Here is an 866253-nt window from a genome sequence, read left to right on the forward strand (position 1 = left end):
GCGTGATGGCAGCCGGGGACGGTTCCAATGCGGGCGGCGAAGCGGCGGCGCGGCACTTCGCGCGGCATGGTCTGAACGACGAGGAATCGCTCGAGAAGCTACGCAATCGCAAGAGCTACTACTCGAGCCTCGTTCCGGCGATTCCGGGTCAGTACCGCCGTCTGCGCGAAGCCGACGACGTGATGATCGGCGGCAAGACCTGGCGCGTGGTGACGGGCTTCGGCCATTCGCCCGAGCACTGCGCGTTGTATTGCGAAGAGACCGGCGTACTGATTTCCGGCGACATGGTGCTGCCGCGCATTTCGACCAACGTGTCGGTGTTCGACATCGAGCCGGAAGGCACGCCGCTCGCGCTGTATCTGGAATCGCTAGGACGCTACGAGACGATGCCGGAAGACACGCTCGTGCTGCCGTCGCATGGCAGGCCGTTTCGCGGCGTGCGCACGCGTATTCGTCAGTTGCGCGAGCATCACGATGCGCGGCTGGCCGAAGTGCGCGAAGCCTGCGCGCAGAAACCGCAAAGCGCCGCCGACATCGTGCCGCTGATGTTCAAGCGTCAACTCGATATCCATCAGATGACGTTTGCGCTTGGCGAAGCGCTCGCGCATTTGCATCTGCTGTGGCTCGCGGGTGAGTTGAAGCGCACGCAGGACGCGGACGGAGTGATTCGTTTCGCGCCGGCCTGATTCACGTCAGTGCATTGATGCGGCAATAAAAAAAGCCCGGTTGTGCAAACCGGGCTTTCTTCTGTGTACCTTCGCGCCTTCGGGCGAGCGCTGCTTTACTGCACCGACACCGCCCCAAAGTTCACGCGACCAAACGGACTGACGTGATACCCGCTCACGTTCGTGCGCGTAATCGCCGACGCGGTCGGGTAACCGAGCGGAATCCACAGCGCCTGATCGTGAATGATCTGCTGCGCCTGCTCATACGCCTTCGTACGTTTGGCGATATCCGGCGTCGCCTTGCCGTCGGCAATCAGCTTGTCCAGATCCTGATCGCAGAAACGCGCGAAGTTGATGCCCGACTTCACCGCGTTGCAGCTGAATAGCGGCGACAGGTAATTGTCCGGGTCGCCGTTGTCGCCGGCCCAGCCCATGAACAGCGAGTCGTGCTGCCCCTGCTTGGCCTGCTTGATCAGCTCGCCCCATTCGATCACCTTCACGTCCGCCTTCACGCCGATCTTCGCGAAGTCCGCTTGCAGCAATTCGGCGCCCGCTTTCGGATTCGGATTCAGCACGCTGCCGTTCGGACGCACCCAGATTGTCGTCTCGAAGCCGTTCGGATAACCCGCATCGGCGAGCAGCTTTTTCGCCTTCGCCGGATCGTACGGCCACGGCTTCACCGACTTGTTGTAGCTCCACGTATTCGGCGGATACGGGTTCGTGGCCGGGGTCGCGGTGTTGTCGAACACGGTCTTCAGATAGGTGGTGCGGTCGAACGCCATGTTCAGCGCGGCACGCACTTTCTGATTGTCGAGCGGCTTCTTCTGCGTGTTCAACGCGACGAACGCGGTCATGAACGCAGGCGTTTGCACGATCGCGAGCGACTTGTCGTTCTTCGCGTCGGCGAGATCCTGCGGTTTCGGCGACAACGCGATCTGGCATTCGCCCGCTTTCACCTTTTGCGCGCGCACCGTGGCGTCCGGCGTGATCGCGTAGATCAGGCGGTCGATCTTCGGCTTCGGCCCCCAGTAGCCCGGATTCACGTCATAGCGGATCACGGCGTCTTTCGTGTAGCTCTTCAGCGTGAACGGTCCGGTGCCGATCGGCTTCGCGTTCAGATCGACCTGCTTGCCCGCCTTCAGCAACTGGTCGGCATACTCGGCCGAATAGATCGATGCAAAACCCATGGTCAGGATCGACACGAAAGTTGCATCCGGCGAGTTCAGTTCGAACTTCACCGTGTTGTCGTCGACCTTGGTGATCGACTTGATGAGCTTTGGCAAGCCCATCGACTGCGCATGCGGGAAGCCGCTTGCGCCCGCGACCTTGTGCCACGGATTGTTCTCGTCGAGCATGCGTTCGAACGTGAACACGACGTCGTCGGCATTCAGCGCGCGGGTGGGCTTGAAGTAGTCGGTGGTCTGGAACTGCACGTTCGGCCGCAGATGGAACGTGTATGAGAGGCCATCCGCGCTTGCTTCCCATTTGTCGGCCAGCGCCGGGACGACTTTCTTCGCGGCTTCGTCGTACGAGACCAGCGAATTGAAGATCACGTCCGCCGACGCGTTGGTCGTGACGAGCGAATTGAACTGCACCACATCGAAGCCGTCGGGGCTCGACTCGGTACAGACGGTCAGCGGTTTGGCGAGCACGAGCGCGGGGGCCGTGAACAGTACGGCGGCTGCGAGCAGTTTGAAGCGCATAGGTTCTCCCATAACGAGCGCAGTCAGGCAGTGCGTCTGGTTGTGTGTGTAGCGGTGACGAGGGACGAGGTTGGGCGTCGTCCTGATTGTGATACGTTTCCGGCGCTGGCGCATGGCTCGGGTGACGCAGGCCATGCGTGTGGCGGCCTTCGCGAAAGCTTATCGAAGGGTGATTATGGCGACAACAATTTAATCCACATATCCATATGGGCTCGCGGACGCGGTGGCGCTGTTGCGCGTGTAGACGCGACGGCGGCTGATTGCGGCGGTGCGTAGCTGGAGCGGATGTGTGGGTGTTCGCTATGTGGCTCGCAGCGAAACAGCGCGTGATCGGCGTTGGTTAGCCGGTTGCGTGAACGCAGACAGTCGGGAGAGTAGGGCGAAGAGCGCGACGGACCGAACGGCGTCGCGCGGACCAGCAAGCGCTATTCCGCAGCCACGCGCGGCTTGCGCGGCGCGCGTTCGAACGCGCGATCGTAGAGCCAGCGCGGCAGCACATGCAGCAGCATTGCGACGATACGCATCTGCCATGGAAACACCGCGAACGCCGCTTGACGCTCGATCGCGCGCGTCGCTCTGGCGGCGAAACGGTCGGCGTCCATCAGGAACGGCATGGTGTACGGATTGTGCTCGGTCATCGGCGTGCGGATATAGCCGGGGGCAATCGTGACCACGCCCACGCCGAGCGGCCGCATTTCGACGCGCAATGCCTCGAGATACTTGAGCGCCGCCGATTTCGACGCGCTATAGGCGCCCGACCCCGGCAAGCCCCGCACGCTCGCGACGCTGGCAATGCCGACCAGCGTGCCGCGTTTAGCCGCGACCATCGCGGCCGCGAACGGCTCGAACGTGGCGACCATGCCGAAGTAATTGATGTCCATCACTTCGCGAAACGCACGCAGATCGCCGTGCCCGGTGACCGCGCCGCGACTGATGCCCGCATTGGCGATCACCACGTCGGGCAAGCCGTGCTGCGCGATGAACTGCGCAGCCGCATCGGCGAGCGCTTCGGCGTCGCGGACGTCGACGGAATAGATCGAAACAGTGTTCTGGGGATGGGACTGCTGGAACGCGGCGAGCGCTTCGCCGCGGCGGGCAACGAGGCCGAGAATCGCGCCGCGCGCCGCGTAGTCGGCGGCGAGCGCGAGGCCAATGCCACTCGACGCGCCGGTAATGAAAACCTTCAGCGGTGAACTCATTCCGGCGCCCCGTCTTTACATCTTCTTCGCGCGGATTTGCGAGACCAGGTAGTCGAGCACCTGGATCGTGCCCGGCAGGCTGTCGGTCGCGGCCGGACCCGTTTCATACTTGCCTTGCACCGCGAGCGTCGGCACGCCGTCGATCTTGTAGTCGTCGAGCAGCTTCTTGTCCTTCTGCAACGCGCTTTGCGTCGAGAACGAGTTGTACGCTTCCATGTACTTCTTCGGATCGACGCCGTTCTTCGCGAGGAATTTGGCCTGATCTTCCGGCGTCAGCAGATAGTTCTTGTTGACGTGGATTTCGTTGAACACCTTCGGCGTCAGTTCCTGAGCGACGCCCAGCGCGTCGAGCGCATGGTACATCTTCGAATGCGGAATGAAGTCGTCGCGGAACGCCACCGGCACGCGCTTGAACACGACGTCGGGAGCCTGCTTCTTCACCCATGCTTCGAGGTACGGGTTGAATTCGTTGCAGTGCGGGCAGCCGTACCAGAAGAATTCGGTGACTTCGATCTTCCCCGCCGGCACGTCGGTCGGCTGCGGCGACGCCAGCACGGTGTAGTCCTTGCCCGACACCGGCGCGGACGGCGATGCATGCGCCGTAGCGGCGATCAGGCCCAGCGAGAGAAACAGAATGCTCAGCAGCTTTTTCATGTTGTGTGATCCAGGTTGGCAATAAAGCGGTGGCGCCACGCAAATGTCCGTCACCGCTTCTCAGAGTCAGACGATGTTCTATCGCCCATCGGGCTGTGACCCGCGCGGCTCGCCGATAGTTCGGCTGGCTGCGCGCGCCAAGGTTTACCGTTTATTTATTGTTTGGTGAAGCGGATGACCGCCGTATCGACACCAGCATCCGACAGACGCTGACGATTCGAATTCATGTCCTCGAATTTCGAGAACGGTCCGATACGCACGCGATAGTACGTCACGCCGCCTGCATCGCGCTGGGTGACCTTCGACTCGAAGCCCTGGAACGCAAGACGCGCGCGTTGCTGTTCGGCGTCGGCGGCAGTCTTGTAGGCGCCTACTTGCAGGAAGTAGCCGGTGTTCGCATCGCCCGGAGCCGGTGCGGCCGCCGCAGCCGAACCCGGCTTGGCGTTGCTATTGGCGTTAGCCGTGGTGGTGGTCTTCGGTGCGGAACCTGCCGCGGTGGCAGCCGGTGCGCTCGATGCCTGCGGCTTCTTCACAGGAGCCGGAGCGTTGGCCGTTTCGTTGCCGTTATCCAGCGAAGGCTTCGGCGCGACAGCCGTGCCGTTTGCATTGCCGGCCGACGGCGGCACTTCGATGATCTGCGGCTCTTCCGCGATACCCGACTGGGTTTGCGAATTGGTTTGACCCGGCGCGGTGTTCGGCGGCGCCGGTTGCGCGGCTTGCGGCACCGGCTGGCCCGGCGTCTTGCCTTGCAGCGGACGGTTCGGATCGTATTGCGTGTTGCCCGCGTTGGAGTCTGACGCCGCGGGCGGCGCGACCTTCGACACGAACGGCGTAGGTGCCCGGGTGATATACAGCGCCACCACTACCGCGATCGCCAGGCCGACGATCAGGCCCAGCACGATGCCGAGAAAAGTGCCCCCGGTTTGCTTCGATTGCTTTGTTGTGCGGCGTGGTTTTGCCATCGTACGAATCACCTGCAAAAAGAATCCTGGAACGGCCGCCGATTATAGCGACGGCCGCATGCATGTTGCGCCGGAGGACTTACATCTTGGCGGGAGCGGAGACGCCGATCGTCGCGAGACCGTTGGCCAGCACCTGACGCGTGGCCGCGAGCAGCGCCACGCGTGCATTGCGCTCGGCTGCATCGTCGACCAGCACGCGCTCGGCCCGGTCATTGTAGAACGAGTGGAATTCCCCGGCGAGGTCGCGCAGATAGAACGCGACCGCGTGCGGCGCGAGTTCGTCGGCAGCATGTTGCAGCATGTCCGGGAATTCGGCGAGCTTGTTCAGCAGAGCCATCGCGCGTTCGCTGGTGAGCGGCGACACGTCCACGCTCGCGAGCGTGCTTTCGTCCGTGCTGTAGCGTGCCTTGCATTCGGCGATCACCGAGCAGATGCGCGCGTGTGCGTATTGCACGTAATGGACCGGATTTTCGTCGTTCTGCTTCAGCGCGAGGTCGATGTCGAACACGAATTCCGTATCCGCCTTGCGCGAGATCAGGAAGAAGCGCACCGCGTCACGGCCGCGGCGAATGGTTTCTTCGTCGATCAGATCGACCGCTGCTTCCTGCCCCGGCGTTGCGCCGCCCGACCATTCGATCAGATCGCGCACCGTCACGTAGCTGCCCGCGCGCTTGGAGATTTTCACCTCTTCGCCGTTACGCATGACCGTGACCATCTTGTGCAGGATGTAGTCAGGATAGCCCTTCGGAATGCCGATGCCGAGACCTTGCAGGCCGGCGCGCACGCGCGCGATCGTGCCGTGGTGGTCCGAGCCCTGAATGTTGATGACCTTGGTGAAGCCGCGTTCCCACTTGGCGACGTGATACGCGACGTCCGGCACGAAGTACGTGTAGGTGCCGTCTTTCTTGCGCATCACGCGGTCTTTGTCGTCGCCGTCGTCGGTGGTGCGCAGCCAGAGGGCGTCGTCCTGTTCGTAGGTCTTGCCCGCGGCGACCAGCGCGTTGACGGTTTTCTCGACGCGGCCTTCGGTGTACAGCGACGACTCCAGATAGTACTGGTCGAACTTCACGCCGAACGCCTGCAAGTCCATATCCTGTTCGCGGCGCAGATACGCCACGGCGAAGCGGCGGATCGCTTCGAGATTCTCGACATCGCGCGCACCGGTGACGGGCTCGCCGTCGCTTGCGGCCACGGTCGCGCCGTCCAGATAGTCCTTCGCGATGTCGGCGATGTACTCACCGTTGTATGCCGACGCCGGCCAGCCTTCGTCACCGGGGGCGAGGCCACGGGCGCGCGCCTGAGTGGACTGCGCGAGCGTGTGAATCTGCACGCCGGCGTCGTTGTAGTAGAACTCGCGATGCACGTCCCAGCCTTGCGAGGTCAGCACGTTGGCGAGCGCGTCGCCGAGTGCGGCCTGGCGGCCATGGCCGACGTGCAGCGGACCGGTCGGGTTCGCCGACACGAATTCGATCAGCACATGTTTGCCGGCGTCGCGCTGCGAGCGGCCGAACTTGTCCTGCTCGGCGAACACGGCGGCGATCACTGCCTGCTTGGCGGCGGCGGCGAGGCGCAGGTTGATGAAGCCGGGGCCAGCCACTTCAGCCGCGTCGATCAGGCCTTTGGCCTGCGGCTGCGCGAGCAGCGCGTCGACGATCTGCTGGGCCAGCTGACGCGGATTCGCGCGCAGCGGTTTGGCGAGCTGCATCGCCACATTGCACGCGACGTCGCCGTGCGCGGCGACCTTGGGTCGTTCGAGCGTGATGGTGGGCGACACAAAAGCGGCTTCGGTCGCGCCTTGCGTGGCTTCTGCGACCTGCTTCACCGTGTCGGCGAGCAGTGTTTCGAGGGTATGTTTATGTGCGGGCAGCATGCTTGTTGCGAGTCCAGTGAGGCAATCCGGTGATGCGGGAGAGGCGGCGGCCGTGCGTCGGGCGTTTAGCGTCGGGCACGGCCGGTTCGTCAGAAGCGTGGAAAGCGGCGTTGCATTTGTCGCGGCTCAATCTGGCCGCCCTCGGCGCTCAGAGCAACCGGGCCGGTCCGTCAGGCACGTCGCCTGCAACGCGGTCAGGCGATGCATCGAGCGAGGCAGGGCAAAGTGCGATGGCGTTGGCTGCTGCAGTTAGCCCTCAGGCAGCATCCGGGCAGACTCGGCCACGATGCCTGTAGTCGAGTCGTCCAGCCACGCACTTCTGCGCTTCGCCCCGCGCGGTGCGTTGCAGCGCGCTTTTCCGTTCAGACGGATTTTAGCAGGTGCTAATATGTTCAATGAGATGCCCAGCAAGGGCCGTGGCCGCCAAACCTGTCTGGCGAGTCAACGTAGTGCGCGCCGGCAGCCGCTTTTTAGCCGCCCGCGCGTCAGATCCGACATAACGAAAAGGGAACAGTCATGCTGATTACTTTCAAATGCCGCGCTTGCCCAGACGTGATGATGCTTGAGAATCTGGCACAGTATCTGGTCGGCATTGTCGGCAAACGCCTTGGAGAACGCGGCGTCATTACTCACGACGAAGCGGGCGAAGCCATCACCAAACTCGAAGCTGCCATCACCTTCGACAAGCAGGAACGCGCCGAGCACGACGGCCATTTCCACGAAGGCGAAGAGGGCCACGAGCATCACGAGATTCCGCCGGGGCTTGCGCAGCGCGCGTATCCGTTTCTCGACATGCTGCGGGCCGCGCAGAAGGAAAACGCGGATATCGTCTGGGGTTTGTGATCGGGCGTAATGCCTGATCGCGGGGCTTGCCGAAGCGCCTCCCCGCTGCACCAATAAAAAGAGCCCGCTGAACGCGGGCTCTTTGTCATTCGAAGGTCCGCATCCGGCGGACCTTGCTGCGCGGCTTACTGGCTGGCGGCGTCTGCCGGAGCGGCGGCGGGAGCCGACGCGCCTTTCTTCACTTTCTTCTTTTTCGGCTTCTTGACGTGTTTCACGGTCGGCGGCGAATACGAACTGACCGCGCTCGCGGCGCCCGGAGCGGCCGGCTGGGCTAGCGCGACCGAGGTGCCCAAGGCCAGTGAAACAGCAGTCAATAACAGCGTCAGCTTCTTCATACGATTTTCTCCGTTGACGATTGCAAATTAATAAGCCGACGCGTTGTGCTCGCGCCTGGCGGGATAAAACCGGTTCAGTCTACAAAGACGAAAATTACGCTGCCGCAAATATTCAGTCTTTCAGACCCGATATAGTGGGTTTCCCGCCACAAGGCTTACAGCAAAGGCGCCAACGCCCGTTCGGCGTCCGCTTTCGACAGCGACATGCGCTGTGCAAAGTCTTCGACCTGATCCTGGCCGATCTTGCCGACCGAGAAATACGTGCTGTCCGGATGCGCCAGATAGAAGCCCGACACGCTGGCCGCCGGCAGCATCGCCAGCGATTCGGTCACGCTCATGCCGATTTCGGTGGCTTGCAGCACGTCGAACATGTCGCGCTTGACCAGATGGTCCGGGCACGCCGGATACCCCGGTGCCGGGCGGATGCCGTGATATTTCTCGGCGATGAGGTCGTCGTTGGACAGGTTTTCAGCGTTCGCATAGCCCCACAGGTCGCGCCGCACGCGAGCGTGCATCGCTTCGGCGAAGGCTTCCGCGAAACGGTCGGCGAGCGCTTTCAGCATGATCGCGCTGTAGTCGTCGTGGTCCTTTTCGAACTGCTTTTCCTTCACGTCGACACCCAGACCTGCCGTGACCGCGAACATGCCGATGTAGTCGGCTACGCCCGATTCCTTCGGCGCGATGAAGTCGGCGAGCGACCGGTTCGGCCGCATCACGCCGTCCACCACCGGCCGCACGCTTTGCTGACGCAGATTGCGCCACGTGAGCGCGACTTCGGTGCGCGATTCGTCTGTGTAGATTTCGATGTCGTCGTCGTTCACCGTGTTGGCGGGCAGCAGCGCGATCACGCCGTTGGCCTGCAGCCAGCGGCCCTGGATCAGCCGCGCGAGCATCGACTTGCCGTCCGAAAACACGCGACGCGCCGATTCGCCGACGATCTCGTCGTTCAGGATGGCCGGATACGGGCCCGCCAGGTCCCACGTCTGGAAGAACGGACCCCAGTCGATATAGTTTGCGAGGTCGCTCAGGTCATAGTTCTTGAACACGCGCCGGCCGATGAACTTCGGCTTGACCGGCTGGTAGCCCGACCAGTCGACCTTGGTCTTGTTCGCGCGCGCCTCGGCGAGCGTGACCATCGGCTGCGCTTTCTTGTTCGCGTGCTGATCGCGGATGCGGTCGTAGTCGGCCTTGAGGTCGTCGACATATTTCGCCGCGCCTTCGTCGGACAGCAGGCTCGACGCCACCGACACCGAACGCGACGCGTCCGGCACGTACACCACCGGTCCTTCGTAATGCGGCGCGATCTTCACGGCGGTGTGCACGCGCGAGGTCGTTGCGCCGCCGATCAGCAGCGGGATTTTCTTGACGCGGAAATAGTCGTCGCGCTGCATTTCCGACGCGACGTAGGCCATCTCTTCGAGACTCGGCGTGATCAGGCCCGACAGCCCGATGATGTCCGCGCCTTCGACCTTCGCCTTCGCGAGAATGTCGTTGCACGAGACCATCACGCCCATGTTGACGACTTCGAAGTTATTGCACTGAAGCACCACCGAAACGATGTTCTTGCCGATATCGTGCACGTCGCCCTTGACGGTCGCGATGACGATCTTGCCCTTCGCGCGCACGTCCGCGCCGGCTTCGGCCATCAGCTTCTTTTCTTCTTCGATGAACGGAATCAGATGCGCGACGGCCTGCTTCATCACGCGCGCCGATTTCACCACCTGCGGCAGGAACATCTTGCCCTGACCGAACAGATCGCCGACCACGTTCATGCCGTCCATCAGCGGACCTTCGATCACGTTGATCGGACGGCCACCTTCGGCCGCGATCCTCGCGCGCACTTCTTCGGTGTCTTCGACGATGAAGGTCGTGATGCCCGACACGAGCGCGTGCGCGAGACGCTTTTCGACCGGCTGGTTGCGCCACTCGAGATTCTCTTCCTTCTTCGCCGCGCCGGTTTTGAACTTGTCGGCGATCTCGAGCAGGCGGTCGGTCGCGTCGTCGCGACGGTTCAGCACCACGTCTTCGACGCGGTCGCGCAACTCCGGGTCGAGCTCGGCATACACACCGAGCTGGCCCGCGTTGACGATGCCCATGTCCATGCCCGCCTGGATCGCGTAGTACAGGAACACGGTGTGGATCGCCTCGCGCACCGGGTCGTTACCGCGGAACGAGAACGACACGTTCGACACGCCGCCGCTCACCTTCGCGTACGGCAGGTTCTGCTTGATCCAGCGGGTGGCTTCGATGAAGTCGACCGCGTAGTTGTTGTGCTCCTCGATACCCGTGGCGACCGCGAAGATGTTCGGGTCGAACACGATGTCTTCCGGCGGGAAGCCCACTTCGTTCACGAGGAAGTCATACGAGCGTTTGCAGATCTGCGTCTTGCGCTCGAAAGTGTCGGCCTGGCCTTGTTCGTCGAACGCCATGACCACGGCAGCCGCGCCGTAACGGCGAATCAGGTTCGCGTGATGACGGAACGCTTCTTCGCCTTCCTTCAGCGAGATCGAGTTGACGATCGCCTTGCCTTGCACGCACTTCAGACCCGCTTCGATCACTTCCCACTTCGACGAGTCGATCATGATCGGCACGCGCGCGATGTCCGGCTCCGACGCGATCAGATTCATGAAGCGCACCATCGCCGCTTTCGAATCGAGCATCGCCTCGTCCATGTTGACGTCGATCACCTGCGCGCCGTTTTCGACCTGCTGGCGTGCGACCGCGATCGCGTCGTCGAACTGGTCGTTCAGGATCATTCGCGCGAACGCTTTCGAGCCGGTCACGTTGGTGCGTTCACCGACGTTGATGAAGAGCGTCCCGGACGTGACGTTGAACGGCTCGAGGCCGGAAAGGCGCATGGTGTGATCGGTCATGGCGTATATGCGAATCGATGGCTTGCGTTTTAGGTGCAGCGGGGATGCATCTTTGTTTGCTGCTGGTGCGGCTGCTTCTGCTGCGGTTGTTGCTGTTGCTGTTGCTGTTGCCTCGACACGGCTGGAGGCACGCGTGAGCGCGACCTCGTGCCGTGTCGTTGATCAGGCCGCGTCGCGATACTGGGTCGGCCACTGGCGCGGCTTGATGTCGGCCAGCGCCTTGGCGATTGCCTCGATATGCTCCGGCGTCGTACCGCAGCAACCGCCGGCGATATTGACCAGACCGGCTTGCGCGAACTCCTTCAGCAAGCCCGACGTATCGGCCGGCAATTCGTCGAAGCCCGTATCGCTCATCGGATTCGGCAAACCGGCGTTCGGATAGCACGACACGTAGGTGTCGCACAGCTTTGCCAGTTCGGCGACGTACGGGCGCATCAGCGCCGCGCCCAGCGCGCAGTTCAGGCCGAACGTGAGCGGTTTCGCGTGACGCAGCGAGTTCCAGAACGCCTCGACGGTCTGACCCGACAGAATGCGGCCCGACGCGTCGGTGACGGTGCCCGAGATCATGATAGGCAGACGCTCGCCGGTGTCTTCGAACAATTCGTCCAGTGCGAACAGCGCGGCTTTTGCATTGAGCGTGTCGAAAATCGTTTCGACGAGGAACAGGTCGCAGCCGCCGTCGAGCAGCGCTTTGGCCTGCTCGTAGTAGGCGGCGCGCAGTTCGTCGAACGTGACGTTACGCGCGCCCGGATCGTTGACGTCCGGCGAGATGCTTGCGGTTTTCGGCGTCGGTCCGATCGCGCCCGCGACGAAGCGCGGCTTGGTCGGCGTCGAATACTTGTCGCAGGCGGCGCGCGCGAGCTTTGCCGATTCGAGATTCATCTCGACTGCAAGCGCTTCCATTCCGTAGTCGGCCTGGGCGACCGTAGTCGCGCCAAACGTATTCGTTTCGATGATGTCCGCGCCCGCTGCGAGATATTGCTCGTGAATCTCGGCGATGATCTGCGGCTGGGTGATCGACAGCAACTCGTTGTTGCCTTTGATGTCGCGCCCGTAGTCCTTGAACCGCTCGCCGCGATAACGCGCTTCGTCGAGCTTGTAGCGCTGGATCATCGTGCCCATCGCGCCGTCCAGGATCAGGATGCGCGACTTGAGCAGCGCGGGAAGCGCCGCGCCGCGAGTGTAGGCGGCTTCGGAGCGGACTGGCTTGGCGGTTTGAGCGGGCTGGGTCATGGCGGACAAGGGCTTGCGCCGGCTTTTTCAGGAAACCTGTCATTGTAGCCGTTGCCGGGACGATTCGCCCGGCGCGGGCGGGCCGTGCTTCAGGGACTCTCGACGCCGGCTTCGCCTGATCCGGCTTGAACGACGCGAAACGGCCGCCGAAAAGAAAACGGCCCGGCAGGCGGGAAGCCTGCTGAGCCGTTCGATTCCTGCTGACCGCCTTATAAAGGCCGCCGGTTATGCCGGACGGCGCGGTCGATAGGTGTCGCCAAAAACGTTAAGCCGAACCCTGAGATCAGTGAAGGATCACTGGTTGATGCATCAGGCTGTCGAACTGGCCGAGAAACTCGTCTACTTCATCCAGCGACGGTTCCTCTTCGATCAGCTTTTGCACATGCTCGCGAAAACGTGCCGCCATCGCACCGTCGATGTAGATTTCGCGCTGCATATTCTTGTCCACGATCTCATACCCACCCGACTTCATCGCCAGCAGACCTTCCTGCGGCGGAAACTCTACGACACAATAATTGGGGCTGTTGTAGATCATTTGCATGGCGACACTCCTTATTTCCGTTGGCTCCTGGCCGTTCCTGCACCATAAATGGAGCGTGTGGTGTGGAATTCAAGGGGTGGGTCCGGGGATGACGCTTGTGAAGCTTCCGAACCTACCGGTTAGACCGGCCTTTCAAGAAACGTTTCAAGCAGTGCAGCAAAACGGTGAGATTGCTCGATGGGGGCAAGATGGGCAGCATCGAGAAGTTCGAACTGTGCGCCTTCGATGGCGTCTGCTATTGCCTGCGTGGTAGCAGGTGGTGTGCCCGAGTCGTGGCGCCCTGCCACGGTCAGGGTTGGGCAACGAATGTTTCCCAGCTTACTGCGTACATCGAATTCGCGCAGGGCTTCGCACGCCATTGCGTATCCTTCTGGCAACGTCTGCACCAATACTTCACGAATTGGCTCGACAGCTTCGGGATGCGCAGCCTGGAAACCGGGCGTCAGCCAGCGGCTCAACGTGCTCGGTGTAAGCGCTGCCATTCCGTCCGAACGTGCGGCATGCGCGCGTTGATCCCACGTGCTGCGGCCTTCGGGGGCGGTGCCTGGCGTGCTGTCGGCGATCGTCAACGTGTCGACTCGCTGCGGGTGGTCCAGGGCGAATTGCTGCGCGATCATGCCGCCCATCGACATGCCGACAAGATGCGTCGTGGGTGCGCCGAGTGCGTCGAGCAGCGCGGCGAGATCGTTTGACAGATCGCCGACACTGAACGGTTTGGCCGAAGCCGCCGTCTGGCCATGACCGCGCACGTCGTAACGCAGCACGGTGTAATCGTCGCGGAAATAGCCGGCGAGTTGATCCCATACGGATAAATCGCCGCCGAGTTGATGGATGAACGTCAGCCAGGGGCCGCCGCCCTCGTTGCTCAACACGTAGCGCGTTTCGATGCCGTCGATGTTCACTTGCATGCGGGCTCCTTGAAGGGATCGCAGTGGAAGATCCGTTTGCGCGCGCTGCATCTCGTGATCCGCCTTCATATCATCACAAGGCTGATTGATATACGCAGCATTTGCGCGAACGGTTGCAACAGACGTGCGAGTCGTGAGCGTCGCGGAAGTTTCGGCGATCTTCAGAGGCCTTATTCGGATTCTGCAGACGCTAAGGCTTGGGGTTGCCGGAGTCGGTTGGAGCGGGGGCGGCCGCAGGGGCCGCATCGACCGTAGCAGCCTGGGGAGTGGCAGGTGACATGCCGGCAGAATCCGCCGGCATGGCGGATGCGGCGTCCTTGCCGGTTTCATTTGCCCCTTCATTGCCGTTGTCATTGGCACCGGCACCGGCACCGGCAGCAGCACCAGCACCAGCACCAGCACCAGCACCAGCACGGCCATCGGGCGAACCCGTCTCGTCGATGTTCAATTTGCCGCGCCATACCAGTTCGAACTGCGTGCCATTCGGTTCCGTTTGAACGATGCGCGCGGGCAGCCAGCCGAGCGATGGTGCAAGCCACACGTCGATGCGTCGCAGGTCGCCGTCATGCCGGGGCAGGCGTTTGAAATGACGCGTTTCCAGATAGCCCTGGTCGGTGCGGATGGTTTCGTCGCCAATCGTCTCGACCGGCCAGTTTTCGCCGCTATTGTTGTCGACCACGAAGAACTGTCGCGTCACGCCCGGTTTGTACGCGGACGGATCGCCGCGCACCAGGCTCGCGAGCTGCATCACCATGCTGAAGCGGTCTTGCGCGCCGTCGGGCAGCGGCAGCGTGTCCGGGGTCCGCGTAAAGCCGATTTTCTTGTCCGTGCGATTGAAGATCGCGATGTCTTCCGCGCGACGACCGCGTTTCTCGCTGTACTGGTCCGGCGCGAGGCCGAAGGCATCAATACGGCCGCGGCTCGAGTAGACGAATGGACCGACGAAAGGCAGCGGCACGGACACGATCATTTCGTAGCCTTTCGCGTTGCTGGTCCAGTGGATCGTACCGGGCGCATTGCGCACGCCGTTGTAAAACGTGTCGTACTGCATTTCAGCCGATGGCGGAACGGAAAACTTCACGCCGGACGACGCCTGAGGCGCGCTAGCCGCAACAGGCGCGCTTGCGGCTCCCGCACTGGCGTTGGCGCCCGGGTTAGCGGTGTTGGCCGTTCCCGCAGCACTGGCTGCGACGTCGGATGCCGCCGTTGGCGGCTGCGCCTGCTTTTCCTCGTGTGCAGGCTGAAGCGCGGTCAGTACATGCTCGCGCGGCGGACTTGTAGCCGCTTTGCGCGCAGGCGCAGGAGCCGGCGCCGGTTGCACAGCGGCGGCGGGTTTGCTTTCGACACGCTCGGGTGTCAGCAGTTTGACCTGCACCGGCACGCGCTCGTTATCCGGCGGATTAAGCGACGCCCGATTGTGCTCGAACCATTGTGCGGCGATCCAGTGCACGACGACCACGGTCGCCAGCACAGCGGCCCAACGCCACGCGCGCGAACCGCGCCCTGACTCGCCGGGCGGCGGGCTATCGGAGCGGGAGCGGCGGGGGGCGGAGGCTGCGGCCATCGGCGAGTGAATGTGTATTGGAGAACGTGGTCTGGACGGGAGCGAATACGAGAAGCACGACAAGCGATCAAACGAACCGGTTCGACCGTCACGCCGCAAACGATGTTCCTCGAACTCCGGCGATCCCCGGCCTCAAAAGCCTTACATCACCTGTCTTCGCAGCGGGGCGTCGCACTATACCCCAGCTCGTACGACAGCTTTTGCGCGCATTCCCGCAAAGCCAGATCGATCTCACCGCCCCAGCGAATATCGAATGCGCCTTCGTGTCCCAGCGCGACGAGACCCATCGCAAGCTCGCCCGTCGAATCGAACACGGGCATGCAGAACGCGTGAATGGTCGGCAGCAACATACCTTCGACGCGCGCCGCTTCGTGCTCGCGCACCTGGGCCAGCACTTTGCCGACCTCATCATGCGTGCGTGGTCCGTTCATATGCGCCGACCGGCGTGAATCCGTCAGTTCACGTTCGAGCATCGCGGCCGTCTTGCTTGCGGGCAAATACGCGGCGAACAGCAGGCCGGTCGCGGAGCTGAGCAGCGGCATCACATCGCCGAGTTTCAGCGACGCCTTCGCGGGATGACTCGACTCCATCCAGTGGACCATGGTCGGCCCCTGATTGCCCCATACCGCGATTCCCACGGTGAGATCGAGCCGGTCGCGCAATTCGGCAAGCGCGATGCGCGCGAGTTTCACGCCGTCGACGCGTGCGAGCCGCGCGAGTCCCAATTGCAGCGCAAAGCCGCCGAGTTCATAGCGGCCCGACAGCGGATCTTGCGACACGACGCCAAGCCGCAGAAAGCTCACCAGATAACGGTGCGCCTTCGCCGGACTCATCCCCGCGCGCTGCGCGAGATCGCGCAGCATCATCGCGCGAGGTTCGTGGGTCAGCACGTCGAGCAACCTGAACCCGACCTCGATCGACTGAATGCCCGAACGCAACTTCTCTTCGCCGGAGTCGGCGCTGTCGTCGTCGGCTTCGGGGGCGTCGAGCGGTTCAGCGGAGTCGGTATCGGTACGGATCGCGCCGGAGCGGGCAGTTGGAGGCATGAGCGAGGCGCAGCAAGCGCGTTCAGAAGCAGTGAAAGAAGTGAATGACGACGCGCCCGCCGAAAACCCTCACCCACTTGGGCCGCGCCGATTCACCATCGTAGAATAGATTCCCTCCATCGTCACTAACACGGTTCACTCCCCTATGAAACTTGCCACGCTGAAGGACGGCACGCGCGACGGCCAACTGATCGTCGTGTCCCGCGACCTGCATACCGCGGCCATCGCCGACGCGATCGCGCCCACCATGCAGCGCGTGCTCGACGACTGGGCCTTCTACGCGCCGCAACTGCACGACCTGTACGACGCGCTCAACCAGGGCCGCGCGCGCAACACCTTCGCGTTCGACGCGCGGGAGTGCATGGCGCCGTTGCCGCGCGCATTCCAGTGGGCCGACGGCTCGTCGTACGTGAATCATGTGGAACTCGTGCGACGTGCGCGCGGCGCGGAAATGCCGCCCGAGTTCTGGACCGATCCGCTGATGTACCAGGGCGGCAGCGACGACTTCATCGGACCGAAAGACGACGTGCTGTGCGCATCCGAAGCGTTCGGTATCGACTTCGAAGCGGAAGTCGCCGTGATCACCGGCGACGTGGCGATGGGCGCGACGCCCGACCAGGCGCTGAGAAGCGTGCGCCTGATCACGCTGTGCAACGACGTGTCGCTGCGCAATCTGATTCCCGCCGAACTCGCGAAGGGCTTCGGCTTTTTCCAGAGCAAGCCGGCCACGTCGTTTGCGCCGGTCGCGGTGACGCCCGATGAACTCGGCGAACACTGGCGCGAAGGCCGCGTGCATCGTCCGATGATCGTGCATTGGAACAACAAGAAAGTCGGCCAGCCGGATGCCGGCACCGACATGGTGTTTCACTTCGGCCAACTGATCTCGCACGCCGCGAAAACGCGCAACCTGCGCACGGGCGCGATCGTCGGCTCGGGCACGGTGTCGAACAAGGACGCGAAACGCGGCTACTGCTGTATCGCCGAGAAGCGCTGCCTCGAAACCATCGAGCACGGTGCGCCGCAAACCGAGTTCATGAAGTTCGGCGATACGGTGAAGATCGAAATGTTCGACGAAGCGGGCAAATCGATTTTCGGTTCGATCGATCAGAGCATCGCGCCGCTGGATTGAAGCATCAGGGACGTGCGGAGCGCGGCATGAGACTGCGCCCGTATGTGCCGAAGCCGGCAGAAGCGAAGGGTTTCGCCCGATGCCGTTGGCATTGCGCGCCGCTACACTGACTGGCGCAGCGCGATAGAGGGGTGATTGGAGGCCTGCGCTGAGCTTGCGCGTAAGACCCGGCCTCACGCAGTGAAGCCTGTAAATCACGCAGGGGCCGGGCAAGAGAAACATGGCCTGAACCACGGCCACACAACAAGCAATGCTCAAGCAGCGTATCGGCAGCAGATCAAAACGAAAAACCGACGTGAGGAGACAGGCATGCCGCGATTTGAACGATCCACCGAACCGGGAAAGCGGCGCGCTCGCGCGTCGCATGTGAAGCAAAGCGCATCGGACGCCCGGTTCGCAAAACGTGCCGCCGCGTTGGGCATTTCGCTCGCGGGCGCTCTGGCTGGCGCATTACCCGCTGTCGCACTTGCCCAGGTCAAGATCGGCCTCGTGCTCTCGTTGACCGGACCCGCTGCGTCGCTCGGCATTCCCGCTCGCGACACAGTCGCGCTGCTGCCCAAACAGATCGGCGGCCAGACGGTCGAATACATCGTGCTCGACGACGCGTCCGACACCACGCAAGCCGTGCAGGACACCAAGAAGCTGATCTCCGAAAATCACGTCGACGCGATCATCGGTTCGTCGATCACGCCGAATTCGCTGGCGATGATCGACGTGGTAGCCGAAGGTGAGACGCCGATGATCTCGCTGGCGTCGTCCGCGAAAATCATCGAGCCGGTGGATGCAAAACGTCACTGGGTTTTCAAGACCCCGCAGACCGACGCGATGATGGCGTCCGCGATCGCCGAACACGCGAGCACGCACAACGTCAAAACCATCGCGTTCATCGGCCAGGCCGACGCGCTCGGCGAGACCTTCTACGCCGAGGTCGCCAAGTTTGCGAAACTGCATCACATCGACATGGTGGCGAGCGAGCGCTTCAATCGCACGGACCCGAGCGTCACCGGCCAGGTTCTGAAGATTCTCGCGACGCATCCCGACGCGGTGGTGGTCGGCGCGGCCGGCACACCCGCCGCGCTGCCGCCGAAGACGCTTCGCGAGCGTGGCTATAAGGGCTTGATCTATCACAATCATGGCGTCGGCAATAACGACTTCCTGCGCGTATGCGGCGCTGATTGCAACGGCACGTTCCTGCCCGCGAGTCCGGTGCTGGTCGCCGCGCAATTGCCCGCGGATCATCCGGCGAAACGGCTCGCGCTCGACTACATCGCGCGCTTCGAAGCGCAGCATGGAGCGGGCAGCGTGTCGGCGTTCGGTTCCTACACGTGGGACGCGGGCGTGCTGCTCAATCATGCGGTGCCGATTGCGTCGAAAGCGGGCGCGCCCGGCACGCCAGAGTTTCGCCGCGCATTGCGCGACGCGCTCGAAACAACCCAAGGTCTCGCGGATACCAACGGCGTCGTCAACATGAGCGCCACCGATCACCTCGGCCTCGATCAACGGGCGCGCGTGATGGTCGAAATCAGCAACGGGAAGTGGGTTTATCAGCCGCGTTAATCAGCTTTAACGAGCGCGAACGCGCGGCTCTCGACCCCGGTTCAACAGTTTCAGCGACACACGGATTGCTCATCATGTCTCACGCACCCTCTTCTTCTGCGCAGCATGGCAACGACGCGTATTACGCGCGCTATCAATCGCTTCAGTTGCACCGGCATCCGCACGGCGTGCTCGAAGTCGTGATGAACGGCGAGGGCGCGAACAAAAGCGGCCTCGCCACCGCCAACGCGCGCATGCATTTCGAACTCGCCGAAATCTGGCGCGACATCGACCGCGATCCCGACACGCGCGTCGCGATCATTCGTGGCGAAGGTAAAGGTTTTTCGGCGGGTGGCGATCTGCAACTGGTCGAAGACATGGCGACCGATTTCGACGTGCGCGCCCGCGTGTGGCGTGAGGCGCGCGACCTGGTCTACAACGTGATCAACTGCAGCAAACCGATCGTCTCGGCGATGCACGGCCCGGCGGTCGGCGCGGGGCTTGTCGCCGGATTGCTTGCAGACATCTCGATTGCAACGAAGACAGCGCGAATCATCGACGGTCATACGCGGCTCGGCGTGGCCGCCGGCGATCATGCGGCGATCGTCTGGCCGCTTTTGTGCGGCATGGCAAAAGCGAAGTACTACCTGCTGCTGTGCGAACCGGTGAGCGGCGAAGAGGCGGAGCGTATCGGCCTCGTGTCGCTCGCCGTCGACGAAAACGATTTGCTGCCCAAAGCATTCGAGGTCGCGCAGAAGCTGGCCAACGGCTCGCAAACGGCGATTCGCTGGACCAAATACGCACTGAACAACTGGCTGCGCTCGGCGGGCCCCGCGTTCGATACCTCGCTCGCGCTGGAATTCATGGGCTTTGCGGGCCCGGACGTTCGCGAAGGCGTGAACTCGCTGCGCGAACGTCGCGCACCAGATTTCGGCGTAGCCGACCCTTGGCGCGACGCGCCGCAAACGCCGTCCGCAGGCGACTCGGCGAGTGGCGAGCGGTCCTGATCGCGCGTGTCGCACGGTATGATTGAAGTGGACCCAGATCGAAGCCAGGCCGGGTCTGGCTCGACATCGAGCAGAACCCGAACCTGAATCAGACGCGCGCGGGACGGCGCTCACCTTCCCCTTATGCAGCGAGGCGACAAGCATGACCGACACGACTAATTCCACGCCGCCGTTTCCCGGCTTTCCTGGTTTTCCGCCCGCTGAAATGCTCGAACGCATGTGGGGCATGATGCGGATGTCGCCGTTCGGCTCGGCCTTTCCCGGTGCGCAATCTGGCGGCAATCTCGGCCCCTCGCTGTCGATGATGTCGGACATGATGGCGCCGCTCACCAATGTCGAGGAACTCGACAAGCGCATCACCGACATGCGCGCGGTCGAGCAATGGCTCAAGCTGAATCTGAGCATGTTGCAGTCGGCGATCCAGGCGCTCGAAGTGCAACGCGCGACGCTCGCCACATTGCGTGCGTTTGGCGCTTTCGCGCAGTCGTCGATGTCGCAACCGGCTGCGGCCAATGCGCCGAGTCCTGCGCCGGCCACGGGCTGGCCGCATCCGGCGGCGCCTGCTGCTGAAACTGCTGCGCAGAGCGCGTCCGCATCTGAATCGACCGAAAACGACGAGGACGAAACGCCCGCCACGCCGCCATTCGACGCGTCTGCGTGGTGGAATCTGCTGCAATCGCAGTTCAATCAGATCGCGCAGTTCGCGGTGGCGCAGCCCGCAGCGGCGGCTGCGGCGGCTGCCGCGGCAACGGACTCGGCGGCGAACGCATCGGCAGCGGGCGGAGCGGCAGAGGAGCCGCCAGGCGAACCGGCGGCAAACGCGGAACCCGCAGCCAAACGGCCGACGGCAAAACGCGCGGCTTCATCGACCAAACGTAGCGCTAGCGCGTCAACCGCGAAAAAGTCTATTTAAGGGCAGGAATTAAAGGCGGTTCGGCAAGCCATGCAACGCGCGAAAAGTCCGTTGGGCCGACGTGACACAGAACGACAAAATCGCCGTCTGTCATGGTTTTGCCGTGAATTGTCCGCGACACTTGGCCCACTGCTCGCTTCATTGAGAAATGTCAATCGGGCGGCTCCTATAGGGCGGGTTCAGTAAAGGCCGCGTGCTATCATTGTGTAAGCTTTATTTGGCTTTTGGGCGTGCGCTGACAAGAACCAATCCAGCCGCCCTGTATCATTCGCCGCCGGTAACACCGGCGCAGGGCTGGACGGTGCGGTTTTCATCGCAGACTGGCTCGACCTCAGGCATAGGGTATCCCTCACCCACGGTTGGCCGCATCGCGCGTAACTTACGGTTAGGCGCGCTTGCGCAAACGCCCGGACTTCTTTGCTGCCTGGTGCATCTAGGCAGTGGATTACCGCGTAAAATCGAATGTTTGGCCGACGCAAGGTATGTTTCGTGCGTCGTCAGTTAAGTGCTAAACGTAGCAGACACACACAGTATGCGCAGAACAGGGGTGGGACTATGAACACCATGCTTTATCCGGAACTTTATAAATCGCTCGAATCCGTTCGATGGGACATGGAGAAAGACATTCCCTGGGACAAGTTCGATGCATCGCTATTGACCGACGAGCAGGCTGCGACGATCAAGATGAACGCGATCACCGAATGGTCGGCGTTGCCCGCCACGGAAATGTTTCTGCGTGACAACCATCATGACAGCGATTTCTCCGCGTTCATGAGCGTGTGGTTCTTCGAAGAACAGAAACATTCGCTGGTGCTGATGGAATATCTGCGCCGCTTCAAGCCGGAAATGTGCCCGACCGAAGAAGAGCTGCACGCAGTGCGCTTCGAGTTCGATCCGGCGCCGCCGCTCGAAACGCTGATGCTGCATTTCTGCGGCGAAATCCGTCTGAATCACTGGTATCGCCGTGCGGCAGAATGGCACACCGAGCCGGTCATCAAACAGATCTACGAAACCATTTCGCGCGACGAAGCGCGTCATGGCGGCGCGTATCTGCGCTACATGAAGAAGGCGATGTCGCAAACCGGCGACATCGCGCGCGCTGCATTCGCGAAGATCGGCGTGCTGATGGCATCGGCGCGTCGCACGGAGAAGCCGCTGCATCCCACGAATCTGCACGTGAATCAGGCACTGTTCCCGCGCGACACGATCCAGTCGCGTCTGCCCGATCCGGAATGGCTCGAGCGCTGGCTCGACGAACAGATCCGTTTCGACGACGGCTGGGAAAAGAAGGTGGTCGAACGCATTTTGCACAACCTGTCCATTCTGTTCGAGCGCACGTTCAACACCGCGCAGGAACTGAACCGTTATCGCAAGGAAGTGGTCGCGCGTTTGCAGGCCGAACAGAAGTCGAGCGAACAGCCGGCTTGATGTGTTCGGGTTCGTAATCCGGGGCGCGGGTTGCTTAGCTTCCACGCTCCCGGTGCGAACAGAATCAAGGTTTTGAGAACGGTCCGACAGGCGCGAGCTTGCCGGACCGTTTTGCTTGATACCGTCCACGCTGTATCGTGACGGCCACTTCTACTTATTTCTCACTCCGTCATGGCCGCAATTTTCGAACGCAAGATTCTTTCGCGCGATGCATTGGCGACGCTGCGCCCCACGCTCGACGCCCCTGTCGTGTTCACCAACGGCGTGTTCGACATCCTGCATCGCGGGCACGTGACGTATCTCGCCGATGCGAAGGCGCTCGGCGCATGTCTGATTGTCGGCGTGAATAGCGATGCTTCGGTGCGCATGCTCGGCAAGGGCGACGACCGGCCGATCAACAACGAAGCCGACCGGATGGCGCTGCTGGCCGCGCTGGAAAGCGTCGACTACGTGGTGTGCTTCGGCGAGAAAACGCCGGTCGATCTGATCTCGGCGCTGCGCCCGGATGTGCTCGTCAAAGGCGGCGATTACGATATGGATGCGTTGCCCGAATCCGCGATTGTGCGTGGGTGGGGCGGCAAGGCGCTGGCGATTCCGTTCGAGCATGATCGCTCGACCACGGCGCTGTTGAAGAAAGTGCGGACGCAGGGCTGAAGGCCGCCGCTTACGTTGTGCAACGAGCCTGAACGCGGTCAGGCTCCGCGAGTGTGACGGGCTTTTACTGCGCCAACTCCGACGCCGCGATCGGCACTGCAGGCGCCGGTCCGCCGACAACCGGTTGATCGGCCGCTTCGGCAGCCGTGACCGGCTGCACTTTCAACCACTCCGAATTCACCTGCCGGTTCAGATGATTCGGCTCGCGTCCGCCCGCCGTGGGCGACGGGCCGAAAACGCCGCGCACCGCGACGAATGCCAGCACGTTGGCAAGAAACAGGATGGCGATCGGCCAGCGAAGCATTGTGGGTTTTCCCAGTCCAAAAAAGTTGAGCCGTCGCTATCTATCCCGATAGCGGGGCGCCATTCAGGCGTCGTGGTCCTGCGCGTGCGCGGCGGCAATCAGCGCCAGGCCGGACAGCACCAGCGAATCGTGGCGAGTATGCGGCACTTTGAGCGCGCTCGCCACTTCATCCACGGCACCGCCGCTGACTACCAGACGCACCGAAACCTGCCATTCATCCTGGAGGTCGCGCCACATCCGTTCGATCAAACCGGCCTGCGCGAGCGTGCAACCCGCCGACAGCGAACGCGGCGTGTCGGTTGCGAAAAACGGCCCGCGGCGCGGCGATTCAGATGCGCCCGACGTGCCCGCAGTGCCGAGCAGACCGCGCGCCGCGCTGGCGTCGAGCGTCGGCAGTTGCGCAGTGTGCTCGCCGAGCGAGCGCATCATCAAGGTCCAGCCGGGCGCGATCAGGCCGCCGACGAAACAGCCGTCCGCGCGCAATGCTTCGAGCGTGGTCGCGGTGCCGAACGTCGCAATCAGCAGATGCTCGCCCGGAAACGCGGCGCGCGCGCCGATCATGCCCGCCCAGCGATCGCTGCCGAGCGCGTGCGGCGTGGTGTAACTGTTGGTCACGCCGCATTGCTGGGCGCGGGCGCGGATCGTCGTGAGCGGCAGTTGCGGCCAGCGCGCGTCGAGCAACGCAGCGATGCGCGCCGCGACCTGTTCGCCCGCGACATTCGAGAGCCACGCGCCGCACGGCATCGGCAGATTCGACCAGGCGGGACGATCGTCGCCGCCATGCGTCAGCGCGCCGGACGCGAGTTGCGCGCCGTCCGCGTGGACCATCGCCCATTTGATCCGGCTATTGCCCGCATCGATCAGCAGATAAGGCGCGCCGCTCGTCATGCAGCACCGTCGGCCAGACGCAGCGAAACATCGCCGGTAGCGATCGTCTGACGGCCGGTGGCCGTGTCGAGCAGCAATTGACCGCGTTCGTCGACACCCGCCGCCACGCCGCGCGCGAGTTCTTCACCTTGTTCCAGCAACACGACTTCGCGGCCCGCGTATGCATGCACCGCGTTCCAGCGAGCCTGGAACGGCGCGAAGCCTTCCGCGCCGAAGCGCTGCAGCGCGGGTTCGAGCGCGTTGAGTTCGGCGGCGAGCGTGTCGGTGAGGTTGGCGTTCGGCAGCGCGCGTTGCAGCGCGGTCGGCACCGTGCCGCGCGCCTGCGGCGGAGCGGCGGCGTTCAGCGCGCCGACTTTGGCCGCGAGTTCGTCCGCGCCCTTCACATTGGTGCCGATGCCGATCACGACGGCGCTCGCGTCGTCGGTGCTCCACGCAGTTTCGATCAGGACGCCGGCCAGCTTGTCGCCTTCGAGCAGCACGTCGTTCGGCCATTTCAGCGCGATCTGACCGGGACCGGCGACCGGCAGCGAGCGCAAGCCGTCGACCAGCGCGACGCCCACGGCAAGGCTCAGCCCCGCCAGTCCTTCGAGCGGACGCGGCAGCACGCACGCCACCGAAAACAGCAGCGCATTGCCCGGCTCCGCATACCACGGACGACCGCGCCGTCCACGCCCGGCGGTTTGCAGATACGCGACCCGCACGATCGGCCGCGGCAGCGCGTTCGCTTTACGCGGCAGCGCCTTGACGCGCGCCATCAGGTCGGCGTTGGTCGAGCCGGTTTCCTCGACGATTTCGATCGGCCAGTCGTGCGCGTGCGCGCCGAACAGCGCGACGGCGCGTTCACGGTCGATACGCCAGTCGGCGCCGTTGTCAGCGGAAGCAGCGGCTGCCGCGCCTGGGGAGGGAGTCTTGGAAGCATTCATGGCTCATATTGTAGCGACAGCCAACCCTATGGGGTTTTGAGCACGGCCCATCCGCCGCGCCTTCGTTACAATGGCCCCTAATCCGATAACCAGATTCTCGCGATCCTTGAACTACGACACTCCGCCCGGCCTTGAAGTCGCGGCAGGCAGCCAAGGCAAGATCGTCCGGCTCTCGGGCCAGTGGACGGCGCTCGCGCTCGCTCGCGACAAGGCCACCGGGCACGTGATTCCGCAGTTGCGCTCGCTGGCCGGCGCCCAGGGCATCGGTGCGTGGGACCTGTCGCGCATCACGCGGATGGACCACGTCGGCGGACAGGCACTGTGGCGCGTGTGGGGCCACAAGATGCCCCCGGACACCGAACTCACCGATACGCAGCGCGACATTTTCGAGCGCATCGCGTTGCTCGACACGGTGCGCGAAAAAGCCGAACCGGTCGTCAAGTTCGATCCGTTCACGCGTCTCGGTCTCGCGATCTTCTCGTTCTTCGAACACCTGTACGGCGGCGTGAGCATGCTCGGGCGCGTGGTGCTCGATCTGTTCGCGATCCTGCGCAATCCGAAAATCACGCCGTGGACCGAAATCTCGGCGAACGTGTACAACGCCGGCGCCCGCGCGTTGCCGATCACCGCGCTGGTCGCGTTTCTGATCGGCATCGTGCTCAGCTATCTGTCGGCGCAGCAATTGCGGCTCTTCGGTGCGAACCAGTTCATCGTCAACATTCTCGGGCTGGCGGTGATTCGCGAACTCGGGCCCGTGCTCTCGGCGATTCTGGTGGCGGGGCGGTCGGGCTCGGCGATCACCGCGCAAATCGGCGTGATGCGCGTGACCGAAGAACTCGACGCAATGCGCGTGATGGGCATCCCGCACGGGCTGCGGCTGATCCTGCCGCGCGTGCTTGCGCTTGGTGTGGCGATGCCGCTACTGGTGATGTGGACCAACGTCATCGCGTTGACCGGGGGTGCGCTCGCAGCCAAGGTGGTGCTCGGCATCGACATGAGCTTTTTCGCGCGCGCGCTGCCGGGCGTGGTGCCGGTCGCGAATCTTTGGATCGGCCTGGGCAAGGGCGTCGCGTTCGGCATGCTGATCGCGATCGTCGGCTGTCACTTCGGTTTCCGTATCAAGGCCAATTCGCAGAGTCTCGGCGAAGGCACGACGACCTCGGTGGTGACCTCGATCACCATCGTGATTCTCGCGGACGCGGTGTTCGCAATCCTCTTCCAGAATGTGGGGCTAGGATGATCGCGCCACTCACTCAGGCCGTACGCGGCCAGCCGATGCCGTGCATCGCCGAGCCGGTGATCGAAGTCAACGACATCACCAAGCGCTACGGGCGCAACATCGTGCATCAGCATCTGAGTCTGGACGTGCGGCGCGGCGAGATCATGTCGATCGTCGGCGGCTCGGGTTCGGGCAAGACCACGCTGGTGCGGCAGATTCTCGGTCTCGAGAGTCCGTCGTCCGGCACCATCAAACTGTTCGGCGAAGACCTCTCGACCATCTCGCCGGAAACCGCGCTGCTGATGCGCAGCCGCTCCGGCATGCTGTTCCAGCGTGGCGCGCTGTTCTCGTCGCTGTCGGTATTCGACAACATCGCGCAGCCGGTGCGCGAACTCGGCAAGGTGCCCGAAGACCTGCTGCGCGACATCGTGATGCTCAAGCTCGAAATGGTCGGACTGCCTTGCAAACACGCATCGAAGATGCCGTCGGCGCTGTCGGGCGGGATGGTCAAGCGGGTCGGCATTGCGCGCGCCATCGCGCTCGAACCCGAGTTGCTGTTCCTCGACGAACCGACGGCCGGCCTCGATCCGCAGGCGTCCGATGAATTCGTCGAACTGATCTCGGCGCTGCATCGCGCGCTGGGATTGACGGTGGTGATGGTCACGCACGACCTCGACACGATGATCGCGCTGTCCACCCGCGTCGCCGTGCTGGCCGACCGCAAGGTGCTGGTCGCCGCGCCGGTCGAAGAGGCGGCGGGTGTCGACCATCCGTTTATCCGGGAATATTTTCTCGGCCTGCGCGGGCGGCGCGCGTTGCAGGCGCTGCCGCCGGAGCGGCGCGCGAAGTTGCCGCGTGCCGCGCTAGAGACGGCATCGTCCGAATTGCCGCTGTGAACCTGGGAACCTGACAATGGAAAACAAAGCACACGCCTTCTGGGCCGGGCTCTTTACGGTCGTCCTGCTGGTGGCCATTGCGCTGGCGGCATTTTTGTTCAACGTCGACCGCTCCGTGCGGGTGCCGTACGATCTGATTGCGCGCACCAACGTTACGGGGCTGTTCGCCGACGCGGCGGTGCGCTATCGCGGCCTCGACGTGGGCAAGGTGCAGTCGATCAAATTCGATCCGGATCATCCGGGGCAGATTCTGGTCCGCATTCTCGTCGATACGCACGCGCCGATCACTCATTCCACGTTCGGCAGCCTTGGCTTCCAGGGCGTGACGGGCATCGCCTTTATTCAACTGGACGACAACGGGCGGGATCAGCGACCGCTGCCGTCGTCGATCCACGATGTCGCGCAGTTGCCGATGCGTCCCGGTCTGCTCGACCAGTTGCAGCAACGCGGCGACATCCTGCTGCGCAAGCTCGAAAAAGTCACCGACGACGTGAACAATATGCTGTCGCCGGAAATGGTCGCGCAGTTGCACGGCACGGCGGCCAGTATCCAGAAGGCGGCCGACGGCATCACCACGCTGACCCAGCAGATTTCGCCGGCCACCGGCAAGCTGCCCGCGACGATCGATCAACTCGATCGCACGCTCGCGTCGACCAACCAGCTGATCACCAGCCTGAACCGGCCGGATGGTCCGTTCGAGATGAATCTGAATAAGGTCGGCACGGCCGCGCAACAGGCCGGCGACGCGTTGGCGCAGATGAACGTGTCGGTGCAGGACCTGTCGGCGCGAGTCGGTTACGACACGCTGCCGCGCGTCAATTCGCTCGCCGACGACGTGCGCACGGCGGTTCGCTCGGTCGACCGCGCGGCGGACACGTTGAGCACCAACCCGCGTAGCCTGCTGTTTGGCGCGCCGCGCCCGGCGCCGGGTCCGGGCGAAGCGGGCTTCACGTGGCCGGCCGCGCACACGGCTCACTGAATCAACTGAATCACCGAATCACTGAATTTGAAGTTCGAACAAAGGAAGATCCCATGTCACGCTCGATTAACCGATTGTTGTCCACGAGCGCCGCGCTGGCGGTGATGCTCGCGTTCGGCGTGCTGGCCGCCGGTTGCGCGGGCACGCCGGCCGCGCTCGCGGACATTCGCTATGACTTCGGACCGCCGAATCCGGCGGCGTCGGCGGGCACGTTGCCGGCAGTGAAGGTGCTCGACGTGACCGCGCCCGAGACGCTCGAATCCGACCGGCTGGTGTATCGCCTCAGCTACGCCGACGCGCAGCAGACTGCGTCGTACGCGAACAGCCACTGGACCATGATGCCGTCGCAATTGCTGACCCAGCGTCTGCGTAATGCGCTCAGTTCGCGCGGCACGGTGCTGACGGGTTCCGACGGCGTGGCCGCGCCGGTGTTGCGGGTCGATCTGAGCCAGTTCGAGCAGGTGTTCGACAGTCAGGCGGAAAGTCACGCCGCGATCACCGCGCGTGTCACGCTGACGCAAAGCGGCAAGGTGCTGGGCCAGCGCACGTTCATCGCGCGCGCCCCGGCGAGTTCCGCCGATGCCGCCGGCGGCGCGCAATCGCTAGCCGCCGCCAGCGATGACCTCGTGTCGCAAATCGGCGCGTGGCTTGGCGTGCAGGCGCTGGTCGCCGCCCAATGACGGGCTGGCAGCGCACGCAACGGAGCGCTGCATGAGCGAACGACCCTGGCTGCGCCGGCCCTCGGCGCTGGCCCGGCAGGCGCTGCTGCTGTACGCCGCGCTGATCGTGTACGGTTCGTGGTATCCGTTTTCCGGCTGGCGCTCGCTCGGTCTCGCGCCGTTTGCCTATCTGTCCGATCCCATGCCGCAGTATCTGACGGCGTTCGACGTCGTCACCAACGTGCTCGGCTATATGCCGTTCGGCGCGTTGGTGGTGCTCGCGGTTTATCCGCGCTGGCGGGGCACGCTGGCGGTTGCGCTGGCGTTCGTGCTCGGCGGCATGCTGTCGGGCGTGATGGAAGCCGTGCAGACCTATCTGCCCACTCGCGTTGCCTCCAATCTCGATCTGGCCGCGAACGCGCTCGGCGCGTTGCTCGGTGCGGCGATGATGTCGCCTGCAACCGGCGCGCTGCTCGATCGCGGTCTGTTGCGACGCCTGCGGCTGCTGTGGTTCGAGCGCGACCGGCCCGCGCTGGCGTGCCTCGTGGCCGCATGGCCGTTTGCGACGATGTATCCCGCGCCGCGTCTGTTCGGGCTCGGCAACTGGCCGCGCGCGTTGTGGCTGCGTTTCGATTCGACCACGCAAGATGCGCTGCTCGCGTGGACGCCGCCGGGCTGGCACGTCGGCGCGTGGCCGGCGCTGGTCGCCGCATGGTTGCCCGACGACACGTGGGAAGCCGTCATCACCACGCTCAATCTGTTCGCCGCGCTGATGCTGGCTTCGTTGCCGGTCAGGCGTCATGCGCCGCGCGTGCGTCTGCTGATCCTTTTTATTCTGACCACCTTGTGCGTGAAAGCGGGCGCGACGTTCCTGCAATCGCAATCAGGCCTCGCATTCGATTGGGCGACCCCTGGCGCGCTGATGGGGCTGCTGGGCGGAACCGTTCTTGCGCTTCTGGCCTTGCCCTTGCGGCGCAGAGCACGCGGGCTGCTGGCTGGCGTAGCGCTGACGGTCGCGCTGGTGTTCGTCAACCTGCTGCCGGTGAATCCGTATTTCGATGTCGTGCTCGCTGACTGGCGACAAGGGCGTTATCTGCACTTCAACGGACTCGCGCACTGGCTCGCGTGGATCTGGCCTTATGCGGCGCTGGTGTGGATGGCGTACGTGGCCGAGCAGGCGTGGCTGAAGCGGCGCACAAAGCGGCCGTGAGTGCCGGAGAGTGCCGATCAGCGCTCACCGAAGCGCTCGCGAGCGGACTTTTCACCCACCTTCGCGCGGCCGACGCCGCTTGACCCCGCTCGCTATAATCGTTCGCACAACCGGCACGGCACCGTGCTTACAACGGCATTCCCCCACTCTTACACTCTCGCCCAAGACACCATGGACTCCTTCTACAAGTACCACGTCTTTTTCTGTCTCAATCAGCGGGACCCCGGCGCCGAGCGCCCGAGTTGCGCGAACTGCAACGCGCAGGAACTGCAGGAGTACGCGAAAAAGCGCGTGAAGAAACTCGGTCTCGCCGGCCCCGGCCAGGTGCGCATCAATAAGGCGGGGTGTCTGGATCGCTGCGAATTGGGACCGGCACTGGTCGTGTATCCGGAAGGCGTCTGGTACACCTACGTCGACGAAACCGATATCGATGAAATCGTCGACTCGCACCTTGCAAACGGCAAGATCGTCGAGCGTCTGAAAATCGATCAATAAGCCTCGAATATGAACGTTCACACGAAGAAGTATCTGATTGACGGCCCGGTCGGCAAGATCGAGGTCGCGCTGGATCTGCCCGACGAAATGCGCGAAAACGGCGCCGCGCCGCGCGGCATCGCGCTGGTCGCGCATCCGCATCCGCTGTTCGGCGGCACGATGGACAACAAGGTCGCGCAGACGCTCGCGCGCACGCTGACCGGCCTGAACTACGTGGTGTACCGGTCGAATTTTCGCGGCGTCGGTCAGACCGAAGGCGAGCACGACGCGGGCATCGGCGAGCGCGACGATCTGCGCGCCGTGCTCGATCACATGCGCGCCGAAGCCGGGCAGGGCGATCTGCCGCTCGTGCTTGCGGGCTTCTCGTTCGGCACCTTCGTGTTGTCGCACGTCGCCGCGAAGTTGCGCGAAGAAGGCGCGGCAATCGAGCGGATGGTGTTTGTCGGCACGGCGGCGAGCCGCTGGGAAGTCGCGCCGGTTCCTGACAACACGCTCGTCATTCACGGCGAAACCGACGACACCGTGCCCATTCAATCCGTCTACGACTGGGCACGGCCGCAGGAATTACCGGTTGTCGTGATTCCGGGGGCAGAACACTTTCTGCATCGCAAGCTGCATCTGCTGAAACGGATCATCGTCGACGCATGGCGTTAAGCCGTGCTCCGCGCGCGTTTTTCACGCTACAGGCCTGTAAAAACCAGACTTTATCGGTATGGCCCCAGCAAAGTTGGCGGAAATGCGCGCGTATAATGAGCGCTCTTTTTTGGGCGCAGCCCCGCCTGTCCGGCAGTTCGCGCGACGCGTAGTCTCATCTCGCGCGCAGCGGTGACGGATGCAGGGCGAACTGCGCGAACCGATCGCGTCGCCGGAAGTCCAAAGGGCGCCGCGCCGTTTTACGGCCAGACGCTCGCCGACCGGCTCTTCCAAACAATGCGCCCTGCGCGCGATGTATTTTTCCGCACGAATCGACCCTATGCGTTTCTCCACCACCGGCCGCACGTCAATCCCGTCAGTTGTTTCCTCCGCTCCCCACAAGCTTAGCCGCGCCGTCACCCTCGGCGCCGTGTTGACGGCAACCCTTGCCGCCAGCACCGCTTTTGCGCAAGTGCCGCCGCCGGCGGTCAACGCGCGTTCGTGGGTTCTGGTCGATGCCACCAGCAACCAGGTGCTCGCGTCCGGCAATGCCGACGAGCGCGTCGAACCGGCCTCGCTGACCAAGCTGATGACCGCGTATCTCGTCTTCGAAGCACTGCAGACGAAAAAGATCACGATGGACCAGACGGTGATGCCGAGCGAAGCGGTGCGTCGCGTGAAGACCGACGAATCGCGCATGTTCATCGAGGCGAACAAGCCGGTGACCGTGCACGACCTCGTGTACGGCATGATCATCCAGTCGGGTAACGACGCGGCGATCGCGCTGGCCGAACTGGTCGGCGGCAGCGAGTCGCAGTTCGTCGTGATGATGAACAACGAAGCGCAGAAGCTCGGCATGAAGCACACCCACTTCGCCGACGTGAACGGCATGCCCGACCCGCAGCACTACACGTCGGCGGGCGATCTGGCGATCCTGTCGGCGCGTCTGATTCGCGACTTCCCTGACTACTACAACATCTTCTCGGTCAAGGAATTCAAGTACAACAACATCAAGCAGCCGAACCGCAACCGTCTGCTGTGGATCGACCCGACCGTCGACGGCCTGAAGACCGGCCACACGCAAGCCGCCGGCTACTGCCTGATCGCGAGCGCAAAGCGTCCGCTGCCGGGCGCAACCGACGCGTCGCGCCGTCTCGTCTCGGTGATGATGGGCGAGACCAAGGAACACGACCGTGTGCAGGACAGCCTGAAGATGCTGAACTACGGCTACACCGCGTACGACACGGTGCGTCTGTACAAGGCGGGTCAGGTGGTCGGCACGCCGCGCGTGTACAAGGGCTCGCAGGACAGCGTGCAGATCGGCGTGAAGAGCGACCAGTACATCACCGTGCCGAAGGGCATGGCCGACAAGGTGAAGCCGCAGATCGACCAGGTCGACACGCTGATCGCGCCGATCGCGAACGGTCAGCAGGTCGGCACGGCGAAGCTGATCGCCGACGGCAAGGTGCTCGCGCAGTTCCCGGTGGTGGCGTTGCAGGCTGTGCCGCAAGCGGGCGTGGTCGGCCGCGTGTGGGATTCGCTGATGCTGATGTTCAACAAGAAGAAATAAGAGCCGGTTCGCAATGTCCGCAGCAGTTTCTGATGTGTCGCCAGATCCGATCGTTTATCTGAATGGCGAGTTGGTGCCGTTGTCCGAAGCGCGCGTGCCCGTTCTCGACCGCGGCTTTATTTTCGGCGACGGCATTTACGAAGTCGCGCCGCTGTATGCGCTCGAAGGCGGCCGCACGGCGTTCCGATTGCCGCAGCATCTGGCGCGGCTGGCCCGTTCGGTCGACAAGATCGGCATCGTCAATCCGTTTAGCGACGCCGGCTGGCGCGAGCTGATCGGCCGCGTGGTCGACGCGAACGAGGCCGACGGCAGTTTGTCCGCCGGTCAGGACGCAATTGCCTATATTCAGGTGACGCGCGGTGTCGCGAAGCGCGGCCACGCGTTCCCGGCCGGGATTCAGCCGACCGTGTTCGTGATGGTCACGCCGCTCAATCTGCCGGACGCCGCGCAGCGCGCGAAAGGCGTGCGTTGCGTGAGCGCCGAAGATCGCCGCTGGCTCAATTGCGATATCAAGTCGGTGTCGCTGCTGGGCAACGTGCTGATGGCGCAATTCGCCGCCGAAAACGACGCGTTCGAGACGATCCAGTTCCGCGACGGCATGCTGACCGAAGGGTCGTCGTCGAATGTGTGGATGGTGAAGGACGGCGTGCTGTCGGCGCCGCCGCGCAGCAACAAGATTCTCGAAGGGATTCGCTACGGGCTGATCGAAGAACTCACGGCCGACTGCGGCATCCGCTTCGAAGCACGTGAGATTGTCGAAGCCGAATTGCGTGCCGCCGACGAGATCATCGTCAGTTCGGCGACCAAGGAAGTGCTGCCGGTCACGCAACTCGACGGCCAGCCGGTCGGCGAGGGCAAGCCGGGCGCGGTCTTTGCGGCGTTGTACGCGGCGTATCAGCGAGCCAAGGTTAAGGAAGCGCAGCAAGCGCAGCAAGGAGCAACGAATGAATCAGCCGAACAACCCGAACGACTCACTGTTTGATTTTCCCTGCGATTTCCCGATCAAGATCATGGGCAAATCGCATCCGGAATTCGCCGAAACGATCGTGACGGTGGTCCGCCAGTTCGATAACGAAGTCGATGCATCGCGTGTGGAAACGCGTCCGTCCAGCGGCGGCAATTACACCGGGCTGACGGTCACCGTGCGCGCCACGAGCCGCGCGCATCTCGACGACATTTATCGCGCGCTGACCGGCCATCCGATGGTCAAAGTGGTGATGTAAAGCCTATGTATTACGGCGTGACGCGCAATGCTTCCGCCGACAGACCGGCGCCTGCCGAGGGACCTACCTCGCAGGCCCGGTCGAACAGTTTCTTGAAGCGCCCCACCTCGTCGAACACCCAGTCGTGAAACGCCTTGACCCGCGCGGTTTCGATCATTTGCGGCGGGCAGATGAAGTAGTACTGCCACGGGCTCGGGCCATCCACGTCGAATAGGCGTACCAGACGGCCTGCCGCGATTTCGTGCATGGCCAGCGAGCGGCGCGTGAGCGCGACCCCCTGGCCGTCGATGGCCGCCTGCAACAGATTCGACGAATCCTGATAAAGCACGCCGCGCTTCGGCTCCGGCCAGTCGGTGAGACCGGCGGCGTCGAACCACGGACGCCACAATTCGTCGTCGGAACGCAGTAGCGGGACTTTGGCGAGATCGGCTGGAACTTGCGGCAGTTTTCCGCCGTTGAAATTCGGCGAGCACGCCGGGAAGAAAATCTCCTCCAGCAGCAATTCCGCGTGCAGCCCCGAATATTTGCCGAAACCGAAGCGGATGGCCACGTCGACGTCGTCGCGCGCAAAGTCTGTCAGCGCATTGGTGGACAACAGTTCCAGATCCCATTGCGGATGCGCCTCGATGAAGCTGCCGATGCGCGGCGTCACCCAGCGCGCCGCGAACGACGACAGCATCGACACCACCAGCCGCCGCTCGCGGTCGCCGGCGCGGATTTCGCGAGTGGCATCGGCGAGCGCCATCAGCGCGGTGCGCACGTGCGTGGCATAGCGACGGCCGGTTTCGGTGAGCCGCACGCGCTTGCCGTCGCGCGCGAATAGCGACACGCCAAGCTCGGCTTCGAGCGCGCGAATCTGGTGGCTGACCGCGCCGTGCGTGACGAATAGCTCGTCGGCGGCGCGCGAAAAGCTTTCGTGCCGGGCGGCGGCTTCGAACGCCTTGATCGCGTTCAATGCGGGGAGTTGCCGGAGGTCCATCGCAATATTTCTCACATAGAGGTGAAAATAGATCGTTTTGCGTAAGTCCTTGCTACGCCTACGATTGTAGCCATCAAACGATTTTTGGCGAGGGCATCATGCGAGAAATTTCCTCTAGTATCGCCTTTGAAATTCGCACAGGCGAAACGCTTCCGTTGAAGGTGGCGCGCAGTACCAAACTGGTGGTGCATGGCGGCGCGGTCTGGGTGACGCGCAGCGACGACATTCACGATTACTGGCTGCAACCGGGGCATACGTTGCGGCTGCGGCGCGGCGAACGGCTGTGGTTGAGCGGCGAGGGCGTCGTCCCGGCGAAGATCGCGTTTTCGGTGCCGACGCGCTGCGACGAGCGCGCGTTGAACTGGCTCGCGCGGGTCGGCGAACGAATGGTGGCGCGGATGCGCGGAGGGTGGCGCACGGTTTGAGCATTCGCAGCGGGGCGGTTGGTAGGGGATGAGCGCGGCAGGGGCGAACACGGCGACGGCGACTTCAAGCGCCTCGCCTTGCCCGTGTCTGCTGTGTCTGCACCTGCATCTACACCGAGGCCAACGCCAACGGCCCTGACCTCGATCCGCACTTCTTGCGCAGCAGACGACGCCTCCGTATCAAGCCGGATTGCCGGCGCATCACGCGCCAAGCCATGTCCAGCTTGGCTTTGCAGCGATTCGGCCAACAACGTGCTCACCTTCACCCCCGGCGCGAATTCCCACTTTTCGGTAAACTAGCGGGATTATGTCCGCCACTCCGGTTTCACCGTCTCCCTCGTCCGCAACGGCGCCGCTAACGCTGCGCTGGTTGCGCAACGAACCCTACGAAGCCAGTTTCGAAGCGATGCGCGCGTTCACCGACTCGCGTACCGCCGACACCCCCGACGAAATCTGGCTTGTCGAGCATCCCCCCGTCTTCACGCTAGGCCAGGCCGGCGATCCGGCGCACCTGCTGGCCGCCGACAGCGGCATTCCGCTGGTCAAAGTCGACCGTGGCGGGCAGATCACGTATCACGGTCCCGGACAGGTGGTCGCCTACCTGCTGCTCGATCTACGCCGACGCAAGCTGATGGTGCGCGAGATGGTCACGCGAATCGAGCAGGCCGTGATCGACACCCTGGCGGCGTATAATCTCGCCGGAGAACGCAAGGCGGGCGCCCCCGGTATCTACGTGGCGCCCGGGCCGGACGCCGGGTTGCACGCTGGCGCCAAGATTGCGGCGCTGGGTCTGAAAATCCGCAACGGCTGTAGTTATCACGGCGCGAGCCTGAACGTGAAGATGGATCTGCAGCCGTTCCTGGCCATCAATCCATGCGGCTACGCAGGGCTCGAAACGGTCGATATGGCAACGCTGGGTGTTGTCGCCGGCTGGGACGACGTGGCCCGTACCTTTGCAGCATGCCTCACCGCAAACCTCGACGGCAGTCCCGCGGCCGTCGCCCAACCACAGGCCGGTGCGCTCACCGCCTGACTGGACCGAACGAATGACTGACGTTACCGCGAACCTCGCAACTTCTTCCTCGCCCGACAGCGCGCCGGCTTCCGCCGCTGCCTACGACGCCACCGCGAAGCAGAAGGCGCAAGCCAAAACTGCCCGTATCCCGATCAAGATCATCCCGATTGAAAAGCTGAAGAAGCCCGACTGGATTCGCGTGAAAGCGGCCACGGGAAATTCGCGTTTCTACGAGATCAAGCAGATTCTGCGCGAACACAATCTGCACACGGTGTGTGAAGAAGCGAGCTGCCCGAATATCGGCGAATGCTTCGGCAAGGGCACCGCCACGTTCATGATCATGGGCGACAAGTGCACGCGCCGCTGCCCGTTCTGCGACGTCGGCCACGGCCGTCCCGATCCGCTCGACGTGGACGAACCCGGCAACCTCGCCCGCACCATTGCTGCGTTGAAGCTGAAGTACGTGGTGATCACCAGCGTCGACCGCGACGATTTGCGTGACGGTGGCGCGGCTCACTTCGTCGAATGTATTCGTCAGACGCGCGAGTTGTCGCCGGAAACGCGTATTGAGATTCTGACGCCGGATTTCCGTGGCCGTCTCGACCGCGCGCTCGGCATTCTGAACGCCGCCCCGCCCGACGTGATGAACCACAATCTGGAAACGGTGCCGCGTCTGTACAAGGAAGCGCGCCCGGGTTCGGACTACGCGCACTCGCTGAAGCTGCTGAAGGACTTCAAGGCGCTGCATCCTGACGTCGCGACCAAGTCGGGCATCATGGTCGGCCTCGGCGAAACCGAAGAAGAAATTTTGCAGGTGATGCGCGATCTGCGTGAACACAATGTGGACATGCTGACCATCGGCCAGTATCTGCAGCCGTCGGAACACCATCTGCCGGTGCGCTCGTACGTGCACCCGGACACGTTCAAGATGTACGAGGAAGAAGCGTACAAGATGGGCTTCACGCACGCGGCTGTCGGCGCAATGGTTCGTTCGAGCTATCACGCTGATTTGCAGGCGCATGGGGCTGGCGTGGTCTGAGCGACTTCCGATTCGCGCTGATCGATGCTGTTGAAAAAGCCCGCGAAAGCGGGCTTTTTTATGCGTGCGACGATTCGGTTGAATGCGCTTCACGGAAAAATCGCATTAACTCCACGAACTCTCTCCGCTTCAAATACTCCTGCGGATTCGCCCCAGCGTCTTCCTGAACATCGAGGTGAACGTGCCTGTGCTTTGTTAGCCCCGCCCGGTATGTAAGGCACAAGCTCTCCCGCCTCAGTTCAAGCTCACCCTCAAGCCAGCACAACCTCGTCGAGCTTCTTTTTCAGCGCGGCAAAATCGGCGGCTTCGGCCGCCTTTTTATTCGTGACTAGCACATCGATCCTCTCGATCGGGCAATACGAAATGCGGCTGCGCTGGCCGATCTTGCTGTAGTCGGCGAGGATCGCTACGCGATCCGCGTTGGCGACCATCGCGCGCGCGACCTCGGTTTCCGCGTGGTCGTAACTGGTCGCGCCATGCCGATGATCGATGCCGACCGGCGACAGCAGCGCGAGATCCGCGCGATAGCGGTGGATATCGAGCACGGTCGTCGCGCCTGTGGTCGCCATCGTTCGATCGCTGATCGAACCGCCCAGCAGAATGACTTCGTTAGCCGCATCGGCCTGGTCGATCACGCCGCGCATTTTCAACGCGACATCGATTGAATTCGTGACGACGGTCAGGTTTGCCAGTTTCGCCAGCTCTTCGGCGAGCGCCGCCGTGGTGGTGCCCGCATCGACGAAAAGCGTCTGGCCGCTCGCGATCAAACCGACGGCGGCCTTGGCAATTGCCGTCTTGGCCTTGACGCGCATGTGCGCGCGTTCGGCGATCGGCGCTTCGTCGGCGGGCTTGATCGCACCGCCATGCACGCGGCGCAACTCACCGAGCGCTTCGAGGTCGAGCAGATCGCGCCGCACCGTCTCGCGCGACACGCCGAGATCCGTCATGATCCGCTCGGTCGACACACGTTGCAGCGTGGACAGCAACGCGCGAATTCTCTGATGACGGTCTTCCTGCCACATGCATTGTCCCTCGCTGAGTGTGCGCGTCTAGCTGTTCGTATTCATAGCCGCATCGTGGACACGGATGTGTGTCCGAACGATGTCAGGCAAGCTTTTCAGGCTGGATTGTGTTGTATTTTTTTGGCACCTTGCAACTTTGTGCGTTTCATTTTAGCCTTCGCAAATTGAAACGTCGCGCCTGTTCTGTTGCGCGGCAAGGTGTGCCGTCAGTGCGGCCGGCGTCGTCAGCTTCGTCATCCTGACAATGGTCTTGCAACGTCCGCGCATCAAAACGCGCGATACTACGCGCGGGTCTCGCACGTGAAATCCGAAGCCTGAATCGCTATGCATCACGGTCGCGCCGACGTGCTATTCGTCGGCGGCCGCAAACGTGTCGAGAGCAAAACCAACCGCTTTATCTGGAAGGTGACGGGACGTGGCAAACGGGATTGATCAATGGCCTTCTCCGCGACTGGTCGCGCATCGTTGCGGCGGCACGCTCGCGCCGGAGAACACGCTGGCCGGCTTTGACGCATGCGTGCGTTACGGCTACCGGATGGTCGAATTCGACGCCAAGCTTTCCGCCGACAACGAACTCTTTCTGCTTCACGACGACACACTCGATCGCACCACCAACGGCCACGGCGCAGCCGCCGATCACACATGGCAACAGCTTGCCGCGCTCGACGCAGGCGCGTGGCGTGGTCAGCAATTCGACGGCACGCGTCTGCCGACACTTGCCGACGCGGCGCAGCGTTGCAAGCGCGACGGCATTGCCGCCAACATCGAAATCAAACCGTGTCCGGGTCGCGATGTAATCACCGGGACGCTGGTCGCGCAACACGCGTCGACGTTGTGGCAGGAACAAACGCCGCCGTTGCTCTCTTCGTTTTCATTCGACGCACTGGCCGCCGCGCGCGATGCCGCGCCGTCACTGCAACGCGGCATGCTGTTCGAAGAAGTGCCGGCCGACTGGCTGCGCATCGTGCGTGAACTGGACTGCGTGTCCTTGCATGCGAGCCACCGCTATCTGAGCGAGCCGCTGATCGCGCAGATTCACGCAGCGGGATTGCGCGTGCTCGCGTACACGGTGAACGACCCGGCGCGCGCGCAACTGCTAGCGCAATGGGGCGTCGACATGATCTGCACGGATCGCGTCGATATCTTGCCGCACGATATGTTCTCCGCGCCGGTCGATTCTGTCTGAGCGAAGCAAGCGCGGTTGTTCGAATTAGAAATTTTCCAAACGTAGCAATTTCGGCAAAGGATGGGGAAGACTATGAACCGCACCGCGTTAGCTCGCATACTTTCGATGTCGGCCGTTGCGGGCGTCGCCGCCGCTGGTGTCAGCAGCGCATCGGCGGCGCCGCTCGACGCGCTGATCGCCGCGGCGAAGCAGGAGGGCCAGCTCAGCGTGATCGCGTTGCCGCACGACTGGTGCAACTACGGGCAACTGATCCCGGGCTTCGAGAAGAAGTACGGCATCAAGGTGAACGAACTGAATCCGGATGCGGGTTCCGGCGACGAGATCGAAGCCATCAAGGCGAACAAGGGCAACAAGGGGCCGCAAGCGCCTGACGTGATCGACGTGGGCTTGTCGTTCGGTCCGACCGCGAAGGCCGATGGTCTGCTGCAACCGTACAAGGTCGCGACGTGGAATTCGATTCCGAAGGAGTCGAAAGATGCGGACGGTTACTGGTACGGCGACTATTACGGCGTGCTCGCATTCGAAGTGAACGTCGACATGATCGACAAGGCGCCCGCCGACTGGAGCGATCTGCTCAAATCCGACTACAAGAACGCGGTGTCGCTGGCGGGCGATCCGCGCACGGCGAATCAGGCGATCCAGGCGGTGTACGCGGCCGGTATCTCGCAAGCCAAAGGCAATGCGACCCAGGCCGATAAAGCCGGCCTCAAATACTTCGCCGATCTGAACAAAAGCGGCAACTTCGTTCCGGTGATCGGCAAGGCGGCCTCGCTTGCGCAGGGCACCACGCCGATCATCGTGCGTTGGGATTACAACGCGCTCGCCGACCGCGACACGCTGAAGGGCAATCCGAAAGTGCAGGTCGTGATTCCAAAGACGGGCGTGGTCGCGGGCGTGTACGTGCAGGCGATCAGCGCATACGCACCGCATCCGAATGCGGCGAAGCTGTGGATGGAATACCTGTACTCGGACGAAGGCCAGATCGGCTGGCTGACCGGGTATTGCCATCCGATGCGCTACAACGAACTCGTCGCGGGCAAGAAAGTGCCGCAGGCGTTGCTCGACAAGTTGCCGCCGCCGTCGTCGTACAAGAACGTGGTGTTCCCGACGCTGTCGCAGCAGGACGCGTACAAGGACACGATCACGAAGCAGTGGGACGCAACCGTCGGCGCGAACGTCAAGTAGGCGACATCGCAGGGTTCAACCGTAGCGTGCGCGCCGCTGATTCCGAGCGGCGCGCATTGCATTTGCCAGATTGCTGCAAGGGTGAGCTATGAGCGCTTCATCGGATGGCGGGTCGGTGCAGCCGGAACTGCTGGTGCCGACCGTGCCGGGTCCGGCGCCTCGCGTCGATGGTCCGGGGCGCGCGTCGCCGTTACTTGCGTGGATCGGCGTCGTGCCGTTCTTCGTCTTCGCGCTGATGTTCCTGATTCTGCCGACCGGCTTCCTCATGATCGGCGCGTTCCAGGATGCGCAAGGCCACTTCACGCTCGCGAATCTGCGCGATCTGCTGGAACCGACCATCCTCGACGCGTACTGGATCAGCTTCAAGGTCAGTGCCGCATCCGCATTCGGCGGCGCGGTGCTCGGTTCGCTGCTCGCGTGGGCGGTGGTGCAGGGCAAGCTGCCCGGCTGGATTCGCCCTACGCTGATGACGTTTTCCGGCGTCGCGTCGAACTTCGCCGGCGTGCCGCTCGCGTTTGCTTTCATCTGCACGTTGGGACGCGTCGGGCTCGTGACGGTTCTGCTGAAAAAGTACCTCGGTTTCAATCTGTACTCGACCGGCTTCAGCATCCTCAGTTTCACCGGCCTCACGATCACCTACCTGTACTTCCAGATTCCGTTGATGGTACTGATGGTCACGCCCGCGCTCGACGGCCTGAAGCGCGAATGGCGCGAAGCGTGCGATTGCCTCGGCGGCACGGCATTTCAATACTGGCGCCATGTCGCGCTGCCGGTGCTGATGCCGAGCATTCTCGGCGCGGCGCTGCTGCTGTTCGCCAATTCGTTCGGCGCGGTCGCCACCGCTTATGCGTTGACGGGCAGCTCGTTGAACATCGTGCCGATCCTGCTGTTCGCGCAGATTCGCGGCGACGTGATGCACAACCCGAACCTCGGCTACGCGCTTGCATTGGGGATGGTGGTTGTCACCGGTCTGTCGAATGGCGGCTATATCTGGCTGCGTTCGCGCGCGGAAAGGGGGCGTCGATGAAAAGCCAGTCGCGCGTGGGCGCGTGGACCGCGGTGATCGTCGGGTCGCTGTATTTTCTGATTCCGCTGATCGCCACTTTCGAATTCAGCCTGCGGATGAAGCGCGGCGTGTATAGCTTCGAGGCTTACCGCGTCGTGCTGGCCGATCCGCGTTTTCAGGCCTCGTTCGGCTATTCGATTCTGATCGCCATCCTGACGATCGTGATCGGCATCCTGCTGGTGGTGCCGACGGCGTACTGGGTGCAGTTGCGTCTGCCGAAGCTGCGGCCGGTCGTCGAATTCATCACGCTGTTGCCGCTGGTGGTGCCGGCCATCGTGATCGTGTTCGGCTATCTGCGCATTTACAACAGCAGTTCGATTCTGCCGCTCACCGGCAACGAACGCGCGACCGATCTGCTGCTCGTGTTCGGCTACGTGACGCTCTCGCTGCCGTATATGTACCGCGCCGTCGATGCGGGTCTGCGTGCGGTGGATGTGCGTTCGCTGACCGAGGCCGCCGAATGTCTCGGCGCGAACTGGCCGACCATTCTGTTCAAGGTGATTTTCCCGAATATCCGCTCGGGCATTCTGTCGGGCGCGTTTCTCACCTTTGCGGTGGTGATCGGCGAATTCACGATTGCCAGCTTGCTCGACCGGCCCGCGTTCGGCCCGTATCTGCAATTGATCGGCGCGAATCGCGCGTATGAGCCGTCGGCGCTCGCGATCATTGCGTTCGCGATTACGTGGGCGTCGATGGGATTGATTCAGGTATTCGGCTCGGCTCGCGCGTTGAGCGGACAAAAAGTTTGACGGACTGAGACAGCAAACCATGGCATTCCTCGAGATCGAGAATCTGCACAAGACGTTCGGCGCGAACACGGCGCTGCATCACTTCGACATGCAGATCGAGCGCGGCGAGTTCATCACGTTTCTTGGGCCCTCCGGCTGCGGCAAGACGACGGTGTTGCGCATGATCGCGGGCTTCGAAACGCCGACGCGCGGCGTCATCCGTCTCGCCGACAAGGACGTCACGCACCTGCGCACGCGGCAACGCAAGGTCGGCATGGTGTTCCAGTCGTATGCGCTGTTTCCGAACATGACGGTGGCCGAGAACATCGGCTTCGGGCTGAAGATCGCGCGTCACTCTCAGGCGGAAATCAGCAAGCGCGTTCAGGAGATGCTCGACCTCATTAAACTGCCGCAACTCGGCGAGCGTTATCCGTGGCAACTGTCGGGCGGCCAGCAGCAGCGCGTGGCGCTGGCGCGCGCGCTGGCGGGCAAGCCGCAGGTGTTGCTGCTCGACGAGCCGCTCTCCGCGCTCGACGCCAAAATCCGCATCTCGTTGCGCCAGGATATTCGTGCGTTGCAGCGCGAACTCGGCATCACGTCGATTTTCGTCACGCACGATCAGGAAGAGGCGCTGTCCATTTCCGACCGGATCGTCGTGATGAACGAAGGGCGGGTCGAACAGATCGGCTCGCCATCGGAGATTTACAACTATCCGCGCACCCGGTTTGTCGCGTCGTTCGTCGGCACGTTGAATATTCTGGCGGGACACGTGGTCGATCCGGCGAGCGGCAAGATGGTCGTCGACGGTCAGGAGTTGACCACGACGCAGCAACTGCCGGCCGACGATGCGGGCAAGAAGCGCCTGCTCGCGCTGCGCCCCGAGGCGATCGTTCTGGAGCCTGCCGCGCCGGGTCGCAACACGCTGAACGCGACCGTCGAAGAGGTGAATTTTCTCGGCGCGGTGGTGCGCATCAGAACGCGCATCAAAGACGCAGTGATTTCGCTCGACGTGTTCAACGATCCGAATCGCGGTTTGCCGGAACGGGGGCAGCCTGTGTCGCTCGGTTTCTCGCACGAGAATCTGCTGGTGCTGGAAGAGGGCGCGGTTTAAACCCGCTCAAAAGTGCTTGGGGTTTTCCCGTAGACCGCGCCGCAGGCAATTCCGGATTCCCCGACAGCCCTTGTCCGGATTTCCGGAATCCCGGACGCCTTGCGCGTTTATAAGATAAAAAATCAATAAAAATCAACGTGTTAAGGCAATATTAAAGCTGGCATCGACCTTGCGAATTAGATAACGCGGCCGCAACGGTCCGACAACTAAAGCAAGGAGACAACGATGTCTGATTTCCCTTCTCGGTATTTCTGAATTCGTCGTCTTGTCGCGGCCTGATGCCGTGCACGAGCGTGACGACTATTCGTTCGCGAGATGCGCAAGCTGGCAGGCCTTGAGCTCATCCCCCTAGCAGGAACCATCGTGAAGAAACCTATCCACAAAGTGCTGTACGTCCAGGTGATCGTGGCGATCATCATCGGTATCGCGCTCGGGCATTTCTACCCGACTCTCGCCGTCGATATGAAGCCGCTCGGCGACGGCTTCATCAAGCTGATCAAGATGGTGATCGGACCGATCATCTTCTGCACGGTGGTGACGGGCATTGCCGGCATGGAAGACATGAAGAAGGTCGGGCGCGTCGGCGGCAAGGCGCTGCTGTACTTCGAAATCGTGTCGAGCTTCGCACTGGTGCTCGGGCTCGCCGCGACGCACCTGCTGCGTCCGGGCGCGGGCTTCAACATCGACCCGGCCACGCTCGACAGCAAGGCAGTCGCGTCGTACGCCGCCAAGGCGCACGGCCAGACCACGGTCGATTTCCTGATGCACATCATCCCGGACACGCTTTCTTCGGCGTTCGCGCAAGGTGAAATCCTGCAGATCCTGCTGATCGCGCTGCTGTTCGGCGCGGTGCTCGCCACGGCCGGCGAGAAGGGCAAGGTCGTGACGAACTTCATCGAAGGGCTGTCGCACATCCTGTTCGGCATCGTGCGCATCATCACGAAGCTGGCGCCGATCGGCGCGTTCGGCGCGATGGCGTTCACCATCGGCAAGTACGGCATCGGCTCGCTGCTGCCGATGCTCAAGCTGATCGGCACGTTCTATCTGACGTCGATCGTGTTCGTGGTGGTCGTGCTCGGCCTCATCGCGCGCGCGGTGGGCTTCAACATCCTGCGCTTCGTGGCGTACATCAAGGAAGAGATGCTGATCGTGCTCGGCACGAGCTCGTCCGAAGCCGCGCTGCCGCAACTGATGCTGAAGCTCGAAAAGCTCGGCTGCTCGCGCTCGGTGGTGGGTCTCGTGGTGCCGACCGGTTACTCGTTCAACCTCGACGGCACCAACATCTACATGACGATGGCCGTGCTGTTCATCGCGCAGGCGACCAACACCGACCTCACGTGGACGCAACAGCTCACGCTGCTGGCGGTGACGATGTTGACCTCGAAGGGCGCAAGCGGCGTGACCGGCGCGGGCTTCATCACGCTGGCCGCGACGCTGGCCGTGGTGCCGACCATTCCGCTGTCGGGCATGGTGCTGATTCTCGGCATCGACCGCTTCATGAGCGAATGCCGCGCGCTGACCAACATCGTCGGCAACGGCGTGGCGACGGTCGTGGTGTCGGCATGGGAGAAGGAACTGGACCGCAACAAGCTGAACGCCGCGTTGCGCGGTGAGGTCGCGGTCAAAGAGCCGGCTGGCGTTTAAGCCGCTCGCGTCTTCTCATACAGCGGACACCTGCGTATGAAACCGGTGTCCGCAAGCCAGTCCCAGCCGCCGTCGGCAATGGAAGCTCAAGCCGACGGCGCGTCGCCTTATGCCACAATGTCCGATCCTCATCGATCGGATATTGCCAACGTGACCCGCCGCCTGTTGATCCTCTTCGCGCTCGTTGCCGGGCTCGCGGCGGCGTGTGGACTCACCTACAGCATCGCGTGGAAAAGTGGTGTCGACACCTTGCGGCGCAACGCCGCCGTGCGGGCCGACCGTACTGCCAGCGCGCTGAAAAGCACGCTTGAGCGCTATGAGTCGCTGCCGTATCTGCTGGGCGAACATCCGATCGTGCAGGACGTGCTGATCGATCCCAGTCCGGCCAACGTCAAGCGCGCCAATCTCTATCTCGAAGACCTAAACCTGCACGCGCGGGCCACGGTCACCTACATTATTTCGTTCGAAGGCTACTGTGTCGCTGCCAGCAACTGGCGCGGTCCGGGCAGCTTTGTCGGCGCGAGCTATCAATTCCGGCCGTATTTTCTCGATGCGGTGAACGGCGGCGTGGGCCGCTTTTTCGGCATCGGCACGATTTCGCAGGCGCCGGGCTACTACATCTCGCAGCCAGTGCGGCGCGACGGCAAGATTGTCGGCGTGGCGGTCGTCAAGCTCGATCTGGAATGGTTTCAGGGTGTCGACGCAAGCGAACCGCTTCTCGTCACCGACGACCACGGCGTGATCTTTCTATCGTCGGTGCCGGCGTGGAAATATCACACGATCCGGCCGCTGTCGGGACCGGTCGCCGATTCGATCTATCAGGCGCGCCAATATGCGCAGCAGCCGATTGCGCCGCTGCCGGTGTCGATCGAGCGCACGCTCGAAGGCAACGCGCAGATCGTGCGGATTGGCGGCGGCCGTTATGCGCCGCGCTACCTCGCGTCGCGCCGCAGCATGGGCGAGCCGGACTGGCATCTGATCACGATGTCGCCGGTCGATCCGGTTGACGCCGATGCGCGCAAGGCGACCATCGTCACGGGCTTCGGTTACGTGTCGCTCGTGTTGCTCGCGTTCTACTGGCGCATGCGCCGCGCCCGCGTGCGCGAGGTGATGCGCAGCCGCGCGCTGCTGCAAAAGGCGTATGCGGAACTGAACCGGCGCGTCGCCGAGCGCACCGCCGATCTGTCCGAAGCGAACGAACAACTGCAGAGGGAAGTCGCCGAACGCACGCGCGCCGAGCAGGAACTGCGCGCCGCGCACGACGAACTGATCCAGGCGAGCAAGCTCGCCGCGCTCGGTCAGATGGCGGCGGGCATCACGCATGAGTTGAATCAGCCGCTGGCCGCGCTACGCAGTTTTTCGGACAACACGCGTGTGTTGCTCGAACGCGGCGATCAGGCGTCGGCGCGCGAGAATCTCGAAGCGATCGCGTCTCTCACCGAGCGCATGGGCAAGATCACCAATCAACTGAAGCTGTTCGTCGGGCGGGCTCGGCCACGCAGTGCGCGCGCGCCGATCATGCGGGCGTTGCGCAACGTCGTGGGCTTGCTGCAAAAGCGCTTGCAGGGTGTCGAACTCGACTACGTGCTGCTCGACGCGGACAGCGGCACGCGCACGCCGCTCAGCCTCGCCGACGACCATCCCGAACTGATCGCCCATTGCGACGATCTGCGGCTCGAACAGGTGCTGATCAATCTGCTTGGCAATGCACTCGACGCGACCTCGGGGATGAACCCGCCGCGCATCGTCATCGGGATCGAAGTCGGTGAAACAAGCCTCTCGTTCGTGGTGAGCGACAACGGCCCCGGCATTCCCGACGACGTGCTGCCGCGTCTGTTCGAGCCGTTCTTTACGACAAAGGAAATGGGCCAGGGACTGGGCCTCGGGCTCGCGATTTCATCGTCGATTGCGCGCGATTGTGGCGGCACGCTGGTGGCGCGCAACGAGCCGGACGGCGGTGCATCATTCGTGTTGACGCTGCGCCGCGCGCGCGTGCAGACGAGCCACACTACGGACCCGCTCACAACGGGCTCCTGAATCGGAATCAGATGGAAAACGACATGAACCACGGCCTGCAGGTGCTGTATATCGAAGACGACGAATTGGTGCGCCGCGCCAGCGTCCAGAGTTTGCAACTGGCGGGCTTCGACGTGATCGGTCACGCGTCGGTGGAATCGGCGGCGAAGATGATCAGCGCGGATTTCTGCGGCGTGATTGTCAGCGACATCCGCCTGCCCGGCGCGAGCGGTCTCGATCTGCTGGCGCAATGCCACGAACGCGCGCCCGACGTGCCGGTGATTCTGGTGACGGGTCACGGCGATATTTCGATGGCGGTTCAGGCGATGCGCGACGGCGCGTATGACTTCATCGAGAAGCCGTTCGCGTCCGAGCGGCTGATCGAGACGGTGAGGCGCGCGCTGGAGCGGCGCAAGCTGGTGCTCGAAAACACGGCGCTGCGGCGTGAACTGGCCGAACAGAATACGGTGGCGCCGCGGATCATCGGCCGCAGTCCGGCGATCGAGCAGGTGCGCCGGCTGATCGCCAACGTCGCGCCGACCGATGCGTCCGTGCTGATCAACGGCGACACGGGCGCGGGCAAGGAGTTGATCGCGCGCAGTCTGCACGAATTGTCGCCGCGTCGCGACAAGCCGTTTATCGCGGTGAACTGCGGCGCGTTGCCGGAGCCGATGTTCGAATCGGAGATGTTCGGCTACGAACCGGGCGCGTTCACCGGCGCCGCGAAACGCCGGATCGGCAAGCTCGAACATGCGTCGGGCGGTACGCTGTTTCTCGATGAAATCGAGAGCATGCCGCTCGCGTTGCAGGTCAAGCTGCTGCGCGTGCTGCAGGACGGCGTGCTGGAGCGCCTTGGCTCCAATCAGCCGATTCGCGTGAATTGCCGCGTGGTGGCTGCGGCCAAGGGTGACATGGCCGAGCATGTCGCGGACGGATCTTTCCGCCGCGACCTGCTGTATCGGCTGAACGTGGTGACGATTGCGCTGCCGCCATTGGGCGAGCGTCGCGAGGACATCGTGCCGCTGTTCGAACATTTTCTGCTGGATGCGGCGGTGCGCTATCAGCGTCCCGCGCCGATTCTCACCGACCGGCAGCGGGCGAGCCTGATGCAGCGCGACTGGCCGGGCAACGTGCGCGAGTTGCGCAATGCCGCCGATCGCTTCGTGCTAGGCATCGCCGAGGACCCCGTCATGTCTTTCGCCGCCGACGAAGCGGCCGCGCAACCGCTGAAGGAGCGTATCGAGCAATTCGAACGCGCGATGATCGCGGAGGCATTGGAGCAGGCGGGCGGAGCGGTCGCGGTTGCAGCGGACCGGCTACAACTCGGCAAGGCCACGCTCTACGAGAAGATCAAGCGATATGGCCTGGCGGCCAAAGGGGAAGGGGAGCGGTGAGGAGCGAATCGCGCCGGCGCGTTATGCGATGCCGGCGCGTTTGATTCAGGTATCAGATGTAGCGACGATGCCGCGCGTTCAGGCTGCTTTCAGCGCTTTTTCCAGCAGCTGGTCGAGTTCCGCGAATTCCGGCTCGCCCACATAGCGCTTCAGAATCTTGCCGTCCTTGTCGACGAGGAACGTGGTCGGCGTGAGCTGGACATTGCCGAACTGCTTGGCGGCCGAGCCGTCGTCCATCGCAACCTTGAACGGCAACTGGCGCGTTTGCGTGTAATTGGCCACGTACATGGGAGCGTCGTAGTTCATCGCGACCGCGACGAATTCCAGACCCTGGCCCTTGAAGCGGTTATAGGTCTGGACCATCTGCGGCATTTCCTTCATGCAGGTGTCGCAGTTGGTCGCCCAGAAGTTGACGAGGTAGACCTTGCCCTTGAGGTCGGCGGTCGAAACCTTCTGGCCCGACAGCAGCGTGAAAGTCGCGTCCGGCACACGTTGCTGGCCGGCAAACGCGAAATAGCCGGCAACGGCGAGTGCAATCGCCACGGCAGCCACGATGACGTAGCGAAGCGGGCTGGTTCGCTTGACGGCGGTAGACGGGTTGGAGCTCATGAACGGGAACCTCGAGAGTCGCGCGGAGCGCGCGGGACAGTGGTCGGTTGTGGGCTTTCGGCCCGGTGCTGGACAACTGCGCCATTGTAGCTCCATTCACCACGACGACGCAGGAGCGCGGGCGGGAGCGGATAATGGGGCTTCATGTTCCCGTCAGTCCGATCTTCTGTCCCTATGTCCCGATTCGATTTTGGCGTTTATCGTTTGATCGTCCATGTGGCGCGTCGTCGCTTTCCGGCTAAAGGTGGTTCGCGGCTTGCGCAGGCCCACGCCCGGTTTTCCGGTTCAGCATCGGCTTTCGCTAGCAACCCGTCTGCAAAACCGCAACTTCGGGCCATGCTTCGCACGACGGCCTGCGCGCTGGTGCTCGGCGCCGCGCTGACCGCCTGTTCGCCGACCTTCGACTGGCGAACCATCATGAACAACGATAACGGCTACACCGTCGATCTCCCCGCGAAGCCGAGCAGCGACCAGCGGGCTGTGCAGATCGACGGAAAGCCCATGCAGATGGCAATGCAGACTGCCGAAGCCGGCAACGCCGTGTTCGCAGTCGGCACCGTGATGCTGCCCGACGACGCCGATGCCACCCAACGCGCCGCACTCGATTTCCTGCGCGACGGCCTGGCCCGCAATCTGAGCGCCGCGCCAGCCGCGCATGACGTGCAAATCCCGTTGGCCGCGGGCGGTAAGGTGCCCGGTCTGGAAATGCAGCTAAGCGGCGAGGCTGGAGCGCAGCACGAAACGCGCACCATCTACGCCCGGCTGGTGGCGCACGGTCACCACGTCTATCAGGCCGCGATCATCGCCGCCAAACCGCTCCCTCAAGAGCAGGTCGATCAATTTTTTTCGTCGTTTCAACTGTATTGAAGCGGTACTTTTGCCCGGTTCAGCGCACTTTTAAATGAGTTAACTCAGTGAAAGTTTCTTCGTAACATCGTGCGCTAATCCCCGGTTTACGTTGAAGTTTTTCCTATCCACAGGTTGCCTGTGGATAACTCTGTTGAGAACTCTGCCAGATTTGCCGCAAAAGCCCATCCCGTGGGCATTCTGTCAGACGCGAGTTACGCAAGGTCTTTGAAAAAAACCAATGAAATCAACGGTTTTCTGGAGGGCCTTTCAATGCGCCTTTCAGTTGTTTCTAAATCTAACGAAGGCTTGAACTTGTGCATAAGTCAAGTCTTGACAGCGACTTTTTCTCTTTATACCGAGCCAAAAGCTCGCCGATACTGAATCGCCTCCGCAATCTGCGCGGCGCTCGGCATGGTGGCGCCCGCGAGGTCGGCGATAGTCCGCGCGACTTTCAGCACGCGATAGTAGGCCCGCGCAGACCAGCCAAAACGCTCGCCCGCTTCGCGTAGCAGCGCCTCGCCTGCGGCGTCCGGGCGACAGACGTCGTCCACCTGACGTCCGCCCAATTCGCGGTTGGTCATGCCTTGCCGGTTGATCTGACGTTCGCGTGCAGCGGCGACGCGTTGTGCAATCGGCGCGCTTGCTTCACCGGCCACGGCGGCGCGGGCCGACAGTTCCGCGGGCGTGAGCGCGGGAATTTCCAGCTGGATATCGATCCGGTCAAGCAGTGGGCCGGATAGCTTGCGCAGGTATCGCGCAGCGACGTCCGGCGTGCAGCGACAGCGGCCGCCAGGATCGCCCCGCCATCCGCATGGGCACGGATTCATCGCGGCGATCAGCTGGCACGCTGCCGGGAAGTCTGCCTGCAACGCCGCTCGCGAAATGGTGATTCGGCCGGCTTCAAGAGGTTCACGAAGGGTCTCCAGCGCGTTCCGGTCAAATTCCGGAATTTCGTCCAAAAACAAAACGCCCAGATGAGCCAAAGTGATCTCGCCGGGCTGCGGTGGATTGCGTCCCCCGACCAGCGCCGCCGCACTCGACGAATGATGCGGCGAGCGAAACGGTCGTTGCCGCCATTGAGCTGGTGAGAAGCCCGCCCGGCTGGCCGACAGCAACGCGGCGGAACTGAGCGCTTCGTCGTCGGTCATGGGCGGAAGCAGACCTGGCAGCCGCGCGGCGAGCATCGACTTGCCCGCGCCGGGCGGCCCGATCAACAGCACGTGATGTCCACCGGCTGCCGCGACCTCCAGCGCCCGGCGAGCCGCGCGTTGGCCGATCACGTCAGCCATGTCGGGGATGAGGGCTGGCGTGATTCCGGCCAGATCGGGTGCGGCTACGGGGTAAAGCCGCGCGTCCGGCGCGTCTGCCAGATGGGCGCATAGTGACGGCAGATCCGCCGCGCCATAAACATCGACGCCGGGCGCCAGCGCCGCTTCCGCTGCGCTGGCTGCGGGCAGATAGAGCTGCGGAGTGCGCTCCGTCAGCATCTGTCCCGCAAGGGGCTCGCCACACGACGAAATCGCACGGGGAGATGCCGTGCAGCCAGAAGAACCGGCGCCGCTGCGCGCGGTCCCGCAAGCCATCGCGAACGCGCCGCGCATTGGCCGAAGCGCACCAGTCAACGACAGCTCACCCGCAAATTCGCGATACAGCAGCGATTCAGCGGGGATTTGCCCGCTCGCCGCGAGAATGCCGAGCGCGATCGGCAGATCGAAACGACCGGACTCTTTAGGTAAATCGGCGGGAGCCAGATTGACGGTTATTCGTCTGACGGGGAAATCGAAGCTGCAATTCTGCAGCGCCGCGCGCACGCGCTCGCGGCTTTCGCGTACTTCCAGATCGGGAAGGCCGACGATCGAAAAAGAGGGTAATCCGTTGGCGAGGTGGACCTCGACGGTTACTTCGGGCGCGCGGCCAGAGGCCGGCGCGCGACTGCGCACCACGGCAAGCGACATGTTTTCTCCCGTCGGACCGCGTGCCAGGGCGCGCGCGAGTCCCCTAAAACGCTGATGACGTCACGGCTCGCTTGCCTGTGATGTGCAGCACTACGCAGCCACGCGGCTGCGGCTGAAGCGTTAAGGCGTTTGGGTTGCCGTGACGGGCAGCTTCTGTTCGAGCTCGGCGACACGGCGCTCCAGCTCTTCCAGACGGGCGCGCGTACGTACCAGCACCTGAGTCTGCGTATCGAATTCTTCGCGCGTGACCAGATCGAGTTTCGAGAAGCCCTGCGACAGCATGGCTTTGACGTTGCGTTCGACATCTTTGGCCGGCGAGTTCTTGAACAGCTCGCTCATGCGAGCCTGAAAATCGTTAAAAACGTCGTTCGGTTGTTTCATGGTGTTCCCCTTGGTGCACAAAAAATGTGCATGTTTCGTTACGTCTGTGCTTTGTTACGGCGAATGGGCTGTCTTGGTGCGTGCCCTGTTGAGTGCCGCCGCCGCATGAGCGCCTTTGGTGCGCGGCCATGCGTTGAAAACCTTCGAACACTCTAGCAACGATCCATACGCCGCGCCACCGTCCCCCGCCCGCGTTGGCCATCCGGCCAGGGCGGTTTGCGCCCCTTCTCAAAGACGCGCGGTGCGCAGTCTGACACAACATGGCATGCGAGTTGCTGTTACTGCCCCGCGCGCCCTGTCGGGAGCTTTTTACCGGCAGGCGAACGAGGCCACGCGAACGGGTTACGGGTACGCAAACGGGTTAGCAACGGGTTTAGCAAACTAAGCGAGGGATTTCATGAAACTCATTACCGCAATCATCAAGCCGTTCAAGCTCGATGAGGCGCGCGAAGCCTTGTCGGCCATCGGCGTCTCGGGCATCACGGTGACGGAAGTCAAGGGTTTTGGCCGTCAGAAAGGCCACACGGAGTTGTATCGGGGTGCTGAGTATGTGGTCGATTTTCTGCCGAAGGTGAAGATCGAGGCGGCTGTCTCGGACGACATCGTCGACCAGGCGATCGAGGCGCTCGAACGCGCGGCACGCACGGGCAAGATCGGCGACGGCAAGATTTTCGTCACGCCGATCGAGCAGGTGATTCGGATTCGCACCGGGGAGACCGGCGCGGACGCTCTGTAATACGAAAAGATAGCGACACAGATAGCGATAAGAGGAAACGAAAGATGCGCAAATTATTGATGTCCTTGCTGATGGCCGGTTCGCTGCTCGCGGGCGGTATCGGCGCTGCCCTCGCAGACGACGCGTCGGCTCCCGCAGCCGCTTCGGCGCCTGCCGACACGACGGCCAGCGCGCCGGCACCGGACGCTTCGGCGCCGGCCGCCGCACCCGCAGCGTCGGCACCGGATGCGACCGCTTCCGCTCCGGCTGATGCATCGGCCGCGGCTGCTGCCGCACCGGCTGCTCCGACCGCGCCGTTCTCGGTCGATTCGTCGAAGATCAATTCGGGCGACACCGCCTGGATGCTGACCTCCACCGCGCTCGTGCTGTTCATGACGATCCCGGGTCTGGCGCTGTTCTACGGCGGCATGGTCCGCAAGAAGAGCGTGCTGGCGATCCTGATGCAAAGCTTCGCGATCACCTGCCTGGTGTCGATCATCTGGGTGGTGATCGGCTACACGTTGGCCTTCACGCCGGGTAACTCGTTCATCGGCGGCTTCTCGCGCTTCTTCATGGCGGGCATGAACTACATCAAGGGCGATAAGGCCACGACGCTGACCGTCAGCCACCTGGCCCCGACGATCCCGGAAACGGTCTATGTGGTCTATCAGATGACGTTTGCGATCATCACGCCGGCACTGATCACGGGCGCGTTTGCCGACCGTATGAAGTTCTCGGCGATGCTCGTGTTCATGACGCTGTGGTCGATCATCGTCTACTCGCCGATCGCGCACATGGTCTGGGAACCGACCGGCTGGCTGGCTACGGCAGGCATCCTCGACTTCGCGGGCGGCACGGTGGTGCACATCAACGCCGGTATCGCGGCGCTGGTCTGCGCGCTGGTGCTCGGCAAGCGTGTCGGTTACGGCAAGGAAGCCATGGCGCCGCACAACCTGACGCTCACGCTGATCGGTGGCGCGATGCTGTGGGTAGGCTGGTTCGGCTTCAACGCGGGTTCGGCAGTGGCGGCTGACGGCCGTGCCGGTTTCGCGATGTTCGCAACGCAAGTGGCAACCGCAGCAGCAGCACTCGCATGGATGTTTGCTGAATGGGCGTCCAAGGGTAAGCCGTCGGTGCTCGGTATCGTGTCGGGCGCAGTGGCAGGTCTGGTGGCAATCACGCCGGCTTCGGGCTTCGTCGGTATGACGGGTTCGCTGGTGATCGGTATCGTTGCAGGCGTGGTCTGCTACTGGTCGGCAACGTGGCTCAAGCACAAGCTCGGTTACGACGACTCGCTCGACGCGTTCGGCGTGCACTGCATCGGCGGTATCGTGGGTGCGCTGCTGACGGGTGTGTTCGCAGTGAAGGACATCGGCGGCGCGGACGGCAGCATCGTTCTGCAAGCGAAGGGCGTGCTGACGACGCTGATCTACAGCGGCGTGGTGAGCTACATCCTGCTGAAGGTCATCGACATGGTGATGGGCATCCGCGTGACGGAAGAACAGGAACGCGAAGGTCTGGACGTGAGCCTGCACGGCGAACACGTCGAATAACGCATCGACCTGAAGTCTCCGCGGGCCCGTGCTCCCGGGCTCGCCGGATTACGAACAAGCGCAGCGATTTTGGCCCGCCTTCATGGCGGGCTTTTTTCTTGCTCGCACTCCTGGAAACAGTAGATTTCCCTGCCTATCATCCCAATAGCGAGAATGCATTCGCGTCCGCTTGCGATTGGAGAAACCGTCCCCAAATGGACAAAGCATTGGCTTTACAATCTTTTTTCTCCAGTCTGCGAGTGATCAATGGTTCCGCACCTAGTTACGGCGTTAAACGGCCCGCTGCTCGATCTTGAGCGGAAGATCCTCGACGCTACGCCCGCCATCGAACGCTGGTTCCGGCTCGAATGGCAGGAGCACACGCCGCCGTTCTACTGTTCCGTCGACCTGCGCAACGCGGGCTTCAAGCTCGCGCCGGTCGACACCAATCTGTTCCCCGGCGCATTCAACAATCTGCCGCAGGAAGTGTTGCCGCTTGCCGTGCAGGCCGCGATGGCGTCGATCGAGAAGATCTGCCCGGACGCGAAAAACCTGCTGGTGATTCCCGAGCGCCACACGCGCAACGCCTTTTACCTCGAAAACGTCGCCCGGCTGGCCGCGATCATGCGCCAGGCGGGGTTGAACGTGCGTTTCGGCACGCTCGACGAAAGCATCAACGGACCGGTGACCATCGCATTGTCCGATGGTCAGAAGCTGGTGCTCGAGCCGCTCGAGCGCTCGCAGCGGCGCCTCGGCCTGAAGAATTTCGACCCGTGTTCGATTCTGCTGAACAACGATCTATCTGGCGGCATCCCGCCGATTCTCGAAAATCTGCACGAGCAGTATCTGCTGCCGCCGCTACATGCAGGCTGGGCGGTTCGCCGTAAATCGACGCATTTCTCGTGTTATGACGACGTTGCGAAGAAGTTCGCAAAAATGGTCGAAATCGATCCGTGGATGATCAATCCGTACTTCGCGCACGTCGAAGGGGTCGATTTCCAGGAGCGCACCGGCGAAGAAGCGCTGGCCGATGCGATCGACGGCGTGCTGAAGAAGATCGCGAAGAAGTATCGCGAGTACGGCATCTCGGAGAAACCGTATGTCGTCATCAAGTCCGATGCGGGTACCTACGGCATGGGCGTGATGACGGTGCACGACGCGTCCGAAGTGGCCGCGCTCACCAAGCGCGAACGCGCGAAGATGGCGGCGACCAAAGACGGCCTCGAAGTGCACGACGTGATCGTGCAGGAAGGCGTGTACACGTTCGAGCGCATCGGTGAAGAAGTGGCCGAGCCGGTCGTCTACATGATCGACCGTTACGTGGTCGGCGGTTTCTACCGCGTGCACGGCAGCCGCGAGCGCGATCAGAATCTGAACGCGCCCGGCATGCACTTCGTGCCGCTCGGCTTCGAACACACGGCTCTGCCCGACGCGCACGCCAAGCCGGGCGCGGCGCCGCCGAACCGCTTCTACATGTACGGCGTGGTGGCGCGTCTGGGGCTGCTGGCCGCATCGGTCGAACTGGAAAAGACCGATCCGGAAGCGATCCAGGTCTAAGCCATCCTGAATGAGCGATGGCGGCATGCGTGCCGCCATCGTCATTTTCAACGACTATATTTACGAACAATGCCAAGCCCGTCAGGGCGCACCGGGAGCTTCATGGATATTCTTTTCATCGCCGATCCGCTCACGCAATTCAAGATTTACAAAGATTCGACTTACGCGATGATGGCCGAAGCGGCACGCCGCGGGCATGTGGTGTACACGTGCGAGCCGAAGCATCTGGCGTGGACGGGCGGCGACGTCGAAGCGAACGTGCAGCGTTTTGCGATTGTCGGCGACGTGACCGATCTGCATCGCGACGTCTGGTATGCCGCCGATCCCGCCGCGCCGCGCTCGCTAAAAAGCTTCAGCGCCGTGGTGATGCGTAAAGACCCGCCGTTCGACATGGAATACGTAACGTCGACGTGGCTGCTGGAAATGGCCGAACGCGGCGGCGCACGCATTTTCAACAAGCCGCAGGCGATTCGCGATCATTCGGAAAAGCTCGCAATCGGCGAATTTGCGCAGTTCGTCACGCCCACGCTGGTCACGCGCGACGCAACGCGTCTGCGTGCCTTCCACGAAGAACACGGCGACGTGATCCTCAAGCCGCTCGATGGCATGGGCGGCATGGGCGTGTTTCGCGTGAAGGCCGATGGCATGAACCTCGGTTCGATCATCGAAATGCTGAGCCACGACGGCGCGCGTTCGGTGATGGCGCAAAAATTCATCCCCGAGATCAAGGATGGAGATAAGCGCATTCTGTTGATTGGCGGTGAAGCGGTACCGTATTCGCTCGCGCGGATTCCTCAGGGGAATGAGGTGCGCGGGAATCTGGCTGCTGGCGGGTTGGGTGTTGCGCGACCGCTGACCGAGCACGATCGCAAGATCGCCGACACGCTTGCGCCGGTGCTTGCCGCGCGCGGTCTGCTGCTGGTCGGACTCGATGCAATCGGCGACTGGCTGACTGAAGTCAACGTGACGAGCCCGACGTGTTTCCGCGAAATCATGGATCAGACCGGCTTCGACGTAGCAGCCATGTTCATCGACGCGCTGGAGCGCGCGGCAGCCTGATAAAGCGGCATGATGCCGCCATCGCCGCGCCCTTGAATGCACGTGGCGACCCCCAAACTGGGTAGTAAATCCGCATCACGCGCGACACCGGATTTGGCGCGAAAATGAGCCTGCTACAATGCCCGCTCTTTCGCGCCAAGCCGGTTCAACAGCTTCCATGAGAGGCTTTCGACGCGAATTGGTGGACTATGTACGGGCAGTTCAGCAGGCAACTTCCGCAGGAAGGCATGCAGTTGCGAGCCGCTCGTCAAATGGTGCGTTCCAGCTCTCGTGACTGACGGCCGGTCGAGGGCGCTTGGGGAACGGGTTTCGTCCCGCTCCACGGTTCGGGGCCGTTATTTTGCAGTAAGGCTGACATGGCAGGCATTCTGATCATTGCGCACGCTCCGTTCGCCACCGCGTTGCGCGATTGTATTTCGCATATCTATGGTGGCTTGCCGGCTCGGATCGGCGTGATCGACGTTTCGCCGGATTGCGACCCTGTCCAGATGGTCGCGTTCGCGAATTCGGAAATCGAGCGCCTCAAGGAAGAGAACGGCGCGCTGGTGCTGACCGATATGTTTGGTGCGACACCGGCGAATATCGCAGGGCGCCTCGCCACCACGCCGAATGTGCGCGTGCTGTGCGGCGTCAATCTGCCGATGCTGGTGCGTGCGGTCTGTTATCGCGCGACGCCGCTCGACACCTTGGTCGACAAGGCGCTCGCAGGTGCGACCAAGGGTGTGCATGCCATCGGACCCGCTACGCCAGCGCCTGTCGCGCCCGCCGTGGCTTCCGGCGACTGCCTGCCCGCGCTACCGCCAGAGGCTGCCGCCGACACCTGTGTGCCGGCACTCCCCGAGGGCGCCGACCTGACACAAAAGGCAGACTCGGCAGGTTTATAGACAACTCGCGAGTCAGTCCTGGCGAAGCAGTCCGCAGATCGACCGACGCTTCGGGCCACGCTTCAAACGCATTGCAACTGGTTTGCAGTTTCATCTTCCACAACCTACTTACCCGCGCTTCGGACCATCATGCTGCAACAGGAAACGACTATTGTGAACAAGCTGGGGCTGCACGCGCGCGCGTCGGCCAAGTTGACGCAACTCGCGGGCAACTTCCAGGCTGAAATCTGGATGAGCCGCAATGGCCGCCGTATCAATGCGAAGAGCATCATGGGAGTGATGATGCTGGCAGCGGGTATCGGCAGCACCGTGTTGATCGAAACAGAAGGCGCCGACGAAAAAGACGCGATGGACGCATTGCTGAAACTGATTGCCGATAAATTCGGCGAGGGCCAGTGATCAGCGCGCACTCGTCGCGATGAGCGCTAACGCCGCGGTTGTCCGCGGCGTTTTTTTTAGCGCGTGACAATGCGCAGACGAAAGTCGCTGAGGTCGCAGTGAAGTGAAAAATTGTTCGCGCGTAACTGCATGATTCGTGTTGGCGGAACGCAAGCATACGGACGTACGAGCCATGACGATGACGATAATTCGTGCTGCACTGCACACAGCCCCGGCCTACTTGCAAAGGACGCGGAATTTATAATGAACAACACAGTCTGAGAGCATTGCAGCGGTTTGCCGCGGCATCACACAACTAGAGGAGGTGCGCGTGTCCTTCACGCTGCATGGAATTCCCGTGTCACGCGGTATCGCCATCGGGCGGGCCTATCTGATCGCCCCGGCAGCACTTGACGTAGACCACTATCTGATCGAACCGGCCCAGATCGAAGGGGAGGTCGAACGCTTTCGCGCGGCCCAGCAACACGTACATCGGGAGCTGGACACGCTGCGCGCCGATCTCGCAGCAGATGCGCCGAGCGAGATGGGCGCGTTCATCAACGTTCATTCAATGATCCTGAACGATGCAATGCTCGTTCAGGAAACCATCGACCTGATCCGCACGCGCCGCTACAACGTGGAGTGGGCGCTCACGGAGCAGCTCGAACGCCTGTCGCGCCATTTCGACGATATCGAAGACGAATATCTGCGTGAGCGGAAAGCCGACATCGAGCAGGTGGTGGAGCGCGTGCTGAAGGCGCTCGCTGGGGCATCGACGGCGCTCGATGGTGTACACGGCACGTGCGACGAAATGATCGTGGTCGCGCACGACATCGCGCCGGCCGACATGATGCAGTTCAAGACGCAGACGTTCCAGGGCTTCGTTACGGATCTCGGCGGACGCACGTCGCACACGGCAATCGTCGCGCGCAGTCTCGGCATTCCGGCGGCGGTCGGCGTGCAGCACGCGAGCGCGTTGATCCGCCAGGACGATCTGATCATCGTCGATGGCGATCATGGAATCGTGATCGTCGATCCCGCGCCGATCGTGCTCGAAGAGTATTCGTATCGGCAGAGCGAAAAGGCGCTGGAGCAGCGCAAGCTTCAACGCCTCAAATTTTCGCCGACGCAAACGCTGTGCGGCACGCGCATCGAACTGTGCGCGAACATCGAGTTGCCGGAAGACGCACGCGCGGCGGTCGATTCGGGCGCGACCGGCGTAGGCCTGTTCCGCACCGAGTTCCTGTTCATGAATCACAAGGACCGTCTGCCGGAAGAGGAGGAGCAATTCGCCGCGTATCGCCGGGCGGCCGAGTTGATGAACGGTCTGCCGGTCACGATTCGCACGATCGACGTCGGCGCCGACAAGCCGCTCGATTCGATGAGCAGCGGCGATGGTTACGAAACTGCCGCGAACCCTGCGCTGGGGCTGCGGGCGATTCGCTGGAGCCTCTCCGAGCCGCAGATGTTCCTGACGCAGTTGCGCGCGATTCTGCGCGCATCGGTGTTCGGTACGGTGAAGATTCTGATTCCGATGCTTGCGCATGCGCAGGAAATCGACCAGACGCTCGATCTGATCCGCGAAGCCAAGCGTCAACTGGACGACGCGGGCATCGCGTACGATCCGAACGTTCAGGTCGGCGCGATGATCGAGATTCCGGCGGCTGCCATCGCGTTGCCGTTGTTCCTGAAGCGGCTCGATTTTCTGTCGATCGGCACGAACGATCTGATCCAGTACACGCTGGCCATCGATCGCGCGGATAACTCTGTCGCGCATCTGTACGATCCGCTGCATCCGGCCGTGCTGCATCTGATCGCGTTCACGCTGCGTGAAGCGAAGCGCGCGGGCGTGCCGGTGTCGGTCTGCGGCGAGATGGCGGGTGATCCGGCGTTGACGCGTCTGTTGCTCGGCATGGGCCTCACCGAGTTTTCGATGCATCCGAGCCAGATCCTGGTGGTCAAGCAGGAGGTGCTGCGCTCGCATCTGAAGACGCTGGAGAAGCCGGTGGCCGATGTGCTGGCCTCGTTCGAACCGGAAGAGGTGCAGGCAGCGTTGAAGCTGGTGTCGCTGGCTTGATGGGTCGCTGGTTTCGCTGCCTGAAATGACAAACGCCGCACATGTGCGGCGTTTGTCATTTAGCGTCCAGAAGAAACAGCCTCATCAATCGTGATGCTTCGATCCGCATACCGGGCAATCCGGCTGACGCGCAATGCGCATCGTGTTCCATTCCATGCGTAACGAATCGAGCATGGTCAACCGGCCGACCAGCGGCGTACCGATTGCGCCGATCACCTTGAGCGCTTCAGCCGCCTGCATCGATCCGATGATGCCGACCGTCGGTGCGAACACGCCCATGGTCGAGCACGCGACTTCCTCGAACGGTTGGTCTTCGGGAAACACGCACGCGTAGCACGGCGACGCCTGATCGCGGAAATCGAACGTGCTGATCTGGCCGTCGAAGCGCAACGCCGCGCCCGACACGAGCGGCACGCCGTGCTTCACGCACGCACGGTTGATCGCATGGCGGGTTGCGAAGTTATCGGTGCAATCGAGCACGACCGTCGCGTTCGGCACTTCGCGATCGAGCCAGGCATCGTCGACACGCTCGGCCACCGCGTTCACCACGACTTCAGGATTGATCTGCGCGATCGCGTCGCGGCCGGACTCCACCTTCTTGCGCCCAACCGACGCGCTCACATGAAGGATCTGCCGTTGCAGATTGGTCAGATCGACGGTATCGGCATCGACCAGCGTCAGCTTGCCGACGCCTGCCGCCGCGAGATACATGGCGGCTGGCGAACCCAGGCCGCCTGCGCCGACGATGATCGCGTGAGCATCGATAAAACGCTGCTGCGCTTCTATGCCGATTTCATCGACGAGGATGTGGCGGGAGTAGCGGAGGAGTTGATCGTCATTCATGGCGGAGCGCGTGAGTGTGTCGCGCGATGGACGGCAAACCGGAGGTCTGCAGCGCGCGTTTCGTGTTGTTATTTTAATCGCGCAGAGGGTGGGATCGCTGAGGGTGATACTGCGTGTCTGCGCCGCAAGAGTTGCGGCGCAGACACGCTGACAGGCTTGCTGCTTACTTACCTTGCGTTGCCGGAGCCGAGGCCGGCGCCGTGCCCGATGCACCCGGAACCGGCTGCGTCGGCTTCACTGCGACCGGCGCGGACGCCGAAGTTTCCGGCTTGTTCTGCGCGAGACGGCGCTCGGACAGCGACTTCGATTCCTGCACCGGCTTGCCTTCGAGCTTGTTCAGACCTTGCTGCATCATGAAGTCGTCGGCCGAACCGAATTCAACCGGCTTGCGATCACGATCTTTCTGCCGCTGTTCCGGCGTCTTCTTGTCGTTCGCTTCTTCGAGCAGGCGCAGTTGGTCCATACGGTCCTGTTCGCGCTGTTCCGCTTCCTTCTTCTCGTTCGGATCTTGCGTGTTCGCAAGGTGATTCGAGTAGTCGACTTCACGGGTCACGAGTGCGTCGTCCGGATCGCCGTCTGCGTATTGATCGACCGCGACGTCAGGACGGATGCCCTTGTTCTGGATCGAACGGCCGCTCGGCGTGTAGTAGTACGCCGTGGTCAGACGCAGCGCGGTGTCGGCGGTCATCGGGCGGACGGTTTGCACCGAGCCCTTGCCGAACGTGGTCTTGCCGACGATCAGCGCACGGCGTTGATCCTGCAGCGCGCCAGCGACGATTTCGGACGCCGATGCCGAGTAGGCGTTGGTCAGCACGACCATCGGCACGGTCTTGAAGATTGCCGGGACGTCTTTCAGCGGATCGCTGTCGAAAGATTGCAGACGGTAGTTGTCGTACGTGTCGCGGTAGACCTGCTTCGAGTCCGGAATCTGACCGTTGGTCGACACCACCACCGAGTTCGGCGGCAGGAACGCGCCTGCTACGCCGACCGCGCTTTGCAGCAGACCGCCGCCGTTGTTACGCAGATCGAGGATCAGTCCCTTCAGGTTCGGCGACTGGCGCGCGATGTCTTGCAGCTTCGCTGCGAGATCCGGCACGGTGCGTTCCTGGAAGCTGGTGATACGGACATACGCGTAGCCCGGTGCGAGCACCTTGCCCTTGACCGACTGCACCTTGATGATGGCGCGCGTGACGGTGAGCGGGAACGTGCGGTCGTCGGTCTTGCGGAAGATCGTAAGCGTGACCTTGGTGCCCGGATCGCCGCGCATCTGCTTGACCGCCTGGTCGAGCGTCATGCCGCGAACCGGCTTGTCGTTGATACGCGTGATCAGGTCGCCCGGACGGATGCCTGCGCGGAACGCGGGCGTGTCTTCGATCGGCGAAATCACCTTGATCAGGCCGTCTTCCGACGAAATTTCGATGCCGAGACCTGCGAAGCGACCCTTGGTCTGCTCCTGCAGTTCTTCGTAATCGGTCTTGTCGAGGTACGACGAGTGCGGGTCGAGGCTCGACACCATGCCCTTGATTGCGGCGGTGAGGAGCTTTTTATCGTCGACCGGTTCGACGTATTCATGTTTGATCTGCCCGAACACTTCGGCGAAGAGCCTGAGCTGGTCTAGCGGCAGCGGCGCGGTGGCACTGGCGGGCTGCTGTGCCGAAGCGGAAAGTTGCAGGGTGGCAAATGCCCCGGTAGCAAGGCCCACGGCAATCAGGCCGATATTTTTCAGGTTCTTTCGCATAGAGTCTGTTGCGGTCGGAAGCGCGTGGCAGCGTCGTTAGAGATTTGGACGGACAAGTATAACTGCACACTCGCCCAGTCAGGGCGCGGCGCAGGCAATCGTGATTCGACAGCATGCTACGGGCCTGGTTCGTGGGATCAGGCTCGCGATTGCAAAGAATGGTGCGGTAGCGCGCGCAGGATGGCGGAGCCCGCCTGCGTGCCCGATGTCAGCCAGCTCTTGCTGGTCTTCGCAAAACTGTATTTCCGAACGGCCGGTGCTGGTGGCCGTGGCTCTTTGGTGGTTTCAGCGAAGGGCCACAGCCGGGTACGTTGGACTTAGCCCGCTTTGCCCTGCTTCGCGACGGCGGCTTGCGCCTTCGCGATCGCGTCCTGGTCGCCGAGGTAGTAATGCGTGATCGGCTTCAGGTTTTCGTCGAGTTCATAGACGAGCGGCACGCCATTCGGAATATTCAGGCCGACGATGTCGTCGTCGGAAATATTGTCGAGGTACTTGACCAGCGCGCGGATCGAATTGCCGTGCGCGGCGATCACGACTTTGCGGCCCGACTTGATGGCCGGTGCGATCGACTCGTTCCACAGCGGCAGCACGCGCGCCACGGTGTCTTTCAGGCACTCGGTGAGCGGCAGCTGCTCGCGCGGCACCTTGGCGTAACGCGGATCGCTGTACGGCGCGCGCTCGTCGGTCGGCTCGAGGGCCGGCGGCGGCGTGTCGTAGCTACGGCGCCAGACCAGCACCTGTTCGTCGCCGAACTTCGCGGCCGTTTCCGCCTTGTTCAGACCCGACAGCGCGCCGTAGTGACGTTCGTTCAGACGCCACGAATGCACCACCGGCAGATACATCAGATCCATTTTGTCCTGCACGTGCCACAGCGTGCGGATCGCGCGCTTGAGCACCGACGTGTACGCGATGTCGAACGAATAGCCGGATTCCTTCAGCAGCACGCCTGCCTGCTGCGCTTCGCTGTTGCCCTGTTCCGTGAGGTCGACGTCGACCCAGCCCGTGAAGCGGTTTTCCTTGTTCCACGTCGATTCGCCGTGGCGGATGAGAACGAGTTTGTACATGAGATTGCCGGTCGGTAGTGAGGAAGCGGTCAAGCGCTGCGGAGGTCCTCTAGAGGAGCGCCGCCATCGCGTCAGACGGTTATTTTATAATGGGTCGATTGCCCTTTTCGATTTCTCTCTTTTTCGGCGGATTTTCCGTGAAGTTTTTCACTGATTACACAAACCTTGTACTGATCGCGATCGTCCTCATCTCCGGTGGGTTGCTGCTGTGGCCGACGATCAGCCGGCGCGGCCGTGGCGGCCTGTCGGCCGCTGAAGCCACGCAACTGATCAACCGGCGCAATGCGGCGGTTATCGACCTGCGTCCCGCCGCCGACTACGCCAAAGGGCATCTGCCCGCGGCACGGCACCTTGAATTCGCTGAATTGCAGGCGAAAGTCGCGCAACTCGTGAAGAACAAGAGCAACCCGGTGCTGCTGGTGTGCCAGACCGGCCAGCAGTCGAACAAGGCAGCGCGTATCGTGCAGGATGCAGGGTATGCGGAAGTCCATGTTCTCGAAGGCGGTGTCGACGCCTGGACGAAAGCCGGTATGCCGGTTGTGAAACAAGGAGCAGCCAAGTGAACAAAGTGATCATGTACAGCACCCAGGTGTGCCCGTATTGCCAGATGGCCGAACGTCTTTTAAAGTCGCGCGGCGTCGAGCACGTTGAAAAGGTACTGATCGACAAGGACCCGGCCCGTCGCGAAGAAATGATGACCCGGACCGGTCGTCGCACGGTGCCGCAGGTGTTCATCGGCGAGACGCATGTCGGCGGTTACGATGACCTTTCCGCGCTCGATCGCGCGGGCGGTCTGATGCCGCTGCTCGAAGCCGCCTGAACCCGCTGTCCGAAGTCGTGCGCCCGCGGGCGTGCGATCGGGCGGCTTAAGCAGGCGGGTGACACACAAGCCGCCGCAATGTCGTCCCAACGGGGCGCACTATGCGGTGCAACGATCTGGCGGCCCATGCAGTCATGGGTCGCTGCCATGCATATCAATCAGGAATCACTCAATCATGTCCGACGAGAATAACCAGCCGTTCTTCAACATTCAGCGCATCTATTTGAAGGACATGTCGCTCGAGCAGCCGAATTCGCCGGGCATCTTCCTCGAGCAGGAAATGCCGTCGGTCGAAGTCGAAGTCGACGTGAAGGCCGAGCGTCTCGCCGACACCGTGTTCGAAATCCTCGTCACGGGCACGGTCACGGCCAAGGTGTCGGACAAGGTTGCATTCCTGATCGAAGCCAAGCAAGCCGGCATTTTCGACATCCGCAACATCCCGGCTGAGCAGATCGACCCGCTGGTCGGCATTGCCTGCCCGACGATCCTGTTCCCGTACCTGCGCTCGAACATCGCCGACGCGATCACCCGCGCTGGTTTCCCGCCGATCCACCTGGCCGAAATCAACTTCCAGGCACTGTACGAGCAACGCCTCGCGCAGATGGGCAGCCAGGAAGGCGCGGCGCAGAACGGCGTCACGCACTAACGTGTCGCAGGCAGTGCCGGCTATGAAGGTTGCTGTCCTCGGCGCCGGCGCATGGGGCACGGCCCTCGCCGGCCACCTGGCCCTACGGCACGACACGCTGTTGTGGGCGCGCGAGTCCGCGCTCATCGACGATCTCCGCGCTTCGAACGAAAACGCCCGCTATCTGGCGGGCGTTGCTTTGCCGCCTGCGCTTCGCTACGAAGCCGACCTGCTCGCAGCGCTCGACCACGCGCTCGCCGACGACGCGTTGTGCGTCGTGGCAACGCCCGTGGCCGGTCTGCGCGGTCTGTTCCGGTCGATGCGCGACGCAGGCAAGGTGCCGGCGCATATCGTGTGGCTGTGCAAGGGGTTCGAAGCCGAGTCGCAGTTGTTGCCGCATCAGGTGGTCGCGGCGGAATTGCCGGCGCATAGCAGTAACGGCGTGCTGTCCGGCCCGAGCTTCGCGCGCGAAGTCGGGCGGCGTCTGCCGGTTGCGTTGACGATCGCGAGCGCGTCCGCTGCGTGCCGCGAGCATACGGTGGCCGCGTTTCATCACGACGCCATGCGCATCTATACCGGCGACGACGTCGTCGGCGTGGAAGTGGGCGGTGCAGTGAAGAACGTGTTGGCCATTGCAACGGGCATCGCCGATGGACTCGGCCTCGGTCTGAATGCGCGCGCGGCGTTGATCACGCGCGGATTGGCCGAAATGTCGCGCCTCGGCGTGACGCTCGGCGGACGGGCTGAGACGTTCACCGGTTTGACCGGTCTGGGCGATCTGATCCTGACCGCAACCGGCGATCTGTCGCGCAATCGTACGGTGGGCATGCAACTCGCCACTGGCCGTACGCTCGACGATATTCTCGGCGCGCTCGGTCACGTTGCCGAAGGCGTGCGTTGTGCGCAGGCGGTTCTCGCGATTGCGCGTGCTCATGCAATCGAGATGCCGATTACGCAGGCGGTGTGCGCCGTGCTGTTCGACGGCGTAGCGCCTCGCGACGCCGTCAGCGCCCTGCTGCGGCGCGATTCCAAAGCTGAATAAGCGTTGTCTTTCAGCCGTTTAGCGTGGTTCGACGCTGAACGGCTGCTCAATTTCGCGGTCCACGTTTTTATCGACGCTTCGGATCGGCGAGGTTTCCCATCATGTTCAGGTTCAACGGATGCACGCTGGAAGCATGCGTGGTCGACATCACGACGCTTGCTGTGGACGCGATCGTCAACGCGGCGAACACGTCTTTATTAGGTGGAGGAGGCGTGGACGGCGCGATTCATCGCGCGGCGGGAAAAGAGTTGCTGCGCGAATGCGAAACGCTGGGCGGCTGTGCGACCGGCGACGCGAAACTCACCGGCGGCTATTGCTTGCCCGCCAGGCACGTGATCCACGCAGTTGGCCCGGTGTGGCGGGGCGGCGCGCACGGCGAGGCTGAATTACTGGCCTCCTGCTATCGCCGGTCGCTGGAAATCGCGGAGCAGGCGCAGTGCACCAGCATCGCGTTTCCCGCGATCAGTTGCGGGATCTACCATTTCCCCGCCGGCCAGGCTGTGCAAATCGCGCTCAATACCGTGCTCGGGACGCTCCCGCGCACGCCGCAAATTGAACGAGTGGTGTTCGCCTGTTTCGACGACGCCATGTTCGCGCGCTACGGAGCGGCATTGATCAGCGCTGAAAGCGGCACCTGACGCCGCCTTTACGCGATCTCAAGCGCCGCCGTCGAAGCCCGTCTGGCGCCACGCTTCGAACACCACGATTGCCACCGTATTCGACAGATTCAGGCTGCGGTTGCCGGGTCGCATCGGCAGACGGACGCGTTGTTCGCCCGCGAACTGGTCGAGCACCGAGTCAGGCAGGCCGCGCGTTTCGGCGCCGAACACAAACCAGTCGCCCGACTGGAAAGCATGCTCGTGAAAACGGCCCGAGCCGCGCGTCGTGAACGCGAACATGCGCGACGGATCAGGCGTCTCCTTGGCGACGAACGCTGCCCAATCGGCATGCACATTCATTTGCGCATATTCGTGATAGTCGAGGCCGGCGCGGCGCAGCTTGGCATCGTCGAGCGGAAAGCCGAGCGGCTCGATCAGATGCAAACGCGCGCCCGTATTGGCGCACAGGCGAATCACGTTGCCGGTGTTCGGCGGAATTTCCGGTTCTACGAGAACGACATTGAACATAGCGAGATCAGTAGGAGACTAGTTTTTTGGAGTGCGCAGCGCGACGAAGTTCGTGACCCGTCTCGCGCCGGCTGCTTTGAGCGTGTGGGCGAGCGCTTCGAGTGTGGCGCCGGTCGTCATCACGTCGTCCACAATACCAACGTGCAGACCGCGCACCGGTTTGGCGACCCGGAACGCGCGCCCCACGTTCTGCCGACGCGCGTCGTGATCGAGCCGTGACTGCGGTGCCGTGTCGAGCACCCGTTGCAGCAAGGTTGCATCGCTTCGTACTCGCAGCGCGCGAGCCAGCGGTTTCGCGATCTGCCAGGCCTGGTTGTAACCGCGCTCGGTGAGGCGTCGGCGAGCCAGGGGCACGGGTGCGATCACGTCGGGCCAGTCGGTTGAGTCATGCGCCGCGTCTTGTGCGAGCCGCGCGAGGCGTCGTGCGAATTCGTCGGCGAGCATCAGCCGGGAGCGGAATTTCAGACCGACGGCCAGCGTGTCCAATGGCGGACGGTAATCGGCGAGGGCAAAACTCGCGTCGAACGGCGGCGGCGCATCGCTGCAATCCCCGCAGCGAAACGAAGCGCGGCTCGAACGACCCGCGCGACGCGAGGACGCCAGCGGCACCGCGCACACCGTGCAGCGCGAGCGCGCTTCATTCCAGTAGGCTTCGTCACAGCCACCACACAACACGTTATGCGACAAATTGCCACATAACGCGCAGAGATTCGGTAAAGCGATTTGCACAACCTGGGGCCATACCGAATGCCAACTGCTCGCGAAACGCGAGAAGCTGCTAGCGAAAGACGAAGAAGAGGGGCGGAATGGCACGTGTGGGCGACCGCGAGGGCCGTTCGGCTGAATGCAAATAAGCGAACGAGTATACTTCGTGCTCTACGCCAGCACGACACCCATGTCCCCAACTCCCGCTCAATCTGGCCGTCCGGCCTATGATTCCCGGCGCCTCCGGCGTATTTTCGACCGTCGCGCCGAGACTTTCGGCGACGTCGCATTCCTGCCGCGCGAAATTGCGCAACGCATGCGCGAGCGTCTCGACTTCATCAAGGTCGCGCCGACGAGCGTGCTCGACGCCGGTTGCGGCGCGGGCGAAGACATCCCCGCACTGCGCGAACGCTTTCCCGAGGCACCGGTGTTCGGCACCGATCTGTCGCGCGGGATGCTCGCGCGAGCGTTACACCATGACTCCGGCGACACCAGCTGGCGGCGCTTTTTGCCGGCATCGCTCGGCAAGGCGCTCGGCGCGCGTGGTCCGCGATTCGCGCAAGCCGACTTTTCCGCGTTGCCGTTTGCGGGCGGCGCGTTCGAGTTCATCTGGTCGAATCTCGCGTTGCATTGGCACTCGCGGCCCGATCTCGTGTTCCCCGAGTGGCAACGCGTACTCAAGGTGAATGGCCTGCTGATGTTCAGCACGCTCGGCCCGGACACGCTCAAGGAGCTGCGCGGCGCCTATGCTGAAGTAGAGGCGGCTCACGGTGCGGCATCGCGCAAGCATGTGATCGATTTCGTCGATATGCACGACCTCGGCGATATGCTGGTCGAAAGCGGCTTCGAAATTCCGGTGATGGACCAGGAGACGATCACGATCACGTACAAGTCGCCCGAGTCGCTGCTTGCCGACGTGCGGCGCTGGGGCGCGTATCCGTTCGAACGTGACACGGCGTCGGCTGCCCCGGCGGCGCGCCGGTTGCACAAGGCTTTGCTGGCTGCACTGGAAGCGCGTCGTCGCGCCGACGGCACCATCGCGCTGACTTTCGAAGTGATTTACGGACACGCGTGGAAGGCCGTTCCGAGGACTACCGCGGAAGGGCACGGCATCGTTCGAATCGAGGACATTGGCAGGGGTTCACAGAGGAATCGTTGACGCGGAAAGAGGGCATCTGTTATGTCTGAAATTTCCGCTTCAAAAAGACCCGCAAAAGACCCGTGAAAATGGCGGAAAGGCTTGTCCTGTCGGGCTTTCGGGCCAATCGGGGCTTGCTTGTGGATGCTCTGGATCGCGCCTATAATGCGTCAGTTTGTCGCCAGGAGTTCCCACATCAGGCGCGGCAGACCGAGGCGCAGGGCTGCAACATGAAGTGAAGCTGAAGTGACGCGGTATGGTTCATGCGGCCAGATTTCTGGCGGCAAGGAATGGCCGAAGGCGGTGATTCGCAGGAGGCAGCGTTGGGCGCATCAGATCATCTGTTGGCAGATTCTGAGCCGGTCCTCAAAGACTGGACGATGAAACGCAACTGCTCGATCTCGCCCCGGCAGTTCATCTGTCTCTACGTGTCACTTGCGTTGTTCTCGCTGGCAATTGCATTCATGCTGGTTCTGGTCGGCGCCTGGCTGGTGCTGCCGTTCACCGGAATCGAATTGCTGGCGGTCGGTATCGCCTTTGCCATCTATGCGCGTCATGCTGTGGATTACGAGCGGATCCGGCTGTATCCGAATCGGCTCGTGATAGAGCAGGTCAGTGCCGAGCAGCTTACGCAGTTCGAATTCAATCCGCGCTGGGTGCGGATCGAGCCGGGCGCAACGCCGCGTGACCACATCAAACTGGTTTCGCGCGGCCAGACGATCATGATCGGGCAACATCTCGCGCAGTATCGGCGCGCGCAGTTCGCAGACGAATTGCGTATATGGCTCGCACGTTGTTAGACGTGCCAGGCACGAAGCGTTCAACCGGAATGCGAGAAAGCTGCCAGCGGGGTCGAGAGTTTGAATGGAAAATTTGGGTAAGGAAGCTATGAAAACAATCAAGCGAGCGCTCATGGGCGTGCTGGCGACAAGCGGACTGCTTTTCGCCGGAGCTGCCCTGGCAGTAGGTGATGCTCCTGGCGGCCCTGCCGTCAACGCCATCAACCTTCAGCCGCCTGCGTCAAAAATCGCTGAGGAGCTATTCAGCCTGCATATGTTCATGCTGGCGCTTTGCACGGTGATTTTTGTCGGCGTGTTCGCCGTGATGTTTTATTCGGTCTTTGCGCACCGCAAATCGAAAGGCCATAAAGCTTCGAATTTCCACGAAAGCACCACGGTCGAAATTATCTGGACGATCGTGCCGTTCGTGATCGTCGTCCTGATGGCGCTGCCCGCCACCAAGACCGTCGTCGCGATGAAGGACACCTCGAACGCCGACCTCACCATCAAGGTCACCGGCTATCAGTGGAAATGGGGTTACGACTACGTGAAGGGCCCGGGCGAGGGCATCGGCTTCCTGTCCACGCTGGCTACGCCGCGTGCGCAAACCGACGGTCATGAACCGATCGGCACGCTGTATCTGCAGGAAGTCGACAATCCGCTGGTCGTCCCGGTCGACAAGAAAATCCGCATCATCACCACTGCGAACGACGTGGTCCACTCCTGGTACGTGCCGGCATTCGGCGTGAAGCAGGACGCGATTCCGGGCTTCGTGCGCGATACGTGGTTCAAGGCTAACCGGGTCGGCACATTCCGCGGCTTCTGTACGGAACTCTGCGGCAAGGAACACGCGTTCATGCCGGTCGTAGTCGAAGTGCTGTCGGCAGACGACTACGCGAAGTGGGTGGACGTGCAGAAGAAGAAAATGGCCGCAGGCCAGGACGATCCGAACAAGACCTACACGTTGGCCGAGTTGATGGAGCGCGGCGGCAAGGTGTATGCAGCGAACTGCGCGGTGTGCCACCAGCCGACCGGCAAGGGCGCGGGCGAATTCCCGGCGCTCGACGGCAGCAAGATTGCCAACGGCCCGATCGCCCAGCACGTGAGCCTCGTGCTGAAGGGCAAGAACGCAATGCCTTCGTGGGCGCCGACGCTGAACGACGTCGAAATCGCTTCGGTGATCACATACGAACGTAATTCGTGGGGCAACCACACCGGCGACATTCTCCAGCCGAAGCAGGTCGCGGATGCCCGTAACGGCAAGCTGCCCGAAGGCGGCGACCATCTCGCCGACGCGGGCGCGGCGGCGGCTGCGAGCGGTGCGGCTGCAGGCGCAAGCGGCGCAGAAGCGGCATCGGCCGCGCCGGCAGCCGCGGCACCTGCATCCGCATCCGATAACGCAGCGGCGCCGCAGGCCGACCTGCCGGCGAGCATCTACTTCGACACGGGCAAGAGCACGTTGCCGGCCGACGCGAAAGCGGCAGTCGACGCAGCCGCGGCCTACGCGAAGGCGCATCCGGACGCGAAATTCACGTTGTCGGGCTACACCGACGCCACCGGTTCCGCCGAGCTCAACGCGAAGCTCGCGAAGACCCGTGCCGAAGCCGTGCGCGACGCGCTCAAGGCAGCCGGCATCGCAGAAGACAAAATTATTTTAAAGAAACCGGAAACGGTCACTGGCGGCAGCGACGCAAAAGCAGCACGACGCGTTCAGATCGACGCGGCTGCCTGACGTATTCACGGAAAGCACGCAGTATTCGCTTTAGGAGATTGTCATGTCTAGCATCGGACACGATGTAACCGCGGGCCACGAGCACGTGCACGGCGACCATGCACACGAACTGCCGCATGGCTGGCGTCGTTGGCTGTTTGCAACCAATCACAAGGACATCGGTACGCTGTACCTGATCTTCTCGTTCACCATGTTCCTGTCCGGGGGCGTGATGGCGCTGGGGATCCGTGCCGAACTGTTCGAGCCCGGCCTGCAGATCATGCGTCCCGAGTTCTTCAACCAGTTGACCACCATGCACGGCCTGATCATGGTGTTCGGCGCGATCATGCCGGCGTTCGTCGGCTTCGCGAACTGGATGGTGCCGTTGCAGATCGGCGCGTCGGACATGGCTTTTGCGCGGATGAACAACTTCAGCTTCTGGCTGCTGCCGGTGGCGGCGGTGCTGCTGGTCGGTTCGTTCTTCGCACCGGGCGGCGCGACCGCTGCGGGCTGGACGCTCTATGCGCCGTTGTCCACGCAAATGGGCCCGGGCATGGACTTCGCGATTTTCGCGGTCCACTTGATGGGTGCTTCGTCGATCATGGGCGGCATCAACATCGTCGTGACGATTCTGAACATGCGCGCCCCCGGCCTCACGCTGATGAAGATGCCGATGTTCGTGTGGACGTGGCTGATCACCGCATATCTGCTGATCGCGGTGATGCCGGTTCTGGCGGGCGCGATCACGATGGTGCTGTTCGATCGCCACTTCGGCACGTCGTTCTTCAACGCGGCAGGCGGCGGCGACCCGGTGATGTACCAGCACATCTTCTGGTTCTTCGGGCACCCCGAGGTCTACATCATGATCTTGCCGGCGTTCGGGATCGTGTCGCAAGTGATCCCGGCGTTCTCGCGCAAGCCGCTGTTCGGCTATAGCTCGATGGTGTACGCAACGTCGTCGATCGCGATCCTGTCGTTCATGGTCTGGGCGCACCACATGTTCGCGACCGGCATGCCGGTGACGGGCCAGCTGTTCTTCATGTACGCGACGATGCTGATCGCCGTGCCGACCGGCGTGAAGGTGTTCAACTGGGTCGCGACGATGTGGCGCGGTTCGCTCAGCTTTGAAACCCCGATGCTGTTCGCCGTCGGCTTCCTGATCGTGTTCACGTTCGGCGGTCTGTCGGGCCTGATGCTGGCGATGGCGCCGCTCGACATCCAGTATCACGGAACCTATTTCGTGGTCGCGCACTTCCACTACGTGCTGGTGGCGGGGTCGCTGTTCGCGCTCTTCTCCGGCTGGTACTACTGGGCGCCGAAGTGGACCGGCTGGATGTACAACGAAACGCGCGGCAAGATCCACTTCTGGGCGTCGATGTTCTTCTTCAACCTCGCGTTCCTGCCGATGCACTTCGTCGGTCTCGCCGGCATGCCGCGTCGTTACGCCGACTACCCGGCGCAGTTCACCGACTGGAATCAGGTTATTTCGATCGGCGCGTTCGGCTTCGGTCTGGCGCAGGTCTACTTCCTGTTCGCGGTTGCACTGCCGGCCTACCGTGGCGGCGGCGAACTCGAAGAAGCGGGCGACAAGCCGTGGGACGGCGCAACGGGCCTCGAGTGGACCGTGCCGAGCCCGGCTCCGTTCCACACGTTCGAACATCCGCCGACCGTCGAATAAGCGGTTGGATTCTGGCGGGAGGCCTGGCTCTGGCGGCATCGTCTGGATGCAGCGAGTCGAACCAGGCCTCCACCGGCAGGCGGCGGCGCTCCAGTTACGACCGGCGCATCCGCCAGTCACAAAAGCATTCAGAAAGTCGAGCATGACGCGTAATCCACAGGAAAGACGTACGCCGGAACAGATTCGCGCGGGCAACAGGCGGATTGGGTTGGTGATGTTCGTGATCGCGGCAATCTTTTTCGCGAGCGTCATCATCAAGCAGCGCTGGTTCACCTGAGGTTCGCCCGGCGGTTGGTTTAGCAGCAGCCTCACCGCTGAAATCTGGTTAGCAGGTTTGTTGAGGATTCAGATGTCGACGCAACCGCCGGCTCAGGCCGACCGCTCTTTCAACCGTGTGATGCTGATCAAGCTGTTCATCGTCGCGGCGATGATGTTCGGCTTCGGGTTCGCGCTGGTGCCGATGTATCGGGCGATCTGCCAGATTACCGGGATCAACAACCTCGTTCAGCGCGATGCCACGGTGCGTGAGGCAAAGAATACGCAGGTCGACATGAGCCGCACGATTTCAATCGAATTCGATGCGAACGCACGCGGCCCGCTCGGTTTCAAGCCGGAACAGCGCAGCATGGACGTGCATCCGGGCGAAGTGACGACAGTGATGTACGAGGTCAGCAACGAACAGGCGCGCACGATCCAGGCGCAAGCCATTCCGAGCTATGCGCCGAAGCAGGCCACCGAGTACTTCAGAAAGATCGAGTGTTTCTGCTTTACGCAGCAGACGTTGACGGCGAACCAGACCAAACGCTTGCCGGTCGTGTTCGTGGTCGATCCGAAGTTGCCGAAGGACGTGAAGACGATCACGTTGTCGTACACGTTTTTCGAACTGAACACGCCGGCAGCGGCGACGGCCGGCAGCGCGGCGCCCACTGCCAGCACGACGAATCCGGCGGCGGCTTCCGCCAATCCCGCGTGACGGCAGCGGCCGTCGGCGAATGAAGACGAGACGAGATGAGCGATAACGGCGGCAGTCCGCGCAAAAGCAGTTTTGGTCAGTCGATGCGTGCCGTGTTCTGGTCGTTTTTTGGCGTGCGCAAGCGCCGCGATCTGGAAGCGGACGCCACGCAACTGAATCCGCTGCATGTGGTTGCTGCTGCGTTGATCACTGCGGCAATTTCCATTGGCGTGCTGATTCTGGTCGTGCGCGCGGTGGTCGGTTAAAGCGGCGCGCGTGCGGGCGACGTAGTGATGAGAGGCAAGGGCGGAGACAGCGGGCCCACGAATTAGAGAGAAGCGATGCGGTATCGACGCGTCGCCGAAGACACAGCCGGACATTCCGGAACAACTGGACTGAAGTGGAGAATCAAGAATGAGCGGTCAAAACGAGAGCCCGTACTATTTCGTACCGCATCCGTCGCGGCATCCGATCAGCGCCGCTATCGGGTTGCTGGTCATGCTCGGATCGCTTGCGGCCTGGATCAACGAACACGACTGGGCGCCGATTGGCGTCGTGGCCGGCTTGTTGTGGCTGCTCTTCACGCTGTGGCACTGGTTCGGCGACGCGATTGCCGAATCGGAAGGCGGCATGTACGGCAAGAATGTCGACAAGTCGTACCGCTGGAGCATGAGCTGGTTCATCTTCTCCGAAGTGATGTTCTTCGGCGCGTTCTTCGGCGCGTTGTTCTATGCGCGTGAAATTGCGCTGCATCAACTGGGCAGTCTCGATTACAAGCTGATCTGGCCGGATTTCTCGGCGGTCTGGCCGAACAACGGGCCGGCTGCGCTGGTGTCGCAATACAAGTCGATGCAGCCGTGGCCGGTGCCGACCATCAACACGGCGTTGCTTCTTTCGTCGGGCGCGACGTTGACGGTGTCGCACCATGCGCTGCGCGAGAATCATCGCAAGAAAGCGATCATCTGGCTGGCGGCTACGCTCGTGCTGGGCGTGTGCTTTCTGTTCCTGCAGGGCTTCGAATATTTTCACGCGTACAACGAACTGAATCTGACGCTGGCTTCGGGCGTGTACGGTTCGACGTTCTTCCTGCTGACGGGTTTCCACGGTTTCCATGTGTTCCTCGGCGGCACGATGCTGGCGGTGGTGCTGGCACGGCTGATTCGCGGTCACTTCACGGCCGAGCATCACTTTGCGTTCGAAGGCGCCGCCTGGTACTGGCACTTTGTGGACGTCGTGTGGCTTGGGCTGTACGTCGTCGTGTACTGGCTGTAACGCAATCTGGTTTGCGCTGACCGGTTATCCGGAGTGTGCAGGCCGTTCGCGCAACGCCGCTCGCGGCGAGCGCAAGCAGTAGGTAACGATCAAAGCAGCGCCGCCCTCGACCCTGTCAGGGCGGCGTTTTGTTTGGCGGATTGGAGGGCGGGTGTCGACGGTGAGCAGTGTTGCCACGCGCTCGAGACAGCAGACGCAGCGGTAAATCAGTTGCAGTCTTGATCGCTCGCGAGCAGCCGGCAATGGCCGGCCGACGCGAGAGTTGATCGCCGGACTCAGCGTCCGTACGGAATACCGGTGGACTGAATCCAGCCCATCCAGTGCGCGAAGAGGATGAACAGGAACAGCGAGATCGACAGACCCACCCGCGTGGCGAGCGACCAGACCATCCGTTTGGTTTTGCCCTTGTCATGCATCATGAAATACAGCGCCGACACCATGCTGGCGATGATCAGGACGAAGGCAATGGGAACGAGAATGTGCATGGAGCTAGCTGAAACCAGAAAGCGCAGAGGCAAGACGTTTATTATCGCACCGCATGCGGGCGTTTGCCGCAGGTTCCAGGCGTCGACGCCAGCACCGCTGGAGCGCGTTCAATGAAGATTCGCCTGATCCCCGCGTTGCTGATTCTGCTGGTGATTGTCGTGACCGTGCGGCTCGGTTTCTGGCAGCGCGACCGTGCCCATCAGAAGGAAGCGCTTGAGGCGCATATCACGCAGTTCGAGAATGCACCCGCGCAGCCGTTGGGCAGCGCGCCGGTCGAATTGAAAGACATCGAGTTTCATCGGGTGAAGGCGCGCGGCACGTTCGTCGCGGATAAGGTCGTCTACCTGGATAATCGTCCGTATAACGATCAGCCCGGCTTTTACGTCGTGATGCCTTTTAAACTGGCCGACGGCGGTTACGTGCTGGTCAATCGTGGCTGGCTGCCGCGCAATATGAGCAATCGCGAAACCATCGCGCCCTATACGACGCCACCGGGCGAAGTCGAGATCGAGGGTATCGTGCGCGCCGACGCGTCACGCGCTTTCGAGTTGGGGCAGGGCGGCTCGGCCGCGCATCAGTTGATCCGCCAGAATCTGGATACCGCCGCGTACGCAGCGGAAACCGGGCTGCCGCTGCACCCGTTCGTGATCCAGCAATTGAGCGACGACGGCGACCAACTGGTGCGCGACTGGCCCGCACCGGATAACGGCGTCGAGCGAAATTACGGCTACATGTTCCAGTGGTGGGGCATGGCGGCGGCGGCTCTGGTTTTTGGCCTGTACGCCGCGCGCCGCGCCGCCAGAAAAGAGCAGACGCAAGAGCACGCGCCGGGCGCGTAATGCAGCATGTATGCGGTGTGCCGGCCGGTCTGCCCTGCGCAGAAGGCGATCCCACCGCGCAATCACTGAAAGAGGTCCTGTAGTGTCGACGCAATCCCCCCGTTCGCCGCAAGCCCGCAAACCCGCCGCGCCGAAAGCGATGCCCGGCCAGCCCAACGGCCCCGGCTCCTGGAAAAGTGGCCGCTGGATTCTGCTGCTGCTGGTGATCATCGGCGCCGCGCCGATTGTCGTGTCGTATTTCACGTACTACGTCATCAAACCAACCGGCGGCAGCACGAGTTACGGCACGCTGGTCGAGCCGCAACGGCCGATTCCCGACTCGCTCGTGGTCACCGGTGAAGACGGCAAACCGCTGAAGCTCGACACCTTGCGCGGCCGCTGGCTGATGATCTCCGTCGACAGCAGTTCGTGCGACAAAGCCTGTGTCACGAAGCTCTATTTCATGCGGCAAATCCGCGCAGCTCAGGGGCCGGAACGCGAGCGCGTCGTAGAAGTGTGGTTGCGCACCGATGCAGACAAGGTCGCAGACGTGATACAAACCGCCTATCCCGAAACCAGCATGCTGGTCGCCGACCCGGCGCAGGTGTCGGCGTGGCTGCCCACCGATAAGGGCACCAAAGTGACCGACCACCTCTATCTGGTCGATCCGAACGGCAATCTGATGATGCGTTTTCCGAAAGATCCGAACCCGAGCAAGATCAAGGGTGACGTGACGAAGCTGCTCAAATGGTCGAGCATCGGCTGATGTCGCAAACAGGGTAAGAAAGATGTTCGTACTGCAACTGGCTTTGATCGGCCTGTGTATCGCGTTGTTGCCGCTGTCCTACGTATGGGTCAAGGCCGACGACAACAAATTCCGCAAGCTGGTCTGGCTGACCACCTTCCTCACGCTCGATCTGGTGATGTTCGGCGGCTTCACGCGCCTCACCGATTCCGGGCTCGGCTGTCCGGACTGGCCGGGCTGTTACGGCACGTCGTCGCCATTTATCGCGCATGCGGCAATCACGGCTGCGCATCAGCTGATGCCCACCGGGCCGGTCAGCATGTCGAAGGCGTGGATCGAGATGATCCACCGTTACTTCGCGATGGCGATCGGCGTGCTGATCATCGCGCAGACCATCATTGCGTGGACTGCGCGGATCAGGCGCCGTCCGTTGCACGTATCGCCCTGGTGGCCGACCTCGCTGCTGCTGCTGATTCTGGTGCAGGGCGCGTTCGGCGCATGGACCGTGACGATGAAACTGCAGCCGATCATCGTAACCACGCACCTGCTGCTCGGTCTTGCGCTGCTCGGCACGCTCGGCTGGCTCGCAGCGCGGCTCACGCCGTTGCCCGCATTCGAGCCGGAAATCGCGCGATGGCGCGTCGCGGCGCTCGCGGGTCTGATTCTGCTGATCGCGCAAATCGCGCTGGGCGGCTGGGTCAGCACGAACTACGCGGTGCTCGCGTGCACCGACTTCCCGACCTGCAACGGCCAATGGATTCCGCCGATGGACTTCGCGCATGGCTTCCATCTGTGGCGCGCGCTCGGCATGACCGGTGACGGCGACATGATCACCCAGGACGCGCTGGTCGCGATCCACTGGACACACCGCACCTTCGCGATCGTCGTGGTGGCTTATCTGGCGTGGCTCGCGCTGAAGCTACGCCGCTTCGAATCGCTGCGGCGGCCGGCGAGCGGCGTGCTGCTGGTGGTGATCATCCAGTTCGTCACCGGGCTGTCGAATATCGTCCTGCAATGGCCGTTGCCGATTGCGGTCGCCCACAACGGTGGCGCCGCGATCCTGCTGCTTTTGCTCGTTATGTTAAACTTTCGGATCGCTTATAGCCGTCCCGGCCGCGCCTCGCTCCCTGCGCGCGACGCCGCGCCAGCGTGACCTCCATGGACAGCACAACACTCTCCCAAACACCCGGTAGCCGGGTCTCCCAGTACATCGCCCTGACGAAGCCGCGCGTCACGCAACTCGCCGTGTTCTGCGCCGTCATCGGCATGTTTCTTTCGACGCCCGGCATGGTGCCGTGGACCGTTCTGATCGGCGGTACGGTCGGTATCTGGCTGCTCGCGGGTGCCGCGTTCGCCATCAATTGCCTGGTTGAACAGAAAATCGACGCGAAAATGCGTCGCACGTCGTGGCGTCCGTCGGCGCGCGGCGAGATCACTACCGCGCAAATTCTGCTGTTTTCGGCGGTGCTCGGCGGCATTGGCATGTACACGCTGTATCACTTCGCCAATCCGCTGACCATGTGGCTCACCATTGCCACTTTCGTCGGTTATGCGGTGATCTACACGCTGTTGCTGAAACCGGCTACGCCGCAGAACATCGTAATCGGCGGTGCATCGGGCGCGATGCCGCCCGCGCTCGGCTGGGCCGCAGTCACCGGTCACGTGCCAGGCGACGCATGGATTCTCGTGCTGATCATCTTCGTGTGGACGCCGCCGCATTTCTGGGCGCTCGCGCTGTATCGCCGCAAAGACTACGAAAACGCCGGTCTGCCGATGCTGCCGAATACGCACGGCGAGAAGTACACGCGTCTGCATATCCTGCTGTATTCGTTGATCCTGTACGCAGTCACGCTGATGCCGTTTATCTCCGGCATGAGCGGGGTTGTGTATCTGGTATCCGCCGTGCTGCTGGGCGCCGTGTTCCTCGCCTATGCGTGGAAGATCTATCGGGAATATTCGGACGATCTGGCGCGCAGAATGTTTCGTTATTCGATCGTCTATCTGTCGCTGCTGTTTGCCGCGCTGCTGATCGACCACTATGCGCGTGCCCTGATCGGCGCGTAAAACCATGCTCAAAAATCGCTTCGCGCGCGTGGCGCGTGCTGCTGTAGTGGCTTGCGCGCTCGGCGGCGCGTTGCTGGTGGCGGGCTGCGGCAAGCAGCCGCCGGCCTTCACCAATCTCGACATCACCGGCAATACGCAATTCGGTAGCGATTTCTCGCTGCCCGACACGTCTGGAAAAATCCATACGCTGGCGGATTACAAGGGCAAAGTCGTCGTGCTGTTCTTCGGCTACACGCATTGCCCCGATGTTTGCCCGACCACAATGGCGGAGTTGTCGCAGGCGTTGCAGCAACTCGGTCCTGAAGACGCCAAGCGCGTTCAGGTGCTGTTCGTCACCGTCGATCCCGAGCGCGATACGCCTGAATTGCTCGCGCAATACGTGCCGGCGTTCAACCCGACTTTTGTCGGCTTGCGACCCGCCGATCAGGCGCAACTCACGAAGATCACCAAGGACTTCCGCGTCTACTACGCGAAGGTGCGGGGCAAGACGCCCGACAGCTACACGATGGACCACACGGCCGCGAGCTACGTGTTCGATACGGACGGCAAGCTGCGTCTGTTCGCGCGCGACGGCCAGGGCGCGACGCCGTGGGTGCACGATTTCAAGCTGCTGCTCGACTGATATTGCAGGGGCAAATGAAATGGGCGCGTGATTTGATCACGCGCCCATTTTCAATTCAGGTCGCGGTAATTCTCAGTCCGGTATCGGCAGATTCAGACCCGGCGCGAGACGCGTGGTCTTGAACTCCGTCACGTCGTAATGCGCGAGCTTTTGCACGACAAACGGATCGGTGGCGAGAATTGCGTCCAGTCTGTCCCGCTCGATGCGCACCGCCAGGATAATGCCGCCGTCGCGCGGAAGTTTCGGGCCTGCGGCCACGAAAATACCTGCTTCGAAGTATTTGGTCAGGAACGCGCGATGCGCGTCCAGCGCATCGTCGATACGGTCGAGCGGGGCGGTATAGGTGACGTTGATGACGTACATAGGCGTTCTCAAAAGCAATGGACTGAGCCGCTCACAGGCGCGGCCACGGTTTTCAATTATCGGTCAGACGCCGCCTGATTGCGTGCGCGGCGAGAGTGCGACGACGCGCGCCGCCCAACCCGCATACCCATATGCGATCGGGGTATTTCCCATCCCGCCGGGCATATGAGACCATTTAGGGCTCAGTTGGCGGAGCGTTTGCCTTGCAGCGAATCGCCGCCGGCTTCCACCAGAATCTGACATCGATCAGAGCATCAACCAGAAACAGCGAGAAACACCATGCAGCGCAGAAACATTCTTAAAGCCCTCTCGGCAGTGATCGCCGGTGCGGCGATCTTCACCAGCTTCGGCGCGCACGCCGACGACAAAGTCATCAAGGTCGGCACCATCGGCGGCCCGGATGCGCAGATCTGGGAAGTCGTCACCAAAGTGGCGAAGCGCGAAGGCCTGAACGTGAAGGTCATCGAATTCAACGATTACGTGCAGCCGAACGCCGCGCTCGACGCAGGCGATCTGGACGCGAACAGCTTTCAGCACCAGCCGTACCTCGACAGCCAGATCAAGCAGCGCGGCTACAAGCTCGTCAACGCAGGTCTCACATACATTTCGCCGCTCGGCGTCTACTCGAAGAAGCTGAAGTCGGTGAAGGACCTGCCGCAAGGCGCAAAGGTCGCGGTGCCGAACGATCCGTCGAATGAAAACCGTGCGCTGCTGTTGTTGCAGTCGCTGGGTCTGATCAAGCTGAACGCGGGCGCGGGTACGGGTGGCAATAACGCGACCCCGCTCGATATCGCGGAAAATCCGAAGAAGATCAAGTTCGTCGAACTCGACGCAGCGCAATTGCCGCGCACGCTGGCTGATGTCGACGCTGCCGTGATCAACACGAACTTTGCGTTTGCAGCCGGCCTGCAGCCGACCAAAGACGCGATCGCGCTCGAAGACATCCACAGCCCATACGCGAACCTGATCGCTGTGCGCGCTCAGGATAAGGACAAGCCGTGGGTCAAGAAGCTGGTCGCCGCTTACCAGTCGGAAGACGTGCGCCAGTTCATCAAGACGCAGTTCAAGGGTTCGATGGTCCCGTCGTTCTAAGCGACGCGTGACCGGGTGCAGGCTCGCGTGGCTTGATGTCCGCGCCGGGCCTGCGCTTCAACGCTACAAATCCAGCTCCCACCTTTCGACCGTCAGGTCCTTGCCGAAACGGCGCTCAGCCGCTGTGCCGGCAAGCCGGAAACCGGCGCGCTCGCAGAGCCGGCGCGGTTCGCCCAGCATGCTCGCCGTGGTCAACGTGAGTTTTGTGTAACCCACGCGCCTCGCGAATCGCACGCATTCGCTGACCAGTTGCGTGCCGATGCCGAGCCGCTGCACGTCCGGTTCGACCCACAGCAGGCGCATGCCTGCCACCGTCGTCGATACCCCTACGACGCACACCGAACCCACCACCATGCCGTCCTGTTCGGCAATCCAGCACGTCTCGCGTAGCGGATCGTTGCGCTGCGTGTAATCGGCGACCACTTTCGCGAGCAACCCCTCGAACGAGCGGTCCCAGCCGTATTCCGCCGCGAACCACTGCGCCTGTCGATGCACCAGCCATCCGCATTCGCCCGCGCGCGGCTGACGCAGCGTAATCAGTTCGTGTTTGGGTTTGCCGCCGAGGATCCGCTCGATCAGTCTCATCGCCGTGATCAACCGTTCCTGCGTGAGCGCCGTCAGGCCGTCGAGCAGCGCGCACACCTCTTCGATTGCAGCCGTGTCGAGCGGCGCATAGGCCGCGTGACCGATGTCGGTCAGGGCGATCAGCGACTGCCGCGCGTCCAGGTCGGACGGACGGCGCGTAATCAGATTGCGTCGCTCGAAACTGGTCAGCAGACGGCTGAGATAACCGCTATCGAGACCGAGCGCCCGCCCCAGCACGGAAGCTGTCTGCGCACGTCCGCGATACAGCTCGTGCAGCACGCGCACTTCCGTTAGTGAGAATTCGCTTTTTGCGAGGTGCTCATGCAGAGCCCCGATGTGCTGCGTATAGAAACGGTTGAAATGGCGGACGGCCTGAGCACGTCGCAGCGCCTCGGAATCGGTCAAAGGCTGCTCCCCGGGGAATTGTTATGGCTTGGTACACACAACTATATTTGAACGTAACTCTTTGACAAAGCCAGCCACGCAAAGCGCGCGGCGTTACTGGGCTGTGCTGGTATTGAAGAGGTATTAATCGTGCTGCCGGATTCGATAGCCGCAGTCCCCGTGAAGCGCTCACAGGTATCTTTCAATAGCCCGAATACGGGTAAATCCTTATCTCGAAAAAGGCTACCCAGAAGCGCTTTCAAACCTCCAGAAGCCTTATCTGGTAAGGCTTTGCACGCTCCGATACCACCATGGAACCACTCGATTGACTGGTATTATGTTGGTTATATAATGGGCTCTCATTTTTCGTAGGCCGGTCTCTTTACAGCAGCCCCGGAGCCCCATGGAAACTCGCTGGTCCGCATTGATGCCCGACGCCCGCAACGTCACGCCGCTGTATTTGCAACTGGCGCGCAATCTGGCGACGGCGATCCACTGTGGCGTGTGGTCGGCGGGCGAGGCACTGCCGTCGGAGCGCACGCTGTCGGACGCCATCGGCGTGTCGCGCATTACCGCGCGCAAGGCTATCGAGCTGCTGGTCGAACAGGGTCTGATCCGGCGGGCGCGGGGCGCGGGCAGCTTCATCACGCCGCGTGTCGAAGATCCGCTGTCGCGGCTCACCGGCTTCACGAAGAAAATGCAGCAACGCGGTTTCCAGCCGGATTCGGTCTGGCTCGAGCGCGATATCCGCGCCGCCAACCGTGACGAACTGGTGCATCTCGGGCTGTCGCCCGGCGCGGCGGTGGCGAGTCTGCGGCGGCTGCGCCGCGCGGACGGCATCGTCATGGCGGTCGAGCATTCGGCGCTGCCGGCGGCGATCGTGCCCGATCCGCAGGCCATCGGCGTATCGCTTTACAGCTATCTGGAGCAGCGCGGGGCCGCCGTGGTACGCGCGTTGCAACACTTCCGGGCGGTCAACGCGTCGAGCGAAATCGCCTCGCTGATGGATATCGAACCGCGCACCGCGCTGCTTGTCATTACCCGTATCGGCTATAGCGCCGATCAGCGCGCAATCGAGCTAACCGACACGTATTGCCGCGACGACTACTACGACTTCGTCGCTGAATTGCGCACCTGAAAGCCGGCCACGCGGCCGGCCGCCCAATGCGGCGCCAGCGGGCGCGATTCAGTCACACCCCGTATCACGCCTCACCAGAGAGACTCATGCTGACCGGAAACATACTCACCACCGATGGGTGGATTCACGGCACGCTCGAATACGAAAACGGCCGCATCACGGCGCTGACAGGCAATCCCGTCGATCCGTCGACGAACGACGCGCCGTACATCCTGCCCGGCTTCATCGATCTGCACGTGCATGGCGGCGGCGGTTCCGACGTGATGGAAGCGGGCGACGCGATCGAAGTGATCGCCCGCACGCATGCGCGTTTCGGCACGACGAGCCTGCTTGCAACCACCATGACCGCGCCGCGCGACGAACTGATGAACGTGGTCGCCGGACTCGGCAACAACGCGAAGGTGCGCACGCCGGGCGGCGCGCGCGTGCTCGGCGTCCATCTGGAAGGGCCGTACATCAACCCCGGCAAGCTCGGCGCGCAGCCGGACGCGGCGGTCTCGGCCGTGATGGACGAGGTGCTGAAGTATCTGTCGATTGCGCCGATCCGCGTGGTTACGCTGGCGCCGGAAATCGCCGGCCACATGGAGATCATCTCCGCGATGGCCGCGCGCGGCGTGCGCGTGCAACTGGGCCACTCGCTCGGCACCTACGACGACGCCGTCGCCGCGCTCAAGCACGGCGCGTGCGGTTTCACGCACCTGTTCAACGCGATGTCGCCGCTGCATCACCGCAATCCAGGACTCGTCGGCGCGGCGCTCGCGCACGCCGAATTCGCCGAAATCATTCCCGATCTGCTGCACGTCCATCCGGGCGCGATCCGCGCCGCGTTGCGCGCGATTCCGCGTCTCTATGTGGTGACGGACAGCACGTCGGCCACCGGCATGCCCGACGGTGAATACCGTCTCGGCAGCCAGCACGTGACGAAGTGCCTGGGCGGAGTGCGACTCGCCGACGGCACGCTCGCCGGCAGCACGCTGACGATGGATCAGGCGCTGCGCAATCTCGTCTCGATCGGCTTGCCGATCGCCGATGTATCAAACCGTTTGTCGCGCTACGCCGCCGACTATCTCGGCATCGAAGACCGCGGCCGTATCGCGCGCGGTGCGTGGGCCGATCTGGTCGTGTTCGATCGTGAACTGGCGTTGACCGCGACTTACGTCGAAGGAGAAGCAATTGTCGAATATGCTTAAAGAGGCGCTGGCGTCCGCAGAAACGGTCGCCGCGCAACTCTCGGACACCTCGCATGTCGAGGCCCTCGCCGCGAAGCTGGCCGAACAGCCGCGCCATGTCGCGCTGACGGTCGCGCGCGGCAGCTCGGACCATGCCGCGAGCTACTTCGCGAGCCTGACGATGAGCCGCATCGGCGTGCCGGTCGCGTCGCTGCCGATGTCGGTCGCGACGTTGCAGCAAGCGCCGTTGCAGGTGCGCGATCAGCTCGCGCTGGCGTTCTCGCAATCGGGTAAGAGCCCGGATCTGATCGGCTCGATGCAGGCGTTGCGCAACGCGGGTGCGTTGACCGTGGCTGCCGTGAACGCGCCGGGTTCGCCTCTGGCCGATGCCTGCGAATGGCAATTGCCTCTGGTCGCCGGCCCGGAATTGAGCGTCGCGGCCACCAAGAGCTACATCGCGATGCTGTCGATTTCCGCCCAACTGGTCGCGCATTGGCAGAAAGACGCCGACCTGCTCGGCGCATTGAAGACGCTGCCCGATGCGCTGCAAAGCGCGGGCAAGCTCGACTGGTCGAAGGCCGTGGAAGAACTGCGCGGCGTTGAACGCATGATCGTGATCGGCCGCGGTCTCGGTCTCGCGATTGCGCAGGAAGCCGCGCTGAAATTGAAGGAGACCTCCGGCATTCAGGCCGAAGCGTTTTCAAGCGCGGAAGTGCGCCATGGTCCGATGGAACTGATCGACCGTGATTACCCGTTGCTGGTTTTCGCACCGCGCGGCCCCGAACAGGCAGGCCTGCTGCAACTCGCGCGCGACATGCAGGCGCGCGGCGCACGCGTGCTGCTCGCCGCACCGGACGACGTGCCCGAAGCGACGTTGCCGCTTGCCACCACCGCTCATGCGGCGCTCGATCCGATCGCCGCGATCCTGTCCTTTTACGTGATGGCCGCCGGCCTTGCCGCCGCTCGCGGACGCAACCCTGATGCGCCGCGCCATCTCAACAAAGTCACCGAAACTCACTGACGAGAAATCAGATGCGACGTGTCGAGGAGTCCCGCTTGAAGAGCCATTCTGAAGGCCACATTGTTTTGCTGGCGCCGCTGACCGGCCCGGTCGTGCCGCTCGCGCAGGTGCCCGACCCGGTGTTTTCGGGCGGCATGTTCGGCGACGGCATCGGTGTCGATCCGCTCGAAGGGCGGCTGGTCGCGCCGTGCGACGGCACCGTTACCCATCTCGCGCGCACTGGTCACGCGGTCACGCTCGCGACTGCGGAAGGCGCCGAGATCCTGCTGCATATCGGTATCGACACGGTCGAACTGAACGGCAAGGGTTTTGCGCCGATGATCGAGCAGGGCGCGCAAGTGCGTGCCGGCGACGTGCTGATCGAGTTCGATCAGGATCAGGTCGCGCTGAACGCGCCGAGCCTGGTGTCGGTGATCGCGATTGCGAATTCGGATGCGTTCGAGATCGTCGAGCGCGTGGAAGGCGGCATCGTGAAGGCGGGTGAAACGCCGTTGCTGGTGCTGCGTGCACGCGCCGGCGAAGCCGCCGACGCGTCGCGTCAACTGAGCGCCACGAAGGTGATGGACGAAGCTCGTCGCCAGGTCACGCTGATTCACGCGGGCGGTCTGCACGCGCGTCCTGCGGCGCGGGCGCGTGAAGCGGCGCGCGGTTTCGAGGCGCGCGTCGAAGTGCGCTACGAAGGGCGCAAGGCGGCGATCGAAAGCGTGGTCGGCCTGCTCGGTCTCGGCGCGGGCGAGGGCGCGACGGTCGAGTTGCTCGGCGTCGGTCCGCAAGCTCAGGCCGCGATCGATGCGATCGCGCACGAATTGACGCGTGAAGCGCACGGCGAAGTCGAACAGGCAAAGCCCGCGCGCCAGGCATCGTCGCCGGTGACCCAGGCCGCGGCCAGTTCCGCTGGCGAGCCGCCCGCACCGAACACGCTTGCTGGCGTTTGCGCGTCGCCGGGCGTCGCGGTCGGCAAGCTGGTTCGCTGGGACGACGCGGACATCGATCCGCCGGAGCAGGCGGCGGGTACGTCGGCGGCGGAAAGCCGTTTGCTCGACAAGGCCATCGCCACCGTCGACGCGGACCTCGACACGGTCGTGCGCGATGCGTCGCAACGCGGCGCGGTGGGCGAGGCGGGCATTTTCGCGGTGCATCGCGTGTTGCTCGAAGACCCGACGCTGCTCGACGCCGCGCGCGATCTGATCAGCCTCGGCAAGAGCGCGGGCTTTGCGTGGCGCGAAGCGATCTGCGCACAGATCGGCATCCTGAATAAAGTGGAAGACGCGTTGCTCGCGGAACGCGCCGCCGATCTGCGCGACATCGACAAACGCGTGCTGCGCGCGCTTGGTTATACGAATGCGTCGGCTCGCACGCTGCCGGACGAAGCCGTGCTCGCGGCGGAAGAATTCACGCCGTCCGATCTGTCGTCGCTGGATCGCTCGCGGGTGACCGCGTTGGTGATGGCGCGCGGCGGTGCCACGTCGCACGCCGCGATTCTCGCGCGCCAGGCGGGCATTCCGGCGCTGGTCGCCGTGGGCGATGCATTGCATGCGATTCCCGCCGGTACACAGGTCGTGGTGAACGCCACCACCGGCCGTCTGGAATTCGCACCGACCGAAGTCGATGTCGAACGGGCGCGCGTGGAGCGCAGCCGTCTCGCCGACGTGCGCGAAGCAAATCGCCGCACGTCGCAGCAGGCTGCCGTCACTTCGGATGGCCGCGCGATCGAAGTCGCCGCGAACATCGCCACGCTCGACGACGCGAAAACCGCCGTCGACAACGGTGCCGATGCAGTGGGCCTGTTGCGCACCGAACTGCTGTTCATCCACCGCGCGTCTGCGCCGACCGTCGACGAACATCGGCAGAGTTATCAGGGCATTGTCGAAGCGCTGAACGGCCGCACCGCGATCATCCGCACGCTCGATGTCGGCGCCGACAAGGAAGTCGATTACCTGACGCTGCCGCCTGAACCGAACCCTGCGCTCGGCCTGCGCGGCATCCGTCTCGCTCAGGTGCGCCCGGATCTGCTCGACGATCAGCTGCGCGGCCTGCTCGCCGTGCAGCCGCTCGGCGCGGTGCGCATTCTTCTGCCGATGGTCACCGATGTCGGCGAACTGATCCGCACCCGCAAACGGATCGACGAACTGGCGCGCGAGTCGGGCCGCACTGAGCGAATCGAAGTCGGCGTGATGATCGAAGTGCCGTCGGCGGCCTTGCTTGCCGATCAACTCGCGCAACACGCGGATTTCCTGTCGATCGGCACCAACGATCTGACGCAATACACGCTCGCGATGGACCGCTGCCAGGCCGATCTCGCTGCGCAAGCCGATGGTTTGCACCCGGCCGTTCTGCGGCTGATCGCGGCCACCGTGCAGGGCGCGGAAAAGCACGGCAAATGGGTCGGCGTTTGCGGCGCGCTCGCGGGCGATCCGCTTGCGATGCCGTTGCTCGTCGGCCTCGGCGTGACCGAACTGTCGGTCGATCCGGTGTCGGTGCCGGGCGCGAAAGCGCGCGTGCGCAACCTCGATTATCAACTGTGCCGTCAACGCGCCCAGGATGCGCTGGCGCTCGAATCGGCGCAGGCGGTAAGAGCAGCAAGCCGCGAAACCTGGCCGCTGGACTGAACCCCAAACGGTCCGCAGCGGGCTTCGCTGGATGAGTACCCATAGCTACAACATTTAACGACCACGAGACAAGGATTGGAGATATCAATGGATGGGAATCCGTTTCTGAAGATTCAGCGCCTGGGACGCGCGCTGATGCTGCCGATTGCGGTGCTGCCGGTCGCCGGCCTGCTGCTGCGCCTCGGTCAGCCCGATGTGTTCAACATCAAGATGATCGCCGACGCGGGCGGCGCGATTTTCGACAATCTGCCGCTGCTGTTTGCAATCGGCGTGGCAGTGGGTTTCGCGAAGGACAACAACGGCGTCGCGGGTCTCGCGGGCGCGATCGGCTATCTGGTCCAGATCGCGGTGATGAAGGACATCAACGACAAGCTGAACATGGGCGTGTTGTCCGGGATCGTGGCGGGTATTGTCGCGGGCTTGCTGTACAACAAGTACAAGGACATCAAGCTGCCCGATTACCTCGCGTTCTTCGGAGGGAAACGCTTCGTGCCGATTGTCACGGGGGTGGTCTGTCTGATACTCGGCATTGTGTTCGGCTACGTGTGGCAGCCGGTGCAGACCGTGATCGACACGGCTGGCCACTGGCTGACGACGGCGGGCGCGCTCGGCGCATTTGTGTTCGGCGTGTTGAACCGTCTGCTGCTGGTCACGGGTCTGCATCACATTCTCAATTCGCTGACGTGGTTCGTGTTCGGCACCTTCACGCCGCCGGGCGGCGCTGCGGTGACGGGCGACCTGCACCGCTTCTTCGCGGGCGATCCGACTGCCGGAACCTTCATGACCGGCTTCTTCCCGGTGATGATGTTCGGCCTGCCGGCCGCGTGTCTCGCGATGTACCACGAAGCACCGAAAGAACGTCGCGCGATGGTGTTCGGCCTGCTGGCCTCGATGGCGCTGACGTCGTTCCTGACCGGCGTGACCGAGCCGATCGAATTCAGCTTCATGTTCCTCGCACCGGTGCTGTACGTGATCCATGCGCTGCTGACGGGCCTGTCGCTCGCCATCTGCTCGGCGCTCGGCATTCACCTCGGCTTCACGTTCTCGGCCGGCGCAATCGACTACGTGCTGAACTACGGTCTGTCGACCAAGGGCTGGTGGGCGATTCCGATTGGTATCGTGTATTCGGTGGTGTACTACGGTCTGTTCCGCTTCTTCATCCGCAAGTTCAATATGGCGACGCCGGGCCGCGAACCCGCTGCTGCCGACGAACAGGTCGATTCGTTCTCGGCTGGCGGTTTTGTGTCGCCGGTGGCAAGCGCTGCGGTGCCGCGTGCGCAGCGTTATATCGCGGCGCTGGGTGGTGCGGCGAATCTGTCAGTGGTGGATGCGTGCACGACGCGTCTGCGTCTGTCGGTGGTTGATCCGAACAAGGTGTCCGAAAGCGAACTGAAGACGATCGGCGCGCGGGGCGTGCTCAAGCGCGGCGCGACGGCAGTGCAGGTGATCATCGGACCGGAAGCGGACATCATCGCCGATGAAATTCGCACGGTGATGGCGCAGGGTGGTGGTGAGGCAGCGAAGCCTGCGGTTGCTGCGGCTCCGGCCGCTGCTGCATCGGCGCCGGTAGCCCATGCGGCGGAAGGCAATCACGGCGGTCCGCTCGACCCGGACCCGCTGCGCTGGCTCGCGGTGTTCGGCGGCGCGGGTAACGTGGTATCGCTGGATGCGGTGGCGTCGACGCGTCTGCGTGTCGTCGTGCGCGATCCGTCGGCGGTGGATCGTCAGCGCCTGGCTTCGCTCGATACCGCGTGGGTGTCGGCGGATACGTTCCACATCGTCGTCGGCGACTCGGCGCGACGCTACGCCGACACGCTCGCGACTCACATGTCGCAAACCGGCGGCGCAACGCCTCTGCCTGCATGAGGTAACGCGTAGTTGCATGAAATAAAAAAGCGGCGCCTTGATTCGATTCAAGGTGCCGCTTTTGCATTAAGCGGCGAACGCCTTCCGGCGAACTAAGCTTTAACGTTTATCGGATTGCCTGGCGTCGATCCACGCTCCGCGCGATTCGAGCCACAGCACGTTGATAATGCCGAACGAAAGCGCCACGCCAATCCCGAGAATCCAGCTGAAATACCACATCGCAAACTCCTGTTAGGCGCAATGCCGTTCAATACATCGAATGGTGATTTTCTTTGAGCGCGGCGGCGGTCACTTTGCCGCGCATCACGCGATATACCCAGCTCGTGTAAATCAGAATGAGCGGCAGGAAAATAATCACGGCGACCAGCATGATTTGCAGCGTCATGCGGCTCGACGTGGAATCCCACATGGTCAGGCTGCTGCGTCCATCGAGCGACGACGGCATGATGAACGGAAACATCGAGAAGCCGGCCGTCAGAATCACGCCGATCACCATCAGCGAGGTCGACAGGAACGCGCTCTTTTCAAAGCGCGAACGCGCGAGCAACATTGCCAGCACGCCGCCGACGATACCGGCCAAAGGCGCGACCACCATCCACGGATAATTCGCGTAATTGGTGAGCCACAAGCCGGGTGCGCCGATCACGGTTTTCATCAACGGATTGGCGACCGCGTCGAGCGGCGGCGCGTCGACGATCTGATAGCCGCCGATCATCGTCGCGACCAGTGCGCCGGCAATCAGGAACAGCACCACGGCGCACAGCGCGGCAATGCGCAGCGCCAGCGACGCGCGCTCGGCGACGATACCGTCCGACTTGATTCTCACGAAAGCCGCGCCGTGCGCAGTCAGCATCGACACACTGACCAGTCCGCACAACACCGCGAACGGATTCAACAAGCCGAAGAAACCGCCGTGATACGTGACGCGCAGATCGGTATCGAACGAGAACGGCACGCCTTGCAGCAGGTTGCCGAACGCGACGCCGAACACCAGCGCAGGCACGAAGCCGCCGACGAACAAACCCCAGTCCCACGCAGTGCGCCAGCGCGGATTCTCGCGTTTGCCGCGATAGTCGAAGCCGACGGGACGGAAAAACAGCGCGAATAGAATCAGCAGCATCGCGAAATAAAAGCCAGAGAACGACGCCGCGTACGCCAGCGGCCATGCAGCGAACATCGCGCCACCCGCGGTGACAAGCCAGACCTGATTGCCCTCCCACGTTGCCCCGACCGTGTTCACGACGATGCGCCGTTCGGCATCGGTCTTCGCGATGAACGGCAGCAGGATCGCGGCGCCCATGTCGAAGCCGTCGGTGAGCGCGAAGCCGATCAGCAGCACGCCGATCAACACCCACCAGATCAATTTGAGGGTTGCGTAATCCATGATTATTTTTCCCTTGAAGCGCAGTAGCGAGCGGCGAATCAGACGGCCGAGTTGGTCGGCAGCGGCTGATTCAGCGGCTGATCGGTTTCATGGTGATAACGGCCCGTGTGCAGCGACGAAGGCCCGAGCCGCGCGTACTTGAACATCAGCATGATTTCGATGATGAACAGCACCGTGTAGAACAGCACGAAGCCCGCGATGCTCAGATACAGATCGCGCGGCGTCAGACTCGACGCGGCGAGATTGGTCGGCAGAATGCCCGCGATACTCCACGGCTGACGCCCCATTTCCGCGACGATCCAGCCGAACTCGGCCGCGAGCCACGGCAACGGAATCGCCCACACGGCCCAGCGCAGGAACCAGCGGCGCTTCTCCAGCAACAACGTGCGTTGCGCGCAGAACCAGAACGCCAGCACGAACGTGGCGAGGAACAGCAGGCCAAGGCCGACCATCAGGCGGAACGAGAAGAACAGCGGCAACACCGGCGGAATGGTTCGTTCGGCAGCCTGAGCAATCTGATCCGGCGTGGCGTCGGTGACGTTCGCGGTGAACGGTTTGAGCAGCAGCCCGTAACCGAGGTAGTCCTTGTGATTTTCAAAGTCGGCTTTGGCTTCGTCGGTCGCATCGCCCTGCTTCAGCTTTTGCAGCGCGGCGTACGCCACCATGCCTTCCTTGATACGCGCCTCGTTACGCGTGATCAGATCTTTCAGACCGATCACGGGTTCATCGAGCGAACGGGTGGCGATGATACCGAGCGCGTACGGCACGCGAATCGCGTAATCGGTGCGCTGTTCCTTCTGATTCGGAATGCCGAATACCGTGAACGACGCGGGCGCGGGCCGGGTCTCCCATTCGGACTCGATGGCGGCGAGTTTCACTTTCTGGACTTCGCCGGTGGTGTAACCCGATTCGTCGCCGAGAATGATCACGCACAACGTGGAGGCCAGTCCGAAACCCGCGGCAATCGCAAACGAACGCAGCGCGAACTCGGTGTCGCGGCGCTTCAGCAGATACCACGACGACACGCCGAGCACGAACATCGCAGCCGTCACATAACCCGCCGACACCGTGTGCACGAACTTGACCTGCGCGACCGGGTTGAACAGCACGGAGAAGATGCTGTCGAGTTCCATCCGCATGGTCTGGTAGTTGAAGGTTGCGCCGACCGGGTTGTTCATCCAGCCGTTGGCGACCAGAATCCACAGCGCCGACAGATTCGAGCCGAGCGCGACGAAGAACGTGACGATCAGGTGCTGCACTCTCGACAGCCGTTTCCAGCCGAAGAAGAACAGGCCGACGAAGGTCGATTCGAGGAAGAACGCCATCAAACCTTCGACGGCGAGCGGCACGCCGAAAATGTCGCCGACGTAATGCGAGTAATACGCCCAGTTGGTGCCGAACTGAAACTCGAGCGTGAGGCCGGTGGCGACGCCCATTGCAAAGTTAATGCCGAAGAGCTTGCCCCAGAACTGGGTCATGTCTTTATAAATCTGTTTGCCGGTCATCACATAAACCGATTCCATGATGACGAGCAGCCACGACAACCCAAGCGTGAGCGGTACGAACAGAAAGTGATAGAGCGCCGTGATGGCGAACTGGAGGCGCGACAGTTCTACGACTTCGCTAACGGGCATGTTGATCACCTTGAGACGGATGCGAGGCAGGCACGGACAACAATGCCTGTGCGACTTGTTCTGGCGGCATGCTCATATGCACCGCCTGCGGATGATTGAAAAATGTGTATTTGAGCGCCATCAGCAGAACGAACTTGATGGCGAGAACAATGGCTACGTCCCGAGCCATTGTTGGCCCGCGTACCCACCGGGTGAACCGCTGACGCCAGCGTGAACGGCGGGTAGTGCTGCGATTGAGGGCTATGGTCATGATCGGTCGAATCGACTTCACACCGGTTGTACCGGCTGGACCCAGACCGTTTTGGAGATCTGGATAGTGCACCCCGATTTTAGGAGCGGAACATGGCGCTCCATTCGCCAGCGGCGCGGCATTGTGTCGCGAAATTTGCCGCGTTTAATCAGTATTGCAACGTGGTTTGTGATACGTCAAGAAAGCCTTTGAACGTCGGGGCTGGTCTTGCGTCGATGAGGGGGGAGTGAGCGACCCTTTGAGTGAGTCGTTGTAGCGGGCGAAAAAAAGCCCCGCCATCTTGCGAGAGCGGGGCTTTTACGGCCATTCAGCAGTTGATTGCTAACCGGGGCGAACCGGCATGCGTCAGACTTTAGACGTTACGCGTATTCGGTCAGCGCACCGCGCATTTTCTTCATTGCGCTAGCTTCGATCTGCCGGATACGTTCGGCCGACACGCCGAACTCGTCGGCCAGTTCGTGCAGCGTCGAGCCGCCCGAACCGTCGTCTTCCACCTTCAGCCAGCGTGCCTCGATGATGCGGCGGCTGCGGGCGTCCAGTGCATCCAGCGCACTTGCGATACCGTCGCTTTGCAGCTTGTCGCGCTGACGCGAAGCCAGCACGGCGGTCGGTTCGCTATGCGAATCGGCGAGATAGGCGATCGGCGCGTACGACTCTTCGCCGTCTTCGACCTGGCCTTCCAGCGCGATGTCGCCGCCGGACAAGCGCGTTTCCATTTCGGAAACCTCTTCGCGCTTCACGTTCAGCTCTTTAGCCAGATCGTCGATCTGGTCCGGCGTGAACGCGCCCAGGCCTTGCTTGTGGCTGCGCAGGTTGAAGAACAGCTTGCGTTGCGCCTTGGTGGTGGCGACCTTCACCATCCGCCAGTTGCGCAGAATGTATTCGTGGATCTCAGCCTTGATCCAGTGCATGGCGTACGACACGAGCCGCACGTTCTGCTCCGGGTCGAAGCGCTTCACGGCCTTCATCAGACCGATGTTGCCTTCCTGGATCAGGTCGGCATGCGGCAGCCCGTAACCCAGATAGTTGCGCGCAATCGACACGACCAGCCGCAGGTGCGACAGGACGAGTTTGCGCGCGGACTGCAGGTTCTCCTGCTCGCGAAATTCGGTGGCGTACTGGCGTTCTTCCGCCGGCGTCAGCATCGGAATCCGATTAACGGCCTGGATGTAGGCGTCGATATTGCCCAGTTGACCGGGCAGCATAGAGGAATGCGAGAGCGCCAGTGCACCTGCCGAAGCGGCCTTAGCCGACGACGGGCTCAGAGTACTCGGAAGGGTCATTGCATGGCTCACGTAAAAAACTCCTTTGGAATCAGACAAAAGCGTATTCAGTAAACGACTCCAGCGATGGATGTTAGCACTCTGATTTACCGAGTGCTAATACTTAGAGCGCGTAGGGTCATCCAAGTTCCGTGAATTCCTATTGAAATTCAGATTTCAATAGCCATCATACGCGCTTGTTACTTGCCCTGTGCGGTGCGTAGGATTTACCGGATTTTGCGCTGTGGTTCTCATTAATGGCTTGAGTTTTCTCTATTTGAAGTCAGTAATTGCGAGAGTTTTGATTTATTCATACGATTCACCTAAAACTGATAGTCGTTAGAATACGCAAAAGAGAAGTGCATTAATAAACGTCTGCGAGTGCGGGTGTTAGATGGACAACAAAAATAATGCTTTTCGCGATCTGGCTCTAAAAGGCGCGATGGTTGCCGCGGTGCTAGGAGCTTCCGGGCTGGCTTCAGCAGACCAGTTCGGCGTACAGATGGGCGCAGGCGTCGGCGACCGGCATATCAAGAAGTTGGACCTCGGCCTTGCGTGGGACCCGAATCTGACGTGGTGGTACATCGGCGACTGGCACTTCTCGCTGATCGGCGAAGCGCACGCGTCCTGGTGGCACACTAACGAAGGCGACGTGCACGGCAACGTCGGCGAGATAGGGGTCACGCCGGTGATCCGCTTCATCAGGAGTTCGGGGATGGTGCGGCCTTATATCGAAGTGGGCGCCGGTGTCCGCCTGCTGTCGACCACACGCATTTCTTCGACCTTCTCGGTCGCCACCGCGTTCCAGTTCGCCGACATGGCCGGCGTCGGCCTGCAGTTCGGCGGCCACCAGCAGTATCTGGCCGGCTACCGCTTCCAGCATATTTCCAACGGCGGTATCAAAGAGCCCAATCCTGGTATAAATTTCAGCCAGCTATATTTGCAATATAACTTTTGACGACCGTGGCCCCGTTCGGCCTACCGGTGCAAGGGGCTGAGCAATGGCGGCAAAGTTAATCGAAGCGATTCGCGGGCTCGAACGAGAGCGATTTCGCGCGATGGTCGACGGCGACGGGCAATCGCTCGACACGCTCCTCGCGGACAACGTGAGTTACGTTCACACGAACGGCAAGCGTGAGACGAAGCGGCAGTTCATCGACGGGATTACGGGCGGGCGCCGCCGTTATCGGCAGATCGAAGTGCAGTCGCAGGACGTGTTGCCCGTGGGACCCGAGACGTGCGTCGTCACGGGTCGGGCGCTGATCGAGATGGAGGCGAATAGCGGCGCGCTGCTGTTTCCGATTGCGTACACCGCCATTCATACGCAGGAAGACGGGCAATGGCGGTTGATTGCGTGGCAGGCCACGCGATGCGCGCTGGAGTGAGTTACGTGCGGGTCCGTGTGCGGACAGTTTCCCGGAACAGTGTGTCGTGTTGACTCAAGCTGCTGGAGCTTCGGAAGCGCGGCGCGAAATCAATTCGCGGATTCGCTGAGTGAGTTTGCTCCAACGAACCAAACTCACTCCCGCCTCAAGCCGCAGTCTTCGCTACATCCACAATCAACTCGACCTGTCGCTCGATCGCGCTCGGCACAGGCGCTTCGCCGCGCAGCACCGCGCTGATCCACGCGGCGGTGGTCTGCGCATCGCGTGCCTCTGGCAGCTCGACCTCGGGCGCATCCGGCGACGAGCGCTCGTGCGGCACGCGCGTTTCGCACACGCCATCGTGCAACCAGTCGACCTGCACTTGTCGCCGCGTATCCGCGACCGCCTCGCCTTCGGTGCCGCGCGCGAGCAACGCACCGCCGGCCGCCGCATCCGGATGCGTGTTGAACAGCTGCGTGAGACTGTCGCGATACGGCGGATGCGTGTAGTTCACCAGACGCAGCCCGGCCGGCGCGAACGGCTGAAGAATCTTCACGAGCGTATGCGTCGAATTGCGCACCCCCATCCGTCGACGCAAGCCGAGAAGCCGCGCGAGCTTCGGCGCGAGCACGTCGATCGAGGTGAACGCGAGACGGCGCTCGGCGAGGCCATCTTCGATATCGGCGTGCGACTGCGCGTGCGGAATCTGCAGATGCGTGAAAATTTCCGCGCTCGTCACGCGGCCCGGATCTTCGGTTACGCCATGCACCAGCACCGGCACGCCTTCGCGCGCCAGCAATAGCGCGAGCAGCGGCACCAGATTCGGCTGTTTGCGCGCGCCGTTATACGACGGAATTGACACGGGCCGGAATTCACCGTGCGGCAGATGAACCGCCTCGAACGACGCATGCGCGCCCGCCAGCATCGCGGCGAGTTCGTCGGCGGTCTCACCCTTCACGCGATACGCGAGCAGCACCGCGCCGAGTTCGAGTTCGCCCACCCGGCCGTCGAGCATCGCCGTGTACAACTCGCGGGTGTCGTCGGCGGTCAGCGCGCGGGCGCCGTTCGGGCCACGGCCGATTTCCTTGATGAAGCGGGCGCAGGGGAAGGGGGTGTCGTGGGCGGTGTCGGCGGAATCGGTCATCGGGCGCAAATGGGACGTGGTGACGGCCCGCTTTCGAACGGTTCGCCACGGTATTCAAGGGACGTTACAGGGGACGTTATTGGGTGTGAGTATCGCATCTATGGCGATCCCGCGAGACGGCCGCCTGGCAGCGCAGGCGTTGAAGGCGTACTTGACGGGCGTTTCGTACGGGCACCGTAAGCCCTTCGTACTGGCTTCGTAGGGCGCCTGCGCAAGCCTGCCGGCCTGCCGCGCATCGTGCTTTGCAGCGCGTTAAACTCGATGTTTTATCGCCGCGTCGGCGGCATCAATCGAAGAATGGAGAACGGGATGAGTTATGTATTCGCACCCGCACCGCAGGTGGCGGTGCCGGTCGTGGGATCCAGCGAGCAATTCGCGGTGCGCCGCATCTACTGCGTTGGCCGCAATTACGAAGCCCACGCGCGCGAGATGGGACACGATCCCGATCGCGAGCCGCCGTTCTTCTTCAGCAAGCCCGCCGACGCCGTGGTGTACGTCGCGCCCGGCGAGACCGGCGAGTTTCCGTATCCGTCGCTGACGAAAAACGTCCACTTCGAAATGGAAATGGTTGCGGCAATCGGCAAGGGCGGCAAGGATATCCCGGCTGAAAGCGCGCTCGATCACGTCTACGGTTACGCGCTCGGTCTCGATATGACGCGCCGCGATCTGCAGGGCGAGGCGAAGAAAATGGGCCGCCCCTGGGACACCGCGAAGGGCTTCGATCACTCGGCGCCGATCGGTCCGATTCATCCGGCGGCGACGGTCGGCCATATCGGCAAGGGTTCGATCTGGCTGTCGGTGAACGGCGAGGACAAGCAGCGCTCAGACGTGTCGCAGCTGATCTGGTCGGTGGCCGAGACGGTCGCGTATCTGTCGACGCTGTTCGAACTGCAACCCGGCGACCTGATTTTCACCGGCACGCCCGAGGGCGTCGGCGCGGTTGTGAAGGGCGATCTGATGAAGGGCGGTGTGGACGGGCTCGGCGAGTTCAGCGTGCGCGTCGTCTGATGAGTTCAGGCGTGGAGGAGACAGACAACATGAAGCTCTACAGTTACTTCCGGAGCTCGGCGTCCTATCGGGTGCGCATTGCGCTGAACCTGAAAAATCTGCCGTACGACTACGTGCCCGTGCATCTCGTGCGCGACGGCGGCGAGCAGCTCAAGCCCGAATATCGCAAGGTGAACGGCGACGGCATCGTGCCGACTTTGGTCGACGGCCACGAGGTGATGCCGCAATCGCTCGCGATCATCGAGTATCTGGACGAAACGCATCCCGAGCCGCCGCTGTTGCCGGGTACGCCGGCCGACCGCGCATATGTGCGCTCAGTGGCTTTGCAGGTAGCGTGCGAGATTCATCCGGTCAACAATCTGCGCGTGCTGAAGTATCTGAAGCACACGTTGCGGGTCGACGACGACGCGAAAGACGCGTGGTATCGCCATTGGATCGAAGCGGGTTTCACGACGCTGGATGCTCACCTGGCAGGCAGCGCACGTACCGGCAAACTGTGCTTCGGCGATACGCCGACGCTCGCCGACGCGTGCCTGATCCCGCAGGTGTTCAACGCGCAGCGCTTCAAGGTGGACACGGCGAAGTTTCCGACCATCCAGCGCATTTACGACCACGCGATGCAGATCGATGCGTTTGCCCGTGCGGCGCCCGGCGTGCAGCCGGATACTGAGTGATGTGATGGCCGGTAGTGTGGCCTGAACGCAAAAGGGGCACTCCGTGGAGTGCCCCTTTTTTCATGTGCTTCTATCGGAGAACGCGGCGCTGCCCGCTGGTTCAACCGCCCAGCAGCGCGTCCGAAAACTCTTCCGCACTGAACGGCTGCAAATCTTCGACCTTCTCGCCAACGCCGATGAAATACACCGGAATCGGACGCTGTCGCGCGATCGCGGCGAGAATCCCGCCCTTTGCCGTGCCGTCGAGCTTGGTGACGATCAGGCCGGTGAGGCCGAGCGCGTCGTCGAACGCTTTGACCTGCGCGAGCGCGTTCTGGCCGGTATTCGCGTCGATCACCAGCAGCACCTCGTGCGGCGCGCCGTCGTGCGCTTTGCCGATCACGCGCTTCACCTTGCGCAGCTCTTCCATCAGATGCAACTGCGTGGGCAGGCGTCCGGCCGTGTCGGCCATCATCACGTCGATCTTGCGCGCACGCGCCGCACCGACCGCGTCGAAAATCACCGCAGCCGGATCTCCGCTTTCCTGCGACACCACCGTCACATTGTTGCGCTGACCCCAGATCGCCAGCTGCTCGCGCGCGGCGGCGCGGAACGTGTCGCCCGCGGCCAGCAGCACCGACTGGTTAAAGCTTTGCAGATGCTTGGCAAGCTTGCCGATGCTGGTCGTTTTGCCCGCGCCGTTCACGCCCGCGATCATCATGACGAGCGGCTGCGCGCGGCCGAGCATCAGCGATTTTTCGAGCGGTTTGAGCAGGTCGATGAGCAGCGTGCGGAGCGCGGCCTTGACCTGTTGCGGATCGGTGAGCCGTTCGGTACGCACCTTCTCGCGTAACGATTCGAGCAGGAACTCCGTGGCTTCGACGCCCGCGTCCGACATCAGCAGCGCGGTTTCGAGTTCTTCGTAAAGCTCCTCGTCGATCTTCGTGCCGACGAAAATACCGGTCAGACTCGAACTGGTTTTCGACAGACCGGTTTTCAGACGAGTCAGCCACGAGCGCTTGGCGCTGGCGTCCTGCGCGGGCGCCGGGACGATTTCGACGGTTTCTACGGTTTCGAGCGCGGGCTCGTCGAACTCGGGTTCCGGCTCGATGACAGCCGGAGCAGCTGGAGCAGGCGTGTCGACGCGCACCGGCGCTTCGACGGCTAGCTCGGGCGTCGAGCCTTCAGGCGCCGTCTGCGACTCGTCTGCCGCGGTATCGGACTCTTTCGAACCCTTGAATCGTTTGAAAAAGCTGAACATGATCTGGCGTGGTGAGAGCGCGCGCCGATGCGCGCAGCCGGTACGAACCGGCGGAAGCGGCAGGCAGCGTTGCGTTTGCGGGATGCAAGGCGCTGGAAGCCGCACATTTTATCAGGCGCGCCGCCGACCGTCGTATCGGCCGAACGGCCAGGCTGGACGCCGGCTGCCCCTGTGGTAACGTTGGCGCTCCGGCTCGCACATATCTGCGGTGCGAGCGCCTTCATAAAGTAATCGAAACTGCATGCCCCGTTCAGCACCCTCACGCGCCCATGGCGCTTCGTCCAAAGGCGGTAAGCCGCACGCGATCCGCATTATCGGCGGCGACTGGAAGCGCACTCCGCTGCCTGTTCTCGACCTCGACGGCTTGCGCCCTACGCCCGACCGCGTCCGCGAAACCTTGTTCAACTGGCTTGGCCAGAATCTGGACGGCCAGCGCTGCCTCGATCTGTTCGCCGGCAGCGGCGCATTGGGCTTCGAAGCCGCGTCGCGCGGCGCGGCGCGGGTTCTGATGGTGGAGCGCAATGCGCGCGCCGCCAGCCAGCTGCGCGCCAACCAGGAACGCCTCGCTGCGCGCACGATCGAAATTGCCGAAGCCGACGGTTTGCGCCTCGCCGCGAGTCTCGCGCCCGGTTCGTTCGACGTCGTGTTCCTCGACCCACCGTTCGACGGCGATCTGCTCGGCAAAGCGCTCGCTCTGGTCGTGCCGCTCGTCGCCGCAGAAGGCTTCCTTTACGTGGAAGCAGCCGAGGCGCTCGAACTCGACGGGAACGAGTCGCTGGCCGGATGGGAGATCGTGCGGCAAGGCAAAGCCGGCGCTGTCCACTTCCATTTGCTGCAGCGCGAAAATAAGGAATAATGCGCGTTCCAAAATAAGCGCCGGGCGGTTTATAGTCACGCGCGCAGTCGGTGCCAAATGCGTCGCGTGGACGCTTTGACGTGGCCCTTTGTCTGAAGAGAGGAGAAGTCTCATGGTAGTCGCCGTGTACCCGGGCACGTTCGACCCGCTGACGCGCGGTCACGAAGACCTCGTTCGGCGCGCGTCGAGCATTTTCGACACGCTGGTAGTGGGTGTGGCCGACAGCCGCAACAAGAAGCCGTTCTTCACACTGAAAGAGCGCCTCGATATCGCTCATGAAGTGCTCGGGCATTATCCGAACGTTCAGGTGATGAGTTTCAAAGGCCTGCTGAAGGATTTTGTGCGTAGCAACAATGCGCGGGTGATTGTGCGCGGTCTACGTGCAGTATCGGACTTCGAATATGAGTTCCAGATGGCGGGGATGAACCGCTATTTGTTGCCCGACGTCGAAACCATGTTCATGACGCCGTCCGACCAGTACCAGTTCATTTCGGGCACGATCGTGCGAGAAATCGCGCAGTTGGGCGGCGATGTCAGCAAGTTCGTGTTTCCGTCGGTCGAAAAATGGCTGAAGGAGAAGGTTGCTGCGCTCGATCCGAATGGCGACGCTTCGGCGGCGCAGGTGTAACCGGCATAAACTGTCGGTTTGACGGATTAAAGTCGGCTTCGGCCGGCGTGAAGTGAGAGAAGCATGGCCTTGATGATTACCGACGAGTGCATCAATTGCGACGTATGCGAGCCCGAGTGCCCGAACGACGCAATTTCGATGGGCCCGGAAATCTATGTGATCGACCCGAAGAAATGTACCGAGTGCGTCGGCCATTTCGACGAGCCGCAGTGTATTCAGGTGTGTCCGGTCGAATGTATTCCACGCGACCCGGATCATCTCGAAACACCCGACGGCCTGATGGCGAAATATCACGCGCTGCAGGCAGAGAAGGGCGAATAACTTTTTGCGGCTTTAAACGGTCGTGATGGATAAAAAAATGGCGAGGCCGTGGTGGCCTCGCCATTTTTTTGTAGCGGCGTCTGCTTAGGCGCTGAAAATCTCACGCAGCGCATTGAGCAGAATCTCGCATTCGGCATCGGTGCCGACCGAAATCCGCAGATGCTGGTCGATCCGCGGCGCCTTGAAATGGCGCACGATAATCTCCCGCTCCCGGAGACGCTGCAAGAGCGTCGCCGCGTCATGCGTCGGATGGCGCACGAACAGCAGATTCGCCGCCGACGGCACCACATCGAATCCCAGCGCAGTCAGCCCGGACGCCAACCGCTCGCGGCTGGCAATTACCTTGGCGCAACTGTCGCGGAACCATGCATCGTCCTCGTAAGCGGCGGTGGCGGCTGCTTGCGCCAGCCGGTCGAGCGGGTAGGAATTAAAGCTGTCCTTCACGCGGTTCAGCGCGTCGATCAGCTCGACATTACCGAACGCGAAGCCAACGCGCATGCCGGCCAGCGAGCGCGACTTCGATACCGTCTGAACCACCAGCAGATTCGGATAGCGATCGATCAGCGTAATCGCCGATTCAGCGCCGAAATCCACATAGGCTTCGTCGATTACCACGACTGAATCGGTATTTTTCTGCAGTAGACGCTCGATATCGGCGAGCGGCAAAGGCCGGCCGGTCGGCGCGTTCGGGTTCGGGAACAGCACGCCGCCGTTCGGCGCGGCGTAGTCGTCGACATTGATCGCAAAACTGTCGTTAAGCGGAATTGTCCGGTATTCGACTTCGAAGAGCCGCGCGTAGGTCGGATAAAAGCTGTACGTGATGTCCGGAAACAGCAGCGGTTTGTCGTGCTTGAGCAGGGCCTCGAACGTGAGCGCCAGCACTTCGTCCGAGCCGTTGCCCGCGAATACCTGATCTGCGCGAATGCCGTGATAAGCGGCCACCGTTTCGCGCAACTTGCGCGCGGTCGGATCGGGATAGCGACGCAGCGACTCGCCGGCCTCGCCCAATTCGCGCCGGATCGCGTCGAGCACGCGCGGCGACGGCGGATACGGATTCTCGTTGGTATTCAGCTTCACCGGGTGCGCGAGCACGGGCTGCTCGCCCGGCACATACGGCGTCAGACGGTGAACGATGTCACTCCAATAGCGGCTCAAGCGATTCTCCTGTCGATACGGTAACGGCGGCGGTCCATCAACGAGCGGTGCAGTTCAGGGATTGCGATGCAACTGCATCATCGCGCGCTCGAGTTCGCCCTTGATAACCTGCGGCATCACAGCGAGCGCACGCTCGACCGATGCGTCGATCACTTCCTGCTCTTCACGTCGCGGCGGCTTCAGCACGTAATTGGCGACGTCCGGCTTCGCGCCGGCCCGCGCGCTTTCAGGAATCAGGTCACGCGGATGACCGATGCCGATCCGCAGCCGCCAATACTGCTGCGACGACAGATGGGCGGTAATGTCCTTCAAGCCATTATGGCCGCCGCTTCCACCGCCGAGCTTCAGCTTGACGCTGCCCGGTGGCATGTCGAGTTCGTCGTGTGCGACGAGAATCTCATCGGGAAGAATCTTAAAAAACTGCGCCACCGCGACGACCGATTGACCTGAGCGGTTCATATAAGTCTGCGGTTCCAGCAGATGCACTTCTTCGCCGTGCAGCCGCGCTTTCGCATAAAAACCGTGGAAACGCCGCTCGTCGCGCAGCGTCGTTCCGGCTTCGCGGGCCAGTTGATCGACCAGCCAGAAGCCGGCGTTATGGCGCGTCGCGGTGTATTCGGCGCCCGGATTGCCGAGCCCGACGATCAGCTTGATCATGATTGCGTAGGTCCGTCTGGCTCGACGCGCAAGCGCGGCCGGGCCGAAAAAAACCGAAAAAAAACCCGCCGGGGAGAACCTCGGCGGGTCACATCGACCGTTTCATTGAAACGGATCGAGAGGATTGCTTGCTCTGAACCTGACAGGTTCTTAAGCAGCCGGTGCGTCGCCTTCGGCAGCAGCAGCGGCGTCGCCTTCAGCGATTGCGCCAGCCGGGATCGTTGCAGCAGCGACGACCGGGTTTTCTGCTTCGACGTGAGCAACCAGCGAAACGCCAGCCGGCAGTGCGATGTCTTTAGCGTGAACCGATTGACCCGCTTCGATCTTCGCCAGGTCGACTTCGATGAATTCCGGCAGTGCCGACGGCAGGCACTCGACTTCCAGTTCATTGACGACGTGCGAGATCACCGCGCTCGACAGCTTGACTGCCGGGTTCGATTCCTGGTTCATGAAGTGCAGCGGCACCTTGGTGTGCAGCTTCTTCGATGCGTCGACACGTTGGAAGTCCACGTGCAGCACGAGCTGACGGAACGGGTGGTATTGCACGTCGCGCAGCAGAACCTGTTGCGACTTGCCAGCCACTTCCAACTCGAGGATCGACGAGTGGAAAACTTCTTTCTTCAGCGCGTGCCAAAGGGCGTTGTGGTCCAGTTCGACCAATTGCGTGTCAGCACCAGCGCCATATACGATGCCCGGGGTCTTGCCCGAGTTACGCAGGCGGCGGCTCGCACCCGTACCTTGCAAAGAACGCTCGAAAGCGACTACTTTCATGTTGAATCTCCAATACACTGCCCGCGACCAGGCAGTAAAAACGGGGCCTCCAAGCCATTACGGCTGAGGCCCCAGAGCTGCGGCACGAACCTTCGTTCGCTCGCGCCGATTGTGCAAAAACGCAGCGGTCGCCTGTGGCAACACGCTGCGTCTTCGCAAATACTTAACTTTCAGCGAACAGCGACATCACCGAATCGCCGCGACGAATGCGCGAGAACGTTTCGGCAAGCAGGCCGGCGCTGGTCAGCGAACGGATCTTTGCGCACGAGCGGGCTTCTTCGCCGAGCGGGATCGTGTCCGTGACAACGAGTTCGTCGAGTGCGGAAGCTGCGATACGCTCGCCTGCGCCGCCCGACAGAACCGGGTGAGTAGCGTAAGCGAAAACCTGCTTCGCGCCGCGTTCCTTCAACACCTGAGCTGCCTTGCAGAGCGTGCCGGCGGTGTCGACCATGTCGTCCATGATCACGCAGGTGCGGCCTTCGACTTCACCGATGATGTTCATGACTTCTGCAACGTTCGCTTTCGGGCGACGCTTGTCGATGATCGCGAGATCGCAGTTCAGCTGCTTCGCCAATGCCCGGGCACGCACCACGCCGCCGACGTCCGGCGAAACGACCAGCAGGTTCTCGTAGTTCTGCTTGCGCAGATCGCCGAGCAGCACGGGCGTAGCGTAGATATTGTCGACCGGGATGTCGAAGAAGCCTTGAATCTGGTCGGCGTGCAGATCCATCGTGATAATCCGTTCGACGCCGGCGATTTCCAGCATGTTCGCCACGATCTTCGCCGAAATGGCGACGCGCGCTGAACGCGGGCGACGATCTTGACGGGCATAACCGAAGTAGGGGATGGCAGCAGTGATCCGGCCGGCGGATGCGCGCTTGAGCGCATCGACCATGATCATCAGTTCCATCAGATTGTCATTCGCCGGCGCGCACGTGGATTGCAGGACGAAGACGTCCTTACCACGCACGTTTTCCTGAATCTCGACCTGGATTTCACCGTCCGAGAAACGGCTAACCATTGCTTTGCCGAGGGGAATACCGAGGATTTTGACGACTTCCTGTGCAAGCGCGGGATTCGCGTTGCCAGTAAAAACCATCAGGCCGTCATGGCTGCTCATCATGCACCTGCTTCAGGCTGGGGGGCGAGGGGAAATGCGAGAAATTTTGGCAGGGGAGAAAGGATTCGAACCTTTGCATGCCGGAATCAAAATCCGGTGCCTTAACCAGCTTGGCGACTCCCCTACACTAACTTTGAGCTCCGCCGAACGTGGAGTTTCGTTCGACGATGCAAAACTTATGACGCGAAAGTAAAGAGTGGATGTTGATCGAGACCTTGTGCCACTGCGCTGTTCCATTCGCCGGGCAGTTTGGCTTGCGCCGCTTCTGCTTCAGGTTTACTACGAAACGCTGCAAAAACACTTGCACCTGATCCAGACATCCGCGCTGGCGCGATACTTTCAAACCATCGCAACACTTGCGCTACTTCCGCGTATTTTCCTACGACAACCTGCTGCATGTCATTGCGGCCAAAACTTTCTGGCCAATCAGTGTTGCAGCTAAGTCCTGCAGGAAAGTCCGTAATTGTGAGGGGTTTCGAATCTCTTGTCAACGATTTTTCGGAGAAAATCGCTGCAGTCGGAACCTGCACCCTCGGCGTCACTACCAGAAAGTGACGCGGCGGCAATTGTACAACGTCTAAAGTCTCTCCGACACCCTGCGCAAACGCGTTTTTCCCAAAAACAAAGAAGGGTACGTCTGCGCCGAGCGTTAGCGCCAACTCCTGCAATTCCTGGCGCGGCACATTGAGTTTCCACAGGCGATTCAGCGCGAGCAAGGTAGTTGCCGCGTCGGAGCTGCCGCCGCCGAGACCGCCGCCCATCGGCAGACGCTTCTCAATTTCAATGTCGACGCCTTCGTTCGAACCCGTGTGATTTTTCAAAAGCGTTGCTGCGCGCACGGTGAGGTCATGCTCTGCCGGCACGCCCGCGATTTCGGTGCTACGCGTGATAAGGCCGTCGTCGCGTCGCGTGAAATGCAGCGTGTCGCCCCAGTCGAGCAACTGGAAAACCGTTTGCAGCGTGTGATAACCATCCGGCCGGCGGCCTGTGATGTGCAGGAAGAGGTTGATTTTCGCTGGCGCGAGGCAATCGCGCAGCGAGTCGGTGGTTTCAATCATGAGTCGAGGCTACATGCGCCAACTGGCGCAGAAAAGGCGGCAAGGTTGTACCAGCAGACGCCGGCTGCTGAATGTTACTGATCCAGCACGAGTTTGATGTCGAGCGGCGGCTCGGCGCGGCTCAGGTTCAGACGTTTCACGCCAGTGGCCGGTGCGTCGGCATAGGCGAGATAGTCGATCGTCCAGCCGTCCTGCGTGATCTGCTTCAGACGCGACGGCTGCTCCGGATCCTTCTCGGTCTTCGCGCGCGACGTAGGCGCCGGCGAAGGTTGCAGCCAGTAGCGTAGTCCTTCCACCGGCAGCGCGAAACCCAGCGCATTCTGCATCAGCGTGGAGACGTTATCTGCGGTGAGCGGCTGGCGGTTGGGCAATTCGAGCGTGGCCGATGCCGGCGACGAAGTCACGATCGCCAACGTCTGCCCAAGCGGGTTACGCAACTGAATAGTCACGGTGTCGCCCGTTTCCTGCCACGCAAAATTACCGTAAGCATTGCGCTGCGTGCCGTTCTGATCGTTGTACTGGACCGCGAACCGGCCCTGATAGGAGCGGGTGGTTTGCGCGGTGACCGAGGTCGCCGCATTCGACGTGGACGGCCCCTGCGGCTTCACCGACGCACAACCGGCCAGCGCGACAACCGCCGCCGCCGCGAATCCGAGTGCCGCGCCGCGCGGCGCCCGGGGAAAGGAAATCAAACGGGAAAGATGCATCAAAGATCGTTCACCTGAAGACGTTGCAACGTTTTAACCAGCGTGTCGTTATCCGGCTCAAGCTTGCGCGCCTCGCGGAAAGCCGCGCGCGCCTGGTCCTGATCGCCGCTTTTCCAGAGCACTTCGCCGAGGTGTGCGCCAATTTCGGCGTTCGGCTGCATGTCGTACGCTTTGCGCAGCAGCTTGATCGCATCGGTCGTGTCGCCCATCCGGTACTTGACCCAGCCGACGCTGTCCATGATGAACGCGTCGTTCGGAGCCAGCGACGATGCCTTCTCGACCAGTTTGTCCGCTTCCGGCAGGCGCTGATTGCGGTCGGCAAGCGAATAGCCAAGCGCGTTGTACGCCTGCGGATTGTCCGGCTGCGTCTGGATCAGCTTGCGCAACTGGGCTTCCATCACGTCGTAATGACCGTTCTTTTCGGCGGCCATTGCGTAGTCGTAAGCGAGATCGGGGTCGTCGGGGAAAGCGGCCGTGGCTTGTTGCAGCCGCGACTCCGCTTCCGGGTAACGCTTCGCGTCGAACAGGATCGCCGCATCGGTACGGGCGATCAGCGCGAGGTCGCGTGCGTCCGGCGTCTGCAATTCGGCGAGCAACTTACGCGCGTCGTCGGTCTTGCCCTGCTTCGCGAGCAGTTGCGCGCGCGTGATCTGCGCCGGCACATATTGCTGGCTCGACGGCGAAATCTTGTTCAGCCAGTCGCTCGCCGCCGCTTCGTTTTTCTGCTCCAGCGACAGTTGCGCGAGGTAGATATACGCCTGACCCGCATCTGCACCCGGCGTTTTCTCAGCCTGCGTTGCGTATTGCGTCAGATAAGTCTGCGCGGCGTTGAAATCCTTCTGCTGAATCTTGATCAGCGCGAGCGCCATCAGCGGCGTGAGGTCGTTCGCGTTGGCCTTGTGCATGATCTCGAACTGCTTCTGCGCGTCGTCCAGACGGTCGCTGGCGAGATACATCTGCGCCAGCGCGAGACGCGCGTCATGCGATTTCGGGTTTGCCTGCACGTACTTTTCGAGCGACGCAATGCCTTCCTTGCGCTCTTCCGGGCCCATTTGCGACAGCGTGAGCGCCGCCGGCAAATAGTCGGGCTTGAGCGTGAGCGCCTGTTCGAGCGACTTGCGCGCACCCGGCGCGTCGTCGGACAGAATCTGCTGACGCGCGATGGCTAGTTGCGCTTCCGGCCGGTTCATGTCGTTCTTCAGCAAGTCTTGCAGCACGTGCAGACCGCCAATCCGGTTCGGACCGCGCGAAAGCAGAAGCTGTAGCGCGAGGATCGCGCTGCCGCGATTCTCCGCGGGTACGCGTGCGAGTTCGCGTGCGAGGATCGGGCTGGCGTCGTCGGGCTTGCCGGACAGCACGAGCAGCGACGCGTCGAGTTGCGCGGCGCGCTCCGAACTCGGCGCATACTGCTGCCACAATTGCGCGGCAGCTAGCGCGTCGGACGGACTTTGCGCGGCCAGCGCGATTTCGGTGGCGCGTTGCGCCATGCGCGGATCGTGCGTGTCGCGTGCAAGGGCTAGATAGGTTTGATAGGCCGGTGCCGGCTGGTCGCGTTGCAACGCGACTTCGGCGGCGAGCACCTGGAATACGATCTGGCTCGACAGCGACACGTCAGGCAGGGATTTCTGATCTTCCGCCGATGCCGGCCCCAGCGGGTCAGGCAACGTGACCGAGGTGTCGTCCGAGTCGGGAGACGGGTCCTGCGCGTGCGCGGGTACGGCAGCCAGCGCCCAAACGGCAAGCGCTGCTGCGCCGAGCATGCGGCGAGCGGACACGGCGTGCGGAACTCGGGATGCGCTAGCCGGGCGCTTCGAAAACAGCTTCACGAAGGACAGGTTCATGGAAATCCGTTCAATGTTTCGGACGATTGTAACGCGCTCGCTACAATAAGCGCACAACCACTCACGCAAGTTGCAGACCAGTCAGAGATGCCAGAGTTGCCAGAAGTTGAGGTTACCCGAAGGGGAATCGAACCGTATGTGTCCGGGCGCAAGGTTGAACGCGTCGATGTGCGTACGCCCGCATTGCGCTGGCCGATTCCGGCCGACCTTGCGAAAACCTTGCGCGGCCACGTCGTGCGGAAAGTGGAGCGGCGCGGCAAGTATCTGCTGTTCGAGATCGATGCTGGCTGGTTCATTGTGCATCTTGGCATGACCGGCACGCTGCGGGTGCTGCGTCACGTGCCGCATCCGCCGGAGGCAGCGAAACACGATCACGTCGACTGGATTTTCGACGACTTCATTTTGCGCTATCGCGACCCGCGCCGCTTTGGCGCGGTGTTGTGGCATCCGCGGGAAGCGGGCGACATCCTCGAACATCCGCTGCTCGCGAGTCTCGGCGTCGAGCCGTTTTCGCCCGCGTTTTCCGGCGCGCTGATGCATCGGCTCACGCGCGGCCGCAAGGTGTCGGTGAAACAGGCGTTGCTGGCGGGGGAAATCGTCGTGGGCGTCGGCAATATTTATGCGTCGGAGAGCCTGTTTCGCGCGGGCATCCGGCCGACCACCGCCGCGGGCCGCGTTTCGCTGGTGCGCTACGATCTGCTGGCCGACGCCGTGCGCGTGACGCTCGCCGCCGCGATCGAGAAGGGCGGCAGCACGCTGCGCGATTTCGTCGGCAGCGATGGCGAAAGCGGTTACTTCCAGCTCGACTATTTCGTCTATGATCGCGCGGGGCTGCCGTGCCGCGTGTGTGGAACGCCGATCAAACAGATCGTGCAGGGGCAGCGCTCCACGTATTTCTGTCCCACCTGTCAGCGCTAAATCTTCAATGCCTTCTCGCATAACTCCGCGTTCAACGTCGCGTTCGGTGTCGCCTAACGCGTCTGAGGCGCCTGCATTTCCCGCCATGCCCGATTTTTCCGCGCGGCTGATCGCGTGGCAGCGCGTGCACGGCCGTCACGATTTGCCGTGGCAGAACACGCGCGATCCGTATCGCATCTGGCTGTCGGAGATCATGCTTCAGCAGACGCAGGTGTCGACGGTGATTCCGTACTACGCGAAATTTCTCTCGCGTTTTCCGGATGTCGCCGCACTCGCCGCCGCGGCTTCCGATGACGTGATGGCTTTGTGGGCCGGCCTCGGCTACTACACCCGCGCGCGCAATCTGCATCGTTGCGCGCAGGTCGTGGTCGAGCAGCACGGCGGCGCGTTTCCGGCATCGGTCGAGGAACTCGCGGAGTTGCCCGGCATTGGCCGTTCCACGGCAGCGGCGATCGCGTCGTTCGCGTTCGGTGCGCGCGCGACAATTCTCGACGGCAACGTGAAGCGGGTGCTCGCGCGCGTCTTCGGAGTGGAAGGTTTTCCGGGCGAAAAGAAGGTCGAAAATGCGATGTGGACGTTGGCGGAATCGCTGCTGCCTTCGAATGCATCGGACGCCGAAGTCAGTTCGTACACGCAAGGTCTGATGGATCTCGGCGCGACGTTGTGCGTGCGCGGCAAGCCGGATTGCCTGCGTTGTCCGTTCGCGCCGGATTGCGTCGCCAACGTCACGGGACGTCAGCGTGTATTGCCGACATCGCGTCCGAAGAAACTCGTGCCGACCCGTCGAACGTGGATGCTGGTGCTGCGCGACGGCAATGCGGTGATGCTGGAAAAGCGTCCGCCGTCAGGAATCTGGGGCGGTTTGTGGAGTCTGCCCGAGGCTCCTGATGAAGCCTCGCTCGCCGAGCGTGCACGCAGTTTGGGTGGAGACGGCGCGGTCTCGGCACTCGCGCCGTTCACGCACGTATTCACGCACTTCAAGCTGGATATTGAGCCGCGGCTCGCAGAACTGGACGGCAGCGTTGGCGTGCTGTCCGCACTAGGCGACGCGGACACCGCGTGGGTCGCGCTCAGCGATCTCGATTCTTTCGGCGTGCCCGCACCCGTGCGCAAGCTGCTGGACAGCTTGCATGGCTCGCTGATCTGATTAATTCACAGCAACTGATGCTGCTGCATGTAATGATGAACTACGTCGATCCGCGCGCCGGCGTCCTGTAGTTCCATCAGTTTTTGTCGGGCGCGTAACGCAATCGGCAGCACTTCGGCAAGCCGGTTCGACACCCACGACGGATCGTCGAGCCTGAAAGGCTCCGCGAACGGCAAGCTGTCCGGGTCCCGTTCGCGGATCGTCGAGATGATCCGCTCGAGCACTTCCGCGCACGCGCCGAATTTGGCGAGCAACTCGTTGCCTTCGAGCGGCGCGTCTTCGCCAAGCGGCTCTGCCATCCCCACCAGCAGGCCGCTGCTTTCCACGCGATGCGAGAGCAGCCGGAAACGCTTCGTGCCTCGCGCACGAATCAGCAGCATGCCGAACGCTTCGACGTCGCACTCTTCGATTTCAGCGAGACAGCCGATCGCTTCGGGCACCGACGGCTCTTCTTCGCGCGCCACTTCCGCGCCGCTTTTCAGCATGCAGACGCCAAACGGCGTCTTTTCGCGCAGACATTCGCGCGCCATGTCGAGATAGCGCGCCTCGAAGATTTTGAGTGGCAGGAGGCCGTCGGGAAACAGCACCGTATGCAGCGGAAACAGCGGCACATCGGCAAGCACAGTAGAAGTAGAAGACATGGCGCAACGCTTCGAGTTGAGGCCGCGCGATGCGGCCGGTTAAGCCACTAACTTCGATGATTCGTCGGCATCAACCGGCGCATCGCGGTGCCGCACAATCACATTCGCCGATGCTGCGAGACGCGCGGCAAGCGTCTCCGCGATGAACACAGAACGGTGCTGGCCACCGGTACAGCCGATCGCGACGGTCAGGTAACTGCGGTTGTCGTCGCGGAAATGCGGCAGCCATTTGGCAAGAAACTTTTCGATGTCGTCGATCATTTCATGCACGACCGGCAACGCATCGAGAAAATCCATTACCGGTTTGTCGAGGCCGGTGAGCGGCCGCAATTCATGATCGTAGTACGGGTTCGGCAGCGTGCGTACGTCGAAAACAAAATCGGCGTCGAGCGGCACGCCGCGCTTGAATCCGAACGATTCGAACATCAGCACGAGCCCCGCATCTTCCTGCTCGATGAAGCGCTTGACCCACGCGCGCAACACGTTCGCGCGCAGATTGCTGGTATCGATCTGATGGCCGAACTCGGCGAGACCCGCGACCAGTTCGCGTTCGCGCTCGATGGCTTCCGCGAGCGACGTGAGCAGGCCGACATCGGCGTCATGCGCAGTGGAGCCGGACAACGGATGACGGCGGCGGGTTTCGGAAAAGCGTTGAATCAGCGACTGCGTACTCGCGCTCAGGAAGAGCACGCGTACGTCGTGGGAGCGTGAAAGGTCGCGGATCATGGCGGGCATTTCGTCGAGCGATGCGCTCGATCGCGCGTCGATCGCGACCGCGAGGCGTTCCTGCTTGTCTTCGGCGAGATATGTGGCGAGTTGCGGCAGAAAACGCGGCGGCAGGTTGTCGACGCAGTAATAGCCTGCGTCTTCAAGCGCGTTCAGGGCAACTGACTTGCCGGAGCCGGATATACCGGTGATCAGGATTATGCGCATGGCGTCGTCGAAACAGTACGTTTCATCATAGCATCTGGTCCCTATGCGCGTCCCTGCGGCCAGATGTCCGCCGCAGGCGTTTCACGGGTCGCGAAAATCAGATCAGTTTGCCGGGAAACTGGCTGTCGGGGTCTTGCATGGCGAGACGCTGGCGATCCATGAAATCGCGCAACGTATCGATACCGCGCAGTTGCAGGATCGTGTTGCGCACGGCCGCTTCGACCAGCACCGCAAGGTTGCGGCCCGCGGCCACCTGGATCGTGACCTTGCTGATCGGCAGGCCGAGCACGTCGACGGTCTGGCTCTCCAGCGGCAGGCGCTGGAATTCGCCATCGGGACGGCGCACCAACTGCACGATCAGCTTCAATTTCATTTTCCGCCGAACGGCCGTTTCACCAAAAATCGTCTTGATGTCGAGCAGGCCGAGACCGCGCACTTCGAGCAGATTTTGCAGCAGAGGCGGGCAGCGCCCTTCGACGAAGTCGGGGCCGAGGCGCACGAAATCCACCGCGTCGTCGGCAACGAGGCCGTGACCACGGCTGATCAGCTCCAGGCCCAACTCGCTCTTGCCGAGCCCTGAGTCGCCGGTGAGCAGCACACCCATCCCGAGGATGTCGAGAAACACGCCGTGCAGCGTGGCGCGCGGCGCAAGAATGCGCGACATGTACAGACGCAGGCTGTCGATTACCGCGGCCGCGGACATTGGCGTGGTGAACAGCGGCGTGGATGAACGCGTGCAGCGCAGCACCAGTTCCGGCGGCGCCGCGACGCCGCCGGCCACCACCAGAAACGGCGGTTCCAGCGCGATCAGCTCGGCCATGTGGCGCGAGCGGTCGTCGTCGGCCTGACGTGTGTAGTAGTCGATTTCGGCGTCGCCGAGCACCTGGATCCGGTTCGGGTGGATCAGGTTCAAATGGCCGACAAGGTCGGCGCTCGACGTGGCATTGGCGACCGATTCCGAAGAAAAGCCGCGCTCCCAGCCTTCATGCCCCGTCAGCCAGCTGAGTTTTAGCATGGCGGCGTTGTCGTCGAAAATGCTTTGGGCGTTGATGCTGGACGTGTCCATGAGTCAGTGACTCCAGTGTGGGCCGCGTACCGGGCAGAGAAGCGGCCGCGCTAACGCGCGCCGCGAGTCTCGCCAGGCGACACCCGCATGCGGATGGAAATCGCGCATGCGAATAATCGGCGTGCGGATAACCGCCGATGCATCAAGGTTGCCACTGAGTAAGCAGGCGATGCAATGCTTCGCGGTCTTCTTCCGTGTGCAGGCGCTCGCGGGCGTCGCGATCCGACAGCAACTGGGCGATTTCCGAAAGGATTTCGAGGTGTTGCTGAGTGGCCTGTTCGGGCACGAGCAGGAAGATCAGCAATGAGACGGGCTGGCCGTCGGGCGACTCGAAGGGGATAGGTTCGGCAAGACGGACGAACGCGGCGAGCGGCTGCTTCAAGCCTTTGATCCGGCCGTGCGGAATCGCGACGCCTTCGCCCAGCCCCGTCGATCCGAGGCGCTCGCGCGCGAACAGATTGTCAGTGACCGTGCTACGGGCGATGCCGTTCTGGTTCTCGAAGATCAGGCCCGCTTGCTCGAACACGCGTTTCTTGCTGGTGACCGACAGTCCGACGACGACGTTCTCGAGGGGAAGAAATTTGGCTAAACGATTCATGTTGACAGGCGAAAACGTGGCCTGGGTTCTCCTCGCTGGGGCGTTTGAGTGGCGTTCCATTCGTTCGATGCTCGCGAAGACGTACGTTGGAGTCCAGAAGCACAGGACTCCGGCAGACCGACTTCCGTATGAGCTAGCGTGACCCCGATGGTAACCGGAACATTATAGAACAGGGTAGCTACGGATGGTGCGGCGCGCCATCCATGCGTGGTGGGTTTTTAACGGTTTAGTCCAAAAGCCGCATTGCCACGCAAAAAAGGCGTTCCTGAAACGAAAAACCGCCCGATTCCGGGCGGTTTGGCAAGTACGGAAAATGAGGAAAAACCTCTAATTTTCCTTATTGCGGCGGGACGTCGAGTTGCGGCGCCGGTTGATACTTGATCGCATCGTGCTGATGACCTTGCAGGCGATCTTTATGGCGTATCACCTGCCGGTCGAGCTTGTCGATCATCAGATCGATCGCAGCGTAGAGATCGCTGTCACAGCTCTCGACGAAGATGTCCTTGCCTTTCAGATGGAGGTTGATTTCAACCTTTTGACGCTTGTCCTTTTCCTTGTGGTTGTCGACCGAGAGGACCACACTGCCGTCGATTACCTGATCGAAATGTCTTAGCACCCTATCCAGTTTGGTGATCACGTATTCGCGCAACGCAGGCGTTACTTCGAGGTGGTGTCCACTGATCTGCAGATTCATAGTGCTTCTCCAAGCTAGTGGCCGCTTGATCCGCACGATGACAGGTGTCCGGTCGATCTGTCGGCTTGCCTGAGTCGCCCCCCGGTGACTGACTTCTGGCAGGTCGCATCGGCCGGCCTGTCCGCCAACTGCGGAGCGGCCGGTAAATGCCCGCCACGGAAGGCGACGGGCTATAGAGACTTGCGCAGGTTGACTGCCGGAATCTTGAGAGCTTCGCGATACTTCGCTACGGTACGCCGTGCGACCACGAAGCCCTGTTCCGCCAGCAGTTCGGCTATGCGGCTGTCTGAGAGAGGCGATTTCGGGTTTTCCGCTCCTATCAGTTGCTTGATGAGCGCGCGAATGGCCGTTGAAGAGGCCGCGCCGCCCGTGTCGGTCGAAACGTGTGAGCCGAAGAAGTACTTAAACTCCAGCGTCCCAAAAGGGGTCAGCATATATTTGCCGGTTGTCACACGCGAGACAGTTGACTCGTGTAGGCCCAGCGTATCAGCAATCTCCCGCAAAACCAAGGGGCGCATGGCAATTTCGCCGTGCACAAAAAAGCTCTTCTGACGCTCGACAATGGCTTGCGCGACCCTCAGGATCGTCTCGAAACGCTGCTGGATATTCTTGATCAGCCAGCGGGCTTCCTGCAGTTGCTGGCGCAACGATCCGCTGCCCGGATCGCCCCGGTTATTGCGCAGAATGTTCGCGTACAGATGGTTGATGCGCAGCTTCGGCACCACTTCGGGATTCAGTTCTGCCTGCCAGCCTTGAGCCGTTTTGCGCACCATGATGTCAGGTACGACATAGTCAGCTTCGGCCTTGCCGTAGGCGGCGCCGGGGAATGGTTCGAGCGAGCGGATCAGCACGTGCGCGTCGCGCAGGTCGTCGTCGCTGGCCTTCAGGTGTTTGCGCAGACGCGTGAAATCACGTGCCGCGAGCAGTTCCAGATAGTGCGCAACGATGTCGAGCGCGAGCGTTCGCGTGGGCGACGTATCGAGCCGCAACAGTTGCAGCCTCAGGCACTCCGACGCTGAACGCGCGCCCACGCCCGCCGGATCGAAGCTGTGCAGAAGCGCCAGCGCGGCGTTCAGTTCGTCGACATCGACTTCGAGTTCTTCGGGCAGATCGGACAGCACTTCTTCGAGCGTGGCGGCAAGATAGCCGTCGTCGTCGAGCGATTCGATCAGGAAAGTGATCAGCGCCCGGTCGCGTTGACCCGCCTGGGTCACGCGCAGTTGCGCCATCAGGTGATCGCGCAGCGAGGTGCTCGATTCGTGGATTTGCAGCGGTGGCATGTCGTCGTCGTCGGACGCGTTGCCGGAACGGCCGTAGTCGTCGAGATTCCACTGCGACGCGTCGCCGTTGCTGTCGCCGGAGAGGCCGTTGTATTCGTCGACACCCTGCGGCTCGCCGTTCTCAGCGCGCTCGTTGCTGCTGGTGGACGAAGACGATCCGTTGCCGCCCATCTGGTCGGACGGCACGGAAGAGTTGGGCGCCTGCGCGATCAGCGAGCCGTCGGCCGCCACGCGCAATGGGCTCGCAATCCAGTCGTCCTCGTTTTCGAGGAGCGGATTCTGCGAGATCGCCATCGCGACTTCCTGCTGCAATTCGAGCGTAGACAGCTGTAGCAGCCGGATGGACTGCTGCAGTTGCGGGGTCAGCGCAAGATGCTGCGATAGGCGGAGTTGGAGGCTGGCTTTCATGGCAAATTGAGATTCATTGTAAAGAGTTTGCCACGACCGCGATACATTGCGGAATTCGCAATTACGCGCGCGCCCGTTTTCGGCGGCACCAGGCGCAGAACGGCCCAGGTCAAAAGTGCTGATGTGCGGTTGCCGCAAAAATAGTGCGGCAAGGGTTCGCGGAGACGCCCTCACGTCGTCCGCAATCCCTTGTGTGCTTACATGCGGAAGTGCTCGCCCAGGTAGACGCGCCGCACGCTTTCGTTTTCGATGATTTCGTTCGGCGCACCGGCGGCCAGCACGCTGCCGTCGCTGATGATGTACGCGTGATCGCAGATGCCGAGCGTCTCGCGCACGTTGTGGTCGGTGATCAGCACGCCGATATTGCGCTGCTTCAGAAACTTGACGATCTTCTGGATTTCAAGCACCGCGATCGGGTCGACGCCCGCGAACGGTTCGTCGAGCAGAATGAAGCTCGGATTGGTGGCCAGCGCGCGCGCAATTTCAACCCGCCGACGTTCGCCGCCCGACAACGACAGCGCCGGATTCTCACGCAAATGCCCGATCTGCAACTCGTCGAGCAGGGCTTCGGTGCGGCTCGTGATGGTGTCCTTGCTAAGCCGCTTGCCGTTCTCTTCGTGCTGCAATTCAAGCACGGCGCGAATGTTTTCTTCGACGGTGAGCTTGCGGAACACCGACGCTTCCTGCGGCAGATACGACAGGCCGAGCGAAGCACGCTTGTGGATAGGCAGCAGGCTGATCGATTTGCCGTCGAGGTCGATTTCGCCGGCATCGAGCGGCACGAGGCCGACGATCATGTAGAACGACGTCGTCTTGCCGGCGCCGTTCGGGCCGAGCAGGCCGACCACTTCGCCGCTTTTCACGTCGAGCGACACGTCTTTGACGACCGTGCGCGAACCGTAACGCTTCTTCAGATTACGCACGACCAGCGAACTGCTGGTGCCGGCCGGCTTGCGATTGGGGAGGGACGCGGAGGAGCTCACTGAGTCGGCGCTCCCTGGATCGTGGTGGATGGCACGAGCGTGGCTGACGCGCCGGTCAGCGGCGCGGCGCCGCCATTGCGCGGCGACAGCATCGCGCGCACGCGGCCGGTCGGGTTGCCCGGGCCGGCGACGTCCTTGCCAGCCTTCGCGGTATAGAAGTCGTTCTGGCCGTCGTACGTGACGACGCTGCCGTGCACCTGATCCATCACCGTCGACAAACCTTGCAGGCGTCGGACCGTGGCGTTCGTGGTGAGCGTAGTCAGATCCTGCTTGCCGTCGTAGTCGATACGAACGGCCGTGCCTTCGATGTATTCGTCGAGACCTTCGCGTTTCTGCCGGAAATACGACAGATTGCCGCCGGTGGACGTGCCGGTTGCGTACTGATAACCCTGCGGGTCTTGCGTCACTTCGACGCGATCGGCCCTGATCACGATCGTGCCTTTGGTGGCGACCACGTGGCCGGTGAAGATGTTGACCTGCTTGAGGTCGTCGTAAGTCATGTTGTCCGCTTCGATGTTGAGCGGCTTGTCCTTATCGGCGCGATCCGCGTGCGCGAGCGGCGCGAAGCCGGCCAGCGGCAACGCGACGATCAGCGCAGCGAGTCCGGCGCGGCACGCGGACAGGGTGCGCGTGCGGCCGGTATCAAAACGGGGGAACGATTCGTTCATGCAGTCACGCCTGGAATGGATTACCCGGGTTACTTGGGCGAGCTGCCGCCGGCGTCGGACGCGGCGATCGCGCCTCTTACGTTGCCGAACAGCTGCATCACCCGGGTGACGTTGTTGTAGTTCATGCCGCTGGCAGTCATCACCGACATGCCGCGCTGAAGTTTAACCGGCTTTTCAGTCTCGATCACATCGTCGTTGACCAGCACCCTAAAATGCTGTGAATCCGCTTGCATCTGCGGATCGCCGCCGCCGGGCGCACGCAGGATGCGCGCGTTGTCGTACAGATCGACGATCGATGCGTCGGCGTTCACCTTGCCGGTGTCGCCGGTCGCGGTGACGATCGGCTTGCCGGGCTGGAATGCACGCATGGCCGGTTTGACCAGATCGCTCAGTTCGTCGTCTTCGTAATGAATCAGCGACTGGGCGGTCAGCCGGTATTGCGTCGAGCCCGACTGATCGAGTTCGGAAACCGAGAAATTGTCGGCGAAATAGTCCGGCGTGTGTTCTTTCGGACGCACCACGCCTTCGTTCTGCCGCGGCAGCGTGGCTTGCAGCAGCCACCACGTGATACCGGCGAGCGCAGCCATCGCGACCAGCGGGATCAGGGAAGTCAGGCGAAACTGGTTCATCCGACGAGGCCTCGCTGTTCGCCGCTGCACGCAGCCGCCAGCAGCGCTTCATATTTGTGCTGCGCGCGCAACAGCGTATCGACGACTTCGCGCGCCGCGCCGTGGCCGCCGCGCGCCTCGCTGACCCAATGGGCCCGCGCGATCACTTCAGGATGCGAGTTGGCCGGAGCCGCCGCGAAGCCGACCTTCAGCATCACGGCAAGATCGACCCAGTCGTCACCCATGTAGCCGCATTCTTCGGCCGTCAAGCCAGTTTTCTGCAACAGGTCCGCAAACGCCTGAGGTTTGTCCTGAATGCCCTGATAAACGTGCGTGACGTTCATCTCTTTCGCCCGCGCCGCGACGATGCCCGACTTGCGCCCGGTGATGATCGCGGTGTCGATGCCGGCTTCGCGCAGCAGCTTCATGCCGTGGCCGTCCATCGAATGGAAGCCCTTCATCGTGTCGCCTTCCGCCGTGAACAGCAGGCCGCCGTCGGTCAGTACACCGTCGACGTCGAAAATCATCAGCTTCACGCGGCTGGCGCGTTCGGTTGCCGTAGCAGGGGCGATGGCCATCAGATCACCTTCTTCGAGAACAGGTCGTGCATGTTGAGTGCGCCGATCAGCTTGCCCGCTTCATCGACGACCAGCATCTGATTGATACGGTGGCGCTCCATCAGTTCAACGGCTTCGACCGCAAGCTGGTCCGGACCGATGGTGCGCGGGCCGGCCGTCATGACCGAAGCAATCGACAACTGGCGGAAATCGCCGTCGCGTTCGAGCACGCGGCGCAAGTCGCCGTCGGTGAAGATGCCGGTGACGCGCTCGTCGCTATCGACGATCGCGGTCATGCCCATGCGCTTGGCGGTCAACTGGAACAGCGCGTCGCGCACGGTTGCTTCAGGCGTGACCTTCGGCACCTGGTCGCCGGTGCGCATCACGTCGCGAACGTAGGTAAGCAGGCGCCGGCCGAGCGCGCCGCCAGGATGCGAGCGCGCGAAGTCGTCGCGTCCGAAACCGCGTGCGTCGAGCACCGCGACCGCGAGCGCGTCGCCGAGCGCGAGCGCGGCGGTGGTGCTGGCGGTGGGCGCGAGATTCATCGGGCAGGCTTCTTTCGACACTGCGGAATTCAGATGAACGTCGGCCAGTTGTGCGAGACTCGACGACGGGCGTCCGGTCATCGCGATCAGCTTCGCGCCGATCCGCTTGATGAGCGGCAGGATCGCCACGAGTTCTTCGGTTTCACCGGAATTGGACAGCGCGAGGAACACGTCGTCGGACGTGACCATGCCGAGGTCGCCATGACTGGCTTCCGCAGGATGCACGAAGAACGCCGGTGTGCCGGTGCTGGCCAGCGTGGCCGCGAGCTTGCGCGCCACATGGCCGGATTTGCCGATGCCGGAGACGACCACGCGCCCACGGCAACCCAGGATGAAGTCGATCGCCCCGACGAAACCATCGTCGAGTTGATCGCGAAGCGCGCGCACGGCGTCCGCTTCGATGTCGAGCACGTCACGAGCGAGCGCGAGTGCCCGGTCGCCATTGATTTTCGCTATCATTCGCGAAGTATAGCAAAGGCGCCTGTTCGCCGCGCCGGGCCTGCTGTGCCAAGCCGCTGCCTTTATCAGCCTTTTTACTGGCCCCTCAACCTTGTCGCACGGCGTTTTCGTGCGCGGTTCCGCTGACGAACGAGGACGCTTTACCCATGCGTTTTTGCCGATGATCTCCCCGCTCGAAATGACGCTGTTCCTGCTACTGGCATCGGTGGCGGGCGTGGTGATATTTCGCTTTCTGAATCTTCCCCCGATGCTCGGCTATCTGACGGTCGGCATCGTCGTCGGGCCGCATGCGTTTGGTCTGATCCCGGATTCGGTTGGCGCGCAGAATCTGGCCGAGTTCGGCGTCGTGTTCCTGATGTTCTCGATCGGGCTGGAGTTTTCGCTTGCGAAACTGCGCTCCATGCGCCGGCTCGTGTTCGGCCTCGGCCTGCTGCAGGTGATTGGCACGATCGCGGTCGCGGTGACGCTCGGCTTCGTGCTGGAGCGCTGGGTGCACATCACGTGGCAGGCGAGCGTGGCGCTGGGCGGCGCGCTCGCCATGTCGTCGACGGCGATTGTCAGCAAGATGCTCGCGGAGCGGCTCGAAATCGAAACGGAGCATGGGCGCAACATCTTCGGCGTGCTGCTGTTCCAGGATCTGGCGGTGGTGCCTCTGTTGATCATCATCGCGGCGCTCGGCGGCCGCTCGGACGATCTGGTCAGCGCGCTCGGCATCGCGGCGATCAAGATCGTCGTCGCACTGGCGCTGCTGCTGATCGTCGGTCAGCGCTTCATGACGCGCTGGTTCAACGTGGTCGCGCGGCGCCGCTCGCAGGAACTGTTCATTCTCAATCTGCTGCTGGTGACGCTGGGCGCCGCGTTCATCACCGATAAATTCGGCTTGTCGCTGGCGCTCGGCGCGTTTATCGCGGGCATGCTGATCGCCGAAACGCCGTACCGGCATCAGGTGGAAGAAGACATCAAGCCGTTTCGCGACGTGCTGCTCGGGCTGTTCTTCGTCACCACCGGCATGCTGCTGAATCCGCGCGTGATCTGGGAGCATCCGCTGATCGTGCTCGGCTTCCTGATCGGCCCGATCGTGTTGAAGGCGGTGATGATTACCGGCCTGTCGCGTCTGTTCGGCGCGTCGCCGGGCGTCGCGATGCGCACCGGCATCGGTCTCGCGCAAGCGGGCGAGTTCGGCTTCGTGCTGCTGAATCTGATTCTCGACCGCCACCTGGTCGACGCCACGTTGTTGCAGGCGATTCTCGCGGCAATGCTGCTGTCCATGCTCGCCGCGCCGTTCATGATCCAGAACGCGGACCGGATCGTGCTACGTCTGTCTTCAACTGAATGGATGATGCAGTCGTTGCAGATGACGCGTATCGCCACGCAAAGCCTGAAGCAGAGTGGTCACGTGATCATTTGCGGTTACGGTCGTGCCGGGCAGAATCTGGCGCGCATGCTTGAACACGAAGGTCTGTCGTACGTGGCGCTGGATCTCGACCCCGACCGCGTCGCGGCGGCGGCGGCGGCGGGCGAGTCGGTCGTGTTCGGCGATGCCGGGCGGCGCGAGTCGCTGCTCGCCGCCGGTATCCACCGCGCGGCGACGATAGCGATTACCTACGCGAATACGCCGTCGGCATTGCGCGTGCTGCACAACATCCACGAGCTGGAGCCGACGTTGCCGGTGATCGTGCGTACCGTCGACGACGCCGATCTGGAAAAGCTGCTGGCCGCCGGCGCGACCGAGGTGATTCCGGAAATCGTCGAAGGCAGTCTGATGCTGGCGTCGCACACGCTGGTGGTGATGGGCGTGCCGATGCGTCGTGTGGTGCGCCGGGTCGAGGAAATGCGCGACGAGCGCTATGCGCTGCTGCGCGGCTATTTCCATGGCGCCGACGACGTGGACGACGACGACGGTCACGAACAGGTGCGGCTACAATCGGTGCCGGTCGACGCAAACGCGGACGCGGTGGGCCGCACGCTGGCGGACCTCGGGCTGTTCGAGGTGGGCGTGGAGGTGACAGCGATCCGCCGGCACGGCATTCGCGGCGTCGAGCCGGACCCGTCCACCAAACTGCGCGCGAGCGACATCGTGGTGCTGCGCGGTCTGCCCGAACAACTTGCGGAAGCCGAGGAACGGCTGTCGAAACACCGTCGCGCGGGCGCTGCCGCCGCGTGATTCACGCAAGCAGATTGATGCAGCCGGGGCTGGTGCCCCAAGGCGGCGCTGCGCACGCAGACCGCTGCTGATCCAGTTTTTCATCGTTTCATCGGACCACTTCAGGTCCATCCGGAGACATCATGTCCAACGCGCTCGTGAGCGCGCCGCTCGATGCGGCCGACTACATCAAAAGCCATATTCGTACGGTGCCTGACTGGCCGCAGCCGGGTGTGCAATTCCGCGATATCACGCCGCTGTTGCAGGAGGCGAAGTCGCTGCGCATTCTGACCGACCTGTTCGTGCAGCGCTATATCGAGGCGAAGCTCGACTACGTGGCGGGGCTGGATGCGCGCGGTTTCATCATCGGGCCGATTCTCGCGCATGAACTGAACATCGGCTTCATTCCGATCCGCAAGGCGGGCAAGCTGCCGTACAAGCGACTCTCGCAATCGTACGAACTCGAATACGGCACCGCGACCGTCGAGATTCACGAAGATGCGTGCAAGCCGGGCGACCGCGTGCTCATCATCGACGATCTGATCGCGACCGGCGGCACGATGATGGCCGGCAAGATTCTGCTCGAGCGGCTCGGCGCGGTGGTGGTCGAGGGCGCGGCGATTGTCGATCTGCCCGAACTCGGCGGCTCGAAGCTGCTGCGCGAAGGCGGTCTTGAACTCTACACGGCGACGTCTTTCGAAGGACATTGAGCGCGGCGCTTCCGGCTTCACATCACGAAGGTAACGACGATGCCCAACTTCCTGCTGTTTCTGGCGACCTCGATTGCGATCACGGTCGCGCCCGGCCCGGACAACCTGCAAGTGCTCGCGCGAGGCATTTCGCAAGGACGCGCGGCGGGACTTGTCGCCGCGCTCGGTTTCGCCGCCGGCATCACATTTCACACGACGCTCGCGGCGCTCGGCGTGGCGGCGTTGCTGCGTTCGTCGCCGCTCGCGTTCGAGGCGATCAAGCTGGCCGGCGCCGCGTATCTGATCTGGATCGGCATCAAGGCGCTGCGCAGCCAGGGGCTCGCGACCGCGCATGAACGCGCCGCGCAGCCGCTCGCCACGGTGTTCCGCCAGAGCGTGCTCGGCAATCTGCTGAATCCGAAGGTGACGTTGTTCTTCGTCGTGTTCCTGCCGCAGTTCGTGCAGCCGCATGGCGCACAGGGCGTCACACTGCAGATGCTCGAACTCGGCGCGCTGTTCATGTTGCAGACCCTGGTGGTGTTTTCGCTGTTCGGCGTGTGCGCGGGGATGATCGGCGGCTGGCTCAAGCGTCGGCCGCGCGTGGGCGTGTGGCTCGACCGCCTCGCCGGGGCGACGTTTATCGCCATTGGGATTCGCGTCGCGCTGCGCGACTGACGTGATCGCATCACCGCAGACAGTTCGGAGTTTTCAGATGACTTTGCCTTGCATCACCGCCGCGCGCCGCTTCGACGCCGCGCTTCATCGGCCGTTCCGGATCGGCGCCGAACAGGTCGGCTGGATTCGCTCGGGCGATGTGCCGTTGCTCGCGCGCTGGCCCGACGTGTTCGACATCGGCGGCGCGGGCGTGACGCTGGCAGCCGCGTTCAATACAGTCGATTTGCGCAGCGCGGCGCTGGGTTCGGTGATCGGCGCGCTCGCCGCGGAAGGCCTCATTCCGGGCTGGCGCAACGAGACTTACGCGATCCGCAATGCGTTCGACGCAGCGCCGCTCGCGTACATCGAACGCGCGGCGTCGCGCTTCTTCGGCACGATGACCTACGCGGTGCATCTGAACGGCGTCGTAGAATATGCGGATGGCGGGGCACCGCAATTGTGGATCGCGCGCCGCAGCGACACCAAGGCCACCGACCCCGGCATGCTCGACAACGTGGTCGCGGGCGGGATCGGCTGGGGCTTCGGCGTCGAAGCGACGATCATCAAGGAATGCTGGGAAGAAGCCGGTATTCCCGAGGAAATCGCTGCGCGGGCTGTCGCGGGCCGTACCGCATATGTGTTGCAATCGCTGCCGGAAGGCACGCAGGCCGAGCAGATTTTCATCTACGACCTCGCGTTGCCCGCCGATTTCGCGCCGCGCAATCAGGACGGCGAAGTGGGTGAGCACCGGCTTGCGCGTATCGACGAAGTGGCGCGCTGGATCGAGGAAGGCGCCATGACCGTGGACGCAAGTCTCGCCACGCTGGATTGCCTGCTGCGCCGCCGCTGGATCGATGAAGAGGCGTGTGCGGGAATCGACGCATTGTTTGCGCCGCCTGCGCCTGATTGAGCATCGGCTGGCTCTGGCGCAAAATCAGCCGCTCATCGGTAGGCACCGCCGCACATCGCATAACGAAACACGCTGCAACGAGCAGTACAGACTGAACAAACCACGCAATGAAGAAGGGAGTCACCCAGGTCATGTCGACCGATCACAGCTTTATTCTCAAACTGTCGTGCGCCGACCGGCCCGGCATCGTGCACGCCGTGTCGGGCTTTCTGTTCGAGCGTGGCAGCAACATTCTCGACTCCGCGCAGTTCGGCGACAGCGGCACCGGCGAATTCTTCATGCGCGTGCATTTTCAGCAGGTCGGCGGCGATCCGGGACTGGATGCGCTGCGCGCGTCGTTCGGGACGCTGGCCGAGCAGTTCGGCATGCGTTGGGAGATGCACGACGCGTCGGTCAAACCGCGCGTGGTGATCATGGTGTCGAAGATCGGGCATTGCCTGAACGATCTGCTGTTCCGTTTTCGCACGGGTCAGCTTGGGATCGAGATCGCAGCGATCATCTCGAACCACAAGGAGTTCTACCAGCTTGCCGCGAGCTACGACATTCCGTTCCATCACTTCCCGCTGCTGGGCGGTACGCCCGACGCGAAGGCCGCGCAGGAAGCGCGTGTGCTTGAAGTGATCGACGAACATCAGGCGGACCTGGTGGTGCTCGCGCGCTACATGCAGATTCTTTCGCCGAAGCTGTGCGAAGCGCTCGCGGGCCGCGCGATCAACATTCACCACTCGTTCCTGCCGAGCTTCAAGGGCGCGAAGCCGTATTACCAGGCGTTCGACCGTGGCGTGAAGCTGATCGGCGCGACCGCTCACTACGTGACGACCGATCTCGACGAAGGTCCGATCATCGAGCAGGAAGTGGAGCGGGTCGATCACAGCATGACGCCGGAGCAACTGACGGCAATTGGCCGCGATGTCGAGTGCGTGACTCTGGCGCGTGCGGTGAAGTGGCACGTCGAGCATCGCGTCGTGTTGAACGGTAGCAAGACGGTGGTGTTCCGCTAAGCGTCAAACGCGGAGCTGTTGAAGTTGCGTTGACGCGTTTGCAGCGGAGCGGGTATGCGGCGACGTTCAATCGCCGCGCTTGGAAAGCCCGCTGGCATGGTCCATCCAGCACCATGCCAGCCGCTGCAAGCGTGTGCCGGTTCATGCCGGCGCAAAACCTCTGATCGACCTTCCAGAATTTCCAGACCGTCTAGGACCGTGCCGCCGATCGGCCCGCATCGCGTCCAGCATTCGCGTTTTGCGCCGAGCGGCGGCGCGCATTCATCTTCTTCAGCCAGATCAGCAGACCCGTCGCACTCAGCACGGCGACCGCGATACCCACGGCGCTGATCAGAATCCGTCCGCCAAGACCGAGGATGCGCCCCGAATGCAGCGGGAATTGCACCTGCAGGAACACATCCCCGGCCGAACCCTTTCCTGGAATCTGCTTGCTGAGCAGCTTGCCGGTGGCCGAATCCCAATACATCCACGGATTGCCTAGGCCCATATCGCCGTGGTCGTTGCCCGGCGCGTAGTACCCCACGCCGTACGCGTGCAGGAATTGCACGTAGTAAAGACCGCCCGGTGGCACTTGCAGGTTCTGCGCGCGGCCAGCCTGTTCGGCCAGTTCGACGATGCGCTCGCGGCTCAGCACCTGATCGCCCGGTTGCGGCGCGCGCAGGATTTCAGGGTTGTTGAGCGGGTCGGGCGTGAGCGTCGACAGCTTCGACACGATCGGCCGAACCACGGGCGCGGCGAGATTCATTGAGATCGACGTCAGCGCGACGATCATCAGCAGACCCCAGATCCACACGCCGCCCGAGCGATGCAGGTCGAATGTGAGCGCGTAGCCGCCGCGCTTCAAACGAAACGCAAACGACTTGCGCCACGCCTTGAAGCTCGGAAACGACAGCCACAGCGCAATCACGCTATCGAACAGCCAGACGATGCCAACGATCCCCATCAACCAGGTGCCGATATCGATGCCGCCGGTGAACGGCAATTGCAGCGTGTAATGCAGCTTGTAGATGAACGGCAGCAGGTTCAGCCGCGACAGCGACACGGCGCCCCACAGGCGGCGTCCCTGAATGTCGCCGGTGACCGGATCGACGGCAATCTGGTCGAAATCGAGCGCGTACGGCTGCTGGGTCGCGGGATCGGTGCGCGGCAGCACCATCATCTGCAATGCCCGGCCGGGCTCGACCGCAAGCGGCAAAAACGTCACTTGCAGACGCGGATCGGCGGCTTCCACGTGGCGCGCGAGTTCCAGCGCCGACTGCGTGGGTCCGGCCGTGCGCGCGTTGAAGAACGACGGGTTTAGCGCTGCATCGAGTTCATGATCCCACGCGATGATCGCGCCGGTCAGGCCGGCTACGAACAGAAACAACGCGGTCAAGACGCCGAACCATCGGTGCAGACGGACGAGCTGGCGTCTCATGCGCGAACCGGCAGGGCAGGGCGGAAATACGGACGGGAGGTCACGATCGCAGGCTTAATGTAAACGGGAATTATTCGCATCTTATGGGTTGATGCGAACTACTGCAAGTTTCCCGCCAATTGGCCGAAGCTAAAGGAGCAAGCGAAGGGGCAAGCGGGGCACTGACGCCTTGTCCGCTTGAATTGCGGTGCTAAATCGAGACAGCGTCCAGCTTGCCGTCCCGATTTGCCAGGATGTGTTTGGGGGTCACACCAGCCGCAAGTAGATCAGTTCGCGCTTGATATACGCGTAGAAAATCGGCGCAGCAACCACGCCGGGAATGCCGAACGCGGCTTCCATCACGAGCATCGCGATCAGCAGCTCCCACGCGCGCGCTTCGATCTGGCCGCCGACAATGCGCGCGTTGAGGAAGTATTCGAGCTTGTGAATCAGGATCAGGAACGCGAGCGACATGACCGCCGCCGGAAAACTGACCGACAGCGCGACCGCGACGATGATCGTGTTCGACATCAGATTGCCGATCACCGGCAGCAGCCCGAGGATGAACGTGACCAGCACCAGCGTTTTCGACAGCGGCAGCCGGTCGTGAAAGATCGGCAGGATCACCAGCAGGAAGATGGCGGTGAACACCGCGTTGATCGCGGAAATCTTGACCTGGGCGAACACGATGCGGCGGAACGCATCGGCGAAACGCGTCACGCGCGTGACGAAGGCCGTGGACAGCGGCAGCCGGTGCATCTGCTTCTGCGCGCCGACCGCGATAATCGCACCGATGATCATGCCGATCAGAATATGCGTGAAGCCGCGCGCCGCCGTCGTGCCGCTTTGCTGCAGCATGTTGGCATGCGTGTGCATCAACTCTTCGGCTTTGGCCTTCATCTGCTCGGTATCGACCGGCAAAGAATTGGCGATGAACTGCGGAATCCGGCCGCGTGCCTCGTGGATCAACTGCATGGCCTGGTCGAGCAGGTTCTGCACGCTCGGCACGTCGTTCTCGAAATGCTCGATGATGCCGAGCGTGAGACCGGTAAGTGCGCCCACGATCACGGTCGACAGAATCACCACGGCCAGCCAGCGCGCGCGCTTGCTCGACATGTGGCGCTCGATGCGCGGCGCGATGGTGTGGACGAGCTGAAACACCAGCAGCCCGGCGAGCAATGCGCCGAGCAGCTTCAGTTCGATCACCCCCCACATGCCCACCAACATCAGAACGTAACTGCCGATTTCGACTGCCGACAACTTCGGCAGGCTCATGTCGCTAGTCAGCCTGACCGGGCGTGGGCGTAGGTCCTGCACCTGCCCGTCGTCGCGCGCCTGATTCCGCTTGGCCATGGCTTCTTCCGTCTCCAACCCGTGATGTGCAGCGTTACTTTTTACTGGCCGACCGCTTCAGCAGCGGCGCCAGATACTTGCCGGTAAAGCTTGCTTTCGACTTCGCCACCTGCTCCGGCGTTCCTTGAGCGATGATTTGCCCGCCGCCCGCACCGCCTTCCGGACCGAGGTCGATAACCCAGTCGGCCGTTTTGATTACATCGAGATTATGCTCGATGATCACCACAGTATTACCTTGATCACGCAACCGATGGATCACTTCCAGCAGCAGCGCGATGTCGTGAAAGTGCAGACCGGTGGTCGGTTCGTCGAGGATGTATAGCGTGCGACCCGTGTCGCGCTTGCTCAGTTCCAGCGAGAGTTTGACGCGCTGCGCCTCGCCGCCCGACAGCGTGGTCGCCGACTGGCCCAGGCGGATATAGCCCAGACCCACGTCCAGCAAGGTTTTCAGCTTGCGCGCGACGACCGGAACCGGCTTGAAGAACTCATGCGCCGCCTCGACCGTCAGGTCGAGCACTTCGCTGATGTTCTTGCCTTTGTACTGGACGTCGAGCGTTTCGCGGTTGTAGCGCTTGCCGTGGCAGACGTCGCAAGGCACATACACGTCCGGCAAAAAGTGCATCTCGACCTTCAGCACGCCGTCGCCCTGGCAGGACTCGCAGCGCCCGCCCTTCACGTTGAACGAGAAACGGCCCGCTTCGTAACCGCGCTCCTTGGCGGCGGGAACGCCCGCGAACAGTTCGCGGATCGGCGTGAAGAGGCCGGTGTAGGTCGCCGGGTTGGAACGCGGCGTACGGCCGATCGGCGACTGGTCGACGTTGATCACCTTGTCGAAGTGCTCGAGCCCTTCGATCGATTCAAACGGCGCCGGCTCGGTGGACGAGCCGTACAGATGCTGCGCGACCGCGTGATACAGCGTGTCGTTGATCAGCGTCGACTTGCCCGAACCGGACACGCCGGTCACGCACGTAAGCAGCCCGACCGGCAGATCCAGCGACGCATGCTGCAGATTGTTGCCATAGGCCTCGATGATCCGCAGACGCCGTTCGTCCGGCGCTTTGCGCTCGTCCGGGAATTCGATGTTGCGCGCGCCGGACATGTACTGCCCGGTCATCGACGCCGCGTTCGCCTGGACCTGCTTCGGCGTGCCCTCGGCGATCACCATGCCGCCGTGTTCGCCCGCGCCGGGGCCCATGTCAACCACGTAGTCGGCCATGCGGATCATGTCTTCGTCGTGCTCGACGACGATCACCGAGTTGCCGAGATCGCGCAGATGCTTGAGCGTGGCGATCAGCCGGTCGTTGTCGCGCTGATGCAGACCGATCGACGGTTCGTCCAGCACGTACATCACGCCGGTGAGCCCGGAGCCGATCTGCGACGCGAGCCGGATGCGCTGCGCCTCGCCGCCCGACAGTGTTTCTGCACTGCGTTCGAGCGACAGGTAATCGAGCCCGACGTTATTCAGGAACATCAGACGCGCGACGATTTCCTTCACGACCTTGTCGGCGATCTCGCGCTTCGAGCCTTCGAGCCGCAGCGTCTGGAAATAGCCGAGCGCGTCGCGCAACGGCCAGCCGCTGATTTCGAAGATGCCGCGCGCGTCTTCGTCGTGGCCGATTCGCACGAAGCGCGCTTCGCGGCGCAACCGCGTGCCCGCGCAAGCCGGGCACGCCTGGTTGTTCTGATACTTGGCGAGTTCTTCGCGCACCGCGACCGAATCGGTCTCGCGATAACGCCGCTCCAGATTCGGGATGATCCCTTCGAACACATGCTCGCGCACCGATGTGCGGCCGCGTTCGTTGATGTACGAGAACGGGATTTCCTGCTTGCCCGAGCCGAACAGCAGAATCTTGCGGACCTTCTCCGGCAGGTCTTCGACGGCGGTGTCGATGTCGAACTCATAGAACGCCGCGAGACTTTGCAGCATCTGGAAGTAGAACTGGTTGCGCCGGTCCCAGCCCTTCACCGCGCCCGCCGCGAGCGACAGCGACGGATGCGCGACCACCCGCTTCGGATCGAAGAACGTGATCTGGCCGAGGCCGTCGCATTCCGGGCACGCGCCCATCGGATTGTTGAACGAGAAAAGGCGCGGCTCCAGTTCCTGCAACGAATACGAGCAGATCGGGCACGCGAACTTCGAGCTGAACAGCTTCTCCTTGTCCGTATCCATCTCGAGCGCGATCGCGCGGCCGTCGGCGAGACGCAATGCCGTTTCGAACGACTCGGCGAGCCGCTGCTTCATGTCCGGCCGCACTTTCAGACGGTCGATCACCACGTCAATCGTGTGCTTGTCGTTCTTCTTCAGCTTCGGCAGCGAGTCGACTTCATAGATCTTCGCGACGCCTTCGTTGGCCGTACCGCCGCCCGAGCGCACCCGAAAACGGATGAAGCCCTGCGCCTGCATTTCCTCGAACAGCTCGACGTGCTCGCCTTTGCGATCGGCCACGACAGGCGCGAGGATCATCAGCCGGGTTTCTTCGGGCAATGCGAGCGCGGCGTCGACCATCTGCGAGACGCTTTGCGCTTCGAGCGGAATCTCGTGGTCGGGGCAGTAAGGTGTACCGACACGTGCGAATAATAGTCGCAGGTAGTCGTGAATTTCGGTGACGGTGCCGACCGTGGAACGCGGATTATGCGACGTCGCTTTCTGTTCGATCGAGATGGCCGGCGACAGACCTTCGATCAGGTCGACGTCCGGTTTTTCCATCAGTTGCAGGAACTGGCGCGCATAGGCGGAAAGGCTTTCGACGTAGCGCCGCTGCCCTTCCGCGTAGAGCGTGTCGAACGCGAGCGACGATTTTCCCGAGCCGGAAAGGCCCGTGATGACGACGAGCTTGTGACGGGGTAAATCGAGGTTGACGTTCTTCAGGTTGTGGGTGCGAGCCCCACGAATACGGATTTGTTCCACGGATTTATTCCATGAACTGGCGGAAAGAGGAAGGGGCTAAACCTGCTACTATAACGACTTTTCGAGACCGCCGTTACGGCTTCCTGACAGCTGGAATCAGGCATAAGGCAAGCTGTAAGGCAGCGGTTCAGCGCCGCGGGAAAGAGGTCTAACTGGGGCCGTTTTCCGCGAGTACAAGGCACCCCCAGGCACCGCGACGCACCGCAAGGCGCAAGTGGGAATGCAACAGGGCCGCAGGTTTCCACGCCGCGCCGTTCGCATCCCGCCGTCACGCCGTCGTTGTGGTCAGCCGCCGGTTGCGGCCGTCCAGCGGGCCGACTGTCTGCGGTGCGCAACCCAGCTCATTCAAAGAAACGTTCCCGATGTCCAATCCGTCCGCCACATCCACACGCATGAGCGCGCCTGAAATGCGCGCGACCGTGTCGCTTGCCGCTATTTTCGCGCTGCGCATGCTCGGCCTGTTCATGATCATGCCGGTGTTCTCGATCTACGCGAAATCCATTCCGGGCGGCGACAACGTGCTGCTGGTCGGTATCGCGCTAGGCGCGTACGGCGTGACGCAGTCCATGCTCTACATCTTCTACGGCTGGGTGTCCGACAAGATCGGCCGCAAGCCGGTCATTGCCACGGGCCTGCTGATCTTCGCGATTGGCAGCTTCGTCGCGGCGGGCGCGCACGACATGACGTGGATCATCGTCGGCCGGGTGATTCAGGGGATGGGCGCGGTGTCCTCCGCCGTGATCGCGTTTATCGCCGACCTGACCGCCGAAGAACATCGCACCAAGGCGATGGCAATGGTGGGCGGCAGTATTGGCGTGTCGTTCGCGGTGGCGATTGTCGGTGCGCCGATCGTGTTCCAGTGGGTCGGCATGAGCGGCCTGTTCACGCTGGTCGGCATCTTCTCGATTCTGGCGATCGGCCTCGTGCTGTGGGTCGTACCCGATGCGCCGAAGCCGGTGCACGTCCGCGCGCCGTTCCGGGAAGTGCTGCATAACGTCGAACTGCTGCGTCTGAATTTCGGCGTGCTGGTGCTGCATGCCACGCAAACCGCGCTGTTCCTCGTCGTGCCGCGCATTCTCGAAGGCGGCGGTCTGCCGGTCGCGTCGCACTGGAAGGTGTATTTGCCGGTCATGGGCCTGTCGTTCGTGATGATGGTCCCGGCGATCATCGTCGCCGAAAAGCGCGGCAAGATGAAGGCCGTGCTGCTGTCCGCGATCGGTCTTATCCTGATCGGCCAGTTGTTATTGGGCGTCGCTCCGCATACGATTCTGAGTGTGGCGGCGATCCTTTTTGTGTACTTTCTCGGCTTCAATATTCTCGAAGCTTCGCAGCCTTCGCTGGTGTCGAAGCTGGCTCCCGGAACCCGCAAGGGCGCGGCCGCCGGCGTGTACAACACCACGCAGTCGATCGGTCTTGCGCTGGGCGGAATGATCGGCGGATGGCTGCTTAAAGTGGATGGTCAAAGCGCTGTGTTCTTTACGTGTTCGGGGCTCGTCTTTTGCTGGCTTATAATCGCCGCAAAGATGAAACAGCCGCCGCGCAAGGTCAGTACGTAACACGCGAAGCTTCGCGACAAATCGCGAAGGTCGCGGCGCACTCGGGGGCACATCCCGACATCACCCAGAACTCACCCGGCGGCGGGCAGAGGCGTTATTCCCGGCTCGGCCCGTCAGCCATGAGACGCGAAAACGCGCATTGCCGCGCCGCCCGCAACGGAATCAACAGGAGAAACTCATGGCATCCGTGAACAAGGTCATTCTCGTCGGCAATCTCGGAGCCGATCCGGAAGTCCGTTATCTTCCGAGCGGCGACGCAGTGGCGAACATCCGCCTTGCGACGACGGACCGGTACAAGGACAAGGCGTCCGGCGAAATGAAGGAAGCGACTGAATGGCACCGTGTGTCGTTCTTCGGCCGTCTGGCGGAAATCGTTTCCGAATATCTGAAGAAAGGCTCGTCGGTCTATCTGGAAGGGCGTATCCGCACCCGCAAATGGCAGGCGCAGGACGGCACCGACCGTTACTCGACCGAAATCGTCGCCGAGCAGATGCAAATGCTGGGTGGCCGTGGCGGCTCGATGGGCGGTGGCGGCGACGAAGGCGGCTACAGCCGTGGCGAGCCGTCGGAGCGTAGCGGCGGCGGTGGTGGCGGTGGCCGTGCGATGTCGGGTGGCGGTGCTCCGCGTGGCGGCAATGCTGGCGGCGGCGGTGCAAGCCGTCCGAGCGCGCCGGCTGGCGGTGGATTCGATGAAATGGACGACGATATTCCGTTCTAATCGAAGCGCTCACGCTGCATCGACGCACAAAAAACCCACGCAATCGCGTGGGTTTTTTTATGGCCGATCATGATCGGCATAGCATTCCGGCATTTCACCGCCGCAAATGGGTCAACGCGTCCCGCATGGACGCACTAGAAACCACAATCGGCCCCGTGAACGGCGTATCCAGATCGACGATCACATAGATCGCCGAAGCAATCGACACCGCTCCCAGCGAGATCGTCACCAGCGCCAGCGCATTGCGCGGCGTAATCAGCCCGAAGCTCAGAAAGATCACGCACAGCCAGAACGTCAGCGTCCGGAAAAACGGCTGCGAGATCGAACTGTGCGCCTCTTCCAGAATCTTCCAGCGCGCGTCGACGACTCGCCGGTATTGCGTCAACGCGTCGTCGAGCGCGCGTTGTTGCAGCGGATCGCTCGTGTGCAATCGCCGCAACTCCGTTCCGACCGCGGTCAGCATGTCGCCCAGCCGGAAGTTCTCCAGAGTCTGCGTGCCGCTCGACGGACCGAGGTCTTTCGGATAATCACCGGTCGGCAGCGGTTCGGTCGGCCATGTCGACGCGATGGCCGCCGCCGTGTACTGGCGCAGCAGGCGACGCGCTTCGCCGGTTGCGTCGCCGAATGCCCGCAACGTGGTGTCGAATTCGATCAGATCGGCGGAATAGGTGCGCAAATCGTTCGACGCGGTATCGAAACCGGCCTTCGCGGACGCCGTCATCAACCCGAGCACCAGCGCGGCAAACGTCACCAGCATGCCGATCACCAGCTGGATCAACTGCACGGTTTCATGCGCCTTGTGCTCTTCGGGTAAAAGCGGGCGTACCCACACGCCCACGCCGGTGGCGATCAGCAAAAGCGCGAAAACGAGTAGAGCGGAACCGACTTCCGACATAGACATGCTCCGAAAAACGTCTGCTTCGCCACTGTCCATCAACTGCGTTCGAACGAAAACCGGGATAGTCCCGTAAGGCGACGGCCGGCGTGAACGCCAGTCTGGACGGGGAAATGTTGATCTGCGGCAACGATCTGCCTTACCAACCATAAAGTTTCCGGTAATCCCGCCGTAGTCCCTCAATGTGGTGGTCGCTTAAATTTTAGACACAAGTTGCGGACCGGGCCGAAGGGTTTGGGCGCAGCACGCATGGCCGAGGCTATTGCAAATGTGCGGTCAGGCAGCCCAATGGAGACATGCCCGATGTTGAGAAATCTGTCGATTCGTACCTGCCTCACCCTGATGATCCTGCTGTTCGGCGTCGCGTTACTGCTGGGCGCCGCAGCGGGATTGCTGTCACTGCGTTCGAGCAACGCGTCGTTGCAGCAGATGTACACGGTGGACACCCCCGCCGTCGCCGATCTCGAAGGAAGTTCCGGGCAACTGCTGCGCCTGCGCCTTGCGCTGGCGACGTATGCGTCGCTGGTCGAACTGAACGATCAGGATGGCGCTAGCGCCGTGCTCAAGCGTTTCGATGTCTACCAGAAAGCGTCCGACGACCGCCTTGCCCACTATGTGAGCCGCGCGAGCGCCGATGCCGATGAACAGCGTCTGATCAAGGACATGCAGGACAAGCGCGACACCTTCCTGCGCGAAGGCGTGGCGCCGGCCCTGACCGCGCTCAAATCCGGCGACAAGAACGCATTCCAGCAATTGCAGGCGCACAAGCTGCCGTCGCTGTACAGCGCGTACGAGAAGGCGATGCTCTCGCTCGAACAACTCCAACTCGATCACGGCGCGCAGCGCTATCAGGACGCGCAGGATCTGTTCTACGCGATCTGTGTTGCAGTCGCGATCGGCATGGTGGTGTCGCTGCTCGCTTCGTGGATCGGCCGCGCGGTGTTGATGCGCGCGATCGTCAGTCCGGTCGATGCGACCATCGCGCAATTCCAGCGCATTGCCAACGGCGACCTGACGAGCCAGATTACCGTGACCAGCAACAACGAAATGGGCCGTCTCGCGGCCGCGTTGCGCACCATGCAGGAGTCGCTGATCGCGACCGTGAGCGCGGTCCGTCAAGGCACCGAATCGATCGATACCGGCGTGAGCGAGATCGCAGCCGGTAATACGGATCTGTCGCAACGCACCGAAGAGCAGGCGGCATCGCTCGAAGAAACGGCGGCGAGCATCGAGCAGCTGACCTCCACGGTCAAGCAGACGGCGGAAAACGCGAAGCAGGCGAGTTCGCTCGCGCAGGGCGCGTCGAGCCTCGCCGCGCAGGGCGGTGAGTTGACCGAGCAGGTCGTGGGCACGATGCATGGCATCGTCGACGACTCGCGGCGCATGGCGGACATCATCGGCGTGATCGAAGGGATTGCGTTTCAGACCAATATCCTCGCGCTCAACGCGGCGGTCGAGGCGGCGCGCGCAGGCGAGCAGGGACGCGGTTTCGCGGTGGTCGCGAGCGAAGTGCGCTCGCTCGCGCAGCGCAGCGCAGCCGCGGCCAAAGAGATCAAAGGCTTGATCGACGCGTCGACGGCGCGCGTGCAGGCCGGCTCGCAACTGGTTGAACGCTCGGGCTCGACCATGACCGAGATCGTCAACTCCATCGCTCGCGTAAGTTCGATCATGGGCGAGATTGCTGCGGCCGCGACCGAGCAGAGTACCGGTATCGATCAGGTCAACCTCGCCGTCGCACAAATGGATGAGGTGACGCAGCAGAATGCTGCGCTGGTCGAACAGGCTGCTGCGGCTGCGAGTTCGCTGGAAGACCAGGCGCGCCGGTTGTCCGCGGCCGTGGCGGTGTTCCAGACGGGCAATGGCAGTGCCGGATTGGCTGCACAGTCGGGTGGCCGGCGTGGCGGAGCGGGCCTCAAACCGGCGCTGAGCGACGCAGCCGGGTACGCAACAGCCTGAAGCAAAAGACGCCGCGGTCGGCTCACGCATGAGCCTCGCGGCGCTTCTTTCATCGATGGATCGGGATCAGAGACGGCACGCGCCGCAAAAAACCACACACCCGCTACCGCATCTGCGCGTAGTAATTCGCCAGCCCGTCGATCTCGGCGGGCGTCAATTGCCGCGCCACGTTCCGCATCTGCTCGTTGATGTCGTTGTGCCGCGCGCCGGAAGCGAACGCGCGCATCTGCGCAGCGAGATAAACCTCAGACTGTCCGCCTAACCACGGCGCCGCGCCTTTCCGGTCGAGTTGCCCGTGACACGCCGCGCACGGCGCGATATTGCGCTCGGGATCGCCCTGCATCGCGAGCTTCACGGCGTTCGCATCGGGTTCGTCGCCGCGCGGCAGAACTTCGGCTGCGGGCGGTCTCGGCAGCGACGCGTAATAAGCGGCGAGATCCTCCAGATTCTGATTGCTGCGCCCCGCGATGATCGCCTGCATGACCGCGCTTTGCCGCAGACCGTTCTGGTAATCGCGCAATTCCTTGTAGATCACGTCGGGGTACTGTCCCGCCAACGCCGGAGCAGTGACCGGCGGCGTGCCGGTCACGCCGTGACACATCGAGCAGTTTTGCGTCGCGATGGTCGCGCCGCGTCCGATCGAATCCGCGGTGGGATGGATCCATGGCGAAGGCGGCAACACGACCACTTCGCTCGGCACCGGTGCGTTTCCACTCGAACCGTTGTACCAGCTCGACGGCACGCCCGCCGCGCCGCAAATCGTCGCCCACAGACTGCGATCGCCGAATGCGCTGCTCGCCGACGGCAGCCAGATAAAGCCGATCAGAATCCCCACGACGGCAATCGCAATCGTGCCGCCCACGCTCCACGTGAACCACGGGTTACGCAAGCTGAAGACGCGTTCTTCGCTCATCGCTGCGCTCCGATGATGACGGCCGGCACGGAAGTTTGCGGCAGCCTGAGCAACTGCACGATCGGCACGCTGTAGTTGACGACCGTGAGGCCGATCATCAGCGCGACCCACAAGCCGAAGCTGTTGAGCGCGGCGGGCACGCGGTCCACCGGATGCGCGGCGGTCGCAAAGCGGAACTCTTGCGCCTCGATTGCCGGACCGAATTGCGATTTCGCGAGGATGTAGATGAACAGCACGCCGGACGCGACCAGCACCAATCCGCCGACCGCCGACATCCCAACCCAGAAGCCCTGATCCTGCATGCCCGACATGTTGTAGTCGTAATAGGCCATGCGACGCGGCGCGCCGAGCAGGCCCACGTAATGCCACGGCAACGTCACGACCATCATGCCGATGAACCACAGCCACAATTGCGTACGGACCAGCTTCGCCGAGAAGATCGCGCGTCCGGTGAGTTGCGGCCACAGTTCGTATGCGATCGCGAAATACATGATCACGATCGCGCCGCCGAAGATCAGGTGGAAGTGCCCGGTCACCCACTGCGTGTTGTGCACCGTCGAGTTCAGCTGATAGCTCATGTTGATGAGCCCGCCCGCGCCGCCGAAGCCCAGCATCACGAACGAAAATGCGATCACCAGCATCATCGGGTTTTGCCACGGTAGCGCGGTGAGCCAGCCGAACGCACCTTTGCCGCCACGCAACCGCCCCGCGATTTCGACGGACGCGCAGATCGTGAACACCGTCAGCAGCGTCGGCACCGACACCATGCCCGTGAATACCGCGTGCAGGAACTTGAAGCCGGAGCCGACCTGCGGATCGGCGAACAGATGGTGAATGCCGATCGGCATCGCGAACACGAGGAACAGGATGAACGACACGCGCGCCATCGAGTCGCTATACAGCCTTCCGCCGATCGCGCGCGGCACCAGCGTGTAGTACGCGATATACGCGGGAATCAGCCAGAAGTAGACGATCGCATGCAGTGTCCACGAGAACAGGATGCGCGAGAGACCGGCGTCGATGGTGTGCGTGAGGCCGAACGCGACCGGCAGGATCTGGAACAGAATCTCCAGCGCCGCGCCCACGGCGGTCCACGCCCACAGATACGCGCCCGCCACGTTCGCGAACATCGCGAGCGGCACGGGCTTGCCGGGGTTCGAGCGCTTCCACACGCGCAGATTCACGTGCATCAGCGCGACCCAGATCCACGAGCCGACCACCACCAATACCACGCCGAGGTAGTAGAACGGACTACCGATCATCGGCGGATAGAAGGTGTAGAGCACCGAAGCCTTGCCGAGCGCGACCGGCACCATCGCCATTACCGCGCCGACCAGCAGCAGATAAAACGCGGCCCATGCCCATTTGAGACCGACCAGACGCTGCGCGAGCGCCAGTTCGACGATCGCGTAACCGAAGCCCATCGACACCAGCGTCGGCATCACGTACGCCATCACCGAACCGTGCGCGGTGACCGAGCGGTAATACAACTCGGGGTCGCCGATCCACGGCACCAGCGGGCTGCGCACCAGCATCTGCCAGGCGCCGAGGAACAGCGCGATCAGAAACGCGATGAAGGCGAGCCAGAAATGGGCGAGAACGAGTCGCTTAGCGTGGAACACAGCTCAGCCTCCGTGATTGTCGGGCCATCGCGAAGAAGGTGGCTTTGTCGATCACCTTCACGTGCGCCCACATCGTCTGATGGCCGAAGCCGCAGAACTCGTGGCACGGCATGTTGTGATCGGCGGGATGGTCGAACTGCGTGTTCAGCGTCGCGACGTAGCCGGGCACGACCATCGTGTTGATGTTCGTATCGGTGACGAGCAGGCCGTGCACGACGTCGGCACTGGTGGTGCGGATCGTGATCGGCGTATCGGCGGGCACCAGCAGACATTGCGGCGTGAACGAGTACTGCTGCGCGATGAAACGCACCATCACCGAGCCGTCGGGCTGCACCGCGCTGCCCAGGTTGTCTTCGACGAATTCGCCGGACAATTGCAGCCGCGACGGGTCGATCGTCTCGACACGCGACGGCGGCATCATCGCCCAATGCAGGCCGGAAAAGACGATCACGGCCAGCATCAGCACGATCAGCCCGACCGCGAAAATCGCCCAGCGCCGTTCGGCGCGTAGTGCGACCGAGTGGCCGCTATCCGGTTGATGATTCGATTCGGTCGACATGGTCAGTGGATTACGCCGCGCGGCAGAAACGCGAAGAAGTAGAAGGCGAACCAGATCGCCATGACGATCACCGTCGCGACCCCGGCGACGGCAATCGCGCCATGCGGGCCGGACGCGACGACGCGTTCCACTTCGTCATCGGTGGGCGGCGCGCCGGGGGTGTCGTTCGGTCTCATGTCGGTTGGTTCTCCAGAGCAGCGGTTCAGCGGTTCGGTACGCGTGACTCAATGCAGCGGCGCGTTGCGCAATTCGTTGACCTGGCGCGCGTCCACCGGCTGGCCATGATTGCCCCACGCGGTGCGGATGTACGTGACCACCGCAGCCGCTTCGGTGTCGTTCAGTTCCTGCGCGAACGGCGGCATGCCGTACGGTTCGGGATTGCGCATGGTGCCGGGCGGGAATCCGCCGTTCAGCACGATACGGATCGGATTGACCGCCGAGTCCATTTCAATCGACTGATTACCCGCGAGCGGCGGGTAATGCTGCAGATGTCCTTCGCCGTTTGCGCCGTGGCAGAGCGCGCATTTGTCGGCGTAAATTTTTGCGCCGAGCGCGAACACGTTGTTATTGGTCGGCGCGCTCGGCCCCGACTTGCGACCGCTGTTGTCCGGCAGGCTTTTCAGATAGACCGCCATCGCGCGGATGTCTTCGTCGGTCAGGTATTGCAGGCTGTGATAGGTGACTTCGGCCATCGGGCCGTACACCGCGCCGCGATCGGAAATGCCCGCCTGCAACAGATCGACGATGTCCTTGATGCTCCAGTCGCCGAGACCGCCGTCCTTATTCGACGTGAGCGACGGCGCGTACCAGTTCTGCACCGGAATCAGACCGCCCGCGAACTGATCGCGCTTGGACGAGCCGCCGAGCATGTTGATTTTCGTGTGACACATCGTGCAGTGTCCGAGCCCTTCGACCAGATACGCCCCGCGATTCCATTCGACCGATTTGTTCGGGTCCGGCTTGAATTCGCCCTCGCGGAAATACAGCGTGCGCCAGCCGTATAGCAGGTCGCGCTGGTTGTACGGGAAGCGCAGCGTGTGCTTGCGGTTGGCCTCACGCACTGGCTCGACGGTCTTCAGGAAAGCGAAGATCGCGTCCGAGTCTTCGCGCGTGACCTTCGTGTATTGCGCGATCGGCATGGCCGGGTAGATCAGCTCGCCGTTCGGTTTGCGGCCGGTGCGCATCATCTTGAAGAACGCTTCCTGGCTCCACGAGCCGATGCCGTATTGCACGTCCGGCGTGATGTTCGGCGAATACAGCGTGCCGAACGGCGTTTCCATCGCGAGACCGCCCGCGAACAGCCTGCCGCGCGGCGCGGTGTGGCAGGCGATGCAGTCACCCGCGCGCGCCAGATATTCGCCGCGTTTGACGATTTCGGGACGGGTGTCGGCCTGCACGCCCGACGCGGCAGCGGGTGTTGCCGAGGCGGCTTCGGCAGCGTGACTTTGGGCTAAAAACGGCGCAGGCAGCGAATGCAGAAGCATGGCGCCGCCGCCGAGGATCAAACCGGCCATCAGCAGGCGAAATGTCGGCTTCATTGCGGTTGACTCCCGCATGCAAGAGGCAGCGGCCCGGCGGCCGACGCTGCGGGACGCGGGTCGTCCGGACGCGGCTGGCGCGCGAGCCAGCTCGACACGGCAGTGATGTCCTTGTCGCTCAGCTTGACCGCGATCGAATGCATGCAGTCGGGTGCGAGCGCGTGACGCGTGCCCGAGCGCCAGGTGCCCATCTGTCCGGCGATATAGCTCGCATGCAAGCCGAGCAGGCCGGGAATGCCGGGCTGCGTGCCTGTCATCCGCGCGCCGTGACACGCGATACACGCCGGGATCTTGCGCGCCGGGTCGCCGTGCATGACGAGCCGCTCGCCAGCGGCGAGCGTGGCTGCCGGAACGTCGCTGTTATCGGGAGCGGGATACGGCGGTTGCAGATCGGCGAAATACTGGCTGATCTTGCGTAGATAGTCGTCGGGCAGGAAGGCGAGCAGGTAGCCCATCGGCGGATAAGTCCGGCCGCCGTCACGAAACGCGCTGAGCTGATTGAACAGATAGTCGGCTGGTTTGCCGGCAATGCGCGGGAAGTAGTCGTTGTTCAGCCCCTGGCCTTGCACCCCGTGACACGACGTGCACGCACGAATGCGCTCGTCCATTGCCGAGGGCATCGCGCCGGAGGCGTCCGTGGCCGCCAATGCCGCGCCGCTCCACATGACGTAAAGCACGAGCAAAACCGAAGATCCGATAGTTCTACGCTGCACGCCAGGCCTCGTTGGGGAACGTTCTTTTTTATCGATTTGATTCTCACGCATTCGCGCGCGGATTCACTCAGAAATCTCGCGGGCGAATGTATGTCGGGCTGTCGGTCTTTTATAGCAACTGCATAACAGCGAATCAGAACGGACTTATTCCGGAACGCGAAGTGTTAATGCATGAACTGTGACGGCACTATGTCGAGACAGCTATTTCTGGTGCGCTTTAGCTTCGACTTTGGGTGCGACTTTAGTACGGCGATGCAATTGCATTTTCAAACACAATGATCTGCCTGAATGCGCCGAGGGGCGGCGGCTTTCGGGCTGCGGCGAATAACGCTTGAAACGAATCTGAAACGTCCGGCAGCGAGTGTCAGGTTGCAGCAATTTATGCGGTGCGTCAACAGCAAAACAAAGGCCGATTGATTGTGTGCCGCAACAATCATAGGAGGTGATTTGCGCGCTTTCAACTCGCCATTGCGCACCAATTGATATTGATCATTGGATGCTCAGGCAAACAATTGCATTAACGCGGTTCGCGCATTGCTGACAAGTTCGCTTTCGCCGATTCGCCCTGGCAGCAAATGAAACTCGACCGCCGGCAATGCGGGCAGCCCGATGCTCGAAGGACACGCGACCACGCCGCCGCCAATCGACGATTCGTTCAGGCAGGAAATGCCGAGTCCGGCCTTCAACGCCAGTTGCAAACCTGCGACGCCGGACGCGGAATGTGACACCACGTAGGGCACTTTGTGTTCGTCGAGCAGTTTGACGACGAAGCGCTGCAACTGACACGTCGACGGCAGTAAGACGAGAGGATAGGGCGTGGCGGGACCCGACGGGGTGTCGGCGGCGCTGACCCATAGCAGTTTCTCGCGCCGCACCACGGTGCTTTGCGCACCGCTGCGCCGGCCAGCGGCGCGCGGCTTGCCGGTGCCGAGCCGCAATGAAAGGCCGATGTCGAACCACGCATCGTCGGCCGCACTGCTGTCGATGGCCGCGCTCGGCATCACCGTGACATGCAGCTTCAATCGCGGATGCTGTTCGGAAAACGTTTTCAGAATCCGTGCGATGTCGTGCGGACGGTAATAGTCCGTGATCGCGATGCGCAACTCGCCGTCGAGCGAACGGCCTTGCAGGTCTTCGAACGCCGCTTCGCTCATCGCGAGAATGCGCCGCGCGTGGTCGAGCAGGCGGTTGCCAGCGGGCGTCGCGCACACGCCCTGTTTGCTGCGCACGAACAACGGCTGGCCCGCGCGTTCTTCAAGTTTTTTCAGCTGCTCGCTCACCGACGATTGCGACAGAAAAACACGCTCCGCGCCCGCTGAAACGCTGCCCGATTCGGCGACGGCGACGAAGGTCCGCAACTGTGTGAAGTCGAATCCGCGTTGATTCATGATTCGGTATATCCGATGGATGCTATCTATATTTCCGGCTTTTCCGATGGAATGCCCAACCGTAGGATACCTCCAGAATCTTTGCAATTGGAGCGAGTCATGGGAAATGAGGCAATGGCGGTTGCGGTCGCTGCACAAAAGCGTTCGGCGGCGCATCGATGGAAGGTGCTCGGGGTCGGCTTTGCCGCGAACGCGAGTTTTTCGGCGGCATTTTCGGGAATTCCAACGACGGCGGTTTTTCTGCGCGCGGGCTATCACCTGGACAATGGCGGTTTAGGACTCGTGCTCGGCATGCTCGGTCTCGGTATTTCGGTCAGCGAGTTGCCTTGGGGGTTGCTGACCGACCGCTGGGGCGACCGACGGGTGCTGCTGCTAGGGCTGTTGTCGACCGCTGCCGCGCTCGCCGGCCTCGCACTGTTCGTGGTGCCGGGCGACGCGCATGTGCCGAGTGTGACGGTGCTTGCGCTGGGACTTCTGCTGGTCGGCCTGCTCGGCGGCAGTGTCAACGGATCCAGCGGCCGGGCTGTGATGGCGTGGTTTCGCGAGGGGGAGCGCGGGCTCGCGATGAGCATCCGGCAGACCGCAGTGCCTGCGGGCGGCGGACTGGGCGCACTGGTGCTGCCGGCGCTTGCGTCGAGATTCGGCTTTGCGAGCGCTTATGGCGCGCTGGCGCTTGCGTGCGCGATCACAGCGGCGTTTGCGTGGCACTGGTTGCATGAACCGTCGCACGTCGATTCGGACGACGCGATCCGCTCACTTGCGGCGCAAGGCGCGACTGTATCGGCGGCTATGCCGAAGCAGGTCTCGCCGTTGCGCGACATCGGCATCTGGCGCGTCGCGCTCGGCGCGGGCGCGTTGTGCGTGCCGCAACTTGCCGTGCTCACTTTCGGGACGGTGTTCCTGCACGACTTCAGCCGGGCCGGCGTGCTGGCGATCAGCGTGACGATGGCGGCCGTGCAGACGGGCGCGGCGATCGCGCGAGTCTGGAGCGGCGGCTGGACTGACCGGCGCCGCAATCGACGGGCGTATATGCGCGCGTGCAGCCTGCTGACGGCCGTCCTGTTCGCCGTGTTAGCTCTCGTGACCGGCGTCGTGGGCATGCATCACATCACGATGACCGCGCTGCTCGCGGTGCTGATCGTGCTGGGGGGCGTGAGCGCGTCGGCGTGGCACGGCGTCGCCTTCACCGAACTCGCGACGCTGGCCGGCACGAGTCGCGCGGGCACGGCGCTGGCAATCGGCAATACGTGTGTTTTTCTCACGTTGTTTCTGACTCCGCTGGCAATCCCGCCGCTGTTGTCGATTGGATCGTGGCCGATGGTTTGGGCGGTGGCCAGCGCCTGTGCGTTGCTCGCGTTGCCCATTTTTCCGCGCGCGATCCGGGTGCGTGAGGCACGAGCGGCGCGAGCCTGTGATGCAATCTGACGCTTAATCGAATTTCCACTTTCCGGCATAAAAAATAAATGGGCGTTCGAATAATCCACGTAATAAGCTGGCGAAAGAGATTTTCTATATTTGAATCGCATATCTAAGTAATTTGTCATTCAGAATTATTCGCTCCCGTTTCGGATCGATCCGATATTTATCGCCGGAAAAATATCTGACCATGGAGGTGGAACTGGTCGTGCCGGATAGCCTGGAAAAGTCAGGCAGGGAGAAGAAGAAATGATGAGCGACACCACAGAGACAGGCAAACCCGTTCGGGCGATCATCGCTGACGACCATCCATTGGTTCTGCTGGCGATCAACAATCTGATGAACGGCTACCCGGACATCGAGGTTGTCGGCCGCGCAGCAGACACCACCGACCTCTTCACGGAGATCGAACGCAACCCCTGCGATCTGGTGCTCATGGACCTCTACATGCCGGGTTCGTCGGAAAGTCACGGGCTGGAGGCCATCAGGCAATTCAAGACGCGTTATCCGAAGGTCGCGCTCGTCATCCTCACCATGGAGACCGAGGCGACTGCGCTGCAAAAAGTGATTTCTCTCGGCGTCGACGGTTTGGTGAGCAAGCGCGACCGGATCGATCTGATCCACGTGGCAATCGTCATGGCAATGGCCCGCGAATGCTATATCGGCCCCGCAATTCGTGCGCAGATTGCCGACGCCAACGTGACCCAGCGACTCGATTTCGTCCATACCATGTTGTCGCGCCGCGAGCTCGAGGTGTTCACACAATACGCATCGGGGTTTGGCGTCAGCGAGATCGCCGGGCGTCTGGGGCGCAGCGTCAAAACGATTAGCGCACAGAAATGCGCGGCAATGCGCAAGTTGTCGTTACAGAGCGACGCGGAGTTGTTCCGTTTCGCCGTCGAGCACGGCGTGGTGTCAGACGCGCAAGCGCCAGGTCGTTGACGAACCGGCGACGCGTCGCATGCGTGGCGCGTCGAATATAAAAAGTATTGGCATTGCCCGGGGAAGCACGTCGCGTGCTGGGCATGACAATCGAAAAGACAGCTAAAAATGACACACAAGATACGCGTCGCCGTGGCCGACGATCATCACTGCGTTCGTGCCGGCATCCGGTACCTGCTGCAGAACAACCCGAATATAGAGGTCGTCGGTGAGGCATCCGACACGCATGGTCTGGCGGTACTGCTGGATGCTCACCCGTGCGACGTTGTCGTCTCGGATATCGGCATGCCGGGAATCGACGGCGCGAGCAACTCGGTGTCGTTCCTGCGCCGCGTGTTGCGAGGCGGGCCGCGTCCTAACGTCATTGTGCTGACCATGAATTGTCATCCGCCTATGCTCGGCGGCCTGCTGAACATAGGTGTGACTGGAATCGTCAGTAAGCGTGACGCCGTGTCGGCTTTGATCGACGCGATCGAGGCCGTCGTTGCCGGTGAGATTTATCTGTCGGAGCAAGCGAGTATCGCGATCGGGAGTGCTGATCCGGAGCCACAGCTCCGCGCCGGCGTGCTGAGCGCACGTGAGTGGGAGGTGTTCCAGCTCTACGTGCAGGGCATGGCGGTGAGCAGGATTGCGGCGCGTTTGCAGCGTAGCGGCAAGACTATTAGTACGCAAAAGCGCAGTGCAATGCGCAAGCTCGGATTGGAAACAGACTCTGAACTGATCGAATACGCCCGGCAAATCGGCCTGGCCTGACAGAGGGCAGGTGGTGCGCTGTCCGAAAATCGTTCTGATGACGAAGGAATTTAAGAGTTTTCCCATTGGTACGTCGAGGTTCCCCTTCGATAATTCTGAATTCATTGAGACTGCATTGCTCGATCGCCGGATGACAAAGGTGTTCTGCGATCCGGAGTGATAGAGCGCGAGAAAATTCAGGGTGGATGCCTTAGTGCAATTGTGCGGCGCCGTCTGCCTCGTACACAGGAAATGGGAGGGGCGATGGTTGCGTTAGGTAAGCGTTTGTGTGGCGAAGGAATCGGGACTGCGTGGATCGTGTTCGTCGGCTGTGGCAGTTCCGTGCTGGACACCCGTGCAGTTTTGCAGGGCTATGGCGGACTGGAGATGTCGCTAGCATTTGGTCTCGCATTTATCACGGCCAGTTATGCGTTCGGAAAGACCTCGGGCGCGCATTTCAATCCTGCTGTCACCGTCGGTTTTACTGTTGCACAACGTTTTCCCGTTAAGGATCTGCTGCCCTATATCGTCGCGCAAACTCTCGGCGCGATTGCGGCTGCTGCGTTACTCCTCTACATCGCGAACGGGCGCCCAGGTTTCGATTTAGGTGCGAGCGAATTCGCGGCTAACGGTTTTGGCGAACATTCTCCTGCCGACTATCCAATGCATTCGGCGTTGGTCGTCGAATTTGTGCTGTCTTTCGCGTTTGTCATTGCGAGCCTGTCGATTGTTGGCCGTGAAAAGCTGGCGTCGATTGCTCCGCTGGTCGTCGGCGCGTGCTTGACGCTTGCTTATCTGGTATCGATTCCGGTTACCAACGGTTCGATTAATCCCGCCCGCTCCACGGCTCAGGCGCTGTTTGTCGGCAATTGGGCGCTGGACCAACTGTGGCTGTTCTGGGCTGCACCATTGGCGGCTGGCATCGTCGCCGGCGTCCTGTTTTCCTTCCTGAAAGAAAGCTCCGATTCGTCACGCGTTGCGCTTGCGGATGGTCAGGGGGATATCGCGTGAGTTGATCCCGGTGACAAATGTTCTGTTCATTCGCCGTTTTCTCCAGCGTATCGCTTTGATGCCAGCGCTCAAACGCACGGCGTTGTGTCTGCTCGCGGCGCCCTTATTGCTGGCCGTGCAAATGACGTCTGCCGCGCATAGACCTGGGGTTCAACCAAGTTCTCCAGCCGTCCACGCTTTTCCTGAAAAATTGACTGTCGGTGTACTCGCCGGCGGGTGGATGCCGTTCGACGTGTTGCAGGACAATCGGCTCAGTGGCGTCAGCGGTGACTATTTGCGCGCGCTGGTCGGACAAAACGTCGTTATCGAAAGCAGGACGTTTGCGGATATGCCGCAACTATTTGCGGCTGCCTGCGCCGGTCGTGTCGACATCGTGATGAGCCTTGCCCGCACTCCTGAGCGCGAACGTTGCATCAACTTCACTGCGCCTTATTTCCACTCGACGGTCTCGGCGGTCGTGCGCAGGAATGGCGAGCAGTACGCCGGCGTAGCTCAGCTCGCCGAAGCGCGCATTGCCGTCGAGCGAGGTTTTGCTCTTGAACGTTCGATCCGCGACGGCTTTCCGCGCGCGGAGATCGACACGTTTGCCTCCACGCGCGCGGCGCTCACCGCAGTAGTCCGTGGCGACGCCGACGCTTATCTCGGTTTTACGCCGGTCGTCCAGTACGAATTGGGTACTGAGGAATTCCGAGATCTGCGGGTTGCGTTCGAAGAAGCGGGCCGAACGTCCGACTTACGCTTTGGCGTGCCGCGCGGCAACACGTTGCTGCGAGATCAACTGAACCAGGCGCTCGCGTCGATGAACCCTGCCGACAGCGCTGCGATCCGCTTGCGCTGGTTGTCCGGCAATTTCGACTCGGAGCCGGACACCGGCACTCCTCGCCTCGATCTGAGCGTGCAGGAAAAAGCGTGGCTTCGCTCGTTGCCGCCATTGAAAGTCGGCTTCGACAGTAATGGACCGCCGTTCAGCTATGTCGACGAGATGGGCCGTCCCGCTGGCATCGCCGCCGACTATCTGGCGTATCTGAGCCGGAGTCTCGGCGTGGCGTTCAACCGCGCGCGCACGTCCGATTGGGCCTCCACGGTCGACGCCTTTCAGCGCGGCGACCTCGCCATTCTCGCCACTGCGTCCAACAACGGCCCGCATCTCAAGAATGCGGAGCATACGCAGGTGTACGAAAGCTATCCGATGGTGATCGTTGGGCGCGCGGGGGAACCGGCCGCGCGGTCGCTGGAGGATTTCGCATCGCGCCGGGTCGTTATTCCATCGCATGTCGCCGGTTCGGGTTCGCTGGCGCTCGAAGCTATTCCGGCCGACCACATCGTCGTCGCGCCGAGTCTCGACGACGCGCTGAGAATGCTCAAGTCCGGCGAAGCGGATGTGGTGGTAGGAAATGTGGCCGCGGTCGATCCTCTCCTCAGAACGCGTTATGCCAATGTGCTCAAGATACTTGGCACGATCGACGAGTTCGATTCGCTCGATTTCGCCGTGCGCTCCGATCTGGCTCCGCTTGCGGGACTGATCGATCGCGCGTTGCAAGCCATGCCGGCTTCGGAAAAGCAGCGTATCCGCCAGAAATGGGTGACGGCCCCTGCGCCGGACAATGGAATCTGGAGCGTGACCGCAGTTCGGCTGCTGCCGGTGCTGATCGGTATCGGCGTGGCGTTGCTGGTTACGTTGCGCGCATATTTGTTGTTGCAACGTGAAGTCAGGCTTCGCAAGGAAACCGAACGCGAGCTCGCACTGCAGCTCAACTTCCAGGAAACCATGATGGAGACCGTGCCGTATCCGCTCGTTGCAAAGGGGCTGGATGGACGCTACATGGCGATCAACCGGGCCTACGAGGAAGCGTGCGGCATGAGCCGCGAGGAAGTGATCGGACGCACCTCGCAGGAGGTGCTGACTTGGGGCGAAGCTAACAGCCGCGTTCTGGACGACGTAACGCGCGACATACTGAAAGGCGGCTACATCGCGCAGGTGGAATTGCAATTCGAGACACGGGAGGGGGAGTCACGGCACGGTCTGTTCTGGACCAGCGTGTGCAACGGTAGTGACGGCAAACCGGCGTACATCCTCGGAACCATGATCGACATCACCAATATCCGGCGCACCGAAATGCTCGCGCGTGAAACCGAACGGCGTCTTTTCGACGTGACTCGCTCATTGCCTGCCGTGGTGTTCCAGATGCAGCGCACGTTGGACGGTGTGTATTCGTTTCCGTTTATCAGTGGCGACACGCGACTTCTGTCGGGCAGCAGTGGCGAAGTCCAAACTACGCCGTTCGGCGAAGACGCGCCGTCAACCAGCCGCGATCTTGTCGATTTCCATCGGGTATCTGAGCAGGACCGGCCATTCGTGCTGGCTGAGCTGGAGCGTTCGGCTAGCGGCGAAACGCCCGTGCATATGGAGTTTCGTCTCAATGGCGAGCTTCCGCCCAAGTGGGTGCGCGCCGAACTGGTTCCGCGTCGCGAGGCGGATGGTCGCGTCGTATGGAGCGGCTACTGGGTGGATGCGAGCGTCGAGCGGGCGCGTTCCGAGGAGCTTGCACGAGCGCGTGACGTGGCGGAAGCGGCATCACGCGCCAAAGACGATTTTTTCGCCATGATGAGTCACGAAATCCGTACGCCGATGAACGGCGTTCTGGGTCTTGTCGAAGTGCTGGAACGCACGCCGCTGAATACGGATCAGGGCGAAATGCTGGGCATGATCCACGAGTCGGCGGGCGCTTTGTTGCAGATACTCGACGACTTGCTCGATTACTCGAAAATCGACGCGGGCCGGCTGACGCTCGAAGCCGAGCCGATCGACATACGTGAACTGGTCGACAATGCCGTCGGTCTCCTCGCGGGCCGCGCGCATGAGAAGGGGCTGAAGGTGCGAGTGGGCATCGCGTCGGAAGTCGCGGCGGTGTTGCGCGGCGACAGCGTTCGTCTTCGGCAGATTCTGTTTAACCTGCTCGGCAACGCAATCAAGTTCACGCCACAGGGCGAAGTTGAAGTGGCGGTGTCGGTTGTTGCTCAGAACGGCGATGCCCAGACGCTCGAAATGATCGTTGAGGACACCGGCATCGGCATCGCGTCGGAAGTCCAGGCGAGTCTGTTCGAGCCGTTCGTCCAGGCGGAATCGTCCACTACACGCCGCTTTGGTGGTACGGGTCTTGGTTTGACAATCTGCCGCAAGCTGATCGATCTGATGAGCGGCACGCTCACGCTACGCAGCGAAGTCGGCAAGGGCACTCGCATGATCGTGCGGCTGACCATGCCCGTAGAAGCGCAGCGCTACCACGTGAGCGGTTTGCGCGGAAAGCGTGGAGTCGTGCTGACCAACGACTCGCATGTCGGCCTGGCGCTGATGAACTTCGGGCATGCGCTCGGACTTCAGTTGCACAGTTTGACGCCCGACGCTGGTGAATTGCGCGATCGCGCTGCCTTGTCAGAAATCGATTTGCTGTTCGTCAGTGAAGACGTGACGTTGCCCGCGAACGTCGGCTTGGGTACACGTGTTATTTGCCTGACCGAGAAACCGAAGCCGTCCGGTTATCGCATTCTCGACAATAGGGTGCGTGTCAGCATTAATCCGATTTCGTGGCGCGGCCTCGGTGCCGCGTGCGCCGCCGCTATGACCGGGCTGCCGTCTATTGCGCCGCGTTTGGCCAGCGTTTCGCGCACGCCGGAAGGTGTCACGACGCCGCCGGACCGTGAACAGGCCATCGCGAGCGGTCGGCTGATTCTCGTCGCAGAAGATCATCCGGTTAATCAGGAGTTGATCCGTCACCAACTGGCGTTGCTCGGTTTTGCTTGCGACCTGACAAACGACGGCGTAGAAGCATTGGCCGCATTGGAGCACGCGAGCTACGGATGTCTGATCACGGATTGCCATATGCCGAACATGTCTGGCTATGAGCTGACGAGGCGGATCCGCGAAGGGGAGCGGGCAGGCGCGCATCGTTTGCCGATTCTGGGCATCACGGCGAACACCGCGCCCGAAGACCTGAATCTCTGTCGGGAGGCAGGAATGGACGACTGCCTTATCAAACCGACCCGGCTCGCCACGTTACGCGATTATCTGAGTCGCTGGTTCGGCACCGATAGCGCCAGACAAATCACACCGGAGGAGGCCGTTGCGGCGTCGGTGCCTGTCAGGCCGGTTGCTTATGGCGAAGCCGAGCCGTTTGTCCCCGTGGACCTTAGCCATATGACGCAATTGTGGGGCAGCGAATCGACCGTCAAGGCGTTGCTTGACGCGTTTGTTTCGTCCGTCAGGGAGGATATACAGTCGCTGTCGCCGTTGCTCGATATCGTCGAGATTCACCTTTTGCGCGAGTGGCTTCATCGTGTGGCGGGGGCTGCAAGCGTGTTGCAATATCCGCCATTGCTCAATGCAATTGATGGATATCGTCGCGACATTGCCGTCAACCCTACAGAGCAGGTGCGCCGCGACGGGCTGGCGTTGATCCGCAAATGCAATGCGATGCTGGATGGCATCGAGCAGCAGGCGGCATTGCTCGCGTAGGTTTTTGTTGCACGAGGAGGGGGTGACTACTGGCGTGTTTCGAGCGCGATTGCTAGATTGACGCGCACGTCGCCCGAAAAAAGTAAAACTGTAAGGCGAAAAAAAACGCGGCCGAAGCCGCGTTAAAGATTTGGAGACTTCCCTCGATGAAGGAGTCACTTCTCGCAGGCCGAAGCATAACCGGGATAGCCCGGTTGATTCACTACAAAATCCGCAATTAACTGTTTGAGGAAATCGATTAAAACGGCAATGCCGCGTCGATCGTCGTCATTGGATTCTGCAGTCAAACAATGTGTTTGGGCTGATTTGACGTCACTCAACCAGATCTATTTCTGTTGGCAGACGCGTTTAAATACGTAGCTCGGAGGCCTTGGTTCTATCAAAGTCTTTGGCCAGATTGATAGCCACAAGCGCCAACGTCATTGCAAGTCAACGTATCGCGGACCGATATGGACAACCACAAGTCCAGCGCTTCGCCAGGCCCAACCCGCGCAAAAAGAACACTCGCGCCCGCTATATCCCGCGCCCCAATGGTCAACCTTCCATGGGCCCTTTCTGAACATCTGCAAAGCTTTTGCACTAGTATGTGGTGGCTTCGCGCGCGGCCGAAATGTCGGTGCGGCGATGCATCAAAAGTCTGGAGAAGACCATGCTTACGCTGCGAAAACTGAATCTGGCTGTGGTGTTGTGGGCGTTGGCGTCCGGCGTCGCCTTCGCGGATACCGTGGCCCTGAAGGCCGATCTCGAACCGTCAAGCGAAGTGCCGCCGCGCGTCAGCCACGGGCACGGCATGCTGAACGCCACGTTCGATACATCGACGAAATCGCTGCAATGGACCATCACTTATGAAGGATTGAGCGGTCCGGCCACCGCCGCCCACTTTCACGGTCCGGCGCCAGTCGGCCAGAACGCGAAGGTCCAGGTGCCGATCGACAAAGGCGCGCTTGCCAGTCCGATCAAGGGATCAACGGCGCTCACCGAGCAGCAGGTTACCGATCTGATGGCCGGCCAGTGGTACTTCAACGTGCACACCGCGCAGAACCCGATGGGCGAAATCCGCGGACAGGTTTTGCCCGCAAACTGAACGTCGGCGTAGCCGAATCCAAGGCGGGCGAACATTTTTGAGATTAGAACCCGCCGTCGATCGACGCGGCCTGGAACACACGTACCATGACGGGACCCTACAGAAGGAGCCTGTCCCGATGAGTTGGCAAAGTGCACTCGCATGCTGGTATTTGCGTCGGCAGTTCCGACCGGAAACGCTCAAGCCGCGCATCAACGTCGAGCGGGCGCGTGCGTTGACGGCGAAGCGCGTCTGGTCGCCGCGCGTGCCTCGAGACTGGCGGTTGCGCGAGCTATATGGCGCGAACGACATGCCTTTGCGCGGCGAGTGGCTCGAACCCGCAACTAACGCGACGTCACCCGAGGCCGGCCCGACCGTGCTGTACTGTCACGGCGGCGGCTATTACTTCTGTTCACCGCGTACGCATCGCTCGATAGTGTTCGGACTGGCGACGCGTGCGCATGCGTCGATCTTTTCCCTCGAATACCGGCTTGCGCCCGAGCATCGTTTCCCAGCGGCGCTCAATGATGCGACCGCCGCCTACCGTCAACTGCTCGCCGACGGCATCGCGCCCGAGTCGATCGTGATTGCCGGTGATTCGGCCGGCGGTGGTCTCGCGCTCGCCACGCTGGTCGCGCTAAGAGACGCAGGTGATCCGCTGCCGGCCGGCGGCTTGCTGTTCTCGCCGTGGACCGATCTCGCCGCGACCGGCGCCAGCCTCAGCACCAATGACAGCGTCGATCCCATGTTCTGCGGTGCCGCGATCAAACGTGCCACGGAGGTTTATCTCGGTGATGCTTCGCCCACGGACCCCTACGCTTCGCCCGTCTACGCTGACCTGCACGGCTTGCCGCCGCTTTTCCTGATGGCGGGCAGCACGGAAGTGCTGCTCGACGACTCGCAGCGTGTCGCCGATAACGCACGCGCGGCGGGTGTCGATTGCGAGCTTGAGGTGTGGAAGAAAATGCCGCATGTGTGGCCGATGTTCGCGCCGTTCATCCCGGAGGCGAACCGCGCGCTCGATCACGCGGCTGCTTTCGTGCGACGCGCGACGAGCCGCGCCATGAAGGCCACCAACCCCACCAACGCCGCTACTCAACCGTCGAGCGTGACGTCCAGCGTCTGATAGACGGCCTCGATGGTTGGCTGGCCATATTGCCGTTCCAGCCGTCGCACGGTGAAGTGTCCGTGCGCAACCTGCTGGAAGTGGTCGATGAAAACCGTGTTGACCATCGCGCCGAGCACCGCGCCGATCGCCGGAATCGACTTGGCGGCGATCTGCTCGCTCACCTGCACCGAAAAGCGCGCAGCAATCGCGTTCAGCAGCCGCAACAAGGCCGCCGAGCCGTGCGCGCTGAAGCCCTTGGTCGCGATCTCCGAAGACGCCTTCGATACCGCCTGCGCCAGCGCGCCCCGCATGATGAAGTAGCCGAGATCGGCGTCGTCGTCTTCGCTCGACGTGCCGCCCATGCCGAGCACCGTCAGACATTGCAGCTGCGTTTCGATCGACGTCAGATCCTCGCCCTCGCTGCGCGCAATATCGCAGATCGAGCGGAACATCAGCGTGGTGGTGACCGGCAATTCGACGGGCAGCGCGAATAGCCCGAATGCGCCGCCGGCCGCCCCGGTGGTCGCCACCGCGAATTTGTGCAGCAAATTGCTCGGCCGGTCGGGCACGATGAGTGGCGTAGCATCGCGGCGACCCAGCGTACGCAGCGCGATCGACAAACATTTGCGCAGCGCCAGTTCGGTCGCATCGGTGACCTTGGCGTTGGCGAAGGCCGGAATACGCGACATCAGCTTTTCGATCGGCGCGCCGACGATGCTCGCCAGCTTCATCGCAAGCGCGGGGCTTTCGAGTTGATGTTTCGCGCGTTTTAGCGCTTTGAGATCCTCGTCGGATAACGATGATGTGGTCAGCGAACTCGGTTGCATGGGCCTCCCTGGCGTCATGTCATGTGCTTTCTTCAGTCGATTGCCACCGCCGCTAAGGCAGGTGGCACGTCCCGCTTAGAGCGTCGCAGCATGGTATGATTCCCGATCATTTGACGAGTCAACTGTTGCTCTATCAAAAATGGCTGTCCATACCGCGGCTCACCACTCGAGTGGGCAAGTCTTACCGTTCCGTGAATCCTTGCTGGCGATGCTCGGCATCTCCTTCGTCACGATGCTGGTCGCGCTCGACCAGACCGTGGTCGGCACCGCGCTGCCCACCATCGTGTCGGAACTCAGGGGCTTCGAACTCTACGCGTGGGTTGCCACGTCGTATCTGCTGACCTCCGTCATTACCGTGCCGATTTTCGGCCGACTCGGCGATTACTACGGGCGCAAACCGTTCGTGATCGCGTCGATCGTCGTGTTCACGGCAGCGTCGGTGCTGTGCGGCGTCGCCAACAACATGCTGTTTCTCGTGCTTGCGCGCGGCTTGCAAGGCATCGGCGGCGGGATGCTGGTTGGCACCGCGTTCGCGTGCATTCCCGATCTGTTTCCCGATTCGGTCGTGCGTCTGCGCTGGCAGGTGCTGATGAGTTCGGCGTTCGGGATCGCCAATGCCGTGGGGCCGTCGCTCGGCGGTTTTCTCACGCAGTATTACGGATGGCGCTCGGTTTTCTACGTGAATCTGCCGGTTGGTTTGCTGTCGCTGTTTTTCGTGTGGCGTTTTCTACCGCATCTGCGACACGTCGAGCATAAGGGCAAGATGCGGCTTGATTGGCCCGGCGCGTTGCTGATCGCCGTCGCGCTTGGTTCGCTGCAACTGTTCGTCGAGATGCTGCCGAAACACGGCTCGACGCTTGTCGCGTTCGGGCTGCTCGGCTTGAGCATCGTATCGGCCTATGCGCTGTGGCAGTGGGAAAAACGCTGCCCAACCGCGATTCTTCCCGTCGACATGTTCCGCAATCGCAGCCTTTCGGCGCTGTTTCTGCTCGCCGTGCTCGGCGGCTTCACGATGTTCTCGATGCTGTTCTACGCGCCGCTGCTGTTCCAGGGCGGCTTCGGCATGTCGCCAAAAGAAGCGGGGCTCGTGATCACGCCGCTGGTCGTGTTCATCACGTTCGGCAGCATTGCCAACGGGCGCATCGTGTCGCGCGTGCGCAATCCGAATCTGATGCTGTATGTCGGCTTTGCGCTGATCGCGTTGTCGTGTCTCGGGATCGTGGTCGCGACGCGTTCCATGTCGCAATGGGTGCTGATGTCGTTCATGGTGCTCGGCGGCCTCGGGCTCGGCTTCGTGATGCCGAACCTGACCATCTTCGCGCAGCAGACGGCGGGCCGCGAGCACCTCGGCATCGCCACGGCGCTGCTGCAGTCGCTGCGGATGATTGGCGGCATGATCGGCACGGCGCTCACCGGCACGCTGATCAGCCATATGTACGCGAGCGGCGTGCGCAGCGCGCTGGAAAGCGCGAACGCATCGCACTGGTTCAGCGATCTCGGCGATCCGCAAATCCTGATCAATCAGGGCGCGCAAACCGCGCTGGTCGATCAGTTGACGCACGCGGGCCATAATGGCGCGATGCTGCTCGAAAGCGCGCGCGAATCGCTGGTGGCCGCGATTCATCTGGGGCTCGCGATGGCGGCGATCATCGCGGTGGTGTCGGTGTGGCAAAGCCGCCGCGTGCCGCCGATCAAGCTCCAGCGCAAGCTCGAACCCGTGATTCACGCGGACTGAATTTTTAGACTGACGGTTTTACAGATACATCATGGAAGAACAGGATCGCGTCGCTGTCATGCAGCAATTCGGCAGGACTTATCGGGCGTTCATGTCGGCATTCGAGGCGCACGTCGGCCATCCGTTGCCGCGCTGGCGCATTCTGCTGGCGCTGCACGATCAGGCGGGCGAGGAGATGTCGCAGAAGCGTCTGGTCGAGCGCCTGCGTGTCGATCCCGGCGCGCTGACGCGTCAGTTGAAGACGCTGGAAGGATTGGGCTGGATCGTGCGCAGCATGGATGAGCGCGATAACCGCGTAACCAACGTGCGTCTGACGGAAGCGGGGCAATCGGCGACTGAAGCCAGCTTGCCGCGTCGCAATGCGTTTTTGCACGACACGATGACCGCATTGCCGGACGATGCGATGGGCGCGTTGTCGGGCGCGCTGAAGCTGCTCGAGGTGAGGATCGGGGAAGTGGCGGCGACGGCGGGCGCGCGCGGCGCGGAGGAGTGAAGCGGTAGAGCACTGCGAATTGATCGCGGTGTTCAACTGGGTTTGAAGCCCAGCTATCTTGTGCCGCGCAATCTCACGAACCATGAACCACGAACAGCGCGCCTTGTTGCCGCAACAAGACGCGCCGTCCGCGAAAGATCAGAAGAACGTTTCGATCACTTCAGTCACCCGATATTCCGGGTCGACCACCAGCAGCTGACGCCACTTGTCGAACGTCAGACACGGATGCGAGATGTCGAACGCAATCATGTCGCCCACCTTCAGATCGGCGCCCGCGGGAATCCGCAGATACGCGTGCTGATCCATCATGCCGAAAATCTCCCAGCCTTCGCTCGACGCGATATCACGCGGCGCTTCGGTACCCGGACGGTAATGACGCGACGGTTCCGGCATGCCTGCGTCGAAAGCGGCGTCGCGCTTGCCGAGACCGATGATCGCGCGATCCGGCTCGGGAATGGATTGCACGTACGCCCACAACTGCAGCGCGGGCAACAGGCCTTCGCCCATTTTCTTAGCCACCGGATTGCGCGCGAAAATATCGGTTTGCGCCTTGCGATACACGCCGACGTCGTGCGTCAGATAGCAGCCGGGCCGCAGCACGATCTCGACCTTGCCGGTCTCCGATGCCTTCACGAATTCTTCCGCGACCACGTCGTACCACGCTGATCCCGCGCCCGACAGCACGGCGGGCGTGCGCGCGAAACGGCCTTGCTGGACCAGATCGCGCGTAATCGCGACCGCGCTCTGCAGGAACTCGCGCACTTCGTGCTCTTCCTTCAACACACCTTCATACAACTCGACGCCAGCGAGCTTCAGGATCTCGGGATAGCGGGCAATCGCTTCGAGCACCGCATTGCGCTGCGCTTCGTCGCGCACGCCAGTGCGGCCGCCCGGCACGCCGAGTTCGAGCAGCACCTGCAGCGGTTTCTTCACCGACGTGAAGAACTCGCCCAACTGTTCGACGCCTTCGACCGAATCGACGAGACAGAAGAATTCGAAGTCGTGGTCGCTCAGCAACTCGGCGATCATCATCATGTTGTGACGGCCGACCAGCTGGTTAGCCATCAGGATTCGCGACACGCCGCCGTGATACGCCGCCCGCACCTGATGCGCGGTGGCCAGCGTGATACCCCACGCGCCGGTTTCAAGCTGCTTGCGAAACAGTTGCGGCGCCATCGTGGTTTTGCCGTGCGGCGCGAGCTTGACGCCGTATTCCGCGACGAACGCCTGCATCCATTTCAGGTTGTGTTCCACCCGATCCGCATACAGCACGGCAGCCGGCAGGCTGACGTCCTCGTTCAGCAGATTCCACTCAAGACGCGCGGCATCCGTCAGCTGGATGCTGGTGCCCGGAACGATGCCCAAGCCCTTGCTATAAGGATCAATCGTTGCGCCCTGATAGTTTGTAACTTTCATGTCTCCAAGCTCCATCGTCCGGTTAAATTGAATCGAAGTTGACTTTACCATGTTACCGAAAGTACGATGTTCGGTGAAATGTTATTTAGTACCACGTTTGGTGCAACCGTCGTCGCGAGGTTCTTTGCCAGCCTCGCATGACACCCCACAGTCTGCAATGAACTCAACCGCCGAACCGCTGGCTTTCGACATCGTCGCGCGCATCGCCGAATGCGCGCCGGAACTGCGCTCGGCCGAACGCAAAGTTGCCGCGCTGATCCTCGACGACCTCACCGGCGCGTCGCGCGCGAGCATCGGTGCGCTTGCGCAGCAGGCGGAAGTCAGCGTGGCGACCGTCACACGCTTTGCGAAGGCCGTGGGTTGCCGCGACGTGCGCGAGTTGAAGCTGCGGCTCGCGCAGGCGGCGGCGGTCGGTCAGCGCTTCCTGCAACCGGGCGGTCCCAGCGACGCACCGGAGCCGATCGCCACTCGCGTATTCGACGAACTGCAAACCGCGCTCGCGCATAACCATCAATTGCTGCGGCAGGCGCCGCTCGGCGATGCGGCCGCCGCATTGCGCGAAGCCAGAATGATCTACGTGTTCGGCATGGGCGGCGGTTCGACCGCGCTCGCCGACGAAATGCGCTTCCGCCTCGTGCGCCTGGGTCGACCAGTCGCAACTTATCAGGACGGTTTGCTGCAACGCATGGTCGCGAGCACCGTGTCGCGTGAATGTGTGGTGATCGCGCTGTCCACCACCGGGCGCGTGCCCGAGATGGTCGAGAACTGCAAGATCGCGCGCAGCTACGGCGCGACCGTGATTGCACTGACCGCACCGGCGTCGCCGCTCGCGCGCCTGGCCGATTGGGTGATCCCGATCGTCGCCTTCGAAACCGATTTCATTTACAAGCCGTCGTCATCGCGCTACGCAATGATGATGGCGCTCGATGTGCTCGTCACCGAACTTGCCGTCAGCCAGGGCGACGAGAGCCGCGAATTGCTGCGCCGCATGAAGCACGCGCTCGACACGCACCGCGGCGGCGGCGATCGACAACCGTTAGGAGACTGAATCCATGCATTCGCATCCCGAAGCCGCCGACACGCTGATTGTCGGCGCGCAACTGTACGACGGTACGGGCGCGCCGCCTGTCGAGCGCGACGTGGCGATCCGCGACGGCCGCATCGCCGCGATCGGCAATCTGTCGAACTGGCTCGCCGAAGAAGTGATCGAGGCCAATGGCCGTGCGCTGGCGCCGGGCTTTATCGACGTCCATACGCACGACGACACGCACGTGATCCGCTCGCCGCAAATGCTGCCGAAAATCACCCAGGGCGTGACGACGGTGATCGTCGGCAATTGCGGGATCAGCGCGTCGCCGGTTTCGCTGAAGGGCGATCCGCCCGATCCGATGAACCTGCTCGGCGAGCGCGACGCGTTCCAGTACCCGACCTTCGCCGCTTATGTCGATGCGGTGAATAAAGCGCGTCCGGCGGTGAATGTCGGCGCGCTGATCGGTCATACGGCGTTGCGCAATAACCAGATGGACCGGCTCGACCGCGCGGCAACGCCGCAGGAAATCGACGGCATGCGCGCGCAGCTCGAAGAGGCGTTGGCCAACGGTGCGCTGGGCCTGAGTTCGGGGCTCGCCTACGGCTCGGCCTTCGCTGCGCCGACCGAAGAAGTGATGGCGCTCGCCGAACCGCTCGCCGCAGCCGGCGCGTTGTACACGACGCACATGCGCACCGAGTTCGACGCGATTCTCGACGCCATGGACGAAGCGTTCCGCGTCGGTCGTCACGCGCATGTGCCGGTGGTGATCTCGCATCTGAAGTGCGCGGGTCCGTCGAACTGGGGGCGCAGCGAGGAAGTGCTGAAGTCGATCGAAGGCGCGCGGCGTTTGCAGCCGATCGGTTGCGACTGCTATCCGTACAACCGGAGTTCGTCGACGCTGGACCTGAAACAGGTCACGGGCGATATCGACATTACGATTACCTGGTCCGAGCCGCATCCCGAGATGGCGGGCAAGCTCGTGAAGGAGATCGCGGCGGAGTGGGGCGTCACGCAGCAGGAAGCGGGCAAACGCCTGCAGCCTGCGGGCGCGGTGTACCACAACATGTCCGAAGACGACGTGCGGCGCATCCTCTCGCATCCGGCGACGATGGTCGGCTCGGATGGCCTGCCGAACGATCCGTTGCCGCATCCGCGATTGTGGGGCGCGTTTCCGCGCGTGCTCGGTCATTACGCGCGCGACGCGGGTTTGCTGCCGCTCGAAGAAGCGGTGCGCAAGATGACGGGTCTGTCGGCGCGTCGTTTTGGACTCGCGCAGCGCGGTGAAATCCACATCGGCTATCACGCCGACCTGGTGTTGTTCGACCAGGCCAAAGTGCGCGACGCGGCGACGTTCGAGAAGCCGCAGCAAGCCGCAGACGGCATCGACGCAGTGTGGGTGAACGGCGTGCTGTCGTATCGCGACGGCGAAGTGACGGGCGAGCGCGCCGGGCATTTCGTGGCGCGCGGCGCGGCGTCGAAGGGTGACGCGCGCGGCGCGTTCTGATTTTATTCAACCGATTGATGGCGGTGCGCGCAGCGACGGTGTCGAACGCGCGCCCAACTTTTTAAGGAGCATGAAGATGAAGCGATATGGCGTGGAAGGCGGAAAGGGCACGGGCGGTCAGGTGATGCCGTTTGCGCGTGCGGTCGAAGCGGACGGCTGGCTGTTCGTGTCGGGCCAGACGCCGATGGAAAACGGCGAAGTGATCAACGGCGGCATCGTCGAGCAATCGCACAAGGCGATCCAGAACGTGTTCGCGATCCTGAAGGAAGCCGGTTACGGCGCGGAGCATGTGGTCCGCTGCGGCGTGTGGCTGGACGATCCGCGCGATTTCGCGTCGTTCAACAAGGTGTTCCGCGAGTACTTCGGCGAGAATCCGCCGGCGCGCGCTTGCGTGGTGTCGTCGATGGTGATCGACTGCCGCGTCGAAGTGGATTGCGTGGCTTACAAGAAGCCGGCGGCTTAAGGCTTTAAGGCTTCTGATTCGCCGCAGGGTTGATCGCAACCTCTGCGGCGAGTCGGGCTGCTTTACTGTCGGGCCAGGCGCATGTTGTCCGGCATCGGCAGGTTGTAGTTCGTGCGGAACGGGTTGATGTCGAGTCCGCCGCGCCGCGTATAGCGCGCATACACCGCGAGCTTCACCGGCTTGCAGACCTTCATCAGGTCGATAAAAATCCGCTCGACGCATTGCTCGTGAAAGCCGGTGTGATTCCGGTACGAGATGATGTAGCGCAGCAAGCCCGCGTGATCGATTTGTGGACCCACGTAGTGAATCTGCACGGTGCCCCAATCGGGCTGACCCGTCACCGGGCAATTCGACTTCAGCAGATTCGAAAACAGCGTTTCCTCGACCGGCGATTCATCGTGCGCGGCGCTCAGCAGCGACGCGTCCGGGTGATAAACGTCGGTATCCAGATCCAGACGATCCAGCGACAGGCCTTCGAATTCTTCCATCTGCAGCTTGCCGAATTCATACGGCGCGGTCAGATGAACCGACACGGTGGCGCCGCACGACGCGGACACGTCGCGCTTGATCGTGTCGCGCACCGCATCCATCGATTCGAACGACGTCTGCGCAAACGAGCCCAGATAAAGCTTGAACGACTTCGACTCGACGATATTCGGCGAGTCGGCCGGCACGAAGAACGTGGCCACCGCGATTTGCGGTTTGCCGCGCGCGTTCAGCCAGGACAACTCGTAAGCGTTCCAGATGTCCGTGCCGAAAAACGGCAACTGCGCGCCGATGCCGATCGCCTCGCGCGCGTTCTTGCGCGCGATCGGGAACAGCAACGACGCGTCGTATTGTTCGGTGTAAGTGGAGGCCTTACCCAGCGGTGATTGTTCGGGTGTCATGATGCGTTCACGATGCCACTCAGCACGTGCCCGGTCGCCGTCACGACGCGGGCCGATTCGCAATGGCCAATTTGGTCGTCGAAGAAAAAGTCGGGCTCGAACTCGCGCAGAAATGCGCTCTTGTCGAGGCCGCCGAGGAACATCGCTTCGTCGATTTCGATGTTCCACGCCATTAAAGTGCGGATCGCGCGCTCGTGGGCGGGCGCCGAACGGGCCGTGACCAATGCCGTACGAATATGCATCGGCGCGGCTTCGTCCGCGAGTTTTTGCAGCCGATGCAGCGCTTCGAGCAAGGGCTTCAACGGGCCGTCCGCGAGCGGCAAATTGCGGTTGTGAATCTCGTGGCCGACGAATGCTCGCAGGCCGTCTTTCTGGAAAACGCGTTCGGCTTCGTCGGAAAACAGCACCGCATCGCCGTCGAACGCAATCCGGATTTCGTCCGGATATTTACTCGCCATTTTCGCCGATTCGGGCAACACGCGCGCGGCCGGGAAACCGGCGGCCAATGCATCGCGCACATCGTCCTGATTCGCGGACAGAAACAGCGACGCGTTCAGCGGCTTCAGATAGCCGAACGGTGCGCGTCCGCGCGTGAACACGCCGCGCTCGATCGCGAGACCGTGCTCGCGGCACGAGTGAAACGCGCGCAGTCCGCTGATCGGATCGCTGCGCGACAGGATCACCACTTCGACGCGGTGGCCGCCCGCATTCAACGCCAACAGCTTGCGGATCAGCGGAAACGCGACGCCCGGTTTGGCGGGCACGGTCAGCCGGTCGCGCTGCAGCGCTTCGTACGCATGCAGGTCGCCTTCCTCGTACACGCGGTTCTCTTCCTCGAAGTCGAACAGCGCGCGCGACGAGATTGCCACTACCAGTTTGTCGACGAGCGAGAGAGCCATCTGCGGGTTTTAGTCCTGTCGGTTCGGATTGTTCAGGCGAGGAACAGGCGATAAACCGGGTTCTTCGTCTCTTCCCAGTACGGATAGCCGAGCGTCGTAAGGAATTTGTCGAACCCGTCGTTCTCGGTTGTCGGCACCTGGATGCCGACGAGGATCGAGCTGTAGTCCGCGCCCTGGTTTCGATAATGAAACAGGCTGATGTTCCAGTTCGGCGCCATCGACGACAGGAATTTCATCAGCGCGCCCGGCCGTTCGGGAAACTCGAAACGGAACAGGCGTTCGTCGTGCGCCAACGGCGAGCGACCACCGACCATGTAGCGGATGTGCTGCTTCGACAGTTCGTCGAACGTGAGGTCGACGGTGGCGAAGCCGTGCGTTTCGAATGCGCCTGCGATCTGCACGGACTCGCTGCGGTTTTTCGTTTGCACGCCGACGAAGATATGCGCCGAATTCGCGTCTGCTATACGGTAGTTGAATTCGGTGACGCTGCGCGTGCCGACCAGTTCGCAGAAGCGCCGGAAGCTGCCGCGTTCTTCGGGGATCGTCACCGCGAACACGGCTTCGCGTGCTTCACCGACTTCGGCGCGTTCCGCCACGAAACGCATGCGGTCGAAGTTCATGTTCGCGCCGGACGTGATCGCGATCAGCGTCTGGTTTTCGATGCCTTCTCTTTCCGCGTACTGCTTGGCACCCGCTACCGCCAGAGAGCCGGCTGGCTCCAGAACACTACGCGTGTCCTGAAACACGTCCTTGATCGCCGCACACAATGCATCGGTGTTCACGAGCAGCACGTCATCGAGATATTCGCTGCACAGGCGGAAGGTTTCTTCGCCGACCAGCTTGACCGCCGTGCCGTCCGAGAAAAGGCCCACTTCGTTCAGCGTGACGCGTTCACCGGCTTTCAGCGACGCGGCCATCGCGCACGAGTCGTCGGTTTGCACGCCAATCACCTTGATCTCCGGGCGCACCGATTTCACGTACGCCGCCACGCCCGCCGCCAATCCGCCGCCGCCGATCGGCACGAAGATCGCGTGAATCGGACCTTGATGCTGGCTGAGAATTTCCATCGCCACCGTACCCTGGCCTGCAATCACGTACGGGTCATCGAACGGATGCACGAAGGTCAGGCCGCGTTCTTCCTGGAGCTTCACCGCATGGCCGTAGGCGTCGCTATACGACTCGCCGAACTGCACGACTTCGACTGTTGCGCCGCCATGCGCGCGCACCGCATCGACTTTCACCTGCGGCGTGGTAGTGGGCACCACGATGATCGCCTTCACGCCCATGCGAGCCGCCGACAACGCCACGCCCTGCGCATGATTGCCCGCCGACGCGGTAATCACGCCACGCTGCAACGCATCCGCCGGAATATGCGCCATCTTGTTGTACGCGCCGCGCAGCTTGAACGAGAACACCGGCTGGTTATCCTCGCGCTTCAGATACACCGGATTACGCAGCCGCGCCGACAGATTCGGCGCATGTTCGAGTTCGGTCTCGCGGGCCACGTCGTAGACGCGCGCGGTCAGGGTCTTTTTCAGGTAGTCGTGGGAAGCCATGCGGGTGGCGCGGTGCGCTTTGTGAGACGGGAAAGCGTCAATGATAGCGCCAACGGTGCGGGCTCTGGCCTTTGGCGTCTGCGGGAAAGCCGGGGCGACGTCGCATCTGGACTGCTTTTACGTACCGCTGAGGCTGCGTTCGGGCTTCAGCGAGGTTGTGTCGAAAGCGGCTCGAACCTGCGTGGAAAACAGGCGGAACCGCAGCCGAACACGGCCCCAAAATCCCCACCCGACCATCCGGTCGATAAATTCTCCGCATGCCCGAACACAGCCAATTCTTTCCCGATTCTTTCCAAAAACGCGCAAACTCCCGTCCCACCTCCGATTTCACCCGTCAACGCGTGGCGGAATCATGCGGTAGAATTCCGTTTTGGAATAAGGATCGGAAGATGCACTGGCAGCCTCAGATCGCCCACTTGATGCCCGTCCCGCGTGAGTCCTGCCCCGCGGCGGAGCGTCTCGTCCGCCACGCACGATCGTGTAGCTGTATCTGAGCGCCGCGAAGAGACCGATGTGATCAGGCCGTCGGTTGTGCTTCGCTCCCCAAGAAGATTTCCAGCATTGCGCCCCACGCGCATTGTCATCCGACGCCTCCCAGTGAGCGCGCCCGGTTGACCTACAGAGTCGTCCAAACATGAACGCACCTCAAGTTTTCGATCCGCACGGTGCCGCCGCTGCGGTGGCCGCTGATCCCGAAGCGCGTCTGCGCGAAATTCCCTATAACTACACGTCGTTTTCCGACCGCGAAATCGTCATCCGTCTGCTAGGCAACGATGCCTGGGACGCGCTGGCCGAATTGCGTGCGGAACGCCGCACCGGTCGCTCGGCGCGGATGCTGTACGAAGTGCTGGGCGATATCTGGGTCGTGCGCCGCAATCCGTATCTGCAGGACGACCTGCTCGACAATCCGAAACGCCGCGCGATGCTGATCGAAGCGCTGCATCACCGGTTGTCGGAGATTGAAAAGCGCCGCCGCGCCGACCTGGTCCAGCATGGCGACGAAGCCGGTATCGACCGTGCTGCCCGCGTCGAAACGCTGGTGCAGGCGGCGCGCCGCGCCGTCGACGAGTTCGCGAGCGAGTTCCAGAAGACCTACGATCTGCGCCGCCGCGCGACCAAGGTTCTGGGCAAGGTCACGGAAAAAGACAACATCAAGTTCGACGGTTTGTCCCGCGTGTCGCACGTGACCGATGCGACCGATTGGCGCGTTGAGTACCCGTTCGTCGTGCTCACGCCGGACACCGAAGTTGAAATCGCCGGCATGATCAAGGCGTGTTTCGAACTCGGTCTGACCGTGATCCCGCGTGGAGGCGGCACGGGCTACACCGGCGGCGCGGTTCCGCTGACGCCGTTCTCGGCCGTCATCAATACTGAAAAGCTTGAACAGCTCGGCGCGGTCGAAATGACCGAATTGCCGGGCGTCGACCGCAAAGTCGCGACAATTTTCTCGGGCGCGGGCGTCGTCACGCGTCGCGTGACCGAAGCGGCCGAGCAGGCCGGTTTCGTGTTCGCGGTCGATCCGACTTCGCTCGATGCGTCCTGCGTCGGCGGCAATGTGGCGATGAACGCGGGCGGCAAGAAGGCCGTGCTGTGGGGCACGGCGCTCGACAATCTCGCCTGGTGGCGGATGGTCGACCCGGAAGGGAACTGGCTCGAAGTCACGCGCCTCGACCACAACATGGGCAAGATTCACGACATCGAAGTCGCGCGTTTCGAGCTGAACTGGTTCGACGGTAACTATGCGCCGGGCGAAAAGCTGATGCGCACCGAAGCCCTCGACATCAAGGGCCGCGTGTTCCGCAAGGAAGGCCTCGGCAAGGACGTCACCGACAAATTCCTCGCCGGCCTGCCCGGTGTGCAGAAGGAAGGTTGCGACGGGCTGATCACGTCTGCGCGCTGGGTGCTGCACAAAATGCCTGCGCATACCCGCACCGTCTGCCTCGAATTCTTCGGCCAGGCGCGCGAAGCGATTCCGAGCATCGTCGAAATCAAGGATTACCTGTTCGAGACGTCGCGCCAGGGCGGCGCGATTCTCGCTGGTCTGGAGCATCTGGACGAGCGCTATCTGCGCGCAGTCGGCTACGCGACCAAGAGCAAGCGCAACGCGTTTCCGAAGATGGTGCTGATCGGCGACATCGTCGGCGACGACGCGGATGCGGTTGCACAAGCCACGTCGGAAGTCGTGCGCATGGCCAACGGCAAGAGCGGCGAAGGCTTCGTCGCGGTCAATGCCGAGGCGCGCAAGCGCTTCTGGCTCGACCGCAGCCGCACGGCCGCGATCGCCAAGCACACCAACGCGTTCAAGATCAACGAAGACGTGGTGATCCCGCTCGACCGCATGGGCGAGTACACGGACGGCATCGAGCGGATCAACATCGAACTGTCGATCAAAAACAAGCTGCAACTGGTCGACGCACTCGAAGCGTTCTTCCAGGGCGGCAAGCTGCCGCTCGGCAAGAGCGACGACGCGAACGAAATTCCGAGCGCCGAACTGCTCGAAGATCGCGTCCAGCAAGCGCTCGATCTGCTAAAACGCGTGCGTACGCGCTGGGAATTCCTGCGCGACAAGCTCGATCTGTCGTTGCGCGAGGCGCAGCACTATCTGGTCGGTCTCGGCTACGAAGCGCTGGCGGAAAAGTTCGCCGATCGCGTGGATACCCAGGCCGACGCTCGCGTGTTCGACCTGACGCAGGACCGCACGATCCGCGTGTCGTGGAAGCAGGAAATCCGCGCCGAATTGCGCCAGATTTTCAATGGCGGCGAATTCAAGCCGATCCTCGAAGAAGCGCAGGCGATCCACAAGCAGGTGCTGCGCGGCCGCGTGTTCGTCGCGCTGCACATGCACGCGGGCGACGGCAACGTTCACACGAACCTGCCGGTCAACTCCGACAACTACGAGATGCTGCAGGACGCCCACACGGCGGTCGCGCGCATCATGAAGCTGGCGCGTTCGCTCGACGGCGTGATTTCCGGCGAGCACGGCATCGGCATCACCAAGCTCGAATTCCTGACCGACGACGAGATCGCGGAATTCCGCCAGTACAAGCAGCGCGTCGATCCGCATGGCCGTTTCAACGCAGGCAAGCTGCTCGAAGGCGCGGATCTGCGTAACGCGTACACGCCGAGCTTCGGCCTGATGGGCTATGAATCGCTGATCATGCAGCAGTCCGACATCGGCGCGATTTCCGAGTCGATCAAGGACTGCCTGCGTTGCGGCAAGTGCAAGCCAGTCTGCGCGACGCACGTGCCGCGCGCCAACCTGCTGTACAGCCCGCGCAACAAGATTCTCGCGACCTCGCTGCTGGTCGAAGCGTTCCTGTACGAAGAGCAGACGCGCCGCGGCGTGTCGATCAAGCACTGGGACGAGTTCAACGACGTCGCCGATCACTGCACCGTCTGTCACAAATGCGTGACGCCGTGCCCGGTGAAGATCGACTTCGGCGACGTGACGATGAACATGCGCAACCTGCTGCGCAAGATGGGCAAAAAGAAATTCAACCCGGGCAACGCAGCGGGCATGTTCTTCCTGAACGCGACGAATCCGCAGACCATCAACCTCGCCCGTACGGCGATGATGGGCGTCGGATACAAGGCGCAGCGCCTCGGCAACGAAGTGCTGAAGAAGTTCACGAAGAAGCAGACGGCGCACCCGCCGGCATCGGTCGGCAAGCCGCCGGTCACGCAGCAGGTGATCCACTTCATGAACAAGAAGATGCCGGGCAATCTGCCGAAGAAAACCGCGCGCGCATTGCTCGATATCGAAGACAACAAGATTGTCCCGATCATCCGCAATCCGAAGACGACCACGGCCGACACGGAAGCGGTGTTCTACTTCCCGGGCTGCGGCTCCGAGCGTCTGTTCTCGCAAGTCGGTCTCGCCACCCAGGCGATGCTGTGGGAAGCGGGCGTGCAAACCGTGCTGCCGCCGGGTTACCTGTGCTGCGGCTATCCGCAGCGCGGCTCGGGTCAGTTCGACAAGGCCGAGCAGATCGTCACGGATAACCGCGTGCTGTTCCACCGCGTCGCCAATACGCTGAACTACCTCGACATCAAGACGGTGGTGGTGTCGTGCGGCACGTGTTACGACCAGCTCGCCGGTTATGAATTCGAGAAGATTTTCCCGGGCTGCCGGATTATCGACATCCACGAATTCCTGCTGGAGAAGGGCATCAAACTCGAAGGCGTGAACGGCGTGCGCTACATGTACCACGACCCGTGCCATTCCCCGATCAAGACGATCGACCCGGTCAAACTGGTCAATCAGCTGATGGGTTCGGAAAACGACGGCTACAAGATCGAGAAGAACGATCGTTGCTGCGGCGAATCCGGCACCCTGGCGGTGACGCGTCCGGACATCTCGACGCAGGTCCGCTTCCGCAAGGAAGAGGAAATGCGCAAGGGTGCGGCCAAGCTGCGCGGTATCCCGCTGGTCGCCGAGGCCGGCGCGAACGCGATCAATACGGCCAATGCGTCGGCAGGTTCGGCGGGCGCGCCGGAGGGCTCCGTGCTGAAGGCCGGCGACGGTCCGCAGCCGAAGGGCGCGACCGACGTGAAGATCCTCACGAGCTGCCCGTCCTGCCTGCAAGGCCTGTCGCGCTACAACGAAGACGCGGGCACCGAGGCGGACTACATCGTCGTCGAGATGGCGCGTCACGTGCTGGGCGAAGACTGGATGGCGGACTACGTCCAGCGGGCGAACAATGGCGGAATCGAGCGCGTGCTGGTTTAATGGCACGACTGACGATTTTTGCCTGAGGACGACGATGGACTGCGTTTTTTGCCGTGAAGACGGCGGCGATGTGCTGTGGCAGGACGACACCCTGCGTGTCGTTCTCGCCGACGAACACGATTACCCGGGCTTCTGCCGGGTGATCTGGAATCAGCACGTTGCCGAATTTTCCGATCTCGCCGCGAGCGATCGCGATCGCGTGATGCAGGCCGTGTACGCGGTCGAACGCGCGATCCGGCGCATTCTTCAGCCGGTCAAGGTGAACCTGGCTAGCCTCGGCAACCAGGTGCCGCACGTGCATTGGCACGTCATTCCGCGTTTTTCGAACGACGCACATTTTCCGCTGCCCATCTGGGCGCCGCGCCAGCGCACGGTGTCCGAAGCGATGCTGTCGTCGCGCCGCGCGCAAGCCACATTGCTGCGCGAAGCGGTGCGGCAGGAAATCGAACAGGCTCTTGGCTGAGCACGGCCAGACTCGCCGCTTCACACTTCGCGTGGCGGAAGTGGCGAAAAAACTGCCGCGGCCCGGCAATTTCTTACGAGGCTCATCATGAGCGGATTGACCCCTCAGACTCCAGTACCGACCGGAATGGTCGTGCATTCGAAATCGCGCGTACTCGAATTGCAGTATGCGAACGGCGAATCGTATCGGCTGCCGTTCGAACTGCTGCGTGTTTATTCGCCGTCGGCGGAAGTGCAGGGCCACGGCCCCGGCCAGGAAACTCTGCAAACCGGTAAGCGCGAAGTGACGATCACGATGATCGAAGGCGTCGGCAACTACGCCGTTCAGCCGACTTTCTCGGACGGGCACGCTTCTGGCATCTATTCGTGGGACCTTCTGCACGACATGGCCCTGCGGCAGGACGAACTCTGGCGCGATTATCTCGCCAGGCTTGAGGCGGCCGGTGTCGACCGCGATACGCCGATGGTGCCAACTGGCGCTGCGCACGGGCACTGTCACTGATACGATTCGCCCCGAACGCCGCACTGACGCGGCGCAACATTTCAGAATACGCGAAAGGACGAGCGCGATGAGCAAAACCCACTTCGGCTTTCAATCGGTCGACGAACAGGACAAGGCGCAAAAGGTGGCGGGCGTATTCCACTCGGTCGCCTCCAACTACGACTTGATGAACGACCTGATGTCGGGCGGATTGCACCGGGCGTGGAAGATGTTCACGATCGCCCAGGCTAACGTGCGGCCGGGCTTCAAGGTGCTCGACATCGCCGGGGGCACGGGCGATCTGTCGAAAGCCTTCGCGAAACGCGCGGGCGAAACCGGCGAGGTCTGGCATACCGACATCAACGAATCGATGCTGCGCGTGGGCCGCGACCGTCTGCTGGACAAGGGCGTGATCACGCCGGCGCTGCTGTGCGACGCCGAGAAAATTCCCTTCCCGGACAACTACTTCGATGTGGTGACCGTGGCATTCGGCCTGCGCAACATGACGCACAAGGATGTCGCGCTTGCGGAAATGCGTCGCGTGCTGAAGCCAGCCGGGCGTCTGCTGGTGCTGGAATTTTCGAAGGTGTGGGATCCGCTCAAAAAGGTCTACGACGTCTATTCTTTTAAGGTGTTGCCGTGGCTCGGCGAACGCTTTGCGAAAGACGCCGAGAGCTACCAGTACCTCGCGGAATCGATCCGTATGCATCCGGATCAGGAAACTTTAAAAACAATGATGGAACAAGCAGGTCTCGACGGCGTCAAATATTACAATTTGTCAGCTGGCGTGGTAGCTTTACATGTGGGGACCAAATACTAGGGTTCCTAACCCATCGATTTTTAAAGGAAAGTATGAAAATGTCCGATTCAAATGTGTTATCTCCCCGTAAGGTTGGGCGCTCGCTGGTGAGAAGAATCGGACTGATCGCGGTGGTCGGTCTGATCATGGCCGGCTCGCTCGCTTCGCTCGATGCGGAAGCGCGCCGTATGGGCGGTGGCCGTAGTCTCGGCCGTCAGTCGAATACCGTTCAGCAGCAACAGTCGGCGCCGTCGCAGCCTTCCCAAAGCAATCAGGCCATGCAGCAGCGTGCGCAGCCATCTACTACACCGACTCCGCCCGCCGCGCCTAACCGTTCGCGCTGGCTCGGGCCGATCGCGGGTCTTGCCGCCGGTCTCGGTATCGCCGCGCTGCTGTCGCACTTTGGTATGGGCGAAGCGTTCGCTGGCATGATGGCGAACGTCATCATTCTTGCGGTGATCGCGATGGTCGTGATCTGGCTGATCCGCCGCTTTACGGGCCGCAAGCGCGATTCGGCGCAACCGGCTTACGCGGGCGCGTCGCCGTCGCTGAATGCGGGCAACACCGGCTATAACCAGCAGCCGATGGAACCGCGCTACAGCGCGCCGCCGTCGGGCTCGTACCTCGAACCGCAAGGCAATCCGCTGACCACGCCATCCATCAATCCGATGCCCGTCGTGCCGGCCGGCTTCGATTCCGAAGCGTTCCTGCGCAACGCGAAGGTGTATTTCGTGCGCTTGCAGGCCGCATGGGACGTCGGCAACGTGGAAGACATCCGCGAATTCACTACGCCGGAAATGTTCGCCGAAGTGCGTGTCGATCTGGCTTCGCGTGGTTCGGAATCCAATCAGACGGACGTGGTTCAGCTGAACGCCGAGTTGCTGGGCGTCGAAGAACGCGCGACCGAATACTTCGCGAGCGTGCGCTTCTCCGGCCTGATTCGAGAAGCGCCGGGTGCGGCGGCCGAGCCGTTCGTCGAGGTCTGGAATCTGTCGAAGGCGAACCGCGCTGGCGAAGGCTGGCTGCTTGCGGGCATCCAGCAGGTGGCGCAGCACTGAGCCGTCGGCGAGGCAACGCACAGGTGGCGCGCGTTGCCCTGACCGGATACCCAACGTTGGCCGTTCGGCTGAGCAAGCCGCGAAGCGAACGGACGTTACAATAGGAACCCGTGCGAGCACCTCGTTCGCGCGGGTTTTTTCTTGCCACTTTCGATGACCCTCGCCGCCAAGCCCTTCGCTGCTGCTGTCAATCATCTGCTCGCCCGCGAATCGTGGGCTCGTGAGCGCCTCGTCCCTTATGCGGGCAAGACTGCCCGGCTGTCGTGTCCACCGGTCGTGCTGACGCTGCTCGTACAGCCGGACGGCTATCTGGGCGCGGTTTCCGAATCCGATACGCACCAGTACGACGTGACCATCTCGGTGGCGTCGGACGCGTTGCCGGCCTTTGTGCAAGGCGGCCAGGCCGCCGTGATGAAGCACGTGAAGATAGAGGGCGACGCCGAGTTCGCCACGGTGATCGCGAAGCTCGCCGAGCATTTGCGCTGGGAGCCGGAAGAAGACCTGTCGAAGCTGATCGGCGACGGTCCGGCATGGCGGGTTGCGTCGGTCGTGCGAACAGTCGGCGAGCATGTGCAACGCACCGGCCGCAATCTGCTCGACACGGCCGCCGAATATCTGCTCGACGAGAATCCGCAACTGGTGCGGCGTACCGCGCTTGAAGATTTCAACGTCGAACTGGCCCGCGCGCGCGATGCATTGGCGCGCGTGGAAAAACGCATCGAGCGTCTTGAACAGAAGGTCGAAGCCCGCGGCGCAGATGCGCCGGGCGGCGCCGCCACGTCGCGCGGCACGCGCTAGTCACCGGGCACTACTATGCGTTTTCTGCGTTTCCTCAAGATTTTTTTCACGGTCATCCGGTTCGGTCTCGACGAGATGATGCTGAGCCGCGTCAACGACCGGCGCGTGCGTTTGCTGCTGCGTATCACCACCATCGGCCGTAAGTTCGACGCGCCCCCGGGCGTGCGTTTGCGGCTCGCGCTCGAAAGCCTCGGCCCGATCTTCGTCAAGTTTGGCCAGGTGTTGTCTACGCGGCGCGATCTGTTGCCAGTGGATATCGCCAACGAACTGGCGAAGCTTCAGGACCAGGTTCCGCCGTTCGATTCGGCGGTGGCAATCGGGCTGGTCGAGAAGTCGCTCGGCGCTCCCGTCGACGTGTTATTCGACGACTTCGAGCGTGTGCCGGTGGCGAGCGCGTCGATCGCGCAGGTCCACTTCGCGAAGGTGAAGGCCGGCCAGCACGCGGGTAAGGCGGTCGCGGTTAAGGTGCTGCGCCCGAACATGCTGCCCGTGATCGACTCCGACCTTGCGTTGCTGCGCGACATCGCCGTGTGGGCCGAGCGGTTGTGGGCCGACGGCAAGCGACTGAAACCGCGCGAAGTGGTCGCCGAATTCGATAAATACCTGCACGACGAACTCGACCTGATGCGCGAGGCCGCCAACGGCAGCCAGTTGCGGCGCAACTTTGCCGGGCTCGATCTGCTGCTGGTGCCGGAAATGTATTGGGAGTTCTGCACGCCCACGGTGCTGGTGATGGAGCGCATGGTTGGCGTGCCGATCAGCCAGGTCGAGACGCTGCGCGCGGCGGGCGTCGACATTCCGAAACTGGCGCGCGAAGGCGTCGAGATTTTCTTTACCCAGGTGTTCCGCGACGGCTTTTTTCACGCCGATATGCACCCGGGCAACATTCAGGTGAGTCTCGATCCGGCGCATTTCGGCCGCTATATTGCGCTGGATTTCGGCATCATCGGCGCGTTGTCGGACTTCGATAAAAATTATCTCGCGCAGAACTTCCTCGCGTTCTTCAAGCGCGACTATCACCGCGTCGCCACGTTGCATCTGGAGTCGGGCTGGGTGCCGCCCACCACCCGCGTCGAAGAACTCGAGAGCGCGATTCGCGCGGTGTGCGAGCCGTATTTCGATCGCGCGCTGAAAGATATTTCGCTGGGGCAGGTGCTGATGCGGCTGTTCTCGACGTCGCGCCGCTTCAACGTCGAAATTCAGCCGCAACTCGTGCTGCTGCAAAAAACCATGTTGAACGTGGAAGGCCTAGGGCGCTCGCTCGATCCTGAACTGGATCTGTGGAAAACGGCCAAGCCTTATCTCGAACGCTGGATGAACGAGCAGATCGGCTTGCGCGGCTGGTACGAGCGTCTGAAGATCGAAGCGCCGCAGTGGAGCAAGACGCTGCCGCAGTTGCCGCGCCTGATTCATCACGTGCTGGCGGAGCGTCACGACAACACGCGCGGCACGAACGACGAGATGATTCGCCAGATTCTGCTCGAGCAGAAACGCACCAACCGGTTGCTGCAAGGCTTGCTGATGTTCGGTGTGGCGGTCGGTGTTGGGGCGGTGCTGGCGCGGGTGGTGCTGGCGCTGGCTTATGGCGGTTGATCGACGGCTTTTGATTTCAGCGTCCGAATCCTGCGATCGATTTTCGCATCTGACGCAGGCGCCTGATTTCACGTCCGACGCGGGATCGCATTTCCGGCAAGTGAGCCGGTGGCGGATTACCGCGTCCATTCCGGCACCCGACTCCGGCGATTGACGGCAAAACTGCGAGGCTTTCCATGAGCGACCCGACCCGCGCTTCCGCGCCTGACTTTGCGACCCGCGATCCCAACTCCCCAGCTTTCTGGGACGAGCGTTTCGAGCGCGGATTCATGCCGTGGGATCAGGCTGGAGTGCAATCGGCATTCCGCTCGTTCGCCGAGCGCCACAGCGGCGCACCCGTGTTGATTCCGGGATGCGGCAGCGCCTACGAAGCGGTCCTGCTCGCCGGACAAGGCAACCCCGTCCGGGCAATCGACTTCTCGCCGGCCGCCGTCGCAGCGGCGCAACAGCAGTTGGGCGAGCAGCATGCGAACCTGGTAGAGCAGGCGGATTTCTTCACCTACGAGCCGCCGTTCACGCCCGCCTGGATTTACGAGCGCGCGTTTCTCTGCGCATTGCCGCTGGCTCGCCGCACCGACTACGCGCAACGGATGGCCGATTTGTTGCCTGCCGGCGCGTTGCTCGCGGGCTTCTATTTCATCGGCGCGACGCCCAAGGGGCCGCCGTTCGGGATCGAGCGCGCGGAGCTGGACGCGTTGCTCACACCGTACTTCGAGTTGATCGAAGACGAAGCGGTGAACGACTCGATCGCCGTTTTTGCAGGACGTGAGCGCTGGCTCACCTGGCGTCGTCGCGGATAGGAGCACAGGTGAGCACCGCCGGGCACGAGCGCAAGCGCCAAAGTGCCGTCGCCCGAGAATCTGCACTTGATTCACACACAGCCGCCCCAATTTGCGTGAACGGCGGCTGCGTCGACCATTGGTTCCTGAAATCCGGGGAACCCATAGTGTTTGCGGCTATAATTCAAGGCTTTGCAAGCGTTTACAAGATTTCAGTAGGGAAAAGATCATGCCGATCTACGCTTATCGTTGCGAGTCATGCGGTTTCGGGAAGGACGTGCTTCAGAAGATGAGCGACCCCCAGTTGACGCAGTGTCCCGAGTGCGGGAAAGACACCTTTCGCAAGCAGGTCACTGCTGCCGGTTTCCAGTTGAAGGGCTCCGGCTGGTATGTAACCGATTTCCGCGGCGGCAATGGCGGCACCAGCGCGCCAGCCAAGCCCGACGCAAATGGCGGTTCGAACGGCGCAAATGCCGGTTCGGGCGAGAATGCAGCGGCTGCCAATAACGGCGCCGCGAAATCCGACACGGGCTCGGCGAGCAGCACGGCCGCAGCCGGTTCCTCGAGCGCAGCCGCAACGCCGGCCGCATCTGCTGCCGCACCGGCCGCTTCGGCGAGTTCGAGCGGTTCCGGCAGCGCCTAGTGGGACTGCCGCCTTCAGGCGGCGCACACACAGCGCGTAGAGCTTCGGCTCGCGCGGCTTTCTGGCGGTACACATGACGACGAAAAAAACGACGCTCAAATCGGTGTTCCTGACTGGCCTGCTGGTGCTGGTGCCTCTGGCTATCACACTGTGGGTGCTCGGTCTGATCATCGGCACGATGGACCAGACGCTGTTGCTGCTGCCCACTTCGTGGCAGCCGGAACGGGCTATCGGCTATCGGCTGCCCGGGCTTGGCGCCGTGCTCACGCTGGCGTTTATCTTTGTCGTCGGGCTGTTGACGCAGAACTTCATTGGGCAGAAGCTCGTGAAGTGGTGGGAATTGCTGGTCGCTCACATTCCGGTGGTCGGCCCGATCTACACCAGTGTCAAACAGGTGTCCGACACCTTGCTGTCGAGCAGCGGCAACGCGTTCCGCAAAGCGCTGCTGATCGAATACCCGCGCCGCGGCTCCTATACGATTGCGTTTCTGACCGGCATTCCGGGCGGCGACGTGGTCAACCACCTGAAAGAAGATTACGTCAGCGTGTATGTGCCGACTACGCCGAACCCAACGTCCGGCTTCTTCCTGATGGTGCCGAAGAGCGAAGTGATCGAACTCGACATGACAGTCGACGCCGCGCTCAAGTACATCGTCTCGATGGGCGTCGTGGCGCCGTCCGCGCCTCCGGCGCCGGTGCGCCGCACGACAGTCGAGCCTCCGCTGTAATGCCGGCGCGCAAGTTTCACGCAGTGTTTCACCGGGTGTTTCACTGCAGCGCGCCGATCAACCAATGCATAACGAAAGACAAACATCATGTCGATGAGAACTGAATACTGCGGTCTGGTGACCGAAGAACGTCTGGGCCAAACCGTCTCGCTGTGCGGCTGGGTGAGCCGCCGCCGCGACCATGGCGGCGTCATCTTCATCGACCTGCGCGATCGTGAAGGCCTCGTTCAGGTCGTCTGCGACCCCGACCGCGCAGAAATGTTCAAGGCCGCCGAAGGCGTGCGCAACGAGTTCTGCCTGCAGATCAAGGGTGTCGTGCGCAGCCGTCCGGAAGGCACGACCAACGCCGCATTGAAGAGCGGCAAGATCGAAGTGCTGTGCCACGAACTGATCGTGCTGAACGCATCGGTCACGCCGCCGTTCCAGCTCGACGACGACAACCTGTCGGAAACCACGCGCCTCACGCATCGTGTGCTCGACCTGCGCCGTCCGCAGATGCAGCACAACCTGCGTCTGCGTTACCGCGTGTCGATCGAAGCGCGTAAGTACCTCGACTCGCTCGGCTTCATCGACATCGAAACGCCGATGCTGACCAAGAGCACGCCGGAAGGCGCGCGCGACTACCTCGTGCCGTCGCGTACGAACCCGGGTCAGTTCTTCGCGCTGCCGCAGTCGCCGCAACTGTTCAAGCAGTTGCTGATGGTCGCGAACTTCGATCGCTACTACCAGATCGTCAAGTGCTTCCGTGACGAAGACCTGCGCGCCGACCGCCAGCCGGAATTCACGCAGATCGACTGCGAAACCTCGTTCCTGTCGGAACAGGAAATTCGCGATCTGTTCGAAGACATGATCCGTCACGTGTTCAAGGAAACGATCGGCGTTTCGCTGGACGAAAAATTCCCGGTCATGCTGTATTCGGAAGCGATGCGCCGCTTCGGTTCGGACAAGCCCGACCTGCGCGTGAAGCTCGAATTCACTGACCTGACTGACGCGGTCAAGGACGTCGACTTCAAGGTGTTCAGCACGCCGGCCAACACGAAAGACGGCCGCGTCGCGGCCATCCGCGTGCCGAAGGGCGGCGAGCTGTCGCGTGGCGATATCGACAGCTACACGGAATTCGTGCGCATCTACGGCGCGAAGGGTCTCGCGTGGATCAAGGTCAACGAAGTGGCGAAGGGCCGTGACGGTCTGCAAAGCCCGATCGTCAAGAACCTGCACGACGAAGCGGTCAAGGCGATCATCGAGCGCACCGGCGCGCAAGACGGCGATATCATTTTCTTCGCGGCAGATCGCGCGAAGGTGGTGAACGACAGCCTCGGCGCACTGCGTCTGAAGATCGGTCATTCGGAGTTCGGCAAGGCCAACGGTCTGGTCGAAACCGGCTGGAAGCCGCTGTGGGTGATCGACTTCCCGATGTTCGAATACGACGAGGAAGACAACCGTTACGTGGCCGCGCATCACCCGTTCACGAGCCCGAAGGACGAGCACCTCGAATATCTGGAAACGGACCCGGCGCGCTGCCTCGCGAAGGCCTACGACATGGTGCTGAACGGCTGGGAAATCGGCGGTGGTTCGGTGCGTATTCACCGTGAAGAAGTGCAGAGCAAGGTGTTCCGTGCGCTCAAGATCAACGCGGAAGAAGCGCAGGCCAAGTTCGGCTTCCTGCTCGACGCGCTGCAATACGGCGCGCCGCCGCACGGTGGTATCGCGTTCGGTCTGGACCGCATCGTCACGATGATGGCCGGCGCCGACTCGATCCGCGACGTGATCGCGTTCCCGAAGACGCAACGCGCACAGTGTCTGCTGACGCAGGCGCCGAGCGAAGTCGACGAGCGTCAGTTGCGCGAGTTGCACATCCGCGTGCGTACGCCGGAACCGAAGGCGTAATGGCTTGAATTCACTGGCTTCATGCCATTGACTGCTGTCTGAAAACGACAGCAAAGCACCCGAAAAAGGCGCAGGAGGAAACTCCCGGCGCCTTTTTCTTTTTTTGCGTTACAGTCGAAGCAACTGCTTTCGAGCGTTTATTCGACCCTCCGCCGACATGTACCGCGCATAGGTTGCGCCCAGCTTTTACACCATGCCGAAACCGCCGAAAATTCCACAATCTGTCCTCGTCGTTATTCATACGCCCGCGCTCGACGTGCTGCTGATTGAGCGCGCCGACCATCCGGGGTTCTGGCAGTCGGTGACCGGCTCAAAAGATGCGCTCGATGAACCGCTCGCCGAAACGGCGGCGCGCGAAGTCGCCGAAGAAACGGGCATTGTGGTGGGCAGCGGTCTCGTACCGCCGGGCGCGTTGTTCGACTGGCAATATTCGATCGAATACGAGATCTATCCGGAGTTCCGGCATCGCTATGCCGAAGGCGTGATCCATAACACCGAGCACTGGTTCAGCGTGCAGGTGCCCGAGCAACTCGAGGTGACGCTCGCACCGCGCGAGCACACCGCGTTTATGTGGCTGCCTTATGAAGAGGCGGCGTCGCGCTGCTTTTCATCGTCGAATGCGGATGCGATTCTGCAGTTGCCCAAGCGGCTCGGCGCGCGTCTGTCCGGCGGGTTTTCCGCGGAGCGCAGCCGGTGAGCTCGGGCGGCGCAGGCCGTTTTGCCCGTTTGCGTCATGCGCTGCTCGGCCGCCGTTACTGGCAACGTTATCGCTTCACCAGCGACAACGACGTCAAGCTGCTGCGTTCCGGCGACGAGTTTTTCAGCGCGCTGATCGAACGGATCGACGAAGCGCAGCACGACGTCGTACTCGAAACCTACATCTTCTGCTACGACAAGGCCGGGCAAGCGGTGAGCGCGGCGTTGCTGCGCGCGGCCTCGCGCGGCGTGAAAGTGCGCGTGATTACCGACGGCATCGGCACTGCGCGTTTGACGATGTTCAACGAATGGCCGCTGGCCGGCATCGACCATCGCATTTACAACCCGCATCTGTTTGGACGTTTCGGATTTTCGCGCACGCATCGCAAGCTCGCGGTGGTCGACGACCAGTTTGCGTATTGCGGCGGCATCAATATCGTCGACGACTACGAGAACAACGGCGAGACGCTGCCGTTCCGGCGCTGGGATTTCGCGGTCGAGTTGCATGGGCCGGTGGTCGCCGACGTGCGGCAGGCGTTCGAGGTGCAGTGGCGACGGATCCGGCTCGGGCATCGGCCGATCGAGTCGCTGGAACCGGATCTCGGCACGCAGACGTCGGCATCGCTCGGCAGTTTGCGTCGTCGTCGCCGGCGCCGTAACGAGGAACTGTGGGCGGGCGGTCAGCCGTGCGTCGCATTCGTCGCGCGGGACAACCTGATCAACCGTCGCGCGATCGAAAAGGCGTATCTCGCCGCGATTGGCCAGGCGCGTCATGAGGTGCTGCTCGCCAATCCGTATTTCATGCCGGGGCGCAAACTGCGGCGCGCGCTGGTGTTCGCGGCGCGGCGCGGGGTGGTGGTGAAGCTGATCATCGGGCGCAAGGAATTCAAGGCGCTGGATTACGCGGTGCCGTTCCTGTATCACGCGTTGCTGCGGGCCGGCGTGCAGATCGCCGAGTATGAGAAGACGCTGCTGCACGGCAAGGTCGCGGTCGTGGATTCGAACTGGGGGACGGTTGGCTCGTCGAACCTGGATGCGCTGAGCCTGATGCTCAACAACGAGGCGAACGTGGTGCTCGTGAACGACCCGGCGATCGACGGTTTGCGCGACGCGATCCTCGGCGCATTCAAGGACTCGCGACGGATCGACGAAGCGCGATACGAAGCGCGGCCGGCGGCCGAGCGGGCGCTGAACTGGGTTGCTTATACGACCTACCGCGTGGCGATGAAGCTGTTGACGGTGGGCGGGTACGACTAGCAGAGGGCGGAGCTTTACGAGCCGATTCCCGCACGACGGCGAATCACGCAAAGGCCAATACCTACACGTCGGGAACACGGTCAAACCTTTCCCGACGTCATTGCAGACCGTTCCCGAAGCCCCTTTCCCAACCCCCAAACCATAATCACCGCTCGCCAGGGGTCGAGCGTCCGACGCAACGACCTCTCCACATCAAGCAGCGTTTGCCGGTGGCACTGCACCGCGCACCGTGAGCGCCGCAGCGAACCGGCCTGTCATGGAGGCTCGTCCGTTCATATGCCCGCTCATCCCCGCGATCCATCCGACAACAGCAGCACATCGACTCTCCACGAGCAGGCCATCGCTGCGTATCAGGCCGGCCAGCACGACACCGTCCAGGCGCTCGCCGGGCAAATCCTGACGCTGGATAGCCAGCATACCGGCGCGATGCATCTGAATGGCCTGCTGGCGCTTGCCGCCGACCAGCCGCAACTCGCGCAAGACTGGCTCGATCGGGCCATCCAGATCGGCCCGGAACCGATCCTGTACAACACGCTCTACGCCATCCACCTCAAATTGGGCGATCACGTCGGCGCCATCGGAAGCTTGCGCAAAGGACTCGCGCTACAACCGGATTTCGTCGCCCTCCACTACAACCTGGCGTTGACGCTGCAACATCTCGACTGTCCTGAAGACGCCGCGATCAGTTACCGTCGGACGCTCGAACTCGATCCCGATCACTCCGCCGCGCACAACAACCTCGGCCGCGTCTTCGCGGACCTGGGCGATACGCAAAAAGCCGAGCATCACTACCGCCGCGCGCTCGAACTCGCGCCGGCGAATCTCGTCGCGCGAAACAACCTCGCGATGGTGCTGCTCGCCACCGGCCGTTATCAGGAAGCGTGGCCTTATTTCGAGGACCGCTGGGTCAGCTTCCGTCACGCCGACGGAAGCCCCGCGCGTGTGCCTTTTCAGGCGCCGTTGCCGAGGTGGTCGGGTGACACGCGGTCCACGATCAGTGAAGCCGGGACCACGCGTAGGCCCAACGAACGCCTGCTGGTACTCGACGAGCAAGGCTACGGCGACAGTCTGCAATTCGTGCGTTACCTGCCGATCGCGCTCGAACGCTTTGCGCTGGTCGGCTATGTGTGCCCACCGCCGCTGCGTCGTCTGTACGAAGAGTCGTTGTGTTCGCGCTGGCCCGGTCTCGTGCTGCTCGACGAAACGCCGTCCGGTCCGGGCAACTGGGACCGCTACTGCCCGCTGATGTCCTTGCCGATGGCATTCGACACGCAACTCGCGACCATCCCCGCGAATACGCCTTACCTCTACGCAGATTCCGCGCGTGCCGCCGCTTGGCGCACACGGCTGGACGCGTTGCCGGATTCGAATTTGCCGCGCGTCGGCGTGGTGTGGGCGGGCGGCCATTCGGGCATCGCGGTGGATCGGCGGCGCAGTCTCGCCGCCGCTCAAATCGCGCCGCTGCTCGCGCTGAATCAGATTCACTGGATCAGCCTGCAAAAGACCGACGATCCCGCCAAGCTCGCTGATCCGGCCAGCCACGCGCGTCTCACGGACTGGACCGCCGACCTCGCCGATTTCGCAGATACCGCCGCGCTGATCGCGAACCTCGACCTGGTAGTTTCCGTCGATACGTCGGTCGCGCACCTCGCCGCGGCCATGGGCAAACCGGTCTGGCTGCTCAACCGTTTCGCGGGTTGCTGGCGCTGGCTGCGCGGCCGCGACGACAGTCCGTGGTATCCCAGCCTGCGTCTTTTCACGCAAACCCAGCGCGGCAACTGGGACGAGGTGCTAACACGGGTAGGCGCGTCACTCCAGCAGCGTTTTCCCCAGCAAAACCCACGCCCCTTCTAGATTCCAACTCGCTGCTGCATCATGTCAGCCGGCAGCGACAATCCGTCAAAACAGATTGGCCGATCTGCAACAATTGTCTAACGACAAAGGCCTCTAAAAAATCTGATTCCTCTGATTGACGGATGTCGCAAAATTGGGACTCGGTTAGAAACCGGTTTCTAATAAAGTCCTTGTTTCGCGGACGGCAGCACTCAATAATAGTACGGCCGTTCGATTTTCTTTCGGTCTCATTAGAACGGTAAAACAGCTATGCGAAAAGGCGAACAAACACGAGTCGCGATTCTTGAAGCGGCACTCGATCTGGCAAGCCGCGACGGACTGGAAGGTCTGACGATCGGCCTGCTGGCCGAGCGCATGCAGATGAGCAAGAGTGGTGTGTTCGCGCATTTCGGGTCGCGCGAAGATTTGCAGGTCGAAGTCGTGCGCGAATATCACCGTCGTTTTGAAGAAGAGGTGTTTTTCCCGAGTTTGCGCGAGCCTCGTGGCTTGCCGCGTTTGCGCGCCATGATTTCACGCTGGATCGAGAAACGCATTCAGGAAGTGACCACTGGGTGCATCTATATCAGCGGCGCGGTCGAATACGACGACCGTGCAGACAGCCAGGTGCGTGAGCAACTGGTGTCGAGCGTGACGATCTGGCGAGCGGCGCTCAATCGCGCGATTTCGCAGGCAATGGAAGAAGGGCATCTGCGCGCCGACACCGATCCGCAGTTGATGCTGTTCGAACTGTATAGCTTCACGCTCGGTCTGCATCATGACGCACGTTTCCTGCACTTGCCGGACGCCGTGCGCCTCACGTGGGCCGCGCTGGAAAAATTGATTGTTTCGTATCAAAGCGAAAGCCGTTAGCAGCGTCGTCGGGAACCTACACGGATTCGGCGGCATAGAAAGTTCCGATCCACGGACTCAGCTAACAGCCTGGCTTCTTGTCAAACTTGGGAGAGAGAGTCATGGGACAGTACGCCGCGCCGCTGCGCGACATGCAATTCGTGTTGCACGAACTGCTTAACGTCGAAGCCGAAATCAAGCAGATGCCAAAGCACGCTGATCTCGACGCCGACACGATCAACGCCGTGCTCGAAGAAGCCGGCAAGTTCTGCTCCGAAGTGCTGTTCCCGCTCAACCATAGCGGTGACCAGGAAGGCTGCACGTACGTCGGCGACGGCGTCGTGACCACGCCGAAGGGCTTCAAGGAAGCGTATCAGCAGTATGTGGAAGCCGGCTGGCCCGCCTTGGGCTGCGACCCGGAATACGGTGGCCAGGGCCTGCCCGCATTCGTCAACAACGCGCTGTACGAGATGCTGAACTCGGCCAACCAGGCGTGGACGATGTACCCCGGTTTGTCGCACGGCGCGTACGAATGTCTGCACGCGCACGGCACGCCCGAGTTGCAGAAAGCGTATCTGCCGAAGCTGGTGGCGGGTGTCTGGACCGGCACGATGTGTCTGACCGAGCCGCATTGCGGCACCGACCTCGGCATCCTGCGCACCAAGGCCGAACCGAATAGCGACGGCTCGTACGCGATCAGCGGCACGAAGATTTTCATCTCCAGCGGCGAACACGATCTCGCTGAAAATATCGTTCACCTGGTGCTCGCGCGTCTGCCGGGCGCACCGAACGGCACGAAGGGCATTTCGCTGTTCATCGTGCCGAAGTTCGTCCCGAACGAAGCGGGCGAGCCGGGCGAGCGCAACGGCGTGAAGTGCGGTTCCATCGAACACAAGATGGGCATTCACGGCAACGCAACCTGCGTGATCAATCTCGACAACGCGAAGGGCTGGCTCGTCGGCGAGCCGAACAAGGGCCTCAACGCGATGTTCGTGATGATGAATGCCGCGCGTCTGGGCGTGGGCATGCAAAGCCTGGGTCTGACGGAAGTCGCGTATCAGAACTCGCTCACGTACGCGAAAGAGCGTCTGCAAATGCGTTCGCTGACCGGCCCGAAGGCACCGGAAAAAGCCGCCGATCCGATCATCGTGCACCCCGACGTGCGCCGCATGCTGCTCACGCAAAAGGCCTACGCCGAAGGCGCGCGCGCGTTCTCGTACTGGTCCGCGCTGCATATCGACAAAGAGTTGTCGCACGCCGACGAATCGGCGCGTAAGGAAGCCGCCGACCTCGTCGCGCTGCTCACGCCGATCCTGAAAGCGTTCCTGTCGGACAACGCGTTCGAAGGCACCAATCACGCGATGCAGATTTACGGCGGCCACGGCTTTATCGCCGAGTGGGGCATGGAGCAGTACGTGCGTGACGCGCGTATCAACATGATCTACGAAGGCACCAACGCGATTCAGGCGCTCGACCTGCTGGGCCGCAAGATCCTCGGCGACATGGGCGCGAAGATGAAGAAGTTCGGCAAGCTGGTGACGGATTTCGTCGAAGCCGAAGGCATCAAGCCGGAAATGCAGGAGTTCGTGAACCCGCTCGCGGACATCGGCGACAAGGTGCAGAAGCTGACGATGGAAATCGGCATGAAGGCCATGCAGAACCCGGACGAAGTCGGCGCCGCTGCCGTGCCGTATCTGCGTACCGTTGGCCATCTCGTGTTCTCGTACTTCTGGGCCCGCATGGCACGCATCGCGCTGGACAAGGAAGCATCGGGCGATCCGTTCTACAAGGCGAAGCTCGCCACCGCACGTTTCTACTTCGCGAAGCTGCTGCCGGAAACGGCAATGACGATCCGTCAGGCACGCGCGGGTTCGAAGTCGATGATGGACGTCGAAGAGTCGCTGTTCTAAGCGAACGCACAACATCGAGGCAGACGCCGCGCGCGACAAAGCGGCGGCGTCTGGTTTCAGTCAGCCTCAAAGCCAGCCTCAAGACACACATCGCGAAGCGTTCAAGAAGCTTCGCGACATCCGCATAACTCCCCGGAGGAACGACGTGAGCAATCTGATCATTCGCAAGGTAGCCGTGCTCGGCGCCGGCGTGATGGGCGCGCAGATCGCCGCGCACCTGATCAACGCCAAGGTGCCCGTGCTGCTGTTCGATCTGCCCGCTAAAGAAGGCCCGAAGAACGCGATCTCGCTGAAGGCGATCGAGAATCTGAAGAAGCTGTCGCCCGCGCCGTTCGGCGTGAAGGACGACGCGCAATACATCCAGCCCGCCAATTACGACGACGACATCGCGAAGCTCGCCGAATGCGACGTCGTGATCGAAGCGATCGCCGAACGGATGGACTGGAAGCACGACCTGTACAAGAAGGTCGCGCCGCACCTCGCACCGAACGCGATTTTCGCGACCAACACGTCGGGTCTGTCGATCACGGCGCTGTCCGAAGGTTTCCCGGATGAACTGAAGGCGCGCTTTTGCGGCGTGCACTTCTTCAATCCGCCGCGCTACATGCATCTGGTCGAACTGATCCCGACCGCGACGACGCGCCCCGAGATTCTCGATCAGCTCGAATCGTTCCTGACGAGCGTGGTCGGCAAGGGCGTCGTGCGTGCAAAAGACACGCCGAACTTCATCGCTAACCGTGTCGGTATTTTCTCGATCCTCGCCGTCATTACCGAAGCCGCGAAGTTTGGTCTGCGTTTCGACGAAGTGGACGACCTGACCGGCTCGCGTCTGGGTCGCGCGAAATCTGCGACGTTCCGTACCGCCGACGTGGTCGGTCTCGACACGATGGCGCACGTCATCAAGACGATGCAGGACACGCTGAAGGACGACCCGTTCTTCCCGGTCTACGAAACGCCGGCTGTGCTGGCCGAACTGGTGAAGAAGGGCGCGCTCGGTCAGAAGACCGGCGGTGGCTTCTACAAGAAGGAAGGCAAGGCGATCAAGGTGCTCGACCCGAAGACGGGCGAGTACGTCGATGGCGGCGCGAAGGCGGACGAGCTGGTTGGCCGCATCCTGAAGCGTCCGGCGGCAGAGCGTCTGAAGCTGCTGCGCGAATCGGAGCATCCGCAGGCGCAGTTCCTGTGGGCGATTTTCCGCGACGTGTATCACTACATTGGCGTGCATCTGGAATCGATCGCCGACAACGCGCGTGACGTCGATCTGGCTATCCGCTGGGGCTTCGGCTGGAACGAAGGTCCGTTCGAAGGCTGGCAGACGGCGGGCTGGAAGCAGGTCGCGGAATGGGTGCAGGAAGACATCGCGGCGGGCAAGGCGCTGTCGAACGTGCCGTTGCCGTCGTGGGTGCTTGAAGGCGTGGTCGCCGAGAAGGGCGGTGTGCATACGAACGAAGGTTCGTGGTCGCCCGCTTCGAAGTCGTTCGTGCCGCGCTCGTCGCTGTCCGTCTACGACAAACAGGTGTTCCGCGCGCCGCTGGTCGGCGAGACGTCGGCCGATCCGAAAACCTACGGCAAGACGCTGTTCGAAACCGACGCCGTGCGTGCATGGGTCGATGATCGCGCGGGCGAGAACGACGTGCTGATCGTGTCGTTCAAAAGCAAGATGAACACGATCGGGCCGTCGGTGATCGACGGTCTGACGCAAGCCATCGAACTGGCCGAGAAGGATTACAAGGGCCTCGTCGTGTGGCAGCCGACTTCGCTGAAGCTCGGCACGCCGGGCGGTCCGTTCTCGGCAGGCGCCAACCTCGAAGAGGCGATGCCCGCGTTCATGATGGGCGGCGCTAAGGGCATCGAGCCGTTCGTGAAGAAGTTCCAGCAAGGCATGCTGCGCGTGAAGTACGCAAGCGTGCCGGTGATCTCGGCAGTGTCGGGCATTGCGCTCGGCGGCGGCTGCGAACTGGCGCTGCATAGCGCGAAGCGGGTCGCGCACATCGAGAGCTATATGGGTCTCGTCGAAGTCGGCGTGGGTCTCGTGCCGGCGGGCGGCGGTCTGAAGGAAGCGGCGCTGCGCGCAGCGGAAGCCGCGACGCAAGTCGGCGCGACGACCGATCTGCTGAAGTTCGTGCAGAAGTCGTTTGAGAATGCAGCGATGGCAAAGGTGTCGGCTTCCGCACTCGACGCCCGCACGATGGGTTATCTGAAGCCGTCGGACACGATCGTGTTCAACGTGTTCGAACTGCTCGACGTCGCGAAGAAGGAAGCGCGTGCGCTGACCGCGGCGGGTTACCGTCCGCCGCTGCGCGTGACGCAGGTGCCGGTGGCAGGCCGCTCGGCGATCTCGACGATCAAGGCGTCGCTCGTGAACATGCGCGATGGCCGCTTCATCAGCGAGCACGATTACCTGATCGCCGGCCGGATCGCGGAAGCAGTGTGCGGCGGCGATGTGGAAGCGGGCAGCCTCGTCGACGAAGAATGGCTGCTGCAACTGGAGCGTCGTGCGTTTGTCGATCTGCTGGGTACGCAGAAGACGCAGGAACGGATCATGGGCATGCTGCAGACCGGCAAGCCGGTACGTAACTAAAGCGCGGAACGAACGCGATAAAACTGCATGGGGTGGGAGTAAGCGCTAAAGCGCTAACTCCCACCGACCGCGAAAAGACTGCATGGGGCGGGAGTAAGCGCTAAAGCGCTAACTCCCACCGACCGCGAAAAGACTGCATGGGGTGGGAGTAAGCGCTAAAGCGCTAACTCCCACCGACCGCGAAAAGACTGCATGGGGTGGGAGTAAGCGCTAAAGCGCTAACTCCCACCGACAAAGGAGCCAAACATGGCAAAGCAATTGCAAGACGCATACATCGTCGCCGCGAGCCGTACGCCGATCGGCAAGGCGCCGCGCGGGATGTTCAAGAACACGCGCCCCGACGAACTGCTGGTGCACGCAATCAAATCGGCCGTCGCACAAGTGCCGGGCCTCGACACCAAAGTGATCGAAGACGCGATCATCGGCTGCGCGATTCCGGAAGCGGAACAAGGCCTGAACGTCGCGCGCATGGGCGCGCTGCTCGCCGGCCTGCCGAACACGGTCGGCGGTGTCACGGTCAACCGTTTCTGCGCATCGGGCCTCACGGCGCTCGCCATGGCCGCTGACCGCATCCGCGTCGGCGAGTCGGACGCGATGATCGCCGGCGGCTGCGAATCGATGAGCATGGTGCCGATGATGGGCAACAAGCCGTCGCTGTCGCCACATATCTTCGATCGCAATGAAGACGTGGGCATCGCGTACGGCATGGGCCTGACGGCCGAGAAAGTCGCCGAGCGCTGGAAGATCAGCCGCGAAGCACAAGACGCGTTCTCGGTCGAATCGCACCGTCGCGCCATCGCCGCGCAGCAAGCGGGCGAGTTCAACGATGAAATCGCCGCGTACACGATCACCGAACGCTTCCCCGACCTCGCCACCGGCGAAGTCCGCGTGAAGACGCGCGAAGTGTCGCTCGACGAAGGCCCGCGCGCGGAAACGACGCTCGAAGGCCTCGCCAAACTGCGCACGGTGTTCGCGAACAAGGGCTCGGTCACGGCCGGCAACAGCTCGCAGACGTCGGACGGCGCGGGCGCGCTGATCGTCGTGTCGGAGAAGATGCTGAAGGAATTCAACCTGACGCCGCTCGCACGTTTCGTCAGCTTCGCCGTGCGCGGCGTGCCGCCGGAAATCATGGGCATCGGTCCCAAGGAAGCGATTCCGGCTGCGTTGAAGGCCGCCGGTCTGAAGCTGGACGACCTCGACTGGATCGAACTGAACGAAGCATTCGCTGCGCAATCGCTGGCGGTGATTCAGGACCTCGGTCTCGATCCGTCGAAGATCAACCCGCTGGGCGGCGCGATCGCTCTCGGTCACCCGCTCGGCGCGACGGGCGCGATTCGTGCGTCGACGGTGGTGCACGGTCTGCGTCGCCGTAACTACAAGTACGGCATGGTGACGATGTGCGTTGGCACGGGCATGGGCGCGGCGGGCATTATCGAGCGCCTGTAATTGTTCGCCCCAGGTTCTCGCCATCACGAGTGACGAACCCGATGAACGGTTCGCAGGCTGCCAGGCTTGCGAACCGTTTTTACATTTGCATCCGCAGGAATTCCCAGCAGGACTACGAGGAGATGAAGGAGATGACGATGGATATCCTGGTCGAGCGCGCCGACGGCGTGTTGACGATTGCCTTCAACCGGCCCGGCAAGAAAAACGCGATCACGGCCGCGATGTACCAGACGATGGCCGACGCGATGGTCGAAGCGCACGGCGACGCGTCGGTGCGCGCGATCCTGATTCGAGGCAGCGCAGGCATTTTCAGCGCGGGCAACGATCTCGAAGATTTCATGAAGACGCCGCCGATGGGCGAGAACGCACCCGTGTTCCAGTTCCTGCGCGCGCTCGTGTCGGCGGAAAAACCGGTGGTGGCGGCGGTCGCGGGTCCGGCTGTGGGCATCGGCACGACCTTGCTGCTGCATTGCGATCTCGTCTACGCGGGCGACAACGCGAGTTTTTCGCTGCCGTTCACGCAACTCGGACTGTGCCCCGAAGCGGCGTCGAGCCTGCTGTTGCAGCGGGTCGGCGGTTATCAGGCGGCGGCGGAAAAATTGCTGCTCGGCGAAGCATTTGATGCCGCCGAAGCGCAGCGCATGGGCTTCGTGAATCGCGTGTTGCCGGCCGGCGAGGTCGATGCGTTTGCCGCTTCGCAGGCTGCGAAGCTCGCAGCGCTGCCCGCGTCGTCGTTGCGCGTGACGAAGAGTCTGATGAAGCGCGCCAGCCAGCAGGAATTGCAGACGCAGATGTCGGAAGAAGCCGTGCATTTCGGCAAGATGCTGCTCGCGCCGGAAGCGCGCGAGGCGTTCAAGGCGTTCTTCGAGAAGCGTAAGCCGGATTTCCGGCAATTCGACTGATCGATTGGATGGCCAGGAGCGTCCGGTTCTGCGCCGGACGCTTCGCTTCAACGCTTCATTTCACTGCTGCGGCTGCAAGGTGTCGTAGTCGACGTAGCCGTTTTCGCGGCAGAAGCTCACCAGCCGCACGCCCGCGTTGCGGGCAATCGTAATCGCCAGCGACGACGGCGCCGAAATCGTCGCGACCATCGGCACGTCGACGCGCGCAGCCTTGCGCACCAGCTCATAACTCGCGCGGCTCGACAGAAACACGAAGCCGTCGCGCGTATCCTCACGATCGAGCACGAGCTGGCCGATCAGCTTGTCGAGCGCGTTATGACGGCCGACATCCTCGAACGCGTAACGGATCGCGCCTGACGCGTCGCACCATGCCGCCGCGTGCAGGCCACCGGTGAGTTTGGTCAGCGCCTGATGCGCGGGCAGTTCACGCGCGGCGCGTGCAATCGCATCCGGTGCGAGCCGCTGCAAAAAGCCGGTGTCGGGCACCCGCTCCGGTTTCAGATCCAGCAGATCGATACTTTCGATGCCGCACACGCCACAGCCCGTGCGCCCCGCGAGCGCCCGGCGCTTCTCCTTCAGCGCGACGAAAGCGTGCTGCACCACCTGCAAGTGCACTTCGGCGTGCGGCAATTCTCCGTCGTCGTGTAATTCGACTTCAATATCCTGAATGTCGCTGCCGCGTTCGACGATCCCTTCCGAGATCGCGAAACCTACCGCGAACGCTTCCAGATCGCGCGGCGTGCACATCATCACCGCATGCGAAATGCCGTTGAAGACGAGCGCGACCGGCCATTCCTGGCCGACGTGATCGGTGACGGATTCGACCGCCGCGCCGCGATGCCGGTGCACCTGGCGCTCTACTGCGCCGGGTTGTCCGGCGGTGTCCAGTTCGTTCAAGCTGCTTTACTCCTTTGGATGCCGCCCGCGCGCAGGCGGTTGCCGGAGCGGGCCGCCGTCGCGCGAATAAGGTTCTAAAATACCTCAAGCTGGGCTTGCACGCTGCCCGCCATCCACGAGGAATACTGTCATGGGACTCAACGAAGCGCCGCTTCTGTTCAACTTCGAGGTCGAGTCTTCGGAGAATTTCACTTATATCCCGATGTCGGTGCGTTTCAATCTCGACCGCTTCGGGCTGCGTATTTCGCTGGATCAGTGGCAGTCGCTGCCGCTCGAAGACCGCAAGCTGCTGGCGCGTTTTCCCGTCGACGAAGACGCGCAGATCGAGCCGAATTTCGATCACGCGCTGTTCGAAATGCTGCGCACCCACGCGAATGTCGAGCCGGACTGGTTCACGCCGGAGGAGTCGCCCGCGTGGCGCCGCACCGACAGCGTGCCGGACGGTGTGACGCGGCAGGCGGAACTGGCGGGGCTGGCGAGTCCGAGCGTCGACCGCTGGGCGGAGCTGGAGCCGTTCAAGCGCTACGTGCTGGCGAAGCTGTCGCGCAAGCCGGAGGCCAACCACGACTTCATCCCGGCGATGAAGGAGTTTGGCGCGGCGGGGTAAGCGGGGCCGTTCAGTCAGCATCGCCAGATATTGGCGCTTAAGCCGCCAGTCCGCAGATATCGCAACGGTCGTCTAAACCTGACCGACTGTTTCGCGCTGTCGTCTGCCGGTCACTGAGCGTGCTTCGACATCTCGTGCAGCCTGCCGACGCATTCGTCCCGCTTCTTCCGACTGTCATACGTTTGCCGCGAGACGTCGATATAAACGCGTCGCACAACGAACCTCAAGCGCAAACGTTGTCGCCGAAACCTGGCGTGAAGCCGCACCGCACAACGCCTCTCCAGCGGTCATTTTTTTCATCCTCACACCCTCAACCCTGCCAGAGCCCTGCCGTTATTCATGGGTTGGCGCGTAAAAAGACTCCAATCGATGCGGCCCGACGCACCGAAAGCGACACGCGCTCCCGCACTCGGAACGATTGACGTTCGGAACCCATGACTCTTTTCTTATCGAAGCGGCTGCTGATCAACATCGCGGTCGTCGTCGCCGCGGTCGGTGCGAACGCGTTCGTTGCCTACACGCAGATTTGCGGTCAACGCGACGCCGACACGCGCATGCTGCGGTCGATGAGCGTGCGCCAGAATCTCGACGCCTATCACGCGGCGCTCGACGACGGCCTCGCCGCGCTCAGCCGCTTCGAAGCGTCGGACAAGTCCGAGCCGGTCAGCGCGGCCGCCGCGATGACCAGCCGGCTTACCGATCTGGAGCGCCATCTGGGCGACTCGTTGAGCGACGAACCCGCCGCGCTGGCCGCGCTGTCGGCGCTAGCCAAAGACAGCCACGCGCTCGAACACGATATCGAAGACGCGCTGCTGAGAGACCCCAGCGTCGGCGCGCAGGCGTCGCACGCGTGGGCCGCGTCGACCTACACACATCTGAGCATCGGACTCGATCGCGTCGAAGCCGGGCTGGCCGCGCTGCGCAAAGAGGAAAACCGCGCGTTGCAGGCGTCGCTGGCGGCGTCGGCGAACGAGACGCAGCGCGCGATGTTCGTGCTGATCGTGACGATGCTGGCGGGCAGCGTGCTGCTGTTCGTGACCTTCGGCGCGCGCGACAAGAGCGCGCGCGAAAAGCTGCGGACGCTGCGCGCGGTCGGCCGCAACGACGAACGTTTTCGCGGACTGTTCGCCGATCATCCGGTGCCGATGTATATCTTCGACCGCGAGACGCTGCGCTTTCTGGCCGTCAACGCGGCAGCGGTCCAGCAATACGGTTATTCGGAGAGCGAATTCCTCAATATGTCGATTCGCGCGATCCGCTCGCACGGCGAGATTTCGCGTCTCGAATCGCATCTGCAGCGCAGCGACGCGCTCGGCTATGGCCGCACGATGGCGGGCATCTGGCATCACAAGCGCAAGGACGGTTCGTCGATCAGCGTCGACGTGTCGTACCACGCGCTCGATTTCATCGGACGCGCGGCGCTGTTCGTGCTGGCCGTCGACGTGACTGATCAGATCAACGCGGAAGCCGAAGCACAGCGTTCGAACCAGATGCTCGAAGCGGTGATCGACAACATCCCGCAGCGTATTTTCTGGAAGGACGAGGAGTCGCGTTATCTCGGCTGCAACATGGCGTTTGCCCGCGATGCGGGGCTCGCGTATCCCGAGCAGGTGGTCGGCAAGAGCGACGCCGATCTGCCGTGGCGCGCATTCTCCGAGATGCTGCACAAGCACGACAAGGAGGTGATGAGCACCTCGATGCCGAAGATGAATTTCGAAGTCGACTTCGTGATCGACGGCGTGCATCGCACCACGATTACCAGCAAGCTGCCGTTCACCGACGGCGACGGCCGCGTGATCGGCGTGCTCGGCTCGTACACGGACATCACCGAGCGCAAGCGCGCCGATCTCGCGCTGCGTCTGCAAAGCCGCGCGCTCGACGCCAGCGTCAACGCGATTCTGATTACCGCGCCGTCGCCGACCGGCAATCTGATCGAGTATGTGAACCCGGCTTTCATGCGCATCACCGGCTACGATCCCGCCGAGGTGATCGGCCACGATTGCCGCGTCTTGCAGCGCGACGACCGCGAGCAGGAAGGCGTCGCGCTGATCCGCCAGGCGCTGGCGGCGAACCGCGAGGTGAGCGCGGTGGTGCGCAACTATCGCAAGGACGGCGCGCTGTTCTGGAATCAGCTGTTCATCGCTCCGGTGCCGAACGCGGAAGGCATGATTACGCATCACATCGGCGTCATCAACGACGTGACCGACCTGATGCGCTATCAGGAGCAACTCGAATATCAGGCCAATTACGATAGCCTCACGCGTCTGCCGAACCGGAACCTGCTGCGCGACCGGCTGGAGCATTCGCTGATCGTGGCGCAACGGCATCACTCTGGCGTCGCGGTCGTATTCCTCGATCTGGACGGCTTCAAGAACGTCAACGACAGCCTCGGACACAGCGTCGGCGACCGGCTGCTGGCGGTGGTCGCCGAGCGGCTCGCGCGCTGTTCGCGGACCAGCGACACGGTCGCGCGTCACGGCGGCGACGAGTTCGTGATCGTGATGACCGATACCGTCGACGAACAATCGCTGATCGCGTGGATGGAGCGCGTGCGCGCGTCGATTGCCGAACCGGTGTGGCTCGACGGCACCGAGCTTTATGTCGGCTGCAGCATGGGCGCGAGCCTGTTCCCGCAAGACGGCGACGATGCCGAAACGCTGATGAAAAAGGCCGATCTCGCGATGTATCGCGCGAAGGACATGGGCCGCAACACGTTCCAGTTTTATCAGCCGGAGATGAACGCGAGCGCCGGAGCGCGGCTGAATCTCGAACGGCGTTTGCGGCGCGCGCTGCGCGACAACGAATTCCTGCTGCATTACCAGCCGCAGGTGGACATCGAGACCGGGCAGATTGTCGGCACCGAGGCGCTGGTGCGCTGGCTCGACCCGGAAGTCGGGCTGGTGCCGCCGTCGTCGTTTATTCCGATGGCCGAGGAAAGCGGGTTGATCGGGCCGCTGACCGAATGGGTGCTGCGCGAGGCGTGCCGGCAGAACAAGGCTTGGCAGGACGAAGGGCTGCCGTCGGCGCGCGTGTCGGTGAATCTGTCGGCGCGGGTGTTCCAGCAGCGCGATATCGCGAGGCTGGTGATGCAGGTGCTCGATGAGACCGGACTCGAACCGCAATATCTCGAACTCGAACTGACTGAAAGCGCAATCATGCGCAACGCCGAGGAAGCGGTGTCGATGCTCAACGAGTTGCACGCACTGGGCATCGGTCTTGCCATCGACGATTTCGGCACCGGCTATTCGAGCCTCAGCTATCTGAAACGCTTCCCGGTGGACCGGCTGAAGATCGACCGGTCGTTCGTGTCGGATATCGGTGTATCGGGCGACGACGAGACGATCACGTCCGCGATCATCGCGCTCGCGCATTCGCTGAAGTTGCAGGTGATTGCCGAGGGCGTGGAAACGTCCGCGCAACTCGACTTCCTGAGAGAGCGCGCGTGCGATGAAATGCAGGGCTTCTATTTCGCGAAGCCGTTGTCGACGGATGCGATTGCGCAGTTGATGCAGGGTGGCGTGGGGATGGAGTTGGAGACGGCGTAGGGGGCGTGGGGCTGTTGCCCCTGGATTGGCCTTCGCCCCTCCACCGCCTGCCCCTTGCAACTGTTGGGCTCATCGCCCCCTCGCCGTTACTTCGCCGGTGTCTCCACAAACACCGGCAATTTCTCCGCCCACGCCGAAAACGCCTGCAAATGCGGATGCTCCGCCTTGTCGACGATCTCCGGCAACATCATCTGGGTGAAATCCCACGCTACCGCCACGGTGACGTCCGCTGCATCGAACTGTTCCTGCCGGGTTGGCAACGCCGCCGCCGCGACTTCGCGTTCGAGTTCCGCGTAAGCGGCGAGCAGCTGCGTGCGCACCCGCTCGACCCATGGCTCGTGCTGCTTCTCCGCCGGCCGCAGATTGCGCTCGTAGACGATCTGCACCGTCTTCTCGCAGGCGGCCAGCGCGAGGCCGGTCACGCGGGCGGCACGCAGCGCGTCGTCGGGACGGGTGGGGAACAGGCGCTGCTCCGGCCCGGCGAGCGTCGCCAGATATTGAAGAATCACCGTCGAATCCATCACGCAGCGGCCGTCTCCGGCGACCAGCGTCGGCGCCTTGACGACCGGGTTGATCTTCGCGAACTGGTCGTAGGTGCTGAACACCGAGACCGACTCGTGCTCGAAGTCGAGTTTCATCAGTTTGAGACAGATAGCGACTCGCCGGACGTACGGCGAGTCGAGCATTCCGATCAGTTTCATGTCCATTCCGTTAGAAGTTCTATCATCGTGCGTCCGGGCCTGATGCAACGAGGCATTGGTCCGACTGGCATAGGCCGTTACGCATTCAATCGATAGATTAAGCATCTCCGGGCATCAAAAAAAGCGACAATTACCGACGATCTCCGCCAGAATTTCTTACATGAAGCCGATTCCGCCACTTACCGCGCTCCGCTGTTTCGAGGCCGTCGCCCGTTTGGGCGGCGTGACTCCGGCGGCGCGCGAGTTGCATGTCACGCACTCGGCGGTCAGTCAGCAGATCAAGGTGCTCGAAGACGTGATGGGCGTCGTGCTGTTCATCCGCGAGGCGCGCGGGCTCAAACTGACCGAAGAAGGACGGCTTTACGCGCTCGACATTCGCGCGGCGCTGCGCGACATCACGCAGGCCACCCGCCGCGCGCAGGCGCGTCCGCATGAAAGCGAACTGGTGATCTCGACTTTGCCGTCGTTCGCGCAGCACTGGCTGGTGCCGCGTCTGGCGAGCTTTAGGGACGCGCATCCGTACTATCGGGTCCGGTTGCTCACCAGTCTGCAGATCGAGGATTTCCGCCAGGGCGTCAGCGATATCGGCATTCGGATGGGGCAGGGACATTGGCCCGACGTCGCGCAACAAAAGCTGTTCGACGACGACATGGTCGTCGTCGCCGCGCCGCATTTTGCGCTTGGGCCGAATGGCCGCCTGCCCGTCACCGCCGGGGACGTGCTCGCCTGTCCGCTGATCTCCAGCCCCGACGCGCCTTGGGCCGACTGGTGCCGGGCGGCGCAGGTGGCCGAACCGGCGGCGCAGAGCGTGGTGTTGTCCGCGAACGACTCGAATATTGTGATCGGCGCGGTACGGGCGGGGCAGGGTGTTGCGCTCGAACGACGCAGCCTGGTCGCGCACGCATTAGCGCAACGCGAATTGGTGCAGATCACCGATATCTGCGTGACTTATCCCTACCCGTACTGGCTCGTGTGGCGGCAGCGCGAAATTCTCGACGCCCGTCAGGCGCATTTTGCACAGTGGATCGAAGGACAAGTTGATGCTTATTTGCGCGGCGGCGGCGTTTTACCGGCCCATCCGGCGACGCTCCGAACGGCGTAGCTGGTGCTTCGCGCAGGCAAAAGCAATTTGCTCATGAATTTCAGTCGTATATATTCGTGGTTCCCATTTCAAAGCTGGCTGGGAAACACGAAGAAACACGAAGCACCGATTCAGGCAGCGTTTCGCCCGTCCGTTCGAGCGTCATTTTCGCTGCTCATACCCGGTTCCGGGCGCTGCGTTGTCGACTGACTATCCGCCAAACCGACTGGAGAGAACAATGTCGTCTTCACCTGCAAAGAAACTGGCTGTGCTGTTGACATCGGTTGTACTAAGCGTGGCAGCCGCCGCGCCTGCGTTTGCACAAAGCGGCGGCGGAGGAGGAGGCCCGGCTGGCGATAATTCCGACGCGGCGAAAGCGGACACCGGAGCGCGGCCGCACACCACGAAGGCGGAGCGCAAAGCTGCGCACAAACAGGCGCGAGCGAAGAAAAATGCCGAGTTGAAGAAGCTGGAGGCGAACGGCTATAACCCGGCGGCCAAAGATCCGAATTATCCGAACAATATCCAGAAGGCCGAGAAGAAAGCAGGAGAAGGTGCGAGCCAGTAAGCGGGGGGCTATCCGCTTGTGAGGCTTGTGTGGGCTGCAGAACCGCGAACGCTACCTTCGAAGCAACGAAGCAACGAAGCTCAACGCATGAAGCAAAACGAGGCGCGAAAGCGCCTCGTTTTTTATTTGTGCATCGGCCGCGGCAGTAAGCGCGGCTTTAGCGGCAGAAACTCAATCCAGCACCGGCAACGCGCGCGGACGACGGTCGCTGTCGGTTGCGACATAAGTCAGCATCGCTTCGGTGACCTTCACGACGTCTTCGGTCAGGCTCATGCGCTGCGCGTAGACCTCGACTGCCACTGTCACCGACGTATTGCCCGTCTTGACGATATCCGCGTAAAAGCTCAGCAGATCGCCGACGAACACCGGCTGCTTGAACACGAACGAATTGACCGCGATGGTCGCCACCCGCCCGTTCGCGCGACGGCTTGCCGGAATCGAGCCGGCAATATCCACTTGCGCCATGATCCAGCCGCCGAACACGTCGCCGTGGACATTTGCGTCCGACGGTTGCGGCACGACGCGCAGCGCGCAAGACTTTTGCGGGAGTTGAGGATCGGACATCGGGGGCACCCTTGAAAAACGTGTTTGGCCTGGTCGGCTCGACTGGCAGGCGGGGATTTCACGACAACGGCAGCCATCAACGGTGCAACGCGACGTGTACGGCACGAACCGCGCGGCCACGCTGCGGCCAGCGGCCGGACAGCCCATGAAAAGCGGCGCCAGCCAGCTTCTGCGACAATAGAAAGATCAGGAATTGTACGGGAAAGCGCCCAGCCAGGTCGCGCGGGAACGCAGTGTGCCAGTCGGCACGCGGCGCTCGGCGCACCGCTGCGAACTCCGGCATTTCCACTTTCCCCAGCCGATCCCCATGCGCCGCACGCCTTCGTCCGAACCCTCGCCGATTTCCACCCAGCCTCGCAACGACTGGCAGACCATTCTGTCGCTGCTGCCCTATCTCGCCACCTATAAATGGCGTGTCGGCTTCGCGCTGAGCTGCCTGATCGGCGCGAAGGTCGCCAATCTCGGTGTGCCGATCGTGATGAAGAAGATTGTCGACGGCCTCGCGTCGGTGCAGCATCTGACCGCGCTCGGCCGCGCGCACGACGCGCCCGGCATCGTGCTGCTGGGCGGCGTCGGCCTGCTGGTGGTCGCGTATGCGGTGGTGCGGCTGTCCACGTCGCTGTTCACCGAATTGCGCGAGATACTGTTTTCGAAAGTGACCGAAAGCGCGGTGCGTCAACTGGCGCTGAAGGTGTTTCGTCATTTGCATGCGCTGTCGTTGCGGTTTCATCTCGAACGGCAAACGGGCGGCATGTCGCGCGATATAGAGCGCGGCACGCGCGGCATCACGCAACTCATTTCATATTCGCTGTACAGCATTCTGCCGACGCTCGTCGAAGTCGGTCTCGTGCTCGGCTTTTTCGTCGTCAAGTACGAAGCGTATTACGCGGTCGTCACGTTTATCGCGCTGACCGTGTACATCGTTTTCACGGTGAAGGTCACCGAGTGGCGCACGCATTTTCGTCGCACGATGAACGACCTCGATTCGAAAGCGAATTCGCGCGCGATCGATTCGCTGCTCAACTACGAGACCGTGAAGTACTTCGGCAATGAGGAGTGGGAGGCGAGCCGCTATGACGAAAATCTCAAGCGTTATCGCACGGCGGCGATCAAGTCGCAGCGTTCGTTGTCGGCGCTGAATTTCGGGCAGCAGGCGATTATCGGCACGGGCCTCGTGTTCATTCTGTGGCGCGCCACGCAGGGTGTGATGGCCGGGCGTCTCACGCTCGGCGACCTGGTGCTGATCAACACGTTCATGTTGCAGCTTTATATTCCGCTGAATTTTCTCGGCGTCGTGTATCGCGAACTGAAGCAGAGTCTGACCGACATGGATCGCATGTTCACGCTGCTCGGCGCCAGCCAGGAAGTGCCCGATCTCGAGAATGCGCCCGCGTTGCAGGTGAGCGGTGCGCAGGTGCGTTTCGAGCACGTGAATTTCGCGTATGAACCCGCGCGTCAGATTCTGCACGACGTGAGCTTCACGATTGCCGCGGGCACGACGACGGCGGTCGTCGGTCATAGCGGCTCGGGTAAATCGACGCTCGCGCGGCTGATGTTCCGCTTCTACGATCTGGACCGCGCAACCGGCGGCGCGATTACGATCGACGGTCAGGATATTCGTGACGTCACGCAGGATTCGCTGCGCGCGTCGATCGGCATCGTGCCGCAGGACACGGTGCTGTTCAACGATTCGATCTACTACAACATCGCTTACGGCCGGCCGTCGGCGACACGCGACGAAGTGATCGCGGCGGCGCGGGCCGCGCATATCCACGAGTTCATCGAAGGATTGCCGAAGGGGTACGAAACGCCGGTCGGCGAGCGCGGTTTGAAGTTGTCCGGCGGCGAAAAGCAGCGCGTGGCGATTGCGCGAACCATCCTGAAGAATCCGCCGATCCTGTTATTCGACGAAGCCACGTCCGCGCTCGATTCGCGTTCCGAGCGCGCGATCCAGCACGAACTCGATCAGATCGCGCGCGAGCGGACGACGCTAATCATCGCGCACCGGTTGTCGACGGTGGTGCACGCGCAGCAGATCATCGTGATGGACAAGGGGCGGATCGTCGAACGCGGCACGCATGCCGAGTTGCTGCGCGCGAACGGACTGTTCGCGCAGATGTGGGCGTTGCAGCAGCAACGCACGGAGCAGTCGCCGGAGCCGATGGAAGCAGTCGGCGCGGGGGCGGGTGGGCAGTGAGCGGGCGCGGCTCGGCGTGCTTGCCGACAGGCGGGCGAAGCAGCGGCTGAAACGCGTCCCCGAGTTGTCGCGCTCGCGGGCTTTCGCGTTCAGCGCGCCTTCAGCCGCCGATCCAGCTCCTGCAATTGCCCCGGCGTCCCGACGTTCTCCCATAAGCCTTCATACAACTCGCCGCTCGCGAGTCCGCGCCCGATCGTGTCGCGGTAATACGGCGACAGTGCGCGACGCGTGCCGCGCGGCAGATCACGGAACATGCGCGTGTCGTAAAGCCCGATGCTGCCGAAAGTCAAACGCGGCTGCGCATCCAGAGACAGAACGCCGTCGACCAGACCAAAATCGCCATTCGGATGAAACACCGGATTCGGCACCATCACCAGATGCATGCCCGGCTCGTCGAGCGCCTTCAGCCGGTCGGCATGGCCATGCAGCGTGGCGTAATCGAAATCGGCGTACACGTCGCCCGCGACTGCGAGAAACACCTCGCTCGCGCCGTCGTCTTCCAGCAGCGGCAGCGCCTGCACGATGCCGCCCGCCGTTTCCAACGCCTCACCTTCGGCCGAGTAACGCAATTCGACCTGCCAGCGCGAGCCGTCACCGAGCGTCGACTCGATCTTTTCGCCGAGCCACGCGTGGTTGATCACAATGGTTTGAAAACCGGCCTGCGCGAGCCGTTCGATCTGCCACACGATCAGCGGCTTACCGCCCGCTTCGAGCAAGGGCTTCGGGCACGCGTCGGTCAGCGGACGCATCCGTTCGCCGCGACCCGCGGCAAAAATCATCGCTTTCTTCAAGGACATGGTGACCGGTCAGAACGTGTAGCCGACTTCATTCGCGCGGCCTTCGAGTTCGTCGAGCAGCTTCGCGAACGGACGCAGCGGCGCGTAGCGTTCCGCCACCTTGCGCGCATAGCCGATGAAACGCGGCAGATCGTTCATGTAGTGGGGCTTGCTGTCGCGGTAGTTGATCCGGCAGAACAGGCCGAGCACCTTGATGTGCCGTTGCAGCCCCATCCACTCGAGCTGACGGTAAAACTCGCCGAAATCGGGATCGACCGGCAGCCCCGCTTTCTTTGCCCGTTCCCAGTAATACACGAAGCAGTCGAGTTCGAACTCCTCGTCCCAGCCGATGAACGCATCGCGCAGCAGCGACGCGACGTCGTAGGTAATCGGGCCGTACACCGCGTCCTGGAAGTCGAGCACGCCGGGATTCAGCGGATTCGGCTGTGACGCGATCATCAGATTGCGCGGCATGAAATCGCGCAGCATGAACACTTGCGGTTGCGCGCGGGCGCTCGCGATCAGCAGCGCGAAGGTGCGGTCGAGCAGCCCACGGGTTTTGTCGTCGACCTCGCGCCCCAGATGGCGGCCGATGAACCACTCCGGCAGCAATTCCATCTCGCGGCGCAGGAACGCTTCGTCGAACGCCGGCAGCACGCCTTCGCGCGACGTGAGTTGCCAACGGATCAGCGCGTCGAGCGCGTCGCGCATCAGCGTGCGGGCGCGGCGCGGATCGTCGCCGGTTTGCGCTTCGGTCAGCGCGCCGAGGTACGAATCCGTGCCGAGATCGGTCACGAGCATGAGCCCGGCGTCGAAATCGACCTCCAGCACGCGCGGCACATGTACGCCCGCCGCGTCGAGCAATTGGGCGACCTGCACAAATTCGTGGCATTTTTCGGGCGGCGGGGCGTCGACGGCGATCAGCGAACCGCTGTTTTCGCCTTCCGCTGCCTTACCAGCGACACGGAAATAGCGCCGGAAACTGGCGTCGGATGATGCCGGAGCAAGCGTGTCGAGTTCAAGCGCATAGCGCGCCGCATGGCCTTTCAGCCAGGTCTTGAGCAGTTGCAGGCGGGAGTCGGAAGTGTCTTGGGAGGGAGGCAGCGTCATGTAAACCGGCGGCAAATTCTTAGGGGCAACGTCTTGCCATATAATACCCCACGACTTTTTTGACGCGACTCACGCTGGCTTTTTGCGCGTTCCGCTTCACCGCCCGCCTCATCGTTCGACAGATTGTAAATATTGATGTGCAGCCGACTGTCACGGTCGGGATGTGCAGGCGGTGGATCGTGACTGCAAAAGCTGACGGACGGGCCGATTCGCCAAACGATACATGCCGCCTAGACAGCTTTCCCAAACGACTCCCTCTTGTGCTGCCGCGCCGCGCAAAAGGCGGCTCGTCGCGGCGTTGATCGCCGTTCCGGGCCTGATGCCCGCGCTTGCGCACGCCCAGCTGGTGGGAGAAGCCGCGCAGCCGCAATCCATTTACGAGCCTTGGGGCATGCGGCTAGCGCCGCAGCTCGAGGATCATCCATTGCAGGCCGGCCAGACGCCGGCCACATTCGTTCTCGGCGACACCGCCAGCGGCACGATCGACCAGGACCTGGCGGCGAAGGGTTCGGCCGAAGTGCGCCGCGGTACCACCGTGATCAAGGCCGACGCGCTGCATTACGATCAGGACACGGACATGGCCGATGCTTACGGCAATGTTCACGTCCTCAACAGTGGCAACTCGTTCATCGGCCCCGACGCGCATTTGCGGGTGGATTCGACCGAAGGCTTCATGACTTCGCCGAAATACCACTTCACGCTGACAGGCGGCTCGGGCAGCGCCGAACGCGTCGATCTGCTCGACTCCGAGCGCTCGGTGTTCACGAAGGGCACCTACACGGCCTGCTCGTGCGAGACAAACCCGGCCTGGTACATCAAGGGCAGCGAGTTCGATTTCGACACCGGCGCGGACGAAGGCGTCGCGTACAACAGCGTGCTGTTCTTCCAGGGCGTGCCGGTGTTCGCGTCGCCGTGGCTGTCGTTCCCGCTGTCGGGCGAGCGGCGCAGCGGGCTGTTGCCGCCGACGTTCTCGCTGAGTTCGACCAACGGCTTCGAGCTGTCGGTGCCGTATTACTTCAACATCGCGCCGAATCGCGATCTGACGCTCACGCCGCGTCTGATCTCCAAGCGTGGTGTGCAGTTGCAGAGCACGTTCCGCTATCTGTCGCCCACCTATTCGGGTTCGATCACCGGCGAGTTCCTGCCTGACGACCACCTGACCCATACCAACCGGTACGCGCTGTACATCCAGCACAACCAGAATTTCGGTAACGGGTTCGGCGGCTACATCTACTACAACAAGGTCTCGGACAACACGTATCCGGAAGACCTGTCGTCGTCGGTGAATCAGTTCATGAACGGCACCCAGCTCCTGTATCAGCAGGAAGCCGGGTTGACCTACAACAACGGCCCGTGGTCGGTGCTCGCGCGTGAACAGCACTGGCAGACGCTGACGCCGTCGATCGCGCCGTATGGCCGCGAGCCGCAGTTGAACGTGAAGTACGCGAAGTACAACATCGGCGGCTTCGACTTCGGCGCCGAGGCCGACTACACGAATTTCCGGATTACCACGGCGGATCTGAGCGAAGGTCAGCGGGTGATGTTCAACCCGTACCTGTCGTATTCGGTGGTCGGGCCGGGCTATTTCGTCACGCCGAAGGTGCAATGGCACTTCGCGTCGTACAACCTGAACAACATCGGCACCGACCTGAGCGGCGTGCCGAACGCGCAGAAGAACTTCACCGAGTCGATTCCGACGCTGAGTTTCGACACCGGCCTGACGTTCGAGCGTTCGGTGAGGATTTTCGGCGCGGACTATATCCAGACGCTGGAACCGCGCCTGTACTACGTGTACACGCCGTACCGCAATCAGGAAAACGCGCCGCTGTTCGACACCGCCGACTCCGACTTCGGGCTGGCGGAGATTTTCACGCCGAACACGTTCGTCGGTAATGACCGCATCGCCGACGCGAACCGTCTGACAGCCGGCATCACCACGCGCTTCATCAACCCGGCTACCGGCGATGAGCGGGCGCGTTTCGTGATCGCGCAGCAGTACTATTTCCAGGACCAGCGCGTCACACTGGAGCCGAGCCAGACCAGCACGCAGGCCACCCATTCGGACCTGATCGCGGGCGCGTCGGTCAAGCTCGGGGCCGGTTTCGCTTCGGAAACGGCGTTCCAATATAATGCCGACAACAACGAGTTGATCAAGACGAGCGTCGGCTTCGGCTTCAGTCCGGCCACCGGCAAGGTGATCAACGTCGGTTATCGCTACACGCGCGCGAACACCACGCTGGACAACGAGCCGATCAACCAGATTCTGGTGTCGGGCCAATGGCCGCTCAGCCACCGGGTGTACGGCGTAGCGCGTTTCAATTACGACCTGGGCGGGCACCGGATCGTCGACGGCCTGATCGGTATGCAGTACGACGCCGATTGCTGGACGCTCGGCGCGGGGATCCAGCGCTACGCGAACGGGCTGAACACGTCGGGGCAGAATCAGTCGAGCACGCGGTTCCTCGCGCAGCTGACGTTCAAGGGCTTGTCGAGTGTCGACAACGGGCTGATGACCGCGTTCCGCAACGGCGTGGCCGGCTATACGCCGTTGCCGCCGCCGCCTCCGCCGGAATCACGTTTCACCAATTACGAATGACGAATGACGCTGCGCGATCATTCATGGCATGCGAAAAGACGGGCCAGGCGCGCCCGACATCATTGGAGTATCTGTGGCAATCATGAAAAAGCTTCGCTTGGCAACGCTTGCGGCCGGTCTGGTCGCCGCAGCGTCTTTCCTGTCGGTTGCGCCGGTTCAAGCTCAGGCGCTGCCCGGCACTAACGGTAGCAGCGGCAACCTCGGCAATGACGGCCAGACGGTCGACACCATTGCCGCAGTCGTCAACAACGGTGTCATTACGCGGCGTGAACTCGACGAGCGCATGGGCCTGATCACGCGCCGGCTGAATCAGCAGAACGCGCCGGTCCCGCCGGTCGATCAGTTGCGTCAGCAGGTGCTCAACCAGATGGTGCTGGAGCGCATCCAGTTGCAGAAGGCGAAAGACGACGGCATCACCGTCGACGACGCCGCCGTGCAGAAAACGCTCGAGCGTCTGGCGCAGGCGAACAACATGTCGCTTGAAATCTACCGTGCGCGGATCGAGGCGCAAGGGGTGCCCTGGACCACGTTCACCAGCGACGCGCGTACCGAACTGACGCTGTCGCGTCTGCGTGAAAAGGAAGTGGACAGCAAGATCACGGTGTCGGACGGCGAAGTGGCGAACTACATCGCCAGTCAGCGTGGCCCGAATGCGGGTGCGACGAGCGACCTGCATATCCAGCACATCTTCATCAATGCGCCGTTGAACGCGTCTGAAACCGATATCGAAGCTGCGCAGAAAAAGGCCCAGGCTTTGCTGGCCGAGGCCAAGGGCGGCGCTAATTTCGGAAAGCTCGCGAAGTCGAATTCGCAGGCGCCGGATGCGTCGAAAAACAGCGGCGATCTGGGTTTCCTGGCACCGTCCAAGCTGCCGCCTGAATTCGTGAAGGCTGCGTCGGCGCTGCGTCCGGGCGAGATCAATCCCGATCTGATCCGCACCAGCGACGGTTTCGAAATCGTGCGCCTTGTCGAGCGTCGCGTGGGTCAGGGCAATAGCTCCGACGCGCCGAAGCTCACGCAAACGCACGTGCGCCACATCCTGTTGCGTGTCGGCGACGGCATGTCGGAACCGCAAGCGCGTCAGAAGTTGCTCGACATCAAGAGCCAGCTGGCAGCAGGCGGCGACTTCGAGAAGTTCGCCCGCACGTACTCGCAGGACGGTTCGGCGTCGCAAGGCGGCGATCTCGGCTGGATCAGCCCGGGCGAAACGGTGCCGGAATTCGAGCGCGCAATGAACAATTTGCAGGACGGTCAGGTCAGCGACCCGGTTCGCAGCGAATACGGTTATCACCTGATCCAGGTGCTGGGCCGCCGCGAAGCAGAAGGCTCGGTCTCGCAGCAGATGGATCTGGCGCGTCAGGCAATCGGTCAGCGCAAGGCGGAGCAGGCTTACGCCGACTGGCTGCGTGAACTGCGCGACACGGCCTACGTGGAAGTGAAGCCCACGCTGTCGAGCGCCCGTTAAGCGTATCGCCATCATGACAAGCGCCGCCAAGCCCTCCAGCCTGCCCTTGCAGATCGCGATCACGACCGGCGAACCTGCCGGCGTCGGCCCCGAACTGACGGCGCAGGCACTGGCCGGCGCAGCGGCGCACTGGCCTAACGCGCAATTCACCGTGCTGGGCGACGCCAACCTGCTCGCCGAACGCGCGCAAGCCGTGGGCGTCGATTGGACTGCGCTGGTGGCGGACGGCAAGCGCGTGCGCGTGCAGCATACGGCGCTCGGCGCGCCGTCGGTGGCAGGCAAGCTGAACGCCGCCAATGGCCGCTACGTGCTCGATCTGCTCGATAGCGCGATCGACGGCGCGGTGGCTGGCACCTTCGACGCGATCGTTACCGCGCCGCTGCAAAAAAGCACGATCAACGACGCGGGTGTGCCGTTCACCGGCCACACCGAATATCTGGCCGAGCGCACCCACACGCCGCGTGTGGTGATGATGCTGGCCGGCACCGGCAAGCGGCCGCTGCGCGTGGCGCTCGCGACCACGCATCTGCCGCTGAAAGACGTCTCCGCTGCGTTGACGATCGAGAGCATTCTCGAGACGCTTGCGATCGTCGATCGCGATTTGCGCAATCACTTCGGCTTGCCCGCGCCGCGTATCCTCGTGACGGGGTTGAACCCGCACGCGGGCGAAAACGGTTACCTGGGGCGCGAGGAAATCGACGTCATTTCGCCGGCGCTCAAGCGCGCGAACGATCAGGGTATCGACGCGCGTGGTCCGTATCCGGCTGATACGCTGTTTCAACCGCGTTATCTGGAACAGGCCGACTGCGTGCTGGCCATGTTCCACGACCAGGGCCTGCCGGTGTTGAAATACGCGACGTTTGGCGAAGGCATCAACATCACGCTCGGCTTGCCGATCATCCGCACGTCGGTCGATCACGGCACCGCGCTCGATCTCGCCGGCACTGGCCGCGCCGATTCGGGCAGCCTGATCGCCGCGATCGACACGGCGGTGTCGATGGCGCAACATCGTCGCACCAGCTGATTAAACGCGGCGAACCGGTTTTCGCGCGGTTCGTGTTGAAGTTGTTGGACATGTGAAGTGGTGCGTGAACGATGCCGCGCCGTTGCCTGATCCACGACGCGATAACATACCGCGACACGATGCGCAGCCTGCGCGGTCCGCGCAGCCGAATTCGGCGCGCCACGCGCATTCTTTTCTTTAAGCAGTTCTCTTTCTTAGCGTTTTCTTCGATGTCCACCAGCAGACAGCAACAGGGCCGGCACCAGGGTCATATCGCGCGCAAGCGTTTCGGTCAGAATTTTCTGGTCGACATGGGCGTGATCGATTCGATCGTCGACGTGATCCGGCCGCAGCGCGGCGAGCGCATGGTCGAAATCGGACCGGGGCTCGGCGCGCTCACCGAGCCGCTGATCGAGCGCCTCGCTACGCCCGAAACGCCGTTGCACGCGGTCGAACTGGATCGCGATCTGATCGGGCGTCTCAAGACGAAGTTCGGCGATCTGCTCGAACTGCATGCGGGCGACGCGCTCGCGTTCGACTTCGGTTCGCTGGCCGCTCCCGGCGAGAAGGCGTCGCTGCGCATTGTCGGCAATCTGCCGTACAACATTTCGAGCCCGTTGCTGTTTCACCTGACGTCGTTCGCGGATCGCGTGATCGATCAGCATTTCATGTTGCAAAACGAAGTGGTCGACCGGATGGTTGCCGAGCCGGGCACCAAGGCGTTCAGCCGTCTTTCGGTGATGCTGCAATACCGCTATGTGATCGACAAGCAGCTCGATGTGCCGCCGGAGTCGTTCAATCCGCCGCCGAAGGTCGATTCCGCGATCGTGCGGATGATCCCGTACGAATTGCACGAGTTGGCGCCCGTGAACGAGCGGGTGCTCGGCACGGTGGTGACGGCAGCGTTCTCACAGCGTCGCAAGATGTTGCGCAACACGCTCGCGGAGTTTCGTGATTCGGTGGATTTCGACGCGATCGGCTTCGATCTGCAACGCCGTGCGGAAGACGTGCCGGTTTCCGAGTACGTACGTGTCGCGCAGATCGTGGCGGAGAAGAAGTAGCGGGGTTTTGAGTTCGGTTGTGCTGCGGCGTCAACGTCGCAGCCTGACGCCAGTGTTGGTTTGGCAGGGCCCCGAGCCCCTGCCTAAGCCCTCAGCGTCTGGTAGGCGCATTGACCAGCGCGATCCCAATCAACACCAGCACGGCAGCCATCAGAAAGCGCAAGCTGAACGACTCACCGAGCAGCAGCACGCCGAACGTCACGCCGAACAGCGGCGTCAGAAACGAAAACACAGACAGACGCGACGCGATATAACGCGTCAGCAGCCAGAACCACACCAGATAGCTGACGAACGCGACCACCACCGCCTGATACGCGAGACTGGCCAGCGCCAGCGGCGTCACGGTTTCCACGCGAACCTGGCCGAGCCCGAGCGCCAGCGCTAACAACACCACCGCCGACACCGTCAATTGATACAGCAGCGTTTTGCTCGCGCTCGATTGAGCGAGGCGCGTTGCACGCACCACCACGGTCGTCGCTGCCCATGCGATGCCGGCCAGTACGCCGAGCGCGTCCCCGGCCACGCCCGAGAGCGTCGAGCCGCGCGCGGGGTGCCCATGCAGGAAGCCGTCGGCGAATGCCAGCGACATCCCCGCGAACGCGACGAAGATGCCGATCCACTGAACTCGCCGCATCCGTTCGCCGTCGACGAACCAGTGCAGGCCCAGCGCCGTAAAGCACGGTGCCGTGTATAGAAAGACCGCCATGCGCGACGCGCTGGTGAGCGTCAGTCCGAGAAAGATGCAGACGAACTCGGCGGCGAACAGCATGCCCGCGAGCAGGCCCGCACCCAGCGTGCCGTCGTCGCGAAACAGCGGCGTGCCGCGCGAGCGCGCCCAACCCCACACGAGCACGGCCGCAATCGCCGAGCGCAAGCCCGCCTGGAACACCGGCGGCAGCGCCGCGTTCGTGCTCTTGATCGCCACTTGCTGCAGTCCCCAGATCGCGCACAGGCCGACCATCAACAGGATCGCGAAGCTATCCGGGGCGCGGCGTGCGGGTAGGGCGGTGGTGCTCATGGGCCGATGGGTGGTGTAGTGGCGAGATCGGAGAGGGGACGGAGCGGTTGACAGTATCCGATGCGGCACCGAATCGCACTAGTCGGCCGAACGGCTAATTGACTGATGCAGCGGTTTCGAGGCGGTAAATGGGCCGCTGGTCTGCATCGAACGCGTCAAATGGGGCAATCGCGGCGGCGGGTAATCGGCTTTTACGAACCCTCCAGCGCGAAACCGCCAGCGCAACTCACACGATAACAAACCGGCTCCATCCGCAAAACGAAGCCCGTATCTCCTACGCGTGCTTCCCATCGCCCGCAAGCTTTTTTGCCTTCTTAGTTGCGAACCTGGCAACACCCGCGCAACACGTCCCCTGACTAATTTCTTGGCACCGCCGTTTCGCGCTAAGGTGCGAACTCAAGCGCTTCATCAGGAAATTCGTACGGACTGCGTGATAGCCGGATCAAAGCAGCGCCACGCGTCCAATGCAGGAACGCACGGGCAGCACAGCACGCTGCCGCCGCCGACGAACCCGGTCCGCGCCCAGCGAGCCGGTACGAGGAGACGAGATGAAAAACCTGAGCAGGTGGCTGGCAACCGTCGTGCCGGTGACGTTGGCGTCGTTGAACGGTCAGGCCGCGCACGCGCAGTCCAGTGTGACGCTCTACGGTGTCGTCGACGAAAGTGTTCGCTATCTGACCAACGTGAACAAAGCGGGCGATTCGTCGATCGGACTCGGCGTGGGCGGCCTCACGCAAAGCCGCTGGGGCCTGAAGGGCGTCGAGGACCTGGGCGGCGGATGGTCGACCTTCTTCAAACTCGAAAACCGCTTTTACATCAACAGTGGACAAAGCGATCCCACGCTGCCGTTCTTCAACGAAGCGCAAGTTGGTGTGCGCTCGAATTCGTTCGGCCAGGTGATCCTCGGGCGGCAGTACAACGTGATGATCGAAGGCATCACGATCGGCGGCTACGGCAGCAATCTTTGGATTCCGTACGATTTCAGCTTCCAGCCGGAAGTGACGATGACCGGCGGCATCTGGACCAGCAACCAGGTGCAGTATCAGGCGAAATACAACGGCTTTAACTTCGCGGCGGGTTACGCGTTCGGCGGCAATGCGGGCAATTCGTACGGCAGCCAGGTCGGCGCGGCCGCCGCTTATGCGCCTGCGGGCGGTCCGTTCAGCATCGGCGGCGCGTACGAGGAATCGAAGGATTCACTCAACGGCGCGGCATTGAAAGCGTGGACGTTCGGCGGTTCGTACACGTGGAATCACACGCGCTTGTCGGCGGGCTATATCGTCAATCAGCGCGATGCGGGCTTTTCCAATTTCGCGGACGGACCGTTTTCCGCGCCCGTGCTGGCCGCGCTCAAATACACCGATTTCGCGCGACGCCGGATGATTATGGGCGGCATCACGCAGCAGGTCGGCAACGCGTGGCACTTCGCCGCCAACGTGTGGCGCACGCTGCAGGACGGCACGACCGCCGAGAAGGACGGCTCGGCGTGGCAGTATCAACTGGTTGCCGACTACAACCTGTCGAAGCGCACCGACGTCTATCTGGAAGGCGATTACTCGCTGTACCGGGGCGATCTGATCGGCGCGCAACTGCAAGGCATCAACGGGATCGGGCTCGCACAGAAAAGTACGCAACTCGGCCTGATGGCGGGGCTGCGGCATCAGTTCTGAGCGCCCGGAAAACTGCGCCGCGCCCTGCAGCGCCGCGTGATTCCGGGTACATTGACGGTCTCGTTTTCACGTAACAGGGAGTGCACAATGCGCCTGCTTCATACCATGCTCCGGGTCGGCGACCTGGACCGCTCAATTGCCTTCTACACCGAATTGCTCGGCATGAAACTGCTGCGCCGCGAAGACTATCCGGACGGCAAATTCACGCTGGCGTTCGTCGGCTACACCGATGAACGCGACGGCACCGTGCTTGAACTGACGCACAACTGGGACACGCCTTCGTACGACCTCGGCAGCGGGTTCGGCCACCTCGCGGTGGAAGTCGAAGACGCCTATGCTGCGTGCGACAAGATCAAGGCGCAAGGCGGCACGGTCGTGCGCGAAGCCGGCCCGATGAAACACGGCACCACCGTGATTGCTTTCGTCACCGACCCGGACGGCTACAAGATCGAGTTTATCCAGAAGAAAAAGTAACCGGACGGCGGAGCAGGCTCAAACAATGAACAACGATAATCCCTACTTCAAAGAACTCGACGACATTCACGTTGAAATTCAGGCATTGTTCGACGGCTCCGCGGACGATGGCGCACTGCAGCGAATCGTGGCGCGTTTCGCGCCGCAATTCACGCTGGTGATGCCGTCCGGCGCCGCTCTCGATCACGCCGGCTTGCGTGAGACTTTCGCGAAGTTGCGCGGCGCGCGCCCCGGCTCGCAGATCACGATTCGCGACATGGAGATCGTCGCGGAGTATCCGTCGGGCGCGGTGGTGAAGTACCGCGAGTATCAGCGCGACAACACGGGCAATGCGAACGTGCGGCGCTCGACGGCGGTGCTGGATCTCGACGCGCAGGGCAAGGTGACGTGGCGTCATCTGCAGGAAACGTTCTGCGCGGAATGAGCGTTGAACGCCGCTGCCGGTCGTCAGGACCGGTCAGGATTGGCGGATAGCGGCTAGCCGCTGCGTTAACGCAAACCCGCAAACCCGCAAACCCGCAAACCCGCAAACCGGCGCTTCTTGCTGAAGCGCCGGCTTTACAAACAGGAAGCGCAGATCAGAGCGTCGGCAGCAATTCCGGCGGATGCGACTTCAACGTCTGCCGCGCCTCGCGGAATTCCGGAAAAATCGATTCGACCGTTTGCCAGAAGCGCGGACTGTGATTCATCTCACGCAGATGCGCGAGTTCGTGCGCGACGACGTAATCGATAATGGACAGCGGAAAATGAATCAGTCGCCAGTTCAGGCGAATCTTGCCGTCACTCGAACAACTGCCCCAGCGCGTAGCCGCTGACGAAAGAGCATACGCGCGATAATTCACGCCCAGCTTTTCCGAGTAAATGGCGAGACGTTCGCCGAACAGCCGCTTGGCTTCGCCTTGCAGCCAGCCTTGCACGCGGTCCTTGATCTGCTGCGGATCGGCCTGCAACGGTAACGGCACCTGTAGTGCCGCGTCTTTTGCGTTGAACGCCAGCATGCCCTGCGGCGCGCCGAGTGTCACCCGCACCGGCTGACCGAGATACGGCACCTCGGCGCCATCTTTCCAGTCGACTTTCGGCAATGCGCGTTGTTCGACACGCGTTTGCCATTCGATCAGTTTCGTGAAAATCCAGCGCTGCTTTTCGGTGATCGCAGTTTCGATATCGGCGAGCGTGACCCAGCGTGGTGCAGTGATGGTCAAACCGGTGCTGTCGATTGCAAAACCAATCGAGCGACGCGCCGAGCGTTTCAACGCGTAGTGCAGCGTGCGTGAGCCGATGGTCACGCTGCGCAGCTTGCTGCCGTCGGGTGCGAGCAGTACGGCTGGCCGTTGCTCGACCGGTGAACCCGTTGAAGACAAAGGCGCAGACGGTGACGGAGACGACGACGTCGACCCCGGCTCGGCGAAGAGCGGGAGATCGAGCTGCCGGTTATCGAGCGCCGCAGCGGGCTGCGACGTGGGAGACTTCTGCATCGGATTCGCTTCGCGCAATACGCCTTCGAGGGCGTGGGCGCGTCAGATTGGTGCGGCGGCGGAATCGCTTTCCGCCGCGCGATACGCAGTGGGATCGATACGGCGCATTTCAGCTTCGATCCACTGTTCGACGCGCGTGTTCACTTCGTCGGGCGTGAGCCCCGTCGTCTCAATCGGCTTGCCGATGGACACTGTGACTATACCCGCATATTTGAGAAACGAGTTGCGCGGCCATACGCGTCCGGCGTTGTGCGCGATCGGCACGACCGGTGCGCCGGTTGCGATCGCGAAGCGCGCGCCACCGGTTTTGTATTTGCCTTTCTTGCCGGTGGGCGTACGCGTGCCTTCCGGAAACATGATGACCCACGCGCCTTCCGCCATCCGCGCCTTGCCTTGCTTGATGACGGAATCGAACGCGTACTTGCCTTCCTTGCGATCGATATGAACCATCTTCAGCATGCCGAGCGCCCAGCCGAAGAACGGCACGTACAACAATTCGCGCTTGAACACGTAGCACAACGGCTTCGGCATCAACGCGGGGAACGCGAGCGTTTCCCACGCGGATTGATGCTTCGACAACAGCACCGCCGGACCATCGGGCAGGTTCTCGAAGCCCTCGATCCGGTAGCGGATACCGTTGAGCCAGCGCACCGTATTCAGCGTCGCGCGACACCAGCCGGCAGCCATCCAGTAACGATTGTCGGCGCGCATGAACGGGAACGCGATGAAGCATGCGGTCGCGTAAGGCACCGTGAACAGCACGAAGTAAATCAGCAGCAGGAACGAACGAATGAAGCGCATCGGCGTGGTCTTTGAGGGGTGGGGACGCGCGTGACGGGGGTGACGCGCGTCACTCCTGGGCGTTGGCGAGGAAGTCGAGCGCGAACGCTCGCAGGTCGTCGTGAACGATCGTGCCTTCAGGCAGGTTGCCGTTTGCAAGTGTCTTGCGGCCCTTGCCCGTTAGCACCAGATGAGTCGGATGGCCGAGCGCCGCGCCCGCTTGCAGATCGCGGATCGCGTCGCCGACGACCGGCGTATTGGCCGGTTCGACTTCGAAACGTTCGTTGATCATCTTCAGCATGCCGGGCTTCGGCTTGCGGCATTCGCAGTGATCTTCTGCCGTATGCGGGCAGAAAAACACCGCGTCGATGCGCCCGCCGACCGCCGCCGCCATGCGATGCATTTTCAGATGCATCGCGTTGAGCGCGTTCATGTCGAACAGGCCGCGGCCGATGCCCGACTGGTTGGTCGCGATCGCCACGCGATAACCGGCCTGGTTCAGCCGGGCGATCGCTTCGAGTGAACCGGGCAGGGCGACCCATTCGTCCGGCGACTTGATGAACGCGTCGGAGTCGACGTTCACCACGCCGTCGCGGTCGAGGATCACCACTTTTTTGGTCGGCATGGCGCGGGGCTCAGGCAGCGAGTCGGGAAATGTCGGCGACGCAGTTCATCTGCTGATGCAGTGCGACGAGCAACGCCAGACGGTTAGCGCGCAACGCCGGATCTTCGGCGTTGACCATCACGTCGTTGAAGAACGTGTCGACCGGTTCACGCAACGCGGCGAGCGCGGTGAGCGCGCCCGTGTAGTCGCGTGCGGCGAGTTGCGTCTGCACGCGCGGCGCGACCTGTTCGAGCTGCGCATGCAATGCCTTTTCCGCCGATTCGATCAGCAGCGTGACCTGCACGCCACCGGTCGCGCCGCCTTCCGACTTCTTCAGGATGTTCGAGATGCGCTTGTTGGCCGCCGCGAGCGATGCCGCTTCGGCCAGCGTCGCGAACTCGCGCACAGCGTCGAGACGCGCGACGATGTCGTCGAGACGGGTCGGGTTCAGTGCCAGCACCGCGTCGATTTCACCGGCCGCGTAGCCACGCTCGCGCAGCAGACCGCGCAGGCGGTCCATGCTGAATTCGTAGATGGCTTGCGTCGAATCGGCGACATTCGGCACTGCGGCGAATTGCGCGTAAGCGGCGCGCAGCAGTTCGACGAAGTCGACCGGCAGTTGCTTCTCGACAAGGATACGCAACACGCCGAGCGCATGACGGCGCAGCGCGAACGGGTCTTTCTCGCCGGTGGGTTGCAGGCCGATGCCCCAGATGCCGACCAGCGTTTCGAGCTTGTCGGCCAGCGCGACGACCGTGCCGGTCGCGGTGGCGGGCAATGCGTCGCCCGAGAAACGCGGCTGATAGTGTTCCGAACACGCGAGCGCGACTTCTTCCGGCTCGCCATCGTGGCGCGCGTAGTACGTGCCCATCGTGCCTTGCAGCTCGGGGAATTCGCCGACCATGTCGGTGATCAGGTCGGCCTTGGCGAGACGCGCGGCACGCGTGGCGAGCGCCACGTCTGCACCGGTCATCTGCGCGATGGCGCCCGCCAGCGCTTCGACGCGCTCGACGCGTTGCAGCGCCGACCCCAGCTTGTTGTGATACACGACGTTCGCGAGCAGCGGCACGCGCTCGGCGAGCGGCTTCTTCTTGTCCTGCTCGAAGAAGAACTTCGCGTCGGCCAGACGCGGGCGCACCACACGTTCATTGCCTTCGACGATATCGCCCGGCGTCGACGTTTCGATGTTCGACACGATCAGGAAGCGCGAGCGCAGCTTGCCGCTTGCATCGGTCAGCGCGAAATATTTCTGGTTCGTCTGCATCGTGAGGATCAGGCATTCCTGCGGCACTTGCAGGAACTCGTCCTCGAAATTGCACGAGTAGACCACCGGCCATTCGACCAGCGACGTCACTTCGTCGAGCAGCGATTCGGGCATCACCACCTGGTCGCCATTGGCTTGCGCGAGCAGATGCGTGCGGATGGTTTCCTTGCGGTCGACGAAATTCGCGACCACGCGGCCTTTGTGCATCAGCGTTTCAGCGTACGCGTCCGCGTGCTGGATCGCCACGAGGCCGTCAGACAGGAAGCGATGGCCGAGCGTGGTGTCGTCCGCGTCGATGCCCAGTGCGCTGACCGGCACGACCTCGTCGCCGTGCAATGCGGTCAGACGCTGCACCGGACGCACGAACTGCACATTCGTGCCGTCCGGACGCTGATAGGTCATGACCTTCGGAATCGGCAGCTTGGTGAGCGTTTCGTTGAGCGCTTCCTGCAGGCCGTCGGCGAGCGTCGCGCCCGGTGCGGCATAGCGCAGGAAGAACGCTTCGGCTTTACCGTCCTGCGCGCGCTCCAGATCGTTCACCGAGAAATCGGGGAAGCCGAGCGCCGCGAGTTTCTTCGCGAGCGGTGCGGTGGGTTGACCGTCCTTGTCGAGTGCGACGGAAACCGGCAGCACTTTTTCGCGCACGTGTTTTTCCGGCGCAACTGCGCGGACGTTTTTAATCGTGACCGCGAGACGGCGCGGCGTTGCATAACGTTCGAACGACACGTCGCCGTCGATCAGGTCGCGCGCCGCGAGGCGCTGCGCAATGCCTTCGGCGAATGCATCGCCGAGACGCGCGAGCGCTTTCGGCGGCAGTTCTTCGGTGAGCAGCTCGACGAGCAGGGTAGCTTGATGGGGTTGAGTCATGAGGTGATGTTCTCGTCAGTCCTGGTCGATCTTGCGTTCGACTTTCAGCGGCGGCGCCCAGGCGGGCATCGCGGCATCTTGCGCGTCGGTGGTGAGGCCGGGCACACCGTGCACCGGATTGCCGAGCATCGGGAAACCGAGCTTTTCACGCGACTCGTAGTAAGCCTGCGCGACCAGGCGAGACAGCGCGCGAATCCGGCCGATATAGGCCGCGCGTTCCGTGACCGAAATCGCGCCGCGTGCGTCGAGCAGGTTGAACGTATGACCGGCCTTCAGCACCAGTTCGTAGGCGGGCAGCGCGATCTGTGCTTCGATCATGCGCTTCGCTTCGGCTTCGTAGCTGTTGAAGAACGTGAACAGCAGGTCGACGTTCGCGTGCTCGAAGTTGTACGTGGACTGTTCGACTTCGTTCTGGTGATACACGTCGCCGTAAGTCAGACGACGGATTTCCGGGCCGTTCGGGCCTTGCTCTTCCCACTCGGTCCACACCAGGTCGTAGACGTTTTCGACCTTCTGCAGATACATGGCGAGGCGTTCGAGACCGTAGGTGATTTCGCCGAGCACCGGCTTGCAGTCGAGACCGCCGACTTGCTGGAAGTACGTGAATTGCGTCACTTCCATGCCGTTCAGCCACACTTCCCAGCCGAGGCCCCACGCGCCGAGCGTCGGGTTTTCCCAGTCGTCTTCGACGAAACGCACGTCGTTCTGCTTCAGGTCGAAGCCGAGTGCTTCGAGCGAGCCGAGGTACAGGTCGAGGATATTTTCCGGCGCCGGCTTGAGCACCACCTGGTACTGGTAGTAATGCTGCAGACGGTTCGGGTTCTCGCCGTAACGGCCGTCTTTAGGACGACGCGACGGCTGCACATAAGCGGCGCGCCACGGCTCGGGGCCGATGGCGCGCAGGAACGTATGAACGTGGGACGTGCCAGCGCCGACTTCCATGTCGATCGGCTGGAGCAACGCGCAACCCTGCTTGTCCCAATAGGACTGCAGTGTCAGGATGATTTGCTGAAACGTGAGCATGAAGTGCCTTTCGGGCAGTGGGCCGACCCGTAAGCGCCGAAGCGCTCGGGATGGCCGTGGAGCGAAGTGCTAAACCGTAGATTTTAACGGAAAGGGAAGGGGGTGTCCGTTTTGCGGGGTCGGACGCGAACGTGTGCGGTTTTTGAACGACAAGGGGCCGCATGGTGCGGCCCCCGGCTCATCGGTCGCGGCGTGCGGTCAGGTCGCCGCCAACTCCACCTTCGGCGAAAACGAATCGCTTTGCGCGACCGGCCAGTACTTCTCGAACAGCGAGTAACGATATTTATTGTTCAGCAGATCGTTCGGTTCCAGATACTTCAGCAGTTCCGACATCAACCGCACTTCATGCGACGACACGCGCCGCACGATGTGATGCGCGCGCAATTCCGCCGGATGCTTCAATCCGGCAGCCTGAATGATTTCCTTCAGGGCGTGCAGCGTGTTGTGGTGGAAGTTGAACACGCGGTCGGCCTTGTCCGGCACGACCAGCGCGCGCTGACGCACCGGGTCCTGAGTCGCGACGCCGGTTGGGCAGCGTCCGGTGTGGCAGGTTTGCGCCTGGATGCAGCCCACCGCGAACATGAAGCCGCGCGCCGCGTTGACCCAGTCGGCGCCGATCGCGAGCGTCTTTGTGATATCGAACGCGGTGATCATCTTGCCGCTCGCGCCGATCCGGATGCGCTGACGCAGGCCGATCCCGACTAGCGTGTTGTGAACCAGCAGCAGCCCTTCCTGCAACGGTACGCCGACGTGATCGGTGAATTCCAGCGGCGCGGCGCCGGTGCCGCCTTCCGCGCCATCCACGACGATGAAGTCCGGCAGGATGCCGGTTTCCAGCATCGCCTTCGCAATGCCGAAGAACTCCCACGGATGTCCGATACACAGCTTGAAGCCGGTCGGCTTGCCGCCCGACAGCGTGCGCAGGCGATCGACGAATTCGAGCAGCCCGCGCGGCGTCGAAAACTCGGAGTGCGTGGCGGGCGAGATGCAGTCGCGGCCCATCGGCACGCCGCGCGTTTCGGCGATTTCCGGCGTGATCTTCGCGGCGGGCAGCACGCCGCCGTGACCGGGCTTCGCACCCTGCGACAGCTTCACTTCGATCATCTTCACTTGCGGCTCGGCGGCCTGCTTCGCGAATTTTTCCGCGCTGAAGGTGCCGTCATCGTTGCGGCAGCCGAAGTAGCCCGACGCGATTTCCCAGATGATGTCGCCGCCATGTTCGCGGTGATATTTCGACATCGAGCCTTCGCCGGTGTCGTGCGCGAAGTTGCCTTTCTTCGCGCCGAGATTCAGCGCCATGATCGCGTTCGCCGACAGCGAGCCGAAGCTCATCGCCGACACGTTGAAGATCGACATCGAATACGGTTGCGCGCGATCCGGTCCGACGACGACACGGAAGTCGTGGTTATCGAGCGTGGTCGGTGCGAGCGAGTGGCTGATCCATTCGTGCGCGACGGCTTTGACATCGAGTTCGGTGCCGTACGGGCGGCTGTCCACGTCATTCTTTGCACGCTGATAAACGATGCTGCGCTGAACGCGCGAGAAAGGTTTTTCGTCGGTATCGTTTTCAACGAAATACTGGCGGATTTCCGGTCGAATGAATTCGAACATGAAACGGAAATGGCCCCACAGCGGATAGTTGCGCAGAATCGCGTGACGTTGCTGGGTGAGATCGAACACGCCGAGCGCGACGAGCGCGAGCGGCACGATCACGCACAGCCACGAAAGATGATGATTGACGGCGAGCACCGCGCAGACGGCCAGCAGCGCAACTGCGCACCACAGGGCCAGATAACGTCGAGAAAACATGGGGACTCCAGTGCAGTGAAGATCGTCACGGCGGGATCGTCGACGCTGTCGGCACAGACGGAATCCACCGCGCGGGAAAACTGGCGACTGCTTGTTATGGTGAAGCTGCCCTCGACCAGGAGCGCCGGGGCGTGGGTGCGGCGCGAAGAAAATACGCCAGGTTGAAAACGAAACGCTTGAACGCAAAAAAGGAAACTGCGGCGGCGAACGTGACCAGACCTCACGATTCGCTGCCGCTGCCGCTGCCGCTGCCGCTGCCGCTGCCGCTGCCGCTGCGGCGCTTAACGGCCGCCCAGCAGCGCCGCTTTTTGCGGCTGACGCGCGACCGGCTGCCCCGTCACCGCATGTTCGATGATGCCGCCGCCCAGGCACACGTCGCCATCGTAGAGCACGGCCGATTGCCCTGGTGTGACAGCCCACTGCGCGGTGTCGAAAGTCAGTTCGAAGAGGCCTTCGCTGGCCGCCGTGTTGAACGTGCACGGCGCATCCGCCTGCCGATAACGCGTTTTCGCGCCGCACGCGAAGCCGTCCGCCGGCGGTTCGCCCGCGACCCAGCTCGTGTTGCCCGCGCTCAGCGTATGGCTCAGCAGCCACGAGTGATCGTGCCCTTGCGCGACGTACAGCGTGTTCGACGGAATGTCTTTGCCGGCCACGAACCACGGTTCGCCGCTGCCTTCCTTGCTGCCGCCGAGGCCGATGCCCTTGCGCTGACCGAACGTGTAGAACGCGAGACCGATGTGTTCGCCGACGACCTTGCCGTCGGTGGTTTTCATCGGGCCGGGTTGGGTCGGCAGATAGCGGTTCAGGAAGTCGCGGAACGGCCGTTCGCCGATAAAGCAGATGCCGGTCGAGTCTTTCTTTTTCGCATTCGGCAAAGCGATCTGTTCGGCGATTTCGCGCACCTTGGTCTTCGGAATCTCGCCGAGCGGGAACAGCGTCTTCGACAACTGGGCCTGATTCAGCCGATGCAGGAAGTACGACTGATCCTTCGTATGATCGAACGCTTTCAGCAGTTCGAAACGGCCGTTGTTCTCACGCACGCGCGCATAGTGGCCGGTCGCGATGGTTTCCGCGCCGAGCGACATTGCGTGATCGAGGAAGGCCTTGAACTTGATTTCGGCGTTGCACAGCACGTCCGGATTCGGCGTGCGGCCGGCCGAGTATTCGCGCAGGAATTCGGCGAACACGCGGTCCTTGTATTCGGATGCGAAATTGACCGCTTCGACGTCGATACCGATCAGATCCGCCACCGACACCACGTCGATCCAGTCCTGCCGCGTCGAGCAGTATTCGCTGTCGTCGTCGTCTTCCCAGTTTTTCATGAACAGGCCGACCACGTCGTAGCCCTGTTCTTTCAGCAGCCACGCGGTAACCGACGAATCGACGCCGCCCGACATGCCTACTACGACTTTCTGCTTGCTCATAAGGTGCTCACTGGGTGCTGCATCACTGCATGGATCGTGGGGATGGCCGCTCGTGACGGCTACCTTTTTTGCCCGACCGAATGCGTATGCACGAAGTCGAGCGGGAAACGCCGGCCTGCGAGGTAATCGTCGATGCACTGCATGACGAGCGGTGTGCGATGCCGTTCGGGACACGCGCGCAGTTCGTCGGCGCTCATCCACAACGTACGGACGATATCGGGGTCGAGTGCGCGCGCCGCGTCGGGTTCGCCGCTCGCGCCGCAATAGGTGAAGCGCAAATACGTGACGCCCTCACTGCCGGGACGCTCGAAATGGGTCATGTACATGCCGACCAGCGCCTCGGGCGCGAACGGATGGGCCGTTTCTTCGAGCGTTTCGCGGATCACCGCGTCCAGCAGCGATTCGCCCGCCTCCAGATGGCCGGCGGGCTGGTTCAGGCGCAAGCCGTCGACGGTATGTTCCTCGACGACGAGGAAGCGCCCGTCACGCTCGACAATCGCCGCCACGGTGACGTGCGGCAGCCAGGTTTCCGGTTTCATGGGTGCGCATTTTACCGTTTATAGGCCGGGGCTGCCGGGAAGCGGGTTGGGCGCCGCGATGCCCCTCGCATCCGCCGAAGCCCCCGTATTGTCCCCGGTTTTGGCGAACAGACGGTTTCGGTTAAAGTGGGGCGTTAGCCGTTGCACTTGCAAGCCGGCGTGCCTCGTCGGCGGAACTGTCGTCAAACAGGAAGTCGAGGAGGAACAACGATGCACATCGGAGTGCCAGCCGAGACGCGCGCGCACGAAACCCGTGTCGCCGCGACGCCTGAAACGGTCAAGAAATACGTGGGCCAGGGTCATCGGGTCACGATCCAGAGCGGCGCCGGTACCGGTGCAAGCTTTCCTGACGATGCCTTTACAGCCGCCGGCGCGGAAATCGTCGACGCGGCAAGTGCTTTCGGCGCCGATCTCGTCCTCAAAGTCCAGTCCCCGACCGATTCCGAACTGCCGCTGCTAAAACGCGGCGCTGTCCTGGTCGGCATGCTTGACCCGTTCAATACCGAAAATTCCGCAAAACTCGCCGCAGCGGGCGTCACTGCGTTCGCGCTGGAAGCCGCGCCGCGCACCACGCGCGCACAAAGCCTCGACGTGCTGTCGTCGCAGGCAAATATCGCCGGGTACAAGGCGGTGTTGCTGGCGGCGACGCTGTATCCCCGCTTCATGCCGATGCTGATGACCGCCGCCGGCACCGTCAAAGCCGCGCGCGTGCTGATTCTCGGCGCGGGCGTCGCCGGCTTGCAGGCGATCGCGACGGCCAAGCGCCTGGGCGCGGTGATCGAGGCGTCGGACGTGCGTCCGGCCGTGAAAGAGCAGATCGAATCGCTCGGCGCGAAGTTTCTCGACGTGCCTTACGAAACCGATGAAGAGCGCGAAGCCGCGCAGGGCGTCGGCGGCTACGCTCGGCCGATGCCGCCGTCGTGGCTCACGCGGCAGTCGGCGCTGGTCCACGAGCGGGCCAAACAGGCCGACGTGGTGATCTCCACTGCATTGATCCCCGGGCGCGCCGCACCCACGCTGATTTCCGTCGACACCGTGCAGGCGATGAAACCCGGCTCTGTGCTGGTCGATCTCGCCGCCGGACGCGGTGCGGAATACGAAGGCCGGCGCGGCGGCAATTGTCCGCTCACCGAAGCGGACCAGGTGGTGATCAGACATGGCGTGCAGATCGTCGGCTATACGAATCTGGCGTCGATGGTGCCTGCCGACGCGTCGTCTTTATATGCGCGCAACCTGCTCGACTTCCTCAAGCTGATCATCACGAAGGAAGGCACGTTGAACATCGATCTCGCGGACGACATCGTCGCGGCCACGCTGCTGGCCCGCGACGGCGAAGTCACGCGCAAGGGCTGAGCAACAGTGATGCATGGGACCGGCGCAGGTGCGTTGCAAAGTCGAACGCGAACCCGCTAACTCCGGTCGACCGCTATAAATTGCATGGGAGGAGAGTGGCAATGGAAGTCATCAACCACACCGTCATCAACCTGATCATCTTCGTGCTGGCCATTTACGTCGGCTACCACGTTGTCTGGAACGTCACGCCCGCGCTGCACACGCCGCTGATGGCCGTGACCAATGCGATTTCGGCGATCGTGATCGTCGGCGCGATGCTCGCTGCGGGTCTCACGCTCGGCACGCCCGGCAAGTTCTTCGGCACGCTCGCGGTCGCGCTCGCGGCGGTCAACGTGTTCGGCGGTTTTCTCGTCACGCGGCGAATGCTGGAGATGTTCCGCAAAAAAGAACCGAAAAAGCTCATCGCCGATAAGACCGCCAAGGAGAACGCGTAATGAGCCTGAACGTCGTCACGCTGCTTTATCTGGTCGCGTCGGTCTGCTTCATTCAGGCGCTTAAGGGGCTCTCTAATCCGAAGACGGCGCGCGTCGGCAATACCTTCGGCATGGTCGGGATGGCGATTGCGATTCTCACGACCATCGCGCTGATCATCAAGGAAGCCAACGCGCTCGGTTCGAACTTGGGGCTTGGGCTCGGCCTGCTGCTGGTCGCATTGCTGGTCGGCGGCGCGGTCGGCTCGTTCGTCGCCGCGCGCGTCGAGATGACCAAGATGCCGGAACTGGTCGCGGCCATGCACTCGCTGATCGGTCTCGCAGCCGTGTGCATTGCCTATGCGGTGGTCTCGGAACCGGCCGCATTCGGCCTCGTCGATCCCGAGTATCCGGTGCCGGGCTTCCTGCCGTTCGGTAACCGCATCGAACTGTTCATCGGCACCTTCGTCGGCGCGATTACGTTTTCGGGCTCGGTGATCGCATTCGGCAAGCTGTCGGGTAAATACAAGTTCCGGCTGTTTCAAGGCGCGCCGGTCGTGTACAGCGGGCAGCATCTGATCAACCTGATGCTCGCCATCGCGATGCTCGGCTTCGGCGTGATCTTCTTTCTCACGCAATCGTGGCTGCCGTTCATCATCATGACGATCATCGCGTTCGTGCTCGGCGTGCTGATCATCATCCCGATCGGCGGCGCGGATATGCCGGTCGTCGTGTCGATGCTGAATTCGTATTCGGGCTGGGCGGCGGCGGGCATCGGCTTCTCGCTGAACAATCCGATGCTGATCATTGCGGGCTCGCTGGTCGGCTCGTCGGGCGCGATCCTGTCGTACATCATGTGCCGCGCGATGAACCGCTCGTTCTTCAACGTGATTCTCGGCGGCTTCGGCAACGAAGCGGGCGCGGCGGCGGCAGGTGGATCGACGGAACAGCGTCCGGTCAAATCCGGTTCCGCCGACGACGCGTCGTTCATGCTCGGCAACGCCGAAACCGTGGTGATCGTGCCGGGCTACGGGCTCGCCGTGGCACGTGCACAACATGCGCTGAAGGAGTTGACCGACAAGCTGGTCGAGAAGGGCATCGAGGTGAAGTACGCGATTCACCCGGTCGCCGGACGCATGCCCGGCCACATGAACGTGCTGCTCGCCGAAGCCGAGGTGCCGTACGACATGGTGTTCGAGATGGACGACATCAACGGCGAGTTCGGCCAGGTGGACGTGGTGCTGGTGCTCGGCGCGAACGACGTGGTGAATCCGGCGGCGAAGAACGATCCGAAGTCGCCGATCGCGGGCATGCCGATTATCGAGGCCTATAAGGCGCGCACGGTCATCGTGAACAAGCGCTCGATGGCGGCGGGTTATGCCGGGCTCGACAACGATCTGTTCTATATGGACAAGACGATGATGGTGTTCGGCGACGCGAAGAAGGTGATCGAAGATATGGTGAAGGCGGTGGAGTGAGCGGGAGGAAATCGCGGGCTGCGTGACTGCGGCTCGCGATTTTTTGCGATGCGGAGCGGGGCGCGAGGGCGAGCCCTGAGATCGCGGCGCGCAGGGCTCCTGCGATGTATCTCCGCTAGCTTAGACCTGACTCCTGAACCGAAAAACCGCCGCTCACCGCGGCTTCGCATTCACATGCCGCAACAGATCAGCGAGCCGTCTGCCTTCCTGATCCGGGTACTGCTCCACCACCCGCAAATCGCGCATCTTCTCCAGCGAAAAGTTGCGGAAATCGCCGCGCAATTCGCACCATGAGCCGAGCGTCCAGCGCGCGCCCCAGTAGGCGAGCGCGAGCGGCCAGACCCGCCGCTCGGTCGCCGCGTGATTCGCGTCGACGTACGCGAAACTCACCACGTGGCGTGCGTCGATCGCGCGATGCAGCGTATCCAGTTGCGCGGAAAACGCTTCCTTGATGTGAAACGACGGCGCGAAGATCGCCAGCTTGTCGATGGTCGCGCGCTTGTCGGCGGGCATTGCCGATGCGATCTTCGCAAGCGCCCCGCGCGCGCCGCTCGCGAAATCCGCGCCGCCCCACGATTCGAGCATGCGTGCGCCTGCGGCCAGCGCGGCGAGTTCATCGACGGTGAAGGTGAGCGGCGGCAGGCTCGCCGCGCGGCTCAGCCGGTAGCCGATGCCGGCCTCGCCCTCGATCGGCACGCCCGACAGTTGCAGATCGCGGACATCGCGATAAACCGTGCGCAGCGAGATGTTCAGCCAGTCCGCGAGTTGCTGCGCGGTGGTCAGGCGGCGTCCGCGCAGCAGTTCGGCAATCTGGAACAGGCGGTCGGCGCGGCGCGTCATCGTGGGCGTCTTGTAGAAAAGGACGGGAACGGTTCCGCGATGATAGCGCCGCATGGTGCGCTCCGGTCAAGGGTCGCTGGGGCGGGGGCTTTGTCATGCCGGCCTCATCGGGCGCTGTGTCACGTCGCTCCACGGCTCGGTGCGTTACAGGTACTGCACTGTACTGCACTGTACTGCACTGCACTGCACGCCCGCAGCCACGCACAGGCGAAGGCTCATGCAAGCACCGCCCGCCGCCGCAAACCGCCACGCATTTCACCCGTTAGTCAGCGAATGCAGCCCGACGCGATTGCCTTCCGTATCGGTAAAAAACGCGATGTAGCCGATATCCTGCGGCAGTTGGATCACCGGCCCGTCGGTCTTGCCTCCAGCTTTTTCGATGCGGGCGAGGACGGCGTCGACATTCGGCTGCGCAGTCAGATAAACGCAGACGCCGCCGCTGGCGGGCTTCATCGACGGATTGTGGACGATTGCGCCGCCGGTGGCCGGGTCGTCGTAGCTGAACACGGCAATCGGCTGATCGCCGAATTGCTGGCGATTGAGTTTGACGTCGAGCGCGGTTTCGTAGAAGCGGACGGCGCGATCGAAGTCGACGGAAGGAATTTCGAACCAGGCAATGACTTTCGATGATGCGGACATGACACTCTCCCTGCAAGGTGGACGGCGGGTAAGCCGCGAAAATCGCCGGATGGCGTGAAGAGAAGTGTGCAGGGGGGCTACTGACAGCGTGGTGTCAGCAGGGTGAGTGGGCATCAGACGAAAAAAAACCGCAGAGCCCCAAGGCCCTACGGTTTTCATTGCATCGACAAAACCAGCACGTGCGCAAGAAGCACTTGGCTTTACTCCGCCGGCGTATCGTTCTGCGGCCGCTGACGCACGCTGCCCGCGATCAGATCGAAGCGGAACAACCGGCATTCCAGCGCGCCGTTGAACAGCGGTGTTTTCGTCGATTCGCGCAAACGCAACTGCCCCGGCAACTTACGATCCGACGTCAGAATGAACGCGTGCCAACCGGTGAAGCGCTGCTTCAACGCGTCGCCGAGCAACTTGAAAAACTCGCTGTCCGGCGCTTCTTCCTGAATGCGGTGGAAGCTGTCGTCGTCGCGATTCTCACGATTGCCGCGACCTTCGCGAATCTCGCCGCGCGCATTGCGCCCGCGCACTTCGATCCGCTCGCCATACGGCGGATTCGCCACGAGAATGCCCGCGTCCGAACCCGGCGGCGTTATGCCGCGCGCGTCGACCTGCTTCAGCGGAATGTTCGGCAAGCCGGCGCGCTGGAAGTTGGCGCGCGCCTTGTCGAGCATGTCGCCGGAAATATCGCTGCCGAAAATCTGCAGATCGGCACGCGAAGTGCGCGCTGCGTGTCTGGCGTCCAGCGCGGCGCCCTTCAGCGCCTGCCAGGTTTTCGTTTCGAATTGCTTGAAGCGCTCGAAGCCGAACATCCGGTCCGCGCCGGGCGCAATGTTCAGCGCGACCTGCGCGGCTTCCGCGAGGAACGTGCCGCTGCCGCACATCGGGTCATACAGCGGCGTGCCGGCGGTCCAGCCGGTCAGACGCAGGATGCCTGCCGCGAGGTTCTCGCGCAGCGGCGCCGCGCCCTTGTCGAGACGCCAGCCGCGCTTGAACAGCGGATCGCCCGAGGTGTCGAGATAGAGCGTGCAATCGGTCGCGGTCAGGAAGGCGAACACGCGGACATCGGGGTTGCCGGTGTCGATGCTCGGTCGCGCGCCGCTGACTTCGCGCAGACGGTCGCAGATCGCATCTTTCACACGCAGCGTCGTGAATTCGAGGCTGCGCAGTGGCGACTTGATCGCGGTGACGTCCACCCGCAGCGTTTCGTTCGCCGAGAACCACTGTTCCCAGCGCTGTTCGACGGCGAGCGCGTAAATATCCTGTTCGCTGCGATACGGCCGATGCGCGATTTTCAGCAGCACGCGGCTCGCGAGACGCGAATGCAGGTTGGCGGCCATGCCGGCGGCCCAGCCTCCGCGGAAATGCACGCCGCCCGGCACCTGCGCGCCGGCGATGAATTGTGCGCCGTTCAGATGTTTGGCGGCAATTTCGGCGAGTTCGGTCGCGAGCGAGGCTTCAAGGCCGCGAGGGCAAGGGAGGAAGAAATCGAAGGACATTGAGGTTGCCGGAAGGCGTTAGATAAGGCGCTATTGTACGCGGTCGAGGTGGCGCGCCATGGGGGATTGCGTGGAGGGCCGCGCAAGCAGTGCGGCGCGGCGCATGCCGATCGGGGCCGGCGACGCCGTGGGCGCGTTCCACGCTTGAGCTTCATGGCTGCGCACGAGCACAATGCAGCGGCCCCGTTCATTCGTTAGAGCCGCCGCGCCCGGGTTTGCTTTACCGCGCTTCGCGCTCCGCTTTCGCCGGCCACACCAGTTCCAGCGGATGCCGGAACACCCGCTGCCAGATCGCACCGCGCAGCGAGCGCACCGCATTGCGCCGCAGATCACGCGATTTCACCGCCATGTAGAACGCAAGCGCGAAACTCACGGCGACGTTGAGAATCGCCATGCTGCCGACACCCGCCACCGCCCACCACAACTCCGGCAGCTTCAGCGCCCCCTTGCCGAGCACGCCGAGCGCGACGCCGATCGAACCGGCGCTGAGCGTCACGTGACGCACTTCGAACGAGAAGGCGAAGGCGGTCAGGATCGCGGGCACGAGTCCGAGCATCAGGCCGAGCGTGATATTGCCGACGACCCCTGCCACGTTCGCCCGGCAAAAGTGTGCGATCCGGTCGGCTCCCGCTGCGCCGAGCGTGATCCGCAGACGGCGGTTGTAGGCGAGCGCATCGGCGACGCGATGCAGCACGAACCAGTTGTCCGCCCAGCCCGCGAGCAGACTCGACGACCACAGCAGTACGCCGGTCAACGCGGCGTAGAACGGCGTCGGTCCCCATAGCGAGAACGAGTGCAGTGTGGCGTGCGCTTTTTCCGGCGAAATGATGTCGGCATGAAACAGCGCATGCCACAGCAACTGCACGCCGAGACACACGGGAAACACCAGCAGAACGTTACCGAGCACGGCGGCGGCTTGCGTGCGCATCAGCGCGGTCACCGAACTCACGAAACTGTCGACACCCGCAGGTGTGCCCACGCCGTCGAGTTCGCGAGCGAGGGTGGGTGCGGTCATCGCCGGCTGCTTGGTGGCGAGCGAGAAGTGCAGGAAGTGCATCAGCAGGAAGCTGGCCGCGTAGTTGATGCCGGCCAGCAGTCCTTCGAACATCGCGTGGAAATGCGCGCCGGTAATCGCGAACTTCACGCAGACCGTGACGACGGTGACGAGTCCGCCGCCGGCCGCCATCCGCAGCATCTTCAGATACTCGGCGCGGTCGCGGGCGATGTAGTGCTCGCCGGTATCCGCGCTGTATTCGACGACCTTGCGCGCGAGCAGCGAAAAGTTGCTGCGCATCAGGTGCGCGACGCTCTGGCTCGCATGATTCGCGTTGACGAGTTCGGCGGTCAGACGTGCGCTCGCGTGCGGATCGTCGTGCGCCATCCAAGCATTCAGTAGATGCTCGGCGCGCACGATCCGCATGCGCATCCGTTCGACCTGGAACACGATGTCGACGCTCACGCCGTTGCGGTACAGGTGCGCGAAGACTTTGTCGGTGGCGCCACGGCATTCGTCGAGCAGCAGGCGCAGGTAGTTCACTTCGCGCAGCAGTTGATCCTGCGGACCGCCGGCCGCGAACGCGTGATGCGCGGCTTCGACGGCGAGCATCGCGCGCGTGAGGCGGTAGAACGGCTGCTTTTCCATCGCCACGCGGACGTCGCTGGCGTCGCTCACGTCGTGCGAGTCGTGCACGTTGTCGCCGTTGTCGTGACCGGCGCGCGTGCCGCCCAGGCGGCTGCGCACCGTTTGCGACAACCCCGTCGAACTGATCTGGCAGGTCAGGTTGTGCAGCGCGGCCAGCAGGTCGAGCGAAAACGGCGTGGCGTCGCGCTGCTCGTCGCCGTCGGCGGCGTAGTCGAACAGCGCGTGAATGCGTATCAGCAGATCGGTGGGCAGCGCGGCGATCCATTCGGCGTCGCGCTCCGAGCTGAACATCAGCGTGACGATCGCGGTGAGGTCGCGGCGGTTCGGCGCGGGCGGGATCAGCGAGGCTTCGAGGCGCTCGAACAACGCGCCGAAGAAGCCCGAATGCACCGGCATGCCGGCGTCGCAGAGCAGCGAGAGGCCATCGCTTTCACGCAGCAGCCTGCGCAGAATGCCGGCGACGTTCGCTTTCCACGCGGGATTGCGGTCCAGCACATGGAGCAGGTAACGGATGCGCGTATGCGGCGGGGTCGATTGAGATGGCGTGTTTTCAGCGGCGGCGGGTTGCACCGCGCGGCCCCGGCGAATCCAGTGCGCCAGTTCGATCAGCCATTCGCTGCGTTCGGGGTAGGGCGCGGTGCGGTCGGCGATCGCCAGCAAGGCATCGAGCTGGTGACCGCCGTCGCGTGAAGCACGCCATTTCTTGATGAATCGTTTGATCGAATCGAACACTTCAAGCGCCAGTGCCCGTGCTGCCGGTTGCCGACGGACACGCCGGCACGATCACGTTGGCTTTGGCCGAAGACGACGAAGAAGAACCGCTCTGCGAATTTACCGCCGCCATCGCCTTCACCGCCGACGCAACCTGCACGGAAATCTGCTGCAACGCCTGCCGATGACCATCGACCAGCGCGTCATACCCGCCGCTGACCGGCTGATTGACCACACTGCGGCACGTCATCACTGCGTTGCTGCTGACCGAACGCACGCTCCACACCGCGTCGATCAACGCGTGCGAGCCGGGCCACGACTCGAAGCGCTGCACGTTCATGCTGACGCGATACACCGGCGTCGCATTCGGATGAGCCGTGCCGTACACGTCGATGGTGCCGAGCTGCTGCGTCAGATCGGTCGACAACGCACGCCGGATTTCGTCGCCGGGCAGCGACGCCCAGCGCTCCTCTTCGAGCACCCGGACTTGGGTCGGGCCGGTTTGCACGACCAGCTGATTCTTCGCGACTTGCGGCGGCACGTCGATCGGCGCGACTTCGATCATCCATGCCGGAGCGGCCGAGGTTCTGGCCGTGGCGAGCGGAGCCGGGGCTGCGGCGGACGCCGACGCGCCGTCCGCGCCCAGCGTGTAAAAGCGGCTCGCCGGCGACGAACACGCGGCCATGGCGACCAGCGCGGCCAACGCGCCGGCATACACAGCGCCGCGGACGAGCCCGCGCGGCGGGCGGGGGGGCCGGGCAAACATCATGGTTTATCTCCTGATTTACCGCGCAACAGCGATTCGGGATGACGCTCGAGGTAATCCGACAGCGCGTTCAGCGACTGCAACGTGCGCGTCAATTCCTGCAACGCCTGATGAACATCCGACTGCAACGGCGAGTCCTGCTGCAACGTCGCCTGTGCCGAGCCGAAGGTCTGCTTGGCCGCCGCGAGCGTGTCGCGGGCTTCCGGCACGACTTCCTTGTCGAGGCGCTTGAACAGGCCGTCGGCGTTCTTCAGCGCGCTGTTCAGGTTGTCGCCGATCTGGTCGAACGGAACCTTGTCGAGCTTCTTCGCGATGTCGGCGACCTGAACCTGCAACTCGTCGAGCGTGTTCGGAATAGTCGGCAACTCGAGCGGATCGCTGGCGACATCAACCGTAGCCGGCGGCGCCTTCGGGAAGATATCCAGCGCGACGTACAACTGGCTCGTCAACAGATTGCCGGTGCGCAACTGCCCGCGCAGACCATGCTTGACGAGCGCCTGCAACAGGCTCTGGCCCGCCAGGCTGCCCGGCTGCGGCGCGGTCTCGCGGAAGCGCTTGCCGAGGCGGTCGGGGTAGATGTTCATCGTCACCGGCATCGTGAAGCTGCGCGTCTTCGGGTCGTAGTCGATGCCGATGTTGGTCACCTGGCCGAGCACGATGCCGCGGAAATCGACCGTTGCGCCGATCGACAGCCCGCGCAGCGACTGGTTGAAGTTCATCACCACGCGCAGCGGCACGCCGTCCGGCTCGCGCATCGCGTCCGATTCGTCCGAGCCGAGGCGGAACGTCATGTTGTTCGGCGCCTGCGCGCCGACGCCCTGACCCGGCGGCGACTGGAACGACAGACCGCCGACGATCACCGTCGCGAGCGATTGCGTGTTCAGCTTGAAGCCGCTCGAATCGAGCCGCAGATCGACGCCGCTCGCGTGCCACCAACGTGAGTTGGTGCCGACGTACTGGTCGAACGGCGCGGACACGAACACTTGCATGGTCACGCCGGTGCCGTCCTTATCCAGTGAGAAGCCGACCACCTGGCCGACCTGCACGCGCCGATAGAAGATCGGCGAGCCGATGTCGATCGAGCCGAGCGAGTCGCCGTGCAGGATGAACTGATGGCCCTTCTGGTCGCCGGTAATGGGCGGCGGCGTTTCGAGGCCGACGAAGTTTTTCTCGGAATCGGTCGAACGGCCCGCGTCGGTGCCGATGTAAGCGCCGGAAAGCAACGTGGTCAAACCCGACACGCCGCTCGCGCCGACCCGTGGCCGCACCACCCAGAAGCGCGAATCCTTGACCGCAAAGTGTTCGCCTTCCTTGGTCAGTTGCACTTCGACGAGAACGTGCGACAGGTCTTTCGACAGCGTGATGGTCTTCACCGAGCCGACCGTCACGTCCTTGTACTTGACCTGGGTCTTGCCGGGTTCGAGACCTTCGGCGCTGATGAAACTGATCGTGATGGTCGGGCCTTTTTCCGTGACCGATTTGATCACGAGCGCGATGCCGATCAGCGCGGCGATCAGCGGAATCACCCAGACGAGCGACGGCAGCCAGCGGCTGCGCGGCTCGATCTCGGGGTCCGGCAATTGCGGCGGCAGCTTCGGTCCGTTCGAATCGCTGCGCGGCGCATCGCTGGAAGCGGGCGTCGGTCCTTGCGGGCTAGTCATGGTGAAGATCCTGAGGTTTTTGAGTACTGCCTTCCACGTGGTCCCAGATAAGGCGTGGATCGAATTGCATGGATGCCAGCATGGTCAGAATCACCACCGAACCGAAGGCGATCGCCCCCGGCCCGGCGGTAATCACGGCAAGCGATTTGAAGCGCACCAGCGCGACGGTCAGCGTGACGACGAACACGTCGAGCATCGACCAGCGGCCGATCCGCTCGACCATCCGGTACAGCGTGGTGCGCTGGTCGGGCCGCCAGCGCGAGCGGCGCTGCGCGGTGACGGTGAGCAGCACGAGCACGGAGAGCTTGAGCATCGGCACCATGATGCTGGCGACAAACACGATGATCGCGAGCGGCCAGTCGCCCGAGGTCCAGAAATACACGACGCCGCTCATGATGGTGTCGTCTTCGGAACCGAGCAGCGACGCCGTGTGCATGACCGGCAACAGATTTGCCGGAATATACAGCAGCGCGGCGGCGATCAGCAGCGCCCATGTGCGCATCAGGCTGTCGGGGTTGCGCGAGTGAAGCTGCGCGCCGCAGCGGGTGCAGTGCTGCGGCGTGATGGAGCGGATGCGCGGTTCGACGCGTCCGCACGCGTGGCAGGAAACGAGGCCCGCGCGCCGGGCAGTGACGTATTTCATCGCGATGTCATCCCTGATGGGGTGCGGGCGGCACGCCGCCCGGAGCAGCGGGTTTCGCGTTCGGCTGAGCGGCGGTTTGCGTCGTCGGCGGCAGATCGTGCGGCAGATGATCGTGCGGCAGATCATTCGGTGCAGGCGGCCCGGCGACCGAGCTGACGGCGACCGCCGCGCTATCCGCCGAAGTGCGCGGCAATGGCCGCTGACTGCGATCGCCGAGTTCGTCGGCGAGATCCCACAGCACGCGCGGATCGAACGTGACGACCACCGCGAACATCAGCGTCAGCACCCCGAACGCGAACAGCGCCGCTTCCGGGATCACGCGCGCGAGGCTGATCATCTTCACGATGGTGATCAGCACGCCGAGCATGAACACTTCGATCATTCCCCACGGCCGCACGAACTGGATCGCGCGCAGCACCCGGTTGAACGCGGGCGGCACATAACCCGCGCGCAGCGGGATCAGCACGTAAAGCAGTGCAAGCAGTTCGGTGAGCGGGAAGAGGATGGTCGAGCAGAACACCATCACGGCGACGATCTGCATGTCCTCGTCCCACAGCGCGATCAGCGCGCCGAACAAGGTGGTTTGCGAGGTGATGCCGTTGGTTTCGAGTTCGACGATCGGGAAGCCCTGGGCGATCAGAAAGGTGATCAGCGCGGCCAGCGTCATCGCGCAGATGGCGTCGAGCTTGCGCGCCACGCCGCGATAGAGCGTCGCTCCGCAGCGCGGACAGCGCGCGGACACGCGCCCCACAAGCCGTGGCTTGCGGAACAGCGTATCGCACTCATGGCACGCGATCAGGTTGTCATGTTCCATACGGCAGAAGGGCAAACGACGTGAGGAGAAGCGTGCAAGGCCGGTTTTTATACGGGTCGGACGAAAGTGTGGAGCAATAGTACCAAACGCGGCTTCCAGGCCGCACCGGGCCTCGCTCCGCGCGCGGACGAACGGATCTTATACCGTGCGCAAGCACCGGACGACATGGCTCTGACAACCTCCGTCCCTAATTGTTCAGCCGCCGCCTGCTCCCTTTGCAAAATTCGGACCAGCCCGTCTCCATCAGAGTGCAGCCAGCTTTTTGCGCTTGCGGTAGCATGGCGCCCTTGACGTGTACCGCAGCGCGCCGCAGCAGACCTATGCCCCCTTCCGAGCCGCCGATGCCTCGTGCATCGACGTTGGAAACCAGGGAATAGCAGGGCAAGTTGCGTCGTTAACCTCTCTTAGCTTGCGTTGATCAGTCATGGCACTCAATCCTTCATTTGGCGGCAGGGAGTCGTACACGCGCACGGCCATTGCATTTCACTGGCTGATCGCGCTGCTGATCGTCTGCGGCTTCGCGCTCGGCTGGGTGATGACCGACATCCCCGGCTTCACGCCCACCAAGCTGCGCTACTTTTCCTGGCATAAATGGATCGGCGTGACCGTCTTCGCGCTCGCGATCCTGCGCATTCTGTGGCGCGCGACTCACACCGCCCCGCCGATGCCGCGCCGCATGCCCATGTGGCAGCGCGGCGCCGCGCATCTCGTGCATCTGCTGTTGTATGTGCTGATGGTCGCGATTCCCGCGTCGGGTTACCTGTATAGCTCGGCGGCCAATGTGCCGGTGGTCTACCTCGGGCTGATTCCGCTGCCGCGCCTGATCGCGCCGGACCCGCATCTCAAGGAATTGCTGAAAACCGTTCATATCACGCTGAATTACACGTTGCTCGTGCTGGTCGCGCTGCATGTGCTGGCGGCGCTCAAGCATCAATGGCTGGATCGCGACGGCCTGCTGTCGCGCATGCTCCCTTTCCTCAAGTAAAAGGATCCCCATGAAGGTCTCGTTTTATCGCTATATGCTCGCCGCGTTCGCCGCGGCCTCGCTGACCGCAGCCGGCAGCGCGCTGGCTCAGGTCGATGTCGCGAAGAGTTCCGTGACGGCGACCTCGAAGCAGATGAACGTGCCAGTGGAAGGCAAGTTCAAGAAATTCACCGCGCAGATCAAGTTCGATCCGGCGAAGCCCGCCGACGGCAGCGCGCAGTTGACCATCGACGTGGGCAGCTACGATCTCGGCGACGAAAGCTACAACGACCAGGTGCGCGGCAAGGACTGGTTCGACGCGAAGACTTTCCCGAGCGCGACGTTCGTGTCGAGCGCGATTGCGGCGGCGGGCGGCAACCAGTTCAAGGTGACGGGCAAGCTGACCATCAAGGGCAAATCGCAGACGGTGACCGTGCCGGTCACGGTGACGCAGCAGGGCGGCACGCAAACCTTCGACGGTTCATTGCCGATCAGGCGTTTGCAATTCGATATCGGTACGGGCGAGTGGAAAGACACGTCGGTGGTCGCCGACGATGTGGTGATCAAGTTTCATATCGTTTCAAGCAAGTGACGTTCGTGAAGTCGTGACACTCGCCGCGCGGTTCGGCGAGGCTTTTTTACAGATACCCAGGAGCATGAATTGAAGACATCCCTGTTGATCGCGGTTGGCGCGCTGGCTTCTTCGTTGTCGCTCGGCGCGTTTGCCGCCGACACTTACCAGCTCGACCCGACCCACACGTATCCGAGTTTCGAGGCGGATCACTTCGGCGGCCTGTCGGTGTGGCGCGGCAAGTTCACGAAAAGCTCCGGCACGGTGACGCTCGACCGCGCAGCCAAAACCGGCACCGTGGATGTGACCGTCGATCCCGCTTCGGTCGACACAGGCAATGCCAAACTCGATGAGCATCTGAAGACGGATGCGTTCTTCGACGTCGCCAAATATCCGTCGGTGACTTACAAGGGCACCGATATCAAGTTCGATGGCGACAAGCCGGTCGAAGTGATCGGTAATCTGACGATTCGCGGCGTGACGAAGCCGGTGAATCTGAAGATCGAATCGTTCAAGTGCATGCAGCATCCGATGCTCAAGCGTGAAGTGTGCGGCGTGGAAGCAAGCGCGCAATTCAATCGCGCCGATTTCGGCATGGATTTCGGCGTGAAATACGGTTTCAGCATGGAAACGAAGCTGCATATCCAGACTGAAGGAATCAAGCAGTAAGCGCTTCTTTTCTGCTTCTGCATGACGGCTTTTAATACCGTTATCGAATAGCGCAGCGCATTGCGCCGCAACACAAAACCGCTTCATCCGCATTCGCGATGAAGCGGTTTTTTATTGCCTGTGCGGCCTGATACGCAAATTAAAGCCGTATGCGGCAGTGCTTTCAATTTGCCACTCGCATTGGATTAATTTTCAAGTTAAATAGAGCGCTGAAGCCGAGCCGGTTATGCGCGTATCCGGTTCGGACAAAGTCGGGTTATCAGAGGAAAGGCCCGCATCAAAAATATGGCGCGCAAACTGGAGATCTCGATGAACGCAACGACAGCAACAAGCATCGCGGGGAGCCGACAGAATTCATGGCGGGCAGTAGTCGCCGCGTCGATCGGCAATGCGCTGGAATGGTTCGACCTGGTGGTGTACGGCTTCTTCGCAGTGATCATCTCGAAGCTGTTTTTTCCGGCCGGCAACGACACGGTCTCGCTGCTGCTGACGCTCGGCACCTTCGGCGTGTCGTTCTTCATGCGGCCGCTCGGGGCGATCGTGATTGGCGCGTACGCCGATCGCGCCGGACGCAAAGCTGCGCTCACACTGTCGATCCTGCTGATGATGAGCGGCACGCTGATCATCGCCATCTTGCCGACCTATAAGAGCATTGGCCTTGCGGCGCCGGTGATCCTCGTGATTGCGCGTTTGATGCAGGGCTTCTCGGCGGGCGGCGAATTCGGCAGCGCGACCGCCTTTCTCGCGGAACACGTGCCGGGGCGGCGCGGCTTCTTCGCGAGCTGGCAGGTGGCGAGCCAGGGGCTGACCACGTTGCTGGCGGCGGGCTTCGGCGTGTTGCTCACCGGCCAGTTGTCGCCGGAACAGATGACCACCTGGGGCTGGCGCGTGCCGTTCTTTTTTGGTCTGCTGATCGGGCCGGTCGCCTGGTACATTCGCACGAAGCTCGACGAAACGCCCGAGTTTCTCGCGGCGGAAACGACTGACACGCCGCTGCGCGATACCTTTGCGAGCCAGAAGCTGCGGCTCCTGATTGCGATCGGCGTGGTGGTGCTGGGGACCGTATCGACCTATCTCGTGCTGTTCATGCCGACTTATGGCGTGAAGCAACTGGGGCTGGCGCCGTCGGTAGCGTTCTCGGCGATTGCGCTGACGGGCGTGATCCAGATGGTGTTCTCGCCGGTGGTCGGGCATCTATCGGACCGGCGCGGGCGGACGACGATCATGCTCGGCTCGGCAGTGCTTCTGCTCGTGCTGATCAATCCGGCCTTCGTGTATCTGGTCGCGCATCCGACCTTTGGCACGCTGATCGCGTTGCAGATCGTATTCGGTTTTCTGATGACCGGTTACTTCGCCGCGTTGCCGGGCCTGCTGTCGGAGATGTTCCCGGTGCAGACGCGCACGACCGGCATGTCGCTCGCCTATAACATCGCGGTGACGATTTTCGGCGGCTTCGGGCCGTTTATCATCGCGTGGCTGATCAGTGTGACGGGATCGAAGGCCGCGCCGAGTTACTACATGATTTTTGCGGCGCTGGTGAGTCTGGTGGCGTTGATCGCCGCCCGTCGCAAGCTGGGTTTCCGTTGACTGTTATCTTGAGAGTCTTGAAAGCGCGGCTGTAAAACGCGGCTGTAAACGCAGAAGGCCGGTTCTTTCGAACCGGCCTTCTGCTTTGCACCGTCTATCTAAAAATCAGACTTGCGCGCCCGCATTCGGGTCGTTCGGATCAGCCCGGTCTTTCTTGTCCTTCAGCAGATCTTCGCGCTTCACGCCGAGCCACATGGCCAGCGCCGCAGCGACGAACACCGACGAATAGATACCGAACAGAATACCGACCGTCAGCGCGAGAGCGAAGTAGTGCAGCGTCGGACCGCCGAACAGGAACATCGACAGCACCATCATTTGCGTACAACCGTGCGTGATGATGGTTCGCGACATCGTGCTGGTGATCGCGTGGTTGATGACTTCGGCCACGGTCATCTTGCGTTCGCGACGGAAGGTCTCACGAATCCGGTCGAAAATAACGACCGATTCGTTCACCGAGTAGCCGAGCACGGCAAGCACCGCAGCCAGCACCGACAACGAGAATTCCCACTGGAAGAATGCGAAGAAACCGAGAATGATCACCACGTCGTGCAGGTTGGCGATCACGCCGGCTACTGCGTACTTCCATTCGAAGCGGAACGACAGGTAAATCACGATACCGATCACCACGCAGGCGAGCGCCATCAGGCCGTCGGTGGCCAGTTCCTTGCCGACCTGCGGGCCGACGAACTCGACGCGCTGCAACTGCACCTCAGGCGTGTCGGCCTTCAGCGCGCCCATCACCTGGTCGCTCTGTTGCGCGGACGTGAAGCCCTGCTTGAGCGGCAGACGGATCAGCACGTCGCGCGAGGTGCCGAAGTTCTGCACCTGAGCATCGGCGTAACCGAGTTTGGCCAGCGTGTTGCGCACCGGATCGAGCGGCGCTGTGCCCGGATATTGCACCTCGACAACCGTACCGCCGGTGAATTCCACCGACAGATGCAGCCCGCGATGCGCGAGGAAAAACACAGCAGCAAGGAACGTCAGCAGCGAAATCACGTTGAAAATCAACGCACGCTGCATGAACGGAATGTCTTTGCGAAAACGGAAAAATTCCATGGTCTTGTTCTCCGGGACTCAGCGGGATGAACCCGGTTTCTGCGGCGTGCTCGACGAACCTTGCGTCGAACCCGACGTCTGGTCCGACGTGCCCGGCGCATTGCGGCGACGCACGGTCGGCTTGCCGCCGCGCGCCTGCTCGATGGCTTGCTGCGCCTTCGACTTGCCCTTGGTCACCGCGGCGACTGCCTGTGCGGTGTCGGTGGCGGCATCGTCGTTACCGAGGTAAGCGTTCGAGCCTGCGGGTGCAGTTTCCGGACGCCATACCTGACCGATCGCCAGCGACTTCAGCTTTTTCTTGCCGCCGTACCAGAGGTTGACGAGGCCACGCGAGAAGAACACCGCCGAGAACATCGACGTCAGAATGCCGATACAGTGAACCATCGCGAAGCCGCGCACCGGGCCGGAGCCGAACGCGAGCAGCGCGAGGCCGGCGATCAGCGTCGTCACGTTCGAGTCGAGAATCGTTGCCCATGCATGCGCGTAGCCGTTCTGGATAGCCAGTTGCGGCGGCGCGCCGTGGCGCAGTTCTTCACGCACCCGTTCGTTGATCAGCACGTTCGCGTCGATCGCCATACCGAGCGCGAGCGCGATAGCGGCGATACCCGGCAGTGTGAGCGTGGCCTGCAGCATCGACAGCACCGCGACCAGCAGCAAGAGGTTCACCGACAGACCGATCACCGAGATCACGCCGAACAGCATGTAGTACGCGATCATGAAGACGGCGATCGCTACGAAGCCCCACACGACCGAATGGAAGCCCTTGTTGATGTTGTCCGCGCCGAGGCTCGGGCCGATCGTGCGTTCTTCGATGATTTCCATCGGTGCCGCGAGCGAACCGGCGCGCAGCAGCAGCGCGAGGTCGGCGGCGGCTTGCGGGTTAGGCTGGCCGGTAATCTGGAAGCGGTCGCCCAGTTCCGACTGGATGGTCGCCACCGTCAGCACTTCGCCCTTGCCCTTTTCGAACAGCACCATAGCCATCGGCTTGCCGATGTTGTCGCGCGACACGCTCGCCACCGCACGGCCACCGGCCGAGTCGAGGCGAATGTTGACCGACGGACGCTGATGTTCGTCGAAGCCCGCCGACGCGTCGATAATCCGGTCGCCGGTGAAGATCACCTGCTTGCGCAGCATGACGGGCGCCTGATTGCCTTGCGTGAACAGTTCGTCGCCCGGCGGAACCGGGTCGTTCGGGTTCGGATGCAGATTGTTCGGATCGGCGAGGCGCGCTTCGAGCGTGGCCGTACGGCCGATGATGTCCTTCGCCTTCGCCGTGTCCTGCACGCCCGGCAGTTCGACCACGATGCGGTCGGCGCCTTGCTGCTGGATCACCGGCTCGGCGACGCCGAGTTCGTTCACGCGGTTATGCAGCGTGGTGATGTTCTGCTTGAGCGCGGCGTCCTGCACGGCGCGCTGCACGGCCGGCGTGAACGTGCCGACCAGTTGCAGACCACCGTCCTGACCCGGCTGCGTCGCCCACTGGAGTTCGCTGATGCCGCGGCCGAGCAGCTTGAGCGCCGCGTCCGCCGTGGCCTGATCCGCCACGTTGACCACCACCGACTGGTTCACGCGATTCACGCCGCCGTCGCGGACATTGTTGTCACGCAGCAGCGTGCGCACGTCCGATGCGTCCGAATCGAGCTTCTTGTTCAGCGCGCCTGCCATGTCGACCTGCAACAGGAAGTGGACGCCGCCGCGCAGGTCGAGACCGAGGTACATCGGCAGAGCGTGCAGCGCGGTCAGCCAGTTCGGCGACGCGCTTTGCAGGTTCAGTGCGACGACATATTGCGGATCGGTCGGGTCGGCGTTCAGCGATTTTTGCAGCAGGTCCTTCACGCGCAATTGCGTGTCGGTGTCCGGCAGACGCACGCGGATGTTCGCGTTGGTCGACGAGTTGTCGAACGTGACGCCGTCCGGCTTGATCTGATTGGCGGCGAGCGCGGCTTCGACCGAAGCCAGCGTGGTCGAGTCGAGCCTGACCGTTGCCTTGCCGCTCGACACCTGCACCGCCGGCGCTTCGCCGAACAGGTTGGGCAGCGTGTACACGAGACCGATGACCAGAGCCACCAGCATCACGGCGTATTTCCAGAGGGGGTAACGATTCATGAGTGGTCCAACGGGAAGGTTGGCTTGGAAGCGATGCGTCCGGCGATGAGCGCGGGCGATTCAGCAGATTTGCGTGAATCGCCGCGAGGCCGCGCCGGACGCGAGAGAGCCGGCCTTACAGCGACTTGATCGTGCCCTTCGGGAGAATCGTCGTGACCGACGCTTTTTGCACGGTGATTTCCGTGCCTTCCGAGATTTCGACGCCGACGTAAGCCTCACCCACCTTGGTGACCTTGCCCACGATGCCGCCGTTCGTCACCACTTCGTCGCCCTTGGCCATGGCTGCGAGCATGTTGCGGTGCTCTTTCTGGCGCTTCATTTGCGGGCGAATCATGATGAAGTACAGCACGCCGAACATCAGGATCAGCGGCAGAAAGCTCATCAGGTTCGATTCAATGCCACCTGTTGCTGTGCCTTGGGCAAAGGCATTGGAAATGAACGACACGTTGGTCTCTCCGTTATCAGTCAAACGATCAAAAAAATCAGCCGATTATTCTACCACCGGCCAGTTAGGCGTCGGGACGGCGAATCGGCTTTGCGATCAACCGTTTAAAGCCTTTTACGCCCGACGACGAAAGTGAATTGTAAGGTTTTCTTCGGCAGCGACAGCGGATTCTTCTGTGGAATCCGCTGCCGGGCCGCGTCAGGGCGCCTGTTCGACGCCTCGCGCGCGGTTTTCGTGGAAGCGTTTGCGGAACGGCTCGAACATTTTTGCGTCGATCGAATCGCGCATTTCCTGCATCAGTTCGAGGTAGTAGTGCAGGTTGTGGATCGTGTTCAGCTGGGCCCCCAGGATTTCCCCTACCCGATGCAGGTGATGCAGATAACCGCGCGTGAAATTGCGGCAGGTGTAGCAGCCGCATTGTTCGTCGAGCGGGCGCAGCGAATTCTTGTGCACGGCGTTACGGATCTTGATGTCGCCGAAACGGGTGAACAGCCAGCCGTTGCGCGCGTTGCGGGTCGGCATCACGCAGTCGAACATGTCGACGCCGGCGGCTACGCCCGCCACCAGGTCTTCCGGCGTGCCCACGCCCATCAGGTAGTGCGGCTTGTCGGCGGGCAGCTTCGGGCCGATGTGGTTCAGCACGCGCATCATGTCTTCCTTCGGCTCGCCGACCGACAGACCGCCGATCGCGAGACCGTGGAAATCCTTCTCCGCGAGACCCGCCAGCGACTCGTCGCGCAGGTCTTCGAACATGCCGCCCTGGACGATGCCGAACAGCGCGTTCGGGTTGCCGAGGCGCTTGAACTCGTCGATCGAACGCTGCGCCCAGCGCATCGACATGCGCATCGAATCGGCCGCTTCCTGATGCGAGGTCGGCACGTTATTGGTCGCGTACGGCGTGCATTCGTCGAACTGCATGACGATGTCCGAGTTCAGCACTTTCTGGATCTGCATCGACACTTCGGGCGACAGGAACAGCTTGTCGCCGTTGATCGGCGATGCAAACGTGACGCCATCCTCGGTGATCTTGCGCAGATCGCCAAGCGAAAACACCTGAAAACCGCCGGAGTCGGTCAGGATCGGCTTATTCCAGCCCATGAAGCGGTGCAGACCGCCGTGCGCCTCGATGGTTTCGAGACCGGGGCGCAGCCACAGGTGGAATGTGTTGCCGAGAATGATCTGCGCGTGCATCTCGTGAAGCTCGCGCGGCTGGACGGCTTTCACCGTGCCGTAGGTGCCGACCGGCATGAAGATCGGCGTTTCGACCACGCCGTGATTCAGCGTGACGCGGCCGCGGCGCGCCTGGCCGTCGGTGCCGAGCAGTTCGAATTTGAGGCCGTTTTCGGGGCGCACGTGGTCGCCGAGATACGCGCCGTGGTCGGCGCGCGTGCTGCTGATGTGACCGTCGGTCATCTAAAAAACTCCTGTGCTACCGGAGAACAGTCCGGCGCAAATGTTGAAACGCCGCCGGAAGGATCGCGGCGGCTGGGGAACTGCAAAAACTTGAAAAACAGCGCGGTTAGCGCGCGGGCGGCGTTGGCGTTCAGTCGTCGCGGCGCGTCAGCAGCATCGCGTCGCCGTAACTGAAAAAGCGGTAACGCTGCTCGATCGCGTGACGATACGCGGCGCGGATCGTTTCCACGCCCGCGAACGCTGAAACCAGCATCAGCAACGTCGATTTCGGCAGATGGAAATTCGTCACCAGCCGGTCGACCACGCGGAATTTATACCCCGGCGTGATGAAAATATCGGTTTCGGTGCTGGCCGCGCCCAGCGGACGGCCGGCGGCGTCGGCATCGCGCGCGGCGGCTTCGAGCGCGCGCATCGAGGTCGTGCCCACCGCGATCACGCGATTGCCGCGCGCTTTGGTCGCGGCGATCTTGTCGGCCAGGGACTGCGGCAGGTGATACCACTCGCTGTGCATCTTGTGTTCGTCGAGATTCTCGACCCGCACCGGCTGGAACGTGCCCGCGCCGACGTGCAGCGTGAGCGTCGCGCGTTCCACGCCGTGGGCGTCGAGTTTCGCGAGCAGCGCTTCGTCGAAATGCAGGCCGGCCGTGGGCGCCGCGACTGCGCCCGGATTCTGCGCGAACACGGTCTGGTAGCGGGTTTCGTCGGTCGAATCGGGATCGTGCTCGATGTACGGCGGCAGCGGCAGACGGCCGAACTGCTCGATCAGCGTCAGGCAGTCGTCGGGGAAATGCAGCGTGTAGAACGGCTCGACACGCTCGCCGAGCGTGACGTCGAAGGCGTCGGCCAGACGGATCGTCGTGCCCGGCTGCGGGCTCTTGCTCGCGCGGATCTGCGCGAGCGCGGTGCGCTCGCCGGTCAGGCGCTCTACCAGCACTTCGACCTTGCCGCCACTGGCCTTCTGGCCGAGGAAGCGCGCCTTCAGGACTTTGGTATCGTTGAAGACCAGCAGATCGCCGGGCGCGATGCACTCGGGCAGCTCGGCAAAGCGGCGGTCGATCAGACGCGCGGTGTCGGCGGAAACGGAGTTGTCCACCTCGAGCAGACGGCTGGCGCTGCGCTCGGGCAGCGCAACTTGCGCGATCAGCTCGGGTGGCAGATCGAAATCGAAATCGGAAAGCGTAAGCATGCGAACGACTGGATGCGAATTGAGACTGAATTGAGCCGAAGCCTAAGCCGGGCGGCTATGATTGCGGGACGCTGAACAGCCCGCGAGCCCGCGCGCTGTATGGCGTGCGAACCCTTTGACAGCCGATATTGTACTTGCGAAGCAGCCCATGCCTTTGTCCGACCGCCGATTGCCCTCCGCTAACGATGAACCGGGCGCCGAACCGAAGCGCCGCGTCGCACGGAAGGGTGAGGCGGTTGAGGTGGCGGTGGCCGCCGGTTTGACGGCGCACAGGCGCGGGGGCACGTCCGCGGACGGCCAGCCTGATATCGAGCCGGATGCGAACCCAGGCGAGACGTCAGATGACGCATTGAGTCATGCATCGAGCCATTCGTCGGGTGAAGCATCGAGCAAGGTCCCGCCAAACGAATTCGGCGACAAGCCCGCAGGGAGTTCCGCTGGCCGCTCGACCTCGAAGTCCTCCAGCAAATCCGCCGCCAAGGCTCCCGTCAAAACCGTCGACAAGCTCGCCAAGCTCGGCCTCACCCGCGACATCGATCTCGTGCTGCATCTGCCGATGCGCTACGAGGACGAAACCTCGCTGACGCCGATCGGACACCTGCTGCCAGGCGGCATTTCACAAACCGAAGGCGTGGTGTTCGACAACGAGATCGCGTATCGCCCGCGTCGTCAGTTGCTGGTGAAACTGCACGACGACGCCGGCGACGAACTCGTGCTGCGCTTCCTGAATTTCTACGGCTCGCAGGTCAAGCAGATGGCAATCGGCGCGCGGCTGCGGGTGCGCGGCGACGTGCGCGGCGGTTTCTTCGGCATGGAGATGGTCCACCCGGCCGTGCGCGTCGTCGATGAAGACACGCCGCTGCCGCAGGCGCTGACGCCGGTCTATCCGAGCACCGCGGGCGTGACGCAGGCGTATCTGCGTAAATCGATCGATAACGCGCTGTCGCGCACGTCGTTGCCGGAACTGCTGCCCGAGCCGATCGCGCGAACTTACCTGCAGCCGCTCGGCGTGCCGTCGCTGATGGACGCCGTGCGCACGCTGCATCATCCGGGCGTGCAGTCCGACGAGACTGCGTTGATCGACGGCACGCATCCGGCGTGGGTGCGCATCAAGTTCGAAGAGTTGCTCGCGCAGCAGATGTCGTTGAAGCGCGCGCATGACGAGCGCCGCACGCGCGCCGCGCCGGCCATGCCGCGCCGCAAGCTGGGCGACGAAGCGGCGCTGGTCGCGCGTCTGTTGAAGGCGTTGCCGTTTGCGTTGACGAAGGCGCAGGAGCGCGTCGGCGGAGAAATTGCGCTCGATCTGACGCAGCCGCATCCGATGCAGCGTCTGCTGCAAGGTGACGTCGGCAGCGGCAAGACGATCGTGGCCGCGCTGGCCGCCGCGCAGGCGATCGACGCCGGTTACCAGGCCGCGCTGATGGCCCCGACCGAAATCCTCGCCGAACAGCACGCGCGCAAATTGCGCGGCTGGCTGGAACCGCTGGGCGTAAGCGTCGCGTGGCTGGCGGGCAGCCTGAAGACCAAAGAAAAGCGCGCCGCAATCGAAGCCGCCGCGCTTGGCACTGCGCAACTCGTGATCGGCACGCACGCGATCATTCAGGACGCGGTGGAGTTCGCGCGCCTCGGGCTCGTGATCGTCGACGAACAGCACCGTTTCGGCGTCGCGCAGCGGCTCGCGTTGCGCGCGAAGGCGCAGAACGCCGCCGATGGCGCGCGCGACTTCCAGCCGCATCAACTGATGATGTCCGCGACGCCGATTCCGCGCACGCTCGCGATGACCTATTACGCCGACCTCGACGTATCGACCATCGACGAGTTGCCGCCCGGCCGCACGCCGATCCTGACCAAGCTCGTGTCCGACGCGCGCCGCGAAGAGGTGATCAGCCGCGTGCGCGAGGCCGCGCTGACGGGGCGTCAGGTGTACTGGGTGTGTCCGCTGATCGAAGAGAGCGAGACCTTGCAGTTGCAGACCGCGGTCGAGACTTACGAGACGCTGGTCGCGGCGCTCCCGGAACTGAAGGTCGGCCTCGTGCATGGACGCCTTGCGCCCGCCGAGAAAGCCGCCGTGATGGACGCGTTCACGCGCAATGAAGTGCAGTTGCTGGTCGCGACGACGGTGATCGAAGTGGGCGTCGACGTGCCGAACGCATCGCTGATGGTGATCGAACATGCCGAGCGCTTCGGCCTCGCGCAGTTGCACCAGTTGCGCGGACGGGTGGGGCGAGGCAGCGCGGCATCGGTATGCGTGCTGCTCTACACCGGCCCGCTGTCGATGACCGCCCGGGCACGCCTGCAAACCATGCGCGAAACCACCGACGGCTTCGAGATCGCCCGCCGCGATCTGGAAATTCGCGGCCCCGGTGAGTTCCTGGGCGCGCGGCAATCGGGCGCGGCCATGTTGCGTTTCGCCGATCTCGAAAACGATCAATGGCTGATCGAACCGGCGCGCGAGGCGGCTGCGGCTCTCCTCGAAAGATATCCCGAGGTGGTGATCCAGCATCTGGCGCGCTGGCTCGGTGCGCGCGAGCAGTATCTGAAGGCATGAAAGCGGCCCGCGCGCCTTGCTACGACAAGGCGTGCGGGCCGATGCGCCCGAAACCAGAGGTTGGCGAACCGACCCTATCGGTGTATAACTAGAACCTATCGAATTCACAACACTGATTGGTCCCCGAATGACGCTCACCGAATTGAAATACATCGTTGCGGTTGCCCGCGAGCGGCACTTTGGCCGGGCTGCCGAAGCGTGTTTCGTCAGCCAGCCGACCCTGTCGGTGGCGATCAAGAAGCTCGAAGACGAACTCAACGTGCAGATTTTCGAGCGCGGCACCAGTGAAGTCAGCGTCACGCCCATCGGTGAACAGATCGTCACGCAAGCTCAGCGCGTGCTGGAGCAGACGCTGGCCATCAAGGAAATCGCGAAGCAGGGCAAAGATCCGCTGGTCGGACCGTTGCGGCTTGGCGTGATCTACACGATCGGACCGTACCTGCTGCCCACGCTCGTCAAGCAGATGATCAAGCGCGTCCCGCAGATGCCGCTGATGCTGCAGGAAAATTACACGCTCAAGCTGATCGAACTGCTGAAGCAGGGCGAAATCGACGTCGCCATCATGGCGCTGCCGTTTCCCGAAACCGGGTTGATGCTGCGTCCGCTGTACGACGAGCCGTTTGTCGTCGCGTTGCCGTCGGGTCATGCGTGGGAAAACCGCCCGAAAATCGACGCCGACGATCTGAAGCAGGAAACCATGCTGCTGCTCGGAAGCGGTCACTGCTTCCGCGATCACGTGCTGGGTGTGTGCCCTGAACTGATGCGTTTTTCGCAGAACGCGGACGGTATCCAGAAGACGTTCGAGGGTTCGTCGCTCGAGACGATTCGCCATATGGTCGCGAGCGGCGTTGGAATTACCGTGCTGCCGCGCATGTCGGTGCATGAGGTGAAGCCGCACGCAGGCGGTATCGACGCCGGTCTGCTCAGCTATGTCGCGTTCGACGAGCCCGTGCCGGATCGCCGCGTGGTGCTCGCGTGGCGCAAGAGCTTCACGCGGATGCCCGCTATCGATGCGATTTGCGACGCGATCAGTGCGTGCGATCTGCCGGGCGTCAAGAAGCTGGACCTGCCCGTCGCCGTCAACTGATTCGGTGACTGTTCTGGCAATGCCTTCAGCGCTTGCCATCGGCAATAGTTCGGGCTGACCGCACGTTCCTTGCGCAGTCAGCCCGAAAAAAGTTGCCCACCAAACAGGCAACAGCCCCTCCCTATCGAATAGATAAAATTAATCAAACACGATTATTCGATAGCATTGTTATAGTTTCCTCCATGGATCGCCCGATCCCAAGTCTCACAAGACACCGGAGGAACTCATGACGCAACCGAACCCGCAGCAAATCCAGGCTCTCGCCGCTCAGTCGGTCCGCGCAACCGCCCGCGGATTCAGCGCGTCGATCAGGAGCGTGCGTACCGTCGCGATGTCCTTGCTGGTTGACCGGGCTCTGTCCGCGTAAAGCCGCTGAACGGCAACCCCGGGCAACGCCGGCATCAGGTGCCGCGCCTCTCTCCCCAATCTCATTCGATAAAAATCAAGCAGGAGTACCGCATGTCCGAACAGAAGCTCACCAACGCCGCCGGCGCACCCGTCGCCGATAACCAGAATTCGATGACCGCAGGCGTGCGCGGTCCGGTCGTTCTGCAAGATGTCTGGCTGCTCGAAAAGCTCGCCCATTTCGACCGCGAAGTGATTCCCGAGCGCCGCGTTCACGCGAAGGGTTCGGGCGCGTTCGGCACGCTGAAGGTCACGCACGACATCTCGCGCTACACGAAAGCCAAAGTGTTCGCCGAAGTCGGCAAGGAAACGCCGCTTTTCATGCGCTTTTCGACGGTGGCGGGTGAGCGAGGCGCAGCCGACGCCGAGCGCGACGTGCGCGGCTTCTCGATCAAGTTCTACACGGAAGAGGGCAACTGGGACGTGGTCGGCAACAACACGCCGGTGTTCTTCATTCGCGATCCGCTGAAGTTTCCGGACTTCATCCACACGCAAAAGCGCGACCCGTACACCAACATGCGCAGCAACGTCGCTGCGTGGGATTTCTGGTCGCGTCACCCTGAATCGCTGCATCAGGTGACGATTCTGATGAGCGATCGCGGCATTCCGCAGAATTTCCGCCAGATGCACGGTTTCGGCTCGCACACGTACTCGTTCATCAACGCGAGCAACGAGCGCTTCTGGGTGAAATTCCACTTCAAGTCGATGCAGGGCATCGAGAATTTCACCGATGCCGAAGCCGCCCAGGTCGTCGCGCAAGACCGTGAAAGCGCGCAGCGCGATCTGCTCGGCAACATCGACGCGGGCAATTTTCCGAAGTGGCGTTTTGCGATTCAGATCATGCCGGAAGCGGATGCCGCGACGTATCGCTTCAATCCGTTCGACATCACTAAGGTGTGGTCGCAGAAAGACTATCCGCTGATCGACGTCGGCACGATCGAGTTGAATCGCAACGCGCAAAACTATTTCGCGGATGTCGAGCAGGCTGCGTTCACGCCCGCCAATGTCGTACCGGGAATCGGCTTTTCGCCGGACCGCCTGTTGCAAGGCCGCCTGTTCTCGTACGGCGATACGCAGCGTTATCGCCTCGGCATCAACCACCATCAGATCCCGGTGAATGCGTCGCGGGTGGCCAATCCGCATTCGTTCCATCGCGACGGCGGCATGCGTGTGGACGGCAATCTCGGCGGCAACGTGAATTACGAGCCGAACCGTTTCGGCGACTTCGCTCAGGACGCGAACGCGTCGGAGCCGCCGCTTGCGGCAGGCACGGTGGATCGCTACGACCATCGCGCGGACGACGATTACTACACGCAGCCGGGCATGCTGTTCGCGCTGTTCGACGACGCGCAACGTGAGCGTCTGTTCGGCAATATCGCGCGCCATATCGATGGCGTGCCGCAGGACATCGTCGCGCGGCAGATCGAGCATTTCCGCCGCGCCGACCCGGCTTATGCGGAAGGTGTCATCGCCGCACTGGCCCGGTTGCAGGAAGGCCGCACGAAGTAAAGCACTGAAGCACTGAAGCACTGAAGCAATGCAGCAAGGCGGGGCGCAGCGGCGTCCCGCCGGTATCGATACGAACCTGAGTACGCGGAGCACGTTCATGATCCAGATGATGATGGCCACAATCGGCGCGCCGGCCGCACGCGGCGCACAACAGCGTCACGCGTTGACATGGCGCAAGGCGATGGGATTCGCGATCGTCGCGAGCGGGCTGGCGGTGGTCGTCATGCAGGCGCTGCAACACGCGCTGGGCGGGTGATTGCAGCCGCACCGCGAATGCGGCAAGCGACCACGGTGCGCGCGAACGCCACGGATTTCAGGCTAAACTGTCGATCGTTCGATGTGTCAGGTTCGCTTTACGCAAACCGTCATTTTGCCGACCGGTTCGTATCACTCTTCAAAGGAGTCATCATGGCCAAGAAAGAAGCCACAGTCGCAGCCGTACAGCACGTCAATATCGGAATCAGCGACAAGGATCGCAAGAAGATCGCAGAAGGTCTGTCGCGTCTGCTCGCCGACACCTACACGTTGTATCTGAAGACCCACAACTTCCACTGGAACGTGACGGGTCCGATGTTCAACACGTTGCACCTGATGTTCGAAACGCAATACAACGAACTGGCGCTCGCGGTCGACTCGATCGCTGAACGTATCCGCGCGCTGGGCGTGCATGCGCCGGGCAGCTACAAGGAATTCGCGAAGCTGTCGTCGATCCCGGAAGCGGACGGCGTGCCGGCTGCCGAAGAAATGATCCGCCAGCTGGTGGAAGGTCAGGAAGCCGTGGTGCGTACCGCACGCGCAATTTTCCCGTCGACGGAAGCAGCGAACGACGAACCGACCGCCGACTTGCTGACGCAACGCATGCAAACACACGAAAAGACCGCGTGGATGCTGCGCTCGATGCTGGCTTGAGATCGATCGCCGATCGACCGTTTTGCCCGGCCAGCATTTGAGTGCCGGGGCGAAAAGTCAAAAAAACCTCCCTTCGCGGGAGGTTTTTTTTCGCGTGCGCGATTTTGCTCGCCACACTGCGGCGCTCCTGACAATGTGCCGTCGGGCGGCGTAGCCTGCATTGAAACTGGCGCCAATCTGGTCCCGAACGCATCGTCGTGACGCATTTCGCAACTAACTCACTCCCGCCGCCCTGAGCAACACACCCCTACTGCCTGTGGGATAATCGCGGTTTGCCCAGAGCGCGGCTCACAAGGTTGTTCGCACGGGCGCACGAGGGCCTTTATTCCCACGGCCCGCTTCCTTACTGCGATATTTCTCCCACAACCACAATGCCCGTATACCGTTCCAGAACCACTACCGCCGGCCGCAACATGGCAGGGGCACGCTCGCTGTGGCGCGCCACCGGCATGAAAGACGAAGATTTTTCGAAGCCGATCATCGCGGTCGTCAATTCGTTCACCCAGTTCGTGCCCGGTCACGTTCACCTGAAAGACCTCGGCCAGCTCGTCGCGCGCGAAATCGAAGCTGCGGGTGGCGTCGCCAAGGAATTCAACACCATTGCTGTCGACGACGGCATCGCCATGGGCCACGACGGCATGCTGTATTCGCTGCCGAGCCGCGACATCATCGCGGATTCGGTCGAATACATGGTCAACGCGCACTGCGCGGACGCGATGGTGTGCATCTCCAATTGCGACAAGATCACCCCGGGCATGCTGATCGCGGCGATGCGCCTGAACATTCCGGTGATCTTCGTGTCCGGCGGCCCGATGGAAGCCGGCAAGACGAAGCTCGCGAATCCGGTCACCAAGACGCTCGAATTCAAGAAGCTCGACCTGGTCGACGCGATGGTGATCGCAGCGGATTCGTCGTATTCCGACGCCGACGTGGCCGAAGTGGAACGCTCGGCATGCCCGACCTGCGGTTCGTGCTCGGGCATGTTCACGGCCAACTCGATGAACTGCCTGACCGAAGCGCTGGGTCTGTCGCTGCCGGGTAACGGCACGGTGGTCGCCACGCACGCCGACCGCGAGCAACTGTTCAAGCGCGCTGGCCGCCGTATCGTCGAACTGGCTCGCCAGTACTACGAAGAGGAAGTGGAAAGCATCCTGCCGCGCGCCGTGGGCTTCAAGGCGTTCGAAAACGCAATGACGCTCGACATCGCGATGGGCGGTTCCACCAACACCATCCTGCACTTGCTGGCGATTGCACGCGAAGCCGAAATCGACTTCACGATGGACGACATCGACCGTCTGTCGCGTATCGTGCCGCAGTTGTGCAAGGTCGCGCCGAACACGAACAAGTACCACATCGAAGACGTGCATCGCGCGGGCGGCATCATGGCGATCCTCGGCGAGCTGGATCGTGCGGGCAAGCTGCACACCGACGTGCCGACCGTGCACGCGCCGACGCTGAAAGACGCGCTCGATCAGTGGGACATCGTCCGTACGCAGGACGAAGCCGTGCGCACGTTCTATATGGCGGGACCGGCAGGAATTCCGACGCAGGTCGCGTTCAGCCAGAACACGCGCTGGCCGAGCCTCGATACGGATCGCGCCGAAGGCTGCATCCGTTCGTACGAGCACGCGTTCTCGAAGGAAGGCGGCCTGGCCGTGCTGACCGGCAACATCGCGCTGGATGGCTGCGTGGTGAAAACCGCGGGCGTCGACGAAAGCATTCTGGTGTTCGAAGGCACGGCTCACGTGACCGAGTCGCAGGATGAAGCGGTCGAGAACATCCTGAACGACAAGGTCAAGGCCGGCGATGTCGTGATCGTCCGCTACGAAGGCCCGAAGGGCGGCCCCGGCATGCAGGAAATGCTTTACCCGACGAGCTACATCAAATCGAAGGGTCTGGGCAAAGCCTGTGCGCTGCTGACGGACGGCCGTTTCTCCGGCGGTACGTCGGGTCTGTCGATCGGTCACTGCTCGCCGGAAGCGGCAGCGGGCGGCGCGATTGGTCTGGTGCGCGACGGCGACAAGATCCGCATCGACATTCCGAACCGTACGATCGACGTGCTGCTGTCCGACGAGGAACTCGCGCGTCGTCGCGAAGAGCAGAACGCGAAGGGCTGGAAGCCGGCGAAGGTGCGTCCGCGTAAGGTGTCGGCGGCGCTGAAGGCGTACGCGAAGCTGGTGATGTCCGCGGATAAGGGCGCGGTGCGCGACCTGTCGCTGCTGGACGATTGATACGGCGGCGGGCTTTTTTAGCCTGTGTCTGCTGATGAAGCCGCCCTTCGGGGCGGCTTTTTTTATTGGCGCTGGGGGTAGGGCGTTTGAGCGCGGCTGGTTTTTGGGTGGTGCGCTGAGCCAGCACGCCATGCCGAATTGCGCGGCCGAGTGGGCCCACGGCTGGCTACGCTAGGCGTGACCGAGCTAAGCCGAATCGAGCCACCCCCTCCCGCGCACGCCAAAGCTCCCCGCACTCCGCATCCCGTAAAATAGCCGGACCCTCTTTGCACTCCACCGACTCCGCCCATGTTCGCCCGACTTCCCCTGTATTTGCGGCTCGTCCGCATGGACAAGCCGATCGGCAGCCTGCTGCTGCTGTGGCCGACGCTCAACGCGCTGTGGATCGCGTCCGACGGGCATCCGTCGTGGCCGCTGCTGGTGATTTTCACGGTGGGCACGGTGCTGATGCGCTCGGCGGGCTGCGCGATCAACGATTACGCGGATCGCGATTTCGACCGCTACGTCAAGCGCACCGAGAATCGGCCGATCACGTCGGGCAAGATCAAGGCATGGGAAGCCGTGGCGCTGGCGGCAGGCTTGTCGTTGCTGGCATTTCTGCTGATTCTGCCGCTGAATACGCTGACCAAGGAGTTGTCGGTCGCGGCACTGTTTGTCGCCGGCTCGTATCCGTTCACCAAGCGCTTCCTCGCCATTCCGCAGGCCTATCTGGGCATTGCTTTCGGCTTCGGCATTCCGATGGCGTTCGCGGCGATCCAGGATCACGTGCCGATGCTCGCTTGGGTGATGTTGCTCGCCAACGTGTTCTGGTCGGTCGCGTACGACACCGAATACGCGATGGTCGATCGCGACGACGACATCAAGATCGGCATTCGCACGTCCGCGCTGACGTTCGGCCGCTTCGACGTCGCGGCGATCATGCTGTGCTACGCGGTGACGCTGGGCATTTACGTCGGCATCGGCGTGATGCTGGGGTTCGGCGTGCTGTACTGGCTGGGATGGGCGGCCGCTGTGGGCTGCGCGATCTATCACTACACGCTGATTCGCAATCGCGACCGGATGGCGTGTTTCGCGGCGTTCCGGCATAACAACTGGCTCGGCGGCGCGCTGTTTGTCGGGATCGCCGCGCATTATGCGGTGGCTGCGATTTGAGACAGGTGAGCGCCGATTGCTGCATTTTTTCGGGAGTCGCCGCGGCCTAGATTTGAAGCAGGGCGGCGCTTGCCAACGCGGGCTACGCGAGAGGTGAAGCGCAAAACACGCCTTCGACAGATTTTGCCGCTGGCCTGGTTTCCCGCATGCGCCAGGGTGGCGAGCACGCCAGCCAGTCATCCAAGGCGGCTCGATGGGCGGGTAGTCCCCACTCGAGCCAAAGCTCCGCGTCCGGTTGCGTAGCTGTATTTGCCGCCGCCCCTTCATCGCAAGACGATGAAGGGGCGCGGATGAACGTCCTCAGTCCCGGCGCTTACTGCTTACCAAACTCCTCGCCCATTTCCTTCGCGCGCGCATCGGCAGCGAGCACGCCACGCACGATCGCATCCTTGATCGCGCTGGCGTCGAACGATGCCAGTGCCGCCGCCGTCGTGCCGCCCTTCGACGTCACGCGTTCACGCAGCAGGCTCGGCGGTTCGTCGGAATTCGCGGCCAGTTGCGCGGCGCCGGTGAAGGTCGCGACAGCCAGCGCGCGGCCCTGTGCTTCGTCCATGCCGAGCTGGCGCGCGGCTTCCTGCAGCGCCTCGATGAAATAGAACACGTAGGCCGGTCCGCTGCCCGAGATCGCGGTGACGGCGTCGATCTTCGCTTCGTCGTCGAACCAGACCGTTTCACCGACCGCACCCAGCACTTGCGACGCGAGCGCGCGGCCTGCTTCGTCGACGCTCGCGGTCGCGACCAGTCCGGTCACGCCCATGCCGATCAGCGCAGGCGTGTTCGGCATCACGCGGACAATGCGGGCGTGGCCGTTCAGCCAGCGCGACATGTCGTCCATGCGAATGCCCGCGACGATGCTCACCACCAGTTGCGACGCATTCAGATGCGGAGCAATCGATTCGGCGACGGCTTTCAGGATTTGCGGCTTGACTGCCAGCACGACCGCGTCATACGCGGCGAGCGCCTCGTCCGCCGCTGCGCCGGTGCGCACACCGAACTGATCTTCATTGCGCTTGCGCGCGTCTTCGTTGGGATCGATCGCGTAGAGGTCGGCGGGCGCGACGCCACGCTTGATGAGGCCGCCGATCAACGCTGCGGCCATGTTGCCACCGCCGATAAAAGCAATTTTCATGATGTTCCGGATGAGGTTTCGTGAAGCGCCCCGGAGGCCGCGAAGGCCTGCCAAGGGTCAGTTAGAGTAATCTCGCGCGCCGAAAATCGCGGTGCCGACCCGCACGATCGTCGCGCCTTCCAGCACGGCCGCTTCGAGGTCGCTCGACATGCCCATCGACAGCGTGTCGAGTTCGAGCCCGTCGTCGCGCAGACGCTCGAACAACTCGCGCAGCGCACGATGCGGCGCGCGTTGTTCTTCGATGCCGCCGCCAGGCTCGGGAATCGACATCAGTCCGCGCAGAGTCAGCTTCGGCAACGCGGCGATCGTCTGTGCGACTTCGACCGCCTCGGCAATGCTCACGCCGCTTTTCGACGCCTCGCCGCTCACGTTCACCTGCAGGCACACGTTCAGCGGCGGCAGATTATCGGGACGCTGCTCCGACAGCCGCTGCGCGATTTTCAGCCGATCGACCGAATGCACCCAATCGAAATTCTCGGCGACCGGCCGCGTCTTGTTCGATTGCAGCGGCCCGATGAAATGCCATTCGAGCGACGCGCGCAGATCGGCGAGCGTCTCGATCTTGGTCAGCGATTCCTGCACGTAGTTTTCGCCGAATGCACGCTGACCACAGGCATGCGCGGCGCGAACGTCTTCGGCGGGGAAGGTCTTGGAGACCGCGAGCAACGTGACCGAACGCGCATCGCGTCCGGCCGCCTGCGCGGCCACGGCGATGCGCTGCTGCACCGCTGCGAGATTGTGAATCAGATCGGGCATGGAACGGAACCGGTAGTCCAGCGAAAGGCAATGACTGGATTATACGGACAGCATGTGCTCGACCAATTCGATCCAATGCGCGACCGGCGTTCCAGTGCCGCTTTGCAGATGTGCAATGCAGCCGACGTTCGCCGACACGATCACTTGCGGTTCCTGCGCCTGCAGGCGCTCCAGCTTCTGATCGCGAAGTGCGTACGACAATCTGGGCTGCGTCAGCGAATACGTGCCCGCCGAGCCGCAGCACAGATGACTGTCGGCGGGAAGGCGCACTTCGAGGCCGAGCGCGGCCAGCAGATGTTCGACCTTGCCGCGAACCTGCTGACCATGCTGCAACGTGCAGGGCGGATGAAACGCGACCGTGTGAACCGAGCGGCGGCGCGTTTGCGCGACCAGCGCTTCTTCGAACTCGGGCAGGATCTCCGAGATATCACGGGTCAATTCGACGATACGGCGCGCCTTTTCCGCGTAAGCCGGGTCGTGGCGCAGCAGGTGCGCGTATTCCTTGACCGTCGCGCCGCAGCCCGACGCGTTCATCACGATCGCTTCGGCACCCTGCTCGACAAACGGCCACCATGCGTCGATGTTCGCGCGCAGGTCGTCGAGCGCGTCGTCGTTGTAGCCGAGATGCAGGCGGATCGCGCCGCAGCAGCCGGCATCGGGCGCGATCACGGTTTCGACGCCGAGTGCGTCGAGCACCCGCGCGGTCGCGATGTTGACGTTCGGCATCATCGACGGTTGCACGCAACCCGCCAGCATCAGCATTTTTCGCGGATGTTTCGCGGTCGGCCATTCGAGCGGACGCTGACGCGCGGGCACCTTGTCGCGCAATTTCTTGGGCAGAAGCGGGCGGAAACGCTGACCGAGTTTCATGGTCGGCGTGAAGATCGCGCTGTTCGGCACGACGCTCGCGAGCAGGCGGCGCGTGAGCCGCTGCCCGAGCGGGCGCGTCACTTTTTCTTCGGTGATCTTGCGGCCGATTTCCACCAGCCGCCCATATTGCACGCCGGACGGGCAGGTCGTTTCGCAATTGCGGCAAGTCAGGCAACGGTCGAGGTGAACCTGCGTGCTACGCGTGACCGGCGCGCCTTCCACCATCTGCTTGATCAGATAGATGCGCCCACGCGGGCCGTCGAGTTCGTCGCCGAGCAACTGGTAGGTCGGGCAGGTGGCCGTACAGAAACCGCAGTGCACGCAATTGCGCAGGATGGCGTCGGCTTCGTCGCCATCGGGCGTGTTGCGAATGAAGTCCGCGAGGTTGGTTTGCATCGCGTCGCTCAGAAGTCGGAGTAGAGACGGCCGCGATTGAAGATGCGGGCCGGGTCGAAAGCGTTTTTCAGGCCGCGATGGATTTTCATCAGCGGGGCGGGCAGTGGGGTGAACACGCCGGCGCTGCGGTCGTAGCCGTGGCCGGTGCGGAAAATCGTGGCATGGCCGCCAGCCTGTTTCGCGCTGATGCGCACGGTTTGCGCGTCGGTGTCGGTGATCCACCAGCGCTGACCGCCGCCCCATTCCATCAGCTGCGCGCCGGGCAGTTGCAGCGGTTCCGTAATCGACGGCAATGCAAGACGCCAGAGCGCGGCCTTCGGCGGGATGCCCGAGAAAAACGAGTCGGTCTGCTCGCGCAAGCCGGTCCAGAAACGTTCCGCTTCGACAGCATCGACCACTTCGCCGCCGAGCGACGTACGCGCCGACTTCACCGCCGCTTCGGCGCCGGCCAGCCGCACGACGAGCGTGCCGTGACGCCACGCACTAGCGGTAATTGGCAACGGTCGGCCACCCCATTCGTTGAGCTTGCGGACGGCATCGGTGCCGTTCATGTCGAACTTGATGGTGGCTTCGGCCTGCGGCAACGGCAGCACCTTCACCGACAATTCGAGGATCAGGCCGAGCGTGCCGAGCGAGCCGGCCAGCAGACGCGAGACGTCATAGCCGGCGACGTTCTTCACGACCTGTCCGCCGAAATGCAGTTTCTGGCCTTGCCCGTTCATAACGACCGCGCCGAGCACGAAGTCGCGCGCCGCGCCCGCAGCGGGGCGGCGCGGACCGGAAATGCCGGCCGCGATGCAGCCGCCCAACGTGGCTTGCGGGCCGAAATGCGGCGGCTCGAACGCGAACATCTGGTGGTGCTCGGCGAGTGCGGCTTCGATCTCCAGCAGCGGCGTGCCCGCCCGCGCGGTGATGACGAGTTCCGCCGGGTCGTACGCGATGATGCCGCGATAAGCGCGCGTGTCGAGGATGTCACCTTCCAGCGCCTGGCCGTACCAGTCTTTGGTGCCGCCGCCGCGGATGCGCAACGCGCGTCCTTCGGCGCTGGCCGAACGCACGCGTTCCGACCATACGGCGACGATGTCGTCCTCTTCCATGGTGTCCTGCTTCGTTGTGTTTCGATCGATTGTACCTGGCAGGGGCCCGCTGACAACCAGGAGCGGACCCGCATCGGGTAATCAGGGTGGCAGGGCTTAAGACCCGCCACCGAAGCAGTTTTACGTTTCTTTCGCCGTCTTAAAAGCGCGGCAATTCCGGGTGCGGCAGCAAGCCGCCACGCACGTGCATCTTGCCGTACTCCGCGCACCGCGCCCGCGTGGGAATGCCTTTGTCGGGGTTGAGTAGGCCCGGTGAGTCGAAGGCTCGCTTGACGGCGTGAAATGTGTCGCGCTCTTCGGGCGAAAACTGCACGCACATCGAATTGATCTTTTCGATGCCGACGCCATGCTCGCCCGTTACCGTGCCACCCAGTTCCACGCATGCTTCGAGGATGTCGGAACCGAACGCCTCGGCCCGGTGCCACTCGTCCTGGTCGTTGCCATTGAAGAGGATGAGCGGATGCATGTTGCCGTCGCCCGCATGGAACACGTTGATGCAGCGCAGGCTGTAGCGCTTCTCCATTTCTTCGATACGCGCGAGAAGCGGCCCGATACTGCGGCGCGGCACGGTGCCGTCCATGCAGTAGTAGTCCGGCGAGATTCGACCGGCGGCCGGAAAGGCGTTCTTGCGGCCGGACCAGAAGCGCAACCGTTCGGCCTCCGAGCGCGAAATCTGGATGCGGGTTGCGCCCTGTTCGCGTAGCACTGCCGTCATGCGCACGATTTCGTCGGCGACTTCTTCGGGCGTGCCATCCGATTCGCACAGCAGGATCGCCGCCGCGTCGAGGTCGTAGCCCGCGTTGACGAATTCTTCGACCGCGCGCGTGGCCGGTTTATCCATCATTTCGAGGCCCGCCGGAATGATGCCCGCCGCGATAATGCCTGCCACCGCATCGCCGCCTTTCACGACGTCGTCGAAACTGGCCATGATGACCTGCGCCATTTGCGGTTTCGGGATCAGCTTGACGGTGACCTCGGTGACAATCGCGAACATGCCTTCGCTGCCGATCAGCACCGCCAGCAGATCGAGGCCGGGCGAGTCGGGCGCGAGCGAGCCGAACTCGACGATCTCGCCTTCCATCGTCACCGCGCGAACGCGCAGCACGTTGTGCACGGTAAGGCCGTACTTCAGGCAATGCACGCCGCCCGAGTTCTCCGATACGTTGCCGCCGATCGTGCAGGCGATCTGCGACGAAGGGTCGGGCGCGTAGTAAAGGCCATATGGCGCGGCCGCTTCAGAAATGGACAGATTGCGCACGCCCGGCTGAACGGTGGCGGTTCGCGCATACGAGTCGACTTCGACGATTTTTCTGAAGCGTGCAAGCGACACCACCACGCCATGACGGATCGGCATGGCGCCGCCCGACAAGCCGGTGCCCGCACCACGTGGCACGATCGGCACTTCGAGACGATGGCAGATCTGCACAATGCGTTGCACTTGCGATTCCGTTTCCGGCAACGCAACCGCGAGCGGCAGACGCCGGTACGCAGCGAGCCCGTCGCATTCATAAGCGACGGTATCTTCTTCGCGGTACAGCAGACAATGGGTCGGCAATACGGCCATCAGCGCCTGTACGACTTCGCGCTGGCGCTGGGCGAGAACTTCAGCCGTCAGTTCAGCGGGTGCGTTCATGTGACTTGTCTCCTCCAGCTTTGACTGATCGTGCTTGTCGGGTTGGCGCGGACGTTTTTGATCAACGCCCCGCGCGCCATGCGATATCTCGCAGTACCTCGATACCTCAGGCCGCCCAGGCGAAAATCTTTCCCGGATTCATCAGGTTATGTGGATCGAGCGCGTGCTTGATCGAGCGCATCGTATCCACCGCGACGTCGCCGTGTTCTTCGAGCAGGAAGCCCATCTTGTGAAGGCCGACACCGTGCTCGCCGGTACACGTGCCGTCCATGCGCAGCGCGCGTTGCACGATGCGGTGGTTGAGCCGCTCGGCTTCGACGAGTTCTTCCGGCTTGTTGGGATCGATCAGGATTGCGACGTGGAAATTGCCGTCGCCGACGTGGCCGACGATCGGGCAGGGCAGCGGTGACGCGTTCAGATCCTGCTCGGTTTCCATCACGCACTCGGCGAGGCGCGAGATCGGCACGCAGACGTCCGTGGTGACTGCGCGGCAACCGGGCTTCAACTGGATCATCGCGAAATAGGCATTGTGACGCGCATTCCACAGCCGGCTGCGGTCTTCCGGCCGGGTCGCCCACTCGAAATCTTCGCCGGAATTTTGGGCGGCGATTTCCTGTACCAGTTCGGCCTGTTCCTTGACGCCGGCCTCGGTGCCGTGAAATTCGAAGAACAGCGTGGGCGCTTCACGAAGCGTCAGATTCGAATGGCGATTGATCGAGCGGATCGCGAGCGAGTCGACGAATTCGACGCGCGCAATCGGCACACCCATCTGGATTGTCTCGATGACGGAGCGCACTGCATCGCCCATCGACGGAAATGCGCAGATGGCGGCCGACACCGCTTCCGGTTGCGGATAAAGGCGCACGGTGATTTCCGTGATGACGCCGAGCGTGCCTTCCGAACCGACAAAGAGACGCGTGAGGTCGTAACCCGCCGACGATTTGCGCGCCCGCGTGCCGGTTTTGATCACGCGGCCGTCTGCCAGAACCACGGTGAGGCCGAGCACGTTCTCCCGCATCGTGCCGTAGCGCACGGCATTCGTGCCCGACGCGCGCGTGGCCGCCATGCCGCCGATGCTCGCATCCGCGCCCGGGTCGATCGGAAAGAAGAGGCCGGTGTCGCGCAGCGCTTCATTCAACTGCTTACGGGAAATGCCCGGCTCGACGGTGACGGTCAGGTCTTCGGCGTTAATCGACAGGACCCGGTTCATTTCGGACAGATCGATCGACACGCCGCCTTGCACGGCCAGCAAATGCCCTTCGAGAGATGAACCGTTGCCGTATGGAATGATCGGCACGTTGTGCTGGCCGCACAGCTTGACGACGGTTTGCACGTCTTCGGTGTTGCGTGCGAACACGACGGCGTCGGGCAGTTGGGGATCGAACGGCGATTCGTCGCGGCCATGGTGCGCGCGAACGGCTTCGGCGGTTGACACGCGCTCAGCGAAAGCGGCTTGGAGCGCGCCCAGCAACTCGACGGGAAACGGCCGGCGCAGCGGGGCCGGCGGCACGGGATGGTTCACGCTTGTCTCCTGATCTTTGGGGCAATGCTGTTTGCAGCAGGTGTTTCATTTTACGCCGATCGCCCGTGAACCGGCGTCGGGGCCGGCTCGCGCTCCTATAATGGCGGCGACCTCACGATGCGCGCAATATGGATAAACGCGGTGACCGACCTGGCCGTTTCAGACTACGTACGGCGGTGATTTGCGGTGTTTTCTTTTAAAGCCTACTTGAACTGTATTGCATGGCCGCATCGTTACTGAATGCAGGGAGAAATGATGGGTAACCGTTTGAGCAAGATCGCCACCCGTACCGGTGATGACGGCACCACCGGTCTCGGCGACGGCCGCCGCGTACGCAAAGACAGTGCGCGCATTGCCGCGATTGGCGATGTGGATGAACTCAATTCGAACCTCGGCGTGCTGCTGTGTGAAAACCTGCCGGACAACGTGCGCGCGGCGCTGGTCGCGATCCAGCATGACCTGTTCGATCTTGGCGGCGAGCTTTGCATTCCCGGCCACACGATGATTACCGGCGAGCACCTTGCCCGACTGGACAGTTGGCTTGCCGATTACAACGCTGCACTGCCGCCACTGAAGGAGTTCATTTTGCCGGGCGGTTCGCGCGCTGCCGCGCTTGCTCACGTTTGCCGCACGGTTTGCCGTCGCGCCGAACGGGCGATTGTCGCGCTCGGTGAAAACGAGACTGGGGACGAGACGATTAACGCAGCGCCGCGCCAATATGTAAATCGGCTGTCGGACCTGCTGTTCGTGCTCGCGCGCGTGCTCAATCGCGTGGACGGCGGCACCGATGTACTGTGGCAGCACGACCGCACAGCGTAGGTCCGGCCGTTACCCAATCGCCAAAGTGACCGGCTTGCCGATCCGACTCATCATTTCCACCAGTGTGTCGATGGTGAACTTCGTGGTTTTCTTGTTGACCACGTCAGATACGCGCGGGCGCGACACCATCAGAATCTCGGCCGCCTCGGCCTGCTTCAGATGATGCTGTTCGATCCAGCTCGACAGCTCGGTCATGAGTTGCTCCTTGAGCAGCCGCGTGTCGTTGATCTGCTTCTGCGACGCGGCATACAGACGCTTCGCCTCGTCGGGTGAAAAGCCCAGTTCGGTGAACAGATTCGCACCGGGCTTTGTCACGTGACGAATTTTGGTGTCGGTCGTCATTGTTCAGTTTTCCTATCAGTGATGATCGCGCGGTAACGCGTCTCGGCAATCTTTTTATCGAGCGGACCCAGCTTTTGCGTTTTCTTCTGGAAGCAGTGCAGGACGTAGAGCGCTTCGACGAACTTCGTCACATACATCACGCGAAAAATGCCTTCGGATTCCCGAATGCGAATTTCGCGCGTTCCTGCGCCAATAGAATCGAATGGCTTCCAGTCGTCAGGGTCGAGACCTGCCTGAATCTTGCGAAGCTGAAACCCTGCTCGACGCCGTGGTTCTTCGGGAAATGCAAGTAAATCGCGAAAGCTGGAGCCTAGCCAGCGTATTTCTTTTTCATGCTCCATAGCCGCCTTTCGTGTACAAAATATTATACGTAACGTACCGCCCGGTCAAGTAGCATCCGACTTGGAAGTGACCCGGCGGATGAGTTGTTACGGTACAGAGGCCGCTCGCGAAGCACCATTCGTCCGTTCGGCTAATGCAAGCACAGAAAACAAAAAGCCCGGCTCGAATGAGCCGGGCTTTCTACGGTCTACGAAGCAGCTGCCGATGCAGCCGCTCAAGCGTTTTTAGTTGCCGCTGCCGCGCGCAACACGGCGTTGCTTGACCGATTCCGCGAGACCTTCCAGCACTGCAACGCTTTCGTCCCAGCCGATGCACGCGTCCGTGACGCTCTGGCCGTACGTCAGCGCGCAGCCTTCCTGCAAGTCCTGACGCCCCGCCACCAGGTGCGATTCCACCATCACGCCGACAATCCGTTCGTCACCCGAAGCAATTTGACGGCCGATATCCGCGCACACCGGAATCTGGTTCTCATGCTTCTTCGAGCTATTAGCGTGGCTCGCGTCGATCATCAGGCGCGCCGCGAGACCGGCCTTGCCGATGTCCGCGCAGGCCGCGTTCACGCTGTCCGCGTCGTAGTTCGGCGTCTTGCCGCCGCGCAGAATGATGTGGCAGTCCTCGTTGCCCGCCGTCGACACGATCGCCGAGTGGCCACCCTTCGTCACCGACAGGAAATGGTGCGGCTGCGATGCGGCCTTGATGGCGTCGACGGCGATCTTCACGTTGCCGTCCGTACCGTTCTTGAAGCCGACCGGGCACGACAGGCCCGACGCGAGTTCGCGGTGCACCTGCGACTCGGTGGTTCGTGCGCCGATTGCCCCCCACGAGATCAGATCGGCGATGTATTGCGGGCTGATCATGTCGAGGTATTCGGTGCCCGCCGGCAGGCCGAGTTCGTTGATGCGCAACAGCAGTTCGCGCGCGGCGCGCAGGCCGTCGTTGATCTTGAAGCTGCCGTCCATGTGCGGATCGTTGATGAGACCCTTCCAGCCCACCGTCGTACGCGGCTTTTCGAAGTACACGCGCATCACGATTTCGAGTTCGCCGGCGAAGCGCTTGCGTTGCTCGATCAGACGGCCCGCGTATTCCATCGCCGCTTTCGGATCGTGAATCGAGCACGGCCCGATGATGACGATCAGACGGTCTTCCATGCCGTGCAGGATCCGGTGCATCGCATTGCGCGAGTTGTAGATCACGTTGGACACCGTTTCATCGCAGGCGAATTCGCGGATCAGATGAGCGGGGGGCGTGAGTTCTTTCAATTCGCGAATACGGACATCGTCGGTGTTGTGCGGGGGCATGTTGTTCTCCTGAATCAGTTCTTAGCGTGTTCGCCTGCGTAGCGGCAGACGGCAATCAAAAAGTGTTCAACGACTAAATTTCAGATACGGTTCAAATGAATGGGGCGAAAAAAAACCGCCAGACTTAGCTGGCGGTTTTTCGGGAATTCTTGGTGTTTCGTGCACTAACACCCCTCTCGATCCGCCAGCGGTCTGAGATAGCCAAAAAAGTAAAAATAAAACTTGGCGGACATGGCGAAATAGGTCGCTGGTCAAAAAGGGTGAGTGACTTTATACCCCGCTGAGGCTCGGGTGACAAGCTGCAGCGGGTAAAAATGCGGAGAATCCGCATACTTCGCGCTTTCTATGCGCGAAGTATGCATTTGCTGCAAAATCAGGCAGTGCCGCCAACCGTCATACGGTCGATACGCAGCGTCGGTTGGCCGACGCCCACCGGCACGCTTTGGCCTTCCTTGCCGCACACGCCGACGCCCGAATCGAGCTTCATGTCGTTGCCGATCATGCTGACGTATTTCAGCGATTCCGGGCCGCTGCCGATCAGCGTCGCGCCCTTCACCGGATACGTGATCTTGCCGTTTTCGATCATGTACGCCTCGGACGCCGAGAACACGAACTTGCCGTTCGTGATGTCGACCTGGCCGCCGCCGAAATTCACCGCGTACAAGCCGTTCTTCACCGACTCGATGATTTCCTGCGGATCCTTGTCGCCGTTGAGCATGTACGTATTGGTCATGCGCGGCATCGGTAATGCAGCGTACGACTCGCGGCGCGCGTTGCCCGTGACCGGCATCTTCATCAGACGCGCGTTCAGCGTGTCCTGGATGTAGCCCTTCAGGATGCCGTCTTCGATCAGCGTCGTGCACTGGGTCGGGTTGCCTTCGTCGTCGATATTGAGCGAGCCGCGGCGATTCGGCAGCGTGCCGTCGTCGACCACCGTCACGCCCTTGGCTGCAACCTGTTCGCCGATCCGTCCCGCGAACGCCGACGAGCCCTTGCGATTGAAGTCGCCTTCCAGACCGTGGCCGATCGCTTCGTGCAGCAGCACGCCGGGCCAGCCCGGTCCGAGTACGACGGTCATCGCGCCGGCCGGAGCCGGACGCGCGTCGAGGTTCACCAGCGCCGCATGCACCGCGTCGTCGACGTAACGCGACAGCACTTCGTCGGTGAAATAGCCGTAGTCGAAGCGGCCGCCGCCGCCGCCGCTGCCGATCTCGCGGCGGCCGTTCTGCTCGGCGATCACGGTGACCGACACGCGCACCAGCGGACGGATGTCGGCCGCGAAGCCGCCATCGCTGCGCGCGACCAGCACCACGTCGTATTCACCGGCGAGGCCCGCCATCACTTGCTGGATGCGCGGATCGCGGCCGCGCGCCATCTTTTCGATGCGTTCGAGCAGCTTGACCTTGGCGGTCGCGTCGAGCGAGTGGAGCGGATCGGACGGCAGGTACAGATCGCGCCCGGCAATGCCGGTCAGCGACGAGGCCGCCTTGATCTTCTGCTTGCCGCCGCCCGCCTTGGCGATCGAGCGCGTGGCGAGGGCCGCCTGACGGATCGCTTCGGGCGACAGGTCGTCCGAATACGCGAAGGCCGTGCGGTCGCCCGACACGGCGCGCACGCCGACGCCCTGGTCGATGCTGAAGCTGCCCGATTTCACGATGCCTTCTTCGAGACTCCACGCTTCGCTGCGCGTGTACTGGAAGTACAGGTCGGCGTAGTCGATCTTGTGCGTGAAGATTTCGGCGAGCGTGCGGGTGAGCAGGGATTCGTCGAGACCGTAGGGCGTCAGGAGGATGTCCTTGGCGGTGGCGAGATTACGGATACCGGGTTCGATGATGTTCATGCGAAGTATGTTCTGCTCGATACGGAGGATTCGGTTAGCGCCCGGTCGCTATATGCGTGACGGGCGCCGCAGTTTCAATGTCGTTTCAGCTCAGCACGCGATGACGCCACGCGGGCAGGCTCTGTCGCACTTCGTCGATGCGCGCACGGTCGAGATTGCCGGCGACCACGCCGGCCCCTTCGTCGCGCACTGCAACGATCTCGCCCCACGGGTCGATCAGCATGCTGTGGCCCCACGTGCGGCGGCCGTTTTCATGTTGCCCGCCTTGCGCGGCGGCCAGCACATAACACTGGTTTTCAACCGCCCGCGCGCGCAGCAGCAATTCCCAATGCGCGCGGCCGGTGGTGTAAGTGAACGCGGACGGCACCACGATCAGCGCGCAGTCGCCCATGCGCCGGTACAACTCGGGGAAGCGCAAATCGTAGCAGACCGACAGCCCGACCCGTCCGAACGGCGCCTCGAAGCTGCAGACCTCGTCGCCGGGACGGATGGTGCGCGCCTCGTCGAACGATTCCTGGCCTTTTTCGAAGTTGAACAGGTGGATCTTGTCGTAGCGCGCGACTTCGTTGCCCTGCGGGTCGAACACCAGCGTGGTGTTCAGCACGCGCGACGGTTCCGGTGCCGTGACCGGCAAGGTGCCGCCGATCACCCAGACCTTGTGCCGGCGCGCGGCATCGGCGAGAAAACGCTGGATCGGGCCGTCCTGCCAGGGCTCGCGCACGGCCAGCTTGTCCGTGTCCTTGAAACCCATGAAGCAGAAGTATTCGGGCAGCAGCACGAGTTGCGCGCCGTCGGCGGCGGCTTCGGCGATCAGGCGTTCCGCGTCGGCCAGATTGCGTTCGCGATCCGGCGTGCTCACCATCTGCAACGCGGCGACACGGAAGCTGCTGGCAGGAGAGCCGCTGGACCCCGCGGCGGATGAAAGTGGAGAGACGTGTGTTTCGCTCATGAGCGTTTCGAAAAACTCCCGGCAAGGCGGTGGCGGGGACTGCGGGCGCCACTTACGTCGTTGATGTCGTTCAGGACTGGCTGGGACCGCTGGGGCCGTACCGACTTTTTGTGACCGGCCCGACGCGCAGGCAAAGGGCCAGATAAAGTTCAGTTCGCTTCCACGGTCGAAGCGGGAGCGTCCATCTTACCGCGATCGCTCTTCACCCGCTCGACGTGCGGCTTCGCCCACGAACCGGTGATCGCATAGTCGCGCGCGAACATGTGCGACACCGAGTGCGACAGCGCCAGATCGGCCACCAGCGCACCCAGCCCGAATAGCGGATTGATCACCGTCGCGGCGATCACGCCCGCCCCAGCGCTGACAGTAGGGACGAGATGCACATGCAGATCCTGGGTTTCCTGCGCGAGATCGATCGATCCCTTCATCTCGGCGCGCGCCGGGGCGGTCACCAGCTTGAAGTTGTCCGTGCGGCCAATGCCGTCGTGAATCTGCGCGGTGCCGCTCACCTGCTTGAACGGCAGACCTTCGCCGATCACGTCGCGGAAATCGAGCGTGACGACGCGCGCCAGGCTTTGCAGACTCAGCACGCCCAGCAACGTGGCCACACCTTGATCGATCTTCAGGATCTGGCCGTGACGCAGATCGACGGCGAGATTGCCGTCGAGCGTCGGATAGTCGATCGCGGTCGGGCCGCCGCGCCATACCATGCGGCCGGACAGCGAACCTTCGCCGGCCTTGATCGTGCGCGGCTTGCCGAACTGTTCGAGCAACGCGCCCGCGTCCTTGATATCGAGCTTGAAATCGAACACCGTGCGGCGCTGGGCGGCTTCGTCGGCGGAATTGTCCGCGCCGGTCGAGGTGCGCCAGTTCGCGGTCGCGGTCAGCTTCGCGGCGGGGTTGGTGACGTCGAGCTTGTCGAGTTGCCAGACCGGTACGCCGTCTTCGGTGAAATTGTGCGCGTTGACTTCGAGCTTGCCGATGTTGCGGTCGCGCACGATCAGCTCGTTCACGATCAGATCGATCGACGGCATGTTCTGCGCGGGCGCCGACATCGCCGGGCCGAGCAGATCCTTGTCGGCCACCGATGGAATCACCACGCGGGCAAAGCGCGCCTGCAACTCGCCGGGCGACTCGCGGGTCGCGCCCGGTAGCCACGACACATGGCCGGACACCTGGTTCGACGCGATGTTCGCCTGCCACTGGCGATCCGCATGCGACGCGCCGACGATCACGTTGTCCCAGTGGCGTTTGAGCAGCGTCAGCGTGTCGATGTGCAGCGCGAAGCGGCTGGGCAGAAATTGCGCGACGGCCGGGTTCGGCGTAGCGGCGGTAGCGGGCGCGGTGGCTGTAGCGGACGTGACGGGCGCGGCGGCGGGGGTGTCGCGGTTGCGCATCTGCGTGACGAGCGCGCGCCATGCGTCGGCGTCGAACTCGGGTATGTCGATATTGGCGACCACGCCTTGCGACGGCAGATCCGCTGGCTTATTAACGCCGATCGCGCCGCGCACGACTGTCGGCGCGGCTTTCGGCTGATAGCGCAGCACATAAGTCGCGGCGATCGGCCCGAAGGTCAGGTCGGCGCGTTCCAGACCCGCTTCGCCGGGAGCCGGCGACGGGTTGACCGCGAAGTGCAGCGGCATGGCCGTGCCGAGCGGTTTGTCGAACGGCGCGGGGAAGTCGAGGCCGAGGCCGGTGAGGTCGGAATTCGCCGTCACTTCCGGCAACTGCCCTTTCGCGCCGCGCACGTTCAACGCGTACGGCGCGCTGCCGCTCATGCGCGTCAGTACCTGCGCAGCGGGGCCATGCAGATTGAGGCCGCGTGCGGCATCGACGGCGATATGGCCGTTCAGGTTCAGCGCGTACGTGCCGTTCTGCCGGAAGCCGCCGTTCGCGTGCACGTCGCCGCCGAGGAACTGCCCGGAGAGCCGGTCGACCTGCGCCGTATGCTCGGTGAACTTCACGCGGCCGTTCAGTTGCGATAGCGGCGGCACGTTGTCTACGCTCAGCCGGTTGTTCAGGAAGCCCACTGCACCTTCCACGCCGATGTGCGGTTTCGGCGTACGCGGAATGGTCAGCTTCAGCGCGAGCGACGCCGGTCCCTCGGCGCGAATCTTCTCGGTCTGGTGTTTGGCCATGATGCCGAGCGAGCTGTCGTTCACGTAGTCGAGCATGTCGGCGAGCGGCCCGCGCCCGTTGCCCTGGATGATGAGGTTCGACGCCTTGGTGCCGAGGTCGTCGATCTTGCCGTTGACGCCGGTGAGCGCGACCCGCTTGTAACGTCCACGGTCGATATCGAAGCGCATCACGTTCTGCTTGAGTTCGAACACGCCGTCGATGTCGTCGAGCGGGGGCCACACGTTCGGCGTGCCGTTGCGCATGTTGCGCGGCGGGTAGGGCGACGGGTCGAACTTGCCGCCTTTGAACGGCGCATAGACGCGGAAAATCCCGGCGCTGGGGTCGCGCGCGTACGGGAACTTGGTCAGGTCGCCGTGTATTTCGATCGTCGCACCATGCGACATGCCGGCCTGCAGACCGTGGCTTAGATAGATACGCAGCTTTTCGCTGATGCTGGTCGGCAGATAGCGGTAAATGCGCGTGACCTGCGCGCGCTGGAAGTCGGCTTTGAGGTCGAGCGAGCCGCGTCCGTGGCCGGGGTTGCTGTAGTCGGCGGAGGCAGTGGCCGCGACGTCCGCGTTCGACACGCCGAAGTCGGCCAGCTTCACCGTGAACGCCGGACGGTTTTCGCCCGGCGCTTTGGTGCCCATGGTCCAGTCGGCGCGGCCATGCAGACGGTCGAGCTTCAGGCGCGGGTCGTCGAATACGCCCGGCAGCGTGATGGCCACGTTGGAGGTGTCGAGAATCGCGGTGCCGTGGTTTTCGTCGGCATCGACGCTGCCCCACAGATTTTCGATCCCGGGGATGCCCGCGCGCGGGTGATTCAGCGGCGTCAGCCCGGGCGGCGGTTCCTGGGCGGCCACGCTGATGCCTTGCAGATCGCCCTTGAAACGATAGCGCTCGATCGGTTCCGCGCCGGTCGGCCGATGATCGCTGCCCGCCTCGCCGGACTCCGGCTTGCCGCGTTCCACTTCGATCACATAGTTGGCAACGAGTCCGCGTGGATTGAAGCGCACGAGGCTGTTCAGCAGGGGTTTAGGCAACGGCAGCGCGCGGCTGAATTCCGCGAGAATGCCCAGATCGACGCGATCGCCGCTGACGCTGAGCAGTTGTCCGTGCTGCTGCGAGGCCATCCGGTAACGCCCGTTCAGCGTCGCGAAGGCGAGCGTGCGGGTGAGCGGAGTGCCGTCATCGAGCGGCGGCTGGCCGAGTTCGGCGCGCAGATTTTTTAGTTGCAACTGATAGTCGTCGCCATCGGCTTCGACGCGCCACGAGAAGTGAGCGACGGGCAGCAGCAGCTTCGGTTGCGTCGGACGAACGCGCAGCGCCACGTCCATGCCGGTGAGTTGCCCGCTCGCCGCCTTCATGCGGCCATCGGAGAAATCAATCCAGATAGCGTTGCCGATGCGCCCCGCGTAAGTCTCGATCGGGAAATTGACGTAGCGCGCGAGGGTGGGCAGATCGACGGGACCGGTCGAGACATACGCCTGCCCGGTCCAGTTGATCGGCTTGCCGATCGCGGAGAGCGGCGCGTGCCGGAAGTTCGTGCGGAAATCGATCGGACCGTGCAGCACCTGGCCGTCCGGCGGCGCCTGCAGCGCGAGCCGGTGGTCGTAGCCGTCGTTGAGAATCGCAATGCGGATGTCGCGCAGCGCGAGTTCGGGCGCGTCGTGCTGCGCATCGCGCCAGCGCAGTACGCCGCCGCGCAGCACGATGGCCTGCTGACGCAACAGCCAGGTGGACAAGGTGTCGTTGCCGCTATGCCGGGTCGGCACCGGCACGCCCGCCACCGACATCACGCCGTCGCTGCTGCGCGACACCAGCACGTCCGGCTGATCGACGATCAGGCTCGACAACGCCGGATGAAACTGCCACAGCGACTTCCACGACAGCGTGGCGGTGGCGTGCGGGATGGTCAGCGCGGGCCGCCCTTCGTGATCGCGAATCACCAGGTTGGTAACGTCGAGCCCCGGCTGAAATCCGCTCCAGTAAGGCGCGAGCTTGCCGATAGTGAATTGCGTGCGCAGCTTTTCGGAAACTGCTGCCTCGATGCGCGGCCGGAACGAATCGACGCGCGGCAGCACGACATAGCGCAAGCCGAGGAACAGCCCCGTTGCAATAAAGTAGAGGACCAGCGCGAGCGCCAGTGCCACGCGAAAAATCCGACGCAGCACGATGTGGTCGCTTCCGCTCACAGGCCGGACCTGCCCGGTTACGTGCGGGTCGGCGGATTCGTTTCGCTCGGACATGCTGCGGCGGGTGGGCGTATGGTAGTTTTGCGAATTAACGACGAAATGTAACACACGAGAAAGCGTCGGCGGACTTCCGGCAAACCCTGTCTGCATGCCGCGTCGCCGCTTGCAGAGCCGTCAACTTTCCGTCGTGTTACAGCGAACTGAACAACGCTAACAAGCAACGAGCGAGCCCGACCCCTGATGACCGACGCCACTCTCCTGAGTTCCAGCTATTCCCACTACGCCGCGCGTGCTGCGGCAGCCCGTCCGCAACTCGTTGCGCATGTCACGGCGCTGGCGTCGGCGCCATTGAGCCGCGAGCGTATCGACGCGCGTTTCGATGCGTTGTGTACGGAAGCGGCGGGCGCGGCTGGTACGCCATTGAGCGAGGACGCGCTCAAACGGGCGTTGCGCCAGTTGCGCACCGAAGTGTTCTGCGCGGTGATGGAGCGCGACCTGGCGGGCGAAGCCGACATCGCCGAAGTCACCGGCGCGATGACCGATCTCGCGGAGACGACGATCCAGCGCTCGCTCGCGGTGTTGTCGGCGGAACTCGAAGCGCTTTACGGCGAGCCGCGCGGACCGCAAGGCGAGCGGCTCGCGCTCGGCGTGGTGGGCATGGGCAAGCTGGGCGGGCGCGAGTTGAACGTGTCGTCGGATATCGATCTGATCTTCGTCTATGAAGAAGACGGCGAGACGGCCGGCGGCCAGCGCTCGCCGATCGCCACGCAGGACTTTTTTACGCGACTCGGTAAGCGGCTCATCGGCGCGCTCGCCGAAGTCACCGCCGATGGTTACGTGTTCCGCGTCGATATGCGTCTGCGGCCGAACGGCGATTCGGGGCCGCTGGTGTGCAGTCTCGGCATGCTCGAAGAATATTTCTACGTGCAGGGCCGCGAATGGGAGCGTTATGCGTGGATCAAGGGGCGGCTCGTGTCCGAAGGCGCGAGTCCTGCCGCGCAACGCTTGCAGAAACAACTCGACGCGATCGTCACGCCGTTCGTCTACCGCCGTTATCTCGACTTCGGCGTGATCAGCGCGATTCGCGCGCTGCATCTGCAGATCCGCCAGGAAGCGCAGCGCCGCGCGTCGATGCGTCCCGACAAGGCCGACGACATCAAGCTCGGGCGCGGTGGTATCCGCGAAATCGAATTCAGCGCGCAGGTGTTTCAGCTGATTCGCGGCGGCCAGGATGCGGGCTTCCGCGTGCGGCCGACGCTCGCCGTGTTGCGGCACGCAGCCACGCATGGGCTGCTGGACCCGTCGGTGTGCGTGAAGCTGTCGCAGGCTTACCGGTTCCTGCGCGAACTCGAACATCGTCTGCAATACCGTAACGACGCTCAGACGCACGCGATGCCGGTCGATCCCGACGAGCGCATTGCGCTCGCGCAAGCGATGGGTTGCGACTACGTGACCTTGATGACCCGGCTCGACGCGCATCGCGAATTCGTCGAGCAGCAGTTCGACCAGATTTTCGCCGACAAGGTGAGCGGCCGCGACGGCTGCGGCGCGCCGGAAGACGGCGCGGCTGCGTGGGTCTGGAGCAGCGCGCTCGCCGACGATAGCGCCGACGAAGCATTGCGCGCGCGCCTCGTCGAACTGGGCGTAGCCGAGCCAGGCGATTTGCTGTCGCGGCTGCGTGCGGTCTGGCAGTCGTCGCGTTACACGGGGCTTGCCGAGCGAAGCCGGCAACGCTTCGACATCGTCGCGCAACGGGCGCTGGAAGCCGCGCGCACGCTGGAGCCGGAGGCGCGGCGCGGCAATACGATCATGCGGTTTTTCGATCTGCTCGAAGCGGTCAGCCGGCGCGGTGCTTATCTGGCGCTGCTGACCGAGTATCCGCAGGCGCTGCATCAGGTGCTGTCGGTGCTGGGCGGCTCGCGCTGGGCGGCGGGTTATCTGATCCGCCATCCGCAATTGCTCGATGAACTGCTCGATGAAGAGGCGATCAACAGTCCGTTCGACTGGCCCGAATTCAAGCGCACGCTGCGCTTGCGCCTCGCGGCCGCCGACGGCGTCGAACAGCAGATGGACCTGCTGCGCCACGCTCACCAGGCCGAGGTGTTCCGCATTCTGCTAATCGACCTTGCGGGCAAGCTGAGCGTCGAGCATGTGAGCGACCGGCTGTCCGAGCTCGCCGACGCCGTCCTCGACGTGACGCTCGAAGCGGTCTGGAAGCAGTTGCCGAAGCGCCATCGCGAGGTGCCGCGCTTCGCGGTGATTGCTTACGGCAAGCTGGGAGGCAAGGAACTGGGCTATGCGTCCGATCTCGACGTGATCTTCCTGTACGACGATCCCGACGATGCCGCCGCCGACGTGTACGCCACTTACGCCCGTCGCCTGATCACATGGCTGACCATGGCGACCGGCGCAGGCACCCTGTTCGATGTTGACTTGCGGTTGCGGCCGAACGGCGAGTCGGGGCTTCTCGTCACCGATCTGGACGCGTTCCGCCGCTACCAGTTGCGTGAGGGCGATGCCGCCAACACCGCGTGGGTGTGGGAGCACCAGGCGCTGAGCCGCGCGCGCTTCTGTGCCGGCGATGTCGACATCGGCGCGAAATTCGAGGCGATCCGAGAACGGGTGCTGACCACGCCGCGCGAGGCCGAGCCGCTCGCCAAGGAGATCGTGGAGATGCGCGCGCGGGTCGAGGCGGGGCATCCGAACCATACGCCTGGCCTGTTCGATCTGAAGCACGATCGCGGCGGCATGGTGGATATCGAATTCACCGTGCAGTACTGGGTGTTGCTGCATGCGGCGAGCGATCCCGAGCTGATCCGCAATACCGGGAATATCGCGTTGCTGCGCGAGGTGTCGCGCTTCGGGCTGATGAGCGAGACGGAGGCGGAGACGGTGGGCGCCGCGTATCGGACGTATCGCAAGTTGCAGCACAAGCTGCGGCTGGACGGGATGGAGAAGGCGCGGGTCGATCCCGGGTTGGTGACGACCGAGCGTGAGGTGGTGCTGGGGTTGTGGAGGCGGGTGTTTGGGTGAGGAGGTGCTGCCTGCTGATTGGGCGGTGGCCGGGCCTTTGCGACGGATTTTTCGTGAGACGTGATGCGCGGAGGGCGGCTACGAATCTCGGCTGGCGTGTTGCCTTTCCACTCTAGAGACAGACCGGGACTTCATATGCTGTCCCGGTCTCGTGCTGGTTCTAACTCGTGCAATCGCTCACGCAGGCTGCGGGGCACTCAGGCCGTTCACTAGCTAAGCCGCCAGCATTTCCCTCGCGTGCTTGCGCGTGGTCGCGGTGATTTCCAGACCGCCGAGCATCCGTGCGACTTCTTCGACGCGGCTCGCCTTGTCGAGCGAAATCACGCTGCTCACCGTACCGCCCTTGCCATTACCCGCTTTCGCGACCTGAAAATGATGGTCGCCGCGCGCGGCTACTTGCGGCAGGTGGGTCACGCACAACACCTGGCGCGCTTGCCCAAGCTGATGCAACAACCGTCCCACCACTTCGGCGACGCCGCCGCCGATGCCGGTATCCACTTCGTCGAAAATCAGCGTGGGTGTCGGGCTCGCCGCGCTGGCAATGACCGCAAGCGCGAGGCTGATCCGCGCCAGTTCGCCGCCCGACGCAACCTTTGCCAACGGCCGCAGCGGCACCCCCGCATGACCGGCGACGCGGAACTCGACCTGCTCCAACCCGTGCGCGCCGCCTTCGGGCAGCGGCACCAGCGCGACTTCGAAGCTGCCGCCTTTCATCGACAGTTCCTGCATGCCGGTGGTGACCGCCGCGCCTAGCGCGTTGCCCGCTTTGGCTCGTGCCTTCGACAGTTTCCTGGCTTCGGTCAGGAAGGCTTCTTTAGCCTTGGCTTCTGCTGCGTGCAGGCTGTCGAGATCGGCCGCGGCGTCGAGCGCGGCCAGTTGCGCGCGGCGAGCCTGATGTTCTTCGGGCAGCGTTTCCGGCTGAAGGCGGAACTTGCGTGCCGCCGAGTGCAATGCATCAAGGCGTTTGTCGACCTGCGCGAGCCGGTCCGGATCGAGTTCGAGCCGCTGCGCGTAATGACTCAGCGAATACGCGGCTTCCTGCAACTGGATTTCCGCGGGTTCGAGCGCGGCCAGCACGTCGTTCAATGCCGGATCGATTTCCGCGAGGTCGCGCACTTTCGACACGATCGACGCCAGATGCGTGATCATTGCCTCGTCCGATTCCGACAGCGCGCCGAGCGCCCCTTGCACGCCATCGATCAGATTCGCCGAATGCGACAGCCGCCGATGCTCCGTGTTGACCTCTTCCCACTCGCCTGGCTGCGGCGAGAGTTTGTCCAGTTCGGTGAGCTGCCAGGCGAGCCGTTCGCGTTCCAGTTGCAACTCGCGGTCGCGGGTCTTTGCGTGCTCAACCGCCTGCACCTTCTCGCGCCACATGCGCCACGCCCGCGTAACGGTCGCGGCGGTGTCGGAAAGCCCGGCGTGCGTGTCGAACAGTTCGCGTTGCGCGTCCGGGCGCATTAGCAACTGGTGCGCATGCTGGCCGTGAATGTCCACCAGCATTTCGCCGACTTCGCGCAACTGCGCGAGCGTCGCCGCCGTTCCGTTGATGAACGCCCGCGAGCGCCCGTTCGCATCGACCACGCGCCGCAACATGACGGTGCCACCGTGGTGGCCGTCGTCTGCGGCCGGCCCGAGTGCCTGCTCGTCGAGCCATTGCTCGACCTGCGCATGGGTTTCGAACTCGGCCGTGATGTCGGCGCGGGTCTCACCGGTGCGCACGACATTCGCGTCGGCGCGTGCACCGAGCGCGAGTGCCAGCGCGTCGATCAGGATCGACTTGCCGGCGCCGGTTTCGCCGGAGAAAACAGTAAAGCCGCCGTCGAATTCGAGATCGAGCGCGGCGACGATGACGAAGTCGCGTATCGAGAGGTGGCGAAGCATGGAGGTCGTCTGATGAGCTTGAAATTCAGGTTCCGGCAGCGGCGACTACGATGGCGTTGGTGTCCAGCGTTGCTTCGCCGCTCAGGGCTTGGTGTCTTCTTCGTGCGACGGGTATTCGTTCCAGTGCAGCTTTTTGCGCAGCGTGGCGTAGTGGCTATAGCCGACCGGATGCAGCATGGGCACCGTATGGCGTGAGCGGCGCACCTCGATCGTGTCGCCCAATTCGAGCGATGTGAACGACTGCATGTCGAAATTGACGTTCACTTCACGCCCGGACACGATCTGGATGCTGACCTTCGAGTCGTCCGGCAGCACGATGGGGCGGTTCGACAGCGCATGCGGCGCGATCGGCACCAGCACGATGCCCTGCAATTGCGGATGCAGAATCGGCCCTTGCGACGACAGCGCGTAAGCGGTCGAGCCGGTCGGCGTGGCGACGATCAGGCCGTCCGAGCGCTGGTTGTACATGAAGCGGCCGTCCACCGACACATGCAGCTCCGCCATGCCGGAGAAGCCGCTGCGGTTGACCACGACGTCGTTGAAGGCTAGCGCGTGATAGATCGGCGTGCCGTCGCGCATGATTCGCGCTTCGAGCAGCACACGTTCTTCGCGCTCGAATTTGCCGGCCAGCATTTGCGGCACGATCTCGCGCATGTCGGAGATCGGGATGTCTGTAATGAAGCCCAGCCGCCCGTGGTTGATGCCGATGAGCGGCGTGCGGTACGGCGCGAGCTGGCGGCCGATGCCGAGCATCGTGCCGTCGCCGCCCAGCACCACGGCCACGTCGGCGCGCGCGCCGATTTCGGCTGGGCGGAGCGCCGGATAGTCGGTGATGCCGATTTCGGCCGCGGTGTCGGCTTCGAATACGACTTCGAAGCCGCGCTTTGCGATGCACGAGGCGAGCGCGGTCAGCGGCTCACCGATGCCCGGCGTATTGTTGCGCCCGACGAGCGCGACGGTCTTGAACTGGCTGGTCACTTGCATGCCGGCATTACACCATAGGTAGGGCCTGAAAAGAACCGCTGACAGACGCGGTAGCGAGCCGGCTCGCACGGGCTGTCAGCGCATCTCGCGATTATCGTTAGAATGGTGAAGCCTTGATGACATGCACGCCGGCAACAGCCTGCATATTTGTCAGGAGTGGGCGCGGTTGGCGCTCGCCGTCGTCGCGTCATTGAGCTAAAATTTTCCCTCATGCTAGATCCTCGCGCACAAACCCTCCTAAAAACGCTGATTGAGCGCTACATCGCCGAAGGTCAGCCGGTCGGCTCGCGCACGTTGTCACGTTATTCGGGCCTCGAACTGAGCCCGGCCACGATCCGCAACGTGATGTCCGATCTCGAGGACCTGGGGCTCGTGATCAGCCCGCACACTTCCGCAGGCCGCATTCCCACGCCGCGTGGCTATCGTCTCTTTGTCGACACCATGCTGACGGTCGAATCCGCGGCCGACGAAGAAGCCGTGATGCGCACCGTCAAAACCACGCTGCAGGCTGGCGAGCCGCAAAAGATTGTCGCGGCGGCGGCCAGCGTGCTGTCCAACCTGTCGCAGTTCGCCGGCGTGGTGCTGACGCCTCGCCGCAGCCACGTGTTCAAGCAGATCGAATTCATGCGTTTGTCCGACAAACGCATTCTGTTGATCATCGTGACGCCCGAGGGCGACGTGCAGAACCGCATTATGGCCACCCAGCGCGACTTTTCGCCGTCGCAACTGGTCGAGGCCTCCAATTACATCAACGCACATTTCGCGGGCCTGTCGTTCGACGATGTGCGCCGCCGTCTGCGTGAAGAAATCGACGAGCTGCGCGGCGACATGACCACGCTGATGCACGCCGCCGTCACCGCGAGCACCGACGAGGCCGACACCGGCGAGACCGTGCTGATTTCCGGCGAGCGCAATCTGCTCGAAGTCGCCGATCTTTCGTCTGACATGGCGCGACTGCGCAAGCTGTTCGATGTGTTCGATCAAAAAACCAGTCTCCTTCAGTTACTCGACGTGTCGAGTCACGCGGCGGGCGTGCAGATTTTCATCGGCGGCGAGTCGAATCTCGTGCCGATCGAAGAAATGAGCGTGGTCACCGCGCCGTACGAAGTGAACGGCAAGATCGTCGGCACGCTCGGCGTGATCGGGCCGACCCGCATGGCCTACAACCGCGTGATTCCGATTGTCGACATCACCGCGCGGTTGCTCTCGCTGACGCTCAGCCAGCAGTAACCATCGCGGTTGCAACCCGAGGCAAGTAAGCCGAAGCCGTGCCGCAAATGATGCGCGAGCCGGCGCCGCTTGCCAATCGGCCGAACGGCCAGGGGTGCTTGGGGCGGCGGGCACGAACCGCGCCGCTATAATGAATCTCTCCTGAATCCGACTCGCCGCCTCAAGCGGTGACCTCTGCTGCCTATGCGCTTCGACCTCGAGCGGCCCTCACAGAACGCCACGTCACATCGTGTCGCCGTGCTGCTGATCAATCTCGGCACGCCCGACGCGCCGACGCCGCGCGCGGTCCGACGCTATCTAGCGCAGTTCCTGTCCGATCCCAGGGTGGTCGAGATCCCCGCGCTGCTCTGGCAGATCATCCTCCGGTTGCTGATTTTGCCGTTCCGCAGCCGCAGCTCGGCGAAGAAATACGCGGCAGTCTGGATGCCGGAAGGCTCGCCGCTGCGTGTCTACACGGAAAAGCAGGTGGAGGGTTTGCGCCACCTGCTGCACTTGAACGACTACACCGTGCTGGTCGACTACGCGATGCGCTACGGCACACCGGGCATCCCGGCAATGCTGAACCAGTTGAAGCTGGCGGGCGTCGAGCGCGTGCTGCTGATGCCGATGTATCCGCAATATTCATCGTCGACCACGGCCACGGCTTTCGACGACGCCTTCTCGGCGATGAAGCGCATGCGAAATCAGCCGGAAGTCCGCACGGTGCGCCAGTACGCCGATCATCCCGCGTACATTGCTGCGTTGGCTGCGCAGGTGCATCAATATTGGCATCAGCATGGCCGGCCCGACTTTGCGGCGGGCGACAAGCTGGTGCTGAGTTTTCACGGCGTGCCCAAGCGCACGCTCGATCTGGGCGACCCCTACCATGAACAATGTCAGCAGACTGGCGCGTTGCTGATGCAGGCGCTCGAACTGACGCCGGTGGAATGCCGTATCACCTTCCAGTCGCGTTTCGGCAAAGCCGAATGGCTGCAGCCGTACACGGCGCCTACGCTTAAGGAGTTGGGCGCGGCAGGTGTGCGACGCGCCGACGTTTTTTGCCCGGGTTTCACTGCTGACTGTCTTGAAACGATTGAAGAAATCGGCATGGAAGTGCGCGACGAGTTTCTGCACGCGGGCGGCAAGGAGTTTCACCGGATTGCCTGCGTGAACGCATCACAGCCGTGGATCGCCGCGCTTGGTGAAATCGTCGCGCAGAATCTGCAGGGCTGGCCGGTGCAGACGGTGCCTGTGCCGCACACCAGCGGCAGTGGAGCAAGCTGATGAACTACCAGATATCTATGGAAGCGGGCGCTAAGTTACGCATTGACAAATGGCTTTGGGCTGCGCGCTTTTTCAAGACTCGTTCGCTCGCGGCGGACGCGGTTGACAAAGGTCATGTGCGGATCGGCGGCGCCAGCGTCAAACCGGCGAAGGACGTGCGGGTCGGCGACCTGGTCGAGATCGAAATCGAGCGGATTGTGTGGCAGGTGGAAGTGCTGGGAGTGTGCGATGTGCGTGGTCCTGCTAGCGTCGCGCAAACGCTTTACGCTGAGACCGAAGAGAGCAAGGTAAAACGGCAGGTGGAGCAGGAGCGGCGCAAGACGTATCGCGAACCGGCCGCCGCTTTGCACGGCCGGCCGACCAAGCGCGACCGGCGCACTATCGACAGATTTTCTGGTGGGGATTGAACAACTGCTCGATGGTCGCGTGCACACCGCCGTATTCCGTGGTGTGATCGTTGACCGCCCCGGACATGCAGATTGTGGTGGTGCCCGCAATCAGAACCAATGCGACCACCCCGATTGCAAAGGTCAGTTTCACGGTGCCCCCTTGGGAAGATTCTTTATTGAAACGGGCGAATCAGGTGGAAATTCAATAAATGCAATGAGCCGGTAAGGTAGACGTCAGATTAGGGTTAACGTGTCTTTTCCGATGCTTTAATGGAGCATAGGTCACTTGCCGGCTTCCCTCAATCTCTATCTGATTGCGCCGCAATAATGGTTGTAACGGCGGATTTCGACTGAATCCCGCTAGTGTGAAAAGAGCGGGCAGACCCGCTTGAAATGGGTCTTTCCGGCCCCATCTGCCGTTTCGTTATGCGAATGTACGTCGGACGATGTGTCGCGATTTTGCAACGCACAAATCGCACTATGTTCACGTATCGCCGCCACTGTTGGCTTTTACTTTTTAACGACTTTCAGCGACATGGAAAACACGCAAGAGAACCCGACGAGCCAGAATCCCACGCCCGCCGACGAAACCGCGCGCCAGGCCGCGGAGGCTGCGGCATCCCAGCAGGACGCGGCTGCTAACGCCGGTGAGCCGGCGCCGGAAAGCGCTGAGCAGATCGCGCTGGCCGAAGCTCAGGCGAAGATCGCCGAATTGCAGGAAAGCTTCCTGCGCGCGAAGGCGGAGACCGAAAACGTGCGCCGCCGTGCTCAGGAAGACGTCGCCAAGGCCCATAAATTCGCGATCGAGAGTTTCGCCGAGCATCTGCTGCCGGTGGTCGACAGCCTCGAAGCCGCGGTCGCTCACTCGTCCGACGATCTGCAGAAAGTGCGCGAAGGCGTCGAACTTACGCTGCGCCAATTGAGCGGCGCGCTGGAAAAGGGCCGCGTCGTCGCCCTGAATCCGGTCGGCGAGAAGTTCGACCCGCATCGCCACCAGGCTATTTCGATGGTGCCGGCCGATCAGGAGCCGAACACTGTCGTGGCCGTGCTGCAAAAAGGCTTTGTGATTGCCGACCGCGTGCTGCGTCCGGCACTCGTCACCGTCGCGGCGCCGAAGTAAGCACGTAGCGTCCTGTAGACGCTTCTGCAGCAAATCTCGCCCGGCAGGTGCAGCCATGGCCAATATTCCCGTCGACGCCACCGCGTTCGCCGCCTTCGACATGCAGGAACTCAGCGCCGACTCGTTCGACGCTGCCCTTGCAGGAGCCGGGGATGATCTGGCGGTGGTGTTTTTCTGGGGTCTCGACTGCTTCAATTGCGAGATCGCCAAGAAAGCCATGCTGGCGCAACCGGACGCGATCCGTGCGCTCGGCCTCAGGTGGTTTCACAGCAATGTCTACGAGCACCGCGAACTGGGCCGGCGCTTCATGCTTCACGGCGTCCCCACGTGGTTCTTCTTTTATCGCGGCAAGCGGCTTGGCCGGGCAACCGGCTGGCACGGTCTTGGGCAGTTTCAGGCAGCGGTAGCGGCCGCGCGGGAAAAGATTCAGGGCATCGACGCCGCAGACAGCATCCATGCCGATAGCGCGGATTCGGGCAAAAGTTCGACCGATTGAAAAAAATTAAAGACCGCATCGTAAAAGAGGTCTTGAAAACGATGCGGACGCACTTATGTTGAGTGCAGGTAGGAATTCAGAGCGGATCGCCTTGCCGCCAGATGGGCAAACAGGGCGATTCCCGCAGCGATCAAAGTCAGGAGAACAGTAAAAATGGGCAAAATCATCGGTATCGACCTCGGCACGACCAACTCGTGCGTGGCGATCATGGAAGGCAACTCGGTCAAGGTCATCGAGAACTCGGAAGGTGCACGCACCACGCCGTCGATCATCGCTTACATGGAAGACGGCGAAATTCTCGTCGGCGCACCGGCGAAGCGTCAGTCGGTCACGAACCCGAAGAACACGCTGTACGCGGTCAAACGCCTGATCGGCCGCCGCTTCGAAGAAAAAGAAGTGCAGAAAGACATCGCTCTGATGCCGTACAAGATCATGAAGGCCGACAACGGCGACGCATGGATCGAAGTGCGCGATCAGAAGCTGGCACCGCCGCAAATCTCGGCGGAAACGCTGCGCAAGATGAAGAAGACCGCTGAAGATTACCTAGGCGAGCCGGTCACCGAAGCAGTGATCACGGTTCCCGCGTACTTCAACGACAGCCAGCGTCAGGCAACCAAGGACGCAGGCCGCATCGCCGGTCTGGAAGTCAAGCGCATCATCAATGAACCGACCGCAGCTGCGCTGGCCTTCGGCCTGGACAAAGCTGAAAAGGGCGACCGCAAGATCGCGGTGTATGACTTGGGCGGCGGTACGTTCGACGTATCGATCATCGAAATCGCCGACGTCGACGGTGAAATGCAGTTCGAAGTGCTCTCCACGAACGGCGATACGTTCTTGGGCGGTGAAGACTTCGACCAGCGCATCATCGATTACATCATTGGCGAATTCAAGAAAGAGCAGGGCGTCGATCTGTCGAAAGACGTGCTTGCATTGCAACGCCTGAAGGAATCGGCTGAAAAGGCAAAGATCGAGCTGTCGTCGAGCCAGCAGACCGAAATCAATCTGCCGTACATCACCGCAGACGCGTCGGGTCCGAAGCACTTGAACCTGAAAATCACGCGCGCCAAGCTGGAAGCGCTGGTTGAAGAACTCATCGAACGCACCATCGAGCCGTGCCGCGTTGCTATCAAGGACGCAGGCGTGAAGGTCGGCGAAATCGACGATGTGATTCTGGTCGGCGGTATGACCCGCATGCCGAAGGTGCAGGAAAAGGTTAAGGAATTCTTCGGCAAGGATCCGCGCCGTGACGTGAACCCGGACGAAGCCGTGGCCGTTGGCGCCGCGATCCAGGGTCAGGTTCTGTCGGGCGACCGCAAGGACGTTCTGCTGCTCGACGTGACCCCGCTATCGCTCGGCATTGAAACGCTCGGCGGTGTGATGACAAAGATGATCAACAAGAACACCACGATCCCGACCAAGCACGCACAGGTCTACTCGACGGCTGACGACAACCAGGGCGCCGTGACGATCAAGGTGTTCCAGGGCGAACGCGAAATGGCAGCAGGCAACAAGCTGCTCGGCGAGTTCAACCTCGAAGGCATTCCGCCGGCACCGCGCGGCACGCCGCAGATCGAAGTGAGCTTCGACATCGACGCGAACGGCATCTTGCACGTCGGCGCGAAAGACAAGGCGACCGGCAAGGAAAACCGCATCACGATCAAGGCAAACTCGGGTCTGTCCGAAGCAGAAATCGAGAAGATGGTGAAGGACGCCGAAGCGAACGCTGAAGAAGATCACAAGCTGCGTGAACTGGCCGATGCCCGCAACCAGGGCGACGCGCTGGTCCACAGCACGAAGAAGGCGCTCACGGAATACGGCGACAAGCTGGAAGCCGCCGAGAAGGAAGCGATCGAAACCGCGCTGAAGGACCTCGAAGAAACGCTGAAGAGCGGTTCGGCTGACAAGGCGGCGATCGAAGCGAAGATCGAAGTCGTGGCAACCGCGTCGCAGAAGATGGGCGAAAAGATGTACGCCGACATGCAGGCAGCGCAAGGCGCCGAAGCAGCGGCAGCGGGCGCGGCAGGTCCGGGCGCGTCGGCTGGTGGCGCAAGCCAGCAGCAGGACGACGTGGTCGACGCCGACTTCAAGGAAGTGAAGAAGGACTAAAGCCAGGTCGCATTCAGACCGTAAAGCCGCACACGGCAACGTGTGCGGCCCGGCTGCACAAGCAGCGCCCCACCAGGGCAACACGCAACGTGCAAAAGCGGTTATCTCGCCTGGCGAGCCTTTTGGGGCTCTCCGGGCACATTTGTTTTATGGAGGGCGTTGTTTCGAGCCGGGTCAAAGCGGCGAAAAACGGCGGCCGGACGAGTCGCAAGACTCCAGCATTCAAGAGGAGCCACCGCGTCGCATTGCGCGAGTGGCGTTGAACCGATATGGCGAAACGGGATTACTACGAGGTTCTGGGCGTCGCAAAGAACGCGAGCGACGACGAAATCAAGAAGGCTTATCGCAAGATGGCGATGAAGCACCACCCCGACCGCAATCCGGGCAACAAGGATGCGGAAGAGCATTTCAAAGAGGCGAAGGAAGCCTATGAAATGCTGTCGGACTCGCAAAAGCGTGCCGCGTATGACCAGTATGGTCACGCGGGCGTCGATCCGAACATGGGTGCGGGGGGCGCGCAGGGCTTCGGCGGTTTTGCCGATGCGTTCGGTGATATTTTCGGCGACATCTTCGGCCAGGCGGCCGGCGGTGCAGCACGCGGCGGTGGTGGACGCGCGGGCCCGCAGGTGTATCGCGGCGCCGATCTGCGCTACAGCATGGAAATCACGCTGGAACAGGCCGCTCACGGCTACGACACGCAAATTCGCGTGCCGAGCTGGGTGTCGTGCGAAATCTGCCACGGTTCGGGCGCGAAGCCCGGCACCAAGCCGGAAACCTGCCCGACCTGTAGCGGCGCGGGCCAGGTGCGCATGTCGCAAGGCTTTTTCAGCATCCAGCAGACTTGCCCGAAGTGCCACGGCACCGGCACCTACATCCCCGACCCGTGCGGCCACTGCCATGGCGCGGGCAAGGTGAAGGAAACCAAGACGCTGGAAGTGAAGATCCCCGCAGGTATCGATGACGGCATGCGTATCCGTTCGGCCGGTAACGGCGAGCCGGGTATCAACGGCGGTCCGTCGGGCGACCTGTACGTCGAGATTCATATCAAGCAGCACTCGGTCTTCGAGCGCGACGGCGACGACCTGCATTGCCAGATGCCGATTCCGTTCACCACTGCGGCGCTCGGCGGCGAAATCGAAGTGCCGACTCTCGCGGGCCGCGCGAGCTTCACGGTGCCGGAAGGTACGCAGTCGGGCAAGACGTTCCGCCTGCGTGGCAAGGGTATCAAGGGGCTGCGTTCGAGCATTGCCGGCGATCTGTACGTTCACGTTCAGGTCGAAACGCCGGTCAAGCTCACCGAGTCGCAGCGCGAATTGCTGCAACAGTTCGAGAAAGCGCTGGTGGAAGGCGGCTCGCGGCATAGCCCGCAGAGCAAGAGCTGGTTCGATCGGGTGAAGAGCTTCTTCGATTAATGGCGGTTTGAAGTTTGGCGGTAAGCATGACGGCAGATGAGTGCGGCGCAGTTTTCGCGCTGCTCGACGATTGCGACGCGACGGCGGCGCGCCGGTCGAGTCGTCTGTACACGGGTTTTGTGCACGAACGGGTTTGCGCGGACGCCGCGCAACTCGACAGCGTGTGTGAGACCGTGGCGGCCGATACCCGGCATGGTTTGCACGCCGTCGTGCTGGCCGACTATGAGTTTGGCCGGACCCTGCTCGATCTGGAGCGGCTTGGGTCTTCGAAAACGCAGCGTGGCGATGCCACGCTGCGTTTTTTATTGTTCGAACGATGTGAAAAGCAGTCGCGTGAAGAGGTCGATGCGTGGCTTGCGGCGCGCGATGGCGCAGCGGCCGAGCCGTCGGTAGCGGGCACGGCGAACGTGCGCGCGAGCGTCGATCGCGCGCAGTTCGGCACGGCAATCGACGCGATTCACGCGGCTTTGCGGGCGGGCGATTCGTATCAGGTCAACTACACGTATCGGCTCAATTTCGACGTGTTTGGCTCGCCAGTCGCGCTTTATCGGCGATTGAGGGCGCGGCAGCCTGTGCCGTTCGGCGCGCTTATCGCGTTACCGGGCGATAACTGGGTGGTGTCGTGTTCGCCGGAGCTTTTCATTGAAAAGCAGGGCGCAAAGCTGCGCGCGCGGCCAATGAAAGGCACCGCGTCGCGCTCGGCCGATCCTGTCGAAGATCGGCGCGCGGCGGAGTTTCTCGCGAACGATCCAAAGAACCGCGCTGAAAACGTGATGATCGTCGACCTGTTGCGCAACGATCTGTCGCGGGTTGCGCAGACGGGCTCGGTCAAGGTGCCGGCGCTGTTTTCGGTGGAGCCGTATGCGTCGGTCTGGCAGATGACGTCGACCGTCGATGCCGTACTGCTACCTGACACCTCCTTCGCCGGAATTATTAGAGCGTTGTTTCCGTGCGGCTCGATCACTGGTGCACCGAAGTATCGAACGATGCAACTGATCGACGAACTGGAGAGCACGCCGCGCGGTCTTTACACCGGCGCGATCGGATGGCTCGACGCGGTGGCGTCATCGTCGGGACAGGATGCGGCGTGCGGCGATTTCTGCCTGTCGGTCGCGATCCGGACTTTGACGTTAAGCCGTAGTCCACAAACCGGCGCGCTGCGAGGCACGATGGGTGTCGGCGCGGGCATCGTTCTCGACAGCGTGGCCGCCGACGAATATGCGGAGTGTCAATTGAAAGCGAGCTTCCTGATGGGAGCGGAGCCTGGCTTCGATCTGTTCGAAACGATGTACGCGACGCGGGAAGAGGGCGTACGCCATCTGTCGCGACATCTGAAGCGGCTGTCGTCGAGCGCCTCGGCGCTAGGCTTCAAACTCGCCGACGAAGCTAGCCTTCGTGCGCAGATCGCGGCGAAATGCGCGGAGTTGCCGTCGCAAGTCGCTCATCGGATGCGGCTTGCGTTGAGCAAGAACGGCACGCTTCAGATCACGGCCGCCGAATTGTCGCCACTAACAGCATCGGCGGACGCACCGATCGGAGTCCTGCTCGCAAACGAACAGGATTTCCCGGCGACGCAAGCCAGCGATCCACTGCTGCTTCACAAAACCACCCGCCGCGCCGAATACGACCGGGGCTGGCGCGAGGCCGAAGCTAAAGGCGCATTCGATACGCTCTTCTTCAACGAACGAGGCGAGTTGACCGAAGGCGGTCGGTCGAACGTGTTTGTGAAGCTGGACGGGCGCTGGTGGACGCCGCCGCTCGCGTCGGGCGTGTTGCCCGGCGTGATGCGCAGCGTGCTGCTGGATGAGGATGCCGACGGCTTGCAGGCGGCTGAACGCGTGCTGACACGCGCCGATTTACTAAATGCCGAAGCGATGATGGTCTGCAATGCGCTGCGAGGGGCGATGCCGGCGCGGGTTGTAGACTGAAGGAAGCGCGAAGGAGAGGCCGCCGGAGTGCTGGCGGCGATGCCCACCGTCGCACGCACACACGCGGCAGCGAATCAGATGCATGGATCGATACTCGTGGCACATCTGGTCGAAGCTGGCGCCAGTACAATCGCCTCAACCACGCCCCCCATGCAGCACCCGGCTCATCCAGTTCCCCAAGCGCTTATGCCACGCAGAATGATGCACGTCATGCGGTACTTCGGCATGCTCGCGGATTCCTGCGACGTCGATCAGGCAGAACGGGCTCATCGCGATCTCTCCTCGTCTTAGGTTCATGGCAACACGGCTCGCGGAAGAGCCGCATTGCCACATAAACGAAGGTAGACCACCGGTTTTGCAGCCAATGTAGGATGGACCTCACAACGGCCGAAAAAAAGCCCGTCTGGTCCTATCCGCTACGGCTCAGTAAGAGAAAAAACTCAGAACGTATGTTCGGTTCCTGGGAACGAACCATCCTTTACTGCACGCACGTACGCTTCCACGCCCGCCAGAATGCTCGGCTGTCCCTGCATGAAATCCTTCACGAAACGCGGGCGCTTGCCGGGGAAAATACCCAGCATGTCGTGCAGCACCAGCACCTGACCCGAGCAATCCAGACCCGCACCGATTCCGATCGTCGGAATGCGCAATTGCTTCGTGACTTCGCTCGCGAGTTGCGACGGAATCGCTTCCATCACGATCAATTGCGCGCCAGCCGCTTCCACCGCGAGCGCGTCTCGCAACACCTGACTCGCGCCTGCTTCGGTCTTGCCCTGCACCTTGAAGCCGCCGAATGCGTGCACGGACTGCGGCGTGAGGCCGATGTGCGCGCACACCGGAACCGCGCGCTCAACCAGAAAACGCACGGTGTCAGCGAGCCATTCGCCGCCTTCGAGCTTCACCATTTGCGCGCCCGCGCGCATCAACTCCACCGAGCTACGGAACGCGTCTTCCGGCGTGCCGTATGTGCCGAACGGCAGATCGGCGACGATCAGCGCCGATGGCCGCGCGCGCGCCACGCTCGCCGTGTGATATGCGATGTCGGCGAGCGTCACCGGCAGCGTCGTCGTCTGACCTTGCAGCACGTTGCCGAGCGAATCGCCGATCAACAGCGTATCGACGCCCGCTCGATCCAGCAGCGACGCAAAGCTCGCGTCGTAACAGGTGAGCATCGCGATTTTTTCGCCTGCGTCGCGCATTGCCTGCAGCTTCGGCACGGTGATCGCGCTCCGGCTGGCTTCCTGCAAATAAGTCATGGGTCAATCCATTGGAAAAAAAGCTGGCCGCGCCGCTTACAGCGACGTGCCCTTGACAAAGAATTCCTTGCGGCCGCGCATCGTTTCGATGCGCTCGGCGAGTAGCGCAAGGTCCGCGTCCGAGTCGAGCGGATTCAGATGTTCAGCGTTGACCGTCAGCACGGGCGTGCGGTCGTAGTGGTAGAAGAATTCGTTGTACGCGTCGCAGAGTGCGCGCAGGTAGGCGTCGGAAATCTGCAATTCCATCGGCACGGCGCGCTTCTGGATGCGCGCGAACAGCACTTCAGGGCTGGCCTGCAGATAGACCACGAAATCCGGCGCGGGCGCGCTGACTTCGATCTGGGCCGCGAGCGCGCGATACAACTGCCACTCGTCTTCCGGCAACGTGAGACGCGCGAAGATGTCGTTCTTCTGCGTCATGAAATCGGCGATGAGGGGTGTGCCTAAGCCTTGCGCGGTGTTCACTTCCTGCGTCTGCTGAACGCGCTGCAATGCGAAGTGCAATTGCGTGGGCAGCGCATAACGCGCGGTGTCGCGATAAAAACGCTCGAGAAAAGGATTGTCTTGCGGACGCTCGAACAATTCCTGCATCGACCAGCGTTGAGCGAGACGACGCGCGAGCGAAGTCTTGCCGACGCCAATCGGGCCTTCAATCGCGAGATAGCCGAACGGTGGCCGCAGTTGCGGCGCCGTGACCGTGAGCGGCGGCGAATTCATTCGCAGCGCCCTTTTTCGGTTGCACCGTTAGCGCTCAATGCATTGAGCATAGGACACTGACACGGCCCCTTCACTTTCTCGATACGTTGATCGCTGACGCCGCCGAGCAGCGCCTCGGCACGGCCGTGTTGCGGAATGACCAGCGCCGAGTCGATCTCGACCAGCGGCACCAGCACAAAAGCGCGCTCGGCCATACGGGGATGCGGCACGATCAGATCGGGTTCGTCGATCGATTGCTCGCCGTACAGCAGGATGTCCAGATCGAGCGTGCGCGGTGCATTGCGAAACGGCCGCTCGCGCCCGAACTGATGCTCGATCTTCTGGCATAGCGCCAGCAGATGCCGCACGGGGAGTGTCGTATCGACCTTCACGACGCAGTTGAAATAATCGTCACCGCCCGCGTCGATCGGGGCAGTGCGATACAGGCTCGACTTGGCGAGCACGGAGATGGTGTGCTGTTGTGCGAGGCACACCACTGCGTCTTTCAGGGTCTGGCGCGCGTCCCCGAGATTCGCGCCGAGGCCGAGATAAGCAACCGTCATGGCATAACTTCCTGCAACTATCGTTCGACGGCTTCAGCGAAACGCTGTGTCAGTCTTCGTGCGAGCCGTCGTGGCCCGCGTCGTCGTCTGAGCGTTCGGCTGGCGTGCCGCCCTCCATTCCCTCGCCCGGCTTGCGGCCTTTGGCGCCACTGCTGCGCCGCCGTCGTTTTCTTGGGCTCCGGTCCTTCCCGCCTTGCGTGAGCAACGTCTCGCGCGCGGCAATGTCTCCTTCGATGAACTCCGTCCACCACGTACCGACCGCCTCGTCGAGTTCGCCCGATTCGCAGCGCAACAGGAGGAAATCATACCCCGCTCTAAATCTTTGGTGTTCCAGCAGCTTCAGCGCGCTTCTTCCCGAGCGTTTCTCGAGGCGCAACTGCAAGCCCCAGATCTCGCGCATATCCGACGAGAAGCGCTTGTGGATCGCGAGTTTCTCGGTTTGCATGTCGAGAACTTCGTCCATCGCGCGATGCAAAGCGGGTACTGGATACTCGCCGTTCGCTTCGAACTTCTGCCAGCGCTGCTGCACGTCGTGCCACAGCAGGGTCGCGAACAGGAAGCCCGGCGACACGGGCTTGCCGGCGCGCACGCGAGCATCGGTATTGCTCAACGCAAGCGTAATGAATTTTTCGCCGATGGGTTGTTCGAGCACCACGTCGAGCAGCGGCAACAGGCCATGATGCAGACCTTCCTGACGCAGACGCTTCAGGCACGCAAGCGCGTGGCCGGACAGCATCAGCTTGAGCATCTCGTCGAACAGACGCGCGGCGGGCACGTTGTTGATCAGATCGGCCATTTCGACGATCGGCGCACGCGTGTTGTCTTCGATCTCGAAGTCGAGCTTCGCGGCGAAACGGACGACGCGCAGCATGCGCACCGGATCTTCGCGATAACGCGTGGCCGGGTCGCCGATCATGCGCAGCAGACGCTCGCGCATGTCGGCCATGCCGTTGTGATAGTCCAGCACGGTTTGGGTGGCCGGATCGTAGTACATCGCGTTGATCGTGAAGTCGCGGCGTGTGGCGTCTTCGTGCTGCTCGCCCCACACGTTGTCGCGCAGCACGCGGCCGCTCGCGTCCACCGCGTGCGTGCGGCGGTCGAGTTCGTCGCGCTTCAGGCGGCGTGCCGGCGGCGCATCGGCTGCGGGCGGATCGACCAGCGCCCGGAACGTCGAGGTCTCGATGATCTCCTGCCCGAACTGAACGTGCACGATCTGAAACCGGCGACCGATGATGCGTGCGCGGCGGAACAGCTTCTGCACCTGTTCGGGCGTGGCGTCGGTGGCGACGTCGAAGTCTTTTGGCTTGATGCCGAGCAGCAGATCGCGCACTGCACCGCCGACGATAAACGCCCGGTGCCCCGCCTGTTGCAGCCCTTCGGTAACGCGAATCGCGTTGCGCGAGATCAGCGCCTGGTCGATACGATGCACGTCGTGCGGAATGATGACCGGCACATCCGGGTCGCGCACAGCTTTGGCGGTGGAAGCGCCGCCAGCGGTGGTGCGGGCGGGTTTGCGGCGCGCCTTGCTAGCGCCGCCCGTGGTCGATGCCGAACGCACGCGTGCGCTACCGGTTTCGTCTGCTTCGGCTTGGGCGGGTTGGGCGTCTTCAGCGGGCGCCGTGTCCTGGCCGAATAGCTTGCGGATAAGTTTTTTGATCACGAGGGTTGAAAGAGTTCGAGGATGCGCCAGCCTTTGGCTTGCGCATGGGCACGCAATGTGTCGTCCGGATTGGTCGCGATGGGGTCGGTGACTTTTTCGAGCAACGGGATGTCGTTGTGCGAGTCGCTATAGAAATAGCTGTGCTCGAAATCGCTCCAGCTTTTGCCGAGCGAAGCAAGCCACGCTTCGGTGCGGACGATCTTGCCTTCCTTATAGCTCGGCGTGCCCGTGGGGCGGCCGGTGTACGGCGAATGCGGTTCGCCGTCGACGGTTTCCACCTCGCACGCGATCAGCGCATTGACGCCGAACGCCTGCGCGATAGGACGCGTGATGAATTCGTTGGTGGCCGTGACCACGCAGCACAGGTCGCCAGCTTCGCGGTGCTGCTTCACGAGTTCCAGCGCGACCGGGAAGATGGCCGGCGTGATCACTTCGTGCATGTACTTTGCGTGAAGCTCGGCCAGTTCCGCGCGCGTGTACTTCGCGAGCGGCGTGAGCATGGCGATCAGATAGGCGTGAATGTCGAGCTTGCCGGCCTTGTAGTCGGCGAAAAAGCGATCGTTTTCACGGGCGAAATTTTCGGCGTCGACCATGCCTTGTTTCACCATGAAGCGGCCCCATTCGTGGTCGCTGTCGGTGGGAATGAGCGTGTGGTCGAGATCGAAGAGTGCGAGGTTAGCCATGGGGGCCTATTTTACTTGAAGCGGATGAAGCGGCGTGTGAACCCGCAACCGTGCCAGTGGACGAGCCGCCGGCGGAGCCCGGTACGCCGCGCTGTTCCTCCAGCATGATGCGCAAAAGCGGTAGCGTGACCGCGCGTTTCTGTTCGAGCGAGAAGCGGTCGAGCGCATCGAGCAGCGCCATCAGACTCGGCATGTCGCGGCGAAAATGCGTGAGCAGGTAGGCGGGGACGTCGTCGGCGAGCATCAGGCCGCGCTCGCGTGCCGCCAGTTTCAGCACCGCCGCCTTGCCTTCGTCGGGCAGCGGCGCGAGATGGAACACGAGTCCCCAGCCGAGACGCGTGCGCAGATCTTCGCGCACGCTCATGCCGATCGGCGGCGCGTTGCCCGCAGCGACCAGCGCGCTGGTGGGATGCGCGCGCACTTCGTTGAACAGGTTGAACATGGCGATCTGCTGCGCGGCGGAGAGCGCGTCGCAATCGTCGATTGCATACAGCGCGACGCGCGGGTCGAAGCTGAACGCGGCGAGGCTGCTCTGCGGACCGGCAAAGCGCGCATGTCCCGGCGACGCTTCGTGCACCAGCGCCTGCAACAGATGCGTGCGGCCGCTGCCGGACTCGCCCCAGATGTAGAACGAGCGATCGGCGACCGGTCCGGCGGCGAGCGCGTTGTCGAGCTCGCGCAGGCGCGTGACCAGCTCGGCGTTCGCGCCTGCGAAGAAATTGTCGAATGTCGATGGCGGCGGGGTGCCGAGATCGAGCGTCAGTTGACGAAGCACAGTAAGTTAATGCCGAAAATGAGGCTAAGGCCGCGTCGGCCCTCAAGCGGGCCTAGAACAGTCAAAGAGCAGTCAGTTGTTGTAAAGCGTGCTCGCCAGGTAGCTTTGGCGCAACTCGCGGATCGCGACCGACAGGATTGCGCTGAACGGCAGCGCAAGCAGCACGCCGAAAAAGCCGAACAGTTGCCCGAACGCCAGCAACGCGAAAATCACTGCGAGCGGGTGCAGCCCGATCCGCTCGCCGACGAGTCGCGGCGTCAGATAAAAGCTCTCCACGAGCTGCGCGAAGCCGTAAATCAGCGCGACCGCGCCGAAACCGTACCAGTTGCCGAACTGTAACAGCGCCGCGATCAGCGCCAGCACCAGGCCCGTTGCAAACCCGAGGTACGGGATAAACACCGCCAGCCCCGTAAATATGCCGACCGGCAACGCAATCTCGAACCCGGCGACGCTCAGCGCAATCGCGTAGTATGCCGCCAGGATGACCATCACGAGAACTTCGCCGCGCAGGTATTGCGACAACATCTCGTCCATGTCGCGCGCCAGTTGCTGCGTTTTGTCGAGCCAGCGGCGCGGAATCAGCCTCTGAATGCGCGCCAGCATGCGGTTCCAGTCGTACAGCAGATAGAACAGCACGAGCGGCACCGTGACCAGATTCGCGATCAGCGCGAGCATCAGGTTGCTGCTGGTGCGGATCGACGTCCACGCGTACAGCGCGACGGTTTGCGCGCTGCCTTCAAGCTGCGTCATCACGAATTCGCGGATCTTGACGAAATCGAGCGAATCGCCGAGGCCCAGCATGGCCAGCTTGGGCTGGAGCCACGCACTTGCATGCGCGAGCAGCACGGGCACCTGCTGGCGCAACAGCGGCCCCTTTTTCTGGATGACGGCGAGCACCAGCAAGACGAGCACGCTCATCATCAGCGTGAAAAACAGGATCATCGCGAGCGCTGCGAGGCCGCGCGGTATGCGCCGGCGTTCCATCCACGACACGCCCGGCTGCAGAATGTACGCGAGAATCGCGCCGAGCAGAAATGGCGTGAGCACCGGGCTCAGCAGCCAGAGCAGCACACAGATGCATAGTGCAATGACCAGCCAGATCAGCGCACGGCGCTGCATCGGCATCAGAATCGAGGAATTTTGTTGCAAGTTTGTTTCCCTGGTGTCGTCGGAACCGGATGAATCAAATTCCAGCCAGCCGGCCAGCATCGGGTAAAATCGCATTTTACCGACCTTCTCGCTCTTCCCCATGAATCAACCGAAATCCGCCGCCCCTGACGCCCAAGGTTTGTCGTATCGCGACGCCGGCGTGGACATCGACGCGGGCGACGCCCTTGTCGACGCGATCAAGCCCTTTGCCAAAAAGACGATGCGCGACGGCGTGCTGGGTGGCATCGGCGGTTTCGGCGCGCTGTTCGAAGTGCCGAAGAAATACCGCGAGCCGGTACTCGTATCGGGCACCGACGGCGTGGGCACCAAGCTGCGCCTCGCGTTTGAACTGAACAAACACGACACCGTCGGCCAGGATCTGGTGGCGATGAGCGTGAACGACATTCTGGTGCAAGGCGCCGAGCCGCTGTTCTTCCTCGACTACTTCGCGTGCGGCAAGCTGGACGTCGCCACGGCGGCCACGGTCGTGAAGGGTATCGCTTACGGCTGCGAACTGTCGGGTTGCGCGCTGATCGGCGGCGAAACGGCGGAAATGCCGGGCATGTACCCGGACGGCGAGTACGATCTGGCCGGTTTCGCGGTCGGTGCGGTCGAAAAGAGCGAGATTATCGACGGCAGCACGATTGCCCCGGGCGACGTGGTGCTGGGTCTGGCATCGAGCGGTATCCATTCGAACGGTTTTTCGCTGGTGCGCAAGATTATCGAGCGTGCCAAGCCTGATCTGAACGCCGATTTCGACGGCCGTTCGCTGGCCGACGCGCTGATGGCGCCGACGCATATTTACGTGAAGCCGTTGCTGGCGCTGCGTCAGCAGATCGCGATCAAGGGCATGGCACACATCACGGGCGGCGGTCTGGTCGAAAACATTCCGCGCGTGCTGCGCGAAGGTCTGACGGCTGAGCTGGATCATCGCGCATGGCCGCTGCCGCCGCTGTTCTCGTGGCTGCAAAAGCACGGCGGCGTCGCCGATGCGGAAATGCATCGCGTGTTCAACTGCGGTATCGGCATGGCAGTGGTGGTGTCGGCGGAAGACGCTGAAACGGCTATCGGTCTGCTGTCGGCGGCGGGCGAACTGGTCTGGAAAATCGGCTCGATTCGCGAAAGCGCGGCCGGTGAAGCTCAGACGGTTGTGATCTAAAGGCGGGGCTCCCGCGCGGCGGCTGGCTTGTAAAGGCAGGCGCCGTGCGGGTTGGTAGTTCAGGAATTCGTCGTATCGAAGCTCCCGGTCAGGGAAAGCTTCAAACCAGCGTTTCAACCACTTCAAGTACCCGCGCAGTCGCGTGCGGATCGCAGCAATCGACCACCACTCGCTCCGGCATGCTTCGCAGCCATGTGAGCTGGCGCTTGCACAGTTGCCTCGTAGCAAACACGCCCTTGTCCCGCATCGTCGCGTAGTCGGTCGCGCCATCCAGGTATTCCCACGCCTGCCGATAGCCGACGCAGCGCATCGACGCCATCTCGGGCGATAAATCGCCGCGTTCGCGCAACTTCACCACTTCGTCGATGAAACCGCTGTTCAGCATCGCGTCGAAGCGCTTCTCGATGCGCGCATGCAGCACGCTCCGGTCGGACGGTTCCAGCGCAATTGGGACAAATCGCCAGGCGTTCGCGGCGTCGTCCTGACGCGTGGGCGCGGCGAGCAGAGTCGACATAGCCTGGCCTGTCAGCATGAACACTTCGAGCGCGCGCTGAATGCGCTGCGAATCGTTGGGCGCCAAACGTGCAGCCGTGATCGGATCGACGGACTCGAGCCGCGCGTGCATTGCCGGCCAGCCGTCGCGGGCGGCGTCGGCGTCGAGTGTGGCGCGCGTGTCGGGATCGGCGGAGGGCAGGTCGTTCAGGCCTTGCGTGAGCGCCTTGTAATACAACATGGTTCCGCCGACCAGCAGCGGCAGCCGTCCGCGTGCGTGGATTTCGGCGGTCAGCCGCAACGTGTCCGCGCGAAATTGCGCCGCCGAATAGGCATCGGTCGGATCGACGATATCGATCAGATGATGCGGCGCCACCGCGCGTTCGTCGGCGGTGGGCTTCGCGGTGCCGATATCCATCTCGCGATAAACCAGCGCCGAATCGACACTGATGATTTCCACCGGACGACGCGCGGCCAGCGCCAGCGCGGCTGCGGTCTTGCCGGATGCGGTCGGGCCGAGCAGGCAGGGGATCGGCGTGGGCGCGTCGGAAGAAGGACGTAATGTCATGGGCAAACCGGATGCAGCACGTTATTGCCCGCGCATGAACAGCCGATCGAGATCGGACAGCGTCAACTGATACCACGTCGGACGCCCGTGATTGCATTGGTCGGCGCGCTCGGTCGCTTCCATCTGACGCAGCAGCGCGTTCATTTCATCGAGCGTGAGGCGGCGATTCGCGCGCACCGCGTGGTGGCACGCGAGCGTGCCGAGCAGTTCGTGCTGACGCTCGGTCAACACGCGCGAGCCGCCGAACGCGTGCAGATCGGACAGCACCGCGCGCGCGAGCGCCTGCAGATCGGCGTCTTTCAGCAACGCGGGCACCGCGCGGATCGCCAGCGTGGTCGGCGACAGAACGGCGAGGTCAAAGCCGAGCGCGTCGAGCGTGTCGCGTTCTTCTTCCACGGTGCCGATTTCGATCGGATCGGCGGGCATCGTCTGCGGAATCAGCAGAGGCTGCACGGCGATTGCGCGATCGGCGAGCGCGTTCTTGAACTGCTCGTACAGAATGCGCTCGTGCGCGGCGTGCATGTCCACGATGACGAGCCCGTGTGCGTTCTGCGCGAGCACGTAAATGCCGTGGATCTGGCCGAGCGCGAAGCCGAGCGGCTGCTCGTCGTGAGCGTTGAACGAGGGCGACGTGTAAGGCGCCGATGCGTTATACGGGGATGAATTTTCAGCGGCGGAGTCGCGTGCTTCGAAAAGCGTGGCGCCCTCGGCGGTGCCCGACTGTGTGTCTTTGCGGCCAAAGAGTGCGTCGTAAAACGCCAGCGGTTGTGCGACCGGCAACGTGCCTTGGGTCATACGCGCCTGGCGCATCCACGTGTTGCCGGGTTGCGATGAGCTTCCGAAGCCGCTGCCGGAGTTGCCACCCGAGCCGCCGAAGCCGCCGCCCGAGCCACCAAAGCCACCACCCACTGGCGAACCAAAGCCGCTACCGCCCACGCCCGCGCCACCCAACGGCGTCGCACCAAACGAAGCCGGGCTGCCGGCCGGCGCTTCCAGGTGCGCCGCGTGTCCACCCGACGTCGTTTCCGGTGATGCGCCCGCATGCCGCGCCAACGCGCGCTGCACCGCATGGAATACGAACTGGTGGATCGAGCGCGAATCGCGAAACCGCACTTCGATCTTCGACGGATGCACGTTCACATCGACGCCCTCAGGCGGCAGATCGAGAAACAGCACATACGACGGATACCGATCGCCATGCAGCACGTCTTCATAAGCGGCGCGCACCGCGTGGGTGAGCAGCTTGTCACGCACGAAGCGGCCATTGACGAAGAAATACTGCTGGTCGGCGCGGCCCCGGCTCGCGGTCGGCAGACCCGCGCAGCCATAAACAGCCAGCGGACCCGCGGATTCATCGAGCGGCAAATGGGCAGTCGCGAACGTCTCGCCGAGAATCTTCGCGACGCGCACCGGCGGTTCGCTCGCATTCCAGTGTTCGACTGCCTTGCCGTTATGCAGCACCGAAATCGCGACGTCCGGCCGCGCGAGCGCCGCGCGTCGAATCTGTTCGAGACAGTGGCCGAGTTCGGTCTGTTCGCTCTTCAGGAATTTGCGGCGCGCGGGCGTGTTGAAGTACAACTCGCGCACTTCGATCGTCGTGCCCTGGGTGCCGGCCGCTGGGCTCAGCACGCCGGTTTGCGCGTCCACGCGCACGGCATGCGGCGCGTCGGCGGTGCGGCTGGTGATCGTCATTTCCGCGACCGACGCAATCGAGGCCAGCGCTTCTCCGCGAAAGCCGAGCGTGGCGACCGCCTCAAGTTCGGCGAGCGAGCGGATCTTGCTGGTCGCGTGACGCATCAACGCTAACGCGAGTTCGTTTTCCGGAATGCCGCAGCCGTCGTCGGTGATTGAGATCCGTTTGACGCCGCCTTCGTCGAGCAGAATGCGCAGCGTCTGCGCGCCCGCGTCGAGCGCGTTTTCCAGCAATTCCTTGACCACGGAAGCCGGCCGCTCGACCACTTCGCCGGCGGCGATCTGGCTGATCAGTTGATCGGGGAGCGGCTGGATCGCGCGTAACGGGCGCGGCGTTCTGGCAGAAGCCGCGGCAGACGAGGCATCAGAAGCTGCAGCGGACACTGGGGCCGCAGCGGCGGAGCCGACGGGCGTTTCGGAAAATTCGGACATGGCGAAATTATAACGATTCGTCACGACGTGCCGGGGAGCGCACTAAATGGCCGCAGATTTTTAATCGCGGCCGGGCACTTTCGGTATCATGACGCGGTCAATTTCGGGCGGCGAGCATGCGCTCGTTGCTATCTGCCGCTATCGTTCGCAAGTCTGCCGCGCATGGCTGTATTTCGCGGGCTGTATTCCACGATTACCCCCGTTTTCACAACGCTCAACAGAGGACGCCCCCTTGGACACGTTGCTACATTTCGTCAACCTTGTCTTGCATATCGACAAGTTCCTCGGGGACTTCATTCACGTGTACGGCGCCTGGGTCTACGCCGTGCTGTTCCTGATCGTGTTCGCCGAGACCGGCCTGGTCGTTCTGCCGTTTTTGCCAGGCGATTCGCTGCTGTTCATCGGCGGCGCGTTCTGCGCGACCGGTGAGATGAACCTCGGCGCGTTGATCCTGTTGCTGCTGATCGCAGCGGTCGCGGGCAATACCGTCAACTACATGATCGGCCGGGCTATCGGACCTCGGGTGTTCAATTCGCACATCCCTTTTCTCGAACGTTTTCTCGACCGCAAAGCGCTGCAGAAGACGCACAACTTCTACGAGAAGCACGGCGGCAAGACGATCGTGCTCGCGCGCTTCATTCCGGTAGTGCGGACTTTCGCGCCGTTCGTGGCGGGCGCGTCGGAGATGACGGTCAGCCGGTTCCAGTTGTTCAACATCATCGGCGCGCTGTTGTGGGTGCTGCTGCTCGTGTTGCTCGGCTACTTCTTCGGCAACATTCCGTTCATTCGCCAGTATCTGAATGTGATCGTGCTGGTGGGTATCGGCGCGGCCATCGTGCCGGTTCTGCTCGGCGCGTTGTGGAAGATGTTGCGCAAGGGCGACGCGAAGGCAGGCAGCCGCTAAAGCGCTATTGCGGAGATGCGTCAGGGCTGCATGAATGGCGCTGACGAACAAAAGGCGTCGCGAGATTCGCGACGCCTTTTTTCATTTTGCGTTGGTCGATAGTTGCGGTCTGGAATCAGCGGCGCATGCGGGTGTTGCCAAAGATCTCTTAACTAGCCACTAACAGCCCGCCGCCGCGAATAAGCTCATCGCGCTCAGGTAATCGCGCGCGGTGCGAGCGGCGTCTCCGGCGTCGGATAACCGGCTTCCTTGAAGGTCTGGACAATCGTCCGGTTCGTGTCGAAATAGACCTGCCAGTAATGTTCGTTGGCCGTATAGGGACGCACGCATAGCAGCGGCCCTTCCGGCGTGAAGCTCAACACTTCGATGTCTGGAGCGGGATCGGTGGCGACGTTCGGAATCTGCGAAACCGCCGCCTTCAACCGGTTCATCGCATCGGTGGGATCGACGCCGTTGGCGATCTTCGCGGTCAGTTCCACGCGACGTACCGGCAGCACGCTGAAGTTCGAGATCGTGTCGGAAAAGATCTTGTTATTGCCGACGATGGTCGTCACGTTGTCCGGCGTCACGATCGTGGTGCCGAACAGACCCAACTCTGAAACCGTACCGGTGACGCCGCCAGCGGTGACGAAATCGCCGACCTTGAACGGCCGCAGCACCTGCATGAAGATGCCCGCCGCGAAGTGGGCGAGCAGACCGCCCCAGGCGGTGCCGATCGCGAGACCGAGACCGGCGAGCAGCGCAGCGAACGAGGTGGTCTGTACGCCGAACACCTGCAGGATCGCGAGGATCAGCAGGAGGTTCAGCAAGGCGCCGAGAATCGAGCCGAGGTAATGAGCCAGCGTGGGATCGACTCGGCCGTTGCGCGCGAGCACCTTGCGCAGCAAACCGGTGATCAGGCCGATAACCCAGCGGCCGACAATCCACAGGACAATCGCCCCGAGAACCTTGGTGCCGAGGTCGACGCCCCGGGTCATGATGAACACGCGTACGGTATCGAGATCCAAGATGTCCCTCGTTGGGTAAGTTGCCTTCGACTGATTGAACGACGGTGGCGCAATACAGCGGCAAATGCCCGGCGAGGGGCGCAAGCGGTAACTCTCGGTCTTCGGGAGTTATAGGCGACGGCGCGCGCATGTGCAAGGACCGTTCCAGACCGCGAGGAGGGCGGCCTGGCGGGAATGGCAAGTGTTCTGGCGGTTGTCTGTTCGGGCGAGCGGCGCGCGCGTCTTTCGAATGTGAGGCGTCTTTCCGGCGCTGAATCTTGTGGCGTGTGGCGCAAGCTGCACGGCGCTCGTCCTACCTATGCAGATGCGACTCCGAATACTGCGATGTGCTGATCACAACCGGCTCGTCGGCGCTAACCTGTCGCGGCCGCGCACGGCGGGCGACGTAACTCCACACGACGGCGGCAGCAATCGCGAGTCCATACGCGCAGGCTCGTTCGACGAACGCATCGGGCGAGCTGAACTGGCCGTAGCGGCTCTGCGAATCCGCGAACACGACGAAGGTCAGCGCTGCATCGAGAAGAAGCGCGAACAGCGCGAGCGTGACGAACACGTGAGAGCCATTGACCGGCCGCCCCGGCGCGAACCGGTTATACAGATGACACGCAATCCGAACGATCACAAGCAGCGCGAGGTTCGAGACGAGATCGAGCAGGAAATGGGTCATATCGATTGATTGAATATGCAGGGCCGCGGCATGGCCGAAGCGTTTGCTCGCGCGATGTCTCAGCATGCCTGGCTGGATCGGCGGCGATCATTGCATATCTTTCTATCTCGATAAATGGCGAGCTTGGGCGTCCGTTGTATGTCGTCCGTGATGCTGAGTCTGATGCGGGAAATGGCTGACTGGTATCGGCGAAACGGCGGTAGGCAGCGTGAGAAAATGCGGTCTTGTTCGTGAGGAATGCGATAGGGCTTGAAGTGTTCGGCGAGGTGTTGACGGCTTATCGATCCTCACTCGATGTGATTGTCGAACTCGCCGGATGTCAGCGCGACCAACCGGTCGATGACAGTCGCCATTCAGGAACGCAATTTCGTGTGGGCACGCGTAGCGTAATATTTCGCAGCGTGGGTGCCGATACAGCACGCCCATATCAATCGAGGAGACAGACGTGACTCAGCAGCAAACCGCAGCGGCAATCCTGGCAGTCGGCACATACACACTGAAAATGCCCCATGTAGATGGCAAGGGGAGAGGCATTTATCTGCTGGGCTTCGATCCGTCGACGGGCCGTCTCAGTGAACTCGCTGTGGAAGAAGCGGTGAATCCATCGTATCTGACGTTGTCGGCGGATCGGCGCAGGCTGTACGCGGTGCGCGAGGTCAATGCCGAAGATAACCCCGGCGTCAGCACCTACGAACTCGACGCGGCAAATCACACGCTGACACTGTTGCACGACACGCCCACGCAAGGCGTCTGGCCGTGTCACGTCTCGGTCGATAACGACCGCTCGCTGCTGCTGGTATCGAACTATCTGACTGGCGAAGTGCTGTCGTATTTGCTCGATGCGAATGGCGTGCCGTCAGGCGAGCCGATCGTGCTGACCCGTGACGGCACAGGGCCGGACAGCGATCGTCAGGACGGCCCGCATGCTCATTGCGCGCGGGTCGGCCCGGATCGTCGCCATGTCTATCTGGCCGACCTTGGTGTGGATGCGGTCGTGCGTCATCCGTTGAATGGCGCGAACGTGAATCCGGTTGCCGATCTGACGGTCATGGCGGCGCCGGGCGCGGGGCCGCGTCACCTGCTGTTCACTGACAGCGGCGCTTACATGCTGGTCAATTACGAAATGTCGTCGACTGTGCGGATGTATCTGCTCGACGGCGACGACGTGTCGCTCGTCAGCGAAGTGTCGAGTCTGCCGCAAGATTTCGCCGGGAATAGCGGCGCGGGCGGCATGCGCCTGCATCCGTCGGGACGCTTCGTCTATGTCGGCAATCGCGGACACGATTCGATCTTCGGCGCGCGTGTCGACGAAACGACCGGTTCGTTGACGCCGATCGGCACGTGGAGTCTCGGTGGCCGCACGCCGCGCGATCTGGCCGTCTCGCCCGATGGCGAGTACCTGCTGGCGGCATCGCAGGACGAGGCGTTCATCCGCGTATTCTCGATCGACGCGCAGACCGGCGAACTCGCCTTTACGGGTTACGACTATCCGGTTTCGAGCGCGGTGTGCCTCGAATTTCTCTGATGAGATTTGCGCGATGAGAAGCCCATCGGCTCGCGCGGATCGAGTCTGGATTCTCGGCGCGAGTGTTCGCCGAGCTCGGTCCTCGCCGGAAATGGAAAAGACGGGCGGTTTCACCCGTCTTTTTATTGATGTGCTCAGCGTCTTCGGCAAGACGACCTGTTTCGCGGTATCGGAGTACGTTGCCCACTATCGTACCGCAGCAGGTGTTGCCTCGTTCCGTATTCAGCGGTAATTCGATATCGGAAACGCCTGTGCGGAGAGCGATCTGCTTCAGGCCGTCATGCTCTCAATGTAGTTCGCCTGCACTGACAAGGCATTCGTGGCTCGGGCTGAGCGACAGCGCCGCATCGAGTGCTGCGGCAACCGTATCCGCCTTCGGACTGGCGATCATGTCGCTATGGCCTGCCGCCACGTCGATGACCTTCAGCCCTCCGCGTGCTACCCGCCTCCACAACGGTAACGGATCGCCGGGACCCTCCGTTCGGATCAACGCGCGTACATACAGAATCGGCCCGGCGCTGTATCGCTTCGGCCGGTACGTGGCCATGGCGACCTGCATTGCCTTGCGGACGCGCAGCAGCATCGGCGGCAATCCGAGCGCATTGGGTTCGGCCCGGTGCGCCTGGTATCCCAGGCGTAGGCGTAGCCGGTCCATTGCCCCAACGACCTTGGCGGACATGTAGCGAATGCGCTGTGCCGGCGACATATCGCGGAACGTCCGCCATTGCTGGGCGACGTAGCGCGTTTCGTAACGCATCCACGCATTCCACGGCAGAAAATGCTCGCTGACATGCGTGTCGAGCAGACACAGTAATTCGATGGGTTCGCCTGCGCGATGGAGTTGCTGTGCAATCTCAAGGGCGATCAACCCTCCGAACGAGTAACCCGCCAGCGCGTACGGTCCGTGCGGCTGCAACCGGCGTATTTGAGCGAGGTAAGCGCGCGCCATCTCGACTACGTGCAGTTGCAGCGGCCCCTCGCCGTCGAGACCTTGTGCGTTGAGTCCGTACACCGGTCTTTCCGTTCGCAATGCGCCGATCAGCGCCCGGCACTCCATCACCGAGCCGGTGACACTGTGCGCGAGAATCAGCGGCGTTCCGCTGCCCGTGCGCATCAGCACCAGGGTGCCCGAGGTCGCGGTTGCAGGCCCGGCTTCCAGGATATCGGCAATCTGCGCGATGGTCGGCGCGGCCATCAGGTTCGCAAAAGAAAGCGTGCACCCGCTTGTCTCGTGAATATGGGTCGCCATCTCCGACGCGAGAAGTGAGTCGCCGCCCAGATCGAAGAAGTTATCGTCGCGGTCTATCGGCCCGAAACCGAACATGCGTTCCCATAGCGCCCGCAGGTACGACTCCATCTGTTCACGGGTGTTGCCGGGCGACGGCAACGCGCTGGCCGCTTCAGTCGACGAAGTTTGCCGGCGGATAGCGTCCAGACACTCGGGATTGCGCAGCGCCGCTGCGTTTCTGGCCGGCAGTCCGTTGAGCGCGTCGCGTGCTGCGGCTTCCGACGGCTTGCCGCTATGTGTGGTCGGCAGCGCGTCGACCGCAAGGATCAGATCCGGCACGTGCGAAGCCGAGCCGCGGCGAACCAGGTCACGGCGCACGCGCGACTGCAATGCGGCGGAAAGCTCAACGCCGCTTTGCAATACCAGCAGCAAAACGATGCCGCGACCGTGCGAGCCATCAGTCGTCATTGCGTTCGCGCGATGGCGGCCTGCATTGGGCGAGGCGTCCCCAGTATTAGAATCGACGACCATCGCCTCCTGTATGCCGGGAATGTCGTTCAGAATGCGATAGATTTCCGCGGGTCCGACGTTCACGCCTCCGACGTTCAGCACGCCGTCGACGCGTCCGTGCAGTCGCGCCGATCCCCGCGGCGTCAATTCGATCAGATCGCCGTGAGTCCAGACACCAGGATTAGCCGCGAAGTACGACGCGTGAAAGCGCGCCCCGTCGGCATCGCCGAAAAAACCGAGCGGCCGCGATGGAAACGGATTGGTGCACACGAGATGTCCGACTTCCACTGCCGGCTTGCCGTCTTTCCACGCCTGGACGTCGAGGCCGAGACTTCGGCATTGCGCTTCGCCCGCGTAGACCGGTAAGTTCGGATTGCCAAGTACAAAGCAGCCGACGATATCGGTGCCTCCTGAAATCGACTGCAGTGGCAGTGGTCCGACGTGTTCGCGCACCCAGTCGTACTGCGAGTCGAACAGGACCGCGCCGGTCGACAGCACCGCGCGCAATGCGGACAGATCGAATTGCTGCGCGGGCTCGAGTCCCACCTGCTCGCACATCTTCAGATACGCGGGACTTGTGCCGAACACGTTCGCCCGTTGCTGGGCCGCCAGCCGCCACAAAGTGTCGACCGTCGACAGCGGCCCGTCGTATGTGATGACTTCGACCCCGGATGCCAACGCCGAGAGCTGCCAATTCCACATCATCCACGCGCAACTGGTCTGGAAATAAAGCTTGTCCCCGGGGTGCAAGTCGGTGTGCAGTCGGTGCTCCTTCAAGTGTTCGAGGAGCGTGCCGCCGGCACCATGCACGATGCACTTTGGCTTGCCGGTCGTACCCGACGAAAACATGATGAATAGCGGGTGATTGAACGGGAAGCGGCGCCAGACGAAGTCGGCCGGATCGGACTGTGCAATCAGGGCGCCGAGGGAGTGGACCGGCAGCGTGACATTGTCCGGCAGCGGTCCGTCATCGAGACTAATAATGCCTTCGAGCGAAGGCATTGCCGATGTGAGGCTGGCGATGTTATCGGCGGGCGGCGTTCCCCTGTCGAACGTACGTGTTGCTGTGTGTGCGAACAGCAGTCTCGGAGCGAGCGGCGAGAAGCGATCGAGCAGTGCATCGGCGCCCATTTCCGGTGCCGCGCTTGCGACCGTAGCGCCAAGCGCGGCGACGGCCAGCGTGCTGACGACGGCCTGCGCATCGTTGCGCATGATCATTGCAACACGATCGCCGCTGCGCAAACCAAGACGTTCGAGCGTGCCGGCCAGACTGGCGACTCGCGCGCGTAATTCGCCGCGCGTCAGACATAGGGGCGGCGCGTCGACATGGCACTCGGAGAGGGCTGGAGCCTCGGCGCCGGCGGCATTGAAGCCGAGCAGGCAGTCCGCATAGTTCAGGTTCAGGCGAGGGAAAAAGCTCGCATGTTCGATCTCGTCGCCTACGCAGACGGGCTCAATCTCGCCCGTGATTTGTATATCCGCGCACCACTCGATCAGGCTGCGCCAGAAAGTTCGATATTCCCGTACCGAAAACTCATGCAGGCGCGCGTAATCGGACAGGGATAAACCAGTGCGCGCTTCCAGAACTGCGGCGAAGGCGCTCATTTGCGATGCGGCGATCTGCTCTGGTTTTGGTGAAAAGGCTGGCACACGCGAATTGATCCCGATGGGTGGGGTAGGGGAGGGGTGAGGGAGGAACGTCATATTTGGAGCTCCTATCAAGATAGATACCCCACGAGAAACGGGTGCATTCGCGCCCTGTTTAAAACGATTCCGTCGACGTCTGATCGAGTAGGCATCGAAGGTTCATCGAAGTGTTCATACGAATATACGAGCGGGTAAGGAGTTGAAATGTGCGGTAGCGAACTCTAAAGGAGGTCGTCCGGCGACTTCTCCCAGAGTCGTTCCGACATCTGATGACGCTTAGCAGGAACGGCGGGGGGGCGAGCGAGGCTCTGATCCATGACGAAGCGGTTCGGCATATCGAAAATCACGTTACCCCGCCGCTCTCGCGCGGTAGTTTTCGGCTTCGCGCTCCGAAACCCAGCTCCTGACGCTTTTCCGATTGATAACTGCTAATAAGTGTTGCATGCGACTATCTAATCGCCACTTGAGCCATTTCGGCATTGGCCCGCGTGCTTCGTCGCGTTACACCTGCTCCACCTGTCCTGCTTGCGCCCCCCGCCGGGCGGCTCTGCAGACTTCTTTCCCGCGCTTTCGTGGATACGTAGCCGCCCTGGATGAGGCCCGCAAGAAATGCTGGTTCATAAAGCGCAGTCAGTGTTTATAGGCACCCCCGCAGTATTAAGACCTTCGGCAGACTGTGGCTCGCTGGCGGAAGTTGCTACCAATTCCTTACGTCAGATTAATTAAGGATACAGAATGGCCTAGTAAAAACCCTGGATTTATTCTCGATTTCAAAGTTTTTGGAAAATCTGCTTACAAATAGAGATGGCTAGCGAAAAGCAACTGGCTTTTTCCGCCAATCGCTGACATTTTTTAACTGTTTGGTTAATGGTTGCGTTTAAAACATTTAGCTACATAAAGAGTCTGGATGAATGAGATTCATTTTAAGTCGTCGTATGTCTGGCTAATGCTGGTTTTTGGCGTAAGACGAAGAAGGTCGCGTTTTGCTATACAAAGCAAAGGGTAAGGGCCGCTAATGCATCCATTGTGTAACCCGATATTTTTTATTGATTATTTGTTCATACAAATGAATTTCGTTCTTATTAAATGTCACGCCGATAAACATAGCCGAGTGCGAACAAATAATAGTCGTTCTATTAGATTTAATTTTCATTTTTCCTTGGCGTATAAAATTTTTAGCGAAAATGGCAGGTTTTAAAACAATAAAAAGTTACAAACGTACATCATGTAACAACAACACGGTAGAATTTCCGCGGTTACATCAGGTAATATTATTGCCAGTCGATAACTATTACCGACTACGTTCAATGTCTCATCGGCCCGCTCACGGTCTCATCGAGACGTGACGCGCGAGTTGTTCCAGAAACTCTGGTTCCTCCAATCCGTAAGTTCGTCTTAATCCGCTGAGATGCCTTTTCGGAGCCGCCGCTCAACGCGCGCGGCTGTCGAGCGCTGGGTAGCGCAAACGTTTGCCACCCTCCTTTTTTGCGCTGGTATCCGCCTTAAAACCTCGCGTGCGGCTGATGTCGCAGGACCGGATTTGCACGGCCTATGCGCGCGACCCATTGGAAAGATTGATGTTTTCGAAGAACAACCAGGTTGAAAGCACTGTAGTCAATACAAAAACCGCAGTTCGTCGTAAGTTGCTTGGCTCCTTCGTCGCAGGCGGCGGCGCTCTCCTTCTCGCTGCGTGCGGTGGTGGCGGCAATAGTGATTCGTCTAATGCCGATGCTGTCGCCAATCGCGCCAAGGGCCGAAGCAATAGTAGATCCACGTCGTCGTCTTCCACGTCGACTGCTGCAGCGAGCAGCACCACCACGGCCGCGACGACCGATACTGGCACCATGACCGTGGCTCAGGCTGTCGCACAAATGCAGTTGCCGCATGAAGCGAATCCGAAGGGCGTGCCAATCAGTTATGACTGGGCCGCTGCGCCCTGCATCTGGCAAAGCACTCCGCCGTCCGGATTCACCGCGATTACCGGCTGGGGCCAGGTTCAGTTCGCGAACGGATCGGGCACCACAGCGGCCGCCGATGTCCTTCAGTTGCGCAATTTCAAGACCTACGTGCTGGATTCGTCCGGTGGTCTGACGCTGGTGCAGGATCAAGGCACGATCGCCGGCGCGCTGATGCTGCCGACCTTCGCGGATAACACCTCGTTTGCCACCGAGCTGACGAATTCCGGTGGGGTGACCACGGTGACGCTGAATCCTGCCGACTCGTTCCAGTTCTGGCCGTCGGACAGAACAACGCTTCCTGCGGGTGCGCAGGGTGTCATCACGACGTGTGAAGCAAAGATTGCCGCGCCGACCGGCACGACTGATCCCAATATCAATACCAGCTATATCATTTCGCTGGGCGCCGACTGGTGGCAGTCCCTGACTGCGGGCTGGAACAGCAGCTACAGCACTAACGCTGGTGCGGGTAACGGCCGTTTCATTTACCTGACCACGGATTGGCAGACCGTCAGCTTCACGACGATCCAGAATGCGTCGTCGACCCTGTCGGCAACGTCTTTCTCGGTGTAAGACTGTTTGGGTGGCGAACGCGCCACGTTGAATTGAGCCGCACCCCGGAACTCAGGCACTTGTCTGAGTTCCGGGGTGTTTTTTTATGGGTATGGAGCCGTAGTTCAGATGCTCGGCGGTCAACGGTGGCTGACGGGTGGTCGTGGCAGTAGTCGGGGGTCGGGGTTGGTGCGTGCGCGTGCCGTAGGCATGGAGCGGGTGGCAGGCGGAAAGCGGATGCGCGGCGAAGCAGCGTTTTGGGGTGACGGCGCGCCTGATCGCGCTCGCGGTTTTAACGGCTGCGGGTCAAATTGGAGAGATATGTCCACTGCGGGATGACATGTTGTCAGCACAATGATTGAGCCGGTTGGCCGGTTGAATATGGAGGGCGCGACTGATTCAGCTTCGAACTGGGCGGCTGCTATTGCGGTTGTTCCGTTGCCTTCTTCGAAAGCCGCTCAGGCGTCGTCAGAGTCAATATCAAGAGGTGCTGGAGCCTGAGTATCGCTATATCGCGATGGGCAGCCGAGACAAGGGTTCTACGAAGTAGAAAGAAACGGCGCAGAAACGAAAAAGGGCCCAGCGTGCGCTGGGCCCTTCGTATCTTTGGTAGGCCGTACGGGATTCGAACCTGTGACCAACGGATTAAAAGTCCGCTGCTCTACCAGCTGAGCTAACGACCCAAAAGAGAAGCGAGATTATATCGATAGCCTTTGGAGGCTGTCAACCCTTTGGCTTAACATTAGCTATCGATACTTCAAACAATGAAAAACCCGAGGTATGTCTACCCCGGGCTCTCCAGCGAGAGGCGCGCGTGACTATAGCTTCGGACACTGCGCGTTACTGCAACTACCTAACCGCAACTACTTGATCTGCGACAGCTTGCTCTGCGCTGTCTGTGCGACATCCGAGCCGCTGTACTGTGCGACGATCTGCTCCAGCGTCTTCTTGGCCGCAGCCTTCTGACCTTGCTCGAGCTGATTGTTCGCAATCGCCAGCAATGCTTCCGGCGCACGCGGATGCTGCGGATACTTCGCCACCACACCCTGCCAGGTCGCCGTCGAGCCCTTGTAATCGCGCAGTGCATACAGCGCGTTGCCGAGCCAGTACTGCGCGGTCGGCTGATAAGGACTGTCCGGATACTTGGAGATGAAGCTGCGGAACGACGCCGCCGCATTCTTGAAGTCGCCGCTGCGGAACTGCTGCGAAGCCGCATTGAACGAATCGGTTTCGCCCGGCTGCACCTGGCCCTGAACGCCATCCACCGTCTGTTGCTGCGGCTCGAATTTCTTCAGGCGCGTGTCCAGATCGGTGTAGTAGTCCTTCTGCTGCTTTTGCAGCGTGGTGAGCTGGTTGCCCATGTCCTCGTTCTGCCCACGCAACGTCGCGACCTGCTGATTCAGCTGATCGAGACGGTTGGACTGATCGAGGATCGTGCGCTGTGCGGCCGACAGCTGGCTCGACAAACTATCGGTCTTCGAACGCAGATCGAGAATGGCCTGACGGGCCTGATCGTCGTCGAAGATGCCTGCATGTGCGGGCACAGCCGCGAAGGCCGTGCCTGCGACACAGGCCGCTGCCGCAAACCGCGGCCAGGAGAAACGATGCGTCATTCGGCTCATCACCCGTTGACTTACTGTTGATACACGAGGTCGGCGCGGCGGTTTTGTGCCCACGACGATTCGTCATGACCGTCAGCTTGCGGCTTTTCCTTGCCGAGGCTCACAGCTTCCATTTGCGAGTCAGCAACGCCCATCAGCGACAGCGAACGGCGAACAGCTTCAGCACGCTTCTGGCCGAGTGCCAGGTTGTACTCGCTCGTGCCGCGTTCGTCGGTGTTGCCCTGGATCAGGACGTGACGTTGCGGGTGGCTCTTCAGGTATTGCGCGTGTTGTTGCAGCAGCGACTGGTAGTCGTCCTTCACCGAGTAGCTGTCGAAATCAAAATAGATGCTGCGCTTGGCGAGCGGGCTATTCGGGTCGTTCAGCGGGTCGACGTTGACCTGTGCGACATCGGTCGGGTTCGGTTGCGTCGAAACTGCACCGCCCTTGTTAGCGTTTTCGTCGAGCTTGACGCCCGAGTGACATGCAGCCAGCGCGCCGACCATCAATACAGCAAATACGAAACGAAGTTTGGACATCATTTTGGTTACTCTCCTTGTGTTATTGCATCAACGTTATTGCATAAACGGGCCCCAGGACGGCTCGCGCACGCTGCCGCCCTGAACGGACAGGACCTGCCGAGTGCGACCGTCGGTCGATACTGCGGCCAACACGCCACGGCCGTTCACCTGTGTGGCGTAAAGAATGTACTGACCGTTCGCCGCGAAGCTCGGCGATTCGTCATGTGTCGTGTCCGTCAGGCCTGTGGCTGTGTTGCCTTGCAGGTCCTGGATATAAAGTTTGAACCCGCCGCCGACGCGCGAGATATAAGCGAGCTGCTTGCCGTCCGGGCTCACGCGCGGGCTGGTGTTGTAGCTGCCCGTGAACGTGACGCGTTGCGCAGGACCTGCGCTTTCGCCCTGGATCGACATCTTGTAGATCTGCGGTGCACCGCCACGGTCGCTCGTGAAATAGATCGACTGACCGTCGGGAGAGTAGGTCGGCTCGGTGTCGATCGAGCTGCCTTGCGTGAGTCGGCGCAAGCCGCTGCCGTCTGCATTGACCGCGAAAATCTGCGTGTTGCCGGTGCGCGAAAGCGCGACGGCCAGCGTGCGTCCATCCGGCGACCACGCCGGCGCGCTGTTATTGCCCTTCTGGTCCGACACGACCACACGACGGCCCGTAGGCAGATCGTGGATGTAGACGATCGGCTTCTTCTTTTCAAACGAAACGTAAGCGACCTTGGTGCCGTCCGGCGACCACGCCGGCGAGATGATCGGCTCGGGGCTCGACAGCGCGATGTGCGCGTCCTGGCCGTCCGAATCCGAGATTTGCAGCTGATAACGGCCGCCCGTCTTGATCACATACGACAGACGCGTGGCGAACACACCGCGACCGCCCATCAGCTTCGCGTAGATGTAATCGGCGACCTTGTGCGCGCTCATGCGCAAACCGCTTGCCGGGCTCACCAGTACGAGGCCGCCGAGGCTTTCGCCCTTGACGGTGTCGTACAGCTTGAAGCGCACTTCGTATTGACCGTTCGGCAGGCGGTTCACGCTGCCCGACACGAACGCATTCGCGCCCTTGGCTTTCCAGCTGCCGAGGTCGACGGAATCGGTTTCCGACACCGGCGTGGAACCCGCGTCGATGTTCGTGAATTTTCCGCTGCGCTCCAGATCCTGACGCACGATCGTGCTGACCTGCTGCGGCGAATTCGCCTCATTGGCGAAATTCGCCGTGGCGATTGGAAACTGGGTGGACCCGACGCCCGTCACGAGTACGTTGAGTTGTGCGTTAGCTGCACCGCCAACGGCGATCAGGCACGACGCTACAAGTGTCCGCAGGCCTAGCTTGGTCATCAAACTCATGCTGTATGGTTTCCCCAAAAAACGGTTTTACTAACACTTCACGACAGCAGACAGACCCGAAAAGAACTAATTCGTTCCCGAGCGCGCCCCGCGAGCGGGGCGCCATATCTGCCGTCAACTGACAGTCAAACTTGCTGCAATCAACCTGCCGGGCGCAACGTGATCAGGAAACTGGTCGGCGTCTTGCCGTTGATGTCCTGCGGCATCGGGTCAGTCAGGTGCACGGCTCGCAACGCGGCGTCGTCCCATGCTGCGTTGCCGCTGCTGCGCGAGATGCTTGCATCCAGCAACGTGCCGGTCGGCGAACAGCGCACCGAGATCACGGTCTCCAGACCCGCCGTCTCGCCGCCCCACGAGATTTTCGGGCGAACCGCGCGACGCACCTTGTCCGCGTAACCCGGCGAAGTCGCCGTGCCACCCGAACCGCTGCCCGTGCCGCTTTTCGCCAGGCCGTTGCCGCTCGAGCTGTCACCCGCGCCACCCATCATCTGGGCGAGACGCGCGCGCCGCTCTGCATCCATCTTCTTCGCTTGCGCCGCAGCATCGGCCTGTGCCTTGGCCTTCGCTGCCTTCTGCGCGTCGGCCTTCTTCTGCGCTTCAGCTTCGGCCTGCTTCTGCTGCTGTTCCTGCTGCTGTTCTTTAAGCTGCTGCTTTTGCTGTTCGGCCAGTTGCTGCTGTTTCAGCTTCTCGGCCTGTTGCTGCTGTTGTTGCTGTTGCTGCTTCAGTTTCGCTGCCGCGGCCTTTTGCGCTGCGAGTTGCGCAGCCTGATCGGCGGCCAGTTGCTGCTGACGCTTCGCATCGGCTTCCTGCTGAGCCTGCAGTTTCTGCTGACGCTGCTGTTCAGCCAGTTGCGCCTGACGAGCCGCTTCCTGTTGCTGGCGTTTCTTTTCCTGCAACGCGATATCGGCCTGTTCGTCGGGCACCGGCGGGGCAGGGGCGACCGGCGCGGGCGGCGGCGGAACGGGACGCGGGATCGCCGTGTCGGGCACCTCGGTCCACAATTCCGCTTCCGCGCCTGCGGGCGTGCTGTTTTGCCACTGAATGCCGTGGTACAGGAAGAACCCGAGCAGCGCGTGCATCACCAGAGCGAACGCAAAGGCTCGCCCGGTGCCGCGTTCACGCGGTGGCTGGAGCGGGTATTCGGAATTCTTGCGGATCATTGCGATTTGACGAGCAATCCAACGCGCTTGACGCCCTGGCCTTTCAGCTCGGACATCACGTTCATCACGACTTCGTACTTGACGGTCTTGTCGGCGGCAATCACGACCGGCTGGTCAGGATGCGATGCCGCGCGGTTGGCGATAAAGCCGTTCAGATCCGCCTTCGTCATGTTTTCCTGCTGCTGCGCGCCGGAGTCGTCCTTGTATTTGACGCTCATGTTGCCGTCGGCGCGAATGTTCACGATGACGGGCGGCGTTTGCTGTTGCGGCGCGGCACCACCGACGGTCGGCAGATTGACGATCGACGGGGCGACCAGCGGCGCGGTCACCATGAAGATCACGAGCAGCACGAGCATCACGTCGATGTACGGCACGACGTTGATGTCGGCCATCGCGCGGCGCTGACGCGAGCCGCGCATGCTGGAGGAACGAGAGCCTGCCATCGTGGACTCCTTACTGTGCCTGGCGCTGCAGAATGTTCGAGAATTCTTCGATGAAGGTCTCGAAACGGATCGCCAGACGGTCGATGTCGTGCGCGTAGCGGTTGTAAGCCACGACAGCCGGAATGGCCGCGAACAGGCCGATCGCGGTGGCCGTCAAAGCTTCGGCGATGCCTGGCGCAACGTTCGCGAGCGTGGCCTGCTGAACGTTGGCGAGGCCGCGGAACGCGTTCATGATCCCCCAGACCGTACCGAACAGACCGATGTACGGGCTGACCGAGCCGACCGACGCGAGGAACGCCAGATTGGCTTCGAGCACGTCCATCTCACGCTGGAACGCGGCACGCATCGCGCGCCGTGCACCGTCGAGAATTGCGCCTGAATCGTTCAGGCGCTTCTCTTTGCCTTTCAGGAATTCGCGCATGCCGGATTCGAAAATTCGTTCCAGCGCGCCGATGGTATGGCGGTTGTTCGCAGCACTTTGATAAAGCGCCTGCAGGTCGCCGCCCGACCAGAAATCGCGTTCGAAGCGTTCAGTTTGCGCCCGCGCCCGGCGGATCGCAAACCACTTGCGGAAGATGAAAGTCCACGACAGCAGCGACAGCAACAGCAGCAGGGCCATGACAGCCTGCGCCAGCAGGCTCGCGTTGAGTACTAATGAAACGATCGACAGATCTTGTGTAGTGTTCATAAAGGTTCGTTTTAACGTCCCGGGAAGGGGGCGTCCGGCTGCAAGGTCACTCGAAGCTTGCCGTGAGCAAAACGGAAGCATCGGCGATATCGCAAGCCGAACCATGCTTGGTGTTGCTTGATCGATGCGAGTTCACTGGCCCCGTATCAACGGAGTTCAGGTGTGATTCGTTGACACGCCGCCGCCGACTTCCGGTCCGCGCCGCAAAGCAGCAAGAACCGGCGGAGGAATCGCGGTCGGGCGAAGCGCGATACGGTCGACACAGCCAATCCGGATTGTCCCTGTAGCAAGCAGCGTGCCGTCACGCCACGCTTCCTGCGTGAAATCCACCGAAGCTCGGCCAAGACGCTCGATCCGGCTGACAATTTTGACGATATCGTCAAGCCTGGCCGGCGCCCGATAGTCGACCGCAGTATTGCTGACAATGAAAATTGCGCCAGTTTCATCCGCCAGCCGGGCCTGGTCGACACCGCACGCGCGTAGCCATTCGGTACGCGCCCGTTCAAAAAATTTCAGGTAATTGGCGTAAAACACGATGCCGCCGGCGTCGGTATCTTCGTAGTACACGCGGATAGGCCACGTGTAGCCGATTTCCGTGCCAGGCTGGCTGGTCGAAATATTCATGCGGCGCATTTTACCGGAACGCACACCCCCGGGTCTGTTTCAAAGTGTGCGCCCCGTCTGGCGGGCTTTAGCCGCGATGAATAGACAATCCGGCGAACGATTGAGCCACCGGCATCAGCTCGATCGTGTTGATATTCACGTGTGCCGGACGAGTGGCGATCCAGTAAACGGAGTCGGCGATATCTTCCGCCGTCAGCGGCTGAACGTTTTCGTAGACCTTGCCGGCTTTTTCGTCGTCGCCGCGATAACGCACGTTCGAGAATTCGGTGCCGCCGCACAAGCCCGGTTCGATATCGGTGACGCGCAGTGCCGTGCCGGCCAGATCGGCGCGCAGGTTCAGACTGAACTGGCGCACGAAGGCTTTGGTGGCGCCGTAAACGTTGCCGCCCGCGTACGGCCAGCGGCCTGCTACGGAACCCAGGTTGAAAACATGCCCGCGGTTGCGTTCGACCATGCCCGGCAGCAGCGCATGCGTGACTTGCACGAGGCCTGTGCAGTTGGTCTCGATCATGGTGTTCCACTCGTCGAGGCTCGCCTTTTGAGCAGGTTCGGTGCCGAGAGCGAGGCCCGCGTTGTTGACGAGGACGTCGATTGCAGCGAAATCGGCCGGCAGCGATGCCGGGACCGCTTCGACAGCGGCGCGGTCGCGCACGTCGAGTTCATAGGGCAGAAGTGCGTCGCCGAGTTCGTCGGCGAGGGCTTGCAGACGGTCTTTGCGGCGAGCGGTGGCGACGACGCGATGGCCGCCCTTGACGAAGGCGCGAGCGATAGCAGCGCCGAATCCCGCGGACGCTCCGGTGACAAACACGATCATTGCAGTTTCCTGGTCGGTGAGAAGCAAAGGCCCCAAGCCTACTTGCAATGCGGCGCTGCGGCAAGGTTGAACCAGCCGTATAAGAGGCTCTGGCACGGGCACGCAGCGGAATCGCGGGCCATTTTCGTCCGATGTTTGCGCGCTGCACGGAAGGATGCGGCGGGGTGTCTTTCCAGGGGGCGCCGCCGCACCCGTGAGCCGGTTGCCTATTCGATCCTCTTCCAATAAACTAACGCGCTCGACCCTGCGTGACTGGCGATAGAACCGATTCAACCAATCGGATTCAAGGTGGAACAACCCACCGTGAAGCGCGGGGTGCCGTTTTGCCGTTCGCCTGGGCAGCCGTGATCCGCGCGCATTCATCTGCGCTGACGGTGGCTGTCCTGCCTCGCGTGTGCGGCGACTCTCCAATCGCCACGTCAGGGCTGGCCCAGCCGCCAGCAGCGCTGCGTACCCTCTACGCAAAGTTCGGCGCACGATCCGGTCAACCTGAACACACTCAACGGAATCCGTATGTTTGACAGAGCCCAAAGCACCATCGCCAACGTCGATCCTGAACTCTGGAAGGTCATCGAGCAGGAAAACCGCCGTCAGGAAGAGCACATCGAACTGATCGCGTCGGAAAATTACACGAGCCCGGCCGTGATGGCTGCGCAAGGCTCGCAACTTACCAACAAGTACGCCGAAGGCTACCCGGGCAAGCGCTACTACGGTGGCTGCGAATACGTCGACATCGCCGAGCAGCTGGCGATCGACCGCGTCAAGCAACTGTTCGGCGCCGAAGCTGCCAACGTGCAGCCGAATTCGGGTTCGCAGGCTAACCAGGGCGTGTTCTTCGCGATGCTCAAGCCGGGCGACACGATCATGGGCATGAGCCTCGCCCACGGCGGTCACCTGACGCACGGTTCGCCGGTCAACATGTCGGGCAAGTGGTTCAACGTGGTCAGCTACGGCCTGAACGAAGCGGAAGACATCGACTACGAAGCGGCTGAGAAGCTGGCTCAGGAACACAAGCCGAAGCTGATCGTGGCGGGCGCGTCCGCGTTTGCGTTGCGCATCGATTTCGAACGCCTGTCGAAGATCGCCAAGTCGGTTGGCGCGTACTTCATGGTCGACATGGCGCACTATGCCGGCCTGATCGCAGCGGGCGTCTACCCGAATCCGGTGCCGTTCGCCGACTTCGTCACCACCACCACGCACAAGAGCCTGCGCGGCCCGCGCGGCGGCGTGATCCTGATGAAGGCGGAGTTCGAGAAGCAGATCAACTCGGCAATCTTCCCGGGCATTCAGGGTGGCCCGCTGATGCACGTGATTGCCGGTAAGGCCGTCGCGTTCAAGGAAGCGCTGTCGCCGGAATTCAAGGAATATCAGCAACAAGTGGTCGAAAACGCACGCGTGCTGGCGGAAACGCTGGTTAAACGCGGTCTGCGTATCGTGTCGGGTCGCACCGAAAGCCACGTCATGCTGGTCGATCTGCGCGCGAAGAAAATTACCGGCAAGGCAGCGGAAGCGGCCCTCGGTGCAGCGCACATCACCGTCAACAAGAACGCAATCCCGAACGACCCGGAAAAGCCGTTCGTGACGAGCGGCGTGCGTCTCGGCTCGCCGGCCATGACCACGCGCGGTTTTGGCGTGAAGGAAGCCGAGCAGGTCGGTAACCTGATTGCCGACGTTCTGGACAACCCGGAAGACACCGCTACGATCGACCGCGTGCGTGCTCAGGTTGCCGAGCTGACCCAGCGTTTCCCGGTCTACCGTTAAGCCGTTATGCATTGTCCCTTCTGCCGTCACGCCGATACGCAGGTTGTCGATTCGCGCGTATCCGAAGACGGCGCGACGATTCGCCGGCGCCGCCGCTGCCCGGCCTGCGACAAACGTTTCACGACGTATGAGCGGGTTGAGCTGGCGCTGCCGTCGGTCGTCAAGAAGGACGGCAGCCGTACGGAATTCGACCGCCGCAAGATTGTCGCGAGCATGCAACTGGCGCTGCGCAAGCGCCCGGTTGCAGCAGACGCGATCGACGCGGCGGTTGCCCGCATCGAGTATCAATTGCTCGGTAGCGGTGAGCGCGAGGTGCGCAGCGAGCGCCTCGGCGAGCTCGTGATGAACGAGTTGCGCGCTCTCGACACGATTGCCTACGTTCGTTTTGCTTCCGTTTACCGGCGCTTTGAAGACGTCTCCGAATTTGAAGACGTGATCGAAGAATTTCGCCGCGCCTCTTCTCCTCCCAAGCCTGCTCGCAAGCGCTGATTGCTGTTGCGCATCGCTTCGCAAGCGAGCGTCCGTCGTTCTTCGCCTTGTTTCGCGCATCTACATCTCCTGCTGCCGTTATGGTCCGTCGCGTGAATTTTTGCGCGGAATAGCGTCCTGGTGCCACCTGGCCATTCGGCCGATGGTTGAGCCTTCTCCGAATTGCTAGATTGGCCGCACTCTTCGAAACGATCAGGGGTGCAGATGAAATACGACGCCGTTTACCGGCCGTCTGACGGCGGCTTCACGCTTGTCGAAACGCTGGCCGTGCTCGCGTTGCTGGCGGTGATCGCGGTCCTGGCGACGCCATCGTTCGTCGCGTGGCATGTCCGCGATCAGGTCGATGCGCGCACAAGGGCGCTTGCCTCGACTCTCGCTTTTGCGCGCAGCGAGGCGCTGCGTCGGGGCTCACGTGTCATTGTTTGCAGGATCGATTCGGCGCGACGTTGCCTGAGCACGGGCCAGCCCTGCGCGAGCGGTGTTGCCGACTGGTCGTGCGGATGGGCCGTTTTTGCCGACCGCGCGGGCACGCTTTCACTACTGCGGGCGCAACCGCTGCTTGCGGCGGTAAGCATCGTCGGGGTACAGACAAATCTGACATTTACGCCGCCTGCCGGCCAATTGATTGGCACCTTCCGTAGTTTTGATATCGCACCGGCTGCGTCGTCGAAAGCGACACAAGGGGCCAAGTGGCGACGCTGTGTCCACATCGCGGCGGGTGGCCGCGCGAGGATTTCCGAAGGCGCCTGCGGAGCAACGTCATGACTCGATATCCGTTCAACCCGCGACCACGTTGTCGCGCATCAAAGTCCACTGGCAGCTCGCTGATCGAAGTCATGCTGGCCGTTGCGTTGATGGCAGTCACAGCGCTCGGAGTTATTGCCGGGCAATTGTGGACCGCCCGCGAAGCCCGCGCGATGGCAATGCGCGAGCAGGCGGCATGGATCGCCGATTCCGTGGCCGAGGCAATGCGTACGCCAGCATTGGCCGATTCCGCCACGCGGCAATGGAGCTCACAGGCCACTACGCTCTTACCGCATGGGGAAGCTTCGTCAGGCGACAGCGCGGGCGTGGCCATCGCGCGAGTCACGTGGACATCCGTCAAGGACATGCCGGCAAACGGTGACGTAATCGACAAACCGGAGTCCTGTGGCGGCGCGGATGTCCCTGCCGGCACCTCATGCGTCGCGCTGGCGTTGATCCGATGACTTCGCGCAAATCCGGCTCTCACGGTCAAACGCTGATCGAGTTGCTGATTGCAATGGCCTTGGGACTCGTTGTGACGGCAGGCGCCGTGTCGCTCTACTCAAGTCAGCGCGCTGCGTTCGAGCGTGCGAGCAACGCCACGACAATTCGCGAAGCCGGGTTGACCGCCTTGTCGCTGATCGGCCAGCAAGTGCAAATGGCCGGCTTCGTTCCCGCGGATGCCGCAAGTTATAGCGGCCCGCCGCCGTTGTCCGGATGCTCGGGCGGTCGTCCAACGGGGGCTGACGACAGTCTTGCCTGCACGACCTTGACCAGCCGGTCGGACGGCGTCGCGGTTCGATATGTGGGGGATACGGTGTCCACGTGGCCATCCTCAGCCGGCAACGTCACCGATTGCCTTGGACAAGCGGTGACAGGCGACGTTGCGGCGTTTGGGGAGCAGGGTGCGCTGGTGGTCAACCGCTACTTTGCCAGCGTCAGCACGTCGACCGGCGAGCCTGAACTCTATTGCGAAGGCAGCGGCAAGGTGGGCTCTGCGCAACCTCTGGTGGAGGGCGTCGAGCGCATACGGGTCAGATACTGGCTAGCCAGCGCGTTGAGCGCAGTAGACGCATCAGCGGTAGCCGTCGATCAATGGACAAACGTCGTGGCCGTCGATCTTTGCGTGCTCGTTCGTGGTTCACCGCAGGGTCAGCGGTCACGTTATGTCGATTGCGACGGCGTGAGTGTCCTCGGCACCGATTTGCGTCCACGGCAGGCGTTCTCGCGGCGAGTGGCGTTGCGTAATCACCCGGAGGGTTTTCTGTGACCGACCGATCAAAAAATTCCGGGCTATGCCGCGAGCGCGAGAAAACTTCACCAGGTTGCGATGTGCCGTCACGTATTCGAGGTCTCGGTGGCACCGGTCGCGCTCGGCGTGTTCTCCAGCGCGGTGTCGTGCTGCCAATCGTTCTGCTGATCTCAACCATGATGCTGACCACGTCGGCGGTATGGTTCGAAACGTCGTTGGCGGCAGCGCGCTCGGCCAGCAATGTGCGTGACTATTTGCAGGCCTTCCACGCCGCAGATTCAGCGCTGATTGCCTGCACCCGCACTGTCGTTGCTGCGGTTGCAGAAGCGGTCCAGGCACCGCCGGTTGCGTCCGTCGAGCCGACTCAATGGAAACTCAAAAGTGCATTCGAGGCTGGAGCAGTCACGCCCGTCGCGCAATGGCCAGGCTCGCAGCGCGCGCCGCAATGTTTGATAGAGACGTGGCGTCTCGCCAATCGCGTTGATGCTCAAGCGTATTTGCTGACTTCACGCGGGTTCGGGCGTAGCGACGACTCGCAGGTGTGGTTGCAGATGGAGTTGGTGATTGATGGCGGAGCGATCGAGCGTCATTGGCGGCGCGTCGCGGCCAGGCCGTTTTGAGGGAGAGTCATGAAAGCGCCAAACACGTCCGCGTTCACGTTGCTCGAATTGATGATCACGCTGGCGATAGCCGCCACCCTGGCTGTGTTCGCGGTGCCCGCGTATCGCAGCCATATAGCGCGAACGCATCGCATCGACGCAGCTTCGGCGTTATATCGGGCAGCGCAATTTATCGAGGGGGCGGCAAGTGACGGTGTCCCGACATTGCCACCGGGACTGGACCAGGCGCCGCAATTCGGAGTGTCGATTTATCGCTTGCGCGTGCTGGCCGCCGATGACACAAACGGTGGCTATTCGATCGAGGCAACGCCGGCGGAATCGGGCCCGATGCGTGACGACGCCTGCGGGACTTTCACACTCGACGCGACCGGCCTGCGAGGCAATAGAGGTTCGGAAAACGAAGGCGGTTCTATGCCGGCGAGCGGCGAGTGCTGGAATACAACCTGACGACAGAGCGTGCGACAGATAACCGCTCAGTTGCCCAAACAAACTATCGATTCACTAACCTGGAACCCTTCAATATCCGCCATCCACCGATTCTTCTTTAGCCCGAGGAGAAGCAGCCGCCCCGGCAGGTGCCGCCGACTCGCGTTTCATCTGCTGCCAGATCCGATACGCTTCCCACGCGGCGAGCCCGAGGCTGCCCCATTTGAGTGCCGGCTTTGCACCGGCCGCGACCGTGGCACGCAATGGCTTGGCAAGCAACATCGAAGCAATCGAGCTAACAAACGGATATTGCTTAAGCAAAGCGCCAATGGTTCCAGCGTTGATAAAGCTCGCCTTTTCGCCGCTGCGGGTCCGTACTCCACCAAAGCCCGGCACGATAAATTTGAGCCAGCTGAAATGCGTAACTGCCTGTCGCAATTCGATGGTCGCCTGAGCGAGCTCCATTCGCTCGACATCCGCGCGCACCAGCAGCAACTCCTTGCGCAACGCACGCAGATGCGGCGCGCTCAGATCCTTCGCCTGATGGCGCTTGTTACGGAAAGCGGTGTCGGAATGGCTTTGGCTCATGGCGTATCGACGGCAGTGGAGGTGAGGTGGGACGGCCGTTCGACGTCAGTCAGGTCGAACAGAACAGCAAAGGCGAAGCAGATTCACAACCGCAACTCAGCGCGCACCTGCACACTGGCTGAACCTTACGCTTCAAGGTTTGCGAAATACGTCGCGATCTTTCTCGAACTCGGCAACCGTGGCTTCGAACACCATAGGCGCATTGCGCAAGCCGCTGCGCGCTTTCAGCGCACAAGCGAGTCCCGCGATGGCATAAACAAGGGTGATGCCGGCAAGCGACTGCCACCGGTAGGTGTCCCAGAATGAAATCGCGATGAGTGCAGTCAGCGCGATGAGCGCCATCGTGGCGAGCATCATGGCTGCCAGGCCAAGGAACAGCACGCCGAGCAGACGGTCTTTTTCTTCGGCGAGTTCAATGCCGACCAGTTCGAGCCGTGTCTGCAGAATGGCAAATACGGAACCGATAATGCGGCGCAACGGACTAGGTTCTCCGCGCTGCGAGTGTGTTTCGATGGTCATGGCGTCATGGCTGTGGGCGTTGCGCGTGAAGGCCTGCCTGGCGCGAGCGCGCGCCAGGAAAAGCAGACCGGCCAGGCATGCGCCGGTCTACCCGATTCGCTGGTGCGCCGGACGAAAATCCGACCGACGACCTCATCAATATTGCTTGCGATGTCTTACTTGCGATTGATCAGCAGACCCAGCAGCACGCCCGCGCCCGCAGCGATGCCGATGGACGCCCACGGATGCTCATGCACGTAGTCGTCGGTAGCGCGAGCGGCTTTCTTGCCTTTCTCGACCACCACGACCTGCACGTCAGCGGCCTTTTCCTTAGCCTGCTTCAGGCGCGTCAGCGCCGTTTCACGCAGTTCCGAAGCGCGCTCGCCAGTGGCGCTCGCGGCCTGTTTCAGCAGATCCTCAGCGTCCGCGAGGACGGTTTTGATATCCGACATCAATCTCTCCTTGTTGACTTCCGACATTGACAACTCCCCTTCGTCTCACGGCCACGCGTGAATCGTAACCAAAGAAACGTTTGCTGGCGAGCGCCGTGCCCGGTTGATTCGAGGAACGCACGAACTGTTCCCGACGCAGCAAAACCATAGAAATGCAGTTTGGAAGGTCAATCTTCCCAAAAGTATGCGTAGCATGGAGTTGATCTGTCCCGCAAAGTTTCCACTAAATCGGTGAAAATTACAAAAACGCATAAAGTAGTGACGCGATGTTCGTTCGCCATGTACTGTCGTTGCCATATGCTTTATGTTTGCGGGGCGTTGCGGGCAACAGCCCGCGCGGGAAATCCGACTACCTTTAAGGAGATGCACAATGAGTCTACGTCTTGGCGATATCGCGCCGGATTTCGAGCAGGAATCGAGTGTTGGTCATATCAGGTTTCATGAGTGGCTGGGCGATAGTTGGGGCGTGCTGTTCTCGCACCCCGCCGACTTCACGCCGGTCTGCACGACCGAACTCGGCCTCACAGCGAAGCTGGCCGGCGAGTTCGAAAAGCGCAATGTGAAGACGATCGCGTTGTCGGTCGACAGCGCCGAGTCGCATAAGGAATGGATCAAGGACATCAACGAGACGCAGGCCGCGAACGTCGGCTTCCCGATTCTCGCTGACGGCGACCGCAAGGTGGCCGAGCTGTACGACATGATTCACCCGAACGCCAACGAGACGCTGACGGTCCGCTCGTTGTTCGTGATCGACCCGAAGAAGAAGGTGCGTCTGATCATCACGTATCCGGCCAGCACCGGCCGCAACTTCGACGAAGTGCTGCGCGTGATCGACTCGCTGCAACTCACCGACAACCATTCCGTCGCGACGCCGGGCAACTGGAAGCAGGGCGACGACGTGGTGATCGTCCCGTCGCTGAAGGACGAAGAAGTGATCAAGCAGAAATTTCCGAAGGGCTACAAGGCATTGCGTCCGTACCTGCGCATGACGCCGCAGCCGAACAAGTAAGTGGCTAATGAATCGCGCGGGTCATGCGGCTCGCGAGGTTCATCAAGCGCATCGCTAGTTGCAATATGGCGCTGCAAACAAAGAAGGCCGGTTCAACATTGAACCGGCCTTCTTTTTTCAATCGAACTTCAGAACAGCATCAGCGAAAAATCAGAAGAACGCCTGGATGCCCGTCTGCGCGCGCCCGAGAATCAGCGCGTGAATGTCGTGCGTGCCTTCGTACGTATTCACGACTTCCAGATTCACCAGATGCCGCGCAATCCCGAACTCGTCCGAAATACCGTTGCCGCCGAGCATGTCGCGCGCGAGTCGCGCAATGTCCAGCGCCTTGCCGCATGAATTGCGCTTCATGATCGACGTGATCTCGACCGCCGCCGTGCCTTCGTCCTTCATGCGGCCGAGGCGCAGCACGCCTTGCAGGCCGAGCGTGATTTCAGTTTGCATGTCGGCGAGTTTCTTCTGGATCAACTGGTTTGCGGCGAGCGGCCGGCCGAACTGCTTGCGATCGAGCACGTACTGACGCGCGGTGTGCCAGCACGACTCGGCCGCGCCGAGCGCACCCCACGCGATCCCGTAGCGCGCCGAGTTCAGACACGTGAACGGGCCGCGCAAACCGCTGACGTCCGGGAAACGGTTTTCTTCCGGCACGAACACGTCGTCGAGCACGATCTCGCCGGTGATCGACGCGCGCAAACCGACCTTGCTATGAATGGTCGGCGCCGACAGCCCCTTCCAGCCCTTCTCGAGAATGAAGCCGCGGATCGAATCCTTGCCGTCTTCCTCGAGCTTCGCCCACACGACGAACACGTCGGCGATCGGCGAATTGGTGATCCACATTTTCGAGCCCGACAGCGAGTAGCCGCCGTCCACTTTCTTCGCGCGCGTGATCATGCTGCCCGGATCGGAGCCGTGGTTCGGTTCCGTCAGACCGAAGCAGCCGATCCATTCGCCGCTGGCGAGCTTCGGCAGGTACTTCTGCTTTTGCGCGTCGGAGCCGAATTCGTTGATCGGCACCATCACGAGCGACGACTGCACGGACATCATCGACCGGTAGCCGGAATCGACGCGCTCCACCTCGCGCGCGATCAAACCGTATGCGACGTAGTTCAGACCGGGGCCGCCGTATTGCTCGGGGATGGTCGGGCCGAGCAGGCCGAGTTCGCCCATTTCACGGAAGATTTCGATGTCAGTCTTCTCGTGGCGGAACGCTTCGAGCACGCGCGGTTGCAGCTTGTCCTGCGCGTAAGCGGCGGCGGCGTCGCGCACCATGCGTTCGTCTTCGGTGAGCTGCTGATCCAGCAGCAACGGGTCTTCCCAGTGAAACTGCGCGGCCTCGGCCATGACGTATCTCCTGATTCTTGCTTGATCCAAGCTTGACTTGTGTTCCGCTATGCGAAACAATGTTTTGCAAACGACACCCGAGTGTATCACCCGATGACGCCAGCATCCACTCCCCCTGAACCGCTCGACGAGCGCAAATTCGTCGTCGCCCTCGCGCGCGGGCTGGACTTGTTGCGTGCGTTCAAGCCGGGCGAAACAATGCTCGGCAACCGCGATTTTGTCGAACGAACCGGGTTGCCGAAGGCGACCGTCAATCGGCTCGCCTATACGCTCACCGTCCTCGGATATCTGCGGCTCGATGAAACGCTCGGCAAATATGCGCTGGACGCGGGCGTGCTATCGCTGGGTTTTGCGCTGCTATCAGGTACGGACACGTTGGAACTCGCGCGCCCGCACATGCGCACGTTCGCGCGCGAGGTGGGCGCGGCGGTGTCGCTCGGTTGCCGCGACGGGCTCGACATGATTTATCTGGAGACGATCCGCAGCGAGACCGCGTTGACGCTCGGGCTCGCATCCGGCTCGAAACTGTCGATGCTGACCAGCTCGATGGGACGCGCATATCTGGCCGTGCAGCCGCCCGACGTGCGCGCGGCGTTGCTGATCGACTTGAAGAAGGCGGCGGGCAAGGTAGGCGCGGCGCTGGTCGCCGATGCCGAAGCGGAAATCGCCGCGTTCGCTAGTGAGCGTTGCTGCTATTCGTTCCGCGCGTGGCACGACGATGTGAATGCGGTGGCCGTGCCGTTTCGCGAGCCGCGCGAAGGGCGCTGGCTGGTGCTGAGTTGCAGCGGACCGGCATCGTCGATGGGAGAGGAGGTGTTTCGCGAAAGCGTTGCGCCGAGATTGAAGGCGCTCGCGCGGCGACTGGGCGATACGGGTTGAGGCGCGAGCATGCCTGACTGAAACCCGTGGCGTAACGTGGGGAAAAAAGACGATTGGCACATGAGACGCCCACTGCATGCCGACAGCAGATGCTACTAACGGTGAATCGGGAGGGCGCTACCTGCGATAAAAGCCGGGATACTCCCGCACGCAGATAGTCTTGGCTCAACCGTGGCGACAGATAACGCATCTATTCGCCCCACTCATGAGCCCAAGCCGCACATCGCCTCGCAATCTCACCCCGATCAAACCGCCCGATCGTGATAATGCGCGGTGAACAACGGCCCCTGCACAAACCGCACGTCGTACTGCTGCAACGCGAGGAACTGCGCTTCGTCCATCACGCGATTGAAAATCAGCGGAATCTTCAAACGGCTCGCATAGCCGACTAGCGGCTTCACCGTTGCATCGCGCAACGCGATGGCGGCGTCCATCTTGATGAAGTCGAGCCGCGCCGCTTCCGATACCGACAGAATCTGCCCCGCGTTCGACAGATTGCCCGCCACCTTGAAACCGTAGTGCTGATAGCTCCTGGTCAGATAGCCGAGAAAGGTCTTGTGCGCGACCGCCGCAGCCGGCAACTCGATCACCACTCGCGACGGGTTCAATCCGAACGACACCAGCACGGTCGAAAAATGCCGCCCGTGGTCGTACTTCACACTCTTCAGCAAACGCTCGTGCACGCGCAGAAACAGCAGCCCATGCCGCTGCGCGCCGAAGAAATTGATCGCATGCAACGCCCGTGACATGCGGTCGAGCGCGACCAGTTCCTGATCGTCGCCGATCCGGTCGAAAGGATCGAACACGTCGAACGGCGCAGAGTCCAGCCGATGCGTGACGGCCTGGAAGCCGAGTTCATCGCCGAAACGATCCACGCCCTCCGCGCCCGACGACAGCGACTGCGCCAACGCATGCACGCTGATGTCGAAGATCGGCTCATAGGAGCTGGCCAGTTCGAGGTCCCTGAAGCGCGCCAGAGCGATGTCGCCGTGCTCCCCTTGTCCCATCGTCAGATGTTCGCCGAGAAACGGGTGGCCGGCGGAGCGCTTGATGAGATCGGGGATGGTCGGCGGAATCATGGAATAAAAGAATGAGCAGGATAAATGCGCAGTCGCGCGGCGACGCGACTCGATTGCCGCATCCATTGATGGTAGCAGTCCGCAAAGCGCGGTCATGAACAAAATGCTCATAACGTTATCCGCCGAACGCTTGTGGGCGCGGCTCGCGGCGCTTTGGTCCGGGGTGGTTCAGGGTATACGTTAGTTTCACTATTCGTAATTAGTTTTACTATGTGTAACTCGCGACGCCGTTGCGAATGAGATTCAACGGATGCGGAGAGTGGAACGGCGGGTGGTTTGCCCGAACGCATCTCGCACGTGCGGCGGACCGCGCCCCACCCGCGAGATGCGCCTCAAGCCGCACCGGCCCATCGAGCCACACGGCCGCCCAACCAGTCCGCCCAGGATCAGGAGACAGCTTCATGAACGCCAACCCGGCCGCGGCCGCCAACGGCCCGCATGCCACCAACGTGCTCGACGTCGAGCACGTGCTTCGCGACACCCATCAGCCGGCATTCCAGATGATGCTGTTCGCGCTCTGCGGGCTGTGCCTGCTGATCGACGGCTTCGACGCGCAGGCGATGGGCTACGTCGCGCCGAGCGTGATTGGCGAATGGCACGTGTCGAAGGCGGCGTTGGGGCCGGTGTTCAGCGCCAGCCTGTTCGGCATGTTGCTGGGTGCGTTGGGCCTGTCGGTGCTGGCCGACCGGATCGGGCGTCGGCCGGTGTTGATCGGTGCGACGTTTTTCTTTGCGCTGTCCATGCTCGCGACGCCGTTCGTGTCGACGATTCCCGCGTTGATCACGCTGCGCTTCATCACTGGTCTCGGACTCGGCTGCATCATGCCGAACGCGATGGCGCTGGTCGGCGAGTTCTCGACCCCCGCGCATCGCGTCAAGCGGATGATGCTCGTGTCGTGCGGCTTCACGCTGGGCGCGGCGCTCGGCGGCTTCGTTAGCGCCGCGCTGATCCCGGCGTACGGCTGGCGCGCGGTGTTCTGGGTCGGCGGCACGGTGCCGTTGCTGCTCGCGTTCGCGATGCTTGCCGCGTTGCCCGAGTCGCTGCAATTTCTCGTGCTCAAAGGGCGCAGCACACAGGCATTGCGCTGGCTTGCGAAGTTCAACCCCGCGTTGCCGATCGACGCGAACACGCGTCTCGTCGTGCGGGAAAAGGGCAACGGCGGCGCGCCCGTCGCCGAACTGTTCCGCGCGGGACGCGGCCCGGTGACGGCGATTCTGTGGGCGATCAGCTTCATGAACCTGATCGATCTGTACTTCCTGTCGAACTGGCTGCCGACCGTCATGCGCGACGCCGGTTATTCGGCGGGCACGGCGGTGATCGTCGGCACTGTTTTGCAGACGGGCGGCGTGGTCGGCACGCTGCTGCTAGGCTGGTTTATCGAGCGCTTCGGTTTCGTGCGCGTGCTGTTTGTGTGTTTCATCGGCGCGGCGCTGGCGGTCGGCGCGATCGGATCGGTTGCGCATGCGTTGCCGTGGCTGCTGATCGTCGTGTTCGCGGGCGGCTTCTGCGTGGTCGGCGGACAACCCGCGGTCAACGCGCTGGCCGGACACTTTTATCCGACCACGCTGCGCTCGACCGGCATCGGCTGGAGCCTCGGTATCGGGCGGATCGGCTCGGTGATCGGACCGCTCGTCGGCGGTCAACTGATTGCGATGAACTGGTCGAACGCCGCGCTGTTTCAGGCCGCCGCCGCGCCGGTGCTGTGCTCCGCGCTGCTGGTGATCGCGCTGGCCGGTTTGACGCGGCTGCGTGGCCGTCCGTCCGGAACGCAGTCCGCGTGACGCGAAAAAGAGTCGAGTATCAACGGAGAACCTTGCATGGATACCCCAACACGTAAAGCGGCCACAACCGCGCCCGCAACGAGTTCGCGACTCGAGATCGAGCCGGGCTATCAGTCGGGATTCGCCAACGAATTCGCGACCGAAGCGTTGCCCGGCGCATTGCCCGAAGGCCGCAATTCGCCGCAACGCGCAGCCTACGGGCTGTACGCTGAGCAGATTTCTGGCACCGCATTCACCGCGCCGCGCGGACACAACCGCCGCTCGTGGCTGTACCGGATTCGTCCGGCGGCCGTGCATATGCCGTTCACCCCATTGCCTTCGGACCGGCTAGTCGCGAACTTCGCCGAGGTGCCTCCGACGCCGCCGAATCAGCTTCGCTGGGACGCGTTGCCGATGCTGGCCGACGCCACCGATTTCATCGACGGCTGGGTGACGATGGCGGGCAACGGCTCGGCGGAATCGATGAACGGCTGCGCGATTCATCTGTACGCGGCGAACCGTTCGATGCAGGACCGTTTCTTCTACAGCGCCGATGGTGAACTGCTGATCGTGCCTCAGGAAGGGCGCCTCGATATCGCGACCGAAATGGGCCGTCTCGAAGTCGGGCCGTTCGAAATCGCGGTGATCCCGCGCGGCGTGCGCTTCTCGGTGAGCCTGCCGGACGACACCGCGCGCGGCTATATCTGCGAGAACTTTGGGGCGTTGCTGCGCTTGCCGGATCTCGGTCCGATCGGCTCGAACGGCCTGGCGAATCCGCGCGATTTCCTCACGCCGCACGCCGCGTACGAAGACCGCGAGGGCGACTTCGAACTCGTCGCGAAGCTGAACGGCAATCTGTGGCGTGCGGACATCGGCCATTCGCCGCTCGATGTAGTTGCGTGGCACGGCAACTACGCGCCGTACAAGTACGACCTGCGGCGCTTCAACACGATCGGCTCGATCAGCTTCGACCATCCCGACCCGTCGATATTTCTGGTGCTGCAATCGCAAAGCGACACGCCGGGCGTCGATACGATCGACTTCGTGATTTTCCCGCCGCGCTGGCTCGCTGCCGAAGATACGTTCCGGCCGCCGTGGTTCCATCGCAATGTCGCGAGCGAATTCATGGGGCTGGTGCACGGCGTGTACGACGCGAAGGCCGAGGGCTTCGTGCCGGGCGGCGCGAGTCTGCATAACTGCATGACGGGTCACGGCCCGGACGCCGACACGTTCGAAAAAGCGTCGCACGGCGATACGTCGGTGCCGAAGAAAGTGGGCGACACGATGGCGTTCATGTTCGAAACGCGCACGCTGATCAAGCCGACCCGTTTCGCACTCGAAACCGCGCAGTTGCAGGCGCATTACTACGAGTGCTGGCAAGGTCTCAAGAAACATTTCAACCCGGAGCAACGATGAACGCATTGAGCGATCTTCAGGCGACGCTCGATCCGTCGCGCAGGAGCTGGGTCGAGTCGGCCAACGATTCGACCAACGATTTTTCGATTCAGAATCTGCCGTTCGGTGTTTTTAGCGACAGGCAGAACGACGCGCGTCGCGTGGGCGTGGCGATTGGCGACCAGATCGTCGATCTCGCCGCGTTACAGGCGGCAGGGTTGCTGAAACTGTCGCTGTCGTCGTCGACATCGAAGGCGGATGTTTTTGCGCGCGATACGCTGAACGATTTCATAGCGCTGGGCCGCGATACGTGGCGCAGCGTGCGGGTTCAATTGAGCACGCTTCTGGCTCGCGACACCGCAACACTGCGCGACGACGCTGCGTTGCGCGCGAAAATTCTCGTGCGTCAGGCCGACGCGAAGCTGCATCTGCCCGTGCAGATTCCCGGCTACACCGATTTCTATTCGTCGAAGGAACACGCGACGAACGTCGGCTCCATGTTCCGCGATCCGAAGAATGCGCTGCTGCCGAACTGGTCGGAGATGCCGATCGGCTACAACGGGCGGGCGTCGTCGGTGGTGGTGAGCGGAACGCCGGTGCGTCGGCCGAACGGTCAGTTGAAGCTGCCGGATCAGGAACGCCCGGTGTTCGGCGCGTGCCGCAAGCTCGATATCGAACTGGAAACCGGCTTCGTGATCGGCGCGGGCAACGCACTGGGCGAGCCGGTGGCGTGCGCGGATGCCGAGGCGCATATCTTCGGCATGGTGCTGCTGAACGACTGGAGCGCGCGCGATATCCAGCAATGGGAATACGTGCCGCTCGGCCCGTTCAACGCGAAGACGTTCGCGACCACGATCTCGCCGTGGATCGTCACGCTAGACGCGCTCGAACCGTTCCGCGTCGCGCAGCCGGTACAGGAGCCGCAGCCGCTCGCGTATCTGCGTCACGAGGGCCAGCACGCGTTCGATATCACGCTGGAAGTGACGCTGCGTCCGCGCGAGGCGAAGCAGGCGAGCACGATTGCGCGGACCAACTTCAGGCACATGTACTGGACGATGGCGCAGCAACTCGCGCATCACACGGTGTCGGGCTGCAATACGCGCGTGGGCGATCTGATGGGTTCGGGCACGATCAGCGGGCCGACGGAGGATTCGTTCGGCAGCCTGCTGGAACTGACATGGAACGGCAAGAAGCCGCTGGAGTTGCGCGAAGGCGGCACGCGCAGTTTCATCGAAGACGGCGACGAACTGACGCTGGCGGGCTGGTGTCAGGGCGACGGATATCGCGTGGGATTCGGCTTGTGTGCAGGCGAGATTTTGCCCGCGCTGAAGTGACGATCAAGCCGCGCTGAACCGGCGCGGCGCTAAAAAAGGGGAGATCGGCTTACACGCCGATCTCCCCTTTTTTATGCAGTGGCAACTCGCGTCTGCGCATCCGCGCGCGTGCCCAATCCGTCGAGCCGAACGATCAGCCCGCGATCTCCGTGAAGCCGCGCCGCTTTTCCCACCACACTGCAACCAGAAACGCGAGCGCCGCCGCCAGCAGCACGCCGACCATCGCGTCGTTGCCCACCCGCTTCATCAACGCACCGGCCACCAGCGGACCACCGAAGCTTGCCGCGCTCCACGATGCACCCACCAGCGAACTCGCCGACACTAGCGCGACGCCGCGAAAGCGCTCGCCGCACGCGACCAGCGACAACGTATAGATCGCGCCCGCCGCCGCGCCGAGCACATACAGCAGCGGCCAGCACAACCACGGCGAGTGGACCGCCCACGGCAGCAGCGGCAACAGCGCGACGACCACGATCCCGCATCCGGTATGCACCCGCTCTCGCCCCAGCCGGTCCGCGAGCCAGCCGATCGGAAACTGCATCGTCGTATCGCCGAGCAGCAACGCCGACGCGAACAGCACGGCCACCTCGCTCGCGATGCCGTGTGACATCGCGAACAGCGGCAGCAGCGACAGCGCGATCGTGTCGAACAACGCGAAGAAGCCTGTGCCAATGACGAGCGCGGGCATCTGCGGCAACACGCGACGCCAGCCGCCGTGCGCCGCGTGTTCATCGTCGTGAGCGTGCGGGGTCGTGCGGATCGTCGCGAGCATCGGCAATGCCAGCAGAAAAATTGCGCCGCACAGCAGAAAACGCCCATGCGTGAATCCGGCGATCTGGCTCACCAGCACCGGCCCCGACATCTGGAATAGCGTGAAGTTGGTCGCGTAGATCGCGATGACGCGGCCGCGCGAAGCGTCGTCGGCCAACTGGTTGACCCAGGCCTCGCCGATCGTGAACAGCAGCATCAACGCCGCGCCGCACAACAGGCGCAACACGGCCCATAGCCACAGGTTCGCCGAGAGTTGCATCAGCGCGGTGGCGAACGCGACCACCAATACCGCGCCAACAATCACCTGGCGGCCGCCGAAGCGTGCCGCGATCCATCCGGCCAGCGGCACGATGATGAGACCGCCGCCCGCTTGCGCCGCCGTCAGCAGGCCGACGACGTCGGTGCCGTAACCGGCTTGCGTCAACGCGAGGGACGTGAGAGGAAGCGTCGCGCCGCTGCCGAGTCCGACGACGGCGACACTAAGGATCAGAGCGAGGAAATCGCGGGTGAAGATGACTTTCATCGGGCGGGATGCTACTACGGGCGCCACGCATTGGCACCTGTCGTGTCGGACGGGGCGCCCGCAGGACGTTGCGGCGACGCGTGTGCATGACGCGTGCCGGCAACGATTGAAGAGAAGAAACTGAACGGGCGAGAAAACGGCGCCCGCATCGTGCAACCAGTTCGAGATTAACCCGCCACCGCCATCCGCTGCGCGCGCCGGTCGATCGACACCGACCACAGCGTCAGCAGCAACGCGCCAATCGATGTCGCCACGCCGACCCACGGCAGCGTGGTCAGCGGTGCGCCCGCACCGATCGCCATGCCGCCGAGCCACGCGCCAGTCGCGTTACCGAGGTTGAACGCGCCCTGGTTCAGCGTCGAAGCCAGATTCGGCGCGTGACTTGCACGGTCGACGATCAGCATCTGCAGTGGCGGCACGATCGCGAAGGCAAGAATGCCCCACACGAAAATCGTGATCATCGCGGGAATTTCGGCGTGCATCGTGCCCGCGAAAATCGTCAGGATCACGACGATCGCCAGCAGGAACGCAACCAGCGATGGCATCAGCCGCCAGTCGGCCAGCTTGCCGCCGAGCGTGCTGCCCACCGTCAGGCCGAGACCGAACAGCAACAGCACCATCGTGACCGCGTGCGGCGTGAAGCCGGTCACGTCTTCGAGAATCGGGGTGATGTAGGTGAAGGTCGAAAAGAGGCTGGCCGACGCGAGCACGCTAATGCCGAGCACCATCAGCACCTGCGGGTTTTTCAGCACGCTGAATTCGCGGACGAGACTCGCTTTCTCCATCTCGATCTTCGCGGGCAGACACACGGCCAGCGCCGCCGCGGCGACGATGCCGATACCGGTCACGGCCCAGAACGTCGCGCGCCAGCCGACCGCCTGGCCGAGCGCGGTGCCGAGCGGCACGCCCAGCACGTTGGCGAGCGTCAGGCCGGTGAACATCAGCGCAATGGCTTGCGCGCGGCGGTTCGGCGCGACCAGCCCCGCAGCCACGACCGAGCCGATCCCGAAGAACGCGCCATGGCAGAACGCCGTGACGATGCGCGCGGCCATCAGCACCGCGTAACCGGGCGCCACCGCGCACAGCAGGTTGCCGACGATGAACACGCCGATCAGGCTCATCAGCGCTTTCTTGCGCGGCATGTTGGCGACCGCGATCGCCACGATAGGCGCGCCGATCGTCACGCCGAGCGCATAAGCCGACACCAGCATCCCCGCAGCGGGAATCGAAACGGACAGATCGCGCGCGACATCGGGCAGCAGCCCCATGATCACGAATTCGGTGGTACCGATTCCAAACGCGGCGACGGCAAGGGCTAGCAGGGGTAAAGGCATGGTGGCGGAGCGTGAATCAGCACGACGGGAGCGCCGTGCGGCCGACGCGCGTTTTCGGGGCGAAAACGCCTGCGCCGGGCAGGGATAAAGCAGTAGGGGATTCTACCTAAGACAAAACGACGCGGCTGATCCGTAAGGCAATTGTTGTTTTTTGCTGAAAACGGGACGGGGCGCGCGTGTCTTGAGGCGGCGCTTCGAACCCTAAAGCGAAAGAGGAATGCTCAGCGTTTCGTGAGCGGGCCCGCCTGCAACGGATCGCCGTGACGGCCCGCACCTCCGGCAAAATTCGCCGCCCCGGCGACGCCTTCGTCGAACACCGCCCGATAGCCGCCCGCGCCTTCGCGACGCAGTGCTTCGGCGAGGTCGTCGAGCGTGCTGTTCTCCAACGCGGAGCGGCGATCGGCGAGCAGTGCTGCCTGCGGAAACGCGGCCAACTCCGCCGCCAGTTGCTCGGCGGCCACTCGGGCGGAGCCTTTCGGCACGACGCGGTTTGCGAGCCCGAAGTCGAGCGCTTCCTGCGCACTCACCGCGCGTCCGGTGAGAATCAGATCGAGCGCTCGCGACAGTCCGATCAGACGAGGCAGCCGGATCGTGCCGCCGTCGATCAGCGGAATCCCGACGCGTCGGCAGAACACGCCCAGCACCGCATCGTCTTCGACCACCCGAAGGTCGCACATCGCGGCCAACTCCAGTCCGCCCGCCACCGCATAGCCGGCGATCGCCGCGATCACCGGTTTGCTGAAGCTCATCCGCGTGGGACCCATCGGGCCGGGGCCGTTGCCATCGGCGTGCAGTTCATTGCGGCGGGTGTCGTCGGCGAGCGCGCTCAGATCCGCGCCCGCGCAAAACGTGCCGCCCGCGCCGAACAGCACCGCCGCGCGCCACGCGGGCTCCGCCTCGAAGCGGCTGAACGCGTCGCTCAACGCCTGCGCAACCGGACGGTCCACCGCATTACGTCGCGCCGGACGCTCAAGGACGATCGTCGCCACGCCGTTATCCTCGTTAGATTCAATGCGTACGTATTCACTGAAATTTTGGGTGGTTATCATCGTTGAACCCGTGGAGGTCGGTACCCGCGAACGCGCTTATCCCGCGTGCTCGCGCGAGGTGCCGATGCAGAGTAATTAATAGAGTGGCTCGTCATGCTTCTTTCACACTCGGCTCGTAGCGTTAGCGCTCTATTCACACGCTGGCGTTTTTTCGCCGGCTTATCGAGCCTGCCTTTGCCCTTGTCCAATTCATCGCCAACCGGTGCGCCGGGATGTGCTGAAACCGTCTGGCTCGTGCCGCTGCACGAACATCCATGGTACGACCACGTGCGCCTGAAACGCGTCTTCGTCACCGACGGCACGCGGCACCAGGTCGTGCTGGTCGACGTGCGCAAACTGCTCGCCTGCGCGGATCGCGATAACACCGACTACGTGCTGCGGCCCGTCGCCGAATGGCATTCGGGCAAGGTGCGCGGCATCCGCGAGTTTCTCGATCCGGACAGCCCTCGCGTGCCGCAGATGCCCTACGTGACGATCTCGACGCGTCGCGCTTCGGGTCTGCTCGGCTGGCTCGGTCTGGAGCGCGAAGGGGTGGTGGCGTTTCGCAACGGCCAGCATCGCGCGCGTTATCTCGCCGATGCCGGCGCGCGCTGGTGTCCGGTGGAAGTGCACGAGCGCGAGGCGGGCTTGCTGCGCGAAATGTGCGGCGCCGCAGACGACGCCCGCACGGCGATTCGCGCTGTCTCATTGAGCAAGGAAGGCGGCGTTTAAGCAGCCGTTTCTGCTGTTACTCCGCCGGAAAAAGAGTCGCTCGCAGCGCTTACGCGTGGCTCGCCGCAAGGACCGTATTGCGCGGCGTGCCGCCCTGCCAGGCCGCGACGTTGTCGAGCGTGGTCTGCGCAATCTCGTTCATCGCCTCGCGCGTGAAGAACGCCTGGTGCGCGGTGACGATCACATTCGGGAACATCAGCAGGCGCGCGAGCACGTCGTCCTGGAGCGGCAGATTCGAATGATCTTCGAAGAAGATGCCGCCTTCTTCCTCATACACGTCCAGACCGAGATTGCCGAGCTGACCGTCTTTTAGCGCGCCGATCAGCGCGTTGGCTTCGACGAGCCCGCCGCGCCCCGTGTTGACCAGCATCGCGCCGCGCTTCATCTTGGCGAGCGCGGGTCCGTTGATCAGATGGTACGTGGACGGCAACAGCGGGCAGTGCAGGCTCACCACATCCGATTCGGCGAGCAGCGTGTCGAGCGGCACGTAGCGTGCGCCGAGCGCGAGCAGATCGTCGGCGGGCGTGCCGGGATCGTGCGCGAGCACCTGCATGCCGAAGCCCGCCATGATCCGTCCGAACACGCGCCCGATCATGCCGGTGCCGACCACGCCCACGGTCTTGCCATGCAGATCGAAGCCCAGCAGCCCATGCAGCGAGAAATCGCCCTCACGCGTGCGCGCGACCGCACGCGGCAAGCGCCGGTTCAACGCGAGAATCAGCCCGACCGCGTGCTCGGCTACCGCATGCGGCGAATAGGTCGGCACACGCACGACGGGAATCCCAAGACGCTCGGCGGCGGCCAGATCGACGTGATTGAAACCCGCCGAGCGCAGCGCGATCAGGCGCGTGCCGCCTGCATGGAGTTGCTCCAGCACGGTGGCGTCGACATGATCGTTGACGAATGGGCAGACCACTTCATAACCGTGCGCGAGGATCGCCGTTTCGCTATCGAGATGCGACTCCTGGAAATGCAGTTCGTAACCGTGGGAGGCGTTGGTTTCGGTGAACGTGTCGATGTCGTACTGACGGCTGCTGAAGAGGATCATGCGCATGACGGGCTCCGGAGAAGACCCGCCGCTTTCGAAGCCGCGCATTAGTCACACGGCAAAAGGGCAGGTCAGTGCAGTTCGTTGAACCTGGTGCAGTACTCGGTGCGGTTTGGCGATTCAGTATAAGGCACTCATTGCGCGGACTACTGCATGGCGCAGAGCAGCATAAATCGCGTTGGCCTTAAGTGTGGACCTTTACCGAAGCTCGTGTTTCGTGAAGTCGCCGGCTTGTAATGAAAATCATATTGACAGTCGTCCCGATCTACAATATTTATTAAAAGCAGTCTAAAACGCACGTTTAGTGGTACTGCAAGAAACCGGCCAACTGAAGATTATGTCTTTTTCACGGCGTCAGACAACTTCGCGAGGAAATAGTGATTGTCGAGCTAGCGGAAACTTATCCCGGTTCCGGTTCCGGTTTCGTCACTGCGGCGCGGCGTAATTTTCCGTACGTCTTTCGCCTATTCCCCTCTGCCATTGGCTTTCGGCTCGCCGACTCCCGATATACGGTTTAACGAACGTTTGAAAGAATTGTCCGGCTATATAGGTCGGAATGGATTCACTCGTTTTATAGCGCGATTTTTTTTCAGCTATCTACTAACAAGACGTCAATCGGCGAGCCAACATGATCGGTGAATTGCTGAGATCGCAACCGGAGATCGCACTCTTTGCGAGCCTTGCAATTGGCTATTTCATTGGATCGTTTCGCGTCGGGCCGATTCAGCTAGGCGGCGTGTGCGGCACGCTGATCGTGTCGCTGCTATTGGGGCAAACCGGCGCGCGCCTCGCGCCCGATCTTAAGAACATTGCGTTCGCGCTTTTCATCTTCGCGCTCGGCTTCACCGGCGGCCCGCAGTTCTTCGCCAACATTGGGCGCGGCTGGCGGTATGGCCTGTTGTCGGTGGTCGAGATCGTGTCGGTGCTGGTGCTGATCATGATCGCCGTGTTCGTGATGCGGCTCGACGCCGGGACCGCAGCCGGTCTGCTGGCGGGCGCGGCGACGGAATCGGCGGTGATCGGCACGGCTTCGGAGGCGATTGGCAAGCTCGGCCTCGGCAGCACGGAGACGTTGCGTTTGCAGGCCAACATCGTGACTGCGTACAGCGTGAGCTACCTGTTCGGCCTGATCACCATCGTGCTCTTTACCAGCCAGTTCGCGCCGCTGTTGTTGCGTATCGACCTGCGCGAAGAGGCCGAGCGCGTGTGGCGCGAGCTCGGCGGCGACGGCGCGTTCGGCGAGGGCCAGCAAGCCGCGGCGCCCGCGCTGGTGGGACGCGCGTTTCGCGTCGGTGCGGCGGCCGGCACCACGATTCAGGCCTTGGAGCAGCAGTACGGTTTCAATCTCACCGTCGAGCGCGTGCAGCGTGCAGGCGCAATGATTCAGGCCGATCCGCAATTGCAACTCACCGCCGACGACCTGATTCTCGTGGCCGGACGGCGCGAGGCGGTGGTCGCCGCGTCGGCGGGATTCGGCGAAGAAGTGGACGGCTCGACCTTCGGCGAGGTGATCGCCGAAAAGCTCGATGTCGTGATGACGCGCGGCGACCTGCATGGCCGGACCATCGCCCAGGTACGCGAGCAGGCGAAGCCGGAAAACGGACGCGGGGTCTACATCGCGGCCGTCACGCGGCTGGAAACCACGGTGCCCGCGCTGCCCGGCACCGAACTCAATCGCGGCGACGTGCTGACGCTGGTCGGCGCGAAAGCCGATGTCGAACGCGGCGCGAAGCGCCTCGGCTATATCCTGCCGCCCACTCTTAAAACCGACTTCATCTATCTCGCGCTCGGCGTGCTGGTAGGCATGGCAATCGGCCGGCTCGGCGGACGCATCGGCGGCGTGTCGATCGCGCTCGGCACGGGCGGCGGCTGTCTGCTGTCGGGGCTGCTGTTCGGCTGGATCCGCTCGCGTTATCCGCTGATCGGGTCGCTGCCTTCGGCGGCCGCGCAGATTCTGAAGGACTTCGGTCTCGCCACGTTTATCGCGGCGGTCGGGTTGTCGGCGGGACCGGACGCAATCAAGCTCGTGCGCGAATACGGTTTGGCGCTGCCGGTGGCGGGCATTCTGATGGTGCTCGTGCCGGGGCTGCTGTCGCTGTGGATCGGCCACAAATTTCTCAAGCTCGAAGCGCCGATGCTGCTCGGCGCGATTGCCGGCCAGCAATGCAGCACGCCGGCGATCAGCGCGCTGGTTGGCGTGACCGGCAATTCGACCCCGGTGATCGGCTACACGATCACCTACGCACTCTCGAACATCCTGTTGCCGTTGATGGGACCCGTGGTCGTCGGACTCGCCGGCAAGTTCGGCTAGTCCGGTTCGTCGGCCTGTCTGCGCATGTGCGGTGCGCAGACGGAAACGGCATGTCGTACACAACGCAAACGCGGGACGCGAAACCTCGCCGCACCGCCGTCTCAAGCACTACCCAGTACTCAGTATCGCCAACTATTCAGCGAGGGCACGATGGACTGGTTACATGACATCTTTCACAAATCACCCGAGATCGCGTTGTTTCTGTCGCTGGCGATCGGCTACTTCATCGGGCAGATCAACTTCGGCAAATTCCAGCTAGGCGGCGTGGGCGGTTCGTTGCTGGCGGCGGTGGTGGTCAGCCAGGTGGGCGTGACGATCGACAACGGCGTGAAGTCGGTGATGTTCGCCGTGTTCATCTACGCGGTCGGTTACGACTCCGGTCCTGGCTTTTTCAACTCGCTCAATCGCAAGACGCTGCGGGAAATCGCGATGGCGGTGTTTCTTGCCGTCTCGGCGCTGGTCACCGTGGTGATCTGCGCGAAGCTGTTCCATCTGAACAAGGGGCTGGCAGCCGGACTCGCGGGCGGCGCGCTGACGCAGTCGGCGATTATCGGCACGGCGGGCGACGCCATCGCGCGGCTCGGCTTGCCGGCGGATCAGGTGAAGTCGCTGCAATCGGACGTGGCGATTGCGTACGCGGTGACCTACGTGTTCGGCTCGCTCGGGGCGATCATCGTCTGCGTGAATATCCTGCCGAAGTTCATGGGGCAGGGCTTGCGGGAGGCGGCGATCGATGCCGAGCGCGATCTCGCGTCGGGCGCGTCGTCTAACGCGCCGGGGCAGATATCCGCGTTGCCCGAACTGGTGGGGCGCGTGTACAAGATCGACGTCAGCGCGGGCAAAACCGTGAAGGCCGTCGAGACCCAGCATCAGGACGGCCTGACGATCGAGCGCGTCAAACGTGACGGCCAGGTGCTCGACCCGACGCCCGATCTGGTCCTGCAACTGAACGACATCGTGCTGGTAGTGGGACGCCGCGAGGCGGTCGTCGCGTTCGGTGCGAACGGCAGCGAGGTGGCCGATTCCGAGGGCATCGGCATCGTCATGCAGACACGCGACGGCGTGTTCACGCGCAAAGGCATGAATCACACGACGATCGCCGCCGCGCGCCAGGTCGTGGATCGCGATATGCGCCACGGCGTCTACTTGCAGAACATCACGCGCGCCGGTCAGCCTCTGCCGATCCTGCCGGAAACCAAGCTCGAACATGGCGACGTGATCACCTTCTACGGCTCGCCGAAAGACACCAAGCGCGCCGTCGACGCAGCAGGCTACGAGTTGCCCCGCACGATCAAAACCGACTTCATCTACATGGGCGTCGGCCTCGTGCTGGGTCTGCTGATCGGCCTGATCGTGATCAACGTGGGCGGCATTCCGTTGACGCTCGGTTCGGGCGGCGGCTGTCTGCTGGCCGGTCTGCTGTTCGGCTGGATGCGCGGCAAGCATCCGATGTACGGCGTGATGCCGTCGGCCGCGTCGCGACTGTTGCAGGACTTCGGTCTTGCGGCGTTCGTGGTGGTGGTCGGCCTCAACTCGGGGTTGCAGGCAGTCGTGACGGTCAAGCAACTTGGCATCACGATCTTCCTGCTCGGCGTGTTCGTCACGTTGTTCCCGCTGCTGCTGACCATGCTGTTCGGCCGCTACGTCCTCAAGTACAACAATGCGGCGATTCTGGCCGGCGCACTGTCGGGCTCGCGCAGTGCGAACCCGGCGTTCGGCGGCGTGCTTGACAAAGCCGAAAGCGCGGTGCCGACCGTGCCGTTCGCGATCACCTATGCAATCGCAAACGTCGCGCTGACGCTGTTGGGGCCGCTTGTGGTCGGGCTCGTGTAGCGCCTGGTCAACCCTCTCTCTCACGCCGGCCGCAAGCGGTGCGACCGTCGCGGCACCGGCGTCTTTCATCTGCTTATTGGAGAACGCATCATGGCAAAGGATAAGGGCGACAAGAAGCACGCGGACATGGCGCAACCGGGTCTCTCCGCGCTCAGCCCGTTCGAACTGAAAGACGAACTGATCAAGGCCGCTGGCGGCGGCGCGGTGGAGCGGCCCGCCAATGCGTCGATGCTGAACGCCGGGCGCGGCAATCCGAATTTTCTCGCGACGATCCCGCGTCACGGCTTCTGGCAACTCGGGCTTTTTGCGATGCGCGAGTCCGAGCGCTCGTTCGCGTATATGCCGGAAGGCGTCGGCGGTTTCCCTAAGCGCGAAGGACTGACGGAGCGCTTCGATCTGTTCCTGCGCGAGAACAAGGGCGTGCCCGGGATCGACTTTCTGCGCGGCGCGATCTCGTACGTGCGCGATCAACTCGGTTACTCCGGGACCGACTTCCTGTACGAAATGTGCGAGGGCATTCTCGCGTCGAACTATCCGGTGCCGGACCGGATGCTCAAGATATCCGAGTTGATCGTCGGACAGTATTTGCGCAAGGAGATGATCGGCGATCATCCGTTTGTCGGCGAATTCGACGTGTTCGCGGTGGAAGGCGGCACGGCGGCGATGACGTACATCTTCAACACGATGCGTGAGAATCACCTGATCAAACCGGGCGACACGATCGCGCTCGGCATGCCGATTTTCACGCCGTATATCGAGATTCCGCGTCTGAACGACTATCAGTTGAACGTGGTGAATCTCGAAGCCGATGTCGCCAGTGGCTGGCAGTATTCGAAGAAGGAACTCGACAAGCTGCGAGATCCGAAGGTGAAGGCGTTCTTCCTCGTGAACCCGAGCAACCCGCCGTCGGTGAAGATGAACGACGAGAGCCTCGCCTACATCGCCGAGATCGTCAAGGAACGCCCCGATCTGATTCTGCTGACCGACGACGTGTACGGCACCTTCGCCGACGACTTCGTTTCGCTGTTCGCGCTCGCGCCGAAGAACACGATTCTCGTGTACTCGTATTCGAAATATTTCGGCGCGACCGGCTGGCGTCTGGGCACGATCGCGACGCATCGCGACAATGTGCTCGACAAGCTGATCGCCGAATTGCCGAAGGACGCGAAGAAGCAGTTGCACGAGCGTTACGAGTCGATCACGACCGAGCCGGACAAGCTGAAGTTCATCGACCGCCTGGTGGCCGACAGCCGCACCGTCGCCCTGAATCACACGGCGGGGCTATCGACGCCGCAGCAGGTGCAGATGGTGCTGTTCTCCCTGTTCTCGCTGATGGACACGCCGGACGCCTACAAGAACGCGCTGAAGCGCCTGATCCGCAAACGCAAGCAGGCGCTCTACGAAGAGGTGGGCATTTCGTTCGAGGACGACGATCCGAATCAGGTCGACTACTACACGATTCTCGACATCGAGTTTCTCGGCGAGAGGATGTTCGGGCGCGAGTTCGTCGAGTGGCTTTATAAAAACACCGAGCCGTCCGAACTGCTGTTCCGGCTGGCGCGTGAAGCGCGCGTCGTGCTGCTGCCGGGGCGTGGCTTCGGTACCCAGCATCCGTCGGGCCGGGTGTCGCTTGCCAATCTGAACGAGTCCGACTATCGGCAGATCGGACGCGCGCTGCGCAAGCTGATCGAGGACTATGTCGAGCAATTCAACGCGGCAACCGGCAAGAAGCTCGATAAAACCGCTGTGAAATAACGGCGCATTCCGCTGCGCGAACCGACAAGCATAGTCAAAAAACTTGCGCAATCGCGCGGATCGGTGAATGATCGGACGAGTGGCCTCACCGGCATCACGCTGGTGAGGCCATTCGTTCCTTAGCGTTCTGACATTCACGTACCGATCATGCCGACTCCCTCATCCCATACTGTTGCATCCGCAGTGCCCTGTCCGGTTGTCGAATCGCTCGACGCCATCCTCCCCGAAGAGCCGCTACTGATGATGGGCGCCGGCCCCGTGCCGATTCCCGCGGCCGTCGCCAAAGCCAACACGATCGTCATCAATCACCTGGGCGCGACGATGGTCAAGGTAATCGGCCAGGTGAAGACGATGGCGCGCTACGTATTCCAGACGCAATCGAAATGGGTGCTGGGCGTGGCGGGACCGGGATCGGGCGCGATGGAAATGGCGATCTCCAATCTGGCGTGGGAAGGCACGCGCGTGCTGTGCATCAAGAACGGCTTCTTCAGCGACCGGATGGGCGAGATGGGCCGCCGCGTCGGCGCGAAGGTCAGCACGCTCGAAGTGGACGACCGCACGGTGGCGAGCCTTGACCAGATCGCCGAGGCGATCCGCCGCGAGCGTCCCGAGATCGTGACCGTGGTGCAGGGCGAGACGTCGAATACGGTGTGGAACTACCACCTGAAAGATATCGCCGCTCTGGCGAAAGCAGCCGGCGCACTGGTGATCGTCGATGCCGTGTGCACGTTGAGCACGATGCCGCTCGAAATGGACGCGTGGGGTATCGACGCGGTGATCACAGGCGGGCAGAAGGGCTTGTCGTCGATTCCCGGCGTCTCGCTGATCGCGTTCTCCGACGCCGCCTGGGCGCGCGTCAAGGGACGCACCGCGCCGAATGCGCATTGGTGTCTCGATGCGTCACTCGCGGAAAACTTCTGGCATAACGCCGGCTATCACTACACGGCGCCGGTGTCGGGCGTGCTGGCCTTGCACGAAGCGCTGCGGCTGGTGTGCTCCGAGACGCTCGAAAAGCGCTTTGCGCGTCATTTGAAGTGCTCGCTGGCGCTGCAGCAGGGCGTGACCGCGCTGGGCTTGCAGTTGTACGCACCGGAGCCTTGCCGCCTGAATTCGGTGGTCGGAATCGAAGTGCCGGCGGGGTTGACTCCGGCGGATGTCTGTTCGCATATCTCGCGGCAGCATCAGGTGGAAATCTCGGGCTCGTTCGGGTTGCCAATTGTCCGCATCGGGCAGATGGGCGAGCAATGCCGCGAACACAATCTCTTCCGCACCGTACACGCGCTCGGCCGGACGATGGTGGATCTCGGCGTGAAAGTGGATCTGCCCGCCGGCGTCGCGGCACTCGAATTGGGTTTGTCCGAGGGCAAGTAGGCGCTACGACGTGGTGAACGACCGGGGCAGCGCGACTGGATGACATGCCGTCCGTGCTGCCCGGTCGACATCAGGCGCCGCGTAGCGAGTCGTACACATCGCGGATGCGCTGATAGTGCGTGTCGGCGGAAAATTCCTGTTCTGCCTTGCGCCGCGCCGCCTGCCTCATATCGGGTTTGCCGCGCTGCTCCCAGACGGTTCGCACCGTTGCGCAAAGCGCATCCGCATCGCCTGGCTCGACGAGATAGCCGTCCTCTCCCTGCGAGATCAATTCCGGAATGCCGCCCATGCGCGTGCCGATCACCGGCCGTCCCAACGCGAAGCTTTCCAGTACGGACAACGGACAGTTTTCGTACCATTCCGCCGGCAGGATTGATGCGACGGACTGCGCCACCATCGAATACAGTTCCGCGCCGTTCTTGAATCCGGCAAAGCGAATGTTGTGGCTCTCGGCGGCGAGTGCCTGGACTTCGGGAAGAAGCGCTCCTTCTCCAATCACAACCAGCGGGATATCTGGCATTTTCATGAACGCCTTGATCAGCGTCAGAATGCCTTTCACGCGCTCGATCCGTCCAAAGTAGACAAAGTAGCGACCGGATTCCGTGTGCGGCGTGAACTGCTTGATATCGATGAAATTCGGTACGACCGAAATCCTGCGCGGATCAATTCCGTTCTCCGACATCCGCGTGGCGCTGAATTGACTTACGGCGATGAATCTGTCGATCGCGTCGACACTGCCCAGCCAGCGCGAGACGTAAGACTCCGACATGGATATGGCACTTCGCAGATACGACCCGCGGTTGCACTTATTCACCACCGCGCGCCAATAATCTTTCCCGTGACATGCTTCGCATGGTACGCCGCCACGGTCGCAGGTATAGACGGGGCAGATCAGCTTGTAGTCGTGAGCGGTTTGAACAACGGGAATGCCCGCGTTCTTCAGGACCGGCAGGATCGACGACGTCAGCTTGCCGTAGTAAATGTGGAGATGCGCAATATCGAATCGCTTGCCGGAAACAAGCTTCTGAAGATTGTTTTTTGCAGCAGCCGAATAGTGAAACTTCACCACGTCCATCACCGATGGCGATTCGAAATCCGCAGCGGGTGGAAAGTGTGTCGCCCACTCCGAAGGCTGGTCCCTGTCGCTCTTCGCGCAAAACGGCACAACCAGATTCCCCTGTTGCGAAAGCAGCTCGCCCAGCGAGAGGAAATAGCGGTCCGAGCCACCTCTGACGAAGTGATTCTGCGATACGTTCAATACGTTCAATTGCGTGTTCATGATTTCCTCAACGCTTCATTTGCACTGGCAACTTCAGTGCCACGCATGTCTTCGGATTGATTGGCCCTGGAACGCCGCAGGCTGGTGGACAGCGCGCCTGCCGTGAAATAGAAGAACGACATCACCAGAAAGTTGTTGACGAGGTTGTCGGAGAAAAAGTAAATGAAAATAAAGACTGCGGGAATCGAAATGAAAAATCCACCGATCCTTTTTAGTACCAGGATGTTCAGCACGATAAAGCAGATGAACAGACCCGGGCCGAGTTCGAAGAAGAACCGGAGATAGTCGTTGTGCGGCACGAGATTCAGGTCGGTGAGTTTCACGCTGCTGCCGACGCCGAAACCGAATAGCTGGTTGATCAACGGGCCGTCCGTGTACAGGCTGATCAGATTGACCCAGTGCTTCAGGCGGAAGATCAGCGAAATGTCGCTCGTTTCTGCTGCGACATAGATCTGCCCATAGTCCATTTTGGCGAGTCCCCAGATTCCTCCGGACTCGGCCAGGACGCTGTTGAGCGAGCGCCATGCCGTCGTTGCCCGCGACAGGATCCCGAGGTTACCATCGAACTCGAAGTAAAAGGCAGCGCCCGCAGCTGCGGCGGCTGCACCGACCACCAGGTTACGCACGATGTTGAAGCCGGAATAGACGAGATAAAACGCGAACAAAATGGCCACCAATGCGCCCAGCGTCTTAAACGCTACGACGCTCACTGCGAGGTAAGCCACGATGATCCAGCGCCTGACGCCCCCCAGCATCAACGTCCATGCACTGACGACGGTAAATGCGACAGCGTTGTTGCGATTCGCGAAGAACGAGAGCGTCTGTTCGTTGAAGTCGCTGTTCGCGCCGCCGCCACGGTACAGATCGAACAGCGCGCTGAGTACAGGCAGTCCCACGAACAGCGCAACCAGTAGCCGGCTGGGCGCATTTTCGAAGTATTCCTCGTCGGTCGTTAATCCGGTGACATAGAACATGAAGATGGACAGTATCTTGATTGTCTCGCCGATCTCCGCAGTATCGATGTTGACCATCAGATTAGCCGCGGCGAAAAAAAGTACGAAGCCAATCAGGACGCGAGCACCATGTTCGAGCCGGTTGAATTGCCCAAGCAGAACCATGCCGACCCGCAATACCAACGCGAACGCGAAGCCATTGGCAACCAGTTTCAGGGCTTCGCTCTGACCTGCGAAAGCCCAAAGCACGAGAATAACGACATAGCCGAATTCCCATAACAGCAGCGATTTGTAGGAGAAGCCGCTGCGCGAGTACTCTCCACTGGCAATTCTGGCATTCATGCCATCTCCGATAAATGTGACGCTGGCCGGACGGCACAAGACATGCTGCGAGCCGCCATCAACTTGCATTGACCAGGCGGAACACGGATAGCAGGGGGACTGGCGGCACTATTGGTTCGTGCACATGCTGGGATGCTTCCGGTCCTTTATCTGCACCTGAACCGCATCGGAACGTGACGCCCGGCGCAGCCCAGCCGCTCTGGTCACCCCCGCGACTACCTGACCACCCGTTCTGCGCGGCGGCGCCGTTTTTCCGGGCCTGTCGGCAATTTGTCTGTCTTGTTGCCTGCCACTGTAGCCGCGTGTCGGACGGGGAACTGCGCGAAAGTGCACATTTTTCGAACAAACCTATGAGCCGCGTCGGTCATCGTGGAAAGCGCGGTCGTGACGCTGCCGTTTATCGATCGCCATGGTTCTGCGGTCCGGCCGCCAACCGGCCCCATCGCCTTGTTCGATCAGGCAGACGCGCCAGTCAGGATCAGCCGCCCGGCGTTCCGGGAAAAGGCGCAGAAAGCGAACCAGAGATAATCGAGACGACGATGTCCACGCAACTGGACGGCGCAACCGGCAATCCTGAAAAACAGCAACGTGTAGCGATAGAGATCGGGTAGACGTTCGAGACGCGGCCACAGAAAAGCCTTCAGCCGATCCGGATCGATCCGCACTCCCGCGTCAGACCAGTTGAGCAGTGCAATGGCCAGATGGACGCGCCGCTGCGGTTCGCGCGACGCACGACCGATCTGGGCATCGTGAATGCGGTAGCGGACGAGCGGTTGTCCGAGGTTGGATAGCTTGCCGTAGCGCCCCAGCACGGTCCAGAACTGATAATCCTCGGCGAACTGGTAGCCCGCGTCGTAGCGCAAGCCGTGATCGCGCAGTGTGCTGGCGCGGAGCATGACCGACGGGTGACCGAAGCACGTGCCGAACAGCAGCGCCGCCCGGCACTTGAGGTCGTCGCGGGGAAATCGCAGCAAGCCTTTCACCGCGCCGAACTTGATCATGTTGCCGCCGCAGACGACCACCTCCGGCTCCCGCTTGAGCGTCGCCAACTGGAGTTCGAAGCGATGTGGGACGGCAATGTCGTCCGCGTCCATGCGGGCGATGAATTCACCTCCGGCGCGATCGAGTCCGTAGTTCAACGCGGCGACGATGCCCTGGTTCGGCGTGTTGAACAGCACTATCCGCTTGTCGCGCTTCGCATAGTCTTCAACGATCTCGCGCGTGCCGTCGGTCGAGCCGTCGTTGATGATCAACAGCTCGAAGTCGGTCATGGTCTGGGCAAGCATCGAGTCGATTGCCTCGGCGATGTGTGCTTCGCCGTTGAATACCGGCAGGACGACGGAGACCGCCGGCTTTTTCTCCGGCGCGGCGGCCTGGCCGCGTGGCGTGTCGAACATCACCTGGCTCATCGCTTTCTCCTTATCGACGCCGCTCGCGCCGTCATCCTTACCGGCCCGCCGGGCCTTGCCGAAGCCGCCATTGAAGATGGCTGTCATGGTTGCGCTGCCTCGTTGCCTGGCTTCGCATCGAGGGCCGAGGCCTTTGCTGCGCCGGTCGGGGGCGCCGTGCGCCACGACTTCAATGCCTGAGTCAGGCGTTTGATGCCGAACGCGAGTACGCCGACCCGGGTCGTTGCAATCTGGAAACTCTTATTGGGCACGATATTTTTACCGCTCCAATAAGCTTTGAAGCGTTCGGTGCCGACGCCAAAATCGACATCTAATCCGAGATCGAAGGCGCGCTTCATACTGATCTCTTTCAGAAGCAGACCGGGTTCAAACTTCTCATACTTTCTGTCGAAAGCGCCGATCAGGTCGGTCAGGCACGTTTTGCCCATGCCGACGATGCTTGCCGCGATCGGCACACCGTCAAGCGTGGCGATGTACAGATATCCTTTCGACTGCTCATCGGTCGAGTGCAGCAGCGCCGCCAGATAATTGCGATACGTGGGCGCGTCGAGCCACGACGAAGTTTTCCCTTTGCTCGCGGCCCATTCGCGTTTGCGCTCGACCATCCAGTTGACCCATGTGTCGAACGAACCTGCATCTTCCGGTCCGAGCAGCCGGGCGACCAGCTCACCGTGTTGCGACAGCTTGCGAAACCGGGAGCCCGGTCGCTTTCTGTCGCGCGTTGCGAGGCTCGCGCAAAAAGTGTCCCAATTCTGGAAACGCGGGAGGATCGCTTTCATCGATACATCGCTCGACGACGCCATGACCCGCGCTTGCCTCTCCGCGAGTTCGTGCAACGGGTTGCCGACATCGACATAGGGCACCATGAAAATATCGGCCCCGCAGCGTTTGCAAGCGGCGTCCCACGCACTCGCGATGGCACGCGACGAGTGTGGACCCTGAGCTAACAGCATGCTGGTGTGCTCGATCGTGCCGGGCGTTAAAGGATCGAGCACGCTCCAGAACAGGCGTTGGTGGCTCACGAGCGGCCACACCAGCAGAAGTTTTCCGTTCTCCCGATAAACGATGCAACGCAGCTTCTTGCGTTGCGGCTGCGCGACCATGGTCCAGCAAAGCCAGCAGACAGCAAAGGCCTGAAAATGCAGACCATTGGCCTCGTTCCACAACTCATCCCATTCGACCTGCAATGCCTGCAGGTCGGCGGGATCGGCCACGATCGTGATCCCGGTGGTTCCAGCACCCATAAGTTTTCCTGCCTTTATAGCGTGCAGGCTATCTGAGGTCCGTTTCGAGTATTGCGTGGGAGGCCTCACTGCCGCACATCATGAATCGACATCGAATGCCGCGTGTTCACGTCGGCATCGGCTCACTTGCGGTCCGAACCGTCAATCTGACAACCTGCTACCCAACATGCGCTCTCTGGCGCCACGCCAGCGCTCGCTAGCTATATGAACTCTGTTGCTCCTGACCAAACTGCGGAGGACTCTCACGCCCGACCGGACGGGCTGCGTGATCGGCGTAGGCATCGCTCTCTTTCTGCGGCAAAGCGTGCGCGGATTTCGTACCGGCGGGGCTAGCCGGCTCGACACCGGACGGGAGCGCCTTGCGCCGCGTTTTCGCTGCATGGATCAGACGTTTGACGTGGAATGCGAGGACACCGACCGGGCTGGCCGCAATCTCGAAGCTTTCGTTCGACACGATATTCTGACGGCTCCAATACGCTTTGAAGCGCTCCGTGCCGACACCCAGATCGATATCGAGTCCAAGGTCGAAGGCATCCTTGATGGCCATTTCCCTGACGATCTGGCCCGGTTCGAATTTCGCATAACTCTGGTCGAAAGCGCCCATCAGACCTGTCATGCATGTTTTCCCCATCCCGACGATGGTAGCCGCCACCGGCACGCCGTCGAGGGTGAGGACGTACAGATGGCCTTTCGATTGCGCATCGGTCGAATTGAGCAGCGCTATCAGATAGTTGCGATATGTGGATCCTGCGAGCCATGTCGAGGCCATTCCTTTGCGGGACGCCCACTCGCGTTTGCGCTCCATCATCCAGTCCACCCATCGGTCGAACGAGTCTGAATCTTCCTGTCCGAGTCGTCGGGCGACCAGTTCTCCCTCCTTCGACAGCTTGCGAAGCCGCGCGCCGGGCCGCTTTTTCTCGAACGGTCCAAGGCTTACGCAAAACGTGTCCCAGTCTACGTCGCGCGGGAAGGTCGCGATCATCGCCACGTCGCTCGACGCTGTCATCACCCGCGCATGCCGCGACGCGTGCTGATGCAATGCGGTGCCGACACCGACGTAGGGCACCATTAAAGCGTCTCCGCCGCAGCGCTTCAGAGCGGCCTCCCAGGCGCTGGCGATCGCGCGCCTCGTGTGCGAGCCCTGGGCAACGAGCATGCTGGTGTGCTCGATCGTTCCGGGTGTCAGCGGATTGAGCACGCGCCACAAAAGACGGCGATGACTGACCAGCGGCCAGACCAGCAGAAGTTTTCCGTTCTCCCGATAGACGATGCAACGCAGGTTCTTTCCCTGTGGCTTTGCCACCTCCGTCCAGCAAGACCAGCACACGGAAAAGGCCTGATAGTGCAAACCGTTGGCCTCGTTCCACAACTCATCCCATTCGGCTTGCAGCGACTGAAAGTCTGCGGGATTCGATACGACGACAATTTCGGTGGTCCCAGCGGCCATGCATACCCCTGTATGGTGCGAAGCGATCCGAGGTCCCTTCGCACATTGCATGAATGTGCATCGTCACCGTGGGCCCCGAATCTGCGTCGAAAGTTGCCTGGTTAGATTAGTTGCAGCCTATTTACGATCTGACACGTAATCCTGTACATACGCCTGAGTGCCGTAGCGGCGGGCCATCGCGTAGTTCGTGATATGGACCTTGACGCCGTTGAGCAGAATGCCGTTGACCTTCGCGCCAGATTGCGCAAGCCGTTTGACCGATGCGTCGATCTCACCGGTGAGCGTGTCGCCGAAGCGCGCGACCAGGAAGATCGATCCGGCGATCGGCGCCATGACGCCGATGTCCGATACCGCAAGGATCGCCGGCGCGTCGATCAGCACCAGGTCGTAGTGCTCCGAAGCCTGCTCGACCGTTTCCCGGAAACGTTCGCTCATCAGCAGGTCGGCGGGATTCGGAGGGTATGCGCCGGTCTGAAGAAAATCGAGATTGCGCTGGACGTCCTTCGCGAGGACGTCTTTCATCGAGCGTTGACCCGACAGCACGTCGGCGAGACCTTCCCCGCGCTTCACGCCCAGATGTTGCTCGAGGCGGCCTTTGCGCAAATCGCCGTCGATCAACAGCACGCGCTTTCCGCCGGCGCTGAGCACCGTCGCCAGATTGGCCGAGAGAAACGATTTGCCGATGCCGGGCAGCGGCCCCGCCAGCATCACGACGTTGTTGCGTGCCCCGACGACAGCGAACTGCAGCGCAGTGCGGAACATGCGCAGACTTTCGATCACCGGGTCGCCTGGATAGCAGACGGCGAGGGGAAGCTGCTGTGGCTGGCCGGATTCGGCGCGCCGCATGATCGTGGTCTGTTTGTCGCTGAACGGAATCGTCGCGAACACGCTCAAGCCGGTATCCGATTCGATCTCGTCCGTGTCCGTCACGCCGCGGAACAGGCGGTCACGCGCCACGGCCAACGCTGCGCCGAGCAACAGTCCTCCCACGAGAGCCGCGGCCAGCACCAGCAGCTTGGTGGGTTTGACCGGCCGGATCGGTACCTCGGCCGGATCGACCAGTTGCACCGAGCCTGCGGTTCCCGCGCTCAGCACCTGCATTTCCTGAACCTTGGTGCGCATCGACGAATAAAGCTCTTCGCTGATACGGAGGTCGCGCAGACGCCGGAGCGCTTCCTGCTCGGTCATCGGCATCGCCTTGATCTTTTCGTTCAGGCGGTCGATGGCCTGCTGGGTCGTGCCAATCTGCTGGTCGATTGCGACAACGTCTGGGGACGTCGGAGCGAACGTGGCCATCTTCTGTTCACGTGCACGCCGCAAGGTCACCATCTGCGTGGTTTCATCGGTCAATTGCCTGGCCAGCAAATGACTCTCTTCGCTAATGTCGATGATCCCGTGCTCGTTGCGATAGCTGTTGTAAGCCGCTTCGGCGTCGTTGACCTGCGCCTTCATCGCCGGCAACTGCTCGTTCAGCCGCGCGAGCGTCGCCTTGGCGTTATCGGACTTGAGCTTGACGTTCCACTGCAGATACTGCTTGCCGATCTTGCCGATAGTCTGGGCGACCCGGTGCCGGTCGTTGCCTCGAAGCACCGCCATCAGCACGCCGGATTTGTTGCCTTCCTCGGTCACCTTGACCGTTTTCTGCAACTCGTCTACCACCAGTTGTTCAGCCTGACGCTGCAGGATGAATTCGGCATTGGGTTCACCGTCGAGCGACGTCACGCGCAGCGTGATCGGCCCTGCATGCGACTGGAAATGTTCGAGCGCGCCAACTTTGCCTTTAACCGGATCGGGCAGACCGGGGCCGAGGAGTTCGTACGCGCCGCCGGCCAGTGCTCGCAGCATATAGCGTTTGCCCTGGAATTTCTCGGGAACGTCAAAGTCGCCCACCACGACGCTTTCGCTTCCCCACACGAAACCTCCGAGACCGAGGAAGCCCGGAGTCGAGATGTCGTCGTTGAGTCGCGCGATCGCCGCGCCGAAGATCGGGAAATAACGGGGACGCGCATCGATGTAGAGCTTGTCCTCATCCACCGCTTCCCACAGGATGCTTCGTGACGTGAGCAACTGTGCTTCGCGGTCGGCCGACGACTTGTCATTGAAGGGACGTGACACGTAATTCAGCAGATCTTTCTGTGCCTCCGTCGGAGTATCCGACGACTGATCGATCTTGACCAGAATATGAGATTCGTAAACTGGTGGGCTGAAAAATACATAACCGCAAGCGAGCACAAACACGACGATCGTGGTAACCGCGATCATGGTTTTGTGATTGAGCAATGTTTCAATTAACGTTGTCAGCGTGATTTCATCAGAACGTGTCCGCCATTTGCCCGGTATCTGATTTTCGTTTCTCATGGCCACCTCGTTGAAGAATTGCCGCGTCTCTTCAGATTAATACGCAGCGCCTGACGGATTAAGCAGTCAATCAGGCCGTAATGGCCTAATGGGTCTTATGAAAAAGAAAATGAAAACTTACGATGCTGAAGGCTAGCATTCAAGTCCAGTAGGCTCTGCGTGCTAGGTCACATTGCCCTGAAGATTCGCTGAATTCAGCCTAAATCAGGCCCTATCGGCCCAATGCGATCGAGAGCAAAACCTTGGGCCGTCTCAATGTCACAAGCATGACAGAACCGCGCATAGCAGGTCTGCCTGCCTGCAATATTAATGTAAATAAATGTCGCCCGTATTTTTTAAATAGAAATCGACGTGAGAGTTCGCTAGCGCACATAGGTAAAAAATCGCTCAGTTCTATGATCGCTCCTGTCTGTTCTGAATAAATTGCCTAATTCCCTGTTGAATCGCTGCGCGTATATCGGCGAACGATGGCGGAATTGGCATGGTCGGCGAATTGAATAGATGAGTGGCGGCCGGATTATGTATGCCGGTTGGTCTGTACGCTTATTAAAATTCGCCGAAAAAATAAATGAAGAAGGTTTAACGCCGCACGTGGAATGAGCCAATCCGTATGCGTCATTAACGAGTCGACGTAAGCGCAAGTCAGAAACTTAGGCGAGTCGGTCTGCTGGCCGGGTCAGCGCTCGCCTGTCGAGGTGGTCCGCAATAAGTATGTGCTGCTGGTTCGGTCTATCGAGGGCCGTTCCCAAGACCTTGCTCTAAAGCGAGGCAGACATCCGTTTGCTTCGAAAACTGACATTGCGCCGTTGCGTTGGCATTGAGCCCGGAGCGAAATGTATGACAGCCAAAAAAACAATTGCCATTCTCGGCACGCGCGGCATACCCGCCTGTCACGGCGGATTCGAAACTTTCGCGGAGCGTCTCGCGCTCCATCTCAACGAACAGGGATGGATTGTGACGGTTTACTGTCAGGGCACCAAGGAGATGTCGAAGCCTGTGCATGACACGTGGAGAGGCATCCGTCGAATCACGTTTCCGGTGAGCCGCGAGGGAGCGGCCGCGACACTGGAGTTCGACTGGACCTGCGTGCGGGATGTTGTCAAGAACCCCCCGGGGGTCGCCTTGACGCTCGGCTACAACACGGCGATCTTCTGTATCTGGATGCGCCTGTGCGGTGTGAAAAACATCATCAACATGGACGGCCTGGAGTGGCGGCGCGACAAATGGCGCACGCACGAGCGGGCGTGGCTATGGCTCAATGAACGCATTGGCTGCTGGGTGGGGAACCACCTGATCGCGGATCATCCTGCGATCGCGGATCATCTGTCGACTCGCGTGTCGCGTAACAAGATCACCACAATCACGTATGGCGCGGATCACGTCGAGAAAGCCAACCGCGACAAGCTGGCGGATTTCTCGCTGGCCGCGGACAAATACGCGATCTTTATCGGCCGGCCCGAGCCGGAGAATTCGGTGATGGAAGTGGTTCAGGCCTTTTCGCGCAAACGGCGAGACGCCAAACTGGTTGTGCTTGGCAACTACGAGCCCAATCGACGGCCATATCATCGTGAGGTCATGGATGCGGCGAGCGACGAAGTCGTCTTCCCCGGGGCGATCTACGATACGGACATGATCCGGGCTCTGCGCTACCACGCGCGCTTCTATCTGCACGGACACAGGGTGGGCGGAACCAACCCGTCGCTGGTCGAAGCGATGGGCGCCGGGAGCGCCATCATCGCGCACGATAATCCTTTCAATCGATGGGTGGCGGGTTCGGGAAGCCGCTATTTCTCGTCGACGAATCAATGCGAAGATCACATCGAGGAACTGCTGAAAGACGATTCGGCCGTGGCGAAGATGCGTTCGGACAGCCGCGAACGCTTCGCCAGTACGTTCCAATGGTCCGGTGTGCTAGACGAGTACGAGACGTTGCTGGCGCGCTACTGCGTCAAGGCGGAAGAGCCGATGGCGCTCACGCCGGAAGAGCGGCTGTGAACTGAGAACCAGGATGTGGCGATGAGCTGAAGGGGCGCGTGCGCCCCTTTTTGCGTTGCCCCTGATGGATGAAAGGTATGGGACAAGGACGAAGCGTGGCGACGCTGGATCAGCGATGGAAGGGCAGGGCGAAGCGTGAGGAAGCCAGATAGATGCGAGAGAGCGAAAGTCGGAGCGAAGCGTGGTGGCGCCGGCTGGAAAACGGAAATTGCGACCCGTCGATGAGATTGCTCCGCTGTCTTCTTCGCCTCAGTCGGCGGAGGGAGCGCCGCCTTTTACGCGTTGCAGCAGATTGCCTGCCGATTCGACGGTCGCCTTGATATTCCGATGGATCTTGCGGAATGCCGAGTAATCGCTTCTCATGCGACGAATCTCGAAGCGGCGAACCAGCTTTCCGCCGAATCCGGAGAGGAACATCAGGATGCCCTGATTTGAAATCCCGTCAAAATCGAACACCAGTTGCCGCTCATGTGCCAGGCGGATGGCGGTCCAGATGAGAAGACTGACAGCGCCGCCGTGAGCGTCCTGTTTGCGCGACGAGAGGAAGTAATAGAGCGCCGTGTTATCGGCGACGACCGCGACCGCCGCCTGTAACTGGCCATCCTTGCCGTAGCACCCGAGGAGCTTGCCTGCGTCTCGCTTGATGACCTCGGCCAGCAGGCCTTCCATCATCGACGAGCCGTACATGTTGCGCTGTTGACGCACGCCAAGATTGGCATCATAGAAGCGCACGAAATCCTTCGCGCAACGGATTTCCTGAACGCTTAGTTGCTCGGACGCGCGACGAATCACATTGCGCGTATTTGGCCGCATGTGGGTCCACGTGTCCTGCTCGGCCTGCTCGGGGAAAATTTTCAGCGTGAAGTTGACGGATACCTTGAACTGATTGAAAGCAAACGCAATCGCTTCGGCCTCCGAGACGCGGGGGTCCATCTGCTGCTCAAAAAATGCGGAAGGCGGCAGTTGCTTGACGAGCTTGTCGCAGACGTTGAATCTATGGCGCCATTCATCGTCCGCGTTTCCGCCAGATGACCTGATCACGGGCCCGAGGCAACGCGTCAGCATTGGCATTTCCGAGACTTTCCAGACGCCTTTCGTCACCAGCAGATACGGCATTTCGCCGATCACTTCGTTTTTCTCTGACACCTGGGCGAGATGCCACGCGCCTCCGGTGGTCGCGTTGAGCCACCACGGCTCGTGGAAGATCGAGCGCTCGATGAGACCTGACCGCGCTTCCGGGACGGGACGCATGATAGCTGCCTCGCTGCCCGTACTCCTGAAATCCATGAAATGTCCGGTCGGGTTGGACGGATGGAATAAATTGATGGTCATCGCGTGCTGTTATCACTCGTCAGGGTTACAAAGGCCGAACCCCTTGCATGAGAGAGTTCGCCCGCGCTGTTGTGCGCTTCGCACACCTTGCAGAATTCAATCGACGCAGCCACCAGTCTTTACTCTACTCGCCGCTGGCTAGGATGATGTTTTCTTGGATTATAGGGAGGCTTTGGTTTAAAACCGTACGGAATCCCACAGTGGGGTTTAGCGAGTGATTCTGGATGAATAGTTTCTTCGTCCAGAAGTAATTACCTGCGCCGCAGAGGACTGCACAAACGCGGATTGCATATGACTAAAAGATGTCATCTGCGCCGGCGTCTGGCGATTAATGGCCAAAAGCACGCAAGTCGCGCGCTGTGAATCGATGCTCATGCGTAGGGCAAATATTCGGCTGGAGGCGGGCTGGAGACTGGACTCGCGATCCGTCCTGACTGCTGGGCATAAATCCTCGCGAACCGCCGCGACGGTTAAATCAAATCACATCCGGTTCATTTGAATTAAAGAAATCAAACAGTATCCGCATGGTGTCTGGGGATTGCTCGTTTCTCGCGTGCCGATTTTTCGGTCGAAACACGCGGGGACAGCTATTTTTCATTCTTATGATGTTTGCTATGCGAATGATATTAATTCTCGTAGTTACCTTCAGTCTTTATTAACTCATCGCAGCGGCTGCTACATTTTTTCCCGGCACAGTAGAATGCGGTTTCGAGCTCGCGATTCGGAAAACGACCGCAGTGCATCGAGAAGTCGACGGATCATCGGATGTATGGCTCAGAAGCAAATGGTCACAATGTGTTCCTGCGCTAACGGCTTAATTCGTCCGTGGGGGGCTCCAGATGTTTTCGCTTTTCTGTTGCGGGCAAGGCCGATCATGAAGGGTGGCGTGAAGCTTATCGTCTGTGCGAGTGTCGGGTGTGTTGGCACGGCGTCGTTGCTGCTTGCCACGGGCTCATCGGGTCAGTCATCACCTGCATTGCAAATGTCCGTCGCCACAGCGATACAACAAATGGAAATGGCACACGAGGCCACCCCGGGCGGTGTGCCGCGATCCTACGACTGGCAGGCGCGACCGGTAGTGCAGGCGGGCAATCGCCCGCCGAGCGGCTTTCATGCGCTCACCGGATGGGGCCAGATATTTGTCTCATCCAGTGCAGAGCCGGCGACGCTCAACGTGTCGCTCCGAAATTTTCGTACCTATCGTCTTTCCAGATCCGGTGATCTCGAGCTGATCCAGTCGACCAATACACTGGACGGCGCCCAGTTCAATCCTGACTATCGGAATAACGTGAACATCGAGGCGCAAATCGGTACGGACGCAAATGGCTACACCACCGTGGTGACAAATCCACGCGCAGCCTTTCATTTTTGGCCGTCCGCCGGCAAGGTGCGTTTTGACTCCCGAAACATGGCCGGAATCCTGGTGGCGGTAGAAGCGAGAATTAATCTGAAGGATGGGCAAGCCGCAGCAGACGTCGACAACAAATACGTTCTGTCCGTGGGTGCCGACTACTGGGCTGCTATCGACTCCACATGGAACCACTATCGCAGCAATGTCGGGGTTGCGATTGGACGGTTCCAGTTTCTGACTACCGAGTGGAAGTGCTTCACGATGACGACCATTCCCAAAGAAAACAGCGCAGCGTTGGCGATGCTACCGGCCTGCTAATGTGGAGCCGGGGGGCTCGCCGCATATCGCCAGGGAAACAACGCGCCCAGCAGGCGTCGTGCAGACCGGTGAGTGCGCGTTGTCTGAGCGGTTGATGCTCAAGTGTGCCGCGTCCACGTGGGAGGTATAGCTGAAGAAGCTGGAGGCGGGGCGGAGCGCCGTTCGGCTTGCAGACTTTTTTGGTCTGGCGGCACACAGCGCGCACGTTTCAAAGATTGGGATCGGCCAGCGAACTCGACGGTGACGGTTTTTCGAGCTTGCTGGACTGGTGCGCGTTCCGGCCATAAATGACAGCCCAGAAAACGATGAGCGAGACGGCCGTTGCAGTAGACGGCCCATACATGATCCACGCCTTCGGCATGATGAGCGGCGAGACCGCAATGGCAAGCAGCGTGACGCCCTGCTTGATCAGTATCAGCCGGTATTGGCGCGCGGCAATCAGCCAGGTTGTCAGACCGTAGTCCACGAACAGCACAATCGAGCAACCTGTCGCGTAGATCATCACCGCTGCGCCGGCTTCGAAGGCCGGCCCATAGATCGCCAGAAATACCCAGTGGCCGATCACCAGACTACCCATAAAAGCGACGGCACCGAGCGCGCCCAGATAAATGCCGAGCTTGAGCGCCTTCTCGCGAAGTTGTACGTCATTTCGCGCAATGAAAACCATGCCGGGTCCGAGCGCGAGCGAGAGCGCCGAGCCGACCGCATTCCATTGTTCGACTAGTGACGCCGCCGCAGAATAGACGCCGAGATCCGCTTTCGAGAGCAGCATGCCCAGCAGGACGCGATCGAGTTTCACGACCAGCATGCCTGCTGCGACCGCGGGCCAGAATTTGAGTCCGCGAACCAGCAGCGTCTTCGTCACCATTTCGTCGCCGTTCAGCGATTTCGGCTTGCTGGTTGCCAGCTTGCTGTAGCGGAGGAAAGGGCCGCCGGCAGAGACAATGGCTTCGATGGGCCATGCGATCGACGCGAAGAGCGGGCCGGCCGAAGCATGAGCGGCCATGAACAGCCACGCCACTCTCACGACGCTGGCCAAGGTTCTCGCACGGGTGACGATCCACGGACTTTTCTCGGCATATGCCATGAGCGAGCCGAGCGAGATCGGCTCGATAATGAGCAGCACACTGGCCACGATGGCCAGTTCGGCACTGGAGCGGGACATCAGAAACCAGACCCCCACGCAAAAGGCCAGCATGATGCAAAGCGTCGACAGCAGCCGCAGACGAAACGCACGGTAAAAGACGATGTGGCGCATCCGCGGATATTTGCCGAGGATCGGCGCCACGGATTGAGCACTGAACAACAGGGCGGCGCTGCCGGCGACGGCCGAGAGCGATAACGCGAATTGCAATTCGCCGAACGGGCCCGCGCCGTAGATCTTCGCGAAAAGATGGTTGCTGGCGACAGCGGCGACGGCAGCCACGATTTTTTCCAGCAACACGCCCGTCAGCGACGAAAAAAGAAGCACGTTGAGTGGTTTCACGATGCCCCTTCAGCTTTCATTGCATGAAGGCGCGCCGAGCAAACGGAGTCGGATGCGATCGGATGAAGACACACGGAAATGAAGCGAACTCATACGGTCCCTTGTCATTTTCTAACGTTGAGTGCTGCTGCGAACCACGTCCATCGGAAGCGAGCACGGGCGAGAGAGGGAAAATATCCCTTTAGTCTGATCGGTGGGTCTCGCAGTGAATGCGGTCATGCAAATTCATTCTGATCGACATCTGCGCTAAACGCCGACGAAATGGCGAAGTTTTTTGAGGAAACTGTACGCATGCGGGGCAGCGTGTTGAGCGATGCGGATTGTTTGCTGTGCTCTCGGAGCTGTTGATGAATTTCATCTAACCAGCCGCTACCTGAAGTGGATCTTAGCGGATCGTTCTGATCGGCTGATTGATTAGGTTCACTTATTATCATTTCAATTCATTACATTTTTTCGACCGACGAATGCGACATCTCCTTCGGCATGGCTGACCCATGTCGACCTGTGCGTGTCGCAGTGACTGCGCAAGTTCATGGTATGGACGCTCGCTACCCCGGAAAGCGGCAAATTACTTTTCGGTTTAATCTCGCCTGAAAAGCGCGAGTACCCGATTTATTCGTCGGACAACCTTGGTGAACGTTCTACTCGATCCAACTCCGACTGCATATAGGAGCTTTGAAACCTTATAACTTGTGGTATTTCGAGAGAATGTTCCCTGCCGCACACTATGGCGCGACAGTCGGAATCATGGATTTTGAGGGAACGTTTGCGCGGTCGAACGTATAGGGACGTTGAGCGCGATCAGATCTATAGTTTCCTGCGCGAGAACGGACAGGACGGGCATTACATTGCGATGCGCGGTTTTCTCGCGCAAGGATTAACGATTTCCTTGCGCGAAAACTTACCAAAACTTACGGCGTAATGGGCAAATTATTTTGTCTGGTATTACGCAGATACAGCACGGTGGACAAACCCACCGCCGCCGCAGCGGCAATCGCCGCAAACAGAAACACCGAGCCATAGCCGAATTCACCGGCGATATACCCGGCGAGCGGCCCGGTAATCCCCAGCGACAAATCGAGAAACACCGAATACGCGGACAATGCCGCGCCGCGGCTGGCGGGCGGCACCAGCCCGACCGCTTCGACGCCGAGCGCCGGGAATACCAGCGCGAAGCCGAAGCCGGTCAACGCCGCGCCGGCCAGCGCGATATGCGGCTCGGGCGCGAGCCACAGCATCAGCAGACCCGCGCATTCGAACGTGAACGAAGCAATCGCGACGCGAAAGCCGCCGTAGGTCTTGATCGTGTTGGCGAACAGCAGGCGCGCGCCGATGAACAGCGTGCCGAACACCGTCAGCGACAACGCCGCGTTCGGCCAGTTTTTCGCCGCGTAGAACAGCGTGATGAAAGTGGCGATCGAACCGAAGCCGGCCGAGCCGAGCGCGAGGCCGATACCGTGCGGCAACACGCGCGTGAACACGCTGCGATACGACATCCGCTCGCCATGGACGATCGGCACCGGCGCAATCGGACGAGCCAGGTAGAAGCCGAGCGCCGCGAGCAGGATCACCAGAATGCCCAGCGCCGCAAAACCGACCGAGTGCGAAATCGCGACGCCGAGCGGCGCGCCGATGGCCAGCGCGCCGTAAGTGGCGATGCCGTTCCACGAGATCACGCGGGCGTTATGGTGAACGCCGACCCGGCCGATGCCCCATAGAATCGCGCCCGTGCCGCACAGACTTTCGCCGAAACCCAGCACCAGCCGGCTCAGCACCAGCAGCGTGAGGCTCACCACCGGCCAGCGTCCGCACAGCACGGCGAGCAGCAGCAGAACGCCGCTTGCGCCGCAACCCATCAGGCCGATCGACACCGTGCGCTTCGGCCCGAGCGTATCCGCCGAACGACCGGCCAGCGGGCGCGATGCGAGCGTCGCCAGGTACTGGACGCTGATCGCCGCGCCTGCGAGCACGACGCTAAAACCGAGGTCGCCGTGGACGTAGCCCGGCAGCACCGCGAGCGGAATGCCGATGGTCAGGTAGCAAAGAAACGTGAAAAAAACGACCGGAATGATCTGCAGGGTCGTCGCAAATTCGCTGCGAGGTGGCGCGGAGTCGGTGGACATGGGGAAAACGAGACTTGAAAACGGCGGGAAGCCGTGATTTTCCCATGGAACCGATTCTCTTGCAGGGTTTGCTTAATTTTTAATCCCACCAATCAGGATTTTTGGACTCTTATAGTGGGGAGTTTTGCGCGGCAAAACCTCTCCTATTGACCCGCGATCTCCCGCGAACTTGCAAAAAACGCTTATCCAGGCTGGCCGTTAATCTGTAAAAAATATAAAAATACGGCGAAAATTCCATTTCGACATAAGCTCATCGGCTTTCAAATCTATCTCGATATCGTTTTGCGGATATGTCCCGCATGCGATCCGAGCTATGGGTTGGTTTTATTGACGGTGATAATTTTCGAATCGTCACCGCAGCACGTCCGCCCATCCGCATTCCGCACGGACACAGAACAAACGAGAGTAAGAGACATGACTGAGCCGATTCGCTTCTACCACCGCAACGCGATCCGCGAGATCAAGGACGCGCCCGTCACCCGCACGGTGCTCCAGTATCTGCGCGAAGACGCGCATTGCACCGGCACCAAGGAAGGCTGCGCCGAAGGCGACTGCGGCGCGTGCACGGTCGTGCTCGGCGAGCGCAACGCGGCGGGCGGGGTCGACTTCAAGGCGGTCAACGCGTGCATCCAGTTCGTGCCGACGCTCGACGGCAAGGCTTTGTTCACCGTCGAGGACTTGCGTCAGCCGGACGGCTCGCTGCATCCGGTGCAGGAAGCGATGGTCGAATGCCATGGGTCGCAGTGCGGTTTCTGCACGCCCGGTTTCATCATGTCGATGTGGTCGCTGTACGAAAAGCACGGTCACGAACAGAGCTGCGCGAACAAAACCGTGCCGTCGCGTGAAGCGATCGGCAACGCGTTGACCGGCAACCTGTGCCGCTGCACCGGTTATCGACCGATCGTCGATGCGGCCGTGCGCATGTTCGAAGCGCCGGCTCCGAAAGCGCCGGTCAATGTTGCAGCCCTGGCCGATAAGCTCGCCACGCTCGAACGCAAGGACACCTTTCACTACCAGCACGCGGGCCAGCAGTTCGCCGCGCCGCGTACCGTCGACGCCCTCGCGAAGCTCAAGCAGGCCGAGCCCGGCGCGCGCATTCTCGCGGGCAGCACGGACATCGGCTTGTGGGTCACGAAGCTGATGCGCGAGTTGGGCAACATCGTCTATGTCGGGCAGATCGCGGAATTGCAGAAGCTCGAAACCGGCGATGACTGGATCGAGATCGGCGCGGGCGTGAGCGTCGAAAAAGCGTACGCGGAAATCGCGAAGCAGTACCCGGAACTGAACGAAATGTGGCAACGCTTCGCGTCGCTGCCGATCCGCAATGCGGGCACGCTCGGCGGCAATATTGCCAACGGTTCGCCGATCGGCGATTCGATGCCTGGCCTGATCGCGCTGGGCGCGCGCGTGATCGTGCGCGGCGGCGAGATCGAGCGCGAGATGCCGCTCGAAGACCTGTACCTCGCGTATCAGAAGAAGGACATGGCAGAGCACGAGTTCGTCGTCGGACTCAAGGTGCCGACGCGCACCGGCGCGCGTCAGAACCTGCAATTCCGTACTTACAAGCTGTCGAAGCGCTTCGACTCCGATATCTCGGCGGTGTGCGCGGCGTTCTCGTTTATCGCCGACGGCAACGTGATCCGCGAGCCGCGCATTGCGTTCGGCGGCATGGCCGCGACGTCCAAACGCGCGACGCACGCCGAAGCCGTGCTGCGTGACGCCGACTGGCACGAAGCCACCGCGCAGGCCGCGATGATCGCGCTCGGCAACGACTACGCGCCGCTGTCCGACATGCGCGCGACCAGCAACTATCGTCTTGAGGCCGCGAAGAACACGCTGTACCGCTTCTGGCTCGAAACGCGTCCGAACAATCCGCTGCCGAAAAGCGCGCTCGACGTGCGCGCGGTTGCCGCGGCGTGCGCGCCTGCTGGCGCGAGCGTCTGAGTCGCGCCGCGCATTCGAAGCCTACGGAGAACAACACAATGAATCAGCAAGCCGAACCGTTCTTCAAAGACCTGAAGGAGCTTGACGACTTCACGCAGGTCCACGTCTCGCGTCCGCACGAATCCGCGCATCTGCACGTGAGCGGCCGCGCCACTTATACCGACGACATCCCGACGCTCGCCGGCACGCTGCACGCCGCGCTCGGTCTGTCGACGAAACCTCACGCGAAGATCGTGTCGATGGCGCTCGACAAGGTGCGCGCGACGCCCGGCGTCGTCGCGATCTTCACTGCGGACGATATTCCCGGCGTCAACGACGTGGGCCCGATCATCCACGGCGACGATCCGATTCTCGCGGACGGCGTCGTGCAATACGTCGGTCAGCCGATTTTTATCGTGGTCGCGACGTCGCACGAAACGGCACGCCTTGCTGCGCGCCGCGCTGAGATCGTCTACGAAGAACTGCCCGCGATCCTGACCGCGCAGCAGGCGCGTGCGGCGAACCAGCACGTCTTGCCGCCGATGAAACTCGCGCGCGGTGAAGCCGGTACGAAGATCGCGCGCGCCGCTCGTCGCGAGGCCGGTGAAATGCTGCTCGGCGGGCAGGAGCAGTTCTATCTGGAAGGGCAGATTTCGTACGCGGTGCCGAAGGACGACGACGGCATGCACGTCTACTGTTCGACGCAGCATCCGACCGAAATGCAGCACATGGTCGCGCATGCGTTGGGCGTGGCGTCGCATAACGTGCTGATCGAATGCCGGCGGATGGGCGGCGGCTTCGGCGGCAAGGAATCGCAATCGGGGCTGTTCGCGTGCTGCGCCGCGCTGGCTGCATGGAAGCTGCTGTGCCCGGTGAAACTGCGTCCGGACCGCGACGACGACATGATGGTCACCGGCAAGCGTCACGATTTTCACTACACGTATGAAGTCGGTTACGACGACCAGGGTGTAATCGACGGCGTGACGGTGGACATGACGTCGCGCTGCGGTTTTTCCGCCGACCTGTCCGGTCCCGTGATGACCCGCGCGCTATGCCACTTCGACAACGCGTACTGGCTGTCCGACGTGACGATCGATGGCTTCTGCGGCAAGACCAACACGCAGTCGAACACCGCTTTCCGCGGTTTCGGCGGACCGCAAGGCGCGTTCGCGATCGAATACATCATGGACAACGTCGCGCGCTCGGTCGGCGAAGATGCGCTCGACGTGCGCCGCCGCAATCTGTATGGCAAGACCGAGCGCAACCAGACGCCGTATGGCCAGATCGTCGAAGACAACGTGATTCACGAACTGATCGACGAACTCGAGGCGACCAGCGAATATCGCGCGCGCCGCGCGGCGATCAACGAATTCAATGCGAACAACGAAGTGCTGAAGAAAGGGCTGGCGCTGACGCCGGTCAAGTTCGGCATTGCGTTCAACGTGACGCACTTCAACCAGGCCGGCGCGCTCGTCCACATCTATACCGACGGCTCGGTGCTCGTGAATCACGGCGGCACCGAGATGGGCCAGGGCTTGAACACGAAGGTCGCGCAGGTCGTCGCGCACGAATTGGGCGTCGGCTTCAACCGCATTCGCGTGACCGCGACGGACACCAGCAAGATCGCCAATACGTCGGCGACGGCGGCATCGACGGGTTCCGATTTGAACGGCAAGGCCGCTCAGGATGCCGCGCGCCAGTTGCGCGAGCGTCTGTCCGCGTTTGCCGCCGAGCGTTTCGGCGCGGGCAATGTGAGCGCGTCGGAAGTGCGTTTTCTGCATGACCGCGTGGTGGTCGGCGAAGTGATCGTGCCGTTCGAAGAAGTGATCGCGAAGGCGTATGTCGCGCGAGTCCAGTTGTGGTCGGACGGCTTTTACGCAACGCCGAAGCTCTACTGGGATCAGTCGAAGCTGCAAGGCCGGCCGTTCTATTACTACTCGTACGGCGCGGCCGTGTCGGAAGTGGTGATCGACACGCTGACCGGCGAAATGCGCGTGCTGCGCGCGGACGCGTTGCATGACGTGGGCGCATCGCTGAATCCCGCGCTCGATGTCGGGCAGGTGGAAGGTGCGTTCATCCAGGGTATGGGCTGGCTCACGACCGAGGAGTTGTGGTGGAACGCGGGCGGCAAGCTGATGACGCATGCGCCGTCCACCTACAAGATTCCGACCGTCAACGATACGCCGCCGGACTTCCGCGTCAGGCTGTTCAAGAACCGCAATGCCGAGGACAGCATCCATCGTTCGAAGGCGACCGGCGAGCCGCCGTTGCTGCTGCCGTTCTCGGTGTTCTTTGCGGTGCGCGATGCGGTGTCGGCGGTGGGCGACCACAAGGTCAATCCGCCGCTGAACGCACCGGCCACCAGCGAGGAAATTCTCAAGGCGGTTGGCGCGGTGCGGGCTGCAACCGTCGAGTCGCGTAACGTGGCGCGCGTTTAACAGCCGGTTCGGCATTGATGGGAATGATCGACATGAACGTTTCTTCGTCCATCCAGATCGGCCGGCGCAGCGCCGTCCAGTTGTCGCGTCCGGCGCCGATGCACATCGTGCTGTTCGGCGCGGGTCACGTCGGGCACGCACTCGTAACGCTGCTCGGCAGCTTGCCGTGCGTGGTCCAGTGGGTCGACGAGCGCGACGAACTGTTTCCCGACGAGACGCCGCCCAACGTGCAGATCGAGGCCACCGACACGCCCGATGTCATCGTCGATACCGCGCCTCCGGGAGCGTATTTTCTGGTGATGACGCATAACCACGCGCTCGATTTTTCGCTCGCCGCACGCATCATGCGACGCCGCGATTTCACGTACTTCGGGATGATCGGCTCGAAGACGAAGCGGGTGAAATTCGAGCGGCGATTGCTGGAGCGTGGCGTCGAACTGGACCGGCTCGTCGAGATGACGTGTCCGATCGGCGTGGGCGGTATCGTCGATAAAGCGCCGTCGGCGATTGCGGTTGCGGTGTGCGCGGAGTTATTGCAGATCCGCAGCCGGCAGATGGCGGCGCAGGTCGCGATACAGAAGCTTTGCGCGACGGTTTGAGGGGGAACTTTCGCGCTTGAAAAAGTGAGCGGAGTGGGGCGGCGCGCGGAGGTTGAGCGAGTGGTTGGCGTGGTATGCGATGTAACGCGCCGGATACGCCGCGCGAGACGTGAAGCTTGACGCTGGCCGCGCATGAATGTGACGCGCTTGCTCCTGAAGCCCGCATGGCATGAACGTGCGCGCGTCGCGCTTTTACCGCCGGCTTCACTTCAGGAGCCGCGTCGCCCGCAGCAGACTCGTCAACTCTCCTCAGAGACCACCACCTTCCTGCGCTCAGGCCGCTTTGCGCGCCGTACTTTCCGCGCGACCAGTTCATCCGACACCTGGGACATCAGCGCCCGCAGCCAGCCCACATCGCTCGGCCGGTCAGGATGCGGATGCCACATCTGATAACACTTGATCCGCGGAAACGCGATCGGCACTTCGACGATCGCGAGCGGCAGCATGTTCGCGTAGTGAGCCGCGAACCGGCGCGTGGTCGTGAAGATCAGATCCGATTGCAGCAACGTCTGCGGTACGAGTCCGAAGTACGGCAGCGTGGCGACGATGCGCCGCTCGGCGCGTGCCCGCGCAAAACCCGTGTCGATAGCCCCGCCGCGCGCGCCGCTATACGGCGTCGGCGCGAGATGCGGCGCGGCGAGATACGCCTCGCGCGTCATCGGCACGCGGGTGAGCGGGTGATCGGCGCGCATCAGACAGACGACCGTATCCGCGAACAGATCGCTGCGCTCGAAACGCGGATCGGGCTTCGGCCAGTTGCCGATCACGAGATCGAGTTCACCGGCGTCGAGCGCGGCGGAGTGATCGAGCAACGGTCCGAGCGATTCCATCTCGAGCCGCGCATGCGGCGCCGCTTCGCGAAAGTGCGCGATGACGGTCGGCATGAAGAAGTCGTTCAGATAATCCGGCGCGGCCACGCGGAACGTGCGGCGCGAGCGGCCCGGATCGAAGTCGCCGTGCGGCGTCGCGACGAAATCGACTTCGCGCAGCACGCGTTGCGCGGACGCCAGCAGTGACTCGCCATATTCGGTCGGCACCATGCCCGACTTGCCGCGCACGAGGATGGGGTCGTTCAGCGTCTCGCGCAGTTTGCGCAGCGCGGTGCTGATCGCGGGCTGAGTCTGGTTCAGACGCAGCGCGGTCTGCGTGACGCTGCGCTCGACCAGCAGCGTGCGCAGTACGCGCACGAGCCAGATGTCGAGAGAGGCGGCGGTGTCATCCATGGTCAGGGCGAGGCGGTGCAGGCGGATCAGGCCGGTGAAGCGTCGAACGAAGCCGCCTGCGGGACGGCCCGCGTACGGGGCGCAAAAGTTTATAACCTTAGGCCCGTTTGCGGTGTAGCGGCATAGCGGCGACGGTATGCCCAGCATCAGCGGGACTGTTTCGCTGCGATTGCGCGGGCGCAGGGTGGGGTGTGCGGAACCGCGTGCGTCATGTTTTGCGCTCGGGCGACCTGACGCAATGTTGCATGCCGCCGACCGTCTACCTGATTACCTCGAACCCGCCGCGTGACTCCTTGAAAACAGCAGCCCGGCTGAAACCGCGCGCAACGATCCAATTCAAGCCGTCGGCTCGAGTGACCCCGGCGGCAACGAACTCACCCGCTTCACTTCCCGCGATTCGAGCCAGTTCGGCGTACGCGCGCAGTACAGCACCATCGGCAGCGCGTCTTCCCCCCAGAACAACTGTTCGTTCAGACGAAAGGTCGGCACGCCATACACGCCCAGGCCGATTGCATCGGTCGTATTACGCTGTAATTGCGCCTTCACGGCTTCGCTTTTGATCAGCTCAGGACCGTCCGCCACGCCGACGCGTTCGCAGAGTTCGGCGAACGCGGCATCGCTGGACGGATCGCGGCCTTCGCGCCAGATAAAGCGGAAAATCTCCCGCACAAACTGGATGTCGTTATGCGCGGCGGCGGTGGCGAGCAGCAGCGGCTTCATCGAATCGAACGGATGCGACGGCGGCATCTTGTACGGAATGCCGAGTTGCTCCGCGCGGAACAGCGCGTGGCGGTACATGAAGATGCGTTTGGCGGGCACGCTGTAGGCCGGCTGTTGCCCCCAATGCTTATACAGATCGTTCAGCACCACCGGCGTGAACGCGTAGTCGAAGCCGGGCCATTTGTCGTGCTGCTCGAGCAACAGATAAGTAAACGGCGAGACAAAGTCGTAAAACCACAGCGGTTGCGTGGCGTCGATGCCAACGGTCATAAATGTCTCCCGGATTGCCTGCTTCGGACGGTGTGTCTGTCATACCGTCGAAATTGTAATGATCTTACGCGGTGCGGTCGTGGCTTGCACCGGTCAATATGCTTTCGGGTTGGGGGTGCCGGAGGTATCGGCGATTGCGCCGCCGTCGCCCGCTTCGTTCGCTTTGCGCGCCTCGTTCGTGGCTGGCGCCGCTGGCTCGGCGACTTCCTGTGCGGGTTGGCGGGGCGTGCCGGGTGTCCCGGTTCCGTGCCCGGGATTGGGATGAGGATTCGCGCCGGTGTCCCGCGGATTGTGCGGCCGATTGGGCGTGCCAATGTCGTCGCCGTTTTCCGAACCCTCGTCCGCATCGTCCGTCTGCATCTCGCGCGCTTGCGTGAGCCGCCGACGCACGAAGCCGATATGCTCGCGCAGCACATAAAACTGATCCGCGTACGCAAGCGGCATCTTCAGCCCGTTGACGGAGTCCTCGATCGCGTCGAGCCGTTCGATCAGCGACGCGCGCTCGGCCGCCGAGTGTTCGCTGAGCGCGCTGCGCTCGATCGCGATCAGCGAGCCATACCAGCGGTAAATCCTCGACTTCACCCGCCACGCGTACAGCCCCGGCACGATCCGCAATGCCGGGATCAGCAACACGATCAGCGGGACGACGACCACCAGCAGCCGGTCGGCGAGGCTCGCGATCCAGAACGGCAGCGTCCGGTAGAGGAAGCTCTTGCCCGACTTGTAATAGCGCGCGGCGTCGTCGCTGATCGGGAAATCGTGTGACAGCGGCGCGGGGAATTCGCCCGCGCGCTGCATGATGCTGGCCCCGCCGTGCACCTCGCGCGCGGCCTCGATCAGCAGATCCGACAGCGCGGGATGCAGCGAGTCGCGCGCGACCAGTTCAGCAGTCGGCGCGACCATGTTGATCGACGCAGACGGCAGATTCTTGCCGAGGTCGAACGCGCCCATCGGCATCCTGAGCTGGGTCAGGTAAGGGAAGCGGCGCGTGTACGCGTCGGCCTGCGAGAAGTCGTAAAAACGCACGTTCGGCGTGCGGTACAGCTTGCCCATCACGGCCGGTTGCGCGGAATCGCCCGCAAGGAAGGCCGCGTCGACCTTGCCGGAGACCAGCGCTTCGGCGGCGTCGTCGCCCGACAGCGGCAGCAGTCTGGTCGGGCCGCCCGGCACGATACCGTTGGCTTTGAGCAACGCCAGAGCCAGTTCGCGCGTGCCGCTGCCCTCGGCGCCGACGGCCAGCCGCTGACCCTTGAATTCGGAGAGCCACATGACCGGCGGCCCGTGATAGAAAATCGCCAGCGGCACATAGGCGACGCTGCCGAGCGACATCAGCCCTTTGACCGGCGCGCCCGGCGAGATGCCGTCCTGCACGAAGCCGACATCGACCTTCGCGGCGGGGTCCGAAAGCCGCTTGAGATTTTCCACCGAGCCTTCCGACGACAGCACGGTCAGCGTGATGCGGTTGCGCGCCAGGATGGTCTTGTACTTCTGCGCGGCGTTCCAGAAGGTACTGCCTTCGGGGCCGGCGCTGATGGTGAGCGTGTTCGGCGGCGCGGGCTGGATGAGCCGCACGGCGACCCAGATCGCGACGATGACGAGCAGCAGGATCGGCCCGAACGACACCGCCAGATCGCGCCAGGAGATCGCGACGAAGCGGGCGACGAGTCGGGGAGGGCTTTTGCGGCCGGTGGCTGGCTTCATCGGATGACGTGACGGCGACGGTCGAAAGTGAACGGGGACAGCGTTGTACGGCGCGGAAAGCGGGTTAAATCCGGCGATGCGGGCATGGCAGGCCTGGGTGGCAGCCGGAGCGCCAGCGCGCGTCGCGCCGATGGTACCTGAGATTCACGCGCTGGCGGAACGCAGCGCGGCGGCTGGCGCCGACAAACCCGTAACAAAACGTGAACGCTGGATGAATGCCGGGTGAACGGCGGGTGAACATCGTATGACGCTGTTGCGGATGCCGTAGCCGCCACTTCAAAGCCGCCCGCACCACACCCGGACACCGTATGCAACAGCCGTCCACGCCAGCCACCCGCCATCCCGCAGGCGACTAAACCCTTTGCGCTTCAGGCTCGCCTGGATTAAATTGGCAGCGCTGCCGCGAACCAACGTTTGCGCGGCGCGACCCGGCACGACACACAAGAACCGGGCGCGTCGCAGACTTCGCGGCTTGCGGGTTTCCTCGCCGCGCTGCATGCCCGCCATCGCTTGCGGAAAACGGCAGACGGCAGCCCGCCTCTCCAGCCTCTCGCACCTCGTGTTGCAGCCATGTCGGCCGCCGCCGCGCCGCGTTGCGTTTTGTCGCAGCGCGCCGCGCCGGAAGCGGTCGCCGGGAGTCGTAGCCAAGCCGCTAATACATGCGGTCCAATGTGAAACTAAGGAGCAGAGAAACTATGAAATCGGTCGGTTTTCTGAAAACGCTGGGTTCGGTTGTAGCGATGGTGGTGGCGTGCAACGTGTACGCGCAGGCAAGCGATGCACCGGCCACGGTTTCCCCGGCGGCGTCCAACGTCAAGGCCGGCAAGCGGGCGAATAACCAGCTGGGCCGCAAGGTGCGCGCCGCCCTCACGAAAACGCAGGGCCTCGACGTGTCGAATATCGCCGTGCGCGCTCGCGGCGGTGCAGTGACGCTGACGGGCACGGTGCCCGACCAAGGCCAGATCGACTCCGCCGGTACGGCCGCCAAGGGTGTTGCAGGCGTGTCGTCGGTATCGAACAAGCTGACGGTCATGCAACAGTAATCGGTCTGTCATGAGCATGCGGCACGAATCGGTGCTGCATCCGGCAGACGCTGACCGCGAACCGCGCATCGGGATGGTGCGAGGTGGTGGAGCCGGCTAGAAACCGGAAGGCGCCATCTTGATGCAGGTTTGCAAGCCAGGCTTCGGCAACTCGCCGAAGCTTTTTTTTCGTCCTTTATTTTTCGACGCGAGGCTTTTTTGAAACTGGGATGATGGGCTGACGCCGTTGCGCCCCGGCCTTTAGCGCAGCGACGGCCCGTCCGTGCGCTGTGACACATTGTTGACGTGTGCCGAGGCGTACTGTGGATGCATGGGAACCGGAGCGAACGTCATGGGAACCACGCTTTTGCGCTATACCGATCTGCCGATCGGCGATCGGGCGGCTTTTGAACTGGTCTGCGCGCGGCACGGTTTCACGCCGGTGCATTTCGACATCAGTGCGTGCGCGACGTCCGGCGAGCCTGCGCACGAGCGGCTCGTCACGGTGCGACGCGGCGGTTGGGCGCAGTCTTATCGAGACCGGCACGGGCAATGGATACGGCAGTTCGAGGCGGATCTGACCTGCCGGTTTTTCAAGTAGGCGGCGGGTGGTGAGAGGCGAACGCGCATCGTCGTCGATGTGCGCGCTCGTGCTCATGCTTGCATCAGTGCATCCGGCCGCTGTATGGCCATAACCCACGCCGGAGAAGCGGTTCGCGACCCGAGTCTCAGGCCAGCACCAGCCGCGCGCCGACCAGCGTCAGCGTGGCGGCCAGCAGATTGCGCAGCAGCGCATCCGGCGCGCGCGACGACAGATAGCTGCCGACCGCGATACCCGGCAACGATCCCACCAGCAGCGACAGCAGCATCGACCAGTCGATCGAACCCAGCAGCCAGTGCCCCGCGCCCGCCAGCAGCGTGAGCGGCACCGCATGCGCAATGTCTGAGCCGACGATGCGCGTGGTCGGCAGCAGCGGATACAGCAGCAGCAACACCGTCACGCCGATCGCGCCCGCGCCCACCGAAGTCAGCGAAACCAGCACGCCGAGCACCGCGCCCGTCAGCATGGTCAGCGCCAGCGTGCGGCCCTGTTTCGGCACGCGCTGCCGACGTGCGCCGAGCGCCGCGAGCTTCGGACGAAATACCAGCGCCACCGCCGTGACCAGCAATGCCGCGCCGAGCACGATCTGGATCAGGCGGCTCGCGCCGGGCGTGTCCATTCCATAGCGATGCAGCAGGATCAGCGTGATCGTGGCCGCCGGGACGCTGCCGGCGGCGAGGCGCAGTGTGATCTGCCAGTCGACCGAACCTTTCAGGCCGTGCACGAGCGTGCCGGTCGCCTTGGTCGCGGCCGCATACAGCAGGTCGGTGCCCACGGCGGTGGCCGGATGCACGTTGAACAGCAGGACCAGGATCGGTGTCATCAACGAGCCGCCGCCGACGCCCGTCAGTCCGACCAGGAAGCCGACGAACAGGCCGGAGACGGAGTACAGCAGATCGATGTGGGGAAGTGCCATTGAGCGGACCGTCGACGGTCGGGTGGAGTTGAACGGAGTGCGCGCATTGCACGCAGCGGACTGATCGGCGGGCGGGCTGCCAGAGCTTTTGGGGCCGAGGTGCTTGCGTCTGCCTGCGCGGTCGGCCGGAGTGCGGCGGGGAGGTCGCGGCCAGCGCGCCACAGGCCCGCTGCGATGCGGCGAAAGCCGCTATTGTCGCAAAACTGCCGCGCTTGCGTACAACACACGCTCAACCGGGGCCGCGCGCGCTGCGCTGCCCACTGCCGGTTTCCGCCGATGTCGGCCGTGCGCGGTCCGTTTCGCTCAAAGCGCGCGGCGGATTTCGACGACGCCGAATGCGGCCAGCGTGAAGCCGACGATCCGGTCGATAGCAACCCGCAGCCTGCTGCCGATCGCGTGCCGCGCGAGCGACACCACGGTCACGAGGAAGCACCACCACGCAATCGATCCGCAGAACACGCCGCCGACCGTGGTCAGCGCGATCGTCGACGAGAACGCGCCGCGCGGCGCGAGCGTCGTGAACAGCGCGGCGAACATGATGACGGTCTGCGGATTGGTCAGCGTGAGCAGCAGCGAACTCGCATAGGCGCGCAGCGCGCCGGCCCGGCCGACCTGCGCGAGCTTGCCGTCGCCGTTGCCATTGGTGGTGTCGGTGGCGGGCTTTTGCAGCAGCGTGCGCACCCCGAGATACAGCAGGAACAGACCGGCGATCAGATGCAATGGACGGTCGTACGCGAGCATGAACTGCGAGATACCGACCAGACCGAGCGCGGCGATCAAACCGTAGGCGGCATCGCCGGTTGCAATCCCGAAGCCGATTGCCAGGCCCGCGCGCGGGCCGCCGGTCAGCGTTCGGCGGATGCACAGCATGCCCATCGGACCGACCGGCGCGGCGATCGCCAGGCCGACGCCCGCAGCGGTGAAGAACAGACTGGTGGTGGACATGGAAGGCCCTTGACTGGTTGTTATCGGGTGAGGTGGTGCTTGGCTGTCAGTGCCGTTTGCTACGAAGACGAGCTCGGGCCGCCGGCAAGCCTCCCAGCATAGCCACACCGAAAAACCCGGACAAGACCGGGCAAAGCCGGAGAAGCTTCGTTTGACTGTAGGGCGAGAGATGACAGAAGGCGCGGAATATGAGTAATAGAAGCCCCGGCACGAAGAAGCTCCCGCACGAACCGGCCCGCCCAGCCAGCGAGCCGTGGATACCCTAAGCCGGGCTCCGTCACCGCGTCACTCGGGCATAATTTTCCCACTTCAATTTTCGGGGACGCGCCCGCTCATGTGGCAGATCGATCAGATGTCACTGCGCTTGTTCATCGCCGTGTGCGAGGAAGGCACGATTGCGCGCGCGGCCGAGCGGGAGTTCATCGCGCCGTCGGCGGTTAGCAAGCGGCTCGCCGATCTCGAAGCGCTGGTCGACGTCGCGTTGCTGTCGCGCAGCCAGCGCGGCGTGCGCGCGACCGCCGCCGGCGAAGCGCTGCTGCGGCACGCGCGGCTCATCATGCGCGGTCACGAACGCCTGCAGGCCGAACTCAGCGAATACGCGGCCGGCGCGCGCGGTCATGTGCGGGTGCTGGCGAACGTGTCGTCGATGGTGGAGTTTCTGCCCGAGGCATTGTCGGTGTTTCTGAAGGCGCATCCGCAGATTCGCGTGGATGTCGAGGAGCGCGTAAGCGGGGAAATCGTCCGTGGCCTGGAAGAAGGCGTCGCCGATCTCGGCATCTGCCGCGACGTCGTGCCGATGGGTAGCCTCGACGTCATTCCGTATCGCGCCGATCATCTCGCGCTGATCGTGCCGCGCGCGCATCCGCTGGCAGACGAGGCCTCGGTCGGTTTCGCCGAGACGCTGGCTTTCGATCATCTCGGGCTGGCCTCGAATGCGTCGGTGAATGCGTTGATGCAGCGCATCGCCGTCGAGAAGGGCAGCGAACTCAACTACCGCACTTACGTGTCGACCTTCGACGCCGCTTACCGTTTCATCCAGGCCGGACTCGCGGTGGCGATCCTGCCGCGCGAAGCGCTGCCCCGTCATGCCGCCGACGAATACGGCATCGTCGCGGTGCCGTTGCGCGAAGCGTGGGCCGAGCGGCGCTTCGTGATCTGCATGCGCGACCGCAGCGCGCTGACGCTCGCGGCGTCGCATCTGCTCGATCATTTGCTCAAGGTAGCTTGAGTGTGGACGGCTCGCCGAAAGACGCATCTCCGGCTGCGCCAGCGCGCCTTGCTGCGTGACGTATCGACGCTTTGACACGCGGCTTGCCCGCGCCCCGGCGCTGCAATCACCCCCTGACAAGCCCTTAAGGGTTTCCCCTTCGCTCCCGGAAACGCCCGCCGCGTCGGCGTGAGCGGCCATCGCGAGCGGCGATGGAGTGCGTCGTCAACGCAGACTTTTCGACACGCCTGCGCACGGGCACGCTGTCACCCAATGCTTCATTTCCCGCCTCCCCGGCGGGATTCCAGATTGGGACTACAACCATGAGTGACACCCACGAACGCGTCGTCGTGACCGAGGTCGGCATGCGCGACGGCCTGCAAAGCATCGCTCGCACGATGCCCACCGAGTTCAAGCGACGCTGGATCGACGCCGCCTATGCAGCGGGCGTGCGGCATATGGAAGTCGCGTCGTTCGTGCCGGCGAAATTGCTGCCGCAAATGGCCGATGCCGACGAAATCATCGCCCACGCGCTGACCTACGACGACCTGATCGTGACCGCTTTGGTGCCGAACCTGAAGGGCGCGCAGCGTGCGCTCGACGCAGGCGTGCACCGGATCGTCGCGCCGGTGTCGGTGAGCGCCGCGCATAGTCTCGCCAATGTGCGCAAGACGCCCGCTGAAATGATCGACGCGTTTGCCGCGATGCGCGATCTGATAGACAGCGCAGCGGCGCAAGGCGCGCGACGCGTCGAGTTGATCGCAGGGTTATCGGCGGTGTTCGGCTGCACGCTGCAAGGCGCGGTGCCTTACGCGGACATCGCGGCCATCGCACGGGACGCCGTTGAGGCGGGCGCCGATGTCATCGCGCTCGGCGACACCACCGGCGAGGCGACGCCGCGCCAGGTCGGCGAGATCATCGATCTGGTGCGCGACGTGGCCGGCGACACGCTGCGCTCGCTGCATTTTCACGACACGCGCGGCCTCGGCCTAGCCAACACGCTGATCGCGCTGCAACACGGGATTCGCGAATTCGACGCGTCGCTGGCAGGGCTCGGCGGCTGTCCGCATGCGCCGGGCGCGACCGGCAACGTCAATACCGAAGACCTCGTGTTCATGCTCGACAGCATGGGCTACGACACGGGCATCGATCTCACCCGCCTCATCGCATCGCGCGACGTGCTCGCCGAAGCATTGCCCGGCGAACCGTTGTACGGCTATCTCGCACGCGCCGGTTTGCCGAAGCAGTTCACCGTTGCCGGCGGTCGTCGTCTCGAACCTTCTCTTTCGCAGGTGCTGCAATGAACACTTTTTCGTCCACGCCGGAGCAACCGGCGTTGCCGCTCGCGGGCATCCGCGTGATCGAGTTGTCGCATATGGTGATGGGCCCGACCTGCGGGATGATTCTCGGCGACCTCGGCGCGGAAGTGATCAAGGTCGAGCCGCCGCGCGGCGATGGAACGCGTCGGCTGCTCGGTACGGGCGCGGGCTTTTTCCGCACCTTCAATCGAAACAAGAAGAGCGTCGCGCTCGATCTCGATAGCGAAGCGGGCCTGGCCGCGTTGCACAAACTCGTCGATACCGCCGACGTGTTCGTCGAAAACTTCAAGCCGGGCCGCATGGCGAGCCTCGGTCTGGATTACGCGACGCTGCGCGCGCGCAATCCAGAACTGATCTACGTGTCGCACAAGGGCTTTCTCAACGGTCCTTACGAACACCGTCTCGCGCTCGACGAAGTCGTGCAGATGATGGCGGGCCTCGCCTACATGACGGGGCCGGTGGGGCGTCCGCTGCGCGCGGGCAGTTCGGTCAACGACATCATGGGCGGCATGTTCGGCGCGATCGGCGTGCTCGCCGCGTTGCACGAGCGGCACGCGAGCGGACGCGGCAAGGAAGTGCAGAGCGCGCTGTTCGAGAACTGCGTGCTGCTGTCCGCGCAACATATGCAGCAGTTTGCCGCGACGGGTGTGCCCGCGGCACCGATGCCCGAGCGGATCAGCGCGTGGGCGGTGTATGACGTGTTCACGCTCGCGCACGGCGAGCAGATGTTTATCGCCGCCACCGGCGACGGTCAATGGCGCGCGCTGTGCGCGATTCTCGAGCGTGGCGATCTGCTTGCCGATCCGTGTCTCGCGACCAACAACGATCGCGTGCTGGCGCGAGAGTGGTTGCTGAAAACATTGGGCGAGACGCTGAACCGGTTCGAAGGCGCGGCACTCGTGCCGTTGTTCGAGCGCGATCATATTCCGTTCGCGTCGATCACCAAACCCGAGGAACTGTTCGACGATCCGCATCTGAACGAAAGCGGTGGCCTCGCTCGTCTGACACTCGACGACGGCAGCGAAACCGCCATGCCGCTGCTGCCGATTTCGATGGATGGTGCGCGTTTGCAGCCGCGCCGGCCGATCGCGAAGGTCGGCGAGCACACGGCGGAGGTGCTGCGCGGATTGGGCTATGACGAGGAGCAGGTTGCGGCGTTGGGCGGTGACGTGAGAGGGACGCGGGTGCCGCGCGAGGCGGCTTGACAGGAGACGTGGCGCGCGCGATTTCATGACGCTTATCCGGCAGCAGACCGGAATGCTCACGCGGCTTTGAATGGGATTGGAGTGGGCGCTAAAGCGCTCAAGACATGGAGACGGACGATGAAATCGTCGAATCAAACGGTGTATGCAGCAGTCGCCGACACCGGCACCCTGGGCGGCTTGCCAGCAGGCACCAGCGCCGGAACATCGCCAGGCGCGCGCGCCGATGAAATCGCGCTGGGCGGCGCGCGCATTTCCGCGCGGCTCGACCGCCTGCCCGCCACACGGTCGATCTGGAAGCTCGTCATGTTGCTGAGCCTTGGCCTCTTCTTCGAACTGTACGACCTGATGTTCTCCGGCTATATCGCGCCAGGACTCGTGCGCAGCGGCATCCTCACCGCGACCACGCATGGTCTGTTCGGCACCAGCGGCGTAGCGAGCTTCATCGCGGCGCTATTCGCGGGCCTGTTTATCGGCACGGCGGCGTGCGGCTTTCTCGCCGACCGCTTCGGCCGCCGCGCGATCTTCACCTGGTCGCTGCTGTGGTACACAGCGGCCAACATCATCATGGCGTTCCAGGACACCGCGCTCGGGCTGAATCTGTGGCGCTTCATTGCGGGCATCGGCATTGGTGTCGAGATCGTGACGATCGGCACCTACATCTCCGAACTCGTGCCGAAGCACATACGTGGCCGTGCGTCAGCGTGCTCGCAGGCAGTGGGATTCTGCGCGGTGCCGATCGTCGCGTTCATGTCTTACCTGCTGGTGCCGCATCGCTTCTTCGGTCTCGATGGATGGCGTCTGGTCGTGCTGACCGGCGTGGCCGGCGCCGTCGTCGTGTGGTGGATTCGTCTGCGCTTGCCGGAAAGCCCGCGCTGGCTCGCGCAAAAAGGCCGTATCGACGAAGCCGATGCGGTGATGAAGCGTCTCGAAGCGCGTGTCGAAAGCGAATACGGACGACCGTTGCCGGAGCCGTCATTACCGGAACCGGTGCGGGCTCGTGCAGCGTTCCGCGATTTGCTGGTGCCGCCGTATCGCAAGCGCACGCTGATGCTGATCATCTTTCACGTATTCCAGACGATGGGTTATTACGGCTTCGCGAACTGGATTCCGACGCTGCTGATCAAGCAGGGCATCACGGTCACGACGAGCCTGATGTACGCGAGCATCATCGCGATTGCTGCGCCGCTGGGGCCGCTGCTGGGCATGCTGATCGCCGACCGTTTCGAACGCAAGACGGTGATCATCTGCATGGCGGGGGTGAACGTGGTGTGCGGGCTGGCATTCAGCCAGGCGCGCGAGACGGTGCTGCTCGTGAGTCTGGGTGTGTGCCTCGTGCTGGCGGGCAACATCATTTCGTACAGCTATCACGCGTATCAGGCCGAGTTGTTTCCGACCAGTATTCGTGCCCGGGCAGTAGGCTTCGTTTATTCGTGGAGCCGCATTTCGGCGATGTTTTCCGCGTTCGTCATTGCAGGGTGTTTGAGCCGCTTTGGCGTGAACGGCGTATTCGTTTTTATTTCCGGCGCAATGGTCGTGGTGATGGTCGCCATTGGAATGCTGGGACCGCGAACGCGCGATGTCGCTCTGGAAGATATTTCGAAATAACGCGCAGCAATAGGCACTCCCGGAAAGACGCCGGATATAAAAAAGGCCCGCTGAAAACAGCGGGCCGATTCGTTTTAATGCTTCGTCTGATGCGTCGTTCAATGCTTCTTTTGTGTTGCCGATACAGTCTGTGCTACGCGAATGGGCGGCGCGCCCGATGGCGAAGTAGCCGGTTGCGGCTTCTTGTCCTGCTTCGGCTTCTTGACTTCGCGGTTGCTGCGCATTTGACCTTTTGCCATGATGGGCTCCCAATAGGCATTTCCGGCGGTTTTCGCTCCACAAGGGAGCGGTGCCGTCAGTGTGCGCTGAATCCGCTTTTGTTGTTGGTGTTTTTGCCTCCATTGGCGCTCATCCTGTGCAACGGGCATAAAAAAACGTCAACCGGCCCGGGAGCCAGCTGACGTTTCTGTTTTCGTCATGAAGATGACACCGCCAATTGCCGCGTCCCTTCAATCATGCAATTGACTTACATGCCGACGTATCCAACCGGCACCGTCGAATTCGCCTGCGCCACCGACGCGTTGTTCGACACCACATACACCGGCGATTCCGTCAGGTTCAGCGTCAACGTTCCGTTGGTGTAATTCGCGCTGCTCGCATTGCCCATCATGTCGACCACCTTCACGGTGCCGCTCGTGCCGGGTGCATCGACTGCGAGGCTGTACGACACGTTGTACGTCGAACTGAAACCGGTTGCTGCGCTCCACACGTTGTTGCTGTGCGCCCACAGTGCGGTAATCACCGCGCCGTTGCCGACCTGCTGGAACGCGTATGCATAGACACCGTCAGGCGTGCCGTTCACCGGACCGAGCGTGGTGGTGCCGTCGAGCGTATGCGTCATTGCGCTGATCGCCATCGCCACCGGCTTCGGACTGATGTTCGTCGCACCGAATGCGCCTTGCGCGTCGTTCAGATCGAAGAACGTGCCGTAGCCCACTTCGCCCGGGTAATCCGCGCCGTAGAACACGTAGGTCTGATTCGCGCCTTCGCCGAGCGTGATGATGTGCATGCGCGCGGCCACCGCGGCCTGCGCGTACAACACGTTCGCGGTCGGATAGTTCGGACCGTACGCGCTGCCGAGGTCGTAACTGATGCCTGCTTCCGTCGAGAACAGTTTCATGCCGGTGCGATAGTCGGTCGCCATTTCAGCGCGCAGATTGCGCATCTGGCCGCGCAGCGAACCATCGGCGGTGGACGGATCGCTGTCGTAACGCTCGGGCGGATGCGACGGCGACGTGCCAGCGTCGTAGTAACCATGCGTGGCCACCGCGTCGATATATTGGCCGAAGCCGAGCGACGCCAGGCGCTTCAGATGCGACGTGGTCAGGCTCGGGAATGCATCGGCCGGACCCATCACGACCGCGTGCGGATCGGTCGAATGAATGCCCTGATAAACCGCCTTGTACAGCGCGACGAAGTTGGCGTCGGTGTCGGCCCACATCTGGTTCGGCTCCCACGTCACCTGATAGTAGTTCGACGACTGGCTCGGGAAATACGTCGCGCGAATCGTGTTCGATTCGGTGCCGACGCGTGCCATGTAGTTCTGGTAGTACGACAGATCCGACGGCGGATTGGTGTCGTCCTGGAACGCACCGCTCGCGCTCGCCCACGCGGGAATGCCGTCGAGGCGGATCAGGCGCATCACGCTGCCCGACTTGTAGAACGGATCGAGGTTATCGGCGGAAGGGTTGAACGTGTTCGGACCGTTCGGCTCCATGCTCGACAGTTGACGGTCGTCGATCGTCGACGAAATGCCGAGTGCCGCGAGCAGCGGGCCGTTGTCGTTCGCCCCCTGCATGCCGAAGCGATGCTGCTCCTGGCGCGCGTACGTGACAGCGGGAATCACGCTCGACAGATCCGGCGTGACGCCGAACGTCGCGATGCCGACCGGACGCGTGCCCGCTTGCGGCAACTGGCCGCCGTTTTGCGCAAGCGTGCCGGTGGCCGCGAAATAACCGGCGAGCGTCGACGTGCAATTGAACGTGATCGCTTTCGCGCCGCTTGCCACCGGCGTGCTGCCGCTGGCCGCGACTTTGCCGAGCGTGTCGGTGACGGCCCAGTTCAGCGTGTCGGCGCTCGACACGTTGGTGTTGAAGACGAGATTGAAGTTGCTGCCGTTCGCGAAGATGCGCGTGCCGTCGGTGCTCGGGGTATCGGCGGAAATCGTCGCGCTGCCTGAGCCTGCCGCCGTTGAGGGCGACGTGCAGGTCAGTGCTGCCGCCGTGGTGCCGGCTGCATTCTGCGTGGTGGAGTTGGTGCTGGTGCCGCTGCTGTTAGCGCCCGCGGCCGCCGAACTGGTCGCGCTACCGTTGGCCTGGGTCGCCGCGGTGCTGCCGGCACTGTCACCGCCGCCACCGCCGCCGCATCCGGCGAGCGCGAGGGACAGGGTCGAAAGTACGAGAAGTTGCGATTTCATCAATCTGTAAGCGATGCTTTAGCTGGACGTTCGTCTGTCGGGTCGTCTGTCTGAACGGGCGAAGAGCGCGTACAGAGCGCGCAAAAAACGCGGCAGAAGACGGGACAGGCGAATGTCGGGTTCATCTGCAAGCCAGCCGACGACGAAGCGCTGACACTGGCGTCCTGGACACACAACCGTCGGGTTGCGTGAAGGGCGATGTCTTCCGTGAATGCCGGCCTCTCGTCCACATTGATTTCGTCTGCAAAATTCAGGACGTGCAAATCCCTGCCGCGAGATGCGACGGGTTTGGCGGAATCGGACGACCGGGGAAGGTACGACGAAAACAACCGAGGGGCTTAACGAATAGCGAAGTCTTTACGAATACGGTGCGTTTAATCGCGCCGTTCGCCGGATTTTTACTGGTTCGTCAGCAGGCAGGTAATTAACAGGAAGAATCGACCGCAACGATACGCATTAGTCGGCTTAAAAGAAGTAACGAGTCGTTACGTATGAACAAATCAACAGTACTTATTGCATTAATCCGACAAAAGAATGAATAAGCGCGAAGCTGTCTTTATCCGCCAGCAGCGTTTATTCGGGAATGAGATTCGCACCGATTCCCGACTACCGGAAAACGGCCGTAGAAACGCTGAAATGGGTGCTAGCGCTCATTGGGGAGCCGAAGGAACCTTGGGGTTGGCGTAAAAGTGCTGGACCTTCGGTGTAACGTTTCCTCGCGACTCTGAATTCGCAGCGGAACAGTCGCGGTTTCAGGGGGCACGTGACACGCTTCGCCGCGCGAGGCGCGTCACATAAACGAAGATGGGATGCCGACGTTACATGGGGAATTCCGATAACGGGGGCGGCTTGTCCATTCGCTGCGCAAAAAAGGCGGTTATCCAGAGAGATAAATCGTGAGGATTCTTCAACTGGTTCACGCACCGCGGTTGTCCGGGGCAGAGGTACTCGTCAAAGGTGTGGCGATTCAGCACCAACGCGCTGGCCATGAGGTGTGCATTGCATCGCTGTTGCCGCAACAGGATGACTTCGTCGACATTCGCGCTGAATTGCAGGCGGCGGGTGTGACGTGCCTGTTCCCTAAAGTGCACTACGGCCGCATCGGCAAACTCCTGCATCTGTACCGGGTGGTGCGTCAATTCCGGCCCGACTTCATCGTGGCGCATGCGACGCTGGCCGCGCTGTATGTGCGGCTGTTGCCGGTTCATACGCCGATTGCGTGGGTCATGCATTCGGGCGTCAACGATTTCGAGAACAGCGCGCTGAAGCAGGCCGAGCGTCTGCTGTCGCGCCGGGCACGGGCGATCATCGGCGTATCGCAACAGAATATCGACGACTACCTGCGCGAGATCGGCAAGCATCCGTCGATGATCGTGATTCCCAATGGCGTCGATGCGTCGCTATTCGCTGAAGACCACAGCAAAGCGACGCCCGCGCTCGAAGTGCCGCCGAAGCAGATCGTGCAGATCGGCCGCTATATCGAAGGCAAAAGCCAGCTAGACACGATTCGCGCATTCCAACGCGTTCTCGAGATTCAGCCCGACGCGCGTCTGATGTTTTGCGGTGTTGTCGAAGACCTCGACTATCACGCGGCGGTAGTAGCGCTGGTGCGTCAGTTCGGACTGGAGAGCAGGGTGACGGTGGGCGGTCCACGTTCCGATGTGGCCGCGATCCTGCGTTCGTCGCGCGTGTTCGCGATGCCTTCGCGTTTTGAAGCGCAGAGCATCGGTTTTCTCGAAGCGCTGGCGTCGGGCATTCCTGTGGTGGCCAACCGGATTCCGTCGTTCGGTTTCGCGACTGCATTTGCGGGCGTGAGTCTCGTCGATACGACCGACCCCGACGCGTACGGACGCGCTTTGCTGAATGCGCTCGACACGCCGCGCGCCAATCGTCAACTGGCCGGCTATACGCTGCACGACACGGCCGACCGCTATATGTCGATCGCACGGAAATTCGCACAGAATCTGCAGGTGTCGGCCTGATCTTTTCTCCTGCCTGCTCCTGTTTGGCCCTGCATCGACCGGCTCGCGTTATTGCGCGAGCCGGTCGATTCGCATGGTCTCCGAGAACAGGCCGGGTAGCCGGCCCAAGTCCTGAGGCGCGCTCAACGTGAGGCCGTTTTCCGCCGGATAGCGGAACAGCGACGGTGCACCGCCGGTGAAATAGAAGTCCCCCAGCGTTGCATCGATCCGCCGGTACAGCACGAGCGCCGTACCGCTTTTATCGCGCACGTAAGCAGGAAACACATCGGACCACGACATGCCTTTCAACGACGTTGCCTCGACCGGCGCACTGGCCGCGCCGGTCATGTCGACGGTGGCGACGTCGATCATCGCGTCGTCGTTGGTGGCGTCGAAATGCGGGGTCAGCAGGATCAATGAGTCGCTGTTCTTATCGTGTACCGTGCCCGCCGCGACCTTCACGAAATCAGGGATGAAGTTCGCCGGCAAAATCTGACGCTCGCCTACGGTCATGCGCGTGCCTTCGCTGGCGATTCGCGTGAGCGCGAGACGCCCGTCCACGTTCTCCACGGCAACCAGCGACGCGCGCGACCCCGCGGTCTGAAGCGCTAGCAGACGCGCATTCTGCTGCACACCTTTGGCCTGCGCGACAAGCGCGGGCGCGGAGCCGGCGAGCCCCTGCGCTTGCGGCGATGCCAGCCACAAATCGAGCCCGCTATCGGCCCGCTTCTGCGCGATCAGCACGCTGGCCCGCCGCGTCCCGGTGAAGTCCGCCGCCACGTATTGCTGCGTCAGATCGGGCCGGAACGCGTTGCCGGTCTGCAACCATAGGCGAGGCCGCTCGAAGCCCGTACCGGTGCTGTGGAGCAGCCAGAAGGCGGTTCCCCCCTGCCTGGCCGTGACGACCATCAGATCGGCCTTGCCGTCGCCGTCGAAATCGCCGAGCAGGAAGCGTGCGCTGTCGAAGCACAGCGAGTCGGCGTTGCAACTGGGCGTGGCCGTGGCGACCGGATCGAAGCGCACGTTGCTCGCATACCAGAGCACCGGCTGCGCCGCTTTCGCCAGCGAGGCCGCGTACACGTTGAAGCCCGGGCCGTCATGCTGACGCTGCACATACACCGCGGATTGCTCGCCCGTACCCGCGACATCGCCGACCATCAGCGTAGCGAGCCGCAGGTCGTTCGCCTGATTGTGCTGCGTGGCGCTCCACCGGTAGCGGGTGGTGAGGGCCGTGCAACCGCGCATCGACAGCTTGCCGTCGTTTTCGCCGAGGCAATGCCGCTGCGGCGTGTAGACGAGGCCGAAGTCCCAGGGCGTCCAGCGTTGCGCGATGTCCCACTGGTCGCAGGTTTCGGAGACGAGGAAGCCGTCGCGTTCAGCGATGCATTGCGACGTCGCGACGCTGACGAGCGCGGCATTGCGCGTGTTGCCGGGATAAACGGTGAGCGGGTCCCATCGCCATTGCTGCGCAGACGAACCGTTGCACGCGCCCAGCGCCGGCGCCTGGCCCGCGCCGGTCGAAGTCACGCAGCGATTCGACGCTGCGTTGAACAGTTGCACCGGGCGCGAGACGAAATCGGCCACGCGGCGATCGGTGCGATCCGCGAACGCGTAACGGCGCGCCACCCAGTTGCCGTCCCATTGAAACTCGCCGAACACATGCGACGATTCGCTGCCGTCGATCGAGAAATAGCTCGCGACGATATCGCGCTTGCGCTGCACTTCAGCGGGGGCGAGATTGGCGGGCCAGCCGCCGGTCGGGTAAGTGACGTGATAGACGATCGGCACGCTTTTGCCGAGCGTCTGCGCAACATGACGCGTAATGCGGGCGGCGTAAATGTGATCGGGATGCTCGATGAACGGCACGGTGTCGGGATTGAGCGTGTAGATCTGCGTGGCTTGCGCGAGTATCACCTTCAGCGTCGCAGAGAGCGCGTCGCGATCGTATTTCATGCGCACGGTGCCGTCCGCATTCATCGGATATGTGGAGAGCGTCGCGTGCTGTTCCCATAGCAGACCGAGCGGCACGCGACCGCCGCGTACGGCGCCGCCCGGCAGACGCAATTCCAGTAGACGTACCTGAGGTTTGGCCTTCAGCACCATCTGATGAACGAGCCGCCCGCCGAGCGTGATATTCGATTCGATCCACTCGTCAGCCACGCCCGCCATGCGTGCATAGGCGAGCCGCGAGGCGCGTTCGCGGGTGAGCACATACGCAAAGTCGGCACCGTTGGCACCGCCGATCAGATGGACCGTGGTGATGCACCAGCCCGCGTCGAGCCGCTCGCTGATTGCCGGGTCGACGAACAGCAGGTCGTCGTCGAGGTGAGCGACCACGGTGACCAGGGTGCCGGCGTTGCAGGTGGCTGCCCGCGCGGGAGCCGCAAACCCGGCGCAGAACAGCAGCGCGAGAAGCGCCATGGATGAATCGCGAACGAACCTGGCTACCAGTAATCGCATGGTGATTCGATGCCCTGTTGGAGGGCTCGATCATACTTCAGTTGATTAGGCTGGCGCGTTGGCGAACTCACAGTCGGCGTTATATTCCGCGCTGCGATACCTGATCGGCCGCACACGACAAGCAACCAGCGGGCGTTAGCGGAAATAAGCCTTGGTGTTCTCGTGGACGTCGCTGCGAGCGAGCAATTCCGTCGGCGAAAGCCACAGATAGTCGCTGTGCTGATCGGGCCGTCCTAGGGGCGTGGTGCCGGGCAGCGGCAACGCATACGCGAGCACGACGTAGTGAGTCGATACGTCCGGCTCGTTCGCGAAGTTATCGCTGTAGTGATGTTCGAAGACACCATCGAATCTCGCGGCCGAGCGCGTCAGGTTCGCGAGGCCCAACTCGGCGTCGGCGATGCGCGCGAATGCCGAGTCGAGCGTTTCGTCCTTGAGAATGCGTCCGCCCGGCACGAACCAGGTGCCGCGCGCGGGACGATTGCGGCGGCGTCCAACGAGAATGCGCCCGTGCGCATCGCTGACGATCAGATCGATCGAAACAAGCGGCGTGAGGCGCACAACGTCGAGGAAATCGATCTGGCTCAGCATGCAGGCTCCGGTGAGGGTGGATCGGCGTGGAGCGGTGGGTTTGCGCACGCTAGCCGCGATGATCGTCGTCATTGCGCGTGAGCTGGTCGGACGCGCTCGCCAGCAGGAGGGCAAGCAGAACCGCACCGATCGCCACGAAAAGTAACGCCCCGACCATCCCGGCAAAAATCAGCATTGCCCATGCAAAGCCGTTCATAGTGCGGCTCCAGCGTTGTTATGCATGCTAGCCCCGTCCCCGTCTTCAGTTATGTTCGCCAGCCAGCGCTGGCACTGTTTTCGCACTCGAGTTCAGTTGCGGCGCGCGCTGCTAGCGCGCCACATATCCTTCGGGTGTCGTCACCGCGTTTTTGAATACATCGGCATTGCCTGACACCACGTAGACAGGCGCGGGCGACAGCTTCAGATTCGCCACCCCGTCGCGATACGCAAGCGTGCTCGCGTTGCCCATCATGTCGAAGACGGTGACCTCGCCCGACGAGCCCGGTGCATCGACCCTAAGCGGGTAATTCACGTTCGCGCTCGCGTCGAAGCCGGCTTTCGCGTTCCATTTATCGTTGTCGTGGGTCCATAGCGCGGTCACGATCTTGCCGTTGCCGAATCTGCGAAACGCGTAAGCGTAGACACCGTCAGGCAGGTTCTTCAGCGGCCCCAGCGTATTCGTTCCGTCGACGATTCGCGTCATTGCCGCCACCGCGAGCGCGGCCGGTTTTGGGCTGATGTGTGTCGGTCCGTATGCGCCGTCCGGATGATCGAGTTCGAAGAAGATGCCGTAGCCCGGCGCGGCGTCCGGCATGTCGGCGAGATAGAAAACATAGGTCATGTCGGCGCCTTCGCCGAGCAGGATCAGATGCGTGCGCGCAACGACCGCCGCCTGCGCATACAGCACGTTGGCGCCCGGATAGTTCTTGCCGTACTTTTCGCCGATGTCGTAGCTGATGCCGGTCTCCGTCACGAATAACGGAGCGCCCGGTTTCAGATATTGGCGTAGTTCGTGACGCAGCGCGCGCATCGAAGCGGGTAGAGCGCCGGACACGGTGCCTTTATTGCCGGTATCGGCGACACGCTCGGGAGGATGCGACGGCGACGTGCCGATGTCGTAATAGCCGTGGACGCTCATCCCGTCCATATATTTGCCGATGCCTAGCGGACCGAGTCGGCGCATCCACGTCACGTTGCCCTGCACCGACGAATACGTCAGACCCATCACCACCGCATGCGGATCGGTCTGATGGATGCCTTCCCACACCGCCTTGTACATCGCGACGAAATTCGCGTCGCCGTCGCGCCAGGGCAATCCGCCGTCCGCGTCCGGCTCCCACGTCACCTGGTAATAGTTGTCGCGCTGTTTGGGGAAATACGTCGTACGAACCCGGTTCGATTCGGTGCCGACTTTCGCCATGTAGTCCTTCATTTGCGCGAGCGAAGTGGGCGCGTAGCTGTGCGTTTCCTTGCCGGTCGGGCTCGCCCATGCCGGAATGCCGTCGAGCTGGATCAGCCGCAAGATGTCGCCGGAGCGGAAGAAGGGCGTGAGCTGTTTCGTGGCCGGGTCGAAGGTGCCGGGCTTTTTCGGCTCTTCCATATACCAGTTGCGATTGTCGTTGACCCACGACAGACCGAGCGCTGTATATACCGGACGATAACCGTCGCCATCGCAACAGTGCTGGCCGGGTGCGAGATATGCGCTGCCCTGTCCGCCGAATCGATGCAAGTCGTCATAGGGAAAGCGCACGGTTGGCAAAGCGGATGACGTGTCCGGCAGCACGCCGAACGTGGCGATGCCGGTGGGACGCGTGCCGCGCGATTCGAGTTGCCCGCGCGCGCGTTCGAGCGATGCGGAGACCGCGAAATAACCGGCCACCGTCGACGCGCAACTGAGCGTGGATTGCAGCGCGCCCGCCGCCACCGGAAAGCTGCCGCTCGCGCGCACCACATTCCACGCATCGCGGATCTGCCAGTTGAGCGTGTCGTTTTGCGTGGGACGTGTGGTGAAAATCAGCGCGAACGGTTTGGTCGTCGTGAAGAGTCGCGTACCGTCGCTGGGCGTGTCGGCTTCGAGCAGATCGCCGTTCGCCGTTGCGCGTACTTGCGATGCAGGCGCGGAGCAGCGCAGACCCTGGCCTGCCGGCATCGGCAGATTGGCGGGCATGGTGTCGATCTTCTTTGCAGCGGTCGCGGCGGGGTTTTCATTCGCAGCGGTTTGCGCCACGGCGCAACGTTTTTCGGCACCGGGTGCAGGATCGCCGAACACACCGTTGTTGCACGCAGCAGTGTTCGAAAATGTTTTAACGACATGCTGTTCCACCGTCCCATACAACACGTCGCGCGTGCCGTTGAACTGACACGTGCCGTATTCCGCTGCACATGGGGTCCACTTTCTGCCGTCGACGGTGATGTCGGCATTGGTCGTACCTTTCGTTGCCGTTGGTGTCGTCGTTGACGAGGCCGCAGCACCGGCTGCTTCGCATTGACCGGTCATCATCAGACCGGTCACGATGAACGCAGCCGCAAGAGCCGACATCTTCAGCCTCCGGCTGCGTATCGCCAACCTGCCGGTCAACGTTCGCAGAGCGCATTGTGCGCGTGCATTCAACATGGTCCACCCCGTCGTTTTTTTTACCCGCTTCCCCGTGACGACACCTTCTGTATTGCGTCGTCATGTTGCCGGATCATTAGGTCAGAACAGCCGCCATTCGTGTTTGCGGCGATCTGTTGCGGAAACCGCATAGTGCATTTCCGCAACCCGCTGGCGGAAACTACCCAGTGCTTACCCGGCACATTCGGCCATCGGCCCGCCTATTGGGAGCGGTCCAAAGTTGTCTTATAACCGTGTTTCACGACTGAAACATTAATCGTCGTGTTTATATTCCGGATATCCAATAACAACTAATTAAATAATTCCGCGCTGCGCCAATGTGCTTATATTAGATGATGGTTTTGCTCATTGCATCTCCATTATTTGTATCATCGGAAGAAATTCCAATGTCGCGCCAATCGGCAATTGATGCCTCGTGCGGGCCGGTATTTCGGGTTCGGCCGCTCTGTAGAGAAAAAAGTCACTGAAAATAAGCACTCAAACAGGCGGATCAAATAGTAAGCCCACGGTTTTCGAGTGGTGATGTAGTGTGCGGCAGCGTACGCAAACAGTTTTCCGTCTGCATTAACATTTCGCGGAATGCTGATTCTTTCCTATGTGGAATCGGCGATTAATTTAATGAAAAGGCCAGGAATCCGGAACGTTTCCGAAATTCACTGGCCGGCCGGCAAGCCATCGCGCCAACATGTCTGCGAATTCGGTCATGGCGGTGAAATGCTTGAATGGCCGTCTCTATGATGCACCGCACAGAGTTGGCCGCCTGTGTCCGTTAAGCTGAAAGTGGAACTGCTTTCTGATGCGAGGATAACCATGACCTGTGCGAGTCTCGAGTCTGCAATGCTGCGCTGGGTGCACGCGCCGAACAAGGGTATGCGTCGCATCGCGATACTGATGTTCAACGATTGCTCGTTGCAAGGCGCGGGTGTTGTCGCCGAGGTTTTCCAGGCCGCCAATGAAATGGCGGCGGCCGGATCGGGAAGCTGGTTGTACGACGTATCGTTTTTATCCGCCGACGGCGGCATGGTGATGTCGTCGTCCGGTTTGCGTGTGTGGACAGACGGACTCGACGCCCGGCATTACGGTGGCTTCGACGCGCTGTATGTGGCGGGCGGCAAAGGCGCGGCAGCGGCGGCGGGCGACGAACGGCTGATCGCGTGGCTGCGCCGCGTGCGCCGTAACACCGGCATGATCCGGCCGATCGCCGAAGGTCGCGCGTTGCTCGAAACGGCCTATGTGCCCGAGCGCAACGAAAGCAGCGAGTTTCATCCGCAGACAAATGGAAATGGCGCGCGGCTGCCCGAACATGCGGCCGATGCAAGCGACCGCCTCGAATCGATGCGAAGCGCGCTGGCGATGATCAAGCGCGACCTGGGCGGCGCCACGGCGCGAACCGTGGCCGAGCGTCTGCTGGCCGATTCGTGCTCGAATCTCGCGCCGTTGCTGGGCGAAGACGGCGCGCTGAGTCCCGGCGACAAGGTGCGCGCGGCGGCTCGCTGGCTTCAGGAAAATTGCCAGCAGGCCATTTCGATTGCAGACGCCGCGCAGTTCGCGGCGATGAGCGAGCGCAACTTTCTGCGTCGCTTCAAGATGGAAATGGGCATTACGCCGTCGAGTTTTCTGCTGCACGAACGTCTCGCGGTGACGTGCAGCCTGTTGACCGAATCGGAATTGCCGGTCGACAAGATTGCCCGCCGCACCGGCATGGGCAACGGGGACAGGCTTGCGAAAGTATTCCGCAAGCGGATGAGAATCTCCCCCACCGAATTCAGGATTCAAAGCCGCCGCATGGTCGGCGAATAAAGCACACGGGGTAGCCCGGCGGTCAGGCGCGAAGCACGGCGTCGGGGAAATGTTTCCTTAGACTTTTGAGAATTATAAGGATTCCGATATGTCGATTCAGGGAGCTGTAAGCACCACAGCCGTGGACCAGGGCGATGTGGGTGCGGGGGCAGCTAGTGCGCGTTGCACACACATTGTCCCGGTGATCCTCGCAGGAGGATCAGGCACGCGGCTGTGGCCCGTGTCGCGCGAAAACTACCCGAAGCAACTGATCGACGTGGTCGGCTCCGACTCGCTGCTGCAAGCGACGGCGCGCCGTATGGACGGCTTTCCCGCCGGCTGGAGCGTGGACGCTTCGCCGATCGTCGTATGCGGTGAGGAACATCGCTTCGTCATTGCTGAACAACTTCACGAAAACGGCCTCGACGCTCGTCTTGTAGTGGAACCCGCGCGGCGTGACACGGCACCGGCACTGACGCTGGCGGCCTCGGTTGCGTGTGCGGGCGGCGCCGATGCGATTCTCGTCGTGATGCCCGCCGACCACTCGATCGCCGATGTATCCGCGTTGCAGGCCGCACTGGAACGTGCCGCGCGTTACGCGGAACAGGGCGCGATTGCGACGCTCGGCGTGCCGCCCACGCGTCCCGATACGGGCTTTGGCTATATCCGCATTGGGAATGAGTTGGCCGACGGCGGTCACGCAATCGACGGCTTCGTCGAAAAGCCCGCTGAAGAACTTGCGATGCAGTACGTCGCGGCCGGAACGTACTGGTGGAACGCGGGCATTTTTATCGTGCGCGCCAGCGTGTGGCTCGATACGTTGAAGCGTCTGCAACCCGACATGCACGCAGCGTGCGAACGCGCATTCGTCGGTGGAAAAACGGAAGGCATGGTGTTTCGTCCGCTGGCCGAAGCGTTTCTCGGTGTACAGGGCGACTCGATCGATTACGCGGTGATGGAGCATCTGACCAACAAGTCCGATGCCGATCCGGCGAGCGAGGTGGATGCCCCGGACACGATCAGCGACCCATTGGCGAATGCCGTGACGGCAGCCGGTGTCGTCGTCAGGCTCGATGCGGGCTGGTCCGATCTCGGTTCGTGGGACGCCGTGTGGGCCGCGATGGACAAGGACGCCAACGGCAACGCCGGACGCGGACGGGTGGCCTTCGAAGGCGCGGTATCGAGTTACGCACATTCGGAAGGACGGCTGGTGGCCTGCGTCGGCACGACCAACGTCGTGGTGGTCGAAACCGCCGACGCCGTGCTGGTCGTCGACCGTTCGCGCGTTCAGGAAGTGAAAGGGCTGGTGTCGCGCATCAAGGCGCAACACGCGCCCGAAGCCGACGCGCATCGCAAGGTGCGCCGCCCGTGGGGTTTTTACGATTCGATCGACCGGGGCGAGCGTTTTCAGGTCAAGCGGATCGTCGTGACGCCGGGCGCGCAACTGTCGCTGCAACTGCATCACCACCGCGCGGAACATTGGGTCGTGGTGTGCGGCACGGCGCTCGTCACACGCGGCGAAGAGCAGTTCCTGCTGAGTGAAAACGAATCGACCTACATTCCGCTCGGCATCAAGCACCGGCTGGAAAATCCCGGCAAGGTGCCGCTCGAAATCATCGAAATCCAGTCGGGCTCCTATCTGGGCGAAGACGACATTGTGAGGTTCAACGACAACTACGGCCGCTGCTCCTAAACAGCACGCCGGATTCATCGCGGACAAGAACGTCAGGAACGGCAAGAACGAGGTAAGCAAAATGCGCAGGTTTCAGGATTTGCTCGCGCGAGTTTTCGATGTCGCGTTGGTGTTGGCGGGGGCGACGGTGGCGTCGCAGATCCGCTTTGATTACCTCGCTCAATCCGGGTTCTATTGGGCGCTCGTGATGTTTTCGGCCGCGTTTGCGCTGGCTATTTTCCCGGCCTTCGGTGTCTACGAATCGTGGCGTGGCCGTTCCAAGCTGGCGCTCGCGGGTCAGGTGTCGCTCGCGTGGTTGATGGTGCAGGGCAGTGCGCTCGTGCTGATGTATTCGCTGCATCGGGCCGATCTCGTTTCGCGGTTGTGGTTCTCGTACTGGACGGCAAGTACAGGCGGCTTTCTGATCGCTTACCGGTTGATCACGCATGCGGTGCTCGGCCGCGCTCGCGGCGCCGGCATGAATCTGCATCAGGTGGCGATCGTGGGGAGTGGCTCGCAGTGCAACGCAATCATTCGTCGTATCGAATCGACACCGACGGCAGGCTTTCACGCAACCGCCGTCTACAACACGCGGCCCGACGAATCGACGGTGACTAATTCACGCGTGCCGGTATTCGAAAGTGTGGATGCGCTCGCCAATTACATCCGCACGAATGACGTGCACGAATTGTGGCTGATGCTCTCGCTCACCGAGGAGCCGCTGATCTGCTCGCTGATCGGCGAATTCCGCGACGATCTGGTGAACATCCGCTTCATGCCTGACGTGCGCAGTCATGCGCTGTTCGAAGGCAGCGGCGTGATCGATCTGCTCGGCGTGCCGGCAATCAACCTGGTGGCGTCGCCGCTGTCGGCCAGTTCGATGCTGAAGAAAGAAATCTTCGACCGGCTGTTCGCCGCGACTGCACTGATTGCACTCGCACCGCTGATGCTCGGCATCGCCGTCGCGGTGAAGCTGTCGTCGCGCGGCCCGGTTCTCTTCAGACAGAAACGCAAGGGCGCGGACGGCCGGGTCTTCACGATCTATAAATTCCGCTCGATGCGTCTGCATACCGAAGCGAAAGGCACGCTCAGCCAGGCCACGCGTCACGATAAACGCGTCACGAAAGTGGGCGCATTCCTGCGCCGCACGAGCCTCGACGAGCTGCCGCAATTTTTCAACGTATTGCTGGGCGACATGTCGGTCGTCGGACCGCGTCCCCATGCACTCGAGCACGACGACCTCTATCAGAAAGTGGTCGCGGGCTACATCAATCGCTATCGCATCAAGCCGGGCATTACGGGATGGGCACAGATCAACGGCTTTCGTGGCGAGACTGACCGCATAGATAAGATGGAACGTCGTGTCGAACATGACCTGTACTACCTGGGCCATTGGTCGTTCGGACTCGACATGCGGATTATCGGCGCGACGATCGTCGCAGGACTGGTGCATCGAAACGCTTACTAAGTAGTTAAAAACACGTCCAGCACGCTTCTCCCCCGAGAACGTTCGCTGTGGCGCTAGGAGGAAGGAACATCATGAGCTCACTTGGGTTACGCACGGGAAGTCTCCTGGTCTTCACCACGGCCGCACTGCTTTCCGGATGCGGGATCGCTCCGGGCCAGCGGATGATCACGCCGGCGGCGGTACAGGACACTGGGGGTGATTTCAGCACCGAAGCGTCGCAGCAACAGCAGATTCCGATCACGGACATCAACCTGTCGCTGCTGCGCAAGATGAACGCGGACAACGCGTCGGCGGCAGTTCCGTCGAAGACGCTTGGCCTGTTCGGCAAACCGGTGGCCTACAAGGCCGGTCCCGGCGACGTGTTGCAGATCGTCGTCTGGGATCACCCGGAACTGGCCGCCGCGCTCGGCCAGCCGCCGCAAAACTCGAAGACGTCGGACGCGATGCCCGGCTTCCTCGTCGACGAAAACGGCGACGTCCAGTTTCCGTATGCCGGCACGCTGCACGTGGCAGGCAAGGACTCCGCCCAGATCCAGAAAGAGCTGCATAGCCGTTTGAGCAAGGTTTATCAGAAGCCGGAAGTGACGGTGCGGATCGCGTCGTTCCGCGCGTCGCAGGTTTATCTCGACGGCGAAGTACGCACGCCGGGCGCGCAGTCGGTCAACGACATCCCGATGTCGCTGACGATGGCGATCAACCAGGGCGGCGGCTTTACCGCGAATGCCGATCGCAGCCGCGTGGAACTGGTCCGCAACGGCGTCAACTATCCGATCAACGTTGACGACCTGATCAAGCGCGGCCGCAACCCGTCGGACATTTATCTGCAACCGGGCGACCTCGTGCGCGTGGCGGCTCGTGAAGACAGCGGCGTGTATGTGATGGGCGAAGTCAACAAGCCCGCCACGATCCTGCCGATGCGCAACGGCTCGATGACGCTTTCTCAAGCCATCTCGGACAGCGGCAGCTTCGACTCGAACACGGCGGCGGCACGTCAGTTGTTCGTGATCCGCAATTCGACCAGCGAATCGCCGCAGATCTATCACCTCGACGCGACCTCGCCGGTCTCGATGATTCTCGCGAATCAGTTCGAGCTTCAGCCGAAAGACGTCGTGTATGTCGGACAAGGTGGTCTGGTCCGCTTCAACCGTGTGCTGAACCTGCTGCTGCCGGCGATCAACGCGGCTGTGACGGGCGCGGTGCTCGCGAAGTAACAGCCGTGCAACGCAACACGTGAAACTTGAACCGCCGGGCTTTGTTGGGTGAAGAAAAATGGCCATCAACTTCGAAAACCGTTACACCGACGTGTCCGGACCGGACGAGCTTCATTTGTCGGACTATCTCCGCACGATAGTGCGCGGTTGGCGCACCGTTCTGATGGTGACGCTGATCGCGATTGCACTGGGGTGCGCTTATGCGTTCCTCGCGCCGCCGACGTACCGGGCGGACGTGCTGTTTCACGTCGAAGACAAGACGGCCAATGCCAATGGGAACGGCAAGGATTCCTTGCCGCCGCTCACCGGCATGTTCGACACCAAGCCGTCCACGGCGGCCGAGATCGAGTTGCTGAAGTCGCGGCTCGTCACGGAAGAAACCGTGCGCAATCTGCACCTCGACATCTCGGCATCGCCGCGCTATTTCCCCGTGATCGGCGGGATGATCGCGGGGCTGGTGAACGGGCAGTGGGGTTTCAGATTGCCGCAGTTCATCAACCTGTCCGGCTTCGCCTGGGGTGACGAGGCGATTTCGGTGTCGCGCTTCGATACGTCGAAGGAAATGTACGACACCACTTTCACGCTGGTGGCGGGCGCCGACGGCACCTATGTGCTGCGCGATCGCAACGGTATTGCGATTCTCTCCGGCAAGGTGGGCGAGACCGTCGAAACCGATACCGCCGATGGTCCGATCACGCTGCATGTCGACAAGCTGGTCGGTGCACCCGGTTCGCGTTTCGAATTGCAACGCGCGTCGACGCTGAGCACGGTGGATCGTCTGCAGAAGGCGCTGGTCGTGCAGGAAACCACGCTGCAATCGGGCGTGATCCGCACGAGCCTCGAAGGCGGCGACCCGGCGTTGACGGCAGCGATCGTCAACAGCATGGCGCGTGAATTCGTGCGCCAGGACGTGGCGAGCCGTTCGACCGAAGCCGAGCACATGCTGGCGTTCCTCGATCAGCAACTGCCGGGTTTGCGCAAGGAACTCGACGACGCCGAGCAACGCTACAACAAGTTCCGCAACACGCATGGCACGGTCGATCTCGGCGAAGAAAGCCGCCTGCTGCTGCAACAGATCGTCGACAGCAAGACCAAGCTGCTCGATCTGCAACAGCAACGCGCGGAGATGATTCAGCGCTTTACGCCGAGCCATCCGGCCGTCGCCGCACTGGATGCGCAGATCGCCGCATTGCAGGGCGCGCAGGCCAACATGAACCGCAGCGTAGCCGTGATGCCGGACACCGAGCAGACCGCTCTGCGTCTGCTGCGCGACGTGCATGTGAATACCGAGCTTTACACGAACCTGCTCAACAGCGCGCAGCAACTGCGAGTGGCGAAAGCCGGTCAGGTGGGCAGCGTGCGCGTGGTCGATTTCGCCGAAACGCCTGACGAACCGGTGCGCCCGAAACGCGTGCTGGCGATCCTGATCGCGCTCGGCGGCGGTCTCGTGATCGGCATCATGCTGACCTTCTTCAAGCGCGCAATGTACGGCGGCGTCGAACGCCCGGACGAACTCGAAGCAATGCTCGGCGTGCCGGTGTTCGCGGTGGTGCCGCGCAGCCAGACGCAATTGCGTCTGCAGGAAAACGTGATGCTGCGCCGTCGTGGCCTGCATGTGCTGGCCCAGCAGGCACCGGAAGACATCGCCGTGGAAGGCGTGCGCAATCTGCGCACCTCGCTGCAACTCTCACTCGATCACGCCGAGAACAACGTCGTGATGATTACCGGTTCGCGGCCCGATAGCGGCAAGTCGTTCCTGTCGGTGAATCTGTCGGCCCTGGTGGCGTCGGCGAACAAGCGCGTGCTGATTATCGACGGCGATATGCGGCGCGGCGACGTTCACTCGCACTTTGGTATCGCGCATCAACCCGGTTTGTCGGATGTGCTGAGCGGCGGCGATCTGGCGTCGATGATCCAGCGCGACGTGCTGCCTGGCCTCGACGTGCTCGCCAAAGGCACGCTGCCTTCGCATCCCGCCGAGTTGCTGATGAGCAAACGTTTCGAAACGATGCTCGAAGAACTGAAGCCGCAATACGACCTCGTGATCGTCGATACACCGCCGGTGCTCGCGGTCACGGATTCGACGCTGATCGGCAAATATGCGGGCACGACGTTGCTGGTGGTGCGCCACGGCCGTCATCCGCTGAACGAAGTGGCCGAGACGGCGAAGCGTCTGCGTACCGGCGGCGTCGGTATCAGGGGCGTGCTGCTCACCGACGTGCCGCAGGAAGGCGCGTTCCTCGGCTCGGGTTATCAAGGGGGGTACTACGGTTACGACAGCATCGCGGGTTGAGTGGACATCGAAAGGCCGCCCAATCGCGATGTGGCGTTCGCACGGCAGGAATGGGTATCGCAAAGCTTAACGAGGAGAAGGCTTCATGAAACGCAAGGTCGCGCTGATCACCGGCATTACTGGACAGGACGGGTCGTACCTCGCTGAGCTGCTGCTCGCCAAAGGTTACGACGTACACGGCATCAAACGCAGGTCATCCCTGTTCAATACAGACCGGATCGATCACCTCTATCGCGATCCACACGACCCGGACCAGCGGCTCTTTCTGCACCACGCGGACCTGACCGATTCGACCAGCATCCTGCGCGTGATTCAACGCGTGGAGCCCGATGAAATCTATAACCTCGCGGCGCAGAGCCACGTGGCGGTGTCGTTCGAGGAACCGGAATACACGGCGAATGCGGATGGCCTCGGCGCGCTGCGGATTCTCGAAGCGATCCGCATTCTCGGCCTGCAGCACAAGACGCGCTTCTATCAGGCGTCGACGTCCGAGCTATACGGGCTCGTGCAGCAGGTGCCGCAATCGGAGACTACGCCGTTTTATCCGCGTAGCCCGTATGCAGTCGCGAAGCTGTTCGCGTACTGGACCACGGTCAACTATCGCGAAGCGTATGGGCTCTACGCATGCAACGGGATTCTGTTCAATCACGAATCGCCGGTGCGGGGCGAAACGTTCGTCACGCGCAAGATCACGCGCGCGGTGGCGCGTATCGCGGTCGGCATGCAGAAGACGCTGTATCTCGGCAATCTGTCCGCATTGCGCGATTGGGGCCATGCACGCGACTACGTGGAAATGCAATGGCGCATGCTGCAACAGGATCTGCCTGAAGATTATGTGATCGCCACCGGCGTGCAGTACAGCGTGCGTCAGTTCGTCCAGCACGCGGCCGCCGAACTCGGCGTGACGGTGCGTTTCGAAGGCACCGGCGTGGATGAAATCGGCATCGTCGAAAAGGTCGAAGGACGCGAGATCAAGATGTCGCCGGGCGATGTGATCGTACGTGTCGATCCGCGCTATTTCCGGCCCGCCGAAGTCGAAACGCTGCTCGGCGATCCTTCGAAAGCGCACGCGAAACTCGGCTGGCAACCGACGACATCGTTTGCGTCGCTCGTTAAAGAAATGGTGCGCGCCGATTATCAGATTGCACGACGTGACGCGCTCGTCACGCTTGCCGGATTCACGGCGCTCGAACATCACGAGTAACGCGATGAACAAACACTCACGCATTTTTGTCGCGGGGCACCGCGGCATGGTGGGCTCGGCGCTGGTCCGCCGTCTGGTTGCCGAGGGCTACACCAATGTGGTCACGCGCACGCGAGCCGAACTCGATCTCACCGATCAGAAGGCCGTGAACGGCTTTTTCGACAGCGAGCAGATCGACGTGGTGTTGCTCGCGGCCGCACGCGTCGGCGGCATTTTTGCGAACGCGTCGCAGCCGGGCGAGTTTATCTACGAAAACCTGGTGATCGAAACCAACGTGATTCACGCTGCGTATCGGGCGAAAGTAGAGCGATTGGTGTTTTTCGGTTCGTCCTGCATTTACCCGAAGCAATGTCCGCAGCCGATTCGCGAAGAGTATCTGCTGACGTCGCCGCTGGAGCCGACCAACGACGCGTATGCGATCGCGAAAATCGCCGGTGTGATGCTCTGCAATGCGTACAACCGCGAATACGGCACGCAGTATGTGTCGCTGATGCCGACCAATCTGTACGGTCCGAACGACAACTACGATCTGAACAGCAGCCACGTGTTGCCTGCGCTGCTGCGCAAGGCGCACGAGGCGAGAGAAAGCGGCGCCGCCACGTTGACCGTGTGGGGGTCGGGTACGCCGCGCCGCGAGTTCCTGCATGTCGACGATCTCGCGGCGGCCACGTTGTTCGTGCTCGAACATAACGTGACGGAAGGGCTGTTCAATGTCGGCGTAGGCGAGGATCTGTCGATTCGCGAACTGGCCGAGTGCATCTGCAAGGTGGTGGGTTTCGAGGGTGAACTCGTGTTCGACGCGTCGAAGCCCGACGGCACGCCGCGCAAATTGCTCGACGTCTCGCGTCTGAAGGAAATGGGCTGGCACGCGACGACCGGTCTGGAGGCGGGCATTGCCGCCACCTATCGCGACTTCATCGAAACGCATTCGAGTTCGACGGCTACGGCTTGACAGGTTTGAAGCTGGGTCTGAAGCGAGACCCGATACGCTTCGTGCACAACCCGGAACCGCGAGGCGCGGCACCGGACGAGAGAACGAATACCAGTAGTGGCGTGCGGGTGTGACACGCGCCAGGCACGCAGGGACGATTTTTCGAGGAGCGGCATACAAAATGACAGCGTCAGTCACGATCTTCCATAACGTCGTATGGTCGCGCCACAAAGGTGTCGTCTTTTCTGCGCTGCATAACATTTCGGCATCCGGAGCAATCCGGTATTCGATGGTGCAGATCGCGGATACCGAGCACGACCGCGTCGGCTTTTCCGAGGTGGATTATTCGTTCCACCGCTATCCGATGCAGAAGCTGTTCGACGGCTGCTATGAAGATGTGCCGACGATGAAGATGATCGTCCGGCTCACATGGGAGGTGCTGAAGGCCAAATCCGATCTGATCGTATTGCCCGGCTATCACCGTCCCGAGTATTGGGCGATGCTCCTGGCGTGCATCGTGACCGGCAAGCGGCGTGCGGTATTTTGCGACTCCACCGCGCGCGACCGGCCGAAGAAGCTGATCACGTCGATTCCGAAAAGAGTGTTCTTTTCGCTGTGCGACGGCTATTTCGGTTTCGGCGAACGCAGCCGCGAATATCTGCTGTCGCTTGGCGCGAAACGCGAAAAGATTTTCGTGCCCTGCCAGGCCGCTGCATTGCCGGGGTCGTTCTCGCCGGAGCGCGCGCTGGTCGAGCGGGTCGCTGCGCGAGCCGGCGATCCGCCGGTGTTCCTGTTCGTGGGACGTCTGTCGGAAGAGAAGGGCATCGGCACGCTGATCGACGCGTTCGCGGGCCTGCGCAAGCGTATTCCGGCTGCGCGTTTGCGCATCGTCGGCACGGGTCCGATGGCCGATGCGTTGCACGCGAAGGTCGCCGAACTGGAGCTGGGCGACTCGGTGACGTTCGTGGGCAGTCTGCAGGACGAGCCGCTGACGCAGGAGTATTACCACGCGACCTGCCTCGTCCTGCCGAGTTATAGCGAACCGTGGGGGCTCGTAGTGAACGAGGCGCTCGCGCACGGTTGCCCGGCGGTGGTCAGCGAGAGTTGCGGCTGCGTGCCCGAGTTGGTGATCGACGGCGTGAGCGGTTATGCGTTCACTGCCGGCGACGTACCCGCTCTGCAGCGCACGATGCTCAAGGCGATGGAGGCATTCGCCGACGCCAGCGGTACCGCGCATCGCTGCATGGATGTGATTCGCCGCTTCGATCCCCCGTCTGCGGCCGCGAATATCGCTCGCGGCTGCGCATTGATGTTGAGCGACTGACACACAAGTTACGGCAGTGCCGACCCCGCGAAGACCACAAACGTTCTGGCAGCCACAATGAAGATTCTGATCTACGGCATCAACTACGCGCCGGAACTGACGGGGACGGGTAAGTACACGGCGGAAATGGCTGTGCTGCTCGCGAGCCGGGGTCACGAAGTCCGGGTGGTATGCGCACCGCCTTACTATCCCGAATGGCGCGTCGCGGCGGGTTTTGCCGCGTGGCGTTACCGGCGCGAGACACGCGACGGCGTGACGCTGTGGCGCGCGCCGCTGTGGGTGCCGTCGAATCCGACCGGCATCAAGCGGATACTGCATCTCGCGAGTTTCGCGGTGAGTTCGTTGCCTTTGCTCGCGCGCCACGCGCTGTGGCGTCCCGACGCGGTCATGATGATCGCTCCTACGTTGATGTGCGCGCCCGCGACGTTGGCGCTCGCGCGCGTCACGCGGGCCAGCGCGTGGCTGCATATTCAGGACTATGAAATCGATGCGGCATTCGAACTCGGCCTGCTGAAGAGTTCGCGTGGTGCTCGCGTGGCGCGCTGGATCGAAAGCGCGTTATTGCGGCGTTTCGATGCGGTTTCGTCGATCACGCGGCAGATGAGCGCCCGCGCTACCGCGAAGGGTGTGTTGCCCGCGCGCGTCGTGTGTCTGCCGAACTGGGTGGATTCTTCGAGCATCTTTCCGTTGTCGCGCGCGAGCGAATATCGCCAGCAGCTCGGCATCCCGGAAGGCCAGAAGGTCGTGCTGTATTCCGGCAACATGGGCGCGAAACAGGGCATCGAAACACTCGCGGATGCCGCCGCGCTGCTCGCCGCGCGCACCGACGTGACTTTCGTTTTCTGCGGTAGCGGTGCTGCAAAAGAGAGTTTGCTCGCGCGTTGTGCGGGCTTGCAGAACTGCATCTTCATTCCGCTGCAACCGGCGGAGCGCCTGAACGAACTGCTCAATCTCGCCGATATCCACGTGCTGCCGCAACGCGGCGATGCTGCCGATCTCGTCATGCCGTCCAAACTCACGGGCATGTTCGCCAGCGGTCGCGCGACCGTGGCGATGGCGCGTCGCGGCACGGCCTTGCATGAGGCAGTGAGCCCGCGCGGTGTGGTGGTGCCACCCGACAACGTCAAGGCGCTGGTGGCCGCGATCAACGTGCTGGCGAGCGATGCGGAGCGGCGTGCGGCGCTTGGCCGTGCCGCGCGTCATTACGCGGAGAGCACGTTGTCGCCGGAGTCGACGATTCAGACCTTTGAGGAAAAGCTGGCGACGGTGTTTCGTCAGGCAGGCGTGAGGCGGGTGAAAACAGGTGCCGCGTATTTCAGTCAGCGGCCTTCCACTGTCGTAGCCAGGCCGAGCAAGCCGGCTACCGCGGAGGAAGCCGCGCCGGATTGATCCGGTACGCGGCCATCATGACGGCAACCTCACCAGGGCGAACGATAGACCGTGCGCTTACTCGCGTACGGATCGGCGTAAGCGTTTCTTGCGGCGCCTTCGGGTGTGAGGCCATCGGCTGCATTCGGACGGCCTGGCTGACCCGCTACGCGCATCGCGCCATTCGCTGCGCCGGGTGCTTTGCGTTGACCTTTGCCGACGACCGGGCGAGCGGCTTGCGCTGCCTGGCCGTCTCCATTCATCGTCATGCGCTGTTGGTCGGGAATTGCCGTGCGTTGTGCGTCGCCGAGACTAAGTTGCGGGGTGTCGCCGTCGCCGTAGTCGCGCGGTGCGCCGAGCAGCGATTGCTCCTTGACGCGATTTTTCGCGAGCCGGTCGGCCGGGGCCTGCATCGCGACGCCGTTATCGTTAGCGGCGGGTGCAACGGCGGGCGCTGCGTTTTGCGCGAGCGCCGGCGTGGCGCAGGCGGCGCATGTGGCGATGACCACGCATATCGAGCTAGCAGTGTGGCGGATCGAATGATTCATGTTGCCTCCAGGGAGATGCAGTCGTGTTGAAGCTATCGTGCGCCAGGCTTCACGCGCGTAGCCGCCAAAACGCTTGCCTGCACAGCCAGTGTGAAAAGTGCCGGAAGTACCCGAAAGATAATGGAAGGGAGCCGACGATGATGCAAGCGCATGCATACCATCGGTCGCGCATCGGAGAAAGATGATGGGCAAGATCGCCGACGATCCGCGAATCGCATATAGGCCGCCAGTCGAAGAAGCGCATGAAGTTGAAAATGCGCATGAGAACGCGCAAGACGATGACCGTGTCATCGATCTGAGTCTCGCGGGGAAGGGAAATTACGAGGCGAAGCGCGGTGCGTTTATCGAGCTTCTCTGGTTCGTGATCGAAGCGTGTGTGATCAATAACAAACTGCTGCCGTTGTCCTTCGTGCGCGTGGCGTTGTTACGTCTGTTTGGCGCAAAGATCGGTACAGGTTGCCGTTTTGTGCATCCGTTGCGGGTGAAGGCGCCGTGGAATCTCGAGGTCGGCGACAAGTGCTGGTTCGGCGTCGACGTGTGGATCTATAACCAGACGTTGATTCGCATCGGCTCCAACGTGTGTATTTCGCAGGGCACGTTCCTCACCGCCGGATCTCACGACATGAGCACGACGATGGATCTGCGGGTCGCGCCGATCGTCATCGAGGACGGTGTGTGGATTACTTCGAAGTGCGTCGTTCAAATGGGCGTGACCATCGGTCGTTCTGCTGTAGTGACACCTTTGTCCGTCGTGCATCGCTCGCTCGAAGCTGAGAGTGTGTATGGCGGAAATCCTTGCAGGTTCATACGGAAACGTTTCGACTCCGTGGTGTGAACCGCAGACATAGAACCGCAGCGTTGATACGCTGGGGAGGCCAAGGTCGTGATCGTCGGGATTCGGTTGGCCGCCGCTGGAACCGTATGCGCCTGATGCGCTACGTCACCAGCGAAGCCCGCGAGATATTCGGTCGCGACGGGTTCGTTGTCTGCTTCTGCTTGCTGCTGTTGGGCGAAGTTAGCGACGTATCCGAAAATGCATCACGAAGATGGGGAGCAGCGGATGTTCATCGATACTCGTACTGTCGAACAAAACACCGTCGTTGAAACGACGGTCTGCATCATCGGGGGAGGTGTGGCCGGCATTACGCTGGCGCTGGAAATGTCGCGGGCGGGCGTGGACTCGTGCATTCTCGAGAGCGGCGGTTTCGGTCCCGACGACGAAACCCGCGACCTCTATCGCGGCGAAAACGTGGGCCTGCCCTATACCTTCGCCGACGGTTCGCGCAGCCGTTATTTTGGCGGCAGCAGCAATTGCTGGGGCGGGTGGTGCCGCCCACTCGATCCATGGGATTTTGATAAGCGCGACTGGATTCCCCATAGCGGCTGGCCGTTCGGACTCGACGAACTCGCGCCGTACTATGCGCGCACGCATGAACTGCTGAAGCTGGGTCCGCAGAATTTCGACCCGGCATACTGGGAGCGTGAGATTGGCCGCCGCGACGTGCGTCGCATGCCGCTTGCAACCGGCGATATGCGCGACACGGTGGCGCAGTTCAGCCCGCCTGTGCGTTTTGGCAAAGCGTATCGCGACGAGTTGTCGCGTTCGAAGCGGGTGCGGGTGTTCCTTCATGCCAACGCGCTCAATATCGACGCCGACGCGCAGGGCACGACAATCACCAAAGTGCGGGTTGGAACCATCAGCGGACGCAGGCTTTCGGTGCAAGCCAGGATTTTCGTGCTGGCAACGGGCGGCATCGAAAACGCCCGCATGCTGCTCGCGTCGAACGACGTGCAGAAGCAGGGGCTCGGCAATGCCAACGATCTGGTCGGCCGCTACTTCATGGATCATCCGCGGATGATGTCGGGCAAGGTGCGTTTCCGCCCGGGCAATGCGCGCAACAAGCTGTACGACATCAAGTATCACTATCAGAACGCGGCGGTGTCGGCGCACGGTACGAAGATCTCGTCGCAGTTCGCGCCGAAACAGGAAATGATGGAGCGCGAGCAACTGCTGAATTCGCGCGCGTGGCTGTATTCGAAGTGGTACGGCGAAGGCAGTGCGGGCTCCGAGGCGTTGATCCATTGCAAGGAAGCGCTGATGCAGAAAGATCAGCCCGGCCGCAGCCTGAAGCGGGATATCTCGACGATGATCGCGCACCCGCTGCATACGGTGGGCTATGGTCTGACGCGACTCCTGCAATGGCCCGCGCTGATCACCGACGTGACCTTGCAGGCGATCGTCGAAGCGGTTCCCGACCCGGATAGCCGGGTGACCTTATCGACCGATCAGCGCGATCGTCTTGGCATACCGCGCGTCAAGGTGGAGTGGCGTCTGGGCGATCAGGTGAAACGCACCTTCGACAAAACGTTCGCGCTGCTCGCCACCGAACTGCAGATGGCGAATATCGCCGACGTCGAACTCGATGCGCCGCTCGAAGGCCGTCCGTGGCCCGCGAAGCTGGAAGGCACCTGGCATCATATGGGCACGACACGTATGCACGATTCGCCGCGCGAAGGGGTGGTCGATCGGGATTGCAAGGTGCACGGCATCAGCAATCTGTACGTGGGCGGCAGCTCGGTGTTTCCGACTGTCGGCGCGAACTTCCCGACTATCACGATCGCCGCGCTGTCGTTGCGTCTTGCCGGTCACCTGGTGCGGCAACTCGACGTGCCGGATATCGTCGACCGCAAGCGCACCGACGCCGCGAATAGTTCGACCATCGCGGCGGGACAGCCGCAGGTCGATACGCGGCCCATCGCTGCATCGACGTTGACGCCGTTAATGAAGGAGCGGTGAGTTGAAAGCGTGATGGGAGAAAACGATAACGGCGCGCATCGAGCGCGCCGTTATCGTTTGGAGGGGCGGTTGAGTGAAGCGCCGAAAGCGCGCGCGTAATGGTGTTTCAGCGGGTGCTTTAGCGGCTCTGCTGGGTCGCCTCGCGCAGCGTGGCCAGCGTGCCTGCCTCGGTACTACGGGCTTCGCCTTTCGTTTCCAGCAGCGCGGTCAGCTCGCTCACCATCGTCTCGACCCGGAACCGCGCATTGAACGTGCGAGTCGCCTGCGCACGCATTGCTTCGCGCGCGGAATCGTCGAGTTCGAGCCAGCGCACCAGATTCTTTTCCGTTCCATCGACCGTGTCGGCAGCCACCAGCCCCGCGCCGTCTTCATCGATTTCGCGCCATACGTTGACCTTATCGGAGATCAACGACGGCAGTCCGCAGCCGAGCGCCTCGGCCACCGCGACGCCGAAATTTTCCTGATGCGAGGGCAGCGCGAACACATCGCTCGCATGAAACGCGCCCCACTTGAATTCGCCCTGCAGCATGCCCGGCAAACTCAAACGATGCGCGATGCCAGCTGCTTGCGCCTGCGCGCGCAGCGTCGCGACCCAGCCGGTTTCGTCGGGACCGGCAATCACGAGATGCAGCGCGGGGTCGCGTCCGGCTACGCGCGCGAATGCGTCGATCAGCAGATCGCAGCCTTTCTTTGCGTGAACGCGGCCGAGAAACAGCACGATGCGTTTGCCGCGCAAACTGGGGATCGCATTCAGAAAAGCTTCGCGTGCGGATACGGCGTCGAGCGCCGGCACGGTGGTGCCGAACGGCACGATCCGCTCATTCGCGCGATACAGCCAGAACGACTGCCGCGCGCGCGTGCGCTCCTCCTCCGTCGTGAAGATCACCGCGCGCGCGTCGCGCAGCACGCGATATTCGGCCCACGGCCAGTACAGCCACTTCTTCAGATGCTTGAGCGGATACGCTTCCTTGAACCACGGGTCGAGCATGCCATGCACGTACACGTAATACGGCACGTTGCTGTTGTGCAGCGCTTTCCATGCAGCAAAGCCGTGGTATTGCCACAGACCGTGAACGATCACCGCATCGAAACGCTGCGCGTTTTCGGCGATCCACGGCGCGAGACGCTCGCAATAGCTATAGCGGTTTTTCGCCGGACCGAACGCATGAACCGGAAACGGAAACGCTGACACATGGGCGTCGGCAGGGGCGTCGCAACTCGCCACTCCGATTTCGTGTCCGGCTTCCTGCATGGCCAGGCCGCTGCGGCGCACGCCTTCAACCGGGCCGCCGCCGCGTGGATCGACACTGGGGAGCAGGTGCAGTATTTTCATCGGACGATAGTCGGTCGGTTGGAGCGTGGCGGCGGCGCTGCACGCGTGAGCAGCGCACCGAACTGCTTGGTGTCGGACGAAGACGACGACGTCGCCGCTGGCTTGCCTTGAGACACGCCGAGCGCCGAAGGGAGATCCGCGCGTCCTGTTCCAGGCTGAATGCGGTGCGGCAGATCCGGCATCATCGCGACCGGACGTCCGCGCGGCGCCCTCGGCGTGCGTGAGGAGCGAGCCGGCAGTGCGCGCTGCAAACGGCCGTGGGTGGCGATCATCAGACCCAGCGCGACGCCGAAGATCAGCCCTGAAAAACGCGGCCCCAGCGGATTGCCGCCGATCGTCGTGGCCGGCAACGCAGCGAACAGCATGATCGCGCGTCCGAGCACCGGCAACATGGGCGCGTCGGGTACGACCGTGCGCCAGTATCGATAGGAGAATACGCAGATGCCGAGCGCGGCCAAGGTGGCGAGCGGCATGCCGATGCCGAACAGCAAGCCGCCCGCGAAGAACTGATAGACCCAGAAGTTGTGGCCAGCGGCCCATTCGTTGATCGCATAAAAGTCTTTCTCGCTGAACTGACCGGCGAGGTCCGGCAGATACAGCGGCGAGTAGCGATAGTAGTGACCATAACCTTCGCCGAACAGCAGCGTTTCAGGCGACTGGGTTACCTGGTCATACTGATTACGCATTTCCGCGAGACGGGTGATCGTGGTCGGGTCCTTGCCCGACGCGGTTTCTTCAGACGCGAAGATGCGTTGGGTCCAGTGTTCGGCGACGGTCGGAAACGCGAGCGCCGCGACCCCCGCCATGCCGGCCAGCACGGCGCCGATAAGCAGGCTGCGGGTCATCGCGCGCCCGAGGTGCCGGATCGACGGTGCACTAAGCAATACCGCGAGCAGGAACAGCAGGACAGTGCCCACCAGCAGGCTGCGGGTCACGCTCAACAGTTCCACGAGGATGGTGCTTGCGAACACCGCGACCGTGAACACGGAGAAGCGTCGCGCCACGACGAATTCATGCAGCAGCACGGCCTGCAATCCGAGCAGCGTGACGGAGATAATGCGAAAGCGCACGTCTTCGAGATCGCCGCCGGTCGCCATCCCGTAGACGAAAGTGAAACCCGCGCTGATCAGATTCGCGACGAACAGCGCGCGCTCGAACTGCGAGATTCTGTATTCGCTCCACGGGCGGCAGGCGACCAGATAACCGAGCATGAACAGCACGAACGGCAGCAGCGTACGCAGATAATTGCCGACGTCGTTATCCTGAACCAGCTGGGCGACGATGCTGCCGAACACGCACAACATCATGCTGACGGTGACGACCGTACGCAGCCGCGCGCGTTCGTGAAAGCGCGGTGCGATGAGCAGCAGCGCGAGCCCTGCCGCCATCGACGGAATTACCAGCCCGAATTGTGCAAAGTGGCCCGTGGTTGCGTCGGTCGCTTTATAGTCGAACGCGAGCGGGATTAAAAAAATCCATATCCAGGGCGTTGCAAACTGGTGGCGCATTGCTGATTCCTCCCCGTTGCCATGTTGGTGCCGTCGGTCTGGCGCGGACGGTCTCGCAGTGAATCATTGTGCGGAGAATATTTTGGTCCGTTAGTTACCCTGACCGCATTCGTCGCCGATTACCTGGGTTCTGGCGACGCAGGAAAGGGCATCCTCTGCAAGACGCGCGCACACTTGAGCAGGTTGTCGGTCAATGCCTTGAAGTTGGCGCGCACGACGGCGTGCTGCCACCGACTATGCGAAAAGGGCCATGCGCCTGCGATAAGCGACAGGGGAGAACAACATGAAGTTATTCGGCGGAACGGGGGCGACTAAAACGCCAAAAATTGCGGGGCGCGCGATCGAACTCGACTTCGTACGCGGTATCGCGATCATCATGGTGATGGGCTATCACTTTCACGCGGTTCACACCGGCAACTTCCTTATTCAGATCATTGAATATCCGCTGAAGAGTTTTGGGCGAGAAGGGGTCAACCTGTTCTTCACGCTCAGCGGTTTTCTGGTGGGTGGCCTGCTGCTTCGACAATACGCCGAAACCGGTCAGGTCGATGCGCGGCGTTTCATCATCCGGCGGATTTTCCGAATCTGGCCCGCGTATTACGTGCTGATCATCTTCCATATGCTGGCTGGACGGCATCCTTGGAATACGTTTCTTGTGCAGAATCTCACGCACTTGCAGAACTACCTGGGTACGTCGATTACGCAGACATGGAGTCTCGCGGTCGAAGAACATTTCTATCTGGTATTGCCCGCGTTGCTGCTGCTGTTCGCGCGCTGGAAATTGGGCGCATGGACGATCGTCAGCGTGCTCACTGCGATTTGCGCGGTGGTGCTCACGGCGCGCTGCTTCGCGGTGGCCGGCGGTGACCTTGAAGGGACTTTCGCCTACACGCAATACCGGATCGACAGCCTGCTGGTCGGCGTCATTCTCTCGGCAATCTACTGGATGAAGCCGGGTATCTATCATCGCTTCGCGAGCCGCAAATGGACGCTGGTCGGCTGCGTCGCGCTGCTGTGTGCGTGGCTCGCGTTCGCGACGCCGCATGTCGCGCTCGATCAGAGCATCGGCTATACGATCCAGGCGCTTGGCTTCGGCGCGTTGATCGTGTTCGTACTCGAATACTCGGGGTCGTTGCGGACTTCCTGGGTGTATCGCGGAGTCGCATGGATCGGCCTTTATTCGTACGGTATTTACTTGTGGCATTCGCTCGCGCTCGCACCAGGCGACATGATCATTCGCAAGACGACCGCACTTGGCTTGCCGCCGAGCATGATCTGGATCGTGGCGCTCTCCGCGCAATTCGTCATCGCAATCGGGCTTGGGTATGTGACGACGCGCGCGGTTGAATATCCGTTCCTGAAGATGCGCAACGCGCTGTTCCCGGAAAAACGCAGCAGTTCCGTGCGCAGCGAGGAAGTGCCGGTGGCGAGCGGGCAGCTCTCCTGAAATAGAAGGCTCAATAAAAACGGCGTCTATCGTGTAACGATGGACGCCGTTTTCAATTGGAGCGCAGCAGCATGGTGGGTCACGGAAAACCGCGTTAAGTACCTACGCCATCTGCTGCAGCAAAGTCTGCTTGAACTGCCCCAGCGTATGCCGTGAAAGAAGGTCTTCTCGCGCAGACGGCACGGTTTGCGGCGCATGCGGCCACGATGTCATGGTCTCGGTAATCGCCTTGCCGATCGACGCCGAACTGAGGTCGCTCAGGATCGGCCCCAATTCGCAACGCCGGCTGAACCAGCCGATCAAGCCATCTTCGGTTGCGATCACCGGCTTGCCGAAGCGATACGCCTGCACCAGCACGCCGCTCATTCCGTAATGACCTTTGTAACCCAACCATACCGCGTCGCATGCGGAGAACAGGTCGCGTTCGACATCGTTGGAGATGAAGTCGTCGAGTACCAGCGGCGCAGGCGTGAGACTACGCACGTGGTTGCGCATGTAGTGACGCGTACTGGCATCCTGCTCACCCGCGACGATTAACGTAGGCGCATGCTCCATACGCGTGAGTGCATGAACGAGTTCGTAAATACCCTTGCGTTCGGTAATCGAACCGTACACCAGCAGGTAGCGCTGATCGGGTGAAAGACCGAGACGCTGGCGGGCGAGTGCCGGGTTTTCCGCTTTCTCATCGGGAAACGGATCGGCCACATAAGCGACGTTCGCGCTGTGTTTCGACGCGTGATGCGCGGCCCATTCGGGCAGCGTAGGGTCGATGGTCAGCAGCGTGCGCAACCCGGTGGTACGAATCGCGCGTTTGAACAGCAGTGCCTTGATCGCATTGAGCACAGGGCGGTCCGGCGCCTTGATGCCGACCTTGTGATGATGAAAGGTCGAGCGCATCGTGATCCCGATCCACGGCGTCGCGCCGAACGGCGAGCCGAGAAACGGCAGGCCGTAGAAGAAGTAGTCGGCGTACGGCACGACTACCAGACGGATCGACTGCGTGCGGCTGATGATCGAATACACGCGTTTGAAATACCGGTGAAAACGCGCGTACTGGTTATTGCGCAAGCGACTACCGCCCGGTTCTTCGGGATCGACAAAAGCGATCTGCTGACCCGGCAGATTCGCCGCGCTGATCTGCCGTGCGAGCTTGTGGTCTTCGTTGTCGGGCTCGGTCACGAGCATGCAGGGATAGCCGGCTTCCGCGCAGGCCTGCATGGTCCATTCGACATAGCGCCAGCGATGCCCGGTCAGGTTGGGTTCAACAATCAGGACGTAGTCTTGTTCCATCGCGTAGGCAGCCGTTTACGTTATGACGTTATGCAGAAAAGCACCCCGGCGCCGGTCGATTTCCGGCGCTGACGGGGCAACGTTAGCATTGCCAAAGGGCATGGAATCGATAACTTGGCCCGCTCTGTGGTTCACCGTACCAGCCCGCCGTGGCTTCGGCTGAACTGGGCTAGCTGATGGCGGTTGTCGCCGATTCTCTCGCGGTAAGGTCGTGCATGGTGTTCGATGAAAAACCTTGCCAGCTTGCTGGTTCAAACTAATTAATTGTGCGCCGGCGGCGTTTGCAGCGATCTGTTAATTCGCTGTGCGTGGCCGACCAGATGGCGCAACGATTCGACGGAGAGACAGCTTGCGGGCGATCAGGCTTCCGGCGTTCTCGATAGCGGGCAGTTTCGGCGCGAGTGCGGCGACATGGGTACTCCTGCAACAGTTCGCCGTGCGTGGACTTGTGGCGATCAAGTTTCTTGCTATCGGCCGGATGCTCGGGCCGGCGGCAATCGGCAGTGTCAGCGTGGCGTTGCTCGCAGTGGCGATTGCCGAGGCGCTCTCCGATACGGGACTCGCGCAGGCGGTGATTCAGGGCGAGCATCCGCCGACACGGCCGCAACTCGGCGCGGTGTGGACGACGTTGACCGCGCGCGGCGTGCTCATTTCGTTGCTGCTGGTGGCGCTCGCGCCGCTATTGAGCAGCCAGTTCCATCTCGACGGTTCGCTGGTGTTGATCCAGCTTGCCGCATTGCTGCCGCTGTTGCGCGGGATTGCGTCGCCGGCGTATTACGTCGTGCAGCGCGAGCGGCGGTTTCAGCATATTGCGGGCGTCGAAATCGCGGCGTCGTTTCTCGACTGTTCGGCGGGGTTGCTGCTCGCCTATTTCGGCGCGGGCGCTGCCTCGGTACTGATCGGCCTCGTCGCCGGTGAAACCCTGAAAAGCACGCTGACCTGGGTGACGATGAAACCCCGTCCGCCGATTCGCGCGGTGTGGTCGGGCATTGGTCACTACGTCGGTTTCAGCCGCTGGATCTGGGCCAGCAGTGTGATCAATCTGCTGCTCAATCAGTTCGACAAGGTGGTGGTCGGCAAACTGCTCGGACCGGCGCAACTCGGTAGCTATCAGATGTCGTCGCGACTCGCGCAGATGCTGCTCGCCGACGCTGCGATCGCGATGTCGCAATACCTTTTCCCGACATTTGCGGCGCATCATCGGAGGAGTCCGCAGGCCGCCGCGCGGGTCATCAGGATTTACCTGCTGCTGGTTGCGATCGGACTCGCGGCATTCGTCGTCGTACTCAGGCTGATCGCCGAGCCGCTGTTCTCGCTGATTCTCGGCGCGGCGTGGTTGCCCGCCGTGCCGCTGTTCCGCATTCTCGTGATCAATATGGCGATTGGCGCGTTGATCGCGGTACTCGTCGCTTATCTGCGCGCGGTCGGCGATGCGAAGGCGACGGTGCATGCGTCCGCGATTCAGGTGGTCGTGTTGCTGGCAAGCGCGCCTCCCGCCGTGCACTACTGGGGCGTGACCGGCATCGCCTGGTCGATGACGCTGGGTCTCGGCTGCGCCGCAGCGTGGATGCTGTTCAGGACGCTCACTGCAAGGACGCAATGATGCGGGTTTTTCATCTGGTTCTCGCACCCCGTCTGTCGGGCGCCGAGGTTCTCGCAAAGGATCTCGCGCTCGATCAATGCGCCGAAGGTATGGCCGTGGGCGTTGCGTCGTTGCTGCCCGCTCATGCCGACTTCGGGGCGTTGCAGGACGAGTTGCAGCGTCACGGCGTGGAGTGCTGGTTTCCACGCCGGCGGCATCGCGCGTTGGTCAAGCTGTGGAATCTCTTCGTCGCGGTGCGGCGGTTTCGCCCGGACGTGATCTTCGCGCATGCGACCATCCCGTCGTTTTACGCGCGTGCGTTGCCGCTGCGCGTGCCGGTGGTGTACGTGATGCATTCGGCGACCAACGACTTCGAGCGGCCGTTATTCCGGCGCGTCGAACATATTCTGTCGGGACGCGCGCGGGTCGTGATCGGCGTGTCGGAGCAGGGCGTGACGGATTACGTGCAGGCCATCGGCCCGCATCCATCGATGACGGTCGTGCCCAACGGCGTCGACCTCGCGCGTTTTTCATTTACCGATGGCAGCGGGCGCGATGGCGCGGCGCCGCAGGTCGTGCAGATCGGCCGGTATGCAGCGGTGAAGAATCAGTTGCTGACCGTGCGGGCGTTTCGCGAGGTGCTCCGGGAAGTGAGCGACGCGCATCTCGTGTTGTACGGTGTGGTCGAAGATCCCGACTATCAGAGCGAGGTGATCGCGCTCGCGAAAGAGTTGGGCATTGCGGAGCGCGTCGAAGTGGCCGGTCCGCGTACCGATGTCGCGACGGTGCTGTCGGAGTCGAACGTATTCGTCATGCCTTCGCGTTCCGAGGCGCACAGTGTCGCGTTTCTGGAGGCGCTGGCGTCGGGCGTGCCGATCGTCGCGAGCAAGATTCCTGCGTTTGCGTTCGCGAACGGCTTCCCCGGCGTGCAACTGGTCGATACCGACAACGTGCAGAGTTATGCCGACGCCGTTGTCGTCGCACTCGGGCAGGCGCGGGCGCAACGCTCGCTGGCCGGTCTTACGCTCAGGGATACCGCCGACCGCTATCGGGCGATTGCGCGGCAGGTCAGCCTGGCGATTTCAGCGCGTTAGCAACGGACTTCTGGTCCGGTCCCGACTGTCCCTGTCATGAACCCGGGCAGCGACGCGCTATCGCGTGGTTTGCGATAGCGTGCGCCGTTTTCCTGATTGATTCATCAATGATGAGCGAGGATATCGCGCGTATCCGGCTGTGGTTCGGGCTGAGGCTCGACCGTCGGCTGGTCGATGGGGAAAGCGGTCTCGTGCATCGCGCGGGTGACCAGATGCCGTGCTTCCTTGCTGCCCGAGTCGATCTGCAACGCCTCGCCGGCATTGCGCGACACACACGTCCACCGTCCGATATATCCACAGCCTCGCGCGAGGCTCAGCAACGCGTCGCGCTCCTCTTCGCGGGTACGGACGGTCGCGCGCAGATTCAGCGCGTCGCGATTGCGCGGCTCGGCGGCAATTGCCGCGGCGAGTTGCGACTTCGCTCCCGACAGGTTGTTCGCCTGCAGTTTGGCGCGGGCGGTCTTGAGATAGCGCGAGATGTCCGGGCGTGGTTTATCCGGGGCTGTGTCGGCGGGGTTCGTGGAGGCGCGTTTCGTGTCGGTTGGCGGTGTCAGCGACACTCTGCGCGAGGTTGGCGCGGGGGACGTTTTTGAAGCGGGCGTGGGCGCGGAGGTTGGTGCGGACGCCAACGTCGACGCTGGGGTTGACGTTGTTGTCGATTTTGGCGAAGGCGCTGGCATGGAGATCGGCTTGGATGCCAGCGTCGAAGCTGCTGTTGATACCTGCGGCGATGTCGACTTTGCGGACGGCGTGGGTGCTGAAATCGCCGTGGACGCCAACGTCGAGGTTGGGGTTGACCTTCCCGATGGCGCTGGCATGGAAATCGGCCTGGACGCCAGCGTCGGAGCTGCTGTTGAAATCCGCGGTGACGTCGATGTTGCGGACGGCGCCAACGCGGCGATTGGCGTGGATGCCAACGTCGAAGCCCTGGTTGAAACCTGCGGCGATGTCGACTTTGCGGACAGCGCCAACTCGGAGATTGACGTGAACGCTGGCGTCGACATCAAGGTTGAATTTTGCGCAGTCGTTGAATTTGCACGCCGAGGCGGTGCGGATATCGGCTTGGACGCCAGCGTCGAAGTCGGGGTTGAAATCGGCGTTGCTGGAGAGGGCGGCGTCGGCGCGAGGATTGGTGTAGACGCCAACGTCGAGGCCGTCGGCGCTGACTTTATTGGCGCCGCAGCGGCAGTCGTCACAGCCGCCATCGACGCCGACTTCGAACCATCCGCAGGCAGTGAAGCAGCCAGCGTCGTCACCAAAGGCGCACGCGCTGCCGCGGCCGGTTGCGCCGCGACATCCGCGGCCCTCTGCGCCACATTTGCCGCCGGTTTCCCGGCCACCGCCATCGACGCTTTCCCGTCTTGCGCCTTCGTCACCGCTCCGGACACCGCGACGGGCTCGCCCACGTTCGACTCGTTGCTATGGATAAACCCAAGATATACCGCCGACGTCACCGCCAGAATCGACGCGCTCAACGCCACGGGCATTCGCATTCGCTGATACAGGGTTCTGGTGAGTTGGGCTTCTTCGATGTCTTCATAACGAAGCGCCAGCGAACGCGACAACGGCCGCCATGTGTTGCGCGCCGGCCTGGTGGCGGGCAGCACCGTCTGGTACGGATTCCCAGGGGCACGCAGGGCAGACGACGCGGCAGTGCGCATATTCAGCGCCCCGACAGGACGCGCATGGCACGCGGGACAAGGCAGGAAGCGGCCTATCAACTGCGCGCCGCAGTGTCCACATAGCCAGGAATCGAAGGATTCGGAAGTGATTTCACTAGACATGGCGATGTCGCTGACGGACGTCGAATGCCGGCATCCGGGTCAGCCCAGAGTCAAAGGGAACAAGGCACCGCAACGAGGCTCACCGCCTTCGTTACTGTGTGACGACGTAACCCCGCGCCTGCATGCACGCACCGTAGGCGGCCCAATATTGGGTCATCGGCGGCTCGGGTGCGGGCAGCGGCGGCAGCTTGACGCTGGACGCCGCGTTCGCCTGCAACGCGCCGCTCGCCGCTGCGTCCGATGCGCTGATGTCCGCGCCGCTTGCCGATGTCGCAGCGGTCGCGGTGGTGCCTGCGCCGTTGCCCGCAGTCGCCGCGTCCGTTGCTTTTGTCGACGAAGCGCCTGTACCTGCCGCAGCCGTAGCCGTCGTGCCCGTCGCCTGGACCCCCGACGCGCTCGCGTCAGGCGTGGCGGCCGGCATGCTCGCGCTCATCGGCGCGGCCGAGAAAGTGCTCGGCGGTAACGGCGGCCGAGCTGGAACGCCGGTCGACGAAGTTTGAGTCGCGGGCGGCTTGCGCGGTGGAATCTGCGATTCGCGCCTGATATCGACCTTGGTCTTTTTGTTCGCCTCCGCGTAGCACATCGCGTTGTCGATGCCGCGCTGATAGGCGCTTTGACTTCGGATGGGATAGGTGAGCGGTTGCCATGCATAGGCAGCATTGCTCAACACAATCAACGTTAATGCGGTGTATGTTTTAAATTCCATCGCAGTCGCTCCCGCAGCGATGTTTCGCCCATTAGGGCAACGGCCTTTCGCGGTGTTTTCTGTTGATTGCTGAGCGCGCCGTCAATTGGCGCGCGATGCCGCGAAGGCTCCTTACTTGAGCGTAACACCGGGTATTGGCGGCACAGTCGCCCGGATAGCGGGCGAAAACGCCATCCTGCTGTCAAATCAGGACAAACGCGCGCGAAATGGCGGAAAACGACGTGAGAGACAGGGCAATCCCTGGAGGGCGTCGGGAGCAGTCAGGCAGTCTGGAGGCGATCATGAGAAAGAGGCCGTACTGCTATTGCCGTAGAACGCTCTTGGCGGTGACGTCCGCGTTGTTTCTGTCGGCGATGCTGCCTGTTTCGGGCGCGTTGGGTGCGGAAGCCGCCGACGCCAAAGCAGAAGCCGCCGGGGAGCGCGCTCATTTTGCCCAGGCGTTCTGCCAGGCGTCGCCCGAACGCGTGGCTGCCTACAAGGCGCGACTGAAAGACCGGCTGTCCGATGCCGACGACTTCGACCGGCACTGGCAACTGGGATGGAGCCGCGCCGACCGGCAAGTCCGGGACATGAGTTCGTTGCGCGACAGCAATCCCGAGGAATTCGCGTCGCGAATCAAGGTCAACTGCGAACGGCTCAAGTGGATGGCGGAAAATTCGCTGCGAGCGCCTCCGCAGAAATGAGGGCAGGGGTGGATTGGGCGGCGGGCATTCTTCATTCGTTTCGACCGGTAATCTGGCGAAACCTGGTGCTTGCCCGGATAAACCGCCTGTTTCCAGGGAGGTCAGGCTATTTGCCGCTAATCGGTGCCGGACCGCTGGCTGACGATTGTGAATCGGTAGATATTTGTTTTCAAACGAATATTTTTTGAATTCGACGAATTTTCCAGCGCCGCGAGATGTCTTTTCGAGTAAATCGCACCGTCTATCCCTCCCCCGATCCGCCATCCCCTTCTTGAATTTGTCACCACCCGTCCATATAATTGGCACTCACTGCACGAGAGTGCTAACAACATCGCCGGTTGGCTCAGCCAGCCGGGTTTTCTCAGCGTTCTTCAGTCTCAATCAAGAGAGGAGTATGTATGAACCTTCGTCCTTTGCATGATCGCGTGATCGTCAAACGTCTGGATCAAGAAACCAAGACCGCGTCGGGCATCGTGATCCCCGAAGCCGCAGCAGAAAAGCCGGATCAAGGCGAAATTCTGGCAGTCGGCCCGGGCAAGCGCGACGACAAGGGTGCACAAATCGCACTCGACGTGAAGGTTGGTGACCGCGTCCTGTTCGGCAAGTACGCAGGCCAGACCGTCAAGGTCGACGGCAACGAACTGCTCGTGATGCGCGAAGAAGACATCATGGCCGTGGTGCAGAAGTAAGCGCAAAGCCGCTACTTTTCCCGGTCATATCCCAAGAATTCAAGGAGTTAGAAGATGGCAGCTAAAGACGTCGTATTCGGTGATTCCGCCCGTGCCAAGATGGTCGAAGGCGTGAACATTCTCGCGAACGCTGTGAAGGTCACGCTGGGTCCGAAGGGCCGCAACGTTGTCCTGGAACGCAGCTTCGGCGGCCCGACGGTCACCAAGGACGGTGTGTCGGTCGCAAAAGAGATCGAACTGAAAGACAAGCTCCAGAACATGGGCGCGCAAATGGTCAAGGAAGTTGCTTCCAAGACCAGCGACAACGCAGGTGACGGCACCACGACCGCTACGGTCCTGGCTCAGTCGATCGTCCGCGAAGGCATGAAGTACGTTGCGTCGGGCATGAACCCGATGGATCTGAAGCGCGGTATCGACAAGGCTGTTGCAGCTGCAATCGAAGAACTGCGCAAGATCAGCAAGCCGTGCACGACCAACAAGGAAATCGCTCAAGTCGGTTCGATCTCGGCAAACAGCGACTCGTCGATCGGCGACCGCATTGCTGAAGCCATGGACAAGGTTGGTAAGGAAGGCGTCATCACCGTCGAAGACGGCAAGTCGCTGCAAGACGAGCTGGACGTTGTCGAAGGTATGCAATTCGACCGCGGCTACCTGTCGCCTTACTTCATCAACAACCCGGACAAGCAGGTTGCTGTGCTCGACAACCCGTTCGTGCTGCTGCACGACAAGAAGGTGTCGAACATTCGTGACCTCCTCCCGGTTCTGGAACAGGTCGCTAAGGCTGGCCGTCCGCTGCTGATCATCGCAGAAGACGTCGAAGGCGAAGCACTGGCAACGCTGGTTGTGAACAACATCCGCGGCATTCTGAAGACGGTTGCTGTCAAGGCTCCGGGCTTCGGCGATCGCCGTAAGGCAATGCTGGAAGACATCGCGATCCTGACCGGCGGTCAAGTTATCGCTGAAGAAACCGGCCTGACGCTCGAAAAGGCAACGCTGGCTGAACTGGGCCAGGCGAAGCGTATCGAAGTGGGCAAGGAAAACACGACGATCATCGACGGCGCTGGCGAAGCAGCAAACATCGAAGCACGTGTGAAGCAGGTTCGCACGCAAATCGAAGAAGCTACGTCGGACTACGACCGTGAAAAGCTGCAGGAACGCGTTGCCAAGCTGGCAGGCGGCGTTGCAGTGATCAAGGTCGGTGCTGCGACCGAAGTCGAAATGAAGGAAAAGAAGGCACGTGTCGAAGACGCACTGCACGCAACGCGCGCAGCTGTGGAAGAAGGCATCGTTGCTGGCGGCGGCGTTGCGCTGATCCGCGCACGCACGGCTATCACGAACCTGAAGGGCGCTAACGCCGATCAGGACGCAGGTATCAAGATCGTGCTGCGCGCGATGGAAGAGCCGCTGCGTCAGATCGTCACGAACGGTGGCGAAGAAGCCAGCGTCGTGGTGGCAGCTGTTGCAGCTGGTACGGGCAACTACGGCTACAACGCAGCGACCGGCGAGTACGTCGACCTGGTCGACGCAGGTGTCGTGGACCCGACGAAGGTCACGCGCACGGCTCTGCAAAACGCAGCATCGGTGGCAGGTCTCCTGCTGACGACCGACGCAGCTGTTTGCGAACTGCCGAAGGAAGATGCTCCGATGGGCGGCGGTATGCCCGGCGGCATGGGCGGCATGGGCATGGACATGTAATTCCGCTTGGGCCTCGTTCGCGGGGTCCAGTTGGAACACATGGGAGAGCGTGTCGCGAGACGTGCTCTCCAAAAGAAAAACCCGCAGAAATGCGGGTTTTTCTTTTGGAGCGGGCTGCGGAGAAAGACGCCGAATTATCCCGCGCTTGCTTGTCGCCGGATATTCGAGGTAGCCGCGGCGGTTGCAGTTGCCGTGGTCTCGAGCGAGCTCGCGCGCAAATAGTCGAAGATTTGCGCGACGCTTTCAACCGGCGTTTGCGTGGCGGTGTCGATATGAAGTTCGGGGTTGGCCGGCGCTTCGTAAGGTGCCGAGACTCCGGTGAACGAAGCAATTTCACCAGCCATTGCCTTCGCATAGAGGCCTTTCGGATCGCGCCGTGCGCAGGTGGCGACGGGCGCGGAAAGATAGGTCTCAACAAATTTTCCCGACCCGATGATTTCCCGCGCCATGGCGCGATCGTCGTTCATCGGCGAGATGAGGGCGGTGATGACGATGAGGCCCGCGTCGTTCATCAATTGAGCGACATGCGCCACACGGCGTATGTTTTCGCGCCGATCGTTTCTTTCGAAGCCGGGATCGCTCGCGAGGCCGTGGCGGACGTTGTCGCCATCGAGCACATAGCACGCGTGGCCGAGTGAAACGAGGTGCTCTTCGAGTTTGAAGGCGATCGTCGATTTGCCCGCGCCGGATAACCCGGTGAGCCAGATCGTGACGGGCTTGTGCCCGAAGATCCGCATCCTGTCCTGAGCGGCGATCGTGCCGTGGCAACGTTGCAGGAAGGTGGAGGGCTGTTCCATGGTGTCTCTCTCTTTGCGCTTAGACGCAGTGCCAGCCTTGCCGCCAGATTCCCGCATTGTGCAGGCTTTCAGGCGAGTTCGCGATCGTGACGGAAAAACCTTCCGTGATATCGGCAGGCAGGCGAATGGAAAAGCCGCCATGCGAACTCGGGTATCCGGCGGCCGCCACGTCGGGCCGATATTCGCCGCTGCAACCGCGCGCGACCACCTGCGTGCCGGCACGTACTTCGAGCGCGACTTTCTGCTCCGGCTGGCTCAGGTTGATGGCCCAGCCTGACACCACGCCGTTGGAAACGGTGTCGACAAATCCGTCGAACATGTCGGCGAAAACGGGTTACCGGTTTCGCGCAAACTCCAGATATTCGTTGATCGGGGCAAGGTCGAATCGACTGATGACACGCGTGACTTCCGAGAGAAATGCCTCGTCGAAGCCGAAAACCATTGAACTGTAAATGTGCGGGTTTTCAAGCTGGTTTATTTCCGCCGAATGACCTTGACCAGATCGAGCGCATTTGAAAAGATGCGCCCTGATTCGTCCGCATGCCTGGCGATCATATGCCGGGCGTTCTGGAAAATTTCGTAATCGAGCCGATTGTCGTCGAGAAACTTTTGCCTGGCTTCTTCGCTTAAATGGCTTCGGTCTTTTGACGATCCGCGCGTCCTGTTTGATTCGAAATAGAACGGTAATTGCAGTTCGCTCATGCCGCAAAGGCGCAGTAGAAACTCGCTCATGTCCTCGCAGACACCCACAGCGCCAATGTGATGCTGAAGGTGAGCCAGCGCAACGTCGAAGCTGGTGTCATTGAGCACGGAATGCCCGCTGAGCATCTGGACGAACAGGTTTTTTCCACCGAGCGATTCGCTCACCCAGTCGTCGAGTGACCGCTCGCCGCGCTGAGCCAGCGCCTCGGTAACCGACACGCCGGCGCCGCGCTCGACCTCGCCATTCTTGCCATTGGCCGCGTACCAGTAGTGCGATATCTGGCGTGCAAGGGGGTCGCGCAGAATCGTGCAGTAATTGACTGGGCTCTTGAGAAGCCGGTGTATGCCATAAGGGTGATGCCCGCCGCCAACGCTGGTTTCAAACAGTTTGTCGCGGCAGTTCTGCCAGCCGTCCCGATCCCATTCGAAATTAACGAATTGATCTTTACCCTTATTTAAATCGAAAAACGAAATAACAGTAGTGCCGCCGCTTTGCGGAGGGTGAATAAAAAAGAGGGGAAAAGACATAGGGAGGCATGTGACAGATTGATGACCTCCAAGCCTAGTCCGAGCATAGCGTGCGCGTTGTAACCTTTAATTGCACGATGAAACGTCTAGTCATGATGCATGGACAGATTGATGTCTGGCAAAGCGGATCTGAAAAAAAGTATAAAGCCAAGGCCGCTCGATAATACGATCTGCATGATTCGTAACGCATTTATCTTGCTTTTCGAAATATGGAGCTAATTCGTAAAGATTAGTGAATGCGGCATTGCACACAAGAAAAGCCCGCATGAATGCGGGCTTTCAGGTGAGACGTGCTGCGCTGCAAATGGAAAGGAAAGTCAGTGCCGAGCTTCGCCAGGTGCTACGTCCTTGCCTGTGGTCGGTGGCGTTTCGTCGTCGCTGCTGCGAGCCCAGAAGAACCGGTCTGGCATATACGTTCCCATGCCCGGCCGGAATGCGGCGCGCATGGCCTGATACAGATATTCCTGCGCCTCGCGCACGGCTTCCGCCGGTTCTTGCCCGTTGGCCAGCAACGCGGCAATCGCGGAGCCAAGCGTGTCGGTCAGGCCCATGATCCGGTGGCTGCCGCGGTCCCACATGTCCTGCCTCAACTGGCCGTCTTCGCTGAACAGCGTGTTGACGAGGCGGTGCGTGCCCGTTTCCGTCGACAGAATATATTCGCAGCCCTGTGACAGCAGATGCGAGATCGCTGCGTCGAGGCTCGGCGCTTCGGCGTCGCCATCCGGCTGCGCGAGCGCGAGCAGTGTGGCCGAATCGGCGACCAGCAGCGTGGTTTGCGGCGCGAGCAGGTCGGCGATCGCTTCGCGCAATTCGTCGGCGGCAAGAACGTGTTCGTCGTCGAGCGTGAAGTCGGGCGCGAGGATCAGCGGAATGTCGTCGTAGTCGGCGACCACTTCGGCGATCGCGCTCACCACTTCGGCGCGCGTGCAGGCGCCGACCTTGAACGCGGCAATCGGCATGTCTTCTAGCAGCATCCGCGCCTGGGTGGCGACGACTTCGGGGTCGAGCCCGGTGACTTCGTCGCAGCTGGCCGAGTCGCGCACGGTGTAGCCGGTGAGCACGGAAACCCCGTGACAGCCCATGCTGGCAAGGGTCATCAGGTCGGCTTGAAGGCCGGAGCCGCCGGTGGGATCGGAGAGGCCGAAGGTGAGGACGATCGGAGGCGTGTCGCTGGGCATGAAGGTTGACAAAAAGGAGCAGGATTTTGGCGCAGACAGTGCGCAATCGACTCAATTATGCGGCCTAAACCGTCGCCAGGGCGTTTTTTCATACACTTTGCCGCTTGGCAGCAAACAGCCGGCCGCCCGCGCGGTGCGCGGTGCGGTCAACCGATGCCAGCCAACGCAGATCGCATCGCCGAACGCCATGCCCTCGGCGGTTGCACCATTCTGATTGCTAGGCATTGGGGCGGCAACACGGTACCATCATGGCTCCCGTTTCCACGGACTCTACGACGCGACACAAGAATGGAATATCAAAGCTGGATGTGCCTGATTTGCGGCTGGATTTACGACGAAGAAGCCGGTTTGCCGGACGAAGGCATTGCGCCGGGCACGCGTTGGGAAGACGTTCCCATTAACTGGACTTGCCCGGAGTGTGGAGCGCGCAAGGAAGACTTCGAGATGGTCCAGATCTGAAGTCGGTCGCTTGCCGGGCATTTGCCGGCCGGTGTCGTCGTTCGCGTCTATAGCGCGCGGCTGCGGCAGCGACAGCGACCGGTCCGGTAATGTGTGCTGCGAGCGGGCCCGGAAGTCGATCGGCAACGCTCGTGAGTGCGGCGGCCACGCCCGGAAATTTTCCCCGATGCGCTCGTCCAGCGCGCCATCCGCCGTGCAGTTTCAGAATGCGGTGCGGAACATCGTCGGTTGCGCCGTGTCGCAACGGTAGTCTGTCATTGTCCTGTCGCCGGTTCGCGCGTTAGCCGATCAGTCTGCGCGCGGCGCGAGGCGACGGCCCGTCAGCTTCGTGTCGCCTGCCCATGACCTCTCGATCCGCTGCACCCGTTTCCTTCGATGCCCTTCCAAATCCGCGCGGCGGCTCCGTCCGTCCGGCGGAGCTTGCGCTGGCGGAGGCATTGCTGGCGTTCGAACAGCAACACGAGAGCACGTCGGCGCTGCTGCGCGCGTCTCATGCATTACGTGGTGCCGGCTGGCTGAGCGCACAGCGTTTCGCCGACGCACTGGTGCGGCTTTCGCCGCTAGCAGCGGGCGATCCCGCCGATGCGCAGCCCGTGCGCCCGGTGTTCGGCGCGGCGCTGCGCGATTTCCGTGCGGCGCTCGAACGTCACAATTTGCGCGAGCTGTCCTGCTCGCCCACGCTGTTCGACCACTACCGGTCGCTGGGCGTGCATCTTTCCGAGCACACGCCCGGTTCCGCCGTCGCTTTCGAAGACCTCGCGCTGACCGCTCGCCCGGTGCCGCCGGTGTCGTTCCACGCCCAATCCGCCGATCAGCTGGCTCATTTGCGGGCCCGCTACGAACGCGCGCTGCTGCCCGTGCTGCGTTCGCAAGCCGGCACGGGGAGTGCGGTTGCGCTGGCCGTCACGAATGCCGCGCTCGACGAACTGGACGTTGTCTTCACCGACCTCGCCGGACCTGACCCCTACGATTTCTGGCGTCTCGCGAAAGCCTGCGCAACCGCGCTCCGGGTGAGCGGCCGTGCAACCGGCGACACCGACGCGCGACGTTTCTACGCCCGCTGCAATCTGGCGCTGGCCGATCATGCGCGGGGCATGGAGCGCGCGCCGCGTTCGCTGGTTCGGGCGACGCTCGCGCTAATGTGGCGCGACTATGCGCTGTTCGGCGCGGCCGCTGAAGACGCCGACCAGGTCGAGGTGCTGCACGACTATGGTTTGACGGTCGACTGGCACGTCGCGGGTACGCAATCGTCGGAAATGCTGTGGGAGGCGGGCGCGCTCGAAGCGCAGTCGATCAGCGCCGCGCGCACTTCATTGACGCGCGATCTCGGCGTGCTGACGGTGAACGCGAACGCCTACGAGGACTTCCTGCAAACCGCCGACGCTGCGATCGCCGCGCTTGCCGAGCACGCCCGTGCGGCCGATCAGCCGGAAAAGGCCGACCCGAGCGAGGCGCTGCAAGCGGGCGACGCCGCTTACCGGCTCGGCTCGGCCGCGTGCGCGTTGGGCTTGGGTCACGTGGCGCTGCTGGCCGACGCGCTGGGGTTGGCATGGCGCCGCCGGGCGCATGCGGGCGTTTCGACCCCGGCCGTGCGCGCGCATGTGATCGTAGAAGCGCCGGCCGCGAGTGCGCTCGAGCAGGCCGCCGAGGCGTTGCGCGCAATGCTGCACAAGGTCGCCGCAGGCGTGGCTCCGCCTGCCGGCGGCGTCACCCAGGCCGCGATGACCACGCTGACACGGGCGATCGAACAGGGCGGCGCGTGAGCCGTCGCCGTGCGGCACGGTACGCTGTTTCTGCGCTCGACAGGAATGCGCCCGTAGCCCATATCGGCGGAGGCGCCGCAACTCCTCGCCCGTGCCTTAGCCACGGCCCTCGTGCGTGATAAAGTGCAACCTGATTGGCCGTCGATGGCTCGCGGTACGCTTCATGGCACACATCGCGGTTCCACGCTCAAAGCCCCGCCATCCTGCATCGTCTTTGCTAAAATCCGAACTATGTCCAAGAGTACCGATCGCATCAATCTGACCAACCAGTTCCTGATCGCCATGCCGAACATGGCCGATCCGACGTTTTCAGGAACGGTGGTCTACCTTTGCGATCACAGTGAGCGCGGCGCGCTCGGCCTCGTGATCAACCGGCCGACCGACATCGACCTGCAAGCGCTCTTCAGTCGCATCGACCTCAAGCTCGAAATCGAACCCCTTCTCCATGTGCCCGTGTATTTCGGCGGCCCGGTGCAAACCGAGCGCGGCTTCGTGCTGCACGATCCGAAAAGCGGCGATCCGTACACGTCGTCCATGTCGGTGCCTGGCGGTCTGGAAATGACCACCTCGAAAGACGTGCTCGAAGCCGTCGCGAGCGGCACCGGTCCCGAACGCTTCCTGCTCACGCTCGGCCACGCCGGCTGGGGTGCGGGTCAGCTCGAAGAAGAGATTTCGAAGAACGGCTGGCTCACGGTTGAAGCCGACCCGAAAATCATCTTCGACGTACCCGCTGAAGAGCGTCTCGAAGCCGCGCTCGCGCTGCTCGGCATCAACCTGTCGATGCTGTCGGGCGAAGCGGGTCACGCATGAGCCTGTCGGCCGGACGTGAGGCGACGCTGCTTGCGTTCGACTACGGTGAAAAACGCATCGGCGTGGCGGTCGGCAATTCGCTCACGCGCAGCGCGCGGCCGCTCGTCATCGTGCAGAACCGCAGCCGCGAATACCGCTTCGAAGAGGTCGGCAAACTGATCGCCGAATGGAAGCCGGACGCACTGGTGGTCGGCTTGCCGATGCACCCGGACGGTACGCCGCACGAAATGAACCAACTGGCGAAACGCTTCGGCAATCAGCTGAACGGACGCTTCAATCTGCCTGTCACGTGGATCGACGAACGTTATTCGTCGGTCGAGGCGAAGGCGGAGATTCGCGCCGGCAACGGCCGCGCCGACATGCTCGACGCCGAAGCCGCCAGCATCATCCTCCAGCAATATCTTGACGGACTTTCCGACGATCATGAGTTCTCTTGACGCCGAAGCGCTTTATCGCGCGTTGCTCGATCAGATTCGCACGGTGTACGGCGATCAGCCCGCCACGCAAGGCATTGTGCTCGCCGGCATTCACAGCGGCGGCGCGTGGCTCGCCGCGCGGCTCGCGCACGACCTGCAGCTGCCGGATTTCGGCGTGGTGAACGTTGCGCTGCATCGCGACGACTACGCGAAAAAAGGTCTGCATTCGCAGGCCAGCCCGACCTCGCTGCCGTTTTCCGTAGACGGCGCACGCATCGTGCTGGTCGACGACGTGCTGTACACCGGCCGCACGATTCGCGCGGCGCTCAACGAGCTGTATGACTATGGCCGTCCGGCATCGGTCGAACTGGCCGTGCTCGCCGATCGTGGCGGCCGCGAGTTGCCGGTGGCGGCGCGCTTTGTCGGCGGCTCGGTGAATGTGCCGGCTGACGCCACGCTCGTGCTGGCCCGCGAAGAGGGCAGTGCGCAAGGTGACGCGCGTTTCACGTTTCATACCGAAGCACGCGTCGACTGAGCGGCGTGCGTCCTGCGCACTGCGCTAGTCACGCCAACGCCGCGTGCCGGAATCGCACAAACATTCGCAGAAAAATTGCATAAAAGCCGCGAGAGAAGGCCGCAAGGCACTCGCGCGACACAGCAACAGCATCAAAGCCGACCCCCGCGTTCCACGCAAAGGCCGGCGCAAAATCGCCACACCTCGTCACACGCAGTCAGCATCCGCATCGACATCGATCACGTTGAAGCCCGTATTTGAAGCAGGTACACCATGAACACCGCCACCCAGGCTCCCAGCGATTCCGCCGATAGCGCCACCGAGCGCTTCCGTTACGGCTTCCTGAAGGGCAACCCGCAGCTCACGAAAAACGGCGAGCTGAAACATCTTTTGTCGATCGAGGGCTTGCCCAAGGCGATCGTCAATCACATTCTCGATACCGCCGACCAGTTCGTCAGCGTGACCGACCGGGAAGTGAAGAAGGTGCCGCTGTTGCGCGGCAAGTCGGTGTTCAACCTGTTCTTCGAGAACTCGACGCGCACCCGCACCACCTTCGAAATCGCCGCAACGCGTCTTTCCGCCGACGTGCTGAATCTGAACATCAACGCGTCGTCGACCAGCAAGGGCGAATCGCTGCTCGACACGATCAACAACCTGTCGGCGATGCATGCCGATATGTTCGTCGTGCGTCACGCGTCGAGCGGCGCGCCGTACCTGATCGCGCAGCATTGCGCGCCGCACGTGCACGTGATCAACGCGGGCGACGGCCGTCATGCGCACCCCACCCAGGGGCTGCTCGACATGTACACGATCCGTCACTACAAGAAGGATTTCACGAAGCTGCGCGTGGCGATCGTCGGCGACATTCTGCATTCGCGGGTCGCGCGCTCGGACATTCACGCGCTGACCACGCTTGGCGTGCCGGAAGTGCGCGCGATCGGTCCGCGCACGCTGCTGCCGGGCGGTCTCGAACAGATGGGCGTGCGGGTGTTCCACAATCTCGACGAAGGTCTGAAGGACGTCGACGTGATCATCATGCTGCGTCTGCAGAACGAGCGGATGAGCGGCGCGTTGCTGCCGTCGGCGCAGGAGTACTTCAAGAGCTGGGGTTTGACGCCGGAGCGCCTTGCGCTCGCCGCGCCCGACGCCATCGTGATGCACCCGGGCCCGATGAATCGCGGTGTCGAAATCGACTCGCAGGTCGCGGACGGTCCGCAATCGGTGATCCTGAATCAGGTCACGTTCGGTATCGCAGTGCGGATGGCGGTGATGGGCATTGTCGCGGGCAATCACGACTGATTGCGGTGAAAAAGCGTGAACCGTTGCGATGCAGCGCGATGCAACAAGCAGGGCAGCGGCACGCTTCGTCACGCATACCGTCACGGCAAAAGCAGCAACAACGCCGACGGACACGCGGCACATAACACGTAACACGTAACGCAAAAACTTGGTTGAACGCCGGGTGAAAACCCAGGCTGAACAGCAGCTAATCAACAAGGCAGCGCATGAAGATTCATATTCAAGGCGGCACGCTGATCGATCCGGCAGCGGGCACCGAACAGCAGCAGGACATTTTTATCGCGGCAGGCAAGATCGTCGCGCTCGGCCAGGCGCCGGCCGACTTCCACGCAGCGAAGACGATCGACGCCACGGGCTTGCACATCGCGCCAGGTCTGGTCGACCTGTCCGCGCGCTTGCGCGAGCCGGGCTACGAACACAAGGCGACGCTCGAATCCGAAATGGCGGCCGCGCTCGCGGGCGGCGTGACGAGCCTCGTGTGTCCGCCGGACACCGATCCGACGCTCGATGAACCGGGCCTCGTCGAGATGCTCAAGTTCCGCGCGCGCAATCTGAACCAGGCGCACGTGTATCCGCTCGGCGCATTGACTGTCGGTCTCAAAGGCCAAGTCATCACCGAGATGGTCGAGTTGACCGAAGCCGGCTGCATCGGCTTCTCGCAGGCCGACGTGCCCGTAGTTGACACGCAGGTGCTGATGCGCGCGCTGCAATACGCGAAGACTTACGGCTACACCGTGTGGCTGCGTCCCGTGGACGCGTATCTCGGCAAGGGCGGCGTCGCCGCAAGCGGCCCGCTGGCTTCGCGGATGGGCCTGTCGGGCGTGCCGGTGTCGGCGGAAACGATCGCGCTGCACACCATCTTCGAACTCGTGCGCGTGACTGGCGCGCGCGTGCATCTGTCGCATGTGTCGTCGGCGGCGGGCATCGAGTTGATGCGCGCGGCCAAGGCCGAGGGCTTGCCGGTTTCGTGCGATGTCACCGTGAACCACGTGCATCTGATCGACCTCGACATCGGTTATTTCGATGCGCAGTTCCGGCTCGATCCGCCGCTGCGTCAGCAGCGCGATCGCGAAGCGATCCGCGCAGGTCTCGTCGACGGCACGATCGACGCAATCTGTTCCGACCACACGCCGGTCGACGACGACGAAAAGCTGCTGCCGTTCGCCGAAGCCACGCCGGGCGCGACTGGTCTGGAGCTGTTCCTGTCGCTGACGGTGAAGTGGGCCGACGAAGCGGGCGTGCCGCTCGCGAAGGCGCTGAACCGCATCACCGCGTCACCGGCAGATGTGTTGAATCTGAACGCAGCCGGCCGCATCGCGGTGGGCAGCGTGGCCGACCTCTGTGTGTTCGACCGCAACGCGCATTGGCGCGTCAAGCCGCGCGCATTGAAGAGCCAGGGGCACAACACGCCGTTCCTCGGTTACGAATTGCCGGCGCGGGTGCGCGCGACCATCGTGTCGGGTCACGTCGCGTTCGAGCAGCGCTGATATCCGCGGCCTTGCACTCACTCTCACTCCGCTCATCGGCTAGTTACGGAAAGCTCCAACAATGAAGCTCGCGTTACGCAAGGTCCGTCTCGTCACGCATCTGCTGCACGGCATGTGGGTCGTGGCGACGCGCTTTCCGAAGGCCTCCGCTGAACAGCGTCACGCGCTCAACCGCGCGTGGTCGCTGAAAATGCTGCGGCTGTGCGGCATGCAACTCGTCGTGCACAACGACAGCGCGCGGCTCGACCGTGGCGCGCTGGTCGTTGCCAATCACATCTCGTGGATCGACATCTACGTGATCAACGCGTGGCGGCCGACGCCGTTCGTCTCGAAGGCCGAGATCCGGCAATGGCCGGTGGTCGGCTGGCTCGCACAGCAGCTGGACACCGTGTTCATTCAGCGCGAAAAACGCAGTGATGCGAAACGGATCATGCACGAGTTGTCCGACCGGCTGGCAGCGGGCGAGTTGATGTGCGTGTTTCCCGAAGGCACGACGTCCAGCGGACTCGCGCTGCTGCCGTTTCACGCGAATATGTTCCAGGCGGCCGTGTCGGCGGCGGCGCCGGTGCAGCCCGTCTGCATCATGTATGAAGACGCGCAGGGCCGGCAGTCCACCGCGCCCGCGTATATCGACGACCTGTCGCTCGCCGATTCGTTGAATCTTCTGCTGCAGGGCGGCCCGCTGACCGCGCACGTGTACGTGTGCGAGCCGCTTGCGCCTGGCGCCGACCGGCGCGCGCTGGCGGCGCAATCGGAAGAAATGATCGGGGCGGCCCTTGCAACGTTGAAAAATCGACACGCTGCCGCACCGGAAGGCCGCCTGTGGCCCGTCATGTCTGATGAAAGCGAGTCTTCACATCAGCCCGAAGGCGCGAAATGGACGCAGTGAAGATGAAGCGGACAGACATTGGCCAGTTCGTCGCAGCGCGCTTGCGTGAGAATCTGGATTCGGCCTGCCGTCAATGGCGGGAAAACGCGCCGGTCCATCATTTCTTCATCGACGACGTTCTGCCGCAGGAACTGGCCATGGAAATCCGCCGCGGATTTCCCGAAGCGTCGACCATGATGCTGCGCAAAAGCCTGCGTGAACTGAAATACGTATCGGCCCAGATGAACGAGCACGCGCCGATTCTCGAAGAAGCGATCTTTGCGTTTCAGGAGCCGGAGGTGGTGGATCTCGTTGCGCAGATCACCCAGCTCAACGCGTTATGTCCGGACGAACATCTCTACGCCGGCGGTATTTCGATGATGGGCCGCGGGCACTTCCTGAACCCGCATCTGGACAATTCGCACGACAAGGATCGCCAGCGTTATCGCGTGCTGAATCTGCTGTATTACGTGTCGCCCGACTGGCGCGCGGAGAACGGCGGCAATCTCGAAGTGTGGCCGAATGGGCCGAAGGCCGGGCCCGTCACGATTGTCAGCAAGTTCAACCGGCTCGCGGTGATGATAACGAACCAGCACTCGTGGCATTCGGTTTCGCCGAACCTGAGCGACGAAGCGCGTTGCTGCGTGTCGAACTACTACTTCTCCGATCATCCGGCAGGTAACGCCGGGTACTTTCACCCGACCTCGTTTCGCGGACGCCCGCAGCAGCCGGTTCGCGATGTCGTGCTGCGGGCCGACGCGACCGCGCGCGGCCTCGTGCGCAAGGTGTTCCCGAAGGGCGTGGTCGTCAACAAGCAGGTCTATCACAAAGAGGACGAAGAATAAGCCGGCTGACGGGTCTCCGCTCGCGAGGCGCCGGTCGAAGCCGGTTTATTCCTCCGTTGCTCCGGGTATCCGGCAACTGACGCAGTCGACCTGCGTCAGCGTGCGTTCAGCGGGATTCTTCGTCAGCGTGACAGCCGACAATTTCTCACCCCACACGCAGCCTGAATCTAGTCCGATCAGGTTGTCGCGCAACGTCAAACCCAGCGCGGCCCAGTGGCCGAACACGACCGTGATGTCGGCGGTCTTGCGCGACGGCACGTCAAACCACGGCATGCAACCCGCCGGCGCCGAATTGAGGCTGCCGCTGCTGCTGAAATCCATGGCGCCGTCTGCGTTGCAGAAACGCACGCGCGTCAACGCGCTGCACGTTACGCGCAGCCGGTCGATACCTTTCAGGCTCGACTTCCACCGGTTCGGCTCGTTGCCGTACAACCCCGCCAGCGTTTCCTTCCAGTTCGGCGCGCGCAGCGCGCGTTGCAGATCTTCGGCGAGTTCCATCGTCAGATTCGCGTCCCATTGCGGCAACACGCCCGCATGCACCATCAGCATGCCGTTCTCGAAGTGCGCAAGCGGCCGGTGACGAACCCAGTCGAGCAGATCGGCGGCATCGGGCGCGGCGAGAATTTCGTCGATCGTGTCGCCTTTCTTCGACTTGCGAATGCCCGCCGACACCGACAGCAGATGCAGATCGTGATTACCCAGCACCGGCACTGCGCGCTCGCCCAACGCGATCACGTCGCGTAACGTGGCGAGCGATTCGGAACCACGGTTGATCAGATCGCCCGCGAACCACAGTGGCGTGCCTTCGGGCGGCGCGGCCTTGGCCAGCAATTGCTGGAACGGCTGGCGGCAGCCTTGCAGATCGCCGAACGCAAGCGGGACCAGTGGGGAGGGGGCGCTGGAAGTGGAGGAGGGTGTCATCAGGTGAGTCGGAGCAGTTCGATACTCGCGGTGACGCACGAGGCGTGCCGCATTGGGCGGTGCAACATGCTAGCGTGACATAATAGCTGGTTTGAAGGACCGATATCGCGCCACGCGGCCCCCGGGGCTGCAAGCGGGCAGAAGAACGCGGACCACGCGCGATATTGCACTACAACAGGATGACATCCGTGAAAAAGGAAAACATGTCTGCGCCGGCATCGACGCAACCTGTTCGCACGCTCGTCACCGGTGCGAACGGTTTCACTGGCCGCTATCTGGTCGACAAGCTGCTGGGCCGCGGCCACACCGTCATCGAGACAGTGGGGGGCCGCAACGAGCCCGAAACGCCCACCCGGATGCGGCTCGACATCACGTCGCCGGATGATTGCCGGCGCGTGATCGAAACCGTGCGGCCCGACTACATCGTGCATCTGGCCGCGATCAGTTTCGTGGGCCACAACGACCCGCTCGACTTCTATCGCGTGAACGTGATCGGCACGCTGAATCTGCTGGAAGCGTGTGCATCGGTCGGCCATACGCCGCGCAAGCTGCTGATTGCGAGCAGTGCGAACGTGTACGGCAACGTGACGAGCGACGCGATCGACGAAAGCTTCCCGGTCACGCCGGTCAATCACTACGCGGCCAGCAAGGCGGCCATGGAAACGATGGTGCGCACCTGGTTCGACCGGTTGCCCATCCTGATCGTACGACCGTTCAATTACACCGGCCGCGGCCAGGCGTCGAACTTCCTTGTGCCGAAGATCGTCGAGCATTTCGCGCGACGTGAGCCGTCCATCGAACTGGGCAACATCGACGTCGCACGCGATTTTTCAGACGTGCGCTACGTGGCCGATGCGTACGAAGCGCTGCTCGATTCCGAAGCGGCTGCCGAGACCGTGAATGTATGCACCGGCACGCCTTATACCTTGCGCGACATTCTCGCCAAGGCGAGCGATCTGACGGGCCATGAACTGGAAGTTCGCGTGAACCCGGCATTCGTCCGACAAACCGATGTGAAAATGCTCGCTGGATCGCCGGCCAAGCTGCGCTCGCTGGTGCCCGCCGTCGAGGCCATCCCGTTCGAGGACACGCTGCGCTGGATGCTCGTGGCCTGACGGGGCGTGGGCAGTCAATCAGACCCTCGTTTCCTCTCTGTTCCGCCCTCTGCAATGCGCCTGTTAATCCGGCGCATGCGCGCGGGCGGCTTTCTTTTTCTTTCGCGCCGTTTGTTCCCGGGCACCCGTCAAGCTTCCAAAAGGCTTCCATTAATGGATCGGCGGGCCCGTTTCTGTGCGCCCTCTCACCCGTGAAGGCAATTGTCAGAAAAAGCTGACTGGTTGGTTCGGTACCAAACTTGTCAAGCTGTTTCAAGTTGTTAGGGTGGTGGTTTTTAATCCGGGCCGCTTTATAATCGGGGCATCATAAGATAGGCGTCTGGGCGTCCGCGTGCAATGCGTGCGGCGCCTCGACTACGCACAGGAATCGGACTCCGGACCGGCGCAGCGCGGGGTAGGCAGATCGGTGAATCGATTCCACACCCGCCACTCACATCACAAGGGAATTTCATGATCCTGGTAACGGGCGGTGCCGGCTTTATCGGCGCTAATTTCGTGCTCGACTGGCTCAATGCCTCGGACGAAGCGGTGCTGAATGTAGACAAGCTGACCTATGCCGGCAATCTGGGTACGCTCAAGTCGCAACAGGCCAATCCCAAACACGTTTTTGTCCGCGCAGACATCTGCGACCGCGCCGCGCTCGACGCACTGTTCGCCGAGCACAAGCCGCGCGCGGTGCTGCACTTCGCGGCCGAGAGTCACGTCGACCGCTCCATTCACGGCCCGGCCGATTTCGTGCAGACCAACGTGGTCGGCACTTTCACGCTGCTCGAAGCGACCCGCAATTACTGGAACGCGCTGGGCGACGCCGACAAGGCCGCATTCCGCTTCCTGCACGTGTCGACCGACGAAGTGTTCGGCTCGCTGTCCGCTACCGATCCGCAGTTCTCCGAAACCACGCCGTATGCGCCGAACAGTCCTTACTCGGCGACCAAGGCGGGTTCCGATCATCTGGTGCGCGCGTACCATCACACGTACGGCCTGCCGGTACTCACCACGAACTGCTCGAACAACTACGGTCCGTACCAGTTCCCTGAAAAGCTGATCCCGCTGATGATCGCCAACGCGCTCGCGGGCAAGCCGCTGCCGGTATACGGCGACGGTCAGAACGTGCGCGACTGGCTGTACGTCGGCGACCATTGCAGTGCGATCCGCGAAGTGCTCGCGCGTGGCACGCCGGGCGAGACGTACAACGTGGGCGGCTGGAACGAGAAGAAGAATCTCGACGTCGTCCATACGCTGTGCGACCTGCTCGACCAGTTGCGCCCGAAGGCGAATGCGTCGTACCGCGACCAGATCACGTACGTGAAGGATCGTCCGGGCCACGACCGCCGCTACGCCATCGACGCACGCAAGCTCGAACGCGAACTCGGCTGGCTGCCGGCAGAAACGTTCGAGACCGGTCTCGCGAAGACGGTCCAGTGGTATCTGGACAATCAGGCATGGTCCGACGAAGTGGCTTCGGGTGACTATCGGAAGTGGGTTGAGACCAACTACGCGCAGCGCGCGTAAAGGCACGGTAATGGCGCGCAAAGGCATCATTCTCGCGGGCGGGTCGGGCACCCGTCTGTATCCGATCACGCATGTCGTCTCCAAGCAGTTGCTGCCGGTGTACGACAAGCCGATGATTTACTACCCGCTGTCCACATTGATGGTGGCAGGTATTCGCGACGTGCTGATCATCTCCACGCCGCAGGACACGCCGCGTTTCGAGGCGATGCTCGGCGACGGCAGCCAGTGGGGCATGAACATCCAGTACGCCGTTCAGCCTTCGCCGGACGGGCTCGCGCAGGCGTTCATCATCGGTCGCGAATTTGTCGGCAATGATCCGTCGGCGCTGATTCTCGGCGACAATATCTTCTACGGCCACGATCTTGTCAGCCAACTCGGTCGTGCGAGTTCGAGCGAGCAGGGCGCTACGGTATTCGCGTACCACGTGCACGATCCCGAGCGCTACGGCGTGGTGGAGTTCGACGACAATTTCCGGGCGTTGTCCATTGAGGAAAAGCCGCTCAAGCCTCGTTCGAACTACGCAGTAACGGGCCTGTATTTCTACGACAACGAAGTGTGCGGAATTGCCGCCGACGTGAAGCCGTCTGCGCGTGGTGAGCTTGAGATCACCGAGGTGAACTCGCGGTATCTGCGCGAAGGCAAGCTCAATGTCGAGATCATGGGGCGCGGTTACGCGTGGCTCGATACGGGCACGCACGATTCGTTGATCGAAGCCGCGACATTCATCGCTACATTGCAGAAGCGTCAGGGCTTGGTCGTGGCTTGCCCTGAAGAGATTTCATATCATCAGAACTGGATCGATTCTGAACAACTCCAGAAGCTCGCAGCGCCCTTGGCAAAGAATGCGTATGGGCAGTACCTGCAGGCTTTGCTTACCGATCGCGTGGCGCGGACCGCGCGTTGACGGTGACGGCAACGTCGAACCTTGACGGTATTTCGGGAAAATTCGATGCTACCGCCGCTTTCGCGGCGGATAGCGTAATCTCCCGAGCGGGTGCGGTAATCGTGTTCTTCAATCCAGACCGCGAATGTATTGAAAACGCGAACCGGCTGGCTTCGATACTCAAGTGCGTGGTTGTCGACAATTCGGACTCGGACTCGCGCCCGAGTAATCTTGCGGCTAGTGTCGCGTACCTGCCCCAAGGGATGAACACGGGTGTTGCCGCGGCGCTGAATCGCGGAATCGAGTGGTTGCGCTCCGAAAATTTCGCTGCCGCCATGCTCTTCGATCAGGATAGTTGCCCGACGGAGGAGCTGGTCAACGGGCTGGCTTCCACACTTTTCGAGTTGGTCAGCGCTGGCGAGGCCATCGCGGCCGTCGGCCCTGCTTATTGGGACGAACGCTTTAACGGCGTCACGCCGTTCGTGCGGTTTTCCGGTTGGCGCATGGGGCGCGTTGAACCTTCCGGACAGCAAGTGCTGGATGTCGACTTCCTTATCACTTCGGGCACGTGCATCAATATCAGTTGCTGGACGGTTGTGGGTCCTATGGAGGAAGCACTATTTATCGATTATGTCGACCTTGAGTGGTGTGTTCGCGCAAAGCGGCGCGGGCTCCGTCTGGTGGGTGTGCCGTGGTTGCGTCTCTCGCATTCTCTCGGTGGCGAACCGATTCGGATATTCGGTCGGTGCTATCCGTCTCACAGCCCCTTCCGGCATTATTTCATGTTCCGAAACGCGATTCTGCTGATTCGCCGCAGTGAGATGCCATGGCCCTGGCGGCTGACCGAGTTGCTCAGGTTGCCTGTTCGATTCATCATATATTCGACCTTGATGACGCCTCGACTAGCCCACGCGAGAGCTTCGGTGCGCGGCATCGTTCATGGAATCATGGGCCGTGCGGGCCCGTTCTAGCTTGCCTGCAAGCGAACAGCAATAGCGCCACGTCGGCGATAGTAGTCAACCCAACGTCTTTGGACATCCGAGAATGGAAACATCCGCATCGAAACACCGCGACAGTTCGACGCCTTTGATCCTCGTTACCGGGAAAGATGGACAGCTCGGCTTTGAGCTGACCCGCAGCCTTCAGTCCGTTGGCTCTGTCGTCGCAGTGGGTCGTAGGGAACTTGATCTCAGTTCGCCTGACGCAATCAGCGCTCTGGTGGACCGCACCCGTCCGAACTTCATCGTCAACGCGGCGGCTTACACGGCGGTCGACAAAGCCGAGTCCGACGTGGAACTGTGCTTTGCGGTGAATGAGGCGGCGCCTCGCGCGATGGCGCAGGCAGCTAAGCGTTGTGGGGCGACGCTACTGCACTTCTCGACGGATTACGTCTTCGACGGCAAGGAAGCGCGACCTTATCGCGAAACCGACGAATGCAATCCCCAGTCCGTTTACGGATCGAGCAAGCTAGCTGGCGAACGTGCGATTGCGGATGCGTTGAGCGAACATGTTATCTTCCGGACGAGTTGGGTGGTGGGTGCGTTCGGCGGCAATTTCGCCAAGACGATGATTCGACTCGCTCGCGAAAGAGACGAACTGCGGGTTGTTGCGGATCAATGGGGCGTGCCGACGCCCGCTTATCTGCTGGCCGACGTGGCAGCAACGATAATCCGCGCCGTCGGCGCGGATCCCGTGTTTCTGTCTAGTCACGCCGGCACCTACCACCTCGCGCCGCAGGGCGAAACTACGTGGCACGGCTATGCGCAGCACGTGCTGCGGCGCGTGGCCGACCTGGGCGTTCAGCTGAAAACGCACGCCGATGCCGTCAAGCCCATTACGACCGAACAGTTCCCGACGCCGGCCAAACGACCGGCAAATTCGCGGCTCGACACCTCGAAATTGCGCGGTGTTTCAGGAATTGCGTTGCCGCAATGGCAGGAATCGCTGGAGCCGATCGTTCGATTGCTTGCGCTGCAATCTTCAGGTCAATGAACTGAGCCCGGATTCTCTTCTCGACGATTTATTCAAGGACCAAGAATGCCTATCACTGTGACACCAACGGCACTCCCAGAAGTGCTGATCATCGAGCCTCGCGTATTCGGCGATGCGCGTGGATTTTTCTTCGAGAGCTACAATTCGCGCGAATTTGCCGAAGCGACGGGCGTAACGACTGAGTTTGTGCAGGACAACCACTCGCGTTCGGCCAAGGGTGTGCTGCGCGGTTTGCACTATCAGATCCAGCATCCGCAAGGCAAACTCGTTCGTGTGACGCAAGGAGAGGTGTTCGACGTCGTCGTCGATATCCGCCGCAGTTCGCCGAATTTCGGGAAGTGGGTCGGCGTGACGCTGTCCGCAGATAATAAGCGGCAATTGTGGGTGCCGCCTGGCTTTGCGCATGGATTCCTCGTGGTGTCGGAGTTGGCGGAGTTCCTCTACAAGACCACCGACTATTGGTATCAGGCCCACGAACGCAGCATTGCCTGGAACGACCCGGCGTTGAAGATCGAGTGGCCTCTGTCGGAAGCGCCGAATCTGGCGGCCAAAGATGCGAGCGCGAAAGTTCTTGGCGACGCGGAAGTCTTTGAATGATAGGGATTGCCAATGAGTGCGTGCACGGCTTCTACAGATGCGCGCAAACGCGATGAAGTTATGATAAAAAACAATGTCTCACCCGTTGCGCTAGTCAAATCGATCGTGCGTCACCGACAGTTGCTGGTGGAACTGGCGTGGCGTGAAACAATCGGACGATATAAAGGCTCGATGTTTGGTCTTTTGTGGTCTCTGCTCATCCCCTTGATGATGCTAGGAATCTACACGTTCGTTTTCAGTGAGATATTCAAGTCGCGTTGGGGCGCCGGTTCTTACACGTCGAAGTCGGCGTTCGCGGTTATTCTGTTCGCAGGGCTGATCATTTTTAACATGTTTAGCGAGTGCGTTAGCCGAGCGCCAGGCATCGTGCTATCGAACCAGAATTTCGTGAAAAAGGTGGTTTTTCCGTTGGAGATTCTGCCGTGCGTCACCGTGTTGTCAGCGTTGTTCCATGCGCTGGTTAGCATGGTCGTCTTGCTGGTTTTCGAGTTCATCGGTTTCGGTTTTATTCCGGCAACAGCTCTGCTTGCCCCATTAATCATCATTCCATTCGTGCTGTTCGTGCTCGGAGTGACGTGGTGGTTGTCGGCCACGGGCGTGTACCTAAGAGATATCGGGCAAACAATCGGTATCTTTATCACCGGCCTGATGTTCGTGTCGCCCATCTTTTTTCCATTGTCGTCGTTTCCGGAAAGGTGGCGTTTTCTTGCCAATTTCAATCCGCTGACCTACCCGATCGAAACGATGCGGTCGCTAGTTGTTCTTGGACAACCGTTGGAATGGGACAGCTGGGCCAAATACGTGACGTTCGCGGTGGTGTTCGCATGGTTTGGATTTGCGTGGTTCCAGAAGGCCCGCAGGGGGTTCGCTGATGTCCTCTGATCTCGTTATTCGTGTCAACGGCGTGAGCAAGGTGTTCCAGACGTACGAACGCCCTCACGACCGACTAGTCCAGGCCTTGCTCGGCGCCGCCTCGCGCTTCATGCCGTCCGGCCGCTACAAGGAGCGACTGGCCGTCAAGGCACAGCAGCGCGCGCGGCAGTTCTGGGCGCTACGCGATATTTCGTTCGAAGTGCGACGCGGCGAGACGGTCGCGATTATCGGACGTAATGGCTCGGGCAAGAGCACGTTGCTGCAGATCATCTGCGGCACGCTGCCGCCCACTACTGGTACGGCCGAAATCAATGGCCGTGTGGCCGCCCTGCTCGAACTGGGTTCCGGCTTCAACCCCGAATTCACCGGGCGCGAAAACGTCTATTTAAATGCGCAACTCTATGGGTTGTCGCGCGCACAGATCGACGAGCGGTTCGAGAGCATCACGGGTTTTGCGGACATTGGTGACTTCATCGATCAGCCGGTCAAGGTGTATTCGAGCGGTATGCTGGTTCGGCTGGCATTCGCTGTCATTGCCCACGTGGACGCGGACGTTCTGGTAGTCGACGAAGCACTTGCGGTTGGCGACGCGTTTTTTACGCAGAAGTGCATGCGTTTTCTTCGTGAGTTCATGAAGTCGGGCACGATTCTGTTCGTCAGCCACGACACTGGCTCGGTCAAGAATCTCTGCACGCATGCGTTGTGGCTTGAGCAGGGGGCCGTGGTGCAGGCAGGTTCGCCGCGCGAAGTGTGCGATCAGTATCTCGAAGCATTTTACGAAGCTCAGCAAGGCAAGAGCACCACAACCCGACTGCGGCCCGTCAAAGCGCGCAAGCTCGCGAAAGACGAGAAAGATCAGCGTCTGCAGTTTATCAATCAGTCGTCGCTGCGAAATGACGTGCGGGTATTCGAGTTCGACGCGCAAGCGACCTCGTTCGGCACGGGCGACGCGCAGATAGTGGACGTTCACTTTGGTGACGACGAAGGCAAGCTGCTCTCGTGGATTGTCGGTGGTGAAGACGTCACCATTCACGTTCGGGCGCTCGCGCACAAGGAACTGAATTCGCCGATCGTCGGTTTCTTCATCAAGGACCGACTTGGCCAGACACTATTTGGCGACAACACTTTCCTGTCTTATCACGACGCGCCGGTACAGTGCTCGGCGGGGCGCGAAATTGAGGCAGTGTTCGCGTTCCAGATGCCGGTCCTTCCGAAGGGCGATTATTCCGTCTGCGTGGCTGTTGCGGACGGTACTCAGGACGAGCACACGCAACTTCACTGGATCCACGACGCCCTGATCTTCAAGTCGGAATCTTCGAGCGTGAGTACCGGCTTGATCGGTATTCCGATGCAGGACATCCGCCTGAATGTGTCAGTCGAAGTCTGACAACCTGAAGCGCTCTATTTAGAAATTTTTTTTGCAGAAGGCACGTTATGTCGTTTAATCCCACGCTGCACCCAACGATTTTCAGCCGGCCCAACTATCTGTCGGGGCGCAGCGCGTGGGTCGAGCATATTCCGTTTGCCTTTGCGATCGTGAGCGCGCTGCGCCCGCGTACTGTCGTCGAACTCGGGACGCACTATGGCGACTCCTACTGCGCGTTCTGCCAAACTGCCAACGAACTGAAGCTTGATATTCGTGCCTATGCAGTGGATACGTGGCAGGGCGACGAACACGCCGGCTTCTATGGCGAAGATGTGCTGAGCACGCTGCGCCAGGCGCACGACGCTACCTATTCGCAATTCTCGACACTGGTGCGCTCCACGTTCGACGAGGCGGTGGTTCATTTCGGACCCGGCACGATCGATCTGCTGCACATCGATGGTCTGCATAGCTACGAAGCCGTCAAGCATGATTTTGAAACGTGGTTGCCTTTGCTCAGCGACCGCGCGGTCGTGCTGTTTCACGACACCAATGTGCGCGAGCGCGATTTCGGCGTCTGGCAGTTATGGGATGAATTGAGCGGCCGCTATCCGTCGTTCTCGTTTCTGCATGGGCATGGCCTTGGCGTGCTCGGCGTAGGTAGCCAGATTCCAGAGGCAATGCAGGCGCTGTTCCGGACTGAGGGCGAAGCGGCCGTGGCAACGCGCAACTTCTTTGCTCAACTCGGCGCCGGCCTGAACCGCGAAGCGCAGCTCTCCGGCGCTCTCAACGCACAGAACGCCAACGTCGCTGGACTTCAGGCGCAGTTGGCGGCCAGCCAGGCCGAACTCCAAAAGACTCGCGGCGAAATCCAGTCGACGTCGGCAAAACTGAATGCCGTGCAGGGCGTGACGCAGGAATTGAAGGCGCAACTCGACGATTTGGAATCAACACCAAACGTTGCTGAAGATAAAAATACGGAATTGCAGGCGCAGCTCGACCGCGTCAATCTTACGTTGAACGCGATCGTCAATTCGCGTACGTGGAAGCTTGCTCATCCTTTGCGTCAGATTGGCGGTCGCGCGGCCCATCAACGGCGCCGTCTGTCACGTGTCATGGCGGCGCAGCGTACGGCCGGGGGCTGGCGTCCGCTCGCGAAGGCTGTTTATCGCGTCTGGCAACGAGGCGGTGTGCCCGCAGTCCTCGATGCGGCGCGCAACGTTGCGCCGGGTGGGCGGCTGCCCGCGCACATGTCGCTGGATTCGCGCGAAGCCACGCTTCTTGAAAACATTCACGCGCGTCTCATCGGCGACAGCACGTCAACCTTGACGTCGCCCGCGGCAGTCGCTGGCAGCCCGCTGATTTCGCTGGTAATGCCGGTCTACAAGATTTCGCCCGCGCTGTTACGCGAGGCAATCGACTCCGTACGCGCTCAGACTTACCGGAAATGGGAGCTGTGTATCGCGGACGACTGCTCCGCCATGCCTGAACTGGATGAACTTCTTGCCGAGTACGTGCGCAAGGATCCGCGCATCAAGGTAACGACGCTGCCGGAGAACGGCGGCATCAGCAAGGCGTCGAACGCGGCACTCAAGCTTGCGACCGGTGAATACGTCGCACTGATGGACAACGACGATCTGCTCACATTCGACGCGCTCGAACACGTGGCTGCGGCGATCGTTGGTCAGCCGGACGTGGACCTGATCTACTCGGACGAGTGCAAGATCGACGAGTCCGGCAAACCGGTCGAGATCTTCGCCAAACCCGACTGGAGTCCGATGCTGATGCTGAATTGCATGTATATCGGCCATCTTGGCATTTATCGGCGCTCGCTCGTCGAGGAAGTCGGCGGCTTTCGCTCGGAATTCGATTTTTCTCAAGACTATGATCTCGCGTTGCGCGTGTCGGAGCGCGCCAAATGCGTGATGCACATTCCGCATGTGCTGTACGGTTGGCGAATGATTGCGTCGTCGGGGTCCGCTGGCGGCAAGCCGTTCGCCCGACAAACGAATATCTCTGCGCTGCAGGCGGCGGCCGACCGTCGGGGCTGGGCCGGTACAGCACTGCCGTTGCCCGCCGCAAACCGGATTCGATTCGATCTGAGCAAGGAGCAAGCATTCGTCTCTATCGTCGTGCCGTCTGATAATCGGCGCAACATAGAAGACACGATCAAGTCGATCAACGAAAACACCACGTACACCGCGTACGAGATCATCGTGGTAACGAACTCGACCATCGTCGACGCCATGAGCGCAAGTCCGGTCGATTCGAGAGTCCGGCTGGTTCGCTATGACAAGCCATACAGTTTTTCCGACAAGTGCAATGTTGGCGCGCAAAATTCGCGCGGCAAGTATCTGGTGTTCTTCAACGACGACGTGCGGGTCATCACACCCGAGTGGCTCGAAGGCGTACTCGAATACCTGGAGCGGGACGGCGTAGGCATCGTCGGTCCGAAGCTGCTGTACGAAAACGGCACCATCCAGCACGCAGGCATGGTAACGGGCGTGCGCCGACTGGTTGGCACGGCTTTCCATAGTCTCCCGGCCGATACGCCGACGTATTTCAACTTTGCGCAATCGGTGCGTGAAGTGTCGCTGATCTGCGGAGCTTGCCTCGGTATCGGCAAGGAGGTGTTCGATCGCGTCGGCGGATTCGATGCGGTCAATGCGCCTATCAACCATTCCGACGTGGATCTGTGCTTCAAGGTTCGCGATCTGGGCTTGAGCTGTGTGTACACGCCGCACGCCACCCTGCTGCACATCGGGCATATGTCGCTCGCCGAGGTGGACAAGAAAAAAGTTGCGGCACCGCGGAAGAAAGACAAGGCGGATATCTTTTTACTGCGCCGCTGGATCTCATACATTTGCGAGGACAAGTATTTCCCGAAGCCCATGCGTGATTTGGCGTACCACGATTCGCCCGAACCATTCGACGTCTATCAGCCGCTATCGCCCACCGCCGCAACGAGTGAGAGCAAGGACATTCTGCTGATTTCGCACGATCTCACGGAAAGCGGGGCGCCCCGGGTCGTGCTGGAGATGGCGCGTACCCTCATGGACGCCGGTCATTTCGTGGTGGTCGCATCACCGGATGACGGGCCGCTGCGGCATGAGCTACAGCGTCTCGGTGTGGCCGTCATCGTCGACAGTCTGCTGCTGACCCGGCATGTGTCGGTTCGCGACCTAGCCCGCAATTTCGATCTGGTAATTGCGAATACGGCGGTGGCGTGGCCAATCGTGCTGCAGTTGACTCCGTTCGTGGACATGTATTGGTACATCCACGAAACGGGTTTGGTGACAGACCTGATCGAGCGCAATCCGGGATTCCTGCAAGCGCTCGCCAAGGTGAAGTGTGTGTTCGCCGGTAGCCGGCGTGCGGCCGGACCGTTGCGGAGATATCGGGACGACGTGCGGGTCATGGAATATGGACTCGATCCGCTCACTATCGACGCTGTCGCGCTGCCCGATACCGAAACTTCGGAGCCGCGTCGCCTGGTCGTTTCGGTATTCGGTTCCTATGAGCCGAGAAAGGGGCAGGACCTGTTCGTGGCGGGCGTTGCGGCGCTGCCGCGCGGCATTCTCGAGCGGTGTGAATTTCACGTCTATGGACGCGTGCTGGATGTCGGTTTTTTCGAAGGCGTTCAGCGTATGGCCAAGAACGTGCCGCAGCTTACGCTGCACACGCAACTCGGCTACGAGCAATACGTGAAGCAACTGGTGACGTCGGACCTGGTGGTTGTGCCATCGCGAGACGATACGTTGCCGCTTGTTTCCCTTCACGCGATGGGGGCGAGCAAGCCACTGATGTGCACGTTGTCCACTGGCACTTCCGAGTATCTGGAAAATGAGGTGTCAGGATTTGTGATTGCGAGCAACCATCCGCCTGCTATCACACAGGCGTTGATGGACGCGATCGGCAATGCTGCAAATTGGCGTGACATCGGGCGAGCCGGGAAGGTGCTGTTCGACCAGCATTTCTCGCGCGAGCGTTTCTCGAAATCGTTGCTTGAGGAGATCGGGACGGCGAGGGAGCTGGCATCTGCAGCCTCAACGATGGATTTTTAAAGGGGATTTGGCGATGCGATGTTGTGTTTTGGGCGGGACTGGCTTTATCGGGCAACACCTGGTTCAGGATCTGGTGTGCCGAGGCGACGACGTGACGGTCCTCAGCCGTTCCGACGCCGATGCCGTGCGCCAAACCAATCCGGCTTTCTCCGTTGATGCCGTACAGTGGGTGAAGGGCGACTGGAGTGATCCTGTTGCGCTCGCAGCGGCCGTTCAGAGTGTGGACGTCTGCTTCCACCTTGTTTCGACCAGCCTGCCGCGTTCCTCCAACGAGGATCCGGTGGCCGACATCACGACCAATGTCGGCGGCACGTTGAGGTTGCTCGAGCATGCAGTGGCGCTCGGCGTGAAGAAGGTCGTATTCGTGTCGTCGGGCGGCACCATTTACGGTACGCCCCAGTTCTTGCCGATCAGCGAAAGCCATCCCCTCGAGCCGAACTGTTCGTATGGTATCGGCAAGCTGGCCATCGAGAAGTACCTGCAACTCTTTTCCACGTTGCACGGCCTGGATTTCGGCATTGTTCGCCTGTCGAATCCGTACGGCGAGGGGCAGCAAATCAATCGTGCTCAGGGGGCGGTGTCAGTATTTCTGGACCGCGTGCTGAGAGGGCAGTCGATTGACATCTGGGGCGATGGCTCGATCGTTCGGGACTATATCTACGTGGCCGACGCCGTCGACGGTATTTTGCGGGCAGCGGCTTATCGGGGCCCGGAAAAGATTTTCAATATCGGTTCCGGCACCGGCCGCTCGCTTACAGATATTCTTGCGGAGATCGAGTCGCTGCTGGGCTGTAAGGCTGACGTGCGCTTCCTTGCGCCCCGCGCGTTCGATGTTCCTGTCAACGTGCTGTGTATCGAGCGCGCGCGTACGTTGCTTGAGTTCGCCCCAAAGGTTACGTTCGCCGACGGTATCGACCGTACGGCCAGTTGGCAAAAAACCCAGTTGAGCCTCGCGCTGTAGACGAAGACCGTAGCAGTGGCGCGTTTCTTCGTGCGGGCGGCATGGCGGAGCCTGCGGATTGGCTCGCCGAACTCGCGAGCCGATACCGCCGCAAGTGCCATCTTTTCTGCTTCGTCCGAGGCGAGTGACGCGTAACGCCATGAACGAATGCGTGCGCGAATCGCTGGGTGCATCCACTTGGCCGCCAATAGTCAAACAGATGGTGGCTGGGTACAATCGGCGCTGAATTCAACTCAGTCAGTCTAGGCAACTATCGAGGTGGCGTGCAGCCAATCAACAGGAAGAGGGTGACTTGGTCTTCAGTTCTGCGGTTTTTCTTTACTTCTTCTTGCCAATCGTGCTCGGACTTTACTATGTCCTCGCGCATCGATTCAGAAACCTTCTGCTGCTTGTCGCCAGTCTGATTTTCTACGCGTGGGGTGAGCCGGAATATCTCACGCTGATGATTCTGTCGATCCTGTTCAACTGGACGATCGGCCTTGCCATGGCTCGAGCGCCCGGACGGCGCAGTGAATTTGCAATTCTGTCCGTTGGCGTCACCGTCGACGTGCTGGTCCTGATCTACTACAAGTACGCGTTCTTCCTTGTTTCGAATCTGAACGAAATCATCGCGCCGTTTCTTCATCGAACGATTCCCGCGCATCAGATCCCGTTGCCGATTGGTATTTCCTTTTTCACGTTTCACGCGATTTCGTACATCGTCGATATCTATCGACGCGAAGCCCAGGCGTTGCGGAATCCGCTCAACATGGGCCTGTACATTTCGCTGTTCCCGCAATTGATCGCCGGCCCGATCATTCGGTATCACGACGTCGCCGATCAGATTCTGCATCGAAGCAATACGCTTGAGCGGTTCAGTTCGGGTGTCGAACGATTTGTCTACGGTCTCGGCAAAAAAGTTCTGATTGCCAATGTGCTAGGGCAGGTCGCCGACCAGGCGTTTTCTACGCCTGCCGGCAGCCTGTCGGCCGGTACTGCATGGCTCGGAATCGTGTGTTACACACTGCAGATTTATTTCGACTTCTCGGGTTACTCCGACATGGCAATCGGCTTGGCGCGCATGTTCGGGTTCGAATTGACCGAGAACTTCAACTATCCGTACATCTCCCGGTCCGTGCGTGAATTCTGGCGACGGTGGCATATCTCGCTGTCCACCTGGTTTCGCGATTATGTATATATCCCGCTAGGCGGTAATCGTGCTTCGTCGATGCGAGTGCGCATCAATCTGTTCGTGGTATTCCTGCTCTGCGGTCTCTGGCACGGCGCGAGCTGGAATTTCGCCTTCTGGGGCGCGTTCCACGGTGGTTTGCTGGTGCTCGAACGGGGCCCATTCGGCAAAACGATCGATCGCGTTCCGCGACTCATCGGTTCGGCCTATACGCTACTCATGGTCGCTATCGGCTGGGTCTTCTTCAGGGCCGCAGACTTCCACGAGGCACTCGTTTATTTGCGGGCGATGTTCGGTGGCGCGGCCGTGCGTGGTTTCACCCCGCAAATGGCGTTGTTCCTGAACTCGCAGACCTATGTAGCGCTGGCGTTCGGGATCCTGCTCTCAACCCCAGTCGTTACTTTTCTGGCGCGAGACTGGAAGTCGCGACGATTCCCCTACCACTCAAACGAGCCTTTGCCGGCCGTCATCACGTCACTTGCGGTCGATCAAATGCAGGCTACCGTTCTGTCGACTCGAACCGTTGCCGTGATTGTCATCCTGCTGATGTGCTCCGCCCAGCTGGCTGCCAGTACCTATAACCCGTTCATCTATTTCCGGTTCTGACATCATGGACAGTAAAGCTCTGACGAACTGGGTCATGTCCGTGGCGTTCGTGGCAGGAATCTCTTTGCCGCTTGTCACCATGTGGTCGGGAAATGGGAGCAACTCCGAACAACGGAATCTGGCAAGTTTCCCGTCGGCCGATCTCAAATCCGGCGCAATTTATCGTTTCCCGGCTGGTTTCGAAACGTACGTCAACGATCGCTTCGGCTTTCGCAACTGGTTACTCGATGTCCAGGGCAAGCTTTCGTACAAGCTGTTTCACCGTTCGGGTTCATCGCGGGTCATCGCCGGAAAACAGGATTGGCTCTTTTATACCGATGACGGCTCGCTGCAGGATATGCAGCGCACGGATCCGTTTTCGGTTGCCGACCTGCAAAACTGGAAGGCAAGTGTCGAACAGCGCGGTGCGTGGCTAGGCCAGAAGGGCATTCAGTACCGGCTGGTGGTGGCGCCCGACAAGCAGACCATCTACCCGGAAATGCTCCCCGCACGGATGTTTGGCGCCGGCCCCACGCGTCTTGAACAGTTGCTGGCGTACATGGGGCCGTCGCCATATGTCGTCGACACCCATCCGGCGCTGATTGAACGCAAGCCGGTCGCAGCGGGTCGCCTGTTTTTCCATACGGACACGCATTGGACGAGTTACGGTGCCTATCTCGGCTATCGGCGGTTAGTGGATTCGTTTGGCGGACAGGTCAAGGCGAATTCCATGACGCTCACAGACTCGGCTTTCATCACGCAGCAGGGCAGCAGCCCAACCGACCTTTCAACGATGATCCGCCTGCCGCGCGCCGAAGCGAACGAAGGTGCGGATATCTCCGCGAGGATCGATTGCTTGCGACAATCGCAGGCGTTGCCGCCGCTTGGCATCGACGTCAGCAGGTTGCAGGGTTATTCGGCAACGGTGTGCAAGGGGCAGAAAGGGACGGCGCTCGTCTTCCACGATTCGTTCATGACCGCCATGTCGCCGTATATCTCGTCGCAATTTGGCCGGGTCGTCTATGTCTGGGCCCGCCCAGACTCCGATATGCTGGTTCGGATGGTCGCGCAAGAAAAACCTGATGTAGTCATCGAAGAGCGAGTGGAACGCTATATGCGAAGCCCGCCGCTACCTGATCTCGATCAGGCTCTCGCCCGAACCGACTCTGCAGCCACCCGGCAGTACACTACCGCGAGCTGGATCCAGCAGGAGCAGAGCAATGCATTGCTGAATGTTGGCGCGCGGCTCGTGAAGAGCGCCGATGGTGAGGGTTTCATGCTCAATGGAAAGCTCCTCGCCAAGGTTTCTGGTAAGCAGGATGGCGGCGGCTATCTGGACGAAGTGCGAGGCGAGGGACGCAATTATATTTTTACCGGCTGGGCGGGATTGCCCGATCAGGCCAAGGCCGCACAGTTCGTCGCGCTGACGGCGGGGGACCAGATCGTGTATATCGCTCCGGTGGGCGGTGCGCGTCCCGATGTCGCGGTTCACTACGACGAAAATGCGTTGGGCACCTCAGGTTTTATCTTCGAGGTTCCACATGACTACATCTGGGCTACATCGGGTGATATTCGAATGTTTGCCTTCAACGGCAATCAGGTCGCGGAGCTTCACGTCAACCCGGATTTGTTAGGCGGTCTCCAGCAACGCGAGAAATATCTGGCGCAGCAAAAAAAGCAACTTCAGGCGCAGGCTGCGAGCGCGTCGGCGGTGCAATCGAGTCATTGAGCCGGCACGACGATGAGTCTCGGAAGATGCACGGATTTTCATGTGCGGCGGCGCGGCGGATAGTGGTTGTCGGCCGGCCGTTTTCATGAGCGAGCAGGGTGTCAGGCTATACGGTTCTCGCCGGACGTAACACAATGAAAAGCTGATTGCCCATCGTCGGTAAATTCAGCACACTAAAACAGATTTGCGAGGCGCTATCCGCTAGCCCGCCTCGACGTTTACAGCACCCCAATGAATGATACACGCGCGCAATCTTCGGAGACCTATGGGCTTTCCGTCTCCCTGGTTGCATTCCAGCCGAATATGGCACAACTGCTGAATACGTTCGCTAGCCTCGATGTCGCTTGCGCGACGTTGCGCGCGCGTTCACCTATGCCTGTCCAATTCTTCGTGGTGGACAACGGCGGTTTACCCGATATGTCGTCCAGGTTCAGCGAGCTTCGCGAGCAGGGAATCGAATGTACGCTGATTTCGGGACACGGCAATGTCGGATACGGTCGCGGCCACAATCTCGCCATTAAACGCGCGGAAAGCCGTTACCACCTCGTGCTGAATCCAGATATCAATATCGATCCTGATGCGTTGAGCACCGCGCTCACGTTTCTCGACGTCTATCGCGACGCAGGGCTACTGAGTCCACGCATTGGCGACGAAGCCGGTCGCATCCAGTATCTATGCCGCCGCTATCCCACGATGCTCGACCTGCTTGTGCGTGGCTTTTTGCCGATCAACCTGCGTCATTTCTTTACGCGTCGGCTGGCCCGTTATGAAATGCGCGATCAGATCAATGAGAGCGACGTCGTGTGGGACCCGCCTATCGTCAGCGGGTGCTTCATGCTGTTTCGAACGGAAGTGCTGAAGAAACTTGCAGGCTTCGACCCGCGGTATTTCCTTTATTTTGAAGACTACGATTTGAGCCTGCGAACCCACGAAGTGGCACGCGTTGTCTACGTACCTTCGGTTCGCGTTATGCATGAGGGCGGTGGCGCCGCGCGAAAAGGATTGGCACACATCAAAATGTTCGTCGCGTCGGCCTGCAAGTTCTTCAACCGCTTCGGCTGGAAGTGGGTATGAACGGGATCGTCGTTACTGGTGCCAATGGTTTCGTTGGAAAGGCGCTGTGCCGTTTGCTCGTGCAGGCTGGCCACAGCGTGACGGGTCTCGTGCGGCACGCTGCTGGGTGCCAGAGCGGTGTGCGGGAATGGGTTGATAGCACGCCGGACTTTGTCGGCATCGACTCGAGCTGGCCTGAGGGTCTAACGCCAGATTGCGTCGTGCATCTGGCTGCACGTGTTCACATGTTGAACGACGATGCATCAGATCCAGACGCTGCATTTCATGCGACCAATGTGGAAGGCGCGTTACGCGTTGCGCGTGCCGCGGTTCGGCATGGTACCCGGCGCTTTGTGTTCGTCAGCAGTATCAAGGCAATCGCCGAAGATGACGCTGGAAGGCCGCTCCGTGAAGATGACACGCCGCGGCCGCAAGATCCCTATGGGCGTTCAAAACTGGCCGCGGAAAAGGCGCTCATCGAATACGGAAATGAGATGGGGCTCGAGGTGGTCATCGTCAGGCCACCGCTGGTTTATGGTCCCGAAGTTCGCGCCAATTTCCTGCGGCTCATGGATGCCATTTCCAAGGGATTGCCGCTACCTCTCGCCCTTGTCGCGGCACGACGCAGCCTTGTGTACGTCGACAATCTCGCCGATGCTCTGATGTGCTGTGCAATCGATCCCCGTGCGGCGCGTGGGTGTTTCCACGTTGCGGACGATGACGCCCCGACCGTTGTCGAGTTGATCGAAACGCTGGGTAAGCATCTGCAAAAGCCGGCGCGGTTATTTCCGGTTCCTGTAGCGTGGTTGCGGCTGGCCGGCCGGGCAACCGGCCGATCCGCCCAGATTGACCGCCTGATCGGCAGCCTTCAGGTCGATGCCAGCCGGATTCGCTCTGTGCTCGGCTGGCAATCGCCATATTCCGTCGAAGAAGGGCTGGCAACGACGTCCCGTTGGTACCGATCCACGCATTGAGGACGCGAACTTGAAGGATATTTTCACTTTGCCCACCTGGGCCGCCGTCACGCTGATCGCGCTCGGGACCGCCTGCGCATGTGCCGTCATTCTGTGGACGCTCCTTAAGAGCGGCATGGCATGGCGCCTGGCAACGGACGTTCCGAACGACCGTTCGCTGCATGTGACTCCGACACCTCGCGTCGGCGGCTTGGGCATCGTGCCGGTGGCTGTTGCCGCGACGTTGTTGCTGGCACCTGGTCTGTGGTGTGCGGCACTCGGCACGGCTTTTCTGGCTGCCGTCTCCCAGATCGACGACCGCCGCGGACTGCCGGCGCGCGTGCGATTTTCTGCACACCTCATCGCCGTCGGCGCGCTGGTTACGCTTTTCCCAGCGGCCGCGCCGTGGTGGGCTTTGGCAATTCTTGCGTTCTTGATGATTTGGCTGGTGAATCTTTACAACTTCATGGACGGTGCCGACGGATTGGCAGGCGGCATGGCGCTGTTTGGCTTTGCCGGCTATGCCGCGGGCGCGCTGCTGAGCGACCATCCCTTGCCGGCGTTGGCGTGGTCTGCGACGGCTGTGTCCGGCTCCGCACTTGGCTTCCTGTGGTTTAATTTCCATCCGGCGCGAATTTTTTTAGGCGACGCGGGCTCGATCTCGTTAGGTTTTCTGGCCGGCGCGCTTGGCTACTGGGGCTGGCGCGGCGGAGTTTGGCCTGTCTGGTTTCCAATCCTTGTGTTCGCACCGTTCATCGCGGATGCGTCGATCACGTTGGCCCGACGGCTGCTGCGCGGCGAAAAATTTTGGCTAGCTCACCGCGAGCACTACTATCAACGAATGGTGCGTTCCGGCATGGGACACGCAAGGACGGCATTGGCATGGTACGCAACAATGGTGATAGGCATAATATTTGCTGTATCTGCGCTTGGGCGCCCGGCGATTTTTCAGGCATGTGTGCTGGCTTGTTGGATCGTCGTTCTAGCAGCAGCCGGCGCGTTAATCGATCTGCGCTGGCGCCGTTTCCATTCAACACTGTCCGACAATTGAGGTATGGCGTTGATGCTACGAAATAAGGCCACTTGGCTATCTATCGGCGCTTTTCTATTTGATTTGTGCGCGGTGACCGCTTCGTGGCTCGCTGCGTACATTATTCGCTTCAACGGCTCGGTCCCGGCAGAGTTCCGACCTGGGGCGCTGCACTCGCTCCTTTGGGTGCTGCCGGCTTACGGCATCATGTTCAGAATCTTCGGTCTCTATCGCGGAATGTGGGTCTTCGCGAGTTTGCCCGATCTTGTGCGCATTTCAAAAGCCGTGGCTGGCGGCGCATTGGTCACCATGGTTGTGTCAGTGCTGGTCCAGCCAATACCGATCGTGCCGCGCTCGGTGCTGTTGGTATCGCCGCTATTGCTGTTTCTCGCCATGGGTGGCTCCCGCGCGCTGTATCGCGCGACCAAAGAGTTCTATTTGTACGGCGGTCTCATCGCACAGGGTAAGCCGGTGGTGGTGCTGGGAGCGGGGAACGCAGGCGCGAGCCTCGCACGTGAGTTATCCCGTTCAAGCGAGTGGCGCCTGGTCGGCCTCCTCGACGACGATGTGTCCAAGCACGGGCGGGAAATTTATGGCTACAAGGTACTCGGTTCAATTAGTGACTTGTCGCACTGGGCCGAACAGCTCAAAACTGAATATGCAATCATCGCTATTCCGTCGGCTTCGGTAGATGTGCAGCGTCGCGTGGCAACGCTGTGTGTCCGTGCCGGGGTGCGTGCACTTGTGTTGCCAGCTCTGACCGACGTGACGCAAGGTCAGGGGTTTCTGTCGCGTGTACGGCAGATCGACCTCGAGGATCTACTCGGACGCGACACGATTAATATCGATACGCCCCACGTCGAAGCGCTACTGCGGGACCGGGTAGTCATGGTCACTGGGGCGGGTGGGTCGATTGGCTCAGAGTTGTGTCGCCAGATTTTGCGCTTCCAGCCGGCGCAACTGATCACCTATGATCTGTCCGAATTCGCGATTTATAAACTGACTGAACAATTGCAGGAGCGTTTTCCTGACGTGCCGGTAATTCCGGTAATCGGTGATGCGAAAGATTCCCTGTTGCTCGATCATGTGATGTTGCGCCACACGCCGCACATTGTCTTTCACGCGGCGGCGTATAAGCACGTCCCTCTGATGGAAGAACAGAACGCGTGGCAAGCCGTCCGGAATAACGTGCTCGGCACTTACCGCGTGGGCCGTGCCGCGATTCGTCATGACGTAAAGCATTTCGTGCTGATCTCGACCGACAAGGCGGTTAATCCGACCAATGTCATGGGGGCAAGCAAACGTCTGGCTGAAATGGCATGCCAGGCTTTGCAGCAAACAAGTTCGCGTACGCAGTTCGAAACAGTGCGGTTTGGAAATGTCCTTGGCAGTGCGGGCAGTGTGATCCCGAAGTTCCAGCAGCAGATTGCGAAGGGTGGTCCTGTTACCGTGACACACCCCGAGATAACGCGCTTCTTCATGACCATTCCGGAAGCGTCACAACTCGTCTTGCAAGCGTCGAGCATGGGGCATGGGGGCGAAATTTTTATTCTCGATATGGGGGAGCCAGTGAAGATCGTTGATCTCGCTCGCGACCTGATTCGCCTGTACGGCTTTAGCGAAGAGCAGATCAGAATTGTCTTTACCGGTTTGCGCCCCGGCGAAAAGCTCTACGAAGAACTGCTGGCTTGCGACGAGACGACGACACGCACGCCGCATCCCAAACTGCGGACGGCTCGTGCACGCGAGGTCGCCGACGATTTGCTGGACAAACTGTTGCCGTGGCTAATGCAGCACCGCGTACTAAACGACGAGGAAGTGCGCCGCGACCTGCGCCGCTGGGTACCTGAATACCAGCCGGCGGCCGCCACGTCGTTGCGCAGCGTTCCAGCATCGACGCGAGCTTCATAGGGACCGGGTGAGGAAGAATCCTGCCCGTCAGGAAATCAGAATCCGAATGAGGGTTCAGCCTCGCCTGAGCCCCTGTCATTCTCATCAGTAAACGCGCAGCGATCCTTGCTCAAGTTTCGACGGCTCTTAGCGTCGTGGTTGGTGAATCCAAAGCCGCGTAATTTGCATTAGTCACCTGCCAGCGCGTGTAGGCCGTCGTACTTCCCGGTCGGCGCACTTGTCATTGCTGTCGCCGCTGGCTTCACGCTTCAGTTTTCAATGATGTGGTTCTATGCCGCGAGGAATGCGACTAGCCCTGGATCAGTGTTAGCGCATTGACGCGGACAAAGCTCCGGTCCTGCGCTTTACCGCTTCGTCTTCCGCACCACCATCCACCTCGGCGACTTGAACCGCACGATGCTCATATAGAGCCACACATAAGTCGCCGCGAACACCACCACGAAGCAGAACAGATGCAGCGTATGCCGCCAGAACAACGTCGCCGGCACGACTGCGATCAGGCACAGCAGCCACAAATACGGCGACGTCAGCGAGTTGCGGCGCGTCAGTTCGCGCGCGGTGCGCGTGCCGACCGCCCAGCGCATCAGCCGCTTGTAGACCAGCATGTGCAGATGCACGCCGTCGGGAATGCCCGGCGACATCCCGCGAATGAATTTTTTGCGGTAGATCGAGAAGCACGTCTCGAAGATCGGGTACATGAACAGCAGCACCGGATACCACGCCGACACGTCGCGGTTGCGCATCACCAGCATGATCGACAGCTCGGCGAGCATGAAGCCGATGAAGTACGCGCCGCCGTCGCCGAGAAAGATCAGCCCCGCCGGGAAATTCCAGATGAAGAATCCGAGCACCGCGCCCATCATCATGAACGACGCCGACAGCACGATCGGATCGGACACCTGGAACGCCACGTAAGCAAGCGACGCGAACATCATGAACGCGACCATCGACGCAAGACCGTTGAAGCCGTCGATGATGTTGATCGCATTCGCGAGCGCCGCGACCGCCAGCACCGTGACCACGAACGAGATTGCCGCGTACGAGAGCAGGAAGTCGAGCGGCGGCACGCTGATGCGCGTGACCGCGATATCGAGGATCCAGAACGCGAGCGCGGCAGCCGCCATCGTGCAGACGAGACGGGCGAGCGGCGACACGCGCTTGGTCAGGTCTTCGACGAGGCCGGAGCCGAACGCCGGCATGCCGCACGCGATCAGCCCGAGAATGCCGCCCGACACGGCCGGATACGCGTGATGCAACTGCACGGCCGACACGATCAGCCCGAGCAGAATCCCCGTTCCGCCGATACGCGGCACCGGATGCACGTGAAATTTCTGGACGCCGGCCAGATCGGTGTCGGTGGAGAATTTTTCATGCAGATGCGCATAGCGCACGATCAACAGCGTGATCAGCAGTGAAACGAGAAAGCCGAGCGCAAAACTAAGCATGAAAGTGGGCCTGAGCGAAGACGCCGAATTATACAAACGAAACCGCTGACGCCCAGAAAGCGGCGAGTTGCAGCGCGCGCCATCGAATGCGCGAGATATCCCAGATAGTGAAGCCGGAACTGCCTGAAAAGCCGCGCCAGTTATGGATTTCACCTATGCAGGCCGAGTCCGGCGAGGTCGTTAATCTGGATGCGGCGAAGTGTAAGTTATGCACAACAAGACCAGGTACGCACACGGCCGCTGCTTTGCCGCAGTTCTATAAGACGTTCCGGAGAGAGAGACCCCATGCTTAACAACATCACCATTCGTGGCGGATTGACGCTGGTCATCAGCGTTTTCGTCGCGTTCCTTCTAACCGTGATCGGCGTCGGTTACGGTGCGCTCAAGCTTGCCAATGGCAGCCTCGATGCCACGCAGCGCAATGCCGCCGCGCTCTCGCATCTGAAGGCGAGTTCCGAGAAGCTGTTGCAGGTGCAGCTTGCGCTGGGCACGTATCAGACGCTGTTCAGCGTCGGCAAGCAGACCGACGACCTGTTGCCGGCTGCGCACAAGGTGCTGGTCGAATCGAACAACGATTTCCGCAACTACATGGCCGGCCCGTTTGCCAGCGACGAAGAACGCAAGCTCGCGCAAAGCGTCGAGCAAGCCCGCTCGGCACTCGTCGATAAGGCGATCGAGCCGGAGTTCAAGGCGCTCACCGATTTCGACTTCAATACATTCCGCAATATTCAGGGTGATACGGCGAACAGCTTCTACGCGACCTATGCGAAAGCCATCGGCGCACTCGAACGCGCGCAGATCGACACACAGCATCAGCAGTCCATCACCGCTGCGGGTCACTTCCAGTTCGCGACGCTGCTGTTCGCGGTGGTCGGCGTGATCGCGCTCGTGATTGGCGTGGTGGCGCGGATCGCGTTGTCGGCGGCGCTGATCAAGCCGGTCAACGCGACCGTCAAGCATTTCGAGCGGATTGCTTCCGGCGATCTGAGGAGCACGATCAAGGTCAAATCGCGTAACGAAATGGGCCAGTTGCTCGGCGCGCTGACGACGATGCGCGACGGCCTCGTGCAGACGGTCGCGAAGGTGCGCGGCAGCACGAGCGCGATTACCCAGGGCGCGAACGAAATCGCGGCGGGCAATGCGGACCTGTCCGCGCGTACCGAGCAGCAGGCGGCGGCGCTTCAGCAGACGGCGGCGAGCATGGAGCAACTGTCGGCGACGGTGAAGCAGAACGCGGACAACGCGAAGCAGGCCAACCGTCTCGCGCACGGTGCGCTGGACACGGTGACGCGCGGCGGCACGGTGGTGTCGCGCGTGACCGAAACGATGGACCGGATCAGCGAATCGTCGCGCAAGGTGACGGAGATCATCGGCATGATCGAGGGGATCGCGTTTCAGACCAACATTCTCGCGCTGAACGCGGCGGTCGAAGCGGCGCGCGCTGGCGAGCAGGGGCGTGGTTTCGCGGTGGTGGCGTCGGAAGTGCGCAGCCTCGCGCAGCGTTCGGGCGCGGCGGCCAAGGAGATCAAGGAGCTGATCGGCGAATCGGCGTCGAAGGTCGAAGAGGGCGCGTCGCTCGTATCCGCCGCGCAGAAGACGATTCACGAAGCGATGAGCGCGGTCGAACGCGTGACCGGCGTGATGAGCGAAATCGAGGCATCGGCACTGGAGCAGAGCGACGGCATCGAACAGGTCAACAAGGCCGTCTCGCAGATCGACGAGGTGACGCAGCACAACGCCGCGCTGGTGGAGCAGGCTGCTGCGGCCGCGAAGACGCTGGAGGAGCATGCGGTTGCACTGCGCGATGCGGTGTCGGTGTTCCAGCTCGATGCAAGCGATGCGATGGTGGCCTGAACGGGCCATTGAGAAGCTGCGCCGCTGCGGCGGCGCATCCATGACATGGGCCGCGTTTGGCCACGTTTGCCCGCGGTTGCCCATGTTCGCCCGCGCAGCCGGCTAGAGGCTGGCGGGCCGAACGCGACCTGCACGCGACTCAAACGCAACGTCGTCACCGCGCGTTCAGCACAATCCCCACCCGGTTCGCACTCACCGCTACTTTAGAATCCTGTTTTCCATAGCCGCCTTCGCTCGCCGCCGATACACCGGCGCCGCATCACAGCGAGGTGCGATAAGAAACGAAAACAGGTGGTCCATGCTGAAAAAGTGGCTGGCTTTTTGCGCCCCGGTGCTTTGCATCGCGCTGTTCATCATCGTGTTCGGGCGGACTTATGCGTCGGTCCCGCTTCACGAGATTGGGGATTTCGCAGCCAACTCGTTGCTGGTGCAGGATGCGCGGCATCTGCATCTTCTCGTCGGCCATTATTCGCGGGTCGGCTTCAATCATCCCGGTCCCGCGCTTCTGTATGTGCTGGCAGCGGGGGAGTCGATATTTTTCGATCTGACCCATTTGACCGTCTCGCCATTTGCCGGTCAGATTTATGCGGTGGCGCTGCTTTCCGGCTTCTGGATCGTCGCCATCGGCACGCTGTTACGGCGGATGCAAGGCTCGCTCGCGAGCGCTGTGATCACGACCGCGCTGTTTGCCGGCGTCACCGGCTACCTCAATTTCCAGGCATTCGCGGGACCTTGGTTTCCGCATATGTACTACTTCGCGTTTGCCGCTTTCACCGTGGCCGTCGCCGCGTTGATCATGGGGCGCGCGGACGGCCTCGTGCTGCTCGCCGTGAGTCTCGGCTTCCTGTTGAACGGACATGTATCGTTTGTCGGCGTGACGGCGGTGATGCTTGTCTGTGCGCTCATCGCGAATGCGTGGGTGGGGACGAAGGCGAATGCGCAAGGCACCTGGCTGCTGAGCCGCGCCTATCTCACGCGGAACTGGCCGATCGTCGCCGTCTCGGTGGCGATCGTGGCGCTGTTTCTTCTGCCGCTCGCCATCCAGACGGTTCTGCACTTTCCTGGCCCGATCGCTGACTACGCCACGTTCGCGCATGCGCATCATGCAAACCGCCCCGCAGATGCCGCGCGCTTTGCGGGCCTCTTCTGGAATAACGGCCTGTTTGGCATCCTGTTCGGCGCGGTGGTTTGCGCGGTGCTGGTCACGAACAATCCCGCGCGAGACAGCGAAGGCCGCGTCGCCCCCGAGCGGGCCTTGGCGCTGGCACTGGCGAGCGCGACAGCCGGCTTCCTCTTCTATGCCGTATTCGGCGTCGACGATCTATCTCTGACTTACGTCGGCATTTTTTATTACGCGATTCCCGCGCTCGCGCTGACGTTGTTGCTCAAGCGCCTAGTGGACAACGTGACGGTCGCGAACACGCGCGTCGCGGCGGTCGTCTGCGTTCTCGCGTGTGCGTTCACCGCGCTGCGCATTCATCAGATTCCCGAAAACGTCGCGCAATACGACGAGCCGCAAATTCCCGCCGCGTACGCAGCCATCAACAAGCTGGCAGGCGGAGCAAACAGGCTCGTCTTCGATCTCGACGGCTCGCAGTTGGAGCGGTTATGGCCGACGCTGGTCGGTGTGGAAGCGTATGCGCGACGCCAAGGCAGCACGCCGTTCTGTATCGCGGATAACTGGCAGCTTCTGTTCACGAAGGCCGCGCGTTGCACGCCGGATCAGATCCGCAATGCCAGCGGTCGCTTTCTGGTGTCGGCGGTGCCGAAAGAGGGATTGGTCAGCGCCGCGAACGTCGCGGGCCTGTATTTTTATCCGCGTGAGGCGGTGAAGTAAAACCGTCGTGACAGCACCGGGCACTGGAGCGCACTCAGCGTGCGCTCCAGTGCCCGTGCCTTTTCAGCCAATCACGCAAAGCCGCGCGGATTGCTCGACTGCCAGCGCCAGTGATCCGCGCACATCCGCTCGATGCCGTACTGCGCACGCCAGCCAATGATCTTCTCGGCGGCCGCCGGATCGGCGAAACACGACGCGACGTCGCCCGGACGGCGCGCGACGATCTCGTAAGGCACCGGCTTACCCGACGCCTTCTCGAATGCGCGCACGACATCCAGCACGCTATAGCCCTGACCCGTGCCGAGATTCACCACGAAGCTCGCATCACGTTTGACCAGCGCGTCGAGCGCGGCAAGGTGCCCGCGCGCCAGATCGACCACGTGGATGTAGTCGCGCACGCCGGTGCCGTCGGGCGTTTCATAATCGCCGCCGAACACGCGCAGCTTTTCAAGCTTGCCGACCGCCACCTGTGCGACATACGGCATCAGGTTGTTCGGAATGCCCGCCGGATCTTCGCCGATCAAACCGCTCTCGTGCGCGCCGACTGGATTGAAGTAGCGCAACGTGGCAATCCGCCACGACGGATCGGCGAGTTCCAGATCGCGCAACACCTGCTCGGCGATCAGCTTCGACTGCCCGTACGGATTGGTGGCCGACAGCGGGAACGATTCGTCGATCGGCGAGCTTTTCGGCACGCCATAGACCGTTGCCGACGAACTGAACACGAACTGCTTCACGTTGCGATCGCGCATTACGCCGAGCAGCGCCAGCAGGCTGCCGACGTTGTTGCTGTAGTAATCGATCGGCTTTGCGACCGACTCGCCGACCGCCTTCAACGCGGCGAAGTGAATCGCGCCGGTGATCGGGTGCGCGTCGAAAATGCGGTTGAGCGCGGCTTCGTCGCGTGCATCTTCTTGGTAGAAGGTCACGGCGCGGCCGGTGATCTGTTCCACGCGCCGCAGCGATTCGCGGTTACTGTTCACGAGATTGTCGATTACCACGACGTCATAGCCGCCGTTGAGCAATTCGACACAGGTGTGCGAGCCGATGAAACCCGCGCCACCCGTTACCAGAATCGTGCCCTTCGTGGTCATGCTGTTTGCTCCGTTAAAGTAAAACGCCCGTCATTTTCTGCACCAGGTCTTTATACGTTTCGACGACGACCCGTTCGTCGAATTCTTCCGCGACTTTCTGTCGGCCGCGTTCTGCCATTGCACGGCGCTCGGCGCCGCTCATGTCGAGCATTTGCGCAAGACGCGAAGCAAGACTCTCCGCGTTGCGCACTTCACACAGCAATCCGTTGACGCCTTCGGCCACCACCTCGCGGCAGCCGGGCACGTCGGTCGTGACGATCGGCCGGCCCATCGCCGACGCTTCCATCAGCGTACGCGGCACGCCTTCACGATACGACGGCAGCACGATGCAGTCGGCATCGGCGATAAAAGGCCGCACGTCGTGCGCCTCGCCAAGATAGTCGATGACACCTTCGCGTTCCCACGCGGCCACTTCGTCGCGCGTGATGGCGCTGGGGTTGTCGACGCCGACCGGCCCGAGCAACTGGAAGCGCGCGTGCGGGTAACGTTCGCGCAGCCGCCGCGCCGCATCCACGTATTCGCCGACGCCCTTGTCCCACAAGAGCCGCCCGATCAGCACGAAGCGGAAATCGGCGCGCTCGGGCAGAGGCGTGAACGCGAACTGTTCGAGATCGACACCCTCGCCGTGCAACAGACGCGCACGCTCAGGATGCACCAACAAATTTCCGTCGACAAACGCCGCCTGATCGTCGCGATTCAGAAACCAGACCTCGCGCGGGAAACGGAACGCAAAACGATACAGTTTTTTCGCGACCTCTGCGGCGCGGCTCTGCTGGATGAACACGTAGCCGAGCCCCGTCGTGACCGCCACCGACTGCACGCCCGCCAGCTTCGCCGCGATCGAGCCGTAAATATTCGGCTTGATCGTGTAGTGAAACACGACATGCGGACGGATTGCCCGATATTGACGGTACAGCGAGTACAGCGTGTGAAGGTCGTCGCGCGGACTCGTGCCTTTCGAGGCAACCGGCAATTCGATGCAGCGGCAACCCATCGCGGTGAGCAGCTCGAACGTGCGGTCGCGCGGCGCGAGCACCGTCACGTCGACACCGCGGCCGACCAGCATGCGGATCAGCCCTTGCCGATACGTATAGATTGCCCACGCGGTGTTACAGACGAGTGTAATGCGCAGTGCGGGCGTCGACTTCAGGGCAGGCTTCATGCGGAACGGGACCGGCGGTTAGGCGAAAAATGAGTGGAGTGTGAAGCGGGTGATGCTTGAGATACATGCGCTAGCGGCTCGCTCGCGGCGCGAGCATCACGCGTTTGACCCGCTGCAACGCGCGATACGGCGTCACCAGATGCAGCAGGTTCTTCGCGAGCCCGAGCCAGTCGTACAGGTTCGCGACGTTGAAGTAGCGCAGTTGCAAACGCAGCGTCGACATGATCTGACGACGCCGTTTGGTCGCGCTGATGCCGCCTTCGTTCAGTTCGTAGTAGAGCCCGAGTTCCGGGAGATTCGCGCAATCGTAGCGTTCCATCAGACGCACAAACAGATCGAGGTCTTCGGCGGAACGATACTCCGCGCGATAGTTGCCGACTGTGCGCACGGCCTCGATACGCAGCATCATCGAAGGATGCGCGAGGCATGAACGCATAAAGCGCATGCGGCGAATCGCGGCCGGTTCGGCCGGCGGCGTCAGCATGAAAAGCGGCTCGCCCGCGCGCGTGACGACCTGCGTCCACATGCCGAGCCCGGCCACGTGCGGATGCAGTTCCATGAACACGCGCTGCTTCGCGAGCCGCTGCGGCACGCTGCGATCGCCCGCGTCGATTCGCGCGGCATAGCGGAAACCGCGCTGCGCGAGCGCGTCGATACCGGTTTGCAACGCACGTTCGATGCCGCCGTTCTGCGGCATGCGCAGCACATCGATCCGCATATTGCCGATGGACGGCGCGACGATCGGCGGCGTGCTGCCGTCGTCGACGATCAGTACGTGCACCAGCGCACTTTCATCGAAAGAGGCGAGCGTAAGATCGACATCGGCTTGCCCGTTGTACGCGGGCATGAGTACGGCAACATCGTCGAGCGATATTTGCGCGGTGGCGGATGCAGTCGTCATGAGCGCAATTTGAAACGGATGTAATAAAGATTAACCGACGCCGCCGCCAGATAGCCCACCGCGAGCCCGACCAGCGCGCCGTAAGCCCCGAGCCGTGGGATTGTCAGCAGATTGACCGCGAACGCGACGGCCAGCGCGAACAGCCACTTGGCCAGCAGGACGAATTTCGCCTGGTACTTCAACACGATAAGATTGCCGATCGCTTCGATGCCGGCAGGCACGGACAGCCACACGGCCCAGCGGAAGATCTCGATCGCGCCTTCGAAGTCGGCTCCGAACACGCGTCGAATGATCAGGCCGGCCAGCAGGTCCAGCACGATCGCGCCGCTCACCATCAACACGGCGGTCATCGCGGTGAGGCGCCACATGTTGCGGCGCAGTTGCGCGGCGTCCTGCACGCGGTAGACGAAAGCGGGTGCGATGGTTTGCGCGAGCATCAACGCGAGCGTGATCCAGTTTTCGTTCAACTGCTGCGCGGCGGAATAGCGGCCGAGGTCCGCGAAACTGATCGCGCGTTCGAGCATCAGGCGGTCGAGTTTCAGGAACAGATACATACAGATCAGGCCGAGCCAGAACACGGTGCCGGCGCTGGCGAAATGTTTGAACAGAGAGCGGTCGAGATGCCAGCCGAGTTGACCGCCGTGTCGCCGGATGAAATAGATCAGCAGCACGGCGCCGATGGCGGCGGATTCGAGCGCCCACAGCCAGCCGAAGCGTGCGGGCGTAGCCGCCGCGCGCACCAGCAGATAGACGCAGGCCGCCTTGAGCACGGCGGTGCTCATGCTGGTCAGCAACTGCGGCTTGCTGTACGTCATGCTTTGCAGCCACGCGTTGATCACGCCGACGAACGGTTCGCGAAACAGCATGGTCACCGCGAGGCCGGCGAGCATCGCGCCGACCAGCGGATCGAAGAAGTGCAGGGCGATGCCGAGCCACGTGAGCAGCAGCGCCGCAACAGACACCGAAAAGCGCAACGCGAAAGCGCTGCCGAGCACGGTGCCGAGTTGTGCGGGCGGACGGTTGACGATGGTCGGTACGAGGATTTCGGCGCCGCACACCCAGGTGATCGGCGAGAGCACCAGCAGCAGCGTATTGGCGTATTGCCATTTGCCGAATACGTCGGCTCCGAAGTAACGCGCCAGCATCCCGCTGATCACGATCGCCACGCCGATCTGCGTGAGCCTTTCGAGGCCCAGCCAGACGATGTTCGTAAAGGCGCGTGTGACGTCGGGATTGGCGAAGCGTTTGAGCGTCAGCATCCGTTCGCCGCCCGGTCCGCCGGCAGGGTCTGTGCGGTGCGTTGTGCGGTGCGCTGTGCGGTGCAATACACAGCGGCAGTTTGCGCGTTTGCCCACCTGGCCGACTGTCGCGGCAACTTAACAAAAGGAGGGCGTCTAAGCATTAGAATGGCGCTATCAGGCAGTCCGAAAAGCGCAATTATAAGTTGGAACCGGATCGCTTCCGGCAAGGGCGTATCGCAGGGTTTTATCGGCAGTTTTCAGCTCTGGTTTCATCGTGAGTCTTGTCATAAGTCTCAGCGCGATTTTTACCGATTCAATCCCGGTACGCCGGTCAAAATTTTCCATTGCACGCAAGTGAGCCAACATGATCTCCAAATCCATTTTCAAGGCGTATGACATTCGCGGCGTAATCGGCAAGACGCTCGACGCCGACGCCGCGCGGTCCATCGGTCGCGCGTTTGGCAGCGAAGTGCGGGCGCAAGGCGGCGACGCGGTGGTGGTCGCGCGCGACGGCCGTCTGTCGGGTCCCGAGCTGATTCAGGCGTTGTCCGACGGTCTGCGTGCGGCCGGTGTCGACGTGGTCAACGTCGGCATGGTGCCGACGCCGGTCGGCTACTTCGCGGCCAGCGTGCCGTTGCAGCTGGATGGCGGCGAACGCCGTGTCGATTCGTGCATCGTCGTGACGGGCAGCCACAATCCGCCCGACTACAACGGCTTCAAGATGGTGCTGCGCGGCGCAGCCATTTACGGCGAACAGATCCTCGCGCTGCATCAGCGCATCGTCGATGAAAACTTCAGCGACGGTAGCGGCACGTACACCGAATACGACATCGAAGACGCCTATCTCGACCGCATCACGAGCGACATCAAGCTCGCGCGCCCGATCAAGATCGTCGTCGATACCGGCAACGGCGTCGCCGGCGGCCTCGCGCCGAAGCTGTTCAAAAAGCTCGGCTGCGAACTGGTCGAACTGTTCACCGAGATCGACGGCAACTTCCCGAACCATCACCCGGACCCGGCTCACCCGGAAAACCTCCAGGACGTGATCCGCGCGTTGAAGGAAACCGACGCTGAAATCGGCTTCGCGTTCGACGGCGACGGCGACCGCCTGGGCGTCGTCACCAAAGACGGCCAGATCATCTACCCGGACCGTCAGCTGATGCTGTTCGCCGAAGAAGTGCTGTCGCGCAACAAGGGCGCGCAGATCATTTACGACGTGAAGTGCACGCGCAACCTGGCCAAATGGGTGAAGGACAAGGGCGGCGAACCGCTGATGTGGAAGACCGGCCACTCGCTCGTGAAGGCGAAGCTGCGTGAAACCGGCGCGCCGCTGGCGGGCGAAATGAGCGGCCACGTGTTCTTCAAGGACCGCTGGTACGGTTTCGACGACGGCCTGTACACGGGCGCGCGTCTGCTCGAAATCCTCACGCGAGTCGAAGACCCGAGCAAGCTGCTGAACTCGCTGCCGAACTCGAATTCCACGCCGGAACTGCAACTGAAGCTCGAAGAAGGCGAAAACTTCGAACTGATCGCGCGTCTGCAGCAGAACGCCCAATTCACCGGCGCGGACAGCGTGCTGAAGATCGACGGTCTGCGCGTCGAGTACCCGGACGGCTTCGGTCTCGCGCGTTCGTCGAACACCACGCCGGTCGTGGTGATGCGTTTCGAAGCCGACAGCGACGAAGCGCTCAAGCGCATCCAGGAAGACTTCCGCCGCGTGATTCTCGCGGAGAAAGCGGACGCGAAGCTGCCGTTCTAAACGTTATCAACGTTCAGGCGTTTCAGCACCGACTGCGCGGTTCGGGTCGAACCGCCGTCATAGCCAAACGCGGCGCGGGTTTCACTTACCGCGCCGCGTTTTTTCATGTGAATCACATACGACGCGTTAAAATTGCGGTCCTCGTGAAAAAACGCCGGGATATCCCGGGTTTTTCATCCTTAAGGAGCCTGGCGCGAAGCGCGCGGGCTGGGAACTCTTTCAACGCATCTTCGGGCCGGATAGCCGGTTTTCCCTCTCTTGAGCGTGCAAAAGATACTGATCGTGAGGGTGTCGTCACTGGGCGACGTCGTTCACAACATGCCGGTGATCGCCGATATCCGACGCCGCCATCCCGATGCCCAGATCGACTGGCTCGTCGAAGAAAGCTTCGTCGGCCTCGTGCAACTCGTCACGGGCGTGCATCGCGCGATTCCCGTTTCGCTGCGGCGTTGGCGCAAGCGCATTCTGTCGGCGGCGAACTGGCGCGAGATCGGCGCATTCCGCCGTGCGCTCGCTGCCGAGAACTACGATCTCGTGATCGACTGCCAGGGCTTGATCAAGACCGCGTGGGTCGCGAGCATGGCGCGCGGGCCGGTGGTCGGCCTCGCGAATCGCACCGACGGCGCGGGCTTCGAATGGCCGGTGCGTTTCTTCTACGACCGGCGCGTGCCGATCGAGCCGCGCACGCACGTGGTCGAACGCACGCGGCAACTGGTGGCCGCGGCGCTGAACGACCCGCAGCCGCAACCCACCGACGAGATCGACTTCGGTCTCGATACCGGGCGCGCGGCGCTGGCGTTGTCGGAGGCGAATCTGAACCTGCCGGTGCCTTATGTGGTGTTCGTGCATGCCACGTCGCGCGCCGACAAGCAGTGGCCCGATACCGCGTGGATCGAACTCGGCCAGTCGCTGGTGCGGCGCGGGGCGTCGATCGTGTTGCCGTGGGGCAGCGAAGAAGAGCGCGCGACCAGCGAGCGGCTCGCGAAGGAATTTGGCGCGGCGGCCATCGTGCCGCCAAAGCTGTCGCTGCCCGCGGTGGTCGGCCTGATCGAAGGCGCGGCCGCGACCGTCGGAGTTGACACAGGTCTGGTTCACATCGCCGCAGCGCTGAAGCGGCCCACGGTCGAGTTGTACAATTTCTCGACCGCGTGGCGCACCGGCGGTTACTGGTCGCCGAACGTCGTCAATCTCGGCTCGGCCGGGCAGTCGCCTACGCTGCAACAGGTCAAGTCGGCGCTGGCCGGTTTCGGCCTGCTGTAAAACGACAACATCCGCCGGCGCGCTTCACCTTACGCTCCATCCGTTCTCAAGGGCGACCATGAACGAAACCCAGATCATCGAAGTAGCGAACGCCGACTGGCACGGACAGCACCTGTCCGTGCCGCGCGAGACGCTGCTCGCCGGCGTCGAACGCGGCAAAGTGCTGTACTTCCCAAATCTGCGTTTTGCGATCGAAGGCGGCGAAACCGCGCTGCTCGATCCGAAACTGGCCGATCCGAATCGCAAGAACATCAGTCTCGAACCGAATGGCGGCGCGTTGCATGGCGTGGCAGGCGATGCGGTGACGCAGTCGGCGGTGCGTGCGTTGATCGCGCGTTATCAGTCCAATGCGCGCACGCTGGTCGACGGACTTTTCCCCGAATACAACGGCAAGTTGCGAGTCGCGCCGACGAGCCTGCGGCTGCATCAGGTCGAGACACGCGAAACCTCGTGGCGCAAAGACGATAGCCGTCTGCACGTGGATGCTTTCCCGTCGCGGCCCAACTACGGCGAGCGCATTCTGCGCGTGTTCACCAACGTCAATCCGCATGGCGCGCCGCGTGTGTGGCGCGTGGGCGAGCCGTTCGAAGACATGGCCAAACGCTTCCTGCCGCGCATCAAGCCGCAAATGCCCGGCTCCGCGTGGCTGCTGAATCTGCTGCACGTGACCAAATCGCCGCGCAGCGAATACGACCATCTGATGCTGAATCTGCACGACGGCATGAAGGCCGATCTCGACTATCAGAAGTCGAGTCCGCAAGAAACCATGCCGTTTCCGCCGGGCTGCGTGTGGGTGTGTTTCTCCGATCAGACGTCGCATGCGGTGATGTCCGGCCAGTTCATGCTGGAGCAGACCTTCTTCCTGCCGGTCAAGGCGATGGCGCAGCCCGAGTGCGCGCCGCTTGGCATTCTCGAGCGCCTGAAGGGCAGGGCGCTGGTTTGAGCGCCGCGGTCTTTGGAGCGGGTGGGCGGAGCGGGTCGGCGGCTACGGCGTTGGCGTTGGCATTGGCATGGGCTGCATCGGCGGCGCGTGCGGTTAAGCGCTTCAACCACGTGGAGCGCTCATGCTGAGGATGATTTACAACGCGCTCTGGTGGCTGATCGCGCCGATTGCGGTGCTGCGTCTGTTGATCCGTTCGCGCAAGGAGCGCGGCTATCGCGAGCATATCGGCGAGCGCTTCGGTTATTCGCGCGGCCGCTTGCCGGAAGACAACGCACCGCTGATCTGGGTGCATGCGGTATCGGTCGGCGAGACTCGGGCCGCGCAGCCGTTGATCGACGCGTTGCTGAAGGCTCGTCCCGACGCGCGCATTCTGCTGACTCACATGACCCCGAGCGGCCGTGCAACCGGCACGGAGATCTTCGGCGATCGCGTATTGCGCTGCTACGTGCCGTACGACATGCCGCATGCGGTGCGGCGCTTTTTGCGCGCATGGCGGCCGTCGCTCGGTCTGGTGATGGAAACCGAAGTGTGGCCGACGCTGATCGACGAATGCCGTCGCGCGGATGTGCCGCTCGTGCTGACCAATGCGCGGATGTCGGCGCGTTCTTTCAGGCGAGCGGCGAAGTTTGGCGGCGCGACCAAAGACGTGTTCGGCGGCTTTGCGCGTGTGCTCGCGCAGAGTCCATCGGATGCGGAGCGCTTGACCTCGCTCGGCGCGCGCAATGTCGCGGTGCTCGGCAATCTCAAGTTCGATATGAGTACGCCGCCGGAGCTGGTCGCACGCGGCCATGCATGGCGCGCGGCGATTGGCGCGCGGCCGGTGTGGGTCGCGGCGAGCACGCGCGAAGGCGAAGAGGAGCTGGTGCTGCAGGCGTTCGCCGCGCTCAACGTCGACGATGCGCTGCTGATTCTGGTGCCGCGCCATCCGCAGCGGTTTAACGAAGTCGCGGCGCTGGCCGGCAAGGCGGGGCTGCGCGTGGAGCGTCGCTCGAACTGGGCGCCGGATGCGAAGGTGGCGTCGGCGGCGGTGACGTCGACTGGCGGCGTGCCCGCTTTGCCCGCCGACGTGAACGTGCTGTTAGGCGACTCGATGGGCGAGTTGGGCGCTTACTACGCGGCGTCGGATCTGGCGTTTATCGGCGGGAGTCTGTTGCCGCTGGGCGGGCAGAATCTGATCGAGGCGTGCGCGGTGGGCGTGCCGGTGCTGATCGGGCCGCACGTGTTCAATTTCACCCAGGCGACGGCGGATGCGGTCGCGGCGGGCGCGGCGCTACAGGTTCAGGACCCCGCCGATCTGGCGCGTGCGTTGCGCGAACTGTTTGGCGACAAGGCGCGGCGGCTGGCAATGGGCGGCGCGGCTTCGGCGTTCGCCGCGCGTCATCGCGGCGCGACGGCGCGGACGGTGGACGTGTTGATGGCGGTGTTGCCGGAGTGACGGCAGAGGGGCGAAGGGGCGCGATACAAGCGCCCCTTTAGTCACCTGCGGTCGCCAGGCTCGCTACCGCTGCTTTCGGCAACACGGGCGCAATCAGACGCCCATGCTGTCACCTCACACCTTCAACAATCCCTTCTTCTCGATAAACTTCACCACGACATCCAGGCCGTCCAGCGCCTTCAGATTGCACATCACAAAAGGCCGCTCGCCGCGCATTTTCTTCGCGTCTGAGGCCATCACGTCGAGATTCGCGCCGACCATCGGCGCGAGGTCCGTCTTGTTGATCACCAGCAGATCCGACTTCGTAATGCCGGGGCCGCCCTTGCGCGGAATCTTCTCGCCGCCCGCGACGTCGATCACGTAAATCGTCAGATCCGACAGTTCCGGGCTGAACGTCGCCGCGAGGTTATCGCCGCCCGATTCGATGAACACGATATCGGCATCCGGAAACCGCGTCAGCATGCGGTCGACCGCTTCGAGGTTGATCGACGCGTCTTCACGAATCGCCGTATGCGGGCAGCCGCCCGTTTCGACGCCCATGATCCGCTCAGCGGGCAACGCACCCGCCACGGTCAACAGACGCTGGTCTTCTTTCGTATAGATGTCGTTGGTGATCGCGACGAGGTCGTACTGATCGCGCATCGCCTTGCAGAGCATTTCGAGCAGCGTGGTCTTGCCCGAGCCGACCGGTCCGCCGACGCCCACGCGCAGCGGCGGCAGCTTTTTCGTACGTGAGGCGGGATGATGAGGTGCGTTCATGATGGATCGATTTATGAGCGAAAAAGCCGCGAATATTGCGACTCGTGGCGCGCCGACAGAATGCCGAGTTGCGGCGCGAACGTGTTGATGTTGGCCGGCGGCGTAGCCAACGCGCGCGTGACGGCGGCGTCGATCGGTCCGCGCAAGGCGACGATGATCCGCTGCCCCGCGAGTTGTCCCAGAGGCACGGCCTTCAACGCGGCTGCCGCCTGGTTTTCCACCCAGCTGAACGCGTAGGCGGCGAGGGTGGCGTCGGTGGCGGCGTCGTGTGCGTAGGCGGCGAAAGCGAACGCGGTGGGCTGTGCGAGCGGCGTCATCGACGCGAGTGTCGCGCGTCGGTCCGCGTCGCCCCATTCGAGCGATGCACACAGTTGCCGCAGCGACCAGCCCATCTGTTCGGTCTCACGCCGCAATTCCGCCGACTCGCGGCTCGCGAGGAATTCGCGGTTGGCTTCGGCGAGACCTGCTGCGTCGTGCGAGCGCCAGCGTTCCATTTGGTGCGCGAGAAACGGCAACTCGCCGCGTGCGAGCACGTCGGTGAGGCCGCTCGCGATCCAGTCGCGAGCGGAATCGGCATCGGTGATCAGTTGCGCTTCGATGGCCGCTTCGAGACCTTGCGAGTAGCTGAACGCGCCGATCGGCAACGCCGGCGACGCGAGATGCAGCAGTGCAGTGAGTTCAGCGATGCGCATGGTGGTGATGCGCGTGGCCGCAGGATTCGTCGTGGACGTGGCCGTCGTGTTTGTGATCGCCGTGGTCGTGCGAGTGACTGTGCGATGCGTGGCCATGCTCATGCGAGTGCCCATGCCCGTGATGCTCACCAAACACCTGCTGCGCGAGCGCATAGTCTTCAGCGAAGGTCTCGTCGTGACCGTGCTTATGACCGCCGCCGTAAGCGCCGGATTCCGGCTGGAATGGCATCGACACCTGATCGACTGTCGCGCCGATTCGCTTGAGCATATCGGCCAGCACCGGATCGTATTCGAGCTTCAGATAATCTGCGCCGACTTCGACCGGCGTGTGCCGGTTGCCGAGGTGATACGCGGCACGTGTCAACGTCAGCGCATCTTTCGCGCGCACGACCAGCACAGCTTCCGCCGCGGCGACCACACGCACGAGGCCGCCGTCGTCCGCCACCAGAACATCGCCGTCGCGCAGCACCGTACCGCGCGGCAACAGCAGCGCGACTTCTTCGCCGCTGTCGAGCGTGGCGGCGAGCCGGCTTTTACGGCGCTCGTCGAAAGCGAGCGTCAAGCTCGGCGCCCGCTTCACCAGCACCGGCGCGAGCTTCAGATGCGGCGCCAGCAATTTGTCGAGAGTACGCATGGTCAGAACAGGAAGTAGCGTTGCGCCATCGGCAGAACGGTGGCGGGTTCGCAGGTCAGCAGTTGCCCATCGGCGATCACCTGGTACGTCTCGGGATCGACGCTGATAGCAGGACGCCACGCATTGTGAATCATGTCCGCCTTCGAGATATTGCGGCAATTTTTCACCGCGACGATACGCTTGCTCAAGCCATAACGCTCGGCCACGCCCGCATCGGCGGCCATTTGCGACACGAAGGTCAGCGACGTGCGCCCCAATGCGCCGCCGCGCGTCGCGAACATCTCGCGATAATGCACCGGCTGCGGCGTCGGAATCGACGCGTTCGGGTCGCCCATCTGCGCCATCGCGATCATGCCGCCCTTCAGGATCAGCGACGGCTTGATGCCGAAAAATGCCGGTTCCCAGAACACCAGATCGGCCCACTTGCCCGGCTCGATCGAGCCGACTTCATGCGCGATGCCGTGCGTGATGGCGGGGTTGATCGTGTACTTCGCGACATAGCGCTTCGCGCGGAAATTGTCGTGACGCGCGCTGTCTTCGGGCAGCGCGCCGCGTTGCACCTTCATCTTGTGCGCGGTCTGCCACGTGCGAATAATCACTTCGCCGACCCGGCCCATCGCCTGCGAATCCGACGACAGCATCGACAGCGCGCCGAGGTCGTGCAGGATATCTTCGGCGGCAATTGTTTCGCGGCGAATCCGCGATTCGGCGAACGCGATGTCTTCCGCAATCGACGGGTCCAGGTGATGGCACACCATCAGCATGTCGAGATGTTCTTCGAGCGTGTTGATCGTGTACGGCCGCGTCGGATTGGTCGACGACGGCAGCACGTTCGACTCGCCGCACACCTTGATGATGTCCGGCGCGTGACCGCCGCCCGCGCCTTCGGTGTGATACGTGTGGATCGTGCGGCCCTTGAACGCGGCCACGGTCGCTTCGACAAAACCTGCTTCGTTCAGCGTGTCCGTGTGAATCGCGACCTGGGTGTCGGTGTCGTCGGCGACGCTGAGGCAGTTGTCGATCGCGGCGGGCGTCGTGCCCCAGTCTTCGTGCAGCTTCAGGCCGATGGCCCCTGCCGCGATCTGCTCCAGCGCCGGTTGCGGCTGGCTCACGTTGCCCTTGCCGAGAAAGCCGAGATTCATCGGATAACCGTCGGCCGCCTGCAGCATGCGTTCCATATGCCACGGACCCGGCGTGCAGGTCGTCGCATTGGTGCCGGTCGCCGGACCGGTGCCGCCGCCGAGCATCGTCGTCACGCCGCTCGCGAGCGCTTCTTCGATCTGCTGCGGACTGATGAAGTGGATGTGCGTATCGATGCCGCCCGCCGTCACGATCAGCCCTTCGCCCGCGATCACTTCGGTCGATGCGCCGATCGCAATCGTCACGTTCGGCTGGATGTCGGGATTGCCCGCCTTGCCGATCGCGGCGATGCGGCCGTTCTTGATGCCGATGTCGGCCTTGACGATGCCCCAGTGATCGAGAATCACCGCGTTCGTCACGACGGTATCGACCACGTCGGCGTGCACGCGTTGCGACTGGCCCATGCCGTCGCGAATCACCTTGCCGCCGCCGAATTTCACTTCTTCACCGTAGGTCGTGAAGTCGTGCTCGACTTCGATCAGCAACTCGGTGTCGGCGAGGCGCACACGGTCGCCGGTGGTGGGGCCGAACATCTCCGCGTATGCGCGGCGGCCAATGCGTAATGTCATGGTATGGGTCCGAAGTAAGCAGGGCAGGCAGCGGAGCGCGTGGCGCGCATCACAGCTTGCCCATCACCTTGCCGTTGAAGCCGTAGACGATGCGGTCGCCCGCCAGTTCGACCAGCTCGACCGTGCGTTCCTGGCCGGGCTCGAAGCGCACGGCGGTGCCCGCCGCGATGTTCAGCCGGAAGCCGCGCGCCGCTTCGCGATCGAACGACAACGCGTCGTTCACTTCATAGAAGTGGTAGTGCGAGCCGATCTGCACCGGCCGGTCGCCGGTATTCGATACGACCACCGTGACGGTCGCGCGGCCCACGTTGAGTTCGTGTTCGCCGTCGTCGGTGAGGAGTTCGCCGGGGATCATGGAGCGTGCCTTGGTTCTTGGATGATTGCGTGATCAGGGAATCGGGTGATGGACGGTGACGAGCTTGGTGCCGTCCGGGAACGTGGCTTCCACCTGAATGTCGGGGATCATCTCCGGCACGCCTTCCATCACGTCGTCGCGCGTGAGCAGTGTGGTGCCGTAGTGCATGACCTCGGCGACGGTCTTGCCATCGCGCGCGGCTTCCATCAGCGCCGCGGTGATGAAGGCGATAGCTTCCGGGTAGTTCAGTTTGAGGCCGCGGGCGCGGCGCCTTTCGGCGAGTAGCGCGGCGGTGAAGATCAGCAGCTTGTCCTTCTCGCGAGGTGTCAGCTTCATCGAATGGTTGCGTTCAGTGGTGACGTCTTGAAGACGGTCGTTGCGCCAGCTCCGCACGGAACGGGCAATGACAATGTTAGGCACGGCGCGTGGCGGCTGTCATCACGTGCTGGCACAGGATGACGGGATGAGTCCGCGACACGCGCGATGCCGGATGGGCTAGCCACGGTATCAAGTCCGCCTAACAGCGTGCTTACAAAATGGCATGACGGGCGTTACAGATCGGCGGGCAGCGGTGCGCCGAACCATTTCTTCGACATCGTGTTGAGCGTGCCGTCCTGGCGGGCCTGCGCAATCGCGGCATTCACTTTCTGCTGCAGACGCGGCTCGCTCTTGTTCATACCGACGAAACACGGCGAATTCTTGATGACGAACTTCGGCTCCGGGCGGCGCGGCGGATTCTTCGCGATGATCGCGGCCGCGACGATGTTGCCGGCGGCGATCAACTGCACCTGGCCAGACAGGAACGCGGCGATGGTCGCGTTGTTGTCCTCGAAACGTTTGATGGTCGCGTTCGGCGCCATTTGCGTGAGACCGATTTCCTCGAGCGCGCCGCGCGTCGCGCCGACGGTTTTGCCCGTCAGGTCGGCGGGACCGGCGACCTTGATGTCGGCGGGGCCGAACACGCCTTGGTAGTACGGCGCATACGCGGTCGAAAAGTCGATCACCTTCTCGCGCTCGGGCGTCTTGCCGAGCGACGAGATCACCAGATCGACCTTGCCGGTCTGCAGATACGGAATGCGGTTCGCGCTGTTGACCGGCACGAGTTCGAGCTTCACGTTCATCGACTTCGCGAGGAACGCGGCGGTGTCGATGTCGTAGCCCTGCGGCTTCATATCGGGGCCGACCGAGCCGAACGGCGGATAGTCTTCCGGCACCGCCACTTTCAGCACGCCGGCCTTGGCGATGTTGTCGAGCGTATCGGCGTGAGCGGCGATGGCGTGAAAGGCGAGGTGCGCGATCACAGGCACGGACAGTAGCGCGACGAGAAACGCGCGACGCAACGAGCGAGGAGTGGTTCGTTTCATGTTGTGTGAGCGGTGGAAGTGACGAGCCGGTGGCTGCCGTCAGGACGCGGCAGCATCTTCGTAAAATTATGCAAAGGATGTGCCATGGCGGTGCGAGGGCGGTCTGGCGGGGTTCTACGAGAGTAGTGCACCAGATCGAGGCGTGTGGATGGGCCGATTTGGTGCGGTGGCCATGCGGCTCGGGCGACAGGGCCGTTCAGTCGATTTGTTTCAGTCGACTCGCGCGCCCGGATTCGGGTAACGCGCGTACGCAAACCCATTGAGCGTTTTTGATGCGACCAGTTTTGAACGGGCCGTTTTCATTTTTGCCGCGCCGTAGCGCGAGATCGGTTCAAGTCGACCAGATCCGCAACGGCACAGCCTCGACACCGTGCACGACCGGGCGGAGTTGAAGCCAGCACCGCGTCAACCCGTTTTGCAGCGCCTCCATCGAACGCGAAACTGCGCGCACCAGCAGCACGCCGTTCGTCACGCAGCTTGCGGCGGCGCGTAGCGAGTCGTCGAACGGTAGTTGCGCGGTTAGCGATTCGGCGAGCGCGTCGTCGCACGCCGGGCCGACGGCCCACAGCGTCCCGTAGGCAGGGAATCCGGCCAGGCCTTGGGCCGCGTCGCGCAACGCATCGTTCGCGTCGAGGCTCGCGCGCTCGAACCACAGCAATTCGCCGCGCGTACCGACGATCCGCGACACGGCATTCAGGCGCCCCTCCGACCACCGTTCGCCAGCCGCCTGCCGCCCAAGCTGCGTCGCGTCCCATCCCAACGCGGTAGCGCCTTCAGCCAGCGTCAGCGAAAAATCCAGATGCGCATTCGCGTGATCGAAAACGATGTTGTTCTGCGGCAGCCAGTCGAGCTTCGCGTGCTCGCCGACCCGCACCGCAATCTGCTGATGCGCGGCGCGTCCGTTGGACTTGTACCACTTGGTCGCGCCCGGCGTCGTCACGACAGCATGCGCGCTCGCGCCGACATCCACCTGAATATCGAGTTGATCACCACCCGCCACCCCGCCCGGCGGATGCACGATCACCGCATGGCAGATTGCGTGGCCTTCGGGATAAAGCGGCCGCTGCACGCGCAACGGCCCGTCGTGCAGCCGATGCACGAGCGTCGTCCGCTCATTCTGTTTGACGAAGCCGAGTTCGAGGCGCGCGCGCCAGGGCGAATGTGCGGCGGGCTGCGCGGTGGCGAGCGTGACGTGATTTTCGTGAAGCGACATGCGTGCGTGGGAATGGCGTGCGATCGACGCGTTAAGACCTGGACAAACGCTGCGTTAGCGAAGCGGGCCGACGTGGCGCAACCCAGGGTCGGGTTGCGCCGAGAATAGCACGCAGCGTAGGCGTGATTGCGAGTAACCCTTATACGGCGATCAACGTGCGTACGCCGTCCGCGTCCATGTTGGCGCCTTCGCCGCCCGCGACGATTTCGCCGCGGCTCATCACCCAGTAGCGGTCGGCGATATCTTTGGCGAAGTCGTAATACTGCTCGACCAGCAGCACCGTCATGCCCATTTCCTCGACCAGTTGACGCAGCGTGCGGCCGATGTCCTGAATGATCGACGGCTGAATCCCTTCGGTCGGCTCGTCGAGAATCAGCAGTTGCGGATCGCTCATCAGCGCGCGGCCAATCGCGAGCTGTTGCTGCTGACCACCGGACAGATCGCCGCCGCGACGGCTGCGCATGTCCTTCAGCACCGGAAACAGTTCGTAGATGCGATCGGGGATTTTCTTCGGCGCTTTCTTGCTCGCCGCGCCGACCAGCAGATTTTCCTCGACGGTCAGGCGCGGAAAAATATCGCGGCCTTGCGGCACGTACGCGAGACCTTTTTCGACGCGCGAGTAGGTCGGCAGCTTCGTGATCGGCGCACCGCGCCAGGCGATCGAACCGCTCTTCGTCTGCACGACGCCCATCAGGCAGCGCAGCAGCGTGGTCTTGCCGACGCCGTTGCGGCCGAGCAGAACGGTGAGCTTGCCGTCGGGCACGGTGAGCTTCACATCGCGGAGGATGTGGCTGCCGCCGTAGTACTGGTTCAGGTTTTCAACTTCTAGCATGTGCGTTCGACCCTTTGTTTCAGCGGCTTTTCGATGATCTATGCGGGCGGCAATGTTGCGATCAGCGACCCAGATACGACTCGATCACCGTCTCGTCCTTCTTCACTTCGTCCAGTGTGCCGTGCGCGAGAACGCGTCCTTCGGCCATCACCGTGACCTTGCCCTTATCGCCGGACAAAGCCGCCACGAACTCCATGTCGTGCTCGACCACCATCATCGAGCACGTGCCGCGCAAGTGATTGAGCAACTCGGCAAGCTGCATGGTTTCGTCGTCGGTCATGCCGGCGGCGGGTTCGTCGAGCAGCAGCAGCGAGGGTTGCTGCATCAGCAGCATGCCGATTTCGAGGCGCTGCTTCTGGCCGTGCGACAGCTCGCCTGCAAGCCGCCGCGCTTCGCTTTCCAGCCCGATCAGCAGCAGCGTTTCTTCGATACGCGCCTGTGCGTCGCGATCCAGCCGTGCGCGCAGCGACGCCCACCAGCCCTTGTCGGTTTTCATCGCCAGTTCGAGGTTTTCCCACACGGGATGCTGCTCGAACACGGTCGGCTTCTGGAACTTGCGCCCAATCCCGGCACGCGCGATCGACGGCTCGTTCATCCGCGTCAGATCGATCGACTGCCCGAGATAAACCTTGCCGGAATCCGGCGAGGTCTTGCCGGTGATGACATCCATCATCGTCGTCTTGCCCGCGCCGTTCGGACCGATGATGCAGCGCAGTTCGCCGGCGTCGATGTTCAGCGTCAGCGCGTTCAACGCGCGGAAACCGTCGAAACTCACGGTCACGTCTTCGAGATACAGGATCGTGCCGTGCGAAACGTCGATCTCGCCCGGTATCACCGCGCGACTCATGCTGGCGACGCCGCTCAACGAATAGTCGGAAGGTGCTTCGGGTAAGTCGAGATCGGGGACCATCGGGTTCTGGTTCATGAGCGGTCCTTCTTGCGCGAGACGAGTTCGATCAGTCCCATGATGCCGTTGGGTAGCAGCAGCGGAACCAGCACGAAAATCAGACCGAGGAAGAACAGCCAGTATTCAGGGAAATTCGCTGTGAAAAAGCTCTTCGCACCGTTCACCGCGAATGCGCCGATGATCGGCCCGATCAGCGTGCCGCGTCCGCCGACGGCGACCCAGATCGCCATTTCGATCGAGTTGCCCGGCGACATCTCGCCCGGGTTGATGATGCCGACCTGCGGCACGTACAACGCACCCGCGATGCCGCACAACACGGCCGACACGGTCCACACGAACAGCTTGTACGCGAGCGGGCTGTAGCCGAGGAACATCAGCCGCGTTTCGCCGTCGCGCACGGCGGTCGTCACGCGGCCGAGCTTCGATGTGACGATAGCGCGCGCGCCGAGAAACGCGAGGATCAGCACCGCGAACGTGATCAGCAGCAGGGCAGTGCGCGTGCCCGGATGCGTGATCGGAAAGCCGCCGATCCGCTTGAAGTCGGTGAAGCCGTTATTGCCGCCGAAGCCCGTTTCGTTGCGATAGAACAGCAGCATCGCGGCGAAGGTCATGGCTTGCGTGATGATCGACAGATACACGCCCTTCACGCGCGAGCGGAACGTGAAGAAGCCGAACACCCACGCGACCACAGCCGGCACCAGCACGACCAGCAGCAGCGCATAGCCGAGGTGCTGCGTGCCCTGCCAGTACCATGGCAACTGATGCCAGTCGAGGAACACCATGAAGTCCGGCAGATCGCTGCCGTACTTGCCGTCGTGACCGATCGAGCGCATCAGGTACATGCCGATCGCGTAGCCGCCGAGCGCGAAGAACAGCGCGTGGCCGAGGCTCAGAATGCCGCAGTAGCCCCACACCAGATCGAGCGCGAGCGCGGCGATCGCGTAGCACATGAACTTGCCGGTGATCGTCGTCGCGTATGCGGACAGATGGAACGCGCTGGTTTCCGGCAGGACCAGGGTGGCGAACGGCACGCCGAGGCCGAACACGATGATCAGCGCGATCAGCGCGAGCCACGCGCGCCGCGACAGCAAGGCGGGACGCGGCGGCAGGCCGAGCGCGAAGCCCGCGCCCGCATCGCGTGCGTTGGTGCCCGCGTTGCCCGTCGCGCCGACGTGAGCCGAAGAAGTTGCAGATGTCATCTCATGCCTCCGCGCTACGGCCCTTGAGGGCGAACATGCCCTGCGGACGCTTCTGGATGAACAGCACGATCAGCACCAGCACCGCGATTTTCGCGAGCACGGCGCCCCAGAACGGTTCGATAGCCTTGCTGACAAGTCCAAGCCCGAAGCCGCCGATCACCGTCCCGGCCAGTTGACCGACACCGCCGAGCACCACGGCCATGAACGAATCGATGATGTAGCTCTGGCCGAGGTCCGGTCCGACGTTACCGATCTGCGACAGTGCGCAGCCGCCCAACCCGGCGATGCCCGCACCGAACGCGAACGCATACGAATCGACCCGCGCGGTTTTCACGCCGACGCAGGCCGCCATCCGGCGGTTCTGCGTGACGGCGCGCACGAACAGGCCGAGCCGCGTCTTCGTCAGCACGGCCCATGCGATGCCGACCACGATCAGCGAAAACGCGAGAATCGCGAGGCGGTTGTACGGCAGGATCAGGTTGGGCAAGACGGTGACGCCGCCGCTCATCCACGACGGGTTGATCACCTGCACGTTCTGCGCGCCGAACAGCATCCGCGTCGCTTGAATCAGGATCAGGCTGACGCCGAAGGTGGTCAGCAGCGTTTCGAGCGGACGCCCGTACAGATGCTTCAACACCAGCCGTTCGAGCACGATGCCGACCAGCCCCGCCGCCGCGAACGAAGCCGGCACCGCGAGCAGCGGATACCAGTCGAACGCGCCGGGCGCGAAGCGCTGAAACAGGTTCTGCACGACATAGGTGGCGTACGCGCCGATCATCAGGAATTCGCCGTGCGCCATGTTGATCACGCCGATCAGCCCGTACGTGATCGCGAGGCCGAGCGCCGCGAGCAGCAGCACGCTGCCGAGCGACAGGCCCGCGAACAGCGTGCCGGCAATCTGGCTGCGTCGCTGGATCGCGTCGAGTTCGTCGATACCGCTTTGCGCGGCGGCGCGCACCCGGTCGTCCGCTTCGTTGAAGGTGCCGTCCGGTTTCTTCGCGACCAGCGGCCGCAACAGTTCGTTCATGTCCAGATCGTGCCGCGCGGACACCAGTTGCACGGCTTCGAGACGCTTCGCCGGATCGGCGTCGTGCAACGCGGTCATCGCCCACAGCGTGTCCAGACGCTTCTTCAGCGCCGGATCGGTTTCCTTTGCACGGGCCGCGTCGACCAGTGGCTTGATCGACGGATCGGGGTTTTGCAGCAGCGACGCGATCGCGGCGGCGCGTGTCGCGGCGTCCGGCGAGTCGAGTTGCAAACCCGACAAGGCGCCCGAGACTTTCGAGCGCAGCAGGTTGTTCAGCGTGACCGGCTGCGCGTCGCCCGCGGCGACGGTCTTGCCGGTGACGGCGTCTTTCGCGGTGTCGCCGTCCTGCAGCAGCACGGCGCCGGAATCCGTTGCGAGCGCGCTGTCTTCGGACAACGCCTTCAGCACCGCCAGCGATTCCTTGTCGTGATTGGCGATCAGCTTGTCGATTGCCGCGGATTTCGCGTCGAAGTCGTCGCTGGCGAGCGGCGCGACATCGGCGGGCGTCAGCGCAAAGGCGGCGAGCGGCGAGCCGGCGAGCAGCACGATCGCCGCGCTGCCGACACTGCGGCGCGCGAACCGGCGAACGGTTCGTCGTGCGGAGGTGAGGATTGAAAACGCCATGGTGGCCTTTGAAGATGAACCGGCTTTGGCGGCGCGGCTCGAGACTTGCAGCGAGCCTCACATCGAACTCGCAACATGCTCAAGCCGCCGCCGCGCCGTGGGTTGCTGATTGCGCCTGACTGCGCCAAACCCCATTCACGGTATTGCCGACGGCGCGCGCTTTGCGTTCGTCGTTCGCATCGTCGTTATTTCGTAGCGGCTCGCTGCACGGCGAGGCAAGCGGCAAAGAGCCCTGCCTATGCAGCGAGCCGCCGCCGCGCGTCGTGCGGTCAGACGATGCGCGAACGCGTGCGCTTCAGGAACGACGGGATCGAGCTGACCACGTCCGGCTTGCTCGAATTGCCGGCGATGAACGGGCTCCACGGCTGCGCGCGCACGGCAGTCTTGGTCCGCCACACGACGTTGAACTGACCGTCGGCACGCACTTCGCCGATCATCACCGGCTTGTGCAGATGGTGATTGCCGTCCATCGTCAGCGTGAAGCCCGACGGTGCCGCGAAGGTCTGGCCGATCATCGCGACGCGCACCTTGTCCACATCCGCGCTCTTCGCTTTTTCAACGGCCTGCTTCCACATGTGGATGCCGACGAAGGTCGCTTCCATCGGGTCGTTGGTCACGCGCTTGTCGCCGCCCGGCAGGTTGTTGTCCTTCACCCACTTCGCGAACATCGCCTTGAACTTGGTGTTCTCGGGATTGCGCACCGACATGAAGTAGTTCCATGCGGCGAGGTTGCCGACCAGCGGCTTCGTATCGATACCGCGCAGTTCTTCTTCGCCGACCGAGAACGCGACGACCGGCACGTCGGACGCCTTCAGCCCCTGGTTGCCCAGTTCCTTGTAGAACGGCACGTTCGAGTCGCCGTTCACCGTCGAGATCACCGCGGTCTTGCCGCCTTGCGAGAAGGTCTTGATGTTGGCGACGATGGTCTGATAGTCGCTATGGCCGAACGGCGTGTAGACCTCCTGGATGTCGGCCTCCTGCACGCCTTTCGACTTGAGGAACGCGCGCAGGATCTTGTTGGTCGTGCGCGGGTACACATAGTCGGTGCCCAGCAGGAAGTAGCGCTTGGCGCCGCCGCCTTCCGCGCTCATCAGATATTCGGTTGCGGGAATCGCCTGTTGATTCGGCGCTGCGCCCGTGTAGAACACGTTGCGCGACATTTCTTCGCCTTCGTACTGCACCGGATAGAACAGCAGGCCGTTCAGTTCCTCGAACACCGGCAGCACCGACTTGCGCGACACCGAGGTCCAGCAGCCGAACACCACGGCGCACTTTTCCTGCGTGATCAGTTGACGCGCCTTTTCGGCGAACAGCGGCCAGTTCGACGCCGGGTCCACTACCACCGGCTGAATCTGACGGCCCATCACGCCACCGCTCTTGTTGATCTCCGCGATGGTCATCAACGCGGTGTCTTTCAGCGACGTTTCGGAAATAGCCATCGTGCCCGACAGCGAATGCAGAATCCCGACCTTGATCGGACCGCTGTCCTGCGCGTTCGCAAACGGCACTTGACCCGCCAGCGCCAGCGCGCCCGACATCGAACCGAACTTCAACAGACTGCGACGTTTCATGTGCTTCCCCTTGCCATTTGATGGTGACTGTTTATGGGCGTCGATTTCAGCCAGCAGGGCTTATCCTGCATGACTTGCCGCTTGTGTACTGCAAATGACATGCCATGCAGTAATTTCGACCCGATCTGCGCGTTCTGCGTGCTGCGGCGCGGGTGCCGCGTCGGCAAGTTATGCGTAATGTGGCGCAAGGCTGGTGCATGACCGACAGCCGCGCCTCGTTGAGGTGCGTTTCGCGCCGCGACGAAGCGCGGCTATCCGCCAGCGGGCTGCGCCGGTGCATGGCCGCGTTCACTTTGTGCATGGGTGGTGCTTTGCTTCCGCTGAAAGACCGCTCACGCGAGGAGAGATGAGATGAGCGAGCGCGTTCGCGTCAGTCCATCGCGGATGGCGGCGGTGTTCGAAAACGTGACTCACACCGCTCGTTGCAGACGACAGTTATTTGACGATGCGGATTTGAGCGACCGGTTTGATCGCGCGGAAAAAAAGGCCGGCTGCTTTGCAGCGCCGGCCTTTTGTTTTGACATGGTGTCGGTGCGTCTTTTCAGACTATTTGAATGCCACGAACGGCCCGGTCTGCGTACCCGCCCTGGCGCCGCTCAACACCGTGTACACGTCGCGGCCGAAGAAGAACGGCAGGCCCCAGAGGAAGCCGCCGTAATACGGCGCGGCGAGGCTGTCGTAGGCGGCGTAACCGTTCGCCTGCAAGTTGAAGCCATGGCTGACCCTGAACGGCACCGTCGCCGACGAGCCGGTCCCGCTCGATGCACTCAGAATCGCCGACAGGTTGAGTGTCGTGGCCGGAATATACAGGCCGTTGCTTTGAGGAATCGTCGAGTCGGGGAAGTAGTAGACGTTGGTCCCGCTGTCGAGCCAGCCTTGCAGCGAGCTGCCGTTGTAGTTCGTGGTGAAGTTGCCGTTTGCATTCAGTTGCAGCACGGTGGCGCTCGACGGCAGCGCGTTGTTCTGCCGCGTGCCGACGCCGAAGATCAGTTCGCCCGTGGCGCTTGCCTGGCCTCCAGCCGGTAACGCGGGCAGACGGATGATCGTGCCGTTGTTGTCCGACGTGAAGTTGGCGACCGGATTCATCACCTGCGTGTCGAGCGGAACGCGCGTTCCCGTGCACGACGTCGAGGACGTGCAGTAGTAGTACGCGGCCGGCAGCGGTGTCAGTGCCGCTGCGGGGGTGTCGCGCGCCAACGGGCCGATGCCCAGCACGCCGTTCGCACCGAGAGCGGCCACGGTGTTGAGATCCGAACCGCCGCGTTGCAGGCAATCCGACGGTGTCGGGTACTTGCCGTCGGCGATGACCTGGATCGGCATGTTGCCCGAGGTCTTGCCGCCGATCGTCACGTCCGCACGTCGGATGGATCCCCATGTATAGCCGGAGCCGAACGTCGCGCATTGGGCGATCGGCGCGCTGTCCGTGGGGTCGTCGGTGGCGCCGGTTTGCGCCGGCAGGCTGCTGGCCAAAGCCGCGCCCAGTGCGCTGCTGTTCACGCGCACGCCGACGGAGCCCGTGTCGAGCTGCATGTGATCGACCGTCGCGCATTGCGTGCCGCCTTGTCCTCCGGGGATGCATATCGTGACGGTGACGTACGGTATGTTCGGAAAGTTGCCGGTCCAGCGTTCGACGGTGATGGGGGTGGTGTTGGTTGTGGGGGGGGGAGTTGGTGTGGGTGTCGGCGTTGGAGTTGGCGTCGGTGTCGGTGTCGGAGTTGGCGTCGGAGTCGGAGTCGGAGTCGGAGTCGGAGTCGGAGTCGGCGTTGGAGTCGGCGTTGGCGTTGGCGTTGGTGTCGGTGTCGGTGTCGGTGTCGGTGTCGGCGCAGGCGTATTCACTTCCCCCACTTGCCCATCATCGTTATTCACCGCATTCCCGTTGCCGTCATCGCCGCCACCGCCGCCACACGCCGACAGTGCCACGCCTGCCGTCAGGAGCGCGCAGTAAAGGCTCCTGTTCAGAGTCTTCATGGTGTTTGTGCTGAGTGAGTCCACGCGCCGCTTCATTGCAGATCCTTGACTTGAACGTTGGCGGGAACGAGGCGCGGCAAATACGCCTTGCCGAAGAAGTACCCGGCATGACCTGCCGACTCGATATGGAAATCGCCGTCATGCCGGACTAGCGGACCGGTGCCGCGCGGGCGTCCGTCGTTTGAATTCGCGAAGTTGGGAAAGTAGCTGCCGAGCAGCGCGGTCATGTCCGGGCGCACCGGGCCTTGCCAGCTGACCGCAAACACGACGTTGCTGGGAAGCACGTATTCGCGGATCGTCACGCCGTCGCTGCCGGTTGCCTCGCGCACCGTGTAGGACGCAGCCGCCGTTGCCGCGGCAGGCTGGAGTAGCGACCGCGCCACGGCGGCCGCATGTGTATTCGCGCCTGGCGCGCTGCCCAGCATCGCGTGTGAGGCGAGCGGGCACAGCGCCGTTAATGCCAGCGCGATCTTCACCAATCTCATTTTTATTGCTCCAGAAAACAGGTCGGAGCATGGTGCCCGCAGACCCTTATTGGGATTGCGGGAAGTTTCTGAACGGCGTGTGGGAAAGGCCGTAAAAGGCCGTGAAGAGGGATAAAACGATGCGCGCAACCAGGCACGCGCAACACGATGGACACCGGACAGGCGTCGCTAGCAAACAGCGCCCGCCCGTGCCATCTGCGTAAAACATCAGAACGCCACAAATGGTCCCGTCCGTTGGCCAATCTTCGCGTAGCTGATCACGGTGTAGACATCGCGGCCATAGAAGAACGGCAGGCCCCACAGGAACATGTTGTTGTTCGAGCTGGCGAAATACGCGCCGATCGTATCGAAAGCGGCGTAGCCGGTGGCGGCCAGAACCCTCGCGTTTTCGATGGAAAACGGCACCGCCAGCGGCGTGCCTGTGCCGTCCGTGGCCTCCATCGTTGCATACAGATTCAGCTTGCTCGACGGTATGTACCAGCTATATGGAAAAGCGCCGGCGGTCGGAATCGTCTCGTCCTGGAAACCATAGCCATTGGTGCCGCTGTCGATTGCACTGCGGTTCATCACACGCCCCTGATATTGCGTCGTGAAGGTGCCGTACTTATCGACGGCCAGTACCGTGGCGTTGGCCGGCAGCATGTTGTTCTGCTGGGTGGAGACGCCGAACACCAGTTGACCGTCCACGCTCGCCCGTCCGCCGGCCGGCAACGCGGGCAGGCGAATGACCGTGCCGTTGTTGTCGCTGGTGAACATGAAGACGGGGTTCGTCACCTCCTTGCTCTCTTCCATGCGAGTGCTGATGCAGTTGTTGCGAGACAGGCAATAGTAGTAAAGGCCCGGCACCGCCGTGGTCAGCGCATCCAGCGAGTCGCCCGTGAAATTATCGATGCCGACAATGCCGTTGGCGCCCATCGCGGCGACGCTGCCCAGATCGGCGCCGCCGTACGACACGCAGTCGGCCGGCGTCGCATACGCGCCATCCGCAATCACCTGAATCGGCAGATTATCCGCGGTCTTCTTGCCGATCAGGATGTCGGCCCGCTTGATCGCGCCCCACGTGTAGCCCGACGCGAACGGCATGCATTGGGCGATTGGCGACGTGCCGAGTTTGTCGTCGGTCGCGCCGGCTTGCGTGAGCAGCAGCGGCGCGAGCGACGGTATCGCCCACGCGCCGATGCGCACACCTGTCGAGCCGGTGTCGACCAGCATGTTGTCGACGGTCACGCATTGGGTCGGATTGCGCTTGCCGGGTATGCAGACCTTGATCGACACGAACAGCGTATTGATGTTGCCCATTGAACTGTTGACCTGCACCGGCACCACGTTGTCGCCCGTGGCCGGGACGGTGACCGTGGGCGTGCTCGGGTTGTTCGGGCTGATGCTCCAGTCGGGGCTGGCGTCCCAGCCGATATCGGTGCTGCTCGCGCTGCCGCCGCCGCATGCAGCGAGCGTGATTGTCGCGAGCACCGCAACGAGCCAGCCGGTTTTCTTCGATGTATTCATTGTTGTTTTCCTTGACCGGGCGTGTGCAGGCATTGGCTCGCGCACGTGTGCCGGTGCTATTTCAGATCGCCTGGCCGGACGCCCGCGGGGAATTCATGGAGCAGCCATGCCATGCCGGAAAAGCGGCCGAGCCGCCCGGTCGATTCGATGCGAAAGGCGTCGTCGCCGTCGACGAGCGGGCCGGTGCCGCGCGCACGGCTTTGCGCGACGTTCACATAGTTGGGGAAGTAGTTGCCGAGCAGGGCCGTCATGTTCGGACGGATCGGTCCGTCCCACGTGACCGCGAACACCACGTTGCTGGGCAGCACGTATTCGCGGATCGTGACGCCGTTGGCATCGACCGATTGGTGCATCGAATAGGGCGCTGCCGATTGCGTCGCCTGCGTCGTTGTCGAGGCGGACTGCGGCGTGGCGAGCCGCACGACCGGGGTGGGCGCGCCGGTGTTTGGGGCGCCGCCCAGACTCGCGTATGAAATCAGCGGGGACACGGCTAGCGCTGTGGCCAATATCGCGATCTTCGAAAATCTCATCACATGGCTCCAAAAAATATCGGAGCATGTTGCCTGTCCGACGCTTAGGAAACCGTGAGAAATTTCTGACGTTCACGCACGAAGCGGCGTAATGAAAAGCAGGCTGCGGCTTAGGGCAGAGGGTGCGACGAGGTGGAACGTGGGCGGGGTTAGCCTGGCAACGAGCGTATGAGCGAGCGCAGGAGAAAAATATGAAAGCACTCACGCTGTGGTGAGTGCTTTGGCGGCCCGCATTGCACGGACGCGCTAGATAAAAGACTTCGTATTGCCGACTTCAGCGACGAGCCGGCTAGCGTCATGCTGCTCACCAAGGCGGCAGTCAAACATCAGCGGAGCGGGTGGCCGTCAGAGCCGATACCCGCTGCCGCGAGTTCACGCTAAATCAATAAGTCGGAACCGCCGGATCGACCTGACGCGACCACGCATCGATCCCGCCTTGCAGATTGAACACGTTGGTGTGGCCGCGCGACTCCAGAAACATCGCGACCTGTGCGCTGCGCGCACCGTGGTGGCATACGCAAACGATCTGCGCGTCGTCGTCGAGTTCTTCGCTGCGGGCGGGAATTTCACGCATCGGAATCGACACGGCGCCGGCGATCGACGCCGTCTGGATTTCCCAGGGTTCGCGCACATCGAGGAGGACGGGGGCGGGACGCGAGGTGTCGGCGAGCCATTCGGCGAGTGCCGGAGCGGTCAGATTTTGCATCAGTGGGACATCCAGTCAGATGACGGCCGCAGCGCGGCCGCCAGGATCTAAAACTCAGAACTTGAAACGCGGCGGCTGCACGGCGTTGGTCAACGGCTCGACATAGGTTTCAAACACGTCGGCGATGCGGAACTGCTTGTCGTCGATGCGCGTGATGATTTGCGCCTTCATGACCGGCGCGGTGCCGACGAATGCCGCGAGGCGGCCGCCAATCTTCAGATGCTCGAGGATTTCCTGCGGCAGCACCGGCAGCCCGCCTGACACGCAGATCACGTCGTACGGTGCCGCGCCGGCCCAGCCGCGCGATGCGTCGCCGGTGGCGACTTCGGCGTTCAGCACGCCGTTGGCGATCAGGTTGTTGCGCGCCAGTTCTGCCAGTTCCGGTTCGATGTCGACCGTCAGCACGTGTTGCGAGCGGTGTGCGAGCAACGCCGCCATGTAGCCCGAGCCTGCGCCGATTTCGAGCACGCTTTCGTGTTTCTTCACCGCCAGTTCCTGGAGCACGCGGGCTTCGACGCGCGGCGCCAGCATATGCTGACCGGCCGGCAGCGGCACTTCGAAGTCGACGAAGGCCAGATCGCGGTAGACGGCGGGGACGAAATTCTCACGCTTGACGATCGAGAGCAGATTCAGCACGTCCTGGTCGAGCACTTCCCAGGGGCGGATCTGCTGTTCGATCATGTTGAAACGCGCTTGCTCGATGTTCATGATGGATTCGGCGGTTTGGTTTGCGGGTGGGCGGTTTGGCCAATGATTTTTTGCCGCTGGCGAGCGGCCGTTCCGGGCAGTCTGCCTGGCAGACCAGGCTACGAGACGATGCTGGATACAAGCCTCGCCAGGGTAACTGCGGGATTGTACCAAATGGCGGTGTCGATCCGCTCGCTGGCGGGCAACCGGACGCGAGTGTCTGCTCTGTGCGCCGTGCCCAATTTCGACGCTTCTTCGTTCTTCTTCCGCTTTCTCGCTGCGTTTGGCCGCGCCTGGCCTGTGCGCAAAGCGGGCGCTTGCGTCGCGTTTTTGCCACCGGTTTGTGCCATCCGCCCAACGCCGCCGCGGTTGTCCTGCCGTGCGTCGTCCCCCGTATTAATCCCTAGCGAACAGTCCTTGCGATTCCCGCTTTCATCGCCCAAGAATGTAATCGATTACATTTGCGAGGCGAGTCCACTTGTCCAGAACGTCGTCCAAAGCGGTTCCCGCGGAGGCTTCCGGGGTGCCCGTCCAGCCTGAAATCCGCTCTTTGAGCGGGCCCGGGAGCCTGTCGATTGCGGGTGTCGCGGAGCAGGCGGGGGTCTCGGTGGCGACGGTTTCTCGCGTGCTCAACGGCCACGAAAACGTGCGGCCCGCCACGCGCGACAAGGTACTCGCCGCCGTCGATGCCAGCGGCTATCGCGTCAACGAACTCGCGCGCAACCTGCGCACCGCGGAAAGCCGCCTGCTCCTGACCATGGTCCCGGACGTCGGCAATCCGTTTTACGCGGAGATTGTGCGCGGCATCGACAGCGTCGCGCGTCAGCACGGCTACTTCATGCTGCTATGCGACACCGGCGCGGACCCGGGCCGCGAACGCAGCTACTTCGACCTGCTGCGCCGCCGCCGTGCCGACGGCGCGATCTGTCTCGATCCGGCGACGATCCAGCAGGCCCTCGGCGAGGCCTCGCATGCGTTGCCGTGGGTCGCGTGCTGCGAGTTCGATCCGTCGGTACGGGTGCCGTATGTCGGCATCGACAATTACCGCGCCGCAGGCGACGCCGTGCGGCATCTGCTCGCACGCGGCCACCGGCGCGTCGGCCTGATCAATTCCGACGTCGATTACCTGTACGCGCGCCAGCGTCAGCAGGGCTATCTGGACGCATTGACCGATGCGGGCATTGCCCCCGACCCTGCGTGGCGTATGAACCTGAACAGTCTCGACTACGAAGCGGGCGCGTCGGCGGCGGTGACGTTGACGCAGCAGACGCACGCGCCGAGCGCGATCTTCGCGGTGTCCGACACGCTGGCAATCGGCGTGATCCACGGTTTGCGCAGCGTCGGCAAGCGGGTGCCGGACGACGTCGCCGTGGTCGGCTTCGACGACATCTCGCTCGCCGCGCAAATCGATCCGCCGCTCACAACCATCGCGCAACCGATGCGCGAACTCGGCGAGACGGCCGCGCGTCTGCTGTTGCAGCGGCTCGCGAATCCATTGGCGAACGTGCCGGGCGTGCTGCTGCCGCACCGGCTCGTGATTCGCGGGAGCGCATGAACATGAGCCTCGCGATCCGTTTCGACGACATCCGCAAAGACTTCGGCCCGGTGCGCGTGCTGCACGGCGTGAGTTTCGAACTGGCGCCGGGGCGCATCTACGGTTTGCTCGGCGAAAACGGCGCGGGCAAATCGACGTTGATGAAGATTCTCGCCGGTTACGAGACCGCGACGTCGGGCACGCTGCTGGTCGACGGCCACCCGCAGCAGTTCATCGGTTCGCGCGATGCCGAGGCGCAAGGCATCGTGCTGATCCACCAGGAATTCAATCTCGCCGAGCATCTGACGATTGCGCAGAACATGTATCTCGGCCACGAAAAGCGGCGCGGCTGGTTCGTCGACGACACCGCGATGCGCGCCGAGGCCGCGCGTTATCTCGCGCAGGTGGGCCTCGAGAAAGCGCCCGACACGAAGGTGCGCGAACTGATCGTCGCGGAAAAGCAGATGGTGGAAATCGCGAAAGCGCTGTCGCGCCGCGCGCGTCTCCTGATCATGGACGAACCGACTGCCACGCTCACGCCGTCCGAAACCGAGCGGCTGTTCACGTTGATGGCGAAGCTGAAAGCCGATGGTGTGACCATCGTCTACATCTCGCACAAGCTCGACGAAGTGGAGCGCATCACCGACGAAGTGATCGTGATGCGCGACGGCCGTTTCGTCGCGCGCAACGAAACGGCGGGGTTGGCGCGCCAGCAGATGGCGAACCTGATGGTCGGCCGCGAGCTGTCCGACATGTTCCCCGACAAGCTCACTGTCCCCGCCGATGCGCCGCTCGCGCTAAAAGTGACCGGACTCGCGGTGCCGGATTGGGTCGACGATCTCAGCTTCGACGTGCGTGCGGGCGAAGTGCTCGGCTTCGCGGGCCTGGTCGGCGCGGGCCGCACGGAAGCGTTCGAAGCGATCATCGGCTTGCGCAAACGCACGCATGGGCACATCGAAATAGCAGGCCGTCCCGCCGATCTGAACAACCCGCGCGATGCGATGCGCCACGGTCTCACGTATCTCAGCGAGGACCGCAAAGGCAAGGGCCTGCACGTGAACCTGAGCCTGCAGGACAACGTCACGCTGATGACGCTCGAACGCTACGCGCATCCCTTGCTCGATATGAAAGCGGGACGCGAAGCGCTGACCAAAGCCGTCAGCGAATTCGGCATTCGCACCGGCGACCTGTCGAGCCGCGCGCGCATGCTCTCGGGCGGCAATCAGCAGAAGCTCGCGCTCGCCAAGTTCCTGCAGCCCGATCCGAACGTGATCGTGCTCGACGAGCCGACGCGCGGCGTCGATGTCGGCGCGAAACGCGACATCTATTTTCTGATCCATCGTCTCGCCGCGCAGGGCCGCGCGGTGATCGTCATTTCATCCGAACTGATCGAGCTGATCGGCTTGTGCCACCGCGTCGCCGTGATGCGCGCGGGGCGTCTGCAAGCCACGTTGACGCTCGATCATCTGACCGAAGAGGAGTTGATCGCTCATGCGACCGGCACCCACTGAAGCCGTGCAATCCGGCCGCGCGCTGCGCGTCGCGCATCGACTGTATGCGTTGGGGCCGCTCGTCGGGCTGATCTTGTTGTGCGTGATCGGCACGCTGCTGAACCGCGATTTCGCCACCGTCGACAACATGATGAACGTGCTCACGCGCACGTCGTTCATCGGCATCATCGCAGTGGGGATGACCTTCGTGATCATCTCGGGCGGCATCGATCTGTCGGTCGGATCGATGGCCGCGCTGATCGCGGGCAGCATGATCTGGCTGATGAACGGGCTGGCTGCGGGCGCCGCCGGACATGCGCTCGCGCCGCTTGCGATTCTGGCGATCGGGATCGCCGCCGCGCTTCTGCTCGGCGGATTGTTCGGCTGCGCGCACGGCCTGCTGATTACGAAAGGACGCATCGAGCCGTTCATCGTCACGCTGGGGACGCTGGGCATCTTTCGCGCGGTGTTGACGTGGCTCGCCGACGGCGGCGCGCTGACGCTCGATAATTCGTTATCCGATCTTTATGGACCGGTGTATTACGCGAGCCTGTTCGGTGTACCGGTACCGATCTGGGTGTTTCTCGTGGTCGCGGCAGGCGGCGCGTTGATCCTCAATCGCACGGCATTCGGACGGCACGTGCAGGCGATCGGTTCGAACGAACAGGTCGCGCGCTATGCGGCGATTCGCGTCGATACCGTGAAGATCGTCACGTACGTGCTGCTCGGAATCTGCGTGGGCGTCGCCACGGTGTTGTACGTGCCGCGCCTCGGTTCGGCCACGCCGACCACTGGCCTTCTGTGGGAACTCGAAGCGATCGCGTCGGTGGTGGTCGGCGGCACCGCGCTCAAAGGCGGCGAAGGGCGCGTGATCGGCACTGTGATCGGCGCGATCCTGCTGTCGGTGATCGCCAATATTCTGAATCTGACCAGCATCATCAGCGTGTATCTGAACGCGGCGGTGCAGGGCGTGGTGATTATTTTCGTCGCGTTCGTGCAGCGCGGACGGCGATAGCTTCAAGTTGCAACAACGGCGGCAGTAATAGCAACAGCAGCAACAGCCGCAACAGCAGCAAAGGCAGGTCCGAAAAATCGGGGCGCACGAAAGCCTCACTATTGGAGACACAACCATGAAGCACGTCATTCGAGCGGTCGGCGCCGGCATGCTGGCGTTGGGGATACTGGGTACGGCAGGCGTCGCGCGTGCCGATGACAAGGTCACGCTGGGCGTCGCGATTCCGACTGCCGATCACGGCTTCACGGGCGGCATCGTGTGGTGGGCGAACAAGGCGAAAGCCGATCTCGAGAAAGAGCATCCCGATCTGAAGGTGATCGTGAAAACGGCCGCCGGCGCGCCCGAACAGGCGAACCAGTTGCAGGATCTGGTGACGGTCAACAAGATCAACGCGCTGGTGATTTTCCCGTTCGAATCGGCGTCGCTCACGCAGCCGGTCGCGCAGGTGAAGAAGAAGGGCGTGTACGTGACGGTGGTCGATCGCGGCCTGACCGACACCAGCGCGCAGGATGCCTACGTCGCGGGCGACAACACCGCGTTCGGCAAGATTCCCGCCGAGTTTCTCGCGAAGGAGTTGGGCGGAAAGGGCAACATCGTCGCGCTGCGCGGCATTCCGACGACGCTCGATAACGAGCGCTGGACCGCGTTCACCAACGTGATCAAGAACTATCCGGAGATGAAGATTCTCGACGCGAAGTACGCGAACTGGAATCGCGACGACGCGTTCAAGACGATGCAGGATTACCTGACGCGCTTCAAGCACATCGACGCCGTCTGGGCGGCCGACGACGACATGGCGGTCGGCGTGATCAAGGCGATCGATCAGGCCAAACGCAGCGACATCAAGATCGTGTTCGGTGGCGCGGGCTCGAAGGGCATGGTGAAGAACGTGATGGACGGCGCGCCGATGATCAAGGCCGACGTGTCGTACTCGCCGAAATTCATCTACGACGCAATCAAGCTGACCGCCGAAGCGCGTCTGAAGGGCGAGAAGCTGCCCGCCACGACGATCATTCCGTCGGTGCTGATCACGAAGGAAAACGCGCAGCAGTTCTATTTCCCGGACTCGCCGTTCTGATGTTCCGGCCATGAGTATCCGGGTGCGCTCGCGGCGTTTCGGTCGCAAAGGCGCTGCGGGCGCGCCATCGTTCGAGGAACCGCACGATGAAAACCATCAAGGGACCGGCGATTTTTCTCGCTCAGTTCATGGGCGACGAAGTGCCGTTCGACAACCTCGCGCATCTCGCGGGCTGGGCAGCGGGTCTCGGCTTCAAGGGCATTCAGGTGCCGTGCGACCCGCGCCTGATCGATCTCGGCGAGGCCGCCGCGAGTCAGACGTATTGCGACGAATTGCGCGAGACCGCCGACCGCGCGGGTGTCGAGATCACCGAGTTGTCGACGCATCTGCAAGGTCAACTGGTCGCGGTGCATCCCGCGTATGACACGTTGTTCGACGGCTTTGCCGCGCCGCATGTGCGCGGCGATTCCGCTGCGCGCACGCAATGGGCCATCGATCAGCTGAAGCTCGCGGCGAAAGCGTCGCAGCGTTTGGGCCTGAATGCGCACGTGACGTTTTCGGGTGCGTTGGCGTGGCCTTATCTTTATCCGTGGCCGCAACGTCCGGCCGGTCTCGTGGAAGCCGCATTCGACGAACTCGCGCGCCGCTGGACCCCGATTCTCGATGCGTTCGACGAAGCCGGCGTAGACGTGTGCTACGAATTGCACCCGGGCGAAGACCTGCACGACGGCGTGACATTCGAGCGTTTTCTCGACGCGGTGAAGCAGCATCCGCGCGCCAATATCCTGTACGACCCGAGCCATTTCGTCCTGCAGCAACTCGACTATCTCGCGTTCATCGACATTTATCACGAGCGCATCAAGGCGTTTCATGTGAAAGATGCCGAGTTCCGGCCGAGCGGCAAGCAGGGTGTGTATGGCGGCTACAGCGGATGGGTCGAACGCGCGGGCCGCTTCCGCTCGCTCGGCGATGGACAGATCGATTTCGGCGCGATCTTCTCGAAGATGGCGCAATTCGATTTTCCGGGCTGGGCCGTGCTCGAATGGGAATGCGCGCTGAAGCATCCGCACGACGGCGCGCGCGAAGGCGCCGAATTTATCCGGCGGCACATCATCCGCGTGGCCGAGCATGCATTTGACGATTTCGCGGGCAGCGGCGTCGATGGCGCTCAGTTGAAACGCGTGCTCGGCATTTGATCTCCGCTTGCAGCGGTTAAACAGGCGCCATTAGCACAAGCATTAGCAGGAGCATGAAAGCAATGCCAGACAGAAAGCTCAGGCTGGGGATGGTCGGCGGCGGGCAGGGCGCGTTTATCGGCGCGGTGCATCGGATCGCGGCGCGGCTCGACGATCGTTTCGAACTGGTGGCGGGCGCGTTGTCGTCCGATCCGCAGCGCGCGCAGGCGAGTGCCGACGAAGCCGGAATCGCGCGAAGCTACACGGACTGGCGCGAGATGGCGCGCGCCGAAGCCGCGCGCGACGACGGTATCGACGCGGTTGCGATCGTCACGCCGAATCATTTGCACGCGCCCGTGGCGACCGCGTTTCTCGAAGCGGGTATTCATGTTGTGTGCGACAAGCCGCTCGCCATTTCGCTGGCCGAAGGCGAGGCGCTTGCGAGGCTCGCTCGCGAGAAGAACAGACTTTTTGCGCTGACGCATACGTATTCCGGCTATCCGATGGTGCGTCACGCGCGCGAGTTGATCGAGCGCGGCGAACTGGGCGAGATACGCGTGGTGCAGGTCGAATACGCGCAGGACTGGCTCGCCGAACCGGTCGAAGCGAGCGGCACGAACAAACAGGCGGGCTGGCGAACCGACCCGGCATTAGCGGGCCCGGCGGGCTGTCTAGGCGATATCGGCACGCACGCGTATCACCTGGCCGCTTTCGTCACCGGGATGAAGCCGCAGACGCTCGCCGCGGAGTTGCACACGTTCGTGCCCGGACGGCGCATCGACGATCACGTGCAGGCGATGCTGCGCTATGCGAACGGCGCGCGCGGCATGTTGTGGGCGAGCCAGGTGGCGAGCGGCGCGGAGAATGCGCTGCGTCTGCGGGTATATGGAACGAAGGCGGGTATCGCTTTCGATCAGGAGAATCCGAACGAATTGTGGTTCACGCCGCTTGGCGGTTCGGCGCAACGGCTGATGCGAGGTCGCGTGAACAGTGCGCTTGCCGCGCACGCGACACGCGTGCCGCCGGGGCATCCCGAGGGCTATCTGGAAGCGTTCGCGCAGTTGTACAAGGACGCGGCGTTGCAGATCGAAGCGCTGGACGAGGGCCGCGCCCTACCGCCGGAAAGCCGGTTGCTGACGACAGTAGACGACGGTGTGGACGGTTTGCGCTTTATCGACGCCGTGCTGGCAAGCAGCGCGGCCGATGGGCAATGGCAGGAGATTGCGAACGCGTGAGTGCGGTGCAGATTCGGGCTTAAGCGTGAGCGTGTCTGAGGGCGGCTCAACCGCCTTTGCTCTTCCTGATCTGCTCTTCGAACGCGATATCGAGCTTGCTCGCCTTACGCGGTTTCTGCGGACCGAATGCATCGACGAACTTGACGAAGTCGTCGAGTGTCAGCGGATCGGAGACTTTCCTGTCGACGCCGCTCGATTTGTCGACGAGGTAAAAAAGACCGCCTGACAGGCTGATCGCTGCGAACTGCGGATTGGCGCTACGCGTCTTCAGGCGTTCGACGGCGTGGATGGCTCGGGTAGTGCGCATGATATGGAGTGCGGCTCAGGTAAAGATTGCTACTTTAACAATTTCGCCGACGCCGCGCGTTACAACGGCAACATCACGATCATGGCGGCGGCGCCTCGCGTAGCGACGAGGCGCCGCGTTCGCGACTACTGGCTCAGATAAACGAACTTGCCGTTTTTGATGATCCCCATCACGCTGGCTCGCTGATCAAGGCCCACGTGATCCTTTGCGCTGGTGCTGACCACGCCGTTCGGCACGACGAGTTCATGCGCGTGCTCGAGTTCATCGCGCAACGCGACGCGGAACGCAGGCGTGCCAGGCTGCGCAGTTTTCAATGCGCGCGCCACCGCATCCTGCAAGCGCGGATAAACGCCCGCTGCATCGCCTGCGAATTGCGTCACGCTGCCCGCGCCGTACTTCGCCTCGTACTCGTTGGCGAACGCAAGCGCCGCCTTTTTCGCCGGATGATCCGCCGGCAAAGTGCGCGCGACGACCACCGGCTGCGTCGGGAACAGCGTGCCTTCCACGTCCTTGCCGCCGAGCTTGATGAACTCCGGCGTCGCAATACCGTGCGTCTGATAAATCGGGCCTTTATAGCCGCGCTCGATCAGCGTGCGCTGCGGCAACACAGTCGGCGTGCCTGCACCGGCGATCAGGATCGCGTCGGGCTTTGCTGACATCACCTTCAGCACCTGGCCGGTGACGCTCGCGTCGGTGCGGTTATAGCGCTCGGTCGCCACCAGTTGAATATGGCGCAGCGCCGCGAACTTGCTGAACTCGTTGAGCCAGCTTTCGCCGTAACCGTCCGCGAAACCGATGAAGCCCACCGTCTTCACGTTGTGGTTCGACATGTAGCGCGTCATCACGTCGGCCATCGCGCTGTCGGTCTGCGCCATCTTGTACGCCCACACCTTCTTGCCTTCCTGCGGCTCGACGACGCTGGCCGAACCGATCAGCGTAATCATCGGCGTCTGGCTTTCGGCCACCGGATCGAGCGCGGCCATCGCGGCCGGCGTGATGTTCGGGCCGACGATCACATCGACGTGATCCTCGTTGATCAGCTTGCGGATGTTGCGCACGGCCGCGCCCGGGTCCGACGCGTCGTCGAGGAAGATGTAATCGGCTTTCTGACCGGCGATCGTCTGCGGCCACATCAGCATTGCGTTCTTGCTGGTGATGCCGATCACGGCCGCCGGGCCGGTGCTCGACAGATCGATGCCGACCTTGATGTCGGCGTGTGCTGCGGTGGCGAGCAACAGCGCGCCGAGAGCGGCCAGGCCGCGAAGTCTGTTGTTATGCGACGTCATCGAGAGGGTCTCCGTTGCGGGAAGCGTGCTGCTTTTAAAGCCGTTGTCAAAGCTCGTAAGTTTCGTGTTCGCCCTTCAGCGCCTGTTCGATCAGCTTGCGGTTCATGCTCGGCGACAGCAACTCGACGAGCGTGTACACGTAACTCCGCAGGTACGCGCCCTGTTTCAGCGCCACCCGCGTCACATTGCTGCCGAACAGATGCCCGACCGGCATCGCACGCAGATGGCGGTCGCGCTCGGCGTTGAACGCGATATCCGCCATGATGCCGACGCCCAGACCCAATTCCACGTAGGTCTTGATCACGTCCGCGTCGATCGCCTCCAGCACGATGTCGGGATGCAGCCCGCGCAGCCGGAACGCCTCGTTGATCTTGGTGCGGCCGGCGAACGCGTTGTCGTACGTAATCAGCGGATATTGGGTCAGATCATCCAGCGACAAAAGTTTGCGGTCCAGCAAAGGATGATCGGGCTGCATCACCGCGATGTGGTGCCACTGGAAGCAGGGCAGCGACACCAGTTCCTTATAGTTGGCGATGGCCTCGGTGGCGATCGCGAGATCGGCCTGATCGTGCAGCACCATTTCCGCGACCTGGGTCGGGCTGCCTTGCAGAATTGAAAGGTGAACCTTCGGAAAGCGCTTCTTGAATTCGGCGATCGCGGCCGGAAGTGAGTAGCGGGCCTGCGTGTGGGTCGCGGCGATCACGAGATTGCCCTGATCCTGTGCCGCGTAGTCCTTGCCGACCCGCTTGAGGCTCTCGACCTCCTGCAGGATTTTCTCGACCGATTGCAATATGATGCGTCCCGGCTCGGTGAGCGAGCGTACGCGTTTGCCGTGCCGGGTGAAGATTTCGACGCCCAGCTCGTCTTCCAGCTCGATGATCGCCTTCGAGACGCCCGGCTGGCTTGTAAACAGCGCCTTGGCTGCCTCGGTCAGATTGAAATTCTGGCGAACGGCCTCGCGCACGAAGCGGAATTGGTGCAGGTTCATATATAACCTCTCCGCATATAAAAAGAATTTTTTAGTCGTTTGAAATATAAGGCGAGTTTATTACGATCTGTCCATCTTTTTCAATATGGATATCTGTATTTGTCATAAGCAAATGAGAGATGGGTCTAAACGCTCGTTTGCGGTTGCTGACTAAGACAGAATTCAAGGCGCGGCGGAACGCGACCGCCGTGTGTCACGCAAAAAATTGGGGTCCCCGAATGTACCAATACGATCAGTACGACCAGACCATCGTCGATGAACGGGTCGCGCAATACGCCGATCAGGTTCGCCGCCGCTTGTCGGGCGAATTGAGCGAAGAGGAGTTTCGTCCGCTGCGTCTGCAGAACGGCCTGTACTATCAGCGCCACGCTTACATGCACCGCATCGCGATTCCTTACGGCAATCTGCGCAGCGACCAGATGCGCGTGCTCGCGCAAATCGCGCGCGAACACGATCGCGGCTACGGCCACTTCTCGACGCGCTCGAACATCCAGTACAACTGGATCAAGCTCGAAGAAACGCCGGAAATCCTGCGCAAGCTCGCCGCCGTGCAGATGCACGGCATTCAGACCTCGGGCAATTGCATCCGCAACATCACCGCCGACCAGTTCGCGGGCGTCGCACCGGATGAAGTCGTTGATCCGCGTCCGTGGGCGGAAATCCTGCGTCAATGGTCGACGTTCCACCCGGAATTCGCGTGGCTGCCGCGTAAGTTCAAGATCGCCGTGTCGGGTTCGAAAGAAGACCGCGCGGCCGTGCAGATTCACGACATGGGCGTGTATCTGAAGAAGAACGAACAGGGCGAGCTGGTTGCCGACATTCTGGCCGGCGGCGGCATGGGCCGCACGCCGATCATCGGCGCGATCATCCGCCGCGATCTGCCTTGGCAGCATCTGTTGACGTATTGCGAAGCCGTGCTGCGTGTGTACAACCGCTTCGGCCGCCGCGACAACATGTACAAGGCGCGCATCAAGATTCTAGTGAAGGCGCTGAGCCCGGAGAAATTCTCGGCGCAGGTCGAAGAAGAATGGCAGCACCTGAAGGACGGCCCGGCGACGCTGACGCAAACCGAAGTGGATCGCGTGGTGCAGTACTTCCAGCCGCCGGTCTACGACAAGCTGCCGGACACCGACGCGTCGTTCGAAAAGCATCTGCTGGAAAACCGTGCGTTCGCGCGCTGGGTCGAGCGTAACGTGCGTCCGCACAAGGTCGAGGGCTATTCGTCGGTCACGCTGTCGTTGAAGCCGACCACGATCGCCCCGGGCGACGCAACCGACACGCAAATGGAAGCGGTCGCCGATTGGGCCGACGAGTATTCGCTCGGTGAAATCCGCGTGTCGCACGAACAGAACCTGATTCTCGCGAACGTCAAGAAGCGCGACCTGTTTGCGCTGTGGGAAAAGGCGAAGTCGCAAGGTTTCGCGACGCCGAATATCGGCTTGCTGACCGACATCATCGCGTGCCCGGGCGGCGATTTCTGCTCGCTGGCCAACGCGAAGTCGATCCCGATCGCGCTTGCAATTCAGGAGCGTTTCAACGATCTCGACTACGTGTACGACCTCGGCGACGTGTCGCTGAACATCTCGGGTTGCATCAACGCGTGCGGTCACCACCACATCGGCAACATCGGCATTCTGGGCGTCGATAAGGACGGCTCGGAGTGGTATCAGGTGACGCTCGGCGGCGAACAGGGTTCGGGCGCGACTGGCGCACACCTTGGCCGCGTGATCGGCCCGTCGTTCTCGGCGGAAGAAATGCCGGACGTGATGAGCAAAGTGATCGATACGTTCGTTGAAAACCGCCACGAAGGCGAGCGCTTCATCGAAACGTACAACCGCATCGGCATGGCCCCGTTCAAGGAACGTGTGTACGCCTCGCGTCAACCGGCTCACGCGTAACCGCGAAAAGGATACTGAACAGATGGCTTCTATCATCAAGAATCGCGCGATCGTCAACGATGACTGGGCGGTCGTGCGCCCGGCAGAAGACGGCTCGCTGCCGGCAGTGAACGACTTGCCCGCAGGCAAGGTGCTGGTGCCGCTCGCATTGTGGCAAGCGGAACGCGACGCGCTGGCCGCATCGCGCGGCGCGGCGGAAATCGGCGTGTGGCTCGCGCCGGACAGCGAACCGGCGGATATCGTCGCCGACTTCGACAAGATCGCGCTGATCGGCGTGGACTTCCCGGTGTTCCGCGACGGCCGCGGCTATAGCATCGGCCGCCTGCTGCGCGAACGCTACGGCTACAAGGGCGAACTGCGCGCGATCGGCGACGTGCTGCGCGACCAGATCACGTTCATGTTCCGTTGTGGTTTCGACGCCTATGCGTTGCGTGAAGACAAAGACTTCGACGACGCGCTGAAAGCGTTCGACGAATTCAGCTTCAACTATCAAGGCGCGGTGGATAACCCGTCGCCGCTGTTCCGCCGCCGTGAAGCGGGCGAACTCGGCAAGGTTTCAGCATGAGCGAATTTCAATCGCTCACGCCGGAACTCGCTGCGAAGGTCGAGCGCCTCGATGCGCTGCTCGACTCGATCGCCGCGCGTCACGCGAACGTGAAGCTCGCCAGCAGCCTCGCAGCGGAAGACATGCTGCTCACGCACGCGATCCTGTCGCGCGGCGTGAAGATCGGCATCTTCTCGCTGAACACGGGGCGTCTGCATGCGGAAACCGTGGGCATGCTCGATCGCGTGAAAGAGCGTTATGGCTACGAGATCGAACAGTTCCATCCGCAAGCTGCCGCCGTCGACGAATACGTGGCGTCGCATGGTCTGAACGCGTTTTATGAAAGCGTCGATCTGCGCAAGCGTTGCTGCGAAATCCGCAAGGTCGAGCCGCTGAACCGCGCGCTGTCTGATGTGAGCGCATGGGTGACCGGGCAGCGTCGCGAGCAGTCGGTCACGCGTGCCGAACTGCATGCGGAAGAACTTGATGCATCGCGCAATATCGCCAAGTTCAATCCGCTGACGGACTGGACCGAAGCCGAAGTTTGGGATTACCTTAAGGCTTTCGACGTGCCGGTCAATCCGCTGCACGCACGCGGCTACCCGAGCATTGGCTGCGAACCGTGTACGCGCGCTATCCGTCCCGGTGAAGATAGCCGGGCAGGGCGCTGGTGGTGGGAGTCGCGCGATACGAAGGAATGCGGGCTGCACATCACGACCATCACGCCGATTGCCACTGAACGCAGCGAAAACGTCTCGGCCTTGAAGTTTCAGTAATTGAGCCCTTGGCTTTTACCTGGAACGCCGCAAGTAAAGAAGCAAATGCGGCCGCAAGCGTCGACGTCAGTACAGATACCGATTTGAATACTTCCGCTCCGGCAAGCAACCGCTTGCCGGGCGAATCAACGAAGGACCCAGATATGAGCACCACGCTCGATTCCGCTGTCAACGCTCCGCTTGCCAATACGGCAAACCGGATGGATCACCTCGATTGGCTCGAAGCCGAGTCGATTCACATCCTGCGCGAACTGGTCGCCGAATGCAGCAAGCCCGCGCTGCTGTTTTCGGGCGGCAAGGATTCGGTCGTGGTATTGCACCTCGCGCTGAAGGCGTTCGGTATCGGCGCAAATCGCAAGACCGTGCTGCCGTTCCCGCTCGTGCATATCGACACCGGCCACAACTACGACGAAGTAATCGACTTCCGCGACCGTCGAGCGCAAGAGATCGGCGCTGAACTGGTGGTGGGTCACGTTGAAGATTCGATCAAGCGCGGCACGGTGCGTCTGCGTCGCGAAACGGATTCGCGCAATGCTGCGCAAGCTGTGACGTTGCTCGAAACGATCGAACAGCATGGCTATACCGCGCTGATCGGCGGCGCGCGCCGCGACGAAGAAAAGGCCCGTGCGAAAGAACGGATCTTCTCGTTCCGCGACGAGTTCGGCCAGTGGGATCCGAAGGCACAACGCCCGGAATTGTGGAGCCTGTACAACGCGCGTCTGCATAACGGCGAACACCTGCGCGTGTTCCCGATTTCGAACTGGACCGAACTGGACGTGTGGCAATACATCGCTCGCGAAAAGCTCGAACTGCCGTCGATCTACTACGCGCATCAACGCGAAATCGTGCGCCGTAACGGCCTGCTCGTGCCGGTCACGCCGCTCACGCCGATGCGTGAAGGCGAGACCAGCGAGAACGCGCTGGTGCGTTTCCGTACCGTCGGCGACATCAGCTGCACGTGCCCGGTGGAAAGCGACGCGGACAATCTCGAGAAGATCATCGCCGAAACGGCCGTGACCGAGATCACGGAGCGCGGCGCGACGCGGATGGACGACCAGGTCTCCGAAGCCGCGATGGAACAGCGTAAGAAGCAAGGTTATTTCTAAGCACACGTACGAGGGTATGACAATCATGAGCAGTATTCATCAACCAGAAGACCTCGGCGTGCTGCGTTTTATCACTGCGGGTAGCGTCGACGATGGCAAGAGCACGTTGATCGGCCGCCTGCTGTACGACAGCAAGGCCGTGTTGAGCGACCAGCTCTCGGCGCTGTCGCGCGCGAAGAACAAGCGTACCGTCGGCGACGAAATCGACCTGTCGCTGCTGACCGACGGCCTCGAAGCCGAACGCGAGCAAGGCATCACGATCGACGTCGCGTACCGTTATTTCGCGACGGCCAAGCGCAAGTTCATCATCGCCGATACGCCGGGTCACGAGCAGTACACCCGCAACATGGTGACGGGCGCATCGACCGCGCACGCCGCGATCATTCTCGTCGATGCCACGCGTGTGACGTTTGTCGACGGCGTTGCGCAATTGCTGCCGCAAACCAAGCGTCACAGCGCGATCGTCAAGCTGCTCGGTCTGCAGCATGCAATCGTCGCGATCAACAAGATGGATCTGGTCGACTACAGCGAGCAACGCTTCAACGAGATTCGCGACGCGTATGTCGAACTCGCGCGCCAGCTTGGTCTGAAAGATGTGCGCTTCGTGCCGGTGTCGGCGCTGAAGGGCGACAACATCGTGACCGCCAGCGAAAGCATGCCGTGGTATGCGGGCGAGCCGCTGCTGGACCTGCTCGAAGCGCTGCCGGTGGAAATCCCGACGGGCCAGGCGCTGCGTTTCCCGGTGCAATGGGTTGCGCGTCAGGACGGCAGCCAGGCCGACGATTTCCGCGGCTACATGGGCCGTATCGAAGCGGGTGAAGTGAAGCTCGGCGATACGATCGTCGTGCTGCCGGCTAACCGTGAAGCGACCGTTGCGGAAATCATCGCGCCGGTGGTGGGCGGTACTGCGGCAGTGGACCGCGCGTTCGCCGGTCAAACCGTGACGATCCGTCTCGCGGAAGACGTCGACGTGTCGCGCGGCGATACCTTCGTGCTGCGCGAAGCCGCACCGGAACCGGCGAAGAAGCTCGAAGCCGATCTGTGCTGGTTCGACGACACGCCGCTGTCGACGCAACGCAAGTATCTGTTGAAGCAGACCACCAACACGGTGTTCGCGCGCATCGGCGCGATCAAGGAAGTGCTCGACGTGCATACGCTGTCGCAAGCAACCGATCGCAAGGAACTGGCGATGAACGACATCGGCCGCGTGGCGCTGACGTTGCAGAAGCCGCTGGTGTGCGACGTGTACGACTCGCATCAGGGCACGGGCGCATTCGTGCTGATCGACGAAGCGACGCATCACACCGTCGCGGCCGGGATGATCCGGGCGTTTTCGGCGTAAGCGTCGGCGGGCGAGGGGCGCATGGCGATGCTTTGATGCGTCGCGTTGCGCCCCAACCAACAGGTTGATTCAAATGGGTAAGGTTTATCTGATCGGCGCGGGGCCAGGCGCTGCGGACCTGATCACGGTGCGCGGCGCGCGGCTTCTTGCTGCCGCCGATGTCGTTTTGCACGACGCGCTGGTCGAACCGGCCATGCTCGATTACGCGCCTACACATGCGCGCCGGATTGCGGTGGGCAAGCGCTGCGGGCAGTTGTCGACAGCACAGCAGTTCATCAACAAGCAGATCGTCGATGCCGCTCTGGAGCACGAAGTCGTGGTGCGTCTGAAGGGCGGCGACCCGATGCTGTTCGGTCGCGCCGACGAAGAAATGCGCGCGCTCGAAGCGGCCGGTATCGAATACGAAGTGGTTCCCGGAATCACCGCTGCACTGGCGAGCGCGGCGTCGTTGAAACGTTCGCTGACGTTGCGCGGCGTATCGCGCAGTGTCGCGCTGGCTACCTTCAGCCGCGCGCCTGGGTCCGATGAAATTCGCGAACAGGTGAACGCGGATTCGCTCGTGTTTTACATGGGCCGCGATAGTGGTGTCGAGATTGCGCAGCAATTGATCGATGCAGGCAAGCCGGTTTCGACGCCGGTCGCAATCGTCGAGGCTTGCAGCACGGCGCGCGAACGCATGCTCACGCTGACACTCGAAGAACTCGCTGCGGGCGACGCGCAGCGCTGGGTCGATGCATCGCAGCCGAGCCTGCTGATGATCGGCGACGCGTTTGCCGAGCGTCAGCTCAATTTGGTTCGTGCAGCAGACGGGATGCTGGTCGCCGCCTGAGTCATCCTTCGCGCGATGGGCGGCGCAATCAACTCCGCAATTCTCCCGGTCCTTTCCCCGTCCACCGCTTCAGCGCCCGCCGGAAATTCGCCGGATCGCTGAAGCCGAGCAGCATCGCGATATCGTCGGTGCTCATCTTCGTGGTCTTCAGATATTCAACCGCCAGCGAGCAGCGCACGTCGTCGACAATTGCGACGAACGACGTGCCTTCGCTCTCCAGTCGCCGCCGCAACGTGCGGCTCGTCATCTTCAATGCTTGCGCGGCTTCTTCCATGCCCGGGAATTCGCCCGGCTTGCGCATCAGCATCTGATACACCTCTCCTGATACACCGACCGAAGTCTTCGCCTGCCCGATCAGCCGGTCGCAGGTTTCCTGCAATAGCGTGGCCGTGAGCCGGTGCGCGAGTTGCGGCTTCTGTTCGAGGATGCTGCTGTCGTAATGAAGCTCGCATTGCGGCTGATCGAAATAGCACGGACAGCCGAGATACTCGCTATAAATCTCCGCATGTGCGGGCGCAGGATACGAAAAGCAGGCTTTGGTCGGCGGACAGCTTCGACCCGCCACGTCCTGAAGATGCGTGACGTGCTGCATGAACTGCTGCTCCAGCAGGAACTGGCGCAATTCGACCGATGGACTGGAGATGAACGCGTCGGGAAAGGTCCAGATGCCTTCGTCCGGATATTCAGTCCATTCGATCGTGAGCGTGGGCGTCGCGAGCTGATGGTACTTCACGCCCAGCCGGAAGTAGTCGCGCAGCGACAGGCACGACATCAGCGCATAGCCGTACATTCCGTACGCGGACAGATGCAGCCGCGAGCCGGTGATGAACGGCGTGGCCGGACTGCACGACAGCAGAATCGCGTTACGGCAGATGGCCAGGTATTGCCGCACCGAGGTTAGCGCCGCCGCATCGTTGAGCCGCGCGGCATCCACGCCGCTGCCTTTCAGGCAGTCTTCGGGCGCAATACCCTGTTCGCCGAGCACTTCGACCAGCGCGGCGATCTTGTACGGCGCGTAAATGCGCTCGTTCTGCAACGGCAACTTCGACGGCATCGCTTCACCTCAGATTGTCCCGGAACAACATCTGCGTGTCCGAAAATGACCTTACGAGGCGGATCGTATCCCACTAACATCGGTATCACAACAGACAGTCCATTCATGGATCGCCGCCGATAAGGAGACACCCTTGCTGAACCGAAAAGTCATCATTTCCTGCGCAGTGACCGGCGCGACGCATACGCCGTCGATGTCCGAATACCTTCCTCTCACGCCGGCGCAGATCGCCGCCCAGTCGATCGAAGCGGCCGAAGCCGGCGCCGCGATCCTGCATCTGCACGCCCGCAATCCCGCCGACGGCAAACCGACGCCGTCGCCCGACGTGTTCCGGCAATTCGTGCCCGCGATCGTCGAGGCCACCGACGCGGTCATCAACATCACGACCGGCGGCAGCACGCGCATGACGCTCGCCGACCGGCTCGCCTATCCGCGCCTCGCGAAGCCCGAGATGTGCTCGCTGAACATGGGCTCGATGAACTTCTCGATCCATCCGATCGCCGCGCGCATGCCGTCGTGGCGCTACGACTGGGAGAAGGATTACATCGAAGGGATGGAGGACACGATCTTCCGCAATACCTTCAAGGACATCAAAAGCATCCTGCTCGAACTGGGCGAAACCGGCACGCGGTTCGAGTTCGAATGCTATGACGTCGGGCATCTGTACAACCTCGCGCATTTCGTCGACCAGGGCTTGATCAAGCCGCCGTTCTTCATTCAATCGGTGTTCGGCATTCTCGGCGGACTCGGCGCGGACCCCGAGAACATGACGGTGATGCGTTCCACTGCCGATCGCTTATTCGGCCGCGAAAATTACCAGTTCTCGATTCTCGGCGCGGGCCGTCATCAGATGGCGTTCGTGACGATGGGCGCGATCATGGGCGGCAACGTGCGCGTCGGCCTCGAAGACAGCGTGTACCTGTCCAAAGGCGTGAAGGCGGAAAGCAACGCGCAGCAGGTGCGCAAGATTCGCCGCATCCTCGAAGAGCTGTCGTTCGAGATTGCGACCCCGGCCGAAGCGCGACAGATGCTCGGCCTCAAAGGCGCAGACAAGGTCAGCTTCTGAGCCAGGCCCGCTGATCCGGCCACGCCGGTAAAACCGACCAAAAAAACAACAACACACCCCTTTCAGGTGGAGACATCATGACAACCCAGACAGCCGGCCCCGCCGGCAACGCGCTGCACCGCATCGCGACGCATAAGGCCATGCTGAGACTGATCCCGCTGATGTGCGCGATCTATTTCATGTCGTATCTCGACCGCACCAACGTGTCGCTCGCGAAGGCGCGGCTCGCCGCCGATCTCGGTATCAGCGCCGCCGCGTACGGTCTCGGCGCGGGCATCTTCTTCATCGGCTATGCGCTGCTCGAAGTGCCGAGCAACCTGGTCGCGCACCGGGTCGGGCCGCGTCGCTGGATCGCGCGAATCGCGGTCACGTGGGGCGCGCTCTCCGTCTCGATGATGTTCGTGCAGGGCGAGTGGTCGTTCTATACGATCCGCGTGCTGCTCGGCATCGCCGAGGCGGGTCTTTTCCCCGCGCTGATGTACATGGTGACGATGTGGTTCGCGCCGCAGGATCGCTCGGTGGCGGTGGGCTGGATCTACACGGCGCCCGCGCTGGCGCTGGTGATCGGCAACCCGCTGGGCGGCGCGTTCATGCAGATGGACGGGCTGGGCGGTCTGCACGGCTGGCAGTGGCTGTTCCTGCTCGAAGGCCTGCCGACCATCTTCGTGGGCGTATTCCTGTGGTTCAAACTGCCGGAAAAGCCGTCCGACGCACGCTGGCTATCCGCTGCCGAAGCGCAGGCGCTCGAAGCGCGCGCGGTGCCGGATGCCGCGCATCCCGGCATGTTCTCGCAAGACTGGCTCGCCGCGCTGAAGCGTCCGGCCACCGTGCTGATCGGCCTTATCTACTTTCTGAACCAGGTCGCTTTCGTCGGGCTCGTGTTCTTCACGCCCGCGATGATCCAGCAGATGCACGTCAAGTCGCCGCTGATGATCGGCGTGCTGTCGAGCAGCGTCGGGATTGGCTTTCTGCTCGGCGTGCTGGTGCTGCCGCGGATTCATCGCCGGGTGACGAACGATTGCCTCTATCTCGGCGTGCTGACCACCGGGCTGGTGATCAGCGCGATCCTGTTCGTCTCGTCGAGCGTGCTGTCGATGCAACTCCTGCTGTTCGTCGTGACCGCGTTCTTCGCGGGCGGCGTGCTGCCGCTCTACTGGGCAATCGCGATGAAGCGTCTGCACGGCATCCAGGCCGCGGCGGGGCTCGCGTTCATCAATACGATCGGGCTGATCGGCGGCTTCGTCGGGCCGTATCTGTTCGGTCTTGCGGAGAGCGCGTCGGGCCACAGCGCGTCGGGGCTGTCGGTGGTCGTGGGCGCGTCGATTCTCGGTCTGATTCTGGTGCCTCTGCTCGCGAAGGCGATTCAGTCAGAAGGGCGCGAGGCGAGTGCTGCGGAGCCGCTGTTGAACACCCGGCCATAACTTCCAATTACGGGAACAAACAATGAGATTGAATGGAAAGGTCGCGATCGTGACGGGCGCGGGGCAGGGCATTGGCGCTGCGACCGCACTCAAATTCGCGAAAGAAGGTGCGCGCGTCGCGGTGTGCGACATGAATCATGACGCGGTGTCTCATGTCGTGGCCGCGTGTCACGCAGCCGGTGCGGAAGCGCTCGGCTTCACGCTCGACGTGACGAACCGCGCGGCGGTCGACGACATGGTCGGCGCTACCCGCGAGCGCTTCCGTCAGATCGACGTGCTGGTGAACAACGCGGGCATCACACGAGACGCGCGTCTGCAAAAGATGACGCTTCAGCAATTCGACGACGTGATCGACGTGAACCTGCGCGGCGTGTTTCATGCGGCCCAGGCGGTCGTCGACACGATGATCGCGCAAGGCTCGGGCGTGATCCTGAATGCGAGTTCCGTGGTCGGCATCTACGGCAACTACGGGCAGACCAACTATGCGGCGGCGAAGTTCGGCGTGATCGGCTTTACGAAGACGTGGAGCCGCGAATTGGGACCCAAGGGCATTCGCGTCAACGCGATTGCGCCAGGCTTTATCGACACGCCGATTCTCGCGACCGTGCCGCAGGACGTGCTCGCGAAAATGCGCGAGCAGGTGCCGCTGCGCCGTCTCGGCACGCCGGAAGAGATCGCCAATATCTACGCCTTTCTCGCGAGCGACGAAGCAAGTTATATCAACGGCGCCGTGATCGAAGCATCCGGCGGTATGACGCTCTAAACATTCGAGGACCTGCATGAAAACCATCGACCTTCTCAGACCCACTCCCGGACTGCGCGTGCTGATCTCGGGCGCCGCAGCGGGCATCGGCGCGGCGATCGCGCAGGCGTTCCTGGACGTCGGCGCGAACGTCTATATCTGCGATGTCGACCCTGCCGCGATCGACCGCGCGAAAACCGCGCATCCGCAACTGCATGTCGGCGTCGCGGACGTATCGGACTGCGCGCAGGTGGACCGCATCATCGACGACGCGCGTGCGAAGCTCGGCGGTCTCGACCTGCTGATCAACAATGCGGGGATTGCCGGGCCGACCGGCGCTGTCGAGGACCTCGACCCGGCTCAGTGGGAACGCACCATCGCGACGAATCTGAACAGCCAGTTCTATTTTCTGCGCAAGGCCGTGCCGGTGCTGAAGGAGACGTCGGCCAACCCGGGCATCATCGCGATGGCGTCGGTCGCGGGACGCCTCGGCTACGCGTTTCGCACGCCGTACGCAGCGAGCAAGTGGGCGATTGTCGGCATGGTCAAATCGCTGGCAATCGAGCTGGGGCCGAACAACGTCCGCGTGAATGCGATCTTGCCGGGTGTTGTCGAAGGTGAACGAATGGATCGCGTGATTGCCGCGCGCGCCGAGTCGCTCGGAATCGGCTTCGAGCAGATGAAGGGCGAGTATCTGGAGAAAATCTCGCTGCGGCGGATGGTGACCGTACACGACGTCGCGGCGATGGCGCTATTCCTGGCGTCGCCGGCGGGGCAGAACATCTCGGGTCAGGCGATTAGCGTCGACGGGAATGTCGAGTATCTTTGAGCGGTGAAGGTTGGCCGCTGCGGGAGAGCGCCTGGAGGGGGGGGCGCTTTCGCTTTCGCCGGCAGCGGTCTGCGAGCGTTATCCCGCCTGGCGCAGGCAATACTGCGCGACTGCATCGAGAACCGCTTCGTCCTCGCCGACCGCCACCGCGCAGTCGATCCGCACGTCCGGCTGCGCGTCGCGACAGCGCTCGATCAGTTCGGGCAGATCTTTCCTGATATGGCCGCCTTGCCCGAAGAACACGGGCACGACGGTGATCGCATCACAACCTTGGGCGGCGAGTTGGCCGACCGCCGTGGGCAGGTTCGGCTCCATCAACTCGAGGAAGGCCAGCGAGACGGGACCGGCTGTATCGTCCGCCGCACGCAACGCCTGGAGCTTCGCGGCGAGCCGCTCGAACGGCTCGCGCCAGCGCGGATCCCTCGCGCCATGGCCAAACAGAATCAGCCCGTGCGTAGCCATTGCATCCGCTCCTAATGGCGATCAACCCACTTCAACCCGACCAACCCGAGCACCAGATAAACCAGCCCCGGCGTCGCCGCGGTCAAAGGCGCAGGCCACGTGTTCAGCGTGCCGATATGCGAGAACAGCGTATTGAACAGCTGGAAGCTCATGCCGAGCATGATGCCGCCGAACACCTTCACGCCCACCACGCCAGCGCGCGTATGCAGATACGCAAACGGAAGCGACAGAACCAGCATCACGAACACCGCAAACGGATACAGCACCTTGCGCCACAGCGCGATTTCATAGCGCTGCGTGTCCTGATGATTCTCGGTCAAATGCTGGATGTAGCGGAACAGGTTGAACATCGACATCCGGTCCGGCGACACCAGCAGCACCGACAGAATCTGCGGCGTCAGTTCCGAGCGCAGCGAATATTCGGGTAACGTCACCTGTTGCGCGCGATACACCGGATTCAGCGCATCGGCAGGCGTGCCCGGAGGAGGGGGCACGTCGATCAGTTGCGTGTCGGTCACGTCGGTCAATTGCCAGTGACCCGGCGGCTGGTACTTGCCGCTCTTCGCAATCCGCACATTCGACAGACGGAACTTCGAATCGAATTCGTAAATCCGCACGTTACTGATCGTCGCGTCCGGCTTCAGTTCGCCGACGTTCACGAAGCGCGTGACCTGCTCGCCATCCGCGCGCGCGGTGAGCGTGTCTTTCACCCACACGCCCGACTGGAAGTTGCTTGACACCGACGAGCCCAACGCTTCGAGCCGCACGCGTTCCGACAGTTGATCCGTGTACGGACCGACCACTTCGCCGATCAGATACGTCAGAAATACCAGCGGAATGCCGATTTTCATTAGCGAGCGCAGCGCCTGATTCGTCGCGAGACCGGAGACGCGGAAAATCGTGTACTCGGAATTCGCCGCCATCTGCGCGAACACGTAGATCGCGCTGATCAGCGCGGCGACCGGAATGATTTCGTAGAAGCGCGACGGCGTTTGCAACGCGACCCGCAGCACCGCGTACTGGAACTTGTAGTTGCCGTGGCCGACCGAATTCAGTTCGTTGATCAGGTCGAAGAAGAAGAACAGACCCGAAAACGCAAACAGGATGAAGATGAAGGTGAGGTAGATCTGACGCGCGAAATACCTTTCATAGATGCGCATCGGTCAGGCTCCCGAACGGCTAAACATGGCGCGCGTGAAGAGCGGCCGGTTGCGCACGCGCAGCCAGAAAATGAACGCGACGATCGCCGCGACGATGACGTGCAGGATCACGAGCCCCACGCCGAACGACATCTTGCCCTGCTCGATCCACGACTGCACCACGTTCAGCAAATTCGAATACGTCAGATAGATCAGCACGGCCATCACCAGATTGATGGTGCGGCTGCGCCGAGGGTTCTGGTGCGCTAGCGGAATGGCCAGCAGCATCAGGTTGATCGCGATCAGCGGCAGACCCGCGCGCCACGCGAATTCGGCGAGGTTGTCATTGGTCGGATTGCGCAGCAGCGCGAGCGTGGGTGTACCGGTTGTGGTCGGCGTATTGACCACCGGCTGGCTCTGGATCTTCACGCCATAGCGCTCGAATTCCATGATCCGGAAGTCGGGATGCCCAGGTTCGCCGTCGTAACGCCGGCCGTTTTCAAGCACGACGAATCGGTCGCCGTTCTTATGCGTTTCGGTATGGCCGTTCTTCGACACCACCACGTTGACCTTGCCGTTCTCGGTGCTGGTCACGAACACGTTCTCGACGTGCCCCTGGTCGGGCGACATCTTCTCGATGAAGAACACCCGGTGGCTGGTAGCCGACTCGCGGAACTGGCCCGGCGCGAGCAGCGAGACCTCGTCGCGCTGCTGGAAGCGCGCGCGGATCAGCTTGCTCTGCTGGTTCGACCACGGCCAGCCGACGAACACGAAGAAGCAGATGAGGATGATGATCGGCGTGGCAAAAATACCGATCGGCTTGATGAACTGCGTAAGGCTGACGCCCGACGACAGCCAGACAACCATCTCGGAGTCTTTGTACCAGCGGGTGAGGACGAACAGGATCGACACGAACAGGGTCGCGACAAGCATGATCGCCAGGTAGCCGATCACGGTCAGGCCGATGAGGACCAGCACGTCGCGCGGGTCGATCTCACCCGAGGCCGCGAAGCCGACGATGCGAATCATCATCGTCGTCAGCACGAGCGTGAGGAGAACCATGAACACGGCACCAGCCGTATACGCGAGTTCGCGCTGGAGGGAGCGTTCGAAGATCATTATTGATGGCGAGAGGGGGCGCTCTCGGTGACGCGGGGGTTGCTTCCCGTCACGTCTCCGGTGCAGCCGCCGCGGGAAAAATAGCGGATAATTGCGGCTTTCATCCTAAGCCCAGATTTTATCCGAGGACAAGCGCGATGGACTTTAGCATAAAAGCCTGTGATTGGACCAAAGGCTCGTCAAACGGTTTCCTGACCGGGAAATCGGATTGCATCGTCATTGGTGTGTTCGAGTCGCAAACGCTCTCGGGCGCAGCGCTTGAGATCGACGAGGCCACCCGTGGCCTGTTGACGCGCATCATCAAGGCCGGCGATATGGATGGCAAAGCCGGCACCACGCTGTTCCTGCACGAGGTCTCGGGCATCGGCGCATCGCGCGTGCTGCTGGTCGGCCTCGGCAAACAGGACGCTTTCAGTCAGAAAGCCTACGGCGACGCCGTGCGGTCCGCCTGGCGAGCGCTGCTGCCCACCAAGGTCGTGCAGGTCACGTTCACGCTGGCGCAATTGCCGGTGCTGGAACGCACGGCCGACTGGGGCGTGCGGGCCGCCATCCTCGCGCTGCGCGAGCTGACCTACAAGTTCACGCAGATGAAGTCCAAGCCGGACACCACGGCGCGCGCGTTGAAGCGCATCGTCTTCAGCGTCAACACGGGCGACGAGAAAGCCGCCAAGCTGGCCGCGAAGCAGGGTGCCGCGCTCGCCAACGGCATGGACCTGACGCGCGACCTCGGCAATCTGCCGAGCAATGTCTGCACGCCGACCTACCTCGCGAACACCGCGAAGAAACTCGCCAAAGACTGGAAGCTGAAAGTCGAAGTGCTCGGCGAGAAGCAATGCGAAGCGCTGAAAATGGGCTCGTTCCTGTCGGTCACGGCGGGTTCGGTCGAGCCGGCGCAGTTCATCGTGCTGCAATACCAGGGCGGCGCCGCGAAGGCCGCGCCGGTCGTGCTGGTCGGCAAGGGCGTCACGTTCGACACCGGCGGCATCTCGCTGAAGCCGGGCGAGGGCATGGACGAGATGAAGTACGACATGTGCGGCGCCGGTTCGGTGCTGGGCACGTTGCGCGCGGTCGCCGAAATGGGGCTGAAGATCAACGTCGTCGGCATCATTCCGGCGGTGGAAAACATGCCGTCGGCCACCGCCACCAAGCCGGGCGACATCGTCACCAGCATGAAGGGCTTGACGATCGAAGTGCTGAACACCGACGCCGAAGGCCGTCTGATCCTGTGCGACGCACTGACGTACGCCGAGCGCTTCAAGCCGGCTGCGGTGATCGACATCGCCACGCTCACGGGCGCGTGCATCATCGCGCTGGGTCACCACAACAGCGGCCTGTTCTCGAAAGACGACGCGCTGGCGGGCGAGTTGCTCGACGCATCGCGTGAAGCTTTGGACCCGGCCTGGCGCCTGCCGCTCGACGACGAGTACCAGGACCAGCTCAAGTCGAATTTCGCCGATATCGCGAACATCGGCGGCCGTCCGGCGGGCAGCGTGACGGCGGCGTGCTTCCTGTCGCGCTTCACCGAAGCGTATCCGTGGGCGCATCTGGACATCGCCGGCACCGCGTGGAAGAGCGGCGCGGCGAAGGGCGCTACCGGTCGTCCGGTGCCGCTGCTCGCGCAGTTCCTGATCGACCGGGCCGCTGACGGTCGCGCTGCATAATGACGCAATGCAGTAAGCCTGCGGGCGGCGTGGTAACAGCAGTCGCGCAGCGCACGCAGAACGTAGGGAGCCGCCGATGACGAGAATCGATTTTCACTCGAACGTCGGCGACTCGCTGCTGTATGCGTGCCGTCTGATCCGCAAGGCGTATCTGGCCGGCCAGCCGACCATCGTGCTGGCCGAACCCGAGCGCCTGCGGGTATTCGACGAACAGTTGTGGACCTTCTCTCCGCTCGACTTCGTCCCGCATTGCATGGCGGGCACGCCGCTCGCCGCGCAAACCCCCATCGTACTGACCACGAATCTCGACGACGTGCCGCATCATCAGGTGCTGCTCAATCTCGGCGCAACGGTGCCGGCGCAGTTCGCGCGCTTCGAAAGATTGCTGGAAGTGGTCGGTAACGCACACGACGAACTCGTTGCAGGCCGCGAGCGGTATCGCTTCTATCGCGATCGCGGCTATGCTTTGAACAACTACAAGCAGGGCAGCTAGGATTCGTTCCGCCGCATTGCGCACGGTTCGTGGCATCAGGTGTCGCGAGTCCGATGTGCATGCGCAGTTGCTCTGCTTCGGCTTCGACTAGAACACGGAGGAGAACCCCATGTCCGATCCCAACGACAATTCGATCCCGGTTTTGCACGAGATTCTCGTGCCGGGCCAGGTGCGTTCGCCGTCGGGCGGGGCGGTGCCGCCGGCGCTTGAGCCGGACGTGCCGAGAGAGCCGAGCTTCAAGGCCGAACCCGTGCTCGCACCTCGGCCGTCGCATGCAGACGAGCCGGTTCTGGCGACGCAGCCCGTGCTTGCCGAAGAAGAAACGCTCGCGCCTGAGCCGGTGATCGCGCCGCAAGCCGCGCATCCTGCTGTGGTGCATAACAATGGCGCGCCTGCGTCGTCGGCCGGTGTTTTCGATCGCGCCGAGCCTGTTGCTCCGGTCGAGGCCGGCTCGATCGTGCCGCCCGATATCGCCCACGAAACGGCAGCGCTTTCGCAGCCGGATCTGGACGCTGAAGTCATCGCCGAGCGTCTGCGTGGACGCTTTGCGGGTTTTCTGACGGGCGAGGGACGCGGCATCATCGAAGCGCGTTGCCGTGATGCGTTGCAGGAGCACACCACGTTGCTCGTCAGCCAGATCACGCGTGAAGTTGCGCTGACTCTGGAAACCGAACTGAGCGGCTGGGTGAGGGAAGCGGTCGAAGAAGAAATCGCGCGGCGCTCGGGCCGAGGCTGATGAAGAAAGCCTGGAGAAGCGAGTCTGAATGAAGCAGGAACGGCGTCTTTAACAGGACGCCGTTTTCATTTGAGCGTCAACACCCAGCTTGCCAGCGCGGCCGCCTGATCGGGCGTGAGTTGCGTATTCGCGGGCATCGGCACCGGTCCCCACACGCCCGCGCTGCCATCCAGAATCTTGTGCTTCAGATAAACCGGCGCGTCGTCGCGTCCGGCATATTTCGTCGCGACATCGTGCAGCGCCGGTCCCATGAAAGAGCGTGTGACGGAGTGGCAGCTCATGCAGTTCTGTTGCTGGGCCAGCGCGAGGCCCGCGGCTTCGGCGTGCACAGGTGAACTGTTGACGCTCAACGCCGCGCACAATAAAGCCGATGCTGCGAACGCTGCATACGACGTGCTTTTCATTATGGTCTCCGTCGGGGCGGGGGCCCGACTTGTGGTGCAAGCATTATAAAAGGAAAGGGGCGCACGGTTTTCCGTGCGCCCCTTTGCGCTTCGATGCGGCCGGCTTCGGCCGCGTGGCTGGCACTAACCCGTTACCGCTCCCTTGTTGGCAGGCAATGCCAGCGCCGAATATTTCGCCAGCACGCCGCGTGTGTAGCGCGGTTTCGGTTGCTGCCATGCAGCACGGCGGCGCTGCAATTCGGCGTCGTCGATATTGAGTTGCAGCAGGAGCTTGTGCGCGTCGATCGTGATCGAGTCGCCTTCCTGCACGAACGCAATCGTCCCGCCGACGAATGCTTCCGGCGCGACGTGGCCGACCACCATACCCCACGTGCCGCCCGAAAAACGGCCATCGGTGATGAGGCCGACGCTTTCACCCAAACCCTTGCCGATGATCGCCGAGGTCGGCGCGAGCATCTCCGGCATGCCGGGGCCGCCTTTCGGACCGAGGTAGCGCAGCACGACCACGTCGCCCGCAACGATCTTGTCGGACAGAATCGCGTCCATCGCGCTTTGCTCGTCGTCGAACACGCGAGCCGGGCCGGTGATCACCGGGTTCTTCAGGCCGGTGATCTTGGCGACCGCGCCATCTTCCGCGAGATTGCCCTTGAGGATCGCGAGATGGCCTTCCTTGTACAGCGCTTTGTCTATCGGAAAAATCACCTTCTGATCGGCGCGCGGTCTGGACGGCACGTCCTTCAGTTCTTCGGCGAGCGTCTTGCCGGTGATCGTGATGCAGTCGCCGTGCAGCATGCCCGCGTCGAGCAGGAGCTTCATGACCTGCGGGATGCCGCCCGCCTTGTGCAGATCGGTGGCGACGTACTGGCCGGACGGCTTCAGATCGCAGATCACCGGCACCTTCTTGCGCATGCGCTCGAAGTCCTCGATGCTCCATTCCACCTCGGCCGCATGCGCAATCGCCAGATAGTGGAGCACGGCGTTGGTCGATCCGCCGGTCGCCATGATCAGCGCAACGGCGTTTTCGATCGACTTCTTCGTGATGATGTCGCGCGGCTTGAGGTCCTGTTTGACCGCCTCGACCAGCACGCGCGCGGATTCGGCAGACGAGTCGACCTTTTCCTGGTCGGGATTGGCCATCGTCGACGAATACAGCAGCGACATGCCGAGCGCCTCGAACGACGAACTCATCGTGTTGGCGGTGTACATGCCGCCGCACGATCCCGTCGACGGGCACGCGTTCTTCTCGACGCCCTCGAAGTCTTCCTGCGACATCCGGCCCGCCGTGAATTCGCCGACCGCCTCGAACGACGACACGATGGTCAGATCGACGCCCTTCCAGTTGCCGGGCCGGATCGTGCCGCCGTACACGTAGATGCCGGGCACGTTCATCCGCGCGAGGCCGATCATGCCGCCGGGCATGTTTTTGTCGCAGCCGCCGATCACGACCACGCCGTCCATCCACTGGCCTTGCACGCAGGTTTCGATGCAGTCGGCGATCACTTCGCGCGACACCAGTGAGTACTTCATGCCCTCGGTGCCCATCGACATGCCGTCCGAAATCGTCGGCGTGCCGAAAATCTGCGGATTCGCGTCGGCGCCCTTGACCGCGACGACGGCGGCATCGGCGAGACGCTGCAAGCCCGCGTTGCACGGCGTGATGGTCGAGTGGCCGTTGGCGATGCCGATCATCGGCTTGTCGAAATCTTCCTTCTGATAGCCGAGCGCGTAGTACATCGAGCGATTCGGCGAGCGCGCGACGCCCTGCGTGATGTTTTTCGAACGACGGTTGTATGCCATGGGGCCTCCAATCGATTTTGTTTTGAGCCGGGCTGCGTGGATGGAACGCGGCGGCGGATATTTGCGGGGTGATGCGGCCGGGTCTTTTCCGGCCGGGGCTGCGATGACGGTGTTGCGGCAGCGTCGGCCGCTTGCGTCGCCGGCGCGTCAATTCAGTGTAGTAGCTCCGACGCGCCATCCAAGGATGCAGTTTCGGGAAACGCGCGTCCAATATATTATTCAGGTGCTATTAGGTCGTAAAATATATTAATCATGCTGCCTGCCATCCCGGATCTGCGCCAGTTGCGCTATTTCGTCACTGTTGCCGAAGAGCGGCACTTCGGGCGTGCCGCCGTGCGTCTTTCGATGACGCAGCCGCCTTTGTCGCAAGCCATCCGGGCGTTGGAGGAGACGTTGGGCGTGGAACTGTTCGAGCGCACCAAGCGGTCGGTCAAGCTCACGCGGGTGGGCGCCGATCTGTTGCCCGAGGTGCTGCGGCTGCTCGCAGACGCCGAAGGGCTGCGGCCGCTCGCGCAGAGCCTTGCACGCGGCGAGGCGGGCGGGTTGTCGCTGGCCTTCGTTTCCACCGCCGATTACGGCTTGCTGCCGCCTTTGCTGCGCGATTTCGGCGTGCGTCATCCGCGAGTGCGGCTCGAACTGACCGAGGCGACCAGCGACGTGCAGGTGGATGAACTGGTGGCGGGGCGCATCGACGCCGGTCTGGTGATCGCGCCGCTGCCGCCGCGTCATGCCGCTCAGCTTTCGTGGCTGCCGATCGTGCGTGAGCCGCTGGTGATCGCGATGTCGACGGAAGCTTCCGGGCGGCTGGGCGGTGCGCACGGCGCCTTCGGAGACCCGCACGCCGGGTGGCTCGACGCGCCGGTCAGCCTGCTCGACGTGGCCGATACGCCGCTCGTGATCTTCCCCAGACGTCTGGCGCCTGGCTTTTATGACATCATTATGGATTGCTACGGCGTGGCGGGCGTCGCACCCAGGATCGGCCAGGAGGCCATCCAGATGCAGACGATCGTCAGCCTGGTGTCCGCCGGAATGGGCGTCGCACTCGTGCCGCAATCGTTGCGTAACCTGCGCCGCACGGGGGTGGTGTACCGGCCGCTCGCGGAGTCGGTGCCGGTGATCGAGACGGGGCTGGTGTGGCGCACGGACGAGGTGAGTCCGGTGCTGGCGGGCTTCATCGAGATCGTGCGGGCTTACGCTGCTACCGTCGCACCGGAGGCCGCCGCGTTGCGTGTCTAGCGGCGTTGCCGCGAACGCATCGCGCGCCGGACCGTCAAATGCATGCGCCGGATGCCATGCGGGCCGCTGGCCCGTTACCGTTATCCGCTGCCGAATTGCTTTAGTAACCCGCTTCTGAACCTGAACTGCCCATAACAACACGATGCTCATTCATCCGAATTTCGACCCCATTGCCATTCATCTGGGGCCGCTTGCAGTGCGCTGGTATGGACTGATGTACCTCGTCGCGTTCATCGCGGCGATCGTCGTCGGACGGCTGCGTCTGCGTTTGCCGTATGTCGCCGCGCAAGGCTGGACCGCGAAAGATATCGACGACATGCTGTTTTACGGCGTGCTCGGCACCATCCTCGGCGGCCGTCTCGGCTATGTGCTGTTCTATAAGGCGAGCTTTTATTTCGCGCATCCGCTCGACATCTTCAAGGTATGGCAGGGCGGCATGTCGTTTCACGGCGGCTTCCTCGGCGTGACCATCGCGATGGTGCTGTTCGCGTATCAACGCAAGCGCTCGTGGCTGCAGGTCACCGACTTCGTTGCGCCGATGGTGCCCACCGGGCTCGCCGCAGGACGTCTCGGCAACTTCATCAACGGTGAGTTGTGGGGACGCGTGACCGATCCGTCCGCGCCTTGGGCGATGCTGTTTCCAGGCGCCGCACCGGACGACGCGGCGTGGCTTTCCGCGCATCCGCAACTGGCCGCGCAATGGCATCTGAACGAAGTGTTCGCGCAATATCACATGCTGCCGCGGCATCCGTCGGAACTGTATGAGATCGCGCTCGAAGGCATTGCGCTGTTCTTCGTGCTGATTTTCTTTTCGCGCAAACCGAAGCCGATGGGCTCGATTTCCGCGGTGTTCCTGATTGGCTACGGCCTCGCTCGCTTCACGGTTGAGTTCGCGCGTGAACCGGACGACTTCCTCGGGCTGCTCGCCATGGGTCTTTCCATGGGTCAATGGCTGTCGCTGCCGATGATTCTCGTGGGCATCGGCCTGCTCGTGTGGTCGTATAAGCGTGCGCGGCGGCAACCGGCACAGGCCGTGAGCGCAAGCTGATCTGATTTGATCTGATCGCTACGGGTTGCCGTAGCGCATGGTTAATGACAAACGCCACGGCATGCCGTGGCGTTTGTCATTTCAACCGGACTATCGAGCGCGATACAGCGCGTTACTTCATCTGCACCGAGCCCGACACGTTGACCGTTACTGTCGACGTACCGCCTTCGAGCGGCATCGGCGCCGCGGCCTTCGCGTCTGCGCCCATAGCGCGCGCGCTCATCATCATCATGGGACGCGGCATCACGCCGCCATGATTGACGCTGACCTCGCGGATCGAATATCCACTGAACCCAAACGCCTGTGCCGACGATGCGGCCTGCTCGCGGAACGACCTGATCGCCTCGCCCGTGAGCTTCTGCTCGGCGGCGCGTTGCGCTTCCGGCGACAGCGAGAACTGCACGTTGCCGACCTGCATGATCGATGCCATTTGCCCCGCGAGTTTTGACGCCGCCGCGAAGTCGTGCGATTCGAGCACGACCTCCGTGCGGCCGCGCCATGCAGAAATGCGTCCATCACGATCGGTGGACGGGAAGATCGAGAACGAACCGGTGTGAGCCGTCACACCGCTCACGCCGCGCGCTTTCTGCAGTGCCGAATCGGCACGCTGATTCAGCGTGGACGTGAGCGCCGACGGATCGCTCGCTTCCTGCTCGTAAAACAGCGTGATATCGACTACGTCCTGCTGAATTTCCGCGCTAGCTTGTGCATTCAGCGACAGCACGCCCGAAGGCTGAGCTTGCATGACGCCTTGCGCGCGCGCGAGGGTCGGGGTCAGCGTAAGCGCGACGGGTGCGGAGCAGATAAGCGCGAGTGCGACTGCCCGTGCGGTGTTTTTTGTCATTGCTCGACTCCTTGCTTGAACAGGTTGATGCACGATTGGCACGAACGGCGTGCGACAAATGGCACGCTGTTTGCCAGTCCCTCTGTGCGTCCGTTAGGCGCTTGTAACCTGAGCTTGGTTCCCTGATCTCACTTTGCTTTAATCGTCGCGACCCGGTTTTACATCGACGTCGAACAGGCTTCACGCGAGTCTTAAACAAGCCGCTTCGTGATGAAGCGCCACTCGGCTTCGGTCACCGGCGTGATCGACAAACGGTTGCCCTTGGCGAGCACGCGCATGTCCTGCAATTCTTCGTGCTCGCGCAAAGTTGCGAGCGGAATCAGCGGAATTTTCTTTTTGAATACGACGTCGACGAGCAGCCAGCGCGGCGTTTCCTGCGACGACTTTTCGTCGTAGTACGGGCTCTTCCTGTCGAATTGTGTCGGGTCCGGGTAGGCAGTGGACGAGACCTCCGCGAGCCCCGCGATACCGGGTTGAGGACAGCTCGAGTGATAGAACAGCACGCCGTCGCCGACCTGCATCATGTCGCGCATGAAATTGCGCGCCTGATAGTTGCGCACGCCGGTCCACGGTAACGTGTGGCGCGGTGCGTTGGCGAGATGGTCGATGCTTGCTTCGTCCGGTTCGGACTTCATTAGCCAGTAGCGCATGAATCGAATTGAACGTGGTTGACGTTAAGGGCTTGACGGCACGAACGAAAAACGCGAACGGAGAAAACGTACGTGAAACCGGAGCCCAAAGAAAAACGGCATCGAACCGAAGTCCGATGCCGTTCTAGATAAGGTCCCCGCCTTAGCCGCTAGGCCGGCATCCTGAACCGGGGGTTCAGAATTGGTCGCAGTTAGCAACACTTCGGGTACATCAGACAGAGTGACGCGCACACCCGTGCTACAAATTTCCGCAACCGTGCACATGGCATTGGTTCAAGGAATATATGACCTTGGCGAACCAGGCAGGGAAGCTAAACGGATGAAGCTTAAACGATTGAACTCAAACGTTTGCCGAGATTGACTCACCTTCGTTTGAATCCGCAGTGGATCTCAGGACCGACTGCTACTTACTGCATGTTGTACTGCTGAATCACAGTACCCAGTTGTTCGTTCATTTGATGCATTGTACGCCGGATTTCCTCTGCAGGAAATGCTTCTCCGTGTCTAACGCTCGATTGGAGCCTAAGCAGTTCCGATGCCAGCGACAGCGCAGCCATGACGGCAATGCGATCCGTGCCGCGCACGTTGCTGTTATTGCGGATCTTCGACATTTCGGCGTCGACGCGAGCAACCGCTTCAAGCAGTGCGCCTTCCGTTTCCGGCGAGCACGCGAGGCGATAGGGCACGTCGAGAATCGATACTTCGATCTGCTTGGTGGTCATGCATTTTCTCCGTGGCGGGTCACTTCGCTCTCCGCTTCGACAGCGTGCTGAGCAGGCTCGAGCAGATCGAGCTGGTTATCCGGCTCGCTGTTCGCGCGGGCCCGCGGCAGTTTCTCGAGAATTGCATTCAGGCGCACCTGAGCGTCGTCGATTTTCGCGGACAGCGCATCGCGTTCGGCCTGCAATGCGTCGCGCTCTTCGCGCAACAGTGCAAGTTCCGTGCGCGTAGCTTCTGCTTCGGCGCGTGATTGGGCGAGCTGATCTTCGAGCGCGATTCGCGCTTCATTGTGGCGTTGGCTGATCGCGATCAGCTTGCCGATATTCTGTGAAAGTGATTCGAGTTCGGTGAGCATGTGCTGCGTCCTCTAAAGACATTGCATTTTAGCGCGGAATATCGCAGGTTCCGACAATTGTCTCGTTTCGAGACGTAACAACATTGCTTTATGCAGGCTTTTATCGACCTTATGATGAAAAACACCTCGCCGGTCGGACAATATTCTGCATTTAACAGAACGGCTTGCGATGGTGCAACCGTTCTTGACGCACTTCGAGGCCGCTCCTAAACTTGCCGCACTCTGGTGCCCGCGCGCTTTTCAACAGTGCGTAGTTAAACGGGAAGCAGGGCGCATGTTCCGTGAACCGGAACGCGCTAACCTGCGCTGCCCCCGCAACGGTAAGCGGCCGCATTCGTCATGCAGGTCGATCCTGATCGCGTGTTTGAAGCTCAACATGTGAGTGTGCCACTGCGCGTTACGCGTGGGAAGGTGGGATCGATGTGTCGCCAGCCCGGATACCGGCCAGAGGGAGAGGCACGTCCCCCGCGAAAATGTTAAATACGGGGGTGCCTCGTTACGCATCGGCCTGCGGGGAAGCGGGCCGCGCACGCTATCCACAGGAATGCCATCCCATGTTGTCCCCCATCGCTCGCGCGGTGCTGCTCGCATTTGCGAGCCTGCCGCTCGTCGTGCATGCGCAGAGTGCTGCATCGCCATCTTCGTCCGCGTCCGCTTCAGATGCTGCAGATTCTGCTGCCGCTACCACGTCTGAATCGGCGTCGTCATCATCGTCATCGGGCGATGTGTCCGCTGCAGATGATTCGTCCACGCTACTGTCGCCCGTCGTCGTGACCGCGGGGCGCACGCCGCAACCGCTCGCGGACACGATTCCGCAGACCACGTTATTCGATCAGCAGGATCTCACCGACACCACCGCCACCGACTTGCCCGGTCTGCTGCAACTCGCGCCCGGCGCGCAAATCTCGCGGACAGGTGGCCCTGGTTCGACGGCGAGCCTGTTCTTGCGCGGCGCGTCGTCGACGCAATCGCTGTTGCTGATCGACGGCGTGCGGGTCGATTCCGTGAGCCTCGGTTCGGCGCAAATCTCGCAGATCCCGCTCGATCAGATCGACCGCGTCGAAGTCGTGAACGGCAACGTGTCCGCGTTATACGGCTCGGGTGCGATCGGCGGGGTGGTGCAGGTGTTCACGAAAGACGGCGGCGATCATCCGCCTCGCTTCAATTTTTCGGTGGGCTACGGCAGCTATCACACGCAGACCCAGCAGATGGGTGTGAACGGCGCACTCGACAAAGACGGCAACACGACCTTCAGCATCTCGCTCGCGCGCTCGAAAGACGACGGCTTTTCGTCGCTCAATCCCGCCCAGGCGTCGGGCGCGAATCCGAATGCGAACGGCTATCTGAACGAGAGCATCTCGGCTTCGTTGCGTCACAAGTTCAACGACCAATGGGACGCGGGCGTCACGTTCTTCCAGTCGAACGGCAACAACAGTTACGACAACGCGTACGGCGAGCCGACCGATCTGAACAATCTGTACAGCAAGGTGCGCCAGGCGTCGGTGTTCGCGAACGGCAAGCTGACCGACTGGTGGACCACGCATTTCATCGTGTCCGAAGGCGACGACCGCAGTGTGTCGAACACCAACGGCATCTATAACGGCCGCTTCGACACCGACAATCGTCAGTACACGTGGCAGAACGATTTTGCATTGGCCGCTCAACAGAAACTGCAGGTCGGCTACGAACATCTCGATCAGACGCTCGAATCGGACACCTTTGCCGCGCCCGAGCGTCACGTCGATTCGGGTTTCGTCGGCTATACGGGACGCTTCGGGCGCAACCAGATTCAGGCGAACGTACGGCACGACCAGTATTCCGATTTCGGCGGAGCGAACAGTTACTATCTCGGCTACGGTTTCGACATCACCGGGAACTGGAAGGCAACCGCAAGCTATTCGGATTCGTTCCGCGCCCCGAGTTTCGACGATCTGTACTATCCGTACAGCGGCAATCCGTCGATCAAACCGGAGCGCAGTCATTCGATCGAAGCCGCGTTGCAGTACGCGTCGAATGCGCTTGGCGTGATGCGCCTGAGCGCATTCCAGACCCGCTATTCGAATCTGATCGACTATCCCGAAGTGTCGCCCGGCATCTATCTGGCCGAGAATGTCGGCCGTGCGAAGGTGCAGGGGCTCGAAGGCTCGTGGAGCGGACATGTCGGCAAGACGGACGTGCGTGCCTCGTTGACGCTGCAAAATCCCGTCGACCTCGACAACGATGTCGACCTCGTGCGGCGCGCGCGGCGCTTCGGCTCGCTGGCGGTGAATCGCAGCATTGCAGGGTGGCGCGTGGGTGGCGAATGGATCGTGAGCGGCGCGCGTAGCGACAGCAGCGGCAATCTGGGCGGCTATGGCATCGTCAATCTGTCGGCGCGCTACAACATCACGAAAGCGTGGTACGTCACCGCGCAAATCGACAATCTGTTGAACAAGGACTATGAAACGGCCTACTCGTATAACTCGCCGCGACGCGGTGCGTATGTCACGATCGGTTGGCAGCAGCAGTGACGCGCGCGCTGCGTTGAGATCACGCGGATGAATCGTCCTCCGGTTTCGATGCCCGCTGCCGCGCGCGTGATGAGCGCGAAGCGCGCGGCAGCGATATGGCTCGTGCTCGCCTGCGTCGCGCTGGCGGTGCTGCTCGCGTCGCTCGCGTTGGGCAGCGTGTCGCTCGCACCGGGACGCGTGTTGACGGCGTTGCTGCCGTCGCATGCGTTCACGGCGTCGCCGGTCGAATCGGGCGACCTTGCTGGCGAGATCGTCCGCACGCTGCGTTTACCGCGCGCGCTGGCCGGTTTTGCGTGCGGCGCATTGCTCGCATTGGCGGGCGCGTTGTTGCAGGTGCTGTTGCGCAACCCGTTGGCCGAGCCGTACATATTGGGCGTATCGGGCGGCGCGGCGACCTTTGCGCTGCTCGCGATGATCGCCGGTTGCGCATGGTGGATCGTCGACGCCGGTGCATTCGCCGGCGCGTTCGTGTCGATTTTGCTGGTGCTCGGTCTCGCTCGCCGCGAGTTGTGGCGCGGCGAACCGCAAGACACGTCGCCGCGTTTGCTGCTGACTGGCGCGGTGATCGCGGCTGGGTGGGGCGCGCTGATCACGCTGCTGCTCAACCTCGCACCCGACAGCCGTCTGCGCGGCATGCTGTTCTGGCTGACCGGCGACCTCAACGGCGGCGCGATGCCGTGGACCGCGCTCGTGGCGCTGGTCATCGCGCTGCTGGCCATCGTGCCGGTCGCGCCGCGTCTGAATGTTCTGTTGCGCGGCGATGCCGCCGCGCAAGCGCTCGGCGTCGCGGTGATGCCGCTGCGTTTGCGCGTGTATCTGGTGGCGTCGCTCGCGGCGGCCGCGGCAGTGACGACCGCGGGCACCATCGGCTTCGTCGGACTCGTGGTGCCGCATATGCTGCGACTCGCGTTCGGCAACGATCAGCGCATGTTGTTGCCGGCCGCAGCGCTCGGCGGCGGCGTCGCGGTGATGGGCGCGGACCTGATCGCGCGCACGGTGATCGCGCCCGCGCAATTGCCGGTCGGCGTGATTACGTCGATCGTCGGTGTACCCATTTTTCTGTGGATGCTGTTGCGCAGGCGCCGATGATGCAAGCTCGCTATAACCCTCAGCAACACGCGCTCAGTGCGCAAGGCGTAACCTTGCGCGCCGGTTCGCGCACCTTGCTCGACGCGTTCACGCACACGTTTTATCCCGGCGAAATCTGGTGTGTCGCGGGACCGAACGGCGCGGGCAAGACGACGTTGTTGTCGACGCTCGCGGGTTTGCGGCAGGCGTCGGCGGGACAGGTCGAACTGGACGGCATACGTTTGCGCGACTGGCAGCCGCTGCCGCTTGCGCAGCGGCGCGCATTGATGCCTCAAAGCGCACCCGACGCATTCAGCGCGAGTGTGCTCGACATCGTCACACTGAACCGCTTCCCGCATCTGAACGGCTGGGGTTGGGAGCGTGACGCCGATCGCGATGCGGCGCATGCTGCGCTCGATCTGCTGGGGTTGGCCGCGTTCGCCGCGCGCGACGTGCTTTCTTTGTCAGGCGGCGAGCGTCAACGGGTGGCGCTCGCGGCGGTGTTATGTCAGGACGCGCCGTTGTTACTGCTCGACGAACCGCTGTCGCATCTCGATCTGCATCATCAGATCGACTGCCTGGAAGCGCTGACGGCGTGGGCGCGCGAACCGCGTCGTACCGTGATGTTTTCTTGTCACGATCTGAATCTCGCGCGCCGTTTCGCGACGCATGCGCTGCTGCTCGATGGAGAAGGGCGCGCATTTGCCGGACCGGTGCATGACGTGCTCACGCCCGAATTGACCAGCCGTGCATTCGGCTATCCGCTGATCCTGATTCGCGACGGTGAGCACGAGGCGCTGATTCCCGCGCCGCGTGTTCGTCACGAATCGAATGCCGCTAATGACACAGCAGCAAATTAACCGTTTCATCCAAAACATACTTCAGAAGACGCTTATGACTTCCTTGCCACGCCCGACCGGTTTGCCCGAAGTCCCGCCGCTCGATCAAACGTTGCGCGCCGAGTTGCAGCACATCATCGATACCAAGACGAAGCCGCCGGGCAGTCTCGGCCGGCTTGAGGCGCTTGCCCGTCAGATGGGCCTGATCCAGCGCACCACGCATCCCACGGTGCAGCGTCCCGCGATGATCGTCTTCGCGGGCGATCACGGCATTGCTGCCGAAGGCGTGAGCCCGTATCCGCAAGCAGTCACCGCGCAGATGGCGGCGAACTTTCTCGCGGGCGGGGCGGCGATCAATGCGTTGAGCCGCGTCGCAGGAATCGAACTCGAAGTGGTCAACGCGGGCATTGCCACGCCGTTGCCGTCGACGAACGGACTTGTCGACATTCCGATTGCGGGCGGCACGCGCAACTTCGCGCGCGAACCCGCGATGACCGACGCGCAGGCGCTCGCGGCGATGCAGGCGGGCGCTGAGCGGGTACGGCACCACGCGGCGCTCGGCACCAACGTGATCGGTTTCGGCGAGATGGGCATCGCGAACACGTCGGCGGCTGCGTGTCTGATGAGCCGTTTGTGCAACGTGCCGGTCGACGAGTGCGTCGGTCGCGGCACGGGTCTCGACAACGCGGGCCTCGCGAAGAAGCGCAACGTGCTGGCGGCGGCGCTCGCGCGCCACATCAGCGTGACGAATCCGCTGGAGGTGCTGGCCACGTTCGGCGGCTTCGAAATCGCGATGATGGCGGGCGCGTACCTCGCTGCCGCCGAAGCGCGTATGACGATTCTGGTCGACGGTTTCATCGCGACTTCCGCGTTGCTGGTCGCCGATGCGCTTGCGCCGAACCTGCGTGAATACTGCGTGTTCGCGCATGCGTCGAACGAGGCGGGACACCGCCGCATGCTCGATCATTTAGGCGCGCAGCCGCTGTTGTCGCTCGATCTGCGTCTCGGTGAAGGTACCGGCGCGGCGCTCGCGGTGCCGCTGTTGCGCGCGGCGACGGCGTTCATCAACGAGATGGCGAGCTTCGATTCGGCCGGTGTCGAAAATCGCGACGCGTGAGTTGATCCAACGAATCGAACAGATATTGCCCTGCTCATGAATCTGCTATGAACCCGCTCGCGGAATTGCGCTACTTCTTCACGGCGCTCGGCTATTTCACGCGAGTGCCCGTGCCGCGCTGGGTCGGTTTCGAGCCGCATTATCTGAATGCGGCCGCGCGCTATTTTCCATTTGTCGGTGTATTGATCGGCGGGTTGAGCGCGCTGGTTTATCTGGCTGCGCTGCATGTGTTTCCGGCGGCCGTCGCGGTGCTGCTGTCGATGGCCGCGTCGCTGCTGGTGACGGGCGCGTTTCACGAAGACGGTCTCGCCGATTGTGTCGATGCGTTCGGTGGCGCCTATACGCGCGAAGACGTGTTGCGAATCATGCATGATTCGCGCATCGGTGCTTTCGGCGCCATCGCGCTAATCGTCGCGCTCGCGTTGAAGTGGCAGACGCTCGCGGTGTTGCCGCCGTGGCGCGCGGCAAGTCTGATGATTGCCGCGCATGCTGCGAGCCGCACTGTTGCAATCAGCTATCTGGCCACACTCGACTACGTGCGCGCCGAAGGCAAGGCGAAACCGGTGGCGCAGCGTTTGAGCGGCCCCGCTTTGCTGTGCGCGGCGGTGTTCGGTTTGCCGTGGCTGCTGTGGCCAAATGGCGTAGGCTCGCCGGACTGGCGCTTCGCGGCAGCGGCGTTCGCGGTATTGCTGGTGCTTCGTTTTCTGATGGGTCGTTATTTTGTCAGACGCATCGGCGGTTATACCGGCGACTGTCTCGGCTTCGCGCAGCAGATTTTCGAATTGAGCATTTATCTGGTGGGGCTTGCATGGATATCGTCCTGATTCGCCATCCCGCCGTCGCGCTCGATGCGGGCGTGTGTTACGGCCATAGCGACGTGGCGCTCGCCGAAGACGCGAAAGTGGCGTCGAGCGCGCTTGCGTTGCGGCTCGCCACGTTGCAGGTGCCTGCGCCACGCGTGCTGATCTCGAGTCCGCTCACCCGTTGCTACGCGCTGGCCGTTGAAATCGCGAACGACTTCGGCTGCGTGCTGAGTCAGGACGATCGTCTGAAGGAAATGGATTTCGGCGATTGGGAAACGCAGCGCTGGGACGAGATCGATCGTGCGTTGCTCGACGACTGGGCGTCCAATTTCGAGCACGCGCGCGAGCATGGCGGCGAGAGCGTCGCGCAGTTTGTCGCGCGGGTGCGGGCATGGCTCGACGCGTTTGCGCAGACGCGCGAGTTGTCACCCGCTTATGTGGTCACGCACGCAGGGGTGATGCGGGCGATTGCGTCGATCGTGCTGGACGTGCCGCTCGAACGTTGTCTGCGCTGGTCGCTAGATATGGCCAGCATGGTCTGGTTGCGCAGGGACGACGAGACGCAGCAATGGACGCTGGTGCGATGGAATGCGTGACTTGGGTGCGTCAAGGTCAGGCTCACCGAATTACTGAGCCGGCTTTCTATGTGAGCGCGCAATCTCCAGGTCTTCGCAAAGCTGTTGCGCGCCTTGCGCGATGCGCGGTGCCGGCCGGTTGATCAGATCGCCGTCGATAGCGAAGAGGTTGTTGTTCGCCACGGCGGTCAATCCGGGCCATGCGCGCCATGTACCGAGTTGCGGCAACATCGTGTCCGGCTGGGTCGCGCCCTGGGCAGCCGTGACGATCGCTTCCGGATTCGCGGCGAGCACCGCCTCGGTCGATACCGTCGGTGCCAGCGGTTGAAGTGCAGCGAACACATTGCGGCCGCCGCATAACGCGATCACGTCGCTGATCATGTGCTCGCCATTGAGCGTCATCAACGGTTTATCCCACACCTGGTAGAACACACTGACCGGCGGCCGGTTCGCGTACTGCGCGCGCAGGCGGGCAATGTTCTGCCGATAAGCCGTTGCCGCTGCATCTGCTGTCGATGACGTGCCGAGCAGTTGCCCGAGTTTCGTCAGCGAAACGGCGACGTCGTCGAGTCGATGCGGCTCGCTGAAGAACAGCGGAATGTGCAACTCGCGCAGCCGATCCAGTTGACGCTGCGCATTGCCGTGCCGCCACACCACGATCAGATCGGGCTTCAACGCGACGATGCGTTCGAGGTCCAGCGCCTTGTTATCGCCGACACGCGGCAACAGTTTTGCTTCGGGCGGATAGTCGCTGTACGACACGGCCCCGACCATTTTTGCGCCGCTGCCCGCGGCATACAGCAATTCGGTGACGTGCGGCGCGAGGCTGATCACGCGTTGCGCGGCGGCGGGCAGTGTGACGGTTGCGCCGGTATCGTCGGTGACGGTGATGGCCGCGTGAGCTTGCAGCGCAAGGAGGCTCGCCGAGGCGGCGAAGGCAATGTGTTTGAGTGGGGCGCTAAGGCGGCTAGGCTGGTTCATCAGGCGAGAAGAGGGGCGGCGCGTTGTCGGGCTTTTCAAATCGGGAATTCGCGTAGTCGCAATCACACATCAACGCGCTTGCATGCTATCAATCGTGCGTACCGCGTCGCTCAGACATTCTTCGAGGCGCATCCATTCCTGTTCGCTCGCGGGCAAGCCAAATCGCACACTGCCCGTCGATGCAAAAAGCCGCGTCCACACCCCGCGTTTTGCGAGCGCTTCATGCAAAGCGGCAGCGCGCATATCGTCGGTCCATGCAAAAAGTGGCGTGCTGTGTGTGCTGAAACCGTGCTCGCGCAATGAGCGTACGAGTCGCGCGCTTTCGCTGACCAGGTGCGTGCGCATTTGCGCTTGCCAGGCTTCATCGGCGAATGCGGCTTTGACTGCGTGACGTGCGGGACCGCTGACCGTCCAGGCGCCCAGCGTCTTGCGCAACGTGTCGAGCAACGCGGGCGCAGCGAGGACAAAACCCGCCCGCACGCCCGCCAGGCCGAAGAATTTCCCCGGCGAGCGCAACACGATCAGTCCGTCGAGATGCGTACGCCCCGCGAGCGACTCCGCAGGCATCGTATCGGCGAAAGCTTCGTCGACCAGCAGCGTGCCGCCGCGCGCGCTCAATTGCGCATGCCAGTGCAGCAGTTTGTCCGCGTTCAGATACGCGGCGCTCGGATTGTTCGGATTGACAATGACGACATGCGTGAGCGCGTCCGGCAAGTCGTGCCAAGCTACATCCAGTGGCGCAACTTCGTGGCCGGCCCGCGAAAACGCGGGTGCATATTCGCTATACGTGAGCGATGCAATGCCGACCCGGGCACGCGGCAACAAGGTCGGCAGCGTGCGAATCGCCGCCTGACTTCCGGCGACAGGCAACACATGTGCAGCATCGGGCGCGCCATAGTAACGCGCGGCGCAGGCGGCGAAATCGTCACCGTCGTCGGGCAGACGACGCCATGCATCGGCAGGAACGGGCGGTACCGGGTAGCCGTGCGGATTGATCCCCGTCGACAGATCGAGCCACTGTGCGTACGGAATGCCATAACGCGCAGCGGCCTCATGCAGATTGCCGCCATGAACGATCGCTTCGGTATTCGCGCTGCTCACGCGCGCTGCCGGATCAGATGTTCCATCAACCATACGATCAACCCTGAAAAGGCACGCTCAGCAGCGCCAGCACGATCAGCACCGCGAGCCACAGAATCACCGTGCGCTCAACCAGCGCCAGGGCGGAGGTCACGTGGCTCGCCTTTGCGGGATGTCCGAAGCCGAGCGTCGGCCGATGTTCGAGTTCGCCGTGATAAACCGCCGGTCCGCCGATCAACACATTCAGACTGCCCGCGCCCGACGACATCACCGGACCTGCATTCGGACTATCCCAGCGCGGCGCCTGCTCGCGCCAGCAACGCAACGCGGTGAGCGTGTCGCCGAGCAGCGCGTAACTCGCGGCGGTCAGACGCGCGGGAATCCAGTTGAGCACGTCGTCCAGACGCGCGGCGGCCCAGCCAAAGCGCAGATAACGCGGCGTGCGATAACCCCACATTGCGTCGAGCGTGTTGGCGAGCCGGAAGCCGAGCGCGCCCGGACCACCCGCGATGGCGAACCAGAACAGCGCACCGAAAATCGCGTCGTTACCGTTTTCAAGCGCCGATTCGACGGCGGCGCGCGACAACGCGGCTTCATCGGAAGTCGTCGTATCGCGCGAGACGATTCGCGCGGTCAACTGACGCGCCTGGTCGAGATCGCGCTGCTTCAATGCCTGCGCGATCGGCGCAATGTGATCGTGCAGGCTGCGTGCGCCGAGCGCGAACCAGAGCAGCGCGATGTGCAGCGCGCAGGCCGCGAAAAACGGCAGCACGCTCACCAGCCACCACGCGATCAGCACTGGCGGCATCACCGCGAGCGACCACGCGAGCAGCCCTTTGAGCCGCAAACGCCGCCCGGTGTTGTAGCGTTTCTCCAGACGCATCGCCCAGTTGCCGAAGCCCACCAGCGGATGCGCGGAACGCGGCTCGCCGAGCCAACGGTCGACGGCCACGCCCAGAGTCGCGAGTGTCGCGACGAGAGGAAGCGTCAGCATCACGTGCGGCCTGTTGATTTGAGCGTGAGCGGCAGGCCCGCGACCATCATCGTGGCCGTGGTGCTCAACGCGGCGATGCGCTGGTTGAGCCGCCCGAGTTCGTCGACGTAAAGACGCGTGGCCGCGCCCATCGGCACCACGCCCAGACCGATTTCGTTGCTCACCACGATGACCTTGCCTTGCGCACCGACGAGCGCTGTTTCGAGCGCGGCGACCCGCGCGTGATATTGATCGAGCGGCGCGGTTTCGCCTTCGGGCGGACAGAGCACATTGGCGAGCCACAACGTCAGACAGTCGATCAGGATGCACTGGCCGGGCGCGTCGTTTTGCGTGACGGCGTCCGCGAGATCGACGCCCGCTTCGACCAGGCGCCAGTGCGCCGGACGACGCTCGCGATGATGCGCGATGCGCGCGCTGAATTCGGCGTCGCCGACGACGGCCGCCGTGGCGATATACGTAACGGGGAGAGCGCTGGCGGCGGCAAGCTGCTCGGCATGCACGCTCTTGCCCGAGCGCGCGCCGCCTAGAACGAAGGTGAGGTCGCGGGGAGTCATCGCGAGATTGTACCGGCGTACGTGGTGTGCGAACTGCGGAGCGGCCTCGCGCGATGGGATAATGCCGGGTGTTTTTTCCTCGCCGGACCTGACTTCACGTGACCACCCATTCCCCTTCGACCACGTCTGACGATATCCCCGTGTCGGCTCCTGTGCCGCGCGGCACGCTGATGATTCAGGGCACCACGTCCGATGCGGGCAAGAGCACGCTGGTCGCCGGTTTGTGCCGGCTCGCGCGGCGTGCCGGCGTGCGGGTCGCGCCGTTCAAGCCGCAGAACATGGCGCTGAACAGCGCAGTGACAGTGGACGGCGGCGAGATCGGCCGCGCCCAGGCGTTGCAGGCGGTGGCCGCGGGCATCGCCGCGCATACCGATCTGAATCCGGTGCTGCTGAAGCCGACCAGCGATCGCGGCGCGCAGGTGATCATCCACGGCAAGGCGCGAATGAATCTCGACGCCCGCGCGTATCACGACTACAAACCCGTCGCGTTCGAAGCGGTGCTGGAGTCGTATGCGCGTCTGCAGGCGGCGTACGACACGATCTTTGTCGAAGGCGCGGGCAGTCCGGCCGAAATCAATCTGCGTGACCGCGACATCGCCAACATGGGTTTCGCGGAAGCGGTCGACTGCCCGGTCGTGCTGGTCGCCGACATCGATCGCGGCGGCGTGTTCGCGCATCTGACCGGCACGCTCGCGTGTCTGTCGGCGAGCGAGCAGGCGCGGGTGCGCGGCTTCATCATCAACCGGTTTCGCGGCGATGTCAGTCTGCTGAAGCCTGGCCTCGACTGGCTTGAAGCGAAAACCGGCAAACCGGTGATCGGCGTCGTGCCGTATCTGCATGGCCTCACGCTCGATGCCGAAGACATGCTGCCGCCCGAGTTGCGCGCGGCGCACAGCGGCGACGCAGGACGGATGTTGCGGGTGGTCGTGCCGGTGCTGCCGCACATCAGCAATCACACGGATTTCGATGCGTTGCGCGCGCATCCGCAAGTCGATTTTCATTACGTGAGAAGTGGCACGCCGCCGCCTCCGGCTGATCTGATCATCCTGCCGGGGTCGAAAAACGTGCGCGGCGATCTGGCGTTTCTGCGCGAGCAGGGCTGGGATGCGGTGCTACAACGGCATTTGCGCTACGGCGGTCGCGTGATCGGCATCTGCGGCGGGATGCAGATGCTGGGGCGCGAAGTGGCCGATCCGCATGGGGTCGAGGGTGCGCCGGGGGCGTCGGCGGGACTCGGCTGGCTCGATTATTCGACGGTGCTCACGAAAGAAAAGACGCTGAAGAACGTGACCGGGCGGCTGGCGTTGCCGGGATCGCCGGAGGTCGCAGGCTACGAGATTCACATGGGCGAGACTCGGGGCGCGGCGCTTGATGCGCCCGCGTTGCAACTCGACGGTGCGCATCCCGACGGCGCGATTTCCGCCGATGGTCAAATTCTCTCCACTTACGTGCACGGCCTGTTCGACACGCCGGCCGCGTGCGCCGCGTTGCTGGCGTGGGCCGGACTCAGCGACGCTGAGAAAATCGACTATCCGGCGTTGCGCGAGGCGTCGCTGGATCGGCTCGCGGATACGCTCGCCGAGCATCTCGATCTGACGAAGCTGTTTGCGGCGGTGGGTTGATCGACATCAAGCTGAGTGATTGCTGAGATTGATTCTTGAGAGGAAATAATCAAAGCGTCGGCGATGGTTTTTCACTCCATATGGTTCGAATAGAGTTCTGACATCGACGGTCGATTGCCGGCCGTCCTCTCTCTTGAGAAGGAAATGTCATGAACTCGAACCGTTCCGCCGATCTGGCCGCCACACTGCTTCGCGTCGCCTTGGGCGTGCTTTATCTCGCTCACAGTCTGCAAAAGATCTTCGTTTTCACGCTGCCGGGTACGGCGCAGTTTTTCGTTTCCCTTGGTTTGCCGGGATGGCTTGGCTATGTGACGGCATTCGTCGAATTGATCGGCGGTATCGCGCTTTTGCTGGGCGTGCAGGTCCGCTGGGTGGCGCTGGTGCTGCTGCCGTTCATGCTCGGAGCAGTGTCGGCGCATTTGCATAACGGCTGGGGTTTTGCGTCGACGAACGGCGGCTGGGAATATCCGGCGTTCTGGGCCGTGACGCTGGTGGTGCAGGCGCTGCTGGGCGGCGGAGTGCTGGCGGTGGGTAGTGTAAAGGCGCCGCGCGCGGTGGCGGCTTGATGGTGAGGTGATGATTGGGGGATGTCGCCGGGGCCGCGAGTTTGGGCTGATGCTGCGCAGCCAGGGCCGAAGTTCAGGCTTAAGCCCAGGCCCAAGCCAGAGTCGGAGCCGAAGCCCCCCGCATTCCCGCGCAACAAAAACAAAAAGCACGCGCCGTCTGGCCGCGTGCTTTTTCCAATCACTCCCGCTCGCCGCATCAACCGCCTGCCGCGCCGCACTCCCTCACATCAATACAACACGATCTGCGTGCAGCGAAACAGCGCCATCGTCTTGCCGTTCGGATCGGTAACCGTCGCGTCCCACACCTGCGTGCTGCGTCCCAGATGCACGCCCTTGGCGACCGCGCGGATCGTGCCCGCCGTCGCCGTCCCGAGGAAATTGCTCTTCAACTCGACGGTCGTGAAATTGCGAGCCGTTTCAGGCAGATGCGCGAGGCATGCATAGCCGCAGGCGGTATCCGCGAGACCGATTACCGTCGCCGCGTGCAGAAAACCGTTCGGCGCAAGCAATTCGCCGCGCACCGTCAATTCCGCGGTCAGAACGCCTTGTTCCAGCGACAGCACATGCACGCCCAGCAGACCAGGCAGCTTGCCCCGCTGGCGTTCGTGCAGACGTTCGATCGTGTATTCCGGGCGCAGTTGGCTCATGAGATTCGGGTCCTTGTTGGGAAAACCGGCAGGATGGCGCGGCCGATTAGCCATCTGGGGGCTTCGACCGCGGTGCATTTTCGATATTATCAACGGCTGGACCGGCGGGCGAATCCGAAAAGCGGCATCTGGGGATACGAAACAGGCGGAAACCTGAACCCGTCGACACAAGTCTGAGCGATAAGCGCGGCAAACCGGCTGGCGGCGACCAGCCTTCTTTCCGGGAGAATTCATGACGGTGATTGTGGTGGCGAATCCGAAGGGCGGCGTGGGTAAAAGCACGCTATCGACCAATCTGGCCGGCTATTTCGCCGCGTCCGGCGAATGGGTCGCGCTGGCGGACCTGGACAAGCAGCAGTCCGCTCACGCATGGCTGGCGTTGCGCCCCGACACGCTGCCGGCCATCGAGCACTGGGAGGTCAACCAGGACACGCCGGTCAAGCCGCCGAAGGGCCTGGAGCACGCGGTCATCGACACCCCGGCCGGCTTGCACGGCAATCGCCTCGGCATCGCGCTGGATCTGGCCGACAAGGTGATCGTGCCGCTGCAGCCGTCCATGTTCGATATTCTCGCTACGCAGGAATTTCTCGAGCGGCTGGCGAAGGAAAAGGCGGTCAGGAAGGGGGCGATCGAAGTCGGCGTGGTCGGCATGCGCGTCGACGCGCGCACGCGCTCGGCGGAGCAACTGCATCGTTTTGTCGAAGGTCTGAAGTTGCCGGTGCTGGGTTTCCTGCGCGATACGCAGAACTATGTGCAACTGGCCGCCCACGGGCTGACCTTATGGGACGTCGCGAAAAGCCGCGTGGAGAAAGATCTGGAGCAGTGGCAGCCGATCATCGAATGGACGAACGGCAGCGGGGCGAAGAAGGCTTGATGTGGAAGCAGGCGTCAAGCCCGCGACGGTGGCTGTTCACCGCTGGGTTTTGCGCGTGTGAAGCGGGACGGGCATCCTGTCCGCTCGGCTTGCACCGGAGTGCGGCGTAACACGCTGCCCGGCATTGGAAGCGCGGCCAGCGCAATCGCCGCATTGAATGACGAGGCGTTCTCGAGGAGAGTGCGGCGCTGAACGCGTAAGGCGATCTCTTTGCCGGGCCGCGAGCAGAATTTGCAGAATGTGCGCAACGAAACCGGCTCGCCAAGCAGGCATCGACTCGACACCAACGGCGTGGGCCTTACAGCGTGACAATCAGCCAGCCAGTTAGCCAGTTAGCCAGTTGGCCAGCAGGCCGCGCCGGGCAAAAGCCGCGCGGCCTCAACCCACGTCTGCCGCTCAGGTCCAGTTCTGCGTCGGCACGTGATCGCGGCTGCCCTTGATCTTGTTGTTGTCGTCGACGAAAACCAGGTCCGGCTTCCAGCCCGCCTTCAGTTCGGCTTCGTCGACCACCGCGAACGCCGCGATGATCACCAGGTCGCCCAACTGCGCGCGCCGCGCCGCCGACCCGTTCAGCGAAATCATGCCGCTGCCGCGCTCGCCCTTGATCGCGTAGGTCGAGAAACGCTCGCCATTGTTGATATTCCAGATGTCGATCCGCTCGTTTTCGACGATGTTCGCCGCTTCGAGCAAGTCTTCGTCGATCGCGCACGAGCCTTCGTAGTGCAGCTCGCAGTGCGTGACCGCGACGCGGTGGATCTTCGACTTCAGCATGTTGCGTTGCATGACCAAATCCTGTGTAGCTTCTATTTTTTGCGATGTCCGCGTGATGGGACGACTTCAGATTTCGAGGTTGTCGATCAGACGCGTCGCGCCGAGCTTCGCGGCGGCCAGCACGACCAGTTCCGCGTTCGTGTCCTGCGCGCCCGGCGCCAGCAGATTCGAGCGCTTGCGCACCGCGATGTAGTCGGGCTGCCAGCCGCGCGCGGCCAGCGCGGCCATGGCCGCCTGTTCGATTTTCGCGAAATCGCGTTCACCGCCGAGCACCGCTTCGCGCACGCGATTCAGTTCGGCAGCCAGCACCGGCGCTTCGGCGCGCTCTGCGGCCTGCAGATAGCGGTTGCGCGAGCTGAGCGCGAGGCCGTCTGCGTCACGCACGGTTTCGGCGGCGATGATGTCGGTCGGCAGCGCGAACTGGTTGCACATGCGGCGCACGATCATCAGTTGCTGGTAATCCTTCTTGCCGAACACCGCGACGCGCGGCTGCACGCACGACATCAGCTTCATCACGACCGTGCATACGCCCTGGAAGAATCCGGGCCGGAATTCGCCTTCGAGGATGTCGCCCAGATCGTGCGGCGGATGCACGCGGTACTCCTGCGGCTCCGGGTACAGATCCTTCTCGGTCGGCGCGAACAGCACGTAGACGCCTTCCTTCTGGAGCTTGTCGATATCGGCTTCCATCGTGCGCGGATATTTGTCGAAATCCTCGTTCGGTCCGAATTGCAGACGGTTGACGAAGATGCTCGCGACCACCGGATCGCCGTGCTGACGCGCGAGGCGCATCAGCGACAGATGGCCCTCGTGCAGGTTGCCCATGGTCGGCACGAAGGCCGTGCGATTCTGACCGCGCAACTGGTCGCGCAATTCATGGATTGAGCTGATGACTTTCATGATTGGACAGGGATTCCCTCGCGCGGCGCGCGACTCGGTTGGCGCAGGGGCCGGCGCATGATGCGGGCCGCCGCCTCACTGGTAATGACGGGTTCGAAGCGCGGGATTGTAGTGGATTTGTGTGCAGGATGCACCGGAACGAGGCACAAACGGACGCGTAAATAGGACAAAGGCGACGCGAAGGCGACGCCGCCCTGCCTTTTCATACAACGAACCGCTTCAGGCCGGCAAATACGCAAGGCGCACATAGATGGGCGCGAACGGCTCTGCCTGGGTGATTTCGACGAGCGACTCGCGGCACAACTCGAGCACGGCGATGAAATTCACCACGACGACCGGCACGCCACGGGTCGTGTCGAACAGGTCGGAGAATTCGATGAAGCGCGCGTTCTGCAACTGCCGCAGGATCGAACTCATATGCTCGCGCACCGACAGTTCTTCACGCGAAATCTTGTGATGCTGGACCAGCTTCGCGCGCTTGATCACGTCGGCCCACGCCGCGCGCAGGTCTTCGCTGTCCACGTCGGGAAAGCGCGGCGTGATGCTCTGCTCGATATAGACCTCGGCGCGCAGAAAATCGCGGCCGAGTTGCGGCAACTGGTCGATACGCTGCGCGGCGAGCTTCATCTGCTCGTATTCGAGCAGGCGGCGCACCAGTTCCGCACGCGGATCTTCGGCTTCTTCGCCGCTGTCCGCCTTCCTGACCGGCAGCAGCATGCGCGACTTGATTTCGATCAGCATCGCGGCCATCAGCAGATATTCGGACGCGAGTTCGAGATTGGTCTGGCGCAACTGGTCGACGTAACCGAGGTACTGCACCGTGACGTCCGCCATCGGAATGTCGAGCACGTTGAAGTTCTGCTTGCGGATCAGGTACAGCAGCAGATCCAGCGGTCCTTCAAACGTTTCGAGAAAGACTTCGAGTGCGTCGGGCGGGATGTACAGGTCGGTCGGCAGCTTGAACAGCGGTTCGCCATACAGGCGTGCGAACGCAATGCCGTCGACGATGTCGGGCGTCGAATCGGTGGTGGGCGCGGCCAGCGCAGCGTCGGCGGGGGCCGGCGCCGGGCCGTGTGCCTCGTCGGCGTGACTCACGCGAGTCAGAAGTTCTGGTAGTACGAGTAAGGCGTCTGTTCCACGCGCGAGGCTTTCTGCTCGGCGCGTTCGTCCAGATCGATCGGCTGTTTGTCCCACAGCAGCGCGCGGCCGCGGCGTTGCTCGGCTTCAAGATTCGGTTTCTGTTGCTTGAGCTGGTTCAGGAACTGGGTGATGTCCGATTGATACATGGCTCGACGTCCGTGGTGGGTGAGATGGCGGCTGCCCGGCGGAAAGCCGAAGCGCGGCACCGTTAATCCTGAATTTTACCGCATGCGCCGCGCGCGGTCGAAAAACGCCGGCAGCGGTCAGTTTTGAGATCTCGCGGCCCCCGCCGATGTGGTCAAATAGCATGCCTCGCCCGCCGCCGAGCGGCGCGGGACAGGCGTTCGTAAGCATTCTTCAACTATCACTGGAGGTCCTGTTTGGCGGTAGGTGCGATCGACAGGCCGCGTAGGCGGCCCAGCCAGGCCGGGCCGGAGCGCGGGCGTGCAACGCCTGTCCGGCGCTGGCTGCGCGCGTGGTTCGCCTTCGCCATGCTCATGCTGATGTTGTCCGGCCACAGCGCCCACGCCGCTCGCGCGGCCCGCACGACTCCCAGCTACAAGGTCGACGTGGTCGCCACGCCACGCTCGCTGCGCAAGCTGCTCGAAGCGCATCTGGACATCGCGCGGTTCGCCAAACGGCCCAACATCAGCGACGACCAGTTTTCCTTCCTGATTACCGCCACCCCGCAGCAGGTGCGCGACCTCGCCGCCACGCAGGGTTATTTTTCGCCGATCGTGCGCACCGACGTGCAAACCGTCGACGACACGAGGCGCGTGACGGTAAGTGTCGAGCCCGGACCGCAAACCGTGGTCACGTCGGTGTCGGTGTCGTTTCGCGGCGCGGTCATCACCGAAGATCCCGAGCAGGAAAACGCTACGCGCGCGGCGTTTTCGCTGCACGAAGGCGATCCGTTCTCACAAGGCGACTGGGACGACGCGAAAAACGCGGCGCTCAGAACCCTGCAGTCGCGCCGCTATCTGGCCGCGAAGATCTATCACTCCGAGGCGCTGGTCGATCCGCGCACGCACGAGGCGAAGCTCTCGGTCACCTACGAAAGCGGCCCGACCTTCACGATGGGCAAGCTCGACGTATCCGGTACGCGGCGTTACCCCGAGTTCATCGTGCACAACGTCAATCCGATTTCGCCCGGCGATGTCTACGACACGCGGCGGGTGGCCGAATTGCAGCGCCAGCTGCAGAACACGCCGTACTTCGCGAGCGTCGCGATCGATCTCGACAACGACCCGGCCAAACCGCTCGACACACCGGTTCACGTGAAAGTCTCCGAGTTTCCGTACAACAGTATTCGCGGCGGGGTCGGTTATTCGACCGACAACGGTCCACTGGTGCAGGGCGCCTATTCGTATCTGAATACGTTCGGCAAGGCGTGGCCGTTCACGGTCGAAGGCCGCGCCGATCAGACCCAGCAATACGGGCAAATTCAGCTTTCCATGCCGCCGGGGCCGCGCGCGTGGACCAATAGCGTGCTGGCGTCGTACACGACGACGGACGTCTCCGATACGCGCATTTACAGCATTCGCGGCGGCGTGCAGCGCTCACGCACGTCGCAATTTCTCGATTACAGCTACTCGCTGCTGTACTACCAGGACCGGCTCGATCAGAACGCGATTGCGCCGACCACGAGCCGCGCGCTGGTGCCGTCGTGGTCGTGGACCCGGCGTGACACCGACGATCCGCTGTTCCCGCGCCGAGGCAACCTGATCCACGCCGAGGCGGGTTTCGCGATCAAGGGCGTGCTGACCGACCAGACCTTCATTCGCGGCTACGCGCGCGGCCAGCAGTATCTGCCGATCGGCAAGGACGACATCGTGGTGATCCGCGCCGAATTCGGCGGCGTGTTCACGAGCGGCCCGTCGAGCGGCGTGCCGGCGTCGTTGCTGTTCCGCGCGGGCGGCTCGAACTCGGTGCGCGGCTATGGCTTCCAGAGCATCGGTAACAACGTCGACGGCTCGATTCTGCCCACCAAGTACCTCGTCACGGGCGCAGCCGAATACCAGCACTGGTTCTCGCACGACTGGGGCGCGGCCGCGTTCTTCGATATCGGCACCGCCACCGACACCTGGGGCGAAAAAGTCTTCTACCCGGGCGTCGGCCTGGGGGCGCGCTGGCGCAGCCCGGTCGGCCCGGTCAATGTCGATATCGCTTACGGGATCCGCAACAGGAGCGTACGGCCGTACCTGACGCTGGGCATTGCCTTCTGATGAAAACCTGCTTCCACCTCAGCTTCCACCTCACCCACGCATGACTACGGACGTTTCCGATCAACCTTCCGCGCAGCCGGCCGGCGATCCGCCTTCGGGGCAGCCGCCGTCCGATACGCCGCCGCCCGGCCGCAAGCCTGGCCGCTGGCTGCTGAAGACGTTCGCGTGGACGGTCGTCGTGCTGGTGCTGCTGGTCGCGCTGGCCGTGGGGCTGCTGTACGGTGCGCTGACCACCGAGCGCGGCACCGCTTATGCATGGCAGGCCGCAGTCAGACTGCTCGGCGGCAAGCTGGGCGGCACGCTCGAAGGCGGCACGCTCGCGACCGGCGTGCGCCTGCGCGACGTGCGCTGGCGCAGTCTCGACGGCAGCGGCACCGATATCCAGATCGACCGGGTGGCGGGGCGCTGGGCGCTCGCGCGCGATCCATGGCGTTTCACGGTCGACTATCTGCACGTCGGCACGGTCGACGCGCGAGTCGGCGCATCGTCGTCGAGCAGCAGCGAGCCGATGACCTTGCCGAAAGAGTTGCGCCTGCCGCTGCAACTCGACATCCGCGATGTTCGGCTCGACAGTCTGCTGCTGCATCAGGGCGCGTCGACCACCGAGCTGTCGCATTTCGCGTTTCATGGACGCAGCGACGGGCGCCATCACGAAGCGGCGATCGAGCGGCTGGATACGCCGTTCGGCGCGGTGACGGCGTCGGCGAAACTCGACGGCGTGCAGCCGTTTCCGCTGACCGGTGAGATCGCGTACTCAGGCAAGGTCAACAACGAGGCGGTGCAGGTCGGCGGCCATCTGAGCGGGTCGCTCGAGCAGCTGGTCGCCGAACTCGATGCGACCGGCATGAAGCTCGCGGGCCACGCGCGGGTCGAGGCGACGCCGTTCGGCGCGGTGCCGCTGCAACGCGCCACGCTGACTTTCGATCACATCAATCCGCAGGCTTTCGCGCCGGGTGCGCCGCTGGCCGATCTGGCCGTGCGCGCGGAACTCGCGCCGGTTTCGCAAGACGGCGCGGACACGGTTGTGCTGGGGGCGAGTGCGGCGAGTGCGGCTAGTGCAGCGGGCGCGGCAAGCGGCGTGGCTACGGCGACGCGCACGAGCACACCGGCGAGCACGGCAGTCGCAAGCACGGCAAGCGCTGACGCGGCAAGCACCACCCAACCCGTCGCAAAACACGGCGGAAAATCCGCGCATCCGAGCGCAGCGCCCTTCGCCGTCACAGGCCACATCTCGATCGTCAATTCCCGGCCGGGCGCCATCGACCAGAACCTGTTGCCGCTCATCAACGCCAACGCCGACGTGCGGCTCGACGCTCAGGCGCAGCGCATTTCGAACCTGAACGTGCGCCTCGTCAGAACCGCCACGGTCACCGGCAGCGGCGCACTGACCGGCCGGCGCGGGCAACTCGACCTGCGGGTCGCCGGACTCGACCTGAACGCGCTCCAGGCAACCGTGCGGCCCACGCAGCTTTCCGGTCCGATCGGCGTCCGTCTGAACGACGACATTCAAAGTCTCACGCTTGATCTCGCCGATCCGCGTGCCGCCTTGCGCCTGCAGGGCAAGGTGACCTTCGATCCCGCGCGAATCAGCTTCAACGACGTGCGCGTCACGTCCGGCAGCGGCCGTATCGACCTGTCCGGCGCACTGAAGCACGACGCGAATTCCACCTACAACCTGAAAGCGCAACTCACCAACTTCGATCCGCTGACACTCGCGTCGCAAATGCCGTCGCGGGCACCGGCGACGGGGCCGGTGCCCGCCGTCAAGAGCGTCCAGCAACGGCGTAACGAGCGTGCCGCCGCGCAGGTGGGCAGCACGGCCGGCGCGAAAAGCGCGGCGCCGGGCGATCAGGCCGCCGCCGCCGTGAAAAACACCGCCAGGGCGGCCGTGCAGACCGAGGTGGTTCAACGCAAAACGCCGCCGCCCACGAACACCGCGAAACGTGGCGCGGCCATCGCGCGCAAGATCGAAGCGCGGGTGAACGGCACGCTGTCCGCGGCGGGCATGCTCGGGCCGGTGTTCACCACCAAGGCCGAATTCAAGCTCGGCCCAAGTTCCTACGACAACCTGCCGTTGACCGGTGGCGGCACGATCCAGCTGGCCGGCACGCGCATTCTGCCGAGCCGCGCGAACCTGTCGGTGGCGGGCAATCAGGTCGATCTGCAAGGCAGCTTTGGCGCGGCGGGCGACCGGCTGCGGTTCCGCGTCGACGCTCCGCAGCTCGAACGGCTCGGCTTCGGCCTCGCGGGCCTGGTCGACGCCGACGGCGACGTTACCGGCTCGTTCGCGCATCCGAACGTCACGCTGAATTACAAGGCCGCTAGCGTGGTGTTCGGCAGCAATCGCGTCGGCCATGCGGAAGGCCGCGCCGAATTGCGCGACGGCGCAAACGGCGCGCTCGCCTTCACCACCGACGCGAAGAACGTCAGCGCGGGCGGCGTCGATCTGACCACGCTCACGGCCAAGCTGGCGGGCACGCGCGCGAACCACACGTTCGAGGCCGCAGCGACTGGCAAGCTACAGGACCGGCCGCTTGATCTGTCGGTGGCGGCGAACGGCAAGCTGACCGAAGCGCGCGACGGCACGCGTTGGGACGGCACCGTCACGCATCTGCAGAACAAGGGTTTGCCGACGGTGAATCTCGACACGCCGCTGACCGTCAGCGCGGCGCCGAACAGGCTCACGCTCGGCCCCACGCGCCTGACGCTCGAAGGCGCGGTGCTGGCGCTGAAATCGTTCGCGTTCGACCATGGCAAGATCCAGTCGGCGGGCAATCTGACCGGCGTGTCGGTTGCGCGTCTGCAGGAGTTGCGGCACGAGATCACCGGCGAGGCGCCGGTGGTCAAAACCGACCTCGTGTTCGACGGCGACTGGGACTTTTCGCTGGGCGCGACCGCCAGCGGCCACATCCAGTTGAAGCGGCGCGAGGGCGACGTGACGGTCGAAATTGGCCGGGGCCTCGCGTCGATGGGCATTTCCGACATGACCGCGCGCGCCGAATTCAGCGGCGGCAACCGGCTCAACGCCACGCTGCATGCGCAGGCCAGCCGGATCGGCGTGATCGATGCCGACGCCCATACTACGCTGATCTCGCGCGACGGCCTGCTGACCTTCAACGAAGAGGGCGCGTTGTCGGGCAATGTGAACGCCAATGTGCCGTCGCTGAAAACGACCGGCGGCCTGTTTGGTCCGAGCTATCTGCTGGACGGACACCTCGCACTTAAGCTCGCGCTCGGCGGCACGGTCGCCAAGCCGAGCCTGACCGGCGCGCTGACCGGCGACGGTCTGTCGGCAACAATGGTCGATCAGGGCGTGCAACTGAAAGATGGCGTCGTGCGGATCGCGCTGTCGCAGAATCTGGTGGATTTCCAGCAGGTCGAGTTTCATGGCGCGAGCGGCACGCTGCGCGCCACCGGCCGCGTGCGTCTGGACGGCGCGGAGCCGGACCTGACCGCGAGCATCGTCGCAGACAAGCTCGAACTGTTCGCCGCGCCCGACCGCAATCTGTCGCTGACGGGCAGCGCGAGCGTGTCAAACGGCGGGGCGGAGCGCGGCATGGCGATCAACGGCAAATTCGTCGTCGATCACGCGTTGTTCGATCTGCCGGAGCAGGCCGCGCCCAGTCTCGGCGACGACGTCGTGATCATTCGCCCGGATGGCACCCGTTCGGGCGGCCGGCCACGGCCGGTGGCGGGCAGCAATCAGCCGGTCGGGGCATTCGCGCCGCGCGCCAACATCGACATCAGCCTCGGCGACAATTTCCGTTTCCGCGGACAAGGCGCCGACCTCGGGCTGACCGGCACGATCACCGCGATGAGCGCGCCGAACCTGCCGCTGCGCGCGGTCGGCAACGTGCGCGTTACGCAGGGTTCGACCTACACGGCGTTCGGCCGCAAGCTGGCTATCGAGAACGGCTTCTTCACGTTCAACGGGCCGGTGGCGAATCCGGGCATCAACATTCTGGCGATGCGCCGCAACCAGCAGGTCGAAGCCGGAGTTCAGGTGACGGGCACGGTGCAGTTGCCGGTGGCGCGGCTGGTGTCGGAGCCGAACGTGCCGGACAACGAAAAGCTCTCGTGGCTGCTGTTCGGGCACGGCACGGATCAGGGTAATAACCTCGGTCAGCAGAGCACGATGACGACGGCGCTCGCGCTGCTCGGCAGTGCGACCGGCAAGCGGATCGCACAGACGGTCGGGCTCGACGAGTTTTCGGTCGGCCGAAGCGAGGTCGGGTTGACCGATCCGCAGGTGGTGATGGTGTCGAAGGCGATCAACGAGTGGCTCGTGATCGGTTACGAGCAGGGCCTGCAGTCGGCGAGCAACGCGATCAAGGCAACCATCAATCTGACGCGGTACTGGTCGGTCGTGGCGTACGGCGGCACGTTCTATGGAGCGGACGTTCTGTACACGCGGCGTTTCGACCGGATCAGATGGTGATGGGCGCGGCTAGTCTGCTAACCGTATAGGAATAAAAAAACGGCACGCTTTGAAAGCGTGCCGTTTTTCTTGTGTGGTTTGAACCAGAAGTGTCCGAAGCAGAATCTGCCTTGGACACCGCCAGCGCAAGCGCGAGCGTTACTTCACGCGCATGCCCGGCTTCGCGCCGCTATCCGGTTCGAGCACGTACAGACCCGGTTCGGCTTTCTCGTCGGTAGCCGATGCCGCCAGCACCATGCCTTCGGACATGCCGAATTTCATCTTGCGCGGTGCGAGGTTCGCAACCATCACCGTGAGCTTGCCGATCAACTGCTCCGGCTGATAAGCCGACTTGATGCCCGAGAACACGTTGCGGGTTTTCTCTTCGCCCACGTCGAGCGTGAGTTGCAGCAGCTTGTCCGAGCCTTCCACGGCCTTGCAGTCGACGATCTTCGCGATGCGCAGATCGACCTTCGCGAAGTCGTCGATCGAGATCACGCCAGGGGTTTCGTCCTTATCTGCGGCGGCGGCTTTTGCAGCGGCCTTCGACTTGCCCTTCGCGTCGGCCGGCGCAGCCGCTTCCGGCGTGGCTTGCAGCGAGTCGCGATTGGCCGCCAGCAGAGCTTCGATCTGCTTCGGATCGACGCGCGTCATCAGATGCTTGTACGCATTGATCGGACGAGCCGAACTCAACGGCACATTGACGTCGGCCCACACCAGCGGCTCGATGCCGAGGAACGCTTCGACGGCTTCGGCGACCTTCGGCAGCACCGGCTTCAGCGCCAGCGACAGCAAGCGGAACGCCTCGACGCTCACGCTGCAGGTTTCATGCAGCGCGACGGCATTCGCCGGGTCTTTTGCCTGATCCCACGGTTTTGCCGTGTCGACGTAGGCGTTGACCGCGTCGGCGAGATCCATGGTCTGACGCAACGCGCGGTTGTACTCGCGCGCTTCGTAATTCGCGGCGATTTGCGGAATCGCGGCGCGCAACGTAGCGAGCAGCGGATGCTGCATCGCGCTGTCCTGCACGCGGCCTTCGAAACGCTTGATCAGGAAACCGGCGGCGCGGCTCGCGATGTTCACGTATTTGCCGACCAGATCGCTGTTCACGCGCGCCTGGAAGTCGTCGAGGTTCAGGTCGAGGTCTTCCATTGTGCTGTTCAGCTTGGCCGCGAAGTAGTAGCGCAGCCATTCCGGGTTCAGGCCTGTCTCGATCACGCTTTGCGCGGTGATGAAGGTGCCGCGCGACTTCGACATCTTCGCGCCGTCGACGGTCAGGAAGCCGTGCGCGAACACATTGGTCGGCGTGCGATGACCCGAGAATTCGAGCATGGCCGGCCAGAACAGCGTGTGGAAATACAGAATGTCCTTGCCGATGAAGTGATATTGCTCGGCCGTCGACCCCTTGCGGACCCACGCGTCGAAATCGAGACCGCGCTTTTCGGCAAGGTTCTTGAAGCTCGCGTAGTAGCCGACCGGTGCGTCGAGCCACACGTAGAAATACTTGCCGGGCGCGCCAGGAATTTCGAAGCCGAAGTACGGCGCGTCGCGCGAGATGTCCCAGTCGGCGAGCTTGGCTTCGCCGGCGTCGCCGAGCCATTCGCGCATCTTGTTGGTGGCTTCGGGTTGCGCAAGGCCGCCAACCCACGCGCGCAGGAAATTCTCGCAGCGCGGATCGGACAGGCGGAAGAAGTAGTGCGTCGAGGTCTTGCGAACCGGCGTGGCGCCCGAGACGACCGAGTACGGATTGACCAGATCGGTCGGCAGATAAGTCGAGCCGCATACTTCGCAGCTGTCGCCGTATTGATCTTTCGCGCCGCATTTCGGGCATTGACCCTTGATGAAGCGGTCCGGCAGGAACATTTCCTTGACCGGGTCATACGCCTGTTCGATATCGCGCGCCTCGATCAGACCCGCTTCCTTCAGCGCCAGATAGACGTTTTCGCTGAGAACGCGGTTCTCGTCGGAATCGGTCGAATAATAATTGTCGAACGAAATGCCGAAGCTATCGAAGTCGCGCTTGTGTTCCTGCCACACGCGGTCGATCAGCTGCTTCGGCGTCAGACCTTCCTTTTCCGCGCGCAGCATGATCGGCGTGCCGTGCGTGTCGTCGGCGCCCACGTAGTAGACCTCGTGTCCGTGCATTCGCAACGTCCGGACCCAGATGTCCGTCTGGATATATTCGACCAGATGGCCAATATGGATTTGCCCGTTCGCATACGGAAGGGCCGACGTGACGAGAACCTGGCGACGGCCTGACGGCGCGCCTGCGGAGAGATCGGTTGCGGGTGCTGACATAAGGATGGTGGGAGCCTGCGGTGGGACGAAACGTTGATTCTAGCAGGGCGGGCACGTCGCGCGGCGTGGGGCGCAGCCGGGCTATGGCGAATGGGGAGGGCGTACAGCGGGACGTACAGCAGGGCGTGTGGCAAAGGCACACAAACCGAGCGCCCAAAAAAAACCGGGGTTATTAACCCCGGAGCAACAACGACAAGAGGAGAATGGTGCCGCGGCGGCTTCGCCAGCCACGTACCGTAAAGACAGACCGCAGATTTTCGGCAGAGTTCGAAATTTTTTCGTCGTCGTGCGAGATTTTCTTTCTGCAGCTTTTTACGCAGCCTCTACGTTTAGCCGCGCACCGGACGGAACAACCCGGCGCGCGGCTGCATCATTCCCGAAAGTCCTGTGTTTATTGCGTGCTGTGCTGAGCCGTTGCGCGCAGATAGATTTCCACGCGACGGTTGGCCGCACGGCCGGCTTCGGTGTTGTTGTCGGCGATCGGCTGGTTCTGGCCCATGCCTTGTGCCGACAGGCGTTGCGGCGCGACGCCGCGTTGCCCCAGGTAACCCGTCACGCTTTCCGCGCGATTGACGGACAGCGTCTGGTTATACGCCGGCGAGCCTGTGCTGTCGGTATGGCCGACCACTTGCGCGATCACTTCCGGGTTCTGCTGCAGCGTCTGCACCAGTTGATCCAGCACCGGCGCGAACGACGGCTTGATTGCGTAGCTGCTGGTGTCGAACGTGACCGAGCTCGGGATGTTCAGCTTGAGCGAGCCGTCCGGCTGCTCCGTGATCTGCGTGCCGGTGCCCTTGGTGGCGCCCGACAGGCGGTTGTGAATGTTCTGCCAGTTGTAGCCGGTAATGCCGCCCACCGCCGCGCCGACGCCCGCGCCGATCGCCGCGCCCTTGCCGCCGCCGAAGATTGCGCCCAGCGCCGCGCCCGTACCGGCACCCACGCCCGTGCCGACCGCCGTGTTCGTACCCTGTTGGGTCGCGCAGCCCGCCAGCAGCGAGCCGGCAACTGCGAAAATAGCCAGGCGAGTCATGATTTTTGCATTCATTTTCGGTTCCTCTTGAGTGACGCGAATAAAGCAGCGGTAGCGATCAATTTATCTGGTGAACATGACGGTAGTAAAGCCGCGTTGCCCACATGGCGGGAAAACTGCACCGTCTTCAGGTCCGGTCCGACAGTCGAGAAGGGTCTTCCGGCACCGCCCGACGCCTGATATTACAATAACGGGTGAAGTGCCTCGCGATGCGACCCCATGGCTTTCCGCCTGCCCGAAGGGTGCTACGCGAGCCGTGTTTCCGCAATGCTGTCTAACAATTTCTTTCAAATTCCGGCGCGTGGCCGGGACTTCGATTCCGCCGCGCCGCACGTGTTCCCCACGGAGTGTCAATGAGTATCGATCGGGCTTTGGTCGACGCTGCCCTCGCGGCCGTCGCCGACCCCAACACCGGCTCGCCGTACGCGGCCGCCAAAAACATCCGGAACGTAGCCGTGGAGGGCGACACCGTCAGCCTCCAGATCGTGCTCGGCTATCCGGCCAAACGCCAGTTCGAAGCGATCCGCACGCAGTTCGCCGACGCGTTGCGCACCGTGCCGGGCGTCGCGAAAGCGCGCATCGACGTGTCCACGCAGATCGCCGCCCATACCGTTCAGCGCGGTGTGAAACTCTTGCCGAACGTGAAAAACATCGTCGCCGTGGCATCCGGCAAGGGCGGTGTCGGCAAGAGCACGACCGCGGTGAATCTGGCGCTCGCGCTGGCGAGCGAAGGCGCGTCGGTCGGCATTCTCGACGCGGACATTTACGGCCCGTCGCTGCCAATGATGCTCGGCATCGAAGGCCGTCCCGAATCGCCCGACGACAAGTCGATGAACCCGATGACCGGCCACGGCGTGCAGGCCAATTCGATTGGCTTCCTGATCGAGCAGGACAACCCGATGGTGTGGCGCGGCCCGATGGCGACCTCGGCATTGGAGCAACTGCTTCGGCAGACCAACTGGCACGACCTCGACTATCTGATCGTCGACATGCCGCCGGGCACCGGCGACATTCAGCTGACCTTGTCGCAGCGCGTGCCGGTCACCGGCGCGGTGATCGTCACGACGCCGCAGGACATCGCGCTGCTCGACGCGAAGAAGGGCCTCAAGATGTTCGAGAAAGTCGGCATTCCGATCCTCGGCATCGTCGAGAACATGGGCATGCATATCTGCTCGAACTGCGGCCACGAAGAGCACATTTTCGGCGCGGGCGGCGGCGAGCGGATGGGTAAGGAGTACGGCGTCGACGTGCTCGGCAGCCTGCCGCTCGACATCGCTATCCGCGAGCAGGCCGACTCGGGTACGCCCACTGTCGTGGCCGATCCGGATGGCCGTATCGCGGAGATCTACCGGTCGATCGCGCGCAAGGTGGCGATCCATATTGCAGAACGCTCGCGCGACATGACATCGAAGTTTCCGAACATCGTTGTGCAGAACACCTGATCCGTCGTTCGGACAAGGGGCCAAGGCGTCTTTTTGCGCCTGGTCTCGCGGTATCATGTCGACTTCAAAGGTTCGGTCCGGCGGCCGCAGGGGCGGCCGCCAGGCCGGCAAGAGGATCGCATGGGAAAACGAATCGACGGGCAGGCAGTGCATGCGTTCATTGTTCTGGCTGTCAGCTGTGTGCTGCTCTCAGGCTGCAGCACATTCCTGAGACCACAGGAAAAGCGCGCCGACGCGCAATTGCTGCCCACCGTGGGCAATCAGGCGCGCGGCCTCGTGACGTTTATCGAGCGCTCGGACGGCGTGCAGGTTACCTACAATCTCGGGGGCTTGCCGCCCAACAGCGATCACGCGTTGCAGGTTCACGAGCGCGGCGACTGCAATGCCGCCGACGGCTCCAGCACGGGCCAGGTGTTCTCGCCGGCGGCCGAGCGTCTGAAGGCGGGCGCGCGGGTCGAGGGAGATCTCGGCAACATTCACGCAGACGACAACGGCGTGGCAACCGGCTTCATCGTCGCGCCGGACGTTTCGCTCGACGGCATTCGCTCGGTGTTGCAGCGCGCCGTCGTGCTGCATCGCGACGCAACCGACCCGTATGCGTATCCGCAACTCGGCGCAGGTCCCGCGATTGCGTGCGGCGTGATTCGTCAATAAGCGCTGGCCAGCGGCAAGTCCAGTATGAACGGCGAGTTCTGAAGGGTGCACAGCGCCCATCTGACATTGCCCGCAGCACCATTCCCATGATCGCGTAAAATAAGCGCCTTTCATCCGGATGCCTGCCGGTCAATCCGGCCGCAGACGCCGGCGCACCGGCCTGACGCCGCGGCGCAACCGCCAGGGCGCGCTTCGAAAGTCGCCCGGGCTTCCGGGTTGTTATCCGCGGTTATCCGTCACACATCTGTCATTCAAGTCGAGCAGCGTTCACCTATGACCATCAAATCCGACAAGTGGATCCGGCGCATGGCCGAGTCGCACAAGATGATCGAGCCGTTTGCGCCCGATCAGGTCCGCGTTTCCGAAGACGGCCGGAAGATTGTCAGCTATGGCACGTCGAGCTACGGCTACGACATTCGCTGCGCCGACGAATTCAAGATCTTCACCAATATCAACTCGACCATCGTCGATCCGAAGAACTTTGACGAGAAGTCGTTTGTCGACTTCAAGGGCGATGTCTGCATCATCCCGCCGAATTCGTTTGCGCTGGCCCGCACCGTCGAATACTTCCGCATTCCGCGCACGGTGCTGACCGTGTGTCTGGGCAAGTCCACGTACGCGCGTTGCGGGATCATCGTCAACGTGACGCCGTTCGAGCCGGAATGGGAAGGTCACGTCACGCTCGAATTCTCGAATACGACACCTTTGCCTGCGAAAATCTACGCGAACGAAGGCGTCGCGCAGGTGCTGTTTTTCGAAAGCGACGAAATTTGTGAGACGTCGTACGCGGATCGCGGCGGCAAATATCAAGGTCAGCACGGCGTCACGTTGCCCAGGACGTGACGTCCGCAGCGTACTGACCCACCAGCTACACCGGGTGACCGCTGCAATTTACAGAATGCAGCGGTCGTTCTTTTTGGAGAATCGCCCATGAAGTTTCGTTTTCCCGTCGTCATCATCGACGAAGATTTCCGCTCCGAGAATATCTCGGGTTCCGGCATCCGGGCTTTGGCCGAAGCTATCGAGAAAGAAGGCGCGGAAGTGCTCGGGTTGACGAGCTACGGCGACCTGGCCTCGTTCGCGCAGCAGTCGAGCCGGGCATCGTGCTTTATCCTGTCGATCGACGACGACGAACTGCTGCCGTACGTCGATAACGTGGTGGTGGAAGGCGAGACGCCCGAACTGGCCGCCGCGATCATCGCGTTGCGCGCGTTCGTGGCCGAAGTGCGCCGCCGCAACGCCGACATTCCGATCTTCCTGTACGGCGAAACGCGCACGTCGCGCCATCTGCCGAACGACATCCTGCGCGAACTGCATGGTTTCATCCACATGTTCGAGGACACGCCGGAGTTCGTCGCGCGCCACATCATCCGCGAGACCAAGGTGTATCTGGATTCGCTCGCGCCGCCGTTCTTCAAGGAACTGGTGCAGTACGCGGACGAAGGTTCGTACTCGTGGCACTGCCCGGGTCACTCGGGCGGCGTCGCGTTCCTGAAGAGCCCGCTCGGCCAGATGTTCCACCAGTTCTTCGGCGAGAACATGCTGCGCGCCGACGTCTGCAATGCCGTCGACGAACTCGGCCAACTGCTTGACCACACGGGTCCGGTCGCCGCTTCCGAGCGCAACGCCGCGCGCATTTTCAGCGCCGACCACGTGTTCTTCGTCACCAACGGCACGTCCACGTCGAACAAGATCGTCTGGCACGGCACGGTTGCGCCGGGCGACATCGTGCTGGTGGACCGCAACTGCCACAAGTCGATCCTGCACGCGATCACGATGACCGGCGCGATTCCGGTGTTCCTCACGCCGACGCGCAACAACTTCGGCATCATCGGCCCGATTCCGCGCAGCGAATTCGAGCCGGAAAACATCAAGAAGAAGATTCTCGCGAACCCGTTCGCACGCGAAGCGCTCGCGAAGAATCCGGACCTGAAGCCGCGCATTCTGACGATCACGCAAAGCACGTACGACGGCGTGATCTACAACGTCGAAATGATCAAGGAGATGTTGGGCGACTGGCTCGACACGCTGCACTTCGACGAAGCGTGGCTGCCGCACGCCGAATTCCACGAGTTCTATCAGGACATGCACGCGATTGGCGCGGGCCGTCCGCGGATCGGCGCGCTGGTGTTCGCGACGCACTCCACACACAAGCTGCTGGCCGGCATCTCGCAGGCTTCGCAGATCGTCGTGCAGGATTCGAAGAACAGCCGCTTCGACAAGCACCGCTTCAATGAAGCGTACCTGATGCACACGTCCACCAGCCCGCAGTACGCGATCATCGCGTCGTGCGACGTGGCCGCGGCGATGATGGAGTCGCCGGGAGGCCCGGCGCTGGTCGAGGAATCGATTGCCGAGGCGCTCGATTTCCGCCGGGCGATGAGCAAGGTCGACGCCGAATACGGCGACGAGTGGTTCTTCAAGGTGTGGGGTCCCGACACGTTCGCCGAGGAAGGTATCGGCTCGCGCGAAGACTGGATGCTGCGCCCGGACGACGCGTGGCACGGCTTCGGCTCTCTGGCCGAAGGCTTCAACATGCTCGACCCGATCAAGGCGACCATCGTCACGCCGGGTCTGGACATGGACGGCGGCTTCGGCGAGACCGGCATTCCGGCCGCGATCGTCACGAAGTATCTGGCCGAGCACGGCATCATCGTCGAGAAGACGGGGCTGTATTCGTTCTTCATCATGTTCACGATCGGCATCACGAAGGGTCGCTGGAACTCGATGGTGACCGAGTTGCAACAGTTCAAGGACGACTACGACAACAACCAGCCGCTGTGGCGCGTGTTGCCCGAATTCGTCCAGCATCACCCGATGTACGAGCGCGTCGGCCTGCGCGATCTGTGTCAGCAGATCCACAGCGTCTATCGTGCCAACGACATCGCGCGTCTGACGACCGAGATGTACCTGTCGAGCATGGAACCGGCGATGAAGCCGTCCGATGCGTTCGCGAAGCTCGCGCACCGCGAGATCGACCGGGTGCCGATCGACGAACTCGAAGGCCGTGTCACGTCGATCCTGTTGACGCCGTATCCGCCGGGCATCCCGCTGCTGATTCCGGGCGAGCGCTTCAACAAGACTATCGTCAACTATCTGCGTTTCGCTCGCGAGTTCAACGAGCGCTTCCCGGGCTTCCATACGGATATCCACGGGCTGGTTGGCGAAACGATTAACGGGCGCATCGAATATTTCGTCGATTGCGTTCGCGGCTGACGATGCGGGCTGTGAAGTCCCTGTTGTGTGCGCTGACGGTCGTGTCGGCGGCGTGGATTGGCGGGGTGTCGGCGGCACATGCCGAAGTCGCCGCCGCCGATCCGATCGACGCGTCGATGCGCTCGTGTCTCGCGCGCAGCGACATGTCGACGACGACGGGGCAGGTGCAGTGCATGGACAACGCGCGGATCGGCTGGAAGGCTGCGCTGGACAGCGCGTGGCAGCAGCTTCAGACGAAGTTGCCGCCCGCGCGCCGCAAGTTGTGGGAAAAGAGCCAGGCAAGCTGGCTGGCTTCGCGCGACGCCGAGCAGCAGTTGCTGGCCGCCGTGTTCGTCACGACGCGCGGCTCGATGTATGTGCTGGCGGAAGCCGACATGCAGTTGCAGCCGGTGCGCGACCGCGCGCTCGCGCTGCGCACGGCGGTGGCTCAGGCGGGTAGTCCGCCGCCGCGCCGTCCGCGTGCGTGTAGTGCGGATGCGCACTGCGAGCACGCGATGTTCGATCTGAACCGTTATTACCGCCGCCTGCAGTCGAAGATGCCAGCGCATTCGCGTCCTGCACTGGTGCGTGCGCAGCGCGCATGGACTGCGTATCTGAACGCGGCGACAGCGGTAATCGACGAACGCGGCCGGATCGACATCATCGGCGCGCGGGTGGCGACGCTCAAGCGTCTGTCGGAAACGGTCGGGAACGACTGAGCGCCGTTCCCGTTCCTGCCTGAATCTTCAAGCTCGAATTCGCAATCAATCGAGCTGATAATCCTCGGACCGTCGTCCCGGTACGGCTAGTGACGGCTCGCCGCGCAGATCGCGGGTGGCGTCTTCGATCATCGCGGACATCGTGTTCAGCGCGAGGTCGTTGTCGTCGGTGCCGAACGGCTCTTCGATCTGCGACGCGATCGCTTCGTGCGCCATGAACGTGTACGCGACAAATACCGCGAACACTGGCGTGAAAATGCCGATGCTGTCCACCAGCCCGAACGGCAGCGACGCGCAGAAGAAATACACGGTGCGGTGAATCATCACCGAATACGCGAACGGCAGCGGCGTCGACGCGATGCGCTCGCATCCGCCGATCACATCGGAAAGCCCGTTCAGATTGCGATCGATCGCATTCACCGCCATCGGCTCGAACGCACCGGCGCGCGCTTGCCGTTGCACCCATTCGCCGAGAAACAGCAGCAGCGTCGCGGGCTTGTAACGCGACGCCATCACGCGCTCGGTGAGCGCGGCGGGCACACGTGCGGCGAGGTCGTCGCGCGGATCGCCGCGCCGGAGTTGATGCCGCAGTGCATGAGGCAACCCGCTCAGCGCGGCGAAAAACTCGTCGAGATCTTCTTTGGGAATTTGCCGCGACGGCAACGTCATCACCTGACGCGTCAGCGAGCGCGATTCGTTCAGCAGTTGACCCCACAGTTTGCGCGCTTCCCACCAGCGGTCGTAGCTGGCGTTATTGCGGAAGCCGAGAAAGACCGCGAGCGCGATGCCGATCAGCGAGAAGGGCGCGGTGGTGTTCAGGTTGAGCGAGATGGGCAGCAGATGATCGTGCGCGGCTACGGCGACGATCGAGATGCAGAAAATCAGGAAGAGCCGCGGGAGCAACTGCGGCAGGACCGAGCCCCGCCACGCGAGCAGCATGCGGAACCAATGGAGATGCGGACGGATGATCATTGGGTTGAGCGGCGAGTCGTAAGCGAGAGAGTGCTTATTATCGCTTTTTGTCCGCGCCGCGCGGATCGGCGCGTGCAGCCGCCAACCTTACGCGGACTGTCGGAGCCGGCTCGCAAAACGACGAACGGCCCGCGCCGCACGCATCTCGTCGATGCAGCGGGCGCGGGCCGTTCAGTCGAACAGCCGCTTAGTCGCGCGCCGACGAAGCTGCGCCGTGGCTCAGCCAGTCGAGCACGGCTGTGGCGTCGTCATCGGCGCCTTCACGCGCTTTCGCAACGGTCTCGGCGACATCCGCGCTAGGTACCGCGCGACGAATCGCCACACCGACCGCGAGAATGTCGATCATCACCAGATGCAGGATGCGCGAGATCATCGACAACTGCGATTCGCGAATCTCGATGTGATCGGTTTCGAGCGCGACGGTGGCACGTTTGGCCAACGGCGTATTGCTCGACGTGATCGCGATCACCTTCGCGCCGGCCTGCATCGCGACATCGAGCACGCGCAGCAACTCGGGTGCGCGGCCTGACTTCGAGACCGCCACGATCACGTCGCCCTTGCCGAGCAAGGCCGCCGACGCCGCCTGCATGTACAGGTCGCCATAAGCAATGGTCGGAATGCCGAAGCGGAAGAACTTGTAGTGCGCGTCCTGCGCGACGATGTTCGAATTGCCGAGGCCGTAGAACTCGATGCGCCGCGCGCCGTTCAACAGATCGATCGCGCGTTCGACATGCTCGAAGTTCAGATGCTCGCGCAACTGCAGGATCGCCGACACGGTGTTGTCGAGCACCTTCGCGCCGAAGTCGGTCGCGGTGTCGCCGAGATGCACCTGGCTGTGGCTGACCGGAATCGTGCCCGTCAGACCCGTAGCGAGCTTCAGCTTGAAATCCGACAGACCCTGGCAGCCGAGCGAACGGCAGAAGCGGATCACCGTCGGCTGACTCACGTCGGCCTTGCGCGCGATGTCGACGATCGGATCGTTGATGATCGAACGCGGGTGATTCAGCGCGAGATCGGCGACACGGCGCTCGGCCGGTGTCAGCGCATCGCGCATCTGGCGAATCCGCTCGAATACCGCCGACGAACTGCCGCCCGCGCGATTCGACAACTGCTCGGCGAGAATCGCCGAGACGCCGAGGAATGCCGGATATTCAGCGGTAATCACGTAGGTCGGTACGTTCTGCAGATACGCCTCGAAGCGGCCTTTCGCCTCGAAGCGCTTGCGGAACGACGAACGCGCGAAGAACTCGCCGAGTCGCGGCACGACGCCGCCGCCGATGTAGATGCCGCCCAGCGCGCCGAGCGTCACCGCGATATTGCCTGCGAACGTGCCGAGAATGCCGCAGAACACATCGACCGATTCGGCCGCCAGCGGCTCGCCTTCCAGCGCGCGCTTGACGATCTCGATTGTGTCGACGTTCGACGCCACGCGCTTCTTGTCGCGGCCCGCGAGCGCGCGATAGATCACTTCAATGCCGGGGCCCGCCGCCACACGTTCAAACGACACATGCGACCACTTCTTGCGCGCGTATTGCAGCACGATGTCTTCGCGTTCGTCGGCCGGCGCGAAGGTGGCGTGACCGCCTTCGCTGCCGAGCGCGATCCAGCGGTCGTCGGCGGGAATCAGGCCGGACACGCCCATGCCGGTGCCGGGGCCGAGCAGGCCGATCACGCTATTCGGACGACGTGCGCCGCCGCCCACCTGCACGCGCTGCGCGTCGGTGAGACCGGGCAGCGCCATTGCCAGCGCGGTGAAGTCGTTCACCACCAGCAGCGTGTCGAAACCGAGCGCGCGGCGCGTGGCTTCGATCGAAAAGCTCCAGTCGTGATTCGTCATGCTCACCTGATCGCCGTCGACCGGGTTCGCAATCGCAATCGCCGCGTGATTCACGCGGCCGATCTTGTTGTCCTTCAGATACTTCTTGATAACGTCGGCAACACCCGGATAGCTCGCGCACGGATAGACCTGCACCGAGCCGATTTCGCCCGGGCCGGTTTCCAGCGCGAAACGCGCGTTGGTGCCGCCGATGTCGGCCAGCAGCCTGGGTCCATCGGCGTGCTGGCCCGCGCCAGGCACTGCCTTAGTTTGCACACCAGTAGACATCGAGTCTCACTCCCTTGTCGTTTGCCAACTGCGAGATGGCATTTTTTTGTAGCGAAGCGGTGGCTGCGTTCAGCACGTCCATCTTTCGCGGTCCAGCGATCAGCAAAAACAGATGCTTCACTTCTTTCAATGCGGAGAGCGACCAGCTCACGCGCGCATGCGGCGCGGCGCCGGGATGCACGGCGACGAAGCGTTCGGTCGTCGTGATCGCGTGATCCCATTCGGGCGAGTCGGCGAAGATCGACGCCGTGTGGCCGTCTTCGCCCATGCCGAGAATCGCGACGTCCGGCACTGCGCTGAAACGCGGGTCGGCGTTCAGCGCGGCGACATGCGCGTTCAGATCCTGGGTGGTGTCGACCAGCGGCCAGTACACGGTATTCGCGGCCGCATTCTGCAACAGCGTGCCGTGCACGAGTTGCGAGTTGCTCGCGCTGTCCGTCTCCGGCACCCAGCGATCATCGACCAGCGTCACGGCAATGTGCGGCCAGTCGAAAGCTTGCGTGGATAACGTTTGCAGGAACGGACGCGGACTGCTGCCGCCGGACACTGCAAGCAGGGCCGGACGGACGGCAGCGGTGGTCGTGCCGGTAGTGGACGTGCCGGTAGCGGCCGCCTGAGCGGCGAGCGACGCATGTAACGCGTCGCCAACCGCCTTCGCCAGCGCGTCGGATTGGGCGCGTTGGTCGTCGAAAGCGTGAAGCTGGATCACTTCTCCTCCGTGCTGCTTTCTTGTTGGATCTGCGGAATCTGCCGGGTTTCTTTCGCGCGATGCCCGCAGGGCGGGGTGCCTCGTGAGCGCTTGCGCGATACCGGCGCGATTCCGTTCAGTTCGTCGGTGGGTCTTGCTGACGTCGCGGCGGGTTCAACCGGTAGGTCGGGCCCGTTGCGGCGCCTTCAATCAATTCTCTTCTTCGAGCCAGCAGGTGCCGTGCTGCGCGAGCATCGCGCTGGCGGCCGCCGGCCCCCAGGTGCCCGAAGCGTAAGGCTTGGGCGCCTTGTTCGACGCCTTCCAGTCGTTCAGGATCGGCTCGACCCAGCGCCATGCCGCTTCCTGCTCGTCGCGGCGCACGAACAGCGCGAGGCGTCCGTTGATCACGTCGAGCAGCAGACGTTGATACGCCTCCATTTGCCCTTCGCGGAAGAACTGGTCGAACGCGAGATCGAGGTGGACGCTCGCGAGATTCATGCCTTCGCCGGGCTGCTTCGCGAGGCAGTAGAGGCGAATGGTTTCATTCGGCTGCAAGCGGATCACGAGACGGTTCGCACCGGCGCGCAACGCGGAAGCGCCCAGCGCCGAATGCGGCACCGCACGAAAATTCACGACGATTTCAGCGACGCGATCGGCCAGGCGCTTGCCGGTGCGCAGGAAAAACGGCACACCTGCCCAACGCCAGTTTTCGATCTCGACCTTCAACGCGACGAAGGTTTCAGTGGTGCTGTCCGGCTTCACGCCGGGTTCGGTCGCATAGGCCGGAACCGGCGTGCCGCGAATGCCGCCCGCATGATACTGACCGCGCACCGCGACCTTGCCGATCTCGTTCGGATCGATCGGTTTCAGCGCGCGCAGCACGCGCAGCTTTTCGTCGCGGACCGAGTCCGAATCCATCGAGTGCGGCGGTTCCATCGCGACGATCGAAAGCAGCTGCAGCAAATGGTTCTGCACCATGTCGCGCAATGCGCCGGTGTTGTCGTAGAAGTCGCCGCGCGCTTCGACGCCGAGTTCTTCGGCAATCGTGATCTGGATGCTCTCGACCCATTCGCGACGCCACAACGGTTCGAACAGCGCATTGCCGAAGCGCAGCGCGAGCAGGTTCTGCACCGGCTCTTTACCGAGGTAGTGGTCGATCCGGTAGATCTGTTCTTCGGCGAAGATCTTGCCGACCGCATCGTTGATCGCATTCGACGATTTGAGGTCGTAACCGAGCGGCTTTTCCAGCACGATGCGTGCGTTTTCGTTCAGTCCGACCGACGCCAGCGCATGGCAGATCGGCACGAACAGCGACGGACCCGTGGCCAGATAGAACACGCGGATGCCAGGCAGATCCTGAATGGCGTCGCGCAGATGCGTGAAGTCTTCGGGATTGCCGAGATCGATCTTCACGAACTCGATACGCGTGAGGAAACTCGCCCACGCCGCTTCATCCAGACCCTTCTTCGACACATGCGGTTTGACGTGTTCGTTCACCCACTGCAGGTATTCGTCGCGATTCGCCGCATGCCGCGCCACGGCGACGATCTTGCCGCTGTCGGCGAGCATGCCGCCTGCACGATGTGCTTCAAACAGTGCCGGCAGGATCTTGCGCATCGACAGATCGCCGGTTCCGCCGAAGAGAACGAAGGTGAAGCTTGAATCGGTTTGCATGAGTCTCCGTCGATGTCCTGGGGTCGCCGCGCTGAGCGCTTGATGTTCGCGCATGGCTCGCGCAATGTCCAAAAAGGCGACCGTAGTCCGATAAAATATTTTTTGACACTGAATTGTAGTTTAACTACAATCCAAATCAAGAGGTAGCGCTAATTCGATGAAAAAAGCGTGCGATGTTATGCAAGATGCGCGTTTTCCCGAATCGGCGAGCGTCCCTGCATGTTAACGGACATTATGTGTCGGCACGTGCCAGCATGCCCCCGGCGGCCCTTACGGAAAGCCAGGGCGTCGACCGGCCGGCAAGGGTGGTTGCCCGAATTGACGTGCAAGGCACCTCGAGTCTGCCGCGCCCAACGCGGGCAGGCAAAAATCAAAAGAGGAGACAAACAGTTGCATCCCGAACCACTCATCTCTTGAGCTTCTAGCGGCCGGACATCGGTCCGCCGGCACATGCCTCGCGCATGCGCCCGACCATGCTCGATCGCCCAGTGTTTTGCCTGTTTGAACCAACCACAGCACCCTGGCGACATCAGGGGCCATTTGTTTTTTGTTCAGGTGTCTGGAGGAGATAAGCAATGAAATTTCGCGCGATCATGGGCGCTTTGTGCGCCGCAGGTCTGATGTGTGGCGTCTCGGCTGTGCAAGCCGCCGAGTCGATCGAAGTGTTGCACTGGTGGACTTCGGGCGGCGAATCGAAAGCCGTCGGCGTCCTCAAGGACGACATGACGAAGCAGGGTTACACGTGGAAGGACTTCGCGGTTGCAGGTGGCGCGGGCGCGGCTGCCATGACGGCACTCAAGACGCAGGTCATCTCGGGCAATGCACCGAGCGCAGCGCAGATCAAGGGTCCGCTGATCCAGGACTGGGCTTCGCAAGGCGTGCTGGTGCCGATCGACGCAGCAGCAGGCGACTGGAAGAAGAACCTGCCGCCGGAAATCGACAAGATCATGCACGCAGACGGTCACTACGTTGCAGCACCGTTCTCGGTGCACCGCGTGAACTGGCTGTACATCAACAAGGCAGCGCTGGACAAGGCAGGCGGCAAGGCGCCGACCACGTGGCCTGAGTTCTTCGCCGTGGCCGACAAGATGAAGGCCGCCGGCATCCAGCCGATCGCGATGGGCGGTCAACCGTGGCAAGACCTGACGCTGTGGGAAGACGTCGTGCTGTCGCAAGGCGCGGGCTTCTACAAGAAGGCGCTGGTCGACCTCGACGAAAAGACGCTGACGTCGGATCAGATGGTTCAGGTGTTCGACACGGTCCGCAAGATCCAGGGTTACTTCGACACGGGCCGCACGGGCCGTGACTGGAACCTGGCTACCGCCATGGTCATCAACGGCAAGGCCGGTATGCAGTTCATGGGCGACTGGGCGAAGGGCGAATTCGCCAACGCCGGCAAGAAGTCGGGCTCGGACTACATCTGCGCTGCGGTTCCGGGCACGGAAAAGTCGTACACGTTCAACGTCGATTCGTTCGTGTTCTTCCAGCAGAAGGGTGCGAAGGCGGCCACGCCGGGCCAACTGGCGCTCGCGAAGACCATCATGACGCCGGAATTCCAGGAGCAGTTCAGCCTGAACAAGGGTTCGATCCCGGTTCGTCTGGGCGTGCCGATGGACAAATTCGACGACTGCGCGAAGAAATCGTACGCGGATGAACAGGTCGCGATCAAGTCGGGCGGCTATGTGCCTTCGCTGGCACACGGCATGGCTCAACCGGATGCAGCAGCCGGCGCAATCTCCGACGTGGTCACGAAGTTCATGAACTCGCAGGAAGATTCGAAGACGGCAGTTGCCGCTCTCGCGAAGGCAGCGAAGACCAAGTAAGTGAAGTAAGCGAAGCAGCGCGTCCGGCGGTTTCCAGAAAGGGAAGTGTCGGGCGCGTTCTTCAAGCCGCTGGTGCATCGGCTGTATCTGCGTGCTGGCTGTGCAGCAGCGGCTTCACCCCTGGTTTCATAGAGTCACATCCTTGCCGTCAAGGCATCGCGCCATTCGCGCGCGAGAGCCCCGGCGGTATAGTTTCAGCAGGAGTCGAGTAGTGACTGCTTCTATCAGCGGAAACGGGAAAACGGCCACCGTCACCCGCCGCACGTCGCCCATGGCGGCCCTTGCCGATCGCTGGATTCCGAAGCTGGTGCTCGCACCCAGCGTCGTGATCAGCCTGATCTTCGTGTATGGCTTTATCGCAATCACCGGTTATCTGTCGCTGTCCAATTCGCGACTGATGCCTCGCTACGAATTCGCCGGTCTCGACCGCTATCGGGAACTGTTCGACAACGACGTGTTCTGGACGTCCGCGGCGAATCTCGGCTGGTTCGGCATTCCGTTCATCGGTATCTGTATCGGCCTGGGCCTGTTCCTCGCCATCCTGCTCGATCAGCAGATCCGCAACGAAGGCGCTTTGCGCGCCGTGTTCCTTTACCCGATGGCGCTGTCGTTCATCGTCACGGGTACGGCGTGGCAGTGGATCATGACGCCGAGCGTCGGCCTCGAAAAGGTGTTCCACGACTGGGGCTGGACGAGCTTCTCGTTCGGCTGGCTCGGCGACCCGGACAAGGCGATTTTCTGCGTCGTGATTGCGGCCGTGTGGCAGTCAACCGGCTTCGTGATGGCGCTGTTCCTCGCGGGCCTGCGCGGTGTCGACGGCGAGATCTTCAAGGCGGCCCAGATGGACGGCGCGAATCTGCCCACCATCTACCGCAAGATTGTGATTCCGAGCATGCGCCCGGTGTTCTTCTCCGTGCTGCTGATTCTTTGCCACATCACCATCAAGACGTTCGACCTGGTTGTCGCGTTGACCGCGGGCGGTCCGGGTACGTCGTCGTCGCTGCCGGCTATTTTCATGTACACGTTTTCGTTCAATCGCGGGCAGCTCGGCGTCGGCGCGGCTTCGTCGATGATGATGCTCGCTACCGTTGTGGCCGTGCTCGTGCCGCTGATGTATCTGGAATCGAGGAGCACCCGCAATGCAGCCTAAGATGACGATCAGCCGTGCCGTCATTTACGCGGCCCTGTTCCTGTTCGCCCTGTATTTCCTGTTCCCGCTGTACGTGATGCTGTCGACGTCGTTCAAGGACATCGACCAGCTGCGCACCGGCAACCTGCTCACGCCACCGACCCACTGGACCTTCGACCCGTGGATCAAGGCATGGAGCGGCGCCTGTACGGGCGTGCGTTGCGACGGCATGCAGCCGTTCTTCATGAACTCGGTGCGGATGGTGATTCCCGCCGTGCTGATCTCGTCGATCGTCGGCGCGTTCAACGGTTATGTGCTCACGCACTGGCGTTTCCGTGGCGCGGACCCGATCTTCACGATGCTGCTGGTCGGCTGTTTCATTCCGTTCCAGGCCATCCTGCTGCCGATGGCGCGCTTCGAAGGTTTCCTCGGTCTGTCGAACACGACGTCCGGTCTCGTGCTGGTGCACGTGATCTACGGTATCGCGTTCACGACGATGTTCTTCCGCAACTTCTACGTCAGCATTCCGGCTGAACTCGTGAAGGCTGCACGGATCGACGGTGCGGGTTTCTTCACGATCTTCACGAAGATCCTGCTGCCGGTTTCGCTGCCGATTTTCATGGTGTGCCTGATCTGGCAATTCACGCAGATCTGGAATGACTTCCTGTTCGGGATTGTGTTCTCCGGCGTCGATTCGATGCCGATCACGGTGGCGCTGAACAACCTCGTGAACACCTCGACCGGCGTGAAGGAATACAACGTGGACATGGCCGGCGCGATCATCGCCGCACTGCCGACCCTGCTGGTGTACATCATCGCCGGACGCTATTTCGTGCGCGGCCTGACAGCGGGCGCAGTCAAGGGCTAAAGCGCATTCGAGCCAAACCATCCGGGCGCGGCGGCGCGTCACTGAACAGCGCCGCCGCCACCTAACAAGACGTTTTCAGGCAGTACCAGAGACAAGAGGATTCACAGCATGGCAAGCCTTTCCATCCGTGACGTGTACAAAACTTACCCGAACGGGGTGCCGGTTCTGAAGGGTGTCAATATCGACATCGAAGACGGCCAGTTCCTGATTCTGGTCGGCGGCTCGGGCTGCGGTAAGTCGACGCTGCTCAACATGATCGCCGGCCTCGAAACCGTGACCAAGGGCGAGATCCAGATCGACGGCAAGACGGTGAACAACCTGTCGCCGAAAGACCGCGATATCGCGATGGTGTTCCAGTCGTACGCGCTGTATCCGTCGATGACGGTGCGCGAGAACATCTCGTTTGGCCTGAACATCCGCAAGGTGCCGAAGCAGGAACAGGCGCAGATCGTCGACCGCGTGTCGAATACGTTGCAGATCACGCATTTGCTGGATCGCAAGCCGGGCCAGCTGTCCGGCGGTCAGCGTCAGCGCGTGGCAATGGGCCGTGCGCTCGCACGTGACCCGGTGATGTTCCTGTTCGACGAACCGCTGTCGAACCTCGACGCGAAGCTGCGTATCGAGATGCGTTCGGAAATCAAGCTGCTGCATCAGCGCCTCGGCACGACCATCGTCTACGTGACGCACGATCAGATCGAAGCGATGACGCTCGGCGACCGGATCGCCGTGATGAAAGACGGCGTCGTTCAGCAGTTCGGCCCGCCGCAGGAAATCTACGACTCGCCGTCGAATCTGTTCGTGGCGGGCTTCATCGGCGCGCCGCCGATGAACTTCATCCAGGGCAAGCTCGTCGAGCAGGGCTCGGGTGTCGGCATCGAACTGGACACGGGCGTGGCGCGCAAGGTGCTGAACCTGCCGTTCGAATCGTCGAAGGTGAAGTCGCATGTTGGCCGCGAAGTAATTCTCGGCCTGCGTCCGGAGCGCATTACCGACGCGCGCGGTGCACACGGCGACGACTCGAAGCTGCAACCGGTCGAAGTGAAGGTCGACGTGATCGAGCCGACCGGCCCGGACACGCTGGTGTTCGCGCAGGTCAACGGCAAGCGCGTGGTGAGCCGCGTGCACCCGGCTTCGAACCCGCAACCGCTGACGAACACGACGCTGCTGTTCGATACGTCGAAGGCGGTGCTGTTCGATCCGACGAACGAAGAGCGGATTGCGTAAGCACTGAAGCATCGCATCGACGTTGGGTTCGATGCTTCATGAAAAAGCCCCATGCGTTTTGCGACGCGATGGGGCTTTTTTTATGGCGTGGCGCCGTGTGGCGTTGTGTGCCGCAGCTTCACGCGTCCGCGATTCGCAGATCTGGATTGTTGCGCGCCAGCTCGCTCACCCAGTCGATAAACGCGCGCAGCCGCGAACTCAGATTGCGGCGGTGCGCGTAGAGAATCGAAAGCGGCGTGCCGGGGCTCGTGTAGTTCGTGAGAATTTCGGTGAGCGCGCCTTGTTCGATCAGCTCGGCGACCATGAAGCGTGACGGCTGGATGATGCCGTGTCCGAGCGCGGCCGCGCCGATGTAGACCGAGCCGTCGTTCACCGCCAGCACGCTTTTCAGCGTGACTTTGGCGATCTCGCCGTCCACTTCGTATTCGAACGGAAAGGTCTTGCCGCTGCGCGCGGACACGTAGTTCACCGCGCGATGTTCGGCGAGTTCGTCGAGCGTGGTCGGCGTGCCGTATTTCTGCAGATACGCGGGCGACGCGCACGTGACGATCCGCGCCTGACCGATGCGCCGCGCGACGAGGCTCGATTCCTCCGGCGTGCCCATACGGATCACGCAATCCACACCGTCCTGAATCAGGTCGATGTTGCGATCCGCGAGACCGAGGCGCACGTCGATCTCCGGGTATTGGCGGTAGAAGTCGTCGAGCGCGGGCAGCAGCAGCGCGCGGGCGAGCGTGCCGGACGTATCCACGCGGATCGTGCCGGCCGGATTTTCGCGCTTGTTCGACAGCGACGATTCGGCGTCGGCGACTTCGGCGAGGATGCTCACGCAGCGCTCGTAGAACGCGGCGCCGTCTTCGGTGACGCTCACCTGGCGTGTCGAGCGATTCAGCAGACGTACGCCGACATGCTCTTCCAGCGCCTGAATCGTCCGGCTGACTTTGGCGCGCGGCAGGTCGAGCGATTCGGATACCTTGGTGAAGCTGTTCGCTTCGACCACACGCGTGAATATCTCCATCGCTTCGAAACGGTCCATGTTTTGCCTTAAGGGTGACGGGCGGAAGTGCCTTTCGACGTGAAGTTTATAGGGTGGAAAAATTGTTGTCGCGATGGGGGGCGCGTTCGGCGTTGCTTCGCGCGAATGTTCAGTCCCGGTCGGGTGCGCCAAGCGGAAACAGCGGGCGATACGGCCGCGCTTCATCGACTGCCCGCGCGAACGACGGCCTCGCCAGCAAGCGCTTGCGGTAAGCGCGCACGTGCGCGAATTGCTCGCCGATCGCATGCGTCCAGTCGGCGTAGAACAGGAACGGTCCGGCCCCGCAGTCGGCGAGGCTGAACGAATCGCCTGCGGCCCATTTGCGTGTTGCCATCACGTTGTCGAGCCAGCCGTACGCGGTATCGAGCATGGCGCGTGCATCGGCCACCGCGCGTGGATCGCGCTCGGCTTCGGCGCGCATGCCGTCGTAGACGATTTTTTGTTGCGGTGTCGAAATGTAGTTGTCGAAGAAGCGGTCCATGCTGCGCACTTCGAGCGCGGAGCGGGCGTCGGCGGGGAGAAGCGGTACGGGGCCGGCGTGATACAGCCCGAGATATTCGATGATGATGCTCGCCTCGACCACCGTTCTGCTGCCGTCCAGCAGAACCGGGAAGCGCCTGATTGGCCAGAGTTCGGCGAATTCGGCCATGACTTGCGGGTCGTCGTGCGCGAGCAGGCGCAACTCGAACGGCGTGCCGTTTTCGTAGAGCGCGGTCAGGACCTTCTGGCAGTACGAGGAAAACGGGTGGGCATAGAGCTTCAGGGTCATCGCGATCACCTTTGACGGTTGCGGGCGCGTTGCGGCGCGGTGACGGCCCGGGAGGCCGTTCATGTCACGACGAATGAGCCTGCCCGGAATCGACAGTCAGCGGGTTCAGTCAGGGCCGCGTATGAGCCGGCGACGCCCCCGGCTGCAACAGCACGACCACCGCGCCCGCGCCGCCGTCGTGCGGGCGCGCCTGACAGAACGCGATGACTTCGGATTTCTGTACCAGCCACGCGCGGACCTTGCCCTTCAGCACCGGCTCCTTGCCGATCGACCCGAGGCCCTTGCCATGGATCACGCGCAAACAGCGCAAGCCGCGCTTCACCGATTCGCGGATAAATTCCGCCAGCGCTTCACGCGCTTCGTCGCGCCGCATGCCGTGCAGATCGATTTGCGCCTGCACGATCCAGTCGCCGCGCCGCAGTTTCCGCACGACTTCCTGGCTCACGCCGGGACGGCAGTAGGACAAGGTTTCGTCGGTGTCGAGCAGGACCTCGGGATCGTATTCGTCCGAGATCGCTTCGTGCAGGACCGCTTCTTCGTCGAGCCGCGTTTGCACGGGCAGCGGCGGCGGGGGATTGCGCGGCAGGCTCGCGCGCGGCGGGACGGCCAGCGGCGCGACGGAGCCGATTTCACGGCGAAACAGGTCCGCATCCGCCGATGCCTCGCGCTGCGCCGCCGCGGCTGCCGCGCGGTCGCGTTCGCGCCGTTGCGTGTCGACCTTCAAGGCATCGCGCAACGCGCCGAGGCCCGCGAGACCGGCGGCCGGTTCGATCTTAGGTTTGACGACGGGAGTGGAAGCCTCGGGCGCGGGCCTGGCGACGGTGCGCGCGCGTTTCGGTTCGCTGGGATGGGGTTGATTCTTCGGCATATCGGTAATACACGCAGAAAGGTAGATCGAACGCGGGGTGCTGGTGGAGGGCCGGGGCCTGGCGCGTCGTGTGGTCGCTGCAGGAGACCGCGTCACACTGCGCCGCGCGAGCCAGGCTACTTGTAGACCGCAGACCGCAGACCGCAGACCGCAGACCGCAGACCGCAGACCGCAGACCGCAGACCGCAATCACAAGCCGCAATCACAAGCTGCGACCACGACCGCGGCCGTAGGCGATGACCCGCGACTACACACGCAAAAAAGGCCGCAAGCTTTTCAGCCGCGGCCTTCTGTCAAACCGGCGGCCGGGCTAAACCCAACCGCCATTTTACCGTCGCGCCTGCCGTTGCAGGCCGGGGCGCACCGTCAATCCCGCCGATTAACGCTCGGCTTCCTGGCTCATCGCATGCTCGCCGGCCATCTCGTTGATGGTTTCCAGATAGCGTTGCGCGTCGAGCGCGGCCATACAGCCCGTGCCCGCGCTGGTGATCGCCTGGCGATACACGTGGTCCTGCACGTCACCCGCTGCGAACACGCCCGGAACGCTGGTCGCGGTCGCGAAACCGTTCAAACCGCCCTTGGTGATGATGTAGCCGTTCTTCATCTCCACCTGGCCTTCGAAAATGTCCGTATTCGGCTTGTGGCCGATCGCGACGAACAGGCCTTGCAACGCGATGTCGGTCGTTTCGCCGGTTTGCGTGTGCTTGATACGCAGACCCGTCACGCCGGATTGATCGCCGGTCACTTCGTCGAGCGTGTGGTTCCACTTGATCTCGACGACGCCTTCCTTTTCCTTCGCCAGCAGACGGTCGATCAGGATCGGCTCGGCGCGGAACTTGTCGCGGCGATGAATGACCGTGACCTTCTTCGCGATGCCCGACAGGTAGAGCGCTTCTTCGACCGCGGTATTGCCGCCGCCGATCACGGCCACATGTTGCTGCTTGTAGAAGAAGCCGTCGCAGGTGGCGCAAGCCGACACGCCCTTGCCCATGAACGCTTCTTCGGACGGCAGGCCGAGGTACTGCGCCGATGCGCCGGTCGAGATGATCAGTGAGTCGCAGGTGTATTCGCCCGAATCGCCGATCAGGCGGATCGGCTTTTCATCCAGCTTGGCCGTATGAATATGGTCGAAGATGATTTCGGTGTTGAAGCGCTCGGCGTGCTCCAGAAAGCGCGTCATCAGCTCCGGGCCTTGCACGCCGTTGGCGTCGGCCGGCCAGTTTTCGACGTCGGTCGTGGTCATCAGCTGGCCGCCCTGGGCCATACCGGTAATGAGTACCGGCGACAGATTGGCGCGCGCCGCGTAGACCGCTGCCGTGTAGCCGGCGGGGCCCGAACCGAGAATCAGAACCTTGGCGTGTTTCGTGGAAGTTGCTGGCATGATCGAATCCTTATACGGCGCCCGGCTCGCCCATGCGATGCCGTGCGACTTGAGCTGAAACTGTAGATGGGTATCAGACCGGCATTATAAAGGGCGGGGCGCCGGGCTGCTCCATGAAGCTTTCCGATCGCGGCGATAGCGTGGCGGTGGCCTGCCGACGCTGTTTCGTGGCCGGTGTGTGTGGCCAATCGGCCAAGTTACCGTCATTTACAGCCTTGCGCGAGACACTGCGTTTACAATAGGCCGGATCGAAGTTCCCAGCAGCCTGAAGCGGGCTCAAAGCCACGCCGGGCGAGGCTCCGACCGTGTTTGCGGTCGGCGCCCGGCTGGCAGGCGGTTAGCAGAAACGCCGGGAATCGGCACCACACGCAACAGGATCAATGGCAAAAGCTCCCTATTCCGCGAGCGCGCAGGCGTTGCCGCACCGCATGTCGCGCCTTCTGACCGAAATCCGCTGGCTACTGCAGGTGGCGCTCGGCGTTTTCCTGCTGATGGCGCTCGTCAGTTACAGCCGCAACGACCCGAGCTGGACCAATTCCGCGCAGACCGACCATATCGCCAACTGGGCGGGCCGCGTCGGCGCGCGCACCTCGGACATCATGCTGCTGCTGTTCGGTCTGTCCACCTACTGGTGGGTCGTGCTGCTCGGCCGTCATATTTCCGCCAACTACCGCCGCATCACCCGTCACGAAGACGGTGAGGACGACGCGCCGCGCGGTGTCGGCTGGCTCGCCGACGCATTCGCGTTCGCGCTCGTGCTGCTGTCGTGCAGCGGCATCGAGGCGCTGCGCATGTGGTCGCTGAAGGTGCAGTTGCCGGGCGTCAAGGGCGGCGTGGTCGGCGACGCGGTCGCGCGCGGGGTGTCGCATGCGCTGGGGTTCACCGGCGGCACGCTCGCACTGTTGATCGCGCTCGCCATCGGCCTGTCGCTGTATTTCCGTTTCTCGTGGCTGTCGGTGTCGGAGAAGGTCGGCGAGTCGATCATTTCCGCGGTGACGTTCGCCAAGCTGCGCCGTGAAGCCGGCCGCGACCGCAAGCTCGGCGAAGCGGCGGCGGTCAAGCGCGAAGGCAAGGTCGAGAAGGGCCGCGTGCGGATCGAAGAACACGAGCCGGTCGTGATCGTTCCGCCGGTCGTCACGCCGGTCAAATCGGAGCGCGTCGAGAAAGAACGGCAGGTGCCGTTGTTCACCGATCTGCCGGGCGACTCCACGTTGCCGCCCATCTCGCTGCTCGACGCCGCGCCCGCCGCGCAGGAAACCATTTCCGCCGACACGCTGGAATTCACGTCGCGTCTGATCGAGAAAAAGCTCAAGGACTTCGGCGTCGACGTGAGCGTGGTCGCCGCGTATCCGGGGCCGGTCGTCACGCGTTACGAAATCGAACCGGCTACCGGCGTGAAGGGCAGCCAGATCGTCGGTCTGGCGAAAGACCTCGCGCGCTCACTGTCGCTGGTGTCGATCCGCGTGGTCGAGACCATTCCGGGCAAGAATTTCATGGCGCTGGAATTGCCCAATCAGCGTCGCCAAACGGTGAGCCTGTCGGAGATTCTCGGCTCAGCCGTGTACGCGGATGCCGCGTCGCCGCTCACCATGGGGCTGGGCAAGGACATCGGCGGCAAACCGGTGTGCGCCGACCTCGCGAAAATGCCTCACCTGCTGGTGGCGGGTACGACCGGTTCGGGCAAGTCGGTGGGTATCAACGCAATGATCCTGTCGCTGCTCTACAAGGCGAGCGCCGACCAGGTCCGCATGATCCTGATCGATCCGAAGATGCTCGAAATGAGCGTCTATGAAGGCATTCCGCATCTGCTGTGTCCGGTGGTGACCGATATGCGCCAGGCCGGTCACGCGCTGAACTGGGCGGTCGCCGAAATGGAGCGCCGCTACAAGCTGATGAGCAAGCTCGGCGTGCGTAACCTCGCCGGCTACAACAACAAGATCGACGAAGCGGCCAAGCGCGAAGAGAAACTGCCGAATCCGTTCAGCCTCACGCCGGACGACCCGGAGCCGCTCGCGCGTCTGCCGAACATCGTCATCGTGATCGACGAACTGGCCGACCTGATGATGGTGGTCGGCAAGAAGGTCGAGGAACTGATCGCGCGTATCGCGCAGAAGGCCCGCGCGGCGGGTCTGCATTTGATTCTCGCCACGCAGCGTCCGTCGGTCGATGTGATTACCGGGCTGATCAAGGCCAATGTGCCGACGCGAATGGCCTTCCAGGTGTCGTCGAAGATCGACTCGCGCACGATTCTCGACCAGCAGGGCGCGGAATCGCTGCTGGGCATGGGCGACATGCTGTATCTGCCGCCGGGCAGCGGCATGCCGGTGCGGGTGCACGGCGCGTTCGTATCGGACGAGGAAGTGCACCGCGTCGTCGACAAACTGAAGGAACAGGGCGAGCCGAACTATATCGAGGGCATTCTCGAAGGCGGCGTGACGGGCGAGGGCGACGAAGGCGCGGCCGGGGGAACCGGAGGCGCCGACGCCGAGTCGGACCCGTTGTACGACCAGGCGGTCGACGTGGTGCTGAAGAACCGCCGCGCGTCGATCTCGCTGGTGCAGCGGCATTTGCGCATCGGCTATAACCGGGCCGCGCGTTTGCTCGAGCAGATGGAAAACTCGGGCGTGGTGTCGGCCATGTCGTCGAACGGGAATCGCGAGATTCTTGCGCCGGCACGGGAAGCGGAATAGGTCTTTGGCCTTCGTTTCGCTGCGAGGCTGGCAGCGCAGCGAAGCGGCGGGTGGCGGCTTTGCGTGTCTCGCCGTTGGGGCACAGATCGCGCAGCGAGAGAGCACGGTAAAACCGCCTATAAGGCCCGCTTAAGGGCAACCGCCTAAGCTGTCGCGCAAGGCCAGTGTCTGATCCGCCGGTCGCACAGGCTAGCCGCGAACCAGCCGCAAGCCAGGTCACGAGCCGCCAGACAGCCACTCGAGGGCAGCCTTAAGGCAGTCGCTCCTCTGAGCGTCCACCGCGACCGTTTAACGAATTCAATTCAAGGGAGAAAACTACATGCAGCTTTTCGCGCAGAAGCACGCTCGACCGCGTGTTCAATCCATCAGCCTTGGCCAGCTTCTTCGGACGCTGGTGCGCAGCGCCGGCAGCGTGGCGATCGGTGCGTCGGTGCTGTTCGCGTCGCAGGCGTTCGCAAGCGGCACCGAACAGTTGAAGGCGTTCGTCGCGCAGGTCCATTCGGCGCGCGGCACCTTCGTGCAGCAGGAAGTCCGCGCGCCGAGCAAAGCGCAGGGCGCGAGCGGCGCGCTGTCCACGTCGGGTATCAACAAGACGGGCACGTCGAGCGGCACGTTCACGTTCGCGCGTCCCGGCAAGTTCATCTGGCAATACGAGAAGCCCTATGCGCAACTGTTGCAGGCGGACGGCGACAAGCTTTACGTGTACGACAAGGACCTGAATCAGGTGACGGTGCGCAGTCTCGGCGGCGCGCTCGGCGCGAGCCCGGCGGCGCTCCTGTTCGGCAGCAACGACCTGGACAAGAACTTTACGCTGCGTGACGCGGGCGTGAAGGCCGGTATCGACTGGCTCGAATTGACGCCGAAAGCGAAGGACACGCAGTTCCAGACCGTCGGCATTGGCTTCAAGGACGGCAATCTCGAAGCAATGGAATTGCACGACGTGTTCGGCAATGTCACGTTGCTGACGTTCTCGAATATCCAGAAGAACCCGCCGCTGCCGGCCGATGCGTTCAAGTTCACGGTGCCGAAGGGCGCGGATGTGATCAATGGATAAGCGGGCTGGTAGCTTTGCTTGAAAAGAAAACCGCGCTTCGTGCGCGGTTTTTTCACGCCTGCTGATTGTCCGTTGCACGCATTGGCATGCCGGTAGCGCATGTTGGAAGGCAGCCCGGGCGGCAAGTTTCCCGTTGCGGCGACAAATAAGAAAAAGCCTGCAAATGCAGGCTTTTTCGCTTCAATGGTCTTCAGACTACAACGCCAAAACTCACGCGTACGCCGCCTTGCGCGTCGACACGAACGCGAGATAACACAGCGCGCCGATCACGAGCGACGGCAGCGTCGCGCCGAGATTCGGCAGCCACTGGTTGATCACCTGGTACGAGGCAATCCCGATCGCCCAAGCGATGAACGCGCTCAGATGCCAGCCGCCCGAGAAGCCATAACGTCCGCGCACATCGGCGAGCGCCGCAGTTTCGATACGGCGTTTGCGCACGATGAAGTGATCCATCAGCACCACGCCGAACAGCGGAGCGAACACCGAGCCGATCAGCAGCAAAAAGTTTTGATACTTCGCCATCGGGATCAACAGCGCGATCAACGTGCACAGCGCGCCGAATGCCGCCGACAGCATCGGCACACTACCGCGCGTCCAGAACGTGCCGGTCGACACGGCAGCAGAGTGAATATCGGCGAACGCGTTGTCGATTTCGTCGATCAGGATCAGCAGCAGCGCAAGGCCGCCGCCCGCTTGCGCGAGCGCGCCGGTCAGCAGCGCGTCGCCGCCGCCTGCGGCGAGGCCGTAGATCGCGCCGAGCGCGTAGAACCAGATGTTCGCGATGCCATAGCCGAGCAGCGTGCCGCGGAAGGTTTCGCCGGGGCGTTTGCCGAAGCGCGTGTAATCGGCGATCAGCGGCAGCCACGACAGCGGCATGGCCACGACCAGATCGATCGCACCGCCGAACGACATGTCGCCCGTACCCGGACGGCGCATCAATTCAGCCAGATCGTGCTTCGCGAGCAGATTCCACGTGAGCCACGCGGCGCCCGCGAGCAGCAGCCAGATGCCCCACGTGCGCAGAAAACGCCGCACGAACGACAGCGGGCCGCTGATGGCGAGCAAGGTTGCGAGCAGACCGAAGACGACGGTCCAGATCAGCGGCATCGAGAGGCCGAACGACTGCTTGGCGAGTGCGTCGGCGGAATCGCGCATCACGATCACTTCGAACGAACCCCAGCCGACCAGTTGCACCGCGTTCAGCACGGATGGAATCGACGCGCCGCGCACGCCGAGCGTGGGACGCAGCGACGACATCGCCGCGAGCCCGGTGTCCGTGCCGATCACGCCGACCAGCGCCAGCAGCACGACGCCGATCACGCTGCCGATTACGATCGCCAGCAGCGCATGCGGCAACGACAGCCCCGGCACCAGCAGCGCGCCCGCCTGCGCGACCAGCAGGCCGATGCCGAGCGAAAACCAGAGCGCGAATGCGTCGCCGGTACGGAACGCGCGACGCGCGTCGGGCACCGGCGTGAGCGGCGCGTAGGTGGAACCGGCGTCGCCGGCGAGAGGATCTTGTGCCATCTGGTCTTGTCCCTGTTGCTGTTTGTGTTGCTGTTGCTTGCTAGGTTGAATGCTACGTGTTCTGTGTCTCGATACTGCCGGTCCCGGCGACCCGCGCCGATACCGCCGCGCGGCGTCGCAGCCGGGGCTGTTGCCTTTCAACAGGCTTGTCCTGTCGTCGAAATCCGCGTGAAATTCCAACGGAATTTCGCCCGGAATGGCTGATCAGAACCTTGCCGAATCGTCCGGCCGCGCCTTGCAGCCTTCGCCCGGCGGCCGTCGCTGTCATAATGCAGGACGTTGCCCGCGCCTCGTGGCGCCGCTTTGAGCTCATCCGGCAGCACGCCGCCATCGTACGGACCGCGTCCGGAAAGCCGAGATTATCCCCAAAACGTCATGTTTGAAGAAACCCGTGCCAATGTTCCGCTCGCCGAACGCCTGCGGCCCCGCAATATCGACGAAGTGATCGGCCAGAAGCACCTGCTCGGCCCGAACAAGCCGCTGCGGGTCGCGTTCGAATCCGGCGAAGCGCATTCGATGATCCTCTGGGGCCCGCCGGGCGTCGGCAAAACCACGCTCGCGCGGCTCATGGCCGACGCGTTTCACGCCGAGTTCATCGCGTTGTCGGCGGTGCTGTCGGGCGTGAAGGATATTCGCGAAGCCGTCGAAACCGCGCAGATTCATCGCGCGAACGGGCACCAGACGCTGGTCTTCGTCGACGAAGTGCATCGTTTCAACAAGAGCCAGCAGGACGCGTTCTTGCCGCACGTCGAGTCGGGGCTGTTCGTGTTCGTCGGCGCGACGACCGAGAATCCGTCGTTCGAAGTGAACAGCGCGTTGCTGTCGCGGGCGGCCGTCTACGTGCTGAAAAGCCTGACCGACGACGAGCAGCGCGAATTGCTCGACCGTGCGCAGCAGGAACTCGGCGGCCTCACGTTCACCGACGAAGCGCGCGACGCGCTGATCGGCTCCGCCGACGGCGACGGCCGCAAGCTGCTGAACAACCTCGAAATCGTCGCGCGCGCCGCTGCGCAGCAGAAGACCACCGAGATCGACGGCCCATTGCTCGGCAGTGCGCTCGCGGAAAACCTGCGCCGCTTCGACAAAGGCGGCGACGCATTTTACGATCAGATCAGCGCGCTGCATAAATCGGTCCGCGGCAGCAGCCCGGACGGCGCGCTGTACTGGTTCTGCCGGATGCTCGACGGCGGCGCGGACCCGCGCTATCTGGCGCGCCGCATCGTGCGGATGGCGTGGGAAGACATCGGTCTCGCCGACCCGCGCGCCGCGCGCATCGCGCTCGACGCCGCCGAAACCTACGAGCGCCTCGGCACGCCGGAAGGCGAGCTGGCGCTGGCGCAGGCGATCATCTATCTGGCGGTCGCGCCGAAGTCGAACGCCGGTTACAACGCGTATAACGAAGCGCGACGTTTTGTCGGCAAGGATCAGTCGCGCGGCGTGCCGGTGCATCTGCGAAACGCGCCGACCAAGCTGATGAAGGAACTCGGCTACGGTCACGAATACCGCTATGCGCATGACGAGCCCGATGCGTATGCCGCCGGCGAGACCTATCTGCCGGAGAACATGCGCGATCCGCACTGGTACGAGCCGACGCCGCGCGGGCTCGAAGGCAAGATCGGCGACAAGATGGCGCGTCTCGCCGAGCTGGACGCGCAATGGCGCAGCGCGAACAAGCCGAAAAAAGGCTGAGCCACTCAAGCCCGTCACGCGGCGTGCCTTCGGGCAGCGCTGTGCATAACGTGTCGGCAATCCGCACACGTCCACGATCTAACGCACCGGCCGCCCGTGCCGGTGCGCTAAAATCCCTCCTTCATACAACGAATACCCGTCCCATCCCATGCTCGACATCCAGTTGCTGCGCAAAGACCTCGACGGCGTCGCCAAACGCCTCGCCGACCGCGGCTATACCCTCGACGTCGCGGCTTTCACCGCGCTCGAAGCGGAACGCCGCGATACCCAGACCCGTACCGAAGAAATGCAGGCACGCCGCAACAGCCTGTCGAAGCAGATCGGCGCGATGAAAGGGCGGGGCGAAGACACGTCGGCGGTGATGGCCGAAGTGGGCGGTATCGGCGACGAAATGAAGGCGTCGGCGGCAAAGCTCGACGATATCCAGAAGCGTCTGTCGGACCTGCTGCTCGGCGTGCCGAACCTCGCGCACGAAGGCGTGCCGGTCGGCACCGATGAGTCGGGCAATGTGGAAGTGCGCCGCTGGGGCACGCCGCGTCAGTTCGATTTCGAGGTGAAGGATCACGTCGATGTCGGCGCGCCGCTCGGTCTCGATTTCGAAACGGGCGCGAAGCTGTCGGGCGCGCGCTTCACGATGTTGCGCGGCCAGATTGCGCGGCTGCATCGCGCGCTCGCGCAATTCATGATCGACACGCATACGCTGCACCACGGCTATACCGAGGTGTACACGCCGTACATCGTGAATCCGGAAATTCTGTACGGCACCGGCCAGTTGCCGAAATTCGCCGACGACATGTTCCGCGTCGAGAAGGGCGGTGACGAGAACACGGTCACGCAGTACCTGATCTCCACGTCGGAAATTTCGCTGACGAACACGGTGCGCGACAGCATCGTCGAAGCGGACGCGCTGCCGATCAAGCTGACCGCACATTCGCCGTGCTTCCGCTCGGAAGCGGGTTCGTATGGCCGCGACACGCGTGGCCTGATCCGTCAGCATCAGTTCGACAAGGTCGAGATGGTGCAGATCGTCGCGCCGGACGCGTCGTATGCCGCGCTGGAAGAAATGGTCGGCCATGCGGAGACGATTCTGCAGAAGCTGGAACTGCCGTATCGCGTGATCACGCTATGTACCGGCGACATGGGCTTCTCGGCAGCGAAGACTTACGACATCGAAGTGTGGGTGCCGGCGCAGAACACGTTCCGCGAGATTTCGAGCTGTTCGAACACCGAGTCGTTCCAGGCTCGCCGGATGCAGGCGCGTTTCCGTAATGCGCAGGGCAAGCCGGAACTGCTGCATACGCTGAACGGGTCGGGTCTGGCTGTCGGCCGTACGCTGGTCGCGGTGCTGGAGAACTTCCAGAACGCCGACGGCTCGGTGACGGTGCCGGCGGCATTGCGGCCTTACCTCGGCGGCATCGAGAAGCTGGAAGTGCCGGCTGCGTGATCGATGCAAGGGCCGCGACTTGCGCGAGCGTGGCGGTCCCGCCGTGACCCATTTCCAGGTTTTTTCAAAAATTTTCGACGAAGGGCTTGGAAAAGAGAAATGAGTGTTCTATAATCTTTCTCTCTCAAGCAACGACCCGCTTGAATCTGACGAAGTAGCTTACCGGCTACGAGTTGGAAAAACCGGAAAGGTGGCAGAGTGGTCGAATGTACCTGACTCGAAATCAGGCGTACGGTTTTCCCGTACCGTGGGTTCGAATCCCACCCTTTCCGCCAAATTAAAAAACCCCGCAGAGCGAAAGTTCTGCGGGGTTTTTGCTTTGTGGTCCGGCTCTTTGGCGACTGTTTGTTGCCGCAGATCGCTAGAGCGTTCCGTCACCGTCCTGCTGCATCCATTTTCGTCGCCGCTGCGTAATTCCCCTCAAGGACGCGCACGCCTCGCCAAACCCACAAACTAACCGCGCGACCCCAAACGGGAGACGCGCTCATGCCTCATCAATCCGTATCGCCGCCTCAACTTCCGCGCGGCTCGCGGGTCGCGGTCATCGGCGCGGGCATCTCGGGTTTGGCCAGCGCCTATCTGCTGGCGCGCGAGCATCAGGTCACGCTGTTCGAATCGGCGGATTACGCGGGCGGCCATACCAATACCGTCGACGTCACGCTCGACGGTCACACGCATCCCGTCGACACCGGTTTCCTCGTCTTCAACGACCGCACCTATCCGAACCTGATCGCGCTGTTCGGCGAGCTCGGCGTGCAGTCGCATCCGAGCGACATGACCTTCTCGGTCTCGCTCGACGAAGGCCGTCTCGAATGGGCCGGCACCAGTCTGAACACAGTTTTCGCGCAGCGTAGCAACCTGTTTTCGCCGACCTTTATCGGCATGTTGCGCGACATCATGCGTTTTAACGGCAGCGCCAAGCAGAACCTCGAACTGGCGACGCAATCGCGCGCGTCGATGGGCGAACTGCTGACGGCGGGCGGCTACGGCGGCGCGTTCCAGCGCCACTATCTGCTGCCGATGGCCGCCGCGATCTGGTCGAGCGCGACCGCCGACATCCTCGCGTTCCCGGCCACCACCTTCCTGCGCTTCTGCCTGAATCACGCGCTGTTGCAGGTGAACCGGCGGCCGCAATGGCGGACCGTGCTCGGCGGCGGACGTGAGTATGTGAAACGCATTGTCGGCACGCTCGACGATGTTCGGATCGGCACGCCGGTGCGTGGCGTGCGACGCGACGACGAGGGCGTCAGCGTCTATACCGACGACGGCACCGAGCGCTTCGACGCGCTGGTGCTCGCCACGCACGCGCCGACCACGCTGCGTCTGCTGGAAGACGCCGGTGAGGATGAGCGCAGCGTGCTCGGCGCCGTGCGTTATCAGCCGAACGTTGCTGTGCTGCATACGGACACGTCGCTGCTGCCGCGTCGTCAGCGGGTGTGGTCGGCGTGGAATTATCTGGGGCGGCAGGGTGTCGACGGCACGCGGCCGGTGTGCGTCAGCTATCTGGTCAATCAGTTGCAGCCGTTGCCGTTCAGCACGCCGCTAGTCATCACGCTCAATCCGGTGACGCCGCCCGCGCCGGGCACCGAGTTGCGCCGCTTTCACTACGACCACCCGCTGTTCGATCTCGCCGCGATCGACGCGCAGCATCGTCTGCCGTCGCTGCAAGGCCAGCGGCGGACATGGTTCGCGGGCGCGTGGACGGGTTACGGTTTTCACGAGGACGGTCTGAAATCGGCGCTGCGCGTGGCCGCCGATTTCAACGCGGCACCGACATGGGCGCAACTATGACGCCGGCCGACGCTAACGCAGCCGTCAGCGCAACGCCCGACGCCTGGCTCCTGACCGGCCAGGTCATGCACGAACGCGTGCGCCCGGCGCATCACCGGTTCACGTACCCCGTGTTCTACGTGCGCTGCGACCTGGACCGTCTCGATTCGCTCGACAGCGGCTGGTTCGGTGTCGACCGCTGGCGTCCGCTCAGTCTGTATCGGCGCGATCACGGCCCACGCGACGGCAGCGAACTCGCTACGTGGATGCGCGAACAACTTTCTGCAGCAGGCATCGGCGAAGCGGACGGCAAGATCTGGCTGCAGGCCTTCCCGCGCGTGTTCGGCTACGCGTTCAACCCGATCAGCTTCTGGTTTTGCCACGACCGCAACGGACAACTCCGCGCGCTGCTCGCCGAGGTGCGCAACACCTTCGGCGCGCGTCACAGCTATCTGCTCAGCGCAGAAAACAACGCGCCGATCACCGTCGACACCCCGCTCGCATGCCGGAAAGTGCTGCACGTCTCGCCGTTTTGTCGCGTGGAAGGAAGCTATACGTTTCGCGTGAAGGAGGGTGCCGGCCGCTCGTCTGTCGCGATCGATTACCACGACGCGGACGGTCTGCTGATCCGCACCGTGTTGTCCGGCCGCCTGACGCCGCTCACCCGCGCGAGCGCATTCGCCGCGCTGATCCGCCAGCCGCTGCTGAGTGTTGGCGTCGTCGTGAGAATTCATTGGCAGGCGGTGCGGCTTGCTCTCAAAAAAACACCGTTCTACGGCAAACATCCCGCGCCGGGCCGCAGCGCCGACGCATCCACCGACCCCGCCGCAGCCGCCCGGACTTCCGCCGCTGCGCAGCCCGTTTCGTCCGATTGAGGAGCTTCAGCCATGGCGCTTTCAAGAACCCTTAGCGGCCTTCAGACCGTCCCCGCGTCAGGCCGCCTGTTTCTGTCGCTGCTCGAACGGATCAAGGTCGGGCACCTGGTGCTCGTCACGCCGGACGGTCAGCCGCGCGTGTTCGGCGATCCGCACGCGGCGCCCGGCGCGCGTCTTGAACTGCGCGACTGGCGTGCGTGCGGTGCGATTCTGCGCAAGGGCGACATCGGTTTCGCCGATGCGTGGCGCTCGTTCTGGGTCGATACGCCCGACCTCGCCGCGTTGCTGCGCGTCGCGATCCGCAATGAGCGTGCGCTGCAACGTACCGTGTACGGCGGCTGGCTCGCGCAACTCTGGTACGGGCTGCGGCATCGGCTGAGGCCAAATACGCGCTCGGGCAGCCGGCGCAATATTCACGCGCATTACGACATCGGCAACGCGTTTTACGCGCAGTGGCTCGACCCGACGTTCACGTATTCGAGCGCGGTGTTCGACGGCAATTTTCATCAGTCGCTCGAGGATGCGCAGCACGCGAAATATCAACGCATCATCGATACGCTCGGTTTGCGCGCGGGCATGCAGGTGCTTGAAATCGGCTGCGGGTGGGGCGGTTTTGCGATGCATGCGGCACGCCAGGGCATCCATGTGCATGGCGTGACGATCTCGCCAGCGCAACTCGAATTCGCGCAGCGACGCGTGAACGAAGCGGGCCTGGCTGAGCGCGTGCAACTCGAATTGCGCGACTACCGGACCTTGACGGGGCAGTACGACGGTATCGTGTCGATCGAAATGTTCGAGGCGGTCGGCGAGAAATTCTGGCCGACGTACTTCGAAATCGTACGCGAACGTCTGCGGCCCGGTGCCCGCGCGCTGGTGCAAACCATCACGATCGACGACTCGCATTTCGCCGCGTATCGGGCGACGAGCGACTTTATCCGCGAGTTTATTTTTCCGGGCGGCATGCTGCCGAGTCCGCAACGTTTCGTCGATGCCGCGCGGCGCGGCAAGCTGGTCGCGTGTACTTCGCTGCAGTTCGGCCGCGACTACGCGGAGACGTTGCGCCGTTGGCGCAGCGCGTTCGAAACGCAACTCGACACGATCCGCACGCAAGGCTTCGACGAAATTTTCGTGCGCACGTGGCGGCTTTATCTGGCCTACTGCGAAGCGGGTTTCGATGAAGGACGCACAGACGTGATGCAGTTTCTTCTCGCGAAGGCCGACTGACATGCGCGCGCTCGCGGCTCTCGCGCTGATGCTCGCGACGTTGTCGGCGAGCCCGGCGTGGGCGGATTGGCATGACGACGTGCAGTCCGCGAAACTGGTCGGCGAAGGCGATTTCAGCGTGTTCGGTTTCAGGCTGTATCGCGCGCAGATGTGGAGCGAGCGCGTGCCGGTCGATTACGGCGAGCGCTTCGCGCTGCACATCGTCTACGTGAAAAGCATCCGGCGCGAGCGGCTGGCGGACACGGGCATCAACGAAATCAAACGGATCGCCGACGCGCCGATTCCCGCGCAAACGCTGGAGCGCTGGCGCGCGAACATGCTTCAGGCGTTTGTCGATGTCGCGCCTGGCGATCAGATCAGCGCGGTTTATCTGCCGGATAAAGGCGTGCGGTTTTACGCGGGCGAGCGCATGACCGGCGAGTTCGACGATCCCGCTTTCGCGCGGGCGTTCTTCGGTATCTGGCTCGATCCCGCGACGCGCGCGCCAGCCTTGCGCAAGCAATTGCTGGGGACGGCGCAGTGAGGTTGCGGGTGCTTGTGGTTTATTCGTGACGGCCGGGCGCGCTTTGCCTGGGGCAATCCCCGTCCTGCGTCGATGCCGATGTTTGTGCGGTGTCCGCAGCGGCAGTAGCAGCTTTTGCGCGCCGCCGTATCTGATACACGTTGCTTGCCGTGCCTGACGAGGACGACGGAGGCATCTTCAGTTCAAGCGCATCCCGGCACACCGTCGCGTCGATAAACGCGCTGACATCGTCGAGCACCGGCGCGAATCCGCGTAACGGGCCCGCAATCGCGCCCACCAGCAGCGCATGCCCGACTCGCGGATAGTGCTTCACTTCCACGTCCTGATCTCCCGCTGCGTGCAGCCTGGCGGCGAGGCGGTCGGTGTTGCCCGGATCGACTGTGGTGTCGCGCTGACCCGCAGCGATGAAAACCGGCGGCTCGTCGCCTTCGACAAAATTGATCGGCTGACTCGCGGCGCGCAACGCGGGCGGGAAAATCTGTTCGAGCGTGGCGTCGTGCAGCGGCAGGAAGTCGTACGGACCGGCCAGCCCGATTACGCCGCTCAGGTCGCTTTTGCTCATCTGCTGCGCCGCGAGGTAGCGGCCGTCGGTGGCGAGCAGCATCGCGATGTGCGCGCCAGCGGAATGGCCCATCAGAAAGATTCGCGACGGATCGCCGCCGGTTTCGGCCGCGTGATCGCGCGCCCAGCGCACGGCGGCGGCCGCGTCATCGACGAAACCGGGGAACGCGGTATCAGGCCATGTCCGGTAGTCGGGCACCACGGCGACATATCCGCGCGACGCCAGCGCTGCGCCGACGAACAGGTAACTGCTGCGCGAGCCGTTTTGCCAGCTTCCGCCATAGAAGAACACGACGATGGGACGTCCATGTGCCCCGGCCGGCGGCGCACCGGCTGCCGGGGTGTAGACGTCTAGTTGCTGGCGAGGGGCGGTGCCGTAGGGCAGGCCGCTTTCCACGTGGAAACTCTTGTGCGACACGGTGGCATTGAGCACGCCCGCCGCGCTGCAACCGCCAAGCGCGGCGAGGGCGAGAGCGGCGGTCACGGTGAGCAGGCGTCGAGGCATGAGGGGCGATCGTCCGAAAAAGTTCGTTCGATCAATGTACGCGGTGGCTTGGGGAATGGATGCAGGGGCATTCATCCGCCCATTCATCCGCCGATGTTCATCACCTGCCAAAGCAGAACCCCGTTCAGGCCGACCACCACCAGCGCGCCGGTCGCGGCTGCAATGGTCGTCGAGCGCCGGTTCCGGTAACGGCCCATCAGCTTCCCGCTCGAGGTGAACCACACCAGCGCGATCATCGGCAACGGCAGCGCGATACTCAGCACGACCTGGCTCAGCACCAGCGCGCGCGTTGCATCGACACCGAGCGCGACCACGATAAACGCGGGCACCATCGTAACCAGCCGCCGCGCCCACACGGGCACATGAAAGCCGACGAAACCCTGCATGATCATCTGCCCGGCCATCGTGCCCACCACCGAACTCGACACCCCCGACGCAATCAACGCCGCCAGAAAGAGGCCCGCCGCCGCGCCGCCGAGCAGCGGCGTGAGCGTACGCCACGCGGTTTCGATGCTCGCGATCTCCGCGTGTCCGGCGTGAAACGCGCCCGACGCCATGATCACCATCGCCATGTTGATGAGCCCCGCGACCCCCAGCGCAACCACCACTTCGATATTCGAAAACCGCAGCAGCTTCGCGCATTCGCCGTCGTTGCGGGGTTTCACGCGATGCTGGGTCAGCCCCGAATGCAGGAACAGCACATGCGGCATCACGGTCGCGCCGATGATGCCGACGGAAATGGTCAGCGCGTTGCGATCGGGCATCGACGGCGTGAACGTGTGCTTCGCCACGGCGCCCCAGTGCACCGGCGCAATCAGCAACTCCGCGAGATACGACAGCCCGATTACGCCGACGAGCGCCGCAATCGCCAGTTCGAGCGGCCGGAAGCCGCGCTTTTCGAATTGCAGCAGACCGTAGGTGACGGCGGCGGTGATCAGCATGCTCGGCATCATCGGCAAACGCGTGAGCAGCGATACGCCGATCGCACCACCGACGAATTCGGCGAGATCGGTCGCCATCGCCGCGATTTCGCTGACGCCCCACATCGCGAACACGCAACGGCGCGGTAGCGACGCGCGGCATAGCTCGGCAAGATTGCGGCCGGTCACGAGCCCGAGTTTCGCGGACAACGACTGGAACAGCATCGCGACCACGTTCGCCACCGCGACCACCCACAGCAGCGAGTAGCCGTAGCTCGCGCCCGCCTGGATGTTGGTCGCGAAGTTGCCGGGGTCCATGTACGCGATCGACGCCACCACTGCGGGCCCCGCGAACGGCAGGATCGCCCGCAGGCCGCGCCGCCTTCCCGCCAGCGTCTCGCGGATATCGAAGCAGGCTTGCTCGCTGAGGGTCTGCGGCCCTACGGCCTGGCTGACTGCTTCGTTCATCGCGGCTCCTGTTCGTCGTCCGGCGTGCGGGGCAATAACGGTGAAGCCCGGCGAACGGGGACGCGCGATTGCGATAGCGGTCGCGGCGTCCCGTTGCCGGTGAGGCTGGTGCTCACAGCATGCGCGTCACGCGCTCATGTTGAGTGTCCCGTTCACGCCGTTCGGGAAGAAGCCGCCTTTGGTCGCGATCGAACTCGTCAGATAGACGATGTTGAGCACGTTGCCGTAGCCGCGACTGAACGCGAGTCCGTTGCTGTCGAGCGGCACGATGTTCGACGTGCCGGCCGTCGCGCCGGTGATGCCCTGATCGTCGTGGCCGTTCTGATCGAGGCTGTTGCGTGCGGCCGAGATCGCATTGGCCGCCGTGACGAGACTCGTCATGTCGATCCCTTTCGAGTACAGCACGGTGCGTACCAGCCCCGCGTGATACGCCTCGGCCGCGAGAATGCCGGCCGCCGCTTCGAGAAACGTCTTGTTGGTGATGAGCGGCGAAGCGCCTTTGTAAGCGGTGACGCCGACGTCTTCGAAGATGAACGCGCCGAGCAGGAAGTTGTTGTCGCTCTCGTACGGATTGAACGCGACGCCTGCGCCGACGAGTCCCGCCGCGCGCGCCGCATTCGAGAACGCGCCGTTAGGATTGGTGCCGCCGATATCGATCGACGGCATCGCGACCGCTGCCGACCCGAGCGCGCTGCGCAGGAATGCTACGTGCTCGCGTTCGTCGTTGGCGATCTCGTTGGCGTAGGCCTTGACCACTGCGTCCTGAAACGGAACCTGCTGGCCGGGAATCACCGTGCCCGCCGTGCCGACACCCGCCGTCATGCTGGCGGCCAATCCCGAGCCGGTCGTTGCATACGTGTAGAACTGCGATTCGAGGTACTCCAGATTCAGCGCGAAGTTGAGAATTTCAGCGTCGGTCGGTGCGCTGGCCGCCGACACGCTCGAACCGGACCCGCCGCCGCAGGCGCTGATCAACGTGCCGCCGACCAGACCCAGACCCAGGCCGCCGGCGTTGCGGAAAAATTGCCGGCGCTGCAGGCGGCGCTCGACGCGACGATCGAATGCATCGATCAGGGATGCTGATTTATTGCTGGATTCCGACATGGTTCTGCTCCTCCGATGGTTTACTGCGGACGCTGCCCGCTCGCGTGCTCGAACGCAAAAACGCGGACGCAATGAGGCCCCGGTTCTTCTGAGAAGAACTAAGTATTAGACGGAGAAGAAGAGAGTCCTCATCCGCCTTTACGGAGCGAATCTGCGACTAGATGCAAACCTCACAAAAGATTTCCTGGTGCATTCGCAACATATGCCGCGGGCGCTAATCCGGCGGCCAGAAACGTGACGTTCCGTTGAGCGTTTTTAAGATGCCGGATAGTGCTGCGTTAAAACGGCCGATCGCCTATCCAGGTCGTTCCGCCCGTTTTGCGGAGGACTCGCCGCGATCCTCTGTACAATTGCCCGATCGACCGCCCGCTGAAGTACGAAATTGCCGCATCACCCATGCGACAAGTGCAAAGCGGGCGCTGCATGACAGGGCGCCCCCACCTACCTGTATGAGCTTGCGCTTATGACATGTATCAGGACCCGCATTTGCACCGGCGCTCGTCGCGCTCATCGCATCTGCCGTCCCGCGCCCTTTGAAACATCGAACCCATCCGACTTAAATCGACTGAATTCATGGCCATTACCTACAAGACTCCCGACGACATCGCCAAACTGCGCATTTCGGGCCGCCTCGCGGCCGACGTGCTGGCAATGATTGGCGAGCACGTCAAGGCCGGTGTCTCCACCGACGAGCTCGACGCGCTGTGCAACGACTACATCGTCAACACGCAAAAGTCGATTCCGGCCAATGTCGGTTATCTGGGCTTTCCGAAGACGGTTTGCACGTCGGTGAACTCGGTGGTGTGCCACGGCATTCCGAACCGCGCCGAGATCCTGAAAGACGGCGACATCGTCAATATCGACGTCGCGATCATCAAGGACGGCTATTTCGGCGACACCAGCCGCATGTATTGCGTCGGTCAGCCGAGCACGGTGGCGCGTCAGCTGATCGACACGACCTACGAGGCGATGCTTGCCGGTATCCGCGAGGTGAAGCCGGGCGCGACGCTCGGCGATGTCGGCTACGCGATCCAGAAAGTGGCGCAGCGCGATGGCTTTTCGATCGTGCGCGATTATTGCGGGCACGGCATCGGCAAGGTCTATCACGAAGATCCGCAGGTGCTGCACTACGGCCAGCCGGGGCAGGGCGTGCGTCTGAAGCCGGGCATGGTCTTCACGATCGAGCCGATGGTCAACGCAGGCCGCGCCGGCACGTCGGTGCAACGCGATGGCTGGACGGTGGTGACCAAGGACCGCTCGCTGTCCGCGCAATGGGAGCACATGATCGCCGTCACCGACGACGGTTATGAACTGCTGACGCCGTGGCCGGATGGCACCGGCAGCTACGAAGCACCTTGAGTAAAGATTGAGCACAGTGAGCGCGCCGCGCATCGGGTCGATGCGCAACGCGTTCACGCAGCAAGTCCAGCAGCATGGTCACGCGGCATTGCGCCGCCCGCGTCTGATGCCCGACGCGTGAAAAGTGCCCAGTTTTTGCGCGTTTCGTGCCGATACTTCGCGCGGCGGCTGAATCCAGTCAAGAATGAATTGACTCGCGCGCCGGTTCGGTTAAAGCTACGCCTTAGGGTTTCAAGGGGTTTTCGTCTGCATGATTCCGTCATTGACCGTTCGCCGTATTGCCGCTGAACAGGGCACCGTTTTTCGCGAACTTCGCACCGCGTCGCTGAGGGAGGCACCCTACGCCTTCGGCGCGACGCTCGAAGACGCGTTGTCGGCGGAGGCCGCCAGTTTCGACGTGACCGCCGCCGAGCACGCGGTTTCGTTTTCCGTCAGCACTTTCATTCTTTACACCGAGGGTCATCCGGCCGGATTGATCGAAGCGCATTTCGACGACTCGGCAGCGCGCCGCGCGTTTGTCTGCGAGTTGTGGGTGGCGCCCGCGGTGCGTCATCTGCGGGGCGGCGAGTTGCTGGTCGATACGGCCGGCGCGTGGCTGGCCGGCGAAGGCGCGGACGAAATCTACGCGTGGGTCGCCGACGCCAACCGTAACGCCATGCGCTTCTACGAGGCGCTCGGTTTCGGTCCGACCGGCGAGCACCGGCGCGTCGAGCGTGCGCCCGAGCAGGTCGAAAGCCTGCTTGTACGGCATGTGCCGGTTACGTCCCAGGTGCATCAGCAGTGATCTCCGCGAGCGGCGCGTCAGTCTGCCGCTCGATTCCCTTCCATGTCTGCACAGCGTTCGTAGCCGGGCGCGTGGGTCGCTTGCCGGTCCACACATTCGCTCGATCGACGGCGCCCGGCCAGGCCTCGCGGTCAGGCTGTTGGCCGCTACGCGGCGCGAGCAGGTGGTGCGCGAGCACGCGGCCGTCGAGCGCATTTTTTCTCCCGGCAAAAAAGCTCGCTGTGCGCGTGGACGCCTGTAAAATACGCAAAATTTTTTGCCGAACGCTATGTCGCCCAAGAAATCGCCCTTTTTCGAACTCCGCAGTGGCGCTGTCGATACGCTCCTGTTCGTGGTCAAGACAACCGACCTCGATGCAATGCGTGCCGAGCTGACCCGGCGCTTCGAGGCGACCCCCGAATTCTTCGCTAACGACGTCGTCGCGATCGACGTGCGGCGCCTCGCCGTGAACGAACGCGTGTCGCTCGCCGACATCGCGCAACTGCTGGACAGCGTGCGCATGCGGCCGGTCGGCGTGGTCGCGAACGCGCAGCAGGGGTGGGCGGCCGAGTCGGCGCTACCGCTGCTCGAGGCGCGCGACCGTCGTGGCGCCAGCGGAAAATCCGCTGATGAAGAGGGTGCTGCGGCCAACGCGAGCGCCGCCGCCAGTGCCAGTGCCAGTGCCAGCGCTACGCCCGCTGCAGCTCAGGCAAGTCTGCTTCCTCCCGACACGCCTGCATCCGCGAGCGCTTCCGCCGCCGTCGAACCCACGCCTGCTGCCGAGCCCGTGCGGCTCGCCACGTCGTCGCAAACGATGGTGGTCGACAAGCCGCTGCGCTCCGGTCAGCGCATCTACGCGAAGGGCGACCTGGTCGTGCTCGGTCTTGTGAGCTACGGCGCGGAAGTGATCGCCGAGGGCAACATCCATATTTACGCGCCGCTGCGCGGCCGGGCATTGGCCGGCGTACAGGGCAATCACGACGCGCGCATTTTCTGCACGTGTCTCGAGCCGGAACTCATTTCGATTGCGGGCATCTATCGAACGACGGAGAACCCGCTGCCGTCCGACGTGCTCGGCAAGCCTGTGCAGATCTGGCTCGAAGAAGAAAAGCTGATGATCGAACCGCTGCGGCTCACGTAACGCCTGCGAAGTGCGCGCGGCGCTGAATGAATCCGGCGCGCGGCGTTTCACGGCAAATATGGCCGCACATAATTGACGATATTGACGAACACAAGGTAAGGGTAATGGCAAAAATCATTGTGGTGACTTCGGGCAAGGGTGGCGTGGGCAAGACGACCACGAGCGCGAGTTTTGCATCAGCCCTCGCATTGCGGGGCAGCAAAACCGCCGTGATCGACTTCGACGTCGGCCTGCGCAATCTCGACCTCATCATGGGCTGCGAGCGCCGTGTGGTGTACGACCTGATCAACGTGATCCAGGGCGAAGCCAATCTGAATCAGGCGCTGATCAAGGACAAGAAGTGCGAGAACCTGTTCATCCTGCCGGCCTCGCAGACGCGCGATAAAGACGCGCTCACGATGGAAGGCGTCGAGAAGGTCATCAACGACCTGATCGCGATGGACTTCGAATACATCGTTTGCGATTCGCCAGCAGGTATCGAATCGGGCGCATTGCTCGCGATGCATTTCGCCGACGAAGCGCTGATCGTGACCAATCCGGAAGTGTCGTCGGTGCGCGACTCGGATCGTATCCTGGGCATTCTGTCGTCGAAGACCAAGCGCGCGATCGAAGGCAAGGAGCCGATCAAGGAGCATCTGCTGATCACCCGCTACAACCCGAAGCGTGTGAGCGAAGGCGAAATGCTGTCGCTTACCGACATCCAGGAAATTTTGCGCATCGATCTGATCGGCGTGATTCCTGAGTCGGAAGCGGTGCTGCATGCGTCGAACCAGGGCCTGCCGGCCGTGCACCTCGACGGCACCGATGTGGCCGAAGCCTATAAGGACGTCGTGTCGCGTTTCCTCGGCGAGCAGAAGTCGCTTCGCTTTACCGATTACCAGAAGCCCGGGCTGCTGCAGCGCCTCTTCGGCACCAAGTAAGGAGAGCGCACGTCATGTCGATTCTTTCGTTTTTGCTGGGCGAGAAAAAGAAGTCCGCGTCGATAGCGAAGGAACGCCTGCAGTTGATCATTGCGCATGAGCGCGCCGGCGGTCATCCGCCAGCCGATTATCTGCCTGCGTTGCAACGCGAACTGGTAGCCGTGATTTCCAAGTACGTGAAGATTTCCGATGACGATATTCGGGTGAGTCTCGAACGTCAGGACGATCTGGAAGTGCTCGAGGTCAAGATCGAGATACCTCAGGCTTGAGTGATCGAGCCGGCTGGGTTGTTGCAGCCGGTTTGTCTGATGGACCGCGCCGCGCGGTGTTGCGTTGGAATGACGTGATGCTGCGCGGCGTGTGAGTTTTTGGGGTTGGGTTTTTGCGTGCGAGCATGCACGCAGCTCCGGTTGCTTTTGCTTTTGCCGTTGAACGGCCTGTTTCGCCTCAGCTATTTCCCGCAGTTCATTTCCCTCGTTGCCCCTTTCTTCGTGATGTTCCCACGATGCATTCCTCTGCGCTCTCCACGCGTCGAAATAATCCGTTGCACTTGCGCATGGGCGGTTACACGGCCACGGTCAGCCAGTTCGTCACCTCGCGCATTAAACGGATAACGCCGCTTATGGTGTTCATCCAAAGAGGGAAACCATGAACAAGACCTTTCGCTTGCTGCTTGCCAATACCGTTCTGATTGCTGCCGGCGTCGCTGCCGTTGCGTCCGCGTCGGCTGAAGAAGTGGTGGTGATCGCGCCGTCGGCCCCGCCGCCCGTACGTTACGAAGCCGTGCCCGCAGCGCGTGTCGGCTACGTCTGGGATCACGGTCATTGGCGTTGGGATCATGGCCGCTACGTGTGGGCCGCGGGACACTGGCAGGCCGAGCGCGTCGGTTATCACTGGGTGCCGGGGCATTGGGTCTCGCATGGCCCGAACTATCACTGGGTCCAGGGCCACTGGGCGTAACGCGTTCAGGACGGGAGTGCGCAGGGTGGGCGGCATCGCTTGATGTGTTCACCCTGCGCTTCAATGTGGATGGTTGACGACACCGGCGCGATGCAGCGTGCGCCCGTGTCTTCCAGGAAATATGTGATGAAAAAGAATCTGCTTCTAATCGCCGTGCTGGCTGTCATGCTGGCCGGCTGCGTTGTGTACCCGGCGCGGCCTTTGTATGTGCATGTGCCAAGGGTCGTCGTTTATTGACGCGGGGCGTCGGGATCTTTCGAAGTAGATGGCTCGCCGTCGACATGGTCCGGTGCCTGTGCGAGAGCCTCCGTATCGGCGTCACGGGCGGACGCTTCGACCTTGGTCGCGACATCATCGTGCGGTTGATTCTCAGCCGCGTCAGCCTCTGATTTCTCCGCCGCAGGAACCTCGACCTCCGGCACTTCCGGCACCGGTGCAGGCGCGGGTTGCGGCAACGGCGCCATATACCGCTCGGCCAGCGACTCATACAACGGCGGCGAAAAAAAGCGCGACACCCGGCTCGCGATCAACGCCGTGGCCATCAGCGAAATCACTAGCGCGTGACCGTCGATCATCTCCATCACGATCACGAACGACGTAATCGGCGACTGCGTGACGGCGGCCAGATAGCCGACCATCGCGAGCGCGATCAGCATCGGCAATTGCATCGAGCCGAACACCATGTGCAGCAGATTGCCGAAGCCCGCACCGATCGCCAGCGACGGCGCGAAAATACCGCCGGGAATGCCGGGCAGGTACGAGCCGATCATCGAGATCATCTTCAGGAACGGGTAGAACAGCGACAACTGTTCGTGTCCGTCGAGCAGGCCGCGCGCTTCCGCGTAACCGCTGCCGAACGTCGTGCCGCCCGAAATCAGCCCGACCAGTGCAATCGTGAAGCCGCACAGCGCGGCGAACGCGACCGGCCGCTTGCCGTGCAACTGACGCAGCGGCGCGGGAATCCAGCGTGCGGTATTGAGCAGCAGCCAGCCGAACACGCCGCCCGCGATACCGGTGACGATGGCCGTGAGAAGCACCGCGACCGCCAGCAGATCCGGGAAATGCACGCCGATCTGAATCGTGCCGAAATACGTGTAGTTGCCGTTCAGCCCGAGCGCAATCACGCCCGCGATGATGATCGCCGTAATCAGCACGCCGCTCGCGCGCGCTTCGAAGCTGCGCGTCAATTCCTCGATGGCGAACACGATCCCGGCGAGCGGCGTGTTGAACGCGGCGGACAAACCCGCCGCCGCGCCGGCCAGCACCAGTTGCCGTTCGATCAGCGCGTTCGAACGCGGGTACAGCCGCCGCAGATTGAACATCAGCGCCGCGCCCACCTGCACGGTCGGACCCTCGCGACCAATCGTGAAGCCGCCCAGAATCGCCAGGAACGACACGGCGATCTTGCCGAACAGAATCCTGAACGACAGCAGCCGCGAGCCGTATTCGCCCGTTTTCGAATGGAGGGTCGCGATGACCTGCGGAATGCCGCTGCCCTCCGCGCCGCGAAAGAAGGTTCGCGTCAGCCAGACGGCGAGTGCGGCGACCGCGGGCGTGATGATCAACGGCGCCCAGACGTGCCGCTGCTGCACCATGCGGAACTCGCCGTAGCCCCAATCGATCAGCCGGGCATACAGCACGGCCACCAGACCCACCGCGATCGCGCCGAGCCAGAAGATGCCGTACTGCCGCCAGAGTCGCTTCGCGCGGCGTAAAAGAACGGAAGGGCGTAAGGAGAACGGACTGGACATGACGAGGAGTCTGGCGGCAAAGGGCCAGTATAAGTCGACCGGCGTCGCTCAAAGGGCACTTAAGCCTAATGAAAATGATTGTTATAAATATGAAAGAAAAGCGGATCGGGAGGAGGATGAAAAACCGATTCAGGCTATTCGTGCCGGGCGTGTAACGTCCCGTTATTAAAGATGGCGTGGCCCGCCTTGGCATCCGAAGGGCTCAAATTCAAACGTCAGCTAAAATAGTTCGATGTTCGAATAACCAACAGGTCCTCAATGAAGCGAGTCCTTATCGTCAAGGTCACTTCGCTCGGCGATATCGTGCAGGCGTTACCCGTCGTTGCCGATATCAAGCGCGCTCACCCCGGCGTGCAGGTGGACTGGGCCGCTGACGAAGCGTTCGCCGAAATGGTGCATTGGTGCGAGAGCGTCGACCGCGTGCTGTGCGCGCCGTTGCGGCGCTTCAAGAAGGCGCGTCGGTGGAGCGATTTCAAGGCGATTGCGGCGTCTATTGCCGAATTGCGCGCGTATCGCTACGACTACATCGTCGACATTCACGGTGTGTACAAGAGCGCGATCATCGCGTTTCTGGCGCGCTCGTCACGGCGCATCGGGTATCAGTCGCAGGATCTCGGTGAGCGCGGCGCCGCGTTCGCGTACACGGGGCGGTTCGGCCCACGTCCCAAATGCGATGCATGGCATGGCATGCGTATCAGCACCGGCGAAGCGTTGGGGTACGAAGTCGAAGGCCCGCCTGTCTACAATCTGCGCTTGCCCGACGCCACCACTCAGCCATTCAGGTTCGGAAGCGAACCGGTCGCGGCGTTTTTTCATGCGACGTCGAAAGACGACAAAAAGTGGCCGCTGGAGCGTTGGATCGACATCGGCCTCGAACTCTGCCGGCGCGGCTTCAAGGTCGTGTTGCCGTGGGGTTCGGATGGCGAGCGCGCAGCAGCCGAACAGATCGCGGCCAAAGTGCCAGGTTCGACCGTTCTGCCGAAGATGAGCGTGACCGAAATCGCGCAGATGATCGACGCGTGCTCGCTGGTGGTCGGCACCGACACCGGTTTCGTCCACCTTGCCCATGCGTTGCAAAAGCGCACGGTGATGATCTTCGTGGCGACTTCGCCGGATCATTGCGGAATCGAGTCCCCGTACCGCTCCATTTCGATCGGCGACGGTCGTTCGGTGCCCACGGTCAGTGCGGCCATCGACGCGATCAACCACGTTTTCACCGAACCGCATGCGCTCGTGGAGTCGCACGGCGGCGCCGCCGCCTGACGCGAACGGCGTGGGTGGCCACCATCGTTTGAGCAAAAGAAAAGAGGCGTGACGCGCAGGCTGCCCAATGCTCCGGGCTCTGCTCGTAACGCCTCCGAAAAACGCCCGCGTCGGGGAACAGCGGGCGGAGAGGAAATCGTGGTCAGCAAAGCGTCATGCCTGCGCAAGGGGCTGCGAGATCCTGCCCGTTGTGCCGGGCGCGCATTCCGCAGTTGGTTTGCGCGGTCGCGGCGATGTGTCTGGTCAAAGCGCCGCGCATTACACGCCTGTTAAATCTGTCGCTTTTCGTTGAGTCTCTGCTTCGCGAGGCCGCGCCGCCATCGTCGGGCCGACCAAACCGTTGAAGCCTGCGTAGGCCCGAATCCGGCGACTGCCGTCATCATCCCGATACGCGCACGTGCTGCCAGCAGGCTGTTTGCCCGAAAGACACGCTCAAGCCAGTATAGGCGGCGTTTTTCGCGGATGTTAGTTCGTCGTTTGCGTAGCCGGGATGCGCAACTTTGCAGCGCGGGTCCTGTAACACCCCGGTGATCTTCCCTTACAAATAGCAACGTTCGCAGCGGGCGATGTCGTGTTCAATCGGATCATTCGGGGTTTGGCTCGAATGAATCTGACTCGATGGAGAACAACATGAAACGCTTGATCCTGACTCTCGCAGCAGGCACGCTCCTCGCAACCGCGCTCGGCGGCTGCATCGTCGCCCCGGCGCCCGGTTACTATGGCGGTGGCGGCTACTACCACCACGGCGGCTATTACTATCGATAAGCTTTCCGCCTGATCGTTAATCGCCCGTCAGGCCAGCAGCATTTCGAACGCGACTACCGCGGCAATGGCAGCCGCGTTCGCAGCCAACGCCTCGACGACGATTCCCTTCCACGTCGCCGGACGAAAGCGCAACGCCAGTAGTAGCGAGCAGAGTAATGCCAGCGCAATGATCATCACGACGTCTGCGTTGTTGAGATGGATGTTCATTCGAGCCTCCCTGCTTGCCTTAGGGTTATTAAAGTCGAGTATAGGCAAGTCAAAAAGACGCGCAAGTCCAGGGGATTTACTCAGAAAGGCGAGGGGTCGCGCGGGGGATTCAGACGGGTGCCCGGGGGCTTAAAGCCCCCGGCCCGACACCGCCGCAGCGCAAAACCTTCGCGCCGGGCAGTGTCGAAATACAGACAATCTCATGCTGCTATCAGCGTACTTATGCAGTGCGCATGATCACATCAACCGTGCGTTGCGGGTTTCGCGCATGCAGAGTACGCCGATCAGGCTGACGGCGGCAGCCACCGACACATACGCGCCCACCCACGGCAGCCCGCCATGCGCGGCCAGCACCTGCGCGATGTACGGCGCGACCGATGCACCTAGAATCCCGCCGAGGTTGTACGACACGCCCGCGCCGGTGTAGCGCACGTTGGTCGGGAACAGTTCCGGCAGCAGCGCGCCCATCGGCGCGAAGGTCACGCCCATCAGGAACAGCTGGATCACGAGGAACAGCAGCACGGCGGGCGTTTCGCCGCTGCCGAGCAACGGCGCCATCGTGAAGCCCGACAAAATCGCCGCGATGATGCCGACGATCAGCACCGGCTTGCGCCCAAAGCGATCGCTGGCCCAGGCCGACATCGGCGTGGCGAGCGCCATGAACACCACGGCGATACACAGCAGGCCGAGGAACGTCGGCCGCGGAATATGCAGCACGGACACGCCGTACGACAGCGAGAACGTGGTCGCGTTATAGAACAGCGTGTAGCAGACCACCATGGCGAGTGCGCCGAGGATGGTCGGCAGCCAGTGTTGCGACAGCAGCGTCGCGATCGGCACCTTGACGCGTTCCTTGCGCTCGATCGCGGCCTGGAATGCCGGCGTTTCGGCGATTTTCAGGCGCACGTACAGGCCGAGAGCGACCAGCACCGAGCTGACGAGGAACGGCACGCGCCATCCCCAGGTGCGGAATTGCTCGTCGGAGAGCGACACGGCGAGTGCGAAGAACAGTCCGTTCGATGCCAGAAAGCCAATCGATGGCCCAAGTTGCGGGAACATGCCGAACCAGCCGCGCTTGCCGGCCGGCGCGTTTTCGGTGGCGAGCAGCGCCGCGCCGCCCCATTCGCCGCCGAGGCCGATCCCCTGGCCGAAGCGCAGCACGCACAGCAGGATCGGCGCGAGGCTGCCGATCGAGTCGTAGCCCGGCACGAAGCCGATCAGCGTGGTGGAAGCGCCCATTACCAGCAGTGACGCCACCAGCGTCGACTTGCGGCCGATCCGGTCGCCGAAGTGACCGAACAGGAACGAGCCGATCGGACGCGCGACGAACGCGATGCCGAACGTGACGAACGCCGACAGCGCTTGTGCCGTCGCCGAGCCGTGCGGGAAAAACACCGGTCCGATCACGAGCGCGGCGGCGGTCGCGTAGACGTAGAAATCGTAGAACTCGATCGCGGTGCCGATAAAGCTCGCGAAGATGATCCGCGCGCTACTGTTCTGCCCGCTCGAATTGGGCTGAGCCGCGGAAATCGGCGAAGTGGACATGCAAGGTCTCCATCTATCGTGATGCCGCCGTGCGCCGTGCGCCGTGCGCCATGCGTCGAAACGGACGGCGCGGCAGGGCGGCATCTTTGTTTAAATTCGTGCGTCCGGCGGCGCTTGCGGGCTTGCTGTGAAGCCCTGCGAGGCGTCGGTGACGGCGCAATGGTGCAATGGTGCAATAGCTTACAACGGCCGGCGTCGTCGTTCGCGCGCGAAACGGTCATGCCAGGGGAATAACCAGGTGGTTTGCGTCACGCGGGCGGGCAACAACGGTGTCGGCACGGCGCGATATACGAGGCATGGGCTGTATCGGCCCGGGTATGCATCGCGAATAGGCAGACGACGCTCGCGGATGACGAGGCGGCGCTGCAAATCGGCTGCGCACCGCGCCAGCGGGTGTGCGGGCGGCGCGAGCCAGGCCGGATGACTCCGGCGCGGGGAATCCGAAAATTATAGCGAGCGCGGACGGCGCGCAGCAATGGCGGCGTAAGGTTTGTCGAGAGCGGGTGTCATCAGTGGCATGCTGCGCGCAGACCGCAGACCGCAGACCGCAGACCGCAGACCGCAGACCGCCAACCGCCAACCGCCAACCGCAGACCGCAGACCGCAGACCGCAGACCGCAGACCGCCAACCGCCGTCATCAACCTCAGTTGAAGTTCTGCGCCTGCGGCGAAGCCAACTCGCGCAACTGGAATTTGCCGTCGTCGTTGAACAGCCAGTCTTCGAAGAGTTCGAGCTGACCGCGTCCGTTGAGCAGTTTGCCGGGCGGCTGCGGCAGCGGCGACGCGCGGCGCAGCGTGGCGAGCGCGGTGCTTTCGGCTTCATCGTCGCCATTCGTGCGATAGACCGACGAGGTCACCACATGCCCATTCCGATCGACGACGAACGACACCACCACCAGCGAGCGCAGCATCGCCTGCGGGGTGCCGTGCAACACATAAGACGGATTGCGCTCGACGATGCGCCGTGCGACCGCATCACGATATTGATCGAGCGTTGCGCTGTTGACGGCGGCCACCGGCGTGTTCACGGTCTCGTGTTGCGGCAGCGTGACGGTGCAGCCCGCAATCATGGTTGCTGTGGCCGCCGTCAGCACCGCGAACATCGTCCCGCGTCCCAGTGATAACGGCACGCGGAAGCAACTGGAAAGGCGGCGAAGGTGACGCGTGCGGATAGGCATCGTCGACGAGAAAACCCGGTGAGTGACTGATTCGATGGTAGTCAAAATCCGCCTGGATGCAATTAGCGTTCGCCCGCTTTTTGCTCCGCTCGCCGTGTTGTAATGCCTTGAAATATGAGCACAATTGGTCTGCGGCGAAAACAGGCCTACACTCGGATGGCCTCTTTCGGGAGGCATCGGTGGAAGTCCTATTTGGCCCGCTTCGTGCGGGCTTTCTTTTTTTGCGCGACGCGTTGCGCATGCCGCTCCGGCTGCGCAATAAAAAAGGCGAACCCGAAAATGAGTTCGCCTTTCACCTGCCTTTCACCTGCCTTTAACCGGCAACGAGCGAGCCGTTAAAGGCAAGCCCGCCGCAAGATAAAAGCGTGCGTTATTTCAACGCCGCGCGCGCAGCTTGCACTGCTGCCAGCACCTGCTCCGGCGCCGTACCGCCCGGATGATTGCGGCTTGCCACCGAACCTTCCAGCGTCAGATACGAGAACACGTCGTCGCCGATCAGATGCGCGACGTTCGGCAGTTCCGAGCGCATTTCTTCGAGCGTCAGATCCGCCAGATCGCAGCCGCGATCCGCGCAGACGCGCACGGCCAGCGCCACGGCTTCGTGTGCATCGCGGAACGGCAAACCGCGCTTGACCAGGTAGTCGGCGAGGTCGGTTGCCGTCGAGAAACCCTGCAACGCAGCGTCGCGCATCGCTTGTGGCTTCACCGAGATACCGGCGACCATTTCAGCGAAGATGCGCAGCGTGTCGGCGACCGTATCGACGGTATCGAACAGCGGTTCCTTGTCTTCCTGATTGTCCTTGTTGTACGCGAGCGGCTGGCCTTTCATCAGCGTGAGCAGCGCAATCAGATGGCCGTTCACGCGGCCGGTCTTGCCGCGCGCGAGTTCGGGCACGTCCGGGTTCTTCTTCTGCGGCATGATCGACGAGCCGGTGCAGAAGCGGTCAGCCAGATCGATGAAGCCGACGCGCGGGCTCATCCACAGCACGAGTTCTTCGGAGAAGCGCGACACGTGCGTCATGACGAGCGCCGACGCCGCCGTGAATTCGATCGCGAAGTCGCGGTCGGAGACAGCATCCAGCGAGTTCGCGCAGATGCCGTCGAAACCGAGCGTCTTCGCCACCGCGTGACGGTCGATCGGATAGCTGGTGCCCGCGAGTGCAGCCGCGCCCAGCGGCAGACGATTCACGCGCTTGCGGCAGTCGATCATGCGCTCGGCGTCGCGCGAGAACATTTCGACGTAGGCCATCAGGTGATGACCGAACGTGACCGGTTGCGCGACCTGCAAGTGCGTGAAGCCCGGCATGATGGTCGACGCGTTCTTTTCCGCCATGTCGAGCAGCGCGGTGCGCAACTCGGTCAGCAGGCCGCCGATCCGGTCGATCTCTCCGCGCAGCCACAGGCGGATGTCGGTGGCGACCTGGTCGTTACGCGAGCGGCCCGTGTGCAGACGCTTGCCCGCGTCGCCGATCAGCGCGGTCAGACGCGCTTCGATGTTCAGGTGGACGTCTTCCAGATCGAGTTGCCACTCGAACTCGCCTCGCTCAATCTCGCCCTTGATCTGCGCCATGCCGCGCTGGATGGCGGCGAGGTCGTCGGCGGCGATGATCTTCTGCGCGGCCAGCATCGAGGCGTGCGCGAGCGACCCTTCGATATCGACGAGCGCCAGACGCTTGTCGAAGAAGACCGACGACGTGTAGCGTTTGACGAGCTCCGACATCGGCTCCGAGAAGCGAGCCGACCAGGCTTCGCCTTTTTTGTGCAGTTGGGACGTCATGGTGTTGGGCAGTTGAGCAGTGAGGAGGCTGGCGGCGCGAATGCACGTCATATGCCGTGCAAGGATGCCGCCGAAGCGAGGAAAGACAGGGATTTTAACACTGGCCGGAGGGCTTAAAGCCGCCGCCGGCCACGTGGCCGCCTGCGTTGCTATTCGCGCACCAGCACCACCAGCTTCAGGTCTTCGCGATGCGCGGGCTTGAACGTGATCTGATCGTAGACAAGGCGGCCATCGCGCGGATGGTTGAACTCGCGCCGTCCGCCTTCGCGGCCGCCGACATCCTGCGACGCCCAGAAGCGCGTGAACGCGTCGCTGGCGGCGGTCAGCGAGTCGATCAGCGCGCGCGTGGGCGCGTCGGTCAGATGACGGATCGAATCGGCGCGGAATTCAGCGGCGAGCCGCCGCGCGCGGATTTCCCAGTCGACGATCAACTCGCGCGCGGCCGGTTCGGTGAACGTGTAGCGCAGCAGGTTGCGGTCGTGCGTGCCGTCGAGCCAGCCGACGAACAGGTCGGCCGCGCGCTCGTTCCACGCCAGCGCATTCCACTGCCGATCGAGCACGTAAGCGGGCGCGTTCACCAGTTGCACGGTTTCGAGCAGCGTGGCGGGGGCGTCGGCGGCGGTCGGGTCCGGCTCGGCGGGGTCGCGCTGAGCGGCCAGTTCAAACAGATACGCCCGCTCGGCGCGCGACAGTTGCAGCGCGACGGCGATTCTTGCGAGCGCGTCGGCGGATGCGGAGACCGGGCGGCCTTGCTCGATCCACGTGTACCAGGTCGGGCTCACACCGCAAAGCTGCGCGACTTCCTCACGCCGCAAGCCCGGCGTGCGGCGGCGCGGACCGGGCGGCAAACCGACCGCTTGCGGCGACAGCCGTTCGCGATGCGCGCGGATAAAGTCGCCGAGCGCGCGGGCGGGCGTGGCATCGAGCGGCGGCGGATGGTCGCTGGAAGAATCGGCGGGAGACTGCGTGGTCATTCGGTTTTGATGGAACGCACTTAGGGGGTAATAGAGATACCAGAATAATTGCTTAACTTGTACTGGTACCCGGCGGCCTCTATTGTAGCGGCTGGAACGGCAAAAAAGCCTTCCAGCGTGACTTGCGCAGCTAACTGCGCCCAAAATCGCCCATCTAACCGGAGCCTCCCCATGAAGCATCACGATCAGGTTGCCGACGCCTTCGGCTCGACCGCCGCTGCCTATTTGACGAGTCAGACCCATGCCACCGGCGCCGATCTGCGGACGCTGGCCGAATCGATCGCCGCGACGCCGGGGGCGACGGTGCTCGACATGGGTTGCGGCGCGGGGCACGCGAGTTTCGCGGTTGCGCCGCACGCCAAAGAGGTCGTCGCGTACGACATCGCGCCGCAAATGCTGGCGACCGTCGAAGGCGCGGCGAAGGATCGCGGCCTTGCCAATATCCGCACGCAGCAGGGCGCGGCCGAAACGCTGCCGTTCGACGATGATTCGTTCGACTGGGTCATCAGCCGGATGAGCGCGCATCACTGGCACGACGTGCCGCTCGCGCTCGCCGAAGTGCGGCGCGTGCTGAAGCCGGGCGGCAAGGTGCTGTTCGTCGATATCGCGGGCATCGACCATCCTTTGCTCGACACGCATATCCAGGCGATCGAAGTGTTGCGCGACGGCTCGCATATCCGCGATTACCGCGCCGACGAATGGGTCGCCTTGTTCGAAGCGGCGGGATTCAACGCGTCGATCCGCGAGCGTTGGCGGATCGACATCGAGTTCAGTTCATGGGTCGCGCGGATGCGCACGCCGGAGCCGCGCGTGGTGGCGATCCGCTCGCTGTGGAGCAGCGCGCCGGACGAAGTGCGCGAGTATTTCGACGTGCAGGAAGACGGCTCGTTCGAGCTCGACGCGTTGATGGTCGAAGCGCATTGAGCGCGTTGCGCGAAAGCGCGGCGGCATGAAAAAACGGCGGGGTACCGAATCCGGTAGCCCGCCGTTTTAGCGTCGAACGCGTGAACTTCATTCAGCCTGCGCGAAACAAGGCGCGCTGACTGAAGCGACTATCAAAACTCAACCCGTATTGCGCAACCCCGCCGCAATCCCGTTGATGCTCAGATGAATCCCGCGTCGCACGCGCACATTGTCATCACCTGCGCGGTGACGCTTGAGCAATTCCACCTGCAGGTGATTCAGCGGATCGAGATATGGGAAGCGATTCTTGATCGACCGCGCGAGCAGTGGGTTCTCCGCAAGTCGTTCAGCCTTGCCGGTGATCTCCGACAACACCTTCGACGTGCGCTCCCATTCCGCGACGATCCGCTCGAACACGTGCTTGCGCAGCTTCTTGTCCGACACCAGCGCCGCGTAACGCGAAGCGACGGCCAGGTCGGTCTTGGCGAGCACCATGTCCATGTTCGACAGCAGGTTCGAGAAGAACGGCCACGACTTGTGCATCTTCTTCAGCAGCGTGAGACGGCGCGCACGTTCGGCGTCGCTCGGCGCGCTATCGAGATGCGCGGCCACCGCGCTACCGAAACCGTACCAGCCGGTCAGCAGCAAACGGCATTGCCCCCACGAGAAACCCCACGGAATCGCGCGCAGATCTTCGATCTTGCGTTGCTTCGGGTCCTGCAGTTTGCGCGAAGCGGGGCGGCTGCCGATGTTGAGTTCGGCGATTTCCGCGATCGGCGTCGACTCGAAGAAGTACTCCTTGAAGCCCGGCGTTTCGTACACCAGCGCGCGGTAGGAGGCCATCGCCGCGTCGGACAACTGCTGCATCGTTTCTTCGAACGCGGGCAGGTCGGACGGCGCGTTGCCGTGCGGCAGCAGCGACGCTTCGAGCGTGGCGGCCACGACTGTTTCCAGATTGCGCCGGCCGATGTCCGGGTTGCCGAACTTGCTCGCGATCACTTCGCCTTGCTCGGTCAAGCGGATCTGACCGTCGACGGTGCCCGGCGGCTGCGACAGGATCGCCTGATACGTCGGACCACCGCCACGGCCGACGGTGCCTCCGCGTCCATGGAACAGTCGCAGCGTTACGCCGCGTTCGTTGAACAGCGAGACCAGCGCGAGTTCGGCACGATAAAGCTCCCAGTTCGACGTGAGGAAACCGCCGTCCTTGTTGCTGTCCGAGTAGCCGAGCATGACTTCCTGCTCGTTGCCCTGATGTTCGATCAATGCATCGACGCCCGGCAGCGCGATCAGGTCGCGCATGATGTGCGGCGCGTTGCGCAAATCGGGGATCGTCTCGAACAGCGGAATCACCATCAGGCCCGCACGCGCCGGGTCGTTCGCATCTCCCAGACGGCCGTGCAGCAGACCGGTTTCCTTTTGCAGCAACATCACTTCGACCAGATCGCTGACAGTTTCCGTGTGCGAAATGATGTAGTTGCGCACTGCGCGCGCACCGAACTTCTCGCGCGTGACACGCGCTTCTTCGAGCACGCCGAGTTCGCTCTTCACGAGATCGGAATACTCCGCGTACGGCAAACGCAACGAGCGCGGCTGCGCCAGTTCGGCGAGCAGCACGTTGAGCTTGTCCTGCTCGGAAAGCGCCGCGTAGTTTTCTTCCACGCCCGCGCGCTTGAGCAGCTCCGCAATCACCGCCTCGTGGATATCCGAGCTTTGGCGCAAGTCGATGCTCGCCAGATGGAAGCCGAACACTTCGGCGGCACGCGCGAGCGGGGACAGGCGCGGAGCCGCGAGCGGCGCGCCGTGATGTTCGGCAAGCGAATCGATCAGCACGTGCAGATCGCGGACGAATTCCGCCGAGTCGTCATACGGTTTGGCGCGTACCGGCGCCGCGCCGCGACCGGCGCTGCGCACGGGCACGCTGCCTTCGCCCAGACGCACGCGCGCGCTTGCCGCGAGCCGCGTGTACATGCCGATCAGCGCGCGTCGATACGGCTCGTCCGTGCGATGCGGCGACTGGTCGGGGGAGATGTCAGCGAGTTCTTTCAGTGCGTCGCTCGCGCCCGCCAGCAGGTTCGACACGGACAACTCCGCGCCGAGCTTATGCACCTGCTCCATGTAGTGCTCGAAAATCACCGCGGCCTGACGGGTGATCGCGTTCTCCAGCGTTTCGGCGGTGACGTTCGGATTGCCGTCGCGGTCGCCGCCAATCCAGCTACCCATCTGGAAGAACGGCGGAAGACGCGCGTCGATGCCGTGCTCCTTCAGCGCTTCTTCGATATCGGCGTACAGCGCGGGAATTTCTTCGAGGAAGGTCGCGCGGTAGTACGACAGCGCGTTCTCGATTTCATCGGCGACCGACAGACGCGAATCGCGCAGCATGCGGGTCTGCCACAGCGACGTGACGCGTGCGCGCAGCATCGCTTCGTTGTGCGCGCGTTCGCGCTCGGTCAACTGCTGATCGCGTTCGGCGAGCAGACGCGCGACGTCGTGCTCCGCGTCGAGAATGCTCTTGCGCTGCACTTCGGTCGGGTGCGCAGTGAGCACCGGCACGATCAGCGCGTCGTTGAAGAACTGCTGCAACACGGGCGTGGCCGCCGCGTTCGCTTCGACGAGCCGTTCGAGCGCATGGGCGATCGTGCCCGGTTGCGAGGTCGATCCGGCCAGCGCATGAATCCGGTGACGGCGATTGCGGTGACGGTCTTCAGCGATATTCGCCAGATGCGAGAAGTAGCTGAACGCGCGCACCACGCTGACCGTTTGCTCGGGGCTCAGCGAGCGCAGCTTCTTGTCGAGCGTCTGCGCGGCGGCATTGTCGTCTTCACGACGGAAGCGCACGGCGGTTTGACGAATCGTTTCGACGACGTCGAACACCTCGTCGCCTTCCTGTTCGCGCAGCACGTCGCCGAGCAGGCGTCCCAGATAACGGATGTCCTGGAACAGCGGGTGATCCTTGTCCTCGCGCGTGCGGCCATTGCCCTTCGGCGCGGCGGCGGACAAAGGCGCGGCGCTTTCCGCCGACACGGCCTGCAGCTTCGGCGCTTTCGCGGCCTTGGGTGCGGCAGCGGCGTTCGCGACGGCTTGGGTCTTCGTCGATGCGTCGGCTTTAGCCGGTTTCTGTGCTTTCACAGCCTTCTCGGCTTGCGAGGCTTTCATAGCCTTCACCGCTTTAGCGGGCTTGACGGCTTTGGCAGGCTTGGTCGTCCTGACCGGCGTGGAGGTTTTCGCGGCCTTGGGCGCTTTCGCAGCCTGGGCATTTTTACCCGTCCGTTTGACGGGTGTCGAAGCGACGTCGGCCGCCTGGGCAGCGGCGGAAGCGGAGGGCGCTGCGGCGGCGTCGGCCGCGCGAGCGTTGGGCGATGCAGTGTTGCGGCGGGCAGGGCGCGCCGATCCGGAAGACGTCACGATGGGTTTCCTCGGGGAAGCCAGGGTCTGTTAAGTGATGAACTGCTACTGCGGAACTGCACTATGAACTGCAATAGGGACTACACCAGGAACAGCATGACGCGGAAGGTGACGATGGCGTGAAGCCGGAGAGGGGTTGTCGTGCCTGCATGCAGCGCGTGCACGCAGGGCGGGACGTCAAGCAGGACCAAACCGCGTGACCTGCTGCACATGCTCGCGTGCGGCGCTTTGCGTATTCACGCAACGCGCGCCGCATTGCATCATCCCGCCTGCTGGAGCCCGGTGCGCGAACGACCGTGCGTGAACAGACCGGGATGGGGCACGCGCATGCTGCGCGAGGCCCGTCTCCTCCATCGATACCGCGCCGGCACGGCGCTCCGCTGTGTCTTCGGACACAAGAGCGCGTGCTAACATTGATTGTTATTACATCCCGTCATTCGATCAGCAAGCTAATGAACACCGAGACGTTTTCTACGCCACCCCACACGCTTGTGATTGCGTCGCGAGAGAGCCGCCTGGCCATGTGGCAAGCGGAGCATGTGCGATGTGCGCTGCACAAATTATATCCATCTTGTGACGTAAAAATCCTCGGAATGACGACACGCGGCGATCAAATTCTCGATCGCACGTTGTCGAAGGTCGGCGGCAAGGGCCTGTTCGTCAAGGAACTGGAAGCCGCACTGGCCGATGGCCGCGCCGATCTCGCCGTCCATTCGCTGAAAGATGTGCCGATGGAACTGCCGCCCGGCTTTGCGTTGTCCACCATCATGGAGCGCGAGGACCCGCGCGATGCGTTCGTCTCCAATGAGTACGACTCGCTGGCCGCGTTGCCGGAAGGCGCCGTGGTCGGCACGTCGAGCCTGCGCCGTGAAGCGATGCTGCGCATGCGTTATCCGCACCTCGAAGTGAAGCCGTTGCGTGGCAATCTGGACACGCGTCTGTCGAAGCTCGATCGCGGCGATTATGCGGCGATCATTCTGGCGGCGGCTGGTTTGAAGCGTCTGGGTCTGGGCGAGCGCATCCGCGCGTTGATCGATCCCGAAGACAGCTTGCCCGCTGCCGGTCAGGGCGCGCTCGGCATCGAGATTCGCGCCGATCGCGCGGACCTTGCCGCATGGCTCGCGCCGTTGCATCACGAGCACACGGCGGCTGCGGTCGAAGCGGAGCGGATGGTGTCGCGCTCGCTCGGCGGCAGTTGCGAGGTGCCGCTCGCCGCGTACGCGAGTTGGCATGACGGTGCGCTGCATCTGCGTGGCATCGTTGCGACGACCGATGGTCAACGCGTGTTGAGCGCGCAGGCATCGGCGCCTGCACCGACCGTCGAACGTGCGCTCGCGCTCGGCAAGGAAGTGGCGGACGCGCTCGAACAGCAAGGCGCGATGGACATCGTCCGCGCGCTTAGCACGGCCAGCGGTCCCGCTGCGGCGTCCGGCGAGTGATGGCGGCCAATCCTCCAGGCAACACCGCATCCTCCGCGAACCGCGCGGCGTTCACGGTCGTGATTACGCGACCGGCCGGTCAGTCGAGCGAACTGATCCGGCAACTGAACGCGGCCGGCGTTGCCACGCTCGACTTCCCGCTGATCGACATTGCACCCGTCGCCGACGACGCGCCCTTGCGCGCCGCGCTCGCCTCGCTCGAACGCTATGCGCTAGTCGTGTTCGTGTCGCCGAATGCCGTCGATCAGGCGTTTGCCCGCAGCAACGAAATCTGGCCGCACGCGCTGCCGATCGGCGTAGTCGGTCCGGGCAGCGTGCAGGCGCTCGCGCGTCATGGCGTGGCCGCGCCCGCGCATCAGATCATCAGCCCGGCTTCCGGTTCAGAAGACGAATCGGCGAGCTTCGACTCCGAAGGCCTGTTCGCTGCCATCGACGCGTCGCTCGGCGTGGCGAGTCTCGAAGGCAAGCGCGTGCTGATCGTGCGCGGCGACGGCGGCCGCGAATGGCTGGCGGACCGTCTGCGCGAAGCGGGCGCCGAAGTCGAAGCCGTCGCGGCCTACCGGCGCCTCGTGCCGGAACCGTCGATCGGCGGCTGGGCGCGTGTCCACGAATTGCTGGCCGGCGCGCCGCACGCGTGGCTGCTGACCAGTTCCGAAGGCGTGCGCAATCTGCACGAACTCGCGCAGGACCATCTCACCGCCGACGAAATCGCCCAGTTGAAGCACGCGCCGCTGGTTGCGCCGCATCCGCGAATCGCACAGACCGCGCGGGCATTGGGTTTTGATAGGATGACGGTGTCCGGCGCAGGCGACGAGCGCATTGCCCGCGCACTGCTTGCCGCTGTTCCGCCTGCTGCTGATCCATCCGTTGCTCCGCCCGTCATTCAACCGGTATCGTCCGACCCGGCTCATTCACCGGCTTATTCACCGGCTCATTCACGCATGACTGAAACGAACGCATCCACGAACGCTTCACCCCAGCCGGCCGCAACCACTCCGTTGCCGCCGAATCAACCCTTCACTCCCTACGAAGCGCAAACGCGCCGCAGCGCGAGCGGACCGCTGCTGTGGGCTGTCGTCGTGATCCTCGCCTGCGCGGCGGGTGGTGGCGGGTTCGTGCTGAACCGCAAGCTGGAGCGTGCCGAGCAGCAACTCGCGCTACGCCAGCAAGCCAACGACACGCAAACCAACGAACTGCGCATCAAGACCGATCAGGCGCTGGCCACCGTGCATCAATCGGATTCGCAGGTCGCGCAACTCGAAGGCAAGCTCGCCGATGCGCAGACCGCGCAGCAGGCGCTGCAACAGCAATACGCCGACCTCGCACGTAATCGCGACGACTGGACGCTCGCCGAAGTCGGGCAGATGTTGTCCGCTGCGAGCCAGCAGTTGCAACTCACCGGCAACACGCAACTCGCGCTGTTCGCGCTGCAAAGCGCGGACACGCGTCTCGCCGCGTCGGACAGCCCGCAGGCGGTCGCGGTGCGCAAGGCGATCGCGCAGGACATCGACAAGCTGAAGGCTGCGCCTTCCACCGATCTCACCGGCATGGCGATCAAGCTCGACAACGCGATTGCGCAGGTCGACAGCTTGCCGCTGTCGGGCGAAGCGCAGATCGCGCATGCGACGCCGCACGCGGCGACGTGGGCCGATACCGCGAAGGTGGCGGCCGCCACCGGCAAGCCGCGCTGGGAAGTGTGGTGGCATGAAGTGACGTCGGGCATCGGCGAGCAGATCACGAGCCTCGTGCAAGTGCGCCGCATCGATAACGCCGACGCGATGCTGGTCACGCCCGATCAGGGCTATTTCCTGCGCGAGAATCTGAAGCTGCGTCTGCTGTCGGCGCGTCTGGCGCTGCTGTCGCGCAACCAGGACACGCTGAAGTCCGACCTGCAGAGCGCGCAGAACTCGTTGACGCGTTACTTCGACAACTCGTCGGCGCAAACCAAAACCGTGCTCGATCTGGTCAAGCAGGTGGATGCCGGTTCGGCTGCGGTCCAGTTGCCCGATCTGAGCACGAGCCTGCAGGCGGTCAGTCAATACCGGAGCCGAGGTTAATCATGGCGATCCGGGGACTCTTATGGCTGGCGTTGCTGTTCGCGATTGCCGTCGCGCTGGCGGTGGTCGGACGCTTCGACACAGGGCAGGTGCTGCTCATCTATCCGCCGTACCGCGTCGACGTTTCGTTGAATCTGTTCGTGGTCGGGCTGGTGGTGCTGTTCATCCTGCTGTATGCGCTGCTGCGCATCGTGCGCAATATCTGGCGCATGCCGCAGCGCGTGGCCGCTTACCGTGCGCGCTCGCGGGTCGCGAAGGCGCACGCGGCGCTGCGTGATGCGATCGGCAATCTGTATGCGGGGCGTTTTTCGCGCGCTGAAAAAGCCGCCAAGGATGCGCTCGCGAATGGCGACAACAACGGCGCAGCCGGTTTGATCGCGGCGACGGCCGCGCATCGCATGCATGAATATGCGCGGCGTGATGAATGGCTGTCGCAGATCAATGAAGCCGACTGGCAGGATGCGCGTCTGATGGCCACCGCCGACATGCGCGCCGATGGCCGCGACGCGGACGGCGCACTGATTGCGCTGACCGAAATGCAATCGCAGGGCTCGCGGCGCATTCACGCGCAGCAGATCATGTTGCGCGCGCAGCAGCAATTGAAGAACTGGGGCGAAGTGCTCAAGCTCGTCAAGACGCTGGAAAAGCGCGAGGCGATTCATCCGGCGGTGGCGGTGCGGTTGCGTCAACTGGCGGCGGAAAATCTGCTGCGTGACCGTCGACATAATGCGGATGCGCTGCTGGAATTGTGGAACTCGCTGTCGGCGACCGAGCGTCATTCGCCGCGTCTGGCCGATCTCGCTGCGGAATTGCTGGTGGCGCTGAATCGACCGCAGGAAGCGCGCAAGATTGTCGAGGAAGCGCTGGCGCAGAACTGGGACGCGCGCTTGTTGCGCCGTTATCCGGATACGACTGGCGGTGATGCGTTGCCGCTGATCCAGAAGGCCGAAGGTTGGCAGAAGGATCGTCCGGAAGATGCTGATTTGCTGTTTGCGTTGGGGCGGTTGTGTCTGCATCAGCAGTTGTGGGGCAAGGCGCAATCGTTCCTTGAGCGCGCTCTGAAGCTCGCGGATAACGAGACGCTGAAGATTCGCTCGCATCGTGCGTTGGCCAGGTTGCATGAGCAGCTTGGCGATAGCGATAAGGCTAGCCAGCATTATCGTGAGAGTGCGTTGGCGATGAATGTGGTTTGAGTTTTTAGGTTGGCGAATTGCGGGTTGATTTGTTGATTCTTTGATTTGTTATTCAGTTGATGGGATGGCCGCAGCGGGTGCTGCGGCCATTTTTTTGTGCATTTGGTTTTGCGGTTATTGGCTGTTCGTTTGCTTGCTGTTTGCTGCTTGTTCTGTCGCGTTTGATGGATCGCTTAGTGCTGCGCGGTGGACGGTTGTTGCACGGGCGAGGAGGGCAGCTTGATCGCGCGTTTCGCGGACGGCTTTTTGTTGAGCGAAGCGTTCGCGTCTTCGATGGACGCTTTGGCAATCTTCGATGCGTCGGCCAGCAAGTTCGTCGCTTGATGCGCCGTGAGACGGCTGCGCGGGACGCCCTTCGCGTCGAGCGCAATCACCTGGAACAACTCGCGCTCGCATTCGAGATCCAGCTGATACTGCTCGGCCGTGTCCACCAGTAATTCGAGCAACGTTTGACGACGTTTTCTTTCGTCGTGTGTGAATGCAGGATTTCTAACTATCGATGACGCAAGTGTGATCAACGTGTCCAGTTGACCCAACTGCCGGTCGCATAAATCGAATGCGGACAGGGCGAGTTTCTCGTATTGGATGGCGTCGACTGGCGGGCGTGAAGCGGGTTGATTCTTGACGGACCTGGACATGGTGCGATCTCCCTATTGCTTCGATGGGGAGCCCGGACACTGGCCTTGCTTTTGTGGGAAGAAGGGGTGAGCGGGCACATGGCGGGGTTAGCAGACCGGCGTTGAAACCAAAACCGGCGAGCCTTGCGGCTCCCCCACCAAGGCCCGCCCATTGAAATATAGACGTGCAGAGGTAGACGCACGACCTGCCTGGGCAGGTGTGCGGGTTTCAACTTCAGGCTGCTAAACCTGGTCGCTGGGTGTTTCCCGACGACTTGGTAATTATAAGGGACGGGGGCTATCTCGGATTTGGGATTGGGGGGTGAATGTTGGGATTGGCTGATTGGATAAGGGAGTGACTAATTGGTCGCCCCGTTGTGTAACGTTTGCGCCGGCCTTCGTCGACATTTTTTAACGTGTACAAGATTGAGTCGCGTTCTTCACATCCAAGCATCCTTCATCTGGATTGCGAAATTCGTTCGCACGCACTACAACGCGTGGCGGCAAGCTTTTCAGAAAGTTGGCCGTTGCTGTTGCATAGAAATACCCGATCTGCTCAATAGACGTGCGTCGTAATTGTAAAAATTTAAAAAGAGAAAGATTCTTTTATTCGTTTTGGATAGTTTTATTACCCAGTGATTTCAATATGATGCAAATTGGTTGATATGTTGATTATGTAGGAGGATCGTCGTACATTCACGGCACACAAAAAAATCGGCCAAACGTTCTTCCGGTTGGCCTTCATGTTGGGATGACCATGCGATACGAAGCTGTTCCGTTGGAGAAACTCGAATTCGATTTGAACAATCCGAGGTTTGAGCCTTGCAACAATCAGTTGGAAGCGCTAGCGTTGCTTTGTTTGGATAGTGGGAAGATTTCGACGTTGATGCGACACATCGTCGAAAATGGTTTGAATCCAACAGAAAGAATCATTGTTGTGGCTGCAGAAAAACGGGGCAAATTTGTAGTGCTGGAGGGAAATCGTCGCCTAGCAGCCTTGAAGCTGCTTTCAAAACCTGAGATGGTGGACGCGATTGATATCTCAGATGCCGCTGCCAGAACGCTTCGTAAGGGGGCATTGGCTGCATTTGATCAATCCGAGATTGAGAAAATTGAATCTGTCGTGTTCGATGACAGGGATGAAGCAGGCATATGGGTTGAACTCAAACACACCGGTGAGAACGGCGGTGCTGGGGTGGTTGGATGGGACGGTTTGCAAACGGCACGATATCGACAATCAGATCCAACATTGTCGGTTATCGAATTCGCAATAGGCGCGGGGCTATTGCCCAAGGACGAAGCACTTACGAAGTCATTCCCCATCACAAATCTCCAGCGGCTACTTGCTGACCCTTACGTAAGGGCTGCATTAGGCATCAATGTGTCAAGGGGCGAAGTTACCTCTGATTTGAGTCGAGCGGAAACCGAGAAAGGGCTTCGCCGTGTTCTAAGCGATTTGTCGAGCGGTAAAGTCACCGTGACGGACATCAAGCGCAAATCTGATCGGGCTGCGTACGTGGATCAGTTTCCTAAACGTGAATTACCAAATTTGTCAGCAAAGGTAGCGCAATGGTCTCTGGCAAAGCCGCAAACGGCGGCCGTAGGCGCTAATGGAGCATCAAAGGTGACCGCTAGCACTCAGCGGTCCAGCAAGGATCGCTCGTATCTAATTCCACGAGAATTGAAGCTTGATATTGGCGATCACCGATTGAACAAGATTTACTGGGAACTCAAGCGGGACTTAAAGCTAGATGTTGTAGCCAACGCTGCTGCTGTGCTTTTCAGAACTTTTGTCGAACTCACCCTAGACTTGTACCTTGAGACGAACGGCCTACCCACGACAAAAAAAGGCTATGACCTCAAGCTTGATGAGAAGATCAGCGCTGCGATCACACATCTCGAATCACAGCGCCTGTTGACAGCAAAAGGCTCACGGCTCGCGCGCATGGCTACGCACCAAGACTCAGTCAGCAACCCATTGACGTTCCATGCGTTCGTTCATGACCGGGCTGCACAACCTACGCCCGTTGCCTTAATCGCCATGTGGACGCACGTTGAACCGTTGCTTGTTGCAATCTATAAAGCGATCAGGTAATGCTGTGCAGCGCAGTACCGGCCTGTTAACATTCGCCAATCTAAATTTCTGGCTACTTCGTGTCCGCATACTTCACACCTCTCAGATACCCTGGTGGCAAGGGAAAGGTCAGCGCATTCGTCAAGGCGATATTTCGCGAAAATGGAATTGTGGGTGGAACGTACGTTGAACCCTACGCCGGCGGCGCGGGCGTAGCAATGGAACTCGTGATACATGAATTTGCAGAGCATATTCACATAAACGACATCGATAGATCGGTTTGGGCATTTTGGCATTGCGTGCTAGAACAGACGACGAAGCTGTGCGATCTCATCGAGAACACGCCTGTGACAATTGAGGCATGGCACGCTCAGAAGGAAGTCCAGAGGAATGCGGCGCGGGCAGACGCCTTAGATCTTGGCTTCTCTACGTTTTTTCTGAACCGTTGCAACCGCTCGGGAATCTTAAACGCTGGCGTCATCGGTGGCTTGAATCAGAATGGTGAGTGGAAGTTGGACGCTCGATTCAATAAAGAAAATCTCATTCGCCGAATCAATTTGATTGCGCGTCACCGCGACCGTATTTCGTTGACAAGGATGGACGCGGTTGCATTTGTTGAGCGTCTCGCTCCAGAGTTGGGGGACGACTCTTTTATTTACTTAGACCCACCGTACTATGAGAAGGGCGGGGACCTCTACGAACATCACTATCAGCACGACGATCATCAGCGAGTTGCAGATTCGGTAGCTGGATTGCCAGAGAATGTACGTTGGATGGTCTCATACGATGATCACACAGCAATTCACAAACTATATGCCGCGTTTCAATCGCTTCGATACACACTAAGCTATACGGCGCAGGCCAGATGTCGCGGTAGAGAAGCCATTTTCTTTTCGCCGCAACTCCGTGTCCCAGGGTTGCAAGGATCAATGAAGGCGGCTTGACGTGGCCAATCGCTCGGTTTGTATATAGCAAATACGGTTAGCGCGAAGAATTTTAATTGAAGCGAAAACTTGAAGCCGTCAAGCGAACTTGCTTTTTCTGCACAGAAGCAGTTGAATCGCGCTAAGGACTTTGTTGCCGATATCCGATGTTTTGCACTAGGCCGCGAAAGACGGCGGTTTGCGCCCGATTTTCCGATCGAGATCTCTCGCGATGACGATAAGCACCCCCCGTATTGGGCCTCTACGTTGAACCACAGAAATCTCTGCAAATGGAATGCTCTGCTATTCCGAATTCGGCGAGTACCTTGTCTATAACGATGCATTATAAATAAACTAAATTTCGAGAGAAAATAATGAGCGAGAACACCACGCACGATGTGGAGTGGCTTATTCCAGATCCCGCAGTCCCGATCAGACAAGGCGATATATTGATACGGAGACAGCTCGGGTCGGACCATGTTCAGGAGATATGCATCGTAATTACAGCGGATTGCGATATTAGCAAAGGAAAGTTTGGTCGCCAGCTGGCGTGCCTCCGGATCATCCGTCTGCAAGAGTACATCAGCACGATCTGGGCCAGCAAGAAATTAGAAAAAGCGCGCAAGGACGAGACAGAGAAAGCCCGATCACAAGTCGCCAAATGGCACACGAAGTTACTCGGGTCAGAAAGTAAACTAACTCTCGACGGTTCTACGTCATGGATTCGTCGCGAAGATCCAGCAACATTGAGCGAAGTCCTCAACGTCCCAGATGAGGACCGCAAAAAATTTACTACCGCGATCAAATCTTTTCGCGACGCTTTAATTGCGTTTGAGGGGGCCGTTAATAAAGGGAGCCTAACGCAATTGGTTCATTTTCGCGCGGCGATTCGTAGTCTCGAAATCGAACAGGTCTACCGTGAAACGCTTCTACAGGCTCAAAAAGAGTCGCTCCCCGAAGATACGTTCCTGCTTCCCGGGCTTCCGCAGGTCGAAGATGCTCCATCTATAGTGCTGCTTCGGGAGGTCGTTGGAATACCTTACGAGACGGTTCACGTCAGAGCGACCGATGCGCGATCGGACGATTCCTTTCTAAGAGTCGGCCGCCTGCAGCCAATGTTCAAGTACGCGATTTCACAAGCGTTCGGCGCATTGTATGCACGAATTGGACTGTCTCGGGATTATGAAGCGCGTTACAAAAATGCTATTGATACGATCAGCACGCTATCGTGGGAATAACTATGAAAACCATCACGTTTGATGAGAAGTCAATTTCGGCTGCATCTGCAGGACAGATCGATCTTGAACCTTTATTTCTCGAGCTACAGTTGCCTTTATCTGACGTTGCCACGAAATGCGTTCGCGTAGGAGATCATGGCTACGTACTTTCTCGATACTTTCAGCCAACAGACACACTTTTAACCGTCTCGCTTGAAGTGGACGGGCCACTCACGACGCTTCCGGATGAAGGGCGGCACGAAGCCTTCGGGAGGCTTATGCGATGCACCACCATGCTCGTAACAGGTCGAACGCGTTCAATTCCGGTGTCATGGCGAGCATTTCACAATAGAAATCGTCTGTCGTTCCAAGCCGACAGACTTCTTCGCAGCGCCGACGGAGGAAGAACAAACTCGGGTCGAATAGTACTAGAACTCTCTCAAGATGAAGGTCAACGAGTATTCGCCTTTTTGCTTGATCGAACGGGTACTAAAGATCTCGCGGTTTATAACCCTCGAATTGAACTCCACACCGAGGCTTTGAGCGGAATTGCCGGCGCCATTGCCACTCCCAGCCGACCGTTAGAAGCAGCCAGCCTCGAGAGTTCCGTTACTCTCGACTCAGACCTTCCCGTGAAAGTTCGAGCGCAACTTACTGCTGACGAATGGTATAGCACGCGCCTTACTGAAGCTCAGCGGCAATTTGTTGATCATCCATTGACGAGCGGTGTACGCCTCGTCGGTCCCGCTGGTACTGGGAAGACCGTTGCACTGGTTATTAAATGTATTCGGGAACTGATGAAGGACAAAACGCAAGGGGGCGCGAAGCGTTTCTTGTTCTTGACTCACGCATACAAAACAGCTATTGACGTCGAAACCTTGGTCCTCGGCATGGAGCCGGACGTCGGTATCGAACTGATGGCAGCCGAAAAGCCACAACTCGTGATCACTACGCTCTATGCGTTAGCGAATCGCCAGATGCGTTATGACTTGGACGATTTAACTCCAGTTTCACTGGACGGCCACGCCGGCAGAGAATTTCAGGCTGATGTACTAAACGATGTTATTGATCAGTACCGGACCGGCGATTGGATAGCGTATCGATCGGGATGTACAACGCCGTTTGTATCGTACATGGAGTCGAAAAGCGATTCCATGGAGCGTCGTTTTTTTCTTTGGGAACTTCTCAATGAGTTTGCCTGCGTGCTAGACGCCGAAGGCGTACGCAGCGGGGTTGAGCGGCGGTCCCAGTATCTGGCCGAAAAACGACGTGCATGGATGATGACGCTTCCTACGAAAGAAGAGCGAGAAGTCGTTCTAGGACTATATGACGGTTTCAGGTCGTCATTGCGTCAAATGAAGGCGATCGGCGGCGACCAAATGGTGACCGATTTCCTCAACCACCTTGATAGTTTTCGGTGGGAGGCAACCCGCGAATCAGAAGGATTTGACGGCGTATTTATTGACGAGCTTCATCTTTTTAATCGGCAAGAACGAATGGTATTCCGACATCTTTTGCGGACCCAAGAGGGAAATCCACCAGTTTTCATGGCTTATGACGCCAAACAGTCTCCTCGCGACACATTCTTGAAACTACCAAGCGAAGCCGCAAAGCAGCTTGATTTTTGGCGAGACGCCAAACTTGGGAAAGTCGAAAAAATTGAGTTGGTTGACGTGTTTCGTTACACCCCTCAGATTGCGAAGGCCCTCTCTTGTATCGTTCAGTCTTTCCCAGGCCAAGATCTTGATGATGATTGGCCTCAATATAAGGGCGTGTCGCGCATCAAGGACGGTCCGCAGCCGACGATCTGTACTGTCAAGTCAACCGTAGCAACTTATACGACCGTATTCGGCCGCGCAAGAACGCTGCAAAAAGAGCTCGGGCGAAATGGTCGCGTTGCGGTCTTATGTGCAAGTAACAATCTATTTGGACGATATTTGGAATTCACTGACTTGCGTGATCACTTTGTTGCTGCTACATCACGCGATGAGGCTTCGGCGAAATCACCTAATTCCCGAAAGTTTCTCTTTAGCATGCCGGAGTTCGTTGCTGGACTTCAATTCGACACGGTTCTGTTGATCGACGTGAATCAAGACGAAGTTCCTGAAGGACCCTATGCAACGGCCGCATTGCGGAAATTTGCAGGACAAGTTTATCTGGGGGCGAGTCGTGCTGAGCAGCGCTTGGAAATGTATGCGTCGCACGAGCACGGTGGTCCGGCCGCACTTCTTTCACTTGCCGTTTTTGAAAAGGCGGTTGTGACTGTCGATGAAAACGGTGTCGAGCAAGTTTAAGAAATATTCTTTCGAAAATGGCAATTTTTTGGCCTCTTCAGCTTCTTTGAATGGGCCATTTTTCTCTGTAAGTTCTCTCTGGGTGGACCGCTTCAAGACGCTGAACATCAGCACCCGCCCATTCGTGAGCACCTGCCGAACCGGCATGTCATGCTTGTCCGACTCCTCCGCCGACACATGCCGCTCGAGCATCTGCTGCTCTTCGCGGGTGAGCCACTTCGCGTTCGCAATCCGGTCATCGAGCATCGCAAACACCAGCACGCCGACGATGATCGACGGAATGCCTTCGAGCAGAAACAGCCACTGCCAGCCATGCCATCCGTTCAGCCCGTTAAAGCTCTTGAGGATATAACCGGACACCGGTCCGCCGATCACCCCCGACAACGCAATCGCCGTCATGAACCAGGTGGTCATGCGCCCGCGCCGGTGTGACGGGTAGGGGGAACGGACAAACGGTGACGCCAACGGCCAGCGATCCGTCATCTATCAATTGCATCGGTAATTCGATGCGATTTTCTTGGTCATACGGTCGGTCTCGGCCGCCTGACATGCGGCGATCACCATCGGCACGATCGAGCCACCTCCGTTTTTCGCCTTTGCCGATTTCTTGCAGTTCGCATCGCGTCGCTTCTTCCAGAAGGCGATCTTGTTTTCCAGATGTGCTTTGCAACCGGGGGACTTTGCTTCTCTGGCATCCACGGCATCTTGCATTTTCTGTTCGGCAACAACCCGGTCCCGCCATGCACAGAAATTCAGGCTCGTCTGGTTCGCGTCGCAGTTCGCCAGAAAGCCTTGAACCGCACTCGCGGGCAGACCGCTTTGCCTGGAGATGACATCGGCGGGATCAATTGTCTCAGCGAAGGCTGACGAGCACGCGAGCGCAAATACGACGACGGCGATTTTCATCGAAAGTCCTGGCTAAATGGTGACGCTTCTTCGCGACGGCGGTTGGCAAGCCCATTTACTTGACGGGGTGGGAGGCGGTGTCCATTTGAGTCGCGGGGATGTACGTACACGCAAAGTGCCATATTGCTTGCGACAAGCCGATAGTTGCCGTTATTCGCAGCAGCGAGCGTGTCGCGAGATCCACCTTCCCCGGAGTTGTAGGCGAAGCTCACGAGAGCATCGAATTGGGCCTAGGTGAGTTCATGAGCGGTCACATTGCGGCGAACGATCTGCTCGGTAAGCCTGACCTTGGTGGCGAGTTGCGCATTGACCTGCGCGATGGATACCGGCCGCTGGAATTCGTCTAGAGCGCAGAATCCGAGATGAGCAAGAGTGTCGACGCCGTAGGTGCAATTATTTGCTAAGTCGTTGTAGTAATTCATCACGGCAGCTTCTCGACGCCGTAAATCTGCCCAGCCTGTTGGGCTTAAACGCTTTGGCTCATTTGGCATAATTGAGTGGGTGCGATGGTATAGCTGGATGTTTGAAGTTACGACGAACGTGTCAGGATGTACGCTAAAAAACTCGCAACAAGTACGACTCCGGCACAGTAAAAGATTGGCTTGTTGCGAAGGAAATCCAGACCGGAACGAGACTGCCTGTTCTCGCCGTCAAGGTCCCAATAGTCGATTCCTGGATCGCCTGTGATGTTGATCAGGATCAAAATCGCTGATCCGATAAACAGTACAGCGGCAATTATTAGCAAGGGGGCATCTCCCATCTCGGGCTGTTAGAAGAATTGCCATAGTTTGAAGTAGTGGGAGACTTGTGTTTTCAAACGCGAACGCGGAACCTCAGTGGTCAATCGCCACCGAGGCAATCAGCTTATCGCTCACTTATTAACCATCCTCCCCGGCACACTAACCGCAAGCAATCCACCAAGCACCATAAACCCCGCCAACATAAACATCCCCGAATCATTAGCCTGCGTAGCTTGCTTAAGCCAACCAACCGCATAAGGACTCAAAAACCCCGCCAGATTCCCAATCGAATTAATCATCGCAATCCCAGCCGCCGCGCCCGTCCCTGCCAGAATCGCCGTCGGCAGACTCCAGAACAGCGGCAGGGTAGTCAGAATCCCCATCGTCGCAAGCGTGAGGGAGGCCATCGCCAGCACGGTGTTATGCGCCCAAACAACCGACAACACCAATCCCAAGGCACCAAAAAAGGCAGGCAACGCAATATGCCACCGCCGCTCGCGCCGCCGATCCGCACTCCGCGCCACCAGCACCATCGCGACAACAGCCGCCGCAAACGGAATCGCGGACAACAGCCCGATCATGAACGCATCGGTCACACCCGTCGCCTTGATAATCGTCGGCAGCCAGAAACTCACGCCATACAAACCCATCACGAACGAAAAGTACGTGAGACTAAACATCAGCACACGCCCATTCGTGAGCACCTGACGAACCGGCATGTCATGCTTGGCCGATTCCTCCGCCGCGACATGTCGCTCGAGCATCTGCTGCTCCTCGCGGGTGAGCCACTTCGCGTTCGCAATCCGGTCATCGAGCATCGCGAACACCAGCACACCGACGATGATCGACGGAATGCCTTCGAGCAGAAACAGCCACTGCCAGCCATGCCATCCGTTCAGCCCGTTAAAGCTCTTGAGGATATAACCGGACACCGGTCCGCCGATCACCCCCGACAACGCAATCGCCGTCATGAACCAGGTGGTCATGCGCCCGCGCCGGTGTGACGGATACCAGTAGGTGAGGTACAGGATGATGCCGGGGAAGAAGCCCGCTTCGGCGAGACCGAGCAGGAAGCGCATCACGTAGAACATGGTCGGCGTGGTGACGAACATGGTCAGCATCGAGATGAGGCCCCACGACACCATGATCCGCGCGATCCACACGCGTGCGCCGACTTTATGCAGAATCACGTTGCTCGGAATTTCGAAGATGAAATAGCCGACGAAGAATATGCCCGCGCCAAAGCCGTACACCGCGTCGCTCAGACCCAGGTCGCTGGTCATCTGCAGCTTCGCGAACCCGACGTTCACGCGATCCAGATACGCGACGATGTAGCAGAGCATCAGCAACGGCGCGAGCCGCCACGTGACCTTGCGATAGGTCGCCTCTTCGAAAGAAGAAGAGGGCGCGCCCGCGTCGGGACGGTGCAGCGGATTGGCAGGACTAGCCATGGTGTCTCCTCATGCAGGATGAGTGATTTTTTATGGAATGGACCGACCGCAGTCGATCGATTCTAGCCGCGCTGGGTGATTTGGATCACGAATCGAGAGTGGGGGAAAACACTGAGGTAGGCGAGCGCGGCGCAAAGGGGAACTCGCTCGGGATTCTGTGTGGATGGATAGGAAGTGGTGGGTTTCGTCGTTAGCCGGTGCGGGTCCGGTACTTCTCGCCTATCCGATCGGCAGAAAAACTGCTGCTCGGCAGCCCGGCCCCCCGACTTGTGGCGACCAGAAAGTCGATCGTCGGAGCAACGTCCAACGACCGAAAGTAGAGTGCATGTGCGCGAGCGGGCGATCCATGCTTCGCCTGTCAATGCGCCTGGGTCGCTCCCGGTTGCGCCGCGGTCGCCTGATGAGCGATTTGCGGCAGGTCCAGCGACGACGCGCCAAACTCGCTGACACACGACTCGGCATAGCTGCTCAACTTCGCCTTTGTCCATGCGGCGCCGTTGCCAGTGAGCGTGTCGTAGTCGGGCATATCCGGTGAGTAATCCGGCACCTGCTTGCACAGCCCTTCCGCGAGCACAGTTTTGGTATGCGCGTCGATGAGGCGGATCCTGGCCGCATAGATCAGCCGATAGGTGCCCCAGTGGTCGGGGAAGTACGCGTATGCCCAGTTGACCGTGTGGCTATCCATGATCAGGTCGCTGTCGGGATACTGCGCGACGATGGCGTCGATCGCATCTGTCGTGAGCGGTTTGACGTCGCTGGTCGCCTTGACGACGACAGCGTATTTCGTCGCCATCTCTTGCGCGAGGCCATTGCCGATTGCGACTGCCGGGTCGGCGATCTGGTTGCCGTGAATGAAACTGCGGCCTTCACTGATCATGAGACCCGCGCCGATTAGGCCCAACGCGGCCTTGCCCGGCGTCATCGCGGTGAAGCCGGGGCTTTCGTAGGCATCGACGACGACCGTCTTGCCGTGCAGTGCCGCCGCGCTGTCCTGCGAAATGCTTTTTGGCTGCACCGAAACGCAGCCAGTCAATGCGGCCAAAGCGGAAATGGAAACCATACAAGCTGCGAAGCGCCCTTTCATCGAGTTTTCCTTGTTGTCAGTGTGTTGTTGTCCCCAGCGCGGGCATGGTCGAGTTACCACCACGCTCGATAAGTCGAACCTTCATACCGATAGTGATTACGGCATGCCATCGCTAGTCTTGAGAAATAAGCGGAATGCATTGCGATGAGAGTCGAGTAAATGCAAGCGTCCGCACCAGAGAATTCAGCGCGTCTGCGTCGTCCAGCATTCCAGTAGCAGACTCAACGATCAGCAGAAAAAAACGGCGGCGAGATGCAAATCGTTGCGACGAATGGAAGCGACACCTCACGCTTTATGCCATTCCGATACGAAGCTTCCCAGGCAGAGTTAAGCGGGGATCCGGCAAAGCGGGTTGGCGACTGGATGGGGATGTATAGATTTATGTTCTTCGGCTCAGATGTGTTCGGTGTGAAAATAGGCGATTGCCCAATTGGGTTGGAGCCGTGGCAGTTGCTGACGTGCCCGTTGTTCTGGACGAGTAAGGTCGATTGATTGGCCCGATCGCTCTAGCGCGGCGCATTCCTATTGCTCGTGGCTCTCGGCCCTGCAATGGGCCGACTGAAGTCGATCCATTCAAGCTACGTTGGCTGGTTTGGATCACGAATCAACAGCGAAAAAAGCGACCGAAAAAAGCAAGGGCGGCACAAAACATCACCACCCTCACACGACCTCGGTAGCACGCTAAACGCACCGCCCGCCATCCACTTCAAGACACACACCCGTAATAAACTCCGCCTCATCCGAAGCCAGATAAAGCGCCGCATTCGCAATATCCTGCGGCGTCGAAAATCTTCCGAGCGGAATCCCGGCCAGAAACTTTTGACGATTTTGCGGCGTGTCTTCGACGCCCATGAATTCGGATAACAGCGCGGTTTCACCAATCACCGGATTCACGCAGTTCACGCGAATGCGGTCCGGCCCAAGTTCTACAGCAAGCGACTTGCTCGCGATAATCACCGCGCCCTTGCTGCCGTTGTACCAGACGAGCCCCGGTCTCGGCCGCACGCCCGCCGTCGACGCAATATTGATGAAGCTGCCGCCGCCTTGCTGGCGGAAATACGGCACGAACTCCTGCACGCTCCAGTAAATGCTTTTGACGTTCACCGCGTACACGCGGTCGAACTCGGCTTCGCTCACTTCGAGTACCGGCTTGTTGCGATGCGTGGTCCCCGCATTGTTGACGACGATCTGCACGCTGCCGAAGTCGTCGAGCGCGGCCTCGCGCAGCGTGCGCCAGTCCGCCTGCTGCGCGACGTTGCCCGCCACCGCAATCGCCTTGCCGCCGGCCAGCGCAATCTCGCTCGCCACGCGTTCGGCGGCCGCGCCGTTCAGATCGTTGACCACGACGTTCGCGCCCTCGCGCGCATAGGTCTTCGCGATACCTTCACCGAAACCCGAGCCGCCACCCGTGACGATGGCCGTTTTACCTGTCAACCGCATGATGTCTCCGTTGTTTGTTGTGGATGGTGCTGCGTTGCTTCACGTTACGTCGAACCGCGCGCGTTTAGCCGTGCCGGATCGCGATAGTCTTCAACACGCTAAATCCGTACAGCGCTTCGAAGCCTTTCTCACGTCCGTGGCCCGAATGCTTGACGCCGCCGAACGGCAATTCGACGCCGCCGCCCGCGCCATAGTTGTTGATGAACACCTGCCCCGAGCGCAAGCGCCGCGCGAGCCGCATTTGCCGCGCACCATCGCGCGTCCAGATGCCGGCGACCAGGCCGTACTGCGTGCCGTTGGCTAACGCGAGCGCTTCGTCTTCGTCGCGGAAGGACATCGCGGCGAGCACCGGGCCGAACACTTCGTCGCGTGCGAGACGGTGGCTCGCAGGCACGTCGCGCAATAACGTGGGCGCTTGATAGAAACCGCTTTCGGGCGCGTCGGCAATCACTTCTCCGTGAGCCACCATCGCGATGCCGTCGTGTTGCGCGTCGGACAGGAAGTCCCACACGCGTTGTTGTTGCTTGGCGTTGATGAGCGGCCCGCAGTCGAGGTCGGCCTGCGAAGGGCCCACCCGTAACGCATGAAACGCGTTGCCCAGGCGGTCGAGCAGCGGTTCGTAAATGGCCTGGTCGATCAGCACGCGACTGCCCGCCGAACAGGTCTGCCCAGCGTTCTGCACGATGGCCGAGATCAGCACGGGCAGGGCGGCGTCGAGATCGGCGTCGGCGAAGACGATTTGCGGGGATTTGCCGCCCAGTTCGAGCGTGACCGGCACATGGTTCTCGGCAGCCATTTGCGTGACGAGCTTGCCGGTTTCCGGTGATCCGGTGAAGGAAATGTGGTCGATGCCGGGATGCTTCGCGAGCGCCGCGCCCGCTTCGTGTCCATAGCCGGTGACGATGTTCAGCGCGCCCGCAGGCAAGCCCGCTTCGGCGGCCAGTTCGGCGACGCGCAACACGGACAGGCATGCATCCTCTGCCGGTTTGACGACGCACGCATTGCCGGTCGCGAGCGCCGCGCCGACGCTGCGGCCGAAAATCTGCATCGGATAATTCCACGGCACGATATGCCCGGTAACACCGTGCGGCTCGCGGATGGTCAGCACCGTATAGCCGGTCTGGTAGGGCAGCGTTTCGCCGTGCAACTTGTCGGCGGCGCCCGCATAGAACTCGAAATAGCGGACGAGGGCGGCGGCGTCGGCGCGTGCCTGCTTGAGCGGTTTGCCGGTGTCGCGGGCTTCGAGTTGGGCCAGTTGTTCCTGGCGGGCGGCGACCAGCATCGAGAGCCGGTAGAGGATCCGCCCGCGTTCGGCGGCGCTCGCCGCGCCCCACGGACCTTCGAACGCGCGGCGCGCGACGTGGACCGCGGTGTCGATATCGGCGGCGGTGCCGCGCGCGAGTTGCGTGAAGACCTGTCCGTCGGACGGATCGAGCACGCCGATCGTCTCGCCGCCCGAGGCGGCACACCACTCGCCGCCGATGAAGTGTCGTGCTTCTTCCATGCTTGCTCCTTGAGTGTTGCGGGTAGCGCGCAGCGGGGTTCAGCCGCGCGATGTTCACAAACCAGAGGCACAATCGAGAAAAGCCGTGCAAAAAAGCTGTCGGAAACGCTTAATGATTATCGGCCGATCCCGCGACGGATGCCATCGGCCGATTGGCTATAATGGCGTATTCCGCAATGTCCGGCCGCCACGCTGCTGTTCGCCGCAACATCGAGTCTGGGCCCCGCCCGCTTCAGGTTTGCCCGAACGCACGCGCAGCAAGCCGTGTTCCGATTTTCATCTTCTGATCAGAGAGCGCTCATGAGCTTCAATAACGTACCCGCAGGCAAAGACCTTCCGCAAGATTTCAACGTCATCATCGAAATCCCGGCGCAAAGCGATCCGGTCAAGTACGAAGCTGACAAGGAAACGGGCCTGCTTCACGTCGACCGTTTCATCGGCACCGGCATGCGCTATCCGGCGAACTACGGTTACATTCCGCAAACGCTGTCGGGCGACGGCGACCCGGTCGACGTGCTGGTGCTCACGCCGTTCCCGCTGCTGGCAGGCTCGGTGGTTCGCGCACGCGCGCTCGGCATGCTGCAAATGACCGACGAATCGGGCGTGGACGCGAAGCTCGTCGCCGTGGCGCACGACAAGGTCTGCCCGATGACCGCCGACCTGAAGTCGATCGACGACGTCCCGGCGTACCTGAAAGACCAGATCAAGCACTTCTTCGAGCAATACAAGGCGCTGGAGAAGGGCAAGTGGGTGAAGGTCGAAGGCTGGGCAGGCATCGAAGCCGCGCACAAGGAAATCACCGAAGGCGTCGCGAACTTCAAGAAGTAAGCACGCGTGAGGTTGGCCGAATGGCCGACTAGCAAAGCGATCTAAAAAGCCGCACGATTCCGCAAGGGACGTGCGGTTTTTTCATGGCGTTTTCAACGTGCTCATCTAACCTCGTTCGTGTCCAAAGCAGGCTGCCGGCATGAGGAGTGCGCGTGCATAGACGCCATGCATAAAGAAGATGAACCGAAGGCATTTTTATATTTAGGGGTTAACCCTTAATATATGCCGCACAGCCTTGCGGAGTCGCGCGCGGCTGATCAAAACATAGCAACAACGCCAAACGCGGCGCCCATGCAGCGCGCGATACGGCTATCAGGAGAACACCGTCCGGATGATGAACCGAAAGCTTCACCCGTCGTCGCCACGCTGGTCGAACCGGCTGTACAGGATTGCGACGACGATCTATCGCAAGCGTCCGGTATGGATGGTGTCGTTCTCCGCGAGCGAGGCGAGTCTGTCTGAAGGGCTGAGAGCCGCGTGTGCGTCGACGGCCATGCTCGCGGTGGGCAATGTGCTGCACGATCCGATCTTCGCGTGGGCCGCGATCGGCGCGTTCTGGACCTGTCTCGCCGATGCCGCCGGTTCCAACCGGGCCCGTTTCGCATCGATGATGGGCTTTGCGCTGCTGTCCACGTTGTGCGGCGGCATCACCTCTTTTGCGTCGGGCTCGAGCGCTGTATTCGCGGCACTGGCGGTGCTCGCGTTCACGACACTCGGCGCATTCGGCCGCATCTGGGGTGCAGCCACCTCGCAGGTGACGATCCTCGCGGCGACCGCCTGCGTGGTCATGGTCGACCGGCCGATGCACAGCGTTCGCGCGGGCCTCGCGTTTCTCGGCGTGTATCTGGTCGGCTGCCTGTTTGCGATCGCGCTGAGCCTGACCGTGTGGCGCATTCATCCGTTCGGCGCGAGCCGGTCGTCGTTGCGCACGGTGTATCTGCGGCTCGCCGACATTGCACTCGACAGCGCGCGTCTGCTCGAACAACGCGCTATTCCACGCGATTGGGCCACCCACGCCGCCAAGTTCCGCGCCGACGCCCGCGCTGCATTGGAGCGGTCGCGCAAGCTGCTGGCAAACGTGCCTCCATCGAGAACAGGCAGTCGCGAAACCTACGACACCTTGCTCGGTCTTCTCACCGACAGCGAAGCGCTGTTCGCGTATCTGATCGCCGTCTCGGGCGCATGCGAACGCGCTCCCGCCGACGCATGGCGCGCGAAACGCGCAGCCCGATTGCTGGGCGCGATTGGCGAGGTGCTGCGCGGTATCGGCGCGGCGGCGGGTGAAGGCCGCTTCGAGCGTCTAGCCGATTTCCAGCGACGTCTGCGCCGACTCGCGCAACGGCTCGAAAACGCGTTGATGGAACCGGTAAAGCTGAAGTCCGACTTCGAACTGGTCGACTTCGCGCCCGCTTACGAGGAGCCTGCGAAGTGGACGGAGAGCGCCGCCCGCCTGATGACGTGGATCGTCTCCACGCTCAAGGCCAATCTGTCGTGGCAATCCGTCGGCTTGCGCCATGCGGCGCGCGTCGGCGTGACGACCACCACCGGCTTTCTCGTGATCCGCGCGCTGGGGTTGCCGTTCGGCTACTGGGCGACCATGGCGACGCTGCTGATCCTGCAGCCGTCGATTGCGGCGACCTGGCCGCGCAGTATCGAGCGCGCGGCGGGCAGCATTGTCGGCGGCGTGCTGGCGGCGGCAATCGGTTACGCGATTCATTCGCCGCTCGGCATTTCGCTCGCCGTCTTCCCGCTGGTGATGGCGACGATGGCGCTGCGTCCCGTCAGCTACAGCCTGTTCGTGCTGTTTCTCACGCCGACCTTCGTGCTGGTCGCCGACTTCGCGACGCCAGGCGCGAGCGAATTCTCGTTTGCAATCACGCGGCTCGGCAATAACGTGCTTGGCTGCGTGCTCGCTTTGCTGGCCACGTTCTACCTTTGGCCGACGCGCGAGAAAGTCGATTACCGCGCGTATCTGGGCAAAGCGGTACGCGCGAATCTCGCGTATCTGCGGGCTGCGCTGGAGTCGCCGCGCCGCAGTGAGAAGGAGATGGAGCAGTTGCGTCGCGCGGCGGGTCTCGCCAGCAACAACGCGGAAGAAGTCATCGGACGGATTCGTTTGGAGAAGCTCGAAGATTCGATGGTCGATACGGTGACGCTGACGGTGTTGAGCCTGTCGCGCCGGATGGCGGGGACGGCCACGCAATTGCGTCTGACTACGACGCGGCGCGAGCGTCACGATGAACTCACCGAATGGATCGCCGCGATGAGCGCCGAGATCGACTCGGCGTTGAACCGCACACTACGGCCGGTGCGGCATGAGTTGCCCGAGCGCGAGAAACTGACGTCGCTGGAGGCGGACGCAGTGGGGGAAATGGCGCGGATGCATCGGCTGTTGACCGAGCGGATGCGGGAGGCGAGGGGGTAAGGTTGAGCGGCGGCAGGGGGTGTTGCCGCTGCGTCATGATGCGCGGGGGCGCTTCCGCGGCTTTTCAGTTGACGGTGCTTCAACACACTCCCAGTGCTTTGACCCGCTTCCGCGTTTTGACGGGCGCGGGTGCTTCGACAAGCACTGTCGCTTCGACCGGCGCCAATGCATCAACAGGCTCTGCCGCTTCGTCAACCTCCGCGACTTCAATAACCTCAGGCGCAGGCAACACCGACTCCAACGTCCTTAACCCCGCCGCCAGTGCGCGCTTATCGACCGCCGTCAGCCGCTTCACCCAATACTCCGCGGTCGACGCCTTCGACCGGTCCGCGAGTTCAAACGACGCCAGCACCCGCACCGGCTTGCGCGAGCGCGTATAACGCGCGCCTTCGCCGCTCGCGTGTTTATCGAAACGCGCCTGCACGTCGGTGGCGATGCCCGTATAGATGCTGCCGTCCGAGCATTCGAGCAGATAAAGAAACCACGCCATAAATGCGCTTCAGCCTTTGAACGGATTGTGTTCGCGCAGCTCGTCCACGTACGCGTGGATGCTGTTCTTTTCGTTATCGAGAAAATGGCCCACCGCATCGGCGAAAGCGGGATGCGCGAGCCAATGCGCGGAACGCGTCACCGTGGGCAGGAAACCTCGCGCCATCTTGTGCTCGCCTTGAGCGCCGCCTTCGAACACCCCAAGCTTTTCCTCGATGCAGAATTCGAGCGGCTGATAGTAAGCCGTTTCGAAGTGTAGACACGGTACATGTTCCAGCGCGCCCCAGTAACGGCCATATAACGTGCCGCCGTTTTTCCCATCGCGCTGATACACCACGAGCGAACTCGCAATCGGCTTGCCCTCGTATTCCGCGATCACGAGCAACAGATTTTCCGGCATCGACGCACCGATCATCCGAAAGAAGTCGAGGTTCAGATACGGACTCGAAAAGTGCTCGCGATAAGTCTGCCGATAACATTTGCTGAAGAAGCGCCAGTCCGCGTCCTGAATGTCCTCGCCGCGAATCCGGCGCATCGTCACGCCCGCTTCCTGCACCTTGCGACGCTCCGCGCGAATGTTCTTGCGCTTCTTCTGTTCGAGCGTCGAGAGGAAATCGTCGAAGTCGCGATAGCCGTCGTTGAGCCAGTGAAACTGCACGCCTTCACGCTGCATCATGCCGAGACCGGTCAGCGCGTTCGCTTCGGTCTCGGTCGGAAACAGCACATGCAGCGACGACACGTCGGCCTGTTCGGCAAACGCCATCAGCGTGGCCGCGAGATGGCGCAACGCATGCGTATCCGCGGACAGCAACCGGTTGCCCTGCACCGGCGTGAACGGCACTGCGCACAGCAGCTTCGGGTAGTAGGGCAGACCGTTGCGTTTATATGCATCGGCCCAGGCCCAATCGAACACATACTCCCCATACGAGTGCCCCTTCAGATACACGGGCGCGGCCGCTACGAGCTTGTCCGTGCGCGGATCGGTGAGCGTGACGAATTGCGGCGCCCAGCCGGTATCGGCGACCGCGCATCGGGTCGCGTGCAGCGCGCTCAGGAACTCGTGCCGCAAAAACGGCGTGGGTTGCGACTGCTGCGCGAGGAGGGCGTTCCATTCGGCGGCGTCCACCTCGGAGGGCGACGCGAGAATGCCCGTGCGATAATCAAAGCGTTCCTGGTTCAATCTGTGTGACTGTTCCGAATGAGCGACGCGGTGCGTTTCAGGCCTTTCAGGGGCCATCAAATGCTGCGTCGTTTGTTTATCCGATTTGTCCGTTCCTTCGAACTAACCAGCTGCGGTACTCGCAAGCCTTTGTCGCTTGCCCGTCGATCCTGCCATGAAGACCCGAATCGCTCTTGCTCAAATCAATGTCACCGTCGGCGATTTCGCCGGCAATGTCGCGAAGATTGTCGCTGCCGCGCGCTTAGCGCACAACGATGGTGCGAAGCTGCTAGTTGCACCTGAACTCGCGCTGTCCGGCTATCCGCCCGAAGATCTGCTGCTGCGCCCCGCGTTCTACACCGCGAGCGCCGCCGCGTTGGCCGACCTCGCCGTGCAACTCAAACCGTTCACCGGCTTGCATGTGATCGTTGGCCATCCGCTCAGAGACGTAGCGCACGGCCATGGTAATGCAAACGCGCCGATCGAGCGCGGCGTGCCGCCGGTCGACACGTTCAATGCGGCGTCGCTGATCGTCGACGGGGAAGTGAAGGGCACCTATCGTAAGCAGGATTTGCCGAATACCGAAGTGTTCGACGAGAAGCGCTATTTCGCGTCCGACCCGCAGCCGTTCGTGTTCGAACTCGACGGCGTGAAGTACGGCGTGGTGATCTGCGAAGACGCGTGGCATGCATCGGCCGCGCAAATGGCAAAGGCGGCCGGCGCGCAAGTCGTGCTGATTCCAAACGGCTCGCCTTATCACCTGAACAAGGAAGCGGTGCGCTTCGACATTCTGCGCGCGCGGATTCGCGAAACCGGCCTGCCGATGGTCTATGTGAACATGGTCGGCGCGCAGGACGAACTGGTGTTCGACGGCGGCTCGTTCGTGCTCGACGCACAAGGCGAGCTGGTCGCGAAGATGGCGCAGTTCGAAGAAGCGACCGCGATTGTCGAATTCGACAACGGCACACCGCTGCGTGCGGGAATTGCGCCGGAGCAGTCGCTCGAAGCGCAGGTGTACGCCGCGCTCGTGATGGGCGTGCGCGACTACATCAACAAGAACGGTTTTCCGGGTGCGTTGATCGGCCTGTCGGGCGGCGTGGATTCGGCGCTTGTGCTCGCGGTCGCGTGCGACGCGCTCGGCGCGGATCGCGTGCGCGCAGTGATGATGCCGTCGCGCTATACCGCCGACATCTCGACCACCGACGCCGCCGAGATGGCTCGCCGGGTCGGCGTGCGCTACGACGAAATCGCGATTGCGCCGATGTTCGACGCGTTCCGTGGCTCGCTCGCAGAAGAGTTCGCGGGCCGTGCCGAAGACGCTACCGAAGAGAACATCCAGGCCCGCATCCGCGGCACGTTGCTGATGGCGCTGTCGAACAAATTCGGTTCGATCGTTCTGACCACCGGCAACAAGAGCGAGATGGCAGTCGGCTATTGCACGCTTTACGGCGACATGGCGGGCGGCTTCGCGGTGATCAAGGACATCGCGAAGACACTGGTCTACAAGCTGTGCCATTACCGCAATCAGGCCACCACGTTCAGCAAGCAGGACGTGATCCCCGAGCGGATTCTGACGCGCGCTCCGTCGGCGGAGTTGCGTGAGAACCAGACCGATCAGGACAGCTTGCCCGAATACGACGTGCTCGACGCGATCATGCGCATGTACATGGAAGAAGATCGCTCGCTCGCGGAAATCATCGCGGCGGGCTATGCGGTCGACGACGTGAAGCGTGTCACGCGGCTCATCAAGATCAACGAATACAAGCGCCGTCAGGCGCCTATCGGCATTCGCGTCACGCATCGCGCGTTCGGACGCGACTGGCGTTATCCGATTACTTCGCGCTATACCGAACCGGTTGAATGAGCGTCGGCATTACGCGTACCGCGCGTGAAGCCAAACTCGAAGCAAACCCGAACCACGCGCCGGATTGCCGCAATGCATCCGGCGCGGCGTAGAATAAAAATCATCCATTTTCCTTTCACTCTTCCTATCACGAGACGAGGTTCGCCATGAAGCGCATCACTGCAGTCATCAAACCGTTCAAACTCGACGAAGTGCGCGAGGCGCTCGCTGAAGTCGGCCTGACCGGGCTGACCGTTACCGAAGTCAAAGGCTTTGGCCGCCAGAAAGGGCATACCGAGCTCTATCGTGGTGCAGAGTACGTAGTCGATTTTCTGCCGAAGGTGAAGATTGAAGTCGTAGTCGCAGACAACCAGTGCGATCAGGTGATCGACGCGATCATCGGCGCAGCGCGTACGGGCAAGATCGGCGACGGCAAGATTTTCGTCGCGGAAGTCGAGCGCGTGATCCGTATTCGTACGGGCGAAGAAAACGAAGCAGCAGTTTGAAGCGCCTGACTTCGCAATAGCGTTAAAGCAAAACAGACGCACGGTTTATTCTCGCCGATACGAACTCCCGCGCACCGATCCGGTGCGGCGAATTCAAAGTCGGCGGAATAGTGGAATAAAACCGTGCGCTGAAATAAAAAACGGTGCAATACCCTTGCGGACATTGCACCGATACGCGCCTCTCGCAGCAGCGTGAAAAAGATTCTTCTTGAAGAAGTCTTGATTGTGGTGCCCCGAAGAAACTTTCTTCGGGGCCCATCGTTCGATTAGAACGAGTGTTGGATACCTGCGTACACGCCGGTTTGAGCGTGACCCGGCAGCGGGTTGTCCGTTGCAGCGTTCGTGCCCGGATTGTTCGCGTTCAGGCCGAAGTTTGCATTGCGGCTGTTTTGTGCCGTAGCAACCTGGATGTCAAGCAGCGTGCGCTTGGACAGGTTGTACGAACCGCCGACCGTGTAGATCGTCGCATTGCCGCCGCCATTGTTCGCGTTCACGTGGTACACCGCTGCGATAAGAGCTGCAGCCGGCGTTGCTTGCCACGTCACACCGCCCCATTCGTGGTCGAGGGTAGTCGGTTGGCCCGGCAGAACACCGGTAGCACCCGCCGAACGGACAGCCTGGTAAGCAGCCTGAACCTTGAACTGGCCGAGGAACACGTTGACCAAAGCCGAGTATTCACGCGATGCCGAGAACACGCCGCCGCCTACGTTAGCCGCGTTGATGTCGCCGACTTGTGGGCCATACAGACCGCCGTTTGCCGGATTGCGGATTTCGTCATACAGACCGCGAACCTGGAACAGCGAGTTCGTGTAGGTGATCTGTGCGCCAGCTTCGCGACCTTGAGCGGTCGAGCCATTGCCGTTCCAGCTCGTTGCGTTCGACAGAGCGTATTGACCGTAGAAGTCAAAGCCTGCGATCTTCGGCGACTGGTACGCGAAGTTGTTGCTCGATTGCGGCCAGTTGCGGCCACGAACCAGCGATGCCGACGACCAGTTGGATTGACCGAACGGGTCAAAGTCCCACACGCCGTTCGAGATGAAGAGCATGCGGCCCATCGTGAACGTACCGTATGCGTCGTTCGACAGACCAACAGTTGCCCAACGATTGAAGAGACCGCCGCCGCCAGGACCTGCGCCCGTCATCGTGTTGAACGAGCCTTCCAACTGGAACAGAACCTTGTTGCCGCCACCGATGTCTTCAACGCCCTTCATACCCCACAGGCTCGTACCCCAGTCGCCGCTTTCTGCTTTCCAACGGTTGGTGCTTTGAGTTGCCGCACCAGTACCGCCGCCGCTCGGAACACCCGACATGTACTCGATGCCTGCATCAAGGCGGCCATACAGCGTCACGCTGCTTTGGGCGTGAGCAACAACGCCAGCTGACATCAGCGCCGCGGCGAGCAAAGCTTTCTTCATCTTCTCCTCCATACCCTGTCAAAAAGTAAACCCAGTACTGCGAATGGTGCTCGGACGCAAACAACGCCGAACAGAAATCGGTACGTACCAGGGAGATTAGCGGGTGGATTGGGTCTCCTGCCGTGACGTGTAGCCTTGGGGCTATCTAGTCGTCATGCCGATCCCTCGCCGACCGGTTCTCCTCTGTGCTTTGAAGTAAAACTACTTTTAATCAACTTTGTTTTGCTACTTTGGTTACTAATTTATCAAAAATACACTTCTATGGGAGAAGAAATTAGTACCTGTCGGAGAGGGTGTCTCCAAATTGCAATAGGAATGTGCGCAATGACCCGTTGCCACATCCCCGGAAAGCGCTTAAATCCTTATCCAATAAGGGATTGATGCTTCTGGGATGGCAATCTTAAGGATTGTCACTATTGACGCTTCCGAAACGGCGGAGTAAGGCGGGGAGAGGGTAAAAAAGGTTCGCGAGGAGCGATTTTTGGGCATCGAAATACCCAAAATGCATAGAGAAACAAAACAAAAAAGGCGCTCGAAAGCGCCTTGTAATACTACTTCGACTACAGCCCAAATAGCGGGCTTGTAGTTATATTCGAGCCGATTTTATTTGAGGCTGCCGGAAAGGAATTGCTTAAGGCGTTCGCTTTTCGTGTTGCCGAATACTTCGTCAGGATGGCCCTGTTCTTCAACGCGGCCTTGATGCAGAAACATCACGTGATTCGATACGTTGCGCGCGAAAGCCATCTCGTGCGTGACGACGATCATCGTGCGGCCTTCTTCGGCGAGCGTCTGCATGACCTTCAATACTTCGCCGACCAGTTCGGGGTCGAGTGCGGAAGTCGGTTCGTCGAACAGCATCACGTCGGGTTGCATCGCGAGCGCGCGCGCAATCGCCACACGCTGCTGCTGGCCGCCCGACAGATGCGACGGGTACTGTTTTTCCAGACGCGGCGCGAGTCCCACTTTCTCGAGATATTCGCGCGCGCGTTCTTCGGCTTCCTTGCGCTTCAGACCCAGCACATTGATCGGCGCCTCGACGATGTTCTCGAGCACGTTCATGTGCGACCACAGGTTGAAATGCTGGAACACCATCGACAGCCTGGTGCGCACGCGTTGCAACTGCTTCGGGTCCGACACGCGCAGCGCGCCGTTCTTGCCGATCTGCGTGCGGACTTCCTCACCGTCGACGAAGATGCGGCCCGAGTTCGGCTGTTCGAGAAAGTTGATGCAGCGAAGCATCGTGCTCTTGCCCGAACCGGACGAGCCGATCACGCTGATCACATCGCCGGCATTCGCTTTGAGCGACACGCCTTTGAGCACTTCGTTATCGCCGTATTTTTTGTGAAGCTCGTCGACGAAGAGCTTCTGCTTCTTGGTGTTCATCAGGGTCCTTGACGAGCTTACTTGCAGAGGGCTTATGGCCCAGGGTTACTTGCCTTGCGGCCGCAGGTAAGCGAGCCAGCGACGCTCGGCGCGGCGGAATAGCCACACGAGCGCAAAAGAAATACAGAGATAAAGGAGCGCGGCGAGACCGAACGCGTTGAACGACTGATACGTAGCCGAGTTCACGTCGCGTGCAATCTTGAGGATGTCCGGCACGGTCGCGGTGAACGCAACGGTGGTGGCGTGCAGCATCAGGATCACTTCGTTGCTGTAGTAGGGCAGTGCGCGGCGCAGCGCCGACGGCAGAATCACACGGCGGTACAGCGTGAACGACGACATGCCGTACGCACGGGCCGCTTCGATCTCGCCATATGGCGTGGCCTTGATCGCGCCGGCGAAAATCTCGGTGGTGTATGCGCAGGTGTTCAGCGTGAACGCGAGCAGCGTGCAATGCATGCCGTCGCGGAAAAACGCATTGGTCAGTTCGTTATTGCGGATGATTTCGAGGCTGTACAAACCGGTATAGCAAAGCAGCAGCTGCACGTAGAGCGGCGTGCCGCGAAAGATGTACGTATAGAGCCACACGAGGCGGGAGAGCCACTTCTTCTTCGACACGCGCGCCACCGCGAGCGGCACCGACAGGCAGAAGCCCAATCCGATCGACACCACCAGCAGCCACATTGTGATCGCGAGGCCGGTGAAGCGGTAGCCGTCGGTGAAGAGATAATTGCGCCAGTATTCCTGAATGATCCCGATCATAGATCCGCCTTTCGCACGCCGGTCGAATAACGCTTTTCGAGGTACATCAGCACGAAGTTCGACACTGTGGTGATGACGAGATAGATCGCCCCGGCAAACAGGGTGAAGAAGAAGAACCGCAGCGTGCCCTTGCCGGCGTCCTGCGACGCCTTGACCACGTCGGCGAGACCGATGATCGACACCAGCGCCGTGGCCTTGACCATCACCTGCCAGTTATTGCCGATGCCGGGCAGCGCGAAACGCATCATCTGCGGGAACATCACGCGGGAGAACACCTGCCAGTTGGTCATGCCGTACGCCGCGCCCGCTTCGAGCTGACCGCGCGGCACCGCGAGAAACGCGCCGCGGAACGTCTCGGTGAAGTACGCGCCGTAAATGAAGCCGAGCACCGCGACGCCGGCCACGAACGGGTCGATGTCGATCTGGTCCCAGCCGAGCAGGTCGGTCAGGTTGTTCAGCCAGATCTGGATGCTGTAGAACAGCAACAGCATCAGCACCAGATCGGGCACGCCGCGCACGAGCGTGGTGTACACCGTACCGATGCCGGACGAAATTCGATTCTTCGACAGTTTCGCCGCCGCGCCGAGCAGGCCCAGCACGAAAGCGAACACCAGCGACAACACCGCCAGTTTGACGGTTTGCCAGGTGCCGTTGAGAAGCAGCGGGCCGTAGCCTTGAAGGAACATAGGGGGTCCTTGACGATGCGTTTGCGACACACCGCGAAAGACGCGGCCAGCTCTGCGCCGCGTGGGCGGCGAGCCGGGGCTCGCGTGCTTCGCGGCGCACAGCGCACCGCTGTGCAAATCATGACTGCATGGACGTTGCCGGCCTTGCAGCGCGCTTGGTGGACTCTCGTCCCGAACCTGGTTTGAATCTACTGCTGACGACTGTATTACGAAGCCCCGGGAAAGCCCATGCGGGCGAGCCCCGAGTGTCGCGGATGCTGCGTGTTACCTGTCACGTGCTGCTGTCGCCGGAGTTGCGCCTGGCCGGTTTGCGAGCGGACGCTGCCGGTGGCGAAGGCGCAATCTCCAGGTTCACCGTCCAGGATAAATATCGAAGTCGAAATACTGCTTCTCGATCTTCTTGAACGTGCCGTCCTGATGAACCTGAGCCAACGCCTGATTGAACATCGCCTTCAGGTCGGTATCGCCCTTGCGCAAGCCGATGGCCGTGCCTTCGCCGATCGTCTTCGGGTCCTTCACTTCCGGGCCGGCCCACGCGAAGCCTTTGCCGCGCGGCGTTTTCAGGAAGCCGGCGTCGGCCTGCACTTCGTCCTGCAACGCAGCGTCGAGACGGCCGGACGCAAGGTCGGCGTACACCTGATCCTGATTCTGGTAGGGCACCACGGTCACGCCTTTGGGTTCCCACCAGGCTTTTGCGTAGGCTTCCTGGGTCGAACCCTGCTCGACGCCGACGGTTTTGCCCTTCAGCGATGCAGCGGTAGGCAGCAACGGCGAGCCTGCCCTGGCGATCATGCGGGCCGGAGCGTCGAACAGCTTGTCGGAGAAGTCGATCTGCTCACGGCGCTTGTCCGTGATGGTCAGCGACGACACGATCGCGTCGAACTTCTTGCCCTTGAGCGCCGGGATGATGCCGTCCAGATCCGATTCGACCCAGACGCACTTCACGTTCATCCGTGCACACAGCGCGCGGGTCAGATCGGCGTCGAAGCCGACCACGTCGCCGCTCGGCGCCTTCGATTCAAACGGCGGGTAGCTGGCGTCCACGCCGATGCGCACGGTTTTCCACTCTTTCGCCATCGCGCTGGTGGCCACGAACGCAAGCGCCACGCACAGTGCGAACTTCTTCATGTTTCTCCTGGATCAAACTGATCGTCGTGATGGCTCGAACTCGACGACCGCCGGCGTTTCGCCGACCGTCGCTATTCTAGGCGGTCAAAATTGTCGTGCCGCGCGGGATGCGCCCGGGTGCCGCCGACGGCTTTCCGATGCATCAAGGAAGCCTGGGGTGGGTCGCAAAGCCCGGTGCGATAAGGCTGCGCCGCCGCTGCGATGTTGCTGCGATCTCGTCGCGACCGACCTGGCTAGACTCCGTCGGCGCGCGGTGAGCGCCCACGCGTATCGAAAAGCGCGGTATTTTACCCGAAGAGCGGCGGGGCGCCAGTCTGGTGCGCGGGCGATGGCAAACTCGTGGCCGCGCTCGTTGTGTATGCGCGACGCCGGGCGCTTTGCGGCGGCTTTCGGGGCGTCACTCGGGGCGGCGTTTTATCCGGTCGATGGCGGTGGCGTGTTGTCCGCAGTCGTGACGCCGGGGGCCGCGAGGTGTCGGCAACCTTGTCTGCGTCTGAGACCGTTTTCGACCGGGCAAGCGAAGCGGCCCACCCACCGCCGCCCGATTGCACGGATTTATAGGACGGTCCGGTGCGTTCTCGCCCGATTGTTTAGCGCGGCCGCTGCCCCTACATTCTCGACATCGCTATTTAACTATCAGATTGGGAGCCCCACCATGATCGAGATTCGCCGTTCCGAAGACCGCGGCCACGCCAACCACGGCTGGCTCGACTCGTATCACAGCTTCTCGTTTGCCGATTACCGTGATCCGCAGCACGTTCATTTCGGGCCGTTGCGGGTGATCAATGAAGACCGTATCGCCGGTGGCGAAGGTTTCGGCACGCACGGCCATCGTGACATGGAGATCGTCACGTACGTGCTCGAAGGCGCGCTGGCGCACCGCGACAGCATGGGCAACGGTTCGACCATCCGTCCCGGCGACGTGCAGCGCATGAGCGCGGGCACGGGCGTGCAGCACAGCGAGTTCAATGCGCTGCCGGACGACACCACGCACCTGCTGCAGATCTGGGTGATTCCGAAGCGCGCGGGCGACCAGCCCGGCTACGAAGAAAAGCGTTTCGATGCCGCAGACAAGCGAGGCCGCCTGCGGGTCGTCGCTTCGCCCGACGGTCGCGAAGGCTCGGTGACGATTCACGCGGACGCGTCGATTTATGCCGGGCTGATCGACGGTACGGAAAGCGCCACGTTCACGTTGCCGAAGGGACGTCTCGCGTATGTGCACGTGGCTCGCGGCGCGCTAACGGTGAACGGCCAGGCGCTCAAGGCCGGCGACGCCGCCAAGCTCAGCGAAACCGATCTCGTCACGCTGGAGAAGGGCGAGGACGCGGAAGTGCTGTTGTTCGATCTCGGCGAGCTTAACGGCTGAGCATGCCGTTCATCGCGCGAGCGATGAACCACGACGCTAAAGCGGCGTGAACCCCGGCCTGCCAGATCGATGCACAAACAGAAACGCCACGGAAAATTCCGTGGCGTTTTTGCATTCGCCGGACGGCTGCGGAAGCCCGCCCGGCGTTGCAGGAAATCCGCTTATTAGTTCGCGGCCGGCGCCGACGCTGCGCCCTTATGATCACGATGTTCCCAGCGTTCGCGCATATGCTCGTGACGCGATTCCATCTTCGCAAAGCGCTGCTTCAACGCCGTGCTGACGGTAGTCTTCTGCTGGTCGTTCAGGCCGTTGTAGAACTTGAGCCACGCGTCGGTGGTCTGCTGACGCAGTTGCGCATCTTTCTGCTCGACCTGCTGATGCGCGGCGGCCATGGCGTTCAGATCCAGGATCGGCTGTTGCTGCGCAGCCTTAAACTGGTCCTTGATCTGCTCGTGATTTGCGCGCATGGCTTCGTGACCCTGCTTCATCGTGTCGAGCGCAGCTTGCCACTGCTTTTCCTGATCGGCGTTCAGCTTCAGCTGGTCGTGCAACTGGGTCAGTTGCTTCATGAAGTGGCCGTGCCAGCCGCCGGGGCCGCCGTGACCCGCCTGACCGGCAGGCTGGGCGGCATAGGCGGCGCCTGCGCCAATGGCGAGGGCGGTGGCGGCAACGACGAGAACGCGCGACATCTTTTTGGTGGACATGTAAGGCTCCTTGTAATGGAATAGCCGACGATGCAACCGGTAATGTGTTTCGGCCTGCATTCGGTAAGACACAGCGTAGAGAAGCCCGGTCATCGCTGTGTTACGCGGCGTGCCACCGCTATTACGGAGAATTACGTGCGCCTTTCACCGTAACACCCGGTAACCCTTGAAGGGTGCTGGTTAACAAAAACCATTCCTGCTGCGCGTTAAACTTCAATCCATGGCTACTCAAATACTTGTTGTCGACGACGACGTCGAATTGCGCGATCTGCTGCGCGACTATCTGGCCCGTCAGGGCATCGAAGTGTCGGTGCTGCACGACGCGGGCTCGCTCGAGCGCAGGCTCGAACGCGAGCGCCCGGATCTGATCGTGCTGGATCTGATGATGCCGGGTGTCGACGGCCTTACGGCGCTGCGCAAACTGCGCGCGTCGGGCGACGATATCCCCGTCATCATGCTTACCGCGCGTGCGGACGACGTCGACCGGATCGTCGGGCTGGAACTCGGCGCCGACGACTACCTCGGCAAGCCGTTCAATCCGCGCGAGCTGCTGGCGCGCGTGCAGGCAGTCTTGCGGCGGCGTCGCACGTTGCCGTCGGCGGCGGCGCCGGAACAGCGCGAGCCGTTCAACTTCGGCCGCTTCACGCTCGACTTCCAGTCGCGCACGCTGCATCTGGAAGACAAGCCGCTCACGCTGTCGGGCAGCGAATTCGCGTTGCTGAAGATCTTCGTCAATCACCCCATGCGCACGCTCACGCGCGAACGCCTGCTCGAACTGCTGCACGGTCCCGAATACGACGGCACCGACCGCGGCATCGACGTGCAGGTGTGGCGACTGCGCCGCATTCTCGAAACCGATCCGTCCACGCCGCGCTTTATTCAAACTGTGCGCGGCCGCGGTTACGTGTTCGTCCCTGACGGCGAGCAGCATGCGTCGGCCCATTGATTCGCTGTTCGGGCGGCTGGCGCTATTAGTCGTCGCTGTATTGCTGCTGTCGCATTTCGCGTGGTTCTCGCTGATGCGCCTCGAGCGTTCCCAGCAGCAGACACGCTACGCGGTCGAAGAAGCGACATTTCTCGTCGAGGCGGTGCGTCAACACGTGGTCCGTTCGCCGGATCTGCCGTTGCCGTCGCGGGTGAAACTGGTCGATCCGGCGAGTGCCGAGGTGCCGCCGGAGGGCGCGGAAATGCCGCCGCCGCTCGAACGTTTCGTCGAGGACGTGCGCGACCGCATGCCGGCCGGCACGCAGGTGCGGGTCGGTCTGCCGGGCAAGCCGCCCGAGTTGTGGGTGCGCGCCGCGACCGATCACAGCTGGATCGTCGTGCCCATGCAGCCGTTGCGCATGCCGCGTTCGCTCGACCGCACGGTGTTGTGGCTCGTCATCATTTTCTCGTTCGCGGTCATGGCGGCGCTGTTCGCCGCGTGGGCGTTACAGCAGCCGTTGCGTAATCTGGCTCAGGCGGTGGCGCGTTTCGGCCGTGGTTTGCCGGTGCCACCGGTGCCGGAACGTGGTCCGCGCGAACTGCGTCAACTGACGCATGGCTTCAATCAGATGGTCCAGGAAGTGGCGCGCACGGAAAACGACCGCGCCGTGATGCTGGCGGGCGTCGCGCACGATCTGAAAACGCCGCTCGCACGTTTGCGGCTGCGTGCCGAAATGATGGACGAAGTGAAGATGCGCGACGGCGTGGTGCGTGACGTCGATTCGATGACACATATCGTCGAACAGTTTCTGGTGTTCGCACACGACGGCGCGGATCGCAGCGAGGCTGTCGAAGTGGATGCGCAGTGTGAACGCGTGGTGCGTAGTTATCGCGCGGTCGCGGCCGGTGCGCCGACCGTGCTGACCAGGCTCGATGCGGGACCCGGGTTTCTGTTGCCCGCCGCCACGCTCGACCGGATTCTGTCGAACCTGCTCGACAACGCACATGCGTATGGCGCTCCGCCTGTGACGGTCGCCACGGCGCGCACGTCGCAAGGTTTTACGCTGTCGGTGAGCGACAACGGCAAGGGCATTGCTCCGCAGGATCTGATCAACGCCAGCCGGCCTTTCGTGCGGCTTGACCCGGCGCGCGGCGGCAATGGACATAGCGGTCTGGGTCTTGCCATCGTCGAGCGGCTGGTGCGGCGTGCGGGTGGGGAGTGGGAGATCGGCAACCACGACGGACGTGGTCTGCGAGTCCTGATGAGCTTTCCGTTCGAGGTGGTGCCGCGAGTAACGGCTGCGTCGGAAAGTGCCTGGTAGGTCAGGTTGCCTATTGGCGGCAGCCAGGGTATCAAACAAAACCGTACCTGAAACCTGTTAGATGCCGACTGGTGCAGGCGCTACGCGTCTGCACCTTTTCACTCGATATCCGGACGCAACGTCCGGATGTTTTTCACCGGGCCGGGCCCAGTGCGTCAGTCTGAAAACAGCGTATTCAACGCGTTTGCCGCGTCGCTATCTACCGTGTTCCACGTCACTGTTTCGGCCTCGAAAATATAGTGCGTGGTGTATTTGCCGAGGCGCGCCAGTATCTCCTCCTGAATCAATTCCGGCGCGACGGCCAGTTTCAGATACCACGCCGTCGACGACAGGCGCGTCTGGAACGCACCATATTCAGCCAGCAGATGGTCGAATGCGTCAGCGTCCTGATCGCGACAGACGATCACCAAATTTCCCTTCATGCGAATCTCCCGTTAGAGCGGTAGCGGCAACCTCGATATCAAGGTCGATGATACCTGCTTCATTACGGGAAGCCCGGCGCGGATGCCTGCTTTGTGTCAGCTTCTGCACCAAGCGGAACTCCGCCCGCGCGCGTGGATATCTTGCGATGCACGTAGCCTCACCACACGCTCGCCGCCGTGCGGGCGGGCGGGGCGGTGTCGTCGGGCGGCAGCGCTTCGGTGCGGTCGCGGCCGCCCGTCTTGGCCGCGTAGAGGGCGGTGTCGGCGCGGCTCATGATCCGCTCGGGCAGATCGTCGGGCGACAGTTCGGTGATCCCGATGCTTACGCTCAAGCCGACCGAAGGCGGCAGCTTTGGTGAAGGATTCGCCTTCAGACGCAACCGCAAGCGTTCGACCACGTCGCGTCCGGCGGCGAGATCCGTGGCCGGCAGCAGCAGGCCAAACTCTTCGCCGCCCAGCCGCCCGATCGAGTCGGCGCTGCGCAGCTCCGCCCGGCAGGTGTCGACGAAATGTTCGAGCGCGCGGTCGCCGGCGGCATGGCCGAAGCGGTCGTTGATCTGCTTGAAGTGGTCGAGGTCGGCAATCGCCATGCACAACGGCTCGTGGTTTGCCCGCGCGCGCTCGATCTCCCTGCGCAACAGGTCGAGAAAATAGCGCCGTGACAATGCGCCGGTCAGCGCGTCGTGACGCGCTTCCGCTGCAAGCAGCGTGTTGGCCGATTGCAATTGTTCCGCAAGATCGCGGGTCGCGCGATGGTGGCGGCGCTCGCGCACGTACGACACCGTGATCACCCACGCCAGCGCGACAGTCCCGGCCAGCGTCAGGAAAACCAGCAAATGATCGCGCTTATGATTGCGCAGCAGTTCAGGCCAGGCCGCGAGCGGATCGACCAGGTGCGCCGAGAGCCCCGAGTTCAGGCCGCTGCGGGTTTGATACAGCGACGGCGCGGGCTGCTCGGTCATGCCGAACAGTTGCCCGGCGACGGCCGCGGGCACCCACGGCGCCTCTTCCCGAACCTGCGTGTCGACGCGAATCTCCATGTCGGGGAACACGTCGCGGCGATAGATCAGCTTGCGTTCGGCGGCGCTCATCTGCGTGACATGTGAGTGAGGCAGCATGTGGCCTTCGAGTTCGCTGTCGTGCGCCATGATGATCACGCCGTTGTCGTCGGAGACGAAGGTGCCCTCGTGCGCGACCCAGTGGCGCAAGCGGGCGATGCCCACCTTCGCGACCACCACGCCGACCAGCAGACCCTCCGCATAGACCGGCGCGGCGATGAAGATACCCGGCTCGCCGCTCGCGCGGCCCACGCCGTACGCCTCGGAAAACGCGCCGAGCAATGCATTCGTCAGGTAGGCGCGCGTGCGCATGTCGATGCCGACGAACGAGCGCTCGGCTGCCTGCGGATTGTTGATCGAGTCGCTCGACGCCACGCAGACGCCGTTGGCATTGACGAGCCAGATCTGGTCGAGCCCGGAGAAGCCCTGCGCGTCATGCAGAAAGTTGCTGACGGTGGTCATCTGCCGGTCTTTTAACAACGCGGCGCGCAGAGCGGGTTCCGCCGCCTCGTTGTTCACGGCATAATTCTGGGATTGCACCAGGGCCCGCTGGACCACGTCCATTTCGGCCATGGTTGCGGGGATGGCGCGAGACATGGCGAGGTCGCTGGCAATCACCTCTCCCATGTTGTCGACAACCGACGTGGACATTTGCCGCTGCGTGCGCAAGGCGGCGTCCAGCTCTTGCTGTACCATCCGGTCCGCGACCATGCCCGCCACGAACCAGCAACCCAGCACGATCAGCACGAAGCTGATCGGACCGGTTACCTGGCGCAAGGTTGTCCTGTTCATCGACCCTCTGATCCGTCTGGCTGTGACATGCAACAAGCTCAATCGTGGCAGCGCGCTGGCGCTGTGCCGACTCTGTGGAAGCGGCTGACCATACGCCGCCGCCGTGGCCCCGGATAACTGCTGGAAGAGGCGCATCGTTTCGTGATTTTAACCGCCATGGGGCCAGACGCCACCGTTATTGCGGGAATGCGAACTATCGTTGGCGCGTCTATATAGACATCAACGGCAGTCTGGCCGTCCGGCTGAAGGCCGGTGAGTGTCCCGGTCAGCCGGTCGTGGCTTTCGCGCTAGCCGCGAGATCCGGCAATGTGGCTGACGCGCCACGCTCCATGCATCGCAGAGTGATTCAGCGACGCGGCTCCAGACCGGTTTGCCGGACGTAGCCCGCGATTTATCGCGATTTGCCGCGAAAGGTTGTGCCTGAAACATAGGATGGTGTAGTGTCGTGCCGTCCAAAACGAGGAAAGCTCGCCGGCCTACGGGCGGCGCCTGCGGCGACAGTAGCCCGGGGTGATGGAGTGGTGGCGTGACCGGCTTGAACAGCCTGTTGCGCGTCCGTCCGTGACCGGTCCACGTGTCTCCAACGTTAACGATTTACCGCGCACACGCGTTTTGCCATGCATGATTTCAGCTTTCCGGACCGATCTTCAGACCGCCGCGCCAAAGCCGCGGGCTCCTTCGACCAGAACAACACCAGCACCGAAGGGGAGGGCCTCTGATGGATTTCAGTTTTAACCTGAAGCGCACCGCGAATGCGTCGGCATGGCGGGTGTTGCCCAATCGCTGGGACTTCGTCGCCTTTCCGCTGATCATCTGCATTATTGCCATGGCGGCGATCGGCTTTCACGAGACGCTCGCGCCGATGTCGGTGCTGAAGACCCAGGCCATCTCGCTCGATCCGTCGAACCTGCCTGAATATGCAATGCGCACCACGCTGCGCATGCTGGCGGCGATGGTCGCGTCGCTGATCTTCACGCTGATCTACGGCACGCTCGCTGCCAAGAGCCGCCGCGCCGGGCTCGTGCTCGTGCCGATTCTGGACATCCTCCAGTCGGTGCCGGTGCTGGGCTACATTTCGTTTACGGTCACGTTCTTCCTCGCGCTGTTTCCGGGCCGCGTGCTCGGCGCCGAACTCGCGGCGATCTTCGCGATTTTCACGAGCCAGGCGTGGAACATGACGTTCAGCTTCTATCAGTCGCTGCGCACGGTGCCGCGCGATCTGGACGAAGTGTCGCGCGGCTTTCATCTGACTTCGTGGCAGCGCTTCTGGAAGCTCGAAGTGCCGTTCTCGATGCCGGGCCTCATCTGGAACATGATGATGTCGATGTCGGGCGGGTGGTTCTTCGTGGTCGCGTCCGAAGCCATCACGGTTGGTAACAACACGATCACGCTACCGGGCATCGGCGCGTATCTGGCGCAGGCGATCGAGGTCAAGAATCTGCACGCGATCGGCTGGGTGATCCTCGCGATGACGGTCGTGATTCTCGCGTACGACCAATTGCTGTTCCGTCCGCTGGTCGCGTGGGCCGACAAGTTCCGCATGGAAAACACCAGTTCGGGCGACGCGCCGGAGTCGTGGCTGCTCGACCTGATCCGCCGCACGCGTCTGATTCACCGTCTGCTGGTGCCGGTCGGCTGGATGTTCGCGAAAGCGGCGCGAGTGCGCTTCCAGTTGCCCGCGTTCAGCGCGCCGCGCTTCCAGATTCCGCAGCGCGAGAAAAGCTCGAAGCTCGGCGATATCGTCTGGGCCGCGCTGGTGCTGCTCGCCACGGTCTATGTGGTGTATCGCGTGGTGCTGTATGTGCGTACCGGCGTGTCGCTCGAAGAAGTCGGCCATGTGCTGGTGCTCGGCCTGATCACGCTGCTGCGCGTCGTGGTGCTGATCGCGATTGCGTCGGTGATCTGGGTGCCGATCGGTGTGCTGATCGGTCTGCGTCCGGCGCTGGCTGAAAAGATCCAGCCGCTCGCGCAGTTCCTCGCCGCGTTCCCGGCGAACCTGCTGTTCCCGGTGTTCGTGATCGTGATCGTGCGATTCCATCTGAACCCGGACATCTGGCTGTCGCCGCTGATCGTGCTCGGCACGCAGTGGTATATCCTGTTCAACGTCATTGCCGGTGCCAGTTCCTATCCGAACGACTACCGCGAGGCGGCCAAGAATTTCCACATTCGCGGCTGGCAATGGTGGCGTCAGGCGATGCTGCCGGGCATTTTCCCGTACTACGTGACCGGCGCGATCACCGCGTCGGGCGGCGCGTGGAACGCGAGTATCGTGGCGGAATTCGTCCAGTGGGGCGATACCAAGGTGGCGGCGCACGGCCTGGGCGCGTACATCGCGCAGACCACCGCGGCCGGCGACTATCCGAAGATCATTGTGGGCATCGCCGTGATGTCCCTGTTCGTGACGCTGTTCAACCGTCTGCTGTGGCGCCCGCTGTTCGCGTACGCCGAAGCCAAGCTCCGGCTTGATTGAGCGTCTCTGAACCTGTCGCTTGGCGCCAGGCTACCCGAGCGAGTTGAGACGCGAAGGCAGCCTGGCGTGTTCATGAGAAATATGAAGGCATAACGCGATGCAAAATCCTAAAGCTGCTATCACCGCCGCGCCGATCCAGACGCCGCCGAAGCCGCCGCGCCTCGGCGAAGAGATCCTGCGCGTCAAGGACGTGTGCCGTGGTTTCAACAAGACGCAGGGCGAACTGCTCGTCCTCGACGACGCGAATCTGTCGTTGCGCGAGGGCGAGATCGTCGGTTTGCTGGGCCGCTCCGGCTCGGGCAAGTCGACGCTGCTGCGCATCATCGCCGGTCTGATCGAACCGACCGACGGCGAAGTCACGTATATGGGCAAGCCGCTCGACGGCCCCGCGAAGGGCGTCGCGATGGTGTTCCAGACCTTCGCGCTGTTTCCGTGGCTGACCGTGCTGCAAAACGTGGAAGCGGGTCTTGAAGCGCAGGGTGTCGGCGCTGCCGAGCGGCGCACGCGCGCCCTGGCCGCGATCGACCTGATCGGTCTGGACGGGTTCGAAAACGCGTATCCGCGCGAGCTGTCGGGCGGCATGCGTCAGCGCGTCGGCTTTGCGCGCGCGCTGGTGGTCGACCCCACGCTGCTGCTGATGGACGAACCGTTCTCCGCGCTCGACGTGCTGACCGCCGAAACGCTGCGTACCGACCTGCTCGATCTGTGGACGCAAGGTCGTATGCCGATCAAGTCGGTGCTGATCGTCACGCACAACATCGAGGAAGCGGTGTTCATGTGCGACCGGATCCTGGTGTTGTCGTCGAATCCGGGGCGGGTGGTGGCCGAGATCAAGGTGCCGTTCAAGCATCCGCGTAACCGTCTCGACCCGGCGTTCCGCAAGCTGGTCGACGACATCTACGCGAAGATGACCGCGCGTCAGACCGACGAAAAGACCAAGAAGGGTCTCGAACTGCACAGCTGGCTGCCGCATGTGTCGACCAACCTGATGGCCGGTCTGATCGAAACGCTGGCTGCCGCGCCGTACCACGGCCGTGCGGACATGCCGGAAATCGCGCGTTCGCTGCATCTCGAGGTGGACGATCTGTTCCCGGTGGCCGAAGTGCTGCAACACCTCGGTTTCGCCGACATCCGCGAGGGTGACATTTTCCTGACGCCGCCCGCGCGCGTGTTCTCCGAGTTCGGCACGCAGGAACGGAAGATGATGTTCGCCGAGCATCTGCTGCGGCACGTGCCGCTGGCTGCGCGAATCAAGAAAGTGCTGAACGAACGGCCGGGGCATCGCGCGCCGCGCGTGCGCTTCGAGCAGGAACTGGAAGATTTTCTGTCCGACAGCGCGGCGGAAGAAACGCTGGACGCGGTCATCAACTGGGGCCGTTATGGCGAGATTTTCTCGTACAACGACCAGACCGAAATCTTCAGCCTGGAAGACGTGGAGTCTTAACCGCTGAATTAGCGAGAGCGGCCGAGCGCGCCTCGCGAAGAAACTGTGAACGATAAAAAAGCGGCAAGGGAAACCTTGCCGCTTTTTTGTTGCGCACCGCTTATTGCAGATTGCCCCAGCGTTCGACAGCCGGTTCGGCGGACGCCCACTTCCAGCCCTTGTCCTGCTGACAGGCGGCTGCCGTGAACCAGGCTTCGTGCGCATCGGGGCCGTCGCCGTCGCGTACCGAGAACACGAACTCCTTGCACAGCGCGAGCGACGAACCGAACGCGCGGATCACCCGCACTTCGCCGTGGCCGTTCTCGATCGGCAACGTGTGCTTGACCGACCACGGACGCGTTTCGCCGACCGGCATGTCGCCCGCGAGCGCCGCGATCAGGTCCTGCTGGTCCTTGTGCATGCTCTTCATATAGCGCGCGACGGCTTCGTCGGTTGCCGCCTGCACGGCAATGCCGACGCCGATCGCGACGGCCGGATTCGACGTGAAGATTCCCGACGCGACACCCGCCGCCGCACCGCTGGCTGCTCCGATCGACGTGCAGCCGCTCGTCATCAGGCTTGCACCGACGCAGATCGCGCCCGCTGCGATAAGCCGCAGCCGGTTGCCGGAGATCCCGGCGAGCCGGGCATGCGCAGCCCGGAATGGGCCGCCGAAAGAAGACTCAGGTGAGTTGCCCCGCGAGTTCCCGAACGACCCTCTGAGCGATTGCCGAAGCGAAAGCGCCCTCATTGCAGCGCACCCCAGCGTTCGGTGGCCGGTTCGGCCGACGCCCATTTCCAGTTGTCGCCATCGCGGCAGATCGATGCGACATAAAACGCGCTGCTGGCCGGCACATTCTTGGTGGCGGTCGTGTCGACCGAGAAGACGATTTCCTTGCAGTCGAGCGCGCCGGTGCTGATCGCGCGGCTGACGGTGACGCGGCCATGCTCGTCGTCTTCGATCGGGAAGCTGTGGGTCACGCTCCACGGCGCCACTGCGCCCACGGCGAGCGGACCCGCGATCTTCGCGATGCCGTCCTGAGTATTGCGATGGACCACGCGCTCCGAATACTGCACGCCCGCCCGCGCGGCCGCTACTGCGCCAAGGCCGATGCCGGTCGCCACGGCTGCGTTGCTGGTGACCTTGCCCGCCACTGCCGCACCGGCGACACCCGCGCCCGCCACGGCGCCTTCCGAATAAAGCGAGCTACATCCGCTCAATGCCGACGAGAGCGCCAGCACTGCCGCGACGACCAACGTTGCATTGGGACGTCCGCGTTTGGCCGCCTGATTTGTCCAGCCGGCCCACATCATCTTTTTTTGCATTTCCCTGTCTCTGCCCGTGCAAGTGCCTTTCAATTCACGCCGCGCTAATCTGTGAATGAGCGGCACATCGATCCAATACGCTGCCGCATTTTGCAGCATGCGATTTGTAATTGGCAGAAGAAAAATGCAAGAAATTGCAAAACATAATGCGGAGAAAATCGGTTTCTGTTTATGTCCGCAAATATTGCCTAGTGATGCGAAGCAATTTCCTGGCTACCGTTTTTATCCGTAAAAGCTGCAATATTGTGATGAGAGTACGCTGTGCTCGCGCGGGGAAATCGCGCGAGCACTCAGTAGAGTTGACCGCCTTGAACTGATTTTTCCGAGTATTTTGCCGCTTATTGTTCGGCTTCTTCTTCGGCGCCTTCATCGCCGTATGCGCTCAGTCTGTTGTAAAGCGTTTTCAGACTGACGCCGAGCGCTTTGGCCGCGCGCCGTTTATCGCCGCCGCAATATTTGAGCGTGCCGAGAATAATCTGCTTTTGCGCATCGGCGAGTGGCGTGCCGATCCAGACGCTCATTGCGTCGCCTTGGGTCACGGCTTTTTTCACGCGCGACGCCAGATGCGGATGCGGCAATTCAACGGTTTTTTCCGCGAGAATGAACGCGCGATAAACCGCGTTTTTCAATTCGCGAACATTGCCGGGCCACGACCAGGTGCGCAGCGTTTCGATCGACCGTTTGCTGAAACTCTTGCTGGCGCCTTCCTGTTGATTCAACTGCGCCAGGAAGTGTTGCGCGAGCAGTTCGCGGTCGCTTTCACGTTCGCGCAATGGCGGCGCGCGCAACGGGAAAACCGCGAGCCGATACATCAAATCTTCGCGCAGACCATTCTCTTTCACGGCGACGGCCGGATCGCGATTGGTCGCGGCAATCACGCGCACGTTGCCGCTAATGAGTTCGTTGCCGCCGACCCGATAGAACGTGCCGGTTTCCAGCGCGCGCAAAAGTTTGACCTGACGCACGGGCGCCATTTCGGTGATTTCATCGAGGAACAGCGTGCCGCCGTTCGCGTGTTCGAAGTAGCCGACGCGCCCTTGAACCGCGCCGGTGAAGCTGCCTTTTTCATGGCCGAAAAGTTCGGCTTCGATGAGTTCGTCGGGAATCGCGCCGCAATTCACGGCGACGAATGCCGCGTCCTTGCGGCTGCTTTGGTCGTGAATCGTGCGGGCAATCAGTTCCTTGCCGGTACCTGATTCGCCGATGATCAACGCGGTCGCGTCGGTGCACGCGACGCGCTCGATCTGCTCGTACAGATCCAGCATCACCGGCGACGAGCCATACAGCAGACCGTATGATTTCAGTCCCGCGATGCCGTCCGCGACGCGCTGCTTCGCCTTTGCCGGGCCATTGTCGCCGGCGGAGACGGTGGGCGAGTCCAGATCGATTGACGCCATAAACGGGGAGTCCTGTGCAAATGAATGTCGTTGTTGCGGCGCGCAGGCCTTGGAAAGAGACGAGTGACCTGTGCAGCCAATATCTCACAAAAGTTGATTTAACCACTTCGATGCGGTTTCCGGCAATCGAAGTCACGATCGACGAAATACATTGCTGTGTGATCGGTCGAAAGTGCCGGATCGGGGTTTCGAGCCGCAATTCAGTGACGTATTTACCGGGCACGTCGTTTGCATAATCCACCCGACACGCGTGTGCTTTTTCGCTTGCCTAAAGTGAACAGGTACAGGGCAAACATGCATCACTGCGAGTTGCCTGCACGCACGCTGACCCTGCTGAACCGGATAAGGAGCGAATGATGACTGACACCACGCAACAGCTCGCACTCGGCGGCCAGAAAATTGTCGAGGATTTGCGGGTGCTGCTGAAGGACTCGGAAGAAATGCTGCGGCTCGCCGCGAACGTGCCGGGAGAGGGCGTCGGCGTGTTGCGCGACAAGCTGGGCACGCACGTCGAAACGCTGCAGTCGGCGCTCGGCGATGCGCAGGAGAACGCGCAGCGCCGCTATCGCGCGGCGACCATCACCACCGAGCGCTATGTGCGGCACAACCCGTGGCGCGCGATCGGCATCGCGGCGGGCGTCGGCTTTGTGCTGGGCGTTCTGACTGCGCGCTGAGGCGCCGTTCGGCACCTACCGGCTTCCCGCTTCACGACCTTAAGGAGTTCACGATGGCACGACCCAAAATTGGCATCTTCGGCGCGTTGATGGCGCTCGGCGGCTTTCTGGCGGTCCGCTACGTGCAGCACAAGCGCGCGGCTCACTATCCCGTCGCGCGGGAGTTGAACCGCTGGGAGGGCGAAGGCGGCGCGGTCGCAGCACCGGCGCCGTCCGCACCGGCGGCTAACCTGACTGCGGAAAGCGCCAGCCCCGGCGCACATGGTGCCAACGGGTCGGCGCATGCGAACGGCGACGGCCACGCGTGGCCATTTCCGCGTAGCTGATCGGGTGCCTTCGGGCAAGCGCTCAACATGCAGACGTGCTGCGTTCCGTCGATTGTAAATTTGACGCTTGTCGGCTGATATGCATTGCTGATTTATCTCAATAAGGCCGTATAATGGGTAAATAGACAACAATAAGGCGAAAATAGCCGAGTGTTTCCCGGTTATTGTTGCAATATTGGATTAAGTCGACGGCTTGGCGAAGTGCGGTTCGATCACTATGCGTTTGTTTTCCTGAGCGCATCCCGGACCCGCGCGACGCCGCCGCTCCCGCTTTTGAACATGCGAGTTCGCATGTTTTCCACCCACGCTTGCAGGCTTTCGAGACGCGATGCCACATGTACTGATTGTCGATGACGATGCCGGTACCCGCGAGGCGCTTTCCGCCATCATCGGGGAAGACGGTCTGACTACCGCCACCGCGGGCGATTTGCGCGAAGCGCGCATTCAACTGGTCCGGCAGATGCCGGATGTTGTCTTTACCGACCTGAAGCTGCCCGACGGCAGCGGGGTCGATCTGTTCGAAGATCTGGACCCGCGTTCCGGCGTGGAAGTGATCGTGATTACCGGCCACGCGACTGTGGAGTCGGCAGTGAACGCGCTGAAGATGGGCGCCACCGACTATCTGGTGAAGCCGATCAACATGCAGCGCGTGAAGGCGATCCTGTCGCGCCTGCCGCGTGCCGGCGACCTGAAGGCGGAAATCGGCACCTTGCGCGGCGAGTTGCGCCGTATGGGCCGTTTCGGTCTGATGCTCGGCAATTCGCCGGCGATGCAGGAGGTCTACGACCAGATAGGCCGCGTCGCGCCGACGGCGGCCTCGGTGATGCTGGTCGGCGAATCCGGCACCGGCAAGGAAGTCGCCGCGCAGACGCTGCACGAACTGAGCTTGCGCCGCAAGCACGCGTTCCTCGCCGTGAACTGCGGCGCGATTTCGCCGAATCTGATCGAGTCGGAAATGTTCGGCCATGAGCGCGGTTCGTTCACCGGCGCGGATCGGCAGCACAAGGGTTATTTCGAGCGCGCGAACGGCGGCACGCTGTTCCTCGACGAAATCACCGAAATGCCGATCGAATTGCAGGTGAAACTGCTGCGCGTGCTCGAAACCGGCATGTTCATGCGGGTCGGCACGACCAAGGAAATCGAAACCGACGTGCGTCTGATCGCGGCGACCAACCGCGATCCGGAGCAGGCGGTGCTGGAAGGCAAGCTGCGTCTGGATCTGTATCACCGGCTGAATGTGTTTCCGATCAGCCTGCCGCCGTTGCGCGATCGCGGCAAGGACGTCGAACTACTCGCGCAGGCGTTCCTCGACGAACTCAACGAGCGCCACAGCACGAAGAAGCATTTCCCGGCGGCCGTGAAGGACATGTTGATGTCGTATCCGTGGCCGGGCAATGTGCGCGAACTGAAGAATTACGTGCAGCGCGCGCACATCATGTCGGGGACGGATTCGGATAGCACCGCGACCGTGCCGTTGCAGATCACGCTGTCTAAGCCCGCTGCGGGCACGGCAATCACGATTCCGTTCGGCACGTCGCTCGCCGAGGCGGATCGTCAGCTGATTCTGGCGACGCTCGAACAATGCGGCGGCGTGAAGACGCGCGCGGCCGAGATTCTCGGCATCAGCCTGAAGACGCTGTACAACCGCCTCGTGGAATACGGCAACGACGCGCGTGAAGACGGCGAGTCCGCCGAGGAATCGCGCGCGCTGTAAGGCGCGGACGTTTAGCGCGCGCCGCGTTAAGTCTTCCGCCGCGCCGCGCCGCGCCGGGGCGGCATCGTAACGGCACACGCCTTGCTGCGTTTCAGTGGAACGCAAAGACGAGGATAAACAATATGCCGGACTACGCTGCCGCTCCCGCGCTTCCCGTTTCGAAGCGCGCCCATCGTCCTGAACCGGTTGAACCGCCGTCGGAACCGCCGGTTCCTGCTGAGCCCGACACCTTCCCCGGACCCGCGCCGGTACCTATCGAACCGCCGGGACCCACCCCTCCGCCGATCGGCGATCCTCCGCCGCAGCCCACGCAGACGCCGCAAGCCGGTGCGCGTCCGTCAAGCCGAATGCAACTCTGACCTGTCAGCTTCGCTGCATCACGATTTGATGCAGCGAATTTATGTATTTGTTACAAAGCCGGCGCATCTTTTACCGGCAATTTACCGTCCGTATTTCTAGACTGTATTGATGCCGCTAAATCTGCGGCGGGCTTCCCGTGGAGGCATCGATCATGAGACATCCCGCACTGCGACGCTCGGCGCGCCATTCGAAGCGCGACTCCCGGCCGGGCAGCAGCAAGACCGAACCGGCCGCGTCGCCGGACCCGGCCATGCAGAACCGCGTCGCGCCCGATGCGCCGCCCGACGGCGAACACAATCAGGGCGGCGTCCGTCCTGAAGGGCTGGAGTACCAGCGCGACCTTGGCTCGGAACAGGATGCCTGACGCCGTTCAGGCGTTCGCCGGGCGGTTTTGACGAACGGTGAGCCGGCCAGTTTCAAGGCTCCTGTTTTCGTCATACAAAGCAGAAAAAACTTCTTCGCGATCTGACGATGTCGCGCGTTTTTGCTCGCCCGTCACATTTGCATACATTTTTATTTCCAATATCTCAATAAACGGCACGCGACTTGCATGCACCTTTTTGGCACATATCCGAATGCAACGAAACAACTGAACTAGGTGGAGCACCAATGAGCAGACTGATCGTGGTATCGAATCGTGTTGCGCCGACCCAGGAAGGGCGTCCGGCCGCGGGTGGCCTGGCGATTGGCGTGCTGGACGCGCTAAAGGAAACCGGCGGAGTCTGGTTCGGCTGGAGCGGCGAGACGGTAAGCGAGCCGACCGCACCGGTGATCGAAAAGCAGGGCAACGTGACCTACGCGACCGTTGGCCTGACCAAGCGCGACTACGACCAGTATTACCGCGGCTTTTCCAACGCGACGTTGTGGCCGACTTTCCATTACCGCAACGACCTGTCGCGCTATGACCGGCAGGAATATGCGGGCTATCAGCGCGTCAACGCGACGCTCGCGAAGCAGCTCAAGGAGTTGCTGAAGCCCGATGACATCATCTGGGTGCACGACTATCACCTGCTGCCGTTCGCGCGATGCCTGCGCGAGCTGGGCGTAAAGAATCCGATTGGCTTTTTCCTGCATATTCCGTTTCCGGTGCCGGAAGTGTTGCGCACGATTCCGCCGCACGAAGAGCTCGTGAAGGCGATGTGCAGCTATGACGTGATCGGCTTTCAGACCGAGGCGGATCGTCAGTCGTTTGTCGATTTCATCGAGCGCGGACAACACGGCACGTCGAGCGAAGACGGCATGGTGCACGCGTATAACCGCTTCCTCAAAGTGGGCGCGTATCCGATCGGGATCTATCCCGACGCGATTGCGAAGGCCGCCGAGCAGTTCACCGACCGCAAGCCGGTGCGCAGCCTGCGCGACGGCATGCGCGGACGCAAGCTGATCATGAGCGTCGACCGGCTCGATTATTCGAAGGGATTGGTGGAGCGCTTCCAGGCTTTCGAGCGCCTGCTGCTGAATGCACCGGGTTGGCACGGACGCGTATCGCTTGTGCAGATTGCGCCGCCGACGCGCGCGGACGTGACGACCTATCAGCGGATTCGTCAGACGCTGGAAGGCGAAGCCGGACGTATCAACGGACGTTTCGCGCAACTCGACTGGACGCCGATTCAGTATCTGAACCGCAAATACGAGCGCAATCTGCTGATGGCGCTGTTCCGTCAATCGCAGGTCGGCTATGTGACGCCGCTGCGCGACGGGATGAATCTGGTCGCGAAGGAGTACGTTGCATCGCAAGACCCGGCCGATCCGGGCGTGCTGGTGCTGTCGCAATTCGCGGGTGCGGCCGAGCAGTTGCCGGGCGCGCTGGTGGTCAATCCGTTCGATCTGTCGCAGATGGCCGAGGCGCTCGAACGCGCGCTGTCGATGCCGCTCGCCGAACGTCAGGCGCGACACGCGGACATGATGGCGCCGATGCGGGAGAACAATCTCTCCGTGTGGCGCGATACGTTCCTCGCCGATCTGCGCAATGTCGCGACGGCGTCTTCGGTGGCGGCTAAAGCGGTAAAGCTCGCTGACGTGACGGCATCGTCGTAACGGAGTTCGCGCCGGTCGCTGTGGGATGGCGAGCGGCGCGCATGCTGTCACGTCTTTCGCAAAAAGAGAAGAAGGGCGCGAATCGTTTATAGCGATTTCGCGCCCTTCTTTTATTTGTGTGCTGCGGATCGGGGCGAACGCGTTTCAGGCGGCTCGCGTTTTACCCTGCTGCACGATGCGCATCATGCTCACGACCGCCGCCACGGCCGAAAATCCTGCGGCCACATAGAGCGCAATGAAGGTGCCGTTTTTCGGCGCAATGCCGAAGATCAACGCGACCAACGCGGCGCCGAGCGTCTGTCCGGTCAGGCGCGCGGTGCCGAGCATGCCGCTCGCGCCGCCGCTGCGCTCACGCGGCGCCGACGACAGAATCGTGCGATTGTTCGGCGACTGGAAGATGCCGAAGCCCACGCCGCACAACGCCATGCGCCACGCAATCTGCAACGGCTCGGGATGCGGGCCGAGCATCGCGAGCAGTAGCAGGCCGACAGCGAGCGCGGCGAGCCCTGCGCCGCCTAGCCATCCCGATGAAATCCTGTCCGACAGCACGCCCGCAATCGGCGCCGCGATGATGATGACCGCAGGCCACGGCGTCATCAGCAGACCGGTTTCCACTTGCGACATGCCCAGCGTTTCCTGCAACAGAAATGGCAACGAAACGAAGGCCAGCATCTGCGCGCAGAACGAACACACCGACGTGCCGATCGATAACGCGAACACGGGAATTTTCAGCAGATCGATCGGCAGCAACGGCGCGGCTTGCGTCAGTTGACGCCGCACGAAGAAGTAGCCGATCACCAGCGCGGCGATGAAAGCGATGGTGACCAGGCCGAGACGCTCACCGTGACCGAGGCCGTCGATGGCGAAAATCAGCAGCCCGAACACGAACGCATTCATGACCGCGCTGAGGTAGTCGTACGGCGATTCGTGACCGGGGTTCATCGGCAGCGCCTTGAAGCCGCCGATGATCGCCGCGATGCCGATCGGCACGTTGATCGCGAACAGCCACGGCCAGGTCGCCACCGCCAGCACACCCGACGCGACCGTGGGTCCGATTGCCGACGACACGGCGACCACCATCGCGTTGATCGACACGCCGCGTCCGAGTTGCGCGGGCGGGTAGATCATCCGCACCAGCGCGGTATTCACGCTCATGATGCCCGCCGCACCGAAGCCCTGAACGACGCGGGCAAGCGCAAGACTCTGCAGCGACGTGGACAACGCGCAGCCGAACGATGCAGCCGTGAACAGGATCAGCCCGCCCAGATAGATGCGCCGGTAGCCGATCCGGTCACCAAGCGAGGCGAGCGGCAGTAGCGAAATCGTGATCGCCAGTTGATAGGCGTTGACGACCCAGATCGAACTCGCCGAACTGGCGTTCAGCGTGCGCGCGATGGTTGGCAGTGCGACGTTGGCGATCGCGCTGTCGAGCACGGCGAGCGTCAGCGCAAGGGCAATGACGAGCATCGCCCAGTAGCGTTGCGGAACGGGCAGACCCTGTTCGCTATGGTCGGGCGGTGCGTCGGCGGAGGGGGCGGCTGACGTGTCTCTGGCGTCGGTGCGCGAAGGTTGGGCTTGCATCGATTGTTTGATTTGTGATGGTACGGTTCGACGCTCGGGCGACGGGCGGCGCGCATTGCCCGTCGTGGTGAAAGCGTGGCGTTCTTGCGGATGAAGCTGCCGGCCGGGTTATTCGCGCAGGCTGGCGTGAGGAAGCCGGCGAGATGTGCGTGATGTCCACACGCCGGCAACTTGCGTCACGTTTCTACTTCAATTCGTACAACCCGGTGTGGGTGGTCGAATCCAGTTCGTTCAGATGCGTCATGAAGCGCGCCACCGCATTGGTGGTCTCCGGATTGACCGGCAGATGCGGCACCTTCAGCGCATGCAGGCGGAAGATGTAGCGATGCGCCTTGTCGCCACGCGGCGGCGCTGCGCCGCCAAAGCCGACCGTGCCGTAGTCGTTGCGCATTTGCAGCGCGCCTTGCGGCAGCAGCGAACCGTCTGCTTTGCCCGCGTTGCGGGGCAGCGAGCGGGCGTCGGCCGGGATGTTCACCACGACCCAGTGCCAGAAGCCGCTGCCGGTCGGCGCGTCGGGATCGTGAACGGTGAGGGCGAAGCTTTGAGTGTCTGGCGGCGGTGCGTCCCACTGCAACGCGGGCGAGATGTTTTCGCCATCCACGCCGAATGCCTTGTCGTGATATTCGTGGGCTTTCGGCATGAAGCCGTTGGTGGGAAATTCGTCGGACCAGAGACGGAAATCAGCCATGATGTGCCTCCCTTGTTGATTGGTTCTGGGATCGTCGGGGCACAGCGGATTTGCAGTGGGCCAGCGTCGCGTTGGCGATTGTGGCGTCGCGCAAAAGTGCTCCGAATTAGCCAATCGAGTGTATCACCAGCGGCTTTCGGAGTCGCTCCAGATGGGCATTCACGACAGCGACGCGCGGCGCAAGTCGGCCAGCGGTTATGCCGCTGTGGTCAGTCGCGTTCCTCGAACTCCGGCGCGTCGCTTTTGAGCCAGTCGACGAGTCGCTGCAATACCCCTTCGATATCGCGATTGGCGCCCCGCAATGCGCATTCCCACACGACGCCGACGCGCCAGCCGTCAGCGAGCAATGCGTGGTGAACCTTGTCGTCGTTAGTGCGGTTGCGGCCGATCTTGTCGCGCCAGAACTCGGGACGCGTCTGCGGCCATTTGAAAAGACGGCAATCGTGACCGTGCCAGAAGCAGCCATGCACGAGCACCACGGCGCGATAGCGCGGCAGCACGATGTCGGGCCGTCCCGGCAGATCTCGCACGTCGAGACGAAAGCGGAAGCCCTGCCGATGCAGCAGGCTGCGGATCAGGATTTCGGGCTTGGTATTGCGTCCGCGAATGCCGGACATCATCCGGCTGCGGGTCGCGCTATCGACGATATCGACCATGTTCAGCGCCGCGATAACGCATGGCCGCGTTCAGCGGCAGCGACGGCGGCGAACCGCTCACGCGTACAGCGACAAAGCTTGCTTCGAACCATGACGGGTTTCCTCGGCGAGCAGGGTTTGCACATGCGGCAGCATGATGCGCGCCACTTCGCGCATCACCGGCATCACGACGCTGTTGCCGAACTGCCGGTACGCCTGCGTATCGCTGACGGGAATCCGGAAGGTGTCGGGAAAGCCCATCAGCCGTGCGCACTCACGCGGCGTCAGGCGGCGCGGACGCAACGACTCGCCTTGATACACCAGGATCTCGGAGCCATCCTTGTGATAACGCGCCGACAGCGTACGCGTGACGCTGTCCGGGTACGCCATACCGAAACCGAAGCCATTGCCCGCCGCGCGATGCTTCGCGGCGTAGTTCTGCAGATACGTCCAGAGGTTGGCAGTGAGCGTGTACTTCGGCTGCACGCGCCGGGCGGCGTGGTCGAAGAAGCGGTCGTGGTCCCACGGTAGCGCCGGTTCGCTGCCATCCGTGCGATGCAGGATCGAACCGAGACGCGGGCCGCTTTCCGGCAGTTGCAGGTCGTCCCACGAGAAATCCGTCTTGCCGCGAAAGCCGACGATGATGATCCGCTCTCGATGCTGCGGCGTGAAATGCTGGCCATCGATCACGCGGTAATGCACTTCGTAGCCGAGTTCGTCGCGCAGGGTTTGCACGATCACGTCGAAGGTACGGCCTTTATCGTGCGAGAGCAGGTTCTTCACGTTCTCCAGCAGGAACGCGGTGGGGCGCTTCGCCGCGATGATCCGCGCGACGTCGAAAAAGAGCGTGCCTTGAGTCGTGCATTCGAAACCATGCGGGCGGCCCAGCGCGTTTTTCTTGCTGACGCCCGCAATCGAAAACGGCTGGCACGGGAAACCGCCGAGCAGCACATCGTGGCTCGGCACGTCTTCGGCGGGAAACGAAACGATGTCGCCGATCAGCGCGTGTTCGTCGCCCGCGGGGTAGTTCTCTCGATAGGTGCGGGTGGAAAAATCGTTCCACTCGCTGGTGAAGACGCACTCGCCGCCGTGCGCTTCGAAGCCCATTCGGATTCCGCCGATGCCCGCGAACAGGTCGATAAAGCGGAATTGCGCGTTGCCGTTGTTGTCGCCCTTTGCGCGCGCGCCCTGATAAAGCAGATCGCGCAATGCGGGTTCCAGCATGGCCGGGCACGGCGTTTCGCCTTTTTCCCAGCGACGCACCGTCTTGATGTCCTTGCCGACGTGCGCGGCGATTTCGCGTTGGGTAAAGCGGGTACGCGCTTGCCGGAGCAGGTTGAGCGGGGCGGCGACGGTCACAGAAGTCCTTGCTGGGAATTTTTGCGGACATTATGACCTAAGGTCGTCCCGTTTTCTGTTTTTTCAGGGCAAGGCGGCAGAAAATTTCCCGTAAAACTCGGTGATAAAGGGGGCAGGGCGACTAAATCGGCTTGTCACAATTGCGCGTGTACGCTTGCGAGGTGACGCGAATCCCTGCGTTGCGACGTGTTAAGGCCGCGACCTGGATCGCGGCCTTCTTTTTATACCGGGCAAATGGCTGGGGAAGGGCGGCAGGTCGACGTGCCAATACCGGCGACGCAGCATCGCGCCGCCTGAAATCAAGCGTGGAAGTCAGTCGGCAAACCCGCCTGAAACTCAGGCCGGATGGCTCGCGTTCGATGAGAGCTGCGGCGCAAGTGCCGACGTAGCGGGCGGAGGCAGCGTGTCCCATCGAGGCTCGGGCTCCGCTTCGAACTGACGCAGTTGAAGCAGGAGGCTGTCAATCGCGCAGAGTTGCGGATGCGAGAGGTGGCAGGCGTCGAGCAACTGGAACAGACGCTGGCGCCAGTAGGCGACCGGCAAGATCGGGCCGCCCAGGTCACCGTGTAAAGCTAACCGCATCACACGCGTAATGTGCGCGATGTCGTGATCGATCAGCGCGATTTGGGACGACCCGGCAAGCGTATTGAGTTTGCGATCCATAGCTCCTCCATCGCTGTATTACGGCACGGCCCGACGGGACTTTAGGCCCTATTTAAATTTTTTTTGAGGCCTTCCGTAGCCGATAAATCCGCGGTGAACGAGCCATCAAAGAGGCGCGGGCACAGCCGTTGCTCGATAGGGATACTGGCGTAATGTCGCGCTGGCATTCCAAATAGTGGAGCCGAACATGAACAAGGACCAGGTGAAGGGCGTGGCCGAACAGGTCAAGGGCAAGGTCAACGAAGCGATTGGTAAGGCTACGGACAACCCCGGCAAGGAATTGAAGGGCGACTTGCAGCAAGGCGCGGGCAAGGTGCAGAAGGCCTACGGCGATGCGAAGGAAGACGCGAAAGACAACGCGAAGCGCAACGCGCCGTAATCGGGCTGGCGATCGTCGGGCGCACGCTTAGTGTGATCGCCCGTGATCGAAGCCGGTCGCCCATGGCCATAAAAGAGGTGCTTCGGCACCTCTTTTCTTTTTCGCGCGATCGCGCAACGGTGCAATGGATAGCCTGATGCGCATTGGATAGTTTTCGGATCGCGACGCCTGGGAGTAACCCGGCATTGGCTTGGGGAGCATTCCTTGTGCGGTGCGTCGCCCTTTAGACTTGGCGCATCCCACACGGAGGTAGCGCCAATGACACCCGAAAAAGTGCTTTCGATGTTCGAACGGCAGTACCTGGAGGGCAAAGCGCCCGTCGATCTCGAACCGACCTGCGCGAGCTATGCCACATGGTTGTCGGTGGCGTGGGAGCTGCTCGACGGCGAGCAGAAGACGCTGCTGCTGACGGTCGGCGCGGCGCTGTGGCGTGAAGGCTATAACTCGCGTGCCGGGACGGCGACTAAAGATTTGTGGTGATGCCCGCTATCGGCGGTGAGCCGGCCGCGATTGGCTGGCGGGTAGCGCGTGGAATATTTTTGCAAGATTTCCAGTGCGGATTCGAACGCGGCACGTCCGCCGTGCATTGCCTGAAGCAGTCTCCGACGCGTTGCGCCAAGTCGGTTTATATTGGGCGATTCCGTTTTTACCCGCACAACTCACGCTCAAAGGTGCCCCCGTCTCATGACCGATTTATCCGCGTTTCCGATCACGAAGAAGTGGCCTGCCGCCCATCCTGACCTGCTTCAGCTTTACTCGCTGCCGACGCCGAACGGCGTGAAAGTGTCGATCATGCTCGAAGAAACCGGTTTGCCGTATGAACCGCATCTGGTGCGCTTCGACACGAACGATCAGATGACGCCGGAGTTTCTATCGCTGAATCCGAACAACAAGATTCCGGCGATTCTCGATCCGAACGGGCCGGACGGTAAGCCGCTCGCGCTATTCGAATCGGGCGCGATTCTGCTGTACCTGGCGGAAAAAAGCGGGCAACTGATTCCGCAAGATACCGCCGGGCGCTATGAGGCGATTCAGTGGGTGATGTTCCAGATGGGCGGCATCGGTCCGATGTTCGGCCAGCTTGGCTTCTTCCACAAATTCGCGGGCAAGGAGTACGAAGACAAGCGTCCGCGCGACCGTTATGTGGCTGAATCGAAGCGTCTGCTCGGCGTGCTGGATCGGCAACTCGAAGGGCGTGACTGGATTCTCGGCGACGCGTATTCGATCGCCGATATCGCGACTTTCCCGTGGGTGCGCAACCTGGCGGGCTTTTACGAAGCGGGCGAACTCGTCGGCATCCAGGACTTTCCGAACGTGACGCGCGTGCTGGCGAAGTTCGTTGCGCGTCCGGCGGTGGAGCGGGGTTTGAATATTCCGCAACGTCCGGCCTGAGCGGTCGGTTCAGTCGCGCGGATCACCCCGATTCCGCGCGACGCTCGCATGCCGGTCACTCGCCGCCGCCACGCAATGTGCGGCGGTTAGCGCGAATCAGTGACATTTTTGTGACCGGCTCGAAATAAAAGCGATCGTCCGAATCCGGCGATCCATTCCCCGGCACGCCGGAAAACAGTGGGTTAACCTTCTTTCGACTGGCCGCGATATGCTCAGGCATTTTCGTTCCAGCGCAGTCCGTGCGGTGCGCGATGCCGGCAAACGCGCGGCCATCGTCACGATTTCATTTTCGACGGATACATTGCTGAATCCGCGAATCGGGACGGGAAGCGAACCTTCAATGATCTATGAAAGCTGATCTGCTATTGCAAACCTACGGTGCGGATTCGACCGGTATGGTGTGCGGCTTCCTCTTTACTCCCACGCTCGCCGGGCGCGCGGTCGACGCCGACGAGGTCGCCGAATGGCTTCGCGAGCAGGAAGCGAACGGTACGAGCGGCGTGAACGGCCCGGCGAACGAGACCGGCGAATTCCTATGGCTGCACTTCAACCTGGCCCACAGCGCGAGCGAGCGCTGGATGAAAACGCAGCTCGAATTGCCCGAGGGTTTTTACGACGCGTTGCGCGAAGGCTCGCATTCGACGCGTATCGAACACGCGGACGGCGCATTGCGCGCGGTCGTCAACGACGTGATGTTCAATCTGGAATTCATCCCGTCCGACATCGCGACATTATGGATTTACGCGAATCAGCGGATCATCGTCACCGCGCGTCTGAAGCCGCTGCGTTCCGTGGACCGCCTGCGCGCGTCGGTCCGCGAAGGCGAGGTCTTCAGATCGCCGACCGAACTGCTGGTTCATCTGATGCGCGATCAGGCCGACCTGCTGGTGCAGATCGTGCGGCGCACCAGTACCGATGTCGACCGGATCGAAGACCGCTTCCTGTCGCAGCGTCCGACGCAGAACCGTCTCGATCTCGGCGCAATGCGCCGGACGCTGACCCGTCTGCAACGCATGCTCGCGCCCGAGCCCGGCGCGATTTTCCGGCTGCTGGCGAGGCCGCCGCGGTGGCTTCATCCCGAGGACGTGCAGGACTTGCGTGAATCGACGGAAGAGTTTTCGGTCGTGCTGTCGGACGTCGCCGGGTTGATCGAGCGGGTCAGGCTGCTGCAGGAAGAAATCATTTCGCGGCTCGAAGAGCAGAACAACCGCACGCTGTTCACACTCACGCTCGTGACTGTTCTGGCGATGCCGATCAACATCGTCGCGGGATTTTTCGGCATGAACGTCGGTGGCATTCCGCTCGCGGAAAATCGCCACGGCTTCTGGGTGATGGTGCTGCTGGTCGCGGGATTCACCGGGCTGGCCGGCTGGTGGGCGTTTCGCCGCCGCAAGGAACAGTAGGCGCATGACGCGGCACGTCTGAGTTCCGGCACGGTTTGCATTCGCGCGCAACGTCAAACTCGCGGCGCTGGCACAATCGACAGGATCTTCGTTCCGTCCGGGAATCTTCATGTCAACCGCCGCCCCGCGTTCGTCGCGTATCGGTCCGCTGTTCGCGCTGTTTCCATTCATGCGCCCTTACGCCGGGCGCTGGGTGCTCGCATTCATCGCGCTCGTGACATCGGCGGGCGCGACGCTCGCATTGCCGGTGGCGTTCAAGTATCTGATCGATCGCGGCTTTGCCAGCGGCGACCGGACTCACATCGATCGCTATTTCGTCGCGCTGTTCGCGGTGTCGCTGATTCTCGCGGCCGCTACGTCGGCGCGTTTTTATCTCGTGTCCTGGCTTGGCGAGCGCGTGACCGCCGACTTGCGGCGCGCGGTCTACGACCACGTCCTCGGCATGAGTCCGCAGTTCTTCGAAACGACGCAGACCGGCGAGGTGCTGTCGAGGCTCACCACCGACACCACGCTGATCCAGGCGGTAGTGGGCACCAGCCTCTCGCTGGGACTGCGCAATTTCTTCCTGCTGGTCGGCGGCGTCGCGATGCTGGCGGTGACGAGTCCCGTGCTGTCGGCCTACATCATCGTCACGTTGATCGTGGTGATCGCGCCGATCGTCATCTTCGGACGGCGTGTGCGGCGGCTCTCGCGTGCCAGCCAGGACAAGGTGGCGAACGCGAGCGCGCTGGCCGGCGAGGTGCTCAACGCGATGCCGACCGTGCAGTCGTACACGCAGGAGCCTTACGAATCGAAGCGCTTTGCGGGCGCAGTGGAGGTCGCGTTCGACACGGCGCTCACGCGCATCCGGGCGCGCGCGTGGCTGACGGCCGTAGTGATCGTGCTCGTGTTCAGCGCCATCGTGTTCGTGCTTTGGCTTGGCGCGCAGGCCGTGCTGGCCGGACGCATGACGGCGGGGCAGTTGTCCCAGTTCATCCTGTACGCGGTGTTCACGGCAGGCGCGGTAGGTGCGGTTGCCGAAGTGTGGGGCGATCTGCAGCGGGCCGCCGGGGCGACCGAACGACTGCTGCAATTGCTGGCGGCGCGCTCGCCGGTGGTCGAGGCCGACACCACGATCGCATTGCCCACGCGCGGACACGGCATCCGCTTCGACAACGTCGGCTTTTCGTATCCGTCGCGCGCGGGCATTGCGGCGCTCTCCGCGCTTTCACTCGATGTTCGCGCCGGTGAACATGTCGCGCTGGTCGGGCCATCCGGTGCCGGCAAAACCACGTTGTTCCAACTGCTGCTGCGCTTTTTCGATCCGCAATCGGGGACCATTCTGATCAACGGTGTGTCGACGCGTGACGTGCCGCTGGTCGAGTTGCGCCGCGAGATCGGCGTCGTGTTGCAGGAGTCGGTGATCTTCTCGGGCAGCGTGCTCGACAACATTCGCTACGGCGCGCCCGATGCCACTTTCGAGCAGGTACAGCAGGCCGCGTCGATGGCTGCGGCGGCGGGCTTTATCGAAGAACTGCCGGAGGGCTACGACACGTTTCTCGGTGAGCGTGGTGTGCGCCTGTCCGGCGGACAGCGTCAACGCATTGCGATTGCTCGCGCCATCCTGAAGAATCCGCCGATCCTGCTGCTCGACGAAGCCACCAGCGCGCTCGACGCCGCCAGCGAGCGTCTCGTGCAGAAGGCGCTGGACAATGCCGCGCAAAATCGCACGACGCTGGTTATTGCGCACCGACTCGCGACAGTGCAGCAGGCCGATCGCATTGTCGTGCTGGAGCATGGGCGTATCGTCGCGCAGGGGCGTCATACGGAGCTTCTGCAAAGCTCTCCGCTATATGCGCAACTGGCTGCGTTGCAATTCGGCGAGCCGCTCGTGCGTACGGAGCAGGGCGGCGCCGTGCCCGATCACGCCGACTCTGCTTGATAGAAGATTTTTAACGCGTTTATCACACCACTCGATATGTCCACGAAAGATCAAACATTCTCCGAGAACCTTTTTTCGTACGGCACGCTGCAACTCGAACAGGTGCAACTGGCGACCTTCGGCCGGAAGCTCAACGGCCGCGCCGACGACATGCCCGGCTACTCGCTCACCCTGCTGAAAATAGAAGACGCCGAAGTCGTTGCGACTAGCGGCAAGACGCATCATCCGGTGGTTGCTTACAGCGGCAATCCGGACGACAAGGTGAGCGGCACGGTCTTCGCGATCACGCCCGAAGAACTTCAACATGCGGACGACTACGAAGTCGACGCGTATCGGCGCGATCGCGTCGTACTCGCGTCGGGCGTATCGACATGGGTTTATGTCGACGCTGCGTCGCCGCGTCGGGAATAGTCGATCGGGTTGGCTGCGGCAGGGCGGGTTTGTTTAAAGGAATCTACGTCACCGATTGCGGTTCTGCCGTATTACGAAATACATGTTTGTGCGCGTGCGCTGAATACCACGAATCAGAATTAAGGTGCTGTACCATGAGGCCTTTCGAATTTTGACGGGCGGAAAGGCGTGGTTGGTTTCAGACGGTTCGAATCTATTCAGGCGCTGCGCGCGCTCGCGGCGCTGGGCGTGGTCGCATTCCATACAAACGGCAACGTCCTCGCTTATGGATGGCTTCCACATTTCTTCGCGCGTGTTTCACGTTTCGGCGAAATAGGCGTCGACGTGTTCTTCGTGATCTCCGGTTTCATCATGGTGTTTGTGACGCATGAGCAGCCTGCCGGGATTGCTTCTGCCAGATCATTCATCGCCGCGCGCATTTCCCGAATCGTTCCGCTTTACTGGCTACTGACATTACTGTTCATTCTGCTGCTCGTTATTGTTCCCAATGCTTTTGGTAATGCGCACTTCAATGCGTGGAATGCATTAACGTCTTTCGTATTTTTTCCGTCGCTCAATTGGGAAGGCATTACCGCGCCGGTAGTCGGAGTCGGCTGGACGCTGAACTACGAGATGTGGTTCTACCTGGTGTTCGCCATCGCGATGTGCGCAACGCGACATCGCGTGCTCGCCGCAGGAACATTTCTCGCGCTGACTTCGTCGTTGCGATTGCTGCCGGATGGTGGCGTGGTCCACCAGTTCTATACGAATCCGATCGTTCTGGAGTTTGTGTTCGGTTGCTGTGTTGGCGTGTTCTATACGTCGGGACGCACGATCCCGTTGCCGGTGGCGCTGGCCTTTTTGTTTGTCACCGCGGCGGCGGTTACGTTGTTAGCACCGACTTTGACGGAGACCAACCGCTTTCTCAAGTTCGGTTTGCTTGCACTCGCCGTGTTTATCGTGGGGCTGTCGCTGGAAAGCAGAGTGCGTTGGAACGCGTGGCTCGAACGTATCGGCGACTCGTCTTATTCGCTGTATCTCACGCATGTTTTTTCGGTGCCGATTGCGGTCAAGGTGCTGAGGATGGTGGATCAGCAGCACCGGATATCGGGCGACGTTATTTGCGTCGTCGTGGTGCTGATTTCGACGGTTGTGGGGTTGGCGTCGTATCGCTTTCTGGAGCGGCCGTTGGGGAGGTTGGTGCGAGGGGGAATGGGATTGCGGAAGGGGAGGGCTTGAATGTGCGAAAGCCCCTTAAGCGTGAAGGAGGACGTGAACCTGTCCTTCATTTCGTATAGTGCCGTAACGCGAGCCGAAAGCGGCGCGGACGAAAAGTCCAATGTTGAAAATCATTGCATTGCCGACTCCGCCATTGCTGCACTCACGTCAACATAGGTGCCCGCTGCCAGTAATTGTCCCTGCCACGCTTACGGTGCAATCGGGGAGCACGACTTTATTGCGGGACCTGCAGGCGTAAGATCAAACCCGGTCTCACTGCAAGGCCCGCCGTTGCTTGTCCCTTCCCGCTCAATTCGACGCGGACTTCGTTGCCTCTGTTATTGGGGATGAGTGTGAATGCGTTGATTGGGACGGACGCGAGTGGTGCGGTTCACAAAATCTTTCCATTCGGGTCAAACTCATCAAGATCTGTCGCCGCCTTCATCCGGTCGATAGATCTCGCCGCCAGCGTTAATTCTTGTCGCGCAGCGGCCAATTTATTTCCGCTCATACGTCTCTCGGTGATCACGAACACGCAAACGTCAGTTCCGCCTCTTGCGGCGTCCACCCCCGGACGCCGTGCGTCTGCATGTTTATCTGATGCATCTGCTTACCTTGGCCAGTGCAGTATTCGTCCGCGCGCTTCAGGCTAGTCGCTTTGATCTCTCCCCACGGAGTCATGCCTCCGCGGACTTGCGTCGTGACGGTGTAGCGCCCGTCGCCGGCCGGCGTCACGTCAGTGATGGTCGTGCATGCTGTGAGTATAGTCAGGCTCGCGAGAGCCATTTTTGTTTTCATGGTGGTCCTTCGAATTGCTCGACTCCGAGGGCAAGCCTCCCCCTGGATGCGTTAAGCGCTTTGCGGCGTGCCGCCCCTTATTTACGCTTCTCGTAGTGATCGTGTGTGCGCGGGTTGCTGTAGTGGCCGCCCTTGTGCGATGAGCCATGACCGCCGGCATAGTGCCCACCTCGGGCATAAGCGACTGTAGAAGTCGCGCAGGCGATAGCGATAAATGCGGCGATGATTTTTTTCATTGGTCTCTCAGCGTTGTTATTTATATGCGTTCTTTTTCGGCCGACGCTGACAAAACTTTAGCGGGCGAATTACAAACTCCTCGCGCGCATTACAACTGTCTCGATTCCGCGGGGGAAACCTCGTGCTCCCGGGCATTGACTATCAAGTTATCAAGTTTCCGATGGCGCTGACGATAAGCCTCGACATGACCCAACTTTTCTCCAACGGTCTAGCCGAGAACGTGGGCTACGACATCGCAACCGAAATAGCGACCGTCGCGGCCGACCTTCAAACCGATTCGAAGCGGATGATCGGAGCAGGAATTCCTGATTTGCCTTCGATGGGTCGGTGAGACACCAACCTGGTCATCACTAGCTGGAGTGCTGGAGGTTTCGGGAAATTCTCCGGCAACGACTCATTGTCCAGCCCCGCGGTTCGTGGGTGCAAGCCAACGGAAAGATGAGAGCGACTTTCCATTGAACCGGCACTCAGCCTGTGCGGATACAACGGTCGAATTGCGCTGATCTTCCATCTTGCCGCTCACGGTAACAGTGCTTCCGTCCGGCGATGTCTCGATGTGCGTTACAGACACCAGCGCCGGCTCAGCATGCGCCTGCATTGTCTGCTCACACTGGTCAGTATTCTTCTCGGCAACTGTCGCGCAGCCGCTGACCAAGGCGGCGACGAACGTCGCAGCGATTACCATAGTGCCGGGCCTTCTCATTTCTGATCCTTTCAATTTGTACGGGTTTTCGTGATTACGCCGAATTCTGGCGCTGAGATGATGCCTCAGTGCAGCGGCCAGTGCCACGGGTAGTAAGCCTGAGCAATGCGCGTGGACGGGGAATTTTTCGCTATCGCCCGTCGCTCACAACCCGAAGTCAGGAAGGAATGAGAGCTGATGTCTAAGGATGGACGATGCCGGTGATATTTGAACCGCGCCTCTGCCGGCTGAGCGTTCGAAGACTGACCCTTGACGTTTCCGAGGCAGCCGTCGTAGTTGGTTTCCCGAGGGCGCCAGATTGTTAATCGATGGGCGCTGGGCTGGCAGACTCTGATGGTGCACTTGGCGACCTTTCACTCGATGGGGGCTATATCGGCGCACCGAGTCGGTCCCGGTCCATGCCTCGTAACCTTCCAAATTTGCTGTGGAATTTCCACCGACTTGACCCGGGCCATGGGTTGGACTCCGGGGCTTTTCTTCAGCACGGTCTCGACATCAAGCGGGAGCAACGCCCGGTCACGATGCCGTACTGAAAGATGGCGCGCGAACGTTGCATTAGCTGTTTGGCTGTCTCCCGCACGCCCCGGGCTTCGATCGTGCGAAGAATATCCAGCATATGCGGCGCTTCAATGTCACCGATCGGCTTGGCGCCAATTTTCGGCAATGCGTCGACCTCAAGCGAATTGATCACCTTGCCGGCATCGATCTCGGTCCACGCACTTTTTTGCGATCGAACCACTCGCGCGCTACCTCTTCGAAGGTTGAAGCGGCTTCGAGCGCTCGGACGCGCTTGTCTTCATTTTTCTGTTCCGAGGGTCGATGCCCTCTACCAAGAGCTTGCGCGCGTCAAGACAACGCTGTCGAGCCTCAGCAAGTTACACCTCGGGATACCGGGCAGGCAAACTGCCTGCCAGTGGGTCAAATTCGCGCCAAGCTGGCGGCCACGACCACTTACTATCTGGTCATTCAGTCGAGTTTCGCGACATCCACTAACGGCGGATATGGTTTCATCGGTGCTACCCGAGTCAGATAATTTGCTGGCTTTCCTCAAAGGTGCTGTAATCGCCCGACAATAAACCCGAGGGCGATTCACAATGAATAGGCCAGAAGAGACAGCAGGATTTTGGGATCAGTTTGACAAGCAGGATTTGATGCAGCGTTGCGCATCACTTCACCAGCAGCGCCGCGAAGCCGCCGAGGCCAAAGGCGGCGAGGAAATAGCGATCGTCCGGCGTACCGTTGCTCACATGTTCATCCAGGGAAACGGCATCGAGGTTGGTGCCGGATCCCGTCCTTTCCCCATTCCCCCAGACGCGACGTGCTTCTATGGCGACGTGCGCGACCACGACCAGCTTGCGAAGTATTTCAGCACCGAAGCCGTCACGGTCTCAGGCCGGATCGACGCGCAGACGCTTGACACGATCCCGCTCGACAGTCTCGATTTCGTGATATCGGCGCATGTCATCGAGCATCTTTACGATCCTGTCGGCGCCATGAAGGCCGCGATCTGGCGTCTGAAGCCCGATGGCGTGTTCCTGCTAGTCGTGCCAGATATGACCCAGACATGGGACAGACGACGGCCTGCGACGCCGCTTGAGCATGTGCTGGCTGACGAGATCGATGGAGGCGAAGGAAGCCGCCTGCAAGCCTATATCGAACACTGCCGGTACGTTCACCCGGAAATGACTGGCGAGACGCTGGCAGAGGCCGATATTGACAGGCTGGCACGGCAGAACATGCGCGATGGTATGGATCTGCATGTGCACGCGTGGCCGGAAGCGGGTTTCTTCGAGATGGTCGACCATGTCGCGCGCGCGATGGATTGCCGGATCGAAGCGCGGCTATCGGCTGTCAATGAGAATCTTTATGTGGTGCGGCGCGGGTGATCGCCTGTGAGACCGCGCGACAGGCGAACTGCCAAGGCAAGTGAGAGTGCGGACCACCGGGATTCCTTTGCGCATTGAATCATTTCTCGCTCACTCCGAGTGATTCGTCGGCACGTATCTTTGACCATCAAACCGGTATTTGTCGTGTGGTCGGATATTGCCGCTTTGGTCAGTAACATCCCATTTCAACTCATCAACATTGATTCCGTCGATGTATCGGAGATCATCAGCTTTGGGCTCGCCTTTTCGAGTTATCGCGATATCGTAGAAACCGGTGTCATTTTTAATTAAGCTAATTTCGCTAACCCATCCATGATCATCAGGATCATCTTGGTCGGTAAGAATCTCGAAAATTTTCTGATAGGCATCACCGATTCGCGCGTATATCAGTACCTCGCCAAAACTCCATCCTTGTGCGGTATAGCCAGGTTGTAGAAATATCCCGTACCTATCGTCAGCGATAACCCGCACGCTCATTGTAGGCGGTCCTCCCCAGTTTCCAGCTTGTATTACCCCTACATCCGGGTCCGCGAGTCTCCAGCCATCTGAGACTTTTTCGAACTCAAAAAAACTAAGGTAAGGCGTGCATGCATGACATTCGTCACCTTTGGTTATTGTTGCGAACGCGACGACGATGCTTTCTCCGTGCTTGTAGATTAAATGATACTGTCCGGCACCTTTGTGATCGAAGGGTCCTTTCATATCGGGGGCGAGCTTTGTCCAATTTGTGCCCTGAAGTTTTGTCAACGCAATTTTCGTCGCTTGTTCAATGTCCCAGCGACCGCTGATGTCTGGAGCAGCTTGGTGGTCGCCTGGTTGATTGCTATTCGAGTCATGAAACATGGGCCCGACAAATGCGAGTATTGCTACTATGGTTCCGAGAATGCCTGCAACCCAAGACCACTTTTCTATTTCAGGTGAAATTTTCATCGGCAATGTGTCTCGCGAATGGTCGAGGACCTTTTGTGCGCTGAAGGCAAGTCTGCTGCCGCCAGTCATGGGCACATACGCCAAACTACATACGTCATTCGCCAATATTTAGACGTTTACGTTTTTCGCGCGCAGTGGCGGTTGCTTGACCCTACGCGAAATTTCGTGAGCCAACTCTCAACGCACGGTTTGATCAGAGAGAAATTCGGCCCACTGCTGCATCATTTTTCGGCGCTCAGGCAGATACTCCGCGTGAACGTATGCCGTCGTGACTTGATTGCGCTCGGCGTGGGCGAGCTGTCGGTCGACCACATCGCGGCTATAGCCCAATTCGCGCAGGATGGTGGCGGCTAGACCACGAAAGCCGTGGCCAGTCATCCTTGATTTGTAGCCCATCCGATAGCGCGCAAACAGCATAGTGTTGTTCGAGATCGGACCGCGCTTCCGCCCTTGCACGCTGTAAAACACAAATCGTTCGGCACCGTTGAGCTTTCGCAGTTCTGCAAGGACTTCGAGGGCCTGTCTCGAAAGCGGCATAATATGCGGGTCGCGCATTTTCATCCGTTCGGCAGGAATTCTCCATTCGGTCGCTTTCTCGTCGAACTCAATCCATTCGGCTTGGATCATTTCCGTCGTGCGTACGAACGTCAGCGCCATGAAACGAAGCGCCAATCGCGTGACGACATCGCCCTGATAGCTGGCGATATCGCGCGTTAACTGTGGGATTTCTATCGGCTTGACCCGAGCCATGTGCTGAACGCCGGCCCCCTCTTGAGCACCGTCTCGACGTCGATGTCTGCAGCAGGGTTGCGGGAACAGCGGCCGGTCATGATTCCGTACTGGAAAACGGCCGTGGAACGTTGCATCACGCGCTTGGCTGTTTCGCGCACGCCGCGGGCCTCGATCGCGCGGAGGATCTTTAACATGTGGGGGGCTTCGATGTCGGCGATCGGCTTGGCGCCGATTTTCGGGAATGCGTCCACTTCGAGCGAATTGATCACTTTGCCGGCGTAGACGTCGGTCCATCCGCCTTTCTGCGATTCAAACCACTCGCGGGCGACAATCTCGAAAGTCGATGTCGCCTCGAGCGCGCGCACTCGTTTCTGTTTAACCTTGTGAGCAGATGGATCGACGCCATCGCGTAACTGTTTGCGCGCGGCAAGACATGCGTCGCGAGCGTCAGCAAGGCTAATCTCAGGATAGACACCGAACGAGGCGACTTTTTCCTTTCCGTCAAACCGATACTTCATTCGCCAATAGCGCGCGCCGTTGGGCATGACTTGGAGATAGAGGCCTTTGCCATCTGCGAGCTTGTATGGTCGGTCGGCGCCTTTGGCTCGCCGAACCTTCAAATCGGTTAGTGGCGCAATCAGTTTCGGCAGACGCTGGGGGTATCGAGGGGGTAGAGGACAAGTACCCCCTCGATACCCCCATGAATCTTGGCAAGAGTTGGGCAAACGTGGGCAATGACGACAGCAAAAAGCCCCGCAGCGCAACGCATACGGGGCTTTTCTGGGCAAACTTGGGAGAGGCTGGGAAGGTAGTTGGTCCCCCTGACAGGAATCGAACCTGTATCTAGCGCTTAGGAGGCACTTGTTCTATCCATTGAACTACAGGGAGACGGACCAAACCGGAACAATCACCGCATCCCAACGCGAGACAAAGACTGCGAGGACGGGCAACTCCAGATTCACCAGCGAGCGCAGAGTATATCAAACGAGCCTGAGCGCGAGGAGGGCCGGAAAGTCCTGCGCCCACTACTCGCAACCTTCGCCCAAAAAACAAACGGCCCAGCGGCTTACACCTGCTGGACCGTACCGACCGACCTCCGCGACACGCCGTTCACCCGGCGCGCCCGTTCAAGTCAAGCCAGATCAGAACTCCACGACGGCAAATTCCGCCTTGCCCACGTCGCACAACGGGCAGCGCCAGTCTTCCGGAATCGCGGCGAAGCGCGTGCCCGGTGCAATGCCTTCTTCGGGCAAGCCTTCTTCCTCGTTGTAGATCCAGCCGCAAATCAGGCAGACCCAGCTCTTATATTCAATCAAATCAATTACATCGCTCACGGCGTACTCTTCTCTAGTCAATGCATGGCCCGCATAATCTGCCCCTTTTTTGGGCAACGCGGCAACCCGCAATATTACCGGAATTTGTCAATTCGACCGCAAACTGCCGATGCGGCACCGCCGCAACGCGTCCTCGACAACTCCGACCCACTGGACGAATCTCGCCATACACACCGTGTATGCTTTGATCCGCAGCTATTGGTTGGACAGGCGCGGGCCGCGCCTGGCATGCATTGCGACCATCGGTCCCAGGCAGCGGCAAGGTCGGCGGCCGAACCGGTCCGCGCATGACTTTCGTTTCCCAAAGGAGAAAAACGATGTTTAAAAACAAATGGTTGGCTAGCGCAGCATTGGCCGGACTGCTCGCCGTCTCAGGCGCAGCGCAGGCGGCAGGCGTGTCTTTTGTGCAGCCGGCAGACGGTGCAACGGTCAGCAATCCGGTACACGTCGTGTTCGCGGTCGAGGGCATGAAAGTCGCGCCGGCCGGAACAGTGACGGAAGGCACGGGCCATCATCATCTGCTGATCGACGGTAAGGGCTTGCCCAAGGGCGAGGTCATTCCCGTTAGTGACAAATCGCTGCACTTCGGCAAGGGTCAGACCGAAACGGATCTGACGCTGCCGCCGGGCGACCACACGCTGACGCTGCAATTCGGCGACGGCGCGCATCTGTCGTATGGTCCCGAAATGAGCAAGACCATCACGGTGCACGTGAAGTAAATCGCCGGATTCAACGGCCGGGCGGGTGCAAACGCCGGCTGGCCGTGCTTTGCGTCAAGACAGACAAAGCCGCTGTCGCGCTGATTGCGCGGCCGGTTCACGCTTCTCAAGCCGGCCGTCGGCCTATATCTTCCGGCAGACAGGCACCCGGGCGCGCGCCCGGTACAATGAGCAGTTCCGATTCATCGCTGTCTTCTGCCAATTTCTCCATGTCGCTTTACACCATTACCGGGGCCCAACTGGCGTTCGGTCACGTCGCGTTGCTCGATCACGCGGATTTTTCTCTCGAAGCGGGCGAACGCGTCGGGCTGATCGGCCGCAACGGCGCGGGCAAGTCGTCGCTGCTGACGATCGTCGCCGATCTGGCGAAGCCCGACGACGGCCTCGTCACGCGTCAGCAGAATCTGACCACGGTCTACGTACCGCAGGAGCCGGAGTTCGATAAGGACGACACCGTGTTCGACGCGGTCGCCGCCGGTCTGACGCACGCCCGTGCGTTGCTGGACGAATTCGACGTGGTTGCCAACCAGCTCGCTGACGAGCCGGAAGGCGCGGAACACGACGCGCTGATGTCGCGCATGAACACGCTGCAATCGTCGCTGGACGCCGCAGATGCGTGGAACTGGAGCACCCGCGTGGCCACCACGCTGCAGCAGATCGGCCTGAATGGCGAATTGCGCGTCGGCTCGCTGTCGGGCGGCATGCAAAAGCGCGTGGCGCTGGCGCGCGCGCTGGTCGTGCAGCCCGACGTGCTGCTGCTCGACGAGCCGACCAACCACCTCGATTTCGACGGCATCCGCTGGCTCGAAGAATTGCTGGTGTCGCTGCGTACCGGCCTGCTGTTCATTACCCACGACCGCGCGTTTCTCGACCGCGTCGCCACGCGCATCGTCGAACTGGATCGCGGACGTTTGCTGTCGTATCCGGGAAATTTCTCGGCGTACCAGGAGCGCAAGGCGCAGCAACTGGAAATCGAGCGCGTCGAAAACGACAAGGCCGACAAGCTGCTCGCGCAGGAAGAAGTGTGGATTCGCAAGGGCGTCGAAGCGCGCCGCACGCGCAGCGTCGGCCGTATTGCGCGGCTCGTGGAGATGCGCAATCAGCGCGCCGAACGCCGTAACGTGCAGGGCAACGTCAAGCTCGACGTCGGTCAGGGCGAGAAGTCGGGCAAGATCGTCGCCGAGTTGACCGATGTCACCAAACGCTACGGTTCGCGCACGGTGGTCGACAACTTCACCGCCACGGTCATGCGCGGCGACAAGATCGGCTTCGTCGGTCCGAACGGCGCGGGCAAAACCACGCTGCTCAAGATGATCCTCGGCGAACTTCCGCCGGACGAAGGCACGGTGCGCGTCGGCACCAATCTGCAAGTCGCTTATTTCGACCAGATGCGCGCGCAGCTCGATCTGGAAAAGAGCCTCGCGGACACGATCAGCCCCGGCAGCGAATGGGTCGAAGTCAACGGCCAGAAGAAGCACGTGATGAGCTATCTCGGCGACTTCCTGTTTGCGCCGGAACGCGCGCGTTCGCCGGTCAAGTCGCTGTCCGGCGGCGAACGTAACCGTCTGCTGCTCGCGCGTCTGTTCGCGCGTCCGGCCAACGTGCTGGTGCTCGACGAACCGACCAACGACCTCGACATTCCCACGCTCGAACTGCTCGAAGAACTGCTCACGGAATACGACGGCACGGTTCTGCTGGTCAGCCACGACCGCGCGTTTCTGGATAACGTCGCTACGTCGGTGATCGCGTCGGAAGGCGAGGGCAAGTGGCGCGAGTACGTCGGCGGCTTCACCGACTGGCAGATTCAGCGCGACCGCTCGCAGAAAATGGCGGTGGAAGCGCAGAAGGAAGCCAATAAGGAAGCGGTCAAAGAGTCGGCGCCAGCCAAGGATGCTGGAGCCGGCCGCAATGTGCAGCGCGGCGCGAAGCTGTCGTTCAAGGAGCAGCGCGAACTGGAGGCTCTGCCCGGGCAAATCGCTGCGCTGGAATCCGAGCAGAAAACTATTGGTGCTCAACTCGAGGACGGTTCGGTTTTCGCCAAAGACCCGAAGGAAGGCACGCGGCTGACCGAACGCTACGCCGCGATCGACGAAGAACTGCTGATCGCGCTGGAACGTTGGGACGAGCTGGAAAAACGGCGCAAGTGATGTAGACGGCGCGTGGGTGGCCCTGCGCGCGAATCGAGTGGCGAAGGTGGGTTGTAGCAGAGTGGTGATGGCGCGGCCCGATTGCAGGTTTGCAGTCGGCGCTGCGAAAGCTGACGCAGTGTGCTGGCGTCGTAGCAGGCATCTAGTTGGTGCAGAGACGCACGAGCACAGCAGCGGCAGTTGAACAGCGGGCGAACGACGGCACGCGGCTGCCAGGCCACTCAGCGAAATCCGGCAAAGGTCTACGCCCCTAAAAACGGCAATGCGAAAGAGCAAGGGGGCAACAACACGCACGTTGCAAGCGTAGCGACACGCCCCGCAAGACAGCGCCGAAAGACCGCACAACCTTTGCCGTCAAACCCGTATCCGAAATCGCAAATCAAGCCGCCCGGAGCGCCATTCGACCCACCGGGCCTTATCCAAACGGCTAATTCCGCGCATCGTCAATTGCCGCCTGATTCGAAATCAGTAAAATACCCCGCGAACAGGCTTCCCCGGCGTTCGCACCGATTGTCGGCATTCGACGATTGCCGCTCGGCCCGAGTCGACGTTGAACGGGCGCACACCGGTTCCACTTCGCCGTCGAGCGCGCCAACGGGAAGCCGCGCGACAAACAGTTTGCCCGCACTGCGGGCACTCCACCTAACCCCGTTGTTTCGTTTCGCTTTTTTTGAAAACTCAACGCATTGTCCACGGACTTATGAACAGGACCTGTGGACAACGATGAACCGACGCACCCGAGTCAACCATGTCTACGAAAAAGCCAAACGCCGCGTATAGCGAAGCGTCGATCAAGGTGTTGAAGGGCCTCGAGCCGGTCAAGCAACGGCCCGGGATGTACACCCGCACCGAAAATCCGCTGCACATCATTCAGGAAGTCATCGACAACGCGTCGGACGAGGCCCTCGGCGGCCACGGCCGGCAAATTACCGTCACGCTGCACGCCGACCATTCGGTTTCGGTCGAAGACGACGGCCGTGGCATTCCGTTCGGCCTGCATCCCGAAGAGGGCGTGCCGGTCGTCGAAATCGTTTTCACGCGCCTGCATGCAGGCGGCAAGTTCGATAAAGCCGCCGGCGGTGCCTACACGTTCTCGGGCGGCCTGCACGGCGTCGGCGTGTCGGTCACCAACGCGCTGTCCACGCGCCTCGACGTCACCGTGTGGCGCGACGGCAGAGTGGCCGCGCTGAGCTTTGCCAATGGCGACGTCGCCAAAGAACTCGAAGTTCGCGCCGCCGCGAAGGGCGAAAAGAAATCCGGCACGCGCGTCACCGCGTGGGCCAATCCGAAATATTTCGACTCGCCGAATCTGCCGCTCGGCGAACTGCAACGTCTGCTGCGCTCGAAAGCGGTGCTGTTGCCGGGCGTCGAAGTCACGCTCATCAACGAGAAAACCGGCGAGCAGCAAAGCTGGAAATACGAAGACGGTCTGCGCGGCTATCTGCTCGAAGGCATGAACGGCAGCGATCTGCTGATCCCGCTGTTCGAAGGCGAGCGTTACGCGGAAAGCTCGCGTTCGAGCGAAGAAACCTTCGCCGAAGGTGAGGGCGCGGCATGGGTTGTCGCGTGGAGCGAGGAAGGCACGCTGATGCGCGAGTCGTACGTGAATCTGATTCCGACGCCTGCGGGTGGCACGCACGAATCCGGTTTGCGAGACGGTCTGTTCCAGGCGGTCAAGAGCTTCGTCGAGTTGCATAACCTGCAGCCGAAGGGCGTAAAACTGCTCGCTGAAGATGTGTTCGCGCGCGTGTCGTTCGTGCTGTCGGCGAAGGTGCTCGATCCGCAGTTTCAAGGGCAGATCAAGGAGCGTCTGAATAGCCGCGACGCGGTCAAGCTGGTGTCGTCGTTCGCGCGGCCGGCGCTCGAGTTGTGGCTCAATCAGCACGTCGAGCACGGCAAGAAACTGGCTGACCTCGTCATCAAGCAGGCGCAGGCGCGCACGCGTGCCGGGCAGAAGGTCGAGAAGCGCAAGAGTTCGGGCGTGGCCGTGTTGCCGGGCAAGCTGACCGATTGCGAGTCGACGGAAATCGGCCGCAACGAACTGTTCCTCGTCGAGGGCGACTCGGCGGGCGGCTCCGCGAAAATGGGCCGCGACAAGGAATATCAGGCGATCCTGCCGCTGCGCGGCAAGGTGCTGAACACGTGGGAAACCGAGCGCGACCGCCTGTTTGCGAACAACGAAGTGCACGACATTTCGGTGGCGATCGGCGTCGATCCGCATAGCCCGGACGATAAGGTCGATCTGTCGAATCTGCGTTACGGCAAGATCTGCATTCTGTCGGATGCGGACGTCGACGGCTCGCACATTCAGGTGCTGCTGCTCACGCTGTTCTTCAAACACTTCCCGCAACTGATCGAGCGTGGGCACGTGTGCGTCGCGCGTCCGCCGCTGTTCCGCGTCGATGCGCCCGCGCGCGGCAAGAAGCCCGCGCAGAAGCTCTACGCGCTCGACGAAGGCGAGCTCGAAGCGATCCTCGACAAGCTGCGCAAGGACGGCGTGCGCGACACGCAATGGTCGATCAGCCGCTTCAAGGGCCTTGGTGAAATGAGTGCCGAGCAGCTTTGGGACACGACGATGAACCCCGACACGCGCCGTTTGCAACCGGTCGCGCTGGGCGATCTCGACTACGACGCGACGGTCGCGCGCATGACGATGCTGATGGGCAAGGGCGAAGCGGCGTCGCGGCGTAGCTGGCTCGAAGAAAAGGGCAACGAAGTGGAAGCGGATATCTGAGCGCGGGTTTTTAGCGGGCCTCGAAGCCCGCTCCTCGCGCTCAAATTCGAACCAGACTTCAAGCCAAACACGGATACGGAATCTAGATGGACGACGATAACTCTCTCGACCTTTTCAACGAACCGCCGCCGCCGGAAGGCGACTTCCTGACGCTCGGCAACTACGCGGAACGCGCGTACCTCGAATACGCGGTCAGCGTGGTCAAGGGCCGCGCGTTGCCGGACGTGTGCGACGGCCAGAAGCCGGTGCAGCGCCGCATCCTGTTCGCGATGAACGAGATGGGCCTCGCCGACAACGCGAAGCCGGTCAAGTCGGCGCGCGTGGTCGGCGACGTGCTCGGTAAATATCACCCGCACGGCGACCAGTCGGCGTACGACGCACTGGTGCGTCTCGCGCAAGACTTTTCGATGCGCTATCCGCTGATCGACGGCCAGGGCAATTTCGGCTCGCGCGACGGCGACGGCGCGGCGGCGATGCGGTACACGGAAGCGCGTCTCACGCCGATCGCAAAACTGCTGCTCGATGAAATCAACCAGGGCACGGTCGATTTCATGCCGAACTACGACGGCTCGTTCGAGGAGCCAAAGACGCTGCCCGCGCGTCTGCCGTTCGTTTTGCTGAACGGCGCATCGGGTATCGCGGTGGGCCTGGCGACGGAAATCCCGTCGCACAATCTGCGCGAAGTCGCGGCTGCGGCGGTTGCGTTGATCCGCAATCCGAAGCTGTCGCACGCGGAGTTGATGCAGTACGTACCGGGTCCGGATTTCCCGGGCGGCGGTCAGATCATTTCGAGCGAAGCCGAAATTTCGGCGGCGTACGAAGCCGGCCGTGGCAGCCTGAAGGTGCGTGCGCGCTGGAAAATCGAAGACCTCGCGCGTGGCCAGTGGCAACTGGTGATCACCGAACTGCCGCCGAACACGGCCGCGCAGAAGGTCCTCGAAGAAATCGAAGAGCAGACCAATCCGAAGATCAAGCTCGGCAAGAAGACGCTCACGCCCGAACAGTTGCAGACCAAGCAGACCATGCTCGGTCTGCTCGACGCCGTGCGCGACGAGTCCGGCAAGGACGCGCCGGTGCGCCTCGTGTTCGAGCCGAAGTCGAGCCGTATCGATCAGACCGAGTTTGTGACCTCGCTGCTCGCGCATACGAGCCTGGAGTCGAACGCATCGCTGAACATGGTGATGGTCGGCGGCGATGGGCGGCCGCGTCAGAAGGGCTTGAGCGAGATCCTCAACGAGTGGATCGCGTTCCGCTTCGCGACGGTTACGCGTCGCACGCGTCATCGTCTGTCGAAGGTGGACGACCGGATTCATATTCTCGAAGGCCGGATGATCGTCTTTTTGAATATCGACGAAGTCATCCGCATCATTCGCGAATCCGATGAACCGAAGGTCGCGTTGATGGCCGCGTTCGGTTTGTCCGATCGTCAGGCCGAGGACATTCTTGAAATCAGGCTGCGTCAGTTGGCGCGGCTCGAAAAGATCAAGATCGAGAAGGAACTGTCCGAACTGCGCGACGAGAAAGCCAAGCTCGAAGACCTGCTCGGCAGCGAATCGGCGATGAAGCGTCTGCTCATCAAGGAAATCGAAGGCGATGCGAAACAATATGGCGACGAGCGCCGTACGCTGATCCAGCAGGAAAAGCGCGCAACGTTCGAAGCGCGCGTGGTCGACGAACCGGTCACGGTGGTGGTGTCGCAGAAGGGCTGGGTGCGCGCGTTGAAGGGCCACGGTCTGGATACGGCGGGCTTCACGTTCAAGGCTGGCGACGGGCTGTACGCGGCATTCCAGTGCCGTACGCCGGACACGCTGGTCGCGTGGGGCAGCAACGGGCGGGTCTATTCGGTCGCGGTGGCGTTGCTGCCGGGCGGTCGTGGCGACGGCGTGCCGGTCACGTCGCTGATCGAACTGGAGTCGGGCAGCCACCTGATGCATTACTACGCAGCGTCCGCCGATCAGGCGTTGCTGCTGGCGTCGAGCAACGGCTTCGGCTTTATCGCGAAGGTTGGCGATATGGTCAGCCGCGTGAAGGCGGGCAAGTCCTTCATGACGATCGACTCCGGCGCCGCGCCGCTCGCGCCGATGCCGATGCTGCCGGACGCGACGCAAATTGCATGTCTGTCGTCGGGCGGACGTCTGCTGGTGTTCGGTCTCGACGAGATGAAGACGTTGTCGGGCGGCGGACGCGGCGTCACGCTCATGGCGCTCGACGACAACGAAACGCTCGCGCAGGCACTGGCTATCAATCAGGCGGGCGTCGTGTTGATCGGCACGCGTCGCGGTGGTCGCGTGGACGAAGAGAAGCTCACCAGCGCCGCGCTCGCGCCGCATGTCGGCAAGCGTGCACGCAAGGGGCGTACGCCGGAGAGCAAGATGAAGCTCGACGGGATGCGTCCGGTCCTGGCGAATTGACAAAGCTTGACGTGAAGCACGGCGGGCGTCTGCTAGCATGCGGGGCGCTTGCCGGGCTGATGGTTTTGGGGCAAAGGTCATTGCCATTGCCGTTATCTTTGCCATTACGCTGCATCGGCATGCAATAAAAAGCGTGTAGAAAATACGGGGAGCAGCGCTGCAACATCGGGGCGCGCTGCAATAACAATTAAAGAATCCACTGGAAAGCCATGGGCACCCGGAACTGCCGGCACAGCGCGCGGTCGAACGCGCTCAAAGCCGCTGTTAATATCAATCGTCCAAGGCGGTTGTGGTGTCGTCGGGAGAGGAAAACAACATGAATAAAGCTATCGAACTCGCGCTCTTTCTCCATCTGCTCGCGGTTGCAGTGTGGGTAGGTGGGATGATCTTCGCGCACTTCTGCCTGCGCCCGGCGATTGCCGATCTCTCGCCGCAATTACGCCTGCCTTTGTGGGAATCAGTGTTTGGGCGCTTCTTCAACTGGGTTGCCGCCGCGGTTCTGATCATCCTGTTGAGCGGCGGTTTCCTGCTGATGCAATTCGGCGGCGGTCACGCCACTTGGCCGTTGCATGCAATGGCCGGCCTCGGCATCGTGATGATGCTGATTTTCGGGCACATCCGTTTCGCCGTTTTCCCGCGTATTCGTCGAGCAGTGCAGGCGCAAAAGTGGCCGGACGGTGCGCAGGCGGTCGGCACGATCCGGCGTCTGGTGCTGATCAATATCGTGCTCGGCGTGGTGACGATCGGCGTCGCAGTGCTGTCGCGTGGGTTCTGAGATTTATGTTTGAATCGGCGCGTTGTTTTGCTCAAGGCAGCGTGCCGAACGTGAACCACAAACCGCATACCACCGCGACCGTCGCATAGACCGCGTACACCGGCACCTTCAGCTTCGCGAAGCACATGCCGGAAAACATCGCGGTCACCAGATAGACCGGTTTGAAGGGCACGTGTGCGGCAATCCGCAACACGGCCACGGCGAGAAACGCGGTCGTGACCGCGCGCAAAATCCGCATGCCGTGCTCGAAGCGCGGATTCGTCTTCAACTGATGCAGATGCCGTTGCGCCAGCACGACCAGGCAGCCCGACGGCACGAACAACGCGAGCGTTGCAATCAGCGCGCCCACCCAGCCGTCCACCAGATAGCCGAAGAACGGCACCACATTCAACAGCGGTCCCGGCGATAACGGCGACAGCGAAAACGCCAGCGTGAAGTCGTTATCCGATACGCCGATTGCCGGCGTGACGAATAGCGTCTTCAGCACCGGCAGCGCTGAAAATCCGCCGCCGAACAATGTCATGCCGGCTCCCGCGAGACGCGGCCACAGCAACGCGAGGTCATAGCGATGCGGCAGCGGCAGCGCGAACACTATCAACAACATGCACAGCGCCGCGAGCATCTGCCAGTCGCCGCGTTTGAGCGACACGACAAGGCGTGCATGGCGAATCGGACTGACCACCCAGCCCGCGCCGAATGCCGCGCCGAGCATCGCGACATAAGCGGCCGGACTGCGCGCATAGAAAAGCGCCACGCAACCGAGCAGCGCGGCGAGCCATTCGAGTTTGCCGCGCACCAGCGTGCGCGTCTGCTTGTACCAGGTGACGGCAATCAACGTGGCCAGTACGACACTGAAGTGATTGAGCAATGTTTGCGACGCGGCGGCGCGCACGAGCGGCGTGCGGTAGAAGATCGCGAACAGCGTCATCAACGTGAAAAAGGGCAGCACGCTCGCAATGCCCGCGACCCACGCGCCGGCGCGTCCGCGCAGCGCGTGCCCGAGCTGCACGGCGACGTTGCATCCGACCGGGCCGGGCACCATCCATGCAAGCGCGATCAGATCCGAGAACACGACGCGCGACAGGCGTCCCTCGCGTTCGACATAGTGGTGTTCGAGTTGCGCCATCAGCGCAAGGCCGCCCCACGACAACGCGGACAAACCGAGCACGACGCGAAATAGCGTCCATAGCGGCTCCCGTTCACCTCGTTTCGCGGCATCCTGGCTCGTGATCGTCTGCATGGCGTCACGGGAGCCCGGCACGCGGGCGGCCCGCCCTTTGGGATCATCGTCGTGTGACGCAAGATGGTCGCATCGCTGGCGGCCGGCATCACGCTGTCAACCTTACAGCGTGAATGTAGCCGGTTTTATGACGCAGCGGTACAGAACGAAAATGACCGAAAAGAGAGGCTGGGTGCTCAGCTATTGGTGCTGGATACGCTGCTCGTATTGTCGGTTTCCTGGGCGGCCGACTGGCCAGTCATCCCGCATACACCGAAGCGTTCGAGCAGTGCCGGAATCGCCTCGACCGGGACCGGACGAGAGAAAAGGAAACCTTGCGCCTCGATATGGCCGAGCGCGGCGAGCCACGCAATCTGCTCTTCGGTCTCGGTGCCTTCGACCACCACCGTGAGCCCGAGCGAGCGCGCCAGATTGACGATTGCCGTCACCATCACGCAGACGCTGCGGTCGCCGGGAATCGCCTGGACGAACGAACGGTCCACCTTCAGCGTATCGACCGAAAAGCGGTTCAGATAGGACAGCGATGAATAGCCGGTGCCAAAATCGTCGAGCGCGATTCGCACGCCGAGGCGTTTCAGCGCGAAGATTTTCTCGGAGACGAGTTCCGGGTATTCCATCATCGCCGTCTCGGTGATTTCGAGTTCCAGGCGGCGCGCGGAGATGCCGGTTTCCTCGATGGCGCGCGACACGGTCGAATACAGGTCGCCGCGCCAGAACTGCACCGCCGAAATATTCACCGCCAGCGACAGCGTGTCGTAGCCCTGCTGCTGCCACAGCGCAAGTTGCTGACACGCGGTCTCGATCACGAAGTCGCCGATCGGCACGATCAGCCCGGTCGATTCGGCAACCGGAATGAACTCGTTCGCCGGAATTAACCCGTGTTGCGGATGATTCCATCTGGCCAGCGCTTCGAAGCCGGTAATGCAACGACGCGTCAAATCGATCTTCGGTTGATACGCGAGAAACAGTTGCCCTTCGTTGAGCGCGACACGCAACTGCTGCTCCCAGCGCATCAGATGATCCGCTCGGTGCGACAGTTGCGGTGAATAGAACTGGTAGCAGTTCTTGCCGGCGTCTTTCGCGCTGTACATCGCGAGGTCGGCCTTTTTCAGCAGGTCGATTTCGCTTTCGTTCGCGACCGAGTAGAGCGCGATGCCGATACTCGCATGCAGCACGAACGAACTGCCGCGTACTTCGAATGCGGTGGCGAAGGCTTCCGCCGCCGCTTCGGCCAGCGTGACCGCGCGCTTCTCGACGTCGTCGCCTTTGATCACGACGACGAACTCGTCGCCGCCGATGCGACTCAACGCGCCTTGCTCGCCGACCGCGCTGGCGAGCCGGGACGCGGTCATTTGCAGCACGATGTCACCGGCGTTGTGGCCGAGCGTGTCGTTGACGGTCTTGAAGTTGTCGAGGTCGATGAAGAGGATCGCGAGGCGGCCCAGGTTGGCCGGTTGCGCCACGTCGTGCCGCAGCGTTTGCAGCGTCGCGTAACGGTTGCGCAAGCCCGTGAGCAGATCGTATTCGACCAGGTGCGTCATCTCGCGCTCGCGGCCGAGCAGCTTGCCGATCAAACCCGTGGCGACCGCGAAGAAGCTCAGCATGGCGAGTGAGATGAAACCCGCCATCAGCAGATAGACGTCGCGCGTGTGGTTGTAGTCGGCGAATTCTTCGGCTTGCGAAAGACCCACCAGCACGCCGAGCGGATAACCGTCGATATGCCGGTACGACACGATGCGCGTGACGTTGTCGATCGAATCGACGTAGGTGCCCGACACGTGTTCCGAGGTCGGATAGGTGCCGCTCGCCGTGAACACGCCGTTCGCGCTTTCGGCGCCGCCGGTGCGCCGCGCGAGCACGGTGCCGTTGTCCGAGATCACCGCGATGACGCCGTCATGGCCGATCGCCGCGTTGTTGTAGAAGTCGCTGGTGAAATAGCTGGGGTCTTCGGACACCACCACGACGCCCGCGAACGAGCCGTCCGGGTGATTCAGACGACGCGTCATCTGCAAGGTCCAGTGGCCGGAAATGCGGCCGAGCACGGGCTTGCTGATATATAGCTGATCGTCGTTCTCGTGTTCGTGGACCTTGAAGTGCTCGCGGTCGGACAGGTCGATATGTTTCGGATTGAGATCGGTCGTGTTGGAGATCAGCGTGCCGTGTTCGTCGATCAGCGATACCTGCACCAGCGTCTCGCTTTGCACGACGCCTTTTTCGACCGTGCTCGCGAGATCGAAATGATCCGGCGTTTTCTCGAACTCGTATTTGACGAAGCGGGTGATCTGGTCGACCTGGTGAATCGCCTTGATCGTGTGCTGCTCCAGCGCCGCAGAAAGAATGGCAGAAGACGCCATTGCTTCACGATAAGTGGCTTCTTTTTCGACCGACAGACGCGCGAAGATCACGGTCCAAAGCAGGATCAGGACCAGTACGCCGAGCGCGGGAATGACAAGCAAAGCCCGTCTGCGCGATACGGCCGGATCGCGGCGAGGTTTGGCTTCGCGCTGCTCGGAGAAGCGTGATTGACTCATCGGGAGGCCCGTGCCTGGGTGCCGGCCGGTTGCAAACGCGCTAGCAACGACTGCGCTGGTTTCATGGATGGCTGCATCGTGACCGGGGTGCCGGAACTGCTGAGCAGGAGGAGTGGCGCCGTGGCTGACCGTCCATAGGTCATAGGGTACGTTTCGATCTTACTTAATGACGCTGGATTAAGGAAGCGTCCGCGCATCGGGTATACGCGGGCGCAACAAACCATCCCGTTCGGCTGGGTTCACAACAGCGCGACAGGTCTTGATGCGGCAAACCCGACAGTCGTTTCAAGTGTTTCATCGGTTCAGTGTTAAGGGGTGCCAGGTCTGTCGCGGGTCTCTTGCAATGCGCGACGCATCAATCGTCAATTGTTAAAACGCAATGTTGAAACACGGGCCGATACGATTCAGGCTGTCTCGCTTACGGCAGCCGTATCGTGCCGTCGACAATCGTCACCGACGCGCCGCCGATCCACGTCTTGTCGCGTGCGTCGTCGTAATGCACGGAAACCTGGCCTGCGCGTCCGAGTGCCGTTCCCTGACGCGCGGTGTAGTGCGTGCCGGGGCGTCGCTGTTGCATGCTCAGAAGGCCGGCGAGCGCAGCATTGGCACTGCCGGTAACGGGGTCTTCACCAATACCGAAACCGCCCCCCGCCATCAGGCAACGCACTTCGAAAGTCGCGGGGCCGTCGGCGTCGTGCGGGCCGTAGACGGCGAGCCCGTGGGTGTCGACGGAGTGAACGATGTCGGCGAGCGCCGCGGAATCGGGGTCGAGTGCGAGGCAATCGCGCGCGGAATTGACGCGCACGACGAGCCACGGTGCACCATTGTCGACCGCGCAGGGGGGCGCGCTGAAATCGATTGCGTCGCTACGTAAAGCCTTAGACAGCGCCGCGTAACGTTCTTCGGCCAACGGCGTGACTCGCGCAGGCGGCGCGGCGAAGGCCCATGCGTGATTCGCGGCATCGGCGGAATCGGTGAGCGCTTCCAGTTCAATGAGACCTTTCGCGCATTGCTGGACCAGCTTGCCTGCCTGCTTCGGCTGATACCCGCTTTCGAGCAACGCATGCGCTGTACCCAGCGTCGGATGACCCGCGAAAGGCAATTCACCGTGCGTCGTGAAAATGCGTACGCGATAGTCGGCGGCCGGATCGGTCGGCTTCAACAGAAAGGTCGTCTCGGACAAATTGGTCCAATGCGCGATGGCTTGCATCTGTTCGGCATCGAGCGAGTCGGCGTCGAATACGACGGCGAGCGGATTGCCCTTGAAGGGCACCGACGTGAACACGTCGACCTGTTTGAAGCGAACGATGTGGGCGGGCATGGCGCGGTCCAGCGAATCAGACGGTGAATAGATTCGCGGATTCTATCTGCTGGGACGTGAACAGACCACCTCGTCACAAAAGCAAAACGCGTCGCGGGTGACTGACACCACGCGACGCGTTCTGAAGGATTGCCGGGCAAGCCGTCAGCTTATGCTGGCCGCATTGCCTTCGTGGCTTTCATTAGGCGAACTTCTGATCCCGTTTCTGACTCGATTTAAGCGACTTCCGCGATCATCTCAATTTCGACGCACGCGCCGAGCGGAATCTGCGCGACGCCGAATGCCGAGCGAGCGTGCTTGCCTTGCTCGCCGAACACATCGGCAACCAGTTCGGACGCGCCGTTGGTGACCAGATGCTGCTCGGTGAAGTCCGGTGTCGAGTTGACGAGGCTCATCAGCTTGACGATGCGCGTGACGCGGTTCAGGTCGCCCACATGCGCGTGCAGCGTGGCGAGCAGGTCGATGGCGATGGAGCGTGCCGCGACTTTGCCTTCTTCGGTAGTCAGCGTGGCGCCGAGCTTGCCGGCCCAGACCTTGCCGTCTTTCTTCGCGATGTGGCCCGACAGGTACACCGTGTTGCCGCTTTGCGCGCTCATCACATACGCGGCTGCCGGCGCACCGGCGACGGGCAGTTCGATGCCCAGTTCCTTGAGCTTGTCGTAAACGTTCGTGTTAGCCATGTTGCGTCCTTGATCGGTAAAGGGTTCGTTCGGTTTCGTTCGGGCGAAGGGCGATGCTTAAGCGTGTAAAAACACGCTTAAACCTTCGCGCGGATCAGCGCGGCGATACGCGACACGCCTTCGTCGATCTTCGCCGGGGGCACCGTGACGAACGACAGGCGCAGCGTGTTGTTCTGCGCTTTATCGGCGAAGAAAGGCGCGCCCGGCACGAACGCGACATTCTGCGCGACGGCTTCTTCGAGCAGCTTCATGGTGTCGATCTGCGCGGGCAGCGTGACCCAGATGAACATGCCGCCTTCCGGCCGGTTCCAGCTCACGCCTTCGGGCATATAGCGTTCGAGCGACGCCAGCATTGCCTGGCATTGATCGCGGTACAACTCGCGGATGGTCGGCACGTGCGTGTCGAGGAAGCCGTCCTTGATCACTTCGTGCACGATGCGCTGCGTGAAGCTCGGCGTGTGCAGATCGGTGGCCTGCTTGGCCTGCACGAGTTTGAAGATCAATTCTTCCGGCGCGATGATGAAGCCCACGCGCAAGCCGGGCGCGAGCACCTTCGAGAACGAGCCGAGGTAGACGATATGATCCGGCGCCATCGACAGCATCGTCGGCAGCGGTTCGCCCGCGTAGTCGAGCGCGCCGTACGGATCGTCTTCGATCACCGGGAACGGTGCGGTCTTCGCGAATTCGGCGAGCGCCATGCGGCGTTCGAGCGGCAGACGGCGGCCGGTCGGATTCTGGAAGTTCGGCTGCGAGTACAGGAGGCGCGCGTCGGCGGTCAGTTCGGGCGTCAATGCCGACGGGATCAGACCTTGTTCGTCGGTGGCCACCTGCACGTACTTCGGCTCGTACATCGAGAACGATTGCAGCGCGCCGAGGTAGGTCGGCGTTTCGACCAGCACCGGGCTGTCCGGGTTGACCAGCACCTTGCCGAGCAGGTCGAGCGCCTGTTGCGAACCGGTGGTGATCAGCACCTGGGTCGGGCGAATCTGCGCACCATTGACCGAATAGCGCTGCGCAATCCACTCGCGCAGCGGCGCATAGCCTTCGGTTGCGCTGTATTGCAGCGCTGCGGCGGGCGTGTCGCGCAGGATGCGGTCGGCGGCTTCGCGCATGCGTTCAGCGGGGAAGGTGGCCGGTGAGGGCAGGCCGCCCGCGAACGAAATGACTTCGGGCCGTTCCGTGACCTTCAGAATCTCGCGAATCGCGGAGCTGGTGAGTTTGCGTGCGCGTTCGGAAAATTGCCACGTGGGGGCTTTCAAGTCGCTTTGGTCCATGCTCTCCTCTGCTGGTATCTCTGGAACCGGTCAAAACTGCAATTATCGCGCGAGTTGACGACCCGCGCGCGCTGTCTTATTTGAGGGTCCGTAGACCTTCGGGTGTTTCGAATTCGGCGACGAGCGCTGGAGCGCCGTCGGTGGGCTGCAAATCGAGCAGGTGAGCGGCGCCGAGCCACTCGAGTTGCATCCCGATCAGGTCGGCTTGCGGATGCGAGCCTTTCAATGCTTTCAGCGCAATGCCCGTTTCCGGCAATGCCGTCGACGGATGCCGCAGCGAGTCCCACTGGATCAGCGAAGGCAGGATTCCGTCGCCGGCGCCTTGCCACGCGGGGAAAGCGCCGTCGTCGGGGACCGATAGGCCCCAGGTGAAATCGCCGCGCGTCATCGGCACGACCGGCGCAATGCGCTGCGGATACTGCGTTTGCCACGTCGTCAGCTGCTTCGGCCGCTCGACCCGCGCGACCCAATGCGACAGGTACGGTCCTCGTTCCAGCCTGGCGTGCGTTGCCGGGTCGTCCAGCGCGAACAGGCGGGGACGGGGTTGGTCCGCCTTAGTCGCGCCACTTGCCGCGCCATTTGACGACGAAGCCTCCGGATCGATCGCGATCACTTCCAGATACACGCCGCCCCACAGATTCAGCAGGCGGTTGTAGGTGCGCATCAGCGGATGCGAGCCACCGCCCGCCGGTGCGACGCCAAGCGTATCGGCGACGTACTGCGTGCCCTCATCGAGAGTGCGGGCGGAAACCACGAGGTGATCGAGGCGAAGCAGATGAGCGGTCATGACTGAGCGAGGAAACGGTTTTCTGCGGAAATCCGGTGCGCGCCAGATGTAGCGGCAGCGCTGCCGGGGCCGTAAGCATAACCGTTTGCCGGATCGGCGGGCCATGCGGATGGCATTGATCCGGGTTTGCCGGATCGTTCGCGGGAGCCCAAACCATTGTCCGGCCGGCATTTCCGCTGCATTGCCATCCTCTGTTGTCTCAAATGTAGCGGCGCGGACCTGCACAGTAACGGTACAATCGATTCGATACTATTCGGTACAGTTGGAGTCACGCCATGTCCGTCTCGCTTGCCCAGATTCCGGTTCCGCACGACACCACCTCGATGACGCTGGTCGAGCAACTCGTCCAGTGGGCGCGCCGCCGTATCGAGGAGCGCGTGTTCCGCCCCGGCATGCGCATGCCGTCGATCCGCAAGCTCGCGCTCGACAAGCACGTGTCGCGTTTCACGGTGGTCGAGGCGTATGAGCGGCTGGTCGCGCAAGGCTATCTGGAGTCGCGGCGCGGTTCCGGGTTTTATGTGCGCGAGCGGCTGGGCGGCTCGCCGGTGACGGAAATCCCGCGCGCGCCCGAGGCGGCGCCCGCGCCGACCACGATCGACGTCGTCTGGCTGCTGCGCAACATGCTGTACACCGGCGCGCGTCCCGAGCGCAGTCCGGGGCTGGGTTATCTGCCGCCGCGCTGGCTCGATGGCGATCTGATCACCAACGCGCTGCGCACGCTGGGACGGCAAAGCGGCGCGCAGATGCTCGGCATCGGCACGCCGCAAGGCTTTTTGCCGCTGCGCCAGCAATTGCAGACGCGGCTCGAAGAACTGGAAATCGGCGCATCGCCCGATCAGATCGTGATGGTGTCCGGCATCACGCAGGCCATCGATCTGATCTCGCGCATTTACGTGAAATCGGGCGACGCGGTGATCGTCGGCGATCCGGCGTGGTTCCAGATGTTCGGCCGTTTCGCGTCGCAAGGCGCGCGGCTGGTCGGCATGCCGTACACGCCCGACGGCCCGGACCTCGACGCGCTCGAATCGCTGGTGCAGACGTGGCGGCCGAAAATGCTGGTGATCAATTCGGTGCTGCAGAACCCGACCGGCACCTCGCTGACGGCGGCTCAGGCGTTTCGTATCCTGCGCCTTGCCGAGGCGTACGACTTCATTGTTGTCGAGGACGATATTTATGGCGACCTTTGTCCGCCCAGCGCACCCGGCACGCGCCTCGCAAGTCTCGACCAGCTCAAGCGCGTGATTTACCTCGGCAGCTTTTCAAAGACACTCGCGCCGAACCTGCGGGTCGGCTTCATCGCGGCCGCGCCCGAGGTGGCCACCGAGGTCAGCAATCAGAAGATGCTGGTCGGCATGACGAGCCCGGAACTCAACGAGCGCGTGCTGTACAAGATCCTGACCGAAGGGCATTACCGGCGGCATGTGGAGCGGGTGCGCGCACGGCTCGACAGCGTGCGGGAAAAATCGATCCGCATGCTGGAAAAGACCGGCATGAAGCTCTTCATGACGCCGACAGCCGGCATGTTTTTGTGGGCCGATACCGGCGTCGACGCTGGCGCACTGGCGGCAGCCGGGCACGAAGCCGGCTTCCTGCTGACGCCCGGCAGCCTGTTCTCGCCGCAACAATCGCCGACCACGTGGATGCGCTTCAACATCGCAAACTGCGGCGACCCTGAACTGGCGGCGTTTCTGAGCCGCTATATCGACAACGTCATCCGTCGCGCCTCTTGAAAACGTGTTGGATTGTCCCCAGTTAGGCGAACAATCCGGCGGCCCCGCGTGCTTTAGCGGCCGGCCAGCCGGCGGCGGGGCAGTCCGGCCGCCGCTGTCCGGCATGCGCGGTTGCGCAATCGCGTGCGGACAGCCAGCATCGAACGGCGCCTGAACACCACGCCTGACCTGAACCCTATTTGCAACAGAGAGGAAGTCCGACCATGGCACAAGAAACCATGAGCTTTCAGGCAGAAGTTAAGCAACTTCTGCAACTGATGATCCATTCGCTGTACAGCAACAAGGAAATTTTCCTGCGTGAGCTGATTTCCAACGCCTCCGACGCGGCCGACAAGCTGCGTTTCGAAGCGATCGAAAATAGCGCGCTGTACGAGAATGATCCGAATCTGCGGATTCGCGTGTCGTACGACAAGGCCGCGCGCACCATCACGCTCGACGACAACGGCATCGGCATGAGCCGAGACGAAGCGATCGCGAACCTCGGCACGATCGCGCGCTCGGGCACCAAGGAGTTCTTCGGCAAGCTCTCCGGCGACCAGCAGAAAGACGCAGCGCTGATCGGCCAGTTCGGCGTGGGCTTCTATTCGGGCTTTATCGTCGCCGACAAGATCACCGTCGAAACGCGCCGTGCCGGTTTGCCGGCCTCGGAAGGCGTGCGCTGGGAAAGCGCGGGTGAGGGCGACTTCGCGGTCGAGCAGATCGAGCGCGCCGCGCGCGGTACGACCATCACGCTGCACTTGCGCGCGGATGAGGATGAACTGCTGTCGTCGCATCGGCTGAAGTCGATTATTCAGAAGTACTCGGACCACGTCGCATTGCCGATCCTGATGCAAAAGGAAGAGTGGGACGCGGAAAAGAGCGAGATGGTCACGAAGGACGAAGACGAGACCGTCAACCAGGCCAGCGCGCTGTGGACCCGTTCGAAGAACGACATCACCGAAGAACAGTACAAGCAGTTCTATCAGCATCTCGCACACGATCATCAGGACCCGCTCACGTGGACGCATAACCGCGTCGAAGGCCGCAGCGAGTACACGCAACTGCTGTACGTGCCGACTCACGCTCCGTTCGACTTGTGGAACCGCGATCATCGCGGCGGCCTGAAGCTGTACGTGAAGCGTGTGTTCATCATGGACGACGCCGAGCAATTGCTGCCCACGTACCTGCGTTTCGTGAAGGGCGTGGTCGATTCGAGCGATCTGCCGCTGAACGTATCGCGCGAAATTTTGCAGGAAAGCCGCGACGTCAAGGCGATTCGCGAAGGCGTGACCAAGCGTTCGCTGTCGATGCTGGAGGAACTGGCGAACTCGGATAACGATGCCGACAAGGCGAAGTACGCCGGTTTCTGGACGGAATTCGGCCAGGTGCTGAAGGAAGGCATCGGCGAAGATCACGCCAATCGCGAGCGGATCGCGAAGCTGGTGCGCTTTGCGTCGACGCATACGGAAACGCCGGAGCAGAGCGTGTCGCTGGCCGACTACGTCGCGCGGATGAAGCCCGAGCAGTCGAAAATCTACTACGTCACCGCCGACACATGGCAGGCCGCGACCCACAGCCCGCATCTCGAAGTGTTCCGCAAGAAGGGCGTGGAAGTGCTGCTGCTGACCGATCGCGTCGACGAGTGGATGCTGTCGTTCCTGAACGAATTCGACGGCAAGCCGCTGCAAAGCGTGGCGCGCGGCGACCTCGATCTCGGCGCATTGAACGACGAGGAAAAGCAGGCGCAGGAAAAGGTCGGTGAAGAGTTCAAGCCGCTCGTCGAAAAGATGAAGGAAGCGCTGAAGGACAAGGCCAAGGACGTGCGTCTCACGTTCCGTCTGACCGATTCGCCGTCGTGTCTCGTCGCCGACGACAACGAAATGAGCGGCTACCTGCAGCGCATGCTGAAGGCTGCGGGTCAGCAGGCGCCGTCGGCCCACCCGATTCTCGAAGTGAATCCGGAACACGCGCTGTTGAAGGGCTTGCACACGGATAGCGCGAACTTCGACGACTGGTGTCACCTGCTGTTCGATCAGGCTTTGCTTGCCGAAGGCGGCGCGCTGGAAGATCCGGCGAGCTTCGTGAAGCGCACGAACGCGTTGTTGCTGGCGCGTGCGGGTTGAGTATCTGAGTGTTTGAGTGAGAGTGGGCGTCGCGGTAGTGACGCCTGTTGCTTGCGATAAAAAATGCGCTGCTTCGGCAGCGCATTTTTTTTGGCCTGACTCCTGGCTTCTGGCTGACTTTTGCCTGGCGAGACTCAAGCCAGCGCAGAAGCCGACATTACTCAGCGTGCGGCAGACGCTTGCCCCTGAACATGGCGAACTTGCGAAAGCACGCAGCCGGCGAGTTCCTTTGCCTCGTAGCAAGCGTTTTTGTCCGCCAGTATTTTCGCCGCGAGACTGCCGATTACCTTGCTGGTCTGCCTCGACGTGTGATGTTGCGCTAACGCAGACCCAGCCAATTCTTTTTCTTCACGCGAAGCGTCTGTACGCAGTAGAACAATGGCAGCGAGATGAGCAAGATGATCAGAGGTTTCTGGCAGATTATTTATATTCAAGCTGGGCTCCAAAGTTGTGTTGTCGAAATGTTTGGTGATTAAGTGCTGCTCTCAGTTACTTGAATTAAGTATGGTTAGCTAAATAAAATTTATCAAAAATGGACCTCTCGCCACGCGTTTCAGATTGCGCCGCGAACGGCTTGTGAGTTACTTTTTGCCCATCAATGTATCCACCGATTCACCGCGCACGATGATCTCCGTGCGACGGTTCAACGCGCGTCCTTCGGGCGTATCGTTGCTGGCGACCGGGTTGTTGTACGCGTTACCTTTGGTTCGTACCCGGTCGATCGCCACGCCTCGCTCTACGAGCGCATAACCCACCGAGGTCGCGCGCGCTTCGGACAGTTGCTGGTTGTATTCGAGCGTGCCGACGTTGTCGGTATAGCCCTCGACGACGATCGGCTTGCGGCTACGCTGTAGCAGCACCGCCGAGCGATTCACGACCGCCGTTGCGTCGCCACGCAGATCGGACTGGTTGAACTCGAACAACGCGGATTCGGGCAGCTTGACCGCGACACCTTCCGCGACAGACGCCACTTCGATACCCACCGCCTTGTTCAGCGAGGTCTCGGTATCGCGATTCAGCGGGGCCGCGCATCCGGCCATCAATACGGCCGATAAGGCGCACGCCGTTACGCTCAGGACTGTTCTCATGTTTTTTCTCCTTTTATTCGATCACGTGGCGAGCCACTCGATTGCGGGCGATCCGCCGGATTGGTCAAGCACGACGGTTTTATCGTGGGCCGGGCGGAGCGGGGAATCAGCGATATCTGAAAATGGCGTACGGATTGCGGAGGGCTAACGCGTGTAATTTGCGCATACCTCCCCGGTTGAAAATGCTGCCCGGAAGACGTGCTGGAAGGTTCGGAGCAGCCGATGACGCAGGCGGAAATTCCACAGGGAATCGCGCCGCTATAATCCGATACCATGTCTATCCGTTTCGATGCCGCCGACGCCCACTGGCGCGTTGCGCCCTTACCCGGCCTGAGTGCCGCCCAGAAAGACTGGCTGACTCGCGGCGGCTCACTAACCGCGCATTTGCGCGCGTTAGGCCCGGTCGCCGTGCGTGTCACACGCGAATGTGTGGCGCTCCCATGGGCCGACGAATGCGCCGCACTCGGCATTACGCCGCGCGCGCCTGTGTGGGTGCGCGAAGTGGTGTTGTCGGTCAATGGTGTGCCTTTCGTCGCCGCTCATAGCGTGACGCCGCATGCGGCGAGCGTTGGCGTTTGGCAGGCTACGCGGCGCTTGCGCACGCGTCCGCTCGCCGAGCTTCTGTATAGCGACAGCAGCGTCGCGCGTTCGGCTCTGGTGAGCCGCAAGGTAACTGCGCGGCATCCGTTATATCGGTTGGCTGCGTGTGAAATTGGCGACGTGTCGCCGCAGGTGTTGCTTGCGCGCCGCTCGGTTTTCGAACGACGCCGCGCACTGTTGATGGTGACCGAATGCATGTTGCCGGCGCTGTGGGCGCATCTGGCCGTGTCAAGTGAGCTGGGGCGCTCGCACGAAGGTGCTGCTTCGCCGGCGCACGCAGTGCATCCACGGGTGCGCGAACACGGTCGGTCGCTTGAGCACACGGCTTCGCGTGCGCATTCCGCGCCGCGCAGTTCCGACGGGCGAGGCCGCTGATGTTGCGTGGCTTTCCTCCCGTCGTCGCCGCAGATACACATACGCTGATTCTAGGCAGCTTCCCCGGTGAAGCTTCATTGGCGGCGACGCAGTACTACGCGCATCCGCGAAATCAGTTCTGGCGCCTGCTAGGAACAGTGCTGGGCGAACCGCAACTCGTCGAACTTGCGTACGAGGAGCGCTTGCGGCGCGTGCTGGCTCACGGCATCGGCGTGTGGGATGTGCTTGCCGCGTGTGAGCGCGAAGGTAGCCTCGATGCCGCGATCCGCAACGCAAGTCCCAACGATTTCGCGTCGCTTCGCGCGCACGCTCCGAAGCTCACGAAGGTTTGCTTCAACGGCAAGACAGCGGGGCGCTTTGCGCCCGTGATCGGCGCGGCGGGTTACGACACGCTGGTGCTGCCTTCGTCGAGTCCGGCAAATGCGATGCTTTCGTTTGAGCAGAAGCTGGTGCTGTGGCGGGGCATCATCGAGTGAGAGTGACGGCGCGTCTGTTCTAAGCGGATCTTGCGAGGAAAGGACTTATGGCGAATCTCTCGCCGTCAACCTGTACTTCAGTCGGAACGAATGACCGCACGTACCGGAACGTCAAAGCCGACGCGTTCGACTGCTCCACCTCCACCTCAAAACCCAGCCCCGCCCCCGTCGAATGCTATGCTCTCGTTCGACCAAAAATTGCGTTTCCAACGCGACATCCTCACATGACGAACTTGATCAAACGCGCTTCGGCCGAGGCGCGTGCCTTCCGTAGCCGCGACGCGGACAGCGTCGGCGGAAAACAGAAAACCGCTAAATCCGTGCAAAAGGCTGCGCAGAAACCGGCGCGCAACAGCAAACGCGCGTTGCACGACGACGATCTGCAAGACGCGCCGCAAATCGAAACGCCGCGCAAGCCGCGTTTTGCGCCGGTGACGTTCTCGGAAGAGGGCGGCGTGCGTTTCCTGCATTTCGGCACGGAATGGGTACAAGGGGCGATGCGTTTGCGCAAGCCCGATCACATCGAACTCGAATACGCGCAGCAGATGATGGCCTGGCTGCTGTTCATCGAAACGCCGAAGCGCATCGTCCAGCTCGGTCTGGGTGCGGCGGCGCTGACCAAGTTCGCGTACCGGTTCCTGCCGGATGCAAAGGTCGAGGCGGTCGAAGTGAATCCGGCCGTGGTGATCGCTGCTCACGCGATGTTCGGCCTGCCGCAGGACGACGCCCGTCTGACCGTGCACGAAATCGATGCATGGGACTTCGTCAACGACCGCGCGAATCACGGCACGATCGGCGCGTTGCAGATCGACGTCTATGACGCGACCGCGCGCGGCCCGGTGCTCGACAGCGTCGGCTTCTACCGCGCGGTGCGCGCATGTCTGACCGATGCGGGCGTGGTGACGGTGAATCTGTTCGGCGATCACCCGAGCTTCGTGCGCAACATGAAGCGTCTGAACGAAGCGTTCGACGGCCGCGTGGTCGCGCTGCCGGAAGTGCACGACGGCAACCGCATCGCGATTGCGTTCTCGGGACCGGCGCTCGACGTGCCGTTCAGCGCCCTGCAAACGCGCGCGAAGCTGATTGAAGCGGAACTCGGCCTGCCGGCGCGCAAGTGGATCAAGGGTCTGCAGGAATCGACGGGGCAGAACGGCGAGTCGTTCTCCGTCTGAATGTCTGATCGTCTGATTCCATGATCTCCGGCACTGCCGGGCAGCCTGCAACGGGCTGTCCGGCAGGCACCTCGCCGCTTTGCACCACCCTCCGCCGTATCCGCGCGACGCCTTCCAGGCGAGCTTCCCGCGCATCGAATTCCCCGCCTTCAACCGTCAACGAGCCTTGTCAAAAGCACGGTTTCGCCAAGGGTCGTCCCTGCTTGACCGCGCATTTGCGACTCCTATACTCTTTCGAAGCTTTCGGGGCGCCCGTGGCACCCGCGGGGCGGCCCTCAGTGTGGGATCCACCTCCCGTCGAACACGGGCCGACATTTCAATAATACGAAGAGGAGACGTCATGGCTCACGACGCCGACGCCAACAAGGCCAGCAAGCACTGGCTGTGGCTGCTGCTGTTGCCCTGGATTGCGATGATCTGGGTGCCGTCGTACAACAGGATCGAACCGCAACTGTTCGACTTCCCGTTCTTCTACTGGTACCAGCTTCTGTGGGTGCTGATCAGCGCCGTGATCACGGCGCTCGTGTACTTCAAGACCAAGACGCGTTCCCGTACCGACGGCCGCACGCAGGGAGGCGCACGATAATGAACGCCACCGCAACCTTTGTCTTCGTCCTCTTTTTTATCGGCGTCACGATTCTCGGTTTCGTCGCGGCCCACTGGCGGCGCGGCGACCTCGCGCATCTGGAAGAGTGGGGTCTGGGCGGCCGCCGCTTCGGCACGATCGTCACGTGGTTCCTGCTGGGCGGCGACCTGTACACGGCGTATACGTTTATTGCCGTGCCGGCGCTGGTGTTCGGCGCGGGCGCAACCGGTTTCTTCGCGCTGCCGTACACGATCCTGATCTATCCGTTCGCGTTCGTCGTGTTCCCGAAACTGTGGAGTATTGCGAAACGTCATGGCTACGTGACATCGGCGGACTTCGTGTCGGCACGCTATGGCAGCCGCATGCTCGCTCTGGCGATCGCGCTGACCGGCATCGTCGCGACCATGCCGTATATCGCGTTGCAACTGGTCGGGATCGAAGTGGTGATCGGCGCGCTGGGTTTCGACACCACGGGCTTCGTCGGCGATCTGCCGCTGATCATCGCGTTCGCGATTCTCGCGGCGTACACGTACACATCGGGCCTGCGCGCACCGGCGATGATCGCGGTGGTCAAGGACATCCTGATCTACGTGACGATCTTCGCGGCGATCATCGTGATTCCGCCGCAGCTGGGCGGCTTCGGTCACATTTTCGGCGTCGTGCCGCCGGCCAAACTGCTGCTGAAGTCGCCGGATGTGTCCAGCCTGAACGGCTATAGCGCGTACGCGACGCTGGCGGTCGGCTCGGCGCTCGCGCTGTTCCTGTATCCGCATTCGATCACGGCGGTGCTGTCGTCGAAATCGGGTAACACGATCCGCCGCAATATGGCGATGCTGCCGGCGTACTCGCTGGTGCTTGGCCTGCTCGCGCTGCTCGGCTTCATGGCGCTCGCGTCGGGCGTGAAGGACATGCCGGAATTCGCGCCGTACTTCAAGGCGTTCGGCCCGAACTTCGCGGTGCCCGCGCTGTTCCTGCACTTCTTCCCGTCGTGGTTCGTCGGCGTCGCGTTCGCAGCAATCGGGATCGGCGCGCTGGTGCCGGCGGCGATCATGTCGATTGCGGCCGCAAACCTGTACACGCGCAACGTGCACAAGGAGTTCATCAACCGCAACATGACGCACGAGCAGGAGACCAATGTCGCGAAGCTGGTGTCGCTGATCGTCAAGGTCGGCGCGGTCGCGTTCATTCTCGGTCTGCCGCTGACGTACGCGATCCAGTTGCAACTGCTCGGCGGCATCTGGATCATCCAGACGCTGCCGGCCATCGTGCTCGGTCTGTTCACGCGCGTGCTCGACTATCGCGGCCTGCTGATCGGCTGGGCGGTCGGCATTGCCACCGGCACGTGGATGGCGATTTCGCTGAAGCTGGCCAGCTCGATCTTCACGATTCACCTGTTCGGCATGGCGATTCCGGGCTATGCGGCGGTGTGGTCGCTGATCGTGAACCTGGTGGTGTCGGTCGTGGTGAGCCTGCTGGTGCGCGCATTCGGCATGAAGCGCGCCGAAGATCGCACGCGTCCGGAGGATTATCTGGACGTGGTCGAGGGCTGATCTTTATCGTCTGAGCCGATTCTGTTTGGCCAGCTGTTTGCGTTGCCCTGTTTGATCATGGCGCGCTGAAGATACAACGCGACACAACGCCCGCACGCGAAAGCGTGCGGGCGTTTGTTTTTGTCGATATGGAAGTCCACGCGCGGATTGCTTTACGTGTCGATCGCAACTGTCTATCTGGACGGCTCGGGCGTCGCAGCGTTTGTCTTTACCTCGCACTCCAGGGCACGATAGCGAAACCGTCCCTCACCGCGTCCGACGCGCCGCCATGGCCTCTGCCGATTCCCGCACCGTGATTCCACGCCGTTCGGCGCTCAGCCGGGCGGTCCGCGCGGTCACCTCGCCGTATTACCGCTATCGGCACGCGAAGGTGCTGCACAGCCTGCGCGTCGGTCTCGCCATGCTGTTTTCGATCCTGGCGACGACCGGCATCGATATTCCGCATGGCATCTGGTCGTCGGTGACGCTGCTGGTGGTGATCGGCGGCTTGCAGCATCACGGCAACATCCGCAAGAAAGCGGCCGAGCGCGCGGCCGGGACGCTGCTCGGCGCGACCATCGGGCTGGTGCTGATCGTGCAGCAGAATCTGATCGGCTCGCTGCCGCTCACTTATGTGCTGATGTCGATCGTCGCCGCGATCTGCGCGTGGTTCGCGATCGGGTCATCGGGCTATATCGGGCTGCTGACGGCCATCACGATGTGTATCGTCGCGGGTCACGGCGACAATCTGATCGACGTCGGCCTGTGGCGCACGCTGAACGTGCTGATTGGCATCGTGATCGCGCTGGCGTTTTCGTTCGCGCTGCCGCTGCACGCGACCTATTCCTGGCGCTACGGGCTCGCGGCGAATCTGCGCGAATGCGCGTCGGTCTACGCGCGGCTGATCGACGGCGGCACGATCAGCGAGGAAGAGCAGGTCAAACGCTTTCTGCTGATCAACAAGCGGCTGGTGCAATTGCGCTCGCTGATGCCGTCGGTGGCGAAGGAAATCGACGTGCCGCAGTCGAAGCTGGAGGAGATCCAGCGGCTGCATCGCTCGGTGTTGAGCGCGCTGGAATTGCTCGCGACCGGTCCGCTGATGCACGCCGACGCCGCCGCGCGCGCCGCGTATTCAGCGCAATGCGGCGTCGAAGTTCGTGCGGTGCGTGGCATTCTGCTGGCAATGGCGCGCGCACTGCGCTTCGGCCGCGTCACGCATTACAGCATTCCGGCTGCGTCGCCGCTCGCGCAGCATCACGCGGATCTCGCGTTGACGCTGCCGCCCGATCTGCAGGGGCCGTACTGGCTTGGGCAGCGGCTCGCGGAGCAGGTGGACCGGCTGCGCGCGCTGTTGCTGGAAACCGAGCCGAACTGGAACATCGAGCGGCATTCGCGGACTTTGCTTAAGGTTTAGGCGGGCGCGGAGTCAGGGCGCTCGGGTTCCGACACCATCCACATCAGCCCGAAGCGATCGACGAGCATGCCGAAGCCGGTGCTCCAGAAGGTCGGCTGAAGCGGCATGACGACCTGGCCGCCGTCGGCGAGCGCATCGAAATATTTTTTCGCGGATGCCGCGTCGTCGGCGGTGAGCGCCAGGCTGAAGCCGCTCATCCTGTCGTTCGGATCGCAATTGCCGTCGGACGCCATCCAGTTGGTCGAGCCCATCTGCACGCTCGCGTGCATGATTTTTTCTTCGAGACCGGGGCGCTGGTTCTGCGCGTCGGGCGGCGCGTCCTTGTAGCGCATCTTGAAGGTCACTTCGGCACCGAGCTTTGCGCTGTAATACTCGAGCGCCTCTTCACAACGGCCGTTGAAAAACACGTAAGGCTGAACGTACATGATCGTCTCCCGTTATTGGGTCAGCAGCGCCGGGCTCCTCGCCTGATGGCAGCGGGGAAGGGCGTGCAGACGATTGTAGTCGTCCGTTGTCGTGGGGATTGTGACGTTATTGCGTAGGATGGCGGGGGCAGAGGCTGGCGTCCACCGACTGTGCGGCAGAGGCAACTAACGGCTTTGGCGCAAGTGCCTGCGAACGGCGAGCGGGTTGGCGCAGACTTAGATAGTTCTTGCTGCGCTGTGCAGCGTCCGATCATTGCCTGAAACGGCAAGCGGCCCGGAACCATACAGTTCCGGGCCGCTTGTTTCGATCTTCGCCAGCACGAAGCGCTATCGAAATCCGGGCGCTTACCAGCCGCGAAGTCCGAATGACCGGCGTACGGCGCTAGCGCTTACCGCAGCGCGTCGATCAGCTTCTCCAGCTTCACGGCATCGGCGGCAAATGCGCGAATGCCTTCAGCCAGCTTTTCAGTTGCCATCGCCTCGTCATTGACGAGGAAACGGAACGACGATTCGTCGACCGGCACGCGCTCGATGCTCGCGTCATTCGACATTTCCGGCGACAGCTTGCGCTCCACCTTCTCGGTGCTTTCCTGCAGTTTTTGCAGCAGATCCGGGCTGATGGTCAGCAGATCGCAGCCAGCCAGTTCCAGAACCTGACCGGGCGTACGGAAGCTCGCGCCCATCACCTCGGTCTTGTAGCCGAACTTCTTGTAGTAAGCGTAAATGCGACGCACCGATTTGACGCCCGGATCGTTCGCGCCGCCGTCTTTCGCTTCGTCCCACGCGCTGCCGGCGTTCTTCTTGTACCAGTCGTAAATCCGGCCGACGAACGGCGAGATCAGTTGTGCGCCCGCTTCCGCGCAGGCTGCGGCCTGGGCCAGCGAGAACAGCAGCGTCATGTTGCAGTGGATGCCTTCCTTCTGCAGCACTTCGGCCGCGCGGATGCCTTCCCACGTCGACGCCAGCTTGATCAGCACGCGTTCGCGGCCGATGCCGTGGTCCTTGTACAGCGCGATCAGTTCGCGGCCCTTGGCGATCGACGCTTCGGTGTCGAACGACAGGCGCGCGTCGACTTCGGTCGACACACGGCCCGGGATGATCTTCAGGATTTCGGTGCCGAAAGCGATCAGCAACTGGTCGATGATTTCGCCGACCGGCTTCGTCGAATGTGCCTTGACGGTCTTTTCGAGCAGCGGCTTGTAGTCGTCCTTCTGGACCGCTTTGAGAATCAGCGACGGATTGGTGGTCGCGTCCTGCGGCTTGTATTGGGCAAGCTGCTGGAAGTCGCCGGTATCGGCGACGACGGTGGTGTATTGCTTGAGTTGGTCGAGTGCGGTTGTCATGTTCGAGCCTTCAGGGCGCGCTTGCGCCGTGGTTCAGGAGAAATGAGGTCGCCGCCTGACTGACTGGACGAATCAGCGACGGCGGCCGCGGGTCACGCTGCAGCATTCCCACAATCTGGCCGGGAACGCTGACGGATGCTTCTATTCTATGGCGGATCGCCTGAACCGGTATTGACAGTTGGCCTCGGCGATCCGTTCAAACGGATTTTTGGGCGATACAGCGATACAGCGGCTAGCGCGGGCAAGCCCGCTCACGCGCGGCGCGCATTCAACACCAGTTGCGTCAGCACGCCCGCCACCAGCCCCCAGAACGCCGAGCCGATCGACAGCAAGGTCAGCCCCGACGCCGTCACCATGAACGTCACCAACGCCGCTTCGCGCTGCTTCACGTCCTGCATTGCGTTGGCGAGGCCGCTCATGATCGAGCCGAACAGCGCAAGCGCCGCGACCGACACGACCAGCGCCTTCGGCAGCGCGGCGAACAACGCGGCGATCGTCGCGCCGAAAGTCCCGGCGATCAGATAGAAAATGCCGCACCAGACGGCGGCGGTGTAGCGCTTGTCGCGGTTTTCGTGCGCTTCCGGGCCGGTGCAGATCGCCGCCGTGATCGCCGCAAGATTGATGCCGTGCGAGCCGAACGGCGCGAGCAGCAGCGACGCGATGCCGGTGGTCGAAATCAGCGGCGCGGACGGCGTGGTGTAGCCGTCGGCGCGCAGCACGGCAATGCCCGGCACGTTCTGCGACGCCATCGCCACCACGAACAGCGGAATGCCGATGCTCACGCTGGCCGCCACCGAAAACGCCGGGAAAGTGAACACCGGATGAGCCAGCGCGACGTGAAACCGGCTGAAATCGAGCAGCCCGAGGACACCCGCGGCCACCGTGCCGACCACCAGCGTCGTCACGATTGCATAGCGAGGGGCGAGCCGCTTGATGATCAGGTAAGTGAAGAACATAACCAGCACGAGCGCGGTCTGGAACTGCGCAGCGCGGAAAATCTCGATGCCGATCTCGAACAGAATCCCCGCCAGCAACGCCGACGCGATGCCCGCCGGAATTTTCTTCATCAGCGTGTCGAACCAGCCGGTCAGGCCGACCACTGTCAACAGCACCGCGCAGACGATAAATGCGCCGATCGCCTCCGGGTATGACACATGCGGCAGCGATGAAACCAGCAGCGCCGCGCCGGGCGTCGACCAGGCAATCACGATCGGCGCGCGAAAGCGCAGCGACAGCCCAATCGTGCACACGGCCATGCCGATCGACAGCGCCCAGATCCACGACGAAATCTGCGCATCGGTCAGATGCGCGGCCTGGCCCGCCTGGAACATCAGCACGAGCGAACTCGTGTAGCCGGTCATCATCGCGACGAAACCCGCGACGATGGCGGACAGCGACGTGTCGGCGAATGGATTGATGCGTTTGGGCGGCGTGGCCGCCGGCGACAGCTCAGGCGATGAAGATGGACTCATGCAGATGTTTTCTTATAGTCGAGAATTAAACGTGACCCAAACGTGATGCGAAACCTGACCTGAAGCCCCTGATCCAAAGCGAGGCCCAGGCTATTTGCTCAGAACGCGCATCGCGGTTTCCAGCCCGGCAAGCGTCAGCGGATACATCCGCTGACCCAGCACTTCGCGGATTGCGCTGACCGACTGCCGGTACGCCCACAAACCTTCCGGTTCGGGATTGAGCCACGCGAAATGCGGGAAGTGGTCCGCGAGCCGGCGCAGCCAGACCGCGCCCGCTTCGGCGTTGTTGTACTCCACCGAGCCGCCCGGTTGCAGCACTTCATAGGGGCTCATGGTCGCGTCGCCGACGAAGATCAGCTTGTAGTCGGGCGTGAATTTGTGCAGCAGGTCCCAGGTCGGCATCCGTTCCGCGTGACGGCGGCGGTTATTTTTCCACAGGAAGTCGTAGACGCAGTTGTGAAAATAATAAAACTCGAGATGCTTGAACTCGGCCTTGGCCGCCGAGAAGAGCTCTTCAGTGCGCTTGATGTGGTCGTCCATCGAGCCGCCCACATCGAGCAGCATCAGCACTTTCACCTTGTTGTGCCGCTCCGGCACCATCTTCAGATCGAGCCAGCCCGCGTTCGCGGCGGTGCTGCGGATCGTGTCGGGCAGATCGAGCTCTTCGGCCGCGCCTTCTCGCGCAAAACGGCGTAGACGGCGCAGCGCGACCTTGATGTTGCGCGTGCCGATTTCGACCTGATCGTCGTAATCGCGATACGCGCGGGCTTCCCACACTTTCACGGCGGTGCGGTTGCCGCCCGCATCGCCGCCGATGCGCACGCCTTCCGGGTTATAGCCGCCGTTGCCGAACGGCGACGTGCCGCCCGTGCCGATCCATTTGCTACCGCCTTCGTGACGCTCTTTCTGTTCGTCGAACAGTTCCTTCAGGCGTTCCATCAGCTTGTCGAGGCCGCCCATCGCTTCGATCTGCGCTTTTTCTTCCGGCGACAGATCGCGTTGCAGCTTCTTTTTAAGCCAGTCGAGCGGCACGTCGAAGGCAAGTTCCGACGCCTGCGCGACGCCGTTGAAATACGCGCCGAACGCCTGATCGAACTTGTCGAAATACTGCTCGTCCTTGACTAGCGTGATGCGTGCCAGGTAATAGAACTCGTCGAGCGACGGCGCGATCACGTTCGCTTTGAGCGCTTCGAGCAGCGTCAGATATTCCTTGACCGACACCGGCAGTTTGGCGGCGCGCAACGAGTAGAAGAAATCGATCAGCATGCTGGGTCCCATGCGAGATAGTTGCCACAGCGGCGACGGGCGAGCGGCGCTGTGTTCACACCGGCTGGCGGTCTGGATTGCGTTGCCGCCGACTGGTCTCGCCAGTCAGCGGTCAATCGTGGTCAACGCGATTCGAACCGCTGGCCAATCACTGCTCAACGGTTATTGCGGTTCATGAAAATCAGCCGCTCGAACAGGCCCACGTCCTGCTCGTTCTTCAGCAACGCGCCGTGCAGCGGCGGAATGATCTGCTTCTGATCCGACGAGCGCAGCGCTTCGGGCGGAATGTCTTCGGCGAGCAGCAGCTTGAGCCAGTCGAGCAATTCCGACGTGGACGGCTTCTTCTTCAACCCCGCCACGTTGCGCAGTTCGAAAAAGCTCTGCATGGCCGCGGCGAGCAGGTCCTTCTTGATGCCGGGGTAATGCACCTCGACGATCTGCTGCATCGTCACCGGATCGGGGAACTTGATGTAGTGGAAGAAGCAGCGGCGCAGGAACGCATCCGGCAGCTCTTTTTCGTTGTTCGACGTGATGATCACGAGCGGGCGCTTTTTCGCGCGGATCAGCTCGTGCGTCTCGTACACGTAGAACTCCATACGGTCGAGTTCGCGCAGCAGGTCGTTCGGGAATTCGATGTCGGCCTTGTCGATCTCGTCGATTAGCAGCACGACTTGCTCGTCCGACTCGAACGCCTGCCACAGCACGCCCTTGACGATGTAGTTGCGGATGTCCTTGACGCGCTCGTCGCCGAGTTGCGAGTCGCGCAGACGCGACACCGCGTCGTATTCGTACAGACCCTGCTGGGCCTTGGTGGTCGACTTGATATGCCACTGCAATAGCGGCATGCCGAGCGCGGCGGCGACTTCTTCGGCGAGCATGGTCTTGCCGGTGCCGGGTTCGCCCTTGATCAGCAGCGGGCGCTTCAGCGTCATCGCGGCGTTGACCGCGAGCTTGAGGTCGTCGGTGGCGACGTACTGCGATGAGCCTTCGAAACGCATGGCGAGGTGCTCTTTTTTGGAAAAAACCCAGTATAAGTCAGAAGACCTGTTGCCTTGAAACCGGCTCGCGTATGGTATGACCCGCGATGTGGCGTGCGATGTCGTCCGCGCCGGGGCATGCGGAAGCGGATGTATCCATGGCAAATTGGGCGTTGCCGTGGGTCTGCCGGCTGGCATTGCCACGATTCGCAAAGCGTTCGGGAGGCGCGCCGCGTGAGCTGCAGAACGAGCCACTGAATCGCATCGAATACAGGCAGCGGGTAAACGCTGTATGAGTGCGCTGCGTGGGCGTTTTGCGCGGCTCGGCGAAGCCGGTCGGCAGCTGCTTTAGTCGGACGAAAAACCTTGCCTGGCGGGACTTTCGCGGTAAAACGGCCGGTCCTGCGGCAAGGCTTTGATGAGCCGCCCCCGCAGCCCCGCCCGGTGGACGTTCGGCGCGACAGCGCGGTACAATTAGCCCGATTTTTTTGGCCTGCGTGGCTACCCTACAAGAAGAACGGCGTGGGTCGTTGCCTTTCCGGGCGCCCGTCTCCCCTCAAGCCAGGTTACATGCTATGAATAAATTCGTTGGCAAAAACGTTGTGATCGTTGCGCTGTCGGTATTTGGGGGCTTCGCGGCCAGTGCGCAGGCAGCGGATGTCGTAGGTAACGCCAAGGCCGGCCAGAGCAAAGTCGCGATGTGTATCGGCTGCCACGGCATCCCCGAATATCGCACGGCATATCCCGAGGTGTACCGCGTACCCATGCTGGGCGGCCAGAATCAGGCCTACCTCGAAAACGCGTTGCATGGCTACAAGAAGGGTGACCGGCACTTCGAGACCATGCATGCCATCGCCGTCACGCTGTCGGATCAGGACATCGCCGACATCGCTGCTTACTACGCGGCGCAAAATTCCTCTTCGAAAAGCAATCCCGACAAGTGATCGGCGTCGGTCACCCGGCTATAACTATTCGCGGGATAGGAGAATTCATGATTAAGCCACAACAGGCACTCCACACGGTGTTCAAGGCTGCATGCGCGTCGGCGGTAATGATGGGGCTGGTTGCAGCGAACTTCGCGCACGCGGCCGACGCCGGCAACGGCAAGGTGCTGGCCGACAGCCACAACTGTGCGGCATGTCACGGCGTCAACCTGAACAAGCCGGTCAGTCCTGAATATCCGAAGCTGGCGGGACAGCATTCCGACTATGTCTACTGGGCGCTGCGTCAATACCAGATGGGCAACGGCAATCCGCACCTCGGGCGCAACAACGCGATCATGCAGGCGCAGGTGCAGAGCCTTTCGCCGAACGACATGAAAGATATCGCGGCTTACATCGAATCGCTGAGCGGCGATCTGGTGCAGAAGAAGTAACGGCGCTGCGCGTTTTGCGCGTGCTTTTGGATTGAGCCTCGGATTGAAAAACACCTCGCTTCGGCGAGGTGTTTTGTTTTGGGAGACTTGGGACGGTTTTGGCTTTGGACAAGGAGTTTACTTTCGACCGCTGCACGTTTTTCATGACGCCACGGCCTGAGTCTGTATCGGACGGTACTGCTGGCTGACGGTGTCGTGGCCGTCATTCCTGGAGCTAAAGCTAAACCCTAACTCTTGCGCGCCAGTGTGCCGCCGAGCGGCGGCCATACACTTGCCGACATTGCCTTTCCCGCGTCCGCAACCGCTGCTCGCTTCATCAATCGCGCGTGGCGCGGCGTTCGATGCGTTGCAGATAAGCATCCGTATCCGGCGGCGTACCGGTGCGCTGCGCTTCCCAGATGGTCTCGCCGAGGCAATCCATGATCGCGTGCTGCGCTTCGTGAGTCGAGCCGAGGCGAGCGGCGAGGCGCTCATGCGCCGCACGAATGCCCGGCGGCTGGTCGATCGACAACTGTTCGGTGATGGCCAGATGCATCGACAGATGCAGGAACGGGTTCGTCTGACCGCGTTCCGGCGAGTAGTCCTGCGCTTGCGCGGCGCCGCCGTCGCTCAGGTCGGCGTGATATTCGGGATGTTCGACGATCCAGTCGGCGGCAATGGCCTCCAGCGGCGTCAGAATCTCGCCTTTGCGCTGTTTGCGCCAGGTGTCGGTGAAAAAGAGACGAACTTCGTCGCGGCTGGGATTAAACATCGTGGGACCGGTGCGTATTTGAGTGGGATGCTTTGAGCGCAACGGATGCGCGAGCAGGTCGATATTTTACGCCGGGGTGGTGGAGGCTGCTGGAGCCGCCAGCCCCGGCCTCGCCGTTCTCAAAGATCCGGCGGCGGCGTTTTCGGCTTGAACTCGCAAAGCGGCTCGATCGCGCAATGCCAGCATTCCGGCCTGCGCGCCCGGCACACATAGCGGCCGTGCAAAATCAGCCAGTGGTGCGCATCCTGCTTGAACTCGGCGGGAGTGAATTTTTTCAGCGCCGCCTCGACCGTGCGAACGTCTTTGCCCGGCGCGAGCCCGGTTCGATTGGCAACCCGAAAGATGTGCGTATCGACCGCAATGGTCGGATGACCGAACGCCGTATTCAGGATCACGTTAGCCGTTTTCCGCCCAACCCCCGGCAGACTTTCTAGCGCCTCGCGATCTTCCGGCACCTCGCCACCGTACTGGTCGAGCAGAATCCGGCACGTTGCGATGACATTCTTCGCCTTGGTGCGATACAGCCCGATCGTCTTGATGTAGCCGGTCACCCCTTCTTCGCCGAGATCGAAAACCTTCTGCGGCGTGTTCGCGACCGGGAACATCTTGCGCATCGCCTTGTTGACCGACACGTCGGTGGCCTGCGCCGACAGCAGCACGGCGATCAGCAATTCGAACGGTGAGGTGTACTCAAGCTCGGTGGTCGGATGCGGATTCAGGCTCTGAAGCGTTTCGTAGATGGCGCGGCGTTTGTTCGCGTTCATGCGGAGCTGGAGTTGACGGGCGACTAGCGCGGGTTGGACGGTTTGTCGGCATCGCCGTTGCCTTCGGCGGTGAGTCCGAGACGGCGGCGGCGCGCTTCGGCGGCATCGATCTGGGCCTGCACGTCGGCGCTGACCTGATCCGTATTCCGCGGACCTTGGCCCTTGGCCGCCAACTCCTCTTTCTTTTTGCGAGCACGTTCGAGCGCGGCCTGGATGATCGCGCGTTTCTTCGCTTCGGCGTCGTCGGCGGCGGGAGCGTTGCTCGGCGCCGCAGCTTCGGCGGTTTGCGTGGCGCATGGACTCAACACGGGGGCGTCGGCAGCCGTACCGGCTCGCCGCGCCGCAGCACGGGCTTCTGCGGCTTCGCGTTCGCGAGCAAGACGCGCTTCGCGCTGGTTGTGGCGAGTGCGCGCAGCGTCGGCCTGGCTCTGGCTCCATGCATCCCAGCCGGTTGCGTCGCCGGTGACCGGCGGCATCGAAATACAATCGACCGGGCAGGGCGGCACGCACAGATCGCAACCGGTGCAGAGTTCGGCGATAACGGTGTGCATCTGTTTCGGTGCACCAACTATTGCATCGACCGGACATGCCTGCATGCACAACGTGCAGCCGATGCAAACCTGTTCGTCGATAACCGCCAACGGACGCGCCCGTTCGACGCCATTGGCGGAATTGAGCGGAATTACCGGTTTGCCGAGCAATGCAGCAAGACGCGCGACGCCCTCGATACCACCGGGCGGGCACTGGTTGTAATTGGCTTCGCCATTTGCGACGGCTTCGGCGTAGGGACGGCATGCGGGGTAACCGCACTTCGTGCATTGCGTTTGGGGCAGCAGATCTTCAATGCGATCCGCGAGTATTTGTATGTCTGTCACGGTCACGACGTGGGGTTCGGCTTGCGGCCGCACAGCTTGAACTAAATGGCACATTATCGCCGATTTCCCCAATTGCCATCCGCAATCCATGTGCCATAATCGAAGCGCTTTTTCGAAAGACCGCAGAAGGGTGTCCCCCAACCATGGCGCGCCCGTTCAGTGCTGCCGGTGCAGGTCCGAGGAGAGACCGGCGGCACGACCCGGATAACGCGGCTCACGAAGACGATGCCACCATGAATCAGCCGAAAATCAAAAGAGATCCTGAAGGCACGAGGCGCCGCATTTTGCTTGCGGCGGCCGAAGAGTTTGCAAATGGAGGGCTATTCGGCGCGCGCGTCGATCAGATCGCCCGCCGCGCGGAAACGAATGAACGAATGCTGTATTACTACTTCGGTAGTAAGGAGCAGCTTTTCACCGCTGTTCTCGAGCATGCTTTTAGCGCGCTCAACGAAGCCGAACGTACGCTCGAACTGAGCGGCTCTGCGCCGGTCGAGGCGGTCACGCGTCTTGCGCATTTTGTTTGGGATTACTACCGCGATCATCCCGAGTTGCTGCGTCTCATCAATAACGAGAATCTGCATGAAGCACGCTACATGCAGAAATCGACGCGCATCCGCGAAATGATCTCGCCGATCGTCGCCACGCTCGGCGGCATCCTCGAACGCGGTCAGCGTGCCGGGTTATTCCGCACAAACGTCGATCCGCTGCGCTTTTACGTGACGCTGTCGGGCATGGGTTATTACATCGTGTCCAATCGCTTCACGCTCGAGGCAACACTCGGCCGCGACTTCAGCAGCCCCGCCGAACGCAGTGAAGTGATCCAGATGAATACCGAGTTGCTGCTCGCGTATCTGTTGCGAAAGTAAAAGGGTGGGGTGAGGACGCCGCTAACGTGTGCGAGTTTTAAAGCGGCATTAATTTGCGGGTAATTCGCAATAAGCGCACAGTCGACTCGCCACGAACCTGCAACGTTCGCAAACAACAACGGCCTCGAAAGAGGCCGTTGTGCAAATTGCTGCTCGCGATATCACCTGGGATTTACTCAGGCTTCGACTTTTTCCTTCGCAACCTTGGGCGCCTTATTGTGCTCAAGGATGAACTCGCGCAATTGCGGATAAATGATGGTGCGCCAGCGGCGTCCCGAGAAAATGCCGTAGTGCCCGCATTTTTCCGCAGTGAAATGGCGCTTGTCCTGCTCGGGAATGCTGGTGCACAAGTCGTGCGCGGCATAGGTCTGACCGTCGCCGGAAATGTCGTCCAGTTCGCCTTCGATCGTGAAGAGCGCGGTTTTCGTGATGTCCTGCGGCCGCACGCGTTCGCCGGACACGTCCCACGTACCTTCGGCAAGACGGAATTCCTGGAACACCACGCGGATCGTGTCGAGGTAATAGTCCGCGTCCATGTCGAGTACGGCGTTGTATTCGTCGTAGAAGCGGCGATGTGCTTCCGCGTCGTCTTCGTCGCCGCGCAGGAGGCTCTGGTAGTAATCCCAGTGCGACGCTGCGTGACGCTCCGGATTCATCGCGACAAAACCGGTGTGCTGCAGGAAGCCCGGATAAACCTTGCGGCCCACGCCCGGATAGTTGGGCGGCACCGTGAAAATCACGTTGTTCTCGAACCATTCGTACGAGTGCTGCGTGGCGAGCGAGTTGACCGAAGTCGGGCTCTTGCGGGCGTCGATCGGGCCACCCATCATCGTCATGGTGCGCGGCGTGTCTTCGCCGCGGCTCGCCATCAGCGAAATAGCGGCGAGCACCGGCACGGTCGGCTGACATACCGAGATCACATGCAGATTCTTCGCGCCGATGTGGCGGATGAATTCCTGAATGTACGCGATGTAATCGTCCAGATGAAACTCGCCGGCTTCGAGCGGCACCATGCGCGCGTCGATCCAGTCGGTCAGGTAGACCTTGTGGTCTTGCAGCAACGTGCGAACGGTGTCGCGCAGCAGCGTGGCGTGGTGTCCCGACAACGGTGCGCAGACCAGCACGACCGGCTCATCTTTCAATTGGGTAACAGCGTCGCTGTCGTCGGCGAAACGCTTGAAGCGCATCAGGCGGCAGAACGGCTTTTCGACGATCGTCTGTTCGATGATCGGAATGTTATGGCCGTCTTTGACAATCTGATGGAGGTTGAACTCGGGCTTTTCGTAATCTTTACCCAGTCGGTAGAGTAGTTCGTACCCGGCTGAGAGGCGCGTGGCGCCCGGCACATAGGCTAGAGGACTGGCAGGATTCGCGAAGGATTTTGACGCGGCCTGGGCCCAGGCGGTGAGCGGGCTCAACATTGCCCGCTGGAATTCATGCAGTTGGTAGAGCATGGGTGCTCCGTTTTAAGCGGTTCGCATGGGGCTTCGCAAACACGCGTGAGGCGTTGTGGCGGGCCAAATCTGGTTGTGGGCACATTGATTTTCGGCCGACAGTCTGATCGATCATATCGAACTCAGCGTACTTGTGCAATGCAGCAATTTGCATGCGGCGCGCATGCAAATTGTCACTAAATCATGCTACTGGCGATGTTGCTGCGCCGCTATCAGGGCTTGCCTCAGCCTTAAGTTCGTCTTCCATCGTGCCGCTATGGGGCGGCTGGCCGGTCGCCTGCGCCATCTCCTGTTCGTGCTTCATCAGGTTCAGGCCAGTGTGCACCAGCGCCACATGCGAGAACGCCTGCGGGAAGTTGCCGACTAGGCGCTTCGCAGCCGGATCGTACTCCTCGGCGAGTAGCCCGACATCGTTGCACAGCGCGAGCAACCGCTCGTACATCGCGATGGCTTCGTCCATCCGGCCTTGCAGCGCGAGGTTGTCCACCATCCAGAACGAACACGCGAGAAACGTGCCTTCTCCGGGCGGCAGGCCATCGTCGTATTCGGTGGTGCGGTAGCGCATCACGAAGCCGTCGTGCATCAGATCACGTTCGATCGCCGCCACCGTGCCTTTCACTCGCGGATCCTGCGGCGGCAGGAAGCCGACCATCGGCATCAGCAGCACGCTGGCGTCGAGTTGGTCGCTGCCGTAGAACTGCGAGAACGCGTTGAGATCGGCATTCCATGCCTTCTCGCAGACTTCCGCGTGGATCGTGTCGCGGGTGGCGCGCCACGCGTCGAGCGGGCCGTCGAGTTTGAACATCTCGGCGGAGCGGATCGCGCGGTCGAACGCGACCCACGCCATCACTTTCGAAAACGTGAAATGCTGGCGGCCGCCGCGTGTTTCCCAGATGCCTTCGTCGGGCTCCCGCCAAATCGTGTCCAAGTGTTTCAGCAGCGCGCACTGCACGTTCCACGCCGTGTCGTCCGCCTGCAAGCCGCCGACGCGCGCCAGATGCAGCGCGTTCATCACTTCGCCGTAGACGTCGAGTTGCCGCTGGCCGACCGCGTTGTTGCCGATGCGCACCGGGCTCGCGCCCTGGTAGCCCGGCAGCCAGTCGATTTCAAATTCGGGCAGACGCCGCTCGCCCGCGATCCCGTACATGATCTGCAACTGCTCGGGCGCGCCCGCCATCACGCGGCCGAGCCAGCTTCGCCATGCGCGCGCTTCGTCGTAATAGCCGCCGCGCATCATCGCGAGCAGGGTGATGGTGGCGTCGCGCAGCCAGCAGTAGCGGTAGTCCCAGTTGCGCGTGCCGCCGAGCTGCTCCGGCAGCGACGTGGTGGGCGCGGCGACGATCCCGCCGGTCGGCTCGTAGGCAAGCGCCTTCAGCGTGATCAGCGAGCGGCGGATCGGCTCGGCCCAGCGGCCTTCCACCGTGCCGCGCGCCGACCATTCGAGCCAGTGATTCTCGGTGCGCGCGAGCGATGTGTGCGGATCGCGCGCGGGCGGAATACGCAGATGCGACGGCGCATAGGCCAGCGCGAACGGCACGCGCTCGCCCTCGCTCACGGTGAATTCGGCGACGGTTTTCATGTCCTCGCCGCGCAACTCGACCGGCGTGCGCAACACCGCGTTATCCGGCCCGACGATCGCCTTGATGCCGCTGTCGTGCTTCAGACGGTCGACCCACGGAATCGAAAAGCCGTAGTCGAAGCGCAGCACCAGTTCCATCTTCATCTTCACGGTGCCGCGTTTGCCGACGACGATCCGCACCATCTCCGACCACCCGTTACCCGGCGGCATGAAATCGATCAGCGTGACGGCGCCTTCGGGCGTGTCGAAATCGGTTTCGAGAATCAGCGTTTCGCCGCGATAGCGGCGCGTGATGGTGGGTGGCGTGTCGGTGACCGGGGAGATCAGCCAGCGGCCGTTGTCGGGGGTGCCGAGCAGGGCCGCGAAGCACGCGCCGGAGTCGAAGCGCGGCCAGCAGAGCCAGTCGACGGAACCGTCGCGGGAGACGAGCGCGGCCGTGTGGCCGTCGCCGATGAGCGCATAGTCTTCGATAAGTGCAGGCATGGATAAGCGTATTGGTTATGACGCGCGGCGCGAACCGCGGCGTCTCGGTCATGGTTATTACGGGACTCGCACGATGCGCTTTGGTTCGTTCTGTTTTTTTGAAGCAATGCGGCAAAACGCGAGTTGGTAATCTTTAAATCCACTGCCTACAATCGGATTTCAAGCCGATGCCCGGAGCCTTCCGGATCACGCCCGGCCTTGCCCATGGCGCATGCAGACGCCGTTTCCGAGGACGAAAGCTATGCTGAACCCATCGAAAGCCGATTGCATCAAGATTCTCTCCGCCGCTAGCGAACTGAACGACGATTCGATGTTGCCGCTCGATTGCGGCCGCCTTGGCCTGAGCCGCAACGGCATGCTTACTGCGGCCGCTTTTCTGATCGAGCGTGCGTGCTTCCGGCGCTATCAGGAAGGTGGGGGTCATTATGCCGTCGGCGGATTGTCGTTGCAGGGGCGGTTGCGGCTCGATCAGTTGTCGAACGGCTAACCGGCCGCACAAGCCGGGCCGGGGAGCGCGGATAGGCCGATAAGGGCACACCCGGCACGCCGCTGAGCCGGCACGTTCGCCGCGAGTGCACTTGCGCTTGTCGTGAGCGCGTTTCATGTCGCGCATTCGCCGGTTTTTCCCCGCTGTATTCATGGCTGCTGCAAGCGGCCTGCTTTGTCACGACCGTTTCCTGCGATTCAGAACGATTCAGAACGAGTCAGAACGATTCAGAACCGCACCGGGCCGACCCCGCGCCCGGTTGCGTTCCTTGCGACTGTCTTTCAGTTCGTGGTGCCGAACGGCTGCGCGCAACGGTCCGTCGTCGCCCGGAAGTGTGCTCAGAAGTGCGTCGACCCCACGCCGAAGATCCCGATGATGCCGATGATGATCAGATAGAGCGCGACGATGTAGTTCAACAGACGCGGCATGACCAGAATCAGAATGCCGGCGATCAACGAAACGAGCGGGCCCAGGCTGAGTGTGACGTTCATGAAGACTCCCGTAGTGTGATTCGCGTAAGGACGCGATTGACGCGATTGAAAAAAATCCCCATCAGACGGGGCAATGGCTACCCATGCATACCAGATGTATAAGCCGGTATCGGTAGCCGGTTTCGCTGCATGATCCTACCTGCGCTTTTATACTTGCCACGATAAGAACAAACGCTCGATTCACGCGCGGCAGACCAGAGACACCATTACAACCGCTTGTATCCAATACCTGATGTCCAGGAGGTCCTATGCTTCGTAGTCGTCGTGCCGCTACGCGTGCCGTTTCGAGTTCTCTTTCCGCTGCCACCGCGCAATCCGCTTCGTTGCGGGCGGTGCGGCCCGCGCCTCTGCGTTCCGCCCGTTCGATGATAAAAGGTTTCGCGCTGCTGGTCTCGCTCGTGGCAACTCACGCGTTTGCGCAAGATTCCGGCCCGGTCCCCGCCGACGGTGTCTATGACATGCTGGTCGGCACCTACACCGCAGGCAAGAGCGAGGGCATCTACGTCTATCACTTCGATACGAAGACGGGCGCGGCGACGCGGGTGTCGGTGGCGCAGACGGTCAATCCGTCGTTCCTCGTGGTGAGCCGCGATCGTCATTTCGTCTATGCGGTCAACGAACTGCCCGGCGACAACGGGCCGGCCACGCAACGCGGCGGCATCAGCGCGTTCCGTTTCGATCCCGCGCAGGGGCAACTGTCGTTCATCAACAAGGTGTCGTCTGACGGCAATGATCCGTGCTACCTGAGCTTCTCGCCGGACGGCAAGTATCTGCTGACCGCGAACTACTCGGTGGCAGCCGATCCGGGCGGCAGCTTCGCGGTGTTTCCGTTGCAGGCCGACGGGCAGGTGGGCACGTCGGTGCTCACGGTGCATCACGAAGGCGGCGGTCCGGTGAAGGGGCGTCAGGACAACTCGCACGTTCACTCGACCGTGTTTTCGCCCGATGGACAGTACCTGTTCGCGCAGGATCTCGGCGTCGACAAGCTGTTCTCATATCGCTACACGCCCGATGGTGACCACGGTCCGTTCGCACCGACCGACTGGCGCTATACCCCGCAGAAGGCGGGCACGGGGCCGCGTCACCTGATCTTCGGCAAGGACGGCAAGCATGCGTATCTGACGAGCGAGCTGGCGGGCACGGTCACCACGTTCGATTACAAAGACGGCAAGCTCACCCAGGTGCAGGCGCTGTCGTTGTCCGAACCGGGCTTCAAGGGGCAGGTGGGGGCGGCGGCGATCCATCTGTCGCCGGATGGGCGCTTCGTGTACGCGTCCAATCGCGGCGACGCGAACGAGATCGTGATCTTCTCCGTCGATCCGGCCAACGGGCATCTGAAGAAGATCGGCCATCAGTCGAGCCTTGGAAAATCGCCGCGTGAATTCGCGATCGATCCGACCGGGAACTGGTTGATCGTCGGCAATCAGAATAGCGATACGGTGTATGTGTTCAAGCGTGATCAACAGAGCGGCCTGCTCGATCCGACGCCGGCGCAGCACTTCGAACTGGGTTCGCCGGTGGATTTCAAGCTGGTGTCGCCGTCGTGATGTTGCAGGTGGTGGGCGCGGGGAATCCTGACGCACTCACGACATGAAAAACGGGCCGCTCATTGATGTGAGCGGCCCGTTTTCCTGAGGCTGGCTGTTGCGGTTCAACGGGCGTTCGTCGCGCCATTGCCGTTGTCGTTCGCTGTTCATCGCATGAGCTGAACAGAGAACCTTTCGCTGGCTACGTCTTCATTCCGCGGGTCCCGGCGCGAGCACTTCACGGCTTCCGTTGATGCTCATCGCCGATACGAGGCCGGCCGTTTCCATCTGTTCGACCAGTCGTGCCGCGCGGTTATAGCCGATGCGCAATTGCCGCTGTACCGACGAAATCGACGCGCGCCGCGTGCGGACGACGAACGCGACCGCTTCGTCGTACAGCGGATCGGCTTCCGCATCCGTCGATTCGCCGAACAGATCCTGCGCCGCGCCGCCGTCGGTGGCGGGGCCGTCCAGAATGCCTTCCTCGTATTGCGGCTCGCCGAACTGCTTCAGATACTCGACGATCCGATGCACTTCCTCGTCGGCGACAAACGCGCCGTGCACCCGTTGCGGATAGCCGGTGCCGGGCGGCAGGAACAGCATGTCGCCCTGACCGAGCAGCGACTCCGCGCCCATCTGATCGAGAATCGTGCGCGAGTCGATTTTCGACGACACCTGGAACGCGACGCGCGTCGGAATATTCGCCTTGATCAACCCGGTGATGACGTCGACCGACGGCCGCTGCGTCGCCAGAATCAGGTGGATGCCGGCGGCGCGCGCTTTCTGCGCGAGACGCGCGATCAGTTCTTCGATCTTCTTGCCGGCGACCATCATCAGGTCGGCCAGTTCGTCGATCACGACCACGATCAGCGGCAGCGGCGCGAGCGGCTCGGGCGCGTCGGGCGTCAGCGAGAACGGATTGCCGAGCTTCTTGCCCTTGGCTTCGGTGTCGCGAATTTTCTGATTGAAGCCTGCGAGATTGCGCACGCCAACTGCGGACATCAGCCTGTAGCGCTTTTCCATTTCGCCGACACACCAGTTCAGCGCGTTCGCGGCGAGCTTCATGTCGGTGACGACCGGCGCGAGCAGATGCGGGATGCCTTCGTAGACCGACAGCTCCAGCATCTTCGGGTCGATCATGATCAGGCGCACTTCTTCGGGCGTTGCCTTGAAGAGCAGCGAGCAGATCATCGCGTTGATCGCGACCGACTTGCCCGAACCCGTCGTGCCCGCGACCAGCATGTGCGGTGCTTTGGCGAGATCGGCGACGACCGGATGGCCGGTGATGTCCTTGCCCATCGCGAGCGTCAGTTGCGAATGCGAGTTCTGATAGACGCTGGCCTCGATGATTTCGGACAGACGGATGGTCTGCCGTTTCGCGTTCGGCAATTCGAGGCCCATGCAGGTTTTGCCGGGGATCGTTTCGACGACGCGGATCGACGTGAGGCCGAGACCGCGCGACAGATCCTTCATCAGGCCGACGATCTGACTGCCGCGCACACCGAGCGCCGGTTCGACTTCGAAGCGCGTGATGACCGGACCCGCCGATGCGCCGACCACCGTCACCGGCACCTTGAACTCCTGCAGACGCTGCTCGATCAGCACACCGGTCTCGATGAGCTTTTCTTCGGAGACGGGTTCGATGTCGGTATCGGCGGGGGCGAGCAGGTCGAGCGTCGGGAGTTCGACCATCGACGCAGCCGGCGCGCGGAATTCGAAGCCGTTCGTGGGAGCGTGGCCGCGCATCGGCGGACGCTGGGTGGGGGCAGGGGGCTCGGCGGCTGCTTCTGCCGCGTGTTCCGGTTGCGGTTCGGCGTGCGCCGCTACCGGCGGCTCGGTGGCTGTAGCAGGGGCAGCGGTTAGTGTTGATGCCGGTGCTTGCGCCGACGCGAGCGCTGCACCCGGATAAGTTGCGGCGATGGGCGCGGGTTCTGCTGCGGGAGGTATTCCGTTTGCTGTGTTTGTTGCGTGAGCTGGGTGTGCTGCCTCCGCTACGGATGCGGTCGGCCCAGCGAAAGTTGTCGGCATCACCGGTGCAGTGAATGCTGCAGGGATGGCCGGAGCAGTCGGCACAGCCGGGATAGCAGTAACGACCGGCATGACCGAAGGAGTCGGAATGCCTGACGCAGCTGGAACAGACGGGATCGCGGGAGCAGCCGGAACATTTGAAGCAGCCGAAGCAACGGGGGAGGCAGGAGCAAACGCAGCCGCCGGTGCAACTGAGATAGCCGGATCGACTGGAGCGGCGGGATCAGTCGGCATATCCGAAGCGGCCGGAACTGTCGGAGCCGTCGGGACAGCGAGAGTAGTCGGAACCGCCAGAGCTCCTTGAACAGCCGAAACCGCAGCAGTCACTGATGCAGCCGGAACCACAGGATCTACGGGCGTTGCCGTGCCTGCCGAAGCAGCCGAAGCTACAGGGGCTGTCACGCTAGCCGATTGCGTCGGATTTAGCAGAGTTGCCGGAGTCACCGGCGCGGCAGCAGTTGTCAGCGGTGCCGGTGGCGTCGGCTCCGCCGTATCCAGCCGTAATGATGGAATCGCCGATCCATCGGAGGTATCCAAAGCGCTTGGTGTCACTTGTGGCATCGGCGCTCCCGGAGCCACGGAGGCTGTCGGTATGGCCGAAGCTGCTTGCGTCACCGCATCGACTGGGGTCACCGGATGCGCGGGCGCGAACGAAGTCACCGGCGGGACCGTGGTTGCTGAAGTCACACGACCCGCGGAAGCCGAAGCCACCGAAGCCACCGAAGCCACCGGGACCACTGGATTCACCGAAGCCTCGAACGCCGAGGGCGCCCCAACTGACGCGTCCACATTTGCACGCTCAACGACGCGGCCCCGCTCTTCATCGACAACGGTCGGCGCAGGACGTGCGGCCTGGATCGCAACGTCACGGAAGCGGAACACGTTCGACGCCTGCGCAGCAACGTCCGGCGACTCGCCGGCGACAGTGTCCACAATGGGCGCAGCCAGCGATTCCAGTTCGCGCGGTGATTCAGACGTCTCTAACGCACTCGCTTCTTCCGATGCCTCCATCATTGCCGCGACGCTCGGCAATGCAGGGGGAGCCGGCATGTCCGACTCATGCAAAGCAGCGGACTCACCCGGATTCGTGGCATGCAGCGGCGTCATACCGTGAATTGGGAGTTCGCCTTCGCCGGTTACGCTAGCGTGCTGAACCGTCGAGGCGTTCGACGTCCCCGCAACAGGCTGCGGCGTAACGGCTGCGATATGGGTTTCCCAAGGCGCAAGCGTTTCATCGGCGATGTCTTCCGCGGCTCGCGCGAACGTTTGCATCGTCACCGGATTCGTGATGTGCGGTTCGGCTGCCAGCGTGGTTCCAGCCGAATCCGTCGGTGCGGCAGCGGTCGAAGGCGTGACGGCCGTTGCAGCGACGACGGGCGAATGCACCGGAGCGTGCATAACCGGCGGTTCAACGTTGAACTCCGGCGGAGAGTTGCTTTCGATAGGAGCGGTCGAAATCGTCGCCCCATCTTCGGGCGATGGCGCATCCGGCTGTGCATCGTCGGCTTGCAACTGGGCCGCGAAAATCTGGAACGGCGTCGTTGGAGCGGCGTGTGTCGGCGCGATAGATGCAACCGAGGCTACGGAGACAACGGGCGCAACCGGTGCAACGGACTCAACCGGCACAACCGGCACAACCGGCACAACCGGCACAACCGGCACAACCGGCGCAGCCGCAAATGCACCGGAGGCATCGGACGCAACTGGAGTGACCGCTGTCGGCACAACAGACGCAACCCCAAATGCATCAACATCAGCCCGTGCCGCCTCAGCATCGGCAAACACCGATTCGACTGCCGCAGCCGCTGTCGCAGGTGCCACCGGCGTCGGAAGATGGATGACCGGCGGCTCGATGGGCCATTGGACTACGGGCTCTTTGCTGATCTCAAATGCCGCAGGTTCAGACGCGGCATCCATGTCTGTCTTTTCGACCTGCGGCGCTTCGATTGCCACCGGCTCGACCGGCAACGGCGACGACGACAGAGAATCTTCCGGCGCGTGCACAGCAGCATGTTGCAAAGGAGCGCTCACGCTCATCGCCGCAGCAGGCTCGCTAGCCCCCGCCCCGCCCACCAGCGAATCCCCTCCCACCAGTCTCGCGTCGAACACGGTCTCGCCGCTCGTACCGGACGCCATCATCGCGTCTTCCGCCGAGCGGTTGCGCGCCAGGCTCACGCCGGCCAGATCGGTCCAGCGAGCGGCATTTTCCGCGATGCTGCGAAGGGTTTCCTGAACGCTCGCGGGCGGCGTGACTTTCTGGGTCGCCGCCATGGACCGCGTATAGGCCGGAGCCGTCCGCCGTGTTCCCCCGGGCGAGTTGATCGCACCCGAAGACGCCGCAGTCTGGAACGGCTGACGAGACGCGATAGCCCGGTTAGCCGGAGCCGTCCCACCAGTGGGGGAGCCCAGAATCGATGTCGGGCGGCTAGCCTGGGCCGCTCTCGCCATCGCCCCTGCATTGCTGGACAACGCGCCAGAGGCAGCGCGTGCCGCTGTCGACCCATGGATGGTTCGCGCCGCAGCGGCAACTGCCGCAACTGGCGCAATTGTCACCGGGGCCGCCGCGGCCGCACTCGCCGCGCCTGCCGTGGCGGCCAGTCCTGCCGCACCGCCCAGCGCCGCCGCTTGCCTTGGCTCGCCAGCCGTGCGGCGTCCAACCTGCAGCGCGGCCTCGCGGATCGCGGCCGCTGCCGCCTCACGTCCCGCCGCCGATCCGCTCGACGACGCAGGCGCACGCGGTACCGGATCGCGCAGCCAACCCGCGGGCGCAACCGGCTCGGTCGGCATGAACGGGGTTTTGTCCGCGGTCATCGCGGATGTCGGATTCATTGTGTTCATCGGCTCGCGACGCGGCGCATTCATCGCGCCCGTGCGCAGCACCGGCTCGGCCTGAGCCGTCTGACTGCTACGAGGCGCCGCAGCGCCAGTCCGCCAGTTGGCTCCCGCGCCGCGCGCCGTTGCGTCCATGCCTGCTGCGCTCGCACCAGCACTACCGACGCCCGCAGCGCCACCCGCCCCGCCAACGCCCGCAGCCGCACTGCGTCCACCGGCAGGCGGCCGCCAGACCGTAGGCCGTGCATACCGGCCATTGCTTTTCGGCGCCATCGTATTGGTCGCCGGCGACACGTGCGACGGCACGCCGTCGTCGATACTGCGATGCCGCCGCGCTTCCTCGTCGCGCCTCGCCAGACCACGCGACAAACCCAGGCCGAACGCACCATCCGCCCACGCAGCAAAATCGCGCCAGCGGAAATCGATCAGCCAGGGCAGGCTGATCAGGAACAGCGCCAGCGCCGCGAACGGCGTGCCGATATGGCCCAGCAGATGACCCAGCCCCGCAGCCAGCGCGTGACCCAGGCCATTGACGCCGACCAGGTTGATCAGCGACGCCTCCAGCGTGCAGCTCGCCAGCATCACGCAGACGAAGCCGAGCCACAGCCGGATCGTGCCAGGCCCGCGCAAGCCTGCGCCGCCCGGCAGCACCGACTTCACGAGGCGCCACAAAAGAGGAATAAACCAGACGGCCGACCCGCCGAACCAGCCGAAAACTACCGTGTGCATACTAGACATCAACGAATGACGGACGCGCAATAACGCAATCCGTCGAGATTAAACCGCGAAGCCCGCTGCTTCGAAGGTCGGCGCAAGTATGCTTGCGCCCAATCGGAAAGCGGACCGGTGTACGACTCGCCGCCAAAAAAACGACGGCTGGGGAACAGCGGCATTGCCATCGGCGGCGCCGTCGCCACTATGACCCGGCAATCCGCCGTTTGATTCCGCGCCGCCTATTTGGTGTTGCTGTCGAACGTCAGCGTGTCGCCGTTTTCGAGCACCAGTTGCATTTGCTGCGGCAGACGCATCTGCACGCCGGTTCGATCGATATGCGTCAGCGCATCCAGAAACGCGCTCTCGATTTTTCCGCCCGGCGTCATGCACGCCATGCGCGTCCCGCCCAGCGCGCCAAAGCTCAGCTTGCCGTCTTTCAGCGCGTACGAACCCATGAAGCGGTTGCAGCCGGAAAAGCCGCTCGCGTGGCGCTGGCCTTTATCGGTGGACAGCTTGAGCGTGATCGGGCCGCCCTGATCCGCGGACGGAATCGCGCGCACCGTGCCGTCCGCCTGCTTCCACGCGCTCAGCGTCCAGCTGGTGTCGTCGAGCAGCTGCGCGGCGGCGGGGTTGAACGGATCGGGCGCGGCGGCCTCGGAATCGGGGTGTTTGGGCATTGCACAGGCGCTCAGCAGCGCAGCGACGCTCAGCGCGGCGATGGTCGCGCGCGCATAGGGAGTGAAGCGCGCAATACGTCGCGCGGAGGAGCTTTGGAGCATGACGTCGTTCCTCTTCAAACAGGCGAAGGCGTAAGGGTAACGCACTAAGCTCGCCGCACGCGAGCCTGACGGCGAGCGGCGAAGCTTTTGTGAGTTAACGGCAGCGGCGGCAGGCAGCGCAGCCTTGCGCGCCGCCGTCGCATCCTCACGCGCGGATGAAATGGCAGTGTTGATCGACAACGTCGATCACACATTGACCACGCGCGGCGAGCGGTCCGCGGGTTGTCTGTGCCCGACTGCGTCGACCTGGCAGGGCGGTTTTTCCTGCACGCGACGACCCGGCTGCAAAAGGAAAGCAAAAAGGAAAGCAACCGTTGCCGGGCGCGTCTGGAAACCGGCCGTACACGAAGGCTGAACACAGCCTCAGCATGGGTGCGCATCGGGGTGGGCATGTTAACATCGCGTTCTAACCAATCCCACCCTCATCCGACTTTTTTCTGGAGCACCCATGCAGATCGGCCAACGGATCGGCACCCCCCTTTCTGAATCCGCCACGCGCGTCATGCTGCTCGGCGCCGGCGAGCTCGGCAAGGAAGTGATCATCGCGCTGCAACGGCTGGGCGTCGAAGTGATCGCCGTCGACCGTTACCCGAATGCGCCGGGCCACCAGGTCGCGCATCGCTCGCACGTGATCGACATGACCGACCGCGCCGCGTTGCGTGCGCTGGTCGAGCAGGAACGCCCGCATCTGATCGTCCCCGAGATCGAGGCGATCGCCACCGACGCGCTCGCCGCCATCGAAACCGACGGTCTCGCCGAAGTGATCCCGACCGCGCGCGCCACGCAACTCACGATGAACCGTGAAGGCATTCGCCGTCTCGCTGCCGAGGAACTCGGCTTGCCGACCTCGCCGTACGCGTTCGCCGACTCGCTCGACGAATTGCGCGCGGGCATCGCCAAGGTGGGCTACCCGTGCGTGGTGAAACCGGTGATGTCGTCGTCGGGCAAGGGCCAGTCGGTGCTGAAGAGCGACGCCGACGTCGAACCCGCCTGGCAGCACGCGATGGCGGGCGGCCGCGTGAATCACGGCCGCGTGATCGTCGAAGGCTTTATCGACTTCGAATACGAAATCACGCAACTGACCGTGCGCGCCATCGACCCGGCGAGCGGCGAAGTCAGCACGTATTTTTGCGACCCGATCGGCCACGTGCAGGTAGCGGGCGACTACGTCGAATCGTGGCAGCCGCAACCGATGAGCCCGCTCGCGCTCGAACGCTCGCGCGAAGTCGCGCACAAGGTGACGGCGGCGCTCGGCGGCCGGGGCCTGTTCGGCGTTGAACTTTTCGTGCGCGGCGATGACGTATGGTTTTCGGAAGTCAGCCCGCGTCCGCACGACACGGGTCTGGTCACGCTGGCTTCGCAGCGTTTCTCCGAGTTCGAGTTGCACGCCCGCGCAATCCTCGGTTTGCCGGTCGATACGTCGTTGCGGGCGCCGGGTGCGTCGGCGGTGATTTACGGCGGGCTGGACGAGGCGGGCATCGCGTTCGAAGGCGTCGCGGCGGCGCTGGCGGTGCCCAATGCGGATCTGCGTCTGTTCGGCAAGCCGGAAAGCTTCGTCAAACGCCGCATGGGCGTGGCGCTCGCAACCGGCGAGAACCTCGACGAAGCACGCTCGCGTGCGAAAGAGGCTGCGGCTGCGGTGCGGCCCGTATCGGCGAAATAAGGCCTGGCGGCGCGCTGACAAAGCCCGGGCCGCCATCTATGCATGACCCGCGCGCGGCACGTTTGCCGCGCGCGCAATCTGGATGTCGGAGCCGGTCAGGCTCTGTGGAGTCGAGGTGCGTATGTCGCTGGAATCCCGCAAGACAATGCGGCGCGGTATGGTGGGTCGGCTCGGCACGCTCGGCGCATTGCTCGCGCTGTGCTCGGCGATCAGCGGATGCGGTCTCGCTGCCGCGCCGTGCCGGATCGCCTCGGCCGGTTTGAAGATCGTGCCGGTGGTGGGGCACGTCGCCGCCGCGCCGACCGATGCATGCGCCGGCGTGATCGATCCATAAATCAGCCTTCAGCGGGCCACGCGCGCTCGCTGTTCAAGGCGCGGCGCCGGACGTTTGACACGCAGCAACACTCGAGGCATCTCATGACGAAATGGCTTGTTGCAACAATCATGGCGGCCGGTTTCACCGCACTCTACGGGAGCGCCTGCGCCGCGCCGCTACAGCTTTCCGAACTCCAGATCAAAGACCGTCAGTCGCACAAATACACCTGTGCGACCGGCAAGATTCTGCACGTCACTTACTGGAACACGTCGAACGGACAGAGCTTCGCGCTCGTGCCGGTGAAGGGCAAACCGCTGCTGTTCGTCAACGTCATGTCCGGCTCCGGTGCGAAATATCAGGCCGGTAGCTACACCTGGTGGACCAAGGGACCGCGCGCCGATCTGTACGACGCGATGAACGGCGAAAACGCTTCGCCGATATTGTCCGACTGCGTCACCATCGTTCGCTAGACATGATGCGGCGGCTCTCTTCCTCCCTGCCGCCGTTCGCTGATTCCCGTTTGCTCCCGTCTCATGCCAGCCGCGCGGCATTGCCCGGCTGCGCGCAGCCTTTTTACCTCAGGAGTAAGCTGTCCCGCGTGGCATTCGCCATGCCGTCATGCCATGCCGCGCGCTGTCCGCGTGGCCGCCGTCTTCTTCGATCGTCCATCCCCGGACCTTAACGGACGGGCTTGCAGCCCCGTCGGTATCATCAAGCGAGACTCTCAATGAAAGCATCGGACCTGTTCGTCAAATCGCTGGAAGCTGAAGGTGTCGAGTATGTGTTCGGCATCCCCGGTGAAGAAAATCTCGATCTGCTCGAATCGCTGCGCCGCTCGAAAATCCGTCTGATTCTCACGCGTCACGAACAGGCCGCCGGCTTCATGGCCGCCACTTATGGACGGCTGACCGGCCGCACGGGCGTCTGCCTTGCCACGCTCGGCCCCGGCGCGACCAACTTCGTCACCGCCGCTGCATACGCGCAACTGGGCGGCATGCCGATGCTGATGGTCACCGGCCAGAAGCCGATCAAATCGAGCAAGCAGGGCCATTTCCAGATCGTCGACGTGGTGCGGATGATGGAGCCGCTCACCAAGTACACACGCCAGATCGTGTCGATCAGCAATATTCCGGCGGCCGTGCGCGAGGCGGTGCGTCAGGCCGAAGAGGAGCGCCCGGGCGCCACGCACCTCGAGTTGCCCGAAGACGTCGCGCACGAAGAGGGCGACGGCAAGCCGATTCCGAAGAGCTACAGCCGTCGTCCGGTCGCCGAGGAAAAAGCCGTTGCGCGCGCGGTCGAGGCGATCACTCAGGCGAAGCATCCGCTGCTGATGATCGGCGCGGGCGGCAATCGCAAGACCACGACGAAGATGCTGCGCGAGTTCGTCGACCAGATCGGCATTCCGTTTTTTACGACGCAGATGGGCAAGGGCGTGATCGACGAATCGCATCCGATGTGGCTCGGTAACGCGACGTTGTCCGATGGCGACTTCGTGCATCGCGCGATCGATCACGCCGACTGCATCATCAACGTCGGTCACGACGTGATTGAGAAGCCGCCGTTCTTCATGCGCAGCGGCGACGCGGGCGAGAAGACGGTGATCCACGTGAATTTTCTGGGCGCGGAAGTCGACACGGTGTATTTCCCGCAGATCGAAGTGGTCGGCGATATTGCCAATGCGGTGTGGCAACTGAAGGAGAGTCTGAAGGAGCGCCAGGAGCATTGGGATTTCACGCGTTTCAAGGAGATCAAGGCGCATTTCGAGGCGCATCTGGTGAAGGGGCAGCACGACGAGCGTTTCCCGATGTATCCGGTGCGGATCGTCAACGACGTGTACGAGACCACGCCGGTGGACGGTATCGTGTGTCTGGACAACGGCATGTACAAGATCTGGTTCGCCCGCTATTACCGCGCGCACGAGCCGAATTCGCTGCTGCTCGACAATGCGCTCGCGTCGATGGGCGCGGGTTTGCCGTCGGCGATCGCCACCAAGATCGTGCACCCGGATCGCAAGGTGATGGCCGTGTGCGGCGACGGCGGCTTCATGATGAATTCGCAGGAACTGGAGACGGCGGTGCGTCTGCGGCTCGATCTCGTCATTCTGATCCTGCGCGACGACGCGTTCGGCATGATCCGCTGGAAGCAGGAGAACATGAATTTCCCCGATTACGGGATGACGCTGAACAATCCGGATTTCGTCGCGTACGCGGAAAGTTATGGCGCGAAGGGGCACCGGATCGAATCGGCGGATCAGTTCGCGCCTTTGCTGCGCGAATGTTTCGTGACGCCGGGCGTGCATGTGATCGATCTGCCCATCGACTATTCGGATAACGAGCGCGTGCTGAATCGCGAGATCAAGCGGTTGTCGGCGCAGCTTTGAGTTCAAGGAGAACGAGTCATGTTGAAGAAAACCTACCCGTACTACCTGGCGAACGAAGCGGTGGCCGCCAACACCGATCTCGAAGTCACCGATAAATTCAGCGGCGAAGTGGCAACGCGCGTCGCGATGGCCGACGCGGCCGCGATCGACAAGGCCATCGGCCACGCGGTCGACGCGATGCCCGCGATGCGCGCGTTCCCGCCGTTCAAACGGCAGGCGGTGCTCGAACATTGCGTCGCGCGGTTTCGCGAGCGCTACGACGAACTGGCGCTTGCGCTGTGCATCGAGGCGGGCAAGCCGATCAACGACTCGAAGGGCGAGGTTACGCGGCTGATCGACACGTTCAAGGTGGCGGCGGAGGAGAGCGTGCGGATCGACGGCGAGATCATCAATCTGGAAATTTCGCCGCGCGCGAAGGGATATCACGGGTATGTGAAGCGCGTGCCGATCGGGCCGTGTTCGTTCATCTCGCCGTTCAATTTTCCGCTGAACCTGACCGCGCACAAAGTGGCGCCCGCGATTGCCGCGGGCGTGCCGTTCGTGTTGAAGCCGGCGAGCCGCACGCCGGTCGGCGCACTGATCATGGGCGAGATTCTCGCGGAAACCGATCTGCCGAAAGGTGCGTTTTCGATTCTGCCCGCGCATCGCGACGGCGCCGATTTATTCACGACCGACGAACGCTTCAAGCTGCTGTCGTTCACCGGTTCTCCGGCGGTCGGCTGGGATCTGAAGGCGAAGGCCGGCAAGAAAAAGGTGATTCTGGAGTTGGGCGGCAACGCGGCGGCGATTGTCGACGGCGATCAGGGCGAGAAACTTGACTACGTGGTCGACCGGCTCGCGTTCGGCGCGTTCTATCAGTCGGGGCAAAGCTGTATTGGCGTGCAGCGGATTCTGGTCCACACGAAACTTTATGACGCGCTGCGCGAGAAGTTGATCGCGAAAACGAAGTCGCTCGTGATGGGCGATCCGAAGAACGAAAAGACCTTCGTTGGGCCGATGATCTCCGAGTCGGAATCGAAGCGTCTCGCCGGATGGATGGACAGCGCGGTGCAGGCGGGCGCGAAGATCGTCGCGGGCGGCAAGGTGGACGGCGCGATGTTCGAGGCGACGCTGCTCGAAGGCGTGAAGCGCGACACGGATCTGTATCGCAAGGAAGCGTTCGGGCCGGTCGCGATTCTGGAGCGTTTCGACGATTTCGACGCCGCGCTGGCGACGGTCAACGACAGCGACTTTGGGTTGCAAGCCGGCGTGTTCACGGATTCGCTCGCGCATGCACACCGCGCGTGGGACATGCTCGACGTGGGCGGCGTGGTGATCAACGATGTGCCGTCGTTCCGGGTCGACAACATGCCGTACGGCGGCGTGAAGGATTCGGGGCTGGGGCGCGAGGGCGTGCGCTACGCCATCGAGGACATGACCGAGATGCGGTTGATGGTGATGCGGGAGACGTGGTGAGGGGAGGGGAGGGGGCGTTCTGGGCTTGCGCAGCTACCAGGTCGCTCGCCGTCTCACTGGCGCCAGGTCGGACCCTGGCGCAGCAGGATGCCTATCCATAATGGTGTCAAATGCTGTCACGTCACTGTCGTGTGCGCGCACTACGCTCGCGAAAGGACGGCACGGCCAGAAATACACCCTGCATGAACTGGCACTTTGATGCCAAATCCGGGCGTTCCGGGGCCGGTTCGCCCCGGCTTTTCACCCGCCTACGCAGAAACGCAGCACATGCGCCATGAGTGTTTTTGCTGAAGTGCTACAATACCGGCCTTTCCGGCGGGTGTTTCCGCCGGCCGGAGCCGGCCGCAGTTTTCCCGTAATACTGACGGGTCCCGTGCGGAACGCCGTGGCTCCGCCTTCATCACGATGCCCTCTGCGGTTCCGACCGCTGCTGCGCGCACCGCGCCAAGCGCATTTTTAGCGAAAGCCACCATGTCCGACACAGCCGTCACGCCCAGCACTGCGACTTTTGATCAATTCGGTCTCGCGCCCGACATCCTGAAAGCCGTCAAGGAATCGGGCTACACCACGCCCACGCCGATCCAGGCGCAGGCGATTCCCGTCGTGCTGGCCGGCCGTGACGTGATGGGCGCTGCCCAGACTGGCACCGGCAAGACCGCGAGCTTCTCGCTGCCGATCATCCAGCGCCTGCTGGCGCATGCCAGCACGAGCGCATCGCCCGCCCGCCATCCGGTGCGCGCGCTGATCCTCACGCCGACCCGCGAACTCGCCGACCAGGTCGCCGCGAACGTGCAGTCGTACGCGAAACACACGGCGCTGCGCAGCGCCGTGGTGTTCGGTGGCGTGGACATGAATCCGCAATCCGAGCAACTGCGCCGCGGCGTCGAAATTCTGATCGCCACGCCAGGTCGTCTGCTCGACCACGTACAACAGAAAACCGCGAATCTCGGCCAGGTGCAGATTCTCGTGCTCGACGAAGCCGACCGGATGCTCGACATGGGCTTCCTGCCGGACTTGCAGCGCATCCTGAACCTGCTGCCGAAAGAGCGTCAAACGCTGCTGTTCTCGGCCACTTTCTCGGGCGAAATCAAGAAGCTGGCGGCGACCTATCTGCGCAATCCGCAGACTATCGAAGTCGCGCGCAGCAATTCGACCGCGACCAACGTCACGCAGATCGTCTACGAAGTCGCCGAGGGCGACAAGACTGGCGCGGTCGTCAAGCTGATTCGCGATCGCAGCCTGAAGCAGGTGATCGTGTTCTGTAACAGCAAGATCGGCGCGAGCCGTCTGGCGCGCAGTCTCGAGCGCGACGGCGTGGTCGCGACCGCGATTCACGGCGACCGCTCGCAGAACGAGCGCATGCAGGCGCTCGAAGCATTCAAGCGCGGCGAGATCGAGGCGCTGGTGGCGACCGACGTCGCCGCGCGCGGTCTGGATATCGCTGAATTGCCGGCTGTGATCAACTTCGACCTGCCGTTCAACGCGGAAGATTACGTGCACCGCATCGGTCGTACCGGCCGCGCAGGGGCGTCGGGCGACGCGTTGTCGCTGTGCAGCCCGAACGAGCGCAAGCAGCTTGCCGATATCGAGAAGCTGATCAAGCGTCCGCTGGACGTGCAGCGTCTGACCGTCGACACGCCTGTGCGTCATCACCATGAAGAGCGTGCGCCGCGTCGCGAGCGCAGCACCGAAGGGCGCGAGGGTCGTGAAGGCCGTGACGAGCGCGGTAGCCGCCGCCGTACGGGTGCGCCGTCGTCGGGTTCGTTCGATCGGCCGCATCATCATCGCGCGCAGCCTGTGGACGACTTTTTCCTGAAACCGTATGAGCCGTCGCCGGCTTCGGTTCGCAAGGTTGAAGAGGCGAATGCTGCTTCGGCGGCTCCGCAGAAATCGGGTTCCAAGCAGCCGCTGGCTGCATTGCTCGGCGGGTTCGGCATGCCGCGGAAGTCGACTTCGTCTTCCTGATTGTGGTTGCGAAGGCCTTTGAACGCCTTCGAACATCTTTAAAACGCTTCGGCGTATCGAGCGCTTCGCGGTTTCACCGGCGAGGCGCTTTTAGTTTCCGATGTTCATCCGCGTGTCCATCCGTTTGGCCCATGCAGCCGTTGCGGCTTGATAAAAGCTGTCGAGCGTCGCATGGTCCGAACCGGCCAGATCCATTTCCAGTCCCAGGTGCCGCGCGGCAGCGCCCAGTGCTTCCAGCGGATTTTCCGTGTCCAGCGCGGTTGCGCCGTTTTGCTTGCTGAGCTTCTCGCCGTGCTCGTTCGTGACGACCGGCACATGCAGATACTGCGGAGTCGGCACGCCAAGGCAATGCTGCAGATAAATCTGCCGCGCCGTCGAATCCATCAGATCCACGCCGCGCACGATATGCGTGATGCCTTCATCGGCATCGTCGACCACGACCGCTAGTTGATATGCCCATTGATCGTCCGCGCGCCGCAGCACGAAATCGCCGACCTCAGTTGCCAGGTTTTGCGTCTGCTCGCCTTGCCAGCGATCTTCGAAGGTGATTGCAGCGGCGTCGCCATCGGGCACACGCAGACGCCAGGCGCGCGCGGGCTTGCCGTTGAGTCCATGACGGCATGTGCCGGGATAGGCGAGGGTCGTATTGCGCGCGTGCACGTGCAGCAGCGAATCGGCGATTTCCTTGCGCGTGCAGCCGCACGGATAGATCAACCCGGTGGACTTCAACTGCTCCAACACCTGCGCGTAGCGCGGCATGCGCCCGCTTTGCCAGACCGGCGTTTCGTCGGCGTGCATGCCGAAGCGTTCGAGTGTTGCGAGGATATCCTCGGCGGCGCCCGGCACAGTGCGAGGGCCGTCGATGTCTTCGATGCGCACGAGCCACGTGCCCTCATGCGCACGCGCGTCGAGCCAGCTGGCAAGCGCGCTGACCAGCGAGCCGAAATGCAGCGGCCCGGTAGGTGACGGCGCGAAGCGCCCGCGATAGGTCATGGTCGAGCGGCCCGCAACGCAGGTAACGCCGCCATCACGCGGCGCGCGTTGCCTTGCTGTCCGGATGGCACTCCGGACACGTCTTGCCCGCCACGTACATGGGCGATTGTTGTGCCTCGGGCGGCACCACGGCGCGGCAGCCGAAGCACTGCACGGTCGCGGTCGGCTCCAGTTGCGGGTTCAGCGCGGTGCGGTAATCGAACACGAAGCAGTCGCCGTGATAGTGCGCGCCGCCCACTTCCTCGAAGTACTTCAGAATGCCGCCTTCGAGCTGATACACGTTCTCGATGCCGACTTCCTTCATGTGGATCGCGGCCTTCTCGCAGCGAATCCCGCCGGTGCAGAACGACACGACCGTCTTGCCCTCGAGATCGGCGCGATTGTTCTCGATCACCTCTGGAAATTCGCTGAATTTCGCGATGCGGTAGTCGAGTGCGTTGTCGAACGTGCCGACATCCACCTCGAACGCGTTACGCGTATCGAGCATCACGACCGGGCGGCCCTCGTCGTCGTGACCGCGGTCCAGCCAGTGCTTCAGCGTAGGTGCGTCGACGAACGGCGCGCGGCCGAGTTCCGGCTTGATGGCCGGCTTTTTCATCGTGATGATTTCGCGCTTGAGTTTGACCAGCATGCGCGTGAACGGCTGCTTCTCCGAAATGCTTTCCTTGAATTGCAGCGACGCGAATTTGCCCTCGAACAGCGGATCGTGGCGGATGTAGTCGATGAAAGCGTCGGTGTTGTCGCGCGTGCCCGCGACGAACAGGTTGATGCCTTCCGGCGCGAGCAGAACGGTGCCGCGCAGGCCGAGCGCATTGCAGCGTTCGGTGACCGGCGCGCGCCATGCGGCGGTGTCTTCAATGGTCGCGAAATAGTACGCGGAGAGATTGACGATACTCATGTGTGTCCAGCGGTAAGAAGTGGCCAGCGTCGCGGAGAGCGGCGCGTATTCAGGCGCTCGCGTTCAGACCCCGCATTGGGAGTCGGCCCGGCGCGGCCAAGTCGAAATAGGCGAAACCGCTATTATCCCTCAACCTGACGTTTTCCCCGACTCGGCCAAATGGCCAGGGGTTTGCGCTAGAGCAAACCGCTCACTAACTTGCGGAAAAAATTGCCGCGAACGGCTGTGAGTAACGTCCGCAGACATGTGATTAAAGTGGGTGCGGTGCGGTGACGCATCGGTGCCCCAGGCCGAACGGCCAACGTCGCGTTCCGGCCTGAAAACTCCGCGAGGCTGGAGTTACAATGTCGCCCATGTCAGATCCCCGCTTCGTTCATCTCCGCGTCCACTCCGAATTCTCGATTGCCGATGGCATCGTGCGCCTTGACGACGTCGTCAAGGCCGCGGCCAAAGACGGTCAGGGAGCGCTCGCCCTCACCGACCTCGGCAACGCGTTCGGCCTCGTCCGTTTCTATAAGGAAGCCCGTGGCAAAGGGGTCAAACCCATTGCCGGCTGCGACGTCTGGATCACCAATCCCGACGACCGCGATAAGCCTTCCCGTTTGCTGCTGCTGGTCAAAGACCGGCGCGGCTACCTGAATTTGTGCGAATTGCTGAGCAAGGCATCGCTCACGAATCAATACCGTGGACGCGCGGAAGTCGAAGCCGGCTGGCTCGAATCCGGTCTCGGCGAAGGTCTGCTCGCGTTGTCCGGTGCACAGCAGGGCGACGTTGGCCTCGCGCTTGCCGCAGGCAATGAAGAAGCGGCGAAGCGCAATGCGCTGCATTGGGCGAAGGTGTTTCCGAACGGCTACTACATTGAGTTGCAGCGCAGCGGTCAGCCGGGCGGTGAGCATTACCTGCAGCAGGCGGTTGCGCTGGCGGCGTCGCTGAAATTGCCGGTGGTCGCCACGCACCCGATGCAGTTCATGACGCCCGACGATTTCACCGCGCACGAAGCGCGCGTGTGTATTTCCGAAGGCGACATTCTCGCGAATCCGCGTCGCCAGAAGCGCTTTACGGGTGACCAGTATTTCCGCACGCAGGAGGAAATGGCTGCATTGTTCGCCGACATTCCGTCGGCGCTCGCCAATACGGTCGAAATTGCAAAACGCTGCAATCTCACGCTCGAACTCGGCAAGCCGAAACTGCCGCTGTTCCCGACGCCCGACGGCATGTCGCTCGACGACTATCTCGTGCAGTTGTCGAAAGAGGGCCTCGAAAAGCGTCTCGAACAGCTTTATCCGGACGAAGCCGAGCGCTCTGCACAGCGTGAGACTTATTACCAGCGCCTCGATTTCGAGTGCGGCACGATCATCAAGATGGGCTTTCCGGGCTACTTCCTGATCGTTGCGGACTTTATCAACTGGGCGAAGAACAACGGCGTGCCGGTCGGGCCGGGCCGGGGTTCGGGCGCGGGCTCTCTGGTCGCTTATGCGCTCGGCGTGACCGACCTCGATCCGCTGCGCTACAACCTGCTGTTCGAACGTTTTCTGAATCCGGAACGGGTCTCGATGCCCGACTTCGACATCGACTTCTGCCAGCACGGCCGCGATCGCGTGATCCAGTACGTGAAAGAGAAATACGGCGCGGACGCGGTGTCGCAAATCGCGACGTTCGGCACGATGGCGGCGAAGGCGGCGGTGCGCGATATCGGCCGGGTACTCGATCTCGGCTACATGTTCACCGACGGCATCGCGAAGCTGATTCCGTTCAAGCCCGGCAAGCACGTCACGATTGCCGACGCGATGAAGGAAGAGCCGCTGTTGCAGGAGCGCTTCGACAACGAAGACGAAGTGCATCAACTGCTCGAACTCGCGCAGCGCGTGGAGGGCCTCACGCGTAACGTCGGCATGCACGCGGGCGGCGTGCTGATCGCGCCGGGCAAGCTGACCGATTTTTGTCCGCTATACACGCAGGGCGACGAAAGCGGCGTCGTGAGTCAGTACGACAAGGACGACGTCGAAGCCGTCGGTCTCGTGAAGTTCGACTTTTTGGGTCTGACCACGCTGACCATTCTGGATTGGGCCGAGCGCTATATCCGCCGTCTCGATCCGTCGAAGCAGGACTGGTCGCTCGGTCAGGTGCCGCTCGACGATCCGGCGTCGTTCTCGATCCTGAAGAAAGCGAATACGGTCGCCGTATTCCAGCTGGAAAGCCGCGGCATGCAGGGCATGCTGAAAGACGCGCAGCCCGACCGTTTCGAAGACATCATCGCGCTCGTCGCGTTGTACCGTCCGGGCCCGATGGACCTGATCCCGAGCTTCTGCGCGCGTAAGCATGGCCGCGAAGTGGTCGAGTATCCGGACCCGCGCGTCGAATCTGTTCTGAAAGAGACCTACGGCATCATGGTCTACCAGGAGCAGGTGATGCAGATGGCGCAGATTATCGGCGGCTATTCGCTGGGCGGCGCCGACTTGCTGCGTCGCGCGATGGGTAAGAAGAAGGCCGAGGAAATGGCCGAGCATCGCGAGTTGTTCCGCCAGGGCGCCGCGAAGAACGGTCTGACCGCCGAGAAGGCCGACGAAATCTTCGACTTGATGGAGAAGTTCGCGGGCTACGGCTTCAACAAGTCGCACGCGGCCGCGTATGCGCTGCTCGCGTACTTCACCGCGTGGCTGAAGGCGCACCATCCGGCCGAATTCATGGCGGCGAATATGTCGCTCGCCATGGACGACACCGACAAGGTCAAGATCCTGTTCGAAGACTGTCTGACGAACAAGATGGCCGTGTTGCCGCCGGACGTGAACCAGTCCGCGTATCGCTTCGAGCCGGTTGCGGAACCTGACGGCAAGAAGTCGAAGACGATCCGTTACGGTCTCGGCGCAATCAAGGGTAGCGGTCAGAACGCGATCGAAGAAATTCTGCGCGCGCGTGAAGACGGTCCGTTTATCGACATTTTCGATTTCTGCAACCGGATCGACCGGCGCGTCGTCAATCGCCGCACGGTCGAGGCGTTGATCCGCGCCGGTGCGTTCGACACGTTGCACGCAAATCGCGCGCAACTGATCGCATCCGTTTCGCTCGCGATGGAGGCCGCCGAGCAGGCGGCCGCGAATGCGTCGCAGGCAGGCTTGTTCGACATGGGCGACGCGCCGTCGCAAGGTCATGAACTTGTCGACGAACCCGAATGGCCGGAAAAGAAGAAGCTGCAGGAAGAGAAGGCCGCGCTCGGCTTCTATCTGTCGGGCCACCTGTTCGACGCTTACAAGAGCGAAGTGCGGCGTTTTGTGCGTCAGAAAATCGGCGAGTTGAAGGAAGGGCGTGACAAGCTGGTCGCAGGCGTGATCGCGTCGATGCGCACGCAGATGACCCAGCGGGGCAAGATGCTGATCGCGCTGCTCGACGACGGCACGGGTCAATGCGAAGTGACGGTCTTCAACGAGACGTTCGAGGCGCACAAGCATCTGTTCAAGGAAGACGAATTGCTGGTCGTCCAGGGGCAGGCGCGGAATGATGCGTTCACGGGCGGCATCCGCTTTACCGTCGAAACGGTGATGGATCTCGGCCGCGCGCGCTGCCGTTATGCCGAGGCCGTCAAGGTGCAGATGAACGGCAATGCAGACGCGCTGGCGTTGCGTCGCGTGCTCGAAGCGCATAGCGCGGGTAAGGATGAGCCGCAAGCAGCGGCGCCGGCGGTTTCGTCGCGTGGCGGCGGAGGCGGGCGTAATGGTGGCGGGTATGGTGACCGTCAGCGTCAGGCGGTGCAGATTCCTAACGGGCTGGCGGTGCAGGTGGTTTATCGCAGCGAAAACGCCGAAGGCGAGATGCGCCTGGGCGACGCCTGGCGCGTGAAGCCGACCGACGAACTGCTCGCGGCGTTGCGCGGCGAGTTTGCAGGAAGCTCGATCGAGATTGTTTATTGACGGTGGGCGGGTTGGTCGGGGCGGTGTTCGTGTCGGTGTTTTCACGCGGACCCGGACTTCGGCTGAGGCTCAGGCTCAGTCTTTACAGACTCAGGTTCGAGTAAGGTAAAAGGCGAGGTAAGGACCTAGTGGCTTATTCCGGCTCCGGTGCGTTCCACGCGTAGCGCCCGGGTCTGCAAGGGGGCAAACCGCGTTGCCCCCACGCTCTTCAACCCACCTCACCGCTATCCCTTCTCCCCCAACCGCGCCAGCTTCAAAAACCGGTAGTACACAGTCTCCGCATTGAATACCGCGATCATGAAACCCGCGCGGCCGTCCAGAAAGCCGCGCCGTAACAGGTAGGTCCGCACGAACGCCCACGCACCGCGTCCGAGCGCCTTGCCGAAGCTGCCGCGCTTGCCTGCCGCATGACGTTGCTGCGCGCCCGCCGTCGAATAGGCGTCGAGCTTGCGCAAGACGCCTTCGAAGTCCTCGTACGAGTAGTGCATCAGCTTGCCGGTCAGATGCTGCGCGGGCGTGTCGAATACCAGGCGCTCGTGTACCAGATCGTCGGAGAAGCGCGCCGCGTCACGTTTGAACAGACGCGGGATCCAGTCCGGATACCAGCCGCTGTGGTGAATCCAGTGTCCGCAGAAGCTCGACAGGCGGTCGACGGCGTAGACGTCGGCGGTAGGCGTGATGAGCGCTGCGCGGATCGCCGAGGCCAGTTCCGGCGAGACGATTTCGTCTGCGTCGATGGATAGAACCCAGCTTGTGCTGAGCGCAGCTACCGCGCGGTTTTTTTGCGGGCCGAAGCCCGGCCAGTCGGTTTGCTCGATCACGCGCGCGCCGTGTGCGCGGGCGATGTCGGCGGTGCCGTCGGTGCTGCCGCCGTCGATCACGACGATCTGATCGGCGAACGCCACGGCTTGCAGGCATTCGGCCAGTCGCGCCGCCGCGTTTTTAGTGATGATGGCGACGCCGAGTGTGGTTTCTTGCATACCTGAAGTACGTGGGAGCGTGGAAAACGGGACTAAACGACGAAGTGGCGGGTGCCAGCAGGTGGGAGTTGATCAGCCTCAATTAAGCCGAAAAGTGCCTCCGCCGACGGTTTTCGCGAGTATACACAGCGCAGTGCTACCGGCGTTACGCCAGCTCGCCAGCATGCGAGTCGGAATACGGGCGGGGAATGCCCGCCCATGCCGGGTCGCGAGCCCGCGCAAGTCCGCACGGTTCGCGGCCATCACGCCATCCCCAACCGTTTACAATGGCGTCTTTTGATACCCCACCCGGCGGACATCCCGCCCGCCGCGTGGTTGCTGTCCCGCATTCACAGAGGATTCCTTGAGCGCGAAGTCTACGTTAAGCAAAACCATCGGTTCCGGCGAGGGTTCGTCACCTGCCGTCGTCATGAGTCGACTTTGGCCGTATATCAAACCGCTGATCTGGATTCTTCTCGGCGCGATTATCGCAATGGCCGTCAGCGCCGCCACGGACGCGGCGATCCCGGCATTGCTCAAGCCGCTGCTGGACAAGGGCTTCGGCGCGCATGCCAGCGGCAAGACCAAGTGGTTCGTGCCGGCGGCGGTGATCGGCCTCGCACTGGTGCGCAGCCTGTCGCAATACGCGTCCGGCTATCTGCTTGCCTATGTGACGAACAAGATCCTGCTTGAGCTGCGCCTGAAGATGTTCAGCCGCATGATCCACACGAGCGTAGCGTTCTTTCAGCGCGAAACCGCGAGTACGGTGATCAACGCGATCGTTTTCGAGGTGAACCAGATCCTGAACGTGCTGCTGAGCGTGCTGGTCACGCTGGTGCGCGATTCGCTCACCGTGATTTTTCTGCTCGGCTATCTGTTCTATCTGAACTGGCGTCTGACGCTGATCGTCGCGGTACTGCTTCCGGCGATCGGCTGGCTGGTTGGCAAGATCAACCGCCGGCTGCGGCGCCTCAACCGCGAGCAACAACTGCTAACCAATCAACTGTCGTACATCGTCGAGGAATCGGTGGGCGGTTATAAGGTCGTCAAGGTTCACAACGGCCAGCAATACGAAATGAACCGCTTCGAGGCAATGAGCAAGCTTCTGCGCGGCTACGCGATGCGCGTATCCGTGTCCGGCGGCCTCGCGCAACCGTTGACGCAGTTCCTCGCGTCGATCGCACTGGCCGTCGTGATCACGATCGCGGTCGTGCAATCGTCGTCGGATCAGACCACGGTCGGCGGCTTTGTCGCGTTCGTCACGTCGATGCTGCTGATCATTTCGCCGCTCAAGCATCTGATGGACGTGAACCAGCCGCTGCAACGCGGCATGACGGCGTGCGAGCTGATCTTCGGTCTGATCGACGAGCCGTCCGAGCCGGAAGGCGGCGGCAAGCCGCTCGATCGTGCGCGCGGCGAAGTGGAGTTCCGCGACGTGACGTTTACGTACGGCGCGAACGCCACGCACAATCGCCACACGCTCGAGCAGGTGTCGTTCAAGATCGCGCCGGGCGAAATGGTCGCGCTGGCGGGGCCGTCGGGCAGCGGCAAGACCACGCTGGTGAATCTGCTGCCACGCTTCTTCGATCCGACCGGCGGCGCGATTCTGGTCGATGGCGTTGCGATTCCCGAATACGACCTGCACGCGCTGCGCAGCCAGATCGCGATGGTGAGCCAGGACGTCGTGCTGTTCAACGACACGGTCGCGAACAACGTCGCGTACGGCCAGGTGGCCGACGCGGAGAAGGTCAAGGCGGCGCTGCGCGCGGCCAACCTGTGGGACACGGTCGAAGCCATGCCGAACGGCATCGAGACGCTGGTCGGCGACAACGGCATGATGCTGTCGGGCGGTCAGCGGCAACGTCTCGCCATCGCGCGCGCGATCTACAAGGACGCGCCGATCCTGATTCTCGACGAAGCCACGTCCGCGCTGGATTCCGAGTCCGAGCGTCACGTGCAGGCCGCGCTGGAAACGCTGATGAAGGGCCGCACGACGCTGGTGATCGCGCATCGGTTGTCGACCATCGAGCGCGCCAACCGGATTCTGGTGATGGAAGCCGGGCGTATTGTCGAAAGTGGCAGCCATCGCGAGCTGCTGACGCAAGACGGGCTGTATGCGCATTTGCACCGCATCCAGTTCCAGCAGAACGCGGCTTAAGTTCGCAGCCCGCCATACGGAGACCGGGGAGGCGAACCTCCCTGGCGCTCCCACCTAAGCGGCAACCTCAGGCTTACCCGTTGCAGATAACTGCGTGCGGATCGCGTTCATGATCTCCGTCGGCGCGATCTCGTCGACGTCGCCGGTGCTCTGAATGCCGATCGAATGGCACTGTTCGGTCAGGCGCAGATAGGGCGGCTCGCGATCTGAAAACAGCGAGACGCTCGGCGTCGGCGTGGAATGAGCGACGTGCATCAAGCCGCCGTCCGCGCCCACGAAGAGGCTCGCCTGCGCCGCCATTTCGCGCGATTGCAGCAAGCTCAACTGCCCGACCAGCGAACTGATCGTCAGCGTGCTGAAGGTCCGTTTCAGCAGGTCCTCGGCCATGACCAATCCATTGTCCGACCCGAGCAGCACGACGTGCTTCGGCATGCCGCGCTCGTCCGACCGGTCGATGAGGTCCAGCAACGCCCCCCAATGCCGGTAAGTCCGGTTTGCATCGAGCCCGCCCACGGCGAGCGCCAGAAACTTGCTGCCCGGCAGAAACGCGCGCACCGATTCACGCGTGGACGCCTTCGCCGCCAGATAGGGCTTGCTCATCGACACGATGCCGGCGTCCGGATACCCCAGCCCAAATGCGTGATTGACCGCGGCGTAGCTGAAGGTGGTCTGGTTGCGGTCCGGTCCATAGAAGTACTGGAACAGGCACACATACGGCAGATGCCGGAACTGCCGCGCCTTCAGCTTGATGGACGGCAGGTTGTATTCCGACATCACGATCGCGTCGTAGGTGCGGCCGGAAAGTTGCTGTAAGTCGGAATAGACGTTCTGAAAAATATCGTCCTCTTCGAACAGCTTGTGCAGGTTCGGCAGCGTGAACAGGTCGATGTCGACGCCCCGGCCCTTCAGCAGCGCGCGGCCCGACATGTCCATCGTCGCATCGCCGAAATTGCGTTTGCCGGTGTAGATCCACAGCAGCCGCCTGACTGCGGCGGTGCTCTGGAGTTCGAGGCGGGCCTGGCCGCGCCAGCGGAGCAGCAGGTGCTTGTGAAGATACTTCTTGACGATCTTCGCCCGCGAAGTCTTGCGTAGAAACACTTCAGGCTCGTGCGCGACACCCGCCCAGGGAATGCGCACGGAGCGGTCGACGGCCTTATCCACGGCTTTTTTCAGTGCGGCAGGCGCGCTGCGGTAGAGCGCGCACATCAATCGGTTCATTGCTCGGAATGGCAGAAATTCGGGTTTCGCCGCCGATGAAACGCGCGCCGCGCGGTGACGTCGGCGGTACGCGGCGGCGGAATGAGGAGTTTCGTATGCTACCAGCCCGTGCCAGCCTGGTGGCGGCCGGATGCCGGCCCGCGCCCGCGTCGCAGCCGGTGCGGAAATGTCTGTGCGATTGGCGTGCGGCAGCAGGTTGCGAGCCCGGCACATTAATCGGATAAGGTCGGGAACCCGGTACAATGGCGGGGCCATCGTACCCGGTCGAGCGTCAACTGACACAGCGGCCGGTTAAATTTATAAGACATGTCGACGCCCGCCAAAATATCTTCTCTGAGCGTCAACTCACGAAGCCTGCTACCAGCGTTATTCCTGCTCACGTATCCGTCGGCCAGCCTGCTGATACACGGTGCAGGCAGTGCGTTGTCGATTGCGGCCGCGCTCGTTTCACTCGGTCTTCTTTTTGCCCCCAATAGCTGGACCGGCCTGCCGTCGTTCAAGTGGGACCGTACCGATCTCGCGCTGTGCATCGGCACCGCGTGTCCGTTTTTCGCCGTGCTGCTTGCAGGGGTCTGGCACGGCGCGATCATCGCCAACACACTGGATTCGCCTTCCCGTTTCTTTGCCGCCGCACCGTTCTTCCTCGTGTTGCGCCGCAGCTTGCCGCGCACGCTCGCGTGGAGCGATCTGTCGTTCGCGCTGGCCGCGCTCGTATCGCTCGGCATTCTGCTGATCGTGCCGCGCGATTGGGGCTTGGGCCGGCTCGGCAGCTACTTTCTGAATCCAATTCACTTCGGCGATATCGCTCTGGCCATGGGGGCGCTGTCCGTCATGTCGGTGAACTGGTGGCACAAGGATGGCCTGTTCGTGCGTATCGTCAAGGTGAGCGGCCTGTTCGCCGGGCTGGCCGCATCGCTGATGACGGGCTCGCGCGGCGGCTGGATCGCGATCCCGGTCGTGGCGGCGATGATTCTGTACATGCCCAGCCGTGACCGGTCGCGCAAGTGGAAAGTGGTATTTCCGTTGGTGCTCGTAACAATCCTGGCTGGCGTCTACGCGTTTTCGCCGACCGTGCGCGACCGCGTCGGCGATGTGTCGTCGGACCTCGTGAAGTACACGCACGGCGACAAGGACACGCCGATGGGCATCCGGCTGCAGTTGTACGAGGCGGCGGCCCGCATCGTCAGGAGCCATCCGGTGCTGGGTCTGGGCGGCGACGGCTTCCGCAACAGCATGCAGTCGTTTGCGAAAGAAGGGCTGCTCACGCCCGCCGCCGCGCAACTGGGGCGCGGCGAAGTTCATAATCAGATGTTTGCGTACATGACCGACTACGGGATGGTCGGCGGGCTTGCGGTGCTGGCCATTTACATCGTGCCGGGCATCATCTTCTGGCGGCGTCTGAACGCGCCGGCCTTGCCCGCGCGCCGGGCAGCGCTGATGGGACTAACCTTCATCGTGTCGTTCTGGATCTTCGGGCTGAGCGTCGAAACCTTCGATCTGAAAATGACGGTGTCGGTGTATGCCACGGTCATCGGCATTCTTGCCGCGTGCTGCGCGTATGCGGACAAAACCTGTGCTATCGCCGCAAGCGGAACCGGAAAGGCAACCGAACCGGCTCCCGCTCCGGCCTCGGCGAGCGCGCCCGGCCATTCAGCGCGCGACTCCACTCAATGAGACTTTCGATCCCTCCATGTTCAGTATCCTGATTCCGAGCTGGAACAATCTGCCGTATCTGAAGCTGTGCATCGACAGCGTCCGCCGTCACTCGGCGTTCGACCACGAGATCATCGTGCACGTCAACGACGGCTCGGACGGCACGCTCGACTGGGTTCGCTCGGAGGGCATTCGCCACACGATGAGCCAGGGCAACGTCGGGGTCTGCCTTGCGCTGAACGACGCGGCGCGGCTCGCCACGCACGACTGGATTCTGTTCCTGAACGACGACATGTTCTGTACGCCGGGCTGGGACCTCGCGTTCGAGGCGAGCCTGCGCTCGCTCGGGCATTCGTCGGCGTATCTGTCATCCGTGCTGATCGAGCCGACCGACACCGGCAATGTCAACGTGACGGCGGCGAACTTCGGCACCGGTCCCGACAATTTCGACGAAGCGGGTTTGCTCGCCTACGTCGCGGGCATGAAAGCGGCCGATCGCAACGGCGTGGCGTTGCAGCCGATGCTGATCAGCCGTCAGTTGTGGCATGCGGTAGGCGGCTACAGCATCGAGTTCGGACCGGGCATGAGCAGCGACGACGATTTCCTGATGAAGCTGTGGCTCGTCGGTTGCCGCGTGTTCCGCTCGGTCGGCGCGAGCCGCATTTATCACTTCGGCTGCAAATCGACCGGACGTATCCGCCGTAATCGCGGCGGCCGCGAGTTTCTGATGAAGTGGGGCATTTCACAGCGCGATTTCACGCGCGACTATATCCGGCAGACCGCCAGCGCGGCGCCTGGCAGCTTGCCCAATGTGCCGCGCGCGCCGTTCAAAAGCCGCTTCAAGCGCGTGCTGTACGCGCTGGGCCGTTATCCGTTCGAAGACCTCGAAGGTTGGGAACCCGATCTGCCGGCCCGGCTCACGTTCAACAAGCCGTTCGACGGGACGCCCGACGACCAGAGCGGGCGCAACTGATCCACGTCGCGCCTGGGCGGCACGATCCGCCTGCGCGCGTCATTCGTTGCCCGTCACCCGTCACCCTTACGGAATTGCCATTCGATGTTCTCAATCATCATCCCGACCTGGAACAACCTGCCTTATCTGCGCCTCGTGATCGAGAGCCTGCGACGTCATTCGACGCACTCGCATCAGATCATCGTGCACGTCAACGACGGCTCGGACGGCACGCTCGCGTGGGTGCGCGACGAGGGCATCGAGCACACGGCGTCGCCGGGCAATATCGGCATCTGCCACGCGGTCAACATCGCGGCGGCGCGCGCCACGCACGACTACATCGTCTACATGAACGACGACATGTACTGCTGCCCCGGCTGGGACGACGCGCTGGTCAAGCGCCTCGCGCAGATGCCGGCGGACAACCTGTTCATGCTGTCCGGCACGATGGTCGAGCCGGTCGACTCCGGCAACCCGTGCGTGGTCGTGCAGAACTTCGGCCGCGACGTGGAGAATTTCCGCGCCGAGGAACTCGTCGCCGCCACCCCGAAGCTGGCGCGCGCCGACTGGCGCGGCGCGACATGGCCGCCTACGCTCGTGCATCGCGACTGGTGGTTCAAGGTCGGCGGATATAGCAGCGAATTGAGCCCCGGCATGAGCAGCGACAACGATTTCTCGATGAAGCTGTGGGACGCCGGCTGTCGTGTGTTCGTCGGCGTCGGCGACAGTCTCGTGTATCACTTTCAGCAGAAGAGCACCGGCAAAGTGGTGAAGAACGACGGGCGTCGTCAGTTCCTCAACAAGTGGGGCATGACGCAGGCGACCTTCGACCGCTACTTCCTGCGACGCGGCACGGTCGTGGAAGGCGGGCAGGCGGTGAGCGAGCCTGAGCGCACCGGCCGTCTGCGGCGCGCGCTGCTCAAATCGCGGATCAAGCGGGCATTTAGCTGAGGGTTACTCCTCGCGCGCATTGCACCCGCATTGCACGCATCACACGCCGCCGGTCACCAGCGGCAGCACCGTCAGATCGGGATGCGTGCCTTCCACGATGCTGCGTCCTACGTGAACCCCTTCGTAGAGCGCATCGTCCTTGCTGGCGAAGCTCTCTTCGCCGTCCGCGTGAAACGGCACCGCGTGGCCCGGAATGGCCGGATCGGCGCCCGGATGACAGACATACCCGGCATACGTATAGCGCGCCGGTGGTGCCGACGCCGCGTGGGCGGCATCGGGCGGGTCTTTCTGAAGCGTCACGACGTGAATCTCGAAGCCCTCATAGTCCACCGTCTGCCAGGGTGCGGTTTCGTCGGCCATGGCCGCCTCCGTCTTGGTCGCGTGCCTGTCAGAAAGTCTAGGCGATTTGCATGCACAACGCGGCCCCGGACGGATACGGCAAAACCACTATGGCTTGATCGCGCCGAGCTGTTTGAGCAGCGTGAGGTTGTCCTCCAGGTGCCAGTTTTCGACGATACGGCCGTCTTTCACGCGGTACAGATCGAACGCCTGAAAATCGACTTTCTGGCCGTTGCCTTGCAGATTCTGAAACTGGCCCGTGAAGTGTCCGTAGAAATGCAGGTGGACCGATGCGCGGTCGCCGGCCACCACGAGGTCGTCGATTTCCGCGTGCAGGTCGGGCACTGCCGCCCTGAATCCCTTCGATGCCGTCAGCGGCCCTTGCGGACCCTGCGGCCGGCCGTCCGGCAACGTCCGGTCGACAAACTCGGGCGACAGCGCAAGCTTTGCCCAGGCTTCGTCGCCGGTATTCCAGAAGGCGGCGTAGCGCCGCGCGGTTTGCACGACCGCTTCGCTTTGCGCGGACGTGGTGTCGACGGCGACGTGGTGCGGGACGGGCAGAGCGGTGTCGTCCGTCGCACTTGCGGCATGCGCACTGGAAGCCGCGAGAGCACCGGCGAGACCGACGGCAAGCAGCGCGTGGCGGGCGATCCGGGAAAGTTGGGCGGTAGACATGGCGATCTCCAGAGAAGCTGATTCGGTGAATGAAGTTGATGAAACGCATTCTCCGGCTAACGATTGCATTTGATAATCGGTCTATCGGTTAAAGGATTTTCATTTGAAATTTGAAAATACCATGCAATTTCGTTACCAGCATTCGAGCGCGCCCGGCTCTTCCGTCAGATAGAATGACGCGCTTTGCCCGGAAACGACCTCGCCCATGTGGTTCAAAAACCTTCAGCTTCACCGTCTTCCCGCTCCGTGGTCCGTCACCCCCGAACAGATGCAGAAGTGGCTCGCGCCGCACGCGTTTGCGCCCGGCAACAGCGTCGAGATGCAAAGCCACGGCTGGGCGTCGCCGCGCGATAACGACTCGCTCGTGTACGCGCTCAACGGCCAGATGCTGCTGGTGTTCCGCGCCGAAAAGAAACTGCTGCCCGCGTCGGTCGTCACCCAGGTGACGAAGGAGCGCGCGCTCGAACTCGAAGATCAGCAGGGTTTCAAACCTGGCCGCAAGCAGATGCGCGAACTCAAGGAGCAGGTCACCGACGAACTGCTGCCGCGCGCGTTCAGCATCCGCCGCGATACGCGTGTGTGGATCGATTGCAAAAACGGCTGGCTGGTGATCGATGCGGCGTCGCAAGCCGTTGCCGACGAAGTGCGCGGTCTGCTGGTGAAATCGATCGATCAGTTGCCGCTCGGCACCGTGCGCGTCACGCAATCGCCGGTCGCGGCGATGACGGAGTGGCTGCTTTCCGGCGAAGGCCCCGCGGGCTTCACGCTCGACCAGGACACCGAACTGCGTTCGCCCAACGAGGGCAACGCCACCGTGCGCTATGTCGGACACACGCTGGACGCCGACGATATGCGCCGTCATATCGAAGCCGGCAAGCAGTGCATGCGGCTCGCGATGACGTGGAACGACCGCGTGTCGTTCGTGCTGACGCCGTCGCTGACGATCAAGCGCATTGCGGCACTCGACGTGCTGAAGGAAGCGAGCGACCCCACCGCGCAGAATGACGACGAGCGTTTCGACTCCGACGTCACGCTGATGACCGCCGAACTCGACCGCATGCTGACCCATCTGCTCGACGCGTTGGGCGGCGAACAGGGCGAGGCGATGCCGCAAGCTGCGGCGGCCTGATTCGCCGGAGCATCGCGAAATCGGGCGAGGCGGCATGCCATCGCGTCCGCTGCCGGTATTCTGAATGTGGTTAAGATGACGTTCGGAAGTGCGTACCGGTCACGGAGGGCTTGCGATGGTCCGTCTCGTCATGATCCTGCTGGGCGTCGATTACCTGCGCACTCGCTGGAGATCGTTGCAGATCGTCGGCTGGGTGAGCCTGGTGCTCGGCGTCGTAGTGTTCGTCGACGCCCTCGATAACGCGCTTTATTTCCCGATTACGCCATTTGCGTTGTTGCTGCTGCTCGAAGGCATCGGCACGCTCGCGGTCGCCTGGACCGGCATGGGCGGGCAGCGCACGCTGCGCTACGTGAAGGGTCTCGCGTTCTGCTTCGCGGCGGCGCTGATTCTGGCCGGTCATCATCACGGCAACTTCATTCTGTCGATGATTTTCGGCACGCTGTTTCTGGCCGACGGCGTGCTGCAAATCGTCTCTGCCCGAGTGGTGCGCTACCGCACGTGGCGGCTCGCGGTGGCGGGCGGCGCACTCGAAATCGCGCTGGCGATTTTCTTCTTCCAGCCTTTTCCCACGCATTACGTCGGCACCGTGCCGTATTGCCTCGGCCTCGGCCTGATGTTCGGCGGCTGGAATCTGATTCTGCTGAGCACGCGAGTGCGGCGGCTCGCGTCGAATCCGGCGGTCGCGTCCGGCGATGCACACGCAACGGTCGGCTCGACCACGCGAGGCGTTCCGTTCAAAACCGAATGGGACGGCCCGCCCGCCGCCGACGAAGCCGCGCTCACCGTACACGTGTGGACGCCGGTCGGCTCCGCCAAAAGCGAAGCGCGGCGGCAGCTGATCGTCGACCGCTATATTGCAGCGGTGGATCGCAACGGCGTGATCTCGACCGGCCATGCCGCGCTCGAATCGCCCGAGGGCATTTACATCAGCCTGTACCCGGGCGTCGAAATCGATCGCTCTCCCGACGACTTCACGCGGCTTCTGCGCGCCACCCGCGAGAACGATGTGCCGGGCGTTTTTCAGCCCGATTACGCGACTGAATCGAAGGCGTGGTGTCCGTCGACGATTCAGGTGCGCATCCGCAATTACGATCCCGAGCGCCTGCGCCGTTTCTGGGACGCGTATCGACAGGACACGACTTATAACCTCACGCATCGCAACTGTTCGAGCACGGTCTCGCGCGCACTGGAAGCCGCGATCGAGGGCGCGTCGGCGCGCGTATGGGGCAGTCTCGGCGGATGGCGGCCGTTCTGGCGCGTCGTCACGACACCGGAGTTGTGGGTGGCCGCGCAACTGCGCAAGCGCGCGGCGACGATGGCGTGGACGCCCGGTCTCACGCTCGACTATGCGCGTGCGTTGAGCATGCTGGCCGATCCGCGGCCTTCCGGCTGGGTCAGGATGACGCGGCTCGCTGTGCGGCGGATGATCAGTTCTCGGCAGCAGTGGCGCGACGAAGCGCGTCACGCGCCCGCCGCGCAGGAAGCGACAGGCGGCGCGCGAGGCAGCGTGCAAGAATGAGCGGAGGAGGCCCGGCGTGGTGCAGCGTGGTGCGAAATGACGCACCACGGTGACGGGATCTGCCCAACATCGATGTCGCATCAAAAACGGCAATTGCATCAACGGCTTGCAGGTTTTGCCGGATAGTTATGCACAGATTTGCGAACAGATTCTGTTGATAACTTCCGCGCGTTGCGCAGTTATCCAGATGAACGCTGCAAATGAATATGGCGGGTGTAAGCTGGCCCGTCGTTTTCCCGATCGAGGCTGAGCACCTTCGAGTCCCGTGGTGGTTCGCTGTCGTTCGTCAGCCTTCCCAGGCCCACGCCTTGCTGCACGAATTTCATCCGCTGCGGCAGCGGCATTCGACGCATCCGTCGCGCAGCGCGTCCGCCAATCTGTGATGGCCGCGCGTTTCCAGAATTCCCAAACAGAACAACGCAATCGACCGCGTGCCAAATACCCCGTTTGCGCGGATGTCCACTCACGTCGACATCGTGCGAACGGGAAGCATCAACCGAACGTTTCAATTAGGGGCGCTGCGATGAAATTGCGCGTTGGCTACGAACTGGTCTACGAGTGCGTGCAACCGACGCCGATGTTGTTGATGCTGAACACGCACTTTTCGCACGCGAAAGAGATGCTGAGTCCCGATCTGCTGATGGTCGATCCGCCGTTGCCGATCAGCCAGTATCGCGACGGTTTCGGCAACCTGTGCAGCCGGCTTTTTGCGCCGCCCGGGAAAATTTCTTTCTCGACCAACGCAATGCTCGAGGTGTCGTCCGAACCGGAGCAGCGACCGCCGTTTATCGAGCAGCATCCGGTCGAAGCGTTGCCCAACGACACGTTGATGTTCCTGTTGGGCAGCCGCTATTGCGAAACCGACCTGCTGTCCGAATTCGCGTGGCAGACCTTCGGCTCGCTGCCGCTCGGCCGCGTCCGCGTCGATGCGATCTGTGAGTACGTACACAACCACATCCAGTTCGGCTATGACTTCGCGCGGCCCACCAAAACCGCGTGGCAGGCGTGGCAGGAGCGGCGGGGCGTGTGCCGTGACTACGCGCATCTCGCCGTGGCCCTGTGCCGGGCGATGAACATTCCGGCCCGCTATTGCACCGGCTATATCAGCGATGTCGGTCTGCCGCCGCCCTACGCGCCGATGGATTTTGCCGCGTGGTTCGAGGCGTATATTGGCGGATGCTGGCAAACTTTCGATCCGCGCAATCACGCGCCGCGCACCGGGCGGGTATTGATGGCGCGGGGCCGGGACGCCGCCGACGTCGCGATCAGCAACACGTTCGGGGCCACGCAGTTGCTGAAATTCACCGTGGTGTGCGAGGCGATCTAGTTTTTTGCCGCACCGCAAACCTAAAGTTTCGGGAGAGAAATGCCGACATGTTCGGCATCGACCTTGCATCGTCAACCGATTTACGAACACCGACTCACGAACAGTATGATGTCCCGCAATCTGGCCGCTGCATCGGCGGCAATTTCTCTCGCACTGCTGGCGCCGCCGGCCTCTCAGGCCGCGCCGCTCGGACTGGCCTCGATCAACGTCAGTCTGACGGTGCAGGAAGCCTGCATCGTTCAATCTGCCGACGGCGTGATCGACGCGTTGAATCAGCCGGTCGTGTCCTGCCTTCACGGCGCGCCGTTCCAGATCGGCCAGGCCGGTTTCGATCCGCTTGTCTCCGTCGATCCCGGCGCGGCCCGGTCGGAGCCAGTCGCCTATGCCGCCACCGGCGACGCCCAGCAAACCGTCTGGACCGTCAATTTCTAATACAAGCCAGGTCGCCCGTCCTCAGAAGCTGATCGTCGCGGTAATCGAGTCGCTGTAGCTGCCGGGCATCGGCGTGCTCTGCGCCGGTACGAGCCCATACACGCTGATCGACACCGGATTGCCCGTGCCGGTGCCGGTTGCCATCGAGGTGCCCGCGCTGCCGTTCCCCCACGCGGTCGCATGTCCCGAATCCACGTAAAGCTGGTAATTCACCGCGCCGCCGCCGCCCGAGCGCTGCATCTGACGGGCGGCGACGTTGTTGGTCGAGCCGCCGCTCAGCGCGATCTGGAACGCATCGCCATTGGTGCAGCGAGCCGTGATCGCGCCGGTCGCGCTCAACGCGGACTTAAGCACGCCGCTTGCGGTGAACGCGATGTTCGTCGCGCTGATCAGGCAATTGTTGGTCACCATTGCGGTGACATTGAATGCGCCGCCGGCGCTGCTGGTCGTCGCGCCGGCGCATCCCGGCGACAGAAGCAGGAAGAACGCGTAATTCACCGTGAGCTGCGAGTCGAGGTCCGAATAGGTGGTGGTGCTGTTGCCGGTGGTCGGCACGGTCGGCTGGTTCGAGGCTACCTGGCCGTAGTAATTCACGGTCGTCGAGGTAGTCACGCCGGTTAACGGTTTGTCGAGAATCAGCGAAATCGGCGTGGTGCCGAGTGCGGTCGATCCCCACGCGATCGAGTTGTTGGTGTCCTGATACAGGCCGTATTGCAACTGGTTGCTGCCGCTCAGCATCGAGCGGACAACCGGGCCGGCCATGTTCAGGCAGACCTGCACGCTGGGCAGCAGCGTGACCGAGGGCCATGTGCATTGAACGAGAATGCTGCCGGTTGCGGACACCGGGCTAAGCGCGATCGGGCTGACACTGCCGAAACTCAGCGCGGACGGCGTCGCCGAGCAGGTTTGCGCGCTGGCGGCGCGCGGCAGCAGGCCGAGTAGCGCGCACAGGCCGAGCAGCACGACGAGACGCAGCACGGCCCGTCTCATTGCGCCGCCGATGTGGTGGCTGCGGGCGGTGCCGTCCGCGCGGGTTGGGCTTCGCTGCCGGAGGCACGGCTGGTTGCTCCGGAGCGGCAGGTCAACGGGCCGATGGTCGGCAGCGTGCCGTCGGCGGGGCGCTCGTAGGTGAATTCGACAGCGCATCGCACGGCGCCGTGGCCGTCGCCGTCACCGCCGTTTTCGATCTCCAGATGGTTGTCCCGCTGCAGCTTCTCGATGAACGTCAAACCGTCATAGCCGACGATCGTGTCGGCGCCGCTTTCCACGTGATGCACGCGGGTGCCCGGCGGCATCAGCTTGCCGTCCGCCTCACGCAAAATGATCGAAGCCGCGCTGTAACGCGACATGCGGAAGCTCGCCAGCACCCCCGCGTGCGACTTCGGCACCAGATCCATCGAAACGGAAGCAATGCGCGCGTCGGCGGGAAGATTCATGCTGTCGATCGCGACCTGGTTGTGCTGGTACGCGTTCAGATCAGGAATCAGCAAATGCCCCCCGCTGTCGGTCGTGCCGATTACGCGGTTTTCGTGCAGCACCGGCACGTTCGGGACGCCGTCGGTGGACACCAGCGCAAAGCCGTCGTCGATCCGGCGGGCCGGCTGCACGGTACCGTCCATGAACACCACGGCGCCGCTCATGTCGAGCGACGCGCTCGCCTGCCGGTCGATGTCCTGCGCGATGGCTGTCACCTCGCCGTATTTGCCGAGATATTGCCCTTGCGCCTGCCGGTACGGTATCGCGCCCGTTCCGCCTGCCTGCACGCCCCAGCCCCAGCCGCCCGCGTAATCGGGTGGCCGCTGCGCATTGAGGTTGTAGGTGGACTGGCCGTTCTGCCGGCCCACGCTCGTGTTGATCGCGGTGTTGTTGCCGAGGCCGAAGCTCGCGGTCAGAAACACGCCTTGCGAATCGTGCTGGAGAAAATCCTTGTAGGTGCTCAACGTCAGCGACGCGAGGTTGCCGAAGTTCACCGTGTACGACAGGGAGCCGATCCGCGAAGAAGGAATGCCCGGAAAGCGGTAGCCGATGTAGCTGAGCGAGACCGTCTGACGGCTGAAGAAAGGCAGCGCCAGCGTCACCCGGTCGGTGGCGGTGGGCACGGGGGTGCCGTCGCGCGCGCCGAGGTCGCCGTAGTTGCCGTAGGCGCGCAAGGTCTGCGCATCGATCGAGAAGTGCGGCTCGATCAGTTGATAGCCGATGCCGACCTGGGTGCCGTTCAGCTTGCCCGCGCTCCCCGACACCGAACCGCTGACCACGCCCGCCATGCCCATCCGCACCAGCCCGCCCGCGCCCGCGTTGACGAGTCCGCCGGTGGCTTCGGCGTGGCCTTCCAGCGTCAGCGAATCGGTGACGCCGCGCCGCGCGGTGACGCTCACCGCCGGACGCGGATCGTACGAAAACGAATCGACACCGTAATTGCGGCGCAGGAAACCCGCTTCGAACGAATAGCTCGACAGACCTGCAGCCAGCATGCGGGTGTCGACATAGAGCGGCAGCGTGGTCGAAATCGTGCGGCCTAGCGCGTCGTGCGTGATCACCGTCGCTTCGCCCGCGCCGGTGATGCCCGGCACGTTGTTGACGATGAACGGTCCGCTCGGCACGTTGCCGGTGAATTGCCGCACGTTGTTGATATACAGATCCACCGCCGACGGCACCACAGCGGTCCCCGACAGTGACTGCAGCGGGAAGGTCACGAGGTCGGGGCGCAGCGCGAAGTTGCTGCGCCACTGGAAACCGGCGATCCGAAACGAGCGGGTCCAGTCGAGCGACGACGAGATGGTGTCGCCGATCTGCGTGGTGCTGAGCGTCGCGGGGTTGGACATGCTCCACGACGTGTCGTAGCGGACGTAGCGGTGCAGGTCGCTGTACAGGTACGCGATGCCGGTGTTGCTCAGCACGCCGGTCGGGTCGAAGTAGCGTTCTTCGCTCCACAGCGCGAGTTGCGCATTGGATTGAGTCTGGGCAAACGCGTCGTAGTTGATCAGAAAGCCGCGCGACGAGGTCGCGTTCGGCGTCTGCGTCAGCTCGCGCGTGTCGAACGTGTACGGCTTGCGGATCGCGTCGGGCACCACCAGGTCGATGCTTTGCGCGGCTGCGTCGTAGTGGTAGCGCAGGCCCGCGATCTGGTCGAGTTCGAGCGATGCGCTGTCGGCGGCGCCGAGCTTGTCGGTGGCGATGCCGATGTCGCTTAGATCTTTCGCGTTCGCGCTGAGCTTGCCGTCCTGCTCGCGAAAGCGTGAGATCAACGAAGTGCGCTGGCCGTTGAGCATGACTTCGAGATACAGGTCACGGCCCGCTACGGCGCGTGCTGAGGTTTTGATTGGGGCGGGTTGGGTGCTGGGTCCGCCGAGGTCAATGCCTGCCGGGACGCCTGCTGCAGCACTCGCCGCGACAACCGCTCCCGCTGTAACACCCGCCGCGACGCGCGCATCGACGCCGGTATCCGCGAATTGCAACGGGGCTTGCGCGGCGGCCCGCTGCGCACCCAGCAGATAAAGCAGTGTCGCGAGCGCAATGGCATGCGGCCTCCATCCATGACGTTTTTGCCGTCGTGTCATTCTCATTGGTTTCGTGGCGCTGCATCGTGTCCGTTCCTATGGGCGCGGCGCGGTCGAATTCCGCAGCCGGCCTCGCCTGACGACGGGCGAGGAGGCCAGCCGGTGTCGGGCGCGTACTCACTCGACTGCCACGGCGGCTTCGGCCGGCAGCGAGTTGACTGCTGCCCGCACCTTCAGCGGACCGCTCTGCGCGACGTTGTCCGGCAGCGTGACCTGCCAGTGCCGTTCGCGTCCGGCGAGCGCGTAGCCGAGCAGGCCCTTGTTGATCGGATAGGCGTTGCCGGCGTGATCGATCAGCTGCACGGCGGCGATCTGCGCGCGCTTGCCGCCCGCGTTGTCGACGCGCAGCGTCCAGTGCTGGGCGTCGCGCGACAGATGCCAGGACAGCCGGGGCTGACCGGTATCGACGGCGGGTTCGACGAACACCGGCACCGAGTAGCGCAAGCGGATCGTCACGCCGCTGGTCGGCGCGGTGTCCGGTTCGGGCAACTCGTCGATCAGCACGCGATACCCCTGCTCGGCGGAGGTGGGCGCGGGCATGGTGCGGACCAGCCGTACCAGTTGATCGGCATGCGCGGCGATCTGGATCAGCGGCGGGCTGGCGACGAGCTCCTGGGTGGGCGTGAGCGTGTCCTCACCGTCCGCCTGATCCCAGCGGAACACGCGCACCTGGCCGAACAAAGGCTTCTCGCCAGGATTCTTCAGCGTGATGCCGGTCGCGTTCGCCTCGGCCGGCAGATCGACCATTACCGGCGAGATCTGCAGCGTCGCGGCGTGGGCGGACAGCAAGCCCAGACTCCACGCACACGCACCTGCACACACACTGGCGACGAGTCGCCGGCGTAGCGCCCTCTGGTTCCGCGTCGCGCTCATGGCGCTCGCGCGGCCCGTCAAAAGTAGACCGTGGCGGTGACGGTGGTCTGATAGGTATCAGGCTTCGGGGTGGATTGCGCGGGCACCTGACCGTACACGGTGATTGGCTGCGCCGTGCCGCTGCCCGTGCCGCTGACCGTGTTGGTGCCCTGCGTGTTGCCCCACAGCACCGTGTGGCCGGCGTCCTGGTAAAGCCCGAAGCCCACGGTGGTAGTGGTGTTGCCGGTGGCCGTGCCGGCCATCAGCCGGGCGGTCACCGACGAACCGGTGACCGTGCCCGCGTCGAGCCCGACGTTGTACGGCGTGGTGTTGGTGCAGGTGACCGAGACCGTGGTCTGCTGGTTGATGGCGGTGGCGAGCACGCCGTTGCTGCCGAAGTTCAGCGGCGTGGCGGCGATCGAGCAGTTCGCGTTGAGCGTGAGTGTGACGGTGAAGGTGGCGATCGCCGTGCCGTTGGAGTACGTCGCGGCGCTCGCGAGCTGCAACGGCAAACCGAACGTCAATGCGACGATCAGTCCGGATGACAGCAATTTTCGTTTCATTGTGCAACCTCTCTCAGGCTCCCGGAACACCGGTTTTCCATTTTCATGGTCATCCTGAATCGGGTCGCCGGACAGCGCGCTCAATTGCGGACGATTTCCATGCTGGATAATTGAATTGTGATTGGTGCTATTTGGTTTTATTGCGATTACTGAAATCAGTCTACACACACTTTTTGGTTCATACAAATTATTGCGCGTCGTCATTGAGGCGCGAGGGCCATGCGGGATATAGGGTTGACACCGATTCAGCAACGCGGAGGGGTAAATGTTTCTTAATCACCGTCATGCGAAAATACCTGAGTCAAGGTAATTTTTTCTAAACGGCATGAGTGCCGGATATCGAAAGACCGTTTAATTAATGGGTAAATATGCGATTGGAATGGCTATTAAAATGCGGAATGACTTGATTCGCGATATTGAAAAGGGCGTTTGAATGGCGAGTGGCGGAGTCTGCCGCTTTTAATGAAGAACTACAGATAAAACAGAGACGCTGTCATTTTCCGGGCGGCATTGCGTGCCTGCGTCGCAACAGCATTGAGCCGACTGTCACCGCCATGCCGATGCCGCCCATCGTCAGCGCAAGTCCCACGATCAGCGGGCCGGTTTGCGTGCGAGCCGGAAACAGCGTGACCAGCAAGCCGGCGAGCGGCTGCGTGAGGTTGTTCAGCAGGATCACTACGCCGGTCGTCTTGCCGAAGTCCTGCGGCGGAATAATCCGCTGACGCGCGCTGCGGATGTAGACGTTGAACATCTTGTCGAAGCCGACGATCAGCAGAAAGCCGAGCGCGTAACCCCACGGCGCGGCACTCGCCCCGGCGATCACGCCGCCCACGCAGATCGACACGAAGGCGACGCGGCCGAGCGTGCGTGCCGGCCACGCGGTGCGCGCGATGGTCAGCAGAATCAGCACCGTGGCGACCGCGCCCGCAGTTTGCAACACCGCGTAGTAGCGGTTCGACTGCGCGTGGAAGCCGGTGACCATCGCGGCCGAGGTGGCGAGTGTCACGCCGATCACCAGATTTTCAGCCGCCGCGAGCAGCACGATCTTTTTGAGGCCGGGCAGCATCGCCACGTGGCGCAGCGCGATGCGCAATGGCAGGCTCCAGTGTCCTGCGGGGCCGGGCGGCAGCCGGTTGCCGGTGAAGCCGCTCGCGCGTTGCCACAGGAACAGCGCGCCGTCGGCGAGAAGAAACAGCAGGCCGGTTGCCGCGACCACCCATGGCCAGCGCCACAGGCCGAGCAGCATCGCGGCCAGCATCGGACCGAGCACGAAGCCCAACTGGTCGGCGAGTTGTGAGTAGGCGAGTACGCGTTGAAACTGTTGCGTGCTGAAGATTTGCGGCAGCATGACTTCGCGCGCGACAAGCCCCTGGCTCGTCAGCACGCCAGCTATCGCCGACAGCGCGATCAGCCAGCCGATCCCGCCGAACAGTGCATAGCCGAGCATCCCGCCGAAACACACGAGCGCGCGCACGGTCTGACTGACCCGCATCAGCCGAAGCGGCGAGACGCGGTCGCACAAAGCGCCGAAGAAGGGGAACACCAGGTAGCGCGGCAGCGTTTCGATGAAGAACGCCAGGCCCGACCACGAGACCTGGCGTGTCGTCTGGAATACGACTAGCGGGACGAGAAAGAGCAGGATCTGATCGGCGAGACGCGCGACAAACAGCGAGCAGAAAAAGGCCTGATGGTTGACGCGCACCGTGAATGTCCCGCCGCTGATGGATAGAAATGAGCCCGACTACGGGCCGAGACCGATCCTATCAAAGTTGGCTGCCTGAACAGGAAGGCCGGACCGGCTCGCCTATTCACCCCGATACGCACGCTCCAGTTGCGCGAGATCGAGCTTGACCATCTTCATCATCGCTGCCATCACACGGCTCGCTTTGGCGTCGTCCGGGTCGCGCAGCATGTCGCCGAGCGAGTCGGGCACGATCTGCCAGGAAATGCCGAAGCGGTCCTTCAACCAGCCGCATTGCCACGGCGAACCGCCGCCTTCGGTGAGCTTCGTCCAGTATCGGTCGACCTCTTCCTGCGACGCGCAATGCACGAACAGCGAAATGGCGGGCGTGAAGGTAAATTGCGGACCGCCGTTTAGCGCCATGAACTCCTGACCCTCGATCTCGAACGTGATGGCGAGCACCTTGCCCTTGGGCCCCGGACCCGCTTCCGGGTAATGCATCGTGGTGACGATTCGCGAAGCGGAAAACACCGACATATAGAACTCTGCAGCCTCTTCGGCATTGCCGTTGAACCACAGACACGGCGCAATCTTTTGCATGACGTTCCTCCTGCGGACCGGCGCATGGGCTGCACCGGTCCGCGAGTTATTTCATCGCCGAGGCCATGGCCTGCTGGATTTCGTCCGGGCTCATGTCGCGCGTGTGGGTGGCGAGCGACCAGCGATGGCCGAACGGGTCCAGCAACTGGCCGTAGCGGTCGCCCCAGAACATGTCGGTGACGGGCAGCGTGACGGTCGCGCCGGCATCGACGGCCTGTTTGAAACTTGCGTCGACGTCCTGCACATAGTGGTGGATCGTGACCGGCGTGCCCTTCAGCGTGGCCGGGCCGAACGCCTGGTGCTCGGGCCATTCGTCGGTCAGCATCAGCATGGAGTCGCCGATTTTCAGGCACGCGTGCATCACCTTGCCGCCGGGACCGGGCAGACGGAACTGTTCGACGGCGTTGAAGGCTTTCGTGTAGAACGCGATGGCTTCTGCGGCGTTCGCGCAGATCAGGTACGGCGTGAGCGAATGCATCCCGTCCGGGATCGGTTTGACAGCGGGGCTGGTCATGACGGCGACTCCTTGAAGTAGCAGATTCACAAGTTAAAGACTGGCTGCGTGAGGTGAGTCAGTGGCGCGCCAGGCCTTCAACATTACGACGACTACATGACCGGTGAATCGACATTCCGGAAAAAATATTTTCCGGAGCGCGCCGGTTTTGCGAGCCGCGACCCGCGTCCGCTTCAGCCCGCCGGGTTGTCCTCGTCGGATGGCGCGGCGGACGGCGCCGTCGGCGCACCGTCCGGCGTGCCGAGAATGCTGATCTGGAAGATCGGAGTGGCCGCCAGCGATTGCAGCGTGGCGTCCTCGGGAATGTGTTCGAACAGCGGCAGGATCACCGAGCCGCCGATCACCGCGCGCCGGCTGTCGTCGGCGGGCCGCAGGCCCCACACGTCCTGATACACGACCGGCACTGCGACGCCATTGCGGGTCGTGTTGCCGATATACAGCATCACGTGGCCGCCGATATAGATCAGCGTGCGCAGCGGCACGCCGTGTTGCGCGAGGTAGTCGAGCCGTTGCGCGGGCGTCGACGCAGACAGATCGGTCATGCTGCCCGCGTTCATCTGCGTCGACGAATGGCGCGGCAGCCACACGCCGAACACCGCGAAAATGCTTTGCAGTTCCGACGAACAGTCGTTGTAGAACCCGCTGTTGCCCCAGCCGTACGGGCGGCCGATCAGCGTTTTCATCAGCATGGCGAGGTGACGCGGCGTGGCGGCGAGCGGCATCGGCGCGATTTGCGTGTCGTTCAGCGTTGCACTGCGGATGATCGCGTGGCCGTCGACGTCGCGAGCGGGGACAAGCACGGCGAGCGGGACGTCTGTATTGTCCGCCGACGCCTGCTGCGGTTCGCCCTTGACGGAGGACAGCGGCAACATCGTCCCGGCGGGCGCGTCGAAGCGGAACACGCCACGGCTGTCGCGCACCGGCGCCGAAGCCACGGTCACCGCGCCGAGCGATCGGGCCGTCGCCGCGCGCCACGTGTCGACGAAGCGGTCGTCCGCGAGCGCGACGTTTTCGCTGCGCACCCAGCCCTGCACATCGGGCGTCTGCACGTAGGACCATGCGCCGTCGACGCTGCCGCCCAGCACATACAGCGGCGTGCCCGGCCGCACCGCCGAAATCTGCAGATTGTCGAACGGGTAGCCTTCGCCGGCCAGACGGTGATCGTAGAACGACGGGTCGAGGGTCGGCAGTTCGCGCACCAGCAGGTTGCCTGAGGCGATGGCGCGCCGCTCGGGCTGATAGACCGCGTTCTGCGTAAATTGCCCGACGTTCATGTTGCGCGCGATCGTGTCGATCCACGCCTTGTCGTGCGGACGGAAATTCTCGCCGTAGCCGAGCGCCGCGCCGCTCTTGCCGCTGTTGTCGAATCGCTCGATGCGCCGCTGCTGCAGCGCGGCAATGTCGGCCCCTTGTTGCCGGAAGACGCGCATCGTCACGTAAGCGGCATTCCACGGCGACGCCGCAGTCGTGCCGGTGCCGAAATAGCGCGCGTACAACGCCAGGAAGTGCGCCTGCTGATCGGCGGGACTCAGGAACGGACGATCGTAGGCCGGGCTGTCGGGGTCGATCCAGTGGTCGACGTTCTGGTCGTAACCGGCGATCGGGAACAGCGAGACGGTATCGACGGGAACGTGCGCATCGCGCGTCGGCGACGGGTTGCCGCACGCGGCGAGGGTCGCGAGGGCGCCGCCCAGCACGGCGGCGCGGCAGATATGCGCCCACCGCACGGACGCAGCAAACGACGCAGACGACGCAACTAAAAAGGCAAGACGGCGGGACAGGGCGGCGACGGACATGACGTATGACGTTAGGCGAAGTAGTTCCAGGGGCACGATGATACGGTGTCCGCACACCGGAGACGTGTTGCGCGGATGCCGCGTAATGAACCTATAGATACAACGTTTATATGGTTTCATCGGGGTTCGTCGAATTTTCACAACAGCGGCCGCACGCTCGTGCCGGACCGCCCAGCCCGCCAGATCGGGATCAACCAGGAGCACACCATGCAAACCAGCGCACGCAACCAATTCGCCGGCGAAGTCACCGAAGTCAAACACGGCGCCGTGAACGACGAAATCACGCTTCGCACTCAGGACGGTCTCGAGATCGTCGCGATCATCACGCACGGCAGCGCGACGTCGCTCGGACTCGCTGCGGGCAAGAAGGCGTTTGCGCTGGTCAAGGCGTCGTCGGTGATCGTGATGGTCGATGTCGCGGCGCATCAGGTGTCGGCGCGCAATTGCGTTGCGGGAACCGTCTCGACGGTGACGAAGGGCGCGGTGAACGCCGAGGTCACGATCAGCGCGGGCGGCGCGCAGATCGCGGCGATCATCACGAACGAGAGCGTCGAGCGTTTGGGCCTGGCGAACGGCAAACCGGCGACCGCGATTTTCAAGGCGTCGAGCGTGATCATCGGCGTGGATTGAGGTCGATCGAGCTTCGGGAAACGGCGGGGCGGTTTGTCGTTAGCGTGGTCCGCAGCTGATGACACGCGTGGATAAAGGCACGCGTAACTGGCGTTTCCCGCAGGAAAGAGGACGGCATGCGCGATTTTGATCCGCGTGAACGAAACCGGCGCTTGCTTTAAACTGCACGCCTCGCTGTTCCTCTTTCCGCTTTCATCACGGACACCGTCATGTTCGAAGTTTCCTCTGCCTCGCATCTGTCCAAAGCCGCTCAATACGAAGAACTGGTCGCCCAGGCGCGCTCGCTGCTCGCCGGTGAAACCGACTGGATCGCCAACGCCGCGAATTTCTCCGCGTTCGTATTCCATTCGCTGAGCGACCTGAACTGGGCCGGTTTCTATTTTCACGACGGCCGCGAACTGGTCGTCGGCCCGTTCCAGGGCAAGCCCGCGTGTGTGCGCATTCCGCTCGGCAAGGGCGTGTGCGGCACGGCCGCGCAAACCCGCGAAACCCAGGTCGTGCGCGACGTGCACGAGTTCCCCGGACACATCGCGTGTGATTCGGCGTCGCAATCGGAAATCGTCGTGCCGCTGGTTGCACCGGATGGCACGCTGATCGGCGTGTGGGACGTGGACAGCCCGGTCGTCGCGCGTTTCGACGACGAAGACGCGAAGGGCATGGAAGCGCTGTGCGCGGTGTTCATCGAAGCGGCGTTGCCGCGCGGTGCGTCGGCGGCGTAAGGGTTTGTGTTGGGGCGTCCCAGAAGGGCGTCCCAACGACACTCGTCGCGCAATTGGCGTACACCTAAACGGCGCCAATGCACGTTCATACATAGACTAGATGCCGTTCAGGGGATGGGTCGGCGGACCTCATCCCGTTATCGTTTCTCCACGCGCTCGGCCCACCCGATGAGCGCGACAAACCCCACAGGTTCTGGAGACACGCATGAGTTCCGCCACTGCATCTGCCACCGCGACCACCGCCGCAACAAGCTCCCCCGGCAACACCTCGCCGCTGACCTTCCAGCGCTCCCCCGCGTTACCCCGCAACTGCACGTTCGAAAGCCACGACTGGGAGATTCTTAGCCGCTACTGGCATCCGGTCGCGTTCGCCGCCGACGTCGCGGATAAACCCATTAGCGTGACGCTGCTCGACGAACCGCTCGTCGTGTTCCGCTCGAACGGCGAACTGGTGAGCGCGCGCGATATCTGCCCGCATCGCGGCGCGCCGCTGAGTCAGGGATGGGTCGAGCAGGGCAACATCGTGTGCCCGTATCACGGCCTGGCCTACGGCAGCGACGGCAAGTGCAAACACATTCCGTCGCAAACGGGCGGCCCGATTCCCGAGCGCCTGCATCTTGTCACTTACGCGACCCAGGAAGCCTACGGGCTCGTGTGGGTGTCGCTCGGCGGCGGCACGGAGCCGCTGCCCAGCTTTCCTGACTGGGACGACCCCGCGTTCCAGCAGATCCTGCCGCCGTCGATCGACATCAACGCATCGGCCGGACGTCAGACCGAAGGCTTTATCGACGTCGCGCATTTCGCGTGGATTCACCACGACAGTTTCGCGGATCGTCACAACCCGGTGGTGCCGCAATATTCGGTCGAGCGGCGCGACGGCGGCATGCGCGCGGAGTACGTGAGCACCGTCAGCAACTTCCCGAAGTCGATGCAGCATCGCGCGCCTGACGGCTTCTTGTGGCGTCGCCATTTCGAGGTGGACGTGCCGTTCTTCGCGCGTCTGACCGTGCAGTTTCCAGAAAACGGCCGTCTGTCGATTCTGAATGCCGCGAGCCCGGTGTCCGCGCGCAAGACGCGTCTGTTCGTGCCGATCGTGCGCAACTTCGACAAGGATCTGCCGCTCGACGACGTCTACGCATTCAACCGCCAGGTGTTCGAGGAAGATCGCGCGATCGTCGAGCAGCAGCGGCCTGAAGACTTGCCGATCGACCGCACGGCCGAAGCGCCGATCCTCGCGGACCGCTCGTCGGGCGCTTACCGCCGCGCGCTGGCCGAGATCGGTCTCGGCCAGGCGTATGTGCGCTGAATCTGCGCGACCATTCTGGAGAGATGCGATGAGAGTATGGGAATGTGTGATCTGCGGCTTTCGCTATGACGAAGCGCTAGGGTTGCCCGAAGCGGGCATTGCGCCGGGCACGCGCTGGGAAGATGTGCCGGACGACTGGTTGTGTCCCGACTGCGCCACCGGCAAACACGACTTCGATATGCAGGTGATCGCATGACGGCCGTCATCGAGAAGGAAACGCAGCAGCCGGTGGTGATCGTCGGCACCGGCATGGCCGGTTACACGGTCGCGCGCGAACTGCGCAAGCTCGACAGCCAGGTGCCGATCGTGATGATCAGCCGCGACAACGGCAGTTTTTATTCGAAGCCGATGTTGTCGAACGCGCTCGCGATGAAGAAAGAGCCGCATATGCTGGCCACGTTCGATGCGATGGCGATGGCCTCGCAACTCGGCGCGTGGATTCGCGTGCGTCAGAACGTCGAGCGAATCGTGCCGGACGAGCACATGCTGGTCGTCGAGAACGCGTTGCTCGGCTACAGCAAACTGGTGCTCGCCACGGGAGCCGACCCGCGCCGCCTGCAGGTGCCGGGCGACGGCGCCGCCGATGTGCTGTCGATCAACGATCTCGACGATTACGCGCGGTTCCGGCTGGCGCTCACGCGTTGCCGCTCGGTGACGATTCTCGGCGCAGGGCTGATCGGCTGCGAGTTCGCCAACGATCTGGCGGTCGCCGGTTACGCGGTGAATCTGATCGATCCCGCGCCCACGCCGCTGGTGCGTCTGTTGCCGCAGCAGGTCGGCGAAATCTTCGCGCATGCGCTCGATCAGGGTGGCATTCGCTTTCACGCCGGCCGCAGCGTGCAGCGGATCGACCGCACGTCGGACGGCTACCGATTGAGTTTCGCCGATGGCGAGCCGATCGACGCCGACCTGGTCGTGTCGGCGATCGGACTGGCGCCGCGTACGTCGCTGGCGGCAGCGGCTGGTCTCGACATCGAGCAGGGCATCCGCACCGATGCGTGGTGCCGCACCAGTGCGCCGGATATTTACGCGTTGGGCGATTGCGCGGCGATCGACGGCAAAGTGCAGCCGTACGTGCTGCCGATCATGCACGCGGCCCGCGCGCTGGCGCGTACGTTGACGGGCGAGCCGACGCGTGTCGCGTTCCCGGTGATGCCGGTCACGGTGAAGACGCCCGCGAGTCCGGCGGTGGTCGTCACGCCCGAAGCCGAGGGCGCGTGGTCGATCGAAACCGGCGACGTCGCCGCAGCGCATGCTGCACGTGCGGTGTGCCGCGATGCCGCGAGCGAACGGCCGTTGGGTTTTGCGCTGCTCGGCGCGGCAATCGAAGGCAAGGCTGCGCTCGTCAAAGCGATGACGGCAGTAGAAACGAACCCGCTATAAACAACGGCTCCCGGTGATCACGACAACTTCCGTCTGACCGACCTCACCGTGTAATCGTTCGACGCCTGAGAGGGCCTGTCACCTCGAAGAAATCCGATGATTGCGTTCACGCCGCAAGCTCCGCGCTTGCGGCTTTTTTATCGCCAGCGAAAAAATCGATCAGGATGCCAGATCTTTCGCAACAGTCGCGATCAGCCGGCGCAGCCAGATCGCCGCGACGCTGCGATGCGTGCGATCGTGCCAGAGCTGATAGTAGGTGAGCGCGCGCGGTTCGCCCGGAACCGGCTCGATCCGCAGCGGCAACAGCTTCGTGTAGTGCGTGGCCAGCGCGCGCGTGGTCGTGAACAGCAGGTCGGAGCGCGCCAGCACATAGGGCGCCATGCCGAAGTAGGGCAGCGTCGTCGTGACCGTGCGCGACAGGCCGTTGCGCGCGAGTTCGACATCGATCGTGCCCCATGCTGTCGTGTTGCACGTCGTCACTGCGAGGTGATCGGCCTCTTCATAAACGGGCTTGCTGAGCCGCCCCGCTTTGACCGGATGACCGTTGCGCATCACGCACACCAGTTCGTCCTTGCACAGCGGCTGCAAATGCAGATGCTCGGGCGGCGTGCTCCAGTTGCCGATCACGAGATCGAGAAAGCCGCTTTCGAGTCCGTGCTCGTAGCCGCCATCCACCATCATCAGATGACGGAATTCGAGTTTCGCGTGCGGAGCGTCGCGATGAAACGCATCGACGACGGCCGGCACGAAGAACGCGTCGAGATAATCCGGCGAGCCGATCCGGAAAGTCTGGCTGGTAGTGGCCGGATTGAACGACGCCGTGGGATGCAGGATCGATTCGATGCTGTTCAGCGCCTGCGCGGCGGGTTCGATCAACGTCGTCGCGTGCGCGGTCAGCACCATGCGGCTGCCGCTGCGCACCAGCAGCGGATCGCCCGTCATCTCCCGAAGCTTGCGCAACGCGACGCTGACCGTGGGCTGCGATTGTCCGAGCAGGCTCGCGGTGCGCGAGACGCTCGATTCGGTCAGCAGCGTATGCAGCACCTTCAGCAGATGCGAGTCGATGACTTCCCTGGACATGAAATGCGGGACTCTGTGCCGCGCGGTCCACGTAATAGGAACGGCGCTTTTATCGGAGAAACTGCGGGCGAACAGCAGCGGAAACGTGCTCGAAATATATGTACGGATATAGCGGTCGTCAATCCGGCGCGGCCCCGTGAAGGGTTTCTGATCGGATGTCGAAAGGGTGTCGAACAGGCATCCAGCCTCGGTGCGGATTGACTTATTCCTCGTGGAATATTCCCGCCATAGTGTGCACGTTATGGCGCGCGTGACCGGATTGGGATCGGCTTAAACCAATCGGGAATAACACCAGGCGAAACGATTGGCGCAACATGTGCCCGAGCAATGCGGCCGAATGGCGCGTGAAAGCCGCTATCATATGAGCGATAGGACCGTTGGTACCGCCGTCAGGGATTGTTGAGCGGAAATTTCCAGGCTGTTTGCCGCGTGCGCTTCGAGTATCAGGATCACGCATAAACGCTCTCAAAACTCAGGAAAATTAAAGGCTGGCGCGATGCAAGACCCTCAATACGCCGAAGCGCAAAAGCGCGCTGCCGCGCTTGCCGCAGCGCCCTACGGCATGTTCATCTGCAGCGCGGACGGCATCTTCGAGGCCGTCAATACCGCTTTCGAAAAGCTGACAGGGTTGACAGCTGACGAAATGGTTGGGCTTCGTACCTTCGAGTCGCTGCACGATCCCGCCGAACTCGCGAAGCGCCGCGCCGAATTGCCGTCGCTGGCAACGATCTGTTCGCGCTATGAAGGCGAGTGGACCTATATGCGGCGCAATAGCGCGCCGATTCGCGTGGTGCTCGCACTGGCTCCCGTCGTCGGCGATGGTTCACCAGCCTGCACGCCAGGCAGTCGGCCCGAACGCTATGTCGGTATTGCAATCGACATGACGCGTTATGCGCAATCCGAAGCACGCCTCTGGTACGTCGCTCATCACGACGGCGTGACGCGTCTGCCGAATCAGACGCTGTTCACCGAACGTCTCGAACTGATGATCGCGCGTTGCGAGCGCAGCAGTAGCGGCTTTACGGTGCTGATCGCGGAACTCGACCACCTGCGCAAACTGCGCGATGCGCTCGGACTGCACGCTGCCGAACTCGTGCTGCAGATCGTCGGCGAACGGCTGCGCGGACTGTTTCCCCACGACGGCACGATTGCGTCGATCGGCGGCACGCAATTCGCGCTGCTGATCAACGATTGCGGCCCGCACGCCGACGCTTTCGCAGACGAGGCATTGGACCGCATAGCCGAATCGATCGATTATGGCGGCACGCCGCTGAGCATTACCGCGAGCATCGGCATCGTCGCGTATCCGGCCGACGGCCTCGATGCGCCCACGCTGATGCGTCGCGCGGGCGTGGCGTTGTCGGCGGCGTCGGCGGTCAGCGGCAATGCGGTGAAACGCTTTTCCGCCGCGCTCGAAGGTCAGGCCGCGCGCCGCTTCGAACTGGAAACGATGCTGCACGAAGCGCTCGAACGTCAGCAATTGCATCTGGTTTATCAGCCGCAGGTCACGCTCGCGACGGGCCGTATCGCACAGGTCGAAACGTTGCTGCGCTGGAATCATCCGCAACGTGGTTTGATCAGCCCGGTCGAGTTCGTGCCGGTTGCGGAAGAGTCGGGCCTGATCGAGCAGATCGGCGAATGGGTGATCCGCACCGCGTGTCGTGATGCCGGCAAATTGCTGCGGCAGGCGGGCACGTTGCCGCGTTTCGCGGTGAACGTGTCGCCACAGCAGTTCCGGCGGCGCGATCTGTTCGAAATGATTCGTGAAGCGCTGGAAGATGCCGCGCTCGATCCTTCTTATCTTGAAGTCGAAATCACTGAGGGTGCGCTGCTGGGGGATACCGAGCAGGCGCTGAAAACGCTGCACGCGTTGCGCGAATTGGGCGTGGAAGTCGCTGTCGACGATTTCGGCACCGGTTATTCGAGCCTCGCGTATTTGACGCGCTTTCCGTTGAATCGCCTTAAAATCGATCGCTCGTTTGTGACGGGCATGACGACCGATCCGCAGAGCGGGGCGCTGGTCGGGGCCATCATCGCGATGGCGCATGCGCTCAAGTTACGGGTGACGGCCGAGGGTGTCGAAACAGCGGAGCAGGCCGCGGCACTCGAAGCGTTGAGTTGTGACGAAGCGCAAGGGTTCTGGTTTTCGCGGCCCATCACGATTACGGCCTTGCTGAATGTTTTAAAACCTTTAGGCGCTGTTTGACAGGCAGTCGTTGCATCCGTTTTGACGTGATTAGCGATCCGTATCAAAGTGCTACTGTTTGAAAAGCCGTCTGCCATGCGGGCGGTCCGCGTTTTTCTTTCCTATCCCCGTTTTCCTACACCGCGCCAATTTTTCCGCTTCCCGCTGCGAGCAGGTAGAAATGACGTGTGCCTGACCATCTGCTTCGGCCCTGCACGCCACACGCCCTATATTTCTTCCAGCAGCGGTCGGGAACATATCCTGCTGCTCCGTCCTTCAACGGAACTCTTTCCGCAACGGAACGAAGACTCGCGATGAACGATCTCCTTGCCCGCATTGTGCATTTTCAACCGTCGGTGCTTGTCACGATGACGCACGACGCCCTTCATATCGTCCTGGCGCTGTTGATCCTTGTGGTCGGCTGGTGGCTGTCGAACCGGGTCGGCGCGCTGTTCGCGAAGGCGCTCGCGCGCACCCACGCGGACCCGACGCTCGCGCCGATGCTTGCCGCCATGGGTACGTGGGCAGTGCGCGTGCTCGTCTTCATCGCGGCGCTCGGCGAGGTCGGCATCGCGACCGCCAGCGTGCTCGCGGTGCTCGGCGCAGCGGGTCTCGCGATCGGTCTCGCGTTGCAAGGCACGTTGCAGAATATCGCTGCCGGCATGATGTTATTGCTGCTGCGCCCGTTTCGTGTCGGCGACGTGATCGAAGGCAGCGGCGCGGCCGCCGGGATCGTGCGCGAGGTCGGTTTGTTCACCACGCGCATCGAGCGCGGCGACGGCAACGCGGTGTTCGTGCCGAATAGCCAGATATGGAGTAATCCGGTGATCAACTACAGCAGCGGCGGCACGCAACGAATCGAGGTCGAAGTCGAGCTGGCGCAGCGCAAGGATGTCGACGCCGCGATCGGCGAATTGAAAAAACTGGTTGCCGACGAGCCGCGTGTATTGAGTGGCTCGACGCTCGCGCCGATGGTGACGGTCTCGGATTATCCCGACGATGGCGGTGCGAAGTTGCGCATTGCCGCGTGGGTGCGCACGCCGGACGCATCGCTTGCCACCGACGATCTGCACGAGCACGCGCAGGCCGCGCTCGAACAGGCGGGTTGTCCGGTGGCGGCCTGATCTGCGGCTTGTCGTCAACACAGGCTGACGCCCGACGAGACGGAAAAACGCGCCCATCCCATCATAAAAGCTCTTCGCGCGCGACGCGATCCTTGCAAATCCCTTGTCGCGCCGATAAACGGGCACCTCTATAATCGGACTCTGCTCATTCATGTTGAACCGGACTCACTTGATCGACACATCTGAATCCGCTGGCCGCTCATCGAGCGAAAAAGACAGCACGCCTGGTGTGATCGCCGCGTTGCGCGACGCCACAGCCGAGCGGCATGAATTGCTCCACGAAATCATGCCGCTGTCGGTCGATAGCGTTGCATTGCGCGATTACCTCGCTCACCTGGCAATCTTGCGCGACTGGCTCGAACCGCTCGACGCATGGCTGCAGACTTTCAACGACGGCCCGCAGTCGCCGGCACTCCCTGCAAGCATGAACCGGCTCGCATTGATCGACGCCGATCTCGCGAATGCGTCGGTGAGTCCGCGCGATCTTGCCGGGATCGACGAGATTGCATCGGCGGGCCGAGCGCGTCGCTGGAGCGGGCCGCAGAGCGCCGCTTATCGCTGGGGCGTCTGCTATGTGATCGAAGGTTCGCAGTTGGGCGGCGCAGTCCTGTACGCGCGTCTGAAGGAGCGCCTCGCACCGCATCCGCTCGGCTATCTCGACGCGGGCCGCGACACGCTCGGTCCGCGCTGGCGAGCTTTTACGCACGCGATGGCCGCCGAAGTGCATACCCCCGTTTCGATTGACGAAGCGTGCCGCGGCGCGGCCGACGCCTTCGACCGTCTGATCGAACTCGCGCAGCGTCCCGCCGGGGCTGCCTGCACGAGCCTCGCCTGAGCGTTCCGGGATTCCGTTCATGGATAGCTTCCGCCAGAATCCTCCCGCGTCCACGTTTGCGCTCGACGCCGCCGCCGTCTTCGATCTGCTGCCTGAAGCCTATGTGATCCTGAATCGCCGTTATGAGATCGTGCTCGCCAACGCGCGTTATCTCGATCTGACCGGACAGTCGCTGATTGATCTGCAGGGCAAATCGATTCTCGATACCAATCAGTTCGGCACCGCCGAACAGCGCGACGCTCGCCGTACGTGGCTGACTACCGCGTTGCGCGAACTGTCGGGCGCGCAACCGAATTGGTCGCCGCTGTTTCGCTACGAGATGCCCGTGCATCAGGACGACGGAGCCGGTGAAGAAGATAGCGCCGGGCAGCGGGTGCCGCGCTACTGGAAGGTCAAGGCGAGCCTGCTCGCCGCATCGCCGGGTCAGGGCGAACCGGGGAACCTGAGCGGTCACATCGTGCTGCGTGTCAGCGAAGTCACCACACAAATCTCCGACTACGAACGCGACCAGCGCGAGCGTGCAAAGCTGCGCTCGCAGGCGCAGTTACGCCTGCTGCTCGCCGACGAAGCCCGCGCGCAGTTGCGCGAACATCAGGAACGCTTTCAGCTCGCGATGGCGTTTTCGCAACTCGGCGCGTGGGAACTCGACCCGGCCACCGGCGTGATCGAATGCACCGATCAATGCAAGACCAATCTCGGCCTGGGTCCGACGTCGGCTTTGTCCGAGCAGCGTCTGTTCGAGCAGATCGTGCATCCCGAAGACCGGGATCGTCTGCGCGCGGCAATGAATCAGGCGCTGGCCGCGCACGAACATTTCGAAGTCGACTACCGGATCGGCTGGGCGAGCGGGGCGATACGCTGGATCCTGGTGCGCGGTACAGGCCGCTTTCTGCCGGACGGCACGTTGAGTTCGGTGATCGGCTTCACGCTCGACATCACGTCGCGCAAGGAAGCGGAACTTGAGCAGCGCGAGATCGCCGCGAGCGAGAAGCGGGCGCGCGAACACAGCGAACGGCTAGCGATGGCGATGGATCATTTCGTCACGACCGTCAGCCACGAGTTGCGCTCGCCGCTGTCGGCGATCATGTCGTGGACCGATTTGTTGCAACGTTCCGCCGACCCCTCGCATGTGACGCGCGCGACCGGCGTGATCAGCCGCAATGCGCGGCAGCTTTCGCATATGGTCGACGACCTGCTCGACAGCGGCGCGATCGTCACCGGAAAACTGTCGGTGACTCTGCAACCGGTTGATCTCGGCGCACTCGCCGGGATCGTTGCCGAAGACATGCGCATGCATGCCGAAGCCAAGGGGCTGACGCTGATCGCCGACGATCTCGCGTCCGTGATGGTGCTCGCCGACGAGAACCGGATGAAGCAGGTGGTGTGGAATCTGGTGTCGAACGCAGTGAAGTTCAGCGCGAACGGCACGATCAGTCTGTCGGTGCGGGCCGTGGGCGAGCGCGTTGAACTGGCGGTGCACGATACAGGTGCGGGTCTCGATGGCGACTCGCTGGAGCGCATTTTCGAGCGCTTTCAGCAGTTCAGCGCGAACGGGTCGGGGCGTATCGCCGGTTTGGGCTTGGGGCTGTGGCTCGTGAAGAATCTGCTGGATCTGCACGGCGGGACGATTTGCGCCGAGAGTCCGGGTGTGGGGCAGGGCTCGACGTTCAGGGTCACGCTGCCGGTGTATCGCTGATCGAACCGCTTTTTGAGCGGCGCAAGCATCAGGAAGGAAGGCTGACAGCGCCTGCGCTTCCCGGCGCCGACGCGCGCCGGATCAACGCGGGTACGGCGGCGGTTCGTTCAACACCGCCCAGAACATGCCGAGGTCGTTGATCGCGGCCATGAAGTCGTCGAACGCGACGGGCTTCACCACATACGCATTCACGCCGAGATCGTAACTGCGCAGCAAATCGCTTTCTTCTCGCGACGACGTGAGCATCACCACCGGAATGCGCTTGAGGCCGTCATCGCCGCGTACTGCCTTCAGCACTTCGTGACCGTCGATTTTCGGCAGTTTCTTGTCGAGCAGAATCACTGCCGGATTTTCATCCGCACGATCCGCCCATTGTCCTTCGCGGCGCAGATACTGCAGCGCCTCTTCGCCGTCCCGCAGCGACACGACCGGATTCGCGAGGCGCGTTTTTTCGAGCGCGATCAGCGTTAATTCCACGTCGTTCGGATTGTCTTCCACCAGCAGGATCGGTCTTAACACGTTGTTTCCTTCATTTTGATTCATCTTTTGAGTCCTTCGGCACGGGGCGGAAACGCTTGCCCGGTGACAACGCAGTCAGTCGCGCCACGGCCGCCGCCGCGGATTCCTCGCCGTCGCTCGGGTCGGCGACGAACACATGCGGAAGAGAAAAATATACCGCCGTGCCCTGGTCGATTTCACCGGTTGCCCAGGTTTTACCGCCATGCCTTTCAATGATGCGTTTGACACCAGCAAGGCCGATGCCCGTCCCCTCGAATTCTTCCACGCGATGCAGGCGCTGGAACACGCCGAACAGTTTATCGACGTAGCGCATGTCGAAACCCACGCCATTGTCCCTGACGAAAAACACGTGCTGGCCGGCAAGTTCGCCTGTGCCCGCCTGGCGGCCGATTTCGATCACCGCATGCTCGCGGGTCGAGGTGAATTTTACAGCGTTCTCGATCAGATTCCGGAGCACCACGTGCATCAGCACGGCGTCTGCGTTGACGTGGCCGAGTTCGTCGATACGCCACGTAATCGAGCGCGCGGGCGCGTCCTTGATCTCGTCGACGGCGAGCGCTTCGGCCATCGTTTTCAGATCGACCGATTGCGGACGCAGCGCCGCGCGACCCATCTGCGAGAACGCGAGCAGGTCGTCGACGAGTTTGCCACCGAACCGCGCCGACGAAATGATTCGCTCGACGAAATGACTGCCGCGTTCGCTCAGTCGTTCGCTTTCCAGTTCACGCAACAGATCGGCGAAACCGACGATGTGCCGCAACGGTGCGCGCAAATCGTGCGACACCGTGTACGAAAAGCCTTCGAGTTCCTTGTTCGCGCGACCGAGTTCGAGCGCCAGTTGCGCGAGTTCCTCGGCGCGGCGCAGCACGATCCCGAGCAACGCCGTGCGGAATTCGACGGCGATTTCGAGTTCGGCCGGACGCCACGCGAGCGAGCGGCCGCGCACCGTGTCGGTCCACACATCGAAACTCTTGCGCGGCGACAGCGAATCGGCCAGGCCCGCAAGCTTTACGCGCGGGTCGCCGGCCCATTTGATGGTCTGCACGACTTCCTCGCGGAACCACAGCACGTAATTGCGGAACAGCTTCGAAATCGACACCGCGAGCAGCCCCGCGTAGTCAGGATGCGGCGGCAGGACGGTACAGGCGGTGGCGAGCGTGTCGGTGTCGAAGGTTTCGTCCACTTGCGTGTCGAGCCATTCGACCAGCTTCGTCACCTCCGCTTCGTGCGGCGTCGTGCCGACCAGCAGAATGCGGCCGTCGAACACAATCGCCGCGCCGGTCGATGCGGTCAGCCCAAGCAGTTCCTTCGGATCGTTGGCGAGCGCGTCGGTGAAGCTCTCGCTATTGGCCATGGTCGCGAGCAGCCGCGCGAGCGTGCGGCGCAATTCGAGCCGGTACTCGGCCTGCGCGTGATCTTCTTTCGCTTCGATCTGCAACGACAGCACCTGTGCGATGTGCTCGCACGCGGTACGCACTTCGAACGGCGGCACGCGCGCGCTGTCGTGATGACACGAAATCAGCCCCCACAATTTGCCGCGTACCACGATCGACATCGACATCGACGAAAACGTGCCCATGTTCTTCATGTACTGCACGTGGACCGGCGAGACGCTGCGCAGCGACGCGTAAGTGAGATCGGTGAGCTTGCCCGTCGACGGATGCAGCGGCGGCACCAGCGGCGTGGGCTGGTAGTCGGCATCCGCAATCAGACGGATGCGGTTGCGCACGTAGAGCGCGCGCGCCTGCGCCGGGATGTCCGAGGCCGGGAAGTGCTGGCCGTCGTACGACGCGTAACCCGGCTCGATATGTTCCGCGATCACCTGGCCGCTGCCCGTGTTGTCGAAGTTGTAGACCAGCGTGCGGCCATAACCGGTGATGCGCTGCACTTCGTCGGCGGCGAGTTGAGCGAGACCCTCGACCGTTTCGATGTCCTGCAGACGGTTGATGAACGTGCGCACCAGCGGATACATCGACGCGAACACGTCGCTCGTGCCGCGCGCGGGCTCCAGTTCGACGAACGCGATTCCCTGGTGCCGATGCACGATGACCGCGAACGGCTTGACGCGCGCAGCGGCGCCGTTCGCGCGCGGGTCGTCCATCGAGCCGATGTAGAGGGGGATGCCTTCTTCCAGATGCGAGGCCAGCGCTTCGACAACGCGTGCCGCCCATTCGTCGCCGACAATGTGAGCAATCGGCTGGCCCAGCGCGTGTTCTGCGGGCGAACCGGTGAGGGCCGCGACATTCGCGCTGACCTGCAGCAATGTGCCGTCTTCGGCGATGCTGAACAAAAAGCCGTGCGGCTGGATGCCGCCGGGAATGTGGATGGGCTCTCTCGCGCAGTCAGCTTCGACTGCCGAAGACGCGGAAGATGTCAGGTCTGCCATGCGTGCTCCAGGAACAGTACGCTGCATTTTCGCATAGGGGGCCGGGGCGTGTTCTGGCGGCGTTGCGGTTGGGGCAGCGGAAGTTCGCGGGCAGCGACGTGGGCGTGATGTCACGCCTTTGTTTTTTTGTCGCCGCGTGGGTGCCGTGTTAGCTGCTCTTATGGTGCGTTTATCTCGCAAGTAGCTTCGCGCGGTCGCCGTGCTTCGACCTTGGTATTGCACGCCTGCGTTGGCCGCGAGCCTCACTCCCCGCGCGGATGCTCAAGAAAAAATCGCAGCATTTCCGCCGATGCATCCGGGCCCGCCGGGTCCGTGTACGTGCCGCGCTGGCTGCCGCCGGACCATGCGTGGCCCGCACCGTGGATCGTCCAGTTTTCCGCTTCGACACCGTTCGACGCGACGAGCTTTTGCACCGAGGCATTGTGTGCGCCGCGTGCCGTTGACGATGGCGCGGAGACCGTCGCGGTGCCTGCATCGAACGATGCGAGAAGCTGCGCTGCATTCGACGGATGAACCGTTTTGTCCGCGTCGCCGTGAAACACGATCAGCGGACGCTGTGGCGCTACGTTTGCACGATGACGAGGCGTCTTGCCGCCCTTCATCGCGGCGAGCGCCGAGGGCAGGTCCTTCGCGCTTCCGTATGCGAGTCCCGAATGGACACCGGCCGCCGCGTACAGATCGGGCGAGGTTTTCAGCATGACGTCCGCCATCGCGCCGCCCGCCGACAAACCCGCCACATAGACGCGCGCCGGATCGATCCGGTAGTGCGCCATGACTTCACGCGTGATGCCCGCAATCAACGACGGCTCGCCGTGATCACGCTGCTGATCCGCGGGCTTGAACCAGTTCCAGCATTTCGAATGATTGGCCGATTGCGGCTGAACCGGATACGCGACGATGAACCGCTGCCGCTCGGCCAGTTCGTTCATGCGGGTGCCGGCCGCGAAGTCATCGGCGTTCTGCGTGCAGCCGTGCAGCATCACGATGAGCGGTACGGGTTCGTCTTTGTAGCCGGTCGGCACGTACAGCTTGTATTGACGCTGGCCCGCGCTATTGGTGAAGGTGTGCGTGCTGAAGGTGCCGGGCGATTCGGCGTCGATGGTGTAGGGGTCGTCGGTGTGCGGGCCGGGCTTCGTGTGGTTTTGCGCTTCGGTCCACGCGTGCGCCCAGTTGCTCGCGGACGGCGGGGTGAACGGCGGCGGCTGCGTCTGAGTGTGGACCGGTGGGACATGAGCGCCGCCTAGCGCGCGTTGAACGGCGGCGGTCGCTTCATGAGGGCCTTTCGTGCGCAATAGCTCGAAGGCGTCCTTCATCGATTTCAGGAAATCTTTGTTCATGGGGAGGTTCGTGTCCGTGGTGTTGGTTTGCGTCGGCGAGGCGGCGGTGGTGGCGTGCGCGTTGGGCTTCTGCTTCAGCGGATGCGCCCCTTGAGCGCCGCCTTGACCGCAGGCGACGCGTGAAACGCGCCGAGTACCACCACTGATGCAATCGTCGCAACGGCGAGTTCGGGCGATACGTCGGCGGCGATGCTGGCCAGCCCCAGCACATGGACGTCGAACTGCTCGTTCGCGGCCTGGGCCGCTTCGAGGTCGCGTCGTGAGAAATGCTGTAGGCCGAGCACCATCGCGCGCCGCGTCACGGTTTCGGTGACGACCTGCGCGTGTACCGCAAGCTGATTGCGGATCGCGGTTCGGATCAGGTCGGTTCGGGTTGAGTAAAAGCCTTCTTCGACTAGCAGATCGATCTGACCGAGGTCGATCGGGCCGAGGTTGATGGTGATTTTTTCGGTCTCGCCGCCTTTGGGGCGGGAGGTGTCGACGAGATTGAGTTTGGGCATTTTTTCGAGAGATAGATAGCTTGGCGCCATCCAATTAACATCCAATGGGATGGTTATACGCCTCTCGTGGGATGGCCGTCAAAGGGAAAATTTGGGGTCGGGAGGGGCGAGGCGAGGGTAATTGACACGGATGTGCAGGCGCCGCGTCACCGGGCGCGAGCGGCTTGACGTTTGTTGAAACCTGTTGAACCCCTACCTGGGACACGCTCAATGACCATGTCCACCGTGACCGCCGCCGTGGCCTCCGCCATGGCCGCCGTAGTAGCCACCAAAGCCGATGCCGACGCCGACATCGATTGACGGCGCGGCGTAATAGCCCGGATAGCCCGGAGGGTAACCGTAGTAACCTGGAGCGGTCTGATAGACGGGCCCGGGATCGTAGCCGTAGCCATACGGTGGTGCGACGACGCAGCCAGCGAGACTGGCCGATATGACGACGATGCTGATCAATCGGATCATTTTCCCTCTCCCGTTATGACGGAGCGTCGCTCTGAGCACGCTTATCAGACAGGAGAGCAAAGGGCGGTCCTGAAGAGCGGCGTAGGCGAGCTGCGTGAATTTCTTGTCGTCCTCGCCGCCTGCTTCTGCTCTGTCGTGAGAAAGTCGCGCCCACTTTGATACGCGTCTTTGCGGTACATCATCCAACGTTGCGATGCGTCTGTTTTCAGTTCAGTACCGCGCATTACCTGGTCCCGTATCTAGCGAAGGGGTCAACCTGACAGATCGTTGAGTGCAGTTGTTTTTGGAATACGCGAGCTACGCGATTTGGATCGAAGCAAATGAAAAAGCCGACCCATTCGGGTCGGCTTCATGTGGAGGAAACCTCATTAACTTAATTCTGGAAACGATCGGCACTAAAGCCTGCCAGTCATTTCATATGAACGTGGCTAGTCGTCAATCAAGCTACATCAGCACAATGTCGTACTGCTCCTGACTCAAATTCGACTCCACCTGCAACGACACCGGCTTGCCGATAAAGTCGATCAACATCGCCAGATGCTGCGACTCTTCTTCGAGGAACAGATCGATCACCTGCTGCGAAGCCACCACCCGGAATTCACGCGGATTAAACTGCCGCGACTCGCGCAGAATCTCACGCAGCACGTCGTAGCAAACCGTTCGCGGCGTCTTGACCTGGCCCTTCCCCTGACACACCGGGCAAGGCTCGCACAACACATGCGCGAGCGACTCACGCGTGCGCTTACGGGTCATCTCCACCAGCCCCAACTGCGAAAAACCATTCACAGTTACTCGCGTCCGGTCACGAGACAGCGCCTTCTTCAATTCTCCCAATACCTGGTCGCGATGCTCGACGTTTTCCATATCGATGAAGTCGATAATGATCACGCCGCCCAGATTCCGCAGCCGCAATTGCCGGGCAATCGTATGCGCTGCTTCAAGGTTGGTTTTGAAGATCGTGTCGTCGAAATTGCGTGCGCCGACATAGCCGCCGGTATTCACGTCGATGGTGGTCATCGCCTCGGTCTGATCGATCACGAGATAGCCGCCCGACTTCAGATCGACCCGGCGCGACAACGCGCGCTGAATTTCCGCCTCGATGTTGTACAGATCGAATAACGGCCGCTCGCCCGTGTAGTGATGCAGCTTCGACGACACCGCCGGCGTAAATTCAGCCGCAAAATCGGCGAGCATCTGATACGTCTCGCGCGAGTCGACCTGAATGCGCGATGTTTCGTCGTTGACGAAATCGCGCAGCACGCGTTGCGCCAGATTCAGATCCTGATAGAGCAGGCTGGTGGGCGGCATGCGCTGACCTTGCGCAACGATCGTCGCCCACGTCTTGCGTAAATACGCGACGTCGCCGGCCAGTTCTTCGCTGGTCGCATCTTCAGCAATCGTACGAACGATGTAGCCGCCTTTCTCGTCGGCGGGCAACACGGCGGTCAGACGCTTGCGCACGGCGTCGCGCTCGGCTTCGCTCTCGATCTTCTGCGAGATGCCGATATGCGGCTCCTGCGGCAGATACACCAGCGTGCGCCCGGCAATGCTCACTTGCGTGGACAGCCGCGCGCCCTTCGTGCCGATCGGGTCCTTGACGACCTGGACCATCAACGTCTGACCTTCGAAGACGATCTTTTCGATCGGCTGATGCGGTGCCTGATGTGCAGGTTCACCAGCAATACGTGGATGCCAGATATCGGCGACGTGAAGAAACGCGGCGCGTTCGAGGCCGATGTCGATAAAAGCGGATTGCATGCCCGGCAGAACACGAACGACCTTGCCGAGATAGACATTGCCGACGCGCCCGCGCGACAGCGTTCGTTCGACGTGAAGTTCCTGGACGGCGCCTTGCTGGACCAGCGCGACGCGCGTTTCCTGCGGCGTGACATTGATCAGGATTTCTTCATTCATGATGTTATTTTAGAAGTCGATGCGCGCTGCACGCAGGAGGGCAGCGGTTTCAAAAAGCGGCAAACCCATGATACCTGAATAGGACCCGTCGATATGACCGATAAACTCGGCTGCGCGTCCCTGCACGCCGTAAGCGCCCGCTTTGCCGAGGGGTTCGCCGCTTGCCACATAGCGACGGATCGCATCTGCGTGCAGTGCAGCAAAACGCACCTTCGACACCGATAACGCGGCGGGCAGCAACGAGCCTTGCGCATCGACCACCGCGACGGCGGTCAGCACTTCGTGATCGCGGCCCGCGAGGCGCGTGAGCATCGCGATGGCGTCGTCGGCATCGACGGGCTTGCCGAGAATCGCGTCGTCGATCGTGACGGTTGTGTCTGCAACCAGGATTGGCCGCGCAGCGTGGCCGCCTGCGACGAGCCGCTCGCGCGCCGCGTGGGCCTTCGCGATGCACACCCGCTGCACGTAGTCGTGTGCGCGTTCGCCGGGCAACTCAGCTTCGAGCGCTTCGGCATCTTCATCGGGACGCGGCAGCAGCAGTTCATAACGCACGCCGAGCTGTTGCAGCAACTCCTGGCGGCGGGGGCTTTGCGAAGCGAGGTAGACGAACGGATGCAGCGAGTCGGCGGACGTGGGCATGAACGGGTCTCGATAGATGGGTGGGTTGCGTGAGCGCGCGTGTCAGCGCATGAAGGGCGCGCGAGGTGTCGGCGATGAGCGTGTGCCAGGTACGATGGATGCGAAGGTGCGCAATCCATCGCACCGGTCAGGCGTCGATCGGCGCGACGGAGAGGATCAACACGGAGATCGACGCCGGAGATCGGCGCAAAACAGCGACACGCGCGTCGGTGCGGCGTCAGCAGCAAAACTGGAAACGCCTGGCCAACGCCACGCTTTTTCAGCCTCGCCGCGTGATCCGCTCACACGCGATGATAGGGGTGATTTTGCGTGATGGTCCACGCGCGGTAAAGCTGTTCGGCGAGCAGGACGCGGACCATCGCGTGCGGCAGCGTGAGGCTCGACACGCGCAGCAGCATGTCGGCACGCGACTTCAGGTCAGGATCGAGCCCGTCGGCACCGCCGATCAGGAACGCGACGTCGCGGCCGTCCTGCTGCCAGCCGGGCAACGCGGTCGCGAGCTGCATCGTGGTCCAGTCCTTGCCGCGTTCGTCGAGCGCGACGATGCGCGCGTTCTTCGGCAACGCGGCTTCGATCTTCACACGCTCGGCGGCCATCACGCTCTCCGCCGACCGCCCCGACGAGCGCTGCTCGGGCTTGATTTCGCGCAGCTCGATGCGCAGTTCGGGCGGCATACGCTTCGCGTATTCGTCGAAGCCGGTGGCGATCCAGTCGGGCATCTTGTGGCCGACGGCGAGGATGTGCAGTTTCATCAGCGATGCAATGAAGGAGGGAGCCGCGATCTTTACGGGCGATAGCCGGCCCGCAAAGTCCGCTGATCTGGGCTTACTTGCGCTTGGCCGCAGTCTTGCGCGCCGGCTTCTTCGCAGCAGCTGCTTCGCCGTCTTCGTCCTCTTCCTCGTCGTCGGGCTCGCTCGAACGCGCGCCGCCGAACGGATCGGGCGTGGACAATTTCAGGCGCACCGGCTTGTCACCCCAGATTTCTTCGAGGTTGTAGTACTGGCGCAGCGCCGGTTGCAGGATGTGGACGACTGCGTCGCCGCAGTCCACCAGCACCCATTCGCCGACGTCGTCGCCTTCGGTGCTGATGACGTCGCCGCCTGCTTCTTTCACGCTGTCGCGCACGTTCGAAGCCAGCGCCTTGGTTTGCCGGTTCGACGTGCCGCTCGCGACGATCACGCGATCGAACAGCGAGGTCAGGTGGCTGGTGTTGAACACCTTGATGTCTTGCGCCTTGACGTCTTCGAGAGCGTCGACGATCACGCGTTGTAGTTTGCGAATATCCATGGGGTTACCGGTGGTACAGATGATGTTGAAGAATATAGTCCCACACCGCAGTGGGGACATGGCTCGCCGCCTGGTCTTGCTGTTCGCCGCCCGCGAGGGCTAGTTGCTGGCTCACCTGTTCGCGCAGATGCGCGCGAATTTCGGTGGCCGAGACGTTGAACGCAAGCGTCGTATCGATCAGCAAGTGGCCGCAGGGCGTAGCTTGCAGAACGTCGACGCGGGCACGGCGCGCGTCGATTTCTTGAGCGACCACCGGAGGTATCGACGCAAGATCGAAACCGGGCCGGGTGGCCGCGCAGATGTGGGCGAAGTCGAACAGATGCTTCCAGTCGCGCCATGTGTCGAGGTGCACGAGCTGATCCGCGCCCATCAACAGCGCGATCGAGGCATCGTCGCCTTCGCGTTCACGCCAGAGCTTCAGCGTGTCGAGTGTGTAAGTCGGGCCGTCGTGATCGATTTCGTCGGTCGCGACCCGCACCGTGACGCCCGGCAGCACGAGCGACGTAGCCGCCGCGCGCGTCATCGCCAGACGATGCACGGCGGCCGTCACGTCCGATTTCTGCCACGGCTGGCCGGCCGGCAGCAGCACCAGTTCGGTCAGTTGCAGCACGTCGGCGAAACGCCGCGCGAGCGCCAGATGGCCGTCGTGGATCGGGTCGAAAGTGCCGCCTAGCAGACCGATCCGGCGAGGCAGGGCAACAGGGTGAGCGTTCGGCTTCAGGTGAAGATCCTTTGTCGTGGCCACGGTGAGCAGGCTGCGGGCGAACCGCGCCTTGTTACACCCACTCGCGCGGCACGAGAAAATCGCTATAAAGACGCGCTTCCGGCGTGCCCGGCTCGGGCTGCCAGTTGTAGCGCCAGTTCACCACAGGCGGCATCGACATCAGGATCGATTCCGTGCGGCCGCCGCTCTGCAATCCAAACAGTGTGCCACGGTCGAAGACCAGATTGAACTCGACGTAGCGGCCGCGCCGGTATGCCTGGAAGTCGCGCTCGGCCTCGCCATACGGAATGTTGCGGCGCTTTTCGATGATCGGCAGGTACGCTTTGAGGAATCCTTCGCCGACGCTTTTGAGCATCGCGAACGATTGATCGAAGCCCGGCGCGGAGAAGTCGTCGAAGAAAATTCCGCCGATTCCGCGTGGTTCGTTACGGTGCTTGAGGAAGAAATACTCGTCGCACCAGCGCTTGAACTCAGGGTACAGGTCCGCGCCGTACGGTTGCAACGCGTCGCGGCAGGTGCGGTGAAAGTGCTGCGCGTCTTCCTCGTAGCCGTAGTACGGCGTCAGGTCCATGCCGCCGCCGAACCAGAACACCGGCTCTTCGCCGGCCTTGGTCGCGATCAGCAGACGCACATTCATGTGCACGGTCGGGCAGTGCGGATTGTGCGGATGCAGCACGAGCGACACCCCCATCGCCTCAAAACCACGCCCGGCCAGTTGCGGCCGGGCCGCGCTGGCCGAACCCGGCAATGCGTCGCCGGCGACATCCGAGAAACCGATGCCCGCGCGCTCGAAGAAGTTGCCGCCTTCGAGAATCCGCGTGCAGCCGCCGCCGCGCAACTTCTCGTCGGGGGCGCGCTGCCAGGCGTCGGTTGCGAACGGCTGGCCGTCGAACGCGCCGAGCGTGTCCGCGATTTGCGTTTGCAGGCCTTGCAGCCAACTGCGCACAGCCTGTGCGTCGTAGCTCGAATCGGTCATGAATGCAGATGCTGAGGGCGTCACGCTGAACGTGTCGCGGGTTCTTCGTGAAGGGCGACGGCCGGGTCTTCGTCAGCGAGGATTGGCGAAGACGGGGCCGTACGGTGTTTCGCGCGGGCCTGCGTGGTGCTTGCTGCGGGCCTGGGACCTGGCCGCACCGGCGAACCCGCGGTGTCACCGGCTATAACCCGCGGTCGCAACCCGGCGCGAAAACCCGCAGTGTAGCGCCGTTGACGCGACACGCGGGTGAGCGGGGTGTTGGCTTACTGCTTGCCTTCGGTCTTCGCGTCGTGCTTGCGGCCGATCGCGCGGTAGCCGATGTCGCGGCGATACTGCATGCCGTCGAACGAGATCTGGTTGATCGTTTCGTACGCGACCGATTGCGCGGTACGTACCGAATCCGCCAGACCGACTACGCACAGCACGCGGCCGCCGGAGGTGGTCAGCTTGCCGTCGGCGAGCGTGGTGCCGGCGTGGAACGTGACCGAATCGGCCGTCTCAGCCGGAATGCCGTTGATGCGGTCGCCCTTGCGCGGCGTGTCCGGGTAGTTGTGCGCGGCGAGCACGACGCCCAGCGCGGTACGCCGGTCCCATTCGAGTTCGACCGTGTCGAGCGTGCCGGCAATCGCCTGCTCGACGACCTTCGAATAGTCGCCCTTCAGACGCGCCATGATCGGCTGCGTTTCGGGGTCGCCCATACGGCAGTTGAATTCGAGCGTTTTCGGGTTGCCTTGCGCGTCGATCATCAAGCCGGCGTACAGGTAGCCGGTAAAGCGGATGCCTTCCTTCTCCATGCCGCGCACCGTCGGCAGGATGATTTCGCGCATCACGCGGGCGTGCAGTTGCGGCGTGACGATCGGCGCGGGCGAGTAAGCGCCCATGCCGCCGGTGTTCGGGCCCTGGTCGGCGTCGAGCAGGCGCTTGTGGTCCTGGCTCGAAGCGAGCGGCAGCACATGCTTGCCGTCGACCATCACGATGAAGCTGGCTTCTTCGCCCGCGAGGAATTCTTCGATCACGACACGCGCGCCGGCGTCGCCGAGCTTGTTGTCGGACAGCATCATGTCGACCGCGGCGTGCGCTTCTTCCAGCGTTTGCGCGACCACCACGCCCTTGCCGGCGGCAAGGCCGTCGGCCTTGATCACGATCGGAGCGCCCTTGGCGTCCAGATACGCGTGCGCGGCGGCGACGTCGGCGAAGGTTTCGTATTCGGCGGTCGGGATCGCGTGGCGCTTCATGAAGGCCTTCGCGAAATCTTTCGAGCTTTCGAGCTGGGCGGCTTCCTTCGTCGGTCCGAAAATCTTCAGACCGCGCGAGCGGAACAGGTTGACGATGCCGGCTGCCAGCGGACCTTCCGGGCCGACCAGCGTGAAAGCGATCTGTTCCTGTTCGACGAAATCGGCGAGCGCGGCCGGCTCGGTGATGTCGATGTTGCGCAGACGCTCGTCCTGGGCGGTGCCGCCGTTGCCCGGAGCAACGTAGACGAGCTGAACCCGCGGCGATTGCGCGAGCTTCCATGCGAGTGCATGTTCGCGACCGCCGGAACCGACGACGAGTAACTTCATGTGAATCCCCGAGACTTAAAAACCATAAACGGCTGAAGCGCGAAGCTCAGCCGTGCAATGAACAGCGATAACGCGTGAAAGCAGCAGGCAGGCAATCATGCAGGCAATCAGGCAGCAGAGCAGCAAAATTCGCGCTAGCTTCACCCGCACTGGCTAACCGGCGGACGCAGCCCGGACCAACCTTGATGGATGCTGCGAGGGGTTCGCGCAGCAGCGCGGCAACCCATTCTGCAACGCCCGCTCTGCAACGACGCGAGGGCCAACCGGCCTGCATGGCGCGGTTCAATGCGAACCCGCGCGCCACGCCTGGCCGGAGCACGCTCACTCGTCGGCGATCGCGGCGTTTGTATAGACTTCCTGCACGTCGTCCAGATTTTCCAGCGCGTCGAGCAGTTTCTGCATTTTCACCGCGTCGTCGCCGGTGAATTCGACTTCCGTCTGAGGTTTCATCGTCACCTCGGCTAGCTCGGCCTTGAAGCCCGCAGCTTCGAGCGCGGTCTTCACCTTCGGGAAATCGTTCGGCGGACACAGCACTTCGATACTGCCGTCTTCATTCGTGACGACGTCGTCGGCGCCGGCTTCGAGCGCGGCTTCCATCAGCTTGTCTTCGGCGGTGCCGGGCGCGAACAGGAACTGGCCGACGTGATCGAACATGAACGACACCGAGCCGTCCGTGCCCATGTTGCCGCCGTTCTTCGAGAACGCGTGACGCACTTCCGCGACCGTGCGGGTGCGGTTGTCGGTCATCGTGTCGACGATCACCGCCGCGCCGCCGATGCCGTAGCCTTCGTAGCGGATTTCTTCGTAGCTCGCGCCGTCGACACCGCCCACGCCGCGCTGGATCGCGCGGTTGACGTTGTCTTTCGGCATGTTGGCGTCGTACGACTTTTCGACGGCGAGCCGCAGACGCGGGTTCGAGTCGATTTCGCCGCCGCCCATGCGGGCCGCGACCTGAATTTCCTTGATGAGCCGCGTCCAGACCTTGCCGCGCTTGGCGTCGGCCGCTGCTTTCTTATGCTTGATGTTGGCCCATTTCGAATGACCCGCCATACATTTCTCCGTCGCGCGCGCCCGCAGGGCGCACGCATAGTGCAATTGTCGTTGCGATGTCGGGCGCTCGCGTTTTATGCGATTCCGCGCGCCTCGATGTCAAAACCGTCTCTTGATGAAGCCGCCTGTGAGACTGTCCGGTTGCCGCCGATTTGCAGGGCCTTTCCCAGGCGCCGGTGAGATCCAGGCCGGTGCTGCCCGTACAGCCCTCAAGCCCGCGCGCTTGCCTGAACGGGTCCCAGCCAACGGAACCGGCAGTCGCTGGCGCGGTGAGCCGGGCGGCTCGCATGCGGCGAACACGGCGCTGGCCGGACAGGCCCCGGGTTGGCGCGTAACGCGCAACGCGGTGATGGGCGGCGGAGCGAACGGTTCTGGGACCGGTGGTGCCGAGGGCTTGCCAACGAGGCAGCCGTACGTGCTGCAACAGAAGCAAAAAGGGTGCAAAAAGCTGCGGTTGAAACCGGTAAAGCTATGGCGGTGCCAATCAAGCCGCTTCTGGAGCGGATTCGAATTTTATCACGCCGAAGGGGGGCGGCAGAGGGGAACGTAGCGGGAAACAACGCGGAAAGTGTGCGGAGAGAATCCGGACGATGGCCGCCCGGCCGCCTTCGAAGCATTTCGCCAGCCCGTTTCGGGCTGTAGTCGGGATCGCGCCAGCAGGCGCGATCCCGGCCGGGCCGGTCGGCCCAACCTCAGTTTTTCGTGCCGAACAGGCGGTCGCCGGCGTCGCCGAGACCCGGCACGATGTACGCGTGCTCGTTCAGGTGCGAATCGAGCGACGCCACGTACAGCTTGACGTCCGGATGCGCGTCCTGGAACACCTGCACGCCTTCGGGCGCCGCCACCAGCGCGAGGAACATGATGTTCTCGCCGGCCACGTTGCGGCGCTTGAGCACGTCGACGGCGTGCACGGCCGAGTAGCCGGTCGCGACCATCGGATCGCACAGGATGAACACGCGGTCTTCGAGATCCGGCAGACGCACCAGATATTCGACCGGCCGGTGGTCGTCGGCGCGATATACGCCGATGTGGCCCACCCGCGCCGACGGCACCAGTTCCAGCAGGCCGTCCGACATGCCGATACCGGCGCGCAGCACCGGCACGATCGCGAGCTTCTTGCCGGCGATCACCGGCGCGTCGATATCGACCAGCGGCGTGGTGATCGGGCGCGTGGTCATCGGCAGATTGCGGGTGATTTCGTAGCCCATCAGCAGCGTGATTTCGCGCAGCAGTTCACGGAACGTGCGGGTCGAGGTGTCCCGGTCGCGCATATGTGACAGCTTGTGCTGGATCAGCGGGTGATCGAGGATGAAAAGATTGGGAAAACGGCTGTCCTGGGTCATGGCGGGGGCGCAAGCTGCGCAAGAGGGATCATCGGATTCGGTTCGGCGTGCCGCCCGGCCCGCCAAGCGGCTGGCTGGCGGACGCGCCACGGCGCAAGTTTACCGAAAGAGTGCAGTCCGAAGATACCGGAGATTGAAGCGGCCCGGCGCAGTCCGGCACCGATTCTTCTAGAATCGGGGGAAACTTTGCCACCCAGGCGCGTCAATGCGCCGGAACACCGCCTCGAGGACACACACAATGGACATGGGAATCGCAGGACGCACCGCGCTGGTTTGCGCGGCCAGCAAGGGCTTGGGACGCGGTTGCGCGGAAGCGCTCGCCGCCGAGGGCGTCAACCTGACGATCGTCGCGCGCACCGCCGAGACGCTGGAAGCGACCGCCGAGGAAATCCGCAAGCAGAGCGGCGTGGAAGTCAAAACCGTCGCGTGCGACATCACTACGCCCGAAGGCCGGGCCGCGGCGCTCGCCGCCTGTCCGCAGCCGGACATCCTCGTGAATAACGCGGGCGGGCCGCCGCCGGGCGATTTCCGCGATTTCTCGCACGAGGACTGGATCCGCGCGCTGGAAAGCAACATGCTGACGCCGATCGAGCTGATCCGCGCGACCATCGACACGATGAGCGCGCGCGGCTATGGCCGTATCGTCAACATTACGAGTTCGGCGGTGAAGGCGCCGATCGACGTGCTGGGTCTGTCGAACGGGGCGCGCTCGGGGCTGACCGGCTTCGTCGCGGGGCTGGCTCGCAAGGTCGCGCCGACCGGCGTGACGATCAACAACCTGCTGCCGGGCCTGTTCGACACCGACCGCATCGCGGTCACGTTCGAGGCGCAGGCGCGCAACCAGAACATTTCCGTCGACGACGCTCGCAAGCAGCGCATGAAGACGATTCCCGCCGGGCGCTTCGGCAACCGCGACGAGTTCGGCCGCGCGTGCGCGTTCCTGTGCAGCACGCATGCCGGGTATATCACCGGGCAGAACTGGCTGATCGACGGCGGCGCCTATCCGGGCACGTTCTGACGCGACGCGCCTGAACGGATGCGGTCCGGCGCGGCGATAGAGCAGCGGCGGGCAGCTAGAGGCGTTCAGGCGCATTCGTCGTGCGCGCGCAAAATCACGCGTGCGAAAAAAGGCGGCGCTAAAAAGCGCGGCCGGCAGCAATTAGTAGAAGCAGCTTCACGGCATCACCACAACAACGACAATCACACAGGTTCCAGGAGTCTTACGTCATGACCACCCGCATTGCGCTGATTGCGCACGATCACAAGAAGGACGACATCGTCAAACTGGCCGGCGAATACGTCGATACGCTCCGGCGCTGCGACATCCTCGCGACCGGCACGACCGGCGGACGCATCGCCGACGCGCATGGCCTGACAGTCGAGCGCATGTTGTCGGGCCCGCATGGCGGCGATTTGCAGATTGGCGCGCAGCTCGCGGAAGGGCGCGTGGACATGGTGATCTTTTTACGCGATCCGATGACGCCGCAGCCGCACGAACCGGACATCAACGCGCTGGTGCGCGCGTGCGACGTGCACAACATTCCGTGCGCGACGAATATCTCGACCGCGCGCATGGTGCTCGACGTGCTGACGCTGCGTTTGAGCGAGCAGGTCTGACCCGACGGCGCGGGTTCGCTGCGCGTCCGGGCGCACATCTGAACAACACAATCCGAACGACACCTCACATCAAGGAGACATGATGACGAAAGCAATCCGATTCGATAAGCCCGGCGGCCCCGAGGTGATGAAATGGGTCGAAGTCGAAGTGGGCGAACCCGGCGCGGGCGAGATTCGCATCCGGCAAACGGCGGTCGGGCTGAACTACATCGACGTGTATTTCCGCACCGGTCTGTATCCGCTGCCGCTGCCCGGCGGGCTCGGCATGGAAGCGGCGGGTGAAGTGACCGCCGTGGGCGAGGGCGTCACCGGTTTGAAAACGGGCGACCGCGTGGCCTATGTCGCGCGTCCGCCGGGCGCGTATGCGCAGGAGCGTGTGCTGCCGGCGCTGCAGGCCGTCAAGGTGCCGGACGCCTTGAGCGACGAGCAGGCCGCCTCGGTGATGCTGCAAGGTCTCACCGCGCAATATCTGCTGCGCCGCACGTATCCGGTGAAAGCGGGCGACACGATCCTGATTCAGGCTGCGGCGGGCGGCGTCGGTCTGCTGGTGTGCCAGTGGGCCAAGGCGCTGGGCGCGACGGTGATCGGCACGGTCGGTTCCGACGAGAAAGCCGAGATCGCGAAGGCCCATGGCTGTGACCATGCAATCGTCTACACGCGCGAGAACTTCACGAAGCGCGTGCGCGAGATCACCGACGGCGCGGGCGTGCCGGTGGTGTACGACTCGATCGGCAAGGACACGTTTACGGGCTCGCTCGACTGCCTCGCGCCGCTCGGCATGTTCGTGAGCTTCGGCAATGCATCGGGTCGTTTGCCGCCGATCGATTCGTCGGAATTCGCCGGACGGGGCTCGCTGTTCTTTACACGCCCCACGCTGTTCACGTACATCGCAAAACGCAGCGACTACGAGGCGATGTCGGCGGAACTGTTCGACGTGCTGGTGTCGGGCAAGGTGAAGACGAGCGTGAATCAGCGTTATGCACTGGCGGATGTCGGACAGGCACATGCCGATCTCGAAGGCCGCAAGACGACGGGTTCGACGGTGTTGATGCCATAAAAACAGGCCGATGGCGCCGGCGCGATCTTCAACCTCCTGATAAGTCGCGGGCACGGTAACGCGATGCGCGAATGGCGGGCGCCACCCGCACAGCCAGCACCACGAGCCGCCCACGCCAGGCTTTAAGTTCCTGCTAGCACATCCCAAGGCCGTTCCATCTCCGATGGAACGGCCTTCTTCGTTTACGCGATTTTTACGCGCGCCCCCCGTTCTTTGACCAGCCCTTTAGACGCTTCGGCATACCGTTCCATTTATCCAAAGTCCGTCAATGGAGAACAAAAATGGATGTGCTGTATGTCGGGGGGCTCGTGCTGTTTGCCGCGCTGACCTTTGCGTTGATCGCCGGCTGCGAGAAGTTGATGCAGTTCCGTCGTGGCCAGGGAGCACGGTCATGAACTGGATTCTATGGTTGTCCGGCGCGGCCACCGCGCTGTTGTTTGCCTATCTGGTCTATGCGCTGCTGCGCGCGGAGGACATTGAATGAACTCGAACAATGTCCTCCAGGCGGGGCTTTTCATCGTCGTGCTGCTGGCCGCCGCCGTGCCGGTGGCCCGCTATCTGAGTGCGGTGATGGATGGCAGCTCGCGCGTGGTCCGCTTCGGCGGCCCGCTCGAACGTTTGCTGTATCGCGTCGCGGGAGTCGATCCATCGCAGGAAATGGGCTGGAAGCACTACGCGATCGCCACTATCGCGTTCAACGTGATCGGCGTGCTGTTTCTTTACGTGCTGTTGCGCGTGCAAGGCTGGCTGCCCGCCAATCCGCAGCAATTCGGCCCGATGACGGTCGACGGCGCTTTCAACACCGCGATCAGTTTCGTCGCCAATACCAACTGGCAGGACTACACACCCGAGCAGACTGTCAGCTATCTGACGCAGATGCTCGGCCTGACCGTGCAGAACTTCTTGTCCGCCGCCACCGGTATCGTGGTGGTGATCGCGCTGATTCGCGGCTTCGGGCGGCACACCGCGCAAACCATCGGCAACTTCTGGGTCGACATCACGCGGGTGACGCTTTACGTGTTGCTGCCGATGTCGATGATCGTCGCGGCTCTGTTGATGAGCCAGGGCGTGATCCAGAACTTCAAGTCCTATCAGGACGTCCCGACGCTGCAAACCACCAGCTACGCCGCGCCGAAACTCGACGCGCAAGGCAATCCGGTGAAGGACGCGAAGGGCAACGCGGTCACGGTCGATACGCCCGTCAAAACGCAGACCATCGCGATGGGCCCGGTCGCCTCGCAGGAAGCGATCAAGATGCTCGGCACCAACGGCGGCGGCTTCTTTAACGGCAACTCGGCGCATCCGTTCGAAAACCCGACGCCGTTCTCGAACTTCCTGGAAATCTTCTCGATCCTGATCATTCCGGCCGCGCTCGCACTGGTGTTCGGACGCATGATCGGCGACCGCAAGCAGGGCGTCGCCGTGCTCGCGGCGATGACGATTGCGTTCGGCGTCTGCGTGTTCGGGGAAATCAGCGCGGAGCAAAGCGGCAATCCCGCGCTGACCGCGTTGAACGTCGATCAATCGGCGAATGCATTGCAGTCGGGCGGCAATGCGGAAGGCAAGGAAACGCGCTTCGGCATCGCGCAATCAGGCATCTTCACGGTCGCGACCACGGCGGCTTCGTGCGGTGCGGTCGCGAATACGCACGACTCGCTGACGCCGATCGGCGGCCTCTACCCGATGCTGTTGATGCAACTCGGCGAAGTGATCTTCGGCGGCGTGGGCTCCGGGATGTACGGGATGCTCGTGTTCGCGTTGCTCGCCGTGTTCGTCGCGGGGCTGATGATCGGCCGCACGCCCGAATACGTTGGCAAGAAGATCGAAGCGTACGAAATGAAGATGGTATCGATCGTCGTGTTGCTGACGCCGCTGCTGGTGCTGGTCGGCACGTCGATCGCGGTGCTCACCGACGCGGGCAAGGCCGGTATCGCGAACCCCGGCGCGCATGGTTTCTCCGAAATCCTCTACGCGTTCAGCTCGGCCGCGAACAACAACGGCAGCGCGTTTGCGGGGCTGTCCGTGAATACGCCGTTCTACAACTGGCTCACTGGCATCGCGATGTGGTTCGGCCGCTTCGGCACGATCATTCCGGTGCTTGCAATCGCCGGCTCGCTCGCCGCGAAGAAGCGCATCGGCGTGACCGGCGGCACGTTGCCGACGCATGGTCCGCTGTTCGTCGTGCTGTTGCTCGGCACGGTGCTGCTGGTGGGTGCGCTGACGTATGTGCCTGCGCTCGCGCTCGGCCCGGGTGTCGAACATCTGATGATGATGGGTGCGCATTGATGCTGCCCAGACGGCCCATGGTTGAAAACGCGGTTGAAAAGCGCAAACGGGATATTCGAGGATTCAATGACTGAACATAATGCAACCAGGTCCATGTTCGACCCGGCGCTGCTGCGCCCGGCGATCGTGGACTCCTTCAAGAAACTCACGCCGCGCACGCAGTTCCGCAATCCGGTGATGTTCTGCGTGTACATCGGCAGCATTCTGACGACCATTCTGTGGGTCGCCGCGCTCGGCGGCCAGGCCGAGGCGCCCGCCGGTTTCATTCTGGCGGTGACGTTGTGGCTGTGGTTCACGGTGCTGTTCGCGAACTTCGCGGAAGCGCTCGCCGAAGGGCGCTCGAAAGCGCAGGCGGCATCGCTGCGAAGCGCGAAAAAAGACGTGATGGCGAAGAAGCTCAACGAGCCGCATCCGAAGTCGCCGATCCGCATTCTGACGGCTTCCGATCTGCGTAAAGGCGACGTCGTGCTGGTCGAAACCGGCGACGTGATTCCCGCCGACGGCGAAGTGATCGACGGCGTTGCGTCGGTCGACGAATCGGCGATCACAGGCGAATCCGCGCCGGTGATCCGCGAGTCGGGCGGCGACTTCTCGTCGGTGACGGGCGGCACGCGCGTGCTGTCGGACTGGATCGTGGTGCGCGTCACCGCGAATCCGGGCGAGGCGTTTCTCGACCGGATGATCGCGATGGTCGAAGGCGCGAAGCGTCAGAAGACGCCGAACGAAATCGCGCTGACGATTCTGCTGGTCGCGTTGACCATCGTGATGCTGCTGGCCACCGCCACGCTGTTGCCGTTCTCGATGTTCTCCGTCGAAGCCGAAAAAGCAGGACATGTGGTGACGATTACCGCGCTAGTCGCGCTGCTCGTGTGTCTGATTCCGACCACCATCGGCGGATTGTTGTCGGCGATCGGCGTGGCCGGCATGAGCCGGATGATGCAGGCCAACGTGATCGCGACGTCGGGCCGGGCGGTCGAAGCGGCCGGTGACGTGGACGTGCTGCTGCTCGACAAGACCGGCACGATCACGCTCGGCAACCGTCAGGCTTCGCAGTTCGTGCCGGCGCCTGGCGTGACCGAAGAAGCGCTCGCGGATGCCGCGCAGTTGTCGTCGCTGGCGGACGAAACGCCGGAAGGCCGCAGCATCGTCGTGCTGGCGAAGCAGCGTTTCAATATCCGTCAACGCGATATGGCAACGCTGCACGCCGTGTTCCTCGCCTTCACCGCGCAGACGCGGATGAGCGGCGTCGATCTCCCCAACCGCGAAATCCGCAAGGGTGCAACCGACGCCGTGAAGCACTACGTCGAAGCCAACGGCGGCCGCTTCCCGACCGAAGTCAGCAACGCAGTCGCCGAAGTCGCACGACGCGGCAGCACGCCGCTCGTAGTCGCCGAGAAAGTCGAGCAGGGCGCGCGCGTGCTCGGCGTGATCGAGTTGAAGGACGTGGTGAAGGGCGGCATCAAGGAGCGCTTTGCCGAGTTGCGCAAGATGGGCATCAAGACGGTGATGGTGACCGGCGACAACCGCCTGACCGCAGCGGCCATCGCGGCTGAAGCCGGGGTCGACGATTTCCTCGCCGAAGCCACGCCCGAAGCGAAGCTCGCCACCATTCGCGCGCATCAGGCCGAAGGCCGTCTCGTCGCGATGACCGGCGACGGCACCAACGACGCCCCAGCACTTGCGCAGGCCGACGTCGCGGTAGCGATGAACACCGGCACGCAAGCCGCGAAAGAAGCCGGCAACATGGTCGATCTCGATTCGAATCCGACCAAGCTGATCGAGATCGTCGAGATCGGCAAGCAGATGCTGATGACGCGCGGCTCGCTCACCACGTTCTCGATTGCGAACGATATCGCCAAATACTTCGCGATCATTCCGGCCGCGTTCGCGACGACGTATCCGGCATTGAATGCGCTGAACGTGATGCATCTGGCGACGCCTGCGTCCGCGATCATGTCGGCGGTGATTTTCAACGCGCTGATCATCGTGCTGCTGATTCCGCTGGCGCTCAAAGGCGTGCGCTATCGCGCGCTCGGCGCGGCGATCCTGCTGCGCCGCAATCTGCTGATTTACGGCCTGGGCGGGATCGTCGTGCCGTTCATCGGCATCAAGCTGATCGATATGGTGCTGGCCGCGTTCGGCTGGGTCTAACCGCACTGGAATCAAAGGGAACTACCCATCATGAAAAATCTGTTCCGTCCGTTGATCGTGATCTTCGCGGTGCTCACCGCCGTCACCGGACTCGCTTATCCCGCCGTGATGACGGCAGTCGGTCAGGTGGCTTTCCGCGATCAGGCCAACGGCAGCCTGCTCGAACAGGACGGCAAGGTGGTCGGCTCGCAACTGATCGGCCAGCAGTTCGACGCGCCGCAGTACTTCTGGGGACGTCTGTCGGCAAGCAGCCCGATGCCGTATAACGCGCTCGGTTCGGGCGGCTCGAATCTCGGGCCGACCAACCCGGCGTTGCTCGATGAAGTGAAAGGCCGGCTCGACGCGTTGAAGGCCGCCGGGACCGATATGTCGAAGCCCGTTCCCGTCGATCTGGTGACGTCGTCCGGCAGCGGTCTCGATCCCGAGATCAGTCCGGCTGCGGCCGCGTATCAGATCGAACGCGTGGCGAAAGCGCGGCAGCTTGCGCCGAACGACGTGCAGGCGCTGGTCGACCGGTATACGACCGGCCGTCAGTTCGGCCTTCTCGGCGAACCGCGCGTGAACGTGCTGAAGCTGAATCTCGCGCTGGATGAGATGAAGCGCGGTTGAACGTCGAAGCTCGTGAAAGGCGGTGTCTGCGTGATGCCGCCTTTGCTTTTTGGCCGCTTACCCTGCACGGCAGCATCGCTACACGAACCCGCACAGCACGCTATTTGCGAGGCGGCGTTCGCCGTGCCACCATGCACACACCGCCGCCCGCTCGCCTATGACAACCATCCAGCATGAACCGCCCCGATCCTGACGAACTGCTCGACAAGCTGCAACGTGACGAAGAAAAGCGTCAGCGCGGCAGGCTGAAGATTTTCTTCGGCGCGTCGGCGGGCGTGGGCAAGACCTACGCGATGTTGCAGGCCGCGCGCCGCCGTCACGACGAAGGCGCGGACGTGCTGATCGGCATCGCAGAAACGCATGGCCGCAGCGAAACCGCTGCGCTGCTCGACGGGCTCGACGTGCTGCCGCTCGCGCATATCGACTATCGCGGCCGCAAGCTCGGCGAGTTCGATCTCGACGCCGCGCTCGAGCGCAAGCCGCAACTGATTCTCGTCGACGAACTCGCGCATTCGAACGTGCCCGGCGCGCGGCATCTGAAGCGCTGGCAGGACGTGTATGAACTGCTCGACGCGGGCATCGACGTTTATACGACGGTCAACGTCCAGCATCTGGAAAGCCTGAACGACGTGGTCGGCCAGATCACCGGTATTCGCGTGTGGGAGACGGTGCCCGACCGCGTGTTCGATCACGCCGACGAAGTCACGCTGGTCGATCTGCCCGCTGAAGAACTGCTCGACCGGATGCGCGACGGCAAGGTGTATTTGCCGCAGCAGGCCGAACGCGCGGTGCGCAATTTCTTCCGCAAGGGCAATCTGATTGCGCTGCGCGAACTGGCATTGCGCCGCACGGCGGATCGCGTCGATGCGCAGATGCGCGAGTATCGCGCCGACCGTTCCATTCAACGTATCTGGCAGGCGCGCGAGCGTTTGCTGGTGTGCGTCGGCCCTGGGCCCGAGGCGCCCGCGCTGGTGCGCGCGGCAGCGCGGCTTGCCGCGAGTCTCAAGGCCGACTGGCTCGCCGTCTATGTCGAAACGCCCGCGCTGCAGCGTCTGCCCGACGCGCGCCGCGAACGCACGCTGAACGCATTGAAGCTCGCCGCCGAACTCGGCGCCGAAACCGCGACGCTCGCGGCTGCCGATGCGCTTACCGCGCTGATCGGCTATGCGCAGGCGCGCAACGTGTCGAAGCTGGTGGCGGGCGCGTCGTCGCGAACCGGGGTGCGGCGCTGGCTGCGCAAGCCGCTTGGCGAGCGCATCGCGGAGCAGACCGGCGACCTCGATCTCACGCTGATCCGCACGTCGTCGTTACGCGCCGACGGCGAGCATCGGCAGTTGCTGAACACCACCGCGAACGCCTGGCGCGAGGCGCTGAGCGCGGCGCGCGAACGCCGTTCGCCGCCGCGCGCGTATGGCATCGCGCTGGCGATCTGCGCAGGCATTACGGTGCTGGCGAGCCGCCTGATCGACCACATCGATCTGGCGAACCTCGTGATGCTGTATCTGCTCGGCGTGATTTTTACCGCAGTGAAACTGGGCAGAGGACCGGGCGTCGTGCTGTCGTTTCTCAGCGTCGCTGCGTTCGATTTTTTCTTTGTGCCGCCGCGCATGTCGCTGTCGGTGTCCGACACGCAGTATCTGCTGACTTTTTTTGGCATGCTGCTGACCTCGCTCGTGATCAGCCATCTGACGTCGAGCCTGCGCCGCGAGGCGAGTGTCGCGCGACGCCGCGAGCAGCGCACCGGCGCGATGTACGCGATGGCGCGCGAACTGGCGGCGGCGCTGACCACCGAGCAGATCGTCGGGATCGGCAGCCGGCACGTGAGCGAAGTGTTCGGCGCGCGCGTCGCGATCCTGTTGCCCGACAGCGCGGATCAGGTCAAACAGAAAATCGAGGACCCGGACGCGGCGATCACGCTCGAAGGCGAACTGCTCGATAGCGACGTCGGCCAGTGGGTCTACGATCAGCAGAAGCCTGCCGGGCGCGGCACCGACACGTTGCCCGCCGCGAGCGCGCTGTATCTGCCGCTGAAGGCGCCGATGCGCACGCGTGGTGTGCTCGCCGTCGTGCTGCGCGACGAGCGCGAACTGGACGTGCCCGAGCGGCAGCGCATGCTCGACGCGTTCGCCGCGCAGATCGCGCTGGCGCTGGAACGCGTGCATTACGTCGATATCGCGCGCGACGCGCTCGTCAATATGGAATCGGAGCGGCTGCGCAACTCGCTGCTGTCCGCGATCTCGCACGATCTGCGCACGCCGTTGACGACTATCGTCGGTTTTTCGTCGATGCTGGCGCAATCGCGCGAGGCTCACCCCGGCGCGCAACCGGGCGACGACCTGGTCGAAGCGATTCACGAAGAAGCTTTACGGATGACGGGCATCGTCACGAATCTGCTCGATATGGCGCGGCTGCAGGCAGGCAGTCTGCAACTGAATCAGCAGTGGACGCTGCTCGAAGAAACCGTCGGCGCCGCGTTGCGCGCGTGCAGGCGCGTGCTGGCGGGTCATCCGGTGCAGGTGAAATTGCCCGCCGATCTGCCGCTGCTGCATCTCGACGCGGTGTTGATGGAGCGGCTCTTTTCAAACCTGTTCGAAAACGCCGCCAAATACACCGCGCCGGATTCGCCGTTGACGATCGGCGCGCAACGGCTGGACGCGGACGGCCGCGCGCTGGTCCGCGTGACGGTCGACGATAACGGCCCAGGTTTGCCCGCTGGCATGGAAGCACGCGTGTTCGAGAAATTTACGCGCGGCGAGAAGGAATCGGCGAAGCCGGGCATCGGTCTCGGCCTCGCTATCTGCCGCGCGATTGTCGAAGCGCACGGCGGTACAATCGGCGCGCTCAACCGGATCGCCGCGGATGGCCGCGTGGAAGGCGCGCGCTTCTGGTTCACGCTGCCGGTCGACACGCCGCCCGATGCCCCAGAGCCGCTGGAAGACGAAGCGATGGAGCCGCTGGTTCATACTGAACTGGGCGCCGTGATGCGCACCGATGCCGATGCCGCGCAACCTGCGGCTTCCGGCCACACCTCACCCCACAACCCGCTTTCCAAGCCTACCCATGAGTGACCCGAGCATCACGGTCGTCCTGATCGAAGACGAAAAGCAGATTCGCCGCTTCGTGCGCACGGCGCTGGAAGGCGAGGGCATCGTTGTGCACGACGCCGAAACCGGCAAGCAGGGTCTCGTCGAAGCCGCGACGCGCAAGCCCGACCTGGTGATCGTCGATCTCGGCCTGCCCGACACCGACGGACTCGACGTGATCCGCGAATTGCGGGGCTGGAGTGAGTTGCCGGTGATCGTGCTGTCGGCGCGGACCCAGGAAAGCGAAAAAGTCGCCGCACTCGATGCCGGCGCGGACGACTATCTGACCAAACCGTTTGGCGTCTCCGAGTTGCTGGCGCGAATCCGTGCGCATATGCGCCGGCGCAACCAGGGCGGCGCGAACGAATCGCCGCAGGTGCATTTCGGCGCGGTCACGGTCGACCTCGCTTTGAGGCAAGTGACGCGCGACGGCGCGGCGATCCATCTGACGCCGATTGAATACCGGCTGCTTGCGACGCTCGTGCGTCATGCGGGCCGCGTGCTGACGCACCGGCAGTTGTTGCGCGACGTGTGGGGGCCGTCGCATGTCGAGAGTTCTCACTATCTGCGCATTTACATGGCGCATTTGCGCGGCAAGCTGGAGCGCGATCCGGCGCAACCGGAGCATATCGTCACGGAGACGGGAGTCGGTTACCGGCTGGTGGGCGCGGCTTAATGGCGTTTAACGGCGCTTCAACACCGATTTAACCGCTGCGATATAGCGGATTCCCGCGCCAATTCAGCACACATTTCATTTTGATATAATTACATTTCGTAAGGACGACCTTGCGCATCTGCCACAAACGGGGACGGCCCCATTTTCATTCTGGAGCGGTCTCATGTCCTGGTTTCTGCTGCTGATTGCCGGTTTGCTCGAAGTCGCGTGGGCGGCCGGCCTCAAAACTTCCGAAGGTTTCACCCGCTTGTGGCCGTCCGTGTTCACGGTCGTGACCGCGCTCGGCAGCTTCGCGCTGCTCGCCGTCGCGATGCGCCAGTTGCCGCTCGGCACGGCCTACGCCGTGTGGACGGGGATCGGCGCGGTCGGCGCGTTCATCTTCGGCATCGTGATGATGGGCGAAGCGTTGACGGTAGCGCGGGTCGCCAGCGCGGCGCTGATCGTGATCGGTCTGATCGGATTGAAGCTGTCGTCGGGACACTAGGTTTTAGTATTTGCCTGATCGGACAAATCGATTAATCCCAGGAAAATACAACTGGCATGCCAATCGGTATGTCGGTTGTATGCCGATTTAACCGCGCTACTTGAAGCCACCAATTAATTACTCGCTGCGGCCGGTGAATTAACGTGGCTATAATGAGATGGAATACATCTGACGTTGCCCGCGGCCACTTTGGCGCGGCCGGCTTGGCGCGGGTCTGACGACTTCGACGCGGGCTTTATCCGACCCGCCCGTCGAAGCGCCCGGCACGCACAGCGCGCCTGGAGGCGGCCATGCTTGAATCACTTTCGCTCGCTGCGGGTCTCTCATGGGGCAGCGGCCTGCGCCTCTATCTGACGGTCCTGCTGGCCGGCGTGTTCGAACGCCTCGGCCTCATCCATCTTCCCGATACGCTGTCCGCGCTGTCGTCGCCGTGGGTGATCGGCGTGGCGGCGGTGCTGACCGTCACCGAATTTCTCGCCGATAAAATTCCCGCGTTCGATTCGTTATGGGATGCGGTTCATACGTTCATTCGCATTCCGGCGGGCGCGGTGCTGGCCGCCGGTGCGCTCGGTCACGCCGATCCGGCTCTGCTGACGGTTGCCGCGCTCGCGGGCGGTACGCTGGCGGGCACCGCGCATCTGGCGAAAGCGGGCACGCGCGCGCTGATCAATCTGTCGCCGGAACCGGTGTCGAATGTCGTGACATCGACCGCTGAAGACGGTCTCGTGGTTGGCGGCATGCTGCTGGCGCTGTTCGTGCCGCTGATCTTTCTGGTTTTGATGGTGGGCTTCCTGATGCTGGCCGGCTGGGCGTTGCCCCGGCTCTGGCGCGGCGTGCAGGGCGGTTTTCGCGGCATGGCGACCCATATGGTGTCGCGTTTTGCCAGGAGCAGGCACGATTGAGCGATACGGTACGGGGTTCCACGGCGCGCGCTAACGCGGGGTCGAAAGCGGCGCGTCGTTTTGGCGGCATGGATCTGTTGCGCCAGGCTATCCGCATGACGGCGCGCGACTGGCGCGCGGGCGAGTTGACGATGCTGCTGCTGGCGCTGGTGCTGGCCGTCGCGGCGTTGTCGAGTGTCGGCTTTCTGGCCGACCGCTTGCATCAGGGGCTGGAGCGCGACGCGCGGCGCATGATCGGCGCCGATTTCATCGTCCGGGGGGATCATCCTGTCGATCCCGTGTTCGCCGGACAAGCCAAAGCGCTGGGCCTGAACACGGCCAGTACGGCGATCTTTCCCAGCATGATCAACTCGACCGGCGCGCAGCCGGTGTCGCGGCTGGCCGCAGTGAAGGCGGTGTCGGACGGCTATCCGCTGCGCGGCGCATTGCGGATCACGTCCGCGCCCGGTTCGGCGGATCATCCCGCGCAATCGATTCCGTCGCCCGGCACCGTGTGGGCCGACCAGGCGTTGCTCGACGCGTTGAAACTGCATGTCGGCGATCCAGTGAAGGTCGGCAATCGCAGCTTCACGATCGGCGCGGTGATTACGCGCGAACTCGATCGCGGCTTTTCGTTCGTCAACTTCTCGCCACGTCTGATGCTGCGTGCCGACGAAGTCCAGTCGACCGGGCTGATCACGTTCGGCAGCCGCGTGACCTACCGTTTGCTGGTGGCGGGCACGGACGAATCAGTGGCGCGCTTTGCGCAGTTCGCGCACGACAAGGTGGACGGCGGCAAGATGCGCGGCGTCGCGCTCGAATCGTTGCAGGACGGCCAGCCGCAAGTGCGTCAGACGCTCGATCGCGCGAGTCATTTCCTCACACTTGTGTCGTTGCTGACCGCGCTGCTGGCGGCGGTCGCGATTGCGATGGCCGCGCATCGGTATATGCGTCGTCATCTCGACGGATGTGCGGCGATGCGCTGTCTCGGCGTCAGCCAGGCGGCGCTGCGCTCGCTGTTCACGCTGGAATTCGTCGGGCTCGGTTTGATCGGCGGCGCGCTGGGTGTGGCGCTCGGTTTCCTCGGCCATCTCGCGTTGCTGACCTGGCTTGGTTCGCTGATCGACGTCGCGCTGCCGTACCCGACCGCGTGGCCCGCGCTCGAAGGCATCGCCGCCGGCCTCGTGCTGCTGCTCGGCTTCGCGTTGCCGCCGCTGTTGCCGCTCACGCGTGTGCCGCCGGTGCGCGTGCTGCGTCGTGAGTGGGGCGAAGCGGGGCGCACCGCATGGGCCGCGTACGCGCTCGGCATTGTGCTGTTCGCCGCGCTGCTGATCGTCGCGGCGGGTGAGTTGAAGCTCGGCGGAATCGTCGCGGGCGGCTTTGCGGGCGGGCTGCTGGTGTTCGCGTGCATCGCGCGGCTGGCGCTGTGGGGCGCGGCGCGTTTCGTGCGCAGCGAGCGCGTGAATGCGGGGATCGGCTGGCGTTACGCGCTGGCGTCGCTCGAACGGCGCAGCAGTGCCAGCGCGTTGCAGATCACCGCGCTCGGCATCGGCCTGATGTGTCTGCTGCTGATCGCGATGACGCGCGACGACCTGGTCGCCGGCTGGCGCAAATCGACGCCGCCCGATGCGCCAAATGAATTCATCATCGACATTCAGCCGGATCAGCGTGACGCGGTTACGCATTTTCTCGACGCGCACGGCGTGCCCGGCACGGTGCTCGCGCCGATGGTGCGCGGGCGTTTGACGGCGATCAACGGCAAGCCGGTCAATCCCGATTCGTTCAAGGGCGACGACGCGAAGCGTCTGGTGGACCGCGAATTCAATCTGTCGTACACGACGGAATTGCCCGACGACAACCGGATCGCGGGCGGAACCTGGTACGGCGATACAAGCACGCCGCAGATTTCGATCGAGCAGGGGCTCGCGAAGCTGATCAACGTGAAGCCCGGCGACACGCTGCGCTTCGACGTGACCGGCATGCAGATCGACGCGCCCGTGACGAGTGTGCGCAAGCTCGACTGGGGCTCGTTCAGGGTCAACTTTTTCGTGCTGATGCCGCCCGCCGCGTTGCAGGATTTTCCGGCGACGTTCATCACGAGTTTTCATCTGCCGCCGGAAAAGCAGTCGACCATCGACGGCCTGATCGCCGCTTATCCGAATCTCACGGCCATCGACACCGGTCCTATCCTCGCGCAGATTCAGCGCGTGTTGCAGCAGGTGATCGGCGCGGTGCAGTTCCTGTTCGCGTTCACGCTAGCGGCGGGCGTGCTGGTGCTGTACGCGGCACTGGCCGGCACGCGCGATGAGCGTATGCGAGAATCCGCGCTGCTGCGGGCGTTGGGCGCGTCGCACCGGCAGATCCGGGCGGTGCAGATTGCCGAGTTCGTCGCGGTCGGCGCGCTGGCCGGTTTGATGGCGGCGGTCGGTGCGCAGATTATCGGCTGGGTGCTGGCGACGCGCGTGTTCGAGTTTTATCTGAGCTTCGATCCGTGGATGCTGCCGGTTGGGATTGCGGCCGGCGTCGCGTGTGCGGGTGTCGGCGGGTGGATGAGCTTGCGGCATGTGCTGGCGCGGCCCGCGTTGCAATCGTTGCGGGATGCGTGATACGTGACGGGTTTGACGGGATGCGCGAAGGCTGCTGGCCAGCTTGCATGACGTGGTTGCGTAGATTTTCTTTCTGGTTGTTTTTAGGTTGACGAGCAGGTTATGAGCGATTTGAACGACGAAGTGACCACGGCAAAGCCGACGGCCTTCGATCTGGTGGGCGGCGAGGCGCGCGTGCGCGAACTGGTCGACCGTTTTTACGACCTGATGGATCTGGAAGCGGATTTCGCCGGAATTCGCGCGTTGCATCCTGAATCGCTCGACGGTTCGCGCGACAAATTCTTCTGGTTTCTATGCGGCTGGATGGGCGGGCCGGATCACTACATCAGCCGGTTTGGTCATCCGCGATTGCGCGCGCGGCATATGCCGTTTCCGATTGCTTCGAGCGAGCGCGATCAGTGGCTGCGCTGCATGGCGTGGGCGATGGAAGACATCGGTCTCGACGAGCCGCTGCGAGAACGTCTGCTGGCCTCGTTCTTCGAAACCGCCGACTGGATGCGCAATCGCAATGGCTGAACCGGAGCCGGAGTCGGGCGATGCGTGTCATGCGATGTCGGCGGAGTATGCCGTGCTCGCCCCGGACGCACGCGCGGTTCTGGATTGCTGGTTCGGCGAGCCGGGTTCGCCGGGCTTCGGCGAAGAGCGCAAGCTCTGGTTTTCGCGCAATAACGCGTTCGATGCGATGTTGCGGGAGCGTTTTGGTGCGCTGATCGACGTGGCGAACGAGGTGGAAAGCGTCCCTACGAAAGCCTCGACGCTCGACCACTGGCAAGCCACACCACTCGGTGCGTTGGCGCTGATCATCGTGCTGGATCAATTCTCGCGAAACTGTCACCGCAATACGCCGCGCGCGTTCGCCGCCGATCACCGTGCATTGCAGGTCGCGCAACGGTTGATCGCGAGCGGCGGCGACCGGTTATTGCCCAGCGCGCACCATCGTGCGTTTGCTTATCTGCCGTTCGAACACGACGAAACGTTGGGCAGCCAGCACGAATCGCTGCGATTGTTCAGGCAGCTGGAAGCGGAGCCGGGCGGCAAATCGTACTACCGGTTCGCCGAGCGGCACGCGGCGGTCATCGAACGCTTTGGACGTTTTCCACATCGCAATGCGGTCCTTGGGCGGGTATCGACCGATGAAGAGATCGCTTTTTTGCGCAAGCCCGGATCGTCGTTCTAGCGTTGCCCGCATGATCCGTTAAAACGGATCGATTCTCTGCGTTCCGATTAATCGTTGCCCGTGTCCGTCGTGCTGTCCGGCGTACGCACGAACACCCGCAATAGCTCGTCAGTGTCGCCAGGACGCGCGCCGGACCAGAAAAGACGCCACTCGCCTGCCGGTGCCTTTGTCGTGCCACGGTGGCTTTCCACGATCAGCCAGGTACACGCGGTACTGCGAGTATCCGCAGTCGGCTGATGCTCGATGCCGGTGTAGTAGTAAAGCATCGGCGCTTCGGATTCGCCCAGGCCGGAACTGGCCATACAGTCGCCGTCGTTCCATTCAATATCGGTTTTCGCGGCCAATTCCCTGAACACCGAGCGATAGCTCTTCGCGTAATCGAGCCAGGGCAACAGCAGCGTGCTGACCAGCCCCCACGCCAGCATCGCGCCCGCGCACCAGCTCAACGCGCCGCGCCATTTGCCCGTGAATCTGAAAACCGGCAGGAGCCACAGCCAGCCGAACGTCATCAGCAACGCGGCGGCGAGCAGGCCGGGTCTGACCGGCGACACCCAATCCAGCGGCAACCAGCGGCCGAGCAGATGCAGCGGCGCATGCGTATTCGCCGGACTGCTGACGATCGACCAGATGATCCACGCGAGCGCGGCCACGCTGCCGAAGAACACGCGGCTCGTCATGTCCCAGATCGTATGCAGACGCTGTGGCAGTCGCTCGATACCTTCCGTGGCCAGCAGCGCAAGCGGCGCGATAAACGGCAGGATGTAGAGTTCGCGCACTGTCGCCGAGCTTTGCAGCACGGCGAAACCGATGCCCGCGAAGATCGCCGGTAACGCCACGCGCGGATCGCGCCAGCGCCGCCGCGCTCCACCAGCCAATGCAGCCAGCGCGAGCGGTACCACCGGGAAACCGACGCTCAGCACAGTGCGCAACACAAACAGCCGGCTCTCGTTTTCCGACCCGAGTTCGGCGACCGAAAAGCCGAAGAAGCGTCCAACGTTGTTGTCCCACAGCCAGACCTTGAAGAGCGTCTCCGAGCGCAGATAGAAGCAGACCGGCCAGATCAGCGCGAGCGGCGCGCAGACCAGCGCGGCGACACCGAGCGCTCCGGCAAAGCTACGGCTGCGGCAAGCCGGATACAACGCGATCACGGCGACGGTGGTCGCGCCGAACACGAGCGGCACGAACAGACCCTTGGCGAGCAGCGACACGCCCACGCCTGCGCCGAACATCGTGGCGGCACTGAGGAGCGCGTGGCGTCGTCTGAATGGGGCAGGGAAAGCGCGTGTGGCGTCCGCGTTCGCGGTGTCGTGCAGATGCACGAGCACCAGTTCGAATAGTCCGCAGAAGCCGAGCGCGGCACCGGCCATCAGCGCGACGTCGGTCATCATGTCGTGCGCGTGTTTGACGACGACGAGCGTTCCGCCGAACAGCGCGAGCGTGCCGATCACCCGCAGGTCGAACCAGCTCGACGCGGCCACGGCGCGGCGGGCGACGCGTGCCGTGTAGTAGACGGCAAGGCCGGCGAACAGCGCACTCGCTAGACGTGCCGCATCGTGTAACGGCAGGTAGCGGCCGAACATCCACGCGAGGCCGGCGGCGACCCAATCGTAGAGCGGCGGTTTTTCGACGAACGGTTGACCCGCGTTGGTCGGCACGACCAGGTCGCCGGTATCGAGCATGTGCTGGACGATGCCGAACGTGTACGTCTCATCCTGTTTCCATGGCTCGTGGCCCAGCGTGCCGGGCAACAGCCACGCGCACAGGACCGCCAGCACGACGAACCACTTCAACGGACGCCATGTTGCGAGTGCGCGCCAGCGGCGCGCGCCTCGCGTGTCCGAATCGACTGGGGTGGCTGGCGCGGCGGGAGCGGGGGAAGGAGCCGGCGCAGGTGCCATCGCCGCCGTGTAAGCGCCGATGTTGTCCGTGCCCTGGCCGGCTTTCGGCGCAGGAAGGCCGTGCGCTGCACCGTGCGTATTGCCGGCAGTGACTGCCTGTGCGGATGGGGTTGCCGCAGCGTGGCTCGCTAGCCACGGCGCGGACGGCTTTTCTTGCATGGGAGACATCTCTGATTTCTGTGCGCGGCGGCATGAGCCGCGTACTTTGTTCTGATCTTTTATCGCGAGCGATCCGCCCTGATTCGCCGCGATTGTAGCCTCCAATTATTACCGTTGATTACAGAAAATGTGCTGCATATCGACGCTATAGGCGTGCGTGCGCACGCTCCTCGTCAGCTAGACGGGAAATCGTAGTGCGGAGCGGGGAATGCGCGGCGGCTGGACGCGCGAAAGAACTGTTGCGGAGTGGTGTGTGAGGGGTGTGCCTAGCGCCCACCCGCGACGTCGAGTATTGCGCCCGTGACGTACGAAGCCGCATCGCTCAGCAGCCACACAATCGACTGCGCGACTTCATCTGCGCTGCCGGGACGGCCCAGCGGCGTCGATGCGCCAAGCTGCGCCGCGCGATCCGGCTTGCCGCCGCTCGCGTGAATTTCCGTGTCGATCAGCCCGGGACGCACCGCATTCACGCGTACGCCGCGTGGACCCAACTCTTTAGCGAGCCCGAGCGTCATCGTGTCGATTGCGCCTTTTGAACCGGCGTAGTCGACGTATTCGTTCGGTGAGCCCAACCGCGCTGCCGCCGACGACACATTGACGATCACGCCACCCGCACCGCCACGATCCGTCGACATACGACGCGCCGCTTCGCGCGCGCAGAGGTACGCGCCGAGCACGTTGACGTCGAATACGCGTTTCAGCCGCGCGAGGTCCATATCGGCAAGCTGACTCGACGGCGCGACGATTCCGGCGTTGTTGACGAGCGCATCGACCCGGCCGAACGTCTGCTGAACTGTGTCGAACATCGCGAGCACGTCGGCTTCGTTCGCGACGTCGCCCGGAATCGGCAGTGCGCGGCCACCGGCTCGCTCCACTTCGGCGACGGTTTCCTGCGCGGCGGCGCGATTCTGCGCGTAGTTCACGCCGACCGACCAGCCCTGCGCGCCGAGCAGACGTGCGCACGAGCGGCCAATGCCGCGACTTCCACCGGTGATCAGAACGGCTTTCGTCATCGCTACCTCGTTGTTGGGAAGGGGCTTGCGGTTTGTGCGGACTGCGCAGTGCAGCTTGCCTGCGGTCGAACTCGGCGAGTGAGAATAAGCGCCGCTCGTAATACGGCTCGCGACAGGGTTGAGAGCCGTATTGCGATCAACTCACGCGAGGTCTGAAGCGCTCATGTTTCGCGCGAGATAAGGCAGATCAAGACATCACACGTCGACTATGTCGCATCAAACCGCGTCGCGCTTGATCGCCCATTTGTCTGCTGCGGGTGGCTGATAACCTTGCAGCTTGCCGATCAGCGCGGCAGGGTCTGCGTCGACCTGAAGGATGTCGAAATACGCCTTGCGCATGAAGCCTTCGTCGACCGTGTGCTGGAGCAGGTTGATCAGCGGATCGTAGAAATTGTCGATGTTCAGCAGCGCCACCGGCTTCTGGTGATAGCCGAGTTGCGCCCACGTGTACACCTCGAAAAACTCTTCGAGCGTGCCCACGCCGCCGGGCATCGCGACGAACGCGTCGGACAGATCCGCCATCATCTTCTTGCGGTGATGCATGTCCGGCACGACGTGCAACTCGGTCAGCCCGTTATGGCCGACTTCCTTGTTGACCAGCAACTCGGGGATCACGCCGATCGCGCGGCCGCCCTCGGCCATGACCGTGTCGGCGATCACGCCCATCAAGCCGACCTTGCCGCCGCCGTAGACCAGCGCGAGATCGGCTTCGACCAGCGCGCGGCCGAACGCGCGCGCGGCTTCCGTATAAAGAGGCTTGGCCCCGTTCGCGGAGCCGCAATACACACATACCGCCTTCATGCTCAACTGTCCTTGGGTTCGTTGCGGGGCGCGGCGCCTTCCTTGGGCGGCAGGTAGTCGTAAAACTCGCGCTTGGGCAGCTTGCCGGACACGAGGTCGTCGAAAAGCTGCCGCGAGCGGCCGCGCAGATAAGGCGCCATCAGCGACACGATCTGCACGCTCACCTGATGCAGCTCCGCGCGAATCGCTTCCTGCTCGTTGTATTTGCGCGGATTCATCACGAACTGATACGACAGCCAGTACGTGCCGATCACGCCGACGTTGGTCGCGATAACCTGCATTTCTTCGGGCGTGACGACCATTTCGCCGTCGGCGATGAGCTGCTCGCAGAACTGGCTCGCAAAGCGCACCTTGTGGCTGATGATCTGCTTGAAGTGCGTTTCGAGCGTGCGGTTGCGCGCGAGCAGGTCGTTCAGGTCGCGATACAGGAAACGGTAACGCCAGGTGAAGTCGACCATGTACTGCAGATACGACCACATTTCGTCGATGGTCGCGCGATGGTCGTCCGGGAAACGCAGACGCTTTTCAATCTCCTGCTCGAACTGGCTGAAGATGCTGTTGATGATGTCGTCTTTATTGCGGAAGTGGTAGTACAGGTTGCCTGGACTGATTTCCATTTCCTCGGCGATGGTCGTCGTCGTGACGTTCGGCTCGCCGATTTCGTTGAACAGCTTCAACGAGAGTTCGAGAATCCGTTCGCGCGTGCGGCGGGGAGGTTTGGCTTCCATGTCGTCCGGCCCTGGTTACGCCGGGCTGTGCGCGTGGCGGCATGCCGCTACTGCGTGATCCGCCCGGACGCGGTTGGTATATAGGTCTGTCGGACGATTATAAACCGAGCGTTCTGATACTCAGGGTTTTCGTGCGCCGAATAAATTTGGGCGAGACGAAGCCGCGCGGGCATGCGCTTCTGGGACTTTTCTGAGCGTGCGATTGCGAACCGATGTGCGCGGCAGGCGGCGTGGTTCGATGATCAAACCTCGGCCAGATCGCGCAGGGCACCCCTCAGAACCACGCGCCGACCCAGCGCACCACGAGCGGTCCGACGATCAATCCCCACGTCATCAGACACATGCCGAGCGCTACCATCACCGCCGCGCTGCCGAGGTCTTTCGCGCGGCGCGACAGTTCGTGACGTTCGAGCGAAATGCGGTCGATCGCTGCTTCCACGCTCGAATTCAGCAACTCGACGATCAGCACCAGCAGCACCGAGCCGAGCAGCAGCACGCGCGATACCGGCTCGACCGGAACCAGCACGCCGCACGGAATCAGGATCGCGGCGAGCGTGAGCTCCTGGCGAAACGCGCTCTCCTCGCGGATCGCCACCTGGAATCCGGCGAGCGAGTTTTTCATCGCGTGCCACGCGCGGGTGAGGCCGCGATTGCCCTTGTACGGATTGAAGGGCAGCGGGGCGAGGGGATCGTCGGGGCTGAGCGGTTCGTGCTGGGTGTCGGTGGCGTGGTCTTGACCTTGACCTTGACCTTGCCCCTGACCCTGCGAATCGCCGTTGGCCTTGTGCGCGGCATGAGCGATGCCCGCGCCGTTGATGCCGTTTATCCCGTGCGCATGTTCTGCATGAACGGCACGCTCGGGCGCGCCGGCTTCGCTGACATCGTCGAACGGCTCGATGCTGGCGGTCTCGACGCCAGCGCGGCCGGCGCGTCTCACTGTGGATGAGTTGCTTCGCATGGACGGCTGCGCGCGCCGCGTCATGCGGCGGCGCTTTCCTCGCGATACGACGCATGCGGCAGCGGCTTCAGATGTGCGGCGAATTGCGCCGATGCCGCCGCCCAAGAGAATCGCTCCGCCCACGCGCGTGCATGTTCGCGGTCGATCTTCAGTGCTTCGAGACAGGCTTCGCGCAAGTCTTCGTTCATCGCGCCCGCACCGCCGTTTTCGAGCACGTCGATCGGACCCGTGACCGGATAAGCCGCGACCGGCGTGCCGCACGCGAGCGCTTCGAGCAGCACGAGGCCGAACGTATCGGTGCGGCTCGGGAACACGAACACATCCGCGGCCGCATACACCTTCGCCAGTTCGGCCTGCGTCAGCACGCCCAGATAGTTGACCTGCGGATAACGCGACTTCAGTTCGGCGAGCGCCGGACCTTCACCCGCCACCCACTTCGAGCCCGGCAAATCGAGCTTCAGAAATGCCTCGACGTTTTTCTCGACCGCTACCCGCCCCACGTACAAAAAGATCGGACGCGCGGAGTTGAGCACCTTCGAGTCCATCGGATGAAAAATTTCGAGGTCGACGCCGCGCGTCCACAGCACCACGTTCGTGAAGCCGAATTTTTCGAGATCCTGCTTGACCACCGGAGTCGGCGCCATCACGGCCAGCGACGGCTTGTGGAACCAGTGCAAAAACTTGTACGTCGCCGACAGCGGCATGCCGAAGCGCGCCTGCACATATTCCGGAAAACGCGTGTGATACGCGGTCGTGAACGGCAGCTTGTGACGGATCGCATAAGCGCGGGCGGCCATGCCGAGCGGGCCTTCGGTGGCGATATGCAAAGCGTCGGGCGCGAATTCGTCGATCCGTGCGCGCAGCTTGCGCCCCGGCAGCAGCGACAGACGAATCTCAGGATAAGTCGGGCACGGAATCGTTTTGAATTCGAGCGGCGTCAGCAACTCCACCCGATGACCCAGCGCGATCAACTCGCGCGTGGTGTTTTTCAGCGTACGCACGACGCCGTTGACCTGCGGTTCCCATGCATCGGTGACGATCATGATCTTCATCGGTTTCGGCCCATTCAGTTTTAGGTGGAACTACGCAGTCACTCGGGCCTTTTGCGCGCCGGCTTCGGGGGAGCGCATCACGGTCCAGTAAATCACTTTGAGTTCGCCTTCGTACGTCTCGACGAGCGCCGACAGACTTTCGACCCAATCCCCGTCGTTGCAATACAGCACGCCGTCGATGTCGCGCATCTCGGCTTTATGAATGTGTCCGCAGACCACGCCGTCGCAACCGCGGCGGCGCGCTTCGTCGGTCATCACGGTCTCGAACGACGAGATGAAGTTCACCGCGTTCTTCACCTGATGCTTCAGGTATTGCGACAGCGACCAGTACGGGAAACCGAGCCGGTTGCGGATCCGGTTAAACCAGCGGTTCAGCACCAGGATCATCGTGTAGAGCGTGTCGCCGAGGTAGGCAAGCCACTTCGCATGCTGGATCACGCCGTCGAACAGATCGCCGTGCACGATCCACAGGCGCTTGCCGGCGAGCGTCGTGTGAAACGCTTCGCCGCGCACGTGGATGTCGCCGAACGCGAGGTCGCAGAACTGGCGCGCGGCTTCGTCGTGATTGCCGGGCACGTAGATCACCTGGGTGCCTTTGCGCGCTTTGCGCAGCACCTTCTGCACGACGTCGTTGTGCGCCTGCGGCCAGTACCAGCCTTTTTTCAACTGCCATCCGTCGATGATGTCGCCGACGAGATACAGATATTCCGACTCGTTATGACGCAGGAAATCGAGCAGATAGTTCGCCTGGCAACCGCTCGATCCGAGATGGATGTCGGACAGCCAGATCGTGCGGTAACGATGTGGATCGGCGTGTTCGTCTTCGGGATGACTGGCGTTGGCGTCTAGCGGCGGCGTCACCGGCAACGGCAAGCCGTGACTGGGGGAGGGTTCCGGGAGGAACGCGACGGAGTCGACGCTCGGGCCGGTCTGGCGGAACAGGGAAGTCGCGGACGTTTTGGGGTCCATGGCTCACGCGTCGAGTTGCAGTGCCCGTATTGAGCCAAGCGCGCGTGACTGCGCCGTGACAGTCATGAGAAGTTCTTATTACTGTCGGCCGGGTGGTCGACGAAAAGGAGGACTCAGCGATTGACGCTGACGATGCGGGTACCGGCGAGGCGGTCGTGCAGGAATTGACGTTGCGGATCGAAGCGGCCGGTGGCGGCCCACAGCACGAACCAGATGCCGGCGATCACCAGCGTTTGCGGCAGCCGCAGACCGAGCAAGGGATGCAGCGCGAGCGGCGGCAGGAACCACAACCACGCAAGCACGTAGCGGGCGATTGCCCGGGTGGTGGAGAGTGGCGAGCCGTCGGCGGCGACTACCCGCAGGCGCCAGGTTTTCATCGGCAGGGTCTGGCCGCTGTGGGTCCAGAACCACACGAAATACACGCCGACCACCAGGCCGATCCACGCCGCGAGCAGGTTGTGATGGGTGAGTCCGTTGCGTTGCTGCGTCAGCGTGCTGAACAGATAACCGGCGATAAACACCACGCCGAACAGGATCAACGCTTCGTAGAGCAGCGATGCAAGCCGCCGCCGAACGGTCGGGGCGATGCCGGACGGATCGGCGGGCAGGGTCGAGGTCGTAAGAGGCTGGGACAAGATGGCGGCCCGCTCAGGAGCCTTTGAAAATCGACGGCGCCTCGGCAGGCGAAACCGGCGTGGGCGTAGCGGGAACGAAGCTGCCGGGGGCAGCCGTGGCCGGCACGCCCGAGGCCGCGTTCTGCGAGGACTCGGCCGCTGCTGCGGCGCTGGCGGCTGCAACGCCGCTCGCGCCTGCGCCATGCTCGCGCGCGTTGACGATCCGGTCGAGCCCCTTGATTTCGTTATGGCCCGACGGCGGCGCGCTGACGACGCTCGGCCGCCGCTTGTGCTCGCTGGCGGCCAGCTTTTCCTTCTGTTCCGGCGACAACTGCTGGTACGCCTTCCACGCGTTCTGGCGGGCCTCGCGCGGCAATTCCTTCGACACCTGATAGTTTTCACGCGCAACACGGCGTTGATCGGGCGTCATGCGCACCCATTCGCTCATCCGGTCATGCAGGCGCTTTTGCGCATCCGGCGACATCTTCGGATAACGCGATGCGATCTTGATCCATTTGCGTTTGCGCTCGTCGCTGAACGAATCCCACTGCGCCTCGAAAGGCGCAAGCGCGATATGTTCGGCCGACGTCAGGCGCGACCATGCCAGCGGACTATTGCTGCCAGGCAGGCCGGGTAATTCGACGGCGAGAGTGGGGGCGGGCGCCTTGGCCGTGGCATTGCTGCCGGCCGTGGCGCCGCTGGCGGGTGACAGATTCGGATAAAAGCGCGGATACGTCGCGGCGAACGACACCAGGGCCGCGATCGTGCATCCGAATACAACGGCCAGGCCGCGCTTGTAACTCACCCGAAGAATCTCCCGCTCAGTGGGCGCGTGAAAGGTACGCGTTGAAACCGTGGTCGAGATAGGCATTGAGCGGCAGGTCGTCGCTAAGCATGGCGGCATCGATATCGGCGAGTTCGGCGGTGCGCTGCTGGTCTTCCCAGTACGCAATGCCGATCAGACTCACCACCAGAGCGGCGAGCGGCCACGCAAGCGCGAAACGGCCCAGCTTCGAGCGGCGACGCTGCGGGAGTTCCGGTTGCGACAGCCCGGTCGGCATGCCGACGCCGGCAAAAGCGGGCACGAACGCCGGTGCGGCGACCGTTTCGGGCTTCTTGCGGGCGAGCGCAGCACGGCGCGCCGCAGCGAGCCGGTCGACGGTGGCGGGAGTCATGCTGGCGGCGTTTTCGTCGAGTGCGCGGCGCACCTGGCGGGCGAACTCAAGTTCTTTGGTTTCGAGGGAGCTCATAGCGTGATTCCTTTGGCCTTGAGCGCTTGCGCCAGCGTGTGGGTAGCTCGCGAACAGTGCGTTTTCACACTGCCTTCGGAGCAGCCCATCGCGGCGGCAGTCTCGGCGACATCCATATCTTCCCAATAACGCATGAGAAACGCCTCCCGTTGACGTGCCGGCAATTTTTGGATCTCGTCGTCGATCAGTTGCAACACCTGTTCGCGTTCGAGTTTTTGCTCATTGCTCTCGGCGCCCGCCGAGCCTTGCTGGGCTTCGAATGTTTCCAGCGGATCGAATTCGTCGTCGTCGGCGTTGCCCAGCGACGAAAACAGACTCACCCAAGTATTGCGTACTTTCGCACGACGGAAATAGTCGTGCATCGCATTCTGCAGAATACGCTGAAACAGCAGCGGAAGCTCGGCTGGCGGACGATCGCCGTATTTTTCGGCGAGCTTGATCATCGCGTCCTGCACGATGTCCAGCGAGGCGTCGTCGTCCCGCACGGCGTAGACCGTCTGCTTGAATGCGCGCCTTTCGACGCCCGCCAGAAAGTCGGCGAGTTCCTTGTCTGATGCCATCCGTTGGGGGTCGGCGCAGCGAGCGTGCGCGTAATCGGTCGAAAAATGTCGTAAAGCTCGCGGATGCTAACAAACTTTTGTAACCCTTGGGGCGAAACATGTCCTGGCTTGCATTTGCATAACAGGATTGCGCCGGAATTACAGCCAGGGAGGATTCGGGGGCAGGGCGCCGAGGCAATATTTGCTTGACCGCGCGCCCATCTGCAGATATCTTCGCTGGTTCGCAACATAAGTGAGTTGTCTCAATTGAGGTGTGGCCCAAGAAGCTCACCTGTCAACTGGACGCGCCGCTTGAACCCGAGTCACGAGCCCGGCAGAGAGCACCCGATCAATTTTTTGCCGAAAATTCGAAAGGTGAATAAATGAATATGCCCAGCGCGGAATTCTCCACGTCGGATACGACCCCCCAACACGAAGCTGACTCTATCGGCGCCACCGTGCTCATGAAGGCACTGGCCGACGAAGACGTCGAATTCATCTGGGGCTATCCCGGCGGCTCGGTACTCTACATTTACGACGAGCTGTACAAGCAGGACAAATTCCAGCACGTCCTCGTGCGCCACGAACAGGCCGCGGTCCACGCAGCCGACGCCTACGCGCGTTCCACCGGCAATGTCGGTGTGTGTCTCGTGACCTCCGGCCCCGGCGTCACCAATGCGGTGACCGGCATCGCCACCGCCTACATGGATTCGATTCCGATGGTGGTGATCAGCGGCCAGGTGCCGACTGCCGCGATCGGTCAGGATGCGTTCCAGGAGTGCGATACGGTCGGCATCACGCGTCCCTGTGTGAAGCACAACTTCCTCGTGAAGGACGTGCGCGACCTCGCCGCTACCGTCAAGAAAGCGTTTTACATTGCCCGTACCGGTCGTCCCGGCCCGGTGCTGATCGACATTCCGAAAGACGTGTCGAAAGCGCCTTGCCAATACGAGCCGGTCAAGAGCGTGACGCTGCGTTCGTACAACCCGGTTACCAAAGGCCACTCCGGTCAGATCCGCAAGGCGGTTTCGCTGCTGCTGTCGGCGAAGCGCCCGTATATCTACACCGGCGGCGGCATCATTCTCGCGGACGCATCGCGCGAACTGAACCAGTTCGCCGACCTGCTTGGCTACCCGATCACCAACACGTTGATGGGTCTGGGCGGCTACCGCGCGAGCGACAAGAAATTCCTCGGCATGCTCGGCATGCACGGTACCTACGAAGCCAACATGGCAATGCAGCACTGCGACGTGCTGATCGCCATCGGTGCGCGCTTCGACGACCGCGTGATCGGCGACCCGGCGCACTTCGCGTCGCGTCCGCGCAAGATCATCCATATCGACATCGATCCTTCCTCTATTTCCAAGCGCGTCAAGGTCGACATTCCTATTGTCGGCGACGTGAAGGAAGTGCTGAAAGAGCTGATCGAGCAGTTGCAGACGGCCGAACATGGCCCGGACACGGCGGCATTGGCCGACTGGTGGAAGGACATCGAAGCCTGGCGCGCGAAAGACTGCCTGAAGTTCGATCGCAAGAGCGACATCATCAAGCCGCAGTACGTGGTGGAAAAGGCGTGGGAACTGACCGACGGCAATGCCTTCGTGTGTTCCGACGTCGGCCAGCACCAGATGTGGGCTGCCCAGTTCTATCGCTTCAACAAGCCGCGTCGCTGGATCAACTCCGGCGGTCTCGGCACGATGGGCTTCGGTCTGCCGGCGGCGATGGGCGTGAAGATGGCGCACCCGGACGACGACGTGCTCTGTATCACGGGCGAAGGCTCGATCCAGATGTGTATCCAGGAGCTCTCGACCTGCAAGCAGTACGAGACGCCCATCAAGATCATTTCGCTGAACAACCGCTATCTGGGCATGGTGCGCCAGTGGCAGCAGATCGAATACAGCAAGCGTTATTCGCATTCGTACATGGATGCATTGCCTGATTTCGTGAAGCTCGCCGAAGCGTACGGCCACGTCGGCATGCGTATCGAACGCACGGCCGATGTCGAGCCGGCGCTCAAGGAAGCACTGCGCCTGAAAGATCGCACTGTGTTTCTCGATTTCCAGACCGATCCGACCGAAAACGTCTGGCCGATGGTTCAGGCCGGCAAGGGCATCACCGAGATGCTCATGGGTTCGGAAGATCTATAACGGCAGTTCGCACGGGCTTATTCAGTTAAGCCCAGCGCCGGCTTCGTCACGCACGTCTTCAAAAAAGGCGTAGGCGAACGAAGCGGCGCCGAACCACTCGCGGATATCGACAAAACATCTGGAAGAAGCGAAACATGAGACACATCATTTCAGTCCTGCTGGAAAACGAACCGGGCGCGTTATCACGCGTGGTTGGTCTCTTCTCGGCACGCGGCTACAACATTGAAACCTTGACGGTGGCTCCGACCGAAGACCGTTCGCTGTCGCGCATGACCATCGTCTCCATTGGCTCGGACGACGTGATCGAACAGATCACGAAGCATCTGAACCGCCTTATCGAGGTGGTGAAAGTGGTCGACCTTACCGAGGGCGCCCACATCGAACGCGAGTTGATGTTGATCAAGGTGAGGGCGGTCGGCAAGGAACGTGAGGAGATGAAGCGGATGTCGGACATTTTCCGCGGCCGCATCATCGACGTCACCGAAAAGACCTACACGATCGAACTGACGGGCGCGGCCGACAAGCTCGACGCCTTCATCGAAGGGCTCGATTCCACGGCCATTCTCGAAACGGTCCGTACGGGCAGTTCGGGCATCGGACGCGGCGAGCGCATTCTGAAGGTCTGACGCGCGTCACGATCGGACGGCCGGGCAATGCCTGCAGCAACCCGATAAGCCCGGCCAGCAACACACCATTCGCAGTATTTGAATTTCACTGAATCATCGAATTTAGCCAAGGAACTGACATGAAAGTTTTCTACGACAAGGACGCCGACCTCTCCCTCATCAAGGGCAAGCAAGTCACCATCATCGGCTACGGCTCGCAAGGCCATGCTCACGCGCTGAACCTGAAGGAAAGCGGCGTGAACATCACCGTTGGCCTGCGTAAGGGCGGCGCATCGTGGAGCAAGGCTGAGAACGCCGGCCTGCAAGTCAAGGAAGTGGCAGAAGCCGTCAAGGGCGCAGACGTCGTCATGATGCTGTTGCCGGACGAGCAGATCGCAGAAGTCTACGCAAAGGAAGTGCACGCTAACGCCAAGCAAGGCGCAGCGCTGGCATTCGCGCACGGCTTCAACGTTCACTACGGTCAGGTGATTCCGCGTGCCGACCTCGACGTGATCATGATCGCGCCGAAGGCACCGGGCCATACGGTTCGCGGCACCTACTCGCAAGGTGGCGGCGTGCCCCACCTGATCGCTGTTGCGCAAGACAAGTCGGGCGCAGCACGTGACATCGCTCTGTCGTACGCTGCGGCGAACGGCGGCGGCCGTGCCGGCATCATCGAAACGAACTTCCGTGAAGAAACGGAAACCGACCTGTTCGGCGAACAGGCTGTTCTGTGTGGCGGTACGGTCGACCTGATCAAGGCTGGTTTCGAAACGCTGGTTGAAGCGGGCTACGCGCCGGAAATGGCGTATTTCGAATGCCTGCACGAACTGAAGCTGATTGTCGACCTGATCTACGAAGGCGGCATCGCGAACATGAACTACTCGATCTCGAACAACGCCGAATACGGCGAGTACGTGACGGGTCCGCGTATCGTGACGGCTGAAACGAAGAAGGCGATGAAGGCTGTGCTGACCGACATCCAGACGGGCGAGTACGCAAAGAGCTTCATCATCGAAAACAAGGCTGGCGCACCGACGCTGCAATCGCGTCGCCGTCTGACGGCTGAACACCAGATCGAAACGGTCGGTGCAAAGCTGCGTTCGATGATGCCGTGGATCGCTGCGAACAAGCTGGTCGACCAGTCGAAGAACTAAGCATTGATTGCTGAAGTCCGGCGCATGATGTGCTGCTAACGCAGCGCCGTCACCCCCGGAAAGATCAAAAAGCCGCCCAGGAGTGCTGAACCCTGGGCGGCTTTTGCTATCCTACGGTTTTACAAAAATACAGAAGCCATCCATGAATTACCCTCATCCGATCATCGCGCGAGAAGGCTGGCCGTTCATCGCCATCGCTGCCGTTGTTGCATTACTGGTTCACGCCTTCGCGGGGTTCGGTTTTGCGTGGCTCTTCTGGCTGATCCTGATCTTCGTCGTGCAGTTCTTCCGCGACCCGGCCCGGCCGATCCCGACCCAGGCGAACGCCGTGCTGTGCCCGGCCGATGGCCGCATCGTCGCAGTCGAAACCGCGCATGATCCGTACGCCAACCGTGAAGCGCTGAAGATCAGCGTGTTCATGAATGTTTTCAACGTTCACTCGCAACGTTCGCCGGTAGACGGCGCGATCTCCAAGGTCGAATACTTCCCGGGTGCGTATCTGAATGCAGCGGTGGACAAAGCGTCGACCGAAAACGAACGCAATGCGGTCGTGATCGAAATGGCGGGCGGTCAGACGGTGACGTCGGTGCAGATCGCCGGTTTGATCGCGCGGCGCATTCTTTGCTACGTACGCGCAGGTGAGCCGCTTACCCGTGGCCAGCGTTACGGATTCATCCGGTTCGGCTCGCGCGTCGACGTGTATCTGCCACTGGGCAGCCGTCCGCGTGTGTCGATCGGCGAGAAGGTCTCCGCGTCGTCTACGATCCTCGCTGAACTCTAAAGCGGCATACAGGAGGTTTCCGAATGGCCGCATTCAAACCGCGTCGACCCCGTAACAGCGGACAGCTGCCGCGTCCGTTCCGCCGTAACAAGCCGATCGTGGCGGAGTCGTCGGCTGTCGATAGCCGGCGCGCGCAGCGTCAGCAGTTCCTGAGAAAGCGCGGCATTTATCTGCTGCCGAATGCGTTCACCACGGCCGCGCTGTTCTGCGGTTTCTTCGCGGTCGTGCAGGCCATGAACGTGCGCTTCGAAATCGCGGCGATCGCGATTTTCGTGGCGATGGTGCTCGACGGCATGGACGGTCGCGTCGCTCGCATGACGCATACGCAAAGCGCGTTCGGCGAGCAGTTCGACAGTCTGTCGGACATGGTGTCGTTCGGCGTGGCGCCTGCGCTGGTGATGTACGAGTGGATCCTGAAAGATCTCGGCCGCTGGGGCTGGCTCGCGGCGTTCGTCTACTGTTCGGGCGCGGCTTTGCGGCTCGCGCGCTTCAATACGAACATCGGCGTGGTCGACAAACGGTTCTTCCAGGGCATGCCGAGTCCGGCTGCGGCGGCGTTGATCGCCGGTTTCGTATGGCTCGCTACCGACAATCGCGTGCCGCTCAAGCTGGTGTGGCTGCCGTGGGTCGCCTTTGTGCTAACCATCTACGCAGGTGTGACGATGGTGTCGAACGCGCCGTTCTACAGCGGCAAGGCGCTCGATGTCCGGCATCGCGTGCCGTTCGGCGTGATTCTGCTGGTGGTGGTCGCGTTCGTGCTGGTGTCGTCCGATCCGCCGCTGATGCTGTTCGGCCTGTTCGTGCTGTACGGTCTGTCGGGCTACGTATTCTGGGGTTATCAGGCGTTGCGGGGCAGGGCAAATCCGGCGCGTTCGATCGCGCACGACCGGTAGCCGCGCACGCAGCGTCTACTGTTCCCGTAGTAAGAAACGGCAGCCTTCGGGCTGCCGTTTTTCGTTTGGATTCGGTCGAAAAAGCCCTTTCAGCGCTCTTTTCACGCGGGATCGACGCTAATTGCACGGTGTTGGGAATGCCGTTATAGTCGTTTGAGGTGTTTGTGCAGGCTCCCGCTTGGGCCTTGTTGCAAGCCTCGCGGCAAGTGTCCAGGAGCCGATTGACCTCAGCAAGCCGAGCCAGTGCCGGTGCCGACGCGTGGGCACGCAGTTGCATGATGCGCGTCCGCGCTGTGCCGGGCACCACGTCGACTGCCGTGCCTGTCCTGATGCTCGCCATTTGCCATCCGCCTGCTACATTCGCGGACGGGCGTCGCCGGTGGTTATGTGAATCGCCAGGCTCCAAAATCCGCTCCCTACAATCGAACGGCTCCCCAGGAGTTCCGACATGTCCGACAAACTGATCATATTCGACACCACGTTGCGTGACGGCGAGCAATCGCCCGGCGCATCGATGACGAAAGAGGAAAAAATCCGTATCGCGAAGCAGCTCGAACGGATGAAGGTCGACGTGATCGAAGCCGGCTTCGCGGCCAGTTCGAACGGCGACTTCGACGCGATCCAGACCATCGCAGGTCTCGTGAAGGACAGCACGGTCTGTTCACTGGCCCGCGCGAACGACAAAGACATCCAGCGCGCAGCCGACGCGCTCAAGCCCGCCGATCATTTCCGTATCCACACATTCATCGCGACGTCGCCGCTGCATATGGAGAAGAAGCTGCGCATGACGCCGGATCAGGTGTTCGAGCAGGCGAGGCTGGCGGTGCGTTTTGCCCGCAAGTTCACCGACGACGTCGAGTTTTCCCCGGAAGACGGCAGCCGCTCCGACATGGACTTTCTGTGCCGCGTGCTGGAAGCGGTAATCGCCGAGGGCGCGACCACCATCAACATCGCGGATACGGTCGGTTACGGCGTGCCCGAACTCTATGGCCAGCTCGTGAAAACGCTGCGTGAGCGTATTCCGAACTCGCACAAGGCGGTGTTCTCAGTGCATTGCCATAACGACCTCGGCATGGCGGTCGCGAACTCGCTGGCCGGGGTGCAGATTGGCGGCGCGCGGCAGGTCGAGTGCACGATCAACGGGCTCGGCGAGCGCGCGGGCAACACGTCGCTCGAAGAAATCGTGATGGCGGTGAAAACGCGCAAGGATTACTTCGGCCTCGATATCGGACTCGACACGACGCAAATCGTGCCCGCGTCGAAGCTGGTATCGCAGATCACCGGTTTCGTCGTGCAGCCGAATAAGGCGGTGGTCGGCGCGAACGCGTTTGCGCATGCGTCCGGCATTCACCAGGACGGCGTGCTGAAGGCGCGCGACACCTACGAAATCATGCGTGCCGAAGACGTCGGCTGGAGCGCGAACAAGATCGTGCTCGGCAAGCTGTCGGGCCGCAACGCGTTCAAACAACGCCTGCAGGAACTTGGCATCGCGCTGGATAGCGAGGCGGAACTGAACTCGGCGTTCGCGCGCTTCAAGGAACTGGCTGACCGCAAGTCGGAAATTTTCGACGAAGACATCATCGCGATCGTCACGGAGGAATCGGCTGAGGCGCAGCAGAAAGAGCACTACAAGTTTCTGTCGCTGTCGCAGCATTCGGAAACCGGCGAGCAACCGCACGCGAAGATCGTGTTTTCGGTGGAGGGCAAGGAGATCACCGGCGAAGCGCGCGGTAACGGTCCGGTCGACGCCACGCTCAACGCAATCGAAACGGAAGTGGGCAGCGGTTCGGAACTGCTGTTGTACTCGGTGAACGCGATCACCACTGGCACGCAGGCGCAGGGCGAAGTGACGGTGCGCTTGTCGAAGAGCGGGAGAATCGTCAATGGAGTAGGAACGGACCCGGATATCGTCGCTGCTTCGGCGAAGGCGTATATCTCGGCGTTGAACAAGCTTTATTCGAACGTCGACAAGCTGAATCCGCAACGCTCGGAGTGATGCATCCGCCGTGCGCGATGTGACTGCGATGCGCTGAATGTGAAAAGCCCCGCGCCGGTCAAGGCGCGGGGCTTTTTGCTTTGCCGCATCGGTCGGTGTCGGGTTGGAGCAAACGCTCAGAACAACGCTCGCCGATCCGGATCGTGCAGCGGATCAGGCGTTTTCTGCGTCAGCCGAACAATGCCCTGTTCGTCGAAATAGAAGCTGTACATCATGTACCAGACGTTGTCTTCGAGATAGCGGTAAGTCCAGACCTCACGCTTCATCAGCGGAAAATACGCTGTTTCGACCGGACGGCCGAAGTTGACGAGCACGTCGCTCTTGGTCCATTTGCCGATTTCCGCCCGGTAAAACTCATTGGGCTGCAGCACCTGGCGCACATTCACGATCTTGCCGGCTGCATCGATATCGGCGGCGGTGGTGGTTTCGCCCATTGGCTGGGTCGGCCACATCAGACGCTTGCCGCCATTCGGCAGGTCGTAAGTTTCGCGCGGCGGCCCGAGGCGCGCGACGATCGTCGATGCGTCGGCGCCTTGCTGGTATTGCTGCCAGGGCTGGGCGCAGCCCGCAAGCGTCAATGCGCTCAGGCAGACGAGCGCCGCGCGGCGCAGGCGTCCGAAGGCAGGCGCCTTGGTCGAGCCCGCCGGGAAGGGGTGGCGGTTGAACATATATTCCTCCGATGGCATCCAGGCCGCAGTTTTTATCATCGAGACGCATTATTTTGACACGCGCTGCGGCAAAAGAGCCGCGCTTCGTACAGGCTGGCCGCAAAGTACGGTAACGGATGCGGCGGCTTGCTTATTCCGTCCGGGTCGTCCTATGATCCGCGCTTTGGCGATTCCAGCGGGGCAGTGACGATGACGAAGTGGCAACAGGCGGCAGCAGCGGCGCTGGTGGCGATTTCAATGGGCGGGGTGGCGCACGCGGCAGCGGGGGCGGCGGCAAATTCGCCTGCAAGCGAGGCTGCGAAGCCATCCGTCTCAGGCAAGCCCGGCGGCAAACCCACGGGAACACCGATCCAGCTGGCGTTGATCGAAGGCATGTCCGGCCCGTTCGCGAACGCGGGCGCGGCGGTTGAGCGCAATCTGCGGTTCGGCGTGGAACAGGTGAACGCGCAGGGCGGCGTGAAGCTCGCCGACGGCGCGCATCCGTTCGAACTGGTCGTGCTCGACAGCAAAGGCAGCACCGAAGAGGCGCTCACACAACTGCGCGCGGCTGCCGACCGCCATATCGGCTACATCATGCAGGGCAACAGTTCAGCGGTGGCCGCCGCGCTGATCGGCGCGATCGACAAGCAGAACAGCCGCGAGCCGGGCAATCGCGAGCTGTTCCTCAACTATTCCGCCGACGACCCCGCGCTGACCAACGCCAGTTGCAGCTTCTGGCATTTCCGTTTCGACGCACACGCGGGCATGCGGATGGACGCACTGGTCGACGTGATCCAGCGCGATAAAGCGGTGAAGAAGGTGTATCTGCTGAACCAGGACTACAGCTTTGGTCATGACGTCAGCAGCCTTGCGCGGTCGACGCTGGCGACGAAGCGCCCCGATATTGCGGTGGTCGGCGACGAATTCCATCCGATTGGCCGCGTAAAGGATTTCGCGCCCTATATCGCGAAGATTCGTGCTAGCGGGGCGGACGCCGTGATCACCGGCAACTGGGGCAACGACCTGACGCTGCTGGTCAAAGCGGCGCGCGAGCAGGGGCTGGACACGAAGTTCTACACGTTCTACGGCAACAGCCTGGGCGCGCCGGCTGCCTTGGGAGACGCGGGCGTCGGCCATGTGATTGCGGTTGCCGACTGGCATCCGAATGCGGGCGGCGCAGCCTCCGACGCCTGGTACGCCGCGTTCCGGGCCCGTTTCCCGGCTGCGCAGGACGACTACCCGGTGTTGCGCATGCCGCTGATGATCGAGACGCTCGCCGCGGCAATGAGCCGCGCCGGCAGCGCGGACCCGACGGCAGTGGCGCGCGCGCTCGAAGGCATTCGCTTCGACAACGGCTTCCACGCTTCGTGGATGCGCGCCGACGACCATCAACTGATTCAACCCCTTTACGTGATGCAGATGGACAAAGCCGGCACGCCCGGCGTGCATTTCGATAATGAAGGCTCAGGCTACGGCTTCCGCACGGTGCTGGCTTTGCCGGCCGATCGCACTGTTTTGCCGACCGTCTGCAAGATGCAGCGTCCCTGACGCGCGTGGCACGCAGGTGCCTCGCACGATCCGGCCAGCGGGGTTCGCGGCCGGATCGTGCTGTGCTACAATACGCGTCCCGTTGTAAGGCAGTGTCGTCTCGATGTGAGGCTCGCTGGCTGGCAAACGGGGTAATCCACGGCACGGCCTTTCTTCCGTGACCGCCTGTCTAGTTCTTAAGGAAATCGACATGTCCGCAGTTGAAACAAGCAAGAAGTCCGAAGTCGTTGCGCAATTCGCACGCGCAGCTAACGACACCGGCAGCCCCGAAGTTCAGGTCGCGCTGCTCACGACCCGCATCAACGAACTGACCGTTCACTTCAAGGCTCACTCGAAGGATCACCACAGCCGCCGCGGTCTGCTGCGCATGGTGAGCCGCCGTCGTAAGCTGCTCGACTACCTGAAGGGTAAGGACGCGGATCGTTACCGCACCCTGATCGAGAAGCTGGGTCTGCGTAAGTAATCGGCCAGTCGTTCAGCAAGATGCCTGTGTCAGTTCCACTGATACAGGCATTTTGTTTTTGCGCGGTGCGCTTCATGTGACGCGCATTGCCTGCCATTCGCAGTAGCGTGCCGGTTCATGCGGCGGGGGCAGGAAAAAGCAGGGCAGGCAGTAGAAAAAAGCAGTAGAAAAAGCAGCAAAACAAGCAATACGGCCGGGCTTCAGGGGCGGAGCTTTGTGTCATTCCAGCGGTTCGCGCGCGTACTCGACGTAGGGCGTGGTTCTCTGGAATGGCATAACACTACTCTTCCCATGTGGCGCCGGTCCTGGCGTTGCCGCGCCGCTTCTGGTTCGCGCGGCACTACGATGAGGAAAAGCAATGACTATGTTCAATAAGATCGTCAAAGAGTTCAAGTGGGGACAACACAACGTTCGCCTCGAAACCGGTGAAGTCGCCCGTCAGGCGAGCGGTGCGGTGATCGTCGACATCGAAGACACCGTCGTGCTGGCAACCGTGGTCGGCGCTAAAACGGCCAAGCCGGGTCAGGATTTCTTCCCGCTGACCGTCGATTACCTCGAAAAAACCTACGCAGCCGGCAAGATCCCGGGTGGCTTCTTCCGCCGCGAAGGCCGTCCGTCGGAAGGAGAAACGCTGACCTCGCGCCTGATCGACCGTCCGCTGCGCCCGCTGTTCCCGGAAGGCTTCTACAACGAAGTCCAGGTCGTGATCCACGTCCTGTCGCTGAACCCGGAAATCCCCGCTGACATCCCCGCGCTGATCGGCGCGTCGGCGGCACTCGCCGTGTCCGGTCTGCCGTTCAACGGCCCGGTCGGCGCAGCACGCGTGGCCTACATCAACAACGAATACGTGTTGAACCCGACGCGTCCGCAAATGAAGGAATCGGCGCTCGACCTGATCGTCGCCGGTACGGAACGCGCAGTGCTGATGGTGGAATCGGAAGCGCAGCAACTGAGCGAAGAAGTGATGCTCGGCGGCGTCGTGTTCGGTCACGAGCAAATGCAGATCGCGATCGACGCGATCCACGAACTCGTCCGTGAAGGCGGCAAGCCGGAATGGGATTGGCAGCCGGCAGCGAAGAACGAGCCGCTGATCGCACGCGTGGGCGAACTGGCACAAGCCGATCTGCTCGCGGCTTACCAGATCCGCGACAAGCAGGCACGTTCGGCCAAGCTGAAGGAAGTCTACGCAGCGACGTCGAAGAAGCTGGAAGAAGACGCAGCCGCAAGCGGCACGGTAGCAGCGGACAAGGCGACCGTCGGCAATGTGCTGTTCGACATCGAAGCGAAGATCGTCCGTACGCAGATCCTGAACGGCGAGCCGCGTATCGACGGCCGCGACACGCGCACGGTTCGCCCGATCGAAATCCGTACCGGCGTGCTGCCGCGTACCCACGGTTCGGCACTGTTCACGCGCGGCGAAACGCAGGCGCTGGTGGTGGCCACGCTGGGCACGAAGGGCGACGAGCAGAACATCGACGCGCTCGAAGGCGAGTACCGCGAACGCTTCATGCTCCACTACAACATGCCTCCGTTCGCAACCGGCGAAACGGGCCGCGTCGGTTCGCCGAAGCGCCGTGAAATCGGTCACGGCCGTCTGGCCAAGCGCGCACTGGCTGCATGCCTGCCGAGCGCCGACGAATTCGGCTACTCGATTCGCGTTGTGTCGGAAATCACGGAATCGAATGGTTCGTCGTCGATGGCTTCGGTGTGCGGCGGCTGCCTCGCACTGATGGACGCCGGCGTGCCGATGAAGGCGCACGTCGCCGGCATCGCGATGGGCCTGATCCTGGAAGGTAACCGCTTTGCAGTTCTGACCGACATCCTCGGCGACGAAGATCACCTCGGCGACATGGACTTCAAGGTGGCGGGTACGGAACAAGGCGTGACCGCGCTGCAGATGGACATCAAGATCCAGGGCATCACGAAGGAAATCATGCAGGTCGCCCTCGCGCAAGCGAAGGAAGGCCGTATGCACATCCTCGGCAAGATGACCTCGGCGGTGTCGGGCGCGAACACGGTGCTGTCGGACTACGCACCGCGCATGATCACCATCAAGATCAATCCGGAAAAGATCCGCGACGTGATCGGCAAGGGTGGTTCGGTGATCCGCGCGCTGACCGAAGAAACCGGCACGACGATCGATATTTCGGACGACGGCGTCGTCACCATCGCCAGCACGAGCAGCGAAGGGATGGCCGAAGCGAAGAAGCGTATCGAGAACATCACGCTGGAAGTCGAAGTGGGCCAGGTGTACGAAGGCACCGTGCTCAAGCTGCTCGATTTCGGCGCGATCGTGAACATCCTGCCGGGCAAGGACGGTCTGCTGCACATCTCCGAGATCGCCAACGAGCGTATCAAGGACATCAACGACTACCTGAAGGACGGCCAGCAAGTGAAGGTCAAGGTCATCCAGACGGACGAAAAGGGCCGCGTGCGTTTGTCGGCCAAGGCGTTGCTGAACGACGCGCCGCAAGGCGAGCCGACGCCGCAGTAATGCGGTAGCGGGACAACGGCCGGCAGCGTGCATACGCGCCGGCCGTTTTTTATGCAGGGTGGATTGCGTTGCAGACGCGTGCGAATGGAGACAAGCGGGTACTCTATTTGTATGGAGCGCGTTGTCGAAGGTTAGACGATTGCGCTTCGTGATCGGCAGGCCGCGAACGTGCGACGGGTGTGCAACGCAATCCAATCTTGGAGTTGACGCAGATGAAAGCGATCGAAATCACCGAATTCGGTGCGCCGGACGTCCTCAAGCTTGCCGAGCGGCCCACGCCGCAGTTGAAGGCGGGCGAGGTGCTGATCAAGGTGGCGGCTTCCGGTATAAACCGTCCGGACGTGTTCCAGCGCAAGGGCGGTTATGCGCCGCCGCCCGGTGCATCGGATCTGCCTGGCCTGGAGGTGGCGGGTGAGATTGTCGGCGGCACGATCGACGAGAAGAACAATCCGTTCGGTCTGAAGATCGGCGATCGCGTCTGCGCGCTGATGTCCGGTGGCGGTTACGCGGAATATGCGAGCGCGCCGTTGCTGCAATGCTTGCCGGTGCCGGCGGGTTTGTCGGATATCGAGGCGGCTTCTTTGCCCGAGACGTTCTTCACGGTGTGGAGCAATGTGTTCGACCGCGCTCAGCTCGGCAAGGGCGAAGGCGCGCCGAACGAAACGCTGCTGGTGCAGGGCGGCTCGAGCGGCATCGGCGTGACGGCGATCCAGATCGCGCATGCGCTGGGTTTTCGGGTGTTCGCGACTGCAGGGTCGGACGAAAAATGCCGCGCCTGTGAGGCGCTGGGTGCCGAGCGGGCGATCAACTACAAGACTGAAGATTTCGTCGAAGTCATCAAGTCGCTGACCAACGATCGCGGTGTCGACGTGGTGCTCGACATGGTCGCGGGCAGCTACGTGCCGCGCGAACTCACGGCGTTGGCTGACGGCGGCCGCATCGTGGTGATTGCGTTGCTCGGCGGTGCGAAAGCGGAATTGAATCTGAACGACATCTTGCGTCGCCGTCTGACGGTGACCGGTTCGACGCTGCGTCCGCGGCCGATCGAATTCAAGGCAAAAATTGCCGCGCAATTGAAAGAGCAGGTATGGCCGCATCTCGAAGCGGGCCGCATCAAGCCGGTGATCCATCGCGTGTTTCCCGCTGCGCAGGCCGCCGAAGCGCATGCATTGATGGAAAGCAGCATGCACGTCGGCAAGATCGTGCTCGCTTGGGGTCAGGATAGTTGACACGGGCGGTTTGACCCGATCCACCCCACGCAGTAAAATTGCGCGTTTTGCGCACGCCGAATGAATCCGAAAGGCGGACTGTAAGCGCAAACAAAGTCCGCCGCCAAGACAAGACGAGACGATGTCGAAACAACAACGAGCCAAGCTGGTAGTCGGTAACTGGAAAATGCACGGGCGTCTCGCCGCCAATGCCACGCTGTTGCAGGCTGTATCGCAAGGCGCGGGCGAATTGCCGGCCGACGTGCGCGTCGGCGTGTGTGTGCCGAGCCTTTATCTGGCGCAAACCCAGTCGTTGCTGGAAGGTGGTCGTGTCGCGTGGGGCGTGCAGGACGTGTCTGCGTTCACGCACGGCGCCTATACCGGTGAAGTGGCTGCGCCGATGGTCGTGGATTTCGGCGCTACGCTCGCGATTGTCGGGCACTCGGAACGTCGCGCCTATCATCGCGAAAGCGCTGAGCTGGTGGCGGTGAAAACGCAGCGCGCGCTGGAAGCGGGTTTGACGCCGATCGTCTGCGTCGGTGAAACGCTCGAAGAGCGCGAAGCCGGATCGACCGAGCAGGTAGTTGGTTCGCAACTCGACGAAGTGCTGGCGAAATTGTCGGTGCAGGAAGCGGCCCGCCTGGTCGTCGCGTACGAGCCGGTCTGGGCGATCGGCACGGGCAAGAGTGCATCGTCGGAGCAGGCTCAGGCCGTTCACGCGTTCCTGCGTGCGCGCCTGGTGGCGAAGGGCGAGGCGGTAGCGGATGTGCCGTTGTTGTACGGCGGCAGCGTGAAGCCGGAGAACGCGGAAGAGCTGTTCCGTCAACCGGATATCGATGGCGGCCTGATTGGCGGCGCGTCGTTGAAAGACCAGGATTTCCTGGCGATCTGCAAGGCGGCGGCCGCAACGAGCGTCGCCGGTTAAGCAGGGCGCTTTGGTGGTGACTCCATCCCGTGCAACACAGCGTGTCGCGCGGTTAAATAAAGACTCAGGTGAGTGTGATGCTGTATTTGAAAACATTGATTATCGTCGTTCAGCTGTTGTCGGCACTTGGGGTCATCGGCCTTGTCTTGCTGCAACACGGCAAAGGCGCCGATATGGGCGCTGCTTTTGGTAGCGGCGCATCGGGCAGTCTGTTCGGTGCGACTGGCTCGGCAAACTTTTTGTCGCGTACAACCGCAGTGCTCGCAGCGGTATTTTTTGTCACGACGCTGACGTTGACGTACCTCGGCGCATATCGGTCGAAGCCTTCGGCAGGCTTGCTGGGCGCGGCAGTGACGGCTCCGGTTGCGGCCTCGGCAGCACCGTCGGCCTCTGCGCCGGTCGCAGGTTCGGCTGCCCTGCCGGCATCGCCTGCATCGGTCCCGGCTACCGACGTACCGAAATAAATTTCGCGGCAATTTGTCTCTTGTGCGTTGAACAATCTGTTTAAACAAGTTACAATCTAAGTCTTGAAGCGATTCGCGGGTTACAAGTTGTTTTCCCGGATTGCATGCAGTGCCGACGTGGTGAAATTGGTAGACACGCTATCTTGAGGGGGTAGTGGCGAAAGCTGTGCGAGTTCGAGTCTCGCCGTCGGCACCAAAATGTTATCTAAATGCCAGCCGCTTGCTTCAGCTTCGGCTGGCATTTTTCACTTCTGGGCACGGCTTAAGTAGGGCTTGTGGCATGTGCGTTTCGGAAGTGATTTCGCGGCAGGAGTGCTATGCTCCTGTCGGCACTCAGAACCGAACCAACCGATTGAGGATTGTCTTGAACCTCGCAGCCTATTTCCCCGTCTTGTTGTTCCTCATCGTAGGCACCGGTTTAGGCGTAGCGCTGGTCAGTATCGGTAAGATTCTTGGTCCCAACAAGCCCGATACAGAGAAGAACGCACCGTACGAGTGCGGCTTCGAAGCATTCGAAGATGCGCGCATGAAGTTCGATGTTCGCTATTACCTCGTCGCCATTCTCTTCATCATTTTCGACCTTGAAACCGCATTCCTTTTTCCGTGGGGCGTAGCTCTGCGCGACATCGGCTGGCCTGGCTTCATGGCAATGATGATTTTCCTGCTCGAATTCCTGCTGGGCTTCGCCTACATCTGGAAGAAGGGCGGCCTCGACTGGGAATGATGGATTAATCGCCGGTTTGCGTGGGTGGCCAAGGCTTGCCGCCCCGTCTGGAGTGGAAAGCAAATGAGTATCGAAGGGGTCTTGAAGGAAGGGTTTGTCACCACGACGGCTGACAAACTGATCAACTGGACGCGCACTGGCTCCCTGTGGCCTATGACGTTTGGTTTGGCGTGTTGTGCGGTCGAGATGATGCATGCGGGCGCTGCCCGTTATGACCTTGACCGCTTCGGCGTGGTGTTTCGTCCGAGTCCGCGTCAGTCGGACGTGATGATCGTCGCCGGCACGCTGTGCAACAAGATGGCGCCCGCTCTGCGCAAGGTCTACGACCAGATGGCTGAGCCGCGCTGGGTAATCTCGATGGGCTCGTGTGCGAACGGCGGCGGCTATTACCACTACTCGTATTCGGTAGTGCGTGGCTGCGACCGGATCGTTCCGGTTGACGTTTATGTGCCGGGTTGTCCGCCGACTGCGGAAGCGCTGGTGTACGGCGTGATCCAGTTGCAGGCCAAGATTCGCCGCACCAACACAATCGCCCGTCAATAAGGCCAACGCCTCCCCCACAATATGGCAAGCAAACTCGAGACCCTGAAAGCGAACCTCGAGGCGGCCTTTGGCGGCCTCCTGTTGAGCATCAACGAAGCAATCGGTGAAGTGACGATCGTCGTGAAGGCGGCCGACTACCTCAACGTTGCAACCCGTCTGCGCGACGACCGTTCGCTCGGTTTCGAGCAATGCGTCGACCTTTGCGGCGTCGACTATCAGACCTACGCCGACGGCGCTTACGACGGCCCGCGTTTCGCGGCCGTTCTCCATTTGTTGTCGGTGCAGAACAACTGGCGTTTGCGTCTGCGCGTGTTCGCACCCGATGACGAAGTGCCGATCCTGCCGTCCGTCGTTGAAATCTGGAATTCGGTCAACTGGTACGAGCGCGAAGCATTCGACCTGTACGGTATCGTCTTCGAAGGTCACCCGGATCTGCGCCGCATCCTGACCGACTACGGTTTCATTGGTCACCCGTTCCGTAAAGATTTCCCTGTCTCCGGTTACGTCGAAATGCGTTACGACCCGGAAGAAAAGCGCGTCGTCTATCAGCCTGTGACGATCGAGCCGCGGGAAATTACGCCGCGCGTGATCCGCGAGGATCGCTATGGCGGTCTGAAACACTAAGAGAACGCCATGGCAGAGATCAAGAACTACACGCTCAACTTCGGTCCTCAGCATCCGGCTGCGCACGGTGTGTTGCGCCTCGTGCTGGAACTCGACGGTGAAGTCATCCAGCGCGCCGATCCGCACATCGGCCTGCTGCATCGCGCGACCGAAAAGCTCGCCGAAACCAAAACATTTATCCAGTCCGTGCCGTACATGGACCGTCTCGACTACGTGTCGATGATGGTCAATGAGCACGGCTACGTGATGGCGATTGAGAAGCTGCTCGGCATCGAAGTGCCGGTGCGCGCGCAATACATCCGCGTGATGTTCGACGAAATCACGCGCGTGCTGAACCACTTGATGTGGATCGGCGCGCACGCGCTCGACGTCGGCGCGATGGCGGTGTTTCTGTACGCGTTCCGCGAGCGCGAAGACCTGATGGACGTGTACGAAGCAGTATCCGGCGCACGGATGCACGCGGCCTACTACCGTCCGGGCGGGGTCTATCGCGACCTGCCGGATGCGATGCCGCAATACAAGGCATCGAAGATCCGCAATGTGAAGGCATTGTCGAAGATGAACGAGAACCGCCAAGGTTCGCTGCTCGACTTCATCGACGACTTCTTCACGCGCTTTCCGAAATGCGTCGACGAATACGAAACGCTGCTGACCGACAACCGGATCTGGAAGCAACGTCTGGTCGGTATCGGCGTGGTGAGCCCGGAACGCGCGCTGCAACTCGGCATGACCGGTGCAATGCTGCGCGGCTCGGGTATCGAGTGGGATCTGCGCAAGAAGCAGCCGTACGAAGTCTATGACAAGATGGATTTCGACATTCCGGTCGGCGTAAATGGCGATTGCTATGACCGCTATCTGGTTCGCGTCGAAGAAATGCGCCAATCCACGCGAATCGTGAAACAGTGCATTGAGTGGCTGCGTAAGAATCCTGGCCCCGTAATGGTCGACAATCATAAGGTTGCGCCGCCGTCGCGCGTCGGTATGAAGTCGAACATGGAAGAGTTGATCCACCATTTCAAGCTCTTCACCGAAGGCTTCCACGTTCCGGAAGGCGAGGCATACGCGGCGGTCGAGCATCCGAAGGGCGAGTTCGGTATCTATCTGATCTCGGACGGCGCGAACAAGCCGTATCGCCTGAAGATCCGCGCGCCGGGTTATGCGCACCTGTCCTCGCTGGATGAAATGGCGCGCGGTCACATGATCGCCGACGCCGTGACGATCATCGGCACGCAGGACATCGTGTTCGGCGAAGTGGATCGCTAGGACGTATTCAGCGGTGCGTGTTTCGGATTGAGTCGAAGCGCGTGTCAAGCAAAGGAACGCCGGGTCTGTCGCAGCTTGAAGTAAGCGACGGGTTTTCGTTCGGTAGGAATTGAAAGAGTCGTGTCTGAAAATGATCTCAGCTGAAGGCCTGAAAGAAATCGATCGCGCGATCGGGAAATACCCCGCCGATCAGAAACAGTCCGCCGTGATGTCGGCGCTGGCCGTTGCTCAGGAAGAGCATGGCTGGCTGTCGCCCGACGTCATGCAGTTCGTCGCGGACTATCTCGGCATGCCGGCAGTCGCCGTGCAGGAGGTAGCTACCTTCTACACGATGTACGAGACCTCGCCGGTCGGCAAATACAAGATCACGCTCTGCACAAACCTGCCGTGCCAGCTCGGCCCGGACGGCGGTGCCGAAGGCGCCGCGGAATATCTGAAGCAGAAGCTCGGCATCGACTTCGGCGAAACCACGCCCGACGGCAAGTTCACCCTGAAAGAAGGTGAGTGCATGGGTTCGTGCGGCGACGCGCCGGTGATGCTGGTGAACAACCATCGCATGTGCAGCTTCATGAGCCGCGCGAAGATCGACCAGCTGCTCGAGGAACTTTCGAAATGACGGCTTTACACGATCGTCACATCAAACCGCTGATTCTCGCCGGCCTGAACGGCGACAACTGGCATCTCGAAGACTATGTGGCGCGCGGCGGTTACGCCCAGCTGCGACGCATTCTGGAAGAGAAGATTCCGCCGGAACAGGTGATCGCCGACGTCAAGGCGTCGGGTCTGCGTGGCCGGGGCGGTGCAGGCTTCCCGACCGGTCTGAAGTGGAGCTTCATGCCGCGTCAGTTCCCTGGTCAGAAATATCTCGTCTGTAATTCGGACGAAGGCGAACCGGGCACGTTCAAAGACCGCGACATTCTGCGCTTCAATCCGCATGCGCTGATTGAAGGCATGGCCATTGGTGCGTATGCAATGGGCATCACGGTCGGATACAACTATATACACGGCGAAATTTTTGAAGTCTACCGTCGCTTTGAGCAGGCGCTGGACGAAGCTCGCCGCGCCGGGTTCCTCGGCGAAAACATCATGGGCTCGGGTTTCTCGTTCGAGCTGCATGCGCACCACGGTTACGGCGCCTACATCTGCGGCGAAGAAACCGCGCTGCTCGAGTCGCTGGAAGGCAAGAAAGGCCAGCCGCGCTTCAAGCCGCCATTCCCGGCGAGCTTTGGCGTGTACGGCAAGCCGACCACGATCAACAACACCGAGACGTTTGCCGCAGTGCCGTTCCTGCTGGCAGTCGGTCCGCAGAATTACCTTGAAATCGGCAAGCCGAACAATGGCGGCACCAAGATTTTCTCGGTATCGGGCGACGTCGAACGTCCGGGCAATTATGAAGTTCCGCTCGGTACGCCGTTCGCGACGTTGCTGGATCTCGCCGGCGGCATGCGCGGCGGCAAGAAGATCAAGGCTGTGATTCCTGGCGGTTCGTCGGCTCCGGTGATTCCGGGCGAGATGATGATGAACACCGACATGGACTACGACTCGATCGCCAAGGCTGGCTCGATGCTTGGTTCGGGCGCGGTCATCGTGATGGACGAAACGCGTTGCATGGTGCGTTCGCTGTTGCGTCTGTCGTACTTCTATTACGAAGAGTCGTGTGGTCAATGCACGCCTTGCCGCGAAGGCACGGGCTGGCTGTACCGCGTCGTCCATCGTATCGAGCATGGGCTCGGCCGTCCTGAAGATCTGGATCTGCTGAACTCGGTCGCGGAAAACATCATGGGCCGCACGATTTGCGCGCTCGGCGATGCAGCGGCCATGCCGGTTCGCGGCATGCTCAAGCACTACTGGGATGAGTTCGAATACCACGTCGCGCACAAGCATTGCCTGACCGGCGATCATGCCGGGCACGCAGCGGCGTCGGAAACAGTGGCTGCCTGACTGAGTAGACAAGCACCAGACGAACTACGTCAACCGCGGGATTCATCGGCTTAAACGGGCGATGAACGGGGCGAACGATTGAGCGGTAACAGGTTAAGGAAGATTGACCATCATGGTTGAACTTGAAATAGACGGCAAGAAAGTAGAGGTGCCCGAAGGCAGCATGGTGATCCAGGCTGCGCATAAGGTCGACACGTATATCCCTCACTTCTGCTATCACAAGAAGCTGTCGATTGCGGCCAACTGCCGGATGTGTCTGGTCGATGTCGAAAAGATGCCGAAGGCTGTGCCGGCATGCGCAACGCCGGTGTCGGCGGGCATGATCGTGCGCACCAAGTCGGACAAGGCGGTGAAGGGCCAGCAAGCCGTGATGGAATTCCTGCTGATCAACCACCCGCTGGATTGCCCGATCTGTGACCAGGGCGGCGAGTGCCAGTTGCAGGATCTGGCCGTCGGTTACGGCAAGTCAGGTTCGCGTTATAGCGAAGAAAAGCGCGTGGTGTTCCACAAGAACGTCGGCCCGCTGATCTCGATGGAAGAAATGTCGCGTTGTATCCACTGCACGCGTTGCGTCCGTTTCGGCCAGGAAGTGGCCGGCGTGATGGAACTCGGCATGCTGGGCCGCGGCGAGCATTCGGAAATCACGTCGTTCGTCGGCAAGACGGTCGACTCCGAAATGTCGGGCAACATGATCGATCTGTGCCCGGTCGGCGCGTTGACCAGCAAGCCGTTCCGCTACAGCGCCCGGACGTGGGAACTGTCGCGCCGCAAGTCGGTGAGCCCGCACGATTCCGTCGGCGCGAACCTCGTGGTGCAGGTGAAGAACAATCGCGTGATGCGCGTTCTGCCGTTCGAAAACGAATCCATCAACGAATGCTGGATTTCGGACAAGGACCGCTTCTCGTACGAAGGTCTCAATAGCCCGGAACGTCTCACACAGCCGATGCTCAAGCAGGACGGCAAGTGGATCGAGACCGACTGGCAGACCGCCCTTGAATATGTGGTCAAGGGTCTGAAGGGCATCAAGGGCGATCATGGCGCGACTGCGCTGGCCGCTCTCGGCAGCGCTCATAGCACGGTCGAAGAACTGTTCCTGCTGAAGCAACTCGCGCAAGCGGTCGGCACGCCTAACGTCGACTTTCGTCTGCGCCAGTCGGATTTCTCGGCACCGGCCAACGGCGCCCCGTGGCTCGGCGCGGCGATCGCCGAACTGTCGAACGTCGACGCAGCGCTGGTGATCGGCTCCGATCTGCGTCGCGATCATCCGTTGCTCGCAGCACGTCTGCGTCAGGCCGCCAAGAACGGCGCGAAGCTCACGCTGGTGCAGGCTAGCGGCGACGACGCATTGATTCCGCAAGCGCAACGCGTGGTCGCAGCGCCGTCAGCATGGCTCGACGCACTGGCGGGTATTGCTGGCGCGGTGTCGGAAGCGAACGGCGTTGCGTTGCCCGAAGCTTTCGGCGGCACGCAGCCGACGGACGCTCACAAGCAGGTTGCCAAGTCGCTCGCCTCGGGCCAAAGCCGTTTCGTGCTGCTGGGCAACGGTGCGGTCCGTCATCCGGACTTCGCGGTCATTCATGCAGCGGCGCAATGGATTGCAGAGACCACCGGCGCGACGCTCGGTTTCCTCCCGGAAGCGGCCAATACGGTTGGCGCACACCTCGTGAATGCGCTGCCGGGCGAAGGCGGTTTGAATGCTCGCGAAGTGTTCGAACAGCCGCGCAAGGGCTATGTTTTGCTGAACTTCGAGCCGGAGTTCGATACGGCCAATCCGGCGCAGGCTTTGGCCGCACTGAAGCAAGCCGAAATGGTCGTGGTGATGTCGCCGTTCCAGACGGGCGCCGACTACGCCGATGTGCTGTTGCCGATCGCTCCGTTCACGGAAACGGCCGGTACTTTCGTCAACGCCGAAGGCACCGTTCAGACGTTCAACGGCGTCGTGCGTCCGCTGGGCGACACGCGTCCGGCATGGAAAGTATTGCGTGTGCTGGGTAGCCTGCTGGGCGTGCCGGGCTTCGAATTCGACACGTCGGAAGAAGTGCGCAATGCCGCACTCGGCAACGGCGAACTGACATCGCGTCTGTCGAACAAAACGGGCGTCGCAGTTGCGCGCGGCAAGTCGGTCAAGGCGGCTGAAGGCAAGTTCGAGCGTATCGCGAACGTGCCGATCTACCACGCCGACGCACTGGTGCGCCGTGCCGATTCGCTGCATCTGACCGCAGCGGCGCGCGCCGCGAACACCGTCGGCCTTCCGGCTGCGCTGTTCGACCAACTGGGTTTGAAGGAAGGCGACGCAGTGCGCGTGCGCCAGGGCGAGCAATCGGTGCAGTTGCCGGCCGTGCGCGACGCGAATCTTGCGGAGACGGTCGTCCGCGTATCGGCGGCTACGCCTGCCGGTGCAGCGCTGGGCAGCCTGTTCGGTGAACTGGTGGTGGAGAAGGCGTAAATGAGCTTGTTCGATACGATCAACTCGGGCGGCACCCAGATCCTTGGTGTGGCATGGCCTACGGTGTGGGCACTGGTGCGCATCCTGGTGGTAGCCGTCGTGATCCTGCTGTGCGTGGCTTACCTGATTCTGTGGGAACGTAAGCTGATCGGCTGGATGCACGTGCGTATTGGCCCGAACCGCGTCGGTCCTGCGGGTTTGCTGCAGCCAATCGCCGACGTGCTGAAGCTGTTGCTGAAAGAAGTGATTCAGCCGGCTCAAGCTAGCCGCTGGACCTATCTGATTGCGCCGATCATGGTGGTGGTCCCGGCCTTCGCGGTCTGGGCGGTGATTCCGTTCCAGGCGGGCGCTGTGCTCGGCGACATCAACGCGGGTCTGCTGTACGCGATGGCGATTTCGTCGATCGGCGTGTACGGCGTGATTCTGGCCGGCTGGGCGTCGAACTCGAAATACGCGTTCCTCGGCGCGATGCGTGCGGCAGCACAAATGGTCTCGTACGAAATCTCGATGGGCTTCGCGCTCGTCGTCGTGCTGATGACCGCTGGCACGCTGAACCTGTCGGGTATCGTCGGTTCGCAGGAACATGGCTTCTTCGCGTCGCACGGCCTGAACTTCCTGTCGTGGAACTGGCTGCCGCTGCTGCCGATGTTCGTCGTCTACTTCATCTCGGGCATCGCCGAAACGAACCGCCATCCGTTCGACGTGGTGGAAGGGGAGTCGGAAATTGTCGCGGGTCACATGATCGATTACTCGGGTATGGCGTTCGCGCTGTTCTTCCTCGCCGAGTACATCAACATGATCGTGATCTCGGCGTTGGCTGCAACACTGTTCCTTGGTGGCTGGAGCGCTCCGTTCGGGTTCCTGTCGTTTATCCCGGGCATCTTCTGGCTCGTCCTCAAGGTCTTCTTGCTGTTGTCGGTGTTCATCTGGGCGCGCGCCACGTTTCCGCGCTACCGCTATGACCAGATCATGCGTCTGGGCTGGAAGGTTTTCATTCCGGTCTGCGTGGTGTGGCTGGTGGTGGTCGGCTTCTGGATCATGTCGCCGTTGAACATCTGGAAATAAAGGGCGGATGAACCCATGACCGCAATCCAAAACTTTTTCAAAACCTTCTTCCTGACGGAACTGCTCAAAGGCCTCGCGCTGACCGGACGTTATACGTTCCAGCGCAAGGTGACGGTGCAGTTCCCCGAAGAAAAGACCCCGATGTCGCCGCGTTTTCGCGGTCTGCATGCGCTGCGCCGCTATGAAAACGGCGAAGAGCGCTGCATCGCTTGCAAGCTGTGCGAAGCAGTGTGCCCAGCGCTCGCGATCACGATTGAATCGGACCCCCGCGCGGACAACACGCGCCGTACGACGCGCTATGACATCGACCTGACCAAGTGCATCTTCTGCGGTTTCTGCGAAGAAAGCTGCCCGGTCGATTCGATCGTCGAAACGCACATTCTCGAGTATCACGGCGAGAAGCGCGGCGATCTGTACTTCACGAAAGAGATGCTGCTGGCCGTTGGCGATCGCTACGAAGCGGAAATCGCTGCGAATAAAGCGGCAGATGCACCGTATCGTTGAAGCGCCTGCCTGTTGAAGTCGTAAAAAGCAGCAGTAAAAATACGGCAGTAAAAGCAGCAAATACGGCCTGTTGTCGGGCCGGAAGCCGCGGGTTGAACTCCGCGGCTCGGCGGACCTGTGCGGCTGTTCTGGCGAAAATCGCCAGATGCACGTGCCAAAGAACAATGCCTGACAATGGCCTAACGATGAACCGGTAATCATGGAATTCACGACCGTACTGTTCTACATCTTCGCGCTGCTCCTGGTTGTGTCAGGGCTGAAGGTGATCACCTCGCGCAACCCGGTGGCGTCCGCACTGTTTCTGGTGCTGGCTTTCTTCAACGCAGCCGCTATCTGGATGCTGCTCGAAGCCGAGTTCCTCGCAATCCTGCTGGTGCTGGTCTACGTCGGCGCGGTGATGGTGCTGTTCCTGTTCGTCGTGATGATGCTGGACATCAACATGGACGTGCTACGCAAGGATTTCAAGCGCTTCGTGCCGATGGCGACCCTGGTGGGCGCGATCATCGTGATCGAAACTGCGCTGATCCTGTGGCACGGCTACGGCGCGACCGCCACGGCGTTGCGTGACACGACGGCTGTCGCGAACGGCATGGGCGACTGGTCGAACACCCGCCTGATCGGCAAGATCATCTACACCGATTACATCTTCGCGTTCGAAGTTGCCGGCCTTGTGCTGCTGGTGGCAATCATCGCCGCGATTGCTCTGACCACGAGCCATAAGAAGGACAGCAAACGCCAGAACGTGAGCGAGCAGGTCAAGGTTCGCGCTCAGGACCGTGTGCGCGTCGTGAAGATGGCATCGGAAAAGACCGCGGCGACCGTCGCGGCAGAAGAAGCCGAAGCAGCAGCGCAAGCAGCGGCGGCAGCGGCCGACTCGGCACCAGCTAAAAATAGCTGAGCGGACAGGAGATAGAAATCATGTTGACCCTAGCCCATTACCTTGTCCTTGGCGCGATCCTGTTTGCGATCAGCGTCGTCGGCATTTTCCTGAACCGCCGCAACGTCATCATCATCCTGATGGCGATTGAACTGATGCTGCTCGCGGTGAACACCAATTTCGTCGCCTTCTCGCATTACCTGGGCGACGTGCATGGCCAGATCTTCGTTTTCTTCGTGCTGACGGTAGCAGCGGCGGAAGCGGCGATCGGCCTCGCGATTCTGGTGACCCTGTTCCGTAGCCTCGACACGATCAATGTCGAGGATCTCGATCAGCTCAAAGGTTAACTTCAGGGAAAGTGGTTATGTCTACGATACTCAATGAAAACCTGCTGTTGGCAATTCCTTTGGCACCGCTCGCCGGTTCCTTGATTGCGGGGCTGTTCGGTAAGGCGGTAGGGCGAGCGGGCGCGCACTCGGTCACTATCCTCGGCGTGGCGATTTCGCTCGTCCTGTCGGCCATCGTCTTCTTCCAGGTGCTGAACGGCGCGAGTTTCAACGCGACGGTTTATCAGTGGATGGCGATCGGCAAGACGCAGTTCGAAGTCGGCTTCCTGGTCGACTCGCTGACGGCGATGATGATGGTCGTCGTGACCTTCGTGTCGCTGATGGTGCACATCTACACGATCGGCTACATGGCTGACGATGACGGTTACCAGCGCTTCTTCTCGTACATTTCGCTGTTCACGTTCTCGATGTTGATGCTCGTGATGAGCAACAACTTCCTGCAACTGTTCTTCGGCTGGGAAGCGGTGGGTCTGGTCTCGTACCTGCTGATCGGTTTCTACTTCACGCGCCCGACCGCGATCTACGCGAACATGAAGGCGTTTATCGTGAACCGCGTCGGCGACTTCGGCTTCCTGCTGGGTATCGGTCTGCTGTTCGCGTTCGCCGGTTCGATGAACTACGGCGACGTGTTCGCGAAGCGCACCGAACTCGCGGCTTTGAGCTTCCCGGGTACGGACTGGGGTTTGTTGACGGTGGCGTGTATCTGCCTGTTCATCGGCGCGATGGGTAAGTCGGCGCAGTTCCCGCTGCACGTGTGGCTGCCCGATTCGATGGAAGGCCCGACGCCGATCTCCGCGCTGATTCACGCAGCAACCATGGTGACGGCCGGCATCTTCATGGTCACGCGCATGTCGCCGTTGTTCGAACTGTCGGATACGGCGCTGTCGTTCGTGATGATCATCGGCGCAATTACCGCGCTGTTCATGGGCTTCCTCGGCATCATCCAGAACGACATCAAGCGTGTGGTGGCTTATTCCACGCTGTCGCAACTCGGTTACATGACGGTCGCGCTCGGCGCTTCGGCTTACTCGGTCGCCGTGTTCCACCTGATGACGCACGCGTTCTTCAAGGCGCTGCTGTTCCTCGGCGCGGGGTCGGTGATCATCGGCATGCACCACGATCAGGACATCCGCAACATGGGCGGCCTGCGCAAGTACATGCCGATCACGTGGATCACGTCGCTGATCGGTTCGCTGGCGCTGATCGGCACGCCGTTCTTCTCCGGCTTCTATTCGAAAGACTCGATCATCGACGCGGTGAAGCTGTCGCATCTGCCGGGCTCGGGCTTCGCGTATTTTGCCGTCGTGGCGAGCGTGTTCGTTACTGCGCTTTATTCGTTCCGTATGTACTTCATGGTGTTCCATGGCAAGGAGCGTTTCCGCGGTCCGAAGCACCCGGAATCGCCGATGGGCATCGAGGCTGCGGCGCATGCGCATGACGGTCATGGTCACGGCCATGACGCACACGGCCACGGTCACGACGACCACGCTCACGAGCCGCATGAAACGCCGTGGGTTGTCTGGCTGCCGCTGGTGCTGCTGGCGATTCCGTCGGTCGTGATCGGCGCGATCGGTATCGGCCCGATGCTGTACGGCGACTTCTTCCAGCACGGCGTCGCGTTCGACAAGGTGATCTTCATTGGCGCGAACCATCCGGCGGTGGCGGAGATGGCCGAAGAGTTCCACGGCTGGGTGTCGATGGGTTTCCATTCGGTTAGCGGTCTGCCGGTATGGCTGGCGCTGGCCGGTGTGGTGGTTGCGTGGTTCCTGTATCTGGTTCGCCCCGATCTGCCGGCTGTCATCAAGCGCGCGTTCGGCCCGATCTACACGTTGCTCGATAACAAGTACTACATGGACAAGATCAACGAAGTGGTGTTTGCACGCGGCGCAGTGGCCATCGGCCGTGGTCTGTGGAAGGAAGGCGACGTCGTCGTGATCGACGGCATCGTGAACGGCAGTGCACGCTTTATCGGCTGGTTTGCCGGCGTGATCCGCTTCCTGCAATCGGGCTACATCTATCACTACGCATTTGCCATGATCATCGGCATGCTGGGGCTCCTGACCCTTTTTGTAACGCTGGGCGGCAAATAAGGCGAGGGGACACTAACTAATGCACGCTTATCCGATTCTCAGTATCGCGATCTGGTTACCGATCCTCGTCGGCCTCGTCGTTCTGGCTATCGGTTCGGACCGGAACCCGGCTCCCGCGCGTTGGATTGCGCTGATCGGCTCGGTCGTCAGCTTTATCGTGACGATCCCGCTGATCACGGGTTTCGATTCGAGCTCCGCCGATCTGCAATTCGTCGAGCAGGCAAGCTGGATTGAGCGCTTTCACATTTCGTATCACCTGGGTGTCGACGGCATCTCGATGTGGTTCGTTGTGTTGACTGCGTTGATCACGGTGATCGTCGTGATCGCCGCGTGGGAAGTGATTACGAAGAACGTGGCGCAGTATCTGGCTGCGTTCCTGATCCTGTCGGGCATCATGGTCGGCGTGTTCAGTTCGGCCGACGGCATGTTGTTCTACGTGTTCTTCGAAGCGACGCTGATTCCGATGTACATCATCATCGGCGTGTGGGGTGGGGCGAACCGCGTGTACGCGGCGTTCAAGTTCTTCCTGTACACGCTGATGGGCTCGCTGCTGATGCTGGTCGCGCTGATCTATCTGTACGTCGAGACCGGTACGTTCGATCTCGCTACATGGCAGCATGCGCCGCTCGCGATGACGCCACAGGTGCTGATCTTCATAGCATTCTTCATGGCGTTCGCCGTGAAGGTGCCGATGTGGCCGGTGCACACATGGTTGCCCGATGCGCACGTCGAAGCGCCGACCGGCGGCTCGGTTGTGCTGGCCGCGATCATGCTGAAGCTGGGTGCATACGGTTTCCTGCGCTTCTCGTTGCCTATCGCGCCTGATGCGAGCCATTTTCTGGCGCCGGTCGTCATTACGCTGTCGCTGGTTGCGGTGATCTACATCGGCCTGGTCGCGATGGTCCAGGCCGACATGAAGAAGCTGGTTGCGTATTCGTCGATCGCGCACATGGGCTTCGTCACGCTGGGCTTCTTCATCTTCAACCAGCTCGGTATGGAAGGCGCGATCATTCAGATGATCTCGCACGGTTTCGTGTCGGGCGCGATGTTCCTCGCGATCGGCGTGTTGTACGACCGTATGCATTCGCGTCAGATCGCCGATTACGGCGGTGTCGTCAACGTGATGCCCAAGTTCGCGGCGTTCGCGATGCTGTTCGCGATGGCCAATTGCGGCTTGCCGGGCACGTCCGGTTTTGTCGGTGAGTTCATGGTGATTCTGGCGGCAGTCCAGTACAACTTCTGGATCGCCGGCGGTGCGGCAGTCACGCTGATTCTCGGCGCGGCCTACACACTGTGGATGTACAAGCGGGTGTACTTCGGCGCGATCGCCAACGATCACGTGAAGACTCTCCTCGACATCAACCGTCGCGAATTTTTCATGCTGGCAGTGCTTGCTGCACTGACGCTGTTCATGGGCTTGTATCCGAAGCCTTTTACCGATGTGATGCACGTATCCGTGGAAAACCTCCTCTCCCACGTTGCGCAGTCAAAGCTGCCGTTGCCTCAGTAACGCCGAGCGGAGGAATTTAAAGACCATGCAAAACGCCCCTATGACTGCTCTGTTGCCCGACGCACTGGTGATGTTCGCCGTTGTGCTCGCGTGGCTCAACGACACTTTCGTCGGCCAGGCCGGTCGCCGTACCACGTACTTTATTGCGTTCTTCTCGACGCTGATCGCCGGCATCTGGTTTGCGATGAATGCGTTCGACCCGCAAGTGCGCTACTTCTTTGGCCACATGTATGTGGTGGACCCGTTCGCCAGCGCGATGAAGGCGGTCGTGACCCTCGGCTATGCCGTGTCGATCGTCTATTCGCGCCGTTATCTCGAAGAACGTAATCTGTTCCGCGGCGAGTTCTTCCTGTTGGGCATGTTCTCGTTGCTCGGCCAACTGGTGATGATCTCCGGCAACAACTTCCTGACGCTGTATCTCGGTCTGGAACTGATGTCGCTGTCGCTGTATGCAGTGATCGCGCTGCGTCGTGAAGTGCCGCAATCGAACGAAGCGGCGATGAAGTACTACGTGCTCGGCGCGCTGGCTTCGGGTTTCCTGCTGTACGGCATCTCGATGCTGTACGGTGCGACCGGCTCGCTCGACCTGAACGAAGTGTTCAAGGCGATCGGTACGAGCCACTACGATCCGAGCGTGCTGCTGTTCGGCGTGATCTTCATCGTGGCGGGCGTGGCGTTCAAGATGGGCGCGGTGCCGTTCCACATGTGGGTGCCTGACGTGTACCAGGGCGCGCCGACGGCGATGTCGCTGATCGTCGGCGGTGGTCCGAAGGTCGCTGCATTTGCGTGGGGCTTCCGTTTCCTCGTGATGGGTCTGCTGCCGCTGGCAGTCGAATGGCAACAGATGCTGGTGATTCTCGCGGCGCTGTCGCTGATCGTCGGCAATATCACGGGTATCGTGCAACGCAATGTGAAGCGGATGCTCGCGTACTCGGCGATCTCGAACATGGGCTTCGTGCTGCTCGGCCTGCTGGCCGGCGTGGTCGACCAGAAGACCGCGGGCGCAGCCAACGCGTACGGCTCGGCAATGTTCTACAGCATCGTCTACCTGATCACGACGCTGGGCACCTTCGGTGTGATCATGCTGCTGGCTCGCCGCGATTTCGAAGCCGACACGCTCGAAGACTTCAAGGGCCTGAATCAACGCAGCCCGGTGTTCGCGTTCGTGATGATGATCATGATGTTCTCGCTCGCGGGCATTCCGCCGGCAGTGGGCTTCTACGCGAAACTCGCGGTGCTGCAGGCCACGATGAACGCCGGTTTGACGTGGCTGACCGTGCTGGCCGTGATCACGTCGCTGTTCGGTGCGTTCTACTACCTGCGTATCGTCAAGCTGATGTATTTCGACGAACCGCAAGACAAGTCGCCGATCGCCGCCGACAGCAGCACGCGTGCTCTGTTGGCCCTCAATGGCGTTGCCGTGCTGGTGCTCGGTATCGTGCCGGATCCGCTGTTGAAAGCTTGCCTGCAGGCTATCCAGCACACGCTGCTGTTCTGATGTCCGCTGCAGGCTGGTTTATCGTGTTGTTGGCGCTGGTCGGCGCCAACCTGCCGTTCCTGAATCAACGCCTCTTCGCCGCCGTTCCGTTGAAAGCGGCGAAGAAGAATGCGTGGATCCGGATCGCCGAATTGATCGTGCTGTACTTCGTGGTCGGCGCGTTCGGCTTTCTGCTTGAGGCGCGAGCAGGGAACCGCTTCGAACAGGGCTGGCAGTTTTATGCCATCACGTTCGCGCTGTTCATCGTGTTCGCGTTCCCCGGTTTTACCTTCCAATATCTCGTCAAACGCCGCTGACGGCGTCTCGCCGTCGCGCACCACGCTGTCCTGAGGTCCGCATATGGCTGAACTTCCCGATCACGACGCCGCGCTTACCGAGACCTGTGTCGACAGCAAGCAGGTCTACAAAGGGCCGTTCATGACGGTCAAGTGCGACACCGTTCGTTTGCCGGACGGCAAACAGGCAACCCGTGAATATGTTCAGCACCCGGGCGCCGTGATGGTGATTCCATTGTTCGACGATGGCCGCGTGCTGCTGGAAAGCCAGTATCGGTATCCGATGGGCAAGGTCATGGTCGAATATCCGGCCGGTAAGCTCGATCCGAACGAAGGTGCGCTGGCGTGCGCTAAACGTGAGTTGCGCGAGGAGACCGGCTATACCGCGCGTGAATATGTTTATTTGACGCGCATTCACCCGATCATTTCGTATTCGACTGAGTTCATCGACATCTATCTCGCGCGCGGTTTGACGGCGGGCGAGCGCAAGCTCGACGAAGGCGAGTTCCTCGAGTTGTTCACGGCGACTGTCGACGAAGTGTCCGAGTGGGTGCGTACCGGCAAGATCACGGACGTGAAGACGATCATTGGCACGTTCTGGCTCGAGAAAGTGTTGTCGGGTGCATGGCCGACGGCTGAGCCGCAATAACGCAGCGCTTCAGGCGCGCTAGTCTGAAGCTTGTGAACAGCCCCTGCTGGTCTTTGACCAGCAGGGGCTTTGTCATTGTGGCCGTTGAAATCGCTTCGATGGCGCTTCTATACCGTATCCCATTTCTCAGAAATATCTCGTTTTCTTATGACTTCTGGCCGTCTCGCTCGACGATTGCCGGCGCGCTAGCATGAACCTCCATTTACGACAGTGGCTTTTTCTTTTGCCAGGGATAACCAATGTTCTGAGATGGATTGAATTCGGGTGACTGGATAAGGTTGTCACTTGACAACCTTATCCGCGCTCGCTAAATTGGAGGGTGTCGATGGTTCGAGCAAATCACGCTAAGAAAGAGGTCGAGGCTGCGTTGGCGCATGCGGAGAAAAGCGGCTGGCGCGTGCAGAGCGGTGGGCGGGGTCACGCTTGGGGGAAGATGTATTGCCCTTACAAAGACGCTGAATGTCGCTGCGGTGAGTTTTGTATATCGAGTATCTGGAGTACGCCGAAGAATCCAGATAATCATGCAAAGCATTTGCGCCGCATCGTCGACAACTGCACGGCTCGCCGGTAGCAGGTAGTTTTGAATAGCAAAGGTTTAGGGTTGAAGGAGGCGGAAGTAGCGTATGGAATATGTGTTCACCTTGAAATACCGGCTCTCGGCAGAAGACTGCGATCTGGACGCGATTGTCGAGCGTTTGGGCGAAGCCGGGTGCGACGATGCAACCGTTGGCGTGGGCCAGGCGGGCCGCCTCGCGTTGCTCTTTTCCCGCGAAGGCGAGTCTGCATTCGCAGCGCTGGTCAGCGCGCTTAAAGATGTGAAACAGGTGGTGCCGTCTGCCCGCCTCGTCGAGGCAGGGCCCGACTTCGTCGGACTCACCGACGTCGCCGAAGTCGCAGGGGTATCGCGGCAAAACATGCGTAAGCTGATGCTAAGTCACGCCATCGACTTTCCGCCGCCTGTGCATGAGGGAAGTGCGTCCGTCTGGCATCTTTCGGACATTCTCGATTGGCTGAACGAGCGCGGCGGATACAACATCAGCGCGGACGTGGCGGATGTCGCGAAATCGGCCAAGCAGATCAATCTTGCAAAGGAAGTGCGAGGACTCGAGCCGCGCTTTAATCGCCAACTCGAGAGGCTGGTTGTATAGCAGGTGGTAACGAGGTACGCAGATGGTTGCCCTAATCCGATTGGCCGGGTGGCTGCTTCACTCGGCCCCTCAAGACACCCTCGGCAGTCGTTGACGCAAAGCGTTAAAATCGCCCACCGCGTTCGTTTTGTGAGCGACGGCTGGCATCGGCGAGTCGTCCGTAATAATTTACGAACGACCGTTCACAAATTTTGATTTTGCGCTAAACTGGCACGCAAGCCCTGATTCCACATGAAGGTCCTCGATTTACAGTGTCCGCATGGCCATCGGTTCGAAGGTTGGTTTGCTTCGGCTGATGACTTCGAGTCGCAGCAATCCCGCAAGCTGATCGAATGTCCGATTTGCGGGGCGAACGAAGTAAGCCGCTTGCCGTCGGCACCGCGTCTGAACCTGTCAGGCGCGACCGAAACGAAGCCGCAGGCGGAGGCTGGCGACATGCAGGCGCGCGTGATGCGTGCTCTGCGTGAGGTACTGGAAAAGACCGAGAACGTGGGCGACCGCTTCGCCGAGGAAGCACGGCGCATTCACTACAACGAAGCGCCGGCTCGCAATATTCGCGGGGTCACGACACCGGAAGATGCGCGAGCCTTGGTCGAAGAAGGCATCGAAGTGATGCCGCTGCCAGTTCCGGCCGCTTTGAAGGAACCGCTGCAATAGCGCAGTAGTTCCCTGGCGGCAGGTGGTTGCGGCCAGGAGACACTACGCATGAATCTGGACTATTCCCCCGCTGACGACGCATTCCGCGCCGACATCCGCGCCTGGCTCGAAGCGAATCTGCCTCGCGAGCTGAGCGACAAAGTACTCAACCACAAGCGTCTCGCCCGCGAAGATTTCGCAGACTGGCACAAGCTGCTCGGCACGCGCGGCTGGTCGGTGATCGCGTGGCCGAAAGAATATGGCGGTCCAGGCTGGGACGCGACCCAGCGGCATATCTGGGAAGAGGAGTGCGCGCGCATTGGTGCGCCGTCGGTGCTGCCCTTCGGAGTATCGATGGTGGCGCCCGTGCTGATGAAGTACGGCAGCGAAGCGCAGAAACGCCATTATTTGCCGCGTATTCTCGACGGCACCGACTGGTGGTGCCAAGGCTATTCCGAGCCGGGCTCCGGCTCCGATCTGGCGTCGTTGCGCACACGTGCCGAGCGGGTCGGCGACCACTACATCGTCAACGGCCAGAAGACCTGGACCACGCTTGGCCAGTATGCCGACATGATGTTCTGCCTCGTGCGCACCGACAGCGGCGCAAAAAAGCAGGAGGGCATCTCTTTCCTGCTGATCGATATGAAAACGCCGGGTATCACCGTGCGCCCGATCATCACGCTCGACGAAGATCACGAAGTCAACGAAGTGTTTTTCGAAGACGTGAAGGTGCCGGTTGGGAATCTGGTCGGCGAAGAGAATCGCGGCTGGACTTACGCGAAATATCTGCTCGGCCATGAGCGCACTGGCATCGCGCGCGTCGGCAACTCGAAGCGCGAACTCGCATTCCTGAAGCGCCTCGCTCTGAATCAGAAGAAGAACGGCAAACCGCTGTTGCAGGATCCGGTATTCGCATCGAAAGTCGCGAGCCTTGAGATCGAGTTGATGGCGCTGGAAGTGACCGTGCAACGCGTCGTGGCCAATGAAGCCGGCGGACGTGGCCCCGGACCGGAGGCGTCGATGCTGAAGATCAAGGGCACGGAAGTACAGCAGGCACTGACCGAACTCATGTTCGAGACCGTCGGCCCGCTCGCCGCACCGTTCGACGTACCGTTCCTCGAAGGCGAACGCGAGCACAGCCTGGCCGGCGACGACGATGCTGCGCCGCTCGCCGCGTACTACTTCAATTACCGCAAGACGTCGATTTACGGCGGTTCGAACGAAATTCAAAAGAACATCATCGCGCAGATGATTCTCGGACTTTGAGGAGCGGCGCATGGACTTCACTTTCAACGACGAACAACAGCAATTTGCCGACGCGCTGCGCCGCTATCTGGACAGGAGCTACGGCTTCGAAGCGCGTCAGGCGATCGTGCGCTCGGAACCCGGCGTGTCGGAATCACATTGGGCAGCGTTCACCGAATTGGGCCTGACGGCATTGCCGGTTCCCGAGGCTCAGGGCGGTTTCAATGGCGGCCCGATCGACATGCTGGTGGTCATGCAGGAGCTTGGCCGGGCGTTGGTGATTGAGCCGTACTGGGCAACGGCGGTGGGCATCGAGGCGCTGCGCATGGCGGGTTCGGGCGATGGCGAAGACGCCGCATTGCTGGAGCGCGTGGCTCAAGGCGAAATAAAACTGGCAGTGGCATTTCACGAGCCGCATGCGCGTTACGACCTGTTCGAAGTCGCGACGGTCGCGAACGAGCAGCGTGATCAGAGTGGGCGTCAGGCGCTCACCGGCGCGAAATCGGTTGTGCTGCACGGCGCTCAAGCCGATCACTGGATCGTGCCGGCGCGCCTGAATGGTGAGATCGCGCTCTTTGTTGTGGCGCGCGATGCAGCGGGCGTCAAAGTTACGGACTACCGCACAATCGACGGCCAACGCGCTGCGACCATTGAGTTCAGCGGTACGCCGGCACGCCGGCTCGGCGGCAAGCATGCGGGCGCGGCCGCCCTCGAACATATCGCTGACTACGGCACGCTGCTCCTGTGCGCGGAAGCCATCGGCGCATTAGACGCACTGAACCTCGCCACCGTCGACTACACCAAAACGCGTCAGCAGTTCGGTCAGCCGATTGCGCGCTTCCAGGCGCTTCAGCATCGTATGGTCGAGATGTTGATTCATGCCGAGCAGGCGCGTTCGGTCACCTATCTGGCCGCCATGCGCTACACGAGCGAAGATGCGGACGAGCGTCGTCGCGCAATTTCCGCGGCAAAGGTCAGAGTCGGGCAGGCCGCCCGTTTTGTCGGTCAGCAGGCGGTACAGTTGCACGGCGGCATGGGCGTCACGAACGAAGTGGCGGCGGCGCATCTGTTCAAGCGTTTGGCGATCATCGAGACAACCTTGGGCGATGTCGATCACCATCTCGCGCGGTTTGCCGCGCTGCCGGGCTTCACCACTGTCGAAGCCTGATCGGGCTGTCCAACCAGATAAGCAGGAGATACGACCATGGGCTTGAGTTTCGAAGACCTGATAGTCGGCACGAGTACCGAAATCGGCAAGCACACATTCACGCGTGAAGAAATTGTCGAGTTCGCGGTGAAGTTCGATCCGCAGCCGTTTCATCTGGACGAAGCCGCGGCGGAAAAATCGCCGTTTCGCGGACTGGTGGCGAGCGGCTGGCATACCTGCTCGGTCATGATGGGCATGCTGGTGCGCAACGCGTTCGCAGGTTCGACTTCGATGGGTTCGCCGGGTATCGACGAGATTCGCTGGTTGAAGCCGGTGCGGGTCGGCGACACCATCACGATGATGAATGTCGTGCTCGACAAACGCGTTTCGGAGAGCAAGCCGGATCGCGGCATCGTGTCGACGCGCTGGGAAGGGTTCAATCAGCACGGCGAGATGGTGATCACGGTCAGTTCGAAGGGACTGTTCGGGCTGCGCAATCCTGGAGCGGCGTCATGACGATCGGTGCGGCGTCCGCCGCGACGTTTGACGATGCAGAAGCGCTGCGTGCGCAAGTCGGCGCAGAGCCGCTAGTCAGCGAGTGGATGACGGTCGATCAGGCGCGCGTCGATCTGTTCGCCGAAGCTACCGGCGATCATCAGTGGATTCACATCGACCCGGAGCGGGCGAAGCGCGAATCGCCGTTTGGTGGTCCGGTTGCGCATGGCTTCCTGACGCTGTCGTTGATTCCGGCTTTGCTGGGTAAGACGATTGCGATCAAACAGCGCATGGGCGTCAACTATGGGTTGAATCGTGTGCGGTTCACGTCGCCGGTTCTGGTCGGCTCGCAGTTGCGTGCGAAATTCGTCGTGGAGTCCGTGACTGAGGTCGACAGCAATGGGGTGCAGGCTGTGTGGAATGTGACGTTGGAACGGCAGGGCAGTGAGCGGCCGGTGTGTGTCGCCGAGTTCATCACGCGGCATTACTTTTAGCGGTTGTGCATCGTTTCGATACGGAACGATGAACATGCATGCAACGTAAAAAAGGCGCGAACCAGGTTCGCGCCTTTTTTCATCCCAATGGGTCGCGCAAAGAAGAATGCGGCTTCGTTCCACTTGTGGCGAGGCGCCGGCCTTTAGAACTTCACAAGCACCGGTCGCCACTCATCCCGGATCGAACTCAAACCCGCGTAACCGGCATCTCCACTTTGGCTGCCGCGCTCGCATCCATATGACGCGCGAGTTCGAGCTTGGCGATCGCATTGCGATGTACTTCGTCGGGACCGTCGGCAAAACGCAGCGTTCTCGCCGACGCATATGCATAAGCCAGCGGGAAGTCGTCGCTGACGCCACCGCCGCCGTGCGCCTGAATCGCCCAGTCGATCACCTGACACGCCATGTTCGGCGCGACCACCTTGATCATCGCGATCTCGCCGCGCGCGCCCTTGTTGCCGACCGTGTCCATCATGTACGCAGTTTTCAGCGTGAGCAGACGCGCCTGTTCGATCATGCAGCGCGCCTCGGCAAGACGTTCCAGCGTGACGCCTTGTGCCGCGACCGGTTTGCCGAACGCGACGCGTTGCAGCGAGCGTTTCGCCATCAATTCGATTGCGCGCTCGGCGAGGCCGATCAGACGCATGCAGTGGTGGATGCGTCCCGGTCCGAGGCGGCCTTGTGCGATCTCGAAGCCGCGACCTTCACCGAGCAGCATGTTGGTGGCGGGCACGCGTACGTTGTCGAGCGTGATTTCCATGTGGCCGTGTGGCGCGTCGTCGTAACCGAATACGGTCAGCGGACGATGCACGGTGATGCCGGTGGCGTCGGCGGGAACGAGGATCATCGACTGCTGCTGGTGGCGCGGCGCGTCGGGATCGGTCTTGCCCATCACGATATACACCTTGCAGCGCGGATCGCCCGCACCGGACGACCACCACTTGTGACCGTTGATCACGTAGTAGTCGCCATCGCGCACGATGCTGGTCTGGATATTGGTCGCATCCGACGATGCCACTTCGGGTTCCGTCATCAGAAATGCCGAGCGGATCTGGCCTTTGAGCAGAGGTTCGAGCCATTCGCGCTTATTGTCCTCGCTGCCGTAACGCTCGATCGTCTCCATGTTGCCGGTGTCGGGCGCGCTGCAGTTGAACACTTCGGGTGCCCAAGGCACGCGGCCCATGATTTCGCACAGCGGCGCGTATTCGAGGTTCGTCAGCCCGGCGCCGCGTGCGGATTCTGGCAGGAACAGATTCCACAGGCCGGCGTCGCGCGCCTTGTGTTTGAGTTGCTCGATCAGTTCGGTCGGCAGCCACGCGTTGCCGTTCTGGCGATTACGCGAAATCTCCGCATAGAATTCGTGTTCATTCGGATAGATGTGCTCATCGAAGAAAGCGAGCAGCTTTTCGCGCAATGCCTGAACCTTCGGGGTGTAATCGAAATTCATGTGTGACCTCGCGATAACAAATGGCGGATGAGGGTCTTTCTGCGCGCGCTGATTCAACGCGCGTATTCATTCGGTGGGCCGGATGTTCGACGCACCCAGCTAGCGCACCTTTTGCGCGTAATGCCACGCAAGTTCGGCCATCGGCTTTGCGCGACGACCGGCATCAAGCGCTTGCGCACTGGCCGCAGTGCCGTCGACGACGCGCTTCATGATCCCTTGCAGAATCGCGGCGATGCGGAACATGTTGTATGCGAGATAAAAATTCCAGTCGCCGTGAATCTCGAAGCCGGTGCGTTTGCAATAGCGCTCGACGTACTGGTTTTCGTCGGGAATGCCGAGGGCTGCCCAATCCAGGCCCGCGATGCCGCGGAATTTCGCCGGATCGACGTGCCACGCCATGCAGTGATACGCGAAGTCGGCGAGCGGGTCGCCGAGCGTCGACAGCTCCCAATCGAGCACGGCCAGCACTCGCGGCTCATGCGGATGAAAGATCAGATTGTCGAGCCGGAAATCTCCGTGTACGACCGACGCGCGCTCGCCAGTTTCAGCGGGCATGTGTTGCGGCAGCCAGTCGATCAACCGCTGCATCGCGTCGATCGGCTCGGTTTCGGACGCGATGTACTGCTTGCTCCAGCGACCGATTTGCCGTGCGAAGTAATTGCCGGGTTTGCCGTAGTCGGCGAGACCGGCTGCCTCTACGTTCACGCTATGCAGCGCCGCGATCACGCGATTCATTTCGTCGTAGATCGCCGCGCGTTCGGCGGGCGTCATGCCGGGCAGCGACTGATCCCACAACACGCGGCCTTCGACAAACTCCATCACGTAGAACGCACGCCCAATCACGCTTTCGTCGTCGCACAGCGCCAGCATTTGCGCGACTGGCACGTCGGTGCCGGCCAGCGCATGCATCACGCGATATTCACGTTCGACGGCATGCGCGGATGGCAGCAGCTTCGCCGCAGGCCCAGGCTTCGCGCGCATCACATACGAGCGCGACGGCGTGACCAGCTTGAAAGTGGGGTTGGACTGGCCACCGGCGAATTGCTCCAGCGTAAGCGGGCCGGAAAATCCGTCGACGTGGCGGGTCAGCCATGCGGCAAGCGCTTCGGCGTCGAAACGCTGCCGCTCGTTGACGGGCCGCGTGCCCTCGAAAGCCGAGTAATCCGGTTTGTGTTCTGGTTCGCCGGTCTGTGTGGCTTGCGCCATATGTCTCCTCCAGTTCGGGTTCAGCTACGCTTGTATTGAATGAATTGTGCGTAGAGCATTTCCATCGTGGTATTGCGAACGTCGCGATGCAGCGGCGACGGCGGGGAATAGTTGAGCATGCGGAGTACCCAGTCGCGCGCCGCGGTGCCGACATCGAGCGCATTGATACAGCCCGTGGCCTGCGACAGATGTCCGAAGAACGTGCGGCCCCCGGCGGTCAATGCATGCGACAGAATCGCGCGATTCACGCCGCCATGCAGGACCAGCAGCGCGGTGTCCCACGAAGTGTCCTCGCGCAACGCAGCCACGGCCGGCAACACGCGATCAAACAACGCGCCGATGGTCTCGCCGTCGAGAAAGCGCGTGCTTTCCGGCACGATGCCGTCGAACACGCCGAGAAAAGCCGCTTCGATATCCTGGGCCGGAATACTGCCCAGTCTGCCGCCGCGAATCTCTTGCCACGCGGGTTCGATCTCGAGTTCGATCTGCTGGCCTGTTTCGGCCAGCACACGCGTGGCGGTTTCGACGGTACGCGGCAAGCCGCTGACGATCACCCGATCGAAGCGGACCTGCTGTTCGGCAAACACGCGGCCCGCCGCGCTTGCCTGTTCGCGGCCATTGGCGTTCAGCGGCACGGTTTCAGGATCGATCGCGCGGCCGGAGTCGTCGAAGTAGGTGACGTCGCCGTGGCGCATCAGAAAGATGCGGCGGCGTTTGGGCAGTTGATAGTCAGGCATGGTCTCTCTCGTTTCGCTCCTGCTTCACGGGTTCATTTGTAGACCGGCGCGCGCTTTTCGAGGAACGCGGAAATTCCTTCGAGCCCGTCGCGATGATGCAGCGACGCGACGAAGCTATCGCGCTCCGCCACCAGATGCTCCGCGAGCGGTTGTGCGCCGGCAGCGCCAATCAGACCTTTGATGCGTGCTACCGAATTCGGCGAAATCTTGCCGAGTTCGTCGGCCCAGGCGACGGCGGTGTCGCGCGCGTGGCCAGGTTTGGCCAGTTTGTTGACGACGCCGAGTGCCTGCAGGCGCGCCGCACCGATCGGCTTGCCTTCGATCAGCACCTCGGTGGCCAGCTGGCGCGGCAGCGCTTGCGCGAGGAACCACGAGCCGCCGCCATCGGGCGTCAGGCCCACGCGGGCGTACGACATGACGAATTTGGCGTCGTCGCCGGCGACGATCAGATCGCAGGCGAGCGCGAGCGAAAAGCCGGCACCGGCAGCGGCGCCGTCGACGGCGGCAATCACTGGTTTCGACGACAGACGCAAAGCCGAAATCCACTGACCGAGCATGTCGATGCTTTCGGCCTGAACCGACGGATCTTTCGCGCGATTCTCAAGCAGGCGGTTCAGATTACCGCCCGCGCAGAAGAAGTTGTCGGCGCCGGTAATCACGACGGCGCGAATCGACGGATCGCGCTCCACTGAATCGAGCGCCTCAATTCCGGCTGCATACATATCCGGATGCAGCGCGTTGCGCGCACCGGGGTTCGACAGCGTGAGGACTAGTGTCGATTCGCTTTCGGTCGGACGCGAGGTCAGCAGTTCGGCGCTCATTGTTGGGTCTCCGGTTGGATGTCGGCGGCGTCGCGTTGGGTCAGCGACAGGCCGAGTTGCGCTCGACGTGCGAGCCAGGGCGACGGACGGTAACGTGGATCGCCGAGCACGCTGAACATATTGCGCAGGATCGTGAGGATGGTGGCTGCGCCGAGCGCATCGCCAAGCGCGAGCGGGCCGCGCGGATAGCCGAGACCGAGCGTGACGGCGAGGTCGATATCGTCGGGCGTGGCGATCTGTTTCTGCGCGATGTCGCAGCCAATGTTGACGATGGTCGCCACCACGCGTTGCGCGACGAAGCCGGTCGAGTCGCGGATCACGGTGACGGGCACGCCGTCGGACGCGAATAGCGCATGCGCGGCGTCCCTCGCGGCGCGGGTTGTAGCAGGCGTGGTCATCAGCGTGCGGCGTTGCGCGCCGATGAGCGGGAAGAGGGCGTCGATCGCGACGACGCGGGTTGCGTCCAGTGCTTCGTCGACTGCGGCGGTGGTTGCATCGTGCCCGAACGGGGTGACGACGATCAGCGAATCCGCAGCGGGCACGGCGCCCTCGTCGAGCATCACGCTGCTTGCCTCGCCGATGAGTTTGACGACCGCCTCGTGCGCCTGCGGATGGCGCTTGCTGACCCACACGCTTTTCGGCAACTGCGTCGGCGCGGGCGCTTCGGCAGGCACCTGCTGCTTGCCGTCCACGTAACGATAAAAGCCTTCACCCGTTTTGCGGCCGATCAATCCGCCCGCGAGCCGCGTGCCTGTAATTGGCGACGGCGTGAAACGCGGCTCTTCATAGAACTGGTGATAGATCGACTCCATCACCGGATGCGACACGTCCAGCGCGGTCAGGTCGAGCAACTCGAACGGCCCGAGGCGAAAACCCGCCTGCTCGCGCATGATCCGGTCGATGTCCGCGAAACTCGCGACGCCTTCGCCTGCCACCCGCAAGCCTTCGGTATTCATCCCCCGGCCCGCGTGATTGACGATGAAGCCGGGCATGTCTTTCGCGCGCACCGGTGTGTGACCCATGCGGCGCGCGAGAACCATTAGCGCGTCGCCCGCCGCGGGGTCGCTGCGCAAGCCGTCGATCACCTCGACGACTTTCATCAACGGAACGGGATTGAAGAAGTGGTAGCCGGCCACGCGCGACGGGTCGGTGCAAGCGGCGGCAATGGCGGTAATGGACAGCGACGACGTGTTCGACGCCAGCACGCAACGGCCGCTTACCACGGTTTCGAGTTCGCGAAAGAGCGCTTGTTTCACGTCGAGTTTTTCGACAATCGCTTCGATCACGAGGTCGCAATCGGCCAGCTCGCCGATCGCATGCGCGCCGCTTACGTTAGCCAACGCCGCGAGCGAACGCGCCTGGTCGAGCTTGCCTTTGGCCGTCAATTTGGCGAAAGTCTCGGCGAGGTAGTCGCGCGCCGCGCCGATCGCAGCGGGGTTGGTGTCGTACAGACGAACCTTCAGGCCCGCCAACGCGGCGATCTGGGCGATGCCGCGACCCATTGCACCGGTTCCGACAATGCCGATAGTCTCGATACTGAAATGGCGAGAGGTCATTGTGATGCTCGACTCCATGGTTATTTTAGAATAGCACGATCGTGCAATTTACTGGATGATTGTTCGATGGCCGCTGCGTCGATGTGCGTTTTGACTCAGACGAGCGGTCTTACACAACCCGAAAAAAGGAGACACCGGATGCTCAAGCTGTGCGGTTTCGCGCTCTCTAACTACTACAACAAAGTGAAGTTCGTGCTTCTCGAACACGGCATTCCGTTCGAAGAAGTGTTCGTGACGCCGAGTCAGGACGAGGCCGTGCTCGAGCATTCTCCGCTCGGCAAGGTGCCTTATCTGCAGACTGAAGACGGCGATTTGTGCGAGTCGCAATGCATCGTCGAGTATCTGGCGGCGCGCTTTCCCGACAAGGCGATTTTTTCTGCCGACCCTTGGGAAGCCGCGAAGGAGCGCGAACTGATCATGTTCGTCGACGTGCATCTCGAACTGACCGCGCGCAATCTGTACAAGGAAGCGTTCTTCGGCGGCACCGTGACCGACGCGACGAAGGGGCGTATCGAGAAGCTGCTCGCACATCACATTGCGGGCTTCAAACGGATCGCAAAGTTCGGGCCGTATCTGGGCGGCGAGCGCTTCAGCGTCGCGGACACAGCCGGTTATGTGAGCTTGCCGCTGGTCGGCATGGCGACGCAGACCATCTACGGTCGCGATTTTCTGCTCGACGCGGGCCTCGACTGGAAAAGCTACGTGAAGGAGATCAACGCGCGACCGGCAGCGCAACGTGTGACCGACGACCGCAAGGCGTATATCGCGGCGTCGCGTCCCGCTTGAAGGGATGTAATGCGGGTGCTGCAGGTTCTTCGAGCAGGGAAGCATGCTGAGGCGCGCGGCGCACGCCTCAGCCGCTGCGCGCGATAGCGAGGAACGGAGGTTCGTTCGAAGCGTCGCGCGGAGCATTTTTTATAGCCGCGCCAACCGTTCGAGCGCGGTGGCGAGGGTGCTTTCCTGTTTGGCGAAGCAGAAGCGCACCACGCCCGATTCATGCGCCTCGTGATAGAACGCCGACACCGGAATGGCCGCGACGCCGATCTCGCCGGTCAGCCATTGTGCGAATTCGGCTTCGGGTAAATCGCTGATTGCCGAGTAGTCGACGCACTGAAAGTAGGTGCCCGTGCAGGGCAGCAACTTGAAGCGCGAGTTGGCAAGCCCGGCGCGGAAGAAGTCGCGCTTCTTCTGATAGAACGTCGGCAGGTCGAGATAGGGCGCCGGGTCTTTCATGTACTCGGCGAGACCGATCTGCATCGGTGTATTCACCGTGAACACGTTGAACTGATGCACCTTGCGGAATTCGGCGGTGAGCGCGGCGGGTGCCGCCACGTAGCCGACTTTCCAGCCCGTCACGTGATAGGTCTTGCCGAAGCTCGACACGACGAAACTGCGCTGCGCCAGTTCCGGGTAACGCGCAACGCTTTCGTGCGGCGCGCCGTCGTAGACCATGTGTTCGTACACTTCGTCGGAAAGGATCAGCACATTGGTGCCGCGCACGATCTCTTCGAGCTTGCGCATGTCTTCCGCGCGCCAGACCGTGCCGGTCGGATTGTGCGGCGTGTTGATCAGCAGCAGCCGCGTTTTCGGCGTGATGGCGGCGGCGAGCTTGTCGAACGGGATCGCGTAGTCGGGTGCGTCGAGCGTGACGAAAACCGGCTTGCCGCCAGCGAGTTCGATCGACGGCAGGTAGCTGTCGTAAGTCGGCTCGATCACCACCACTTCGTCGCCCGGATGAACGGCGCACAGAATCGCGGTCAGCAACGCCTGGGTCGCGCCCGCAGTCACCGTGATTTCATTCGTGGCGTCGTAGCGGCGGCCATACAGGTTTGCAATCTTGTCGGAGATAGCCTGACGCAGCGGCGCGACGCCGGCCATCGGCGGGTACTGGTTGTGGCCGTCGCGCATTGCGTTCGAGACCGCATCGACAATGCGCGGATCGCAATTGAAATCGGGGAAGCCCTGGCCCAGGTTGACCGCGCCTTTTTCGGCGGCGAGCGCGCTCATCACGGTGAAAATCGTCGTGCCGACATTCGGCAGGCGCGAAGGAAACGAGGGACTCATGGGCGTGTCGTGCAGTGCATTCATGGCGCTATCCGAAGCGTTGGCAAGAGAGTTGGCGAATTGGGCGAAGCGCGTCGTCGGGCAAGGACGAAGCCTGATTGTAGGGAATCGCGGCGGCGTGTGGGCGCCGCGAGGCCTTCGTTAGCCGTTCGGCCAAGGCCAGCACAGCGGGAATCACGCGGGAGCGGGCTCGTCGGCGTCGCTCAGCGAAGTGCTGATCGCGGCGACGAACGGCGCGGGCTGCGCAATCTGGAAACCGAAATCGCGCGCGATCCGCTTTGCAAGCTTCAATACCGCGCGGTCTTTCGACACCAGCCAGTCGGCTTTCGCGGCGTGCGCGAGTTCGAGAAACTTCTGGTCGTCGCGATCCTTGCATTTGGGCAGCGGCTTCGCGTCTTCGGCGGGCTGTGCGGGTTCGACCAGTTGCGCGAGTCGCGCGACGACAGCCAGCGCGGCCGCTTTATCCACGTTTCGATGCACGAATTGCGGATAGTCGAGTACGTAAGTGAGTTCGGCGAGACACCGCGCGTCGATCAGCGCGGCAAGCGTGCCGCTTTCGAGCGCGGCCGCGATGGGCCGCGTGTGCGGGTCGTCGAACACGAGAATATCGATCCACACATTGGAATCGAGGACGACGCGCAAGGCGTCGTGTGAGGCATGGGAACCGGGCATTCGTTACAATCTGGCTTTCGTCTTTGACCGCCAGGCACGGCGTGCCTGCAAGCCTCTATGATAATCGTTCTGTCGCCGGCGAAATCGCTCGACTACGAAACCCCCCCGCACGTCAAAAAGCACACGATCCCCGATTTTGTCGATGACGCCGCCGAATTGATCGGCGGATTGCGCCGTTTGTCGCCGCAGCAGATCGCCTCGTTGATGGATATTTCCGATCAACTCGCGCACCTGAATTTTCAGCGCTACGCCGAATGGTCGCCGAAATTCGACACGCACAATGCGAAGCAGGCGGTGCTTGCGTTCAATGGCGACGTGTATGAGGGCTTCAACGCGAAGACGTTGTCGCCGGCGGATCTGGACTATGCGCAGAACCATGTGCGCGTGCTGTCCGGTCTCTACGGGTTGCTGCGTCCGCTCGATCTGCTGCAACCGTACCGGCTCGAAATGGGCACGCGGTTCGCCAATCCGCGCGGCAAGGATCTGTACGCGTTCTGGGGCGAGCGCATCACGCAGGCTCTGAATGCGCAGTTGAAGAAGAACGCCACGGCTTCGCGCGTGCTGGTGAATTGCGCGTCGACCGAGTACTTCAAATCGGTCAAGCCGAAGCTGCTCGACGCGCCCGTCATCACGCCCGTTTTCGAAGACTGGAAGGGCGGGCGCTACAAGATCATCAGCTTCCACGCCAAACGCGCGCGCGGCCTGATGGCGCGCTACGCGGTCGAAAACCGTGTCGACCAGCCCGAGAAGCTGAAAGAGTTCGACTCCGAAGGCTATGCGTTCGACGCAGAAGCATCGAACGATTCCACTTACGTATTCCGCCGCCGCGTCGCCGATTAAGCGTTTTGTCGCGTGTGCAACATCATCGAGCAGGGAAGGACATCATGACGATATCGATTACGAGCAATTTCGACGCGGGCGCGATCGAGGTGCTGTCCTGCGAGGACGCCGGTAACATCCGTCTGCGCGTGCGGCCGGACAGCCATGCCGAGTTCGCACAGTGGTTTTATTTTCGCGTGTCGGGTGCGGCGGGCGAGCGCTGCGTGATGACCTTCGAGAACGCCGCCGCGTGTGCGTTCGCCGAGGGCTGGCGCGACTATCAGGCGGTCGCGAGCTATGACCGGGTGAACTGGTTTCGCGTGCCGACCTCGTACGACGGCCGCGTTCTGACTATCGATCACACACCGGATTTCGACCGCATTTACTACGCGTATTTCGAGCCGTATAGCGAAGAGCGTCATTCGGAGTTTCTCGGCGCGGTTCAGCAACTGCCGCAGGCATCGCTGACCGAACTGGGCACGACGGTCGAAGGTCGGCCCATGTCGCTGCTCACGCTCGGCACGCCGCAAACCGGCGACACGCCCAAGAAGAAGATCTGGCTGATCGCGCGCCAGCATCCCGGCGAAACGATGGCCGAATGGTTTATCGAAGGGCTGGTGAAGCGCCTCGCGGGCTGGGGCGATTGGGCCGGCGACCCGGTCGCGCGAAAGCTCTACGATCACGCGGTGTTCTACATCGTGCCGAACATGAATCCGGACGGCAGCGTGCACGGCAATCTGCGCACGAACGCGGCGGGCGCGAATCTGAACCGCGAATGGATGGAGCCGGACGCCGCGCGTAGCCCCGAGGTTCTGGTGGTGCGCGACGCGATTCACGCGACCGGTTGCGATCTGTTCTTCGATATCCACGGCGATGAAGCGTTGCCTTACGTGTTCGTGGCCGGTTCTGAAATGCTGCCGGGTTTCACCGAGCGGCAAGGACAGGAACAGAAGGCGTTCATCGAGGCATTCAAGCAGGCGAGTCCTGATTTCCAGGACAAATACGGCTATGCCGCGAGCAAGTATCGCGAGGATGCGCTGAAGCTGGCGTCGAAGTACATCGGCAATGAATTCGGCTGCCTGTCGTTGACGCTGGAAATGCCGTTCAAGGACAACGCCAATTTGCCTGACGAGCGCGTCGGCTGGAACGGCGATCGCAGCGCATCACTGGGCGCGGCGATGTTGCAGGCGGTGTTGCATCACGTGGAGACGTTCGCCTGAAGCGTTGAACAAACGCTGCTGGATAAAAAAAAACGCGGCACACACGTGAGAGTGTGTGCCGCGTTTTTTTGCGTGTGCAGGCAGGCGGCGATTGACGATCGCCGCCTGAAGCAATCACTGAGTCTTCTTTTTGGTCGATGTCTTCTTCGTGGCCGATTTGCTCGACGGCGTTCGCGACGATTTGCCCCCGCCGCTCTTCGACGATTTCTTCGTAGCTTTGGTGCCGCTGGCCGAGTGCTTGCCCTTCGAGTTCTTATGTTTGCCCGACGAAGGTTCGCTACGTGCACGCGCCGGAGGCACAGGATCGTTCCAGCTGAACGCCAGCATCTGTGCACCGACGTAACCGCAGCGAAATTTCAGATCGGCCGGATCGCCGTTTCCGTTCTGACGGACGCCAAGTCCTTCGACTGTGACGATGTTGTCTACCTTGACGCGCTGTTTGCCTTCGTCGAACGAATCGTTCCACGGTGTGACCGACGCGTGCGCGCTGTCGAATGAGCTGGGTGGAAACTCGACGTGATCGAAGGCAGTGGAGGTGCTTGCAACAAAGTCGCCATGAGCAGCGCAGTCCGCAACGAGCGGATCCGCATGCAGGTCATTGACGAATTTGTTGACGAGGTCGTTGTGCTGTTCGAGTTGATCGGCGAAGGCGGGCGCGGCACAGATGAGCGAGAGACTCGCAGCAAGTGTTGCCAACCGGCCGACCAGCCGCAGCAATCGGCGCGGTGTGTTGGTGCGATCCATCAAGTTCTTTAGACGCTAATGGGACATGAGGTTCGTAAGATGCCCGGCGAGCGGATGGAGTTCAATCCTGACACAAATATTTTGATGTGTCGTGAAGCGCGGGTCCGGTTCAAACAGCAGCGGGCGCCTGTCACATGCGACGTTTAAAACGCGATGTTTTAAGGATACGTGCGAGGTGCCCAACTGGATGCAGTTCAATCTCAGGTGCGTGGACCGCCCAGTCGATATCTGCGCACATCATACGTGGTCACCCACGCTGGACGATAGACGGCGATCAGTGCAGTCGACATGCCCGTGAACCACGCCTCGCCGGTGGCAAGCAGAAGCACGCTGAACGCGTAACCGGCTGGCACCACGGTCGTCGATCCATCCGCGAGAGCGATATGAAGACCGAGCGCCGCAGCGGCAGTGAGCGACACGGCGATAGCGGGCGAAACAAAGCCCTGGCCGAAGATGAACATAAAGAGGTTGCGCGGCAGCCACGCGATGCTGATGCGCTGGAGCAGGGTCGAAATGCCGACAGGCAGTGCGCCGTACACAAGGAAAGTGAGCGCGATGCCCTGCCACGGGGCATCGAACACAACGGCCGCAAGACCGGTGACCACCGCCATGGCGATTAGCGCCAGCGCCCAGTCGAATAACGTGACGAATAACGTGGCGCCGAGCAGGTGCATCACAGTGCCGTCGTCGAGCCAGGCATTACTCGCCCACAGCACCGACACTGCGACGATGATCGCAAGCCAGACGTGCTGTAGCGTGCTGTCCTGAAGTCGTTTGAAAGGATTTTTCCACAGCGCGAGCGCGACCACTATCGCAGTGGCGATCCAGCCACCGACAGCGACCCAGAACGGAAGCGGTGTGTAGAGGAAACCCATGTATCTCATATTACTCGTTGGACGAGAAAAAGTGGGAGCGGATTCCATGCCAGGTAGCGCAAACGCCTCAAGAAAATGCTTGTCGGACTTGGGTGTGCCCAGCGACGACCAGCATGCCTAGTCCTGCTCCACGGGTTCAGGCTCCGGCCCGGCGGGCGGCGCGTCGCCGTATGGCGTCGCGGGTTCGGCAGCCATCGGCAATGGCGCGTTCGTGTCGTCGGCCTGCAACGGATACTGGAAGCGCCGCCGCGCAGCGCGCTTCGAAGGGGCCGCGCTGGTTTGTTCTACGACGGGACGAGCCGCGCCGTCGCTGTTATTGCGGAGAACCTGCAGATGACTCGACATCCAGCCGTTATAGAGCGCGACCGCGGCGGCGCGATTGGACGCTCCGAGTTGCTGAAATATGCAGGTCAAATGGATCTTGACGGTGCCCTCGCTGATGCCGAGGGTGCGCGCGATCATCTTGTTGGTGCTGCCCATGTGCACGCAGCGCATGATCTGCTCCTGCCGGGGCGACAGTCCGCTCGACAATCTGGCGCGACGTGGCGGCGGATTTTTCTCGTCGAATACCCGGATGGTGGTGTCCGGCGGCAACGGAGGATCTAGCGCCACCGCGCCGGGCGGCACGTAGTGGCCGCCGAGCAGCACCATTTCAAAGGCACGCACGATCAGGCACGGATCAGTTGCGCGCGGCACGACACCGAGTACGCCTTCGTCCATGAGTTCCCGAACTTTGCCCGGAGAAGTCTGGTCCGTCATCACGGCAACGCGTAAATCGGGATAGTGGCTGAGCAGATGGCGGACTTCTTCCATCGACATCCAGTCCTGCCAGTCGATTACCAACAGGTCGGGCCGGTGACGCTTGAACGTGCGCTCAATCTGACGCCAATCCTGTGCTTCGGTGAAGCGTGCAAGCCGGTCGATCTGACGCAGCAATGCCTTGAGCCCATCACGTCGTTCTGCGTTTGAGTTGAGTATTGAGAATCGCATGCACATGTCTCCAGGTGGATCTGACGAAAGGGCGGGTGGCGCATCGCATCCCCGGCAAATGACCGGGGTGAGCCTCGATGCGTCGCCGTGACTATCATGACAAATTCCCTTCGATTTGACGGCCTGTCCAGAAGGCATAGGAAGAATGAGTAAGAGCGCCTGTGAAGGCGTTGACCTCGCTTGGGCGAGGTCTTTTCTGGCGGGCAAAGACGTGCGAAAGGGCGGCTGGCTGGCATCGCCCTGAAATGAAAAATGCCGCTCAGTTCTTAAAACTGAGCGGCATTCTTTTGGAGGCTGCGTTGCTTCTGCGACATTTCTACAACAGCGTGCGACGGCGTACGCGCCAAGGTTCAGTGGAAGTGAGGCTGCGCCGGTTCCGCGTCTTCAGGCATTTCGGCATGAACGATCTCGCCAAGCGGGTCTGCATAAAGCGGCACGCCGCAGTCGTCGCAATATTCCGGCTCGAAGCGCCCTGCGTGACGCCGCACTTCGGTCACACCGGTTTCCTTCAGCAACGCGACGATTTCTTCAAGCGGATCGTCCGATGCCGCGGTTTCCTGCGGTTCTTCATCGATACCCGGCTCGCCGTTCTCACGGCCGTAGAGCGGCCACACGACGCCGTAAATCACGTCGTTGCTGCCCCGGCGCGTGAAGCCAACCCGGTATTCGTCGATACGGCGTTCGCCGAAACCGGCGACCACCGCTCGCAACTCCTGGGGCGCCGCGCCAATTGTGTCGAATAGATAACGCACGGCGGTCCGCACCGTGTGAGGGCGTACGCTTTCGTCGGCATCGCGGCATGCCGAGTAGTACGCGTCCGGCAACAGACACTCGAATTCGCAACCGGGCAGCGCCAGCGACAGGTTGGCACCTCCTTGCGTGGACCACTGCTCAAGACATTGGCCGCGCTCGATCCGGTTGCCGTGCTCCTCTTCCTGCCAGCGGAATGCCGGCTCGCCCACCGGCGCAGCCACGACGGCCAGCAGGAAGCGCGGGTCGGCCAGAATAGGTGAGGTTTCCGGCAGTTCGCCGAAATTGAGTTTGATGTTGCCGCCGGCCAAGGCCGCCTGCGTGAGTTGCTGCGCGATCCGCCACGTTTCGACGTGATGGCGCGGCAACTGGTCGATGCTGTACAGGAACGGCGCCATCGCGACGCGCGTATTTGCGGCCAGCACGTGGGCTTGCAGGTGCGCGCGCAGCGCGTCGGCAGCGTCGGTCTTGAGCGGGCCCGACGGGATCACGTAGCGGGTCCACGCGAGCACGGGCGCGGCGATCAGCAGCGCCTCATAAGGCACGCCGTCATGCTCGACGATGAATGACTCGCTGTGGGTTTCCGCCATGTCGGCGAGCGCGCCATAAGCGTCAGGATGATTCTGCTGCAGATGATCGAGCGCCGCGTCCAGCGTAGTCTGGTTGGCGTTGCGGACGATCTTGGTCAGCAGCGCGTCGAGTTTCGCTTCCCAGAAGCGGTCCTCGGTGCGGCTGCCCGACGCGAAAAGCGCGAGCGAGAGACCGACGAGCTTGTCGGCATCGGGGGGGAGACGTTTGGCGATTCGCGAGCGCATAAATCCAGAATTTGGGGGGCACAGAACCTTATATTCTAGTCGTTTCTATGCCGCCATATTGTTTGGCCGGCAGAGCCGGATGAATTAGGGCGTTTCTGCACGAAAATTCAGCCTGTTGCGTGTGGCTTCTGAGCCTGCTCCACGAGGCCTTGAGCGAATGATATAAGAGGCTCCCCGAGGGCGCCCCCCGCTTCTATACTGACGGCGTTCAGTGGCCGCCTGACTGGCATATGTCAATTCGTCGCCGTGGTCTGGCGCAATAGGAGATTCATCGTGAAATCGGACCAACTGATCGAGCGTCTAGCCGCGGTTTTTGCGCTGATCATTCTCGTGGGCGGCTCGTTGCTGGTGCTGGCGCCTTTTACGACCGCGTTATTGTGGGGCGCCATTCTCAGCTACAGCTCGTGGGGTCTCTACCGGAGGCTGACTGCAGCGGTCGGTGGCCGGCGCAAATGGGCCGCCACGTTGATCGTGCTCATCATTCTGATTGTCGTGCTCGGGCCGTTTGTCTATGCGGGCTTTGCATTCGGTGCGCATGTCCATGACATCGTTGCGCTGGTGCAGAGGCTTTTTGAAGCCGGTTTGCCTGATTTGCCGCCTTGGGTCGATGGGATTCCGGTGGTTGGTTCGAGCATCGTGGCCTTCTGGGCACGTCTGACGAGCAGTAATTCGGAACTTATCGCTCAGTTGCACACGCTTGCGGCGCCGGCCGGCAAGTGGATTCTGGCAGCGGGGCTTGCCGTCACACACGGCTTGGGGCTGCTGGCGTTGAGTATCATCCTTGCGTTCTTCTTTTACACGGGCGGGGAAGGGGCGGCGGCGTGGCTGAATGCCGGCATGCGGCGTATTGCTGGCGAGCGTGCTGATTATTTGCTGGCGCTGGCGGGCAGCACGGTAAAAGGCGTCGTCTACGGGATTCTCGGCACGGCCCTCGTACAGGGGATTCTTGCTGGTTTTGGTTGCTGGATCGCCGGCGTGCCTGCGCCGGCGCTGCTTGGGCTGGCGACGTTTTTCTTGTCGGTGGTGCCGGGTGGGCCGGTGATCGTCTGGTTACCCGCAGCGATCTGGCTGTATCACGGCGACGCAACTGGCTGGGCGATCTTCCTGGTGGTGTGGGGCGTGCTGGTTGTCGGCATGTCCGACAACGTCATCAAGCCGATCCTGATTGGCAAGAATAGCGACATGCCTTTGATCCTGGTGATGCTGGGTATCCTCGGCGGCGCGTTAGCCTTCGGCTTCCTTGGCGTTTTCATCGGGCCGACTTTGTTGGCGGTCGCTTATACCGTACTGCATGACTGGACAATCGGTGCGCCGGGCGGCCGTGCGTTAGCGCCCGATCTCCAGGTACCCCTCCCAGATGATGCCGCCCGCGTAGAAAAGACACCTTGAATAAACTTCAGATAACGCTTGCAACTGCCTGCGTGGCTCGCTAGAATCTCGCTCTTTCGTGCTTCGGATACCGGAGCACGGGGAAGCGGGAAAGCCAGCAGTGGCAAGGCTTCCAGCGAAGTAGGCAGGTTTGGGAAGTAATAAAAACCTGTTGACGGCGCTGCGAAAGTTCTTCATAATCTCGTTTCTCTGCTGCAGACGCAGCGACGCAGAACGAAGCGGTGCCGGGTGGTTGAAGTGGGCGCGGTTTTGTGAGCGGATCGATC

General features: G+C 62.2%; 757 protein-coding genes, 5 tRNA genes, 1 other RNA gene, 4 pseudogenes and 2 riboswitches (1 of these 769 only partly in view). Of the genes and pseudogenes, 417 read left to right on the forward strand and 350 right to left on the reverse strand.

Going from position 1 to position 866253, the window contains the following annotated elements:
* Positions 1–686, forward strand: the 3' portion of a protein-coding gene (locus ABH945_RS12000) for an MBL fold metallo-hydrolase (protein WP_429250664.1). 388 nt of this gene lie to the left of the window's left edge; the window shows 686 of its 1074 coding nt (coding positions 389–1074); its start codon lies off the left edge, out of view; its stop codon occupies positions 684–686.
* 95 nt (positions 687–781) lie between these two features.
* Here ABH945_RS12000 and ABH945_RS12005 read toward each other — a convergent pair whose 3' ends face one another.
* The 5 genes from ABH945_RS12005 to argS all read right to left on the reverse strand — a co-directional run bounded on the left by ABH945_RS12005 (position 782) and on the right by argS (position 7053).
* Complete coding sequence (locus tag ABH945_RS12005; protein ID WP_074762823.1) at positions 782–2368, reverse strand: ABC transporter substrate-binding protein; 1587 nt, start codon at positions 2366–2368, stop codon at positions 782–784.
* Positions 2369–2793: 425 nt separating this feature from the next.
* Positions 2794–3567 carry an SDR family oxidoreductase gene (locus ABH945_RS12010; RefSeq protein ID WP_429250665.1) on the reverse strand — a complete coding sequence of 258 codons (774 nt, stop codon included), beginning with the start codon at positions 3565–3567 and terminating at the stop codon, positions 2794–2796.
* 15 nt (positions 3568–3582) lie between these two features.
* Positions 3583–4221: a thiol:disulfide interchange protein DsbA/DsbL gene (locus tag ABH945_RS12015; RefSeq protein WP_074762825.1), complete on the reverse strand. Its 639-nt coding sequence runs from the start codon at positions 4219–4221 to the stop codon at positions 3583–3585.
* Between the two features lie 155 nt (positions 4222–4376).
* Positions 4377–5201, reverse strand: a complete 825-nt coding sequence (locus ABH945_RS12020) for an SPOR domain-containing protein (protein ID WP_074762826.1) — start codon at positions 5199–5201, stop codon at positions 4377–4379.
* A 61-nt stretch (positions 5202–5262) separates the two neighbouring features.
* Positions 5263–7053, reverse strand: coding sequence for an arginine--tRNA ligase (argS, locus tag ABH945_RS12025; protein ID WP_074762827.1), 1791 nt, complete (start codon positions 7051–7053; stop codon positions 5263–5265).
* A gap of 516 nt (positions 7054–7569) precedes the next feature.
* On the opposite strand from argS, the gene ABH945_RS12030 reads away from it, so the two are divergent.
* Complete coding sequence (locus ABH945_RS12030) at positions 7570–7896, forward strand: DUF1840 domain-containing protein (protein WP_074762828.1); 327 nt, start codon at positions 7570–7572, stop codon at positions 7894–7896.
* 125 nt (positions 7897–8021) lie between these two features.
* Here ABH945_RS12030 and ABH945_RS12035 read toward each other — a convergent pair whose 3' ends face one another.
* From ABH945_RS12035 to ABH945_RS12065, 7 genes are all read right to left on the reverse strand, one after another.
* Entirely contained in the window at positions 8022–8231 is a 210-nt protein-coding gene (locus ABH945_RS12035) for an acid-shock protein (RefSeq protein WP_074762829.1), read from the reverse strand.
* Positions 8232–8386: 155 nt separating this feature from the next.
* Positions 8387–11104 carry a methionine synthase gene (gene metH, locus ABH945_RS12040; RefSeq protein WP_429250666.1) on the reverse strand — a complete coding sequence of 906 codons (2718 nt, stop codon included), beginning with the start codon at positions 11102–11104 and terminating at the stop codon, positions 8387–8389.
* 162 nt (positions 11105–11266) lie between these two features.
* On the reverse strand, positions 11267–12337 hold the full coding sequence (locus ABH945_RS12045; RefSeq protein WP_429251086.1) for a homocysteine S-methyltransferase family protein: 1071 nt from the start codon (positions 12335–12337) through the stop codon (positions 11267–11269).
* A gap of 283 nt (positions 12338–12620) precedes the next feature.
* Positions 12621–12878, reverse strand: coding sequence for a BTH_I0359 family protein (locus tag ABH945_RS12050; RefSeq protein WP_074762832.1), 258 nt, complete (start codon positions 12876–12878; stop codon positions 12621–12623).
* Positions 12879–12997: 119 nt separating this feature from the next.
* A complete protein-coding gene (locus ABH945_RS12055) occupies positions 12998–13786 on the reverse strand; it encodes an alpha/beta fold hydrolase (RefSeq protein ID WP_429250667.1) in 789 nt (262 codons plus the stop codon).
* Between the two features lie 190 nt (positions 13787–13976).
* Positions 13977–15350, reverse strand: a complete 1374-nt coding sequence (locus ABH945_RS12060) for a DUF3108 domain-containing protein (protein WP_429250668.1) — start codon at positions 15348–15350, stop codon at positions 13977–13979.
* Positions 15351–15496: 146 nt separating this feature from the next.
* Complete coding sequence (locus tag ABH945_RS12065; protein WP_074762835.1) at positions 15497–16396, reverse strand: IclR family transcriptional regulator; 900 nt, start codon at positions 16394–16396, stop codon at positions 15497–15499.
* 145 nt (positions 16397–16541) lie between these two features.
* On the opposite strand from ABH945_RS12065, the gene ABH945_RS12070 reads away from it, so the two are divergent.
* The 6 genes from ABH945_RS12070 (at position 16542) to rfaE2 (ending at position 23063) form a co-directional block, all read left to right on the forward strand.
* Positions 16542–17525 (forward strand): fumarylacetoacetate hydrolase family protein, encoded by a 984-nt coding sequence (locus tag ABH945_RS12070; RefSeq protein ID WP_074762836.1) that lies wholly within the window; start codon positions 16542–16544, stop codon positions 17523–17525.
* Between the two features lie 309 nt (positions 17526–17834).
* Positions 17835–19082 carry an ABC transporter substrate-binding protein gene (locus ABH945_RS12075; RefSeq protein ID WP_429250669.1) on the forward strand — a complete coding sequence of 416 codons (1248 nt, stop codon included), beginning with the start codon at positions 17835–17837 and terminating at the stop codon, positions 19080–19082.
* Between the two features lie 74 nt (positions 19083–19156).
* Positions 19157–20068 (forward strand): enoyl-CoA hydratase/isomerase family protein, encoded by a 912-nt coding sequence (locus ABH945_RS12080; protein ID WP_429250670.1) that lies wholly within the window; start codon positions 19157–19159, stop codon positions 20066–20068.
* A 142-nt stretch (positions 20069–20210) separates the two neighbouring features.
* Positions 20211–20981, forward strand: coding sequence for a PhaM family polyhydroxyalkanoate granule multifunctional regulatory protein (locus ABH945_RS12085; protein ID WP_429250671.1), 771 nt, complete (start codon positions 20211–20213; stop codon positions 20979–20981).
* A gap of 555 nt (positions 20982–21536) precedes the next feature.
* On the forward strand, positions 21537–22409 hold the full coding sequence (locus ABH945_RS12090; protein ID WP_074762840.1) for a ferritin: 873 nt from the start codon (positions 21537–21539) through the stop codon (positions 22407–22409).
* Between the two features lie 171 nt (positions 22410–22580).
* Complete coding sequence (rfaE2, locus tag ABH945_RS12095) at positions 22581–23063, forward strand: D-glycero-beta-D-manno-heptose 1-phosphate adenylyltransferase (RefSeq protein ID WP_074762841.1); 483 nt, start codon at positions 22581–22583, stop codon at positions 23061–23063.
* Between the two features lie 64 nt (positions 23064–23127).
* On the opposite strand, the gene ABH945_RS12100 is transcribed toward rfaE2, so the two are convergent.
* From ABH945_RS12100 to ABH945_RS12110, 3 genes are all read right to left on the reverse strand, one after another.
* Positions 23128–23367: a hypothetical protein gene (locus ABH945_RS12100; RefSeq protein WP_074762842.1), complete on the reverse strand. Its 240-nt coding sequence runs from the start codon at positions 23365–23367 to the stop codon at positions 23128–23130.
* Positions 23368–23430: 63 nt separating this feature from the next.
* Positions 23431–24255 (reverse strand): type III pantothenate kinase, encoded by an 825-nt coding sequence (locus tag ABH945_RS12105; protein WP_429250672.1) that lies wholly within the window; start codon positions 24253–24255, stop codon positions 23431–23433.
* Positions 24252–25178 carry a biotin--[acetyl-CoA-carboxylase] ligase gene (locus tag ABH945_RS12110; protein ID WP_429250673.1) on the reverse strand — a complete coding sequence of 309 codons (927 nt, stop codon included), beginning with the start codon at positions 25176–25178 and terminating at the stop codon, positions 24252–24254. Before ABH945_RS12110 ends, ABH945_RS12105 begins: the two co-directional genes overlap by 4 nt.
* A gap of 106 nt (positions 25179–25284) precedes the next feature.
* Here ABH945_RS12110 and ABH945_RS12115 point away from each other — a divergent pair, with 106 nt between their 5' ends.
* From ABH945_RS12115 to ABH945_RS12160, 10 genes are all read left to right on the forward strand, one after another.
* Positions 25285–26418, forward strand: a complete 1134-nt coding sequence (locus ABH945_RS12115) for an MlaE family ABC transporter permease (RefSeq protein ID WP_074762845.1) — start codon at positions 25285–25287, stop codon at positions 26416–26418.
* Positions 26415–27293, forward strand: a complete 879-nt coding sequence (locus ABH945_RS12120; RefSeq protein ID WP_074762846.1) for an ABC transporter ATP-binding protein — start codon at positions 26415–26417, stop codon at positions 27291–27293. The genes ABH945_RS12115 and ABH945_RS12120 overlap by 4 nt, the downstream gene beginning before the upstream one ends.
* A gap of 16 nt (positions 27294–27309) precedes the next feature.
* Positions 27310–28272 carry an MlaD family protein gene (locus ABH945_RS12125; RefSeq protein ID WP_429250674.1) on the forward strand — a complete coding sequence of 321 codons (963 nt, stop codon included), beginning with the start codon at positions 27310–27312 and terminating at the stop codon, positions 28270–28272.
* Positions 28273–28325: 53 nt separating this feature from the next.
* Entirely contained in the window at positions 28326–28952 is a 627-nt protein-coding gene (locus tag ABH945_RS12130) for an ABC-type transport auxiliary lipoprotein family protein (RefSeq protein WP_429250675.1), read from the forward strand.
* Between the two features lie 31 nt (positions 28953–28983).
* A complete protein-coding gene (locus tag ABH945_RS12135; protein ID WP_074762849.1) occupies positions 28984–30141 on the forward strand; it encodes a VanZ family protein in 1158 nt (385 codons plus the stop codon).
* Positions 30142–30312: 171 nt separating this feature from the next.
* Positions 30313–30636, forward strand: coding sequence for a (2Fe-2S) ferredoxin domain-containing protein (locus ABH945_RS12140; protein WP_074762850.1), 324 nt, complete (start codon positions 30313–30315; stop codon positions 30634–30636).
* Positions 30637–30645: 9 nt separating this feature from the next.
* Complete coding sequence (locus ABH945_RS12145) at positions 30646–31290, forward strand: alpha/beta hydrolase (RefSeq protein WP_429250676.1); 645 nt, start codon at positions 30646–30648, stop codon at positions 31288–31290.
* Between the two features lie 319 nt (positions 31291–31609).
* Positions 31610–32839 carry a D-alanyl-D-alanine carboxypeptidase family protein gene (locus ABH945_RS12150; protein ID WP_429250677.1) on the forward strand — a complete coding sequence of 410 codons (1230 nt, stop codon included), beginning with the start codon at positions 31610–31612 and terminating at the stop codon, positions 32837–32839.
* A gap of 13 nt (positions 32840–32852) precedes the next feature.
* The gene (locus ABH945_RS12155) at positions 32853–33821 is read left to right on the forward strand and encodes a D-amino acid aminotransferase (RefSeq protein ID WP_429250678.1); all 969 of its coding nucleotides are present in this window, start codon (positions 32853–32855) and stop codon (positions 33819–33821) included.
* Positions 33784–34062, forward strand: a complete 279-nt coding sequence (locus ABH945_RS12160; RefSeq protein ID WP_074762853.1) for a DUF493 family protein — start codon at positions 33784–33786, stop codon at positions 34060–34062. The genes ABH945_RS12155 and ABH945_RS12160 overlap by 38 nt, the downstream gene beginning before the upstream one ends.
* Positions 34063–34072: 10 nt before the next feature.
* Here the strand turns inward: ABH945_RS12160 and ABH945_RS12165 are convergent, their stop codons facing one another.
* Entirely contained in the window at positions 34073–35041 is a 969-nt protein-coding gene (locus ABH945_RS12165; protein ID WP_429250679.1) for a transcriptional regulator GcvA, read from the reverse strand.
* Positions 35042–35139: 98 nt separating this feature from the next.
* Here ABH945_RS12165 and ABH945_RS12170 point away from each other — a divergent pair, with 98 nt between their 5' ends.
* The 3 genes from ABH945_RS12170 (at position 35140) to lipA (ending at position 37520) form a co-directional block, all read left to right on the forward strand.
* Positions 35140–35466 (forward strand): DUF2917 domain-containing protein, encoded by a 327-nt coding sequence (locus tag ABH945_RS12170; protein WP_074762855.1) that lies wholly within the window; start codon positions 35140–35142, stop codon positions 35464–35466.
* A 307-nt stretch (positions 35467–35773) separates the two neighbouring features.
* Complete coding sequence (lipB, locus tag ABH945_RS12175; protein WP_429250680.1) at positions 35774–36499, forward strand: lipoyl(octanoyl) transferase LipB; 726 nt, start codon at positions 35774–35776, stop codon at positions 36497–36499.
* Positions 36500–36512: 13 nt separating this feature from the next.
* A complete protein-coding gene (gene lipA, locus ABH945_RS12180; RefSeq protein ID WP_074762857.1) occupies positions 36513–37520 on the forward strand; it encodes a lipoyl synthase in 1008 nt (335 codons plus the stop codon).
* 251 nt (positions 37521–37771) lie between these two features.
* Here lipA and ABH945_RS12185 read toward each other — a convergent pair whose 3' ends face one another.
* A complete protein-coding gene (locus ABH945_RS12185; protein WP_429250681.1) occupies positions 37772–38542 on the reverse strand; it encodes a DeoR/GlpR family DNA-binding transcription regulator in 771 nt (256 codons plus the stop codon).
* 415 nt (positions 38543–38957) lie between these two features.
* Here ABH945_RS12185 and ugpQ point away from each other — a divergent pair, with 415 nt between their 5' ends.
* From ugpQ to ABH945_RS12225, 8 genes are all read left to right on the forward strand, one after another.
* Positions 38958–39728, forward strand: a complete 771-nt coding sequence (gene ugpQ, locus ABH945_RS12190) for a glycerophosphodiester phosphodiesterase (protein ID WP_429250682.1) — start codon at positions 38958–38960, stop codon at positions 39726–39728.
* Positions 39729–39800: 72 nt separating this feature from the next.
* Positions 39801–40913: an ABC transporter substrate-binding protein gene (locus ABH945_RS12195; protein WP_429250683.1), complete on the forward strand. Its 1113-nt coding sequence runs from the start codon at positions 39801–39803 to the stop codon at positions 40911–40913.
* Between the two features lie 88 nt (positions 40914–41001).
* Complete coding sequence (locus ABH945_RS12200; RefSeq protein ID WP_429250684.1) at positions 41002–41940, forward strand: ABC transporter permease; 939 nt, start codon at positions 41002–41004, stop codon at positions 41938–41940.
* Positions 41937–42728 (forward strand): ABC transporter permease, encoded by a 792-nt coding sequence (locus ABH945_RS12205; protein ID WP_074762863.1) that lies wholly within the window; start codon positions 41937–41939, stop codon positions 42726–42728. The genes ABH945_RS12200 and ABH945_RS12205 overlap by 4 nt, the downstream gene beginning before the upstream one ends.
* Positions 42729–42747: 19 nt before the next feature.
* The gene (locus ABH945_RS12210) at positions 42748–43818 is read left to right on the forward strand and encodes an ABC transporter ATP-binding protein (RefSeq protein WP_429250685.1); all 1071 of its coding nucleotides are present in this window, start codon (positions 42748–42750) and stop codon (positions 43816–43818) included.
* Positions 43819–44181: 363 nt separating this feature from the next.
* A complete protein-coding gene (locus ABH945_RS12215; RefSeq protein ID WP_429250686.1) occupies positions 44182–45462 on the forward strand; it encodes a dicarboxylate/amino acid:cation symporter in 1281 nt (426 codons plus the stop codon).
* Between the two features lie 36 nt (positions 45463–45498).
* Positions 45499–47499 carry a sensor histidine kinase gene (locus ABH945_RS12220; RefSeq protein WP_429250687.1) on the forward strand — a complete coding sequence of 667 codons (2001 nt, stop codon included), beginning with the start codon at positions 45499–45501 and terminating at the stop codon, positions 47497–47499.
* 23 nt (positions 47500–47522) lie between these two features.
* The gene (locus ABH945_RS12225) at positions 47523–48872 is read left to right on the forward strand and encodes a sigma-54-dependent transcriptional regulator (protein WP_429250688.1); all 1350 of its coding nucleotides are present in this window, start codon (positions 47523–47525) and stop codon (positions 48870–48872) included.
* A gap of 78 nt (positions 48873–48950) precedes the next feature.
* Here ABH945_RS12225 and ABH945_RS12230 read toward each other — a convergent pair whose 3' ends face one another.
* A complete protein-coding gene (locus tag ABH945_RS12230) occupies positions 48951–49481 on the reverse strand; it encodes a peroxiredoxin family protein (protein ID WP_074762867.1) in 531 nt (176 codons plus the stop codon).
* A gap of 336 nt (positions 49482–49817) precedes the next feature.
* Here ABH945_RS12230 and ABH945_RS12235 point away from each other — a divergent pair, with 336 nt between their 5' ends.
* On the forward strand, positions 49818–50348 hold the full coding sequence (locus ABH945_RS12235; protein ID WP_429250689.1) for a hypothetical protein: 531 nt from the start codon (positions 49818–49820) through the stop codon (positions 50346–50348).
* A 332-nt stretch (positions 50349–50680) separates the two neighbouring features.
* Here ABH945_RS12235 and ABH945_RS12240 read toward each other — a convergent pair whose 3' ends face one another.
* Positions 50681–52285, reverse strand: a complete 1605-nt coding sequence (locus ABH945_RS12240) for a YifB family Mg chelatase-like AAA ATPase (protein ID WP_429250690.1) — start codon at positions 52283–52285, stop codon at positions 50681–50683.
* Between the two features lie 120 nt (positions 52286–52405).
* The gene (locus ABH945_RS12245; protein WP_074762870.1) at positions 52406–52666 is read right to left on the reverse strand and encodes an accessory factor UbiK family protein; all 261 of its coding nucleotides are present in this window, start codon (positions 52664–52666) and stop codon (positions 52406–52408) included.
* Between the two features lie 397 nt (positions 52667–53063).
* Here ABH945_RS12245 and ABH945_RS12250 point away from each other — a divergent pair, with 397 nt between their 5' ends.
* From ABH945_RS12250 to ptsP (ABH945_RS12280), 7 genes are all read left to right on the forward strand, one after another.
* Complete coding sequence (locus ABH945_RS12250) at positions 53064–53402, forward strand: P-II family nitrogen regulator (RefSeq protein ID WP_006048089.1); 339 nt, start codon at positions 53064–53066, stop codon at positions 53400–53402.
* Positions 53403–53446: 44 nt separating this feature from the next.
* Positions 53447–54934 (forward strand): ammonium transporter, encoded by a 1488-nt coding sequence (locus ABH945_RS12255; RefSeq protein WP_074762871.1) that lies wholly within the window; start codon positions 53447–53449, stop codon positions 54932–54934.
* A gap of 246 nt (positions 54935–55180) precedes the next feature.
* Entirely contained in the window at positions 55181–56470 is a 1290-nt protein-coding gene (gshA, locus tag ABH945_RS12260; protein WP_042328720.1) for a glutamate--cysteine ligase, read from the forward strand.
* Between the two features lie 102 nt (positions 56471–56572).
* On the forward strand, positions 56573–57529 hold the full coding sequence (gene gshB, locus ABH945_RS12265) for a glutathione synthase (RefSeq protein ID WP_074762873.1): 957 nt from the start codon (positions 56573–56575) through the stop codon (positions 57527–57529).
* A gap of 356 nt (positions 57530–57885) precedes the next feature.
* Positions 57886–58413: a PTS sugar transporter subunit IIA gene (locus ABH945_RS12270; RefSeq protein ID WP_429250691.1), complete on the forward strand. Its 528-nt coding sequence runs from the start codon at positions 57886–57888 to the stop codon at positions 58411–58413.
* A gap of 129 nt (positions 58414–58542) precedes the next feature.
* A complete protein-coding gene (locus ABH945_RS12275; RefSeq protein WP_074762875.1) occupies positions 58543–58812 on the forward strand; it encodes an HPr family phosphocarrier protein in 270 nt (89 codons plus the stop codon).
* 310 nt (positions 58813–59122) lie between these two features.
* A complete protein-coding gene (gene ptsP / locus ABH945_RS12280) occupies positions 59123–60868 on the forward strand; it encodes a phosphoenolpyruvate--protein phosphotransferase (RefSeq protein ID WP_074762876.1) in 1746 nt (581 codons plus the stop codon).
* 84 nt (positions 60869–60952) lie between these two features.
* Here ptsP (ABH945_RS12280) and ABH945_RS12285 read toward each other — a convergent pair whose 3' ends face one another.
* From ABH945_RS12285 to gpmA, 3 genes are all read right to left on the reverse strand, one after another.
* Entirely contained in the window at positions 60953–61711 is a 759-nt protein-coding gene (locus tag ABH945_RS12285; RefSeq protein WP_429250692.1) for a HesA/MoeB/ThiF family protein, read from the reverse strand.
* Between the two features lie 163 nt (positions 61712–61874).
* The gene (locus ABH945_RS12290) at positions 61875–63449 is read right to left on the reverse strand and encodes a S41 family peptidase (RefSeq protein ID WP_074762878.1); all 1575 of its coding nucleotides are present in this window, start codon (positions 63447–63449) and stop codon (positions 61875–61877) included.
* A 317-nt stretch (positions 63450–63766) separates the two neighbouring features.
* Complete coding sequence (gene gpmA, locus ABH945_RS12295; protein WP_074762879.1) at positions 63767–64513, reverse strand: 2,3-diphosphoglycerate-dependent phosphoglycerate mutase; 747 nt, start codon at positions 64511–64513, stop codon at positions 63767–63769.
* Positions 64514–64650: 137 nt separating this feature from the next.
* Between gpmA and ABH945_RS12300 the strand changes: the two genes are divergently transcribed.
* The 5 genes from ABH945_RS12300 (at position 64651) to ABH945_RS12320 (ending at position 67638) form a co-directional block, all read left to right on the forward strand.
* Positions 64651–65076, forward strand: a complete 426-nt coding sequence (locus tag ABH945_RS12300) for a rhodanese-like domain-containing protein (RefSeq protein WP_074766243.1) — start codon at positions 64651–64653, stop codon at positions 65074–65076.
* Positions 65073–65333: a glutaredoxin 3 gene (gene grxC, locus ABH945_RS12305; protein WP_028199035.1), complete on the forward strand. Its 261-nt coding sequence runs from the start codon at positions 65073–65075 to the stop codon at positions 65331–65333. The genes ABH945_RS12300 and grxC overlap by 4 nt, the downstream gene beginning before the upstream one ends.
* 175 nt (positions 65334–65508) lie before the next feature.
* Positions 65509–65979 (forward strand): protein-export chaperone SecB, encoded by a 471-nt coding sequence (secB, locus tag ABH945_RS12310; protein ID WP_074762880.1) that lies wholly within the window; start codon positions 65509–65511, stop codon positions 65977–65979.
* A 22-nt stretch (positions 65980–66001) separates the two neighbouring features.
* A complete protein-coding gene (locus ABH945_RS12315) occupies positions 66002–67000 on the forward strand; it encodes an NAD(P)H-dependent glycerol-3-phosphate dehydrogenase (RefSeq protein ID WP_429250693.1) in 999 nt (332 codons plus the stop codon).
* 101 nt (positions 67001–67101) lie between these two features.
* A complete protein-coding gene (locus tag ABH945_RS12320; RefSeq protein ID WP_429250694.1) occupies positions 67102–67638 on the forward strand; it encodes an O-acetyl-ADP-ribose deacetylase in 537 nt (178 codons plus the stop codon).
* Positions 67639–67656: 18 nt separating this feature from the next.
* On the opposite strand, the gene trmL is transcribed toward ABH945_RS12320, so the two are convergent.
* Both trmL and ABH945_RS12330 read right to left on the reverse strand, forming a co-directional pair.
* Complete coding sequence (trmL, locus tag ABH945_RS12325; protein WP_074762883.1) at positions 67657–68127, reverse strand: tRNA (uridine(34)/cytosine(34)/5-carboxymethylaminomethyluridine(34)-2'-O)-methyltransferase TrmL; 471 nt, start codon at positions 68125–68127, stop codon at positions 67657–67659.
* 18 nt (positions 68128–68145) lie between these two features.
* The gene (locus ABH945_RS12330; protein ID WP_429250695.1) at positions 68146–68856 is read right to left on the reverse strand and encodes a ComF family protein; all 711 of its coding nucleotides are present in this window, start codon (positions 68854–68856) and stop codon (positions 68146–68148) included.
* 166 nt (positions 68857–69022) lie between these two features.
* Here ABH945_RS12330 and ABH945_RS12335 point away from each other — a divergent pair, with 166 nt between their 5' ends.
* The 8 genes from ABH945_RS12335 (at position 69023) to ABH945_RS12370 (ending at position 76362) form a co-directional block, all read left to right on the forward strand.
* Positions 69023–69991 carry a methyltransferase domain-containing protein gene (locus ABH945_RS12335; protein ID WP_074762885.1) on the forward strand — a complete coding sequence of 323 codons (969 nt, stop codon included), beginning with the start codon at positions 69023–69025 and terminating at the stop codon, positions 69989–69991.
* Positions 69992–70293: 302 nt separating this feature from the next.
* Positions 70294–70770, forward strand: a complete 477-nt coding sequence (locus ABH945_RS12340; RefSeq protein ID WP_429250696.1) for a DUF2244 domain-containing protein — start codon at positions 70294–70296, stop codon at positions 70768–70770.
* A gap of 64 nt (positions 70771–70834) precedes the next feature.
* Positions 70835–72481 (forward strand): cytochrome c oxidase subunit II, encoded by a 1647-nt coding sequence (gene coxB, locus ABH945_RS12345; protein ID WP_429250697.1) that lies wholly within the window; start codon positions 70835–70837, stop codon positions 72479–72481.
* Between the two features lie 43 nt (positions 72482–72524).
* Entirely contained in the window at positions 72525–74138 is a 1614-nt protein-coding gene (gene ctaD / locus ABH945_RS12350; protein ID WP_074762887.1) for a cytochrome c oxidase subunit I, read from the forward strand.
* Positions 74139–74280: 142 nt separating this feature from the next.
* Entirely contained in the window at positions 74281–74415 is a 135-nt protein-coding gene (locus tag ABH945_RS12355; protein WP_216350600.1) for a cytochrome oxidase small assembly protein, read from the forward strand.
* Between the two features lie 72 nt (positions 74416–74487).
* Positions 74488–75111, forward strand: coding sequence for a cytochrome c oxidase assembly protein (locus ABH945_RS12360; protein ID WP_429250698.1), 624 nt, complete (start codon positions 74488–74490; stop codon positions 75109–75111).
* 35 nt (positions 75112–75146) lie between these two features.
* The gene (locus tag ABH945_RS12365; protein WP_429250699.1) at positions 75147–75356 is read left to right on the forward strand and encodes a DUF2970 domain-containing protein; all 210 of its coding nucleotides are present in this window, start codon (positions 75147–75149) and stop codon (positions 75354–75356) included.
* Between the two features lie 148 nt (positions 75357–75504).
* Positions 75505–76362: a cytochrome c oxidase subunit 3 gene (locus tag ABH945_RS12370; protein ID WP_074762890.1), complete on the forward strand. Its 858-nt coding sequence runs from the start codon at positions 75505–75507 to the stop codon at positions 76360–76362.
* 275 nt (positions 76363–76637) lie between these two features.
* Here ABH945_RS12370 and ABH945_RS12375 read toward each other — a convergent pair whose 3' ends face one another.
* Positions 76638–76847: a twin transmembrane helix small protein gene (locus ABH945_RS12375; RefSeq protein ID WP_007179452.1), complete on the reverse strand. Its 210-nt coding sequence runs from the start codon at positions 76845–76847 to the stop codon at positions 76638–76640.
* 111 nt (positions 76848–76958) lie between these two features.
* Between ABH945_RS12375 and ABH945_RS12380 the strand changes: the two genes are divergently transcribed.
* From ABH945_RS12380 to ABH945_RS12400, 5 genes are all read left to right on the forward strand, one after another.
* The gene (locus tag ABH945_RS12380; RefSeq protein ID WP_074762891.1) at positions 76959–77687 is read left to right on the forward strand and encodes an SURF1 family protein; all 729 of its coding nucleotides are present in this window, start codon (positions 76959–76961) and stop codon (positions 77685–77687) included.
* Between the two features lie 82 nt (positions 77688–77769).
* On the forward strand, positions 77770–78432 hold the full coding sequence (locus ABH945_RS12385) for an SCO family protein (RefSeq protein ID WP_429250700.1): 663 nt from the start codon (positions 77770–77772) through the stop codon (positions 78430–78432).
* Between the two features lie 22 nt (positions 78433–78454).
* Positions 78455–79564, forward strand: a complete 1110-nt coding sequence (locus ABH945_RS12390) for a COX15/CtaA family protein (RefSeq protein ID WP_074762893.1) — start codon at positions 78455–78457, stop codon at positions 79562–79564.
* Positions 79565–79569: 5 nt separating this feature from the next.
* Positions 79570–80475, forward strand: a complete 906-nt coding sequence (cyoE, locus tag ABH945_RS12395) for a heme o synthase (RefSeq protein ID WP_429250701.1) — start codon at positions 79570–79572, stop codon at positions 80473–80475.
* A gap of 4 nt (positions 80476–80479) precedes the next feature.
* The gene (locus ABH945_RS12400; protein ID WP_429250702.1) at positions 80480–81097 is read left to right on the forward strand and encodes an SCO family protein; all 618 of its coding nucleotides are present in this window, start codon (positions 80480–80482) and stop codon (positions 81095–81097) included.
* A 72-nt stretch (positions 81098–81169) separates the two neighbouring features.
* Here ABH945_RS12400 and ABH945_RS12405 read toward each other — a convergent pair whose 3' ends face one another.
* A complete protein-coding gene (locus ABH945_RS12405; RefSeq protein ID WP_429250703.1) occupies positions 81170–81460 on the reverse strand; it encodes a YciI family protein in 291 nt (96 codons plus the stop codon).
* A 279-nt stretch (positions 81461–81739) separates the two neighbouring features.
* Between ABH945_RS12405 and ABH945_RS12410 the strand changes: the two genes are divergently transcribed.
* Entirely contained in the window at positions 81740–82552 is an 813-nt protein-coding gene (locus tag ABH945_RS12410; RefSeq protein ID WP_429250704.1) for a MetQ/NlpA family ABC transporter substrate-binding protein, read from the forward strand.
* A gap of 63 nt (positions 82553–82615) precedes the next feature.
* On the opposite strand, the gene ABH945_RS12415 is transcribed toward ABH945_RS12410, so the two are convergent.
* Complete coding sequence (locus ABH945_RS12415) at positions 82616–83542, reverse strand: GNAT family N-acetyltransferase (RefSeq protein ID WP_429250705.1); 927 nt, start codon at positions 83540–83542, stop codon at positions 82616–82618.
* Between the two features lie 382 nt (positions 83543–83924).
* On the opposite strand from ABH945_RS12415, the gene ABH945_RS12420 reads away from it, so the two are divergent.
* From ABH945_RS12420 to nagE, 5 genes are all read left to right on the forward strand, one after another.
* Positions 83925–84659 carry a GntR family transcriptional regulator gene (locus ABH945_RS12420; RefSeq protein ID WP_074762899.1) on the forward strand — a complete coding sequence of 245 codons (735 nt, stop codon included), beginning with the start codon at positions 83925–83927 and terminating at the stop codon, positions 84657–84659.
* A gap of 86 nt (positions 84660–84745) precedes the next feature.
* On the forward strand, positions 84746–85849 hold the full coding sequence (gene nagA / locus ABH945_RS12425) for an N-acetylglucosamine-6-phosphate deacetylase (protein ID WP_429250706.1): 1104 nt from the start codon (positions 84746–84748) through the stop codon (positions 85847–85849).
* Positions 85842–86849, forward strand: coding sequence for an SIS domain-containing protein (locus ABH945_RS12430; protein ID WP_429251087.1), 1008 nt, complete (start codon positions 85842–85844; stop codon positions 86847–86849). Before nagA ends, ABH945_RS12430 begins: the two co-directional genes overlap by 8 nt.
* Positions 86850–86860: 11 nt before the next feature.
* The gene (gene ptsP, locus ABH945_RS12435; protein WP_429250707.1) at positions 86861–89458 is read left to right on the forward strand and encodes a phosphoenolpyruvate--protein phosphotransferase; all 2598 of its coding nucleotides are present in this window, start codon (positions 86861–86863) and stop codon (positions 89456–89458) included.
* Positions 89459–89545: 87 nt separating this feature from the next.
* Positions 89546–91324, forward strand: a complete 1779-nt coding sequence (gene nagE, locus ABH945_RS12440) for an N-acetylglucosamine-specific PTS transporter subunit IIBC (protein ID WP_429250708.1) — start codon at positions 89546–89548, stop codon at positions 91322–91324.
* A gap of 99 nt (positions 91325–91423) precedes the next feature.
* Here nagE and cydX read toward each other — a convergent pair whose 3' ends face one another.
* From cydX to rpoH, 5 genes are all read right to left on the reverse strand, one after another.
* On the reverse strand, positions 91424–91543 hold the full coding sequence (cydX, locus tag ABH945_RS12445; protein ID WP_074762904.1) for a cytochrome bd-I oxidase subunit CydX: 120 nt from the start codon (positions 91541–91543) through the stop codon (positions 91424–91426).
* A gap of 28 nt (positions 91544–91571) precedes the next feature.
* Entirely contained in the window at positions 91572–92708 is a 1137-nt protein-coding gene (cydB, locus tag ABH945_RS12450) for a cytochrome d ubiquinol oxidase subunit II (RefSeq protein WP_429250709.1), read from the reverse strand.
* A gap of 38 nt (positions 92709–92746) precedes the next feature.
* Positions 92747–94342, reverse strand: a complete 1596-nt coding sequence (locus tag ABH945_RS12455; protein WP_429250710.1) for a cytochrome ubiquinol oxidase subunit I — start codon at positions 94340–94342, stop codon at positions 92747–92749.
* Entirely contained in the window at positions 94332–94592 is a 261-nt protein-coding gene (gene cydP / locus ABH945_RS12460) for a cytochrome oxidase putative small subunit CydP (RefSeq protein WP_074762907.1), read from the reverse strand. Before cydP ends, ABH945_RS12455 begins: the two co-directional genes overlap by 11 nt.
* Before the next feature lie 359 nt (positions 94593–94951).
* Entirely contained in the window at positions 94952–95887 is a 936-nt protein-coding gene (gene rpoH / locus ABH945_RS12465) for an RNA polymerase sigma factor RpoH (protein ID WP_074762908.1), read from the reverse strand.
* Between the two features lie 361 nt (positions 95888–96248).
* Between rpoH and ABH945_RS12470 the strand changes: the two genes are divergently transcribed.
* On the forward strand, positions 96249–96812 hold the full coding sequence (locus tag ABH945_RS12470; protein WP_429250711.1) for an acyloxyacyl hydrolase: 564 nt from the start codon (positions 96249–96251) through the stop codon (positions 96810–96812).
* 43 nt (positions 96813–96855) lie between these two features.
* Entirely contained in the window at positions 96856–97239 is a 384-nt protein-coding gene (locus ABH945_RS12475) for a nuclear transport factor 2 family protein (RefSeq protein ID WP_074762910.1), read from the forward strand.
* A gap of 145 nt (positions 97240–97384) precedes the next feature.
* Here the strand turns inward: ABH945_RS12475 and ybiB are convergent, their stop codons facing one another.
* Positions 97385–98362, reverse strand: a complete 978-nt coding sequence (gene ybiB, locus ABH945_RS12480; protein ID WP_429250712.1) for a DNA-binding protein YbiB — start codon at positions 98360–98362, stop codon at positions 97385–97387.
* 309 nt (positions 98363–98671) lie between these two features.
* Here ybiB and ABH945_RS12485 point away from each other — a divergent pair, with 309 nt between their 5' ends.
* A complete protein-coding gene (locus tag ABH945_RS12485; protein ID WP_429250713.1) occupies positions 98672–99370 on the forward strand; it encodes a fumarylacetoacetate hydrolase family protein in 699 nt (232 codons plus the stop codon).
* Between the two features lie 29 nt (positions 99371–99399).
* On the forward strand, positions 99400–100044 hold the full coding sequence (maiA, locus tag ABH945_RS12490; RefSeq protein ID WP_074762913.1) for a maleylacetoacetate isomerase: 645 nt from the start codon (positions 99400–99402) through the stop codon (positions 100042–100044).
* A gap of 100 nt (positions 100045–100144) precedes the next feature.
* On the opposite strand, the gene ftsY is transcribed toward maiA, so the two are convergent.
* A complete protein-coding gene (gene ftsY / locus ABH945_RS12495) occupies positions 100145–101284 on the reverse strand; it encodes a signal recognition particle-docking protein FtsY (protein ID WP_429250714.1) in 1140 nt (379 codons plus the stop codon).
* Between the two features lie 241 nt (positions 101285–101525).
* Here ftsY and rsmD point away from each other — a divergent pair, with 241 nt between their 5' ends.
* The 3 genes from rsmD (at position 101526) to ABH945_RS12510 (ending at position 103089) form a co-directional block, all read left to right on the forward strand.
* The gene (gene rsmD / locus ABH945_RS12500; protein ID WP_074762915.1) at positions 101526–102140 is read left to right on the forward strand and encodes a 16S rRNA (guanine(966)-N(2))-methyltransferase RsmD; all 615 of its coding nucleotides are present in this window, start codon (positions 101526–101528) and stop codon (positions 102138–102140) included.
* A 112-nt stretch (positions 102141–102252) separates the two neighbouring features.
* Entirely contained in the window at positions 102253–102768 is a 516-nt protein-coding gene (gene coaD / locus ABH945_RS12505; RefSeq protein ID WP_429250715.1) for a pantetheine-phosphate adenylyltransferase, read from the forward strand.
* A 63-nt stretch (positions 102769–102831) separates the two neighbouring features.
* A complete protein-coding gene (locus tag ABH945_RS12510) occupies positions 102832–103089 on the forward strand; it encodes a YfhL family 4Fe-4S dicluster ferredoxin (RefSeq protein ID WP_429250716.1) in 258 nt (85 codons plus the stop codon).
* Between the two features lie 84 nt (positions 103090–103173).
* On the opposite strand, the gene hisC is transcribed toward ABH945_RS12510, so the two are convergent.
* From hisC to ABH945_RS12550, 8 genes are all read right to left on the reverse strand, one after another.
* A complete protein-coding gene (hisC, locus tag ABH945_RS12515) occupies positions 103174–104244 on the reverse strand; it encodes a histidinol-phosphate transaminase (RefSeq protein ID WP_429250717.1) in 1071 nt (356 codons plus the stop codon).
* A 54-nt stretch (positions 104245–104298) separates the two neighbouring features.
* Positions 104299–104901, reverse strand: coding sequence for an aminoacyl-tRNA hydrolase (gene pth / locus ABH945_RS12520; protein ID WP_074762919.1), 603 nt, complete (start codon positions 104899–104901; stop codon positions 104299–104301).
* A gap of 150 nt (positions 104902–105051) precedes the next feature.
* A complete protein-coding gene (locus tag ABH945_RS12525; protein WP_074762920.1) occupies positions 105052–105672 on the reverse strand; it encodes a 50S ribosomal protein L25/general stress protein Ctc in 621 nt (206 codons plus the stop codon).
* A 163-nt stretch (positions 105673–105835) separates the two neighbouring features.
* A complete protein-coding gene (locus ABH945_RS12530) occupies positions 105836–106792 on the reverse strand; it encodes a ribose-phosphate pyrophosphokinase (RefSeq protein WP_006048037.1) in 957 nt (318 codons plus the stop codon).
* 47 nt (positions 106793–106839) lie between these two features.
* Positions 106840–106916, reverse strand: a tRNA-Gln gene (locus tag ABH945_RS12535).
* Positions 106917–106968: 52 nt separating this feature from the next.
* The gene (ispE, locus tag ABH945_RS12540; RefSeq protein ID WP_429250718.1) at positions 106969–107850 is read right to left on the reverse strand and encodes a 4-(cytidine 5'-diphospho)-2-C-methyl-D-erythritol kinase; all 882 of its coding nucleotides are present in this window, start codon (positions 107848–107850) and stop codon (positions 106969–106971) included.
* A gap of 74 nt (positions 107851–107924) precedes the next feature.
* Positions 107925–108557 (reverse strand): lipoprotein insertase outer membrane protein LolB, encoded by a 633-nt coding sequence (gene lolB, locus ABH945_RS12545; RefSeq protein WP_074762922.1) that lies wholly within the window; start codon positions 108555–108557, stop codon positions 107925–107927.
* Positions 108557–110398, reverse strand: coding sequence for a tetratricopeptide repeat protein (locus ABH945_RS12550; RefSeq protein ID WP_429250719.1), 1842 nt, complete (start codon positions 110396–110398; stop codon positions 108557–108559). The genes lolB and ABH945_RS12550 overlap by 1 nt, the downstream gene beginning before the upstream one ends.
* An 87-nt stretch (positions 110399–110485) precedes the next feature.
* Here ABH945_RS12550 and mutM point away from each other — a divergent pair, with 87 nt between their 5' ends.
* Positions 110486–111316 (forward strand): bifunctional DNA-formamidopyrimidine glycosylase/DNA-(apurinic or apyrimidinic site) lyase, encoded by an 831-nt coding sequence (gene mutM, locus ABH945_RS12555; RefSeq protein ID WP_074762924.1) that lies wholly within the window; start codon positions 110486–110488, stop codon positions 111314–111316.
* Between the two features lie 7 nt (positions 111317–111323).
* Positions 111324–112463: an A/G-specific adenine glycosylase gene (gene mutY / locus ABH945_RS12560; protein ID WP_429250720.1), complete on the forward strand. Its 1140-nt coding sequence runs from the start codon at positions 111324–111326 to the stop codon at positions 112461–112463.
* Positions 112464–112468: 5 nt separating this feature from the next.
* On the opposite strand, the gene ABH945_RS12565 is transcribed toward mutY, so the two are convergent.
* From ABH945_RS12565 to kdsD, 11 genes are all read right to left on the reverse strand, one after another.
* Positions 112469–113104: an LON peptidase substrate-binding domain-containing protein gene (locus ABH945_RS12565; protein ID WP_074762926.1), complete on the reverse strand. Its 636-nt coding sequence runs from the start codon at positions 113102–113104 to the stop codon at positions 112469–112471.
* 39 nt (positions 113105–113143) lie between these two features.
* Positions 113144–114037: an RNase adapter RapZ gene (gene rapZ / locus ABH945_RS12570; protein ID WP_074762927.1), complete on the reverse strand. Its 894-nt coding sequence runs from the start codon at positions 114035–114037 to the stop codon at positions 113144–113146.
* Positions 114038–114134: 97 nt separating this feature from the next.
* Entirely contained in the window at positions 114135–115103 is a 969-nt protein-coding gene (gene hprK / locus ABH945_RS12575) for an HPr(Ser) kinase/phosphatase (RefSeq protein ID WP_074762928.1), read from the reverse strand.
* A 142-nt stretch (positions 115104–115245) separates the two neighbouring features.
* Positions 115246–115761 (reverse strand): PTS IIA-like nitrogen regulatory protein PtsN, encoded by a 516-nt coding sequence (gene ptsN, locus ABH945_RS12580; RefSeq protein WP_074762929.1) that lies wholly within the window; start codon positions 115759–115761, stop codon positions 115246–115248.
* 277 nt (positions 115762–116038) lie between these two features.
* Positions 116039–116395, reverse strand: a complete 357-nt coding sequence (gene hpf, locus ABH945_RS12585) for a ribosome hibernation-promoting factor, HPF/YfiA family (RefSeq protein ID WP_042328814.1) — start codon at positions 116393–116395, stop codon at positions 116039–116041.
* 170 nt (positions 116396–116565) lie between these two features.
* Entirely contained in the window at positions 116566–118083 is a 1518-nt protein-coding gene (locus ABH945_RS12590; RefSeq protein WP_074762930.1) for an RNA polymerase factor sigma-54, read from the reverse strand.
* 197 nt (positions 118084–118280) lie between these two features.
* Positions 118281–119066, reverse strand: a complete 786-nt coding sequence (gene lptB, locus ABH945_RS12595) for an LPS export ABC transporter ATP-binding protein (protein ID WP_074762931.1) — start codon at positions 119064–119066, stop codon at positions 118281–118283.
* On the reverse strand, positions 119063–119734 hold the full coding sequence (gene lptA / locus ABH945_RS12600) for a lipopolysaccharide transport periplasmic protein LptA (RefSeq protein WP_074762932.1): 672 nt from the start codon (positions 119732–119734) through the stop codon (positions 119063–119065). The genes lptB and lptA overlap by 4 nt, the downstream gene beginning before the upstream one ends.
* 29 nt (positions 119735–119763) lie before the next feature.
* Positions 119764–120363 (reverse strand): LPS export ABC transporter periplasmic protein LptC, encoded by a 600-nt coding sequence (gene lptC, locus ABH945_RS12605; RefSeq protein WP_074762933.1) that lies wholly within the window; start codon positions 120361–120363, stop codon positions 119764–119766.
* Positions 120360–120920: a KdsC family phosphatase gene (locus ABH945_RS12610; RefSeq protein WP_074762934.1), complete on the reverse strand. Its 561-nt coding sequence runs from the start codon at positions 120918–120920 to the stop codon at positions 120360–120362. Before ABH945_RS12610 ends, lptC begins: the two co-directional genes overlap by 4 nt.
* Positions 120920–121903, reverse strand: a complete 984-nt coding sequence (gene kdsD / locus ABH945_RS12615; protein WP_074762935.1) for an arabinose 5-phosphate isomerase KdsD — start codon at positions 121901–121903, stop codon at positions 120920–120922. The genes ABH945_RS12610 and kdsD overlap by 1 nt, the downstream gene beginning before the upstream one ends.
* A gap of 160 nt (positions 121904–122063) precedes the next feature.
* Between kdsD and ABH945_RS12620 the strand changes: the two genes are divergently transcribed.
* The 5 genes from ABH945_RS12620 (at position 122064) to purU (ending at position 127300) form a co-directional block, all read left to right on the forward strand.
* A complete protein-coding gene (locus tag ABH945_RS12620) occupies positions 122064–124067 on the forward strand; it encodes a cation:proton antiporter (protein ID WP_429251088.1) in 2004 nt (667 codons plus the stop codon).
* A 122-nt stretch (positions 124068–124189) separates the two neighbouring features.
* Positions 124190–124756, forward strand: coding sequence for an adenine phosphoribosyltransferase (locus ABH945_RS12625; RefSeq protein WP_429250721.1), 567 nt, complete (start codon positions 124190–124192; stop codon positions 124754–124756).
* A 39-nt stretch (positions 124757–124795) separates the two neighbouring features.
* Positions 124796–125410 carry a LysE family translocator gene (locus tag ABH945_RS12630; RefSeq protein WP_074762938.1) on the forward strand — a complete coding sequence of 205 codons (615 nt, stop codon included), beginning with the start codon at positions 124796–124798 and terminating at the stop codon, positions 125408–125410.
* A gap of 37 nt (positions 125411–125447) precedes the next feature.
* On the forward strand, positions 125448–126299 hold the full coding sequence (locus ABH945_RS12635; RefSeq protein ID WP_429250722.1) for an NUDIX hydrolase: 852 nt from the start codon (positions 125448–125450) through the stop codon (positions 126297–126299).
* A gap of 131 nt (positions 126300–126430) precedes the next feature.
* A complete protein-coding gene (purU, locus tag ABH945_RS12640; protein ID WP_074762940.1) occupies positions 126431–127300 on the forward strand; it encodes a formyltetrahydrofolate deformylase in 870 nt (289 codons plus the stop codon).
* Positions 127301–127490: 190 nt separating this feature from the next.
* Here the strand turns inward: purU and ABH945_RS12645 are convergent, their stop codons facing one another.
* The 3 genes from ABH945_RS12645 to uvrA all read right to left on the reverse strand — a co-directional run bounded on the left by ABH945_RS12645 (position 127491) and on the right by uvrA (position 132957).
* Entirely contained in the window at positions 127491–128717 is a 1227-nt protein-coding gene (locus ABH945_RS12645; RefSeq protein WP_429250723.1) for a PepSY-associated TM helix domain-containing protein, read from the reverse strand.
* Positions 128718–128963: 246 nt separating this feature from the next.
* Positions 128964–130049: an AI-2E family transporter gene (locus ABH945_RS12650; protein ID WP_074762942.1), complete on the reverse strand. Its 1086-nt coding sequence runs from the start codon at positions 130047–130049 to the stop codon at positions 128964–128966.
* A 34-nt stretch (positions 130050–130083) separates the two neighbouring features.
* Complete coding sequence (gene uvrA, locus ABH945_RS12655) at positions 130084–132957, reverse strand: excinuclease ABC subunit UvrA (protein WP_074762943.1); 2874 nt, start codon at positions 132955–132957, stop codon at positions 130084–130086.
* Between the two features lie 362 nt (positions 132958–133319).
* On the opposite strand from uvrA, the gene ABH945_RS12660 reads away from it, so the two are divergent.
* Positions 133320–134513, forward strand: coding sequence for an MFS transporter (locus ABH945_RS12660; protein ID WP_074762944.1), 1194 nt, complete (start codon positions 133320–133322; stop codon positions 134511–134513).
* A gap of 178 nt (positions 134514–134691) precedes the next feature.
* The gene (locus tag ABH945_RS12665; protein WP_429250724.1) at positions 134692–135231 is read left to right on the forward strand and encodes a single-stranded DNA-binding protein; all 540 of its coding nucleotides are present in this window, start codon (positions 134692–134694) and stop codon (positions 135229–135231) included.
* A gap of 94 nt (positions 135232–135325) precedes the next feature.
* Here ABH945_RS12665 and ABH945_RS12670 read toward each other — a convergent pair whose 3' ends face one another.
* Positions 135326–136126 (reverse strand): DUF4239 domain-containing protein, encoded by an 801-nt coding sequence (locus tag ABH945_RS12670; protein ID WP_074762946.1) that lies wholly within the window; start codon positions 136124–136126, stop codon positions 135326–135328.
* Between the two features lie 303 nt (positions 136127–136429).
* Between ABH945_RS12670 and ABH945_RS12675 the strand changes: the two genes are divergently transcribed.
* On the forward strand, positions 136430–138082 hold the full coding sequence (locus ABH945_RS12675) for a methyl-accepting chemotaxis protein (RefSeq protein ID WP_429250725.1): 1653 nt from the start codon (positions 136430–136432) through the stop codon (positions 138080–138082).
* Positions 138083–138185: 103 nt separating this feature from the next.
* Here the strand turns inward: ABH945_RS12675 and ABH945_RS12680 are convergent, their stop codons facing one another.
* The 7 genes from ABH945_RS12680 to ABH945_RS12710 form a co-directional block, all read right to left on the reverse strand.
* The gene (locus ABH945_RS12680; RefSeq protein ID WP_074762948.1) at positions 138186–138995 is read right to left on the reverse strand and encodes a c-type cytochrome; all 810 of its coding nucleotides are present in this window, start codon (positions 138993–138995) and stop codon (positions 138186–138188) included.
* A complete protein-coding gene (locus ABH945_RS12685) occupies positions 138992–140617 on the reverse strand; it encodes a b(o/a)3-type cytochrome-c oxidase subunit 1 (RefSeq protein WP_074762949.1) in 1626 nt (541 codons plus the stop codon). The genes ABH945_RS12680 and ABH945_RS12685 overlap by 4 nt, the downstream gene beginning before the upstream one ends.
* Positions 140604–141176: a cytochrome C oxidase subunit II gene (locus tag ABH945_RS12690; protein ID WP_074762950.1), complete on the reverse strand. Its 573-nt coding sequence runs from the start codon at positions 141174–141176 to the stop codon at positions 140604–140606. The genes ABH945_RS12685 and ABH945_RS12690 overlap by 14 nt, the downstream gene beginning before the upstream one ends.
* 2 nt (positions 141177–141178) lie before the next feature.
* Complete coding sequence (locus ABH945_RS12695) at positions 141179–141352, reverse strand: hypothetical protein (protein WP_171910189.1); 174 nt, start codon at positions 141350–141352, stop codon at positions 141179–141181.
* A gap of 48 nt (positions 141353–141400) precedes the next feature.
* Entirely contained in the window at positions 141401–142714 is a 1314-nt protein-coding gene (locus tag ABH945_RS12700; protein WP_429250726.1) for a c-type cytochrome, read from the reverse strand.
* On the reverse strand, positions 142711–143427 hold the full coding sequence (locus tag ABH945_RS12705; protein ID WP_074766247.1) for a c-type cytochrome: 717 nt from the start codon (positions 143425–143427) through the stop codon (positions 142711–142713). The genes ABH945_RS12700 and ABH945_RS12705 overlap by 4 nt, the downstream gene beginning before the upstream one ends.
* A 500-nt stretch (positions 143428–143927) precedes the next feature.
* On the reverse strand, positions 143928–144815 hold the full coding sequence (locus ABH945_RS12710; RefSeq protein ID WP_429250727.1) for a LysR family transcriptional regulator: 888 nt from the start codon (positions 144813–144815) through the stop codon (positions 143928–143930).
* A 99-nt stretch (positions 144816–144914) separates the two neighbouring features.
* On the opposite strand from ABH945_RS12710, the gene ABH945_RS12715 reads away from it, so the two are divergent.
* From ABH945_RS12715 to ABH945_RS12745, 7 genes are all read left to right on the forward strand, one after another.
* The gene (locus ABH945_RS12715) at positions 144915–146240 is read left to right on the forward strand and encodes an MFS transporter (RefSeq protein WP_429250728.1); all 1326 of its coding nucleotides are present in this window, start codon (positions 144915–144917) and stop codon (positions 146238–146240) included.
* A 243-nt stretch (positions 146241–146483) separates the two neighbouring features.
* On the forward strand, positions 146484–147173 hold the full coding sequence (locus ABH945_RS12720; protein ID WP_074766249.1) for a response regulator transcription factor: 690 nt from the start codon (positions 146484–146486) through the stop codon (positions 147171–147173).
* A gap of 108 nt (positions 147174–147281) precedes the next feature.
* On the forward strand, positions 147282–147926 hold the full coding sequence (locus tag ABH945_RS12725; protein ID WP_429250729.1) for a response regulator: 645 nt from the start codon (positions 147282–147284) through the stop codon (positions 147924–147926).
* Positions 147927–148169: 243 nt separating this feature from the next.
* Positions 148170–148916 (forward strand): aquaporin Z, encoded by a 747-nt coding sequence (gene aqpZ, locus ABH945_RS12730; protein ID WP_429251089.1) that lies wholly within the window; start codon positions 148170–148172, stop codon positions 148914–148916.
* A gap of 58 nt (positions 148917–148974) precedes the next feature.
* Positions 148975–153429, forward strand: a complete 4455-nt coding sequence (locus ABH945_RS12735) for a transporter substrate-binding domain-containing protein (RefSeq protein WP_429250730.1) — start codon at positions 148975–148977, stop codon at positions 153427–153429.
* A 649-nt stretch (positions 153430–154078) separates the two neighbouring features.
* Positions 154079–154513, forward strand: a complete 435-nt coding sequence (locus ABH945_RS12740) for a CHRD domain-containing protein (protein ID WP_429250731.1) — start codon at positions 154079–154081, stop codon at positions 154511–154513.
* A 118-nt stretch (positions 154514–154631) separates the two neighbouring features.
* Positions 154632–155618, forward strand: coding sequence for an alpha/beta hydrolase (locus ABH945_RS12745; RefSeq protein WP_429250732.1), 987 nt, complete (start codon positions 154632–154634; stop codon positions 155616–155618).
* Here ABH945_RS12745 and ABH945_RS12750 read toward each other — a convergent pair.
* Positions 155588–156427: an EcsC family protein gene (locus ABH945_RS12750; RefSeq protein ID WP_074762960.1), complete on the reverse strand. Its 840-nt coding sequence runs from the start codon at positions 156425–156427 to the stop codon at positions 155588–155590. The two genes, ABH945_RS12745 and ABH945_RS12750, sit on opposite strands and share 31 nt — an antisense overlap.
* Positions 156428–156566: 139 nt before the next feature.
* On the opposite strand from ABH945_RS12750, the gene ABH945_RS12755 reads away from it, so the two are divergent.
* Together ABH945_RS12755 and ABH945_RS12760 are read left to right on the forward strand one after the other, a co-directional pair.
* Positions 156567–158162, forward strand: coding sequence for an MDR family MFS transporter (locus ABH945_RS12755; RefSeq protein WP_429250733.1), 1596 nt, complete (start codon positions 156567–156569; stop codon positions 158160–158162).
* Between the two features lie 31 nt (positions 158163–158193).
* Complete coding sequence (locus ABH945_RS12760; protein ID WP_074762963.1) at positions 158194–158655, forward strand: MarR family winged helix-turn-helix transcriptional regulator; 462 nt, start codon at positions 158194–158196, stop codon at positions 158653–158655.
* A gap of 138 nt (positions 158656–158793) precedes the next feature.
* Here the strand turns inward: ABH945_RS12760 and ABH945_RS12765 are convergent, their stop codons facing one another.
* The gene (locus ABH945_RS12765; protein WP_429250734.1) at positions 158794–160071 is read right to left on the reverse strand and encodes an amino acid deaminase; all 1278 of its coding nucleotides are present in this window, start codon (positions 160069–160071) and stop codon (positions 158794–158796) included.
* A 157-nt stretch (positions 160072–160228) separates the two neighbouring features.
* On the opposite strand from ABH945_RS12765, the gene ABH945_RS12770 reads away from it, so the two are divergent.
* The 3 genes from ABH945_RS12770 (at position 160229) to ABH945_RS12780 (ending at position 163068) form a co-directional block, all read left to right on the forward strand.
* Positions 160229–161119: a MurR/RpiR family transcriptional regulator gene (locus ABH945_RS12770; protein ID WP_074762965.1), complete on the forward strand. Its 891-nt coding sequence runs from the start codon at positions 160229–160231 to the stop codon at positions 161117–161119.
* Positions 161120–161123: 4 nt separating this feature from the next.
* Positions 161124–162605 carry an N-acyl-D-amino-acid deacylase family protein gene (locus ABH945_RS12775; protein WP_429250735.1) on the forward strand — a complete coding sequence of 494 codons (1482 nt, stop codon included), beginning with the start codon at positions 161124–161126 and terminating at the stop codon, positions 162603–162605.
* A 76-nt stretch (positions 162606–162681) separates the two neighbouring features.
* Positions 162682–163068 carry a RidA family protein gene (locus ABH945_RS12780; protein ID WP_062126077.1) on the forward strand — a complete coding sequence of 129 codons (387 nt, stop codon included), beginning with the start codon at positions 162682–162684 and terminating at the stop codon, positions 163066–163068.
* Positions 163069–163130: 62 nt separating this feature from the next.
* Here ABH945_RS12780 and queF read toward each other — a convergent pair whose 3' ends face one another.
* Genes queF through ilvA form a run of 3 tightly spaced genes read right to left on the reverse strand, consistent with a single transcriptional unit; the run spans position 163131 to position 166455 of the window.
* The gene (queF, locus tag ABH945_RS12785; protein ID WP_074762969.1) at positions 163131–163955 is read right to left on the reverse strand and encodes an NADPH-dependent 7-cyano-7-deazaguanine reductase QueF; all 825 of its coding nucleotides are present in this window, start codon (positions 163953–163955) and stop codon (positions 163131–163133) included.
* Positions 163952–164854 carry a 5'-nucleotidase gene (locus ABH945_RS12790; protein ID WP_074762971.1) on the reverse strand — a complete coding sequence of 301 codons (903 nt, stop codon included), beginning with the start codon at positions 164852–164854 and terminating at the stop codon, positions 163952–163954. The genes queF and ABH945_RS12790 overlap by 4 nt, the downstream gene beginning before the upstream one ends.
* A gap of 32 nt (positions 164855–164886) precedes the next feature.
* Complete coding sequence (gene ilvA, locus ABH945_RS12795) at positions 164887–166455, reverse strand: threonine ammonia-lyase, biosynthetic (protein ID WP_429251090.1); 1569 nt, start codon at positions 166453–166455, stop codon at positions 164887–164889.
* Positions 166456–167044: 589 nt separating this feature from the next.
* Here ilvA and ABH945_RS12800 point away from each other — a divergent pair.
* The 19 genes from ABH945_RS12800 to ABH945_RS12890 all read left to right on the forward strand — a co-directional run bounded on the left by ABH945_RS12800 (position 167045) and on the right by ABH945_RS12890 (position 191840).
* The gene (locus tag ABH945_RS12800) at positions 167045–171139 is read left to right on the forward strand and encodes a DUF3683 domain-containing protein (protein WP_429250736.1); all 4095 of its coding nucleotides are present in this window, start codon (positions 167045–167047) and stop codon (positions 171137–171139) included.
* Positions 171140–171173: 34 nt separating this feature from the next.
* Positions 171174–171602, forward strand: a complete 429-nt coding sequence (locus tag ABH945_RS12805; protein ID WP_074766253.1) for an HIT family protein — start codon at positions 171174–171176, stop codon at positions 171600–171602.
* Between the two features lie 87 nt (positions 171603–171689).
* Positions 171690–172103, forward strand: coding sequence for a gamma-butyrobetaine hydroxylase-like domain-containing protein (locus ABH945_RS12810; RefSeq protein ID WP_074762977.1), 414 nt, complete (start codon positions 171690–171692; stop codon positions 172101–172103).
* A gap of 67 nt (positions 172104–172170) precedes the next feature.
* Positions 172171–172902, forward strand: a complete 732-nt coding sequence (gene ubiE, locus ABH945_RS12815) for a bifunctional demethylmenaquinone methyltransferase/2-methoxy-6-polyprenyl-1,4-benzoquinol methylase UbiE (protein ID WP_074762979.1) — start codon at positions 172171–172173, stop codon at positions 172900–172902.
* 38 nt (positions 172903–172940) lie between these two features.
* Positions 172941–173939: a TIM44-like domain-containing protein gene (locus ABH945_RS12820; protein ID WP_429250737.1), complete on the forward strand. Its 999-nt coding sequence runs from the start codon at positions 172941–172943 to the stop codon at positions 173937–173939.
* Between the two features lie 153 nt (positions 173940–174092).
* A complete protein-coding gene (locus tag ABH945_RS12825; protein ID WP_429250738.1) occupies positions 174093–174737 on the forward strand; it encodes a ubiquinone biosynthesis accessory factor UbiJ in 645 nt (214 codons plus the stop codon).
* Positions 174738–174752: 15 nt separating this feature from the next.
* Positions 174753–176330 (forward strand): ubiquinone biosynthesis regulatory protein kinase UbiB, encoded by a 1578-nt coding sequence (gene ubiB / locus ABH945_RS12830; RefSeq protein ID WP_429250739.1) that lies wholly within the window; start codon positions 174753–174755, stop codon positions 176328–176330.
* 176 nt (positions 176331–176506) lie between these two features.
* Positions 176507–177130: a thiopurine S-methyltransferase gene (locus tag ABH945_RS12835; protein WP_429250740.1), complete on the forward strand. Its 624-nt coding sequence runs from the start codon at positions 176507–176509 to the stop codon at positions 177128–177130.
* A gap of 208 nt (positions 177131–177338) precedes the next feature.
* Positions 177339–177752: an FmdB family zinc ribbon protein gene (locus tag ABH945_RS12840; RefSeq protein ID WP_429250741.1), complete on the forward strand. Its 414-nt coding sequence runs from the start codon at positions 177339–177341 to the stop codon at positions 177750–177752.
* A 73-nt stretch (positions 177753–177825) separates the two neighbouring features.
* Positions 177826–178479, forward strand: a complete 654-nt coding sequence (locus ABH945_RS12845) for a DUF502 domain-containing protein (RefSeq protein ID WP_074762989.1) — start codon at positions 177826–177828, stop codon at positions 178477–178479.
* Between the two features lie 87 nt (positions 178480–178566).
* Positions 178567–180366, forward strand: coding sequence for an aspartate--tRNA ligase (gene aspS, locus ABH945_RS12850; protein ID WP_074762990.1), 1800 nt, complete (start codon positions 178567–178569; stop codon positions 180364–180366).
* A 193-nt stretch (positions 180367–180559) separates the two neighbouring features.
* Positions 180560–181063 (forward strand): dihydroneopterin triphosphate diphosphatase, encoded by a 504-nt coding sequence (gene nudB / locus ABH945_RS12855; RefSeq protein ID WP_074762992.1) that lies wholly within the window; start codon positions 180560–180562, stop codon positions 181061–181063.
* Positions 181060–182319: a cardiolipin synthase ClsB gene (clsB, locus tag ABH945_RS12860; RefSeq protein ID WP_429250742.1), complete on the forward strand. Its 1260-nt coding sequence runs from the start codon at positions 181060–181062 to the stop codon at positions 182317–182319. The genes nudB and clsB overlap by 4 nt, the downstream gene beginning before the upstream one ends.
* A 276-nt stretch (positions 182320–182595) precedes the next feature.
* Positions 182596–184173: a tetratricopeptide repeat protein gene (locus ABH945_RS12865; RefSeq protein ID WP_429250743.1), complete on the forward strand. Its 1578-nt coding sequence runs from the start codon at positions 182596–182598 to the stop codon at positions 184171–184173.
* A gap of 249 nt (positions 184174–184422) precedes the next feature.
* Complete coding sequence (locus ABH945_RS12870) at positions 184423–185022, forward strand: TetR/AcrR family transcriptional regulator (RefSeq protein WP_074762998.1); 600 nt, start codon at positions 184423–184425, stop codon at positions 185020–185022.
* A 101-nt stretch (positions 185023–185123) separates the two neighbouring features.
* Positions 185124–186911, forward strand: coding sequence for an acyl-CoA dehydrogenase C-terminal domain-containing protein (locus ABH945_RS12875; protein ID WP_074762999.1), 1788 nt, complete (start codon positions 185124–185126; stop codon positions 186909–186911).
* A gap of 145 nt (positions 186912–187056) precedes the next feature.
* Positions 187057–189492, forward strand: a complete 2436-nt coding sequence (locus ABH945_RS12880; RefSeq protein WP_429250744.1) for a 3-hydroxyacyl-CoA dehydrogenase/enoyl-CoA hydratase family protein — start codon at positions 187057–187059, stop codon at positions 189490–189492.
* Between the two features lie 246 nt (positions 189493–189738).
* Complete coding sequence (locus ABH945_RS12885) at positions 189739–190938, forward strand: acetyl-CoA C-acyltransferase (RefSeq protein WP_074763003.1); 1200 nt, start codon at positions 189739–189741, stop codon at positions 190936–190938.
* Positions 190939–191069: 131 nt separating this feature from the next.
* A complete protein-coding gene (locus tag ABH945_RS12890) occupies positions 191070–191840 on the forward strand; it encodes an enoyl-CoA hydratase (protein WP_074763005.1) in 771 nt (256 codons plus the stop codon).
* Positions 191841–191900: 60 nt separating this feature from the next.
* On the opposite strand, the gene fdhD is transcribed toward ABH945_RS12890, so the two are convergent.
* Complete coding sequence (fdhD, locus tag ABH945_RS12895) at positions 191901–192737, reverse strand: formate dehydrogenase accessory sulfurtransferase FdhD (protein ID WP_429250745.1); 837 nt, start codon at positions 192735–192737, stop codon at positions 191901–191903.
* A gap of 130 nt (positions 192738–192867) precedes the next feature.
* Here fdhD and ABH945_RS12900 point away from each other — a divergent pair, with 130 nt between their 5' ends.
* Together ABH945_RS12900 and ABH945_RS12905 are read left to right on the forward strand one after the other, a co-directional pair.
* The gene (locus ABH945_RS12900; RefSeq protein WP_429250746.1) at positions 192868–193344 is read left to right on the forward strand and encodes a nitrate reductase associated protein; all 477 of its coding nucleotides are present in this window, start codon (positions 192868–192870) and stop codon (positions 193342–193344) included.
* A gap of 434 nt (positions 193345–193778) precedes the next feature.
* Positions 193779–196889, forward strand: a complete 3111-nt coding sequence (locus tag ABH945_RS12905; protein ID WP_074763009.1) for a sensor domain-containing protein — start codon at positions 193779–193781, stop codon at positions 196887–196889.
* Between the two features lie 86 nt (positions 196890–196975).
* Here the strand turns inward: ABH945_RS12905 and ABH945_RS12910 are convergent, their stop codons facing one another.
* The gene (locus ABH945_RS12910) at positions 196976–197590 is read right to left on the reverse strand and encodes a glutathione S-transferase N-terminal domain-containing protein (protein ID WP_429250747.1); all 615 of its coding nucleotides are present in this window, start codon (positions 197588–197590) and stop codon (positions 196976–196978) included.
* 160 nt (positions 197591–197750) lie between these two features.
* On the opposite strand from ABH945_RS12910, the gene ABH945_RS12915 reads away from it, so the two are divergent.
* Entirely contained in the window at positions 197751–198692 is a 942-nt protein-coding gene (locus ABH945_RS12915) for a LysR substrate-binding domain-containing protein (protein ID WP_429250748.1), read from the forward strand.
* Positions 198693–198909: 217 nt separating this feature from the next.
* Positions 198910–199239: a DUF4148 domain-containing protein gene (locus ABH945_RS12920; RefSeq protein WP_429250749.1), complete on the forward strand. Its 330-nt coding sequence runs from the start codon at positions 198910–198912 to the stop codon at positions 199237–199239.
* A 171-nt stretch (positions 199240–199410) separates the two neighbouring features.
* Here ABH945_RS12920 and ABH945_RS12925 read toward each other — a convergent pair whose 3' ends face one another.
* Positions 199411–199803: an acyl-CoA thioesterase gene (locus ABH945_RS12925; protein ID WP_074763019.1), complete on the reverse strand. Its 393-nt coding sequence runs from the start codon at positions 199801–199803 to the stop codon at positions 199411–199413.
* Between the two features lie 307 nt (positions 199804–200110).
* Between ABH945_RS12925 and ABH945_RS12930 the strand changes: the two genes are divergently transcribed.
* The gene (locus ABH945_RS12930) at positions 200111–202000 is read left to right on the forward strand and encodes an ABCB family ABC transporter ATP-binding protein/permease (RefSeq protein WP_074763023.1); all 1890 of its coding nucleotides are present in this window, start codon (positions 200111–200113) and stop codon (positions 201998–202000) included.
* A gap of 89 nt (positions 202001–202089) precedes the next feature.
* On the opposite strand, the gene murU is transcribed toward ABH945_RS12930, so the two are convergent.
* Both murU and ABH945_RS12940 read right to left on the reverse strand, forming a co-directional pair.
* Entirely contained in the window at positions 202090–202797 is a 708-nt protein-coding gene (murU, locus tag ABH945_RS12935; protein ID WP_429250750.1) for an N-acetylmuramate alpha-1-phosphate uridylyltransferase MurU, read from the reverse strand.
* A 9-nt stretch (positions 202798–202806) separates the two neighbouring features.
* On the reverse strand, positions 202807–203886 hold the full coding sequence (locus tag ABH945_RS12940; RefSeq protein WP_429250751.1) for an aminoglycoside phosphotransferase family protein: 1080 nt from the start codon (positions 203884–203886) through the stop codon (positions 202807–202809).
* A 223-nt stretch (positions 203887–204109) separates the two neighbouring features.
* On the opposite strand from ABH945_RS12940, the gene ABH945_RS12945 reads away from it, so the two are divergent.
* The 4 genes from ABH945_RS12945 to rsmA all read left to right on the forward strand — a co-directional run bounded on the left by ABH945_RS12945 (position 204110) and on the right by rsmA (position 210011).
* Entirely contained in the window at positions 204110–206482 is a 2373-nt protein-coding gene (locus ABH945_RS12945) for an LPS-assembly protein LptD (RefSeq protein ID WP_074763028.1), read from the forward strand.
* A gap of 73 nt (positions 206483–206555) precedes the next feature.
* The gene (locus tag ABH945_RS12950; RefSeq protein WP_429250752.1) at positions 206556–207947 is read left to right on the forward strand and encodes a peptidylprolyl isomerase; all 1392 of its coding nucleotides are present in this window, start codon (positions 206556–206558) and stop codon (positions 207945–207947) included.
* Between the two features lie 13 nt (positions 207948–207960).
* Complete coding sequence (gene pdxA / locus ABH945_RS12955) at positions 207961–208971, forward strand: 4-hydroxythreonine-4-phosphate dehydrogenase PdxA (protein ID WP_074763032.1); 1011 nt, start codon at positions 207961–207963, stop codon at positions 208969–208971.
* Positions 208972–209180: 209 nt separating this feature from the next.
* Positions 209181–210011, forward strand: coding sequence for a 16S rRNA (adenine(1518)-N(6)/adenine(1519)-N(6))-dimethyltransferase RsmA (gene rsmA, locus ABH945_RS12960; protein ID WP_429250753.1), 831 nt, complete (start codon positions 209181–209183; stop codon positions 210009–210011).
* Between the two features lie 91 nt (positions 210012–210102).
* Here the strand turns inward: rsmA and ABH945_RS12965 are convergent, their stop codons facing one another.
* Complete coding sequence (locus ABH945_RS12965; protein ID WP_429250754.1) at positions 210103–211029, reverse strand: DMT family transporter; 927 nt, start codon at positions 211027–211029, stop codon at positions 210103–210105.
* 548 nt (positions 211030–211577) lie between these two features.
* Here ABH945_RS12965 and ABH945_RS12970 point away from each other — a divergent pair.
* From ABH945_RS12970 to ABH945_RS12980, 3 genes are all read left to right on the forward strand, one after another.
* The gene (locus ABH945_RS12970; RefSeq protein ID WP_429250755.1) at positions 211578–212699 is read left to right on the forward strand and encodes a porin; all 1122 of its coding nucleotides are present in this window, start codon (positions 211578–211580) and stop codon (positions 212697–212699) included.
* An 87-nt stretch (positions 212700–212786) separates the two neighbouring features.
* A complete protein-coding gene (gene gloA / locus ABH945_RS12975; RefSeq protein ID WP_429250756.1) occupies positions 212787–213173 on the forward strand; it encodes a lactoylglutathione lyase in 387 nt (128 codons plus the stop codon).
* A gap of 25 nt (positions 213174–213198) precedes the next feature.
* The gene (locus ABH945_RS12980; RefSeq protein ID WP_074763039.1) at positions 213199–213597 is read left to right on the forward strand and encodes a nuclear transport factor 2 family protein; all 399 of its coding nucleotides are present in this window, start codon (positions 213199–213201) and stop codon (positions 213595–213597) included.
* Positions 213598–213751: 154 nt separating this feature from the next.
* On the opposite strand, the gene ABH945_RS12985 is transcribed toward ABH945_RS12980, so the two are convergent.
* The 8 genes from ABH945_RS12985 to ABH945_RS13020 form a co-directional block, all read right to left on the reverse strand.
* Entirely contained in the window at positions 213752–214648 is an 897-nt protein-coding gene (locus ABH945_RS12985) for a M48 family metallopeptidase (protein ID WP_074766257.1), read from the reverse strand.
* Between the two features lie 42 nt (positions 214649–214690).
* A complete protein-coding gene (locus ABH945_RS12990) occupies positions 214691–215449 on the reverse strand; it encodes a lysophospholipid acyltransferase family protein (protein ID WP_074763041.1) in 759 nt (252 codons plus the stop codon).
* 49 nt (positions 215450–215498) lie between these two features.
* Complete coding sequence (gmhB, locus tag ABH945_RS12995) at positions 215499–216053, reverse strand: D-glycero-beta-D-manno-heptose 1,7-bisphosphate 7-phosphatase (protein ID WP_074763043.1); 555 nt, start codon at positions 216051–216053, stop codon at positions 215499–215501.
* A 10-nt stretch (positions 216054–216063) separates the two neighbouring features.
* Positions 216064–218163: a glycine--tRNA ligase subunit beta gene (gene glyS / locus ABH945_RS13000; RefSeq protein WP_429250757.1), complete on the reverse strand. Its 2100-nt coding sequence runs from the start codon at positions 218161–218163 to the stop codon at positions 216064–216066.
* Between the two features lie 15 nt (positions 218164–218178).
* Positions 218179–219186, reverse strand: coding sequence for a glycine--tRNA ligase subunit alpha (glyQ, locus tag ABH945_RS13005; protein ID WP_429250758.1), 1008 nt, complete (start codon positions 219184–219186; stop codon positions 218179–218181).
* A 198-nt stretch (positions 219187–219384) separates the two neighbouring features.
* Positions 219385–220995, reverse strand: a complete 1611-nt coding sequence (locus ABH945_RS13010; protein WP_429250759.1) for an FMN-binding glutamate synthase family protein — start codon at positions 220993–220995, stop codon at positions 219385–219387.
* A 281-nt stretch (positions 220996–221276) separates the two neighbouring features.
* Positions 221277–222419: a tRNA 2-thiouridine(34) synthase MnmA gene (gene mnmA / locus ABH945_RS13015; protein ID WP_429250760.1), complete on the reverse strand. Its 1143-nt coding sequence runs from the start codon at positions 222417–222419 to the stop codon at positions 221277–221279.
* Between the two features lie 59 nt (positions 222420–222478).
* Entirely contained in the window at positions 222479–222958 is a 480-nt protein-coding gene (locus ABH945_RS13020) for an NUDIX hydrolase (RefSeq protein WP_074763053.1), read from the reverse strand.
* Between the two features lie 210 nt (positions 222959–223168).
* Here ABH945_RS13020 and ABH945_RS13025 point away from each other — a divergent pair, with 210 nt between their 5' ends.
* The 3 genes from ABH945_RS13025 to ABH945_RS13035 all read left to right on the forward strand — a co-directional run bounded on the left by ABH945_RS13025 (position 223169) and on the right by ABH945_RS13035 (position 226199).
* Entirely contained in the window at positions 223169–224311 is a 1143-nt protein-coding gene (locus tag ABH945_RS13025) for a Re/Si-specific NAD(P)(+) transhydrogenase subunit alpha (RefSeq protein ID WP_429250761.1), read from the forward strand.
* Between the two features lie 101 nt (positions 224312–224412).
* Complete coding sequence (locus ABH945_RS13030; RefSeq protein ID WP_074763055.1) at positions 224413–224745, forward strand: NAD(P) transhydrogenase subunit alpha; 333 nt, start codon at positions 224413–224415, stop codon at positions 224743–224745.
* Positions 224745–226199 carry an NAD(P)(+) transhydrogenase (Re/Si-specific) subunit beta gene (locus tag ABH945_RS13035; protein ID WP_429250762.1) on the forward strand — a complete coding sequence of 485 codons (1455 nt, stop codon included), beginning with the start codon at positions 224745–224747 and terminating at the stop codon, positions 226197–226199. Before ABH945_RS13030 ends, ABH945_RS13035 begins: the two co-directional genes overlap by 1 nt.
* A 153-nt stretch (positions 226200–226352) precedes the next feature.
* Here the strand turns inward: ABH945_RS13035 and ABH945_RS13040 are convergent, their stop codons facing one another.
* From ABH945_RS13040 to ABH945_RS13075, 8 genes are all read right to left on the reverse strand, one after another.
* Positions 226353–227093: a helix-turn-helix transcriptional regulator gene (locus ABH945_RS13040; protein WP_429250763.1), complete on the reverse strand. Its 741-nt coding sequence runs from the start codon at positions 227091–227093 to the stop codon at positions 226353–226355.
* Positions 227094–227294: 201 nt separating this feature from the next.
* Complete coding sequence (locus tag ABH945_RS13045; RefSeq protein WP_429250764.1) at positions 227295–227678, reverse strand: VOC family protein; 384 nt, start codon at positions 227676–227678, stop codon at positions 227295–227297.
* Positions 227679–227878: 200 nt separating this feature from the next.
* Entirely contained in the window at positions 227879–229171 is a 1293-nt protein-coding gene (locus ABH945_RS13050; RefSeq protein WP_429250765.1) for a THUMP domain-containing class I SAM-dependent RNA methyltransferase, read from the reverse strand.
* A 220-nt stretch (positions 229172–229391) separates the two neighbouring features.
* Positions 229392–231545, reverse strand: coding sequence for a site-specific recombinase (locus tag ABH945_RS13055; RefSeq protein WP_429250766.1), 2154 nt, complete (start codon positions 231543–231545; stop codon positions 229392–229394).
* A gap of 1 nt (position 231546) precedes the next feature.
* Positions 231547–232293 (reverse strand): PqiC family protein, encoded by a 747-nt coding sequence (locus ABH945_RS13060; protein ID WP_429250767.1) that lies wholly within the window; start codon positions 232291–232293, stop codon positions 231547–231549.
* Positions 232290–233951, reverse strand: a complete 1662-nt coding sequence (locus ABH945_RS13065) for an intermembrane transport protein PqiB (protein ID WP_074763062.1) — start codon at positions 233949–233951, stop codon at positions 232290–232292. The genes ABH945_RS13060 and ABH945_RS13065 overlap by 4 nt, the downstream gene beginning before the upstream one ends.
* Positions 233944–234594, reverse strand: a complete 651-nt coding sequence (locus ABH945_RS13070) for a paraquat-inducible protein A (protein WP_074763063.1) — start codon at positions 234592–234594, stop codon at positions 233944–233946. Before ABH945_RS13070 ends, ABH945_RS13065 begins: the two co-directional genes overlap by 8 nt.
* A gap of 7 nt (positions 234595–234601) precedes the next feature.
* Complete coding sequence (locus ABH945_RS13075; RefSeq protein ID WP_429250768.1) at positions 234602–235408, reverse strand: paraquat-inducible protein A; 807 nt, start codon at positions 235406–235408, stop codon at positions 234602–234604.
* Positions 235409–235832: 424 nt separating this feature from the next.
* Between ABH945_RS13075 and ABH945_RS13080 the strand changes: the two genes are divergently transcribed.
* The 4 genes from ABH945_RS13080 to ABH945_RS13095 all read left to right on the forward strand — a co-directional run bounded on the left by ABH945_RS13080 (position 235833) and on the right by ABH945_RS13095 (position 239199).
* The gene (locus ABH945_RS13080) at positions 235833–236393 is read left to right on the forward strand and encodes a cytochrome b (RefSeq protein ID WP_074763065.1); all 561 of its coding nucleotides are present in this window, start codon (positions 235833–235835) and stop codon (positions 236391–236393) included.
* 10 nt (positions 236394–236403) lie between these two features.
* Complete coding sequence (locus tag ABH945_RS13085) at positions 236404–236964, forward strand: YceI family protein (RefSeq protein ID WP_429250769.1); 561 nt, start codon at positions 236404–236406, stop codon at positions 236962–236964.
* 81 nt (positions 236965–237045) lie between these two features.
* Entirely contained in the window at positions 237046–237612 is a 567-nt protein-coding gene (locus ABH945_RS13090; RefSeq protein WP_429251091.1) for a YceI family protein, read from the forward strand.
* Positions 237613–237921: 309 nt separating this feature from the next.
* Complete coding sequence (locus tag ABH945_RS13095; RefSeq protein ID WP_429250770.1) at positions 237922–239199, forward strand: MFS transporter; 1278 nt, start codon at positions 237922–237924, stop codon at positions 239197–239199.
* Between the two features lie 105 nt (positions 239200–239304).
* On the opposite strand, the gene secF is transcribed toward ABH945_RS13095, so the two are convergent.
* The 5 genes from secF to queA all read right to left on the reverse strand — a co-directional run bounded on the left by secF (position 239305) and on the right by queA (position 245405).
* Positions 239305–240255, reverse strand: a complete 951-nt coding sequence (secF, locus tag ABH945_RS13100) for a protein translocase subunit SecF (RefSeq protein ID WP_074763067.1) — start codon at positions 240253–240255, stop codon at positions 239305–239307.
* Between the two features lie 18 nt (positions 240256–240273).
* Complete coding sequence (secD, locus tag ABH945_RS13105) at positions 240274–242361, reverse strand: protein translocase subunit SecD (protein WP_074763068.1); 2088 nt, start codon at positions 242359–242361, stop codon at positions 240274–240276.
* A gap of 115 nt (positions 242362–242476) precedes the next feature.
* On the reverse strand, positions 242477–242806 hold the full coding sequence (gene yajC, locus ABH945_RS13110) for a preprotein translocase subunit YajC (protein ID WP_007179286.1): 330 nt from the start codon (positions 242804–242806) through the stop codon (positions 242477–242479).
* Between the two features lie 198 nt (positions 242807–243004).
* Positions 243005–244219 (reverse strand): tRNA guanosine(34) transglycosylase Tgt, encoded by a 1215-nt coding sequence (gene tgt, locus ABH945_RS13115; protein WP_074763069.1) that lies wholly within the window; start codon positions 244217–244219, stop codon positions 243005–243007.
* A 130-nt stretch (positions 244220–244349) separates the two neighbouring features.
* Positions 244350–245405: a tRNA preQ1(34) S-adenosylmethionine ribosyltransferase-isomerase QueA gene (queA, locus tag ABH945_RS13120; RefSeq protein WP_074763070.1), complete on the reverse strand. Its 1056-nt coding sequence runs from the start codon at positions 245403–245405 to the stop codon at positions 244350–244352.
* A 148-nt stretch (positions 245406–245553) separates the two neighbouring features.
* Here queA and recG point away from each other — a divergent pair, with 148 nt between their 5' ends.
* The 8 genes from recG (at position 245554) to ubiA (ending at position 255246) form a co-directional block, all read left to right on the forward strand.
* Positions 245554–247953 (forward strand): ATP-dependent DNA helicase RecG, encoded by a 2400-nt coding sequence (gene recG / locus ABH945_RS13125; protein WP_429250771.1) that lies wholly within the window; start codon positions 245554–245556, stop codon positions 247951–247953.
* A gap of 127 nt (positions 247954–248080) precedes the next feature.
* Positions 248081–249040, forward strand: a complete 960-nt coding sequence (locus ABH945_RS13130; protein ID WP_074763072.1) for a LysR substrate-binding domain-containing protein — start codon at positions 248081–248083, stop codon at positions 249038–249040.
* A 226-nt stretch (positions 249041–249266) separates the two neighbouring features.
* The gene (locus ABH945_RS13135) at positions 249267–249407 is read left to right on the forward strand and encodes a hypothetical protein (protein WP_429250772.1); all 141 of its coding nucleotides are present in this window, start codon (positions 249267–249269) and stop codon (positions 249405–249407) included.
* 92 nt (positions 249408–249499) lie between these two features.
* Positions 249500–250954, forward strand: a complete 1455-nt coding sequence (locus ABH945_RS13140; RefSeq protein WP_429250773.1) for a catalase — start codon at positions 249500–249502, stop codon at positions 250952–250954.
* Between the two features lie 28 nt (positions 250955–250982).
* Positions 250983–251210: a hypothetical protein gene (locus tag ABH945_RS13145; RefSeq protein WP_074763074.1), complete on the forward strand. Its 228-nt coding sequence runs from the start codon at positions 250983–250985 to the stop codon at positions 251208–251210.
* 152 nt (positions 251211–251362) lie between these two features.
* On the forward strand, positions 251363–251863 hold the full coding sequence (locus ABH945_RS13150; RefSeq protein WP_074766264.1) for a Dps family protein: 501 nt from the start codon (positions 251363–251365) through the stop codon (positions 251861–251863).
* Positions 251864–252234: 371 nt separating this feature from the next.
* Positions 252235–254094 carry a dihydroxy-acid dehydratase gene (gene ilvD / locus ABH945_RS13155; RefSeq protein WP_074763075.1) on the forward strand — a complete coding sequence of 620 codons (1860 nt, stop codon included), beginning with the start codon at positions 252235–252237 and terminating at the stop codon, positions 254092–254094.
* A 288-nt stretch (positions 254095–254382) separates the two neighbouring features.
* The gene (gene ubiA, locus ABH945_RS13160) at positions 254383–255246 is read left to right on the forward strand and encodes a 4-hydroxybenzoate octaprenyltransferase (protein WP_429250774.1); all 864 of its coding nucleotides are present in this window, start codon (positions 254383–254385) and stop codon (positions 255244–255246) included.
* A 313-nt stretch (positions 255247–255559) separates the two neighbouring features.
* Here ubiA and proC read toward each other — a convergent pair whose 3' ends face one another.
* The 6 genes from proC to ABH945_RS13190 form a co-directional block, all read right to left on the reverse strand.
* A complete protein-coding gene (proC, locus tag ABH945_RS13165; RefSeq protein ID WP_074763077.1) occupies positions 255560–256375 on the reverse strand; it encodes a pyrroline-5-carboxylate reductase in 816 nt (271 codons plus the stop codon).
* A gap of 57 nt (positions 256376–256432) precedes the next feature.
* Entirely contained in the window at positions 256433–257131 is a 699-nt protein-coding gene (locus tag ABH945_RS13170) for a YggS family pyridoxal phosphate-dependent enzyme (protein WP_429250775.1), read from the reverse strand.
* 39 nt (positions 257132–257170) lie between these two features.
* On the reverse strand, positions 257171–258397 hold the full coding sequence (glcF, locus tag ABH945_RS13175; protein ID WP_074763079.1) for a glycolate oxidase subunit GlcF: 1227 nt from the start codon (positions 258395–258397) through the stop codon (positions 257171–257173).
* An 8-nt stretch (positions 258398–258405) separates the two neighbouring features.
* Positions 258406–259494 carry a glycolate oxidase subunit GlcE gene (gene glcE, locus ABH945_RS13180; RefSeq protein WP_074763080.1) on the reverse strand — a complete coding sequence of 363 codons (1089 nt, stop codon included), beginning with the start codon at positions 259492–259494 and terminating at the stop codon, positions 258406–258408.
* A gap of 139 nt (positions 259495–259633) precedes the next feature.
* Complete coding sequence (locus tag ABH945_RS13185) at positions 259634–261127, reverse strand: FAD-linked oxidase C-terminal domain-containing protein (RefSeq protein ID WP_074763081.1); 1494 nt, start codon at positions 261125–261127, stop codon at positions 259634–259636.
* A 106-nt stretch (positions 261128–261233) separates the two neighbouring features.
* Positions 261234–262649: an FAD-linked oxidase C-terminal domain-containing protein gene (locus tag ABH945_RS13190; RefSeq protein ID WP_429250776.1), complete on the reverse strand. Its 1416-nt coding sequence runs from the start codon at positions 262647–262649 to the stop codon at positions 261234–261236.
* A 255-nt stretch (positions 262650–262904) separates the two neighbouring features.
* Between ABH945_RS13190 and ABH945_RS13195 the strand changes: the two genes are divergently transcribed.
* Entirely contained in the window at positions 262905–263468 is a 564-nt protein-coding gene (locus tag ABH945_RS13195) for a cob(I)yrinic acid a,c-diamide adenosyltransferase (RefSeq protein ID WP_074763083.1), read from the forward strand.
* A gap of 9 nt (positions 263469–263477) precedes the next feature.
* Here ABH945_RS13195 and ABH945_RS13200 read toward each other — a convergent pair whose 3' ends face one another.
* The 6 genes from ABH945_RS13200 to ABH945_RS13225 all read right to left on the reverse strand — a co-directional run bounded on the left by ABH945_RS13200 (position 263478) and on the right by ABH945_RS13225 (position 272606).
* Positions 263478–263810: a helix-turn-helix domain-containing protein gene (locus tag ABH945_RS13200; protein WP_074763084.1), complete on the reverse strand. Its 333-nt coding sequence runs from the start codon at positions 263808–263810 to the stop codon at positions 263478–263480.
* A complete protein-coding gene (locus tag ABH945_RS13205; protein ID WP_429250777.1) occupies positions 263807–264151 on the reverse strand; it encodes a type II toxin-antitoxin system RelE/ParE family toxin in 345 nt (114 codons plus the stop codon). Before ABH945_RS13205 ends, ABH945_RS13200 begins: the two co-directional genes overlap by 4 nt.
* Before the next feature lie 225 nt (positions 264152–264376).
* Positions 264377–265450 carry a 3-deoxy-7-phosphoheptulonate synthase AroG gene (aroG, locus tag ABH945_RS13210; RefSeq protein WP_074763086.1) on the reverse strand — a complete coding sequence of 358 codons (1074 nt, stop codon included), beginning with the start codon at positions 265448–265450 and terminating at the stop codon, positions 264377–264379.
* A 373-nt stretch (positions 265451–265823) separates the two neighbouring features.
* Complete coding sequence (gene tldD / locus ABH945_RS13215) at positions 265824–267290, reverse strand: metalloprotease TldD (protein ID WP_074763087.1); 1467 nt, start codon at positions 267288–267290, stop codon at positions 265824–265826.
* An 85-nt stretch (positions 267291–267375) separates the two neighbouring features.
* Positions 267376–268239 (reverse strand): carbon-nitrogen hydrolase family protein, encoded by an 864-nt coding sequence (locus ABH945_RS13220; RefSeq protein WP_429250778.1) that lies wholly within the window; start codon positions 268237–268239, stop codon positions 267376–267378.
* A 149-nt stretch (positions 268240–268388) separates the two neighbouring features.
* On the reverse strand, positions 268389–272606 hold the full coding sequence (locus ABH945_RS13225; protein WP_429250779.1) for a YhdP family protein: 4218 nt from the start codon (positions 272604–272606) through the stop codon (positions 268389–268391).
* Between the two features lie 186 nt (positions 272607–272792).
* On the opposite strand from ABH945_RS13225, the gene glnE reads away from it, so the two are divergent.
* On the forward strand, positions 272793–275585 hold the full coding sequence (gene glnE, locus ABH945_RS13230) for a bifunctional [glutamate--ammonia ligase]-adenylyl-L-tyrosine phosphorylase/[glutamate--ammonia-ligase] adenylyltransferase (RefSeq protein ID WP_429250780.1): 2793 nt from the start codon (positions 272793–272795) through the stop codon (positions 275583–275585).
* A 213-nt stretch (positions 275586–275798) separates the two neighbouring features.
* Here the strand turns inward: glnE and recN are convergent, their stop codons facing one another.
* Positions 275799–277469 carry a DNA repair protein RecN gene (gene recN, locus ABH945_RS13235; RefSeq protein WP_429250781.1) on the reverse strand — a complete coding sequence of 557 codons (1671 nt, stop codon included), beginning with the start codon at positions 277467–277469 and terminating at the stop codon, positions 275799–275801.
* Positions 277470–277550: 81 nt separating this feature from the next.
* Complete coding sequence (locus ABH945_RS13240) at positions 277551–278453, reverse strand: NAD kinase (protein ID WP_074763092.1); 903 nt, start codon at positions 278451–278453, stop codon at positions 277551–277553.
* Between the two features lie 210 nt (positions 278454–278663).
* On the opposite strand from ABH945_RS13240, the gene hrcA reads away from it, so the two are divergent.
* The 8 genes from hrcA (at position 278664) to pabB (ending at position 288397) form a co-directional block, all read left to right on the forward strand.
* Complete coding sequence (gene hrcA / locus ABH945_RS13245; protein ID WP_011486855.1) at positions 278664–279683, forward strand: heat-inducible transcriptional repressor HrcA; 1020 nt, start codon at positions 278664–278666, stop codon at positions 279681–279683.
* Positions 279684–279866: 183 nt separating this feature from the next.
* Positions 279867–280946, forward strand: coding sequence for a ferrochelatase (gene hemH, locus ABH945_RS13250; protein ID WP_429250782.1), 1080 nt, complete (start codon positions 279867–279869; stop codon positions 280944–280946).
* Complete coding sequence (locus tag ABH945_RS13255) at positions 280946–281353, forward strand: RNA-binding S4 domain-containing protein (RefSeq protein WP_429250783.1); 408 nt, start codon at positions 280946–280948, stop codon at positions 281351–281353. The genes hemH and ABH945_RS13255 overlap by 1 nt, the downstream gene beginning before the upstream one ends.
* 517 nt (positions 281354–281870) lie before the next feature.
* Complete coding sequence (grpE, locus tag ABH945_RS13260) at positions 281871–282455, forward strand: nucleotide exchange factor GrpE (protein WP_429250784.1); 585 nt, start codon at positions 281871–281873, stop codon at positions 282453–282455.
* Positions 282456–282510: 55 nt separating this feature from the next.
* Positions 282511–282951, forward strand: a complete 441-nt coding sequence (locus tag ABH945_RS13265; RefSeq protein ID WP_429250785.1) for a thioredoxin family protein — start codon at positions 282511–282513, stop codon at positions 282949–282951.
* Positions 282952–283104: 153 nt separating this feature from the next.
* Complete coding sequence (dnaK, locus tag ABH945_RS13270; protein ID WP_429250786.1) at positions 283105–285057, forward strand: molecular chaperone DnaK; 1953 nt, start codon at positions 283105–283107, stop codon at positions 285055–285057.
* 269 nt (positions 285058–285326) lie between these two features.
* Entirely contained in the window at positions 285327–286469 is a 1143-nt protein-coding gene (dnaJ, locus tag ABH945_RS13275; RefSeq protein WP_074763098.1) for a molecular chaperone DnaJ, read from the forward strand.
* Positions 286470–286495: 26 nt separating this feature from the next.
* Positions 286496–288397, forward strand: a complete 1902-nt coding sequence (gene pabB / locus ABH945_RS13280; protein ID WP_429250787.1) for an aminodeoxychorismate synthase component I — start codon at positions 286496–286498, stop codon at positions 288395–288397.
* A 135-nt stretch (positions 288398–288532) separates the two neighbouring features.
* Here pabB and ABH945_RS13285 read toward each other — a convergent pair whose 3' ends face one another.
* From ABH945_RS13285 to ABH945_RS13320, 8 genes are all read right to left on the reverse strand, one after another.
* On the reverse strand, positions 288533–288667 hold the full coding sequence (locus ABH945_RS13285) for a hypothetical protein (protein WP_290439516.1): 135 nt from the start codon (positions 288665–288667) through the stop codon (positions 288533–288535).
* 170 nt (positions 288668–288837) lie between these two features.
* Positions 288838–289653, reverse strand: coding sequence for a 3-methyl-2-oxobutanoate hydroxymethyltransferase (panB, locus tag ABH945_RS13290; protein ID WP_429250788.1), 816 nt, complete (start codon positions 289651–289653; stop codon positions 288838–288840).
* Positions 289654–289689: 36 nt separating this feature from the next.
* The gene (locus ABH945_RS13295; RefSeq protein WP_429250789.1) at positions 289690–290370 is read right to left on the reverse strand and encodes a deoxynucleoside kinase; all 681 of its coding nucleotides are present in this window, start codon (positions 290368–290370) and stop codon (positions 289690–289692) included.
* Positions 290367–290912, reverse strand: coding sequence for a 2-amino-4-hydroxy-6-hydroxymethyldihydropteridine diphosphokinase (folK, locus tag ABH945_RS13300; RefSeq protein ID WP_074763102.1), 546 nt, complete (start codon positions 290910–290912; stop codon positions 290367–290369). Before folK ends, ABH945_RS13295 begins: the two co-directional genes overlap by 4 nt.
* Positions 290913–290961: 49 nt before the next feature.
* Positions 290962–292572 carry a polynucleotide adenylyltransferase PcnB gene (gene pcnB, locus ABH945_RS13305; protein WP_074763103.1) on the reverse strand — a complete coding sequence of 537 codons (1611 nt, stop codon included), beginning with the start codon at positions 292570–292572 and terminating at the stop codon, positions 290962–290964.
* On the reverse strand, positions 292569–293255 hold the full coding sequence (locus ABH945_RS13310) for an HAD family hydrolase (protein WP_074763104.1): 687 nt from the start codon (positions 293253–293255) through the stop codon (positions 292569–292571). The genes pcnB and ABH945_RS13310 overlap by 4 nt, the downstream gene beginning before the upstream one ends.
* Positions 293248–294030 (reverse strand): DnaA regulatory inactivator Hda, encoded by a 783-nt coding sequence (gene hda, locus ABH945_RS13315; RefSeq protein WP_429250790.1) that lies wholly within the window; start codon positions 294028–294030, stop codon positions 293248–293250. Before hda ends, ABH945_RS13310 begins: the two co-directional genes overlap by 8 nt.
* Positions 294031–294102: 72 nt before the next feature.
* Positions 294103–295179, reverse strand: a complete 1077-nt coding sequence (locus tag ABH945_RS13320; protein ID WP_074766265.1) for an AI-2E family transporter — start codon at positions 295177–295179, stop codon at positions 294103–294105.
* A 100-nt stretch (positions 295180–295279) separates the two neighbouring features.
* On the opposite strand from ABH945_RS13320, the gene purM reads away from it, so the two are divergent.
* Complete coding sequence (purM, locus tag ABH945_RS13325; protein ID WP_074763106.1) at positions 295280–296338, forward strand: phosphoribosylformylglycinamidine cyclo-ligase; 1059 nt, start codon at positions 295280–295282, stop codon at positions 296336–296338.
* Between the two features lie 100 nt (positions 296339–296438).
* On the opposite strand, the gene miaA is transcribed toward purM, so the two are convergent.
* Together miaA and mutL are read right to left on the reverse strand one after the other, a co-directional pair.
* Complete coding sequence (gene miaA, locus ABH945_RS13330) at positions 296439–297398, reverse strand: tRNA (adenosine(37)-N6)-dimethylallyltransferase MiaA (RefSeq protein ID WP_074763107.1); 960 nt, start codon at positions 297396–297398, stop codon at positions 296439–296441.
* Positions 297399–297419: 21 nt separating this feature from the next.
* Positions 297420–299522, reverse strand: a complete 2103-nt coding sequence (gene mutL / locus ABH945_RS13335; protein WP_074766267.1) for a DNA mismatch repair endonuclease MutL — start codon at positions 299520–299522, stop codon at positions 297420–297422.
* A 232-nt stretch (positions 299523–299754) separates the two neighbouring features.
* On the opposite strand from mutL, the gene ABH945_RS13340 reads away from it, so the two are divergent.
* Entirely contained in the window at positions 299755–300426 is a 672-nt protein-coding gene (locus ABH945_RS13340) for a VTT domain-containing protein (RefSeq protein ID WP_074763108.1), read from the forward strand.
* A gap of 194 nt (positions 300427–300620) precedes the next feature.
* Here the strand turns inward: ABH945_RS13340 and ABH945_RS13345 are convergent, their stop codons facing one another.
* Together ABH945_RS13345 and ABH945_RS13350 are read right to left on the reverse strand one after the other, a co-directional pair.
* A complete protein-coding gene (locus ABH945_RS13345; RefSeq protein WP_074763109.1) occupies positions 300621–301433 on the reverse strand; it encodes a mechanosensitive ion channel family protein in 813 nt (270 codons plus the stop codon).
* A gap of 292 nt (positions 301434–301725) precedes the next feature.
* Positions 301726–302166, reverse strand: coding sequence for a hypothetical protein (locus tag ABH945_RS13350; protein ID WP_429250791.1), 441 nt, complete (start codon positions 302164–302166; stop codon positions 301726–301728).
* Positions 302167–302545: 379 nt separating this feature from the next.
* On the opposite strand from ABH945_RS13350, the gene ABH945_RS13355 reads away from it, so the two are divergent.
* Positions 302546–303625 carry a lactonase family protein gene (locus ABH945_RS13355; RefSeq protein WP_429250792.1) on the forward strand — a complete coding sequence of 360 codons (1080 nt, stop codon included), beginning with the start codon at positions 302546–302548 and terminating at the stop codon, positions 303623–303625.
* A 286-nt stretch (positions 303626–303911) separates the two neighbouring features.
* Here ABH945_RS13355 and ABH945_RS13360 read toward each other — a convergent pair whose 3' ends face one another.
* Positions 303912–307067 (reverse strand): acetoacetate--CoA ligase, encoded by a 3156-nt coding sequence (locus ABH945_RS13360; RefSeq protein ID WP_429250793.1) that lies wholly within the window; start codon positions 307065–307067, stop codon positions 303912–303914.
* A gap of 1787 nt (positions 307068–308854) precedes the next feature.
* Here ABH945_RS13360 and ABH945_RS13365 point away from each other — a divergent pair.
* Positions 308855–309538, forward strand: coding sequence for a hypothetical protein (locus tag ABH945_RS13365; RefSeq protein WP_429250794.1), 684 nt, complete (start codon positions 308855–308857; stop codon positions 309536–309538).
* A gap of 586 nt (positions 309539–310124) precedes the next feature.
* Here ABH945_RS13365 and ABH945_RS13370 read toward each other — a convergent pair.
* From ABH945_RS13370 to ydfG, 9 genes are all read right to left on the reverse strand, one after another.
* A tRNA-Lys gene (locus tag ABH945_RS13370) sits at positions 310125–310200 on the reverse strand.
* A 180-nt stretch (positions 310201–310380) separates the two neighbouring features.
* Positions 310381–311130, reverse strand: a complete 750-nt coding sequence (ybgF, locus tag ABH945_RS13375) for a tol-pal system protein YbgF (RefSeq protein WP_074763112.1) — start codon at positions 311128–311130, stop codon at positions 310381–310383.
* Between the two features lie 20 nt (positions 311131–311150).
* A complete protein-coding gene (gene pal / locus ABH945_RS13380; protein WP_074763113.1) occupies positions 311151–311660 on the reverse strand; it encodes a peptidoglycan-associated lipoprotein Pal in 510 nt (169 codons plus the stop codon).
* Between the two features lie 33 nt (positions 311661–311693).
* The gene (gene tolB, locus ABH945_RS13385; protein WP_074763114.1) at positions 311694–312986 is read right to left on the reverse strand and encodes a Tol-Pal system beta propeller repeat protein TolB; all 1293 of its coding nucleotides are present in this window, start codon (positions 312984–312986) and stop codon (positions 311694–311696) included.
* Between the two features lie 140 nt (positions 312987–313126).
* Complete coding sequence (gene tolA, locus ABH945_RS13390) at positions 313127–314146, reverse strand: cell envelope integrity protein TolA (protein WP_429250795.1); 1020 nt, start codon at positions 314144–314146, stop codon at positions 313127–313129.
* Positions 314143–314589, reverse strand: a complete 447-nt coding sequence (tolR, locus tag ABH945_RS13395; protein ID WP_429250796.1) for a protein TolR — start codon at positions 314587–314589, stop codon at positions 314143–314145. The genes tolA and tolR overlap by 4 nt, the downstream gene beginning before the upstream one ends.
* Positions 314590–314599: 10 nt before the next feature.
* Positions 314600–315277 (reverse strand): protein TolQ, encoded by a 678-nt coding sequence (gene tolQ, locus ABH945_RS13400; RefSeq protein WP_012431821.1) that lies wholly within the window; start codon positions 315275–315277, stop codon positions 314600–314602.
* A gap of 156 nt (positions 315278–315433) precedes the next feature.
* Positions 315434–315910, reverse strand: a complete 477-nt coding sequence (gene ybgC, locus ABH945_RS13405) for a tol-pal system-associated acyl-CoA thioesterase (protein WP_429250797.1) — start codon at positions 315908–315910, stop codon at positions 315434–315436.
* A 58-nt stretch (positions 315911–315968) separates the two neighbouring features.
* Entirely contained in the window at positions 315969–316715 is a 747-nt protein-coding gene (gene ydfG, locus ABH945_RS13410) for a bifunctional NADP-dependent 3-hydroxy acid dehydrogenase/3-hydroxypropionate dehydrogenase YdfG (RefSeq protein WP_074763118.1), read from the reverse strand.
* Positions 316716–316953: 238 nt separating this feature from the next.
* A riboswitch (ZMP/ZTP riboswitch) is annotated at positions 316954–317062 on the forward strand.
* A 166-nt stretch (positions 317063–317228) separates the two neighbouring features.
* On the opposite strand from ydfG, the gene glyA reads away from it, so the two are divergent.
* From glyA to ABH945_RS13445, 7 genes are all read left to right on the forward strand, one after another.
* Positions 317229–318476 carry a serine hydroxymethyltransferase gene (gene glyA, locus ABH945_RS13415; protein ID WP_074763119.1) on the forward strand — a complete coding sequence of 416 codons (1248 nt, stop codon included), beginning with the start codon at positions 317229–317231 and terminating at the stop codon, positions 318474–318476.
* A gap of 6 nt (positions 318477–318482) precedes the next feature.
* A complete protein-coding gene (nrdR, locus tag ABH945_RS13420) occupies positions 318483–318965 on the forward strand; it encodes a transcriptional regulator NrdR (protein ID WP_042328342.1) in 483 nt (160 codons plus the stop codon).
* A gap of 204 nt (positions 318966–319169) precedes the next feature.
* Positions 319170–319730, forward strand: coding sequence for a GspH/FimT family pseudopilin (locus ABH945_RS13425; RefSeq protein ID WP_429250798.1), 561 nt, complete (start codon positions 319170–319172; stop codon positions 319728–319730).
* Positions 319727–320173, forward strand: coding sequence for a type IV pilus modification PilV family protein (locus ABH945_RS13430; RefSeq protein WP_429250799.1), 447 nt, complete (start codon positions 319727–319729; stop codon positions 320171–320173). The genes ABH945_RS13425 and ABH945_RS13430 overlap by 4 nt, the downstream gene beginning before the upstream one ends.
* Positions 320170–320979 (forward strand): PilW family protein, encoded by an 810-nt coding sequence (locus ABH945_RS13435; RefSeq protein ID WP_429250800.1) that lies wholly within the window; start codon positions 320170–320172, stop codon positions 320977–320979. Before ABH945_RS13430 ends, ABH945_RS13435 begins: the two co-directional genes overlap by 4 nt.
* Positions 320980–321041: 62 nt before the next feature.
* The gene (locus tag ABH945_RS13440) at positions 321042–321581 is read left to right on the forward strand and encodes a pilus assembly PilX family protein (protein ID WP_429251092.1); all 540 of its coding nucleotides are present in this window, start codon (positions 321042–321044) and stop codon (positions 321579–321581) included.
* Positions 321582–321590: 9 nt separating this feature from the next.
* On the forward strand, positions 321591–322028 hold the full coding sequence (locus ABH945_RS13445; protein ID WP_429250801.1) for a type IV pilin protein: 438 nt from the start codon (positions 321591–321593) through the stop codon (positions 322026–322028).
* A 69-nt stretch (positions 322029–322097) separates the two neighbouring features.
* Here ABH945_RS13445 and ABH945_RS13450 read toward each other — a convergent pair whose 3' ends face one another.
* The 3 genes from ABH945_RS13450 to ABH945_RS13460 form a co-directional block, all read right to left on the reverse strand.
* Complete coding sequence (locus tag ABH945_RS13450; RefSeq protein ID WP_074763123.1) at positions 322098–322595, reverse strand: DUF3318 domain-containing protein; 498 nt, start codon at positions 322593–322595, stop codon at positions 322098–322100.
* 132 nt (positions 322596–322727) lie between these two features.
* Positions 322728–323114, reverse strand: a complete 387-nt coding sequence (locus ABH945_RS13455; protein ID WP_074763124.1) for a phage holin family protein — start codon at positions 323112–323114, stop codon at positions 322728–322730.
* Between the two features lie 155 nt (positions 323115–323269).
* Positions 323270–323572, reverse strand: coding sequence for a DUF883 family protein (locus ABH945_RS13460; protein WP_028198798.1), 303 nt, complete (start codon positions 323570–323572; stop codon positions 323270–323272).
* Positions 323573–323915: 343 nt separating this feature from the next.
* Between ABH945_RS13460 and ABH945_RS13465 the strand changes: the two genes are divergently transcribed.
* Positions 323916–324554: a peroxiredoxin gene (locus ABH945_RS13465; RefSeq protein WP_074763125.1), complete on the forward strand. Its 639-nt coding sequence runs from the start codon at positions 323916–323918 to the stop codon at positions 324552–324554.
* Positions 324555–324704: 150 nt separating this feature from the next.
* Here ABH945_RS13465 and ABH945_RS13470 read toward each other — a convergent pair whose 3' ends face one another.
* Entirely contained in the window at positions 324705–325895 is a 1191-nt protein-coding gene (locus tag ABH945_RS13470; RefSeq protein WP_074763126.1) for an acyl-CoA dehydrogenase, read from the reverse strand.
* A gap of 93 nt (positions 325896–325988) precedes the next feature.
* On the opposite strand from ABH945_RS13470, the gene ABH945_RS13475 reads away from it, so the two are divergent.
* Positions 325989–326774, forward strand: coding sequence for an IclR family transcriptional regulator (locus ABH945_RS13475; protein WP_429250802.1), 786 nt, complete (start codon positions 325989–325991; stop codon positions 326772–326774).
* A gap of 245 nt (positions 326775–327019) precedes the next feature.
* On the opposite strand, the gene ABH945_RS13480 is transcribed toward ABH945_RS13475, so the two are convergent.
* A complete protein-coding gene (locus tag ABH945_RS13480; protein WP_074766275.1) occupies positions 327020–327853 on the reverse strand; it encodes an EAL domain-containing protein in 834 nt (277 codons plus the stop codon).
* Positions 327854–328254: 401 nt separating this feature from the next.
* Between ABH945_RS13480 and ABH945_RS13485 the strand changes: the two genes are divergently transcribed.
* From ABH945_RS13485 to fahA, 3 genes are read left to right on the forward strand one after another with little or no spacing between them, the layout of a single operon-like run.
* Positions 328255–329634: an MFS transporter gene (locus tag ABH945_RS13485; RefSeq protein ID WP_429250803.1), complete on the forward strand. Its 1380-nt coding sequence runs from the start codon at positions 328255–328257 to the stop codon at positions 329632–329634.
* Positions 329635–329670: 36 nt separating this feature from the next.
* On the forward strand, positions 329671–331029 hold the full coding sequence (hmgA, locus tag ABH945_RS13490; protein ID WP_429250804.1) for a homogentisate 1,2-dioxygenase: 1359 nt from the start codon (positions 329671–329673) through the stop codon (positions 331027–331029).
* Entirely contained in the window at positions 331026–332342 is a 1317-nt protein-coding gene (gene fahA, locus ABH945_RS13495; protein WP_429250805.1) for a fumarylacetoacetase, read from the forward strand. Before hmgA ends, fahA begins: the two co-directional genes overlap by 4 nt.
* A 133-nt stretch (positions 332343–332475) precedes the next feature.
* Here the strand turns inward: fahA and ABH945_RS13500 are convergent, their stop codons facing one another.
* The 3 genes from ABH945_RS13500 to ABH945_RS13510 form a co-directional block, all read right to left on the reverse strand.
* Entirely contained in the window at positions 332476–333636 is a 1161-nt protein-coding gene (locus ABH945_RS13500; protein WP_429250806.1) for an MFS transporter, read from the reverse strand.
* A gap of 167 nt (positions 333637–333803) precedes the next feature.
* Entirely contained in the window at positions 333804–334970 is a 1167-nt protein-coding gene (locus tag ABH945_RS13505) for an MFS transporter (RefSeq protein WP_074763132.1), read from the reverse strand.
* Positions 334971–335191: 221 nt separating this feature from the next.
* On the reverse strand, positions 335192–336019 hold the full coding sequence (locus ABH945_RS13510; protein ID WP_429250807.1) for a crotonase/enoyl-CoA hydratase family protein: 828 nt from the start codon (positions 336017–336019) through the stop codon (positions 335192–335194).
* Between the two features lie 93 nt (positions 336020–336112).
* On the opposite strand from ABH945_RS13510, the gene ABH945_RS13515 reads away from it, so the two are divergent.
* Positions 336113–336730 (forward strand): plasmid fertility inhibition factor family protein, encoded by a 618-nt coding sequence (locus ABH945_RS13515; RefSeq protein WP_074763134.1) that lies wholly within the window; start codon positions 336113–336115, stop codon positions 336728–336730.
* Positions 336731–336779: 49 nt separating this feature from the next.
* Here ABH945_RS13515 and ABH945_RS13520 read toward each other — a convergent pair whose 3' ends face one another.
* Complete coding sequence (locus ABH945_RS13520) at positions 336780–337784, reverse strand: 2-hydroxyacid dehydrogenase (RefSeq protein WP_429250808.1); 1005 nt, start codon at positions 337782–337784, stop codon at positions 336780–336782.
* A 622-nt stretch (positions 337785–338406) separates the two neighbouring features.
* Here ABH945_RS13520 and aspT (ABH945_RS13525) point away from each other — a divergent pair.
* From aspT (ABH945_RS13525) to ABH945_RS13540, 4 genes are all read left to right on the forward strand, one after another.
* Positions 338407–340089, forward strand: a complete 1683-nt coding sequence (gene aspT, locus ABH945_RS13525) for an aspartate-alanine antiporter (protein WP_429250809.1) — start codon at positions 338407–338409, stop codon at positions 340087–340089.
* A gap of 150 nt (positions 340090–340239) precedes the next feature.
* On the forward strand, positions 340240–341922 hold the full coding sequence (gene aspT, locus ABH945_RS13530) for an aspartate-alanine antiporter (RefSeq protein ID WP_074763137.1): 1683 nt from the start codon (positions 340240–340242) through the stop codon (positions 341920–341922).
* A 90-nt stretch (positions 341923–342012) separates the two neighbouring features.
* Positions 342013–343677: a bifunctional aspartate transaminase/aspartate 4-decarboxylase gene (locus ABH945_RS13535; protein ID WP_074763138.1), complete on the forward strand. Its 1665-nt coding sequence runs from the start codon at positions 342013–342015 to the stop codon at positions 343675–343677.
* 147 nt (positions 343678–343824) lie between these two features.
* Positions 343825–345048 (forward strand): pyridoxal-phosphate-dependent aminotransferase family protein, encoded by a 1224-nt coding sequence (locus ABH945_RS13540; RefSeq protein WP_429250810.1) that lies wholly within the window; start codon positions 343825–343827, stop codon positions 345046–345048.
* A 70-nt stretch (positions 345049–345118) separates the two neighbouring features.
* On the opposite strand, the gene ABH945_RS13545 is transcribed toward ABH945_RS13540, so the two are convergent.
* The 6 genes from ABH945_RS13545 to ABH945_RS13570 form a co-directional block, all read right to left on the reverse strand.
* Positions 345119–346327: a glycosyltransferase family 4 protein gene (locus ABH945_RS13545; RefSeq protein WP_429250811.1), complete on the reverse strand. Its 1209-nt coding sequence runs from the start codon at positions 346325–346327 to the stop codon at positions 345119–345121.
* Positions 346324–347622, reverse strand: a complete 1299-nt coding sequence (locus ABH945_RS13550; RefSeq protein ID WP_429250812.1) for a hypothetical protein — start codon at positions 347620–347622, stop codon at positions 346324–346326. Before ABH945_RS13550 ends, ABH945_RS13545 begins: the two co-directional genes overlap by 4 nt.
* 455 nt (positions 347623–348077) lie before the next feature.
* The gene (locus tag ABH945_RS13555) at positions 348078–349196 is read right to left on the reverse strand and encodes a glycosyltransferase family 2 protein (protein ID WP_429250813.1); all 1119 of its coding nucleotides are present in this window, start codon (positions 349194–349196) and stop codon (positions 348078–348080) included.
* The gene (locus ABH945_RS13560) at positions 349115–350275 is read right to left on the reverse strand and encodes a GNAT family N-acetyltransferase (protein ID WP_429250814.1); all 1161 of its coding nucleotides are present in this window, start codon (positions 350273–350275) and stop codon (positions 349115–349117) included. The genes ABH945_RS13555 and ABH945_RS13560 overlap by 82 nt, the downstream gene beginning before the upstream one ends.
* Positions 350276–350471: 196 nt before the next feature.
* Positions 350472–351722, reverse strand: coding sequence for a GNAT family N-acetyltransferase (locus ABH945_RS13565; RefSeq protein ID WP_429250815.1), 1251 nt, complete (start codon positions 351720–351722; stop codon positions 350472–350474).
* A gap of 117 nt (positions 351723–351839) precedes the next feature.
* Complete coding sequence (locus ABH945_RS13570) at positions 351840–354080, reverse strand: polysaccharide biosynthesis tyrosine autokinase (protein ID WP_429250816.1); 2241 nt, start codon at positions 354078–354080, stop codon at positions 351840–351842.
* Positions 354081–354860: 780 nt separating this feature from the next.
* On the opposite strand from ABH945_RS13570, the gene ABH945_RS13575 reads away from it, so the two are divergent.
* Positions 354861–356075, forward strand: coding sequence for a DUF1972 domain-containing protein (locus ABH945_RS13575; protein ID WP_429250817.1), 1215 nt, complete (start codon positions 354861–354863; stop codon positions 356073–356075).
* Between the two features lie 249 nt (positions 356076–356324).
* On the opposite strand, the gene ABH945_RS13580 is transcribed toward ABH945_RS13575, so the two are convergent.
* A complete protein-coding gene (locus tag ABH945_RS13580) occupies positions 356325–357203 on the reverse strand; it encodes a GNAT family N-acetyltransferase (RefSeq protein ID WP_429250818.1) in 879 nt (292 codons plus the stop codon).
* A 973-nt stretch (positions 357204–358176) separates the two neighbouring features.
* On the opposite strand from ABH945_RS13580, the gene ABH945_RS13585 reads away from it, so the two are divergent.
* Positions 358177–359076 (forward strand): hypothetical protein, encoded by a 900-nt coding sequence (locus ABH945_RS13585; RefSeq protein WP_429250819.1) that lies wholly within the window; start codon positions 358177–358179, stop codon positions 359074–359076.
* Positions 359077–359284: 208 nt separating this feature from the next.
* On the opposite strand, the gene ABH945_RS13590 is transcribed toward ABH945_RS13585, so the two are convergent.
* Positions 359285–360562, reverse strand: a complete 1278-nt coding sequence (locus ABH945_RS13590; RefSeq protein WP_429250820.1) for a lipopolysaccharide biosynthesis protein — start codon at positions 360560–360562, stop codon at positions 359285–359287.
* A gap of 911 nt (positions 360563–361473) precedes the next feature.
* Positions 361474–362685: an MFS transporter gene (locus tag ABH945_RS13595; RefSeq protein WP_429250821.1), complete on the reverse strand. Its 1212-nt coding sequence runs from the start codon at positions 362683–362685 to the stop codon at positions 361474–361476.
* A 414-nt stretch (positions 362686–363099) separates the two neighbouring features.
* Here ABH945_RS13595 and xdhA point away from each other — a divergent pair, with 414 nt between their 5' ends.
* From xdhA to xdhC, 3 genes are read left to right on the forward strand one after another with little or no spacing between them, the layout of a single operon-like run.
* A complete protein-coding gene (gene xdhA, locus ABH945_RS13600) occupies positions 363100–364629 on the forward strand; it encodes a xanthine dehydrogenase small subunit (protein ID WP_429250822.1) in 1530 nt (509 codons plus the stop codon).
* A 38-nt stretch (positions 364630–364667) separates the two neighbouring features.
* Positions 364668–367046 carry a xanthine dehydrogenase molybdopterin binding subunit gene (gene xdhB, locus ABH945_RS13605; protein WP_429250823.1) on the forward strand — a complete coding sequence of 793 codons (2379 nt, stop codon included), beginning with the start codon at positions 364668–364670 and terminating at the stop codon, positions 367044–367046.
* A gap of 32 nt (positions 367047–367078) precedes the next feature.
* Positions 367079–367645: a xanthine dehydrogenase accessory protein XdhC gene (gene xdhC / locus ABH945_RS13610; RefSeq protein ID WP_429250824.1), complete on the forward strand. Its 567-nt coding sequence runs from the start codon at positions 367079–367081 to the stop codon at positions 367643–367645.
* A gap of 239 nt (positions 367646–367884) precedes the next feature.
* Here the strand turns inward: xdhC and ABH945_RS13615 are convergent, their stop codons facing one another.
* From ABH945_RS13615 to ABH945_RS13625, 3 genes are all read right to left on the reverse strand, one after another.
* Positions 367885–368868 carry a LysR substrate-binding domain-containing protein gene (locus tag ABH945_RS13615; RefSeq protein WP_429250825.1) on the reverse strand — a complete coding sequence of 328 codons (984 nt, stop codon included), beginning with the start codon at positions 368866–368868 and terminating at the stop codon, positions 367885–367887.
* 336 nt (positions 368869–369204) lie between these two features.
* Positions 369205–369858, reverse strand: coding sequence for a 2-hydroxychromene-2-carboxylate isomerase (locus tag ABH945_RS13620; RefSeq protein WP_429250826.1), 654 nt, complete (start codon positions 369856–369858; stop codon positions 369205–369207).
* A 93-nt stretch (positions 369859–369951) separates the two neighbouring features.
* On the reverse strand, positions 369952–371559 hold the full coding sequence (locus ABH945_RS13625; RefSeq protein WP_429250827.1) for a TAXI family TRAP transporter solute-binding subunit: 1608 nt from the start codon (positions 371557–371559) through the stop codon (positions 369952–369954).
* A 695-nt stretch (positions 371560–372254) separates the two neighbouring features.
* Here ABH945_RS13625 and ABH945_RS13630 point away from each other — a divergent pair.
* Positions 372255–372602, forward strand: a complete 348-nt coding sequence (locus ABH945_RS13630) for a BON domain-containing protein (protein ID WP_074763155.1) — start codon at positions 372255–372257, stop codon at positions 372600–372602.
* A 331-nt stretch (positions 372603–372933) separates the two neighbouring features.
* A complete protein-coding gene (locus tag ABH945_RS13635) occupies positions 372934–373182 on the forward strand; it encodes a hypothetical protein (protein WP_074763156.1) in 249 nt (82 codons plus the stop codon).
* Positions 373183–373309: 127 nt separating this feature from the next.
* Here the strand turns inward: ABH945_RS13635 and ABH945_RS13640 are convergent, their stop codons facing one another.
* Positions 373310–374098, reverse strand: coding sequence for a sulfite exporter TauE/SafE family protein (locus ABH945_RS13640; protein WP_074763157.1), 789 nt, complete (start codon positions 374096–374098; stop codon positions 373310–373312).
* Between the two features lie 303 nt (positions 374099–374401).
* Positions 374402–375043, reverse strand: coding sequence for a LysE family translocator (locus ABH945_RS13645; RefSeq protein ID WP_429250828.1), 642 nt, complete (start codon positions 375041–375043; stop codon positions 374402–374404).
* A gap of 334 nt (positions 375044–375377) precedes the next feature.
* Here ABH945_RS13645 and ABH945_RS13650 point away from each other — a divergent pair, with 334 nt between their 5' ends.
* The 4 genes from ABH945_RS13650 (at position 375378) to ABH945_RS13665 (ending at position 380379) form a co-directional block, all read left to right on the forward strand.
* On the forward strand, positions 375378–376271 hold the full coding sequence (locus ABH945_RS13650) for a LysR family transcriptional regulator (RefSeq protein WP_429250829.1): 894 nt from the start codon (positions 375378–375380) through the stop codon (positions 376269–376271).
* 302 nt (positions 376272–376573) lie between these two features.
* Positions 376574–377554 (forward strand): hydroxymethylglutaryl-CoA lyase, encoded by a 981-nt coding sequence (locus tag ABH945_RS13655; RefSeq protein WP_429250830.1) that lies wholly within the window; start codon positions 376574–376576, stop codon positions 377552–377554.
* Complete coding sequence (locus ABH945_RS13660; protein WP_429250831.1) at positions 377551–378774, forward strand: CaiB/BaiF CoA transferase family protein; 1224 nt, start codon at positions 377551–377553, stop codon at positions 378772–378774. The genes ABH945_RS13655 and ABH945_RS13660 overlap by 4 nt, the downstream gene beginning before the upstream one ends.
* 117 nt (positions 378775–378891) lie before the next feature.
* Positions 378892–380379 (forward strand): MFS transporter, encoded by a 1488-nt coding sequence (locus ABH945_RS13665; protein WP_429250832.1) that lies wholly within the window; start codon positions 378892–378894, stop codon positions 380377–380379.
* A gap of 98 nt (positions 380380–380477) precedes the next feature.
* Here the strand turns inward: ABH945_RS13665 and ABH945_RS13670 are convergent, their stop codons facing one another.
* On the reverse strand, positions 380478–380618 hold the full coding sequence (locus tag ABH945_RS13670) for a hypothetical protein (RefSeq protein ID WP_429250833.1): 141 nt from the start codon (positions 380616–380618) through the stop codon (positions 380478–380480).
* A gap of 227 nt (positions 380619–380845) precedes the next feature.
* Positions 380846–382795 carry a hypothetical protein gene (locus ABH945_RS13675; RefSeq protein ID WP_429250834.1) on the reverse strand — a complete coding sequence of 650 codons (1950 nt, stop codon included), beginning with the start codon at positions 382793–382795 and terminating at the stop codon, positions 380846–380848.
* Positions 382796–383691: 896 nt separating this feature from the next.
* Between ABH945_RS13675 and ABH945_RS13680 the strand changes: the two genes are divergently transcribed.
* Complete coding sequence (locus ABH945_RS13680; protein WP_429250835.1) at positions 383692–384777, forward strand: glycosyltransferase family 4 protein; 1086 nt, start codon at positions 383692–383694, stop codon at positions 384775–384777.
* A 48-nt stretch (positions 384778–384825) separates the two neighbouring features.
* Here the strand turns inward: ABH945_RS13680 and ABH945_RS13685 are convergent, their stop codons facing one another.
* The 4 genes from ABH945_RS13685 to ABH945_RS13700 form a co-directional block, all read right to left on the reverse strand.
* Positions 384826–387177, reverse strand: a complete 2352-nt coding sequence (locus tag ABH945_RS13685) for an RICIN domain-containing protein (protein ID WP_429250836.1) — start codon at positions 387175–387177, stop codon at positions 384826–384828.
* Between the two features lie 174 nt (positions 387178–387351).
* Complete coding sequence (locus tag ABH945_RS13690) at positions 387352–387804, reverse strand: GDP-mannose mannosyl hydrolase (RefSeq protein ID WP_074763166.1); 453 nt, start codon at positions 387802–387804, stop codon at positions 387352–387354.
* A 49-nt stretch (positions 387805–387853) separates the two neighbouring features.
* On the reverse strand, positions 387854–388000 hold the full coding sequence (locus tag ABH945_RS13695) for a hypothetical protein (RefSeq protein WP_429250837.1): 147 nt from the start codon (positions 387998–388000) through the stop codon (positions 387854–387856).
* A gap of 111 nt (positions 388001–388111) precedes the next feature.
* Positions 388112–390322 (reverse strand): hypothetical protein, encoded by a 2211-nt coding sequence (locus ABH945_RS13700; protein ID WP_429250838.1) that lies wholly within the window; start codon positions 390320–390322, stop codon positions 388112–388114.
* 885 nt (positions 390323–391207) lie between these two features.
* Between ABH945_RS13700 and ABH945_RS13705 the strand changes: the two genes are divergently transcribed.
* From ABH945_RS13705 to ABH945_RS13745, 9 genes are all read left to right on the forward strand, one after another.
* Positions 391208–392197, forward strand: a complete 990-nt coding sequence (locus ABH945_RS13705) for a helix-turn-helix domain-containing protein (protein WP_429250839.1) — start codon at positions 391208–391210, stop codon at positions 392195–392197.
* Positions 392198–392285: 88 nt separating this feature from the next.
* Positions 392286–393869, forward strand: coding sequence for a sugar phosphate nucleotidyltransferase (locus ABH945_RS13710; protein WP_429250840.1), 1584 nt, complete (start codon positions 392286–392288; stop codon positions 393867–393869).
* Between the two features lie 61 nt (positions 393870–393930).
* The gene (locus ABH945_RS13715; RefSeq protein WP_429250841.1) at positions 393931–395316 is read left to right on the forward strand and encodes an undecaprenyl-phosphate glucose phosphotransferase; all 1386 of its coding nucleotides are present in this window, start codon (positions 393931–393933) and stop codon (positions 395314–395316) included.
* A 71-nt stretch (positions 395317–395387) separates the two neighbouring features.
* Positions 395388–396527 (forward strand): polysaccharide biosynthesis/export family protein, encoded by a 1140-nt coding sequence (locus ABH945_RS13720; protein WP_083379927.1) that lies wholly within the window; start codon positions 395388–395390, stop codon positions 396525–396527.
* Between the two features lie 58 nt (positions 396528–396585).
* A complete protein-coding gene (locus tag ABH945_RS13725) occupies positions 396586–398820 on the forward strand; it encodes a polysaccharide biosynthesis tyrosine autokinase (protein ID WP_429250842.1) in 2235 nt (744 codons plus the stop codon).
* 85 nt (positions 398821–398905) lie between these two features.
* A complete protein-coding gene (gene gmd / locus ABH945_RS13730; RefSeq protein ID WP_074763173.1) occupies positions 398906–400024 on the forward strand; it encodes a GDP-mannose 4,6-dehydratase in 1119 nt (372 codons plus the stop codon).
* A 4-nt stretch (positions 400025–400028) separates the two neighbouring features.
* On the forward strand, positions 400029–400976 hold the full coding sequence (locus ABH945_RS13735) for a GDP-L-fucose synthase family protein (RefSeq protein ID WP_074763174.1): 948 nt from the start codon (positions 400029–400031) through the stop codon (positions 400974–400976).
* Positions 400977–401136: 160 nt separating this feature from the next.
* Positions 401137–402279, forward strand: a complete 1143-nt coding sequence (locus ABH945_RS13740; RefSeq protein WP_074763175.1) for a glycosyltransferase family 4 protein — start codon at positions 401137–401139, stop codon at positions 402277–402279.
* A gap of 57 nt (positions 402280–402336) precedes the next feature.
* Positions 402337–403668 (forward strand): glycosyltransferase WbuB, encoded by a 1332-nt coding sequence (locus ABH945_RS13745; RefSeq protein WP_429250843.1) that lies wholly within the window; start codon positions 402337–402339, stop codon positions 403666–403668.
* Between the two features lie 29 nt (positions 403669–403697).
* Here ABH945_RS13745 and ABH945_RS13750 read toward each other — a convergent pair whose 3' ends face one another.
* Entirely contained in the window at positions 403698–404195 is a 498-nt protein-coding gene (locus tag ABH945_RS13750) for a hypothetical protein (protein ID WP_429250844.1), read from the reverse strand.
* A 184-nt stretch (positions 404196–404379) separates the two neighbouring features.
* Here ABH945_RS13750 and ABH945_RS13755 point away from each other — a divergent pair, with 184 nt between their 5' ends.
* Both ABH945_RS13755 and ABH945_RS13760 read left to right on the forward strand, forming a co-directional pair.
* Positions 404380–405030 carry a putative colanic acid biosynthesis acetyltransferase gene (locus ABH945_RS13755; RefSeq protein ID WP_429251093.1) on the forward strand — a complete coding sequence of 217 codons (651 nt, stop codon included), beginning with the start codon at positions 404380–404382 and terminating at the stop codon, positions 405028–405030.
* Positions 405031–405255: 225 nt separating this feature from the next.
* Positions 405256–406992, forward strand: a complete 1737-nt coding sequence (locus ABH945_RS13760) for an FAD-dependent oxidoreductase (RefSeq protein WP_429250845.1) — start codon at positions 405256–405258, stop codon at positions 406990–406992.
* A gap of 118 nt (positions 406993–407110) precedes the next feature.
* Here ABH945_RS13760 and ABH945_RS13765 read toward each other — a convergent pair whose 3' ends face one another.
* Both ABH945_RS13765 and ABH945_RS13770 read right to left on the reverse strand, forming a co-directional pair.
* Positions 407111–408325, reverse strand: coding sequence for a glycosyltransferase (locus tag ABH945_RS13765; RefSeq protein ID WP_429250846.1), 1215 nt, complete (start codon positions 408323–408325; stop codon positions 407111–407113).
* Positions 408322–409833 (reverse strand): hypothetical protein, encoded by a 1512-nt coding sequence (locus tag ABH945_RS13770; protein ID WP_429250847.1) that lies wholly within the window; start codon positions 409831–409833, stop codon positions 408322–408324. Before ABH945_RS13770 ends, ABH945_RS13765 begins: the two co-directional genes overlap by 4 nt.
* A 283-nt stretch (positions 409834–410116) precedes the next feature.
* On the opposite strand from ABH945_RS13770, the gene ABH945_RS13775 reads away from it, so the two are divergent.
* A complete protein-coding gene (locus ABH945_RS13775; RefSeq protein ID WP_429250848.1) occupies positions 410117–411280 on the forward strand; it encodes an acyltransferase family protein in 1164 nt (387 codons plus the stop codon).
* A 102-nt stretch (positions 411281–411382) separates the two neighbouring features.
* Here the strand turns inward: ABH945_RS13775 and ABH945_RS13780 are convergent, their stop codons facing one another.
* Entirely contained in the window at positions 411383–412570 is a 1188-nt protein-coding gene (locus ABH945_RS13780) for a glycosyltransferase (RefSeq protein WP_429250849.1), read from the reverse strand.
* A gap of 349 nt (positions 412571–412919) precedes the next feature.
* Here ABH945_RS13780 and ABH945_RS13785 point away from each other — a divergent pair, with 349 nt between their 5' ends.
* Positions 412920–414173, forward strand: coding sequence for an oligosaccharide flippase family protein (locus ABH945_RS13785; RefSeq protein WP_074763184.1), 1254 nt, complete (start codon positions 412920–412922; stop codon positions 414171–414173).
* Positions 414173–415246, forward strand: coding sequence for a glycosyltransferase family 4 protein (locus tag ABH945_RS13790; RefSeq protein WP_429251094.1), 1074 nt, complete (start codon positions 414173–414175; stop codon positions 415244–415246). The genes ABH945_RS13785 and ABH945_RS13790 overlap by 1 nt, the downstream gene beginning before the upstream one ends.
* Positions 415247–415350: 104 nt before the next feature.
* Here the strand turns inward: ABH945_RS13790 and ABH945_RS13795 are convergent, their stop codons facing one another.
* On the reverse strand, positions 415351–415806 hold the full coding sequence (locus tag ABH945_RS13795) for a hypothetical protein (protein WP_429250850.1): 456 nt from the start codon (positions 415804–415806) through the stop codon (positions 415351–415353).
* On the opposite strand from ABH945_RS13795, the gene ABH945_RS13800 reads away from it, so the two are divergent.
* Positions 415781–416746 carry a hypothetical protein gene (locus ABH945_RS13800; protein WP_429250851.1) on the forward strand — a complete coding sequence of 322 codons (966 nt, stop codon included), beginning with the start codon at positions 415781–415783 and terminating at the stop codon, positions 416744–416746. The genes ABH945_RS13795 and ABH945_RS13800 overlap by 26 nt on opposite strands.
* Before the next feature lie 375 nt (positions 416747–417121).
* On the opposite strand, the gene ABH945_RS13805 is transcribed toward ABH945_RS13800, so the two are convergent.
* Complete coding sequence (locus ABH945_RS13805; protein ID WP_074763187.1) at positions 417122–417736, reverse strand: hypothetical protein; 615 nt, start codon at positions 417734–417736, stop codon at positions 417122–417124.
* A 281-nt stretch (positions 417737–418017) separates the two neighbouring features.
* Here ABH945_RS13805 and ABH945_RS13810 point away from each other — a divergent pair, with 281 nt between their 5' ends.
* From ABH945_RS13810 to groL, 3 genes are all read left to right on the forward strand, one after another.
* Positions 418018–418419, forward strand: a complete 402-nt coding sequence (locus tag ABH945_RS13810; RefSeq protein ID WP_429250852.1) for a hypothetical protein — start codon at positions 418018–418020, stop codon at positions 418417–418419.
* Positions 418420–418817: 398 nt separating this feature from the next.
* A complete protein-coding gene (gene groES, locus ABH945_RS13815) occupies positions 418818–419108 on the forward strand; it encodes a co-chaperone GroES (RefSeq protein WP_007178996.1) in 291 nt (96 codons plus the stop codon).
* Positions 419109–419162: 54 nt separating this feature from the next.
* Complete coding sequence (gene groL, locus ABH945_RS13820; protein ID WP_074763188.1) at positions 419163–420803, forward strand: chaperonin GroEL; 1641 nt, start codon at positions 419163–419165, stop codon at positions 420801–420803.
* A gap of 134 nt (positions 420804–420937) precedes the next feature.
* Here the strand turns inward: groL and cysC are convergent, their stop codons facing one another.
* From cysC to ABH945_RS13840, 4 genes are all read right to left on the reverse strand, one after another.
* Positions 420938–421600, reverse strand: a complete 663-nt coding sequence (cysC, locus tag ABH945_RS13825) for an adenylyl-sulfate kinase (protein WP_429251095.1) — start codon at positions 421598–421600, stop codon at positions 420938–420940.
* Between the two features lie 19 nt (positions 421601–421619).
* Positions 421620–421919 (reverse strand): hypothetical protein, encoded by a 300-nt coding sequence (locus ABH945_RS13830; RefSeq protein ID WP_429250853.1) that lies wholly within the window; start codon positions 421917–421919, stop codon positions 421620–421622.
* Positions 421920–422074: 155 nt separating this feature from the next.
* Complete coding sequence (locus ABH945_RS13835; RefSeq protein WP_429250854.1) at positions 422075–422830, reverse strand: hypothetical protein; 756 nt, start codon at positions 422828–422830, stop codon at positions 422075–422077.
* Positions 422831–423147: 317 nt separating this feature from the next.
* Entirely contained in the window at positions 423148–424008 is an 861-nt protein-coding gene (locus ABH945_RS13840; RefSeq protein WP_429250855.1) for a hydroxymethylpyrimidine/phosphomethylpyrimidine kinase, read from the reverse strand.
* On the opposite strand from ABH945_RS13840, the gene ABH945_RS13845 reads away from it, so the two are divergent.
* The 10 genes from ABH945_RS13845 to ABH945_RS13890 all read left to right on the forward strand — a co-directional run bounded on the left by ABH945_RS13845 (position 424007) and on the right by ABH945_RS13890 (position 432469).
* A complete protein-coding gene (locus ABH945_RS13845) occupies positions 424007–424222 on the forward strand; it encodes a hypothetical protein (RefSeq protein ID WP_429250856.1) in 216 nt (71 codons plus the stop codon). The genes ABH945_RS13840 and ABH945_RS13845 overlap by 2 nt on opposite strands.
* A gap of 74 nt (positions 424223–424296) precedes the next feature.
* Positions 424297–424467, forward strand: coding sequence for a rubredoxin (locus tag ABH945_RS13850; protein ID WP_006047743.1), 171 nt, complete (start codon positions 424297–424299; stop codon positions 424465–424467).
* 341 nt (positions 424468–424808) lie between these two features.
* Entirely contained in the window at positions 424809–426230 is a 1422-nt protein-coding gene (locus ABH945_RS13855; RefSeq protein ID WP_429250857.1) for a hypothetical protein, read from the forward strand.
* 231 nt (positions 426231–426461) lie between these two features.
* The gene (locus ABH945_RS13860) at positions 426462–427040 is read left to right on the forward strand and encodes a YqgE/AlgH family protein (protein ID WP_074763194.1); all 579 of its coding nucleotides are present in this window, start codon (positions 426462–426464) and stop codon (positions 427038–427040) included.
* The gene (ruvX, locus tag ABH945_RS13865; RefSeq protein WP_429250858.1) at positions 427037–427477 is read left to right on the forward strand and encodes a Holliday junction resolvase RuvX; all 441 of its coding nucleotides are present in this window, start codon (positions 427037–427039) and stop codon (positions 427475–427477) included. Before ABH945_RS13860 ends, ruvX begins: the two co-directional genes overlap by 4 nt.
* Positions 427464–427991: a bifunctional pyr operon transcriptional regulator/uracil phosphoribosyltransferase PyrR gene (gene pyrR / locus ABH945_RS13870; RefSeq protein ID WP_074763196.1), complete on the forward strand. Its 528-nt coding sequence runs from the start codon at positions 427464–427466 to the stop codon at positions 427989–427991. The genes ruvX and pyrR overlap by 14 nt, the downstream gene beginning before the upstream one ends.
* 252 nt (positions 427992–428243) lie before the next feature.
* Complete coding sequence (locus ABH945_RS13875; RefSeq protein ID WP_074763197.1) at positions 428244–429269, forward strand: aspartate carbamoyltransferase catalytic subunit; 1026 nt, start codon at positions 428244–428246, stop codon at positions 429267–429269.
* A 206-nt stretch (positions 429270–429475) separates the two neighbouring features.
* Positions 429476–430756 carry a dihydroorotase gene (locus tag ABH945_RS13880; RefSeq protein WP_429250859.1) on the forward strand — a complete coding sequence of 427 codons (1281 nt, stop codon included), beginning with the start codon at positions 429476–429478 and terminating at the stop codon, positions 430754–430756.
* A gap of 61 nt (positions 430757–430817) precedes the next feature.
* Entirely contained in the window at positions 430818–431645 is an 828-nt protein-coding gene (locus tag ABH945_RS13885; protein WP_429250860.1) for a lysophospholipid acyltransferase family protein, read from the forward strand.
* 2 nt (positions 431646–431647) lie between these two features.
* Positions 431648–432469, forward strand: a complete 822-nt coding sequence (locus ABH945_RS13890) for a 2OG-Fe(II) oxygenase (protein ID WP_429250861.1) — start codon at positions 431648–431650, stop codon at positions 432467–432469.
* Between the two features lie 45 nt (positions 432470–432514).
* Here the strand turns inward: ABH945_RS13890 and ABH945_RS13895 are convergent, their stop codons facing one another.
* Positions 432515–433390, reverse strand: a complete 876-nt coding sequence (locus ABH945_RS13895; protein ID WP_429250862.1) for a symmetrical bis(5'-nucleosyl)-tetraphosphatase — start codon at positions 433388–433390, stop codon at positions 432515–432517.
* Positions 433391–433593: 203 nt separating this feature from the next.
* On the opposite strand from ABH945_RS13895, the gene ABH945_RS13900 reads away from it, so the two are divergent.
* The 16 genes from ABH945_RS13900 (at position 433594) to ABH945_RS13975 (ending at position 455179) form a co-directional block, all read left to right on the forward strand.
* A complete protein-coding gene (locus tag ABH945_RS13900; protein WP_074766287.1) occupies positions 433594–434505 on the forward strand; it encodes a GDP-mannose 4,6-dehydratase in 912 nt (303 codons plus the stop codon).
* Between the two features lie 450 nt (positions 434506–434955).
* The gene (gene rfbB, locus ABH945_RS13905) at positions 434956–436017 is read left to right on the forward strand and encodes a dTDP-glucose 4,6-dehydratase (protein ID WP_429250863.1); all 1062 of its coding nucleotides are present in this window, start codon (positions 434956–434958) and stop codon (positions 436015–436017) included.
* Between the two features lie 10 nt (positions 436018–436027).
* Entirely contained in the window at positions 436028–436921 is an 894-nt protein-coding gene (rfbA, locus tag ABH945_RS13910; protein WP_429250864.1) for a glucose-1-phosphate thymidylyltransferase RfbA, read from the forward strand.
* A 2-nt stretch (positions 436922–436923) separates the two neighbouring features.
* Entirely contained in the window at positions 436924–437871 is a 948-nt protein-coding gene (locus ABH945_RS13915; protein ID WP_429251096.1) for a glycosyltransferase family 2 protein, read from the forward strand.
* 73 nt (positions 437872–437944) lie between these two features.
* Positions 437945–438892, forward strand: a complete 948-nt coding sequence (gene rfbD, locus ABH945_RS13920; RefSeq protein WP_429250865.1) for a dTDP-4-dehydrorhamnose reductase — start codon at positions 437945–437947, stop codon at positions 438890–438892.
* 45 nt (positions 438893–438937) lie between these two features.
* The gene (gene rfbC, locus ABH945_RS13925; RefSeq protein WP_429250866.1) at positions 438938–439489 is read left to right on the forward strand and encodes a dTDP-4-dehydrorhamnose 3,5-epimerase; all 552 of its coding nucleotides are present in this window, start codon (positions 438938–438940) and stop codon (positions 439487–439489) included.
* A gap of 12 nt (positions 439490–439501) precedes the next feature.
* Positions 439502–440371, forward strand: a complete 870-nt coding sequence (locus ABH945_RS13930; protein ID WP_429250867.1) for an ABC transporter permease — start codon at positions 439502–439504, stop codon at positions 440369–440371.
* Positions 440361–441749 carry an ABC transporter ATP-binding protein gene (locus tag ABH945_RS13935; protein ID WP_429250868.1) on the forward strand — a complete coding sequence of 463 codons (1389 nt, stop codon included), beginning with the start codon at positions 440361–440363 and terminating at the stop codon, positions 441747–441749. The genes ABH945_RS13930 and ABH945_RS13935 overlap by 11 nt, the downstream gene beginning before the upstream one ends.
* Positions 441750–441796: 47 nt before the next feature.
* Entirely contained in the window at positions 441797–445789 is a 3993-nt protein-coding gene (locus tag ABH945_RS13940) for a glycosyltransferase (RefSeq protein WP_429250869.1), read from the forward strand.
* A gap of 13 nt (positions 445790–445802) precedes the next feature.
* On the forward strand, positions 445803–446750 hold the full coding sequence (locus tag ABH945_RS13945) for an NAD-dependent epimerase/dehydratase family protein (protein WP_429251097.1): 948 nt from the start codon (positions 445803–445805) through the stop codon (positions 446748–446750).
* 292 nt (positions 446751–447042) lie between these two features.
* Positions 447043–448524 (forward strand): MBOAT family O-acyltransferase, encoded by a 1482-nt coding sequence (locus ABH945_RS13950; protein ID WP_429250870.1) that lies wholly within the window; start codon positions 447043–447045, stop codon positions 448522–448524.
* A gap of 4 nt (positions 448525–448528) precedes the next feature.
* Complete coding sequence (locus ABH945_RS13955) at positions 448529–450232, forward strand: alginate O-acetyltransferase AlgX-related protein (RefSeq protein WP_429250871.1); 1704 nt, start codon at positions 448529–448531, stop codon at positions 450230–450232.
* 231 nt (positions 450233–450463) lie between these two features.
* Positions 450464–451306 carry a glycosyltransferase family 2 protein gene (locus ABH945_RS13960; RefSeq protein WP_429250872.1) on the forward strand — a complete coding sequence of 281 codons (843 nt, stop codon included), beginning with the start codon at positions 450464–450466 and terminating at the stop codon, positions 451304–451306.
* On the forward strand, positions 451303–452259 hold the full coding sequence (locus ABH945_RS13965) for a UDP-glucose 4-epimerase family protein (protein ID WP_429250873.1): 957 nt from the start codon (positions 451303–451305) through the stop codon (positions 452257–452259). Before ABH945_RS13960 ends, ABH945_RS13965 begins: the two co-directional genes overlap by 4 nt.
* Before the next feature lie 19 nt (positions 452260–452278).
* Entirely contained in the window at positions 452279–453289 is a 1011-nt protein-coding gene (locus ABH945_RS13970) for an MraY family glycosyltransferase (RefSeq protein ID WP_429251098.1), read from the forward strand.
* Between the two features lie 12 nt (positions 453290–453301).
* On the forward strand, positions 453302–455179 hold the full coding sequence (locus ABH945_RS13975; RefSeq protein WP_429251099.1) for a polysaccharide biosynthesis protein: 1878 nt from the start codon (positions 453302–453304) through the stop codon (positions 455177–455179).
* Between the two features lie 344 nt (positions 455180–455523).
* Here ABH945_RS13975 and ABH945_RS13980 read toward each other — a convergent pair whose 3' ends face one another.
* Positions 455524–456624: an MraY family glycosyltransferase gene (locus ABH945_RS13980; protein WP_429250874.1), complete on the reverse strand. Its 1101-nt coding sequence runs from the start codon at positions 456622–456624 to the stop codon at positions 455524–455526.
* Positions 456625–456909: 285 nt separating this feature from the next.
* Between ABH945_RS13980 and ABH945_RS13985 the strand changes: the two genes are divergently transcribed.
* Both ABH945_RS13985 and ABH945_RS13990 read left to right on the forward strand, forming a co-directional pair.
* Positions 456910–458478, forward strand: coding sequence for a methyl-accepting chemotaxis protein (locus ABH945_RS13985; protein ID WP_429250875.1), 1569 nt, complete (start codon positions 456910–456912; stop codon positions 458476–458478).
* 298 nt (positions 458479–458776) lie between these two features.
* On the forward strand, positions 458777–460315 hold the full coding sequence (locus ABH945_RS13990; RefSeq protein ID WP_429250876.1) for a hypothetical protein: 1539 nt from the start codon (positions 458777–458779) through the stop codon (positions 460313–460315).
* A gap of 71 nt (positions 460316–460386) precedes the next feature.
* Here ABH945_RS13990 and galE read toward each other — a convergent pair whose 3' ends face one another.
* The 4 genes from galE to ABH945_RS14010 form a co-directional block, all read right to left on the reverse strand.
* Entirely contained in the window at positions 460387–461409 is a 1023-nt protein-coding gene (gene galE, locus ABH945_RS13995; RefSeq protein WP_429250877.1) for a UDP-glucose 4-epimerase GalE, read from the reverse strand.
* 13 nt (positions 461410–461422) lie between these two features.
* Complete coding sequence (locus tag ABH945_RS14000) at positions 461423–462571, reverse strand: glycosyltransferase family 4 protein (RefSeq protein WP_429250878.1); 1149 nt, start codon at positions 462569–462571, stop codon at positions 461423–461425.
* A gap of 70 nt (positions 462572–462641) precedes the next feature.
* The gene (locus tag ABH945_RS14005; RefSeq protein WP_429250879.1) at positions 462642–463472 is read right to left on the reverse strand and encodes a glycosyltransferase; all 831 of its coding nucleotides are present in this window, start codon (positions 463470–463472) and stop codon (positions 462642–462644) included.
* Positions 463469–464731, reverse strand: coding sequence for an oligosaccharide flippase family protein (locus tag ABH945_RS14010; RefSeq protein WP_429250880.1), 1263 nt, complete (start codon positions 464729–464731; stop codon positions 463469–463471). The genes ABH945_RS14005 and ABH945_RS14010 overlap by 4 nt, the downstream gene beginning before the upstream one ends.
* Positions 464732–465077: 346 nt before the next feature.
* On the opposite strand from ABH945_RS14010, the gene ABH945_RS14015 reads away from it, so the two are divergent.
* The 4 genes from ABH945_RS14015 to waaA all read left to right on the forward strand — a co-directional run bounded on the left by ABH945_RS14015 (position 465078) and on the right by waaA (position 470110).
* Positions 465078–466472, forward strand: a complete 1395-nt coding sequence (locus ABH945_RS14015) for a phosphomannomutase/phosphoglucomutase (protein ID WP_074763245.1) — start codon at positions 465078–465080, stop codon at positions 466470–466472.
* Positions 466473–466730: 258 nt separating this feature from the next.
* Entirely contained in the window at positions 466731–467732 is a 1002-nt protein-coding gene (waaC, locus tag ABH945_RS14020) for a lipopolysaccharide heptosyltransferase I (RefSeq protein ID WP_074763246.1), read from the forward strand.
* Positions 467733–467790: 58 nt separating this feature from the next.
* Positions 467791–468675: a Kdo hydroxylase family protein gene (locus ABH945_RS14025; RefSeq protein ID WP_074763247.1), complete on the forward strand. Its 885-nt coding sequence runs from the start codon at positions 467791–467793 to the stop codon at positions 468673–468675.
* A gap of 121 nt (positions 468676–468796) precedes the next feature.
* Positions 468797–470110 carry a lipid IV(A) 3-deoxy-D-manno-octulosonic acid transferase gene (gene waaA, locus ABH945_RS14030; protein WP_429250881.1) on the forward strand — a complete coding sequence of 438 codons (1314 nt, stop codon included), beginning with the start codon at positions 468797–468799 and terminating at the stop codon, positions 470108–470110.
* A gap of 114 nt (positions 470111–470224) precedes the next feature.
* On the opposite strand, the gene ureG is transcribed toward waaA, so the two are convergent.
* From ureG to ABH945_RS14125, 19 genes are all read right to left on the reverse strand, one after another.
* Positions 470225–470869 carry an urease accessory protein UreG gene (ureG, locus tag ABH945_RS14035; RefSeq protein ID WP_201641704.1) on the reverse strand — a complete coding sequence of 215 codons (645 nt, stop codon included), beginning with the start codon at positions 470867–470869 and terminating at the stop codon, positions 470225–470227.
* Between the two features lie 11 nt (positions 470870–470880).
* Positions 470881–471561 (reverse strand): urease accessory protein UreF, encoded by a 681-nt coding sequence (locus ABH945_RS14040; protein WP_074763250.1) that lies wholly within the window; start codon positions 471559–471561, stop codon positions 470881–470883.
* Entirely contained in the window at positions 471548–472195 is a 648-nt protein-coding gene (ureE, locus tag ABH945_RS14045) for an urease accessory protein UreE (protein ID WP_429250882.1), read from the reverse strand. Before ureE ends, ABH945_RS14040 begins: the two co-directional genes overlap by 14 nt.
* Positions 472196–472197: 2 nt before the next feature.
* Positions 472198–473904: an urease subunit alpha gene (gene ureC / locus ABH945_RS14050; protein WP_429250883.1), complete on the reverse strand. Its 1707-nt coding sequence runs from the start codon at positions 473902–473904 to the stop codon at positions 472198–472200.
* 49 nt (positions 473905–473953) lie between these two features.
* Positions 473954–474259 carry an urease subunit beta gene (locus tag ABH945_RS14055; RefSeq protein ID WP_074763253.1) on the reverse strand — a complete coding sequence of 102 codons (306 nt, stop codon included), beginning with the start codon at positions 474257–474259 and terminating at the stop codon, positions 473954–473956.
* Between the two features lie 33 nt (positions 474260–474292).
* A complete protein-coding gene (gene ureA / locus ABH945_RS14060; RefSeq protein ID WP_011487082.1) occupies positions 474293–474595 on the reverse strand; it encodes an urease subunit gamma in 303 nt (100 codons plus the stop codon).
* A 215-nt stretch (positions 474596–474810) separates the two neighbouring features.
* Complete coding sequence (locus tag ABH945_RS14065; RefSeq protein WP_429250884.1) at positions 474811–475623, reverse strand: transporter substrate-binding domain-containing protein; 813 nt, start codon at positions 475621–475623, stop codon at positions 474811–474813.
* A gap of 331 nt (positions 475624–475954) precedes the next feature.
* Entirely contained in the window at positions 475955–476836 is an 882-nt protein-coding gene (locus ABH945_RS14070; protein ID WP_429250885.1) for an urease accessory protein UreD, read from the reverse strand.
* A 139-nt stretch (positions 476837–476975) separates the two neighbouring features.
* Entirely contained in the window at positions 476976–477668 is a 693-nt protein-coding gene (gene urtE / locus ABH945_RS14075) for an urea ABC transporter ATP-binding subunit UrtE (protein WP_429250886.1), read from the reverse strand.
* 61 nt (positions 477669–477729) lie between these two features.
* On the reverse strand, positions 477730–478593 hold the full coding sequence (urtD, locus tag ABH945_RS14080) for an urea ABC transporter ATP-binding protein UrtD (protein WP_429250887.1): 864 nt from the start codon (positions 478591–478593) through the stop codon (positions 477730–477732).
* Positions 478590–479774, reverse strand: coding sequence for an urea ABC transporter permease subunit UrtC (gene urtC / locus ABH945_RS14085; RefSeq protein WP_074763257.1), 1185 nt, complete (start codon positions 479772–479774; stop codon positions 478590–478592). The genes urtD and urtC overlap by 4 nt, the downstream gene beginning before the upstream one ends.
* Position 479775: 1 nt before the next feature.
* A complete protein-coding gene (urtB, locus tag ABH945_RS14090; protein WP_429250888.1) occupies positions 479776–481425 on the reverse strand; it encodes an urea ABC transporter permease subunit UrtB in 1650 nt (549 codons plus the stop codon).
* A gap of 269 nt (positions 481426–481694) precedes the next feature.
* On the reverse strand, positions 481695–482996 hold the full coding sequence (gene urtA / locus ABH945_RS14095) for an urea ABC transporter substrate-binding protein (RefSeq protein ID WP_074763259.1): 1302 nt from the start codon (positions 482994–482996) through the stop codon (positions 481695–481697).
* 546 nt (positions 482997–483542) lie between these two features.
* Positions 483543–485000, reverse strand: a complete 1458-nt coding sequence (locus tag ABH945_RS14100; RefSeq protein ID WP_429250889.1) for a DUF3443 domain-containing protein — start codon at positions 484998–485000, stop codon at positions 483543–483545.
* Positions 484997–485449, reverse strand: coding sequence for a DUF2844 domain-containing protein (locus ABH945_RS14105; RefSeq protein ID WP_429250890.1), 453 nt, complete (start codon positions 485447–485449; stop codon positions 484997–484999). The genes ABH945_RS14100 and ABH945_RS14105 overlap by 4 nt, the downstream gene beginning before the upstream one ends.
* Before the next feature lie 207 nt (positions 485450–485656).
* On the reverse strand, positions 485657–486955 hold the full coding sequence (locus ABH945_RS14110) for a DUF3443 domain-containing protein (protein ID WP_429250891.1): 1299 nt from the start codon (positions 486953–486955) through the stop codon (positions 485657–485659).
* A gap of 56 nt (positions 486956–487011) precedes the next feature.
* Entirely contained in the window at positions 487012–487485 is a 474-nt protein-coding gene (locus ABH945_RS14115; RefSeq protein ID WP_429250892.1) for a DUF2844 domain-containing protein, read from the reverse strand.
* Positions 487486–487867: 382 nt separating this feature from the next.
* Entirely contained in the window at positions 487868–488191 is a 324-nt protein-coding gene (locus ABH945_RS14120) for a rhodanese-like domain-containing protein (protein ID WP_201641690.1), read from the reverse strand.
* Between the two features lie 54 nt (positions 488192–488245).
* On the reverse strand, positions 488246–488899 hold the full coding sequence (locus ABH945_RS14125; RefSeq protein ID WP_429250893.1) for a protein-L-isoaspartate O-methyltransferase family protein: 654 nt from the start codon (positions 488897–488899) through the stop codon (positions 488246–488248).
* Positions 488900–489356: 457 nt separating this feature from the next.
* On the opposite strand from ABH945_RS14125, the gene ABH945_RS14130 reads away from it, so the two are divergent.
* The 6 genes from ABH945_RS14130 to ABH945_RS14155 all read left to right on the forward strand — a co-directional run bounded on the left by ABH945_RS14130 (position 489357) and on the right by ABH945_RS14155 (position 496345).
* Complete coding sequence (locus ABH945_RS14130; protein ID WP_429250894.1) at positions 489357–490433, forward strand: LacI family DNA-binding transcriptional regulator; 1077 nt, start codon at positions 489357–489359, stop codon at positions 490431–490433.
* Positions 490434–490435: 2 nt separating this feature from the next.
* Positions 490436–491923, forward strand: a complete 1488-nt coding sequence (locus ABH945_RS14135) for a sugar ABC transporter ATP-binding protein (RefSeq protein WP_429250895.1) — start codon at positions 490436–490438, stop codon at positions 491921–491923.
* Positions 491904–492917, forward strand: a complete 1014-nt coding sequence (locus ABH945_RS14140) for an ABC transporter permease (protein WP_074763268.1) — start codon at positions 491904–491906, stop codon at positions 492915–492917. The genes ABH945_RS14135 and ABH945_RS14140 overlap by 20 nt, the downstream gene beginning before the upstream one ends.
* Positions 492918–493032: 115 nt before the next feature.
* On the forward strand, positions 493033–493995 hold the full coding sequence (locus ABH945_RS14145; RefSeq protein ID WP_074763269.1) for a substrate-binding domain-containing protein: 963 nt from the start codon (positions 493033–493035) through the stop codon (positions 493993–493995).
* A gap of 86 nt (positions 493996–494081) precedes the next feature.
* Complete coding sequence (locus tag ABH945_RS14150; protein WP_429250896.1) at positions 494082–495131, forward strand: sugar phosphate isomerase/epimerase family protein; 1050 nt, start codon at positions 494082–494084, stop codon at positions 495129–495131.
* A gap of 62 nt (positions 495132–495193) precedes the next feature.
* Positions 495194–496345, forward strand: coding sequence for a Gfo/Idh/MocA family protein (locus tag ABH945_RS14155; protein WP_429250897.1), 1152 nt, complete (start codon positions 495194–495196; stop codon positions 496343–496345).
* A gap of 46 nt (positions 496346–496391) precedes the next feature.
* On the opposite strand, the gene ABH945_RS14160 is transcribed toward ABH945_RS14155, so the two are convergent.
* From ABH945_RS14160 to ABH945_RS14170, 3 genes are all read right to left on the reverse strand, one after another.
* Entirely contained in the window at positions 496392–496652 is a 261-nt protein-coding gene (locus ABH945_RS14160) for a hypothetical protein (protein WP_429250898.1), read from the reverse strand.
* A gap of 125 nt (positions 496653–496777) precedes the next feature.
* Entirely contained in the window at positions 496778–497938 is a 1161-nt protein-coding gene (locus ABH945_RS14165) for an ABC transporter substrate-binding protein (protein WP_429250899.1), read from the reverse strand.
* A 46-nt stretch (positions 497939–497984) separates the two neighbouring features.
* Complete coding sequence (locus ABH945_RS14170; protein WP_042327765.1) at positions 497985–498926, reverse strand: CysB family HTH-type transcriptional regulator; 942 nt, start codon at positions 498924–498926, stop codon at positions 497985–497987.
* Positions 498927–499144: 218 nt separating this feature from the next.
* Here ABH945_RS14170 and ABH945_RS14175 point away from each other — a divergent pair, with 218 nt between their 5' ends.
* The 6 genes from ABH945_RS14175 (at position 499145) to cobA (ending at position 505421) form a co-directional block, all read left to right on the forward strand.
* Positions 499145–500824: a nitrite/sulfite reductase gene (locus tag ABH945_RS14175; RefSeq protein WP_429250900.1), complete on the forward strand. Its 1680-nt coding sequence runs from the start codon at positions 499145–499147 to the stop codon at positions 500822–500824.
* A gap of 22 nt (positions 500825–500846) precedes the next feature.
* Positions 500847–501389, forward strand: coding sequence for a DUF934 domain-containing protein (locus ABH945_RS14180; RefSeq protein WP_429250901.1), 543 nt, complete (start codon positions 500847–500849; stop codon positions 501387–501389).
* Entirely contained in the window at positions 501386–502144 is a 759-nt protein-coding gene (locus ABH945_RS14185) for a phosphoadenylyl-sulfate reductase (RefSeq protein ID WP_429250902.1), read from the forward strand. Before ABH945_RS14180 ends, ABH945_RS14185 begins: the two co-directional genes overlap by 4 nt.
* Positions 502145–502287: 143 nt before the next feature.
* The gene (gene cysD / locus ABH945_RS14190; protein ID WP_074763277.1) at positions 502288–503250 is read left to right on the forward strand and encodes a sulfate adenylyltransferase subunit CysD; all 963 of its coding nucleotides are present in this window, start codon (positions 502288–502290) and stop codon (positions 503248–503250) included.
* 25 nt (positions 503251–503275) lie between these two features.
* Complete coding sequence (locus tag ABH945_RS14195; RefSeq protein WP_429250903.1) at positions 503276–504592, forward strand: sulfate adenylyltransferase subunit 1; 1317 nt, start codon at positions 503276–503278, stop codon at positions 504590–504592.
* Between the two features lie 73 nt (positions 504593–504665).
* Positions 504666–505421 (forward strand): uroporphyrinogen-III C-methyltransferase, encoded by a 756-nt coding sequence (gene cobA / locus ABH945_RS14200; protein WP_429250904.1) that lies wholly within the window; start codon positions 504666–504668, stop codon positions 505419–505421.
* A gap of 28 nt (positions 505422–505449) precedes the next feature.
* On the opposite strand, the gene ABH945_RS14205 is transcribed toward cobA, so the two are convergent.
* Positions 505450–506475 carry an AraC family transcriptional regulator gene (locus ABH945_RS14205; RefSeq protein WP_429250905.1) on the reverse strand — a complete coding sequence of 342 codons (1026 nt, stop codon included), beginning with the start codon at positions 506473–506475 and terminating at the stop codon, positions 505450–505452.
* A 133-nt stretch (positions 506476–506608) separates the two neighbouring features.
* On the opposite strand from ABH945_RS14205, the gene ABH945_RS14210 reads away from it, so the two are divergent.
* The 4 genes from ABH945_RS14210 (at position 506609) to ABH945_RS14225 (ending at position 510533) form a co-directional block, all read left to right on the forward strand.
* Positions 506609–507541 (forward strand): 3-keto-5-aminohexanoate cleavage protein, encoded by a 933-nt coding sequence (locus tag ABH945_RS14210; protein WP_429250906.1) that lies wholly within the window; start codon positions 506609–506611, stop codon positions 507539–507541.
* A 77-nt stretch (positions 507542–507618) separates the two neighbouring features.
* Complete coding sequence (locus ABH945_RS14215) at positions 507619–508962, forward strand: MFS transporter (RefSeq protein WP_074763281.1); 1344 nt, start codon at positions 507619–507621, stop codon at positions 508960–508962.
* 22 nt (positions 508963–508984) lie between these two features.
* Entirely contained in the window at positions 508985–509725 is a 741-nt protein-coding gene (fabG, locus tag ABH945_RS14220) for a 3-oxoacyl-ACP reductase FabG (protein ID WP_074763282.1), read from the forward strand.
* A 16-nt stretch (positions 509726–509741) separates the two neighbouring features.
* Complete coding sequence (locus tag ABH945_RS14225; RefSeq protein WP_429250907.1) at positions 509742–510533, forward strand: SDR family oxidoreductase; 792 nt, start codon at positions 509742–509744, stop codon at positions 510531–510533.
* Positions 510534–510611: 78 nt separating this feature from the next.
* On the opposite strand, the gene ABH945_RS14230 is transcribed toward ABH945_RS14225, so the two are convergent.
* Genes ABH945_RS14230 through lptF form a run of 3 tightly spaced genes read right to left on the reverse strand, consistent with a single transcriptional unit; the run spans position 510612 to position 513253 of the window.
* Entirely contained in the window at positions 510612–510995 is a 384-nt protein-coding gene (locus ABH945_RS14230) for a sirohydrochlorin chelatase (protein ID WP_074763284.1), read from the reverse strand.
* An 11-nt stretch (positions 510996–511006) separates the two neighbouring features.
* A complete protein-coding gene (gene lptG, locus ABH945_RS14235; protein ID WP_074763285.1) occupies positions 511007–512155 on the reverse strand; it encodes an LPS export ABC transporter permease LptG in 1149 nt (382 codons plus the stop codon).
* Positions 512156–512158: 3 nt separating this feature from the next.
* A complete protein-coding gene (gene lptF / locus ABH945_RS14240) occupies positions 512159–513253 on the reverse strand; it encodes an LPS export ABC transporter permease LptF (protein ID WP_074763286.1) in 1095 nt (364 codons plus the stop codon).
* Between the two features lie 137 nt (positions 513254–513390).
* Between lptF and ABH945_RS14245 the strand changes: the two genes are divergently transcribed.
* The 3 genes from ABH945_RS14245 (at position 513391) to ABH945_RS14255 (ending at position 516143) form a co-directional block, all read left to right on the forward strand.
* On the forward strand, positions 513391–514914 hold the full coding sequence (locus tag ABH945_RS14245) for a leucyl aminopeptidase (protein WP_074763287.1): 1524 nt from the start codon (positions 513391–513393) through the stop codon (positions 514912–514914).
* A gap of 76 nt (positions 514915–514990) precedes the next feature.
* The gene (locus ABH945_RS14250; RefSeq protein WP_074763288.1) at positions 514991–515407 is read left to right on the forward strand and encodes a DNA polymerase III subunit chi; all 417 of its coding nucleotides are present in this window, start codon (positions 514991–514993) and stop codon (positions 515405–515407) included.
* Between the two features lie 109 nt (positions 515408–515516).
* Positions 515517–516143: a DUF2486 family protein gene (locus ABH945_RS14255; RefSeq protein ID WP_429250908.1), complete on the forward strand. Its 627-nt coding sequence runs from the start codon at positions 515517–515519 to the stop codon at positions 516141–516143.
* Positions 516144–516208: 65 nt separating this feature from the next.
* On the opposite strand, the gene ABH945_RS14260 is transcribed toward ABH945_RS14255, so the two are convergent.
* Complete coding sequence (locus ABH945_RS14260) at positions 516209–516547, reverse strand: c-type cytochrome (protein WP_429250909.1); 339 nt, start codon at positions 516545–516547, stop codon at positions 516209–516211.
* 123 nt (positions 516548–516670) lie between these two features.
* On the reverse strand, positions 516671–518344 hold the full coding sequence (gene ilvD, locus ABH945_RS14265; protein WP_429250910.1) for a dihydroxy-acid dehydratase: 1674 nt from the start codon (positions 518342–518344) through the stop codon (positions 516671–516673).
* A 252-nt stretch (positions 518345–518596) separates the two neighbouring features.
* On the opposite strand from ilvD (ABH945_RS14265), the gene ABH945_RS14270 reads away from it, so the two are divergent.
* Together ABH945_RS14270 and lgt are read left to right on the forward strand one after the other, a co-directional pair.
* Complete coding sequence (locus tag ABH945_RS14270) at positions 518597–519580, forward strand: LysR family transcriptional regulator (RefSeq protein ID WP_429250911.1); 984 nt, start codon at positions 518597–518599, stop codon at positions 519578–519580.
* A 142-nt stretch (positions 519581–519722) separates the two neighbouring features.
* Positions 519723–520628 (forward strand): prolipoprotein diacylglyceryl transferase, encoded by a 906-nt coding sequence (gene lgt, locus ABH945_RS14275; RefSeq protein WP_074763293.1) that lies wholly within the window; start codon positions 519723–519725, stop codon positions 520626–520628.
* A gap of 112 nt (positions 520629–520740) precedes the next feature.
* Here the strand turns inward: lgt and ABH945_RS14280 are convergent, their stop codons facing one another.
* The 5 genes from ABH945_RS14280 to ABH945_RS14300 form a co-directional block, all read right to left on the reverse strand.
* Positions 520741–521472 (reverse strand): SIMPL domain-containing protein, encoded by a 732-nt coding sequence (locus tag ABH945_RS14280; protein ID WP_429250912.1) that lies wholly within the window; start codon positions 521470–521472, stop codon positions 520741–520743.
* A 191-nt stretch (positions 521473–521663) separates the two neighbouring features.
* On the reverse strand, positions 521664–522122 hold the full coding sequence (locus tag ABH945_RS14285) for an EVE domain-containing protein (protein ID WP_429250913.1): 459 nt from the start codon (positions 522120–522122) through the stop codon (positions 521664–521666).
* A 130-nt stretch (positions 522123–522252) separates the two neighbouring features.
* Positions 522253–522434: non-coding RNA, 6S RNA (gene ssrS / locus ABH945_RS14290), on the reverse strand.
* 95 nt (positions 522435–522529) lie between these two features.
* Positions 522530–522844 (reverse strand): cell division protein ZapA, encoded by a 315-nt coding sequence (locus tag ABH945_RS14295; protein ID WP_074763296.1) that lies wholly within the window; start codon positions 522842–522844, stop codon positions 522530–522532.
* Entirely contained in the window at positions 522841–523197 is a 357-nt protein-coding gene (locus tag ABH945_RS14300; protein ID WP_074763297.1) for an ATPase, read from the reverse strand. The genes ABH945_RS14295 and ABH945_RS14300 overlap by 4 nt, the downstream gene beginning before the upstream one ends.
* Positions 523198–523403: 206 nt before the next feature.
* Positions 523404–523660, forward strand: a riboswitch (cobalamin riboswitch).
* A 91-nt stretch (positions 523661–523751) separates the two neighbouring features.
* Between ABH945_RS14300 and ABH945_RS14305 the strand changes: the two genes are divergently transcribed.
* Genes ABH945_RS14305 through cobC form a run of 6 tightly spaced genes read left to right on the forward strand, consistent with a single transcriptional unit; the run spans position 523752 to position 530130 of the window.
* On the forward strand, positions 523752–525707 hold the full coding sequence (locus ABH945_RS14305) for a TonB-dependent receptor domain-containing protein (RefSeq protein ID WP_429250914.1): 1956 nt from the start codon (positions 523752–523754) through the stop codon (positions 525705–525707).
* Between the two features lie 27 nt (positions 525708–525734).
* Positions 525735–526796, forward strand: a complete 1062-nt coding sequence (locus ABH945_RS14310) for a FecCD family ABC transporter permease (protein WP_429250915.1) — start codon at positions 525735–525737, stop codon at positions 526794–526796.
* Positions 526796–527635 (forward strand): ABC transporter ATP-binding protein, encoded by an 840-nt coding sequence (locus tag ABH945_RS14315; protein WP_429251100.1) that lies wholly within the window; start codon positions 526796–526798, stop codon positions 527633–527635. Before ABH945_RS14310 ends, ABH945_RS14315 begins: the two co-directional genes overlap by 1 nt.
* Before the next feature lie 34 nt (positions 527636–527669).
* The gene (cobT, locus tag ABH945_RS14320) at positions 527670–528731 is read left to right on the forward strand and encodes a nicotinate-nucleotide--dimethylbenzimidazole phosphoribosyltransferase (RefSeq protein ID WP_074763300.1); all 1062 of its coding nucleotides are present in this window, start codon (positions 527670–527672) and stop codon (positions 528729–528731) included.
* Positions 528732–528778: 47 nt separating this feature from the next.
* Positions 528779–529555: an adenosylcobinamide-GDP ribazoletransferase gene (locus ABH945_RS14325; RefSeq protein ID WP_429250916.1), complete on the forward strand. Its 777-nt coding sequence runs from the start codon at positions 528779–528781 to the stop codon at positions 529553–529555.
* Positions 529540–530130 carry an alpha-ribazole phosphatase gene (gene cobC, locus ABH945_RS14330; protein ID WP_074763302.1) on the forward strand — a complete coding sequence of 197 codons (591 nt, stop codon included), beginning with the start codon at positions 529540–529542 and terminating at the stop codon, positions 530128–530130. The genes ABH945_RS14325 and cobC overlap by 16 nt, the downstream gene beginning before the upstream one ends.
* A gap of 30 nt (positions 530131–530160) precedes the next feature.
* Here cobC and ABH945_RS14335 read toward each other — a convergent pair whose 3' ends face one another.
* The 4 genes from ABH945_RS14335 to cobU all read right to left on the reverse strand — a co-directional run bounded on the left by ABH945_RS14335 (position 530161) and on the right by cobU (position 533718).
* Entirely contained in the window at positions 530161–531090 is a 930-nt protein-coding gene (locus tag ABH945_RS14335; protein ID WP_429250917.1) for a cobalamin-binding protein, read from the reverse strand.
* A 69-nt stretch (positions 531091–531159) separates the two neighbouring features.
* Positions 531160–532224, reverse strand: coding sequence for a threonine-phosphate decarboxylase CobD (gene cobD / locus ABH945_RS14340; RefSeq protein WP_429250918.1), 1065 nt, complete (start codon positions 532222–532224; stop codon positions 531160–531162).
* 4 nt (positions 532225–532228) lie between these two features.
* Positions 532229–533164: an adenosylcobinamide-phosphate synthase CbiB gene (gene cbiB / locus ABH945_RS14345; protein WP_429250919.1), complete on the reverse strand. Its 936-nt coding sequence runs from the start codon at positions 533162–533164 to the stop codon at positions 532229–532231.
* Positions 533164–533718, reverse strand: a complete 555-nt coding sequence (gene cobU / locus ABH945_RS14350) for a bifunctional adenosylcobinamide kinase/adenosylcobinamide-phosphate guanylyltransferase (RefSeq protein WP_429250920.1) — start codon at positions 533716–533718, stop codon at positions 533164–533166. Before cobU ends, cbiB begins: the two co-directional genes overlap by 1 nt.
* A 170-nt stretch (positions 533719–533888) precedes the next feature.
* On the opposite strand from cobU, the gene ABH945_RS14355 reads away from it, so the two are divergent.
* Together ABH945_RS14355 and ABH945_RS14360 are read left to right on the forward strand one after the other, a co-directional pair.
* Complete coding sequence (locus ABH945_RS14355) at positions 533889–535340, forward strand: cobyric acid synthase (RefSeq protein ID WP_429251101.1); 1452 nt, start codon at positions 533889–533891, stop codon at positions 535338–535340.
* Positions 535341–535489: 149 nt separating this feature from the next.
* A complete protein-coding gene (locus tag ABH945_RS14360; protein ID WP_429250921.1) occupies positions 535490–535906 on the forward strand; it encodes a DoxX family protein in 417 nt (138 codons plus the stop codon).
* Positions 535907–536133: 227 nt separating this feature from the next.
* Here ABH945_RS14360 and ABH945_RS14365 read toward each other — a convergent pair whose 3' ends face one another.
* Positions 536134–536553, reverse strand: coding sequence for a PaaI family thioesterase (locus tag ABH945_RS14365; protein ID WP_429250922.1), 420 nt, complete (start codon positions 536551–536553; stop codon positions 536134–536136).
* Positions 536554–536785: 232 nt separating this feature from the next.
* Between ABH945_RS14365 and ABH945_RS14370 the strand changes: the two genes are divergently transcribed.
* Positions 536786–537427, forward strand: coding sequence for a ParA family protein (locus ABH945_RS14370; RefSeq protein ID WP_074763309.1), 642 nt, complete (start codon positions 536786–536788; stop codon positions 537425–537427).
* Between the two features lie 396 nt (positions 537428–537823).
* Here ABH945_RS14370 and panD read toward each other — a convergent pair whose 3' ends face one another.
* From panD to ABH945_RS14390, 4 genes are all read right to left on the reverse strand, one after another.
* Entirely contained in the window at positions 537824–538210 is a 387-nt protein-coding gene (panD, locus tag ABH945_RS14375; RefSeq protein WP_012432059.1) for an aspartate 1-decarboxylase, read from the reverse strand.
* Positions 538211–538264: 54 nt separating this feature from the next.
* A complete protein-coding gene (panC, locus tag ABH945_RS14380; protein ID WP_429250923.1) occupies positions 538265–539098 on the reverse strand; it encodes a pantoate--beta-alanine ligase in 834 nt (277 codons plus the stop codon).
* Between the two features lie 219 nt (positions 539099–539317).
* Complete coding sequence (locus ABH945_RS14385) at positions 539318–540193, reverse strand: segregation and condensation protein A (RefSeq protein ID WP_074763311.1); 876 nt, start codon at positions 540191–540193, stop codon at positions 539318–539320.
* A gap of 5 nt (positions 540194–540198) precedes the next feature.
* Entirely contained in the window at positions 540199–540384 is a 186-nt protein-coding gene (locus tag ABH945_RS14390; protein WP_074763312.1) for a DUF3460 family protein, read from the reverse strand.
* 234 nt (positions 540385–540618) lie between these two features.
* On the opposite strand from ABH945_RS14390, the gene ABH945_RS14395 reads away from it, so the two are divergent.
* Positions 540619–542463, forward strand: coding sequence for an autotransporter assembly complex protein TamA (locus tag ABH945_RS14395; protein WP_429250924.1), 1845 nt, complete (start codon positions 540619–540621; stop codon positions 542461–542463).
* A 40-nt stretch (positions 542464–542503) separates the two neighbouring features.
* Positions 542504–546901 carry a translocation/assembly module TamB domain-containing protein gene (locus ABH945_RS14400; protein ID WP_429250925.1) on the forward strand — a complete coding sequence of 1466 codons (4398 nt, stop codon included), beginning with the start codon at positions 542504–542506 and terminating at the stop codon, positions 546899–546901.
* A 138-nt stretch (positions 546902–547039) separates the two neighbouring features.
* Here the strand turns inward: ABH945_RS14400 and metG are convergent, their stop codons facing one another.
* Complete coding sequence (gene metG / locus ABH945_RS14405; RefSeq protein ID WP_429250926.1) at positions 547040–549178, reverse strand: methionine--tRNA ligase; 2139 nt, start codon at positions 549176–549178, stop codon at positions 547040–547042.
* A gap of 391 nt (positions 549179–549569) precedes the next feature.
* On the reverse strand, positions 549570–550223 hold the full coding sequence (locus ABH945_RS14410) for an OmpA family protein (RefSeq protein WP_074763316.1): 654 nt from the start codon (positions 550221–550223) through the stop codon (positions 549570–549572).
* Between the two features lie 338 nt (positions 550224–550561).
* On the opposite strand from ABH945_RS14410, the gene apbC reads away from it, so the two are divergent.
* From apbC to ABH945_RS14435, 5 genes are all read left to right on the forward strand, one after another.
* Positions 550562–551650, forward strand: a complete 1089-nt coding sequence (gene apbC, locus ABH945_RS14415; RefSeq protein WP_429250927.1) for an iron-sulfur cluster carrier protein ApbC — start codon at positions 550562–550564, stop codon at positions 551648–551650.
* Between the two features lie 120 nt (positions 551651–551770).
* A complete protein-coding gene (locus ABH945_RS14420; protein WP_429250928.1) occupies positions 551771–552304 on the forward strand; it encodes a superoxide dismutase family protein in 534 nt (177 codons plus the stop codon).
* A 273-nt stretch (positions 552305–552577) separates the two neighbouring features.
* Positions 552578–553147: a dCTP deaminase gene (dcd, locus tag ABH945_RS14425; protein ID WP_074763319.1), complete on the forward strand. Its 570-nt coding sequence runs from the start codon at positions 552578–552580 to the stop codon at positions 553145–553147.
* An 87-nt stretch (positions 553148–553234) separates the two neighbouring features.
* Positions 553235–555520: an arginine/lysine/ornithine decarboxylase gene (locus tag ABH945_RS14430; protein ID WP_074763320.1), complete on the forward strand. Its 2286-nt coding sequence runs from the start codon at positions 553235–553237 to the stop codon at positions 555518–555520.
* Positions 555521–555522: 2 nt separating this feature from the next.
* Positions 555523–556218 carry a lysozyme inhibitor LprI family protein gene (locus ABH945_RS14435; RefSeq protein WP_074766296.1) on the forward strand — a complete coding sequence of 232 codons (696 nt, stop codon included), beginning with the start codon at positions 555523–555525 and terminating at the stop codon, positions 556216–556218.
* 45 nt (positions 556219–556263) lie between these two features.
* Here ABH945_RS14435 and ABH945_RS14440 read toward each other — a convergent pair whose 3' ends face one another.
* The 4 genes from ABH945_RS14440 to zwf all read right to left on the reverse strand — a co-directional run bounded on the left by ABH945_RS14440 (position 556264) and on the right by zwf (position 561656).
* Positions 556264–557190, reverse strand: coding sequence for a bestrophin family protein (locus ABH945_RS14440; protein WP_429250929.1), 927 nt, complete (start codon positions 557188–557190; stop codon positions 556264–556266).
* 187 nt (positions 557191–557377) lie between these two features.
* Complete coding sequence (locus tag ABH945_RS14445) at positions 557378–559294, reverse strand: bifunctional transcriptional regulator/glucokinase (protein ID WP_074763322.1); 1917 nt, start codon at positions 559292–559294, stop codon at positions 557378–557380.
* On the reverse strand, positions 559272–560003 hold the full coding sequence (gene pgl, locus ABH945_RS14450) for a 6-phosphogluconolactonase (protein ID WP_429250930.1): 732 nt from the start codon (positions 560001–560003) through the stop codon (positions 559272–559274). The genes ABH945_RS14445 and pgl overlap by 23 nt, the downstream gene beginning before the upstream one ends.
* A gap of 189 nt (positions 560004–560192) precedes the next feature.
* The gene (gene zwf, locus ABH945_RS14455) at positions 560193–561656 is read right to left on the reverse strand and encodes a glucose-6-phosphate dehydrogenase (protein ID WP_074763324.1); all 1464 of its coding nucleotides are present in this window, start codon (positions 561654–561656) and stop codon (positions 560193–560195) included.
* A 575-nt stretch (positions 561657–562231) separates the two neighbouring features.
* Between zwf and ABH945_RS14460 the strand changes: the two genes are divergently transcribed.
* The 4 genes from ABH945_RS14460 to ABH945_RS14475 all read left to right on the forward strand — a co-directional run bounded on the left by ABH945_RS14460 (position 562232) and on the right by ABH945_RS14475 (position 566700).
* A complete protein-coding gene (locus tag ABH945_RS14460) occupies positions 562232–563479 on the forward strand; it encodes an ABC transporter substrate-binding protein (RefSeq protein WP_074763325.1) in 1248 nt (415 codons plus the stop codon).
* A 211-nt stretch (positions 563480–563690) separates the two neighbouring features.
* Positions 563691–564629 (forward strand): carbohydrate ABC transporter permease, encoded by a 939-nt coding sequence (locus ABH945_RS14465; RefSeq protein ID WP_074763326.1) that lies wholly within the window; start codon positions 563691–563693, stop codon positions 564627–564629.
* Positions 564619–565476 carry a carbohydrate ABC transporter permease gene (locus ABH945_RS14470; RefSeq protein ID WP_074763327.1) on the forward strand — a complete coding sequence of 286 codons (858 nt, stop codon included), beginning with the start codon at positions 564619–564621 and terminating at the stop codon, positions 565474–565476. The genes ABH945_RS14465 and ABH945_RS14470 overlap by 11 nt, the downstream gene beginning before the upstream one ends.
* Positions 565477–565584: 108 nt before the next feature.
* Entirely contained in the window at positions 565585–566700 is a 1116-nt protein-coding gene (locus tag ABH945_RS14475) for an ABC transporter ATP-binding protein (protein ID WP_074763328.1), read from the forward strand.
* A 118-nt stretch (positions 566701–566818) separates the two neighbouring features.
* On the opposite strand, the gene ABH945_RS14480 is transcribed toward ABH945_RS14475, so the two are convergent.
* The 4 genes from ABH945_RS14480 to trxB all read right to left on the reverse strand — a co-directional run bounded on the left by ABH945_RS14480 (position 566819) and on the right by trxB (position 570754).
* Positions 566819–567736 (reverse strand): LysR family transcriptional regulator, encoded by a 918-nt coding sequence (locus ABH945_RS14480; RefSeq protein ID WP_074763329.1) that lies wholly within the window; start codon positions 567734–567736, stop codon positions 566819–566821.
* Positions 567737–567845: 109 nt separating this feature from the next.
* Positions 567846–568505, reverse strand: a complete 660-nt coding sequence (locus ABH945_RS14485) for a glutathione S-transferase family protein (RefSeq protein ID WP_429250931.1) — start codon at positions 568503–568505, stop codon at positions 567846–567848.
* Positions 568506–568614: 109 nt separating this feature from the next.
* On the reverse strand, positions 568615–569373 hold the full coding sequence (locus ABH945_RS14490) for a Smr/MutS family protein (protein WP_429250932.1): 759 nt from the start codon (positions 569371–569373) through the stop codon (positions 568615–568617).
* Positions 569374–569752: 379 nt separating this feature from the next.
* A complete protein-coding gene (gene trxB / locus ABH945_RS14495; protein WP_074763331.1) occupies positions 569753–570754 on the reverse strand; it encodes a thioredoxin-disulfide reductase in 1002 nt (333 codons plus the stop codon).
* 380 nt (positions 570755–571134) lie between these two features.
* Here trxB and ABH945_RS14500 point away from each other — a divergent pair, with 380 nt between their 5' ends.
* Both ABH945_RS14500 and lolA read left to right on the forward strand, forming a co-directional pair.
* A complete protein-coding gene (locus ABH945_RS14500; RefSeq protein ID WP_429250933.1) occupies positions 571135–573444 on the forward strand; it encodes a DNA translocase FtsK in 2310 nt (769 codons plus the stop codon).
* A gap of 319 nt (positions 573445–573763) precedes the next feature.
* Entirely contained in the window at positions 573764–574498 is a 735-nt protein-coding gene (gene lolA, locus ABH945_RS14505; protein WP_429250934.1) for an outer membrane lipoprotein chaperone LolA, read from the forward strand.
* A 210-nt stretch (positions 574499–574708) separates the two neighbouring features.
* Here lolA and cytX read toward each other — a convergent pair whose 3' ends face one another.
* Entirely contained in the window at positions 574709–576025 is a 1317-nt protein-coding gene (cytX, locus tag ABH945_RS14510; RefSeq protein WP_429250935.1) for a putative hydroxymethylpyrimidine transporter CytX, read from the reverse strand.
* Positions 576026–576400: 375 nt separating this feature from the next.
* Here cytX and ABH945_RS14515 point away from each other — a divergent pair, with 375 nt between their 5' ends.
* From ABH945_RS14515 to ABH945_RS14545, 7 genes are all read left to right on the forward strand, one after another.
* Entirely contained in the window at positions 576401–577714 is a 1314-nt protein-coding gene (locus ABH945_RS14515) for a replication-associated recombination protein A (RefSeq protein ID WP_074763335.1), read from the forward strand.
* A gap of 148 nt (positions 577715–577862) precedes the next feature.
* Positions 577863–579158 carry a serine--tRNA ligase gene (serS, locus tag ABH945_RS14520; RefSeq protein ID WP_429250936.1) on the forward strand — a complete coding sequence of 432 codons (1296 nt, stop codon included), beginning with the start codon at positions 577863–577865 and terminating at the stop codon, positions 579156–579158.
* Positions 579159–579342: 184 nt separating this feature from the next.
* Positions 579343–579433: transfer RNA gene (locus tag ABH945_RS14525), tRNA-Ser, on the forward strand.
* A 211-nt stretch (positions 579434–579644) separates the two neighbouring features.
* Complete coding sequence (locus tag ABH945_RS14530) at positions 579645–580949, forward strand: NAD(P)/FAD-dependent oxidoreductase (RefSeq protein WP_429250937.1); 1305 nt, start codon at positions 579645–579647, stop codon at positions 580947–580949.
* Positions 580934–581803 carry a DUF1365 domain-containing protein gene (locus ABH945_RS14535; RefSeq protein WP_429250938.1) on the forward strand — a complete coding sequence of 290 codons (870 nt, stop codon included), beginning with the start codon at positions 580934–580936 and terminating at the stop codon, positions 581801–581803. The genes ABH945_RS14530 and ABH945_RS14535 overlap by 16 nt, the downstream gene beginning before the upstream one ends.
* Positions 581804–581815: 12 nt before the next feature.
* Entirely contained in the window at positions 581816–583027 is a 1212-nt protein-coding gene (locus ABH945_RS14540; RefSeq protein WP_429250939.1) for a class I SAM-dependent methyltransferase, read from the forward strand.
* A gap of 1 nt (position 583028) precedes the next feature.
* Positions 583029–583550, forward strand: a complete 522-nt coding sequence (locus ABH945_RS14545) for a chalcone isomerase family protein (RefSeq protein ID WP_429250940.1) — start codon at positions 583029–583031, stop codon at positions 583548–583550.
* 19 nt (positions 583551–583569) lie between these two features.
* On the opposite strand, the gene ABH945_RS14550 is transcribed toward ABH945_RS14545, so the two are convergent.
* From ABH945_RS14550 to ABH945_RS14560, 3 genes are all read right to left on the reverse strand, one after another.
* Positions 583570–584616 carry an alpha/beta hydrolase gene (locus tag ABH945_RS14550; protein ID WP_429250941.1) on the reverse strand — a complete coding sequence of 349 codons (1047 nt, stop codon included), beginning with the start codon at positions 584614–584616 and terminating at the stop codon, positions 583570–583572.
* Positions 584617–584699: 83 nt separating this feature from the next.
* Complete coding sequence (locus tag ABH945_RS14555; protein WP_429250942.1) at positions 584700–586004, reverse strand: Nramp family divalent metal transporter; 1305 nt, start codon at positions 586002–586004, stop codon at positions 584700–584702.
* A 126-nt stretch (positions 586005–586130) separates the two neighbouring features.
* Positions 586131–587108, reverse strand: a complete 978-nt coding sequence (locus ABH945_RS14560) for a ferritin-like domain-containing protein (RefSeq protein ID WP_074763343.1) — start codon at positions 587106–587108, stop codon at positions 586131–586133.
* Positions 587109–587681: 573 nt separating this feature from the next.
* On the opposite strand from ABH945_RS14560, the gene map reads away from it, so the two are divergent.
* The 6 genes from map to ABH945_RS14590 all read left to right on the forward strand — a co-directional run bounded on the left by map (position 587682) and on the right by ABH945_RS14590 (position 592251).
* Positions 587682–588467: a type I methionyl aminopeptidase gene (gene map, locus ABH945_RS14565; RefSeq protein WP_074763344.1), complete on the forward strand. Its 786-nt coding sequence runs from the start codon at positions 587682–587684 to the stop codon at positions 588465–588467.
* Positions 588468–588717: 250 nt separating this feature from the next.
* Positions 588718–589251 (forward strand): GNAT family N-acetyltransferase, encoded by a 534-nt coding sequence (locus tag ABH945_RS14570; RefSeq protein WP_074763345.1) that lies wholly within the window; start codon positions 588718–588720, stop codon positions 589249–589251.
* Between the two features lie 268 nt (positions 589252–589519).
* Complete coding sequence (minC, locus tag ABH945_RS14575) at positions 589520–590371, forward strand: septum site-determining protein MinC (protein ID WP_429250943.1); 852 nt, start codon at positions 589520–589522, stop codon at positions 590369–590371.
* A gap of 104 nt (positions 590372–590475) precedes the next feature.
* Positions 590476–591291, forward strand: a complete 816-nt coding sequence (gene minD / locus ABH945_RS14580) for a septum site-determining protein MinD (RefSeq protein WP_007175863.1) — start codon at positions 590476–590478, stop codon at positions 591289–591291.
* 14 nt (positions 591292–591305) lie between these two features.
* Positions 591306–591560, forward strand: coding sequence for a cell division topological specificity factor MinE (gene minE / locus ABH945_RS14585; RefSeq protein WP_074763347.1), 255 nt, complete (start codon positions 591306–591308; stop codon positions 591558–591560).
* Positions 591561–591939: 379 nt separating this feature from the next.
* On the forward strand, positions 591940–592251 hold the full coding sequence (locus tag ABH945_RS14590; protein WP_074763348.1) for a YXWGXW repeat-containing protein: 312 nt from the start codon (positions 591940–591942) through the stop codon (positions 592249–592251).
* Between the two features lie 230 nt (positions 592252–592481).
* Here the strand turns inward: ABH945_RS14590 and ABH945_RS14595 are convergent, their stop codons facing one another.
* Positions 592482–594002 carry a chloride channel protein gene (locus ABH945_RS14595; RefSeq protein WP_429250944.1) on the reverse strand — a complete coding sequence of 507 codons (1521 nt, stop codon included), beginning with the start codon at positions 594000–594002 and terminating at the stop codon, positions 592482–592484.
* Positions 594003–594260: 258 nt separating this feature from the next.
* On the opposite strand from ABH945_RS14595, the gene waaC (ABH945_RS14600) reads away from it, so the two are divergent.
* Entirely contained in the window at positions 594261–595265 is a 1005-nt protein-coding gene (gene waaC, locus ABH945_RS14600) for a lipopolysaccharide heptosyltransferase I (protein WP_429250945.1), read from the forward strand.
* A gap of 630 nt (positions 595266–595895) precedes the next feature.
* A complete protein-coding gene (locus ABH945_RS14605; RefSeq protein WP_268960452.1) occupies positions 595896–596030 on the forward strand; it encodes a hypothetical protein in 135 nt (44 codons plus the stop codon).
* A gap of 27 nt (positions 596031–596057) precedes the next feature.
* Here the strand turns inward: ABH945_RS14605 and ABH945_RS14610 are convergent, their stop codons facing one another.
* From ABH945_RS14610 to ABH945_RS14620, 3 genes are all read right to left on the reverse strand, one after another.
* The gene (locus tag ABH945_RS14610) at positions 596058–596237 is read right to left on the reverse strand and encodes a hypothetical protein (RefSeq protein ID WP_074763350.1); all 180 of its coding nucleotides are present in this window, start codon (positions 596235–596237) and stop codon (positions 596058–596060) included.
* Between the two features lie 237 nt (positions 596238–596474).
* Entirely contained in the window at positions 596475–597782 is a 1308-nt protein-coding gene (locus ABH945_RS14615) for an MFS transporter (protein WP_429250946.1), read from the reverse strand.
* Positions 597783–598426: 644 nt separating this feature from the next.
* Positions 598427–598960: an energy transducer TonB family protein gene (locus ABH945_RS14620; RefSeq protein WP_429251102.1), complete on the reverse strand. Its 534-nt coding sequence runs from the start codon at positions 598958–598960 to the stop codon at positions 598427–598429.
* 179 nt (positions 598961–599139) lie between these two features.
* Here ABH945_RS14620 and ABH945_RS14625 point away from each other — a divergent pair, with 179 nt between their 5' ends.
* Positions 599140–599277 (forward strand): hypothetical protein, encoded by a 138-nt coding sequence (locus tag ABH945_RS14625; protein WP_429250947.1) that lies wholly within the window; start codon positions 599140–599142, stop codon positions 599275–599277.
* 53 nt (positions 599278–599330) lie between these two features.
* Here the strand turns inward: ABH945_RS14625 and argH are convergent, their stop codons facing one another.
* Both argH and ABH945_RS14635 read right to left on the reverse strand, forming a co-directional pair.
* The gene (gene argH, locus ABH945_RS14630) at positions 599331–600737 is read right to left on the reverse strand and encodes an argininosuccinate lyase (RefSeq protein WP_429250948.1); all 1407 of its coding nucleotides are present in this window, start codon (positions 600735–600737) and stop codon (positions 599331–599333) included.
* A gap of 149 nt (positions 600738–600886) precedes the next feature.
* Positions 600887–601711 (reverse strand): helix-turn-helix transcriptional regulator, encoded by an 825-nt coding sequence (locus tag ABH945_RS14635; protein ID WP_074763353.1) that lies wholly within the window; start codon positions 601709–601711, stop codon positions 600887–600889.
* Between the two features lie 171 nt (positions 601712–601882).
* On the opposite strand from ABH945_RS14635, the gene ABH945_RS14640 reads away from it, so the two are divergent.
* Entirely contained in the window at positions 601883–602635 is a 753-nt protein-coding gene (locus tag ABH945_RS14640; RefSeq protein ID WP_429250949.1) for a class I SAM-dependent methyltransferase, read from the forward strand.
* Between the two features lie 138 nt (positions 602636–602773).
* On the opposite strand, the gene ppc is transcribed toward ABH945_RS14640, so the two are convergent.
* Positions 602774–606019, reverse strand: a complete 3246-nt coding sequence (gene ppc / locus ABH945_RS14645; RefSeq protein WP_429250950.1) for a phosphoenolpyruvate carboxylase — start codon at positions 606017–606019, stop codon at positions 602774–602776.
* A 452-nt stretch (positions 606020–606471) separates the two neighbouring features.
* Between ppc and hemC the strand changes: the two genes are divergently transcribed.
* Genes hemC through ABH945_RS14660 form a run of 3 tightly spaced genes read left to right on the forward strand, consistent with a single transcriptional unit; the run spans position 606472 to position 610708 of the window.
* Complete coding sequence (hemC, locus tag ABH945_RS14650) at positions 606472–607458, forward strand: hydroxymethylbilane synthase (RefSeq protein WP_074763356.1); 987 nt, start codon at positions 606472–606474, stop codon at positions 607456–607458.
* Positions 607458–609515 (forward strand): fused uroporphyrinogen-III synthase HemD/membrane protein HemX, encoded by a 2058-nt coding sequence (gene hemDX / locus ABH945_RS14655; RefSeq protein WP_429250951.1) that lies wholly within the window; start codon positions 607458–607460, stop codon positions 609513–609515. The genes hemC and hemDX overlap by 1 nt, the downstream gene beginning before the upstream one ends.
* A 2-nt stretch (positions 609516–609517) precedes the next feature.
* The gene (locus tag ABH945_RS14660) at positions 609518–610708 is read left to right on the forward strand and encodes a heme biosynthesis protein HemY (RefSeq protein WP_429250952.1); all 1191 of its coding nucleotides are present in this window, start codon (positions 609518–609520) and stop codon (positions 610706–610708) included.
* 173 nt (positions 610709–610881) lie between these two features.
* Here ABH945_RS14660 and ABH945_RS14665 read toward each other — a convergent pair whose 3' ends face one another.
* The gene (locus tag ABH945_RS14665; protein ID WP_429250953.1) at positions 610882–611346 is read right to left on the reverse strand and encodes a hypothetical protein; all 465 of its coding nucleotides are present in this window, start codon (positions 611344–611346) and stop codon (positions 610882–610884) included.
* 757 nt (positions 611347–612103) lie between these two features.
* Here ABH945_RS14665 and ABH945_RS14670 point away from each other — a divergent pair.
* The 4 genes from ABH945_RS14670 to ABH945_RS14685 all read left to right on the forward strand — a co-directional run bounded on the left by ABH945_RS14670 (position 612104) and on the right by ABH945_RS14685 (position 617833).
* Positions 612104–613420, forward strand: coding sequence for a hypothetical protein (locus ABH945_RS14670; protein ID WP_429250954.1), 1317 nt, complete (start codon positions 612104–612106; stop codon positions 613418–613420).
* Positions 613421–613479: 59 nt separating this feature from the next.
* Positions 613480–614343 (forward strand): DNA adenine methylase, encoded by an 864-nt coding sequence (locus ABH945_RS14675; protein ID WP_429250955.1) that lies wholly within the window; start codon positions 613480–613482, stop codon positions 614341–614343.
* Between the two features lie 353 nt (positions 614344–614696).
* Entirely contained in the window at positions 614697–615560 is an 864-nt protein-coding gene (locus tag ABH945_RS14680) for a hypothetical protein (protein ID WP_429250956.1), read from the forward strand.
* A 2-nt stretch (positions 615561–615562) separates the two neighbouring features.
* Positions 615563–617833 carry a UvrD-helicase domain-containing protein gene (locus ABH945_RS14685; RefSeq protein ID WP_429250957.1) on the forward strand — a complete coding sequence of 757 codons (2271 nt, stop codon included), beginning with the start codon at positions 615563–615565 and terminating at the stop codon, positions 617831–617833.
* Between the two features lie 96 nt (positions 617834–617929).
* On the opposite strand, the pseudogene ABH945_RS14690 reads toward ABH945_RS14685, so the two are convergent.
* From ABH945_RS14690 to ABH945_RS14725, 8 genes and pseudogenes are all read right to left on the reverse strand, one after another.
* Positions 617930–618316: pseudogene (locus tag ABH945_RS14690) on the reverse strand (MFS transporter); the annotation flags it as partial.
* A gap of 3 nt (positions 618317–618319) precedes the next feature.
* Positions 618320–618739: a lysozyme inhibitor LprI family protein gene (locus tag ABH945_RS14695; protein WP_429250958.1), complete on the reverse strand. Its 420-nt coding sequence runs from the start codon at positions 618737–618739 to the stop codon at positions 618320–618322.
* A pseudogene (locus ABH945_RS14700) lies at positions 618736–618954 on the reverse strand (glycoside hydrolase family protein); the annotation flags it as partial. The gene ABH945_RS14695 and the pseudogene ABH945_RS14700, both read right to left, overlap by 4 nt.
* A gap of 15 nt (positions 618955–618969) precedes the next feature.
* Positions 618970–619161 (reverse strand): hypothetical protein, encoded by a 192-nt coding sequence (locus ABH945_RS14705; protein WP_429250959.1) that lies wholly within the window; start codon positions 619159–619161, stop codon positions 618970–618972.
* 449 nt (positions 619162–619610) lie between these two features.
* Positions 619611–620930 (reverse strand): MFS transporter, encoded by a 1320-nt coding sequence (locus ABH945_RS14710; RefSeq protein WP_429250960.1) that lies wholly within the window; start codon positions 620928–620930, stop codon positions 619611–619613.
* A gap of 358 nt (positions 620931–621288) precedes the next feature.
* Positions 621289–621990, reverse strand: coding sequence for a hypothetical protein (locus ABH945_RS14715; protein ID WP_429250961.1), 702 nt, complete (start codon positions 621988–621990; stop codon positions 621289–621291).
* A 705-nt stretch (positions 621991–622695) separates the two neighbouring features.
* On the reverse strand, positions 622696–623454 hold the full coding sequence (locus tag ABH945_RS14720) for an SDR family oxidoreductase (RefSeq protein WP_074763371.1): 759 nt from the start codon (positions 623452–623454) through the stop codon (positions 622696–622698).
* A 64-nt stretch (positions 623455–623518) separates the two neighbouring features.
* Entirely contained in the window at positions 623519–624958 is a 1440-nt protein-coding gene (locus ABH945_RS14725; RefSeq protein ID WP_429250962.1) for an aldehyde dehydrogenase family protein, read from the reverse strand.
* Between the two features lie 300 nt (positions 624959–625258).
* On the opposite strand from ABH945_RS14725, the gene ppa reads away from it, so the two are divergent.
* Together ppa and ABH945_RS14735 are read left to right on the forward strand one after the other, a co-directional pair.
* Positions 625259–625786, forward strand: coding sequence for an inorganic diphosphatase (ppa, locus tag ABH945_RS14730; RefSeq protein ID WP_074763373.1), 528 nt, complete (start codon positions 625259–625261; stop codon positions 625784–625786).
* 331 nt (positions 625787–626117) lie between these two features.
* Positions 626118–628211 carry an FUSC family protein gene (locus ABH945_RS14735; protein WP_429250963.1) on the forward strand — a complete coding sequence of 698 codons (2094 nt, stop codon included), beginning with the start codon at positions 626118–626120 and terminating at the stop codon, positions 628209–628211.
* A 79-nt stretch (positions 628212–628290) separates the two neighbouring features.
* Here the strand turns inward: ABH945_RS14735 and ABH945_RS14740 are convergent, their stop codons facing one another.
* Together ABH945_RS14740 and ABH945_RS14745 are read right to left on the reverse strand one after the other, a co-directional pair.
* Entirely contained in the window at positions 628291–628701 is a 411-nt protein-coding gene (locus ABH945_RS14740) for a GIY-YIG nuclease family protein (RefSeq protein WP_429250964.1), read from the reverse strand.
* 9 nt (positions 628702–628710) lie between these two features.
* A complete protein-coding gene (locus ABH945_RS14745; RefSeq protein ID WP_429250965.1) occupies positions 628711–629880 on the reverse strand; it encodes a GNAT family N-acetyltransferase in 1170 nt (389 codons plus the stop codon).
* Between the two features lie 154 nt (positions 629881–630034).
* Between ABH945_RS14745 and ABH945_RS14750 the strand changes: the two genes are divergently transcribed.
* Both ABH945_RS14750 and glnK read left to right on the forward strand, forming a co-directional pair.
* Positions 630035–631723 (forward strand): NAD+ synthase, encoded by a 1689-nt coding sequence (locus tag ABH945_RS14750; protein WP_074763376.1) that lies wholly within the window; start codon positions 630035–630037, stop codon positions 631721–631723.
* Between the two features lie 146 nt (positions 631724–631869).
* The gene (gene glnK / locus ABH945_RS14755) at positions 631870–632208 is read left to right on the forward strand and encodes a P-II family nitrogen regulator (RefSeq protein WP_074763377.1); all 339 of its coding nucleotides are present in this window, start codon (positions 631870–631872) and stop codon (positions 632206–632208) included.
* Between the two features lie 266 nt (positions 632209–632474).
* On the opposite strand, the gene ABH945_RS14760 is transcribed toward glnK, so the two are convergent.
* The 5 genes from ABH945_RS14760 to ABH945_RS14780 all read right to left on the reverse strand — a co-directional run bounded on the left by ABH945_RS14760 (position 632475) and on the right by ABH945_RS14780 (position 637579).
* Positions 632475–633623 carry a porin gene (locus tag ABH945_RS14760; RefSeq protein WP_074763378.1) on the reverse strand — a complete coding sequence of 383 codons (1149 nt, stop codon included), beginning with the start codon at positions 633621–633623 and terminating at the stop codon, positions 632475–632477.
* 603 nt (positions 633624–634226) lie between these two features.
* Positions 634227–635006, reverse strand: coding sequence for an ABC transporter ATP-binding protein (locus tag ABH945_RS14765; protein WP_074763379.1), 780 nt, complete (start codon positions 635004–635006; stop codon positions 634227–634229).
* A gap of 45 nt (positions 635007–635051) precedes the next feature.
* Positions 635052–635765 (reverse strand): ABC transporter permease, encoded by a 714-nt coding sequence (locus ABH945_RS14770; RefSeq protein WP_074763380.1) that lies wholly within the window; start codon positions 635763–635765, stop codon positions 635052–635054.
* A complete protein-coding gene (locus tag ABH945_RS14775) occupies positions 635762–636451 on the reverse strand; it encodes an ABC transporter permease (RefSeq protein WP_074763381.1) in 690 nt (229 codons plus the stop codon). Before ABH945_RS14775 ends, ABH945_RS14770 begins: the two co-directional genes overlap by 4 nt.
* Positions 636452–636802: 351 nt before the next feature.
* The gene (locus ABH945_RS14780; RefSeq protein WP_429250966.1) at positions 636803–637579 is read right to left on the reverse strand and encodes an ABC transporter substrate-binding protein; all 777 of its coding nucleotides are present in this window, start codon (positions 637577–637579) and stop codon (positions 636803–636805) included.
* A gap of 655 nt (positions 637580–638234) precedes the next feature.
* On the opposite strand from ABH945_RS14780, the gene ABH945_RS14785 reads away from it, so the two are divergent.
* Positions 638235–638945 (forward strand): pirin family protein, encoded by a 711-nt coding sequence (locus ABH945_RS14785; RefSeq protein ID WP_074763383.1) that lies wholly within the window; start codon positions 638235–638237, stop codon positions 638943–638945.
* A gap of 164 nt (positions 638946–639109) precedes the next feature.
* On the opposite strand, the gene ABH945_RS14790 is transcribed toward ABH945_RS14785, so the two are convergent.
* A complete protein-coding gene (locus ABH945_RS14790) occupies positions 639110–639649 on the reverse strand; it encodes a periplasmic heavy metal sensor (RefSeq protein WP_429250967.1) in 540 nt (179 codons plus the stop codon).
* 220 nt (positions 639650–639869) lie between these two features.
* On the opposite strand from ABH945_RS14790, the gene ABH945_RS14795 reads away from it, so the two are divergent.
* Entirely contained in the window at positions 639870–640595 is a 726-nt protein-coding gene (locus tag ABH945_RS14795) for a response regulator (RefSeq protein ID WP_007175815.1), read from the forward strand.
* Positions 640579–641895, forward strand: a complete 1317-nt coding sequence (locus ABH945_RS14800; protein WP_429250968.1) for an ATP-binding protein — start codon at positions 640579–640581, stop codon at positions 641893–641895. Before ABH945_RS14795 ends, ABH945_RS14800 begins: the two co-directional genes overlap by 17 nt.
* A 155-nt stretch (positions 641896–642050) precedes the next feature.
* On the opposite strand, the gene ABH945_RS14805 is transcribed toward ABH945_RS14800, so the two are convergent.
* Together ABH945_RS14805 and ABH945_RS14810 are read right to left on the reverse strand one after the other, a co-directional pair.
* A complete protein-coding gene (locus ABH945_RS14805; RefSeq protein ID WP_074763386.1) occupies positions 642051–642317 on the reverse strand; it encodes a hypothetical protein in 267 nt (88 codons plus the stop codon).
* 158 nt (positions 642318–642475) lie between these two features.
* Complete coding sequence (locus ABH945_RS14810; RefSeq protein WP_074763387.1) at positions 642476–644167, reverse strand: sensor domain-containing diguanylate cyclase; 1692 nt, start codon at positions 644165–644167, stop codon at positions 642476–642478.
* 718 nt (positions 644168–644885) lie between these two features.
* Here ABH945_RS14810 and ABH945_RS14815 point away from each other — a divergent pair.
* Together ABH945_RS14815 and ABH945_RS14820 are read left to right on the forward strand one after the other, a co-directional pair.
* Positions 644886–646637, forward strand: a complete 1752-nt coding sequence (locus ABH945_RS14815) for an ABC transporter permease (RefSeq protein ID WP_074763388.1) — start codon at positions 644886–644888, stop codon at positions 646635–646637.
* A gap of 97 nt (positions 646638–646734) precedes the next feature.
* Entirely contained in the window at positions 646735–648081 is a 1347-nt protein-coding gene (locus ABH945_RS14820; protein ID WP_074763389.1) for an AAA-associated domain-containing protein, read from the forward strand.
* Between the two features lie 100 nt (positions 648082–648181).
* Here the strand turns inward: ABH945_RS14820 and ABH945_RS14825 are convergent, their stop codons facing one another.
* From ABH945_RS14825 to ABH945_RS14835, 3 genes are all read right to left on the reverse strand, one after another.
* A complete protein-coding gene (locus ABH945_RS14825) occupies positions 648182–648634 on the reverse strand; it encodes a hypothetical protein (protein ID WP_253189625.1) in 453 nt (150 codons plus the stop codon).
* Between the two features lie 173 nt (positions 648635–648807).
* Positions 648808–649386 (reverse strand): hypothetical protein, encoded by a 579-nt coding sequence (locus ABH945_RS14830; protein WP_429250969.1) that lies wholly within the window; start codon positions 649384–649386, stop codon positions 648808–648810.
* A 338-nt stretch (positions 649387–649724) separates the two neighbouring features.
* Complete coding sequence (locus ABH945_RS14835; RefSeq protein ID WP_074763391.1) at positions 649725–650783, reverse strand: sigma-54 interaction domain-containing protein; 1059 nt, start codon at positions 650781–650783, stop codon at positions 649725–649727.
* A gap of 356 nt (positions 650784–651139) precedes the next feature.
* Here ABH945_RS14835 and ABH945_RS14840 point away from each other — a divergent pair, with 356 nt between their 5' ends.
* The 6 genes from ABH945_RS14840 (at position 651140) to otsA (ending at position 655894) form a co-directional block, all read left to right on the forward strand.
* Positions 651140–651457, forward strand: coding sequence for a DUF883 family protein (locus ABH945_RS14840; protein WP_074766304.1), 318 nt, complete (start codon positions 651140–651142; stop codon positions 651455–651457).
* 53 nt (positions 651458–651510) lie between these two features.
* Complete coding sequence (locus ABH945_RS14845) at positions 651511–651783, forward strand: hypothetical protein (RefSeq protein WP_429250970.1); 273 nt, start codon at positions 651511–651513, stop codon at positions 651781–651783.
* Positions 651784–652111: 328 nt separating this feature from the next.
* Complete coding sequence (locus ABH945_RS14850) at positions 652112–653497, forward strand: sigma-54-dependent transcriptional regulator (RefSeq protein ID WP_074763393.1); 1386 nt, start codon at positions 652112–652114, stop codon at positions 653495–653497.
* 122 nt (positions 653498–653619) lie between these two features.
* Positions 653620–653856: a hypothetical protein gene (locus ABH945_RS14855; RefSeq protein WP_429250971.1), complete on the forward strand. Its 237-nt coding sequence runs from the start codon at positions 653620–653622 to the stop codon at positions 653854–653856.
* 152 nt (positions 653857–654008) lie between these two features.
* A complete protein-coding gene (locus tag ABH945_RS14860) occupies positions 654009–654221 on the forward strand; it encodes a hypothetical protein (RefSeq protein WP_074763395.1) in 213 nt (70 codons plus the stop codon).
* Between the two features lie 245 nt (positions 654222–654466).
* Positions 654467–655894, forward strand: coding sequence for an alpha,alpha-trehalose-phosphate synthase (UDP-forming) (gene otsA, locus ABH945_RS14865; RefSeq protein WP_429250972.1), 1428 nt, complete (start codon positions 654467–654469; stop codon positions 655892–655894).
* Between the two features lie 144 nt (positions 655895–656038).
* Here otsA and ABH945_RS14870 read toward each other — a convergent pair whose 3' ends face one another.
* The 5 genes from ABH945_RS14870 to ABH945_RS14890 all read right to left on the reverse strand — a co-directional run bounded on the left by ABH945_RS14870 (position 656039) and on the right by ABH945_RS14890 (position 660820).
* Complete coding sequence (locus tag ABH945_RS14870; protein WP_429250973.1) at positions 656039–657475, reverse strand: MFS transporter; 1437 nt, start codon at positions 657473–657475, stop codon at positions 656039–656041.
* Positions 657476–657659: 184 nt separating this feature from the next.
* Positions 657660–658163 (reverse strand): YbhB/YbcL family Raf kinase inhibitor-like protein, encoded by a 504-nt coding sequence (locus tag ABH945_RS14875; protein ID WP_429250974.1) that lies wholly within the window; start codon positions 658161–658163, stop codon positions 657660–657662.
* A 209-nt stretch (positions 658164–658372) separates the two neighbouring features.
* Positions 658373–658819, reverse strand: a complete 447-nt coding sequence (locus ABH945_RS14880) for a very short patch repair endonuclease (protein ID WP_429250975.1) — start codon at positions 658817–658819, stop codon at positions 658373–658375.
* A gap of 57 nt (positions 658820–658876) precedes the next feature.
* Complete coding sequence (dcm, locus tag ABH945_RS14885) at positions 658877–660157, reverse strand: DNA (cytosine-5-)-methyltransferase (protein ID WP_429250976.1); 1281 nt, start codon at positions 660155–660157, stop codon at positions 658877–658879.
* A gap of 336 nt (positions 660158–660493) precedes the next feature.
* On the reverse strand, positions 660494–660820 hold the full coding sequence (locus ABH945_RS14890; RefSeq protein ID WP_429250977.1) for a hypothetical protein: 327 nt from the start codon (positions 660818–660820) through the stop codon (positions 660494–660496).
* 187 nt (positions 660821–661007) lie between these two features.
* On the opposite strand from ABH945_RS14890, the gene ABH945_RS14895 reads away from it, so the two are divergent.
* The 3 genes from ABH945_RS14895 (at position 661008) to ABH945_RS14905 (ending at position 662591) form a co-directional block, all read left to right on the forward strand.
* A complete protein-coding gene (locus ABH945_RS14895) occupies positions 661008–661199 on the forward strand; it encodes a CsbD family protein (protein ID WP_074763400.1) in 192 nt (63 codons plus the stop codon).
* Between the two features lie 258 nt (positions 661200–661457).
* A complete protein-coding gene (locus tag ABH945_RS14900) occupies positions 661458–661679 on the forward strand; it encodes a hypothetical protein (protein ID WP_074763401.1) in 222 nt (73 codons plus the stop codon).
* Between the two features lie 204 nt (positions 661680–661883).
* Positions 661884–662591 (forward strand): glutathione S-transferase N-terminal domain-containing protein, encoded by a 708-nt coding sequence (locus tag ABH945_RS14905; protein WP_429250978.1) that lies wholly within the window; start codon positions 661884–661886, stop codon positions 662589–662591.
* A gap of 55 nt (positions 662592–662646) precedes the next feature.
* Here ABH945_RS14905 and ABH945_RS14910 read toward each other — a convergent pair whose 3' ends face one another.
* Entirely contained in the window at positions 662647–662811 is a 165-nt protein-coding gene (locus ABH945_RS14910; RefSeq protein ID WP_429250979.1) for a hypothetical protein, read from the reverse strand.
* A 127-nt stretch (positions 662812–662938) separates the two neighbouring features.
* Here ABH945_RS14910 and ABH945_RS14915 point away from each other — a divergent pair, with 127 nt between their 5' ends.
* From ABH945_RS14915 to ABH945_RS14930, 4 genes are all read left to right on the forward strand, one after another.
* Positions 662939–663994, forward strand: a complete 1056-nt coding sequence (locus ABH945_RS14915) for a transporter (protein ID WP_074763403.1) — start codon at positions 662939–662941, stop codon at positions 663992–663994.
* Positions 663995–664103: 109 nt separating this feature from the next.
* Entirely contained in the window at positions 664104–665915 is a 1812-nt protein-coding gene (locus ABH945_RS14920; RefSeq protein ID WP_429250980.1) for an ABC transporter transmembrane domain-containing protein, read from the forward strand.
* Between the two features lie 36 nt (positions 665916–665951).
* Positions 665952–666326 (forward strand): gamma-glutamylcyclotransferase family protein, encoded by a 375-nt coding sequence (locus ABH945_RS14925; protein WP_429250981.1) that lies wholly within the window; start codon positions 665952–665954, stop codon positions 666324–666326.
* Between the two features lie 168 nt (positions 666327–666494).
* Complete coding sequence (locus tag ABH945_RS14930; RefSeq protein ID WP_429250982.1) at positions 666495–667544, forward strand: acyltransferase family protein; 1050 nt, start codon at positions 666495–666497, stop codon at positions 667542–667544.
* Positions 667545–668398: 854 nt separating this feature from the next.
* Here the strand turns inward: ABH945_RS14930 and ABH945_RS14935 are convergent.
* Positions 668399–668557, reverse strand: coding sequence for a hypothetical protein (locus ABH945_RS14935; RefSeq protein WP_429250983.1), 159 nt, complete (start codon positions 668555–668557; stop codon positions 668399–668401).
* 122 nt (positions 668558–668679) lie between these two features.
* On the opposite strand from ABH945_RS14935, the gene ABH945_RS14940 reads away from it, so the two are divergent.
* A complete protein-coding gene (locus tag ABH945_RS14940; protein WP_429250984.1) occupies positions 668680–668889 on the forward strand; it encodes a hypothetical protein in 210 nt (69 codons plus the stop codon).
* Between the two features lie 63 nt (positions 668890–668952).
* Here the strand turns inward: ABH945_RS14940 and ABH945_RS14945 are convergent, their stop codons facing one another.
* Positions 668953–669348 (reverse strand): hypothetical protein, encoded by a 396-nt coding sequence (locus ABH945_RS14945; RefSeq protein ID WP_429250985.1) that lies wholly within the window; start codon positions 669346–669348, stop codon positions 668953–668955.
* Between the two features lie 335 nt (positions 669349–669683).
* A pseudogene (locus tag ABH945_RS14950) lies at positions 669684–670136 on the reverse strand (tyrosine-type recombinase/integrase); the annotation flags it as partial.
* Between the two features lie 219 nt (positions 670137–670355).
* Here ABH945_RS14950 and ABH945_RS14955 point away from each other — a divergent pair.
* Positions 670356–671147, forward strand: coding sequence for a methyltransferase domain-containing protein (locus ABH945_RS14955; protein ID WP_429250986.1), 792 nt, complete (start codon positions 670356–670358; stop codon positions 671145–671147).
* 90 nt (positions 671148–671237) lie between these two features.
* Here ABH945_RS14955 and ABH945_RS14960 read toward each other — a convergent pair whose 3' ends face one another.
* The 4 genes and pseudogenes from ABH945_RS14960 to ABH945_RS14975 all read right to left on the reverse strand — a co-directional run bounded on the left by ABH945_RS14960 (position 671238) and on the right by ABH945_RS14975 (position 674143).
* Positions 671238–672146 (reverse strand): hypothetical protein, encoded by a 909-nt coding sequence (locus tag ABH945_RS14960; RefSeq protein ID WP_429250987.1) that lies wholly within the window; start codon positions 672144–672146, stop codon positions 671238–671240.
* Positions 672147–672254: 108 nt separating this feature from the next.
* Positions 672255–673459: pseudogene (locus ABH945_RS14965) on the reverse strand (tyrosine-type recombinase/integrase).
* A 163-nt stretch (positions 673460–673622) separates the two neighbouring features.
* Positions 673623–673697: transfer RNA gene (locus ABH945_RS14970), tRNA-Arg, on the reverse strand.
* Between the two features lie 254 nt (positions 673698–673951).
* A complete protein-coding gene (locus tag ABH945_RS14975) occupies positions 673952–674143 on the reverse strand; it encodes a rubredoxin (RefSeq protein WP_074763409.1) in 192 nt (63 codons plus the stop codon).
* 317 nt (positions 674144–674460) lie between these two features.
* On the opposite strand from ABH945_RS14975, the gene ABH945_RS14980 reads away from it, so the two are divergent.
* From ABH945_RS14980 to ABH945_RS15000, 5 genes are all read left to right on the forward strand, one after another.
* The gene (locus ABH945_RS14980) at positions 674461–674862 is read left to right on the forward strand and encodes a DUF4399 domain-containing protein (protein ID WP_429250988.1); all 402 of its coding nucleotides are present in this window, start codon (positions 674461–674463) and stop codon (positions 674860–674862) included.
* Between the two features lie 209 nt (positions 674863–675071).
* Positions 675072–677009, forward strand: a complete 1938-nt coding sequence (locus tag ABH945_RS14985) for an ATP-binding cassette domain-containing protein (RefSeq protein WP_074763411.1) — start codon at positions 675072–675074, stop codon at positions 677007–677009.
* 748 nt (positions 677010–677757) lie between these two features.
* The gene (locus ABH945_RS14990) at positions 677758–679743 is read left to right on the forward strand and encodes a DNA topoisomerase IV subunit B (RefSeq protein WP_429250989.1); all 1986 of its coding nucleotides are present in this window, start codon (positions 677758–677760) and stop codon (positions 679741–679743) included.
* Positions 679744–679829: 86 nt separating this feature from the next.
* The gene (gene parC, locus ABH945_RS14995; RefSeq protein WP_429250990.1) at positions 679830–682154 is read left to right on the forward strand and encodes a DNA topoisomerase IV subunit A; all 2325 of its coding nucleotides are present in this window, start codon (positions 679830–679832) and stop codon (positions 682152–682154) included.
* A gap of 316 nt (positions 682155–682470) precedes the next feature.
* Positions 682471–682929: a CopD family protein gene (locus tag ABH945_RS15000; RefSeq protein ID WP_074763414.1), complete on the forward strand. Its 459-nt coding sequence runs from the start codon at positions 682471–682473 to the stop codon at positions 682927–682929.
* Between the two features lie 31 nt (positions 682930–682960).
* Here the strand turns inward: ABH945_RS15000 and ABH945_RS15005 are convergent, their stop codons facing one another.
* The 6 genes from ABH945_RS15005 to ABH945_RS15030 all read right to left on the reverse strand — a co-directional run bounded on the left by ABH945_RS15005 (position 682961) and on the right by ABH945_RS15030 (position 690762).
* Positions 682961–684169, reverse strand: a complete 1209-nt coding sequence (locus ABH945_RS15005; RefSeq protein WP_429250991.1) for a chromate transporter — start codon at positions 684167–684169, stop codon at positions 682961–682963.
* Positions 684170–684345: 176 nt separating this feature from the next.
* Positions 684346–686700, reverse strand: coding sequence for a bifunctional diguanylate cyclase/phosphodiesterase (locus tag ABH945_RS15010; protein ID WP_074763416.1), 2355 nt, complete (start codon positions 686698–686700; stop codon positions 684346–684348).
* A gap of 418 nt (positions 686701–687118) precedes the next feature.
* Positions 687119–688021, reverse strand: coding sequence for a PhzF family phenazine biosynthesis protein (locus tag ABH945_RS15015; RefSeq protein ID WP_429250992.1), 903 nt, complete (start codon positions 688019–688021; stop codon positions 687119–687121).
* 215 nt (positions 688022–688236) lie between these two features.
* The gene (locus tag ABH945_RS15020; RefSeq protein ID WP_074763418.1) at positions 688237–688701 is read right to left on the reverse strand and encodes a RidA family protein; all 465 of its coding nucleotides are present in this window, start codon (positions 688699–688701) and stop codon (positions 688237–688239) included.
* A 77-nt stretch (positions 688702–688778) separates the two neighbouring features.
* Positions 688779–689975, reverse strand: a complete 1197-nt coding sequence (locus tag ABH945_RS15025) for a PLP-dependent aminotransferase family protein (RefSeq protein WP_074763419.1) — start codon at positions 689973–689975, stop codon at positions 688779–688781.
* A gap of 76 nt (positions 689976–690051) precedes the next feature.
* A complete protein-coding gene (locus ABH945_RS15030; protein ID WP_429250993.1) occupies positions 690052–690762 on the reverse strand; it encodes a VOC family protein in 711 nt (236 codons plus the stop codon).
* Between the two features lie 275 nt (positions 690763–691037).
* On the opposite strand from ABH945_RS15030, the gene ABH945_RS15035 reads away from it, so the two are divergent.
* On the forward strand, positions 691038–692492 hold the full coding sequence (locus ABH945_RS15035; RefSeq protein WP_074763421.1) for a PLP-dependent aminotransferase family protein: 1455 nt from the start codon (positions 691038–691040) through the stop codon (positions 692490–692492).
* A gap of 203 nt (positions 692493–692695) precedes the next feature.
* Entirely contained in the window at positions 692696–694594 is a 1899-nt protein-coding gene (gene htpG, locus ABH945_RS15040; RefSeq protein WP_074763422.1) for a molecular chaperone HtpG, read from the forward strand.
* A gap of 161 nt (positions 694595–694755) precedes the next feature.
* Here the strand turns inward: htpG and ABH945_RS15045 are convergent, their stop codons facing one another.
* Positions 694756–695028: a hypothetical protein gene (locus tag ABH945_RS15045; protein ID WP_143026223.1), complete on the reverse strand. Its 273-nt coding sequence runs from the start codon at positions 695026–695028 to the stop codon at positions 694756–694758.
* Positions 695029–695175: 147 nt separating this feature from the next.
* A complete protein-coding gene (locus tag ABH945_RS15050) occupies positions 695176–695682 on the reverse strand; it encodes an OmpA family protein (protein ID WP_074763424.1) in 507 nt (168 codons plus the stop codon).
* 273 nt (positions 695683–695955) lie between these two features.
* Here ABH945_RS15050 and ABH945_RS15055 point away from each other — a divergent pair, with 273 nt between their 5' ends.
* From ABH945_RS15055 to ABH945_RS15080, 6 genes are all read left to right on the forward strand, one after another.
* A complete protein-coding gene (locus ABH945_RS15055; protein ID WP_429250994.1) occupies positions 695956–696657 on the forward strand; it encodes a chorismate--pyruvate lyase family protein in 702 nt (233 codons plus the stop codon).
* Positions 696657–697133, forward strand: a complete 477-nt coding sequence (locus tag ABH945_RS15060) for a DNA-deoxyinosine glycosylase (RefSeq protein WP_429250995.1) — start codon at positions 696657–696659, stop codon at positions 697131–697133. Before ABH945_RS15055 ends, ABH945_RS15060 begins: the two co-directional genes overlap by 1 nt.
* 224 nt (positions 697134–697357) lie before the next feature.
* Positions 697358–698305 (forward strand): spermidine synthase, encoded by a 948-nt coding sequence (locus ABH945_RS15065; protein ID WP_074763427.1) that lies wholly within the window; start codon positions 697358–697360, stop codon positions 698303–698305.
* A gap of 340 nt (positions 698306–698645) precedes the next feature.
* Positions 698646–698891 carry a DUF3311 domain-containing protein gene (locus tag ABH945_RS15070; protein WP_074763428.1) on the forward strand — a complete coding sequence of 82 codons (246 nt, stop codon included), beginning with the start codon at positions 698646–698648 and terminating at the stop codon, positions 698889–698891.
* Positions 698891–700441, forward strand: a complete 1551-nt coding sequence (gene mctP, locus ABH945_RS15075) for a monocarboxylate uptake permease MctP (protein WP_074763429.1) — start codon at positions 698891–698893, stop codon at positions 700439–700441. Before ABH945_RS15070 ends, mctP begins: the two co-directional genes overlap by 1 nt.
* 268 nt (positions 700442–700709) lie before the next feature.
* Complete coding sequence (locus ABH945_RS15080; RefSeq protein ID WP_074763430.1) at positions 700710–701834, forward strand: FUSC family protein; 1125 nt, start codon at positions 700710–700712, stop codon at positions 701832–701834.
* On the opposite strand, the gene ABH945_RS15085 is transcribed toward ABH945_RS15080, so the two are convergent.
* The 5 genes from ABH945_RS15085 to ABH945_RS15105 all read right to left on the reverse strand — a co-directional run bounded on the left by ABH945_RS15085 (position 701831) and on the right by ABH945_RS15105 (position 707338).
* Positions 701831–702259 (reverse strand): VOC family protein, encoded by a 429-nt coding sequence (locus ABH945_RS15085; protein WP_429250996.1) that lies wholly within the window; start codon positions 702257–702259, stop codon positions 701831–701833. The two genes, ABH945_RS15080 and ABH945_RS15085, sit on opposite strands and share 4 nt — an antisense overlap.
* A gap of 389 nt (positions 702260–702648) precedes the next feature.
* A complete protein-coding gene (gene tal, locus ABH945_RS15090) occupies positions 702649–703602 on the reverse strand; it encodes a transaldolase (RefSeq protein WP_074763432.1) in 954 nt (317 codons plus the stop codon).
* A 251-nt stretch (positions 703603–703853) separates the two neighbouring features.
* Entirely contained in the window at positions 703854–705074 is a 1221-nt protein-coding gene (locus ABH945_RS15095) for a benzoate/H(+) symporter BenE family transporter (RefSeq protein WP_429250997.1), read from the reverse strand.
* A 90-nt stretch (positions 705075–705164) separates the two neighbouring features.
* A complete protein-coding gene (locus ABH945_RS15100; RefSeq protein WP_074763434.1) occupies positions 705165–706340 on the reverse strand; it encodes a vWA domain-containing protein in 1176 nt (391 codons plus the stop codon).
* 155 nt (positions 706341–706495) lie between these two features.
* Complete coding sequence (locus ABH945_RS15105; RefSeq protein WP_074763435.1) at positions 706496–707338, reverse strand: AAA family ATPase; 843 nt, start codon at positions 707336–707338, stop codon at positions 706496–706498.
* Positions 707339–707892: 554 nt separating this feature from the next.
* Between ABH945_RS15105 and ABH945_RS15110 the strand changes: the two genes are divergently transcribed.
* Positions 707893–708261 carry a c-type cytochrome gene (locus ABH945_RS15110; protein WP_074763436.1) on the forward strand — a complete coding sequence of 123 codons (369 nt, stop codon included), beginning with the start codon at positions 707893–707895 and terminating at the stop codon, positions 708259–708261.
* Positions 708262–708308: 47 nt separating this feature from the next.
* Positions 708309–708692 (forward strand): c-type cytochrome, encoded by a 384-nt coding sequence (locus tag ABH945_RS15115; RefSeq protein WP_429250998.1) that lies wholly within the window; start codon positions 708309–708311, stop codon positions 708690–708692.
* Positions 708693–709008: 316 nt separating this feature from the next.
* Here the strand turns inward: ABH945_RS15115 and ABH945_RS15120 are convergent, their stop codons facing one another.
* The 3 genes from ABH945_RS15120 to rsxB all read right to left on the reverse strand — a co-directional run bounded on the left by ABH945_RS15120 (position 709009) and on the right by rsxB (position 711088).
* Positions 709009–709443: a DUF1841 family protein gene (locus ABH945_RS15120; RefSeq protein ID WP_074763438.1), complete on the reverse strand. Its 435-nt coding sequence runs from the start codon at positions 709441–709443 to the stop codon at positions 709009–709011.
* Between the two features lie 119 nt (positions 709444–709562).
* Complete coding sequence (gene nth, locus ABH945_RS15125) at positions 709563–710207, reverse strand: endonuclease III (protein WP_429250999.1); 645 nt, start codon at positions 710205–710207, stop codon at positions 709563–709565.
* A 23-nt stretch (positions 710208–710230) separates the two neighbouring features.
* A complete protein-coding gene (gene rsxB, locus ABH945_RS15130) occupies positions 710231–711088 on the reverse strand; it encodes an electron transport complex subunit RsxB (protein ID WP_216350604.1) in 858 nt (285 codons plus the stop codon).
* A gap of 227 nt (positions 711089–711315) precedes the next feature.
* On the opposite strand from rsxB, the gene ABH945_RS15135 reads away from it, so the two are divergent.
* Positions 711316–711948: a TetR/AcrR family transcriptional regulator gene (locus tag ABH945_RS15135; protein WP_074763440.1), complete on the forward strand. Its 633-nt coding sequence runs from the start codon at positions 711316–711318 to the stop codon at positions 711946–711948.
* Positions 711949–712124: 176 nt separating this feature from the next.
* On the opposite strand, the gene ABH945_RS15140 is transcribed toward ABH945_RS15135, so the two are convergent.
* A complete protein-coding gene (locus ABH945_RS15140; RefSeq protein WP_074763441.1) occupies positions 712125–713402 on the reverse strand; it encodes a polyhydroxyalkanoate depolymerase in 1278 nt (425 codons plus the stop codon).
* A gap of 181 nt (positions 713403–713583) precedes the next feature.
* Complete coding sequence (locus ABH945_RS15145) at positions 713584–715464, reverse strand: glycoside hydrolase family 15 protein (RefSeq protein WP_429251000.1); 1881 nt, start codon at positions 715462–715464, stop codon at positions 713584–713586.
* 241 nt (positions 715465–715705) lie between these two features.
* On the opposite strand from ABH945_RS15145, the gene ABH945_RS15150 reads away from it, so the two are divergent.
* Positions 715706–715951 (forward strand): hypothetical protein, encoded by a 246-nt coding sequence (locus ABH945_RS15150; RefSeq protein ID WP_074766310.1) that lies wholly within the window; start codon positions 715706–715708, stop codon positions 715949–715951.
* Between the two features lie 338 nt (positions 715952–716289).
* On the opposite strand, the gene ABH945_RS15155 is transcribed toward ABH945_RS15150, so the two are convergent.
* On the reverse strand, positions 716290–716442 hold the full coding sequence (locus ABH945_RS15155; protein WP_074763443.1) for a DUF3096 domain-containing protein: 153 nt from the start codon (positions 716440–716442) through the stop codon (positions 716290–716292).
* A gap of 248 nt (positions 716443–716690) precedes the next feature.
* Here ABH945_RS15155 and ABH945_RS15160 point away from each other — a divergent pair, with 248 nt between their 5' ends.
* Complete coding sequence (locus ABH945_RS15160) at positions 716691–717989, forward strand: lactonase family protein (protein WP_429251001.1); 1299 nt, start codon at positions 716691–716693, stop codon at positions 717987–717989.
* 189 nt (positions 717990–718178) lie between these two features.
* Here ABH945_RS15160 and ABH945_RS15165 read toward each other — a convergent pair whose 3' ends face one another.
* Positions 718179–723557, reverse strand: coding sequence for a DNA translocase FtsK (locus tag ABH945_RS15165; protein WP_429251002.1), 5379 nt, complete (start codon positions 723555–723557; stop codon positions 718179–718181).
* Positions 723558–723781: 224 nt separating this feature from the next.
* Positions 723782–724321: an META domain-containing protein gene (locus ABH945_RS15170; protein WP_429251003.1), complete on the reverse strand. Its 540-nt coding sequence runs from the start codon at positions 724319–724321 to the stop codon at positions 723782–723784.
* A gap of 448 nt (positions 724322–724769) precedes the next feature.
* Between ABH945_RS15170 and purT the strand changes: the two genes are divergently transcribed.
* The 6 genes from purT to ABH945_RS15200 all read left to right on the forward strand — a co-directional run bounded on the left by purT (position 724770) and on the right by ABH945_RS15200 (position 732100).
* Positions 724770–725984: a formate-dependent phosphoribosylglycinamide formyltransferase gene (purT, locus tag ABH945_RS15175; protein WP_074763448.1), complete on the forward strand. Its 1215-nt coding sequence runs from the start codon at positions 724770–724772 to the stop codon at positions 725982–725984.
* Between the two features lie 121 nt (positions 725985–726105).
* Positions 726106–726318, forward strand: coding sequence for a DUF6726 family protein (locus tag ABH945_RS15180; RefSeq protein WP_074763449.1), 213 nt, complete (start codon positions 726106–726108; stop codon positions 726316–726318).
* An 83-nt stretch (positions 726319–726401) separates the two neighbouring features.
* Positions 726402–726770, forward strand: a complete 369-nt coding sequence (locus ABH945_RS15185) for an MliC family protein (RefSeq protein ID WP_429251004.1) — start codon at positions 726402–726404, stop codon at positions 726768–726770.
* A 257-nt stretch (positions 726771–727027) separates the two neighbouring features.
* On the forward strand, positions 727028–728680 hold the full coding sequence (locus ABH945_RS15190; protein ID WP_074763451.1) for an acetolactate synthase large subunit: 1653 nt from the start codon (positions 727028–727030) through the stop codon (positions 728678–728680).
* Positions 728681–728698: 18 nt separating this feature from the next.
* The gene (locus tag ABH945_RS15195; protein ID WP_429251005.1) at positions 728699–730135 is read left to right on the forward strand and encodes an aldehyde dehydrogenase family protein; all 1437 of its coding nucleotides are present in this window, start codon (positions 728699–728701) and stop codon (positions 730133–730135) included.
* Positions 730136–730606: 471 nt separating this feature from the next.
* Positions 730607–732100 (forward strand): DEAD/DEAH box helicase, encoded by a 1494-nt coding sequence (locus ABH945_RS15200; protein ID WP_429251006.1) that lies wholly within the window; start codon positions 730607–730609, stop codon positions 732098–732100.
* Between the two features lie 90 nt (positions 732101–732190).
* On the opposite strand, the gene gluQRS is transcribed toward ABH945_RS15200, so the two are convergent.
* Entirely contained in the window at positions 732191–733093 is a 903-nt protein-coding gene (gene gluQRS / locus ABH945_RS15205) for a tRNA glutamyl-Q(34) synthetase GluQRS (RefSeq protein WP_429251007.1), read from the reverse strand.
* Positions 733094–733127: 34 nt separating this feature from the next.
* The gene (locus ABH945_RS15210) at positions 733128–733991 is read right to left on the reverse strand and encodes a sulfurtransferase (RefSeq protein WP_429251008.1); all 864 of its coding nucleotides are present in this window, start codon (positions 733989–733991) and stop codon (positions 733128–733130) included.
* A 344-nt stretch (positions 733992–734335) separates the two neighbouring features.
* Here ABH945_RS15210 and dnaE point away from each other — a divergent pair, with 344 nt between their 5' ends.
* Positions 734336–737896 carry a DNA polymerase III subunit alpha gene (gene dnaE / locus ABH945_RS15215; protein ID WP_429251009.1) on the forward strand — a complete coding sequence of 1187 codons (3561 nt, stop codon included), beginning with the start codon at positions 734336–734338 and terminating at the stop codon, positions 737894–737896.
* Between the two features lie 224 nt (positions 737897–738120).
* On the opposite strand, the gene ABH945_RS15220 is transcribed toward dnaE, so the two are convergent.
* Entirely contained in the window at positions 738121–738876 is a 756-nt protein-coding gene (locus ABH945_RS15220; protein ID WP_429251010.1) for a glycosyltransferase family 2 protein, read from the reverse strand.
* Between the two features lie 343 nt (positions 738877–739219).
* Between ABH945_RS15220 and msbA the strand changes: the two genes are divergently transcribed.
* Positions 739220–741013, forward strand: a complete 1794-nt coding sequence (gene msbA / locus ABH945_RS15225) for a lipid A export permease/ATP-binding protein MsbA (protein WP_074763458.1) — start codon at positions 739220–739222, stop codon at positions 741011–741013.
* A gap of 54 nt (positions 741014–741067) precedes the next feature.
* Here the strand turns inward: msbA and ABH945_RS15230 are convergent, their stop codons facing one another.
* The gene (locus ABH945_RS15230; protein ID WP_429251011.1) at positions 741068–742231 is read right to left on the reverse strand and encodes a glycosyltransferase family 9 protein; all 1164 of its coding nucleotides are present in this window, start codon (positions 742229–742231) and stop codon (positions 741068–741070) included.
* Positions 742232–742537: 306 nt separating this feature from the next.
* On the opposite strand from ABH945_RS15230, the gene ABH945_RS15235 reads away from it, so the two are divergent.
* From ABH945_RS15235 to ABH945_RS15245, 3 genes are all read left to right on the forward strand, one after another.
* The gene (locus tag ABH945_RS15235; RefSeq protein ID WP_429251012.1) at positions 742538–743905 is read left to right on the forward strand and encodes an O-antigen ligase family protein; all 1368 of its coding nucleotides are present in this window, start codon (positions 742538–742540) and stop codon (positions 743903–743905) included.
* Positions 743906–743921: 16 nt separating this feature from the next.
* Complete coding sequence (locus ABH945_RS15240; RefSeq protein WP_429251013.1) at positions 743922–744857, forward strand: glycosyltransferase family 2 protein; 936 nt, start codon at positions 743922–743924, stop codon at positions 744855–744857.
* Positions 744858–744941: 84 nt separating this feature from the next.
* The gene (locus ABH945_RS15245) at positions 744942–745787 is read left to right on the forward strand and encodes a glycosyltransferase family 2 protein (RefSeq protein WP_429251014.1); all 846 of its coding nucleotides are present in this window, start codon (positions 744942–744944) and stop codon (positions 745785–745787) included.
* Between the two features lie 39 nt (positions 745788–745826).
* On the opposite strand, the gene ABH945_RS15250 is transcribed toward ABH945_RS15245, so the two are convergent.
* Together ABH945_RS15250 and ABH945_RS15255 are read right to left on the reverse strand one after the other, a co-directional pair.
* Complete coding sequence (locus ABH945_RS15250) at positions 745827–746147, reverse strand: hypothetical protein (RefSeq protein WP_429251015.1); 321 nt, start codon at positions 746145–746147, stop codon at positions 745827–745829.
* An 87-nt stretch (positions 746148–746234) separates the two neighbouring features.
* Complete coding sequence (locus ABH945_RS15255; protein WP_429251016.1) at positions 746235–746801, reverse strand: ester cyclase; 567 nt, start codon at positions 746799–746801, stop codon at positions 746235–746237.
* A 205-nt stretch (positions 746802–747006) separates the two neighbouring features.
* Between ABH945_RS15255 and ABH945_RS15260 the strand changes: the two genes are divergently transcribed.
* Together ABH945_RS15260 and ABH945_RS15265 are read left to right on the forward strand one after the other, a co-directional pair.
* Entirely contained in the window at positions 747007–747930 is a 924-nt protein-coding gene (locus tag ABH945_RS15260) for a recombination-associated protein RdgC (protein ID WP_429251017.1), read from the forward strand.
* Between the two features lie 115 nt (positions 747931–748045).
* Positions 748046–749449: an HdeD family acid-resistance protein gene (locus tag ABH945_RS15265; RefSeq protein ID WP_429251018.1), complete on the forward strand. Its 1404-nt coding sequence runs from the start codon at positions 748046–748048 to the stop codon at positions 749447–749449.
* Between the two features lie 179 nt (positions 749450–749628).
* Here ABH945_RS15265 and ABH945_RS15270 read toward each other — a convergent pair whose 3' ends face one another.
* A complete protein-coding gene (locus tag ABH945_RS15270) occupies positions 749629–749793 on the reverse strand; it encodes a hypothetical protein (RefSeq protein ID WP_171910200.1) in 165 nt (54 codons plus the stop codon).
* A 179-nt stretch (positions 749794–749972) separates the two neighbouring features.
* Between ABH945_RS15270 and ABH945_RS15275 the strand changes: the two genes are divergently transcribed.
* Positions 749973–750776: a transglutaminase-like domain-containing protein gene (locus ABH945_RS15275; RefSeq protein WP_074763466.1), complete on the forward strand. Its 804-nt coding sequence runs from the start codon at positions 749973–749975 to the stop codon at positions 750774–750776.
* Positions 750777–750884: 108 nt separating this feature from the next.
* On the forward strand, positions 750885–751208 hold the full coding sequence (locus tag ABH945_RS15280; RefSeq protein ID WP_429251019.1) for a hypothetical protein: 324 nt from the start codon (positions 750885–750887) through the stop codon (positions 751206–751208).
* 21 nt (positions 751209–751229) lie between these two features.
* Here ABH945_RS15280 and ABH945_RS15285 read toward each other — a convergent pair whose 3' ends face one another.
* The 8 genes from ABH945_RS15285 to ABH945_RS15320 form a co-directional block, all read right to left on the reverse strand.
* Positions 751230–752198, reverse strand: coding sequence for a Csu type fimbrial protein (locus ABH945_RS15285; protein WP_074763468.1), 969 nt, complete (start codon positions 752196–752198; stop codon positions 751230–751232).
* A complete protein-coding gene (locus tag ABH945_RS15290) occupies positions 752195–754765 on the reverse strand; it encodes a fimbria/pilus outer membrane usher protein (RefSeq protein ID WP_429251020.1) in 2571 nt (856 codons plus the stop codon). Before ABH945_RS15290 ends, ABH945_RS15285 begins: the two co-directional genes overlap by 4 nt.
* A 117-nt stretch (positions 754766–754882) precedes the next feature.
* Positions 754883–755638: a fimbrial biogenesis chaperone gene (locus tag ABH945_RS15295; RefSeq protein ID WP_429251021.1), complete on the reverse strand. Its 756-nt coding sequence runs from the start codon at positions 755636–755638 to the stop codon at positions 754883–754885.
* 17 nt (positions 755639–755655) lie between these two features.
* Positions 755656–756180 (reverse strand): Csu type fimbrial protein, encoded by a 525-nt coding sequence (locus ABH945_RS15300; RefSeq protein ID WP_074763470.1) that lies wholly within the window; start codon positions 756178–756180, stop codon positions 755656–755658.
* A gap of 493 nt (positions 756181–756673) precedes the next feature.
* Positions 756674–757882, reverse strand: a complete 1209-nt coding sequence (locus tag ABH945_RS15305; RefSeq protein WP_429251022.1) for an MFS transporter — start codon at positions 757880–757882, stop codon at positions 756674–756676.
* A gap of 102 nt (positions 757883–757984) precedes the next feature.
* Positions 757985–758461, reverse strand: coding sequence for a VOC family protein (locus ABH945_RS15310; RefSeq protein ID WP_429251023.1), 477 nt, complete (start codon positions 758459–758461; stop codon positions 757985–757987).
* A gap of 46 nt (positions 758462–758507) precedes the next feature.
* Positions 758508–758975, reverse strand: a complete 468-nt coding sequence (locus ABH945_RS15315) for a VOC family protein (RefSeq protein ID WP_074763473.1) — start codon at positions 758973–758975, stop codon at positions 758508–758510.
* Positions 758976–759148: 173 nt separating this feature from the next.
* Positions 759149–760771: an SH3 domain-containing protein gene (locus ABH945_RS15320; protein WP_429251024.1), complete on the reverse strand. Its 1623-nt coding sequence runs from the start codon at positions 760769–760771 to the stop codon at positions 759149–759151.
* Between the two features lie 207 nt (positions 760772–760978).
* Here ABH945_RS15320 and ABH945_RS15325 point away from each other — a divergent pair, with 207 nt between their 5' ends.
* The 5 genes from ABH945_RS15325 to ABH945_RS15345 all read left to right on the forward strand — a co-directional run bounded on the left by ABH945_RS15325 (position 760979) and on the right by ABH945_RS15345 (position 764809).
* Positions 760979–761401 (forward strand): TOBE domain-containing protein, encoded by a 423-nt coding sequence (locus tag ABH945_RS15325; RefSeq protein ID WP_429251025.1) that lies wholly within the window; start codon positions 760979–760981, stop codon positions 761399–761401.
* Positions 761402–761610: 209 nt separating this feature from the next.
* Entirely contained in the window at positions 761611–762120 is a 510-nt protein-coding gene (locus ABH945_RS15330) for a GAF domain-containing protein (RefSeq protein WP_429251026.1), read from the forward strand.
* 205 nt (positions 762121–762325) lie between these two features.
* A complete protein-coding gene (locus ABH945_RS15335; RefSeq protein WP_429251027.1) occupies positions 762326–763426 on the forward strand; it encodes a Rieske 2Fe-2S domain-containing protein in 1101 nt (366 codons plus the stop codon).
* A 28-nt stretch (positions 763427–763454) separates the two neighbouring features.
* Positions 763455–763622 carry a rubredoxin gene (locus tag ABH945_RS15340; protein ID WP_429251028.1) on the forward strand — a complete coding sequence of 56 codons (168 nt, stop codon included), beginning with the start codon at positions 763455–763457 and terminating at the stop codon, positions 763620–763622.
* Positions 763619–764809 carry an NAD(P)/FAD-dependent oxidoreductase gene (locus ABH945_RS15345; protein WP_429251029.1) on the forward strand — a complete coding sequence of 397 codons (1191 nt, stop codon included), beginning with the start codon at positions 763619–763621 and terminating at the stop codon, positions 764807–764809. The genes ABH945_RS15340 and ABH945_RS15345 overlap by 4 nt, the downstream gene beginning before the upstream one ends.
* Before the next feature lie 159 nt (positions 764810–764968).
* On the opposite strand, the gene ABH945_RS15350 is transcribed toward ABH945_RS15345, so the two are convergent.
* On the reverse strand, positions 764969–765889 hold the full coding sequence (locus tag ABH945_RS15350) for a LysR family transcriptional regulator (RefSeq protein WP_429251030.1): 921 nt from the start codon (positions 765887–765889) through the stop codon (positions 764969–764971).
* Positions 765890–766385: 496 nt separating this feature from the next.
* Here ABH945_RS15350 and ABH945_RS15355 point away from each other — a divergent pair, with 496 nt between their 5' ends.
* The 4 genes from ABH945_RS15355 to ABH945_RS15370 all read left to right on the forward strand — a co-directional run bounded on the left by ABH945_RS15355 (position 766386) and on the right by ABH945_RS15370 (position 771729).
* Positions 766386–768095 (forward strand): putative bifunctional diguanylate cyclase/phosphodiesterase, encoded by a 1710-nt coding sequence (locus tag ABH945_RS15355; RefSeq protein WP_074763480.1) that lies wholly within the window; start codon positions 766386–766388, stop codon positions 768093–768095.
* A gap of 293 nt (positions 768096–768388) precedes the next feature.
* Positions 768389–769198 carry a mechanosensitive ion channel family protein gene (locus ABH945_RS15360; protein WP_074763481.1) on the forward strand — a complete coding sequence of 270 codons (810 nt, stop codon included), beginning with the start codon at positions 768389–768391 and terminating at the stop codon, positions 769196–769198.
* Positions 769199–769367: 169 nt separating this feature from the next.
* Positions 769368–770033 (forward strand): biliverdin-producing heme oxygenase, encoded by a 666-nt coding sequence (locus ABH945_RS15365; RefSeq protein WP_429251031.1) that lies wholly within the window; start codon positions 769368–769370, stop codon positions 770031–770033.
* 19 nt (positions 770034–770052) lie between these two features.
* The gene (locus ABH945_RS15370) at positions 770053–771729 is read left to right on the forward strand and encodes a PAS domain-containing sensor histidine kinase (RefSeq protein ID WP_429251032.1); all 1677 of its coding nucleotides are present in this window, start codon (positions 770053–770055) and stop codon (positions 771727–771729) included.
* Positions 771730–771810: 81 nt separating this feature from the next.
* On the opposite strand, the gene ABH945_RS15375 is transcribed toward ABH945_RS15370, so the two are convergent.
* From ABH945_RS15375 to upp, 14 genes are all read right to left on the reverse strand, one after another.
* Entirely contained in the window at positions 771811–772248 is a 438-nt protein-coding gene (locus tag ABH945_RS15375; protein ID WP_074766318.1) for a response regulator, read from the reverse strand.
* Between the two features lie 10 nt (positions 772249–772258).
* A complete protein-coding gene (locus tag ABH945_RS15380; RefSeq protein WP_429251033.1) occupies positions 772259–774634 on the reverse strand; it encodes an ATP-binding protein in 2376 nt (791 codons plus the stop codon).
* 242 nt (positions 774635–774876) lie between these two features.
* Entirely contained in the window at positions 774877–775971 is a 1095-nt protein-coding gene (locus tag ABH945_RS15385) for an extracellular catalytic domain type 1 short-chain-length polyhydroxyalkanoate depolymerase (RefSeq protein WP_429251034.1), read from the reverse strand.
* Between the two features lie 74 nt (positions 775972–776045).
* Entirely contained in the window at positions 776046–776471 is a 426-nt protein-coding gene (locus ABH945_RS15390) for a CopG family transcriptional regulator (protein ID WP_074766320.1), read from the reverse strand.
* Positions 776472–776678: 207 nt separating this feature from the next.
* Positions 776679–776930 carry a hypothetical protein gene (locus tag ABH945_RS15395; protein ID WP_074763485.1) on the reverse strand — a complete coding sequence of 84 codons (252 nt, stop codon included), beginning with the start codon at positions 776928–776930 and terminating at the stop codon, positions 776679–776681.
* A 444-nt stretch (positions 776931–777374) separates the two neighbouring features.
* The gene (rng, locus tag ABH945_RS15400) at positions 777375–778844 is read right to left on the reverse strand and encodes a ribonuclease G (protein WP_143026226.1); all 1470 of its coding nucleotides are present in this window, start codon (positions 778842–778844) and stop codon (positions 777375–777377) included.
* 9 nt (positions 778845–778853) lie between these two features.
* A complete protein-coding gene (locus ABH945_RS15405) occupies positions 778854–779483 on the reverse strand; it encodes a Maf family protein (RefSeq protein ID WP_429251035.1) in 630 nt (209 codons plus the stop codon).
* A gap of 281 nt (positions 779484–779764) precedes the next feature.
* Positions 779765–780235 carry a 23S rRNA (pseudouridine(1915)-N(3))-methyltransferase RlmH gene (gene rlmH, locus ABH945_RS15410; RefSeq protein WP_074763486.1) on the reverse strand — a complete coding sequence of 157 codons (471 nt, stop codon included), beginning with the start codon at positions 780233–780235 and terminating at the stop codon, positions 779765–779767.
* 73 nt (positions 780236–780308) lie between these two features.
* Positions 780309–780770 (reverse strand): ribosome silencing factor, encoded by a 462-nt coding sequence (gene rsfS, locus ABH945_RS15415; RefSeq protein WP_074763487.1) that lies wholly within the window; start codon positions 780768–780770, stop codon positions 780309–780311.
* 4 nt (positions 780771–780774) lie between these two features.
* Entirely contained in the window at positions 780775–781515 is a 741-nt protein-coding gene (locus ABH945_RS15420; protein WP_083379937.1) for a nicotinate-nucleotide adenylyltransferase, read from the reverse strand.
* A gap of 31 nt (positions 781516–781546) precedes the next feature.
* Entirely contained in the window at positions 781547–782470 is a 924-nt protein-coding gene (gene hemF, locus ABH945_RS15425) for an oxygen-dependent coproporphyrinogen oxidase (RefSeq protein ID WP_429251036.1), read from the reverse strand.
* Between the two features lie 263 nt (positions 782471–782733).
* Positions 782734–784032 carry a phosphoribosylamine--glycine ligase gene (gene purD, locus ABH945_RS15430; RefSeq protein ID WP_074763490.1) on the reverse strand — a complete coding sequence of 433 codons (1299 nt, stop codon included), beginning with the start codon at positions 784030–784032 and terminating at the stop codon, positions 782734–782736.
* A gap of 321 nt (positions 784033–784353) precedes the next feature.
* The gene (locus ABH945_RS15435; protein ID WP_074763491.1) at positions 784354–785082 is read right to left on the reverse strand and encodes a YebC/PmpR family DNA-binding transcriptional regulator; all 729 of its coding nucleotides are present in this window, start codon (positions 785080–785082) and stop codon (positions 784354–784356) included.
* A gap of 692 nt (positions 785083–785774) precedes the next feature.
* A complete protein-coding gene (upp, locus tag ABH945_RS15440; RefSeq protein WP_074763492.1) occupies positions 785775–786425 on the reverse strand; it encodes a uracil phosphoribosyltransferase in 651 nt (216 codons plus the stop codon).
* A 238-nt stretch (positions 786426–786663) separates the two neighbouring features.
* Here upp and ABH945_RS15445 point away from each other — a divergent pair, with 238 nt between their 5' ends.
* The 15 genes from ABH945_RS15445 to ABH945_RS15515 all read left to right on the forward strand — a co-directional run bounded on the left by ABH945_RS15445 (position 786664) and on the right by ABH945_RS15515 (position 803052).
* Positions 786664–787443, forward strand: a complete 780-nt coding sequence (locus ABH945_RS15445) for an SDR family oxidoreductase (RefSeq protein ID WP_074763493.1) — start codon at positions 786664–786666, stop codon at positions 787441–787443.
* A gap of 209 nt (positions 787444–787652) precedes the next feature.
* A complete protein-coding gene (locus tag ABH945_RS15450; protein ID WP_074763494.1) occupies positions 787653–788042 on the forward strand; it encodes a methylglyoxal synthase in 390 nt (129 codons plus the stop codon).
* Positions 788043–788124: 82 nt separating this feature from the next.
* On the forward strand, positions 788125–789099 hold the full coding sequence (locus ABH945_RS15455; RefSeq protein ID WP_429251037.1) for a quinone oxidoreductase family protein: 975 nt from the start codon (positions 788125–788127) through the stop codon (positions 789097–789099).
* 281 nt (positions 789100–789380) lie between these two features.
* The gene (locus ABH945_RS15460) at positions 789381–789494 is read left to right on the forward strand and encodes a hypothetical protein (RefSeq protein ID WP_007175652.1); all 114 of its coding nucleotides are present in this window, start codon (positions 789381–789383) and stop codon (positions 789492–789494) included.
* Entirely contained in the window at positions 789491–789583 is a 93-nt protein-coding gene (kdpF, locus tag ABH945_RS15465) for a K(+)-transporting ATPase subunit F (protein WP_007583461.1), read from the forward strand. The genes ABH945_RS15460 and kdpF overlap by 4 nt, the downstream gene beginning before the upstream one ends.
* Positions 789580–791385 (forward strand): potassium-transporting ATPase subunit KdpA, encoded by a 1806-nt coding sequence (gene kdpA / locus ABH945_RS15470; protein ID WP_429251038.1) that lies wholly within the window; start codon positions 789580–789582, stop codon positions 791383–791385. Before kdpF ends, kdpA begins: the two co-directional genes overlap by 4 nt.
* 66 nt (positions 791386–791451) lie before the next feature.
* Complete coding sequence (gene kdpB / locus ABH945_RS15475; RefSeq protein ID WP_429251039.1) at positions 791452–793536, forward strand: potassium-transporting ATPase subunit KdpB; 2085 nt, start codon at positions 791452–791454, stop codon at positions 793534–793536.
* A gap of 30 nt (positions 793537–793566) precedes the next feature.
* A complete protein-coding gene (gene kdpC / locus ABH945_RS15480; RefSeq protein ID WP_429251040.1) occupies positions 793567–794145 on the forward strand; it encodes a potassium-transporting ATPase subunit KdpC in 579 nt (192 codons plus the stop codon).
* 173 nt (positions 794146–794318) lie between these two features.
* Entirely contained in the window at positions 794319–797213 is a 2895-nt protein-coding gene (locus ABH945_RS15485; RefSeq protein WP_429251041.1) for a DUF4118 domain-containing protein, read from the forward strand.
* On the forward strand, positions 797206–797904 hold the full coding sequence (kdpE, locus tag ABH945_RS15490; protein WP_074763500.1) for a two-component system response regulator KdpE: 699 nt from the start codon (positions 797206–797208) through the stop codon (positions 797902–797904). The genes ABH945_RS15485 and kdpE overlap by 8 nt, the downstream gene beginning before the upstream one ends.
* A gap of 163 nt (positions 797905–798067) precedes the next feature.
* Positions 798068–798388: a quaternary ammonium compound efflux SMR transporter SugE gene (gene sugE, locus ABH945_RS15495; RefSeq protein WP_429251042.1), complete on the forward strand. Its 321-nt coding sequence runs from the start codon at positions 798068–798070 to the stop codon at positions 798386–798388.
* 290 nt (positions 798389–798678) lie between these two features.
* The gene (locus ABH945_RS15500) at positions 798679–799290 is read left to right on the forward strand and encodes a DUF4126 domain-containing protein (RefSeq protein ID WP_074763502.1); all 612 of its coding nucleotides are present in this window, start codon (positions 798679–798681) and stop codon (positions 799288–799290) included.
* Positions 799287–801875 (forward strand): ABC transporter permease, encoded by a 2589-nt coding sequence (locus ABH945_RS15505; RefSeq protein WP_429251043.1) that lies wholly within the window; start codon positions 799287–799289, stop codon positions 801873–801875. Before ABH945_RS15500 ends, ABH945_RS15505 begins: the two co-directional genes overlap by 4 nt.
* 102 nt (positions 801876–801977) lie before the next feature.
* Positions 801978–802391, forward strand: a complete 414-nt coding sequence (locus tag ABH945_RS15510; RefSeq protein ID WP_429251044.1) for a group II truncated hemoglobin — start codon at positions 801978–801980, stop codon at positions 802389–802391.
* The gene (locus ABH945_RS15515; RefSeq protein ID WP_429251045.1) at positions 802384–803052 is read left to right on the forward strand and encodes a DUF924 family protein; all 669 of its coding nucleotides are present in this window, start codon (positions 802384–802386) and stop codon (positions 803050–803052) included. The genes ABH945_RS15510 and ABH945_RS15515 overlap by 8 nt, the downstream gene beginning before the upstream one ends.
* A gap of 47 nt (positions 803053–803099) precedes the next feature.
* Here ABH945_RS15515 and ABH945_RS15520 read toward each other — a convergent pair whose 3' ends face one another.
* The 11 genes from ABH945_RS15520 to ABH945_RS15570 form a co-directional block, all read right to left on the reverse strand.
* Entirely contained in the window at positions 803100–805109 is a 2010-nt protein-coding gene (locus ABH945_RS15520; protein WP_429251103.1) for an ArnT family glycosyltransferase, read from the reverse strand.
* Between the two features lie 266 nt (positions 805110–805375).
* On the reverse strand, positions 805376–806122 hold the full coding sequence (locus ABH945_RS15525) for an SDR family oxidoreductase (protein WP_074763507.1): 747 nt from the start codon (positions 806120–806122) through the stop codon (positions 805376–805378).
* A gap of 216 nt (positions 806123–806338) precedes the next feature.
* Positions 806339–806923 carry a TIGR00730 family Rossman fold protein gene (locus tag ABH945_RS15530; RefSeq protein ID WP_429251046.1) on the reverse strand — a complete coding sequence of 195 codons (585 nt, stop codon included), beginning with the start codon at positions 806921–806923 and terminating at the stop codon, positions 806339–806341.
* Positions 806924–806925: 2 nt separating this feature from the next.
* Entirely contained in the window at positions 806926–807651 is a 726-nt protein-coding gene (locus ABH945_RS15535; RefSeq protein WP_074763509.1) for a TetR/AcrR family transcriptional regulator, read from the reverse strand.
* 274 nt (positions 807652–807925) lie between these two features.
* Positions 807926–808609 carry a diacylglycerol kinase gene (locus tag ABH945_RS15540; RefSeq protein ID WP_429251047.1) on the reverse strand — a complete coding sequence of 228 codons (684 nt, stop codon included), beginning with the start codon at positions 808607–808609 and terminating at the stop codon, positions 807926–807928.
* Positions 808610–808629: 20 nt separating this feature from the next.
* The gene (locus ABH945_RS15545) at positions 808630–809661 is read right to left on the reverse strand and encodes a glycosyltransferase family 4 protein (protein WP_074763511.1); all 1032 of its coding nucleotides are present in this window, start codon (positions 809659–809661) and stop codon (positions 808630–808632) included.
* A 30-nt stretch (positions 809662–809691) separates the two neighbouring features.
* A complete protein-coding gene (locus tag ABH945_RS15550) occupies positions 809692–810630 on the reverse strand; it encodes a UDP-2,3-diacylglucosamine diphosphatase (RefSeq protein WP_074763512.1) in 939 nt (312 codons plus the stop codon).
* 113 nt (positions 810631–810743) lie between these two features.
* The gene (locus tag ABH945_RS15555) at positions 810744–811265 is read right to left on the reverse strand and encodes an RDD family protein (RefSeq protein ID WP_074763513.1); all 522 of its coding nucleotides are present in this window, start codon (positions 811263–811265) and stop codon (positions 810744–810746) included.
* 13 nt (positions 811266–811278) lie between these two features.
* Positions 811279–812049 (reverse strand): DUF3106 domain-containing protein, encoded by a 771-nt coding sequence (locus tag ABH945_RS15560; protein ID WP_429251048.1) that lies wholly within the window; start codon positions 812047–812049, stop codon positions 811279–811281.
* 16 nt (positions 812050–812065) lie between these two features.
* Entirely contained in the window at positions 812066–812494 is a 429-nt protein-coding gene (locus ABH945_RS15565) for a DUF3619 family protein (RefSeq protein ID WP_074763515.1), read from the reverse strand.
* Positions 812491–813054 carry an RNA polymerase sigma factor gene (locus ABH945_RS15570; protein ID WP_074763516.1) on the reverse strand — a complete coding sequence of 188 codons (564 nt, stop codon included), beginning with the start codon at positions 813052–813054 and terminating at the stop codon, positions 812491–812493. Before ABH945_RS15570 ends, ABH945_RS15565 begins: the two co-directional genes overlap by 4 nt.
* A 362-nt stretch (positions 813055–813416) precedes the next feature.
* Here ABH945_RS15570 and ABH945_RS15575 point away from each other — a divergent pair, with 362 nt between their 5' ends.
* The 6 genes from ABH945_RS15575 to ABH945_RS15600 all read left to right on the forward strand — a co-directional run bounded on the left by ABH945_RS15575 (position 813417) and on the right by ABH945_RS15600 (position 820612).
* Complete coding sequence (locus ABH945_RS15575; RefSeq protein WP_074763517.1) at positions 813417–815180, forward strand: acetolactate synthase 3 catalytic subunit; 1764 nt, start codon at positions 813417–813419, stop codon at positions 815178–815180.
* A gap of 134 nt (positions 815181–815314) precedes the next feature.
* Positions 815315–815806 (forward strand): acetolactate synthase small subunit, encoded by a 492-nt coding sequence (ilvN, locus tag ABH945_RS15580; protein WP_042327505.1) that lies wholly within the window; start codon positions 815315–815317, stop codon positions 815804–815806.
* 119 nt (positions 815807–815925) lie between these two features.
* The gene (ilvC, locus tag ABH945_RS15585) at positions 815926–816942 is read left to right on the forward strand and encodes a ketol-acid reductoisomerase (protein ID WP_074763518.1); all 1017 of its coding nucleotides are present in this window, start codon (positions 815926–815928) and stop codon (positions 816940–816942) included.
* Positions 816943–817084: 142 nt separating this feature from the next.
* The gene (locus tag ABH945_RS15590; protein WP_074763519.1) at positions 817085–817723 is read left to right on the forward strand and encodes a phosphatidylserine decarboxylase; all 639 of its coding nucleotides are present in this window, start codon (positions 817085–817087) and stop codon (positions 817721–817723) included.
* Between the two features lie 23 nt (positions 817724–817746).
* Positions 817747–818616 (forward strand): CDP-diacylglycerol--serine O-phosphatidyltransferase, encoded by an 870-nt coding sequence (gene pssA / locus ABH945_RS15595; protein WP_429251049.1) that lies wholly within the window; start codon positions 817747–817749, stop codon positions 818614–818616.
* 448 nt (positions 818617–819064) lie between these two features.
* Complete coding sequence (locus ABH945_RS15600) at positions 819065–820612, forward strand: 2-isopropylmalate synthase (RefSeq protein ID WP_074763521.1); 1548 nt, start codon at positions 819065–819067, stop codon at positions 820610–820612.
* A 116-nt stretch (positions 820613–820728) separates the two neighbouring features.
* Here the strand turns inward: ABH945_RS15600 and ABH945_RS15605 are convergent, their stop codons facing one another.
* Positions 820729–821280, reverse strand: coding sequence for a hypothetical protein (locus ABH945_RS15605; protein ID WP_429251050.1), 552 nt, complete (start codon positions 821278–821280; stop codon positions 820729–820731).
* Between the two features lie 189 nt (positions 821281–821469).
* Here ABH945_RS15605 and ABH945_RS15610 point away from each other — a divergent pair, with 189 nt between their 5' ends.
* From ABH945_RS15610 to ABH945_RS15755, 30 genes are all read left to right on the forward strand, one after another.
* Positions 821470–822807: a branched-chain amino acid ABC transporter substrate-binding protein gene (locus ABH945_RS15610; protein ID WP_429251051.1), complete on the forward strand. Its 1338-nt coding sequence runs from the start codon at positions 821470–821472 to the stop codon at positions 822805–822807.
* A 190-nt stretch (positions 822808–822997) separates the two neighbouring features.
* Complete coding sequence (gene rpsO / locus ABH945_RS15615; RefSeq protein ID WP_074763524.1) at positions 822998–823270, forward strand: 30S ribosomal protein S15; 273 nt, start codon at positions 822998–823000, stop codon at positions 823268–823270.
* A gap of 358 nt (positions 823271–823628) precedes the next feature.
* Entirely contained in the window at positions 823629–825764 is a 2136-nt protein-coding gene (gene pnp, locus ABH945_RS15620; RefSeq protein ID WP_171910202.1) for a polyribonucleotide nucleotidyltransferase, read from the forward strand.
* A 212-nt stretch (positions 825765–825976) separates the two neighbouring features.
* Positions 825977–826993: an NAD(P)H-quinone oxidoreductase gene (locus tag ABH945_RS15625; RefSeq protein WP_429251052.1), complete on the forward strand. Its 1017-nt coding sequence runs from the start codon at positions 825977–825979 to the stop codon at positions 826991–826993.
* 121 nt (positions 826994–827114) lie between these two features.
* Positions 827115–827897, forward strand: a complete 783-nt coding sequence (tpiA, locus tag ABH945_RS15630; RefSeq protein WP_429251053.1) for a triose-phosphate isomerase — start codon at positions 827115–827117, stop codon at positions 827895–827897.
* A 77-nt stretch (positions 827898–827974) separates the two neighbouring features.
* Positions 827975–828361, forward strand: coding sequence for a preprotein translocase subunit SecG (gene secG / locus ABH945_RS15635; protein WP_074763527.1), 387 nt, complete (start codon positions 827975–827977; stop codon positions 828359–828361).
* A gap of 111 nt (positions 828362–828472) precedes the next feature.
* Positions 828473–828557 (forward strand) — tRNA-Leu (locus ABH945_RS15640).
* A gap of 168 nt (positions 828558–828725) precedes the next feature.
* A complete protein-coding gene (locus ABH945_RS15645) occupies positions 828726–829085 on the forward strand; it encodes an NADH-quinone oxidoreductase subunit A (RefSeq protein WP_007175615.1) in 360 nt (119 codons plus the stop codon).
* Between the two features lie 63 nt (positions 829086–829148).
* A complete protein-coding gene (locus ABH945_RS15650; protein ID WP_006052903.1) occupies positions 829149–829628 on the forward strand; it encodes a NuoB/complex I 20 kDa subunit family protein in 480 nt (159 codons plus the stop codon).
* 21 nt (positions 829629–829649) lie between these two features.
* Complete coding sequence (locus ABH945_RS15655; RefSeq protein ID WP_429251054.1) at positions 829650–830252, forward strand: NADH-quinone oxidoreductase subunit C; 603 nt, start codon at positions 829650–829652, stop codon at positions 830250–830252.
* Positions 830253–830261: 9 nt separating this feature from the next.
* Positions 830262–831515 carry an NADH-quinone oxidoreductase subunit D gene (locus tag ABH945_RS15660; RefSeq protein ID WP_074763529.1) on the forward strand — a complete coding sequence of 418 codons (1254 nt, stop codon included), beginning with the start codon at positions 830262–830264 and terminating at the stop codon, positions 831513–831515.
* 130 nt (positions 831516–831645) lie between these two features.
* A complete protein-coding gene (gene nuoE / locus ABH945_RS15665) occupies positions 831646–832131 on the forward strand; it encodes an NADH-quinone oxidoreductase subunit NuoE (protein ID WP_074763530.1) in 486 nt (161 codons plus the stop codon).
* Positions 832128–833456 carry an NADH-quinone oxidoreductase subunit NuoF gene (gene nuoF, locus ABH945_RS15670; RefSeq protein ID WP_074763531.1) on the forward strand — a complete coding sequence of 443 codons (1329 nt, stop codon included), beginning with the start codon at positions 832128–832130 and terminating at the stop codon, positions 833454–833456. The genes nuoE and nuoF overlap by 4 nt, the downstream gene beginning before the upstream one ends.
* A gap of 112 nt (positions 833457–833568) precedes the next feature.
* On the forward strand, positions 833569–835902 hold the full coding sequence (gene nuoG / locus ABH945_RS15675; protein ID WP_429251055.1) for an NADH-quinone oxidoreductase subunit NuoG: 2334 nt from the start codon (positions 833569–833571) through the stop codon (positions 835900–835902).
* Positions 835903–836967 carry an NADH-quinone oxidoreductase subunit NuoH gene (gene nuoH / locus ABH945_RS15680; protein ID WP_074763533.1) on the forward strand — a complete coding sequence of 355 codons (1065 nt, stop codon included), beginning with the start codon at positions 835903–835905 and terminating at the stop codon, positions 836965–836967.
* Between the two features lie 15 nt (positions 836968–836982).
* Positions 836983–837471 carry an NADH-quinone oxidoreductase subunit NuoI gene (gene nuoI / locus ABH945_RS15685; RefSeq protein WP_074763534.1) on the forward strand — a complete coding sequence of 163 codons (489 nt, stop codon included), beginning with the start codon at positions 836983–836985 and terminating at the stop codon, positions 837469–837471.
* 199 nt (positions 837472–837670) lie between these two features.
* Positions 837671–838369 (forward strand): NADH-quinone oxidoreductase subunit J, encoded by a 699-nt coding sequence (locus tag ABH945_RS15690; protein WP_074763535.1) that lies wholly within the window; start codon positions 837671–837673, stop codon positions 838367–838369.
* 20 nt (positions 838370–838389) lie between these two features.
* On the forward strand, positions 838390–838695 hold the full coding sequence (gene nuoK / locus ABH945_RS15695) for an NADH-quinone oxidoreductase subunit NuoK (RefSeq protein ID WP_013339863.1): 306 nt from the start codon (positions 838390–838392) through the stop codon (positions 838693–838695).
* 17 nt (positions 838696–838712) lie between these two features.
* Positions 838713–840785, forward strand: coding sequence for an NADH-quinone oxidoreductase subunit L (gene nuoL / locus ABH945_RS15700; RefSeq protein ID WP_429251056.1), 2073 nt, complete (start codon positions 838713–838715; stop codon positions 840783–840785).
* A 19-nt stretch (positions 840786–840804) separates the two neighbouring features.
* A complete protein-coding gene (locus tag ABH945_RS15705) occupies positions 840805–842295 on the forward strand; it encodes an NADH-quinone oxidoreductase subunit M (protein WP_074763537.1) in 1491 nt (496 codons plus the stop codon).
* 25 nt (positions 842296–842320) lie between these two features.
* Positions 842321–843793 carry an NADH-quinone oxidoreductase subunit NuoN gene (gene nuoN, locus ABH945_RS15710; RefSeq protein ID WP_429251057.1) on the forward strand — a complete coding sequence of 491 codons (1473 nt, stop codon included), beginning with the start codon at positions 842321–842323 and terminating at the stop codon, positions 843791–843793.
* Positions 843793–844089: a DUF2818 family protein gene (locus ABH945_RS15715; protein WP_074763539.1), complete on the forward strand. Its 297-nt coding sequence runs from the start codon at positions 843793–843795 to the stop codon at positions 844087–844089. The genes nuoN and ABH945_RS15715 overlap by 1 nt, the downstream gene beginning before the upstream one ends.
* A 43-nt stretch (positions 844090–844132) precedes the next feature.
* The gene (locus ABH945_RS15720) at positions 844133–844717 is read left to right on the forward strand and encodes an NUDIX domain-containing protein (protein ID WP_429251058.1); all 585 of its coding nucleotides are present in this window, start codon (positions 844133–844135) and stop codon (positions 844715–844717) included.
* Positions 844718–845042: 325 nt separating this feature from the next.
* The gene (locus tag ABH945_RS15725; protein WP_074763541.1) at positions 845043–845288 is read left to right on the forward strand and encodes a hypothetical protein; all 246 of its coding nucleotides are present in this window, start codon (positions 845043–845045) and stop codon (positions 845286–845288) included.
* A gap of 52 nt (positions 845289–845340) precedes the next feature.
* Complete coding sequence (locus tag ABH945_RS15730; RefSeq protein ID WP_429251059.1) at positions 845341–845865, forward strand: helix-turn-helix transcriptional regulator; 525 nt, start codon at positions 845341–845343, stop codon at positions 845863–845865.
* Positions 845866–846096: 231 nt separating this feature from the next.
* The gene (locus ABH945_RS15735; RefSeq protein WP_429251060.1) at positions 846097–846522 is read left to right on the forward strand and encodes a DUF1178 family protein; all 426 of its coding nucleotides are present in this window, start codon (positions 846097–846099) and stop codon (positions 846520–846522) included.
* A gap of 48 nt (positions 846523–846570) precedes the next feature.
* Positions 846571–847767 carry an acyl-CoA dehydrogenase family protein gene (locus ABH945_RS15740; protein WP_429251061.1) on the forward strand — a complete coding sequence of 399 codons (1197 nt, stop codon included), beginning with the start codon at positions 846571–846573 and terminating at the stop codon, positions 847765–847767.
* 10 nt (positions 847768–847777) lie between these two features.
* Complete coding sequence (locus tag ABH945_RS15745; protein ID WP_429251062.1) at positions 847778–848914, forward strand: acyl-CoA dehydrogenase family protein; 1137 nt, start codon at positions 847778–847780, stop codon at positions 848912–848914.
* A gap of 36 nt (positions 848915–848950) precedes the next feature.
* A complete protein-coding gene (locus ABH945_RS15750; protein ID WP_429251063.1) occupies positions 848951–849409 on the forward strand; it encodes a MaoC family dehydratase in 459 nt (152 codons plus the stop codon).
* Entirely contained in the window at positions 849406–849882 is a 477-nt protein-coding gene (locus tag ABH945_RS15755; RefSeq protein ID WP_429251064.1) for a MaoC family dehydratase, read from the forward strand. The genes ABH945_RS15750 and ABH945_RS15755 overlap by 4 nt, the downstream gene beginning before the upstream one ends.
* 187 nt (positions 849883–850069) lie before the next feature.
* Here the strand turns inward: ABH945_RS15755 and ABH945_RS15760 are convergent, their stop codons facing one another.
* The 5 genes from ABH945_RS15760 to ABH945_RS15780 all read right to left on the reverse strand — a co-directional run bounded on the left by ABH945_RS15760 (position 850070) and on the right by ABH945_RS15780 (position 855649).
* Entirely contained in the window at positions 850070–851329 is a 1260-nt protein-coding gene (locus ABH945_RS15760) for an acyl-CoA dehydrogenase family protein (protein WP_429251065.1), read from the reverse strand.
* Positions 851330–851428: 99 nt separating this feature from the next.
* The gene (locus ABH945_RS15765) at positions 851429–852535 is read right to left on the reverse strand and encodes a phosphotransferase (protein WP_429251066.1); all 1107 of its coding nucleotides are present in this window, start codon (positions 852533–852535) and stop codon (positions 851429–851431) included.
* Positions 852536–852555: 20 nt separating this feature from the next.
* Entirely contained in the window at positions 852556–853272 is a 717-nt protein-coding gene (locus ABH945_RS15770) for a histidine phosphatase family protein (RefSeq protein ID WP_429251067.1), read from the reverse strand.
* 32 nt (positions 853273–853304) lie between these two features.
* Complete coding sequence (locus ABH945_RS15775; RefSeq protein WP_429251068.1) at positions 853305–854093, reverse strand: oxepin-CoA hydrolase, alternative type; 789 nt, start codon at positions 854091–854093, stop codon at positions 853305–853307.
* Positions 854090–855649 carry a 3-hydroxyacyl-CoA dehydrogenase gene (locus tag ABH945_RS15780; RefSeq protein WP_429251069.1) on the reverse strand — a complete coding sequence of 520 codons (1560 nt, stop codon included), beginning with the start codon at positions 855647–855649 and terminating at the stop codon, positions 854090–854092. The genes ABH945_RS15775 and ABH945_RS15780 overlap by 4 nt, the downstream gene beginning before the upstream one ends.
* A gap of 138 nt (positions 855650–855787) precedes the next feature.
* On the opposite strand from ABH945_RS15780, the gene ABH945_RS15785 reads away from it, so the two are divergent.
* Entirely contained in the window at positions 855788–856435 is a 648-nt protein-coding gene (locus ABH945_RS15785) for a glutathione S-transferase family protein (RefSeq protein WP_074763553.1), read from the forward strand.
* A 129-nt stretch (positions 856436–856564) separates the two neighbouring features.
* Here the strand turns inward: ABH945_RS15785 and ABH945_RS15790 are convergent, their stop codons facing one another.
* Positions 856565–857737, reverse strand: coding sequence for a pyridoxal phosphate-dependent aminotransferase (locus tag ABH945_RS15790; protein ID WP_429251070.1), 1173 nt, complete (start codon positions 857735–857737; stop codon positions 856565–856567).
* A 150-nt stretch (positions 857738–857887) separates the two neighbouring features.
* The gene (locus tag ABH945_RS15795; RefSeq protein WP_074763555.1) at positions 857888–858385 is read right to left on the reverse strand and encodes a putative toxin-antitoxin system toxin component, PIN family; all 498 of its coding nucleotides are present in this window, start codon (positions 858383–858385) and stop codon (positions 857888–857890) included.
* A gap of 57 nt (positions 858386–858442) precedes the next feature.
* Here ABH945_RS15795 and yaaA point away from each other — a divergent pair, with 57 nt between their 5' ends.
* Positions 858443–859225: a peroxide stress protein YaaA gene (gene yaaA / locus ABH945_RS15800; RefSeq protein WP_074763556.1), complete on the forward strand. Its 783-nt coding sequence runs from the start codon at positions 858443–858445 to the stop codon at positions 859223–859225.
* Positions 859226–859269: 44 nt separating this feature from the next.
* On the forward strand, positions 859270–860424 hold the full coding sequence (locus ABH945_RS15805) for a M14 family metallopeptidase (RefSeq protein WP_429251071.1): 1155 nt from the start codon (positions 859270–859272) through the stop codon (positions 860422–860424).
* Between the two features lie 114 nt (positions 860425–860538).
* Here the strand turns inward: ABH945_RS15805 and ABH945_RS15810 are convergent, their stop codons facing one another.
* From ABH945_RS15810 to ABH945_RS15825, 4 genes are all read right to left on the reverse strand, one after another.
* Entirely contained in the window at positions 860539–861168 is a 630-nt protein-coding gene (locus tag ABH945_RS15810) for a BspC domain-containing protein (RefSeq protein WP_074763558.1), read from the reverse strand.
* A gap of 200 nt (positions 861169–861368) precedes the next feature.
* Entirely contained in the window at positions 861369–862043 is a 675-nt protein-coding gene (locus tag ABH945_RS15815; RefSeq protein ID WP_074763559.1) for an energy-coupling factor ABC transporter permease, read from the reverse strand.
* Between the two features lie 117 nt (positions 862044–862160).
* Complete coding sequence (locus tag ABH945_RS15820) at positions 862161–863033, reverse strand: LuxR C-terminal-related transcriptional regulator (protein ID WP_429251072.1); 873 nt, start codon at positions 863031–863033, stop codon at positions 862161–862163.
* A gap of 350 nt (positions 863034–863383) precedes the next feature.
* A complete protein-coding gene (locus ABH945_RS15825; RefSeq protein WP_074763561.1) occupies positions 863384–864598 on the reverse strand; it encodes a DUF2863 family protein in 1215 nt (404 codons plus the stop codon).
* 273 nt (positions 864599–864871) lie between these two features.
* Here ABH945_RS15825 and ABH945_RS15830 point away from each other — a divergent pair, with 273 nt between their 5' ends.
* The gene (locus ABH945_RS15830; protein WP_143026228.1) at positions 864872–865987 is read left to right on the forward strand and encodes an AI-2E family transporter; all 1116 of its coding nucleotides are present in this window, start codon (positions 864872–864874) and stop codon (positions 865985–865987) included.
* Positions 865988–866253: the final 266 nt, after the last annotated feature.

This window comes from Paraburkholderia sp. GAS333, from assembly GCF_050435665.1.
Lineage (GTDB): Bacteria > Pseudomonadota > Gammaproteobacteria > Burkholderiales > Burkholderiaceae > Paraburkholderia > Paraburkholderia fungorum_A.

What these genes read in the sequence shown, in the direction of transcription:
- ABH945_RS12005 (WP_074762823.1), bottom strand. Translation starts at nt 2,368, where the DNA reads ATGCGCTTCAAACTGCTCGCAGCCGCCGTACTGTTCACGGCCCCCGCG.
- ABH945_RS12010 (WP_429250665.1), bottom strand. Translation starts at nt 3,567, where the DNA reads ATGAGTTCACCGCTGAAGGTTTTCATTACCGGCGCGTCGAGTGGCATT.
- ABH945_RS12015 (WP_074762825.1), bottom strand. Translation starts at nt 4,221, where the DNA reads ATGAAAAAGCTGCTGAGCATTCTGTTTCTCTCGCTGGGCCTGATCGCC.
- argS (WP_074762827.1), bottom strand. Translation starts at nt 7,053, where the DNA reads ATGCTGCCCGCACATAAACATACCCTCGAAACACTGCTCGCCGACACG.
- ABH945_RS12030 (WP_074762828.1), top strand. Translation starts at nt 7,570, where the DNA reads ATGCTGATTACTTTCAAATGCCGCGCTTGCCCAGACGTGATGATGCTT.
- ABH945_RS12035 (WP_074762829.1), bottom strand. Translation starts at nt 8,231, where the DNA reads ATGAAGAAGCTGACGCTGTTATTGACTGCTGTTTCACTGGCCTTGGGC.
- metH (WP_429250666.1), bottom strand. Translation starts at nt 11,104, where the DNA reads ATGACCGATCACACCATGCGCCTTTCCGGCCTCGAGCCGTTCAACGTC.
- ABH945_RS12045 (WP_429251086.1), bottom strand. Translation starts at nt 12,337, where the DNA reads ATGACCCAGCCCGCTCAAACCGCCAAGCCAGTCCGCTCCGAAGCCGCC.
- ABH945_RS12050 (WP_074762832.1), bottom strand. Translation starts at nt 12,878, where the DNA reads ATGCAAATGATCTACAACAGCCCCAATTATTGTGTCGTAGAGTTTCCG.
- ABH945_RS12055 (WP_429250667.1), bottom strand. Translation starts at nt 13,786, where the DNA reads ATGCAAGTGAACATCGACGGCATCGAAACGCGCTACGTGTTGAGCAAC.
- ABH945_RS12060 (WP_429250668.1), bottom strand. Translation starts at nt 15,350, where the DNA reads ATGGCCGCAGCCTCCGCCCCCCGCCGCTCCCGCTCCGATAGCCCGCCG.
- ABH945_RS12065 (WP_074762835.1), bottom strand. Translation starts at nt 16,396, where the DNA reads ATGCCTCCAACTGCCCGCTCCGGCGCGATCCGTACCGATACCGACTCC.
- ABH945_RS12070 (WP_074762836.1), top strand. Translation starts at nt 16,542, where the DNA reads ATGAAACTTGCCACGCTGAAGGACGGCACGCGCGACGGCCAACTGATC.
- ABH945_RS12075 (WP_429250669.1), top strand. Translation starts at nt 17,835, where the DNA reads ATGCCGCGATTTGAACGATCCACCGAACCGGGAAAGCGGCGCGCTCGC.
- ABH945_RS12080 (WP_429250670.1), top strand. Translation starts at nt 19,157, where the DNA reads ATGTCTCACGCACCCTCTTCTTCTGCGCAGCATGGCAACGACGCGTAT.
- ABH945_RS12085 (WP_429250671.1), top strand. Translation starts at nt 20,211, where the DNA reads ATGACCGACACGACTAATTCCACGCCGCCGTTTCCCGGCTTTCCTGGT.
- ABH945_RS12090 (WP_074762840.1), top strand. Translation starts at nt 21,537, where the DNA reads ATGAACACCATGCTTTATCCGGAACTTTATAAATCGCTCGAATCCGTT.
- rfaE2 (WP_074762841.1), top strand. Translation starts at nt 22,581, where the DNA reads ATGGCCGCAATTTTCGAACGCAAGATTCTTTCGCGCGATGCATTGGCG.
- ABH945_RS12100 (WP_074762842.1), bottom strand. Translation starts at nt 23,367, where the DNA reads ATGCTTCGCTGGCCGATCGCCATCCTGTTTCTTGCCAACGTGCTGGCA.
- ABH945_RS12105 (WP_429250672.1), bottom strand. Translation starts at nt 24,255, where the DNA reads ATGACGAGCGGCGCGCCTTATCTGCTGATCGATGCGGGCAATAGCCGG.
- ABH945_RS12110 (WP_429250673.1), bottom strand. Translation starts at nt 25,178, where the DNA reads ATGAATGCTTCCAAGACTCCCTCCCCAGGCGCGGCAGCCGCTGCTTCC.
- ABH945_RS12120 (WP_074762846.1), top strand. Translation starts at nt 26,415, where the DNA reads ATGATCGCGCCACTCACTCAGGCCGTACGCGGCCAGCCGATGCCGTGC.
- ABH945_RS12125 (WP_429250674.1), top strand. Translation starts at nt 27,310, where the DNA reads ATGGAAAACAAAGCACACGCCTTCTGGGCCGGGCTCTTTACGGTCGTC.
- ABH945_RS12130 (WP_429250675.1), top strand. Translation starts at nt 28,326, where the DNA reads ATGTCACGCTCGATTAACCGATTGTTGTCCACGAGCGCCGCGCTGGCG.
- ABH945_RS12135 (WP_074762849.1), top strand. Translation starts at nt 28,984, where the DNA reads ATGAGCGAACGACCCTGGCTGCGCCGGCCCTCGGCGCTGGCCCGGCAG.
- ABH945_RS12140 (WP_074762850.1), top strand. Translation starts at nt 30,313, where the DNA reads ATGGACTCCTTCTACAAGTACCACGTCTTTTTCTGTCTCAATCAGCGG.
- ABH945_RS12145 (WP_429250676.1), top strand. Translation starts at nt 30,646, where the DNA reads ATGAACGTTCACACGAAGAAGTATCTGATTGACGGCCCGGTCGGCAAG.
- ABH945_RS12150 (WP_429250677.1), top strand. Translation starts at nt 31,610, where the DNA reads ATGCGTTTCTCCACCACCGGCCGCACGTCAATCCCGTCAGTTGTTTCC.
- ABH945_RS12155 (WP_429250678.1), top strand. Translation starts at nt 32,853, where the DNA reads ATGTCCGCAGCAGTTTCTGATGTGTCGCCAGATCCGATCGTTTATCTG.
- ABH945_RS12160 (WP_074762853.1), top strand. Translation starts at nt 33,784, where the DNA reads ATGAATCAGCCGAACAACCCGAACGACTCACTGTTTGATTTTCCCTGC.
- ABH945_RS12165 (WP_429250679.1), bottom strand. Translation starts at nt 35,041, where the DNA reads ATGGACCTCCGGCAACTCCCCGCATTGAACGCGATCAAGGCGTTCGAA.
- ABH945_RS12170 (WP_074762855.1), top strand. Translation starts at nt 35,140, where the DNA reads ATGCGAGAAATTTCCTCTAGTATCGCCTTTGAAATTCGCACAGGCGAA.
- lipB (WP_429250680.1), top strand. Translation starts at nt 35,774, where the DNA reads ATGTCCGCCACTCCGGTTTCACCGTCTCCCTCGTCCGCAACGGCGCCG.
- lipA (WP_074762857.1), top strand. Translation starts at nt 36,513, where the DNA reads ATGACTGACGTTACCGCGAACCTCGCAACTTCTTCCTCGCCCGACAGC.
- ABH945_RS12185 (WP_429250681.1), bottom strand. Translation starts at nt 38,542, where the DNA reads ATGTGGCAGGAAGACCGTCATCAGAGAATTCGCGCGTTGCTGTCCACG.
- ABH945_RS12195 (WP_429250683.1), top strand. Translation starts at nt 39,801, where the DNA reads ATGAACCGCACCGCGTTAGCTCGCATACTTTCGATGTCGGCCGTTGCG.
- ABH945_RS12200 (WP_429250684.1), top strand. Translation starts at nt 41,002, where the DNA reads ATGAGCGCTTCATCGGATGGCGGGTCGGTGCAGCCGGAACTGCTGGTG.
- ABH945_RS12205 (WP_074762863.1), top strand. Translation starts at nt 41,937, where the DNA reads ATGAAAAGCCAGTCGCGCGTGGGCGCGTGGACCGCGGTGATCGTCGGG.
- ABH945_RS12210 (WP_429250685.1), top strand. Translation starts at nt 42,748, where the DNA reads ATGGCATTCCTCGAGATCGAGAATCTGCACAAGACGTTCGGCGCGAAC.
- ABH945_RS12220 (WP_429250687.1), top strand. Translation starts at nt 45,499, where the DNA reads ATGAAACCGGTGTCCGCAAGCCAGTCCCAGCCGCCGTCGGCAATGGAA.
- ABH945_RS12225 (WP_429250688.1), top strand. Translation starts at nt 47,523, where the DNA reads ATGAACCACGGCCTGCAGGTGCTGTATATCGAAGACGACGAATTGGTG.
- ABH945_RS12230 (WP_074762867.1), bottom strand. Translation starts at nt 49,481, where the DNA reads ATGAGCTCCAACCCGTCTACCGCCGTCAAGCGAACCAGCCCGCTTCGC.
- ABH945_RS12235 (WP_429250689.1), top strand. Translation starts at nt 49,818, where the DNA reads ATGCTTCGCACGACGGCCTGCGCGCTGGTGCTCGGCGCCGCGCTGACC.
- ABH945_RS12240 (WP_429250690.1), bottom strand. Translation starts at nt 52,285, where the DNA reads ATGTCGCTTGCCGTGGTGCGCAGTCGCGCGCCGGCCTCTGGCCGCGCG.
- ABH945_RS12245 (WP_074762870.1), bottom strand. Translation starts at nt 52,666, where the DNA reads ATGAAACAACCGAACGACGTTTTTAACGATTTTCAGGCTCGCATGAGC.
- ABH945_RS12250 (WP_006048089.1), top strand. Translation starts at nt 53,064, where the DNA reads ATGAAACTCATTACCGCAATCATCAAGCCGTTCAAGCTCGATGAGGCG.
- ABH945_RS12255 (WP_074762871.1), top strand. Translation starts at nt 53,447, where the DNA reads ATGCGCAAATTATTGATGTCCTTGCTGATGGCCGGTTCGCTGCTCGCG.
- gshA (WP_042328720.1), top strand. Translation starts at nt 55,181, where the DNA reads ATGGTTCCGCACCTAGTTACGGCGTTAAACGGCCCGCTGCTCGATCTT.
- gshB (WP_074762873.1), top strand. Translation starts at nt 56,573, where the DNA reads ATGGATATTCTTTTCATCGCCGATCCGCTCACGCAATTCAAGATTTAC.
- ABH945_RS12270 (WP_429250691.1), top strand. Translation starts at nt 57,886, where the DNA reads ATGGCAGGCATTCTGATCATTGCGCACGCTCCGTTCGCCACCGCGTTG.
- ABH945_RS12275 (WP_074762875.1), top strand. Translation starts at nt 58,543, where the DNA reads ATGCTGCAACAGGAAACGACTATTGTGAACAAGCTGGGGCTGCACGCG.
- ABH945_RS12285 (WP_429250692.1), bottom strand. Translation starts at nt 61,711, where the DNA reads ATGAATGACGATCAACTCCTCCGCTACTCCCGCCACATCCTCGTCGAT.
- ABH945_RS12290 (WP_074762878.1), bottom strand. Translation starts at nt 63,449, where the DNA reads ATGCGAAAGAACCTGAAAAATATCGGCCTGATTGCCGTGGGCCTTGCT.
- gpmA (WP_074762879.1), bottom strand. Translation starts at nt 64,513, where the DNA reads ATGTACAAACTCGTTCTCATCCGCCACGGCGAATCGACGTGGAACAAG.
- secB (WP_074762880.1), top strand. Translation starts at nt 65,509, where the DNA reads ATGTCCGACGAGAATAACCAGCCGTTCTTCAACATTCAGCGCATCTAT.
- ABH945_RS12315 (WP_429250693.1), top strand. Translation starts at nt 66,002, where the DNA reads ATGAAGGTTGCTGTCCTCGGCGCCGGCGCATGGGGCACGGCCCTCGCC.
- ABH945_RS12320 (WP_429250694.1), top strand. Translation starts at nt 67,102, where the DNA reads ATGTTCAGGTTCAACGGATGCACGCTGGAAGCATGCGTGGTCGACATC.
- trmL (WP_074762883.1), bottom strand. Translation starts at nt 68,127, where the DNA reads ATGTTCAATGTCGTTCTCGTAGAACCGGAAATTCCGCCGAACACCGGC.
- ABH945_RS12335 (WP_074762885.1), top strand. Translation starts at nt 69,023, where the DNA reads ATGTCCCCAACTCCCGCTCAATCTGGCCGTCCGGCCTATGATTCCCGG.
- coxB (WP_429250697.1), top strand. Translation starts at nt 70,835, where the DNA reads ATGGAAAATTTGGGTAAGGAAGCTATGAAAACAATCAAGCGAGCGCTC.
- ctaD (WP_074762887.1), top strand. Translation starts at nt 72,525, where the DNA reads ATGTCTAGCATCGGACACGATGTAACCGCGGGCCACGAGCACGTGCAC.
- ABH945_RS12355 (WP_216350600.1), top strand. Translation starts at nt 74,281, where the DNA reads ATGACGCGTAATCCACAGGAAAGACGTACGCCGGAACAGATTCGCGCG.
- ABH945_RS12360 (WP_429250698.1), top strand. Translation starts at nt 74,488, where the DNA reads ATGTCGACGCAACCGCCGGCTCAGGCCGACCGCTCTTTCAACCGTGTG.
- ABH945_RS12365 (WP_429250699.1), top strand. Translation starts at nt 75,147, where the DNA reads ATGAGCGATAACGGCGGCAGTCCGCGCAAAAGCAGTTTTGGTCAGTCG.
- ABH945_RS12370 (WP_074762890.1), top strand. Translation starts at nt 75,505, where the DNA reads ATGAGCGGTCAAAACGAGAGCCCGTACTATTTCGTACCGCATCCGTCG.
- ABH945_RS12375 (WP_007179452.1), bottom strand. Translation starts at nt 76,847, where the DNA reads ATGCACATTCTCGTTCCCATTGCCTTCGTCCTGATCATCGCCAGCATG.
- ABH945_RS12380 (WP_074762891.1), top strand. Translation starts at nt 76,959, where the DNA reads ATGAAGATTCGCCTGATCCCCGCGTTGCTGATTCTGCTGGTGATTGTC.
- ABH945_RS12390 (WP_074762893.1), top strand. Translation starts at nt 78,455, where the DNA reads ATGTTCGTACTGCAACTGGCTTTGATCGGCCTGTGTATCGCGTTGTTG.
- cyoE (WP_429250701.1), top strand. Translation starts at nt 79,570, where the DNA reads ATGGACAGCACAACACTCTCCCAAACACCCGGTAGCCGGGTCTCCCAG.
- ABH945_RS12400 (WP_429250702.1), top strand. Translation starts at nt 80,480, where the DNA reads ATGCTCAAAAATCGCTTCGCGCGCGTGGCGCGTGCTGCTGTAGTGGCT.
- ABH945_RS12405 (WP_429250703.1), bottom strand. Translation starts at nt 81,460, where the DNA reads ATGTACGTCATCAACGTCACCTATACCGCCCCGCTCGACCGTATCGAC.
- ABH945_RS12410 (WP_429250704.1), top strand. Translation starts at nt 81,740, where the DNA reads ATGCAGCGCAGAAACATTCTTAAAGCCCTCTCGGCAGTGATCGCCGGT.
- ABH945_RS12420 (WP_074762899.1), top strand. Translation starts at nt 83,925, where the DNA reads ATGGAAACTCGCTGGTCCGCATTGATGCCCGACGCCCGCAACGTCACG.
- nagA (WP_429250706.1), top strand. Translation starts at nt 84,746, where the DNA reads ATGCTGACCGGAAACATACTCACCACCGATGGGTGGATTCACGGCACG.
- ABH945_RS12430 (WP_429251087.1), top strand. Translation starts at nt 85,842, where the DNA reads ATGCTTAAAGAGGCGCTGGCGTCCGCAGAAACGGTCGCCGCGCAACTC.
- ptsP (WP_429250707.1), top strand. Translation starts at nt 86,861, where the DNA reads ATGCGACGTGTCGAGGAGTCCCGCTTGAAGAGCCATTCTGAAGGCCAC.
- nagE (WP_429250708.1), top strand. Translation starts at nt 89,546, where the DNA reads ATGGATGGGAATCCGTTTCTGAAGATTCAGCGCCTGGGACGCGCGCTG.
- cydX (WP_074762904.1), bottom strand. Translation starts at nt 91,543, where the DNA reads ATGTGGTATTTCAGCTGGATTCTCGGGATTGGCGTGGCGCTTTCGTTC.
- cydB (WP_429250709.1), bottom strand. Translation starts at nt 92,708, where the DNA reads ATGGATTACGCAACCCTCAAATTGATCTGGTGGGTGTTGATCGGCGTG.
- ABH945_RS12455 (WP_429250710.1), bottom strand. Translation starts at nt 94,342, where the DNA reads ATGCCCGTTAGCGAAGTCGTAGAACTGTCGCGCCTCCAGTTCGCCATC.
- cydP (WP_074762907.1), bottom strand. Translation starts at nt 94,592, where the DNA reads ATGACCATAGCCCTCAATCGCAGCACTACCCGCCGTTCACGCTGGCGT.
- ABH945_RS12470 (WP_429250711.1), top strand. Translation starts at nt 96,249, where the DNA reads ATGGACAACAAAAATAATGCTTTTCGCGATCTGGCTCTAAAAGGCGCG.
- ABH945_RS12475 (WP_074762910.1), top strand. Translation starts at nt 96,856, where the DNA reads ATGGCGGCAAAGTTAATCGAAGCGATTCGCGGGCTCGAACGAGAGCGA.
- ybiB (WP_429250712.1), bottom strand. Translation starts at nt 98,362, where the DNA reads ATGACCGATTCCGCCGACACCGCCCACGACACCCCCTTCCCCTGCGCC.
- ABH945_RS12485 (WP_429250713.1), top strand. Translation starts at nt 98,672, where the DNA reads ATGAGTTATGTATTCGCACCCGCACCGCAGGTGGCGGTGCCGGTCGTG.
- maiA (WP_074762913.1), top strand. Translation starts at nt 99,400, where the DNA reads ATGAAGCTCTACAGTTACTTCCGGAGCTCGGCGTCCTATCGGGTGCGC.
- ftsY (WP_429250714.1), bottom strand. Translation starts at nt 101,284, where the DNA reads ATGTTCAGCTTTTTCAAACGATTCAAGGGTTCGAAAGAGTCCGATACC.
- rsmD (WP_074762915.1), top strand. Translation starts at nt 101,526, where the DNA reads ATGCCCCGTTCAGCACCCTCACGCGCCCATGGCGCTTCGTCCAAAGGC.
- coaD (WP_429250715.1), top strand. Translation starts at nt 102,253, where the DNA reads ATGGTAGTCGCCGTGTACCCGGGCACGTTCGACCCGCTGACGCGCGGT.
- ABH945_RS12510 (WP_429250716.1), top strand. Translation starts at nt 102,832, where the DNA reads ATGGCCTTGATGATTACCGACGAGTGCATCAATTGCGACGTATGCGAG.
- pth (WP_074762919.1), bottom strand. Translation starts at nt 104,901, where the DNA reads ATGATCAAGCTGATCGTCGGGCTCGGCAATCCGGGCGCCGAATACACC.
- ABH945_RS12525 (WP_074762920.1), bottom strand. Translation starts at nt 105,672, where the DNA reads ATGAAAGTAGTCGCTTTCGAGCGTTCTTTGCAAGGTACGGGTGCGAGC.
- ABH945_RS12530 (WP_006048037.1), bottom strand. Translation starts at nt 106,792, where the DNA reads ATGAGCAGCCATGACGGCCTGATGGTTTTTACTGGCAACGCGAATCCC.
- ispE (WP_429250718.1), bottom strand. Translation starts at nt 107,850, where the DNA reads ATGATTGAAACCACCGACTCGCTGCGCGATTGCCTCGCGCCAGCGAAA.
- lolB (WP_074762922.1), bottom strand. Translation starts at nt 108,557, where the DNA reads ATGCATCTTTCCCGTTTGATTTCCTTTCCCCGGGCGCCGCGCGGCGCG.
- ABH945_RS12550 (WP_429250719.1), bottom strand. Translation starts at nt 110,398, where the DNA reads ATGAACCTGTCCTTCGTGAAGCTGTTTTCGAAGCGCCCGGCTAGCGCA.
- mutM (WP_074762924.1), top strand. Translation starts at nt 110,486, where the DNA reads ATGCCAGAGTTGCCAGAAGTTGAGGTTACCCGAAGGGGAATCGAACCG.
- mutY (WP_429250720.1), top strand. Translation starts at nt 111,324, where the DNA reads ATGCCTTCTCGCATAACTCCGCGTTCAACGTCGCGTTCGGTGTCGCCT.
- ABH945_RS12565 (WP_074762926.1), bottom strand. Translation starts at nt 113,104, where the DNA reads ATGTCTTCTACTTCTACTGTGCTTGCCGATGTGCCGCTGTTTCCGCTG.
- rapZ (WP_074762927.1), bottom strand. Translation starts at nt 114,037, where the DNA reads ATGCGCATAATCCTGATCACCGGTATATCCGGCTCCGGCAAGTCAGTT.
- hprK (WP_074762928.1), bottom strand. Translation starts at nt 115,103, where the DNA reads ATGGACACGTCCAGCATCAACGCCCAAAGCATTTTCGACGACAACGCC.
- ptsN (WP_074762929.1), bottom strand. Translation starts at nt 115,761, where the DNA reads ATGGAACGCCACTCAAACGCCCCAGCGAGGAGAACCCAGGCCACGTTT.
- hpf (WP_042328814.1), bottom strand. Translation starts at nt 116,395, where the DNA reads ATGAATCTGCAGATCAGTGGACACCACCTCGAAGTAACGCCTGCGTTG.
- ABH945_RS12590 (WP_074762930.1), bottom strand. Translation starts at nt 118,083, where the DNA reads ATGAAAGCCAGCCTCCAACTCCGCCTATCGCAGCATCTTGCGCTGACC.
- lptA (WP_074762932.1), bottom strand. Translation starts at nt 119,734, where the DNA reads ATGAACGAATCGTTCCCCCGTTTTGATACCGGCCGCACGCGCACCCTG.
- lptC (WP_074762933.1), bottom strand. Translation starts at nt 120,363, where the DNA reads ATGAACCAGTTTCGCCTGACTTCCCTGATCCCGCTGGTCGCGATGGCT.
- ABH945_RS12610 (WP_074762934.1), bottom strand. Translation starts at nt 120,920, where the DNA reads ATGGCCATCGCCCCTGCTACGGCAACCGAACGCGCCAGCCGCGTGAAG.
- kdsD (WP_074762935.1), bottom strand. Translation starts at nt 121,903, where the DNA reads ATGATAGCGAAAATCAATGGCGACCGGGCACTCGCGCTCGCTCGTGAC.
- ABH945_RS12620 (WP_429251088.1), top strand. Translation starts at nt 122,064, where the DNA reads ATGATCTCCCCGCTCGAAATGACGCTGTTCCTGCTACTGGCATCGGTG.
- ABH945_RS12625 (WP_429250721.1), top strand. Translation starts at nt 124,190, where the DNA reads ATGTCCAACGCGCTCGTGAGCGCGCCGCTCGATGCGGCCGACTACATC.
- ABH945_RS12630 (WP_074762938.1), top strand. Translation starts at nt 124,796, where the DNA reads ATGCCCAACTTCCTGCTGTTTCTGGCGACCTCGATTGCGATCACGGTC.
- ABH945_RS12635 (WP_429250722.1), top strand. Translation starts at nt 125,448, where the DNA reads ATGACTTTGCCTTGCATCACCGCCGCGCGCCGCTTCGACGCCGCGCTT.
- purU (WP_074762940.1), top strand. Translation starts at nt 126,431, where the DNA reads ATGTCGACCGATCACAGCTTTATTCTCAAACTGTCGTGCGCCGACCGG.
- ABH945_RS12645 (WP_429250723.1), bottom strand. Translation starts at nt 128,717, where the DNA reads ATGAGACGCCAGCTCGTCCGTCTGCACCGATGGTTCGGCGTCTTGACC.
- ABH945_RS12650 (WP_074762942.1), bottom strand. Translation starts at nt 130,049, where the DNA reads ATGGCCAAGCGGAATCAGGCGCGCGACGACGGGCAGGTGCAGGACCTA.
- ABH945_RS12660 (WP_074762944.1), top strand. Translation starts at nt 133,320, where the DNA reads ATGTCCAATCCGTCCGCCACATCCACACGCATGAGCGCGCCTGAAATG.
- ABH945_RS12665 (WP_429250724.1), top strand. Translation starts at nt 134,692, where the DNA reads ATGGCATCCGTGAACAAGGTCATTCTCGTCGGCAATCTCGGAGCCGAT.
- ABH945_RS12670 (WP_074762946.1), bottom strand. Translation starts at nt 136,126, where the DNA reads ATGTCGGAAGTCGGTTCCGCTCTACTCGTTTTCGCGCTTTTGCTGATC.
- ABH945_RS12675 (WP_429250725.1), top strand. Translation starts at nt 136,430, where the DNA reads ATGTTGAGAAATCTGTCGATTCGTACCTGCCTCACCCTGATGATCCTG.
- ABH945_RS12680 (WP_074762948.1), bottom strand. Translation starts at nt 138,995, where the DNA reads ATGAGCGAAGAACGCGTCTTCAGCTTGCGTAACCCGTGGTTCACGTGG.
- ABH945_RS12690 (WP_074762950.1), bottom strand. Translation starts at nt 141,176, where the DNA reads ATGTCGACCGAATCGAATCATCAACCGGATAGCGGCCACTCGGTCGCA.
- ABH945_RS12695 (WP_171910189.1), bottom strand. Translation starts at nt 141,352, where the DNA reads ATGAGACCGAACGACACCCCCGGCGCGCCGCCCACCGATGACGAAGTG.
- ABH945_RS12700 (WP_429250726.1), bottom strand. Translation starts at nt 142,714, where the DNA reads ATGAAGCCGACATTTCGCCTGCTGATGGCCGGTTTGATCCTCGGCGGC.
- ABH945_RS12710 (WP_429250727.1), bottom strand. Translation starts at nt 144,815, where the DNA reads ATGAATCAACGCGGATTCGACTTCACACAGTTGCGGACCTTCGTCGCC.
- ABH945_RS12715 (WP_429250728.1), top strand. Translation starts at nt 144,915, where the DNA reads ATGGGAAATGAGGCAATGGCGGTTGCGGTCGCTGCACAAAAGCGTTCG.
- ABH945_RS12720 (WP_074766249.1), top strand. Translation starts at nt 146,484, where the DNA reads ATGAGCGACACCACAGAGACAGGCAAACCCGTTCGGGCGATCATCGCT.
- ABH945_RS12725 (WP_429250729.1), top strand. Translation starts at nt 147,282, where the DNA reads ATGACACACAAGATACGCGTCGCCGTGGCCGACGATCATCACTGCGTT.
- aqpZ (WP_429251089.1), top strand. Translation starts at nt 148,170, where the DNA reads ATGGTTGCGTTAGGTAAGCGTTTGTGTGGCGAAGGAATCGGGACTGCG.
- ABH945_RS12735 (WP_429250730.1), top strand. Translation starts at nt 148,975, where the DNA reads ATGCCAGCGCTCAAACGCACGGCGTTGTGTCTGCTCGCGGCGCCCTTA.
- ABH945_RS12740 (WP_429250731.1), top strand. Translation starts at nt 154,079, where the DNA reads ATGCTTACGCTGCGAAAACTGAATCTGGCTGTGGTGTTGTGGGCGTTG.
- ABH945_RS12745 (WP_429250732.1), top strand. Translation starts at nt 154,632, where the DNA reads ATGAGTTGGCAAAGTGCACTCGCATGCTGGTATTTGCGTCGGCAGTTC.
- ABH945_RS12750 (WP_074762960.1), bottom strand. Translation starts at nt 156,427, where the DNA reads ATGCAACCGAGTTCGCTGACCACATCATCGTTATCCGACGAGGATCTC.
- ABH945_RS12755 (WP_429250733.1), top strand. Translation starts at nt 156,567, where the DNA reads ATGGCTGTCCATACCGCGGCTCACCACTCGAGTGGGCAAGTCTTACCG.
- ABH945_RS12760 (WP_074762963.1), top strand. Translation starts at nt 158,194, where the DNA reads ATGGAAGAACAGGATCGCGTCGCTGTCATGCAGCAATTCGGCAGGACT.
- ABH945_RS12765 (WP_429250734.1), bottom strand. Translation starts at nt 160,071, where the DNA reads ATGAAAGTTACAAACTATCAGGGCGCAACGATTGATCCTTATAGCAAG.
- ABH945_RS12770 (WP_074762965.1), top strand. Translation starts at nt 160,229, where the DNA reads ATGAACTCAACCGCCGAACCGCTGGCTTTCGACATCGTCGCGCGCATC.
- ABH945_RS12775 (WP_429250735.1), top strand. Translation starts at nt 161,124, where the DNA reads ATGCATTCGCATCCCGAAGCCGCCGACACGCTGATTGTCGGCGCGCAA.
- ABH945_RS12780 (WP_062126077.1), top strand. Translation starts at nt 162,682, where the DNA reads ATGAAGCGATATGGCGTGGAAGGCGGAAAGGGCACGGGCGGTCAGGTG.
- queF (WP_074762969.1), bottom strand. Translation starts at nt 163,955, where the DNA reads ATGACACCCGAACAATCACCGCTGGGTAAGGCCTCCACTTACACCGAA.
- ABH945_RS12790 (WP_074762971.1), bottom strand. Translation starts at nt 164,854, where the DNA reads ATGGCTCTCTCGCTCGTCGACAAACTGGTAGTGGCAATCTCGTCGCGC.
- ABH945_RS12800 (WP_429250736.1), top strand. Translation starts at nt 167,045, where the DNA reads ATGAACGCACCTCAAGTTTTCGATCCGCACGGTGCCGCCGCTGCGGTG.
- ABH945_RS12805 (WP_074766253.1), top strand. Translation starts at nt 171,174, where the DNA reads ATGGACTGCGTTTTTTGCCGTGAAGACGGCGGCGATGTGCTGTGGCAG.
- ABH945_RS12810 (WP_074762977.1), top strand. Translation starts at nt 171,690, where the DNA reads ATGAGCGGATTGACCCCTCAGACTCCAGTACCGACCGGAATGGTCGTG.
- ubiE (WP_074762979.1), top strand. Translation starts at nt 172,171, where the DNA reads ATGAGCAAAACCCACTTCGGCTTTCAATCGGTCGACGAACAGGACAAG.
- ABH945_RS12820 (WP_429250737.1), top strand. Translation starts at nt 172,941, where the DNA reads ATGTCCGATTCAAATGTGTTATCTCCCCGTAAGGTTGGGCGCTCGCTG.
- ABH945_RS12825 (WP_429250738.1), top strand. Translation starts at nt 174,093, where the DNA reads ATGACCCTCGCCGCCAAGCCCTTCGCTGCTGCTGTCAATCATCTGCTC.
- ubiB (WP_429250739.1), top strand. Translation starts at nt 174,753, where the DNA reads ATGCGTTTTCTGCGTTTCCTCAAGATTTTTTTCACGGTCATCCGGTTC.
- ABH945_RS12835 (WP_429250740.1), top strand. Translation starts at nt 176,507, where the DNA reads ATGAGCGACCCGACCCGCGCTTCCGCGCCTGACTTTGCGACCCGCGAT.
- ABH945_RS12840 (WP_429250741.1), top strand. Translation starts at nt 177,339, where the DNA reads ATGCCGATCTACGCTTATCGTTGCGAGTCATGCGGTTTCGGGAAGGAC.
- ABH945_RS12845 (WP_074762989.1), top strand. Translation starts at nt 177,826, where the DNA reads ATGACGACGAAAAAAACGACGCTCAAATCGGTGTTCCTGACTGGCCTG.
- aspS (WP_074762990.1), top strand. Translation starts at nt 178,567, where the DNA reads ATGTCGATGAGAACTGAATACTGCGGTCTGGTGACCGAAGAACGTCTG.
- nudB (WP_074762992.1), top strand. Translation starts at nt 180,560, where the DNA reads ATGCCGAAACCGCCGAAAATTCCACAATCTGTCCTCGTCGTTATTCAT.
- ABH945_RS12865 (WP_429250743.1), top strand. Translation starts at nt 182,596, where the DNA reads ATGCCCGCTCATCCCCGCGATCCATCCGACAACAGCAGCACATCGACT.
- ABH945_RS12870 (WP_074762998.1), top strand. Translation starts at nt 184,423, where the DNA reads ATGCGAAAAGGCGAACAAACACGAGTCGCGATTCTTGAAGCGGCACTC.
- ABH945_RS12875 (WP_074762999.1), top strand. Translation starts at nt 185,124, where the DNA reads ATGGGACAGTACGCCGCGCCGCTGCGCGACATGCAATTCGTGTTGCAC.
- ABH945_RS12885 (WP_074763003.1), top strand. Translation starts at nt 189,739, where the DNA reads ATGGCAAAGCAATTGCAAGACGCATACATCGTCGCCGCGAGCCGTACG.
- ABH945_RS12890 (WP_074763005.1), top strand. Translation starts at nt 191,070, where the DNA reads ATGACGATGGATATCCTGGTCGAGCGCGCCGACGGCGTGTTGACGATT.
- ABH945_RS12900 (WP_429250746.1), top strand. Translation starts at nt 192,868, where the DNA reads ATGGGACTCAACGAAGCGCCGCTTCTGTTCAACTTCGAGGTCGAGTCT.
- ABH945_RS12905 (WP_074763009.1), top strand. Translation starts at nt 193,779, where the DNA reads ATGACTCTTTTCTTATCGAAGCGGCTGCTGATCAACATCGCGGTCGTC.
- ABH945_RS12910 (WP_429250747.1), bottom strand. Translation starts at nt 197,590, where the DNA reads ATGAAACTGATCGGAATGCTCGACTCGCCGTACGTCCGGCGAGTCGCT.
- ABH945_RS12915 (WP_429250748.1), top strand. Translation starts at nt 197,751, where the DNA reads ATGAAGCCGATTCCGCCACTTACCGCGCTCCGCTGTTTCGAGGCCGTC.
- ABH945_RS12920 (WP_429250749.1), top strand. Translation starts at nt 198,910, where the DNA reads ATGTCGTCTTCACCTGCAAAGAAACTGGCTGTGCTGTTGACATCGGTT.
- ABH945_RS12925 (WP_074763019.1), bottom strand. Translation starts at nt 199,803, where the DNA reads ATGTCCGATCCTCAACTCCCGCAAAAGTCTTGCGCGCTGCGCGTCGTG.
- ABH945_RS12930 (WP_074763023.1), top strand. Translation starts at nt 200,111, where the DNA reads ATGCGCCGCACGCCTTCGTCCGAACCCTCGCCGATTTCCACCCAGCCT.
- murU (WP_429250750.1), bottom strand. Translation starts at nt 202,797, where the DNA reads ATGTCCTTGAAGAAAGCGATGATTTTTGCCGCGGGTCGCGGCGAACGG.
- ABH945_RS12940 (WP_429250751.1), bottom strand. Translation starts at nt 203,886, where the DNA reads ATGACGCTGCCTCCCTCCCAAGACACTTCCGACTCCCGCCTGCAACTG.
- ABH945_RS12945 (WP_074763028.1), top strand. Translation starts at nt 204,110, where the DNA reads ATGCCGCCTAGACAGCTTTCCCAAACGACTCCCTCTTGTGCTGCCGCG.
- pdxA (WP_074763032.1), top strand. Translation starts at nt 207,961, where the DNA reads ATGACAAGCGCCGCCAAGCCCTCCAGCCTGCCCTTGCAGATCGCGATC.
- rsmA (WP_429250753.1), top strand. Translation starts at nt 209,181, where the DNA reads ATGTCCACCAGCAGACAGCAACAGGGCCGGCACCAGGGTCATATCGCG.
- ABH945_RS12965 (WP_429250754.1), bottom strand. Translation starts at nt 211,029, where the DNA reads ATGAGCACCACCGCCCTACCCGCACGCCGCGCCCCGGATAGCTTCGCG.
- ABH945_RS12970 (WP_429250755.1), top strand. Translation starts at nt 211,578, where the DNA reads ATGAAAAACCTGAGCAGGTGGCTGGCAACCGTCGTGCCGGTGACGTTG.
- gloA (WP_429250756.1), top strand. Translation starts at nt 212,787, where the DNA reads ATGCGCCTGCTTCATACCATGCTCCGGGTCGGCGACCTGGACCGCTCA.
- ABH945_RS12980 (WP_074763039.1), top strand. Translation starts at nt 213,199, where the DNA reads ATGAACAACGATAATCCCTACTTCAAAGAACTCGACGACATTCACGTT.
- ABH945_RS12985 (WP_074766257.1), bottom strand. Translation starts at nt 214,648, where the DNA reads ATGCAGAAGTCTCCCACGTCGCAGCCCGCTGCGGCGCTCGATAACCGG.
- ABH945_RS12990 (WP_074763041.1), bottom strand. Translation starts at nt 215,449, where the DNA reads ATGCGCTTCATTCGTTCGTTCCTGCTGCTGATTTACTTCGTGCTGTTC.
- gmhB (WP_074763043.1), bottom strand. Translation starts at nt 216,053, where the DNA reads ATGCCGACCAAAAAAGTGGTGATCCTCGACCGCGACGGCGTGGTGAAC.
- glyS (WP_429250757.1), bottom strand. Translation starts at nt 218,163, where the DNA reads ATGACTCAACCCCATCAAGCTACCCTGCTCGTCGAGCTGCTCACCGAA.
- glyQ (WP_429250758.1), bottom strand. Translation starts at nt 219,186, where the DNA reads ATGCTCACGTTTCAGCAAATCATCCTGACACTGCAGTCCTATTGGGAC.
- ABH945_RS13010 (WP_429250759.1), bottom strand. Translation starts at nt 220,995, where the DNA reads ATGTTTTCTCGACGTTATCTGGCCCTGTGGTGCGCAGTTGCGCTGCTG.
- mnmA (WP_429250760.1), bottom strand. Translation starts at nt 222,419, where the DNA reads ATGAGCAAGCAGAAAGTCGTAGTAGGCATGTCGGGCGGCGTCGATTCG.
- ABH945_RS13020 (WP_074763053.1), bottom strand. Translation starts at nt 222,958, where the DNA reads ATGAAACCGGAAACCTGGCTGCCGCACGTCACCGTGGCGGCGATTGTC.
- ABH945_RS13025 (WP_429250761.1), top strand. Translation starts at nt 223,169, where the DNA reads ATGCACATCGGAGTGCCAGCCGAGACGCGCGCGCACGAAACCCGTGTC.
- ABH945_RS13030 (WP_074763055.1), top strand. Translation starts at nt 224,413, where the DNA reads ATGGAAGTCATCAACCACACCGTCATCAACCTGATCATCTTCGTGCTG.
- ABH945_RS13035 (WP_429250762.1), top strand. Translation starts at nt 224,745, where the DNA reads ATGAGCCTGAACGTCGTCACGCTGCTTTATCTGGTCGCGTCGGTCTGC.
- ABH945_RS13040 (WP_429250763.1), bottom strand. Translation starts at nt 227,093, where the DNA reads ATGCGGCGCTATCATCGCGGAACCGTTCCCGTCCTTTTCTACAAGACG.
- ABH945_RS13045 (WP_429250764.1), bottom strand. Translation starts at nt 227,678, where the DNA reads ATGTCCGCATCATCGAAAGTCATTGCCTGGTTCGAAATTCCTTCCGTC.
- ABH945_RS13050 (WP_429250765.1), bottom strand. Translation starts at nt 229,171, where the DNA reads ATGTCCTTCGATTTCTTCCTCCCTTGCCCTCGCGGCCTTGAAGCCTCG.
- ABH945_RS13060 (WP_429250767.1), bottom strand. Translation starts at nt 232,293, where the DNA reads ATGATGTTTGCCCGGCCCCCCCGCCCGCCGCGCGGGCTCGTCCGCGGC.
- ABH945_RS13065 (WP_074763062.1), bottom strand. Translation starts at nt 233,951, where the DNA reads ATGACTAGCCCGCAAGGACCGACGCCCGCTTCCAGCGATGCGCCGCGC.
- ABH945_RS13070 (WP_074763063.1), bottom strand. Translation starts at nt 234,594, where the DNA reads ATGAAATACGTCACTGCCCGGCGCGCGGGCCTCGTTTCCTGCCACGCG.
- ABH945_RS13075 (WP_429250768.1), bottom strand. Translation starts at nt 235,408, where the DNA reads ATGGAACATGACAACCTGATCGCGTGCCATGAGTGCGATACGCTGTTC.
- ABH945_RS13080 (WP_074763065.1), top strand. Translation starts at nt 235,833, where the DNA reads ATGGCACTCAATCCTTCATTTGGCGGCAGGGAGTCGTACACGCGCACG.
- ABH945_RS13085 (WP_429250769.1), top strand. Translation starts at nt 236,404, where the DNA reads ATGAAGGTCTCGTTTTATCGCTATATGCTCGCCGCGTTCGCCGCGGCC.
- ABH945_RS13095 (WP_429250770.1), top strand. Translation starts at nt 237,922, where the DNA reads ATGAACGCAACGACAGCAACAAGCATCGCGGGGAGCCGACAGAATTCA.
- secF (WP_074763067.1), bottom strand. Translation starts at nt 240,255, where the DNA reads ATGGAATTTTTCCGTTTTCGCAAAGACATTCCGTTCATGCAGCGTGCG.
- secD (WP_074763068.1), bottom strand. Translation starts at nt 242,361, where the DNA reads ATGAATCGTTACCCCCTCTGGAAATACGCCGTGATGCTGGTGGCTCTG.
- tgt (WP_074763069.1), bottom strand. Translation starts at nt 244,219, where the DNA reads ATGACCGACGGTCACATCAGCAGCACGCGCGCCGACCACGGCGCGTAT.
- queA (WP_074763070.1), bottom strand. Translation starts at nt 245,405, where the DNA reads ATGCTTACGCTTTCCGATTTCGATTTCGATCTGCCACCCGAGCTGATC.
- recG (WP_429250771.1), top strand. Translation starts at nt 245,554, where the DNA reads ATGCCTTTGTCCGACCGCCGATTGCCCTCCGCTAACGATGAACCGGGC.
- ABH945_RS13130 (WP_074763072.1), top strand. Translation starts at nt 248,081, where the DNA reads ATGACGCTCACCGAATTGAAATACATCGTTGCGGTTGCCCGCGAGCGG.
- ABH945_RS13135 (WP_429250772.1), top strand. Translation starts at nt 249,267, where the DNA reads ATGACGCAACCGAACCCGCAGCAAATCCAGGCTCTCGCCGCTCAGTCG.
- ABH945_RS13140 (WP_429250773.1), top strand. Translation starts at nt 249,500, where the DNA reads ATGTCCGAACAGAAGCTCACCAACGCCGCCGGCGCACCCGTCGCCGAT.
- ABH945_RS13145 (WP_074763074.1), top strand. Translation starts at nt 250,983, where the DNA reads ATGCAGCAAGGCGGGGCGCAGCGGCGTCCCGCCGGTATCGATACGAAC.
- ABH945_RS13150 (WP_074766264.1), top strand. Translation starts at nt 251,363, where the DNA reads ATGGCCAAGAAAGAAGCCACAGTCGCAGCCGTACAGCACGTCAATATC.
- ilvD (WP_074763075.1), top strand. Translation starts at nt 252,235, where the DNA reads ATGCCCGTATACCGTTCCAGAACCACTACCGCCGGCCGCAACATGGCA.
- ubiA (WP_429250774.1), top strand. Translation starts at nt 254,383, where the DNA reads ATGTTCGCCCGACTTCCCCTGTATTTGCGGCTCGTCCGCATGGACAAG.
- proC (WP_074763077.1), bottom strand. Translation starts at nt 256,375, where the DNA reads ATGAAAATTGCTTTTATCGGCGGTGGCAACATGGCCGCAGCGTTGATC.
- ABH945_RS13170 (WP_429250775.1), bottom strand. Translation starts at nt 257,131, where the DNA reads ATGCCCGATCTGATTCACAATCTCGCAGCGGTGCAGCAGCGCATCGCC.
- glcF (WP_074763079.1), bottom strand. Translation starts at nt 258,397, where the DNA reads ATGCAAACCAACCTCGCGGACTTCATTCGCAACACGCCCGATGGCGAC.
- glcE (WP_074763080.1), bottom strand. Translation starts at nt 259,494, where the DNA reads ATGGAAGAGGACGACATCGTCGCCGTATGGTCGGAACGCGTGCGTTCG.
- ABH945_RS13185 (WP_074763081.1), bottom strand. Translation starts at nt 261,127, where the DNA reads ATGAACGCACCCGCTGAACTGACGGCTGAAGTTCTCGCCCAGCGCCAG.
- ABH945_RS13195 (WP_074763083.1), top strand. Translation starts at nt 262,905, where the DNA reads ATGGGTAACCGTTTGAGCAAGATCGCCACCCGTACCGGTGATGACGGC.
- ABH945_RS13200 (WP_074763084.1), bottom strand. Translation starts at nt 263,810, where the DNA reads ATGACGACCGACACCAAAATTCGTCACGTGACAAAGCCCGGTGCGAAT.
- ABH945_RS13205 (WP_429250777.1), bottom strand. Translation starts at nt 264,151, where the DNA reads ATGGAGCATGAAAAAGAAATACGCTGGCTAGGCTCCAGCTTTCGCGAT.
- aroG (WP_074763086.1), bottom strand. Translation starts at nt 265,450, where the DNA reads ATGCCCCCGCACAACACCGACGATGTCCGTATTCGCGAATTGAAAGAA.
- tldD (WP_074763087.1), bottom strand. Translation starts at nt 267,290, where the DNA reads ATGAACATCATCGAACCCGGTATCCGTAATCTCGCCACCGCCAAGGAC.
- ABH945_RS13220 (WP_429250778.1), bottom strand. Translation starts at nt 268,239, where the DNA reads ATGAGCGAAACACACGTCTCTCCACTTTCATCCGCCGCGGGGTCCAGC.
- ABH945_RS13225 (WP_429250779.1), bottom strand. Translation starts at nt 272,606, where the DNA reads ATGTCCGAGCGAAACGAATCCGCCGACCCGCACGTAACCGGGCAGGTC.
- glnE (WP_429250780.1), top strand. Translation starts at nt 272,793, where the DNA reads ATGACCGACGCCACTCTCCTGAGTTCCAGCTATTCCCACTACGCCGCG.
- recN (WP_429250781.1), bottom strand. Translation starts at nt 277,469, where the DNA reads ATGCTTCGCCACCTCTCGATACGCGACTTCGTCATCGTCGCCGCGCTC.
- ABH945_RS13240 (WP_074763092.1), bottom strand. Translation starts at nt 278,453, where the DNA reads ATGCAAGTGACCAGCCAGTTCAAGACCGTCGCGCTCGTCGGGCGCAAC.
- hrcA (WP_011486855.1), top strand. Translation starts at nt 278,664, where the DNA reads ATGCTAGATCCTCGCGCACAAACCCTCCTAAAAACGCTGATTGAGCGC.
- hemH (WP_429250782.1), top strand. Translation starts at nt 279,867, where the DNA reads ATGCGCTTCGACCTCGAGCGGCCCTCACAGAACGCCACGTCACATCGT.
- ABH945_RS13255 (WP_429250783.1), top strand. Translation starts at nt 280,946, where the DNA reads ATGAACTACCAGATATCTATGGAAGCGGGCGCTAAGTTACGCATTGAC.
- grpE (WP_429250784.1), top strand. Translation starts at nt 281,871, where the DNA reads ATGGAAAACACGCAAGAGAACCCGACGAGCCAGAATCCCACGCCCGCC.
- ABH945_RS13265 (WP_429250785.1), top strand. Translation starts at nt 282,511, where the DNA reads ATGGCCAATATTCCCGTCGACGCCACCGCGTTCGCCGCCTTCGACATG.
- dnaK (WP_429250786.1), top strand. Translation starts at nt 283,105, where the DNA reads ATGGGCAAAATCATCGGTATCGACCTCGGCACGACCAACTCGTGCGTG.
- dnaJ (WP_074763098.1), top strand. Translation starts at nt 285,327, where the DNA reads ATGGCGAAACGGGATTACTACGAGGTTCTGGGCGTCGCAAAGAACGCG.
- pabB (WP_429250787.1), top strand. Translation starts at nt 286,496, where the DNA reads ATGACGGCAGATGAGTGCGGCGCAGTTTTCGCGCTGCTCGACGATTGC.
- ABH945_RS13285 (WP_290439516.1), bottom strand. Translation starts at nt 288,667, where the DNA reads ATGAGCCCGTTCTGCCTGATCGACGTCGCAGGAATCCGCGAGCATGCC.
- panB (WP_429250788.1), bottom strand. Translation starts at nt 289,653, where the DNA reads ATGACTTATTTGCAGGAAGCCAGCCGGAGCGCGATCACCGTGCCGAAG.
- ABH945_RS13295 (WP_429250789.1), bottom strand. Translation starts at nt 290,370, where the DNA reads ATGAATTCGCCGCCGCTCACGGTCACGGCGCCGCAACTGCGGCCACCG.
- folK (WP_074763102.1), bottom strand. Translation starts at nt 290,912, where the DNA reads ATGACGGTTGCTTATCTCGGCCTCGGCGCGAATCTCGGGGACGCGCGC.
- ABH945_RS13310 (WP_074763104.1), bottom strand. Translation starts at nt 293,255, where the DNA reads ATGGCTAACCTCGCACTCTTCGATCTCGACCACACGCTCATTCCCACC.
- purM (WP_074763106.1), top strand. Translation starts at nt 295,280, where the DNA reads ATGAATCAACCGAAATCCGCCGCCCCTGACGCCCAAGGTTTGTCGTAT.
- miaA (WP_074763107.1), bottom strand. Translation starts at nt 297,398, where the DNA reads ATGACATTACGTCCTTCTTCCGACGCGCCCACGCCGATCCCCTGCCTG.
- mutL (WP_074766267.1), bottom strand. Translation starts at nt 299,522, where the DNA reads ATGTCCGAATTTTCCGAAACGCCCGTCGGCTCCGCCGCTGCGGCCCCA.
- ABH945_RS13350 (WP_429250791.1), bottom strand. Translation starts at nt 302,166, where the DNA reads ATGCTGAGACATCGCGCGAGCAAACGCTTCGGCCATGCCGCGGCCCTG.
- ABH945_RS13360 (WP_429250793.1), bottom strand. Translation starts at nt 307,067, where the DNA reads ATGACGTTCCTCCCTCACCCCTCCCCTACCCCACCCATCGGGATCAAT.
- ABH945_RS13365 (WP_429250794.1), top strand. Translation starts at nt 308,855, where the DNA reads ATGACCGTGGCTCAGGCTGTCGCACAAATGCAGTTGCCGCATGAAGCG.
- ybgF (WP_074763112.1), bottom strand. Translation starts at nt 311,130, where the DNA reads ATGACGCATCGTTTCTCCTGGCCGCGGTTTGCGGCAGCGGCCTGTGTC.
- pal (WP_074763113.1), bottom strand. Translation starts at nt 311,660, where the DNA reads ATGATGTCCAAACTTCGTTTCGTATTTGCTGTATTGATGGTCGGCGCG.
- tolB (WP_074763114.1), bottom strand. Translation starts at nt 312,986, where the DNA reads ATGAGTTTGATGACCAAGCTAGGCCTGCGGACACTTGTAGCGTCGTGC.
- tolA (WP_429250795.1), bottom strand. Translation starts at nt 314,146, where the DNA reads ATGATCCGCAAGAATTCCGAATACCCGCTCCAGCCACCGCGTGAACGC.
- tolR (WP_429250796.1), bottom strand. Translation starts at nt 314,589, where the DNA reads ATGGCAGGCTCTCGTTCCTCCAGCATGCGCGGCTCGCGTCAGCGCCGC.
- tolQ (WP_012431821.1), bottom strand. Translation starts at nt 315,277, where the DNA reads ATGAACACTACACAAGATCTGTCGATCGTTTCATTAGTACTCAACGCG.
- ybgC (WP_429250797.1), bottom strand. Translation starts at nt 315,910, where the DNA reads ATGCGCCGCATGAATATTTCGACCAGCCAGCCTGGCACGGAAATCGGC.
- ydfG (WP_074763118.1), bottom strand. Translation starts at nt 316,715, where the DNA reads ATGATCGTGTTTGTCACCGGAGCGTCCGCGGGATTCGGCGCTGCTATC.
- glyA (WP_074763119.1), top strand. Translation starts at nt 317,229, where the DNA reads ATGTTTGACAGAGCCCAAAGCACCATCGCCAACGTCGATCCTGAACTC.
- nrdR (WP_042328342.1), top strand. Translation starts at nt 318,483, where the DNA reads ATGCATTGTCCCTTCTGCCGTCACGCCGATACGCAGGTTGTCGATTCG.
- ABH945_RS13425 (WP_429250798.1), top strand. Translation starts at nt 319,170, where the DNA reads ATGAAATACGACGCCGTTTACCGGCCGTCTGACGGCGGCTTCACGCTT.
- ABH945_RS13430 (WP_429250799.1), top strand. Translation starts at nt 319,727, where the DNA reads ATGACTCGATATCCGTTCAACCCGCGACCACGTTGTCGCGCATCAAAG.
- ABH945_RS13435 (WP_429250800.1), top strand. Translation starts at nt 320,170, where the DNA reads ATGACTTCGCGCAAATCCGGCTCTCACGGTCAAACGCTGATCGAGTTG.
- ABH945_RS13445 (WP_429250801.1), top strand. Translation starts at nt 321,591, where the DNA reads ATGAAAGCGCCAAACACGTCCGCGTTCACGTTGCTCGAATTGATGATC.
- ABH945_RS13450 (WP_074763123.1), bottom strand. Translation starts at nt 322,595, where the DNA reads ATGAGCCAAAGCCATTCCGACACCGCTTTCCGTAACAAGCGCCATCAG.
- ABH945_RS13455 (WP_074763124.1), bottom strand. Translation starts at nt 323,114, where the DNA reads ATGACCATCGAAACACACTCGCAGCGCGGAGAACCTAGTCCGTTGCGC.
- ABH945_RS13460 (WP_028198798.1), bottom strand. Translation starts at nt 323,572, where the DNA reads ATGTCGGAAGTCAACAAGGAGAGATTGATGTCGGATATCAAAACCGTC.
- ABH945_RS13465 (WP_074763125.1), top strand. Translation starts at nt 323,916, where the DNA reads ATGAGTCTACGTCTTGGCGATATCGCGCCGGATTTCGAGCAGGAATCG.
- ABH945_RS13470 (WP_074763126.1), bottom strand. Translation starts at nt 325,895, where the DNA reads ATGGCCGAGGCCGCGCAGTTTCACTGGGAAGACCCGTTGCTGCTGGAT.
- ABH945_RS13475 (WP_429250802.1), top strand. Translation starts at nt 325,989, where the DNA reads ATGACGCCAGCATCCACTCCCCCTGAACCGCTCGACGAGCGCAAATTC.
- ABH945_RS13480 (WP_074766275.1), bottom strand. Translation starts at nt 327,853, where the DNA reads ATGATTCCGCCGACCATCCCCGATCTCATCAAGCGCTCCGCCGGCCAC.
- ABH945_RS13485 (WP_429250803.1), top strand. Translation starts at nt 328,255, where the DNA reads ATGAACGCCAACCCGGCCGCGGCCGCCAACGGCCCGCATGCCACCAAC.
- hmgA (WP_429250804.1), top strand. Translation starts at nt 329,671, where the DNA reads ATGGATACCCCAACACGTAAAGCGGCCACAACCGCGCCCGCAACGAGT.
- fahA (WP_429250805.1), top strand. Translation starts at nt 331,026, where the DNA reads ATGAACGCATTGAGCGATCTTCAGGCGACGCTCGATCCGTCGCGCAGG.
- ABH945_RS13500 (WP_429250806.1), bottom strand. Translation starts at nt 333,636, where the DNA reads ATGAAAGTCATCTTCACCCGCGATTTCCTCGCTCTGATCCTTAGTGTC.
- ABH945_RS13505 (WP_074763132.1), bottom strand. Translation starts at nt 334,970, where the DNA reads ATGCCTTTACCCCTGCTAGCCCTTGCCGTCGCCGCGTTTGGAATCGGT.
- ABH945_RS13510 (WP_429250807.1), bottom strand. Translation starts at nt 336,019, where the DNA reads ATGATAACCACCCAAAATTTCAGTGAATACGTACGCATTGAATCTAAC.
- ABH945_RS13515 (WP_074763134.1), top strand. Translation starts at nt 336,113, where the DNA reads ATGCTTCTTTCACACTCGGCTCGTAGCGTTAGCGCTCTATTCACACGC.
- ABH945_RS13520 (WP_429250808.1), bottom strand. Translation starts at nt 337,784, where the DNA reads ATGCGCATGATCCTCTTCAGCAGCCGTCAGTACGACATCGACACGTTC.
- aspT (WP_429250809.1), top strand. Translation starts at nt 338,407, where the DNA reads ATGATCGGTGAATTGCTGAGATCGCAACCGGAGATCGCACTCTTTGCG.
- aspT (WP_074763137.1), top strand. Translation starts at nt 340,240, where the DNA reads ATGGACTGGTTACATGACATCTTTCACAAATCACCCGAGATCGCGTTG.
- ABH945_RS13535 (WP_074763138.1), top strand. Translation starts at nt 342,013, where the DNA reads ATGGCAAAGGATAAGGGCGACAAGAAGCACGCGGACATGGCGCAACCG.
- ABH945_RS13540 (WP_429250810.1), top strand. Translation starts at nt 343,825, where the DNA reads ATGCCGACTCCCTCATCCCATACTGTTGCATCCGCAGTGCCCTGTCCG.
- ABH945_RS13545 (WP_429250811.1), bottom strand. Translation starts at nt 346,327, where the DNA reads ATGAACACGCAATTGAACGTATTGAACGTATCGCAGAATCACTTCGTC.
- ABH945_RS13550 (WP_429250812.1), bottom strand. Translation starts at nt 347,622, where the DNA reads ATGAATGCCAGAATTGCCAGTGGAGAGTACTCGCGCAGCGGCTTCTCC.
- ABH945_RS13560 (WP_429250814.1), bottom strand. Translation starts at nt 350,275, where the DNA reads ATGGGTGCTGGAACCACCGGGATCACGATCGTGGCCGATCCCGCCGAC.
- ABH945_RS13565 (WP_429250815.1), bottom strand. Translation starts at nt 351,722, where the DNA reads ATGGCCGCTGGGACCACCGAAATTGTCGTCGTATCGAATCCCGCAGAC.
- ABH945_RS13570 (WP_429250816.1), bottom strand. Translation starts at nt 354,080, where the DNA reads ATGAGAAACGAAAATCAGATACCGGGCAAATGGCGGACACGTTCTGAT.
- ABH945_RS13585 (WP_429250819.1), top strand. Translation starts at nt 358,177, where the DNA reads ATGGCTCAGAAGCAAATGGTCACAATGTGTTCCTGCGCTAACGGCTTA.
- ABH945_RS13595 (WP_429250821.1), bottom strand. Translation starts at nt 362,685, where the DNA reads ATGTCCACCGACTCCGCGCCACCTCGCAGCGAATTTGCGACGACCCTG.
- xdhA (WP_429250822.1), top strand. Translation starts at nt 363,100, where the DNA reads ATGACTGAGCCGATTCGCTTCTACCACCGCAACGCGATCCGCGAGATC.
- xdhB (WP_429250823.1), top strand. Translation starts at nt 364,668, where the DNA reads ATGAATCAGCAAGCCGAACCGTTCTTCAAAGACCTGAAGGAGCTTGAC.
- xdhC (WP_429250824.1), top strand. Translation starts at nt 367,079, where the DNA reads ATGAACGTTTCTTCGTCCATCCAGATCGGCCGGCGCAGCGCCGTCCAG.
- ABH945_RS13615 (WP_429250825.1), bottom strand. Translation starts at nt 368,868, where the DNA reads ATGGATGACACCGCCGCCTCTCTCGACATCTGGCTCGTGCGCGTACTG.
- ABH945_RS13620 (WP_429250826.1), bottom strand. Translation starts at nt 369,858, where the DNA reads ATGACCGTTGGCATCGACGCCACGCAACCGCTGTGGTTTTACGACTTT.
- ABH945_RS13625 (WP_429250827.1), bottom strand. Translation starts at nt 371,559, where the DNA reads ATGAAGCCAGCCACCGGCCGCAAAAGCCCTCCCCGACTCGTCGCCCGC.
- ABH945_RS13630 (WP_074763155.1), top strand. Translation starts at nt 372,255, where the DNA reads ATGAAATCGGTCGGTTTTCTGAAAACGCTGGGTTCGGTTGTAGCGATG.
- ABH945_RS13635 (WP_074763156.1), top strand. Translation starts at nt 372,934, where the DNA reads ATGGGAACCACGCTTTTGCGCTATACCGATCTGCCGATCGGCGATCGG.
- ABH945_RS13640 (WP_074763157.1), bottom strand. Translation starts at nt 374,098, where the DNA reads ATGGCACTTCCCCACATCGATCTGCTGTACTCCGTCTCCGGCCTGTTC.
- ABH945_RS13645 (WP_429250828.1), bottom strand. Translation starts at nt 375,043, where the DNA reads ATGTCCACCACCAGTCTGTTCTTCACCGCTGCGGGCGTCGGCCTGGCG.
- ABH945_RS13650 (WP_429250829.1), top strand. Translation starts at nt 375,378, where the DNA reads ATGTGGCAGATCGATCAGATGTCACTGCGCTTGTTCATCGCCGTGTGC.
- ABH945_RS13655 (WP_429250830.1), top strand. Translation starts at nt 376,574, where the DNA reads ATGAGTGACACCCACGAACGCGTCGTCGTGACCGAGGTCGGCATGCGC.
- ABH945_RS13660 (WP_429250831.1), top strand. Translation starts at nt 377,551, where the DNA reads ATGAACACTTTTTCGTCCACGCCGGAGCAACCGGCGTTGCCGCTCGCG.
- ABH945_RS13665 (WP_429250832.1), top strand. Translation starts at nt 378,892, where the DNA reads ATGAAATCGTCGAATCAAACGGTGTATGCAGCAGTCGCCGACACCGGC.
- ABH945_RS13670 (WP_429250833.1), bottom strand. Translation starts at nt 380,618, where the DNA reads ATGGCAAAAGGTCAAATGCGCAGCAACCGCGAAGTCAAGAAGCCGAAG.
- ABH945_RS13675 (WP_429250834.1), bottom strand. Translation starts at nt 382,795, where the DNA reads ATGAAATCGCAACTTCTCGTACTTTCGACCCTGTCCCTCGCGCTCGCC.
- ABH945_RS13685 (WP_429250836.1), bottom strand. Translation starts at nt 387,177, where the DNA reads ATGGCGCTTCTCGCGCTGCTGTTCTGCGCCGGGTTTGCGGCTCCCGCG.
- ABH945_RS13690 (WP_074763166.1), bottom strand. Translation starts at nt 387,804, where the DNA reads ATGCTGAGCCAGATCGATTTCCTCGACGTTGTGCGCCTCACGCCGCTT.
- ABH945_RS13695 (WP_429250837.1), bottom strand. Translation starts at nt 388,000, where the DNA reads ATGAACGGCTTTGCATGGGCAATGCTGATTTTTGCCGGGATGGTCGGG.
- ABH945_RS13700 (WP_429250838.1), bottom strand. Translation starts at nt 390,322, where the DNA reads ATGTCGGCTCTTGCGGCTGCGTTCATCGTGACCGGTCTGATGATGACC.
- ABH945_RS13705 (WP_429250839.1), top strand. Translation starts at nt 391,208, where the DNA reads ATGACCTGTGCGAGTCTCGAGTCTGCAATGCTGCGCTGGGTGCACGCG.
- ABH945_RS13710 (WP_429250840.1), top strand. Translation starts at nt 392,286, where the DNA reads ATGTCGATTCAGGGAGCTGTAAGCACCACAGCCGTGGACCAGGGCGAT.
- ABH945_RS13715 (WP_429250841.1), top strand. Translation starts at nt 393,931, where the DNA reads ATGCGCAGGTTTCAGGATTTGCTCGCGCGAGTTTTCGATGTCGCGTTG.
- ABH945_RS13720 (WP_083379927.1), top strand. Translation starts at nt 395,388, where the DNA reads ATGAGCTCACTTGGGTTACGCACGGGAAGTCTCCTGGTCTTCACCACG.
- ABH945_RS13725 (WP_429250842.1), top strand. Translation starts at nt 396,586, where the DNA reads ATGGCCATCAACTTCGAAAACCGTTACACCGACGTGTCCGGACCGGAC.
- gmd (WP_074763173.1), top strand. Translation starts at nt 398,906, where the DNA reads ATGAAACGCAAGGTCGCGCTGATCACCGGCATTACTGGACAGGACGGG.
- ABH945_RS13735 (WP_074763174.1), top strand. Translation starts at nt 400,029, where the DNA reads ATGAACAAACACTCACGCATTTTTGTCGCGGGGCACCGCGGCATGGTG.
- ABH945_RS13740 (WP_074763175.1), top strand. Translation starts at nt 401,137, where the DNA reads ATGACAGCGTCAGTCACGATCTTCCATAACGTCGTATGGTCGCGCCAC.
- ABH945_RS13745 (WP_429250843.1), top strand. Translation starts at nt 402,337, where the DNA reads ATGAAGATTCTGATCTACGGCATCAACTACGCGCCGGAACTGACGGGG.
- ABH945_RS13750 (WP_429250844.1), bottom strand. Translation starts at nt 404,195, where the DNA reads ATGAATCATTCGATCCGCCACACTGCTAGCTCGATATGCGTGGTCATC.
- ABH945_RS13755 (WP_429251093.1), top strand. Translation starts at nt 404,380, where the DNA reads ATGGGCAAGATCGCCGACGATCCGCGAATCGCATATAGGCCGCCAGTC.
- ABH945_RS13760 (WP_429250845.1), top strand. Translation starts at nt 405,256, where the DNA reads ATGTTCATCGATACTCGTACTGTCGAACAAAACACCGTCGTTGAAACG.
- ABH945_RS13765 (WP_429250846.1), bottom strand. Translation starts at nt 408,325, where the DNA reads ATGAAAATACTGCACCTGCTCCCCAGTGTCGATCCACGCGGCGGCGGC.
- ABH945_RS13770 (WP_429250847.1), bottom strand. Translation starts at nt 409,833, where the DNA reads ATGCGCCACCAGTTTGCAACGCCCTGGATATGGATTTTTTTAATCCCG.
- ABH945_RS13775 (WP_429250848.1), top strand. Translation starts at nt 410,117, where the DNA reads ATGAAGTTATTCGGCGGAACGGGGGCGACTAAAACGCCAAAAATTGCG.
- ABH945_RS13780 (WP_429250849.1), bottom strand. Translation starts at nt 412,570, where the DNA reads ATGGAACAAGACTACGTCCTGATTGTTGAACCCAACCTGACCGGGCAT.
- ABH945_RS13790 (WP_429251094.1), top strand. Translation starts at nt 414,173, where the DNA reads ATGCGGGTTTTTCATCTGGTTCTCGCACCCCGTCTGTCGGGCGCCGAG.
- ABH945_RS13805 (WP_074763187.1), bottom strand. Translation starts at nt 417,736, where the DNA reads ATGGAATTTAAAACATACACCGCATTAACGTTGATTGTGTTGAGCAAT.
- ABH945_RS13810 (WP_429250852.1), top strand. Translation starts at nt 418,018, where the DNA reads ATGAGAAAGAGGCCGTACTGCTATTGCCGTAGAACGCTCTTGGCGGTG.
- groES (WP_007178996.1), top strand. Translation starts at nt 418,818, where the DNA reads ATGAACCTTCGTCCTTTGCATGATCGCGTGATCGTCAAACGTCTGGAT.
- groL (WP_074763188.1), top strand. Translation starts at nt 419,163, where the DNA reads ATGGCAGCTAAAGACGTCGTATTCGGTGATTCCGCCCGTGCCAAGATG.
- cysC (WP_429251095.1), bottom strand. Translation starts at nt 421,600, where the DNA reads ATGGAACAGCCCTCCACCTTCCTGCAACGTTGCCACGGCACGATCGCC.
- ABH945_RS13830 (WP_429250853.1), bottom strand. Translation starts at nt 421,919, where the DNA reads ATGTTCGACGGATTTGTCGACACCGTTTCCAACGGCGTGGTGTCAGGC.
- ABH945_RS13835 (WP_429250854.1), bottom strand. Translation starts at nt 422,830, where the DNA reads ATGTCTTTTCCCCTCTTTTTTATTCACCCTCCGCAAAGCGGCGGCACT.
- ABH945_RS13845 (WP_429250856.1), top strand. Translation starts at nt 424,007, where the DNA reads ATGAAGGTTGACAAAAAGGAGCAGGATTTTGGCGCAGACAGTGCGCAA.
- ABH945_RS13840 (WP_429250855.1), bottom strand. Translation starts at nt 424,008, where the DNA reads ATGCCCAGCGACACGCCTCCGATCGTCCTCACCTTCGGCCTCTCCGAT.
- ABH945_RS13850 (WP_006047743.1), top strand. Translation starts at nt 424,297, where the DNA reads ATGGAATATCAAAGCTGGATGTGCCTGATTTGCGGCTGGATTTACGAC.
- ABH945_RS13855 (WP_429250857.1), top strand. Translation starts at nt 424,809, where the DNA reads ATGACCTCTCGATCCGCTGCACCCGTTTCCTTCGATGCCCTTCCAAAT.
- ABH945_RS13860 (WP_074763194.1), top strand. Translation starts at nt 426,462, where the DNA reads ATGTCCAAGAGTACCGATCGCATCAATCTGACCAACCAGTTCCTGATC.
- ruvX (WP_429250858.1), top strand. Translation starts at nt 427,037, where the DNA reads ATGAGCCTGTCGGCCGGACGTGAGGCGACGCTGCTTGCGTTCGACTAC.
- pyrR (WP_074763196.1), top strand. Translation starts at nt 427,464, where the DNA reads ATGAGTTCTCTTGACGCCGAAGCGCTTTATCGCGCGTTGCTCGATCAG.
- ABH945_RS13875 (WP_074763197.1), top strand. Translation starts at nt 428,244, where the DNA reads ATGAACACCGCCACCCAGGCTCCCAGCGATTCCGCCGATAGCGCCACC.
- ABH945_RS13880 (WP_429250859.1), top strand. Translation starts at nt 429,476, where the DNA reads ATGAAGATTCATATTCAAGGCGGCACGCTGATCGATCCGGCAGCGGGC.
- ABH945_RS13885 (WP_429250860.1), top strand. Translation starts at nt 430,818, where the DNA reads ATGAAGCTCGCGTTACGCAAGGTCCGTCTCGTCACGCATCTGCTGCAC.
- ABH945_RS13890 (WP_429250861.1), top strand. Translation starts at nt 431,648, where the DNA reads ATGAAGCGGACAGACATTGGCCAGTTCGTCGCAGCGCGCTTGCGTGAG.
- ABH945_RS13895 (WP_429250862.1), bottom strand. Translation starts at nt 433,390, where the DNA reads ATGACACCCTCCTCCACTTCCAGCGCCCCCTCCCCACTGGTCCCGCTT.
- ABH945_RS13900 (WP_074766287.1), top strand. Translation starts at nt 433,594, where the DNA reads ATGTCTGCGCCGGCATCGACGCAACCTGTTCGCACGCTCGTCACCGGT.
- rfbB (WP_429250863.1), top strand. Translation starts at nt 434,956, where the DNA reads ATGATCCTGGTAACGGGCGGTGCCGGCTTTATCGGCGCTAATTTCGTG.
- rfbA (WP_429250864.1), top strand. Translation starts at nt 436,028, where the DNA reads ATGGCGCGCAAAGGCATCATTCTCGCGGGCGGGTCGGGCACCCGTCTG.
- rfbD (WP_429250865.1), top strand. Translation starts at nt 437,945, where the DNA reads ATGGAAACATCCGCATCGAAACACCGCGACAGTTCGACGCCTTTGATC.
- rfbC (WP_429250866.1), top strand. Translation starts at nt 438,938, where the DNA reads ATGCCTATCACTGTGACACCAACGGCACTCCCAGAAGTGCTGATCATC.
- ABH945_RS13930 (WP_429250867.1), top strand. Translation starts at nt 439,502, where the DNA reads ATGAGTGCGTGCACGGCTTCTACAGATGCGCGCAAACGCGATGAAGTT.
- ABH945_RS13935 (WP_429250868.1), top strand. Translation starts at nt 440,361, where the DNA reads ATGTCCTCTGATCTCGTTATTCGTGTCAACGGCGTGAGCAAGGTGTTC.
- ABH945_RS13940 (WP_429250869.1), top strand. Translation starts at nt 441,797, where the DNA reads ATGTCGTTTAATCCCACGCTGCACCCAACGATTTTCAGCCGGCCCAAC.
- ABH945_RS13945 (WP_429251097.1), top strand. Translation starts at nt 445,803, where the DNA reads ATGCGATGTTGTGTTTTGGGCGGGACTGGCTTTATCGGGCAACACCTG.
- ABH945_RS13955 (WP_429250871.1), top strand. Translation starts at nt 448,529, where the DNA reads ATGGACAGTAAAGCTCTGACGAACTGGGTCATGTCCGTGGCGTTCGTG.
- ABH945_RS13960 (WP_429250872.1), top strand. Translation starts at nt 450,464, where the DNA reads ATGAATGATACACGCGCGCAATCTTCGGAGACCTATGGGCTTTCCGTC.
- ABH945_RS13965 (WP_429250873.1), top strand. Translation starts at nt 451,303, where the DNA reads ATGAACGGGATCGTCGTTACTGGTGCCAATGGTTTCGTTGGAAAGGCG.
- ABH945_RS13975 (WP_429251099.1), top strand. Translation starts at nt 453,302, where the DNA reads ATGCTACGAAATAAGGCCACTTGGCTATCTATCGGCGCTTTTCTATTT.
- ABH945_RS13980 (WP_429250874.1), bottom strand. Translation starts at nt 456,624, where the DNA reads ATGCTTAGTTTTGCGCTCGGCTTTCTCGTTTCACTGCTGATCACGCTG.
- ABH945_RS13985 (WP_429250875.1), top strand. Translation starts at nt 456,910, where the DNA reads ATGCTTAACAACATCACCATTCGTGGCGGATTGACGCTGGTCATCAGC.
- ABH945_RS13990 (WP_429250876.1), top strand. Translation starts at nt 458,777, where the DNA reads ATGCTGAAAAAGTGGCTGGCTTTTTGCGCCCCGGTGCTTTGCATCGCG.
- galE (WP_429250877.1), bottom strand. Translation starts at nt 461,409, where the DNA reads ATGACCACGAAGGGCACGATTCTGGTAACGGGTGGCGCGGGTTTCATC.
- ABH945_RS14000 (WP_429250878.1), bottom strand. Translation starts at nt 462,571, where the DNA reads ATGAAGCCTGCCCTGAAGTCGACGCCCGCACTGCGCATTACACTCGTC.
- ABH945_RS14005 (WP_429250879.1), bottom strand. Translation starts at nt 463,472, where the DNA reads ATGACGACTGCATCCGCCACCGCGCAAATATCGCTCGACGATGTTGCC.
- ABH945_RS14010 (WP_429250880.1), bottom strand. Translation starts at nt 464,731, where the DNA reads ATGCTGACGCTCAAACGCTTCGCCAATCCCGACGTCACACGCGCCTTT.
- ABH945_RS14015 (WP_074763245.1), top strand. Translation starts at nt 465,078, where the DNA reads ATGATCTCCAAATCCATTTTCAAGGCGTATGACATTCGCGGCGTAATC.
- ABH945_RS14025 (WP_074763247.1), top strand. Translation starts at nt 467,791, where the DNA reads ATGAACGAAACCCAGATCATCGAAGTAGCGAACGCCGACTGGCACGGA.
- waaA (WP_429250881.1), top strand. Translation starts at nt 468,797, where the DNA reads ATGCTGAGGATGATTTACAACGCGCTCTGGTGGCTGATCGCGCCGATT.
- ureG (WP_201641704.1), bottom strand. Translation starts at nt 470,869, where the DNA reads ATGAACGCACCTCATCATCCCGCCTCACGTACGAAAAAGCTGCCGCCG.
- ABH945_RS14040 (WP_074763250.1), bottom strand. Translation starts at nt 471,561, where the DNA reads ATGCGCATCGCTGAACTCACTGCACTGCTGCATCTCGCGTCGCCGGCG.
- ureE (WP_429250882.1), bottom strand. Translation starts at nt 472,195, where the DNA reads ATGCGTACTCTCGACAAATTGCTGGCGCCGCATCTGAAGCTCGCGCCG.
- ureC (WP_429250883.1), bottom strand. Translation starts at nt 473,904, where the DNA reads ATGACATTACGCATTGGCCGCCGCGCATACGCGGAGATGTTCGGCCCC.
- ABH945_RS14055 (WP_074763253.1), bottom strand. Translation starts at nt 474,259, where the DNA reads ATGATCCCCGGCGAACTCCTCACCGACGACGGCGAACACGAACTCAAC.
- ureA (WP_011487082.1), bottom strand. Translation starts at nt 474,595, where the DNA reads ATGAAGCTGACACCTCGCGAGAAGGACAAGCTGCTGATCTTCACCGCC.
- ABH945_RS14065 (WP_429250884.1), bottom strand. Translation starts at nt 475,623, where the DNA reads ATGAAACGAACCACTCCTCGCTCGTTGCGTCGCGCGTTTCTCGTCGCG.
- ABH945_RS14070 (WP_429250885.1), bottom strand. Translation starts at nt 476,836, where the DNA reads ATGTCGCTTCACGAAAATCACGTCACGCTCGCCACCGCGCAGCCCGCC.
- urtE (WP_429250886.1), bottom strand. Translation starts at nt 477,668, where the DNA reads ATGCTAGAAGTTGAAAACCTGAACCAGTACTACGGCGGCAGCCACATC.
- urtD (WP_429250887.1), bottom strand. Translation starts at nt 478,593, where the DNA reads ATGAACCAGAACCCGATGGTCCCCGATCTCGACTTACCCGAAGCACCT.
- urtC (WP_074763257.1), bottom strand. Translation starts at nt 479,774, where the DNA reads ATGACATCTGCAACTTCTTCGGCTCACGTCGGCGCGACGGGCAACGCG.
- urtB (WP_429250888.1), bottom strand. Translation starts at nt 481,425, where the DNA reads ATGGCGTTTTCAATCCTCACCTCCGCACGACGAACCGTTCGCCGGTTC.
- urtA (WP_074763259.1), bottom strand. Translation starts at nt 482,996, where the DNA reads ATGAAACGTCGCAGTCTGTTGAAGTTCGGTTCGATGTCGGGCGCGCTG.
- ABH945_RS14100 (WP_429250889.1), bottom strand. Translation starts at nt 485,000, where the DNA reads ATGAAGCGGCGCGTGGACTCACTCAGCACAAACACCATGAAGACTCTG.
- ABH945_RS14105 (WP_429250890.1), bottom strand. Translation starts at nt 485,449, where the DNA reads ATGAGATTGGTGAAGATCGCGCTGGCATTAACGGCGCTGTGCCCGCTC.
- ABH945_RS14110 (WP_429250891.1), bottom strand. Translation starts at nt 486,955, where the DNA reads ATGAATACATCGAAGAAAACCGGCTGGCTCGTTGCGGTGCTCGCGACA.
- ABH945_RS14115 (WP_429250892.1), bottom strand. Translation starts at nt 487,485, where the DNA reads ATGAGATTTTCGAAGATCGCGATATTGGCCACAGCGCTAGCCGTGTCC.
- ABH945_RS14120 (WP_201641690.1), bottom strand. Translation starts at nt 488,191, where the DNA reads ATGCAAAATCTGACCGCTCCGGCACTCGCCGAATGGCTCGCCGACACC.
- ABH945_RS14125 (WP_429250893.1), bottom strand. Translation starts at nt 488,899, where the DNA reads ATGAACATCGAGCAAGCGCGTTTCAACATGATCGAACAGCAGATCCGC.
- ABH945_RS14135 (WP_429250895.1), top strand. Translation starts at nt 490,436, where the DNA reads ATGAGCCTCGCGATCCGTTTCGACGACATCCGCAAAGACTTCGGCCCG.
- ABH945_RS14140 (WP_074763268.1), top strand. Translation starts at nt 491,904, where the DNA reads ATGCGACCGGCACCCACTGAAGCCGTGCAATCCGGCCGCGCGCTGCGC.
- ABH945_RS14145 (WP_074763269.1), top strand. Translation starts at nt 493,033, where the DNA reads ATGAAGCACGTCATTCGAGCGGTCGGCGCCGGCATGCTGGCGTTGGGG.
- ABH945_RS14150 (WP_429250896.1), top strand. Translation starts at nt 494,082, where the DNA reads ATGAAAACCATCAAGGGACCGGCGATTTTTCTCGCTCAGTTCATGGGC.
- ABH945_RS14155 (WP_429250897.1), top strand. Translation starts at nt 495,194, where the DNA reads ATGCCAGACAGAAAGCTCAGGCTGGGGATGGTCGGCGGCGGGCAGGGC.
- ABH945_RS14160 (WP_429250898.1), bottom strand. Translation starts at nt 496,652, where the DNA reads ATGCGCACTACCCGAGCCATCCACGCCGTCGAACGCCTGAAGACGCGT.
- ABH945_RS14165 (WP_429250899.1), bottom strand. Translation starts at nt 497,938, where the DNA reads ATGACGTCGCATAACAACAGACTTCGCGGCCTGGCCGCTCTCGGCGCG.
- ABH945_RS14170 (WP_042327765.1), bottom strand. Translation starts at nt 498,926, where the DNA reads ATGAACCTGCACCAATTCCGCTTCGTGCGCGAGGCCGTTCGCCAGAAT.
- ABH945_RS14175 (WP_429250900.1), top strand. Translation starts at nt 499,145, where the DNA reads ATGTACCAATACGATCAGTACGACCAGACCATCGTCGATGAACGGGTC.
- ABH945_RS14180 (WP_429250901.1), top strand. Translation starts at nt 500,847, where the DNA reads ATGGCTTCTATCATCAAGAATCGCGCGATCGTCAACGATGACTGGGCG.
- ABH945_RS14185 (WP_429250902.1), top strand. Translation starts at nt 501,386, where the DNA reads ATGAGCGAATTTCAATCGCTCACGCCGGAACTCGCTGCGAAGGTCGAG.
- cysD (WP_074763277.1), top strand. Translation starts at nt 502,288, where the DNA reads ATGAGCACCACGCTCGATTCCGCTGTCAACGCTCCGCTTGCCAATACG.
- ABH945_RS14195 (WP_429250903.1), top strand. Translation starts at nt 503,276, where the DNA reads ATGAGCAGTATTCATCAACCAGAAGACCTCGGCGTGCTGCGTTTTATC.
- cobA (WP_429250904.1), top strand. Translation starts at nt 504,666, where the DNA reads ATGGGTAAGGTTTATCTGATCGGCGCGGGGCCAGGCGCTGCGGACCTG.
- ABH945_RS14205 (WP_429250905.1), bottom strand. Translation starts at nt 506,475, where the DNA reads ATGCCGTCGAAGTTGCCGTTGCAGAACGAGCGCATTTACGCGCCGTAC.
- ABH945_RS14215 (WP_074763281.1), top strand. Translation starts at nt 507,619, where the DNA reads ATGACAACCCAGACAGCCGGCCCCGCCGGCAACGCGCTGCACCGCATC.
- fabG (WP_074763282.1), top strand. Translation starts at nt 508,985, where the DNA reads ATGAGATTGAATGGAAAGGTCGCGATCGTGACGGGCGCGGGGCAGGGC.
- ABH945_RS14225 (WP_429250907.1), top strand. Translation starts at nt 509,742, where the DNA reads ATGAAAACCATCGACCTTCTCAGACCCACTCCCGGACTGCGCGTGCTG.
- ABH945_RS14230 (WP_074763284.1), bottom strand. Translation starts at nt 510,995, where the DNA reads ATGGCTACGCACGGGCTGATTCTGTTTGGCCATGGCGCGAGGGATCCG.
- lptG (WP_074763285.1), bottom strand. Translation starts at nt 512,155, where the DNA reads ATGCGCATCTATGAAAGGTATTTCGCGCGTCAGATCTACCTCACCTTC.
- lptF (WP_074763286.1), bottom strand. Translation starts at nt 513,253, where the DNA reads ATGATCTTCGAACGCTCCCTCCAGCGCGAACTCGCGTATACGGCTGGT.
- ABH945_RS14245 (WP_074763287.1), top strand. Translation starts at nt 513,391, where the DNA reads ATGGACTTTAGCATAAAAGCCTGTGATTGGACCAAAGGCTCGTCAAAC.
- ABH945_RS14250 (WP_074763288.1), top strand. Translation starts at nt 514,991, where the DNA reads ATGACGAGAATCGATTTTCACTCGAACGTCGGCGACTCGCTGCTGTAT.
- ABH945_RS14255 (WP_429250908.1), top strand. Translation starts at nt 515,517, where the DNA reads ATGTCCGATCCCAACGACAATTCGATCCCGGTTTTGCACGAGATTCTC.
- ABH945_RS14260 (WP_429250909.1), bottom strand. Translation starts at nt 516,547, where the DNA reads ATGAAAAGCACGTCGTATGCAGCGTTCGCAGCATCGGCTTTATTGTGC.
- ilvD (WP_429250910.1), bottom strand. Translation starts at nt 518,344, where the DNA reads ATGGCATACAACCGTCGTTCGAAAAACATCACGCAGGGCGTCGCGCGC.
- ABH945_RS14270 (WP_429250911.1), top strand. Translation starts at nt 518,597, where the DNA reads ATGCTGCCTGCCATCCCGGATCTGCGCCAGTTGCGCTATTTCGTCACT.
- lgt (WP_074763293.1), top strand. Translation starts at nt 519,723, where the DNA reads ATGCTCATTCATCCGAATTTCGACCCCATTGCCATTCATCTGGGGCCG.
- ABH945_RS14280 (WP_429250912.1), bottom strand. Translation starts at nt 521,472, where the DNA reads ATGACAAAAAACACCGCACGGGCAGTCGCACTCGCGCTTATCTGCTCC.
- ABH945_RS14285 (WP_429250913.1), bottom strand. Translation starts at nt 522,122, where the DNA reads ATGCGCTACTGGCTAATGAAGTCCGAACCGGACGAAGCAAGCATCGAC.
- ABH945_RS14295 (WP_074763296.1), bottom strand. Translation starts at nt 522,844, where the DNA reads ATGACCACCAAGCAGATCGAAGTATCGATTCTCGACGTGCCCTATCGC.
- ABH945_RS14300 (WP_074763297.1), bottom strand. Translation starts at nt 523,197, where the DNA reads ATGCTCACCGAACTCGAATCACTTTCACAGAATATCGGCAAGCTGATC.
- ABH945_RS14305 (WP_429250914.1), top strand. Translation starts at nt 523,752, where the DNA reads ATGTTGTCCCCCATCGCTCGCGCGGTGCTGCTCGCATTTGCGAGCCTG.
- ABH945_RS14310 (WP_429250915.1), top strand. Translation starts at nt 525,735, where the DNA reads ATGAATCGTCCTCCGGTTTCGATGCCCGCTGCCGCGCGCGTGATGAGC.
- ABH945_RS14315 (WP_429251100.1), top strand. Translation starts at nt 526,796, where the DNA reads ATGCAAGCTCGCTATAACCCTCAGCAACACGCGCTCAGTGCGCAAGGC.
- cobT (WP_074763300.1), top strand. Translation starts at nt 527,670, where the DNA reads ATGACTTCCTTGCCACGCCCGACCGGTTTGCCCGAAGTCCCGCCGCTC.
- ABH945_RS14325 (WP_429250916.1), top strand. Translation starts at nt 528,779, where the DNA reads ATGAACCCGCTCGCGGAATTGCGCTACTTCTTCACGGCGCTCGGCTAT.
- cobC (WP_074763302.1), top strand. Translation starts at nt 529,540, where the DNA reads ATGGATATCGTCCTGATTCGCCATCCCGCCGTCGCGCTCGATGCGGGC.
- ABH945_RS14335 (WP_429250917.1), bottom strand. Translation starts at nt 531,090, where the DNA reads ATGAACCAGCCTAGCCGCCTTAGCGCCCCACTCAAACACATTGCCTTC.
- cobD (WP_429250918.1), bottom strand. Translation starts at nt 532,224, where the DNA reads ATGGTTGATGGAACATCTGATCCGGCAGCGCGCGTGAGCAGCGCGAAT.
- cbiB (WP_429250919.1), bottom strand. Translation starts at nt 533,164, where the DNA reads ATGCTGACGCTTCCTCTCGTCGCGACACTCGCGACTCTGGGCGTGGCC.
- cobU (WP_429250920.1), bottom strand. Translation starts at nt 533,718, where the DNA reads ATGACTCCCCGCGACCTCACCTTCGTTCTAGGCGGCGCGCGCTCGGGC.
- ABH945_RS14355 (WP_429251101.1), top strand. Translation starts at nt 533,889, where the DNA reads ATGATTCAGGGCACCACGTCCGATGCGGGCAAGAGCACGCTGGTCGCC.
- ABH945_RS14360 (WP_429250921.1), top strand. Translation starts at nt 535,490, where the DNA reads ATGAACTCGAACCGTTCCGCCGATCTGGCCGCCACACTGCTTCGCGTC.
- ABH945_RS14365 (WP_429250922.1), bottom strand. Translation starts at nt 536,553, where the DNA reads ATGAGCCAACTGCGCCCGGAATACACGATCGAACGTCTGCACGAACGC.
- ABH945_RS14370 (WP_074763309.1), top strand. Translation starts at nt 536,786, where the DNA reads ATGACGGTGATTGTGGTGGCGAATCCGAAGGGCGGCGTGGGTAAAAGC.
- panD (WP_012432059.1), bottom strand. Translation starts at nt 538,210, where the DNA reads ATGCAACGCAACATGCTGAAGTCGAAGATCCACCGCGTCGCGGTCACG.
- panC (WP_429250923.1), bottom strand. Translation starts at nt 539,098, where the DNA reads ATGAAAGTCATCAGCTCAATCCATGAATTGCGCGACCAGTTGCGCGGT.
- ABH945_RS14390 (WP_074763312.1), bottom strand. Translation starts at nt 540,384, where the DNA reads ATGTATCAATCGGACATCACCCAGTTCCTGAACCAGCTCAAGCAACAG.
- ABH945_RS14400 (WP_429250925.1), top strand. Translation starts at nt 542,504, where the DNA reads ATGACTACGGACGTTTCCGATCAACCTTCCGCGCAGCCGGCCGGCGAT.
- metG (WP_429250926.1), bottom strand. Translation starts at nt 549,178, where the DNA reads ATGTCAGCACCCGCAACCGATCTCTCCGCAGGCGCGCCGTCAGGCCGT.
- ABH945_RS14410 (WP_074763316.1), bottom strand. Translation starts at nt 550,223, where the DNA reads ATGAATGCAAAAATCATGACTCGCCTGGCTATTTTCGCAGTTGCCGGC.
- apbC (WP_429250927.1), top strand. Translation starts at nt 550,562, where the DNA reads ATGAGTATCGATCGGGCTTTGGTCGACGCTGCCCTCGCGGCCGTCGCC.
- ABH945_RS14420 (WP_429250928.1), top strand. Translation starts at nt 551,771, where the DNA reads ATGGGAAAACGAATCGACGGGCAGGCAGTGCATGCGTTCATTGTTCTG.
- dcd (WP_074763319.1), top strand. Translation starts at nt 552,578, where the DNA reads ATGACCATCAAATCCGACAAGTGGATCCGGCGCATGGCCGAGTCGCAC.
- ABH945_RS14430 (WP_074763320.1), top strand. Translation starts at nt 553,235, where the DNA reads ATGAAGTTTCGTTTTCCCGTCGTCATCATCGACGAAGATTTCCGCTCC.
- ABH945_RS14435 (WP_074766296.1), top strand. Translation starts at nt 555,523, where the DNA reads ATGCGGGCTGTGAAGTCCCTGTTGTGTGCGCTGACGGTCGTGTCGGCG.
- ABH945_RS14440 (WP_429250929.1), bottom strand. Translation starts at nt 557,190, where the DNA reads ATGATCATCCGTCCGCATCTCCATTGGTTCCGCATGCTGCTCGCGTGG.
- ABH945_RS14445 (WP_074763322.1), bottom strand. Translation starts at nt 559,294, where the DNA reads ATGTCTACTGGTGTGCAAACTAAGGCAGTGCCTGGCGCGGGCCAGCAC.
- zwf (WP_074763324.1), bottom strand. Translation starts at nt 561,656, where the DNA reads ATGCAAACCGATTCAAGCTTCACCTTCGTTCTCTTCGGCGGAACCGGC.
- ABH945_RS14460 (WP_074763325.1), top strand. Translation starts at nt 562,232, where the DNA reads ATGAAATTTCGCGCGATCATGGGCGCTTTGTGCGCCGCAGGTCTGATG.
- ABH945_RS14470 (WP_074763327.1), top strand. Translation starts at nt 564,619, where the DNA reads ATGCAGCCTAAGATGACGATCAGCCGTGCCGTCATTTACGCGGCCCTG.
- ABH945_RS14475 (WP_074763328.1), top strand. Translation starts at nt 565,585, where the DNA reads ATGGCAAGCCTTTCCATCCGTGACGTGTACAAAACTTACCCGAACGGG.
- ABH945_RS14480 (WP_074763329.1), bottom strand. Translation starts at nt 567,736, where the DNA reads ATGGACCGTTTCGAAGCGATGGAGATATTCACGCGTGTGGTCGAAGCG.
- ABH945_RS14485 (WP_429250931.1), bottom strand. Translation starts at nt 568,505, where the DNA reads ATGACCCTGAAGCTCTATGCCCACCCGTTTTCCTCGTACTGCCAGAAG.
- ABH945_RS14490 (WP_429250932.1), bottom strand. Translation starts at nt 569,373, where the DNA reads ATGCCGAAGAATCAACCCCATCCCAGCGAACCGAAACGCGCGCGCACC.
- trxB (WP_074763331.1), bottom strand. Translation starts at nt 570,754, where the DNA reads ATGCCAGCAACTTCCACGAAACACGCCAAGGTTCTGATTCTCGGTTCG.
- ABH945_RS14500 (WP_429250933.1), top strand. Translation starts at nt 571,135, where the DNA reads ATGGCAAAAGCTCCCTATTCCGCGAGCGCGCAGGCGTTGCCGCACCGC.
- lolA (WP_429250934.1), top strand. Translation starts at nt 573,764, where the DNA reads ATGCAGCTTTTCGCGCAGAAGCACGCTCGACCGCGTGTTCAATCCATC.
- cytX (WP_429250935.1), bottom strand. Translation starts at nt 576,025, where the DNA reads ATGGCACAAGATCCTCTCGCCGGCGACGCCGGTTCCACCTACGCGCCG.
- ABH945_RS14515 (WP_074763335.1), top strand. Translation starts at nt 576,401, where the DNA reads ATGTTTGAAGAAACCCGTGCCAATGTTCCGCTCGCCGAACGCCTGCGG.
- serS (WP_429250936.1), top strand. Translation starts at nt 577,863, where the DNA reads ATGCTCGACATCCAGTTGCTGCGCAAAGACCTCGACGGCGTCGCCAAA.
- ABH945_RS14530 (WP_429250937.1), top strand. Translation starts at nt 579,645, where the DNA reads ATGCCTCATCAATCCGTATCGCCGCCTCAACTTCCGCGCGGCTCGCGG.
- ABH945_RS14535 (WP_429250938.1), top strand. Translation starts at nt 580,934, where the DNA reads ATGGGCGCAACTATGACGCCGGCCGACGCTAACGCAGCCGTCAGCGCA.
- ABH945_RS14540 (WP_429250939.1), top strand. Translation starts at nt 581,816, where the DNA reads ATGGCGCTTTCAAGAACCCTTAGCGGCCTTCAGACCGTCCCCGCGTCA.
- ABH945_RS14545 (WP_429250940.1), top strand. Translation starts at nt 583,029, where the DNA reads ATGCGCGCGCTCGCGGCTCTCGCGCTGATGCTCGCGACGTTGTCGGCG.
- ABH945_RS14550 (WP_429250941.1), bottom strand. Translation starts at nt 584,616, where the DNA reads ATGCCTCGACGCCTGCTCACCGTGACCGCCGCTCTCGCCCTCGCCGCG.
- ABH945_RS14555 (WP_429250942.1), bottom strand. Translation starts at nt 586,004, where the DNA reads ATGAACGAAGCAGTCAGCCAGGCCGTAGGGCCGCAGACCCTCAGCGAG.
- ABH945_RS14560 (WP_074763343.1), bottom strand. Translation starts at nt 587,108, where the DNA reads ATGTCGGAATCCAGCAATAAATCAGCATCCCTGATCGATGCATTCGAT.
- map (WP_074763344.1), top strand. Translation starts at nt 587,682, where the DNA reads ATGGCCATTACCTACAAGACTCCCGACGACATCGCCAAACTGCGCATT.
- ABH945_RS14570 (WP_074763345.1), top strand. Translation starts at nt 588,718, where the DNA reads ATGATTCCGTCATTGACCGTTCGCCGTATTGCCGCTGAACAGGGCACC.
- minC (WP_429250943.1), top strand. Translation starts at nt 589,520, where the DNA reads ATGTCGCCCAAGAAATCGCCCTTTTTCGAACTCCGCAGTGGCGCTGTC.
- minD (WP_007175863.1), top strand. Translation starts at nt 590,476, where the DNA reads ATGGCAAAAATCATTGTGGTGACTTCGGGCAAGGGTGGCGTGGGCAAG.
- minE (WP_074763347.1), top strand. Translation starts at nt 591,306, where the DNA reads ATGTCGATTCTTTCGTTTTTGCTGGGCGAGAAAAAGAAGTCCGCGTCG.
- ABH945_RS14590 (WP_074763348.1), top strand. Translation starts at nt 591,940, where the DNA reads ATGAACAAGACCTTTCGCTTGCTGCTTGCCAATACCGTTCTGATTGCT.
- ABH945_RS14595 (WP_429250944.1), bottom strand. Translation starts at nt 594,002, where the DNA reads ATGTCCAGTCCGTTCTCCTTACGCCCTTCCGTTCTTTTACGCCGCGCG.
- waaC (WP_429250945.1), top strand. Translation starts at nt 594,261, where the DNA reads ATGAAGCGAGTCCTTATCGTCAAGGTCACTTCGCTCGGCGATATCGTG.
- ABH945_RS14605 (WP_268960452.1), top strand. Translation starts at nt 595,896, where the DNA reads ATGAAACGCTTGATCCTGACTCTCGCAGCAGGCACGCTCCTCGCAACC.
- ABH945_RS14610 (WP_074763350.1), bottom strand. Translation starts at nt 596,237, where the DNA reads ATGAACATCCATCTCAACAACGCAGACGTCGTGATGATCATTGCGCTG.
- ABH945_RS14615 (WP_429250946.1), bottom strand. Translation starts at nt 597,782, where the DNA reads ATGTCCACTTCGCCGATTTCCGCGGCTCAGCCCAATTCGAGCGGGCAG.
- ABH945_RS14620 (WP_429251102.1), bottom strand. Translation starts at nt 598,960, where the DNA reads ATGCCTATCCGCACGCGTCACCTTCGCCGCCTTTCCAGTTGCTTCCGC.
- argH (WP_429250948.1), bottom strand. Translation starts at nt 600,737, where the DNA reads ATGACGTCCCAACTGCACAAAAAAGGCGAAGCCTGGTCGGCTCGCTTC.
- ABH945_RS14635 (WP_074763353.1), bottom strand. Translation starts at nt 601,711, where the DNA reads ATGACCACGCAGTCTCCCGCCGATTCTTCCAGCGACCATCCGCCGCCG.
- ABH945_RS14640 (WP_429250949.1), top strand. Translation starts at nt 601,883, where the DNA reads ATGAAGCATCACGATCAGGTTGCCGACGCCTTCGGCTCGACCGCCGCT.
- hemC (WP_074763356.1), top strand. Translation starts at nt 606,472, where the DNA reads ATGAACACCGAGACGTTTTCTACGCCACCCCACACGCTTGTGATTGCG.
- hemDX (WP_429250951.1), top strand. Translation starts at nt 607,458, where the DNA reads ATGGCGGCCAATCCTCCAGGCAACACCGCATCCTCCGCGAACCGCGCG.
- ABH945_RS14660 (WP_429250952.1), top strand. Translation starts at nt 609,518, where the DNA reads ATGGCGATCCGGGGACTCTTATGGCTGGCGTTGCTGTTCGCGATTGCC.
- ABH945_RS14665 (WP_429250953.1), bottom strand. Translation starts at nt 611,346, where the DNA reads ATGTCCAGGTCCGTCAAGAATCAACCCGCTTCACGCCCGCCAGTCGAC.
- ABH945_RS14680 (WP_429250956.1), top strand. Translation starts at nt 614,697, where the DNA reads ATGAGCGAGAACACCACGCACGATGTGGAGTGGCTTATTCCAGATCCC.
- ABH945_RS14685 (WP_429250957.1), top strand. Translation starts at nt 615,563, where the DNA reads ATGAAAACCATCACGTTTGATGAGAAGTCAATTTCGGCTGCATCTGCA.
- ABH945_RS14695 (WP_429250958.1), bottom strand. Translation starts at nt 618,739, where the DNA reads ATGAAAATCGCCGTCGTCGTATTTGCGCTCGCGTGCTCGTCAGCCTTC.
- ABH945_RS14705 (WP_429250959.1), bottom strand. Translation starts at nt 619,161, where the DNA reads ATGAATTACTACAACGACTTAGCAAATAATTGCACCTACGGCGTCGAC.
- ABH945_RS14710 (WP_429250960.1), bottom strand. Translation starts at nt 620,930, where the DNA reads ATGGCTAGTCCTGCCAATCCGCTGCACCGTCCCGACGCGGGCGCGCCC.
- ABH945_RS14715 (WP_429250961.1), bottom strand. Translation starts at nt 621,990, where the DNA reads ATGGTTTCCATTTCCGCTTTGGCCGCATTGACTGGCTGCGTTTCGGTG.
- ABH945_RS14720 (WP_074763371.1), bottom strand. Translation starts at nt 623,454, where the DNA reads ATGCGGTTGACAGGTAAAACGGCCATCGTCACGGGTGGCGGCTCGGGT.
- ABH945_RS14725 (WP_429250962.1), bottom strand. Translation starts at nt 624,958, where the DNA reads ATGGAAGAAGCACGACACTTCATCGGCGGCGAGTGGTGTGCCGCCTCG.
- ppa (WP_074763373.1), top strand. Translation starts at nt 625,259, where the DNA reads ATGAGCTTCAATAACGTACCCGCAGGCAAAGACCTTCCGCAAGATTTC.
- ABH945_RS14735 (WP_429250963.1), top strand. Translation starts at nt 626,118, where the DNA reads ATGATGAACCGAAAGCTTCACCCGTCGTCGCCACGCTGGTCGAACCGG.
- ABH945_RS14740 (WP_429250964.1), bottom strand. Translation starts at nt 628,701, where the DNA reads ATGGCGTGGTTTCTTTATCTGCTCGAATGCTCGGACGGCAGCATCTAT.
- ABH945_RS14750 (WP_074763376.1), top strand. Translation starts at nt 630,035, where the DNA reads ATGAAGACCCGAATCGCTCTTGCTCAAATCAATGTCACCGTCGGCGAT.
- glnK (WP_074763377.1), top strand. Translation starts at nt 631,870, where the DNA reads ATGAAGCGCATCACTGCAGTCATCAAACCGTTCAAACTCGACGAAGTG.
- ABH945_RS14760 (WP_074763378.1), bottom strand. Translation starts at nt 633,623, where the DNA reads ATGAAGAAAGCTTTGCTCGCCGCGGCGCTGATGTCAGCTGGCGTTGTT.
- ABH945_RS14765 (WP_074763379.1), bottom strand. Translation starts at nt 635,006, where the DNA reads ATGAACACCAAGAAGCAGAAGCTCTTCGTCGACGAGCTTCACAAAAAA.
- ABH945_RS14770 (WP_074763380.1), bottom strand. Translation starts at nt 635,765, where the DNA reads ATGATCGGGATCATTCAGGAATACTGGCGCAATTATCTCTTCACCGAC.
- ABH945_RS14775 (WP_074763381.1), bottom strand. Translation starts at nt 636,451, where the DNA reads ATGTTCCTTCAAGGCTACGGCCCGCTGCTTCTCAACGGCACCTGGCAA.
- ABH945_RS14780 (WP_429250966.1), bottom strand. Translation starts at nt 637,579, where the DNA reads ATGAAGAAGTTCGCACTGTGCGTGGCGCTTGCGTTCGTGGCCACCAGC.
- ABH945_RS14785 (WP_074763383.1), top strand. Translation starts at nt 638,235, where the DNA reads ATGATCGAGATTCGCCGTTCCGAAGACCGCGGCCACGCCAACCACGGC.
- ABH945_RS14790 (WP_429250967.1), bottom strand. Translation starts at nt 639,649, where the DNA reads ATGTCCACCAAAAAGATGTCGCGCGTTCTCGTCGTTGCCGCCACCGCC.
- ABH945_RS14795 (WP_007175815.1), top strand. Translation starts at nt 639,870, where the DNA reads ATGGCTACTCAAATACTTGTTGTCGACGACGACGTCGAATTGCGCGAT.
- ABH945_RS14800 (WP_429250968.1), top strand. Translation starts at nt 640,579, where the DNA reads ATGCGTCGGCCCATTGATTCGCTGTTCGGGCGGCTGGCGCTATTAGTC.
- ABH945_RS14805 (WP_074763386.1), bottom strand. Translation starts at nt 642,317, where the DNA reads ATGAAGGGAAATTTGGTGATCGTCTGTCGCGATCAGGACGCTGACGCA.
- ABH945_RS14810 (WP_074763387.1), bottom strand. Translation starts at nt 644,167, where the DNA reads ATGAACAGGACAACCTTGCGCCAGGTAACCGGTCCGATCAGCTTCGTG.
- ABH945_RS14815 (WP_074763388.1), top strand. Translation starts at nt 644,886, where the DNA reads ATGGATTTCAGTTTTAACCTGAAGCGCACCGCGAATGCGTCGGCATGG.
- ABH945_RS14820 (WP_074763389.1), top strand. Translation starts at nt 646,735, where the DNA reads ATGCAAAATCCTAAAGCTGCTATCACCGCCGCGCCGATCCAGACGCCG.
- ABH945_RS14825 (WP_253189625.1), bottom strand. Translation starts at nt 648,634, where the DNA reads ATGACGAGCGGCTGCACGTCGATCGGAGCAGCCAGCGGTGCGGCGGCG.
- ABH945_RS14830 (WP_429250969.1), bottom strand. Translation starts at nt 649,386, where the DNA reads ATGCAAAAAAAGATGATGTGGGCCGGCTGGACAAATCAGGCGGCCAAA.
- ABH945_RS14835 (WP_074763391.1), bottom strand. Translation starts at nt 650,783, where the DNA reads ATGGCGTCAATCGATCTGGACTCGCCCACCGTCTCCGCCGGCGACAAT.
- ABH945_RS14840 (WP_074766304.1), top strand. Translation starts at nt 651,140, where the DNA reads ATGACTGACACCACGCAACAGCTCGCACTCGGCGGCCAGAAAATTGTC.
- ABH945_RS14845 (WP_429250970.1), top strand. Translation starts at nt 651,511, where the DNA reads ATGGCACGACCCAAAATTGGCATCTTCGGCGCGTTGATGGCGCTCGGC.
- ABH945_RS14850 (WP_074763393.1), top strand. Translation starts at nt 652,112, where the DNA reads ATGCCACATGTACTGATTGTCGATGACGATGCCGGTACCCGCGAGGCG.
- ABH945_RS14855 (WP_429250971.1), top strand. Translation starts at nt 653,620, where the DNA reads ATGCCGGACTACGCTGCCGCTCCCGCGCTTCCCGTTTCGAAGCGCGCC.
- ABH945_RS14860 (WP_074763395.1), top strand. Translation starts at nt 654,009, where the DNA reads ATGAGACATCCCGCACTGCGACGCTCGGCGCGCCATTCGAAGCGCGAC.
- otsA (WP_429250972.1), top strand. Translation starts at nt 654,467, where the DNA reads ATGAGCAGACTGATCGTGGTATCGAATCGTGTTGCGCCGACCCAGGAA.
- ABH945_RS14870 (WP_429250973.1), bottom strand. Translation starts at nt 657,475, where the DNA reads ATGCAAGCCCAACCTTCGCGCACCGACGCCAGAGACACGTCAGCCGCC.
- ABH945_RS14875 (WP_429250974.1), bottom strand. Translation starts at nt 658,163, where the DNA reads ATGGCTGATTTCCGTCTCTGGTCCGACGAATTTCCCACCAACGGCTTC.
- ABH945_RS14880 (WP_429250975.1), bottom strand. Translation starts at nt 658,819, where the DNA reads ATGGTCGATATCGTCGATAGCGCGACCCGCAGCCGGATGATGTCCGGC.
- ABH945_RS14890 (WP_429250977.1), bottom strand. Translation starts at nt 660,820, where the DNA reads ATGGATCGCAAACTCAATACGCTTGCCGGGTCGTCCCAAATCGCGCTG.
- ABH945_RS14895 (WP_074763400.1), top strand. Translation starts at nt 661,008, where the DNA reads ATGAACAAGGACCAGGTGAAGGGCGTGGCCGAACAGGTCAAGGGCAAG.
- ABH945_RS14900 (WP_074763401.1), top strand. Translation starts at nt 661,458, where the DNA reads ATGACACCCGAAAAAGTGCTTTCGATGTTCGAACGGCAGTACCTGGAG.
- ABH945_RS14905 (WP_429250978.1), top strand. Translation starts at nt 661,884, where the DNA reads ATGACCGATTTATCCGCGTTTCCGATCACGAAGAAGTGGCCTGCCGCC.
- ABH945_RS14910 (WP_429250979.1), bottom strand. Translation starts at nt 662,811, where the DNA reads ATGCCTGAGCATATCGCGGCCAGTCGAAAGAAGGTTAACCCACTGTTT.
- ABH945_RS14915 (WP_074763403.1), top strand. Translation starts at nt 662,939, where the DNA reads ATGAAAGCTGATCTGCTATTGCAAACCTACGGTGCGGATTCGACCGGT.
- ABH945_RS14920 (WP_429250980.1), top strand. Translation starts at nt 664,104, where the DNA reads ATGTCAACCGCCGCCCCGCGTTCGTCGCGTATCGGTCCGCTGTTCGCG.
- ABH945_RS14925 (WP_429250981.1), top strand. Translation starts at nt 665,952, where the DNA reads ATGTCCACGAAAGATCAAACATTCTCCGAGAACCTTTTTTCGTACGGC.
- ABH945_RS14935 (WP_429250983.1), bottom strand. Translation starts at nt 668,557, where the DNA reads ATGAAAAAAATCATCGCCGCATTTATCGCTATCGCCTGCGCGACTTCT.
- ABH945_RS14955 (WP_429250986.1), top strand. Translation starts at nt 670,356, where the DNA reads ATGAATAGGCCAGAAGAGACAGCAGGATTTTGGGATCAGTTTGACAAG.
- ABH945_RS14960 (WP_429250987.1), bottom strand. Translation starts at nt 672,146, where the DNA reads ATGACTGGCGGCAGCAGACTTGCCTTCAGCGCACAAAAGGTCCTCGAC.
- ABH945_RS14980 (WP_429250988.1), top strand. Translation starts at nt 674,461, where the DNA reads ATGTTTAAAAACAAATGGTTGGCTAGCGCAGCATTGGCCGGACTGCTC.
- ABH945_RS14985 (WP_074763411.1), top strand. Translation starts at nt 675,072, where the DNA reads ATGTCGCTTTACACCATTACCGGGGCCCAACTGGCGTTCGGTCACGTC.
- ABH945_RS14990 (WP_429250989.1), top strand. Translation starts at nt 677,758, where the DNA reads ATGTCTACGAAAAAGCCAAACGCCGCGTATAGCGAAGCGTCGATCAAG.
- parC (WP_429250990.1), top strand. Translation starts at nt 679,830, where the DNA reads ATGGACGACGATAACTCTCTCGACCTTTTCAACGAACCGCCGCCGCCG.
- ABH945_RS15000 (WP_074763414.1), top strand. Translation starts at nt 682,471, where the DNA reads ATGAATAAAGCTATCGAACTCGCGCTCTTTCTCCATCTGCTCGCGGTT.
- ABH945_RS15005 (WP_429250991.1), bottom strand. Translation starts at nt 684,169, where the DNA reads ATGCAGACGATCACGAGCCAGGATGCCGCGAAACGAGGTGAACGGGAG.
- ABH945_RS15010 (WP_074763416.1), bottom strand. Translation starts at nt 686,700, where the DNA reads ATGAGTCAATCACGCTTCTCCGAGCAGCGCGAAGCCAAACCTCGCCGC.
- ABH945_RS15015 (WP_429250992.1), bottom strand. Translation starts at nt 688,021, where the DNA reads ATGCCCGCCCACATCGTTCGCTTCAAACAGGTCGACGTGTTCACGTCG.
- ABH945_RS15020 (WP_074763418.1), bottom strand. Translation starts at nt 688,701, where the DNA reads ATGGCTAACACGAACGTTTACGACAAGCTCAAGGAACTGGGCATCGAA.
- ABH945_RS15025 (WP_074763419.1), bottom strand. Translation starts at nt 689,975, where the DNA reads ATGGACCAAAGCGACTTGAAAGCCCCCACGTGGCAATTTTCCGAACGC.
- ABH945_RS15030 (WP_429250993.1), bottom strand. Translation starts at nt 690,762, where the DNA reads ATGACCGCTCATCTGCTTCGCCTCGATCACCTCGTGGTTTCCGCCCGC.
- ABH945_RS15035 (WP_074763421.1), top strand. Translation starts at nt 691,038, where the DNA reads ATGTCCGTCTCGCTTGCCCAGATTCCGGTTCCGCACGACACCACCTCG.
- htpG (WP_074763422.1), top strand. Translation starts at nt 692,696, where the DNA reads ATGGCACAAGAAACCATGAGCTTTCAGGCAGAAGTTAAGCAACTTCTG.
- ABH945_RS15050 (WP_074763424.1), bottom strand. Translation starts at nt 695,682, where the DNA reads ATGAGAACAGTCCTGAGCGTAACGGCGTGCGCCTTATCGGCCGTATTG.
- ABH945_RS15055 (WP_429250994.1), top strand. Translation starts at nt 695,956, where the DNA reads ATGTCTATCCGTTTCGATGCCGCCGACGCCCACTGGCGCGTTGCGCCC.
- ABH945_RS15060 (WP_429250995.1), top strand. Translation starts at nt 696,657, where the DNA reads ATGTTGCGTGGCTTTCCTCCCGTCGTCGCCGCAGATACACATACGCTG.
- ABH945_RS15065 (WP_074763427.1), top strand. Translation starts at nt 697,358, where the DNA reads ATGACGAACTTGATCAAACGCGCTTCGGCCGAGGCGCGTGCCTTCCGT.
- ABH945_RS15070 (WP_074763428.1), top strand. Translation starts at nt 698,646, where the DNA reads ATGGCTCACGACGCCGACGCCAACAAGGCCAGCAAGCACTGGCTGTGG.
- mctP (WP_074763429.1), top strand. Translation starts at nt 698,891, where the DNA reads ATGAACGCCACCGCAACCTTTGTCTTCGTCCTCTTTTTTATCGGCGTC.
- ABH945_RS15080 (WP_074763430.1), top strand. Translation starts at nt 700,710, where the DNA reads ATGGCCTCTGCCGATTCCCGCACCGTGATTCCACGCCGTTCGGCGCTC.
- ABH945_RS15085 (WP_429250996.1), bottom strand. Translation starts at nt 702,259, where the DNA reads ATGTACGTTCAGCCTTACGTGTTTTTCAACGGCCGTTGTGAAGAGGCG.
- tal (WP_074763432.1), bottom strand. Translation starts at nt 703,602, where the DNA reads ATGACAACCGCACTCGACCAACTCAAGCAATACACCACCGTCGTCGCC.
- ABH945_RS15095 (WP_429250997.1), bottom strand. Translation starts at nt 705,074, where the DNA reads ATGAGTCCATCTTCATCGCCTGAGCTGTCGCCGGCGGCCACGCCGCCC.
- ABH945_RS15100 (WP_074763434.1), bottom strand. Translation starts at nt 706,340, where the DNA reads ATGCTGATCGATTTCTTCTACTCGTTGCGCGCCGCCAAACTGCCGGTG.
- ABH945_RS15105 (WP_074763435.1), bottom strand. Translation starts at nt 707,338, where the DNA reads ATGCGTTTCGAAGGCTCATCGCAGTACGTCGCCACCGACGACCTCAAG.
- ABH945_RS15110 (WP_074763436.1), top strand. Translation starts at nt 707,893, where the DNA reads ATGAATAAATTCGTTGGCAAAAACGTTGTGATCGTTGCGCTGTCGGTA.
- ABH945_RS15115 (WP_429250998.1), top strand. Translation starts at nt 708,309, where the DNA reads ATGATTAAGCCACAACAGGCACTCCACACGGTGTTCAAGGCTGCATGC.
- ABH945_RS15120 (WP_074763438.1), bottom strand. Translation starts at nt 709,443, where the DNA reads ATGTTTAATCCCAGCCGCGACGAAGTTCGTCTCTTTTTCACCGACACC.
- nth (WP_429250999.1), bottom strand. Translation starts at nt 710,207, where the DNA reads ATGAACGCGAACAAACGCCGCGCCATCTACGAAACGCTTCAGAGCCTG.
- ABH945_RS15135 (WP_074763440.1), top strand. Translation starts at nt 711,316, where the DNA reads ATGAATCAGCCGAAAATCAAAAGAGATCCTGAAGGCACGAGGCGCCGC.
- ABH945_RS15140 (WP_074763441.1), bottom strand. Translation starts at nt 713,402, where the DNA reads ATGCTCTACCAACTGCATGAATTCCAGCGGGCAATGTTGAGCCCGCTC.
- ABH945_RS15145 (WP_429251000.1), bottom strand. Translation starts at nt 715,464, where the DNA reads ATGCCTGCACTTATCGAAGACTATGCGCTCATCGGCGACGGCCACACG.
- ABH945_RS15150 (WP_074766310.1), top strand. Translation starts at nt 715,706, where the DNA reads ATGCTGAACCCATCGAAAGCCGATTGCATCAAGATTCTCTCCGCCGCT.
- ABH945_RS15155 (WP_074763443.1), bottom strand. Translation starts at nt 716,442, where the DNA reads ATGAACGTCACACTCAGCCTGGGCCCGCTCGTTTCGTTGATCGCCGGC.
- ABH945_RS15160 (WP_429251001.1), top strand. Translation starts at nt 716,691, where the DNA reads ATGCTTCGTAGTCGTCGTGCCGCTACGCGTGCCGTTTCGAGTTCTCTT.
- ABH945_RS15165 (WP_429251002.1), bottom strand. Translation starts at nt 723,557, where the DNA reads ATGCACACGGTAGTTTTCGGCTGGTTCGGCGGGTCGGCCGTCTGGTTT.
- ABH945_RS15170 (WP_429251003.1), bottom strand. Translation starts at nt 724,321, where the DNA reads ATGCTCCAAAGCTCCTCCGCGCGACGTATTGCGCGCTTCACTCCCTAT.
- purT (WP_074763448.1), top strand. Translation starts at nt 724,770, where the DNA reads ATGCAGATCGGCCAACGGATCGGCACCCCCCTTTCTGAATCCGCCACG.
- ABH945_RS15180 (WP_074763449.1), top strand. Translation starts at nt 726,106, where the DNA reads ATGTCGCTGGAATCCCGCAAGACAATGCGGCGCGGTATGGTGGGTCGG.
- ABH945_RS15185 (WP_429251004.1), top strand. Translation starts at nt 726,402, where the DNA reads ATGACGAAATGGCTTGTTGCAACAATCATGGCGGCCGGTTTCACCGCA.
- ABH945_RS15190 (WP_074763451.1), top strand. Translation starts at nt 727,028, where the DNA reads ATGAAAGCATCGGACCTGTTCGTCAAATCGCTGGAAGCTGAAGGTGTC.
- ABH945_RS15195 (WP_429251005.1), top strand. Translation starts at nt 728,699, where the DNA reads ATGTTGAAGAAAACCTACCCGTACTACCTGGCGAACGAAGCGGTGGCC.
- ABH945_RS15200 (WP_429251006.1), top strand. Translation starts at nt 730,607, where the DNA reads ATGTCCGACACAGCCGTCACGCCCAGCACTGCGACTTTTGATCAATTC.
- gluQRS (WP_429251007.1), bottom strand. Translation starts at nt 733,093, where the DNA reads ATGACCTATCGCGGGCGCTTCGCGCCGTCACCTACCGGGCCGCTGCAT.
- ABH945_RS15210 (WP_429251008.1), bottom strand. Translation starts at nt 733,991, where the DNA reads ATGAGTATCGTCAATCTCTCCGCGTACTATTTCGCGACCATTGAAGAC.
- dnaE (WP_429251009.1), top strand. Translation starts at nt 734,336, where the DNA reads ATGTCGCCCATGTCAGATCCCCGCTTCGTTCATCTCCGCGTCCACTCC.
- ABH945_RS15220 (WP_429251010.1), bottom strand. Translation starts at nt 738,876, where the DNA reads ATGCAAGAAACCACACTCGGCGTCGCCATCATCACTAAAAACGCGGCG.
- ABH945_RS15230 (WP_429251011.1), bottom strand. Translation starts at nt 742,231, where the DNA reads ATGAACCGATTGATGTGCGCGCTCTACCGCAGCGCGCCTGCCGCACTG.
- ABH945_RS15235 (WP_429251012.1), top strand. Translation starts at nt 742,538, where the DNA reads ATGTCGACGCCCGCCAAAATATCTTCTCTGAGCGTCAACTCACGAAGC.
- ABH945_RS15240 (WP_429251013.1), top strand. Translation starts at nt 743,922, where the DNA reads ATGTTCAGTATCCTGATTCCGAGCTGGAACAATCTGCCGTATCTGAAG.
- ABH945_RS15245 (WP_429251014.1), top strand. Translation starts at nt 744,942, where the DNA reads ATGTTCTCAATCATCATCCCGACCTGGAACAACCTGCCTTATCTGCGC.
- ABH945_RS15250 (WP_429251015.1), bottom strand. Translation starts at nt 746,147, where the DNA reads ATGGCCGACGAAACCGCACCCTGGCAGACGGTGGACTATGAGGGCTTC.
- ABH945_RS15255 (WP_429251016.1), bottom strand. Translation starts at nt 746,801, where the DNA reads ATGTCTACCGCCCAACTTTCCCGGATCGCCCGCCACGCGCTGCTTGCC.
- ABH945_RS15260 (WP_429251017.1), top strand. Translation starts at nt 747,007, where the DNA reads ATGTGGTTCAAAAACCTTCAGCTTCACCGTCTTCCCGCTCCGTGGTCC.
- ABH945_RS15265 (WP_429251018.1), top strand. Translation starts at nt 748,046, where the DNA reads ATGGTCCGTCTCGTCATGATCCTGCTGGGCGTCGATTACCTGCGCACT.
- ABH945_RS15270 (WP_171910200.1), bottom strand. Translation starts at nt 749,793, where the DNA reads ATGCCGCTGCCGCAGCGGATGAAATTCGTGCAGCAAGGCGTGGGCCTG.
- ABH945_RS15275 (WP_074763466.1), top strand. Translation starts at nt 749,973, where the DNA reads ATGAAATTGCGCGTTGGCTACGAACTGGTCTACGAGTGCGTGCAACCG.
- ABH945_RS15280 (WP_429251019.1), top strand. Translation starts at nt 750,885, where the DNA reads ATGTCCCGCAATCTGGCCGCTGCATCGGCGGCAATTTCTCTCGCACTG.
- ABH945_RS15285 (WP_074763468.1), bottom strand. Translation starts at nt 752,198, where the DNA reads ATGAGACGGGCCGTGCTGCGTCTCGTCGTGCTGCTCGGCCTGTGCGCG.
- ABH945_RS15290 (WP_429251020.1), bottom strand. Translation starts at nt 754,765, where the DNA reads ATGACACGACGGCAAAAACGTCATGGATGGAGGCCGCATGCCATTGCG.
- ABH945_RS15295 (WP_429251021.1), bottom strand. Translation starts at nt 755,638, where the DNA reads ATGAGCGCGACGCGGAACCAGAGGGCGCTACGCCGGCGACTCGTCGCC.
- ABH945_RS15300 (WP_074763470.1), bottom strand. Translation starts at nt 756,180, where the DNA reads ATGAAACGAAAATTGCTGTCATCCGGACTGATCGTCGCATTGACGTTC.
- ABH945_RS15310 (WP_429251023.1), bottom strand. Translation starts at nt 758,461, where the DNA reads ATGCAAAAGATTGCGCCGTGTCTGTGGTTCAACGGCAATGCCGAAGAG.
- ABH945_RS15315 (WP_074763473.1), bottom strand. Translation starts at nt 758,975, where the DNA reads ATGACCAGCCCCGCTGTCAAACCGATCCCGGACGGGATGCATTCGCTC.
- ABH945_RS15320 (WP_429251024.1), bottom strand. Translation starts at nt 760,771, where the DNA reads ATGTCCGTCGCCGCCCTGTCCCGCCGTCTTGCCTTTTTAGTTGCGTCG.
- ABH945_RS15325 (WP_429251025.1), top strand. Translation starts at nt 760,979, where the DNA reads ATGCAAACCAGCGCACGCAACCAATTCGCCGGCGAAGTCACCGAAGTC.
- ABH945_RS15330 (WP_429251026.1), top strand. Translation starts at nt 761,611, where the DNA reads ATGTTCGAAGTTTCCTCTGCCTCGCATCTGTCCAAAGCCGCTCAATAC.
- ABH945_RS15335 (WP_429251027.1), top strand. Translation starts at nt 762,326, where the DNA reads ATGAGTTCCGCCACTGCATCTGCCACCGCGACCACCGCCGCAACAAGC.
- ABH945_RS15340 (WP_429251028.1), top strand. Translation starts at nt 763,455, where the DNA reads ATGAGAGTATGGGAATGTGTGATCTGCGGCTTTCGCTATGACGAAGCG.
- ABH945_RS15345 (WP_429251029.1), top strand. Translation starts at nt 763,619, where the DNA reads ATGACGGCCGTCATCGAGAAGGAAACGCAGCAGCCGGTGGTGATCGTC.
- ABH945_RS15350 (WP_429251030.1), bottom strand. Translation starts at nt 765,889, where the DNA reads ATGTCCAGGGAAGTCATCGACTCGCATCTGCTGAAGGTGCTGCATACG.
- ABH945_RS15355 (WP_074763480.1), top strand. Translation starts at nt 766,386, where the DNA reads ATGCAAGACCCTCAATACGCCGAAGCGCAAAAGCGCGCTGCCGCGCTT.
- ABH945_RS15360 (WP_074763481.1), top strand. Translation starts at nt 768,389, where the DNA reads ATGAACGATCTCCTTGCCCGCATTGTGCATTTTCAACCGTCGGTGCTT.
- ABH945_RS15370 (WP_429251032.1), top strand. Translation starts at nt 770,053, where the DNA reads ATGGATAGCTTCCGCCAGAATCCTCCCGCGTCCACGTTTGCGCTCGAC.
- ABH945_RS15380 (WP_429251033.1), bottom strand. Translation starts at nt 774,634, where the DNA reads ATGGCAGACCTGACATCTTCCGCGTCTTCGGCAGTCGAAGCTGACTGC.
- ABH945_RS15385 (WP_429251034.1), bottom strand. Translation starts at nt 775,971, where the DNA reads ATGAACAAAGATTTCCTGAAATCGATGAAGGACGCCTTCGAGCTATTG.
- ABH945_RS15390 (WP_074766320.1), bottom strand. Translation starts at nt 776,471, where the DNA reads ATGCCCAAACTCAATCTCGTCGACACCTCCCGCCCCAAAGGCGGCGAG.
- ABH945_RS15395 (WP_074763485.1), bottom strand. Translation starts at nt 776,930, where the DNA reads ATGATCCGATTGATCAGCATCGTCGTCATATCGGCCAGTCTCGCTGGC.
- rng (WP_143026226.1), bottom strand. Translation starts at nt 778,844, where the DNA reads ATGAATGAAGAAATCCTGATCAATGTCACGCCGCAGGAAACGCGCGTC.
- ABH945_RS15405 (WP_429251035.1), bottom strand. Translation starts at nt 779,483, where the DNA reads ATGCCCACGTCCGCCGACTCGCTGCATCCGTTCGTCTACCTCGCTTCG.
- rlmH (WP_074763486.1), bottom strand. Translation starts at nt 780,235, where the DNA reads ATGAAACTGCACATCCTCGCCGTCGGCCACAAGATGCCCGACTGGATC.
- rsfS (WP_074763487.1), bottom strand. Translation starts at nt 780,770, where the DNA reads ATGGATATTCGCAAACTACAACGCGTGATCGTCGACGCTCTCGAAGAC.
- hemF (WP_429251036.1), bottom strand. Translation starts at nt 782,470, where the DNA reads ATGACCGATTCGAGCTACGACGCACAGGCTGTGCGCAGTTGGCTGCAA.
- purD (WP_074763490.1), bottom strand. Translation starts at nt 784,032, where the DNA reads ATGAAGTTACTCGTCGTCGGTTCCGGCGGTCGCGAACATGCACTCGCA.
- ABH945_RS15435 (WP_074763491.1), bottom strand. Translation starts at nt 785,082, where the DNA reads ATGGCGGGTCATTCGAAATGGGCCAACATCAAGCATAAGAAAGCAGCG.
- upp (WP_074763492.1), bottom strand. Translation starts at nt 786,425, where the DNA reads ATGACCCAGGACAGCCGTTTTCCCAATCTTTTCATCCTCGATCACCCG.
- ABH945_RS15445 (WP_074763493.1), top strand. Translation starts at nt 786,664, where the DNA reads ATGGACATGGGAATCGCAGGACGCACCGCGCTGGTTTGCGCGGCCAGC.
- ABH945_RS15450 (WP_074763494.1), top strand. Translation starts at nt 787,653, where the DNA reads ATGACCACCCGCATTGCGCTGATTGCGCACGATCACAAGAAGGACGAC.
- ABH945_RS15455 (WP_429251037.1), top strand. Translation starts at nt 788,125, where the DNA reads ATGACGAAAGCAATCCGATTCGATAAGCCCGGCGGCCCCGAGGTGATG.
- ABH945_RS15460 (WP_007175652.1), top strand. Translation starts at nt 789,381, where the DNA reads ATGGATGTGCTGTATGTCGGGGGGCTCGTGCTGTTTGCCGCGCTGACC.
- kdpF (WP_007583461.1), top strand. Translation starts at nt 789,491, where the DNA reads ATGAACTGGATTCTATGGTTGTCCGGCGCGGCCACCGCGCTGTTGTTT.
- kdpA (WP_429251038.1), top strand. Translation starts at nt 789,580, where the DNA reads ATGAACTCGAACAATGTCCTCCAGGCGGGGCTTTTCATCGTCGTGCTG.
- kdpB (WP_429251039.1), top strand. Translation starts at nt 791,452, where the DNA reads ATGACTGAACATAATGCAACCAGGTCCATGTTCGACCCGGCGCTGCTG.
- kdpC (WP_429251040.1), top strand. Translation starts at nt 793,567, where the DNA reads ATGAAAAATCTGTTCCGTCCGTTGATCGTGATCTTCGCGGTGCTCACC.
- ABH945_RS15485 (WP_429251041.1), top strand. Translation starts at nt 794,319, where the DNA reads ATGAACCGCCCCGATCCTGACGAACTGCTCGACAAGCTGCAACGTGAC.
- kdpE (WP_074763500.1), top strand. Translation starts at nt 797,206, where the DNA reads ATGAGTGACCCGAGCATCACGGTCGTCCTGATCGAAGACGAAAAGCAG.
- sugE (WP_429251042.1), top strand. Translation starts at nt 798,068, where the DNA reads ATGTCCTGGTTTCTGCTGCTGATTGCCGGTTTGCTCGAAGTCGCGTGG.
- ABH945_RS15500 (WP_074763502.1), top strand. Translation starts at nt 798,679, where the DNA reads ATGCTTGAATCACTTTCGCTCGCTGCGGGTCTCTCATGGGGCAGCGGC.
- ABH945_RS15510 (WP_429251044.1), top strand. Translation starts at nt 801,978, where the DNA reads ATGAGCGATTTGAACGACGAAGTGACCACGGCAAAGCCGACGGCCTTC.
- ABH945_RS15515 (WP_429251045.1), top strand. Translation starts at nt 802,384, where the DNA reads ATGGCTGAACCGGAGCCGGAGTCGGGCGATGCGTGTCATGCGATGTCG.
- ABH945_RS15520 (WP_429251103.1), bottom strand. Translation starts at nt 805,109, where the DNA reads ATGCAAGAAAAGCCGTCCGCGCCGTGGCTAGCGAGCCACGCTGCGGCA.
- ABH945_RS15525 (WP_074763507.1), bottom strand. Translation starts at nt 806,122, where the DNA reads ATGACGAAAGCCGTTCTGATCACCGGTGGAAGTCGCGGCATTGGCCGC.
- ABH945_RS15530 (WP_429251046.1), bottom strand. Translation starts at nt 806,923, where the DNA reads ATGAAGGCGGTATGTGTGTATTGCGGCTCCGCGAACGGGGCCAAGCCT.
- ABH945_RS15535 (WP_074763509.1), bottom strand. Translation starts at nt 807,651, where the DNA reads ATGGAAGCCAAACCTCCCCGCCGCACGCGCGAACGGATTCTCGAACTC.
- ABH945_RS15540 (WP_429251047.1), bottom strand. Translation starts at nt 808,609, where the DNA reads ATGCGAAGCAACTCATCCACAGTGAGACGCGCCGGCCGCGCTGGCGTC.
- ABH945_RS15545 (WP_074763511.1), bottom strand. Translation starts at nt 809,661, where the DNA reads ATGAAGATCATGATCGTCACCGATGCATGGGAACCGCAGGTCAACGGC.
- ABH945_RS15550 (WP_074763512.1), bottom strand. Translation starts at nt 810,630, where the DNA reads ATGGACCCCAAAACGTCCGCGACTTCCCTGTTCCGCCAGACCGGCCCG.
- ABH945_RS15565 (WP_074763515.1), bottom strand. Translation starts at nt 812,494, where the DNA reads ATGAGCTCCCTCGAAACCAAAGAACTTGAGTTCGCCCGCCAGGTGCGC.
- ABH945_RS15570 (WP_074763516.1), bottom strand. Translation starts at nt 813,054, where the DNA reads ATGGCATCAGACAAGGAACTCGCCGACTTTCTGGCGGGCGTCGAAAGG.
- ABH945_RS15575 (WP_074763517.1), top strand. Translation starts at nt 813,417, where the DNA reads ATGAATATGCCCAGCGCGGAATTCTCCACGTCGGATACGACCCCCCAA.
- ilvN (WP_042327505.1), top strand. Translation starts at nt 815,315, where the DNA reads ATGAGACACATCATTTCAGTCCTGCTGGAAAACGAACCGGGCGCGTTA.
- ilvC (WP_074763518.1), top strand. Translation starts at nt 815,926, where the DNA reads ATGAAAGTTTTCTACGACAAGGACGCCGACCTCTCCCTCATCAAGGGC.
- ABH945_RS15590 (WP_074763519.1), top strand. Translation starts at nt 817,085, where the DNA reads ATGAATTACCCTCATCCGATCATCGCGCGAGAAGGCTGGCCGTTCATC.
- pssA (WP_429251049.1), top strand. Translation starts at nt 817,747, where the DNA reads ATGGCCGCATTCAAACCGCGTCGACCCCGTAACAGCGGACAGCTGCCG.
- ABH945_RS15600 (WP_074763521.1), top strand. Translation starts at nt 819,065, where the DNA reads ATGTCCGACAAACTGATCATATTCGACACCACGTTGCGTGACGGCGAG.
- ABH945_RS15605 (WP_429251050.1), bottom strand. Translation starts at nt 821,280, where the DNA reads ATGTTCAACCGCCACCCCTTCCCGGCGGGCTCGACCAAGGCGCCTGCC.
- ABH945_RS15610 (WP_429251051.1), top strand. Translation starts at nt 821,470, where the DNA reads ATGACGAAGTGGCAACAGGCGGCAGCAGCGGCGCTGGTGGCGATTTCA.
- rpsO (WP_074763524.1), top strand. Translation starts at nt 822,998, where the DNA reads ATGTCCGCAGTTGAAACAAGCAAGAAGTCCGAAGTCGTTGCGCAATTC.
- pnp (WP_171910202.1), top strand. Translation starts at nt 823,629, where the DNA reads ATGACTATGTTCAATAAGATCGTCAAAGAGTTCAAGTGGGGACAACAC.
- ABH945_RS15625 (WP_429251052.1), top strand. Translation starts at nt 825,977, where the DNA reads ATGAAAGCGATCGAAATCACCGAATTCGGTGCGCCGGACGTCCTCAAG.
- tpiA (WP_429251053.1), top strand. Translation starts at nt 827,115, where the DNA reads ATGTCGAAACAACAACGAGCCAAGCTGGTAGTCGGTAACTGGAAAATG.
- secG (WP_074763527.1), top strand. Translation starts at nt 827,975, where the DNA reads ATGCTGTATTTGAAAACATTGATTATCGTCGTTCAGCTGTTGTCGGCA.
- ABH945_RS15650 (WP_006052903.1), top strand. Translation starts at nt 829,149, where the DNA reads ATGAGTATCGAAGGGGTCTTGAAGGAAGGGTTTGTCACCACGACGGCT.
- ABH945_RS15655 (WP_429251054.1), top strand. Translation starts at nt 829,650, where the DNA reads ATGGCAAGCAAACTCGAGACCCTGAAAGCGAACCTCGAGGCGGCCTTT.
- ABH945_RS15660 (WP_074763529.1), top strand. Translation starts at nt 830,262, where the DNA reads ATGGCAGAGATCAAGAACTACACGCTCAACTTCGGTCCTCAGCATCCG.
- nuoE (WP_074763530.1), top strand. Translation starts at nt 831,646, where the DNA reads ATGATCTCAGCTGAAGGCCTGAAAGAAATCGATCGCGCGATCGGGAAA.
- nuoF (WP_074763531.1), top strand. Translation starts at nt 832,128, where the DNA reads ATGACGGCTTTACACGATCGTCACATCAAACCGCTGATTCTCGCCGGC.
- nuoG (WP_429251055.1), top strand. Translation starts at nt 833,569, where the DNA reads ATGGTTGAACTTGAAATAGACGGCAAGAAAGTAGAGGTGCCCGAAGGC.
- nuoH (WP_074763533.1), top strand. Translation starts at nt 835,903, where the DNA reads ATGAGCTTGTTCGATACGATCAACTCGGGCGGCACCCAGATCCTTGGT.
- nuoI (WP_074763534.1), top strand. Translation starts at nt 836,983, where the DNA reads ATGACCGCAATCCAAAACTTTTTCAAAACCTTCTTCCTGACGGAACTG.
- ABH945_RS15690 (WP_074763535.1), top strand. Translation starts at nt 837,671, where the DNA reads ATGGAATTCACGACCGTACTGTTCTACATCTTCGCGCTGCTCCTGGTT.
- nuoK (WP_013339863.1), top strand. Translation starts at nt 838,390, where the DNA reads ATGTTGACCCTAGCCCATTACCTTGTCCTTGGCGCGATCCTGTTTGCG.
- nuoL (WP_429251056.1), top strand. Translation starts at nt 838,713, where the DNA reads ATGTCTACGATACTCAATGAAAACCTGCTGTTGGCAATTCCTTTGGCA.
- ABH945_RS15705 (WP_074763537.1), top strand. Translation starts at nt 840,805, where the DNA reads ATGCACGCTTATCCGATTCTCAGTATCGCGATCTGGTTACCGATCCTC.
- nuoN (WP_429251057.1), top strand. Translation starts at nt 842,321, where the DNA reads ATGCAAAACGCCCCTATGACTGCTCTGTTGCCCGACGCACTGGTGATG.
- ABH945_RS15715 (WP_074763539.1), top strand. Translation starts at nt 843,793, where the DNA reads ATGTCCGCTGCAGGCTGGTTTATCGTGTTGTTGGCGCTGGTCGGCGCC.
- ABH945_RS15720 (WP_429251058.1), top strand. Translation starts at nt 844,133, where the DNA reads ATGGCTGAACTTCCCGATCACGACGCCGCGCTTACCGAGACCTGTGTC.
- ABH945_RS15725 (WP_074763541.1), top strand. Translation starts at nt 845,043, where the DNA reads ATGGTTCGAGCAAATCACGCTAAGAAAGAGGTCGAGGCTGCGTTGGCG.
- ABH945_RS15730 (WP_429251059.1), top strand. Translation starts at nt 845,341, where the DNA reads ATGGAATATGTGTTCACCTTGAAATACCGGCTCTCGGCAGAAGACTGC.
- ABH945_RS15735 (WP_429251060.1), top strand. Translation starts at nt 846,097, where the DNA reads ATGAAGGTCCTCGATTTACAGTGTCCGCATGGCCATCGGTTCGAAGGT.
- ABH945_RS15740 (WP_429251061.1), top strand. Translation starts at nt 846,571, where the DNA reads ATGAATCTGGACTATTCCCCCGCTGACGACGCATTCCGCGCCGACATC.
- ABH945_RS15745 (WP_429251062.1), top strand. Translation starts at nt 847,778, where the DNA reads ATGGACTTCACTTTCAACGACGAACAACAGCAATTTGCCGACGCGCTG.
- ABH945_RS15750 (WP_429251063.1), top strand. Translation starts at nt 848,951, where the DNA reads ATGGGCTTGAGTTTCGAAGACCTGATAGTCGGCACGAGTACCGAAATC.
- ABH945_RS15755 (WP_429251064.1), top strand. Translation starts at nt 849,406, where the DNA reads ATGACGATCGGTGCGGCGTCCGCCGCGACGTTTGACGATGCAGAAGCG.
- ABH945_RS15760 (WP_429251065.1), bottom strand. Translation starts at nt 851,329, where the DNA reads ATGAATTTCGATTACACCCCGAAGGTTCAGGCATTGCGCGAAAAGCTG.
- ABH945_RS15765 (WP_429251066.1), bottom strand. Translation starts at nt 852,535, where the DNA reads ATGGCGCAAGCCACACAGACCGGCGAACCAGAACACAAACCGGATTAC.
- ABH945_RS15770 (WP_429251067.1), bottom strand. Translation starts at nt 853,272, where the DNA reads ATGCCTGACTATCAACTGCCCAAACGCCGCCGCATCTTTCTGATGCGC.
- ABH945_RS15775 (WP_429251068.1), bottom strand. Translation starts at nt 854,093, where the DNA reads ATGAGCGCCGAACTGCTGACCTCGCGTCCGACCGAAAGCGAATCGACA.
- ABH945_RS15780 (WP_429251069.1), bottom strand. Translation starts at nt 855,649, where the DNA reads ATGACCTCTCGCCATTTCAGTATCGAGACTATCGGCATTGTCGGAACC.
- ABH945_RS15785 (WP_074763553.1), top strand. Translation starts at nt 855,788, where the DNA reads ATGCTCAAGCTGTGCGGTTTCGCGCTCTCTAACTACTACAACAAAGTG.
- ABH945_RS15790 (WP_429251070.1), bottom strand. Translation starts at nt 857,737, where the DNA reads ATGAATGCACTGCACGACACGCCCATGAGTCCCTCGTTTCCTTCGCGC.
- ABH945_RS15795 (WP_074763555.1), bottom strand. Translation starts at nt 858,385, where the DNA reads ATGCCCGGTTCCCATGCCTCACACGACGCCTTGCGCGTCGTCCTCGAT.
- yaaA (WP_074763556.1), top strand. Translation starts at nt 858,443, where the DNA reads ATGATAATCGTTCTGTCGCCGGCGAAATCGCTCGACTACGAAACCCCC.
- ABH945_RS15805 (WP_429251071.1), top strand. Translation starts at nt 859,270, where the DNA reads ATGACGATATCGATTACGAGCAATTTCGACGCGGGCGCGATCGAGGTG.
- ABH945_RS15810 (WP_074763558.1), bottom strand. Translation starts at nt 861,168, where the DNA reads ATGGATCGCACCAACACACCGCGCCGATTGCTGCGGCTGGTCGGCCGG.
- ABH945_RS15815 (WP_074763559.1), bottom strand. Translation starts at nt 862,043, where the DNA reads ATGGGTTTCCTCTACACACCGCTTCCGTTCTGGGTCGCTGTCGGTGGC.
- ABH945_RS15820 (WP_429251072.1), bottom strand. Translation starts at nt 863,033, where the DNA reads ATGCGATTCTCAATACTCAACTCAAACGCAGAACGACGTGATGGGCTC.
- ABH945_RS15825 (WP_074763561.1), bottom strand. Translation starts at nt 864,598, where the DNA reads ATGCGCTCGCGAATCGCCAAACGTCTCCCCCCCGATGCCGACAAGCTC.